809 protein-coding genes, 10 tRNA genes, 6 rRNA genes, 1 other RNA gene, 8 pseudogenes and 1 riboswitch (2 of these 835 running past the window's edge) are annotated in these 922,746 nt (G+C 60.2%); of the genes and pseudogenes, 509 read left to right on the top strand and 325 right to left on the bottom strand.

Translation table 11 applies throughout. The annotated features are described in order from the left end of the window. Both RFER_RS19550 and RFER_RS19545 read right to left on the bottom strand, forming a co-directional pair. Window positions 1-160, bottom strand: partial view of an HPF/RaiA family ribosome-associated protein gene (locus tag RFER_RS19550; RefSeq protein ID WP_244095751.1) — the beginning only. 446 nt of this gene lie to the left of the window's left edge; only the first 160 of its 606 coding nucleotides appear in the window; its start codon is at window positions 158-160; the stop codon falls past the left edge of the window. Window positions 161-229: 69 nt separating this feature from the next. Then, a complete protein-coding gene (locus RFER_RS19545) occupies window positions 230-2,446 on the bottom strand; it encodes a molybdopterin-dependent oxidoreductase (RefSeq protein ID WP_011466110.1) in 2,217 nt (738 codons plus the stop codon). Window positions 2,447-2,771: 325 nt separating this feature from the next. Here RFER_RS19545 and RFER_RS19535 point away from each other — a divergent pair, with 325 nt between their 5' ends. The 3 genes from RFER_RS19535 (at window position 2,772) to RFER_RS19525 (ending at window position 6,937) form a co-directional block, all read left to right on the top strand. Further along, a complete protein-coding gene (locus RFER_RS19535) occupies window positions 2,772-3,845 on the top strand; it encodes a PEP-CTERM sorting domain-containing protein (protein WP_011466109.1) in 1,074 nt (357 codons plus the stop codon). A gap of 316 nt (window positions 3,846-4,161) precedes the next feature. Next, window positions 4,162-5,565: an aspartate ammonia-lyase gene (locus RFER_RS19530; protein WP_011466108.1), complete on the top strand. Its 1,404-nt coding sequence runs from the start codon at window positions 4,162-4,164 to the stop codon at window positions 5,563-5,565. A 46-nt stretch (window positions 5,566-5,611) separates the two neighbouring features. Further along, a complete protein-coding gene (locus RFER_RS19525; protein ID WP_011466107.1) occupies window positions 5,612-6,937 on the top strand; it encodes an anaerobic C4-dicarboxylate transporter family protein in 1,326 nt (441 codons plus the stop codon). A 28-nt stretch (window positions 6,938-6,965) separates the two neighbouring features. Here RFER_RS19525 and RFER_RS19520 read toward each other — a convergent pair whose 3' ends face one another. After that, window positions 6,966-8,066: an MBL fold metallo-hydrolase gene (locus RFER_RS19520; RefSeq protein ID WP_011466106.1), complete on the bottom strand. Its 1,101-nt coding sequence runs from the start codon at window positions 8,064-8,066 to the stop codon at window positions 6,966-6,968. A 115-nt stretch (window positions 8,067-8,181) separates the two neighbouring features. On the opposite strand from RFER_RS19520, the gene RFER_RS19515 reads away from it, so the two are divergent. The 8 genes from RFER_RS19515 (at window position 8,182) to RFER_RS19480 (ending at window position 17,490) form a co-directional block, all read left to right on the top strand. Next, complete coding sequence (locus tag RFER_RS19515) at window positions 8,182-8,646, top strand: MerR family transcriptional regulator (RefSeq protein WP_011466105.1); 465 nt, start codon at window positions 8,182-8,184, stop codon at window positions 8,644-8,646. Next, on the top strand, window positions 8,627-9,805 hold the full coding sequence (locus RFER_RS19510) for an isovaleryl-CoA dehydrogenase (protein ID WP_011466104.1): 1,179 nt from the start codon (window positions 8,627-8,629) through the stop codon (window positions 9,803-9,805). The genes RFER_RS19515 and RFER_RS19510 overlap by 20 nt, the downstream gene beginning before the upstream one ends. Window positions 9,806-9,818: 13 nt before the next feature. Further along, window positions 9,819-10,490: a carbonate dehydratase gene (gene can, locus RFER_RS19505; RefSeq protein WP_011466103.1), complete on the top strand. Its 672-nt coding sequence runs from the start codon at window positions 9,819-9,821 to the stop codon at window positions 10,488-10,490. A gap of 59 nt (window positions 10,491-10,549) precedes the next feature. Then, window positions 10,550-12,397, top strand: coding sequence for a bifunctional isocitrate dehydrogenase kinase/phosphatase (gene aceK / locus RFER_RS19500; RefSeq protein WP_011466102.1), 1,848 nt, complete (start codon window positions 10,550-10,552; stop codon window positions 12,395-12,397). A gap of 76 nt (window positions 12,398-12,473) precedes the next feature. Continuing rightward, the gene (locus tag RFER_RS19495) at window positions 12,474-13,667 is read left to right on the top strand and encodes an acetyl-CoA C-acyltransferase (RefSeq protein ID WP_011466101.1); all 1,194 of its coding nucleotides are present in this window, start codon (window positions 12,474-12,476) and stop codon (window positions 13,665-13,667) included. An 83-nt stretch (window positions 13,668-13,750) separates the two neighbouring features. Beyond that, window positions 13,751-14,881 (top strand): acyl-CoA dehydrogenase family protein, encoded by a 1,131-nt coding sequence (locus RFER_RS19490; protein ID WP_011466100.1) that lies wholly within the window; start codon window positions 13,751-13,753, stop codon window positions 14,879-14,881. Between the two features lie 508 nt (window positions 14,882-15,389). Then, complete coding sequence (locus tag RFER_RS19485; RefSeq protein ID WP_011466099.1) at window positions 15,390-16,751, top strand: IgGFc-binding protein; 1,362 nt, start codon at window positions 15,390-15,392, stop codon at window positions 16,749-16,751. Window positions 16,752-17,067: 316 nt separating this feature from the next. Then, window positions 17,068-17,490, top strand: coding sequence for a rhodanese-like domain-containing protein (locus RFER_RS19480; protein WP_011466098.1), 423 nt, complete (start codon window positions 17,068-17,070; stop codon window positions 17,488-17,490). A 621-nt stretch (window positions 17,491-18,111) separates the two neighbouring features. On the opposite strand, the gene RFER_RS19475 is transcribed toward RFER_RS19480, so the two are convergent. After that, the gene (locus RFER_RS19475) at window positions 18,112-19,173 is read right to left on the bottom strand and encodes an AraC family transcriptional regulator (RefSeq protein ID WP_011466096.1); all 1,062 of its coding nucleotides are present in this window, start codon (window positions 19,171-19,173) and stop codon (window positions 18,112-18,114) included. A 123-nt stretch (window positions 19,174-19,296) separates the two neighbouring features. On the opposite strand from RFER_RS19475, the gene RFER_RS19470 reads away from it, so the two are divergent. The 6 genes from RFER_RS19470 to RFER_RS19445 all read left to right on the top strand — a co-directional run bounded on the left by RFER_RS19470 (window position 19,297) and on the right by RFER_RS19445 (window position 27,871). Beyond that, window positions 19,297-21,033, top strand: a complete 1,737-nt coding sequence (locus tag RFER_RS19470; protein WP_041790998.1) for an AMP-binding protein — start codon at window positions 19,297-19,299, stop codon at window positions 21,031-21,033. A 10-nt stretch (window positions 21,034-21,043) separates the two neighbouring features. Further along, the gene (locus RFER_RS19465; protein WP_011466094.1) at window positions 21,044-22,666 is read left to right on the top strand and encodes a carboxyl transferase domain-containing protein; all 1,623 of its coding nucleotides are present in this window, start codon (window positions 21,044-21,046) and stop codon (window positions 22,664-22,666) included. Window positions 22,667-22,724: 58 nt separating this feature from the next. Then, window positions 22,725-23,501 carry an enoyl-CoA hydratase/isomerase family protein gene (locus RFER_RS19460; RefSeq protein ID WP_011466093.1) on the top strand — a complete coding sequence of 259 codons (777 nt, stop codon included), beginning with the start codon at window positions 22,725-22,727 and terminating at the stop codon, window positions 23,499-23,501. A 22-nt stretch (window positions 23,502-23,523) separates the two neighbouring features. Then, window positions 23,524-25,548 carry an acetyl-CoA carboxylase biotin carboxylase subunit gene (locus tag RFER_RS19455; protein ID WP_011466092.1) on the top strand — a complete coding sequence of 675 codons (2,025 nt, stop codon included), beginning with the start codon at window positions 23,524-23,526 and terminating at the stop codon, window positions 25,546-25,548. A gap of 13 nt (window positions 25,549-25,561) precedes the next feature. Then, window positions 25,562-26,482: a 2-hydroxyacid dehydrogenase gene (locus RFER_RS19450; protein ID WP_011466091.1), complete on the top strand. Its 921-nt coding sequence runs from the start codon at window positions 25,562-25,564 to the stop codon at window positions 26,480-26,482. Window positions 26,483-26,683: 201 nt separating this feature from the next. Continuing rightward, entirely contained in the window at window positions 26,684-27,871 is a 1,188-nt protein-coding gene (locus tag RFER_RS19445; RefSeq protein WP_011466090.1) for a radical SAM/SPASM domain-containing protein, read from the top strand. A gap of 28 nt (window positions 27,872-27,899) precedes the next feature. Here the strand turns inward: RFER_RS19445 and RFER_RS24260 are convergent, their stop codons facing one another. Further along, window positions 27,900-28,139 carry a hypothetical protein gene (locus tag RFER_RS24260; RefSeq protein WP_166485765.1) on the bottom strand — a complete coding sequence of 80 codons (240 nt, stop codon included), beginning with the start codon at window positions 28,137-28,139 and terminating at the stop codon, window positions 27,900-27,902. A gap of 479 nt (window positions 28,140-28,618) precedes the next feature. On the opposite strand from RFER_RS24260, the gene RFER_RS19440 reads away from it, so the two are divergent. The 4 genes from RFER_RS19440 to RFER_RS19425 all read left to right on the top strand — a co-directional run bounded on the left by RFER_RS19440 (window position 28,619) and on the right by RFER_RS19425 (window position 32,589). After that, window positions 28,619-30,343: an ABC transporter ATP-binding protein/permease gene (locus tag RFER_RS19440; RefSeq protein WP_041792914.1), complete on the top strand. Its 1,725-nt coding sequence runs from the start codon at window positions 28,619-28,621 to the stop codon at window positions 30,341-30,343. Between the two features lie 283 nt (window positions 30,344-30,626). Further along, window positions 30,627-30,875 (top strand): DUF3297 family protein, encoded by a 249-nt coding sequence (locus RFER_RS19435; RefSeq protein ID WP_041790996.1) that lies wholly within the window; start codon window positions 30,627-30,629, stop codon window positions 30,873-30,875. Between the two features lie 48 nt (window positions 30,876-30,923). Continuing rightward, complete coding sequence (locus tag RFER_RS19430) at window positions 30,924-31,832, top strand: hydroxymethylglutaryl-CoA lyase (protein ID WP_011466086.1); 909 nt, start codon at window positions 30,924-30,926, stop codon at window positions 31,830-31,832. 1 nt (window position 31,833) lies between these two features. Then, on the top strand, window positions 31,834-32,589 hold the full coding sequence (locus RFER_RS19425) for a YbaK/EbsC family protein (RefSeq protein ID WP_244095750.1): 756 nt from the start codon (window positions 31,834-31,836) through the stop codon (window positions 32,587-32,589). 17 nt (window positions 32,590-32,606) lie between these two features. On the opposite strand, the gene RFER_RS19420 is transcribed toward RFER_RS19425, so the two are convergent. The 4 genes from RFER_RS19420 to RFER_RS19405 form a co-directional block, all read right to left on the bottom strand. Further along, window positions 32,607-34,112, bottom strand: coding sequence for a Do family serine endopeptidase (locus RFER_RS19420; RefSeq protein ID WP_011466084.1), 1,506 nt, complete (start codon window positions 34,110-34,112; stop codon window positions 32,607-32,609). A gap of 130 nt (window positions 34,113-34,242) precedes the next feature. Beyond that, entirely contained in the window at window positions 34,243-35,577 is a 1,335-nt protein-coding gene (locus RFER_RS19415; protein ID WP_011466083.1) for an ATP-binding protein, read from the bottom strand. Continuing rightward, complete coding sequence (locus RFER_RS19410; RefSeq protein WP_011466082.1) at window positions 35,574-36,239, bottom strand: response regulator; 666 nt, start codon at window positions 36,237-36,239, stop codon at window positions 35,574-35,576. The genes RFER_RS19415 and RFER_RS19410 overlap by 4 nt, the downstream gene beginning before the upstream one ends. Window positions 36,240-36,259: 20 nt before the next feature. Then, entirely contained in the window at window positions 36,260-36,772 is a 513-nt protein-coding gene (locus RFER_RS19405) for an OmpH family outer membrane protein (RefSeq protein ID WP_011466081.1), read from the bottom strand. Window positions 36,773-36,976: 204 nt separating this feature from the next. Between RFER_RS19405 and RFER_RS24255 the strand changes: the two genes are divergently transcribed. The 5 genes and pseudogenes from RFER_RS24255 to RFER_RS19390 all read left to right on the top strand — a co-directional run bounded on the left by RFER_RS24255 (window position 36,977) and on the right by RFER_RS19390 (window position 38,817). Then, entirely contained in the window at window positions 36,977-37,138 is a 162-nt protein-coding gene (locus tag RFER_RS24255) for a hypothetical protein (RefSeq protein WP_166485764.1), read from the top strand. Window positions 37,139-37,150: 12 nt separating this feature from the next. Continuing rightward, window positions 37,151-37,495: pseudogene (locus RFER_RS23130) on the top strand (diheme cytochrome c); the annotation flags it as partial. 84 nt (window positions 37,496-37,579) lie between these two features. Further along, window positions 37,580-37,975 (top strand): DUF1924 domain-containing protein, encoded by a 396-nt coding sequence (locus RFER_RS19395; protein WP_011466080.1) that lies wholly within the window; start codon window positions 37,580-37,582, stop codon window positions 37,973-37,975. 37 nt (window positions 37,976-38,012) lie between these two features. Next, window positions 38,013-38,135 carry a hypothetical protein gene (locus tag RFER_RS24980; RefSeq protein ID WP_279587684.1) on the top strand — a complete coding sequence of 41 codons (123 nt, stop codon included), beginning with the start codon at window positions 38,013-38,015 and terminating at the stop codon, window positions 38,133-38,135. A gap of 49 nt (window positions 38,136-38,184) precedes the next feature. Further along, window positions 38,185-38,817 (top strand): 2-hydroxychromene-2-carboxylate isomerase, encoded by a 633-nt coding sequence (locus RFER_RS19390; RefSeq protein ID WP_011466079.1) that lies wholly within the window; start codon window positions 38,185-38,187, stop codon window positions 38,815-38,817. Between the two features lie 6 nt (window positions 38,818-38,823). Here RFER_RS19390 and RFER_RS19385 read toward each other — a convergent pair whose 3' ends face one another. Next, the gene (locus tag RFER_RS19385) at window positions 38,824-39,930 is read right to left on the bottom strand and encodes an ABC transporter substrate-binding protein (RefSeq protein ID WP_011466078.1); all 1,107 of its coding nucleotides are present in this window, start codon (window positions 39,928-39,930) and stop codon (window positions 38,824-38,826) included. 176 nt (window positions 39,931-40,106) lie between these two features. Between RFER_RS19385 and uvrA the strand changes: the two genes are divergently transcribed. Further along, entirely contained in the window at window positions 40,107-46,403 is a 6,297-nt protein-coding gene (uvrA, locus tag RFER_RS19380; RefSeq protein ID WP_011466077.1) for an excinuclease ABC subunit UvrA, read from the top strand. Between the two features lie 4 nt (window positions 46,404-46,407). Here the strand turns inward: uvrA and RFER_RS19375 are convergent, their stop codons facing one another. The 3 genes from RFER_RS19375 to RFER_RS19365 all read right to left on the bottom strand — a co-directional run bounded on the left by RFER_RS19375 (window position 46,408) and on the right by RFER_RS19365 (window position 48,432). Next, window positions 46,408-47,028, bottom strand: a complete 621-nt coding sequence (locus tag RFER_RS19375; RefSeq protein ID WP_011466076.1) for a MarC family protein — start codon at window positions 47,026-47,028, stop codon at window positions 46,408-46,410. Window positions 47,029-47,097: 69 nt separating this feature from the next. After that, window positions 47,098-47,784, bottom strand: coding sequence for a ProQ/FINO family protein (locus tag RFER_RS19370; protein ID WP_011466075.1), 687 nt, complete (start codon window positions 47,782-47,784; stop codon window positions 47,098-47,100). Between the two features lie 66 nt (window positions 47,785-47,850). Then, the gene (locus RFER_RS19365) at window positions 47,851-48,432 is read right to left on the bottom strand and encodes a thioredoxin fold domain-containing protein (RefSeq protein WP_011466074.1); all 582 of its coding nucleotides are present in this window, start codon (window positions 48,430-48,432) and stop codon (window positions 47,851-47,853) included. A 219-nt stretch (window positions 48,433-48,651) separates the two neighbouring features. On the opposite strand from RFER_RS19365, the gene RFER_RS19360 reads away from it, so the two are divergent. Continuing rightward, entirely contained in the window at window positions 48,652-49,344 is a 693-nt protein-coding gene (locus tag RFER_RS19360; protein ID WP_011466073.1) for a dienelactone hydrolase family protein, read from the top strand. Between the two features lie 25 nt (window positions 49,345-49,369). Here the strand turns inward: RFER_RS19360 and RFER_RS19355 are convergent, their stop codons facing one another. From RFER_RS19355 to hemB, 5 genes are all read right to left on the bottom strand, one after another. Further along, entirely contained in the window at window positions 49,370-50,092 is a 723-nt protein-coding gene (locus RFER_RS19355; RefSeq protein ID WP_011466072.1) for an amino acid ABC transporter ATP-binding protein, read from the bottom strand. Then, the gene (locus RFER_RS19350) at window positions 50,079-50,846 is read right to left on the bottom strand and encodes an amino acid ABC transporter permease (RefSeq protein ID WP_011466071.1); all 768 of its coding nucleotides are present in this window, start codon (window positions 50,844-50,846) and stop codon (window positions 50,079-50,081) included. Before RFER_RS19350 ends, RFER_RS19355 begins: the two co-directional genes overlap by 14 nt. 21 nt (window positions 50,847-50,867) lie before the next feature. After that, entirely contained in the window at window positions 50,868-51,635 is a 768-nt protein-coding gene (locus RFER_RS19345) for a basic amino acid ABC transporter substrate-binding protein (protein ID WP_011466070.1), read from the bottom strand. 124 nt (window positions 51,636-51,759) lie between these two features. Further along, the gene (locus RFER_RS19340) at window positions 51,760-52,998 is read right to left on the bottom strand and encodes a magnesium transporter CorA family protein (protein WP_011466069.1); all 1,239 of its coding nucleotides are present in this window, start codon (window positions 52,996-52,998) and stop codon (window positions 51,760-51,762) included. A gap of 55 nt (window positions 52,999-53,053) precedes the next feature. Beyond that, a complete protein-coding gene (gene hemB, locus RFER_RS19335) occupies window positions 53,054-54,070 on the bottom strand; it encodes a porphobilinogen synthase (RefSeq protein WP_011466068.1) in 1,017 nt (338 codons plus the stop codon). Between the two features lie 282 nt (window positions 54,071-54,352). Here hemB and RFER_RS19330 point away from each other — a divergent pair, with 282 nt between their 5' ends. The 20 genes from RFER_RS19330 (at window position 54,353) to RFER_RS19235 (ending at window position 68,493) form a co-directional block, all read left to right on the top strand. Further along, a complete protein-coding gene (locus tag RFER_RS19330; protein ID WP_011466067.1) occupies window positions 54,353-54,781 on the top strand; it encodes a CopD family protein in 429 nt (142 codons plus the stop codon). Window positions 54,782-54,797: 16 nt separating this feature from the next. After that, window positions 54,798-55,892 (top strand): VanZ family protein, encoded by a 1,095-nt coding sequence (locus RFER_RS19325; RefSeq protein WP_011466066.1) that lies wholly within the window; start codon window positions 54,798-54,800, stop codon window positions 55,890-55,892. A gap of 10 nt (window positions 55,893-55,902) precedes the next feature. Then, complete coding sequence (locus tag RFER_RS19320) at window positions 55,903-56,286, top strand: (2Fe-2S) ferredoxin domain-containing protein (protein ID WP_011466065.1); 384 nt, start codon at window positions 55,903-55,905, stop codon at window positions 56,284-56,286. Window positions 56,287-56,403: 117 nt separating this feature from the next. Next, window positions 56,404-57,585 carry a D-alanyl-D-alanine carboxypeptidase family protein gene (locus RFER_RS19315; protein ID WP_166485763.1) on the top strand — a complete coding sequence of 394 codons (1,182 nt, stop codon included), beginning with the start codon at window positions 56,404-56,406 and terminating at the stop codon, window positions 57,583-57,585. A gap of 188 nt (window positions 57,586-57,773) precedes the next feature. Then, the gene (gene rpsL / locus RFER_RS19310) at window positions 57,774-58,151 is read left to right on the top strand and encodes a 30S ribosomal protein S12 (RefSeq protein WP_011466063.1); all 378 of its coding nucleotides are present in this window, start codon (window positions 57,774-57,776) and stop codon (window positions 58,149-58,151) included. Window positions 58,152-58,300: 149 nt separating this feature from the next. Continuing rightward, window positions 58,301-58,774, top strand: coding sequence for a 30S ribosomal protein S7 (gene rpsG / locus RFER_RS19305; protein ID WP_011466062.1), 474 nt, complete (start codon window positions 58,301-58,303; stop codon window positions 58,772-58,774). Window positions 58,775-58,937: 163 nt separating this feature from the next. Beyond that, a complete protein-coding gene (fusA, locus tag RFER_RS19300) occupies window positions 58,938-61,040 on the top strand; it encodes an elongation factor G (RefSeq protein WP_011466061.1) in 2,103 nt (700 codons plus the stop codon). Between the two features lie 180 nt (window positions 61,041-61,220). Further along, window positions 61,221-62,411, top strand: a complete 1,191-nt coding sequence (gene tuf, locus RFER_RS19295; RefSeq protein WP_011466060.1) for an elongation factor Tu — start codon at window positions 61,221-61,223, stop codon at window positions 62,409-62,411. Window positions 62,412-62,419: 8 nt separating this feature from the next. Continuing rightward, window positions 62,420-62,734: a 30S ribosomal protein S10 gene (rpsJ, locus tag RFER_RS19290; RefSeq protein ID WP_011466059.1), complete on the top strand. Its 315-nt coding sequence runs from the start codon at window positions 62,420-62,422 to the stop codon at window positions 62,732-62,734. Window positions 62,735-62,932: 198 nt separating this feature from the next. Next, the gene (rplC, locus tag RFER_RS19285) at window positions 62,933-63,619 is read left to right on the top strand and encodes a 50S ribosomal protein L3 (RefSeq protein WP_011466058.1); all 687 of its coding nucleotides are present in this window, start codon (window positions 62,933-62,935) and stop codon (window positions 63,617-63,619) included. Beyond that, window positions 63,619-64,239, top strand: a complete 621-nt coding sequence (gene rplD, locus RFER_RS19280; RefSeq protein WP_011466057.1) for a 50S ribosomal protein L4 — start codon at window positions 63,619-63,621, stop codon at window positions 64,237-64,239. The genes rplC and rplD overlap by 1 nt, the downstream gene beginning before the upstream one ends. Then, entirely contained in the window at window positions 64,236-64,562 is a 327-nt protein-coding gene (gene rplW, locus RFER_RS19275; RefSeq protein WP_011466056.1) for a 50S ribosomal protein L23, read from the top strand. Before rplD ends, rplW begins: the two co-directional genes overlap by 4 nt. Window positions 64,563-64,564: 2 nt before the next feature. Next, window positions 64,565-65,389: a 50S ribosomal protein L2 gene (gene rplB / locus RFER_RS19270; RefSeq protein ID WP_011466055.1), complete on the top strand. Its 825-nt coding sequence runs from the start codon at window positions 64,565-64,567 to the stop codon at window positions 65,387-65,389. Between the two features lie 11 nt (window positions 65,390-65,400). After that, the gene (gene rpsS, locus RFER_RS19265; protein WP_011466054.1) at window positions 65,401-65,679 is read left to right on the top strand and encodes a 30S ribosomal protein S19; all 279 of its coding nucleotides are present in this window, start codon (window positions 65,401-65,403) and stop codon (window positions 65,677-65,679) included. Between the two features lie 10 nt (window positions 65,680-65,689). Further along, window positions 65,690-66,019 (top strand): 50S ribosomal protein L22, encoded by a 330-nt coding sequence (gene rplV, locus RFER_RS19260; RefSeq protein ID WP_011466053.1) that lies wholly within the window; start codon window positions 65,690-65,692, stop codon window positions 66,017-66,019. A gap of 16 nt (window positions 66,020-66,035) precedes the next feature. Beyond that, window positions 66,036-66,932, top strand: coding sequence for a 30S ribosomal protein S3 (gene rpsC, locus RFER_RS19255; protein ID WP_011466052.1), 897 nt, complete (start codon window positions 66,036-66,038; stop codon window positions 66,930-66,932). 2 nt (window positions 66,933-66,934) lie between these two features. Continuing rightward, window positions 66,935-67,351, top strand: a complete 417-nt coding sequence (gene rplP / locus RFER_RS19250; protein WP_011466051.1) for a 50S ribosomal protein L16 — start codon at window positions 66,935-66,937, stop codon at window positions 67,349-67,351. A gap of 15 nt (window positions 67,352-67,366) precedes the next feature. Further along, window positions 67,367-67,573, top strand: a complete 207-nt coding sequence (gene rpmC / locus RFER_RS19245) for a 50S ribosomal protein L29 (protein WP_011466050.1) — start codon at window positions 67,367-67,369, stop codon at window positions 67,571-67,573. A gap of 10 nt (window positions 67,574-67,583) precedes the next feature. Next, the gene (rpsQ, locus tag RFER_RS19240; RefSeq protein WP_011466049.1) at window positions 67,584-67,853 is read left to right on the top strand and encodes a 30S ribosomal protein S17; all 270 of its coding nucleotides are present in this window, start codon (window positions 67,584-67,586) and stop codon (window positions 67,851-67,853) included. 133 nt (window positions 67,854-67,986) lie between these two features. Beyond that, a complete protein-coding gene (locus tag RFER_RS19235) occupies window positions 67,987-68,493 on the top strand; it encodes a peroxiredoxin (RefSeq protein WP_041790993.1) in 507 nt (168 codons plus the stop codon). Between the two features lie 48 nt (window positions 68,494-68,541). Here the strand turns inward: RFER_RS19235 and RFER_RS19230 are convergent, their stop codons facing one another. The 4 genes from RFER_RS19230 to RFER_RS19215 form a co-directional block, all read right to left on the bottom strand. Beyond that, window positions 68,542-69,030, bottom strand: coding sequence for a GNAT family N-acetyltransferase (locus RFER_RS19230; RefSeq protein ID WP_011466047.1), 489 nt, complete (start codon window positions 69,028-69,030; stop codon window positions 68,542-68,544). Window positions 69,031-69,095: 65 nt separating this feature from the next. After that, entirely contained in the window at window positions 69,096-70,907 is a 1,812-nt protein-coding gene (locus RFER_RS19225) for a putative nucleotidyltransferase substrate binding domain-containing protein (protein WP_011466046.1), read from the bottom strand. Window positions 70,908-71,312: 405 nt separating this feature from the next. After that, on the bottom strand, window positions 71,313-73,004 hold the full coding sequence (locus RFER_RS19220) for a cation acetate symporter (protein WP_011466045.1): 1,692 nt from the start codon (window positions 73,002-73,004) through the stop codon (window positions 71,313-71,315). Then, the gene (locus tag RFER_RS19215) at window positions 73,001-73,309 is read right to left on the bottom strand and encodes a DUF485 domain-containing protein (protein WP_011466044.1); all 309 of its coding nucleotides are present in this window, start codon (window positions 73,307-73,309) and stop codon (window positions 73,001-73,003) included. Before RFER_RS19215 ends, RFER_RS19220 begins: the two co-directional genes overlap by 4 nt. Before the next feature lie 296 nt (window positions 73,310-73,605). On the opposite strand from RFER_RS19215, the gene RFER_RS19210 reads away from it, so the two are divergent. The 6 genes from RFER_RS19210 (at window position 73,606) to RFER_RS19185 (ending at window position 82,039) form a co-directional block, all read left to right on the top strand. Next, window positions 73,606-73,818, top strand: coding sequence for a hypothetical protein (locus RFER_RS19210; protein ID WP_011466043.1), 213 nt, complete (start codon window positions 73,606-73,608; stop codon window positions 73,816-73,818). A gap of 2 nt (window positions 73,819-73,820) precedes the next feature. Continuing rightward, window positions 73,821-76,583 carry a sensor histidine kinase gene (locus RFER_RS19205; protein WP_011466042.1) on the top strand — a complete coding sequence of 921 codons (2,763 nt, stop codon included), beginning with the start codon at window positions 73,821-73,823 and terminating at the stop codon, window positions 76,581-76,583. Further along, window positions 76,580-76,954, top strand: coding sequence for a response regulator transcription factor (locus RFER_RS19200; RefSeq protein ID WP_011466041.1), 375 nt, complete (start codon window positions 76,580-76,582; stop codon window positions 76,952-76,954). Before RFER_RS19205 ends, RFER_RS19200 begins: the two co-directional genes overlap by 4 nt. Beyond that, entirely contained in the window at window positions 76,951-79,119 is a 2,169-nt protein-coding gene (locus RFER_RS19195; RefSeq protein ID WP_011466040.1) for a 3'-5' exonuclease, read from the top strand. Before RFER_RS19200 ends, RFER_RS19195 begins: the two co-directional genes overlap by 4 nt. Before the next feature lie 119 nt (window positions 79,120-79,238). Then, window positions 79,239-80,102, top strand: coding sequence for an orotidine-5'-phosphate decarboxylase (gene pyrF, locus RFER_RS19190; RefSeq protein ID WP_011466039.1), 864 nt, complete (start codon window positions 79,239-79,241; stop codon window positions 80,100-80,102). A gap of 242 nt (window positions 80,103-80,344) precedes the next feature. Further along, on the top strand, window positions 80,345-82,039 hold the full coding sequence (locus tag RFER_RS19185; protein ID WP_011466038.1) for an AMP-binding protein: 1,695 nt from the start codon (window positions 80,345-80,347) through the stop codon (window positions 82,037-82,039). Between the two features lie 20 nt (window positions 82,040-82,059). Here RFER_RS19185 and RFER_RS19180 read toward each other — a convergent pair whose 3' ends face one another. After that, on the bottom strand, window positions 82,060-85,218 hold the full coding sequence (locus RFER_RS19180; RefSeq protein ID WP_011466037.1) for an excinuclease ABC subunit UvrA: 3,159 nt from the start codon (window positions 85,216-85,218) through the stop codon (window positions 82,060-82,062). A 202-nt stretch (window positions 85,219-85,420) separates the two neighbouring features. Between RFER_RS19180 and RFER_RS19175 the strand changes: the two genes are divergently transcribed. The 8 genes from RFER_RS19175 (at window position 85,421) to RFER_RS19140 (ending at window position 96,648) form a co-directional block, all read left to right on the top strand. Then, a complete protein-coding gene (locus RFER_RS19175) occupies window positions 85,421-86,617 on the top strand; it encodes an MFS transporter (protein ID WP_041792901.1) in 1,197 nt (398 codons plus the stop codon). Between the two features lie 54 nt (window positions 86,618-86,671). Next, window positions 86,672-87,175: a single-stranded DNA-binding protein gene (ssb, locus tag RFER_RS19170; protein WP_011466035.1), complete on the top strand. Its 504-nt coding sequence runs from the start codon at window positions 86,672-86,674 to the stop codon at window positions 87,173-87,175. Window positions 87,176-87,207: 32 nt separating this feature from the next. Further along, window positions 87,208-88,026, top strand: a complete 819-nt coding sequence (locus RFER_RS19165; protein ID WP_011466034.1) for a DUF2189 domain-containing protein — start codon at window positions 87,208-87,210, stop codon at window positions 88,024-88,026. A 412-nt stretch (window positions 88,027-88,438) separates the two neighbouring features. Beyond that, entirely contained in the window at window positions 88,439-90,598 is a 2,160-nt protein-coding gene (locus RFER_RS19160) for a type I secretion system permease/ATPase (RefSeq protein ID WP_011466033.1), read from the top strand. Further along, window positions 90,598-92,013, top strand: coding sequence for an HlyD family type I secretion periplasmic adaptor subunit (locus tag RFER_RS19155; RefSeq protein WP_011466032.1), 1,416 nt, complete (start codon window positions 90,598-90,600; stop codon window positions 92,011-92,013). Before RFER_RS19160 ends, RFER_RS19155 begins: the two co-directional genes overlap by 1 nt. After that, window positions 92,010-92,705, top strand: a complete 696-nt coding sequence (locus tag RFER_RS19150; RefSeq protein WP_011466031.1) for a response regulator transcription factor — start codon at window positions 92,010-92,012, stop codon at window positions 92,703-92,705. Before RFER_RS19155 ends, RFER_RS19150 begins: the two co-directional genes overlap by 4 nt. Beyond that, window positions 92,702-92,923, top strand: a complete 222-nt coding sequence (locus RFER_RS24715) for a hypothetical protein (RefSeq protein ID WP_011466030.1) — start codon at window positions 92,702-92,704, stop codon at window positions 92,921-92,923. Before RFER_RS19150 ends, RFER_RS24715 begins: the two co-directional genes overlap by 4 nt. Before the next feature lie 224 nt (window positions 92,924-93,147). After that, window positions 93,148-96,648: a retention module-containing protein gene (locus RFER_RS19140; protein ID WP_011466029.1), complete on the top strand. Its 3,501-nt coding sequence runs from the start codon at window positions 93,148-93,150 to the stop codon at window positions 96,646-96,648. Window positions 96,649-96,676: 28 nt separating this feature from the next. Here RFER_RS19140 and RFER_RS19135 read toward each other — a convergent pair whose 3' ends face one another. Genes RFER_RS19135 through RFER_RS19125 form a run of 3 tightly spaced genes read right to left on the bottom strand, consistent with a single transcriptional unit; the run spans window position 96,677 to window position 100,290 of the window. Beyond that, window positions 96,677-97,657 carry a transglycosylase SLT domain-containing protein gene (locus RFER_RS19135; RefSeq protein ID WP_011466028.1) on the bottom strand — a complete coding sequence of 327 codons (981 nt, stop codon included), beginning with the start codon at window positions 97,655-97,657 and terminating at the stop codon, window positions 96,677-96,679. Then, window positions 97,654-99,567 carry a bifunctional diguanylate cyclase/phosphodiesterase gene (locus tag RFER_RS19130; RefSeq protein WP_011466027.1) on the bottom strand — a complete coding sequence of 638 codons (1,914 nt, stop codon included), beginning with the start codon at window positions 99,565-99,567 and terminating at the stop codon, window positions 97,654-97,656. Before RFER_RS19130 ends, RFER_RS19135 begins: the two co-directional genes overlap by 4 nt. A 30-nt stretch (window positions 99,568-99,597) precedes the next feature. Further along, a complete protein-coding gene (locus RFER_RS19125) occupies window positions 99,598-100,290 on the bottom strand; it encodes a transglutaminase-like cysteine peptidase (RefSeq protein ID WP_011466026.1) in 693 nt (230 codons plus the stop codon). Between the two features lie 133 nt (window positions 100,291-100,423). Here RFER_RS19125 and RFER_RS19120 point away from each other — a divergent pair, with 133 nt between their 5' ends. The 6 genes from RFER_RS19120 (at window position 100,424) to RFER_RS19095 (ending at window position 108,733) form a co-directional block, all read left to right on the top strand. Further along, on the top strand, window positions 100,424-102,229 hold the full coding sequence (locus RFER_RS19120; RefSeq protein ID WP_244095749.1) for a TolC family outer membrane protein: 1,806 nt from the start codon (window positions 100,424-100,426) through the stop codon (window positions 102,227-102,229). A 141-nt stretch (window positions 102,230-102,370) separates the two neighbouring features. Then, on the top strand, window positions 102,371-103,465 hold the full coding sequence (locus tag RFER_RS19115; protein WP_011466024.1) for an efflux RND transporter periplasmic adaptor subunit: 1,095 nt from the start codon (window positions 102,371-102,373) through the stop codon (window positions 103,463-103,465). 1 nt (window position 103,466) lies between these two features. Next, window positions 103,467-106,796 (top strand): efflux RND transporter permease subunit, encoded by a 3,330-nt coding sequence (locus tag RFER_RS19110; RefSeq protein ID WP_011466023.1) that lies wholly within the window; start codon window positions 103,467-103,469, stop codon window positions 106,794-106,796. A gap of 33 nt (window positions 106,797-106,829) precedes the next feature. Further along, window positions 106,830-108,116 (top strand): NAD(P)/FAD-dependent oxidoreductase, encoded by a 1,287-nt coding sequence (locus RFER_RS19105; protein WP_011466022.1) that lies wholly within the window; start codon window positions 106,830-106,832, stop codon window positions 108,114-108,116. 47 nt (window positions 108,117-108,163) lie between these two features. Continuing rightward, window positions 108,164-108,388 (top strand): YgaP family membrane protein, encoded by a 225-nt coding sequence (locus tag RFER_RS19100; protein ID WP_011466021.1) that lies wholly within the window; start codon window positions 108,164-108,166, stop codon window positions 108,386-108,388. Between the two features lie 54 nt (window positions 108,389-108,442). After that, on the top strand, window positions 108,443-108,733 hold the full coding sequence (locus tag RFER_RS19095) for a metal-sensing transcriptional repressor (RefSeq protein WP_011466020.1): 291 nt from the start codon (window positions 108,443-108,445) through the stop codon (window positions 108,731-108,733). Window positions 108,734-108,816: 83 nt separating this feature from the next. Here RFER_RS19095 and mnmA read toward each other — a convergent pair whose 3' ends face one another. Both mnmA and RFER_RS19085 read right to left on the bottom strand, forming a co-directional pair. Beyond that, window positions 108,817-109,971, bottom strand: a complete 1,155-nt coding sequence (gene mnmA / locus RFER_RS19090; RefSeq protein ID WP_011466019.1) for a tRNA 2-thiouridine(34) synthase MnmA — start codon at window positions 109,969-109,971, stop codon at window positions 108,817-108,819. Window positions 109,972-110,023: 52 nt separating this feature from the next. Continuing rightward, the gene (locus tag RFER_RS19085; protein ID WP_011466018.1) at window positions 110,024-110,497 is read right to left on the bottom strand and encodes an NUDIX hydrolase; all 474 of its coding nucleotides are present in this window, start codon (window positions 110,495-110,497) and stop codon (window positions 110,024-110,026) included. Between the two features lie 188 nt (window positions 110,498-110,685). Here RFER_RS19085 and RFER_RS19080 point away from each other — a divergent pair, with 188 nt between their 5' ends. The 6 genes from RFER_RS19080 (at window position 110,686) to mtnA (ending at window position 118,260) form a co-directional block, all read left to right on the top strand. Further along, window positions 110,686-112,335 carry a Re/Si-specific NAD(P)(+) transhydrogenase subunit alpha gene (locus RFER_RS19080; RefSeq protein WP_011466017.1) on the top strand — a complete coding sequence of 550 codons (1,650 nt, stop codon included), beginning with the start codon at window positions 110,686-110,688 and terminating at the stop codon, window positions 112,333-112,335. Between the two features lie 15 nt (window positions 112,336-112,350). Then, window positions 112,351-113,766 (top strand): Re/Si-specific NAD(P)(+) transhydrogenase subunit beta, encoded by a 1,416-nt coding sequence (pntB, locus tag RFER_RS19075; RefSeq protein WP_011466016.1) that lies wholly within the window; start codon window positions 112,351-112,353, stop codon window positions 113,764-113,766. Between the two features lie 178 nt (window positions 113,767-113,944). Next, on the top strand, window positions 113,945-115,618 hold the full coding sequence (locus RFER_RS19070; RefSeq protein ID WP_011466015.1) for a long-chain-fatty-acid--CoA ligase: 1,674 nt from the start codon (window positions 113,945-113,947) through the stop codon (window positions 115,616-115,618). Between the two features lie 10 nt (window positions 115,619-115,628). Then, complete coding sequence (locus RFER_RS19065; protein ID WP_011466014.1) at window positions 115,629-116,516, top strand: S-methyl-5'-thioadenosine phosphorylase; 888 nt, start codon at window positions 115,629-115,631, stop codon at window positions 116,514-116,516. Beyond that, window positions 116,516-117,199 carry a class II aldolase/adducin family protein gene (locus RFER_RS19060; RefSeq protein WP_011466013.1) on the top strand — a complete coding sequence of 228 codons (684 nt, stop codon included), beginning with the start codon at window positions 116,516-116,518 and terminating at the stop codon, window positions 117,197-117,199. The genes RFER_RS19065 and RFER_RS19060 overlap by 1 nt, the downstream gene beginning before the upstream one ends. Next, window positions 117,196-118,260 (top strand): S-methyl-5-thioribose-1-phosphate isomerase, encoded by a 1,065-nt coding sequence (gene mtnA / locus RFER_RS19055; RefSeq protein ID WP_011466012.1) that lies wholly within the window; start codon window positions 117,196-117,198, stop codon window positions 118,258-118,260. Before RFER_RS19060 ends, mtnA begins: the two co-directional genes overlap by 4 nt. 33 nt (window positions 118,261-118,293) lie before the next feature. On the opposite strand, the gene corA is transcribed toward mtnA, so the two are convergent. Next, window positions 118,294-119,280, bottom strand: a complete 987-nt coding sequence (gene corA, locus RFER_RS19050; RefSeq protein WP_011466011.1) for a magnesium/cobalt transporter CorA — start codon at window positions 119,278-119,280, stop codon at window positions 118,294-118,296. Between the two features lie 302 nt (window positions 119,281-119,582). On the opposite strand from corA, the gene RFER_RS19045 reads away from it, so the two are divergent. The 9 genes from RFER_RS19045 to cynS all read left to right on the top strand — a co-directional run bounded on the left by RFER_RS19045 (window position 119,583) and on the right by cynS (window position 127,516). Continuing rightward, complete coding sequence (locus RFER_RS19045; protein WP_011466010.1) at window positions 119,583-119,939, top strand: zinc ribbon domain-containing protein YjdM; 357 nt, start codon at window positions 119,583-119,585, stop codon at window positions 119,937-119,939. Between the two features lie 18 nt (window positions 119,940-119,957). Beyond that, window positions 119,958-120,818 carry a creatininase family protein gene (locus tag RFER_RS19040; protein ID WP_011466009.1) on the top strand — a complete coding sequence of 287 codons (861 nt, stop codon included), beginning with the start codon at window positions 119,958-119,960 and terminating at the stop codon, window positions 120,816-120,818. A gap of 45 nt (window positions 120,819-120,863) precedes the next feature. Next, window positions 120,864-121,760: a DMT family transporter gene (locus RFER_RS19035; RefSeq protein WP_011466008.1), complete on the top strand. Its 897-nt coding sequence runs from the start codon at window positions 120,864-120,866 to the stop codon at window positions 121,758-121,760. A gap of 111 nt (window positions 121,761-121,871) precedes the next feature. Continuing rightward, window positions 121,872-123,071, top strand: a complete 1,200-nt coding sequence (locus tag RFER_RS19030; RefSeq protein ID WP_041792877.1) for a sensor histidine kinase — start codon at window positions 121,872-121,874, stop codon at window positions 123,069-123,071. 1 nt (window position 123,072) lies between these two features. Continuing rightward, on the top strand, window positions 123,073-123,750 hold the full coding sequence (locus RFER_RS19025) for a response regulator transcription factor (protein ID WP_011466006.1): 678 nt from the start codon (window positions 123,073-123,075) through the stop codon (window positions 123,748-123,750). Between the two features lie 147 nt (window positions 123,751-123,897). After that, window positions 123,898-125,301 (top strand): CmpA/NrtA family ABC transporter substrate-binding protein, encoded by a 1,404-nt coding sequence (locus RFER_RS19020; RefSeq protein ID WP_011466005.1) that lies wholly within the window; start codon window positions 123,898-123,900, stop codon window positions 125,299-125,301. 1 nt (window position 125,302) lies between these two features. Then, on the top strand, window positions 125,303-126,169 hold the full coding sequence (gene ntrB / locus RFER_RS19015) for a nitrate ABC transporter permease (protein WP_011466004.1): 867 nt from the start codon (window positions 125,303-125,305) through the stop codon (window positions 126,167-126,169). Beyond that, window positions 126,159-127,022 carry an ABC transporter ATP-binding protein gene (locus RFER_RS19010; RefSeq protein ID WP_011466003.1) on the top strand — a complete coding sequence of 288 codons (864 nt, stop codon included), beginning with the start codon at window positions 126,159-126,161 and terminating at the stop codon, window positions 127,020-127,022. Before ntrB ends, RFER_RS19010 begins: the two co-directional genes overlap by 11 nt. A 50-nt stretch (window positions 127,023-127,072) precedes the next feature. Further along, window positions 127,073-127,516 carry a cyanase gene (cynS, locus tag RFER_RS19005; RefSeq protein WP_011466002.1) on the top strand — a complete coding sequence of 148 codons (444 nt, stop codon included), beginning with the start codon at window positions 127,073-127,075 and terminating at the stop codon, window positions 127,514-127,516. Window positions 127,517-127,652: 136 nt separating this feature from the next. On the opposite strand, the gene RFER_RS19000 is transcribed toward cynS, so the two are convergent. Continuing rightward, entirely contained in the window at window positions 127,653-128,453 is an 801-nt protein-coding gene (locus RFER_RS19000; RefSeq protein ID WP_011466001.1) for a DeoR/GlpR family DNA-binding transcription regulator, read from the bottom strand. A gap of 128 nt (window positions 128,454-128,581) precedes the next feature. On the opposite strand from RFER_RS19000, the gene RFER_RS18995 reads away from it, so the two are divergent. The 5 genes from RFER_RS18995 (at window position 128,582) to RFER_RS18970 (ending at window position 135,388) form a co-directional block, all read left to right on the top strand. Continuing rightward, window positions 128,582-129,316: an HAD family hydrolase gene (locus RFER_RS18995; RefSeq protein ID WP_049765696.1), complete on the top strand. Its 735-nt coding sequence runs from the start codon at window positions 128,582-128,584 to the stop codon at window positions 129,314-129,316. A gap of 216 nt (window positions 129,317-129,532) precedes the next feature. Further along, complete coding sequence (locus RFER_RS18990; RefSeq protein WP_011465999.1) at window positions 129,533-131,716, top strand: phosphocholine-specific phospholipase C; 2,184 nt, start codon at window positions 129,533-129,535, stop codon at window positions 131,714-131,716. A gap of 282 nt (window positions 131,717-131,998) precedes the next feature. Beyond that, on the top strand, window positions 131,999-134,182 hold the full coding sequence (locus RFER_RS18980; protein WP_011465998.1) for a phosphocholine-specific phospholipase C: 2,184 nt from the start codon (window positions 131,999-132,001) through the stop codon (window positions 134,180-134,182). Between the two features lie 312 nt (window positions 134,183-134,494). Further along, on the top strand, window positions 134,495-134,830 hold the full coding sequence (locus tag RFER_RS18975) for a hypothetical protein (RefSeq protein WP_011465997.1): 336 nt from the start codon (window positions 134,495-134,497) through the stop codon (window positions 134,828-134,830). Window positions 134,831-134,905: 75 nt separating this feature from the next. Further along, window positions 134,906-135,388, top strand: a complete 483-nt coding sequence (locus RFER_RS18970; protein ID WP_011465996.1) for a flavin reductase family protein — start codon at window positions 134,906-134,908, stop codon at window positions 135,386-135,388. Window positions 135,389-135,508: 120 nt separating this feature from the next. On the opposite strand, the gene RFER_RS18965 is transcribed toward RFER_RS18970, so the two are convergent. The 7 genes from RFER_RS18965 to RFER_RS18935 all read right to left on the bottom strand — a co-directional run bounded on the left by RFER_RS18965 (window position 135,509) and on the right by RFER_RS18935 (window position 141,420). Continuing rightward, entirely contained in the window at window positions 135,509-136,177 is a 669-nt protein-coding gene (locus RFER_RS18965; protein ID WP_011465995.1) for a histidine phosphatase family protein, read from the bottom strand. Between the two features lie 72 nt (window positions 136,178-136,249). Next, a complete protein-coding gene (locus RFER_RS18960) occupies window positions 136,250-137,206 on the bottom strand; it encodes a PhzF family phenazine biosynthesis protein (protein ID WP_011465994.1) in 957 nt (318 codons plus the stop codon). Between the two features lie 25 nt (window positions 137,207-137,231). Then, window positions 137,232-137,849, bottom strand: coding sequence for a glutathione S-transferase family protein (locus RFER_RS18955; RefSeq protein WP_011465993.1), 618 nt, complete (start codon window positions 137,847-137,849; stop codon window positions 137,232-137,234). A gap of 2 nt (window positions 137,850-137,851) precedes the next feature. Further along, the gene (locus tag RFER_RS18950) at window positions 137,852-139,114 is read right to left on the bottom strand and encodes a PLP-dependent aminotransferase family protein (protein WP_011465992.1); all 1,263 of its coding nucleotides are present in this window, start codon (window positions 139,112-139,114) and stop codon (window positions 137,852-137,854) included. Continuing rightward, window positions 139,111-140,058, bottom strand: coding sequence for a DMT family transporter (locus RFER_RS18945; RefSeq protein ID WP_011465991.1), 948 nt, complete (start codon window positions 140,056-140,058; stop codon window positions 139,111-139,113). Before RFER_RS18945 ends, RFER_RS18950 begins: the two co-directional genes overlap by 4 nt. Then, a complete protein-coding gene (locus RFER_RS18940) occupies window positions 140,055-140,786 on the bottom strand; it encodes an aspartate/glutamate racemase family protein (protein WP_011465990.1) in 732 nt (243 codons plus the stop codon). Before RFER_RS18940 ends, RFER_RS18945 begins: the two co-directional genes overlap by 4 nt. 22 nt (window positions 140,787-140,808) lie before the next feature. Further along, window positions 140,809-141,420: a LysE family translocator gene (locus RFER_RS18935; RefSeq protein ID WP_011465989.1), complete on the bottom strand. Its 612-nt coding sequence runs from the start codon at window positions 141,418-141,420 to the stop codon at window positions 140,809-140,811. Between the two features lie 133 nt (window positions 141,421-141,553). On the opposite strand from RFER_RS18935, the gene RFER_RS18930 reads away from it, so the two are divergent. After that, window positions 141,554-142,999 carry a PLP-dependent aminotransferase family protein gene (locus tag RFER_RS18930; protein WP_011465988.1) on the top strand — a complete coding sequence of 482 codons (1,446 nt, stop codon included), beginning with the start codon at window positions 141,554-141,556 and terminating at the stop codon, window positions 142,997-142,999. 48 nt (window positions 143,000-143,047) lie between these two features. Here RFER_RS18930 and flgL read toward each other — a convergent pair whose 3' ends face one another. Genes flgL through flgB form a run of 11 tightly spaced genes read right to left on the bottom strand, consistent with a single transcriptional unit; the run spans window position 143,048 to window position 153,502 of the window. Beyond that, on the bottom strand, window positions 143,048-144,280 hold the full coding sequence (flgL, locus tag RFER_RS18925) for a flagellar hook-associated protein FlgL (RefSeq protein ID WP_011465987.1): 1,233 nt from the start codon (window positions 144,278-144,280) through the stop codon (window positions 143,048-143,050). 26 nt (window positions 144,281-144,306) lie between these two features. Continuing rightward, a complete protein-coding gene (gene flgK, locus RFER_RS18920; RefSeq protein ID WP_011465986.1) occupies window positions 144,307-146,241 on the bottom strand; it encodes a flagellar hook-associated protein FlgK in 1,935 nt (644 codons plus the stop codon). Next, window positions 146,238-147,164, bottom strand: coding sequence for a flagellar assembly peptidoglycan hydrolase FlgJ (gene flgJ, locus RFER_RS18915; protein ID WP_011465985.1), 927 nt, complete (start codon window positions 147,162-147,164; stop codon window positions 146,238-146,240). Before flgJ ends, flgK begins: the two co-directional genes overlap by 4 nt. Then, window positions 147,164-148,309: a flagellar basal body P-ring protein FlgI gene (locus tag RFER_RS18910; protein WP_011465984.1), complete on the bottom strand. Its 1,146-nt coding sequence runs from the start codon at window positions 148,307-148,309 to the stop codon at window positions 147,164-147,166. Before RFER_RS18910 ends, flgJ begins: the two co-directional genes overlap by 1 nt. A gap of 34 nt (window positions 148,310-148,343) precedes the next feature. Beyond that, the gene (locus RFER_RS18905; protein ID WP_011465983.1) at window positions 148,344-149,075 is read right to left on the bottom strand and encodes a flagellar basal body L-ring protein FlgH; all 732 of its coding nucleotides are present in this window, start codon (window positions 149,073-149,075) and stop codon (window positions 148,344-148,346) included. An 8-nt stretch (window positions 149,076-149,083) separates the two neighbouring features. Continuing rightward, on the bottom strand, window positions 149,084-149,866 hold the full coding sequence (gene flgG / locus RFER_RS18900) for a flagellar basal-body rod protein FlgG (protein WP_011465982.1): 783 nt from the start codon (window positions 149,864-149,866) through the stop codon (window positions 149,084-149,086). 34 nt (window positions 149,867-149,900) lie between these two features. Continuing rightward, window positions 149,901-150,641: a flagellar basal-body rod protein FlgF gene (flgF, locus tag RFER_RS18895; protein ID WP_011465981.1), complete on the bottom strand. Its 741-nt coding sequence runs from the start codon at window positions 150,639-150,641 to the stop codon at window positions 149,901-149,903. A gap of 40 nt (window positions 150,642-150,681) precedes the next feature. Continuing rightward, on the bottom strand, window positions 150,682-151,896 hold the full coding sequence (gene flgE, locus RFER_RS18890; RefSeq protein ID WP_011465980.1) for a flagellar hook protein FlgE: 1,215 nt from the start codon (window positions 151,894-151,896) through the stop codon (window positions 150,682-150,684). A gap of 30 nt (window positions 151,897-151,926) precedes the next feature. Continuing rightward, window positions 151,927-152,598 (bottom strand): flagellar hook assembly protein FlgD, encoded by a 672-nt coding sequence (locus RFER_RS18885; RefSeq protein ID WP_011465979.1) that lies wholly within the window; start codon window positions 152,596-152,598, stop codon window positions 151,927-151,929. Window positions 152,599-152,617: 19 nt separating this feature from the next. After that, complete coding sequence (gene flgC / locus RFER_RS18880) at window positions 152,618-153,022, bottom strand: flagellar basal body rod protein FlgC (RefSeq protein WP_011465978.1); 405 nt, start codon at window positions 153,020-153,022, stop codon at window positions 152,618-152,620. A gap of 27 nt (window positions 153,023-153,049) precedes the next feature. Continuing rightward, a complete protein-coding gene (flgB, locus tag RFER_RS18875; RefSeq protein WP_011465977.1) occupies window positions 153,050-153,502 on the bottom strand; it encodes a flagellar basal body rod protein FlgB in 453 nt (150 codons plus the stop codon). Between the two features lie 181 nt (window positions 153,503-153,683). On the opposite strand from flgB, the gene flgA reads away from it, so the two are divergent. The 3 genes from flgA to RFER_RS18860 all read left to right on the top strand — a co-directional run bounded on the left by flgA (window position 153,684) and on the right by RFER_RS18860 (window position 155,261). Further along, on the top strand, window positions 153,684-154,424 hold the full coding sequence (gene flgA / locus RFER_RS18870) for a flagellar basal body P-ring formation chaperone FlgA (protein ID WP_011465976.1): 741 nt from the start codon (window positions 153,684-153,686) through the stop codon (window positions 154,422-154,424). Window positions 154,425-154,520: 96 nt separating this feature from the next. Continuing rightward, entirely contained in the window at window positions 154,521-154,847 is a 327-nt protein-coding gene (flgM, locus tag RFER_RS18865) for a flagellar biosynthesis anti-sigma factor FlgM (protein WP_011465975.1), read from the top strand. Between the two features lie 33 nt (window positions 154,848-154,880). Next, window positions 154,881-155,261 carry a hypothetical protein gene (locus tag RFER_RS18860; protein WP_166485761.1) on the top strand — a complete coding sequence of 127 codons (381 nt, stop codon included), beginning with the start codon at window positions 154,881-154,883 and terminating at the stop codon, window positions 155,259-155,261. Window positions 155,262-155,364: 103 nt separating this feature from the next. Here the strand turns inward: RFER_RS18860 and RFER_RS18855 are convergent, their stop codons facing one another. From RFER_RS18855 to flhD, 11 genes are all read right to left on the bottom strand, one after another. Beyond that, window positions 155,365-156,081, bottom strand: coding sequence for an RNA polymerase sigma factor FliA (locus RFER_RS18855; protein ID WP_011465973.1), 717 nt, complete (start codon window positions 156,079-156,081; stop codon window positions 155,365-155,367). After that, window positions 156,081-156,836 (bottom strand): hypothetical protein, encoded by a 756-nt coding sequence (locus RFER_RS18850; RefSeq protein WP_011465972.1) that lies wholly within the window; start codon window positions 156,834-156,836, stop codon window positions 156,081-156,083. The genes RFER_RS18855 and RFER_RS18850 overlap by 1 nt, the downstream gene beginning before the upstream one ends. Next, window positions 156,829-158,268 (bottom strand): flagellar biosynthesis protein FlhF, encoded by a 1,440-nt coding sequence (gene flhF / locus RFER_RS18845; RefSeq protein ID WP_011465971.1) that lies wholly within the window; start codon window positions 158,266-158,268, stop codon window positions 156,829-156,831. The genes RFER_RS18850 and flhF overlap by 8 nt, the downstream gene beginning before the upstream one ends. Continuing rightward, entirely contained in the window at window positions 158,265-160,346 is a 2,082-nt protein-coding gene (gene flhA / locus RFER_RS18840; protein WP_011465970.1) for a flagellar biosynthesis protein FlhA, read from the bottom strand. Before flhA ends, flhF begins: the two co-directional genes overlap by 4 nt. Then, window positions 160,343-161,500, bottom strand: a complete 1,158-nt coding sequence (locus RFER_RS18835; RefSeq protein WP_011465969.1) for an EscU/YscU/HrcU family type III secretion system export apparatus switch protein — start codon at window positions 161,498-161,500, stop codon at window positions 160,343-160,345. Before RFER_RS18835 ends, flhA begins: the two co-directional genes overlap by 4 nt. A gap of 95 nt (window positions 161,501-161,595) precedes the next feature. After that, window positions 161,596-162,243: a protein phosphatase CheZ gene (locus tag RFER_RS18830; protein WP_011465968.1), complete on the bottom strand. Its 648-nt coding sequence runs from the start codon at window positions 162,241-162,243 to the stop codon at window positions 161,596-161,598. 4 nt (window positions 162,244-162,247) lie between these two features. Continuing rightward, the gene (gene cheY, locus RFER_RS18825; protein WP_011465967.1) at window positions 162,248-162,637 is read right to left on the bottom strand and encodes a chemotaxis response regulator CheY; all 390 of its coding nucleotides are present in this window, start codon (window positions 162,635-162,637) and stop codon (window positions 162,248-162,250) included. 61 nt (window positions 162,638-162,698) lie between these two features. After that, the gene (gene motB, locus RFER_RS18820) at window positions 162,699-163,643 is read right to left on the bottom strand and encodes a flagellar motor protein MotB (RefSeq protein WP_011465966.1); all 945 of its coding nucleotides are present in this window, start codon (window positions 163,641-163,643) and stop codon (window positions 162,699-162,701) included. Window positions 163,644-163,660: 17 nt separating this feature from the next. After that, on the bottom strand, window positions 163,661-164,521 hold the full coding sequence (gene motA / locus RFER_RS18815; RefSeq protein ID WP_041790986.1) for a flagellar motor stator protein MotA: 861 nt from the start codon (window positions 164,519-164,521) through the stop codon (window positions 163,661-163,663). Window positions 164,522-164,670: 149 nt separating this feature from the next. Next, window positions 164,671-165,216: a flagellar transcriptional regulator FlhC gene (gene flhC, locus RFER_RS18810; RefSeq protein WP_011465964.1), complete on the bottom strand. Its 546-nt coding sequence runs from the start codon at window positions 165,214-165,216 to the stop codon at window positions 164,671-164,673. Window positions 165,217-165,228: 12 nt separating this feature from the next. Beyond that, on the bottom strand, window positions 165,229-165,555 hold the full coding sequence (gene flhD / locus RFER_RS18805; RefSeq protein WP_011465963.1) for a flagellar transcriptional regulator FlhD: 327 nt from the start codon (window positions 165,553-165,555) through the stop codon (window positions 165,229-165,231). 300 nt (window positions 165,556-165,855) lie between these two features. On the opposite strand from flhD, the gene RFER_RS18800 reads away from it, so the two are divergent. The 10 genes from RFER_RS18800 to RFER_RS18755 all read left to right on the top strand — a co-directional run bounded on the left by RFER_RS18800 (window position 165,856) and on the right by RFER_RS18755 (window position 177,416). Continuing rightward, on the top strand, window positions 165,856-166,521 hold the full coding sequence (locus tag RFER_RS18800) for a GNAT family N-acetyltransferase (protein ID WP_084795551.1): 666 nt from the start codon (window positions 165,856-165,858) through the stop codon (window positions 166,519-166,521). An 88-nt stretch (window positions 166,522-166,609) separates the two neighbouring features. After that, the gene (locus RFER_RS18795) at window positions 166,610-167,476 is read left to right on the top strand and encodes an HlyC/CorC family transporter (RefSeq protein WP_011465961.1); all 867 of its coding nucleotides are present in this window, start codon (window positions 166,610-166,612) and stop codon (window positions 167,474-167,476) included. After that, complete coding sequence (gene lnt, locus RFER_RS18790; protein ID WP_011465960.1) at window positions 167,463-169,187, top strand: apolipoprotein N-acyltransferase; 1,725 nt, start codon at window positions 167,463-167,465, stop codon at window positions 169,185-169,187. Before RFER_RS18795 ends, lnt begins: the two co-directional genes overlap by 14 nt. Window positions 169,188-169,255: 68 nt before the next feature. Continuing rightward, on the top strand, window positions 169,256-170,161 hold the full coding sequence (gene glyQ, locus RFER_RS18785; protein ID WP_041790985.1) for a glycine--tRNA ligase subunit alpha: 906 nt from the start codon (window positions 169,256-169,258) through the stop codon (window positions 170,159-170,161). Window positions 170,162-170,249: 88 nt separating this feature from the next. Further along, window positions 170,250-172,484 (top strand): glycine--tRNA ligase subunit beta, encoded by a 2,235-nt coding sequence (gene glyS, locus RFER_RS18780; protein WP_011465958.1) that lies wholly within the window; start codon window positions 170,250-170,252, stop codon window positions 172,482-172,484. A gap of 40 nt (window positions 172,485-172,524) precedes the next feature. Then, window positions 172,525-173,112, top strand: coding sequence for a D-glycero-beta-D-manno-heptose 1,7-bisphosphate 7-phosphatase (gene gmhB / locus RFER_RS18775; protein WP_425057068.1), 588 nt, complete (start codon window positions 172,525-172,527; stop codon window positions 173,110-173,112). A gap of 48 nt (window positions 173,113-173,160) precedes the next feature. Continuing rightward, complete coding sequence (locus RFER_RS18770) at window positions 173,161-173,895, top strand: lysophospholipid acyltransferase family protein (protein ID WP_011465956.1); 735 nt, start codon at window positions 173,161-173,163, stop codon at window positions 173,893-173,895. Between the two features lie 10 nt (window positions 173,896-173,905). After that, the gene (locus RFER_RS18765; RefSeq protein WP_011465955.1) at window positions 173,906-174,850 is read left to right on the top strand and encodes a M48 family metallopeptidase; all 945 of its coding nucleotides are present in this window, start codon (window positions 173,906-173,908) and stop codon (window positions 174,848-174,850) included. Window positions 174,851-174,983: 133 nt separating this feature from the next. Continuing rightward, window positions 174,984-176,111, top strand: a complete 1,128-nt coding sequence (locus tag RFER_RS18760) for an aminotransferase class V-fold PLP-dependent enzyme (RefSeq protein ID WP_011465954.1) — start codon at window positions 174,984-174,986, stop codon at window positions 176,109-176,111. Window positions 176,112-176,222: 111 nt separating this feature from the next. Further along, a complete protein-coding gene (locus RFER_RS18755) occupies window positions 176,223-177,416 on the top strand; it encodes a phosphoglycerate kinase (protein ID WP_011465953.1) in 1,194 nt (397 codons plus the stop codon). A 99-nt stretch (window positions 177,417-177,515) separates the two neighbouring features. Here RFER_RS18755 and RFER_RS18750 read toward each other — a convergent pair whose 3' ends face one another. Continuing rightward, the gene (locus RFER_RS18750) at window positions 177,516-178,790 is read right to left on the bottom strand and encodes an acyl-CoA dehydrogenase family protein (RefSeq protein ID WP_011465952.1); all 1,275 of its coding nucleotides are present in this window, start codon (window positions 178,788-178,790) and stop codon (window positions 177,516-177,518) included. 658 nt (window positions 178,791-179,448) lie between these two features. Here RFER_RS18750 and RFER_RS18745 point away from each other — a divergent pair. From RFER_RS18745 to ubiA, 19 genes are all read left to right on the top strand, one after another. Further along, window positions 179,449-180,985: ribosomal RNA gene (locus RFER_RS18745) — 16S ribosomal RNA — on the top strand. A 98-nt stretch (window positions 180,986-181,083) separates the two neighbouring features. Next, window positions 181,084-181,160, top strand: a tRNA-Ile gene (locus tag RFER_RS18740). A 26-nt stretch (window positions 181,161-181,186) separates the two neighbouring features. After that, window positions 181,187-181,262 (top strand) — tRNA-Ala (locus tag RFER_RS18735). Window positions 181,263-181,610: 348 nt separating this feature from the next. Beyond that, window positions 181,611-184,487, top strand: a 23S ribosomal RNA gene (locus RFER_RS18730). Window positions 184,488-184,636: 149 nt separating this feature from the next. Then, window positions 184,637-184,749, top strand: a 5S ribosomal RNA gene (rrf, locus tag RFER_RS18725). Between the two features lie 343 nt (window positions 184,750-185,092). Then, window positions 185,093-186,629: ribosomal RNA gene (locus RFER_RS18720) — 16S ribosomal RNA — on the top strand. Window positions 186,630-186,727: 98 nt separating this feature from the next. Further along, window positions 186,728-186,804 (top strand) — tRNA-Ile (locus RFER_RS18715). 26 nt (window positions 186,805-186,830) lie between these two features. Further along, window positions 186,831-186,906 (top strand) — tRNA-Ala (locus tag RFER_RS18710). 348 nt (window positions 186,907-187,254) lie between these two features. Next, window positions 187,255-190,131: ribosomal RNA gene (locus tag RFER_RS18705) — 23S ribosomal RNA — on the top strand. Window positions 190,132-190,280: 149 nt separating this feature from the next. Continuing rightward, a 5S ribosomal RNA gene (gene rrf / locus RFER_RS18700) occupies window positions 190,281-190,393 on the top strand. The 16S, 23S and 5S rRNA genes sit together here with 4 tRNA genes alongside, the layout of an rRNA operon. Before the next feature lie 168 nt (window positions 190,394-190,561). After that, complete coding sequence (gene recG, locus RFER_RS18695) at window positions 190,562-192,790, top strand: ATP-dependent DNA helicase RecG (protein ID WP_041790982.1); 2,229 nt, start codon at window positions 190,562-190,564, stop codon at window positions 192,788-192,790. Window positions 192,791-192,928: 138 nt separating this feature from the next. Next, window positions 192,929-193,456, top strand: coding sequence for a glycine zipper 2TM domain-containing protein (locus RFER_RS18690; RefSeq protein ID WP_011465950.1), 528 nt, complete (start codon window positions 192,929-192,931; stop codon window positions 193,454-193,456). Between the two features lie 89 nt (window positions 193,457-193,545). After that, entirely contained in the window at window positions 193,546-193,782 is a 237-nt protein-coding gene (locus RFER_RS18685; protein WP_041790981.1) for a PepSY domain-containing protein, read from the top strand. A 23-nt stretch (window positions 193,783-193,805) separates the two neighbouring features. Beyond that, window positions 193,806-194,477 (top strand): response regulator transcription factor, encoded by a 672-nt coding sequence (locus RFER_RS18680; protein ID WP_011465948.1) that lies wholly within the window; start codon window positions 193,806-193,808, stop codon window positions 194,475-194,477. Continuing rightward, the gene (locus tag RFER_RS18675) at window positions 194,477-195,844 is read left to right on the top strand and encodes an ATP-binding protein (protein WP_011465947.1); all 1,368 of its coding nucleotides are present in this window, start codon (window positions 194,477-194,479) and stop codon (window positions 195,842-195,844) included. Before RFER_RS18680 ends, RFER_RS18675 begins: the two co-directional genes overlap by 1 nt. A 57-nt stretch (window positions 195,845-195,901) precedes the next feature. After that, window positions 195,902-196,738, top strand: a complete 837-nt coding sequence (locus RFER_RS18670; protein WP_011465946.1) for a metallophosphoesterase — start codon at window positions 195,902-195,904, stop codon at window positions 196,736-196,738. A gap of 55 nt (window positions 196,739-196,793) precedes the next feature. Next, entirely contained in the window at window positions 196,794-197,096 is a 303-nt protein-coding gene (locus tag RFER_RS18665) for a putative signal transducing protein (RefSeq protein WP_041790979.1), read from the top strand. Window positions 197,097-197,152: 56 nt separating this feature from the next. Further along, the gene (locus tag RFER_RS18660; protein WP_011465944.1) at window positions 197,153-198,106 is read left to right on the top strand and encodes a LysR substrate-binding domain-containing protein; all 954 of its coding nucleotides are present in this window, start codon (window positions 197,153-197,155) and stop codon (window positions 198,104-198,106) included. Between the two features lie 101 nt (window positions 198,107-198,207). Then, window positions 198,208-199,098 (top strand): 4-hydroxybenzoate octaprenyltransferase, encoded by an 891-nt coding sequence (ubiA, locus tag RFER_RS18655; RefSeq protein ID WP_011465943.1) that lies wholly within the window; start codon window positions 198,208-198,210, stop codon window positions 199,096-199,098. Between the two features lie 12 nt (window positions 199,099-199,110). On the opposite strand, the gene proC is transcribed toward ubiA, so the two are convergent. The 3 genes from proC to RFER_RS18640 form a co-directional block, all read right to left on the bottom strand. Continuing rightward, a complete protein-coding gene (gene proC, locus RFER_RS18650) occupies window positions 199,111-199,926 on the bottom strand; it encodes a pyrroline-5-carboxylate reductase (RefSeq protein ID WP_011465942.1) in 816 nt (271 codons plus the stop codon). 85 nt (window positions 199,927-200,011) lie between these two features. Then, window positions 200,012-201,502 carry a glycerol kinase GlpK gene (gene glpK, locus RFER_RS18645; protein WP_011465941.1) on the bottom strand — a complete coding sequence of 497 codons (1,491 nt, stop codon included), beginning with the start codon at window positions 201,500-201,502 and terminating at the stop codon, window positions 200,012-200,014. After that, a complete protein-coding gene (locus RFER_RS18640; protein ID WP_011465940.1) occupies window positions 201,499-202,263 on the bottom strand; it encodes a DeoR/GlpR family DNA-binding transcription regulator in 765 nt (254 codons plus the stop codon). Before RFER_RS18640 ends, glpK begins: the two co-directional genes overlap by 4 nt. A gap of 159 nt (window positions 202,264-202,422) precedes the next feature. Between RFER_RS18640 and RFER_RS18635 the strand changes: the two genes are divergently transcribed. From RFER_RS18635 to arsB, 14 genes are all read left to right on the top strand, one after another. Further along, window positions 202,423-203,496, top strand: a complete 1,074-nt coding sequence (locus tag RFER_RS18635; protein ID WP_011465939.1) for an ABC transporter ATP-binding protein — start codon at window positions 202,423-202,425, stop codon at window positions 203,494-203,496. A gap of 1 nt (window position 203,497) precedes the next feature. Then, window positions 203,498-204,574: an ABC transporter ATP-binding protein gene (locus RFER_RS18630; protein WP_011465938.1), complete on the top strand. Its 1,077-nt coding sequence runs from the start codon at window positions 203,498-203,500 to the stop codon at window positions 204,572-204,574. After that, window positions 204,571-205,464, top strand: a complete 894-nt coding sequence (locus RFER_RS18625; RefSeq protein WP_011465937.1) for a carbohydrate ABC transporter permease — start codon at window positions 204,571-204,573, stop codon at window positions 205,462-205,464. The genes RFER_RS18630 and RFER_RS18625 overlap by 4 nt, the downstream gene beginning before the upstream one ends. Continuing rightward, window positions 205,457-206,269: a carbohydrate ABC transporter permease gene (locus RFER_RS18620; protein WP_011465936.1), complete on the top strand. Its 813-nt coding sequence runs from the start codon at window positions 205,457-205,459 to the stop codon at window positions 206,267-206,269. The genes RFER_RS18625 and RFER_RS18620 overlap by 8 nt, the downstream gene beginning before the upstream one ends. Before the next feature lie 13 nt (window positions 206,270-206,282). Further along, window positions 206,283-206,591, top strand: a complete 309-nt coding sequence (locus RFER_RS18615; RefSeq protein WP_011465935.1) for a DUF2160 domain-containing protein — start codon at window positions 206,283-206,285, stop codon at window positions 206,589-206,591. A gap of 87 nt (window positions 206,592-206,678) precedes the next feature. After that, entirely contained in the window at window positions 206,679-208,412 is a 1,734-nt protein-coding gene (locus tag RFER_RS18610; RefSeq protein WP_011465934.1) for an ABC transporter substrate-binding protein, read from the top strand. A gap of 134 nt (window positions 208,413-208,546) precedes the next feature. Next, window positions 208,547-210,247, top strand: coding sequence for a glycerol-3-phosphate dehydrogenase/oxidase (locus tag RFER_RS18605; RefSeq protein WP_011465933.1), 1,701 nt, complete (start codon window positions 208,547-208,549; stop codon window positions 210,245-210,247). A gap of 43 nt (window positions 210,248-210,290) precedes the next feature. After that, window positions 210,291-210,983, top strand: coding sequence for a hypothetical protein (locus RFER_RS18600; RefSeq protein WP_041790977.1), 693 nt, complete (start codon window positions 210,291-210,293; stop codon window positions 210,981-210,983). 47 nt (window positions 210,984-211,030) lie between these two features. Then, window positions 211,031-211,243 carry a cysteine-rich CWC family protein gene (locus tag RFER_RS18595; protein WP_011465931.1) on the top strand — a complete coding sequence of 71 codons (213 nt, stop codon included), beginning with the start codon at window positions 211,031-211,033 and terminating at the stop codon, window positions 211,241-211,243. Between the two features lie 118 nt (window positions 211,244-211,361). Beyond that, window positions 211,362-211,691: an ArsR/SmtB family transcription factor gene (locus RFER_RS18590; RefSeq protein WP_011465930.1), complete on the top strand. Its 330-nt coding sequence runs from the start codon at window positions 211,362-211,364 to the stop codon at window positions 211,689-211,691. A gap of 68 nt (window positions 211,692-211,759) precedes the next feature. After that, on the top strand, window positions 211,760-212,242 hold the full coding sequence (locus RFER_RS18585) for an arsenate reductase ArsC (RefSeq protein ID WP_011465929.1): 483 nt from the start codon (window positions 211,760-211,762) through the stop codon (window positions 212,240-212,242). Between the two features lie 28 nt (window positions 212,243-212,270). Continuing rightward, a complete protein-coding gene (gene arsD, locus RFER_RS18580) occupies window positions 212,271-212,654 on the top strand; it encodes an arsenite efflux transporter metallochaperone ArsD (protein WP_011465928.1) in 384 nt (127 codons plus the stop codon). A gap of 63 nt (window positions 212,655-212,717) precedes the next feature. Next, the gene (gene arsA / locus RFER_RS18575) at window positions 212,718-214,487 is read left to right on the top strand and encodes an arsenical pump-driving ATPase (protein WP_011465927.1); all 1,770 of its coding nucleotides are present in this window, start codon (window positions 212,718-212,720) and stop codon (window positions 214,485-214,487) included. Window positions 214,488-214,490: 3 nt separating this feature from the next. Next, complete coding sequence (arsB, locus tag RFER_RS18570) at window positions 214,491-215,558, top strand: ACR3 family arsenite efflux transporter (protein ID WP_011465926.1); 1,068 nt, start codon at window positions 214,491-214,493, stop codon at window positions 215,556-215,558. Between the two features lie 250 nt (window positions 215,559-215,808). Here the strand turns inward: arsB and RFER_RS18565 are convergent, their stop codons facing one another. Together RFER_RS18565 and RFER_RS18560 are read right to left on the bottom strand one after the other, a co-directional pair. Next, complete coding sequence (locus RFER_RS18565) at window positions 215,809-217,986, bottom strand: family 16 glycosylhydrolase (RefSeq protein ID WP_041790975.1); 2,178 nt, start codon at window positions 217,984-217,986, stop codon at window positions 215,809-215,811. Next, window positions 217,983-218,834 carry a glycosyltransferase family 32 protein gene (locus RFER_RS18560; protein ID WP_041790973.1) on the bottom strand — a complete coding sequence of 284 codons (852 nt, stop codon included), beginning with the start codon at window positions 218,832-218,834 and terminating at the stop codon, window positions 217,983-217,985. The genes RFER_RS18565 and RFER_RS18560 overlap by 4 nt, the downstream gene beginning before the upstream one ends. Window positions 218,835-219,033: 199 nt before the next feature. Between RFER_RS18560 and RFER_RS18555 the strand changes: the two genes are divergently transcribed. Next, on the top strand, window positions 219,034-220,707 hold the full coding sequence (locus RFER_RS18555; protein WP_244095745.1) for a carbamoyltransferase C-terminal domain-containing protein: 1,674 nt from the start codon (window positions 219,034-219,036) through the stop codon (window positions 220,705-220,707). 275 nt (window positions 220,708-220,982) lie between these two features. Here the strand turns inward: RFER_RS18555 and RFER_RS18550 are convergent, their stop codons facing one another. Then, window positions 220,983-222,281: an MFS transporter gene (locus RFER_RS18550; protein WP_049765695.1), complete on the bottom strand. Its 1,299-nt coding sequence runs from the start codon at window positions 222,279-222,281 to the stop codon at window positions 220,983-220,985. Between the two features lie 123 nt (window positions 222,282-222,404). Here RFER_RS18550 and RFER_RS24975 point away from each other — a divergent pair, with 123 nt between their 5' ends. The 3 genes and pseudogenes from RFER_RS24975 to RFER_RS18540 all read left to right on the top strand — a co-directional run. Next, complete coding sequence (locus RFER_RS24975) at window positions 222,405-222,530, top strand: hypothetical protein (protein ID WP_279587682.1); 126 nt, start codon at window positions 222,405-222,407, stop codon at window positions 222,528-222,530. Window positions 222,531-222,718: 188 nt separating this feature from the next. Then, the gene (locus RFER_RS24710) at window positions 222,719-222,883 is read left to right on the top strand and encodes a hypothetical protein (protein ID WP_244095744.1); all 165 of its coding nucleotides are present in this window, start codon (window positions 222,719-222,721) and stop codon (window positions 222,881-222,883) included. A gap of 147 nt (window positions 222,884-223,030) precedes the next feature. Further along, window positions 223,031-223,192, top strand: a pseudogene (locus RFER_RS18540) (arsenical-resistance protein); the annotation flags it as partial. 46 nt (window positions 223,193-223,238) lie between these two features. Here the strand turns inward: RFER_RS18540 and RFER_RS18535 are convergent. Further along, complete coding sequence (locus tag RFER_RS18535; protein WP_041790967.1) at window positions 223,239-224,243, bottom strand: hypothetical protein; 1,005 nt, start codon at window positions 224,241-224,243, stop codon at window positions 223,239-223,241. A 336-nt stretch (window positions 224,244-224,579) separates the two neighbouring features. On the opposite strand from RFER_RS18535, the gene RFER_RS18530 reads away from it, so the two are divergent. Beyond that, complete coding sequence (locus tag RFER_RS18530; RefSeq protein WP_011465920.1) at window positions 224,580-225,470, top strand: patatin-like phospholipase family protein; 891 nt, start codon at window positions 224,580-224,582, stop codon at window positions 225,468-225,470. Between the two features lie 9 nt (window positions 225,471-225,479). Here the strand turns inward: RFER_RS18530 and RFER_RS23125 are convergent, their stop codons facing one another. The 6 genes from RFER_RS23125 to RFER_RS18500 all read right to left on the bottom strand — a co-directional run bounded on the left by RFER_RS23125 (window position 225,480) and on the right by RFER_RS18500 (window position 235,442). Next, on the bottom strand, window positions 225,480-227,438 hold the full coding sequence (locus tag RFER_RS23125) for a diguanylate cyclase domain-containing protein (protein ID WP_011465919.1): 1,959 nt from the start codon (window positions 227,436-227,438) through the stop codon (window positions 225,480-225,482). Window positions 227,439-227,505: 67 nt separating this feature from the next. After that, a complete protein-coding gene (gene mnmD, locus RFER_RS18520; RefSeq protein ID WP_011465918.1) occupies window positions 227,506-228,255 on the bottom strand; it encodes a tRNA (5-methylaminomethyl-2-thiouridine)(34)-methyltransferase MnmD in 750 nt (249 codons plus the stop codon). 77 nt (window positions 228,256-228,332) lie between these two features. Then, a complete protein-coding gene (locus RFER_RS18515; protein WP_011465917.1) occupies window positions 228,333-230,120 on the bottom strand; it encodes an N-acetylglutaminylglutamine amidotransferase in 1,788 nt (595 codons plus the stop codon). Beyond that, window positions 230,120-231,487: a hypothetical protein gene (locus RFER_RS18510; RefSeq protein ID WP_011465916.1), complete on the bottom strand. Its 1,368-nt coding sequence runs from the start codon at window positions 231,485-231,487 to the stop codon at window positions 230,120-230,122. The genes RFER_RS18515 and RFER_RS18510 overlap by 1 nt, the downstream gene beginning before the upstream one ends. A gap of 46 nt (window positions 231,488-231,533) precedes the next feature. Then, window positions 231,534-234,161, bottom strand: a complete 2,628-nt coding sequence (gene mdeB, locus RFER_RS18505; protein WP_011465915.1) for an alpha-ketoglutarate dehydrogenase — start codon at window positions 234,159-234,161, stop codon at window positions 231,534-231,536. A gap of 24 nt (window positions 234,162-234,185) precedes the next feature. Beyond that, window positions 234,186-235,442, bottom strand: coding sequence for a methionine gamma-lyase (locus RFER_RS18500; RefSeq protein WP_011465914.1), 1,257 nt, complete (start codon window positions 235,440-235,442; stop codon window positions 234,186-234,188). Between the two features lie 146 nt (window positions 235,443-235,588). Between RFER_RS18500 and RFER_RS18495 the strand changes: the two genes are divergently transcribed. Then, a complete protein-coding gene (locus tag RFER_RS18495) occupies window positions 235,589-236,059 on the top strand; it encodes an Lrp/AsnC family transcriptional regulator (RefSeq protein WP_011465913.1) in 471 nt (156 codons plus the stop codon). Between the two features lie 68 nt (window positions 236,060-236,127). Here the strand turns inward: RFER_RS18495 and RFER_RS18490 are convergent, their stop codons facing one another. Continuing rightward, window positions 236,128-236,505, bottom strand: coding sequence for a hypothetical protein (locus tag RFER_RS18490; RefSeq protein ID WP_011465912.1), 378 nt, complete (start codon window positions 236,503-236,505; stop codon window positions 236,128-236,130). Between the two features lie 230 nt (window positions 236,506-236,735). On the opposite strand from RFER_RS18490, the gene RFER_RS18485 reads away from it, so the two are divergent. Next, a complete protein-coding gene (locus RFER_RS18485) occupies window positions 236,736-237,467 on the top strand; it encodes a response regulator (RefSeq protein WP_011465911.1) in 732 nt (243 codons plus the stop codon). Then, window positions 237,458-238,795: an ATP-binding protein gene (locus RFER_RS18480; RefSeq protein WP_041790965.1), complete on the top strand. Its 1,338-nt coding sequence runs from the start codon at window positions 237,458-237,460 to the stop codon at window positions 238,793-238,795. The genes RFER_RS18485 and RFER_RS18480 overlap by 10 nt, the downstream gene beginning before the upstream one ends. Here RFER_RS18480 and RFER_RS18475 read toward each other — a convergent pair. The 4 genes from RFER_RS18475 to RFER_RS18460 all read right to left on the bottom strand — a co-directional run bounded on the left by RFER_RS18475 (window position 238,792) and on the right by RFER_RS18460 (window position 241,431). Beyond that, window positions 238,792-239,700: a cation diffusion facilitator family transporter gene (locus RFER_RS18475; RefSeq protein ID WP_011465909.1), complete on the bottom strand. Its 909-nt coding sequence runs from the start codon at window positions 239,698-239,700 to the stop codon at window positions 238,792-238,794. The two genes, RFER_RS18480 and RFER_RS18475, sit on opposite strands and share 4 nt — an antisense overlap. Window positions 239,701-239,824: 124 nt before the next feature. Further along, window positions 239,825-240,055, bottom strand: coding sequence for a DUF2798 domain-containing protein (locus RFER_RS18470; RefSeq protein WP_011465908.1), 231 nt, complete (start codon window positions 240,053-240,055; stop codon window positions 239,825-239,827). A 21-nt stretch (window positions 240,056-240,076) separates the two neighbouring features. Then, entirely contained in the window at window positions 240,077-240,313 is a 237-nt protein-coding gene (locus RFER_RS18465; protein ID WP_011465907.1) for a thioredoxin family protein, read from the bottom strand. Between the two features lie 71 nt (window positions 240,314-240,384). Continuing rightward, entirely contained in the window at window positions 240,385-241,431 is a 1,047-nt protein-coding gene (locus RFER_RS18460) for a permease (protein ID WP_011465906.1), read from the bottom strand. A gap of 129 nt (window positions 241,432-241,560) precedes the next feature. On the opposite strand from RFER_RS18460, the gene RFER_RS18455 reads away from it, so the two are divergent. Then, on the top strand, window positions 241,561-242,592 hold the full coding sequence (locus tag RFER_RS18455) for an IS30 family transposase (protein WP_011465905.1): 1,032 nt from the start codon (window positions 241,561-241,563) through the stop codon (window positions 242,590-242,592). A gap of 78 nt (window positions 242,593-242,670) precedes the next feature. On the opposite strand, the gene RFER_RS18450 is transcribed toward RFER_RS18455, so the two are convergent. Next, window positions 242,671-243,201, bottom strand: a complete 531-nt coding sequence (locus RFER_RS18450) for a sigma-70 family RNA polymerase sigma factor (protein WP_011465904.1) — start codon at window positions 243,199-243,201, stop codon at window positions 242,671-242,673. A 262-nt stretch (window positions 243,202-243,463) separates the two neighbouring features. Continuing rightward, window positions 243,464-243,706: a hypothetical protein gene (locus RFER_RS18445; protein WP_041790963.1), complete on the bottom strand. Its 243-nt coding sequence runs from the start codon at window positions 243,704-243,706 to the stop codon at window positions 243,464-243,466. Window positions 243,707-243,913: 207 nt separating this feature from the next. Here RFER_RS18445 and RFER_RS18440 point away from each other — a divergent pair, with 207 nt between their 5' ends. The 8 genes from RFER_RS18440 to RFER_RS18405 all read left to right on the top strand — a co-directional run bounded on the left by RFER_RS18440 (window position 243,914) and on the right by RFER_RS18405 (window position 251,887). After that, on the top strand, window positions 243,914-244,708 hold the full coding sequence (locus RFER_RS18440) for an HD-GYP domain-containing protein (RefSeq protein ID WP_244095743.1): 795 nt from the start codon (window positions 243,914-243,916) through the stop codon (window positions 244,706-244,708). Between the two features lie 168 nt (window positions 244,709-244,876). Continuing rightward, a complete protein-coding gene (locus RFER_RS18435) occupies window positions 244,877-245,524 on the top strand; it encodes a nitroreductase family protein (protein ID WP_084795550.1) in 648 nt (215 codons plus the stop codon). Between the two features lie 133 nt (window positions 245,525-245,657). Next, a complete protein-coding gene (locus tag RFER_RS18430) occupies window positions 245,658-246,020 on the top strand; it encodes an ArsR/SmtB family transcription factor (RefSeq protein ID WP_011465901.1) in 363 nt (120 codons plus the stop codon). A 244-nt stretch (window positions 246,021-246,264) separates the two neighbouring features. Continuing rightward, on the top strand, window positions 246,265-247,881 hold the full coding sequence (locus RFER_RS18425) for a tetrathionate reductase family octaheme c-type cytochrome (protein WP_011465900.1): 1,617 nt from the start codon (window positions 246,265-246,267) through the stop codon (window positions 247,879-247,881). 14 nt (window positions 247,882-247,895) lie between these two features. Continuing rightward, window positions 247,896-248,522: a cytochrome b/b6 domain-containing protein gene (locus RFER_RS18420; RefSeq protein WP_011465899.1), complete on the top strand. Its 627-nt coding sequence runs from the start codon at window positions 247,896-247,898 to the stop codon at window positions 248,520-248,522. A gap of 45 nt (window positions 248,523-248,567) precedes the next feature. Then, window positions 248,568-250,337 carry a DUF3373 domain-containing protein gene (locus tag RFER_RS18415; RefSeq protein WP_011465898.1) on the top strand — a complete coding sequence of 590 codons (1,770 nt, stop codon included), beginning with the start codon at window positions 248,568-248,570 and terminating at the stop codon, window positions 250,335-250,337. Window positions 250,338-250,411: 74 nt separating this feature from the next. Beyond that, window positions 250,412-250,732 carry a hypothetical protein gene (locus tag RFER_RS18410; protein ID WP_011465897.1) on the top strand — a complete coding sequence of 107 codons (321 nt, stop codon included), beginning with the start codon at window positions 250,412-250,414 and terminating at the stop codon, window positions 250,730-250,732. A 93-nt stretch (window positions 250,733-250,825) separates the two neighbouring features. Next, complete coding sequence (locus RFER_RS18405; RefSeq protein WP_011465896.1) at window positions 250,826-251,887, top strand: rhodanese-like domain-containing protein; 1,062 nt, start codon at window positions 250,826-250,828, stop codon at window positions 251,885-251,887. A gap of 183 nt (window positions 251,888-252,070) precedes the next feature. Here the strand turns inward: RFER_RS18405 and RFER_RS18400 are convergent, their stop codons facing one another. After that, entirely contained in the window at window positions 252,071-252,709 is a 639-nt protein-coding gene (locus RFER_RS18400; RefSeq protein ID WP_011465895.1) for an MlaC/ttg2D family ABC transporter substrate-binding protein, read from the bottom strand. A gap of 196 nt (window positions 252,710-252,905) precedes the next feature. Here RFER_RS18400 and RFER_RS24705 point away from each other — a divergent pair. Continuing rightward, window positions 252,906-253,040, top strand: a pseudogene (locus RFER_RS24705) (hypothetical protein); the annotation flags it as partial. 62 nt (window positions 253,041-253,102) lie between these two features. Here the strand turns inward: RFER_RS24705 and RFER_RS18395 are convergent. Then, entirely contained in the window at window positions 253,103-253,468 is a 366-nt protein-coding gene (locus RFER_RS18395; RefSeq protein ID WP_011465894.1) for a carboxymuconolactone decarboxylase family protein, read from the bottom strand. A gap of 56 nt (window positions 253,469-253,524) precedes the next feature. Between RFER_RS18395 and RFER_RS18390 the strand changes: the two genes are divergently transcribed. Next, window positions 253,525-253,995 carry a PaaI family thioesterase gene (locus tag RFER_RS18390; protein ID WP_011465893.1) on the top strand — a complete coding sequence of 157 codons (471 nt, stop codon included), beginning with the start codon at window positions 253,525-253,527 and terminating at the stop codon, window positions 253,993-253,995. On the opposite strand, the gene RFER_RS23120 is transcribed toward RFER_RS18390, so the two are convergent. The 6 genes from RFER_RS23120 to RFER_RS18360 all read right to left on the bottom strand — a co-directional run bounded on the left by RFER_RS23120 (window position 253,959) and on the right by RFER_RS18360 (window position 261,578). Continuing rightward, on the bottom strand, window positions 253,959-256,481 hold the full coding sequence (locus tag RFER_RS23120; protein ID WP_011465892.1) for a diguanylate cyclase domain-containing protein: 2,523 nt from the start codon (window positions 256,479-256,481) through the stop codon (window positions 253,959-253,961). The genes RFER_RS18390 and RFER_RS23120 overlap by 37 nt on opposite strands. Before the next feature lie 136 nt (window positions 256,482-256,617). Beyond that, window positions 256,618-257,349, bottom strand: coding sequence for an ABC transporter ATP-binding protein (locus RFER_RS18380; RefSeq protein ID WP_011465891.1), 732 nt, complete (start codon window positions 257,347-257,349; stop codon window positions 256,618-256,620). Continuing rightward, window positions 257,346-258,539, bottom strand: coding sequence for an ABC transporter permease (locus RFER_RS18375; protein WP_011465890.1), 1,194 nt, complete (start codon window positions 258,537-258,539; stop codon window positions 257,346-257,348). The genes RFER_RS18380 and RFER_RS18375 overlap by 4 nt, the downstream gene beginning before the upstream one ends. Next, complete coding sequence (locus RFER_RS18370) at window positions 258,536-259,732, bottom strand: efflux RND transporter periplasmic adaptor subunit (RefSeq protein WP_011465889.1); 1,197 nt, start codon at window positions 259,730-259,732, stop codon at window positions 258,536-258,538. Before RFER_RS18370 ends, RFER_RS18375 begins: the two co-directional genes overlap by 4 nt. A gap of 15 nt (window positions 259,733-259,747) precedes the next feature. Continuing rightward, window positions 259,748-260,458, bottom strand: coding sequence for a TetR/AcrR family transcriptional regulator (locus RFER_RS18365; protein ID WP_011465888.1), 711 nt, complete (start codon window positions 260,456-260,458; stop codon window positions 259,748-259,750). Between the two features lie 229 nt (window positions 260,459-260,687). Beyond that, complete coding sequence (locus tag RFER_RS18360; protein WP_041792837.1) at window positions 260,688-261,578, bottom strand: DMT family transporter; 891 nt, start codon at window positions 261,576-261,578, stop codon at window positions 260,688-260,690. Between the two features lie 90 nt (window positions 261,579-261,668). Here RFER_RS18360 and RFER_RS18355 point away from each other — a divergent pair, with 90 nt between their 5' ends. Further along, window positions 261,669-262,580 carry a LysR family transcriptional regulator gene (locus tag RFER_RS18355; protein ID WP_041790961.1) on the top strand — a complete coding sequence of 304 codons (912 nt, stop codon included), beginning with the start codon at window positions 261,669-261,671 and terminating at the stop codon, window positions 262,578-262,580. Window positions 262,581-262,657: 77 nt separating this feature from the next. Here the strand turns inward: RFER_RS18355 and RFER_RS18350 are convergent, their stop codons facing one another. The 4 genes from RFER_RS18350 to RFER_RS18335 form a co-directional block, all read right to left on the bottom strand. Then, complete coding sequence (locus RFER_RS18350) at window positions 262,658-264,751, bottom strand: molybdopterin-containing oxidoreductase family protein (protein WP_041792835.1); 2,094 nt, start codon at window positions 264,749-264,751, stop codon at window positions 262,658-262,660. 72 nt (window positions 264,752-264,823) lie between these two features. Next, the gene (locus RFER_RS18345; protein ID WP_011465884.1) at window positions 264,824-265,825 is read right to left on the bottom strand and encodes a lysylphosphatidylglycerol synthase domain-containing protein; all 1,002 of its coding nucleotides are present in this window, start codon (window positions 265,823-265,825) and stop codon (window positions 264,824-264,826) included. After that, entirely contained in the window at window positions 265,822-267,072 is a 1,251-nt protein-coding gene (clsB, locus tag RFER_RS18340) for a cardiolipin synthase ClsB (RefSeq protein ID WP_011465883.1), read from the bottom strand. Before clsB ends, RFER_RS18345 begins: the two co-directional genes overlap by 4 nt. Then, entirely contained in the window at window positions 267,069-267,932 is an 864-nt protein-coding gene (locus RFER_RS18335; protein ID WP_011465882.1) for an endonuclease/exonuclease/phosphatase family protein, read from the bottom strand. Before RFER_RS18335 ends, clsB begins: the two co-directional genes overlap by 4 nt. Before the next feature lie 169 nt (window positions 267,933-268,101). On the opposite strand from RFER_RS18335, the gene RFER_RS18330 reads away from it, so the two are divergent. Next, complete coding sequence (locus tag RFER_RS18330) at window positions 268,102-269,295, top strand: M20 aminoacylase family protein (RefSeq protein WP_011465881.1); 1,194 nt, start codon at window positions 268,102-268,104, stop codon at window positions 269,293-269,295. 65 nt (window positions 269,296-269,360) lie between these two features. Here the strand turns inward: RFER_RS18330 and RFER_RS18325 are convergent, their stop codons facing one another. Together RFER_RS18325 and RFER_RS18320 are read right to left on the bottom strand one after the other, a co-directional pair. Further along, entirely contained in the window at window positions 269,361-270,128 is a 768-nt protein-coding gene (locus RFER_RS18325) for a type III pantothenate kinase (RefSeq protein WP_011465880.1), read from the bottom strand. 13 nt (window positions 270,129-270,141) lie between these two features. Next, window positions 270,142-270,624, bottom strand: a complete 483-nt coding sequence (locus RFER_RS18320; RefSeq protein ID WP_011465879.1) for a rhodanese-like domain-containing protein — start codon at window positions 270,622-270,624, stop codon at window positions 270,142-270,144. Between the two features lie 194 nt (window positions 270,625-270,818). On the opposite strand from RFER_RS18320, the gene icmF reads away from it, so the two are divergent. Together icmF and gph are read left to right on the top strand one after the other, a co-directional pair. Beyond that, entirely contained in the window at window positions 270,819-274,160 is a 3,342-nt protein-coding gene (icmF, locus tag RFER_RS18315) for a fused isobutyryl-CoA mutase/GTPase IcmF (protein ID WP_011465878.1), read from the top strand. Between the two features lie 65 nt (window positions 274,161-274,225). Beyond that, window positions 274,226-274,972, top strand: coding sequence for a phosphoglycolate phosphatase (gph, locus tag RFER_RS18310; protein ID WP_041790959.1), 747 nt, complete (start codon window positions 274,226-274,228; stop codon window positions 274,970-274,972). Here the strand turns inward: gph and RFER_RS24970 are convergent. From RFER_RS24970 to RFER_RS18295, 3 genes are all read right to left on the bottom strand, one after another. Continuing rightward, window positions 274,969-276,519 (bottom strand): methyl-accepting chemotaxis protein, encoded by a 1,551-nt coding sequence (locus RFER_RS24970; protein ID WP_279587681.1) that lies wholly within the window; start codon window positions 276,517-276,519, stop codon window positions 274,969-274,971. The genes gph and RFER_RS24970 overlap by 4 nt on opposite strands. A gap of 86 nt (window positions 276,520-276,605) precedes the next feature. Then, on the bottom strand, window positions 276,606-278,396 hold the full coding sequence (locus tag RFER_RS18300) for a methyl-accepting chemotaxis protein (protein WP_011465875.1): 1,791 nt from the start codon (window positions 278,394-278,396) through the stop codon (window positions 276,606-276,608). A gap of 83 nt (window positions 278,397-278,479) precedes the next feature. Next, complete coding sequence (locus RFER_RS18295; protein WP_011465874.1) at window positions 278,480-279,064, bottom strand: chalcone isomerase family protein; 585 nt, start codon at window positions 279,062-279,064, stop codon at window positions 278,480-278,482. Window positions 279,065-279,443: 379 nt separating this feature from the next. On the opposite strand from RFER_RS18295, the gene trpE reads away from it, so the two are divergent. From trpE to RFER_RS18165, 26 genes are all read left to right on the top strand, one after another. Continuing rightward, window positions 279,444-280,955 carry an anthranilate synthase component I gene (trpE, locus tag RFER_RS18290; RefSeq protein WP_011465873.1) on the top strand — a complete coding sequence of 504 codons (1,512 nt, stop codon included), beginning with the start codon at window positions 279,444-279,446 and terminating at the stop codon, window positions 280,953-280,955. Next, window positions 280,952-283,225, top strand: coding sequence for a bifunctional diguanylate cyclase/phosphodiesterase (locus tag RFER_RS23115; RefSeq protein WP_011465872.1), 2,274 nt, complete (start codon window positions 280,952-280,954; stop codon window positions 283,223-283,225). The genes trpE and RFER_RS23115 overlap by 4 nt, the downstream gene beginning before the upstream one ends. A gap of 25 nt (window positions 283,226-283,250) precedes the next feature. Next, window positions 283,251-283,877 (top strand): anthranilate synthase component II, encoded by a 627-nt coding sequence (locus RFER_RS18280; protein WP_011465871.1) that lies wholly within the window; start codon window positions 283,251-283,253, stop codon window positions 283,875-283,877. Between the two features lie 101 nt (window positions 283,878-283,978). Then, window positions 283,979-285,046: a low-specificity L-threonine aldolase gene (gene ltaE, locus RFER_RS18275; RefSeq protein ID WP_011465870.1), complete on the top strand. Its 1,068-nt coding sequence runs from the start codon at window positions 283,979-283,981 to the stop codon at window positions 285,044-285,046. Further along, entirely contained in the window at window positions 285,043-285,309 is a 267-nt protein-coding gene (locus RFER_RS18270; RefSeq protein WP_041790957.1) for a LysE family transporter, read from the top strand. The genes ltaE and RFER_RS18270 overlap by 4 nt, the downstream gene beginning before the upstream one ends. Before the next feature lie 36 nt (window positions 285,310-285,345). Further along, on the top strand, window positions 285,346-286,398 hold the full coding sequence (trpD, locus tag RFER_RS18265) for an anthranilate phosphoribosyltransferase (protein ID WP_011465869.1): 1,053 nt from the start codon (window positions 285,346-285,348) through the stop codon (window positions 286,396-286,398). Continuing rightward, the gene (trpC, locus tag RFER_RS18260) at window positions 286,395-287,189 is read left to right on the top strand and encodes an indole-3-glycerol phosphate synthase TrpC (RefSeq protein ID WP_011465868.1); all 795 of its coding nucleotides are present in this window, start codon (window positions 286,395-286,397) and stop codon (window positions 287,187-287,189) included. Before trpD ends, trpC begins: the two co-directional genes overlap by 4 nt. A 1-nt stretch (window position 287,190) precedes the next feature. Continuing rightward, a complete protein-coding gene (locus tag RFER_RS18255) occupies window positions 287,191-287,943 on the top strand; it encodes a uracil-DNA glycosylase (RefSeq protein ID WP_011465867.1) in 753 nt (250 codons plus the stop codon). Window positions 287,944-288,009: 66 nt separating this feature from the next. After that, window positions 288,010-288,095 (top strand) — tRNA-Tyr (locus RFER_RS18250). An 88-nt stretch (window positions 288,096-288,183) separates the two neighbouring features. Continuing rightward, window positions 288,184-288,257 (top strand) — tRNA-Gly (locus RFER_RS18245). A 61-nt stretch (window positions 288,258-288,318) separates the two neighbouring features. Next, window positions 288,319-288,393: transfer RNA gene (locus tag RFER_RS18240), tRNA-Thr, on the top strand. A 42-nt stretch (window positions 288,394-288,435) separates the two neighbouring features. Continuing rightward, the gene (tuf, locus tag RFER_RS18235) at window positions 288,436-289,626 is read left to right on the top strand and encodes an elongation factor Tu (RefSeq protein ID WP_011465866.1); all 1,191 of its coding nucleotides are present in this window, start codon (window positions 288,436-288,438) and stop codon (window positions 289,624-289,626) included. A gap of 14 nt (window positions 289,627-289,640) precedes the next feature. Next, a tRNA-Trp gene (locus tag RFER_RS18230) sits at window positions 289,641-289,716 on the top strand. A 111-nt stretch (window positions 289,717-289,827) separates the two neighbouring features. Next, a complete protein-coding gene (secE, locus tag RFER_RS18225) occupies window positions 289,828-290,211 on the top strand; it encodes a preprotein translocase subunit SecE (RefSeq protein ID WP_011465865.1) in 384 nt (127 codons plus the stop codon). Continuing rightward, on the top strand, window positions 290,211-290,819 hold the full coding sequence (gene nusG, locus RFER_RS18220) for a transcription termination/antitermination protein NusG (protein ID WP_011465864.1): 609 nt from the start codon (window positions 290,211-290,213) through the stop codon (window positions 290,817-290,819). Before secE ends, nusG begins: the two co-directional genes overlap by 1 nt. Window positions 290,820-291,005: 186 nt before the next feature. Next, entirely contained in the window at window positions 291,006-291,437 is a 432-nt protein-coding gene (gene rplK / locus RFER_RS18215; RefSeq protein WP_011465863.1) for a 50S ribosomal protein L11, read from the top strand. Next, window positions 291,438-292,133 (top strand): 50S ribosomal protein L1, encoded by a 696-nt coding sequence (rplA, locus tag RFER_RS18210; protein ID WP_011465862.1) that lies wholly within the window; start codon window positions 291,438-291,440, stop codon window positions 292,131-292,133. It begins immediately after the preceding gene. A 268-nt stretch (window positions 292,134-292,401) separates the two neighbouring features. After that, complete coding sequence (gene rplJ / locus RFER_RS18205) at window positions 292,402-292,938, top strand: 50S ribosomal protein L10 (RefSeq protein ID WP_011465861.1); 537 nt, start codon at window positions 292,402-292,404, stop codon at window positions 292,936-292,938. A gap of 42 nt (window positions 292,939-292,980) precedes the next feature. Beyond that, window positions 292,981-293,352 (top strand): 50S ribosomal protein L7/L12, encoded by a 372-nt coding sequence (gene rplL / locus RFER_RS18200; RefSeq protein ID WP_011465860.1) that lies wholly within the window; start codon window positions 292,981-292,983, stop codon window positions 293,350-293,352. Window positions 293,353-293,621: 269 nt separating this feature from the next. Then, window positions 293,622-297,734, top strand: a complete 4,113-nt coding sequence (rpoB, locus tag RFER_RS18195) for a DNA-directed RNA polymerase subunit beta (RefSeq protein WP_041790955.1) — start codon at window positions 293,622-293,624, stop codon at window positions 297,732-297,734. A 78-nt stretch (window positions 297,735-297,812) separates the two neighbouring features. Beyond that, window positions 297,813-302,030: a DNA-directed RNA polymerase subunit beta' gene (gene rpoC / locus RFER_RS18190; RefSeq protein ID WP_011465858.1), complete on the top strand. Its 4,218-nt coding sequence runs from the start codon at window positions 297,813-297,815 to the stop codon at window positions 302,028-302,030. Window positions 302,031-302,128: 98 nt separating this feature from the next. Further along, window positions 302,129-303,493, top strand: a complete 1,365-nt coding sequence (gene rsmB, locus RFER_RS18185; RefSeq protein WP_011465857.1) for a 16S rRNA (cytosine(967)-C(5))-methyltransferase RsmB — start codon at window positions 302,129-302,131, stop codon at window positions 303,491-303,493. Continuing rightward, the gene (locus RFER_RS18180; protein WP_085998765.1) at window positions 303,450-304,085 is read left to right on the top strand and encodes a DUF4390 domain-containing protein; all 636 of its coding nucleotides are present in this window, start codon (window positions 303,450-303,452) and stop codon (window positions 304,083-304,085) included. Before rsmB ends, RFER_RS18180 begins: the two co-directional genes overlap by 44 nt. Next, the gene (locus tag RFER_RS18175; RefSeq protein WP_011465855.1) at window positions 304,082-306,409 is read left to right on the top strand and encodes a sensor histidine kinase; all 2,328 of its coding nucleotides are present in this window, start codon (window positions 304,082-304,084) and stop codon (window positions 306,407-306,409) included. Before RFER_RS18180 ends, RFER_RS18175 begins: the two co-directional genes overlap by 4 nt. A 2-nt stretch (window positions 306,410-306,411) precedes the next feature. Next, a complete protein-coding gene (locus tag RFER_RS18170; protein ID WP_011465854.1) occupies window positions 306,412-307,089 on the top strand; it encodes a response regulator in 678 nt (225 codons plus the stop codon). Window positions 307,090-307,137: 48 nt separating this feature from the next. After that, a tRNA-Phe gene (locus RFER_RS18165) sits at window positions 307,138-307,213 on the top strand. A gap of 168 nt (window positions 307,214-307,381) precedes the next feature. Here the strand turns inward: RFER_RS18165 and RFER_RS18160 are convergent. Continuing rightward, window positions 307,382-308,143 carry an SDR family oxidoreductase gene (locus RFER_RS18160; protein WP_011465853.1) on the bottom strand — a complete coding sequence of 254 codons (762 nt, stop codon included), beginning with the start codon at window positions 308,141-308,143 and terminating at the stop codon, window positions 307,382-307,384. 75 nt (window positions 308,144-308,218) lie between these two features. Next, window positions 308,219-309,652, bottom strand: coding sequence for an aldehyde dehydrogenase family protein (locus tag RFER_RS18155; protein ID WP_011465852.1), 1,434 nt, complete (start codon window positions 309,650-309,652; stop codon window positions 308,219-308,221). A 216-nt stretch (window positions 309,653-309,868) separates the two neighbouring features. Here RFER_RS18155 and RFER_RS18150 point away from each other — a divergent pair, with 216 nt between their 5' ends. Continuing rightward, window positions 309,869-310,666 carry a FadR/GntR family transcriptional regulator gene (locus RFER_RS18150; protein WP_041790953.1) on the top strand — a complete coding sequence of 266 codons (798 nt, stop codon included), beginning with the start codon at window positions 309,869-309,871 and terminating at the stop codon, window positions 310,664-310,666. A gap of 85 nt (window positions 310,667-310,751) precedes the next feature. Here RFER_RS18150 and RFER_RS18145 read toward each other — a convergent pair whose 3' ends face one another. Continuing rightward, window positions 310,752-312,272 (bottom strand): hypothetical protein, encoded by a 1,521-nt coding sequence (locus tag RFER_RS18145; protein WP_041790951.1) that lies wholly within the window; start codon window positions 312,270-312,272, stop codon window positions 310,752-310,754. 179 nt (window positions 312,273-312,451) lie between these two features. Between RFER_RS18145 and RFER_RS18140 the strand changes: the two genes are divergently transcribed. Both RFER_RS18140 and RFER_RS18135 read left to right on the top strand, forming a co-directional pair. Further along, on the top strand, window positions 312,452-313,219 hold the full coding sequence (locus tag RFER_RS18140) for a haloacid dehalogenase type II (protein WP_011465849.1): 768 nt from the start codon (window positions 312,452-312,454) through the stop codon (window positions 313,217-313,219). Between the two features lie 82 nt (window positions 313,220-313,301). Beyond that, complete coding sequence (locus tag RFER_RS18135; protein WP_011465848.1) at window positions 313,302-315,560, top strand: malate synthase G; 2,259 nt, start codon at window positions 313,302-313,304, stop codon at window positions 315,558-315,560. 110 nt (window positions 315,561-315,670) lie between these two features. Here RFER_RS18135 and RFER_RS18130 read toward each other — a convergent pair whose 3' ends face one another. Further along, window positions 315,671-316,597, bottom strand: coding sequence for an MBL fold metallo-hydrolase (locus RFER_RS18130; RefSeq protein ID WP_011465847.1), 927 nt, complete (start codon window positions 316,595-316,597; stop codon window positions 315,671-315,673). Between the two features lie 102 nt (window positions 316,598-316,699). Here RFER_RS18130 and RFER_RS18125 point away from each other — a divergent pair, with 102 nt between their 5' ends. Continuing rightward, entirely contained in the window at window positions 316,700-317,965 is a 1,266-nt protein-coding gene (locus RFER_RS18125) for a DEAD/DEAH box helicase (RefSeq protein ID WP_011465846.1), read from the top strand. An 8-nt stretch (window positions 317,966-317,973) separates the two neighbouring features. Here the strand turns inward: RFER_RS18125 and RFER_RS18120 are convergent, their stop codons facing one another. Both RFER_RS18120 and dbpA read right to left on the bottom strand, forming a co-directional pair. Next, complete coding sequence (locus RFER_RS18120; protein ID WP_011465845.1) at window positions 317,974-318,210, bottom strand: hypothetical protein; 237 nt, start codon at window positions 318,208-318,210, stop codon at window positions 317,974-317,976. A gap of 145 nt (window positions 318,211-318,355) precedes the next feature. Continuing rightward, entirely contained in the window at window positions 318,356-319,777 is a 1,422-nt protein-coding gene (gene dbpA, locus RFER_RS18115) for an ATP-dependent RNA helicase DbpA (protein ID WP_011465844.1), read from the bottom strand. A 140-nt stretch (window positions 319,778-319,917) separates the two neighbouring features. On the opposite strand from dbpA, the gene RFER_RS18110 reads away from it, so the two are divergent. The 5 genes from RFER_RS18110 (at window position 319,918) to RFER_RS18090 (ending at window position 326,382) form a co-directional block, all read left to right on the top strand. After that, entirely contained in the window at window positions 319,918-321,258 is a 1,341-nt protein-coding gene (locus RFER_RS18110) for an anaerobic C4-dicarboxylate transporter (RefSeq protein WP_011465843.1), read from the top strand. 35 nt (window positions 321,259-321,293) lie between these two features. Further along, window positions 321,294-322,445, top strand: a complete 1,152-nt coding sequence (locus RFER_RS18105; RefSeq protein WP_011465842.1) for a M14 family metallopeptidase — start codon at window positions 321,294-321,296, stop codon at window positions 322,443-322,445. Between the two features lie 175 nt (window positions 322,446-322,620). Then, complete coding sequence (locus RFER_RS18100; protein ID WP_011465841.1) at window positions 322,621-323,649, top strand: sensor histidine kinase; 1,029 nt, start codon at window positions 322,621-322,623, stop codon at window positions 323,647-323,649. Between the two features lie 24 nt (window positions 323,650-323,673). Beyond that, complete coding sequence (locus RFER_RS18095; protein ID WP_011465840.1) at window positions 323,674-324,363, top strand: response regulator; 690 nt, start codon at window positions 323,674-323,676, stop codon at window positions 324,361-324,363. 42 nt (window positions 324,364-324,405) lie between these two features. Next, window positions 324,406-326,382: a putative bifunctional diguanylate cyclase/phosphodiesterase gene (locus tag RFER_RS18090; protein WP_011465839.1), complete on the top strand. Its 1,977-nt coding sequence runs from the start codon at window positions 324,406-324,408 to the stop codon at window positions 326,380-326,382. 6 nt (window positions 326,383-326,388) lie between these two features. Here RFER_RS18090 and gshA read toward each other — a convergent pair whose 3' ends face one another. Further along, window positions 326,389-327,945 (bottom strand): glutamate--cysteine ligase, encoded by a 1,557-nt coding sequence (gene gshA, locus RFER_RS18085; RefSeq protein ID WP_011465838.1) that lies wholly within the window; start codon window positions 327,943-327,945, stop codon window positions 326,389-326,391. 103 nt (window positions 327,946-328,048) lie between these two features. Next, window positions 328,049-329,488, bottom strand: coding sequence for a serine hydrolase domain-containing protein (locus tag RFER_RS18080; protein WP_011465837.1), 1,440 nt, complete (start codon window positions 329,486-329,488; stop codon window positions 328,049-328,051). A gap of 67 nt (window positions 329,489-329,555) precedes the next feature. Between RFER_RS18080 and RFER_RS18075 the strand changes: the two genes are divergently transcribed. The 10 genes from RFER_RS18075 to RFER_RS18030 all read left to right on the top strand — a co-directional run bounded on the left by RFER_RS18075 (window position 329,556) and on the right by RFER_RS18030 (window position 339,001). Continuing rightward, window positions 329,556-331,049: an AMP nucleosidase gene (locus RFER_RS18075; RefSeq protein WP_041792809.1), complete on the top strand. Its 1,494-nt coding sequence runs from the start codon at window positions 329,556-329,558 to the stop codon at window positions 331,047-331,049. A gap of 100 nt (window positions 331,050-331,149) precedes the next feature. Beyond that, entirely contained in the window at window positions 331,150-331,746 is a 597-nt protein-coding gene (locus RFER_RS18070; protein ID WP_166485760.1) for a methyltransferase domain-containing protein, read from the top strand. A gap of 612 nt (window positions 331,747-332,358) precedes the next feature. Continuing rightward, a complete protein-coding gene (locus tag RFER_RS18065; RefSeq protein ID WP_011465834.1) occupies window positions 332,359-333,333 on the top strand; it encodes a 2-keto-3-deoxygluconate permease in 975 nt (324 codons plus the stop codon). Then, a complete protein-coding gene (locus tag RFER_RS18060) occupies window positions 333,333-334,562 on the top strand; it encodes a four-carbon acid sugar kinase family protein (RefSeq protein WP_011465833.1) in 1,230 nt (409 codons plus the stop codon). The genes RFER_RS18065 and RFER_RS18060 overlap by 1 nt, the downstream gene beginning before the upstream one ends. A gap of 17 nt (window positions 334,563-334,579) precedes the next feature. Beyond that, entirely contained in the window at window positions 334,580-335,575 is a 996-nt protein-coding gene (gene pdxA, locus RFER_RS18055; protein ID WP_011465832.1) for a 4-hydroxythreonine-4-phosphate dehydrogenase PdxA, read from the top strand. Between the two features lie 85 nt (window positions 335,576-335,660). Further along, window positions 335,661-336,455, top strand: coding sequence for a DeoR/GlpR family DNA-binding transcription regulator (locus tag RFER_RS18050; RefSeq protein ID WP_011465831.1), 795 nt, complete (start codon window positions 335,661-335,663; stop codon window positions 336,453-336,455). Window positions 336,456-336,902: 447 nt separating this feature from the next. Continuing rightward, window positions 336,903-337,262: a hypothetical protein gene (locus RFER_RS18045; RefSeq protein WP_166485759.1), complete on the top strand. Its 360-nt coding sequence runs from the start codon at window positions 336,903-336,905 to the stop codon at window positions 337,260-337,262. Window positions 337,263-337,293: 31 nt separating this feature from the next. Beyond that, entirely contained in the window at window positions 337,294-337,938 is a 645-nt protein-coding gene (locus RFER_RS18040; RefSeq protein ID WP_244095742.1) for a CsgG/HfaB family protein, read from the top strand. A 29-nt stretch (window positions 337,939-337,967) separates the two neighbouring features. Then, window positions 337,968-338,324, top strand: coding sequence for a DUF4810 domain-containing protein (locus RFER_RS18035; protein WP_011465828.1), 357 nt, complete (start codon window positions 337,968-337,970; stop codon window positions 338,322-338,324). Window positions 338,325-338,335: 11 nt separating this feature from the next. Further along, window positions 338,336-339,001, top strand: coding sequence for a DUF799 domain-containing protein (locus RFER_RS18030; protein WP_011465827.1), 666 nt, complete (start codon window positions 338,336-338,338; stop codon window positions 338,999-339,001). A gap of 91 nt (window positions 339,002-339,092) precedes the next feature. Here RFER_RS18030 and purT read toward each other — a convergent pair whose 3' ends face one another. Beyond that, the gene (gene purT / locus RFER_RS18025) at window positions 339,093-340,319 is read right to left on the bottom strand and encodes a formate-dependent phosphoribosylglycinamide formyltransferase (protein WP_011465826.1); all 1,227 of its coding nucleotides are present in this window, start codon (window positions 340,317-340,319) and stop codon (window positions 339,093-339,095) included. 157 nt (window positions 340,320-340,476) lie between these two features. On the opposite strand from purT, the gene RFER_RS18020 reads away from it, so the two are divergent. The 7 genes from RFER_RS18020 to RFER_RS17990 all read left to right on the top strand — a co-directional run bounded on the left by RFER_RS18020 (window position 340,477) and on the right by RFER_RS17990 (window position 347,557). Further along, window positions 340,477-341,400 carry an ATP-binding cassette domain-containing protein gene (locus RFER_RS18020; RefSeq protein WP_011465825.1) on the top strand — a complete coding sequence of 308 codons (924 nt, stop codon included), beginning with the start codon at window positions 340,477-340,479 and terminating at the stop codon, window positions 341,398-341,400. Beyond that, window positions 341,397-342,218, top strand: a complete 822-nt coding sequence (locus tag RFER_RS18015; RefSeq protein ID WP_011465824.1) for an ABC transporter permease — start codon at window positions 341,397-341,399, stop codon at window positions 342,216-342,218. Before RFER_RS18020 ends, RFER_RS18015 begins: the two co-directional genes overlap by 4 nt. A 279-nt stretch (window positions 342,219-342,497) precedes the next feature. Next, window positions 342,498-342,986, top strand: coding sequence for a DUF6650 family protein (locus RFER_RS18010; RefSeq protein WP_011465823.1), 489 nt, complete (start codon window positions 342,498-342,500; stop codon window positions 342,984-342,986). Between the two features lie 46 nt (window positions 342,987-343,032). Next, entirely contained in the window at window positions 343,033-343,671 is a 639-nt protein-coding gene (locus RFER_RS18005; protein ID WP_011465822.1) for a glutathione S-transferase, read from the top strand. A 310-nt stretch (window positions 343,672-343,981) separates the two neighbouring features. Further along, window positions 343,982-345,217, top strand: coding sequence for a 3-methyl-2-oxobutanoate dehydrogenase (2-methylpropanoyl-transferring) subunit alpha (locus tag RFER_RS18000; protein ID WP_011465821.1), 1,236 nt, complete (start codon window positions 343,982-343,984; stop codon window positions 345,215-345,217). Window positions 345,218-345,219: 2 nt separating this feature from the next. Next, window positions 345,220-346,257 carry an alpha-ketoacid dehydrogenase subunit beta gene (locus tag RFER_RS17995; RefSeq protein WP_011465820.1) on the top strand — a complete coding sequence of 346 codons (1,038 nt, stop codon included), beginning with the start codon at window positions 345,220-345,222 and terminating at the stop codon, window positions 346,255-346,257. 1 nt (window position 346,258) lies between these two features. Next, window positions 346,259-347,557, top strand: a complete 1,299-nt coding sequence (locus tag RFER_RS17990; RefSeq protein WP_011465819.1) for a dihydrolipoamide acetyltransferase family protein — start codon at window positions 346,259-346,261, stop codon at window positions 347,555-347,557. Window positions 347,558-347,741: 184 nt separating this feature from the next. Here RFER_RS17990 and htpG read toward each other — a convergent pair whose 3' ends face one another. Continuing rightward, entirely contained in the window at window positions 347,742-349,733 is a 1,992-nt protein-coding gene (gene htpG / locus RFER_RS17985) for a molecular chaperone HtpG (protein WP_011465818.1), read from the bottom strand. Window positions 349,734-349,817: 84 nt separating this feature from the next. Then, window positions 349,818-350,042 (bottom strand): ice-binding family protein, encoded by a 225-nt coding sequence (locus RFER_RS25130; RefSeq protein WP_084795544.1) that lies wholly within the window; start codon window positions 350,040-350,042, stop codon window positions 349,818-349,820. A gap of 134 nt (window positions 350,043-350,176) precedes the next feature. Between RFER_RS25130 and RFER_RS17980 the strand changes: the two genes are divergently transcribed. From RFER_RS17980 to RFER_RS17965, 4 genes are all read left to right on the top strand, one after another. Then, window positions 350,177-350,896 (top strand): Crp/Fnr family transcriptional regulator, encoded by a 720-nt coding sequence (locus RFER_RS17980; protein ID WP_011465817.1) that lies wholly within the window; start codon window positions 350,177-350,179, stop codon window positions 350,894-350,896. Between the two features lie 108 nt (window positions 350,897-351,004). Next, window positions 351,005-354,028: a hybrid sensor histidine kinase/response regulator gene (locus RFER_RS24685; protein ID WP_011465816.1), complete on the top strand. Its 3,024-nt coding sequence runs from the start codon at window positions 351,005-351,007 to the stop codon at window positions 354,026-354,028. Then, the gene (locus tag RFER_RS17970) at window positions 354,028-354,972 is read left to right on the top strand and encodes a diguanylate cyclase domain-containing protein (protein WP_011465815.1); all 945 of its coding nucleotides are present in this window, start codon (window positions 354,028-354,030) and stop codon (window positions 354,970-354,972) included. Before RFER_RS24685 ends, RFER_RS17970 begins: the two co-directional genes overlap by 1 nt. A 75-nt stretch (window positions 354,973-355,047) precedes the next feature. Continuing rightward, entirely contained in the window at window positions 355,048-355,896 is an 849-nt protein-coding gene (locus RFER_RS17965; RefSeq protein WP_011465814.1) for a response regulator, read from the top strand. An 8-nt stretch (window positions 355,897-355,904) separates the two neighbouring features. Here the strand turns inward: RFER_RS17965 and RFER_RS17960 are convergent, their stop codons facing one another. The 3 genes from RFER_RS17960 to RFER_RS17950 form a co-directional block, all read right to left on the bottom strand. Continuing rightward, window positions 355,905-357,176, bottom strand: coding sequence for an esterase/lipase family protein (locus tag RFER_RS17960; protein WP_011465813.1), 1,272 nt, complete (start codon window positions 357,174-357,176; stop codon window positions 355,905-355,907). Window positions 357,177-357,331: 155 nt separating this feature from the next. Beyond that, complete coding sequence (locus RFER_RS17955; RefSeq protein ID WP_011465812.1) at window positions 357,332-358,246, bottom strand: pseudouridine synthase; 915 nt, start codon at window positions 358,244-358,246, stop codon at window positions 357,332-357,334. 57 nt (window positions 358,247-358,303) lie between these two features. Continuing rightward, window positions 358,304-359,014 carry a Crp/Fnr family transcriptional regulator gene (locus tag RFER_RS17950; RefSeq protein ID WP_011465811.1) on the bottom strand — a complete coding sequence of 237 codons (711 nt, stop codon included), beginning with the start codon at window positions 359,012-359,014 and terminating at the stop codon, window positions 358,304-358,306. A gap of 281 nt (window positions 359,015-359,295) precedes the next feature. Here RFER_RS17950 and RFER_RS17945 point away from each other — a divergent pair, with 281 nt between their 5' ends. The 7 genes from RFER_RS17945 to RFER_RS17915 all read left to right on the top strand — a co-directional run bounded on the left by RFER_RS17945 (window position 359,296) and on the right by RFER_RS17915 (window position 367,700). After that, the gene (locus RFER_RS17945; protein WP_011465810.1) at window positions 359,296-361,242 is read left to right on the top strand and encodes an AMP-dependent synthetase/ligase; all 1,947 of its coding nucleotides are present in this window, start codon (window positions 359,296-359,298) and stop codon (window positions 361,240-361,242) included. After that, window positions 361,239-362,021 carry an ABC transporter ATP-binding protein gene (locus RFER_RS17940; RefSeq protein WP_011465809.1) on the top strand — a complete coding sequence of 261 codons (783 nt, stop codon included), beginning with the start codon at window positions 361,239-361,241 and terminating at the stop codon, window positions 362,019-362,021. The genes RFER_RS17945 and RFER_RS17940 overlap by 4 nt, the downstream gene beginning before the upstream one ends. A gap of 2 nt (window positions 362,022-362,023) precedes the next feature. After that, window positions 362,024-362,953, top strand: coding sequence for a branched-chain amino acid ABC transporter permease (locus RFER_RS17935; RefSeq protein ID WP_011465808.1), 930 nt, complete (start codon window positions 362,024-362,026; stop codon window positions 362,951-362,953). Window positions 362,954-362,976: 23 nt separating this feature from the next. Further along, a complete protein-coding gene (locus RFER_RS17930) occupies window positions 362,977-364,053 on the top strand; it encodes a branched-chain amino acid ABC transporter permease (RefSeq protein WP_011465807.1) in 1,077 nt (358 codons plus the stop codon). Between the two features lie 68 nt (window positions 364,054-364,121). Then, on the top strand, window positions 364,122-365,435 hold the full coding sequence (locus RFER_RS17925) for an ABC transporter substrate-binding protein (RefSeq protein WP_011465806.1): 1,314 nt from the start codon (window positions 364,122-364,124) through the stop codon (window positions 365,433-365,435). 142 nt (window positions 365,436-365,577) lie between these two features. After that, window positions 365,578-366,387, top strand: coding sequence for an ABC transporter ATP-binding protein (locus RFER_RS17920; RefSeq protein WP_011465805.1), 810 nt, complete (start codon window positions 365,578-365,580; stop codon window positions 366,385-366,387). Between the two features lie 56 nt (window positions 366,388-366,443). After that, window positions 366,444-367,700: a phenylacetate--CoA ligase family protein gene (locus RFER_RS17915; RefSeq protein ID WP_011465804.1), complete on the top strand. Its 1,257-nt coding sequence runs from the start codon at window positions 366,444-366,446 to the stop codon at window positions 367,698-367,700. A gap of 32 nt (window positions 367,701-367,732) precedes the next feature. Here the strand turns inward: RFER_RS17915 and RFER_RS17910 are convergent, their stop codons facing one another. Continuing rightward, on the bottom strand, window positions 367,733-368,077 hold the full coding sequence (locus RFER_RS17910) for a DUF1840 domain-containing protein (protein ID WP_011465803.1): 345 nt from the start codon (window positions 368,075-368,077) through the stop codon (window positions 367,733-367,735). 27 nt (window positions 368,078-368,104) lie between these two features. Here RFER_RS17910 and RFER_RS17905 point away from each other — a divergent pair, with 27 nt between their 5' ends. Both RFER_RS17905 and RFER_RS17900 read left to right on the top strand, forming a co-directional pair. Continuing rightward, the gene (locus RFER_RS17905) at window positions 368,105-369,187 is read left to right on the top strand and encodes an aminopeptidase (RefSeq protein WP_011465802.1); all 1,083 of its coding nucleotides are present in this window, start codon (window positions 368,105-368,107) and stop codon (window positions 369,185-369,187) included. Then, a complete protein-coding gene (locus tag RFER_RS17900) occupies window positions 369,180-369,518 on the top strand; it encodes a polyhydroxyalkanoic acid system family protein (RefSeq protein WP_011465801.1) in 339 nt (112 codons plus the stop codon). Before RFER_RS17905 ends, RFER_RS17900 begins: the two co-directional genes overlap by 8 nt. A 68-nt stretch (window positions 369,519-369,586) precedes the next feature. On the opposite strand, the gene RFER_RS17895 is transcribed toward RFER_RS17900, so the two are convergent. After that, on the bottom strand, window positions 369,587-369,841 hold the full coding sequence (locus RFER_RS17895) for an acyl-CoA-binding protein (protein WP_011465800.1): 255 nt from the start codon (window positions 369,839-369,841) through the stop codon (window positions 369,587-369,589). Window positions 369,842-370,057: 216 nt separating this feature from the next. Between RFER_RS17895 and RFER_RS17890 the strand changes: the two genes are divergently transcribed. After that, a complete protein-coding gene (locus RFER_RS17890; protein ID WP_011465799.1) occupies window positions 370,058-371,548 on the top strand; it encodes a wax ester/triacylglycerol synthase family O-acyltransferase in 1,491 nt (496 codons plus the stop codon). Window positions 371,549-371,611: 63 nt separating this feature from the next. Here the strand turns inward: RFER_RS17890 and RFER_RS17885 are convergent, their stop codons facing one another. The 4 genes from RFER_RS17885 to RFER_RS17870 all read right to left on the bottom strand — a co-directional run bounded on the left by RFER_RS17885 (window position 371,612) and on the right by RFER_RS17870 (window position 375,162). Then, window positions 371,612-372,388 carry a hypothetical protein gene (locus tag RFER_RS17885; RefSeq protein WP_011465798.1) on the bottom strand — a complete coding sequence of 259 codons (777 nt, stop codon included), beginning with the start codon at window positions 372,386-372,388 and terminating at the stop codon, window positions 371,612-371,614. Between the two features lie 33 nt (window positions 372,389-372,421). Further along, on the bottom strand, window positions 372,422-373,084 hold the full coding sequence (locus RFER_RS17880; protein WP_011465797.1) for a TetR/AcrR family transcriptional regulator: 663 nt from the start codon (window positions 373,082-373,084) through the stop codon (window positions 372,422-372,424). Next, window positions 373,078-374,340: a patatin-like phospholipase family protein gene (locus RFER_RS17875; protein WP_011465796.1), complete on the bottom strand. Its 1,263-nt coding sequence runs from the start codon at window positions 374,338-374,340 to the stop codon at window positions 373,078-373,080. The genes RFER_RS17880 and RFER_RS17875 overlap by 7 nt, the downstream gene beginning before the upstream one ends. Before the next feature lie 219 nt (window positions 374,341-374,559). Next, window positions 374,560-375,162: a phasin family protein gene (locus RFER_RS17870; protein ID WP_011465795.1), complete on the bottom strand. Its 603-nt coding sequence runs from the start codon at window positions 375,160-375,162 to the stop codon at window positions 374,560-374,562. A 210-nt stretch (window positions 375,163-375,372) separates the two neighbouring features. On the opposite strand from RFER_RS17870, the gene RFER_RS17865 reads away from it, so the two are divergent. The 11 genes from RFER_RS17865 to RFER_RS17815 all read left to right on the top strand — a co-directional run bounded on the left by RFER_RS17865 (window position 375,373) and on the right by RFER_RS17815 (window position 388,962). Next, window positions 375,373-377,370, top strand: a complete 1,998-nt coding sequence (locus RFER_RS17865) for an SDR family oxidoreductase (RefSeq protein ID WP_011465794.1) — start codon at window positions 375,373-375,375, stop codon at window positions 377,368-377,370. Window positions 377,371-377,745: 375 nt separating this feature from the next. Continuing rightward, window positions 377,746-378,117, top strand: coding sequence for an H-NS family nucleoid-associated regulatory protein (locus RFER_RS17860; RefSeq protein WP_011465793.1), 372 nt, complete (start codon window positions 377,746-377,748; stop codon window positions 378,115-378,117). An 8-nt stretch (window positions 378,118-378,125) separates the two neighbouring features. Beyond that, window positions 378,126-379,016 carry an acetylglutamate kinase gene (gene argB, locus RFER_RS17855; protein ID WP_011465792.1) on the top strand — a complete coding sequence of 297 codons (891 nt, stop codon included), beginning with the start codon at window positions 378,126-378,128 and terminating at the stop codon, window positions 379,014-379,016. 148 nt (window positions 379,017-379,164) lie between these two features. After that, window positions 379,165-379,872, top strand: a complete 708-nt coding sequence (locus RFER_RS17850) for a response regulator transcription factor (protein WP_011465791.1) — start codon at window positions 379,165-379,167, stop codon at window positions 379,870-379,872. Window positions 379,873-379,875: 3 nt separating this feature from the next. Further along, entirely contained in the window at window positions 379,876-381,333 is a 1,458-nt protein-coding gene (locus RFER_RS17845; protein ID WP_011465790.1) for a sensor histidine kinase, read from the top strand. A gap of 61 nt (window positions 381,334-381,394) precedes the next feature. Beyond that, entirely contained in the window at window positions 381,395-382,117 is a 723-nt protein-coding gene (slmA, locus tag RFER_RS17840; RefSeq protein ID WP_011465789.1) for a nucleoid occlusion factor SlmA, read from the top strand. A 176-nt stretch (window positions 382,118-382,293) separates the two neighbouring features. Beyond that, the gene (locus RFER_RS17835; RefSeq protein ID WP_011465788.1) at window positions 382,294-383,004 is read left to right on the top strand and encodes a TetR/AcrR family transcriptional regulator; all 711 of its coding nucleotides are present in this window, start codon (window positions 382,294-382,296) and stop codon (window positions 383,002-383,004) included. Window positions 383,005-383,006: 2 nt separating this feature from the next. After that, on the top strand, window positions 383,007-384,803 hold the full coding sequence (locus RFER_RS17830; protein WP_011465787.1) for an acyl-CoA dehydrogenase C-terminal domain-containing protein: 1,797 nt from the start codon (window positions 383,007-383,009) through the stop codon (window positions 384,801-384,803). Window positions 384,804-384,819: 16 nt separating this feature from the next. Continuing rightward, on the top strand, window positions 384,820-385,254 hold the full coding sequence (locus RFER_RS17825; protein ID WP_011465786.1) for a DUF2147 domain-containing protein: 435 nt from the start codon (window positions 384,820-384,822) through the stop codon (window positions 385,252-385,254). Window positions 385,255-385,345: 91 nt separating this feature from the next. Then, a complete protein-coding gene (locus RFER_RS17820) occupies window positions 385,346-387,745 on the top strand; it encodes a 3-hydroxyacyl-CoA dehydrogenase/enoyl-CoA hydratase family protein (RefSeq protein WP_011465785.1) in 2,400 nt (799 codons plus the stop codon). A 20-nt stretch (window positions 387,746-387,765) separates the two neighbouring features. Further along, entirely contained in the window at window positions 387,766-388,962 is a 1,197-nt protein-coding gene (locus RFER_RS17815) for an acetyl-CoA C-acyltransferase (protein ID WP_011465784.1), read from the top strand. 234 nt (window positions 388,963-389,196) lie between these two features. On the opposite strand, the gene RFER_RS17810 is transcribed toward RFER_RS17815, so the two are convergent. Continuing rightward, a complete protein-coding gene (locus RFER_RS17810; RefSeq protein ID WP_011465783.1) occupies window positions 389,197-390,060 on the bottom strand; it encodes a class I SAM-dependent methyltransferase in 864 nt (287 codons plus the stop codon). A 25-nt stretch (window positions 390,061-390,085) separates the two neighbouring features. Between RFER_RS17810 and RFER_RS24235 the strand changes: the two genes are divergently transcribed. The 4 genes from RFER_RS24235 (at window position 390,086) to RFER_RS17795 (ending at window position 394,285) form a co-directional block, all read left to right on the top strand. Further along, on the top strand, window positions 390,086-390,421 hold the full coding sequence (locus RFER_RS24235) for a hypothetical protein (RefSeq protein WP_166485757.1): 336 nt from the start codon (window positions 390,086-390,088) through the stop codon (window positions 390,419-390,421). A gap of 575 nt (window positions 390,422-390,996) precedes the next feature. Next, the gene (locus tag RFER_RS17805; protein ID WP_011465782.1) at window positions 390,997-392,187 is read left to right on the top strand and encodes an RCC1 domain-containing protein; all 1,191 of its coding nucleotides are present in this window, start codon (window positions 390,997-390,999) and stop codon (window positions 392,185-392,187) included. 417 nt (window positions 392,188-392,604) lie between these two features. Further along, window positions 392,605-393,456, top strand: coding sequence for an acyl-CoA thioesterase (locus RFER_RS17800; protein WP_011465781.1), 852 nt, complete (start codon window positions 392,605-392,607; stop codon window positions 393,454-393,456). Window positions 393,457-393,520: 64 nt separating this feature from the next. Then, on the top strand, window positions 393,521-394,285 hold the full coding sequence (locus tag RFER_RS17795) for an enoyl-CoA hydratase (RefSeq protein ID WP_011465780.1): 765 nt from the start codon (window positions 393,521-393,523) through the stop codon (window positions 394,283-394,285). 128 nt (window positions 394,286-394,413) lie between these two features. Here RFER_RS17795 and RFER_RS17790 read toward each other — a convergent pair whose 3' ends face one another. Beyond that, window positions 394,414-395,115, bottom strand: a complete 702-nt coding sequence (locus RFER_RS17790) for a Crp/Fnr family transcriptional regulator (RefSeq protein ID WP_011465779.1) — start codon at window positions 395,113-395,115, stop codon at window positions 394,414-394,416. A gap of 217 nt (window positions 395,116-395,332) precedes the next feature. Here RFER_RS17790 and RFER_RS17785 point away from each other — a divergent pair, with 217 nt between their 5' ends. The 6 genes from RFER_RS17785 to RFER_RS17760 all read left to right on the top strand — a co-directional run bounded on the left by RFER_RS17785 (window position 395,333) and on the right by RFER_RS17760 (window position 402,149). Further along, entirely contained in the window at window positions 395,333-396,958 is a 1,626-nt protein-coding gene (locus tag RFER_RS17785; RefSeq protein ID WP_011465778.1) for an FAD-dependent oxidoreductase, read from the top strand. Window positions 396,959-396,999: 41 nt separating this feature from the next. Then, window positions 397,000-398,733 carry a thiamine pyrophosphate-binding protein gene (locus tag RFER_RS17780; protein ID WP_011465777.1) on the top strand — a complete coding sequence of 578 codons (1,734 nt, stop codon included), beginning with the start codon at window positions 397,000-397,002 and terminating at the stop codon, window positions 398,731-398,733. 133 nt (window positions 398,734-398,866) lie between these two features. Continuing rightward, entirely contained in the window at window positions 398,867-399,550 is a 684-nt protein-coding gene (locus tag RFER_RS17775; protein ID WP_011465776.1) for a TetR/AcrR family transcriptional regulator, read from the top strand. Beyond that, complete coding sequence (locus RFER_RS17770; RefSeq protein ID WP_011465775.1) at window positions 399,550-400,434, top strand: SDR family oxidoreductase; 885 nt, start codon at window positions 399,550-399,552, stop codon at window positions 400,432-400,434. Before RFER_RS17775 ends, RFER_RS17770 begins: the two co-directional genes overlap by 1 nt. A gap of 49 nt (window positions 400,435-400,483) precedes the next feature. Further along, the gene (locus RFER_RS17765) at window positions 400,484-401,650 is read left to right on the top strand and encodes an acyl-CoA dehydrogenase family protein (RefSeq protein WP_011465774.1); all 1,167 of its coding nucleotides are present in this window, start codon (window positions 400,484-400,486) and stop codon (window positions 401,648-401,650) included. Window positions 401,651-401,660: 10 nt separating this feature from the next. Beyond that, window positions 401,661-402,149 carry a thioesterase family protein gene (locus tag RFER_RS17760; RefSeq protein ID WP_011465773.1) on the top strand — a complete coding sequence of 163 codons (489 nt, stop codon included), beginning with the start codon at window positions 401,661-401,663 and terminating at the stop codon, window positions 402,147-402,149. Window positions 402,150-402,210: 61 nt separating this feature from the next. Here the strand turns inward: RFER_RS17760 and RFER_RS17755 are convergent, their stop codons facing one another. From RFER_RS17755 to RFER_RS17730, 6 genes are all read right to left on the bottom strand, one after another. Then, window positions 402,211-403,389, bottom strand: a complete 1,179-nt coding sequence (locus RFER_RS17755; RefSeq protein WP_011465772.1) for an ABC transporter substrate-binding protein — start codon at window positions 403,387-403,389, stop codon at window positions 402,211-402,213. A gap of 118 nt (window positions 403,390-403,507) precedes the next feature. Further along, window positions 403,508-405,364 carry an AMP-dependent synthetase/ligase gene (locus tag RFER_RS17750; protein WP_011465771.1) on the bottom strand — a complete coding sequence of 619 codons (1,857 nt, stop codon included), beginning with the start codon at window positions 405,362-405,364 and terminating at the stop codon, window positions 403,508-403,510. A gap of 4 nt (window positions 405,365-405,368) precedes the next feature. Further along, window positions 405,369-406,166, bottom strand: coding sequence for an ABC transporter ATP-binding protein (locus RFER_RS17745; RefSeq protein WP_011465770.1), 798 nt, complete (start codon window positions 406,164-406,166; stop codon window positions 405,369-405,371). Continuing rightward, window positions 406,163-406,999: an ABC transporter ATP-binding protein gene (locus RFER_RS17740; protein WP_166485756.1), complete on the bottom strand. Its 837-nt coding sequence runs from the start codon at window positions 406,997-406,999 to the stop codon at window positions 406,163-406,165. The genes RFER_RS17745 and RFER_RS17740 overlap by 4 nt, the downstream gene beginning before the upstream one ends. Window positions 407,000-407,007: 8 nt before the next feature. After that, window positions 407,008-408,084, bottom strand: a complete 1,077-nt coding sequence (locus tag RFER_RS17735; protein ID WP_011465768.1) for a branched-chain amino acid ABC transporter permease — start codon at window positions 408,082-408,084, stop codon at window positions 407,008-407,010. Next, the gene (locus RFER_RS17730; protein WP_011465767.1) at window positions 408,081-408,956 is read right to left on the bottom strand and encodes a branched-chain amino acid ABC transporter permease; all 876 of its coding nucleotides are present in this window, start codon (window positions 408,954-408,956) and stop codon (window positions 408,081-408,083) included. The genes RFER_RS17735 and RFER_RS17730 overlap by 4 nt, the downstream gene beginning before the upstream one ends. A gap of 134 nt (window positions 408,957-409,090) precedes the next feature. Here RFER_RS17730 and RFER_RS17725 point away from each other — a divergent pair, with 134 nt between their 5' ends. Together RFER_RS17725 and RFER_RS23590 are read left to right on the top strand one after the other, a co-directional pair. Next, the gene (locus tag RFER_RS17725; protein WP_011465766.1) at window positions 409,091-409,906 is read left to right on the top strand and encodes a crotonase/enoyl-CoA hydratase family protein; all 816 of its coding nucleotides are present in this window, start codon (window positions 409,091-409,093) and stop codon (window positions 409,904-409,906) included. Between the two features lie 104 nt (window positions 409,907-410,010). Then, a pseudogene (locus RFER_RS23590) lies at window positions 410,011-410,136 on the top strand (transcriptional regulator); the annotation flags it as partial. Window positions 410,137-410,154: 18 nt separating this feature from the next. Here RFER_RS23590 and RFER_RS17720 read toward each other — a convergent pair. From RFER_RS17720 to RFER_RS17710, 3 genes are all read right to left on the bottom strand, one after another. Continuing rightward, window positions 410,155-411,102, bottom strand: coding sequence for a DUF5996 family protein (locus RFER_RS17720; protein WP_011465765.1), 948 nt, complete (start codon window positions 411,100-411,102; stop codon window positions 410,155-410,157). A gap of 28 nt (window positions 411,103-411,130) precedes the next feature. Further along, complete coding sequence (locus RFER_RS17715) at window positions 411,131-411,682, bottom strand: NADPH-dependent FMN reductase (protein WP_011465764.1); 552 nt, start codon at window positions 411,680-411,682, stop codon at window positions 411,131-411,133. A gap of 207 nt (window positions 411,683-411,889) precedes the next feature. Continuing rightward, the gene (locus tag RFER_RS17710; protein ID WP_011465763.1) at window positions 411,890-412,330 is read right to left on the bottom strand and encodes an acyl-CoA thioesterase; all 441 of its coding nucleotides are present in this window, start codon (window positions 412,328-412,330) and stop codon (window positions 411,890-411,892) included. A gap of 95 nt (window positions 412,331-412,425) precedes the next feature. On the opposite strand from RFER_RS17710, the gene RFER_RS17705 reads away from it, so the two are divergent. Further along, the gene (locus tag RFER_RS17705) at window positions 412,426-414,252 is read left to right on the top strand and encodes an ABCB family ABC transporter ATP-binding protein/permease (RefSeq protein ID WP_011465762.1); all 1,827 of its coding nucleotides are present in this window, start codon (window positions 412,426-412,428) and stop codon (window positions 414,250-414,252) included. Between the two features lie 174 nt (window positions 414,253-414,426). Here RFER_RS17705 and RFER_RS17700 read toward each other — a convergent pair whose 3' ends face one another. Then, complete coding sequence (locus RFER_RS17700) at window positions 414,427-415,434, bottom strand: sugar nucleotide-binding protein (protein ID WP_011465761.1); 1,008 nt, start codon at window positions 415,432-415,434, stop codon at window positions 414,427-414,429. Between the two features lie 118 nt (window positions 415,435-415,552). On the opposite strand from RFER_RS17700, the gene RFER_RS17695 reads away from it, so the two are divergent. Further along, window positions 415,553-416,452, top strand: a complete 900-nt coding sequence (locus RFER_RS17695) for a LysR family transcriptional regulator (protein ID WP_041790941.1) — start codon at window positions 415,553-415,555, stop codon at window positions 416,450-416,452. 80 nt (window positions 416,453-416,532) lie between these two features. Here the strand turns inward: RFER_RS17695 and RFER_RS17690 are convergent, their stop codons facing one another. The 11 genes from RFER_RS17690 to RFER_RS17640 form a co-directional block, all read right to left on the bottom strand. Beyond that, the gene (locus tag RFER_RS17690) at window positions 416,533-416,721 is read right to left on the bottom strand and encodes a PrpF domain-containing protein (protein WP_011465759.1); all 189 of its coding nucleotides are present in this window, start codon (window positions 416,719-416,721) and stop codon (window positions 416,533-416,535) included. 24 nt (window positions 416,722-416,745) lie between these two features. Then, window positions 416,746-417,918 (bottom strand): tricarballylate utilization 4Fe-4S protein TcuB, encoded by a 1,173-nt coding sequence (tcuB, locus tag RFER_RS17685; protein WP_041790940.1) that lies wholly within the window; start codon window positions 417,916-417,918, stop codon window positions 416,746-416,748. Continuing rightward, on the bottom strand, window positions 417,905-419,365 hold the full coding sequence (gene tcuA, locus RFER_RS17680; protein WP_011465757.1) for an FAD-dependent tricarballylate dehydrogenase TcuA: 1,461 nt from the start codon (window positions 419,363-419,365) through the stop codon (window positions 417,905-417,907). Before tcuA ends, tcuB begins: the two co-directional genes overlap by 14 nt. Window positions 419,366-419,371: 6 nt before the next feature. After that, window positions 419,372-420,724 (bottom strand): class-II fumarase/aspartase family protein, encoded by a 1,353-nt coding sequence (locus RFER_RS17675; protein ID WP_011465756.1) that lies wholly within the window; start codon window positions 420,722-420,724, stop codon window positions 419,372-419,374. A 25-nt stretch (window positions 420,725-420,749) separates the two neighbouring features. After that, on the bottom strand, window positions 420,750-421,589 hold the full coding sequence (locus RFER_RS17670; RefSeq protein WP_011465755.1) for an HpcH/HpaI aldolase/citrate lyase family protein: 840 nt from the start codon (window positions 421,587-421,589) through the stop codon (window positions 420,750-420,752). Window positions 421,590-421,594: 5 nt separating this feature from the next. After that, window positions 421,595-422,776 (bottom strand): CaiB/BaiF CoA transferase family protein, encoded by a 1,182-nt coding sequence (locus tag RFER_RS17665; RefSeq protein WP_011465754.1) that lies wholly within the window; start codon window positions 422,774-422,776, stop codon window positions 421,595-421,597. Between the two features lie 9 nt (window positions 422,777-422,785). Beyond that, window positions 422,786-423,631: an FAS1-like dehydratase domain-containing protein gene (locus tag RFER_RS17660; RefSeq protein WP_011465753.1), complete on the bottom strand. Its 846-nt coding sequence runs from the start codon at window positions 423,629-423,631 to the stop codon at window positions 422,786-422,788. Between the two features lie 65 nt (window positions 423,632-423,696). Continuing rightward, complete coding sequence (locus RFER_RS17655; protein WP_011465752.1) at window positions 423,697-424,980, bottom strand: TRAP transporter large permease; 1,284 nt, start codon at window positions 424,978-424,980, stop codon at window positions 423,697-423,699. Window positions 424,981-424,982: 2 nt separating this feature from the next. Continuing rightward, the gene (locus RFER_RS17650) at window positions 424,983-425,642 is read right to left on the bottom strand and encodes a TRAP transporter small permease (RefSeq protein WP_011465751.1); all 660 of its coding nucleotides are present in this window, start codon (window positions 425,640-425,642) and stop codon (window positions 424,983-424,985) included. Between the two features lie 87 nt (window positions 425,643-425,729). After that, a complete protein-coding gene (locus tag RFER_RS17645) occupies window positions 425,730-426,680 on the bottom strand; it encodes a DctP family TRAP transporter solute-binding subunit (RefSeq protein ID WP_049765693.1) in 951 nt (316 codons plus the stop codon). A gap of 123 nt (window positions 426,681-426,803) precedes the next feature. Continuing rightward, entirely contained in the window at window positions 426,804-427,244 is a 441-nt protein-coding gene (locus RFER_RS17640; RefSeq protein ID WP_041790938.1) for a hypothetical protein, read from the bottom strand. A 171-nt stretch (window positions 427,245-427,415) separates the two neighbouring features. Here RFER_RS17640 and RFER_RS17635 point away from each other — a divergent pair, with 171 nt between their 5' ends. Continuing rightward, complete coding sequence (locus RFER_RS17635) at window positions 427,416-428,336, top strand: LysR family transcriptional regulator (protein ID WP_011465749.1); 921 nt, start codon at window positions 427,416-427,418, stop codon at window positions 428,334-428,336. Window positions 428,337-428,941: 605 nt separating this feature from the next. Further along, window positions 428,942-429,244 (top strand): hypothetical protein, encoded by a 303-nt coding sequence (locus tag RFER_RS17625; RefSeq protein WP_011465748.1) that lies wholly within the window; start codon window positions 428,942-428,944, stop codon window positions 429,242-429,244. A gap of 156 nt (window positions 429,245-429,400) precedes the next feature. On the opposite strand, the pseudogene RFER_RS23585 reads toward RFER_RS17625, so the two are convergent. Both RFER_RS23585 and RFER_RS17620 read right to left on the bottom strand, forming a co-directional pair. Next, a pseudogene (locus tag RFER_RS23585) lies at window positions 429,401-429,502 on the bottom strand (transcriptional regulator); the annotation flags it as partial. 47 nt (window positions 429,503-429,549) lie between these two features. Then, the gene (locus tag RFER_RS17620; protein WP_011465747.1) at window positions 429,550-430,362 is read right to left on the bottom strand and encodes a 5'-3' exonuclease H3TH domain-containing protein; all 813 of its coding nucleotides are present in this window, start codon (window positions 430,360-430,362) and stop codon (window positions 429,550-429,552) included. A gap of 187 nt (window positions 430,363-430,549) precedes the next feature. Between RFER_RS17620 and RFER_RS24965 the strand changes: the two genes are divergently transcribed. Further along, a complete protein-coding gene (locus RFER_RS24965; protein WP_279587680.1) occupies window positions 430,550-431,212 on the top strand; it encodes a glycine zipper 2TM domain-containing protein in 663 nt (220 codons plus the stop codon). 93 nt (window positions 431,213-431,305) lie between these two features. On the opposite strand, the gene RFER_RS17610 is transcribed toward RFER_RS24965, so the two are convergent. Then, the gene (locus RFER_RS17610) at window positions 431,306-433,021 is read right to left on the bottom strand and encodes a diguanylate cyclase domain-containing protein (protein ID WP_011465745.1); all 1,716 of its coding nucleotides are present in this window, start codon (window positions 433,019-433,021) and stop codon (window positions 431,306-431,308) included. 330 nt (window positions 433,022-433,351) lie between these two features. Further along, window positions 433,352-433,810 (bottom strand): vacuolating cyotoxin family protein, encoded by a 459-nt coding sequence (locus tag RFER_RS24230; RefSeq protein WP_041790934.1) that lies wholly within the window; start codon window positions 433,808-433,810, stop codon window positions 433,352-433,354. Between the two features lie 88 nt (window positions 433,811-433,898). Between RFER_RS24230 and RFER_RS24225 the strand changes: the two genes are divergently transcribed. The 3 genes from RFER_RS24225 to RFER_RS17585 all read left to right on the top strand — a co-directional run bounded on the left by RFER_RS24225 (window position 433,899) and on the right by RFER_RS17585 (window position 435,770). After that, entirely contained in the window at window positions 433,899-434,105 is a 207-nt protein-coding gene (locus tag RFER_RS24225) for a hypothetical protein (protein ID WP_244095741.1), read from the top strand. A 325-nt stretch (window positions 434,106-434,430) separates the two neighbouring features. Beyond that, window positions 434,431-435,084, top strand: coding sequence for a TfoX/Sxy family DNA transformation protein (locus tag RFER_RS24675; protein ID WP_011465743.1), 654 nt, complete (start codon window positions 434,431-434,433; stop codon window positions 435,082-435,084). 80 nt (window positions 435,085-435,164) lie between these two features. Then, complete coding sequence (locus tag RFER_RS17585) at window positions 435,165-435,770, top strand: hypothetical protein (RefSeq protein ID WP_011465742.1); 606 nt, start codon at window positions 435,165-435,167, stop codon at window positions 435,768-435,770. Between the two features lie 61 nt (window positions 435,771-435,831). On the opposite strand, the gene RFER_RS17580 is transcribed toward RFER_RS17585, so the two are convergent. Beyond that, window positions 435,832-437,616, bottom strand: coding sequence for a diguanylate cyclase (locus RFER_RS17580; RefSeq protein ID WP_166485754.1), 1,785 nt, complete (start codon window positions 437,614-437,616; stop codon window positions 435,832-435,834). A gap of 52 nt (window positions 437,617-437,668) precedes the next feature. Continuing rightward, the gene (locus tag RFER_RS17575) at window positions 437,669-437,914 is read right to left on the bottom strand and encodes a hypothetical protein (protein WP_011465740.1); all 246 of its coding nucleotides are present in this window, start codon (window positions 437,912-437,914) and stop codon (window positions 437,669-437,671) included. Between the two features lie 243 nt (window positions 437,915-438,157). Between RFER_RS17575 and RFER_RS17570 the strand changes: the two genes are divergently transcribed. Further along, window positions 438,158-439,186, top strand: coding sequence for an aldo/keto reductase (locus RFER_RS17570; RefSeq protein ID WP_011465739.1), 1,029 nt, complete (start codon window positions 438,158-438,160; stop codon window positions 439,184-439,186). Between the two features lie 54 nt (window positions 439,187-439,240). On the opposite strand, the gene RFER_RS17565 is transcribed toward RFER_RS17570, so the two are convergent. Both RFER_RS17565 and RFER_RS17560 read right to left on the bottom strand, forming a co-directional pair. Next, window positions 439,241-439,630, bottom strand: a complete 390-nt coding sequence (locus RFER_RS17565; RefSeq protein ID WP_011465738.1) for a DUF302 domain-containing protein — start codon at window positions 439,628-439,630, stop codon at window positions 439,241-439,243. A gap of 62 nt (window positions 439,631-439,692) precedes the next feature. Continuing rightward, on the bottom strand, window positions 439,693-440,664 hold the full coding sequence (locus RFER_RS17560; RefSeq protein ID WP_011465737.1) for a GlxA family transcriptional regulator: 972 nt from the start codon (window positions 440,662-440,664) through the stop codon (window positions 439,693-439,695). Between the two features lie 93 nt (window positions 440,665-440,757). On the opposite strand from RFER_RS17560, the gene RFER_RS17555 reads away from it, so the two are divergent. From RFER_RS17555 to RFER_RS17535, 5 genes are all read left to right on the top strand, one after another. Beyond that, on the top strand, window positions 440,758-441,159 hold the full coding sequence (locus tag RFER_RS17555; protein ID WP_011465736.1) for a YybH family protein: 402 nt from the start codon (window positions 440,758-440,760) through the stop codon (window positions 441,157-441,159). 129 nt (window positions 441,160-441,288) lie between these two features. Then, window positions 441,289-442,287, top strand: a complete 999-nt coding sequence (locus tag RFER_RS17550) for a LysR substrate-binding domain-containing protein (protein WP_011465735.1) — start codon at window positions 441,289-441,291, stop codon at window positions 442,285-442,287. A 36-nt stretch (window positions 442,288-442,323) separates the two neighbouring features. After that, the gene (gene pyrC, locus RFER_RS17545; RefSeq protein ID WP_011465734.1) at window positions 442,324-443,367 is read left to right on the top strand and encodes a dihydroorotase; all 1,044 of its coding nucleotides are present in this window, start codon (window positions 442,324-442,326) and stop codon (window positions 443,365-443,367) included. Between the two features lie 201 nt (window positions 443,368-443,568). Continuing rightward, window positions 443,569-444,444 (top strand): protease HtpX, encoded by an 876-nt coding sequence (gene htpX, locus RFER_RS17540; protein ID WP_011465733.1) that lies wholly within the window; start codon window positions 443,569-443,571, stop codon window positions 444,442-444,444. A gap of 26 nt (window positions 444,445-444,470) precedes the next feature. Continuing rightward, the gene (locus RFER_RS17535; RefSeq protein WP_011465732.1) at window positions 444,471-445,100 is read left to right on the top strand and encodes a LysE family transporter; all 630 of its coding nucleotides are present in this window, start codon (window positions 444,471-444,473) and stop codon (window positions 445,098-445,100) included. A gap of 117 nt (window positions 445,101-445,217) precedes the next feature. Here RFER_RS17535 and RFER_RS17530 read toward each other — a convergent pair whose 3' ends face one another. Both RFER_RS17530 and cysK read right to left on the bottom strand, forming a co-directional pair. Next, entirely contained in the window at window positions 445,218-446,945 is a 1,728-nt protein-coding gene (locus RFER_RS17530; protein ID WP_041792767.1) for an NAD(P)/FAD-dependent oxidoreductase, read from the bottom strand. A gap of 86 nt (window positions 446,946-447,031) precedes the next feature. Next, complete coding sequence (gene cysK / locus RFER_RS17525) at window positions 447,032-447,949, bottom strand: cysteine synthase A (RefSeq protein WP_011465730.1); 918 nt, start codon at window positions 447,947-447,949, stop codon at window positions 447,032-447,034. A 117-nt stretch (window positions 447,950-448,066) separates the two neighbouring features. Between cysK and rnpB the strand changes: the two genes are divergently transcribed. Then, window positions 448,067-448,435: RNase P RNA component class A (gene rnpB / locus RFER_RS23160), an RNA gene on the top strand. A 35-nt stretch (window positions 448,436-448,470) separates the two neighbouring features. Here rnpB and RFER_RS17520 read toward each other — a convergent pair. Further along, window positions 448,471-449,019 carry an Rrf2 family transcriptional regulator gene (locus RFER_RS17520; protein WP_011465729.1) on the bottom strand — a complete coding sequence of 183 codons (549 nt, stop codon included), beginning with the start codon at window positions 449,017-449,019 and terminating at the stop codon, window positions 448,471-448,473. A 183-nt stretch (window positions 449,020-449,202) separates the two neighbouring features. On the opposite strand from RFER_RS17520, the gene nhaR reads away from it, so the two are divergent. After that, window positions 449,203-450,102, top strand: coding sequence for a transcriptional activator NhaR (gene nhaR, locus RFER_RS17515; protein ID WP_011465728.1), 900 nt, complete (start codon window positions 449,203-449,205; stop codon window positions 450,100-450,102). On the opposite strand, the gene RFER_RS17510 is transcribed toward nhaR, so the two are convergent. Then, on the bottom strand, window positions 450,099-450,887 hold the full coding sequence (locus RFER_RS17510) for an RNA pseudouridine synthase (RefSeq protein WP_011465727.1): 789 nt from the start codon (window positions 450,885-450,887) through the stop codon (window positions 450,099-450,101). The genes nhaR and RFER_RS17510 overlap by 4 nt on opposite strands. A 27-nt stretch (window positions 450,888-450,914) precedes the next feature. Beyond that, window positions 450,915-451,733, bottom strand: a complete 819-nt coding sequence (locus RFER_RS17505; RefSeq protein WP_011465726.1) for a zinc-dependent peptidase — start codon at window positions 451,731-451,733, stop codon at window positions 450,915-450,917. A gap of 966 nt (window positions 451,734-452,699) precedes the next feature. Between RFER_RS17505 and RFER_RS17500 the strand changes: the two genes are divergently transcribed. The 5 genes and pseudogenes from RFER_RS17500 to RFER_RS23575 form a co-directional block, all read left to right on the top strand. Next, a complete protein-coding gene (locus RFER_RS17500; protein ID WP_011465725.1) occupies window positions 452,700-454,001 on the top strand; it encodes a dicarboxylate/amino acid:cation symporter in 1,302 nt (433 codons plus the stop codon). 79 nt (window positions 454,002-454,080) lie between these two features. After that, window positions 454,081-455,952 (top strand): sensor histidine kinase, encoded by a 1,872-nt coding sequence (locus RFER_RS17495; protein WP_011465724.1) that lies wholly within the window; start codon window positions 454,081-454,083, stop codon window positions 455,950-455,952. Then, on the top strand, window positions 455,949-457,286 hold the full coding sequence (locus RFER_RS17490; protein WP_011465723.1) for a sigma-54-dependent transcriptional regulator: 1,338 nt from the start codon (window positions 455,949-455,951) through the stop codon (window positions 457,284-457,286). Before RFER_RS17495 ends, RFER_RS17490 begins: the two co-directional genes overlap by 4 nt. Window positions 457,287-457,711: 425 nt before the next feature. Next, window positions 457,712-458,896, top strand: a complete 1,185-nt coding sequence (locus tag RFER_RS17485) for an AI-2E family transporter (protein ID WP_011465722.1) — start codon at window positions 457,712-457,714, stop codon at window positions 458,894-458,896. A gap of 339 nt (window positions 458,897-459,235) precedes the next feature. Next, window positions 459,236-459,583 (top strand): annotated as a pseudogene (locus tag RFER_RS23575) (transposase); the annotation flags it as partial. 138 nt (window positions 459,584-459,721) lie between these two features. Here RFER_RS23575 and RFER_RS17470 read toward each other — a convergent pair. Then, window positions 459,722-459,991, bottom strand: coding sequence for a hypothetical protein (locus tag RFER_RS17470; protein ID WP_166485753.1), 270 nt, complete (start codon window positions 459,989-459,991; stop codon window positions 459,722-459,724). A gap of 225 nt (window positions 459,992-460,216) precedes the next feature. On the opposite strand from RFER_RS17470, the gene RFER_RS24960 reads away from it, so the two are divergent. Both RFER_RS24960 and RFER_RS24955 read left to right on the top strand, forming a co-directional pair. Beyond that, window positions 460,217-462,115, top strand: a complete 1,899-nt coding sequence (locus RFER_RS24960; RefSeq protein ID WP_011465720.1) for a methyl-accepting chemotaxis protein — start codon at window positions 460,217-460,219, stop codon at window positions 462,113-462,115. A gap of 99 nt (window positions 462,116-462,214) precedes the next feature. Then, window positions 462,215-462,340: a hypothetical protein gene (locus RFER_RS24955; protein ID WP_279587679.1), complete on the top strand. Its 126-nt coding sequence runs from the start codon at window positions 462,215-462,217 to the stop codon at window positions 462,338-462,340. Window positions 462,341-462,627: 287 nt separating this feature from the next. Here RFER_RS24955 and RFER_RS17455 read toward each other — a convergent pair whose 3' ends face one another. Continuing rightward, the gene (locus RFER_RS17455; RefSeq protein WP_011465718.1) at window positions 462,628-464,316 is read right to left on the bottom strand and encodes an MBL fold metallo-hydrolase; all 1,689 of its coding nucleotides are present in this window, start codon (window positions 464,314-464,316) and stop codon (window positions 462,628-462,630) included. 100 nt (window positions 464,317-464,416) lie between these two features. Here RFER_RS17455 and RFER_RS17450 point away from each other — a divergent pair, with 100 nt between their 5' ends. The 32 genes from RFER_RS17450 (at window position 464,417) to rquA (ending at window position 499,462) form a co-directional block, all read left to right on the top strand. Beyond that, window positions 464,417-464,731 (top strand): nucleotide pyrophosphohydrolase, encoded by a 315-nt coding sequence (locus tag RFER_RS17450; RefSeq protein WP_011465717.1) that lies wholly within the window; start codon window positions 464,417-464,419, stop codon window positions 464,729-464,731. A gap of 11 nt (window positions 464,732-464,742) precedes the next feature. After that, window positions 464,743-465,618, top strand: a complete 876-nt coding sequence (gene dapF, locus RFER_RS17445; RefSeq protein ID WP_011465716.1) for a diaminopimelate epimerase — start codon at window positions 464,743-464,745, stop codon at window positions 465,616-465,618. Beyond that, on the top strand, window positions 465,615-466,301 hold the full coding sequence (locus tag RFER_RS17440; RefSeq protein ID WP_011465715.1) for a DUF484 family protein: 687 nt from the start codon (window positions 465,615-465,617) through the stop codon (window positions 466,299-466,301). The genes dapF and RFER_RS17440 overlap by 4 nt, the downstream gene beginning before the upstream one ends. 574 nt (window positions 466,302-466,875) lie before the next feature. Beyond that, entirely contained in the window at window positions 466,876-467,889 is a 1,014-nt protein-coding gene (locus RFER_RS17435; RefSeq protein ID WP_011465714.1) for a tyrosine recombinase XerC, read from the top strand. A 34-nt stretch (window positions 467,890-467,923) separates the two neighbouring features. Then, window positions 467,924-468,232, top strand: a complete 309-nt coding sequence (locus RFER_RS17430) for a hypothetical protein (protein ID WP_011465713.1) — start codon at window positions 467,924-467,926, stop codon at window positions 468,230-468,232. 83 nt (window positions 468,233-468,315) lie between these two features. Beyond that, window positions 468,316-469,497, top strand: a complete 1,182-nt coding sequence (locus tag RFER_RS17425) for a class I SAM-dependent rRNA methyltransferase (protein WP_011465712.1) — start codon at window positions 468,316-468,318, stop codon at window positions 469,495-469,497. A 64-nt stretch (window positions 469,498-469,561) separates the two neighbouring features. Then, window positions 469,562-470,617, top strand: a complete 1,056-nt coding sequence (locus RFER_RS17420) for a CobW family GTP-binding protein (RefSeq protein WP_011465711.1) — start codon at window positions 469,562-469,564, stop codon at window positions 470,615-470,617. A gap of 532 nt (window positions 470,618-471,149) precedes the next feature. Next, window positions 471,150-471,938 (top strand): RNA polymerase-binding protein DksA, encoded by a 789-nt coding sequence (gene dksA, locus RFER_RS24220; RefSeq protein ID WP_425057090.1) that lies wholly within the window; start codon window positions 471,150-471,152, stop codon window positions 471,936-471,938. Between the two features lie 40 nt (window positions 471,939-471,978). Continuing rightward, complete coding sequence (locus RFER_RS17410; RefSeq protein ID WP_011465709.1) at window positions 471,979-473,787, top strand: STAS domain-containing protein; 1,809 nt, start codon at window positions 471,979-471,981, stop codon at window positions 473,785-473,787. Between the two features lie 18 nt (window positions 473,788-473,805). Continuing rightward, complete coding sequence (gene hslV, locus RFER_RS17405) at window positions 473,806-474,354, top strand: ATP-dependent protease subunit HslV (protein ID WP_011465708.1); 549 nt, start codon at window positions 473,806-473,808, stop codon at window positions 474,352-474,354. Then, a complete protein-coding gene (gene hslU / locus RFER_RS17400; RefSeq protein ID WP_011465707.1) occupies window positions 474,351-475,673 on the top strand; it encodes an ATP-dependent protease ATPase subunit HslU in 1,323 nt (440 codons plus the stop codon). The genes hslV and hslU overlap by 4 nt, the downstream gene beginning before the upstream one ends. 292 nt (window positions 475,674-475,965) lie before the next feature. Further along, window positions 475,966-476,394, top strand: coding sequence for a division/cell wall cluster transcriptional repressor MraZ (mraZ, locus tag RFER_RS17395; RefSeq protein ID WP_041792749.1), 429 nt, complete (start codon window positions 475,966-475,968; stop codon window positions 476,392-476,394). A 9-nt stretch (window positions 476,395-476,403) separates the two neighbouring features. After that, window positions 476,404-477,345, top strand: coding sequence for a 16S rRNA (cytosine(1402)-N(4))-methyltransferase RsmH (rsmH, locus tag RFER_RS17390; RefSeq protein WP_041790925.1), 942 nt, complete (start codon window positions 476,404-476,406; stop codon window positions 477,343-477,345). Continuing rightward, the gene (ftsL, locus tag RFER_RS17385; RefSeq protein WP_011465704.1) at window positions 477,342-477,686 is read left to right on the top strand and encodes a cell division protein FtsL; all 345 of its coding nucleotides are present in this window, start codon (window positions 477,342-477,344) and stop codon (window positions 477,684-477,686) included. Before rsmH ends, ftsL begins: the two co-directional genes overlap by 4 nt. Then, window positions 477,683-479,425 carry a peptidoglycan D,D-transpeptidase FtsI family protein gene (locus RFER_RS17380; protein WP_011465703.1) on the top strand — a complete coding sequence of 581 codons (1,743 nt, stop codon included), beginning with the start codon at window positions 477,683-477,685 and terminating at the stop codon, window positions 479,423-479,425. Before ftsL ends, RFER_RS17380 begins: the two co-directional genes overlap by 4 nt. Beyond that, on the top strand, window positions 479,425-481,041 hold the full coding sequence (locus RFER_RS17375; RefSeq protein ID WP_011465702.1) for a Mur ligase family protein: 1,617 nt from the start codon (window positions 479,425-479,427) through the stop codon (window positions 481,039-481,041). The genes RFER_RS17380 and RFER_RS17375 overlap by 1 nt, the downstream gene beginning before the upstream one ends. After that, window positions 481,038-481,706: a hypothetical protein gene (locus RFER_RS24215; RefSeq protein ID WP_166485752.1), complete on the top strand. Its 669-nt coding sequence runs from the start codon at window positions 481,038-481,040 to the stop codon at window positions 481,704-481,706. The genes RFER_RS17375 and RFER_RS24215 overlap by 4 nt, the downstream gene beginning before the upstream one ends. Next, window positions 481,703-483,145 carry a UDP-N-acetylmuramoyl-tripeptide--D-alanyl-D-alanine ligase gene (locus RFER_RS17365; RefSeq protein WP_011465701.1) on the top strand — a complete coding sequence of 481 codons (1,443 nt, stop codon included), beginning with the start codon at window positions 481,703-481,705 and terminating at the stop codon, window positions 483,143-483,145. The genes RFER_RS24215 and RFER_RS17365 overlap by 4 nt, the downstream gene beginning before the upstream one ends. Then, the gene (gene mraY, locus RFER_RS17360) at window positions 483,135-484,313 is read left to right on the top strand and encodes a phospho-N-acetylmuramoyl-pentapeptide-transferase (RefSeq protein WP_011465700.1); all 1,179 of its coding nucleotides are present in this window, start codon (window positions 483,135-483,137) and stop codon (window positions 484,311-484,313) included. Before RFER_RS17365 ends, mraY begins: the two co-directional genes overlap by 11 nt. Before the next feature lie 2 nt (window positions 484,314-484,315). Further along, window positions 484,316-485,836, top strand: a complete 1,521-nt coding sequence (gene murD / locus RFER_RS17355; RefSeq protein WP_011465699.1) for a UDP-N-acetylmuramoyl-L-alanine--D-glutamate ligase — start codon at window positions 484,316-484,318, stop codon at window positions 485,834-485,836. Next, a complete protein-coding gene (gene ftsW / locus RFER_RS17350) occupies window positions 485,833-487,068 on the top strand; it encodes a putative lipid II flippase FtsW (protein WP_011465698.1) in 1,236 nt (411 codons plus the stop codon). The genes murD and ftsW overlap by 4 nt, the downstream gene beginning before the upstream one ends. A gap of 83 nt (window positions 487,069-487,151) precedes the next feature. Next, window positions 487,152-488,231, top strand: a complete 1,080-nt coding sequence (murG, locus tag RFER_RS17345) for an undecaprenyldiphospho-muramoylpentapeptide beta-N-acetylglucosaminyltransferase (RefSeq protein WP_041792745.1) — start codon at window positions 487,152-487,154, stop codon at window positions 488,229-488,231. A 640-nt stretch (window positions 488,232-488,871) separates the two neighbouring features. Then, on the top strand, window positions 488,872-490,305 hold the full coding sequence (gene murC / locus RFER_RS17335) for a UDP-N-acetylmuramate--L-alanine ligase (RefSeq protein ID WP_011465696.1): 1,434 nt from the start codon (window positions 488,872-488,874) through the stop codon (window positions 490,303-490,305). Beyond that, complete coding sequence (locus RFER_RS17330) at window positions 490,302-491,342, top strand: D-alanine--D-alanine ligase (RefSeq protein ID WP_011465695.1); 1,041 nt, start codon at window positions 490,302-490,304, stop codon at window positions 491,340-491,342. Before murC ends, RFER_RS17330 begins: the two co-directional genes overlap by 4 nt. Continuing rightward, entirely contained in the window at window positions 491,339-492,124 is a 786-nt protein-coding gene (locus RFER_RS17325; RefSeq protein ID WP_011465694.1) for a cell division protein FtsQ/DivIB, read from the top strand. The genes RFER_RS17330 and RFER_RS17325 overlap by 4 nt, the downstream gene beginning before the upstream one ends. A 26-nt stretch (window positions 492,125-492,150) precedes the next feature. Beyond that, a complete protein-coding gene (gene ftsA, locus RFER_RS17320) occupies window positions 492,151-493,380 on the top strand; it encodes a cell division protein FtsA (RefSeq protein ID WP_011465693.1) in 1,230 nt (409 codons plus the stop codon). A gap of 147 nt (window positions 493,381-493,527) precedes the next feature. Further along, the gene (gene ftsZ, locus RFER_RS17315; RefSeq protein ID WP_011465692.1) at window positions 493,528-494,781 is read left to right on the top strand and encodes a cell division protein FtsZ; all 1,254 of its coding nucleotides are present in this window, start codon (window positions 493,528-493,530) and stop codon (window positions 494,779-494,781) included. Between the two features lie 78 nt (window positions 494,782-494,859). Then, window positions 494,860-495,642: a transglycosylase domain-containing protein gene (locus tag RFER_RS17310; RefSeq protein WP_011465691.1), complete on the top strand. Its 783-nt coding sequence runs from the start codon at window positions 494,860-494,862 to the stop codon at window positions 495,640-495,642. After that, window positions 495,642-495,830, top strand: coding sequence for a hypothetical protein (locus RFER_RS17305; RefSeq protein WP_041790919.1), 189 nt, complete (start codon window positions 495,642-495,644; stop codon window positions 495,828-495,830). Before RFER_RS17310 ends, RFER_RS17305 begins: the two co-directional genes overlap by 1 nt. 78 nt (window positions 495,831-495,908) lie before the next feature. Then, window positions 495,909-497,744, top strand: a complete 1,836-nt coding sequence (locus RFER_RS17300; RefSeq protein ID WP_011465690.1) for a hypothetical protein — start codon at window positions 495,909-495,911, stop codon at window positions 497,742-497,744. 263 nt (window positions 497,745-498,007) lie between these two features. Beyond that, window positions 498,008-498,556, top strand: a complete 549-nt coding sequence (gene ruvC, locus RFER_RS17295) for a crossover junction endodeoxyribonuclease RuvC (RefSeq protein WP_011465689.1) — start codon at window positions 498,008-498,010, stop codon at window positions 498,554-498,556. Window positions 498,557-498,712: 156 nt separating this feature from the next. Then, the gene (gene rquA / locus RFER_RS17290) at window positions 498,713-499,462 is read left to right on the top strand and encodes a rhodoquinone biosynthesis methyltransferase RquA (RefSeq protein ID WP_011465688.1); all 750 of its coding nucleotides are present in this window, start codon (window positions 498,713-498,715) and stop codon (window positions 499,460-499,462) included. 53 nt (window positions 499,463-499,515) lie between these two features. Here rquA and RFER_RS24210 read toward each other — a convergent pair whose 3' ends face one another. From RFER_RS24210 to RFER_RS17270, 5 genes are read right to left on the bottom strand one after another with little or no spacing between them, the layout of a single operon-like run. Then, a complete protein-coding gene (locus RFER_RS24210) occupies window positions 499,516-499,692 on the bottom strand; it encodes a hypothetical protein (protein WP_011465687.1) in 177 nt (58 codons plus the stop codon). A gap of 14 nt (window positions 499,693-499,706) precedes the next feature. After that, window positions 499,707-500,630 (bottom strand): UDP-3-O-acyl-N-acetylglucosamine deacetylase, encoded by a 924-nt coding sequence (gene lpxC, locus RFER_RS17285; RefSeq protein ID WP_011465686.1) that lies wholly within the window; start codon window positions 500,628-500,630, stop codon window positions 499,707-499,709. Window positions 500,631-500,658: 28 nt separating this feature from the next. After that, the gene (gene aroE / locus RFER_RS17280; RefSeq protein WP_011465685.1) at window positions 500,659-501,495 is read right to left on the bottom strand and encodes a shikimate dehydrogenase; all 837 of its coding nucleotides are present in this window, start codon (window positions 501,493-501,495) and stop codon (window positions 500,659-500,661) included. A 39-nt stretch (window positions 501,496-501,534) separates the two neighbouring features. Further along, a complete protein-coding gene (locus RFER_RS17275; RefSeq protein ID WP_011465684.1) occupies window positions 501,535-502,392 on the bottom strand; it encodes an energy transducer TonB in 858 nt (285 codons plus the stop codon). Beyond that, on the bottom strand, window positions 502,389-504,476 hold the full coding sequence (locus RFER_RS17270) for a ribonuclease catalytic domain-containing protein (RefSeq protein WP_011465683.1): 2,088 nt from the start codon (window positions 504,474-504,476) through the stop codon (window positions 502,389-502,391). Before RFER_RS17270 ends, RFER_RS17275 begins: the two co-directional genes overlap by 4 nt. Before the next feature lie 133 nt (window positions 504,477-504,609). On the opposite strand from RFER_RS17270, the gene RFER_RS17265 reads away from it, so the two are divergent. Both RFER_RS17265 and RFER_RS17260 read left to right on the top strand, forming a co-directional pair. Continuing rightward, on the top strand, window positions 504,610-505,098 hold the full coding sequence (locus RFER_RS17265; protein ID WP_011465682.1) for a low molecular weight protein-tyrosine-phosphatase: 489 nt from the start codon (window positions 504,610-504,612) through the stop codon (window positions 505,096-505,098). Then, window positions 505,095-505,922: an isoaspartyl peptidase/L-asparaginase family protein gene (locus tag RFER_RS17260; protein ID WP_011465681.1), complete on the top strand. Its 828-nt coding sequence runs from the start codon at window positions 505,095-505,097 to the stop codon at window positions 505,920-505,922. Before RFER_RS17265 ends, RFER_RS17260 begins: the two co-directional genes overlap by 4 nt. A 203-nt stretch (window positions 505,923-506,125) precedes the next feature. On the opposite strand, the gene RFER_RS17255 is transcribed toward RFER_RS17260, so the two are convergent. The 4 genes and pseudogenes from RFER_RS17255 to ureE all read right to left on the bottom strand — a co-directional run. After that, window positions 506,126-506,761, bottom strand: coding sequence for a hypothetical protein (locus RFER_RS17255; RefSeq protein ID WP_166485751.1), 636 nt, complete (start codon window positions 506,759-506,761; stop codon window positions 506,126-506,128). A gap of 368 nt (window positions 506,762-507,129) precedes the next feature. Beyond that, complete coding sequence (ureG, locus tag RFER_RS17250; protein WP_011465680.1) at window positions 507,130-507,819, bottom strand: urease accessory protein UreG; 690 nt, start codon at window positions 507,817-507,819, stop codon at window positions 507,130-507,132. Window positions 507,820-507,869: 50 nt separating this feature from the next. Next, window positions 507,870-508,547, bottom strand: a complete 678-nt coding sequence (locus tag RFER_RS17245) for an urease accessory protein UreF (RefSeq protein ID WP_011465679.1) — start codon at window positions 508,545-508,547, stop codon at window positions 507,870-507,872. Window positions 508,548-508,553: 6 nt separating this feature from the next. Further along, a pseudogene (gene ureE, locus RFER_RS17240) lies at window positions 508,554-509,075 on the bottom strand (urease accessory protein UreE); the annotation flags it as partial. Window positions 509,076-509,149: 74 nt separating this feature from the next. Between ureE and RFER_RS17235 the strand changes: the two are divergent. Further along, window positions 509,150-509,374, top strand: a complete 225-nt coding sequence (locus RFER_RS17235) for an AbrB/MazE/SpoVT family DNA-binding domain-containing protein (RefSeq protein WP_011465677.1) — start codon at window positions 509,150-509,152, stop codon at window positions 509,372-509,374. Further along, a complete protein-coding gene (locus RFER_RS17230; protein ID WP_011465676.1) occupies window positions 509,371-509,769 on the top strand; it encodes a type II toxin-antitoxin system death-on-curing family toxin in 399 nt (132 codons plus the stop codon). Before RFER_RS17235 ends, RFER_RS17230 begins: the two co-directional genes overlap by 4 nt. Window positions 509,770-509,772: 3 nt before the next feature. Here the strand turns inward: RFER_RS17230 and RFER_RS17225 are convergent, their stop codons facing one another. Genes RFER_RS17225 through ureA form a run of 5 tightly spaced genes read right to left on the bottom strand, consistent with a single transcriptional unit; the run spans window position 509,773 to window position 513,312 of the window. Then, window positions 509,773-510,231 carry a GNAT family N-acetyltransferase gene (locus tag RFER_RS17225; protein ID WP_011465675.1) on the bottom strand — a complete coding sequence of 153 codons (459 nt, stop codon included), beginning with the start codon at window positions 510,229-510,231 and terminating at the stop codon, window positions 509,773-509,775. 5 nt (window positions 510,232-510,236) lie between these two features. After that, the gene (ureC, locus tag RFER_RS17220; RefSeq protein WP_011465674.1) at window positions 510,237-511,982 is read right to left on the bottom strand and encodes an urease subunit alpha; all 1,746 of its coding nucleotides are present in this window, start codon (window positions 511,980-511,982) and stop codon (window positions 510,237-510,239) included. A gap of 24 nt (window positions 511,983-512,006) precedes the next feature. Beyond that, entirely contained in the window at window positions 512,007-512,675 is a 669-nt protein-coding gene (locus RFER_RS17215) for a LysE family translocator (RefSeq protein WP_011465673.1), read from the bottom strand. 12 nt (window positions 512,676-512,687) lie between these two features. Then, on the bottom strand, window positions 512,688-512,993 hold the full coding sequence (locus tag RFER_RS17210; RefSeq protein ID WP_011465672.1) for an urease subunit beta: 306 nt from the start codon (window positions 512,991-512,993) through the stop codon (window positions 512,688-512,690). Window positions 512,994-513,009: 16 nt separating this feature from the next. After that, a complete protein-coding gene (gene ureA, locus RFER_RS17205; RefSeq protein WP_011465671.1) occupies window positions 513,010-513,312 on the bottom strand; it encodes an urease subunit gamma in 303 nt (100 codons plus the stop codon). Window positions 513,313-513,454: 142 nt separating this feature from the next. On the opposite strand from ureA, the gene RFER_RS17200 reads away from it, so the two are divergent. From RFER_RS17200 to RFER_RS17180, 5 genes are all read left to right on the top strand, one after another. After that, window positions 513,455-517,018 carry a hybrid sensor histidine kinase/response regulator gene (locus tag RFER_RS17200; RefSeq protein WP_425057089.1) on the top strand — a complete coding sequence of 1,188 codons (3,564 nt, stop codon included), beginning with the start codon at window positions 513,455-513,457 and terminating at the stop codon, window positions 517,016-517,018. Continuing rightward, on the top strand, window positions 517,008-517,994 hold the full coding sequence (locus RFER_RS17195) for a response regulator transcription factor (RefSeq protein ID WP_011465669.1): 987 nt from the start codon (window positions 517,008-517,010) through the stop codon (window positions 517,992-517,994). Before RFER_RS17200 ends, RFER_RS17195 begins: the two co-directional genes overlap by 11 nt. 366 nt (window positions 517,995-518,360) lie before the next feature. Next, window positions 518,361-521,006: a TonB-dependent receptor gene (locus RFER_RS17190; protein WP_011465668.1), complete on the top strand. Its 2,646-nt coding sequence runs from the start codon at window positions 518,361-518,363 to the stop codon at window positions 521,004-521,006. A gap of 11 nt (window positions 521,007-521,017) precedes the next feature. Continuing rightward, window positions 521,018-524,527, top strand: a complete 3,510-nt coding sequence (locus RFER_RS23105) for an EAL domain-containing protein (protein ID WP_011465667.1) — start codon at window positions 521,018-521,020, stop codon at window positions 524,525-524,527. A 121-nt stretch (window positions 524,528-524,648) separates the two neighbouring features. Next, the gene (locus tag RFER_RS17180) at window positions 524,649-525,461 is read left to right on the top strand and encodes a hypothetical protein (protein ID WP_011465666.1); all 813 of its coding nucleotides are present in this window, start codon (window positions 524,649-524,651) and stop codon (window positions 525,459-525,461) included. A 7-nt stretch (window positions 525,462-525,468) separates the two neighbouring features. Here the strand turns inward: RFER_RS17180 and RFER_RS17175 are convergent, their stop codons facing one another. From RFER_RS17175 to RFER_RS24660, 3 genes are all read right to left on the bottom strand, one after another. Beyond that, window positions 525,469-526,569, bottom strand: coding sequence for a sialidase family protein (locus RFER_RS17175; RefSeq protein ID WP_085998764.1), 1,101 nt, complete (start codon window positions 526,567-526,569; stop codon window positions 525,469-525,471). Between the two features lie 32 nt (window positions 526,570-526,601). Continuing rightward, window positions 526,602-526,871, bottom strand: a complete 270-nt coding sequence (locus RFER_RS17170) for a MoaD/ThiS family protein (protein WP_011465664.1) — start codon at window positions 526,869-526,871, stop codon at window positions 526,602-526,604. Window positions 526,872-527,420: 549 nt separating this feature from the next. Continuing rightward, the gene (locus tag RFER_RS24660; protein ID WP_279587711.1) at window positions 527,421-531,314 is read right to left on the bottom strand and encodes a GAF domain-containing protein; all 3,894 of its coding nucleotides are present in this window, start codon (window positions 531,312-531,314) and stop codon (window positions 527,421-527,423) included. Between the two features lie 426 nt (window positions 531,315-531,740). Between RFER_RS24660 and RFER_RS17160 the strand changes: the two genes are divergently transcribed. The 4 genes from RFER_RS17160 to RFER_RS17145 all read left to right on the top strand — a co-directional run bounded on the left by RFER_RS17160 (window position 531,741) and on the right by RFER_RS17145 (window position 534,509). After that, the gene (locus RFER_RS17160; RefSeq protein WP_011465662.1) at window positions 531,741-532,580 is read left to right on the top strand and encodes an AraC family transcriptional regulator; all 840 of its coding nucleotides are present in this window, start codon (window positions 531,741-531,743) and stop codon (window positions 532,578-532,580) included. A gap of 105 nt (window positions 532,581-532,685) precedes the next feature. Continuing rightward, window positions 532,686-533,255, top strand: a complete 570-nt coding sequence (locus tag RFER_RS17155; protein ID WP_011465661.1) for a carboxymuconolactone decarboxylase family protein — start codon at window positions 532,686-532,688, stop codon at window positions 533,253-533,255. Between the two features lie 127 nt (window positions 533,256-533,382). Then, window positions 533,383-533,871 carry an OsmC family protein gene (locus RFER_RS17150; protein WP_011465660.1) on the top strand — a complete coding sequence of 163 codons (489 nt, stop codon included), beginning with the start codon at window positions 533,383-533,385 and terminating at the stop codon, window positions 533,869-533,871. After that, window positions 533,868-534,509, top strand: coding sequence for an FMN-binding negative transcriptional regulator (locus RFER_RS17145; RefSeq protein WP_011465659.1), 642 nt, complete (start codon window positions 533,868-533,870; stop codon window positions 534,507-534,509). The genes RFER_RS17150 and RFER_RS17145 overlap by 4 nt, the downstream gene beginning before the upstream one ends. 66 nt (window positions 534,510-534,575) lie before the next feature. Here RFER_RS17145 and ggt read toward each other — a convergent pair whose 3' ends face one another. Beyond that, the gene (gene ggt, locus RFER_RS17140; RefSeq protein ID WP_425057088.1) at window positions 534,576-536,195 is read right to left on the bottom strand and encodes a gamma-glutamyltransferase; all 1,620 of its coding nucleotides are present in this window, start codon (window positions 536,193-536,195) and stop codon (window positions 534,576-534,578) included. A gap of 515 nt (window positions 536,196-536,710) precedes the next feature. On the opposite strand from ggt, the gene RFER_RS17135 reads away from it, so the two are divergent. The 3 genes from RFER_RS17135 (at window position 536,711) to RFER_RS17125 (ending at window position 538,783) form a co-directional block, all read left to right on the top strand. Further along, window positions 536,711-537,220 (top strand): helix-turn-helix transcriptional regulator, encoded by a 510-nt coding sequence (locus RFER_RS17135; protein ID WP_011465657.1) that lies wholly within the window; start codon window positions 536,711-536,713, stop codon window positions 537,218-537,220. Further along, window positions 537,217-537,903, top strand: a complete 687-nt coding sequence (locus RFER_RS17130; RefSeq protein WP_011465656.1) for a nucleotidyl transferase AbiEii/AbiGii toxin family protein — start codon at window positions 537,217-537,219, stop codon at window positions 537,901-537,903. The genes RFER_RS17135 and RFER_RS17130 overlap by 4 nt, the downstream gene beginning before the upstream one ends. A gap of 358 nt (window positions 537,904-538,261) precedes the next feature. Next, complete coding sequence (locus tag RFER_RS17125) at window positions 538,262-538,783, top strand: ABC transporter ATP-binding protein (RefSeq protein WP_011465655.1); 522 nt, start codon at window positions 538,262-538,264, stop codon at window positions 538,781-538,783. Between the two features lie 307 nt (window positions 538,784-539,090). Here the strand turns inward: RFER_RS17125 and RFER_RS17120 are convergent, their stop codons facing one another. Next, window positions 539,091-540,353 carry an ATP-binding protein gene (locus RFER_RS17120; protein WP_011465654.1) on the bottom strand — a complete coding sequence of 421 codons (1,263 nt, stop codon included), beginning with the start codon at window positions 540,351-540,353 and terminating at the stop codon, window positions 539,091-539,093. A 444-nt stretch (window positions 540,354-540,797) separates the two neighbouring features. On the opposite strand from RFER_RS17120, the gene urtA reads away from it, so the two are divergent. The 6 genes from urtA to RFER_RS17090 all read left to right on the top strand — a co-directional run bounded on the left by urtA (window position 540,798) and on the right by RFER_RS17090 (window position 547,279). Beyond that, window positions 540,798-542,057, top strand: coding sequence for an urea ABC transporter substrate-binding protein (gene urtA / locus RFER_RS17115; protein ID WP_011465653.1), 1,260 nt, complete (start codon window positions 540,798-540,800; stop codon window positions 542,055-542,057). Between the two features lie 105 nt (window positions 542,058-542,162). Continuing rightward, window positions 542,163-543,743, top strand: coding sequence for an urea ABC transporter permease subunit UrtB (gene urtB / locus RFER_RS17110; protein WP_011465652.1), 1,581 nt, complete (start codon window positions 542,163-542,165; stop codon window positions 543,741-543,743). A gap of 4 nt (window positions 543,744-543,747) precedes the next feature. Continuing rightward, window positions 543,748-544,851 carry an urea ABC transporter permease subunit UrtC gene (gene urtC / locus RFER_RS17105; RefSeq protein ID WP_011465651.1) on the top strand — a complete coding sequence of 368 codons (1,104 nt, stop codon included), beginning with the start codon at window positions 543,748-543,750 and terminating at the stop codon, window positions 544,849-544,851. Continuing rightward, window positions 544,848-545,723, top strand: coding sequence for an urea ABC transporter ATP-binding protein UrtD (gene urtD, locus RFER_RS17100; protein WP_011465650.1), 876 nt, complete (start codon window positions 544,848-544,850; stop codon window positions 545,721-545,723). The genes urtC and urtD overlap by 4 nt, the downstream gene beginning before the upstream one ends. A gap of 2 nt (window positions 545,724-545,725) precedes the next feature. After that, window positions 545,726-546,418, top strand: a complete 693-nt coding sequence (gene urtE / locus RFER_RS17095) for an urea ABC transporter ATP-binding subunit UrtE (RefSeq protein WP_041792709.1) — start codon at window positions 545,726-545,728, stop codon at window positions 546,416-546,418. Between the two features lie 30 nt (window positions 546,419-546,448). Beyond that, window positions 546,449-547,279, top strand: a complete 831-nt coding sequence (locus tag RFER_RS17090; protein WP_011465648.1) for an urease accessory protein UreD — start codon at window positions 546,449-546,451, stop codon at window positions 547,277-547,279. A gap of 34 nt (window positions 547,280-547,313) precedes the next feature. On the opposite strand, the gene RFER_RS17085 is transcribed toward RFER_RS17090, so the two are convergent. Continuing rightward, entirely contained in the window at window positions 547,314-547,916 is a 603-nt protein-coding gene (locus tag RFER_RS17085) for a YqiA/YcfP family alpha/beta fold hydrolase (protein WP_011465647.1), read from the bottom strand. Window positions 547,917-548,064: 148 nt separating this feature from the next. Continuing rightward, window positions 548,065-550,428, bottom strand: a complete 2,364-nt coding sequence (locus tag RFER_RS23095; RefSeq protein ID WP_011465646.1) for a hypothetical protein — start codon at window positions 550,426-550,428, stop codon at window positions 548,065-548,067. A 125-nt stretch (window positions 550,429-550,553) separates the two neighbouring features. On the opposite strand from RFER_RS23095, the gene RFER_RS17075 reads away from it, so the two are divergent. The 3 genes from RFER_RS17075 to rodA all read left to right on the top strand — a co-directional run bounded on the left by RFER_RS17075 (window position 550,554) and on the right by rodA (window position 554,426). Further along, a complete protein-coding gene (locus RFER_RS17075) occupies window positions 550,554-551,342 on the top strand; it encodes a response regulator transcription factor (RefSeq protein WP_011465645.1) in 789 nt (262 codons plus the stop codon). 113 nt (window positions 551,343-551,455) lie between these two features. Then, window positions 551,456-553,249: a sensor histidine kinase gene (locus tag RFER_RS17070; protein ID WP_049765685.1), complete on the top strand. Its 1,794-nt coding sequence runs from the start codon at window positions 551,456-551,458 to the stop codon at window positions 553,247-553,249. A gap of 22 nt (window positions 553,250-553,271) precedes the next feature. Next, a complete protein-coding gene (rodA, locus tag RFER_RS17065; RefSeq protein WP_011465643.1) occupies window positions 553,272-554,426 on the top strand; it encodes a rod shape-determining protein RodA in 1,155 nt (384 codons plus the stop codon). 28 nt (window positions 554,427-554,454) lie between these two features. Here the strand turns inward: rodA and RFER_RS17060 are convergent, their stop codons facing one another. Beyond that, window positions 554,455-557,037, bottom strand: coding sequence for a bifunctional diguanylate cyclase/phosphodiesterase (locus RFER_RS17060; RefSeq protein ID WP_011465642.1), 2,583 nt, complete (start codon window positions 557,035-557,037; stop codon window positions 554,455-554,457). Window positions 557,038-557,101: 64 nt separating this feature from the next. On the opposite strand from RFER_RS17060, the gene tldD reads away from it, so the two are divergent. From tldD to RFER_RS17030, 6 genes are all read left to right on the top strand, one after another. Further along, a complete protein-coding gene (tldD, locus tag RFER_RS17055; protein ID WP_011465641.1) occupies window positions 557,102-558,574 on the top strand; it encodes a metalloprotease TldD in 1,473 nt (490 codons plus the stop codon). After that, window positions 558,571-560,115, top strand: coding sequence for a hypothetical protein (locus RFER_RS17050; protein WP_011465640.1), 1,545 nt, complete (start codon window positions 558,571-558,573; stop codon window positions 560,113-560,115). The genes tldD and RFER_RS17050 overlap by 4 nt, the downstream gene beginning before the upstream one ends. A gap of 193 nt (window positions 560,116-560,308) precedes the next feature. Further along, window positions 560,309-561,448 carry a 3-deoxy-7-phosphoheptulonate synthase gene (locus RFER_RS17045; protein WP_011465639.1) on the top strand — a complete coding sequence of 380 codons (1,140 nt, stop codon included), beginning with the start codon at window positions 560,309-560,311 and terminating at the stop codon, window positions 561,446-561,448. A 151-nt stretch (window positions 561,449-561,599) separates the two neighbouring features. Continuing rightward, complete coding sequence (locus tag RFER_RS17040; protein ID WP_011465638.1) at window positions 561,600-562,004, top strand: hypothetical protein; 405 nt, start codon at window positions 561,600-561,602, stop codon at window positions 562,002-562,004. A 134-nt stretch (window positions 562,005-562,138) separates the two neighbouring features. Further along, window positions 562,139-563,497, top strand: coding sequence for a tRNA (N6-isopentenyl adenosine(37)-C2)-methylthiotransferase MiaB (gene miaB, locus RFER_RS17035; protein WP_011465637.1), 1,359 nt, complete (start codon window positions 562,139-562,141; stop codon window positions 563,495-563,497). A 144-nt stretch (window positions 563,498-563,641) separates the two neighbouring features. Then, entirely contained in the window at window positions 563,642-564,256 is a 615-nt protein-coding gene (locus tag RFER_RS17030) for a hypothetical protein (protein ID WP_011465636.1), read from the top strand. Window positions 564,257-564,545: 289 nt separating this feature from the next. On the opposite strand, the gene RFER_RS17025 is transcribed toward RFER_RS17030, so the two are convergent. The 5 genes from RFER_RS17025 to RFER_RS17005 all read right to left on the bottom strand — a co-directional run bounded on the left by RFER_RS17025 (window position 564,546) and on the right by RFER_RS17005 (window position 569,550). Further along, the gene (locus RFER_RS17025) at window positions 564,546-564,965 is read right to left on the bottom strand and encodes a pilin (RefSeq protein WP_011465635.1); all 420 of its coding nucleotides are present in this window, start codon (window positions 564,963-564,965) and stop codon (window positions 564,546-564,548) included. A 336-nt stretch (window positions 564,966-565,301) separates the two neighbouring features. Then, on the bottom strand, window positions 565,302-565,802 hold the full coding sequence (locus tag RFER_RS17020) for a hypothetical protein (protein WP_011465634.1): 501 nt from the start codon (window positions 565,800-565,802) through the stop codon (window positions 565,302-565,304). A 2-nt stretch (window positions 565,803-565,804) separates the two neighbouring features. Then, on the bottom strand, window positions 565,805-567,043 hold the full coding sequence (locus RFER_RS17015) for a type II secretion system F family protein (RefSeq protein ID WP_011465633.1): 1,239 nt from the start codon (window positions 567,041-567,043) through the stop codon (window positions 565,805-565,807). A 6-nt stretch (window positions 567,044-567,049) separates the two neighbouring features. After that, window positions 567,050-568,807 carry a GspE/PulE family protein gene (locus RFER_RS17010; RefSeq protein WP_011465632.1) on the bottom strand — a complete coding sequence of 586 codons (1,758 nt, stop codon included), beginning with the start codon at window positions 568,805-568,807 and terminating at the stop codon, window positions 567,050-567,052. 110 nt (window positions 568,808-568,917) lie between these two features. Continuing rightward, on the bottom strand, window positions 568,918-569,550 hold the full coding sequence (locus tag RFER_RS17005; RefSeq protein ID WP_011465631.1) for a DUF6806 family protein: 633 nt from the start codon (window positions 569,548-569,550) through the stop codon (window positions 568,918-568,920). Between the two features lie 415 nt (window positions 569,551-569,965). Here RFER_RS17005 and RFER_RS17000 point away from each other — a divergent pair, with 415 nt between their 5' ends. Then, window positions 569,966-570,883 (top strand): lipase family alpha/beta hydrolase, encoded by a 918-nt coding sequence (locus RFER_RS17000; RefSeq protein WP_011465630.1) that lies wholly within the window; start codon window positions 569,966-569,968, stop codon window positions 570,881-570,883. Between the two features lie 7 nt (window positions 570,884-570,890). Next, window positions 570,891-571,859, top strand: a complete 969-nt coding sequence (locus RFER_RS16995) for a lipase secretion chaperone (RefSeq protein ID WP_011465629.1) — start codon at window positions 570,891-570,893, stop codon at window positions 571,857-571,859. A gap of 82 nt (window positions 571,860-571,941) precedes the next feature. On the opposite strand, the gene mpl is transcribed toward RFER_RS16995, so the two are convergent. Beyond that, a complete protein-coding gene (gene mpl / locus RFER_RS16990) occupies window positions 571,942-573,342 on the bottom strand; it encodes a UDP-N-acetylmuramate:L-alanyl-gamma-D-glutamyl-meso-diaminopimelate ligase (protein ID WP_011465628.1) in 1,401 nt (466 codons plus the stop codon). Between the two features lie 55 nt (window positions 573,343-573,397). On the opposite strand from mpl, the gene RFER_RS16985 reads away from it, so the two are divergent. The 6 genes from RFER_RS16985 to RFER_RS16960 all read left to right on the top strand — a co-directional run bounded on the left by RFER_RS16985 (window position 573,398) and on the right by RFER_RS16960 (window position 578,548). Next, window positions 573,398-573,994, top strand: coding sequence for a hypothetical protein (locus RFER_RS16985; RefSeq protein WP_011465627.1), 597 nt, complete (start codon window positions 573,398-573,400; stop codon window positions 573,992-573,994). Beyond that, window positions 573,987-574,553, top strand: a complete 567-nt coding sequence (locus RFER_RS16980; protein WP_011465626.1) for a TlpA disulfide reductase family protein — start codon at window positions 573,987-573,989, stop codon at window positions 574,551-574,553. Before RFER_RS16985 ends, RFER_RS16980 begins: the two co-directional genes overlap by 8 nt. Window positions 574,554-574,722: 169 nt before the next feature. Next, on the top strand, window positions 574,723-575,166 hold the full coding sequence (accB, locus tag RFER_RS16975; RefSeq protein WP_011465625.1) for an acetyl-CoA carboxylase biotin carboxyl carrier protein: 444 nt from the start codon (window positions 574,723-574,725) through the stop codon (window positions 575,164-575,166). A gap of 18 nt (window positions 575,167-575,184) precedes the next feature. Next, window positions 575,185-576,534, top strand: coding sequence for an acetyl-CoA carboxylase biotin carboxylase subunit (gene accC / locus RFER_RS16970; RefSeq protein ID WP_011465624.1), 1,350 nt, complete (start codon window positions 575,185-575,187; stop codon window positions 576,532-576,534). Window positions 576,535-576,666: 132 nt separating this feature from the next. After that, the gene (prmA, locus tag RFER_RS16965; RefSeq protein WP_011465623.1) at window positions 576,667-577,572 is read left to right on the top strand and encodes a 50S ribosomal protein L11 methyltransferase; all 906 of its coding nucleotides are present in this window, start codon (window positions 576,667-576,669) and stop codon (window positions 577,570-577,572) included. A 34-nt stretch (window positions 577,573-577,606) separates the two neighbouring features. Continuing rightward, a complete protein-coding gene (locus tag RFER_RS16960) occupies window positions 577,607-578,548 on the top strand; it encodes a zinc-ribbon and DUF3426 domain-containing protein (RefSeq protein ID WP_011465622.1) in 942 nt (313 codons plus the stop codon). 82 nt (window positions 578,549-578,630) lie between these two features. On the opposite strand, the gene RFER_RS23565 is transcribed toward RFER_RS16960, so the two are convergent. The 8 genes from RFER_RS23565 to RFER_RS16920 all read right to left on the bottom strand — a co-directional run bounded on the left by RFER_RS23565 (window position 578,631) and on the right by RFER_RS16920 (window position 588,692). Beyond that, entirely contained in the window at window positions 578,631-579,251 is a 621-nt protein-coding gene (locus RFER_RS23565; RefSeq protein WP_041792696.1) for a hypothetical protein, read from the bottom strand. 167 nt (window positions 579,252-579,418) lie between these two features. Then, window positions 579,419-580,621 carry a ribonucleotide-diphosphate reductase subunit beta gene (locus tag RFER_RS16950; protein WP_011465620.1) on the bottom strand — a complete coding sequence of 401 codons (1,203 nt, stop codon included), beginning with the start codon at window positions 580,619-580,621 and terminating at the stop codon, window positions 579,419-579,421. Between the two features lie 138 nt (window positions 580,622-580,759). Beyond that, window positions 580,760-583,645, bottom strand: coding sequence for a ribonucleoside-diphosphate reductase subunit alpha (locus RFER_RS16945; RefSeq protein WP_244095893.1), 2,886 nt, complete (start codon window positions 583,643-583,645; stop codon window positions 580,760-580,762). Window positions 583,646-583,881: 236 nt separating this feature from the next. Continuing rightward, a complete protein-coding gene (gene ampD, locus RFER_RS16940) occupies window positions 583,882-584,493 on the bottom strand; it encodes a 1,6-anhydro-N-acetylmuramyl-L-alanine amidase AmpD (protein ID WP_011465618.1) in 612 nt (203 codons plus the stop codon). Continuing rightward, on the bottom strand, window positions 584,480-585,931 hold the full coding sequence (locus tag RFER_RS16935) for a sigma-54-dependent transcriptional regulator (RefSeq protein ID WP_011465617.1): 1,452 nt from the start codon (window positions 585,929-585,931) through the stop codon (window positions 584,480-584,482). The genes ampD and RFER_RS16935 overlap by 14 nt, the downstream gene beginning before the upstream one ends. After that, on the bottom strand, window positions 585,910-587,664 hold the full coding sequence (locus RFER_RS16930; RefSeq protein WP_011465616.1) for a sensor histidine kinase: 1,755 nt from the start codon (window positions 587,662-587,664) through the stop codon (window positions 585,910-585,912). Before RFER_RS16930 ends, RFER_RS16935 begins: the two co-directional genes overlap by 22 nt. Further along, window positions 587,665-587,892 carry a PP0621 family protein gene (locus RFER_RS16925; RefSeq protein WP_041790910.1) on the bottom strand — a complete coding sequence of 76 codons (228 nt, stop codon included), beginning with the start codon at window positions 587,890-587,892 and terminating at the stop codon, window positions 587,665-587,667. It abuts the gene before it with no gap. Continuing rightward, complete coding sequence (locus RFER_RS16920; protein ID WP_011465615.1) at window positions 587,889-588,692, bottom strand: cytochrome C assembly family protein; 804 nt, start codon at window positions 588,690-588,692, stop codon at window positions 587,889-587,891. Before RFER_RS16920 ends, RFER_RS16925 begins: the two co-directional genes overlap by 4 nt. 77 nt (window positions 588,693-588,769) lie before the next feature. Here RFER_RS16920 and ffh point away from each other — a divergent pair, with 77 nt between their 5' ends. The 14 genes from ffh (at window position 588,770) to RFER_RS16850 (ending at window position 604,866) form a co-directional block, all read left to right on the top strand. Then, on the top strand, window positions 588,770-590,134 hold the full coding sequence (ffh, locus tag RFER_RS16915; RefSeq protein ID WP_011465614.1) for a signal recognition particle protein: 1,365 nt from the start codon (window positions 588,770-588,772) through the stop codon (window positions 590,132-590,134). 211 nt (window positions 590,135-590,345) lie between these two features. Next, entirely contained in the window at window positions 590,346-590,894 is a 549-nt protein-coding gene (locus tag RFER_RS23090) for a pilus assembly FimT family protein (RefSeq protein ID WP_011465613.1), read from the top strand. Continuing rightward, window positions 590,887-591,378, top strand: coding sequence for a type IV pilus modification PilV family protein (locus RFER_RS16905; RefSeq protein ID WP_011465612.1), 492 nt, complete (start codon window positions 590,887-590,889; stop codon window positions 591,376-591,378). Before RFER_RS23090 ends, RFER_RS16905 begins: the two co-directional genes overlap by 8 nt. Beyond that, a complete protein-coding gene (locus RFER_RS16900; RefSeq protein WP_011465611.1) occupies window positions 591,375-592,226 on the top strand; it encodes a PulJ/GspJ family protein in 852 nt (283 codons plus the stop codon). The genes RFER_RS16905 and RFER_RS16900 overlap by 4 nt, the downstream gene beginning before the upstream one ends. Beyond that, window positions 592,223-592,642, top strand: coding sequence for a hypothetical protein (locus RFER_RS16895; protein ID WP_011465610.1), 420 nt, complete (start codon window positions 592,223-592,225; stop codon window positions 592,640-592,642). The genes RFER_RS16900 and RFER_RS16895 overlap by 4 nt, the downstream gene beginning before the upstream one ends. Before the next feature lie 180 nt (window positions 592,643-592,822). After that, entirely contained in the window at window positions 592,823-596,431 is a 3,609-nt protein-coding gene (locus RFER_RS16890; protein ID WP_011465609.1) for a DUF6701 domain-containing protein, read from the top strand. A gap of 158 nt (window positions 596,432-596,589) precedes the next feature. Continuing rightward, on the top strand, window positions 596,590-597,687 hold the full coding sequence (locus tag RFER_RS16885) for a hypothetical protein (protein ID WP_011465608.1): 1,098 nt from the start codon (window positions 596,590-596,592) through the stop codon (window positions 597,685-597,687). Between the two features lie 68 nt (window positions 597,688-597,755). After that, entirely contained in the window at window positions 597,756-598,445 is a 690-nt protein-coding gene (locus RFER_RS16880) for a PilN domain-containing protein (protein WP_011465607.1), read from the top strand. Further along, window positions 598,442-599,095: a hypothetical protein gene (locus RFER_RS16875; RefSeq protein WP_011465606.1), complete on the top strand. Its 654-nt coding sequence runs from the start codon at window positions 598,442-598,444 to the stop codon at window positions 599,093-599,095. Before RFER_RS16880 ends, RFER_RS16875 begins: the two co-directional genes overlap by 4 nt. Beyond that, window positions 599,092-599,616, top strand: coding sequence for a hypothetical protein (locus RFER_RS16870; RefSeq protein WP_011465605.1), 525 nt, complete (start codon window positions 599,092-599,094; stop codon window positions 599,614-599,616). The genes RFER_RS16875 and RFER_RS16870 overlap by 4 nt, the downstream gene beginning before the upstream one ends. Window positions 599,617-599,648: 32 nt before the next feature. After that, window positions 599,649-601,472 carry a pilus (MSHA type) biogenesis protein MshL gene (locus RFER_RS16865; RefSeq protein WP_244095739.1) on the top strand — a complete coding sequence of 608 codons (1,824 nt, stop codon included), beginning with the start codon at window positions 599,649-599,651 and terminating at the stop codon, window positions 601,470-601,472. Continuing rightward, a complete protein-coding gene (locus RFER_RS16860; RefSeq protein WP_011465603.1) occupies window positions 601,472-602,404 on the top strand; it encodes an ExeA family protein in 933 nt (310 codons plus the stop codon). The genes RFER_RS16865 and RFER_RS16860 overlap by 1 nt, the downstream gene beginning before the upstream one ends. Continuing rightward, on the top strand, window positions 602,401-603,591 hold the full coding sequence (locus RFER_RS16855) for a hypothetical protein (RefSeq protein WP_041790908.1): 1,191 nt from the start codon (window positions 602,401-602,403) through the stop codon (window positions 603,589-603,591). Before RFER_RS16860 ends, RFER_RS16855 begins: the two co-directional genes overlap by 4 nt. A gap of 36 nt (window positions 603,592-603,627) precedes the next feature. After that, a complete protein-coding gene (locus tag RFER_RS16850; RefSeq protein WP_041790906.1) occupies window positions 603,628-604,866 on the top strand; it encodes an HD-GYP domain-containing protein in 1,239 nt (412 codons plus the stop codon). Between the two features lie 120 nt (window positions 604,867-604,986). On the opposite strand, the gene RFER_RS16845 is transcribed toward RFER_RS16850, so the two are convergent. From RFER_RS16845 to RFER_RS16815, 7 genes are all read right to left on the bottom strand, one after another. After that, a complete protein-coding gene (locus tag RFER_RS16845) occupies window positions 604,987-606,237 on the bottom strand; it encodes an acyl-CoA dehydrogenase family protein (protein WP_011465600.1) in 1,251 nt (416 codons plus the stop codon). A 59-nt stretch (window positions 606,238-606,296) separates the two neighbouring features. Next, window positions 606,297-607,382, bottom strand: a complete 1,086-nt coding sequence (locus RFER_RS16840; protein WP_011465599.1) for a phosphotransferase — start codon at window positions 607,380-607,382, stop codon at window positions 606,297-606,299. 20 nt (window positions 607,383-607,402) lie between these two features. After that, window positions 607,403-608,122, bottom strand: a complete 720-nt coding sequence (locus RFER_RS16835) for a Crp/Fnr family transcriptional regulator (protein WP_011465598.1) — start codon at window positions 608,120-608,122, stop codon at window positions 607,403-607,405. A gap of 101 nt (window positions 608,123-608,223) precedes the next feature. Next, on the bottom strand, window positions 608,224-609,036 hold the full coding sequence (gene pssA, locus RFER_RS16830) for a CDP-diacylglycerol--serine O-phosphatidyltransferase (protein WP_011465597.1): 813 nt from the start codon (window positions 609,034-609,036) through the stop codon (window positions 608,224-608,226). Between the two features lie 70 nt (window positions 609,037-609,106). After that, on the bottom strand, window positions 609,107-610,123 hold the full coding sequence (ilvC, locus tag RFER_RS16825) for a ketol-acid reductoisomerase (protein ID WP_011465596.1): 1,017 nt from the start codon (window positions 610,121-610,123) through the stop codon (window positions 609,107-609,109). Between the two features lie 21 nt (window positions 610,124-610,144). Next, the gene (ilvN, locus tag RFER_RS16820) at window positions 610,145-610,636 is read right to left on the bottom strand and encodes an acetolactate synthase small subunit (protein ID WP_011465595.1); all 492 of its coding nucleotides are present in this window, start codon (window positions 610,634-610,636) and stop codon (window positions 610,145-610,147) included. A gap of 89 nt (window positions 610,637-610,725) precedes the next feature. Next, window positions 610,726-612,549, bottom strand: coding sequence for an acetolactate synthase 3 catalytic subunit (locus RFER_RS16815; RefSeq protein ID WP_011465594.1), 1,824 nt, complete (start codon window positions 612,547-612,549; stop codon window positions 610,726-610,728). A 291-nt stretch (window positions 612,550-612,840) separates the two neighbouring features. On the opposite strand from RFER_RS16815, the gene RFER_RS16810 reads away from it, so the two are divergent. From RFER_RS16810 to RFER_RS16795, 4 genes are all read left to right on the top strand, one after another. Then, on the top strand, window positions 612,841-613,407 hold the full coding sequence (locus RFER_RS16810) for an RNA polymerase sigma factor (RefSeq protein ID WP_011465593.1): 567 nt from the start codon (window positions 612,841-612,843) through the stop codon (window positions 613,405-613,407). Continuing rightward, window positions 613,404-613,841, top strand: a complete 438-nt coding sequence (locus RFER_RS16805; RefSeq protein ID WP_011465592.1) for a DUF3619 family protein — start codon at window positions 613,404-613,406, stop codon at window positions 613,839-613,841. The genes RFER_RS16810 and RFER_RS16805 overlap by 4 nt, the downstream gene beginning before the upstream one ends. Window positions 613,842-613,946: 105 nt before the next feature. Continuing rightward, window positions 613,947-614,579, top strand: coding sequence for a DUF3106 domain-containing protein (locus RFER_RS16800; protein ID WP_011465591.1), 633 nt, complete (start codon window positions 613,947-613,949; stop codon window positions 614,577-614,579). Beyond that, a complete protein-coding gene (locus tag RFER_RS16795) occupies window positions 614,580-615,062 on the top strand; it encodes an RDD family protein (protein WP_011465590.1) in 483 nt (160 codons plus the stop codon). It abuts the gene before it with no gap. A 90-nt stretch (window positions 615,063-615,152) separates the two neighbouring features. Here the strand turns inward: RFER_RS16795 and RFER_RS16790 are convergent, their stop codons facing one another. Both RFER_RS16790 and RFER_RS16785 read right to left on the bottom strand, forming a co-directional pair. Next, window positions 615,153-615,431, bottom strand: a complete 279-nt coding sequence (locus RFER_RS16790; RefSeq protein WP_011465589.1) for a DUF4389 domain-containing protein — start codon at window positions 615,429-615,431, stop codon at window positions 615,153-615,155. Next, the gene (locus RFER_RS16785) at window positions 615,428-616,426 is read right to left on the bottom strand and encodes an LLM class flavin-dependent oxidoreductase (RefSeq protein ID WP_041792684.1); all 999 of its coding nucleotides are present in this window, start codon (window positions 616,424-616,426) and stop codon (window positions 615,428-615,430) included. Before RFER_RS16785 ends, RFER_RS16790 begins: the two co-directional genes overlap by 4 nt. A 132-nt stretch (window positions 616,427-616,558) precedes the next feature. Here RFER_RS16785 and RFER_RS16780 point away from each other — a divergent pair, with 132 nt between their 5' ends. Both RFER_RS16780 and RFER_RS16775 read left to right on the top strand, forming a co-directional pair. Then, the gene (locus tag RFER_RS16780) at window positions 616,559-618,979 is read left to right on the top strand and encodes a Lon protease family protein (RefSeq protein WP_011465587.1); all 2,421 of its coding nucleotides are present in this window, start codon (window positions 616,559-616,561) and stop codon (window positions 618,977-618,979) included. Window positions 618,980-619,147: 168 nt separating this feature from the next. Then, window positions 619,148-620,995 (top strand): chorismate-binding protein, encoded by a 1,848-nt coding sequence (locus RFER_RS16775; protein WP_011465586.1) that lies wholly within the window; start codon window positions 619,148-619,150, stop codon window positions 620,993-620,995. 28 nt (window positions 620,996-621,023) lie between these two features. Here RFER_RS16775 and RFER_RS16770 read toward each other — a convergent pair whose 3' ends face one another. After that, window positions 621,024-621,914 (bottom strand): dienelactone hydrolase family protein, encoded by an 891-nt coding sequence (locus RFER_RS16770; protein ID WP_011465585.1) that lies wholly within the window; start codon window positions 621,912-621,914, stop codon window positions 621,024-621,026. A 153-nt stretch (window positions 621,915-622,067) separates the two neighbouring features. On the opposite strand from RFER_RS16770, the gene RFER_RS16765 reads away from it, so the two are divergent. The 3 genes from RFER_RS16765 to RFER_RS16755 all read left to right on the top strand — a co-directional run bounded on the left by RFER_RS16765 (window position 622,068) and on the right by RFER_RS16755 (window position 624,822). After that, window positions 622,068-622,850: an SDR family oxidoreductase gene (locus tag RFER_RS16765; RefSeq protein WP_011465584.1), complete on the top strand. Its 783-nt coding sequence runs from the start codon at window positions 622,068-622,070 to the stop codon at window positions 622,848-622,850. Between the two features lie 12 nt (window positions 622,851-622,862). After that, window positions 622,863-624,068, top strand: coding sequence for an FAD-dependent monooxygenase (locus RFER_RS16760; protein ID WP_011465583.1), 1,206 nt, complete (start codon window positions 622,863-622,865; stop codon window positions 624,066-624,068). A gap of 253 nt (window positions 624,069-624,321) precedes the next feature. Continuing rightward, window positions 624,322-624,822 carry a hypothetical protein gene (locus tag RFER_RS16755; RefSeq protein WP_011465582.1) on the top strand — a complete coding sequence of 167 codons (501 nt, stop codon included), beginning with the start codon at window positions 624,322-624,324 and terminating at the stop codon, window positions 624,820-624,822. A gap of 6 nt (window positions 624,823-624,828) precedes the next feature. On the opposite strand, the gene RFER_RS16750 is transcribed toward RFER_RS16755, so the two are convergent. Both RFER_RS16750 and mutL read right to left on the bottom strand, forming a co-directional pair. Beyond that, window positions 624,829-626,268: an MATE family efflux transporter gene (locus RFER_RS16750; protein WP_011465581.1), complete on the bottom strand. Its 1,440-nt coding sequence runs from the start codon at window positions 626,266-626,268 to the stop codon at window positions 624,829-624,831. A gap of 50 nt (window positions 626,269-626,318) precedes the next feature. After that, complete coding sequence (gene mutL, locus RFER_RS16745; RefSeq protein ID WP_011465580.1) at window positions 626,319-628,313, bottom strand: DNA mismatch repair endonuclease MutL; 1,995 nt, start codon at window positions 628,311-628,313, stop codon at window positions 626,319-626,321. A 144-nt stretch (window positions 628,314-628,457) separates the two neighbouring features. Here mutL and RFER_RS16740 point away from each other — a divergent pair, with 144 nt between their 5' ends. From RFER_RS16740 to RFER_RS16730, 3 genes are all read left to right on the top strand, one after another. Beyond that, on the top strand, window positions 628,458-628,787 hold the full coding sequence (locus RFER_RS16740) for a cupredoxin domain-containing protein (RefSeq protein WP_011465579.1): 330 nt from the start codon (window positions 628,458-628,460) through the stop codon (window positions 628,785-628,787). Window positions 628,788-628,807: 20 nt separating this feature from the next. Further along, the gene (locus RFER_RS16735) at window positions 628,808-629,629 is read left to right on the top strand and encodes an FTR1 family iron permease (RefSeq protein WP_011465578.1); all 822 of its coding nucleotides are present in this window, start codon (window positions 628,808-628,810) and stop codon (window positions 629,627-629,629) included. A gap of 204 nt (window positions 629,630-629,833) precedes the next feature. Next, complete coding sequence (locus tag RFER_RS16730; protein ID WP_011465577.1) at window positions 629,834-630,481, top strand: VTT domain-containing protein; 648 nt, start codon at window positions 629,834-629,836, stop codon at window positions 630,479-630,481. A gap of 36 nt (window positions 630,482-630,517) precedes the next feature. Here the strand turns inward: RFER_RS16730 and RFER_RS16725 are convergent, their stop codons facing one another. From RFER_RS16725 to tsaE, 3 genes are all read right to left on the bottom strand, one after another. Further along, a complete protein-coding gene (locus RFER_RS16725) occupies window positions 630,518-631,066 on the bottom strand; it encodes a hypothetical protein (protein ID WP_011465576.1) in 549 nt (182 codons plus the stop codon). Between the two features lie 131 nt (window positions 631,067-631,197). Next, complete coding sequence (locus RFER_RS16720) at window positions 631,198-632,622, bottom strand: N-acetylmuramoyl-L-alanine amidase (RefSeq protein ID WP_011465575.1); 1,425 nt, start codon at window positions 632,620-632,622, stop codon at window positions 631,198-631,200. Further along, on the bottom strand, window positions 632,619-633,170 hold the full coding sequence (tsaE, locus tag RFER_RS16715; RefSeq protein ID WP_011465574.1) for a tRNA (adenosine(37)-N6)-threonylcarbamoyltransferase complex ATPase subunit type 1 TsaE: 552 nt from the start codon (window positions 633,168-633,170) through the stop codon (window positions 632,619-632,621). Before tsaE ends, RFER_RS16720 begins: the two co-directional genes overlap by 4 nt. Here tsaE and queG point away from each other — a divergent pair. After that, window positions 633,150-634,268: a tRNA epoxyqueuosine(34) reductase QueG gene (queG, locus tag RFER_RS16710; RefSeq protein ID WP_011465573.1), complete on the top strand. Its 1,119-nt coding sequence runs from the start codon at window positions 633,150-633,152 to the stop codon at window positions 634,266-634,268. The genes tsaE and queG overlap by 21 nt on opposite strands. Here queG and RFER_RS16705 read toward each other — a convergent pair. Both RFER_RS16705 and RFER_RS16700 read right to left on the bottom strand, forming a co-directional pair. Continuing rightward, entirely contained in the window at window positions 634,248-635,219 is a 972-nt protein-coding gene (locus RFER_RS16705; RefSeq protein ID WP_011465572.1) for a Bug family tripartite tricarboxylate transporter substrate binding protein, read from the bottom strand. The genes queG and RFER_RS16705 overlap by 21 nt on opposite strands. Window positions 635,220-635,239: 20 nt before the next feature. Beyond that, window positions 635,240-636,322, bottom strand: a complete 1,083-nt coding sequence (locus tag RFER_RS16700) for a CDP-6-deoxy-delta-3,4-glucoseen reductase (protein ID WP_011465571.1) — start codon at window positions 636,320-636,322, stop codon at window positions 635,240-635,242. A gap of 103 nt (window positions 636,323-636,425) precedes the next feature. Between RFER_RS16700 and RFER_RS16695 the strand changes: the two genes are divergently transcribed. From RFER_RS16695 to guaD, 4 genes are all read left to right on the top strand, one after another. Then, the gene (locus RFER_RS16695; RefSeq protein ID WP_244095738.1) at window positions 636,426-637,424 is read left to right on the top strand and encodes an NAD-dependent epimerase/dehydratase family protein; all 999 of its coding nucleotides are present in this window, start codon (window positions 636,426-636,428) and stop codon (window positions 637,422-637,424) included. Window positions 637,425-637,429: 5 nt separating this feature from the next. Beyond that, window positions 637,430-638,467, top strand: a complete 1,038-nt coding sequence (locus RFER_RS16690) for an adenosine deaminase (protein ID WP_011465569.1) — start codon at window positions 637,430-637,432, stop codon at window positions 638,465-638,467. Between the two features lie 109 nt (window positions 638,468-638,576). Next, window positions 638,577-639,668, top strand: a complete 1,092-nt coding sequence (locus RFER_RS16685; RefSeq protein WP_011465568.1) for a BMP family ABC transporter substrate-binding protein — start codon at window positions 638,577-638,579, stop codon at window positions 639,666-639,668. Window positions 639,669-639,678: 10 nt separating this feature from the next. Next, window positions 639,679-641,016, top strand: coding sequence for a guanine deaminase (gene guaD / locus RFER_RS16680; protein ID WP_011465567.1), 1,338 nt, complete (start codon window positions 639,679-639,681; stop codon window positions 641,014-641,016). Between the two features lie 116 nt (window positions 641,017-641,132). Here the strand turns inward: guaD and RFER_RS23085 are convergent, their stop codons facing one another. After that, the gene (locus tag RFER_RS23085; RefSeq protein ID WP_011465566.1) at window positions 641,133-641,531 is read right to left on the bottom strand and encodes a hypothetical protein; all 399 of its coding nucleotides are present in this window, start codon (window positions 641,529-641,531) and stop codon (window positions 641,133-641,135) included. A 147-nt stretch (window positions 641,532-641,678) separates the two neighbouring features. On the opposite strand from RFER_RS23085, the gene dcd reads away from it, so the two are divergent. The 7 genes from dcd to RFER_RS16640 all read left to right on the top strand — a co-directional run bounded on the left by dcd (window position 641,679) and on the right by RFER_RS16640 (window position 649,511). Next, window positions 641,679-642,248 (top strand): dCTP deaminase, encoded by a 570-nt coding sequence (gene dcd, locus RFER_RS16670; protein ID WP_011465565.1) that lies wholly within the window; start codon window positions 641,679-641,681, stop codon window positions 642,246-642,248. A 102-nt stretch (window positions 642,249-642,350) separates the two neighbouring features. Further along, complete coding sequence (gene hyfB / locus RFER_RS16665; protein ID WP_011465564.1) at window positions 642,351-644,375, top strand: hydrogenase 4 subunit B; 2,025 nt, start codon at window positions 642,351-642,353, stop codon at window positions 644,373-644,375. Next, complete coding sequence (locus RFER_RS16660; protein ID WP_011465563.1) at window positions 644,372-645,322, top strand: respiratory chain complex I subunit 1 family protein; 951 nt, start codon at window positions 644,372-644,374, stop codon at window positions 645,320-645,322. The genes hyfB and RFER_RS16660 overlap by 4 nt, the downstream gene beginning before the upstream one ends. Further along, complete coding sequence (locus tag RFER_RS16655; protein ID WP_011465562.1) at window positions 645,319-645,978, top strand: formate hydrogenlyase; 660 nt, start codon at window positions 645,319-645,321, stop codon at window positions 645,976-645,978. The genes RFER_RS16660 and RFER_RS16655 overlap by 4 nt, the downstream gene beginning before the upstream one ends. Before the next feature lie 2 nt (window positions 645,979-645,980). Beyond that, window positions 645,981-647,435, top strand: a complete 1,455-nt coding sequence (locus tag RFER_RS16650; RefSeq protein ID WP_011465561.1) for a hydrogenase 4 subunit F — start codon at window positions 645,981-645,983, stop codon at window positions 647,433-647,435. 4 nt (window positions 647,436-647,439) lie between these two features. Continuing rightward, window positions 647,440-648,999 (top strand): NADH-quinone oxidoreductase subunit C, encoded by a 1,560-nt coding sequence (locus tag RFER_RS16645; protein WP_011465560.1) that lies wholly within the window; start codon window positions 647,440-647,442, stop codon window positions 648,997-648,999. Beyond that, window positions 648,999-649,511 (top strand): NADH-quinone oxidoreductase subunit B family protein, encoded by a 513-nt coding sequence (locus tag RFER_RS16640; protein ID WP_041792673.1) that lies wholly within the window; start codon window positions 648,999-649,001, stop codon window positions 649,509-649,511. The genes RFER_RS16645 and RFER_RS16640 overlap by 1 nt, the downstream gene beginning before the upstream one ends. Window positions 649,512-649,579: 68 nt before the next feature. Here RFER_RS16640 and RFER_RS16635 read toward each other — a convergent pair whose 3' ends face one another. The 4 genes from RFER_RS16635 to RFER_RS16620 are packed head-to-tail and all read right to left on the bottom strand — an operon-like array spanning window position 649,580 to window position 654,599. Beyond that, window positions 649,580-651,079 (bottom strand): methyl-accepting chemotaxis protein, encoded by a 1,500-nt coding sequence (locus RFER_RS16635; RefSeq protein ID WP_011465558.1) that lies wholly within the window; start codon window positions 651,077-651,079, stop codon window positions 649,580-649,582. Window positions 651,080-651,127: 48 nt separating this feature from the next. Beyond that, entirely contained in the window at window positions 651,128-651,910 is a 783-nt protein-coding gene (locus RFER_RS16630; protein ID WP_011465557.1) for a 3-hydroxybutyrate dehydrogenase, read from the bottom strand. Then, complete coding sequence (locus RFER_RS16625; RefSeq protein ID WP_011465556.1) at window positions 651,904-653,436, bottom strand: AMP-binding protein; 1,533 nt, start codon at window positions 653,434-653,436, stop codon at window positions 651,904-651,906. The genes RFER_RS16630 and RFER_RS16625 overlap by 7 nt, the downstream gene beginning before the upstream one ends. Next, window positions 653,433-654,599: an acetyl-CoA acetyltransferase gene (locus RFER_RS16620; protein ID WP_011465555.1), complete on the bottom strand. Its 1,167-nt coding sequence runs from the start codon at window positions 654,597-654,599 to the stop codon at window positions 653,433-653,435. Before RFER_RS16620 ends, RFER_RS16625 begins: the two co-directional genes overlap by 4 nt. A 78-nt stretch (window positions 654,600-654,677) precedes the next feature. Here RFER_RS16620 and RFER_RS16615 point away from each other — a divergent pair, with 78 nt between their 5' ends. Next, a complete protein-coding gene (locus RFER_RS16615; protein ID WP_011465554.1) occupies window positions 654,678-655,286 on the top strand; it encodes a PAS and helix-turn-helix domain-containing protein in 609 nt (202 codons plus the stop codon). 42 nt (window positions 655,287-655,328) lie between these two features. Here the strand turns inward: RFER_RS16615 and RFER_RS16610 are convergent, their stop codons facing one another. The 9 genes from RFER_RS16610 to RFER_RS16570 all read right to left on the bottom strand — a co-directional run bounded on the left by RFER_RS16610 (window position 655,329) and on the right by RFER_RS16570 (window position 666,744). Next, complete coding sequence (locus RFER_RS16610; RefSeq protein WP_011465553.1) at window positions 655,329-656,093, bottom strand: 4Fe-4S dicluster domain-containing protein; 765 nt, start codon at window positions 656,091-656,093, stop codon at window positions 655,329-655,331. Window positions 656,094-656,101: 8 nt separating this feature from the next. Next, entirely contained in the window at window positions 656,102-657,598 is a 1,497-nt protein-coding gene (locus RFER_RS16605) for an NADH-quinone oxidoreductase subunit C (RefSeq protein ID WP_011465552.1), read from the bottom strand. A 2-nt stretch (window positions 657,599-657,600) separates the two neighbouring features. Beyond that, complete coding sequence (locus RFER_RS16600) at window positions 657,601-659,043, bottom strand: proton-conducting transporter membrane subunit (RefSeq protein ID WP_011465551.1); 1,443 nt, start codon at window positions 659,041-659,043, stop codon at window positions 657,601-657,603. Beyond that, a complete protein-coding gene (locus tag RFER_RS16595) occupies window positions 659,040-659,648 on the bottom strand; it encodes a hypothetical protein (protein ID WP_011465550.1) in 609 nt (202 codons plus the stop codon). The genes RFER_RS16600 and RFER_RS16595 overlap by 4 nt, the downstream gene beginning before the upstream one ends. Next, window positions 659,645-660,571 (bottom strand): respiratory chain complex I subunit 1 family protein, encoded by a 927-nt coding sequence (locus RFER_RS16590; RefSeq protein ID WP_011465549.1) that lies wholly within the window; start codon window positions 660,569-660,571, stop codon window positions 659,645-659,647. Before RFER_RS16590 ends, RFER_RS16595 begins: the two co-directional genes overlap by 4 nt. Beyond that, window positions 660,568-662,583: a proton-conducting transporter membrane subunit gene (locus tag RFER_RS16585; RefSeq protein WP_011465548.1), complete on the bottom strand. Its 2,016-nt coding sequence runs from the start codon at window positions 662,581-662,583 to the stop codon at window positions 660,568-660,570. The genes RFER_RS16590 and RFER_RS16585 overlap by 4 nt, the downstream gene beginning before the upstream one ends. Before the next feature lie 229 nt (window positions 662,584-662,812). Continuing rightward, the gene (gene metG, locus RFER_RS16580) at window positions 662,813-664,915 is read right to left on the bottom strand and encodes a methionine--tRNA ligase (protein ID WP_011465547.1); all 2,103 of its coding nucleotides are present in this window, start codon (window positions 664,913-664,915) and stop codon (window positions 662,813-662,815) included. 149 nt (window positions 664,916-665,064) lie between these two features. Beyond that, the gene (locus tag RFER_RS16575; protein WP_041792657.1) at window positions 665,065-665,271 is read right to left on the bottom strand and encodes a CsbD family protein; all 207 of its coding nucleotides are present in this window, start codon (window positions 665,269-665,271) and stop codon (window positions 665,065-665,067) included. Window positions 665,272-665,460: 189 nt separating this feature from the next. Continuing rightward, window positions 665,461-666,744 carry a patatin-like phospholipase family protein gene (locus tag RFER_RS16570; RefSeq protein ID WP_011465545.1) on the bottom strand — a complete coding sequence of 428 codons (1,284 nt, stop codon included), beginning with the start codon at window positions 666,742-666,744 and terminating at the stop codon, window positions 665,461-665,463. 112 nt (window positions 666,745-666,856) lie between these two features. Here RFER_RS16570 and apbC point away from each other — a divergent pair, with 112 nt between their 5' ends. The 20 genes from apbC to RFER_RS16475 all read left to right on the top strand — a co-directional run bounded on the left by apbC (window position 666,857) and on the right by RFER_RS16475 (window position 692,009). After that, complete coding sequence (gene apbC, locus RFER_RS16565; RefSeq protein WP_011465544.1) at window positions 666,857-667,948, top strand: iron-sulfur cluster carrier protein ApbC; 1,092 nt, start codon at window positions 666,857-666,859, stop codon at window positions 667,946-667,948. Window positions 667,949-668,154: 206 nt separating this feature from the next. Next, window positions 668,155-670,581, top strand: a complete 2,427-nt coding sequence (locus tag RFER_RS16560; protein ID WP_041790899.1) for a FecR family protein — start codon at window positions 668,155-668,157, stop codon at window positions 670,579-670,581. 104 nt (window positions 670,582-670,685) lie between these two features. Continuing rightward, window positions 670,686-672,461 carry an NADH-ubiquinone oxidoreductase-F iron-sulfur binding region domain-containing protein gene (locus tag RFER_RS16555; RefSeq protein ID WP_011465542.1) on the top strand — a complete coding sequence of 592 codons (1,776 nt, stop codon included), beginning with the start codon at window positions 670,686-670,688 and terminating at the stop codon, window positions 672,459-672,461. Beyond that, window positions 672,462-675,290: a formate dehydrogenase subunit alpha gene (gene fdhF, locus RFER_RS16550; protein WP_011465541.1), complete on the top strand. Its 2,829-nt coding sequence runs from the start codon at window positions 672,462-672,464 to the stop codon at window positions 675,288-675,290. It begins immediately after the preceding gene. Between the two features lie 272 nt (window positions 675,291-675,562). Next, window positions 675,563-676,834: a cyanophycinase gene (locus RFER_RS16545; protein ID WP_011465540.1), complete on the top strand. Its 1,272-nt coding sequence runs from the start codon at window positions 675,563-675,565 to the stop codon at window positions 676,832-676,834. A gap of 150 nt (window positions 676,835-676,984) precedes the next feature. Beyond that, the gene (locus RFER_RS16540) at window positions 676,985-677,605 is read left to right on the top strand and encodes a glutathione S-transferase (protein ID WP_011465539.1); all 621 of its coding nucleotides are present in this window, start codon (window positions 676,985-676,987) and stop codon (window positions 677,603-677,605) included. 126 nt (window positions 677,606-677,731) lie between these two features. Then, window positions 677,732-677,890 (top strand): hypothetical protein, encoded by a 159-nt coding sequence (locus RFER_RS24185; protein ID WP_166485750.1) that lies wholly within the window; start codon window positions 677,732-677,734, stop codon window positions 677,888-677,890. Between the two features lie 332 nt (window positions 677,891-678,222). After that, window positions 678,223-678,780, top strand: a complete 558-nt coding sequence (locus RFER_RS16535; RefSeq protein ID WP_011465538.1) for a DUF3305 domain-containing protein — start codon at window positions 678,223-678,225, stop codon at window positions 678,778-678,780. Next, window positions 678,773-679,456 (top strand): DUF3306 domain-containing protein, encoded by a 684-nt coding sequence (locus RFER_RS16530; protein ID WP_011465537.1) that lies wholly within the window; start codon window positions 678,773-678,775, stop codon window positions 679,454-679,456. The genes RFER_RS16535 and RFER_RS16530 overlap by 8 nt, the downstream gene beginning before the upstream one ends. Next, window positions 679,383-681,509: a 4Fe-4S binding protein gene (locus RFER_RS16525; protein WP_244095737.1), complete on the top strand. Its 2,127-nt coding sequence runs from the start codon at window positions 679,383-679,385 to the stop codon at window positions 681,507-681,509. The genes RFER_RS16530 and RFER_RS16525 overlap by 74 nt, the downstream gene beginning before the upstream one ends. Window positions 681,510-681,511: 2 nt before the next feature. Then, window positions 681,512-682,135, top strand: a complete 624-nt coding sequence (locus RFER_RS16520; RefSeq protein ID WP_011465535.1) for a TorD/DmsD family molecular chaperone — start codon at window positions 681,512-681,514, stop codon at window positions 682,133-682,135. Between the two features lie 154 nt (window positions 682,136-682,289). Further along, window positions 682,290-682,493 carry a hypothetical protein gene (locus tag RFER_RS16515; protein WP_041792648.1) on the top strand — a complete coding sequence of 68 codons (204 nt, stop codon included), beginning with the start codon at window positions 682,290-682,292 and terminating at the stop codon, window positions 682,491-682,493. Between the two features lie 64 nt (window positions 682,494-682,557). Then, window positions 682,558-685,518 (top strand): formate dehydrogenase subunit alpha, encoded by a 2,961-nt coding sequence (locus RFER_RS16510; protein ID WP_011465533.1) that lies wholly within the window; start codon window positions 682,558-682,560, stop codon window positions 685,516-685,518. 73 nt (window positions 685,519-685,591) lie between these two features. After that, window positions 685,592-686,224 carry a formate dehydrogenase FDH3 subunit beta gene (fdh3B, locus tag RFER_RS16505; protein WP_011465532.1) on the top strand — a complete coding sequence of 211 codons (633 nt, stop codon included), beginning with the start codon at window positions 685,592-685,594 and terminating at the stop codon, window positions 686,222-686,224. Further along, window positions 686,221-686,442: a hypothetical protein gene (locus RFER_RS16500; RefSeq protein ID WP_011465531.1), complete on the top strand. Its 222-nt coding sequence runs from the start codon at window positions 686,221-686,223 to the stop codon at window positions 686,440-686,442. Before fdh3B ends, RFER_RS16500 begins: the two co-directional genes overlap by 4 nt. 13 nt (window positions 686,443-686,455) lie before the next feature. Further along, window positions 686,456-687,646: a formate dehydrogenase subunit gamma gene (locus RFER_RS16495; protein WP_011465530.1), complete on the top strand. Its 1,191-nt coding sequence runs from the start codon at window positions 686,456-686,458 to the stop codon at window positions 687,644-687,646. 19 nt (window positions 687,647-687,665) lie between these two features. Beyond that, the gene (locus RFER_RS16490) at window positions 687,666-688,067 is read left to right on the top strand and encodes a hypothetical protein (protein ID WP_041792646.1); all 402 of its coding nucleotides are present in this window, start codon (window positions 687,666-687,668) and stop codon (window positions 688,065-688,067) included. Window positions 688,068-688,072: 5 nt separating this feature from the next. Then, the gene (locus RFER_RS16485) at window positions 688,073-688,915 is read left to right on the top strand and encodes a formate dehydrogenase accessory sulfurtransferase FdhD (RefSeq protein ID WP_011465528.1); all 843 of its coding nucleotides are present in this window, start codon (window positions 688,073-688,075) and stop codon (window positions 688,913-688,915) included. Window positions 688,916-689,024: 109 nt separating this feature from the next. After that, entirely contained in the window at window positions 689,025-691,544 is a 2,520-nt protein-coding gene (locus RFER_RS16480; RefSeq protein WP_011465527.1) for an ABC transporter permease, read from the top strand. Between the two features lie 60 nt (window positions 691,545-691,604). After that, window positions 691,605-692,009: a group II truncated hemoglobin gene (locus RFER_RS16475; protein ID WP_011465526.1), complete on the top strand. Its 405-nt coding sequence runs from the start codon at window positions 691,605-691,607 to the stop codon at window positions 692,007-692,009. A 14-nt stretch (window positions 692,010-692,023) separates the two neighbouring features. On the opposite strand, the gene RFER_RS16470 is transcribed toward RFER_RS16475, so the two are convergent. Together RFER_RS16470 and radC are read right to left on the bottom strand one after the other, a co-directional pair. Then, entirely contained in the window at window positions 692,024-692,677 is a 654-nt protein-coding gene (locus RFER_RS16470; protein ID WP_011465525.1) for a Smr/MutS family protein, read from the bottom strand. Then, window positions 692,677-693,381: a RadC family protein gene (radC, locus tag RFER_RS16465; RefSeq protein ID WP_011465524.1), complete on the bottom strand. Its 705-nt coding sequence runs from the start codon at window positions 693,379-693,381 to the stop codon at window positions 692,677-692,679. Before radC ends, RFER_RS16470 begins: the two co-directional genes overlap by 1 nt. A 220-nt stretch (window positions 693,382-693,601) precedes the next feature. Between radC and RFER_RS16460 the strand changes: the two genes are divergently transcribed. Both RFER_RS16460 and RFER_RS16455 read left to right on the top strand, forming a co-directional pair. After that, window positions 693,602-694,396, top strand: a complete 795-nt coding sequence (locus tag RFER_RS16460; protein WP_011465523.1) for a substrate-binding periplasmic protein — start codon at window positions 693,602-693,604, stop codon at window positions 694,394-694,396. Continuing rightward, window positions 694,393-697,503 (top strand): bifunctional diguanylate cyclase/phosphodiesterase, encoded by a 3,111-nt coding sequence (locus tag RFER_RS16455; RefSeq protein ID WP_011465522.1) that lies wholly within the window; start codon window positions 694,393-694,395, stop codon window positions 697,501-697,503. Before RFER_RS16460 ends, RFER_RS16455 begins: the two co-directional genes overlap by 4 nt. 126 nt (window positions 697,504-697,629) lie before the next feature. On the opposite strand, the gene RFER_RS24180 is transcribed toward RFER_RS16455, so the two are convergent. Then, window positions 697,630-697,779 (bottom strand): hypothetical protein, encoded by a 150-nt coding sequence (locus tag RFER_RS24180; protein ID WP_166485749.1) that lies wholly within the window; start codon window positions 697,777-697,779, stop codon window positions 697,630-697,632. Window positions 697,780-697,903: 124 nt separating this feature from the next. On the opposite strand from RFER_RS24180, the gene RFER_RS16450 reads away from it, so the two are divergent. The 9 genes from RFER_RS16450 (at window position 697,904) to RFER_RS16410 (ending at window position 707,637) form a co-directional block, all read left to right on the top strand. Then, on the top strand, window positions 697,904-698,368 hold the full coding sequence (locus RFER_RS16450; protein ID WP_011465521.1) for an FKBP-type peptidyl-prolyl cis-trans isomerase: 465 nt from the start codon (window positions 697,904-697,906) through the stop codon (window positions 698,366-698,368). Continuing rightward, window positions 698,365-699,327, top strand: coding sequence for a 4-hydroxy-3-methylbut-2-enyl diphosphate reductase (gene ispH / locus RFER_RS16445; protein WP_011465520.1), 963 nt, complete (start codon window positions 698,365-698,367; stop codon window positions 699,325-699,327). The genes RFER_RS16450 and ispH overlap by 4 nt, the downstream gene beginning before the upstream one ends. A gap of 45 nt (window positions 699,328-699,372) precedes the next feature. After that, complete coding sequence (locus RFER_RS16440; protein WP_011465519.1) at window positions 699,373-699,957, top strand: AAA family ATPase; 585 nt, start codon at window positions 699,373-699,375, stop codon at window positions 699,955-699,957. Between the two features lie 64 nt (window positions 699,958-700,021). Further along, a riboswitch (TPP riboswitch) is annotated at window positions 700,022-700,119 on the top strand. Window positions 700,120-700,160: 41 nt separating this feature from the next. After that, a complete protein-coding gene (locus RFER_RS16435; RefSeq protein WP_011465518.1) occupies window positions 700,161-701,183 on the top strand; it encodes a thiamine ABC transporter substrate-binding protein in 1,023 nt (340 codons plus the stop codon). A gap of 11 nt (window positions 701,184-701,194) precedes the next feature. Continuing rightward, window positions 701,195-702,847 carry an ABC transporter permease gene (locus RFER_RS16430; protein WP_011465517.1) on the top strand — a complete coding sequence of 551 codons (1,653 nt, stop codon included), beginning with the start codon at window positions 701,195-701,197 and terminating at the stop codon, window positions 702,845-702,847. Beyond that, window positions 702,840-703,484: an ABC transporter ATP-binding protein gene (locus RFER_RS16425; protein WP_011465516.1), complete on the top strand. Its 645-nt coding sequence runs from the start codon at window positions 702,840-702,842 to the stop codon at window positions 703,482-703,484. Before RFER_RS16430 ends, RFER_RS16425 begins: the two co-directional genes overlap by 8 nt. Before the next feature lie 43 nt (window positions 703,485-703,527). Then, a complete protein-coding gene (gene serS, locus RFER_RS16420; protein ID WP_011465515.1) occupies window positions 703,528-704,886 on the top strand; it encodes a serine--tRNA ligase in 1,359 nt (452 codons plus the stop codon). 6 nt (window positions 704,887-704,892) lie between these two features. Next, on the top strand, window positions 704,893-705,915 hold the full coding sequence (locus RFER_RS16415; RefSeq protein WP_011465514.1) for an extracellular solute-binding protein: 1,023 nt from the start codon (window positions 704,893-704,895) through the stop codon (window positions 705,913-705,915). Window positions 705,916-705,918: 3 nt separating this feature from the next. Continuing rightward, entirely contained in the window at window positions 705,919-707,637 is a 1,719-nt protein-coding gene (locus RFER_RS16410; protein ID WP_011465513.1) for a diguanylate cyclase domain-containing protein, read from the top strand. Window positions 707,638-707,721: 84 nt separating this feature from the next. On the opposite strand, the gene RFER_RS16405 is transcribed toward RFER_RS16410, so the two are convergent. The 6 genes from RFER_RS16405 to RFER_RS16380 all read right to left on the bottom strand — a co-directional run bounded on the left by RFER_RS16405 (window position 707,722) and on the right by RFER_RS16380 (window position 712,386). Further along, window positions 707,722-707,809: transfer RNA gene (locus RFER_RS16405), tRNA-Ser, on the bottom strand. 43 nt (window positions 707,810-707,852) lie between these two features. Continuing rightward, complete coding sequence (locus tag RFER_RS16400) at window positions 707,853-709,151, bottom strand: tryptophan--tRNA ligase (RefSeq protein WP_011465512.1); 1,299 nt, start codon at window positions 709,149-709,151, stop codon at window positions 707,853-707,855. Window positions 709,152-709,193: 42 nt separating this feature from the next. Then, on the bottom strand, window positions 709,194-709,862 hold the full coding sequence (locus tag RFER_RS16395) for a site-2 protease family protein (protein WP_011465511.1): 669 nt from the start codon (window positions 709,860-709,862) through the stop codon (window positions 709,194-709,196). Between the two features lie 32 nt (window positions 709,863-709,894). Next, a complete protein-coding gene (locus RFER_RS16390; protein WP_011465510.1) occupies window positions 709,895-710,518 on the bottom strand; it encodes an L-threonylcarbamoyladenylate synthase in 624 nt (207 codons plus the stop codon). Window positions 710,519-710,576: 58 nt separating this feature from the next. Continuing rightward, window positions 710,577-711,479 carry a DMT family transporter gene (locus RFER_RS16385; RefSeq protein WP_011465509.1) on the bottom strand — a complete coding sequence of 301 codons (903 nt, stop codon included), beginning with the start codon at window positions 711,477-711,479 and terminating at the stop codon, window positions 710,577-710,579. 7 nt (window positions 711,480-711,486) lie between these two features. Further along, entirely contained in the window at window positions 711,487-712,386 is a 900-nt protein-coding gene (locus RFER_RS16380) for a 3',5'-nucleoside bisphosphate phosphatase (RefSeq protein WP_049765755.1), read from the bottom strand. 246 nt (window positions 712,387-712,632) lie between these two features. Here RFER_RS16380 and RFER_RS16375 point away from each other — a divergent pair, with 246 nt between their 5' ends. After that, window positions 712,633-715,152 carry an AAA family ATPase gene (locus tag RFER_RS16375; protein WP_011465507.1) on the top strand — a complete coding sequence of 840 codons (2,520 nt, stop codon included), beginning with the start codon at window positions 712,633-712,635 and terminating at the stop codon, window positions 715,150-715,152. Here the strand turns inward: RFER_RS16375 and recJ are convergent. Beyond that, on the bottom strand, window positions 715,137-716,867 hold the full coding sequence (gene recJ / locus RFER_RS16370; protein ID WP_011465506.1) for a single-stranded-DNA-specific exonuclease RecJ: 1,731 nt from the start codon (window positions 716,865-716,867) through the stop codon (window positions 715,137-715,139). The two genes, RFER_RS16375 and recJ, sit on opposite strands and share 16 nt — an antisense overlap. Beyond that, window positions 716,864-717,811 (bottom strand): hypothetical protein, encoded by a 948-nt coding sequence (locus RFER_RS16365; RefSeq protein WP_011465505.1) that lies wholly within the window; start codon window positions 717,809-717,811, stop codon window positions 716,864-716,866. The genes recJ and RFER_RS16365 overlap by 4 nt, the downstream gene beginning before the upstream one ends. A gap of 74 nt (window positions 717,812-717,885) precedes the next feature. Between RFER_RS16365 and RFER_RS16360 the strand changes: the two genes are divergently transcribed. From RFER_RS16360 to RFER_RS16350, 3 genes are all read left to right on the top strand, one after another. Continuing rightward, complete coding sequence (locus tag RFER_RS16360) at window positions 717,886-719,142, top strand: lipoprotein-releasing ABC transporter permease subunit (RefSeq protein WP_011465504.1); 1,257 nt, start codon at window positions 717,886-717,888, stop codon at window positions 719,140-719,142. 94 nt (window positions 719,143-719,236) lie between these two features. Then, window positions 719,237-719,920 carry a lipoprotein-releasing ABC transporter ATP-binding protein LolD gene (lolD, locus tag RFER_RS16355; protein ID WP_041792630.1) on the top strand — a complete coding sequence of 228 codons (684 nt, stop codon included), beginning with the start codon at window positions 719,237-719,239 and terminating at the stop codon, window positions 719,918-719,920. 108 nt (window positions 719,921-720,028) lie between these two features. Next, window positions 720,029-721,231 carry an ABC transporter substrate-binding protein gene (locus tag RFER_RS16350; protein WP_011465502.1) on the top strand — a complete coding sequence of 401 codons (1,203 nt, stop codon included), beginning with the start codon at window positions 720,029-720,031 and terminating at the stop codon, window positions 721,229-721,231. Between the two features lie 205 nt (window positions 721,232-721,436). Here the strand turns inward: RFER_RS16350 and RFER_RS16345 are convergent, their stop codons facing one another. Further along, window positions 721,437-722,612 carry an NAD(P)/FAD-dependent oxidoreductase gene (locus RFER_RS16345; protein ID WP_011465501.1) on the bottom strand — a complete coding sequence of 392 codons (1,176 nt, stop codon included), beginning with the start codon at window positions 722,610-722,612 and terminating at the stop codon, window positions 721,437-721,439. Window positions 722,613-722,710: 98 nt separating this feature from the next. Between RFER_RS16345 and RFER_RS16340 the strand changes: the two genes are divergently transcribed. From RFER_RS16340 to RFER_RS16330, 3 genes are read left to right on the top strand one after another with little or no spacing between them, the layout of a single operon-like run. Beyond that, the gene (locus RFER_RS16340) at window positions 722,711-724,225 is read left to right on the top strand and encodes an L-piperidine-6-carboxylate dehydrogenase (protein ID WP_011465500.1); all 1,515 of its coding nucleotides are present in this window, start codon (window positions 722,711-722,713) and stop codon (window positions 724,223-724,225) included. Window positions 724,226-724,271: 46 nt separating this feature from the next. After that, on the top strand, window positions 724,272-724,877 hold the full coding sequence (locus tag RFER_RS16335) for a helix-turn-helix domain-containing protein (RefSeq protein WP_011465499.1): 606 nt from the start codon (window positions 724,272-724,274) through the stop codon (window positions 724,875-724,877). Between the two features lie 41 nt (window positions 724,878-724,918). Next, the gene (locus RFER_RS16330) at window positions 724,919-725,944 is read left to right on the top strand and encodes an ornithine cyclodeaminase (protein WP_011465498.1); all 1,026 of its coding nucleotides are present in this window, start codon (window positions 724,919-724,921) and stop codon (window positions 725,942-725,944) included. Here RFER_RS16330 and RFER_RS16325 read toward each other — a convergent pair. Genes RFER_RS16325 through RFER_RS16310 form a run of 4 tightly spaced genes read right to left on the bottom strand, consistent with a single transcriptional unit; the run spans window position 725,847 to window position 729,855 of the window. Continuing rightward, window positions 725,847-726,719 carry an ABC transporter permease gene (locus RFER_RS16325; protein ID WP_011465497.1) on the bottom strand — a complete coding sequence of 291 codons (873 nt, stop codon included), beginning with the start codon at window positions 726,717-726,719 and terminating at the stop codon, window positions 725,847-725,849. The genes RFER_RS16330 and RFER_RS16325 overlap by 98 nt on opposite strands. After that, the gene (locus RFER_RS16320) at window positions 726,716-727,603 is read right to left on the bottom strand and encodes an ABC transporter permease (RefSeq protein WP_011465496.1); all 888 of its coding nucleotides are present in this window, start codon (window positions 727,601-727,603) and stop codon (window positions 726,716-726,718) included. The genes RFER_RS16325 and RFER_RS16320 overlap by 4 nt, the downstream gene beginning before the upstream one ends. 17 nt (window positions 727,604-727,620) lie before the next feature. Then, the gene (locus RFER_RS16315; protein WP_011465495.1) at window positions 727,621-728,775 is read right to left on the bottom strand and encodes an ABC transporter ATP-binding protein; all 1,155 of its coding nucleotides are present in this window, start codon (window positions 728,773-728,775) and stop codon (window positions 727,621-727,623) included. A 12-nt stretch (window positions 728,776-728,787) separates the two neighbouring features. After that, a complete protein-coding gene (locus RFER_RS16310; RefSeq protein ID WP_011465494.1) occupies window positions 728,788-729,855 on the bottom strand; it encodes an extracellular solute-binding protein in 1,068 nt (355 codons plus the stop codon). 132 nt (window positions 729,856-729,987) lie between these two features. Here RFER_RS16310 and RFER_RS16305 point away from each other — a divergent pair, with 132 nt between their 5' ends. Together RFER_RS16305 and RFER_RS16300 are read left to right on the top strand one after the other, a co-directional pair. Then, window positions 729,988-730,839 carry a TatD family hydrolase gene (locus RFER_RS16305; RefSeq protein ID WP_011465493.1) on the top strand — a complete coding sequence of 284 codons (852 nt, stop codon included), beginning with the start codon at window positions 729,988-729,990 and terminating at the stop codon, window positions 730,837-730,839. A gap of 122 nt (window positions 730,840-730,961) precedes the next feature. Next, window positions 730,962-731,687 carry a PEP-CTERM/exosortase system-associated acyltransferase gene (locus RFER_RS16300; RefSeq protein ID WP_011465492.1) on the top strand — a complete coding sequence of 242 codons (726 nt, stop codon included), beginning with the start codon at window positions 730,962-730,964 and terminating at the stop codon, window positions 731,685-731,687. A 132-nt stretch (window positions 731,688-731,819) separates the two neighbouring features. On the opposite strand, the gene RFER_RS16295 is transcribed toward RFER_RS16300, so the two are convergent. Together RFER_RS16295 and RFER_RS16290 are read right to left on the bottom strand one after the other, a co-directional pair. Then, complete coding sequence (locus RFER_RS16295) at window positions 731,820-732,713, bottom strand: PEP-CTERM sorting domain-containing protein (RefSeq protein WP_011465491.1); 894 nt, start codon at window positions 732,711-732,713, stop codon at window positions 731,820-731,822. A gap of 217 nt (window positions 732,714-732,930) precedes the next feature. Further along, the gene (locus tag RFER_RS16290; RefSeq protein ID WP_011465490.1) at window positions 732,931-733,776 is read right to left on the bottom strand and encodes a ThiF family adenylyltransferase; all 846 of its coding nucleotides are present in this window, start codon (window positions 733,774-733,776) and stop codon (window positions 732,931-732,933) included. A 245-nt stretch (window positions 733,777-734,021) separates the two neighbouring features. Here RFER_RS16290 and RFER_RS16285 point away from each other — a divergent pair, with 245 nt between their 5' ends. The 10 genes from RFER_RS16285 to RFER_RS16240 all read left to right on the top strand — a co-directional run bounded on the left by RFER_RS16285 (window position 734,022) and on the right by RFER_RS16240 (window position 750,716). Continuing rightward, complete coding sequence (locus tag RFER_RS16285) at window positions 734,022-734,876, top strand: PEP-CTERM/exosortase system-associated acyltransferase (protein ID WP_011465489.1); 855 nt, start codon at window positions 734,022-734,024, stop codon at window positions 734,874-734,876. A 47-nt stretch (window positions 734,877-734,923) separates the two neighbouring features. Beyond that, window positions 734,924-735,466 carry a DNA-deoxyinosine glycosylase gene (locus tag RFER_RS16280; RefSeq protein ID WP_011465488.1) on the top strand — a complete coding sequence of 181 codons (543 nt, stop codon included), beginning with the start codon at window positions 734,924-734,926 and terminating at the stop codon, window positions 735,464-735,466. Window positions 735,467-735,538: 72 nt separating this feature from the next. Further along, window positions 735,539-736,294, top strand: a complete 756-nt coding sequence (locus RFER_RS16275; protein ID WP_404818481.1) for a spermidine synthase — start codon at window positions 735,539-735,541, stop codon at window positions 736,292-736,294. Then, window positions 736,291-738,078, top strand: a complete 1,788-nt coding sequence (locus tag RFER_RS16270) for a GspE/PulE family protein (RefSeq protein WP_011465486.1) — start codon at window positions 736,291-736,293, stop codon at window positions 738,076-738,078. The genes RFER_RS16275 and RFER_RS16270 overlap by 4 nt, the downstream gene beginning before the upstream one ends. 67 nt (window positions 738,079-738,145) lie before the next feature. Beyond that, a complete protein-coding gene (locus tag RFER_RS16265; RefSeq protein WP_011465485.1) occupies window positions 738,146-738,637 on the top strand; it encodes a tripartite tricarboxylate transporter TctB family protein in 492 nt (163 codons plus the stop codon). Continuing rightward, a complete protein-coding gene (locus tag RFER_RS16260) occupies window positions 738,637-740,148 on the top strand; it encodes a tripartite tricarboxylate transporter permease (protein ID WP_041792613.1) in 1,512 nt (503 codons plus the stop codon). The genes RFER_RS16265 and RFER_RS16260 overlap by 1 nt, the downstream gene beginning before the upstream one ends. 24 nt (window positions 740,149-740,172) lie before the next feature. Next, window positions 740,173-741,480, top strand: a complete 1,308-nt coding sequence (locus RFER_RS16255) for a DUF3422 family protein (RefSeq protein WP_011465483.1) — start codon at window positions 740,173-740,175, stop codon at window positions 741,478-741,480. Between the two features lie 42 nt (window positions 741,481-741,522). Then, a complete protein-coding gene (locus RFER_RS16250; protein WP_011465482.1) occupies window positions 741,523-742,452 on the top strand; it encodes a DMT family transporter in 930 nt (309 codons plus the stop codon). A gap of 432 nt (window positions 742,453-742,884) precedes the next feature. Next, a complete protein-coding gene (locus tag RFER_RS16245) occupies window positions 742,885-747,876 on the top strand; it encodes a 2-oxoacid:acceptor oxidoreductase family protein (protein WP_011465481.1) in 4,992 nt (1,663 codons plus the stop codon). Further along, window positions 747,873-750,716 carry a sulfide/dihydroorotate dehydrogenase-like FAD/NAD-binding protein gene (locus tag RFER_RS16240; RefSeq protein WP_011465480.1) on the top strand — a complete coding sequence of 948 codons (2,844 nt, stop codon included), beginning with the start codon at window positions 747,873-747,875 and terminating at the stop codon, window positions 750,714-750,716. The genes RFER_RS16245 and RFER_RS16240 overlap by 4 nt, the downstream gene beginning before the upstream one ends. 334 nt (window positions 750,717-751,050) lie before the next feature. On the opposite strand, the gene RFER_RS23080 is transcribed toward RFER_RS16240, so the two are convergent. From RFER_RS23080 to RFER_RS16190, 10 genes and pseudogenes are all read right to left on the bottom strand, one after another. Continuing rightward, a complete protein-coding gene (locus RFER_RS23080; RefSeq protein ID WP_011465479.1) occupies window positions 751,051-751,719 on the bottom strand; it encodes a nitrous oxide reductase accessory protein NosL in 669 nt (222 codons plus the stop codon). Window positions 751,720-751,764: 45 nt separating this feature from the next. Continuing rightward, a pseudogene (locus RFER_RS16230) lies at window positions 751,765-752,115 on the bottom strand (nitrous oxide reductase accessory protein NosL); the annotation flags it as partial. A 3-nt stretch (window positions 752,116-752,118) separates the two neighbouring features. Next, complete coding sequence (locus RFER_RS16225; RefSeq protein WP_011465477.1) at window positions 752,119-752,478, bottom strand: toxin-antitoxin system TumE family protein; 360 nt, start codon at window positions 752,476-752,478, stop codon at window positions 752,119-752,121. Next, on the bottom strand, window positions 752,478-752,750 hold the full coding sequence (locus RFER_RS16220; protein ID WP_011465476.1) for a hypothetical protein: 273 nt from the start codon (window positions 752,748-752,750) through the stop codon (window positions 752,478-752,480). Before RFER_RS16220 ends, RFER_RS16225 begins: the two co-directional genes overlap by 1 nt. Before the next feature lie 10 nt (window positions 752,751-752,760). Continuing rightward, window positions 752,761-753,306, bottom strand: a complete 546-nt coding sequence (locus tag RFER_RS16215) for a nitrous oxide reductase accessory protein NosL (protein ID WP_011465475.1) — start codon at window positions 753,304-753,306, stop codon at window positions 752,761-752,763. Then, the gene (locus tag RFER_RS16210) at window positions 753,303-754,130 is read right to left on the bottom strand and encodes an ABC transporter permease (protein ID WP_011465474.1); all 828 of its coding nucleotides are present in this window, start codon (window positions 754,128-754,130) and stop codon (window positions 753,303-753,305) included. Before RFER_RS16210 ends, RFER_RS16215 begins: the two co-directional genes overlap by 4 nt. A gap of 7 nt (window positions 754,131-754,137) precedes the next feature. After that, window positions 754,138-755,049: an ABC transporter ATP-binding protein gene (locus RFER_RS16205; RefSeq protein ID WP_011465473.1), complete on the bottom strand. Its 912-nt coding sequence runs from the start codon at window positions 755,047-755,049 to the stop codon at window positions 754,138-754,140. Beyond that, window positions 755,030-756,328 carry a nitrous oxide reductase family maturation protein NosD gene (locus RFER_RS16200; RefSeq protein ID WP_011465472.1) on the bottom strand — a complete coding sequence of 433 codons (1,299 nt, stop codon included), beginning with the start codon at window positions 756,326-756,328 and terminating at the stop codon, window positions 755,030-755,032. The genes RFER_RS16205 and RFER_RS16200 overlap by 20 nt, the downstream gene beginning before the upstream one ends. A gap of 71 nt (window positions 756,329-756,399) precedes the next feature. Beyond that, complete coding sequence (gene nosZ / locus RFER_RS16195; RefSeq protein ID WP_011465471.1) at window positions 756,400-758,352, bottom strand: TAT-dependent nitrous-oxide reductase; 1,953 nt, start codon at window positions 758,350-758,352, stop codon at window positions 756,400-756,402. 53 nt (window positions 758,353-758,405) lie between these two features. Further along, window positions 758,406-761,039 (bottom strand): NosR/NirI family protein, encoded by a 2,634-nt coding sequence (locus tag RFER_RS16190; RefSeq protein WP_244095888.1) that lies wholly within the window; start codon window positions 761,037-761,039, stop codon window positions 758,406-758,408. Between the two features lie 440 nt (window positions 761,040-761,479). Between RFER_RS16190 and RFER_RS16185 the strand changes: the two genes are divergently transcribed. The 5 genes from RFER_RS16185 (at window position 761,480) to RFER_RS16165 (ending at window position 765,900) form a co-directional block, all read left to right on the top strand. Then, entirely contained in the window at window positions 761,480-761,866 is a 387-nt protein-coding gene (locus tag RFER_RS16185; protein WP_011465469.1) for a c-type cytochrome, read from the top strand. Window positions 761,867-761,885: 19 nt separating this feature from the next. Then, window positions 761,886-762,920: an FAD:protein FMN transferase gene (locus tag RFER_RS16180; RefSeq protein WP_011465468.1), complete on the top strand. Its 1,035-nt coding sequence runs from the start codon at window positions 761,886-761,888 to the stop codon at window positions 762,918-762,920. 116 nt (window positions 762,921-763,036) lie between these two features. Then, entirely contained in the window at window positions 763,037-763,831 is a 795-nt protein-coding gene (locus RFER_RS16175) for an SDR family oxidoreductase (protein WP_011465467.1), read from the top strand. A 31-nt stretch (window positions 763,832-763,862) separates the two neighbouring features. Beyond that, complete coding sequence (locus RFER_RS16170) at window positions 763,863-764,849, top strand: Bug family tripartite tricarboxylate transporter substrate binding protein (RefSeq protein WP_011465466.1); 987 nt, start codon at window positions 763,863-763,865, stop codon at window positions 764,847-764,849. 469 nt (window positions 764,850-765,318) lie between these two features. After that, window positions 765,319-765,900, top strand: coding sequence for a DUF2059 domain-containing protein (locus tag RFER_RS16165; protein ID WP_011465465.1), 582 nt, complete (start codon window positions 765,319-765,321; stop codon window positions 765,898-765,900). Between the two features lie 12 nt (window positions 765,901-765,912). On the opposite strand, the gene RFER_RS16160 is transcribed toward RFER_RS16165, so the two are convergent. Together RFER_RS16160 and RFER_RS16155 are read right to left on the bottom strand one after the other, a co-directional pair. Beyond that, a complete protein-coding gene (locus RFER_RS16160) occupies window positions 765,913-768,123 on the bottom strand; it encodes a sensor domain-containing protein (protein WP_011465464.1) in 2,211 nt (736 codons plus the stop codon). 251 nt (window positions 768,124-768,374) lie between these two features. Beyond that, window positions 768,375-769,034, bottom strand: a complete 660-nt coding sequence (locus RFER_RS16155) for a c-type cytochrome (RefSeq protein WP_011465463.1) — start codon at window positions 769,032-769,034, stop codon at window positions 768,375-768,377. Window positions 769,035-769,110: 76 nt separating this feature from the next. On the opposite strand from RFER_RS16155, the gene yihA reads away from it, so the two are divergent. Further along, window positions 769,111-769,812, top strand: coding sequence for a ribosome biogenesis GTP-binding protein YihA/YsxC (gene yihA, locus RFER_RS16150; protein ID WP_049765681.1), 702 nt, complete (start codon window positions 769,111-769,113; stop codon window positions 769,810-769,812). 110 nt (window positions 769,813-769,922) lie between these two features. Beyond that, a complete protein-coding gene (locus RFER_RS16145; RefSeq protein ID WP_011465461.1) occupies window positions 769,923-770,843 on the top strand; it encodes an alpha/beta fold hydrolase in 921 nt (306 codons plus the stop codon). A gap of 57 nt (window positions 770,844-770,900) precedes the next feature. On the opposite strand, the gene RFER_RS16140 is transcribed toward RFER_RS16145, so the two are convergent. Next, entirely contained in the window at window positions 770,901-771,767 is an 867-nt protein-coding gene (locus RFER_RS16140) for a lipid A biosynthesis acyltransferase (protein WP_011465460.1), read from the bottom strand. A gap of 435 nt (window positions 771,768-772,202) precedes the next feature. Between RFER_RS16140 and RFER_RS16135 the strand changes: the two genes are divergently transcribed. Then, the gene (locus RFER_RS16135) at window positions 772,203-772,427 is read left to right on the top strand and encodes a hypothetical protein (RefSeq protein ID WP_041790891.1); all 225 of its coding nucleotides are present in this window, start codon (window positions 772,203-772,205) and stop codon (window positions 772,425-772,427) included. A 197-nt stretch (window positions 772,428-772,624) separates the two neighbouring features. Here the strand turns inward: RFER_RS16135 and RFER_RS16130 are convergent, their stop codons facing one another. From RFER_RS16130 to RFER_RS16115, 4 genes are all read right to left on the bottom strand, one after another. After that, on the bottom strand, window positions 772,625-773,827 hold the full coding sequence (locus tag RFER_RS16130) for an ABC transporter permease (RefSeq protein WP_011465459.1): 1,203 nt from the start codon (window positions 773,825-773,827) through the stop codon (window positions 772,625-772,627). Next, window positions 773,827-774,585, bottom strand: coding sequence for an ABC transporter ATP-binding protein (locus RFER_RS16125; protein ID WP_011465458.1), 759 nt, complete (start codon window positions 774,583-774,585; stop codon window positions 773,827-773,829). Before RFER_RS16125 ends, RFER_RS16130 begins: the two co-directional genes overlap by 1 nt. Then, window positions 774,582-775,922 (bottom strand): efflux RND transporter periplasmic adaptor subunit, encoded by a 1,341-nt coding sequence (locus RFER_RS16120; protein WP_011465457.1) that lies wholly within the window; start codon window positions 775,920-775,922, stop codon window positions 774,582-774,584. The genes RFER_RS16125 and RFER_RS16120 overlap by 4 nt, the downstream gene beginning before the upstream one ends. A gap of 73 nt (window positions 775,923-775,995) precedes the next feature. After that, window positions 775,996-777,423 (bottom strand): efflux transporter outer membrane subunit, encoded by a 1,428-nt coding sequence (locus RFER_RS16115; protein WP_011465456.1) that lies wholly within the window; start codon window positions 777,421-777,423, stop codon window positions 775,996-775,998. 199 nt (window positions 777,424-777,622) lie between these two features. Between RFER_RS16115 and RFER_RS16110 the strand changes: the two genes are divergently transcribed. Both RFER_RS16110 and RFER_RS16105 read left to right on the top strand, forming a co-directional pair. Then, window positions 777,623-778,894 (top strand): RsmB/NOP family class I SAM-dependent RNA methyltransferase, encoded by a 1,272-nt coding sequence (locus tag RFER_RS16110; RefSeq protein ID WP_041790886.1) that lies wholly within the window; start codon window positions 777,623-777,625, stop codon window positions 778,892-778,894. Between the two features lie 168 nt (window positions 778,895-779,062). Beyond that, window positions 779,063-780,277 (top strand): DesA family fatty acid desaturase, encoded by a 1,215-nt coding sequence (locus tag RFER_RS16105; protein WP_011465454.1) that lies wholly within the window; start codon window positions 779,063-779,065, stop codon window positions 780,275-780,277. Window positions 780,278-780,340: 63 nt separating this feature from the next. Here RFER_RS16105 and rpmG read toward each other — a convergent pair whose 3' ends face one another. The 3 genes from rpmG to trxB form a co-directional block, all read right to left on the bottom strand. Further along, window positions 780,341-780,511 (bottom strand): 50S ribosomal protein L33, encoded by a 171-nt coding sequence (rpmG, locus tag RFER_RS16100; protein ID WP_011465453.1) that lies wholly within the window; start codon window positions 780,509-780,511, stop codon window positions 780,341-780,343. A gap of 11 nt (window positions 780,512-780,522) precedes the next feature. Further along, window positions 780,523-780,756, bottom strand: a complete 234-nt coding sequence (rpmB, locus tag RFER_RS16095; RefSeq protein ID WP_011465452.1) for a 50S ribosomal protein L28 — start codon at window positions 780,754-780,756, stop codon at window positions 780,523-780,525. Window positions 780,757-780,979: 223 nt separating this feature from the next. Next, window positions 780,980-781,930: a thioredoxin-disulfide reductase gene (gene trxB, locus RFER_RS16090; RefSeq protein ID WP_011465451.1), complete on the bottom strand. Its 951-nt coding sequence runs from the start codon at window positions 781,928-781,930 to the stop codon at window positions 780,980-780,982. Window positions 781,931-781,982: 52 nt separating this feature from the next. On the opposite strand from trxB, the gene RFER_RS16085 reads away from it, so the two are divergent. The 17 genes from RFER_RS16085 to RFER_RS16005 all read left to right on the top strand — a co-directional run bounded on the left by RFER_RS16085 (window position 781,983) and on the right by RFER_RS16005 (window position 800,821). Continuing rightward, entirely contained in the window at window positions 781,983-784,337 is a 2,355-nt protein-coding gene (locus RFER_RS16085; protein ID WP_011465450.1) for a DNA translocase FtsK, read from the top strand. A 58-nt stretch (window positions 784,338-784,395) separates the two neighbouring features. Further along, on the top strand, window positions 784,396-785,037 hold the full coding sequence (lolA, locus tag RFER_RS16080) for an outer membrane lipoprotein chaperone LolA (RefSeq protein WP_011465449.1): 642 nt from the start codon (window positions 784,396-784,398) through the stop codon (window positions 785,035-785,037). Window positions 785,038-785,056: 19 nt separating this feature from the next. Next, window positions 785,057-786,364, top strand: coding sequence for a replication-associated recombination protein A (locus tag RFER_RS16075; protein WP_011465448.1), 1,308 nt, complete (start codon window positions 785,057-785,059; stop codon window positions 786,362-786,364). Window positions 786,365-786,391: 27 nt separating this feature from the next. Beyond that, entirely contained in the window at window positions 786,392-787,882 is a 1,491-nt protein-coding gene (locus tag RFER_RS16070; protein ID WP_011465447.1) for a carboxypeptidase M32, read from the top strand. Between the two features lie 117 nt (window positions 787,883-787,999). Beyond that, window positions 788,000-788,839 carry a MotA/TolQ/ExbB proton channel family protein gene (locus RFER_RS16065; protein ID WP_041792590.1) on the top strand — a complete coding sequence of 280 codons (840 nt, stop codon included), beginning with the start codon at window positions 788,000-788,002 and terminating at the stop codon, window positions 788,837-788,839. A 43-nt stretch (window positions 788,840-788,882) separates the two neighbouring features. Then, window positions 788,883-789,545: a cell envelope biogenesis protein TonB gene (locus RFER_RS16060; protein ID WP_011465445.1), complete on the top strand. Its 663-nt coding sequence runs from the start codon at window positions 788,883-788,885 to the stop codon at window positions 789,543-789,545. 319 nt (window positions 789,546-789,864) lie between these two features. After that, window positions 789,865-790,794, top strand: coding sequence for a branched-chain amino acid ABC transporter permease (locus RFER_RS16055; protein ID WP_011465444.1), 930 nt, complete (start codon window positions 789,865-789,867; stop codon window positions 790,792-790,794). Between the two features lie 15 nt (window positions 790,795-790,809). After that, window positions 790,810-791,901 carry an ABC transporter permease subunit gene (locus RFER_RS16050; RefSeq protein ID WP_011465443.1) on the top strand — a complete coding sequence of 364 codons (1,092 nt, stop codon included), beginning with the start codon at window positions 790,810-790,812 and terminating at the stop codon, window positions 791,899-791,901. Then, on the top strand, window positions 791,898-792,668 hold the full coding sequence (locus RFER_RS16045) for an ABC transporter ATP-binding protein (RefSeq protein ID WP_011465442.1): 771 nt from the start codon (window positions 791,898-791,900) through the stop codon (window positions 792,666-792,668). Before RFER_RS16050 ends, RFER_RS16045 begins: the two co-directional genes overlap by 4 nt. A gap of 45 nt (window positions 792,669-792,713) precedes the next feature. Continuing rightward, a complete protein-coding gene (locus tag RFER_RS16040) occupies window positions 792,714-793,430 on the top strand; it encodes an ABC transporter ATP-binding protein (RefSeq protein WP_011465441.1) in 717 nt (238 codons plus the stop codon). A gap of 243 nt (window positions 793,431-793,673) precedes the next feature. Further along, complete coding sequence (locus tag RFER_RS16035; protein ID WP_011465440.1) at window positions 793,674-794,297, top strand: Crp/Fnr family transcriptional regulator; 624 nt, start codon at window positions 793,674-793,676, stop codon at window positions 794,295-794,297. A 35-nt stretch (window positions 794,298-794,332) separates the two neighbouring features. After that, the gene (locus RFER_RS16030; protein ID WP_011465439.1) at window positions 794,333-795,382 is read left to right on the top strand and encodes an SPOR domain-containing protein; all 1,050 of its coding nucleotides are present in this window, start codon (window positions 794,333-794,335) and stop codon (window positions 795,380-795,382) included. A 161-nt stretch (window positions 795,383-795,543) separates the two neighbouring features. Then, complete coding sequence (locus RFER_RS16025) at window positions 795,544-797,070, top strand: ABC transporter ATP-binding protein (protein WP_011465438.1); 1,527 nt, start codon at window positions 795,544-795,546, stop codon at window positions 797,068-797,070. After that, the gene (locus tag RFER_RS16020; RefSeq protein ID WP_011465437.1) at window positions 797,063-798,118 is read left to right on the top strand and encodes an ABC transporter permease; all 1,056 of its coding nucleotides are present in this window, start codon (window positions 797,063-797,065) and stop codon (window positions 798,116-798,118) included. The genes RFER_RS16025 and RFER_RS16020 overlap by 8 nt, the downstream gene beginning before the upstream one ends. Continuing rightward, window positions 798,118-799,038 carry an ABC transporter permease gene (locus RFER_RS16015; protein ID WP_041792585.1) on the top strand — a complete coding sequence of 307 codons (921 nt, stop codon included), beginning with the start codon at window positions 798,118-798,120 and terminating at the stop codon, window positions 799,036-799,038. Before RFER_RS16020 ends, RFER_RS16015 begins: the two co-directional genes overlap by 1 nt. A gap of 62 nt (window positions 799,039-799,100) precedes the next feature. Then, window positions 799,101-800,264, top strand: coding sequence for a BMP family ABC transporter substrate-binding protein (locus RFER_RS16010; protein WP_011465435.1), 1,164 nt, complete (start codon window positions 799,101-799,103; stop codon window positions 800,262-800,264). Window positions 800,265-800,512: 248 nt separating this feature from the next. Then, window positions 800,513-800,821 carry a high-potential iron-sulfur protein gene (locus RFER_RS16005; protein ID WP_011465434.1) on the top strand — a complete coding sequence of 103 codons (309 nt, stop codon included), beginning with the start codon at window positions 800,513-800,515 and terminating at the stop codon, window positions 800,819-800,821. Between the two features lie 55 nt (window positions 800,822-800,876). On the opposite strand, the gene aroC is transcribed toward RFER_RS16005, so the two are convergent. Beyond that, window positions 800,877-801,971: a chorismate synthase gene (gene aroC, locus RFER_RS16000; protein ID WP_011465433.1), complete on the bottom strand. Its 1,095-nt coding sequence runs from the start codon at window positions 801,969-801,971 to the stop codon at window positions 800,877-800,879. 91 nt (window positions 801,972-802,062) lie between these two features. Here aroC and RFER_RS15995 point away from each other — a divergent pair, with 91 nt between their 5' ends. Both RFER_RS15995 and RFER_RS15990 read left to right on the top strand, forming a co-directional pair. Beyond that, window positions 802,063-803,364 (top strand): O-acetylhomoserine aminocarboxypropyltransferase, encoded by a 1,302-nt coding sequence (locus RFER_RS15995; protein ID WP_011465432.1) that lies wholly within the window; start codon window positions 802,063-802,065, stop codon window positions 803,362-803,364. Beyond that, complete coding sequence (locus RFER_RS15990) at window positions 803,364-804,170, top strand: alpha/beta fold hydrolase (protein ID WP_011465431.1); 807 nt, start codon at window positions 803,364-803,366, stop codon at window positions 804,168-804,170. The genes RFER_RS15995 and RFER_RS15990 overlap by 1 nt, the downstream gene beginning before the upstream one ends. A gap of 136 nt (window positions 804,171-804,306) precedes the next feature. Here RFER_RS15990 and adk read toward each other — a convergent pair whose 3' ends face one another. From adk to RFER_RS15960, 6 genes are all read right to left on the bottom strand, one after another. Beyond that, a complete protein-coding gene (adk, locus tag RFER_RS15985; RefSeq protein WP_011465430.1) occupies window positions 804,307-804,963 on the bottom strand; it encodes an adenylate kinase in 657 nt (218 codons plus the stop codon). 119 nt (window positions 804,964-805,082) lie between these two features. Continuing rightward, window positions 805,083-805,856 carry a 3-deoxy-manno-octulosonate cytidylyltransferase gene (kdsB, locus tag RFER_RS15980; RefSeq protein WP_011465429.1) on the bottom strand — a complete coding sequence of 258 codons (774 nt, stop codon included), beginning with the start codon at window positions 805,854-805,856 and terminating at the stop codon, window positions 805,083-805,085. Further along, window positions 805,853-806,035, bottom strand: coding sequence for a Trm112 family protein (locus RFER_RS15975; RefSeq protein WP_011465428.1), 183 nt, complete (start codon window positions 806,033-806,035; stop codon window positions 805,853-805,855). The genes kdsB and RFER_RS15975 overlap by 4 nt, the downstream gene beginning before the upstream one ends. After that, window positions 806,016-807,083 (bottom strand): tetraacyldisaccharide 4'-kinase, encoded by a 1,068-nt coding sequence (lpxK, locus tag RFER_RS15970; protein WP_011465427.1) that lies wholly within the window; start codon window positions 807,081-807,083, stop codon window positions 806,016-806,018. Before lpxK ends, RFER_RS15975 begins: the two co-directional genes overlap by 20 nt. Window positions 807,084-807,551: 468 nt before the next feature. After that, window positions 807,552-807,980, bottom strand: coding sequence for an ExbD/TolR family protein (locus RFER_RS15965; RefSeq protein ID WP_011465426.1), 429 nt, complete (start codon window positions 807,978-807,980; stop codon window positions 807,552-807,554). After that, on the bottom strand, window positions 807,977-808,609 hold the full coding sequence (locus RFER_RS15960) for a MotA/TolQ/ExbB proton channel family protein (protein WP_041790884.1): 633 nt from the start codon (window positions 808,607-808,609) through the stop codon (window positions 807,977-807,979). The genes RFER_RS15965 and RFER_RS15960 overlap by 4 nt, the downstream gene beginning before the upstream one ends. Window positions 808,610-808,953: 344 nt before the next feature. Between RFER_RS15960 and xseA the strand changes: the two genes are divergently transcribed. From xseA to greB, 3 genes are read left to right on the top strand one after another with little or no spacing between them, the layout of a single operon-like run. Then, the gene (xseA, locus tag RFER_RS15955) at window positions 808,954-810,300 is read left to right on the top strand and encodes an exodeoxyribonuclease VII large subunit (protein WP_041790882.1); all 1,347 of its coding nucleotides are present in this window, start codon (window positions 808,954-808,956) and stop codon (window positions 810,298-810,300) included. A gap of 50 nt (window positions 810,301-810,350) precedes the next feature. Next, on the top strand, window positions 810,351-810,932 hold the full coding sequence (locus tag RFER_RS15950) for a superoxide dismutase (protein ID WP_011465423.1): 582 nt from the start codon (window positions 810,351-810,353) through the stop codon (window positions 810,930-810,932). Window positions 810,933-810,979: 47 nt separating this feature from the next. Further along, window positions 810,980-811,543, top strand: a complete 564-nt coding sequence (gene greB / locus RFER_RS15945) for a transcription elongation factor GreB (protein WP_011465422.1) — start codon at window positions 810,980-810,982, stop codon at window positions 811,541-811,543. A 14-nt stretch (window positions 811,544-811,557) separates the two neighbouring features. Here greB and RFER_RS15940 read toward each other — a convergent pair whose 3' ends face one another. From RFER_RS15940 to RFER_RS15925, 4 genes are all read right to left on the bottom strand, one after another. Next, window positions 811,558-813,777, bottom strand: a complete 2,220-nt coding sequence (locus RFER_RS15940) for a RelA/SpoT family protein (RefSeq protein WP_011465421.1) — start codon at window positions 813,775-813,777, stop codon at window positions 811,558-811,560. A gap of 148 nt (window positions 813,778-813,925) precedes the next feature. Beyond that, entirely contained in the window at window positions 813,926-814,129 is a 204-nt protein-coding gene (rpoZ, locus tag RFER_RS15935) for a DNA-directed RNA polymerase subunit omega (protein ID WP_011465420.1), read from the bottom strand. 29 nt (window positions 814,130-814,158) lie between these two features. Then, window positions 814,159-814,779 (bottom strand): guanylate kinase, encoded by a 621-nt coding sequence (gmk, locus tag RFER_RS15930; RefSeq protein ID WP_011465419.1) that lies wholly within the window; start codon window positions 814,777-814,779, stop codon window positions 814,159-814,161. Between the two features lie 211 nt (window positions 814,780-814,990). Next, a complete protein-coding gene (locus RFER_RS15925) occupies window positions 814,991-815,473 on the bottom strand; it encodes a cupin domain-containing protein (RefSeq protein WP_011465418.1) in 483 nt (160 codons plus the stop codon). A 152-nt stretch (window positions 815,474-815,625) separates the two neighbouring features. Here RFER_RS15925 and RFER_RS15920 point away from each other — a divergent pair, with 152 nt between their 5' ends. Continuing rightward, window positions 815,626-816,075 (top strand): carboxymuconolactone decarboxylase family protein, encoded by a 450-nt coding sequence (locus RFER_RS15920; RefSeq protein ID WP_166485747.1) that lies wholly within the window; start codon window positions 815,626-815,628, stop codon window positions 816,073-816,075. 65 nt (window positions 816,076-816,140) lie between these two features. Beyond that, entirely contained in the window at window positions 816,141-816,704 is a 564-nt protein-coding gene (locus RFER_RS15915; RefSeq protein WP_011465416.1) for an RNA polymerase sigma factor, read from the top strand. Window positions 816,705-816,738: 34 nt separating this feature from the next. Here the strand turns inward: RFER_RS15915 and RFER_RS15910 are convergent, their stop codons facing one another. From RFER_RS15910 to RFER_RS15895, 4 genes are all read right to left on the bottom strand, one after another. Beyond that, the gene (locus tag RFER_RS15910) at window positions 816,739-817,170 is read right to left on the bottom strand and encodes a GNAT family N-acetyltransferase (protein WP_011465415.1); all 432 of its coding nucleotides are present in this window, start codon (window positions 817,168-817,170) and stop codon (window positions 816,739-816,741) included. 65 nt (window positions 817,171-817,235) lie between these two features. Next, window positions 817,236-817,817: a TIGR00730 family Rossman fold protein gene (locus RFER_RS15905; RefSeq protein WP_011465414.1), complete on the bottom strand. Its 582-nt coding sequence runs from the start codon at window positions 817,815-817,817 to the stop codon at window positions 817,236-817,238. A 71-nt stretch (window positions 817,818-817,888) separates the two neighbouring features. Continuing rightward, window positions 817,889-818,635, bottom strand: coding sequence for an SDR family oxidoreductase (locus tag RFER_RS15900; protein WP_011465413.1), 747 nt, complete (start codon window positions 818,633-818,635; stop codon window positions 817,889-817,891). Window positions 818,636-818,826: 191 nt separating this feature from the next. Further along, complete coding sequence (locus RFER_RS15895; protein ID WP_011465412.1) at window positions 818,827-819,420, bottom strand: TetR/AcrR family transcriptional regulator; 594 nt, start codon at window positions 819,418-819,420, stop codon at window positions 818,827-818,829. Window positions 819,421-819,545: 125 nt separating this feature from the next. On the opposite strand from RFER_RS15895, the gene fabF reads away from it, so the two are divergent. Next, window positions 819,546-820,844 (top strand): beta-ketoacyl-ACP synthase II, encoded by a 1,299-nt coding sequence (gene fabF / locus RFER_RS15890; protein ID WP_011465411.1) that lies wholly within the window; start codon window positions 819,546-819,548, stop codon window positions 820,842-820,844. An 86-nt stretch (window positions 820,845-820,930) separates the two neighbouring features. On the opposite strand, the gene RFER_RS15885 is transcribed toward fabF, so the two are convergent. The 11 genes from RFER_RS15885 to RFER_RS15835 all read right to left on the bottom strand — a co-directional run bounded on the left by RFER_RS15885 (window position 820,931) and on the right by RFER_RS15835 (window position 832,545). Beyond that, window positions 820,931-821,272, bottom strand: a complete 342-nt coding sequence (locus RFER_RS15885; protein ID WP_011465410.1) for an L-rhamnose mutarotase — start codon at window positions 821,270-821,272, stop codon at window positions 820,931-820,933. Window positions 821,273-821,320: 48 nt separating this feature from the next. Further along, window positions 821,321-822,919: a methyl-accepting chemotaxis protein gene (locus tag RFER_RS24950; protein ID WP_011465409.1), complete on the bottom strand. Its 1,599-nt coding sequence runs from the start codon at window positions 822,917-822,919 to the stop codon at window positions 821,321-821,323. Window positions 822,920-822,947: 28 nt separating this feature from the next. Beyond that, a complete protein-coding gene (locus RFER_RS15875; protein WP_011465408.1) occupies window positions 822,948-823,724 on the bottom strand; it encodes an SDR family oxidoreductase in 777 nt (258 codons plus the stop codon). A gap of 19 nt (window positions 823,725-823,743) precedes the next feature. Beyond that, on the bottom strand, window positions 823,744-824,631 hold the full coding sequence (locus RFER_RS15870; protein WP_011465407.1) for an amidohydrolase family protein: 888 nt from the start codon (window positions 824,629-824,631) through the stop codon (window positions 823,744-823,746). Continuing rightward, complete coding sequence (locus RFER_RS15865) at window positions 824,631-825,914, bottom strand: L-fuconate dehydratase (protein WP_011465406.1); 1,284 nt, start codon at window positions 825,912-825,914, stop codon at window positions 824,631-824,633. The genes RFER_RS15870 and RFER_RS15865 overlap by 1 nt, the downstream gene beginning before the upstream one ends. A 1-nt stretch (window position 825,915) precedes the next feature. Next, window positions 825,916-826,770: a fumarylacetoacetate hydrolase family protein gene (locus RFER_RS15860; RefSeq protein WP_011465405.1), complete on the bottom strand. Its 855-nt coding sequence runs from the start codon at window positions 826,768-826,770 to the stop codon at window positions 825,916-825,918. Window positions 826,771-826,965: 195 nt separating this feature from the next. Continuing rightward, complete coding sequence (locus RFER_RS15855) at window positions 826,966-828,096, bottom strand: porin (protein ID WP_011465404.1); 1,131 nt, start codon at window positions 828,094-828,096, stop codon at window positions 826,966-826,968. 66 nt (window positions 828,097-828,162) lie between these two features. After that, entirely contained in the window at window positions 828,163-829,107 is a 945-nt protein-coding gene (locus RFER_RS15850; protein WP_011465403.1) for an ABC transporter substrate-binding protein, read from the bottom strand. Window positions 829,108-829,203: 96 nt separating this feature from the next. Further along, window positions 829,204-830,205, bottom strand: a complete 1,002-nt coding sequence (locus RFER_RS15845) for an ABC transporter permease (RefSeq protein ID WP_011465402.1) — start codon at window positions 830,203-830,205, stop codon at window positions 829,204-829,206. A 26-nt stretch (window positions 830,206-830,231) separates the two neighbouring features. Next, window positions 830,232-831,746: a sugar ABC transporter ATP-binding protein gene (locus tag RFER_RS15840; RefSeq protein ID WP_011465401.1), complete on the bottom strand. Its 1,515-nt coding sequence runs from the start codon at window positions 831,744-831,746 to the stop codon at window positions 830,232-830,234. Window positions 831,747-831,783: 37 nt separating this feature from the next. After that, entirely contained in the window at window positions 831,784-832,545 is a 762-nt protein-coding gene (locus RFER_RS15835; protein WP_011465400.1) for an SDR family oxidoreductase, read from the bottom strand. A gap of 151 nt (window positions 832,546-832,696) precedes the next feature. On the opposite strand from RFER_RS15835, the gene RFER_RS15830 reads away from it, so the two are divergent. The 3 genes from RFER_RS15830 to RFER_RS15815 all read left to right on the top strand — a co-directional run bounded on the left by RFER_RS15830 (window position 832,697) and on the right by RFER_RS15815 (window position 835,880). Then, on the top strand, window positions 832,697-833,536 hold the full coding sequence (locus tag RFER_RS15830) for an IclR family transcriptional regulator (protein WP_011465399.1): 840 nt from the start codon (window positions 832,697-832,699) through the stop codon (window positions 833,534-833,536). Between the two features lie 724 nt (window positions 833,537-834,260). Beyond that, on the top strand, window positions 834,261-835,256 hold the full coding sequence (locus RFER_RS15820; protein WP_011465396.1) for a cytochrome-c peroxidase: 996 nt from the start codon (window positions 834,261-834,263) through the stop codon (window positions 835,254-835,256). Between the two features lie 87 nt (window positions 835,257-835,343). After that, a complete protein-coding gene (locus RFER_RS15815; protein WP_011465395.1) occupies window positions 835,344-835,880 on the top strand; it encodes a cytochrome b in 537 nt (178 codons plus the stop codon). A gap of 140 nt (window positions 835,881-836,020) precedes the next feature. On the opposite strand, the gene RFER_RS24175 is transcribed toward RFER_RS15815, so the two are convergent. The 4 genes from RFER_RS24175 to RFER_RS15800 form a co-directional block, all read right to left on the bottom strand. Continuing rightward, on the bottom strand, window positions 836,021-836,167 hold the full coding sequence (locus tag RFER_RS24175; protein ID WP_166485746.1) for a hypothetical protein: 147 nt from the start codon (window positions 836,165-836,167) through the stop codon (window positions 836,021-836,023). Further along, on the bottom strand, window positions 836,167-836,712 hold the full coding sequence (locus tag RFER_RS15810) for a phasin family protein (RefSeq protein WP_011465394.1): 546 nt from the start codon (window positions 836,710-836,712) through the stop codon (window positions 836,167-836,169). Before RFER_RS15810 ends, RFER_RS24175 begins: the two co-directional genes overlap by 1 nt. 439 nt (window positions 836,713-837,151) lie before the next feature. Continuing rightward, window positions 837,152-838,525 (bottom strand): sensor histidine kinase, encoded by a 1,374-nt coding sequence (locus RFER_RS15805; protein ID WP_011465393.1) that lies wholly within the window; start codon window positions 838,523-838,525, stop codon window positions 837,152-837,154. Continuing rightward, on the bottom strand, window positions 838,518-839,192 hold the full coding sequence (locus tag RFER_RS15800) for a response regulator (protein ID WP_041792573.1): 675 nt from the start codon (window positions 839,190-839,192) through the stop codon (window positions 838,518-838,520). Before RFER_RS15800 ends, RFER_RS15805 begins: the two co-directional genes overlap by 8 nt. Window positions 839,193-839,500: 308 nt before the next feature. Here RFER_RS15800 and RFER_RS24945 point away from each other — a divergent pair, with 308 nt between their 5' ends. The 9 genes from RFER_RS24945 to RFER_RS23075 all read left to right on the top strand — a co-directional run bounded on the left by RFER_RS24945 (window position 839,501) and on the right by RFER_RS23075 (window position 849,407). Then, window positions 839,501-841,165: a methyl-accepting chemotaxis protein gene (locus tag RFER_RS24945; RefSeq protein ID WP_011465391.1), complete on the top strand. Its 1,665-nt coding sequence runs from the start codon at window positions 839,501-839,503 to the stop codon at window positions 841,163-841,165. A gap of 363 nt (window positions 841,166-841,528) precedes the next feature. Then, the gene (locus RFER_RS15790) at window positions 841,529-842,539 is read left to right on the top strand and encodes an ABC transporter substrate-binding protein (RefSeq protein WP_011465390.1); all 1,011 of its coding nucleotides are present in this window, start codon (window positions 841,529-841,531) and stop codon (window positions 842,537-842,539) included. 323 nt (window positions 842,540-842,862) lie between these two features. Continuing rightward, window positions 842,863-843,945, top strand: coding sequence for a porin (locus RFER_RS15785; RefSeq protein WP_011465389.1), 1,083 nt, complete (start codon window positions 842,863-842,865; stop codon window positions 843,943-843,945). A gap of 310 nt (window positions 843,946-844,255) precedes the next feature. Further along, window positions 844,256-845,266, top strand: a complete 1,011-nt coding sequence (locus RFER_RS15780; RefSeq protein ID WP_011465388.1) for an ABC transporter substrate-binding protein — start codon at window positions 844,256-844,258, stop codon at window positions 845,264-845,266. Window positions 845,267-845,279: 13 nt separating this feature from the next. Then, window positions 845,280-846,098 (top strand): ABC transporter ATP-binding protein, encoded by an 819-nt coding sequence (locus RFER_RS15775; protein WP_011465387.1) that lies wholly within the window; start codon window positions 845,280-845,282, stop codon window positions 846,096-846,098. A gap of 9 nt (window positions 846,099-846,107) precedes the next feature. Then, window positions 846,108-846,992 (top strand): ABC transporter permease, encoded by an 885-nt coding sequence (locus tag RFER_RS15770; protein WP_011465386.1) that lies wholly within the window; start codon window positions 846,108-846,110, stop codon window positions 846,990-846,992. Window positions 846,993-847,313: 321 nt separating this feature from the next. After that, window positions 847,314-847,937, top strand: coding sequence for a LysE family translocator (locus tag RFER_RS15765; protein WP_166485745.1), 624 nt, complete (start codon window positions 847,314-847,316; stop codon window positions 847,935-847,937). 106 nt (window positions 847,938-848,043) lie between these two features. After that, complete coding sequence (locus RFER_RS15760) at window positions 848,044-848,772, top strand: glutathione S-transferase family protein (RefSeq protein ID WP_011465384.1); 729 nt, start codon at window positions 848,044-848,046, stop codon at window positions 848,770-848,772. A gap of 128 nt (window positions 848,773-848,900) precedes the next feature. Then, window positions 848,901-849,407 carry an outer membrane protein assembly factor BamE gene (locus RFER_RS23075; RefSeq protein ID WP_011465383.1) on the top strand — a complete coding sequence of 169 codons (507 nt, stop codon included), beginning with the start codon at window positions 848,901-848,903 and terminating at the stop codon, window positions 849,405-849,407. A 55-nt stretch (window positions 849,408-849,462) separates the two neighbouring features. Here the strand turns inward: RFER_RS23075 and RFER_RS15750 are convergent, their stop codons facing one another. The 11 genes from RFER_RS15750 to RFER_RS15700 all read right to left on the bottom strand — a co-directional run bounded on the left by RFER_RS15750 (window position 849,463) and on the right by RFER_RS15700 (window position 860,959). Beyond that, the gene (locus RFER_RS15750; RefSeq protein WP_011465382.1) at window positions 849,463-849,825 is read right to left on the bottom strand and encodes a DUF2784 domain-containing protein; all 363 of its coding nucleotides are present in this window, start codon (window positions 849,823-849,825) and stop codon (window positions 849,463-849,465) included. 67 nt (window positions 849,826-849,892) lie between these two features. Then, entirely contained in the window at window positions 849,893-850,162 is a 270-nt protein-coding gene (locus RFER_RS15745; protein WP_011465381.1) for a hypothetical protein, read from the bottom strand. A 581-nt stretch (window positions 850,163-850,743) separates the two neighbouring features. Further along, entirely contained in the window at window positions 850,744-851,523 is a 780-nt protein-coding gene (locus RFER_RS15740) for an aspartate/glutamate racemase family protein (protein ID WP_011465380.1), read from the bottom strand. A gap of 35 nt (window positions 851,524-851,558) precedes the next feature. Further along, window positions 851,559-852,377: a M55 family metallopeptidase gene (locus RFER_RS15735; RefSeq protein ID WP_011465379.1), complete on the bottom strand. Its 819-nt coding sequence runs from the start codon at window positions 852,375-852,377 to the stop codon at window positions 851,559-851,561. Then, window positions 852,374-853,468 (bottom strand): P1 family peptidase, encoded by a 1,095-nt coding sequence (locus RFER_RS15730; RefSeq protein WP_011465378.1) that lies wholly within the window; start codon window positions 853,466-853,468, stop codon window positions 852,374-852,376. Before RFER_RS15730 ends, RFER_RS15735 begins: the two co-directional genes overlap by 4 nt. A 12-nt stretch (window positions 853,469-853,480) precedes the next feature. Continuing rightward, entirely contained in the window at window positions 853,481-854,404 is a 924-nt protein-coding gene (gene gsiD / locus RFER_RS15725; protein WP_011465377.1) for a glutathione ABC transporter permease GsiD, read from the bottom strand. A 7-nt stretch (window positions 854,405-854,411) separates the two neighbouring features. Further along, a complete protein-coding gene (gene gsiC, locus RFER_RS15720; RefSeq protein WP_011465376.1) occupies window positions 854,412-855,332 on the bottom strand; it encodes a glutathione ABC transporter permease GsiC in 921 nt (306 codons plus the stop codon). 85 nt (window positions 855,333-855,417) lie between these two features. After that, the gene (gene gsiB, locus RFER_RS15715) at window positions 855,418-856,977 is read right to left on the bottom strand and encodes a glutathione ABC transporter substrate-binding protein GsiB (protein ID WP_011465375.1); all 1,560 of its coding nucleotides are present in this window, start codon (window positions 856,975-856,977) and stop codon (window positions 855,418-855,420) included. A gap of 70 nt (window positions 856,978-857,047) precedes the next feature. After that, entirely contained in the window at window positions 857,048-858,955 is a 1,908-nt protein-coding gene (locus RFER_RS15710; protein ID WP_049765753.1) for a dipeptide ABC transporter ATP-binding protein, read from the bottom strand. A gap of 61 nt (window positions 858,956-859,016) precedes the next feature. Continuing rightward, a complete protein-coding gene (locus RFER_RS15705; protein WP_244095886.1) occupies window positions 859,017-859,949 on the bottom strand; it encodes an isoaspartyl peptidase/L-asparaginase family protein in 933 nt (310 codons plus the stop codon). Window positions 859,950-859,999: 50 nt separating this feature from the next. Further along, the gene (locus RFER_RS15700; protein WP_011465372.1) at window positions 860,000-860,959 is read right to left on the bottom strand and encodes a MurR/RpiR family transcriptional regulator; all 960 of its coding nucleotides are present in this window, start codon (window positions 860,957-860,959) and stop codon (window positions 860,000-860,002) included. Between the two features lie 254 nt (window positions 860,960-861,213). Here RFER_RS15700 and RFER_RS15695 point away from each other — a divergent pair, with 254 nt between their 5' ends. Together RFER_RS15695 and RFER_RS23560 are read left to right on the top strand one after the other, a co-directional pair. Next, a complete protein-coding gene (locus RFER_RS15695) occupies window positions 861,214-861,435 on the top strand; it encodes a hypothetical protein (RefSeq protein ID WP_166485744.1) in 222 nt (73 codons plus the stop codon). A gap of 792 nt (window positions 861,436-862,227) precedes the next feature. Further along, window positions 862,228-862,497, top strand: coding sequence for a transposase (locus RFER_RS23560; protein WP_279587677.1), 270 nt, complete (start codon window positions 862,228-862,230; stop codon window positions 862,495-862,497). 89 nt (window positions 862,498-862,586) lie between these two features. Here the strand turns inward: RFER_RS23560 and RFER_RS15690 are convergent, their stop codons facing one another. The 3 genes from RFER_RS15690 to RFER_RS15680 are packed head-to-tail and all read right to left on the bottom strand — an operon-like array spanning window position 862,587 to window position 866,210. Further along, window positions 862,587-863,915, bottom strand: a complete 1,329-nt coding sequence (locus RFER_RS15690; protein WP_041790869.1) for a sigma-54-dependent transcriptional regulator — start codon at window positions 863,913-863,915, stop codon at window positions 862,587-862,589. Continuing rightward, complete coding sequence (locus RFER_RS15685; RefSeq protein WP_011465369.1) at window positions 863,884-865,356, bottom strand: sensor histidine kinase; 1,473 nt, start codon at window positions 865,354-865,356, stop codon at window positions 863,884-863,886. The genes RFER_RS15690 and RFER_RS15685 overlap by 32 nt, the downstream gene beginning before the upstream one ends. Continuing rightward, a complete protein-coding gene (locus tag RFER_RS15680) occupies window positions 865,356-866,210 on the bottom strand; it encodes a PhnD/SsuA/transferrin family substrate-binding protein (RefSeq protein ID WP_011465368.1) in 855 nt (284 codons plus the stop codon). The genes RFER_RS15685 and RFER_RS15680 overlap by 1 nt, the downstream gene beginning before the upstream one ends. Window positions 866,211-866,559: 349 nt before the next feature. Here RFER_RS15680 and RFER_RS15675 point away from each other — a divergent pair, with 349 nt between their 5' ends. The 6 genes from RFER_RS15675 to mobB all read left to right on the top strand — a co-directional run bounded on the left by RFER_RS15675 (window position 866,560) and on the right by mobB (window position 873,077). Then, complete coding sequence (locus RFER_RS15675) at window positions 866,560-869,169, top strand: molybdopterin-containing oxidoreductase family protein (protein ID WP_244095734.1); 2,610 nt, start codon at window positions 866,560-866,562, stop codon at window positions 869,167-869,169. Between the two features lie 15 nt (window positions 869,170-869,184). Further along, a complete protein-coding gene (locus RFER_RS15670; RefSeq protein ID WP_011465366.1) occupies window positions 869,185-869,877 on the top strand; it encodes a 4Fe-4S dicluster domain-containing protein in 693 nt (230 codons plus the stop codon). Beyond that, complete coding sequence (locus RFER_RS15665; protein WP_011465365.1) at window positions 869,874-870,218, top strand: hypothetical protein; 345 nt, start codon at window positions 869,874-869,876, stop codon at window positions 870,216-870,218. The genes RFER_RS15670 and RFER_RS15665 overlap by 4 nt, the downstream gene beginning before the upstream one ends. 80 nt (window positions 870,219-870,298) lie before the next feature. Beyond that, window positions 870,299-870,937 carry a TorD/DmsD family molecular chaperone gene (locus tag RFER_RS15660; RefSeq protein WP_166485742.1) on the top strand — a complete coding sequence of 213 codons (639 nt, stop codon included), beginning with the start codon at window positions 870,299-870,301 and terminating at the stop codon, window positions 870,935-870,937. Further along, window positions 870,934-872,571 carry a 4Fe-4S dicluster domain-containing protein gene (locus RFER_RS15655; protein ID WP_011465363.1) on the top strand — a complete coding sequence of 546 codons (1,638 nt, stop codon included), beginning with the start codon at window positions 870,934-870,936 and terminating at the stop codon, window positions 872,569-872,571. The genes RFER_RS15660 and RFER_RS15655 overlap by 4 nt, the downstream gene beginning before the upstream one ends. After that, the gene (gene mobB / locus RFER_RS15650) at window positions 872,568-873,077 is read left to right on the top strand and encodes a molybdopterin-guanine dinucleotide biosynthesis protein B (RefSeq protein WP_011465362.1); all 510 of its coding nucleotides are present in this window, start codon (window positions 872,568-872,570) and stop codon (window positions 873,075-873,077) included. The genes RFER_RS15655 and mobB overlap by 4 nt, the downstream gene beginning before the upstream one ends. A 24-nt stretch (window positions 873,078-873,101) precedes the next feature. Here mobB and RFER_RS15645 read toward each other — a convergent pair whose 3' ends face one another. Genes RFER_RS15645 through RFER_RS15635 form a run of 3 tightly spaced genes read right to left on the bottom strand, consistent with a single transcriptional unit; the run spans window position 873,102 to window position 876,717 of the window. After that, on the bottom strand, window positions 873,102-874,412 hold the full coding sequence (locus RFER_RS15645; protein ID WP_011465361.1) for a sigma-54-dependent transcriptional regulator: 1,311 nt from the start codon (window positions 874,410-874,412) through the stop codon (window positions 873,102-873,104). Continuing rightward, window positions 874,409-875,794: a sensor histidine kinase gene (locus tag RFER_RS15640; protein ID WP_244095733.1), complete on the bottom strand. Its 1,386-nt coding sequence runs from the start codon at window positions 875,792-875,794 to the stop codon at window positions 874,409-874,411. The genes RFER_RS15645 and RFER_RS15640 overlap by 4 nt, the downstream gene beginning before the upstream one ends. Window positions 875,795-875,853: 59 nt before the next feature. Then, window positions 875,854-876,717: a PhnD/SsuA/transferrin family substrate-binding protein gene (locus tag RFER_RS15635; protein WP_011465359.1), complete on the bottom strand. Its 864-nt coding sequence runs from the start codon at window positions 876,715-876,717 to the stop codon at window positions 875,854-875,856. 172 nt (window positions 876,718-876,889) lie between these two features. Here RFER_RS15635 and RFER_RS15630 point away from each other — a divergent pair, with 172 nt between their 5' ends. The 6 genes from RFER_RS15630 to RFER_RS15600 all read left to right on the top strand — a co-directional run bounded on the left by RFER_RS15630 (window position 876,890) and on the right by RFER_RS15600 (window position 884,978). After that, window positions 876,890-877,417 carry an arsenate reductase (azurin) small subunit gene (locus RFER_RS15630; RefSeq protein WP_011465358.1) on the top strand — a complete coding sequence of 176 codons (528 nt, stop codon included), beginning with the start codon at window positions 876,890-876,892 and terminating at the stop codon, window positions 877,415-877,417. Window positions 877,418-877,427: 10 nt separating this feature from the next. Next, a complete protein-coding gene (locus RFER_RS15625) occupies window positions 877,428-879,911 on the top strand; it encodes an arsenate reductase (azurin) large subunit (protein WP_011465357.1) in 2,484 nt (827 codons plus the stop codon). Between the two features lie 1,080 nt (window positions 879,912-880,991). Continuing rightward, the gene (locus RFER_RS15615; RefSeq protein WP_011465356.1) at window positions 880,992-882,617 is read left to right on the top strand and encodes an ATP-binding protein; all 1,626 of its coding nucleotides are present in this window, start codon (window positions 880,992-880,994) and stop codon (window positions 882,615-882,617) included. Further along, complete coding sequence (locus RFER_RS15610; protein ID WP_011465355.1) at window positions 882,610-883,215, top strand: response regulator transcription factor; 606 nt, start codon at window positions 882,610-882,612, stop codon at window positions 883,213-883,215. Before RFER_RS15615 ends, RFER_RS15610 begins: the two co-directional genes overlap by 8 nt. Window positions 883,216-883,413: 198 nt before the next feature. Further along, window positions 883,414-883,731, top strand: coding sequence for a hypothetical protein (locus RFER_RS15605; protein WP_041790861.1), 318 nt, complete (start codon window positions 883,414-883,416; stop codon window positions 883,729-883,731). Next, the gene (locus RFER_RS15600) at window positions 883,728-884,978 is read left to right on the top strand and encodes a putative Na+/H+ antiporter (RefSeq protein WP_011465354.1); all 1,251 of its coding nucleotides are present in this window, start codon (window positions 883,728-883,730) and stop codon (window positions 884,976-884,978) included. The genes RFER_RS15605 and RFER_RS15600 overlap by 4 nt, the downstream gene beginning before the upstream one ends. Window positions 884,979-885,272: 294 nt before the next feature. Here the strand turns inward: RFER_RS15600 and RFER_RS15595 are convergent, their stop codons facing one another. From RFER_RS15595 to RFER_RS15585, 3 genes are all read right to left on the bottom strand, one after another. Beyond that, window positions 885,273-886,277 carry a sodium:calcium antiporter gene (locus RFER_RS15595; protein WP_011465353.1) on the bottom strand — a complete coding sequence of 335 codons (1,005 nt, stop codon included), beginning with the start codon at window positions 886,275-886,277 and terminating at the stop codon, window positions 885,273-885,275. A gap of 889 nt (window positions 886,278-887,166) precedes the next feature. After that, window positions 887,167-888,759 (bottom strand): B12-binding domain-containing radical SAM protein, encoded by a 1,593-nt coding sequence (locus RFER_RS15590; protein ID WP_011465352.1) that lies wholly within the window; start codon window positions 888,757-888,759, stop codon window positions 887,167-887,169. A gap of 278 nt (window positions 888,760-889,037) precedes the next feature. Then, window positions 889,038-889,250 (bottom strand): hypothetical protein, encoded by a 213-nt coding sequence (locus tag RFER_RS15585; RefSeq protein WP_041790859.1) that lies wholly within the window; start codon window positions 889,248-889,250, stop codon window positions 889,038-889,040. Between the two features lie 1,214 nt (window positions 889,251-890,464). On the opposite strand from RFER_RS15585, the gene RFER_RS24170 reads away from it, so the two are divergent. Beyond that, the gene (locus RFER_RS24170; protein ID WP_166485741.1) at window positions 890,465-890,611 is read left to right on the top strand and encodes a hypothetical protein; all 147 of its coding nucleotides are present in this window, start codon (window positions 890,465-890,467) and stop codon (window positions 890,609-890,611) included. Window positions 890,612-890,621: 10 nt separating this feature from the next. On the opposite strand, the gene RFER_RS15580 is transcribed toward RFER_RS24170, so the two are convergent. Both RFER_RS15580 and RFER_RS15575 read right to left on the bottom strand, forming a co-directional pair. Further along, window positions 890,622-891,701, bottom strand: coding sequence for a hypothetical protein (locus RFER_RS15580; RefSeq protein WP_011465351.1), 1,080 nt, complete (start codon window positions 891,699-891,701; stop codon window positions 890,622-890,624). Then, window positions 891,698-891,886: a hypothetical protein gene (locus tag RFER_RS15575; protein ID WP_166485740.1), complete on the bottom strand. Its 189-nt coding sequence runs from the start codon at window positions 891,884-891,886 to the stop codon at window positions 891,698-891,700. The genes RFER_RS15580 and RFER_RS15575 overlap by 4 nt, the downstream gene beginning before the upstream one ends. Window positions 891,887-892,476: 590 nt before the next feature. Between RFER_RS15575 and RFER_RS15570 the strand changes: the two genes are divergently transcribed. Further along, window positions 892,477-894,030 carry a DNA cytosine methyltransferase gene (locus RFER_RS15570; RefSeq protein ID WP_011465350.1) on the top strand — a complete coding sequence of 518 codons (1,554 nt, stop codon included), beginning with the start codon at window positions 892,477-892,479 and terminating at the stop codon, window positions 894,028-894,030. Between the two features lie 32 nt (window positions 894,031-894,062). Here RFER_RS15570 and RFER_RS24940 read toward each other — a convergent pair whose 3' ends face one another. The 9 genes from RFER_RS24940 to RFER_RS15525 form a co-directional block, all read right to left on the bottom strand. Next, window positions 894,063-894,194, bottom strand: a complete 132-nt coding sequence (locus tag RFER_RS24940; protein ID WP_279587676.1) for a hypothetical protein — start codon at window positions 894,192-894,194, stop codon at window positions 894,063-894,065. Window positions 894,195-894,210: 16 nt separating this feature from the next. Continuing rightward, entirely contained in the window at window positions 894,211-894,978 is a 768-nt protein-coding gene (locus RFER_RS15565) for a hypothetical protein (protein ID WP_041790854.1), read from the bottom strand. Between the two features lie 3 nt (window positions 894,979-894,981). Next, window positions 894,982-895,440, bottom strand: a complete 459-nt coding sequence (locus tag RFER_RS15560; RefSeq protein WP_011465348.1) for a very short patch repair endonuclease — start codon at window positions 895,438-895,440, stop codon at window positions 894,982-894,984. Between the two features lie 17 nt (window positions 895,441-895,457). Then, window positions 895,458-897,242 carry an AIPR family protein gene (locus tag RFER_RS15555; RefSeq protein WP_011465347.1) on the bottom strand — a complete coding sequence of 595 codons (1,785 nt, stop codon included), beginning with the start codon at window positions 897,240-897,242 and terminating at the stop codon, window positions 895,458-895,460. Beyond that, window positions 897,239-898,243, bottom strand: a complete 1,005-nt coding sequence (locus tag RFER_RS15550; protein ID WP_011465346.1) for a PD-(D/E)XK motif protein — start codon at window positions 898,241-898,243, stop codon at window positions 897,239-897,241. The genes RFER_RS15555 and RFER_RS15550 overlap by 4 nt, the downstream gene beginning before the upstream one ends. After that, window positions 898,227-901,127: a Z1 domain-containing protein gene (locus RFER_RS15545; protein WP_011465345.1), complete on the bottom strand. Its 2,901-nt coding sequence runs from the start codon at window positions 901,125-901,127 to the stop codon at window positions 898,227-898,229. Before RFER_RS15545 ends, RFER_RS15550 begins: the two co-directional genes overlap by 17 nt. A 14-nt stretch (window positions 901,128-901,141) precedes the next feature. After that, complete coding sequence (locus tag RFER_RS15540) at window positions 901,142-902,608, bottom strand: ATP-binding protein (RefSeq protein WP_041792541.1); 1,467 nt, start codon at window positions 902,606-902,608, stop codon at window positions 901,142-901,144. A gap of 38 nt (window positions 902,609-902,646) precedes the next feature. Next, a complete protein-coding gene (locus RFER_RS23070) occupies window positions 902,647-904,899 on the bottom strand; it encodes an RNA polymerase sigma factor RpoD/SigA (RefSeq protein ID WP_049765676.1) in 2,253 nt (750 codons plus the stop codon). Between the two features lie 434 nt (window positions 904,900-905,333). Further along, on the bottom strand, window positions 905,334-906,200 hold the full coding sequence (locus tag RFER_RS15525; RefSeq protein ID WP_011465342.1) for a hypothetical protein: 867 nt from the start codon (window positions 906,198-906,200) through the stop codon (window positions 905,334-905,336). Window positions 906,201-909,169: 2,969 nt separating this feature from the next. Here RFER_RS15525 and RFER_RS15520 point away from each other — a divergent pair. Then, window positions 909,170-909,397 (top strand): hypothetical protein, encoded by a 228-nt coding sequence (locus tag RFER_RS15520; RefSeq protein ID WP_041790850.1) that lies wholly within the window; start codon window positions 909,170-909,172, stop codon window positions 909,395-909,397. A 168-nt stretch (window positions 909,398-909,565) separates the two neighbouring features. Here the strand turns inward: RFER_RS15520 and RFER_RS15515 are convergent, their stop codons facing one another. Beyond that, complete coding sequence (locus RFER_RS15515) at window positions 909,566-909,886, bottom strand: helix-turn-helix domain-containing protein (protein ID WP_244095732.1); 321 nt, start codon at window positions 909,884-909,886, stop codon at window positions 909,566-909,568. 368 nt (window positions 909,887-910,254) lie between these two features. On the opposite strand from RFER_RS15515, the gene RFER_RS15510 reads away from it, so the two are divergent. The 15 genes from RFER_RS15510 (at window position 910,255) to RFER_RS15435 (ending at window position 921,074) form a co-directional block, all read left to right on the top strand. After that, entirely contained in the window at window positions 910,255-910,500 is a 246-nt protein-coding gene (locus RFER_RS15510; RefSeq protein ID WP_011465338.1) for a hypothetical protein, read from the top strand. Window positions 910,501-911,127: 627 nt separating this feature from the next. Continuing rightward, window positions 911,128-911,343, top strand: a complete 216-nt coding sequence (locus tag RFER_RS15505; protein WP_041790848.1) for a hypothetical protein — start codon at window positions 911,128-911,130, stop codon at window positions 911,341-911,343. A gap of 569 nt (window positions 911,344-911,912) precedes the next feature. Beyond that, window positions 911,913-913,220: a hypothetical protein gene (locus tag RFER_RS15500; protein ID WP_011465336.1), complete on the top strand. Its 1,308-nt coding sequence runs from the start codon at window positions 911,913-911,915 to the stop codon at window positions 913,218-913,220. Next, entirely contained in the window at window positions 913,189-913,434 is a 246-nt protein-coding gene (locus RFER_RS15495; protein WP_166485739.1) for a hypothetical protein, read from the top strand. The genes RFER_RS15500 and RFER_RS15495 overlap by 32 nt, the downstream gene beginning before the upstream one ends. 86 nt (window positions 913,435-913,520) lie before the next feature. Continuing rightward, window positions 913,521-913,976 (top strand): HAD domain-containing protein, encoded by a 456-nt coding sequence (locus tag RFER_RS23065; RefSeq protein WP_049765675.1) that lies wholly within the window; start codon window positions 913,521-913,523, stop codon window positions 913,974-913,976. Between the two features lie 7 nt (window positions 913,977-913,983). Next, window positions 913,984-914,166: a hypothetical protein gene (locus tag RFER_RS15485; protein WP_041790844.1), complete on the top strand. Its 183-nt coding sequence runs from the start codon at window positions 913,984-913,986 to the stop codon at window positions 914,164-914,166. A gap of 31 nt (window positions 914,167-914,197) precedes the next feature. Further along, complete coding sequence (locus tag RFER_RS15480; protein ID WP_041790842.1) at window positions 914,198-914,416, top strand: DUF4926 domain-containing protein; 219 nt, start codon at window positions 914,198-914,200, stop codon at window positions 914,414-914,416. A gap of 226 nt (window positions 914,417-914,642) precedes the next feature. Then, entirely contained in the window at window positions 914,643-915,047 is a 405-nt protein-coding gene (locus tag RFER_RS15475) for a transposase (protein ID WP_011463478.1), read from the top strand. 8 nt (window positions 915,048-915,055) lie between these two features. Continuing rightward, window positions 915,056-915,391 (top strand): IS66 family insertion sequence element accessory protein TnpB, encoded by a 336-nt coding sequence (gene tnpB, locus RFER_RS15470; protein WP_011463477.1) that lies wholly within the window; start codon window positions 915,056-915,058, stop codon window positions 915,389-915,391. 111 nt (window positions 915,392-915,502) lie between these two features. After that, window positions 915,503-916,996 carry an IS66 family transposase gene (tnpC, locus tag RFER_RS15465; RefSeq protein ID WP_425057064.1) on the top strand — a complete coding sequence of 498 codons (1,494 nt, stop codon included), beginning with the start codon at window positions 915,503-915,505 and terminating at the stop codon, window positions 916,994-916,996. Window positions 916,997-917,054: 58 nt separating this feature from the next. Then, on the top strand, window positions 917,055-917,426 hold the full coding sequence (locus tag RFER_RS15460) for a hypothetical protein (protein WP_011465334.1): 372 nt from the start codon (window positions 917,055-917,057) through the stop codon (window positions 917,424-917,426). 253 nt (window positions 917,427-917,679) lie between these two features. Next, complete coding sequence (locus tag RFER_RS15455; protein ID WP_011465333.1) at window positions 917,680-918,255, top strand: HAD domain-containing protein; 576 nt, start codon at window positions 917,680-917,682, stop codon at window positions 918,253-918,255. A gap of 963 nt (window positions 918,256-919,218) precedes the next feature. After that, window positions 919,219-919,620 (top strand): hypothetical protein, encoded by a 402-nt coding sequence (locus tag RFER_RS15445; RefSeq protein ID WP_011465332.1) that lies wholly within the window; start codon window positions 919,219-919,221, stop codon window positions 919,618-919,620. A gap of 89 nt (window positions 919,621-919,709) precedes the next feature. Continuing rightward, window positions 919,710-920,120, top strand: a complete 411-nt coding sequence (locus RFER_RS15440) for a hypothetical protein (protein ID WP_011465331.1) — start codon at window positions 919,710-919,712, stop codon at window positions 920,118-920,120. A 6-nt stretch (window positions 920,121-920,126) separates the two neighbouring features. After that, window positions 920,127-921,074 carry an SOS response-associated peptidase family protein gene (locus tag RFER_RS15435; RefSeq protein WP_011465330.1) on the top strand — a complete coding sequence of 316 codons (948 nt, stop codon included), beginning with the start codon at window positions 920,127-920,129 and terminating at the stop codon, window positions 921,072-921,074. 286 nt (window positions 921,075-921,360) lie between these two features. Here the strand turns inward: RFER_RS15435 and RFER_RS15430 are convergent, their stop codons facing one another. From RFER_RS15430 to RFER_RS15420, 3 genes are all read right to left on the bottom strand, one after another. After that, window positions 921,361-921,720, bottom strand: a complete 360-nt coding sequence (locus RFER_RS15430) for a hypothetical protein (RefSeq protein ID WP_011465329.1) — start codon at window positions 921,718-921,720, stop codon at window positions 921,361-921,363. Further along, window positions 921,704-922,405 (bottom strand): twin-arginine translocation pathway signal protein, encoded by a 702-nt coding sequence (locus RFER_RS15425; protein WP_011465328.1) that lies wholly within the window; start codon window positions 922,403-922,405, stop codon window positions 921,704-921,706. The genes RFER_RS15430 and RFER_RS15425 overlap by 17 nt, the downstream gene beginning before the upstream one ends. Before the next feature lie 85 nt (window positions 922,406-922,490). Further along, on the bottom strand, window positions 922,491-922,746 hold the 3' end of the coding sequence (locus RFER_RS15420) for a hypothetical protein (RefSeq protein WP_011465327.1). It continues 413 nt past the right edge of the window; the window shows 256 of its 669 coding nt (coding positions 414-669); its start codon lies beyond the right edge, outside the window; the stop codon is at window positions 922,491-922,493.

Genomic DNA, 922,746 nt, shown 5'->3' with positions numbered 1-922,746 from the left:
AAGCCATGATGTCGGGGGCGAAGGATTCGAGCCTGTGCGCATGTTCACGCGCGCTTGCCTCAAGCGCGTCGGAAGGCTCCATGTCGTGAAATTGAATGTGAACCGGAAGCTTCATCTTGTCCCCTTTGCTGGCATCCGGTTTCATTGTGCGGGGCAGCACGGCGAACCGCTTGAGATTTGTCAACGCCCGCAGCTGCGGCTTTATTCGCAGCCTGCTGGCTGAAAGCTGTCAAGCCATTGCCATCATGCTGATCGCCACCCCGCTCAACACGGCATTGCCGGAGAGCGGGTCGCGCGCCTGATCATCCAGCAGCGCATTCAGGTTGGCACCGGGGCGCTGGGCGGCCAGGCTCAATTGCGCACCGGGCAAGTCGTGGCCCCAGCCGTGCGGCAGGCTGACCACGCCGGGCATCATGTCGGTGCTGATTTGCACCTGCGCCTCAATGCTGCCCGCGCCGTTGCTGATGCGCGCCAACGCTCCTTCTGTGAGGTGCAGGCGCGCCGCATCAAACGGGTGCACCAGGGCGGTACACCGAAACGGCCCCTTGGCCAGGGTGGGCAGGTTGTGCATCCAGCTGTTGTTGCTGCGCACATCGCGCCGGCCGATGATGACCAGATCTGGCGCCTTGCTGTGCAGGTCGGCCCAGGCACGCGGCAGGTCGGCCAGCAGCAGGGGCGGGGCCAACTCAATCTTGCCGCTGGGGGTGCGCAACAGCTCCGGCACACGCGGCTGCAACTCGCCCAGGTCCATGCCGCCGCTGCCGCTGGCCGCAATCACCTTGGCCAGGGTCAAGCCATCGGGTTTCAGGCCAAAGGCGTCGCCATAGGGGCCGGTGCGCAAGGCCACATCGAGCAGGCGTTGGGGCCCGCGCAGGTTTTGGGTGGCGTCCATCACCGCAGCGGCTTGTGCACCGAACTGACGCTGTGTATCTTGCGCAAACTGCGCGTCATCCAAAGCATTCACATCCACGTCGGCACCATGACCTTGCACGATGGCGGCCAGCTTGAGCAGGATTTGCCACTCGGAGGGCCGATCCTCGGCCGGCAGCACCGGTCGGCTGTAGCGGGCGTGGTTGCGCCACGACAACTGGGGGAATGACACGTCAAAGTGCTCGTCCTGCAGGGGCGATACGCCCGGCAAAACAACGTCCGCATGGCGCGTGGTCTCGTTCAGGTAAATGTCCACACTGACCATGAAGTCCAGCGCCTCCAACGCCTGGGCCAGACGCGCCCCGTTGGGCGCCGAGATCACCGGGTTGGTCGCCACCGTGATCAGGGCGCGGACTTGATCGGTGCCGGGGGTCTCGATTTCTTCAGCCAGGCAGGTCATGGGCAGCTCACCCATCACCTCGGGCGCGCCGCTCACGCGCGAGTGATGGCGTCCCGTGGCCACGCCGCGCCCGCTGCCGCTGGCACCCGACGTGTTGCTGGCAAACGCGGCGGCTTTGGTGAACATGGCGCCGCCCGGCACATCCAGATGGCCGGTGAGGATGTTGAGCACATCCACCAGCCAGCTCGCCAGCGTGCCAAAGGTTTGTGTGCAGGTGCCGATGCGGCCATAGACGGCGGCGCGCTCGGTGTGCGCCAGCTCACCCGTCAATTCAACAATGGTGTCAGCCGTCATGCCGCAGCGCGCGGCCACCGCCTCAGGCGTGAAAGCAGCCACCGCTTGCTGCACCGCATCAACGCCACTCACCCAGTCAGCCACCGCGCCCAATCGCACCCATTGCCTGGCAAACAGGGTGTTCACCATGGCCGCCAGCAAAAACACGTCGGCACCGGGGCGAATGAAGTGGTGCGCATCGGCCACGGCGGCGGTCTCGGTGCACCTGGGGTCAATCACCACCAGGCGGCCACCACGGGCCTGCAGGTCTTTGGCTTTGCCGCGAAAGTCGGGCACGGTCCACATGCTGCCGTTGCTGGCCAGCGGGTTGGCACCGATCACCAGCAGCAACTGGGTGCGCGTGATGTCGGGCAGCGGCACCGTCATCCAGTGGCCAAACATCAAGCCGCAGGCCAGTTGCTTGGGCACCTGGTCCAGGCTGGAGGCTGAAAACACGTTGCGCGTGCCCAAAGCGCGGGCCAGCTTGGGGAAGTAAGTCAGCAAGCCGTATTTGTGCACCGTCGGGTTGCCCACCGCCACGGCAACCGCCTGGCGGCCGTGCTGGGCCTGCAATGGCGGCAGGCGGCGCGCAATCTCGGCAAAGGCTTGCGTCCAAGTGGCGGCCACATGCCGGCCGTTGCGCTTGATCAGCGGCGTGCGCAGCCGGTCCGGGTCGTCATGCAGGTCTTTGAGTGCCACCGCTTTGGGGCAGATATAGCCCTGGCTGAGCACATCGCGGGCGTCCCCCTTGATGCTGGTCACAACACCGTCCTGTACCTTGATCTCCAGCCCGCAGCAGGCTTCGCACAGGGGGCAAATTCGGTAATGGGTAGTGTCCGTCATGGCAGGCCTCGTTCAAGAAAGGGGGGATTGAGTCACAGGCTGAAGCGGGTTGTCCAGAACATGGGTGACAGCCGTGTTTTGCTGAGGTGGCTGCTGGTTTTTCCGGGGCTCAAGATTAACGGTGCGTGAGGAACTGAACTGCGGTTTCGATCAAAAAAGTGTCGCCGATTTTTACACCCGTCCCCGGCACGGCGACCCTATGGTCGCCAATGCATAAGTTAAGTCCTTGATTCTTATGGCTTCCATGGCGTCTCGCCCTCTCTTGGCATGAAACATGCTGCTAATCGTCAACCCATCACGTCGATCAACCTTCAAGGAGATTATGATGAAACTCAAGAGGTTTTTACCGGTAGCCATTGTGGCTTTTGCGGCGAGTTTTGCCGCCAATGCAACCAGTTTGTTGCTGCCGCCGGCGAACGAAATAACGGTCGGCACGTACGGTGATTTCTCCGTTTACTCGCTCGATCTGCTGCAGAAATGTGCCGCCGCCGGTGACCCACGCTGCCTGCCCAGTGGCCCTTACCCGGTGCAGTCGAGCCCGGGCCAGATCAACAGCCAGCTGATCATCTACAGAAACTCCAACGGGACGCAGGTCGATAATTACAGCAGTCCGACCGGCCCGTTTGTCGGCCAGTTGCCAGCGGTTGTCAAGGTGGACGACCCGTTCGACGCGCCCACGGGCAGTGGCGTCACGGCGTTCAACATGACCGCGGCCAATGAACCGGCGACGACATGGGCGGGCGGATCCGACATCGTTGGCCGCTGGGACGCGAGCCTGTCATCGGTACTCGCTTATCTCACCCACGGAACGATACGCAGCGACCTGGTCTTCCTGTTCGACAACAACCAGCAGGGAACGGACCTTACCCAGCAGCAGTTCATCTGGGCCGAACTCAAAATTCTGGATGCCGCTGGCAATCCAACCGGCACCTGCTATGAGTTGAACTCGAATTTGAACTCGGGCTTTTTGGGTCATTGCGGTGACACCCCCGGCGACCCGCTGTTCACGGCCTTCGACCAACCCACTGATTACGTCAGCACGGTCGGTCGTTTCTGCGTTGACTTCACAACCGGCGCGGCCTACAACCAGGGCGCAGCCAATCAGGCTGCCTGCAATCCCGGGGACTACTTCGTGAGCAACAACCTGGGCGCCAGCAATGCCGAGTTCGCGGCCTATGTGGGTGAGCTCAACAACAACCTGGAGGCCTGGGCGGCAGCTGGTTACTTCATGTCGGTCGATTTCAAGATGCGCGCGCTGAACGACGGTGGTGAGCAGCTCTTTATCTGCGACTTTTGCGCGCTGACGCCGGGGAACTTCATTCCGGAGCCTAATTCGCTCGCACTCGTTGGACTGGCCCTGTTTGCTGTCGCGGGCTTGGCACGCCGCCGCAGGAACTGAATCAGGCGCCGTTTTAATCGGCGTCCCAAAGCAACAAAGGCCCTGTCACCCGACAGGGCCTTTTTCTTGATGGGCGCGCTTTATTCGCACCGCAAGATAGCGCACGAGGCCCCGGTTTATCTCAGTCATGCATTTTTTGCATAAAGCCATTGAGCGCGGATTTATTTGCTTTCAAGTCCCAGGGGGCAGTCCTAGACTGACTGGCATGCAAATACTCAACCGGTGCCTCATGGCCAGTCTCACGCTTGCATTTTTCTGATGGCACGAGGCGATCACGCTGCGCGCCAACTCTCGACCACCAACCAAGGAAAACACAATGAGCACTCGAATCGAAAAAGACTTTCTGGGCGAAAAAGAACTGCCCGACAGTGCCTACTATGGCGTGCAAACACTGCGCGGAAAGGAAAACTTCCACATCACCGGCATCCCGATGTCGAACGAGCCGTACTTCGTCAAAGCGTTCGGCTACGTGAAGAAGGCTGCCGCACTGGCCAATCGCGATCTTGGCGTGCTGGATGCCAAGATCGCCAATGCCATCGTTAGCGCCTGCGACCGTTTGATTGCCGGGGAAATGTGCGACCAGTTCGTCACCGACTTCATCCAGGGTGGCGCTGGCACATCGACGAACATGAACGCCAATGAGGTGATCGCCAACCTGGCGCTTGAGCACCTCGGCCACAAGAAGGGCGAGTACCAATACTGCAACCCCAACGATCATGTGAACTTCGGGCAATCGACCAACGATGTCTATCCGACCGCCTTTCGACTGGCCTTGATCCTGCGGCTGAACAGCTATATGGACGCGCTGGGACAACTGCAAGAGGCCTTCTTCGCCAAGGGGCGGGAGTTCCAGAACGTGCTGAAAATGGGCCGAACCCACCTGCAGGACGCAGTCCCCATGTCGTTGGGCCAGGAATTCCATGGCTGGGGCACGACCATGGGCGAGGAAGTGCAACGCATTGCCGAGGTTCGCCAGTTTCTGCATGAAGTCAACTTGGGCGCGACCGCCATTGGCACCATGGTGACGGCAGCGCCAGGCTATCCGGAGCTGGCCATCAAATACCTGTCCGAGGTGACCGGTTGCACCTTCATCCTGGCGGGCGATCTGGTCGAGGCGACATCCGACACGGGCGCCTACGTGCTGCTTTCCGGTGTCCTGAAACGGACCTCGTCGAAGCTCACCAAGATCTGCAACGACCTGCGCCTGCTGGCCTCCGGTCCGCGTTGCGGCTTCAATGAGCTCAACCTGCCGCAGATGCAGCCGGGCAGTTCGATCATGCCGGGCAAGGTCAATCCGGTGATTCCAGAGGTCGTCAACCAGACCAGCTTCCTGGTCATCGGCCTTGACCTCACGGTGACGCTGGCCGCGTCGGCGGGGCAGCTGCAGTTGAACGTGATGGAGCCTGTCATCACGTTCGCCCTGTTCACGTCGATCTCCACCATGGAAAACGCCGTCAACAGCCTGAACGTCAACTGCGTCCAGGGCATCACCGCCAATGTGGAACACATGCACAGCAGGGTGTTGAACTCGCTCGGCATCATCACGGTGCTCAAGCCCTCGCTGGGCTACAAGCTGTGCGGGGAGATCGCGCGTGAGGGCTACGAGAGCGGGAAATCATTGCACGACATCGTCGTCAAGGAGCGAAAACTGATGACACAGCAACGCTGGGATGAGATGTTTTCGTTCGAGAACCTGATCAGTCCGAAGTTCGAGCAATAGGCAAGCACGCCAAGTCCGCGTCCAACAAAGAAAGAGAGAAAACAAAATGACAGTTTCAATTGTTCTTCAATTCCTGGTCGTGTTAGCGGCCATCTGGATGGGGGCACGATCCTCGGGCATTGGTCTGGGTTTGTGGGGCGCGGTGGGTCTGATGGTGCTGGTCGGTGCCTTTGGCCTCACGCCAACGTCGCCGCCGATCGATGTGATGCTGATCATCCTGGCCGTCATCATGGCCGCGTCTGTCATGGAAGCGGCTGGCGGCATCGACTTTCTGGTCGGGATCGCCGAGCGCATCATCCGGGCCAATCCGAAGTACGTGACGATCGTCGCGCCACTCACGACCTGGACCTTCACCTTCCTCGCCGGAACGGGGCACATCGTCTATCCGCTGCTGCCGGTGATCTATGAGACGGCGCACCGCAGCGGCATCCGTCCGGAACGACCGATGGCGGTGGCCACCATCGCCTCGCAGCAGGCCATCACCGCCAGCCCGGTTGCCGCGGCCACGGCGGCCATGATCGGCATGTTTGCCGAAAAGGGCATGACGGGCTGGGGACTGCGTGAGATCCTGATGATTTGCGTGCCCGCCACGCTCGTCGGCGTCATCGCCGCAGCCATCGTTTCCATGTTCATCGGCAAGGACCTGAAGGACGACAAGGTGTACCAGGCGCGGCTCGCCGCCGGCGAGATACCGGCGCCCCAATCGGCCGCTGGGCGCCCGGCGCTCAAGCCGACGGCGAAACTGGCTGCGTTTGTCTTCCTGAGCGGTGTTGCATTGGTCGTGCTGTTCGGCTTCTTCCCGGCACTGCGGCAACTGCCCGGGGCAAAAAGCCCGCTGTCCATGCCGATCGTCATCGAAATCATCATGATGTCCATCGCTGCGATCATGCTTTTGCTGACCCAAGTCGCTGTTGACGATGTTCCCAAGACCGCCACCTTGCGTGCCGGCGTGGTCGCGGTCATCGGTATTTTTGGCCTGGCCTGGCTCGGCGACAGTTTCATTTCCGCCAACAAGGACTTGATTGTTCCAGCCATCGGCGAATGGGCGAAGGTCGCGCCCTGGACCTTTGCCTTCGGTCTGTTCCTGGCCTCGGTGTTGCTTTACAGCCAGGCTGCAACCACCCGTGCGCTGATGCCGCTTGGGGTGGTATTGGGTATCCCGCCCCAGTTCCTGATCGGTATGTTTCCGGCGGTCAATGGCTACTTCTTCATTCCCACCTATGGTTCACTGATTGCAGCGATCAACTTCGACTTGTCCGGAACCACCAAAATTGGACGCTACGTTCTGAACCACTCGTTCATGATTCCCGGACTGGTGGCCACGGCGGTGTCGGTCGCGACCGGGCTGCTGATCGCACGCATGATTTTCTGATGCGGCGATGGGGCAGGCGATGTGCGGTTCAAATGCCAGCGCCAGCCCCAAAGCGATAAACCCCATCGTCGCCGAGCCTGCGCTGCAACCGCCCCTCAAACCACAGCGCATGCAGGTGGGCAATCGACTCACCCATGGCAAAGGTGGTCTGATGCAGGTCCAGCGCGCGTTTGAACAGCAGCGGCAGCAGCTCGGCGGCGCTGCACGGCTTGACGGTGCAGGCCTGCATCACTTCAAGCAGCCGCTCGTCATGATGGTCGTGTAATTGTTGAATGCGCGCATGCAAGCCGGTAAAGGGCTTGCCGTGGGCCGGCAGGGTGAGCGTCTGGGCGGGCAGGGCTTTGAATTTGTCGATGGAATCGAGGAACTGCCTGAGCGGGTTCGATTCGGGTTCCTGGTCGTAGACGCTGACGTTGGTGGAGATGCGCGGCAGCATCATGTCGCCGCCGATGAGTACCTGCAATTCTGCGCAGTACAGCGAGATGTGCTCGGGCGCATGGCCGTAGCCGCTGACGCACAACCAGGCGCGCCCGCCAATGGTGAGCACGTCGCTGTCCTGCAGGCGCCGGTACTGGCGCGGCACCGCAGGCACCAGGGTCGAAAAATAGCTGCCGCGGCCCCTGATTTTTTCCAGGGAGTCCGGGTCGCTCAAGCCATGCAAGGCAAAAAACGCGGCCGCCGCGTCGCTGCTGAAACCGTTCGGGCCCTGGCTGCCGATGCGTGCCAGGCCGAAATCGGTGGCGCTGATCCACAAGCGCACCTGCCAGCGCTCGCACAGCCAGTGCGCCAGGCCAATATGGTCCGGGTGCATGTGGGTCACGATCACGCGCAGGATCGGCAGACTGTCGAGTTCGTTGGCAAAGACCTGCTCCCATTGCGCCTTGGCCGGCTCGGAGCTGATGCAGCAGTCGACCACGCTCCAGCCCGGCTGGCCGTCGATTTCATCGCGCAAGAGCCAGAGGTTGATGTGATTGAGCGCAAACGGCAAGCCCATACGCAGCCACTTCACGCCCGGCGCCACCGTGACAGCCGTGCCGGGCGTGGGCAGGGTGTGGCCCAGCGGGTAGTGCAATTGCTGTTCGAGTTTATCGGCGTGTGGATTTGTGCCGGGGGGTTCAGGTGGTTTCAAGCGGGCTCCAGATTTGCGACATAATTGACGTTTACGTAAACGTCAATCAAGGTCGGCATTGTAGGGGCGCGCGCCCACGGATGCTGTCACCCCGGTTGATCACCATTCAAGCTTTATGGCACTCACTTACAACATCAGCGACCTGGCCAAGGAATTTGACCTGACCACGCGGGCGATGCGCTTTTATGAGGACATGGGCCTGTTGCAACCCGAGCGCACCGGCCCAGGTGGGCGTTCGCGGGTCTACAGCGGGCGTGACCGCACCCGCCTGAAGCTCACCTTGCGCGCCAAGCGGCTGGGTTTCAGCCTGAGCGAGGCCAAGGAAATCATTGACATGTACGACAGCCCGCGCGATACCGGCGCGCAGCTGCAGAAATTCCTGCTGGTGCTGGCCGAACACCAGAAACAGCTCGAAGCCCAGATGACCGATCTGCAGGCCAACCTGGATGAGCTCAAGGAGCACCAGCGCGAGGCCCGCGCCCTGCTGGCCGCCAGCAGCAAGAAACCAGCGGCCAGCCGCAGCGCCGCCAAACCATCAACTCAACCCAACGGAGACAAAAATGAACCTGCCCGGACTTAACTTTCAACTCGGTGAAGACGTTGATGCGCTGCGCGACACCGTGTACGAATTTGCGCAACGCGAGATCGCGCCGCGCGCCGCCGCCATTGACAAAAATGACCAGTTCCCGATGGACCTGTGGCGCAAGATGGGCGACCTGGGCCTGCTGGGCATCACCGTCGGCGAGGAGTACGGTGGCGCCAACATGGGCTACCTGGCGCATATGGTGGCGATGGAAGAGATCTCCCGCGCCTCGGCCTCGGTGGCCTTGAGCTACGGTGCCCACAGCAACCTGTGCGTGAACCAGATCAAGCGCAACGGCAGCCTGGAGCAGCGGCAAAAATACCTGCCCAAGCTGATCTCGGGTGAGCATGTCGGCGCCTTGGCCATGAGCGAATCCGGCGCGGGCAGCGATGTGCTGGGCATGACGCTCAAAGCCGAAGACAAGGGCGGCTTTTACCTGCTCAACGGCAGCAAGATGTGGATCACCAACGGCCCGGACGCCGACACGCTGGTGGTGTATGCCAAGAGCGACCCCGAGCTGGGCGCGCGTGGCGTCTCCGCCTTTTTGATCGAGAAGGGCATGCCCGGCTTCTCGGTCGCGCAAAAGCTCGACAAACTGGGCATGCGCGGCAGTCATACCGGTGAACTGGTGTTCAACAATGTGGAGGTGCCAGCGCAGAACATCCTGGGCGGCCTCAACAACGGCGCCAAGGTGCTGATGAGCGGGCTGGACTACGAGCGCGCCGTGCTCACCGGCGGGCCGCTTGGCATCATGCAGGCGGTGATGGACAACGTGATGCCCTACATCCACGACCGCAAGCAGTTCGGCCAGAGCATTGGCGAGTTCCAGCTGATCCAGGGCAAGGTGGCTGACCTGTACACCGTGCTGCAGGCCGGGCGCGCGTTTGCCTACACCGTGGCCAAGAACCTGGACCTGCTCGGAGCAGAGCATGTGCGCCAGGTGCGCAAGGACTGCGCGTCGGTCATTTTGTGGACGGCTGAAAAAGCCACCTGGATGGCGGGTGAGGGCGTGCAGATATTTGGCGGCAACGGTTACATCAATGAGTACCCGCTGGGGCGCCTGTGGCGCGACGCCAAGCTGTACGAGATTGGTGCGGGCACCAGTGAGATTCGCCGCATGTTGATCGGGAGAGAGCTGTTTGCGCAGACTTCTTGACTAAGATCGACCCATGAACACCTCCCTGCAAGACCTCTTCGCCCACAACCGCGCCTGGGCCGCGCAAATGGCACTGGAGCGGCCGGGCTTTTTTACCAAGCTGCAAAGTCAGCAGAATCCCAAATACATGTGGATTGGCTGCTCCGACAGCCGGGTGCCGGCCAACCAGATCACCGGGCTGGCACCGGGCGAGGTGTTTGTGCACCGCAATGTCGCCAATGTGGTGGTGCATTCTGACCTGAACGCCTTGTCCACCATCCAGTTTGCGGTGGAACGCCTGAAGGTGGAACATGTGCTGGTGGTGGGCCACTATGGTTGCTCGGGTGTGCTCGCAGCGCTGCAGGGTGCGCGTATCGGCTTGGCGGACAACTGGCTGCGCCATATTCAGGATGTGCGTGACCGGCACCAGGCGCTGCTGGCGGATTTGCCAGAGCATGCGCGTTATGACGCGCTGGTGGAGTTGAATGTGATCGAGCAGGTGGTTAACGTGGCGCAAAGCACGGTGCTGCAAGACGCCTGGGGCTCGGGGCAGAACGTGACCCTGCATGGCTGGGCCTATGGCGTGCACGATGGTCTGTTGCAGGACCTGCACATGAGCGTGTTGAGCCCGGATGAGCTGGCGCTGCGTTATCAGGCGGCCGTGGCCCGCGTCGGCGCCGCCTTTCGCAGTCCTTTGAATTTGTAAGAAAATGGCCTCTAGCCCCCGTATTTACTGTTTAAGTAGCTACTGAATATATAGCTGACATGTTTCCTACCCGGCTTGATTCCTCGCTGGCTTACGACATTGCCAAGGCCATGATGGATGGCTTTAACCGCCATTACCGCCTGTTCAGAACCGAGTCGGCGCGCGCCAAGCACCGCTTCGAGACGGCCGACTGGCATGGCCAGCAGCGCGCCCAGCGGGACCGGATCGAGTTTTATGACCTGCGGGTGCGTGAATGTTTTATGCGCCTGGCGCGCGAGTTCAAGGCGGACGAACAGCCCATGGAGGTGTGGCAGCAGGTCAAGCTGCATTACATCGGCCTGCTGGTGGACCACCACCAGCCCGAGCTGGCCGAGACTTTCTTCAATTCGGTGACGACCAAAATCCTGCACCACAGCTATTTCCAGAACGACTTTATCTTTGTGCGCCCGGCGGTGAGTACCGAGTACATCGAAAACGACGAGTCCGAGACCAGCCCGACCTACCGTTCCTACTACCCCACGCACGACAGCCTGGCCGAGGTGCTGGTGCAGATGGTGCTGGACTTTGATTTGCGCTGCCCGTTTGCCGACTTGGACAGCGACGCCGCGCGGGTGCAGGCGGCCATGGTCGAGCAACTGGGCGAGGTCAAGCTGCGCGCCAATTTTCAGCTTCAGGTGCTCTCCGGTCTGTTCTTTCGCAACAAGGGCTGCTACATCGTCGGCAAGCTGATCAACGGCTTTAATGAGTTTCCATTTGCCTTGCCGGTGTTGTACGGCAGGGCAGGTCAACTGGTGATTGATGCCGTCCTGTTTGGCGAGGATGATTTGCTGATGCTGTTCAGCTTTGCGCGCGCCTATTTCATGGTGGACATGGAAATACCGTCGGCCTATGTGCAGTACCTGCGCAGCATGATGCCGCGCAAGCCGCGCAACGAGATCTACAACGCCCTGGGGCTGGCCAAGCAGGGCAAGACGCTTTTTTACCGCGACTTTTTGCATCACCAGCGCCACTCCACTGACAAGTTCCGCATTGCGCCCGGCATCAAGGGCATGGTGATGCTGGTATTTGACCTGCCCTCGTTTCCTTACGTGTTCAAGGTCATCAAGGACTTTTACCCGCCGCCCAAAGACACCACGCGCGAGCAGATCAAGGCCAAGTATTTGCTGGTCAAGCAGCACGACCGGGTCGGGCGCATGGCCGACACGCTGGAATACAGCGAAGTGGGTTTTCCGCGCGCGCGCTTTGACGATGAATTGATCGCCGAGCTGGAGAAATTCGCGCCCAGCCAGCTCGAGATCAGCGACCGTGACGGCGACGGCCGCATTGAAGTCATCATCAAGCACGTCTATATTGAACGCCGCATGATTCCGCTCAACATTTACCTGCAGGAGGCGTTTGATGCCGGCGGCGCCAACCCGGACGACACCAGCCCGGCGGCGCTGCGGGCGCGTGAGCAGATCGAGCGCGGCGTCATCGAGTACGGCAACGCCCTGAAAGACCTGGTGGCGGCCAACATCTTCCCCGGCGACATGTTGTGGAAGAATTTTGGCATCACCCGCCACGGCAAGGTGGTGTTTTACGACTATGACGAGATCGAATACATCACCGACTGCAACTTCCGCAAGGTGCCGCAGGCGCGCAATGAAGAAGACGAGATGTCGGGCGAGGTCTGGTACCGGGTCGGCCCCAAGGACGTGTTCCCCGAAACCTTTGCACCTTTCTTGCTCGGCAACCCGTTTGTGCGCGAGGTGTTCATGAAGCACCACGCCGAGTTGCTGGACGCGGCTTTCTGGCAAAGCCACAAGGAGCGCATCCAGGCCGGGCACGTCTATGACGTGTTTCCGTATGACCAGGGCAAGCGCTTTCACCCGGAGATCAGCGATGCGCAAGTACCGTCATCGATCTGAATTTGCGACTGGCCTGGTGGCCGCTCACGCAGACCCCATCTGCGTCCAACCGATTTTTTAACTGAAAGGACTTGATATGAATGACTCTATCGTTATCGTCAGCGCTGCCCGCACCCCCTTGGGCAGCTTTCAGGGCGACTTTGCGGGCCTGGCGGCCCATGACCTGGGCGGCGTCGCCATTCAGGCCGCTCTTGAGCGTGCCAGCGCCAATTCCAAACTCACGCCCCAGATGGTGGATGAGCTGATCTTTGGCAACTGCCTGATGGCCGGCCAGGGCCAGGCCCCCGCGCGCCAGGCCGGCTTCAAGGGCGGCCTGCCCAAGAGCACCGGTGCCGTCACCCTGTCCAAGATGTGTGGCTCGGCCATGCGCGCCACCATGTTCGCCCACGACATGCTGCTCGCCGGCAGTGCCGACGTGCTGATGGCCGGTGGCATGGAGAGTATGACCAACGCACCCTATCTGCTGCAGAAAGCGCGCGGCGGCTACCGCATTGGCCACGACCGCATTTTTGACCACATGATGCTCGACGGCCTGGAAGACGCCTACGAGGCCGGTCGCTCGATGGGCACCTTTGGCGAAGACTGCGCCGCCAAATACGGTTTCACGCGCGCGCAACAGGACGCTTTTGCCACCACCAGCGTGCAGCGCGCACAAGCCGCCACCACCTCGGGCGCATTTGCCGCGGAAATCGCCCCGGTGACGATCAAGGGCCGTGCGGGTGACACCGTCATCTCCATCGACCAGGGCCCCGGCAAGGTCAAGCTCGACAAGATTGGCAGCCTCAAACCAGCCTTCAAGAAAGACGGCACCATCACGGCCGCCAGCAGCTCCAGCATCAACGACGGCGCCGCTGCGCTGGTGCTGATGCGCGCCTCCACCGCCGCCAAACTCGGCTGCCAGCCGCTGGCGCGCATCGTCGGCCACGCCGTGCATGCGCAAGAACCCGAATGGTTCTCGACCGCGCCCATCGGTGCCAGTCAAAAAGTGCTGGCCAAAGCCGGCTGGGCGGTCAAAGACGTGGAGCTGTGGGAAGTCAACGAAGCCTTTGCCGTGGTGCCGATGGCACTGATGCACGACCTCAAACTGAGCCATGAGATCGTCAACGTCAATGGCGGCGCCTGCGCGCTGGGCCACCCGATTGGCTGCAGCGGTGCCCGCATCATCGTGACGCTGATGTACGCGCTGCAGGCTCGCGGCCTGAAAAAAGGCGTCGCCACACTCTGCATCGGTGGCGGTGAAGGCACTGCCGTGGCGCTCGAAATGCTATAAAGTTAATAGCTGTCTGCGCAAGACGGACGGGGGCTAGCGCCCCCTTTTTTTACAAATTTGACGAACGATTGAGAGCCTGACCCATGTTGCTAACCCAAGACCAGGAAATGATCCGCGACGCGGTGCGCGCCTTTGCCCAAGCCGAACTCTGGCCCAACGCCGCCCAGTGGGACAAGGAGCACACTTTTCCCAAGGAGGCGCACCAGGGGCTGGCCGCGCTGGGCGCCTACGGCATTTGCGTGCCGGAAGAACTGGGCGGCGCCAACATGGACTACCTGACGGTGGCGCTGGTGCTGGAGGAAATCGCCGCCGGTGACGGTGGCACCAGCACCGCGATCAGCGTCACCAACTGTCCGGTCAACGCCATCCTGATGCGCTACGGCAATACCGCGCAGAAGAGGCAATGGCTGACGCCGCTCGCGCAAGGCCAGTTGCTGGGTGCGTTTTGCCTGACCGAACCGCATGTGGGCTCGGACGCGTCCGGCCTGCGCACCACGGCCACGCGCGAAGGTGATGCTTATGTCATCAACGGCGTCAAGCAGTTCATCACCAGCGGCCAGAACGGCGACGTGGCCATCGTCATTGCCGTCACCGACAAGGGCGCGGGCAAGAAGGGCATGAGTGCCTTCATCGTGCCGACCAACGCACCCGGCTACGTGGTGGCCCGGCTGGAAGACAAGCTCGGCCAGCACAGCAGCGACACGGCACAGATCAACTTTGACAACTGCCGCATTCCTGCAGAGAACCTGATTGGACTGGAGGGCGAGGGCTACAAGATTGCCTTGGGCGCCCTGGAGGGTGGGCGCATCGGCATTGCCGCGCAGAGCGTGGGCATGGCGCGCAGCGCGTTTGAGGTGGCGCTGGCCTACGCCAAAGAGCGGCAAAGCTTTGGTACCGCCATCTTCAACCACCAGGCGGTCGGTTTCCGCCTGGCCGAGTGCGCCACGCAGATCGAGGCGGCGCGCCAGCTCATCTGGCATGCAGCCGCCTTGCGCGACGCCGGCCGCCCGTGCCTGAAAGAAGCCGCCATGGCCAAGCTGTTTGCCAGCGAAATGGCCGAGCAGGTCTGCAGCGCCGCCATCCAGACCCTGGGCGGCTACGGCTATGTCAGCGACTTTCCCGTCGAGCGCATCTACCGCGACGTGCGCGTGTGCCAGATTTATGAAGGCACGTCGGACGTGCAGAAGATCATCATTCAAAGAGCACTTTCCTGAGACTTTGCGGGACAGACCGCCGTTACGCGAAGCGAACAAGCTCTGTCCCCAACATTTCAAGGGTGTTTTTGCGGGACAGACCGCCGTTACGCGAAGCGAACAAGCTCTGTCCCCAACATTTCAAGGGTGTTTTTGCGGGACAGACCGCCGTTACGCGAAGCGAACAAGCTCTGTCCTCAACATTTCAAGGGTGTTTTTGCGGGACAGCCCGCCGTTACGCGAAGTCAACAAGCTCTGTCCTCAATATTTCAGGGGCGTTTTTGCGGGACAGCCCGCAGCATGGCTGCGCGCGCCAGCCCTGTCCTCAACGGATTGTCCCAGTCAGCGATGCCGAAGGCGTGCCAACTCCTGTCGAGTTCTTTTACATTTCTTTTCAATTAAATTCGATGCCGTCACAATATCTTTTTAAATCAATCACTTAGAAGTGCGGCTCGATTTTTGCGTGGGTTCGACGGCGCCTGGGAATTCAGGGGCTCGAATGACTCAATAAACGCAAAAGGAGATTTGAATGATGAAGACACCAGCGTCAGCCAGACTCAGTCGTCTCGCTGCCATCCTGGGCGCCGTTTGTGGTGGCGCCCTTATGTCGTCGGCTCATGCCAATGAGTTGTATTTTCAAATGAATCCGAACCTCTCCAGTGCTGGCGTTCGTGAAGCCTTCATTTTTGGTGCGGCCAATGCCACCGGCACGCTCACCAGCACGGACGGCGTTGTCAATACTGCGTTTAACTTGGGCGCCCAGGGATTTTCAGTACTCACCGTGCCGCAGTCCTATGAACTCGCCAGCGATACGATCCAGAACAATGGTTTCAAGATCCAGTCCAGCAGCAACGTCAGTGGCTACTTCCTGAATCGGGCGCCTCAAACGACCGACATGACTTACTTGATCGACGGCAGCAAGCTCGGCACCAGTTATGTGGTGGCGGCTTACAGCGGCGCTGGCAGTGAACAAGTATCTGCTCAGGCAACGCAAAACAATACCACCGTGACCATCAATGCCGCCGGTGGTGGTTCCGTCACGAAAGTGCTCAACGCGGGTCAGACCTACATGATTTCCAGTGGCAGCGCCTTGACGGGTTCAACTGTCACAGCGGACAAGCCGATCGCGGTGTTCTCGGGTAATGCGTGCGCCAATATTCCGGTTGGCAATACCTACTGCGATCACATTGTTGAGCAAATGCCCAGCATCGCCCAACTGTCCAAAACATATTACGTCGCACCGACGCCGAGAACCGGGGTCAACGGTGACGTCGTGCGCATTGTTGCGTCGGCGGATGCCACGCAGGTCAAGGTGGACGGCGTGGTGTTGGCCACCCTCAACGCCGGCCAGTTCTCCGAAATTCGGGTTCCTGTCGGCAAAACGATCACGGCCGACAAGCCGATTCTGGTCGCCCAGTACCTGATCGGACAAACCGAGGCGAATGCCAACACCGATCCGGCGATGACGATCGTGCCTGGGGCAGATCAGTGGCTCAAGAGTTATGTATTCGCGACACCCTCCGGCACCGCGGATTTTCCGACCGACTACATCAGCCTGATTCTGGCCACTTCGGATGTCGCCTCTCTGAGGCTTGATGGGGCCGCCATTGCCGATCCATTTACCGCACTTGGCGGGGGCTTCAGTTTTGCGAACGTTGATGTATCAAGCAAGAGTGGCCCGTTCTCGATCACAGCCGGCAACCCGTTCCAGTTGTTGTTGAGTGGTTACGACGCTTATGACACTTACTTCACCTACGGCGGTGCGGTATTCTCCCCGGGCGCTTCTGAACCGCCACCAGTTCCCAATGGCGTACCGGAACCCGGTAGTCTTGCGCTTTTAGGGCTGGGTCTCGCCGCACTTGCAGGCTTGCGGCGCCAAAAGTCGGCCTGAATCCTCCCTGAGACTGCCGCCTGCGCGCCGCCCTTAGTGGCCCCAGCCGCGGCGGCGAGTCTTTCAGGTGCCGGGCGATCAGGTCACCCACGGCGCCACCGCTCTGTACATGACACTGCCACCCTGCGCATCCGCGCGGTGGCCTCTATCCATCGCTTCGGCCTGGCGCCTGAACGCGCCCTGTGTAAACTCGCCACACGGTTGGTGTCAACCGTGATCGCGCACTCAAACCCCACGTTTGCACAACTCATTTACGAGCGGACCCCAAGAGGCAGCGGGCACCTTGAATGTCCGGGTGAACAACAAGGAGCGCACCATGGCAATTACCAAAGGATTTCGGGCCCTCGTCGATGAGGCCATGGCCCAGGTCACCACCTACAGCGTGGCGCAGGTAAAGGCGCGGCTGACTGACGCCAACACGCAAATGGTCGACATCCGCGACGTCCGAGAGTTGGCCGAGGGCACGGTGCCGGGGGCTTTTCATGCGCCGCGTGGCATGCTGGAGTTCTGGGTCGATCCGGCTTCGCCCTATCACAAGCCTGTGTTTGCCGATGAGACCAAAGAGTTCATCCTGTTTTGCGGCGCCGGCTGGCGCAGTGCCCTGGCGGCCAAGACGCTGCAGGACATGGGCATGAGCAACGTGGCCCATATGGATGGCGGTTGGGCCGAGTGGGTGAAGCAGGGCGCGCCGACGGAAACGCTGGAACAGCACAAAGCTCGCCGATTGGCCAAGGCCTGAGCCTCGCTATCTATAACAAATTGACCTCTAGCCCCCGTGTAATAAGCGCTAGTAGCTATTAACTACATAGCATAATCAGCTGGGTGCCTTGTCCGGATACCGGGGCTGCCTGTTATTTGGGCGTTGTGACGCAGCCCGCACCGGCTGTGGCTTTGGCGCCTTTTCAGCCGCTTCGTCCACAAAGTTGTCCACAGAAGTTGTGCATCAATGGCGAGCGGTTTTGGCCGCTTCTTTGGCACTGTCGGGGCGGCGTCTTTTAAGAAATATTTATTTTTTTCAAGTTCTTTTGCTTGTCAAATTGCGTATTTTTCTGCTAGGCGCCTGCACCTTCTGGACCCGAAAATTGGGACTTATACCAGCCGCCTGTTTATTGGGCACCGTGTTGCAGCCCGCGCCCAGTAAGGGTTTGCCGGGTTGTCCCTGAACTGCTACACAAAGTTATCCACAAAATTTGTGGAGCAAATAACACTTGCGGTCCCGGCCCTGCGCCCGTTTTCGCGGCCGGCCTGCCGGACCGGGTCTTGCCGGGCGCGCCCGTGCTGGCTTCGCGCGCCGGGCCCCAGGCTCGGCCTCTCAAGTTATCCACAAAATTAATAGCGAAGAATCCGCACCGGGCGGCGCTTAAGTCCGTGCCGGCGGCCCTGAACGCCGAAACGCCGCTGGCGACATGCCAGTCCAGCCGCGAAAAGCCCGGATGAAACTTTTCTCGTTCTGAAACCCGGCGCCTTGCGCCACTTGCTTGATCGGGCGCGAGGTGCGCAGCAACAGCGCCAGCGCGCGGCTTTGACGCACCTCGTCTTTGAGGGCTTGCAGCGAGGCCCCTTCGTCCTTGAGCTGGCGGTGCAGGGTGCGCGGCGAGAGCTTGAGCAGCGCGGCCAAATCGTCCGCGTTGTGGCTTTGGTCCGGCTGCGTCAGCAGGGCCTGGCGCACGCGTTGCACCAGCAGGCGGTCGCGCCGGTATTGCAGCACCGTCAAGGGCAGCGCACGCTGCAGCATCTGCTGCAGGGCCGCCTCGTCGCGACGCAGCGGCAGGGCCAGGTAGCGCGCATCGAAGCGGATCGCCGCGGGCGCCGTGTTGAAGACGCTCGGGCCGGAGAACAACACCCCATAGACGTCCTGGTGCCGGGGTGCGGCAAACGGAAACTGCGCGCCCTGCAAGGGGATGCGCGAGTCGATCAGCCAGCAGGCCAGACCATGGATGTTGCGCAACACCGAGACCAGGCAGAACTCGCGCAAGTCGCCCAAGGACCGGTGCTCGGTGATGCACAAAGTGGCGGTGTCGCCCGCCACCGTCAATTGCAGGGTGATGTCATCGGCAATCAGCCCGTGGTGGCGGCACCAGCGCTGCAAGGCCAGGCCCAGGCTGGGGGCGCTGATGCTGGCGCGTGCCAGCATGCCGTAGCTGCCCCACGGCAGGCGGCGGCTGAACCAGCCCAGGGCCTCGTCGTCGAGCTCCTGCATGGCGGCACCCGAGATGCGCTCCATTTGGGCCGCGCTGATGCGGGCCGCCGGGTCCGCCAGGTCGGCTGGCGCAATATGTGCCAGCGCCAGCGCCTTGGCTGGGTCTTTGTGCTGGTCCGCGTAAGCCTGCACAATGGCCTTGACAAATGCAATGGGAGTCAGGGCCGGACCGGCGGTCAGGCTGACGCCGGCGAGTGCGGGATGGAGCGGGCGGGACGGCATGGGCTGGAGTATGTGATGTTATGGCACGATTTGCAACCTGGGTGGCACACATGGATGGCTTCGGACCGCTATGCTTGTCACTGCGATGGCTATCCGGGCTTGTGCCCACTTGGGGGAATTACCATGACACCAAAACCTGCGGACACTTTGCGTGCGCCCGCCTTGACCTGCAGCCTGTCCAGCGGCGCGACCGATGTGCCCTTGATCGAGCAAACGCTGGGCGACTTCTTTGACGCCATCGTGGCGCGCCAGCCCGAGCACGAAGCGCTGGTCAGCGCGCACCAGCACCAGCGCTACAGCTACCGCGCGCTGCAAACAGCGAGTAATCAACTGGCCAGTGCCTTGCTGGGCCTGGGCTTGAAGCCGGGCGAGCGCGTCGGGATCTGGTCGCATAACAACGCGCAGTGGCTGCTGATGCAACTGGCCACCGCCAAGGTGGGTTTGATTCTGGTCAACATCAACCCGGCCTACCGCGTGGCCGAGCTGGGCTATGCCCTGAACAAGGTGGCGTGCAAGGTGTTGGTGACCATGGCCCGCTTCAAGACCAGTGACTACCTGGGCATGCTGCGTGAATTGGCACCTGAGTTGGACACGGCGCAGCCGGGCGCCTTGCAGGCGGCCCGCCTGCCGCATTTGCGCACGGTGGTGTGGCTCGATGAGCCGGGCCAGGCCGACGAAGCGCCGGGTTTGCTGCGCTTCTCGACGTTGCTGGCTTCGGGGGACGCGGCCGACCCGCGGCTGGAAACCATTGCCAGCACGCTGCGCGCCAGCGACCCGATCAACATCCAATTCACCAGCGGCACCACCGGCTTCCCCAAGGGCGCCACACTGACGCACCGCAATATTCTGAACAACGGCTTCTTCATCGGTGAAGCCATGAAGCTCACCTCCAAGGATCGCCTGTGTATTCCGGTTCCGCTTTACCACTGCTTTGGCATGGTGCTGGGCAACCTGGCCTGCCTCACGCACGGCGCGACCATTGTTTATCCGAGTGATGGTTTCGATGCGCTGGCCGTGCTGCAAACCGTGCAGGACGAAAAATGCACCGGCCTGCACGGCGTGCCCACCATGTTCATCGCCGAGCTGGACCACCCGCGCTTTGCCGAGTTCGACCTGACCAGCCTGCGCACCGGCATCATGGCCGGCTCGCCGTGTCCGATCGAGGTCATGAAGCGGGTGATGCGCGACATGCACATGCTGGAAGTCACCATTGCCTACGGCATGACCGAAACCAGCCCGGTCAGTTGCCAGAGCAGCACCACGACGCCGCTGGAAAAACGGGTGGCCACCGTCGGCCTGGTGCAGCCCCATTTGCAGGTCAAGGTGATTGATCCGGTCAGTGGAGAAACAGTGGCGCCGGGCGTGTCAGGCGAGCTGTGCACGCGCGGTTACTCGGTCATGCACGGCTACTGGGAAGACCCGGTCCGCACCGCCGAGGCGATTGACGAGCAGGGCTGGATGCACACCGGCGACCTGGCGACCATGGACATTGAGGGCTATGTCAACATCGTCGGGCGCATCAAGGACATGGTGATCCGCGGCGGTGAAAATATCTACCCGCGCGAGATTGAAGAGTTTCTCTATCGCCACCCCCAGATTCAGGACGTGCAGGTGGTGGGCATCCCGGACCCCAAATATGGTGAGGAGCTGTGCGCCTGGATCATCGCCAAGCCGGGCCAGACCCTGAGCGAGATTGAAGTCAAAGCCTTCTGCAAGGGCCAGATTGCGCACTACAAGGTGCCCCGCTACATTCGCTTTGTGAGCGGGTTCCCGATGACCGTGACCGGCAAGATCCAGAAGTTCAAAATTCGGGATGACATGAAGCAGCAGCTTGGACTGCAAGAAGACAAAACGGCCTGAAAGAAGTTCTATGCCCACCCTCGACACCAAACTCAATGCCCGCTCCGCGGATTTCCAGGCCAACGCCAAAGCCATGCGCGCGCTGGTGGATGACCTCAACACGCAGACCGCCCGCGCCGCTTTGGGCGGCGGCGAAGTGGCTCGCGCCCGGCACACCGGGCGCGGCAAGCTGCTGCCGCGGGACCGGGTGCAAATGCTGCTGGACCCCGGCACGCCGTTTCTGGAGCTGTCACCGCTGGCTGCCATGGGCATGTACCCGGACCGCGACGGCACCGACAGTGCGCCCAGCGCCGGTGTCATTTGCGGCATTGGCCGCATCGAAGGTGTGGACTGCATGATTGTGTGCAACGACGCCACGGTCAAAGGCGGCACCTATTACCCGATGACGGTCAAAAAGCATTTGCGGGCGCAGGAGATTGCGCAGCAAAACCGCCTGCCCTGTGTCTATCTGGTGGATTCGGGCGGCGCCAATCTGCCCAACCAGGACGAGGTGTTTCCGGACCGCGACCACTTTGGCCGCATCTTCTTCAACCAGGCGACCATGAGCGCGCAGGGCATTGCGCAAATCGCGGTGGTGATGGGCAGTTGCACCGCAGGCGGCGCCTACGTGCCGGCCATGAGCGACGAGGCCATCATCGTCAAGAACCAGGGCACCATCTTTCTGGGCGGCCCGCCGCTGGTGAAGGCCGCCACCGGCGAGGTGGTCAGCGCTGAAGACCTGGGCGGAGGCGACGTGCACACGCGCCTGTCGGGCGTGGCAGATCACCTGGCGCAAAACGACCTGCACGCGCTGGCGCTGGCGCGCCAAGCGGTTGCCCATTTGAACCAAATCAAGCCTCCAGCCACCGCGTTACTTGGGTCGGTAGCTCCTAAATTGGCAGCAGAAGAGTTGTACGGCGTGATTCCCACCGACACGCGCAAGCCGTTTGATGTGCGCGAAATCATCGCCCGCATCGTCGATGGCTCCGAGTTCCACGAGTTCAAGCCACGTTATGGCAGCACGCTGGTCACGGGCTTTGCCCACATTGAAGGTATGCCGGTCGGCATCATCGCCAACAACGGCATCTTGTTCAGCGAGTCGGCCTTGAAAGGCACGCACTTCATCGAGCTGTGCTGCCAGCGCAAGATTCCGCTGGTGTTTTTGCAGAACATCACCGGCTTCATGGTCGGGCGCAAGTACGAGAACGAAGGCATTGCGCGCAACGGCGCCAAGATGGTGACCGCCGTCGCCACGGCCGCGGTGCCGAAGTTCACCATCATCATTGGCGGCAGTTTTGGCGCCGGCAACTACGGCATGTGTGGGCGCGCCTTCAGCCCGCGCTTTTTGTGGATGTGGCCGAACGCGCGCATCTCGGTCATGGGCGGCGAGCAGGCGGCCAGCGTGCTGGCGACCGTCAAGCGCGACGGCATCGAACTCAAGGGCGGGGCCTGGAGCCTGGAGGAAGAAGAAGCCTTCAAGGCGCCGATTCGTCGCCAATACGAGAGCCAGGGCCACCCCTATTTCGCCACCGCCCGCCTGTGGGACGACGGCATCATCGATCCTGTGGACACCCGCCGTGTGCTGGCGCTGGGCCTGAGCGCTGCGCGCAATGCCCCGATTGAAGACACCCGGTTCGGCATCTTCCGCATGTAGTGGCTGCACCGCGAAACCGATTTTTTTATGTGATGAAAACCTTGCGAGGCTGACCGCTATGGCAACACTGAACATTCAACCCGGCCCGGTGGCGCAGGTCACATTGAGCCGCCCCGAGGTCCGCAACGCCTTCAACGACGAGGTGATCGCCGAGCTCACGCAGGCGTTCACTGAACTGGGACACAACAAGGAAGTGCGCGCCATCGTGCTGGCAGCTTCAGGGCCGGCCTTCTGTGCCGGTGCGGACCTCAACTGGATGCGCCGTATGGCCGACTACACATACGCTGAAAACCTGGCGGATGCGGCCCAGTTGGCCGAGATGCTGCGTGTGATCTACACCTGCCCCAAGCCCACGGTGGCGCGCATTCAGGGCGACGTTTATGCCGGCGGCATGGGCCTGGTGGCGGCGTGTGACATGGCGGTCAGTGTGGACACGGCCAACTACTGCCTGAGCGAGGTCAAGCTGGGTTTGTACCCGGCCACCATCAGCCCGTATGTGATTCGCGCCATGGGCGCGCGCGCGGCGCACCGCTACTTTTTGACCGCCGAGCGTTTTGACGCGGTGGAGGCCTTGCGCATCGGTTTTGTGCACGCCGTGGTGAGCGCAGAACAACTGGATGCCAAAGTGAATGAAATGACCCAAGCGCTGCTCAGCGCCAGCCCGAATGCGGTGCAAAGGTGCAAAGCCCTGTTGCATGACGTGGCCGGCCAAGACATCGATGCGGCCTTGATTGCCCAAACCGTCGAAGGCATCGCCACCATTCGCGCCAGTGCCGAGGGCAAAGAGGGCGTGCAGTCCTTTCTGCAAAAACGCAAACCCGCGTGGCTGTCCTGAATTTTCAAGAGAGAAGAAAGATATGTTTAACAAAATTCTGATTGCCAACCGGGGCGAGATCGCCTGCCGCGTCGCCGCCACCGCGCGTCGCATGGCCATCAAAACAGTGGCGGTCTATTCCGATGCCGATGCCAACGCCAAACACGTCAGCGTGTGTGACGAGGCCGTCTATATCGGGGGCAGCGCGCCCAAAGACAGCTACCTGCGCTGGCAAAACATCATTGCGGCAGCCCAGGCTACCGGGGCGCAAGCCATCCACCCCGGCTACGGTTTCTTGAGTGAAAACGAAGAGTTTGCGCGCGCCTGTCTTGATGCCGGCCTGGTGTTTATTGGCCCGCCGTCGTCCGCCATTTTGGCCATGGGGCTCAAAGCCGAGTCCAAGCGCCTGATGGGCCTGGCCGGGGTGCCGCTGGTGCCCGGCTACCACGGCGCCGACCAGGACCCGGCTTTGCTGCAGCGCGAGGCCGACGCCATCGGTTACCCGGTGCTGATCAAGGCCAGTGCCGGCGGCGGCGGCAAGGGCATGCGGGTGGTGGCCAACGCGGCGGACTTTGCATCGGCGCTGGCCTCCTGCCGGCGCGAGGCCATCAACAGCTTTGGCAATGACGCGGTGCTGATCGAAAAATACGTGCAGCGCCCGCGCCACATCGAGATTCAGGTGTTTGGCGACACGCTGGGCAACTATGTGTACTTGTTTGAGCGCGACTGCTCGGTGCAGCGCCGCCATCAAAAGGTGCTGGAAGAAGCGCCCGCGCCGGGCATGACACCCGCGCTGCGCCAACAGATGGGCGAGGCGGCCGTGGCTGCGGCGCAGGCCGTGAACTATGTGGGGGCTGGCACGGTGGAGTTCATCGTGGAGCAGCGCCCGGACGGTTCCATGGATTTTTTCTTCATGGAAATGAACACGCGCCTGCAGGTGGAGCATCCCGTGACCGAAGCCATCACCGGCCAGGACCTGGTGGAGTGGCAGCTGCGGGTGGCCGCCGGCGAGGCGCTGCCGCTGCGCCAGGACCAGCTCAAGATCACCGGCCACGCGATCGAAGCCCGCATTTGCGCGGAAAACCCGGACAACAACTTCATGCCCGCCACCGGCACCCTGCAGGTGTATGGGCTGCCCGCATGCGTCACGTTTGAGCGCAGCAATGGCGGCGTGCGCGTGGACTCCGGCGTGCGCGAAGGTGATGCCATCAGCCCGTTCTACGACTCCATGCTGGCCAAGCTGATCGTGCATGGCGACAGCCGGGAACAGGCGCTCTCCAGGCTGGACACCGCGCTGGCCCAGACCCACATCGTCGGGCTCAACACCAATGTGCAGTTCTTGCGCCATGTGGTGCAAAGCCGCTCCTTTGTGCAGGCGGACCTGGACACCGGGCTGATTCCCCGTGAAGAGGCCGTGTTGTTCAAGCAGGAAAAAGTCGGTTTGAGCCTGGCCGTGGCCAGTGTGATTGCGCATACCTTGCAGCAGGAACGCTGCGCCCAGGCGCAACTGGCCGAGCGCGCGGGCTGGCTCGACCCCTGGGCCCGGCGTGACGGCTGGCGCTCGCACGGACCGAGCACGCGCCGCTTCGACTACGCGTTTCAGGGCCAGGTGCATATCGTGCAGCTGACGACCTTGCACGACGGTGCCTTGCAACTGGCGGTGGCGGGTGAGGTCGGCGGGTTTTCGTTTGTGCCGTTGACGCAAGGCATCGATGTGCGCTTTGCGGCCCGGCGCCAGATTGTCAGTGTCTATAGAAAAGACGCTGTAGCCCACGTATTTACTGCACAAGGAGCTACAGAAATAATAGCAATTGACGCCCTGGCGCACGCTGGCGACAGCCAGGTGGAAGGCGGGCGCCTGACGGCGCCGATGCCGGGCAAGGTGGTGTCGTTTGCCGTCAAGGCCGGTGACAAGGTCAGCAAGGGCCAGCCGCTGGCGGTGATGGACGCCATGAAGATGGAGCACACCATTGCCGCCCCGATGGACGGCGTGGTCGCCGAACTGCTCTACGCGCCCGGCGACCAAGTGGTGGAAGGGGCCGAGCTGCTCAAGCTGGTGGCGCAGTAATAATCGGGCCATCATGAAAATCAGTTTCTGCTGCACCGGCACCGAACCCACACCCTGGCTGGCGGGTCTGCGCGCGGCCCTGCCGCAGGCTCAGGTCGAGCTTTGGCAGCCCGGCGCAGCGCCGGCCGATTACGCCGTCGTCTGGGCACCGCCGCAACAGTTCTTTGACCAGCAGCCGCAACTCAAAGGCGTGTTTGCCATCGGCGCTGGCGTTGATGCCTTGCTGAGGCTGCGCCTGCCGCCCCAGGCCACCGTGGTGCGACTGGACGACGCGGGCATGGCGGTGCAGATGGCCGAGTACGTCTGTCACGCCGTCATTCGCCACTTTCGCGAGCTGGACGTTTATGCGGCCGACATCAGCCACGGTCAGTGGACGTTTCACAAGCCACGCCACCGGGCCGACTTCCCCGTCGGCGTCATGGGCCTGGGCGTGCTGGGGCAGCGCGTGGCGCAGGCACTCACCCAGTTTGAGTTCCCCGTGAACGGCTGGAGCCGCTCGCCCAAGGTGATGCCAGGTGTGCGTGGTTTCAACGGCAGGGCGCAGCTGGACGCGTTCCTGGCATCCAGCCGCATTCTGGTGAACCTGCTGCCGCTCACCTTCGACACCCAAGGCATCCTGAATCGCGACACCTTGAGCCGCCTGCAACCCAGTGGCTACGTTATCAATGTGGCGCGCGGCGCGCATCTGGTGGACGACGATTTGCTGGCCTTGCTTGACAGCGGCCACTTGGCCGGTGCTACGCTGGACGTGTTTCGCACCGAGCCCTTGCCCCTGAAGCACCCGTTTTGGCAGCACCCCAAGATCACCATCACGCCGCACACCTCAGCGCGCACCCTGCGCGAGACCAGTATTGCGCAGATCGCGGGCAAGCTGGAGGCGCTCGAGCGCGGTGAGACGGTCGTGGGACGGGTTGATTTGGAACGGGGCTATTGAGTGGGGCGTCGCCCCAATGTCGATTGGGTCAATCAAACATCCTTCTTCGCCCCGCAGCCGTCGCTACGGCGCCACAAAAGCTCATTTTTGCCACCGTAGCGCTTATCATCGGCGCCCGTCAGAGACGGCCTCTTCGCTGCCCGCGCGAAATTCCGGTCGCGCACATCTGCAACCCGATCTACCAGTCCTTCAGTCCAAATAATGCACCACTCGACGCCGATTCACTTCTATTCAGACAGCGCCAAAGCGGACATCCCGCAATCGGACGTCAACCCCATCGTAGGCGGCCGGGTCGAGCTGCAATTGCTGACCACCCTCAAATGCAACCTGAAGTGCAGCTATTGCTCATTGGGCGTGGGCGAGGTGTTGGGCTCCCAGGTTCATGTGGAGTACGACATTGAGCAACTCTGTGCCTTCGTCGACAAGCATCTGTTGGGCAAGGAAGTCTATGTGACGTTTTACGGGGGAGAGCCCACGCTGAACAAGCCACTGATGCTGGAAGTGATGCAGCGCTTCCCGCAGTTTCGCTTTCAACTGCAGACCAACGCCACCCTGATCTCGAAACTGCCGGACGAGACCTTGAGCCGGCTGTCCAACGTGCTGGCCTCGATTGACGGCGGCGAAGCCACCACCGACGGCTACCGCGGACGTGGCATCTACCGCCAGGTGATGAAAAACCTGCGGGAAGTGCGCGCCAAAGTGGGCGGCACCATCACGGCCCGGGTGACCTGGGGCAATCCTGACACCTGTTTTGAGGAGCTGGATCAGCTGGTCGGGCAGGACACGCCGTTTGACTACCTGTACTGGCAGTTTGTGGCCGATGAGCAGTATGGCGGCGACTCGGTGGCCAAGCGCCAGTCCGTGCTGGTGCAATTGATCGACAAGTTCTTCTCGCGCACCGATGTGATCTACCCGCTGATTCCGCTGATGGGCATGGTCCGCAACAAGCTTTTCCCGACCCGCGCACAAGAACTGTATGCGGGTCGCACCCAGTGCCGCGTGTCCACGCACTTGCTCAACGTGATGCCCAATGGCGAGATTTATCCCTGCCCGGACATGATGTACGCCCCGGAAATGAAGATGGGTGATGTCAAAAGCAACTGGCTCAAAAAGAGCCCGCTGCAACCCACCTCCGCCATGCCCTGCGACGGATGCGAGGCATTTTCATGGTGCCGTGGCAATTGCATGAAGAACATGTACCTCGGCTATGTCAAGCAGGACGAGCGCTACCGCACCAACGTGGTCGAACCGATCTGCGAGTTGATCCGCTTCATGGGCCGCGAGATCGACCAACACAAGCCGCAAGCCTGGTTCGACCGGGCCACACTGCCGGTGCGCAAACAGATCATGGATTGTGAAGTCTATGAGTATGTGGAGATCATGCCCTGAGCCAGGGCCAGTCAAGAACCGACTAGGCTCAGTGACTTGCCGCCGAGGAAGACGCGGGTGATGGTGCCACCTTGCCGGCGACCGTCGTGGCCGCGTGGGCCGTTGCTGTTGCGCCGTGTTCGATGCCTCTGGCGGCAGCCTTGGCACCCCGTTCAACGCCACTGGCAGCCGCTTGTGCGCCACGCTCGACCCCATGTGCGCCTGCGGTCACGCCTTTTTTGACACCGCTGGCGGCGGCCTTCGCGCCACGCTCTACTGCCTTTCCCACCCTTTCAACGACAGACGGTGGCGTGCCCGCAGCGGGCTGAGTTGAATCAGCCGCGCCAGCTGAAGCACAACAGCAGACCGTGACGGCCAAAAGCGCAAGCCTGGTTTGAAATAGAGGGTTCATGAGTGAGAAGTTAAGTACCGATTGACCGTACCATGATACGCGCGTGAGGCTGTTATCGTGGCTCGATGCTTGTGAACCACACGGCCATGGACCCTGTGCTAGAGTGGACTTCAATCACAGGTGTCCGCCACAAGTTCCAACCCAAGACACACAGGGCCTCAACATCGCTCTCTGGTCAAGCCCAATGGCGAATTTGAAATATTGCTGCTCACCGTTGCGAGAACCAACCGCCGCGCCAGACGAAGCGCTGGTGCGGATTGAACCCGAAGTGATCGTCGTTGACGGTCACTGTGCTACCGGCACCCGGTACCTGATCAATTCCAGCGAGGCCGCAAGCACCTGAAGTTCAAATGGCCATGACGACCGAAGAAACACCCGGATTCAACGCCCGCCTGTGGCAACGCTTTGTCACCATCGCGCGTCCGTACTGGCTGTCGGATGAACGCTGGCCAGCCAGGGGCATGCTGGCCTTGCTGGTCTTGCTGCTGCTGGGGCAGACCGCCTTCAGCGTGCTGTTCAACCAGGAAACGGGTGAATTCACCTCGGCCCTGGCCGCGCGCGACACCGATCGCTTCTGGGCCTCGATCTGGCGCTACACGGCCATCCTCGTGGCAGCGGTGCCCATCTATGCCCTGTACTACTACGTGCGCGACACGCTCGGGCTGCGCTGGCGCCGCTGGCTGACCGACAGCTTTCTGGCGCGCTATTTTCATCAGCGCGCCTATTACCGGCTCAACACCAGCGGCATCGACAACCCCGACCAGCGCATTGCCGAAGACATCAACAGCTTCACCCAGCAGTCGCTCTACTTCTCCATGATCGCGCTGGGCTCGGTGATCGACTTGGTCGCCTTCTCCAGCGTGCTGTGGACCATCTCGCAGGGGCTGGTTTACTTCCTGCTCGGCTATGCAATCTTGAGCACCGTATTCACGGGCGCAGTATTTGGCAAACGGCTCATCGGCTTGAACTTTCGCCAACTGCAGCGTGAGGCAAACTTTCGCTTCAGCCTGGTGCGGGTGCGCGAACACGCTGAGCCGATTGCCTTCCACGACGGTGAGGCGCGCGAGATGTCGGCGCTACAGCGTGTTTTCGCGGCGGCCTACGCCAACTACCAGCAAGTGCTGCGTTGGCAGTTCAAGCTCAACCTCTTCCAGTACGCCCACAGTTTCCTGACCATCGTACTGCCCACCGTGATCATTGCGAACGAGGTCCTCTCCGGGAAGCTGGAGGTCGGCCGGGCGATCCAGGCCGCTGGCGCCTTCGCTGCCATTCTGAGCGCACTGACGGTGATTGTTCAGCATTTCGAGGGTCTTAGCCGCTTTTCCGCCGGTGTTGACCGGCTGCATGCCTTCTCGGAAGCCTTGGGGGATGAGGCAGGCCAGCCCGCCAGCGCCGCCGACGATGGCACGCAGATTCACACCGTGCATGGCTTTGATCTTGCCCTTGAGCGTCTGACGGTGCTCACCCCCAACCGCGAGCACCTGCTGCTTGAGGAACTCACGCTGGCCGTCAAGCCGGGCGAAGGACTGCTGGTCGTCGGGCCCAGCGGCACGGGCAAAAGTTCGATGTTGCGGGTCATTGCCGGGCTGTGGAACACGGGCTCGGGCGAAGTAACGCGACCGGCCGGATCGGACATGTTGTTCCTGCCGCAACAGCCCTACTTGCCGCTGGGCGACCTGCGCTGCCAGCTGACCTACCCGCAAACCGAGCGCGACATCTCGGACGAAGAACTGCTGCAGTGGCTTGAGCAGGTTAATTTGCCGACGCTGGCGGAGCGCTTCGGCGGCCTGGGCGCAGAACTGGATTGGTCCCGGGTGCTGTCCGTCGGCGAGCAGCAGCGGCTGGTCTTTGCCCGGGCCTTGCTCGCCAAGCCCCGCTACCTGCTGCTCGATGAGGCCACCAGCGCGCTGGATGCGGGCAATGAGGAGCGCCTGTACGGCCAGCTGGCCGTCCTGTCCATCACACCGATCAGCGTCAGCCATCACCAGGCCATCGTGAAGCACCACCATTGGGTGCTGGAACTGCCCGGTAACGGCAGCTGGACGCTGCATGAGGCAAGAGGCTACCGTTGGGGCCCGTAAGTGATTGAGGAAATTTGAGTGCGCCAGTTGACCCAACAAAACGGGAGGAGTCCCTCCCAACCCCTAAGGTCAAAACAATGCTTCGCGTCATTTCCCCTGAACTTTTTTATTGGACGTTTTCTTTTTGAAAATCTGACTGTCTCCAATCTGCAGCGGCTGCTGATGGTGTGGCTGAAACTGCAATTCAGGTCACGTGAGCTGTTGGCGCATCTGATCCAGACCAGGTAATGGGCAAATCATGGAAAATCGGGCCAGATCCGCCTTAATTGACAAAGAGATATTTATGAACGAAGCCACTCAATTTCCGCCCCTGCCCGACCGTCTGTCCATCGACCCGCGCAGTCCCCATCACGTGGCTGCCGTATTCGAGCATGACGTGGGTATTCGATTGAATGACAAGGAGCGTTTGAATGTGGCGGAGTACTGCATCAGCGAGGGCTGGATCAAGGTTCCCGCAGGCAAGACGCTCGATCGCAAGGGCAATCCGCTGATGATCACGTTGAAGGGCAGCGTCCAAGCGTTTTATCGATGACGTGCTGTCAGGTCAAGAATAAACAGATTCCAACTTCAGAGAGTTTTCATGTCCATCCCTACACGAGTCAAATTGGTCGAAGTCGGCCCGCGTGACGGCCTGCAAAACGAGAAGCAGGACGTGCCCGCCGCGGTCAAGATTGAACTGGTGCACCGCTTACAAGCCGCCGGCCTGAAAGAAATTGAAGTCACCAGCTTTGTGTCGCCCAAATGGGTGCCGCAAATGGCTGACAACGCTGAGGTCATGGCAGGCATCAATCGCCTGCCCGGCGTGCGCTATTCGGTGTTGACGCCCAACCTCAAGGGTTTTGAAGCGGCGCTCTTGACCAAGCCGGACGAGATTGTGGTGTTTGCCTCGGCCAGCGAGGCTTTCAGCCAGAAGAACATCAACTGCAGCATTGCCGAGAGCATCGAGCGTTTTGCGCCGGTGGTGGATGCTGCGCGCGCGGCAGGCATTTATGTGCGCGGCGCCATGAGTTGCAGCGTGGGCTGCCCGTACGAGGGCGAGGTTGCGCCCGCCCGCGTGGGCTACCTGGCGGGCTTGATGCGCTCAATTGGCGTGCAGCATGTGGGCGTGGCCGACACCATTGGCGTGGGCACGCCGCTCAAGGTGCAGCGCGCCATGGAAGCCACGCTCAGGCATTTTGATCTCGATGACGTGTCAGGTCACTTCCACGACACCTACGGCCAAGCCCTGGCCAACACCTTGATCTGCCTGCAAATGGGGGTCTGGCAGTTTGACGCCTCGGTGGCGGGCTTGGGCGGTTGCCCTTATGCCAAGGGGGCCACCGGCAACGTGGCGTCCGAGGACGTGGTCTACCTGTTGCACGGCATGGGCATCGAGACCGGCATCGACCTGGACAAGTTGATCGACGCGGGTCAGTTCATCAGCGACTTCTTGGGTCGCTCAACCCAATCACGGGCTGGCAAGGCCTTGTTCAACAAACGGCCGGCTTGAAATGAACCAGATGCACAAAGTGCACGCCAAGCCTTTGTCTGCCGCTGTGCAGCGCGTGGCCGCTGCCCTGCAGGCGCAGGGGCACGCTTGCGCACCGCTGATGCTGAGTGACGCTGCGCGGACCGCGCAGCAGGCGGCCGACGCGCTCGGCGTGGTCGTTGGGCAGATTGCCAAGAGCATAATCTTCAGGCGTCTGGCCGACGACGCGGCGGTGCTGGTGGTGACGGCGGGAGATCAGCGCGTGGACGAGGCCAGGGTCGCGGCGCTGGTGGGGCCGCTGGGCCGCGCGGACGCCGCTTTCGTCAAGGCCAAAACCGGTTTTTCGATCGGCGGCGTGGCCCCGATTGCACACGCGTCAGATTCAGTGACACTGATCGACCAGACGCTTTTTCGCTTTCAAGAGATCTGGGCCGCCGCGGGTCACCCGCATGCCGTGTTCCAGCTGCGCCCACAGGATCTGGCCCGGCTGACCGGCGCGCCGGTGGTCGATGTGGTGCAGGCCTTCGCGCCCGATAGACCACAGGATGCTATTGAATTAATAGCTTCTCGTGAAGTGCTGGCGAGGGCTAAAGGTCAAAATGTACCTTCACCGTGCATCTCGGTCTGTCGCATGAGCGAAGACACCGGGCTGTGTGAAGGGTGCTTCCGCACCCTCGATGAAATCATTCAGTGGAGCGGTGTCGATGACCCGGCCAAACGCGCCATCTGGGCGCAGATTGAACTGCGGCTTGCGGCATTGAAGATCACCACCGACTAGCACGGCATGTCCATTCATCAACCCAGGCGCACCGGCACGAAGATCTTGCTGCCGTCACGCTGAATCAGCAGCGCCACCGATTTGGTGGCCTTGGCCACTATGGCGCGAACTTGGGTCACACTTTCAATCGGCGTGCCGTTCACCGCCACCAGTACGTCACCCGCTTGCACGCCCGCCAGGGCGGCAGGGCCAGCTGCATCCTCGACCAGCAAACCCTGGTTCACGCCGGCGGCGCGTTTCTCCTGCGGCTGCAAGGCACGCAGTGCCAGCCCGAGCTTGCCTTGGCCGACGCCGTCGTCTGCCTTGGCCAGCTGCTCCACCTTGGCACTGGCGTCGCCAAGCCTGGCGGTGAATTGTTCGCGCTTGCCCTGACGCCAGATTTCAAGACTGACCTTATCGCCCGGCGCTGCCGTGCCGATCAGGGCCGGCAGATCGCTGGACATGATGATCGGTTGGCCATTGACTTTCAGGATCACGTCACCGCTCTTGAGCCCCGCCTTGTCCGCCGGGCCGTCCTTGTCAACGTTGGACACCAGCGCGCCTTCGGGTTTGTCGAGATGGAAGGAATCGGCAAAAGTCTGGTTCACCTCCTGGATCACGACACCCAGGCGCGCGTGGCTGGCATGTCCGGTGGCGACTATCTGATCCTTGACCTTGCTTGCCAATTCGATCGGAATGGCAAACGACAGGCCCTGATAGCCGCCGCTTTGACTGTAAATCTGCGAGTTGATGCCAACCACCTGGCCGCGGGTATTGAACAGCGGCCCGCCTGAGTTGCCGGGATTGACGGCCACGTCAGTCTGAATGAAGGGCACGAAACTGTCGTCCGGCAGTGAGCGGCCTTTGGCGCTCACCACCCCTGCGGTCACGCTGTTCTCGAAGCCAAACGGCGATCCGATGGCAAGTACCCACTCGCCCACTTTCAGGTCGCGCGTAGTGCCCACCGTGATGGTTGGCAGGTCTTTGGCATCGATCTTGAGTACCGCGACATCGGTCTTCAGGTCAGTGCCGAGCACTTTGGCGCGGAATTCGCGGCGGTCGGTGAGTTTGACGGTGACATCTTTGGCGTCACGCACCACATGGGCGTTGGTCAGTATCACGCCATCGGGGCTGATGATGAATCCCGAGCCCTGGCCATGCATCGGCATCCGGGGCTGGCCCGGAAAGCCACCGTTGGGACCTTGAAAGCGCTTGAAGAATTCAAAGAACGGATCGTTTGGATCCATGCCGGGCATACCCGGCCTGGCGCCGTGTGGTGCGCCATCGCCGTTGTCTTCACCCGAGGTATTGATCATCCCGGTGACGCTGATGTTGACCACCGCCGCGCCGTTACGTGCCGCAATCTGGGAGAAATCCGGCAGGGCCACAACGGGGGCCGTCGCTGCTGCGCTTGCAGTGGGTGCTGTGGAAACGGCAGCCTGCGCGTGTGAAAAACTCAAGGCACCAACGCCCGCCGCACCCAGGACGCCAACTGAAACGAGTGCCAGCACCAAGCGCCGCGGGGAAAAGAGAGAGGTATTCATGAGAGGTCCTTTCAAGTCGTTGAGTAAAACCACAACCTGATTGTCAGAACCTCAACTTAGACCAAACTTAAATCATCACACGATGACACCGCTCGCGCAAACCGGGCACTGACAAGCCGCTTCTGTGGAGTCACGACACGCGGGTGAACGTGACCGTCGCGCGCAGGCCGCCCAGACTCTCAGAGCGGTCAATGGACAGCGTCGCCTGGTGCAAGTCCGCAATCGTCTTGACGATGGCGAGCCCCAGGCCGCTGCCGCTGCCCTCGGTGCCGGCGACGCGATAAAAGCGATCGAGCACACGCTGGCGATCTTCTGCGGCAATACCGGGACCACTGTCGTCAACGGTCAACAGCGTCTGCCCATCCTCGCCGCGGATCGCGAGGTTGACCGTTCCGCCCACGGGTGTGTACTTGATGGCGTTGTCGAGCAGGTTGCGCATCAGGATGCGAAGCGCTTCCTCATGCCCCATCACGATGCCGGGATCTGCCTGCGCCAGGCCGAGGTCAATCTGGCGTGCGGCCGCCGCTCCAGCCGCGTCGGCCAGCGCGAGTCGTGCCAGGGTCGTCAAGTCAATCGGAACCGCTTTGGCGCCCAGCGCGGAGTTCGATTGTTGTCGCGCCAGTACCAGCAACTGCTCAACCAGCCGCGTAGCACGGTCGATGCCCGCGTTGAGGCGGTTGATGGCGACATCACGCGTTGCGTCGTCAGCAGCACGGCGTAAGCCCTGCACTTGAAGCTTGAGCGCCGCCAGTGGTGAACGCAGCTCATGCGCGGCATCAGCCACAAAGTTATTTTGCGCATCAAAGGCCTGACGTACCCGGTGGAACAAAAGGTTCAATTCATGAACAAGAGGACGAATTTCATCGGGCAAATCATCCTCGCTCAATTCGCCCAGCTCATCGGCCTGGCGTGTCGCGATTTGCCTGCGCACCCGTGACACGGGCGCCAGCGAGGCACTGACCACCCACCAAACCACCAGCATCAACAGAGGCACCATGAGCACCATGGGACTGACCGTGCGCAGGGCCAAAGTCCCGGCCATTTCACGACGGGCCGCCATATCCTGTGCCACTTGAATCACTTGCGCGCCGGCGGCGACCGAAAACAAGCGGTAAGTGGTACCCCGCGCTTGAACGGTGGAGAACCCCAGCACGGCGCGCTGGGGCAATTCAGCCCGTGCGCTTGACTGGAACACTCGCAAACCGTCAGCGGTCCACACCTGGATCACGAAATCAAAGTTCTCTTCATCTTTGGTTTCATACGACTCATCCAGTCCGCCACCTACCGGCAAGCCGGGGCGTAGCGACATGGCCATCTGCTGCATTTGGTAATCAAAAATGACATCCGCCTCAGCCAAAGCCGTTCGGTAGGCGATGACCGCTTGCACCCCGGCCAGGAAAATAATGGCGACCAGAAGCAGCCAAAGCAATCGCCCGCGCAGCGAATGCGACGGTGGCAAACTCATGGGGCGCTTTGGGGAATCATGTAACCAACACCCCGCACATTCTGGATGATGCGAGGCCCCAGTTTCTTGCGCAGTCCGTGGATATACACCTCGACCGCATTGCTGCTGAGGTCATCTTTCCAGCTGTAGAGTTTTTCTTCAAGTTGCCTGCGGGAAAGCACCATGCCCGGGCGCGCAAGCAGCAGTTCCAGGATGGACCATTCCCGTGCCGACAGCACCACGGCCTGTCCGTCAAGCAGCACCTCACGCGTGACCGGGTTGATGCTTACACCCAGGTGTTCATAGACCGGCTCTGCGCGGCCAGCCGCGCGGCGGATCAAGGCCCGTATGCGGGCCAGCAGCTCATCGAGTTCGTAGGGCTTGACGATGTAGTCATCGGCACCCATGTCCAGGCCTTCAACGCGTTGCGCTATGGCGTCGCGTGCCGTGGCGACGAGCACCGGTGTGCGGTCCTTGCGAGCGCGCAGCCGGCGCAATACCGCAAGCCCATCCCGGCGCGGCAGCCCCAGGTCAAGCAGCACCAAATCGTAGGTCTGGGAGTCGAGTGCGGTGTCGGCCATCTCCCCATCCTTGACCCAATCGACCGCGTAGCCTTCCGCCCGGAGCAAGTCCAGCACGGATTCCCCAATCATCAAGTCGTCCTCGACCAGCAGCAAACGCATGAGACTGGCCCCACATTCGGTTATTTGCCGCTCTGCGCATTCATGATCTTCAGCACCTTGTCTGTGATGTCATGCTTTGGGCTGACATAGACTGCGTCCTGCAAAACCAGGTCATATTTTTCTGCCTCGGCCACCTGTTTGACGACCTTGTTGGCGTCTGCGAGCAGCTGCTGCAATTCGTCATTTTTGCGCGCAGTCAGGTCCTCCTCAAAACCGCGACGCTTTCGTTGCAACTCGCGGTCCTGGTCGGCCAACTGTTTTTGACGGCTGACACGCTGCGCCTCCGACAGGGTGGGCGCTTCGACCTCAAATTTGTTGGCCGCCGACTTCAGCAGCGCATCCTGCGCAGCAATCTCTTTTTCGCGCTTGGAAAATTCCTGCTGCAGTTTGGTTTGGGCGATCTTGGCGCTATTGGCCTCCTTGAAGATGCGGTCGGTTTTGATAAACCCAAGGTGAAGTGCCTGCGCCTGAGCGCTGATCAGCAAGCCAGCGAAAGCAAGGCCGGTGCAGCACCGGCGTAGAAAGTTGTTCATTTAAAGCTCGTTCCGATCTGTTGTTGCGCGGCCTGTATCTTCGTCACATTGGATGCAGTACCCAGGCCGCCTGCCCGATATTGTGGTCCATCGGGACTTAGGTGAATCTTAAGGCTTTGGGGAGAATCAAGACCGGCCTAAGTTTCACCTAAGTCTTGTGAGAAAAAATCAAAGCGTCCCAACTACTTTTTCAGGTTGACACTTATGCCACGTTTATTGAGTTCAGCCATGATGGCCACGCTGCTTGTCACTCTGCTTGCGGCGACTCATGCGCAGGCGCAAGAACACGAAGGCGGTTTACGAGGCTTCTTCAAAGGCGCCTTGCATGGAAAAAGTTCGTCGCAGACCACTCTGCCGAAATACTAGAAAGAGTGTGCCTCCTGCCATATTGCCTACCCGGCGGGTTTCTTGCCCGCCGCATCGTGGCAGAACCTGATGGGCTCGTTGAATAAACACTTTGGCACCGATGCCTCGCTGCCAATTGCTGATGCACGTGAAATCAGCCAATGGTTGGCCGCCCATGGGGGTACGGATGGTGGCCTGCCAGCGCAGAATCGCATCACCCGGTCTGGCTGGTTTCTGCGCAAGCACCGCGCCAGTGAATTGCCCGCCCATGTTTGGGCACGCCCGTCGGTGCACAGTCCGTCCAACTGTGCCGCCTGCCACCAAGGTGCTGAGCGGGGGCGCTTTGATGAGGACGAGGTGCGTATTCCGGGCCAATGAGCGCACTGCAGTTTTGATCCACAAGGCGGAGAACCCGATGGCGGATCGAGTGTTAACACCACTTCACCCATAGAAAGAGATTCCATGAAGCAAACGCTGAAAAAAATGTCCTGGCTGGTCTGCCCGGCACTGCCTTTAGTCGCTGCCGCCAACCCGGTTCAGGATAGCTATCGCGCGGCGGCCAAGCAGGAAAACCCGGCCTTCCAGGACTTCTCGGCGACTGCCGGGCGCCGGCTCTACACCACCAGGGTGGGTGAACTTGCGTGTGCCTCGTGCCATACGGATTCCCCCATGCAGGAAGGCAAGCATCTCAAAACCAACAAGGTGATTTTGCCGATGGCCCCGGCGGCAAATCCCAAGCGCTTGACTGATGCGGCCAATGTCGAAAAATGGTTCAAACGCAATTGCAGTGACGTCCTCAAACGCGCCTGCACGGCACAGGAAAAGGGAGATTTCATGGCTTATCTGCTCTCCAAGTAGGCCAGTGCCATGAAGTCCCTGGACCCTGTATCTTTTGATGAAAAAAGCGTCCAGCCGCTGGACATCCAGCGCCGCACCGCTGCGAATCAACTGCGCGGCTTGCCACGCCGGTGCGGACAAGGGCATCTTCGATGCGCATCGTGTCAAAATTGCGCGCTAGGCTGCGGCATGTATGTCTGTATGTCTGATGGCGTCGAAAATGGCAAACCATGAAACACATCACCTTCTATCTCGATTTCATTTCACCTTACGCCTATCTGGCTTTTGAAAAATTGCCCGAGGCGCTGATGGGGCACAGTTACAGCGTGAGCTACAAACCGATCCTGCTGGCCGCGCTGCTCAAGCACCATGGGCAACTGGGGCCGGCCGAGATTGCGCCCAAGCGCGACTGGACCTACCGCCAGGTGCTGTGGCTGGCGCGCCGGCAGGGGGTGGAACTGCAGTTGCCAGCCAGTCATCCATTCAATCCGCTGGCGCTGTTGCGGCTGGCCGTGGCCTGTGAGGCGCAGGGTCTGCCCAATCGTTACGTTTGCGAAACCCTGTTCAAACACGTCTGGCAGGGCGGCTTTGACGCCACCGATGCCCAGCGTTTGCAGGCAGTCAGCCAACACCTGGCGCCGCAGCGGGCTCCCGACAGCGACGCGGTCAAGGCGCAGCTGAAAGCACACACGGATGAGGCTATCGCACGCGGCGTTTTTGGCGTGCCGACCTTTGAGGTCGATGGCAAGCTGTTTTGGGGTTTGGATGCCTTGCCGATGCTGCAGGACTATTTGGCCGGTGATGCCTGGTTTGCCACCGCATGGAGCGCTGCCGCCGCGGTGGCACCGGGGGTGCGGCGCTGAGCTGGCTTACCTTCTGAACTTGCCGTCCGCACTGATGATGGACAGGTCGGCAAAGTCCAGCCCGGTGTGGTCTTCCTGGCTGTAGCTGACGTCCAGCCCGCCAATATCGAATTTCCGAAGACCTTCCAGTGCAGACTGAATGTGCTCGCGGCTGGGTTTGGCGCCGGCCCGCCGCAAGGCCTCAACCAGTACTTTGGCGGATGCGAATCCTTCCAGCATGGCGGGGCTGACATTGGTGAGGTTCTTGGCCCTGGCCAAATCGGTGGCTTCCTTGACAAGCCCAAAACCGATGGATTGGGGAAACACCTGCGAGACGATGACACCGCGGGCGTTGTCTCCCAGGCCCTTGATAAACCCGCCGGAAGCATTGTTGGACAGTGTCACAAACTGGGCGTTGCTGCCTGCCGCTTTCAAGGCCTTGATGCAGTCAGCGGTGGATGTGGCGGAAGCGATCATCATGACCGCCTGCGCGTCAGTTTTGGCGATCCTGGGGGCCAGTTGGGAAAAGTCGGGTTTGGATCGGTCGAACTTCTCCATCGCGGTCGGGGTCAGCTTGGCGGCGGACAGACCTTTTTGAGCGCCTGCCACGCCATCCGCACCAAAGCTGTCATCGGTATACACCACAGCAATCCGGGTGATGCCGATGGAGGCGAGATGGGCGATGGCCTTTTCGGCTTCTCGCTGGTAGGTCGCCCGAACGTTGAAAACATGTTTTTTGACCGGTGTGTGCAACACCATGGCGCCAGTCGATGGTGCGATCAATGGCACGCCATATTTGTCCAGAAACGGCAGAATGGCTTCGGTCTGTGGTGTGCCTCGTGTGAGAAACATCGCCACGACGTTTTGCTCCTCGATCAGTTTTCGGGCGTTTTCGGCGGCCAGTTTGGGGTCGAATTTGTCATCAAGTGAAATGAGGTCGATCTTTTGGCCGTTGACCCCGCCTCTGGCATTCACCGCATCCAGGTAGAGTTTCGCGCCTTCCGCAGTTTCTTTCACGCCAGCGGCGACGGAGCCAGTGAAACCCGCGGTCTGACCGATCAAAATTTGCGCATGGGCTGTCACGGCCATCGCCGCCAGCAAAAATGCCCCTAACACTGAATGTCCAAGCTTCATGGCGAGATCCTTGTAAGTCAGTCCGGACTGTATCCGGATTTTTGGATGGTCATTATTGTGGAAACTACCGGTACCCCAAGACTCCTTTTTCTGGAGGCTTCAAGAATACCCCGTGGCAGTCATCCGGCAGGATGAACTGCCTAGAATGTCTGGCTCTTACAGAAAGACTTCAAGCCATGCCCCAGGGAATCATCCGTATTCGCGGTGCGCGCCAGCATAACCTCAAAAACCTGGACCTCGACATCCGCACTGGCGAGCTCACGGTGGTGACCGGGCCCAGCGGTTCGGGCAAGTCGAGCCTGGTGTTTGACACCCTGTTTGCCGAAGGCCAGCGGCGTTATGTGGAAACCTTCTCCGCCTATGCGCGCCAGTTTCTGGATCGCATGGACAAGCCCGCTGTGGACAAGGTCGAAGGCGTGCCGCCGGCGATTGCGATTGACCAGACCAACCCGGTGCGCTCCAGCCGCTCCACGGTGGGCACGATGACCGAGCTCAACGACCATTTGAAGCTGCTGTTCGCCCGCGCTGGGGCTTTGTTTGACCGGGTCACGGCGCAGCCGGTGCGCCACGACAGCCCCGAGACGATTTACGCGCAGCTGCTGGAGCGCTCAGCGCAGGCGAATACCCGCCTGGCCATTACCTTCCCGGTTGAATTGCCGGCCAGTGCCACGCCGGAGGAGGTGGCGCAGTGGTTGTCGGTGAGCGGCTTTACCAAGGTGCAGGCGGAGCGCGATCTTGAGGTGGAGGCAAGCCCGGCTGTCGGTCACAAAAAGCCCGGCAAAGCCGCCCCGGAACCGGCATCCAGGCGCAAAGTGCTGGACGTGGTGGCGGACCGGTTCAGGCTGGCTCACGCCGAGCGCGCGCGTGTGCTGGAGGCGATTGAGGTGGCGCTCAAGCACGGCAGCGGGCGGATCAACGTTTATGTGCTTAATGAGCCGCAAGCCCCCGATATTCAAGGGAGTTTGGCTACAGATTCGATAGTAAATTCGGTCCCTGAGATCTGGCGCTTTTCCACCGGCCTGCATTGTCCCGAGAGCAACTTGCGCTACACCGACCCGATCGCGTCGATGTTTTCTTTCAACTCCGCCGTGGGTGCCTGCGATGCCTGCCGCGGTTTTGGCCGCGTCATTGGAGTCGACTACGGGCTGGTGATTCCCAATGACAAGCTGACCTTGCGCGCCGGCGCCATCAAGCCGATGCAGACCCCCGCCTGGCAGGAGGCGCAGGACGATTTGATGCGCCACGCGGAAGGCGCCGGCATTCCGCGCGACACGCCCTGGTACAAGCTCACGCCCGAGCAGCAGCATTGGGTGATCGATGGCTCCCCCAACTGGAATGGCAAGTGGAACCAGCACTGGTTTGGCATCAGGCGTTTTTTTGAATACCTGGAAACCAAGTCCTACAAAATGCACATCCGCGTGCTGCTGTCCAAGTACCGCAGCTACACGCCATGCCCGACCTGCGGCGGTGCGCGGCTGAAGACCGAGAGTCTGCTGTGGCGCATGGGCAGCAAGGCCGATGCCGATAAGGTTTTGGATCCGGCCAAGCGGTTTATGCCGGCGGGCGTCAAGTGGTCGCGTGAGCAGTTGGAGGCCCTGCCGGGCCTGTGTTTGCACGACTTGATGTTGTTGCCGCTGGACCGGGTGCGACGCTTCTTCGATTCGATGCAAGCTCGGCTTGGGGTGTCGGAGCGCGCCGCGCCGGAAACAGCCGGGGAACCCGGTTTGTCTGTGGCGGTGGTGACTTCTGAGGCTGATGCCAAGACCCTCAAACTGCTGTTCGAGGAAATCAGCACGCGCCTGAAGTACCTGTGTGAGGTGGGCATTGGCTACCTCACCCTGGACCGGCAAAGCCGCACCCTCAGCGGTGGCGAGGTCCAGCGCATCAACCTCACCACCGCCTTGGGCACCTCGCTGGTCAATACCCTGTTTGTGCTGGACGAGCCCAGCATCGGCTTGCATCCGCGTGACATGCACCGCATCATCGTGGCCATGCAGCGCCTGCGTGACGCGGGCAACACGCTGGTGGTGGTGGAGCACGACCCGGCGGTGATGCTGGCGGCCGACCGCATGATCGACATGGGGCCCGGGCCGGGCGAGCGCGGCGGGCAAATCGTGTTTGACGGCAGCACCGCTGATTTGCGCCACGCCGACACCCTCACCGGCGCTTACCTGGGCGGGCGCAAGCAGGTCGGCCTGGGCTTCCAGCGACTAGTGGCCGCCAACACCCCACGCCTGATTCTGGAAGGTGCACGCGAGCACAACCTGAAAAACGTGGGCGTCGAATTTCCGCTGCAGCGCCTGGTGTGTATCACCGGGGTCAGCGGCTCCGGCAAGTCAACCCTGATCCAGGACATCCTGGCGCCGGCGCTGAAACGGCATTTTGGCAAGCCGTCCGAGGCCCCGGGCGCCTTTGAGCGCCTGCTGGGCGCCGAGCAACTCAGTGACGTGGTCTTTGTGGACCAGTCCCCGATTGGCAAGACCGCACGCTCCAACCCGGTGAGCTACGTCGGCGCCTGGGATGCGATCCGTGAGATTTTTGCCAATGCGCCGCTGTCGCGCCAGCGCGGCTACACCGCGTCCAAATTCAGCTTCAACAATGGCGACGGCCGCTGCGCCACCTGCGGCGGATCGGGCTTCGAACATGTGGAAATGCAGTTCTTGAGCGACGTTTACCTGCGCTGCCCGGACTGCGATGGCAAACGCTACCGCCCCGAAATCCTGGAGATCACGATTGAGCGCCCGCTGCGCATCAAATCCGCGGGGCCAGCCCCCAGCGTCAGACACATCAACGTCGCCGACGTGCTGAACCTGACCGTCAGCGAAGCCGCTATGCTTTTTGAACATGATCGCGAGGTAATACGGGGGCTGCAGCCCATTATTGATGTAGGTCTGGAATACGTGAAGTTGGGCCAGCCGGTGCCCACGCTCAGCGGTGGCGAGGCGCAGCGTCTCAAGCTGGCCGGGTTTTTGGCCGACGCTGCCAAAAGCGCGAGTGCGAGCCGTCAGGCCATCGCCCGGCGCGGCACCTTGTTCATGTTCGATGAACCCACCACCGGCCTGCATTTCGACGACATCGCCAAGCTGATGCGCGCCTTGCGCAAACTGTTGGATGTGGGGCATTCATTGATCGTGATCGAGCACAACCTGGATGTCATCCGGGCCTCGGATTGGCTGATTGACCTCGGGCCCGAAGGCGGCGATGCGGGCGGTGAAGTGGTGGCGTTTGGCACGCCGGATGATGTGCGGCAGCATCCGGCTTCCCATACGGGCAAAGCCTTGCGCGACTACGCTACGGCGATGGGGGGCGTGCATGGGGTGAATGAATTCACTGCGCCGTATTTGGTGCACGCTACGGCGGCAGGGGTCACGCCGGGCGCCTCAGACGCAGGCTCAACATCGTTGCCCGGCGCAACCCCCGCCGCCGCGGATCATGGTGTGCATGCGGCTGAAAACGCCATCCAGATCATCAATGCGCGTGAACACAACCTCAAGTCCTTGAGCGTCAACATTCCACGTGGCAAGTTCACGGTGGTGACCGGTGTGTCGGGTTCGGGCAAATCGACGCTGGCCTTCGACATTCTCTTCAATGAGGGGCAGCGCCGCTATCTGGAGTCGCTCAATGCCTATGCGCGCTCCATCGTGCAGCCGGCGGGCCGGCCGGAAGTGGACGCGGTCTATGGCATCCCGCCAACGGTGGCGATCGAGCAGCGGCTGTCCCGGGGCGGGCGCAAATCGACCGTCGGCACCACCACCGAGGTCTGGCATTTCTTGCGCCTGCTGTTTGTCAAGCTGGGCACGCAGCACTGTATCCATGACGGTACACCGGTGGCGCCGCAAACGCCCGACAGCATTGCCGCCCAACTGATGAAAAACTTTCGCGGCCAGCACATCGGCTTGCTTAGCCCCCTGGTGATGAACCGCAAGGGTGTTTACACCGAGCTGGCCGACTGGGCGCGGCCGCGCGGCTTCACGCACTTGCGGGTGGACGGCAACTTTTTGCCGACCACGGCTTTCCCGCGCATCGACCGTTTCAAGGAGCACACGATCGAGCTGCCGGTGGCCAGTCTGGACGTGCTGCCGGAGCAAGAAGCCGCCTTGCGTGCGGCGCTGGCGCAAGCGCTGATGCACGGCAAAGGCGTGGTGCATGTCTTGAGCAACTTGAGTGGCTTGCGTGCCGCCATGCTGGCGGGCACGCCGACCGCGCAGATTGGCACGTTGCAGGCTTTTTCCACCCTGCGCGCCTGCCCGGTGTGCAGCACCAGTTACGCCGAGCTGGACCCGCGCCTGTTCTCCTACAACAGCAAGCACGGCTGGTGCCCGGACTGCGTCGGCACCGGTGTTCGCCTGACCAAAGAGCAGCGCAAGGTGTTCGACGACTCGGTGGTTGACAACGATAACAAGGGGCGCGAGCAGACCTTTGCCGAGCCCGAGGTGGAGGATCTGGTGGATGCGGTGTGTCCAGCTTGCCAGGGTACGCGGCTCAATGCGACGGCACGGGCCGTGAAGTTCGGCCTGCAACTGGCAAGTCCTGCGACCGCAAGCATCCGTGCCAGGCAGGCGATCGAGGGGGTGGCCATCACCGAACTGGCTCGCCTGAGTGTTACCGACCTGCGCCAGTGGGTGGAGACGCTGCAGACCCAGGGCCGCATGAGCCAGCGCGAAACCGACATTGCGCGTGACCTGGTGCCCGAGATCAAAGGTCGGCTTGAGTTTTTGGAGCAGGTGGGCCTGGGCTATCTCACGCTGGACCGGGGCGCGCCCACGCTCAGCGGTGGCGAGGCGCAGCGCATCCGCCTGGCCGCGCAACTCGGCAGCAACCTGCAGGGTGTGTGCTACGTGCTCGACGAGCCCACCATTGGCCTGCACCCGCGCGACAACCAGATCCTGCTGGGTGCGCTGCAAAGCCTGAGCGACCAGGGCAACACGCTGGTGGTGGTGGAGCACGATGAAGACACCATCCGCTACGCCGACCACATCATCGACATTGGCCCCAGCGCGGGCAAACGCGGCGGGCAGTTGGTGGCCGAGGGTTCTGTGGCCGACATTCAGGGGGCTGCTGAGTCGCAAACGGGGCGCTATTTGCTGCACGCGATGAAGCATCCGTTGAAGCCACGTCGGCCCGTGCTGATGCTCGCTGATGTGGGTGTTGGAATCGGAACTGGCGCGGTACTCGCTGCGTCCAGAGCCGGTTCGCCGGGCGCCTCAGACGCAGGCTCAACATCGTTGCCCGGCAAACCGGCTCCAGCCGCGAAACCGTTGACTCTTAGCGCGAACTTGAGTGTGGCCGCGTCGAATGTGACGACCACAGTGAATCTGGGGTCGAATTCCATTTTCATCCCCGCTCCTCCGAAGAAGAAAAAAGCTGCTTCGAAATTGGAATCTGACCCCAATTTCACAACCCCCGAAGTGCAGCGCTGGCTGACGGTAACCAACGCCACCATGCACAACCTGCAGCACGTCACCGCCCAAGTCCCCTTGAGCCGACTCGTCGCCATCACCGGTGTCAGCGGCTCCGGCAAATCGACCCTGGCAAGAGACGTTTTGCTCGCCAACGTCCACACCGCCGTGCAAAAACGCAGCACCAAAGCCGGTCGCGACGCCTTGGACGCCGGCGAGCAAATCAGCTGGACCGGCTGCACATCCGTCACCGGTTTCGAGTCGGTCGACCGCGTGCTCGAAGTCGACCAGACCCCGATCGGCAAAACCCCGCGTTCGTGCCCGGCCACCTACATCGGCTTCTGGGACATCATCCGCAAGCTGTTCGCCGACACGCTGGAGGCCAAGGCACGCGGCTACGCGGCCAACCGCTTCAGCTTCAACACCGGTGAGGGCCGCTGCGCCGGTTGTGAAGGGCAGGGCATCCGTACCATTGCCATGAGTTTTCTGCCGGATGTGAAGGTGTTGTGCGAAACCTGCAAGGGCGCGCGTTTCAACCCGGAGACCCTGGCCGTCACCTGGCGCGGCAAGAACATTGGCGACGTGCTGCAAATGGAAGTGGATGAAGCGGTGCAATTTTTCGCTGCCATGCCCAATATCAGCCACCCGCTGCAACTGCTGAAAGACGTGGGGCTCGGTTATCTGACCCTGGGCCAACCCTCGCCCACCCTCAGCGGCGGCGAGGCGCAACGCCTCAAGCTGGTGACCGAACTGAGCAAGGTGCGCGACGACATCACGCGGCGCGGTCAAAAAGCCCCGCACACCCTGTACGTGCTGGATGAGCCCACCGTCGGCTTGCACATGGCGGACGTGGAGAAACTGATCAAGGTGCTGCACCGCCTGGTCGATGGCGGCCACAGCGTGGTGGTGATCGAACACGACCTGGACGTGATTGCCGAGGCCGATTGGGTGATTGACCTGGGGCCCGATGGCGGCAACGCCGGTGGCCGCGTGGTGGCTGCGACGACGCCGGAGGGTGTGGTGACGCTGGGCACGCCCACCGGCGTGGCGCTGGCGGCGGTGCTGGCCCGGTAGCCGTCTACCGTCCCAGAATCGGAAACAGCTTGATCAGGCCGTCGGACATGACCTCGACCGCCAGCGCCGCCAGGATCAGCCCCATCAAACGCGTCATGACGTTGATGCCGGTCTTGCCCAGGCCGCGGGCAATCGGCTGGGCCAGCGAAAAGCACAAGGCGGTGGCCAGGGCGATGACCAGGCCGTAGCCCACCAGCGTGCTCATCTGCCAGAAAGTCTTGGCCTTTTCGGCATAAATCACCACCGTCGACATGGTGGCCGGACCGGCCAGCAGGGGAATGGTGAGCGGCACTACCGCAATGCTGGCGCGGACGGAGGCGTCATGCATTTCTTCTTCATTCGATTTGGCCTCTGCTGGCTGAGCGTTGAGCATGGCCAGGGACGAGGTCAGCAGCAGCATGCCGCCACCGACCTGAAAACTGGCCAGCGAGATGCTGAAGAAATCCAGAATATGCAGGCCCATCAGGGCGCTGGTGGTAATCACAACAAAGGTGCTGAACGATGAAATCCAGATCGTGCGCCGCCGTTGCTCGCGCGTGAAGTCCTGCGTGTAGTGAATGAAGAACGGCACGATGGCCAGGGGATTGACAATGGCCAGCAGCGTGACGAGGGGCTTGAAATCCATGGAATCTTCCTCCTGATTGGTGCGCTAAAAGGCCAAGCTGAAGCCGGAGAAAAACGGGCGGATCAAGCGCTAGGGTTTGACAGCGGGCACCGGCTGGCTGCGACCCTGATCCAGCACCAGCATGACGTCGCGCTGATCCAGTCCGTACATGTCGGCAAACTCTGCGGGTGTCTTGCCGCTGCTGTTGAAGGCTCTGAGCAAGGCCTCTTGCTTGGCCAACTTTTGATCCAGTTCGGCAAATGCTTCCTCCAGCAAGGTATTGGCGCTCGCATCTTTTGTCAGCACCCTGGCCTGGTACTCCTGGCGTGTCAAGCCGGACGCGGCAAACGCGGCGAGCAATTGGGCCCGCAATTTTGGCCGCAAATCGGCCTGGGTGCGGCCTTGCCGACGGCGAAACAGCTCCAGCAGGGCGAAGTGCACATGCTCCGGGGCGACAGCTTCCACCGCTGCGCCCTGCAGGTCATGGCGCGGCTTGCCTGCGGCAACACTTTGCAGGTAGCGCGTCGAGCGGGTGTGCAGGCCCAGTGCCAGCTTGAGGCTGTCGCGCTGGAACTGCTCGGGGTGAAGGGCCAGCAGCTCCTGAAAAATACCAAGCTTGAGCGGCAGGAACTCGGCGCCAAACAGATGCGGATAGAGTTCAAACAGCTTCTCCAGCACGGGCTGGACAGCTTGCGAGCGCCCGGGCTTGCTGGCTTGCTCTGCGGGCTGCGTCGGTGTATCGGCTTGGGCGGGTGCTTCGGGTGTAGTACGGGTCATAGGATTAAACGGTAGGTCAACCCGCGATTGTCGACCAAGTGGCCTGCCACCGGTTGGCGGCAGCGCTTACGGCGCATCCACACCCAAAAATTCGGCCAGTGCGGCCGTGCTCATGGCCCCCTCCCGACTCACGGTTTGTCCGGACTTCATGTTTTTGGCGACGACGAACGGGACCGATTCGGCGCCAAAGCTGTTCAACAATTGGGTGTTGTTTTTGATCGATTTTTCGATCTCGGGCGCGACGCTGCTGCTGGCCGAAATGCCGCCCTGGCCCGCCAGCAGTGACGCTTCATGCTCGCTCATCAAGGCCGCCGGATTGGCCGCCGTCAGCAGTGCGGCGCCCTGCGCCTTGCTGGTGGCGTTGATCATGCCGATGGGAATCCAGACAAATTTGACTTTTTGTTGCAGCGGTGCAGACGCCGCCCACAGGTGTCCGCAGTGCGGACACTGGCTGTCGAAAAAAACATAAACCGTATTGGTGCTCATCAAGGCGCCGACGGCAAAACCTTTGGCCTCGGCGGCTATCGCAGGCAAGGACACTTCGCGCTTGCTCGCGGCTGCGGTGGCGGCGGAGTCCTTGGGTGAGCAGCCGCTGATGCCCAGCGCCAGCAGCAGCAGGGAGGAGAAGAACAGGGAATGAAGTTTCAAGGAACACCTCTTTGTAGGGGGCAATGATGGAGGGAAAATTCAGCGCATCGCAGATGCGGGCATCTTACCGTGGGCTGAATGGACAGTCACCGTTGGGGTATTCTGCAACCCGGTTTGCTTGGCCAAGCGATGGAAAAATAGTCCTGATTTCGGGTGGCTTGATTTCGTCGCGCGCAAGCTCAACCCCAACTGAACAAAAACTTTCAAAAGGGCATGCAGATGGCTGAGTTCATTGAATTGACGGCGCCAGACGGCCTCAAATTTCCCGCCTACCAAGCGCGACCGGCCGGGCCGCCCCAAGGGGCGATCGTCGTGCTGCAAGAGATTTTTGGGGTCAACCCGCATATTCGCGCGGTGGCCGATGACTTTGCGGCGCAAGGTTACCTGGCGCTGGCGCCGGCCACCTTTCACCGGGTCAAGCCGGGTGTGGAACTGGGCTACAGCCCGGCCGACGTGGCGGCGGGCGTGGCCTTGAAGGCGGCGGTGGAGGGGCTGGCGCCACCTGGCGTGATGCAGGACATTCAAGCCGCCATCGACCACGCTTTGAGAGCGGGGACAAGCGGCAAGGTCGGCCTGGTCGGTTACTGCTGGGGCGGCCTGCTGGCCTGGCGGGCGGCCTGCCAGTTGTCGGGCTTGCGTGCGGTGGTGCCGTACTACGGCGGCGGCATGACCCGTGCCGTGGAGATCGAACGCACGCCGACCTGTCCGGTGCTGGCGCATTTTGCCAGGCAGGATCAATCGATCCCGCTTGAAGGGGTGCAAGCCTTCCAGCAAGCGCACCCTGACGTGGAGGTGCACCTGTATCAGGCGAGCCATGGCTTCAACTGCGACCATCGCAGCGCCTATGACGCCACGGCCGCCGCGCTGGCGCGTGAGCGCACGCTGGCCTTTTTCGCCCGGCATTTGGCTTGAGCTCCTGCGCGCTACCCGTGTTGCGCTAGAGCACCTTGCTCAGGAATCGGCGTGTGCGTTCTTCCTGGGGCCGATCAAAGAGGTCGGCTGGCGTTCCTGCCTCGACCACCAGGCCTTCGTCGATGAACAGGACCCGGTCCGCGACCTGGCGCGCAAAGCCCATCTCGTGGGTGACCACCACCATGGTCATGCCTTCCTCGGCCAAGGCCTGCATGACGGCCAGGACTTCCCCCACCATCTCGGGGTCGAGCGCCGACGTGGGTTCGTCAAACAGCATGATGCGCGGCTGCATGGCCAGGGCCCGGGCAATGGCCACGCGCTGTTGTTGCCCGCCGGACAGCTGGTTCGGGTAGGCGTCAATCTTGTCGAGCAGACCGACCTTGACCAGCAAGTCGTGGGCGCGGCTGTGGGCTTGCGCAGCGCTCAGGCCGCGCACCTTGGTGGGGGCCAGCGTGATATTTTCCAGCACGGTTTTGTGCGGGAAAAGATTGAAGCGCTGAAACACCATGCCGATTTCAGAACGCAGGGCATCCACATCGGTCCTGGGGTCATGCACCGAAACGCCGCCCACCAGCACCTGCCCGCCGGACGCATCTTCCAGACCGTTCAGGCAGCGCAGAAAGGTGCTTTTGCCCGAGCCGGAGGGACCGATCACACACACCACCTCGGACGCCTGGATGCTGCAGTCAATACCCCGCAGCACTTCCAGGGTTCCAAACTGCTTGGTCAGGCCCTTAACGCGTATCACCTCGTCCATAACGCGCCTCCAGGTTCTTCACCACATAGGCCAGGCCCAGCGTCAACACCCAGTACATCAACGAAATCGTGAGATAGGGTTCCCAATAACGCGAATACGCGCCAGCGACCGTGCGTGCCGCGTAGGCCAGCTCGGCCAGACCAATCGCGGAAATCAGTGACGAGTCCTTGAGCAGTGAGATCGCGTTGTTGCCCAGCGGCGGCAGCATGCGGCGAAACGCCTGCGGCAACACGACGTGGAACATGGTCCGCGGGAACGACAGGCCCAGTGAACGGGAGGCTTCTACTTGCCCGCGGTCAATCGATTGGATGCCGGCCCGGAAGATCTCGGAAATATAGGCTCCCGCATTGAGGGTGAGGGCGATCACGCCGGACAGGAAGGCACCGTAGTTTTGTTTCAGGTTGCGCGCGGTTTCGCCTGAAATCAGCAGGCCGTCGGCCGGGTTGATGAACAGCGGCAGCACCGCAAAGTGAATCAGCAGAATCTGCACAAACAGCGGGGTGCCGCGGAAAAAGCTCACATAGACGGTGGCAGGCCAGCGCAAGGCGAACTTGCAGAGCTGCCGGGCGGGCGCGTGGCGGGCTTCTGCCAGGCGCGCCATGCCGATCGCCAGACCCAGCGCCGTGCCCTGCACGATGCAGATCAGCGTCACCAGCATGGTCATTTGCAGGCCGCGCCAGAACAGCACGGCGTACTCGGCAATGATGTCAGCGCGAAACCAGCCGAACCAGAGTACTTGCTCCATCGGGAAAGTGCGACCCCGGGCTTATTGGACTGGCAGGACCGGCGCTTCAGCCAGGAACCATTTCTTGTAGATCTGCGCGTAACTGCCGTCGGCCTTGATGGCGCTCAGACCGGCATTGAGTTTGTCCAGCAGCGCTTTGTTACCCTGCTTGACGACGATGCCAAAGTACTCTTTGGGAAAGCTCGGATCGTTCACGGTCTTGAGCTGCTTGTGCTCCTGAACGCGAAAGGCGATGACGCCGTTGTCGCCAATCGCCGCGTCCACACCGCTGTTGACCAGCTCGGAGATCACCACGGGGGTGCTTTCAAAGCGACGAATATCGGGGTTGGTTTTGCCAAATTCGCGCGAGACGGTGTCGTCGCCCGTGCTGCCCGTGACCACGCCAATTTTCTTGCCAGCGAGGTCTTTCAGGCTCTTGGCCGTGCTGTCTTTCTGGACGGCGATCAGCTGGCGCGCTTCAAAGTAGGGCATGGTGAAGTCATACGACTGTTTGCGCTTGTCGTTGATGGTGACGCCAGAAATGACGAGATCGACGTCGCCATTGTTGAGGGCCGCGAAGATGCCGGTCCAGGGTGTGTTGACAACCTTGATCTGCAGTCCCGCTTTTTGCGCGACCGCCTTGATGATGTCGACGTCATAACCCACGATCTCTTTGGCCGGGTTTTCGTAGGCAAACGGGCGGTAGGTGGCGCTGGAGCCGACGACCAGTTCCTTGTTCTGAGCCTGGACGCTGCCCAGTGCGAGTGTGAGCAAGCCGGCCGAAGCCACAATTTTGTGCAGGAGGTTCATGGTCGCGTCCTATGAGGTTAAGGAAAAAATGCTTGCGCGTCCAGATCATGGAGGCCAAGGGAAGATCGCTGATGGTAACGCCTGCAGCACTTGAACCGACGCACTTCGGGCGGGGCCGGATGATTCAGCGTGCCGAGCGCTCCAGGTAGCGTTTGCGCCAGAAAAACATCACCAAGGTCACGGTGGTGAAGCCCATCGCCACCATGGCCAGCCAAAAGCCGTTGGACCGGTGCAGCAAAGGGATGAAGTCAAAGTTCATGCCAAAAATGCCGGCAATCAGGTTCAGCGGCAAAAAAATGGCGGTCAGCACTGTGAGCGTGCGCATGATTTCGTTGGTGCGGTGGCTCTGGGCGTTGAAGTGCATCTGCACGGCGGCCTCGGCGCTTTGCTCCAGTCGGCGCACGTGATGCACCACGCGCTCAATGTGTTCCAGCACGTCGCGGCTGCGCACCAGCAGCAGGTCACGCTCGCTCTGGCTCAAGGGGGTGTCGGCCTCGGGCCAGGTTTTGAGGGACTCGATCCAGTCCTGCACGGCGCTGTGCTGGTCTTCGCAGATCTCGTCCAGATGGTGCAGCGACAGCCGTGCGGTCAGCAGGGCGCTCCAGTTGTTGAAGCGTGTCTTGGGGTCCAGCAACTCTGCCTGCCAGTGGTCGAGCTGGTGCGTGAGGTCGCGCCGCAGTTCCAGGTAGCTGTCCACCATCTGGTTGACGATGCGTAGCATCATGTCGGCCGGGTGCGCAGGCACGCCCCGCGCCCCGGCCGAGCGACTGTCCGGGGTGACGCCGTTGCCATTGTGAGAGGGTGCCGAGTGGCCGGCTGCCAGCAGCCGCGCGGCATAGGCGTCGCGCACCGCACAGTCGCTCGGGTGGATCGTCAGCAGCACGCGGTCAAACACCGCAAAACCCACCGGGCTGGTGTCGATGCGCCGCAAAATGGGCGGACCACCGCGCGCGGGCAAATGGTTCAGCGTTTGGCCAGGCTGCGCCGGATCGGCCGTCAGGCCGCCTGCCGCCAGACGGCGAAACACCAGCAGGTCGTATTGCGAGGTGTAGTCGTAGCGCGAGGGCAGTTGCTGGTTCAGCAAGTCAGAGACGTGCAAATCAAGCAGTTGCACGCCGGTGAGCGCTTGCAGCGTGGCCTGCAGCTGGGTTTGCAGCACATCAAACTGCGCGCGGGCGCAAGCAATCCAGAGGTAGCCGTGTTCTGGCAGGCGCACTTGCTGCAGTGCGGCCAGCGTGCTGAGCCGGGCCGACGCAGCGGCGGGCTCTTGCGGGGTCAACCCGGGGGTCTCCCCGTCGGCGGCAATCACGGTCTCACTGACGCCAGTGCCGTCAATGGTGAAAATCCGCAGGGCCTGTTTCATCACGGCATTTATATAAGAAATCGGCCTCTAGCCCCCGTATTTATTGTGTAAGTAACTATTGTTTTTGTAGCAATCGAGCCGCATCACGGGCGAAATAGGTGAGTACGCCATCGGCCCCGGCGCGCTTGAAGGCCAGCAGGCTTTCCATCATGACGGCGTCATGATCGAGCCAGCCGTTTTGCGCTGCGGCCTTGAGCATGGCGTATTCGCCCGACACCTGGTAGGCAAAAGTGGGGACCTTGAACTCATCCTTGACGCGGCGCACCACGTCCAGATACGGCATGCCGGGCTTGACCATCACCATGTCGGCGCCCTCGGCGATATCGAGCGCGACTTCGCGCAGCGCTTCGTTGGAGTTGCCCGGGTCCATCTGGTAGACCTTCTTGTTGCTTTTTCCCAGATTGGCCGCCGAGCCCACGGCGTCGCGGAACGGGCCGTAAAACGCAGACGCGTATTTGGCGCTGTAGGCCATGATGCGGGTGTGAATGAAGTGATTCGCTTCCAGCGCCTGGCGAATGGCGCCGATGCGCCCGTCCATCATGTCGCTGGGGGCGACGATATCGGTACCGGCAGCCGCTTGACAGAGGGCCTGCTTGACCAGTACTTCGACGGTTTCGTCGTTCATGATGTAGCCGTCTTCCAGCGGGTCCGGGCTGGGCAGGCCATCCTGGCCGTGGCTGGTGAAGGGGTCCAGCGCCACGTCCGTCATGATGCCCAGCTCGGGAAATTCCTTTTTCAAGGCCCGCACCACGCGCGGCACCAGACCGTCCGGGTTGAAGGCTTCGCGGCCATCGGGGGTTTTGAGCGACTGCTCAATCACCGGGAACAAGGCCATCACCGGGATGCCCAGCTGGACGCATTCCTCGGCCACCGGCAGGAGCAGGTCCAGGCTCAGTCGCTCCACGCCGGGCATGGAGGAAACCGCCTGGCGTTGCCGTTGGCCGTCCACGACAAAAATCGGGTAGATCAGGTCATGCGGGGTCAGTGCATTTTCACGGACCAGGTTGCGTGTGAAGCTGTCACGGCGCAAACGGCGCGGGCGACCCAAGGGGTAAGAAGCATAGGTTGTCATGGTTAAAAGTGTAAGGGGTCCAGGGGTTTGGTCGCGCTGATTACAAAATATTTCACTCGTATTCTTGAAACGGGGGCGGATTTTTGTTAAATTACGCGTGGGCGGTTCGCCGCCTCCCGCTTTTCCTCCCTGAGCGGGGCCTTGATGTGTGACAGCAAATAGGCTTACCACCCCAGCCCTCGAGCTGGGGTTTTTTTTGCCTGATGCTTGGGCTTCGAAGCGAAGCTGTCCAGCAGCGCGGCCACAAGATCAGGTCGGCCGCTCCATACTAAACTGCCGCCTATGCTCTGGATTAAATCGCTTCACATTGTTTTCGTTGCCAGCTGGTTTGCCGGCCTGTTCTACCTGCCGCGCATCTTTGTCAACTTGGCCATGGTGCCTGCTGATTCTGCCCCCGAGCGTGAGCGGCTGTTATTGATGGCGCGCAAATTACTTCGCTTTACCAGCCTGATCGCGGTGCCCGCCGTGGGCTTGGGCGTGTGGTTGTGGGCAGGTTTTGGCATTGGCTGGGGACCGGGCAATGGCTGGATGCATGCCAAGCTGGCCGTGGTGGCGCTGGCATTGGGCTACCACCACAGTTGTGGCGTTTTGCTGCGCAAGTTTGTGGCCAATCACAACAGTCATGGCCACGTCTGGTACCGCTGGTTCAATGAGGCGCCGGTACTGATATTGCTGGCGGCGGTGCTGCTGGTGGTAGTCAAGCCGTTCTGAATCCGGGCAGGCGTTGATGCACAAGACCTCAGCCTGGCCCCTGGCTTTGATCTACGTCGGGCTGATCTGTTACGCCAGTCTGTACCCCTTTTCCGATTGGCGTTACCAGGGCGTCGTGCCTTGGGCTTACCTCAGCAGCCCGTGGCCCAAATACTGGACCGGTTTTGATGTCACGATCAATCTGTTGGGTTATTTGCCACTCGGTTTTTTGCTGGCGCTTAGCGCGTTGCGCACCAGCCGGGGGCGCTACGCCGTCGTGCTGGCGACGCTGGCCGCTGGGGTCTTGTCGTTGACGATGGAGTCGCTGCAGAGCTATTTGCCTATGCGTGTGGCGTCGAATGTGGACTTGGGTCTCAATGTGGCGGGCGCCTGGCTGGGCGCGTTGCTGGCCTGGGGCATGGAAGAATTGGGGGTCATTGAACGCTGGAGCATTTTCAGAGCGCGCTGGTTTGTGACAGATGCCCGAGGAGGCCTTGTGTTGTTGGCTTTGTGGCCGGTCGGCCTGTTGTTCCCGGCGGCGGTGCCATTTGGCTTGGGGCAGGTGCTGGAACGGCTCGAAGCAAGCTTGGGGGATATTCTGCAGGACACACCGTTGCTGGACTGGCTGCCGGTGCGCGATATCGAACTGCAACCCCTGGTGCCAGGTGCTGAGCTGGTCTGCGTCATGCTGGGCATGCTGATTCCGTGTCTGCTTGGTTTTTGCATCATCCGCGCGACCTCTCGGCGCCTGCTGTTCCTGTTGCTGGTGTTTGCCTGCGGCATGGGTGTTACGGCGCTCTCGGCCGCCTTGAGTTATGGCCCGGAGCATGCTTGGGCATGGTTCAGCGAGCCGGTCAAGGCCGGCTTGGTCGCAGCGATGGTGTTGGCGCTGTTGCTGCTGGGGGTGCCGCGACGTGTGAGCGCGGCCCTGGTGTTGCTGGCGCTGGGCGTCCACCTTGACTTGCTCAATCAGGCGCCTGCCAGTCCTTATTTTGCGCAAACCTTGTCCACCTGGGAGCAGGGACGTTTTATCCGTTTTCACGGCCTGGCGCAGTGGGTCGGGTGGTTGTGGCCTTATGCAACTCTGGTTTATGTGCTGTTCAGGGTTTGGGTCAGAGACGCAAAAAACTAGAATCCCGGGCATGACTGAAACGAAATTCAACAATGAGTCAGGTAAAGTCCCCGACCTCCAGCCGCCCAAATCCTATTACGAGCGGCATGTTTTCTTTTGCCTCAATGAAAGAAAGAACGGCGAACCGTGCTGTGCCCAGTATCAGGCGCAGCAAGCGTTCGATCACTGCAAGACGCAGGTCAAGGCAGCGGGCCTGGCAGGCCCGGGGCAGGTCCGGGTTAACAAGGCCGGCTGCATGGATCGATGTGCCGCCGGACCGGTGCTGGTGGTTTACCCGGAGGCGGTCTGGTACACGTATTTGGACAACGCCGACATTGACGAAATCGTGGCGTCGCACTTGAAAAACGGCCAGGTGGTGGAACGACTTCTCATCCCGCCGACGCTGGGCCGCTAAGATTGTTTAAGCGTTTTTGGCCTCTGGCCCCCGTCCGCAAAGCGTAGCAAGCTATTATTTATATAGCATTAATTCAGCCCGACTTGCACCCTGCAAGATCGGCGCAACCAATTCATGATGAAAAAACTACTCTTGACTCTTGCTGCCGCAATGTGTCTATCGGTCTCGGCACAAACGCCCCAGCCGCCCGAAATTGCCGCACGTTCCTATTTGTTGTTCGATATCACGGCCAATCAGTTCCTGGCGGAAAAAGACATTGACAGCCCGGTGGAACAGGCGTCGCTGACGAAGCTGATGACGGCCTATATTGTTTTTGACGCGTTACGCAGCAAAAAAATTGACCTCAAGCAGATGCTGCCGGTGAGTGAGCATGCCTGGAAGATGCCGGGTTCCCGCATGTTCATCGATCCCAAGATGAAAGTGCCGGTGGAAGACTTGCTCAAAGGAATGATTGTGCAAAGCGGCAACGATGCCACCATGGCGTTGGCCGAAGGCGTTGGCGGCACAGTCGAGCGCTTCGTGCAACTCATGAACGAGCAAGCCAAGGCGCTGGGCATGAAGTCCACCAACTACAAAAATCCGGAGGGCTTGACCGAGGCGGGTCATACCACCACCGCCCGTGATCTCAGTATTCTGGCCACCCGTTTGATGCGCGATTTCCCGGATTACGTGGCCTATTACGCCATCAAGCAGTATCGTTACCCGGGAACCCCCGCTGCCAATGGCAGCAACCGCAACCTGCTGCTGTTTCGCGACCCGACGGTGGACGGCTTAAAAACCGGACACACCGATGCCGCAGGCTATTGCCTCATTGCCACCGCGAAGCGCGACTTCGTCGGCCTGGGTGCGCCGGCCGCCGCCGGATCACCGGGTGCCACGGGAAGTCGGCGCCTGCTGTCTATTGTGTTGGGTGCGACCAGTGAGAACTCGCGCGCCAATGAGTCGCAGAAGCTGCTGAACTGGGGCTACACCGCGTTTGAACCGGTCAAACTGTTCGATGCCAATCAGGCCGTTGTCTCTCCGGCAGTCTGGAAGGGCAAGGCAGCGGTCGTCAAATTGGGTCGCCCGGAGGCGATTGTGGTGGCTGTCCCGGCGGGTACGTCGGGCAAAATTAAAACGCAGGTGCTGCGCTCGGACCCACTGGTCGCCCCATTTACCAAGGGCCAACAGGTCGCAACCCTGAAAGTCACCAGCGGGGAGCAGACGCTGGTTGATGTGCCGTTGCTGGTCCTGGAAGCGGTTGAGCAGGCCGGGGTGCTGGGCCGCGCCTGGGATGCACTGCGCCTGTGGATCAAGTAGTGAGAGTCCGCGGAAAAGTTGGCGCCAGCACACAACGCGCAGCCGCCAAGATCGCAAAAATCATTGCGGACAAGCGTTTGACCTGCTATAGTTGAAAGCTTTTCGGAATTTCCGAAGGGATTCACGTTTTCGAAGTATTTAAGTCTTAGCTGTCAAAACAGCTATCAAACGTTTAGGGACGTTTTTCAATGCCAACCATTAATCAACTAGTACGTCAGGGGCGCGAGGTCGAAACGATCAAGTCCAAAAGCCCTGCGATGCAAAACTCTCCACAGCGTCGCGGTGTGTGCACTCGTGTGTACACCACCACGCCTAAAAAACCAAACTCGGCTCTGCGTAAAGTCGCCAAAGTGCGCCTGACCAATGGGTTTGAGGTTATTTCCTACATCGGCGGTGAAGGTCACAACCTGCAGGAACACAGCGTCGTGCTGGTTCGTGGCGGTCGTGTCAAGGATCTGCCTGGTGTGCGTTACCACATTGTGCGTGGTTCGCTCGACTTGCAAGGCGTGAAAGACCGCAAGCAGTCGCGCTCCAAGTACGGTGCCAAGAAGCCGAAGGCCAAATAAATTTTCGTTTGGTCGAATTAAAAAGGTGTTGTTTCCCGCGTGGCGCGGTGATGCAACGTAGTGACCCGCTGTTGGGTCGAGTAAGTAAAAACCAGCATGGTTTTTGCGGTGTCTGATAAAGACGCCAACTGAAGCAAAGAGGTGAAAAAATGCCACGTCGTCGCGAAGTCCCTAAACGTGAAATCCTGCCGGATCCTAAGTTCGGCAATGTCGAGTTGTCCAAATTCATGAACGTGATCATGGAAGGCGGCAAAAAAGCGATCGCCGAACGCATTATTTATGGTGCGCTTGAGCAGATCGAGAAGAAGAACCCTGGCAAAGACCCGGTTGAAGCCTTCACCATGGCCATCAACAACGTCAAGCCGATGGTTGAGGTGAAGTCCCGCCGCGTGGGTGGCTCCAACTACCAGGTGCCGGTTGAAGTGCGCCCGGTGCGCCGCTTGGCTTTGTCCATGCGCTGGATCAAGGAAGCGGCTCGCAAGCGCGGTGAAAAATCCATGGCATTGCGCCTGGCCAATGAACTCATGGAAGCCACCGAAGGTCGGGGCGGCGCCATGAAAAAGCGGGATGAAGTTCACCGTATGGCAGAGGCCAACAAGGCCTTTTCCCACTTCCGCTTCTAAGAGGCGGTTACTGCGCGATTTTCATGCGTCGGTGCGGCTTCTTGTCGCGCCTTTTGCACTGCCAACAGGGTGGTGCCCAGTCTGAAAGTCGCTCGCTACGCCTCAAGGATCGAAAATCCTTGGGGGTAGCAGTTTGAAGATATAGATCAACCAAGGATCCATCATGGCTCGCCATACCCCCATTGAGCGCTACCGCAATATCGGTATTTCGGCTCACATTGACGCCGGTAAAACCACCACCACCGAGCGCATTCTTTTTTATACCGGCATCAATCACAAGATTGGTGAAGTGCATGACGGCGCTGCCACCATGGACTGGATGGAGCAGGAGCAAGAACGTGGTATCACGATCACCTCGGCGGCCACCACCTGCTTCTGGAAAGGCATGGAAAACAACTTTGCCGAGCACCGCATCAACATCATCGATACCCCTGGACACGTCGATTTCACCATTGAGGTCGAGCGTTCCATGCGTGTCCTCGACGGTGCCTGCATGGTCTATTGTGCCGTGGGTGGTGTGCAGCCGCAGTCTGAGACCGTTTGGCGTCAGGCCAACAAGTACAAAGTGCCTCGCCTGGCATTTGTGAACAAGATGGACCGCACCGGGGCCAACTTCTTCAAAGTCGTGGACCAGATGAAGCTGCGCCTCAAGGCTAGCCCTGTGCCCATGGTGATTCCAATCGGCGCGGAAGAAAATTTCACTGGCGTGGTCGACTTGCTCAAAATGAAAGCCATCATTTGGGATGAGGCGTCACAAGGTATGTTGTTTGACTACCGTGAGATTCCCGCCGAGCTGCTGGAGCTGGCCAAGGAATGGCGTGAGAAGATGGTTGAGGCTGCCGCCGAAGCGTCTGAAGAGCTCATGAACAAATACCTCGAAGAGGGTGATTTGACCGAAGACGAGATCAAATTCGGTATTCGTACCCGCACCATCGCCAGCGAAATCCAGCCAATGTATTGTGGCTCCGCGTTCAAGAACAAAGGCGTGCAGCGCATGCTGGATGCCGTGGTTGAATTCATGCCGTCGCCAGTCGATATTCCTCCGGTCAAGGGGATGGACGAAGACGAAAACCCGGTGGTACGCCAGGCTAACGACACCGAGAAATTTTCCGCCCTCGCTTTCAAGCTGATGACCGACCCGTTTGTGGGGCAGTTGACCTTTGTGCGCGTCTACTCGGGTGTCCTGCAAAAAGGGGATAGTGTCTACAACCCGATTCGTGGCAAGAAGGAACGCATTGGGCGGATTGTGCAGATGCACGCCAACAATCGCCAAGAGGTGAGCGAAATTGTCGCGGGCGATATTGCGGCTTGTGTCGGTTTGAAAGACGTGACGACCGGTGAGACCCTGTGCGATCCCGGTGCCATCATCATGCTCGAGCGCATGGTGTTCCCTGAGCCCGTCATTACGCAGGCTGTGGAGCCCAAGACCAAGGTTGACCAGGAAAAAATGGGTATCGCTTTGCAGCGTTTGGCGCAAGAAGATCCTTCCTTCCGCGTCAAAACGGATGAAGAGTCCGGTCAGACCCTGATCGCCGGTATGGGCGAGTTGCACCTCGAAATCATTGTTGACCGCATGAAGCGCGAATTTGGCGTTGAAGCCAATGTGGGCAAGCCGCAAGTGGCCTACCGCGAAACCATTCGCAAGACGGTCGAAGATGCCGAAGGCAAATTCGTGCGCCAATCGGGCGGCAAGGGTCAGTACGGGCACGTCGTGCTCAAGATTGAGCCGAACGAACCCGGCAAGGGCATTCAGTTCATCGACGCTATCAAGGGTGGTGTTGTTCCGCGCGAATTCATCCCTGCGGTTGAAAAAGGCATTAACGAGGCTGTGACCTCGGGCGTGCTGGCGGGTTACCCGGTGGTTGATGTCAAGGTGACGCTGCATTTCGGCTCCTACCACGATGTGGATTCGAATGAAAACGCCTTCAAGATGGCGGCCATTTTTGGCTTCAAAGAAGGTTGTCGCAAGGCGGGTCCGGTGATTCTGGAACCCATGATGGCTGTGGAAGTCGAAACACCAGAAGACTACGCCGGCAACGTGATGGGCGATTTGTCCTCACGTCGCGGCATGGTGCAAGGCATGGAAGACATGGTTGGTGGTGGCAAGGCCATCAAGGCGGAGGTACCCTTGTCTGAAATGTTCGGCTACTCCACCACGCTACGTTCCATGTCACAAGGTCGCGCGACCTACACCATGGAATTTAAGCACTACACCGAAGCGCCGCGCAACGTGTCCGAAGCCATCATGGCGGCTAGGGCCAAATAATTTCTGTTCGGTTTGCAGGACAGGCCACAGCGGCACAAAGTGAGCTGGCCCTGTCCTCGGACTGATTGGATTTACAACTGTCTGCGATTTCGCACCCCGAGCTGCCCGTGGCTAGGGAACCCGTGACGAACTGCAAACATTAAACCAATTCACGGGTATTGCTCTTCTAAGGATTTGAAAATGGGAAAAGAAAAATTTTCGCGTAGCAAGCCGCACGTCAACGTCGGCACCATTGGCCACGTCGATCACGGCAAGACCACCCTGACAGCGGCCATCACCAGCGTGCTGGCGGCCAAATTTGGCGGCACCGCCAAGGCCTACGACCAGATCGATGCAGCGCCCGAAGAGAAAGCGCGCGGCATCACCATCAACACGGCCCACGTCGAGTACGAGACCGCCAATCGCCATTACGCCCACGTCGATTGCCCCGGCCACGCTGACTATGTGAAGAACATGATCACCGGCGCGGCGCAAATGGACGGCGCCATTCTGGTCGTGTCCGCCGCTGACGGTCCCATGCCGCAAACCCGCGAACACATCCTGCTGGCGCGCCAGGTCGGCGTGCCTTACATCATCGTGTTCCTGAACAAATGCGACATGGTCGACGACGCCGAACTGCTCGAACTCGTTGAAATGGAAGTGCGTGAACTGCTCGACAAGTACGAGTTCCCGGGCGACACCACCCCCATCATCCATGGCTCGGCCAAGCTCGCCATGGAAGGCGACAAAGGCCCCATGGGCGAACAAGCCATCATGAAACTCGCTGATGCGCTGGACAGCTACATTCCCCTGCCGGAACGTGCCATTGATGGCGCCTTCCTGATGCCCGTCGAAGACGTGTTCTCGATCTCCGGTCGTGGCACCGTGGTGACCGGCCGCGTTGAACGCGGCATCATCAAAGTCGGCGAAGAAATCGAAATCGTCGGCATCCACGACACCCAAAAGACCACCTGCACGGGCGTCGAAATGTTCCGCAAACTGCTCGACCAAGGTCAAGCGGGTGACAACGTCGGCATCTTGCTGCGCGGCACCAAGCGTGAAGATGTGCAGCGCGGCCAAGTGCTGTGCAAGCCCGGTTCGATCAAACCGCACACCCACTTCACGGGCGAGATCTATGTCTTGTCCAAAGACGAAGGTGGCCGCCATACCCCGTTTTTCAACAACTACCGTCCCCAGTTCTACTTCCGTACCACGGACGTGACCGGTGCGATCGAGTTGCCGGAAGGCAAAGAAATGGTGATGCCGGGCGACAACGTGTCGATCATCGTCAAGCTGATCAACCCGATCGCCATGGAAGAAGGCTTGCGTTTCGCCATCCGCGAAGGTGGCAAGACGGTCGGTGCCGGTGTGGTTGCCAAAGTTATCGCGTAAGGACTACCATGGCTACCAAACAAAAAATCCGTATTCGTCTGAAGGCTTTTGATTACAAACTCATCGACCAGTCGGCCGCCGAGATTGTAGATACCGCCAAACGCACTGGCGCCATTGTTAAAGGCCCGGTGCCTTTGCCAACGCGCTTTAAACGTTTTGACATCCTGCGTTCGCCGCACGTCAACAAAACCAGTCGCGACCAGTTCGAAATCCGCACGCACCAGCGCCTGATGGATATCGTTGACCCGACGGATAAAACCGTTGATGCGTTGATGAAACTTGATCTTCCTGCGGGTGTGGATGTCGAGATCAAGCTGCAATAGGTTTGAAAGGGTTTTTCGGTAACTGGAAAGTTCTTGAAGGACCATGTATTGACTGAACTTGCAACCTGACGGGGTTCGGAATATACTATTAGGCTGCGTTGGAAATGCCAGGCATGACAGCGCAGTTTTATTAACAGTCTCTCACGCAAAACGCTGTAGCCAATTGAAGTTGCAGCGGTGAGAGTTACGGAGAAAAAAATGAGTCTGAGCAACTCCCTAGGGTTGCTGGGCCGCAAGGTGGGCATGATGCGCCTATTCACCGATGAGGGGGATTCAATCCCTGTCACGGTGGTAGACGTCTCTAACAACCGTGTGACTCAGGTCAAAACCCAAGAGAATGACGGCTACGTCGCCTTGCAGGTGACGTTTGGTGCGCGCAAAGCTTCGCGCGTCACCAAGCCTGCGGCTGGGCACCTTGCAAAAGCAGGTGTTGAAGCAGGTGAAATCATCCGCGAATTCCGCCTGACCGCCGATGTGGCTGCGCAGTACAAAGCAGGCGCAACGGTGCCTGTGACGGCTGTGTTTGCTGTCGGCCAAAAGGTCGATGTGCAGGGTACTACCATTGGTAAAGGCTTTGCCGGCACGATCAAGCGCCACCACATGAAGTCGCAGCGCGCGTCGCACGGTAACAGCCGTTCGCACAATGTGCCAGGTTCCATTGGTATGGCCCAGGATCCAGGTCGCGTGTTTCCTGGCAAACGCATGACGGGTCACTTGGGAGATGACACGGTCACCACCCAAAACCTGGATGTGATTCGCATTGACGAAGCTCGTCAACTGCTGATGATTAAGGGTGCTGTTCCTGGCTCAGCCGGCGGTTTTGTAACCGTTCGTCCTGCTGTCAAGGTCAAAGCCAACAATACTGACGTGAAAGGAGCGAACTGATGCAGCTCGAACTCCTGAATGACCAAGGTCTGGCTACTGCAAAATATGAAGCGCCGGAAACCGTGTTCGGTCGCGCTTACAACGAAGATCTGGTGCACCAGATCGTCGTTGCTTTCCAGGCCAATGCCCGCCAAGGCACACGCGCTCAGAAAGACCGTGAGCAGGTCAAGCACTCAACCAAGAAACCTTTTAAGCAAAAGGGTACGGGTCGCGCTCGTGCTGGTATGACCTCTTCGCCGTTGTGGCGTGGAGGCGGTCGGATATTTCCGAACATGCCGGACGAAAATTTCACACAGAAAATCAACAAAAAGATGTATCGCGCTGGCATGGCGTCCATCTTGTCGCAGTTGGCTCGCGAAGGTCGCCTGGCTGTGGTTGATTCCATGAAAGTGGACTCGCCCAAGACAAAGCCCTTGGCTGCCAAGTTCAAGGCCATGAATCTGGAATCCGTCTTGGTGATTGCCGATGAGGTTGATGAAAACCTGTACCTGGCATCCCGGAATCTGGTGAATGTTTTGGTTGTGGAACCACGCTATGCTGATCCAGTGTCCCTGGTTCACTACCGCAAGGTGATTGTCACCAAGGCGGCGATGGAAAAACTGCAGGAGATGTTCGCATGAGTCATGGTCCAAATCTGACTACATTTGACGAAGGCCGTCTGATGCAAGTGCTCGTCGCACCTATCGTGTCCGAAAAGGCAACGATGATTGCGGAAAAGAGCAATGCGGTGACCTTCAAGGTGCTGCAAGACGCCACCAAGTATGAAATCAAGGCCGCTGTGCAATTGATGTTCAAGGTTGAGGTTAAAGGCGTCTCTGTGGTGAACACTAAAGGCAAAACCAAGCGTTTTGGCAAGTCTGTTGGCCGTCGCGATAATATTCGCAAGGCTTATGTGACGCTGAAGCCTGGGCAAGAGCTGAACCTCGGTGGGGAGGCTGCGTAATCATGGCTGTTATCAAAATGAAACCAACTTCCCCAGGCCGTCGTGGCGTGGTGAAGATTTCGCGTGATCATTTGTACAAGGGTGAACCCTTTGCACCTTTGTTGGAGCCTCAGTTCCAGCATGCCGGTCGCAACAACAATGGTCATATCACTACTCGTCACAAGGGCGGTGGTCACAAACACCATTACCGTGTGGTTGACTTCCTTCGTACCAAGGATGGTATTCCGGCCAAGGTCGAGCGCATCGAGTATGACCCGAATCGTTCGGCGCACATTGCGCTGGTCTGCTATGCCGATGGCGAACGTCGTTACATCATTGCCCCGCGTGGTCTTGAGGTCGGTGCATCCATCATGAGTGGTGCAGAAGCTCCGATTCGTGTTGGCAATACTCTGCCTATCCGCAATATTCCGGTGGGTTCCATCGTGCATTGCATTGAGTTGCAAATCGGCAAAGGCGCGCAAATCGTGCGCTCTGCCGGCACCTCCGCAACCTTGCTGGCGCGTGAGGGCATCTACGCTCAGGTGCGTATGCGTTCGGGTGAAGTTCGCAAGATTCACATCGAATGTCGCGCGACCTTGGGTCAAGTCGCCAATGAAGAGCACAGCCTGCGCCGTCTCGGCAAAGCGGGTGCCAAGCGTTGGAAGGGCATCCGTCCGACCGTCCGTGGTGTGGTTATGAACCCGGTGGATCACCCGCATGGCGGTGGCGAGGGCAAGACCGGCGAAGGCCGTCATCCAGTCGATCCTTGGGGTAATCTGACCAAGGGTTACCGTACCCGTAACAACAAGCGCACGCAGGTCATGATCGTGTCGCGTCGCAAGAAGTAAGGGGCAGGTAAATGACTCGTTCTCTCAAAAAAGGTCCGTTTGTTGACCATCACTTGGTCGCAAAAGCCGATAAGGCGGTTGCCACCAAAGACAAAAAGCCGATCAAGACCTGGTCGCGTCGCTCAATGGTTTTGCCCGATTTCATCGGCTTGACCATTGCGGTGCACAACGGCAAACAGCACGTGCCGGTCTATATCACCGATCAAATGGTTGGCCACAAGTTGGGTGAGTTTGCTCTCACCCGGACTTTCAAGGGCCATCCTGCGGACAAAAAAGTCCAAAAGAAATAAGGAGGTGACCATGGAAACACGTGCAACCCTTCGTGGCGTTCGTTTATCGGTCGACAAAGGCCGTTTGGTCGCGGATCTGATCCGCGGCAAGAAGGTGGATCAAGCCTTGAACATTTTGCAGTTCACGCAGAAAAAAGCTGCCGTGATCATCAAGAAGGTTCTTGAGTCCGCCATTGCCAACGCTGAGCACAATGATGGTGCCGACATCGACGAACTGAGGGTGAAAACCATCTTCGTTGAGCAAGGTGCATCGCTCAGGCGCTTCACGGCCCGCGCAAAAGGTCGTGGCAACCAAATCAGAAAACCCACGTGCCATGTGTACGTGACGGTTGGTAACTGAAAGAGGCCAGGAAGATATGGGACAAAAAATCCACCCAACCGGCTTTCGCTTGTCGATCAGCCGCAACTGGGCATCACGCTGGTACGCCAATGACCGTGATTTCGCGGGCATGCTGGCTGAAGACATCAAGGTACGCGAGTACCTGAAGGCCAAGCTGAAAAACGCGTCTGTGTCGCGTGTATTGATCGAGCGTCCTGCCAAGAATGCCCGTATCACGATTTTCTCGGCTCGTCCGGGCGTTGTGATCGGTAAAAAAGGCGAAGACATCGAGAACTTGAAGCGTGAGTTGTCGCGTCAACTCGGCGTGCCGGTTGCAGTCAACATCGAAGAGGTGCGCAAGCCCGAAATTGATGCCAAACTGATTGCCGACAGCATTACGCAGCAGCTTGAAAAGCGAATCATGTTCCGCCGTGCCATGAAGCGCGCCATGCAAAATGCGATGCGTCTGGGTGCCTTGGGCATCAAGATCATGTCGTCAGGCCGGCTCAATGGCATTGAAATCGCTCGTTGCGAGTGGTACCGCGAAGGTCGCGTGCCGCTTCATACACTGCGCGCCGATATTGATTACGGCACCTCTGAGGCGCAAACAACCTACGGCATTATTGGTGTCAAGGTCTGGGTGTACAAGGGTGACACCTTGGGGCGTAATGATCTGCCTGCTGCTGTTGAGGCCCGTACCGATGAAGAGCGCCGTCCACGCGGTCCCCGTCGCGATGATCGCGGTGCTCGTCCAGGTGCAGACCGTCCGGCCCCCCGTGTTGCACGGCGCCCCCCAATGGGTGCCAACACAGCGCCGTCCGATGGCAGCGACAAACCCGCGGAGGCCACTGGGGCCGGCGCACCGAAACCCGCCGTTCAGCGCGTCCGCAAGGTAGCCGCGCCAGCTGCAGCAGCTGACGGCAAAGGAGAATAATTATGTTGCAACCCGCTCGTCGCAAATATCGCAAAGAGCAAAAGGGCCGTAACACCGGTATCGCAACTCGAGGTAGCTCGGTTGCGTTTGGTGATTTCGGTCTGAAGTGTATTGACCGCGGTCGTTTGACAGCTCGTCAGATTGAAGCCGCACGTCGTGCGATTTCTCGTCACGTCAAACGTGGTGGCCGTATCTGGATCCGAGTCTTCCCTGACAAGCCAATTTCCCAAAAGCCTGCTGAAGTGCGTATGGGTAACGGCAAAGGCAATCCTGAGTACTACGTGGCTGAAATCCAGCCGGGTAAGATCGTTTTTGAAATTGTCGGCGTACCAGAAGAGTTGGCTCGTGAAGCGTTTCGTTTGGCAGCCGCCAAGCTGCCTTTGCGGACCACTTTTGTGGCTCGCATGATTGGCCAGTAATCAGGAGAACATGATATGAAAACTACTGAACTACGCCAAAAAGACGTTGCCGGTCTGCAAGCAGAAGTCAAAGAGTTGCAAAAAGCTCACTTTGGCCTGCGCATGCAAAAAGCCACGCAACAACTCAACAACACCGCTACGCTGCGCTCCACGCGCCGTGATATTGCTCGCGCCAAGACCATTCTTGTCGAGAAGCAAAGCGCTGAAACATCCGCCAAATAAGGAGCGATAAATGACGGAAGCTAAAAAATCCCTCAAGCGCACCTTGGTTGGCAAGGTGGTCAGCGACAAGCGTGCCAAGACTGTGACTGTGCTGATTGAGCGTCGTGTCAAACACGAGCTCTATGGCAAGATCGTTGGTAAGTCCAGCAAGTACCACGCCCATGACGAAACGGGCGAGTACAAACTGGGTGACATCATTGAGATCACGGAAAGCCGTCCCATTTCTAAAACCAAGAACTGGGTGGCAACCCGCCTGGTTCAAAAGGCGGCTGTGGTTTAAGCCTTTGCAGTCCTGAGACTGCAAGGTTCGTAGAAACGGCTCACAATGTGAGCCGTTTCTATTTGTATTTCTCTATGGGGCGGACTTCATGCGCTGTCTCACAAATTTCAATCCATCATTTAAGGACCATTCAATGATTAAAGTAGGCGATCAACTTCCCGCAACCACTTTGATGGAATTTTCGGAAGTGGAGGGCGGCGGCTGTAGTCTCGGCCCCAACCCCGTGGACGTCGCGAAGGCCAGCGCGGGCAAGACCATTGCCCTGTTTGCTTTGCCGGGGGCCTTCACGCCAACTTGTTCGGCTAAGCATGTGCCTGGCTATATCCAGCACTTCGACGCGCTGAAAGCCGCCGGGGTTGATGAAATCTGGTGCGTCAGCGTCAATGATGCTTTTGTCATGGGTGCCTGGGCGCGCGACCAGAAGACCAACGGCAAGGTGCGCATGCTGGCCGATGGCGACGCGGCTTTTGCCAAGGCGACTGGCTTGACGCTGGACCTGACCGGCAAAGGCATGGGACTGCGCAGCAACCGTTACTCCATGCTGGTAAAAGATGGCAAAGTTGTCACGCTCAACATCGAAGCCCCCGGGAAATTTGAGGTCAGTGACGCGGCCACCCTGCTCGCGCAAGCAAAAGCCTGAACGCTTGCCTGAATCGACAAGCCTGCCATACAACATGTGTGGCGGGCTTTATAAATTGGCTTTCAGGTAGTGCGCCCCTTTAATCGGGTTATGGTAGTAGGGCGCGATTTCTTCGAATCCCAGGTCTTGGTACAAAGCGCGTGCGCTTTCCATGTCATCGAGGGTGTCAAGTAGCACGCAAGCATAGCCCGCCATACGCGCACAGTCCAATATAGCCTCGACCAACTGGCGCCCGATGCCGGTCCGTCGGAAGCCTGGCCGAACGTAGAGGCGCTTCATCTCGCAAGCGTTGGGGTAGTCTGCTGTATCCAGTGGCCGCAGCGCGCAGCAGCCAGCCAGTTGTCCATCTACCATGGCCATGAGCAAAGCGCCACGTGGCGCGGCATATTCGCCTGGGAGTTTGGCCAGTTCAGCCTCGAAATCCTGAAAACACAAGTCAATCTGCAACGCATCTGCGTATTCACGCAAAATGCTACGCAGTTTGTTGAGTTCTTCCAACGTGTTGGGCACGATGAATTGGATCGATGGAATTTTCACAGCTGAAGATTGTGCATCATGGCGGCGACAAGTTGTCGCGGCGCCTCAGCGCGCACCTCGCCAGCTCATGCATTGAGTCGAAAGTGTAGCTGCAGGTGCAGTCGAAATTGCCGGATGATGGCCAATGAAGCGTCGAGCTGATGGCGCTCAAGTGTGCTCAAGTCTGCGAGCACGACCAGGTTGGTGACGGGCTGCCCGAGTGCGATTTGACGCAGGTTGTTACGCAACTTGAGTGTCATGAGCAAGTGCAATGTTTCCTCAAGATCACGGGCCATTTCGGGTGTCAGGGCATGTTGACTGGCCAAATCATGCAGCCGGTCAACCGTACTCAGGGCCTCCAGTCGGTGCTCCAGGGCGAGCGCGCGCACACCGTGGACGATGGGGAAAGTGCCGAGTTTTTTGAGATCGAAGGTCTGCGCCGTCGCACCACGCAACCGGCTCAAAACGCCAAAGAAACCCGTGGCAGGCTCCCTGAACTGATTGATGGCGTCCGCCAGTCGAGCAATGAAAACCTCGCTGCCTTGGGCCAAATCCAAGGCAAAGGCGCGCGCGTTACCCAACAGTGTGGCGTCGCCCGATACCGTGTGGGCGTCAATGAAGATGGCCAGGTTCATGGCACCTTCCGGGTTGCCACCCAGCAACCAATGGCCAATCATTTCCTTGAAGCCAGCCAGCGGCTGACACCACAGCGGGTTGGTCACCATGATGTTGCCTGGGCAGGGGGGGTAGCCAAAGGTCAGCAGTGCGGTGCTGAAGCGGTTCACGATGTCGGCCAGACCCTCGCAGTGGTAGCCGTCACGCAGCAGCAAGGCGTTGTCCTGGTCGGTTTTCAAGATCTGCTCGCCCCGCCCTTCACTGCCCATCACCAGCAGCGCACTGTTTTGAATCAGTTCGGCCGGTGCGACCAGCGACCAAAGGCGGGCAAATATTTGGGCGTTCAGACCGCTGACGAGGCGCGAAACGATGTCGATGCGCACGCCTCCACGCACCAGCAGCCCAACGGACTCGTCCACCTGCTGCGCCGCCACTTTGAGCTCTTCGGCGCTACTGGCCTGATCGACCTGCAGGGCAATCAGGTGCGAGTGGTTGGTGACAAAGCCCATCAGGTCGAGTTGGCTGAGCACGCCGAGAATCTCGTCGCCGTCCTTGACCAGGATGCGGTGCACCCGATGGCGCAACATGGTCAAGAGCGCATCAAACAACTCGGCCTCCGGCGGCAGTGTAATCAGCGCAAAGTGCGCCACTTCGCGCACTGCCAACGGTTGCGGCCGCAGCATGGCATCGCGCAGGTCCGTGGTTGTGAAGAAGCCCAACCGCGGCACGCCATCCAGGACATCATGCACAAGCGCGCTGGTGCGTTGATGCTCGGACATCAGGCGGCAGACCGACACCATATCGGAGCTGCCATCGACGTAAAAAGGAGGGTGCAGGGGAATGTCGCGCACCCTTACCAGCATCAGGGCAAGCAATTCGCGGTTGTGGTTGACATCCTCCTCCTCGACCAGTTGGCGCGACATGCCGGCAAAGACCCGGGCGCTAAAGCGCGCGTTGCTGGCAAGCAAGCTAAGGATCGCCGTCTTGGGCAATTGCCACGCCTGTACGGCATCGAGCGCCGTGGCCGTGGCATGACAGCGCCCGGTCAGCAGCGCTCGCCAGCCCAGCGTTTCGCCAGCACCCAGCACCAGGCTGCTGGCGTCTTCGTCTTGTTGCACGTGGCCGATGCTCAACAGCCAAAGGTGCTGCGGCACGGCGGTCGGCGATAGCAAGGTGTCGCCCGCGGCCAGACAAACGCGTGTGGCGGTCTCCCGCACCAGAGCCTGTTCGGTGGCGCTGAGTTCGTCAAAGGGCGCCACAGTAAAGCGAAAATCGTCTGACACTTGGGGCCTGTAAAAACAAGGAAAGTCTGTTAGCTTAACGCAGGCAGTCCTTGAAATCTGCCGTCAGACGATTTTCCCTGTCGCCCGATGAACGCGATTGAGTAGCGATCGTCGCCTGTTCTCAAGGCTTGTCCAGTACCTGATCTGCGACCGCTGTGGACTCCTGATCGGCGTGTGGCTGCGCACGGGCATCGCGGGCCACCCCGTCGCCTTCATGGATTAATGTCATTTATGCCTGCAGCCCCCGTCAATAGGTCATCATGTGCTATCGATTAAATAGCGAATTAGGTTTGCTTGGGAAGCGCCCATCACCTGACGCTCAATGAAAAAAAGGACTGCCAGCTTGGCGCCGGCAGTCCTCAAAAGTTATCGGATGAATTGAAAATCATCCGATGAACGCCAGTATCAATGGCCTGACGCTGACGCCGATCCGATGCCGGTCTCAGATCGGACCTCTTGCGCTGGATAGCCAGCCCGATCAACAGCTGCACGTGCACTGCGGTCGAACGTAGAGACCAGCCAGATGGTCAAGAACGCGGCCGGGATCGAGAAGATCGCCGCCGAGTCATACGGGAACCAGGCCGAGCCCGCTGGATGGTGCATGACGGCCACCCAGACACTGGGCGAGAGAATCGTCAACACCACAGCCATGATCAGACCGACAAAACCGCCGGCCACTGCCCCTTTGGTGGTGCAGTCTTTCCACAGAACCGACATGAACAGCACTGGGAAGTTAGCCGAGGCCGCAATCACGAACGCCAGCATCACCATGTAGGCCACGTTTTCTTTTTCAAACGCGATGCCCAGCGTGACGGCGATGATGCCCAACGCCACGGTGGTGATTTTGGAGACCCGCAACTCATCTGCCTGGTCAACCCGACCTTTTCTCCAGACCGACGCGTACAGGTCGTGCGAAACCGCCGAGGCACCCGATAGCGTCAGGCCAGCGACCACGGCCAGAATGGTGGCAAATGCCACGGCCGAGATAAAGCCCATGAACACGTTGCCGCCGACTGCCTTGGACAGATGCACTGCCGCCATGTTGCCGCCGCCGTTCAGACCTTTGCTGATGTCACCACCAACAAAGTAGTCCATCGGGTTGGGAATCAGGTTGGTGATAGCGCCAAAGCCGATGATGAAGGTCAGGATGTAGAAATAACCGATCCAGGTGGTTGCCCAGCCGACTGACTTGCGTGCTTCTTTGGCGCTAGGTACCGTAAAGAAGCGCATCAGGATGTGGGGCAAGCCAGCGGTGCCGAACATCAACGCCATGCCGACCGAAATCGCCGAGATTGGGTCCTTGATCAGACCACCCGGGGCCATGATGGCGTCTTTCTTTGAGTGCACTTCAATTGCTTTCTCAAACATCATTTCAGGCGAGAAGCCAAATTGAAGCAACACCGAGAACGCCATGAAGGTGGCACCACCGAGCAGCATGCAGGCCTTGATGATTTGCACCCAGGTGGTGGCGGTCATACCGCCAAACAGCACGTACATCATCATGATCGAGCCCACCAGGATTTCAGCGTACAGGTATTCCAGTCCAAATAGCAACTTGATGAGTTGGCCAGCGCCGACCATCTGGGCGATCATGTAAAAGGCCACGACCACCAGCGAGCCGCAGGCAGCGAAGATGCGGATCGGCGTTTGACTGAAGCGATAACCGGCCACGTCAGCAAAAGTAAATTTGCCCAAGTTGCGTAAGCGCTCGGCCATCAGGAAAGTGATGATCGGCCAGCCGACCAGCCAGCCGATGGAGAAGATCAGGCCGTCAAAGCCGTTGGCAAACACCAGCCCCGAAATACCCAGAAACGAAGCGGCCGACATGTAGTCGCCCGCAATCGCCAGTCCGTTTTGAAAGCCGGTAATGCCACCGCCGGCGGTATAGAAGTCAGACGCGCTCTTGGTGCGGGAGGCCGCCCATTTGGTGATGCCCAGTGTCAGAATAACGAAGGTGGCAAACATGCCGATCGCGGTCCAGTTGGTGGTCTGCTTGACCGCTTGACCCAGATCGGCTCCGGCCGCATAAGCTCCGGCGGAAAGTGCCAGCAGTGAGAACAGCGCGATCGCGCCTTTAAATTGCGATAGACGCGTCATTTCAGGGCTCCTTTCACAATTTGTTGTGTCAAGTCGTCGAACTCGGTATTGGCGCGACGCACGTAGATGTTGGTGATGATGATGGTGAACACCAGCACGCCAATGCCCAGGGGCATACCCAGGGTGATGATGCCGGCGCCGAGCTTGGTGGCGAGCAGGGGTTTGTTATAGGCCACCAACAAGATGAAGCCGTAGTACACGACCATCATGGACAGTGTCAGCCACCAGCCGAAACTGGATCTCTTGGATTTAAGCTCCTGATATTTTGGGTTGCTCACAACCCGTTGTATCCAGTCTTCTTGCATGAATGTCTCCTTCGTTGGTAATGTAAAAAACTTGCAAATTCAAGAAGGGGGATTGTCTTTATCCTCTGCAAGTTGAAACTCAAGGTGCAACACCGTTTGAGGTACACGCCCAGTCTTGTTTTTGAAACTTACATCGGACTGTCATTTCGTCACATAAGTGCCGCTATTTACCAAGGGAAAACCCGCAATTGCGATCGTATTGCTGCCTGCGCGTAAGACCAAGGTAAGTGCGAGGAGGAAAATGCCAACCACAGGGTTGGCGCAACCGACGCAGAACCCATGCCCAGGAGACAGCCGTGTTCAAAGAGATTGGCGTGCAGCGTCTGGTTGCCTTGTTTGTTGGCGGCTGGTTGCTGTTTAATTTTCCCTTGCTGGGCCTGTGGGATGTTGATGCGACCGTGCTGGGTGTCCCGCTGTTTCCTGCGGCTCTGTTCATTCTCTGGGGGCTGCTGATTGCCGCCGTGGCCTGGCTCATGGAGCGGTCGCAGCAGGCGCCGCAGGACGACTAGCCATGCTTTCACCTGTCGTCGTCGGCGGCGCCTCCTTTGCTTACCTGCTGCTGCTCTTTGCGGTGGCCTATCTGGGTGACTGGCGCGCTGCCCAGGGCCGCTCCATCATTGCCAACCCCTGGACCTATGCGTTGTCGATGGCGGTGTATTGCACAGCGTGGACCTACTTTGGCAGCGTCGGACGGGCGGCTTCCGGGGGCGTGTGGTTTTTGCCCATTTATCTCGGGCCCACGCTCGGCATGGTGTTGGGCTGGGTGGTGTTGCGCAAGATGATCCGCATCGCGCACGCGTATCGTCTTACGTCGATTGCCGACTTTATTGGCAGCCGTTATGGCAAGAGTCCGCTGCTGGCCGGTTTGGTGACGCTGATCGCCGTGGTCGGCATCGTTCCCTATATTGCGTTGCAACTCAAGGCCGTGTCGGCCGGCTATGCCCTGCTAACAACGCCGCAAGGTGCCGATTTCGCCGCCCAGCCGCACTGGGGTCAGGACAGCACTTTTTACATGGCGCTGGCACTCGCCGGTTTCACCATGGTATTTGGTGCGCGTCATCTGGACTCGACCGAGCGGCACGAGGGCATGGTGGCGGCGATTGCCTTTGAGTCGGTCGTCAAGCTGGTGGCGTTTCTGGCCGTGGGCCTGTTCGTGGTGTACGGCCTGTTTGACGGGCTGACGGACCTGTTTGCCCGGGTCCAGGCAGTGCCGGCGCTGGCCGGCCTGCTGCGGCTGGAGCAGGGGGGCAGTTTCGCCTGGACGCAATGGTTTGCGCTGACGCTGTTGTCGATGCTGTCCCTGATGTTTTTGCCGCGCCAGTTTCAGGTGATGGTGGTGGAGAATGTGCGCGAGAGCCACTTGCGGCGCGCAGTTTGGGTCTTTCCACTGTACATGTTGGCCATCAACCTGTTTGTGCTGCCGATTGCGCTGGGTGGGCTGTTGTACTTCGGCCCCGGGCAAATGAATGCCGAGACTTTTGTGCTCTCGTTGCCGCTGGCGGCGGGTCAGAACGCGCTGGCGCTGTTTGCCTTTATCGGCGGGTTGTCGGCGGCCACCGGCATGGTGATTGTGGAGACGATTGCTGTTTCCACCATGGTCTGCAACGAACTGGTGATGCCGCTGTTGCTGCGCACGCGCCACTTCCGGCGCGACGCCGGGCGCGATCTGACCCGGATCCTGCTGGGCATTCGCCGACTCGCTATTCTGGGTGTGTTGGTGCTGGGTTATGTGTACTTTCATCTGGCCGGCGAAGCCTATGCGCTGGTCAGTATCGGACTCATCAGCTTTGCGGCCGTCGCGCAGTTTGCGCCGTCCGTGCTGGGTGGTATGTACTGGAAGGGTGGCACCCGACGCGGCGCGGTGGCGGGTTTGCTGGCCGGTTTCTTGATGTGGGCGTACACGCTGATGCTGCCGTCGATTGCCAAGTCGGGGTGGCTGGGGGATGAATTTCTGTACAAGGGACTGGGCGGCCTGGCCTTGCTGCTCCCTGAACGACTCATGGGCATGCAGGGCCTGGATAACCTGACGCACTCGTTGTTCTGGAGTTTGTTGGTCAACGTGGCTGCCTATGTGGGTCTGTCGCTTTGGCGCGCGCCGTCCGGCCCCGAGGCTAGCCAGGCGCTGCTGTTTGTGGACGTGTTCCGGCGCACCGCCTCGTCAAGTCCGGTGTTTTGGCGCGGTCAGGCCAGGGTGCCCGATCTGTTGCGTCTGTGTGAGCGTTTTATGGGGGTCCAGAAAGCGCGCGCACTGTTCAGGTCTTACGCTGGCCCGGTGGAGGCGCGCCAGATGGACACCATCCGGGCCGATGCCCGGTTGGTGCAGTTTGTCGAAACCCAGTTGGCGGGCGCCGTGGGGAGCGCGTCGGCGCGGGTCTTGGTGGCCTCCGTGGTGGAAGAAGAACCGCTCACACCGGAGGACGTGTTGCGCATTCTGGACGAAGCGTCGCAGTTGCGGGCGCATTCACGTGAACTGGAAGAAAAATCCGATTCATTGGAGCGCGCCACCGCCGAACTGCGCCAGGCCAATGAACAGCTTAAGAGCCTGGACCGGCTCAAGGACGACTTCATGTCCTCGGTCACGCACGAGTTGCGCACGCCTCTGACGTCAATCCGGGCATTGGCCGAATTGCTGCGCGATGATCCCAGAATTGCCCTGGCGCAGCGGCGCCAGTTTATCGAGATCATTGTCAGCGAGACCGAGCGCCTGTCGCGCCTGGTCAATCAGGTGCTCGACATGGCCAAGATTGAATCCGGTCATGCCGAGTGGCACACCGCCGAGGTCGACATGCGTGCGCTGGTGAGCCAGGCCGTGAGCACCACGGCCGAATTGTTTCGCGAACGTCAGATTGCAGTTGAGGTGGCGCTGCCGGAGCAGGTGCCGACGCTGATGGCGGACCCGGATCGCCTGATGCAGGTCATGCTCAATCTGCTGTCCAATGCCGCCAAGTTTGTGCCGTTGCCGGGCGGTCGGGTTCGTGTAAGCCTGAGCAGTGACGATAGCGGGGTGACAGTGGCAGTCAGCGACAACGGCCCTGGGGTAGCAGCCGAGCAGCAGGCGTTGATTTTTGACCGGTTCCGCCAAGGTGGCGATGCCGCCAACCGGCCCCAGGGCACTGGACTGGGCTTGCCAATCAGTCGTCAGATTGTGGAACACTTCGGTGGGCGGTTGTGGCTTGAGTCTGGATTGCAGCAGGGCGCCCGCTTTCTGTTTCACCTGCCGAGAAATAATACAAGTTGCGCACCAGACGCAAGTGCAACAGGAGACACAGCATGAGTCAAAAAATATTGGTAGCCGATGATGAACCCAACATCGTGATTTCACTGGAGTACCTGCTGAAACGCGAGGGCTACACGGTGCTGATCGCACGCGATGGCCAGGAAGCGCTGGAGGCCATTGCACGCGAAAAGCCCGACCTGGTGCTGCTGGACGTGATGATGCCTAAAAAGACCGGTTTTGAGGTTTGCCAGGCGCTGCGCGCCAGCGACGACCTGCAAGCGATAAAGATACTGATGCTCACCGCCAAGGGGCGCGATACCGATGTTGCCAAGGGGCTGGCGCTGGGTGCTGACGCCTATATCACCAAGCCTTTTTCAACCCGGGAACTGGTGCTGAAGGTCGCCGAGCTGCTGCGTGAGTCGCCATGAAGATCAATCGCCGTCTGCTGCTGGCGACTGCCGCCGTGGGTTTGGGTCTGGCTCTTTGGTTGGTTCTTACGCTGGCGCTGGTTTGGTCCACGCTGGAGCCGTCACAGCGGGAATCCATGGGCGCGTTGCTGGCCCCCCGCCTGGCGCTGCTGGGCATGAGCTGGGGGGTGGCTTTACTGCTGGTGGCATCACTGCTACGCCTGCTCTATCGTCGCTACGTCAGTGCTCCGGCGCGGCTGTTGGAAGCGACCCGTGTGCTGTTGACGGCCACTGAGCCGCAGTCCTTGCGCCCAAACGGGACTACCGAAACCCGGGCGCTGGCGCTAGCCATCAATGAGTTGGCGGCCCAGCGCGATCACTTGCGCGCGGACATGACGCAGCAGGTGGCGCAGGCCAGTTTGAGTGTGAAACAGGAAAAAAATCGCCTTGCCGCCCTGATGGCCGAGCTGACCCAAAGCGTGGTGGTGTGCAACCTGGATGGGCGCATCCTGCTCTACAACAACCGGGCGCGACTCCAGTTGCCACAATTTTCCCAGGCCCGTGGTCTGGCGGATGGCGCCGGGTCAATCGGCATCGGCCGTTCCATTTACGCTGTTTTTGATCGCCAGCTGGTGGTCCATGCCTTGGAAAATATCCACCGACGCCTGGTGCGCGGCGCGGCCAGCCCGTCCACCCAGTTTGTCACCACCACCCCTTCGGGCCAGTTGTTGCGTGTACAAATGGCCCCGGTACGTCCGGGCGAGATCGATGCCAGCAACGTGGATGCCTTCACTGGCTTTGTGCTGGTGCTTGATAACATTACGCGCAACTTTGAGCAAGAGTCGCTGCGTGATCAACTGCTGCACGGCCTCACCGAGGGCAGTCGCTCCTCCCTGGCCAACATGCAGGCGGCGCTGGATATGCTGGGTTATCCCGATCTGGAGCCCGCCATGCACGAACGTTTTATGGGCGTGCTGCGTGAAGAGCTGGTGGCCATGAGCGCGCGCATTACCGACTTGGTGCAGCATTCCACGCTGGGTCTCAAGACCCGCTGGCCGTTGGAAGAAATGCTGGGCACTGATCTGATGACCGCAGCGCAGCGGCAGATTGGAAATTATTGCCAACGCCCGGTAACTTTGGACACTCTGGACGAGAGCCTGTGGCTCAAGGTGGAGAGCTTCACGCTGCTGCAGGCGCTGACCTACCTGGCGAGCCGATTGGTCGAAGAATTCGAGGTCAAGTTCCTGCGACTGCGGCTGCAGGCTGTGGGCGAGCGCGCCCAGCTGGACCTGATCTGGACTGGCCATGCCATGAGTACCGAGACGGTGATGACCTGGGAGATGGATGCCATGCGTTTTGGCACCGAAAGCACGCCGTTGACGGTGCGCGATGTGGTGGAGCGCCATGGCGGCGAGATGTGGTTTGAGCGCGAGCGTATTCGCCACGAAGCTTTCTTCCGTTTCCTGCTGCCCGTGGCCAGTGCACAGGAGCAGTTGGAGGCGATGCAGGTGATGCAAATCGAGAGTCGACCCGAGTACTTCGACTTCGACCTGTTTCAGGTGACTGAGGAGGGCCGCGCGCTCGATGAACGGGCACTGTCGGATTTGTCGTATACGGTGTTCGACACCGAAACCACCGGCCTCAATCCGGCCGAGGGCGACGAAATCATCCAGATTGGTGCGGCCCGCATCGTCAACAAAAAAATACTGCGCCAGGAGAGTTTTGAGCAGTTGGTGAACCCGGACCGGCTGATCTCCGCCGCCTCCGTTCAGATTCACGGCATTACGCAGGACCGGGTGATAGGCCAGCCGCGCATTGGTGAGGTGCTGCCGGCCTTTCACGCCTTTGCCCAGGATACGGTGCTGGTGGCTCACAATGCGGCCTTCGACATGAAGTTTTTGCAGCTCAAGGAAGCCGCGACCGGGCTGGCTTTTCACCAGCCGGTGCTCGACACCCTGTTGCTGTCGGCGGTGGTGCACCCCAATCAGGAGTCGCACCGCCTGGAGGCCATCGCCGAGCGTTTCAACATCACGGTATTGGGTCGGCACACTGCTTTAGGCGATGCCATGGTGACCGCCGAGGTGTGGTTGCGCTTGATCCCCCTGCTCAATGCCATGGGCATCTACACCCTGCGCCAGGCGCGCGAGGCAGCGCAAAAAACCTATTACGCGCGTCTCAAGTATTGACATCCTGCGCGCGTCCCAGGCGGCCCGCCAGCGCCTTGCGGCTCGCCAGATCGAGTTGTCCCCACACGCGTCGCCTGGCAAGGGTGTTAACCAAGGGCGGCGCTTCATACAATACGCGTATGACCTTTCTTGACATGCTGCGCGCCGCCGAGCGCCAAAACGGTTCGATGCTGTGCGTCGGGCTGGACCCCGAACCGACCCGTTTTCCGGCCCATTACAGTGGCGACGTCAGCAAGATCTACGACTTTTGCGCCGCCATTGTGGACGCCACGGCCGATTTGGTGATGGCTTTCAAGCCGCAAATTGCCTATTTTGCGGCGCACCGGGCCGAACCCCAATTGGAGCGCTTGATCGCCCACATGCGTCGCGCGGCGCCGCATGTGCCGGTCATTCTGGATGCCAAGCGCGGCGACATCGGCAGCACCGCCGAGCAATATGCCAAAGAAGCGTTTGAGCGCTATGGCGCAGACGCGGTCACGCTCTCGCCTTTTATGGGCTTCGACTCGCTGCAGCCCTACCTCCGGTACCACGGTAAAGGCGCATTTTTGTTGTGTCGCACGTCCAATCCCGGCGGTGACGACCTGCAGTCACAGCGGCTCGCCAGCGTCGAAGGCACACCTTTGCTGTACGAGCACATTGCGCGGCTGGCACAAGGGCCTTGGAACCTCAATGGCCAACTCGGCTTGGTGGTCGGTGCCACCTATCCGGCAGAACTTGAGCGCGTCCGTGCGCTGGCACCAACGCTGCCGCTGCTCATCCCCGGCGTTGGTGCGCAGGGCGGTGATTGCGCGGCCACGGTCAGGGCCGCCTGGCGCGCTGCCCCCGGTACGTCTGGCGAGGCACTCGACACGCTGGCGCCCATCATCGTCAACTCGTCGCGCGCCATCCTTTACGCCTCCTCGGGCGCCGATTTTGCGCAGGCCGCGCGCCGGGAGGCGCTGGCAACGCGCGACCTGCTGCAGGCGGCCAGGCAACCGGCCTAGTCTGGACGCGCCGAGCCGAGCGGCTGTCCCCGTTTGCCGCTGGCTGCCTTTGCGCTGGTCAGCGTCCGTCTGCCCGGCGCAGGGGCGGCATTGAGAAATATCAAATGGGTAGAGCAACTCTTTCCTAGACTTGATCAATCAGGCCACTGAGCCTGGTTCGTTCTGCGGCTTGCGCGTGCACGACCCCGACCAGGCACGTCGGCGGAGCTGGCGGCTCAATACATTTGAACGGAGATGTCGCCATGGACAAAATCTGGTTAAAGAATTACCCGCCCGGGATAGCGGCTGAGGTGGATGTGCATGAGTTCGCCTCGCTGCGGGATGTGCTGCGGCGCAGTTGCGAGCGCTTTGCCGAACTGCCGGCATACAGCAACATGGGTGCGTCAATGACCTATGCCGAACTCGATCAGCACAGCCGCGACTTTGCCGCCTACCTGCAAAACACGCTGGGTCTCAACAAGGGGGAGCGGGTCGCGGTCATGATGCCCAACCTGTTGCAGTATCCGGTGGCACTGTTTGGCGTGCTGCGCGCCGGGCTGGTGGTGGTGAACGTGAACCCGCAGTACACCGTGCCCGAACTGGAGCACCAGCTCAAGGATTCCGGCGCGGTCGCCATCGTGGTGCTGGAAAACTTTGCCCATACCTTGCAGGAAGTGCTGAACAGGAACCCGGCGCTGAAGCTCAACGTCCTGAGCACCGAAGTTGGCGACATGTTCCCGGTCCTCAAGGAAGTGCTCACCAACGTGGTGGTCAAGTATGTGAAAAAAATGGTGCCCGAGTGGCATATTGACGGTGTCATCGAATTCAATGCCGCCCTGCGCGCGGGCCGTGACTTGACCCTGCGCCATGTGCCCCTGGGCCATGACGACATCGCTTTTCTACAGTACACCGGCGGCACCACCGGCGTCGCCAAGGGCGCTGTGTTGACACACGGCAACCTGACGGCGAACCTGCAGCAGCTGGGCGCATGGATTGCGCATGACCTGCTCGACGGTCGGGAGCTGTTCGTCTGTCCGTTGCCGCTGTACCACGTCTTCGCCCTGAGTTCGAGCCTGGTGTTCATGAAGATCGGCGCGCACAGCATCCTGATCACCAACCCGCGGGACCTGCCCGCGTTCATCCATGATCTCAAGAAATACCCTTTCACGGCCATCGTCGGCGTGAATACGCTGTACCGGGCGCTGCTCGATACGCCTGAATTTGCCGAGGTGGACACCCGCAGCCTCAAGGTTGTCATTGCCGGCGGCATGGCGGTGCAACGTGTGGTGGCCGAACGCTGGAAGAAGGCCACGGGCAAGCCCATCATTGAAGCCTACGGTCTGACAGAAACCTCGCCCGGCGTGACGGCCAATCCGCTCAACATCGTCGACTGGACGGGCACCATCGGCATGCCATTTCCGTCGACCGAGGCCGCCGTGCTGGACGACGACGGACGCGAGTTGGCGCTCGGCGAGGTGGGCGAAATCGGCATCCGCGGCCCGCAGGTGATGACGGGCTACTGGAACCGCCCTGACGAGACCGCCAAGGTGTTCACCGCGGAGGGCTGGCTGCGCACCGGCGACATGGGCTTCATGGACGAGCGCGGCTACTTCAAGATCACCGACCGAAAGAAGGACATGATCATCGTGTCCGGCTTCAAGGTGTTTCCGAACCAGATTGAGGACGCCGTGGCGCTGCATCCGGGCGTGGCCGAGGTGGCAGCCATTGGCGCGCCCGACGAGAGATCCGGCGAGGTGGTCAAGATCATTGTGGTCAGGAGCGATCCGGCCCTGACCGAGCAAGACCTGCTGGCCCATTGCCGCCAGCACCTGACCGACTACAAGGTGCCCAAGATCATCGAGTTCCGCACCGAGCCGCTGCCCAAGACCAACCTGGGCAAGATTTTGCGGCGGCAGTTGCGCGCACTGCCTGAGTTGCCAGTGCCGACGCCCCCCTGAGGGCGCCAACATTCAAGCCCTCACAACAGCCGCTTCAAATAGTGCCCGGTGTGGCTGGCCGGGTTGGCCGCCAGGTCTTCGGGCGTGCCGATGCCCACCACCTGCCCGCCGCCAGCGCCGCCCTCGGGGCCCATGTCAATCAGCCAGTCAGCGGTCTTGATGACATCCAGGTTGTGTTCAATCACCACGATGGTGTTGCCCGCATCGCGCAGCTGGTGCAAGACCTTGAGCAGCAGGTCGATGTCGGCAAAGTGCAATCCCGTCGTGGGTTCGTCCAGGATGTAGAGCGTGCGCCCGGTGTCGCGTTTGCTGAGTTCGAGCGCCAGCTTGACGCGCTGCGCCTCGCCGCCAGACAGCGTGGTGGCCGATTGCCCCAGGCGAATGTAGGACAGGCCCACGTCCAGCAGCGTGCGCAGTTTGCGCGCAATGGTCGGCACCGCCTTGAAAAACTCATGCGCCACTTCGACCGTGAGATCCAGAATTTGCGCGATGTTTTTGCCCTTGTAAAGCACCTCTAGCGTTTCGCGGTTGTAGCGGTGGCCCACACAGACGTCACAGGGCACATAAACGTCAGGCAAAAAGTGCATTTCAACTTTCACCATGCCGTCGCCCTGGCAGGCCTCGCAGCGCCCACCACCGCTGGACTGGCTCACGTTGAAGCTGAAACGCCCCGGTCCGTAGCCGCGCTCGCGCGCCATCGGCACCTCGGCCATCAACTCGCGAATGGGCGTGAACAGGCCGGTGTAGGTGGCCGGGTTGGAGCGGGGCGTGCGCCCGATCGGGGACTGGTCGACACTGATCACCTTGTCAAAGTGCTCAATGCCTTCAATCGCCTCATGCCCGGCCGGTTCCTCGTGCGCCCGGTACAGCGTGCGCGCCACGGCGGCGTACAGCGTGTCGTTGACCAGGGTTGATTTGCCCGAGCCCGAGACGCCGGTGACACAGGTGAACAGGCCGACCGGAAATTCAACATCAACGCCCTGGAGGTTGTGGCCGCTGGCGCCGATCACGCGCAAGGACTGCAGCTTGCCTTGGGTCGCCAGATGCAGGGCTTCGCGCTCGGCGCGGCGCAGCGCCGCCGGACTCGGCGCGAAGCGGTGCGCTTTGGGCTTGTCGGCGGCTGCCCGCGCCTGCACCGTGGGCAGCCAGGGCGTGCGTTGGCGCGGCACCGCAATCCGCAGCGTGTGCGCCAGGTATTGGCCGGTGAGCGACTCGGTGTTGGCCCTGACCTGCTCAAACGTGCCCTGCGCCATCACGCGACCGCCGTGCAGGCCTGCGCCCGGCCCCATGTCGATGATGTGGTCAGCGGCGCGCATCATGTCTTCATCGTGCTCGACCACCAGCACGCTGTTGCCGATGTCGCGCAGGTGTTTCAGGGTGCCAATCAGTCGGTCGTTGTCGCGCTGATGCAAGCCAATGCTGGGCTCGTCGAGCACGTACATGACACCGGTCAGACCGGAGCCGATCTGGCTGGCCAGGCGGATGCGTTGCGACTCGCCGCCGCTTAAAGATTCGGCGCTGCGGTCCAGGCTGAGGTAGTTCAGCCCGACGTCATTGAGAAATTTCAGCCGCAGGCCGATTTCACGCACCACCTTGCTGGCGATTTCGCCCTTGGCGCCATGCATGCTCAAAGTGTTGAAATACTGATAACTCTCGCGCAGCGTCAGGTGACTGAGTTCAAAAATAGCGCGCGCTTGCTCCCCTTCGCCAATCTTGACGTGGCGCGCTTCGCGCCTGAGCCGGGAGCCGCCGCATTGCGGGCACGGCTGGGTGCTGCGGTAGCGCGCCAGGTCTTCGCGCACCACGGCGGAATCGGTCTCGGCATAGCGCCGCTGCATGTTGGGGATGATGCCTTCGAACGGATGTTTCTTGCTCACCTTCTTGCCCGTTTGAGTGCCGGAGTCCATCACGTAGCTGAACTTGATGTCTTCCTCGCCCGAGCCAAACAGCACGGCGTGCTGCACCGTTGGCGGCAGCGATTCAAAGGCTTGTTCAATGTCAAACTGGTAATGCGCCGCCAGGCTCTCCAGCATGGCAAAGTAGTAGGCGTTGCGCCGGTCCCAGCCCTTGATGGCGCCGCCCGCCAGGCTCAGGGAGGGGAATGCCACCACCCGTGCCGGGTCAAAAAAATCATTCGCGCCCAGACCGTCACAGGCCGGACATGCCCCGACTGGGGAGTTGAAGGAAAACAGCCGTGGCTCCAGTTCGGCAATCGAGTAGCTGCAGACGGGGCACGCGAATTTGGCATTAAATATATGCTCAATTGGCCTGTAGCCCCCGTCGTTGTTGCGCGATACGCTATCAATTTCTACAGCAATGGCGCGCCCGCCGGCGAGCCGCAAGGCGGCCTCGAAGCTCTCGGCCAGGCGCTGGCGCAGATTTTCAAAGTCGGCCTGGGCGGCGCTGCGGCTGGCGTCCGGCGTCGGGTCGGGTGCTGCGTCGGAGTCTGCCTCGGCGCTTGCCTGTTGGGCTGGGGGGTGGCGCACCTTGATGCGGTCAATCACCACGTCGATGTCGTGCTTCTCGGTCTTTTTGAGGGCTGGCAGCTCGTCAAACTCAAACGCCTGGCCGTTGACCCGAAAGCGCACATAGCCCTGCGCCTGCATATCGGCAAACACGTCCAGGAACTCGCCTTTTTTTTCGCGTGCCAAGGGCGCCAGAATCATCAGCCGGGTATCCAGGGGGAGCGCCAGCACGGCGTCCACCATCTGGCTCACGGTCTGGGACTGCAGCGGCAAATCGTGTTCCGGGCAAAACGGCGTGCCGGCGCGGGCAAACAGCAGGCGCAGGTAGTCGTGAATCTCGGTCACCGTGCCGACGGTGGAGCGCGGGTTGTGCGAGGTGGCCTTCTGCTCGATCGAGATCGCCGGCGAGAGGCCCTCGATCAGGTCCACATCGGGCTTGTCCATGAGCTGCAAAAACTGGCGCGCGTAGGTGGACAGGCTCTCGACATAGCGGCGTTGGCCTTCGGCGTACAAGGTGTCAAACGCCAGGCTGGACTTGCCAGAGCCACTCAAGCCGGTGATCACCACCAGCTGGTTGCGCGGGATGTCCAGATCAATATTCTTCAGGTTGTGCGTGCGCGCGCCGCGAATGCTGATGTTCTGTAACTGCAAGGCCCGGGCCAGGTACTGGCCGTCTGGAGGGGGTTCGAGGGCGGCGTCGGTGGGTGAGTTCAAGGTGAAATCTGGTCGGGAAAACCTGCCATGATAGTCAAGACTGGCGCTTATGGCAGATTGTCACGCGGTGCAGCGGGCGCATATCGGGGACAATGGCCCCGTTTTGTAGTTAGCCATTTCTGGCTTTGTGTGTTGGGGGGTCCCAGTTTTGTCCAAGATGAATGCCTCGTTTGAGGGAAAAGGCGTTGTTGCCACCCATGCAATGACGCCGACCGAGTTGCGCGCCAGTTTTTCGCTGGCCAGCATCTTTGCCCTGCGCATGCTGGGGCTGTTTCTTATATTGCCGGTGTTTGCCATTGAGGCCGCCAAATACCCCGGTGGCGACGATCTGGCCCTGATCGGCCTGACCATGGGGCTCTATGGCTTGACCCAGGCCATGCTGCAATTCCTTTATGGCATGGCTTCCGATCGGCTCGGGCGCAAACGGGTCATCATTTTCGGCTTGCTGCTGTTTGCCGTCGGCAGTTTTGTCGCCGCCTGGGCGCCCAGCCTGACCTGGCTGGCGATTGGGCGGGCCGTGCAGGGCGCCGGCGCCGTGTCCGCTGCGGTGACCGCCTTGCTGGCCGACCAGACCCGTGACGAGGTCCGCACCAAATCGATGGCGCTGGTGGGCATCAGCATCGGGTTGATGTTTGCGCTGTCTTTGGTGGCTGCGCCTTTGCTGGTGGCTATGGTCGGGCTGGGCGGGCTGTTTGCCCTGACCGGCGTGCTGGCGCTGCTGGGCGTGGCGGTGGTGATCTGGTGGGTGCCGGCTGAGCCACAGCAGCATAAAGACATGCCGCGTGGCGGTTTGCTGGAGGTGTTGCGCTTGCCCGCCTTGTTGCGCTTGAACTTTGGCGTGTTTGTGCTGCATGCGGTGCAGTTGGCGATGTGGATGGCCGTTCCCGCCATGCTGGTGCAGGCCGGCTTGGCGCGCGATCATCACTGGTGGGTGTACTTGCCGGCGGTGCTGGGCTCCTTTGTTGTCATGGGGGGGTCGCTGTTCCAGCTTGAAAGGCGCGGTTACCTGCGGGCGGTGTTTCTGATCTCGATTGGGCTGACGGCTGCGGTGCAACTGGGTTTGTTGCTGCTAGCGTCAAGCACGCCCAGCGTTGGGGTGATGGTGGCGCTGTTGTTTGTTTTTTTCTATGGCTTCAATGTGCTGGAGGCGAGTCAGCCGAGCATGGTTTCGCGGATGGCGCCAGCGCATGCCCGCGGTGCCGCCATGGGGGTTTACAACACCTTGCAGTCGCTGGGCCTGTTTGCCGGCGGCGTGATGGGCGGCTGGCTGGTCAAGCACGTTGGCGCACCAGGCTTGTTCGCGGTCTGCGCCGGGCTCATGCTGCTATGGTTGCTGGTGGCCTGGCCGATGTCAGCGCTGGCCGTGCAGGCGCCGGGGCTGGCGCCAAAGGCTGGATAATGAAGCCTGAAACCCTGCGGGATAGACCGCAGTCACGTCAATTAAGGAACAACCATGGCATCCGTTAACAAAGTCATTCTCGTGGGCAACTTGGGGCGCGACCCTGAAATTCGTTACCTGCCCAGTGGCGATCCGGTGGCCAACATCACCATTGCGACCAGCAGCAAGTACAAGAGTAAAACCGGTGAGATGGTCGAGGAGACCGAGTGGCACCGTGTCACCTTTTTTGGCAAACTGGCCGAGATTGTGGGCCAGTACCTGAAAAAAGGCCGTTCCGTCTATGTGGAAGGCCGCATCAAGACGCGTAAGTACACCGACAAGGACGGCATCGAAAAATACGCCACCGACATCATTGCCAACGAGATGCAAATGCTGGGTGGTCGCGAAGGCATGGGCGGCCCATCTGACGACGATGAAGGCGCCAGCGGCGGCTATTCGCGTCCGGCACCGGCATCGCGTCCGGCGGCATCCGCCCCGGCTGCTCGCCCTGCCCCAGCCCCGGCGCAGGCCAAGCCGTCCAGTGGTTTTGATGACATGGATGACGATATTCCGTTCTAGTACCCGGCCAGAGCGCTAATGCGCATCCCCTCATGAGTCCGCCCTACGTGCCACCGCCGCCCGTGGGTCCGCAGGCGCTGATGGTGTCGCTGGGGCCGCTGGAGCCGTTTCGCTGGCTGGCCGCCGGGTTACGCGACCTGGTAGCGCACCCGGGTATTGGCCTCTTTTATGGCTGGTGTTTCTGGCTGATGGCCAGCACGCTGGCGGCGGTGTTTCGTGCCAAGCCGGAATACACGCTATCGCTGGTTTCTGGTTGCCTGCTGGTGGGGCCATTTTTGGCCATGGGCCTGTACGAGGTGAGCCGCCGTCGCGAGCGGGGTCAGAGGCCCGATTTCAGAACGTCACTAACCTGCTGGGCATTGCATATCCGCAGCATGGGCACGCTGGTGCTGGTGCTCATCGTGCTGGAACTGCTTTGGGGTCGTGCCTCACTGGTGGTGTTTGCGGTGTTCTTCAATACGGGCATGCCGTCCAACACCGGGGTGATTAACGCGGTGTTCAACCCTGATAACTGGGAGTTTGTGCTGGTGTACCTGGCCGTTGGAGGGGCCTTTGCTGCCCTGGTTTTTTCCACCGCCGTGGTTTCCATCCCGATGATCCTGGACCGCGACACGGATGCCATCACGGCCGCCATCAACAGTATGCGCGTGGTGTTTGCCAACCCGGGTGTGATGCTGCTGTGGGGTTTACTGATCACGACTCTCGTTGTGGTGTCACTGCTGCCATGGGCCTTGGGACTGGTCGTGATCGGTCCATTGCTGGGGCATGCCAGCTGGCATGCCTACCGCGGTGCGATTTGCTGGCAAGAGGCACCGGTGTCGCCGACGCCAGACGCGAGTCTGAAAACCTGACCATTCTTGGTTTCGTCGCCGTAACGCCCGCACAGCCTGCGCGTTGAGGGGTCTTTCCAGGGGATTTTTAAGTTCAGTTGTACGGCTGGGTATCTCCAAATATTCCAAGCAGTATTTTTTGAGGTGTCCCCATGCGTCTGTATTTATTGTCCAATGCCTTGTTCGATTGACTTGCCGCATCCGACGCCCGCGCACGTCTTCCTGCGCGTGCTGGCCAATGCAAAAACAGCAGCGCACCCTTGAACTGATTCGGAAGCTGTCCATGCAGGCGGGAACCCGAGTCTCAGTATCACGCTAAGTACTTGTCACCAATGGGAAAAATAGCGCGATGGCCGGTGGCGCTTGAATATAGTTAATTGTTACAATTTTGTTACAGTAAACTCGCACGAAGATTCATTACCGTGGGTTGCGCATGTGGAATTTGGAGGGCGCCGGCAGCTTGTCGCCTACAGTGACTGCCAGCGATGAGTTGCTGGATTGTTTACTGATCGTCGCGCGAGCTCACGGTGAAGTACCTACTCGTGACGCGCTCATGGCGGGTCTGCCAGCCGAGCATTCCCGCCTGACCCCTGGACTGTTCTCGCGTGCCGCCCGTCGTGCACACCTCAGCAGCCAGTTGGTGTCCTGCCCATTGACCGGTCTCAAAGCGGTCCTTTTACCAGCCATTGCGCTGCTGCAAGGGGAACGCGCTTGCGTGGTACTGGGTTTTAATGAAGATCGCAGTCGGGCCAACGTGGTCTACCCCGAACTGGGCGATGCCCCGGTCCAGGTGCCTCTGTCTACATTAGAGGCCGACTACCTGGGTACTTCAATCTATGCGCGGCCGACCCAACGTTTTGACGCGCGCACGCCCGAAGTGCGCGCTGGTCGGCATGGGCACTGGTTCTGGGGCGTGATTGGCGAAAGCCGTCCGCTTTACCGCGACGTGCTGCTGGCCGCCCTGCTGGCCAATCTGTTTGCCCTGGGCATGCCCCTGTTCACGATGAATGTGTATGACCGCGTGGTGCCCAACCACGCGTTTGAAACCCTGTGGGTGCTGGCGCTGGGCCTGCTGCTCATGCTGATCAGCGACCTGGTGTTGCGCACCATGCGCGGTCGTTTTGTTGACCTGGCCAGCAGCCGGGCCGACGTCAAGTTGTCGGCCTTCATCATGGAGCGCGTGCTGGGCATGCGCATGGAGCAACGTCCGGCCTCGGCGGGGTCGTTTGCTTCCAATCTGCGCGCCTTCGAGTCGGTGCGTGACTTTATTGGCTCGGCGACGGTCGTGGCCTTTATCGACCTGCCGTTCGCACTGATCTTCATGGTCGTCATCGGCTTGATCTCCTGGCTCATGCTCATTCCCCTTTGCATCGGTGCGGCCATCATGGTGCTTTATGCACTGGCCGTGCAGGGCCGCATGCACGAACTGGCCGAAACCACTTACCGCGCAGGCGCCCAGCGCAACGCCACCCTGATAGAGGGCCTGGTCGGGTTTGAAACCCTCAAGGCGCTTGCGGCCGAGGCGCCCATTCAGCGCAAATGGGAAAAAAGCGCCGCCCTGCTGGCCCGCGTGGGCGCGCAGCTGCGCTTGCTCTCCAGTACCGCCAGCAACACCTCGGCTTTTGTGCAGCAGTTCATCAATCTGGCCATCGTCATCATTGGTGTGTACCTGATATCAGAACGTGATCTCACCATGGGCGGCCTGATTGCCTGCACCATGCTGGCATCCCGCGCGATGGCGCCGGTGGGACAGGTGGCCGGCTTGCTGGTGCAGTACCACACCGCCGCCACCGCGCTGACCTCGCTGAACGAAATGATGGCGCGCGAAGTCGAGCGCCCCGAGGGCACCTCCTTCATCAGCCGTGGACGACTGAAAGGCGCTCTCGAATTTCGCGATGTCAGCTTCACCTACCCCGGCCAAAGCACGCCGTCGTTGCGTAACCTGACGTTCAGCATCAAACCCGGTGAAAAAGTGGCGATTTTGGGGCGCATCGGCTCGGGCAAGACCACGCTTGAAAAGCTCATCCTCGGTTTGTACCTTCCGTCCGAAGGCGCCGTACTGGTTGACGGTATTGATTTGCGCCAACTCGACCCCGCCGAACTCCGGCGCCAAATTGGCTATGTCCAGCAAGACGTCATGTTGTTCTACGGTAGCCTGCGTGAGAACATCACTCTGGGTGCCCCACTGGCAGACGACGCCGCCATCATCAAGGCGGCTGAAATCGGCGGCATTATCGGCCTTGTGAATCAGCACCCCAAAGGCTTTGACATGCTGGTTGGTGAGCGGGGCGAGTCTTTGTCGGGCGGGCAACGCCAGGGCGTTGCCATCGCGCGGGCGGTCATCAACGACCCGCCCATCATGCTGCTGGACGAGCCCACCTCGTCCATGGATTACTCCAGCGAAGATGACATCAAGCGCCGGCTAACCGAGTATGCGCAAGGAAAAACCGTGGTGCTGATCAGCCACCGCACCTCGCTGCTGGACCTGGCAGACCGCATCATCGTCATGGATGGTGGCCGCATCATGGCCGACGGTCCCAAAGAGCAGGTGGTTACTGCGCTGCGCCAAGGGCGCATCGGAAAGGCTACCTGATGGCTTGGTTCAACGAAAAAGCCTTTGAACGCACCGGTGCCCTGGTCAAGCGCGCGGCGGGGGCCAGCGAGGCCACTTTTGGCCCTTTGATCAAGCGGCTCACGCCGGTCGATGAGCCAGATCAGCTCGACTGGGCGGGTGACGCCGACTGGGCTCGCCTGCAGCAAGAGCCCTTGCGCGCCAAGCGCTTGCTGCGCCTGGCCGCCGTGGCGTTGTTGGTGATGGTGATCTGGGCCGCTTTTGCCCAAATTGATGAAGTCACCCGTGGGGAGGCCCGCGTTGTGCCAACCAGCCAGGTTCAAATTATTCAGAGCGTGGATGGCGGTGTGGTGGAGGCGCTGCTTGTCCATGAGGGCCAGATCGTCGAAGCCGGCCAACTGATGCTGCGCGTGGATCCCACCCGCTTCGTTTCCAATATGCTGGAGAGTCGCGTCGGCCAACTCGCCCTGCAGGCCAAAGTACTGCGACTTGAGGCACTGACGCGTGGCACCGCCTTCAATCCGCCCGCGGAGCTGATGCGAGATGCCCCCGACGTTGTTGCGCAGGAAATGCGACTGTACGAGTCGCGTCGGGCCGAGATCAATGCCCAGACCTTCATTTCCCAAAACCAGCTGGTCCAGCGTCAGCAGGAGTTGAATGAAGTCCGCGCCCGCCGCGACCAGGCTGTTCGAAGCCTGGAGCTGATGACCAAAGAGATCAACGCCACGCGTCCCATGATTGCGACCGGGGCCGTCTCCGAGGTTGAGGTGCTCCGTCTGGAACGCCAAGTCGCCGGCCTGCGCGGCGACAGCGAGCAGGCCACCGCACAGATCTCGCGCGTGCAGTCGTCCATTCTGGAGGCGACCCGCAAAATTGAAGAAGTGCAACTCACCAGCCGCAACCAGATGAGTGCCGAGCTCTCCGACGCCATGAGCAAGCTTGCCAGCCTGTCCCAAGGCGGGCTGGCCCTGCAAGACAAGGTCAAGCACGCCGACATCAAATCCCCCGTGCGCGGTACCGTCAAGCGCCTGCTGGTCAACACTGTTGGTGCGGTCGTGCAACCCGGCAAGGAGGTGGTGGAGGTGGTGCCGCTGGACGACACGCTGATTCTGGAAGTGCAAATTACCCCCAAGGACATCGGCTTCCTGCGCCCGGAGCAAGAAGCCACGGTCAAGTTCAGCGCCTATGACTTCTCCATTTATGGAGGGCTGACGGCCGATGTAGTCAATATCGGCGCCGACTCGGTGCTCGACGAAAAAGGCAACGCCTTCTACCACGTACGGGTACGTACACGCAAATCCAGCCTGGGCCCCAGTCTGCCCGTCATTCCTGGTATGGTGGCCCAAGTGGACATCCTCACTGGTAAAAAAACCGTGCTGTCTTATCTGCTCAAACCCGTGTTGCGTGCCAAAGCCAACGCCATGACAGAACGATGAGCACCCAACACCTCTTTCTCTCCAGCCCGGTCGCACCCCTGCCAGGGCGCCTGCGCGAGGCGTTTCCGGATGTTCAGGCGCTCGACGCCACTGTCATGCAGACGCGCCTGCCCTCTCCGCCTGCAGCGCAGTGCCTGGTCTGGTTGAGCAATGCCGATGTGCAATGGGCGCGTAATCTGCGTCAGATTTTGCAGACCCAGCCTGACGCCCGCGTGGTGCTGCTGTCCAGCATGCCCGAATCAGATGAAGGTCTGCGTGCCCTCAACGAGGGCGCGCGTGGTTACACCCATGCTTACGGCGTGCCCGCGTTGCTGCAGGAAGTCGCGCTGGTCATCGAACATGGTGGCCTGTGGGTGGGGCCAGACCTGCTGCAGCGCCTGGTGGGCTCGACCAATGTAGCGCTGGCGAGCCGCCCGGCAGCTGCAAAAGCGCAGGTGCCTGTTACAGCCTCATCCAGTACTAACGCATGGTCCACTCTGTCAGCACGCGAGGCACAAGTGGCGCGTTCAGTATCGGCGGGGCGCTCCAACAAGGAAGTTGCCTCCCTTATGTTTATTTCAGAGCGCACCGTCAAAGCCCATCTGGGCGCCGTGTTTGAAAAACTTGGCGTGCGTGATCGTCTGCAGCTGGTGCTGCGCCTGTCAGCCGCCGTTGAACCTGTGCCAACATCCCCAATGGAGCCCGCGCCATGACCATTCCCGACCAGGCCAACGCCCTGAGCCAGACCGACACCGGGCTGGCCCGCGTTTTAGAAGACTTGATTGACGTGCTTATTACCCGGGGCGTCATTCAGTTCACCGACCTGCCTGATGCGGCCCAATCCAAGCTGCTCGAAAGACGCGAAACCCGCGCCAGCCTCGCCAACCGCCTGCAACTGCTGCCGATGAACGGCGAAAACGACCTGCTTTAAGCGCGGTTACGTGCATCAGGCCGCGGTTGCCGCCCTGAGCCAAATACTCATTGATGCACCCCTCAATTAAGGCCCACATGGGCCTTTTTTAATGCGAGGCCAAAGTTTCAAATTTGTACCTAAGTCCAATAGGCCGTCAGCCTTGACCGTCCTAATATACAAATTGTTACTGTTATTACCACGAGTGCACAAACTCAGCCCCAATTTCTTCACTGGAGATCATCATGGCCCAATTCGCCACTGTCGCTGCCATCACCGGAAACGGCACTGTTTATGCGGTAAATGCCCAGGGCATCAGCCGCACCCTCAAGGCGGGCGACAATTTGGAAAATGGCGAAACTGTGCGCACCATAGGTGATGCCCGTGTCGAATTCGTGATGGAAGACGGCCGCCTGCTGGCCGTTGCCCCCGAACAAACCGTGCGCCTGGACGAAAACGTGATCGAGTCCGATCAACGTCCTACCGCTCAAGACAGCGCCATAGTCACTCTAGGTGCCACTGCCGATACTGTCATTCAGGCGCTGGAGCGCGGCACCGACCTGAGCACAGAACTTGAGGCGACTGCGGCCGGTTTGGGAGTCGGCGGTGGTGCTGACGGCGGCAGCACGTTTGTGCAACTGCTGCGTGTTACGGAGGGCGTTGACTCGCAGTCTTACGACTTCAGCTTTACGGCATCTGACGTGCCTTCCAATTTGCCGGTGCAGGCTGACATTGCACCTGCAACACTGTCGGCAGTCAACGACGCGCCGAGCATCACGGTGGTGGCGCAAGACTTCACGGAAAACGCGGCCAAGACAGGAGCGGTCGCGGCGACGTACGCCACGGCGGACGAAGAAGGCGACACGCTGAAGGTGGACTTCAGCGCGGGCAGCAACGCGGCGGGCTACTACGCCCTGGCGGGCGGGCAAGTGGTGCTGACGGCCGCGGGTGCGGCGCAGGTCAACGCAGGCGGGGCGCTGCCGGCGATTGAACTGACGGTGAGCGACGCCACGCTGAGCGGCACGGGCAGCGACACACCGGTGGTGACGCTGGTCAACGACGCGCCGAGCATCACGGTGGTGGCGCAAGACTTCACGGAAAACGCGGCCAAGACAGGAGCGGTCGCGGCGACGTACGCCACGGCGGACGAAGAAGGCGACACGCTGAAGGTGGACTTCAGCGCGGGCAGCAACGCGGCGGGCTACTACGCCCTGGCGGGCGGGCAAGTGGTGCTGACGGCCGCGGGTGCGGCGCAGGTCAACGCAGGCGGGGCGCTGCCGGCGATTGAACTGACGGTGAGCGACGCCACGCTGAGCGGCACGGGCAGCGACACACCGGTGGTGACGCTGGTCAACGACGCGCCGAGCATCACGGTGGTGGCGCAAGACTTCACGGAAAACGCGGCCAAGACAGGAGCGGTCGCGGCGACGTACGCCACGGCGGACGAAGAAGGCGACACGCTGAAGGTGGACTTCAGCGCGGGCAGCAACGCGGCGGGCTACTACGCCCTGGCGGGCGGGCAAGTGGTGCTGACGGCCGCGGGTGCGGCGCAGGTCAACGCAGGCGGGGCGCTGCCGGCGATTGAACTGACGGTGAGCGACGCCACGCTGAGCGGCACGGGCAGCGACACACCGGTGGTGACGCTGGTCAACGACGCGCCGAGCATCACGGTGGTGGCGCAAGACTTCACGGAAAACGCGGCCAAGACAGGAGCGGTCGCGGCGACGTACGCCACGGCGGACGAAGAAGGCGACACGCTGAAGGTGGACTTCAGCGCGGGCAGCAACGCGGCGGGCTACTACGCCCTGGCGGGCGGGCAAGTGGTGCTGACGGCCGCGGGTGCGGCGCAGGTCAACGCAGGCGGGGCGCTGCCGGCGATTGAACTGACGGTGAGCGACGCCACGCTGAGCGGCACGGGCAGCGACACACCGGTGGTGACGCTGGTCAACGACGCGCCGATTGGCAATGCCGATGCCTACAGCACAATTGAAGGGAGTATCAGCACGACCTTGGGTAATGTATTAGCCAACGATCAAGATATTGATAGTCCTTCTATTACGGTCGCGCAGTTCGCATCATCCGCGTCTGCCAGTAACACCGTGGTCAGTGCCAATGGCAGCAATATGATCACTACCGCGCTTGGCGGCATTGTAGTGATGAACAGCGACGGTGCATTTCGCTACATCGCGCCGGTGGTGCAACACGATTCGGAAAATACGCCGGTCAGTGATAGCTTCGTGTACCGCAGCACGGATGGGTCTGCCGTTTCGGACTGGACGACAGTGACGGTCTCACTCGGCGACACCAGTCCGATAGCCAGTGCCGACAACGCTACCGTCGTCTTCAATGGCTTATTAACGGGCAACCTGCTGGTCAATGACAGCGGCGTCGATGGACCTTTGTCAGTGACCAGTGTCACCTACAACGGAACGACCAATACGATCGCCGCTGGTGGACATACCTCGTTCGTCACCCCGGACGGCAGGCTGATGGTCAATTCCGATGGCGCTTACATTTTTTATTCGAGCATTCCACAAACCAAGGTGATTACTGGCAGCAGTCTTGCCACTTGGGAGGATTCCACCGACTTGTACGGTTTTAATCAATCTAGCACGGCCTGGAGACAGAACGTCAGTGGCAGCACCACGACCCTGAATATCGGCGCGTTGACGACTACCCAGCAGGACCTCGCTGCCTACGTCAACTCGGGTGCCAAGCCCGGCATTGGTGTGCAAGGCCAGGGCAGCACCTTGGGCTCTGGCGAGCAGTTGATCGTCAAGCTGCTTGAAACAACCACAAGCGCGACCGTCGGTATCGCGCAGTTGAATGCCGGTCAGTCGCCATCTCTGGCCAAATGGGAGGCTTACGATGCCAGCGGCAACCACCTGGCGGGCGGCACCTTCGATGGCGCAACGGCCACCTCTAGTGGCTCCGAGTATGCCCTCCAAATCGATTCCGAGACGCCCTTTACCTACCTGCGTATTGAGTGGACTGGCAATTCACAAGGTATTGTGCTGAGCTCACTCGACACGCTGCGAACCACCGACAACCACACGCAGACCTTCAGCTACACCATGAGCGATGCGGACGGAGACTTCTCCAGTAGCACGCTGGCAGTGGCGTCGGCGGCATCCGGCAGCACGCCTAATGCCAGCTTTGACGGCACATCCGGCAACGATAGCCACAGCGGCACAACCGGTAACGATACGATGCAGGGAAATGCTGGTGATGACGTGCTATATGGCCATGCTGGCGATGACAAGCTCAACGGTGGTGATGGCAATGACATGCTCAGTGGCGGTGATGGCAACGACTTACTAATTGGCGGCGCTGGTCATGACGTTTTGATTGGCGGTTTAGGCTCGGATACGTTCAAGTGGAGTTTCGGTGATCAAGGAACGGCCGCATCTCCCGCCGCTGATCACATCATGGACTTCACGCCAGGTGTTGGTGGCGACGTTCTCGATCTGAAAGACTTGCTGGTAGGCGAGCACGACGGCAGCGGGGTGTCAGGTAACTTGGCTCAATTCCTGCATTTCGCGAATGACGCGAGTGGCAAAGCGGTCTTGTCAATCGATCACAACGGCACTAGCGATGGTGCGGCTTTTGCTGCCGATCAAACCATCAAATTCGACAATATGAGCATGTCGGAATTGGCAACCGGGCTCGGGTTGACCGGCGGCGCAACTAGTGATGACATCGTCGCGAAAATGCTCGTAAACGGACAACTCAAGACCGACGTCTAACACTTTACGGGAGCGCCAGCGAGCGACCTCATCGCCCCCCGGCCACCAGCCAGGGTGAAGCCGCGGCCAGGTTTTCGTCAAAGCCGTGGCGCGCGCTGCCGTACAGGCCAATGACCCGGCGCACATAGGCGCGGGTTTCAGGGAACGGGGGCACGCCCCGGTAGCGGTCCACGCGGCCTTCGCCGGCGTTGTAGGCGGCCGCGGCATAGGCGATGTCGCCGCGGTAGTACGACAGCAGCCAGCGCAGGTAGCGCATGCCGCCGCGCAGGTTTTGGGTGGCGTCAAAGGCGTTGCGCACATTGAAGCGTATGGCGGTGTCGGGAATAAGCTGCATCAGGCCCATGGCGGCTTTGGGCGACTGGGCACTTGTATTGAAGTTGGATTCCACGGCAATGACCGACAGCACCAGTCGCGGGTCAAGTGCATACCACGCGCTTAAGGTGGTGGTCAGCGGGATGAGCCAGCGCTTGTGCGGCGGCAGGGACAGTAGAAACTGTTCAATGGACAGACGGCTGCCGCCCGCCAAGTCGGGCGGCAGGCCGCTGAAGAGGCTGGGCGGTGCTTTTTCTGGCAGCTGTTCCTGGTTCACGCAGGCCGGTAGTTCCGACGAGGTCAACCCAATGGTGTCGAGCATCTGGTGGGCCTGGGCGTGGCCCAGAGACGCGGCCAGCGAGAACGGGGCGGCGGCAAAGGCCCGGTTTTCGGGGACGCCCTGGCCAAAGGCGTAGAGCATGCCGAGCCGGTATTGCGCCTCGACGCTGCCCCAGCGCGCGCTCTGGCAATACAGCACGGCGGCTTGCCAGGCGCCTTCAGGTGTGTCGGTGGCGGACTCCGGTGCGCTGGCCTGTTGCAGCAGCTTGCGCAGTACGGGCGGCGTGTCGTCTACGATGGCCGCCGAGTCGAGTGCCGGTGCGCTGGCTTGGGCCAGTGCTGTGCCCGTATGCGCGCAGGCCAGCCAGAGCAGGGTCGCAGTCCATCGGACCCCTGCAGGCGTGCGCGGTGCGGTCATTTGACCCCCGGCCCCGTCATGCCGTCAAAGCCGAGCGAGGCCAGCAGGGGCAGGTCGGCCTCGGATTCGACGCCGAGCGCGATGACGACGATGCCAAAGTTGCGCGCCACGCTGCACAGGCCTTTAAGAAACTCCTGGTTGCCCGGGTTGTTGGCGATGCCATGCACGTAGCTGGGGTGGACCTTGATGTAGTCCAGGCCCAGGTCGGCCAGCTTGTCGCCTTCGGCAAAGCGCTGGCCGAAGTACTCGATGCCGACGCGGCAGCCCAGCGGTTTGACGGCGTGCACCAGGTCGCGAAAGGCATCGAACTGTTTGAACACGCCGTACTCGGGCACCTCAAACAGCAGGCGTTTGCACATGTCGGGGTTGGCCTGTAACAGCAGTGCCAGTTCGCGGCGAAAATTGAAGTCGACAATGGTTTCGGCCGACAGGTTGATCGCGATGTCGCCCGGCGTGGTGCGCAGGTATTCAATGGCGAGCTTGACAACTTGCAGGTCAATGGGCGCCGTGAGATTGAGGTGCGCGGCCATGGGCATGAAGTCACCTGCGGGTAACAATGCGCCGGCCGTGTCGAGCTGCAGGCGAATCACGCCCTCCTGGTGGATGGCGGCCTGGTTGGCGCTGCCGACCACACGGTAGAAAGCCAGCCGCAGCTTGCCGCCGGCGACGGCGTCGGTCAACAGGTTGCGCCATTGCTCGGCGGGCCGTGCCGTGCTGCCACTGTCGGCCTCGCCGGCGTAGCAGCTGTTCGAACCCTGGGCTTCGGCGCGGGCGAGTGCTTCGTCGGCACGGCTGAGCAGATCGCCAACGTCTTGATCGCGGTGGTAGGGCACGGCGCCGACCTGGAACAGGTCGGGCACGTCGGCCACCCAGTCGGGCAACCAGTTTTGGGTCAGGCGCTGGTGCAAATCGGCGCCGGCCTCCCCGGGTGAGGCGGTGGTGGGGTAAACCACGGCAAACTCGCCGCCCTTGAGGCGTCCAGCCTGTTGGCCGAGCCTATCCTGGCAACTGTCCTGGAGTACGCGGCCCAACTGCTTGAGCAGGGCGTCGGCCCGCTGGTGACCCAGCCGGGCGTTGAGCGTGTTCAAGCTGGTCAGGCGCACCATGACCAGCGAGCCTTCGGCACCGAAGGATTCGCCGGTCACCAACTCGCGCATTTGGGATAAAAAATGATCGCGACCCGACAAGCCAGACAGCGCGTCGAGGTTAACTTTTTGACGCAAGGTTTCGAGGCGAGCCGCCTCTTCGCTGAACATGGCCTTGAGCCGCTCCACCATGCTGTTCATGGCCCGCACCACGCTGCTCAACTCGGGCGTGCGCGGTTCGGCAATGCTCAGGAAACGGCGCTCGGCAATGGCCTGGGCCTGGGCCACCACCTCGCCCAGCGGCCGGGTGATGATGCGGATGAGCAGGGTGCCGACCGCCCCTGTGACCAGCCCGCCCAGCACAAACCACAGCAGCAACTTCAGGGTGCCGTCCCACAGGCTTTGGTAGGCGTATTGCTCCTGGCTTTCAAGTGTCAGCGTGCCGTATTGGTTCCAGCCATCCTGAACCAGGGCTTGACCGGGTGCGGCGTTGATGGGAGTCAGGGCGATGAACCAGTGTGGCACGCCCGTGAGCGCCCCCGAAAACACGCGCTCCACCAGGGTTTTGCCCGTCGGGGAGGTGATGCGGATGACGCTGTAATGCCCGGCATCAAACTGTGCGGCCACCTGCAACTCGATCATCACCGGATCCTTAGGCAGTTGCGACAACGACAAGGCCAGCGCATTGGCGTTGTCGATGTTTTTGACCTGCAACTGCTGCTCCAGGTAATGGCGAGCCGACAAAACGCTGACGACCATGCTGCCGCCAAAGGCAAGCGTCATGACCAAGGCGATGGCAATCCAGAGTTGTTTGATGAGGGACATGGTGAGCTCGCTGGGTAAACAGGGTGATATTCAGAGTCCTTCCTGGCGCATGCGGTCTAGCACGTCGCGCCAGCGGGAAAGGCGGGTGGTCGGGTCGGCCGCCGAGGTGGTGGCGCCACCCACCCACAGGCCGTCACTGTTGAAGCTAAAGACAGGCACCAGGTCAGGGCGCTGGGAGGCCGGGCGCACGCTGCTGATCAGGTTGTCCAGAATCAGTGGCTCGTCCGTGGGCTTTGGGTAAAAACCCAGCACCATGTGGGCGATGGACGCGGTGGCCCCGCTCTTGGCTCGCACATAGATCAGGCGCAGGCGCTCGTTGCCGATGTCCAGCATTTGCAGGGTGACATATTTGGCGATGGCAAAGTCTTCACAGTCGCCAGCGCCTTTGCCCAGGAATTCAAGCGGCGTGGCCCAGTAGTCTTCTTGCCCCCAGACCTCCATATCAGACTGGAACAAGCTGCGGCGGTTGAAGAAAGTGTTGACTTTGGTTAGCTTTTCACCATCGGTGAGGGCGCGTGATTCTTCGATCAACCGCCGCCAGGCGCCCACGCTCTCGGCGCCGCGGGCTCCGTAACGCTGCTGCGCCAAGGCTTGGGTTTTATCGAAATCAGTGGCGGCGATGGAGGCAGCGAAGACCAACCACAAACCCGCTATCAGCCAGCATGCGTTCAAGGCCAGTCGGCGTAAACGGGGTGTCAAAGTGGCAAATATGGCCTTACGCATATTACTAAGGTTAACGTAAAGTCCAATAACACAGTGATTTCGTTATCAGCTTGACGTAGTCCATAATGTAAATGTTAAAAAACGTAACAATGTTTACAAGGGGTTAATTATGGGTTGTAAAAGGACGCTGTCATTGCTGGCAGTTGCGGTTTTGTCAGGTTTGGGTGTGCAGGCGCAGAGTCTGCCTGAACCGCTGGTCAAAGCTGCGCGCAAGGCTGTGGTCAGTAATCCTGAGGTCCAGGCCCGCTGGAACGGCTTCAAGGCGGCTGGCAATGAGCGTGATGTTGCGCGTGGCGGTTTTTTGCCGCAACTGGACCTGACTGCCTCGACCGGGCGTGAAGACCGCGACTCGCCGGTAGTCGGCAACGTCGGTTCCTACAACGTCAATGCCGCGCGGCTGACGCTCAATCAGATGTTGTTCGACGGTATGTTCACCGCCAATGAAGCCAGGCGCCTGGGCTACGCCAAGCTGACGCGCTACTACGAACTGACCGAAGCCTCCGAGACAGCTGCCCTGGAGGCCGTTAAAGCCTATGCTGATGTGGCGCGCTATCGTGAGTTGGTGGATGTGGCCACGCAAAATTATGTGGAGCACAAGCAAACCACCCTGCAAGTGGAAGAGCGGGCCAACTCCGGGGTGGGTCGTCGTGTTGACGTCGAGCAAGCCAATGGTCGGCTGGCACTGGCCGAGTCCAATTTGTTGACCGAGTTGACCAACCTGCACGACGTGAGCGCACGCTATCTGCGCGTGGTGGGGGAAAAACCGCCTGCCAACCTGCCGCCTTTGCCCGAGCCGTTCAAGCTGGGCACTTTGCCCGCGTCCACAGAGGCCTTGATGCTCGACGGTCTGCAGGGTAGCCCCACATTGAATGCCGCCATTGAAAACGTGCGTGCCTCCAAAATGGGCATCGAATCACGCAAGGCGGCTTACATGCCGCGCGTGGACTTTCGTGCTTACGCCAGCCACGACAACAACACCGGCGGCGTTAGCGGTGGCACGCGTGTGAATGGCGTTGAATTGGTACTGAACTACAACCTGTTCCGTGGCGGCGCCGACAAGGCCCGTGAGCGGCAGGCGGTTGACCAGAAGGAGCAAGCGCGCGATCTGCAGGAAAAAGCCTGTCGTGATGTGCGCCAGACCCTGTCGATTGCCTACAGCGATGTGCGCAGTCTGAGCGAACAACAGCGTTACATGGATCAGCACCGTCTGTCGACGGAGAAATCGCGCGAGGCCTACCGCCAGCAGTTTGATATCGGGCAGCGCACCCTGCTGGATTTACTGGACAGTCAGAATGAGTATTTCGAGGCAACGCGCTCTTACATCAATGCGCGCTACAACCAGGTCGCGGCGCAGGCGCGTACCTTGGCTGGCATGGGCCAGTTGGTGACGGCGCTGGGTGTCAATCGTGAAGATATGCCGAGCTTGCAGGATGCGGGCCAGGACCGCAGCGGCATTGACCCTGCCGAGTTGTGCCCGCTCGAAGAGTCCATGGTCGATACCCTGGACAAAATCAAGGCGGAAACCGTGATTCCATCGCGTGCGCGCGCAGTGGCTCCAGTCGTGCAGAAGCCAGCACCGACCAAAGTCAGTTTGTCGGCCGATACGCTGTTTGACTCTGGCAAATCAAACCTCAAGGCTGAGGGCCTGCGTAGTCTTGACAGCCTGCTGGCACGCATCAAGGGTGTCCAGCTCGATGTGGTGATTGCCGTCGGTCACACTGATTCGGTGGGTAGCGAAGAGTTCAACAACCGCCTGTCGCTGGCACGCGCCGAGTCGGTCAGGGCCTATCTGGTCGGCAAAGGAGTTGATGTCAAACGTGTCCGGGCTGTTGGCAAAGGCGAAAGTCAACCCATTGCCGACAATGCCACCGAGGCTGGCCACGCCAAGAACCGCCGCGTGGATGTCGAGGCGCTGGAAGCAACTATCCCCTCCAAATGACCCAACAACGGGGTTTTAAAAACCTGCGCATCGGTTAAGCAAAAAGGCCCGCTGGGGCCCTTTTTTTTGGGTGGATCAGTATGGGCTCTTGTACTGTGGGGGGTATGCATATATACTCCGCACAGTATTAAAAGGTGTCTCATGAGTTCACGTACATTACCTGACTTTCTTTGGTCCGTTCGACGCGCGATGCCGTGGCTCGGTGCGTTTGTCATGTCTGTCGCCGCCGCGCAGGGCGGGGTTCAGGTGCCCGTCGTTCCCGCGCAGGTGAAGTCGGTCGGAACCGGGTTTGAGCTCGATGGTGTGGTTCAGCCCGTCAAGCAGAGCACCATTTCGGCGCAGGCGAGCGGTCGTATTGCGACTTTGCTGGTCAAGGCCGGTGACAAAGTGCGTGCCGGTCAGGTGCTGGCCACCATTGACGACCGCGAGGCGCAAACCGGTGTGCAGAGTAGCCAGGCGCAAGTGGCGCAGGCGCAAGCCGGGCTGCACAACGCCCAAGCCAACTTTGATCGCACGCGTGATTTGCGCGCCAAGGGATTTGTCAGTGCCGCCGCACTCGATACGGCTGAAGCGCAGCTCAAGGGCGCGCTGGCCGGGCGCGATCAGGCTGGCGCTGGCGCCCGCCAATCGGCATTGGCGCAGGGCTTTACCCGCGTCACCGCGCCGTTTGAGGGCTGGGTGCTGCAGACGCATGCTGAAGCGGGCGACCTGGCTGTGCCGGGCAAACCCTTGCTCACGCTGTACGCCCCGCTGCCGATGCGGGTGGTGGTGCAGGTCCCGGTGTCGCGCTCGGGTGCGGCGCGTGCGGCCGGTGCGGTTGAATTGTTGTTGCAAGACGGTGTCGGCGCCGGGCAATGGCAGCGTCCGGTGTCCATCAGTACTGTGCCCACGGCCGATCCGGTTTCACAAACGATTGAGTGGCGTCTTGAATTGTCTGCCGAGGCGGCCAAAACCTTGCTGCCGGGTCAGCAGGTGCGGGTGCGTTTTGCCGGGGGACAGGCCGATCGCATGCTGGTGCCCAGCACTGCCGTTCTGCGGCGTGGCGAATTGACGGCTGTCTATGTGGTGTCAGGCACGGGCTTTGTGCTCAAGGCGGTGCGTCTTGGTGCTGATCACGGTGCCGAGGGGGTTGAGGTGGTGGCGGGCCTGACGGCGGGTGACCGCGTGGCACTGGAACCGGTCAAAGCGGGTTTGGCAGGCGCGCAAGCCGTGGCACCGTCCGCCGTGACCAAGTGAGATGGCTATGAATCACAAACCCCCGATGGGCGTTTCCGGGCGCATGGCGGCGGCCTTTCAGGCCAATGCCCTCACGCCTTTGCTGGCGCTGGTCGCCTTGTTGCTGGGCTTGTTTGCGGTGTTGGTGACGCCGCGCGAAGAAGAGCCGCAGATCAATGTCACGATGGCCAACGTGCTGATTCCCTTTCCGGGCGCCAGCAGTGCCGATGTGCAGAACATGGTGGCGCGCCCGGCCGAGCAGGTGTTGAGCCAGATTGCCGGCATTGATCACACGTATTCGGTGGCACGACCCGGTCTGGCGATACTCACTGTGCAGTTCAAGGTGGGGGTGCCGCGCACCGAAGCGCTGGTACGTTTGTACGATGTACTCAACGCCAACCAGGACTGGCTGCCGCGCGACCTGGGTGCCCTGGCGCCGATTGTGAAACCCAAAGGGATTGACGATGTGCCGGTGCTGGGCGTGACTTTGTGGAGTCGCGAGGCCTTGCCGGCGTTTGAGCTGGAACGGGTGGCGCATGCCGTGGAGGCTGAAATAAAAAGCGTGCCAGGCACGCGTGAGGTGCATACCATCGGCGGGCCGGGCCGGGCCGTGCAGGTGTGGCTGGACCCGGTGCGCCTGCGCGAGCGCGGCGTTGACCTGCTCGCGCTCAAGGCATCGCTGGGGGCTTCCAATTTTGGGATGACGTCCGGCGCGGTGCTCGATACCACTGGCAAATCGGTGCAAATGCTCACGGTCGAGACCGGTGAGTTCTTGCGTTCTGAGCAAGACGTGGGTGACCTGGTGGTGGGTGTGAGCAAAGGTTTGCCGGTCTATTTGCGCGAGGTGGCACGTATTGAGACCGGTGCCCAGCTACCGCAACGCTATGTCTGGTTTACGCCGGGTGCCGGGACCTCGGCGACAGCGGCAGCGAAGCCGTCCACGGCAAGTAGTGCCTCCGCGTCTGCCGCGCTGCAAGCCGGCAGCGTCTACCCGGCGGTGACGATCAGCGTGACCAAAAAGCCCGGTGAAAACGCCGTCGATGTGTCGAGCGCCGTGCGTGATCGCATCGATGCCCTGCGCAACACGGTGATTCCGTCCAACATCGAGACCAGCATCACGCGGGACTATGGTGAAACCGCGGCCGAGAAGGCCAACAAGCTGATGCAAAAGCTGGCTTTTGCCACCGGCTCGGTCATCTTGCTGGTCGGCTTTGCCTTGGGTCGGCGCGAAGCGGTGATTGTGGGCGCTGCCGTGATTCTGACGCTGACGGCCACGCTCTTTGCCTCCTGGGCCTGGGGCTTCACGCTCAACCGCGTGTCGCTGTTTGCCTTGATTTTCTCGATCGGCATTCTGGTGGACGATGCCATTGTGGTGGTCGAGAACATTCACCGGCACCAGCAACTCTCGCCCGACGCCACTTTGAAAGACATCATTCCGCGCGCCGTTGATGAAGTCGGCGGCCCCACCATTCTGGCCACCCTGACGGTCATTGCCGCCTTGCTGCCGATGGCTTTTGTGTCGGGTTTGATGGGGCCCTACATGAGCCCGATCCCGATCAATTCGAGCTTGGGCATGGCAATTTCACTGGCCATTGCGTTCACGGTCACACCCTGGCTGGCGCTGAAATTGATGAAGCCGCATGGCCACGCTGGCGGTGCGCATGGCGGCGCCCAGGCCAAAGGACTGGGCCCCAAACTGCAGAAGCTGTTCAGCCGCGTGCTGGGCCCGTTCCTTGAAAGCGGGCGCAAGCGCTGGCTGCTGCTGGCCGGTATTCTGGTGGCGCTGCTGCTCTCTATTGGCCTGACTTTGGTGCAGTGGGTGGTGATGAAGATGCTGCCCTTTGACAACAAGAGCGAGTTTCAGGTGGTGGTGGAAATGCCGGCTGGCACCCCGCTGGAAAATACGGCCGCCACCTTGCATGAATTGGGCGCCTTTCTGGCACAACAGCCCGAGGTGCTGAACCTGCAGGCCTATGCCGGCACCGCCTCGCCGATTACCTTCAACGGGCTGGTGCGGCAATATTATTTCCGCTCGGACGCCGATCAGGGCGACCTGCAAGTGAACCTGGTCGACAAGCACCATCGCAGCGAAAAGAGCCACGTGATTGCACAACGCTTGCGGGCCGACCTGGAAAAAATTGGCATCAAGCACAACGCCCGCATCAAGGTGGTGGAAGTGCCGCCCGGTCCGCCGGTGATGTCACCCTTGGTGGCCGAGGTCTATGGTCCGGATGAGGCCGGACGCCAGCAACTGGCCGGTCGCCTGGCGCAAGCGTTTGCTGCCACGCCCGATATTGTGGGGATCGACACCTCGCTCAAGGAAAACGCGCCGCGGGCCTACCTGCGGGTGCGGCGCCAGCGTGCCGAGTCACTGGGCATCCCGGTGGCCGTCATTGCGCAAACAGCAGCCATGGCCTTGTCGGGGGTCGATGCGGCCTATCTGCACGATGGTCAGAGCAAATACCCGGTGCCGGTGCGCCTGCAATTGCCGCTGGAGTCCCAGGTCGGGCTCGACGCCTTGCTGGCGATGCCGCTGCGCGCCGCCAACGGCCAGATGGTGCCCCTAAGCGAACTGGTCCAGGTCGAGCGCGGCGTGATCGACAAGTCATTGTTCACCAAGGACCTCAAGGGCGTGAGTTACGTGTTCGGCGACATGGCGGGCAAGCTCGACTCGCCCTTGTACGGTCTGTTTGCCATTCGCAGCAAGCTGGCCACCGCCGCCTTGCCGGGCATGGGCGAGCTGGGTGAATACTGGATTCACCAGCCGTCTGATCCTTACCGCCAGTACGCCCTCAAGTGGGACGGCGAATCGCAAATCACTTATGAGACTTTCCGTGACATGGGCGCCGCCTATGGTGTCGGGCTGATCCTGATCTATTTGCTGGTGGTGGCGCAATTTCGCAGCTACCTGACGCCACTGGTCATCATGGCGCCGATTCCGCTCACCATCATTGGTGTGATGCCGGGCCACGCTTTGCTGGGCGCGCAGTTCACCGCGACTTCCATGATCGGCATGATCGCGCTGGCCGGCATCATCGTGCGCAATTCCATTTTGCTGGTTGACTTTATCGAGCTGCAAGTCGAGCACGGCATGGCGTTCAAGGCGGCGGTGGTCAACTCGGCCGCCGTGCGGGCGCAGCCGATTGCGTTAACGGGCCTGGCCGCCATGATCGGCGCCTTTTTCATTCTGGACGACCCGATTTTCAACGGCTTGGCCGTGTCCCTGATTTTTGGCATTCTGGTGTCCACCTTGCTCACGCTGGTGGTGATACCGGTTCTCTATTACGCCTTGTACCGCAAGCGTATGGAATCGCGCGCAGACGCGAATTCTTCTCTCGTGAACCCCGTGTAACTTAATTCAACCTATATCAGCAGGAGACAAACCATGGCTCATATCGTCATCATGGGTGCCGGCATCGGCGGCATGCCGGCCGCTTACGAAATGCGCGAAATGCTCGCCAAAGAGCATCGCGTCACCGTCGTGAATGCGACCGACTATTTTCAATTTGTTCCGAGCAACCCATGGCTCGCGGTGGGCTGGCGCAAGCGCGAGGACATCACCCTGCCGATTGCCCCCTATCTGCAACGCAAGGGTATTGGTTTCATCGGCAAGGCGGTGACCCAGATCGACCCATTGAGCAACCGGCTGACGCTGCTCGGGGGCGACACGCTGGACTATGACTACCTGGTGATCATGACCGGCCCCAAGCTGTCGTTCAGCGAGGTGCCGGGAGCCGGCCCCGTCAAATCCGGCGGGGGTGGCTTTACCCACTCGGTGTGCAGCGTCGACCATGCCCAGGAATTCTTTGCCGACTACCAGAAGTTTCTGGAGAACCCGGGCCCGGTGGTCATTGGTGCCATGCCAGGTGCCAGCTGCTTTGGCCCAGCCTATGAATTTGCCTTCATTCTCGACACCGATCTGCGCAAACGCAAGCTGCGAAACAAGGTGCCCATCACCTTTGTCACCAGTGAGCCCTATATCGGCCACCTGGGCCTGGGCGGTGTCGGTGACAGCAAGTCGATGCTGGAATCCGAGTTGCGCGGACGGGACATGAAGTGGATCACCAACGCCAAGACCAGCCGGGTGGAAGAAGGCAAGATGTTTGTCACGCAGCTCGATGACCTGGGCGCGGTCTACAAGGAGCATGAGGTTCCGTTCAAACTGTCCATGATGCTGCCCGCCTTCAAGGGGGTGGATGCGGTGGCCGCCGTGCCGAACCTGTGCAACCCGCGCGGTTTTGTGCTGATTGACGAGTTCCAGCGCAGCAAAGCCTATCGCAATATTTTCTCGGCTGGGGTCTGCGTGGCAATCCCTCCGGTGGAGGTCACACCGGTGCCGACAGGAACCCCGAAAACCGGCTACATGATCGAGAGCATGGTGACGGCCATCGTGCACAACATTGCCGACGAACTGGCTGGCAAGCCGGTCACCGCCAAGGGCACCTGGAACGCCATTTGCCTGGCCGATATGGGCGACACCGGGGCTGCCTTTGTGGCCTTGCCGCAGATCCCGCCGCGCAATGTGAACTGGTTCAAGATGGGCAAATGGGTGCACTTGGCCAAGATTGCGTACGAGAAATATTTCATGCGCAAGATCAAAAAAGGCACCTCCGAGCCGATCTATGAAAAATACATTCTGAAACTATTAGGCATCGTGCGGGTCAACAAGTAGCGGGTCGCGTTAGTTTTTTTCTTATTCTTAACTTCAGGAGTCTCACCATGACGGTTCAGCGTTACATCGTTATTTTTGCCGGTTTGTTCATCATGATTTCGTTGGCGCTGGGCGTCGAGGGCAGCCCCTTCTTTGTCAGCAAGTGGGCGCTGGCCTTCACCGCTTTTGTGGGTGCCAATCTGTTCCAGTCCGGCTTTACCAACTTTTGCCCCCTGGGCATCATTCTCAAGAAACTGGGCGTGCCCGAGTCAAAAATTGGCTGTGCCAACTAAGATTGGCAAAACCCGGTGGACCTTTCTCTTTTTCCATAACTCAAGGGACCAGCCATGACTGTTCTGACAGATGCCGATGCCCGCACGGAGGTTCTCAACCGCCTCCGGCGTGCTGAAGGCCAGATTCGCGGTGTTCAACGCATGATCGAAGAAGGGGAGAGTTGTCTCAAAATCGGCCAGCAGTTCTCAGCCGTGCGCAAGGCGCTCGACAGCACTTATTTGCGCATGACGATGTGCTTCATGGAGCAGGAGCTGGAAAACTGCCTGCAACCGGATGAGTCTCAGAAAGCGAACATGGAGACCATGCTGAAAGACATGGAAACTTTGCTGGCCCGCATGGGTTGATCTTGTTTATAAGCAAAATCAGGCTGTAGCCCCCGTGTTTATTGGGAGTGAAGCTATTAGTTTTATAGTTTAGCGGCGCCGGATCAGGCGGCAATCACGCCGCCGCCCAGGCACACCTCGTCGTCATACAGCACCGCAGACTGCCCGGGGGTCACGGCCCATTGGGGCTCGGGAAAGCTCAGGTGGAAGGCCGCACCAGCCCCCGCGGCCAGCGTGCACGGCGCATCAAGCTGACGGTAGCGGGTTTTGGCGCTGAACCGGCCCGCTTGCGGGGCCGTGCCGGCCACCCAACTGGCATCCTGCGCGCTCAGGCCGTGCGACTGCAACCACGGGTGCTCGTGACCTTGCACCACCCACAGCGTGTTGGTTGCCAGGTCTTTGCGCGCCACAAACCAGGGCGCGTGCTCGCCACCGCCACGTTGCGCGCCTTTGGCCTTGAGGCCGCCAATGCCCAAGCCCTGGCGCTGACCCAGGGTGTAAAAACTCAGGCCCACATGCTGGCCGATGGTGCGGCCTTTGTCATCCTTGATGGGGCCCGGCTCACGCGCAATGTAGCGATTCAAAAAATCACGAAACGGACGTTCGCCAATGAAACAAATGCCAGTGGAGTCCTTTTTCTTCGCGTTCGGCAGGCCAATCTCCAGCGCCAGGCGACGCACCTCGGTCTTGAGCAGTTCGCCCACGGGAAACAGGGTTTTCGACAACTGCGCCTGGTTCAGTCGATGCAAAAAATAGCTCTGGTCTTTGGACGGGTCCAGGCCCTTGAGCAACTCGAAGCGCCCATCGCTCATCTGTGCCTGCGCCGCGTCGAGCACGCGACCGTCGGCAGCCACGCAACGGACCCGGGCGTAGTGGCCGGTGGCGATTTTTTGCGCCCCCAAGCGCAGCGCGTGGTCCAGAAACGCCTTGAACTTGATCTCGGCATTGCACAGGATGTCCGGATTCGGTGTGCGTCCGGCCTGGTACTCGCGTAAAAATTCGGCAAACACCCGGTCTTTGTATTCGGCGGCAAAGTTGACGTGCTCAATCTCGATGCCGATCACATCCGCCACGGCGGCCGCATCGATAAAGTCAACGTTGGAGGAGCAGTATTCACTGTCATCGTCATCCTCCCAGTTTTTCATGAAGATGCCAATGACCTCGTAGCCCTGCTGCTTGAGCAGCCAGGCGGTCACGGCCGAGTCCACGCCTCCGCTCAATCCCACCACCACGCGTTGCCCACTGTGTCGCTTGTTCATAGGGGTTAGATTATCCCTGCCCACCGGCAAGGAGCGCTGCTTAGGGGGAATCTCAGCCGGCGATGCTGGCGTCGGCCACGACCAGTTGCAGCGGGTAGCGTTTGCCGGCCAGATAGTCTTCGATGCAGCACAGCACCATCGGGCTGCGAAGACGCGCGGTGCTGGCCCGGATTTCTTCCAGCGTCATCCAGAGCGTGCGCACAATGCCGACATCGAGCTTGCGCGTTGGGTCAGGGGCACCGAGCTCGCCACAAAAGGCGAAGCGCAGGTAGGTGATGGCTTCAGCATTGCTTTGTGGCTGACGCGACAGGTAGACCCCCACCAGGGCCCTGGGTGAAAAAGCGTAGCTGGTTTCTTCCAGCGTTTCACGTGTGCAGGCTTGCGCCGGGGTTTCGCCGCAGTCCAGGTGCCCGGCCGGGTTGTTCAGGCGCAGGCCATCCAAGGTGTGTTCTTCGACCAGCAGAAAGCGCCCGTCGTGCTCAATGACGGCGGCGACGGTGACGTTGGGTTTCCAGCGAGTAGTCATGGCGGGATTCTGCCGTACGCCTCAAAGGTCGGTGTAGAAACTGCCAAGTCATTGATGCAAGTCATGGTTTGCCGGGGCGGTAATGGGGGCAAATTAAGTTAAGCTCTTGGGCGCAGCGCTTGCCGCGGCTCATGCCGCCGGACCGGCGCCGAACACGTAGTTGAAAAATCCAATTGAGGAGTCGCTTTATGCAAACTGGCGTACCTAATGAGACGGTATCGGGCATCGCCCCGGCGGCCGTTACCCCCCAATCACCGCAACGCATTGGTGTGCCACGCGAAGTTTTTCCTGGTGAAAAACGGGTGGCCACCGTGCCTGAGGCGGTTGAAAAACTGATCAAACTCGGGTTCGTCGTCGCTGTTGAATCGGGCGCGGGCGATGCGGCCAACTGCAGCGACGAGGTTTACCGCGCCGCTGGTGCAGAAGTCATCACCGGGGCCGCCGCACTCTGGGCGGCGTCAGATATTGTGTTCAAGGTGCGTGGCCCTACCACCGAAGAAGTCGGCCTGATGCATGAAGGCCAGGCCCTGGTCAGTTTCATCTGGCCGGCGCAAAACCCTGAACTGATGCAGCAACTCGCCGCCAAGAAGGTGACCGTACTGGCCATCGACGCGCTGCCGCGCACGCTGAGCCGCGCCCAGAAGATGGATGCGTTGACCTCCCAAGCCGGTGTCGCCGGCTACCGCGCCGTCATTGAGGCGGCCAACGCTTTTGGCCGCTTCTTCAGCGGTCAGATCACGGCTGCGGGCAAGGTGCCGCCAGCCAAGGTCTTTATTGCGGGTGCTGGTGTTGCCGGACTGGCGGCAATTGGCACCGCAGCCAGCCTGGGTGCCATCGTTCGTGCCAATGACACCCGTGCTGAAGTGGCCGACCAGGTCGTGTCGCTGGGTGGTGAATTCGTCAAGGTCGATTATGTAGAAGAGGGCTCTGGTGGTGGCGGCTACGCCAAGGTCATGAGCGAGGGCTTCCAGCAAGCCCAGCGTGAGATGTACGCCAAGCAGGCCAAAGATGCAGACATCATCATCACCACCGCGCTGATCCCTGGCAGGCCAGCGCCCAAGCTCATCACCGCCGAGATGGTCAAGAGCATGAAGCCCGGCAGCGTGATCGTCGACATGGCCGCCGAGCAAGGCGGCAACTGCGAACTGACCGAGCCCGGCCAGGCGGTGGTCAAGCACGGCGTGACCATCGTCGGCTACACCGACCTGGTCTCGCGCCTGGCCAAGCAGTCGTCAACACTATATGCCACCAACCTGTTTCGCCTCACCGAGGAGCTGTGCAAGACCAAGGACGGCATCATCAACGTCAACATGGAAGACGAGGCCATCCGCGGTCTGACTGTCACCAAAGACGGCAACATCACCTGGCCAGCACCGGCGCCCAAGGTGGCGGCAACGCCACCAGCGGCGGCCAAACCGGCGGCTGCTCCCGTGGCCAAAAAAGGCAAGGGCCATGGTGAGCCCAGTGCCCCCATGCCTGCGGGCAAACTGGCCGTGATGTTCGCCGTGGTTGCGGTGTTGTTCTGGCTGATCGGCCACAGCGCGCCCAAGGAGTTCATGTCGCACTTCACGGTGTTTGTATTGGCCTGCTTTGTCGGCTACATGGTGGTGTGGAATGTGAAACCCGCTCTGCACACGCCGCTGATGAGCGTGACCAACGCCATTTCCAGCATCATTGCGATTGGCGCGCTGGTGCAAATCTCACCGTTGATGGATGCGGCTGAGCGGCCCAACGGCATGATCACCTGGATCGCGACAGTGGCCATTGCATTGACCGCCATCAATATGTTCGGCGGTTTTGCCGTCACCCAGCGCATGCTGGCCATGTTCCGTAAATAAGAAGGGGAGCCACGCATGAATTCGAGTTTGGCCACGGTCGCCTACATTGGCGCGACCATTTTGTTCATTCTGAGCCTGGGCGGTCTGTCCAACCAGGAAAGCTCTCGCCGAGGTAATCTGTTCGGCATGATCGGCATGGCTATTGCCGTGCTGGCCACGGTGTTTGGGCCGCAAGTAACCGGTGGTGGCTACGCCTGGATCGTTGGCGCGATGGTCATTGGCGGCAGCATCGGTTTGTATTTGGCGCGCAGCGTGCAAATGACGCAAATGCCCGAGTTGGTGGCCTTCATGCACAGCATGGTGGGCTTGGCGGCGGTGCTGGTGGGTTTTGCAACTTTTGTGGACCCTACAGCCACCAAAGGCTTCGAGGGTGCCGCCAAAACCATTCACGAGCTTGAAATTTACATCGGCATCCTCATCGGTGCGGTCACCTTGTCGGGCTCGGTCATTGCTTTTGGCAAATTGTCGGGGCGCATCAGCGGCAACCCAGTGTTGTTGCCGGGTCGTCACTGGATGAATCTGGCAGGTTTGCTGGTGGTGATTTATTTTGGTGGCGTGTTCATGGGCGCTCACACGGTTCAAGATGGCATGACCCCGATTGTGGTCATGACCGTGATCGCCCTGCTCTTTGGTGTGCACATGGTGATGGCCATTGGCGGCGCCGACATGCCGGTGGTGGTGTCCATGCTCAACAGCTATTCCGGCTGGGCGGCAGCGGCCACCGGTTTCATGCTGTCCAATGACTTGCTGATTGTGGTGGGTGCGTTGGTGGGTTCCAGCGGCGCGATTCTCTCGTACATCATGTGCAATGCCATGAACCGCAGCTTCATCAGCGTGATTGCGGGTGGCTTTGGTACCACCAGTGCCAAACCTGCAGCAGCAGGGGGAGCCGAGCCGGCCGGTGAAGTGACGCCGATCAGTGCTATCGAAACCGCTGAACTGCTGCGTGAGGCCAAAAGCGTCGTCATTGTTCCCGGCTACGGCATGGCGGTGGCGCAGGCTCAGCATACGGTGTATGAAATTACCAAGCATCTGCGTGAAAAGGGTGTCAATGTGCGTTTTGGTATTCACCCGGTCGCCGGTCGTATGCCAGGCCACATGAACGTGTTGTTGGCTGAAGCCAAAGTGCCCTATGACATCGTGTTCGAAATGGATGAACTCAACGACGACTTCCCCAAGACCGATGTGGTCATGGTGATTGGCGCCAACGACATCGTCAACCCCGGCGCCCAGGACGACCCGACCAGCCCGATTGCCGGCATGCCGGTGCTCGAAGTCTGGAAGGCCAAGACCTCCATCGTCATGAAGCGCAGCATGGCATCAGGCTACGCCGGCGTGGACAACCCGCTGTTCTACAAAGAGAACAACCGCATGTTGTTTGGCGATGCCAAGAAGATGTTGGATGAAGTCCTGATTGCATTGATGTCCTGAAACGTTGTTGGACGGAGCGTGCGCAAAGTGGCCTCGCTCTTCTCCCGATCAATCAAGGTGGGCCAGCTCTGTCAGCTGAGCCCACTTTTTCCTTTGTAGATTAGGGGAAACACCCTCACGTTATCAAGGGTGTTCACGCGAGAATGAGCCCTTTTGTCAACCTTGAGGAAACATCACAATGACCGACCGTATTTGGCTTAGCAGCTACCCCGATGGCGTTCCCGCTGATATTGATCCGGGCAAGTACTCGTCGATTGTGAAGATGATGGAGGAGAGCTTCAAGAAGTACGCCGACCGGACCGCCTACAGTTTCATGGGCAAGACGCAGAGTTACAAACAGGTCGATAGCCTGAGTCTTGCGTTTGGGGTTTACCTGCAAGGTTTGGGGCTGGTCAAAGGCGACCGGGTTGCAGTGATGATGCCCAATGTGCTGCAGTATCCGGTGGCGGTGGCCGGCATTTTTCGTGCCGGCTATATCCTAGTGAATGTCAATCCGCTGTACACCGCGCGTGAGCTGGAGCACCAACTCAAGGATTCGGGCGCCAAGGCCATTGTCATTCTGGAAAATTTTGCTTCGGTTCTGGAAAAATGTGTTGCTGCGACGCCGGTCAAGCACGTGGTGTTGTGCGCGATGGGTGACCAGTTGGGCCTCCTCAAAGGCGCACTGGTCAATTATGTCGTGCGCAACAAGAAAAAACTGGTGCCCGCGTTCTCGCTGCCAGGCGCCGTGCGCTTCAATGCCGCCGTTGCCAAGGGCAGTGCGGGGACGCTCAAAAAAATAACGCTCAAGCCCGACGATGTGGCGGTGCTGCAATACACCGGCGGTACTACCGGCGTCTCCAAGGGCGCGGTGCTGCTCCATCGCAACCTGGTGGCCAACTTGTTGCAGGTGGAGGCCTGGAATGAACCGGCGCTGAAGAAGATTCCGGCCAACGAGCAGTTGACGTCGGTCTGCGCCTTGCCGCTGTACCACATCTTTGCCTTCACGGTGGGCATGATGCTGTCGATGCGCCTGGGCGGCAAGCTGATTCTGATTCCGAATCCGCGCGACCTGGTGGCCACGCTGGCTGAATTGGCCAAACACAAAATCCATGTGTTTCCGGCGGTCAACACCTTGTTCAATGGCCTGGCCAATCATCCCGATTTCAACAAGGTGGACTGGCGTGGTCTGGTGGTGTCCGCAGGCGGCGGCACGGCGGTCCAAAGTGCGGTGGCCAAGCTCTGGTTCGAGAAAACCGGCTGCGCCATTGCCGAGGGCTACGGTCTGAGCGAGACCTCGCCGGTGGCCACGTCGAACCCGGTCACCGTCACCGAGTACTCGGGCACGATTGGTGTTCCGATTTCAAGCACTTATCTGAGACTGCTCGATGACGATGGCAAGGAAGTGCCGATCGGTCAATCCGGCGAGATTGCCATCAAGGGCCCCCAGGTGATGGCCGGCTATTGGCAGCGCCCGGATGAGACCGCCAACGTCATGACTGCCGATGGGTATTTCAAGTCCGGCGACATCGGCGTGATGGATGAGCGCGGTTACTTCAAAATTGTGGACCGCAAGAAGGACATGATTCTGGTCAGCGGCTTCAACGTCTTCCCCACCGAGTTGGAGGACGTGGTGTCCCAACTCAAGGGGGTTATGGAGTGTGCTTGCGTCGGTGTGCCGGACGCCAAGTCCGGTGAGGCTGTCAAGCTGGTGATTGTCAAGAAAGACCCGAGCTTGACCGAAGCGCAGGTGCGGGCCTACTGCAAAGAAAATCTAACCGGCTACAAGCAACCCAAGGTGATTGAGTTCCGCGCCGAATTGCCAAAAACTCCGGTCGGCAAGATTTTGCGGCGAGAGTTGAGAGATAAGTAAAGTAGCAATCATGACGAATAGTAGTCAAACGCCGGTACTTGGCATCATTGGCGGCAGTGGTGTTTACGACATTGAAGGTTTAAGTCATAAGCGCTGGGAGCGCGTTGACTCCCCTTTTGGAAAACCTTCGGATGAGCTTCTGTTGGGTGAGTTGGATGGGCAGTCGATGGTGTTCCTGCCGCGTCATGGCCGTGGGCATCGGATACCACCCTCCGAGATCAACTTTCGCGCCAATATCGATGTTATGAAGCGTGTTGGCGTGACTGACCTTATTTCGGTCAGCGCGGTCGGCTCCTTGCGTGAAAATTTGCGGCCTGGCATGTTCGTGATCGTTGACCAATTCATCGACAGAACTTTCGCCCGCGAGAAAAGCTTTTTTGGCACCGGGCTCGTCGCCCACGTATCCATGGCCCATCCGGTGTGTAGCCGACTCGGTGACCATATCGAGGCCGCTACGCGCGAAGCAGGGATCGAGTTTGCCCGCGGTGGCACTTACCTGGTGATGGAAGGGCCCCAGTTTTCCAGTCTGGCGGAATCGGAACTTTACCGAAGCTGGAACGCTGATGTGATTGGCATGACCAACATGCCCGAAGCCAAGCTGGCTCGGGAAGCCGAGCTGTGCTATGCGTCGGTCGCCATGGTGACCGACTTTGATTGCTGGCACCCCGACCATGACGACGTCACGGTGGATGCGATTGTCAAGGTGCTGCTGGCCAATGCAGACAATGCGCGCCATATGGTTTCCCGGGTCACGCCCCGTCTGCGTTCGGATGCGAGCGCCGCGGCTTGCGGTTGCCGCAGCGCGCTGCAGCACGCCCTGATAACGGCACCAGAGGCACGTGATCCCGAGATGCTGCGGCGTCTCGATGCCGTGGCCGGTCGCCTCCTGAGATCCTGATGGTGTCAGAGCGTTCAGCCACCAATGCGCAGGATCAAAAGCTGCGCTCAACTATGGCCGAGGCAGCCCGGCGACTGGTGGTGCTGGGGCTCAATCGCGGCGCGACCGGCAATATCGGGGTCAGGCAAGGCGATTCATTTTTGGTGACACCCTCGGGTGTTGCTGCCGAAGACCTGCTGCCACACGCTATGGTGGAAATGGACTATTCAGGTGCGATCCTGGGCCCTGGCAAACCCTCCAGCGAGTGGCGTTTTCATCGCGACATCCTGGCTGCGCGCCCAGAAGTTGGCGCAGTGGTTCACACGCACGCTTGTTATGCCACTTCGCTGGCTTGCCTGCAACTGGAAATTCCGGCGTTTCACTACATGATGGCGGTGGCCGGTGGTGACACGATTCGTTGCACGCCTTATGCGATCTTTGGCAGCCAGGAGCTGTCCGATCTCGCACTGCAGGCGCTTGTTGACCGCAAGGCCTGTCTGCTTGGCAACCACGGCATGATTGCCGTCGGTGTCGACCTGGGCGATGCGCTGGCCGTCGCGATAGAGGTCGAGTCGCTGTGTGAACAATATTGGGCCGCCTTGCAGTTGGGGCAGCCGAAGCTGCTTTCTGGCGCCCAGATGCAGGCGGTGCTGGAGAAGTTCAAAGGCTATGGCCGAGCCGCAACAAGGACTGATTCGCCATGAACCGTCAAGACCATGGTCCAGCGGCAGTCCAGACCCTGCGGTGGCGTGAGGGTCGCCTGGAGATGATTGACCAACGGGTGCTGCCAGCCCGATTCGAGTATTTGCCTTTTACCTCGGCCGCCGAGGTGGCCGAGGGTATTCGGTCCATGGTGGTTCGCGGTGCGCCCGCCATTGGCTGTGCGGCTGCCTATGGTGTTGCACTGGAGTCTGTGCAGTTGCGCGGTGCCACGCGTGAGGCTTTTGCGGTGGGCCTGCAACGCGGCTTCGACGTGCTGGCAGCCAGTCGACCGACCGCTGTGAATTTGTTCTGGGCGCTGGCTCGAATGCGTGCGGTGTGGGACGCTAACCAGCACCGCGCCGTGGGCGACATTGTGGACTGCCTGCTGGCCCAGGCGCACGAAATATCGGCGGACGATGTTCGCATCAATCGGGCCATGGGCGCTTACGGCGCAGCGCTGCTGGCCGATGGCGCCCGGGTGCTGACGCACTGCAACGCGGGCGCCCTGGCAACGGCCGGGCATGGCACGGCGCTGGGTGTGATTCGCTCGGCGGTGCAGGCAGGCAAGCGCATTTCGGTGATCGCCGATGAGACCCGCCCATTTTTGCAGGGCGCGCGCCTGACCGCCTGGGAGATGGTGCAGGAAAACATTCCGGTGACGCTGATCACCGATAACATGGCTGGGCATTTGATGAGTCGCGGTGAGGTTGACGCCATTGTGGTGGGCACGGACCGCGTGGCGGCCAATGGCGATGTGGCCAACAAGATTGGGACCTACATGGTGGCTGTGCTGGCGCAGCGCCACAACATCCCGTTCTATGTGGCTTGTCCGCTGTCCACCATCGACCTGGCGATCCCTGATGGTGCGGCCATTCCGATTGAAGAAAGGGCGGCCGAGGAGGTCACGGGATTTCGGGATTGCCAATGGGCAGCCAAGGGTGTCCAGGTGCGCAACCCCGCTTTTGATGTGACGCCAGCCGAGTTGGTCACTGCGCTGATCACGGAGCGCGGGGTGCTAAGGCAACCGAATCGAACCACTATTGCCGGTCTGTTTGCCACCTGAGCGGTCCATGCTGCCCGAAGGATCGGCGGACCTTCACTTCAGCCAGCCACGTTTCCTGAAATACCACATAGGCACCAGCGCACTGGCCACCATCAGCGCCACCGCAAACGGGTAGCCCAGTTCCCAGTCCAGTTCCGGCAGGAACTTGAAGTTCATGCCGTAGATGCTGGCAATCAGCGTCGGCGGCAGCAGCGCCACACTGGCGACCGAGAATATCTTGATAATCTTGTTCTGGTTGATGTTGATGAAACCGACCGTGGCATCCATCAAAAAGTTGATCTTGTCGAACAGGAAGGCGGTGTGCGAATCGAGCGAATCGATGTCGCGCAGAATTTGCCTTGCCTCTTCAAACTGCTCGCTATTGAGCATCTTGCTGCGCATCATGAAACTCACCGCACGGCGCGTGTCCATCGCGTTGCGGCGGATGCGTCCGCTCATGTCTTCATGGCGCGCAATGGCGCCCAGCACTTCGCCGGCCATGGCGTCCGTGACATCGCCCGACAGCACTTTGTTGCTGACCATTTCCAGGTTGTCGTAAATGCCCTCCAGCGTATCGGCCGAGTATTCGGCATCGGCATCGAACAGCTTGAGCAGCACTTCCTTGGCGTCTTCAATCAGGCCCGGCGCCCGGCGCGCCCGCATGCGCAGCAGCCGAAACACCGGCACGTCTTCGTCGTGAATCGAAAACAGCACACCCATGCTTTTGAGTTCATCGTTGACCAGGTTGAGAATGAAGGCGACTCGCACCGTGTGGGGTTCGTCGTCGTCCGCCACCAAAAAGTCACTGCGAATGTGCAGGTCCCCGTTGTCTTCCTTGTAAAAGCGGGCCGATTCCTCAATGTCTTCGTCCATCGCGTCTTCCGGGATCGACAAGCCGTAGTGCTGCTTGATCCAGCGCTTCTCTTCCAGGGTGGGCGATTCCAGATCGACCCAGATCGGGTGGAATTTAGACAGTTCTTCCAGCGAATCGATCTCTTCCTGGAACAGTCGGCCATTGGCCAGCGTAAAAATGTTGAGCATCGCTCACTCCCGGGTAATGGTTTGCATCTGGCAGGGCTTGCGGGTCTTTGCTTCCAACCCCGATGCAGTCAATGCGGGTTGAAAGCTACCGACTGGGGCAGGGTTTCAAGGCGTGTATTTCGGGAGTTGATCAACTGAAATTATCGCATTGCAAGGCGTTGAGCCACAGGCAATAGCGCCAAAAATCGGCTATTTTGGAGGCGTGGCGTGAGTTTTATATACTCACAGTCTTGCGATGCGCACCCGTTGGCGGCCTTGGGCGCCGTGGTGGCGCCACGCTCCCTCAGTCAAACGACCTCACCATGTCCAATCCATCCAATCTGCCCGCTTGCCCCCAGTGCACCCTTGAAAACACTTACCCGGATGGCAACAACTACGTCTGCCCTGACTGCGGCCATGAATGGCCGATGACCGCAGCGGCTGAAGCTGGCGACGAAGTCGGTGGTGCCATCAAAGACGCCAACGGCAATCCGCTGACCGACGGGGATACGGTGATTCTGATCAAAGACCTGAAGGTCAAGGGCTCGTCCATCGTGCTTAAAAAAGGTACCAAAATCAAAGGCATCCGTCTGCCCGATGGCGCTGGCGACCACGAGGTGGACTGCAAGACCGACCAGGGCGCCTTCATGCTCAAGGCGGCCTTCATGAAGAAGGCCTGAGCCTGCTACAGGATTACCATGGCGGCCATGAACCCTTGTTCGCGTTACTGGGCCAACCTGTCCACGCGGGACTTTGCCCAATTGATTGCAGGTGGACAAGCCGCGAAAACCATCGCCGTGCTGCCGGTGGCGGCGACCGAGCAGCATGGCCCGCACCTGCCGCTGAGCGTCGACACGGTGCTGGTGGACGGCATCGTGACGGCCGCCTTGCCGCATCTGGCCGCCGACTTGAACGTACTGTTCTTGCCGACACAAGCAGTCGGTTTGAGTCCGGAACACGCCCGCTTTCCCGGCACTCTGACACTCAAAAACGAAACGATTTTGCGGCTGTGGACCGATATAGGCGAGTCGGTGGCGGCAGCGGGTATCCAAAAACTGCTGCTCTTCAACAGTCATGGCGGCAACGTCAGCGTCATGGACCTGGTGGCACGCGACCTGCGCGCGCGGCTTGGTATGCTGGTCTATAGCGTCAGCTGGTTCAACCTGCCTTTGACGGATGCGCAAGGGCAGGATGTCAACGCCTTGTTCAGCGCCGACGAGCACCGCTTTGGCATTCATGCCGGCGAAATGGAGACCTCCATGATGCTGGCGCTGGATCCCGCGCGCGTGAACATGGTGCAGGCACAAAACTTTCATTCCACCGCCCAAGACCGGGCGCAAAAATTTGCCATCCTGGGCAATGGGAAAAGCGCCAAACTCGGTTGGCAAATGCAGGACTACAACCCAGCCGGTGCGGTTGGCAATGCCGCCGCCGCCAGCGCAGAAAAGGGACGTGCACTGGTGGCCGCAGCGGGGCTTGGCCTGGCCCGACTGCTGGCCGAAATTAACCAGCTGCCGCTGAGCACGCTGGTGACCGGGCCAACGCCAGGCGCCCGCTGATTTCGGTTCTTGCCCGTCGTCCTCGACTGCGCCCGCGCTCAATTCATGCTGGTTTCTTACGATCTGTTCGCCCTGGGCGCCGCCGCCTGCTGGGCACTGGGCAGTGTCACATCGGTCACGCCGTCGCGCCATCTGGGCGCCTTTGCGTTCACGCGCTGGCGCATGCTGATGGTGGCGTTGATGCTGTGGGCGGTGGTGCTCGCCACCGGCAGCTGGCGCACGTTTTCGCAAGGCGCCTGGGGCATCATGGCGATCAGCGGTTTGATCGGCATCTTTGTCGGTGACACCGCGCTGTTCGCGGCCATGAATCGGCTCGGGCCGCGCCGCGCCGGGGTCTTGTTTGCGACCCACGCCGTGTTCAGTGCGTTGCTTGGTTTCTGGCTGTTGCACGAGCGCATGAGTCTGCAAGCGCTCGCGGGCGGGCTGTTGACGCTGGTCGGCGTCATGACCGCGATTGTGTTGGGGCGGCACAAAGAAGAAAGCCACGCCTGGGAAGCGGATCAGGGTCATGTCGGCGCCGGGGTGCTGCTGGCCCTGCTGGCGGCGCTGTGCCAGGCGGTCGGCTCCCTGATTGCCAAGCCGGTGATGAGTACCGATGTGGATCCGGTCATGGCCTCCGCCGTGCGCGTGACGGTGGCGACTTGCGCCCATTTTGTGCTGTTGGGCGCTGGTTTTCGGGCCGCGCGGGCGCAGCGGCCGCCTACGCTTCGGGTGCTGGCGCAGACCGGGCTCAACGGTTTTATTGCCATGGGTGTGGGCATGACGCTGATCTTGCTGGCGCTGCAAAAGGGCGATGTCGGCATGGTGGCGATATTGTCCTCGGTGTCCCCGGTGCTGGTGCTGCCCTTGCTGTGGCTGCATCTGGGGCGCGCGCCTGCGCCGGGTGCCTGGGTCGGTGCAATCATGACGGTGGCGGGCACGGCGCTGATCTTGTTGCGTTGATGGTGGCGAAGGGCCACCCTGGCGGGTGCGGCGCGGCAAGGCTGCTGCTGGCGACGACCTGGTTTGGCTGTAATGCTGCAAACTGGCACAGCCATTGCTTGCTGTGCAGGCATGCACATCGACACCCAACAGGTCCTGACACCGCCCAACGCAGCGATGGAGCCGGTGCTGCAAAAGCAACTGGCCCTGCTGCTGGAGTCCACCGGCGAGGGCATTTACGGCATTGACATGGAGGGACGCTGCACCTTCATCAACCGGGCCGGCGCCAACATGATCGGGCGTGAACCCGAGGAGGTGCTGGGCTGCAACATGCACGAGCTGACGCACCACTCACACCCCGGCGGTCAGCCCTACGCGGCGCACGACTGCGCCATCTTCAACGCCTTTCGCCAAGGCCTGCCGTGCCGCATTGACACCGAGGTGTTCTGGCACCGCGACCAGCATTGTTTTCCGGTGGAGTATTCCAGCTACCCGCTGATGGACGGTGACACGGTGCTGGGCGCGGTGATCACCTTTGTGGACATCACCGAGCGCAAGCGTGCCGCCGACGCGCTGCAGCTTGCCAAAAACGAATTGGAGCAGCGCGTCAGCGAGCGCACGCAAGAGCTCTCAGTCGCACTGGGGCAACTGCGTGAACTCTCAGCCTATTCCGAGAATGTGCGTGAAGATGAGCGCACCCGCATTGCCCGCGAGGTGCATGACGAACTGGGCAGCCTGCTGGTGGCGCTGAAGATGGACGTGAACTGGATGGACAAGCGCCTGAGTGAACAGCAGCAGCGCACACCGCACGAAGCCGAAGCCATGCGCACCCGGCTGCGCAGCAAGTGCCGCAATATGAGCGGCCTGATCGAGCGGGCGGTGGACAACGTGGGGCGCATCATCACCGACCTGCGCCCCAGCATCCTGGACCATCAAGGCCTGTGGGCCGCGCTGGAGTGGCAGGCCCACGAGTTTGCCCAGTCGGCTGAACTGGCACTGGACTGGGACATGCAGGGCACCGACGGCGTGGAGCTGCCCGAGCCCGAGGCCATGGCGGTGTTTCGCATCTTTCAGGAAATGCTCAGCAACGTGGCCCGCCACGCCCAGGCCATGGCACTCACCTTGCGTATTCAAGTGGAAGCCGAGGTATTGACAATTTCGGTGCAAGACAACGGCTGTGGTGCCAATGCCCTGGCGTTTGAGGCCCCCACGGCCTACGGCGTGATGGGCATGCGCGAACGGGCGCGCCATTTTGGTGGCCAGCTTGAGATTTCAAGCCAAATCGGCCTGGGGTCGGCATTCACCCTGCGCCTGCCACTCTCAAAAATGTAGCATGATCAAAGTTTTGATTGGTGATGACCACCGCATCGTGCGTGAAGGCCTGAAGCAGGTGCTGGCCGATGCGCCCGATGTGAGCGTGCTGGCCGAGGCCGCCAGCGGGCCGGAGGTGCTGGCGCAGGTTCAGGCACTGGGCGGCTCCGCCGGGCTGGACCTGGTGCTGCTGGACATTGCCATGCCGCAGCAGGACGGGCTGGAGGTGCTGCAAATCCTGCGCCGCACACACCCAACCCTGCCGGTGCTGATGCTCAGCACTTATCCGGAAAAACAATACGCCGTGCGCTGCATCAAGCTGGGCGCTGGCGGCTACCTGAACAAGAGCGCCGACCCGGACGACATGGTGGCCGCCGTGCGCAAGGTGGCGGCAGGCGGCATGTATGTCACCCCCGACACGGCGGAGGCGCTGGCGGCGGCCATGGCATCGGCAGGGCGATCCGGCGCAGCCGCACAGGCGGTGGTGGCCGGGGTCGACGCGCTGTCGCACCGCGAGTACCAGGTGTTTCGCCTGCTCAGCATGGGGCACGCGGTGGGCGAAATTGGTGCGCAACTCAAATTGGCCTCCAACACGGTGAGCACTTATCGGGCACGGATTCTGGAAAAGACCGGCACCAAAAACGATGTGGAGCTGGCGCTGTACGCCCAGCGGCACAGCCGCAGCACGCCCTTGCGCTGAAAGAAACCGGTTTGAGCCCGCCGGTGTAGGGCTGGCACTACACGCTGTCGGGCCACCGGGCACGAATTGCATTGGAATCCCGAACCGTGGCACAAGTTGGCCCGGGCATTGCGTAGTGCACAGGGTTCAACTTCAAAAGGTAATGCCATGACTCCCTACTTTGACCCCTACAACGCCGACCGCCCGCTGATGCTCAAGTGCAGCTGCGGCAAAGACCACACGGTGGCTGAACACCAGCAGGAAATGTCTGCAGCCAGCGCCACCGCAGAACTCAAGCGCCGCAGCTTGACTAGTGAGTTCGAGGCCTATTCCAACGCCTTCATCGAAGCCACGCTGGTCAAGGCGCTGTTCCCGCAAGACGAGGTGCGCCGCCGTTTCTTGCGCGCGGTGGGCAAGGGCACAGCCATGGCAGCCATTGGCAGCGTGTTGCCCATGGCCAGCCTGCAAGCCATGGCGCAGGATAAGAATGCGCTGGAGAAAACCAAGCTCAAGATCGGCTTCATCCCGATCACCTGCGCCACGCCGCTGATCATGGCGCACCCGCTGGGTTTTTACAGCAAGCAGGGGCTGGATGTGGCAGTGACCAAAACCGCAGGCTGGGCGCTGATCCGCGACAAGATGATCAACAAGGAGTACGACGCCACGCACTTCCTGTCGCCCATGCCGCTGGCGATTTCGATGGGCCTGGGCTCCAACCCCACGCCAATGAACGTGGCCACGATCCAGAACGTCAATGGTCAGGCCATCACGCTGGCCCTCAAGCACAAGAACAACCGCGATCCGAAGAACTGGACGGGTTTCAAGTTCGCCGTGCCTTTCGAGTACAGCATGCACAACTTTTTGTTGCGCTACTACCTGGCCGAAGCCGGTATCAACCCCGACACTGACGTGCAAATCCGTGTGGTGCCGCCCGCCGAGATGGTGGCCAACCTGAAGGCCGGCAACCTTGACGGCTTCCTCGGCCCAGACCCGTTCAACCAGCGCGCGGTGTACGAAGAAGCCGGTTTCATCCACGTGTTGACCAAAGACCTGTGGAACGGCCACCCCTGCTGCGCCTTTGGCTCCAGCACCGAGTTCATCCAGAAGAACCCCAACACCTTTGCCGCGCTGTACCGCGCCGTGCTCACCGCCGCCGCCATGGCGCGCCAGCCCGGCAACCGCGAGCTGATTGCCAAGGTGATTGCCCCGGCGCAATACCTCAACCAACCCGAGGCGGTGCTGACCCAGGTGCTGACCGGCAAGTTTGCCGATGGCCTGGGCAAGATCCAGAACGTGCCGGACCGGGCCGACTTTGACCCGATTCCGTGGCAAAGCATGGCGGTGTGGATGCTCACACAAATGCAGCGCTGGGGCTACGTCAAGGGCGAGGTCAACTACAAACAAATCGCTGAAAAAGTGTTCTTGTTGACCGATGCCAAAAAACGCATGAAGGAGCTGGATCAAAAAGTGCCCGAGGGCGCGTACCCCAAGTTCAAGATCATGGGCAAGGAGTTTGACGCTGACAAGGCCGCTGCCTACGCCAAGAGTTTCGCCATCAGCAAGGCGGCCTGAGATGAACGCCCAGCGCTCCCTCAACTTTCGGGCGGCTTTGTTGTCGGTGCTGATGCTGCTGGTGGTGCTGGGCATCTGGTACGTGGCCACGGCTTCCAGCACAGCCGCCAACAGCACCGCAGGCATGACGGCCGAGCAAATCGAGTACGCCAAGATGATGGGCAAAGACCCCGGCAGCGCCAAGTCCACGGGTTTCCCCACGCTGGGCCAGATGGGCACGACGATTTGGGGGCACTTGTCTGACCCGTTTTTTGACCGTGGTCCGAATGACAAAGGCATTGCCATCCAGCTGGGTTATTCGCTGGGCCGGGTGGGGCTGGGCTTCCTGTTGGCCATGCTGGTGGCGATTCCGCTGGGCTTTGTGATTGGCATGTCGCCCCTGATGCGCAAGGCCTTTGACCCGTTTATCCAGGTGCTCAAACCGATCAGCCCGCTCGCATGGATGCCGCTGGCGCTCTACACCATCAAGGACTCGTCGGCCAGCGGCATCTTTGTGATCTTTATCTGCTCCATCTGGCCGATGCTGGTAAACACCGCCTTTGGTGTGGCGGCCGTCAAGCGGGAATGGCTCAACGTGGCCCGCACGCTGGAGGTGAACCCGTTGCGCACGGCCTTCCAGGTGATTCTGCCCGCCGCTGCCCCCACCATTTTGACCGGCATGCGCATCAGCATGGGCATTGCCTGGCTGGTGATTGTGGCCGCCGAGATGCTGGTGGGCGGCACCGGCATTGGTTACTTTGTCTGGAACGAGTGGAACAACCTGTCATTGCCCAACGTGATTTTTGCCATTGGTGTGATTGGTGTGGTGGGCATGCTGCTGGACCTGCTGTTTGGCCAAATACAAAAGATGGTGACCTATGTGGAGTGACGCCTCGCCCCGCGCCTTGCTTACGCCTATTGCACCCGCTCAAGGAAAGACCCCCAACGTGAATTCACTCCTTCAGATCGAAGGGCTCAGCAAAGCCTTTGTGCCCGCCAAGCCGGTGTTTGCCGATGTCAGCTTCACCCTCACGCGGGGAGAGTTTGTCTGCATTATTGGTCACTCGGGCTGTGGCAAGACCACCATCCTGAATGTGCTGGCGGGGCTGGATACGGCCACCACCGGCAACGTCTTTATGGATGGCCGCGAAGTCACCGGCCCCAGCCTGGAGCGTGGTGTGGTGTTCCAAAGCCACGCGCTGATGCCCTGGCTCACGGTGCGCCAGAACATTGCCTTTGCCGTCACATCGCGCTGGCCCGACTGGGGCAAGGCCGAGGTCAACACCCATGTGGAAAAGTTCGTCGCCATGGTGGGCTTGAGCCCGGCCATCGACAAAAAGCCGTCGCAACTCTCAGGTGGCATGAAGCAGCGGGTGGGCATTGCCCGCGCCTTTTGCATCAGCCCCAAGCTGCTGTTGCTGGACGAGCCTTTTGGCGCACTGGACGCACTGACGCGCGGCACGATTCAGGACGAGCTGATGAGCATCGTGCGCCAGACGCAACAAACCGTGTTCATGATCACCCACGATGTGGACGAAGCCATTTTGCTGGCCGACCGTATTCTGCTGATGAGCAACGGCAACGAATCGGCCCAGGGCTACACGCCCGGCGGTATGGCCGAGGTGGTGCTCAACCCGCTGCCACGCAGCCGTGTGCGCGCCAACCTGCACCACCTGGATGGCTATTACGAGCTGCGCAACCACGTGGTCGACTTTCTGGTGTCACGCGCCATTGCGCACTGACTTTCTTTTCTTCATTTTTCTCAAACCAACTCGTCGCTACAGGAGCCACCATGAACCGTCTCGAAGTCACCGAAAAAATCATCAGCACCAAAGTTACCAAAGGCATCAAATGGGAGGCCGTTGCCAAAAAGGTTGGCCTGTCCAAAGAATGGGTCACTGCCGCCTGTCTGGGCCAGATGACGCTCAACGCCGAGCAGGCCAAGATTGTCGGCAAGATGTTTGGCTTGACGGTCGAAGAACAAAAGTGGCTGCAAGTGGCGCCCTACAAAGGCTCACTGCCGACACTGGTACCGACCGACCCGTTGATCTACCGCTGGTATGAAATCGTCAACGTCTACGGCAGCACCATCAAGGAACTGATTCACGAAGAGTTCGGCGACGGCATCATGAGCGCCATCGATTTCTCCATGGACATCGTGCGCCAGCCCGACCCCAAGGGCGACCGCGTGAACGTAGTGTTGTCGGGCAAGTTCTTGCCCTACAAGCAGTATTGAGCCCGGCCAAGGGGTTTCCCCCGGAAACCGTTGCCCAGCGCGTTAGCAGCCGCCCACTGCTCCGTCGGTGCGCGGTTCGGTGCCACCGCACAATACGCCCGCCTGATCGCGCCAGATGATCTGGCCGCTGATCTCCTCAAAGCGAAGCGTCTTCCGCTGACGCCACAAGCACCTCAACTCCCAAATCCTCGAGTTCGTGACGCGCGTCCTGGTCGATGCCTGCATCCGTGATGACGCGCGTCACCTTGTCCAGCTTGGCGATGCGGAAGATGGCCTGAGAGCGGAATTTGGATGAGTCCACTATCACGTTGACAGTCTGTGCTGCGTCGATGAAGGCCCGGTTCATGGCCGCTTCCTCGGGGGACAGCATCCCGATGCCGCCGGCGGGCGAGATGCCGTGAACCCCCAGAAAAGCCGCGCGAACCGAGATGTCGTCAAAGGCGCCAGGGGCGGGGCGGCTCACCGAGGCCATCTTTTTGAAGTCGATGCTGCCAGGCAACAAATAAACCGAAGCGTTCTGGCTTCGGGCGAACTCCATCGCAACCGTCAGTCCGTTCGTGACCACATGCAGGTTGTTGTGACCGCGAAGCGCCTCGGCCAGATGCCGTGAGGTCGTACCCCCATTCACCAGAATGCAGTCGCCATCGGAAACCAGTTGCGCGGCCACCTCCGCAATCGCGCGCTTTTCCCGAAAGTTCTCCCGTTCCCGTTCAGCGTAGCTGATGCTCTCGTAACGCGCCCAGCCTTCGGCGATGACCTCGCCGGAAACGGCGCCACCTCGCGTGCGTTCCAGCAGCCCGCGTTCATGCAATTCAATAAGGTCGCGCCGAATCGTGATGGGCGAGGTCTGAAACCGCTCGGCCAATGCATTGACTTCAACGGCCCCCCCGCCCTGAACCAGAGCGAGGATCTCTTTGTGGCGAACGGCTTTGAGCATGCGAAATCACCCTGGATGAACACGAGGTGTATTAGAAACCAGATACGAACAAAAAGAGCAAACAAGAGACTCGTTTAGTGGCGATATGGGTCATTAAAGTGACACATTATGTTCGTAATATCACATTTATGAACAATAGCGATCACATTCGAGCGGTCATTTTTGACCTTGATGGCACCATGTTTGACACCTTGCCCTCGCTCTCAACCGCTGCCAACGTAGTGCTGGTGTATGCCGGCTGGCAGGAAGTTCCGATGTCTCTGCTGCAGTCGGCGCTCAATGAAGGCCTGCGGCCCCTGTTTCACAAAGCCATTGCACTGCAATCGACTGCCGTCGATGCGCAGACGGCGACCCGCCTGGAATACGAGTACATGGCCCAGTACCTGCGGCACGGGTTGTTGACAGCCACCTTGTTTGCCGGTGTGGCGGACGCATTGATGGCATGCAAGTCGCGCGGGCTCAAGCTTGGCGTTTGTACCAATCGGGACCGTGCCTCGACCGAGGCGCTGCTGGCGTCGGCAGCCATCGTTGACTCGTTTGACGCCATCGTCAGTCTTGGCGATGCACCATTGCCGAAACCCGCGCCTGACCCTTTGCTGCTTCTCATGGAGCGTCTGGACGTGTCGCCCGAAGAGACTTTGTTTGTCGGCGACTCCGCCATGGACGCTCGTTGTGCCCAACTGTCAAAGGTTCGCTTCGCCGCCCATCTCGGGGGCTACGCCGGACATGCCGGCGACCTGCTCCCCAACGTTTTGAGTTTTGGCAGTTACGAGCAGCTCACAAGCTGGCTGCTCGACCACTGTTCTGCTCTGTTTCCCCCTGCCAGCTTCACTTCGCCACGTCCCATCAATCTTTGCCATTGAATCAGGAGTACTTATGCAACCTTTGTCATCACCCACCCGGGCACTGCGCCTCGGCCTTTCGCTTTTCTTGATTACAGTCCTCGCCGCTTGCGGAGGAGGAGGAACATCCGCCGACCCGGCCGCGCTGAGCGCCAAGACGCCAGTCATTCGCTGCGCACCCTGACCCGTACAGACCCAAAACCGCATTCCATTTTCCACCCTTAGGAACAAAAACTTATGAGCATCGATCGCCGTAATTTCCTGCGCATGACCGCCAACACGGGCGCCGCCGCCGCCGCGTTCGCCATGTTCCCGCCCGCTATCCGCAAGGCACTGGCGATCCAGGCCGACAACCAGACGGGCACGATCAAGGATGTCGAGCACATCGTCATCCTGACGCAGGAAAATCGCTCGTTCGACCACTACTTCGGCACTTTGGCCGGCGTGCGCGGCTTCGGCGACCGTTTCCCGATTCCGGTCATGGATGCACTGGGCAACAAGGGCAAGAACGTGTGGTACCAGGCCAACGATACAGACCCCGCCAACCCGCGCATGATTGCGCCGTTTCGCCTGAACACGGTCCAGACTTTCGACTACATGCGCGTAAGCGGCACGCCACACGCCTGGCTTGACGCCGAAGCCGCCTGGGACCACGGCCGCATGAACGCCTGGCCGAAATGGAAGAAGAACCACTCGATGGGCTACTTCACCGAGGCAGACATGCCCTTTCAGTACGCGATGGCCAACGCGTTCACCCTTTGCGACGCGTACCACTGCTCGTTCCAGGGGGGCACCAACACCAACCGCCTGTTCCACTGGACCGGCACCAACGACCCGCTCGGCAAGAGCAATGGCCCGGCTACCTACAACGACTACGACTGGTTCGAATCCGACCCGGGAAAGAACGGCGGCTATACCTGGACCACCTACCCCGAGCGGCTCGAAAGCGCCGGCGTCAGCTGGCAGGTGTACGAGAACATGGACGACAACTACACCGACAACCCGCTGGCCGGCTTCAAGGTGTTCCGTGACGCGTTTTACGCGCGGCCCGGGTATTCCCAGTCGCTCAAGGACCGCGGTGTCAGCACGCGCGATCTGGACCTGCTCAAGGCCGACGTTCTGGCCAACAAGTTGCCGCAAGTCAGCTTCATTGTGGCGACGGCTGAGGGCTCGGAACACCCCGGTCCCTCCAGCCCGGCCCAGGGCGCGGACTACACGGCCAAGGTGCTGGATGCACTGACCGCCAACCCCGGTGTCTGGAGCAAGACCGTGTTGTTTGTCAACTTTGATGAGAACGATGGTTTCTTCGACCACGTGCCACCACCGGCGGCGCCCAGCTACACGAGCTATGACCCCGATCCGGCAAAAGCGGCATGGGCCGGCGCCTCCACCGTCGATACAAGCGGCGAGTACCACGAAATCATCTTGCCGTACCAGACCAATCCGTCCGAACCACTGGCGCTGCACCGTCCGTACGGTCTGGGCCCGCGGGTGCCGATGTACGTGATCTCACCCTGGTCGAAGGGCGGCTGGGTCAACTCGCAAGTGTTTGACCACACGTCGGTGATCCGCTTCGTTGAGCAACGTTTCGGTGTGATCGAACCCAACATCAGCGCCTGGCGCCGTGCGGTCTGCGGCGATCTGACCACTGCGTTCAACTTCAAGGACCCGGACAACACCGAGTTCTTCAAGAAGTTCCCCGATACCGTGGCACTGGCCAACCGGGCCCGCGCGCTCACCAAGAAGACGACACCACCGACGCCCGCGCTGCCTGATCTGCCGACGCAAGCCGTCGGCACCCGGCCGTCGCGCGCGCTGCCGTACGAATTGCACACCGGCGCCAAGGTGCTATCGGCCACCTCGATTGGGCTGACCTTCAGCAATACCGGCAGCGCGGCCGCGGTGTTCCATGTCTATGATCGCAAGCACCTCGACCAGATTCCGCGTCGCTATACGGTGGAGGCCGGCAAACAGCTCATCGGTAATTGGGACCTCAGCGCCGACAGCGGCGCCTATGACCTCTGGGTGCTCGGCCCCGCCGGTTACCACCGCCACTTCACGGGTACGGCTGTGACGACGGCGGCCGACCCAATGCCCGAAGTGCAGGTCTGCTATGACATCGCCAACGGCAATGTCTATCTCAAGCTGTCCAACAGCGCGAGCGTCGCGGCAAACTACACGATCACGGCGAACGTCTACTTGACCGATGGTCCCTGGACCGGCACGGTGGCGGCCAAGGGCCAGTTCGAACAACACTGGTCATTGCAGTCCAGTGGTCACTGGTACGACTTTACCGTGACGGTGAAGGGCTTGCCCGGCTACTCACGGCGCTTCTCGGGCCGTGTGGAAACCGGCGACGCCACGATCAGCGACCCGGCACTGGGCGGCGTTGCGACCGGCGATCAGATCAGCATCGCCTAAGCGCAACTACTCTGTTTCCCGCCGTCAGCTTCACTTTGCCACGTCCCGTCAACCTTTGTCATTGAATCAGGAGTCCCCATGAAACCCTTGCTGTCTTGCGCACGCGTGTTGTGCCTCGGCCTTTCGATTTTTCTAACCGCAGTCCTCGCCGCCTGCGGGGGCGCAGGCACCTCCGCCGACACGACGACCCCGCCGGCTGCGACCAAGACGCCCGTCATTCGCTGCGCGCCCTGACCCGCCCCTCAACCGCTTTCCCTTTTCCATCATCAGGAGTACCTACTTATGAGTATCGATCGCCGTAATTTTTTGCGTATGAGCGCCAACACAGGCGCCGCCGCCGCCGCGCTCGCCGCGCTGCCTTTGAGTATCCGCAACGCCCTCGCCGTTGAACCCGCCGTTGAAACCGGCACCATCAAGGACCTCAAACACATTGTCATTCTGATGCAGGAGAATCGTGGCTTCGACCACTATTTCGGCACCATGAAGGGCGTGCGCGGGTTCGGCGATCGCTTTCCGATACCGCTGCAAAGCGGCAAGCCGGTCTGGTACCAGTTCAACGGCAAGGCCGACGGCACGCCCGACCCTACCGCACCGTCCGACGGTACCGAAATTGCGCCATTTCATCTCGATCCGAAAAAATTCAATGCCATGCTCGCGCCCAGCACGCCGCACAGCTTCTCGGACTCGCAGGCGGCATGGAACCAGGGCAAGTTCGGCTATTGGCCGAAGTACAAGAACGATAATTCAATGGGCTACTACAAGCGGGAAGATATTCCGTTCCAGTTCGCGCTGGCCGAAGCCTTCACGATTTGTGACGCCTACCATTGCTCGATCACCACCGGGACCGACCCCAACCGGATCACCTTCTTTAGCGGTTCGAACTTCAATCCCGTGCTGGCGGCCCAGGGCATCAATTGCACCGACACCGATTCCGAGCCCAACAATGTGCGCTGCTGGATCGGCAACCCGGCCGTCGACAAGTGGCCGGTACCAGGCTACACCTACAAGGATACGGCGTTCAAATGGCCGACGCTGCCGGACCTTCTCGAACAAGCCGGCATCAGCTGGCGCATCTACCAGGACCCCAACGACAACTGGACCGGCGCGATGCACGGATGCCTCGCTTTTGAGAGCTTCAGAACGGCGCAACCCGGCTCTTCCATCTACAAGAACGGCATGTCGCTCTGGACGCTCGAGGACCTCGCCAATGACGTCAAGAACGGCACGCTGCCGCAAGTCTGCTGGGTGCTTCCTCCTCAAGTATTTTCCGAGCATCCCGGCGGACCTTCCAGCCCTCTGAAAGGCAGCAATTTCACAGAGCAGGTGTTGAATGCACTGACCGCGAACACCAGCGTCTGGAGCAAGACGGCGTTCTTTTTGACCTTTGACGAAAACGACGGTCTGTTCGATCACGTGCCGCCGCCGGCCCCGCCGTCCTACAACGCGGACGGCACCCTGGCTGGCAAAGCCACTCTCAAGCTCGATGGCGAGTACTTTTCGGACCCGGCAGGAAAATACCGGAAAGTCGAAGACACGATTTCGGGCAGTGTTCGACCCTTCGGGCTGAGCGCACGCGTTCCGATGTACGTGGTTTCGCCGTGGAGCAAGGGCGGCTGGGTCGCGTCCGAAGTGTTCGATCACACCTCATTGGGGATGTTTCTGGAAAAGCGCTTCGACATCACTGTTCCGGCCATCAGCCCGTGGCACCGCGCCGTCTGCGGCGACCTGACCTCGGCGTTCGACTTCGTGCAGGCGAAGGACGCGGCGTGGCCAACGCTGCCCGACACCAGCAACTACGCCGTCGTCGACGCGCAGCAAAGATCCATGCTGCCGTACTTCATTCCCAAGACGCACGAGCCGCTGTTCCAGGAAAAAGGGGTTCGCTATTCGCGCAGACTGCCCTACGAGTTGCACGTCAACGCCACTGTCAAGGCCGGCATCAGCGTTGAGCTGAATTTCGCCAACATGGGCAAACAGGGCGCGGTGTATCACGTCTACGACAAGATGCACCTCGATCGCATTCCGCGCCGCTATACCGTTGAAGCCGGAAAGACGCTGGCCGACAGCTGGGATGTGTCGGCTGACCTGGGCAAGCATGACTTGTGGGTGTACGGACCGAACGGTTTTGTGCGCGTATTCAAGGACGACGCGCCAACCGCTGCCAGCCCGGAATGCCGGGTCTGTTATGACGTCGCGAACGGGGATGTCTACGTCAAACTCAGCAACACCGGGGCGCAGGCCAGCACGCTCACGATTCAGGACAATGCTTACGGCAGTGGCGGACCCTTGGTGGTGAAGGTCGAGCCCGGCAAGGTAGTGGAGCAATACTGGACGCTGCGCAAGAGCGGTAACTGGTATGACTTCAGTGTGACTGCTGACACGAGCAAGGGTTATCTGCGCCGCTTTGCAGGCCGGGTCGAGACCGGTCAGCATGGGCTCAGCGACCCGGCGATGGGGACTGCGTAAGACGTTTGTCGACGCCAGGGACAAGCACTCAGGAATGCATCTTTGGCGTTGATCCAGTTTTGACCCAGATGCCGCGATAGGCGTGACTGCTTCGCCCCTGCAGTCCGTCGCCGCGAAAGACAGCAACGGGCGCGCAAGCCAGCGTGATGGCTGCCGGGGAGGGAGAGATCGACTCGTCAATTGCTTAATAACAGCAGTTTGCTGAGAAATTCCCTGACGTTTAAATGCCGATTCGGTGACGAACGAAAATATTGGAGACAATACGGTGCTGGTGAAATATTTCAACCAGTTAAATAAAAAGGAAACTTGAAAATGGCAACTGCGAAAAAAATGGCTCCAAAGGCTGCGGCAACTCCAAAGAAGGTAACGGCTCCTGCGAAAGTGATGAAGCCCGTTGTTAAGGCATCGGTGAAAAAGGCTCCCGTTTCCAAAACGGCCAATGCCATTGCCAAACTTGGCACAAGCATCGCGAAGCTGACCGAACGCAAAGACAAAATCAATGCGGAAATCAAAACCTTGCGTGATCAACGTGCCGCGCTGAAAGTTGTTGCAGTGGCTCCTGCCGCTGTAGCGCCAAAGGCAAAGGCAAAGGCCGCACCTAAAGGTGCAGCACCCAAGAAGGCTGCGAAGCCTGTTGCCAAGAAGTAATATTCTTTGGCGACACTGTCGCTTGGCGGAAAAGACCCTTCGGGGTCTTTTTTTTGTTCAAATCAATTGCCGTTCATGCGGCCGTTCGATATTCCAATCCTGGCCGAGCCCTTCACCCAAGCTGGCGGCATGGCCAAACGTTCTTATCCTCTGTCCCAGGTCTACGGCCTTCTTGAGCCCGGACCGGTTGTGCTGCTGAGCACGGCGCACAAAGGCCGTGCCAACGTGATGACGATGTCGTGGCACACCGTGATGGAGTTCGAGCCGCCGCTGGTGGGCTGCGGCAATACATCTGGACGAAGCCTGGACAAATTCAAAGACTTCGGCCTGACGTTGGCGCCGGCTGCGCTGGTCGATGCGCCGTTAATCGCCGAGTGCTACGCCAACCTGGAATGCCGCGTGGTCGATACGCGGCTGGTGAACCGCTACAACTTCTTTGTGCTTGAAGTGCTCAAGGCCTGGATCGACCCGGCCTGCAAGGATCCGCGCACTCTCCATCACCGGGGCGTAGCGCTTTTATGGTGGCTGGCGAGACGATCAAGCTGCCATCGAAGATGAAGTAGACCCTGAAGGCGTCATTCTTCCGGCGTGCCCTTGCGCAGCCGATACCCGAATTGCCGTACCGACAGGCCCAGCGTCTGGGCGCGCGTGACTGGTTGCCGCGGTTCAGGGTCCAGTTCAAGCGTGGGTGATCCAGTCAGCGTGGTCCGCATGCTCCAGATGCGGCAGCGTGTTGAAAGTGACCAAGGTGTGGCGCTTCGGGTTGAAGGCGAACTCGGTGATGGCGCTGTTGCGGATGCGCATATTGAGCTCGATCGTGGTCTCGGGCGTGGTGCCCAGCACGTGCCCGACGGCGGTGGCAATCGGCCCGCCGCTGGAGACGATCAGCACATTGCCCTCACAGTTTTTGCGGATGTGGTCCAGTGCGCTGGTCACGCCGGCCAGGAACTCGCGGTAGCTGGGCATGCCCTGGGGACTGACCACGCCGTTCATCCATTGCGTCAGGCCGTCGCGCAGCAGGCGAAAGTGATGGCGGTACAACTCGGGCGTGTCGGGCTTTTCGAGTTTGTACGGGTGCACCGTGGCGATGACCGCTGCGCTGTCGAATTCGTTCAGGCCTGGCCAGAGCAGGGCTTCCCTGTCAAAGGCGCCACCTTCACGAATAGCGACATAGGTTTGCAGGTGACGGCGCAAGGTGCCGGTCAGCACGGTATCAAAGGTCAGACCTTTTTGGCGGAAGTATTCGCCCAGCCGCACGCTTTGCTGCTGGCCCAGCGCACTGAGCTGGTCGTAGTCTTCGGCGCCAAACGAAGCCTGGCCATGGCGTACAAGATAAAGGGTTCCCATGCCGTGAATTTAAGCTAAATAGAAGTGTGGCCCTTGTCGCACAAGCGACGATAGCTATAAATAAAGTAGCGTTTAGAGTGTCACGCTGCCGTCGATGCAGGTGACGGATTCGCCACCGACCCAGACTTGGCCGGAGGCGTCTTGTTCAATGTGCACGCGCCCGGCGCGGCCCAGGCAAGTGCCTTGCGCGGCGATATAGCTGCTGGGCGCGAGGCCCTCGGCAATCAACCACTGGGCCAGGCCGGCGTTGAAGCTGCCGGTGACCGGGTCTTCGTTCACCATCACATCGTTGGCAAAAAAACGCACTTCGACCTGCGCTTGAGCGCTTGGCGCGACATCGACTGCTGCGGGTGTGGCGAAGCCAAAAGCGCGCGCTTCGCGGTTGGATCGCTTGATGAGCCCGCTGCCGGTTGAGGCACCAGCCACTGCGGCCATGCCGACACCGCTGATACCCGCATCAATCATCCAGAGCCGCAGCGCTGCCAGATCGGGCTCAAGCTGCAGCACAGCGTCTACGCTGCTCAGCAACAGACCAAAGTGGCGCGGGCCATTGGTGAGGTGTTGCGCGGCCAACACTTGTTCGCGGCGCAGGCCCAGCGCTGCGGCCAGGCGAGCCACTGCTTCGGGTTCGGGCTGGCTGCGCGTGAGGGCTGGGGCGGCGAAGGCCAGTTGCGTGGCACTGCGGCGGATGCGCACCAGTCCTACCTTGCATTGCTGCACGATCAGTTCGGGGTGCTTGGGCGCGCCACCGTACTCCAGCCAGGCGTGGCAACTGCCCAGCGTGGGGTGACCGGCAAAAGGCATCTCGTAAGCCGTGGTGAAGATGCGCACCTGGTAGTCCGCACCCGCAGCAGCGGCCTCGGCGCTGGGCGGCAGCAAAAAAGCGGTTTCCGACAGATTGGTCCAGTGCGCGAAATGCTGCATTTCTTCGTCGCTCAAGCCCGTGCCGTCGAGCACCACAGCCAGCGGGTTGCCCAGATAAGGCGTGTCGGTAAAGACGTCAACTTGTTTGAAGGGGCGGGTTTTCATGGGGCAGGGCCTGGGTGGGTGGTGGTCAGGACAGGGGTTGATCCAGCACCCCGTGAACGGCAGGGCGGGCGAGGATGCTGGCGTACCACCGTTCCAAATGGGGCAGCGGCGGGCGTGGCTGCGGCAAACCGACCCAGCGGTGAATGTCGCAGGCCACCGGAATGTCGGCCATGCTGAACTGTGCGCCACCCAGGTAGGCGCGATGTGACAGGTGCTGGTCCAGCAGCGCCAGCAGGGGCGCCATCGTCGCTACCGACTGGGCAATGGCGGCATGATCGCGCTGGTTTTGCGGGGTGCGAATCCACTGCAAAAAGGCGGCACCACCCGCGCGGTTGAGCGTGGTTTGCTGCCAGTCCATCCAGCGCTCTGCATCAAAGCGCTGTGCCAGATCCTGCGGGTACAGCGTGGGGGCGTAGCGGGCGCACAGGTAGCGCACGATCACGTTGGACTCCCACAGCACCAGCTCGCCATCCTGCAGCGTGGGCACCAGCGCATTGGGATTGAGGTTCAGGTACTCGGGCGTCTTCACCACACCAAAGGCCATGCCGGCATCCGAGCGTGTGAAGGGCGCGCCGGTTTCCTGCGCGGCCCACACGACCTTGCGAACATTGAGTGAGCTCAGTCGCCCCCAGATGTGTATCATGGTCAGGCTGCCTGACGTTCTTTGATGGCTGCCGCCAATGCGGCCACACCTTGGTGGATCTCCGCCACGCTGGGGGTGACAAACGACAGGCGCAGCGTGCGCGGGTCACCGTGGTCGGCGTAGAACGGCGCGCCGGGCACAAAGGCCACACCCTTGTCGACTGCAAAGGGCAGCAAGTCCACTGCGCTCATGTCCTTGGGTAGACGGGCCCACAAAAACATGCCGCCTGCCGGGGTGTTCCAGGTCAGCGACTGGTCGGGCTGGCTATTGGAGGCCGGAAAGTGCTGCGCCAGAGCCTCCAGCATGGCGTCGCGCTGGGACTTGTAGAGCGCGCGGATGGTGGGCACGTGGCGGTCCAGAAAGCCGTCTTTCATCACCTCGGCAATCATGCGCTGGTTAAAGCCGGGGCTGTGCAGGTCGGCGGCCTGTTTGGCTTGCAGCAGTTTGGGGTAGACCGCTTTGGGCGCCACCACAAAGCCCAGCCGCAAACCCGGTGCCAGCACTTTGGAGAATGAGCCCAAATAGATGCAGCCGTCGGGGTTGCGCGCGGTCAAAGGTGCTGGCGGCGGCGCATCAAACCACAGGTCGCCGTAGGGGTTGTCCTCGATCAGGGGCAGGCCCAGGCGTGCGGCCTCGGTACTCAAAGCGGCGCGGCGTGCTTCGCTCATGGTGCGGCCGGTGGGGTTCTGGAAGTTGGGCAGCACGTAAAGAAAGCGGGCCGCCTCACCTGTTCCCGCGGCAACAGCGGCTTGCCGCAGCGCCTCCATGTCCACGCCGTCATCGTCACTGGCCACGCTCACCACTTCTGGCTCCATCGGCGTGAACGCCATCACGGCGCCCAGGTAGGTGGGTGATTCGACCAGAATGCGGCTGCCTGCATCCACCAGCACTTTGGCTACCAGGTCCAGGCCCTGCTGTGAGCCGGTGGTGATCAGTACCTGGGCCGGGTCCACTTGCCAGGTCAGTCCGGCGGATGCGGCCTGAACGCGCAAATTCTCGGCCACCATCTCGCGCAAGGGGCCAAAGCCTTCGCTGGCGGCGTATTGCAGGGCCGCCGCGGGGTCGTCGCGCAAGACCTTGGCACAAGCCGCTTCAAACTCGGCCACCGGAAACGTCTTGCTTGATGGCAGGCCACCGGCAAAACTGATGATGCCGGGCCGTTCGGTCACCTTGAGGATTTCGCGGATCACTGACGGGTTCATGCGCGCGGCGCGGCGCGCCAGTTGCCAGCCCGACGGGGCCGTGATGAGTGGGGGGTTGTTCATGATGACTTGGCTCCAAGTGGTGGTGTTGGTTTTGATGTGGACAGGGTGTTGCGTACCGGCATGGTGCGGCCAACAAAGACGACGGTGACAACGGCGAGGCCAAAGCCCACGGTGAGCGCGTCCAGCCGCTCGCCCAAAATCGGCACGGCAAACACCATGCTCAAAAAAGGTTGCAGCAGCTGCACCTGGCTGACCCGCACCGTGCCGCCCAGCGCCAGCCCCCGGTACCAGGCAAAAAAGCCCAGCCATTGGGAGAACACCGCGACATAGAAAAAAGCCCACCATGCTTCTATTTTGATAGCTTCTTGTGGATACTCAGCAAGGGCTATGGGAAGATTGAGCGGCAAACCCAGGACCAGCGCCCAGCAGATCACGTGGTCGGCGCGCAGGCGCTGCGAGAGTAATGCACCCACGCCATAGCCGACCGCCGCGCAGGCCATGGCCAGCAGCAGCAAGAGGTCAGCGCCCTTCAGCGTCAGGCCGCTCTGGCCCGAGCGCAGCACGGCAAACACCACCACCAGTGCGGTGCCCAAACCGGCACAGGCCCAAAACCCGGCGGACGGGCGCTGACGATGCAGCCAGGCACCGACCGAGGCGGTCGCCAGCGGTAAAACACCCAGAATCACGCTGGCGTGTACCGCTTCGACATGGCGCATCGCGATCGATGAGAACAGGGGAAAGCCAAACACAACTCCTAAGGCCACGACGCCCAGCGGCAGCCAGTCCCCGCGCTTGGGGCTTGGCGCGCGGGTGACCGCCAAAAACACGATGGCCAAAATGGCAGCCACCGTTGCGCGACCGGCGGCCACAAAAACGCCGGACATCTGCGGCGCCGCGGCGCTGCCAACCGCCAGCCGCGTCATGGGCAGTGTCAGGGCAAAAATCACCACCCCCAGTGTGCCCAGCAGTAAGCCGTTGCGAATGGCGTGCGGCTGCGTGGTCATGCTTTGTTTTCCAGTGGCTGGATGGCCAGTGCCCATTGGGCTGCGCTTTGGGCGTGTAATTGCGTGGTGTTAAACAGCGGCAGATCGCAGTCGTGTGGGCCAATCAGCATGGCGATTTCGGTGCAGCCCAAAATGATGGCCTGCGCGCCGCGTGCGCCCAGGTCGGCGATCACCCGCAGGTACGCGTCGCGCGAGGCCGGCAACACTTGGCCCAGGCACAACTCGTCATAGATCACCCGGTGGACCAGGTCCCGGTCGGCTGGCTTGGGGGTCAGCACGGTCAGGCTGTGATCCTGTTCGAGACGGCTGCGGTAGAAGTCCTGCTCCATGGTGAAGCGCGTGCCCAGCAAACCGACCGTCGTGTAACCGGCCTGTTTGATGGCCACTGCAGTAGGGTCGGCAATGTGCAGCAAGGGGATCTGCACGGCGTTTGAAATGGCAGCCGCGACCTTGTGCATGGTGTTGGTGCACAGCACCAGCGCGTCGGCCCCGGCACGCTCCAGCTTCTGGGCAATGCCAGCCAGCACGGCAGCGGCTGCGTCCCATTGCCCGCTGGCTTGCAGCTGTTCAATCTCATGAAAATCAACGCTGTACAAAATGATCTTGGCCGAGTGCAGCCCGCCCAACCGGGCTTTGACGGTTTCGTTGATCTCGCGGTAATACGGCACGGTGGATTCCCAGCTCATGCCGCCGATCAGGCCAAGTGTTTTCAGACCCATGGAATTCATGTTGAAGTCCTTTTTGTCAGCGTTAAAACGTGCTCATCCAGCCGGCGGTTGCCACCAGCACGGCGGCCATGCTGCGGTTGAACCAGCGCAAGCGTCTGCCGGCGTGTTCGGGGTCGGCCAGCCATTGGCGAAGTAGCGAGCCCACCAGCGCGTAGGTCAGGTTGCTGCACAGGCCAAACAAAAGCATCAGCGGCAGGATGACGGCAAAGCGGCTGAGCAGGTCGGCGCGCCCGGCAAGCCAACCGGCCACCACGGTCAGGGCCAGCATCCAGGCCTTGATGTTGAGAAACTGCAACATGACACCTTGCCAGAACGTGACATCGAGTTGTGCGGTATCGGCCTGCGCCAGTGTGTTGGTTCTCAACAGCTTGAAAGCCAGCCATAACAGGTAGGCCACGCCAAGCGCTTGAACCGCCAGCCGGAGTACCGGCAGGGCCAGCACCATCGCCCCCACGCCCCCCGCGCACAGGCTGAACAGCAGACCCCAGCCGACCGGCACCGACACCACGAACCGCAGCGCGCGCCGCAAACCCAGGTTGGCCGCCAGCGCCGTCGACAAGGTCGTGTTGGGGCCGGGCGTAAAGCTCGCCGCCGTGCACAGCAGCAGCAGAGTGCTGAGTTCAGTGTTGCTCATGGGGTGGCTTGCGGGTGTTCATGGGGCTCACTTTATCGTCAAAAACAATACACTGGCAGTACACTTGTGAAAACATTTGCCTGAGCTGTATTGGCTGGCATGGCAACACAGGTTTGGAAGAAAGGGCATCTGCATGTTAGTCAAAGCCGCGTCGCAGTCGCTGGCCGACCAACTGGCTGAGCGTTTTGCCGAGCGCATTCGCACCGGCTTGCTGGCGCCGGGCACGCGTTTGCCGTCGGTGCGCCAGTGCGCGCAGCAGCAGGGCGTGAGCCCGTCGACCGTGGTCGCGGCCTACGACCAGTTGCTGGCGCAGGGGCTGGTTGAAGCGCTAAAAAATCGCGGGTTTTATATAAGAAATAGGGCTGTAGCCCCCGTCAATAGTTCGCATAATGCTATTAATTTGATGGTATTCGACGACGCGCCAGCAAGGGTCAAGACCACGCTGGAAGCCCAGCACGTGCCGGTGAATGCCACCGCCCTGATCCGCGGCATGTTTCACGGCGGCAGCGAGCAGCCGCAACCCGGCATGGGGGCGTTTCCGCCGGACTGGCTGCAAACCACTTTCATGGCCGCTGCCGTGCGCCGCGTCACCAGCGGCAAGCAGTTGCAGGCGTTCTCGCTGCAATATGGCGAGCCCGCTGGCGATGGCGGCTTGCGCCAGTCGCTCTCCACCAAGCTCAACGCCCTGGCCATTCACGCCGCGCCGCAGCAGATCATCACCACCGTGGGGGCCACCCACGCATTGGACCTTGTGAGTCGCACGCTGCTGCGCGCCGGTGATTACGTGATGGTTGAAGAGCCTGGCTGGGCGATTGAATTCGCCCGGCTGGATGCCCTGGGCATGCACATCCTGCCGGTGCCGCGCGGCCCGGACGGGCCGGACCTGGCGGTGATGGCGCGTTATTGCGAGCTGCACAGCCCGAAGCTGTTTGTGAGTGTCAGCGTGTTCCACAACCCAACCGGCTACTGCCTGACGCCGGGCAGCGCCCACCGCGTGCTGCAACTGGCCAATCAGCACAACTTTTATATTGCTGAAGACGACACCTACAGCCACATCGCGCCCGAGCACGCCACGCGCCTGTGCGCGCTGGACGGTTTGCAACGCACCATTTATGTCAGCGGCTTTGCCAAAATTCTGGCGCCCGGCTGGCGGGTGGGCTTCATGGCGGCACCCACCGCGCTGGTGGAGCGGCTGCTTGACACCAAGTTGCTGGCCACACTGACCACCCCTGCGCTGCTCGAAAAAGCCCTGGCCTGGTGTATTGACCAGGGCCAGTTACGCCGCCATGCCGAGCGCATTCGCACGCGACTCAATCAGGCCCGGGGGCGAAGCGCCCGGCTGGCGCTGGCGGCGGGCTGCACCTTTGCCGCGCCACCGGCCGGGCTTTTTGGCTGGGTCGATACGGGTGTGGACACCGAGCTGCTTTCGCAGCGCATGCTGGACGCGGGTTATCTGCTGGCACCAGGTGCCTTGTTTCATGCCAGTCGCGCGCCCAGTACGCTGATGCGCATCAACTTTTGCACCACGCAGGATGCCCAGTTCTGGCAGGTGTTTCAGACCGTCAGGGCGGGGATGTAGCTTGGCTATCGTCCTGACACGCCAGCGCTAGCGCTGGCGCGGGACAGATCAGCTGATGTAATTGAAGAGCGAGAGTTTTTGCACTTGTGCGTAGGACTGCAGCGCCGCCTGGTAGCCGGTTTGCTGGTTCTGGAAGTCCGCAATGCCTTTGACCATGTCGAGGTCTTCGGCGCGCGAGCGGTCGGCCTCCAGTTGGATGCTGCGCGCCTCCTGGTTGGACGTGATGCGGTCGGCGCGGTTGAGCAAGTCACCGGCCTGGCCGCGTACCGCCGACACTCGGCCCATGCCAATGTCGATGTTGCCCAGTGCCTGGCTGACCGCCTGGCTGGCAGTGGCGTTGCTGGAAGCGCTGCCAATGCTGCTGATGGCGTCGTCGAGCACGCTGAAGAGGCTGGGGCTGGACTCGACCTTGACCGTGTCAGCCACCGTGGGTGTTCCGGTGATGGTGAGGGACAGGCCCGGCATTTCCGTCACCGTAAAGCTCTGGCCGGTGCTGTAGGTTTTTGTGCCTGTTGCCACGGCGGCGCCCGATCCGCTGTCAACGATGTCATAGCTGGCCGTTGTGTTGCCAGCCGCAGCGGTCACGGAGGTGAAGCTGATGGTGTAGGACGCGCCAGTCGCTGCGGTGGGCGGGTTCAAGGTGGCCGGGCCGGTTTTCAGATTGGTCGTGCCGCTTCCCAGGCTGACGTTGTAGACCCCGTCGCGATTGGTCTGGAGCATGAAGGCACTGTCGCCATCCAGCGCAAACGGAATCGCCACTTCGCTGCTGGCCGATTGCCCGGGCAGGCCATTGAAGGCGTAGTCCTGCGGTGGCGCATTGGGGCCGACAAAGGGCGCCAAAGCGCTACCCAGGGCGCTGAACAAGGGCTGCCCATTGCTGTCCTTGCGGTTGGCGAGCGAAAACACCTGATCGCGCAGACCTTGCAGCTGGATGGTGATGGACTTGCGCTCCGCCGAGGTGAGCACGCCATTGCCGGCACTGACGACCAGCTCGCGGAAGTTTTGCAGGGCGTCGGTGACGTCGCCCAGGGTGCCTTCAGCCATGGCAATCGAGTTGCGTTGCGCTTCGAGCGCGCGCTGGTCGGTGGCGATGCGGCTGATGCGGGTCATGGCCCGCTCGGCCTGGGCGGCGCCGGTGGGGTCGTCGCTGGCGCGCACCACTTTTTTGCCGGAAGTCAGGTTTTCCTGCAGGTTCGACAGTGCCGATTGCCGCATTGACAGATTGCGCAGCGCGTTGTCGTAGGTGTTGGCAGAACCGAGTCGGGTCAGTGAACTTGTCATGGTGTTTGCTCCTGGACGGCATGGCCTCAGCGCAGGGTTTGAATCAGGGTGTCAAAAATGCCCTGTGCGATCTGCATCATCTTGGCCGACGCCTGGTAAGCCTGCTGGTACTGCAGCAATTTGGCCGCCTCTTCGTCCAGATTGACGCCCGAGACGCCCGTGCGGTCCCGCTCCAGATTGGCCGCTATCGAGCTCGACACCTGGGCCGAGTAGTTGGCGCTCTGGGTCCGGATGCCAATTTGCGAGATCAGGCTGGCATAGCCATCGCTCAGGGCGGATCCGTCAAACATGGCGACGTCGCGCAGGCCGGTCATGGCGCTGGCATTGCCGGCGTTGAGGTTGCGAAAAGCGGCAGGCTGTTGCTGCACGGTGAAGGTATCGCCCGCCTTGGGAACACCTTGCAGCGTCAGCGACCATTGGCTCAGGGGGTTGGTGGCCGGTGTGGTGCCCTCAATCACCTGGCCTGAGGTGTAGGTGAATGTGGTGGCGTTTGCCGGAATCTCGTCGCTGCGGGTGTAGCTGTTGGCCCCGGTAAAGGTCAACACAACGGGTGTCGAAGCCACCGGGTTGCTGCGGGCCAGCAGACTGCTGAGCTGCATGCTTCCGGTGTTGCCGGTGCCCAGGCTGCCCGCCACCGGACTGGCCACAGCCAAAGCGCGCGGCGCTGAAAACTCGGCGTTGATGTTGCTGGCGGCGGTGCTGAAGGGCTTGAGCAGAAACCGGTCGCCTGGGTTGGCCGAGCCGGAAGGGATGGAGAGGTTCAGACCATCGATGGTGATGGGTACCGATGTAAACGCAGTGACGACCCCATCGGAGCGCCGGGTAATGTTGCCCGATGTGGCTGACGTGAAATTCATTTCATAGTCAGAAGCGACAAATTGGGTGACGTCGCTGATGGTCAGGGCCGGGCTGGCCGTGCCGGTATTCAGTGTCGCAGGCGCAGAGGGCTTGAGTATGTTGCCGGCGCCAAAAACGGTGGGGGTGAATAAATTACCGCCTGCATTGCCATCCAGATCCAACCCCAGTTGGTGCTGGTTGTTCATGCTGGTGCCGATGGCCAGCGTGAGCCGACCCAGCAGGTTGCGTCCTTCCACCAGATCATTGTTCTGGAACCGCAGCAAGCCTGCCACCTCACCACCGCCCAGCGCGTTTTCATCCAGCGTAATGGCTTGCCCGCCACGGCTGATCGCCAGTTTGCTTTTCAGCGGGTCGCCGAAGTCATCCTTGACGATGGAAACCGGTGACACGGTGCTGCCCAAAACAAGGGCCTGGCTGCCAGCCAAAAAAATGCCGACGGTGCCATCACTGGCTGTGATCGAGCTGGTTTGCACATATTGGTTGAGGTCTCGCACCAATTGGTCGCGCTGGTCCAGCAGGTCGTTGGGGGGTTGGCCGGAGCCTTGGGTGCGCGCTATTTTGTCGTTGATGTCGGCGATGCTTTTCGCCAGGCTGTTGATGTTGCTGACCTTCTGGCTGAGCTCCTGTGCAACGCCGGACTGCAGGTCGTCCAGGTTTTGTGATGCAGTCCGCATGCGCTTGGCCGCTTCGTCCACGCGCGTCAGCGCCACCGTGCGGGCCGTGAGATCGGTGGGCGCATTGGCGACGTCCGAGAACGCATTGAGCATGTCGTTGATCGCCGCACCGAGTCCGGCCGTGCCACCCGGAAAAATACCTTCAAGTTGCTTCAATTTATCAGCCCGGCTGCTGTCGGCTGCACCGGTGGCGCTCGCCAGTGCCGACTGGCGCGTCAGGAACGCGCTGAAGTTGCGCTGGATCGTCTGGATGTCCACGCCTTTGCCGATGTAGCCGCCGCCGGTGAACTGGCCCGTTGAGGTTTGCAGGACCGCACTCTGGCGCGAGTAACCCGGTGTGTTGACATTGGCAATGTTATTGCCTGCCGTCTGCAGCATGACCTGGTTGGCCTGCAGGGCGCGGGTCCCAACGCTGAGAAGTCCGCTCATATATTTTGTGCAACGACTTGCGTGCGTTGCAGCCTTTGCGTGGTGTCGATGGCGCGGCTCAGCTTGGCCGCGTAATGCGGGTCGGTGGCGTAACCGGCTTTTTGCAGACCGCTGGCAAACGCGTGAGCCGAGCCGGTTTGCTGGCTGGCCTGGGCGTAGCGCGGGGTCTGGGTAATGAGGCGCGCGTAGTCTTGAAATGACGCCTCGTAGGAATCGTAGGCGCGAAATTTGGCCATTGTCTTTTTCGCCACGCCATTGACAAATTCCGTGGTGCTCACTTCGGCCACCTTGCCGGTCCAGCCTGCGCCGGCCTTGATGCCAAACAGGTTGTGCGAAGGCGCGCCGCCCTTCATTTTGATTTCATGCCGACCCCAGCCGGTTTCGTGACCGGCCTGGCCCACCAGGTAGCTGGCCGGGATGCCCGTGGACTTCTCGACTTTGATCGCCGCGGCCGTGTGGTTTTGCACAAATTGGCTCTGGCTCATCGTGGGGGTGCTACGGGGTGCCACGCTGTTGGCACCGTAGGCGGCCAGCGCTGACGCCTTGCCAAGAGCGCCGAAAGATGAAGCGCCTGTTTTCCCTGTGGCATCTGCCGCAGCAGACTCGGCGCCACCCATCTGGCGTGTCAGTTGGGCTGCAATCAGATCGGACAGCCCGCCGGGCTGGCCCGACATCTGCACCGCAAACTGCTGGTCCAGCAGATCGGTACCCAGGTCGCCGCCCGAGCTCTCCAGCATGCCGGATTTCATGGTGGCCTCGCGCATGCTCTTCATGAGTTCACGCATGAACAGAGACTCAAACTGTTTCGCCGCTTCCTTGATGGCGGCGGGTGTGTTTTGGCCCGCGGCCAGCTTCAGCTGGCTCAAAGACCCTGCATCGGCCGCCAGTGCGTTGTTGCTTGAAGAGACCTGGCCGTAGCTCATCAGATCACCTCCAGCTCCGCGTTCAGCGCGCCGGCCGCCTTGATGGCCTGCAAAATGGCCAGCAGGTCTTGCGGCGTGGCGCCCAGGGCATTGAGTGCGCGCACCACGTCAGAGAGCTGCGTTGATTTGGGCAGTTGAATCAACATGCCGGGCTCTTGCCGGATCTGGATATTGCTTTTCTCGGCCACCACGGTTTTGCCGCCGGTGGACAAGGGGTTGGGTTGGCTGATCACCGGTGTGGTGCTGATGCTGACCGACAAGTTGCCGTGGGCAATGGCGCACTCGCCCAGGGTGACCGCCTGGTTCATCACAATCGAACCGGTGCGGGAATTGATCACAACTTTGGCCGAAGGGATGGAAGATTCCAGTTGCAGCTCTTCCATCTCGGCAATGAAGGACACCCGGGCGTTGGACTCGCTGGGGGCTGTGACATCAATGGTGCGCCCGTCGAGCGCCCGGGCCGAGTGAGCGCCAAAGCGCCGGTTGATGGCTTCAGCAACCCGCCGCGCGGTTTGGAAGTCCGAGGCTTGCAGCCCCAGGGTAATGCTGGCGCCTTCAAGCAGCGGCGTGGGAACAATCCGCTCCACCTGTGCCCCACCCGGAATGCGTCCGGCGCTGAGATGGTTGATTTGCACCTTGCTGCCGCCAGCGGCAGCACCGGCGCCGGCCACAACCAGGCTGCCCTGGGCCAGCGCATAGACCTCACCGTCAGCGCCTTTGAGCGGCGTCGTGATCAGCGTGCCGCCTTTGAGCGACTTGGCGTTGCCCATGCTGGAGACGTTGACGTCGATGGCCTGCCCCGGCCGGGCAAAGGCCGGCAGCGCCGCCGTCACCAGCACCGCGGCCACGTTCTTGAGTTGCAGCTTGGAAACCTGTGCCTCTGGCAGCGTGATGCCGAGCTGCTGCAAATAGTTGGTTAGCCCCTGGGCCGTGTAAGGCATTTGGGTGGTCTGGTCACCGGTGCCGTCGAGTCCCACCACCAGGCCAAAACCGGTCAGCTGGTTGCTGCGCACACCCTCAACCGCCGCCACTTCCTTGATCCGGCTGGCCTGGGCCGTGCCTGCGCCCAAAAGACTGGCGATCAAGCACAACGCCGCCAGCAGCCAGTGCGGGCGAGTTGGGTGTAGCGTGTTGAAAAATTGCATGGATGTTGACCCCTCGGCACTATTCTCATCAGCTTTAGAAGGGGAGAAAGCTGAAAAAGAACCGTGTTAACCAGCCAACTGTTTGCGCTTCGGCCTGCGCGCCGCGGCCCTTGGATTCGATGCGGGCGTTGGCGACCTGGCTTGAGTTGATCAGGTTGCCCGGTTGTATCAGGTGCGGGTCGATGGTGCCCGAGAAGCGCAGCACATCCACATTCTGGTTGACCCCGATCTGCTTGTCGCCGGTGACAACCAAATGCCCGTTGGGTAGCACTCTGACCACCGTCGCGGTAATGGTGCCGGTAAAGGTGTTGGCGCTCTCGGTGCCGCCTTTGCCGGAAAAGTCATTGGCCGATGAGGTGCCGACCCCGGCCTTCAGATTCAGCAGATCGGCGGGTGACACCAAGGGGAATGCGGAAATGCTGGCAGCGCCAGACGTGGTGCGATTGGCGGTTGACTTCGAGACCTGGCTGGCGGCCACGTTTTCCACGATCCTGATCGTGACCACGTCGCCGATCATGCGGGCGCGGGGATCTTCAAAAGAGGGGCGGTAGCTCACTTTTTGAAACAGGCTGCCACTTGCCGCCTGGCTGGCGGCGGGTGCAGCGGCCATGGGGGGGGCCGTGTCCGCCTGGACAAAGTCGACGTTCACGGGTTGTGGCAGGGAGCCACAGGCTGACAGAGTCAGGCCAAGAACCAGTGTCAGTGCGCCGCCCCACAGGGTGCGGGCCCGCTCGCGCAGGCGGATCGTGCGCTGAGTCATGTTCATGCGGCGCCTCACAACTGCCCCAGCTTTTGCAGCATCTGGTCCGAGGTCTGGATCGCCTTGGAGTTCATCTCGTAAGCGCGCTGCGTCTGGATCATCGTCACCAGCTCCTGCACCACGTTGACGTTGGAGGTTTCCACATAACCCTGCATCAGTGCGCCCATGCCGTCGGCGCCCGGCGTGCCGCTGTTGGGTTGGCCCGATGCCGTGCTCTCGGCGTACAGGTTTTGCCCCTTGGGGTCCAGACCGGCCGGGTTGACAAAGCTGGCCAGACTGATGCTGCCAATGCCCTGTGGCGTGGGTGTGCCCGGAACCTGCGCGGTGACCGTGCCGTCGCCCGCAATGGCGATGCTGGTGGCATTGGCCGGCACTGTGACGCCATTGGCAATGGGTAGCCCGGTGGCGGTGACCAATTGCCCTGTTGAACTGACCTGGAATGAGCCATCACGCGTGTAGTTGGTGGTGCCGTCGGGCATGGTGACCTGAAAGAAACCGTTGCCCTGAATTGCGACGTCCAGCTTGTTGCCCGACTGCTGCAAATTGCCCTGCGCGAACGAGCGGCTGGTGGCCACCGTGCGCACCCCCAGGCCCACCTGCAGACCGGTCGGCAGTTGTGACTGCTCGGAGCTGTTGGAGCCCGCCTGACGCAGGTTTTGGTACATCAGGTCCTCAAACACGGCGGAGGCGCGCTTGAAACCGTTGGTTGAGACGTTGGCCAGGTTGTTGGAGATGACATCCAGCTGCATTTGCTGGGCTTCCATGCCGGTCTTGGATATCCACAGGGAGTTGATCATGATGGTGTCCTTGGCTCAATAAATGTGAAGGGGCCTAGCCCTGCAGGCCCAGCAGTTGGGCCGCCGAACGGTCATTCGATTCGGCGGTTTGCAGCAGGCGCATTTGGGTTTCAAACTGGCGTGCGGTCTGGATCATGCCGACCATGGCTTCGATCGCGTTGACGTTGGAGCCTTCCAGCGAGCCCACTTGCACGCGGGCGTTGGTGTCGTTGGGCAGGGGCTCGCCGGATGTGGCCCGAAACAGGCCATCTTCGCTGCGATTCAAGGGATCATCCGCGCCCGGAGTCACGAGTTTGAGGCGGCCCACACCGGTGGGCGGCTGGTTGCCGACCTTGGCGCTCAGGTTGCCGTCAAAACCAATGGTGACTTCGCCGCCCGTGGGGATGCTGATGGGGGCGCCGCCGTCGCCCAGGACCGTCAGGCCGCTGTTGGTGACCAGCGTGCCTTCGGGGGAGACCTCAAAAGAACCGCTGCGTGTGTAAGACTCGGTTCCGTCCAGACCCTGCACGGCAAACCAGGCGTTGCCCGTTGTCATGGCGTCCAGGCCGCGCCCGGTGCGCTGCGCCGAACCGGGTGTATCAACGTAACCGGCGGTCGCCTCGATCGCCATGACACGGGTACTGGCGCCGTCGCCGCGCACCGGTACGGCGCGAAAAGTCGACAGCTCGGCCCGAAAACCATTGGTGGAGACGTTGGCAAGATTGTTCGACAGCACCGCCTGCCGATGGGCAGCGGCATTGGCGCCCGACATCGCGGTGTAAATCAGACGGTCCATGGCGGCTCCTGTTCAGTGACGGCTTGACGGCTGGTTGCCGTCAGCGCAGGTTGACCAGGGTTGACATCACCTGATCCTGCGTCTTGATGGTCTGGGCGTTAGCCTGGTAGGCGCGCTGCGCGGTCATCATATTGACCAGCTCGGCCGTCAGATCGACGTTCGATTCTTCCAGGGCACCTGAGCGCAGGGCGCCAAATTTGCCGACGCCAGGCGAGCCCAACACGGGGTCTCCTGAGGTATAGCTTGCAACCCAGCTGTTGCCGCCGATGGGTGAGAGTCCTTGCACATTGCGGAAATCGGCCAATGACAATTGACCTGCGATCTGGGTCTGGCCGTTGGAATAGCGTGCCGTGATTTGGCCGTTTTCGCCAATTTTCAATCCGGTGAGTTCGCCCGGCGCATAGCCGTCCTGGGTCAGGTTGGACACCGCGAAGGCAGCGCCGAACTGCGTCACTTTGCTGACGTCCACCGTGACCGGAAAGGCGGGCACGATGCTCGGCGGTGCCGGGGTCAGGGTCAACGAGCCCATGGTCGAGCTTTGCAGTGCGCCACTGGCGTCAAACACCAGGGACCCAACGGAGGCGCCCGTGGGCGAGTCGTAAACCGCCCACTGGTCCGTTCCTGCCGTGGTGGGCGTTACCTTGCTGAAATAGAGGTTGACCGGCATCGTCACGCCTTGCGAGTCATAGGCGGTCAAGGAGGTGCCGTAGGTGCTTCTTGGTGTGGGTGGCGTGACAGAAGTGGCTATCGGGGCGCGCGCATCCAGGTTGAGTTCGGCGGAGATGGCCGTGGTCGCGCTGGCGGCAATGGGCGCGCTGGTGGGGAGCTGCAATATTTCAGGTTTTACGCTGGTTGTCTTGCCGGTTTTGTCGGTGGGATAACCCAACACGTTGGCGCCACTGTTGGTCTTGATATAGCCGTTGGCATCGAGTTTGAACGAGCCGTCGCGCGTGTAAGCGGCCGAGCCATCGGGCAAGGCCAACTGGAAGAAGCCGCCGCCGTTGATGGCCACATCAAGATCGTTACCGGTGATGTTGATGTTGCCCTGTGAAAACTGTTGGGAGATGGAGCCCACCGCCACGCCGATGCCGGCACCACTGGAGCCCCCCGCGCCAAGGGAGGATGCCACCAGGTCGCCGAATTCGGCGCGTGATGATTTCATGCCCGTGGTGTTGGCATTGGCAATGTTATTGCCGATGACATCCAGGCTGCGGCTGGAGGCATTGAGCCCTGAGAGTCCGGTTTGAAATGACATGATTTTTCCTCTTCAATGAAGTTCTGTTGGTCAAAGAATGGCCTTGACGCTGCTGTAGGCCACGGCAGCGCGCCCCTGCAATTGGACCGTCATGGCGCCGTTGTCGCTACCCACCGAGGTCACCGTATCGCGCGCCAGTGCGGTGTTGGTGACGGCCTGGCCCCCCAGCGTGGCGGTGACCTTGAAGCTGGGCTCACCGGTACCCTGATAGCCGGAGGCATCCCAGTCAAACGAATGCCGGCCCGCGCCCAGCGCGCCCAGATTGAGGGTGTCGAGCACCTGACCGCCTGGCGACAGGATTTCCACCTTGACCGCATCGGCTTTGCCGTCCAAATCAAGCGCGCCGCTGGCCACTCCGGCGCTTCGGGTCAAGGTGTTGCTTTCAACCAGCACGTTATGGCCGACCATGGAAGCGCCCTGCAGCACCTGCAGCGAAGTGAACTGCGCTGCCATGCTTTTGAGCGTTTCATTGACTTGCTGGATGCCGGTCACGGTGTTGATCTGCGCCATTTGACTGGTCATTTGCGCGTTGTCCATCGGATTCATCGGATCCTGATTGTTGAGCTGCGCCACCAGCAGTTTCAGAAAGCGGTCTTGCGACGCGTTGGCGTCGCTGGCCGCCGTGGTGCTGGTGGATGACGTGGTGCTGGTGGATGACGTGGTGTTCGTCGCGGTGGTGGCGGAGGAGGTGGCGGAAAGCATGGTGAGGACCTTTTTGTGATTACTGACCCATTTGCAGGGTTTTGAGCAGCAGTGTCTTGGCGGTGTTCATGACTTCGACGTTGTTCTGGTACGAGCGCGACGCTGAAATCATGTTGACCATTTCTTCGATGGGGTTCACGTTCGATTGCGTCACATACCCATCGGCGTCAGCCGACGGGTGGCTGGGGTTGTGCACTTTGCGCAACGGCTCATTGCTTTCGCTGACGCTGCTGACGCGCACGCCGGACGAGGCGTCCGAGCCCATCGGGACGGTCTCGAACACCACTTGCCGACCCTTGTAGCCCTGGCCGTCGGGGCCGGCCACGGCGTCGGCATTGGCCAGATTGCTGGCGACCACGTTGAGGCGCTGGGACTGGGCGCTGATGGCGCTGCCCGACACATTGAAGATGGAAAACATGGACATGGGAAATCTCCGCAGGCAAGGTGCCGTTTACTGACCCTGAATGGCGCTGAGCAGCGTCTTGGACTGGCCGTTGATAAAGCGCAGGGTGGCCTCGTAACGCACGGCGTTGTCGGTGAAATTGGCGCGCTCACGGTCCAGATCCACACTGTTGCCGTCCAGGCTGGGTTGGCTTTGCACGGTGTAGGCCAAGTGGGACGATCCGCCCAGGCTCGCGCCGGCGCCGCCCGACAGCGCAATATGATGGGGGTGCGTCATGCCGTTGGCGCCGCCGCCTTGGGAGTTGCTGTTGCCGGTGCGCAAGCCGGAACTGCTGTCGGCGCCGGTGGCCTGTAGCATGGCGTCCTTGAAATTGAGGTCGCGTGCCACATAGCCGGGTGTGTCGGCATTGGCAATGTTGCTGGCAATCACACGCTGGCGCTCGGCGCGCAACACCAGGGCCTTCGCCTGGAAGTCCAAACCGCTGGTCATATTTGTGATCATGAAACACCTCAACTTTCAGTTATCTGCTGCCACCGCCATCAGCCAGTGGGTTCGACGTGAAGCGATTATGGAAAGTACTTTGGTTTTCTAAACTTCAAATAACAAGGTAAATAGCCGCCACTTGCCTGTTTTGTCTGGGCCGGTCCTGCCTATAGTCAAACGAACGCTCAGGAGGGCTGCCATGTTCAAGCAATTTCTAAATTCGACCCGTTGTTTGTTGCAGACCGTGGGGCTGGCGGGCGCCGTCTTTTTCACCGTGGGTGCGCTGGCCCAGGCCGATGGTGTGCGGCCTGAGTTCATGGACAGCACGCAGCAATGGCTGGACAAAGCGGTGGCGGGCAACCTCCCGTCGGGCAGCTCGCCGCTGCGCATGGAGATCACGGTGGGCGAACTCGACAGTCGGCTGCGGCTGGCGCCATGCGCCCGGGTGGAGCCTTATCTGCCGCCGGGAACCCGCCTGTGGGGCAAGACCCGCCTGGGTCTGCGCTGTCTGGAGGGCAGTGTCAAGTGGAATGTGTTTTTGCCGGTGACCATCAAGGCGTATGGCCAGGCTTGGGTCGTCAAGGGCCAGGTGAGCGCTGGCGCCGCCTTGACGCAAGACGATGTGATGGAGGCGGAGGTCGACTGGGCCGAGCAGCGCGAAGCCATCATCAGCAACCCGGATCAATGGCTGGGGCAGGTGGCGAACCGGGCGTTGACCAGCGGCCAGGCCTTGCGCCAGGGCATGATCCGACCGGCAGAGGTGTTTCGGGCCGGAGCCCAAATTCGGGTGCAGGTGCAGGGAGCGGGCTTTGAGATCACCTCGGACGGGCAAGCCTTGTCGGCCGGTGTGGTGGGGCAGCCAGCCCGGGTTAAAATGAACAACGGGCATGTGATGTCCGGCGAGGTTCTGGACAGCCGAACCGTCAGGCTGGAAATATGAGACTTTTCAATCGTGCGCAATCAGGGCTAAAGCTCGACCGAATTACGCCGATAGTGAGCATACGAGGCTACATTTGCAGTAGTTTTGGAGAGCATCATGAAAATAGGTCAACCTTCAGATAATCCAATCCCGGTCAGCAGCAACGCAACGCCGGCTCCGCCCAAGGGCGGTCAGAGCCCAGCCGCGACTGCCACAGCTACCGCAGCCCAAAATGCCCAGTCGGCAGGCGTGGCGGTGACGGTGTCCACCCTGGCGCGTTCGCTCGGCGCTGACAAGGCCGGTGAAGCGTCCGTGATTGACGCCAAAAAAGTGGCGTCAGTCCGTTCCGCTATTGAGCAGGGCACTTTTGTGGTGAACGCGGAGGCGATTGCCGACAAATTGCTGGCCAATGCCCAGGAAATGTTGAACCGCACCACGAGCTGAGTCCGAATCCCTTTATTTTTTATAGCCCGAATGATGTTGCCTGCTCACCTGGAAAAAGCGCTGACTGACGTTGAACTTCATTTCAATGCTGTGTCAGCCGCCCTGGTCAGTGGTGAGCCGCAGGCACTCACAACCGCCAGTGCTGTCTTGCGGCAGGCTGCGATTGATTTTTCGGCCTTGCTGCAGCGTCTGACCCCGGGCGATGTCCAGCACAAGGACCTGAAACCACGCCTGACGCAGATTTCGAATGGTCTGGTGCTCCAGCGCGAGAGTTTGCTGCGGCGCACCGCCCTGGTGGAGATGGCTCTGGATACGGTGATGCCCACGGCTGCCGATGCCACCTATGCGCAAACCGGCGGACCCTATGCCAGCCTGGGCCGTCAAACAGGCGCCTTCAAGTACCTGGCAGCCTGAACGTCCCGGTATTTTTCCGTGCGCGGGAAATATATGCCAAATCGGGTTCTAGCCCCCGTGAAATAAGCGCATATAGCTATAAATACAATAGTATTTATGGGCCTCAATGGGCCCGCATCTTGGCGCGCAAGCGCGCGATCGACTGACTGTGCAACTGGCAAATGCGCGACTCGGTGACATCCAGCACGGCCGCGATCTCTTTCAGATTCATGTCCTGCTCGTAGTACATGCTCATGATGAACTGCTCGCGCTCGGGCAGGTTCTTGATGGCGGCCACCAGTGCCTGGCGCAAGCGCTGGTCGCGCAGCACGTTCATCGGGTCGGCGTCGCTGTCACCGACGTGGCGATCCAGAAAACTGTCTTCCTCGTCGTTGCCACGCGCCATGTCTTCCAGGTACACCAGTTGGGTGCCACGCACTTTACCCAGCAGCGTCTGGTAGTCGACCAGACTCAAGCCCAGGTCGGCGGCAATTTCACTCTCCAGCGGTGTGCGCCCGAGCTTGTGCTCCAGCCGGCGCAGCGCCTGTTCGATATCTTTCTGGCTCTTGCGCGAGCCGCGCGACATCCAGTCGTTGCCGCGCAGCTCGTCGAGCATGGCGCCGCGAATGCGCTGCGTGGCAAAGGTTTCAAATTGAACACCCTGCGCGGCCTCGTAGCGGGTCAGGGCCTCCGACAAGCCGATCAGCCCGACCTGGATCAGATCATCGACTTCGACGTTGGCCGGCAATTTGGCCATCATGTGGTGGGCCAGGCGCCGCACCAGCGGCTGGTACTGCCGGATCATGGCGTTGCGGTCCAATTGCCCCTTGGCGGTGTACATCAATGACTCCCCATAAATTGGTGACGGTGCAGCGGCATGGCGTTTTCCAGCAGTCGCAAGGCCAGTCGGTACATGTCGTCAGACCGGCACTCGGCCGGCTGCAAGGCCCGCACGGCCAAGGCGTCAAGCCGGTAGCCCAGGAAGGTCATGGCGCAGTGCTGCAAATTGGTGACCGGCGAGTGGCTGGCCGCAGCGTTGTTCAAGGCGGGCTCACCCACAATAGCGGCCATGGTAGGTCTTAGTCTGGTGTTTAGCAACATCTGCTTGAGCGCCTGGTAAGCGGTGACAGCCGACATTTTCACCGGTGCCACGGTCAGCAAGGGCTCAATACCGCTGTCGGGCAACAAATCAGCCAAAAGCCCGGCCCGGGCATAGATGACAACGACGCCAAAGCGCTGAAACAATTCACTCAGCGGCGCCAGCGGCCCGCCCGGGCGCGCCATTGGCTGGCAAAGCTGCGCCAAGCCCATGGCGGCAGGGATCACCGACCAGGACAAAGGCGCACTGTTTTCGTCACCCTGCAGCTGGGCATCGTCGAGCAGTTGCGCCAGCCCCGGGTTGTCGGCTGATTCAACGGTGGTGGCGTCCAGCACCGCAACCGAGTGCCCAAGATCAACCAAGGTGGCGCACAGACTCCACAGCAGGGGCAGTTCGCCCTGCTGCTGGCCATGGCTGGCCACGGCCATAACGCGGGGCGCCGCCTGCAAGGCAATGCGGTGCAGCCCGGCTCCCTGGTTGACGCCCATGTCAAGCATCAAGCCGTCCTGCCTGCGAGGCGCTGGCCGGGGTAAAGAAGAAGTCCAGATCTGCCGGTTTCGGGTCGAACGCCGACTTGGCCGGCGAGCGCATGGACTGACGGACCAGCTTGGCGGCATCGGCTGCCTCCCAGTCCTCGGGCACTTTTTGGCCCATGGTGACGCCGCGCAGGACCAACTGGTGGCGAACGATCGCATCGAGTGCCGGCCCGAGTTTGGCTGCTTCGTCGGTTTTGGACAGCACCGCCTGCTGCGCGCCGGTGGATTTGAAAGAAGAGACCACATCGTCGAGCGAGTCTCCGTGCCCGCCCGCATTCAGGACCAGCAAGCGGTTCACGCCCGGCAAATCCAGCACGTCGAGCATGCCGCGTTTGCGCGGATCGTTTGGCGCCAGGCCGGTGGTGTCGATCAGGACCATTTTTTTGTTGCCCAGCAAGTTCAGCAGGTCTTGCAGCGCGGCGCGGTCGTGCGCGAGATGGGCCACCACGCCCAGCATGCGGCCAAAAGCGCGCAGCTGCTCGTGGGCTCCCACTCGGTAGGTGTCGAGCGTGATGAGCCCGACGCTGGCGGGGCCATGGGTGCGGGCACACAGACCGGCCAATTTGGCGGCGGTGGTGGTCTTGCCAACACCGGTGGCGCCGACCAGCGCATAAGTGCCGCCCTCTTCATGGATCGGGCGGGTCGCGGCGTCGGTTTTCAGGTTGCGTTCCAGGATATCCATGACCCAGCGCACCGAGTCGGTGGCACCCATCTCTTCGGGCATGCGCTCCAGAATGGTGCGCGCCAGCGTGGGTGAATAACCGGCGCGAATCAGCTTGAGCATCAAGTTCGACTGAATCGGGCTCTGGCGCGCCTGGCCCAGCCAGGTCAGGGTGTTGAAGCGGTCTTCAATCAGGGCCTTCATGGCGTGCAACTCGTTCACAATGCCTTGCGACAGGGCGGGCGCGTGGGGCGCGGCCGGCACCGGGGCGGGCTTGGGAACGGCCGTTACTTTGATCGGTGCTTGAATCTCGATTTGCCGTGGACCCGGTAGTGCCGCCGCTTTGGGCGTGCGCTCTGGCGCTGCCTCTTGAACAGCTGCCGCTGTTGGGCCGGTCATGGATTCGTGGCGGCGGCGCAGCATGCGCTCGCGCACATAGTCCTGAAACGACAAGGTGCTCATCGCCAGTTGGGTGGCGTCTTCTTCCACCGGGGTGCTGGTCTCGGGCACGCTGGGCAGCGTCGCACGACGCAACGCGGGCTGGTCCTTGCTTCGATTGGCAAAAGATTCCGTGCTGTCCAGCGCCGACAGGGTCTCTTCGCCGGTGGCAACCACCTCGACGCCGGTGGCGGTGGGGCGATTCGACAGAATCAGGGTGCCGTCGCCAAAAGCGTGACGGGCCTTGGCCAGCGCCTCGCGCGCCGTGGGTGCATTAAAGCGTTGAATGTTCATGATGAGGCACCTTTAAGAATCGGACCGATGCGGATGGTGTGGGACTCTGGAATTTCGCTGTGCGCGAGGACCTGAAGCCGGGGTGCAACGCGTCGTACCAGACGGGAGATCGCGCTGCGAATTTGATCGGGCACCAGCAAGCAAGCTGGAATGCCGATCTCTTCCTGTTTGAGTGCGACGGCAGCCGCGTTGCGGGAAAAGATGTCGGCGACGCCGGGGTCGAGCGCGGGTCCGGCGGTGTTGCCCAGCGCCTGCACCAACAGCCGCTCAAGGGGCGGATCAATGGCAATCACATTGAGTTCACGCGCCGGGCCATAGATTTGTTGCACGATGGCGGGCGACAAGGCGATGCGCACGCGCCGTGCCAGCTCCGCCGGGTCGGTCACGCTGCCCGCATGTTCGGCCAGCGATTCAATGATGGTGCGGATATCGCGGATGTGCACCGACTCGTCGAGCAGCAGTTGCAGGACTTTCTGGAAAACAGCGATCGGGACCATCTTGGGGACCACTTCTTCAATCAGTTTCGGGGCCAGTTTGCTCACGTGTTCGACCAGTTGCTGGGTTTCGGTGCGGCTCAGTAATTTGGAGGCCTGAACCTGCATCAAGTGTGACAAATGCGTGGCCATCACAGTCTCGGAATCAACCACGGTAAAGCCGGCCATTTGCGCGGCTTCTTTCTGTTGTTCGTCAATCCAGTGCGCCGGCAAACCAAAGGCCGGGTCCGTCGTGGCGGTGCCGATCAGGGGCGTCGTGATGCCGCCCGGGTTGATGGCCAGGTACATGCCGGGAAACGCTTCGCCTTCGCCCGCAATCACGCCGCGCAGGGTGATGCGATAGCCGCTGGGTTTGAGTTCCAGGTTGTCGCGCACATGCACCGGTGGCGGCAGGAATCCGACCTCCTGGGCAAATTTGCGCCGCACGCCCTTGATGCGGGTCAGCAAGTCGCCCTGGCGCGTTTTATCCACCAGCGCGATCAGCCGGTAACCCAACTCAAGGCCCAACTGGTCCACCGGTTGCAAGTCGTCCCAAGAGGCTTCGCCGTCGGAGGTCACCACCGGTGCCGTCGCGGCCGGGTCCGGCGGCAAGGGTTTGTGGGCCAGCTCCCAGGCACCGTAGCCCAGCACCAGCGCGATGCCGATGAACACCACGTGCGGCATGCCGGGAATCAGACCCAAAATGCCCATGATGGCTGCGGTAATGCCCAGCACGCGGGGCGAAATGAACATTTGGTCAACGATCTGACGACCCAGGTCATGGTCCTTGCCGACGCGTGACACCACCATCGCCGCCGCCACCGAGATCAACAGGCCCGGAATCTGCGCCACCAGCGCGTCGCCGACAGCCAGCAGTATGTAGGTGTCGGCGGCTTGCCCGGCCGTCAAGCCGTGTTGCAGGACACCCACCATGAAGCCGCCAAAAATATTGATCAGCAGAATCAGAATGCCGGCCACCGCGTCGCCGCGCACGAACTTGGAGGCGCCGTCCATCGAACCAAAGAAGTCCGCTTCTTCCGACACCTCGGCGCGGCGCCGTTTGGCCTCTTCTTCATTGATCAGGCCCGCATTCAAGTCGGCGTCTACCGCCATCTGCTTGCCGGGCATGGCGTCCAGTGCAAAGCGCGCCGACACCTCGGCGATACGCTCGGCACCCTTGGTCACCACGACAAAATTGATCACCACGAGAATCGAGAAAACGATCAAACCGACAGCGAAATTGCCGCCGATCAAAAAGTGCCCGAAGGCTTCAATCACCGCGCCGGCGGCGCCCGGTCCGGTGTGGCCTTCCAGCAGCACGACGCGGGTGGACGCCACGTTGAGGGACAGGCGCATCAACGTGGTCAGCAGCAGCACCGCGGGAAACGCGGCGAAGTCGAGCGGGCGAATCATGTAGGCCGCCACCATCATCACCATCAGCGCCACCGAGATATTGATGGTGAAAAAAGTGTCGAGCAGCCACGGGGGCAGCGGCAACACCATCATGGCCAGAATCGCCACCACCAGCATCGGGGCTGCCGCGCCCTTGATCAGGGCTGAATTACCGCCAAACCATTGCTGGAAGACCTTGAGTTGGGTGTTCATGCTGCGCTCGTGTTGGCCACGACCTTGGACAGGGGATCAAGCTCGGGCGGTACAAACGGTTGCGGTGCCTCGCCCGGCATCGGGCCGTCGCCGCGCAGAGCGGCTTTGAGCCGGTAAATATAGGCCAGCACCTGAGCCACCGCGGTGTACAGGCTGGCCGGAATGTCCTGGTCCAGCTCGGCATGGGCATACAGCGCGCGCGCCAGCATCGGCGACTGCAGCACTGGAATAGCGTTATTTTTGGCGATGTCGCGGATCTTCATGGCCAGCAGGTCGGCGCCTTTGGAGACGACCTGGGGCGCACGCATGGTTTTATCGTCGTATTTGATGGCCACCGCAAAGTGGGTTGGGTTCATCAGCACGAAGTCGGCTTTGGGCACCGCACCCACACTGTTGCCATGGGAAATCTCGCGTTGCCGCTGGCGCAGCTTGCCTTTCATTTGCGGGTTGCCGTCTGACTCCTTGTGTTCCTGCTTCATTTCCTGATGTGACATCTTCATCCGGGACTTGTGCAAAAAACTCTGCAACGGCACATCGACCATCGCCACCAGCAAAACCACCAGCAGCAACAAAGCCATCCCCGAGGTCAGCCACTCCGTCAGCATGGGAAGGGCCGCGCGGGAGGGTTGCAAAACCAGCATCGCCAGGGCGTGTATGGTGGAACTCAAATACGTGGTGCCCAGAGTGATCAGCATGGCGGCGACAAAGCTCATCTTGAGCACTTCAGTGAACTTTTCCTTGGTGAACATGCGCCCCATACCCGTTAATGGATTGAGGCGGCTGAAGTCCGGCATGATGGGCTTGAGGCTGCTCACCCAGCCACCGGCGGCGATGCTGCTGAGCAGCACCGCCACGGTCGTAATGGCGGCAAAAATCACACAACCGATCAGCCCGGCCGTGGCCATGTCCTGCATGCGGGTGATCATGGTGGTGGGGTTGCTGACCGCCAGCGCGTCAAACGAGAGTTGCTGGCGCAGCAGCACCCTGAGCCGGTCAAACATCAGGGGTGCCAGCGCCATCAGGCTCAGGGCGCCGGTACCCAATACCGCCAGATGCCCCAGATCCCGTGAGCGGCTGACCTGCCCGTCGTCCAGCGCCTTTTGCAGCTTGCGCTCAGAGGCGGGTAAATTGCGGTCCTGACTGCTTGGTTCCATGGCGGGGAGGCTGTTGAGTTCCCACCATTGTCGTGACGCGAATCCCTAACTAAAGGGTAATAAGAGGGGGTTTAACCCATCACTTCAGGCAAATTTTAGAAGCCCAGGCTGGCTAACAAATCATCAACTTCAGACTGACCCGTCACCACGTCAGGATTGCCTTCAGGGCAGACAACCGGCCCTTCCAGAACTGGCTTGAGTCCGGCCGCGGCAACATGTGTCGGCGCCTTGACCACTGCATCGGCCGGGGCGGTCTGGATCAGCAATTGAACCAACTGTTCTTCCACGTTGGCAACCAGAGTGACGACCTTGGCAATCACCTGGCCGGTCAGGTCGTGAAAGTCCTGTGCCATCATGATTTCGGTCAGGTGCTGGTCAATCTGTTGGGTGGACTGTTCAACATCGGTCAAAAAATTCATCACATGACCCTTGGCCACGGCACCCACCGGGTCTTTCACGATCAAGGTGCCAATACGCCGGGTCTCCGAAGCGATGTGATCGTGTTGCGCCTTGGCCATGTCCACCCGGTTCAGCACCTTTTCGGCGGCCTCACCGGTGAGGCGTGCAATGTAGGAGAGGCGACTTTTTGCATCGGGTATTTCCCCAGCCCAGCCCTTGACTTTGTCGGTCAGACCCAGCCCGTTCAGTGCGTCATGCAATTGACGCGTCAGAACGCCGATGGATTGATGAATGTCGGCCGGCAATAAGGAGCTTGCGCCAAGGTGTGTCGTATTGCTATGCATGGTGTTACTTCAATCCCAGCTTGGTGAGAATAAGGCTGACTTTGTCTTCCAGAGTGGCCTTGGTAAACGGTTTGACGATGTAGCCCGCAGCGCCCGACTGCGCGGCCAGCACGATGTCTTCCTTGCGCGCTTCCGCCGTCACCATGAGCACCGGAATATGTTTGAGCTTCTCGTCTTTCTTGATTTCAGACAGCAGTTGAAAACCATTCATATTGGGCATGTTGATGTCGCTGACGACAAAGTCAAAATTGCTGTTGCGCAATTTTTGCAGTGCCACCACGCCATCCTCGGCCTCATCGCCCTCGGTGTAGCCGCTTTCCTTGAGCAGGTTGCGCACGATCCGCCGCATGGTGGAGAAGTCGTCAACAACCAAAAATCGAAGCTCATTTGCCATGGGTCACCCTTTCAATGGCGCTTGTCCGTACAGTTAATAGTAGATGCTCAATCATGATGTCTCACTGCGATGGGCTGGTTGGTGTTTTGACTGGCGCTGCCTGCGGGTCCGGACCGGCGCTAACCGGCGGGCGCTCCGTGCCCATCAGCCGCTCTTCGGCTTCACGCGTCATCACGGTGATGCTGATTCTACGGTTCACCGCGCCGGTTGGGTTCTCGGGATCCAGAAGAATGCTTGACGCCAATCCAACCACCCGCGCCAGTTTGTCGTCCGGCATGCCGGCGGCCACGAGTTCGCGCCGGGACGCGTTGGCTCGATCAGACGAGAGCTCCCAGTTGCTGTAACCACGCTGGGCGCTGCTGTAAGGTGAACTGTCGGTGTGGCCGTCCAGGCTGATCTTGTTTTCAACGCCGTTCAGGGCACCGCCGATTTCCCGCAAGATGTCACGCATATAGGGTTTCACCACCGCGCTACCGCTGTCGAACATCGGACGTTTTTGATCGTCAACAATCTGGATTTGCAGACCATCGGCCGTGGTTTCCAGTCTGATTTGCCTGCTGAACTCGGTTAGTTTTGTGTTGCCGGAAATGAGGGCGCTGATTTTGGCGCTGATGCCGGCCAGCTTCTTTGCGTCTTGCTTGGCAACTTCGGCCTTGACGGCATTAGCCGCCATCCTCTTTTGCATGGGGTCGCTGCCGTCGCCGCGGCGGTTTTGTCCGCTTTTCTGCGTCAAATCAGCGCCGCCACCGGGCAAAATGGTATTGCTGCCACCTGCGCCACTGCCGCCCTGCATGGAGACCTTCAGCGGCGCCGAAAAGTAGTCAGACAGCCCTTTTTTATCGCCTTCCGAGGTGGAGCCCAGCAGCCACATCAGCAAAAAGAACGCCATCATGGCCGTCACAAAGTCGGCGTAGGCAATCTTCCAGGCGCCGCCATGCACGACGTGGCCGCCTTTTTTGATCTTCTTGACGATGATCGGCTGCAGCTTTTTGCCGTCAGTGGCCATAGCAGCCTAGCGAGCGCCTATTTTTTTCCACGGACATAGCTCTCCAGCTCCAGGAAGGTGGGGCGTTCGGTGGAAAACAGAACTTTGCGACCAAATTCAATCGCGGTCGCGGGGTTGTAGCCTTGCATGCTGGCCAGCAACGTGGTCTTGATGCACTGCAACTCCTTGGCGCTGTCTTCGATTTTTTGTTCCAGCACGCCGCCCAAAGGCTCGACCACGGCATAAGCCAGCAGAATGCCCAGAAAAGTACCAACCAGGGCCGAGGCAATCATGCCGCCCAGCACCGCCGGGGGCTGCCCGACCGAACCCATGGTGTTCACGACGCCCAATACCGCAGCCACAATGCCGAACGCAGGCAAGGCACCTGCCAGACGCGCAATGGCGGCAACGGGGGCGTGGGCTTCGGCGTGGTGAGTGTCAATCTCGCTGTCCATCAAGGACTCAATCTCATGCGCGTTCAGATTGCCCGAGACCATCATGCGCAGGTAATCGGTCATGAACTCCACGACATGGTGGTCGCTTCCCACGGTGGCATATTTTTTGAAAATGGCCGAACCGTGCGGCTCTTCGACATCTTTTTCGATCGCCATCAAACCCTCTTTGCGGGCCTTTTGCAGGATATCGTAAAGCAAGGCCATCAACTCAAGGTAGCGCGCCTTGGTGTACTTGGAGCCCTTGACTGCCTGGGGAATCAGTTTGAGCGTGGCCCGCAACACCTTGGGTTGGTTGTTGACCGCGAAAGCCCCTAGCGCGCCCCCAAAAATCGTGACCAGTTCGAACGGCAAGGCCTTGAGAATCACCCCGATGTTGCCACCGTGAAGGATGTACATCCCAAAAATGCAACCCATGGAGACTGCATAACCAATAATAACTATCATGTTTATCGCGTCAAAATGAGAAATTGCAGTCTTGGGTTGATCGTTCACTATAGCGTGCGCTGAATCATTCTAAGGAACAAAAGCGGGTGCCAAGAAAAAGAAAAGGGCGCTAAAGGCGCCCTTTCATCAGTGCTTATGCCTCGGGTGGCTCAGTGCAGCAATATCCCGCCGACGCTGGCGCTCTTGCCTGCCCGTGCCGGGGGCGTGCACAGACCGCATTCAAAATGGCGGGCATTTTCATACGCCTCGGTCACAAAGTGGCCGCCGCACTTGCTGCATTTGGTCATGGCCAACATGTTGTTGTTGACGAACTTGACCAGCCGCCAGGCGCGCGTGATGGACAGCAGGGGTTCAACGCCGCAGGCGGCAATTTGCTCGCTATAGAGCCGATAGGCCTTCATGACGGCGTCAATGTCGTCCAACTCACTCACCTTGCTCATGTATTCATAAGTGTTCAAGAACAGCGAGGCATGAATATTGGGCTGCCAGGTGAGAAACCAGTCAGTCGAAAACGGCAGTTGACCTTTGCTGGGGGACCGTCCGGCGACTTCCTTGTACAGACGCAGCAAACGCTCATACGACAGGCTGGTTTCGCTCTCCAACACCTGCAGGCGGGCGCCGAGTTGAATCAGCGCCACAGCGCGCTCAACTTGCCGGGAATCATTCAAAACGCTTTTGGTGGATGCGGTGGCCATGGTAGGTGCTCCTTACATCGCTTCGGCAAAACGACCGGCCATCAGAATGCTGGCGTGCAGTTTGGTGGTGGCGTCGTTGTCGACTTTGGTTGCGGTGTGGTTGGTCAGCAGGCTCCACACCATGTCGTCGTCAACCCGAAACCGGCACAGCAGCATGGGGCTGGCGGCAATCTTCAAAATTTGCGCGGGCGACAAGGTGGCAATCAGATCCGCCGACTCTTCGGATACACCCAGCCGAAACAGTGCCTCGGCCTTGTCCTTGCGAATCACGTTTTGCGCCAGCATCAGATAGGTGAGGTTGGCTTCGCGGATTTCAGTGGTGAGTTGCTCGTCAGTCATGTTCGGCTCCTGCGTTGGGCGAAACCTTTTGGGATCGCGATGGAGTTGATTCTGAACGGGGCTGCCAGGAACTTGAATCGGTATCTGCCTGTATGGACTGTCAGGGATGCGTTGCAGGCTTGTAAGGGAAATTCTTACATCAGGGGAGCGTGAGGACCTGTACAGGTGATCAGCGAAAAATTGATTTTGACTTTGGATTGGTAAGTCTAAGGGAAAACCCTTATAGTGCAACGCATGACTGAAACCAAAGAAAGAGTTAACCCGCTGTCGGACCGGGATCCTGCGCTGTGGTATTTGCCCATGGAGGGTGAGACTGCGCCGTCGGCTGGCCGGGCATCACCTTTGACGGTGCCGATCCGCTCGCTCGGGGCGAATCATCGCGTGCGCATCGCCCAGCACTTGCTGGCGCTTGAGCCGCATGACCGTTATCTGCGTTTTGGTTTTTCAGCCAATGACGCGCAAATTCAGCGCTATGCCGACAGCCTTGATTTTGAGCGGGACGACATCTTTGGCATTTACAACCGTCGGCTGGACCTGATTGCCATGGCACACTTGGCCTTCTGTGCTGACGGCAAGCCGAGTGACTGCGCCGAGTTTGGCGTGTCGGTGTTGAAATCCGCACGCGGGCGTGGCTACGGTGGGCGTTTGTTTGACCGGGCCGCGATGCACGCCCGCAATGCCGGTATTGGCCGGATGTTCATTCACGCCCTGAGCGAGAACACCACCATGCTGCGAATTGCCAGTAAAGCCGGCGCTACAGTGGAGCGCGATGGCTCCGAATCCGAGGCTCATTTGTTGTTGCTGCCCGCCACGTTTGACTCCCGTTTGACCGAACTGCTTGCCGAGCAGTTGGCCCTGACCGACTACCGTATCAAGGTGCAGGTGAAACAGTTTCGCGACGCCCTGGGTGGGATGATGGCACACCGCAGCGCGGTGTCAGACGCACAGCGAAGCAGCCGTAAATAACGTGGTCTTGGCGGATGGCGCCGACGGGTCACGCCATATCCGCTATCCTTGAGGCTCGCAAACAACCGCATGTCCTGCTCCCCTGGCTGTGTCAGACCCCCATCCCTCGCGTCCTGATCGGGAAGATAAACGCACCTTTCTGCAAAAACTTGCCGAGTTCATTCACCCCGGGCCGGATTCGACCGACGAGCTGATTGCCACTCTGGCGGAAGCGGAAGACAACGACATCATTGGTGCGGAGTCGCGCCGCATGCTCGAAGGCGTCATTCGCATGGCCGACATGACGGCCGGTGATGTGATGGTGCCCGCCACCCAGATGGAGCTGGTCAATATCGCCGACCCGTATGACGTGATGATGCATGGTGTGATTGACACGGCGCACTCGCGTTTTCCGGTCTATGAGAATGAGCGCGAAAACATCATCGGTATCCTGATGGCCAAGGACTTGCTCAAACTCCAGCGCGCGCCCGAGCTCAACATCCGGGCCCTGCTGCGTTCGGCGGTGTTTGTGCCGGAAAGCAAGGGGCTGAACGATTTGTTGCGCGATTTTCAGGCTAACCGCAATCACATGGCCATCGTGATCGACGAATTTGGTCGGGTCGCCGGACTGGTCACGATTGAGGATGTGCTGGAAGAAATTGTGGGCGAAATTGAAGATGAGTTCGATATTGCCGAGGATGAAGGCGACATTTATGGTCTGGCCGACCGCACGTACCGTGTCAGTGGCGACACCCCGATCGAGCGCGTTGAGAGCGCCTTTGGCGTCCGGTTCACCGGCACCGACCCGGACGACGAGTTTGACACCATTGGTGGTTTGATTGCCCATGAAATGGGTCATGTCCCCAAGCGCGGTGAACGTCATGTGCTGGCCGGATTCAATTTCGTGGTGATGTTGACCCAGGGCGGGGCGGTGAAATGGTTCAAGGTGTCACCGGTGCCCGATGAATCCGCCTAGTGAGGCGTCCCGCTGGTCGGCCCTGCAAGTGACGCCAGCGCCGGCGGTCACGCTGTGGCGCGTGGCGCTGGCCGTTCTGGCTGGGCTCGGCCATGCGGCCAGTCTGGCCTGGCCTTGGTCGTGGCCGGAACTTCCTTTTGGGTTGCTGGGCTTGCGCCCAGGGCAGCCGGTTTGGTGGCTGCAGCTGTTGGCGTTGGGCGTTTTGGCCTGGCTGCTCGAAAGCTGCCGCCAGGCCGGTCAGACCAGCGCCGCCAGCAACACGGATTCGCGCGGCAACTGGCGCTTGGGCGCGCTGTGGGCCTGGCTGTTTTGCACTGCCTGGCTGATCGGCTCCTTTGGCTGGACCTTTGTCGCCATGCACACTTACGGCGGTTTACCGAGCCTGCTGGCGGCGTTGGCGGTGTTGGCTCTGGCCGGTCTGCTGGCCTTGTACTATGCCGCAGTCTGTGGGCTATTTGTGGCGCTAGCCCCTGTCAACAGGTCGTTTGCAGCTATTGTTTTTGCGGCACTCTGGTTGTTGGCCGAATTGGCGCGCGGCATCTGGTTGACCGGGTTTGGCTGGGGTGCGGCGGGTTACGGCCACGTCCAGGGGCCGCTGGCGGGCTACGCCCCGTGGGTGGGTGCCTACGGCTTGTGCGCCTTGGCGGCGTGGCTGGCGATGAGCATGGTGCAGCTGGTTCAGCCGGATCAGTCCTGGCGCCAGCGGGCTTTCACCGTGGTGGTTGTGCTGGGGCTGCTGGCGTTGCCCGCTCTGCAGCGCATGGGCGATGCGGGGACCTCACAGTCAACGGGGCGCCTGGCCGTCACCCTGTTGCAGGGCAACATACCGCAGAACGAAAAGTTTGAGCCGGGCAGTGGTGTGCCGCTGGCCCTGCAGTGGTACGGCGAGCAATTGACAAGCAGTCGCACCGCGCTGGTGATCGCGCCTGAAACGGCGCTTCCCGTTCTGCCGCAGCAGCTGCCACCTGCGTATTGGGGTGCGCTGCAGCAGCGTTTTGCCACCGGTCAGCAAGCGGCCATCATTGGCACGCCGCTGGGCAACGAGCAGGACGGCTATACCAATTCCGTGGTCGGGCTCAAGCCGGGGCAGTCGGAGCCCTGGCGCTATGACAAGCACCATCTGGTGCCGTTTGGCGAGTTCATCCCACCCCTGTTCAAATGGTTCACCGCGATGATGAACATTCCGCTGGGTGACTTCAACCGCGGTGCGCCCAAGCAGGCCCCGTTTGAATGGCAGGGGCAACGGTTGTCGCCCAATATCTGCGTGGAGGACCTGTATGGCGAAGAACTGGGGCTGCTGTTCAGTGACCCGGCCCAGGCGCCCACGATTTTTGTCAACGTCAGCAACCTGGCCTGGTTTGGCGATGGCCTGGCGATGGACCAGCACCTGCAGATTGCGCGCATGCGCGCGCTGGAATTTGCGCGCCCCTTTGTGCTGGCCACCAACACCGGGTTGACGGCGATAGTGGACTACCGGGGCCGCGTCACGCACACGCTGGCGCGCAATACGCGCGGCGTTTTGGTGGGGGAGGTGCAGGGGCGAAGCGGCGTGAGTGCTTATGGCTGGTGGCTTGCCCGCTACGGCTTGTGGCCGCTGTGGCTGCTGGCCCTGAGTCTGGTTCTGCTCGGCATACGCAGCAACTTGCGCCAACGCCAGTCGGCGGTCCATCGGTCGTGCCAGGCTGGGCAGCTTGCAAGCCCCGTAAAATGAACTCTTGCACGCGAGCCAGCGTGTCGTTTTCCAAAATCCAGGGCGTAGCCCATACCCGCACCCCAGTTATGTTGACCTTCCAGCAAATTATTTTGAAACTGCAGTCCTACTGGGCCGACCAGGGCTGCGCCTTGTTGCAACCCTATGACATGGAAGTCGGCGCTGGCACCTCGCACACAGCGACATTTTTAAGAGCGCTGGGGCCGGAGCCCTGGAAGGCTGCCTACGTGCAGCCGAGCCGCCGTCCGAAGGACGGCCGCTACGGTGAAAACCCGAACCGCCTGCAGCATTACTACCAGTACCAGGTGGTCTTGAAGCCGGCTCCCAGCAACATTCTGGAGTTGTACCTGGGCTCGCTCGAAGCCCTGGGCTTTGATCTGAAGCAGAACGACATCCGTTTTGTCGAGGACGACTGGGAAAACCCGACCCTGGGCGCCTGGGGCCTGGGTTGGGAGGTCTGGCTCAACGGCATGGAAGTCACGCAGTTCACCTATTTTCAGCAGGTCGGCGGCATTGACTGTCGGCCCATCACGGGCGAGATCACCTACGGCCTGGAGCGCCTGGCGATGTACCTGCAGGGCGTGGACAACGTCTATAACCTGCAGTGGACCGACGGCCTGCTTTATGGCGACGTCTACCTGCAAAACGAAAAAGAGCAGTCGGCCTACAACTTCGAGCACAGCGATGTCGATTTCCTGTTCACCGCTTTCACGGCCCACGAAAAGCAGGCCAAACACCTGATTGAGCAGCAGCTCGCGCTGCCAAGCTACGAACAGGTCTTGAAGTGTGCCCACAGCTTCAACTTGCTGGACGCGCGCGGCGCCATCAGCGTGACGGAGCGCGCTGCTTACATGGGCCGCATCCGAAACCTGGCGCGGGCCGTGGCACAGAGCTATTTCGAGAGCCGCGAACGCCTGGGCTTCCCGCTGGCACCTCGCGAGTGGGTGGAACAGATGACCAAGAAGGCCGCGTGATCAACCATCATCCGTTCGCCCTGAGCCTGTCGACGGGTAGCAGGGCTTCGACTGGCTCAGCCCGAACGGCATAAAAGAATAGATAACCATGACGACTCAAAACCTTCTCGTTGAATTGTTTGTCGAAGAGCTGCCGCCCAAGGCGCTCAAGAAGCTGGGCGAGGCGTTTGCCCAACAGATTTACGCGTCTCTTAGTGATCAATGGCTGATCTCGATGCCTGGAACCATGGCACAAGATCCTGACCAAGCTGATCCACCTGCGATGGATGTTTTTGCGTCGCCAAGGCGCTTGGGTGTGCTTATCCGGTCAGTTTTACTAAAGGCACCTGACACGCAGAAGCTGGTGAAACTCATGCCCGTCACCGTGGGGCTTGACGCCGCCGGCCAGGCCACCTCGGCGCTGCTCAAGAAATTGCAGGCGCTCGGTGCGGATCTGACCGACCCGGTTGCGGCCGTGGCTGCGCTCAGGCGAGCACCGGACGGCAAGGTCGAGGCCTTGTTTTATGACAGCCTGGTCACTGGCGCCACGCTCGACGCGGGCCTGCAAAAGGCGCTGGAAGAAGCCATTGCCAAGCTGCCCATCCCCAAGGTCATGAGCTACCAGCTGGAGACCGATTGCGAGCTGCCCGGCTGGAGCAGCGTGAATTTTGTGCGCCCGGCGCACGGTCTGGTGGCGCTGCGCGGCAGCACCGTGGTGCCGGTCAAGGTGCTCGGGCTCAAGGCTGGCAACAGCACACAAGGTCATCGTTTTGAAGCGAAGGTATCACCGGTCGTGATTGCGGACGCCGACAGCTATGCCGCCACGCTGGAGCAGGACGGCGCGGTGATTGCCGGCTTCGAGCAGCGCCGCTTTGCCATCGTGCAACAGCTCGCGCAAGCCGCCGAGCGCCTGGGACCGAGCTACCGGGTGCTGATGGACGAGGCCTTGCTCGACGAAGTCACCGGTCTGGTCGAGCGCCCGAACGTGCTGGTCTGCGCGTTCGACGCGCAGTTCCTCGACGTGCCGCAGGAGTGCCTGATTCTGACGATGAAGGCCAACCAGAAGTACTTCCCGCTGCTCGACGCCGCCGGCAAGCTGACCAACCAGTTCCTGGTGGTCAGCAACATCAGCCCGCTTGATGCCAGTGCAGTGATTGGCGGCAACGAGCGCGTGGTGCGCCCGCGCCTGGCCGACGCCAAGTTCTTCTTTGACCAGGACCGCAAGAAGACGCTCGCATCGCGTGTCGAAGGACTCTCCAAGGTCGTTTATCACAACAAGCTGGGTACGCAGGGTGAACGTACGGAGCGCGTGCAGTCCATTGCCAGCGCCATTGCCCGTCAGCTCGCAGACGCTGGTGTAGCGGATGCCTTCGACGGCAACGCAGACAACGCGGCTATGTTGGCCAAGGCCGACTTGCTGACCGACATGGTGGGCGAATTTCCCGAGCTGCAGGGCATCATGGGTGGCTACTACGCGCGCCATGATGGCCTGCGTGAGGACATTGCCTTCGCCATTGAAGACCATTACAAGCCGCGCTTTGCCGGGGATGAATTGCCGCGCAACACCACCGGCCTGGTGGTGGCATTGGCCGACAAGCTGGAAACACTGGTCGGTATGTTCGGCATCGGCAACGTGCCGACCGGCGACAAGGATCCCTATGCGCTGCGCCGTCACGCGCTGGGCGTGATCCGCATGCTGGTCGAGAAGGAATTGCCGCTGGACCTCAATGGCCTGCTGGCCTGTGCCTTTGAGGAGCCTCGATGGGGCACTGCTTTCAAGGCCGGCACCGACCTTGGTGCTGCTGCGCCCAGCGTCTACCAGAAGTTTGACGCCGCACGACCGTTGGCAGACTTCATTTTTGACCGCCTCGCCGGCTCCCTGCGCGAGCAGGGCTACAGCGCGCAGGAAGTCGATGCCGTGCTGGCGCTCCAGCCGCAGCGCCTGGGCGACATTCCCAAGCGCCTCGCCGCCGTGCGCGCCTTTGCCGCCTTGCCTGAAGCGCCCGCGCTGGCTGCCGCCAACAAGCGCATCAGCAACATTCTGAAAAAGGCGCCCGACGTGGACCCCCATGTCAGTGAGGTCTTGCTGACGGAGCCGGCGGAACTGGCCCTGTTTGCCGCGATGCAGTCGCTGGCGCCGCTGGCGAACGCGCAGTTTGAAGCGCTCGACTACACCGCTTCGCTGCAAACCCTGGCCGCACTGCGCGCACCGGTGGATGCGTTTTTCGACAGCGTGCTGGTCAATGCCGAGCAACTGGACTTGCGCCTGAACCGCCAGGGCTTGCTCAAAAGCCTGCACAGCGCCATGAACCGCGTGGCCGACCTGGCGCGGCTGGCGGCCTGAGCCGGTTGCCGCCTGTTGGGTCTACAAGCAAATGGGTACCATGAAACTCGTCATCCTCGACCGCGACGGCACCCTGAATCAGGACAGTGCCGAATTTATCAAGACCCCGGAAGAATGGCTGCCTTTGCCCGGCGCGCTGGAGGCTATTGCCCGGCTCAATCACGAGGGCTGGCATGTGGTCATTGCCAGCAACCAGTCCGGTCTGGGGCGCGGCTTGTTTGATGTGTCGATGCTTAACGCGATCCACGCCAAGATGCACAAAATGCTCGCGGCCGTCGGCGCCCGGGTCGATGCCGTGTTTTATTGTCCGCACGCGCCCGATGAGGGCTGCCACTGCCGCAAGCCCGAACCCGGCCTGTTTGAGCAGATTGGCGAGCGTTATGGGCTTGACCTGCACGGCGTGCCGACGGTGGGCGACACGGCGCGTGATGTGTTGGCGGGTGTGCGCGTGGGCTGCGAGCCGCATCTGGTGCTGACCGGCAAAGGCGCGACCTACCGGGGCCGGCGCTTGCCGCATAACTTTCCGAAAGCGACGCAGGTGCATGAAGATCTGGCGGCCTTTGCTGACTTTCTGATTGCGCGGGACACCGAAAAGGCTGAACTGGCGACTACGAAGTTATCAAAATAGTAGCTGCTTGTGCAGTATCTACGGGGGCTAGAGGCCTAAAACGTATAAATGTTATTGATTCGCTCCATTCTGCACATGGCGTGGCTGCTGATCACGGTGATTCCGTGGGGGCTGACGCTGGTGCTGATTTCGCTCTGGGTACGCCGCACCACGCTGTGGTGGTTTGCCGTCAACTGGTTTCGGCTGGTCATCTGGGGTACGCGTGTGTTTCTGGGTGTGCGGGTGCGCGTCAGGGGGCTGGAGCATTTGCCGGCGGGTGCCAGCACGCCCGCGATTCTGCTGTCCAAGCACCAGTCCACGCTGGAGACGCTGCTGATCCCGACCTTGATGCCGCGCCCGCTGGCGTTTGTCTTCAAGCGCGAGTTGTTGCGCATTCCTTTTTTTGGCTGGTCGATGGCGCGGCTCGACATGATCCACATCGACCGCGAATCCCGCGCCCTGGCCATGAAGCATGTCATTGAGCAAGGCAAGCGGCGCCTGGCGCAAGGGACCTGGGTCATCATGTTCCCCGAGGGCACGCGTATTGCGCGTGGCCAAACCGGCACTTACCAAACGGCGGGCACCCGGCTGGCCGTGGAGACCGGGGCGCCGGTGGTGCCGATTGCGGTGTCGTCGGGCAAGTGCTGGCCGCGCCAGGGCTTCATCAAATACCCCGGTGTGGTGGATGTGTCGATTGGCCCGGCCATTGCCAGCGTCGGGCGTGAGCCCAAAGAGCTGATGCGCGAGGTACAGGCCTGGATCGAAGCCGAAATGCGCCGGATCGACCCCGAAGCCTATTTGTAGGTCTAGCGCGATGCATCCCTTGCTCCGCTTTACGCTTGATTTGTTTGAGCCAAATAAGGCGCTAGCCCCCGTCAATCTTGCGCAGAAAGCTACTGAAATAGTAGTGCCAGAGGCGCGGCGTGTTATTGCACCGGAGCCGCTGGCAGCGCCCACCCTGGCCTGCGCACCCACCAGCTGGCGCCACCCGCGTGCCAATCGCGAAGCCCGCCTGTGCGAAGTGGTGGTGGCCTACGAGTTCAAGCGCGGCCAGCGCCGCAGCATTGGTTTTGTCATTCGACCCGAAGGACTGGTGGTGAGCGCGCCCAAATGGTTGCCGCTGCATCAGGTCGATGCGGCGCTGCAGGACAAATCGCAATGGATCATCCAGAAGCTGCGTGAAACGCAGGCGCGCCAGCAGCGCCTGCTGGCGCGTCGCATCGAGTGGTGCGACGGCACGCTGATTCCTTATCTGGGGCAGTCCCTGCGCCTGCTGCTGGTGCCGCATCAAGCCGCAGGTCGCACGGGCGCCAGGTTGAAAGCCGGGGGCATCGGCACGACCGAGTTCATGGAGGCCGATGCGTCGGGCCCGACCCTGCGCGTGGCGCTGCCACATGAGGCCGCGCCAGATCAAATTCGCGACACCGTGCAAGCCTGGCTGAGGTGTCAGGCGCAACAGCTGTTCAAGGCGCGGCTCGATCACTTTGCCCCGCAGTTGCGGGTGCAGTGGCGCACGCTGGCCCTGAGCAACGCCCGCACGCGCTGGGGCAGCGCCCGTATTGACGGCGCCATCCGGCTCAACTGGCGCCTGATGCACTTCCAGCCCGCGGTCATCGACTACGTGGTGGTGCATGAACTCAGCCACTTGCGGGTGATGGACCACAGCCCGCGTTTCTGGGCCACCGTGCACTCAGTCGCGCCCGATTACGTCGCCCTGCGCCGGCAACTCAAGGACGAGGCCTTGCCGCACGGCCTTTGAGCCGGCCGGCTGGCCTGGCTTGGGCTGCCCGCTTTGGCTTTAGCTGGTTGACGGGCGCGCTGCGTGCTAAGCTGGCACGCTCAAGCGCTGGTCCACCAGCCCCTGCCCAGTTCAACTGAAAAAGGAGACCTCTATGCCCGGCTTGTTACCCCACGTCGATCCCGACGGTTTGCTCGAATTCTCAGTGGTCTACACCGACCGCGCGCTCAACCACATGTCCCAAAGTTTCCAGCGCGTGATGCAGGACATCTCTGGCATGCTCAAGGAGGTCTACCACGCCAAGTCGGCGGTGCTGGTGCCGGGCAGTGGCACTTTCGGCATGGAAGCGGTGGCGCGCCAGTTTGCGGGCGGCAAAAAAGTGCTGATCGTCCGCAATGGCTGGTTCAGCTACCGCTGGACGCAAATCCTGGACATGGGCCAGATCGCCGCGGAATCAACCGTTCTCAAGGCGCGCCGGGTTGGCGCCGACAAACAGTCGCCCTGGGTGCCGGCGCCGATTGGCGAGGTGGTGGCCGCGATTCGCGAGAAAAAGCCCGACGTGGTGTTTGCCCCGCATGTTGAAACCGCGTCCGGCATGATGCTGCCCGACGACTACCTGCGCGCCGTGGCAGATGCCGTGCACGCGGTCGGCGGCCTGTTTGTGCTGGACTGCATTGCCTCGGGGGCGATGTGGGTCAACATGGTGGACACCGGTGTCGATGTGCTGATCAGCGCCCCGCAAAAAGGCTGGAGCAGCTCGCCCTGTTGCGCCATGGTGATGCTCAGCGAGCGCGCCCGCGCTGCCATCGAATCCACCACCAGCAGCAGTTTTGCCTGCGACCTGAAAAAGTGGCTGCAGATCATGGAGGCTTACGAGAACGGTGGCCACGCCTACCACGCCACCCTGCCGACCGATGCGCTCACTCACCTGCGCGACACCATGAAGGAGGCGCAGGCCTATGGCTTTGCCAAGGTGCGTGCCGAGCAGATCGACTTGGGCGCCAAGGTGCGCGCGCTGTTCGAGCGCCGCGGCATCCCGAGCGTGGCGGCAGACGGCTTCAAAGCGCCGGGGGTGGTGGTGAGCTACACGAGCGACCCGGAGATCCAGTCCGGCCGCAAATTCCTGGGGGTGGGCCTGCAGACGGCGGCCGGCGTGCCCTTGCAGTGTGATGAGCCGGCTGACTTCATGACGTTCCGGGTCGGCCTGTTTGGCTTGGAAAAATGGCACAACGTGGACCGCACGGTCGGGCAACTGGCCGCGGCGCTGGACCAGATTTTGTAACCTTGGGTGCTCCCGCCATGCCCATTGCGGCTGGCTTGGACGCCCGGGACCTGAGTTCATGGCGCGAAGGCGCTCCTACAATTTGAATAATTTCTTACCAACAAGGGTTTTATGAACGTCATCCGCTTCTCCGATCTGTGCGCCCAAGGCCAAGTCTCCGGCAAGCGCGTTTTTATCCGCGCCGACCTCAATGTGCCGCAGGACGATGCTGGCCACATCACGGAAGACACCCGCATTCGCGCCTCCATCCCTTGCATCCAGATGGCGCTCGACGCCGGGGCCGCGGTGATGGTGACCTCGCACCTGGGGCGCCCGACCGAAGGTGCGTTCAAACCGGAAGACTCGCTGGCGCCGGTGGCCCAGCGCCTGGCCGAGTTGATGGGCCGCGCTGTGCCGTTAATTGCCAATTGGGTCGATGGTGTCAGCGTCCAGCCAGGCCAACTGGTGTTGCTGGAAAACTGCCGGGTCAACCCCGGTGAGAAGAAGAACAATGAAGCGCTGGCCAGAAAAATGGCCGCTTTGTGCGATATTTTTGTGCATGATGCCTTTGGCACGGCACACCGCGCCGAAGCCTCCACCTACGGCATCGCGCAATTTGCCAAGGTGGCCTGCGCTGGCCCGCTGTTGGCCGCTGAGATGGACGCCATCAGCAAAGCGCTGGCAAACCCGAAGCGCCCGCTGGTGGCGATTGTGGCGGGCTCCAAGGTCTCCACCAAACTGACCATCTTGAAAAGCCTGGCCAGCAAAGTGGACCAACTCATCGTTGGTGGCGGCATCGCCAACACCTTCATGCTGGCCGCGGGCTTGAAGATCGGCAAGAGTCTGGCCGAGCCCGACTTGTTGGAAGATGCCAGGGCCGTGATCGCCGCCATGAAGGCGCGCGGCGCCGCTGTCCCCATCCCGACGGATGTCGTTACCGCTAAGACCTTCGCGGCCGACGCCGTGGCGACCGTCAAGGCTGCCACTGACGTCGCCGACGACGACCTGATTCTCGATATTGGCCCACAAACGGCAGCCGCCCTGGCGACGCAGCTCAAGGCCGCCGGCACCATCGTCTGGAATGGCCCGGTCGGCGTGTTTGAGTTTCCCGCGTTCGAGAATGGCACCCAAACGATTGCCCACGCCATCGCTGAATCCAGCGCGTTTTCAATTGCCGGTGGCGGCGACACATTGGCAGCTATCGCCAAGTACGGCATTGAAAAGCAGATTGGTTACATCTCGACCGGCGGCGGCGCCTTTCTGGAGGTGCTCGAAGGCAAAACGCTGCCAGCCTTTGAGATCTTGACGCGTCGGGCGGCGGGTTAGGGCCCGTTCGGAAATCCGGTGTGCATTGGCCGTCGGCTTGGACCTTTGACGTGGTGTTGACACGGACACTGTGACTGTGGGCCGTTGCGTCAAAGCCTGTCAGCGGACGCGTGGCTCGGCCAGTAGCTGTTCCGGCAGCGTGAAGTAAGCTGAAGAGGCACCACGGTGCGCCCGCGTCTGCTCCAGCTCATGGCGGGCCACGGTGCGCAAATGCACTTCATCCGGGCCATCCAGCAACTGCATGGCGCGACCCCAGGTCCAGAAATAAGCCAGCGGCGTATCGGGCGACAGGCCCATGGCACCAAACACCTGCATGGCGCGGTTGACCACCCGCGTTTGCAGTCGGGCCGTCACCACCTTGATGGCCGACACATCCACCCGGCTCTGCGCATGTGCCCCCTGATCCAGTTGCCAGGCGGCACGCAGCACCAGCAGGCGGGCCTGGTCAATCTCCAGGCGCGACTCGGCAATCCATTCCTGCACGTTGGCAAATTCGGCCAGGTACTTGCCAAAGGCGTGCCGTTCCAAAGTCCGATCGCACATCATGGCGAGCGCTAACTCGCACTGGCCGATGGTGCGCATGCAGTGGTGGATGCGCCCCGGGCCTAGGCGCGCCTGCGCCATGGCAAAACCGGCGCCCTCCTGGCCCAGGATGTTTGCAGCCGGCACGCGTACGTCTCTGAAGACAATTTCGCAATGCCCCTCGGGCGAATGGTGCTGCATGATCGGGATGTTGCGCACCAGCGTGACACCGGGCGTGTCGATCGGTACCAGCACCATGCTGTGCTGGGCATGTTTGTCGGTGCCTTCGTCACCACTGCGGCACATCACAATCAGCAATCGGCAGCTTGGATGCGCTGCCCCCGTCACAAACCATTTGCGACCATGAAGCACCAACTGATCGCCTTCATGGCGGACGCAGGTCTGCAGGTTGGTGGGGTCCGATGAAGCGACGTCTGGCTCGGACATCGCAAAAGCAGAGCGCATTTCACCGTTCAGCAGGGGGACCAACCAGCGCTGGTTTTGCTCCGGGGTGGCAAACAGGTGCAACAGCTCCATGTTGCCGGTGTCAGGTGCGCTGCAGTTGAATACCTCCGAGGCCCACGGCAGCCGCCCCATGATCTCGGCCAAAGGCGCGTAGGCCAGGTTGCTCAACCGCTGTCCAGGCTCGTCGTCATGCAGGCTGGGCAAAAAAAGATTCCACAAACCTTCCGACCGCGCCAGTGCCTTGAGATCATCCACAAAGGGCGGCGGAAAGATGCCTTGCGCCACAGAGCGATGCCACGCGCCGTTGTAGGGCAGCACGTAACGCTCCATGAAGTCGTCCAGGCGCTGGCGCAAGGCCTGCACCTGTGGTGAGTAGTCAAAATCCATGGTGGACCTTTCTGATTGAGCAGCGACTCTGACGTTGCGATTTGGCTGGGTGCTGCGTGCTCGGGCTAAAGGGGCATCTGAAGAGCGAAGTTTGCCCAAAGTGGGCTGAATTGGCTGTCACCTCGGTGCTGATTTGCAGGCGGCGCGGTGAAGCAAAGGCTTAGGTGGTTCGCGCAAGCCCCGGCAACTTTGATGGTGAAACGGTAAGCCACTCAAAAAAGGAATCGTAACGAGCAAATAGATGTTATAGTTCAAGGCTTCGCTGAATTAAACGGGGTTGGTACTTGTTACCTAGCCGCTACGGAGTTAGATGCGGTCTGGCATCAGCTTCCAACTAAGTCAGCAGGAAAAATAAAATCAGAAATTTAAAAATTTCTGAGAAAAACGCAAAAAAGCGTACTATAATTTGAGGCTCCGCTGATCACAGTGAAGAGCAAAGAAAGCAAAGCAAGACGCAAGTTGAGTGGCGCGAGAGATCATTAAAAACATACAGCCGATAAGTGTGGGCGTTTGAAGGCGATTGCCAAGTTCTTCGGAACTAAGTCTTAACTGACTTACAAACGCTCATGAAGTAAAAAAGATGTGAAATTCAGAAATGAAGTTCACGTTGATTCCAATTTATGAGTAGCCTGAGAAATCGGGCAAAAAATTCAAGATCGAACTATAGAGTTTGATCCTGGCTCAGATTGAACGCTGGCGGCATGCCTTACACATGCAAGTCGAACGGCAGCACGGGAGCAATCCTGGTGGCGAGTGGCGAACGGGTGAGTAATATATCGGAACGTGCCCAGTCGTGGGGGATAACGCAGCGAAAGCTGTGCTAATACCGCATACGATCTCTGGATGAAAGCGGGGGACTCGCAAGGGCCTCGCGCGATTGGAGCGGCCGATATCAGATTAGCTAGTTGGTGGGGTAAAAGCCCACCAAGGCGACGATCTGTAGCTGGTCTGAGAGGACGACCAGCCACACTGGAACTGAGACACGGTCCAGACTCCTACGGGAGGCAGCAGTGGGGAATTTTGGACAATGGGCGCAAGCCTGATCCAGCAATGCCGCGTGCAGGATGAAGGCCTTCGGGTTGTAAACTGCTTTTGTACGGAACGAAACGGCCTGCCCTAATACGGTGGGCTAATGACGGTACCGTAAGAATAAGCACCGGCTAACTACGTGCCAGCAGCCGCGGTAATACGTAGGGTGCGAGCGTTAATCGGAATTACTGGGCGTAAAGCGTGCGCAGGCGGTTATATAAGACAGATGTGAAATCCCCGGGCTCAACCTGGGACCTGCATTTGTGACTGTATAGCTAGAGTACGGTAGAGGGGGATGGAATTCCGCGTGTAGCAGTGAAATGCGTAGATATGCGGAGGAACACCGATGGCGAAGGCAATCCCCTGGACCTGTACTGACGCTCATGCACGAAAGCGTGGGGAGCAAACAGGATTAGATACCCTGGTAGTCCACGCCCTAAACGATGTCAACTGGTTGTTGGGTCTTCACTGACTCAGTAACGAAGCTAACGCGTGAAGTTGACCGCCTGGGGAGTACGGCCGCAAGGTTGAAACTCAAAGGAATTGACGGGGACCCGCACAAGCGGTGGATGATGTGGTTTAATTCGATGCAACGCGAAAAACCTTACCCACCTTTGACATGTACGGAATCCTTTAGAGATAGAGGAGTGCTCGAAAGAGAGCCGTAACACAGGTGCTGCATGGCTGTCGTCAGCTCGTGTCGTGAGATGTTGGGTTAAGTCCCGCAACGAGCGCAACCCTTGTCATTAGTTGCTACATTTAGTTGGGCACTCTAATGAGACTGCCGGTGACAAGCCGGAGGAAGGTGGGGATGACGTCAAGTCCTCATGGCCCTTATAGGTGGGGCTACACACGTCATACAATGGCTGGTACAAAGGGTTGCCAACCCGCGAGGGGGAGCTAATCCCACAAAGCCAGTCGTAGTCCGGATCGTAGTCTGCAACTCGACTACGTGAAGTCGGAATCGCTAGTAATCGTGGATCAGAATGTCACGGTGAATACGTTCCCGGGTCTTGTACACACCGCCCGTCACACCATGGGAGCGGGTTCTGCCAGAAGTAGTTAGCCTAACCGCAAGGAGGGCGATTACCACGGCAGGGTTCGTGACTGGGGTGAAGTCGTAACAAGGTAGCCGTATCGGAAGGTGCGGCTGGATCACCTCCTTTCTGGAAACTGCAATTTAATTTGAACGCTCACACTTATCGGTTGTTGGAAGGTTGTCGCTGACGGCTAAGGTTTTTGCCTGGTCACAAGTGACCGGCTTGGGTCTGTAGCTCAGTTGGTTAGAGCACCGTCTTGATAAGGCGGGGGTCGTTGGTTCGAGACCAACCAGACCCACCACCGTCGTCCAACGTCCTTCTGGTTTTGGGGGTGTAGCTCAGCTGGGAGAGCGGCTGCTTTGCAAGCAGTAGGTAGCGGGTTCGAGTCCTGTCACCTCCACCAATCTTCTCGCTTCTTATCCAATAATTGGTAGTTAGTATTCAACACCAAAGTAGCTTTGTAAAAGGCTTCTTTGTTGTTGATCAGGATAACTTGATCAATCGGCTGTTCTTTAACAATTTATAGAGTTTAATCAGCGTTGCTAGCGGAAAGTGCACATTCGTAAAGGTTTAGTGCACACCGTGCCGCTAGTGACAAATTTTTGATTGCGTCAAAATGAATATCAGACTTCACGTTTGAAATTCGAGTTATTCAAGTTAAATTGAATACGGCATAACGCGATTGGTGAAAGACCAATCAAACATTCCTTGAAAACAACTTTTAGTTTCGAAAGAGACGTCAAAGTTATAGGGTCAAGTGAATAAGAGCATGTGGTGGATGCCTTGGCAATGATAGGCGACGAAGGACGTGATAGCCTGCGATAAGCTTCGGGGAGCTGGCAAATTAGCTTTGATCCGGAGATTTCCGAATGGGGAAACCCACCGAAAGGTATCGCATACTGAATACATAGGTATGCGAGGCGAACCGGGTGAACTGAAACATCTCAGTAGCTCGAGGAAAAGACATCAACCGAGATTCCGAAAGTAGTGGCGAGCGAAATCGGAGAAGCCTGCAAGTGATAGCACAAGACTTAACAGAACAGCTTGGAAAGGCTGGCCATAGCGGGTGATAGCCCCGTATGTGAAAAGACCTGTGTGATACTGAGCTTGCGACAAGTAGGGCGGGACACGTGTAATCCTGTCTGAATATGGGGGGACCATCCTCCAAGGCTAAATACTCATCATTGACCGATAGTGAACTAGTACCGTGAGGGAAAGGCGAAAAGAACCCCGGGAGGGGAGTGAAATAGATCCTGAAACCGCATGCTTACAAAAAGTAGGAGCCCGCAAGGGTGACTGCGTACCTTTTGTATAATGGGTCAGCGACTTACATTCAGTGGCAAGGTTAACCGAATAGGGAAGCCGTAGAGAAATCGAGTCCGAATAGGGCGAATTAGTCGCTGGGTGTAGACCCGAAACCAAGTGATCTATCCATGGCCAGGATGAAGGTGCCGTAACAGGTACTGGAGGTCCGAACCGACTAGTGTTGCAAAACTAGCGGATGAGCTGTGGATAGGGGTGAAAGGCTAAACAAACTTGGAAATAGCTGGTTCTCTCCGAAAACTATTTAGGTAGTGCCTCAAGTATTACCGTTGGGGGTAGAGCACTGTTTTGGCTAGGGGGTCATGGCGACTTACCAAACCAAGGCAAACTCCGAATACCGACGAGTACAGCTTGGGAGACAGAGCACCGGGTGCTAACGTCCGGACTCAAGAGGGAAACAACCCAGACCGCCAGCTAAGGTCCCTAAAATTGGCTAAGTGGGAAACGAAGTGGGAAGGCTAAAACAGTCAGGATGTTGGCTTAGAAGCAGCCATCATTTAAAGAAAGCGTAATAGCTCACTGATCGAGTCGTCCTGCGCGGAAGATGTAACGGGGCTAAGCCAGTTACCGAAGCTGCGGATTTGCAATTTATTGCAAGTGGTAGGAGAGCGTTCTGTAAGCCTGTGAAGGTGCGTTGTAAAGCGTGCTGGAGGTATCAGAAGTGCGAATGCTGACATGAGTAGCGTTAAAGGGGGTGAAAAGCCCCCTCGCCGTAAGCGCAAGGTTTTCTACGCAACGTTCATCGGCGTAGAGTGAGTCGGCCCCTAAGGCGAGGCAGAGATGCGTAGTCGATGGGAAACAGGTCAATATTCCTGTACCGATGTGTAGTGCGATGTGGGGACGGAGAAGGTTAGCTCAGCCAACTGTTGGATATGTTGGTTCAAGCCTGTAGTCGTGCCTGGTAGGTAAATCCGCCGGGCTTAGATGAGGGGTGATAACGAGGCTGCTTGCAGCCGAAGTGAGTGATACCCTGCTTCCAGGAAAAGCCACTAAGCTTCAGCTACACACGACCGTACCGCAAACCGACACTGGTGCGCGAGATGAGTATTCTAAGGCGCTTGAGAGAACTCTGGAGAAGGAACTCGGCAAATTGACACCGTAACTTCGGAAGAAGGTGTGCCTTTAGTAGGTGAAGTCCCTTGCGGATGGAGCCCAATGAGGTTGCAAAAAATCGGTGGCTGCGACTGTTTATTAAAAACACAGCACTCTGCAAACACGAAAGTGGACGTATAGGGTGTGACGCCTGCCCGGTGCTGGAAGATTAAATGATGGGGTGCAAGCTCTTGATTGAAGTCCCAGTAAACGGCGGCCGTAACTATAACGGTCCTAAGGTAGCGAAATTCCTTGTCGGGTAAGTTCCGACCTGCACGAATGGCGTAACGATGGCCACACTGTCTCCTCCAGAGACTCAGCGAAGTTGAAATGTTTGTGATGATGCAATCTCCCCGCGGAAAGACGGAAAGACCCCATGAACCTTTACTGTAGCTTTGTATTGGACTTTGAACAGATCTGTGTAGGATAGGTGGGAGGCTTTGAAGCGGTGCCGCTAGGTATCGTGGAGCCAACGTTGAAATACCACCCTGGTGTGTTTGAGGTTCTAACCTAGGTCCATTATCTGGATCGGGGACAGTGCATGGTAGGCAGTTTGACTGGGGCGGTCTCCTCCCAAAGCGTAACGGAGGAGTTCGAAGGTACGCTAGTTACGGTCGGACATCGTGACGATAGTGCAATGGCATAAGCGTGCTTAACTGCGAGACTGACAAGTCGAGCAGATGCGAAAGCAGGACATAGTGATCCGGTGGTTCTGTATGGAAGGGCCATCGCTCAACGGATAAAAGGTACTCTGGGGATAACAGGCTGATACCGCCCAAGAGTTCATATCGACGGCGGTGTTTGGCACCTCGATGTCGGCTCATCTCATCCTGGGGCTGTAGCCGGTCCCAAGGGTATGGCTGTTCGCCATTTAAAGAGGTACGTGAGCTGGGTTTAAAACGTCGTGAGACAGTTTGGTCCCTATCTTCCGTGGGCGCTGCAGATTTGAGGAAGCCTGCTCCTAGTACGAGAGGACCGGAGTGGACGAACCTCTGGTGTACCGGTTGTCACGCCAGTGGCATTGCCGGGTAGCTAAGTTCGGAAGAGATAACCGCTGAAAGCATCTAAGCGGGAAACTCGTTTCAAGATGAGATCTGCCGGGGCCTTGAGCCCCCTAAAGAGTCGTTCAAGACCAGGACGTTGATAGGTCAGGTGTGGAAGCGCAGTAATGCGTTAAGCTAACTGATACTAATTGCTCGTGCGGCTTGACCCTATAACTTTGGTACACGAAAGTGATATCAAGGAAGTTATGCCAAGTTGACGCATTCAAAAATCCTGTGAAAACAGGTTCGTTAATTCGATGAAGCTGATTAGCTCTATAAATTGGTTGTCTTGACCCAGTCAAGATGACAAAAAGTTATGCCTGATGACCATAGCGAAGTGGTACCACTCCTTCCCATCCCGAACAGGACAGTGAAACGCTTCTGCGCCGATGATAGTGCGGATTCCCGTGTGAAAGTAGGTCATCGTCAGGCTATTAAACCGGAAACGCCCAGTCGAAAGATTGGGCGTTTTTCTCAGAAATTTAAAAATTTCTGAGAAAAACGCAAAAAAGCGTACTATAATTTGAGGCTCCGCTGATCACAGTGAAGAGCAAAGAAAGCAAAGCAAGACGCAAGTTGAGTGGCGCGAGAGATCATTAAAAACATACAGCCGATAAGTGTGGGCGTTTGAAGGCGATTGCCAAGTTCTTCGGAACTAAGTCTTAACTGACTTACAAACGCTCATGAAGTAAAAAAGATGTGAAATTCAGAAATGAAGTTCACGTTGATTCCAATTTATGAGTAGCCTGAGAAATCGGGCAAAAAATTCAAGATCGAACTATAGAGTTTGATCCTGGCTCAGATTGAACGCTGGCGGCATGCCTTACACATGCAAGTCGAACGGCAGCACGGGAGCAATCCTGGTGGCGAGTGGCGAACGGGTGAGTAATATATCGGAACGTGCCCAGTCGTGGGGGATAACGCAGCGAAAGCTGTGCTAATACCGCATACGATCTCTGGATGAAAGCGGGGGACTCGCAAGGGCCTCGCGCGATTGGAGCGGCCGATATCAGATTAGCTAGTTGGTGGGGTAAAAGCCCACCAAGGCGACGATCTGTAGCTGGTCTGAGAGGACGACCAGCCACACTGGAACTGAGACACGGTCCAGACTCCTACGGGAGGCAGCAGTGGGGAATTTTGGACAATGGGCGCAAGCCTGATCCAGCAATGCCGCGTGCAGGATGAAGGCCTTCGGGTTGTAAACTGCTTTTGTACGGAACGAAACGGCCTGCCCTAATACGGTGGGCTAATGACGGTACCGTAAGAATAAGCACCGGCTAACTACGTGCCAGCAGCCGCGGTAATACGTAGGGTGCGAGCGTTAATCGGAATTACTGGGCGTAAAGCGTGCGCAGGCGGTTATATAAGACAGATGTGAAATCCCCGGGCTCAACCTGGGACCTGCATTTGTGACTGTATAGCTAGAGTACGGTAGAGGGGGATGGAATTCCGCGTGTAGCAGTGAAATGCGTAGATATGCGGAGGAACACCGATGGCGAAGGCAATCCCCTGGACCTGTACTGACGCTCATGCACGAAAGCGTGGGGAGCAAACAGGATTAGATACCCTGGTAGTCCACGCCCTAAACGATGTCAACTGGTTGTTGGGTCTTCACTGACTCAGTAACGAAGCTAACGCGTGAAGTTGACCGCCTGGGGAGTACGGCCGCAAGGTTGAAACTCAAAGGAATTGACGGGGACCCGCACAAGCGGTGGATGATGTGGTTTAATTCGATGCAACGCGAAAAACCTTACCCACCTTTGACATGTACGGAATCCTTTAGAGATAGAGGAGTGCTCGAAAGAGAGCCGTAACACAGGTGCTGCATGGCTGTCGTCAGCTCGTGTCGTGAGATGTTGGGTTAAGTCCCGCAACGAGCGCAACCCTTGTCATTAGTTGCTACATTTAGTTGGGCACTCTAATGAGACTGCCGGTGACAAGCCGGAGGAAGGTGGGGATGACGTCAAGTCCTCATGGCCCTTATAGGTGGGGCTACACACGTCATACAATGGCTGGTACAAAGGGTTGCCAACCCGCGAGGGGGAGCTAATCCCACAAAGCCAGTCGTAGTCCGGATCGTAGTCTGCAACTCGACTACGTGAAGTCGGAATCGCTAGTAATCGTGGATCAGAATGTCACGGTGAATACGTTCCCGGGTCTTGTACACACCGCCCGTCACACCATGGGAGCGGGTTCTGCCAGAAGTAGTTAGCCTAACCGCAAGGAGGGCGATTACCACGGCAGGGTTCGTGACTGGGGTGAAGTCGTAACAAGGTAGCCGTATCGGAAGGTGCGGCTGGATCACCTCCTTTCTGGAAACTGCAATTTAATTTGAACGCTCACACTTATCGGTTGTTGGAAGGTTGTCGCTGACGGCTAAGGTTTTTGCCTGGTCACAAGTGACCGGCTTGGGTCTGTAGCTCAGTTGGTTAGAGCACCGTCTTGATAAGGCGGGGGTCGTTGGTTCGAGACCAACCAGACCCACCACCGTCGTCCAACGTCCTTCTGGTTTTGGGGGTGTAGCTCAGCTGGGAGAGCGGCTGCTTTGCAAGCAGTAGGTAGCGGGTTCGAGTCCTGTCACCTCCACCAATCTTCTCGCTTCTTATCCAATAATTGGTAGTTAGTATTCAACACCAAAGTAGCTTTGTAAAAGGCTTCTTTGTTGTTGATCAGGATAACTTGATCAATCGGCTGTTCTTTAACAATTTATAGAGTTTAATCAGCGTTGCTAGCGGAAAGTGCACATTCGTAAAGGTTTAGTGCACACCGTGCCGCTAGTGACAAATTTTTGATTGCGTCAAAATGAATATCAGACTTCACGTTTGAAATTCGAGTTATTCAAGTTAAATTGAATACGGCATAACGCGATTGGTGAAAGACCAATCAAACATTCCTTGAAAACAACTTTTAGTTTCGAAAGAGACGTCAAAGTTATAGGGTCAAGTGAATAAGAGCATGTGGTGGATGCCTTGGCAATGATAGGCGACGAAGGACGTGATAGCCTGCGATAAGCTTCGGGGAGCTGGCAAATTAGCTTTGATCCGGAGATTTCCGAATGGGGAAACCCACCGAAAGGTATCGCATACTGAATACATAGGTATGCGAGGCGAACCGGGTGAACTGAAACATCTCAGTAGCTCGAGGAAAAGACATCAACCGAGATTCCGAAAGTAGTGGCGAGCGAAATCGGAGAAGCCTGCAAGTGATAGCACAAGACTTAACAGAACAGCTTGGAAAGGCTGGCCATAGCGGGTGATAGCCCCGTATGTGAAAAGACCTGTGTGATACTGAGCTTGCGACAAGTAGGGCGGGACACGTGTAATCCTGTCTGAATATGGGGGGACCATCCTCCAAGGCTAAATACTCATCATTGACCGATAGTGAACTAGTACCGTGAGGGAAAGGCGAAAAGAACCCCGGGAGGGGAGTGAAATAGATCCTGAAACCGCATGCTTACAAAAAGTAGGAGCCCGCAAGGGTGACTGCGTACCTTTTGTATAATGGGTCAGCGACTTACATTCAGTGGCAAGGTTAACCGAATAGGGAAGCCGTAGAGAAATCGAGTCCGAATAGGGCGAATTAGTCGCTGGGTGTAGACCCGAAACCAAGTGATCTATCCATGGCCAGGATGAAGGTGCCGTAACAGGTACTGGAGGTCCGAACCGACTAGTGTTGCAAAACTAGCGGATGAGCTGTGGATAGGGGTGAAAGGCTAAACAAACTTGGAAATAGCTGGTTCTCTCCGAAAACTATTTAGGTAGTGCCTCAAGTATTACCGTTGGGGGTAGAGCACTGTTTTGGCTAGGGGGTCATGGCGACTTACCAAACCAAGGCAAACTCCGAATACCGACGAGTACAGCTTGGGAGACAGAGCACCGGGTGCTAACGTCCGGACTCAAGAGGGAAACAACCCAGACCGCCAGCTAAGGTCCCTAAAATTGGCTAAGTGGGAAACGAAGTGGGAAGGCTAAAACAGTCAGGATGTTGGCTTAGAAGCAGCCATCATTTAAAGAAAGCGTAATAGCTCACTGATCGAGTCGTCCTGCGCGGAAGATGTAACGGGGCTAAGCCAGTTACCGAAGCTGCGGATTTGCAATTTATTGCAAGTGGTAGGAGAGCGTTCTGTAAGCCTGTGAAGGTGCGTTGTAAAGCGTGCTGGAGGTATCAGAAGTGCGAATGCTGACATGAGTAGCGTTAAAGGGGGTGAAAAGCCCCCTCGCCGTAAGCGCAAGGTTTTCTACGCAACGTTCATCGGCGTAGAGTGAGTCGGCCCCTAAGGCGAGGCAGAGATGCGTAGTCGATGGGAAACAGGTCAATATTCCTGTACCGATGTGTAGTGCGATGTGGGGACGGAGAAGGTTAGCTCAGCCAACTGTTGGATATGTTGGTTCAAGCCTGTAGTCGTGCCTGGTAGGTAAATCCGCCGGGCTTAGATGAGGGGTGATAACGAGGCTGCTTGCAGCCGAAGTGAGTGATACCCTGCTTCCAGGAAAAGCCACTAAGCTTCAGCTACACACGACCGTACCGCAAACCGACACTGGTGCGCGAGATGAGTATTCTAAGGCGCTTGAGAGAACTCTGGAGAAGGAACTCGGCAAATTGACACCGTAACTTCGGAAGAAGGTGTGCCTTTAGTAGGTGAAGTCCCTTGCGGATGGAGCCCAATGAGGTTGCAAAAAATCGGTGGCTGCGACTGTTTATTAAAAACACAGCACTCTGCAAACACGAAAGTGGACGTATAGGGTGTGACGCCTGCCCGGTGCTGGAAGATTAAATGATGGGGTGCAAGCTCTTGATTGAAGTCCCAGTAAACGGCGGCCGTAACTATAACGGTCCTAAGGTAGCGAAATTCCTTGTCGGGTAAGTTCCGACCTGCACGAATGGCGTAACGATGGCCACACTGTCTCCTCCAGAGACTCAGCGAAGTTGAAATGTTTGTGATGATGCAATCTCCCCGCGGAAAGACGGAAAGACCCCATGAACCTTTACTGTAGCTTTGTATTGGACTTTGAACAGATCTGTGTAGGATAGGTGGGAGGCTTTGAAGCGGTGCCGCTAGGTATCGTGGAGCCAACGTTGAAATACCACCCTGGTGTGTTTGAGGTTCTAACCTAGGTCCATTATCTGGATCGGGGACAGTGCATGGTAGGCAGTTTGACTGGGGCGGTCTCCTCCCAAAGCGTAACGGAGGAGTTCGAAGGTACGCTAGTTACGGTCGGACATCGTGACGATAGTGCAATGGCATAAGCGTGCTTAACTGCGAGACTGACAAGTCGAGCAGATGCGAAAGCAGGACATAGTGATCCGGTGGTTCTGTATGGAAGGGCCATCGCTCAACGGATAAAAGGTACTCTGGGGATAACAGGCTGATACCGCCCAAGAGTTCATATCGACGGCGGTGTTTGGCACCTCGATGTCGGCTCATCTCATCCTGGGGCTGTAGCCGGTCCCAAGGGTATGGCTGTTCGCCATTTAAAGAGGTACGTGAGCTGGGTTTAAAACGTCGTGAGACAGTTTGGTCCCTATCTTCCGTGGGCGCTGCAGATTTGAGGAAGCCTGCTCCTAGTACGAGAGGACCGGAGTGGACGAACCTCTGGTGTACCGGTTGTCACGCCAGTGGCATTGCCGGGTAGCTAAGTTCGGAAGAGATAACCGCTGAAAGCATCTAAGCGGGAAACTCGTTTCAAGATGAGATCTGCCGGGGCCTTGAGCCCCCTAAAGAGTCGTTCAAGACCAGGACGTTGATAGGTCAGGTGTGGAAGCGCAGTAATGCGTTAAGCTAACTGATACTAATTGCTCGTGCGGCTTGACCCTATAACTTTGGTACACGAAAGTGATATCAAGGAAGTTATGCCAAGTTGACGCATTCAAAAATCCTGTGAAAACAGGTTCGTTAATTCGATGAAGCTGATTAGCTCTATAAATTGGTTGTCTTGACCCAGTCAAGATGACAAAAAGTTATGCCTGATGACCATAGCGAAGTGGTACCACTCCTTCCCATCCCGAACAGGACAGTGAAACGCTTCTGCGCCGATGATAGTGCGGATTCCCGTGTGAAAGTAGGTCATCGTCAGGCTATTAAACCGGAAACGCCCAGTCGAAAGATTGGGCGTTTTTTTTTGCCCTTGCAGCGCGCAAAATGTAGCAACACAAAACAGTCAACTAGGTGTGTAGTGTGGGCCGTCTGGCATCAAAAATGGCAGGGGTCAAGGCTTGACGGGTTTTTCTTGTGCAAAATCGGCGGATGTCTCTGCCCACTGTCCCGCAATTACCTAAGCCACTGACCGGCCCGCAAAAAGCCCTGCGCAAGCTCGGCTTGGAGCGCGCTATTGATCTGGCGTTGCACCTGCCGCTGCGCTACGAGGATGAGACTCGCATCGAGCGTTTGAGCGAGGTGCGTGAGGGCGAGGTGGCGCAGGTCGAAGGTGTGGTGACCCATTGCGAGGTCAAGCTCTCCGGACACCGCCAATTGCTGGTGACGCTCGATGACGGCACTGACACCTGCTTGCTGCGTTTCTTCACCTTTTATCCCTCAAGCCAGAAAGCGTTGGCGGTGGGCAATCGCATCCGGGTGCGTGGCGAGGTCAAGGGTGGTTTTGGCGGCTTGACGATGATGCATCCGGCGTTTAAATCGGCTGGGGGCGAGTTGGCAGTGGCGCTGACGCCCATCTACCCCACGGTGGCCGGTTTGCCTCAGGCGTACCTGCGCCGGGCGGTGCAGGGCGGGGTGGCGCGGGCGGAGCTGTCCGACACCGTGCCCTTGGAGAATTTATGTGAAATCGGCCTGCAGCCCTCGTGGAATATGCGCAATGCGCTATTATTTTTGCATAATCCGACGCCTGAAGTGGCGCTCGCCACGCTGCAAGACCACAGCCACCCGGCTTGGCAACGGCTCAAAGCCGAGGAGCTGCTGGCGCAGCAGTTGTCGCAATTGCAGGCCAAACGTGAACGGGCGCGGCTGCGCGCGCCGGTGCTGCACTCGCAGGCGCTGGATGACCTTGTGGACGACGCTCATGCGGCGGGCCGCCGAGATGCCAGGCTGAAGCCTGGCCTACCTGGGTCGCTGCGCAATCGCCTGCTGGCAACCTTGCCGTTTCAACTCACGGCCGCCCAGCACCGCGTCAGTGCAGAAATAGCGCGCGACCTGGCGCGGCCGGTGCCGATGCATCGGCTATTACAAGGCGATGTCGGTTCTGGCAAGACGGTGGTGGCCGCGCTGGCGGCGGCAATTTGCATCGACGCTGGTTGGCAATGCGCGCTGATGGCACCGACTGAAATTTTGGCCACCCAGCACTTTGCCAAGCTGGTAAGCTGGCTGGAACCGTTGGGCATCAGAGTCGCCTGGCTCACCGGCAGCCAGAAAGCCAAAGAACGGCGCGAGATGCTGGCGCTGATTGCCAGCGGCGAAGCGGGTCTGGTGATTGGCACCCATGCTGTTATTCAGGACAAAGTGCAGTTCAAAAACCTGGCACTGGCCATCATCGACGAGCAGCACCGGTTTGGGGTGGCACAGCGGTTGGCCTTGCGCAGCAAGTTGTCGGCCCAAACCGATCACCCCGAGCTGGTCGAAGGGCCGGCCGCGGCTTCAAGCCTTCGTCAAGCGCAGGACCAACCGAGTTCCGTCCGAACGGTCGGTTTGGAACCCCATCTGCTGATGATGACCGCGACCCCGATTCCGCGCACGCTGGCGATGAGCTACTACGCCGATCTGGATGTTTCCACCATTGACGAGCTGCCGCCCGGACGCACCCCCATCATCACCAAGGTGGTGAACGACGCGCGGCGTGAGGAGGTGATTGCGCGCATCCGCGCCCAGCTCGATGCCGGACGGCAGATCTACTGGGTCTGTCCGCTGATTGAAGAGAGTGAAGCGCTGGACCTGAGCAACGCCACCGAGACCCACGCCCAGTTGAGCGCCGCCTTGCCCGGCGCCATGGTGGGCCTGCTGCACTCGCGCATGCCGGTGGCGGAGAAAAAAGCAGTGATGAGTCTTTTTACCAGCGGCCGGATGGGGTTGCTGGTCAGCACCACGGTGATCGAGGTCGGTGTCGATGTGCCCAATGCCAGTCTGATGGTGATCGAGCATGCCGAGCGCTTTGGCCTCTCGCAACTGCACCAGTTGCGTGGCCGGGTCGGGCGCGGAGCGGCGGCATCGGCCTGCGTGCTGTTGTACTCCACCGGTGACGCACCGCGTCTGAGCGAGACGGCGCGGGCCCGTCTCAAAGCCATGGCCGAGACCCATGATGGTTTCGAGATCGCCCGGCGCGACCTGGAGATTCGCGGCCCGGGCGAGTTCCTGGGGGCGCGCCAATCCGGTGCTGCCATGTTGCGTTTTGCCGATCTGGCAACCGACACCGCGCTGCTGCAGTGGGCGCGCCAACTGGCGCCCGTCATGCTCGATCAACATCCGGCGCTGGCAGAAAGACACGTGCTGCGATGGCTTGGAGGCAAGGCGGAGTTTTTGAAGGCGTAACGCCCCGGTAGTGAGCGGTGTGCCTATGGCTGGCCGGATGCAAGTGACACTGGCAGATCCCAGCTTTCTTGAACCTGTTCAGCTTGCGTTCATGCAAGCGCAAGCAAACTACGCTCCATACCAACCCAGGAGCTTTCCATGAAACGTCTTGTTATTGCCAGTTTGTTTGCGACCACCTTGCTCGGCGCCCAGGCGCAGAGCTTCACGGACAACGCGCGTGTTCGAAGCGCCGAGCCGCAATACGAAAGTATCAATGTGCCGCGCAATGAGTGCAGCAGTCAATGGATCAATGAACCCCGCCGCGGCGTTTACCAATCACAAGATCGTCAATATGGCGGCGCCATTGTGGGTGGCCTGGCCGGTGGTGTGATTGGGCACCAGATCGGCGGTGGCAGTGGCAAAGACGCGGCCACGGCGCTTGGCGCGGTGCTGGGCGCCATCACCGGCGACCGGCTTGAAAACCGGGACCAAGGCCCGCAGTATCCGCAGTATGAGGATGGGCAACGCGAAGTGAAGCGTTGCCGCACCGTGTATGACCCGCAGACACGCATCACCGGTTACCGCGTGACCTATGAATACCGCGGTCAGCAGTACACCACGGTGATGCGCAGCAACCCGGGCAACAGCTTGCCCGTGCATGTGACGGTGCAGCCGATTGAGCAATAAGGAAGCGCTGCGGGAATCATCAGCCGTGGCCAGCCGTCTTCGGCGGTAGTACCATGGCTGGCGTCTGTCACCTGCAACTTCTTTTCACCATGAAATCGTTTTCTACCCTGCTTTGCGTTTTGCTGATGGCCTTGGGCCCTGCGGCCTGGGCCGACGTCAGCCGCGACCAGGCAGCGGCGGTGGCGCAGCAAGTCAGTGGCGCTCGCGTTCTGGCGGTGGAAATGACCGAGCGTGGCGGGCGACCGGTCTGGCGCGTGAAAGTGCTCAGCGCTCGGGGTGAAGTCAAGGTGATCCTGATCGACGCCGCCAGCGGGCGCGTGCTGTAGGCCACGTTGAACGATAAGTTTTCATGCGCCTGCTGTTGATCGAGGACGATGCGGTATTGCGACTGGGTCTGAAGCGCCAGCTCGAAGCCGATGGCTACCGCGTGGACCAGGCGGGCGACGGCGCTGATGGTTTGTTTCAGGCGCGCGAGTATCCGCTGGATCTGGCGATTGTCGATCTGGGCTTGCCCAAGGTAAACGGCCTGACGGTGGTGCAAACGCTACGCGCCGAAGGCCGCACCCTGCCCATTTTGATCCTGACTGCACGCGGCAGTTGGCAAGACAAGGTGCAGGGGCTGGAAGCCGGCGCCGATGACTATCTGGTCAAACCCTTTGAATACCCGGAGCTCGCCGCACGCGTCAAGGCGCTGCTGCGCCGCTCGCTCAAAGCGACGTCAGACGTGCTCACGCTGGGCGCGCTGCGCATCGACTTTTCGGGTCAGAGCGCTCGCCTGCACGATGTGCCACTGCAACTGACGACCTTTGAATACCGGGTGCTGGAATATCTGGTGCGCGAGCGCGCCCGGGTGGTGCCCAAGCAGGAGCTGTCGGACTACCTGTATCCGCACGATGAAGACCGTGACAGCAATGTGCTGGAGGTTCTGATCGGGCGGCTGCGGCGCAAGCTTGATCCGGATGGCACGCTGCTCCCGATCGAGACCCTGCGCGGGCGCGGCTACCGCTTTGCGCTGCAGTGATGGCGCCGCTCTCCCATCTCTCCATTCGCGCGCGCCTGGTGTGGGGTGCCGCCCTGGTGCTGCTGGCCTTTCTGGCCGGGGCTGGCTGGGCGGTGCAACAAGCGCATGCCGACAGCGTGCGCGCCGCCCGCTTTGCCCGCCTGCAAGCCACCATTTATCTGCTGATGGCCGGCGCCGAACTCAATGCCCAGGGCGCATTGCTGATGCCCGCCGCGCTGGCCGAGCCGCGTCTGTCGGTGCCCGCATCGGGCTTGTACGCCAACATTGCCAATGCGGATCGGGGGGAAGAATGGCAATCGGCGTCGACCCTGGGACTCAATCCGCCGTTTCAGCGCCAGTTGGCCACGGGTGAGTGGCGCTTTGAGACGCTGGTGGCGCCGCCGGCGCAGCGTGGCGACCAGGCAGAAGCCGCCGCGGCGTTTCTGGCTGCCACTTACGCAGTCAAGTGGTCCGATAAGGCGCACACGGCGACACTGGTATTTTCGGTGCTGGAAGACAAAGCGGTGCTGGATCGCGAGTTGGCGGCCTTCAAGGGCACGCTGTGGCGCTGGCTCGGGGGCACCGGGTTATTGCTGTTGTTCACCCAGACCCTGCTGCTGCGCTGGGGGCTGGCGCCGCTGGCGCGCATGACGCGGGAAATCCAGCATATTGAGCGTGGCGAACAGACCAGGGTGCAGGGGAGCTACCCGCGTGAGCTGGCCGGCCTGACCCACAACCTCAACACCTTGATCGATCAGGAACGGGCGCGGCAAACACGCTACAAGCATGCGCTCGATGACCTGGCGCACAGCCTGAAGACGCCGCTGGCGGTGTTGCGCGCTGCCTTGCCGGAGCCCAGCCAGTTGCCCAAGCTGGTGGCAGAGCAGGTGAGCCGCATGGACGACATCGTTGGGCACCAGTTGGGGCGAGCCGGCGCCAGTGGTGCCGCGCGCTTCGCGCCACAGCTGGCACTGGCGCCGATTCTGCAGCGGGTTTGCGACTCGCTGGCCAAGGTCTATCTGGACAAGCAGCTGGTTTTTAACGTCGACTGTCCGCCTGAATTGACTTGGCGCATCGATGAAGGCGACGCCTTCGAGATGCTGGGCAATGTGCTGGACAACGCGGCCAAGTGGGCCCGTCACTCGGTGTCGGTACGGCTCTGGCTGCAGGCCGGGCGCCTGTGCCTTCGCGTGATCGATGATGGCCCCGGTTTTGGTGACCGACAAGCGGTGCTGCAGCGGCGCGTGCGGCTTGACGAACAGGTGCCGGGCCACGGCATTGGCCTTGCGGTGGTCAGCGATCTGGTGGCCAGCCATCAAGGCGAATTAACGCTGTCGCGGGCGCAGGCGGGGGGCGCCCAGCTGGACATCGTGTTGCCCGCCGCGTGAGGCGCGCCCGCTGGCCCGTGCCGACGCAAGGGGCCTCGCCCTTAGACTCTGCCCATCATGCGACTACAGCTCATTTCTGACCTTCATCTGGAGCGCTGCCCCGACTTTGTGGTCAAGGCGGCGCCAGACGTTGACGTGCTGGTACTGGCGGGCGATATCGGCTCCTACCAGGTCGGCTCCCATTTGACCGGGACCGATTTTGGCTTGAGGCGCTTCTCGCCGCTGCAGCCGGGTTCGCCCTGGCCCAAGGTTCTCTATGTTCCTGGCAACCACGAATATGACGGATTGGACTATGCGCAGACTTATGCCAGGCTGCGTGACACCTGCGAGCAGCTTGGCATCATCTGGTTGGAGCGTGAAGTGCTGACCCTGGGCCAGGTGCGCTTCATCGGCTCGACGCTGTGGAGCGATTTTGACGCGTTCGCAGGCGCTGAAACTGATCTGACCCGGCAGATGCAACTGCGCCAAAAGGCGTATCGCGCGGCAGATTACTATCTGCGCAAGAACACCACCCTGCGCCAGGGCATGCCGATGTTGGCCGACGCCATCCGGGAGTTGTCGCTTGCATCCCAGGACTGGCTGCGCCAGGCCCTGCGCCAGCCGTTTGACGGCAGCACCGTCGTGGTGACGCACTTTGCACCGAGTCTGCGCAGTGCCGACGCCCGCTATGGCTTGACGCCTGGCACGGCCGGTTTCTGCAATGCACTCGATGACCTGCTGCCCTATGCGCAGCTCTGGCTGCACGGCCACCTGCATTGCGCCAACGACTATGTCGCCGAGGGCCAGGCAGAGGGTCGGGCGTTTGCTTGTCGCGTGGTGGCCAACCCCCTGGGCTACGCCAGCAAGAACGAACAAGCGGCTTTTCGGCCTGACCTGGTGATCGAGCTGCCGTGAGGCTTTGTACCGCTTTCAGGGAGGCGCGCCGTCAATCCCTTATGCTCAAGGCTCCATGCTGCGTCTGACCCAAGCCCCCAACCTTGCGATTGCCACGCTGTGGGCTGATGCGCTCCAGGTGGAAGGCATTGCCGCCAGCGTGCAGCGCCAATATCTGAGCAGCGTGGCCGGTGAGCTGCCGCCCGACCAGTGCTTGCCCGAGGTCTGGATTCAGGATGCGGAGCAAGAGCCGCAGGCGCGCGAGCTGCTGTATCACCTGCAGCATGTGCCACAGCACCGCTGGCAGTGCAGGTGCGGCGAACTGGTCGAGGGCGGCTTCGAGCAGTGCTGGGCGTGTGGCGCCTGGATGCCGCGCTGAGTCGTGCGTTGACTCGCTGTGCTGTGCTTGAGGCTCACTGGTAGGACAATAGCGCCATGACCCTGACCGAACTCAAATACATTGTGGCCGTGGCGCGTGAGCGCCACTTTGGCAAGGCGGCGGAGGCCTGCTATGTGTCGCAGCCCACGCTCTCGGTGGCTGTCAAAAAGCTCGAAGAAGAGCTCGATGTCAAGCTCTTTGAGCGCAGCGCCAATGAAGTCACGGTCACGCATCTGGGTGAAGAGATTGTGCGCCAGGCGCAAAGCGTGCTGGAGCAGGCTAGCGCCATCAAGGAGATGGCCAAGCGTGGCAAAGACCCGTTGGCCGGACCGCTGACGCTGGGCATCATCTACACCATTGGCCCGTATCTGTTGCCTGACCTGGTGCGCCAGATGATCAGTCACACGCCGCAAATGCCGCTGATGCTGCAAGAAAACTTCACCGTCAAACTGCTGGAGATGCTGCGCACGGGTGAAATTGACTGCGCCATTCTGGCCGAGCCATTCCCGGATGCCGGGCTGGCGATTGCGCCGCTGTATGACGAGCCCTTTCTGGCGGTGGTGCCGGCCAATCATCCCTTGGCCGCGCAGACTCAGGTGACGACCGAACAACTCAAACAAGAGACGATGCTGTTGCTGGGCAGCGGCCACTGTTTTCGCGACCACGTGCTGGAGGTCTGCCCGGAGTTCGCGCGTTTTTCTACCAATGCCGAGGGTATCCGCCGCAGTTTTGAAGGCTCCTCCCTGGAGACCATCAAGCACATGGTCGCGGCCGGCATGGGCGTCACGCTGGTGCCGCGTCTGAGCGTGCCCAAAGAGGCGCTGGCGCTCAAACCCCGGCGCAAACGCGATGAAGATCCGTATGTGAAATACCTGCCGTTTGAGGGCGACCCGCCCAAGCGCCGCGTGGTGCTGGCGTGGCGGCGCAGCTTCACGCGTTATGAGGCGATTGCCGCCCTGCGCAATGCCATCTACGCCTGCGAATTGCCGGGCGTACAGCGTTTATCCTGATCATTTATTTATAACAAATTGGCCTGTAGCCACCGTATTTATTAGATAAGTCGCTATTAAATATATAGCATACCTGTGTTTCTTCCATCCTGAAAATTCCTGTGAAATCCGCTCCATCCCGCCCGCGCTCGCCGCTGCAATCCCGACTCGCCCTCTACCTGGATCTGATCCGCTGGAACCGCCCGGCCGGCTGGCTGCTGCTGCTGTGGCCCACCTTGAGCGCCTTGTGGGTTGCGGCGGGTGGCTTCCCGGGCTGGCATCTCTTGAGTGTGTTCACGCTCGGCACGATCCTGATGCGCAGCGCCGGTTGTTGCATCAACGACGTGGCCGACCGTGACTTTGACCGGCACGTCAAGCGCACCGCGGCGCGGCCCGTGACCACCGGCGCCGTGTCGGTGAAAGAGGCGCTGGTGCTGGGCGCGGTGCTGGCGTTGCTGGCCTTTGCGCTGGTGCTCACCACCAACGCGATCACCATTGGCATATCCGGTGCCGCGCTGGCCATCACGCTGGCTTACCCCTACGCCAAACGTTACGTCTCCATGCCGCAAGCGGTGCTGGGCGTGGCTTTTGGCATGGGGATTCCGATGGCCTTTGCCGCCGTGCTGGGCGAGGTGCCGCGCCTGGCCTGGCTCCTCATGCTGGGTAACCTGTTTTGGGTGCTGGCCTATGACACCGAGTACGCCATGGTGGACCGGGATGATGATATTCGGCTGGGCCTGAAAACCTCAGCCATTACCTTGGGGCGCCTGGATGTGCCGGTGATACTGCTCTGCTACCTTGCATTTATAGTCATTTGGGATGTGGCCCTGATGCCGTATGTGCAAGGCGCTCTCTTTACCATAGCATTTGCGCTCGCCTTCGGCCAAGTGGCGTGGCATTACACCCTGATTCGCAGCCGTTCGCGTGAGGGTTGTTTCAAGGCCTTTCGCCTGAACCACTGGCTCGGTTTTACCTTGTTTGTGGGTATTGCGGGCAGCTACGCCCTGAGGTAAAGAGCCGCCGACTCAGGCGCCGCCCAATTCGTCGCCCAACTCCTGGGCTCGTTGCCGGGCGGCGTAAATGGCGTTGATGAATTCGGCCTGCAGGTCGCCGTCTTCCATCGAAGAAATGGCCGCGAAGGTGGTGCCGCCCTTGGAGGTGACGCGCTGGCGCAAGACTTTGGGCGGCTCGCTCGAAGTGCGTGCCAGTTCGCTGGCTCCGACAAAGGTGGCCACCGTCAACTGGTGCGCCTGCTCGCGGCTCAATCCCATTTCACAACCGGCGGTGGTCATCGCTTCCATGAAGTAAAAAACGTAGGCGGGGCCGGAGCCCGACAGGGCGGTGACCGCGTCGAGTTGTCCTTCGGCGTCAAACCAGAGAAACTCCCCCGTGCTGGCCATGATCTGGCTGATCCAGTCCTTGTCCGCGCTGGACACTGCCGAGCGGGCAAACAGGCCGCTGATCCCTTTGCCGATCAGCGCCGGTGTGTTGGGCATGGCGCGAACCACGCGCTCGGTACCGAGCCAGCGCGCGATGCTGTCGCTGGGAATGCCGGCGGCGACGCTCAGGTGCAAAGCGTTGGCGGTGTGTGGCGCCACGGCCAGTGCGGCGTCCTTGAAGGTCTGTGGCTTGACGGCCCAGATCACCAAGTCGGCCTGGGCCAAAAATGCCCCCGCCTCGGCGTGGGGCTGCAGGCCATAACTGCAGGCGAGCTTGTCGCGCGCTTCAGCCTGGGGCTCCACCACGTCAATCTGACGGGGCGCCAAACCTTGCTTGATCAAGCCGCCGATGATGGCGCTGGCCATGTTGCCGCCGCCAATGAATGCGATGCGTTGGGTCATGAATATCCTTAATTGGTTGAGGACAGAGCTTGCGCACTGCGTGTCGCCGCGGTCTGTGCCGCGAGATTCAAGTGCAGGAGTTTAATCAAAGCACGGTTTGCCGCACCGCATGCTCCCAGTGTTCCATCAGTTCAGCCGCACGCGCGGGCGCCAGCGCGGGCAAAAAGCGTCGCTCGGCTTGCCACAGCGTACTGATTTCGTCCGTACTTCGGTAAACGCCGGTGGCCAGCCCGGCCAGGTAAGCGGCGCCGAGTGCGGTGGTTTCAATCACCGCCGGGCGCACCACCGCAATGCCCAACAAGTCGGCCTGAAATTGCATCAGCAGGTCGTTGACGCAAGCGCCGCCATCGACGCGCAGCTCCGCCACCGCGCTGCCGCCAGCCTGCACGGCGTCGCGGCTCATGGCCTGCAGCAGCGCGGCGCTTTGAAAGGCAATGCTCTCCAGCGCCGCGCGGGCGATGTGCGCCAGCGTGCTGCCACGGCTCAAGCCCGTGATGGTGCCGCGCGCGTCTGGCTTCCAGTAGGGCGCTCCCAGTCCGGTGAAGGCGGGCACCACCATCACGCCGCCCGCGTCAGGCACGCTCTCGGCCAGCGCCTGCACTTCGGAGCTGCTCGGAATAGCGCGCAAGCCGTCGCGCAACCACTGCACCACGGCGCCGCCGACAAACACACTGCCTTCCATGGCAAATTCAGGCTGCGCCGTGGTTTGTGCCGCACTGGTGGTGATCAGGCCGTTGGCAGAAGACTGGAAGCTGTGGCCGGTGTGCATCAGCATGAAGCAGCCGGTGCCATAGGTGTTCTTCACCATCCCGGGCTTGAAGCAGGCCTGGCCGAACAAGGCGCTTTGCTGGTCGCCTGCCACGCCGCCGATCGGGATGGCAGCACCCAATAAATCTGGGCTGACCTCGCCAAACAGCGCGCTGGAGGGCTTGATAGCGGGCAGCAGCTTGGCCGGAATATCAAGCGCCCGCAGCAGTTCATCGTCCCACTGGTTGCTGTGCACATTGAACAGCATGGTGCGCGAGGCGTTGCTGACATCGGTGGCGTGAACGGTGCCGTGGGTGAGCTGCCAGATCAGCCAACTGTCCACCGTGCCAAAGGCCAGTTCGCCGTTTTCGGCCTGCTGGCGCGCGCCAGGGACGTGGTCCAGAATCCATTTCAGCTTGGTGCCGGAGAAATAGGCGTCAACCAGCAAGCCGGTTTTGGCCTGGACCGTGGGTGTCAGGCCGCGTGCGCGCAGCTCCACGCAGGTGGGCTCGGCCCGCCGGTCCTGCCAGACGATCGCGTTGTGAATTGGCGCACCGGTTTTGCGGCTCCACACCACGGTGGTTTCGCGCTGGTTGGTGATGCCCAACGCGCGCACCTCACGGGCCTCGATACCGGCCTTGGCCAGCACCTCACGTGCGGTGGCCAGCTGGGTACGCCAGATTTCAAGCGGATCGTGCTCGACCCAGCCGGGTTGCGGGTAGATTTGCGTGAGTTCCTGCTGCGCCTGGGCCACCACTTGCCCCTGGGCATTGAACACAATGCTGCGCGAGCTGGAGGTGCCCTGGTCAAGGGCGAGCAAATAAGTCATAGGGTTACCTCAAAACGAACTTGTGCCTCAGCCAGCAGGGCTGGAAACGGTTCTGGCGGTGGTGCATCGGTAAACAGCCGGTCAATCTGGGCCAGGGTGCCCACCTCCACCATGGCCGGGCGGTTGAACTTGCTGCTGTCCGCGGCCAGCCAGACCTCGCGCGCATGCGAGAGGATGGTTTGCGATACCTTTACCTCGCGAAAGTCATAGTCGCGCAGCGAGCCGTCGGCCTCTATGCCCGAGATGCCGATGATGGCGATGTCCACTTTGAATTGGCGTATGAAGTCCACTGCGGCCTCACCGACGATGCCCTGGTCCCGTCCGCGGACCACGCCGCCGACCACAATCACTTCGCACTTCGGATTGACGCTGAGGATGGTGGCGACGTTGAGGTTGTTGGTGATCACGCGCAGCCCGCTGTGATGCAAGAGCGCACGCGCGATCGCCTCGGTCGTGGTACCAATGTTCAGGATCAGCGAGCAGTCACTGGGCACCGCAGCAGCAACCGCGCGCGCGATGCGATTTTTGCCGTCGGCATGAAGGTTTTCACGCTGCTGGTGCGCAATGTTTTCGATCGTTGAGCTGGGCACACGCACGCCGCCGTGAAAACGCGTCAGCAAACCCTCATCGTCCAGGCGCTGGACGTCACGGCGCACGGTTTGCAGCGTCACGCCCAATTTGTCGGCCAGTTGTTCTACCGTGACCGAGCCCTGGGTCTGCAGCAGGGCGAGCAAGGTGAGCTGTCTGGGGTTGGGTTTCATGTTTGTATTTTGTCCTGAATTGACAGATGTGTTAACTCTAAAACGAAACGAAAAGAACATTTATAGGGTAAATACCGATACAAAAGGAATAATAACGAACAATAATTCGCGACATTCAATAGCCGATTCGGTTAAAACTTCATCAGCAAAGGTCGTGTGATGCATTTGACGCTTGAGGGCATCGGTAAAAAAGTCGGCAGCCAGACCTGGCTCTACGACATGAGCCTGCAACCGTGCAGCGGTGCGGTGACGGTGTTGCTGGGGGCCACCCAGGCAGGCAAGACCAGCTTGATGCGCATCATGGCCGGGCTCGATGTGCCCAGCCACGGCAACGTGCGGGTCAACGGGGAAAGTGTGGTCGGTGTGCCAGTGCGCAAGCGCAATGTGGCCATGGTGTACCAGCAGTTCATCAACTACCCGTCTTTGAAAGTGCGCGACAACATTGCTTCGCCTTTGAAGTTGAGCGGCGAAAAGAACATTGACCAGCGGGTCAACGCACTGGCTGAAAAACTGCACATCGAGATGTTCCTGGAGCGCTACCCGGCAGAGCTCTCGGGTGGGCAGCAGCAGCGGGTGGCGCTGGCCCGTGCCCTGGCCAAAGGTGCGCCCTTGATGCTGCTCGATGAGCCGCTGGTCAATCTGGATTACAAGCTGCGCGAGGAGTTGCGTGATGAGCTCAGCGCTCTGTTTGCGGAGGGCAACTCCACCGTGATTTATGCCACCACCGAACCCGGTGAAGCGCTCTTGCTGGGTGGTTACACCGCGGTGATGGATGAGGGTGAACTGCTGCAATATGGCCCCACAGCAGAAGTCTTTCACAAGCCTAAATCGCTGCGCGTGGCGCGCGCCTTCAGTGATCCGCCGATGAATTTATTGGCCGCCAGTGCCGCGGCGACGGGCGTGCAGTTGAACGCGGGAGCGTTGCTGCCTGTGGCTATGCCCGCCACCACATCGCGCAAATTTACCGTGGGCCTGCGTGCCAGTGCCTTGCGGGTGCAGGCGCAAGACGGTGATGTGGCCTTGCCCGGCAAGGTCGAACTGGCTGAGATTTCGGGGTCGGACACTTTTGTGCATGTAGCGACCCTGGTGGGCGAGGTGGTGGCGCAATTGACCGGTGTGCACTACTTTGAATTGGGTGCGCAAGTCACCCTGTACCTCAGCCCGGCACAGGTCTACATTTTTGATGAACAAGGGATGCTGCTGCTGGCGCCCGTACGCGGCGGAGGGCGCTGACATGGCACGCATTGAACTTGATCTGGCGCATGCCTACGCGCCCAATCCCAAACAGGACAGCGACTACGCGCTTTTGCCTTTGAGAATGGCATTTGAAGACGGCGGCGCCTACGCGCTGCTGGGCCCCTCAGGTTGCGGCAAGACCACCCTGCTCAACATCATGTCGGGCTTGCTGGCGCCGTCGCAGGGCAGCGTGCGTTTTGATGGCGTCGATGTCACGCGCGCCTCGCCGCAGGCGCGCAACATTGCCCAGGTGTTTCAGTTCCCGGTGATTTACGACACCATGACGGTGGCAGAAAACCTGGCCTTTCCCTTGCGCAATCGACAGGTGCCCAAAGCGCAGATCAAAAAACGGGTGGGCGAGATTGCCGAGATGCTGGAGATGAGCGGCCAGTTGAACCAGCTTGCCGCCAACCTGGCGGCAGATGAAAAACAAAAAATATCCTTGGGTCGTGGCCTGGTGCGCCCCGATGTGTCGGCGGTGTTGTTCGATGAGCCGCTGACGGTGATTGATCCGCATCTGAAATGGCAACTGCGGCGCAAGATCAAGCAGATTCACCACGAGCTCAAGCTGACCATGATCTACGTCACGCACGATCAGGTGGAGGCGTTGACCTTTGCCGATCACGTGGTGGTGATGGCGCGTGGCCGTGCGGTGCAGGTGGGCTCGGCGGCTGAGCTGTTTGAACGCCCCAGCCATACCTTTGTCGGGCATTTCATCGGCTCGCCGGGCATGAATTTTTTGAGTGGCCAAGCCGATCAGACTGGTTTTCACGTTGCGGACGCTGTCCTGGTGCCGCAGCCAGGGCAAGCGCTGCCGCCGGGTGTCATCAAGTTGGGCGTGCGGCCCGAGTATGTGCTGCTGGTGGCGCCGCACACACCCGGCGCCCTGCCGATGACGGTAGCGCAGGTGCAGGACGTGGGAACCCACGTCATGTTGAGCACCAGTTTTGCCGGCCAGACCGTCAAGGCGCGCTTGCCGTCGGATGCCGGTCACTTGAGCCACGGCGATACGGTCTGGCTGCAAGTCCTGGGCGAGCACACCTGCTTTTATCAAAATGAGGAGATCGTCGCATGAGTACGACCATCAAGCCAGTCAACCAGAAAGCCTGGTTCCTGATCCTGCCCGTGTTGATTTGCGTGGCCTTCTCGGCCATTGTGCCGCTGATGACGGTGGTCAATTACTCGGTGCAGGACATCATCTCGCCCGAGCGGCGCGTGTTTGTGGGCACCGAATGGTTTGCCGCCATCATGCGTGACGAAGAGTTGCATGGTGCGCTCTTGCGGCAATTGACGTTTTCGCTCTCGGTGCTGGCGGTAGAGCTGCCACTGGGCATTCTGCTGGCGCTGTCGATGCCGGCGCAGGGCTGGAAGTCATCCGCCGTGCTGGTGATCGTGTCGCTCTCCTTGCTGATTCCATGGAATGTGGTGGGCACCATCTGGCAGATTTTCGGGCGTACCGACATTGGCTTGATGGGCGCTGCGTTGCAGGGGCTGGGTATCGAATACAGCTACACCGGCAACGCCACCCACGCCTGGCTGACGGTGTTGTTGATGGATGTCTGGCACTGGACGCCGCTGGTCGGTTTGCTGGGTTATGCCGGCCTGCGCTCCATCCCGGACGCCTACTACCAGGCCGCCCGCATTGACGGTGCCAGCAAGTTTGCTGTGTTTCGGTATGTGCAGTTGCCCAAGATGCGCGGCGTGTTGATGATTGCCGTGCTGTTGCGCTTCATGGACAGCTTCATGATCTACACGGAGCCTTTTGTACTGACCGGCGGCGGCCCGGGCAACTCCACCACCTTTCTGTCGCAGTTCCTGACCATCAATGCGGTCGGCCAGTTTGACATTGGCCCGGCGGCGGCTTTCTCATTGATCTATTTCCTGATCATCCTGTTGCTGTGTTTTATTTTGTACAACTGGATGCAGCGCGTAGGCACGCAGGAAAAGGAGGGTGGCCATGAATAAGCCAGCGTTTCAAATGCGGACTTTGTTCCTGCTGGTGTACATCGTGTTTGCCTTGTTGCCGGTGTACTGGATGATCAATATGTCATTCAAGACCAACGGAGAAATTCTGGCCAGTTTTTCGCTGTTTCCGCAGCACTTCACCTGGGACAATTACAAGACCATCCTGACCGATGCTTCGTGGTACTCGGGCTACATCAATAGCCTGATTTATGTCGTCATCAACACCGTGATTTCGATCACGGTGGCCTTGCCTGCCGCCTACGCGTTTTCACGCTACAGCTTTCTGGGTGACAAACATGTGTTCTTCTGGTTGCTGACCAACCGCATGACGCCGCCTGCCGTGTTTTTGCTGCCCTTTTTTCAGCTCTATTCCACCGTGGGTTTGATGGACACGCACCTGGCCGTCGCTTTGGCACACCTGTTATTCAACGTGCCCTTGGCCGTCTGGATTCTGGAAGGGTTCATGAGCGGCATCCCGCGTGAAATTGATGAAACCGCGTACATCGACGGCTACACGTTCCCTGCGTTTTTTGTCAGGATATTCCTGCCGCTGATCAAGGCCGGTGTCGGTGTGGCGGCGTTCTTCTGCTTCATGTTCAGTTGGGTCGAGCTGCTGCTGGCGCGCACCCTGACCAGCGTGAATGCCAAGCCGATTGTGGCCATCATGACACGCACCGTGTCGGCCTCCGGCATGGACTGGGCCACGCTGGCCGCCGCCGGTGTGTTGACGATTGTGCCGGGCGCGATTGTGATCTGGTTTGTGCGCAACTACATCGCCAAGGGTTTCGCGATGGGAAGAGTCTGATAGGGAGAAATGAATGTTTGAATGGATGGCCTGGACGACACCCGTCGCCGTTTTTTTCAGTTGTATTGCGCTCCTGCTGTTTGGCATGACGGTGTGGGAGATCAAGTCACCCACGGTCATGCGGCGCGGCTTTCTGCCGATCGCGACCACGCGCGGAGACCGCTTGTTCATTGGGTTGTTGAGCGCCGCCTACATCAACCTGGCGTTTGTTGGTCTCAGCGGTCGTCTGGTGCTCTGGCTGAGCCTGGAGGCCGAGCCCTCGATCTGGATCAGTTTCGTGGTTTCCATGGGCGTGTTGGCATTGATCATGCGCAAAGGGTAGTGGTGAGTGTTTCAAGGATCGGCTTGTTGTCCCCTGGAGCCGAAGCAGCCTTTGAATCAGGGGCATACACATCTGAGGAGATCGATTATGAAGTTGCGTTTTAGCGCGTTGGCAGTGGCGGTAGCCTGCAGCGCGATGTCCAGTCAAGGTTGGGCTGATGAGGCTGCGGCCAAGAAGTGGATTGACGCTGAGTTTCAGCCGTCCACCCTGTCCAAAGACAAACAGGCTGCTGAAATGAAATGGTTTATCGACGCCGCCGCCAAACTCAAAGCCAAAGGTGTCACTGAAATCAGCGCCGTGTCGGAAACCCTGACCGTGCATGAATATGAATCGAAGACCCTGGCCAAGGCATTCGAGGAAATCACCGGCATCAAGGTCAAGCACGAGATCATCCAGGAGGGTGACGTGGTCGAGAAGCTGCAGACCTCCATGCAGTCGGGTAAGAGCATCTATGACGGCTGGATTTCGGACTCGGACCTGATTGGCACGCATTATCGCTACGGAAAAATCCTGTCGCTGACCGACTACATGGCGGGCACTGGCAAGGAGTACACCAACCCCGGTCTGGACCTGAAAGACTTCATCGGTACCAGCTTCACCACGGCGCCGGACCATAAGCTGTATCAACTGCCAACCCAGCAGTTCGCCAATCTGTATTGGTTCCGCGCCGATCTGTTTGCCAAAAAAGATTTGCAGGACAAGTTCAAGGCCAAATACGGTTATGACCTGGGCGTGCCACTGAATTGGAGCGCCTACGAAGACATTGCCGCATTCTTCAGCGAAGATGTCAAAACCATCGACGGCAAGCCGATTTATGGTCACATGGACTACGGCAAAAAGGATCCTTCTTTGGGTTGGCGCTTCACGGACGCCTGGCTATCCATGGCCGGCGCCGCTGACAAAGGCATTCCCAACGGCCTGCCGGTCGATGAATGGGGCATTCGCGTCGCTGATGACAAGTGCACGCCGGTCGGTGCATCCGTTTCTCGCGGTGGTGCCACCAACTCACCGGCCGCCGTCTATGCGCTCACCAAGTACGTGGACTGGATGAAAAAGTACGCACCCAAGGAAGCCACTGGCATGACCTTCGGCGAAGCCGGCCCCGTGCCCGCCCAAGGCCAGATAGCGCAGCAGATTTTCTGGTACACGGCTTTCACGGCTGACATGGTCAAACCGGGCTTGCCGGTGGTGAATGCTGACGGTACGCCAAAGTGGCGCATGGCCCCTGGCCCGAACGGCCCGTACTGGAAGGAAGGCATGCAAAACGGCTACCAGGACGTTGGCTCGTGGACATTCTTCAAGGATCATGATGCCAACAAGGTGGCGGCTGCCTGGCTCTACGCGCAGTTTGTGACCAGCAAGACCGTCTCGCTCAAGAAGTCGATTGTGGGCACCACGTTTATCCGTGACAGTGACATTCGCAGTGATTACTTCACCAAGAACGCGGCCAAGTACGGCGGCCTGATTGAGTTTTATCGCAGTCCGGCGCGCGTGGCCTGGACACCAACCGGGACCAACGTGCCGGACTACCCGAAGCTGGCACAACTGTTCTGGAAGAATGTGGCCGTGGCCGTAACCGGCGAGAAGACGCCGCAGGCTGCCATGGACAACCTGGCTGAGGAAATGGACCAGGTGATGGGCCGTCTGGAGCGCGCTGGCATGGCGCGCTGCGCCCCCAAACTGAATCCGAAAATTGACCCCAACAAGTGGCTAAGCGACAAGGGCGCACCCTGGAAGAAATTGGCCAACGAAAAGCCCAAGGGTGAAACCATTGCCTATGACACGTTGTTGACGGCCTGGAAGAACGGCAAGGTCCGTTAACCAGTGTCTTGAGACTTTCAATGCTCTAAAGTATGGCCGTGTGAGCAACAACATCACACGGCTTTTTTTCCGGCTGGTGATGCGCATAACGCAGACGCCAGCAAGATTTTTTGACTAGCCGAGAACCTTGATTCATGGTCACCCCAACGCAGCCATTATTCACACAGCGGGCCGAATTGATCAGCCGTCTGGCCGCGCCGCGCCACTATGACATCGCCATCGTGGGCGGCGGCGCGACGGGCCTGGGCGTGGCGCTGGACGCAGCGGCGCGCGGCTTTAGCGTGGTGCTGATCGAGTCGCACGACTTTGCCAAGGGCACCTCCTCGCGCGCCACCAAGCTGGTGCATGGCGGCGTGCGCTACCTGGCGCAGGGCAATATTGGGCTGGTGCGCGAAGCGTTGCGCGAGCGCACCACACTGCTGCACAACGCGCCTTATCTGGCACAGCCGCTGGCGTTTGTGATGCCGTCCTACAAGTGGTGGGAGATGCCTTTTTATGGCATTGGGCTCACCCTGTATGACGCCTTGGCGGGCAAAGCCGGCCTGGGACGTACCGAATTTTTAAGCCGCGCCAAGACACTGGCGCTGTTGCCCGCGGCGCAGCCACAGGGGCTCAAGGGCGGCGTCAAGTACTGGGACGGCCAGTTCAACGACGCACGCCTGGCACTGGCGCTGGGCCGCACGGCGGCGGCGCGTGGTGCGCTGCTGGTGAACTACTGCCGCGCGCTTGATTTGTTTTACCAGGAGGGCAAAGTCGCCGGACTGGTCTGTGAAGACACCCTCACCGGCCAGACCTACCGCATCCAGTCGCGCTGCGTCGTCAACGCCGCCGGGGTCTGGGTCGATGAGCTGCGCCAGAAAGACGGCGCCGCCAATGGTGCCGATGGCCGGCGGCCCACCGAACCGATGGTGGCACCCAGTCAGGGCGTGCACATGGTGGTGGATCGTGACTTTTTGGGTGGTGATACCGCCTTGATGGTGCCCAAAACTGCCGATGGCCGTGTCTTGTTTGCCGTGCCCTGGCTGGGCAAGGTGATTCTCGGCACCACCGACACGCCACGCCATGACCTGGCGCGTGAGCCGCTGGCGTTCAAGGAAGAAGTTGATTTTATTCTGACCGAATCGGCGCGTTATCTGCGTCGTGCGCCCAAACGCGCGGATGTCAAGAGTATCTGGGTCGGCTTGCGCCCGCTGGTCAAGCCGCCAGACGACGAGGGCGACAACACCAAGGGCTTGAGCCGCGAGCACACGGTGCTGGTCAGCCGCAGTGGGCTGGTCACGGTGACCGGCGGCAAGTGGACCACCTACCGCGCCATGGCCGAAGACGTGCTGGCGCAGTGCGCCGCCAAGTCTCTGATCGACGCGCGTGCGGCCGGCGTCACCGTCGATTTGAAACTGGTCGGCGCCGATGAGACGCCGGGCCAGGCACACTCCATCAGTCAGCCGCCTGGCCTGCATTCGTATGGCAACGAACAGGCCCTGGTGATGAGCCTGCCCGGCGCGCAATCCGTGTTGTGCGACGGCTTGACCGAAGCCATGGTGCGCTTCGCGGCGCGCTACGAGTATGCGATCACCGTCGAAGACGTCCTGGCGCGTCGTTCCCGCTTGCTGTTTCTCGATGCCCGCTTGGCCAGCTCCCTGGCGGCGCAGGTGGGAGGCATTCTGTTGCAGGAGACCGGGCTCGACCCGCAGGTTGATGTGTTCACCGAGCTGGCGCAGCACTATTTGTGTTTGCCGGCATCGTGCGAACAGGTCGATCAGCCACGCTCTTTGAGTGCCAATGCGACAGAAGCGCAAGTCCTTGCTGATCCGCGTCAAACGTCGCAGCGGGCATAGCTGGTATGCTTTTCCCTTTGCTTTGTTAACGAAGGATGAATCCATGAAGAACCTGCTGCTGGTCTGTCTGCTTGCCGCCACCCCTTTTGCGACGTCCAGTTGGGCCGCTGATAAATCCGCCCCCGTCGCGCCCGCGGCCGCCGGTGTCTCGGGTGAAGTCCTTGAGGTGAAGGACGTTGAAATGTATAGCTACCTGCGTCTCAAGACCAAGGACGGTGAAATCTGGGCCGCGGTCAGCAAGGCACCGATCAAGGTTGGCGCCAAGGTCACGATTGAAAATTCAACAACCATGACCAATTTTGAGAGCAAAACGCTCAAAAAGACGTTTCCGAAGATTCTTTTCGGCAGCCTGGGCGGCACGGGCCAAGCGTTGGCTGGCGCACCTGCCGCTGTTGCCAAAGTGGTGGACACCAGCCCGATCAAGGTTGCCAAGGCCAGCGGCGCCAATGCACGCACCGTGGCTGAAGTGATCACCAAGGCGACTGAACTGAAAGACAAGCCGGTGCGGGTCAGTGGCAAGGTGGTCAAGTACAACGGTGGCATCATGGGCAAAAACTGGATCCACCTGCGTGACGGCACCGGGCAGGAAGCCGACGGGACCAATGACGTTTTGGTGACCACTGCCGCCGAGGCGAAAGTCGGCGCTGTTGTGACCGTGACCGGCGTGGTGCGAACCAACAAGGATTTTGGCTCCGGCTATAGCTACAAGGTGCTGATCGAAGACGCCAAGCTGTAGACCTGAGCGTTGGTGCTGGTGTCAAGGCCCAGCACCGGAGCCTCCCCATGCAAGAAACCGAGCCCATTGACCCCACGCGCTGCCCGCTGTGCGGGCAATCCAACCAATGCGCCGGGCAGGTGGAACGTGTGACCGGCATCAAGCAGCCACCGTGCTGGTGCAACCAGGCCCAGTTCTCGGCCGACCTGCTCGCCAGCATCCCGGCGCACGCGCGCCGCAAGGCTTGTATTTGCGCCGCCTGCGTCCAGGCTGGCAATTAGTCATAAATTTATAGCTATTAGCCCATACTGAACGTGGGCTAGAGCCTGATTCGGCATAAATCATTGCGTCGATCGCCGCATTTATTCAATGCTTCAATTAATATTGTATGATTGCAGCATGGACAAATCACTCGCCATCACCATTTTTGAATCGCTCGCCTCGGGTGTGCGCCTGGATATTTACCGTCTGCTGGTCAAAACCGGGCCGCAGGGTTTGGTGGCGGGAGAAATTGGCAGCGCGCTGGAGGTGCCGCCGACCAATCTGTCGTTTCACCTGAAGGCCTTGGCGCACGCGCAGCTTGTGTCAGTGGTGCAGGAAGGGCGTTATCAAAGGTACCGCGCCAACCTGGCATTGATGCAAGAGCTGATCGGCTATCTGACCGCCGAGTGCTGCGCCGGCCACCCCGAGCAGTGCGCCGAGATTTGCCTGGCGCCGGTTTGCGCCTGATGGTTTCCTGGGTCATTCCTGAGCCGGACCGCGTTCTCCAATCCCCCAACGTCACTTCTGTCTGAATCATGAATATTCTCTTTTTGTGTACCGGTAATTCCTGCCGCTCGATCCTGGCCGAGGCCACGTTCAATCACCTGGCACCCAAAGGCTGGCACGCCATGAGCGCGGGCAGTCACCCCAGCGGCTATGTGCATCCGCGCTCACTGGCCTTGCTGGCGCGTGAGGGCATTGCGACTGCAGGCTCTGCCAGCAAGTCGTGGGACAACTTGCCGCAAACGCCAGACATTGTGGTTACCGTGTGTGCCAACGCCGCCGGTGAAGTCTGCCCGGCTTACCTGGGCCCGGTGTTGCGCACCCACTGGGGTGTCGAGGACCCGGTGCACGCCGTCGGCACCGACGCAGAAATTGATGCCGCCTTCATGACGGCCTACCGCATCTTGCGCGCGCGCATTGAAGCTTTTTTGGCGCTGCCGCTGGATGCGCTGCAGCACTACCCGCAAAAGCTCAAGGTCGAGCTGGATCACATTGGCACTTTGCTGCCGGGTTGAGTCGATTTTTATACCCAAGGAATTCATCATGAAAAAAGTGCAAGTATTTGACCCGGCCCTGTGTTGCAGCAGCGGCGTTTGCGGCACCGACGTTGACCAGGCCTTGGTCACTTTCTCGGCCGACGTCGATTGGGCCCAACAAAATGGGCTGCAAATTGAACGCTTCAACCTGGCGCAGCAGCCCATGGCCTTTGCCGACAGTGCGGTGGTGAAGGGTCTGCTGGAGCGCTCGGGTGAGGCCGCCTTGCCGATCACACTGGTGGACGGTGAAGTGGCTTTTGCCGGGCGTTATCCCACGCGTGATGACCTGGGCCGATGGCTGGGTGCCGTGGCATCAGCTTCTGAATTGCCCGCTGCTGACCCGCAAGCCGCGCCCTCCGGCAACTGCTGCTCGGGTGGTGCTTGCTGCTAAGCGGGCTGGATTCCCTTCGTCGGAGTCACAGCGACTGTTGTTAGCTGTACCGAAAGTATTCACATGAAATTCCTTGATCAAGCCCCGCGTTTTTTGTTCTTCACCGGCAAGGGCGGTGTCGGCAAAACATCCATCGCCTGCGCCAGCGCACTGGAACTCACACGCTTGAACAAACGCGTCTTGCTGGTCAGCACCGACCCAGCCTCCAACGTGGGGCAGGTGTTTGGCATCCGCATCGGCAACCAGATCACCAACGTGGCTGAGGTGCCAAATTTGAGCGCCCTGGAGATCGACCCGCAAGCGGCTGCCCAAGCCTACCGCGACCGCATCGTCGGCCCGGTGCGCGGGGTGCTGCCTGATGCCGTGGTCAAGGGCATTGAAGAGCAGCTCTCGGGCGCCTGCACCACCGAGATTGCCGCGTTTGACGAATTCACTGCGCTGCTCACGGATGGCGCGCTCACGCAGAATTTTGACCACATCATTTTCGACACCGCCCCGACCGGCCACACCATCCGTATGTTGCAGTTGCCCGGTGCCTGGAGCGGTTTTCTGGAAGACGGCAAGGGCGACGCCTCTTGCCTGGGCCCACTGGCAGGACTTGAAAAGCAGCGCACCCAGTACAAGGCGGCGGTGGATGCCCTGGCCGACCCATTGAAAACCCGTCTGATCCTTGTGGCACGGGCGCAAGCAGCTACTTTAAATGAAGCAGCCCGCACGCATGGCGAGCTGGCGGGTATTGGCCTGTCGAAGCAGTATCTGGTGATCAACGGTGTGTTCCCGGAGTCCGAAACCGTCCACGATGCGCTGGCACAGGCTATTTTTGATCGCGAGCAGGCCGTGTTGGCGAACTTGCCTGACGCGTTGCGCGACTTGCCCACCGATCAAATCGGACTCAAGGCGTTTAATCTGGTCGGGCTGGCGCCTTTGCGTCAGCTGCTGGCGGCGGCCGAACCCGCAGTGCCGACGGCAGCGGACGTACCGCCTGGTGCACCCCCTATCAGCGCTCCCAGCCTGGCCTCCCTGGTCGAGGCCATAGCGCGGGAGGGCCACGGGCTGGTCATGCTGATGGGCAAAGGCGGCGTCGGTAAAACCACGCTCGCTGCGGCTGTCGCAGTGGAGCTGGCCACGCGCAGCCTGCCCGTGCACCTGACGACCTCCGACCCGGCCGCGCACCTGATGGAAACGCTGGACGGCACGCTGGAACATCTGACGGTCAGCCGCATCGACCCGCATGAAGTCACCGAGCACTACCGCGCGCAAGTGCTGGCCAGCAAAGGGGCCAAGCTCGATGCCGCTGGCCGCGCCGTGCTGGAAGAAGACCTGCGCTCGCCCTGCACGGAAGAAATCGCGGTGTTCCAGGCCTTCTCGCGCGTGATCCGTGAGGCTGGCAAGAAGTTTGTGGTGATGGACACCGCGCCTACCGGTCACACGCTGCTGCTGCTCGACGCCACCGGCGCCTACCACCGCGACGTCGCGCGCCAGATGGGCAGCAGCGGCAGGCACTTCACCACGCCCATGATGCAGTTGCAGGACCCCAGGCAAACCAAGGTGCTGATCGTCACGCTGGCCGAGACCACGCCGGTGCTGGAGGCGGCCAATCTGCAAACCGATTTGCGTCGCGCCGGCATTGAGCCCTGGGCCTGGGTCATCAACAACAGTGTCGCGGCAGCTGCCGTGACATCGCCTTTGCTACAAGCACGAGCTCACAACGAGTTGCGTGAGATTGCGGCCGTTGCGACCCACCACGCCAGTCGCTATGCGCTGGTACCGCTCTTGAAAGACGAACCGATTGGCATGCAGCGGCTGCAACTTTTGTCAAAACAAGGAGCGTGAACCATGAGTGCCCAATGTGAAGTGACTGGCAAACGCGCGGCTGGTGCACCGATGAGTGTGTTTGAGCGCTATCTGACGGTGTGGGTGTTTTTGTGCATCGTCGCGGGCATTGCGCTGGGCCAGGTGCTGCCAGACGTGTTTCAGGCCATTGGGCGCATGGAAGTGGCCAAGGTCAACTTGCCGGTGGGCGTTCTGATCTGGGTGATGATCATCCCGATGCTGCTCAAGGTCGATTTTTCCGCCCTGCGCGAGGTGGGCAAACACGTGCGCGGCATCGGTGTCACGCTGTTCGTGAATTGGCTGGTCAAGCCCTTCAGCATGGCGTTTCTGGGCTGGTTGTTTATTCGTCACCTGTTTGCACCGCTGCTGCCGCCAGATCAGATCGACAGCTACATTGCCGGTTTGATTTTGCTGGCCGCCGCGCCGTGCACCGCCATGGTCTTCGTCTGGAGCCGTCTCACCAACGGCGACCCGCTTTTCACCCTGTCGCAAGTGGCCTTGAACGACGGCATCATGATCGTGGCCTATGCGCCGCTGGTGGCGTTTTTGCTCGGTCTCTCGGCCATCACCGTGCCATGGGCCACGCTGCTGATCTCGGTCGGGCTGTACATTGTGATTCCGGTCATCATCGCCCAGCTTTTGCGCAGGTCGCTGCTGGGCCGGGGCCAGACGGCGTTCGATGCGGCGATGGAAAAAATGGGTCCGTGGTCGATTGCCGCACTGCTGGCCACGCTGGTGCTGCTGTTTGCGTTTCAGGGCGAGGCCATTTTGAAGCAGCCGCTCATCATTGCCCTGCTGGCGGTGCCGATTTTGATCCAGGTGTTTTTCAACTCAGGCCTGGCCTATCTGCTCAACCGCGCGCTGGGCGAGAAGCACAATATCGCCTGCCCGTCCGCCTTGATCGGGGCCTCCAATTTCTTCGAGCTGGCCGTGGCGGCAGCCATCAGCCTGTTTGGCTTCAATTCCGGTGCGGCACTGGCCACGGTGGTCGGTGTGCTGATTGAGGTGCCGGTGATGCTGCTGGTGGTACACATTGTCAACAACTCGAAAGGGTGGTACGAGAGAGGCTAAGCGGTGGCTTGGAATGCATATTCCAAGCCAAATTAGTCACCAATTTCACCACTTGTGAATCAAGGAGTTTTTGACTTCGAATTTAGAGACTGGTGCTGATAGGTTGCTCAATGATTGTCTGCAAGGCAGCGCAAACAGTCGGTCACCATGAAGCAGCGAGAGTCCGATCTGGGCCAATTGCGGGCATTGGTCAATGGCTGCTTTTGCTGACCAAGGCGCTGTACACCCCCGAGACATCCGGCTTTAGCCGTTAAAGAGACTGAGCGTCCGCGATGTAGGCATCAACCGCGACTCGATGCAGCAACGATGAAGCAGGTAGTGCGCGGACTGCTAGCCGGCCTGCGAACTCTCTTGAGCGGGCCGGCCAAGTATTTACGTGTAACGTCATCGGTAGGTGTGGAATCGGTGTGGGGTTCCATGTTGCGCGACAGTGAACCAACTTTTGGTCCACGAACCACCTGATCTCGTTGGGAGTCCATTCGATCGCGAATCGATGCAAGGCCCTTGACGCGTCGAATCCCAACTTGATGACGGCGGGCGTTCCCCGATACCCGTAGTCAAACTTGGTCCTCTCGCCGCCAGGGTTGTAGAAGACATTGACTAATAGCTGGTCTGGCTGATTCCCTAGTATTTCTACATCGATCTCCTGTCGGGGTGAGTCGCGGTGCAGAAAGAACCCGGTCACGAGCCCCGGAACACTCGTAGCTTGCAATATCGCTTCAAAGCGCCCGAATAGGAAACATGCGCGACTCGAGATAGCGGCTGCACTAAAATTACGAACACCAAGTCGCTCCTCAATTACTGAAAGTGAGAGGCCACCGCTCGCCGATGCAGTGACGTTAGCATGACGAAAGAGTCCGAGGTTCCCTGGGAAAGTGTCATTTCGCTGAAGCCATCGCGCGGAATCGATTTGGGCGAGATCGTCCTCGAAGCACATCCGCAAGGGAACTGACGACTCTGGACTCTCATCAACACCCGCGCCGATTCCCGCCCAATTTGCACGTCGCTTCGCAATCCACGGCGAAGGATCGTGACGAAGCCATTTTGCAGGAGCGGCCATTTCCCCGTCGCGCTGTGCTGGATGGTGCTTCCGCAACCCAATGTCGTGAACAGCCGGGTATGGTGCGTCCGGTGGCGCCAGCTTTAAGTGCTGGCAAAGTGCCCGCCAACTGCTTGTCTGTTCGCGATGCAGATGCAGGACATCAGCCCCTTCAAGGGCGCCTAGTATGGCGTCATTGTGGCGACTAGCAGACGTCACTATGTCGTCGATCACTATGTACTTGGCCTCTGGGTAGTGCTGAATGAGTCTCAGTATCTGCGGTCTTAGCGAATCTATGTTGACGTAAGCATCGAAAACGCGATCAGCACGACCTGCAAGCAGTCTCTCTAACTCGCACTCCGGGAGCCTATCAAAATCGCTGCAGCAGCGATAACCAAGCATCGACAAAGCCATGGCAAGCGATGACAGCCCAGATCCAGGGACGCCGAATGCGAAAACCGGAGCATGGGTTGGCCACCGATGAAACAGCGCGGCGTCACCGCTATCAAGAATCCCAATTCCACTCAGCGCCGGCAGGATCGAGTACGAATTCGTCGAATGAAGATCCCGACGTTGGTTGATTACCGAGCGGCGCAACGCGCGTACTTTCAGTTCGTGAAACTTCTGATTAATCCAGAGGTCAACTGGGCCACGACACGGCAGGAGATCAAGTAGCGCCTGAGCCCCTCTCTTCGAAAGAACGTAACCGGAAAGGTACCAAAGACCCCGCTCGGGGCGAAACACATTCTTCGAAAGTATTTCCTTTGGAGCACCGTATCGCACCTCGTTGTAGGACACGTACAGGACATCAAATATTGGAACGGCGGGGTGGGCATCCTCCATCTCGCGCCACGCTTGCTCGAGAATCCGCCCAAAGCCACGCTCAAACCAGACATCGTCCTCAAGCACTAGTGCGTAGGACTCACTAGACGCCACGAACGCTCTCCAAACGCCGATGTGCGAGCGCGCCACGGCTATCTCGGCTTGAGTCATCCGAATCGGACGCTCCAAATCGAACGCATCCGGGACTGCGAGAGGTTGAGGTTCGACGAAAAGTTGGTCACCGAGGGTATAAAACGGATCAACATCGGCGCCATCAAGAGAATCTGGAGGGCAGGTCTGCGCGTCACATGCCGAGTACCGCACTACGCGCTCCGAAAGGGGCTTACCGGACGAGTCCAGAACACGATCGAGTTCGCGCACCATATCAGTCCAACGTGCAGGCTGTCTGTCCAAATTGATAACGAAGATTGGACTGATTCCCGACTGCGGAACGTCTGAGGAACTTATGAACTTAAGACACTTCTGCCGCGGTAAGCGGGATCGGAATTGCAAGAACAAGGCATGGAGAAGGCGCAGTGCCGAACCCAGCGGTTTTGAAACATTCATTCGGGGTCTATCTGTCCTGGATCGAATCTTTTCTGATTGGAAAGCCGCCAGTTTCTCGCATCACCGCGATGAATTAGTGGCCATTGCGAGACGGCAAGCGAGTCCCAGTCACTCAATATGACTAGATGGTTCTCAATACCGTCTCCCAATGTCATCCCGAGATCGAAAATCGATTTAGTTAGATTTCCCGGCCCGGTCGTCGCCTGAATCTCTGGCAACACGCCATCGTCCGCGAGTTCAAGAATCCTTGTTGCCTGGTTAAGTGCGTGTTCGATAATTGGATGACCTGTGCATGCAACCAGTGGATTGTTGTTGAAGTAGAAAATCCAACTCGGGTCATAGGCGTCAACAGAAAGAAACACGGACGGCTTCACCATAGACCCTGAAGCAATGTCGTAGCAAAGGGGCTGAAGTTTGAGGCAACCGTCTTCGAACAGCCAACCTATGTCAGTCCCAACACATACATCGTCCGCATCGATATAGCCCCCTCCTTCAACTAATAGATAGCAAAGCCTGAAGTAGTCGGACTGCATTGCCGGGTGATAGCAACGTTCGAAGGCGCGCACATACCTCTCTCCCAATGAACAACCGATGAAAGTCTTGGCCGCATACTCGTCAAATAGCTTGTGTGTAAAACCGCTCGTCTGCCAATGGGTCCATGAAGAGATACATTCCTCGATGTCGCTGGGCAAATGCTGAAGGTCATGCCAAAACTGCACGATAGTTTTGGGCGCCGGATGCACGAATTGATCTGTGATGCAGTGCTCACGTGACTTGCGTTGAACCAGCTTTCTGATGAACTCCGAGCGCTGCTGATGCTGCGCGGGGCTGTCGGGCTCCTGTTGCATCTGGATCCACCATTGTTGAGAAAAGACTCCCACTTCCTGTTTGCCACAATGCGCGGAACGGCCTAGAAAGCTCCTGTATTATATGCCCCAGGCGACCTTTGCCTGACAGAAGGCAAACGCACCAACTACACTTTGCCAGTGACTTGGTGTAAATCAGCTGATTAGGGCTAGATAGCTCAATATGGAGGTCGCTAGCAACGTGGAAATTCTCTCATATAACCCCGGTCACGATGGCGCCATCGCCTATCTGCGGGACGGTCATTTGGTGCTTTCGGTCGAGGCGGAGAAGAACTCAAACTACAGATATTCGCCAATATCCGGTCCTGATATTTTTAACGTTCTTGGTGAACTGGACGAAATCCCCGACGTCATTTGTACAGGCGGTTGGTGGCCACGCGACCACCACGAGTACTTACGCGGGTCGGATGTCCATGTCGGTTACCGTGGGGTATCGAAGAGTGACGTTATCCTAGGAAAACGACGCCTCTTTGGCAAGTCAGTCCACTACTTCTCGTCTTCTCACGAGCGATCGCACCTGCTTTGCGCTTTCGGCATGTCAAGTTTACCGAAGGGTAGCCCATGCTATGCGTTGGTATGGGAAGGGGCGATCGGCGCTTTCTACGAGATCGATTCCGATTTGAACATCACGCTAATAGCCGATGTTCTGAATCAGCCAGGGAATCGCTATGGCCTTCTCTACGGATTAGCAGATCCAACCTTTCCCAAGACTGGGCCTCATTTTCGTTTCTCGGATGCTGGGAAGCTCATGGCCCTAGCTTCATTTTCGAATCGCACCACGCCTTTAGCTGACGAGAAAAAATTGCTCGATCTTCTGCTTCACGAACCATACCGAGATCTGAGCGCGCATGAAGGCATTGAGCGTTCACCGCACTACAACGTAGGTGTGGATGATCCTGAATTTCGCAACTTTGCGGGCATTTTTAGCGACAAGATATTTGACGTTTTTTATCAATTCGCGAAATCGAACCTGAAGAGAGGCATGCCTCTAGTCATTGCGGGCGGATGCGGACTGAATTGCGACTGGAACACTAAGTGGAAAGAAACCGGACTTTTTACCGAGGTCTTCGTGCCGCCTGTCGCCAATGATTCTGGGTCGGCTATCGGGACAGCGATTGATGCCCAGTTCCATCTTTCTGGAAATCCAAAAATCGATTGGAACGTCTACTCTGGACTCTGCTTTGTCGCGAGCGGCTCTTTTGATTTGGCGCCATACGATCTCTACGAGACGAACTATGAGTTGATTGCGGATCTGTTGGCGAATGACCTGATTATTGGATGGGTGAGTGGAAAGTATGAAATCGGCCCGCGCGCGCTGGGCAACCGCTCGATTCTTGCCGCACCTTTCCGAGAAAGCACAAGAGTACGGCTAAATGACATTAAGCAGCGCGAGCAATTCCGTCCGATTGCTCCTGTCTGTTTGGAAGAGGACGCCAAAAAATGGTTTGGCTGCAATCAACCAAGCCCATTTATGCTCTTTACACATCGTGCAAAAACGCAAGCGCTTGACGCTGTTACCCACGTTAACGGTACGGCTCGTATTCAGACCGTCTCATCTGCGGGCAATCGAAATTTGCATGAGTTGCTTGTTGCGTTTAAGGCGCGTACTGGATACGGCGTGTTGTGCAATACCTCTCTGAATTTCAATGGTAAGGGGTTCATCAATAATATCAACGACCTTTCGGCTTATGCCGTACAGCACAAGTTAGATGGATTCGTGGTTGAGGGGAAAGCTTATATTTTGAAGGCGTCCAAGGGGTATCAAGCATATTTGAAGACACCGAACTCTCTAGCCGCAGCATCACGAACAGTTTCTTCATCTCCTATTTCTTTCGCAGCCGCTGGTGGACTGTAGCCAATGAATCGAGAGCGGTTCGCCTCTGAGGCGGCAATAAACAGCCTGTCTCCGCGATCGAATTTCGCACATCATTGGAAGTCAGCTATCTGGCGCTTATTTGAAGGTTCGCTATGTCAGCTTTGGGTCGGGACCTGCCCGTCACCGTGAGAACCTGGATGGCTCCTGTGTGTCTTCTGAAGCCATTTAGCTTTCCCGGAAGCGGCACGCCAAAGTGGAAGTCGGTTGTGAAATGACGCTGCAACCCGCAACGCAGAAATGCACCGCTCTTTGCATCATGCGGGAGTAGATGCAACAGGCCGCAAGACCGCGAAGACCACCATGGCCGCCAGCGACAGCGCCACTGCCATCGCGAACGCCAGACCTGGCGTCAAGGCCCACAAGGCGCCTGCCACCAGCGATGCAGGCAGGTACAGCAATCCGGTAACAAAGTTGTAGACGCCTACAGCAGTGGCACGGCGCTCGGGTTCGAGGTCCGCGATGAATGCCTTGCTCTGCGACTCGTCAATCGCATAAAACAGCCCGTAAATCGCGAATAAGGCCACCATCTCCCAGCGGCTGCTGGCCACCACTAACCACAGGTTGATGACGGCATAGATTGCGTAGCTCAACACGATGATGCGGCTGCGCCCAATCTTGTCACCGAGTTTGCCCACCAGGGGCGCCGACACAACGCAAGTGATGTTGAACAGCGCGTAAAGCAGCACGATGTCGGTCACGCCAAAGCCCACGGCATGGGCCTTGAGCAGGATGAACCCGAGACTGAAATACGCCAGCGCAAAAACGCCTGCTGGAATCAGAAAGCGCTTGAAGCCAGGGCTGAGTTGCTGCCAGTTCTGGCCGATGCTCTCACGTTCATGGGGAACGCCGGGCTGATCCGGGATGCGCGTGAGAACCAACACGCTGATCACTGCGGGCACAAAGGCCACCAAAAAGAGAGCTCTATAGGTGCTGGCCGACTCCCCCAGCCAGGACAGCAGTCCATAGGCCACCAGCGGCCCGAGCACTGCGCCTGACTTATCGAGCGCCTTGTGCACGCCGAATGCAAACCCCCGTGACTCCTTCACGGCAATGGACGACAGCCAGGCATCGCGTGGCGGCCCGCGAAACCCTTTGCCCAGCCGCTCAATCACGCGAAAGATGCTCAGACCCAGAACGGACGACGATGCAAGAAGAATGAGTTTGGCCAGTGTGGAAAAGCCGTAGCCAGCCGTAGCCAGCCACTTGCGCCGCCCGCTGCGGTCCGACAGCCAGCCCGCCAGGTAATTCAGCGAAGAAGCGGAAAAATCCGCCAGGCCTTCGATCAGCCCCAACAACGCGCTGGAGGCGCCGGCCACCGTGGTGAAGAAGATGGCGAACACTGAAAAAATCATCTCTGAGCTCAGGTCTGTGAGAAAACTCACCAGGCCGAGCTTGAGCACGTCGGGGTGAATTCGTTGCCGAAGTTCCGGGGAGCTGACTTCTGCTGCGGGCTCATTAGAGACAGGCTGGTTCATTGCTTGCACCGTTATGGTTCTGATGGATCCAATTGTTGCATTAGTGATGCCCTCGACCGGGTGAGATCGCGTCCACACTGTTATCGCGTAGGCGGCGAATACCAATCGAAATGTGGCCCACCTGGTTAGCTGGCCTTGTCGTAGCTTCTGCGCAATTCACGCTTGAGGAGCTTGCCACTTGGATTGTTGGAATGAGAGTCGGTGAATACAACGCGCTTGGGGCTCTTGACGCTGGCCATGTGCTCGCTGCAGTACGCCATTACCGCGCCTTCGCTAAGCGACTGGTGGGCCTTGAGCACAATCACGGCGGTGTCGGCCTCCACCTAGCGCGGATCGGCCAGCCCGATCACAGGCACATCGCCGACCTTGGGGCAAACGGCAGATCATTTCTTCGACTTCGCGGCTACGGACAGGCATTTCACCCACATGATCCGTAATATGCCCGCTCGAAACAGCTATCAGCCCACGTAAAACCCCTCACGACTCCCGCAGCGCGTCTGAATTGCCGTTTCACCTTGGCACCAACTGGCGCGCTGATCGGCATCAAAATCGGGTGCCCATCAGCGCGCCAGATCCCAATCCGGCTCGATTTTTACAACTATTCCAATGTCGGGTTTGCAGAAGGCAGTTTGGCAAACTCCATGTCAGCAATGGGTCTTGGATTCAACCGTCAAAATTGAAGGTCAACAAGGTTGCGATGTGAACTTCGGTTGTGTAGAGGAAGCTATCATTTCCATGATTCACCCAATTGGGGGAATAGTCCTTTAACTGATGCCCATACCGCTGGCGAACCATTGCAGCGCGTGAAAAGTGATGGGAGTTATGAGTCCAACTTCTTCGAGCTGGCCGTTGCGGCAGCCATCAGCCTGTTTGGTTTCAATTCCGGTGCGCCACTGGCAACCGTGGTGGGTGTGCTGATTGAGGTGCCGGTGATGCTGCTGGTGGTGAACGTCGTGAACCGATCCAAGGGCTGGTACGAGCGGGCTTGAGGACCTGCTGGCGCCCGCCACCCCGGCGCCAGCGGTCTTGATCCGCTCAATTGCAGGCCGGCATCCCCGCCAGCGGCGTCCCGTTGACCGTCATCGTGGCCTGCAGCACGCTGCCGGGCAGCAAGGTCGCAACAGCCGTCGAACCATTGGCGCCGGTAAACGTCACCGCACCAGCCGTCAGTGTGCCGGTCGCATCCAGGACCAGTGGGACGGAGGTCGCGACGTCGTAATACTCGCCGTTGGACCGGTAGCCCCGTGCGCTCGCGCTGAACTGCTGGCCCCCAGAAGCCGTGATGAACGTCTCCGCGCTGAAGCCCGTTGCCCGGTAGGTCTTGCTGGGGGTCTGGGCGGTGGCCTGTGTTGTGGCCTTGAGTTCACCGAGGGTGAATCGGTCCGGACTGGCCGATGTGGGAGCACTGCCCGGAACGCCGACCGTGTAGAGGAAGTTGCTGAAGCTGATGAGCACGGCCTCGAGCGGCTGGCCAGTCGCGTCCTGGATGGCAAGCGTGACACCGGCGGGACTGCTGGCTTCGAGCTTGCTCCTGATCGGACCGCTCGCGCTTGGGGTGCCGGTGTCCACCAGGGCAATGTTGCCATTCAGGACCAAACGCTCGCCGGTACTGGTGTCAACCGTGCAGTAGTTGTCGAACGCGAAGGTCGCCGTCGTCACGCCGTTGGCATGTGAATAATCCGGGTAGGTCATGCGGCCGCCACAACTGCCCAGTGTGTCCGCTGGCTTCGTGCTGCTCAGTGCCAGCATCCGTCCTTGCGGGCTTTGGCTCAGCGCGAACTTTTTGACCAGCCACACGGTCTTGTTCGATGCCTGATGGCTCTGGACAGGCGCGGGTTGGGCGGCGCTGGGGCTGCTGCAAATAGGAATGAGTGCGGACACCGCTGCAATACCCTGGGTCACGCTGGCGGTGTCGATGATGGTGGCTGTTGCCGCAGGGGCGTCACTACCACCGCCGCCGCCACCGCCGCAGGAAACGACCAGTGCTGCCGCTGCCATGGCAAGGGCACCCAAAGCGCCGATTTTTACCAAATATTTCATGCTCTACCTGCCTTTCCTGAGTGCTGAAAAATCCGGCCCGAATACAACGTGCAACGGGTCGTTTTCCAAGCACTCAGAACGCCTTGTTCTCACAAAACATGGGCAGCTTCAGGGGGCCTGGTGACGCCGCCCTTGCTCGCTAACCGAGACAACGTTTTCAGCTTAAATCGCCAGCGATCCAGGCCGCTTGCGATTTCGCAAGCAGGCTTGCGCACTGCGGGTGTTTGATCGAACGGGGCGCAGACTGAAAGTCAAGCCAATGAGGAATGGAGGGCCAGCAAAGCCGCGGACCTTGCGAAAAGCGGCAGACCACGTCTTTCAACTGAAGGAGCCACCGTGCCGATTGAATCTGTCAGTCAACACCAAGCGAACCGAGCTTGTGCGGCAACAAGATCCCTGCATTTTGAAAACGTTGTTTTCGCGGGTGGCGGCAATCGCTGTTTCTGGCAGGCCGGGTTCTGGTCGGTCGCGGCGGTGGCGTTGAAATTGGCGCCTTCCGGGGTGGTGGCGGTCAGCGCGGGTTCGGCGATTGCCTGCGCGCTGTTTGCGGGCACCTTCGAGGCGTGCTTTACGGGCTACAAGCGGGCGGTTGCCGAGAATGTCCACAATCTCTATTTGCGCAATTTGTTGCGGGAGCAACCGATATTTCCGCATGGCGACATCTACCGCGACGCCATACTCGGCAGCATCGACGAGCAGGCGCTATCACGTTTGCACCAGGGGCCGAAGATCAGCGTCCTCATTTCGTACCCACCGCCCTGGGCCTGCGCGCACATGGCGATGTTGCTGGGAATGCTGGCTTACGGCCTCAAGGCATGCAACAAGGATGCGGTTCACTCTTTGACGGGGCAGCGCGTCGGTTTCCGGCCGCTGTTTATTTCGGTGCAAGAGTGTGTCACACCCGGCGACCTGGCCGACCTGATCATTGCTTCCTCCTGCGTGCCCCCCCTGACACCCCAGGCCAGGCGCAACGGCATCGCGCTATTGGATGGGAGCCTGGTGAGCAACGTGCCGATTGAAGGGGTGGCAAACAACGCGGGTGAAACGCTGGTGCTGCTGACCCGGCACTTCGACAAGTTACCCTCAATTCCCGGGCGTACCTATGTGCAGCCATCGCAGCCGGTTCCGGTCGGTGCCTGGGACTACACCAACGACACCGCCGTACAGTGCGCGTTTGATCTTGGGCGGCGCGATGGTGATGCGTTTTGTGCCGCGGCCGGAGCCTGAACGAGACGCCTAAGACCGGTGGCCAGTCGCTTGTTCGGTACTGGCATAAAACCGGATCGAGTTTCGGCCTGCCTGCTTGGCCTGGTACATGGCGGTATCGGCCCACTTGAGCACGTCGTCCGGGTCGCTCTCTGGCCCCCGGAAAACCACCGCGCCCACACTGATGGTGCAGTGGTGTTCGATTCGTGTGGCAACTTGCTCTTTGGTCTTGACTGTCAATTGATAGGGTATTGAGAGGCTGGTACGGATTTTTTCCGCCACGATCGCGGCCTGCTCCGTTGACTCAGCGTGCCTCGCATCCAGTTCAGTGAGCAGCACCACAAATTCGTCACCGCCAAAGCGCGCCACCGTATCCACCCCCCGCACGCAATTCATCAGCCGTGCGGCCGCCTCCATCAAGAGCAAATCACCCACCGCATGCCCATGCTGGTCATTGAGCGGCTTGAAGTTATCCAGATCCAGAAACAGCAAGGCCGCAAAGCAGCTGCTGCGCTTGCTGGCGGCCACCGCCTGGCTCAAACGGTCGGTGAGCAGACGCCGGTTGGGCAGCAGGGTCAGGTGGTCAAAAAAAGCCAATTGACGAATTTGATCCTCCATCTGCTTGCGCGTGCTGATGTCGCGGATACAAACGTGAATCGCGGGCTCGCCGTCGTAGATGATGGCGGTGCCCTGCACCTCAACATCAATCACACGGCCATCGAGCTTGAGAAACCGGGCCGCCACCATGGGTGTGATGGGCACATGGTTACTGATGCTCTTCATGCGCTCGGTCTGCGATTTCAAATCGTCCGGGTGAATCAGCTCGGACGTTGATTTGCGCAACAAGCTGGCGGCATCCGGTGCGCCAAACAGCTTGATCGCGGCCGGGTTGGCATAAAGAATTTTTCCCATCCGGTGCACCAGGATCGATTCGGGCGTCCATTCGATCATGGTGCGGTAGCGCTCCTCGCTTTCCTGCAGCGCCGCCTGCGCCTCTTTAAGCTCGGTGATGTCTTGCGTAATGCCCACGGCGCGTCGCTTCAGCCCATCGGGGGCAAATCCTGATTCGGCCTTTTGGCGAACCCAGCGCACCGTTTTGCCGACCAGGATGCGGTGTGTGTGGTCAATGGCATCACCTTGCAATGCGCGTTGCCAGGCGTGCTCCAGCTCGTTCCGGTCAGCCGGATGAACCTGCGACAGGTAGGTGGCCAGACTGACGCTGCTGCCCTCGGCCAGCCCGAAGATGCGGCAGGCCTCGGCCGACAGACTCATTGTTTCCTGCGCGATGTCATAAACCCAGCTTCCTACCTTGGCGACCGCTTGCGCGCGGTGCAGTTCCGCTTTTCTCTCCTGCAGGGCAAGCGTGCGATGCTCAAGATCGCTGCTGGCTTGGCGCAGTTCGCGCAAGCGATTTTGGTAGGCGCGCAAGACAAAAACCACCAGCGCCGCCGACAGGAGATACATCAAAATTTGATCACCGAAGTAAATCACAACGGGTGAGGCCAGCGGCGGTGGCAGAAAACCCCAGGATTCGGCCAGGAATAAACCAACAGTTGTCAGCACGGTCATGGCGGTCAGCAGCATCGCTACGCGTGCGTTGAGCAGCCAACCCGACATCAAAATGAGCACGGGATAGATGATGACCACGGGTGCCCGCACACCCCCGGCAAAGACAGCGATTCCTGTCATCACGGCCCAGACGCCGAAGGTCAGCACACAGACAGCGGTTTTAATCTTGCCGCGAGAGAGAGGATACCAAGCCAGGGCCGCAATCAGGAACAGCAGTAGCGGCCCGACCGTACGCACACTCGCCTCTGGCAGCAGGACACCCAGCGCCATCATGGAAGCCACCGCGCCGATCAGCACCGCCGCGACTGCATACCTCGCCAGCGTCAGCGACGGCGCCCCGGCAATCAGCGGGTCCGCACCGCCGTCAAGACGTGCCAGTGGCTCATCGGTATTTTTGATTTTTTCCTCCCTTGCCAACACAGGACAGGGTTCAAATGCTTGGTTGAAGTGCGGCTGATTTATTTCTTATTTGCCGCAGCCGAAAATTTTAGTCTGTTTTGGAGTGCGCATGGGCCACATGCACCTGTAGCCGGTCACGTTTGGGCGGCACACCGGGGCACTTTTCAACGCTGAAACCGAGCTCGGTGAAGCGGCGGCGAACCTGAGCCGCCACCGTGTAGGTGGCAAGCCGGGTGCCGCTGTGGCAGTGCTGCGCCACCGCGCCCAGGGTGGCGCTTGACCACATGTCAGGGTTCACTGCGGGGCTGAAGCCGTCCAGATAGACGGCATCGGCTTGACCCGGCCACTGCTGCAGCATGGCCAGTACGTCGCCGACACACAGCGTCAATTGAACGCGACCTTGCGCCAACGAGCACTGGTTCAGGCCGGGTTGGATGCCTGGCCAAAATAGAGCGAGTTGTTGCGCGAGCAAGGGCATTTGTGCGGCCAGGTCGCTGGCGGCGTCGGCAGCCGTTGCGAGCGCCCGCGTACTGCGCAAAATGTCTTCAAAACTCACCGGATAGGCTTCAACCGAGACGAAGTTGAGCGTGTGGCAGGCTTGTGGGTCAGCCAGCCACGTGGCCCAGGTGGTCAAAAAATTGAGCCCCAGGCCAAATCCGGTCTCCAGCACGGTGAATTGATCCCGGTCGCGCCAGCGCTCCGGCAGTCCGCAACCCGCCAGAAAAACCGAGCGCGATTGGGCCAGCGCGTTTGAGCGGGCGCGGTAAATATCATCAAAGCGGCGGCTGCGCGGGGTGTCGTCTTGCCAGTCAACGGGCTCGGGCGGCGGTGTGTGCATACGTTTTCAATCTACCAATTGCTATTAATAAGATAGCATATTATGCCCGTTCGGTAGGGGCTAGAGGCCAAAAAGCCTTACAAATTGTCCACGTGCACCTGCAGCCACCACTCCAGCAGCGCCAGGTGCCATAGCTTGCTGCCCTGGATGCGGGTGAAGTGCTCGGGTGCTTCCGGATCGGCCAGCAGTTTGTTCACGTACTCGCGCTGGTACAGCCCGCGCTCGATGCAGGCGTGCGACATCAGAATGCCTCGCATCAGTTCCAGAAAGGGGCCGCGCACGTATTTGAGCGCGGGCACCGGAAAGTAGCCTTTGGGCCGGTCAATCACCGCGTCTGGAATCAGCCCGCGAGAGATCGCTTTGAGTGCAAACTTGCCGCCTTCCTTGAGTTTGAGTTCGGGTGGCATGTGCGCCGCCAGTTCCACCAGTTCGTGGTCCAGAAACGGCACGCGCACCTCCAGGCCCCAGGCCATCGGCATGTTGTCCACGCGCTTGACCGGGTCGTCCACGATCAGCGTGGTGGCATCGAGCCGCCAGACCTGGTCCAGAAAAGTGTCGGCTTGTGGTTTGCTCAGTTCGCCGGCAATCAGCTTGGATGTGACATCGCCGACCTGAAAGGCGGGGGCGATCATTTGCAGATATTCAGCATGGTCGCGGTCAAAGTAGTGCTGGCTGAAGCGCGCCAAAGGCGAGCCCTGGGCGGCGTCCATCTTGGGGTACCAGAAGTAGCCGCCAAATACCTCGTCGGCGCCCTGGCCGGACATCACCACTTTGACTTCTTTGGAAACCCGCTCGGCCAGCAAGTAAAACGCAATCACGTCGTGGCTGACCATCGGTTCGGTCATTTGTGCGACGGCTTCCGGCAGGCGCTGCATCACTTCATGGTTGGGAATGCTGAACTGGTGATGCCGGGTGTGAAATTGCTGGGCAATTTGGTCAGAGTATTCAAATTCGTCGGCTTTTTCCGACCCTGCGCCCACGCCTTCAAAACCGATCGAGAAGGTGCGCAAATCAGGCACCTGGCTTGCCAGCAGTCCGACCAGCAGGCTGGAATCGAGCCCGCCCGAGAGCAGCACACCGACCGGCACGTCCGCTGCCAGCAGGCGGCGTTTGACGCTAAGAGCGAGTTGCGCGCGCGTGGCGGCCAGCCATTGGGCCTCGGACAGCGCCTTGTCCGGCCGTGTCGCGTCCAGTGTCCAGTAAACCTGCTGGGTGCTGGTGCCGTCCGGCTCCAGCCGCAAGGTCGACGCGGGTGGCAGTTTGCGCACGCCCTGGAGCACCGTGCGCGGCGCGGGCACCACCGTGTGCAGGGTGAAGTGGTGGTGCAACGCCACCGCATCGAGCGTGGTGTCCACCCCGCCGCCCGCCAGCAGCGCGGGCAGGCTGGACGCAAAGCGCAGGCGTTGACCGGTCTGGTTCAGGTACAGGGGCTTGATGCCAAAGCGGTCCCGTGCCAGAAACAGCTGGTCGCTGCGCTGATCCCAGATGGCAAAGGCAAACATGCCAATAAAGCGCTTGACACATTGGTCGCCCCAGGCGTGGTAGGCCTTCAGGATGACTTCGCTGTCGCCTTCCGAAAAAAACGTGTAGCCCATGCTGAGCAACTCGTCGCGCAACTCCCGGTAGTTGTAAATCGTGCCGTTAAAAACCAGCGCCAACTGCAGCGCAGCGTCCACCATCGGCTGGTGCGCCGCAGCTGACAAGTCAATGATGGACAGGCGCCGGTGGCCAAACGCCAGCGGGCCATTCTGGTAAGTGCCCGCGTCATCCGGCCCACGGCGCGCCAGTTGCGCTGACATGCGCGCAATGGCTGCCAGATCCGGCGCGGCGCCGTCAAAACGCAATTCACCGCAAATGCCGCACATCAGCGCGCTTCCATGTCCTGGCTGTGCGGCGGCACCACGATCACCGGCGCAAAGCCGCCCCCCTCGGTGCGGAAGTTGGTGGTTTGCCCGGCGTACATGCGCGCCGCCAGCAACTGGACGGCCCCGCAGTAGGTGTAGGCGCGAAGGTCAAACTTCAGGTCGGTCAACACGCCATCGACTTCAATCAGGCGCTGGCCGGGCGGCACCAGGGCCTGCGCCACAAAGTCGCCGGCCAGAATCTCGCCCCAGACCCGGCGCGTCAGCTTGTCGCCGCGGTAAGCGGCCTTGCCGCCAAAGCTGCCGACCGGCTTGAAAAAGAGTTGGCGGCGACTGGCCCACAAGGCATCGGCGCGCTCGGGTGTCACCAGCTGGGTCTGCGGCACGCCCGCCTGCAACAGGCGGCGGTCGGCGCTGGAGGCGCCCCAGGTGGCCAGTAAATCATCCTGGCTGAGCGCGATCAGGTTGCGCTTGTCGGCATGCAGGGCGTGCGAGCGTGGGTGCGGCGTCAATACCACGGCGCCCGCTTCATAGGCGCTTTTCAGGGCCTGGTGTCCCGGCTCGGCCAGGTAGAAATCAGTCAGGCGGTTGTAGACCAGGTCCACCACCCGAGCCCCGTGCCAGAGCTTGCCGTCGCGCCAAGCCAGCTCCGACGGGTCGGCCACGCTGGCGGCCACGCCGTGGCGGATGAACAATTGCCGGAACAACTCAAACTCGGGCGCCAGGTACTGCGCGGCTGGGTCGTCGTCCACGATCAGGACGTAGCCCAAGGCAGCGTTGCCGCGCTGGTGCTGCCACTCAGACGCGAACATGTCAAAAAATGTTTGCTCCAGGGTGTCGGGCGAGGCTTTTGGGGCAAAGGCCCAGTCCATTTCCTCGCAACAAGCCTCCTGCGCCCGCGCCAGTGCCACATTGAGCAAGGCGCCACCGGCATTGGTGTTGATCTCGATCAGCTGCGGCCCCTGCACGCCCAGATGAAAGTCAAAACCCATGCAGGCCCCGATCGGGCCAAAAGCGTACTGGGCAATCGCTGGCGCACGCGCCAAGGCCTGGGCCTGGTAGCCCGGCAAGCCGATCACACGCTCAATGGCGGCGATCGTGGCTGCCATCTTTTGGGCCATCTCGCTGGCCAAGAAAACAACGGTGGACGAGAACAGGTGCGGTCGCGTTTGGGTGATGCTTTGCATCAGACCCTGGAGGCAGGGGTCGCGCTCAATCTGCTCGCGCAGGCGGCCCTGGTTCAGGGTGCGGCAAAAGCAGTCCTGGTTCAGGAACTCGGCCGCGCTGCGGCTCGGCAAAAGTGCTGTGCCAGGCGCTGAGTCAGGCGCCTGACCCGGTGGTGTGAATGAATTTTTGGTGCTGGGGCTCATGACATGAGCATACGACAAGCGCGGCGACAGGCCTGGCCGCAGGGGGTTAATCCAGGCTCAGCAATGCCGCACGCACAATGCTGGCCGCATCCACCCCGAAAAAACCGCGCAAGGCAGCCCGCGTGTCACTGCGACCAAAACCGTCGGTGCCCAGGGTCACGTAGCGACGCCCCGGTGGCAGGTAGGCCCGGACACTTTCAGGCACCGCGCGCACGTAGTCGGTGGCAGCAATGATCGGGCCTTGGCTGTGGGCCACTTGGCGCCCGATGAATGCGTCTTGACTTGCCGCACCATCGCGCGCCAGCTCGCTCCAACTGGTCACACTGAATACCTCTGCGTCAACGCCTTGCTGCGCCAGCAACGCAGCCGCCTGGATAACCTCGGTCAAAATTGCGCCCGAACCCAGCAGGGCCACATGTTTTGATGTTTTTGAGCCCTGGCCCCCGTCAGGTAGGCGTGAGTAGCTAGCAAATTTATAGCAACCTCGAATCACGTCGGGTGCCGCGCCGGCTGGCAGATCGGGCTGGGCGTAGTTTTCGTTCATCAGCGTGACGTAGTAGAAAACGTCCTTCTGCTCGACCATCATCTCGCGCATTCCGTGGTCAATGATCACGGCCAGCTCGCCCGCGAACGCCGGGTCGTATGCCTTGCAGTTCGGGATGGTGGCAGCCATCAGGTGGCTGCTGCCGTCCTGGTGCTGCAGCCCCTCGCCGCCCAGTGTGGTGCGCCCCGAGGTGGCGCCCAGCAAGAAACCGCGTGCCCGCTGATCGGCCGCCGCCCAGATCTGGTCACCCACGCGCTGGAAGCCAAACATCGAGTAGTAGATATAAAAGGGCAGCATGGCCAGGCCGTGCACGCTGTAGCTGGTGGCCGCGGCGGTCCAGCTGGCCAGCGCACCGGCTTCGGAAATGCCTTCTTCCATGATCTGACCGTCCAGCGCCTCACGGTAGCTCAGCACCGAGCCAATGTCTTCGGGCGCATAACGCTGGCCGACACTGGAGTAAATGCCGATTTGCTTGAACAGACTGGCCATGCCGAAGGTGCGGGCCTCGTCCGCAACGATCGGCACGATGCGCGGGCTCAGCGCCTTGTCCTTGAGCAGGTTGCCCAGCAGGCGCACAGCGGCCATCGTGGTGCTCATGACTTTGCCATTGGCCTTGAGCGCAAACTGGGCGTAGGTTTCGATGCCGGGCACCGGCACCTTGTCGCAGCCCGTGTAACGTTGGGGCAAATAGCCGCCCAGGCGCTGGCGCTGCGCCTGCAGGTACTGCATCTCGGGGCTGCTGGCCGGGGGTCTGTAGAACGCCAGGCTTTTGACTTGTTCGTCCGTCAGGGGCAGGTTAAAGCGGTTGCGAAACGCGATCAGGTCAGCCTCGTCAAACGTCTTCTGGCTGTGTGTGGTCATCTTGCCCTGACCCGCGCTGCCCATGCCAAAGCCTTTCTTGGTGTGCGCCAGAATCACGGTCGGCTGGCCCTTGTGCTGCGCCGCCGCGGCGTAGGCGGCGTGGATTTTCACCAGGTCGTGGCCACCGCGCTTGAGGCGGTCGATCTGCTCGTCGGTCATGCCCTGGGCCAGACGCGCCAGTTCTTCGTTCTGGCCAAAAAAAGTGTCACGGTTAAAGCGCCCGTCCTTGGCGGCAAAGGTCTGCATCTGGCCGTCGACCGTGTTGGCAAAAGCTTTGACCAGCGCTCCCGTCACGTCGCGGGCAAACAGGCCGTCCCAATCGCTGCCCCAGACCAGTTTGATGACGTTCCAGCCGGCACCGGCAAAGAGCTTTTCCAGCTCGTCAATGATGCGGCCGTTGCCGCGCACCGGGCCATCCAGGCGCTGCAGGTTGCAGTTGACCACCCACACCAGGTTGTCCAGTCCCTCGCGCGCGGCCAGCGTGAGGGCGCACATGCTTTCGGGCTCGTCCATCTCGCCATCACCGAAGACGCCCCACACTTTGCGCGCCGAGCAGTCCAGCAACTGGCGGTGCGTCAGGTAGCGCATGAAGCGCGCGTGGTAAATCGAGCTGATCGGGCCGATGCCCATGGAGCCGGTCGGGAACTGCCAGAAGTCGGGCATCAAGTAGGGGTGCGGGTAGCTGCACAGGCCACGCGCACCTTGCCCGGTGCTGGCCGCCGGTGCCGTCAACTCCTGGCGGTAATAGGTCAAGTCTTCGGCGCTGAAGCGCCCTTCCAGAAAGGCACGCGCATAAACCCCTGGCGCGCTGTGCGGCTGGAAAAACACCAGGTCACCCAAAGACGCGTCGACCCCCGCATCTTCCGCGCTGCGCGCGCGAAAGAAGTGGTTGAACCCGACCTCGAACAAGTCCGCCGCGCTGGCGTAGCTGGCAATGTGGCCACCGAGCTCGCCGTAAGCCTGGTTGGCGCGCACCACCATCGCCAGGGCGTTCCAGCGCACCATGGAGGCCAGGCGCTCTTCCATCGCCAAATCGCCCGGAAACACCGGTTGCTGATCCACACCGATGGTGTTGATGTAGGGCGTGGCCAGCTCGGGCTGCCAACCCACGCGCTGGCCGCGTGCCAGCTGGGCCAGCTGGTCCAGCATCTGGCGCGCACGCGGCGCACCCTCGCGTTGCAGCAGCGCCAAAAAAGCATCACGCCATTCCGCCGTTTCCAGCGGATCAGGATCGGGCGCCATCATGTCGGGTTGAAGATCGTCCTTCATCACAAGTTCCTCGAAGCAAGGTGTTCAGGCCAGCTCACGGCACCGTTCTGCGGCGGCGACTGCCGGTCGGGAATGGCCCGGAGCATGCGCCTGATCGAGCGCCTGCGCAATGTCCGCCAGGATATCTTCAATGTCCTCCAGCCCGATGGACAGGCGCACCAGGCCGTCGCTGATGCCATGCGCGGCGCGCTCCTCGGGCGTGTAGGTGGAGTGCGTCATGCTGGCCGGGTGCTGGGCCAGCGATTCCGCATCACCCAGGCTGACGGCGCGTGTGACCAGTTGCAAGGCGTCCATGAAGCAGATGCCCGCGGCCAGCCCGCCTTGGAGCTCGAACGCGATCATGCCGCCAAACTGGCGCATCTGGCGCTTCGCCAGGGCATGCTGGGCAAAGGTGGGCAGGCCGGGGAAATGCACCATCTTGGTCGCCGGGTGGCGCTGCAGCAGCTCGGCCACTTTTTGCGCGCTTTGGCAATGCCGGTCCATGCGCAGGGTCAGGGTCTTGAGTCCGCGCATCACCAGGTGGGCATCCTGCGCCGACATCACCGCACCCGTCATGTCTTTCAGACCGAACAGCCGCACCCGTTGGGCCAATTGGGCATCGGCAAAAATCGCGGCGCCGGCGGTCAGGTCGCCGTGGCCGCCCAGGTACTTGGTCATGGAGTGCACGCTGACATCAGCCCCCAGCAGCAAGGGCTGTTGCAGGTAAGGCGTGCAATAGGTGTTGTCCACCACCACTTGGGCACCGCCTTGATGCGCCACGCGGGAGACCGCTTCAATGTCCACCAGGCGCATATTGGGGTTGGCCGGGGATTCGAAGTACACCACGCGGGTCTTCTCACCCATGGCCTGGGCCACGTTGGCCGCGTCGGTCATGTCCACATGGCGCACGGTCACGCCGAAGCGGCTCAAGCCATGCGTCAGGAAGGCATAGGTGCAGCCGTACAGTGTCATGTCGGCCAGCACTTCATCACCCGGCTCCAGCATCGACCACAGCGTCGCCGTGATGGCACCCATGCCCGAACCAAACACCACCGCCCCCGCGCCTTGCTCCAGACTGGCCAGGCGGCCTTCCAGCAAAGCCAGCGTGGGGTTGGCAATGCGGGTGTAAAAGTAACCCGCTTCTTCACCCGTGAAACAACGTGCGCCATAGGCCGCGTCAGGAAAGGCAAAAGTGGCCGAGGTGTAGATCGGCGGCACCAGCGCACCCTGATGGTCGGCGGGGTTGTAGCCAAAGTGAATGGCCCGGGTGCTGAAGCCTTTGACCGCTGTTGTCTTGCTCATTTTGATTCCTTGCTGGGTTGATTTCGATCAACGATGCATGGAATTGTTTGCCTACAATAGAAGAAAAGATTGGCTATTTAGCACTTTATATTGGCTAGATTTGGCAAATATATCTGCAAATGTAAATAAATTGGGTAAATTTATCCATGAGCTCTGATTCGCTGGACAACACTGACCGCAAACTGCTCGATGCCCTGCAACACGACGCGCGGCAGACGGTCGCAGATCTGGCGCAATTGGTGTCGCTCTCACCCTCGCCTTGCTGGCGTCGCGTGCGCCAGCTTGAAGAATCCGGCGTGATCGAGGGTTACCACGCGCAACTGAGCCGCGCCAAACTGGGCTATGGCGTGACCGGCTTTGTGCATCTGCAAATGGACAATCACTCGCCCGACATCATGGCGGCGTTCGAGCGTGAAGTGGTGGCGTTGCCGCAAGTGCTGTCCTGCCACAACCTGTCGGGCCGGTATGACTACCAGATCGAGGCGATTGCCCCCGATCTGGAGTCGTTTTCGCAACTGGTGCGGGTCAAAATTCGCAGCCTGCCGGGGGTGAAAGAAATCTCCACCAGCTTTTCGCTCAAGGAAGTCAAGCGCGCCGGCACCTTGCCTGTCAATTGACAGGGCGCGCGGCAAAGTGAAGTGCAACACACCTTCCGTTTTTTGAAGGAAGGTGTGGACATGGCAGATCAGCTGATCAGACCACGGGCTTTCATCATGTCGCAGCGGTTTTGCCGCGGTGCCGGCAGGGTGATGCCTTTCTCTTTGGCGCGTGCTTCCATGGCCTTGTGCTGCTCGTCCTGCACCAGCTTGCATTCGTCATAAGTCTTGACCGCACGCATTTTGATCATCATGGCGGTGCGCTCTTCAGTGGTCATGAGTGTTGCCCCGACCCTGTCGCCCATGCCGGGGCCCATGCGGCCAGCGCCGGGGCCGCCATTTTGCATGCCCATGCCGCCCATGCCCCCCCACATGCCAGGGCCGGGCTGCGCCAGCACTGGCGCGGCCAGGGCGGCGCCGAGCACGGCGACCAGGGAAATGCTCTTGAGGATGGCTGTCGTTTTCATGATGGATTCCTTCGGTTTTGTATGATGGCAGGACGTCGGTGAATCCTTCGCCCTTGAGAACGATTGGAGCGCGCAGATGTCAGCAGCGTGTTGCGCGCCCGGGCTGATTTGCATCGCAGCGTTGCAGACCAGCCTTGCGATACAGTGCGTTACAAGCACAACGCCTGCGCCCTGAAAATAGACTTCGAGCCCGGTTGCGCTGGCGCACCGCGCGCACAAGGATCGAACCCATGGAAAAACGTGATTGCATTCTGATTGTTGATGACGAGCCGGAAATTCGCCGGCTGCTGGTTGACTACCTGATGCGCAACAACTTCGAGGCAGTGGCCGCTCGCGATGGCCGCGAGATGTGGCAGGCGCTGGACCGGCACGCGATTGACCTGGTGGTGCTGGACCTGATGCTGCCCGACACCGATGGCTTGAGCCTGTGCCGCGAGCTGCGCGCCAAGTCCAACCTGCCGGTGCTGATGTTGACCGCCCTCGGCGAGGAAACCGACCGCATCGTGGGGATCGAAATGGGCGCTGACGACTACCTGGTCAAGCCCTTCAGCCCGCGCGAACTGCTGGCCCGTATCAAAGCGGTCTTGCGCCGCACCCGCGCCTTGCCACCCAATATGCGGCCCGAGTCGGCGCGCTGTCTGTGCTTTGCCGGCTGGTGTCTGGATACGGCGGAACGCCTGCTGACCGCGCCCGACGGCGTCGCCACGCCCTTGTCGGGCGGTGAATACCGGCTGCTGCATATCTTGCTGGACCACCCGAACCGGGTGCTGAACCGCGACCAGTTGACCGAGATGATCCATGGCCGCGAAGCCGAGGCCTATGACCGCGCGATTGACGTGCAGGTCAGTCGGCTGCGCCAGCGCCTGCGCGACGACAGCCGCGAGCCGACGCTGATCAAGACCGTGCGCGGCGAGGGTTATGTGCTGGCCGCCAGCGTGCAGAGGCAGGCTTCATGCGCTTGAGCTGGCGTGCCTGGCCGTCCAGCCTGTTCGTGCGCATGGCGCTGATCCTGCTGTTGGGGCTGCTGGTGGCGCAGGGGCTTAGCTTCTGGCTGCAATGGGGCGAGCGGGCCACGGTGGTGTCGCAGGCGCGCGGGCAAAATTTTGCCGATCGCATGGCGGAGGTGGTGCGCGCGCTGGAGGCCACTGCGCCCGCCGAGCGCAGTGCTGCGCTCGCAACCATGCCCCACGGCGATTGGCAAGTGACATTGATCACCGAGGACCAGGTGTCACAAAACCCGCCACGCGGCGCGATTGGGGCCATGCTCAGCGCGCGCCTGGGCAGTGCGCGTGAAGTTCGCCCGCTGGGTGGCGCCGCGGGCATGGGCATGATGCACGGCAATATGCCGCGCGGCTTTGATGTGCGCTTGCAGGGCGGTCAATGGCTGCGGTTCTCGGGCGCACGCCAGCTTGACACCCCCGCTTTGCCGCGCGATCTGATCCTGCGCCTGGCGGTCACGCTGATGATCGTGACGGCGGTCGCGATGCTGGCCGTGCGGCAGGCGACCCAGCCGCTCAAACAACTCGCCCAAGCCGCCGACACGCTCGGGCGTGACCTGGATGCGCCTGCCCTGGCGGAAGAGGGCCCGACCGAGACGCGCCGTGCCGCGCAGGCCTTTAACCGGATGCAGGCACGTATCAAACGCCTGGTCAATGAGCGCTCACGCGCACTGGCAGCGGTGTCGCATGACTTGCGCACGCCGCTCACCCGCCTGCGCCTGCGTGCCGAGCTCGTTGACGACGAAACGCTGCGCGACCAGATGGCCGCCGATCTGGATGACATGGCCGCCATGATTGATGCCACGCTGGATTACCTGCGCGGTTTGCAGGCCAGCGAAGCCGTGCGCCCGATTGACATCAATGCGCTGCTGGCCAGCATGAGCGAAGACGCACTGGCGCTCGGGCGGCCAACCAGCATCCAGGGCCAGGCGCTGGCGCCTTATACCGGGCGCTTGCTGGCCCTGCGCCGCGCGCTGCAGAACCTGATCGACAACGCCATCAAATACGGTGCTTGTGCGCATCTGCGCGTTGAAGATGACGCCAATGAATTGCGCATCATGGTCGAAGACGAGGGGCCGGGCATCGAGCCCCATGAACTCGCCCGCGTCACCGAGCCCTACTACCGTCCCGATGCGTCGCGCAGCAGTGCGACCGGCGGCGTCGGGCTGGGCTTGTCGATCGCCAAGGACATTGCCCTGCTGCACGGGGGTGACCTGGTGCTGGTCAACCGGGCGCAAGGCGGCCTCTGCGCCACACTCAAGCTGCCGCGTCTGGCGGGGGCTGCGGCTTAGAAGTCCGAGCAGGGTGGCGTAAACGGTACTTTCATGACCTGCAAAGTCACATGCGTGATCTCGAATCGGTCGTGCATCTGCCGGGTGGCGTCGGCCAGAAATGCGTCATCCGCCTGGCCTTGCGGCATGACCAGTTGCGCCGTCAGCGCCACTTGCGACGTGCCCATGGCCCAGACGTGCAGGTCATGCACCCGGGCCACGCCGGGCAGGGCCGCCAGGCAGTCGCGCACCGCCAGCAGGTCGATGTGCCGCGGCACACCATCAAACAGCATGTGCAGGGACTGCTTGAACAAATCCCAGGTGCCCCAGAAAATGACGGCGGCAATGACCAGACTCACCACCGGGTCCAGCCAGGTCCAGCCCATCCAGAGTGTCAGCGCACCGGCCACCACCACGCCAGCGGACACCAGGGCATCGGCCGCCATGTGCAGGAAGGCACCCCGAATGTTCAAGTCACTCTCACGCCCGCGCATGAACAGCAGCGCGGTGGCCGTGTTGATGACAATGCCAATGCCGGCCACCACCATGATGGTGACCCCTTGTTCCTGCAGGGAAACCTCGGATGAGAGCAGCCGCCCCATGGCCTCCCACGCCAGCGCGCCCATCGCCACCAGCAGCAGCAAGGCGTTGGCAAACGCGGCCAGAATCGAGGCCCGCTGCCAGCCGTAGGTGTGGCGCGCATCCGGGCGCAGCCGGCCCGCCAGCGCGCCGCCCCAGGCCAGCACCAAGCCTGCCACGTCGCTCAGGTTGTGCCCGGCGTCAGCCAGCAAGGCCAGCGAGTTGACGCGCCAGCCATAAAAGCCCTCAATGGCTACAAAGACGATATTGAGCACGATGCCGATGGCAAACGCGCGGTTGAAGTTGGCCGGCGCGTGGCTATGGTCGTGGTCGTGTCCGCTACTCAATTGCTTTATTCCTTCTGGCCCACGCAGGGCGGCGTTCGGTTGATCGGCCCGTATGGCCCATGGCGCCTCTTGGCAGAGTGATTCTCGCAGGAATGCCGCCGGCGCTGGGGGCCAGAACGGGGCATCAACCCTGCACACCCAGCATCCGCCCGGTCATTTTGCGCGCGACCGGTGCCAGGAAGAAAATCACCGGCACACCCACCACATAGGCAATGCCAAAGGCCTTCATCCACAGCCGGACAAAGTTTTCATTCAAACCGACATTGACGAAGGTGATCACCAGCGTCATCAGGAAAATCATCATGGCGCCCATGACCAGTGAAAACACCAAATGGAATTTTTTTTGCGGATTCATGTTCTTGTTCCTTGTGTCAAATTACGCTGCCGCCAGCCAGTGCTCGATCTTGTCACGGCTGGGGATGCCGCCGGCATGCACCACTTTGCCGTTGATCACCACGCCGGGGGTGCTCATCACGCCATAAGCCATGATGTCACGCAGTTCTTCCATCTTTTCCAGCTTGACGGTCACGCCCTTGGCCTGGGCGATCTGGTCGATGAGCGCGATGGTGGCTTTGCAGTTGGCACAACCGGTGCCGAGTACTTTGATGTCCATGAGAGTTCCTTGAAGTTGCCATGAAATTAAAACGAAATTGAGGTCAAGAACAGGCCGCCGTGCCAGTGGCTTCACAGCACCGCGTTGAACACAAAACCCACCAGCAGGATGCCGCTGGCCACCACCGCCACAAAGGTGGCAATCAGCCGCACTTTGAGCACCTTGCGCAGGATGATCATCTCAGGCAAGGAGAGGGCGATGACGCTCATCATGAAGGCCAGCACCGTGCCCAAGGCGGCACCCTTGGCCAGCAAGGCCTGCACGATCGGGATCACACCGGCGGCGTTGGTGTACATCGGTACGCCGATGACGACGGCCAGCGGCACCGACCACCAGGCATCACGCCCCATGAAGCTGGCCAGGAAGTCCTGCGGCACATAGCCGTGAATCAAGGCCCCCAGCGCAATACCGCCCAAAATGTAGGGCCAGACCTTGCCCACAATCTCGCGCACCGCAGAGAAACCGCCTTCGATGCGATCGCCCAGCGTCATGCCGGTGGCCTCGAATTCGGCTGACATCTTGGGCATGTCGCGCACCCAGTCTTCCAGGTAGGCTTCCATCTTCAGGCGGCCAATGACCCAGCCCGCCACGATCGCCACGCCCAGGCCCAGACCCAGGTACAGCAGGGCGATTTTCCAGCCGAACATGCCAAACAAGAGGGTGAGCGCGACTTCATTAACCATGGGCGCCGAGATCAGAAACGAAAACGTCACCCCCAGCGGCACACCAGCCTGCACAAAGCCAATGAACAGGGGCACGGCCGAGCAGGAGCAAAACGGGGTCACGATGCCAAGACTGGCCGCCATGACATTGGCGGCGCCTTCGCTGCGCCCGGCCAGCAGGGCCCGCGTGCGCTCCGGTGTGAAGTAGCTGTTGATCATGCCCATGACAAACACGACACCGGTGAGCAGCAGCAGCACCTTGGGTGTGTCGTAAAGGAAGAACTGCAGCGCGCCGCCCAGGTGGCTGGCACGGTCCACCGGCAGGGCCGCGACTAGCGCTTCAGCCGCAGGGTTGAGCGTTTGGTACAGCGCCAGCCAGGCCACAGCGGCCAGTATCAGGAAGACGATGGGCTGGCGGCTCGGCCAGGACTTGAGGGGCGCGCTGAGCGTGGTCATGGCAGTGAAGACGGGCCAACCGGGCAAAAGACGCAGACTTGCCAACAATTTATAACAAACTGGCTTCTAGTCCGGGCGGCCTCAACAGTGAAGTGCAACACACCTTCGAATTCTCTCTAAGGTGTGCCCATGAAATCAGAACCTCACTACAGCCAGCTGGACTACCAGGACCGTCAAACCATTGCCATCGGCCTCGAACAGGGGCTGAGCATACGAGCCATAGGTCGCGTGCTCAACCGCAGCGCCTCTACCATCAGCCGCGAGATTGCCCGCAACAGTGGGGGCAATGGTTACAGCTGCCGTTACGCTCAGCAACGACGGGTGCGAAGACGTCGCCACGCCAGACCAGCGCCCAAGCTGGTTGCAGGCAATCACCTGTTTGAATCCATCACTGAACTGCTTCGCCAGCGTTGGTCACCCCAACAAATTGCTGCTCACCTGGCTAAACTGCATCCGAGCGATGCCGCCCAACGCGCCTCGCATGAAACTATCTACAACGTCATCTACGCCCAACCCCGAGGAGAGCTGCGCAAAGAGCTCATTGCTTGTCTGCGCATGGCACGCGCCAAGCGCTGGCCACGCTCCAAGGGGGAAGATCGCCGGGGACAGATGGCGAACCTGTTGAGCATCCATGTTCGCCCGCCAGAGATTGAAGATCGCCAGTTCCCAGGACATTGGGAGGGCGACCTGATCAAAGGCGCGCTCAATCAAAGTGCGGTGGGCACGCTGGTTGAGCGCAACACCCGGCTGCTGATACTGGTCAAGCTGCCTCATCCCAATCCTGCAACAGCGGCCCATGTGCTACAGGCGTTTACAGACAAACTCAGTGCAGTGGCGCAGCCCATGCGCAAGACCTTGACCTATGACCGGGGCACAGAGATGGCCTACCACCAGCAGCTCAGTGCCAATACGGGCATTGCGGTGTATTTCTGTGATCCGCACAGCCCATGGCAGCGAGGCACCAATGAGAACACCAACGGCTTGATTCGTCAGTTCCTGCCAAAGGGTACGGATCTGTCTGGATACAGCCAGGAGCAGCTTGATGCGATTGCCGATCTGATGAATGGCCGACCCAGGAAAACTCTGGACTGGTGCACACCGCATGAGGTCTACAGTGCCTGGCTGGCCAAGCTTGAGAACTCAGTGCAAACCATCCAATAAACTACCGCTGTGTTCCACTTGGATTTGAGTGCGCCCCGCATGAAATATGCGCAAGCAGCTATTAATAGAATAGCAAATTCAAAGCAAAGGGCGCGGCACAAAGTCGCTCACACGGCCGCTGTCGTCCACCTGTACCTGGCAGACCTGGCTCATCTGGGCGCGCAAACGCAGCCGGGCGCGTTGCACGCGGGATTTGGCCGCGCTCAGGCTCAAGCCTTTGGCTTTGGCAAAGTCGGCTTGTGCCATGCCTTGCAGGTCGCACAAGGTGATGGCTTCGCGGTCGTCCGGGCTCAATTCGCTGAGCACACGCGGCAAGCAGGCGGTGAGCGTGTCGACCGTGTCGTCGTCCTCAACGGGTGCAACCAAATCGTCGGGCAAGGCCACCATAGGATGTGCCACCCGCATGTGATCCGCCAGCGTGTTGCGCGCTACCTCGAACAGCCAGGCGCGCGCGTTTTCGATCGCGCAAAAGCGCTCGCCCTGGCGCAGTGCTTTTAAAAACAGGTCTTGCAGCAAGTCGTCCGCCAGCGCCGCATTGCCCACGCGGCGCCGCAGCCAGCCGCGCAACTCGTTTTCGTGCGCGGTCCAGGCGGTGGTCAGGCAGTTCATGGTGGATTCGATGACTTAAATAACAAAATAAAGCGCCAGCCCCCGCAAAATAATAACAGGTAGCTATTGTGTTTATAGCAAATCAGGGGCTGATGCGCTTGTCCGCCTAGGCAGCCGCGGTTTCCTTGTCGATGCCCAGATTGCCCATTTTCTCCCACAAGTTCTGGCGGCGGATGCCCAAGGAGTTGGCGCAGCACTGAATTCGCCACTGGCAGGAGCCGGGCGCGCACACAATGAAGTCGCGTTCACATCACTCAGCCAGCTAGGACGATTCACCCCGTTCAACGAACGTGTCTGTTCCTACGGTGGGCGGCGGCGGGATTCCGGTCGTTTGGGGCTCTGCTTCGTCGCCAATGACCGCGCTCTGCGTACGCGGTGCCGTGTCGTCGCCTTCTGATTTCACGTCCTTACTCGTTTCCTGATTCCGCGCGAATATTTTCAAAACGTTTTCGTTCAGTTTGCCGAGTTGAGCGAGGTCTGTGAAGGGGTCTTTGTTTGTGTTCATATTCGTCTCTCATCAACTGTACGACGTGACAATGAGCGCTAATTGGCATTCTGCTGCTCGATGCAGGCCATGTCTGTGCGGTAGGAAACATAAAGCGCTTTGATACAAATTGATTCTTATTAAGTCGATGTCATTCAAGCTCGCGTACGGGGTGGATGATGTTGTCCATAAGTCGCGTTCAACAAAACGGCACTCTTTTAAGAATAATTGGAACCCAAACATGGGTTGGATGGTCAAAGGAAGATGGATAGAAAGCCGTTTCCTGTTCCCGAAAGCTTTTCTGCCGCCTGCTCAGAATGCGGCGCAGTCTCCCATGGGCGTCTCTATTTGCGGTCCGGCGACCAAAACACCTGTGAGAATTGCCTCCTCGATGCCCGCAAACATCTTGGTGGTTGGGGCGGGCACCCCTATGAATTGTTCGTCGAAGCAATTGCCGAGGCGATGGATTTAAGGGAAAAAGAGACTGGCCTGCATTCCAAACGTGTGGCGGCCCATACTCTTTTGCTGGCAAGACACCACTATCAAAAAGCTAAAGATCTTCAGGAAGTGTATTGGGGCAGCCTGCTCCATGACATCGGAAAAATCGGTGTACCTGATGCGGTGCTCTTGAAGCCCGGCAAGTTGTCCGATCAGGAATGGCAGATCATGCAAGAGCATCCACGCAACGGGCACCTCATCTTGGAAAAACTCCCGTTCCTGTCGATGGCCGCAGATATTGTTCTCTGTCACGAGGAGCGGTTTGACGGATCAGGTTACCCGGCGGGACTCAAGGGAGAAGCAATTCCTTTGGCGGCGAGACTCTTTGCCGTCATCGACACCCTTGATGCGATGACCTTTGATCGCCCATATCGTAAGGCACTGCCTTTCGAAACAGCACGGGCGGAAATACTTCGCATGGCCGGAACCCAATTTGATCCGCAGGCGGTTGACACGTTTCTTCTTGAGGAGTCAGCACTGCGGGAGGTGTCGGAGATGGAGTTTCTCTCGGCACACAGGACATAGCTGCATTGAGTTTTCAGGGTAGACCCCTGCCAGGCGCCAAGCGGGTTGGGGAGAACGGATTCCCCCGTGCGCGGTTGGACCGTCACGCATTCATTTCTTCTCCAGCGTGATTTGAATCAATAATATCTCGACGTCAGGTGTGATATTTTTGGTTTGAGGAGTTAAAAAATGAGTCACCTACCCCAATGCCCGGCTGGTATTTCGGCGGATGAGTTAGCAGATGATCCCACGGTTGGTTTGACTCAAGAAGCCATTTTTGCCGAAGCGTTGATCAGCTCCCGGCAAAACATTCTGCCCCGGCGCCTGAGCGAGCCCGGCCCATCGGCGGCACAAGTCGAACAATTGTTTCGCGCAGCCGCTGCGGCGCCCGATCATGGCCAGTTGCGGCCGTGGCGTTTTGTGCTGGTGCCAGCTCATAAACGCGCCGATCTGGCGGAAGTTTTTGCCCGCGCGCTGATGGATCGCGACGCCGGTGCCACCCCGGAGCAAATCGAGTCCGCGCGTGAAAAAGCGCATCGCGCGCCCTTGCTGATCTTGGCGGTGGCGTGCCTGGGGCCGCGTGAGCCCGATGTTCCGATGCTGGAACGCATGGTGTCAGTGGGGTGTGCCGTGCAAAACATGTTGCTCAGCGCACACAGCATGGCGTTTGGCGCCGGACTTACCAGCGGCCAGGCCATGTCTTCTCCGCACATGCGTACCTTGTTTCAATTGCAGGCGGGCGAAGAAGCGGTGTGTTTCATCAACGTGGGCACGGCCTCCAGACGTAAAGCGCCGCGCCTGCGTCCCGAGCCCACTGACTTTGTGACCAGTCTGTAACGCGTCTGGCGCCAGCGCCCCGTGTGGTTTTTGGCTTCGGTGCGGGTTATTGCCGGGGTCGATATTGCACAATGCCCGTATATTCGAATCAACTAGACGAAGAGACAAACTTTTCCGCGCCCGCGCCCACCCTATGACAAAGCTTAAAGCACAACCCATCCCCTCCGATCTCGATCGACCAGACGAAGTATTTGAGCTGGCCGCCGAGTTGTTTCGGGTCATGTCGGCACCGATGCGCCTGAAGATCATCAGTTGCCTGTGCGACGGCGAAAAGAACGTGAGCTATTTGCTCAGCAAAATAGGCACCACCCAGCCCAATATGTCGCAGCACCTGAACACCTTGTATCGACATGGGGTGCTCGGCAAACGCCGTGATGGCGTGCAAATCTATTACCGCATCATCGATGAGCGGATACCGGCGCTCTGCCGCGCTGTCTGCACCAAGATCGAGACAGAAGGCAATTTCAAGGCCGCCATGATCGGCACGGCCCACTAGCGGCTGCTTGCGCGCCGCCACATGCTTGGCTGGCGGCGGCTGTTGACCACATTTTTATCGGCTAATTCGTGCGCGGTAGCAGATAACCGCATCTGTAAATAAGCACACACATCTATAAGCACATACAAATACATTGATCTACATCAGAACTTTACATAGCGACAAATATTAGTATTTACCCTAATAGTGTTGCTGGTTCGCTATCGCAACTGGGCACTACCGCCTGTAAAGCGAGGAGTTCTTGATGCGTAGTCGATATCTACTGGTTGCAGCCCTGGCAGCTCTCTTTTTTGCCGTGGCAGCACCGGCGGCCACCAAGCCAGCACCGGCCGTAGCCGGGACCCCGGCAAAGTTGCAAACAACAGCTGACCACAGCAAGTTCAAGATCCTGGATCAGGATTTTGCTTCCGGCCCGGAGGTGACCAAGGCTTGCCTGAGTTGCCATACCGAGGCTGCCAAACAAATTCACCAGACACAGCACTGGAAGTGGGAGTTCATCAACCCCGACACCAAGCAAGTGTTAGGCAAGAAGCATGTTGTCAACAATTTCTGCACCTCGGTCAGGTCGAATGAGGCCGCTTGCAACAGTTGCCATATTGGCTATGGCTGGAAGGACGCCAAGTTTGACTTCACCGTGGAAGAAAACGTCGACTGCCTGGCCTGCCATGACCACACCGGCAAGTACACCAAGCCGAGTGGTTTTGCCGGCAACCCGGTCGCCCGGGACACCGAGTTTCCGGCGGGCTCGGGCAAGATCATCAAGGGCATCAACCTGAAAGAAATCGCCCAGAAGGTCGGGCCCACCACGCGTAACACTTGCGGTGCCTGCCACTTCAAGGGCGGCGGCGGTGATGGTGTCAAACACGGTGATCTGGACAGTTCTCTGGAAAACCCTGACAAGGCGCTGGACGTGCACATGGACACCAAGGGGCTGAATTTTTCTTGCGCCACCTGCCACAAGACCGATGATCACAAGGTCTCCGGCAGCCGCTACGCCCCCACGGCCAAGGACAAGGCACCGGCGCACATGCGCGGCGAGGCCGACAAGACCAGCCCTGACACCTGCCAGGCCTGCCACGGCCAAGCACCGCACCAGATCGTCAGGCTCAATGAGCACACCGCCAAGATCGCCTGCCAGACCTGCCACATCCCGGCCTTTGCGCGCGGCGGTGTCCCGACCAAGATGTCGTGGGACTGGTCTACCGCCGGCAAGCTGGACAAGGATGGCAAGTTCCAGACCATCCGGGACGAAAACGACTACGACACCTACATGACGATCAAGGGCGATTTCAAGTGGGCAGAGAACGTCACACCCGAATACGTCTGGTTCAATGGCACGAACAAATACACCCTGATCACCGACAAGATCGAGAAGGGCGACAAGCCGGTTCAGATCAACGGCTTTGAGGGCAGTGCCACCGATGGCAAGTCGATGATCTGGCCGATCAAGCTGTTCCGCGGCAAGCAGCAATATGACCCGATCAACAAGTCGCTGGTCATCACCCACCTGGCGGGCAATGACGACACCGCCTTCTGGAAGAACCTGGACTGGGTCAAAGCGGTCACCGAGGGCATGGCCAAAGGCGGCGTCAAGTTCTCCGGCAAGGTCGATTTCATCGAAACCGAAAGCATGTGGGCGATCAATCACATGGTGGCACCGAAAGAAAAAGCGCTGGGCTGTGTGGCGTGCCACGCCAAGGTCGGTCGGCTGGACAAGATTGACGGCGTCTATATGCCGGGTCGCAGTCGCGACCATGCCCGCTGGCTTGAAATCGGTGGCTGGCTTCTTGCTGCCCTGACCTTGCTCGGCGTCCTGGGCCACGGCCTGGTCCGCATCATCGTGAACAAACGCAATAGCTAACCGGGAGAACCTTCATGTCACGCGTCTATCTCTTCAAACCATTCGAGCGGCTCTGGCACTGGTGCCAGGCAGCATTGATCATTTTCATGCTGCTGACCGGCTTCGAGGTGCATGGAACCTATTCCGTCTTCGGCTTCGAAAAGGCAGTCAACTACCACACCATCGCCGCCTGGACGCTGGTGGGACTGTGGATTTTTGCCGCCTTCTGGCATATCACCACCGGCGAATGGCGGCATTACATCCCGACTACCAAAAATATCGTTGTCATTGCGAAATATTACTCATCGGGCATCTTCAAGGACGAGCCGCATCCGTTCCGTCCGAGCCTGAGCAACAAGCACAACCCGCTGCAACGGCTGACCTATCTGGCCGTGCTGACACTGCTCAGTCCGCTGCTCTGGTTTACCGGCTGGCTCTACCTTTTTTATGCGGACTGGGCGGCCTGGGGCCTGAGCAAACTGCAGTTGGAATGGATTGCCACCGCACACACTTTCGGCGCCTTCCTGATGCTGACATTCCTGATCTCGCATCTGTATCTCGCCACCACCGGCCACAAGATCACCTCGCAGGTCAAGGCCATGCTGACCGGCTGGGAGGATCTTGCTGCGGCTGAAGAACCCATGCCGGGCAAACGGCACTAGTGCTGAACGTTGAGTTTTTGTTGTTGTACTAACCAGGGAAATCTCATGAAAGTTGCTTTCAGAAAAAAGTTACTCGTCACTTTGGTGGCGAGCCTGTGGCTGCCTTTGGCCGCCTCCGCGGCGGACGCCGACTTGATGCAAAAGATTGAAGACCTGTCGCGCGAGCTTCAGGCTTTGAAGGCTCAGGTCACGGCCAATGAGCAAAAAGCGGCGCAAGCCCAGCCTCAGGCCACCGAGCTGGCCGACCTCAAGAACCAGGTCACCAAGCTCGAGGGCAAGTCGCTCAGCAAGTGGCTGACGGTGGGCGGTGACTACCGCTTCCGTTTCGACAGTCTGGAGGGGCAGAGCAAGACCTTCACCGATGTCAACGCGACCTTTATGAACGCGCAGAACACGCTGCAGAGTGAATTTTTTGCCAATCCTGCGGCGGCTTCAAGCCTCAACCCGGCGTGGACCACGGCCCAAGCGCTGTCCGGTTTGATGGGCTTCTCGCAAGCGATGGGCAAGGTCGCCACGTATGACCAGGCGAACGCCTTCCTCGGAGCCAATGCATCCATGGCGGGTGCCATGGGGGCATTCGCCGCAACGGTGCCCGCCTACAAACCCAAGAACACCAGCCAGTACAGCAACCGCTTCGGGCTGGACCTGGGGGCCAAGGCGACGCAGGACATCAGCGTCAACGCGCACCTGAACATGTACAAAGTGTTCGGCTCGCAGGATGAGGGCTCGGTCACCAATGCGGGCAGCGCGCCGTTCTTCGCCGACCGCGTGGGTGTCTTTGACGGCACGCTCGGGCACGTTCCCTCCAACAGCGCGCTGAATGTGGACCGCGTTTATGCCACCTGGAGCAACATCGGCGACGAACCGGTCTGGCTATCGGTTGGCCGGCGCCCCTCCACGGGCGGCGCGCCGGGCAATCTGCGCGACAACCGGCCTAATCCCGGCAACGGCGGCACACCCTCGATGCTGGTGGACTACGCCTTTGACGGCATGACGGTGGGCTACGCGCCGGACGTCGACGGCTGGCCGGGCGCCTATGCCAAGATCTGCTATGGCCGCGGCTTCGAGAACGGCTTCACGGACCCGAGGGGCAACTCGCTGAAGGACACCGACATGCTCGGCGTGGCGATTGTTCCCATCGACACCGACCCGCTGCGCGTCTGGCTGCAATGGAACCGCGGCATGAACATCTTTGATGCGCCGACGATGAGGAAAACCTACTTTGGCGACACCACAGCAAAAACCAACCTGGGCGATATCGACTGGTTTGGCATGGGCTTCATGAGCACGTTCAAGAACATTGGCCCGGGCAAACTCAATGTCTTTGGTGACTTGGGCGTGAGCATCACCCATCCGAACCAGAACGTCTCGGCGCAGTTCGGCTTCCAGGGTTTGATGACGGGTGGCTTCTTCAGCCCCGAAGCACCGACCAGCAAGACCGGCACGGCGATTGCATTGGGCGTGCGGTACGACCTGCCATCGAACTCGAAGTTCGGTCTTGAGTACAACCACGGCTCCAAGAACTGGATCACCTTCGCCCCGGCAGCCGATGACATGTGGACCGCCAAGGTCGGCACGCGCGGCGATGTGGTTGAGGCCTACTTCATTCAGGAGCTCGACCGCAAACCGATCTCGTCCTTCTTCAGCAAGGCGTTCTTCCGTCTCGGGGTGCAGTACTACAAGTTTGACTACACCGGCAGCAACAACTGGGTCGGCGCGCCAGTGGCGATCGGTGATGTGAATGGCCAGATGATGACCACGACACCGCTGGAAAACGCCACCAACCTGTACGCCACCTTCGAAGTCAAATTCTGACTTGACCACCCAAGCCGTTGAGCGCAAACGATTGCGCTCAACGGGCATTTATTAACTTACCAAAGGATTTTGAAATGAAAACCAAATTCTCCACCGTCGCTGTTTCCATCACGCTGGCTTTGGCTGGCCTGGCGTTTGCCGGCAGCGCCGCGGCTGACGAAGGCAAGATGGTCGGCCCGATCACCAAGATCACGATGGCAGCCGACGGCAAGTCGGCCACCGCCGTTCTGAAGGACACCAAGGCCGGTACACCCATCACCATCACCATCACCGATGACCTGACCCTGGACAAATTCAAGGACAAGCGCATTGTGGAAGGCGACGAGATCCGCGCCCGCTTCGAGAAGGACGGCAAGAACACGGCCAAGTCCTTCAAGAAGACGGCTGGCTGCTAAGCCCACCCAGCCACCCCAACAGTCAAGCTCCCCGGCCGCTCGGGGTGGCGATAGCGGAAAAGTGTGTCGCTCTCTCATGGAAGGAGTTCCGTCATGAAACGCTTGATTTTGGCAGTCGCCCTGGTCGCAACAACTCTGTCGGCCGCAATAAGCTGGAATGCCCATGCGGCAGAGCAGCAGCTCGAAGCAAATGAAGTAGCCAACGAGCAGATGGTCTCGTATTTCGAGCAGGGAATGATCGGAAAAAGTGTCTGGGTCGTTGACAGCCGCCCGGCAGGAAAATACAGCGCCGGTCACATCCCGGGCGCCCTGAGTCTGCCGCTGGACATGTTGAGGAAAGACGCCGCCAGCGCCGAGAAACTGGGCATTCCCAAAACCGGGAAAGTCATTTTTTACTGCGCGGGAAGAGAGTGCACGCTGTCCGTCGACTCCGCTGAGATTTTCAGAAAGATGGGCTATGCCGACGCCTGGGTCTACCGCAACGGTGTCCCTGGCTGGACGCAAAAAGCGCAGCCCCTTCTGGCCGAGGCGTCATTCGTTCAAAAAGGCAACCTGATTTTGATCGACACGTCGCCAGGAAAAGAGACCATCGTGACGGAATCGAACAAGCTGGTTCAGCTTTCCATCAGCGACTTCAAGGGCAGCCCAGGCCAGACCGCCCTGGGCACGCTGTCCAAAAATGCCCCCATCATCGTCGTTGGGCGCGGTGACCTGGACGCGGTCAATGCCACGCTGGAAGAACTGCGCGAACGCGATTTCCGCCGGCTGGCCTACTTTCCCTTGAGTGCCTGGAAAGGCGCGCTCGCCATGGCGCCTGCGCTCACGACGGTGACCTGGGCACCGGTCTACGGGCCGGGACAGGTCGCGCCAAAAGCCTTCGAAGAAGCGGTGGCTGCGGGCAAGTTCATCCTGGACGTGCGCCCGGTCGCCGACTATGCGCGGGGGCATTTCAAAGGGGCCGTGAGCCTTCCCATTGAAGAGATGGAAAAAGATTACGCCAAAATTCCCAAGGACGTTCCCGTCTTCGTCAATTGCGCGTCAGGCGCCAAGAGTCAAAAGACCTTCGACATCCTGGGCCGCAAGGGTTATGTCAACGTGTCGTACCTGGATGCCGAAGTGGCCTGCAAGGGTGAAATCTGCACCATCAAGGAATAAGCGTCAAGCCAGTGCGCCGCACTGGCTTGGTCCTTTGACCACCGCCATACCCGGCAAACCCATCCGTCATCGCCCGTTGGCATCAATCGCTATATAAAAAATAGCATATCATGTCTATTTGACGGGGGCTGCAGGCCGGTTTGGCATATATTTTTCAAGTTGCGCCCGACGATCACCGGGTGATCAACCTTTGCTGGCATTGACCTTGTTTCGGTCTGCCAAGGTGGCAATCAAACCGTCAATGCCTTTGGTGTTGACCTCCTGGGCGAACTGGCTGCGATAGGTTTCCACCAGCCACACACCCATCACGTTCAGGTTGTAAATTTTCCAGCCAGCGCCGTCACCGCTGGTTCTCTCCAGCCGGTAGTCGAGCTGAACCGGGTCGCCACGACCCTTGATTTCGGTACGGACCACCACCTCTTTGTCTTGTGGCGAGGCGCGCAGGGGCATGACCACCACGCTCAGGTCAGCGACCTGGGCCACGGCGCCGGCGTAGGTGCGCACCAGCAAAGTCTTGAACTCGTCCTGCAAGCGCTTTTGTTGCTCCGGGGTGGCTTGTCGCCACGCGGGGCCGACCGCAGAAGCGGTCATGCGTTTGAAATTCATGTGTGGCATGACCGTCGCATCCACCAGCGCAATGATGGTTGTCACATCACCCGTGCGGACCGACGCACTGGCCTTGATGCTGCCCAGTACCTCGGTCGACAGCCGGGTAATCAAGGCATTGGCCGCTTCATCTGCCGCCAGCGCTGGCAAGGCCAGCAGATTTGAAGTGCTCATCAGCAGCACGGTAAGCCAACGTGTCAATCTGCGTCGGTTCATGACTGGGTTCCCTTGGGTTGAACTGCTCTCGATTTATATATCTATCTATGCTTATATATTGTAGTAGTTTTGTTGAGCTCACGCAAAGTCGCTCAGAGGTGATGCAAGTGATTTTTGGCGGACACCCCATGAAATTACGCCTGCGCCGCGACGCCTAGCTTTGGTCGCTGGACAGGATCAGCGCTTCAAAGTCACGGTGTCGGGCTTGCCCGGGCTGGTGGTGACCTCAGACAATGAGTTGACGGTGCCGGCAACGCAGGCGCGCTCGCTGGTGGTGCGGGCCCAGTTGCCACCCGATGTGGCGCCGCCCGGCTCACATCCGATCAAATTCGAAATTGAATCAATGGACATGCAGGTCCATGATGCAGAGCAATCCGTGTTTTTGGTGCCAAATCAAGGCTGGCTGATGCTTGCTGCAGGGGCCATGCTCTCCCAGGCCTTGAGCGCTTCTGCGGCATGCATCAGCGCCGGGCCGCCGCCCATGTACACGCAGACGCTGAGCATTTCTTCCAGCTCGGCCCGGGTGCAGTTGAGCTTGTGCAAGGCCTTGACATGAAAGCCGATGCAGCCAGAACACCCTTGCGTGATGCCAATGGCCAGGGCCATCAGCTCCTTGTTTTTGGCGCTGATGACACCCTCGGCCATGGCAGCCCGTGCCATTTGCCCGAAACTCTGCATGACCTCGGCCTGCGTCTTGCGAAATGGTGCCAGGCCTTCATTGATATCCTGAATCAAGCCAGCATGGTCAAAAGTGCTCATCATCATTCCTTAAAATATCAGTTGTTAATTATATATTTAGAGAGACTGGAAAGACCATGAAAGCATTTCAAGACTATTACCCTGAAAACCTGGCGCACTGCTATGGCTGCGGCTCCAAAAATGACCATGGGCACCGCATCAAAACCTTTTGGGACGGTGAAGAGACCGTGACCCATTTCACGCCGGAGCCGTTTCACACCGCCATTCCCGGTTTTACCTACGGTGGGCTGCTGGCCTCACTGATTGACTGCCACAGCACCGGCACCGCGGCGGCGGCCATGTACCGGCAGGAAGGCCGTGAGATGGACACGCTGCCGGCGTTCCGCTTTGTGACGGGCTCGCTGCACGTGGACTATCTCAAGCCCACGCCAATTGCCGGGGTCCTGGAAATTCGAGGCCGGGTGAAAGAAATCAAGGGCCGCAAAGTGGTGATTGAAACCACCGTGTACGCCGCTGGCGTGGCCACCGCGCGCGGCGAAGTGGTGGCGATTCAGATGCCGGAAAACTTCGGTGCAGCCAGCGTCTGAACGCCTGGGGTGGCAAACAGGGGGAAAAAAGCGCTGTCTGTGTGCAACATGTGGCCCGCGACCAGCTCGGTCACCAGAAATTTGACCAGTTCACCCTCGGTGGCATCCCCTGCATCTGCCGCCAGCGCTGAAAGGTGCAGCGCGTGTGCCCGCGCCAGCAGTACCTGATGCTGGCGCGCATGGTCCGCCATGCCGGCAAAGCCGTGCGCCAACAAAATAGCTTCTTCATGCGCAAAGTGCTCCACCACGTGCGCCAGCAGCGCCTCAAACGCGGCCTCGAATGCGGCCGGCTGCTGCCGGCGCAATGCCGCCTCGTCCAGCAGTGTGTTGGCCAGCCGGAACAGCGTTTCATGCTCCTGATCAATCACCGGGTTGCCGCTGGCAAAAGCGGCTTTCCAGCGCAGGTGAACATGGGACTTCGGCGCCGGGTCGCAGGCCTCGGGGGCGGGCGCTGACAATGGCTTCACGCACAGCTGCACGGCATTGCATCCGCTCTTTTTTGCCCGGTACATGGCCTCATCGCCCAGACGCAACAAGTCTTTTTCGGTCTCGCCATGGTCCGGGTACAACGCCACGCCGATGCTCGACGAAATGCTCAGCACGAGACCCTGGGTGGTCACAAAATCCTGCGCCAGCGCAGCGCGAATTTTTTCGGCCACCGCCAGTGCCGCGTCGCTGGTTTGCAGGTCAGGCAGCAGCACCACAAACTCGTCACCGCCCAGGCGCGCGGCGGTATCAGATTCGCGCAGGCACGCCTGAATGCGCTGTGCCACGGCATGCAGTACCCAGTCTCCGACCTCGTGCCCGAGCGCGTCGTTGATCGGCTTGAACTTGTCCAGGTCGATAAACAACAGCGCCAGGCGAGTTTGGGCCCGACGTGCGCGCACCAGCTGTTGCGTCAGTCGTTCCAGCGCCAGGCGCCGGTTGGGCAAATGGGTGAGGGGGTCATAAAAAGCCAGATCACGCACCTGCTTTTCCATCTGGATGCGTTCGGAAATATCTTCAAGTGACACCACCGCACCTTGCAGCGCCTCGCCTTGCAGTGGGGTCACGCTCATGCTGAACCAGCGCTGTTGCTGTGAAGAATGGCACGTATATTCGAGGTAGAAACGCGGCGAGCGACCGTCCAGCACGGCCTGAATGCCGTCTTGCGCCGACAGTGTGCCGCTTGCGGCGGGATCAGCCTCGACGCTTTGACAGGCTGCGAGGTAATTGGCACCCACCTCGGTGCTGCTTGCGCTCTGCCCGAGCTCGGCTGCACACGCTTGCGAACAACGCCGCCAGGCATCGTTAACCGTCAAAATGACGCCGTTGCGATTGAGCACGGCAATTTCGGCGGTCACTGAATTGAGCACCGCTTGTTTGAAGATCTCACTGTCCTGCAGCACTTTTTTCTGTTGCGCCAAGGTGTCGAGCAGCCGGTTAAAGCCACCCACCAATTGGCCGATTTCGTCTTGCCGAACCACGGGCAGTGCTTGTGGCGGCTGGTTGTGGCGCACAAAGCCGTCCAATGTGTTGACTGCCGCCGTCATGGGGGCGAGCTGGCGTCGCAGCATCAGCCAGATGAGGGTCAAGCAAAAAAGGGCCAGCACCAGTGCGGCCAGCCGGCCGCGTGGCTGGATCGCCTCAATCAGGGCAAAGGTTTCCTCGGGCGCGAGTGTGACGGAGGCGTACCAGTGGGCCAGGGGAATCTGCCGGATGCTGACCAGCACCTCAACGCCATGCGGGTTGACCACCCGTGCCGTACCCTCAAAACCCTGCACAAAACGGTCAATCCAGGGGCTAATGCCAGGGGCGGGCAGGACTTCCATCAAGCGCGGTGTGTCGGACGTGGCAAAAATCAGCCTTTGGCGCGCGTCCAGCAGAAAGAAGTTGCCGGTCTTGCCATAACGGTGCGAGGCCAATTGGCTCAAAAAGTTGGCTTGATCCAGCCGAATAACACCTGCCAATGCGCCGATGACCTCGCCCTGGAGGTTGCGAATCGGCACGGCCATGGCAAACGCAGGCGCGTTTGGCTTGCTGTGAAAGTGAATGCGGCCAATGACAGCTTCGCCGTCCTTGAGAACCGTGGCCAACTCTTGCGGATCAAGCGCGTTGGCGACAAGCCCGTCTTTCAAGAATTGCATGTTCGCCTGCAACACCCCTTGCCGGTTCCAGATCATGGCGCCGCTATTGAACAGCCCGGCCAGAAATGGCCGTTCAAGCAGGAAAGCGTTCATCGCGGCCTGGTCGTCCACCTGCGTCGGACTGACCCTTGAGGCGACTGTTTTCAGGATGTCCAGCCGGTCTTGCAAGCCGTGATTGACTTCAGCGGTCAGCAAGTTCAGGGCTGAACGCTGTTGTTCGCCGGTAAAACGCAGCAGTTCTTCGCGCAGCAGCCCTTTCATGTAGGAGGCCAGCGACAAGAAGCTGAGCACCACGATGAGCAGCGTCAGCAGGGTGACGCGGGTTTTGAGCGACTGCGGCTGAAAGCGCTGGAGGAACATGCAGGCAGGTGTAAGTGAATGTTGCGGTGCCTGATGATATTGGATACTGCTTCACCCCACAGTGAACGGCAGCTATTAACCAGATGCGCATCACCCAACATCATCGTGGCGGGCCTTAAATGTTGCAGCCTGCTTTTTAAAGCGACCTGCCTTCGCCTGCTTCTTCCACTGTTTTTCCATCGCGGATGTGGTAAATCCGCTTGAAGATGGGGATGATCTTTTCGTCGTGGGTCACCACGATGATGGCCGTGTGCGCTTGCACAGCCATCTGGTTCAGGATGCGCATCACACCCAAGGCGCGCTCGCTGTCCAGCGGCGCGGTGGGCTCGTCCGCCAGAATGACCGGCGGGCGATTCGCCAAGGCGCGGGCAATCGACACCCGCTGTTGCTCGCCGCCCGAGAGCTGGGAAGGTTCCGCTTTGGCGCGGTGCTGCACATCCAGCGCGGTGAGCAGCTCCAGTGCGCGCGCCCTTGATCGCGCGTTGGCCACCCCCGCCAGCATGGGGAGCAGCGCCACGTTGTCGGTCACGTCCAGAAACGGAATCAGGTACGGCGCCTGAAAGATGAAGCCAATGCGGTCGCGCCGCAGCGTGCGCAGGTCGGCCACTTTCCAGCCATTGTCATAAATCACGTCAGCCCCAAGGGTCATGCGCCCTGACGTGGGCTCAATGATGGCTCCCAGGCATTTCAGCAGCGTGCTCTTGCCAGAACCCGATGGGCCCACCAGGCCAACGACTTCACCGGGGGCCACAGACATGTTGACGTTCTTGAGGGCTTCGACCGCGCTGTCGCCCTTGCCATAGACCTTGCGCAGGCCTTCAATGCGGATGCCACCTGGCTCAGTTGTGCGGGTTGTCCTGGTGCTCATCCGATCGCCTCCGCCGGGTCCACTCTGAGCGCCACGCGGATCGCCAGCGTACTGGCCAGCGCGCATATCACCAGCGTGGCCGCCAGGCCGATGAGTGCGTCTTGCGGCATCAGCAGCACAAATTTCGGGAACACCGGCGCCCACACCGTGGCCGACACCTTGCCCACAATGAAGCCGATCAGCCCCAGGCCCAGCGCCTGCTGCAAGATCATGCCGGCAATGGTGCGGTTGCGTGTGCCGATCAGCTTGAGCACCGCAATCTCGCGGATCTTCCCCAGCGTCATGGTGTAAATGATGAAGGCCACAATGGCAGCACTCACGACCGCCAGAATGGCCAGAAACATGCCAATTTGTTTGGCTGAAGTGGCAATCAGCTTGGCCACCAGAATGTCTTCCATGCCCACGCGGGTGTACACCTGCACATGCTTCCAACGCGTGAGAGACTCAGCCACCTCGTCGGCCTGCCAACCGGGCTGCAGCTGGACCAGCACCGCATTGACGTTGTGGCTGCTGGCCTGCAGGCCTTGCACCGCTTCCAGCAAGCCGGGCACGCCGGGGCGATTGAAGGCCGGGTTGGTCGCCGTGCGGGTGCGGTCATTGACGATCGTGTCGTTGTCCTTCAAAAACTGCGCCTCTTGCGCGTCTTTCAAAGGGATGAACACCATCGGGTCGCCGCCAGACGACACCATGCGCTGCGTCAGGCCCACGACGCGGTAGTTGTGGCGGCGCACCTGCAATTCTTCGCCCAGTTTGAAGCCGGTTTTGATATCGACCACTGCTTCATAGTGATCGCGGGTGAGTTGGCGGCCAGCCACCAGATAGCCCGGTTCGCCGGGCTGGCCCGGCTCAATGCCGACCACCATCACGCGCACTTCGTCGCCACTGGCTTTTTGCACCTGCTGGGTCAGGTAAGTGACGTTGGACGCCTGGCCCACACCGGGCATGCCGCGCACGCTGCGCACCACGTCGTCTTTCAGGCTGGATGCCTCGGCATAGGGGCCTTGGGTGTCTTTTTGCACCACCCACAGGTCCGCGCCGCTGTTGGTCAGGAGTGCCTGCGCATCATTGACCATGCCACGGTACACCCCGCCCATTGTCAGCGTCACGCCAATCAGCAGCCCCAGCCCGAGGCCCGTCAGGGCAAACTTGCCCCAGCCGTGCAGAATGTCGCGGCCTGCCAGGCTGATCATGGCTTGCCTGTTGGTTGGGCCAAGGTCTCCACCACCTTCACGCGGGCACCGGCCTTGAGGGCTTTTTCGCTGTAGACCACCACGCGCTCACCTTGGCCCAGTCCTTTGAGCACCTGCACCTGACCGTCCAGGCTGCGGGCACCGAGTTCTACCGGGGCAAATTCCGGCCTGTCGCCATTGAGCCGCCAGACACCGGTTTGTCCGTTTTGACGTTGTACGCTGGCGTTGGGCAGCAGCAGGGCGGGGGCGGTGGCGGGCAGTTGCAGGGTGACTTCTGCCATTTCACCCACCGAGATACCTGGGGGCGGTTCGGCAAAAGCCACTTGCGCGATACGCTCTTCAGTCACGCTGTCAGCCAGCAACTCAATGCGCGCGACCTGGCCGGGCAAGGTGGTTTGCGGTTGTGAGCGCAGCACAATGCCGCCCTGCAAGCCGGGCGCCAAGCCGGCCGAGCGGCCCTGGTCCACCCGCAATTTCACCCACAGGCTGCTCGGATCGATCAGACGCAAGACCGGTTGGCCCGCCACCACGGTGCTGCCGGCCTCGGCATCGCGGGTGGTGACCACGCTGTCAGCCGGGGCCAGCAGGCGCACATTGCTGCGTTGCTGCGCCAGACCGGCGCGCTCGGCTTTCAGGCGGCTCATGTCTTGGCCGCTACCCGCCAAATTGGCCTGCGCCGCCTGCACGGCGGCATCGGCCGAGGCCTGTTCTTGCAGCCGCGCGTCAAGTGCGCCGGGGCTGATGAAGTTTTGCCGCGCCAGGTCCTGGTTGCGCTGGGTGTTGGCGGCTGCCAGTGCGCGCCGCGCGGTGGCATCTTTCAATTGCGCTTGTGCCGCCGTCTGTGCGCTGCCGGCCCGTGCCAGTGAGGCATCGAGCGCGCTCAGGCGCTGTTCCAGGTCAATCGGGTCCATTTCGGCCAGCAGTTGCCCGGCCTTGACCACATCACCCACGTCCACTTTGACGTTCAATACCCGGCCCGCCACCGTGGGGCCGACCATCCAGCTGCGGCGCGCCTCGACCGTGCCGATGCCAAAAATGGCGGGGCCCAATGTGCCCTCATGAACTTGCGTGACCGTGATCTTGATGGGGGCCAGCGGCCCGGTGCGCAGCGACACAAAGGCGATCGCGCTAACCAGAGCCAAGGCAAGCGCGCCCAGGGCGAGGCGGCGCAGCAACAGGGGATTGGGTGTCATGGGGTTCTTTCTGAATCAAAGGGGCGCTTGGGCAAGCAGGCCGCGCTGGAAGATGGCAAATACGCCAGGGGCTTGTACGGCCATGGCGGGCACATCACCAGAGATCATTGCTTGCATCACCAGCCCCTGCACCGAGCCGATGAACAGAACGGCAGCAGCCCGTAAATCGATATCTGGCGCCATCGCTTTTTGTGTTTGGACTTGCTGCAAGAGTTGCATGAGCAAGCGCCGGTACTGCAGCAGCAGATCCCGCACGCGCGCTTTGAGGGCGGTGTCGTGTGGCTGTTGCAACTCCTGAAAAATCACGCGCGGCACGCCGGGGTGCGTCACCACAAAATCCACGTGGGCCATGAAGACAGCTTGCAGGGCGGTCAGTGCCGAGCGGTTTGAGCCCGAGCTTGGTGAAACCAGGGCGGGTTGGGCTGATTCGGGTCCGCTGGGCGGGATCTTCATCGCGGCGGATTCTGCTGCCTGGGCCCCTTGCGCGGCAGCTTGCAGGCGGCTCATCAGCGTTTGAGTAACCCAGTCCAGCACCGCCAGCCAGATGGCTTCTTTGCTGGCAAAGTGCCGAAACACGGCGCCTTGGGTGATGCCGACCGCCTGCGCCAGGTCGCCCGTCGTGATGTCCGCCGGGCTGCGCTGCGCCGCCAGCCGCAACGCGGCTTCAACCAGGCTGGCCTGACGCACCTCGGTGCGCTGCTTGGAAGGTTTGTCGATGACTTGCATGGAGACAGAAGTAATTAATCAATTACTTATTGTAAAACCATGCGTCAATGGATGGCGTGAAGCTTGGGTAAAGTTGTGTCGCTCCCACGAAGGCTTGTTTTCACGAAAACTGCCTGTAGCCCCCGTGTTATATGCTTAAGTAGCTACTGTAAATATAGCAAAATCAATTCTGCTTTCAGGCTCGCTGGTCGCGTCTGCGCCAACCGGCCAGCGTGCTATTTGTGTGGTCTTAGCTGCGCCGCCACGTGGTCCACAGTGCCGCCAACACAATCAGCCCGCCGCCCAGCCAAGCCGTGGCGCTGAGACTCTCGCCCAGCCAGAGCACCGCAAACAGGGCGCCAAAGGCGGGCTCGGTGCTGGTCAGCAGGGCAACCCGGCTGGGCGCGCTGTGTTTGAGGGCCCAGTTTTGGGCAAAGAAGGCAAACACCGTACAGCCCAGCACCAGGTACAGCGTGGCCTGCCAGAAGGTAGCCTGGGTCGGCAGCGCAGACAAATCACCGGGCATCAGCAGGGCCAGCAGCAGGCTGCCGATGCCAATCACGCCGGCCTGCACGGCCGTGAGTGCCAGTGCCGATGCACTGCTGTGGCGGGTGAGCTGGCTGGTCTGGCACACCGTGATGGCGCGCAGCACCGCCGCGGCCAGCATCAGGCCGTCGCCCCAACTCAAGCGGCCAGAGATGCCGCCGCCAAGCAACGCCGCCCCCAGCAGTGAAATGGCCGCAAACACAAACATGGCCTGCGCCGGACGGCGGCCCAGCAGCCACCACTCGGCAAACGGCGTCAGCACCACGCACAGGCTGATCAGAAAAGCGGCGTTGCTGGCCTGGGTATGGGCGACACCAAATGTTTCACACAAGAAAATGCCCAGCATCAGCATGCCCAGCGGCAGGCCCGTGCGCAGGGCATCGCGCTTTTGAACGGCGGGTGCGCGCAGCAGTGCCGGCAGCAGCAGGACAAAGGTCAGCGTAAAACGCACCGCCAGAAAGCCCAGTACCGGGTAAAAAGCCAGAGCCCCTTTGGCCACGCCATAGCTGGTGCCCCAGACCATGGCCACCAGCAGCAGGGTGAAGTCGGACAGGCGCAGCAGGTGTTTGGGTTGGGGCAGGGTCAAGGTGGTCATGGCAAATAGGGGAAAGCAGAAGCGGGTGGCCATGATAGATTTGGTTTCATTTGGTGATAATTCAGCCATGAAGAACATCACCTGTGCGCCGTGAGCATCAATAGCCCGCTTGATAACCTGCCTGACATGGTGGTATTTGCCCGTGTGGTGGATGCCGGCAGCTTTTCGGGCGCGGCCCGTCAGTTGGGTTTGACCCCGTCAGCCGTGAGCCGCCAGGTGGCACGGCTGGAGGGGGTATTGCGGGTGCGGCTGCTGGAGCGCACCACCCGCAAGCTGCGCCTGACGGAGGCGGGCAGTGCCGCGTTCACGCGCTGCCAGGCCTTGGTGGCGGCCGCGCGCGAGGTGATGGCCCTGAGCGACAGCCAAAGCGCCACACCGCGTGGGCTGGTACGGGTGAGCATGCCCAAAGCCTTTGGCAGACAGGTGGTGCACCCGCTGATGCCTGCGTTCCTGGCACGCTACCCCGAGGTGGATGTGCAACTCATCATCACTGACCGCACGGTGGACCTGTTTGAGGAGTCCATCGACCTGGCCATTCGCATCACCGATGTACCACCACCGGGCCTGGCGGGCCGACCTCTGACATCGATTCGCCATCTGGTTTGCGCCAGCTCGCAGTACCTGGCAGCGCATGGCACGCCAGCGCACCCGCGTGATCTGGTGCAGCACAGTTGCCTTTACCTGGGCGAGGACGAGCGCGACCGCCACTGGCGTTTTCAAAGAGGGGCTGAAGAAGCCACGGTGCGGGTCAGCGGGCGCTATGTGGCCAATCACAGCGAAGTGCGCCTGGACGGTGCGCGGCAGCATCTGGGTATTGCCAGCCTGCCTGAATTTACCGCCCGCGAGGCCCTGGCCAAGGCGGACTTGGTGACGGTTCTGGATGACTGGGAGCACAAGACCGATTACGCCGGCACGGCCTGGCTGCTGTACCCGCCGAATCGCTTTCTGGCGGTCAAGTTGCGCGTGTGGATCGATTTTCTGGTGGCCGCATTGGGGCCCTGAGTTTGTCTATAAAAAGCGCTTCTAGCCCAATGAATACAATCGTAGGTAGCTATCTTAGTTATAGCATCCAGCGGTGTTCATGAAGCCTGGTCCGCCATCACCTGCACCAGGCAGTCGTAAAACGTGGGGCCGCCGCCCAGGTCGGTCAGGTTTTGACTGGTGAGCTGATTCACATTGGTGCCGCTCAGGCCCAGCTTGCGCCACCACACGCCCAGGCCATTGACTACACCGGGGCGCGCGCGCCGGGAGATTTCTGCCTTGCAGCGGTACTCGCCACGGGCGTTGAAGACACGCACGACGTCGCCGCTCTGGATGCCACGCGCCGCCGCATCGGTCGCATGCATTTCCAGCAGCGGCTCGCGCTCCGAGTCCTGCAGGCTCCGCACATTGACGAACGTGGAGTTCAGGAAATTGCGCGCGGGTGGCGAGATCATGGCCAGCGGATACAGCGGCGACGACGCAAACGCTTCGTAGTTGGGCACATGGTCGGGCAGGCCGTCCAGCCCCTGCGCCGCCAGCCGGGCGCTGAAAAACTCGCATTTGCCGGAGGGCGTGGGGAACTTGCCCTGGGCAAATGGTGCCTCGGGTGTTTTCAGCGTGGCAAAGCCGTGATGGAGCAACTCGTCAAAATCAACGGCGTCGCCATAGGCCATGCGGCATAGCGCCACGTCATCGTCGGCAAAGCAGGGCTCGGTGAAACCCATGCGCGCGGCCAGCTCGCGAAAAATCTGCGTGTTGGGTTTGGCCTCGCCCAGCGGCGCAATGGCCGGGCGATTGAGTAGCGCATCGGTGTGGCCGTAGCTCGAATGCACGTCCCAATGCTCCAGTTGCGTCGTGGCGGGCAGGATGTAGTCGGCATAGTCGGCGGTGTCGGTCTGGAAGTGCTCCAGCACCACAGTGAAGAGGTCTTCCCGCGCGAAGCCCTGCACCACCTTGGCCGACTCGGGCGCGACCGCCACCGGGTTGCTGTTGTAGACGATCAGCGCCTCAATCGCCGGGCCGAAAGCCGTGCTGGCCGGGCGCAGCAGCTCGTCCCCAATGGTGCTCATGTTGAGGGTGCGCGGGGTTTTGCCGGCCAGCAGGTCGGGCCGCTGCAGTGCCGCTTTTTTAACCGGGAACATGCTCGAACTGGAGAGCAGGACACCGCCGGCGCGGTGGCGCCAGGCGCCAATCAAGGCGGGTAGAGAGGCAATCAGGCGCACGGCATTGCCGCCGCCGTGGACGCGTTGCATCCCATAGTTGATGCGGATCGCCGCCGGCGCACGGCTGGCCGCACAGGCACCGTAGTCACGGGCCAGGGCACGGATCTGCTCGGGGTTGATGCCGCACACCCCCGCGGCCCGCTCCGGTGACCATTGCAGCGCCCGCTCACGCAGCAGGTCCCAACCCAGCGTGTAGTGCGTCAGGTAGTCGTGATCGAGCCAGTCGTGGGTGATGAGCTCGTGCATCAGCGCCAGCGCCAGCGCGCCGTCGGTGCCGGGCAGCAGCGCGATGTGTTCGTGGCATTTATCCGCCGTTTCGCTCAAACGCGGGTCAATGCAGATCAGCTTGGCGCCGTTGCGCTTGGCCACCTGGGCGTAGCGCCAGAAGTGCAGGTTGCTGGCAATCGAGTTGCTGCCCCAGATCAGGATCAGTTGGGCTTCGGCAAAAAATTCGACCCGCATGCCGACCTTGCCGCCCAGGGTCTGGGTCAGCCCCTCGCCGCCAGCGGCGGCGCAGATGGTGCGGTCCAGCAGGGAGGCGCCCAGTTTGTGGAAGAAGCGGGCCGACATGCCGTCGCCCTGGATCAGCCCCATGGTGCCGGCGTAGCTGTAGGGCAGGATGGCTTGCGCCGCTTGCGGCCCCCGGCTGGAGATGGTTTTGAGTCGGGTCGCGATGTCCTGCAACGCGTCGTCCCAGCTCACGCGCTCGAACTGGCCGGCGCCCTTGGGGCCGACACGTTTGAGCGGGTGCAGCAGGCGCTCGGGGTGGTAGGTGCGCTCGGTATAGCGCGACACCTTGGTGCACAGGGCGCCGTCGGTATGCGGATGGGCCGGGTTGCCCTGCACCTTGATGGCGATGCCGCCGGCGACGGTGGTCAGCATGGAGCAAGTGTCGGGACAGTCGTGCGGGCAGGCGCCCAGCACCTGGGTCGGGGTGGCGTCAGAGAGGGGGGAGGAGCTTGGATTCATGGACTTGGAATGCGGCATGCCCCCATTTTGGCGCAATACCAAACGGCATGCAGCATCAAGGTGGCCGGCGCCTTATTCCAATTCCTTGTCCGCCGCCGCGCTGCCCTGACGGCGTGCGGGCGCCGATTTTTTGGCCCGTGTTTCCGCCACCAGGTACAGCACGGCCGCCAGCGTCAGCGGGGCCAGGTAGTAGATCAGGCGGTAGGCCAGCAAGGCAGCCAGCAATTCGTGCGTGGGCAACTGGTGCGACAGCAGGGCGATGAAGACCGCCTCGAGCACGCCGAGCCCGGCCGGCACGTGGGCGATCACGCTGGCCACGGCCGCGACCAGCAGCACGCTGACCACGGTGGGGAACGCGATTCTTTGCTGCAACAGCACGAAGACGATACCGCCCATCAGCAGCCAGTTGGCCGCGCCCATGCCCAATTGCAGCGCCGCCAAGCGCAGCGAGGGCAGGTTCAGCTCGTGGCCCCAGAGAACAAAGCTGCGCCGGCGCAACACAGCGCACAGCAGCAGATACAGCAGCGCCAGCGCCAGCAGCACAAAACCCAGAACCTGCAGGCCACCACTGCCAATGACCCAGCCGGGTGGCAGCGCCGGGGCGTGAAAGCCAAAAATGACGCCCGCCAGCAGCAGGTAGCCGATCCAGTTGGCCAACATGCTCAGGGTCATGACGCGGGTGATCACGCCGGCGTTCAAGCCCAGCCGTGTGTAAAGCCGGTAGCGCAGGGCGACGCCGCCCACCAGCGAACCCATATTGAGGTTGAACACGTAGCTGATGAAGGTGACCCGCATCACGGTGCGCGCACGCAGCGTGTGGCCGGTGTAATGGCGCCCCAACAGGTCAAATGAGCTGTACAGGGTCAGGCTGAGCAGGGCCAGCGCGGCGGCAACCAGCAGTGTGTGCCCGGGATAGTTGGCTAGGGTGGCCAGCACCTCGTTCCATTCGATCGCGCGTGCCTGCGTGACCAGCAGCCAGGCCACCAGCGTGAAAAAAGCGGCTGTGGCAAAGCGCTTGAGCCAGGGCCACCAGACCTTGGTGGTGATGCGGTGCCGCGCTGGCGCATGTGTCATGACACCCGGCCTTCATTCACGCGGTCGCCGCCCGACTGGGCCAGCGCTTGGTCGGGCAGTGTCAGGCGCGGCGTATGGACCGGCAACCAGCCAAACCAGGCCGGGTAGTGCCGCAACAGATGGAACACCAGGAAGCTGCGCAGCCTCACCCACAGACCGGTCTCGGCCACATCGCCAATCAGGATCTGCTTGCAGCTGTTTTGCATCAACTGTGCCAGGTGCTCGCCCAGAAGCTGGTTGAAGGCGGTGTCCCTGATGATGACGTTGGCCTCCAGATTCAGCGCCAGGCTCAGCGGATCCAGGTTGCTGGAGCCGACGGTCGACCATGCGTTGTCGGTCAGCGCGACCTTGCCGTGCAGCGGACGCTCGCTGTATTCATAAATCTTCACCCCGGCGCTCAACAAGTGGTGGTACAGCAGGCCGGCCGCGACTTTGACTATCGGCATGTCGGGCTCGCCCTGCAGGATCAGGCGCACATCCACGCCGCGTTGCGCGGCCTTGCGCAGTTGCTTGAGCAAGCGGTAGCCGGGGAAAAAATAGGCGTTGGCGATCAGGACCCGGTGGCGCGCCGTGCGGATGGCAACGCGGTAGTGACGTTCGATGTCGCTTTTGTGTTGGCGGTTGTCACGCGTGACCAAAAGCGCCACGGCCTTGCCTGCCGCCGGCAGCTCAGGTAACGCCGGGACGTCGGGCTCGTGCCCGAACAGCCGGTCACGAAGCCTGGGCGGCTCACCCTGGCCAATGAGCAACTGGCTGCGAGCAAAGTGCTGGATGTGGCTGACCAGCGGCCCCTCAATTTCAATCGCATAGTCCTGTTTGGCGGTCGGACCGAAGTCAACCAGGTGGTCGTCGGAGTAGTTGATGCCGCCGACAAAGGCGCGACTACCGTCGACCACGACGATCTTGCGGTGCATGCGCCGGAACATGTTGGTGCGGTAGCCCCATAGCCTGGGGCTGGGGTCAAACACGTGGACCCGCACGCCGGCCTGTGTCAGCGCCGAGATGAAGGCGGGAGACAGGTCGGGCGAGCCGTAACCGTCAATGGTGATATCGATCTGCACGCCGCGCCGCGCCGCGCCCAGCAGCGCTGCCTGCAGGGCCAGGCCGACCTTGTCTTCAAACAGGATGAAGGTCTCCAGCAGGACCTCGTGCTCGGCCGCGGCAATGCACTCAAACACGCGCGGGAAATAGGCATCGCCATTGATCAGCAGGGTCACCCGGTTGCCGCTGACCCATCGGTTTTTCATAATTCGATCGTTGCCGCCAGCGGCGCGTGGTCCGACAGGTGGGACCAGGGCCTGATGGGCAGCACCAGCGGCGCATGGCCAATGGCGTTGCGCACATAAATGCGGTCCAGCGCCAGCACCGGCAAGCGCGCCGGAAAAGTGCGGGCAGCCTTGCCATAGGCCTGCACAAATACTTCATGCAGATTGGCGCCCTGCGCCAGCACCGCGTGGGCGCGGCGGCGCCAGTCGTTGAAGTCGCCGGCCACGATCACCGGGGCGCTCGCCGGTATGTGCTGGTGCACCAGGTCGCACAACATGTGCAACTGCAGGAGGCGGTGCGACTCGGCCAGACCGAGGTGCACGCAAATGACGTGGACTTGCGTGTCAAGGCCTGGCACCTGCAGCACACAGTGCAACAGTCCACGCCGTTCGGGCCCGATGATGGACACGTCGTGGTTCTCGAAACTGACGATGTGGAACTTCGACAACACGGCATTGCCGTGGTGGCCGCCAGGGTAGACGGCATTGCGGCCGTAGGCAAACTGCGGCCAGATGCTGTCGGCCAGGAACTCGTAGTGGGGGTTGGTCGGGTAGTCGGCGACCCGGCGCTCATGGCGGGCGTGGGAGCCGGTCACCTCCTGCAGGAACACAACATCGGCGCCCACGCTGCGAACCGCTTCGCGCAACTCGTGGAGGATGAATTTGCGGTTGAAGAAGGTGAACCCTTTGTGGATGTTGACCGTCAGCACCTTGATGGAAAAACTCAACGCCGCTTCGGCGATAGCCTCCTGGGCAGCAGCGCGCGCATCAGCTTCATCGAGGGGAGGCGCTGCAACGGTCGGTGCTTCACTGACTTGGCTAAGGGATTCGGGCGAAGACATAAGGCGGCAAGAAAATGAAAAATTTCAATGTTGCACCCTCAGACGCGAGTCGACTGTAGGACGACAGGCTAATTTTGCGCTCTTGTCACGATTTATGCCGTGTGAGCCCAGGGCGAGGCCATGCGCGCGAGGGACGGCTTGGCGCTAGACTGCTGCAAAAGGAGGTGCCATGAAACTTATTGATTCCATCGTGACCCAGACGGCCGGTATGGCCGCCGTTCGGCGCGAAATCCACGCCCACCCCGAGCTGTGTTTCAAGGAAGTTCATACCGCCGATCTGGTGGCGAGCAAGCTCACCGAGTGGGGTATTCCGATCCACCGTGGCTTGGGGCAAACCGGCGTGGTCGGCATCGTCAAAAACGGCACATCGAGTCGGGCGATTGGTTTGCGCGCGGACATGGACGCGTTGCCGATGCAGGAACTCAACACCTTTGCCCACGTCAGCACGCAGCCCGGCAAGATGCACGCCTGCGGCCATGACGGGCACACCGCCATGCTGCTGGCAGCGGCACAGCACCTCGCCGTCAATCGCCATTTTGACGGCACGGTTTATCTGATTTTCCAGCCGGCAGAAGAAGGTGGTGGCGGCGCGCGCGAGATGATCAAGGACGGTTTGTTTGAGCAGTTTCCGATGGACGCGGTGTTTGGCATGCACAACTGGCCGGGCGCTGAGGTGGGCCAGTTTGCCGTCAGTCCGGGTGCGGTGATGGCGTCCAGCAACGAGTTCAAGATCACCCTGCGCGGCAAGGGCGGGCATGGCGCCATGCCGCACAACGCAATCGACCCGGTGCCCGTGGCCTGCCAATTGGTGCAGGCGTTTCAGACCATCATCAGCCGCAACATCAAGCCGATTGACGCGGGGGTGATTTCCGTCACCATGATCCACGCCGGCGAGGCCACCAATGTCATCGCCAACACCTGCGAGCTGCAGGGCACGGTGCGCACGTTCTCGCTGGACGTGCTGGACCTGATTGAGCAGCGCATGAAGCAAATCACCGACCATCTCTGCGCCGCCTTTGCCATGACTTGCGATTTTGAATTCAAGCGCAACTACCCGCCCACCGTCAACAGCGTCGCGGAGGCCGAGTTTGCGCGCCGGGTCATGGCGAGCATCGTCGGCGCAGACCAGGTGACGGCGCAGGAGCCGACCATGGGTGCGGAAGATTTTTCTTTCATGCTGCAAGCCAAACCGGGTTGCTACGCTTTCATCGCCAATGGTGATGGCACGCACCGCGACATGGGTCACGGCGGCGGCCCCTGCATGCTGCACAACGCCAGTTACGATTTCAACGATGAATTGATCCCGCTGGGTGCCACCTACTGGGTGCGGCTGGTGCAGGCGTGGCTCAAAACTGGTGCCTGAGGGTGCCTTGTTTGCTATTTAATTAATAGCAATATAAGCTTATTATACGGTGGCTACAGCCCGATTTAATCAATAAACCGCCGGGCCGCCATCTCCAGCAGGCCGTCAAATATCAGGTTGTCCACCAGCTCAAACTGCACCGACATGCTGGGCGCCATCTTCCAGCCGGCGCCGCCCGCCATGATGCACTTGGGCTCGGTGCCGCAGTGGTCCCGCAGGTGCTGCACCATGCAATTCACGGCGCCGGCAATGGCAAAGGTGCCGCCACTGGTGAGGGCGTCGCTGGTGTTGGTGGGAAACTCGCGCACCTCGCCGGTGGGTACATGCAGCCCGGCCGTGCCCGATTCGAGGGCGCGCAGCATGATGCCGTGGCCGGGCAAAATCAAACCACCCAAAAACTTGCCGCTGGCGTCAATCGCATCCACCGTGACGGCGGTGCCGACCATGACCACCACCAGGGGGCGCGCCGGACCGGTGCTGAACGCGTGGTGCCAGGCCCCGATCATGGCCACCCATCGGTCGGCGCCCAGACGCGCCGGGTAGTCGTAGCCATTGGTCAAGCCCGCTTCGCCCGCGCTGGCCACGACCCATTGCGGCGCGACATCCCAGAGTTCCATTTGGGCCTCGACGCGGCGTCGCACCGCATCCCCGGCCACGATGCAACCCAGCATGTGCGTCGGCGGCGTCAGCGTCGCCCAGGCGCCATCGGCCAGTTTGTCAATGTTGTCAAGAAACTCGGCGCCTTGCGCCAGCAGGGGCGCATCGCGGTGGGGGTGGGTGTACAGCGCCCACTTCAGGCGCGTGTTGCCAACGTCGATGGCCAGAAATGTCATGGCGCGATTATCGTCAACCCTGGCGCCAGGGCAGACCGTGAAAGCGCCAACCCCCGCTGTGACCGCGCTGCCCCTGCGCATCCGGGTCGCCTTCGAAGCCTTCGAGGATGTTGTAGGCCTGCAGCCCGAGTTCGGTGGCGCGCTGCGCCGTTGCCACCGAGCGTATGCCACTGCGGCACAGCATGACGACTTTTTTGCCCGCTGGCACCGCGGCCAGCAATTGCGCGTCAAAGTCGGGGTTCAGGGTCATGCCCGGCCACTGCTTCCAGGCCAGCGCCAATGCGCCCGGTACAAAACCAACCCAGGCCCGTTCGGCGTCGCTGCGCACATCGACCAGCACCGCGTCGCCGGACTGCCACCATTGGCAGGCGAGTTGGGGAGAGATATCACCGGCATAGCCTTGGGCCGGGTGAACCTGCGCCACGGCGGGGTCAGCGCTTGCCGGGGCGGGCACGGGGGGGCTCGAGGCGGGCTTGCCGGTCGGGGTGGATGTCATGGTTCGGTCGCCGCAGAAGTGGAGGGTCTAAAACAAGCGTTGACAAAGCAGAATGTGGACTCTAATGGATTTTTGAAGTCCGATGTTGTGGAAAACCGCTAAGATTGACGTTTACGTAAACGTCAAGTCAGCGAATGCTGGTCTGATCGTCGCCTCACCCCAGAATTTCACCGCAACCGCATGGAGACAAGCACATGACCGACCTGTCCGCTGATTTCAAGGCCCTGGCCCAATACCGCCCCACCCACAAGGTGCGCTTCGTGACCGCCGCCAGCTTGTTCGATGGCCATGATGCGGCTATCAACATCATGCGCCGCATCCTGCAAAGCATGGGCGCCGAGGTGATTCACCTCGGGCACAACCGCAGCGTCGAAGAGGTGGTGACCGCCGCCCTGCAGGAAGATGCGCAGGGTATTGCCATCAGCTCCTACCAAGGCGGGCATGTCGAGTACTTCAAGTACATGGTGGACCTGCTCAAAAGCCGGGGCGGCGCGCACATCCAGGTCTTTGGCGGCGGCGGTGGCGTCATCGTGCCGCCGGAAATCCGCGAGTTGCAGGCCTATGGCGTGGCGCGCATCTTCAGCCCGGAAGACGGCCAGCGCATGGGCCTGGCCGGCATGATTGGCGAGATGGTGATGCGCTGCGACCAGGACCTCACGGGCCTGGCGCCCAAGAGCATCGACGCCATTCAGGGCCACACCGAGATGAGCTGGCGCGCCCTGGCGCAGCTCATCACGGCGCTGGAAAACGAAAACGCAGCGGGCCAGGCCAAAGGCAAACTTTCCAAACCATTAATGGCGCTAGCCAAGGAAATACGGGCGCAAGCTGCTACCAAAAAGATACCGGTTCTGGGTATCACCGGCACCGGCGGCGCGGGCAAGTCGTCGCTCACCGACGAGCTGATTCGTCGTCTGCGGCTCGATCAGAACGACAGCTTGCGCGTGGCCATGATCAGCATCGACCCGTCACGGCGCAAGAGCGGCGGTGCGCTGCTGGGCGACCGCATCCGCATGAATGCGATCAGTCCCTGGAGTCAGGGGCCGCGTGTGTTCATGCGTTCGCTCGCCACGCGTGACTTTGGCTCAGAAATCAGCGCGGCGCTGCCCGACGTGATTGCCGCTTGCAAGGTGGCGGGCTTTGACCTGATCGTGGTCGAGACCTCGGGCATTGGCCAGGGTGACGCGGCGATCGTGCCGCATGTGGATGTGCCCCTGTATGTGATGACGCCCGAGTTTGGCGCCGCCAGCCAGCTGGAAAAAATCGACATGCTCGACTTCGCCGAGTTTGTCGCCATCAACAAGTTCGACCGCAGGGGCGCGCTCGATGCCTTGCGCGATGTCGCCAAGCAGGTGCAGCGCAACAAGGAAGCTTTCGGTACGCCGCTGGAGCAAATGCCGGTGTTTGGCACCATGGCGGCGCGCTTCAACGACGACGGCGTCACCGCGCTGTACCAGGCGCTCAGAGCGCGCCTGGGTGAACTCGGCTTGCCACTGGGCGAGTCGCATCTGCCGCCGGTGGCGGTGCGCCACAGCACCAACCAGACCCCGGTGCTGCCGGCCGCGCGCACCCGCTACCTGGCAGAAATCAGCGACACCGTGCGCGCCTACAAAAAGCGCGCGCGCAGCCAGGCCAAATTGGCGCGTGAAGTGCAGCAGCTCAAGGCCACGGCGCAAATGTTGCTGGCACACGACCCGTGCAAGGATGGATCAAACAAACCCGGCGCTTACGGAACCGTGCTTGACCTGGCCAAGGAGCGTGCCGAGCTGCAGGACGCAGCTTGCGCCAAGCTGCTGGCGCAGTGGCCCACCATGCAAACAGCCTATGCGGGTGATGAGTACGTGGTCAAAATCCGCGACAAGGAAATCCGCACCGCGCTCACCAGCAAATCCTTGAGCGGCACCACCATCCGCAAAGTGTGCCTGCCGCAATACGAAGACCATGGCGAAATCCTGAAATGGTTGATGTTGGATAACGTGCCCGGCAGCTACCCCTACACCGCCGGCACCTTCGCTTTCAAGCGCGAAGGCGAGGACCCGACCCGCATGTTTGCCGGTGAAGGCGACGCGTTTCGCACCAACACGCGTTTCAAATTGCTCAGCTCGGGCATGGCGGCCAAGCGTTTGAGCACTGCGTTTGATTCGGTCACGCTGTATGGCAACGACCCCGATCCGCGTCCCGATATCTACGGCAAGGTCGGCAACTCGGGCGTCAGCATCGCGACGCTCGACGACCTCAAGGTGCTCTACAGCGGCTTTGACTTGTGCAGCCCGTCCACCAGCGTCAGCATGACCATCAACGGCCCGGCGCCCAGCATCCTGGCGATGTTCATGAACACCGCGATTGACCAGAATATCGACAAATTCAAGCTTGATAATGGCCGCGAGCCGACCGACACCGAGACGGAGAAGATCAAGGAATGGGTGCAGGAGAACGTGCGCGGCACGGTGCAGGCCGACATCCTGAAAGAAGACCAGGGGCAGAACACCTGCATTTTCAGTACCGAATTTTCACTGAAGGTGATGGGCGACATCGCCGAATATTTTGTGCACAACCGGGTGCGCAATTTTTACAGCGTGTCGATCAGCGGCTACCACATTGCCGAAGCCGGGGCCAACCCGATTTCGCAACTGGCATTCACCTTGTCCAACGGCTTCACCTTTGTCGAGGCCTACCTGGCGCGGGGCATGCACATTGACGACTTTGCGCCCAACTTGAGCTTCTTCTTCAGCAACGGCATGGACCCTGAATACACCGTGATGGGTCGCGTCGCGCGCCGCATCTGGGCCGTTGCCATGAAAGAAAGATACGGCGCCAACGAGCGCAGCCAAAAGCTCAAATACCACATCCAGACCAGCGGGCGCAGCCTGCACGCACAGGAGATCCAGTTCAACGACATCCGCACCACGCTGCAGGCCTTGATCGCCATTTACGACAACTGCAACAGCCTGCACACCAACGCTTTCGACGAAGCCATCACCACGCCGACCGAAGACTCGGTGCGCCGCGCCATGGCGATCCAGCTCATCATCAACCGCGAATGGGGTTTGGCCAAGAACGAAAACCCGTCGCAAGGCGCCTTCATCATCGAGGACCTGACCGAGTTGGTGGAAGAAGCGGTGCTGCTCGAATTTGAGCGCATTTCCGAGCGCGGCGGTGTGCTCGGGGCCATGGAAACCGGCTACCAGCGCGGCAAGATTCAGGACGAATCGATGCACTACGAAATGCTCAAGCACACCGGCGAGCTGCCCATCATCGGCGTCAACACCTTTCGCAACCCGCACGGCGACGCCGTGCACGACACGCTGGAGCTGGCCCGCTCAACGGAGGAAGAAAAACAAAGCCAGCTCAAGCGCCTGGCCGACTTCCACGCGCTGCACGCCAAGGAGGCGCCCGCGATGCTCAAACGCCTGCAAAAAGCCGTGATCGACAACAAGAACGTGTTTGAAGTGCTGATGGACGCCGTGCGCTGCTGTTCCCTGGGCCAGATCACCAATGCGCTGTTTGAGGTTGGCGGGCAGTACAGAAGGAATATGTGAAACTTTGCGGGACAGACCAAGGCTTGCGCGTTGTGAGCTTGCTCTGTCCTCAACCAATTAAAACCTTGAACTCTATTGACTTGAACCAGTTTGACGTCAGTGCCGTCATCGTTGACCTTGATGGCACCATGATTGACACATTGGACGATTTTTGTGTTGCGCTCAACCGGATGCTGGGCGACTTGCCTGCGCCTTTTGCCTCCCATCAGGTCGACCGCGCAACGGTTGCGCAGCTGGTCGGCAAAGGCTCAGAGCATTTGCTGAAAAGCGTGCTGACCCTCGTCAGCAATGCTTCATTAGCTATTGATTCAGAAGCATATGACGGATCGACTGCAGGCAACGAGGCCGACTTGCCGGACCGTCTCTACCCGCAGGCCTGGGCCAGTTACCAGCGCCATTACCGCGCGGTTAATGGCCAATACGCCCGTGTTTTTCCCGGTGTTGAGGCGGGGCTGGTCTACCTGAAAGCCCGCGGCCTGAAGCTGGCCTGCCTGACCAACAAACCGACGGCGTTCGCCCGCGCGCTGCTGCAGGCCAAGGGCCTGGACGGTTTCTTTGATCTCACGTTTGGCGGCGACGCCTTTGCGCGTAAAAAGCCCGATCCGCTGCCGCTGCTCGCCACCTGTGCCGCGTTGGGCTCAGTGCCGCGGCGCACCTTGATGATTGGCGACTCCAGCAACGACGCCCAGGCGGCGCGTGCCGCTGGCTGCCCGGTGCTGCTGGTGACCTACGGCTACAACCATGGTCAGCCGATTCGCGACGTGCAGGCCGATGGCTACATCGACTCCTTGCAGCGCTTGATACCTGCCTAGGCGGCTTCCAGTTTGAACACCGCCACGGTTTGTACCAGTGCCTGGGCGCGTGATTTCAGACTGCCGGCGGAGGCGGCCATCTCTTCGACCAGCGCCGCGTTTTGCTGCGTTGCCTGATCCATTTGGGCAATCGCCTCGCCGACCTGGGAAACGCCGTCACTCTGGTCGGTGCTCGCAATACTGATCTCGGCCATGATGTCGGTCACATGGCGAATGCTATTGACCACCTCGCTCATGGTGGCGCCGGCCCGGTCCACCAGCGCGCTGCCTTGTTCCACGCGCTCCACACTGGCATTGATCAATGACTTGATTTCCCGGGCCGCCTCGGCCGAGCGCCCGGCGAGCGAGCGTACCTCGCTGGCCACCACGGCAAAACCGCGACCCTGCTCGCCGGCCCGGGCCGCTTCCACGGCCGCGTTGAGCGCCAGAATATTGGTCTGAAAGGCAATGCCATCAATCACACTGATGATGTCGGAGATTCTGCGCGACGCGTCGTTGATGCCTTTCATGGTGTCCACCACCTGGCTCACCACGTCACCGCCCCGCGCCGCCACGCTGCTGGCATTCAGGGCCAGCTCATTGGCCTTGCGGGCGTTGTCGGCGTTTTGCTTGACGTTGGCGCTGAGCAACTCCATGGACGCTGAGGTTTGTTCCAGTGAGCTGGCCTGACTCTCGGTTCGGGCCGACAGGTCCAGATCGCCCTGGGCAATCTCGGCGCTGGCCGTGGCCACGCTCTCGGCGTCGTCGCGGACCTCGGAGACCACGGTGCTCAGGTGCGCCTGCATGTCCTTGAGCGCCAGCAGCAGCAGGGCGGTTTCGCTCTTGCCGCTGGCCTCGAACTGCTGGCTCAGGTCACCGGCGGCCACAGCGCGCGACACGGCCACGGCCTGGTTGAGCGGGCCGGTGATGGAGCGAATGATCCAGGCCGCCATCAGCACGGCCAGTACCAGGGCAATGGCGAGTGTGGCCACGACGACAACCTTCATGCTGGTGGCGGCGTCCTGGGTGGCGCTGGTGGATTGGTTCAGCTGGCTGTCGAGGTGCGTGAGCAGGCCATTGAGCGTGTCGAAATAAGCCTCCTGGGCCGGCGCCACTTTGTCCATGAGCAGCGTCCTGGCCTCAAAGAAAGAACCGGCGTTCACCAAGCCCATGACCTCTGCCTGCATGGGGTCGTATTGGCTGCGCGCCTTGGCCACCTTGGCCAGAATGGCCTGACCCGTGTCAGACGTCGTCTGCTCGCCGAGCCTGGCCAGACTGGCGTTGATGCGCACGCGCGCCGACTCCACGCGCTCAACCTCTTTTTTGATGCCGTCTGCGTCTCGCATCATCATGGTGTTGCGAAGCGCAATGGAGATCGCGTTGAGGTCGCCCTTGACCTCGTTGGTCGCGGCGATGAGCGGCATGCGCTCGTCAATCACCTGGTTGAACATCTTGCTCATGACGCCCACCTTGAGCAGCGACACGCCACCCATGAGTGCAATCAGCAGTCCAAGCACGCCAAAGCCCAACGTCAAGCGGCTGGAAATTTTCATGTCATTAATGTTCACGAAGCGCATCCTATAAAAAAAACAGATCAATCTCCAGTGCCGGGTTGGCGTTGGCGCACAGGCCGCTTCAAGCCCTCCAGACAGACTCAGAAAGTTTCCCAGTCACCCTCGGCGCCAGCCGCTGCCGGTGCCGCTTTGGGGGGCGCGGCGCGCGCGCTTAACAATGTCGGCGTTGTGCTCGGGGCCTGGCTGGCAGGGCTGCTGGTCCGTGATCGGGCCGCTGCACCCTTGGGGATGCCCGCGCCGCGCCGCTCCTCGCCCTTGAACGGCACCGCCCCCGGCTTGTGCGAGCGCACCGCAGCCATGGTGGCCATACCCTGTTGGGCGTCATTGGCGCTGAGCTTGAACACCGCCACCACTTGCACCAGCTCCTGCGCCTGCACTTTCAGGCTGCTGGCTGCTGCTGCCATTTCTTCGACCAGCGCCGCGTTTTGCTGGGTGACCTGGTCCATTTGCGTGACCGCTTCGCCGACTTGTGTCACACCCAGGCTTTGCTCGTTGCTGGCGGCACTGATCTCCCCCATGATGTCCGTCACGCGCTTGATCGCGCTGACCACCTCGGTCATGGTGCTGCCCGCCTTGTCCACCAGCAGCGTACCCTGCTCAACGTGTTCCACGTTGGCGTTGATCAGGCTCTTGATTTCCTTGGCCGCCTCGGCCGAGCGTCCGGCCAGCGAGCGCACTTCAGAAGCCACCACGGCAAAACCGCGGCCTTGCTCCCCGGCGCGCGCCGCTTCCACGGCCGCGTTGAGCGCCAGGATGTTGGTCTGGAAGGCGATGCCGTCAATGACGCTGATGATGTCGCTGATCTTGCGCGAGGCGTCGTTGATGCCTTTCATGGTGTCCACCACCTGCGCCACCACTTCGCCGCCCTGCACGGCGACCGTGCTGGCGCTCAGGGCCAGTTGATTGGCCTGGCGCGCGTTGTCGGCGTTGGCTTTGACGGTGGAGCTGAGTTGTTCCATGGACGCGGCGGTTTCTTCCAGCGCGCTGGCTTGACTCTCGGTGCGGCTTGAGAGGTCGCTGTTGCCTTGCGCAATTTCGGCGCTGGCCGTGGCTACGCCTTCGGAGCCTCGGCGCACGTTGGTGACGACGCTGGCCAGGCTGGTTTGCATGTGGGCAAAGCCACGCATCAGCGCCGATATTTCGTCGGTGCCGTTGGTGACTCTGATGGTTTGGCTCAAATCGCCCTGCGCCACTGCTTCAGAGATCTTGACCGCCCGTGCCAAGGGGTTGGCAATGCCGCGCGCCAACATCCAGCCAAACCAGGCGGCAAACAGCAGGCCCAAGGCGATGGCGGCAATACACACGGCGCGGATGGTGTGGTAGCGGTCGCTGTTGGCCTCAAAACCTTTTTTGGCTTCGTCCAGCTGGAATTTTTGCAGGGCGTCAGCCGCGTCCCGCGCGGCGTCAAACGCGGGGCGGATTTTTTCCACCACGAGCTGCCGTGTGGTGGGCAGCTCGTTGGCCTGCAAGGCAGCGACGGCAGGCCGCAGGCCCTCTTGCACATACTGGGCGCGCTTGTCGGCGTAGGCCTTGGCCAGCTGCGCCTCTTCAGAGGATTTGGGCCCGACCAAGTAGACGTCCCAGATCTTGCTGATTTTGGCGATATCGGCTTCGACCTCGTCACCCGCCCGCTTGATGCTCTCGGGGGTTTGCTCAATGACGGCGTTTGCAATCATCAGGCGGTTGCGCAACATCAGGTACTTGATGTTGCCGATGTTGGCAATTTGGACGGTGGAGTCCTTGTAGGCGATATCCATCGCCTCGTCACTTTTGCCCATGCCATACAAGCCAATGCTGCCAGTCAGCACCAGCAACATGGCCAGCACGCCGATCAGAAGGGCGAGTCGGGTGGAAATCTTTAGTCTATTCATGCGTTTGCTCCATGCGGCCCGTGTCGATCAAATCTGTCATCATAAAGCCGCTGCAGGCCCCGACGCACTGTCTCGTGGACTGGTCACTTCCCGCCCAGCAAGGCCTCCTTGAGTTTGTAATCAGCCGGTGAGGAGCCCAGCCAGATCATCATCAGCGCCTTGAAAAATTCCGGCTCCTGAAACGGCTCGCCCTGCACCACGTCCTTGACGGTGATGACGGTGCCAGTGCCAGGCACCCAATCGATCATGAACTGGTCGCCCGCCACCAGGTTTTTTTGCGCGGCAAAAATCTCACCCATGCGGATCAGGCCCGGGATCAGTTTGGAGATGGCCGCCTTGCCCGTGTTGTCCTCCACGCCGCGGGTCAACAGCTTGCCCAGTTCCTTGGAATCAATGGTTCTGAGCATGGTGACTATCAGGCGCTTCGGGCCGGGCTGGTTGATGACCTCATCGGGCGTGTTCACCTTCTTGGCCAGATACAAGCCCGCCACATAGACTTTGACGACGAACTTGTAGCGGGTGCCGGCGCCATTGAGTTGCAGTTGAGTTCCATGGACTTGCGTCGTGTCTTCCAGTTTGACGCCATGGATTTCGACTGGGGCGGCCAGGGCGCTGAAGGCGAACAGGGCGGCGCCCAGTGCCAGCACCAGATGTTGAACAAGCTTCATGAGTTTCCTTTAATAGAACGACCGTGCTAATTAGTGGGTGGCGCGATTCTGGGGGTGATTGGCAGTGCGGCGCAAGAGGGTTTTCGCTTAGGGTTTGCGATGACAGGTCCCGAATGTGACGGTCAATCTGTCGGTGGGCCAGGGTTTGCTACACTGGCGCGCATGTTCATTCACCGCATCAGCATCACAGGTTGTAGCGACCGGGGAGCCTGGCTCTGGCGCCCGCTACCAGACACGTCGGCTCGCGCCTGACTTTTCTCCCCCCTTGGTCTGAATGAACCGCAGCACGTCGTGCTGCCCGCTGGTCCTACCGCGTGTTGGCAGCCACCTGTTCCAGCCGCGTGCCCATAGGCTGGCTTTGAACTGAAAGAATCTGTCCATGATCTCTGAACTCGAATTCAAAAGCCTGAGCGCCCAAGGCTACAACCGCATTCCCCTGATGGCAGAAGCCTTTGCCGATCTGGAAACCCCCTTGTCGCTGTACCTGAAGCTGGCGTATTCCAAAGACAGCGGCAAATACAGCTTTCTGCTGGAGTCCGTCGTCGGCGGCGAGCGCTTCGGCCGCTACAGCTTCATTGGCCTGCCGGCCCGCACGCTCTTACGCTCCATGGGTTTTGGCCCGGAGGTGTGTACCGAAGTGGTGACCGACGGTGTCGTGGTGGAAACCTCGCGCGCCAACCCGCTGGATTTCATCTCGGACTACCAGAAGCGCTTCAAAGTCGCGCTGCGCCCCGGTCTGCCGCGTTTTTGCGGTGGCCTGGCCGGCTACTTTGGCTACGACGCCGTGCGCTACATCGAGAAAAAGCTCGAAAAATCGTGCCCGCCCGACACCCTTGGCTGCCCCGACATCCTGCTGTTGCAGTGCGAAGAGCTGGCGGTGATCGACAACCTGTCGGGCAAGCTGTACCTGATTGTCTATGCCGACCCGGCCCGCCCCGAGGCTTATGCCAACGCCAAGAAGCGCCTGCGCGAGTTGAAGGAGCAGCTGAAATACTCGGTCAGCGCGCCGGTGGTCAAGCCGACGCAAAGCCACAGCGCCGAGCGCGACTTTGCCAAGGCCGACTACCTTGCCGCCGTGGAGCGCGCCAAGGAGTTGATTGCCGGCGGCGACTTCATGCAGGTGCAGGTGGGCCAGCGCATCAAGAAGCGCTACACCGAGTCGCCGCTGAGCTTGTACCGGGCCTTGCGCGCGCTTAATCCCAGCCCGTACATGTATTACTACCATTTCGGCGACTTCCATGTGGTGGGCGCCTCACCCGAGATTCTGGTGCGCCAGGAGCAGGTGACTGTTGACGGCAAGACCGAGCAGAAGGTCACCATCCGGCCACTGGCCGGCACGCGCCCGCGTGGCGCCAGCCTGGAGCTGGACAAGGCGGCCGAGGTGGAGCTGATCAACGACCCGAAAGAGCGCGCCGAGCATGTGATGCTGATCGACCTGGCGCGCAACGACATCGGCCGCATCGCCAAAATCGGCAGCGTGAAAGTGACCGAAGCCTTCAGCGTCGAGCGCTACAGCCATGTGATGCACATCGTCAGCAATGTCGAAGGCACCCTGAACGATGGCATGACCAGCATGGACGTGCTCAAAGCCACCTTTCCGGCCGGCACCCTGACCGGTGCGCCCAAGGTGCATGCCATGGAGCTGATCGACCAGTTGGAGCCGACCAAGCGCGGGGTTTATGGCGGCGCCTGCGGTTACCTGAGTTACGCCGGCGACATGGACGTGGCGATTGCGATTCGCACCGGCATCATCAAGGACCAGACACTCTATGTTCAGGCGGCGGCCGGCATCGTGGCCGATTCGGTGCCGGAGCTGGAATGGAAGGAGACCGAGGCCAAAGCGCGGGCATTGCTGCGGGCGGCAGAGCTGGTGGAGGAAGGGCTGGAGTGAAACGTTTTCTGCGTCATGCGCGACATTGGCTGCTGCTGGTTGTCTGCCTGGGCGCTCTGGGCGCGTACCTCGCCTACAACCTTCATGGTGAGCATGAGCGCGTTGAGGCGACGGAACGCGAGCGCCTGGCGACACAGTCGAAGGTGATTGAAGACAACCTCTCGCGTCAGCTGGTCGCCATCAACCTCGCGCTCGAATCGATCATGGTCGAATTGCCCGATTGGGCGGGCCGGCCCGATGGCCGGGAACTTGTCAGCCGTCGCCTCAAGAGCATGGAAGTATCAATGCCTTCGGTACGCACCTTCGCTGTGCTGGATGAGAAAGGAACGGTCACGGCGTCGAACCGTGAAGAACTGCTGGGGCGCAATTTTCACGACCGGGACTATTTTCAGACAGCGCTGCGGGCGCCGAGTACCAAGACCCTCTACGTCAGTGCGCCGTTCAAAACGGTACTGGACACATTTGTCATCAGTGTTGCTCGCGTCATTACCGGGCCGCAAGGGCAGTTTGCTGGTCTGGTGTCGGCGTCAGTGGACCCGGTTGACATGCAGATATTGCTGAATTCGGTGCGCTATGCCGATGACATGCGGTCGATGCTGGTGCACGGTGACGGAACGATATTTGTCAGCCAGCCCGCGTTGGTCGATGTAGTCGGCAAAAATTTGTCTGTTGCGGGCTCCTTTTTCAGACAGCATCTGGAGAGCAAACGCCCGGTCAGCTATTTCGAGGGCAAGGCCATCACCACGGGAGACAAGCGACTGCCTGTGCTGCGAACCATCCAGCCGGCCGACCTGACCATGGATAAACCGCTGGTCGTGTCGGTCAGCCGGGGCTGGGATGCCATGTTTGCCCCTTGGCAGCGCGATGTCAGGAGCCAGCTTCTGGTGTACGCACTCTTCGGGTTGCTGTGCATGGCGGGCCTCATCATTTATCAGCGGCAACGGGTACAGCAGCGCATGATCAATCAGCGGCTCAAGCTGGCAACGGAGGCCACCGGTGTCGGCATTTGGGAGTTCGATCTGAAAACACGGCGCTACCACTGGGACCTGGCGATGTTTGGTTTGTTTGGCTTGAACCCCCAGACGGTCAATGCACTCAATAACGACTGGCAGCAGCTCCTCTTGCCAGGGGAACTGCTGCGCATGAAGGACGCAACCCGTGTCACGATCAAACAAGGCCAGGCGTTTGACTTGACATTCCAGATTCGGCGCCAGGATGGGCAGGTGCGCTTTATGCGCAATCGGGCGGTGCTCTATAACGACGGCTCTCACGCGGCCAGTCGCCTGATCGGAACGACTGAGGATGTCACCGAACGCAAGCTGCGGGAAGCCGATCTGCGCGTTGCCGCCACCGCCTTTGAATGCCAGGAATCCATCATGGTCACCGATGCGAACCAGCTGATTCTGCGCGTCAACCGCGCATTTACCGAGCTGTTTGGCTACACGGCGCAAGACGTTCTTGGCGCGACACCGCGGGTTTTGCAATCAGGCCGGCATGACCCGGCGTTTTACGCCGCCATGTGGGATGGCATCACACGCGGCGGTGCCTGGCAAGGTGAAATCTGGGACCGGCGCAAAAACGGGGAGTGCTTCCCGGTTTGGCTCAGCATCACGGTGGTCTGTGGCGACGACGGTGGCGTTAGTCATTACGTGGCCACCCACACCGACATCACGCTGCGCAAGGCGGCTGAAGACGATATCAGGCAACTGGCCTTTTACGACCCGCTGACCGGCCTGCCGAATCGGCGCTTGCTGCAAGACCGGCTGCATCAGGCGATGAGCCAGGCCAGACGCGAGCGCGGCCGCCTGGCGCTGCTGTTCCTTGATCTGGACAAGTTCAAGCCCGTCAACGATGATTTTGGCCACCAGGCGGGTGACGAATTGTTGCAGGCCGTGGCGCAGCGGCTGCAGGCCTGCGTGCGCGAGTCAGACACCGTGGCACGCCTGGGCGGCGATGAATTTGTGCTGCTGCTGCCCAGCATCGAGGCCGCGCAGGATGCCATGGCGGTCGCCGAGAAAATTCATCAGGCGTTCGGCAGGCCGTTCACCCTGTCAGCAGGGCGCAACGCCACCATGTCGTTCAGCACCGGCATTGCCGTCTACCCGGAGCACGCCAGCGATGAGAAGGCGCTGATGCGCCATGCCGATGAGGCCATGTACCAGGCCAAGGCGGCCGGGCGCGACCGGTTCGTCCTGTTTGCGCCGGCCTCTGAACCGGCAACTTTGCTGACCCCCGCCGACAGTGGCGGTACGGCCCCTACCATTGGATAACCCTAACCATTCGCCGGAGCGACACATGAAACTCTTGATGATCGATAACTACGACAGCTTCACCTACAACATCGTGCAGTACCTGGGCGAGCTGGGTGCGGATGTGACGGTGGCGCGCAATGATGAAATCACACTCGAAGAGATCGAGGCACGCTTGAGCGCTGGCGCGCTGGACCGGCTGGTGATCTCGCCCGGCCCCTGTTCACCGACGGAGGCCGGTATTTCGGTGGCGGCCATCCAGCACTTTGCGGGTCGGCTGCCGATTTTGGGCGTCTGCCTGGGCCATCAAGCGATTGGCGCGGCCTTTGGCGGCAAGATTATTCGAGCCCAGCAGCTCATGCACGGCAAGACCAGCTTGATCACCACCACCCAAGAGGGCGTGTTTGCCGGGCTGCCGGCGCAGTTCACCGTCAACCGCTACCACTCACTCTCCATTGAGCGCGCCACTTGCCCGCCTTGCCTGAAAATCACCGCCTGGACCGATGACGGCGAGATCATGGGCATCAAACACACCAGCCTGGACATTGAAGGTGTGCAGTTTCACCCCGAGAGCATCCTGACCGAGCACGGGCATGCCATGCTGAAGAACTTCCTGAAACCTCGCGGGACAGACCGCAGTGACGCGAAGCGCACAAGCTCTGTCCCCAACTGATTGGGAAGCTTTGCCATCGACTGATCAGGAATTGGGCATCACTTTATTTGCTATTGATAATGTAGCTTTATACGTAATATTGACAGAGGCTAGAGACCAAAATGACTCATAAAACACAAACTATCAAAGTTGACCTGCGCAGCGACACCGTGACGCAGCCGACCCCTGCCATGCGCGCGGCCATGCTGGCGGCCCCGCTGGGCGACGACGTGTTTGGCGACGACCCCAGCGTCAACGCCTTGCAGGACAAACTGGCGGCGCTGCTGGGTTTTGAGGCGGCGCTGTTTGTGCCCACCGGCACGCAGAGCAATTTGTGCGCCATCCTGGCCCATTGCCAGCGCGGCGACGAATACATCGTGGGCCAATACGCGCATTGCTATCGCTGGGAAGGCGGCGGCGCGGCGGTGTTTGGCAGCGTGCAGCCGCAGCCTTTGAACCACCAGCCTGATGGCACTTTGCTGCTGGCGGATATTGAAGCGGCCATCAAACCCGATGACGAGCACTTCGCCCGCACCCGGCTGCTGGCGCTGGAAAACACGTGGGGCGGCAAGCTGTTGCCGTTTGATTACGTGCAGCAGGCCACTGAGCTGGCCAGGTCCAGAGGCCTGAGCCGTCATCTGGACGGCGCCCGCTTGTTCAACGCGGCGGTTGCGCAGGCGGCCGCCCACGGCACTGACGCGCTGCTTGAGGCGCGTCGCATCGCCCAGTGTTTTGACAGCGTTTCGGTCTGCCTGAGCAAGGGCCTGGGCGCGCCGGTCGGTTCGGTCTTGTGCGGCCGCCAGGACTTCATCGCCCGCGCACACCGCATCCGCAAAATGGCGGGCGGCGGCATGCGCCAGTCAGGTCTGCTGGCAGCGGCGGGCACGTACGCGCTGGACCATCACGTTGCCAGGCTTGCCGACGACCACGCGCTCATCAGGCGGCTGGCTGAGGGCCTGAGCAAGCTGGCAGGCCTGGTGGTGGAGCCGGCGCAGACCAATATCTTGTTTGTCGATCTGGTGGGTGAGGCCAAAGCGCGCGCAGCGGAGTTGATCCCCTACCTGGCGGCGCGTGGCATTCTGATCACCGGCTTGTACCGCCTGCGTTTTGTGGCGCATCTGGATGTCGATGCGGCGGGTATTGACCACACCGTGGCGGCGATGCGCGATTTTTTAATGGGCAGGCCGTGAGCCGCTGGCTTGGCCGACCCAACTTTGTGGGGGCGGCCTATCTGGTCTACGTGGGCTGGACCATGCTGATCTCGGGAGGCAGGAAAAATACTCCTGATTCAATAGCATTTGACCCAGTATCCACGGTGGCTACAGGCCAAAATGATTTGAACAATGTGTTTGTCAAAGGATTCTGGACCAATGCCTTGAACCCCAAGGTGGCCTTGTTTTTAACTGGCCTTGACGGACAATCCACCTTCCTGAAACCCAGCGCGACAAACTGAAGCCACGTGAGCCAACGCTTTCCTCAACTTAAGACCATGCCGAACACCCACAAAATCACCCCGCAAGAAGCGCTCTTGCGCACCATTGAGCACCGCGAGATTTTTCACGACGAGATGCTGCACATCATGCGCGGCATCATGACGGGCGAGTGGTCGCCGGTCATGATGGCGGCCCTGATCACCGGCCTGCGCGTCAAAAAGGAAACCATCGGCGAAATCACGGCCGCCGCGCAGGTGATGCGCGAGTTCTCCACCAAGGTCAACGTCGCCGACACAAGCCATCTGGTGGACATTGTGGGCACCGGCGGTGACGGCTCGCACACTTTCAACATTTCAACTTGCGCCATGTTTGTGGCCGCCGCTGCCGGCGCCCGGGTCAGCAAGCACGGTGGCCGCAGCGTCAGCAGCAAGAGCGGCAGCGCCGACGTGATGGAGTCGCTGGGCGTCAACATCAACCTGTCGCCCGAGGCCATTGCCCAGTGTATTGAACAGGTGGGGGTCGGCTTTATGTTTGCGCCCAATCACCACCCGGCCATGAAGAACGTGGCGCCGGTGCGCAAGGAGCTGGGCATCAAGACCATCTTCAATCTGCTCGGGCCGCTGACCAACCCGGCGGGAGCCCCCAATATCCTGATGGGTGTGTTTCACCCGGACCTGGTGGGTATTCAGGTGCGCGCGCTGCAGCGGCTGGGCGCCGAGCACGCGGTCGTGGTGTATGGCAAAGACGGTATGGATGAGGTGTCACTGGGCGCGACCACGTTGGTCGGAGAGCTCAAACACGGTGAAATCACCGAGTATGAGATTCACCCGGAAGACTTCGGCATGGTCATGGCCAGCAACCGCGCGCTCAAGGTGGAAACGCCGGAGCAGTCCAAAACCATGCTGCAGGGGGTGCTGGACAACGCGGCGGGGGCGCCCAAAGACATCGTGATTCTCAATGCCGGTGTGGCGCTGTACGCTGCCAACGTCGTGCCGACGATGAGCGCTGGCATTGACAAAGCACGAGTGGCCATTGAATCAGGCGCGGCCAGAGCCAAGCTGGCGCAACTGGTTTCCATGTCCCAACAACTGAAAGGCGCAGCGAAGTGACCGACATTCTGGAAAAAATTGTGGCCGTCAAACGCCAGGAAATCGCAGCTGCGATTGCCCGCAAACCCTTGACCGCGATGCGTGCCGATGCCGAGTCGCGTGTGTTGACACGGGATTTTGTCGCCGCCCTGCGCGGCAAGATCGCCGCCGGGCAGCCCGCCGTGATTGCCGAGATCAAAAAATCCAGCCCATCCAAGGGTGTGCTGCGCGAGGATTTCATTCCCGCCGATATAGCGCAAAGCTATGCGGAGCATGGGGCCGCCTGTTTGTCGGTACTCACCGACCTGCAGTTTTTCCGGGGTTGTATTGATTACCTCAAGCAGGCCCGCGCCTCCTGCCCGTTGCCGGTGCTGCGCAAGGACTTCATGCTGGACGCCTATCAAATTTATGAATCGCGCGCTTGCGGGGCCGATGCCGTATTGCTGATTGCGGCCATTCTGGATGATGCGCAAATGAAAGACCTTGAAGCGATTGCGCGCAGCCTGGACATGGCGGTGCTGGTGGAGGTGCACGATGCGCCCGAGCTGGCGCGTGCGTTGCAGCTCAAAACGCCGCTGATCGGCATCAACAACCGCAATCTCAAAACTTTTGAGGTCTCGCTGGACACCACCTTGACGCTCATGCGCGAATTGCCTGCCGACCGTTTGCTGGTGTGTGAGAGTGGCATCCACACCCGCGACGACGTGCTGCGCATGGGGGCGGCCGGTGTCAACGCGTTCCTGGTGGGTGAGGCTTTCATGCGCGCTCCCGACCCGGGTCTGGCTTTGGCGGAGCTGTTTGCCACGGCCTGACATGTTCGCCAGTGACGTGCCCCGTTTGACCGGGTGGGCGCCTGAGCGCTGGCCGGTGGCGGCCGACTGGCGGCCTGTGGTGGACCGGTTTTTGACCAGTGAGACGGGTCGGGCCTTGGAGCGCTTCGTGCGAGCGCGGCTGGCCGGTGGCGCCGTCATCTACCCGCAGCAGCCCTTGCGCGCGCTGGCGCTGACGCCGCTGGCACAGGTCAAAGTTGTTATTTTGGGCCAGGACCCCTATCACGGGCCCGGTCAGGCCGAGGGTCTGGCGTTTTCGGTGGCGCCTGGTGTCAGACCGCCGCCTTCACTGTGCAATATATTCAGGGAAATTGCCCGGGACCCCTTGCTGAGCCCAGGCAACTTGATCCCACACGGCGACGGCTCACTGGTCGCCTGGGCGCGCCAGGGTGTCTTGCTGCTCAACAGCTGCCTCACCGTCGAGGAGGGCCAGCCCGCCAGCCATGCCGGGCGGGGCTGGGAGGCGTTGACCGATGAGGTGGTCAAGGCGGTTGCATCAATCGATAATCCGGTGGTGTTCCTGTTGTGGGGTGCCCACGCGCAGGCTAAACAGCGTCTGATCGCGGCGACTGCCAGGCAGGGCGGTCGTGCCGCGGCCGACCATCTGGTGCTCACGGCCAACCACCCATCGCCCCTGTCCGCCCGCCGCCCGCCCTTGCCATTTCTGGGTTGCGGGCATTTTGGTCTGGCAAACGCTTATCTGCTGCAGCATGGCTGCGCGCCGATTGCCTGGTAAGCGAAAGTTCTTCATTTGAGCTCGTGTCCATGCCGTTTTTTCGTGGCATAATCCACGGTTCACCAAGGAGAGGTGGCCGAGTGGTTAATGGCAGCAGACTGTAAATCTGCCCTCTTACGAGTACGATGGTTCGAATCCATCCCTCTCCACCAGTGATGAATTGAATGTTGGTTCGCCGTCGGAGCGCGTGTTCATGTGTATGCGGGGACGCCGCAGCGGCTGCTTGTTTTGCAAGCTTGTGCGGGGTTCGTATAGTGGTAATACCTTAGCCTTCCAAGCTAAAGCGAGGAGTTCGATTCTCCTACCCCGCTCCATATTTGATGTGCTGGGATGGTTATGTAGTTTTTGGTGACCTGTATTTGACGGGTCGCACAGGCCCATTTGGCTCAGTGGCAGAGCACTCCCTTGGTAAGGGAGAGGTCCCGGGTCCGATTCCCGGAATGGGCACCATGATTTTTGATTTGACAGTCCTTCACTTTTCGGAGTCTGAAAATGGGAAAAGAAAAATTTTCGCGTAGCAAGCCGCACGTCAACGTCGGCACCATTGGCCACGTCGATCACGGCAAGACCACCCTGACAGCGGCTATCACCAGCGTGCTGGCGGCCAAATTTGGCGGCACCGCCAAGGCCTACGACCAGATCGATGCAGCGCCCGAAGAAAAAGCGCGCGGCATCACCATCAACACGGCCCACGTCGAGTACGAGACCGCCAATCGCCATTACGCCCACGTCGATTGCCCCGGCCACGCTGACTATGTGAAGAACATGATCACCGGCGCGGCGCAAATGGACGGCGCCATTCTGGTCGTGTCCGCCGCTGACGGCCCCATGCCGCAAACCCGCGAACACATCCTGCTGGCGCGCCAGGTCGGCGTGCCTTACATCATCGTGTTCCTGAACAAATGCGACATGGTCGACGACGCCGAACTGCTCGAACTCGTTGAAATGGAAGTGCGTGAACTGCTCGACAAGTACGAGTTCCCGGGCGACACCACCCCCATCATCCATGGCTCGGCCAAACTCGCCATGGAAGGCGACAAAGGCCCCATGGGCGAACAAGCCATCATGAAACTCGCTGATGCGCTGGACAGCTACATTCCCCTGCCGGAACGTGCCATTGATGGCGCCTTCCTGATGCCCGTCGAAGACGTGTTCTCGATCTCCGGTCGTGGCACCGTGGTGACCGGCCGCGTTGAACGCGGCATCATCAAAGTCGGCGAAGAAATCGAAATCGTCGGCATCCACGACACCCAAAAGACCACCTGCACGGGCGTCGAAATGTTCCGCAAACTGCTCGACCAAGGTCAAGCGGGTGACAACGTCGGCATCTTGCTGCGCGGCACCAAGCGTGAAGACGTGCAGCGCGGCCAAGTGCTGTGCAAGCCCGGTTCGATCAAACCGCACACCCACTTCACGGGCGAGATCTATGTCTTGTCCAAAGACGAAGGTGGCCGGCACACCCCGTTCTTCAACAACTACCGTCCCCAGTTCTACTTCCGTACCACGGACGTGACCGGTGCGATCGAGTTGCCGGAAGGCAAAGAAATGGTGATGCCGGGCGACAACGTGTCGATCATCGTCAAGCTGATCAACCCGATCGCCATGGAAGAAGGCCTGCGTTTCGCCATCCGCGAAGGTGGCAAGACGGTCGGTGCCGGTGTGGTTGCGAAGATCATCGCATAGAAGATTTTATTTGTAGGGGCGTAGCTCAATTGGCAGAGCGTCGGTCTCCAAAACCGAAGGTTGATGGTTCGATTCCTTCCGCCCCTGCCACCAGATTCGCACGATGAGGTGGATTCCCGGCCCGCTATGCGAATAGCGGGCTTCAGCGTCTCAAGACGGCTGAATTTGATTTGATGCAGCAAAAGTACGAGATTGAGAAAAATGGCCACCACACAAGTTGAAACTGTCAGTACCGGCGCCGATAAGGCCAAACTTGCGACAGCCGCCGTGTTGGTTGTGGCCGCGCTTGCAGCCTTTTATTTGTTCGGCAAGCAAGGGCAACTGGTTCAATGGGGTGCTTTGCTGCTGGGTTTGGCGGCCGCCGTGGTTGTTTTTTTTACATCCGAGCCGGGCAAAGCCCTGTACGCCTTCGGTCAAGACGCCTGGCGAGAGGTTAAAAAAGTCGTTTGGCCCGCGCGCAAAGAAGCCATTCAAATGACAGCTTATGTGTTTGGCTTTGTGCTGCTGATGGCTTTATTTCTCTGGCTGACGGACAAGACGCTTGAGTGGCTGTTTTATGACTTGATTCTGGGGTGGAAAAAATAATGAATGACGCTGTAGAAACCCCGGCAACTGAAACGCCTGCGGCAGCGCAGGTTCTGGCAACGGCGCCGACCAATCCCGATTTGCGTTGGTACGTTGTTCATGCTTATTCAGGCATGGAAAAAGCGGTTGAGCGCAACATCACGGAGCGCATCAATCGCTCTGGTATGCAGCATAAATTTGGCCGCATTCTGGTTCCCATGGAGGAAGTGGTCGAGATCAAGAATGGTCAGAAAAAAACGACTGAACGCAAGTTTTTCCCAGGCTATGTGCTGGTTGAAATGGTGATGGACGACGATACCTGGCACCTGGTCAAGCACACCAACAAGGTCACTGGTTTTGTCGGCGGTCTGAAGACCCGCCCGGCGCCGATCTCGGAGGCGGAAGTCTTGAAGATCGTCAACCAGATGCAGGAAGGCACCGAGAAGCCGCGTCACAAAGTTGAATTTGAGGTGGGTGAGTTTGTGCGCGTCAAGGATGGACCTTTTACCGATTTCAATGGCTCGGTGGAAGACGTCAACTACGAAAAGAGCAAAGTTCGCGTCGCGGTTACAATCTTTGGCCGCGCCACGCCAGTGGAACTTGATTTTTCTCAGATTGAGAAAACATAAGCTGAGACCTCGTGGGACAGGCTGTAGCTACGCATGGCGAGCCAGCTCTGTCCTCAACTGATCGTTTGCTTGGCGCTTCCCGACTCGGTGCCAGGTATTGAAATGTAGAGAGTCGTTAACCCCGGGGAGCCAGGGCCCGCAAATCTAAAGCAGGGGCCGGGCGTCATTACCCGCAAGGAGAAAAGCATGGCGAAAAAAATCGTCGGTTTTGTCAAACTGCAAGTACCAGCAGGCAAAGCCAATCCGTCACCACCCATTGGCCCAGCTTTGGGTCAGCGTGGCTTGAATATTATGGAATTCTGCAAGGCGTTCAACGCGCAGACCCAGGGCATTGAGCCCGGTCTGCCGCTGCCGGTGGTTATCACCGCTTTTGCAGACAAAAGCTTTACTTTTGTCATCAAGTCGCCGCCGTCGTCGATCCTGATCAAAAAGGCAGTCGGAGTGACCAAAGGCTCGGCCACGCCACAGTCTGTCAAGGTTGGCAAGATCACACGCGCCCAGCTTGAAGAGATCGCCAAAACAAAGATGAAAGATTTGACTGCTGCCGATATGGATGCCGCAGTTCGTACCATTGCCGGTTCTGCCCGTTCGATGGGCGTGAATGTGGAGGGTGTTTAAATGACCCAGCTCACCAAAAAACAAAAATCCTTCCAGGGAAAAGTTGACAGCAACAAGCTGTATCCCCTGGCAGACGCATTGGGTCTCGTGAAAGAGTGTGCAACAGCCAAGTTCGATGAATCTATCGACGTGGCGGTTCAGCTCGGCATTGATGCCAAAAAGTCGGACCAAGTGGTGCGCGGCGCTGTCGTGCTGCCCAATGGCACTGGCAAGACCAAGCGCGTTGCGGTGTTTGCTCAGGGTGCCAAGGCTGAAGAAGCCAAGGCGGCGGGCGCTGACATCGTGGGTATGGACGATTTGGCCGCCATGATCAAAGCCGGCGATATGCCGTTTGATATTGTGATTGCAGCGCCTGATGCGATGCGCGTTGTGGGCACCTTGGGTCAGATTCTCGGTCCACGCGGATTGATGCCTAACCCCAAGGTGGGTACCGTGACGCCGGACGTGGCAACGGCTGTCAAGAACGCCAAGGCCGGTCAAGTGCAGTTCCGCGTCGACAAAGCCGGTATCGTGCACTCCACGATTGGCCGTCGCTCGTTCGACACAGACAAGCTGCAGGGCAATCTGGCCGCGCTGGTAGACGCTTTGACCAAGGCCAAGCCAGCTACGAGCAAGGGTGTTTATCTGAAAAAAGTGGCGGTTTCAAGCACGATGGGTGTGGGTATCCGTGTGGACCTGCAAAGCATCGCCGCGTAGTTAAGAGATTCCGGCCACTTTAAAAGGTGGCCTGATGTGGTGGGCTGTTCATGCTGATTGGTATGAGCAGGTCATCCGAGACCGTTGGTGTGCAGGCCGTGCCGGTACGGACAAGCACTTAATCAATGGGCCCTGGGTTAGCCAGGGCTTGAGCCAACGCAGATGGCGATCCCGCTGCAGATGGAACATGTTTCCGAAACAGTTGGTCGCTGCAATGTGGCGTGTTTGAAGGCAATTTGCCGACAAGCACATTTTGAAGGAGTTGATCTTGAGTCTTAATCGCAGTGAGAAAGAAGCGGTCATCAGTGATGTGACTGGCCTCGCCGCAAAAGCTCAAACGCTCGTGATGGCGGAATACCGTGGCATCACGGTCGCTGACATGACCAAATTGCGCTCCACCGCGCGCAGCAATGGCGTGAGTCTGAGTGTGTTGAAGAACACCTTGGCTCGCCGTGCTGTCACGGGTAGCGGATTTGAAATTGTGTCCGACCTGATGACCGGTCCGCTGATCTATGGCTTCTCTGAAGATGCAGTGGCTGCCGCGCGAGTGGTGGCTGACTTCGCGAAGACCAACGTCAAGTTGGTGATTCGTGGGGGCGCATACGGCGGAAAAGCACTGGACGTGAACGGCGTAAAGCAACTGGCAAGCATTCCCTCCAAGGAAGTGTTGTTGGCACAGTTGCTGGGCTTGATGCAGTCTCCAATTTCGCGTACAGCACGTGTGCTGGCAGCGATCGCGGAGAAAAAAGGCGCTGGTGTGGCAGACGCACCGGTAGAAGCCGCCGCAGAGGCAGTTGCAGCTTGATTGCGGGCAACGCGTAGTAACCAATATTGTTAGGAAATAAAAATGGCATTCGATAAAGACGCATTTTTGACCGCGCTGGACAGCATGACGGTCATGGAACTCAACGACCTGGTGAAAGCCATCGAAGAGAAATTTGGCGTGAGCGCCGCAGCTATGTCGGCACCCGCTGCCGGTGGCGCTGTTGCCGCTGTGGCTGAAGAGAAGACCGAATTCAACGTCGTGTTGCTGGAAGCTGGTGCCGCCAAGGTGTCAGTCATCAAGGCTGTGCGCGAAATTACGGGCCTGGGCCTGAAGGAAGCCAAAGACATGGTGGATGGTGCTCCGAAGAACGTCAAGGAAGGCGTTTCCAAGGTTGATGCTGAAGCCGCCTTGAAGAAGTTGCTGGACGCTGGCGCCAAGGCCGAACTCAAGTAATTGAGCTCTCAAGAGAGGCTGGGTGCTCCAAAAGGGCCCCAGCCTTTGCTGCTTATGAGAGAGCACTGAAAAACAGACTCAAGGTCTGTTTTTCAGTGTCTTCTGATCCCGACTGCAGAAGATGCCTTGGTTCGGGTCATGCGCAATGCATGACCGTCCGCCAATGATTGGTAGTGGCCAATCACCAAGAAAAATATTGAGACATTGGGGACTCAATTTAACAGTCGCCTAGGACCCCCAGGATTCCTTAGTCTTTGCCCGGAGATCTCATGGCTTACTCATACACCGAACGCAAGCGTATTCGCAAAAATTTTGGCAGTCGCGACAGCGTGCTGGAAATTCCTTACCTGTTGCAAATGCAAAAGGATGCCTACACCGCGTTCCTGCAGGCTGATGTTCACCCCAAAAAGCGAACAGCAGAAGGGCTTCAAGCCGCTTTTGAAGCGGCTTTCCCGATCATTTCACACAATGGCTTTGTCGAGATGAAATATCTCGAGTACAACCTGGCCAAGCCCGCTTTCGACGTGCGTGAGTGCCAGACCCGTGGTCTGACTTTCGCCTCGGCAGTGCGCGCCAAGGTTCAGCTGTTCATTTATGACCGTGAATCGTCGACCTCGCAAAATAAAGTGATCAAAGAGGTCAAAGAGCAAGAGGTCTACATGGGCGAAGTGCCCCTGATGACCACCAAGGGCTCATTTATTATCAACGGCACGGAGCGCGTGATCGTCTCCCAGTTGCACCGTTCCCCCGGTGTGTTCTTTGAACACGACAAGGGCAAAACTCACAGTTCGGGCAAGTTGCTGTTCTCGGCCCGAATCATTCCATATCGCGGTTCCTGGCTCGATTTTGAATTCGACCCCAAGGACTTTCTGTACTTCCGTGTGGATCGTCGGCGCAAAATGCCGGTCACGATTCTGCTCAAGGCCATTGGTTTGAACCATGAGTCCATCCTGGCGAACTTCTTCGTCAATGACAATTTCCGTCTGATGGACAGTGGTGCCCAAATGGAGTTTGTGGCAGAGCGCCTGCGCGGTGAAGTGGCCCGTTTCGATATCACCGACAAGAGTGGCAAAGTGATTGTTGCCAAAGAGAAGCGAGTGACGGCCCGCCACACCCGCGAACTGGAACAGTCTGGCACCACGCACATCAGCGTGCCCGAGGATTTCTTGCTGGGTCGTGTGGTGGCGCGCAATATCGTTGACACCGATACGGGTGAAATTCTGGCCAAGGCCAATGAGGAACTCACGGAAGCACTGATCAAGAAGCTACGTTTGGCTGGCGTGCAGGATCTGCCGTGTATTTACACCAATGAACTCGATCAGGGTGCGTACATTTCGCAAACCTTGCGCAGTGACGAAACGGTGGACGAATTTGCAGCCCGTGTGGCCATCTACCGCATGATGCGCCCGGGTGAGCCGCCGACCGAGGACGCGGTGCAGGCGCTGTTCCAGCGCTTGTTCTACAACCCTGACACCTACGATCTGTCGCGTGTCGGCCGGATGAAGTTCAACGCCAAGATGGGCCGACCGGAATCGACTGGCCCCATGGTTCTGACCAACGAGGATATCCTGGCAGTCGTCAAGATTCTGGTGGACTTGCGCAATGGTCGCGGCGACGTGGACGACATTGACCACCTTGGCAACCGGCGTGTGCGTTGCGTGGGTGAGCTGGCCGAAAACCAGTACCGGACCGGTCTGGCGCGGATTGAAAAAGCGGTCAAGGAGCGTCTGGGTCAGGCCGAGCAGGAGCCACTCATGCCGCATGACCTGATCAACAGCAAGCCCATTTCGGCGGCACTGAAAGAGTTCTTCGGCGCTTCGCAGTTGTCCCAGTTCATGGATCAGACCAACCCGTTGTCGGAGATCACCCACAAGCGCCGCGTATCGGCCCTTGGCCCAGGTGGTTTGACGCGCGAGCGCGCCGGCTTTGAAGTGCGTGACGTGCACGTGACCCATTACGGTCGCGTGTGCCCGATTGAAACGCCAGAAGGTCCGAACATCGGCCTGATCAATTCGCTGGCGCTGTATGCCCGCCTCAACGATTACGGTTTCATTGAAACGCCCTATCGTCGCGTGGTTGATGGCAAGGTCACGATGGAGATTGACTATTTGTCGGCGATTGAAGAAGGTAAATTCGTCATCGCGCAGGCCAATGCGGTACTGGATAAGGACGGCAAGCTCACGGGCGAGATGATCTCTGCGCGTGAAGCAGGTGAAACGATTTTTGCCGGGCCCGAGCGTGTGCAATACATGGACGTGTCGCCAGCACAGATCGTGTCAGTGGCTGCCTCCTTGGTGCCGTTTCTGGAGCACGATGATGCGAACCGCGCCTTGATGGGTGCAAATATGTCGCGTCAGGCCGTGCCGATTCTGCGCCCGGAAAAGCCAATGGTTGGCACAGGCATTGAGCGCGTTGCGGCGATTGACTCCGGCACTGTCGTGACTGCAACGCGGGGCGGCATGGTGGATTACGTGGATGCAACCCGGGTTGTGATTCGCGTCAATGACGACGAGGCACAAGCCGGTGAAGTGGGTGTTGATATTTACAACCTCATCAAATACCAGCGCTCCAATCAAAATACCAATATCCATCAGCGGCCCATTGTCAAAAAGGGCGACATGCTGGCCAAGGGAGACGTCATTGCTGACGGTGCTTCCACCGATCTGGGTGAACTGGCTTTGGGCCAGAACATGCTCATTGGCTTCATGACCTGGAACGGCTACAACTTCGAAGATTCAATTTTGATCAGCGAACGCGTGGTGGCAGACGATCGCTATACCTCGATTCATATTGAGGAGTTGGTCGTGATGGCGCGTGATACCAAACTTGGTTGTGAAGAAATCACCCGTGACATTCCGAACTTGAGCGAACAACAGCTTAATCGTCTGGATGAGTCCGGCATCATTTACGTTGGCGCCGAAGTTCAGCCGGGTGACACGCTGGTGGGCAAAGTTACCCCCAAGGGCGAGACCACACTGACACCGGAAGAGAAGCTGCTGCGTGCCATCTTCGGTGAAAAAGCCAGTGACGTGAAAGACACGTCATTGCGTGTGGACCAGGGCTCCCAGGGGACCGTGATCGACGTGCAGGTCTTTACCCGCGAAGGCATCGTGCGCGACCGCCGGGCACAACAAATCATTGATGACGAACTCAAGCGTTTCCGGCTTGACTTGAATGACCAACTGCGTCTCGTGGAAGCCGATTCATTTGACCGGATCGAGAAGTTACTGGTTGGCAAAGTGGCCAATGGGGGTCCGCAAAAACTTGCCAAAGGCACGACCATTGACAAGGCGTATTTGACTTCGGTTGAAAAACACCACTGGTTTGATATTCGTCCGGCTGAAGACGATGTCGCAGCTCAATTGGAGAGCATCAAGAACTCGATGGAGCAGACCCGGCACAGCTTCGATCTCGCCTTTGAAGAAAAACGCAAGAAGTTGACCCAAGGCGACGAGTTGCCTGCTGGTGTCTTGAAGATGGTCAAGGTTTATCTGGCTGTCAAACGCCATCTGCAACCGGGCGACAAAATGGCCGGCCGCCACGGCAACAAGGGCGTGGTGTCCAAGATCGTCCCGGTTGAAGACATGCCGTTCATGGCGGATGGCACGCCTTGCGATATTGTGCTCAATCCCCTGGGTGTGCCGTCACGGATGAATATCGGCCAGGTGCTCGAAGTCCATCTGGGATGGGCTGCAAAAGGTATTGGACAGCGCATTGGTGACATGTTGCAGGCTGAAGCCAAGGTGGCCGAATTGCGCAAGTTCCTGGACGAGCTCTACAACGGTACCGGTCGCAAGGAAGACCTGGCTCAACTGAGTGACGACGAAGTGCTGGAAATGGCTGGTAATCTGACGTCGGGTGTGCCGTTCGCCACGCCCGTGTTTGACGGCGCATCGGAGGCTGACATCGGGGCCATGCTCAAGCTCGCTTACCCTGAGGATGCGATCAGGCAAAAGGGGCTCACCCCGGCGCGCACCCAAGCTTACCTGTACGACGGCCGCACCGGCGACCCGTTTGAGCGGCCCACGACGATTGGTTACATGCACTATTTGAAGCTGCACCATTTGGTGGACGACAAAATGCATGCCCGTTCCACTGGCCCGTACAGTCTCGTCACGCAGCAACCGTTGGGGGGCAAGGCTCAGTTTGGTGGTCAGCGCTTCGGTGAGATGGAGGTCTGGGCGCTCGAAGCGTACGGGGCTGCCTACACGTTGCAGGAAATGCTCACAGTCAAATCAGATGACGTGCAGGGCCGTACCAAGGTGTACGAGAGCATTGTCAAGGGTGAGCATTCGATCGAAGCCGGCATGCCGGAGTCGTTCAATGTGCTGGTCAAGGAAATTCGCTCACTCGGTATTGATATCGAGCTGGAACGCGGCTAGGCCTGATGTTTTGCGGGACAGACCAGGATTGCGCAGCAGTCTGCTCTGTCCTCAACCGATTAAAAAGGAATTAGCGTCATGAAATCATTACTCGACCTGTTCAAGCAGTTCACGCCGGATGAGCATTTCAATGCCATCAAGATTGGCATGGCTTCTCCCGAGAAGATCCGTTCGTGGTCGTTCGGCGAAGTCAAAAAGCCGGAAACCATCAACTACCGCACCTTCAAGCCCGAGCGGGATGGTCTGTTTTGCGCCAAGATTTTCGGACCCATCAAGGACTACGAATGCTTGTGCGGCAAGTACAAGCGCCTCAAGCACCGTGGCGTGATCTGTGAAAAGTGCGGCGTTGAAGTGACCCAGACCAAAGTGCGTCGCGAGCGCATGGGCCACATCGACCTGGCGGCACCTTGTGCCCATATCTGGTTCCTGAAATCGCTGCCGTCGCGTCTGGGCCTGGTGCTCGACATGACCTTGCGTGACATCGAACGCGTGCTGTATTTTGAAGCCTATGTTGTGACCGATCCGGGCATGACGCCGCTGAAAAAATTCAGCATCATGTCCGAAGATGACTTTGACGCCAAATTCAAGGAATATGGCGACGAGTTTCAGGCCAAGATGGGCGCTGAGGGCATTAAAGATTTGCTTCAGAGCCTTGATATTGATGGTTCGATCGAGCGGCTGCGTAACGACCCCACGGGCTCCGAGCTGAAGATCAAGAAGAACACCAAGCGACTCAAATTGCTTGAAGCGTTCAAAAAATCCGGCATCAAGCCGGAGTGGATGGTGCTCGAAGTGTTGCCCGTGTTGCCACCGGACTTGCGTCCCCTGGTGCCGCTGGACGGTGGCCGTTTCGCCACCTCCGATCTGAACGACTTGTATCGTCGCGTGATCAACCGCAACAGCCGTCTGCGTCGTTTGCTTGAATTGAAGGCGCCCGAGATCATTGCCCGCAATGAAAAGCGCATGCTGCAAGAAGCCGTGGATTCGCTGCTCGACAACGGCCGTCGCGGCAAAGCCATGACCGGCGCCAACAAGCGTGCCCTCAAGTCGCTGGCCGACATGATCAAAGGCAAATCGGGACGTTTCCGTCAGAATTTGCTCGGTAAACGGGTCGATTACTCGGGTCGTTCCGTGATTGTGGTGGGCCCCACGCTCAAACTCCATCAGTGCGGCTTGCCCAAGCTGATGGCGCTTGAATTGTTCAAGCCTTTCATCTTCGCGCGCCTGGAAGCCATGGGCATTGCGACCACCATCAAGGCGGCCAAGAAGGAAGTTGAATCCGGCACCCCGGTGGTGTGGGACATCCTGGAAGAGGTGATCAAAGAGCACCCTGTGATGCTGAACCGTGCGCCAACCCTGCACCGTTTGGGCATTCAGGCGTTTGAGCCCATCTTGATTGAAGGCAAGGCGATTCAACTGCACCCGCTGGTTTGCGCTGCATTCAATGCCGACTTTGACGGTGACCAGATGGCGGTTCACGTGCCGTTGTCGGTGGAAGCGCAAGTGGAATGCCGCACGTTGATGCTTGCGTCCAACAATGTGCTGTTCCCGTCCAACGGCGAGCCGTCGATTGTGCCCTCGCAAGACGTGGTGCTGGGCTTGTATTACACAACCCGGGAGCGTATCAATGGCAAGGGTGAGGGCCTGATTTTCGCCGACGTCGGTGAAGTGCAGCGCGCGTTCGATGGCGGTGCGGTGGAACTGAACTCCCGTATCAATGTGCGGCTGACCGAGTACATCAAGGACAAGCAGACCGGCGAATTGGTGCCTTCGACCAAGCTGTGGGAAACCACCGCAGGACGCGCCTTGTTGTCGGAAATTTTGCCCAAGGGCCTGCCTTTTGAAAACGTGAACAAGGCGCTGAAGAAGAAAGAAATTTCCAAGCTGATCAATGTGTCGTTCCGCAAATGCGGTCTCAAAGAGACCGTGGTGTTTGCCGACAAGTTGCTGCAATATGGTTTCCGGCTGGCCACCAAGGCCGGTATCTCGATCTGTCTTGATGATATGTTGGTGCCGACCGAAAAGCCGGGCATCATTGAGCAAGCCGAGCAAGAGGTCAAGGAAATTGCGCAGCAGTACACCTCGGGTCTGGTGACTTCAGGCGAGCGCTATAACAAGGTGGTGGACATCTGGGGCAAGGCCGGCGACGAGGTGTCCAAGGTCATGATGGCTCAGTTGTCCAAGGAAATTGTCACGGATCGTCATGGCCAGCAGGTACAGCAGGAGTCCTTTAACTCCATCTACATGATGGCGGATTCCGGTGCGCGCGGTTCGCCAGCGCAGATTCGTCAGGTGGCCGGCATGCGGGGCCTGATGGCCAAGCCCGACGGCTCCATCATTGAGACGCCGATCACCGCGAACTTCCGCGAGGGCCTGAACGTGCTGGAATACTTTATTTCCACCCACGGCGCACGAAAAGGTCTTGCCGACACGGCCTTGAAGACAGCCAACTCGGGTTACCTGACGCGTCGTCTGGTCGATGTGACGCAGGATCTGGTCGTGACCGAACAGGACTGTGGCACGCACAGCGGTTACCTGATGCGCGCCATCGTCGAAGGCGGTGAAGTCATAGAGTCGTTGCGTGATCGTATTCTGGGTCGTACGGCGGCCGATGATGTGTTGCATCCGGAGAATCGTTCCGTGCTGGCTCCGGCCGGCACGATGCTCGACGAAGACCAGATCGATGAGCTTGAGGTGGCGGGCGTCGATGAAGTCAAAGTGCGCACGGCGCTGACTTGCGAGACTCGTTTTGGTATTTGCGCCAAATGCTACGGCCGCGATCTGGGTCGGGGCGGCTTGGTCAACGGGGGCGAAGCGGTGGGTGTGATTGCCGCGCAATCCATCGGTGAGCCCGGTACGCAGTTGACCATGCGTACCTTCCACATTGGCGGGGCCGCCTCGCGTGCGGCCATCGCGTCCAGCGTGGAAGCCAAGTCCAACGGCAACATCGGCTTCAACGCCACGATGCGTTATGTGACGAATGGCAAAAAGGAATTGGTGGTGATTTCCCGTTCCGGCGAGATCGTCATCCATGACGAGCATGGCCGTGAGCGTGAACGTCACAAGGTGCCGTATGGCGCCGTGTTGGCCGTGAAAGCGGATCAGACCATCAAGTCGGGCGCGATCCTGGCCAATTGGGATCCTTTGACGCGACCGATCATTACCGAGTTTGCGGGTAAGGCCCATTTCGAAAATGTCGAAGAAGGCCTGACGGTGGCCAAACAGGTGGACGAGGTGACCGGTTTGTCCACCATGGTGGTGATCGATCCGAAACACCGCGGTTCGGCCAAGGTCATCCGTCCGATCGTCAAGTTGATTGATGCGAGCGGCAACGAGGTCAAGATTCCCGGCACCGACCATTCCGTGACCATCGGCTTCCCGATTGGTGCGCTGGTTCAGGTGCGCGACGGTCAGGATGTGAGCCCAGGCGAAGTGCTGGCACGGATTCCTATCGAGGGCCAAAAAACCCGCGATATTACCGGCGGCTTGCCGCGGGTTGCCGAGCTGTTTGAAGCCCGGTCGCCCAAAGACAAGGGCGTTTTGGCTGAAATGACGGGAACCGTGTCTTTTGGCAAGGAAACCAAAGGCAAGATTCGCCTGCAGATCACCGATCCGGATGGCGCTGTCTGGGAAGACTTGGTGCCCAAGGAGAAAAACATCATCGTGCACGAAGGCCAGGTCGTCAACAAGGGCGAAAGCGTGGTCGATGGTCCGGCTGATCCGCAGGACATCTTGCGATTGCTCGGCTCCGAGGAACTGGCACGCTACATTGTTGACGAGGTGCAGGACGTGTACCGTTTGCAGGGTGTGAAGATCAATGACAAGCACATCGAAGTGATTGTTCGCCAGATGTTGCGCCGGGTCGTGGTCGAGAATGCTGGTGACTCCACCTATATCAACGGAGAGCAAGTGGAGCGCTCGGAAATTCTCAATACCAATGACGCCTTGCGCGCCGACGGCAAGATTCCAGCGCGCTTTACCAATCTGCTGCTGGGTATTACCAAGGCATCCTTGTCGACCGACAGTTTCATCAGTGCGGCATCCTTCCAGGAAACCACGCGGGTGCTGACTGAAGCGGCCATCATGGGTAAGCGCGACGAATTGCGCGGCTTGAAAGAAAACGTCATTGTGGGTCGACTGATTCCTGCCGGTACCGGCATGGCTTATCACGAAGCCCGCAAGGTTCGCGAGAACATGGACGACACTGAGCGCCGGGCCATTGCCGAGGCAGAAGCCGCCGAACTGGCGGGTCAGGCAGAGGCAACGGAAGCCAATGAAGGAGCAGCAGCCGAGTAAGATCGGATTGCTATGTTAAACATAGCGCCTCAAGCCCGTTTGGTGCGGGCTTGAGGCGTTTTTTTTGCAAATCTTGACGGTGCCCACCGGACCGGGGCATGTGGTCTCGTGCTGACGCAGCAGGTGCAACTTTGACAACGAATGCAAGTGAACAAAAAATTCCTTTGTGGCGACAGCTGCAGGCGGTAGCCGCTGTTTTGCTGGGCGTACGCGCCGGCATGTCTGCAACGGCTGCGCTGGAAGGGGTGACGGCCGATTTGCGGCCAGGCGTGCAGTCACTGGTTTTCCATGCGCTGCGCTCACTCGGGCGCGCTGAAGCTCTGCGCCAGTTGCTTGCGCCCCGTAGTCCGCCGCCGCCCGCCGACGCGTTACTCTGCACTGCGTTGGCGCTGGCGTGGCGTGAGCAGGATGCGCCGTATGAGGTGTTTACCCTGGTCAATCAGACGGTGGAAGCCGCCAAAAGAAGTCCGGCAACCCAGCCCCAGGCCCGTTTTATCAATGCCTGCTTGCGTCGATTCTTGCGTGAGCGTGACACCTTGGTGCAACTCACCGATCAAAATCCGGTGGCGTTGTGGAATCACCCCCTGTGGTGGATCAAACGGCTCCAGAAGGACTGGCCGGACCAGTGGCAAAGCATTCTTGCGGCCAATAACCGTCACGCACCCATGACCCTGCGGATGAACCTGAGACGGTCCGCCGTGTTGCCCTACTTGCAGTTGCTCAAAGATGCCGGCTTGAATGCCAGCGCTGCGGGAAGCTCGGGTGTGACGCTTGAACAAGCCAAGCCAGTGCAGGCCTTACCCGGCTTTGCCGAGGGCCTGTTTTCGGTACAGGACGCTGCCGCGCAGTTGGCTGCACCGCTGCTCCTGTCGGGCTTGGCGGCGGCTGGATCGCCGCAGATACTGGATGCCTGTGCCGCCCCAGGCGGGAAAACCGCGCACCTGCTGGAGATAACCGAGGGCAAGGTCACGGCGCTGGATGTTGATCCCGCGCGCTGCGAGCGAATTCATCAAACGCTGCAACGCCTGGGACTAGAGGCACGGGTGCTGGTGGCTGACGCGGCCAACGTTTCAGCCTGGTGGGATGGTCAGCTTTTTGACGCCATTTTGCTGGATGCGCCCTGTACTGCGTCTGGCATTGTGCGACGGCACCCCGACGTGCGCTGGTTACGGCGCGAGTCGGACATCGCCCAACTGGTCGCAACGCAGGCCAGGCTGCTCAAAGCCCTGTGGCAAGTGCTCAAGCCGGGTGGCCGGCTCTTGTATTGCACCTGTTCCGTTTTCAGAGCGGAGGGCGGGAATCAGATACAAACGTTTCTTGCACACAACACCGAAGCCAGTTTACTGCCTTCGCCGGGGCATTTATTGCCAGTTAACCGGGTGACTGGCGACGCCGTCCCGGACAATCCAATCGGTGACCATGACGGCTTTTATTACGCACTGCTTGAGAAACGCGCGGCTTGACCTGATCGGGCTGCTGGCCTGTACCTGCTTGGTGTGGGGTTCGGTGGGCCCCGCTCGGGCGCAAACGCGGCCGGCTGAAATTTCCAGCATCAAGGTGGAGCGAGCGGGCGACGCTATTGTTCTTTCTGCCGGCGTTCAATTCGAGCTGTCTGCAGCGGTTGAAGACGCACTGCTCAAAGGGGTGGCCATGATTTTCGTGGCCGAGGCGGATATCTTGCGCGAACGCTGGTATTGGACGAACAAAAAAGTGGTGCATGCTGAGCGTCATATGCGCCTGGCCTATCAGCCGCTGACCCGACGCTGGCGCCTCAACGTGGCCTCCGGTCAAATTACCAATGCCGGGTTGGGCCTCGCGCTGAATCAGAACTTCGATACCTTGCCCGACGCCTTGGCGGCCGTGCAACGCTTGTCGCGCTGGAAAATTGCCGAGGTCTCTGACATTGACCCGGAGCAACACCACCTGGTCGAATTTCGTTTCGGCCTGGATGTGTTCCAACTGCCGCGTCCGTTGCAGATTGGCACCTTGGGTCAGACCGATTGGGATATCTCGGTCTTTTCACGTCGAGCCTTGACGCTGGAGACGGCTCCGTGAGCCATGTTGGCCCCAGCATTGAACCTGCTGGTCGATTCTCCCTGAGGAATTCGCGCACGCTGCGCTGGACTGTGGGCGTTGGTCTGGTCGTCATGGTGGTTGTTGGGTTGGTGCTGCTGTTTCTGCTGACGCAAGCGACGACCAATCGTGACATGTACGAGCGCAATTACGCGCGACTTTTCGTTCTGAACGTGGTGGTGGCCAGTCTGTTGCTGATGGTCATCGTCTGGATCGCCTACCGATTGGTCAAGCGCTTGCGGCAGGGTAAATTTGGCAGCCGCTTGCTGGTCAAACTGGCCGCGATTTTTGCGCTGGCGGGGTTTGCCCCGGGCGTTCTGATTTATGTGGTTTCCTATCAGTTTGTGTCGCGCTCGATTGAAAGCTGGTTCGACGTCAAGGTGGAAGGGGCGCTGGACGCAGGTCTCAATCTCGGCCGTGCCACGCTGGAGGCACTGTCCAGTGACCTGGCCAGCAAAGCCCGTGGTGCCGCCTCACAACTGGCCAATACGCCCGATGTCAGTGCCGCCTTGCCGCTGGAGCGTGTGCGCGAACAGTTGGGTGAGAGTGATGTGTTGCTGTGGAGCGCTGCCGGACAGCTGATTGCCGCCGCCGGCCAGTCCCGTTATCAACTCAATCCGGAGCGACCCAGCCAGCAGCAGTTTCGCAGCGCGCGTGCTCAAAAGTTCATCACCTGGATTGAGGGGCTCGATGATTGGGTGCCGGGCGTGGTGGTGAATGCCCGGATCAAGGCCTTGGTTCTGGTGTCGAGCAACAGCCTGGGTTTGCTGGAACAGCCGCGTTTTCTCCTGGTGTCCCAAACATTGCCTTCCACTTTGGTAGCCAATGCGCTGGCGGTCACGCAAGCCAACCAAGAGTATCAGGAACGGGCGCTGGCGCGTGAGGGGCTGCGTCGCATGTACATCGGCACCTTGACGCTGAGTCTGTTTCTGGCCGTATTTGGCGCGGTCCTGCTAGCCGTTGTGCTGGGCAATCAGATTGCACGCCCGCTGCTCTTGCTGGCCGACGGCGTGAGCCAGGTGGCTGCGGGAGATTTGACGCCCAAGGCGTCGCTGCAGGGGCGCGACGAACTCGATGGTTTGACCCGTTCCTTTGCCGACATGACACAACAGCTTTCAGACGCTCGGCAGGCGGTGCAGGCCAGCATGCAGCAGGTGAACTCCGCGCGCGCCAATTTGCAAACCATTCTCGACAACCTCACGGCTGGCGTGATCGTGCTCGATGCACAAGGCGTTATTGTGTCCTCCAATCCGGGTGCCACACGTATTCTCCGGGTGCCGCTGGCGGCCTACGAGGGTCAGCGCTTGAGCGACATTGAGGGTCTGCAAACCTTTGCCGCCAGCGTTCAGGCGCAGTTTGATTCGTTTCTGGCATCCAACGACCAACACAGGTTCGACCATTGGCAGCAGTCCTTCGAACTTGGCAATGGTGTGACCAACCTGGCCGGACGGCAGCCCAGCAACGCTCTTGTTTTGGTAGCGCGTGGCGCCTCGCTGCCGGGGGCCACACGGCTCCTGGTCTTTGATGACATCTCTGAAATCGTGTCCGCCCAACGGGCCCAGGCGTGGGGTGAAGTGGCCCGCCGATTGGCGCATGAGATCAAAAACCCACTGACCCCGATCCAGTTGTCAGCCGAACGGCTGGAGATGAAGCTGACCGGCAAGATCGCGCCACCTGAGCAGGCGCTGCTGACCAAGTCAGTCAAAACCATCGTTACGCAGGTGGACGCCATGAAGCGTCTGGTCAACGAATTCCGCGACTATGCACGGCTCCCAGCGGCAGAACTCAGGCCGGTCGATTTGAATGCGCTGGTGACCGACGTGTTGCAGCTGTATGCCAGCGAGACTTCGCCGGTGCCCGTACAGATGGAGCTTGATCCATCCGTTCCAACCATCATGGGCGATGCACAGCAGCTGCGTCAAGTGATGCACAACCTGCTGCAGAACGCACAGGATGCCTCGGAATCGGCTGGCAACACCGACGCCGAGCATCCGGTGATTATCAGAACCCAGTGGCTTGAGAACGCCGGCCTGGCTCGCCTGAGCGTGCTTGACTGCGGCACAGGATTTCCAGACAGTATTCTTAAACGCGCGTTTGAGCCCTACGTCACGACCAAGCCCAAGGGCACTGGTCTGGGCCTGGCGGTCGTCAAAAAAATTGCGGATGAACATGGTGCCCGCGTGGATATCGCCAACCGGGTCGCGGACGGCCAAACGCTGGGTGCGCAAGTGTCGTTATCATTCGCCACAGAGAATGTCGCGCCGGGCGAGCCGGGCGACTCTTGCATACCCAAGGAACGCGCGTAATCATGGCAAACATTCTGGTGGTTGACGACGAGCTCGGCATCCGCGACCTGTTATGGGAAATTCTGAACGACGAGGGGCATAGCGTCGAAGTGGCTGAAAACGCGGCGCAAGCCCGTGCTGCCCGTTTGCGTGAGCGGCCCGATCTGGTGCTGCTCGATATCTGGATGCCCGACACCGATGGGGTGACGCTGCTCAAGGAGTGGTCAGCCACCGGTGTTTTGACCATGCCTGTCATCATGATGAGCGGACACGCCACCATTGACACGGCCGTGGAGGCTACCAAGATCGGTGCGCTGGCATTTCTGGAAAAACCGATTACCCTGCAGAAGCTGCTCAAGGCGGTCGAACAGGGATTGGCGCGTGGTGCGATTCGCAAGTTGGTGGCGCCTCTCATGGCATTGCCTGACTTGCCGCTGGCAGATGTAGGTGCCACGGCCGCGCCATCGGGCCTTGTCGCGGCAGATGTGTTGCCGCCGTCGCAGCAAACCTTCATGCTCGACAAGCCTTTGCGTGAGTCGCGCGACGAATTTGAAAAAGCGTACTTTGAATACCACCTGGGCAAAGAAAACGGCTCCATGACTCGGGTGGCAGAAAAGACCGGCCTTGAAAGAACCCACCTTTATCGCAAGCTGAAACAATTAGGCGTTGATTTGACGCGTGGAAAACGCAACGGCGCCTGACCTGTGGGGTCTCGATGAGGGCGGAGATGCTGCTATAATTTGCGGCTTGGCCTGGTAGCTCAGTCGGTAGAGCAGAGGATTGAAAATCCTTGTGTCGGTGGTTCGATTCCGCCCCGGGCCACCAAAATATTCCCTTGTCAGTCAACCGGTTGGCAAGGTAATTCGCGAAAAGCGGCCCCTCAAAAAGGCCGCTTTTTTGTTTTTCTGACGAAGCGAAATCAGAGTGGTCAAGCTTCAGGCCGATGCCGTCGCCCGGGATGATGGCGATGCGACAGGCGCTCTTGAATGGCCCTTAAACGCAGCGCGCGCCGTCAACTTCAATACACACGCCCGAGATAAAGGTGGCTTCGTCGCTGGACAGGTACAGCGCGGCATTGGCGACGTCAAGCGCGGTGGAAAAGCGGCCCAGCGGAATCGTGGCCAGGAATTTGTTTCGGCGCGCATCGTCCAGCGGACCGCCGGCAAACTCGGTGGCCAGGCCGGTGTCGGGGTTGAACACCGGATTGATGCAGTTCACCCGAATGTTGTCCGGGCCCAGCTCTGCGGCGAGTGACTTCGACGTGGTGATCACCGCGCCCTTGGAGCCGTTGTACCAAGTCAGTCCCGGGCGCGGACGCACGCCCGCCGTCGAGGCAATGTTGATGAAGCTGCCGCCGCCATTGGCGCGGAACACCGGCACCGCGTGAATGGTGGACAGGTAGATGCTCTTCATGTTCACCGCGAAGCATTTGTCGAACTCGTCTTCGCTGACTTCCAGTGCGGGACGGTTGCGGTGCGTCCAGCCGGCGTTGTTGACCATCACGTCCAGCCTGCCGTAACACTGCATGGCGAACTCCACCAGCGCTTTCATGTCGAGCGATTGGGTCACGTCGGCTGCGAAGAAAGCGGCTGCGCCGCCGGCTTGGGTGATGTCGCCCACGACCTTTTCGCCCGCCGTGCGGTTGATGTCGTTGACAACGACCTTGGCACCTTCGGCTGCCAGCCGCTTGGCAATACCCTCGCCAATGCCGCCGCCGGCGCCCGTGACGATGATGACTTTGTTGTTAACACGCATGAAATGTCTCCTGATCAATAAATGGAAATTCGGGCATCGCTGCCACCGCTTGCGGCGGCAGCGTCAAAGCGTCGTTCAGTCGTGCTTGATGGCAATCGTCTTGAGAACGGTGAAGCCGTAGAGCGCCTCAAAGCCTTTCTCGCGGCCATAGCCGCTGGCCTTGACGCCGCCGAAGGGAAGCTCGACACCGCCACCGGCGCCGTAGTTGTTGATGAACACCTGGCCGGAGCGCACCTTGCGCGCCAGCCGCATCTGCCGTGCGCCATCGCGCGTCCAGATGCTCGACACCAGGCCATAGGCGGTGCCGTTGGCCAGCTTCACGGCACCGGCTTCATCGTCAAAAGGCATGGCGGCAATAACCGGGCCAAACACTTCTTCCTGCGCCAGGCGGTGCGCTGGCGGCACGTCACGCACCAGCGTGGGCGCCTGGTAAAAACCGGTGGACGGCGCATCAGCCACGATCCGTCCCTGGCCCGCAATGGCGAGACCATCGCGCCCGGCTTCTTCGAGGAAGCCGGCGACACGCTGCAACTGGGTCTGGCGAATCAAGGGCCCGCAATCGAGGTCCATGCTCGAGGGGCCGACCTGCAATTGCGAAAAGGCCTTGGACAGCCGGGCCAGCACTTCTTCATAGGCCTTGCGCTCGACCAGCAGGCGACTGCCTGCCGAGCAGGTCTGGCCGGCGTTCTGCACGATGGCATTGACCACCACCGGCAGCATGGCGTCGAAGTCGGTATCGGCAAAAACGATTTGCGGCGACTTGCCGCCCAGTTCCAGCGTGACGGGGGTGTGGTTTTCAGCCGCGGCACGCACGACGACCTTGCCGATGGCGGGCGAGCCGGTGAACGACACGTGGTCAATGCCAGGATGCTTGACCAGTGCATCACCCACCTCGTGGCCATAGCCGGTGACGATATTGAGCGCGCCCGCAGGAAAGCCCACTTCAGCGGCAAGCTCCGCAATGCGCAGCAGCGACAGGCAGGCGTCCTCGGCGGGCTTGACGACGCAGGCATTGCCGGCAGCGAGGGCCCCGCCGACGCTGCGGCCGAAAATCTGCATCGGGTAGTTCCACGGAATGATGTGGCCCGTCACCCCATGCGGCTCGCGGAGGGCGAGCACGGTGTAGCCGTTCTGGTAGGGAATGGTGTAGCCAAGCAACTTGTCGGCCGCACCGGCATAAAACTCGAAATAACGGGCCACCGCCGCCGCATCCGCGCGCGCCTGCTTGACCGGCTTGCCGCAGTCTCGCGCCTCGATCTGTGCCAGTTCTTCCGCCTGGTCGCTCATTTTCTGCGCCAGCTTTTGCATCAGCCGCCCGCGCTCCATGGCGCTCAATCGACCCCAGTCACCTTCATACGCTGCACGGGCCGCGCTCACGGCCTGGTCGATGTCAGCCGTGTTGCCGCGCGCAATGGCCTCAAAAACCTGGCCGTCAGACGGGTCAACGACGGGAATGGATTCGCCCGATGCCGGGGACGCCCAACGGTTGTTGATGAAATGCTGCTTCATGCTTGTCTGTGCCTCTTGTGGGTTGCGTCAAACCAGCGGCAGGGCTGGCACTCTGATGGAACTGGCAGGTTTGGAACTGAAGTTGTCCATTCTATTTACAAATAGGAGACTTGCAATGCTTCATTTCCAACCAGGCAGGCCAATTAACATGTAAATTTGAATTACTTATTCAAAGACCGATGTGTCATGGATAAGCCACGTCCGATAATCCGCCGTATGCCGAAACAGTCAAAAGCCGACGCCGCCGCCGGGTCATCGGGGCCAAGCCAGGCCAAAAACGCGTCCGCCATGCCCGGCCTGGGCCTGGAGCCTGTGCGCCATGAACGTTTTGCGGAGCGGGTGTATGACAGCCTGTTTCATTCGATCATGACGGGCAAGCTCGCACCGGACACGCGCCTGCCGCCGGAAGTGCAACTGGCGCACTTTTTCCAGGTGTCCAGGCCCGTCGTCAGGCAGGCGCTGGACCGGCTGCGACAAGACAGGCTGGTGGAGCCCATACGCGGTTCCGGCACTTATGTACGCGCCTGCGGGACGCTGCCCGACCCCGCGATTCCGGCCAGCCGGTACGCGACGGACATGAGCCACATCATTCACGGGCTGGAGCTGCGGCTGGTGATCGAACCTGAATGTGCGCATCTGGCGGCGCTGCGCCGCAAGCCGGCCGACCTCGCCCGGATGGAGGAAATGCTGGAAGGCTTCGAAAAGGCCACCGCACGCGGCGACGTGGCCCACCACTTTGATTACGGCTTTCATGAAACCATTGCCCAGGCCACGGCCAATCCCCGCCTGGTCAAGGTGCTCAAGTCACTGGAGTACGACGTCAGCCACGCGGTCAACCTGTGGCGCCACATGGCCCAAATGAAGCCGTGGCAACGCACGCAGGATGCACTCGATGAGCACCGCGCGATTTTCGAGCTGATCAAGCGCCATGATGCTGACGGTGCGCGCCGCGCCATGCGCAGCCATGTCGAGAAAGCGCGCGTGCGTATGCTTGACGCGGCGACTGATATCTAGAGCCTCCGGCCAGATTCCGGGGTGCGCCAGGGCCACTCTTTTCTACTGGAACGAACTCGCCCGCTGATTTGGCAAGCCGTGCCGGCTAGTGGCTGCGCGGCCCACGTGGTTTCGGCTCTTGCGGCGGATCAAAATCAATCAAATTCTTTTGCTCGCGCGGCTGCGTCAGGTGCACAGCCGGCTCATCGGGTATCGAGAGCGGAATGTCGACATCTGTTATGGCCTCTGGTCCGAAGACAAGAGGTCCCATGTCCAACTCAGACAAGTCCAGATCCAGCATGTCCAAAGCAGGTGGATTGGGCAGGGATGACTGATCGGCCTCCTTGCTCACCGCCTGCGCCGCAACCGCGGCTACCGGTCTCTGGGGCTCGTTGGGCGCTGTTGCACGGCCGACTTCTGACTGCATGAGATCATCAAAAATCGAATGAGTCACCGAATGACTTACCTCGACCATGCTGAGGTCCATGTCGGACGCAACTGCAGAAGACTTCCATAACCCGGCTGCTGCCGGCGCCAACGTCTTGGCCAGTCCGGGTGACTGATCTGGTGCCCGCGGGATGGGGCTTGTGTCAGGCGCCGGCCCGGGCTCGGTCGCCGGTGGCTGCAAAGTGACGGCGCCGTTCCACCAGTCGTTGTCATGGGCCTGAACACGGCGACGGCGATTCCAAAGAAAAGCCAGCGCAGCCAGGCTGAGCAGCAGACCGGCCACAAGTCCGTCAACAACCCAGGCGGAAAAACGCCCCGACTCCGCCTGCGCCAAGCGTGCGCTCAGGTCGGTCAAATCGCGCTGATTCCTGGTGGTCAATGCCTTCAAGGCATTAACGTCCGCCTCCAGGGCGAGCGATCGAGCGTGCTGACGCAAGGTTTCTTCAGGCGAGGCATTCAAGGCCAGCCACAGGGCCGCCGCTTCGGATCGACGCTGCGGGTTGCCGCTGGGCTGGGTCAACAGTTCAGTCGAGAAATTGAGCGTTGGTTCGCGCGCCTCCATCAGCTCGAGCAAGTTGAGTCTCAAGCGCGGTTGGGTCGCCGCTCGCGCGGCCCTGCGCGTCGCGCCGGCCGTCACGCCCATGGGGCTGGCCTCGGAGGTTTCTTTTGCCGGGCGATGGGTGGGGTTCTCCGTTCGCGCCGCTGGTTCGGGTGCTTCAGCCGGGACGACGCGCCTGGCCACAGGGGGTGGTGCCGAAGGTGTTGCTGACGGGGCGTCCAACAAGGCGGGCAGCGGTGCTGCCAGCTCGCTGGGAAAGTCGGCCAGCAAGACGTAGCGCCGGCTTGATTTCTGGCTGCAGCCGCTGCGCAAATAGACGGTAACGACCGGTTCGTTCACCAGCGCCGAAGACAATATCCGCACGTTGGCGGTTTGGGATTGCGTCGAGGCGTCGACCAGCACCCGCACGCGACTGGCCTCCTGCCGCGTGTCGGCGTGAAACACGTCGGCGTCAAAACACAAGGAAGTCATGTCTTCGCCCGCAGCCATCTGCACCTGAACTGCCACATCCAGCGGCTTGCCAATCAGCACGGCGCCGCGAATGCGTCCCAGCGTGAGGGCCTCACTGCCCAGCGTCAGGCACAGCAAGGCGATCCCCACGATCTTTTTTTTATGTTTCAAACAGGCTTTCCGCAGGATTGATTGTCTTTTATGTCACGGCGTGACTGACGCGCAACGCCGCCATTTGCCCCGCACTGTATCCGAGTTCGGCCAGCAACTCTGCAGCATCTAGTCAAGAATCGATCGGCGTTAACGAGCGCCATTTTTTGCTCGTTTTCTGAACTGGAATAAAGTGACGCATGACAAATAGCAGTTCATCCATTGCCGCCGTGCCCCGCGCCGTACTTTTTGACGCCTACGGCACCTTGTTTGATGTGTACAGCGTGGGCCAGTTGGCGGAGGAATTATTTCCCGGCCATGGCCTGGCCCTGAGCGTGCTGTGGCGCGACAAACAGATTGAATACACCCGGCTCGTGACCACCAGCAACCACGGGGCACACTACCAGCCATTTAGCGCCTTGACCCGTGCGGCCCTTGTTTACGCTATAAAAAAGATATCTACTGGCGCTTATTCGACAGCGGCTACAGGCCAATTTGATATAAATCTGGAGGCGGATTTCAAGGCCCGCCATGGAGAGCAAGTCGAGCGACTGCTGGCGCAGTACCAGCATTTAAGCGCCTTCCCGGAGAACCTGGCGGTGTTGCGCGAGCTCAAAGGCCGCGGCATCCCGACCGGCATCCTGAGCAACGGTGACGCCCCCATGCTGCACGCTGCGGTGCAGTCGGCCGGCTTTGCGGGCCTGCTGGATCACGTCATCAGTGTCGACCCGATCCGTCTCTACAAAACTGACCCGCAAGCCTATGCGCTGGGTGAGCAGGCCACCGGATTCAAAGCCGAACAAATCGTCTTTGTCAGCAGCAATGCCTGGGATGCGCTGGGCGCCACCTGGTACGGCTACCAGACCCTGTGGGTCAACCGCTACCAACTGCCGTTTGAAGAGCTCGGCACACAGCCCACGCGTGTGGGCGGCAGCCTGCGTGCGGTGCTGGAATTTTTTCCCGCGTAAGTCCGGTTTTGTATCATTGCCCCCCTGACAGCTTGTCGACGTGTTCACTATTCAGCAACTTTTTTTGAGAACTCACCCCACCATGACCGAACGTACCACCAGGCACCGCCTGCAAATTGCCACTGTTTTGCAGCAGTTCATCGACACCCAAGTGCTGCCCGGCACCGGCGTCGCCCCGGCCAAATTCTGGAAAGGTGTTGACGCCATCGTGGCTGATCTGGCGCCGAAGAACATCGCCTTGCTGGCCGAGCGTGAGCGCCTGCAAACCGAGCTCGATAGCTGGCACGCGGCCCACCCCGGCCCCATCAATATGAGTGACACGGCCGCGCCGAACAGCATGAGCGCCTACCGCGCCTTTCTGGAGCAGATCGGCTACCTGGTGCCGGCGCCCAAGAAAGCCCGCATCACCACCACCCAGGTCGATGCCGAGCTGGCCATCCAGGCCGGGCCGCAGCTGGTGGTGCCGATCCTGAACGCCCGCTACGCGCTGAACGCCGCCAACTCGCGCTGGGGCAGTTTGTACGACGCGCTGTATGGCACGGACGTGATTGACGAAGCCAAGGGCTGTGAAAAAGTCGGCAAGAAAGGCGGCTACAACCCCAAGCGCGGCGCCAAAGTGATTGCCTACGCGCGCCATGTGCTCGACCGCACCGCGCCGCTGCGCAAGGGCTCGCATGTCGATTCGGTCGGCTACCGCATCAAGGACGGCAAGCTGGCCGTCAAGCTGCTTGATGGCAGCAACACCAGCCTGCAAACCCCGGCGCAATTGGTCGGCTACCAGGGCGACGCCAAGGCGCCGAGCTCGGTGCTGCTGCAGCACAACGGCCTGCACCTGGATATCATCATCAACCGCAGCACCCCGATTGGTGCCAGCGACCCCGCCGGTGTCTGCGACCTGGTGTTGGAAGCTGCGCTCTCGACCATTCTGGACCTGGAAGACTCGATCGCCGCCGTCGACGCGGACGACAAAGTGCTGGCCTACAGCAACTGGCTGGGCATCCTGCAAGGCACGTTGACCGAGAGCGTGACCAAAGGCAGCAAGACCTTTACCCGCGGCCTCAATGCCGACCGTCTCTACACCCCGCCCGCGGGCAAGGGAAAACCAGTCGTGTTGCACGGCCGCTCGCTCATGTTTGTGCGCAACGTCGGCCACCTGATGACCAACCCGGCCATTCTGTACACCGACAAGGCAGGCGTTACACGTGAAATCCCCGAAGGCATTCTGGACGCCGTGGTCACCACCACCATCGCCATGCATGACCTGAAGCGCACGGCCAAGGATGGCATCCGCAACTCACGCAAGGGCTCGGTTTACATCGTCAAGCCCAAGATGCACGGCCCGGTGGAAGTCGCGTTTGCCAACGAGCTGTTTGGCCGGGTCGAAAAAATGCTCGGCTTGAGAGACAGCACCGTCAAGCTCGGCATCATGGACGAAGAGCGCCGCACCAGCGTCAACCTGAAAGCCTGCATTGGCGCTGCCGCCAGCCGCGTCGCCTTCATCAACACCGGCTTCCTGGACCGCACCGGCGACGAGATGCACAGCGCCATGCAAGGCGGCGCCATGATCCGCAAGGGCGACATGAAAACCAGCGCCTGGATTCAGGCTTACGAGCGCAACAACGTGCTGGTCGGCCTGGCCTGCGGCCTGCGCGGCAAGGCGCAGATCGGCAAAGGCATGTGGGCCATGCCGGACCTGATGAAAGACATGCTCAAGCAAAAGATCGCTCACCCGCTCGCCGGTGCCAACACCGCCTGGGTGCCCAGCCCGACCGGCGCCACGCTGCACGCGCTGCACTACCACCAGGTGCTGGTGAGCGAGGTGCAAAAAGAAATGGAAAAGATCAACGCCGACAAACAGCGCGACAACCTGCTGACCGGCCTGCTGCAAGTGCCGGTGGCGGCCAGTAAAAACTGGAGCGCCGCCGAGATCCAGCAGGAGCTCGACAACAACGCCCAAGGCATCCTGGGCTACGTGGTGCGCTGGATCGACCAGGGCGTGGGCTGCTCCAAGGTGCCCGACATCCACAACGTCGCCTTGATGGAAGACCGCGCCACGCTGCGCATCAGCAGCCAGCACATGGCCAACTGGCTGCACCATGGGGTGGCGAGCGCGGCGCAGATCAAGGAAACGTTCGAGCGCATGGCGGCGGTGGTGGACCAGCAAAACGCAGGCGACCCGCTGTACAAGAACATGGCCGGGCACTTTGACACCAGCATGGCCTACATGGCCGCCTGCGATCTGGTGTTCAAGGGCTTGAGCCAACCGAGTGGCTACACCGAGCCGCTGCTGCATGGCTGGCGCTTGAAGGTGAAGGCCGCGGCCAAGGCTGTGGCGGTCTAAGGTCTATATCAAATAGATAGCTGCTTACGCAATAGGGACGGTGGCTAGAGGCCTATTTGGCCTCTAAGTTTGCTGATCCCGCCGGAACGGCACCTTCGGGTGCCGTTTTTTCATCCGGCGTTGCGAACCATCACGCCGTTCCGCGATGCGGCGCCTGACTTGACCAAGTCCCCAATCAGTTGCTCGATCCCGTGCGCGAAATCCAGCTCCGGGAAATGCTGCCTGAAGATCGTTGCGAAATAGGGGGTGGCGCAGGCCCAGGCGATGAAATCGTCCAACGCGATGGCTTGCACTTCGAGCAGCTTGAACTTCAGCAACACTTTGGCGGCGTAGCTGATGTGTTTGGCCGGCTGCGTGACAAAGCTGTGCAGGCGGGCGCGCGCCACGGCAATGGATTGTTCGACACCGTCAAAGGCGCTGCCATGCCCCGGAATCACCCATTTTGGCGCCAGCGACTCAATCAGATCGATGGTTTTGCCGACGGCGTCAAACGCATCCAGTCCTTCGAGTTCCGGGAACACCACGCCAAAGCCGCGTTCCCACAAGGCATCGGCTGAAATCAGGGTCCGGGAGGCCGGTTCAAACAAAATCACCGAGTGCGGGTCGTGCCCCGGTGCGGCGTGCACCTGCCACAGCTGGTCGCCGAGCCTGAGCTCGCTGCCCGGCAGCAGCAGCGCATCGAAGCGGAACTGTGGGCAACTCTGCCCGGTGGGCGTGTAGGTGAGCGCGTGCGGGTCCCAGTGGCTGACGAAGCGGGCCTGTCCGGGCGGGATATGGGTCATGAGCGCCGGGTAAGCGCTCTGCAGCGCTGCGTTGCCGCCGCAGTGGTCGCTGTGCAGGTGGGTGTTGACCAGCACGTCGAGCGCTCGACCTTTCAGCGCCGCCTGCACCAGCGCGAGTGTTTGCGGCGCATGGGTGACATAACCGCTGTCAATCAGCGCGCAGGTGTCGCCGCCAAGCAGCAAAATGTTGTTGGACGAGAGCCAGCCGCGCTCGAAAATGGTGATGTGCTCGGGCAGTGTGGGTGGTTGTGGCATAAGGGTTCGGTCGCTTTCGTTTCAATTATGCGGCCTGCGGCGTTGCCGCTTAAACTGGACCCTTCGACCCGGTCCGCCCTTCAATTTAACCAGCACCTGCTCATGCCATTTTCTTCACTCGGTTTGTCTCCTGCGTTGTTGCGCGCCATCAGCGACCAGGCCTGGTCTGCGCCGACGCCGATCCAGGCGGTGGCCATGGGGCCCGCGCTGCAAGGTCGTGACTTGCTGGCATCGGCGCAAACCGGCTCGGGCAAGACGGCGGCGTTCGCCTTGCCCCTGTTGCAACAATTCGAAGCCGCGGTGCCACAGAGCCCGCGGCGACTGCGCGCCCTGATTCTGGTGCCCACGCGCGAGCTCAGCACCCAGGTCGGGGAGGAGATTCGCTTCCTTGGGCAGCACCTGCCACGCGCGTTGAAGGTGTCCATCGTCTTTGGCGGCGTTTCGATCAATCCGCAGATGCTGCGCTTGCGCGGCGGTGCCGACATCGTGGTCGCGACGCCGGGGCGTTTGCTGGATCTGATTGATCACAATGCGCTCAGCTTAAGCGGTGTTGCCACGCTGGTGCTTGATGAAGCCGACCGTTTGCTCGATCTGGGCTTTGCCGAAGAGTTGAACCGCATCCTGGCCTTGCTGCCCGTGCAGCGGCAGAACCTGTTTTTCTCGGCGACTTTTCCGCCCGCGGTGCAGACGCTGGCGCAAGTGCTGCTGCGGGACCCGGTGCGCATCGAGGTCGCGCCCGAACCGCAAACCCAGCCCGATATTGAGCAGCGCGTGATTGAAGTGGATGCCGCCCAGCGCACTCAGTTGTTGCGCCATCTGATGGCGCAACACCACTGGAGCCGGGTGCTGGTGTTTGTCGCCACCAAACACGCCGCCGAGATGGTGGCCGACAAGCTGCGCAAGGCCCGCATCAACGCCGAACCGTTTCACGGCGAATTGAGCCAGGGCAAGCGCACACAAGTGCTGGCTGATTTCAAGGCGTCACGCCTGAAGGTGGTGGTGGCCACCGATGTGGCGGCGCGCGGCCTGGACATCGCGCAACTGCCGGTGGTGGTGAATTTTGATTTACCGCGCTCGGCGCTGGACTATATCCACCGCATCGGCCGCACCGGCCGCGCGGGCGAAAAGGGCGTGGCGCTGAGCTTTGTCAGCGCTGCCACCGATGCCCATTGGCGTTTGATTGAAAAGCGTCAGGGTTTGAGCCTGCCGCGCGAACAGGTGCCGGGGTTTGAACCAACGGCGGTTAGCCCTGCAACTGACAGTGACGCCACCGCCGATCTGCCCGCTACCGGCGGCATCAAGGGCCAACGCCCGAGCAAAAAAGACAAATTACGCGCCGCCGCCGCGCGCATCGCAGCGGAAAAATAAAACCCGGCTCAGTTCAGCAAGAAAGCGCTGGCCTGGGCTTTGCGGTCTTGCGCATCAATCTCTTCGTCATACGCGGCGCGGCTGGCCAGCGCCTCACTGGTGTAGGGTATCAGCGGTTTGTCCAGCGGGTGTAATTTGTGACGGCGCAGGCCGCGCAGTTGTTGCGAACGCTCCATGGTTTGCAACACGCGTTCAGGCTCCATCATCAGGCTAAAGGGATTGAGTTCAAGTGCAATGGTGCTCATCAGGAGGCTCCGGTGGGTTCAGAGCGCCATCGGGATGGTCCTGACGCTTGAGACAACTGTAGTCGCCCACTTGATTCACTGAAGTCAGCAAGCGACTGTAAAGCGTGTCGGTATTTGCCTTACACGATGACAGCCCCGGTGATCGTTACAAAAGCCGTACTTTCACGCTTTTGCCCTTGACCTTGCCCGCGTTGAGCTTCTGCATCGCCGCCAGCGCAATGTCACGCTGCACCGCCACAAAGGTGGTGAATTCGGTGACAACGATCTTGCCGATCTGCTCGCGGCTGTAGCCCGCATCGGCGGTCAGTGCGCCCAGCACGTCGCCGGGACGAATTTTTTCCTTGCGGCCACCCAGAATCTGCAAGGTCACCATCGGTGGCAGCAGCGGCCCCTGGCCGGTAGGTTTGAGTTCATCGAGCTTGTGCCAAACCGATTCACGCTTTTGATACTGCTCGATCTTGCCGACCGAGCCCATTTCATTCATGCTGGCCAGGCTTAATGCCAGGCCCGACTCACCGGCGCGCCCGGTGCGGCCAATGCGGTGCACATGCACTTCGGGGTCAGGTGTGATGTCCACATTGATCACGGCTTCGAGTTGCGTGATGTCCAGGCCGCGCGAGGCCACATCAGTGGCCACCAGCACCGAGGCGCTGCGATTGGAAAATTGGGCCAGCACCTGGTCGCGCTCGCGCTGCTCCAGCTCGCCATACAACGCCAGCGCGCTGAAGCCCTGCGCTTGCAGGTAAGTCACCAGGTCTTTGCACTGCTGCTTGGTGTTGCAGAACGCCAGCGTGCTGATGGGTCGAAAGTGGTTCAGCAGCAACGCCACCGCTTCGAACCGGTTGGCCCGCGTGACCTCATAAAAGCGTTGCTCGATCAGGCTTTCGGTTTGCTGCGCGGCCACCTGGACTCTCAGCGGCTCGCGCATGAATTGTTGGGCCAGTTTCTCGATGCCTTCCGGGTAGGTGGCCGAAAACAGCAGCGTTTGCCGCTCTTTCGGGCACTGTTTGGCAACGGTGGCCATGTCGTCAAAAAACCCCATGTCGAGCATGCGGTCGGCCTCGTCGAGCACCAGCGTGTTGAGCGCTTCCAGGTTCAAATACTCGCGCGCCAGGTGGTCCATCACGCGCCCGGGCGTACCCACCACAATGTGCGCGCCCTGCTCCAGAGAAGCGCGCTGGCCGCGCAAGGCCACGCCGCCGCACAGGGTGACGACTTTGATGTTGTCGGTCGCACGCGCCAGGCGGCGAATCTCGATCGTGACCTGGTCCGCCAGCTCGCGCGTGGGGCACAGCACCAGCGCCTGCACCGCAAAGCGGCGCGGGTTCAGGCGCTCCAGCAGCGCCAGGGCAAAGGCCGCCGTCTTGCCGCTGCCGGTTTCGGCTTGCGCAATCAGGTCCTTGCCCGCCAGTGCGGCGGGCAGGCTGGCGGCCTGAATCGGCGTCATCTCCAGGTAGCCAAGTTGCTGCAGGTTGGCCAGTGTGGCCGGGTTCAGGGCCAGGGATTCGAAGCGCTTGTTGGAAGAAGAAGGGGTGGCAGTGGCTGCCTGGGTTTGGGTTGTACTCATGGCTGGATTATCAGTAGTCCGGCTGATTGGCTCCGGAATCGTCCGATCAGATGACCTGTATCAACAAATCTCAAATCAGGTGTTAGGGTTTACCACAATATGAATTACATTTTCATTTTCAGTAACTCGAGAACATCACCATGGACATTCTGCTGCAAGTCGCAGTCATTCTTATATGCCTGTTCTATGGCGCGCGTAAGGGTGGCGTCGCGCTCGGTCTGCTCGGCGGTATCGGCATCGTCATCATGACCTTTGTGTTCGGGCTCAAGCCCGGCAAGCCGCCGGTGGACGTGATGCTGACCATCATCGCCGTGGTGGCCGCCTCGGCCACGCTGCAAGCCTCGGGCGGGCTGGAAGTGCTGCTCAAGGGTGCTGAAAAAATGCTGCGCCGCAATCCCAAATACGTCTCGATCCTGGCACCGTTCACCACCTGCTTTTTGACTATTCTGTGCGGTACCGGCCACGTGGTCTACACCATGCTGCCCATCATTTACGACATTGCCATCAAGAACAACATACGGCCCGAGCGCCCGATGGCAGCATCATCCATCTCCAGCCAGATGGGTATCCTGGCCAGCCCGGTCTCGGTGGCGGTGGTGGCCTTGGTGGCCTTTCTGGCCAAAGTGCCGGTGGATGGGCATGTCATTGACTTCGTCCAGGTGCTGTCCATCACCATTCCCTCCACGCTGGCCGGCGTGTTGTTGATCGGCATCTTCAGCTGGTTCCGCGGCAAGGACCTGGACGATGACCCGGAATTCCAAAAGCGCATTGCCGACCCCGAGCAGCGCGAGATCATCTATGGCGAAAGCGCCACCTTGATGGGCAAAACCCTCTCCAGGGACCAGTGGACCGCCATGTGGATTTTCCTGGGCGCCATTGTCATCGTGGCCTGTCTGGGCGCCTTTCCATCCGTGCGACCGCTGGTAGACGGCAAGCCGCTGTCGATGGTGCTCACCATTCAGATGTTCATGCTGTTGGCCGGTGCCTTGATGATTGTCTTTACCAAGACCGACCCCTCCACCATTGGCAAGACCGAAGTGTTTCGCGCCGGCATGATTGCCGTGGTGGCCGTGTTTGGTATCGCCTGGATGGCCGACACCGTATTTGACGCGCATCTGGCAGAACTCAAGGTCGTGCTGACCGAGCTGGTTAAAACGAAACCCTGGACTTACGCCATCGCTTTGCTGCTGGTGTCCAAATTGGTCAACTCGCAAGCCGCTGCCATCAGCGCCATGGTGCCGGTCGGGCTCGCCATTGGCGTACCACCGGGCTACATCGTCGCTTTTGCCGCGGCCTCCTATGGTTACTACATCTTGCCGACCTACCCGAGTGATCTGGCCGCGATCCAGTTTGACCGCTCAGGCACCACCCGCATCGGCAAATATGTGATCAACCACAGCTTCATCTTGCCCGGACTGATCGGTGTATCCACCTCCTGCCTGGTGGGCTATTTGCTGGCCTCTGCCTATGGGTTGATCTGAGAGAATCAGTCAACCTAACGCAGCAGACCGGGACGATGACTCCACTTCACATTTCAACGCAGTTTGACGCCGGCGCCATCGAGGTGCTGAGTCTGGCCGACCCGCAAGATATTCAACTCAATATCCGCCGCGACAACGCCAGTGACTTTGCGCAGTGGTTTCATTTTTCATTGCAGGGCGCAGCCGGGGTGGCTTTGAGCGTGCGTTTTCTCAACGCCGGTCAATCGGCCTATCCCAAGGGCTGGGCGGGCTACCGCGCGGTGGCCAGTTATGACCGCCAGCGCTGGTTTCGCATCGACACGCAATTTGACGGGCAGGTCCTGTCATTTGACTTCACGCCCGAGACGCAATGTATTTATTTTGCTTACTTTGAACCCTATTCCTATGAGCGTCATCTGGATTTGATCGCCTCGGTGGCGCGCTGTGGGCACGTCACGCAAGAACGACTGGGCGGCACGCTGGACGGTCGCGACATGACGCTGCTGCGCATCACCGACGCCACCGCTGCAACGTCGCTGGCGCAAAAAAAGAAAGTCTGGCTGATTGCGCGCCAGCATCCCGGTGAAGCCATGGCCGAGTGGTTTATCGAGGGCTTTCTGCAGCGTTTGCTCGACCCTGCTGATCCGGTGGCGCGCGTGCTGCTCGACAAGTGTGTCTTTCACGTGGTGCCGAACATGAACCCCGATGGCGCCGTGCGTGGCAATTTGCGCACCAATGCGGCGGGCGCCAACCTGAACCGTGAGTGGGCAGCGCCCAGTCTGGAAAAGTCGCCTGAAGTGTTTCTGGTGCGCCAGAAGATGCAACAGGTGGGCGTCGATCTGTGTCTGGATGCCCATGGTGACGAGGCTTTGCCTTACAACTTTGTGGCCGGCTGCGAAGGCAACCCTGGTTACACGCCCCGACTTGAAGCCCTGGAAAACAGCTTCAAAGCGGCGTGGCTCGCCACCTGCCCCGATTTCCAGACCGCGCAAGGCTACGGCCAAACGCCGCTCGGGCAGGCCAACCCGACACTGGCGACGAACTGGGTCGGGCAGAACTTTGATTGCCTGGCTCTCACCATCGAGATGCCGTTCAAGGACAACGCCAATCTGCCCGATGTGCGGGTCGGCTGGAATGGCGAACGCTCCAAAAAGCTGGGCGCCAGCGTGCTGCTGCCGCTGCTGGCTGTGGTCGATCAATTGCGCTGATTTTTGACCGGCTTCGCCGGGCGCCTTGTCTTGACGGGAGACAGGTCCATGGTGCCGCACCGGCAGCCCCGGAGCCACCCTAAACAGCTATAGAATTAGTAGCCTATCAGCCTTATCTGACGGGGGTTATGGCTATTTTCAATATAAACTTTCGAGCAATCATCCGGAGCCGCTGATGGGCAAAATTATTCTCGAAAAGACCGGTCTGAGCCCGCTTGGCGTGGTCATCCGGCTGGTGCTGGTGGTCATCGCGGCTGAGGTGTTCATCCATCTGGGCATGAACGTTGTCTTGGAGTCGGTGCCGGGCAGCAAGGCAAGCGATTCCTTGTGGGCGGTGGTCGCCGTCATGGCTTTGATTCTGATCAAAGTCCCCGCTCTGTACCTGTTGGTGTTTCTTCCCTTGCAGGATCAACAAACCGCGCTGGCGCAGCACAACAACGACCAGCAGCGGGCCCTGGTCCTGTTGCGCCAGGAAGATGCACTGCGACTGGAGCGGGCACGCCAGGAGCTGGAAAATCGCGAGCACATGATCCAGATCGAAAGGCTGTCGGCCCTGGGCACCATGGTGGGTGGTGTGGCCCATGAGATCAACAATCCCTTGATGGGTGTCATGAATTACGTTGAACACGCCAGAGACAAAGCGACCGACGCCAGTTCGAAAGAGGTGCTGAACAAGGCGCTGCACGAAATTGACCGGATCAAGAAGATCGTATCCAACATGCTGATCTTCGTTCGGCCTGACGCAGGCCAGCAAGAGCGCTGTGACCTGCCGCCAACGGTTAACAAGACCGTTGACTTGCTCCAAAGTGAGCTGACCAAAAATGCCGTGCAGGTTCGGATCGATTTGCCGCCAGACCTGCCGCCCATCCAATGCAGCGCGGGCAGCCTGCAACAAGTGTTGGTGAATTTGCTGCTCAACGCCCGCGATGCGATGGCCGGACAGACCCAGCAGCGCATCACCATCAGCGCCCGGCTTGAAGGTGGCCAGGTCATTCTGTTCGTCTGTGACAACGGGCCCGGCATCCCGGAGGAAATTCGCGAAAAAATCTTTGACCCCTTCTTTACCACCAAGCCGGTTGGCAAAGGCACGGGTCTGGGTCTGTCGGTATCCAGGCATCTGATGCAGGAGGTGGGCGGGAGCATCAGTACCGACAACTTGCCGGAGTCAGGCTGCTGTTTCCGGCTAACATTCAACCCAAAATAAACACGTTGGAATGAGACAAGCGCAATGACACAAACTATCCTGGTAATTGACGATGACGCGGCCGTGCGCGGCTCGTTCCAGCTGGTGCTCGGCGAGATCGGCTGCGTGGTGCGCGTGGCCGAAGACGGCCTGCAAGGCATCGCCATGGCCAGAGAAGAACGCCCGGATTTGATCTTTCTGGACCTGAAAATGCCCGGGATTGATGGGGTTGAGACCATGCGCCGTCTGCTGGCCATGGACCCCACATTCAACATCTACATCGTCACCGCCTTCTCGCAGGAGTATCTTGACGATTTAAAGCAGGCACAAGCCGAAGGCATGACCTTTCAGTTGGCCAACAAGCCGCTGTCATCCACCCAGATACGGCACATTGCACGCTCGGTGCGCAGCCTCAGCAATGTGAGCAAAGACAACCACAGGATCTCGCTGACCCTGTATGTGGTGTCGGTCAACCCCGAGATTCAAAAAGTCGTCGATCAGCTCAGCAACGTGTTGGCCGCCACGTACCGGGCGGGCTTTTGGGTGCTCAACGTGGTCGAGGTGCTGGGCATGCCCGAGAAGGCCCTGGAAAAAGATGTTTTCGCCACCCCGATGCTGGTGCGCGAAGTGCCGGAGCCGGTGCTCAAACTGCTGGGCGATCTGTCGCGCATGCATTCGGTGCTGTCGGCCATCACGGCCGAAAACGGGCACGGCGCGGGCACCGTCGTCTTGTAAGGGGCAAGCGCCCGGTTCACTGGCGCAGCCAGAAGCGTTGCCATGACAGAAAATCTGATCAATTTTCAATTGATTCTCACCACCATCAGCGATGGCATCGTGGTGGTGGATCAGCGTGGCGTGGTGCTTTATGCCAATGAAAGCGCCGAGCGCCTGTTCGAGCGTGGCGAGCTGGTGGGTAAAGATCTGGCCGTGCCGATCCACTCCGGCGAAACCCGTCAAGACATCAACCTGATTCGCCCCAGCGGCATTGGCTGGGCCGAGTTGCGCTCGGCCCCCATCACCTGGGACAAACAACCGGCTTTCGTGATTTGTGTGCGCGACATCACCGAGCGCAAGACGTCGGACCTTGGATTGCATCTGGCCGACACGGTGTTTGACAGCACCCGCGAAGGGCTGATGGTGACCGATAGCGCGCAGCGCATCGTGCGCATCAACCCCGCGTTCTCCGAGATCACCGGGTACAGCGCGGCTGACGTTCTTGACCAAACGCCGGCGCTGCTGCGCTCGGGTCGGCATGACAGCGCGTTTTACGCGGCGATGTGGGACAGCATCAACGTCAGCGGGCATTGGCAGGGTGAAGTCTGGAATCGCCGCAAAAACAGCGAGATTTATCCGCAATTGATCAGCATCGACGTGATCAGGGACCACACCGGCAGGGTCTGCAATTACGTGGCGGTGTTGACCGACCTGTCCAAACTGCGCAGTTCGCAGCTGGAGCTCGATTTCCTGGCCCACCACGACCCCTTGACACGCTTGCCGAACCGCTTGTTGCTGCTGTCACGGTTGCAGCACGGCATTGAGCTGGCGCAGCGGGACGGCACGCATCTGGCGCTGCTGATGCTTGATCTGGATCGTTTCAAGGACATCAACGACAGTTTTGGTCATCTGGTGGGTGATGAGTTATTGCAGCTGGTGGCCACCCGGCTGGTCAAGCAGGTGCGCACCATCGACACGGTCGGCCGCTTTGGTGGCGACGAATTTTCCGTGTTGATGGAAGACGTGGCCGGGGCCGAACAGGCGGCGCGGGTGGCCAATGACATCATCCGTGTCTTGAGCGAGCCCTATGGCTTGTCCAGCGGCGTTGAAGTGCGCATTGGGGCGAGTGTGGGCATCAGTATTTATCCGGACAACGGCCTCACGCCCGAGTTGATGCTGCAACAGGCCGACAGCGCGTTGTACCAGGCCAAAATCGAAGGGCGCGGCCGGTTTGCGTATTTTTCCGAGAGCCTGACCCAAGCCGCGCGTGCGCGCATCGACATTGAAGTGCGTTTGCGCCGCGCCATCACGCAGGGCGAGCTGCGCGTGTATTACCAGCCGCAAGTGGACATCCCCAGCGGGCGCATCGTCGGTGCCGAAGCCTTGGTGCGCTGGCAGTGCCCGATCGAAGGCCTGGTACCGCCGGCGCGCTTCATCACCATCGCAGAGGCGACCGGTTTGATCGGCGAAATCGATGACTGGGTGTTGCGAGAAACCTGTCAGCAAGGTCAGCGCTGGCGCGCGGCGGGCCTGCCCACGCTCACCCTGGCGGTCAATCTCTCGGCCTACCAGTTTTTGCAGGGTGACATCAGCCAGACCGTGGCCCAGGTGCTGCGTGATACCGGATATCCGGCGGCGTTTTTGGAACTGGAGTTGACCGAAAGCGCCCTGATGCAGCGTGAAGCCCAGGCCATCCAGATGCTCGACCGGCTCAAAGCTCTCGGTGTGCGCCTGGCGATTGACGACTTTGGCACCGGCTACTCGTCACTGGCTTATCTCAAGCTGTTTCCCCTGGATGTGCTGAAAATCGACAAGCGCTTTATTGACGATATTCCGGCGCACCGCGACGACATGGAAATTGTCACGGCCATCATTGCCATGGCGCACAGCTTGCGCCTGAAAGTGCTGGCCGAGGGGGTGGAAAACAAAGAGCAGCTGGCCTATTTGCAAACCCAGGGCTGCGACCAGTTCCAGGGTTATCTGACCAGCCGCCCCGTGCCCGCCGCAGAATTTGAGAAATTATTCCTGAGCGGGCGCTAAGCGCCATCAGGCGAAGTACTGCGCCACAAACGCTTCAAAACTGCCTTGCTCGGCGGCATCGATCTTTTGCTGCGCTTGCAGCGAGTCTTTCACACTGGCGACAAACTTGGCCGTGGTGGCCGCATCCAGCGCCTGGGCTTGCAAGGCTTGGGTGTGTTGCCGGGCCATTTGCATGCCAAAGTTGAAAAATCCCCCTTGTGTCCGGGCGGCTTCCAGCACCTGCGCCGATGGTGTGCTGTCGGGCTGGTCAATGCGCGTGCGCAAACCCTGCATGGTGCTGCTGTAGCGCTGGCCACCGTAGGCCGCGTCCAGCATGTCGGCAAAAGGCTGCATGTCGTCAAACAGTTCGTGCGCCAGCGAGCGAAACGGCTGTTCGCGGTTGTGCACCAGCAGCTGCAGACCGGGTTGACGGCCGTAGTTGACGATGCGGTGCTTGTTCTCGTCGTTTTCGCTTTGCTCGCGGCTGGTGATGGGCGGGCTGTCGCGAAACAGACACATCAGCAGCAGCACGTCGGCAAAGGTGCTTTGCTCCGGGGCGATGCCGATGTCGATAAACGGATTGAGGTCGAACAGGCGCATCTCGATGTACTCAACGCCGTCCCGTTGCAAGGCCTTGGCCGGGCGATCATGGCCCACGCGCTTGGGCCGGATGCCAGCGTAGTACTCGCTTTCGGTTTGCAGCAGATTGGCGTTGAGTTGCTTCCAGTGGTCGCCGTCGCGCACGCCGAGCTGTTCATAGTAGGGGTCGGGCGTGCGAATGGCGGCTTCGAGTGCCTGCGTGTACTCGGCCAGTGAATTGACGCTGATGTGCAGGTTGGCCTGGGCCCGGTTCTGGTAGCCCAGATCGCTCATGCGCAAGCTGGTGGCATAGGGGCCGTAGCGGGTGCCCGGCACCAGTTCCGGCAAATCCGAAGGGTGTCCTCGCAGAAACGATTCGCAGATGGCGGGGGAGGCGCCAAACAGGTAGGGAATCAGCCAGCCAAAACGCAGAAAATTGCGGATCAGGCCGAAATAACGCTCGCTGACAAACGCCTGGCCGACGTTCTTGGCGCAGCAGCAGTCTTGCAGCGCCAGCCAGAAATCAGCCGGCAGGGACCAGTTGTAATGGGCACCGGCAATGGTCTGCATCTGGCGGCCGTAGCGCAGGCCCAGCCCCTCGCGGTAGACGTATTTGAAGCGGGCGGCATTGGACGGGCCATAGTCGGCAATCGGGATGGCCTGATCCGTACTCAACACACAGGGCATGGAGCCCGCCCACAGGTATTCGCCTTGCAACTGCTGCGCGCTGTAGCGATGGATGTCGCGCAGGAACTGCAGTGGAAACGCCGGGTCTTGCGACGGTGGCGTGATGAATTCGAGCAACGCCTCGGAATAATCGGTCGTGATCCAGGGGTGCGTCAGCTTGGAGCCGAGCGTGAGTGGATGCGGGGTTTGGGCCAGCGTGCCGCTGCGGTCAACGCGCAGGCACTCACGCTCGTAGCCGCGCGTGATGCCGCGCAGCAGCGGCGCGGCAGCGTGCTCAGAAAATTGCTTGACTGCATCGCAGCAGGTGAACTTCAACATGGACTCTGGTTTCCTCTATAAAACGGCAGGCAGTATGGCAGTTTTTTTTGAATCACTGCCTGCAAACCTGCCGAGAACCTGCGGGCAGTGCGCGCGCCAGGGCTCACTTCGGCAAGGTCTTGAGTATGTCCGCAATAAACGCGCAGGCGTCAAACTGGCCTCGCTTGAAGGTCCAGCCCAAACGCACGATGACCGCCGCGCGTGAGGGCACCATGGCGACCACCTGGCCCCAGTGGCCGCTCATGGACAGGGTGTCGGCCGGCAGGCCACGCCCCCGGCATTCGCCCGCCACTGGGTCGCCAATGCGCCAGGTTTGTGCGCTGTAGCCTCGGCCTTCGCCTTGCGCAGTTGACTGCCTGGCGGCGCGTTGGAGCCAGCCCGGTGGCAGTACCTGGGTGTCGCCCCAGCGGCCATCGTTGAGCATCAGTTGGCCCAGGCGGCCCCAGTCGCCCGCACTGGCCCACAGGTAAGACGAGCCGACCCAATTGCCGTCAGTATCGGTTTCCAGCACGGCGCTGGTGGCACCAATCGGTTCAAACAGGGCGTGAGCCGGGTAGGCCCAATAGTCGGCGTCGCGGGTGAAGCGTCCCCGCGCCACGCCAGACAGCAGATTGGCCGTGGCACTCAGGTAACGCCAGCGCGCGCCGGGCGGCGCTTGTGCCGCAGACGCGGCAGCAAACGCGGCCACGTTGTTGGGTTGTCCCCACAACATATGGGGCACCGAACCCCAGGGTTGGTAGTCTTCCGTGCTGGCCAGACCGTCGCGCATATACAGCAGGTCCGATACCTTGATGCGCTTGCGGCCATCCGTGCGCCAGGGGGCGACCCAGGTCGGCTCGCGCGCTGGCGGGAAGGCGTCCACCACCGGCGAGTCCAGCGACAGATGCGTGTCGGCGGCGAGCTTGTGCATCAGCATGCCGGTGACCGTCTTGGTCATCGACCAGCCATGCAAGGGCGTCTGGCTGGAGAAGCCCGGCGCGGTGCGCAGCACGAGCAGGCGCCCCTTGTGAATAATCGCCACACCGCGGGCATTGGCAGCGTTTGGATCGCCTGCGCCGGCAAAGGCTTCGTCAACTGTCTTCTGTAGCGCGAGCGCATCGACGCCCGGGCTCCATTGCGCAACGGGCAGCGCCGCCTCTCCCTGTGGCCACGGTTTGTCGGCATCCGGCTTGGCGGACTTTGCCGCCGCTCTGGAGGCGCTGGTCGGCGTCACATTCAGCACGCAACCCCGGTGCGGCATCAGCACGGCCTGGCGGGCAAACAGACCGGCGAACCTGGCGGTCACGCTGCGGGCATTTTCATCGACCGCGATGCTGATCAGGCTGAGTACCGGGCTGGCGGGCAGCACATCATCGGCCAGCATCTTTTGCCACGGGCGTCCGGCCACAAAGGCGGCGGAGCAGACACCCTTGGCGGCCATGCCGGCCGCGTTTTGCGGGATGCCCAGGTACAGCAGGGCCACGATGGCAAGCGTCATCAAGGCAAGCAGCAGGCCTGAGCCTATCTGCAAACCGCGTTTGATCCAGCCCGATGCTTGCGCCATAAGAGTTCCTGTTGGCCCCGAAATGCTCTCACTCTACCCGAAGCGCCAGACCGTGGACAATAGCCTCATGTCCTATTTGCCCGCCTTCATTGCCCCTGCCAGTTTCACCGACCCAGCCGCCGCGCTGGCCCGGGTCCGTGAAATTTATGACACCAACATCACCCACTTGCGTGAGGCCATGCAGCGCTTCGTGGCCGGTGACGACTTGCCCGGCCATGTGCGCGCCTGCTACCCGTTTGTGCGGGTCCAGACCGACACCGTGTCGCGCCTGCACTCGCCCGAGAGTGCACGCCTGAGTTTTGGTTTTGTGGCCGGTCCGGGCCGCTTTGAGACCACTTTGAGCCGCCCCGATCTGTACGCCGACTACTACCTGGAGCAATTCACGCTGCTGCTGAAAAACCACCAGGTCGAGCTGGAAGTCGGCACCAGCACACAGCCGATCCCGGTGCATTTTTCGTTCGCGGAGAACGACCACATCGAAGGCACCTTGACCCCGCAGCGCCGCCAGTTGATGCGTGACGTGTTCGATTTGCCCGACCTGGCCGCCATGGATGACAGCATTTCCAACGGCACTTATGAGCCGCATCCCGGTGAGCCGCAACCCTTGTCGCTGTTCACCGCGCCACGGGTGGACTATTCGCTGCACCGCCTGCGCCACTACACCGGCACCGCGCCCGAGCATTTCCAGAACTTTGTGCTGTTCACCAATTACCAGTTCTACATTGACGAATTTGTGCGCTTGGGGCAAGAGGAAATGGCCAGCCCGGCGAGCAAATACATCGCGTTCGTGGAGCCCGGCAACGTGGTCACGCGCCGCATTGGCACCCCGGCGCTGGCGGATGACGAACTCGGGAAAGTACCGCCACGGCTGCCGCAAATGCCGGGCTACCACCTGGTGCGCGCCGACCGCAGCGGCATCAGCATGGTCAACATCGGCGTCGGCCCGGCCAACGCCAAGACCATCACCGACCACATCGCCGTGCTGCGCCCGCATGCCTGGATCATGCTGGGGCACTGCGCCGGCCTGCGCAACACGCAGCAGTTGGGCGACTACGTGCTGGCACACGGCTATGTGCGTGAAGACCATGTGCTGGACGAGGAACTGCCCTTGTGGGTGCCGATTCCGGCCTTGGCCGAAATTCAGGTGGCGCTGGAAGCCGCTGTGTCGCAGGTGACGCAGCTCAAGGGCCCGGAGCTCAAACGCATCATGCGCACCGGCACCGTCGCCAGCACCGACAACCGCAACTGGGAACTGCTGCCCGACAACGGCCCGCAACGCCGCTTCAGCCAGAGCCGCGCCGTGGCGCTGGACATGGAAAGCGCCACCATCGCCGCCAATGGTTTCAGGTTCCGCGTGCCCTACGGCACCTTGCTGTGCGTGAGCGACAAGCCGCTGCACGGCGAGATCAAGCTGCCCGGCATGGCGAACCATTTTTACCGCGAACGGGTGGATCAGCATCTGCGTATTGGCATGCGGGCCATCGAGCTGCTGCGCGAGCAGGGCGTGGACCAGTTGCACAGCCGCAAGCTGCGCAGCTTTGCCGAGGTGGCGTTCCAGTGATCGCCACATCAATTTTTCAATACTGAAAAGATCAAGCCGCGCTTGAGTGGGTGAGATCATGAGCGTCACCACACGAGGGCACTGAGCTTTGGTAAGCACCTTGCACGATGAACGCCTGGATACGGTGGTGCGCGAACTGCTGGCTAGCGGCGCGACCAGCGTCCTTGACTTGGGCTGCGGACCGGGTGAGCTGCTGCTGCGCCTGCGTGGGCACGCGCAGTTTGTGCGCTTGCTGGGCATCGACATCGACGAGCGCGTACTGGCCGATGCGCGTTTTGCGCTGGGCCTGGACTGGCTGCGACCCGACCCACGGCTGGCGGTACGCCTGGGCTCGTTTACGCAGGTCGATCGGGATTTACCGGGCTTCGATGCCGCCGTGATGCTGGAAACCATTGAGCACATCGACCCTGGCCACTTGCCCCGGGTGGAGCGCGCCGTCTTCGCCACCATGCACCCGGGCCTGGTGTTGGTGACCACCCCCAACCAGGAATACAACCTGTTGCATGGCATGGCAGCCGGGCGCAAACGCCACCCGGGACACCGCTTTGAATGGACCCGGGCCCAGTTTCAGCATTGGGCGGGTGGCGTGGCCCAGCGCCACAGCTACACGGTCAGTTTTGCCAACCTCGGACCGCCCGACCCGCTGCGGGGGAGTTCGACCCAGATGGCGCGCTTCATGGTCAAGGACGCGCCATGACGGGCAGCGGCAGAACCCACGGATGGTCATAGAATTTTATGAAAAATACGGCTCTAGCCCCCGTCGTATAGGTGCGGGTAGCTATTGATTAAATAGCAAAAAACTCACGCTGCGCGCGGCTTTGCCTTCGTTGCTGCCAGTTTGGCATCCAGATGGGCCTGTTCAACAGCCGGCAAATCGACTGGCCAATATTCACGGTTTGTTAGGTACGAAATGAGCTTGTGTTTCCACGGGTCTGTGGCGAAGACGCGATGGCGCAGGCTTGAAATTGAAAGACAGCGTAGGAGCGCGAACGGTACCCGGAGTGCAGCGGTTGCTGGTATACGTCTAGCACAAATGCTCGCTCGATGCCCGATATTCACCCCACAAACTAGAGTCGTCTCACAGGAAGACGCACGGGCGACTTTGACCGCGTCGTGCACCCGCTGACAGGGATGAAATCGCCTTGTGTACAAAGCTTGGTCGTCTGTCTCAATTGATACATGTTTGTTCGGGCAAACCGATCGAGTCGATATTTTGACTATTTTCGATCGCTATATGATACGATAAAGATCGTAATAATCATATTGTGATCGTTACGATCGTTAATCTTCAACATTAAAGGAGACTCCTATGGCACAAATCGCCATCAAGAAAACGCTTGATCGAATTCCCGGCGGAATGATGATTGTCCCGCTGCTGTTAGGTGCATTTTTTGCAACGTTTCTCCCGGAAACGCCGAAGTTTTTCGGCTCGTTCACTGGGGCATTGTTTACTGGCGCATTGCCCATCCTAGCTGTCTTCTATGTCTGCATGGGAGCAAGCATCACACTTGAAGCAACACCCTACATTCTCAAGAAAGGCGGCGCGTTATTCGGCACCAAGATAGTTGTCGCTCTGATCTTCGGCGTGATACTTGGGCATTTCCTCGGCGAACAGCCGGTCGGTTCTGGTATGTTTTTGGGGCTTTCCACGCTCGCTGTCGTGGCGGCCTTAAACGACACCAACGGGGGCCTTTACATGGCGCTGATGGGTCAATATGGCAAGCCAGCCGATGTCGGTGCCTATACGATCATGTCGTTGGAATCAGGCCCATTCCTGACCATGCTGACACTCGGAGTTGCAGGACTATCCGCCTTCCCTTGGCCAACCCTGGTCGGGGCAATCCTGCCCTTGGCCGTTGGTATGTTGATCGGCAACCTGGACCGCAACATGCGCGACTTCCTCTCGAAGGCCGTGCCGGTGATGATTCCCTTCTTCGCTTTCGCCCTCGGCGCCGGCCTGGATCTCCACAAGGTCTGGCAAGCCGGCCTTATGGGTGTGGCCATGGGTGTTGCGGTGGTGGTTCTGACTGGAATTCCGCTGTTCTTTGCGGATCGTTTGGTCGGTGGCAACGGTGTCGCCGGTGTCGCGGCGGCCAGCACTGCCGGTAACGCGGCCACCGTGCCGGTAATCATCGCTGCCTCCAATCCGGTTTATGCCGAGGCTGCTAAAAGCGCGACCGTGATCGTCGCCTCGTGCGTCGTGATCACGGCCATTCTGGTGCCGCTGCTGACGGCCTGGGTCTACAAGCGCGTAGGCGCCGACAAAGCCTCAGGAGCAGAGTGATGTCCGCGCTCGCCGACTCTTTGTTCATCCTTGCAGATGACCTGTCGGGAGCGGCCGATTGCGCGATGGGTGCGGCCAAGTCCGGGTTGAAAAGTATCGTTCTTTTCAACCCTGCAATTGCCGAGCAAGCCCAAGTCATCGCGATCGATGCCGATTGCCGCTACCGGCCTGCTGCGGAGGCAGGTGCGATCAACGTCGCGCTGTGGCAAGCTCAAGCCACTTCCGAGCGCCTGTTCTACAAAAAAATTGATTCGACGCTGCGCGGCAATTTTGCAGCGGAAATGGCAGCACTCACGCGAGCCGGCGTGGCCATCGTTGCGCCAGCCTTCCCTGCCACCGGGCGCACAACGCAAAACGGCCGCGTGTTTGTAAAGGGCGTGCCGCTCGAACAGACCGAGATTTGGGCAAATGAGAGCATCCCTGGGCAAGCCGATATCGTGGCCATGTTACGCAGTGCAGGCATCTCTGCGACGAACATCACCTTGCCCGGCGTGCGCAACAAGTTACGCGACGAGATTTCCCGCTTGGTGGCCGGCAAAACAGTCCAGGCGATAGTCTGCGACGCCGAGGAGGAGGCCGATCTAGCCGCCATTGCTGCCGCGTCGGTCGGACTGCCCGTCTATTGGGTCGGTTCGGCCGGATTGGCGACTCACTTGCCACAAGCCGCCGGACTTGTCGGACAGGCGGCCTCGCCCCGGCTCGCGGTATCCGGCCCGATTGTCACAGTGGTTGGCAGCCTTTCCGCTGTATCGCGCCAGCAGGCGCAGGTACTCGAGTCCCATGCCGACTTCGCCGTATTCGTGCCCACGCCCGCCTTGCTTCGCACCGGCGAAACCCATCCGCTTTGGCAATCACTGCGCGACCAAATAGGCGAAGCCTTGAGTGCAGGCAGGGATGTCATGATCCGGACCGGCCTGGAGGAACATAACGACCTTACCTACGGACATGCCCTGTGTGAATCCCTCGGAAGCCTGGTATTGCCACTGGCACCCGCTATCGGTGCCCTCATCGCGACCGGTGGCGAGACGGCACGCGCGCTGCTGCCGACATTTGGCACCCATGCCCTGCAACTCATCAAGGAAGTCGAGCCGGGCGTTCCCCTCTCACTGGCCTTGGGCAAACAGCAGATTCCCGTCATTACCAAGGCAGGCGCGTTTGGCTCGCCGGCCGCACTCCTCAAAAGCTACAGCGAGCTCGCCCGCATCCGCAGCGGCAACGTGGTCGCTTAAATCAGAAAGATTCCTACATGTACCGTCCTTTGATTGCCATCACCATGGGAGACGCAGCTGGTATCGGCCCCGAAATCATCATGAAGAGCCTTGCTAAGCCCGCGCTATATGAAACCTGTCGGCCGCTGGTTATCGGTGATGCTGCCCGACTGCGCCAGGCCGGCGCGCTGTGTGGCGTTGACCTGCAAGTCAAAGTCCGCACCCGTATCGAGGAAGCCACATTTACCTTCGGGCAAGTGGACTGTCTGGATCTCGGGCTCATTCCAGCGGATCTGCCCTTCGGCAAGTTATCCGCAATAGCGGGTGATGCCGCTTATCGCTATGTCGCCAAAGCAGTGGAATTGATCAAAGCGGACATCGCTGACGCCATTTGCACGGCACCGCTGAACAAGGAAGCTCTGCACGCGGGCGGTCACTTGTTCCCCGGCCATACCGAAATGCTGGCCCACCTGACCGGTACGCCGGAAGTTTCCATGATGCTGGTCGCTCCAAAACTGCGGGTGATTCACGTGACAACGCACATGGGCTTACTCGACGCCATCGATCGTATCGAGCCCGGCTTGGTCGAGCGGACGATCGCCCGTGGCCACGACACCTTGGTGCGCGCAGGAATTCCTCAGCCCCGTATCGGCGTCTGCGCGATCAACCCCCATGCCGGGGAAAACGGTCTGTTTGGGCGAGGCGAAGAGGAACAGAAAATCACGCCAGCCATCACCGCCTGCTTGGCCAGAGGCTGGCAGATAGAAGGTCCATTGCCCGCCGATACGCTGTTCTTCCGTGCCGGACGCGGCGATTTCGATCTGGTGGTGGCTATGTACCACGACCAGGGTCACGGCCCCATCAAGGTGCTCGGCATTGAAGCCGGCGTTAATGTTACCGTTGGCCTACCAGTGATTCGCACGTCAGTCGACCATGGCACGGCATTCGACATCGCCGGGCAAGGAGTTGCCGACGAGCGCTCCATGTTGGAAGCCTTGCGCCAGGCGATTGAATTGGCAACCCGGCGCGGGTAGCGGCGCCCCTGGCACTGGGGTATTTCGCGCTGTGGATTGCGGTAGACTGCCGCCAGCCGCCCATATACTGCAACCGCACGCGTCCATGTCGAACAAAGTCACACGTCGCCACGAAGATCTAGTGGTTGCCCTTCAAGCAGGGGTCCGCGGATCCGAGTCGTTGAGCCGTCATCTCGGCGTCTCACTCGTCACACTGCGCCGCGACCTGATCCAACTCGAGGCCGAAGGGCGCCTGGTCCGCACCTTCGGTGGTGCGGTGCCAGTCGGAGGTCATGAGCCGGAGCTTTCACTCGTTCAGCGCAAGCATTTGCACAGGGAATACAAGGAGGCAATTGCGCGTGCAGCCGCAGCCCTCATCCGCCCCGGAGAAACCGTCATCATCGACGGCGGCACGACGACGGCTGCACTTGCTGAAAAATTGCGCGGCCGTAGTGATCTGCGGGTCATCACAAATAACCTGCAAGTCATGGCAACACTGTCTGGTGAGGACGGAATTGAACTGGTGATGCTAGGCGGCGCCGTGAGACGGCTAAGTTTGTCGACCTCTGGGCCGTTGGCCGAATTAACCTTGCGTCGCCTGTCGGCCGAGCGGGTCTTCCTAGGCACCGATGGCGTGGTCGCAGGACGTGGCCTGTGTGAAGCCAGCAACGACCAGATCCAATTGAAGGAACTGATGATGGCGCAGGCCAGCAAGATTTATGTCTTGGCCGACTCGTCAAAACTGGGCAGGTCGGCCCAGCAAGCCTGGGCGCCACTGGACCGCCCGTGGACACTGATTACCGACGCCAAGGCTGAAGCACTGCAACTAGATCCATTCCGCCAGTTGCCTACCGTCACTGTCCTATGTGCAAGTGACGACGGTTCAATTGCAGATTCATGATCATGCGCTCTTGGCCTGTCTGAGGTTGCCGCTGTTTTACGAACTCCCTGGCAAATCGATGATGCGGTTTTCATGTCCATGAACACAGCGCGTCCCCAAGCGAGTCTGCATCGCCGGTGTGATCTATCACCAATTCGTATGCTGACCGACGTCGTATCCGGGTGCCGGTTTTGCCGCCAGATACCAATGCGGTTCGCTTGGACATCATCGCTGACTGACGTATCGCAGTCATCTCACAGGGGTGGCCCGCGCGCTGGGGCAATACGTGAGGCGTTTCAGTGAAATTGATTGTGACATTTCTGAGGCCAAACCGCCAATGTCAATGTCGGGTATCGGGCGGGCATTAAAGAAAATCATTGTTGGCAATGTGCACTCTTGCGGGCAATGCGAATGACTGCTGGCAGGTCGCCTAAATTCAAAAACTAGACAACTAACGAGCTGCCCGTGGTGAGCGGCAGCAATGTGTCTTTTGGAGCCGACGAGAAGTGGACTCAATCGCCCCATCGGTCTGTTTTTGTGTGGACAGCTGCGACTGTCCATATTTATGGCAAATACGGCTCTAGCCCCGGCTCAGACAGGTTCAATGGCAGCACGACACGCGGCGTAGTGGTTGACCTGCACGACATCCGCACCAAGGATGACGCCGAGGCGGATGTTCCAAAGGCGCAGGCCGCCCCTTATGCCAGCAGAATTTCGATCTATTGGACCAGTTTCATGTTTATTCTTTGTTACAGTTTGATACCTCTCATGTTGACATTGATCAATCGTTCGATGTCCGAGGGAGGCATACAAAGGGAGTTGCTTTGAGATGAGAAAGTCCATCTATTTGCCATGTTTCATGGCAGCGTTTCTGTCACTTGTCGGGTGTGCCCACCAGGAGGAATCCAGAATCATTGCCGTTCAAAAAGTGGAGTCTGCCGGCCAGGCCTACAGCGGCCCACGCACTCCGATTTCGGTCGGGAAGTTTGACAATCGTTCATCCTTTATGCGTGGTGTTTTTTCCGACAATGTGGACCGTCTGGGGGGTCAAGCACACACTATTTTGCTCACCCACTTGCAACAAACCAACCGCTTCAGCGTGCTGGATCGCACCAACATGAGCGAAATCAAGGAAGAAGCCGCGCTCCAGAAAAAAGCGCAAACAATCAAAGGCGCCGAATTTGTCGTCACAGGTGATGTGACAGAGTTTGGACGCAAGGACGTTGGCGACAGGCAACTATTTGGTCTTTTGGGTCGTGGCAAAACGCAAATTGCTTATGCCAAGGTCAATTTGAACATCGTGAATACGCTGACATCGGAGGTGGTGTTCTCTTCGCAAGGCGCAGGCGAGTTCAGCCTGTCTGAACGCGAAGTCGTTGGATTTGGCGGAACGGCGGGTTACGACTCGACACTCAATGGCAAGGTACTTGACCTGGCTATTCGTGATGCGGTGAACAAGCTTGTGTCCGGTATCGACAGTGGTGCGTGGCACCCTGTTCTTTGATCGCTTACCAATCACACCAAGGAAAATACATGTCAAATAGTCGATCAAGTGCGGCAGCGGTGCTGCTGGTCTGTGCAGCGTTGGGGGGGTGTGCCACCAAACCGGCTTCTCTCTACCAATGGCAGGGCTACCAGAACAACGTAGATGCGTACTTCCGCGCCGACAAGCTGAGTCCGGATGCGCAAACGCAGCTCATGGAAGAAGACTTGCAGAAGATCAAGGCCAGCGGGGGAGCTGTGCCACCGGGCTACTACGCTCACCTGGGCTTGCTGTATGGGCAGCAGGGTAAATTGGACCAGTTTGCCCAACAAATGCAGACCGAAAAGAAACAGTATCCTGAATCTGAAACATTCATGGACTTCCTGTTGCGCAATTTCAAGAAATAAGAGAAGGCCCTATGAACTGGAAAAAATATTTTAAAGTACTGGCTGTGACCGCCAGCTTCCTCGTGATGACGGGATGCGCGACCAAAGCACCACCTTTCGATTACACCGCGTACAAGGAAAGCCGTCCACGCTCCATTTTGATCTTGCCGCCGGTGAACAACACACCTGAAGTGCAGGCCTCGTACAGCGTGCTGTCCCATGCCACCCGACCACTTGCCGAGGCCGGCTACTACGTGATGCCCGTAACCTTGGTGGCCGAAGCCTTCAAGGAAAACGGGATGACGCAAGCAACTGATATGCACGCGACGCCGGTCGACAAGTTGCGCCAGATATTTGGCGCGGATGCGGCCCTGTACATCACAATCGGCAAGTACGGAACGGTGTACCAGGTGATCAGCAGTGCCTCGGTCGTCTCGGCCGAAGCCAAGTTGGTGGACTTGAAAACCGGCAAGTTGCTGTGGACCGGCGCCGCTTCTGCCTCCAGCGAAGAGGGGCGAAGCCAGCAGCAAGGGGGATTGGCCGGGTTGTTGATTACGGCCATCATCAAACAGGTGATGGCGACTGCGCTGGATCAAAGTCATCAGGTTGCGGGCGTTGCCACTACGCGCCTGTTGTCGGCAGGTACGGCCAACGGTATGTTGTACGGGCCACGCTCGCCGAACTACGACAAAAACTAGTTGTTTTTGGCTGGCTTGAGGATCTATGTAAAAACAGCTGCTAGCCCCCGTCGTATAAGCGTGGGCAGCTATTTATTAAATAGCAAAAAACTCACGCTGCGCGCGGTTTCACCTTCGACGCTGCCAGCTTGGCATTGACCCGTGCCTGTTCAACGTCGGCATGCGCGGCCAGCGCCACGCCCATGCGGCGCTTGACAAAGCTCTCGGGCTTGCCAAACAGGCGCAGGTCGGTGCCGGGCACGCGCAGGGCTTCGTCCACGCCATCAAACACGATGCCTTTGGCATCAACGCCGCCGTAGATCACGGCGCTGGCACCGGGGTTGCGCAGCGCGGTGTTCACCGGCAGGCCCAAAATGGCGCGGGCGTGCAGTTCAAATTCGCTTTGCCATTGGGTGGTGAGCGTCACCAGGCCGGTGTCGTGCGGACGCGGGCTGACTTCGCTGAACCAGACCTGCTCGCCCTTGACGAACAGCTCGACGCCAAAAATCCCGAGGCCCGAGGCCTGGCCGTCCACAGCAATGCCCAGGTCATCCGTCACCGTCTTGGCAATGTGGCGCGCTCTTTCCAGGGCCGCCGGGTGCATCGGGTGCGGCTGCCAGCTTTCCACATAGTCGCCGTTGACCTGCAGGTGGCCCACGGGTTCACAAAAATGGGTTTCGATCTGGCCATCGGCACCCTTGGCGCGCACGGTGAGCAGGGTGATCTCGTAGTCAAAGTCAATGAAGCCTTCGACGATGACGCGGCCATGGCTGACGCGGCCACCGGCCATGGCGTAGTCCCAGGCTTTTTGCACATCGGCTGGGCCACTGATTTTGCTTTGGCCCTTGCCCGATGAGCTCATCACCGGTTTGACGATGCACGGGTAGCCAATGCCACCTTCGATGGCGGCTTGCAGTTCCTCAAAGGAGTCGCAAAACTGGTACGGGCTGGTGGGCAAGCCCAGCGTTTCAGCCGCCAGGCGGCGAATGCCTTCGCGGTCCATGGTCAGGCGCGCGGCGCGCGCGGTGGGGATGACGCGCACCACGCCGGTGGCTTCCAGCACTTCGAGCATCGGGGTGGCAATGGCTTCAATCTCGGGCACCACCAGGTCGGGCTTTTCCGCCTGGATCAACGCCTTGAGCAGCGCCGGGTCGCTCATGGTGATGGTGCGGGTGTGGTGCGCCACCTGCTGGCCGGGTGCGTGGTTGTAGCGGTCCACCGCAATGGTTTCCACCCCCAGACGCTGCAGCGCAATGATCACTTCCTTGCCGAGTTCGCCGCTACCGAGCAGCATGACTTTGGTGGCGTGGTGGGAGAGTGGCGTGCCGAGTGTGGTCATGAAGTTTGCGCGTTGCCGCGTCCGTTCAAAAAAAACAATGAGGGTAGGGGCTAATCTTAGCCAGATTGGGGCACTACCGGCCGCCGATCAGCGGTGGCCAGCATTGGATTTATCCGACGCGTGCGCGGCCCACGCCGGCTGGGCGACAATTCCGCCCATGAGTGAATCCATCCTATCTGTCGAACACCTGGTCAAGCGCTACGCTGACGCCACGGTGGTGAGCGACATGTCTTTTGAAATCGCGCCGGGCGAATGCCTGGGCGTGATCGGTCCCAACGGCGCGGGCAAGACCACCACCATCCGCATGTGTCTGGGCCTGACCGTGCCCGATGAGGGGCTGGTCACCGCGTTTGGCCTGCACATGCCGCGTGACGCGCTGGCCATCAAGACGCAGCTGGGCGTGGTGAGCCAGTTCGACACGCTCGACCCCGACTTTACGTGTGCCGAGAACCTGCTGGTCTATGGCCGCTACTTCGGCATGAAGGACGCGCAAATCCGTGAACGCGTGCCGGCGCTGCTGCAGTTTGCCTCTCTGACCCACAAGGCCAATGCCAAACCGGGTGAGCTCTCGGGCGGCATGAAGCGACGCCTGAGCCTGGCGCGCGCGCTGGTCAACAACCCGCGCTTGTTGCTGCTGGACGAGCCCACCACCGGGCTGGACCCGCAGGCGCGCCACCTGATGTGGGAGCGCCTGCAGTTGTTGCTGGCCGAAGGCAAATCGATCTTGCTGACCACACACTTCATGGACGAGGCCGAGCGACTGTGCAACCGGCTGCTGGTGGTGGACCATGGCAGGAAGATTGCCGAAGGGGCGCCGCGCGATCTGATTGCCCAGTATCTGGAGCCCGATGTGGTCGAGGTCTTTGGCGCGGGCGCGCTGGCGCTGGCGGATTCGCCACTCAAAGCCTTGGCGGCGCGCACGGAGGTGAGTGGCGAGACGGTGTTTTTCTATACGCTTGACGCCAAACCGTTGCTGCAGGCGCTGGCCGCTTACCCGCAGCTGCGTACGCTGCACCGTCCGGCCAATCTGGAGGATTTGTTTCTCAAACTCACCGGCCGCCAGATCAGGGAGGAGGCATGAGCACTCAAACGAACACCCCAGTCCATCAATCAGTCTGGCGCGCGCCCGAACTCTCAATGCGCTGGTGGCCGGTATTCCTGCGCAATCTGCTGGTCTGGCGCAAGCTGGCCATTCCCAGCCTGGTGGGCAATATTGCCGAACCATTGATGTGGCTGGTCGCTTTTGGCTACGGCATGGGCGCGCTGGTCGGCAAGGTCAGCGTCGACGGCACGCCGGTGCCCTACATCCTGTTTCTGGCCAGCGGCTCGATCTGCATGAGCGCCATGCAGGCGGCCAGTTTTGAGGCGCTGTACTCGGCGTTTTCGCGCATGCATGTGCAAAAAACGTGGGACGGCATCATGAATGCGCCGGTGAACCTGGACGACATCGTGCTGGCCGAGATGCTGTGGGCCGCGTTCAAGGCGCTGTTCACCGTGACGGCCATTCTGGGCGTGATGCTGGCCCTGGGCATCAGCTACAGCCCGAAGCTGCTGGTGGCCTGGCCGGTGCTGCTGGGCGTGGGCATCACCTTCAGTTGTATTGCGCTGATCTTTAACGCGCTGGCCAAGGGCTACGACTTTTTCACCTACTACTTCACGCTGTTTCTGACACCCATGATGTTCCTGAGCGGCATCTTTTTCCCGCTGGAGCAATTGCCTGTGGTGGTGCGCACGATATCGAGCTGGCTGCCGCTGACCAACGCCGTCGAACTGGTGCGCCCCCTGTTCATGGACCAGTGGCCGACGCATGCGTTGCGTCATGTGCTGGTGCTGGCGGTGTACACGGTGGGAGGCTTCTGGATCGCGCTGGCGCTGACGCGCAAGCGGTTCCGGGGTTAGCACGACAGTTGGATGAGTGCTATTTATTTAATAGCTTCTTGCGCAGTATTGACGGGGGCTACAGCCTGGATTTGTCGATAAGCTTAGGTGGCTGAAAGCTTTTCGCAACGTCTTGAGCCGACTGTCAATAGCGGTTGTCTTGAGCGGTCCCAATCATCATTTGGAGGTCTGCACGAATGTTAAAGATATCCTTGACTGACGAGGGCTTGGCAATTCTTCCCGCAGCCAAGTCATACCGCAGTGTCTGCGATTTACCTTTTATAACGCTCAGGAGCACCAATGAAATTTCGTGAAGTCGTCTCCCGCGTCACCGGCCTCAGCGTTCCCATCTTCGGCGCTCAATGGAATCCACCCGAGGCGGAGTGTGTTGTGGCCCGACGCGTCCTCGCATTCCTGGAAGACAGGCGGGTCCTGTTTGTTCCGTCCGAAATGGAGGTGCCACGTCACTGCGTTGAGTCCGTTCTTCGCATTCGAGAGTTTCTCACCGCCGAACTTGGAAAACTCGACGCCGAGAAGGAATTGCCACTCAGTCTTCGCGCGATGCGGGCCGCATGTCGGAAGTTCCTCGCCACAGTCGAGACCGATGATCGCCATGTCATTCAGTTTGGTGCTCACCAAGGCCACTACGCAAGCTGGATTTTCAATGGTGCTGTGGGTGAACTGCGTGGTGTCTTTGGCGTTCACATCGCACGCCTCGCTGCCTCGCACGGCTTAGACATCGAGGGTGAGCTAGCCTCAATCCTTCCTGCGCCCGCTGATGAGCGCTAACTCATTGAGGCGGCAAAGATAGCAGACACATTGACAAGGAGAACCCATGGAACTCATCGGCATGCTCGATTCGCCCTACGTCCGCCGCGTGGCGATCTCTTTGCAGTTGTTGGGCTTGCGCTTTGAGCACCGCTCGCTCTCGGTCTTCAGCACCTTCGCACAGTTTCAGAGAATCAACCCTGTCGTCAAAGCGCCGTCGCTGGTCTGCGATGACGGCGAAGTGCTGATGGATTCGACGCTGATCCTGGAGTTTGCCGAAGCGCTGGCGACACCGCGCAAGAGCCTGATGCCCGCTGGCCTGGCCGAGCGCCAGCATGCGCTTTGCGTGATCGGGCTGGCCCTGGCCGCCTGTGAAAAAAGCGTCCAGATCGTTTACGAACGAAACTTGCGGCCGCTCGAGAAGTTGCATGAACCCTGGATGACACGCGTGACCGGCCAGCTACTGGCTGCGTATGGCGCGCTTGAATCGGAATTCAAACGTCGGCCGTTGGCATTCACCCGCACCACGATCAACCAGGCCGGTGTCAGCGCGGCGGTGGCATGGCAGTTCACCCAGCAAATGCTGCCCGAGATCGTCCCGGCAGAAAACTACCCGGCCCTGCGCGAGTTCTCCTCCAGAGCCGAAGCGCTGCCGGAGTTCACCGCGGCACCGCACGGCGCCAGCACCTACCGCCCAACGGACTGAGCGCGTTCACATCCAAGTCAATGCGTGATTGCTATTGTTTTGATAGTTTCTTGCGCTGAATCGACGGGGGCTAGCGGGTCTTTTTGTTACCCAAGGTGGCGGAGATTGACGTCGGCGTGGGCGACCTTGGCCTTGTGTATTTGTGGGGCGATCAAGCAAAATCCGTTATGCTTCACACCCCAAGCAATGCCTGCGGTGATCCCGTAGGCATTGCTGCATTGTTGGCTCAGAGTGCGGCTACCCGACCGGCTTCTTGAGCTGATTTACAGACCATCTAATGCAGGACACAATCTTGCAAGGAGACCTACCGATGCCCAAACGCGAAACCCTTCATCTGCATGTGCCGGAGCCCACCGGGCGACCTGGCCATGACACCGATTTTTCTTATCTTCCCCTCTCAGCTGCCGGTTCCAAACGCCGCCCCCCGGTGGATGTGGCGGCCGCTCAGACCAGTGACCTGGCCTTTGCGCTGATCCGCGTGCTCGATGACGCGGGCCAGGCGGTGGGACCCTGGGCGCCGCACGTCGATGTGGCGCTGTTGCGCCGGGGTTTGCGCGCCATGATGCTCACGCGCGCCTTCGATGCCCGCATGCTGATCGCGCAGCGGCAGAAAAAAATGTCGTTCTACATGCAGTGCCTGGGTGAAGAAGCCATTGCCACCGCCCACGCGCTGGCGCTGGGTGAGGGCGACATGTGCTTTCCGACCTACCGCCAGCAAGGCCTGTTGCTGGCGCGCGAAGACAACGACCTGGTGAGCATGATCTGCCAGCTCTATTCCAATGAGCGCGACCCGATGAAGGGGCGCCAGCTGCCGGTGATGTATTCGAGCAAGAAGCAGGGCTTCTTCTCAATCTCGGGCAATCTGGCGACGCAGGTGATCCAGGCGGTGGGCTGGGCCATGGCCTCGGCCATCAAGGGGGATGACAAGGTGGCCTCGGCCTGGATCGGCGACGGTGCCACCGCCGAAGCTGACTTTCACACCGGCCTGACCTTTGCCCACGTGTACCGCGCGCCGGTCATTCTCAACGTGGTCAACAACCAGTGGGCGATTTCCACCTTTCAGGCCATCGCCGGGGGCGAAGGCACCACCTTTGCCGCGCGCGGTGTTGGCAGTGGCATTGCCTCGCTGCGCGTTGATGGCAATGATTTTCTGGCCGCCTATGCCGCCTCCCAATGGGCGCTGGAGCGTGCGCGCAGCAATTTCGGCCCGACGCTGATTGAGTGGGTGACCTACCGTGCCGGACCGCACTCCACGTCGGACGACCCCAGCAAGTACCGCCCGGCCAACGACGCGGCACGCTTTCCGCTGGGCGACCCGATTGCGCGCCTCAAGCAGCATCTGATCAAACTCGGTGCCTGGTCGGATGCCGAGCACGAAGCGGCGCAAAAAGAGCTCGAAGCGCAGGTCGCAGTGGCGCAGAAAGAGGCCGAGCGCTACGGCACCCTGGCCGACGGCCGACCGCAACGCCTGGAAGCGATGTTTGAAGACGTCTACAAAGACATGCCCGCGCATTTGCGCGCGCAGCGCGAAGAGTTGGGAGCTTGATCATGACGGACAACAACACTCCCAACACAACCCCGATGACCATGATCCAGGCGCTGCGCTCCGCCATGGATGTGATGCTGGCGCGTGACAGCAACGTGGTCGTGTATGGCCAGGACGTGGGCTATTTTGGCGGCGTGTTCCGCTGCACCGAAGGGCTGCAGCAGAAGTACGGCAACCAGCGCGTGTTTGACGCCCCCATTTCCGAGGGCGGTATTGTCGGCACGGCCGTTGGCATGGCCGCCTACGGCCTGCGCCCGGTGGTCGAGATTCAGTTTGCCGACTATGTTTATCCCGCCACTGATCAGATCGTGTCGGAGGCGGCGCGCTTGCGTTACCGCTCGGCCGGTGACTTTACCTGTCCGATGACCATCCGCATGCCATGTGGCGGCGGCATCTACGGCGGACAAACCCACAGCCAGAGCCCGGAGGCCATGTTCACCCAGGTCTGCGGCCTGCGCACCGTGATGCCGTCCAATCCGTATGACGCCAAAGGGTTGCTGATTGCGTCGATCGAGAACGACGACCCGGTCATCTTTCTGGAGCCCAAGCGGCTCTACAACGGCCCGTTTGATGGCCACCACGAGAAGCCGGTGGTGCCCTGGTCCAAGCACCCGCTGGGTTTGGTGCCCGAGGGTTACTACACCGTGCCGCTGGACTCGGCGGCGGTCGTGCGGCCGGGGTCGGCGCTGACCGTGATTGCTTACGGCACCATGGTCTATGTGGCCGAAGCGGCGGCGAACGAGAGCGGGGTGGACGCTGAAATCATCGATCTGCGCAGCCTGTGGCCGCTGGACCTCGACACCCTGGTGGCCTCGGTCAAAAAGACCGGCCGCTGCGTGATCGTGCATGAGGCGACCCGCACCAACGGGCTGGGCGCTGAACTCTCAAGCCTGATTCAGGAGCATTGTTTTTACCACCTGCAAGCCCCGATTGAGCGTGTGGCGGGCTGGGATACCCCTTACCCACACGCGCAGGAGTGGGCGTATTTCCCCGGGCCAGCGCGGGTTGCAGCGGCATTCAAACGTGTGATGGAGTCCTGAGATGAGCATTCAAACAATCAAGATGCCCGATATTGGCGAAGGCATTGCCGAAGTCGAGCTGGTGGTCTGGCATGTGAAGGTGGGCGACGTGGTCGCCGAGGACCAGATCCTGGCCGACGTGATGACCGACAAAGCCACGGTTGAAATCCCGTCCTCGGTGGCGGGCACCGTGGTGTCGCTCAACGTCACGGCAGGGCAGGTGGTGGCGGTGGGCACCGAGATCATCCACATTGAAGTGCAAGGTTCGGCTCAGCCCGCCGCCGATGCGGCGGTCGTGCCTGTGACAGCGCCAGCAGCTGCTGTGGCTGCACCCGTGGCAGCACCTGCCCCTGCGGCCAAAACCCCAACACCAGCGCTGGCAACCGTAGCCGCGCCCCAACCTGCGCCGACCGCGACAGCACCGGTTGCCCGACCGCGCGGCGCCTTGTCCATTGCCGCCCCCGCGGTGCGGCGCCAGGCCTGGGAACTGGGTATTGACCTGGGCACCATCACAGGCACCGGCCCGGCCGGCCGCATCACGCAAGACGATCTGGATGCCCACGCCAAGCGCGGCGGGCACGCACCCGAGCGGGCCGGGGCCGATCAGCGCTACGCGCAACGCGACGGCGAAGAGGCCATCCCCGTGATTGGCCTGCGCCGCAAGATCGCGCAAAAAATGCAGGAGGCGAAACGCCGCATTCCGCACTTCACCTATGTCGAAGAAATCGACGTGACCGAACTCGAAGACCTGCGCGCGCGCTTGAACACCCAGTACGGCGCCACGCGGGGCCGCCTGACCCTGCTGCCGTTCTTGATCCGCGCCATGGTGCTGGCGGTGCGTGAGCACCCCGAGGTCAACGCCCGTTATGACGACGAAGCCGGTGTGGTCACCCGTTATTCGGCCGTGCATCTGGGCATGGCCACCCAGACCAGCAACGGTCTGATGGTGCCGGTGATCCGCCACGCCGAAACGCTGGACCTGTGGGCCACAGCAAGCGCCGTGCTGCGCGCCAGCGAAGCCGCCCGCAGCGGCAAGGCCGCGCGCGAGGATTTGAGCGGCTCCACCATCACCCTGACCAGCCTGGGCGCGCTGGGGGGTATTGTCAGCACCCCGGTGATCAACCACCCCGAAGTGGGCATTGTGGGCACCAACCGCATCGTTGAGCGGCCCATGATCAGAGGCGGGCTGGTGGTGGCGCGCAAGATGATGAACCTGTCGTCATCGTTCGACCACCGGGTGGTGGACGGCATGTATGCGGCTGAATTCATCCAAAGAATGCGCGGTTACCTGGAATGCCCGGGCACGCTGCTGGTGGCATAGCTGACGGCACGATGACAAGCCCGGGGGCAACGCCGCGTTAGATTGCCGCCGACACACAAGCACCCCTAAAAAAAGCCCCGCCAGTCGGTTTGACTGCGGGGCTTTTTGCGCTTGAATTGCTACTAATTAAGTAGCATATAACGCAGTAGCGACAGGGGTTAGAGCCTTATTTGTTATATAAAAATCACACCAACAAGGCATTCACCCGTTTCACATAAGCCGCCGGGTCAGCGGGCAGGCCGCCTTCGGCCAGCAGCGCCTGGTCGAACAGGATGTGGGCCAGGTCGTTGAAGTGCACCGAGCCATCGAGCTTTTTCACCAGCGGGTGTTCGGCGTTGACTTCCAGCACCGGTTTGACGTCCGGTGCGGCCTGACCCGCCTGCTTGAGCATGCGCGCCAGTTGGGTGCTCATGCCGTGGTCTTGCACCACCAGGCAGGCGGGCGAGTCGACCAGCCGGGTGGTCACGCGCACGTCCTCGGCTTTGTCTTTGAGCGCTTCTTTCAGCTTGGCCAGCAAGGGCTTGAAGGTTTCAGCCGCTTCTTCGGCCGCTTTCTTCTCGGCCTCGTCTTGCAGCTTGCCCAGGTCGACCGCGCCCTTGGCCACGGACTGCAGCGGCGTGCCGTCAAATTCCTGCAGGTAGTTCAGCGCCCATTCGTCCACGCGATCGGTCATCAAGAGCACTTCAATGCCCTTTTTCTTGAACACTTCGAGTTGCGGGCTGTTCTTGGCGGCAGCCGGGGTATCGGCGGTGATGTAGTAGATGGCTTCCTGGCCTTCTTTCATGCGCGCCTTGTAGTCGGCGAAGCTCACGCTCACGGTGTCGGTGCTGCTGCTGGCAAAACGCAAGAGCTTGGCCAGACGGTCCTTGTTGGCATAGTCTTCGCCCAGGCCTTCTTTCAGCACGGCGCCAAATTCGGCGTAGAACTTGCTGTACTTGCCCTCGTTGGCCTTGTCTTCTTCACTCAAGACATCGGAAACCCCTGCGGTGGTGTCCGTCCCGCCGTCGGCGGAAGGTGCTGGCAGCTTGTCATGCTTGGCCAGATCTTCCAGCATGCCCAGCACGCGTTTGGTACAACCTTCACGGATGGCTTTGACGTCGCGGCTTTCCTGCAGAAGCTCCCGGCTCACGTTGAGCGGCAGGTCGGCCGAATCGACCACGCCCTTGACAAAGCGCAGGTAGGTGGGTAAGAGCGCCTCGGCGTCGTCCATGATGAAAACGCGTTTCACATAGAGCTTGACGCCCGCAGACTTCTCGCGGTTGAACAAGTCCATCGGCGCTTTGCTGGGCAGGTACAGCAGTTGCGTGTATTCGGTGCTGCCTTCGACCCGGTTGTGGGTGTAGGCCAGCGGCGCCTCAAAATCATGGCTGATCTGTTTGTAGAACTCGGTGTACTGCTCGGGCGTGATGTCTTTCTTGGCGCGCGCCCAGATGGCGTTGCCCTTGTTGACGGTTTCCCACTCGCCGGTCTTGACCATGCCACCGGGCTGGCGGCCGCCCTTTTCGTCACTCGGGTTGATCAGTTCGCCATCTTTCCACTCTTCTTTTTCCATCAGGATCGGCAGGCTGATGTGGTCTGAATACTTGTTGATGATGCTCTTGAGCTTCCAGGCGCTGCAATAGTCCATGGCGTCGTCGCGCAGGTGCAGGATGACGCTGGTGCCGCGTGCTGCGCGCTCGATGGTTTCAACTTCAAAGTCACCGGCGCCGCCGCTGATCCAGCGCACACCCTCAGAGGCTTTCATGCCAGCGCGGCGCGACTCGACCGTGATCTTGTCGGCCACGATAAAGCCGGAGTAAAAACCGACGCCGAACTGGCCGATGAGCTGCGAGTCGGCTTTTTGGTCGCCGCTGAGCTTGCTCACAAAATCTTTGGTGCCGCTCTTGGCAATCGTGCCCAGGTGGTCAATGGCTTCCTGTGCGCTCATACCGATGCCGTTGTCGGAGATCGTGAGCGTTTTGGCCGCCGGGTCGAACGACACGCGCACTTCAAGGGTGGGTGCGTCTTCGTACAGGCCGCTGTCGTTGATGGCCTCGTAACGCAGCTTGTCGCAGGCGTCCGACGCGTTGGAAATCAACTCGCGCAGGAAAATCTCTTTGTTGGAGTACAGCGAATGGGTGACGAGGTGCAGCAACTGGGCCACTTCGGCCTGGAAGGAAAGGGTTTGTTTGGTCATTTTGGGTTCGAAGGTCTGACAAATGAAACCGGCGCCCTGGGATCGGCGCCGCCAACCTTCAATTATGGGCGATGCCCATCACTTTCAAGAGCTGTGAGTGGTGAAGGGTTCATCTAATGTCAATTGCCGTGACGGCGACATTTGAAGCATGACGGCAGTTTGTGCGAACAGCCGGCCGTTCGACGATGCGCCCGTATTCACGGCAACCAGCGTTTTACCCAGCACGATGCCCTCCAAGTGCGCGGTCGTTCCAATGGCCACACTGTCCGTGACTTGCCAGAAGATGTTCTTGGCCGGTGCGCCGGACAGCTGGCGACGCGCTGATGCCCCATCAAGCGATCAAGTCGTTTTCAGCTCATTGACCAAGAGCAGTCAGTCGTCACAGAGTCGCAGTTATGATCGCGCATGCCCATGCCGCTTTGGCGCTCTTTCGGAGACTGCATATGGATTTGCCGCGGGGCCCCACTCAAAACCACCTTCTCGCGGCCCTGCCGGCCGCTGAGTTGGAGCGCATCGCGCCCCAATTGGAGTTGGTTCCCATGTTGCTGGGCGACGTGCTTTGTGAATCCGGTGGCCAGTTGCAGCACGTCTATTTTCCAGCCACGGCCATTGTGTCGCTCCAATACACGACGGAGGATGGCGGCTCGGCCGAGATCGCGGGGGTGGGCAATGAGGGCATGCTCGGCGTTTCGCTGTTCCTGGGCGGCAACAGCACGCCCCACTGCGCCACGGTGCAGACGGGTGGTAGCGGTTACCGGCTGAAAACGCACTTGCTGCTGGAAGAATTCAATCGGGCTGGCCCGATGATGCGTTTGCTGCTGCGCTACACCCAGGCCTTGATGACGCAGATGTCCCAAACCGCAGTCTGCAATCGGCACCATTCGGTGGAGCAACAGTTGTGCCGCTGGCTGTTGGCAACGCTGGATCGTTTGCCCTCGACTGAGCTGACCATGACGCAGGAATTGATTGCCAGCATGATCGGCGTTCGCCGTGAAGGCATCACCGCCGCTGCCGGGCACTTGCAGCAAGCGCAGTGCATTCGCTACCGCCGCGGCCACATCACGGTGCTTGACCGCCAGGGCTTGGAGTCGCGCGTGTGTGAATGCTACGGCGTGGTGAAAAATGAATACGATCGTTTGCTGGGCGATGTTCGCCAGCGCTAAAGAGTCCCCATTGGCCCGCTTCATGAAATTGCCGCCTTATGTTCGATAACGCACGGACCAGCGCAAACTGGGTCGGTATGCTCATTCGCGCTATAACAATCATCGACCATGTTAAAAACTGACCCTATCCCTGACTTGCCCAAGGCTGTCGCAGGCACGCCGGAGGGTCTGACCGAGTTCAGGCGACAGGAGGCCTTGCTCAAAACCGGGGCCTTGCAGAACGCGATTCTCAATAGCGCCAATTTTTCGAGTATTGCCACCGATGAACGGGGCGTTATTCAGATTTTCAATATTGGCGCCGAGCGCATGCTGGGCTATGCCGCCGCCGATGTCCTGAACAAGATCACGCCCGCCGATATCTCCGATCCGCAGGAATTGATCTTGCGTGCCACCGAACTGAGCGCTGAGCTTGAAACCGCCATTGCGCCGGGTTTCGAGGCCCTGGTGTTCAAAGCCTCGCGCGGTATTGAAGACATTTACGAGCTGACCTACATCCGCAAAGACGGCAGCCGTTTTCCGGCCATCGTGTCGGTCACCGCCTTGCGCAATGCGCGCGGCACCGTCATCGGTTACCTCCTGATCGGCACCGACAACACCGCGCGCAAGCAGGTTGAAGCAGAGCGTCAGCACCTGCTGAAGGAGCAGGAGTGGACCAATCAGCAACTGCATCAGGCCAACCTGACTTTGCGGGAGAGCGAGGAAAAATTCGCCGTGACGCTGCATTCCATTGGGGATGCCGTGATTGCCACCGACGCCGCTGCGCGCGTGACGCTGCTCAATCCCCTGGCCGAGCGGCTCACCGGCTGGACACAAGCGCAGGCCAGCGGTCGCCCGGTGGACGAGATTTTCACAATCATCAACAAGGAAACCCGGCTCAGCGCCACCGTTCCCGTGGCGGAAACCCTGGCGCACGGCACGATTCAGGGCCTGGCCAATCACACGGTTGTGATTGCACGCGATGGCAGCGAGTGCGATATTGCCGACAGTTGCGCACCGATTCGCGACCGCGACGGACAGGTGATCGGTGCCGTGCTCGTGTTTCGTGACGTCACCGAGGAATATGCGGCCCAGCAGGCCCTGCGCGACAGCACGGCCCTGATCCAGACCATTCTCAATACCGTGGCGGATGGCATCATCACCATTTATGCCCGCGGCGGCATGATCAAGACCGTGAATCCGGCCGCTGAGCGCATGTTTGGCTATAGCGGGATCGAGCTGGTCGGGCAGAACTTCAGCCTGCTGATTCCCGAATTGGACCAGGATCAGCGCAATGGCTCACTTGAGTACTACAGTGCCAGTGACGAGGCGCGTGCGGCCGGCTTGGGGCGCGAGGTGCTGGGCCGGCGCCAGGATGGCAGTGTTTTCCCGATGGAGATGGCCGTCAGCGAGATGTGGTTGGGCGGCGAGCGCTATTTCACCGGCATTTTGCGCGATACCACCGCGCGCAAACAGGCCGAAGAAGCGCTGCTTCAGGCGGGGGCCTTGCAGAGCGCGATTTTCAACAGCGCCAATTTTTCCAGCATTGCCACTGACGCCAAGGGCGTCATTCAGATTTTCAACGTCGGCGCCGAGCGCATGCTGGGTTACACGGCGGCAGAGGTGATGAACAAGGTCACCCCGGCCGACATTTCCGATTCGAAAGAAGTGATTGCGCGGGCCAAGGCACTCAGTCTCGAACTCGGGACCCAGATTGAGCCGGGCTTCGAAGCGCTGGTGTTCAAGGCCTCGCGCGGCATTGAGGACATCTACGAGCTGACCTACATCCGCAAAGACGGCAGCCGCTTCCCGGCGGTGGTGTCGGTCACGGCGCTGCGCGACGCGCAGGGCGTCATCATTGGTTACCTGTTGATCGGTACCGACAACACGGCGCGCAAGCGCGTCGAAGCCGAGCGGGCGGTGCTCGATCGGGCGCTGCGGGACAAGAATGTCGAACTCGAGAGCGCCCGGCAAGCCGCCGACAAGGCCAATCTCGCCAAATCAGAGTTTCTGTCGAGCATGAGCCACGAGTTGCGCTCTCCGCTCAATGCGATCCTGGGCTTTGCGCAACTGATGGAGTCGGGTGTGCCGCCGCCCACGGCCACGCAAAAGGCCAGCATCGACCAGATTCTTCATGGCGGCTGGTATCTGCTGGAGTTGATCAACGAGATTCTCGATCTGGCCTTGATCGAGTCCGGCAAGCTGTCGCTGTCGATGGAGCCGATCGCGCTGCCGGACGTGTTGCTTGACTGTCAAGCCATGATCGAACCGCAGGCACAAAAGAGCGACATTCGCATCAGCTTTCCGCAGTTCAACGCCCCTTGCTTTGTGAATGCCGACCGGACGCGTGTCAAGCAGGTGATCGTGAACCTGATGTCCAACGCCATCAAGTACAACCGCGTGGGCGGTACGGTCGAAGTGACGTGCAAGAAGGTCGCCGCGCAACGCCTGCGGATCAGTGTGCGCGATTCGGGCGAAGGACTCTCGGCAGAGAAAGTGACCCAACTGTTTCAGCCGTTCAATCGGCTCGGGCAAGAGGTTGGTTCCGAAGAGGGTACCGGCATCGGCCTGGTGGTGAGCAAGCGGCTGGTCGAATTGATGGGGGGCGAAATTGGCGCGCAAAGTATCGTCGGGACCGGCAGCGTGTTCTGGTTTGAGTTGAATTTGGTGGCGGCACCGCAATTTGCCGCCGATTCCGATGCCCCGCTGGTGCCGGCGCAGCCGCCCACCGCGCCTGGCGCCGCGCTGCGCACGCTGCTGTACGTGGAAGACAACCGGGCCAACATGGAGTTGGTCAAGCAGCTTATTGCGCGACGTCCGGATATGCGCCTGTTGAGTGCCACGGATGGCATGCAAGGTATTACGCTGGCGCGCATTCATCTGCCCAAAGTGATTCTGATGGACATCAATCTGCCGGGCATCAGCGGCCTTCAGGCGCTGAAAATCCTGCGTGAAGACCCTGCAACCCGGCACATTCCGGTGGTGGCCATCAGTGCCAATGCGATGCCTCGCGACATTGAGAAAGGCCTGCAGGCCGGGTTCTTGCGCTACCTGACCAAGCCGATCAAAGTCAACGAGTTCATGGAAGTGCTGGATATGGCGCTGGAAACGGCGCGGACCGGATTGGACAACGCCGCAATGGAAGAATCCATGTGATGCTTGACGCCGCCGATATTCTTGCTGCCAGCATCCTGATCGTGGACGATCAGGAGGTCAATGTGCGGCTGCTGGAGCAAATACTGCGTGAAGCCGGCTATCGGCGCCTGACGTCAACCATGGATCCATATGCCGTGTGCGACCTGCATCGCACCAACCGTTACGACCTGATATTGCTCGATCTCGAGATGCCCGGCCGGGATGGTTTTCAGGTGATGGAGGCGCTGAAGGAAGATGAAGCCGATGCCGACGGCTACTTTCCGATACTGGTGATCACGGCCCATCCGGACCATAAGCTGAGGGCATTGGCCTCCGGGGCGAAAGACTTCATCAGCAAACCATTTGACCTGATGGAAGTCAGGACGCGCATTCACAATATGCTGGAAGTGCGCCTGTTGTACAAACAACTCGAACACCAGAACCGAGCGCTGGAATCCCTGGCACTGCATGACCCCTTGACCGGGCTGCCCAATAGACGACTCCTGATGGACAGAATGGCCTTGGGCATTGCCCATGCGCGCAGGAACAGGGGCAATATGGCGGTCGTGTATCTGGATCTCGACGGGTTCAAGGAGATCAACGACACCCTGGGCCACGATGGGGGCGACGCCCTGCTCAAAATGGTGGCTACCCGTCTGGTGGGCGCCGTGCGTCAAGAGGACACGGTGGCGCGGGTGGGTGGCGATGAATTTGTGATTGCGTTGGCGGAACTGAGTCATGGTGACGATATGGAAAAGCTGGTGTCCAAGGTGCTGCAAGCCGTGTCAAAGCCCTGCAGCATTCAAGGCAGCAGCGTGAATGTGACGGCCAGCGTCGGTGTCAGTGTTTACCCGGTGCATGGTGATAACGTCGAGACGCTGATGAAGAGCGCGGATCTGGCCTTGTATGAGGCCAAAGGCGCAGGAAAGAACGACTATCGCATCTCAGGGCTCGCCGAGCTGTGATGATGACGCAAAGTTGCCATAGCCTGTCCTGGCCGAACCTTGGTCCCAGTGCAAATTGACAAGAAAGTGAAATTTATGGTTAGTACTGCCGATATTCTCAATGCCCGTATCCTGATCGTGGACGACCAGGAGGCCAACGTGCAGTTGCTGGAGCAAATGCTGCGAGGCGCGGGTTATCAGCGCCTGACGTCGACCATGGATCCGTTTGCGGTCTGTGATTTGCATCGCGCCAACCACTACGACCTGATTCTGCTCGATCTGCAGATGCCGGGCATGGACGGTTTTCAGGTCATGGAAGGCCTGAAGGAAATTGACCCCGATGGTTATGTGCCGATTCTTGTGGTCACGGCGCAGCCGGGTCACAAGCTGCGGGCGCTGGCCTCGGGCGCGAAGGATTTTGTGGCCAAACCGTTTGATCTGGTCGAAGTCAAGACACGGATTCACAACATGCTGGAAGTGCGCTTGTTGTACAAAAAACTCCAGAATTACAGCCAGGTGCTGGAGCAAACGGTGGCGGAGCGGACCGCTGAATTGACTGAAAGTGAAGCCCGCTTTCGCCGCCTGACGGAACTGGCATCGGACTGGTACTGGGAGCAGGACGCGCAGGGGCAATTCACCAAGGTGTATGGCCCGGTGCTGGACATGCTGGGCATATCGATGGAAAGCCTGCTGGGAGAAATCAAACAGGAGCAGGCGTTGCGCTGGAATGAGGCGGAGCGCGCGGTTCTCAAGGCGAATGTGGCGGCGCGCCGGCCGTTTCTCGATTTTGTCTTCAGCCGGATCGATGACGCGGGCGAGCGCCAGTACTTTCAGGTCAGCGGGGAGCCGATGTTTGATGCGTCGGGCCGCTTCACCGGCTATCGCGGTGTCGGCCGGGACGTCAGCGCGATCATGCGCGAGGTGGCGCAGCCGCGGGCGGCGTAAGCGGGCGGCTAGTTGCTGCCTTGGCCTGGCGCCGACGCTGGCGTCAGCCACTGCACTATTTTTTGAGTGACCTCGGGGCTGCTCAACAAGCCCAAGTGGCTGGTACGGTAGGCAATCCACTGCGACGTTTTGGCAAACACCAGGTTTCTTTGCGGCTCATCGTGCTGCCCCAGCGCACTGTGCAGGGGCACCAGGCCATCGCCAATCAGGCGATCTGCCAGGGTGCTGCGCCGGGCGGCCGTGGTGGCGGCCACCGCGTAGCAGGCCACACCGGCCGGCAGCGGGAGCGGCTGGCGGGCATCGGGCTTGCGTTGAAAGCGGTCGTGCCCCTGCCAGTCACGGTCGAGCACAAAGCCGTAGCGCAGATCGGTGATGCCAGCGCTGCGCAACTGGCCCAGCTTGGCCAAAGGCGCGCTGTAGGGTGTGCTGGCCAGGACCACATCCACCCAGTTGCCGGCCCGCTCCAGCGGCGCGCCATGGTGCGGCGTACCCAGAAACACGATGTTTTTCAGACGACCGGGCCAACGCAAACCATCCTGCCTGGCGTAGTAGAACGCACTGCGGATCAGCAAGCCGCCCATGCTGTGGGCCAGCACGGTGATTTCCTTGATCGGTGTCGGCCAATGCGTCAGCAGTTGCTCCAGCTGGTTTGACAAGTCATGTCCGTTTTGCGAGGTGTGCAGACCGGTGTTGTAGCGCAGATAAACCGGGGTGTAGCCCAACGTGGCGGCCAGCGTCTCGCCATGGTCCACCACCTGCCCGTTCTGTTGCGTGTGCCATTGCAAGTCGTTCATGCAGAGCCCGTGAATCAGCAGCAGGACCTTGCCCGTGGCGTGCGGCATGGGAGGCAGGGCCTGCCAGTTCAGCGTCTCGCCCTGGTAGTGCAGGGTCATGGGAGTAGCGAGCGGGTTGTGGCTTTCAAGCAGGTGATCCCCCATCACACCATTGAGTGCCGCCAGCACCGCCGCGCGCTGGGGGCTACCGGCTGGGGCAGTTTGTGCTGCGTCCAGCGCAGGCTGCAACCGGGCCAACAAGGTGTCCACGCCTTTGCCGAGCAACCGGGTCACACCGTGCACACTCTTGTAGACCAGGCCGGTGATGCCGCGGGTTTGCCCAGGCGCCTTGCCACCGGGGACGCCCAGGCTGCTCCAGACCGATTGGTGTACCCCTTCGGCGATGCGGGCGACGCTGGCCGTGGCCTGTGTCGCCAATTGCGCCACACCCCGCAGGTCCGAGCTGTGCAGGTGTTTAGGGGGTTTGGGGGACGGCGGCTTGGCCATGGTGCAACTTCCTACCTCCGACGATCAGTTGAGGACAGAGCACGCTCACTCCGTGTAGCTTTGGTCTGTCCCACAATGTGGACATCCGACATCCCGGTATCAGTTGAGGACAGAGCACGCTCACTCCGTGTAGCTTTGGTCTGTCCCACAATGTCTCAGAATTTCTCATGTGGCGCCAGGTAGCGCCACTGGCCCAGCGGCAGATTGCCCAGCATCACCTTGCCAATGCGCACACGCTTGAGGCCAACCACTTTCAGACCCACCAGCTCGCACATGCGGCGAATCTGGCGTTTCTTGCCCTCAGTCAAGATAAAACGCAGCTGCTCGGGGTTTTGCCAGTCCACCTTGGCTGGTTGAAGCGCCTGTCCGTCCAGGCTCAGGCCGTGGCGCAGCAAGGCGAGTTTCTCGCGTGGAAAGACCGACTGCACATCGGTGCTGACGGGGTCGTCATCGTCAATGCGGCTGAGCTGGCCGGTGCTGGTGGCCGCGCCTTGATCAGCGTTGTAAACCACCCGCACCAGGTATTCCTTTTCCATGACGGCGTCTTCGCCGATCAATTGGCGCGCCACCCGGCCGTCTTGCGTCAGCACCAGCAGCCCGGTCGAGTCAATGTCAAGGCGCCCGGCGGGCACCAGGCTTTTGAGCTGGCTGGGGTGGAAGAAGAAACGGGCGTTGTCCTGCGCCCAGCGGTTTTGCGGCTGCACCAGGGTGATGGCGGGCAAGTGACCGTCTTCAGCCTGGCCGCTGACGAGGCCGATCGGCTTGTGCACCAGCACCGTCACTTGCTTGGCTTGCTGGCCCTGGGCTTGTTTGTCGATCTCAATGCGCACATCGGGCAGCACCTGCATGCCCATGGTCGCCACCACGCCGTTGACCTTGACCCAGCCCTTGGCAATCCAGTCATCGGCTTCGCGGCGTGATGCCAGGCCGAGTTCGGCCATGCGTTTGTTCAGGCGCAAGGTTCCGTTGGGGCCCACGGCGGCGGTGTTGGTCTGGCCTGCTGGAATGGGTGCGCGGGCCGTGGGAGGCGCCGCGCGGCGAAAGAGGGGAGGGGATTTTGAATCTGTCATTTGCTATAAATATAGTAGCTGTATGTGCTTATTTTACGCGGGCTAGAGGCTTGTTTATTATAAAAATATCTGGGAGCGCAATGCGACCAGACTTAACACGCGCAGGCCGCCATATTCGACGCGAATCACGCCTTGCTCGGCCAGCGCTGTCAGGGCTTCATTCACGCGCTGGCGCGACAGACCCACCAAGTAGGCCAGCTCCTGCTGCGTGATGCGCAGCACCTCGCCGACGCCGGGGTACAGCACCGGGTTGAACAGCGCGGCCAGACTGCGTGCCACCCGGATGTCGGGGTTGTTCATGCGGTCAATCTCGCGCGCGGCGATGAACTGGCCAAGCCGCTCGTTGAGCTGATTCATCACAAAGCGGTTGAAGCCAATCGAGTGGTCCAGCAGCCAGTGGAAGGTGTCCACGTTCAGCCCGGCCACCCGGCTTTTGCGCAGGGCCTGGATGTTGTAGCGGTAGCTTTCGCGCTTCAACGCCGTGCCTTCGCCAAACCAGCCGCCGGGCGGCACGCCGGTGAAGGTCATGGTCTGGCCCTCGGCGTTGTCGCTGCTCATCTTGAGCAATCCGTCCACCACGCCAAACCAATAGGTGACCGGGCGACCCGTGCGGCAAACGTACTCGCCTGCGACGGCATCGCTGATTTTCAGGTCGTCCACCGCCCGTTCGTACTCCGCAGGCGAGAGCCGGTCCAGCCATGGAATCGTGTCGAGTTCGGCCGCGGTCAGCGGCCGGCGGCGCTGGTGGAGAGAAACATCGGAACTCATAGAGCAGAGCAAGAAAAGAAGTGCCAAGCACGCGCCGTGGTGACTGAGACGCGCAGGGAAAACACCTATCGAGAAAAGCCTGAATTGTCGTTCAAATGACAACTTGACGTCAAATGAATGTTTACTATTCGCCTCATTCCAGCAAGCCGGCGGCCGATGGCCAAGTCGGATGGCTCAGTTGGGGCAGAGCTGAAGATCTGTGCCACAAGGTGTCCAGTTAGTTGAGGACAGAGCGGAAGATCTGTCCCGCAAATTTATTGAACTTAAGACAAGGTATCGGGATGCAGACCACTTTTCCTCGACTGCTGTTGAATCACGCCGCCCAGCGTCCGGGCGAGACTGCCATGCGTGAAAAAGAGTATGGCATTTGGCAAGCCCTGTCCTGGGCTGATCTGGCCGTGCTGGTGGAGCAGCTTGCTTGTGGCCTGCATCAAGCGGGGCTGCGCCGCGACGAACACATGATTGTGATTGGCGCCAACCGGCCGCGTTTGTACGCCACCATGCTGGCCGTGCAGTCCCTGGGGGCCGTTCCCATTCCGCTCTATCAGGACGCCGCCGCGCCCGAGTGTGTCTTCCCCATCAACAATGCTGACGTGCGTTTTGCCTTTGCCGAAGACCAGGAACAGGTCGACAAACTGCTGGAAATCCGGGAACAGTGCCCGCAACTTTCAAATATCTACTTTGACGATCCGCGTGGCCTGCGTAACTACGACGAGCCGGGACTGATGGCGGTCGATGATTTGCTGGCCGCCGGCAAGACGTTTGCCGCCCAGCACCAAGAATTCCTGCCATCCGAGGTGAGCCGGATCAAGCCCGATGATGTGGCGGCCATGTTTTTCACCTCGGGTACCACCGGCAACCCCAAAGGTGTGGTGCACACCCATAACTCGCTGTTGAACCGGGCCAAGGCCGGAGCTGACTTTGACAAGCTGACCCACTCCGAGGAAGTGCTGGCCTATTTGCCGCCAGCCTGGATTGGACAAAATATTTTCAGCTACGCGCAGTGGCTGGCTTGCGGCTATGTGGTCAATTGTCCGGAGTCGGCGGCCACCGTCACGATCGACCTGAAGGAGGTTGGCCCCACCTATTACTTTGCACCGCCGCGGGTGTTTGAAGGCTTGTTGACCAGCGTGATGATCCGCATGGAAGATGCCGGCACGCTGAAACGCAACATGTTTCAATTCTTCATGGGCGTGGCAAAAAGGGTCGGCCCGACGCTGATGGATGGCAAGTCGGTGCCGCTGAGCGACCGTGTGCTGTACACGCTGGGCAACTTCATGGTGTATGGGCCACTGCGCAACAACCTGGGCATGAGTCGGGTGCGGGTGGCTTATACCGCGGGCGAGGCCATCGGTCCGGACTTGTTCAGTTTTTATCGCTCCATCGGCATCAATCTCAAACAGCTTTACGGCTCTACCGAGACGGCTGTGTTTGTCTGCCTGCAGCCCGATAACGAAGCGCGCGCCGACACCGTGGGTGTGCCCTGTTCCGGGGTCGAAATCAAGGTGGCTGACAACGGTGAAATTTTGGTCAAGTCGCCAGGCCTGCTCAAGGGCTATTTCAAGAATCCTGAAGCCACTGCCGAGGTGTTGACGCCGGACGGCTGGTACCACACCAGCGATGCCGGTTTTCTGGATGCCCACGGCCACCTCAAGATCATCGACCGCGTCAAAGACGTGGGGCGCATCAAGGGGGGTGCCAATGACGGCGCCATGTTCGCCCCCAAGTATGTGGAGAACAAGCTCAAGTTCTTCCCGCACATCAAAGAGGTGGTGGCCTACGGTGACGGCCGCGAAAAGGTCTGCGTCATGATCAACATCGATGTTGACGCGGTGGGCAACTGGGCCGAGCGGCGCAACCTGCCGTATGCCGGTTACACCGATCTGGCGCAAAAGCCCGAGGTCTACCAACTCGTCAAGGAGTGTGTTGAAAAGGTGAATGCCGACCTGAGCGTGGACACGTTGCTGGCGGGCTCGCAGGTCAGCCGCTTTCTGGTGCTGCACAAGGAACTCGACGCCGACGACGGCGAATTGACCCGCACCAACAAGGTACGGCGCGGCTTTATTGCCGAAAAATACGATGTGCTGGTGGATGCCTTGTATGGCGGCAAAACATCGCAGTTCATCGAAACCCAGGTCAAGTTTGAGGATGGGCGCACCGGCAGCATCAGCGCGACGCTGAAAATTGAAGATGCGAAGACATTTACACCCGTCAAGGCGGCAGCATGAGCAAAAAAATAGGTGATGTCGTTCTTGACGTCAAGAATATTTCTCTCAGTTTCGGCGGCGTCAAGGCGCTGACTGACATTTCATTTGATGTGCGCGAGCACGAGGTGCGCGCCATCATCGGCCCCAATGGCGCGGGCAAGAGCTCCATGCTCAATTGCATCAACGGGGTCTATACGCCCCAGCAAGGCTCCATCAGTTTTCGCGGCAAAACCTTCAGCCACATGGACAGCCACGCGGTTGCCGCGATGGGTATCGCGCGCACCTTTCAAAACCTGGCGTTGTTCAAGGGCATGAGCGTGATTGACAACATCATGACCGGGCGCAACCTGCGGATCAAGAGCAATCTGTTTTTGCAGGCGCTGCGCATCGGCCCGGCCCAGCGCGAGGAAGAAAAGCACCGCGAATTTGTCGAACACATCATCGATTTTCTCGAAATCCAGGCGCATCGCAAGACGCCGGTCGGGCAGTTGCCTTACGGTCTGCAAAAACGCGTCGACCTGGGCCGGGCGCTGGCGATGGAGCCGCAGGTGCTGCTGCTCGACGAGCCGATGGCCGGCATGAACGTGGAGGAAAAGCAGGACATGTGCCGCTTTGTGCTCGACGTCAATCAGGAATTTGGCACCACGGTGGTGTTGATTGAGCATGACATGGGGGTGGTGATGGATATCTCAGACCGCGTGGTGGTGCTGGACTACGGCAAGAAGATTGGCGACGGCACGCCCGATGAAGTGCGTAACAACGAAGAAGTGATCAGCGCCTATCTTGGAACGGGACATTAATCATGGCATTTTTTCTTGAAACCCTGCTCGGTGGCCTGATGGCCGGCATGTTGTATTCGCTGGTGGCGCTTGGCTTTGTGCTGATCTACAAGGCTTCAGGCGTCTTCAACTTTGCCCAGGGCGCCATGGTGCTGTTTGCAGCGCTGGCGATGGCGCGATTTTCTGAGTGGATTCCGGGCTGGACCGGTATCGACAATCGGATTGCTGTCAACCTTGCCGCCTTCTTGCTCGCGGGCATGGTGATGTTTGTCGTCGCCTGGCTGATTGAACGACTGGCGCTACGCCACCTGGTCAACCAAGAGGGCACCACCTTGCTGATGGCCACTTTAGGTATTGGCTATTTCCTCGATGGCATCGGGCAGACCCTTTTTGGCAGCAATATTTACGAAATTAACATTGGCATGCCAAAAGACCCGATGCTGGCGTTTGAAAGCGTCTTTGAGGGCGGCATCCTGATCAACAAGGAAGACCTTTACGCCGCCCTGATTGCCGCCGTGCTGGTCGCCATGCTGAGCTTGTTCTTCCAGAAAACAAGCACTGGGCGGGCACTGCGAGCAGTCGCTGATGATCATCAGGCGGCGCAAAGTATTGGCATCCCGCTTAACCGCATCTGGTTCATTGTCTGGTGTGTCGCCGGCGTGGTCGCCTTGGTGGCCGGTGTGATCTGGGGCAGCAAGCTGGGCGTGCAGTTTTCGCTCACGACGGTGGCACTGCGGGCCTTGCCGGTGGTGATTCTGGGTGGTCTGACCTCGGTGCCGGGTGCCATTATTGGCGGGCTCATCATTGGCGTCGGTGAAAAAATGTCCGAGGTATTTGTAGGACCTTACGTCGGTGGTGGCATCGAAATCTGGTTTGCCTACGTGCTGGCCCTGGTGTTTCTGCTGTTCCGGCCGCAAGGGCTGTTTGGTGAAAAGATCATTGACCGCGTGTAACGGCACACAAGAAAAGAAGCATTATGTTTTACAGAGAAAACGGCCAGTTCAAGACAACTTATCGCGCTGATCAGCAGATATTCCCGATTGCGCAAGATCGCTGGGCGGTGTTGCTGCTCATCGCAGCGGCGTTCATCGTCGTTCCAATGCTGAGCAGTGGCTACATGTTTCGGGCGATTTTGATTCCTTTCTTGATCATGTCGCTGGCCGCCTTGGGGGTGAATATCCTGGTTGGCTACTGTGGGCAAATTTCATTGGGCTCGGGTGCCTTCATGGCGGTGGGTGCCTACGCGGCCTTCAATTTCTTTGTGCGTGTGCCCGGTATGCCGCTGCTGCTTGCACTCATTCTCGGCGGCCTGTGTGCCAGCGCTTTCGGCATCCTGTTCGGTCTACCCAGCTTGCGCGTGAAGGGGCTCTATCTGGCAGTGGCGACACTGGCCGCGCAGTTTTTTAGTGACTGGATGTTCCTGCGCATCAAGTGGTTTACCAATGACGCACCATCCGGGTCGGTATCGGTGGCGGGCTTGCAGGTGTTCGGTATTCCAATTGAGAGTCCGACCTCCAAGTATCTTTTTTGTCTGACCATTTTGGTGGTGCTGGCGCTGTTGGCCAAGAACCTGGTGCGCAGTGCCGTTGGCCGGGAGTGGATGGCGATTCGCGATATGGATGTGGCCGCTGCGGTGATTGGCATCCGTCCCATGTATGCCAAGCTCAGCGCTTTTGCGGTCAGCTCGTTCATTATTGGCGTGGCCGGTGCGCTGTGGGGCTTTGTCTATCTGAGTGCCTGGGAGCCTGCCGCATTCTCGGTGGACCTGTCGTTCAAGTTGCTGTTCATGGTCATCATCGGTGGCATGGGCTCCATCATGGGCAGTTTTTTTGGCGCTGCCTTTATCGTGATTTTGCCGATCTTCTTGAACCAGTTTCTGCCTTTTTTGGGGCGTGCAGTTGGTGTTCCGATTTCAACCGTTGTGACCTCGCATGCTGAGTTGATCGTGTTTGGCTCCTTGATTGTGTGGTTTCTGATCGTCGAACCCCATGGTCTGGCCAAGTTATGGTCAATTGGCAAGCAAAAACTGCGCTTATGGCCATTTCCCCACTAAGACTATTTTTTGATTCACTTTTTTCTTTAACCACAGGCATGCGAGTGCCAATACATGAGGAGACTTCCATGAAAATTCGTAACGTTGTTCTGGCAGGCCTGCTGGCTGCGATCGGGGTTGGCGCCTACGCGCAGGCCAAGGAGCAGTTCTTCCCGCTGCTGTCCTACCGCACGGGTGCTTACGCGCCCAACGGCACGCCCTGGGCCAACGGCAAACAGGACTATCTCAAGATGGTCATTGCACGTGATGGCGGCATCAATGGTGTCAAGCTGACCTACGAAGAATGCGAAACCGGCTACGCGACCGACCGTGGCGTTGAGTGCTACGAGCGCCTGAAGAGCCGACCCGGTGTGGCGTTGTTTGACCCGCAGAGTACCGGCATTACCTTTGCCCTGACCGAAAAGGCACCGGTGGACAAAGTTCCCTTGGTGACCCTCGGCTACGGCCTGGCCGTCTCGCAAGATGGCATGGCGTTCAAGTGGAATTTTCCCTTGCAGGGCAGCTACTGGACGGGTGCCGACATCCTGATTCAGCACATTGGCAAGAGCCTGGGTGGCCTCGACAAGCTCAAGGGCAAGAAGATCACACTCGTGTACCACGACAGTCCATTTGGCAAGGAGCCGATTCCGCTGCTGCAAGAGCGCGCGAAGATGCACGGCTTTGAGCTGCAGTTGTTGCCTGTCACCGCACCGGGCGTGGATCAAAAGGCCACCTGGCTTCAGGTTCGTCAAAGCAAACCTGACTATGTGCTGCTGTGGGGCTGGGGCGTGATGAACTCCACTTCGTTGAAAGAAGCGCAGGCCACCGGCTACCCGCGTGACAAGATGTACGGCGTGTGGTGGGCCGGTGCCGAGCCGGACGTGAAGGACGTGGGCGAAGGTGCCAAGGGCTATCACGCACTGGCGCTCAACACCTCGGGTCAACAGCCCAAAGTCATGCAGGACATCCTGAAATATGTGCATGCCAAAGGTCAAGGCACGGGGCCTAAAGACGAAGTCGGCCAAGTGCTGTATACGCGCGGCGTGATCATCCAGATGCTGAGCATTGAAGCCGTACGCAAGGCTCAGGAGCGCTTTGGCAAGGGCAAGGTCATGACCGGCGAACAGGTGCGCTGGGGCCTGGAAAACCTGGCGCTGGACCAGAAGAAGCTTGATGCGTTGGGCTTTGCCGGCGTGATGCGCCCGCTCAGCACTTCATGCGCTGACCACATGGGCTCGACCGCGGCGCGTATCGAGACCTGGGACGGAAAGAAATGGGACATCAGCTCGGATTATCTCGAGGCGGATGAGCAGATTCTCAAACCCATGATCAAGGCCGGTGCGGACAAATATCTTGCCGACAAGAAGATGACCCGGCGCGATGTGAAGGACTGCCAGTCCTGATCGACTTGTCATTCTCGGTCTTTTGAATCTCATTGCGGACTGGGTCCGCAATGAAGACTTCTCAAGTCGGCAATGACAGTCCAGCCGGCAGCATTGCGCGCAGTGCTGCCGATTGGTGAAAGATTGGTGAAGGCAAGGATATATGGACTCCAAAAAAATCGTTCTCAACGTCAATGGCATCGAGGTCATTTACAACCACGTCATTCTGGTGCTCAAAGGCGTTTCGCTCAATGTGCCGGAAGGCAAAATCGTGGCCATTCTGGGCGGCAACGGCGCGGGCAAGACCACCACCTTGCGTGCCATTTCCAACCTGCTGCGCGGTGAGCGTGGTGAAGTGACCAAGGGGTCGATTGAACTGCGCGGCGAGCGCATCGAGAATCTTTCACCGTCTGACCTGGTGCAGCGCGGCGTGGTGCAGGTGATGGAAGGGCGGCACTGTTTTGCGCACCTGACGATCGAAGAAAATCTGCTGACCGGCAGCTACACCCGCAAGGACAAGGCTGAGGTCGCGCGCAATCTCGACAAGGTCTACACCTACTTTCCGCGCCTGAAGACGCGTCGCACCAGCCAGGCGGCCTACACCTCGGGCGGCGAGCAGCAGATGTGCGCCATTGGTCGCGCCCTGATGGCCAACCCCAGCATGGTGTTGCTCGATGAGCCATCCATGGGTCTGGCGCCGCAGATTGTGGAAGAAGTGTTCGAGATTGTGAAAGACCTCAACAGACGAGAAAAAGTCACTTTCTTGCTTGCCGAGCAAAACACCAACATGGCCCTGAAATACGCCGACTACGGCTACATCATGGAGTCCGGCCGGGTGGTGATGGACGGTGTGGCCAGCGATCTCGCCAACAACGAAGACGTCAAGGAGTTCTACCTGGGCGTGGGCGGGGGTGAGCGCAAGAGCTTCAAGGATGTGAAGAGTTACAAGCGGCGCAAGCGCTGGCTGGCCTGAAAACGATGACTGCCGTGCGTCGACCCAGTTGCGGTCGGGGCCTTACAGGAAGAAACATGATTGAACATTACGATGCGTTGGAAACGCGCGACCACACGGCGCGTGAAACTGCCCTGATGACGGCATTGCCGGCTCAGGTGGCCCATGCCAGAGATTCATCGGCCGCCTTTCATCAGATTTTGCAGGACGTCAACCCGGCCACGGTGACCAGTCGGGCGGCCTTGGCGTCGCTGCCCGTCACGCGCAAGCATGAGTTGCTGGAGCGCCAGCAGGCCAGCCGGGCCGGCGGCGGCAACGTGTTTGGCGGCTTCAGCGCGATCGGCTTTGGCGAGCGGATGCCGCGCGTTTTTGCCAGCCCCGGCCCCATTTATGAGCCTGAAGGAGCGGCCAAAGACTATTGGCGCATGGCGCGCGCCATGTTTGCGGCCGGTTTTCGCCCACGTGAACTGATTCACAACAGCTTCAGCTACCACTTTGTGCCCGCTGGCTCCATGATGGAATCCGGTGCCCACGCGCTCGGTTGCACCGTTTTCCCGGGCGGTACCGGCCAGACAGAGCAGCAAGTGCAAGCCATGCGCGAACTGCAGCCGGCGGGCTATATTGGGACACCGAGTTTTCTGAAAATCATTGTCGACAAGGCGCATGAGATGGGTGTGGCACTGCCGAGCGTCAAGAAAGCCATGTTTGGCGGTGAAGCCTTTCCGCCATCCCTGCGGGACTGGTTTGCCGAGCGCGGCATTGCCGGTTACCAGTGTTATGCAACCGCTGATCTGGGTTCGATCGCCTACGAAACCCCGGCGCGAGAGGGGCTGGTTCTGGATGAAAATGTGATTGTCGAGATCGTGCGGCCCGGCACCGGTGACCCGGTGCAGGACGGTGAAGTGGGTGAAGTGGTGGTCACGACATTGAACCCGGACTATCCGCTCATTCGCTTCGGCACCGGGGACTTGTCGGCGGTGTTGAGCGGCCCCTGCCCGACCGGGCGCACCAACACGCGCATCAAGGGCTGGCTGGGCCGGGCTGACCAGACGACCAAAATCCGCGGCATGTTTGTGCACCCGGGCCAGATTGCCGACATCATCAAACGTTTTCCTGAAGTGGCGCGCGCCCGGCTGGTGGTGACAGGTGAGATGGCCAACGATGTGATGACGCTCAAGGTGGAGACGGCGTGCAGTGGCCCGGATGCGCTGGCCGCCAAGATTGGCGAGGCCATTCGGGATGTCACCAAGCTGCGCGGCGCGGTCGAGATCTTGCTGCCGGGCAGCCTGCCCAATGATGGCAAGGTGATTGAGGACGCCCGCAGCTACCGTTAAGCCACGGCGTCAGCAGGTGGCGCTGGCGCCTGTTAAACGCCCCAGACAACGTCGCTGCCATCTTCCTGGCAGCGCTTGAGCATCTCAATAAAGGGCTGCGCCCGCTGGCGCAGGGAGACCGATTCAAAGTGGGGCGCGGGTTCATTGTGTGCCAGTGCCTCCGCCAGCGCGGCTTTCTGATCCGCTTCTTCCCGCGCAATGGCCGCCTCCAGTGCGGCAATGGCGGCAGGCATCTGCTCTGGCAGGATGATGCCTTTTTCACCCGTGGTCTCGATGTCTTCAGGCACATCTTTGCCGATGATCTGCAGCACGCGTCGTCCGTTGGGCTGCAACATGATGACGTCACCGGTGTTTTTGGATTTGAATTTGTAAAGCATGGTGCTATATCGTAAACTGTTTTTTTGATGCGCACCCTCCGAACCTTGGTCCTCCTGACCTTCATCCCCTGGCTAGCCAGTTGCGCCGACACGGGCTACTACCTGCAATCCGTTGGCGGCCATCTGCGAATGATGACGGCGGCTCGACCGATCGCGACGTGGCTGGCTGATGAGAGTGTTGCGCCGGCCTTGAAGCAGCGCCTGATGCTGGCCGAGCGCATTCGTCGCTTTGCCGTGACCGATCTGCAACTTCCCGACAACGCCAGTTACCAGCGTTATGCCGACTTGCGGCGCCGCTCCGTGGTGTGGAACGTGGTGGCGGCGCCTGCGTTTTCATTGACGCTCAAGACCTGGTGTTTCCCGGTGGCGGGCTGTGTCGGTTACCGTGGTTATTTCAACGAGGACGAGGCGCATGCCGAGGCGCTTGCGCTGCAGCGCGAAGGGCTGGAAACCAGTGTGTATGGCGTCCCGGCCTACTCGACTTTGGGCTGGCTGAACTGGGCCGGTGGCGATCCGCTGCTCAATACCTTCATCCACTACCCGGAGGGGGAGTTGGCGCGCATGATTTTTCATGAGCTGGCCCATCAGGTGTTGTATGTCAAGGGCGACACCCTGTTCAACGAGTCTTTTGCCACGGCGGTTGAACGTCTGGGCGGGGAGCGCTGGCTCTCGGTGCATGGCTCGGCGTTGGCCCGCAAAGAATATGCCGAGTTTGACGCCCGGCGCAGGCAGTTGCGGGCGCTGTCGCGCGCAACGCGCACCCGGTTGGATGAAATCTATAAACAAAACAAGCCTCCAGCCACCGTCACTATTGAACAAGTAGCTATGAAAAAGGCAGCAATGCAGAATTTCCGCGATGACTACGCCCGGCTCAGAAGCAGCTGGGGTGGTTACGCTGGCTATGACGCCTGGGTTGCGAGCGCCAACAACGCGGCGTTTGCCGCTCAGGCGGCGTATGACGAACTGGTGCCGGCATTTGAGACTTTGTTTGAGCGCCAGGGCCGGGACTGGCAACGGTTTTATGATGCAGTGCGGCAGTTGGCGAAAATGCCGGCGGCTGAGCGGACCCGAGTCCTGGAACAAACAACAACGGAGCACCTCAGTGGCTGATCTTCATATCTTGCGTCAACACACGCTTGGACTGGCTGATGCGCGCAAAGTGGCCTTCAAATGGGCCGAGCATGCCGAAGAAGAACTTGGCATGCGCTGCATTTACGAAGAAGGCAAGACAGTTGATGAAGTGTCTTTTACACGCTCAGGTGTTCACGGCACCTTGTCGGTGACCAAGGACAAGTTTGAACTCCAGGCCAAACTCGGTTTTCTGGTGGGCGCGTTCAAGGCCCGGATCGAAAGTGAAATCATCAAAAATCTGGATGACCTGCTCACGCCCAAGCCCAAGCTCCGGGCGCATGCGAAACCCCACATCAGCAAAAGCCAGTGACGCGGGGCTCAGTCGCCAGCACCTTGGGGTGAGCAGAGCGCAACTGGCGAGCGGCAGGGGCGGGCGATTCAGCTCAGGGATTCAATCAGGTCAATGTATTGCTGCATGGCATCGTTGCTGCTGGTGCCTTTGAGGTTGCTCCAGGCTTCCCATTTGGCGCGCCCCACCATGTCACTGAAACCGGGTTTCTTGTCGTTGTTGTCGCCAACGCTGGCTTGCTTGTAAAGGGCGTAAATTTTGAGTAGCGTGGCGTTGTCCGGGCGTTCACTCAGGTTTTTTGAATCGGCAAGGGCGGTTTCGAATTTTGTTTTCAAGTCAGGCATGGTCTTCTCCAGATAAAGTCAAAAACCCACAGGTTTGGGGTCATTGCGGCGTATCTTAGTGTGCGTCTTGCCGACAGAATAGGGGGTGTTCCCCAGGAACTGTCGTTATGCTTTTGGTTTGCCCCGTCAGGAGTGTTTATGGTTACCCGAATCGTTGCCAGAAAAGTCGCCACCAAGACCGCACGCCCGGTAGCAGGCACACGGGCAAGAAGGAAGATGCCGCAGGATCAAGATCAGCCAGCCGGGCCGACACATGAGCGCATGAGCAAGGTCGACACGGCCTGGTTGCGCATGGATTCGCCCAGCAATTTGATGATGATCGTGGGGGTGTGGATCATCAAGCCAGGGGTCAGCTACCCGGCGGTGTGCCGGCGCATTGAGGAGCGCTTGCTGCAATACCCGCGCTTTGGTCAGCGGGTGCAGCAGGATGCAAGCGGCGCCAGCTGGGTGACCGATACGGACTTCCGGATCGAGCGCCATGTGGTGCGCGAGACCTTGTCTGTGACAGCCCAGGGCGGGGAGCAAACGGCATTGCAGGAGCGCCTGGCCGAGCTTGCCATGCAATCGCTCGACATGAACCATCCCCTGTGGGAGTTTCGCCTGGTTGAGCATTACCAGGGCGGCTCGGCCTTGATGGCGCGCCTGCATCATTGCATTGCCGATGGCCTGGCGCTGATTGCCGTGACCCAGTCCATGGTGGATGGCGGTTCGGCACCCCCTCGCAGCGGGACCCAGCCTGCGCAGGGTGAGGGGCTGGAGGGTGCGGATGACTGGATTGCTGACACGCTGATCCGGCCGTTGACGGATGTGCTGGTCAAAGCACTTGACGCGGTGGGGGATGGCGCGGTCAACGCCCTGGAGACCTTGATCGATCCGCAAAAAGGGCTGGAGCAGGGCTTGGAGAAGGGTTTGGCCGGTTCGCTGGATCTGGCCAAAATGGCGTACCACGTGGTGCGGGATGCGGCCGCGCTGGCGCTCATGCCCGACGACTCGCCGACGCGCCTCAAGGGCACGCCCGGCACGCGCAAACGCGTGGCCTGGTGCCAACCGATCCCGCTGGACGACGTCAAGGCGGTCGGGCGTGCGCTGAACTGCTCCATCAACGATGTGTTGTTGAGCTGCGTAGCCGGCGCTCTGGGTGGCTACCTCAAGTCCTTCGGCGATGACGTTGCAGGCAAGGAGATCCGTGCCATGGTGCCGGTGAACCTGCGCCCGATCGAAGAAGCCTACCAATTGGGCAATCGCTTTGGCTTGGCACCGGTGGTTCTGCCCATCGGGATAGAGAACCCGATCGAGCGCGTGTTCGCGGTGCGCGCGCGCATGGGTGAGATGAAAGGCAGCATGCAGCCGCTGCTGGCGTTTGCGCTGCTGGCGGTGGCGGGGGTGTTGATGAAGCCGGCGCAAGACGCGCTGTTGACCCTGTTTTCCAAAAAAACAACCGCCGTCATGACCAACGTGCCGGGTCCGCGCGAGAAGCTCAAGTTCCTCGGCGCCACGCTGGAGCAAAACCTGGTTTGGGTACCGCAGTCGGGTACGGTCGGATTGGGCGTCTCGATCTTGAGTTACGGCGGGGGCGTGCAGTTTGGCGTCATCAGTGACTCAACGCTGTGCCCCGATCCGCAGAAAATCATCGACCAGTTTGAGCCGGAATTTACCAAGCTGACCCTGCTGACCTTGATGTTGCCCTGGAATGAATCGGCTTCTTAGCTATCATTTTAATGGCAATGTACGGCCATCCTATGCGGGCTGGCGGCCAAAAACGACAAGAATCTAATCTTCTTCCAGTTCAACCCTTGCCATTTCCACATCCAGCCGTTCCATCGCATCCATGGGCTTGGCGGCAGCGGCTTGCTGGTACAGGCGGGTCGCTTCCTTCATCATTTTGTCGCCATCGAGCATGAGCATGGCGTTGGCGTATTCGATCATGCCAATGGCGGATTGAAAATTCAGCTTGAGAGCGTCCTGGAACAGCCGCAGGCCGATGTCTTTTTTGGCGCCGTAGGTCATGCCACCAATCAGCGAACCCACCTTGTCGATTACCTCCGCGTGAAACGAGCCCAGGGCGATGTGGGCATCGGCGTGTTTGGGTTCGATTTCGATCACGTTTTCCAGCTCTTTTTTCACCTTGCTGCCCAGTCCCTGGGCTAGCGCTTTGGCCACGCTGATACCTTGACTGTAGCGGCCCAGTGCATAAGCCTGCCAGTACAGGGCGTTGAAATTGCTTGGGTCTTCTGCGGCTTGCGCACTGGCGCGTCGGGCAACGTCCATATAGAGGTCGAGCCGGGCTTTTTCTTGTTGTTCCAGGTAGGTCGCATAAATGCACGCCGCCTTGTTGGCAACGGTGAGGCCGGCGCCACCGATTTTGAGGCCCATGTCCCTGGCCTTCTGGAATTCACCGTTGTGAAATAGCGCCCAGGCCTGCAGCACTTTGGCGTCTTTGGGCAGTGGCTCGGCGTCACCCAAGTGCAGCCGCTCCCAGTTCTTTTTGACGCTGGCAGCGGTAAAAACATAATCGCCCGCGAAGGGGAAAGCAGTCCATTTGGCCATTTTTGTCTCCTGTGGCAGGTGTGACCGGCTTTTCTATTTCTCGCTGTTATTGTAGGCGCCCACCAGTTGCAGCAAGTGCTGGCGCTGACTCGGCTCCAGATAGGGCACCAGCAAATTCAAGACGTGGTGCGCACCGCGCAGCAGTGCTGCCTGCGCGTTTTCAGGCTCGAGTGCCCGGCGCGGGTCGCGCACATATTCAAAACTCAGCCAGTAGGTCAGCACCACCACCATGCTGGTGGCCGTGGCTTCGACTTCACGCGAATCAATACGCACCGCGCCGGTGCGGCTCATGCCGTCCAGCAAGGCTTTGACGGCGCGGGTCTTGTTTTTAAGGACCGATTGGAAATGGGTTTCGAGCCGCCGGTTCTTGCTCAGCAAATCGTTGAGGTCGCGGTATAAAAACCGGTACTGCCAGATCAACTCAAACAGACTGTGCATGAAGAACCAGGCGTCTTCCACGTCGCGCACGCCGTCGCTGGCATTGAGCAGCTCGTTCAAGGCGCGCTCGTAACGGTCAAACAGCGAGTTGATGAGTTCGTCTTTGGCCGGGTAGTGGTAGTACAGGTTGCCCGGGCTGATGCCCAGTTCGGCTGATATCAAGGTGGTGGATACATTGGGCTCGCCAAAGCGGTTGAACAGCTCCAGCGTGACCTCCAGAATCCGTTCGGCGGTGCGCCGGGGCGCTTTTTTTACCATGAGGGGCTGCTCTTATGCGCTGCTGATCGCACGACATGGCCCAGATCGTCCATGATTTCCTGCAGATTCGCGATGGCGCGCCCCACCTGGCTGGCGGGCTTGGCCGGCGCACTCAAGTGCCGCTTGGGGTCGTCCAGCGATTCGTGGTGCAGGCTGATGCCGTGACGCCGCAGTTTCTCGGACAGGCCGGTTTTGTTGGAGCGCAGCATCTGGCGTGTCTGCTGATAAGCGTGCTCGGCCAGGTTGCGGCGCTGGGAGTAGCTGAAGGTATTGGCCAGGTACATCTCCGGGTCCCGGTGGTCGGGCTCAATCAGGATGATGTCGGTGTTGGGGTAGAGGTGCTCGTAGTGCTTCATGCCCAGGCTCAGGCGTGAATGAATCATGGAGCGAAAGGTCTGGCTCAGCACCGCGGGCAGTCCGCCGTCGATGATGCGCGGGATGTGGTGCTTTTCAGCTGGCAGGCCACGCCGCATGACTTTGGCGACCTGTGGTGCGGTGGCATCAAACGGCACCAATGGGTTCAGGCACAACATCAGGTCAACGCCGCTGGCCAGGGCAACGGAGGCGTGCATGGTCTTTTTCAGGGCGCCGTCAACATAGTAGCTGTCATCAATTTCCACCGGAGGAAACAGGCCCGGCAGCGCCGCGCTGGCCTGCACCGCTTTGGAGATCGGCACATGGTCCCAGCCCGGGCGACCAAAGGGCACCGCTACGCTGCTGTCCAGATTGGTGGCCACCAGGGTGAGCTCGGTTTTGAGCTGGCGAAAGTCGTTGGTGCGGCCCTCGCGCGCGTAGATGCGGGCCAGCTCAACATGGATCTGCTCATTGGAGAAAATGCCGGTGGGCAGGCCGGGGCTCAGGCGTTCCAGTGCCCGGATGAACGATTTCCTGCCCGCCGTGAAATGCCACAAGGCCGACAGCAGCAAACCGGGCAGCATGATGCCGCGGCGCACAAACTCGCCATAGGCGGGCTCCAGCAGCCAGGACGGATCAAACGTTTCGGACCTGTCGGACGTCTCGCTGTCATTCTCAATAAATGACGCACACAGCTCATGGGGAGTGATGCCATTGGCCAAACCGGCGGCTATGAAGCCCCCAGCGGACACGCCAACATAGTGCTGCAACTTGGTGAAGTCGATGCCGTTGAGTGACTCCTGAAGCGCACACAGGGCGCCGATCTCATAAATGGCACCCAGCGGACCGCCACCCGCCAGTGCCAGCGCAATTCTTGGCGGGCGAGATGTTTTCAGTTTCATAAGCTCAAAGTGTAGAGGTGAGGGTGATGAAGATTTGCTGCAATGCAGCAAGACTGGTAACTGGATCAGTTGGGCACGGGTCTGGTTCGCTTCGCGTACGGCGGCATGTTTCCCATAGGCTAAAAAAGCAAAAAAGGGCGCCTAAGCGCCCTTCAGGAGAATCATCTTGCACGGCCCTCGCCGCGCAAGCTGTGTCAGTGGCTTCACGACACGCCGCTATCAGACTTGGGCCGCAGCAGGTTCAACCGTTTCGACCGCGGCTGCTTTGCGCGCTGGCGCCGCACGTTTGACCACCGCCTTCGGCGTCGCTTTGACGACTGGCTTGACGGCCGACCTGGCCACAGGCTTGACTGTTTTCTTTGGCGCAACTTTGGCCGCAGCCTTGGCAGCTGCTGTCGGCGCCGGGTTTTTGGCCGAGAGTTTTTGCACGCTCTTGTTGAGTTCATCGATGCGGGCGATCAGGGCGTTGACGTCTTTGGCTGAGGGCACGCCGAGCTTGTTCAGCGCCTTGGCCACGCGATCTTCAAAAATGCTTTCCAGCTTGTCCCATTGGCCGGAGGCTTTGGACGAAATATCGGTTGCCATGGTGGACATTTTGCTGGTGGCTTCCGAGATTTTTTCTTCGGCAACCGATTGGGTCTTGCGTTGCAAGCTCACGCCTTCCTTGACCAGGGCCTCAAAGGCCTTCGAGCCTTCGGCCTGGGCCTTGTTGAAAGCGCCCAGACCCGCCTGCCAGATTTGCTGGGCTGAATCTTTGACTGATCCCTTCAGACGTGTGTCGGTCTTCTTTTTGGGGGTAGTTTTCTTCAGTTTTGTGACCATGAGGCGCTCCAGATAGGGTGTGAGTTGCTTGAACCGGGTTGCACTCGTGGGATTGAGTGCATGAGCAGCACTTTAAGGGCTCGTTGAATCGTCGTGTAGGTGGTACATCCTAATTCTCTAGGGCGCGGGCCCTAGCCGGGCGCGGGTTTATGCTGAATAGACATTGGTCCGGTTTCAGCCAGAATAGATATTCTCTAATTGGAGGCTTTCATGCAGTATTTTGTTACCGGTGCCACCGGGTTCATTGGCAAGCGGCTCGTCAAAAAACTTCTTGAGCGCAAGGGCTCGGTGGTGCACTTCTTGATTCGCCAGGAGAGTGAAGGCAAGGTGGCGGGTCTGCGCAAGTACTGGGGTGCCGGCGCCGCGCGGGTGGTGCCTGTGTTCGGCGACCTGACGGCCAAAAAGCTGGGCGTCTCTGCCGATGCCATCAAACAAATCAAAGGTCAGATTGACCATTTCTACCATCTGGCTGCCGTCTATGACCTGGGGGCTGATGAAGCCAGCCAGATTGCCGTCAACATTGAGGGAACCCGCAACACGGTGGAACTGGCTGCCGCCATTCAGGCCAGGCACTTTCACCATGTGAGCTCGATCGCGGCGGCTGGGTTGTACGAGGGCGTGTTCCGCGAGGACATGTTTGAGGAGGCCGAGAACTACGAGCACCCTTATTTCATGACCAAGCATGAAAGTGAAAAAATTGTGCGCCATGAGTGCAAGCTGCCCTGGTCAGTGTACCGGCCAGCCATGGTGGTGGGCGATAGCAGTACCGGTGAGATGGACAAGATTGACGGACCCTACTACTTCTTCAAGTTGATTCAGCGCATGCGCCAGGTGCTGCCGCCCTGGATGCCGTCGGTCGGACTGGAAGGTGGACGCATCAATATTGTGCCGGTGGACTTTGTGGTGAACGCACTGGACGTCATCAGTCACCAAAAGGGAATCACGAAGAAGTGCTTCCACCTGGTGGATCCGGTGGGCTACCGCGTGGGCGACGTGCTCGACATTTTCAGTCGCGCCGCGCACGCGCCCAAGATGAATTTGTTTATCAATGCCGCTCTGCTCGGGTTCATTCCTCGCAGTGTCACCAAGGGTCTGATGGCGCTGGCGCCGGTGCGCCGGGTGCGCCAGGCCATCATGAAAGACCTGGGCCTGCCCGAGGACATGCTCACGTTTGTGAACTACCCCACGCGGTTTGACTGCCGCGACACGCTCGCAGCGCTCAAAGGCACGGGGGTGGCCTGCCCCAACCTGAAGGATTACGCCTGGCGCTTGTGGGATTACTGGGAGCGTCATCTTGACCCCGCTCTGCATATTGACCACACCCTGCGCGGCACTGTGGCAGGCAAAGTGGTCCTGATCACCGGTGGTTCATCGGGTATCGGCCTGGCGACCGCTCACAAATTTGCGGAGGCTGGTGCCATTACCGTCATCTGCGGTCGTGATGTCGACAAGCTCGAAGAAGCCTGCAAGGAGGCCAAAGCCAAAGGCTACAGTTTCATCGCCTACCCGGCGGATATTGCCGACATGGCGGACTGCGACCGGTTCATCAAACAGTTGATTGATGACCATGGCGGCGTGGATTTCCTGATCAACAACGCCGGCCGCTCCATTCGCCGCGCCATTGAGTCCAGCTACGATCGTTTTCATGACTTTGAGCGCACCATGCAGCTCAATTATTTTGGCTGCCTGCGCGTCACCATGGGACTGCTGCCGGGTATGGTGGCCAAACACAAAGGTCATGTGGTCAATATCAGCTCCATCGGCGTGCTCACCAACGCGCCGCGTTTCAGCGCCTATGTGGCCTCCAAGGCCGCCCTGGAAGCCTGGGCCCGCTGCGCATCGAGCGAGTTTGCCGATCAGGGCGTCAGCTTTACCACCATCAACATGCCATTGGTGCGCACCCCCATGATCGCGCCGACCGGGCTGTACAACAACGTGCCCACGCTGGCGCCCGAAGAGGCCGCCGACATGGTTGCCGAAGCCTGTATTTTCAAACCAGTGCGCATTGCCACCCGGCTGGGCATTACGGGTCAGGTTTTGCATGCCGTGTTGCCGCGGGTGGCGCAGATTGCCATGAATACAGCCTTCCGGATGTTCCCGGACTCGGGCGCCGCCAAGGGCGCGAAGCCGGGCGATAAAGTGGTGAAACAACATCTGTCGCCAGAAGCAGTCGCGATGCAGCAGATGATGCGGGGGATTCATTTCTGAGCCAGTTTCTCCGCCCTCCTTCATTATTGACTGACTTGAATTCGTGACAATAACTCCCGCCGTCTAATTTCCTGATTGGATTTGGCCATATTCGGGGAATATGTCGTCGTCTGGCGCACTGCATCGTTTCGTCAATCTGCCAAATTGGAAGCAAATAGGCGGCTGTGATGGGGCAGCACGCTCCGAAAAAGCGACGGCGACGATTAAATATTTGAAAAACGAATCTTGATGAATGGACGCAAAAAATAGTATGCATCAACCAATTGAAGGTAATAATAAGAAGAGATAATCTGACGTATTAAAACGATCTAAATAAAGGGCCCGCCAAGGCCGTCAGCGCAGAGATTTTCAATTTTCCAAGATAGAGGATTCAGTATGAGCGATTTGATCGAGATTCAAAGTCAGATAGAGAAACTGCAAAAGCAGGCCAGTGATATCAAAGCACGGGAGTTTGGCAAGACGGTGCAGGATATTTTGGCCAAGATGCAGGCTTTTGGTATCACCCTGAAGGATTTGCAGCCTGGCAAGGCACGCGGGGCCAAGGGCAAAGCCAAAGCCACCAAGGTCGGCAAGGCCGGTGCTGGCGTCAAACCCGCTGGCGCCCCCAAGAAAGTCGCCTTGCCGGTGGCTGCCAAATACCGGGGTCCCAATGGGGAAGGCTGGAGTGGCCGGGGTTTGACGCCGCGCTGGTTGACAGCGCTGCTGGTGGATGGAAAAACCAAAGAAGATTTCGCGATCAAGAGTTGATGTAACCCATGACCGACGTTAGCAACATTGCGCCGCGCGACAAGGCCGAAATCCTGGCCCAGGCGCTGCCCTACATCCGCAAGTTCCATGGCAAGACCATGGTCATCAAGTACGGTGGCAACGCCATGACCGACCCGGCATTGCAGGCCGATTTTGCGGAGGACGTGGTATTGCTCAAGCTGGTCGGCATCAACCCGGTGGTGGTGCACGGCGGCGGGCCGCAGATTGAAGCCGCCTTGAAGCGCTTGGGCAAAAAGGGCGAATTCATCCAGGGCATGCGCGTGACCGATGCCGAAACCATGGAAATTGTCGAGTGGGTGCTGGGTGGCGAAGTGCAACAGGACATCGTGGGTCTGATCAACCAGGCCGGCGGCAAGGCCGTGGGCCTGACCGGGCGTGACGGCGGCATGATCCGCGCCCAAAAACTCAAGATGCGCGACAACACCGATGCCAGCAAGGAGTACGACGTCGGCCAGGTCGGCGACATCGTCAGCATTGATCCCAGCGTCGTCAAGGCGCTGCAGGACGACGCTTTCATTCCGGTCATCAGCCCGATTGGTTTTGGCGAGAACAACGAGAGCTACAACATCAATGCCGATGTGGTCGCGGCCAAGCTCGCCACCGTGCTGAAGGCTGAAAAGCTGATGATGCTCACCAATATCAGCGGCGTGCTTGATAAAGCGGGTAACTTGCTCACCAACCTGAGTGCCCGCCAGATTGATGACTTGTTTCTTGATGGCACCATCAGCGGCGGCATGCTGCCCAAGATCAGCGGTGCGCTTGATGCAGCCAAGAGCGGTGTCAACTCGGTGCACATCATTGATGGCCGGGTGCCGCATGTGCTGTTGCTGGAGATTTTGACCGATCAGGCCTTTGGCACGATGATTCGCTCTCATTAACAAAACATCAAAATCCGGTCCCAACGCGACCCTGCCGGACCCGCGCCGACCAAGGGCTTGGGGCTGGAGGTTGAGCGCATCGAGAATTAGTTTGCTATCATTGTAATAGCTATATGTGCTTATTCCACGGTGGCTGGAGGCCAATTTAATGCGATTATTGTTGGTGGAAGATGATGTCATGGTGGCCAGTGGCATCAAGCTCGGCCTCACCGACGCCGGTTACGCCGTGGACTGGGTTAGCAATGCCGAGCGCGCGCTGGAAGCCATGCGCCACGAATCGTTTGACGTGGCTGTTCTCGACATTGGTTTGCCTGGCATGGATGGTCTGGCGCTGACCCAGCGTTTGCGCAAAGACGCGCCCGCCATGCCCGTGCTGCTGCTCACCGCGCGCGACGCCCTGCACGAGCGGGTGCAGGGGCTCGACACCGGAGCCGATGATTACATGGTCAAACCGTTCGAGTTGCCCGAGCTGCTGGCACGCCTGCGCGCACTCTTGCGCCGCTCGCAGGCGGCTACCTCGGCGGTGCTCAGTTTTGGCGCGCTGGAACTCAACACGGCGACGCGGCTGGCCTGCCTGCGGCCCAGCGGCCAGGCAATCGAGCTGGGGCCGCGTGAGTGGACGGTGCTGGAGTACCTGCTCATCAACGCGCCCAAACCCGCCAACAAAGACAAGCTGCTGCAGGCGCTGACCGGGTGGGACAAGGAGATCACACCCAATGCGGTGGAGGTGTACATCTCCCGCTTGCGCGGCAAGTTGGAGCCGCATGGCATCGGGCTGCGCTCGATTCGCGGCTTTGGCTACCGTCTGGAACTGATCGAAGCCGGCATAAGCGATTCGCGCCATCCAGCGCCTTGACCGATGCAGCTGGCAACCATGTCCTCCGGCCTGCAGCGGCGCTTGCTGCTGCTGTTATTGGTGCCCCTGTGTCTGCTGGCTGGCGTCAATGCCTGGTTTGACTACCGTTATGCCGACGCTGCCGCCTTGCAGCAAGACCGCCAACTGCTCAAGCTGGTGCCCTTGCTGGCGGACTCGGTGATCGCCAGAGGCAAAACGTCCGATGCCCCGCCGGTCCTGCTGATGGCCCCGGTCATCGCAGAATTTCTCAGAGACCGGGTCGGTCTTTCAGCCTTCTGCATTGCCGATCTGGAGGGGCGGGTGCTGCTGGGTCATGACTGGTTGAGCGGGTTGCCGCCGACCACACGCGAGCCTGAGTTCGCCAGCGCAGAGCAGGGCGGTGTGACCTACCGCATAGTCTCGCAGCGCCTCCAAACCGCCGCTGGGGAGCTGGTCGTGCGTTTGGCAGATGGGTCCGATCCGCGCCAACAGTGGGTCAAACTGGTGCTGCTCAAGGTCTTGTTGCCCAATCTGGTGCTGATGGTGCTGGGGGTGTTTGTGGTCAATTGGGCGGTCAGACAGGCGCTGCGTCCCTTGCTGGACCTGAAGGAGGCGGTCGAGCAGCGCTCGCCGAGCGACTTGAGTGCGATGGATGTGCAGGCCTCGCCCGAAGAGGTGCGCCCGCTGGTGCAGTCGCTGAACCGCTTGTTCGGTCTGGTCAACGCCCAGGCTGAGAGCCAGCGCCGCTTTGTGACCGACGCCGCGCATCAACTGCGCACGCCGCTGGCGGGCCTGCAGGCGCAGGTCGAGGCCTGGGCGCAGGCGGCCAGCATGCCCGTAGCCACTTGTTCATCCTGCGGAAAATTTATACAAAACCAGCCTCTAGCCCCCGTGAATAAAGTGCAAGCAGCTATAAATATAGGAGTAGAGCAAATCAGGCGCCTGCGCGATGCCACCCGCCGTACCTCGCAATTGGCCAATCAACTGCTGGCCTTGTCGCGTGCCGACGCCCACGGTCTGGACCAACAGCCAGTGCAAACCGTCGATTTGAAAGAGCTGTGCGAAACCCTGCTGGAGGCGCACCTGGATGCCGCCACGGCCAAGCAGATCGATTTGGGGCTGGATGTGCAAGCCGTGCAGGTGGCGGGTCACGCGTGGTTGTTGCGCGAGCTGCTCGGCAACCTGACGGACAACGCGCTGAAATACACACCGGCGGGCGGGGTCGTCACGCTGCGCTGTGGTCGTATGCCCGATGGCGGCGCCGCATTTCTGGAGGTTGAAGATAACGGCCCGGGTGTGCCGGTGGAGGAACGCCAGCGTGTCCTGGCGCGCTTTTACCGTATGCCGGGCACGGCCAGCCAAGGCAATGGCCTGGGCCTGGCGATCGTTGACGAGATTGCCCGGGCGCACCACGGTCTGCTGGTTGTCGGCAACGCCCGGGAGGGGCGCGGTGCCCGCTTTACCCTGGTGTTTCCGGTCTGACCCCCGCAAAAACCCTTGGTAGCGCTATGCGAGAATGAATTCAACCCACTGTTCTGTGCCCATGTCTAACGCCGAATTGACCCCCTCCCTGCTCTCTTTCCCAAGCACCGACAACCGAGAACCGGCCGCTCTGGCGCGCAAGCGGCTGAAACCGGGGGAGCGCCGGGAGCAGATACTGCAAGCCCTGGCGCAGATGCTGGAACAGCCCGGCTCGGAGCGCATCACCACTGCGGCCCTGGCGGCGCGTCTTGAGGTCAGCGAGGCCGCGTTGTACCGGCACTTTGCCAGCAAGGCGCAGATGTTTGAGGGCCTGATCGAGTTCATTGAACAGACGGTGTTTTCGCTGGTCAACCAGATTGCCGAACGCCAGAGCTCACCCATGACGGAGGGTGTCGTGGCCGCTGGGGCGGGACCATTGCTGGACGCCGTGACCAGCGCCCAGTTAGGCGTGCGTCAGGCCGCGCAGGTGGTGACCATGCTGCTGCAGTTCGCCGAGAAAAATCCCGGCATGACCCGCGTCATGGTGGGTGATGCGCTGGTGTTCGAGAACGAGCGCCTGCAACAGCGCATGAACCAGTTTTTCGACAAGATCGAGTCCAGCCTCAAGCAAAGCCTGCGCGCGGGCGCCGAGTTGCGTGGCTCGGCCACACCCAGTCTTGACACCCAGGTGCGGGCGTCGGTCCTGATTGCTTTTGTCGTTGGGCGCCTGCAGCGCTTTGCGCGCTCCAACTTCAAGCGCCTGCCTTGCGAACACCTCGAGGCCGCCCTGGCACTGATGCTCTGAGCGATTATCAGACTTGTACGTTTTGGCCAACCTGGCAAAGCTCGTGGTGTCCTTGAAACGCTAATTAGTGCGGGTAAACCCGCGTTCTGACTAGAAAAATCTCTCTAGATGGGGCCTCCGGGCTGCATGGCGTTCGGATTTGTTGCAAAATAGCACGATCGTTCTTTTCTAGTGTTATGACCTCCACCAAATCACCTGTTCAATATGCACCTTCCAGCCGCCGCCCGGGCGCCGGGCATGCCTTGCACAAGGGGCAGCAGACCAAGCAGGCCATTATTGACGCCGCTTTGGGGCTGGCCGCAGAGATCGGACTGGAAGGCCTGAGCATCGGGGCCTTGGCCGAGGTGACCCGGATGAGCAAATCGGGGGTTTTTGCGCATTTTGGATCGCGCGAAGAGCTGCAGATTTCCGTCATCCACGAGTATTACGCCCGCTTTTATGACGAGGTTTTTGCCCCGGCCATGGATGAAGCCCGGGGCCTGCCGCGGGTGCGGGCCCTGTTTGCCAACTGGATGAAACGCGTGGCGATCGAACTTCAGTCCGGCTGTATTTTCATCAGCGGTGCGGTTGAGTTTGATGACCGTCCCGGGCCGGTGCGTGATGCACTGGCGAGTTCGGTCAAGACCTGGCTGGCCGCCATGTACCGCGCCGTCGTCCAGGCCAAGCAGGAGGGGCAGCTCCATGAGGATGCTGACGAAGAGCAAATGGCCTTCGAAATCCATGGCCTGATCCTGGCCTTGCACTATGAAGCCCGGTTTTTGCAGAATCCAGCCGCCATCGGGCGCGCCCACACCGGCTTTGACAATATTCTCAAGCGCTACGGCAAGTCTGCCGCTGGCGCATCACACCGTTCCCCAGCATCCAATCGAAATTTAAAGGAGAAGTAAGCATGCCGACCTATACCCCCCCTCTGCGTGACATGCAGTTTGTGATGCACGAAGTGCTCCACGTTGTTGACGATTTGACAGCCATCCCCAAGCACGCCGATATGGATGTTGACACCATCAACGCCGTGCTGGAAGAAGGTGGCAAATTTGCCGCCGAAGTGGCTTTTCCCTTGAACCAGAGCGGCGATGCCGAGGGCTGCAAGCTCGACCCGGTGACGCATGAGGTCACCACGCCCACCGGCTTCAAGGAGGCTTACGCCAAATACGTTGAAGGGGGTTGGCCCGCGCTGGCCTGCGACACCGCCTTTGGGGGTCAGGGTCTGCCGCACATCGTCAATCAGTGTTTCTACGAGATGCTCAACAGCGCCAATCAATCCTGGACCATGTACCCGGGGCTGACGCACGGTGCTTATGCGGCCCTGCATGCGCACGGCACTGAAGAGCAAAAGCAGACCTATCTGCACAAGATGACCAGTGGTGAGTGGCTCGGCACCATGTGCCTGACCGAGGCGCATTGCGGCACTGACCTGGGTCTGATGCGCAGCAAGGCCGAGCCGCAGGCCGACGGCACGTACAAAATTACGGGCGAAAAAATATTCATCAGTGCCGGCGAGAACGACATGGCCAGCAACATCATTCACCTGGTGTTGGCCCGTCTGCCCGATGCACCGGTTGGCATCAAGGGGGTGAGTCTTTTCATCGTGCCCAAGTTCCTGGTCAAGCAGGACGGCTCGCTGGGCGCTCGCAATGGTATTTACTGCGGCGGCCTGGAGCACAAGATGGGCATCTGTGGCAACGCCACGGCGCAACTGGTGCTCGACGGCGCGGTCGGCACCATGGTGGGGCAGCCCAACAAAGGCATGCAAGCCATGTTTGTGATGATGAACGCGGCGCGTCTGGGTGTCGGCAACCAGTCGCTCGGCCAGACGGAAGTGGCTTATCAGAACGCGCTGGCCTACGCCAAGGAGCGCATCCAGATGCGCTCGCTCACCGGCGTCAAGGCCAAGGACAAGCCGGCCGACCCGATCATCGTGCATCCGGACGTGCGCAAGATGCTGCTCACGGCCAAGGCCTACGCCGAAGGCGGCCGCGCCCTGTTGTGTTACAGCGCCATGTTGCTGGAAAAAGAGCACAGCCATCCTGACGAGAAAGTGCGCAAGGACGCTGGTGAATTGCTGGCCATGCTGACCCCGATCGTCAAAGCCTTCATCACGGACAACGGCCATATTTCCACCAATGCCTGTATGCAGGTGTTTGGTGGCCACGGTTACATCAAGGACTGGGGCATGGAGCAATTTGCGCGCGACAACCGCATCAACATGATTTATGAAGGCACCAACACAGTCCAGTCGCTGGACTTGCTGGGACGCAAAATCCTGGGCAACAACGGCGCCACCTTGCGCAAGTTTGGCAAGCTCGTTGGCCAACTGGTGGCCGAAGAAGGCGTCAACGAAAAGATGGCCGAATTCATCACCCCGATCGCCATTCTTGGCGACCAGATGACCAAGTTCACGACCGAAATCGGTTTCAAGGGCTTCCAGAACGCCGATGAAGTGGGCGCTGCCGCCGTGGACTACCTGCGCGTGGCCGGTCACCTGGTGTTTGGCTACTTCTGGGCCCGCATGGCGCAAGTGGCCTTGCGTGAAATTGCCGCCGGCAACACCGACTCCTTCTACCTGGCCAAGGTGCAGACGGCGCGCTTCTACTTTGCCAAACTGTTCCCCGAAACCGCCACGCTGATGCGCACGGCACGCGCCGGCAGCAAAGTGTTGATGGACACCGATGCGGCCCTGGCCTGAGAGCCAAGGAGTCCTTATGTTCAGGCAAATTGCTGCTGTTGTTTTGGCCGCGCTGGCATGGCCGGCACTGGCCCAGATGACGCCCGTGGGCGTCTGGCGCACCGTTGACGACAAGACCGGCGAGGTGTCATCCGAGGTGCGCATCAGCGATAACGCGGGCGTGCTCTCGGGCCGCATCGAGAAACTGCTGCGCAAAGACGCCAGGCAGGACGATGTCTGCGACAAGTGCACCGATGAGCGCAAAAACAAGCCGGTGTTGGGGCTGGAGATCATCCGTGGCGCCAAAAGATCCGATGGCAAGGAGGTTTGGGAAGGCGGCAAGATCCTCGACCCTGACAACGGCAAGGACTACACCTTGCGCCTGACGCCGATCGAAGACGGCAAGCAGCTTCAGGTGCGCGGCTACATCGCGTTTTTCTATCGAACCCAAACCTGGACGCGCGTTCCGTAATCAGTTAGCCGTTCGCCCTGAGCTTGTCGAAGGGCATTTGTGAACATATTCAAGGGCTTCGACAAGCTCAGCCCGAACGGAGATTAAATCAATGTCAAGATTTCAAGTCAAAAAAGTAGCCGTGCTGGGTGCCGGCGTGATGGGTGCGCAAATTGCCGCCCATCTGGTCAACTGCAAGGTGCCGGTCGTGCTGTTTGACCTGCCCGCCAAAGAAGGCCCCAAGAACGGCATCGTCACGCGCGCCATTGAGGGCCTGAAAAAGCTCAAGCCCGCGCCACTGGGCGTGGTGGAAGATGCTGCCTTGATCCAGCAGGCCAATTACGAAGAGCACATGGACCAGCTCTTGGACTGCGATCTGGTGATTGAAGCCATCGCCGAGCGCATGGACTGGAAGCTCGATCTGTACAAGAAAATTGCCCCTTTCCTGGCGCCGCACGCCATCGTGGCGTCCAACACCTCGGGCCTGTCGATCACCAAGCTCAGTGAAGTCCTGCCGGAAGAAATCAAGCCACGCTTTTGCGGCATCCACTTCTTCAACCCGCCGCGCTACATGATGCTGGTGGAGTTGATCAACACACCCACCACGCAACCGCAGATCCTGGACGACCTCGAAGCCTTTGTCACCAGCAACCTGGGCAAAGGTGTGGTGCGGGCCAAGGATTCCCCCAATTTCATCGCCAACCGCGTGGGTGTCGCCGGTATGTTGTTGACCATGAAAGAGGTCGAGAATTTTGGCCTGAGCTATGACGTGGTCGATGACCTGACCGGCAAAAAGCTGGGCCGCGCCAGTTCCGGTACCTTCCGCACCGCTGACGTGGTGGGGCTGGACACCATGACACACGTGATCAAGACCTTGCAAGACACCTTGACGCTTGACACCGATCCGTTCTATGAAAGTTTTGCCACCCCCGCGGTGCTCAAGACCTTGCTGGAAATGGGCAACCTGGGTCAAAAAACCAAGGCCGGCTTCTTCAAGAAAGTTGGCCGCGATGTGCTGCGTTTTGACGGCGAATCCAAAGAGTACGTGCCCGGTGGCCAGAAGGCAGACCAGGTCTATGCGCGCATGCTGAAAAAACCGGCCGCCGAACGGCTGAAATTGCTGCGTGACAGCGAAGGCGCGCAGGGCCAGTTCTTGTGGGCCATTTTGCGCAATGCCTTTCACTACGCTGCGGTGCACCTGGAAGCCATTGCTGACAATGCGCGCGACGTGGACTTCTGCATGCGCTGGGGCTTTGGCATGAAGCAGGGCCCGTTCGAGTTGTGGCAAGAAGCCGGTTGGCTCAACGTGGCCAACATGATCAAAGAGGATATCGACGCAGGCAAAGCCTTGTGCAAAGCGCCACTGCCGGCTTGGGTCTTCAAAGGCCCGGTGCTTGAGGCCGGTGGCGTGCACACACCGCAGGGTTCGTGGAACCCCAGCACGGGCCAATTTGTATTGCCGCGCAGCCTGCCGGTGTACACGCGCCAGCACTTCCCCGAGAGCGTGCTGGGTGCCGATGCGCCCAAGGCCCAAACCGCGGGCAAGACACTGTTTGAAGACGATGCGATTCGCCTGTGGACGCTGGCCGACGACGTGGTGATTGCCAGCATCAAGACCAAGATGCACGCCATTGGCCCGGCCGTGGTTGAAGGTCTGCTCAAGGGTGTGGAACTGGCCGAGGCCAGCTACCAGGGGCTTGTCATCTGGTCGAACGACGAGCTGTTTTCAGCCGGTGCCGATTTGCAGGCCATGCTGCCCGCCTTCATGATGGGCGGTGCCAAGGCGATCGATGGGGCTGAGCTGGAAATGCAAGAGGCCATGCTCAAGCTGCGCTATGCCAACGTGCCCGTGGTGTCGGCGGTGCGCGGCCTGGCGCTCGGTGGCGGCTGCGAACTGGCAGTGTTTTCCGCCAAACGCGTGCTTGCCATGGAAAGCTATGTCGGTCTGGTCGAAGTGGGTGTCGGCCTGGTGCCCGGTGGCGGTGGGCTGACCTATATCGCCCGTCGCGCGGCTGAGAAAGCCGCCGCGTCTACCGGTAAAGACCTGCTGCCATTCCTGACCGAGGGCTTCACCGCTGCGGCCATGGCCAAGGTGGGAACCAGTGCACTGGAGTCGCGCAAGCTCGGTTATGTGCTTGAGGGCGATGTGATCGTTCCGCACAAGGACGAGTTGCTGTTTGTGGCCATCAACGAGGCCAAGGCGATGTTCAACTCGGGCTACCGGGCGCCGCAAAAGCGCCTGTTCGCGGTGGCAGGGCGCAGCGGCGTGGCCACCATCAAGGGCTCGCTGGTCAATATGCGCGACGGCGGCTTCATCAGCGCGCACGACTACCACATTGCCAGCCTGATTGCCAACGTGGTGTGTGGTGGTGACGTGGATGCCGGCAGCCTGGTCAGCGAAGAGTATCTGATGACGCTGGAGCGCCAGGCCTTCTGCTCCTTGCTCACGCACCCCAAGACGCAGGAACGCATCATGGGCATGCTCTCCACCGGCAAGCCCGTGCGCAACTAACAACTGACTGAGAAACTGTTATGAAACAAATGCAAGAAGCCTATATCGTCGCCGCCACGCGCAGCCCCATCGGGCGCTCGCACCGGGGTTTTTTCCGCAACATGCGACCGGATGATCTGCTGGTCAGTGTGTTGCAGTCCGCGCTGGCCCAGGTGCCCACGCTGGACCGCAACATGATCGAAGACATGATCTGCGGCTGTGCCATGCCCGAAGGCCAGCAGGGCCTGAACGTGGCACGCACGGCAGTCGTGCTGGCCGGTCTGCCCACCAGCGTGGGCGGCATCACCGTCAACCGTTTCTGCGCCTCCGGCCTGTCGGCGATCCAGATGGCGGCCGACCGCATTCGCGTTGGTGAAGCCGAGGTGATGATTGCCGCCGGCGTCGAGAGCATGAGCATGGTGCCGATGGGCGGCAATGCGCCGTCCTTCTCGCCGCTGATGTTCGCCAAAGACGAGAACGTCGGTATTGCCTACGGCATGGGTTTGACCGCCGAGAAGGTGGCGACGCAGTGGAAGATCAGCCGTGAGGCACAGGACGCGTTTGCACTCCAATCGCACCAGCGCGCACTCGCTGCGCAAGCGGCGGGTTACTTCGGCGCTGAAACGACGCCGATTGAAGTGACCGATCGCGCGCCCAATCTGGCCACCGGCGAGGTGATCGAGAAAAAGCGCACCGTCAGTGTGGATGAGGGCGCCCGCCCGGACACCTCGCTGGAAGGTCTGGCCAAGCTCAAATCACCCTTCGCCGCACGCGGCACGGTGACCGCCGGCAACAGCTCGCAGACCTCGGACGGTGCCGGTGTGCTAATTTTGGCCAGTGAAAAAGCGGTCAAGCAGTTTGGCTTGACACCGCTGGCACGTTTCGTCAGTTTTGCCGCCAAAGGCGTGCCGCCAGAAATCATGGGCATTGGCCCGATCGAGGCGATACCCGCTGCGCTGCGCTATGCCGGCTTGAGCCAGGATGACATGGACTGGATCGAACTTAATGAAGCCTTTGCTGCCCAGTCGCTGGCCGTGATCAACACGCTTGGGCTCGACCAGTCCAAGGTCAACCCGATGGGTGGTGCCATTTCGCTGGGTCACCCGCTTGGCGCTACCGGTGCCATCCGCGCCGCCACCTTGATCCATGCGCTGCAGCGCAAGCAGCTCAAGTACGGCATGGTGTCCATGTGCATCGGCATGGGGCAGGGCGCCGCGGGAATTTTCGAGCGCGTCTAAGCGCTAAGTCAGATGAAGAAGGCCACGCACCAGTGGCCTTTTTTTCGTCGTCACGGGTTTTGCTGCGCTGGTGGCCCGAATTTTGATCACAATTTGAGAGGCGTCAACACCCGCGCTCGGTCGCCCGTTGCTGACGGCACCCGGTCTTACGCCTCAGTTCAGCCGCCCGTATAGGCGGGCGAAGCCCCGCCGGATGGTGTCGGCCGCAACTGATGGTCAGCAGTCTGCGTACGATCACTTCGTGGCCGCACCGACAAGGCACTCACCCGGCACCTCGAACCCGGCAGGCGAATCGAAACTGTGCATTGCGCCTTCCACTTCGTTCCAAACGGACTCGCGTTCTTGAGGGGGCAGGTGAGCCATCATGGCATTGAATCCACCGAAGGCTTCTCGGGCGACCCGCACGTACTCGGCGGAACTGGCCATCCTCAGGGGCACCTGCACGGTGTGAACCTCGGGGTTGGCGAATTCGGCTTGACTGAAGATGTTTTCGAGCACCCTGGGAGCGCCAAGGCTAAATGGGCCGGGTTGCCCCGGAACGGGAGGCGGGAGTTGCGCGCGCCGGCGGATGATGGAAGCGGGCAAAGCACCCCAACTGTTTCGATCGGGCGTGGAAAAGACAACGACGGCGACCCGACCGCCCGGCCTCAGGGCACGGCGCCACTCGCGTAGCGCTGTCACGGGGTGCGGCATATACATCAGACCAAGTCGACACAGCACCGCATCAAAAGAAGCGTCAGGGAGATCTAGTTTCTCGCCGTCCATGGCGCGGGCCTCAATCTGTTTGAGGCCACGTTCACGGGCGACTTGGAGCGCAAGCTCAACGATCCCTTCCGAGATGTCGGTCGCCAGCACGTAACCGCTAGGGCCAACCCGTTCGGAGGCACTGACCGCCGGTTCACCTGCCCCGGCGGCGATGTCTAGGATGCGCTGACCTGGCTGAATCCGGGCCAAGTCGAGCATCTTGCGGGTTACTTCGCCATACCAACGATCCAGAGTGGGATTCCAGCGCCGCCATGCTGCGCCATCCTTGTTCCATTGCTCTCGCTGCGCGTTTTTGTACTTCGCTGCGTCGAATGTCGGTTGCTGTTCGGCCACGGCAAGTCCTCCTGTCAATTAGACCTTGAGCCAAGAAATCCAAACAAATCAAGCCCTTTCGAGAAATCCTGTGGGCTTTTTTAGTCTGGCGGTTGTATGGGAATCATTGCTTTGCGTGGTGGCAAGCAACTATGCCGCAACACATATGAACCCCCTCTCGTCGCAAACTGGCGGCCACAACAAGAAAGGTCAGGGCTCAAAACGAACCCTGACCCTTTCAGATGCTTCCTCAAGTATGGGAAACGGTATGACAGCAAACCGTCAGTCAGGTATGAGCGTAAGTATGGTTCTTGAGCATCTACGGGTCTCCTATGCCGAGGGTAACGACTCGGTCAAGAAAATTTTGCTCCAGATTTTTTGAGTGGTCAATTACAGATTCTCCACCCTTATCACCGTCATGGTTACCGAAGTGAAAGGCACTGCCGCGATTAGCGACTTAGCTGGGACAGTCGCGGGTGGCGACTTGCTGCTGCAGGGACCGTATTCGAAATGTCGTGAGGATGTGGCCAGGGTGATTGAGATGGGGTGAACGCCAACGAGGTGGGCAAATGGGGCTGGGTTTTGTGGGGCAGTTTCAGACACAGTCCGGCCGGTCGAGTTACGGAACTCCTTCCTCTATGCCAGCCGTTGAAGATGAGATCTGGTCAGACGGCTGGCCTTTTGTGGGTCCAAGCGACCGGCCGCAATCACTGTTGAACGCTGCCAGATCTGAACGTTAACGACAAAACTTGAGCGTCAAGTCCGAAGAAAGTCGTGAGCCCGGATCGCAGCGAAAAAGGTCATTAGCGCGGCAAAAAAGAATGCTTCAACCAAAGAAATGGAAGTCAGAGATGCAAATCAAACTCGTTGATAGTTGTCACTGTACAAATGAGCCAGGTTGATAGCATGAAGTTGTGGGTGTCTTGCCCATGAGTTCGTCTTGAAGGGAGCGTTTTGATGTACCTAACCCATGCCCCACTTCGCCTCTTGCGTTTGATTTTCCTGTCCATCGTACCTTCCATTCGTGCAGCCCTGGTGGCGTTGATGGCCGGCCTCGTCGCGGCTGCCTGTGGCGGGGGTGCCGAGGTGCTGCGCCCGGTCTACGACGTGCCGGTTCCCGCGCGGCTCACGGGCGTCCCGGTCTTCGATCGCGTTGGCCAGGGCGACGGCCACAGTTGCATGCTCACGCCGGCGGGCCAGGCTTGGTGCTGGGGCCTCAACGACGCCGGGCAGCTGGCTTCTGCGTCGCGTGCAGCCTGCGGCGACGACGACATGTTCCCCTGTTCTTCTGTCCCCCTTGCAGCGGGCGGCACACCGGCTTTCGCTTCTATCGACGGCGGCCGCTTCACGACTTGCGCGCTGGCCGTGGACGGGCGCGCTTGGTGCTGGGGTGGGGTCAACGACTTGGCACCGCAACCCTTACCGACGCCGGTGGGCGCAAGCACCGACCGCTTCGTGCAGATCGACGTGGGTACTTTCGGCGGCGATGCCTGTGGCGTCAAGGCCGACGGCAGCGCGTGGTGCTGGAGTGCGAGGTCGCCGTCCACGCTGCGCCAAGTGGCGCCGGGGCTCGCGCTCAAGCAGATCGCGCTGGGCGATCTGCATGCCTGTGCGCTCGATGCCGCAGGCCGCGCGTGGTGCTGGCTGACGGTGTCGTACCCGGTGCTCGGCAGCGCCTTCTCCGGCAGTGCAACGACCCCGGTGGCGGTCGGCGGTGACCGCGTGTTCGAAGGGATCGGCGTCGGCGCGATGCATGCCTGCGCGCGCGAGGTGGACGGCACGGCATGGTGTTGGGGTAGCGGATCGGTGCTCGGCGTCGGCGACCCCAATGCCTTCAGCGCCACGCCGCAGGCGGTGTCGGGGCCGAAATTCGTGCAGCTGAGCTCGGGCACCTCGCATGCCTGCGGCGTCGCGGCGGACGGCAGCGCTTGGTGCTGGGGCGAGAACCTTGGGGGCCAGCTCGGCGACGGCACCACCACCGCCAGGGCGGCGCCGGTGCGCGTCAGCGGCGGACTGGTGTTTCGCGCGCTTGACGCGGGTGGTGCGGCCACCTGCGGTATCACCACCGATGGCTCGGCATGGTGCTGGGGCTGGAATTACTCGGGGGCGGTCGGCCAGCCAGTGGTCGTGCGCTTGGTGCCGGCCTGAGCCGGCCCGCCATCGGCGGGCGCAAGCGTCACGCTGCGATGAAGTCCGGCTGCCCGTTGGCTGCGAAGGCGAAATGCGCTGAAGCGGGTATTCGTGACCGACGCCTTACGCTGCAGCCCTGTCCTTCGCGAGCATCAAAACATGCTTCGTTAACCAGGAACGTCGCCCGCAGAGATTGGGGCATGGATCCCCGCCGATTTAGTTACGACATGACTTGCAAGCAAGTCAGTCTCCTCTGAAACTTCGTTTTCTGGGCGTTTGACCGTGTGAGGCGGGGGCCATGTCCCGAACTCTGCCATCACGGCCAGCGCCCGGAACTCAAAGGATTGCGATACAAAGTTGGGGCCAACAGCGTGGCAAAACCCGTCGTCACCCAGATGACGCCCTGCTGCCGGGTGTGCTGCGATACTGCGGCCCATGAGTTCACATCCTTTCGACACGGCGCTCACTTTGACGCCAGACTTTGACACGGCACCCGACCAATTTTTGGGGCACACCAGCCCGGCCTGGTGGAACATGGTGGGGCCTTTTGGTGGCGTCACGGCTGCCATTGCCCTGAACGCCGTCATGACGCATCCCTCGCGTCTGGGCGACCCAGTGGCCTTGACGGTGAACTACACCAGCGCCCTGACACCGGGGCCGTTCAAGGTGGTGGCCACGCCAGTGCAAACCAATCGCTCGACCCAGCACTGGGTCCTGGCCTTGCGCCAGACCGATGCCAACGGGGTGGACGTTGTGGCCCTGACGGGCACCGCCATCACCGGCTTGCGGCGCGACACCTGGAGTGCCAGTGACCTGCCCTGCCCTGAAGTGCCCCGGCCCGACTCGCTGCCCCGCAACGCCGCGCCAGGCGGGAAGCTGGCCTGGTTTGCGCGCTACGACATGCGATCAATTACGGGGCCGCTGCCTTCCAAATGGGACGGTGGTGCAGCCAGTGCCGACCCGCAGCAGGCCAGCCTGACGCAGCTCTGGATTCGTGACGAGCCGCCGCGCCCGCTGGACTTCACATCCCTGGTGGCCATGGCCGACGGGTTCTTCCCGCGCGTCTGGTTGCGCCGGGCGCTGCTGGTGCCCGCCGGCACGGTGTCGCTGACGGTTTATTTTCATGCCGGGCCCGAGCAGCTGGCCGAGTCCGGCACCGGTTTCCTGCTGGCGCAGGCACGCGGGCAGGGCTATCGCAACGGTTTTTTTGACCAGGCCGGGCAACTCTGGAATGCTGCTGGCAGCTTGCTGGCCACCACGCATCAGTTGGTTTACTACAAAGAATAATGCCCATCAACGGCAGGCCGGATCCTGTGCGCGAAGCGCTTGCAAAAACCTTGAATGAGACAACATGACGGACTTATTGATCGATACCAGCGCCGGTGTGATGACCATCACCCTGAATCGTGTGAGCAAAAAAAACGCCTTCACCCAGGCCATGTATGCGGCCATGGCTGACGCCTTGCAGCAGGCGCAAGCCGACGCGCAGCTTCGTGCCCTTGTCTTTCAAGGGCACGAGACGATTTTCAGTGCCGGCAACGACATTGGAGATTTTTTGCATGCGCAGGCGGCCACGCAAGACTCGCCGGTTTTTCGTTTTTTGCGCGCCATCAGCACTTTTTCCAAACCCATAGTCGCGGCGGTCTGTGGCCCGGCCGTGGGCATCGGCACCACCATGCTGTTTCATTGCGATCTGGTTTATGCCGGTGACAACGCGGCATTTTCCATGCCGTTCGTCAATCTGGGCCTGTGCCCCGAAGCCGCATCAAGTTACCTGGCGCCGCAGTTGATGGGTTATGGCCGTGCGGCCGAGGCCTTGCTGTTGGGTGAGCCGTTCCTGGCCGAGTCCGCGCTGGAGATGGGCCTGATCAGCCGCATTGTGCCGCCGTCCGAGGCCAATGCGCTGGCGCAACGCCAGGCCCGCAAGCTGGCCGCCAAACCCCTGAGCGCCTTGATTGAAACCAAGCGACTGATGAAAAAAGGGCAGGCCGGCATGGTCGCCGAGCGCATGGTGGAAGAGGGCGCCAGCTTTGGCCGCCTGCTGCGCGAACCGGCGGCACGCGAGGCGTTCACGGCGTTCATGGAAAAGCGCAAGCCGGATTTTTCAAAAACTTAGACAAAATCGGGCTCTAGCCCCCGTCTAATATGCGTAAGTTGCTATTAGTTTAATAGCTTGATAGTTCTTGGAAGAATTGAGCAGGCTTGAACTGAATTGGACTGACAGCAACGTCAATACCGGCAACTTCATCTGCCTGCCGCTTCGAGCTTGCGCAAGTCCACCATCTCGATGGACCCTCGATGGCGGTGGATGGATCCCGCGTCTTCCAGCTCCCTTAGAGATTGATTGACGGTCTGGCGGGACAGCGACAACATCAGTCCGAGCTGTTCCTGCGAGATAGAAATCACGCGGCTGGTATGGTCAGTCCAGGCACCGTAGCCTTTGGCCATGCTCAACAGTCTTCTTGCCAGTCGGGCAGTAGGTGGCAAGAGAAAGATGTCCTCCATGGCAACGAAGACGGAGCGTAACTTCTGTGTCAGCAGACGGCCAAAATGCCGCCAGTCATCGGGTCGCTCTGACAACATTTTCTCCAGTGCTCGTTGTGAAACCCGGAGCAATTTCGCATCTGACTCTGCCCATGCGTCATGGGTTCGTGGCTCGTTGTCAAACAAGGCAATCTCACCAAACCATTGTGGCGATTCAAGCATGGCCAAGATGGCTTCCTGGCCATTTTCAGTAATGCCCGTCACCCGGACAACACCTGTCAATACGCAGTAAATCCCGTCAGGTGCGTCACCTCGCGCAAACAGGCGCTGGCCCGCTGCAATGGTTCGGATTTCAGCATTGACCAATAGCGCTTCCCGCAATGCCTGTGGTATGGAGGCGAACCAGCCTCCTGCGACAGTCAACGCGGCCAAATCAGACTTGAGATTGATGTGAGTAGACATGTCTGCGTCTTGTGTCGGGTGCACGACATAGCGCGTCGTTGGGATGGCGGATCATAGAGGAATTATGAGAGGGGAGCTCCGCGAAGACCGCTGCGCGGCCATCGCACCTGCGCATCACGGCAGAGGTTTCCAAGGGGCAACCGTGCGATTTTTGATCTTGATCCGGAATGAAACTTGACAGTCAGTCAACGCGCTTGAACAAAGGAAGCAGACAGCAATGCAAAAAGCGATTCAATCTGACGTGCTGGTGATTGGCGGTGGCCTGGCCGGCATCGTGACGGCCATCGAATGCCTGCGAGCTGGCAAAACCGTCACCCTGGTGGACCGCGACACACCCGAACGACTGGGGGGCTTGGCCTTGTGGGCGTTCGGCGGCATGGCACTGGTCGATACCCCGGTGCAGCGGCGCATGAAGATCAAGGACTCTGCGGAAATTGCGCTCAGGGACTGGTTGCGCTTTGGCGAGTTGGCTGAGGACGACGTGCTGCCCCGCCAGTGGGCGTCCTACTATGTGGAGCACTCGCGCGTACAGGTCTATGACTGGCTGACGGAGAGCGGACTCTCCTTCATGCCAGCGGTGAATTGGGTCGAACGTGGCATGCAGGGCAATGGCAACACACTGCCGAGATACCACGTCGTCTGGGGCACGTCGCAGCGACTGACGCGGCGCATGATCGAGCTGATGCGCCAGGCCGACACCGGGAACCGTTTGACCGTCCTGCACGACCACGAGGTGACGGAGCTGGAGTCGACCAATGGCGTGACGGTTGGCGCCAATGCGATCAATCGCGCGACCGGCCAACATGTGCAAATGGCAGCACAAACCGTCGTACTGGCCATGGGCGGCATCAATGGCAGCCTGGAGCAAACCCGAGCCAATTGGATCCAGGGCCGCCCCATGCCGGCAAGCATGCTCAACGGTGCCCACCCGTATGCCAATGGAAAACTCCATCACCTCGTTGCAGGGCTTGGTGCGCAGATCACCCATGCTGGCGAAATGTGGAACTACGCTGCGGGTGTGCCCCATCCAAAGCCCCACTTTGAAGGCCACGGCCTGTCCATCATTCCCTGCAAGTCGGCCCTGTGGCTGAACCACCGGGGGGAACGCATTGGGCCGGAACCTCTGGTGGTGGGATTCGACACGCACACACTTTGCCAGCGCGTTGCGGCGCAGGAAAAGCCCTATGTCTGGCACCTGCTGAACTGGCGCATCGCGATCAAGGAGTTGGCCTTGTCGGGCGCCGAACACAACCAGCGCATTCGCGACCACCAGACCTTGATGTTCCTGAAAGAAACCTTGTTTGGCAATCACCGGTTGGTGAAACAGATGCTCTGCGAGAGCCGTCATTTTCTGGTGGACGATACGCTGGCGGGACTGGCCGCCAAGATGAACGCGCTGGCCGGAACCCATGACGTTCGCGCTGACGTCCTGCAGAAAACTGTGGATGCGTTTGACGCCAACTTTGCGCTTGGCGACAAACTTTACAACGACGAGCAGATCCGCCGCATCGAACACGCACGCCACTGGGGGCCTGACAAGATGCGCACCTGCAAGCCGGCACCGCTGCAGGCGCGCGGGGCAGGTCCTTTCATGGCCATCCAGACGCAACTCATTACGCGCAAAAGTCTGGGGGGCTTGCAGACCGACCTGCAAAGCCGGGTGCTCGATGCCGGCGGCCAGGCGATGGAAGGCTTGTACTGTGTGGGCGAAGCTGCGGGCTTCGGCGGCGGTGGTGCTTGCGGAAAACGCTCCCTGGAGGGTACCTTCCTGCCCGGTTGCATCCTGACGGCACGTTCTGCCGCACGCTCCATCGTCGCCGGCAGCGGTCTGTCGCGGGCCTGACAGGCCGAAACTTTGACAATTATTTTTTTGGAGACATCAGCATGAAAAAGACTGGCGCATGGCTGGCACGTTACGCCCTGGAGCAACTGGGCATCCGATACACCTTTGGCATCCCCGGAGTGCACAACACCGAGCTCTATGACGAGCTCAACAAGTCAGAACTGATCACGCCCATGCTGGTGAGCCACGAAGGTGGTGCCTCCTTCATGGCCGATGGTTTGAGCCGCCTGTCGGATTCGGTGGGTACGCTGCTGGTGGTGCCGGCCGCAGGTCTGACCCATGCAGCCAGTGGCATTGGCGAAGCCTTTTTGGACGGCGTGCCCATGCTGGTGATTTGTGGCGGCATTCGCACCGACATTGACTGGAAGTTCCAATTGCACGAGATGGATTTGCACCAGTTCATGAAGGGCATCACCAAAGCCACCTACAAGATTGAACACACCCGCGATGTGGTCTCCACGCTGTTTGAAGCCTATCGAGTGGCCACCACTGGAGAACCCGGCCCGGTGTTTATCGAATTGCCGATGAATGTACAAATGTTCCCCGATGACGTGGGTGAACTGCCGCGCTGGGCTGCCCCGGCCTTGCCGGAACCGGCCGCAGCCACCCCGATTGATGCTGCCGTGGCGTTGCTGCAAAACGCCAGGAAGCCGGGCCTCTTCGTGGGCTGGGGCGCACGTGATTGTTCAGCAGAATTGATGGCCTTGGCCGACCACCTGCAGGCCCCGGTAGCCACTACCTTGCAAGGCTTCTCGGTGTTCCCGGCGAGCCACCCATTACACGCGGGATTCAGCTTTGGGCCGTCAGCGGTGCCGGCAGCACGCAACGCGTTTGTCGATTGCGACGTGCTGCTGGCCGTCGGCACCCGGTTTGGTGAAATCGCGTCGGGGAGTTTTGGCCTGACGGTACCGTCGCAGTTGATTCACGTTGACATCTGCTCCCATGTCTTCAACGCCAACTACCCGGCCCAAGTGGCAATTGAGGGTGACGCCAGGGTGGTGGTGCCACAACTGTTGGCCGCTTTGCGCAGGGTCCAGCCTGCAGCGCGTGCCGAGACGGGATTGGCAGGCCGCATCGCCGCCGACAAAAAAGCCTACCGCCAAACCTGGTACGACCACGACAGCCAAGGTCGCGTCAACCCGGCGCGCTTTTTTGACGCGCTGCGTGCCGCCACGCCAGCAGACGCCGTGACGGTGGTGGACGACGGCAATCACACCTACCTGACCGCTGAACTTTGGCCCATTTTGACGGCCAAGTCGGGCATTCTGCCGAGCGATTTCAACGCCATGGGCTATTCCATCCCCGCCGCCATGGGTGCCAAGCTGGCACGCCCGGACGTGCCGGTGAACTGCATCGTCGGGGACGGGTGCTTTCGCATGACCTGCATGGAAATCATCACCGCTACCCAGTACCAACTGGGCGTGGTGTATTACGTGTTTTGCGATGGCGAGCTGTCGCAGATTTCACAGGCGCAGGAGATTCCGTACAACCGAAAACCGTGTACGGTGCTTAGCACCATCGTGATTGATGGGGTGGCCCGCGCAGTGGGCGCCGGATACTTCAAGATTGCCACCGATGCCGACCTGACCGAGCAGATTGCCGCAGCGAACGCCATGGCCAAAAAAGGTCAGCCGGTGATTGTGGAAGTCAGCATGGATTACAGCAAACGCACGGCGTTTACCGAAGGCGTGGTCAAGACCAACTTCCAGCGTTTTACACTCAAACAAAAAGCCCGTGCTCTGGGTCGTGCTGTGGTGCGCAAGGTAACTGGTTGAGCTCGGTGCGCGCCCCACATGCGCTAGGCGGCAAAGCTGCGGGTCGACCTGAAAAAATAGGATAGTTCTGCTTTAATATTTTCACAAAGCAAACGCTTGCTAAAAATAAATAATCTGGGTATGCTTCGGGGCAATGACTGTTCCAGCCTCACCCATTAATCACGAATCCGGGCTGCTGGCCCACCCTGCCCCCAAGCGCGCTCGCGGGCGCCCGCGCAAGACCGAGGACGAGCGCGACGACGGGAACCGGCGGCATCAATTGCTCACCGCAGCCGCCCGGCTGTTTCGTGACAAAGGCTTTGATGCCACCAGCACGCGCGACATCGCAGCTGCCGTCGGCATGCACAGCGGCTCGCCTTTTTATCACTTCAAAAGCAAGGATGCGCTGCTGCTGGCGGTGATGGAGGAGGGCATGCGCTCGGCCCTGGCGCGCCAGGCCGATGCACTGCATGGTCCAGCGTCAGCGTCAGCGGCAAGTGGACCCCTGGTGCAGATCCGGCGCCTGATCCGGGCCCACTTCGACACATTGCTGGGGCCGGGCAACGATTTCATCCCTGTGATGCTGTATGAACATCGGTCCTTGAATGCGCGCCAGCGTGCGTCGCTGGCCATGCTGCAAGTGGCCTACGAATCAGCCTGGACGCCGGTGCTCGAAGCCCTGCACGCGAGTGGCCATTTGCGTGCCCCGGTGAAGCTCTCAAGGTTGTTGATTCTGGGCGCGCTGAACTGGTCGGTGCAGTGGTTCGATGAAAAAAAAGGCGCGTCGCTGGATGAATTGGCCGATGCCGCCATGGCTTTGTTTTTGAAGGAATCCTGATGAACTATCAATCTGTCTTCGCGCCGGGTTTGTTTGCGGGTCAGGTGATGCTGGTGACGGGCGGCGGCTCCGGTATTGGCCGTTGCGTGGCGCATGAACTGGCGGCGCTGGGTGCGCATGTGGTGCTGATCGGGCGCAAGGCCGACAAGCTGCAAAGCGTGGTCGATGAAATCTACCAGGACGGCGGCGTCGCCAGTTTTCATGTCTGCGACATTCGGCAGGAGCCGACGGTCAAGCAGACGGTAGCGGCCGTGGTGGCCGCGCACGGGCGCATTGACGGCCTGGTCAACAACGCTGGTGGCCAGTACATGATGCCGCTGGAAGCCATCAGCGCCAAAGGCTGGGAGGCGGTGCTCAACACCAACCTGACCGGTGGTTTTTTGATGGCGCGTGAGTGTTTTTTGCAGTCCATGGCCAAGCATGGCGGCAGTATCGTCAATATTGTGGCTGACATGTGGGGCTCCATGCCCGGCATGGGGCACAGTGGCGCGGCGCGTGCCGGCATGGTGAGTTTCACCGAAACCGCTGCGCTGGAATGGGCCGGTCGGGGGGTGCGGGTCAATGCGGTGGCGCCCGGCTACATCGCCTCCAGTGGCATGGACCATTACCCGCCCGAGATGGGTCCGATGCTGCGCGAGATGACCCAGACCATTCCGTTGGGACGCTTTGGTACCGAGGCTGAAGCGTCAGCCGGTATTGTTTTTCTGCTCAGCCCTGCGGCCGCTTTCATCAGCGGCAGCACGCTGCGCATCGACGGCGCCCGGCCGCAGGTGCGCATGGGCTGGCCCATGCGGGTGGCGTCAAAGGAAGCGTTGCAGCGCGATGCCATCAAGCCGTTTAATGGTTTTCACCGCGCCCAGAGCCCTAAGGTTTTGTCGATCTGAACGGCCCCCGTTGTCGCAGACCAGAGCAAAATTCACTGCCAAGGAAAATATGCCGATGCCCGAGATTCTGGATGAGGATGTGCGCCTGCTGGAGGACGCGGCGCGCCGTTTTGCTTTGAGCGAGATTGCTCCGCATCTCAACGATTGGGAAGAAGCGGGTGAATTCCCGCGCCGCTTGTACCGCCATGCCGCCGAGCTGGGTTGGCTGGCCCTGGGTTACCCCGAAGCCTTGGGCGGCACACCGAGCCCGTGGCATTTGCGCAATGCCATGACGGTGGCGCTGGCGCGCTTTGGCGGCAGCGGTGGCTTGATGGCCGGTTTGTTCAGCCACAACATCGGATTGCCGCCGCTGATCCGGCACGGCAGTGCGGCGTTGCAGCTGGAAGTGGTGCCGCCGGTGTTGCGCGGAGAAAAGATTGCGGCGCTGGCCATCACAGAGCCCGGCGGGGGCACCGATGTGTCGGCGCTGCGTACCACAGCGCGGCTTGAGGGTGACGAGTACGTGGTGGATGGGGACAAGATATTCATCACGTCCGGCATGCGGGCTGACTGGTTCACGGTGGCGGTACGCACCGATCTGAAAGACAAAGGCCCGGGCGGCATCTCGATGCTGATGGTGCCGGGTGATGCGCCGGGCTTGTCGCGCAGTCCACTGAAAAAAATGGGCTGGCTGTGCTCCGACACGGCACAGTTGCGCTTCGACGGGGTGCGTGTGCCCGCTCACTATCTGGTGGGCGAAGAAGGCGCGGGTTTCAAGATGATCCTGACCAATTTCAACGGTGAGCGTTTGTCCATGGCCGCCATGGCGCTGGGTTTTTCAGAATGCTGCTATGACGAGGCGCTGGCCTGGGCGCGTCAGCGCAAGACCTTTGGCATGGCACTGGTGGATCATCAAGTGATTCGCCACAAGCTGATGGACATGAAGATGCGCATCGAATCCACCCGCGCCTGGCTCAACGCTGTGTCGGCGCGCGCCGATTCTGGAGACAAGGCGGCGAAGGGCGCCGAGTGGGTCGCGCAGGTCTGCCTGCTCAAGAACCATGCAACGCAGACCATGCAGTTCTGCGCCGACCAGGGCGTGCAGATTCTGGGCGGCATGGGTTTCATGCGCGGTGTTGCCTGCGAGCGCATCTACCGTGAGGTCAAGGTGATGATGATTGGCGGCGGTACCGAAGAAATCATGAAAGAGTTGGCCTCGCGTCAGCTTGGGTTGTGACAATCAGACCATGACCAAACACATTGAAGTTGAACCAGAGGTTGAGTTCGAGGACGAATTCGTCACCGGACTGAAAAAAGTCTTTGAGGAAATGATTGTTTTCAACCAGGTGCTGGGCCTGAAGATCACATCGCTCAAATCGACCCAGGTCCGGGGGCGCATCGACATGAAGCCTGACTTGGTGGGTCACTTCAGTTTCAACCGGCTTCACGGCGGCGTTATCAGCGCCGGGCTCGATGCCATGGGCGGCCTGGCCGTGATGGCCGCCATTGGCGCACGCCATATGGATGAGACACCCTTGCAGCGGTTGCATCGCTTTGGCAAGCTCGGCACCATCGATTTGCGTGTCGACTATCTGCGTCCAGGCATTGGTGAGTATTTTGAGTTGCGGGCTCAAGTCATGCGTCTGGGTTCGCGGGTGGCGTCCACCCGCATGGAATTTTTGGGCGCCGACGGCAAGTTGCTGTCCACCGGCTCCGGCGCCTACATCATGTCGTAGTTATCCATGCGTCCAGAGACAAGGCCACCGGAAGGTGGCCATTGTCTAATGGGGGAAGTTTCTATTTCTTGGCCGGCCCGCCATCAGTGATATAGGGTCCAACCACTTTCCACTTGCTGTCCTGAATCTGCGACAGACGCGACGCGTCGCTGCCCAGGCGTTTGGTGGGAGAGAAAGTGATGGTGGTGCTGCCAAAGATATCGGGTGGAACGGTCAAGGTGTCCATGACCTTGATGAAGCTGTCGGTGCTCAGGTTTTTGCCAGCCTTGCTCGCCACGTTGGCAAAGGTGTTGATGATGAGGTAGCCATACACAGAGAACACACTCGGGTCTTCATTGAATTTGGTTTTGTACTTGTTGGCCCAGAAACGTATTTGTGGCGACTGCTCATCCGTGTAAGGGTTTTGCACGGTCATCGTTGCATACAGCCCGTCCATGGCCTTGCCGCCGAGTTTGTGGATCAGGTCGGTATAGGCGGCGCTGGATCCCAGGAAGATGGGGTTGAAGCCGGTCTTGCGGGATTCTCCAATGGTGCCGATGGTCTCGCGAATGATGGTGCCCAACACCACCATCTCACAAGCTGCCGCTTTCATCTTCGCCACCTGGGACGAAAAGTCGGTCGCACCGCGCTTGAAGGACGTCTTTTCGGTGAAATCCATGTTGATGGTTTTGAGGCCAGCTTCGCCGCCCCGCAGCACTTCCAGGCCGAAATCATCGTCCTGGTAAATGGTGCAGACTTTCTTGATACCTTTGTCCTTGACCATTTGGGGCACGGCGCGCCGCATCTGGTCATAGTAGGTGGCGGCAAACGAGTACTTCAGCTTGTGGAAAGGTTCGTACATTTCGCGCGCCGCCGTGATCGGGAAAAAATTGATCACGTTCTTGTCGAACTGGACCGGCATGGCCGCCATGTTCTGCGCCGTGCCAATGTGGCCGACCATCATGAAAATCTTGTCCTGATTTACCAGTTTCTGTGCTGCCAGCACGGCTTTCTTGGGGTCATAGCCCGAGTCTTCCACCAGCAGCTTGAGCTTGCGGCCACTGACCCCGCCTTGCTCGTTGATCTCGTCCACGGCCAGCAGCATGCCCAGGCGCGCCTGCTTGCCAAAGCCAGCCAGTGGGCCGGATAAATCCTGGATCGAGCCGAGCGTGATCTCGGTCGGGCTGACGCCCTGTTGAGCCGTGGCAAGGGTGCTTGCCAGGGTCAGTGCAGCCAGTACCACTGTCGCTTTGATTTTCATGCGTTGTCTCCGTTTGGTTAAAGAAAAAAGCTCAGGAATGCGAATTGGACCTGTTGCATTCTTGACGTCACTCGATAAATGTCAAGCTGTCGTAAACCCGCAAGAAGACTGTTGGCGTTCAGCGGTACATGGCCTCAATCTGGGCTGCATACTTCTTTTCCACCAATTTGCGTTTGAGCTTCATGGTGGGTGTCAGCTCTTCGTCTTCCGCCGTCAACTGGTTCTCCAGCAGGAAGAATTTCTTGATCTGCTCGACGCGGGCGAACTTCTTGTTGACCCGGTCGATCTCGCCTTGAATCAGCGCCTGCACCTCGGGTGAGCGGGTCAGTGACGCGTAGTTGCTGAAAGGAACGTCCGCATCCTGCGCGTATTTCTCGACGTTTTCCTGATCGATCATGATGATCACGGTCAGAAAAGGACGCTTGTCGCCAATCACCACCGCATCGGTGATGTAGGGCGAGAACTTCAGGTCGTTTTCCAGCTCGCTCGGGGTGACGTTCTTGCCGCCGGCCGTGATGATGATGTCCTTCATGCGGTCGGTGATGCGGAAGTAGCCATCCGCATCCATCGCGCCCACATCGCCGGTGTGCAGCCAGCCGTCTGGGTCGATGGTCTCCGCTGTCTTTTCCGGCAGGTTCAGGTAACCGGCAAAGACGTTCTTGCCGCGCACCAGGATTTCGCCGGTGGCCGGGTCGAGCCGGACTTCATTGAAGCTGGCGGCCGGCCCGATCGAGCCGGGGCGCATGCGCTCGGCGGGCACGCCGGTGGACGCGCCGCAGGTCTCCGTCATGCCCCAGACTTCGAGCATGGGCACGCCCAGGGCCAGGTACCAGCGCACCAGATCGGGCGAGATCGGCGCCGCGCCGGTGACCAGAAAGCGGGCACGGTGAATGCCAATGAGCTTGCGCACGTTGTTCAGGGCCAGCCACTGTGCGATCTGGAACTTCAGCTTGAGCCAGCCGCTCACCGACTCACCGGCCAGCACCTTGTTGGCAATCGCGGTACCCACACCAATGCCCCAGGCGTAGGCGGCCTGTTGGACGGCACCGGCCTCTTTCAAGGAAATCATCACCCCCGAGTAGAACTTCTCCCACACGCGCGGCACGCCGGTAAAGACCGTGGGCGCGATCTCGCGCACGTTTTCGGGGATGGTCTCCGGGTGTTCCACAAAGTTGAGTTTGGTGCCTGTGTACAAGGCAAAGTACTCGCCGCCCATGCGCTCGGCAATGTGGCACAGCGGCAGGAAGCACATGCGCTCGTCGCGTTCATCCTGCGCGATCAGCGTGTTGAATCCACGCACGGTGTAGACCAGTCCGGCGTGCAGATGCATGGCGCCCTTGGGTTTGCCGGTGGTGCCGGAGGTGTAGACCAGGATGGCCAGGTCGTCGGGTTGGCAGGCGTCAACGCGCTGTTGCAGTTCATTCGGGTGTTGGGCCAGGTAGTCGCGGCCCAGTGCACGCAGGTCGTCCAGGCTGATGATGTTGGCATCGTCGAGGTTGCGCAGTCCTTCCATGTCGAACACGACGATTTTGCGCAGGCTCGGCAACTGGTCGCGCACTTCAAGCGCCTTGTCGAGTTGCTCGTCGTCTTCCACAAATAGAAATGTGGTGCGGGAGTCGGCGCACAAATACTGCACCTGCGAGGCCGCATCGGTGGGGTAGATGCCGTTGGAGACGCCGCCGCAGGACAGAACCGCCAGATCGGCCCAGACCCACTCCACGACGGTATTGGCAAGAATCGAGGTGCACTCGCCCTTGGCAAAACCCAGGCTCATGAGGCCGCCTGCAATTTCACTGACTGCCTGGGCCGTCTGGTTCCAGGTTTGGCTGCGCCACAGCCCCAGGTGCTTCTGGCGCAGCCAGACATTGGGGCCGCGTTGCTTCACTGCGTTCCAGAACATGGCCGGAATGGTTTCGCCCGGCATCACGATGTCGCGGTTGGCCTGAATGCCGCTCAAGTCCCAGAGTTGAGTCATCTAGTTATCTCCAGGTTTTCTTCTTCTTCCAGCGCCGCTCGCCACGCACGCCGTCTTCTTTCAGCCCGAGGTAGAACTCCTTGATGTCGTCCTTCTCGCGCAGGCGGGCACAGGTGTCTTCCATCACGATGCGGCCGTTTTCCAGCACATAGCCGTAGTCGGACGCATTGAGCGCCATGTTGGCGTTCTGCTCCACCAGCAAAATGGTGGTGCCGCGTTCGCGGTTGATGCGCACCACGATCTCGAAAATCTCTTTGGTTAGCTTGGGCGAGAGGCCCAGACTGGGTTCGTCCAGCAGGATCAGGTCGGGGTTGGCCATCAGGGCGCGCGAGATCGACAACATCTGCTGCTGCCCCCCCGACAGCAGGCCGGCATTCTGGTTGGCGCGCTCGCGCAGGATCGGAAAGTAGTTGTAGACACCTTCCATGTCCTTGGCCACGCCGTCGCTGTCTTTGCGCGTGTAGGCACCCATCAGCAGGTTGTCATGCACGCTCAGCAGCGGGAACACCTCGCGCCCCTCGGGCACATGGCTCAGGCCTTGCTGAACGATGTAGGCCGGGTCTTGCGCCGTGATGTCGCTGCCCTTGAACTCAATCGAGCCCTTGCGCGGATCGATGATGCCGGAGATGGTTTTCAGAATGGTGGTTTTGCCCGCGCCGTTGGATCCCAGCACGGTCGCAATTTCACCGCGCCGCACCTGCAGGCTCACGCCGCGAATGGCCTTGATCGGGCCGTAGGCGCTCTCGACGTTGAGCAGCTTGAGCACCGGCTGATCGCTGATGGGGGGAGGCGTGTCGCTCATGCTGTTTGCCTGCGCAGGGAAGACACGTCATCGACCGAGCCCAGATAGGCTTCGATCACGCCGGGGTCGCTTTGCACTTCGCGCGGCGTGCCCATGGCAAGCACCTCGCCCTGATTCATGGCCAGCACGCGGTCGGACACCTTGGAGACCAGTGTCATGTCGTGTTCCACCATCAGCACCGTGATGCCGAGATCGTTTTTGATATCCTGAATCCAGAACGCCATGTCCTCGGTTTCCTCCACGTTCAGGCCGCTTGAGGGTTCATCGAGCAGCAGCAGCTTGGGCTCGGTGCACAAGGCCCGGGCCACTTCAACCACTTTGCGCACGCCGTACGGCAGACCGGCCACCATGGCGTCACGGTGATGCTGCAGGTCGAGAAATTCGATCACTTCCTCCGCCTTTTCCCGTGCCTTCAGCTCGGCCTCGCGCGCGGTCCGGGTGAAAAGCAGGTCCTGCCAGAGTCCGGTCTTGCGCTGCGTATGGCGACCGATCAGCAGGTTGTGCAACACGGTGGCGTGCTCGAACAATTCAATGTTCTGAAACGTGCGCGCAATGCCCAGGCCGGCCACATCTTGCGGCGCTTGCTCAGTCAGCCGGATGAGACCTTGTGGCCCCAGGTAGTCGATCTCGCCGCTGGTTGGGGTGTAGATGCGGCTGATCAAGTTGAAAACGGTGGTCTTGCCCGCGCCATTGGGGCCAATCAGGGTGAAAACCTCACCCTGTTGGACATCAAAGCTGACGTTGTTGACCGCCAGCACGCCGCCGAAGCGCACGCTCAGTTGCCGGGCGGACAAGAGTGGTTGAGGCACAGGCTGGACAGGGGTGGGGTTCATGGCAGCATTCATTTCAGCCGGTCCGATTTCTGGAAAGATTTTTGCCGCTTGAACATGCCCTTGCGGTAGAACGGGAACATCTGCAAATAGGTGCGCACTTTCAGCCAGCGACCGTACAAGCCGAGCGGCTCAAACAGCACAAAGGCCACCAGCACGACGCCGTACACCAGACCCTGCAAGCCGGGAGCCTGGCCGATGGTCGGCGGCAAATAGTCTTTCACCATGGCGATGGCCTGCGGCATGGTGATCAGGAAGATGGCACCCAGGAAGGCCCCATGCACCGATCCGACGCCGCCAATCACGATCATCAGCAACAGGTCAATCGACTGCAGGATGTTGAACTGGTCCGGCGAGATAAATTGCAGCTGGTGTGCATACAGGGCGCCTGCGATGCCCGCCAGTGCCGCCGACAGGGCAAACGACAGCGTCTTGTAATAGGCCAGGTGAATGCCCATGCTTTGGGCCGAAATTTCGGAGTCGCGGATGGCGACAAAGGCGCGCCCGGTGGGCGAGCGCAGCAGGTTCAGAATACCCAACGTGGCCAGCACCGTGATCAACAGGCACAGAAAATAGAACGCTTCGCCGCTGTCCAGGGTCCAGCCAAACATGTCGGGCTTTTTGATGTGAATGCCCGAGTTGCCGCCCGTTACCGACTCCCAGCGCGCCAGCACTTCTTCCACGATGAAGCCGAAGGACAGGGTGGCGATGCCCAGGTAGATGCCCTTGACCCGCAGTGCCGGCAAGCCCACCACCAGGCCCACGGCAGCCGACAGGCCCGCAGCGCAGGCCAGGGCCAGCGGAAACGGCAGTCCCATATTGGTCAGCACCGCCTGGGTGTAGGCGCCTACGCCCAGAAAGGCGGCGTGACCGAGCGAGAACAGGCCAGTGAAGCCCGCCAGCAGCATCAGCCCCAGGCCCGCAACGGCATAAATCAGTACAAAGGTCAGTTGCGCCAGCCAGTACTCCTGCACCAGCCAGGGTGCCAGCAGCAGCACCAGCATGAGTGCGCCGTACCAAAACAGGTGTCCACCATGTTTTGCAAGCCGGATGTCCTGCCCGTAATCGGTTTTGAAAATGAATCTCATACTTTCTTGCTCAATTTCTCGCCGAACAGGCCGTTGGGTTTGACCACCAGCATGATGAGCACCACGATGTAGGCGGCCGTGTCCTTGAAGCCGTCCGGCAGATAGAAGCCCGAGAGCGACTCCACGATGCCAATGATCAGGCCGCCCACGATGGCGCCCGGCAAACTGCCAAAGCCGCCCACCACGGCGGCCGGAAAAGCCTTGAGACCGATAAAGCCCATGTTGGCGTGCACAAAAGTGATGGGTGCCAGCAGCAGGCCGGCAATGGCCGCGACGGCAGCTGCCAGGCCCCAGGCGATGCCGTTGAGCCGTTTCACCGGAATGCCCATGTAATACGCCGCGAGCTGATTTTGGGATGCGGCCTGCATCGCGATGCCGAGCTTGCTGTAGCGAAACAGGGTGTAGAGCAGCACACATAGCACGCCGGTGACGCCGATGACCACCATCTGCTCGACGTTGAGAACCAGACCGGCGAGATGCCAGATCTGGTCCTTGTAGGGCACGGGCAGCATGTGCGTTTCGGTGCCAATGTTGGGAATCATGGTGATCAGGCCGCGCGCCACATAGCCAATGCCGATCGTCAGCATGACGATGGAAAACGCCGGTTGCCCCAGGATCGGGCGGATCACCACACGCTCCAGCACCATGCCGAACAACGCCATGGCGGCTATGGCGCCCAACACCGACAGCCAGTACGGAAACCCGAGCAGGGTCATGCCCGCCAAGCCGCCGAAGGCGCCCAGCATCATGAGCTCGCCCTGGGCAAAACTGACGGTCTCCGTGGCTTTGTAAATGAGCACAAAGCCCAGCGCAATCAGTCCGTAAATGCACCCTTGTGCGATGCCGCTGATCACCAGTTGTAGAAGCTGCACTTTGTCTCCTGTTGCATAGCCTTTCGTTTATAACGACTATGGGCTGGAAGACCGACAGGGTTTTTACCGACACGCTGTCGGGCAGGCGACAAGCAAATGCGGACAGACGCAAAAAACACGTCATCATGTGGGCCATGACCAACTCTGTTGACATCCGCCAGCATGGCGCCATCAGCGTGGTGACGCTCAATCGTCCCGACGTTCGCAATGCCGTGGACGCTGCAACGGCCCGTGCGTTGCACGCGGCCTTTCTTGCATTTGATGCCGATGAGAATGCGCGGGTAGCTGTGTTTCATGGCGCCCATGGCCACTTTTGTGCCGGATGGGACTTGCAGGCCGGTGCCCGCATGGCGGAGCAAGGTGCTGCCAATCAACCGGGCCCGCTGGCGGGGCTAGCTTTTTCACCAGACGATTGCGTTGTGTCCGGTCCGTTGGGACCCATGGGGCCCTCGCGTTTGCTGTTGTCAAAGCCGGTGATTGCTGCGGTCAGCGGTGCTGCCGTGGCCGGTGGCATGGAACTCGCGCTGTGGTGCGACCTGCGGGTCATGGAGGTCGACGCTTACTTTGGCGTGTTCTGCCGCCGCTTCGGCGTGCCCCTGATCGATGGCGGTACGGTGCGTCTGCCTCGGCTGATCGGCATGGGTCACGCCATGGACCTGATTTTGACCGGGCGCAAGGTGGAAGCCGGCGAAGCGCTGCAAATGGGTTTGTGCAATCGCGTGGTGCCGGCGGGGCAGGCGCTGGAGGCGGCGCTGACCCTGGCACAGCAACTGGCCAGCTACCCGCAAAAAACCATGCGGGCCGATCGCATGAGCGCCTACGCCCAGTGGGACTTGCCGCTACCGCAGGCTCTGCACCAGGAGTGGGAGCGTGGGCGGCAGTGCATCGACGAAGGCCTGCAGGGCGCTGTGCGCTTTGCAGCCGGTGGTGGCCGGCACGGAGAGTTCTAGTCAAACCGGCCTCATCACCAGGCCGCCTGCGGTGGCGCACGCCGCAGCCCGAACAACTGCAGTTCAGCCAGCGCGCCCACCTGTTTGAGCGCTTGCCCCAGCAAGTCACGGCAACGGCCGACTTTGGCTCACCGGTCGATGTCACGCTGCAGGAGCTGGCGATGGAAACGTTCTTTCCGGCCGATCATTTCACCCGGCAAGCGCTGCAGGCCTCGATGGCGCCGGCCTGAGACCACCGACCTGCCGCATCACGCTGGCAAGGTACGCTCCAGCGCGGCGCGATCCCAGGTCCCCAGATTGGCGGCGGCGTCGTAACTGCTCTGCAAAAATTCAAGCAGTCGGGTATCCGGTGCGTCGGCCCGTCGTACCTCGTCGTACGGCAGGATGAACTCGTGCAAGTCCGGGTTGTAACGCGCGCCCGCGGGACGCACGGCTGCCGCATTGAAGCCGGGTGGTTCCGGATAAGCATAGGCATAGAACAACGGCTCGGGCAGCATCTCACCGCCCGGCCAAAAACCACAGCTGCTGACCTCGTGCGAGTAGGCCTCGCGCATGACCCAGTCCGGGCAATGCGGCACGCCACCGGGATGCTGCGGCGCCGTTCGCCCCGAAAAACGCGTCACCGCCAGGTCAAAGCTGCCCCAAAAAAAATGCACCGGGCTGCACTTGCCGATGAAGCCGGCGCGGAATTGCTTGAGCACGCGGTCGCTCTGCACCAGCGCGAGCCAGAAGTTATGGGCCTGCGCGGCGTCATACGACGCATGTTGCTGATCCTGTTCGAACGGGATGCCATCCACGATTTCATTGGGTGTGGTGTGAATCCTGACGTCCAGTCCGAGCGCGGCCAGTTGCGCCATCAGATCCCGGTAAAAGTCCGCCACCGGGCGCGGCTTCAAGGGCAGCGTTGTCACCGCCCCGTCGCTGGTTTCGATCAGCAGTCGATGGTCGATCAGGTCGAAATCAATCTGAAACGTGCGCGCACCAAAGGGCATGGGCGAGGTCGTCAGGCCGCGCGCCGTGACATAGAGCGGGACATGCCAGGAATGGTTGAGCCATGGCGTTTGCGTCAGCCGGATTTTGCCGACGATCTGGGTCCACAGGTGCAGCGTGGCGCAGGTGTCCTTCCAAGCCGCGTAGTCCAGGGCGGGCCAGGGCGACGAGTTGGTACCGGAGTCTGGTAAATCTGCATGAGCCATGGTTGCCTGCGCGCCGGTTTTTATCGCCTTACGACTTCACAAAATCGACAAAACCGGCCAGGAATTGCTGCAATTGGGCCTTGATTTTCTCGTCCACCAAGTCGCCCTGGTCGTTGAAGACACTGCCAGCGCGGGCCACCATCAGGCGGGCGCCGAACCAGGGCTGCGTGCCCAGTGTTCGCAGCACCGGCAGCCAGGCATTCTGGGACAGGATGGTGCCGAAGCCGCCCGGCGAGGCGCCGATGACGGCGACCCGGCGATGGGCAAAGACGCGCGCGCTGTCGGCCGGTGGACGCGACAGCCAGTCGAGAGCATTCTTGAACACGCCGGGCATCGCATTGTTGTACTCCGGCGTGACCAGCAGCAGCCCGTCCGCCGCCGCGATCCGGTCCTTCAGCGCGCTCACCGTGGGAGGAATACCCTCGCTGTCTTCGACATCGCCGTCGTACAGGGGGATGCCTTTGATGCTGGCGATGTCCAGGCTGGCGCCCGCCGGCATCAAGGGGGCGGCCGCGCGCAGCAGCGCGGCGTTGAACGAGCCGGCGCGCAGGCTGCCTGCCAGTCCGATGATGGTTGTCATGGTGCACTCCCAGGTTGAGGCCCCAAAACTGGTTGAAGCACAGTGCCCTGATTTATACGGGCTCTGGGGGCAGATTGCAAACGACGCGGCATTGCCCCCAACGGCAGCCGGTGCTTGCGTGCCTCCGGGTGGCACAGAAAATATTGGTTAAATTGGTCTCTAGCCCTCGTGTAATAATAATAATTAGCTACTAAAAGAATAGCTAATTCAAATCAGCTTCTGTGGCACTTCGCGCGGCTTGCCATGTTCATCGATCGCCACGTAGGTGAGGGACGCCTCCGTGACCTTGGCGTATTCATTGAGCGACCCGAAACGTTCGGCAAAGACCTCAATCTTGACCGTGATCGAGGTCCGGCCAATGCGGGTCAGCTTGGCAAAAAACGACAGGATATCGCCCACGCGCACCGGCTGCTTGAACACAAATTCATTCACCGCCACGGTGACCATGCGGCCCTTGACATAGCGGGCCGGCACCACGGCGCCGGCCAGGTCGACTTGCGCCATCACCCAGCCGCCAAAAATGTCGCCATTGGCATTGCAGTCGCCGGGCATGGGAATGACCTTGAGCACCAGTTCCTGGTCTGTGGGCAACTGGACGTTGGCGCCACGGCCGGTCGTGGCGGGGTTGGGGCTTGGGTTTGCGGACATGGGCACAATCTAGGTTAATTAATACTTTGCGGGACAGACCGCAGCTACGCAAAGCGAGCCAGCTCTGTCCACAACATTTTGAGGATTGTCCACCCATGCGCCACGCTGGCGGATCTACCCACGTTTTCCCCGCCGCCCCCTCGGCACCCACCCCCGCCGCCGCCCGGTCTGACTGGGCCACCTTGCGTCGGCTGTTTCCCTATCTGTGGGAATACAAATGGCGCGTGATGGCCGCATTGGCGTTCATGGTGGCCGCCAAAACGGCCAACGTCGGCGTGCCTTTGCTGCTCAAGCAACTGATCGACACCATGAACCCCAAGGGCGGCATCGACGCCACGGCCTTGCTGGTGGTGCCGGCCGCCTTGCTGCTCGCCTACGGCTTGCTGCGCCTGTCCACCACCTTGTTTGCCGAGCTGCGCGAGCTGGTGTTTGCCAAGGCCACCGAAGGCGCGTCGCGCACGATTTCGCTGCAAGTGTTTCGCCATTTGCATGCCCTGAGCCTGCGCTTTCACCTGGAGCGCCAGACCGGCGGCCTGACGCGCGACATCGAGCGCGGCACGCGGGCGGTCAATTCGCTGATCTCGTATTCGCTCTACAGCATCATTCCGACGCTGATCGAAGTGACCATGGTGCTGTCTTACCTGGCCATCAAGTTCGACATCTGGTTTGCCTTGATCACCATCATCGCCCTGGTGTTCTACATCAGCTTCACAGTCAGCGTGACCGAGTGGCGCACCAAGTTTCGCCGCCAGATGAACGAGCTGGACTCCAAAGCCCACAGCCGCGCCATCGACTCGCTGTTGAACTTCGAGACCGTCAAGTACTTCAACAACGAAGAGTTCGAGGCCCACCGCTACGACGAAAACCTGAAGAATTACCGCCTGGCGGCCCTCAAGAGCCAGCGCACTTTAAGTCTGCTCAACACCGGCCAGCAGCTCATCATCGCCACCGGCCTGGTTGCCATGCTCTGGCGCGCGACGCAGGGCGTGGTGGAAGGCCACATGACCCTGGGCGACCTGGTGATGGTCAACGCCTTCATGATCCAGCTCTACATCCCGCTGGGCTTTTTGGGCGTGCTGTACCGCGAGATCAAGCAGAGCCTGACCGACCTGGACAAGATGTTCACCCTGATGGAGCGCGAGCGCGAAATTGCCGACGTGCCCGGTGCGCAGCCGCTCAAGGTGGACGGCGCCAACGTGACGTTCAGCCACGTCAGTTTTGCCTATGAGGCGGCGCGGCCGATTTTGCACGACATCAGCTTCGAGATCCCGGCCGGTAAAACGGTGGCGGTGGTCGGCCCCTCGGGCTCCGGCAAGTCCACGCTGGCGCGGCTGTTGTTCAGGTTTTACGACGTGCAGCAGGGGCAGATTCTGATTGCCGGGCAGGACATCAAACAGGTCACGCAGGCCAGCGTGCGCCAGGCGATTGGCATCGTGCCGCAAGACACCGTGCTGTTCAACGACACGGTGGAATACAACATCGCCTACGGCAAACCCGGCGCCACGCGGGAGCAGGTGGAGGAGGCGGCGCGCAGCGCCCACATCCACAACTTCATCAGCGCCACGCCCAAAGGCTACGACACCATGGTGGGCGAGCGTGGCCTCAAGCTCTCGGGCGGCGAAAAACAGCGCGTGGCGATTGCCCGCACCCTGCTGAAAAACCCGCCGATCCTGATCTTCGACGAAGCCACCTCGGCACTGGACTCGGCCAACGAACGCGCCATTCAGGCCGAGCTGCAAAGTGTGGCGCAGAACAAGACCACGCTGGTGATTGCGCACCGGCTGTCCACGGTGGTGGACGCGCATGAGATTCTGGTGATGGACGCCGGGCGCATCATTGAGCGCGGTTCGCATGCCGAGTTGCTGGCGGCCAATGGGCGCTATGCGGAGATGTGGGCGCTGCAGCAGTCGTCGGCGGACTAGATTTGTGGATGTTTTATGGCACCAGCCCGCGTCAAATATGCGTGAGTAGCTATTTAAATCCTGGAAATGCACATGAGTGTTCAGGCCGGTGCCCAAGCGGTGAACGAAGCCCACTGCGCAGAATGCGCAAAATGCTTCTGCGTTGCATGGTGAGGTGCCTTGGTGACTGCGCGATCAGCGTGCCGACACGAGAGTGGCTTGCGCTGCAACAGCGTCTTTGGTGAAACCCAGGTCTTTCAGTGTCATGGTCACGGCTTGCGCCAAGGCAGTGTGCGGCTCTGCACCCAAGAGTGCCACCAGCTTGCGGTTGTCCAGTGCATGCGCTTTGTCCCACAGGTAGCGCATCTCCAGCAGCGACGCCCAGGTTGGGACAAACAGCGCGCCGATGCGGATGATGGGCCATGGAAACTGGCTGTATTGCAAAGCGGCGTTGGGCTTCACCCACCCCTGGGCTTGCGCGATGGGTTGGATCGCATCCAGCCACTGCTGACCGGTGATGCGGTGGCCTGCAAAGTGGAAGACTTCGAATGCCTTGAGAGTGTCGCGGCGTGCGGCCACTTCTGCAAAGGTGCGGGCCAGGTCCGGCAAGTAAGCCCAGGCCGTGGCCACGCCTTTGTGGCCAGGGTAGGTGAACTTGCCCTTCTGAATGCCTTTGACAATGGCCTGGTCAAACCAGGTGCCTTTGCCGCTGCCGAAAAAGTCTCCGGCACGGATCACGATGGCGCGCACACCACTTCGGCGAATCTGCTCTTCCATGGCGATGCGGATCTGGCCCTTGACGGTCCTGGCCCGCTGCGGCGTGTCTTCCGACACGACGGCAGGCATGTCCGCACCGAAGTTGTAGATGTTGCCCATGAACATCAAGGTGGCATTGAGCGCACGGGTGATGTCGATGGCCGCTTCAGTCATGGGCAGCGCCTGCGCCTTCCATGCCTTGTGGGTGTACACCGGGTTCAGGGCATGCACCACCACGCAGGCATCCTGGGCGGCACGGGCCACAGCGGCGGTGTCTTGCAGGTCAGCGCTCACCCACTTGATGCGGTTGTCATTTTTGGCCTCGGCGGGCACTTGTGCGCCGGGGCGCATCAGGCCCTGCACACACCAGCCGGCGTCGGTAAAAGCACGGGCGGCAGCCAGACCGAAACGTCCGCGTGCACCCAGAATCAAAACGGTGGATTGCATGGTGTAACTCCTTGTGAACGGCAACGGGTATTGCAACGGAGTGAATTGTGAAGACAAGGCGCATGCTCCACAATTGCATAAATATTCATACCTGAAATGCAAATATGCATACCTCCGCATGACCACCAGCGCTCGCCCCTCCTTTGACTGGAGCCTGGTGCGCTCCTTCCTGGCGGTCCTGGACCACGGCAGCCTGCTGGGCGCGGCCAAGGTGTTGCACACCAGCCAACCCACGCTGGGCCGGCATATTGCCGAGTTGGAAAGCCAACTGGGCGTGGTGCTGTTTGAACGCACCGGGCGCGGCCTGGTGCCCACTGCCACCGCCCTCAAGCTGGCCGATGCCGCACGCGGCATGGCAGATGGTGCAGACCGGTTGGCACGCACCCTCGCCGGCGCCCAGGCCAAAAACACGGGCACTGTGCGCATTACCGCCAGCACGCCCGTGGCAGTCCAGATTCTTCCGCCCATCCTGTCGCAAATGCGGCAGGCCCTACCCGACATTCAGGTGGAACTGGTCGCCAGCAACACTGTAAGCAACCTGCTGCGTCGCGAGGCGGATATTGCGGTGCGCATGGTCCGACCCGAACAGGGCACCCTGGTCGCCAAGAAAATTGGTGACGTGAAGCTGGGTGCTTTTGCCAACCGCGCCTATCTGGCACGGCGCAGCCCGATACGCCAGCCTATGGATCTGCTGGGCCATACGTTGATAGGCAGCGACACTGACACGGCCATACTGAACGGCTTCAGGGCCATGGGTTTTCCGGCCAGCAAAGATCTGTTTGCGTTTCGCACGGACGACTTCATCGTGCAATGGCAAGCTGTGCGCGCGGGCCTGGGCATCGGGTTTCTGGCAAGCTACATGGCGCGCACCGACGCCGATGTAGTGCAGGTGCTGCCCGACGTGCTGCGCATCCCGCCTTTACCCATGTGGCTCGCGGTGCACCGCGAGATACGCACCAGCAAACTCATCCGCTCGGTCTATGACTTCCTGGCCGGCGCGCTTCCCGATGCCATTTAGCGAAAGGCTTGTGTGCGGCGTCAGGCGTCGTTCGCCACGGTCAGCTTCCGGGTGAGCTAGTTTCGTTGTTTTGGGGCCGGTTAGCCGTCGTTTGTGGCGATCCGCTTCGTGCCGCCCAGACCGTCGAGTTGCAGCCGGTCGGACGCGCCGATGGCGCCGATCAGCGCCTGGTTAGGCGCCTCATCACCTTCGGGCAGCCAGTCGTGCAGGAAGAAGGGGGCACGCGAGGTGCCGGCGCGCATCAATACGCAGGGTATGGACAGGGTCATTTGAAATCCTTGGTGGAGGGCGACTCACTCATCCTCTAATGCCAGCGAACTCGGCTGGCGCTTTTCCACGGCATAGCGCAGCAATGACGCGGTGCGGAAAACTCCGTGGGCAAACTTGCCGTAGGGCAGGGTTGCAAACAGGGCCATCACCACACCCAGGTGCAGCGCCAGCAGCAGGGCCAGCGCCGGTGTGCCGCGTGCCAACCAAAGCACCAGACCGGTGGCACTGGTCAAGAATAGGAGCGCGATAAAGCCGTAGTCCATGGGCTTCTGAGCCGCGTCGCCGTGTAACGGATGGCGGCGCTGCCTGAGCCTGAACAGCCCGGTTGTGCCCAGCAACAGACTCACGCCACCGACCACACCCAGCAGTTTCGGCAGGCTGGGCCAGTCATAGGGCGCATGCCAGCCAAAGGCATAGTGGTAGACCGTCGCTACGCTGGTGGCGGCAAAACACAGCATGAAGCCGTAAAAGGTCAGGTGGTGCGCCCGACTGCGTGACAGCGTGAAGGCATCGTCTTCGTTGTTGCAACCCTCACCGTGGCCGCCGTCCAGGTACTTGAGCACCAGCACATCGTGCGTGGCTTGCAGGAGATCGCCACCTGCGATGGCTTGGCCCGACGTGGCGGGCGACATATCGCGCAGGAAACGCGTCACACCCAGCCCCAAGGCCAGCACCGCCCACAAGAAGACCGGCGCAAACATCAGCACCAGCAAGTTGTGCGGAAACAGCTTGGAAAAGTCGCCCACCACGGGCCCGCCCCACAGGTTGCCGTTGATGGCCAGGGCCAGCAGCAAAAACAGCGCCAGCCCCGCCGCCAGGGCCAGTGACAGGGTTAAACCGTTGCGTTGGTAAAGCTTGCCCAGCGCGGCCGGCCAGGCATAGGCCACATAGGTTTCACCGCGTACCTGCGCCATGGCTTGCGGCACGTTCACCGCAAATTCATGCGGCGGCGCGTACTGGCAGGCGTGTAAGCAGGCCCCGCAGTTGTGGCACAGGTTGGCCAGGTAGTGAACGTCGGCGGCACCAAATTCCAGCCGCCGTGTCATGGCCGGGAACACGGCGCAAAAGCCTTCGCAGTAGCGACAGGCGTTGCAGATTTGCATTTGCCGTGCGACTTCAGCCACGGCGGGTGATACCACGCCGTGGCCAACGGCGAGTTGCCGGGCATCCTGAATCAGGCTTTCAAGCATTTGCATGACTTGCTCCTGATTTGGTAGCTGCCTGCGCAGACTGCATGCCGGCTATACGGCCAAAAGCCGTGCCAATCGACATGCCCACCCCAGCCGTGTAGCCCTTGCCCAGCACATTGCCGGCCATCATTTCACCGGCCACAAACAGGTTGTCGCTGGGCACATCGCCGAAGCGCACGGCCGCCGTTTCATCGGTCTTGAGGCCAAGGTAGGTGAAGGTCACCCCAGGGCGCAGCGCGTAGGCGTAAAACGGCGCGGTGTCGATGGGCCGGGCCCAGTGGGTTTTGGCGGGCAGCACGCCTTCGGTGTGGCAGTTGTCCAGCGCCGTGTGGTCAAAGGTGCCGGCCTGGCAGGCGTTGTTGTAGTTGTTGAGTGTTCGCATGAAGGTGTTGCCGTCCAGGCCGAGTTGGCCCGCCAGCTCTTTCAGGCTATTGGCCTTGACCCCGGGGAACACCGGTGGCATGAAGCGGCCAATGGCTTTGGCATCAATGATGGAGTAGGCAATTTGCCCCGGTTGCCGGGCCACCAGGCGGCCCCAGATGGCGTAGCGCTTGGGCCAGAAGTCTTCGCCCTCGTCGTAAAAGCGCTGGGCCTCACGGTTCACCACCACGCCCAGCGACACACAGTCAATGCGGGTGCAGATGCCACCGTCGTACAGCGGCGCACGCGCATCAATCGCCACCATATGAGCTTGTGTCGGGTCGCCAATCACGTCGGCGCCGTGGTCGTTCAGCAGGTGGCGCAGCAGCGTGCCTTGGTTGAACTTTGTGCCGCGGATCAGGAAGTTGTCGGACGGGGTTTCGCCCCGTTCATTGGTGCCCCAGGCTTCGCGCAGCCAATCGCGGTTGGACTCAAAGCCACCGGCGGCCAGCACACAGGCGCGGGCGGTGATGCGCTCGGTGCCGGTACTGCCGTTCGGGCGCTGCACCTGCACATGGGCGGCAACAAAGTGGTCGTCGGCAATCTCCAGCCGGTTCACGGGTGCGTTGTAACGCACCTGCACGCCCAGCTTCTCCGCGCTGCGAAAGTAGGCGTTGACCAGTGCCTTGCCACCGCCCATGAAAAAGGCGTTGGTGCGTGCCGTGTGCAACGCCCCGGAGAGCGAGGGTTGAAAGTGCACGCCGTGGCTGCGCATCCAGGGCCGGCAGGTGCTGGAGTCGCGGATCACACGCCGCGCCAGCCGCTCGTTGGTCAAACCACCTGTGACTTTGAGCAGGTCTTGCCAATACTCCTCTTCGGTGTAGGCATCGACCAGCACGTCTTGCGGCGCGTCGTGCATGCAACGCAGGTTGCGGGTGTGGGCCGAGTTGCCGCCACGCCATTCGCGCGGGGCGGCTTCCAGCAGCAACACGCTGGCGCCGGCCTCGCGCGCCATCAGCGCGGCGCACAGGGCGGCGTTGCCGCCGCCGATCACCAGCACGTCAACGACGGCTTGTTTGTCAGGGGTGGGCATGGTGGGTCAAACTCCCTGGCGCGCCGCCAGCACACGGTCCACCATCACACCGGCCTGGCCGAGGTGGTTGATAGGGTCGCACATGGCTTCGAGCTGGACACGGGTCACGTGTTTGTTGATCTCGGGGTGGGCTTCCAGAATGTCGATCAGCGGGCGATGCTCTTTTAATGCCTGGCGGCACAGGTCGTACACCAGGTCGTGAGCGTATTCGCGGCCAATGTACGGGCCCAGTCCCATCATCACCGCCTCGGACATGACCAGCCCGTTGGTGATGTCCATGTTGGCGCGCATGCGCACCGCATCCACCTCCAGGCCTTGCAGCACAAACTTGGTTTGTTTCAACGCGCCCGACATCAGGCAGAAGATTTCCGGCAGCGACACCCATTCAATTTCCCAGGGGCCGGTGGAGCGCTCATGGTCGGCCACCATGGCATCCATCAAGGCCGCAGCGTGCTGGCGTGCCACCGACACGTTGGCGTGGATATACAGGCAGGAGATCGGGTTGCGCTTTTGCGGCATGGTGGAAGACGAACCACGGCCAGGGGCATAGGGCTCAAACACCTCGCCCACTTCGGTCTGCATCATCAGCTTCACGTCCATCGCGATCTTGCCGAGTGAGCCGCCCACCAGGCCGAGGAAGGCACCGACTTCGGCAATGGTGTCGCGCACCGTGTGCCAGGAGATCAGCGGCTGCGCCAGACCCAGCTCTTTCATCAGGCCGGCCTGGGTTTCCATGGCACCTTTTTCCAGCGAAGAGAGTGTGCCGGAGGCACCGCCAAACTCACCCATCAGCACACGGGGTTTGAGCTGGCTCAGGCGCTCGCGGTGGCGCTCGATGCCGGCCAGGATACTGGCCATCTTGTAGCCAAAGGTGATGGGTGTGGACTGTTGCAGGTTGCTGCGGCCAATGATGGGCGTGTCGCGGTACTTCTTGGCCAGTGTGGCCAGCGCGTCCGAAATGTCGGCCAGGTCCTGCTCGACCAGGGCCAGGCCTTCGCGCATTTGCAGCACGGTGGCCGTGTCGGTGATGTCTTGCGTGGTGGCACCCCAGTGGCAGTATTCGCCCAGGCCGTCGCGGCAATTGGTGTTGATCTGGTTCACCACGGCAATGATGGGGTAGCCAATCTGCTCTGTCTTGGCTTTGAGCTTGTCCCAGTCGATCATGGACAGCTCGCAGTGTTGGACGATCTCGTCCGCGGCCTCTTTGGGGATGATGCCCAGCTCGCCCTGCACCTTGGCCAAGGCGCGCTCGATGTCAAGGTATTTGGCGGTTCGGTTTTCGTCCGACCAGACCTGGCGCATGCGGGCATCGCTGAACATGTCGCCAAAAATCCGGGAGTCAATGATGGTGGAGGCCATGAGGTTTCCCCTGTCTGTGTGAAAGTTAAATAAATTTGTTTGAGAAGGCCAGAATGCGCTCGGCGCGTAACAGCACCGGTTTGTCGACCATCTTCCCGTCGACCTGGATTGCGCCTGCCCCGTTGGACTGCCGCCATTGGGTGATGACGCGCTGGGCCCAGGCGAGCGCTTGCGCGTCGGGCGTGAAGGCCTCGCGCACCACGGCCACCTGGGTCGGGTGGATACACATCTTGGCCCCAAAACCCAGGGCGCGGGCGTGGACCAGATCACGCTGCACCTGGCCCGCGTCCAGCTCGGGTGTGACCCCGGCCACCGGTGGGGGCAGGTCCGCGGCGCGAGATGCCATGGCAATGGCAAGGGCTGCCGCATCCAGCGCAAAGCCGGGGCCGGGCAGATCCAGATCGAGCAGGTAGTCCAGCGAACCAAAGGCCAGCCGTTCTACCTGCTTGGCCTGTGCGATAGCGTTGGCGGCCAGCACGCCACGCACGGTCTCGATCAGCGGCAACACGCTGGAGCCGGGTGGCATGTGAGCCAAGACCTGTGCCACTTGTGCAGGAGACTCGCATTTTGATAGCATGATATGGTTGATTGGCGAGGACTGCAGCCAGAAAACATCATCAACATGGCAGGGGCTTGTCACGTCGTTGATACGTACCAGCAAACGCGCGCAGTCTTGCAGGGTCAAGGTCCCGACCCAGTCTGCGATGGCCCCACGCGCTTGGGCCCTATCAGCGGGTGCCACCGCATCTTCCAGGTCAAGAATGACCCGATCCGCGCCGCTGGCCAGGGCCTTGGCAAAACGCTCGGGCCGGTTGCCCGGCACAAACAGGTAGGTGAGGGGCTGCGCGACATTCATGGAGTTCATTGCGTTCACACGGCACCTTCAGCGTGTAATGCGGCGAATTGTTCCGCGCTGTAGCCCAGCGTGGCCAGAATGCCATCGGTGTGCTGACCCAGGGCCGGCACCGCATCCATGCGGGGTGCACCCTTGCTCCAGGAGCCCGGGGGCAGCAGGGCGGGCACCGTGCCCACCGAGGTGTCCACCGAAGCCCAGCGCTTGCGTGCCTGAAGTTGCGGATGCGCCCAGACCTCGGCCATGGTGTTGACTTGGGCGTTGGCAATTTGCGCCGCTTCCAGGCGCTGCACCACTTGCGCTGCGCTCAGGCTGGAGAAGGTTTGCACGATCAGCGCGTACAGCGTGGTGCGCAACGCCACCCGCTTGGGGTTGCTGGCAAAACGCTCGTCTGCAGCCAACTCGGGCTGCTGCAACACTTGCTCGCAAAAGGCTTTCCACTCGCGTTCGTTTTGCAGGCCCAGCATCACGGTCTTGCCGTCACCAGCCGGGAACGGGCCGTAGGGGTAGATGGTGGCGTGGCTGGCACCGGTGCGCTTGGGCGGCGCGGCACCGTCCAGGCTGTAGTACAGCGGGTAGCCCATCCACTCGGTCAGGGCCTCGAGCATGGAAATGTCGATGTGCTGGCCCTCGCCAGTCTGTTGGCGGTGCATCAGTGCGGCCAGGATGTTGGTGTAGGCATACATACCGGCGGCAATGTCGGCAATCGATGGCCCGGCCTTGGAAGGTGTGTCTTCGGTGCCGGTGACGGACACAAAACCGGCCTCGCTCTGGATCAGCAGGTCGTAGGCTTTTTTGTCGCGGTAAGGGCCGTTGTCGCCATAGCCGGAAATATCGCAGACGATGATGCCGGGCTTGGCCTGGCTCAACACCTCATACGACAGGCCCAGGCGGGCTGCAGCACCGGGAGCCAGGTTTTGCACCACCACGTCGGCTTCTTCGTCGATGATGCGTTTGAGGATTTTTTGCGCCTCGGGGTGCTTGACATCAAGCGTCAGGCTTTCCTTGCTGCGGTTGGTCCAGACAAAGTGCGAGGCTATGCCGCGCACCCGGTTGTCGTAGCCGCGGGCAAAGTCGCCTACGCCGGGGCGCTCGATCTTGATGACGCGTGCACCCAGGTCGGCCAGCTGGCGGGTGGCGAAGGGCGCCGCAATGGCGTGCTCCAGGGTGACAATGGTGATGCCTTTGAGAGGTTGCATGTTGACTCCTCAGGCGATGACCGCAGTGGCATCCATGGTCAGCCAGCCTTCATGGTCCTTGGCCCACAGGTGGATGGTTTTACCGTCGTCTTGCGGCTCGCCACAGACGGAGAAGGTGTTGATGTCAAACACTGGGCGCACGGCGCGGAACTCGTAGCTCAGCACTTGCGCATCGGGCATCTGGTGGCGCAGCAAATCCAACAGCAGTGTGGCGACCATCGGGCCATGTACGATCAGGCCGGGGTAGCCCTCAACCTCTGTGACGTATTTCCGGTCGTAGTGGATGCGGTGGCCGTTGAAGGTGAGCGCCGAGTAGCGAAACAGCAGCACGTCGTCAGGCACCCAGCGCTTTTCCCAGGCGCATGTGGCCGGTGCAGCTTTGGGTGGTGGTGCCACATCGTCGGGGCGGGCGGCTTCGCGGTAAACGATGTCGTGAAACTCGGTCAATGCGACATCGGGTTCACCCTCACGACGAATCTCATGGCGCACCTTGACAAATACCAACTTGCCGGTGCGGCCGGATTTTTCAGACACTTCGATGATCGTCGAGGTGCGCTCCAGCGCATCGCCAATGCAAAGTGGCTTGTGAAAAGTGAATTGGCTACCCGCCCACATGCGCCGTGGCAACGGCACCGGGGGCAAGAAGCCACCGCGCTTGGCATGACCGTCGGGCCCAATTTCGGATTGGCGGACCAGCGGCAAAAAGTACAGCCAATGCCACAGCGGCGGCAGCGGTGTGCCCGCTTCAGGTCGTGTGGGTTCGCGGTCGAAAGTTGCTGACAGCGCGGCGTAAGGCGTTGGTGTAGCCGTGTCGCACACGCGTTCGCTACGGCCAATCCAGTCGGTCAGGTTCATGGGTGAGTTTCCTTTAAAAAAGTGAGCGTCTTGCGCAGTGTTCATAAGGGCTTGAGCACGATTTGTTACATCATTCCGAGGGCTTTTGGCAGCCAGATGGACAGCGGGGCCCAGTAGGTCACCAGCACCAGGAAGCCCAGCATCGTCAGCAGCCAGGGCCAGACCGCCACCGTGAGTTCGGTGATGCCCATCTTGGTGATGCCCGAGGCCACGTACAGGTTCAGGCCAACCGGCGGGTGGCACATGCCGATCTCCATATTCACCGTCATGATGATGCCGAAGTGGATGGGGTCAATACCCAGCTTGATGGCAATGGGAAAGAGGATGGGCGCCAGGATCAGGATGATGGAGGAAGGCTCCATGAAGTTGCCCGCCGCCAGCAGCAAGATGTTGGCCATCAACAGGAATCCGACCTGACCCAAACCCTGCGACAACATCCAGCCCGCCATTTCTTCGGGCACATGCTGGTAAGACATCAAAAAAGAGAACAGAGCCGCATTGGTGATGATGTAGAGCAGCATGGCGCTCATATTGGCCGAGGAAACCAAGACCTTGGGCACGTCTTTAAGTTGCATGTCCTTGTAGACAAAGATTGCAATGACAAAGGCGTAGACCGCCGCTACCGCAGCAGCCTCTGTGGGCGTGAACACACCGGAGTAGATTCCACCCATCACGATAACCACCAACAGCACGCCCCAGATGGCTTCACGCAGGGCTTTCCAACGCTCGGCCCAGCTGGCCTTGCGCTGGCGTGGGTAATTGTTTTTGCGGGCCACATACCAGGTGGTCACGCCCAGCAACACGGCCAGCAGCAGGCCGGGAATCACACCGGCCATGAACAGCGCGCCAATCGACGAATTGGTGGCCACCGCGTAGATGATCATCGCAATCGACGGCGGAATCAGAATGCCCAGCCCGCCGGCCGTGGTCACCACACCGGCACCAAATTTCATGGGGTAGCCCGCCTTGACCATGGCCGGCAACAAAATCGAACCGATGGCGACAACCGTAGCGGGTGACGAGCCTGATATTGCAGCAAACAGGGCGCAGGCCACCACACCGGAGAGTCCCAGGCCACCGTAGAAATGGCCGACCATGGAGGTCGCAAAATGGATCATGCGCCGGGCCACGCCGCCGTGGGTCAGGAAGTTGCCCGCCAGGATGAAGAACGGAATCGCCATGATCTCGAACTTCTCGATGCCGGTGAACAGCTTGAGTGCGACGGACTCAATCGGCACATGGGTGAACAGGTACAGAAACGAAAGGACGGTAAGTCCAAGCGAAATAGAGATCGGCATGCCGGTTAGCATGAGCGCGATCAGCAGAAAGAGGATGACAGCAGTGCTCATGGTTATGGGTTCCCTTTGGCGTTGCCGTGGCGCGAGGTGTGCAGGTCATGCGGATGGAATTCGTCTTCGACATCGGGTTCGTCCAAGCCGTCTACGTGGCCATGGTCGTGGTGCGGCAGTTCGCCGGTGCGGGCAAAAGTCCAGGCCACCTGCAAAAACCGAAAGCACATCAGGGCCGTGCCCAGCGGAACGGCCGAATAGACGATCCAGGTTTGCCACTCCAGATCAGGCGTCGTCGGCCCGGGAAATATGCCTTCGGAAGCTTGTCCCAATGTATTCATGAAGGCGTAGTGCGCGCCGTTTTCCCAGACAAAGCGGACCCCGAGCACAGCGACGATGAGGGTGAACAGCGCACCTGCGAGCAACCCGAATAGAACAAACCGTCGGCGCTTCCGTTCGCCCAATTGGTTGATCAACACATCGACCCCGACGTGAATGCCGGTGCGCACACCGTAGGCCGCGCCAAACTTGGCCATCCAGACAAACATGATGATGCACAGCTCCTGCGCCCAGGACATGTTGATGGCAAGCGCCAGTTCCTGAACCACGGGAATGCTCCAGGAGGCAACAAAGCGGTGCACCACGGCTGCAAAAATAACCAGCGTGGCACCGGCAATGAGGAAGGCGATGAACGTCTCCTCAAGTCGATCAAGAAATTTCATGGCGTGTCTCCAGACTTTTGGGGCGTGTTCATGCCCGGGCCATACTGCTAGTGGATGGCCGACGGGCTGTCTTGATAAATCAGGGGATCAGTTCGCCGAGGCGGCGCGTACCGTGTCGATGAAGGTTTTGCCTCCGACCCGGTCTGCCATTTCGGCATGCACCGGGGCCATGGCTTTGGCCCATGCGTCCCGTTCGGCGGCACTCGGTGCGTACACCGTGGACTTGCCTGAGGCCTTGATGGCGGCAAGCGATGCCGCCTCATCTTTTTCTGCCACGCTGTCATTGAAGACTGTGGCATCTTTGATGGCGGTTTCGAGTGTGCTGCGAATGGGGGCTGGCAGGCCGTCCCAGAACTTCTTGTTGGTCACCACCACATAGTTGCTGATGGTGTGGTAGCTCAAAGTCACATGTTTCTGCACTTCATATTGCTTTTGTGTGTACAGGTTGGACAGCGGGCCTTCGGTGCCATCGACCACACCGGTTTGCAGCGCCTGATAGACCTCGGAAAACGCCAGACTTTGCGGCTGCGCACCGACCGACTTCATGATGGATGCATTGACCTTGCTGGAGTTGATGCGCATCTTCAGCCCCTTCATGTCGCTGGGGACGTGGATCGGTTTGTTGGCGCTCATGACCCGAAAGCCGTTGTCCCAATAGGCCAAGCCTGTGACACCGCGCGATTCGAGCCTTTTCAACAGACTGGCACCGCCCGGGCCGCGGGCAAAACGGTGCACCGCATCGATGTCCTTGAAGATATAGGGCAAATCGAACACCTCAAATTCCTTGACACCAAGCGGGCCAAACTTGCCCGGCACCGGGGCCAGCATCTGCACCGCGCCGATTTGCAGCGCTTCAAGCTCCTCTTTGTCCTTAAACAGGGTGCTGTTGGCAAACACCTCGACCTTGACTTGACCTTTGGTGCGCTCCTCGACGATTTTTTTGAAGTATTCAGCTGCTTGGCCCTTTGGTGTGTCAATGGCAGCGACATGTGAAAATTTGATGATGATGGGGGCTTGCGCCAACGCCGCCATTGGCATCGAAAGTACGGCGCATGTGAAGAGGCCGGTCAGCGTTTTGATCGCTCTTGTAACAACACGTTGGGTGGTATTTGGGGTCATTCTTGTCTCCTGGTTTTGTAGGGATTGAACGGGTATCCGCTTTTAAGAGGTGTGCACCAGCCCGAGCGACATGCCATTGGCCGCGCCGGGTAAGGTCGCTGCCACATAGCCTTTGAGTTGAAGGTTCGCTGCACTTTTGAATTCAGCGTAACCCAGGGTTGCCGCAACATCAGCGGTTTGGTAGCTCATGCCCACGCCCGAGGAGGACAGGGCCGATGAGCTGGCGGCTTGTTCACCAAAAGCATGCGTGGCCTGCACAGTGAAGTCGCTGAACTTGCCCGAGTATTTGACGGAGTTGTCAAGCCGATAGGCGCCGGTGGCTGCACCTGAAGGGCCGTAGTCAATGCCAAGGCCGTCGGTGCAGCGTACGCTGGCGTCTGCAATACCGTGAAGGGCGACTGTGCTTTGCGCGTTGACGGCGCAGGCCCCAGTCAGAACAGCTATTGAGACACAGGCTTTGGTGGCCTGCTTATAAGGATTCATGAGTTTGTCTTCCAATATTTTTTTCGGTTACTCGGTTCGCGTTGTGTCGTCCTGGATTTCAAGATCGGCGAAAACGCTGGCGCGAATGATCGCGTCCTTGTGTTGATTTGTGAATTGCATATTTAGGATTGATTGATCCACAATATGCATCAATAGACCCCAAATAATGAGATGACGATGAACTTTGACCTCGATGACTTGTTGGCCTTCAGGGCTGTGGCGGAAATGGGCAGTTTTCGCAAGGCAGCTGAATCGGTGCATATCTCGCAACCGGCGTTCAGCCGGCGCATTGAAAAGCTGGAGGAAGCGCTTGGCGTGCGTCTGCTCGATCGCACCACCCGACGCGTCAATCTGACCACCGTGGGACGTGACTTCGATCGGCAGCTCAGACAGATACTTGACGCACTCGACACCACCCTGCTGGGGATTCGCGGAGTCGCGGCTACCAGGATGGGCGAGGTCACCGTGGCCTGTGTGCCCTCGGCAGTGAACTACTTCCTCACCGGCGTGATTGCTCTTTACCACCAGCGCTACCCAAAAATCCGCGTCAAGATCATAGATGACAGCGCAAACGAAGTCCTGATTGCGGTGGCACGCGGTGAAGCCGATTTTGGCTTGAACTTTGTCGGCTCGCAAGAAAACGATGTGGAGTTTGAGCCGCTGCTGGAAGAACACTTTGTGGCCGCTTGCCGGCGCGACCACCCCCTGGCCAAAAAGACGCAGGTAACCTGGTCGGAACTGGCTCAATACGACTTCATCTCCGCAAACAAGTCATCAGGCAATCGATTGCTACTGGACCAGGCGTTGGCTGGTGTCAACGATAAACCCCAGAGCATGTACGAAACCCGGCATGGCACAACAATGATCGGACTTGTCGAGGCAGGGTTGGGGGTTGCCGTCGTGCCCGCCATGGCCATGCCAGCCGCAGATCACCCCTTGCTGGTCAGTGTGCCACTGGTCGATCCGGTCGTTAAACGCAAGATGGGACTGATCAAGCGACGATCATCAGTGCTAACGCCGGCGGCACAACAGCTATATGGCTTGTGCGCAGAGATGCAAACAGCGATTTCATCGGCACAAATTGAGGACTGAATTGCATTCTTTCCACGACCGATGCCCGAGCATCTTTATATCTTGGAGGCAATCACTGGTCTGCGGCTTGTATTCGTCGACGGCGGTTGCTCCAGTCGGTGAAATCATCTCCACTTTGCCGACGGTCAAGCCACTCGTGCCGATGTCGGCTTTAGAGTAAGCAGTTCCGAAAGTCGACGGTCGCCTGTGTGTCTTGAAGAGTCAGCCGCCGTCGCCGGATGCCGAGCGTCGAGGCGAATGTCAGGTCTGGAGAAAATTGTAGACCCGGACCGCAGCGGAAGCGGTCGGTCACCGCAGTAAGCTTTCTGGATGCCCAATTGCGCGAGTTGAAGCGCGTGATGGCTGTCACCCCGGGGTGGTCACATACAGCCTCGGTGGCGACCATCGCAACGGCAGTGGCACGCATCCGGGCAGCGCTGATCTTCCGCTTCAAACTACGCAATAGGCCTTCGTCAGGTCTCCAACCATGACCGAATCAGTTGATTATTCTCAAAAGCATCAGCCATCCCGAAGCACATTATGAACCCGCATCTGTATTGCGATGAAAAGGTTTTCCGTACTTGGTTGAGACGGATGCGACCGACCAAAATTCATAGGAGTCCATTATGTATCGCTTCATTCGTAGTGCCGCCGTCAAGAGTGCGGTGGACATGCCGGGAGCACTTCAGTTCTGCAACGAAGTTACATCCCATATAAACAAGGCCTATAACATGAGCATGAAGACGGGCGCCCAGATGTTTGGCAGCACGAGGGTTTACTGGTTTTTTGATATGAACAGCCTCGAAGAGATGGCCCAGCTCAACGCCAAACTGATGCAGGACCGTCCCTATTGGGAGATTCTCGCAAAGGCCAAGGACCTCTGGGTGGAAGGAAGTCTGAAAGACACTGTCGTGACAATGATCGGTTGAACCGGTTCATCGGCAGGCAACGACTTCTACTGTTGTACCCGTCCTACCATGGTTCATATCCGCAGTGGGCGTCGAAAATGAAACTTTGAATGTCTGCTGTCTGGAGATGTGGATGTCAGGTCTGTGTCTAAGACGGTCCCATACCAAGTCAGTCCACGCGTGCGCGTGATTCTCCGGCTCCACCGACAATCGCATCCCGACCAACTTCAGCACCGCCAGCAGGGTCTTCAAAGTCGGGTTGCCATCAGTGTCGGATGTCATGGGTGAGGTCTCTGGTCAGACCACCGGACTCCGCTGTAGTGTGCTCATGGCGAACTATCGGCCATGGTGTGAGACGGGGGTGTTGGTATCCGGACCTGCGCCAGCATCTTCCAGGTCAGCCCAAGCGGCCTATCGGTCTTGAATGAAACCAGCTGTCTGGACAGCCTGGCTATCTCAATTCCCTTGCGCAGATTCGCGCCAACCTGGCCCCCTACCTTGTCGGCGTTGGAGATCAGTCGGTCAAGATTGCCGTTGATGCGAAGCAGCGTGGCTGCGGTTTTGCGGCCGACCTTGTCCACACCGGGGACGCCATCCACTGCGTCACCCATGAGGGCCAGCAGATCGCCCATCTGCGATGGTGTGACACCAAATTTCTCCTGCACATAAGCTGAGTCACGCCAAACCTCTTTGAAGTGGTCGTAGATGCAGACCTGGTCATTGAGCAGCTGCAAAAAGTCCTTGTCGGTCGACAAAATGATGGCTTGTTTTGCACTGTACTTGCACCATTTCTCGACCAGCGCGGCAATGGCATCGTCCGCTTCTATGCCCTCAATGGCAATCCAGTGCAAGCCCATGTCATGCAGTTCACGCTTGAGGGTCAGCAAGCCATCGCGCAAGGGTTGCGGCATGGGTTTGCGGTTGGCCTGGTAGCCATCATAGAGGTCATGTTTCCAGGTGCGACCCCCATGGTCAAACACCGCAACCGCGTGGGTCGGCCTGTGGGTCTTGAGGGCGCGCTTGAACGAGCCCAGGCTTGATTTGATGGTGTCGGCCACCTTCTCCTCGCTGTCTGGCTCGGCAATAGCCTCGTGAATACGCCTGATGATGTTCAGCGCATCAATAATTAGTAAAGACATTTTGTGATCACGTCGGTTTGAAACTTCCCATAGAGACGAAGATTATCCCGTCGCTCATCCCACGTAGGGGGCGTCAACGGCCATGGTAAGCCATTGGCACCCCGCTGATCCTGACCTTTGACGAAGCCACCTCGCCCGCGATGTAACTGTCGACCACGCGCACCGCGACACCTGCAAACATGGACACGTGAAAAAGCTCTTTCCCGTTTGCGGTTGTCGACGAACTTTCTCGGCAGTCGAAGTTCACTTTGAAAGGCAGCTGATGTTTTTCAACGTCGTTACCGGACCTTACAAACGAAACAATCTGAGTACACCCCATTTCATCGCTCGAACGTTTAATGCATACGCACGCCAAATGGCGATTTACTCAACAAAATTTCTTATGAACATGACACCAACATCCAATCGCATTCATCCCTTATTGGCAGCCGCAGCAGTATCTGTCACGCTGGTCTGCCTGGTGGGTATTGCCGCTATCACGGACGTTCTACCGAAGTCACACAGTTCCGCAGCAGACAGTGCGCCCAAGACTGGCGTGGTTGCTTCGGTGCCGACGCCGCTGGCCGCCATACCTGAGAGGGGTGCCAACGAGGCCATGCAGAGCAAGCCTGCAGTGCATCAATACACGCGTGCGCCTGTCAAGCCGGCTCGGCAATATGCCCCGGTGCCTTCGCAGCCGCCTGCGGCACCTGCTGCTCAAAATAGTCCAGTTGGAATTGGCGTGGGCGCAGTGGTCGGTGGACTGCTGGGCAATCAGGTGGGTGGTGGCAATGGTAAAACCCTGGCAACCATAGCCGGCGCCTTGGGTGGTGGATACATCGGTAACGAAGTCGCCAAGAAAAATCAGTAACTGGCGCCCGAGCCTTGCCTCGGGCTTGCGGTGGGTCACGCTCCTCCTGTATCGGTAAGGCATGGCACGCCAGGCGTCCCGTCGAGACCGGTCCTATTTCTTTCCCGGTGCGATGAAAAACCGGAAATTGTTGCGCCCACCTTCCTTGGCCCGGTACATCGCCGTGTCGGCATACTTGATCAAGTCATCGGACTCTTCACTGTCGTCGGGATAGACGCTGACACCGATACTGCAGGTCACGGCGATTTCATGTCCATCGAGCAGGAGTGGATGGGACACGGTATCGATGATTTTTTGCGAGAGGTATGCGATGTCACCCGTGTTGGTGATTGATTCGAGAACCACGGTGAATTCGTCGCCACCCAGGCGTGCAACGGTGTCGCCCTCTCGCATGCAGTTGGTCAGGCGTTGCGCGACCATTTGCAGCAGTTGGTCGCCAATGTGATGTCCCAGGGTATCGTTGGTCTGCTTGAAGTTGTCGAGATCAAGGAACATCACCGCCACCTTGGCCCGGTCGCGGTGGGCGTGAACGATAGCCTGGTGCAGCCTGTCGGCGAACAAGGCGCGGTTGGGCAGGCCGGTAAGGCCATCGTGGTGGGCGAGAAAAAGCACTTGTTCTTCCGCCGCCTTGCGTGTGGTGATGTCGGAAAAAACGCCGACATAATGGGTGACCTCGCCGTCATCGTTACTGACGGCGTTGATCGTGAGCCATTCCGGATAGGTTTCTCCGGTGCGACGCCGGTTCCAGATTTCTCCCTGCCAATGGCCGGTGGCGGCTATATCTTCGCGCATCTTGCGGTAAAAAATTTCCTGGTGCTTGCCAGAAGAAAGGATGGCCGGGGTCTTGCCGATCACTTCATGCGCCATGAAGCCGGTGATCTGGGTAAAAGCCGGGTTGACCGATTCGATCACGCTTTCGGCGTTGGTGATCATGATGCCCTCGAACGTACTCTCGAACACTTTGGCGGCCAGGCGCTGATGCTGCTTGGAAATCACCAGACTGCGCTCGCGTTTCTTGAGTGTTTCGCGTAACTCACGAATATAGTCGTGCTCGATGCTCGCCAGCAGTTCGGCGAACGTCACCAGCCCCAACAGCTTGCCGTCGCTGCCGGTGACGCCGAGGTGGCGAATGTGCTTGTCTATAAACAGGTTGCGCGCTTGATAGAGGCTGGTAGCGCCGGGAACGCAAATAAGCGGCCGGCTGGCAAGCTCGCCGACGATGGCGATCGGCTTGTCGCCGCTGATCAGGCGCACCACGTCGCGCTCGGTGAGGATGCCGTAATCACCGTCCGGGTATTGCGTGATGAGGGCATCGAAGCGGCCGCTGTGCATGTTTCTCACAGCCTCGCCCAAAGGTGCCGCGCTCGGGATGATCGGATACTGGCGATTCAGAACCGATTGCACTTCGCGCAAGGAAATGTAGTATTCGATTCCTTGGTTGATCACGATATCGGTCTGGCTGACAATGCCCTTATGTTTTCCGTCATCGTTCACTGCCAGGAAATGGCGCACCTTTTCCTCCCGGAAACGCAGGGCAGCCTCGCCGAGGCTGGTTTTGACATTGATGGTTTTCACCGGGGATGTCATGTGTTGCGCGATGGGACAACGGAATGCCTGCGGGGTGGTTATATCCAATGCCAGCGCGTCTTGCTCCGACCAGATGCCGACGATGGCCCCGTCCACGGCCACCAGAATCGAACTACAACGCGTTTCCACCATGCGTTGCGCTGCATCGGACAAGAGGGTATCGGGCGTGCAGGTGAGGATATGCGGATGAATGATTCGTTCGATCGTGATTTCGGCGGGCATTGAATACTTTCTGGAAGAACCGAGTGCTTTGAGGTTGTTTACAAAAAGTCGCTTTGGCGAGGGGTCAGAGTAACGCAATTGCGTGACGTCACTGAGTTTTGGCTATTTTGCGCCTGCGTTGACGCCCTGGCCGTTCAGCGTCGATGGGACCGCTTGTTGGCACCGACAAGTTTTTGACCCACCTGATGGCCTTGGACTGAGCAGCTTCGATTCAGATGGAACCCGCCAGGGGCTGACGGTTTGTCGGACCCCCTGGGTTTTAGGTCTCGCGGAGCATGCGTCGTATGGCCTCTGGCCCCAACCGTCGCAACGGCGTGCCCAGCAGATCAATCACCGAGCGTACCGATGAAGGACCTTGAATGAGTTCGTGAAGCCAACAATCGGCACCAGGGCGAGTAACTCATCATTGCGTAGCAGGAGTGCGCCCTGGGTGGTTTGGCCGTTTAACGCCGGGTGTGGCGGGGTGACGTACCCGCCGGTGTATTCAATGCGTGCGTACAGCGTCGTGCCAATAAGCTCCGTCGACTTTACGCCGCTACCCGTGATGCTAAAGGTTGCCACGGCGTAGACTGAGGTTGCAGGATTAACGTCGGCTGTGATGTTTTCGCCAGTCGGCAATGTGACGGAGGCCGCCAGGGCCGGCGCGTACTGCACGTTTTCATCGGGTACACCGTAGCTGCCGGTCGCGACCACAGCACCGGTGCAGTCTGCGTTGTCGAAGTATTCTTCTTTGGTCGCGACCGAGAAGGTGCTGCTGCCCGTTGCGATGAAGGTCTTGGTGAATCGCAAATGGTCAACGCAATTTTCCTGCCACGCGCCCTCATACTTTGCGAGTTCAGGGCTTGCGGGCGATACCGCAGGGGGCGATGACCCAGAGGTGGACGACCCAGAGGTGGACGACCCAGAGGTTGAAGACCCAGTGGTTGATGACCCAGTGGTTGATGACCCGGTGGTCGATGACCCGGTGGTTGATGACCCATCCGTGGATGGTCCAGCGGTGGATGAAGCTGGGCCGCCCGAGCCACCCCCGCCGCAAGCGACCAGTATCGATGAACTTAGAACAACGGCAAGGAACTTCATTTGAATTTCTCCTGTTGTGTAATCATTTGATCAATTCACGATCTAAGCTATTGATAATGCTCAAACGCGTGCTTGACTTTTCAAGGCATATCTCGTCGAAAATTGATACAACACCAGGTCCCATCCGATGGGCTGCTCTTTTTAAGCCGCGCCTACGCAGAGTCACCGCATGGGACAAGCCCTGCGATTTTTTTGTGGTCAGTCATTTCGAAGCTCTGAACTTGTTGCCAAACGTTTCTTGCCTGATCATTTCAATCGTTGTGTTTGACTGATGGTTGTGATGTAACGGAGTTCAGAACAGGCGCCGCTTGCCGGGCACAAGGTAAACCATGTCAACCACTCAAAGCATCATTGATTTTCTGCTTGACCAACTCGCGGACTGTGGTGCCGTGACGGCGCGCAAGATGTTTGGCGAATACTGCCTTTATTACGACGGGCGTCCGGTCGGGCTGGTGTGCGACAACCAACTGTTTCTCAAAAACACGGTGCAGGGGCGCGGGTTGCTTGAGGAAGTGGTCGAGGCGGCACCCTATCCGCGTGCCAGGCCTCATTTGCTGCTGACAGCCGATCAATGGGACGACCGCCACAACTTGTGTCAACTGGTGCGGGTCACTGCCGATGCACTGAGCCTGGTCGAAGCGCCTGGGCCGGTCAAAGTCCGCACGGCACCGGCTAAACCTGGTGGAGTTGCCCAGGGCGCTGCGGCGTCCGTTGCAACGCTGCCGAACCTGGGGCCCAAATCGCGGCAAATGCTGGAAGCGGCCGGTATCCGCACCCTGGCGCAATTGAAAAAACTGGGCTCAGTGGTGGCCTATGCCAAAGTCAAGCGTTGCAGCGGGTCTGCGAGCCTGAATCTGCTGTGGGCGCTGGAGGGCGCCCTGAGCGGTTTGCCCTGGCAAGTGGTGGCGCGGGAACATCGCACCAGTTTGCTGCTGGCGCTGGAACAGCATGAGCAGGGCGCGGACAGGCGTCCCTCGCCCTGAATTGCGGCAAGTCAAGCGCGTGGCGCAAACAGGCTGGCCACTACACTCAAGCGGCATTCCAACAATCACCTCATCCAACCATGGAATTACTTGTACTTTTGACATTGCTTGCCGCTGGCGCCTACGTGGTCAAGTCGCGCGAGCAGGGCAGACGCATCGCCTTGCTGGGAAGTTATCTGGGCAAATACCAGATTGAAAAGCTGATGGAGAACCTGACCGACGGCTACCTGCGTGCGCTGTCTGAGCCTGACCCCGAACGCCAGACGCAGATCTGGCGCATGCTGGACGCGGCTGAGGTGACGCTGTGTGACCAGTTCAATCGTTTTGTGGCTGAGTTTTCGGGCGTCGATGAGGCGCAAACGCGGGTCAGCCGGTTGGCGTTGGCGATTCCCTGGGCTGACAGGTTGCTGCCAGACAGCACGTTTGATCTGCGCCAGGCCTTGCGCATTCATGCCAATGGCATTGAACAGGCGGCCCAAAACAGCCGTCATCTGACGCAGAAGAACAAAGCCTTCACGCTGTCGGCCGAGCTGTTTTTGATGCAGCACACCTGCCACTGGTTCTGCCGCTCCAAAACGGTGGCCTCGGCCCGGATGCTGATGCGCCACAAAACACCGTATGCGCAGCTGCTTGAGTCTGTGTCGCCCGAGACGCGTCAGGCCTATGGCGCCTTGGTTGGACGCTGACAGACACACGTCGAACGGCTGGCGGCCAATGGGCGCTGTGCACGCCGCCGTGCCAAGGGTCTTAGAACTCCGTGACCTTGCTGCCATCGAGTGGTTGCCAGTCCGTATGACTTGAGGCGGGTACTGTGCCATCGCCGCGACGTGCACAATGCTTGCCGTCATTCTTGCCGGCATACATGGCGGCATCGGCGCGCTTGAAAAGACTGATGGCGTCGCTCCCATCCTGGGGCGCAAGCGCATAGCCTATGGTCAGACCGATGCGGCAGATTTTCTCTGACAAGGCAAAGGGGTCGTTGAACGCCTCAAGAAGCTTGTCGGCACGGTCTCTGGCTTGTTGCACACTGTGCAAACCGCTGGATATCACGACAAATTCGTCGCCACCCAAGCGCGCGATAAGGTCGCTGTGACGCACATTGGCCCGCAGGCGCGCCGCGACGGCGATCAGCAGTTCATCGCCAACGTCATGACCGTACTGGTCGTTGATTTGTTTGAACCCGTCCAGGTCCATCATATACACAGCGACAACATTTTCCGGTCCGGCGTGATTGATGGCGTCCGCCATCGAAGCATTCAGACTGCGGCGATTGGGCAGTCCGGTCAGCGGGTCCGTATGTGCCAGCGAATGCAGGCTGTCCCGTTCACGCCTGGCATGTTCTACCGCCTTGTGCAAGGCTTTGGTTCGCAAGCCCAGCACCCGCATGAATACCAACATGTCGAAGGTGGCGCCAAACTGGAAGGAGTGCAGGGTCCAGAAGTTGACGCCGACGCGCCCCTTGATCACTTCGACCATGACCGCTGTCGTCACAAAATAGGCCGCCCACGCCAACAAAAAATAGATGCCAACACTGTCGCCGCGACGTGCCCGTGAAATGGCGCCCGGCAAACCCAGCAGGGCTGGCGCCAGACCCAGCGTGCTGATGACGGCCGTGACGATATAGATGTCGATCAAGTCAAAGGAGAAACACAAGGCAAAGAAAACGGTAAAACCGGCACCCGCTTTCATGAGCCGACTGATCCATGGGTGGACGTCGGGGCCCTCCAGGGCTTGTTCGATAAACAGGAAGGAGCCGGTGGCGGCGATCAGCGATGCCAAACCGGCGGTATGGAGTTCCATCCACGTATTGCCGCGCCACACATATTGGGCTCCGACGCCAAATTGAAGCATTGAAAACAGCAGGCTTCCAAATATGAGGATGGCGTACTTGACGTACAGAGGCTCACCCAGGGTAAGCCATTGCGCCAGGCTGTACACCAGCAGGCACAGGGCTAGGCCGGTGAGCAGGCCTTGCAGCATTTGTTCCCCCAGCGCATTGGCATGAAATTCCGAGGGCTTGCTCAGCGTGATGGGCAATATCAGGGCGCCCTTGCTTTCGATGCGCAGGTACAAATCGTAGTTGGCGCCCGCTTTCAGCTTCAAGCCAAAAGAATGCGAGCGACTGCGAATGGGTCGCTGGTCTTGGGGTTGCAGGCTGCCCAGCCTGGCTTGTTCCATGAGGGTTTTGTCATGGGTAAGGTAGACGTCGATACGGTTGAGCACGGGGTAATCGATATCCAACACCCAAAGGCCATTGCTTTGGCTGGACACTGAGATCGGGACCAGAAGCCACACGGCATCCTTGCGCAATCCCAGCGTGCCATAGGCGGTTTCTGGTGTGGTGAACCGGTCCCTTGCCTCCATGACTTCCTTGATGCCCAGCTTCTTTTGCGGGTCGGAGAGCAGCGTCACCGCCGGCCAAGCCTGTACCAGCGGATTTGATTCATCCAGAAGAATCGGAGCGGGTGCCGACAATGCCGCCACCGATGTGCTGAGCCCAAAAATGGCGCAGAACACGAGCATGCAACGCATGAGCGTGCATCGAGTGGCAGACAAGCACAGACCGAAGGACGGCGCAGGTCTTTTACGTAGTGGTTGGCACATTCCATTTGCCCGGTTGGGTCATTCGATCTTCCAGATTATTCGGCCACCGCGGGGCTTTCGGAGCATGCTCCCAAGTCGCCATCGCGCTGTTGATGTCGTTCAGCAAATGTTGCGGTAACTTGAGCGGACGAGTCTGGTCCAGTATGCTGCGCACCGCCATCGCCACCAGAAATGCGGCGAACAAGGCGTAGCTCAACCTGGGAATAGTGGCAAGCAGTGATTTCATGGGAGTCCTGTCGAGGTCCTGTCAGGGCGCGAGAAAAACGGACAAAAAATAAGCCCCGCAGAACTTGCAGCGGGGCTTCGCTTAGGTGCGCAGTCTAAACCCAGGACAGCCGCCGACGTCGCGCAGGCTGCAGCCCGCGTTGAGGGGGGGACTCTGACGCGGCTCTGCCGGTGGTCAATGATCGCGATGTAAAAATGGAAGCTTTGGCATAGACTGCATTCCATTCCTATCTGAAAGGCCCTCATGCAATACCGCTCTCTTGGCAAAAGCAATCTGCGAGTTTCCGCCCTGTGCCTGGGCACCATGATGTTCGGCGACCAGACCGGTCAAGCCGAGGCCGCGTCCATCGTGGCCGATGCCCACGCCCATGGCGTGAATTACATCGACACGGCCGACGTGTACAGCAAGGGTGGCTCGGAGACCATGGTGGGCGAACTTCTCAAGGGCCAGCGCCATGACTGGGTACTGGCCACCAAACTCGGCAACAGCATGTCAGACCGGGTGAACGAGGGCCATTACTCGCGCTCCTGGATGCTGCGCGAAGTGGAGGCTTCGCTGGCGCGCCTGCAAACGGATTTCGTGGACATTCTGTACTTGCACCGCGACTACAACGGCATGAACCTGGAAGATCCCTTGCGCGCGCTGGATGCGATGCTGCGCGCGGGTCAGATTCGCTATTGGGGGGTATCCAACTTCCGGGGCTGGCGCATTGCCGAGTTGATGCGTCTGGCCGGGCAGCTTGGCATGCCAGGCCCCGTGGTGTGCCAGCCTTACTACAACCTGCTCAACCGCAGTCCTGAGGTGGAGGTGCTGCCAGCCTGCGCGCATTACGGCATTGGTGTGACGCCCTACAGCCCGGTGGCGCGCGGCGTGCTCACCGGCAAGTACCCGCCGGGGCAGACACCAGACCCAAGCAGCCGCGCAGGCCGCGCCGACAAGCGCCTGGCAGAGACCGAGTTTCGGGAAGAGTCGCTGGTGATCGCGCAGCAGCTTAAAGTGCATGCCGAGGCCAAGGGCATCAGCCTGGCGCAATTTGCCTGCAGCTGGGTGCTGGCCAACCCGGTGGTCAGCTCGGTCATTGCCGGGCCGCGCACGCTCAAGCAGTGGCAAGACTACCTGCCCGCGCTCGACTACGTGTTTGCCGAGGAAGATGAGGCACTGGTGGATAGCCTGGTCAGACCGGGCCACCCGTCCACGCCTGGCTATACCGACCCGGCCTATCCGCTCAACGGCCGGGTACGCCCGGCGCATGCCCCAATGGCCCGGTCTTGACAAATACAACGCGTTGGGCGCAACGGCGTTACGCCTGGGGACCAGGTCGGTCGGCTACAGCTTGGCCAGCGCACGCTGGAGGCGCTCGTCGGCCTCCTGCGCCATGGCGGTGAGCTTCGCGTCGCCCAGGATGCGCATCAAGCCCGAGGGTGCGGCGAGTTCCACCGAAATCACGCCCGGCGCGACTTCACGGATGACGGCGTTGCACGGCAGCAGACTCGCCACGTCGCTGTTGGCGGTGTAGGCCTCATAGGCCAGGTTTGGATTGCAGGCGCCAAGAATGATGGTGGGGATGATGTCCTTGCCGGTTTTTTCCTTGATTTTGCTGTGCATGTCGATGCGCGTCAGGATGCCGAAGCCTTCCTCACCCAGCGCCTTGGTCACACGCTCCACCGCATGATCGACGGTGCCTTGTATCTCACGCTTGAAATTGATGCTGTTCATGGAAATCCTCATCTGGTGTGTTGACAAGCGACAAAGCTTAGCACCGTGTCAATAGCCCGTTGTTACAGTGTTCTTTTGAACCGTTGGCGGTATTGCGCTGGGCTCAAGCCTGCGGTTCTGGAGAACAGCCGTCGAAATGCCGACACATCGCTGTAGCCAATGCGCTCCACGATCTGTTCCAGGCTCAACCGGCTGTCTTCGAGCAACTCCTTGGCGTGTTCCACGCGCAGTTCCTGCAGATAGGTCAGCGGCGGCATGCCTGCAGCGGCGCTGAAGCGGCGGTGCAGTGTGCGGTAGCTGACGTGCAGCGCGGCAGCCAGGTCTTGGGTGGAGACGGGTGTCGTGCAACGTTGCGCCATCCAGTCAGCTGCTTCCTGTATCAGCGGATCGGCAAAATGGCGCTGCAGTGCCATGAACGGGCGTTGCGAGGTTCTGGCCCCGTCCACCAGCATGATGCCGCCCACATGGCGCGCCAGTGCCGCGCCGAACAGGCGGCGCAACATGTGCAGCGAGAGGTCGGTGTGCGCCGTCATGGCACCCGCGGTGATGGCGTTGCCGTCATCTACCAAGACCCGGTCGGCATCCAGATGGATTGCGGGATAGCGTTGCCGAAAGACCGCCTGCAGCCACCAGGTGGTGGTGGCGTGGCGCCCGTCCAGCAAGCCGCTTTCGGCCAGCACGAAGGTGCCGTAGCAACTGGCCGCCACCGGCGTGCCCGGGCGCACGGTGCGCAAGCGTGCCATGGCCGGTTGCCAGAGGGTTTGCAACTGCAGCGTCAGGGATGCGACATCGTCCGCAAAGAAGCCGGGCAGGATGACTGCGGCATAACGCGCCAGTGAAGCTGGCATGGCTTGGGTTTCCACGCGCACCGCCGCAGCAAGCTCAATGGCTCCGCCCATCGAGGAGAGCAGATCGACCTGGCAATCCGCTGCCTGCGGGTAACGCCGGGCGATGTTGATCATGTCCAGTGTGGTCATGACACTGGACGGCGTGGAGCCGGGTTCAATCAGGAGTGCGATGCGAGACGATGGCATTTTTGGCGCTTATTTTGTCAATTCTGCCACTTCATGCAGCACACCGGATGCGGCAACATCGCTGTTTTTCACCACCCACGACAAGGAATCACCATGACCATCAGCTTCAACGACCCCGTCAAACAGGAAATCTGGGCAACCCTGCGCGCATTGAATGATGCCTGGACCCAAGGCGATCCGGATGACCTTGTCAACTACTTTCACCCCAACATGGTCGCCATTACCGCCACCGACCGGCTGCGGCGGGACGGCGCCGCCGAGTGCCTTGCGGGCTGGAAGGGTTTTGCCGAGGCCACGCAGATTCACCACTGGGAGGAAATCGACCCCGTCATCCATGTCTATGGCGACGCCGCGGTTGTGGCCTACTACTTCGACATGTCATTCACCATGGGCGGACAAACCATCAACATGGGGGGACGAGACATGTTCTTCTTCGCCAGGGAGAAAGGCCGTTGGTGGGCTGTGGCGGATCAATTCTCGGCCTACCCAGCTTGAAGAAAAACCTGTTTTCCCGTCAGATAAGCGCATGCAGCTATTGAAAACATGGCGGGTAGTTGATCGGCGTTGGCGAGGGTTCGTCAGTATGAGAGTCCAAGGTCATGCAATTCGCGCATAATCCCGAGCATGGAAACCAAATGGCTAGAAGACTTTGTCTCCCTGGCTGAGACCCGCAGTTTCAGCCGTTCCGCGCAATTGCGCCACGTCACGCAGCCGGCGTTTTCGCGGCGCATTCAGTCGCTTGAAACATGGGCTGGCACCGATCTGGTCGATCGAAGCAATTATCCGACCCGTCTCACCCCGGGGGGCGAAACGCTCTATGCCCAGTCATTGGAGGTATTGCAGGCTCTGCAAAGCACGCGCGCCATGCTGCGCGGGCATGCCTCTGCCGGGCAGGATGTGATTGAATTTGCCGTGCCGCACACACTGGCTTTCACGTTTTTTCCGGCCTGGGTGTCGGCCTTGCGGCAACAATTCGGCCCCATCAAGAGCCGCCTGATTGCGCTCAATGTGCACGACGCCGTCATGCGCCTGGTGGAGGGGAGTTGCGATCTGTTGATTGCCTATCATCATCCGTCCCAGCCCTTTCAGCTCGATGCTGATCGCTACGAGATGGTCAGTTTGGGCGAAGAGGTGGTGGCGCCTTATGCCAAACCGGATGCAGACGGTGCGCCGATGTTTCTGTTGCCAGGGCGACCGGGCCAACCCTTGCCGTACCTGGGCTACGCGCCTGGCGCCTATTTGGGGCAGATGGTGGACCTGATCCTCAAGCAGTCGGGCACTGCCATTCACTTTGACCGCGTTTATGAGACCGACATGGCGGAAGGCCTGAAGGCGATGGCGCTGGAAGGCCATGGCATTGCCTTTTTGCCTTTCAGTGCCGTCAAGAAAGATTTGTGCGCCAGAAAATTGGTAAGTGCGGTGCCGCTGGACCTGAAAGGTCTGCAGATCACCATGGAGGTACGGCTCTACCGGGAGCGGCCCTCGGTCAAGGAAAACGGCAAGCTCGGGGGGCACAGATCGGCCCCATCAGTTGAGCGCGCGACCAAGAGTGCGGCGCAGGCCTTGTGGGACTATTTGCTGGCGCAGGGCCGAAAGGATCCGACCGATGTTGTGTTGCTGTAGGTCGATCCCATTGGCTGATTTGGGACAATACCGACCATGACACAAGCCCAGGCTCTCACCATCACCCTGACACAACCCGACGACTGGCATTTGCACGTGCGTGATGGCGACGCCCTGCGCACGGTGGTGCCGCACACTGCCGCCCAGTTTGGCCGCGCCATCATCATGCCCAACCTGCGCCCGCCCGTCACAACGACAGCGGCGGCGCTCGCCTACCAGGAGCGAATCCAGGCAGCGGTGCCTCCCGGCCTGCGGTTTCAGCCACTGATGACGCTCTACCTCACCGACAACTTGCCCCCCGATGAGATCAAACGTGCGCGGGATGCCGGCGTGGTAGCCGTCAAGCTCTACCCGGCGGGCGCCACCACCAACAGCGACGCCGGTGTGACCGACCTGCGCAAGACCTACCCAACGCTGGAAGCCATGCAGCGCGCGGGCCTGCTGTTGCTGGTGCATGGGGAAGTGACCGCACCCGAGATCGACCTGTTTGACCGCGAGGCGGTCTTCATTGATACGCAGTTGATCCCTTTGCGCCGTGATTTTCCTGAACTGAAAATCGTGTTCGAGCACATCACCACCAAAGAGGCCGCGCAGTACGTTGCCGATGCGGATCGCTTCACCGCCGCCACGCTCACCGCACATCATCTGCTGTACAACCGCAATGCCATCTTTACCGGCGGCATTCGCCCGCATTACTACTGTTTGCCGGTGTTGAAGCGGGAAGTTCACCGCCAGGCCCTGCTTGCCGCGGCCACCAGCGGCTCGAACAAGTTCTTTTTGGGCACCGACAGCGCGCCGCATCCGGCCCACTTGAAAGAGAACGCCTCGGGCTGCGCTGGCTGCTACACGGCGCACGCCGCCATGGAGATGTATGCCGAGGCGTTTGATTCGGTGGCTGCGCTGGACAGGCTGGAGGCTTTTGCCAGCTTTCATGGCGCCGATTTTTATGGCTTGCCACGAAACACGGGTCGCATTAGCTTGCGGCGCGAGACCTGGACACCGCCGGCGCGTTTTGCCTTTGGTGAAGCCGAACTCAAGCCGCTTCGGTCTGGCGAAACACTGCCGTGGCGAATGATTTAAATGGGGGTGGGACGGAACTTCAGCTCTGTCCCGGCTGCTGGTGTCAAGTCGAAAAGTCGCGCCGTCCACTGTGATGCGAATCGCAAGCCAATGCCCGTAAACTTCATGGGCAATTGTGGCGCAAAGTCTTGAAATCGGACACCGCGCCCCTAACATCGGTGCCAATGGTTCGCTGGTTTTGAACCGTATTTGAAAGAAATCATGAAACGTATTCTCTTGTTTGTTTTGACCAATGTCGCCGTGGTCGCGGTGCTGGGCATCGTTGCCAGCTTGCTGGGGGTGAACCGTTACCTGACGGCAAGCGGGCTTGACCTGGGCTCCTTGCTCGGCTTTGCCTTGGTCATTGGTTTTGGCGGCGCCATCATTTCGCTGTTGATCAGCAAGCCGATGGCCAAATGGACCACGGGCGTGCGCATCATCAGCCAGCCGCAAAACGTCGACGAGGCCTGGATTGTGGAGACCGTGCGCAAATTGGCCGACACAGCTGGCATTGGTATGCCGGAAGTGGGTATTTTTGACGGTGCGCCCAATGCCTTCGCCACCGGAGCGTTCAAGAACTCGGCGCTGGTGGCTGTGTCCACCGGCTTGTTGCAGGGTATGACGCGTGAAGAGATTGAGGCCGTGATCGGCCACGAAGTTGCCCACGTTGCCAATGGTGACATGGTCACCATGGCCCTGATTCAAGGCGTGATGAACACCTTTGTGGTGTTCCTGAGCCGCGTGATCGCCTTTGCCATCGACGGCTTCTTGCGCAAAGGCGACGAGCGCTCCAGCGGCCCCGGCATTGGCTACATGATCACCACCGTCGTGCTTGACATCGTGCTCGGTTTTGCGGCCGCCATCGTGGTGGCCTGGTTCTCCCGTCACCGTGAATTCCGGGCCGATGCTGGCGCTGCCAAGCTCATGAATCGCAAGCAGCCGATGATCAACGCGCTGGCGCGGCTCGGTGGCATGACGCCGGGCGAGTTGCCCAAGAGCATGGCGGCCATGGGCATTGCGGGTGGCATTGGCAAGCTGTTCTCGACCCACCCGCCGATTGAAGAGCGCATCGCGGCTTTGCAAAACGCGCCGCTGTGAGCTTTTTGCCCCATTAAACTCGGCGCATGGAACTCTCTACCTGGTTAACCTTTTTCGCCGCCTCGTGGGCCATCAGCATCTCGCCTGGGCCGGGCGCCATTGCCTCGATGAGCGCCGGCTTGAATCATGGTTTCAAGCGCGGCTATGTCATCATTTTTGGCTTGGTGCTGGGCATCTGGACGCAGTTGGCAGTTGTCGGTGTGGGTTTGGGCGCGCTGGTTGCGGCGTCCAGCACCGCGTTTACCGTCGTCAAGTGGCTGGGCGTGGCGTATCTGGTGTGGCTGGGCATTGCGCAGTGGCGCGCCCCTGCGCGGCCGATGGTGGCAGTGTCAGATTCCGGCGAGCTTGTCAGCCGGCGCTCCATGATTCTGCGCGCCTGGATGATCAATGTGGTCAACCCCAAGGGCACGGTGTTTCTGCTGGCGGTGGTGCCGCAGTTCATGAATTTGTCGCAGCCGCTGCTGCCGCAGTACCTGACTATCGGCGCCACGCTGGCGTTTACCGACATGGTGGTGATGGCCGGTTACACCGCCTTGGCGGCCAAGGTGCTGGGGGCCTTGAAGGAACCGTCCCACATTCGTGTCATGAACCGCACCTTTGGCAGCCTGTTTGTGCTGGCGGGCTCGCTGCTGGCGCTGTTCAAGCGGGCAGTCTGAGGTCGCTGTCGCACCGCAGCCCTTTGTATCCTGAGCTGCCAGGATGCAATGTTCGCTATTAATTTTATAGCTTATTGTGCCTGATTGACGGGGGCTAGCGCCTGTTTTTATATAGATTCAGTGCGTCAGGCTCAGTGCCAGCGCTTCGGCCACTTTGATGCCATCCACCCCGGCTGACAATATGCCACCGGCGTAGCCGGCGCCTTCGCCGGCGGGGTACAGCCCTCGCGTGTTGACGCTCTGAAAATTGTCCCCACGCGGCATGCGCAAGGGCGATGAGGTGCGGGTTTCAACGCCCGTCAGCACCGCATCTGGCATGTCAAAGCCCTTGATCTTCTGGCCAAATGCCGGCAAGGCTTCGCGCAGGGCGGCAATCGCATAGTCGGGCAGGGCCTGGTGCAAGTCGCCCAGTTTTACGCCCGGTTGGTAAGACGGCAACACCGAGCCCAAGGTGGTAGAGGCCCGGCCCTGAATAAATTCACCGACCAGTTGTCCCGGCGCCTCGTAATTGCTGCCGCCCAGCAGGTAGGCGCCCGACTCCAGTTGGCGCTGCAGGTTGATGCCCGCCAGTGGGTGCGTGGCCTTGGGGTTCTGCCGTTTCAGACGCTGCGACCCTTCAAAATGGCGCGCTCCGGCTGCCGTGCCAAACGCTTGCACAAACGCGGCTTCATCCTGGCAGAAGTCCGTGGGCTCAATGCCTACCACCAGGCCCGCATTGGCGTTGCGTTCGTTGCGCGAGTACTGGCTCATGCCGTTGGTCACCACCCGGCCCGGCTCCGAGGTCGCGGCCACCACGGTGCCGCCGGGGCACATGCAAAAGCTGTACACCGCGCGGCCGTTTTGCGCGTGGTGCACCAGTTTGTAGTCGGCCGCGCCCAGGCTGGGGTGGCCGGCGTGGCGGCCCCAGCGGGCCCGGTCGATCACGCTCTGCGGATGCTCAATGCGAAAGCCGACCGAGAACGGTTTGGCATCCATGGCGACGCCGCGCTCATGCAGCATGGCGAAGGTGTCACGCGAGCTGTGGCCCAGTGCCATGACCACCTGGTCAGCGCGCAGGTCGTAACTCTGTCCGGTCGATTGATCCAGCACGGTCAGGCCGCGCATATGCTGACCTTGTGGGTTGTCTTCTACCAGCACGTCAGTCACGCGCTGCTCAAAGCGGATCTCGCCGCCGAGCGAGATGATCTGGGCGCGCAGGTTTTCCACCACCTTGACCAGCTTGAAGGTGCCAATGTGCGGGTGCGACTCCACCAGAATCTCGGGCGGTGCACCGGCCTTGACAAATTCGGTCATCACCTTGCGCCCCAAATAACGCGGGTCCTTGATCTGGCTATAGAGCTTGCCATCCGAGAACGTGCCCGCACCGCCCTCGCCAAACTGCACATTGGATTCGGGGTTGAGCACATGCTTGCGCCACAGGCCCCAGGTGTCCTGGGTGCGCTCGCGCACTTTTTTACCGCGCTCCAGCACGATCGGCTTGAAGCCCATGTGCGCCAGCATGAGCGCGGCAAAAATGCCGCACGGGCCAAAGCCAACCACCACCGGGCGCACGGCCAAATTCGCGGGGGCTTGTGCCACCAGCCGATAGCTCATGTCGGGCGTGGGTTGTATGTGCGGGTTAGCCGCATGCCGCTGCAGCACCGGGCCTTCTTGCGCCGGTTCAACCAGCGCCACATCCACGATATAAACCACCCGCACCTGCGCTTGGCGGGCGTCAAAACTGCGTTTGAAAATCTGCCACTGGGCTAGCTCAGTGGTCGCAATGCCCAGGATTTTCAGGATGAGTGCCTGCAGGTCGTCAGGCGTGTGGTCAAGCGCGAGCTTGAGCTCAGAGAGTCGGATCATGGTGAGGGCCAATTGGCTTGTGTCTATCAAGCAGAAGCCGCCCATTTTACCGGCTGCACTTGGGCAGCCCGTGATCGCGAAGAGGATCAGGCCGGCAAAAAGCCCTCGACCGACAGGTAGCGCTCACCGGTGTCGTAGTTGAAGCCCAGCACCGTGGCTCCGGCGGGCAATCCAGGCAATTTTTGGGCGATGGCGGCCAGCGTGGCGCCACTGGAAATACCCACCAGCAGGCCTTCTTCACGCGCACTGCGACGGGCGTATTCGCGCGCCGGTTCGGCATCGACCTGGATCACGCCGTCGAGCAAGTCGGTGTGCAGGTTTTTCGGGATGAAGCCCGCGCCAATGCCTTGAATCGGGTGGGGTCCCGGCGCACCGCCCGAGATCACCGGGGATGCCACAGGCTCCACCGCATATACCTTCAAGTTAGGCCATTTGGCTTTCAATACCTGCGCCACGCCGGTGAGGTGGCCGCCGGTGCCGACACCGGTGATCAACACGTCGATGCCATCGGGGAAGTCGGCCAGAATTTCTTGCGCCGTGGTGCGCACATGCGCGTCGATGTTGGCCGGGTTCTCAAATTGTTGCGGCATCCAGCTGCCGGGCGTGGCCGCCACCAACTCTTGCGCGCGGGCAATCGCGCCTTTCATGCCTTTTTCACGCGGCGTGAGGTCAAACGATGCCCCATAGGCCAGCATCAGGCGACGGCGCTCAATGCTCATGCTGTCAGGCATCACCAGAATCAGCGGGTAGCCCTTGACGGCGGCAACCAGCGCCAAGCCCACACCGGTGTTGCCAGAGGTGGGTTCGATGATGGTGGCCCCGGGCTTGAGTTCTCCGCTCTTTTCAGCTGATTCCACCATCGCCAGCGCAATACGATCCTTGATCGAACCACCGGGGTTGCTGCGCTCGGACTTGATCCACACGTTGTGGCTGTTGCCAAACAGGCGGTTGATACGCACGTGCGGCGTGTTGCCAATGGTTTGCAGGATGTTGTCGGCTTTCATGGGGCGGCTCCTCAAAAAATGATTGAACAGTTATTTTGAACCACTTGATCAATTGTTTTGGGTATAAGTTTAGAAGCCAGGGCTGTAAGCCACGCTCAACCGCGATAATACGAGCGTGAAGCCCGCCAGACTGCCGCTGGTGCAAGCCGCAAGGACGACGCGCAAGCGTCGGGTGGAAACACCGCACTGGAGGAACGTCCGGACTGCATAGGGCAGCGTAGCAGCTAACGGCTGTCCACTGAAATGCGTGCACGCAAGTGCGCGTTATAAGGTGAGGATCAGAGCAACAGAGACGAGCCGATTAAGTTCGGGTGAAACGGGCAATCTCTACGCGCAGCAATACCAAGTAGGCCAGCGTTGATGGGGCCCCCAGAGCTGGCGGGTAGGTAGCACCGAGCGGTTGGGTGACCAACCGCCCAGATTAATGGCAGTCACAGGGTGGGCAACCATCCTGCACAGAATCCGGCTTATCGGTGGGCTTCACACTTTTTCCCGACGCTGTGCTGGGGTAACCCGGGGCGTTAACCCCGGGCCAGCATAGCCTGACCCAGTGCAAAGACGGAGTTGGGCACACTGCGCTGCACAGACTCCTGTTTGGGCTTCTTGAACACCCCCCGGTTGGGTGCCGGTTCTTCTTCAATCCGAACCCCTTTGGCCAGTTGCCCGAGCGCTAGACTGCGCAAGGTGACCGACTGCATGTAGTCCATCATTTTGGTGTTCAAGCTGTCCCACAGGTCCTGTGCCATGTCCTTGCCCGCGCTGCTTGCGGCGGTCTTCGCGTGGCGAACGGCGTCTTTTGTGCTGCGATCGGTCTCGTCTTCAACGGCACCAATGATGTCAGCGACTGTGATGCGGTCAGCCTGCTGCCCCAGCGCGTAACCACCGCCGGGTCCGCGTGTGCTGGCCACCAAACCGTGCTGGCGCAGCTTGCTGAACATTTGCTCCAGGTACGAGAGCGAAATCTGCTGCCGCACCGCAATGTCGGACAGGGGAACCGGTCCCAATTTTTCGCGTAGCGCCACGTCAATCATCGCTGTGACGGCAAATCGGCCTTTGGTACTGAGTCGCATGGTTATTCTCCTGTTTCGATCACATGGTGTGACACAAGCAACACTATAAAGTTCCAATCACTTCGTGTAAATTCGTATTTGTAACAATTTAACTTCGAAAAAAGCGAATAATGTTCGCGAAATGGCGAACACGCGATCCGTGTCAGCCAGAGCAAGACGATGGCTAAAGCTGGAGACGAATGAATGAATTTCAAGCACTTGTACTATTTCTGGGTTACGGCCAAGGCCGGCGGCATCATGCGCGCGGGTGAGCAACTGCACACGACGCCGCAAACCCTGTCCGGCCAGATCAAGCTGCTCGAAGAGTGGCTCGGGCGCAAACTTTTTCGCAAAAGCGGTCGCCAGTTGGAGTTGACCGAGGACGGTCGGCTGGCGCTGGACTATGCCGAGCAGATATTCACGCTGGGCGCTGAACTGGAGGCCGCCGTGCGCCAGGCCCGCGGCGGGCGGCGGGTGCTGGACTTCCGGGTTGGGGTGGCTGATTCGGTCGCCAAGTCGGTGGTTTACCGTCTGCTGGAGCCCGCCCTGCTGGTGAAGGAGCCGGTCAAGCTCATTTGCAGCGAAGGCAAGTTTCCTGATCTGCTGGCGCAATTGGCCTTGCACCGCCTGGATCTGGTGATCGCCGACGAACCGCTGCCCCGGCGCATCAGCGTCAAGGCCTTCAGCCACCCGCTGGGCAGCAGCAGCATGAGTTTTTTCTGCGCGCCAACGCTCAAGTCCCGGCTGCAAGGCCTATTTCCAAAATGCCTGAATGACATGCCGATGTTGATCCAGGGCGGCTCGGCGTCGGTCCGCCAGCAACTGGAGGGCTGGTTGACCCGGCACCAGATTCACCCGCAGGTGATTGGCGAGTTTGATGACGCCGCACTGCTGAAAGCGTTCGGACGCGAGGGGCGCGGCGTTTTCATGGCGCCCACGGTGCTGGAAGCCGAGACGGTGGCACAGTTTGGTGTCGATGTGATCGGCCGCAGCGATGAACTGGTGGAGGAATTTTTTGCGGTGTCGGTGGAGCGGCGCATCACGCACCCGTGTGTGCTGGCCATCACCGACGCGGCGCGCGATCGGCTGTTCAGCGCCGTCTAGAACCGCTCATGCGCCTGCAGGTAGCGCCATTGCCCCAGGGGCAACTGTGTCATCGATACCCGCCCGATGCGCAGGCGCTTCATGCTCACAATCTGCAGCCCCAAACGCTCGCACAGGTAGGCGATCAGGCCCGGGTGGGAGCCCTTGAGGGCAAAACGCAGCTTCGATGAGGTCTCGCCGGTGCTGTTGAGACTGACTTTGACCGCTGGCAGGGGCTGGCCGTCCACCGCCAGCCCCTGGTTGATGCGCTGCAGGCTCTGCGCTGGCACCTCGCCCGCCACCTCCACAATCACTTCCTGCTCCATCAATTGAGCGTCTTCGGTGAGTTTGCGCAGCACGCGCCAGTCCTGGGTGAACACCACCAGGCCGCTGGCGGCGGTCTCCAGCGGCACGCAGGCCGTGAGCTTGGCAAAGTGGCGCTTGAGCAGTCGCACGCCCGACGCGTCATCGGTGGCGTGCGTGGCGGCGCTGAGCAATTGCTGCGCCGATTTGACGTGACGATTGGCCTGGCCTGGCGCGGCCATGGCATCGAACCCGGGCGGCTTGTGCAGCAGCAGGGTGACGGCGCTGAGCTCCAGCAGGCTGGCGTCGGGGTCGACCTCGACCCGCTGGTCAGAGACCCGGAACATGGGCTCTTCCACCACTTGCCCGTTCACGCTGACCCAGCCGCCTTCAATGTACTGTTCTGCCTCGCGGCGCGAGCAGGGCACCATTTCAGCGACGCGCTTGGCCAGGCGCTCACCCTCGCGCGGGGCTGGGGGAACAGGTTTTTTAGCGTGAATCATGGCGGCATGTTAACCGTGCCTGCCGCCTTACCAGCTCAGCGGGTCCAGGCGGTAAAACTGGGCCAGTTCGTGGTACAGCGCCGGGTGTTCCTCTGCCATGCGCTGCGGCTGCTCGAAGAACACCTCCGAGATCACGGCGAAAAATTCCGCCGGGTCGGTGGCGCCATAGTCGCTGAACAAGGAGGCCTCGTCGGGTGAGGCCCGGGTTCTCAGCGCGTCGAACTCGGCCCCCAGCACCTGCGACCAACGCGCGTAGTGCGCGCGCCGCGCCAGTAGCGGTGCGCCATTGGCGGGGCCGGTTTCCTGATCCAGCTGATGGGCAAATTCATGGATCGCCACGTTTTGGCCATCGGTGGGCGTAGCGGCCCCTGCAAGCGTGTCCTGCCACGACAGGATCACCTGGCCCTCGGACCAGGATTCGCCGGACAGGATCTGGCGCCCCTGGTGAGCCACACCGCTGTCGTCCGTGTGCGCCTGATGGACCACGAAGCTGCCGGGGTAGACCAGGATTTGGCGCAGATTGGGGTAGTAGTCGCCGGGCCGATTGAGGATCAGCAGGCAGGCTTGGGCTGCAATCGTGACGCGCATTTCGTCGGTGATTTCCAGGCCAGCGCAGCCGATGAAGGTCTTCTCGGCGACAAACACCTGGATGTGGCGCTTGAGCTGGAGTTGCAGGTCGGCGGGCAGTGCGCGCACATAGGGCACGCGGCGCTTCAATATCTCGCGCCAGGCGGCGGGGAAGGGCTGGGCGCGAATTCTCTGGCGCTTGCGCTCGGTCAGATAGGGCTCGCCGAGCAGCCAGAGAACAAAGAGCAGCGCCAGCGCGGAAATAATGAGAGCTGGCAAAAGACCGTCCCCACGAGTAAGAGTTCAACAGACCTGTATCTTGGCATGAAGAGGGCGTTTTTCAATAGGCCCAAATATTGGCACGCTCACCATCCGGCCGGTAGGCAGCCGGCACTGATCGGATGGCAGAAGTTGGGGCGTGGGCCCCGCCTCATGCTGTCAAATGCCCAGAAAACGAAGTTTCAGAGGAGACTAACTTGCTTGCAAGTTATGTCGTAACTAAATCGGAGGGGACCCACGCCCCAACCTCTGCGGGAAGCGCCCCCGGTTCACGTGGCAGGCCTTAATTCTGGTGAGGGACAGGTGTGCAGCGTTTGTCGACGGTCACGCCAGGCAGCTTTCTGGAAGCTCAATTGATTCTTCACGGGTGGCCCAGTCGTGGCGGGCTGAATGCGGCCTTCGCCAATCATTCACAACATCGTCGCCCCATACCCCCAGGTTCGAGCCCAGGTTGAGGAGCTAATTCGACACGAATCTAGCCCAAGCCGGCAGCATTCTTACTGACCCAACAAACCGAAGCAACTTCGTCTCCCACGTTTGGGGGACGGTGCGAACCCAAATTGACAGTTACGGCTCTTATCCCCAGCCTAGACAACAGATTTTGTGGATAGCTCTCATACAGCGAGCAGGGTTGCCCAAAATACACGTCAAGACGAATGTACAGGCAAGTTGGCGAACCAATTCCCGACAAACTCAGCGCAAAACTGAGCCAGGGGGGAATCTACAGAGTCTCGTCCAGTTCAAAGATGAAATTGATCAAGGATAGTTCGGATAACCGAATGCTGGCACGCCGACAGATACGGGAACCCGTCGCGCTGGCTTCTCGGAAAATAAAAATAACCATACAAATCAGAGCACTGGACCCGGGAATCGATAAGGCCTCCGATGGCGCAGATCGTGCTAATTAGGAGCGCCTACGATTTTTTAATCTTAAACGCCGCCTTAAGGCGGTAACGGAGTCCTCCAATGAAAATGAACAAGCTCACAACGTGGATCATCGTGGCCATGCTGGCCGGCATCGCTGTCGGCTACGTTTGCCATGCCTTGGCACCTGATGCTGCAGCCGCCAAGGAAATTGCTGGCTATTTCTCGATCTTCACCGACATCTTCCTGCGACTGATCAAGATGATCATCGCCCCCCTGGTGTTTGGCACCCTGGTGGCTGGCCTGGCAGGCATGGGCGATGCCAAGGCCGTGGGCCGCATCGGCGCCAAGGCCTTGGGCTGGTTTGTCAGCGCGTCCCTGTGTTCTCTGCTTATCGGCCTGACCATGGCCAATCTGTTGCGACCGGGTGACTCCGTTGGTGTGCCCTTGCCGGATGCCGGTACCGTCACCAACCTGAAGACGGCGGCGCTCAACCTGAAGGACTTCATCACCCACGTCTTCCCAAGGAGCATCTTCGAATCCATGGCCAACAATGAGATTTTGCAGATTCTCATCTTTGCCCTGTTCTTTGGCGTGGCGCTGGGCAAGCTGCAGGACCGCAATGCCAAGAGCCTGCTAAAGACCACTGAGGAAATGGTTCATGTGATGTTGCAGGTCACAGACTACGTGATGCGTTTCGCCCCGATCGGTGTTTTTGCCGCCGTGGCTGCCGTCATCACCACACAGGGACTGGGCATCTTACTGGTGTACGGCCGGTACATGGGCAGCTTTTACCTCGCCCTGGCGACCTTGTGGTTGGTGGTGATCAGTGCTGGCTATTTTGTGTTGGGCAAGGACGTGTTCCGTCTCCTTAAACTGGTCCGTGGCCCCATGCTGCTTGGCTTCTCCACCGCTAGCAGTGAATCTGCCTACCCCAAGCTGATGGAACAGCTGGAGAAGTTCGGCGTCAAAGACCGGGTCACCGGTTTTGTTCTGCCCCTGGGCTATTCCTTCAATCTTGATGGCTCGATGATGTACACCACTTTTGCTGCGTTGTTCATCTCGCAAGCCTACAACATCCCCATGAGCCTCGGCCAGCAAGTCACCATGTTGCTGGTGCTGATGGTTTCCTCCAAGGGCATCGCTGGCGTCCCCCGTGCCTCCCTCGTGGTGGTGGCCGCCGTGTTGCCCATGTTTGGTCTGCCGGAAGCTGGTCTGCTGCTGGTGCTGGGCGTGGATCACTTCCTTGACATGGGCCGCACCGTGACCAACATTCTGGGCAATGCCATCGCCACCGCTGTGGTCGCCAAGTGGGAAAACGCAATTGATCCGGTGAGTGACGAATTGGCCGAGTCCGAAGAAGTGCTGCCATTGCCGCAAGACATCGACATTGCGGTGGCCTGACCCCGCCCTAGTCGGCGGTCGCGGTGGATGGCTGTACCGTCCGGCATAATTCGGAAAACCGAACGTCCTGGGTCCCACTATGTCACCCCATCAAACAAAGCTACTCAGCCGCGTTGGCCTGTTTCTGGGTTTTGTGACCCTCATCGCCGGAGCCAGCCTGTTCGCCTTCCGCTTCAGCTTGGCCATGGGCCTGGCCGAGTTGCAGGTCACCGGGCGCCACCGGTTGGACCTGTACGCCACCAGCCTGGAGCGGGAAATCGACAAGTACGCCTACTTTTCCACCACCCTGGGTCTGGAGCGGGACGTGCTGCAAATGCTGGCCGCACCCCACCCGACCCGGACGGCGCAGGTGAACCAATACCTGGAACAGCTCAACGAGCGGGCTGGCACCCTCTCGATCTACGTGCTGGACAGCAAGGGCAAAGTCCTGGCCACCAGCAACTGGCGCCGGCCCGACAGCTTTCTTGGGGAGGATCTCTCTTTTCGTCCCTATTTTCGCCAGGCCATGGAGACCGGCAGCGGGCGCATCTTTGGCATCGGCACCACCCGGGGCGAGCCCGGATACTACCTGGCCTCGTCCTTGACCAATGGCCAGGGCACGGTAGGCGTGGCCGTGGTCAAGGTGGGCCTGCAACAACTGGAAAAATCCTGGGTCACGGCGGAAGCGCCGGTCCTGGTCGCCGATGAGAACGGCGTGGTCATCCTAGCCTCGGTGCGGGACTGGAAGTTCACCACCCTGACACCCCTGGACGAAGCCACCCGCCGCGCCTTTGACCGCACCCAGCAATACAACCGCCGCGCCCTCAATCCCTTGGGCGTGGTGGAAATGACGGCACTGGAGCACGGCGCCCGCCTGGTGTCCCTGCCCAAGCTGGGGCCGGAGATGGTCTCCATGTTTCCCGTCGCCGGCAAGTTCCTGGCCCAGACCCAGCCGCTGCCCGGCAGCCCCTGGAGCATCACGGTCTTCTCCCTGCAGGAGCAGGTGCGTGGCATGGCAGCCAACCGGGCGGCCGTGGCTGGCGTGGGCGCAGCCTTCCTGTGCATCCTGACGCTGATGCTGAACGAGCGGCGACGCCATCTGAAAGACCGGCTGGCGGCCCGGGAGGCGCTCCAGCAAGCGCACGACGAACTCGAACGCAAGGTAGTGGAGCGCACCGCCGACCTCTCTGCCGCCAACACCCGCTTGCAAGTGGAGGTGGCAGAACGCACCCGGGCCGAGCGCACCTTGCGTGCCGCTCAAGACGAGCTGGTCCAGGCCGGCAAGCTGGCCGTTATCGGCCAGCTCTCCTCCGGCATCGCCCACGAGCTGAATCAACCGCTGGCGGCGCTACGCACCCTCTCCGGCAATGCCCGCAAGTTCCTCGCCCGCGGTGACCAGCAGACCGCTGACAGCAACCTGAATCGCATCGCCGACCTGGTGGATCGGATGGGCCGCCTCACGGGCCAGTTGAAATCCTTCGCCCGCAAGTCCTCGGGCCGCCCCCAGGTCGTACCGCTGCGCCGGGCCGTGGATAACGCCCTGTTCCTGTTGGAGCAGCGCTTGAGGCGCGCTGGCGTCGTGGCCTGCATCGATCTGTCGGACGAAGAGCTGCAAGCCTGGTGCGATGCCAACCGGCTGGAGCAGGTGCTGGTGAATCTGGCCGGGAACGCCCTGGACGCCATGGAAGGCCAGCCGGCACAAGCGCTCGACATCACCGCCCGGCGCCAGGGCGAGCGGATTCTGATCCAGGTGCGGGACCGAGGGCCGGGCCTGTCCGCGCAAGCACGAACACACCTGTTCGAACCGTTTTTCACGACCAAGGAGGCAGGCAGTGGCCTGGGACTCGGCTTGACCATCTCTGCCGGTATCGTCGCCGATTTTGGCGGCAGCCTGTCTGGCGACAATCATCCAGAAGGCGGCGCCATCTTCACGCTGGACATTCCAGCCGCCCCAGGAGGGCCAACAACATGACTGAAATCTTCCAGGTACTGGTGGTCGAGGACGACCCGGACGTCCGCCTGGGCTGCGAACAGGCCCTGCAGCTGGAAGACATTCCGGCCAGCGGCCTGGACAGCGCCGAAAAGGCCCTGCGCCGCGTCACGCGCGATTTTCCCGGCGTGGTCGTGAGCGACATCCGACTGCCGGGTATGGACGGCATGGCCCTACTCAAGGAACTGCGGGCCATTGACCCGGATCTGCCGGTCGTGCTGATTACCGGCCACGGCGACGTGTCCCTGGCGGTCCAGGCCATGAAGGACGGCGCCCACGACTTTATCGAAAAGCCCTTCTCCCCGGACTACCTGGTGGAAGTGGTGCGCCGGGCCCTAGACAAACGCCGCCTGACCCTGGAAGTGCGTCAACTGCGCGCCCGTCTGAGCAACCGAGACCAACTTGAAGCCAAGCTCCTCGGCCGCTCGCCGGCCATGGCCCGGGTGCGGCAACTGGTGGCTGACCTAGGCAACAGCGCTGCCGACATTCTCATCCAGGGTGAAACTGGCACCGGCAAGGAACTGGTGGCCCGCTGCCTGCACGAAGCCGGGCCGAGTCGCTCCGGCCACTTCGTCGCCATCAACTGCGGCGGCCTGCCAGAGACCCTGTTCGAAAGCGAAATATTTGGCCACGAGGCAGGGGCTTATACCGGTGCCGGCAAGCGCCGAATTGGAAAGATCGAGTACGCTAGCGGTGGCACCTTGTTGCTCGACGAAATCGAGTCGATGCCTCTCAGCATGCAGATCAAGCTCCTGCGGGTGCTGCAGGAACGCAGCCTGGAACGGCTGGGCTCCAACTCCCCCATCCCGGTGAACTGCCGGGTTATCGCCGCAACCAAGGTGGACCTGAAGGAGCTATCGGACCAAGGCCGCTTCCGCGCCGACCTCTACTACCGGCTCAATGCCGTCACTTTACAGCTGCCGCCCCTGCGCGAGCGGCGGGAAGATATTCCCCTCATGTTCGAGCACTTCCTGCTGCAAGGTGCTGCCCGTCATCAGAGACCGGTGTCTGCAGCCGAGCCACCCCGTCAGGGCCGCCTGATGGCTTACGACTGGCCAGGCAATGTGCGGGAACTGCGAAACGTGGCCGACCGCTGGGTGCTGGGTATTGAGCTCGGTTTCCCGCCCTTCGCAGCCGAGGTTTCCGCCGGTCCCCGGCAACTGGCGGAGACCGTGGAAGCCTTCGAGAGCGCGCTCATTGCGGAAGCCCTGAGCCGAAACGGAGGTAGCCTGGCGCGTACTGCCGAAGCCGTGGGTATGGCCAAGACCACGCTGCACGACAAAATCAGAAAGTACCGTTTAGGGAAGTTGAATTGAGAGAATGCCCGATTTATTGCCTCGTGCTACTTGGGCTCCAAAACGATTTGTGCTCCGATTTCCATCTGGGTGATGCGCTGCTTTGCTATGTCAAGTCGACGCTCGTGGACCGCATGGAAGAATGACCGGAATGGCCCCGTCATTGGGTTGCGACGCTTGATGGCTGTCCTTCGGCGGCCCGAGTTCTACATAACGGTCAGTCAAAGTGAGGAAGTCAGAATGTGGCCTTGGCCGGCTCTTGAAGCGGTCCATCGAATCAGTTCACTGCTGCCGATCATGATAAGCGGACCATGATGTCAAAAGCCAAATGCTGTAATCAAGAAAAAGGCTTGACAAATAAGTACTGGTTGTTGGCGACCCGCAAGAAGTTTCTTGACTACCGCTTCTGAACCGAGAATACACTCGGCGGTAAGCAGGAGCCAGCAGTGACAGATTCAACTTCAGTGCAACACGACGGTATGGGTGCGCAGGCAGAGACAGCGGCCACCGAGCCGGCAGAACCATCGCGCGTGCTACTGCATATGCCAGTGGACGTGCGCAGCGTTTCGCTGGTGGTGATAGCTACGCTGGCCAGCGTTTTTGCGTTGCGTTGGGCCGGTGCCGTCTTTATTCCGGTGTTGGTCGGCTTGCTTTTCAGTTATGCACTGTCGCCGGTGGTGGATTGGCTGCAGTTGCTCCGGATCCCACGCGCATTGAGCGCAGCGGTATTGATATTGGGCATTCTCAGCGGCATCGGAGCAGGTGCTTATTCTTTGAGCGATGACGCCAGCAAGCTGGTCGAATTGCTCCCCGCGGCCGCGCAAAAGCTGCACGATTCGGTTCGATCCCTGCCAGGCAAGCCGAACAATACACTGACAACAGTGCAGAGGGCGGCCGCTCAAATTGAGCAAGCGGCCGATGAGTCGACCCAGGCCGCACCGGTTAGCCGGAGCGTCCAACGGGTGCAGATTGAAAAGCCCAAGTTCAATATCAAGGACCATCTGTGGAGCGGCACCATGGGACTGCTGGGGATGTTGGGCCAGATCGGGATGGTGGCGCTGATCACTTTCTTTCTCATGGCCTCGGGCGACCAGTTCCGGCGCAAGTTGATCAAACTTACCGGACCCACGCTGAGCAAGAAGAAAGTCACGTTGCAGGCACTCAATCAGATTCACGACCAGATCCAACGCTACATGCTGGTGCAGCTGTTTACAAGTATCCTGGTCGGTTTGGCCACCTGGTTGAGCTTCTTGGCCATCGGTCTGGAGCACGCGGCGGTATGGGGTGTTGCCGCAGGTGTGCTCGATCTGATTCCCTATGTCGGCAGTGTGGCCATCGCGACCGGTTCGGCGCTGGTGAGCTTCCTGCAGTTTGGCACGCTGGAGATGGCGCTGATAGTAAGCGGAACTTCCCTGGTGATTCATTCGATCGAAGCTTTCCTGCTGACACCTTGGTTGACGAGTCGCACCAACAAGATGAATCCGGTTGCCATCTTCGTCGGCGTACTGGCCTGGGGCTGGCTCTGGGGCATATGGGGACTTTTGCTAGGGGTTCCGATCCTAGTGGTCATCAAGGCTATTTGCGACCGGATTGAAGACCTTAAGCCGGTTGGTGAATTCCTCGGTGCTTGAGCATGGCTTCAGCACTGGAACAGTGGGCAGGCGAAGCCGGCATGTAGTGGCCGAGCGGCTGCGGTTTGCCTCGGCGACAGATTTGAGCACCTGCCAACAATCAGAACCGGGTGCGCACGGGTGTCAGCTTACTGGAGGCGGAAGATCTTGTGGGACAGCCTTCCCCTTCCATAAAGCAGTCGTTCAGTTGGCGGCGTTCAATCCGCATTACTGACGCTGGCTGCGTGAAGATCGTTGACAGGACTGCAGCGAGACTGTGTGAAAGCGTGTCGACCATGTACGCGGCTTAAGGGGGTTGTGTGTCGGTATCAACGTGAGTCCATTGATGGAGGCGTGCAGATGAAGCGGTATATCCAGGGTGAAGAGCGAAGCCAAGTCACGCTGCTACCTGAGTGTCTGGATGACTACATCGCTGAGGACAATGCGGTGCGTGTTGGTGACGTATTTGTGGACGAGCTTGACTTCGTTGCCCTTGGGTTTGATGGCATGACGCCAGCGATGACTGGCAGACCGAGTTACCACCCGTCGGTGCTTCTGAAACTCTACATTTAGGGCTGCCTCAACCGCATCCAGTCCAGCCGGCGCCTGGAGCGCGAGTGCCAACGCAATGTTGAACTGATGTGGTTAACCAGCCGCCTGACACCGGACTTCAAGACCATCGCGGATTTCCGCAAGAACAACGGCCGCTTTCTGGCGGTCCACTTCACTGCCGGTCACGAGCCATTCGTGACGTTTGGCGACGTACCCGCTTCTGACCTTCGTGGCAAGAAATTGGTCACCGCAATGCGGACATACGGTGCCCCGGGTTCCGACCGTTGTATCCCATCACAGTTGTGAATGGTCTGCCGCCTGTGGGCAACCAGTTTGCGCAAAAGTAACGTCGATGAAATCAGCCGGCACGCCAAGGTCACTCAGCAAGCGCTGAAAGCAGGGATGCTGATGCAGCAGCTTGGCGCCGGCTTGTTCGATCACGTCGAGGTTCGGTTTGGTGATGGTCCACAGAGCCGGGGTCGCCTTGGCCGGGTCGTTCAATGCGCGTTGCTGGGCTTCGTTGGCACGCAATTGATCGAAGTCAATCTCAATCTTGTAAACCATCAGACCCGCAAACAAAGGGGCGCCGGCAGCGCCTAAAATCGTTGAGAGAAATTTCAACGAAAGCACAGTCGTGACAGCCATCTAGGCCCCAGCGACGCGCCGAGTTCTTAAAACCATGCTCGATTGAGCGCGGCACAGCAGGCTACGGTCTGCTGGATGCCAAGTTGGCCGCTCTCGTGAACTATGTTTGTGTCGAACATAGACCAGCCATCAAAGAGGAAAAAAATGTTTGCATCGATTCGATCGCGCCTGATTGGCATCAGTGTGTTGGTTGTGATTTTGGCGGTTGTTACCGCCACGTTGGTCAGCTACAGCTTGGCGCGTGGTTTCTTACTTGAGGACATTGCTGCCAACTTGGCACAAACGGCCAAGGCTGAGGGTAAGCGTATTGGCTTGTGGGCAAAAATGCAAAAGGACATAGTGACCTCGATGGCAACACAAGCCAACGCAGTCGATCCCAATGTTGGTTTGCAGCAGGCAATCGATGCCGGAAAGCTGGACCTTGCCTACGTCGGTCATGCCGACAAACGCATGATATCGGTGCCATCTCGGAATCGGCCGGCGGATTACGACCCAACTGCACGTCCCTGGTACAAGCTGGCCGATAGCCAGGGTAAAGCCGTTCTCACCGCACCTTATATCGGAGCATCCAGCAAGAAGCTGGTCGTATCTTTTGCATATCCCGTCAAGGAAGGATCCAACACTGTGGCTGTGGTAGCAACAGATGTCGCGCTGGAAGATGTTCTAAAAGACTTGCAGCAAATTAAGCCGACAGCCAGCGGATTTGCATTTATTGTGGACAAGGACGGAAAGATCATTGCCCACCCTCGCGCCGAACTCACACTTAAGCCCCTGGCAGAGCTTTCCAAAGATTTAACTCCAGACGTGATATCACGCGCGCTGAAAGAGGGGGCCGAACCACCACGGGCCCAAATTGACGGAAATGGGTTTTTGCTAAAGGGAACACCGGTACCAGAAACCGACTGGACCTTGGTAACCGCAGCCAGCGAGAGCGAAGCCTTGGCGCGCTTGAATCAGTTGCTTACGTATGCTGCGCTGACCATTGTTGCCGTTGGAATTGCAGCGGCACTTCTTTCGATGGGTGTTGTAAACCATCTGCTTGGCGGTCTTGTGAGGATACGGGATGCGATGCGAGAGATCGGCTCTGGTTCAGGAGATTTGACTCAGCGCCTTCCCGTCCAAGGGCGGGATGAAATTTCCGAGATGGCGCAGGCTTTCAATGAGTTTGTTCAGAAGACCGAGCAGGTTATGCGTGATGTGCGTTCCAGCAGCGCATCCATCGCAAACGCCTCCCGAGAAGTCGCTGCAGGCTCTCTGGATTTAAGCAATCGAACTGAGCAAACGGCCAGCAGTTTGGAGGAAACGGCGGCATCCATGCAGGAATTGACGGAGACGGTGCGGCATAGCGCCGATTCAGCGAATATGGCCAATCAGCTTGCTGGCAGTGCTAGCCAAATAGCACACCGTGGTGGAGAGGTTGTGTCGCAGGTGGTTTCCACAATGAACGACATCTCCACCAGTTCAGCCAGGATATCTGACATCATCCAAGTCATTGACGGTATTGCGTTCCAGACCAATATCCTCGCGCTCAATGCTGCGGTAGAGGCTGCGCGTGCTGGTGAACAGGGCCGCGGATTTGCCGTGGTGGCCAGCGAAGTGCGCAGTCTTGCTGGACGCTCCGCTGAAGCAGCAAAAGAGATCAAGAGTCTCATCGTCAATAGCGTTGAGCGAGTCGAAGCAGGTATCAGTCTAGTCGCTGCGGCAGGCCAGACCATGAATGAGATTGTTCAGAGCATTGGAAAGGTGTCAGAGATCGTTGGTGATATCAGCTCGCAGACATCTGATCAACGGCATGGCATTGATGAAATCAATGCTGCTATCCGGCAACTCGATCAGATGACGCAACAGAACGCTGCGCTGGTGGAAGAGTCAACGGCTGCTGCCGACAGCATGAGTGATCAGGCACAGCGCTTGGCCCAAGTGGTGGCCGCGTTCAAACTCAGCGATACCCAAAATACTCCAATGAGTCGGCCTTTTCGAACTGAACCAGTCCGGATCAAAGCACCATCGGTCCTTGAGCACTGTGGGCCCCTCCAGCTTTAAAAGTTCACGACCAACGGTGCCGCTTGCGGTGCCGGCAGTTTCACCAAAAAAGCCGATGACTCCCGCGTCCAAACAGTCAGGAGACGATTGGGAGCCAATATGATTGGCCACAACGACTCCGCCATCGCCAAGATGGTGATCTCATTGGCTGACAGCATGGGCCTAGCAGTCATCGCCGAAGGCGAGACCCAGGAGCAGCGCAAGTTCCTGGCAGGCATGGGCTGACCTGCCCGCCATGGCTGTTTGTTTAGCAGGCCGCTGCCACTGGAGGAGTTTGAAGCGTTTGCGAAACGCTTGACGCGCCCACCTCAATGAAAGCTTTGGAGCGGCTATATTGCAAGGTTGAACGACGGCTTTGTGTCTGCAGCGGTATTTGGTGCACGTGCCCCAATGGCACCCAGATCGGATCAAGCAGCAATGCCGGAGTGGGGCGGATGTTGGGGGCGATTTCAAAAAGCGAAGCGTTGAGAGCCCCCGGCATCCGTCCCACTCCCACCAACATCAGCCAAGAATCAGTCATTCAGGGATAAATTGACTTCAATGCGCGCCACATGGGCCATGAGCGAGCGCTTGGCCACCGGCCACATGCGCGGCGGGACGTCGTCGTAGACCTGCGCGACCCAGTCGTCCAGTGTGCCTTGCGGTTGTGCCTGCATCGCCTGCACGATTTTGGCTTCGCGCTGCAGGCGATGGGCTTTCAGACGCGTAATGGCCCCGGCTGCCTCGCCGTCAAAACCGCCAATCACGTAGCCATGGGCGGGCAGGATGAATTCGAGCTGGTGTTCTTCGCAGGCGGCGCTCAACACGTCCAGGGAGTCCAGATAAGCCTGCATGTCGCCATCGGGCGGATCAATCACCGTGGTGCTGCCGCTCAGGATGTGGTCGCCGCTGAACAGCAAACGGTCTTCCAGCAAGACCAGGCACAGGTGGTTGGCGGCGTGGCCGGGGGTATGAATCACCTTGAGCGTGTGGCCTGAAATATATGACAAATCAGCCTCTGACCCCCGTGGAATAAGCGTGAGCAGCTCACTATTCAATAGTGTTCTGTTGGGCGTGAATACACTGTGGGCGCGGGCCGTCGGCGCGCTGGGCAGACCCAGAATCGGTGGCCGCGGCTGGCCGTGCTGCAGGCACAGCGCCTGCAAGGGCAGGGCGCCCGGGGCGTGGTCCGGGTGCGAATGGGTGCACACAATCATGCGGATGTCACCGCCGGCCGCACGCCACAGTTTTTCAAGGTGATCCGGGTCGGCCGGACCGGGGTCGATCACGAGGTAACCGGTCGCCGGGTCGCCCACCAGATAGCTGTTGGTGCCGGGCCCGGTCATGGCGCCAGGGTTGGGCGCGGTCAGGCGCAGCACGTTCTTCAAGAGTGCCACCGGCTGCTCGGTCTGCCAGTCCAACGGGTGCACGACTTGCCCATCCGGGCAGACCAGCGCCAGTTCGCCAAAGGGGAGCTCATGCTCCATGAAGCGGACCTCGCACCCGCCCAGCAGACCGGCGCGCGGGCAGCAAGTCCAGAGCGGCCGCTCGTTGACGGCGCAGGCTTGCAGCACTGCGTCCACGCTGGCGTAGTGCAGCAGCCGCTCCAGTGTGCGGATGGTCGGGTAGATGATGAAGAACTGGCCCGCCTCATGCCGCGCCAGCGCGTCAACGGGGCGCACCCAGACCGGCTCGAACTGCTCGCTCTCGTCCGCGACTGGCGTTTGCCCCTCGGGCATGCGGGCGACCAGAAACGGCACGTCAAAGCGGCGCGGCAGGTCGCGGTCGGTGATCCAGTGCGCCAGCACAAACACCTCGTCGGCCGCCAGCGTCAGGCATCGGCTTTGACATTGAGCGACAAAGGGCGCGCCTCGGTCCAGCGCATCGATGTCGTGCTGGTTGGCGGGGCTGCCATCAGAGCGGCGCGCCAGCAGCACCCCCAGCTCCTCAAAACTCTCGCGGATGGCGGCAATCGCCTGCGTCAGGTGCAGGTCGCTCTGTGTCTCGCGGCGCCTGGCCTGGGCGTGGCTGGCGCTGTCGAGCGCGTCCACGCCGCCACCGGGGAAGACGTAGGCGCCCGGCACAAAACTGGCTGTTGTGGAGCGGCGTGTCATCAGCACTTCGAGCCCACCGGGTGTGTCGCGCAGCAACAGCACGGTCGCGGCCGGGCGGGTGGGCGCGGGTGGGCGCGCGGGGTGCAGGAGTTGGGAGGGGCGTGGCATCTTGTAATTTTGCAACGAAACCTGGGGCGAGCCGCTTGCATAATTCGAAATGACCCATCAGGCGGGGCTGGCATCACCCGTGCAACCAGGAGAACACCCCATGGATATTCAGGCGCTTCAATCGACCTTGCGCGATTTCGCTGCCGCGCGCCACTGGCAGCCGTTTCATACCCCCAAGAACCTGAGCACCGCGCTGATGGTGGAGGCGGCGGAACTGGTCGAAATATTCCAGTGGATGACTGCCGAGCAATCCCAGACGGCGCAGTCCGACCCGGGAACCAAAGAGAAAATTGCTGATGAGGTGGCCGATGTGCTGCTGTACCTGCTGCAAGTCGCCGACCATTGCGCCATCGATATTCCCAGTGCGGTCGCGAACAAGCTGGTGAAAAACGCAGTTAAACATCCTGTGCCGTAGATAATTGCCCCATGCGAATCCCCTTTACCAAAATGCAAGGTGCCGGCAACGATTTTGTGGTGCTTGATGAGACTCAAGGCCGCTTTGGTTTGAGCACCGCGCACTACCGCTTGCTGGCGGATCGCCACTTTGGCGTCGGTGCCGACCAGATTTTGACGGTGCGCCCTTCTCCGGCGCCAGGCATTGATTTTGAGTACCTCATTCACAACGCCGATGGCGCCGAGGTCGAGCAGTGCGGCAACGGGGCGCGCTGCTTTGCGCGCTTCGTGCGGGACCAGGGCCTGACAGCCAAGGACGCGATCCGGGTGCAGACCCGAGGCGGCGTGATTGAGCCGCAACTTAATCCCGATGGCCGCGTCACGGTGAACATGGGCGCGCCGGTGTTTGAACTGGCCGAGATCCCGTTTGATGCCACCGGTCTGCAGCCGCAAACTTCGGGTTTATGGAAAAAATGGCCTCTAGCCCTCGTGGATTCTGGGCATGCAACTACTGTTTATGTAGCAGTTGTGTCGATGGGCAATCCGCATGCGGTGCAGGTCGTGGACGATGTCGACACGGCGCCGGTGCGGTTGCAAGGCCCTTTGATTGAACACCATGCCAGTTTCCCGAAGCGGGTCAACGCCGGTTTCATGCAGATCGTGGACCGCAGCCACATCCGGCTGCGCGTTTACGAGCGCGGCACCGGCGAAACCCTGGCCTGCGGCTCCGGCGCCTGCGCGGCGGTGGTGGCCGGCATCCGGCTCGGGCTGCTCGACGACACGGTGCATGTCCAGACCCACGGCGGCACATTGACCATTTCCTGGGCGGGCGCCGCAGCGCCGGTGCTGATGACCGGGCCCGCCACCCCAGTTTTTCACGGTGAAATCAACCTACCCGACAACCTATGACAACTCCATTTACCAACCCCATTACCGAAGACGACATTGCCAACTACCTGGCCAATACGCCCGACTTTTTTGAGCGCCACGCCGAGTTGCTGGCCGCCGTGCAGCTCAACAGCCCGCACAGCAACCGGGCCGTGAGTCTGCAGGAGCGCCAGGCGCAGATGCTGCGCGAGAAGATCAAGATGCTGGAGCATCGCTTGATGGACATGATGCGTAATGGCCATGACAACATGCTGTTGACCGACAAACTGCTGCAGTGGGCTTGCAGCCTGTTCCTGGCGACTGATCCCTTGGCCTTGCCGGGTGAGATGGCAACCGAAATCCAGGATCAGTTTGCGGTGCCGCAAGTGGGGATCAAAGTGTGGGACGTGGCACCGCAGTTTGCCCAGGCCGACTTTGCGCAAGGCGTGAGCGATGATGCCAAGCTGTTCGCGTCGTCACTGACGGAGCCGTTTTGCGGCGTCAACACCGGTTTCGAAGTCGTCAGCTGGCTGGCGGACCCGCAGGCCGCCGCGTCGCTGGCGATTTTGCCCTTGCGCAGCGGGCCGCTGGGCAGCACGGCGCCGGCTTTTGGCCTGCTGGTGCTGGCCTCACCGGACGCGCAGCGCTTTAACAGCACCATGGGCACTGACTTGCTGGCGCGTATTGCCGAACTGGCCAGTGCCGCGCTGTCCCAATTGCGTTAAGCGCTTGCATTTGATGGCAGCGCCGGGCTTGGCATAAACCAGTTCTGTTTCCCCGGGGTCATGGTTCAAAGGCAGTTCCGCACAGGAAATGGAGGCTTGCAATGACGAGGTCTTTTGGCCATAGCAGTAGGCTGGACCGGGTTGTCTTTTTGAACGTTCTTTCCCCCACTCGCTCCCCCAGCCCCTCTCTCGCCCCGCCGGGCGAAAGAGGGGGGCCTCATGTGGCCGCGTGTTTGAAGGTGGGAAATCTGGTACACCACTGTGCGCTGGCCTCAAAGTGGCAGCAGCTTGTGGACAGACCAATCAGGTCAATGGCGACATCAACGCCAAACGGCCCGTGTACTTCCTGCCTTAAGAGACACGGCCAAATGTGGCTGTTGTCTCCCCTTCCCGCCCCGGCGGGGGTGGAGAGGGGTTGGGGGAGAGGGGGGGGAATACAACGCCAAAAAAACAAGAACGCTGCTCAGAGCCGGGTCAGTCGATCAAGCCGTATTAACCATGACGATCAAGAAACACGGCCAAAAACAGAGCTGACTATGCCTGCACGGCTGCGCACCGCAACGGGAGGGGCGAAATGACGCGCGCGCCCTCAGGGGCCAGCACAGCACACGAAGTGACCGCCGTGGGAACGGATTTGGTTGAGCGCTACCTGGAGCACGTGCGGGTTGAAAAACGCCTGGCGCAACGCACGGTCGAGTTGTATGCGCTGGACCTGCAGAAGCTGTCCCAGCAGGCCGCGCAGGCAGGGGTCGAACTGCTTCAGGTGCAAAACAGCCACATCCGGCGCTGGGTGGCCCAAATGAATGCCGGCGGGCGCAGTGGCCGCGGCATTGCCCTGATTCTGTCGGGCTGGCGCGGCTTCTACGTCTGGTTGGGGCGCGAAGGCCTGATCAGCAGCAACCCGGTGCAGGATGTGCGTGCGCCCAAGGCGGGCAAGCCGCTGCCCAAAGCCCTGAGTGTGGACCAGGCCGTCCAACTGGCCAGCTTTGCGAGCGGCAGCAACGACCCGTGGCTGGAGGCGCGCGACGCCGCCATGGTGGAGCTGCTGTATGGCGCAGGCCTGCGGGTGGGCGAGTTGACCGGACTGGACACGGTGGCCAGTAGCAGCGCACGCGGCTGGATCGATTTGCAGGGTGGTGAAGCCCATGTGTTGGGCAAGGGCGGCAAACGGCGCAGCGTGCCGGTGGGTGCCAAGGCGGTGCTTGCCATCACCCACTGGCTGGCGCTACGCGATCAGGCGCTGGCGCAAGCCAAGCCGGGTCTGCAGGGGCCGGGCGGCAACGCCCAGGCCGCGCTGTTTATGGGACGCAATGGCACCCGCTTGAGCGCCCAATCGATCTGGCAGCGCCTGCGCCAACGCAGCCTGCAGGCGGGCTTGACGACACCGGTGCATCCCCACATGCTGCGCCACTCGTTTGCCAGCCACCTGTTGCAGTCCAGCAGCGATTTGCGCGCGGTGCAGGAGTTGCTGGGCCACGCCAGCATCACCACGACCCAGGCCTACACCCGGCTCGACTTCCAGCATTTGGCCAAGGCGTACGATGCGGCTCATCCGCGGGCGAAAATCAAGGGGGCGACCCCAAAATAGGGCGCATTTTCCATCATCGACAGAAAGGTAATCCATGCGTAGCCAAATCACCGTTTTATTGGACAAAGGGGTTCAATTGCAGTTCAACGTGGGCGAGACCCCGATGGCGCCCGATGTGGCACGCAACTGGCTTGACGCCCAGTTCACGGCGCTCGACTGCGAGCCGCTGCGCGCCAGCGGTAAGGTGTTGACCGCCGACAAGGTGCTGCGGGTGACCGAAGCTGCCGGTGCGGCCATGTTCAAGGATGAAAAATGGGCCGCTGACTATGTGCAGGCGGTGCATGCCGCGCTGGCCCGACCCATGATCCGGGTCGACGTGCCCGCGATGACAGTCACTTTTTGACGCGGCGCGCCTGCGCTGTCGGGCGCGAACAATTAATAGGCGACCTGTGCTGAGGCCGCTTGGCCAGGCCTCACAATTGGCCCATGAAAACGATTTCTTTAAGAGCCGGCAAAGAGCGCTCGCTGTTGCGCCGACATCCCTGGATTTTTGAGTCGGCCATTGCCCATGGCGGGGCCGATGCCGGTGAGACCGTGCGGGTGGAATCGCACGAAGGGCAATTCCTGGCCTGGGCCGCGTACAGTCCGGCCTCCAAAATCCGGGCCCGGGTCTGGAGTTTTGTCGAGACGCAGCGCATAAACACTACATTTTTAATAGCTGCTTGTGAAAGCGCCATAAGGGCTAGAGCCAGATTTGCCATAAATAGCGACAGTATGCGGCTGGTCCACGGCGAGTCTGATGGTTTGCCGGGGCTGATCGTGGATCGTTATGGGGATACGCTGGTGGCGCAGTTTCTCTCCAGTGGCGCCGAGCGCTGGAAAGACGTGCTGGCTGACGCCCTGCTGGCTGCCACCGGTCTGTCCAGACTGTATGAACGCTCCGACGCCAGTGGCCGCGTGCGCGAAGGTTTGCCCGAGGTGAGTGGCTGGCTGCGTGGTGACGGTCCGGTGGAGCTGGTCTTGCGCGAGCACGGCTGGCAACTGGGTGTCAATATTGCCACTGGGCACAAAACCGGGTTTTATCTGGACCAGCGCGATAGCCGCGCCAGGTTTGCCGACTATTGCGCGCGCCTGAAGTTCGAGCGCGTGCTCAACTGCTATTGCTACACCGGCGGCTTCACCGTGGCGGCATTGACCGGTGGCGCCGCGCACGTCACGTCCATTGACTCCTCCGGCCCGGCCCTGGCGCAGGCTGCCGCCAACCTGGCCTTGAACGGTTTTGCGCCTGAGCGCGCCACCTTCCTGGATGCCGACGTGAATGCCTCGCTGCGCCAGTTCGGCGCCGAGGGCCAGACTTTTGACGCCATCGTGCTCGATCCGCCCAAGTTTGCGCCCACGGTAGCGCATGCTGAACGAGCGGCGCGGGCTTACAAGGACATCAACCGGCTGGCGTTCAAACTTCTGGCGCCGGGCGGTGTGCTATTTACCTATTCCTGTTCGGGCGGCATCAGCGCTGAGCTGTTTCATAAAATTGTGGCCTCAGCCGGCATTGACGCCCAGATCGACGGTTACATTGTTGAGCGCATGGGCGGTGCACCGGATCACCCGATGACAATCAATTTCCCCGAAGGCGAATACCTCAAAGGCCTGGTGGTCATGCGTAAATAACCCGAAACCCATTGCCCGCTACACTCCCCCCCTTGCTGACGCCCCCAATCCATTGAGAAAAGCAATGAGTCTTATCCCTGCAACCATCCTGACGGGCTTTCTCGGCTCGGGTAAAACCACGCTGCTCAAACGCGTGCTGGAAGAGGCGCACGGCCAGAAAATCGCCGTCATTGAAAACGAGTTTGGCGAAGAAAACATCGACAACGAAATTCTGGTGACCGAGTCCAAGGAACAGATCATCCAGATGAACAACGGCTGCATCTGCTGCACCATTCGCGAAGATCTGCGCGAAGCACTGCAGTTGCTGGCCGCCAAGAAGCGCCAGGGGCTGCTCGATTTTGACCGCGTGGTGATCGAGACCACCGGCCTGGCCGACCCCGGTCCGGTGGCGCAAACCTTTTTCATGGACGACGAAATTGCCGAGAGCTACCTGCTCGACTCGATTTTGACGCTGGTCGATGCCAAGCATGCCATGACGCAGCTCGACGAGCGCCAGGAGGCGCGCCGCCAAGTGGGTTTTGCCGATCAGATTTTCATCAGCAAGACCGATCTGGTGGCCGCCGATGAGGTCGATGCCTTGATGCACCGCTTGAAGCACATGAACCCACGCGCACCGCAAAAGGCGGTGCATTTTGGCGAGGCGGCCTTAAGCGAGGTATTTGACCTGCGCGGCTTCAATCTCAACGCCAAGCTCGATATCGACCCGGATTTTCTGACGGAAGAAGCGCATGACCACGAGGGGCACGATCACCCTGAGCATGCCCCCGGCGAGCACTGTGACCATCCCTCGCACCAACACGGGGGTCATCACCACCACCATGAGGATGACGTCAAGAGTTTCGTCTTCAAATCCGAGCGCGCTTTTGACCCGGCCAAACTGGAAGACTTTCTGGGCGCCATCGTCAATATTTATGGCCCGCGCATGTTGCGTTACAAAGGGGTCCTGCTCATGAAGGGCACCGATCGAAAAGTGATTTTTCAGGGTGTGCACCAGTTGATGGGCAGTGACCTGGGGCCGGCCTGGGCCGCAGGGGAGCCGCGTGTCAGCAAAATGGTGTTCATCGGCATTGACTTGCCGCAAGACATTTTTCTGCAAGGCATGGAACAGTGCCTGGTTTGATTCAAATAAATACGACTGGGCGGTAAACGAAATGTTTTCCTCGTTTTTTCAATTGATGGGATTTCCAGCGCTTAAACCTGTAAACTCGCCCGCCAAACAAGTGGCGCAAAGCCAGCCCTCAAAAGCTGGCGCCGAGGGGATAAGCTTAAAAGCTTCAGGCGGCGCTGCCAACACCAGGCAAACATCCACCCGCGATGTCATCGAGCAGAAAAAATCAGCGAGGAGACAAGACGTGAAATCGCAAACCGTGAAAGCCAAGGAGACGCGTAAAGCGACCCATGCCATCGTCAAGGTCAAGCCGGGCGTCAAAGCGCTCGCCAAGCCGAAACCGGTGGCGCGGCCTCAAGACAAGCCGGCGGTGAAGCCCGCGCCCGTTGCTAAATCAGCGCAAGGCGCCGCGGCCAAACCGCCGGTTGGCAAGAAGGCGCCGGCCAAGCCGTCAGTGCCAACGAAAGTGGTGGGGAAAGAGTCCAAGTCGGCTCCGGAAACCGTGGTTAAGGTGACCAAGGTGGCCAAGGCATCGCCAGCGAAGGTGGCCAAGGCCCCCTCGGTCAAAGTTGTCAAACCGACAGCAACAATTCAAGCAAAGGATTCAGTGAAAACGACGCTCGCGAAAGCCGCTAAACCTGAGGTGGCAGCACCCAAACTCCCCGTGGCCCCGGCTGTGACGCCGGTCAAAGTTGCGCTGGCGCCCGTAGCGTCAGCCGCCCCATCCGTACCCGTCAGGGCGGGTCGTCCATCTTCGCGGCTGGCGCAGTTGACTGTGCCTTCCATGGCGCAGTCGGTGGCTTCAACCGCTGCCAAAGCCAGTTTTTCACAAACCATCGTCGCGCCCTACATCGTTCCACCGGTCGCTTCCGCCGTCAAAAAAGACCCGGCGTTGGCCAACAACTGGAAACTCAAACCGGTTGAACAATTGACCGAGGCCGAACTGATCGCCATGCCTGATGACGAGTACATGAACGATACCCAGCTGGCGTTCTTTCGTCGTGTGCTCACCGCGCTCAAACAGGATATTCTGAGCAACGCCGGCCAAACCACTGAGCATCTGCGGGCCGACACGGTGGTGGTGCCTGATCCGGCCGATCGGGCCACCATTGAAGAAGAACACGCCTTGGAGTTGCGCACCCGGGACCGTGAGCGCAAGCTGCTAAAGAAAATTGAACAATCGCTCGCGCGCATCGACTCGGGCGACTATGGCTATTGTGATGAAACCGGTGAAGCCATCGGGGTTGGGCGTCTGTTGGCGCGCCCGACCGCCAATCTGTCGCTGGAGGCTCAGCAGCGCCGGGAACTCAAGCAGAAGATGTTTGGGGATTGACGGGCGACGTCTGTGACCTCTGCTCCTGTCTGTTCCCGCCATGGCAACCAAAGACACTAACACCGGTTTGCTGTCCAAGATGGCCCGGTTTGTTCGCAACCCGACCAAAGACTGGTCTGATTTGGACAAGCCAGAGCCCGATACCGAGCAGGAAAATGAATATGGGAAAGCTGCGCTCAAGGAGATGATCGAGCGCAAGCGGCAAAATGATTTCGTGCGTCGGCGTGAATTTGACCACCTGCGCAAAATCCGCCGCAATGGGCCGGTGTTGAGTCCGGAGCTCGCGGGCCGCCCCTCTTTTTTCCAGACCAGCTCGATTTCCAACCTGGATGAGCGTGCCACGACGCTGAAGAAAATTGACGAAATTGAAGCCCAGATGTCCAAGCAGTGGTGGAAGGGCAAGCAGGACGAGGCCATGGTTCAGTCGGACAAGCCGTCCGGGTCTGGCACCGCCTCCCAGGCGCAGGGTGAACTCGCGCCGCTGGCGGGTACCCAACGAAAAGTCGCAGACACTTTTGTCGCCACGCTGGCGTCTCAGTTGAGCCCGACTGGCGACTCGGGGTCGGGTGCTGACTATGAGTCGACACAGATGGGTCTGGCTGCATCGCAGGAGCCGGCGCCCATCGGTGCGCCGCGGCAGATGCTGTCGTCCAGGAGCTCCGGTGGCAGGACGGTGGATACCGGTCTGAGCGAATATTCACCTTCCAAATTGTTTTCTATCGAGTTGGGAGACAGTCTGGCCGATTCCGATTTAGAGGAGGCTGCCATCCGATTCGCCAATGGCGATGACGCGGGAGCTGAGGCCACTTTGCTGGCCGCGTTGCAGGCAGAGCCGGTTAATCCGGATTCGGCCGACGGCTGGGCAGCGGCTTTGTTTGACCTTTATCGCGCCACCGGGCAACAGAGCAATTTTGATCGCGTGGCCATTGAGTATGCTCAGCGCTTCGGACGCTCGGCGCCGGCCTGGTTCTCAATCCCTGAGTTGTTGGGCCGCAATACGCTCCCGGCCCCGCTGCCGCAGGCAGGTGCGTTGGCATCCGGTAGCCAGTTGGTGTGGGAGTGTCCTGTCGATCTTGATTTATCGGAAGTGCAAGCCCTGCGCGCCAGTTTGGTGAGCGCCCCTGGCCGACTCTGGCATTTGCACTGGCATCAGTTCCGCCGTATGACGCCTGAGGCTGCCAGTGCCTTGGCCGAGCTTTTTGCCCAGTGGTGCTCACAGCCGGTTCAATTGCAATTTGACGGCGCCGACGTGCTGCACAGCACCTTGAAATCGTACACGCCATCGGGCGATCAGGCGGTGGACATGGTGTGGTGGCGACTGCGCCTGGACGCCCTGCGCATTGTGCGTCTGCAGGACGAGTTTGAATTGGCCGCGCTGGATTTCTGCGTCACCTACGAAGTTTCTCCACCACCCTGGGAAGACGCCCGGTGTGAGTATGTCCATGAGCGTTTGAATTCAATGCTTTCCCATGAAGCCCCGTTCGGCTTGACAGAAGCACCCGCCGTGGTCCCCTCTTTTGCCTTGAGTCAGGGGGCCACAGTGCCCATGGGACTTGACATGCTGTCGGCGGCGACTGTGGTGGAGTTGAGCGGCGAGGTGCTGGGCGACGCGGCCGAGGCACTGGACAAATTGCAGGCGGGACTGTACGACGCCAAGCACCTGGTTATTTCCTGTTCCCGACTGATTCGGGTCGATTTTTCGGCTGCCGGCAGTATTCTGAACTGGGTTGCCTTGCGCGAGTCCGAGGGTTGCTCGGTTCAGTTTCGCGATGTGCCGCGTCTGGTTGCTGCATTTTTCAACGTTATTGGGATTAACGAACACGCGCGGGTTATGTTGCGCACCCATTGACCTTTTGCGACATCAAGCATGGAACAATTTCACGGAACCACCATCATCAGCGTACGCCGCAAGACACCTGAGGGCTACTCGGTGGCCATTGGCGGGGACGGCCAGGTCACCTTGGGTAACATTGTGGTCAAAGGCACGGCCCGCAAAGTGCGCAAGCTCTATCACGGCAAGGTGCTGGCCGGGTTTGCAGGCGCCACGGCCGACGCCTTCACGCTGTTTGAACGCTTTGAGGCCAAGCTGGAGAAGCATCAGGGTCATCTGGTGCGTGCCGCCATCGAGCTCACCAAAGACTGGCGCACTGATCGGGTCTTGCGCCGTCTGGAGGCGATGCTGGCAGTGGCTGATAGCGAGGCGTCGCTTATCATCACAGGCAACGGTGATGTGCTGGAGCCCGAGAACGGCATCGTCACCATTGGCTCTGGCGGCGCATACGCGCAAGCGGCGGCCATGGCCTTGCTCAACCACACCGAGATGTCGGCGCCGGAGATCGTCAAGAAATCGCTGGAAATAGCGGCCGAGATCTGCATCTATACCAACATGAGCCACACCATTGAAACGCTGCCATGACCCCGCAAGAAATCGTTTTTGAACTTGATAAACACATTGTTGGTCAGCAACAGGCCAAGCGGGCGGTGGCCATTGCACTGCGCAATCGCTGGCGGCGCCAGCAGGTCGAGCCCGGCCTGCGTGCAGAAATTACACCCAAGAACATTTTGATGATTGGCCCGACCGGCGTTGGCAAAACCGAAATCGCGCGGCGCCTGGCACGGCTCGCCGATGCGCCTTTCATCAAGGTCGAGGCGACCAAGTTCACCGAGGTCGGCTACGTTGGCAAGGATGTTGATGCCATCATCCGCGATCTGGCCGACATCGCCGTCAAGCAGACGCGTGTTGCCGAGATGAAAAAAGTGCGCTCACGCGCGGAAGACGCGGCCGAAGATCGGGTGCTCGACGTCCTGATTCCGCCCCCGCGGGGTGATTTTGGCGTGGTACAAAACATGGAGCCCGAGAGTATTGCGCGCCAGACCTTTCGCAAGAAATTGCGCGAGGGCCAGTTGGCAGACCAGGAAATTGAAATTGACCTGGCGCAGTCTGCGCCGCAACTGGAGATCATGGGCCCCCCAGGCATGGAAGAGATGACCGAGCAGTTGCGTGGGATGTTTGGCCAGATGGGACAGCAAAAGCGCCAGACGCGCAAGCTCAAAATCCCTGAGGCCCTGAAGTTGCTCGTTGAAGAAGAGGCGGCCAAACTGGTCAACGAAGAAGAGATCAGGATGCAGGCGCTGCACATGCTGGAGCAAAACGGCATTGTCTTCATTGACGAGATTGACAAGGTCACCTCGCGCGCTGAAGGCAATGGAGCCGAGGTATCGCGCCAGGGTGTACAGCGGGATCTGCTGCCGCTGGTCGAAGGCACCACGGTGTCGACCAAATACGGCATGGTCAAGACAGATCACATTTTGTTCATCGCTTCGGGTGCTTTCCATCTGAGCAAACCAAGTGACCTGATCCCCGAGTTGCAAGGGCGTTTCCCGATCCGGGTTGAGCTTCAGTCTCTGTCAGTGCAGGACTTTGTGGCCATCCTGACGCAAACCGCTGCCTCGCTGGTCAAGCAGTACCAGGCCCTGTTGGCCACGGAAAACGTGCACATTGAGTTCCTCGATGAGGGCATCACGCGCTTGGCGCACATTGCGTTCGACGTGAATGAGCGCACCGAAAACATTGGGGCCCGGCGTCTGTCGACCGTCATGGAGCGCTTGCTCGACGAGGTGAGTTTTGACGCTGCCAATCTGGGCGGTCAAACGATTCACGTCGACGCTGCCTATGTGCAGGCACGACTCGGTGAGCTGAGCCAGGATGAGGACCTTTCGCGTTACATTTTGTAAGTGTTTGCGGGCATGTCTTTGGTTCTGTCCTGCATGGCTTAAGGTTGAATCAAGCCCGTCTTCAAGCATCACATTGATTACACGCCCTAAGTCCTTAATCTAGAACGTTTTTTGATGTTCATCTGCATCCGAATTCGTTTCTAAGCCCTTGATTTCATTGGAAATATTTATTTAAAAACCTGTTGGTGCGACTCACTTTTGCTGATACAGTGCAAAAATGTGCAATTAAGTGGTGAAAAGTGCTTTTGCACTTTCATTTCTTTGCAAAATTACCAAAAGAGAGTGTGCTGTTGTGTTTCAAGGGGCTTCGTCTTTAAGTCTGGATGCTAAAGGTCGGTTGTCGGTGCCGACCCGGCATCGTGACGTACTAAGCGCCACCGCCTCTGGCCAACTCACCATCACCAAGCATCCGCACGGTTGTCTGATGGTTTTCCCGCGACCCGAATGGGAAAAGTTCCGTGAACGCATCGCTGCACTGCCGATGTCGGCGCAATGGTGGAAGCGCATCTTCCTGGGCAACGCCATGGATGTCGAGCTCGACGGAACTGGTCGCGTGCTGGTGTCGCCCGAACTGCGCGCCGCCGCCGGCATTGCCAAGGACGCTGTGTTGCTGGGGATGGGCAGTTATTTCGAGTTGTGGGACCAGGTGACCTATGACGCCGAAGAGGCCAAGGCGATGCAGGGCGACATGCCCGACGTTTTCAAAGACTTTTCTTTCTGAAGGCGCACGGTGGAAACGTCTTTGACACACACCACCGTGTTGTTGAATGAAGCGGTGGACGCTCTGTTCTGCAACCCGGACGCCACGGCCGATGCATCTGCCACAGGCGCGCAGGTTTATGTGGACGCCACCTTTGGTCGCGGCGGCCACAGCCGTCTCATTCTCTCCCGGATGACGCCGACCGATCGGCTGATTGCCTTTGACAAGGATGCCGAGGCACTGGTCGAGGCCGGCAACATCCATGATTCACGTTTCTCCATTCGGCACCAGGGTTTCAGTCATCTCGACGAACTGCCCCCGGCGAGTGTGGCCGGTGTGTTGCTTGACCTGGGGATCAGTTCACCCCAAATTGACAACCCGGCGCGGGGTTTCAGCTTCCGGTTCGAGGGGCCACTGGACATGCGCATGGACACGACGCGCGGCATCAGCGTGGCGCAGTGGCTGGCAAATGCCGAGACCGAGAAAATAGCGGAGGTGATACGTGACTATGGTGAAGAACGGTTTGCTGGGCCCATTGCAAAGGCGATTGTTGCTCGCCGACAGGAACGGGGCCCCATTTCAAGCACCACCGAGCTGGCCCAGCTCGTGGCTGACACGGTCAAGACCCGCGAGCCGGGCCAGAACCCCGCCACGCGCACCTTTCAGGCTTTTCGGATTTTTATCAACGCCGAGCTTGAAGAGCTGCAACAGGCGTTAGCAGCCAGCCTGCTGGTGTTGGCCCCGGGCGGGCGCCTGGTCGTTATCAGTTTCCATTCGCTGGAAGACCGCATCGTCAAACAATTCATCGCCCAGCATTCACGCGACGTCTATGACCGGCGCGCCCCTTTTGCGCCGCCCAAGGTGATGCAACTCAAGGCGCTCGCGCGCCTCAGGCCCAGCGCCGCCGAGGTGAGCGCCAACCCGCGTGCGCGCAGCGCGATCATGCGTGTGGCACAGAGGACAGCATCATGACCCGATTGAACCTGGTTCTGCTGTTGGCCGTGCTCGCCAGCGCCTTGTACCTGGTGAATGTGCAGTACGAGTCACGCCGACTGTTTTCCGCGCTGGACCAGGCCAACTCCGAGGCGCGCCGCCTGGAAGTCGACAAGGAGCGCCTGCAGGTGGAAAAACGGGCGCAGGCCACGCCCTCGCGTGTAGAGCGCCTCGCGATTGCAAAATTGCAAATGCACACGGCCACGCCTGCCATCACGCATTACGTCAACTTTGGCAGCGTCGCCGCAGCCACCACTTTGGTGCCTGGTGACCCCGCGTCGGGCCATGCGGGCTCGGCTACTGGTGCGGGCGTTCCATGAGCCGCAGCATTGCCTACACCTCAAGCCCTTTGCTGGCGAGTCGCACGCCGCTGTGGCGCAGCAAGTTCATTGTGGCGGCCATCGCGCTGGGCTCGGTCGGCCTGATTACACGCGCTGCCTATATTCAGGTCGTGGCCAATGATTTCTTTCAAAAACAAGGCCAGGTTCGGTTTGGACGCACGCTCGCCTTGCCGGCCAATCGGGGCCGCATTCTGGACCGCAACGGCTTGATCCTCGCGTCCAGCATTCCGGCCCCAAGCATCTGGGCCATTCCCGAAGATGTGGAGCGCGACCCGGCCCGTTTGCAGCAGTTGGCCCAACTGCTGGAGATGCCCATGGCTGAGCTCAACAAGCGATTGGCGAACGAAGACAAGACCTTTGTCTGGCTCAAACGCCAGGTGGATGACCCTGTTGCCAAGCAGATCGCTGCGCTGGGCATCAAGGGTATTTACCAACGCAAGGAATACAAGCGCCAGTATCCCGAAGGTGAGGCCGCCGCGCATGTGGTGGGTTTCACCAACGTGGAAGACCTGGGCCAGGAGGGCATTGAGCTTGCCTTCAACAAAGACCTGGCCGGTCATGCCGGGTCGCGCGGCGTCATCAAAGACCGAATGGGCCGGGTGGTTGAGTCGGTGGGCGAGCAGATTGAGCCGGTGGATGGCCGTGATCTGCAGCTCAGTATTGACAGCAAGATTCAGTTCTTTGCCTACCAGAAGCTGCGCGATGCCGTGTTGCTGCGCAAAGCCAAGGCTGGCAGTGTGGTGGTGCTCGATGTCGTGACCGGTGAAGTGCTGGCGCTGGCCAACTTTCCCAGTTACTCGCCCGACAAACGGCAAAACTTGACCGGTGCCCAGTTGCGCAACCGGGCGCTGACGGACACATTTGAGCCCGGTTCAGTGATGAAGCCGTTCACGATCGGACTGGCCCTGGAGACTGGGCGCGTCACACCGCAGACCCTCATTGACACTGGCGCGGGCAAGCTCACCATCGCGGGTTCGACTATTTCCGACTCGCACCCCAATGGTGTGTTGACGGTAGAGGGTGTGATTCAAAAATCCAGCAATATTGGCACCACCAGGATTGCCATGCAGATGCAGCCGCGCGAAATGTGGGAAATATTTTCACAGGCCGGCTTTGGACAGAAGCCGCAGATCAGTTTTCCGGGCACGGTGTCAGGGCGGCTGCGCCCCTACAAGACCTGGCGGCCGATCGAGCAGGCCACCATGTCGTATGGCTACGGGTTGTCGGCCTCGCTGTTCCAGATGGCCCGCTCGTACACCATTTTTTCAAATGACGGCCAGATTATCCCGATCACGATGCTCAAGAGCAGTGAGCCTGCATTGGGAGTGAGGGTGTTGTCGGTGCGTACCGCAGGCCAGGTCCGCAAGATGCTGCAACTGGCAGCGGGTCCGGGTGGCACGGGGCAGAAAGCGCAAACCATCGGCTACTCGGTAGGGGGGAAATCGGGCACCGCTTATAAACAGATCGGCAAGGGTTATGGCAGCGCGGGCAATCGCAAATACCGGGGCTGGTTTGTGGGCATGACGCCAATCGAGAAGCCTCGAATCATCATTGGCGTGATGATCGATGAGCCCAGTGCCGGACAGTATTTTGGTGGCGCGGTGGCCGCGCCCGTGTTCAGCGAGGTGGCGCAGCAGACCCTGCGCATGATGGGTGTCCAGCCAGACATGGCGGTCAAACCCCAGATCGTGGCGCAGGCGGAAGAGGAGAGTCTCTGATGCTCGAGTTCCAAACGCCCATTGAGGCTGTCGCCTGGTTGCGCAGCCGTGTCACTGGCACGCTGCAAACCGACAGCCGCAAGCTGCAGCCCGGCGACGGCTTCATTGCCTGGCCCGGCGCGGCTGCTGATGCGCGTCAGTTTGTGGCGAGTGCCTTGGCCAGCGGCGCTGGCGCCTGCCTGGTCGAGCGCTTGGGCGCCGAGGCTTATGCCTTCAGCAGCGACAAGGTCGCCGCTTACGCCAATCTCAAAGCCGCCAGTGGCCTGATTGCCGCCGCGTATTTCGACCAGCCCTCGCAACAACTGGACGTGCTGGCAGTGACCGGCACCAACGGCAAAACATCCACTGCCTGGTGGCTGGCACAAGCGCTATCGAATTTGAAGCTTGTTACGCCCATTCCATGCGGGTTGGTGGGTACTTTAGGCATAGGAACACCGCCGCCACCAGCGTCTGGACAGCCGCCCGTCGGGCTTGTCGCAGCGCACGGCGCTGATCCCCTCGCCGGCATGGTGGCGACCGGCCTGACCACGCCCGATCCGGTGCTGCTGCAGCAAGCCTTGCGGCGCTTTGTGGACCGCGGGTTCCAAGCTTGCGCGCTGGAGGCGTCCTCCATCGGCCTGCAAGAACAGCGGCTGAACGGCACCCACATCCGGACCGCTATCTTCACCAACTTCACGCAAGACCATCTGGATTACCACGGCGCCATGGCGGCTTATTGGCAGGTCAAGGCGAGCCTGTTTCAGTGGCCGGGACTGCAGTCGGCTGTCATCAATATTGATGACCCGCAGGGTGCTGAGTTGGCTGAAACGCTGCGCGGCAAACTGCTCGATGTCTGGACTGTGTCTTGCGTTGCAGAGGCCCGGCTGCAGGCCTGCGACATTGTTCATGATGCGCCGGGTTTGCGCTTTACGGTGCTGGAGCACGGGCCTGACGGCGCGAACGGCCCAGGCGGGGCGGGTCAGCGCCATGTGCTGCAGACCCGGCTGATCGGGAGCTACAACGTCGCCAACCTGTTGGGCGTGATGGCGGCCATGCGTTGCCTGGGCGTGCCGCTGGCAGCGGTCGTCGCGTCCTGTGCCGACTTGACTGCGGTGCCCGGACGAATGGAATGTTGGGGGGCGCCAGGCCAACCGCTGGCCGCAGTGGACTACGCCCACACGCCCGACGCCCTGGGCAAAGCACTGCAGGCGCTGCGCCCCTTGGCTGATCAGCGCGGCGGTCGGCTCTGGTGTGTTTTTGGTTGTGGCGGTGACCGCGATACGGCCAAGCGACCCCTGATGGGCGCGATCGCGGCCAGCCACGCCGACTGCGTGGTGGTCACCAGCGACAACCCGCGCAGCGAAAGGCCCGATGCCATCATCAGCCAGATATTGCTTGGCCTGACCGGTTACCCCGCGCTGACGGTCGAACCCGACCGGGCGCGGGCGATTGCACAGGCGATCGCGCAGGCCGCACCCCAGGATGTGCTGCTGATCGCCGGTAAAGGCCATGAAGACTACCAGGAGGTGGCGGGCCAGCGCCTGCCGTTCTCGGACGCCGAGCAGGTGCGGCGGGCATTGGGCCAGTGGGTTTCGCCTGACGCTGGACCGACCGCCGAGCCGGGAGCGCAGGCATGAGCGCGATGATGAATTGCTTTGGTGCGGATTCGTTGGCCTTGCCCTTGGCTGAGCAATCGTCTGGGGGAATCCATGGGGTTCTTGGCTTTCGTGAATGCACTGTGGTTGACTCGTCAGGATTTGTTTCTTGCCATTTTTCCCCCACTCACTCCCCCAACCCCTCTCTCGCCCCGCCGGGCGAAAGAGGGGAGCTCCATTTGGCCGCGTCAGTGAAGGTGGGAACTCTGGTGCACCACCGCGCGCTGGCCTCCAAGTGGCCGCAACGTATTGACAGGCTGTGTAAGTCAATTTCCGCGCCGCGCCAGCGGGCCTTGGAGTGCTTGCAGCAAATCGAAAAACCACTCAATCAGTTTGATGGCAACGTGCCCATGCGCACCTTTTTCCCACCTTTCAAGACGCGGCCAAATGTGGCTGTTGGCTCCCCTTTCCGCCCCGGCGGGGGTGGAGAGGGGTTGGGGGAGAGGGGGGGAATACAACGCCTAAAAAATAAAAAAGTTGCAGAAAACCGGTTTGAAGTTTCCAGTGGCTGGGCCGCTCGCGTTGAAAATATACTACAAAAACAAGAGCACATTACGCAGATGAGACGGGGGCTAGAGGCCAGAAAGCTTAAAAACATGCTGGCAATGGCGCAACTCGTCGCGGCGAGTCGGGAGTTGGCTCAATGATGACCTTGCAACAGGCCGCATCCTGGCTCGGCAACGCACGCCTGGTCAACGTGACCGGTACAGACGGCGCGGACGTCCTGATTGAACGCGTGCACACCGACACCCGCACGCTGGCGCCGGGTGACCTGTTCGTGGCTTTGCGTGGTGAGCATTTTGACGCCCATGATTTTCTGGCCCAGGCCAAGGCGCAAGGTGCGGTGGCGGCCGTTTGCCAAGCCAGCGACGCCGGCGACGTCGAGGCCAAATTGCGCGCTGTTGGCCTGCCCGGCTTGCTGGTGCCCGACACCAAACTGGCGCTGGCGCAACTGGCCACCCAGTGGCGCGCCCAGTTCACGCTGCCGCTGATCGCCGTCACCGGCAGCAACGGCAAGACCACGGTGACGCAGATGATTGCCGCCATCCTGCGCGCCTACAAGCCGCAGGCGTATCTATCCACGCAAGGCAATTTGAACAACGACATCGGCGTGCCGCTCACCGTGCTGCGTTTGCGTCGCCAGCACGAAATCGCGGTGGTTGAGCTGGGCATGAACCATCCCGGTGAAATTGCGACGCTGGCTGCCATTGCCCAACCCACCGTGGCGCTGGTCAACAACGCGCAGCGCGAGCACCTCGAATTCATGGCCACCGTCGAGCGGGTGGCGCAGGAAAACGGCTCGGTCATTGACGCGCTGCCGGCGCACGGCGTGGCGGTGTTCCCGGCCGACGACACCTATAGCCCGCTGTGGGCGGACAAGGCCGGGTCGCGCGTGGTCATGCGGTTTGGCAGCGCCGCCGATGGGGCTGGCGCGGCGCAGGTGCGTTGTCTGCAAGCCGACTGGTCCGGCGTCGCCTGGCAGGTCGCGGTCAGCACGCCTGCGGGCGCCTTGCAGTACACCTTGCCGATTGCGGGCTTGCACAACGTCAAGAACTCATTGGCGGCGGTGGCATGTACCTTGGCGGCTGGTGTCCCTCTTAAGCACATTGCCCGAGGCCTGAGTGCCTTTGAGCCGGTCAAGGGACGCTCGCGCGCCCTGCTGATCCAGATTGGCGCGCGCCAGATCACGCTGGTGGACGACAGCTACAACGCCAACCCGGATTCGGTGCGTGCCGCCATTGACGTGCTGGCCAGTTTGCCGGGGCCACGCTTGCTGGTGCTGGGCGACATGGGTGAAGTGGGGGACCAGGGACCGCAGTTCCATGCCGAGGCCGGCCAACATGCCCGTGCGCTGGGCGTCGAGTCCTTGTTCACGCTGGGTGAGTTGTCAGCCGCTGCCGCGACCAGTTTCGGCGCCGGCCGCCATTTTGCCGACAACCAGTCGCTGCAGGCGGCGGTGCTGGCCGAACTGCCGCGCATCGGCAGCGTGCTGGTCAAAGGCTCACGTTTCATGAAGATGGAACGGGTGGTCGAGGCCGTTCTTCATCAGACCCAACCAGACAAGGATGCCGATCATGCTGCCTAGCCTCGCCCAGTGGTTGCAGACGCTGTCGCCTGAATTCGGTTTTCTGCGGGTCTTCCAGTACCTGACGTTTCGTGCCGTCATGGCGGCCTTGACAGCGCTGTTGATGGGTCTGGCGGCGGGGCCGTTCGTCATTCGCCGCTTGACGGAACTCAAGATTGGTCAGCCGATTCGCGGCTATGGCATGGACTCGCATCTGAGCAAGAGCGGCACGCCCACCATGGGCGGGGCCCTGATTCTGCTGTGCATCGTCATTGCCACCTTGTTATGGGTTGATCTGAGCAACCGCTTTGTCTGGATCGTGCTGCTCGTCACGCTCGGATTTGGCGCGATCGGCTGGGTCGATGACTGGCGCAAGGTCGTCAACAAAGACCCGGAGGGCATGCGCTCGCACGAAAAATATTTCTGGCAATCGTTCATTGGCCTGCTGGCCGCCCTGTATCTGGTGTTCAGCATTTCGGAGAACTCCAATATGCGCGTGCTGGAGCTTTTTTTCAGCTGGGTGCGCTCGGGCTTTGATCTGAATTTGCCACCCAAGGCCGGGCTGCTGCTGCCGTTCTTCAAGGAGATCAGCTATCCGCTGGGTGTGCTCGGCTTTGTCATCCTGTCCTATCTGGTGATTGTGGGCGCCAGCAACGCGGTGAATCTGACCGATGGTCTGGACGGTTTGGCCATCATGCCGGTGGTGCTGGTGGGCAGCTGCCTGGGCATTTTTGCCTACGTGACGGGCAGTGCGGTGTATTCCAAATACCTGTTCTTCCCGCACATTCCGGGCGCGGGCGAGCTGCTGATTTTCTGTTCCGCCATGTCGGGCGCGGGTCTGGCCTTCTTGTGGTTCAACACCCATCCAGCCCAGGTGTTCATGGGTGACGTGGGCGCCTTGGCCCTGGGGGCAGCGTTGGGCACGGTCGCGGTGATCGTGCGCCAGGAAATCGTGCTGGCCATCATGGGCGGCGTTTTTGTGGTGGAGGCGCTGTCGGTCATGTTGCAGGTGAGCTGGTTCAAGTTCACCAAGAAGCGTTCTGGCCAGGGGCGGCGCCTGTTCAAGATGGCGCCCTTGCACCATCACTTTGAGAAAAGCGGCTGGAAAGAAACGCAGGTCGTGGTGCGTTTCTGGATCATCACCATGCTCTTGTGCCTGGTCGGCCTGTCCACCTTGAAGCTGCGGTAACCATGAACGCGCTGCAAGACCAACACGTGCTGATTCTGGGCCTGGGCGCCTCGGGCCTGGCCATGGCGCGCTGGTGTGCGCGCTGCGGCGCGCGGGTGACGGTGGCTGACACGCGCAGCGCGCCGCCACAGCTGGCCGCCTTGCAACGCGAGTTGCCCGCGGCCCAGTTCATCAGCGGTGCCTTTGACGCAGCGCTTGTCGTGGGCACCGATGTGCGCGCGGTGTTCAAGAGTCCAGGTTTGTCACCGCTTGATGTCGCTACAGTTATAGAAGCTGCTAACACAATTGGCATCAGGGCTACAGGCGAATTAGGCTTGTTTTCCCAAGCACTGGCTGACTTGAAGGCAACGCAGAATTACACGCCAAAAGTGCTGGCCGTCACAGGCACCAACGGCAAGACCACCGTCACCGCACTGACCGGACTGCTGGTGGAGCGCGGTGGCAAAAGCGTCGCGGTGGCCGGCAATATCGGACCGACCTTGCTTGACACGCTGATCCAGCATCTGGCGGCCGGCACACTGCCCGAGGTCTGGGTCATCGAGTTGTCGAGCTTTCAACTGGAGGGCGAAACAGGCTTCGAGCCCAGCGCCGCTGCGGTGCTCAACATCACGCAAGACCATCTGGACTGGCATGGCAGCATGGCGGCTTACGTGGCCGCCAAGGCCCATGTCTTTGGCGCGACCGGCCTGATGATTTTGAACCGGGAAGACCCCCAGGTCATGGCGATGCTGCCAGAGCCGGTGCGGGTCAAGCTGCAACGCCCCCAGCTACGCGCCCATGTCACCTTCGGCGCTGACCTGCCGCGACGTCCGGGCGACTTCGGACTGGAGCAGGTCAACGGCATGCTGTGGCTGGTGCGCGCGCTGGAGGCCGACGAAACGCTCAAGAATCGCAAGGGTGAAACGCCCGAGCTGTTTCTGCAGCGCCTGATGCCGGCCGACGCCCTGCGCATTCGCGGCCGCCACAACGCAGTCAACGCGTTGGCGGCGCTGGCATTGGCTCAAGCCGCCGGCTGTGCGCTGGGCCCGATGCTCTACGGCCTGCGCGACTACCGGGGCGAGCCGCACCGGGTGGCGCCGATTGGCATCTTCAATGAAGTGGAATTCTTCGACGACAGCAAAGGCACCAATGTAGGTGCGACGGTGGCGGCGCTCGCCGGCCTGGGGTCTGAGCGCAAGGTGATCGTCATCCTGGGCGGCGAGGGCAAGGGGCAGGACTTCGCGCCGCTGGTCGATCCGGTGTCGCGCTACGCCCGCGCCGTGGTGCTGATCGGGCGCGACGCTCCGCTCTTGCGCGCTGCGCTGCAAGCCACCCACGTGCCGCTGCTGGAGGCCGAGTCCATGGCGCAGGCAGTCGCGCTGGCCAATGCCCAGGCGCACGCGGGCGACGCGGTGCTGCTGTCGCCAGCCTGTGCCAGCTTTGACATGTTTGACAACTACGAGCACCGGGCCCAGGTGTTCGCGCAAGCGGTGGGCGAGCTCGCCAGCGCCGCCGGGGCGGCGTGGGAAGGTGCTGCGCCATGAAGAAATGGTTTTACGCGCTGACCGGGCCGGTGGGCGATTCGCTGCCGGTGCGCCTGGGCGCCACCCGGCGCGCCGCCACCGGCAGCGTTCCGACACCGGTGCTGGGCTTTGACCAGGCGCTGGTCTGGGTGACGGTGGCGTTGCTGGCCTGGGGCTTGGTGATGGTTTATTCGGCCTCGATTGCGATGCCGGAAAACCCGCGCTTTGCCCGTTACACCCACAGCTATTTCCTGGTCCGCCACGCGATGTGGCTGGTGATGGCCTTTGTCGCCGCGCTGCTGGCGTTTCAGGTACCGCTGGCGACGTGGGAAAAGTCGGCTGGTTGGCTGTTTGTGCTGTCGCTGATCCTGCTGGGCCTGGTGCTGGTTCCGCATGTCGGGAAAGTAGTCTACGGTGCCCGGCGCTGGATTGCGCTCGGGCTCTTGAGCTTTCAGCCGTCCGAATTGGCCAAGCTCACGGTGCTGCTGTACGCGGCCGATTACATGGTGCGCAAGATGGACGTCAAGGAGCATTTCTTCCGTGCCGTGTTGCCCATGGGTGCGGCGGTGGCGGTGGTGGGCGTGCTGCTGCTGGCCGAGCCGGACATGGGCGCGTTCATGGTGATTGCCATGATTGCGATGGGCATCCTGTTTCTGGGCGGCGTCAATGCCCGCATGTTCTTTCTGATCGCCACGGTGCTGGTGGGGGCTTTCATGATGATGATCGCCTTCAACGACTACCGGCGCGCGCGCATTTTTGCCTACCTGGACCCCTGGAGTGAAGAGAATGCGCTGGCCAAGGGCTACCAGCTCACCCATTCGCTGATCGCCATTGGCCGGGGTGAGATTTTTGGTGTCGGTTTGGGCGGCAGTGTTGAAAAGCTGCACTGGCTGCCCGAGGCCCACACCGATTTTCTGCTGGCCGTGATTGGTGAAGAGTTTGGTCTGGTCGGTGTGGTTTTCGTCATTGGCCTGTTCCTGTGGTTGACCCGGCGCATGATGCACATCGGGCGCCAGGCGATTGCACTGGACCGGGTGTTTGCCGGCCTGGTGGCGCAGGGCGTGGGCATCTGGGTCGGTTTCCAGGCCTTCATCAACATCGGCGTCAATCTGGGCGCGCTGCCGACCAAGGGCCTGACGCTGCCGCTGATGAGTTATGGTGGCTCCGCCATTCTGATCAATCTGGTGGCGATTGCCGTCGTGCTGCGCGTGGACCACGAGAACCGCCAGTTGATGCACGGAGGGCGGGTATGAATATGGCCCCCACGCTCGCCACTGCGTGTGCTTCGCTGCCCCCCGAGGGGGCCCTCGCGCCTAGGGGCGGCCCGTCGGCGCTCATGACCCACGGTACTGCCCTGATCATGGCGGGCGGCACGGGCGGCCATATCTTTCCTGGGCTGGCACTGGCGCATGCCCTGCGCGAGCGCGGCTGGCGCGTGCACTGGCTCGGCGGCGCGGGGACTGCGAGTCAGCCGAGCATGGAAAGCCAGTTGGTGCCGCCACAAGGCTTTGCCTTCGAGTCGATAGATTTTTCCGGTGTGCGCGGCAAGGGCCTGGGCACCCTGGTGCGCTTGCCCTGGCGTCTGTTGCGCGCCTGCTGGCAGAGCGTCGCCCTGCTGCGCCGCGTCCAGCCCGATGTGGTGTTGGGCCTGGGCGGCTACATCACCTTGCCGGCCGGACTGATGAGCGTGCTGCTGGGCAAGGCACTGATCTTGCATGAGCAAAATTCAGTCGCCGGCATGGCCAACAAGGTGCTGGCCCGATTCGCCACGCGGGTCTTTACGGCGTTTCCGGATGTCTTGCCCAACGGGCACTGGGTTGGCAACCCCTTGCGCGCCGCGTTCCTCCAGGTGCCTGATCCTGCGACCCGCTTTGCCGGTCGCGCTGGGCCGCTCAAGCTGCTGGTGCTGGGCGGCAGCCTGGGCGCCAGGGCCTTGAACGACATCGTGCCGCGCGCACTGGCGCTGCTGCCACCGCAGGCGCGCCCCATCGTCACGCACCAAAGCGGCGCCAGGCAGATTGACGCCTTGCGTGCCAACTATGCCGGCGCCGGGGTCCAGGCCGAACTCACGCCGTTCATTGACGACACCGCGCAAGCCATGGCCGGGGCCGATCTGGTGCTCTGCCGCGCCGGTGCCAGCACCGTGACCGAGATTGCCGCAGTCGGTGCGGCCGCCCTGTTTGTGCCGTTTCCGTCGGCCGTGGACGACCATCAAACCAGCAATGCCCGCTTTCTGGTGGATCAGGGCGCTGGCTGGCTGAAACCCCAGTCAGAGCTGAGCCCTGAATGGTTGGCTGATATGCTGCAAAAAACAGAGCGTATTGAGCTTATGGGACGGGGGCTGGAGGCCAAAAAGCTTCAAAAACTTGACGCTACACACAAGATCGTCGCGGCTTGCGAGGAGGTGGTTCGATGAATAATTTTTCTTCTCGGTTCTCTCTTGTTGTGTCTGAGTCAATGGCCGCAGGGTCCGGTTTGGTTCTTGGCTCGTTTGAATGTGCTGCGGTTGACGGGGAAGGACTTGTCTCTTGCCATTTTTCCCCCACTCACTCCCCCAACCCCTCTCTCGCCCCGCCGGGCGAAAGAGGGGAGCCTCATGTGGGCGCGTGTTTGAAGGTGGGAAATCGGGTGATCGTGGGTGCGCTGGCCTCAAAGTGGCCGCAACATAGGAACGAGGCGCTCAAGTCAGTTTCTGCGCAGCCTCAGTTGGCCCCAAAGTGTCAGCAACCTATCGAAAAACTACTCAGTCAGTTCAAGGCCAGCGTGCCATTGCGCGCCTATTTCCCACCTTCAAACACGCGGCCAAATGTGGCTGTTGGCTCCCCTTTCCGCCCCGGCGGGGGTGGAGAGGGGTTGGGGGAGAGGGGGGGGATACAACGCATAAAAAACAAGAACGCGGCTCATAACCAGTTTGGCAATTCAAACGACGACGACCGCTGCGTCCAGAAAATACTACAAAAACAAGAGCATACAAGGCATATAACACGGGGGCTAGCGGTCAAAAAGACTCAAATAATTAGCCGCCACCCTCAGACCGTGATCAAGGAGCTGACCGTATGAAACACGCGATCAAACACATCCACTTTGTCGGTGTCGGCGGTGTTGGCATGTCCGGCATCGCCGAGATCTTGCTCAATCTGGGCTACACCATCTCCGGCTCGGACCTGGCCGACAGCGCCACCTTGCAGCGCCTGGCCAGCTTGGGCATCCAGACCTATGTGGGCCACGAGGCGGCCCATGTGGCGGGCGCCGATGCGGTGGTCACCTCCACCGCCGTGCAGGCCGACAACCCCGAAGTGCTGAGCGCACGCGAGAAACACATTCCGGTGGTGCCGCGCGCCGTGATGCTGGCCGAGCTGATGCGGCTGAAAACCGGCATCGCCATTGCCGGCACCCACGGCAAGACCACCACCACCAGCCTGGTCGCCAGCGTGCTGGCCGAGGCCGGCCTGGACCCGACCTTTGTGATTGGCGGGCGCCTCAACAGTGCCGGCGTCAATGCGCGTTTGGGGCAGGGCGATTACATCGTGGTCGAGGCCGATGAGTCCGACGCCTCGTTCCTGAACCTGTCGCCGGTGATGGCGGTGGTGACCAATATCGACGCCGACCACATGGAGACCTATGGCCATGACTTTGGCCGCCTCAAACAGGCGTTTGTCGATTTTCTGCATCGCATGCCTTTTTACGGCACCGCCATTTTGTGCACCGATGATCCTGCCGTGCGTGACATCGTGCCGCAGGTCACCTGCCCGATCAGCAGCTATGGTTTTGAGGAAGGCGCTGAACTGCGCGCCGTGAATGTGCGCGCGGTGGATGGGCAAATGCATTTCACGGTGCAGCGGCGCAATGGCGTTGTGCTGCCCGACCTGGATGTGGTGCTGAACCTGGCTGGGCGGCACAACGTGCTCAATGCCCTGTCGGCGATTGCGGTGGCGGTGGAGCTCAACATAGCGGACGCAGTGGTGCAAAAAGCCCTGGCTGGCTTCAAAGGCGTCGGGCGGCGTTTCCAGCGTTACGGCGAGGTGAGGGCCCAGGACGGCGGCACGTTCACGCTGATTGACGACTATGGCCATCATCCGGTCGAGATGGCGGCCACGCTGGCGGCGGCGCGCGGGGCTTTTCCGGGTCGGCGTCTGGTGCTGGCGTTCCAGCCGCATCGTTTCACCCGCACGCGCGACTGCTTCGAAGACTTCATCAAAGTGATTGCGCAGGCTGACGCGGTGTTGCTGGCCGAAGTCTACGGCGCCGGCGAAGCGCCGATTGTGGCGGCCGATGGCCGTACGCTGGCGCGGGCGCTGCGTGTGGCGGGTCGCATCGAGCCGGTGTTTGTCGATGACATCGCCGCGATGCCGCAGGCCATTGCGGACAACGCCAGGGATGGCGATGTGGTGCTGTGCATGGGCGCCGGCTCGATCGGCGCCGTGCCGGCCAAGGTGCTTGAGATGCTACAAATTTCAGAGCTAATACCGCAGGGAGGACGTGGGCTATGAGTCAAATTGGCATAAATGACGGCGCGAGCCAGCAGCCCGCCGGGACGACCCTGGGCGGCGTGGCGGCACGCCTGGGCAAGGTGGCGGTGCTGATGGGCGGCGCCTCGGCAGAGCGTGAGGTGTCGCTGATGTCCGGGCAGGGCGTGCTGCAGGCGCTGATTTCGCAAGGGGTTGATGCCCATGCGTTTGACCCAGCCGAGCGCGATCTGGCCGAGCTCAAGGTTGAGGGTTTTTCACATTGTTTTATTGCCTTGCACGGCCGCTTTGGTGAAGACGGCACGGTGCAGGGTGCGCTTGAACTGCTCGGCATCCCGTACACGGGCTCCGGCGTCATGGCCTCCAGCATTGCCATCGACAAGGTCATGACCAAGCGCATCTGGCGCAGCGAGGGACTGCCGACGCCCGAGTGGCGGCAGGTGGACAGTGCAGCGGCCACGAGCGAAGCCTTCGCCGCGCTGGGCAGCCCGATGATTGTGAAGCCCGACCGGGAAGGCTCCACCATCGGCCTGACCAAAGTCACGCAAATAGAGCAGTGCGGTGCAGCCTATGCCCTGGCCGCCCGGCATGACGCCATGGTGCTGTGTGAGCAGTTTGTCAAAGGTGATGAAGTGACGATTCCCCTGCTCGGGTCGGGCGCTGGCGCCCACGCGCTGCCGGTGATCCGCATCGTGGCGCCGGACGGCAACTACGACTACCAGAACAAGTACTTCACCGACACCACGCAATACCTGGTGCCCGCCAACCTGCCGGCAGGCGAAGAAGCCCACATTCAACAACTGGCGCTCAAGGCCTACCAGGTGCTGGGATGCCGGGGCTGGGCCCGCGTTGACGTGATGATCGACGCCCGCACACGCGCGCCCTTTTTGCTGGAAATCAACACCTCGCCCGGCATGACGCCGCACTCACTGGTGCCCATGGCGGCCAAGGCCGCCGGTGTCAGCTACCCGGCGCTGTGCCTGGAGGTGTTGCGCCATGCCACGCTGGACTATGCCGCCGCCGGTGGCGATGCCCAGCAACCCTCCACGGAGCCTGCATGAAAGTCTCGCTGCCCGCGCCGCTGGATGTGAAACTCATGAACCTGACGGCATCCGCTTTGTTCGTGGCCCTGACCTTGCTGCTGGTGAGCGCAGGGGTGCTGTGGGCATCGCGGCTTGAGCTGTTTGCCATTCGGGCCATCGCGGTGACGGGCGAGGTGACGCACAACAATGCGGTGACGCTGCGCGCCAATGTGGTCCCGCGCCTGAGCGGCACTTTCCTGACGCTGGACCTGATGCAGGCGCGAAAGGCTTTTGAGTCGGTGCCCTGGGTACGCCAGGCCGTGGTCCATCGCGACTTTCCCAACCGGCTGCGGGTGCAACTGCTGGAACACCAGGCGGTGGCCTACTGGGGCGCGGAGAGCGAGTCCCGGCTGCTGAATAACTTCGGTGAAGTGTTTGAAGCCAACCTCGGCGAGCTTGAGCAAGACAATCTGCCGCGCTTGAATGGCCCGGACGGTCATTCGGCCCAGGTGTTGGCCATGTACCAGGCCTTGCAGCCGCCTTTTGAATTGATGGACCTGGGTCTGGAACAGCTCGAACTGACCCCGCGCGGGGGCTGGCGCGCGCGCCTGGACACCGGTGCGGTGCTCGAGCTCGGCAGTGGTCTGAGCCCTGAGGTGCTGGCCCGCACGCAGCGTTTCCTGCAAACGCTGACCCAGGTCACGTCGCGTTATGGGCGCAAGCCCGAGGCGCTGGAGACGGCTGACCTGCGGCATCAGGACGGCTATGCCATCCGCCTGCGCGGTGTCAGCACGCTGGCGGTGGCTTTACCCAAGAAATAGCGGCAATACAAGCAACAGGTGAACCTATGGCAAAAGAATACAAAGATCTGGTAGTGGGCTTGGACATTGGCACTGCCAAAGTGATGGTGGTGGTGGCCGAGGTGCTGCCCAATGGCGCGCTCAAACTCGCCGGCCTGGGGGTGGCGCCCAGCAACGGCCTCAAGCGTGGCGTGGTGGTCAATATTGATGCCACGGTGCAAAGCATCCAGCAGGCGCTCAAAGAAGCCGAACTGATGGCCGACTGCAAGATCACCCGCGTCTACACCGGCATCACCGGCAGCCATATCCGCGGCATCAATTCGCATGGCATGGTGGCCATCAAGGACCGCGAAGTCAGCGCCGCTGACGTGGCGCGGGTGGTGGAGACCGCCAAGGCCATCAACATTTCGACCGACCAGCGCCTGCTGCTGGTGGAGCCGCAGGAGTTCATCATCGACGGCCAGGATGTGAAAGAACCGGTTGGCATGAGTGGCATCCGGCTGGAGGCCAAAGTGCACATCGTGACCGGCGCCCAGAGTGCGGCCGAGAACATCATCAAGTGCGTGCGCCGCTGCGGCCTGGAGGTCGAGCAACTGATGCTCAACCCGCTCGCCAGCAGCCTGTCGGTGTTGACCGAAGATGAACGGGAGCTGGGCGTGGCGCTGGTCGATATTGGCGCCGGTACCACCGACATCGCCATCTTTACCAACGGTGCCATTCGCCACACAGCGGTCATTCCGATTGCGGGTGATCTGATCACCAGCGACATTGCGATGGCCTTGCGCACACCGACCAAGGACGCCGAGGAGATCAAGGTCGAGAGCGGCTACGCCAAGCAGCTGCTGGCCGACCCCGAAGCCCAGGTCGAGGTGCCGGGCCTGGGTGACCGCGGCCCGCGCATGCTCAGCCGCCAGGCGCTGGCCGGTGTCATCGAGCCACGGGTGGAAGAGATCTTCTCGCTGGTGCACCAGGTGATGCGCGAGTCGGGCTTTGAGGAAATGCTCTCCAGCGGCATCGTGCTCACCGGGGGCAGCTGCGTCATGCCCGGCATGGTGGAACTCGGCGAAGACATCTTCTTGAAGCCGGTGCGCCGCGGCATTCCCAAATATTCAAGCGCGCTGGCCGACATGGTGGCGCAGCCGCGCGCTGCCACCGTCATGGGCCTGCTCGAAGAAGCGCGCATGGCGCGCCTGCGCGGCTTCAAGGTGGCACAAAAAAATGGCTCCATGAAAAACGCGTTCGGTCAGGTCAAGGACTGGTTTGTGGGGAACTTTTAGCCATGAATACCCAACTCTGGTTGAACCGCGCCAGTCCCCCCGGACGCAAGCGATGGCGATGGCGGCCCTCAGAACCGCGCGTCCGACCCAGCAAGAATTTGAACAGTTTCAGCAGTATCCAACCCATTGAAATCCAAGGAGCAAAAAATGCCTATCGAAATGATTGAAGAACAAGCCTTTAACCTGGGCACCCAGATCAAAGTGATTGGCGTCGGCGGTGGTGGCGGCAACGCGGTCGGCCACATGATTGACTGCGGCGTGCAAGGGGTGGAGTTCATCTGCGCCAACACCGATGCGCAGGCCTTGAGTCGCAGCGATGCGCACAAATGCATCCAGCTCGGCACCACCGGCCTGGGCGCTGGCAGCAAGCCTGACAAAGCGCGTGAAGCCGCAGAAGTGGCGGTTGACGACATTCGGGCCGCCATCGAGGGCGCCAACATGCTGTTTATCACTGCCGGGATGGGCGGCGGCACCGGCACCGGTGCGGCGCCGGTGATTGCGCGTGTGGCGCGTGAAATGGGCATTTTGACGGTCGGCGTGGTTACCAAGCCCTTTGACTTTGAAGGCGGCCGCCGCATGACCAATGCCGACAGCGGCCTGGTCGAGCTCGAAGCCAATGTCGATTCGCTGATCGTGGTGCTGAACGAGAAATTGCTCGACGTACTGGGCGATGACGTGACACAGGACGAGGCCTTTGCCCATGCCAACGATGTGCTGAAAAACGCCGTCGGCGGCATTGCCGAAATCATCAACGTGCCGGGCCTGATGAACGTCGACTTTGAAGACGTGCGCACCGTCATGGGTGAGCCTGGCAAGGCCATGATGGGCACCGCCATAGCCGCCGGGCCGGATCGGGCGCGCATTGCGGCGGAACAGGCCGTGGCCTGCCCGCTGCTCGAAGGCATCGACTTGTCGGGCGCCAAGGGCGTGCTGGTGCTGATCACGGCTGCCAAAGGGTCGCTGAAACTGTCCGAGTCCAAGCTGGCCATGAACACCATCCGTGCCTACGCCTCACCGGACGCCCACGTGATCTACGGCACCGCGTACGACGACGAGCTGGGCGATGAAATCCGCGTCACCGTCGTGGCCACGGGCCTCTCGCGCCAGGGCGTGCGGCGCACCGCGCCGCCGCTGCAGGTACTGCGCACCGGCACCGACAACGTGCCGTTTCAAGTGCCCAGCTTCAATCCGGCCGGCACCAACGGCAATGTCTCCGCCATGATGCCCAACGGTTCGGGCAATGCGGGCCGGGCGCAGCCCGACTACAACGCGATGGCCACGCCCAGCGTTTGGCGCCGGCCGCCGGACCGCACGCAGGCCGCAGCCAAGGTGGACGCGCTGGCCAGCGGCGGCATGGACGACTTCGAGATTCCCGCTTTCCTGCGCAAGCAGGCGGATTGAGGTCTCAAAAAAGGTGCTGGTCGTGCTGGCTTTGATGGGGCCTGCTGCCCCGGTGGGGCAGGCGCAGCAGGACGGGCGATGAAGCCTGTGTTGCGTTGGCTCGGTCTGGTGGTGGCGGCGCTGCTGGCGCTGCAACTCTATTTTGTCGTTCGTATTGCCGCCATGACGCTGGTGGACCCGCAGTCCACCGCCTTTGAGCGCTCACAGGTGTGGCGCCAGTGGCACGACAAAGGCAGTTGGCGCTGGCGTCAGCAGTGGGTGGCTTACCCGCAGATCGCCGACAACCTCAAGCGTGCGGTGATCGCCGCTGAGGACGACAGTTTCATCTACCACGACGGCGTGGACTGGGACGCGCTGGAGAAGGCCTGGCAAAAAAATGCCAAGGCCGAGGCGCAAGCGGCCAAGCAACAGGCCGCCCAAGCCGCCAAAGCGCCAGCGACCCAGAAAAAAGCCGCAGCGCCGACGACAAGCAAGCCGCTGGCTCGGGCCCCCAAAGTCGTCGGTGGCTCCACCATCACGCAACAACTGGCAAAAAATCTGTTCCTGTCGGGTGAGCGCACCCTGCTGCGCAAGGGCCAGGAGTTTGTCCTGGCCATGCTGCTGGAGGCCTTGCTCAGCAAGCAGCGCATTCTGGAGATTTACCTCAACAACGTGGAGTGGGGCGAGGGCGTCTTTGGCGCCGAGGCCGCAGCGCAGCACTACTTTCGCAAACCGGCGTCCAAATTGAGCGCCTATGAAGCCGCGCGCCTGGCCGTGATGCTGCCGCGCCCCAAGTATTTTGAAAAATTGCCCAACTCCAGCTACATCGCCGGGCGTGCCAACGTGATTGTCAACCGCCTGAACAACGCTGAACTGCCCTGATGCCGTTGCACCCTGCAGGCCAGCTTGATTTCCCTCGCGACGGCAAGACAAAAGCATTTTTGGTGTTCTGTCTGGCGCTGGTGGTGCAGAGCTGCATGATTGCCCAACACCTGGCCGCGCGCCCATTGGTCGCGATTAAACAGTGTAGAAAACAAGAACTCCTGACGGTGCCCCTGACTGTTACTTGAACACGGATCAAAATATCCCTACACTACTTATGGTCTTGTGTCGATTTAGGATCTTTTTATCAACTTAAGGGTTTCATCATGGTAACTTCGAATTTCAAGGTGCTTGCAGTAACCGGTGCGATTGCCAGCCTGTTTTTGGCTGGCTGCGGTGGCGGTGGTGGTTCGAGCGCCCCCATCGTTACTCCGGCGCTGCTCTCCGGCACCGTCGCTGGCGGCGCCGCTGTGATCGGTACCGTCATCGTGACCGACAGCAAAGGTGCCACTAAAAGCGGCAATATCGAAGCCAATGGCCACTACTCGATCGACGTCAATGGCATGACCGGCCCCTTTGTGTTGAAGGCGGCGGGTACGGTGGGCAATACCAGCGTTACCTACTATTCCGCGGCCACCGTTGCGGATGTGGGCGGCACGGTCAATGTCACACCTTTTACTAACCTGATTGTGTCGAACATTGCCGCCCAGATGGCCGAGAACTATTTCAAGGACGGCGCCCATTCTGACCAGATTGGCTCCTTGATTACGCCTGCCAACCTGGTCGCCGCCGAAACTGCGCTGCAGGCCAAGCTGCAGCCGGTACTCACGGCCCTGGGCGTGGGCGACAGCATTGACCTGTTGCGAACTACGTTCGCGGCTGATCACTCCGGCATGGATGCCGTTTTGGACCTGGTCAAGGTCGAGGTCGATACGACCACCAATATCGCCACACTCAAGAATGCCATGACGCTGGCCGTCATGGCGACAGACAATGCCGCGGATAAGAACGACACGACACCGGTAAGCAACACGACCGGGATCACCCCGACGGCAGCGACGGATTTGCAGGCGGTCGTTGCCAAGCTCAATGGTTTCGCCGCCTTGTTTGCCACCGGCCTGCCCACCCGTGCAGCAATGGAGGCAAGTGGTGTGTTCGACATCTCCAGCAACTTCATGATGGGTGGCCAAACTTTTGCCCAGTTTGCAGACGAACTGTCTACCCAGTCAAAAGCGGTCGGTTTGAAATTCAGCAATGTGGCCATTGAGCTTGATGCGGCGGGTACCTCTGGCATGTTGACGGCCGACATCAGCTCCAATTCCGCTGATTTCGGCGAAAAAATTCAGCTGAAGATGGTCAAGGTGAATAACGTCTGGCAAGTACAAGGCGACGGCATGATCGCTAATGTCTCGATCTATGCCCAAGCCAGCCGCAATGAATGGATTACTTTACCGTCAGCGATGCAGCCATCGGGTTCCAACGGTCAATCCATGCAAAGCGGAATCAATATCTGGATAGATCCATTCGCCTACAACAGCACACCGGGCCACACAGCAGTTGTTTCGGCACTGGTCACCGGACCGGGTCTGGGCAACGGCATCACCATGGTCCAAGATGTCAAAAATACGTGGCTGAAGCTGTCCAACTCCATGTACAGCGACAATCTGGTGCCTGAATGTGCGGCAACCGTTACAACCCAGTGTGTCAACATTGCGCAAGCAGTCGATAACAGCGAATACACCATTGTTCTGAAGGATGGCAGCGGCAACGCCCTCAATGGAACGGGTTACAAGTTGCATCTGCCCAAACAGCCCTACGCCACCAGCGCGCTCACAGCCGCGATGTTCCCGAGCATCGCATCCATCACGATTGATGGAAGCCCACTCACCCCAAGCACGGTCATCGCCAACAAGAGCGTCGCCATAGGCTGGACAATGCCAACAGGTCTTCAGTCCAAGGATATAAATGTTTGGGCGAATACAACAACCGGCGATACCTACGTGCGGGTTGAGAAAAGCCTCTCGCCTACGGCCACCAGTGCCTTGATTGGCTTGGGTAGCCCAATGGCAACCGGAACGGTTAGCAGCGCAGGGGTCTGGCTCCAGGGGATAGATGCCTTTGGTCGCCGTTTTGGTCTGTCCAAGTCAGTGCAGAGCCAATAAGAGTCGCCGACTCAGTAGCTTGAGGTGATCTGCGCCCCGCCAGGCAGTTGTGCTTGCGGGGCGTTTTCAATGGACTCTGCGGGCGAATTCAAGCTTTGAGCAAATGACATGATCGGCCAAGAAACAACGCCTCGTTCTCATATGGATTCGCCGTGACCATGCGCGTTCGTTTGATGACATGGCCTAGCAACGTTTTGTGCCGAATTAGGCTATAGCCCCCGTCAAATAAGCACAAGCAGCTACTAAATTAGTATCAACAAAAAATGAGAATCCTCGGCATTGACCCCGGCTTGCGCACCACCGGCTTTGGTGTGATTGACGTCGCGGGCGCTGACCTGACCTACGTTGCCAGCGGCACCATCAGCACCCTGCATCTGGACAAAGGCCAGCTGCCGGCGCGGCTCAAGGTGCTGTTTGATGGCATCCGCGAGGTGGTGGCGCGCTACCAGCCTGAGTGCGCCTCGGTCGAGATCGTATTTGTCAACGTCAACCCGCAATCCACCTTGCTGTTGGGGCAAGCGCGTGGCGCCTGCATCACGGCGCTGGTCTCTGGCGATTTGCCGGTGGCTGAATACACCGCGCTGCAAATGAAACAGGCGGTGGTGGGCTATGGCCGCGCCGACAAAAGCCAGGTTCAGGAGATGGTGCGTCGCTTGCTGGCCCTGCCGGGTCTGCCGGGCCCGGACGCCGCCGACGCGCTGGGGCTGGCCATTACGCACGCCCATGCGGCCAAGGCCCTGGCCCGGCTGGCGCAAGCCGATGGTGTGATGGGCGCGGGCAGCGGCAAGTACAAGGCCGGGCGCAGTCGCTGATCTTGATATATATTTGGGGCGCGGCAGGCCTTGTGATTTCCATCGTGACCTGCCGTCTTCGTTTCTGAGGCATTTTCCTCTGACCTGTTTCATCCCGCTCGTTTTCGACTGGGGCTTGAATTCCCCTGGTGGGGCTTTGTTTAAGGTTGACTATTTGTGAGTCCCAAAGAATTTCCAAAGTTGGCCGACGCTGAATCGGCATTGGCCGTGCTGCAGGCTGAATCTTCGTTTGCAGCGGTGCCGGTTCCCAAATATCTGCAGGAAACCTATTGGTGGGCTTATGTGCATCCGAACGCTGTGCGCGTGTTTGAGCGCCAGTGGCTGGTGAACCTGATTTTGTGGGGCAACTTTGCCCGTCTGCGCGACGCGGCCCTGCATGAGCTGGGCAGCGTGATCGACGGCAAGGTCTTGCAGGTGGCCTGCGTCTATGGCAACTTCACCGAGTATCTGGTCAAGCGCCTGGGCCCGAACGGTCACCTGGACGTGATTGATGTGGCGCCGGTACAGATCACCAATCTGCACACCAAGCTCAAAGACAGCCGCCAGGTCACGGTGCAGCGGCAGGACTCCACCGACATGCAGTTTGAAGACGCCAGCCGTGACGCCGTGGTGGTGTTTTTTCTGCTGCACGAGCAACCGGTCGAGGCGCGGCATAAAACCATCGCCGAGGCCCTGCGCGTGACCAAACCCGGTGGCAAGCTTGTTTTTGTGGACTACCACCGTCCCGTTGCGGTCAATCCGTTTCGCTACATCATGGTGCCGATTCTGACCACGCTGGAACCGTTTGCGATGGATATGTGGCGCGGCGAAATCACCGACTGGCTACCCGCTGACATCCCGGTGGCCAAGGTCGAAAAGCAGACCTTTTTTGGCGGCCTGTACCAAAAAGTGGTGGTCACGCGCTGAAGGGCCGCGCGGCTGCACTGGCCGCCGCCCCTTGCTGCAAGCGCTTTGGCGGCTTAGGCCAGCCGCTCCAGTATCAGCACGGCAAAAAAGCCAAAGCCGGTCAGCAGCACCCATTTGAGGATCAGCAAGCCGTAGCGTTTGAAGCGTGGCTCACCCGTGGCCGCATAGAACGCAAACGACACCACGGCGCCCAGCAGCAGCAAGAGGATGAGCCAGCGCATCAGCAGCATGGTGGGGCCTTGCCTTACCAGGCCGGTGCCAGTTGCGCAAAGCCGCGAGGCGCGCGCTCGGCATCTTCAAAAGTGACCACTTCCCAGGCATCGGTGCGCCTGAGCAACTCGCGCAGCAGCAGGTTGTTGAGGGCGTGGCCGGAACGCCGCGCGCTGTAGTTCGCCAGCAAGGGCTTGCCCAGCAGATAGAGGTCGCCCATGGCATCCAGGATTTTGTGCTTGACGAACTCGTCGTCGTAGCGCAAGCCCTCGGCGTTGAGGATCTTGTAGTCGTCCATCACGATGGCATTGTCCAGGCCGCCGCCCAGCGCCAGACCCTTGGCGCGCATCATTTCCACGTCTTTGGTAAAACCAAACGTGCGGGCACGGGCGATGTCCTTGGCATACGAGCCGCTGCTCATGTCAAACACCACGCGCTGGCCGGTGGCGTCCACCGCCGGGTGGTCAAAGTCAATCTCAAAACTGAGCTGGTAGCCATGGTAGGGCGCCAGGCGGGCCCATTTTTCAGTCGCGCCGCTGCCCTCGCGCACCTCCACCGTCTGGGTCAGCCGGACAAAACGCCGTGGTGCGTTTTGCATCACGATGCCAGCGCTTTGCAGCAGAAACACAAAGGAGGCGGCCGAGCCGTCCAGGATCGGCACTTCTTCGGCCGTGATGTCAACATACAGGTTGTCAACGCTCAAGCCGGCGCAGGCCGACATCAAATGCTCGACCGTGTGCACCTTGACGTTGCCACTGGCAATGGTGGACGCCATGGTAGTGTCAGAGACAGCGGTGGCCGAGACGGCAATCTCCACCACTTGCGGCAGATCCACCCGGCGGAACACGATGCCGGTATCGGGCGGCGCGGGCCGCAGGGTGATTTCGACGCGCTGGCCGCTGTGCAGGCCCACGCCAACGGCGTGAGTCAGGGATTTGAGGGTTCGTTGTTGCAGCACGGGCTGATTTTACCAAGGCATCCCTGTTTCAGGGCTGCATGACGGCGCGCAATTCGGCCAGTACCTGCTGCGCGGGCGGGCGCACACCACGCCAGATCAAAAAGGACTCGGCCGCCTGCCGCACCAGCATGCCCAGGCCGTCGCGTGGCAGCGCGCCGTGTTCACGCGCCCAGGTCATGAAGCCTTGTGCGGCAGGGCCATACATCATGTCGTAGGCCAGGCCACCGGGCCTCAATGTGCTGCCCGCCACCGGCACACCGGCGCCGCTCAGGCTACTCATCGTGGCGTTGATGACCACATCAAAACTGCCCTGCAGTCCGCGCAGATCATGCGTTAGTAGCTCTGTTTCTTGTAGCGTTGCCAGTGCCGCATGGCGCTCAACCAGGGCAGTGGCTTTCGGGAGCGTGCGGTTGGCCACGGTGATGCTGGCCGGTCGCGCCAGGATCAGGGGCCCGAGCACGCCCGCGGCAGCACCGCCGGCGCCGATCAGCAGCAGGCGTCTGCCCTGCAGGTCAAACCCGGCGCCTTGCTGGATGTCGTCGACCAGTCCGGCGCCATCGGTGTTGTCCGCCAGGATCTGGCCCGGCTGGAACGTCAGGGTATTGGACGCCTGCGCCAGGCTGGCCCGCTCGCTGGTGTGGGTTGCCAGCGCGGCGGCTTCAAATTTGAACGGTACGGTGATGTTGCAGCCGCGTCCGCCCTCTTGGATGAAGGTTTGCACCGCCAGCGCAAAGTCGTCCAGTTCAATGTGACGCCTGCCATAGTGCATGGCCTGCCCGGTCAGTTCGGCAAAGCGGGCATGAATCCAGGGTGAGCGGCTGTGGGCCACCGGATTGCCCATGACGCAATAAAGATCGAGAGACATGGTTGAGCTGTTTGGCCTGTGAGTTGATTTAACCGGCATTCATTGGGATGTGAGCCGGGTTTCCAGTGTCTCGTCGCGCGTGAACTTGAAGGCCGAGATCACCACGATCTGGTCGGCCCGGCGACGCATGGCGGCGGAAAAGGCGCCAAACGGCGCCGCACTGCGGGTAATGGCCTCAGCGCGCCGGTCCAGGGTCCGGTTGCCCGAGCTTTGCTCGATCCGGGTGGTCAGAATCTGCCCGTCAAAATTAACGGTAACCGACATGACCAGCTCGCCATACAGCTTCTTGCCCGCCAGCTCGGGGAAGTTCTGTGTGCCCTTGTCTTCGATGGCGCGGCGCAGGTGGTCGTAGTAGATGGCGTACACCGCCTCCCGGGTGGCCGGGCTGATGTAGCGCTTTTTGGGGCGGGCGTTTTCCTGGTTGATGCGCCGCTCAATCTCGGCCAGCAGTCTGATCAGCTGGCGGCGTTTCTGTTCGCGCTCGGCGCGCTCGGGCGACGCGCTGGCCTGGCGCGGGTCGGCGGGCGGCAGCGCCGCCAGCATGCTTTTCACCTGAGCCAGCAACAGCGTTTGTTGTTCCTGCATGTTTTGCAGTTGGCGCTGCGTTTGATCCTCGGTGTCGTCGCCCGTTTCCGAGATCAGCGCGGGCGGCAGCGGGCTGGTGGCGCGGCCGCGCTCGGCGTCGCCGCCACCGGCCATGTTGGCCTGGGCAATGGCGCGTGCCTTGTCGGGGCGCTCCTGGGTGCGCGCATTGACCAGAATGACTTCCAGCGGGGTGTCTTCAAACACGCGGTTGAAGGCCTGCGGATCCACAAAGCGCACCGTCAAGAGCGCGGCGTGCACGGCAATCGAGGCGCCGAGCGCCAACTGCAGCGGGCTGAGGGATGACAGCTTCACGGGGCAGGGTTGTCGGCGGCGGCCTGGGCCGGGTTGCTGCCATTTTCAAGGCTGTCGGCGGCGGGCTCGCTCATGTCAACGGCAATGGCAATCGGGCCGGCGACCGTGAGATCGTCTTCTTCGTCGGCCTCGATCTCGGCCTCGGTCTCAAGCGGCAGGTCAAGCCGCTCGATCACGGTGCCATGCACGTCCAGCGACACCTCGTCAATGTCTCCGAGTTTGACCCGCACCCGGGCCCCGCGTGGCAAGCCTTGCGCACCCATCACCGGCAGCACCAGCGGCAGGTGGTCGGCGCGCACCAGGTTGTCCTTGAACAGCGTGGCTTCAATTTCGACAATGCCTTGCTGCTGCACGTATTTGAGCGTCCAGAAGCGCTCCATCGCACCCTGAAAGCTGTTGTAGGCAAAGTAGGCGGCATCAAAGCCGGAAATGATCGAAAACAGCTCGGCGTCTTTGGGCTTGAAGGGCGCGGCCAAGGCGGCGGTTTTACCGTGGCGGGCGCAGGCAATGATTTGCCACTGGTTGACCAGGTCGACGTAACGGCGCAGCGGCGAGCTGCTCCAGGCATAGCTTTTGACACCCAGGCCGGCATGGGGCAAGGAGCGGGTGCCCATGCGCACCTTGACGCCCGGCAACATCGAGGCCTGACTGCGGTAAATGCCGGGCACCCCCAGCTCCGCCATCCAGCTGCCCCAGGTGCTGTTGGCCAGAATCATGGCCTCGGAGACAATCAGGTCCAGCGGCGCGCCGCGCTGGCGGGTGCTGATCTGCACCTGCTCGGTGCCCTGCGGCTCGGCCCCGTCATTGCCCACCAGCTTGAAGTTGTAATCGGGCCGGTTGAAGTTCTCCGGTTTGCCCCGCACCACTTCGCGTTTGGCTTTCAGGTCATTCGCCAAGCGGTATAAAAATGAGAGCTGCTCACGCTTATGCTGTAAGGGCTGGGGGTCCATTTCATGCATAAAGCCGGGGTCTTCCAGCCATTCGGTGGTGACGATGGCGTCCAGCTGGTCATGGCGCAGATTGGCACCGATGTGCACCCGCTCCAGTTGCGTCTCGGTACTCTTGATCTCCAGCGTGGCTTCGTCCAGCGTCACATACAGCGACACCGCCGGGCAGTCGCGTCCCTCCATCAAGGTGTAGTTTTGCACCACCTCGTCGGGCAGCATGGTGATCTTGTAGCCCGGCATGTAGACGGTGGACAGGCGGTTGCGGCCCAATTGGTCAATCGCACTGCCGGGTTGAAACGCCAGCCCGGGCGCCGCAATGTGGATGCCCAGCCGCACGGTGCCGGTGCCCAGGCCCTGCACCGAGAGCGCGTCGTCAATTTCGGTGGTGGCCGAGTCGTCAACTGAAAATGCCCGCGCTGGTGACAGGGGCAACTCGTCCTTGATCAGTGGCGCATCGATCTTGGCAAAGCCCACGCCCCTGGGGAAGTTCTCCAGCAGGAAGCGCTTCCAGTGAAACTGGTACGGTGAATCGATGGCACCGGCTTTGATCAGCAACTCCAGCGGCCCCAGATGCGTGGCGCGCGAGGCTTCCACCACCGCCTTGTACTCGGGCGCGTTTTTGTCGGGCTTGAACAGGATTTTGTAAAGCTGGTCGCGGATCGGCTGCGGGCAACTGCCCTGGCTCAGCTCGGCGACCCACTGCTCGGTTTGCTGCGCGATCAGTTTCTTTTTCTCGATCGCGGCCAGGGCCAGCGCGATGATGTCGGCCGGGGCCTTGCGAAAACGCCCCTTGCCCGCGCGGCGAAAGTAATGCGGCGCCTCAAACAGGCGCACCAGCATGCCGGCCTGTTCGCTTAAGGTGGCGTGCAGTGAAAAATAGTCGCGCGCCAGGTCGGCAAAACCAAATTCTTCTTCCGGCGCAAACTCCCAGGCCAGCTCCAGCTCGATCGTCTGGCTGAGCGCCTGCGCCTCCAGCACAAACTGCGCTGGCGTTGGTTTCTCAAATTTAAGCAAAAAGTTGGCGGCCTTCACCTTGACCCGTTTGCCGCTGTCCAATTCCACCTGCGCAGACGTCTCCGCTTCAGACAGCACCCGACCGGCCATAAATTTTCCGGCTTCTTCAAAGAGTAAAAACATGGGCGTGATTGTCACAGCAAATCATGAAAGGGCTGGCGGCTCGTCCAGCGGCAGCCACCAAAGTCACGCGCGTCGGGGGTGACGATTCTGCCGGACAATCGCTACCACAACCACCTAACAGCCCTTTTTCCACATGAGCACGTATTCAATACTCCTTGTCTGCACTGACAACCTGTGCCGCAGCCCAACGGCTGAGGAAGTCCTGCGCCAGAAGGCGATCCAGCATGGGCTGACTGATCAGGTGAGGGTGGCTTCGGCAGCAACCCATGACTTCAACACCGGAGAGCCGGTCGATTTTCATGCACAGAAACACGCGATGCGCCGGGGTTATGACCTCTCCGGTCTCAGAGCACGGCTATTGCATGCGGATGACTTTGAACGATTTGATCTGATTCTTGCGATGGAAGAGAGCAATCTGCTGCTGCTGCGCCTGAGCTGCCCGCAAAAATACCATGACAAGCTTCACTACTTCACGCAATATTGCAGCGACCCAGCCAGCCAGGATGTGCCTGATCCGTTCTACGGCCAGCCGCAGGACTTTGAGCATGTGCTCGACGTCATTGAGGATGGTTGCGAAGGTGTTCTCATCGCGGTGAATGAAGAGATCGATCATGACGATTGAATCCAAAGCCGTCATCGCCATCTTTTAACGCCGGCTACGGTGCTGTTTTCACCCACGAGGGAACGCACGAACTCGATGCAGCCATCATGGACGGAGCGACCTTGCGCGCCGGTGCCGTGGCATGTGTGAGCCGGGTGCGCCGGCCCCTGCGTGCCGCCCGTGCCGTCATGGAGCGCAGTGAGCATGTGCTGTTGGTGGCAGCCGGTGCTGAAGCTTTTGCACAAGCCTGCGGCCTGGAGTTGGTTGACCCCGCGTTTTTCTCTACCGACGCGCGACGCACACAACTGCAACACGCACTCTCCACGGACAAAAGCATGATGGATCATGACGGTGCCGCCCTGGTGTTTCGTGCCTCAAACACGTTGGCAGCGCCACTGCTTGAGAGCAGCAAGCTGGGCACCGTTGGCGCGGTTGCGCTTGATCGTCATGGCAACCTGGCCGCTGCAACGTCAACCGGCGGCATGACCAACAAGCGTTGCGGTCGAGTCGGAGATTCGCCCCTGATCGGCGCTGGCACGTATGCCGACAACCGCACAGCCGCCATTTCTTGCACCGGCACTGGTGAGGTGTTCATCCGTGGCGTTGTGGCTTATGACATTTGCGCCCGTATGGCCTATGGGGGCCAAACGCTTGATGTTGCGGCGCACGAAGTGGTCATGAAAACCCTGGCCGCCCTTGGCGGTAGAGGTGGTTTGATCGCAGTTGATGCCCAGGGCCACCTGAGCTTTCCGTTCAATACGGAAGGCATGTACCGCGGCCATGCCCGCCTTGGAGAAGCGCCGCAGACCGCTATTTTTGCTGAAGGTCGTGCCCGAATCAAATGATCAACTGCAGTCACTCGAAGACGTGTTGGTCAGTTATTACCGCGCAGCGATGAGTGTTCGGCGAATGCTTTTAAAGATCTGATCTGAGCCATTGCCGACGTTGGTTTTTGGAAGGCATCGGATAGCAGTGCGGCGTAAGCGGGTACTCGTAAAACCAAGCTGTCGATCCGGTCCCGACCAGGAGCGGTCATTTGTTCAAACCATCAGCCAAGAAGTACGTTCTTCAGTGGAAACGTCTTGAGGGATAAGCTACTTCCATCCGCGTTTGTCGCCTTCTCCGCTCGTGCCACTGCATCTGCCGCTGCCAGCACCGCCTGAGCCGCGGTCCGTGCCGCTTCCTGTGCCACTGCCTGTGCAGCCGCGTGTGCGGACGCCTGCGCTGCTGCCTGTGCCGCTATTTGTAGAGCCTGTGCCGCTTCCTTTTCCACTGTCTGTGCCGCTGCCTGTGCCGCCTGTGCCGTTGCCTGTGCCACTATCAGTGCCGCCTGTGCTGTTGCCTGTGCCACTATCAGTGCCGCCTGTGCCGCTGCCTGTTTCGCTGTCAGTGCTTCCTGTGCCGTTACCTGTGATGCTGCCAGTACCGCTTGTGCCGTTACCTGTGATGCTGCCAGTACCGCCTGTGCCGTTACCTGCGACGCTGTCAGCGCAGCCTGTGCCGCTTTCTGTGACGCTGTCAGTGCCTTATCCGCATGCCCCAATATCGCTGCGGCATCCCTGTCCGCCGCTGCGCGTCTCAGCGCATCCTGCGTTGCCTGCCACGCATCATGTGCCGCCTTTAGTGCCGCATGTGCCTTCTCAAGGCTTGTTCCCTTGTTGTTACCAGGCCTATCAATGTTCACTTTTTCTCCTTTGTTGCTATCACGACTATTAGCAGTGTCAACGTTTTCTCGTAAGAACTGCAACCACTGAATGAAGTTGCTCCCGGTTGACCATACCGCTCAGCCGCTCCATTATGCGGCGCTCAATAGCTGCGCCGCGTGCCAACGTGTGTCATAACTTTGGGCTCGACTTAACGCACACATTGATTATTAAGAACAGACGTTTGAACGTCCGCCTCTGGCACTGACCTGACGTACCGATCGTTTCGGCGCGCACCCGGCTTCCAGTCTGTGACCGTCGCAGACACCAGACAGCCGCACTCGGGTATTGGGCTTGCTGTCATCGGCTCTCGTGAAAATTCAGGGCTGGCGATATTCCCTATGGATGGTCAACGGCCGTCACGCAGCGTGGCTGCATCGCCGCTGCGCAACATGCCCTTGCTTTCAATGAACGCCATCACCTCCTGCACGCCGCTCAGGGTTTTCAGGTTGGTCATGACAAAGGGCTTGAGACCCTTGACCGTGGTGCGCATACGCGTCGTGTCCGCCGCCATGACGTCCAGGCTGGCGCCCACATAAGGGGCCAGGTCGGTCTTGTTGATGACGAACAGGTCGCTCTTGGTGATGCCGGGGCCGCCCTTGCGCGGGATTTTTTCACCGGCGGCCACGTCGATCACATAGATCGTCAGGTCGGACAGCTCGGGGCTGAAAGTGGCGGCCAGGTTGTCGCCGCCGCTTTCGATGAACACGATGTCGGCATCGGGAAAGTCCACCAGCATGCGGTCGATGGCCTCCAGGTTGATGGAGGCATCTTCGCGGATGGCGGTGTGCGGGCAGCCGCCGGTTTCCACGCCCATGATGCGATCGGCAGGCAAGGCGCCGCTCTCGGTCAGCAGGCGCTGGTCTTCCTTGGTGTAGATGTCGTTGGTGATGGCGACCAGGTCGTAGCGCTCGCGCATGCCTTTGCACAGCATCTCCAGCAAGGTGGTTTTGCCGGAGCCGACCGGGCCGCCGATGCCCACGCGCAAGGGCGGCAGGATTTTTGTGCGGTTTTTGATGTGGTGCAATGGGGTGTTCATGACGTGTTTTGCTATTGATTAAGGAGTTCTCTACGCAGGCTGCATAAGGGCTAGGACCTGAAAAGCCGTGAATACTGCACCTCATGCCGGGCACTCAGAATAGCCAGCATGGGAGAAAAAGCCTGGCGCGCGTCGTCCGGCAGGGTGAGCGCGTGATCAACGGCGCACGGGATTTGCGCTGCCAGCGCCTGCAGAATGCGCTGCCCCGCGCTCTGGCCCAGCGGCACCGATTTGATGGCGGCTTGCACCATGTTCTCGGCCCAGCCAAAGGCATAGGCCAGCAGGCAATCGCGCAACGGGGCCTGGGTGGCGCTGGCTGCAAGCGCAAAAGCCAGCGGATACGTGGGCTGCAAATTCGCCAGCAGCTCGATTTGCTCCGCTGTGGCGGTGGTGTGGTTGCGCAGCCATTCCAGCAAGGATCGGCCCATTTGCTCGGTTTGTGCCCGCAGCTCATTACTTTCACGGGTTTGCAGTACCCAGGCGTTGAGTTGAGAAATTCGCGCGGTGTCGCCGCACTGCCAGGCGGGCATGGACTGGGCCAGCACCGCAAGGTCCGAGCGCGTCAGACTCAGGTCAAGCTGATCGAGCAGCCATTCGGACGCTTCTTCTTCTGTAGCAACTCGGGCAGTATCCACGGCGGCTTCAAGCCCTTCTGAGTAGGAGAATCCGCCGATAGGCAGTGCCGGTGACGCCAGCCACATGAGCTGCAGCAGACTGGTGGCGTTCATGGCTCAATGCGCGTGCTGGCAGCCGGGGCCATGCACGTGTTCAGGCTCGCCGTCGTGGTCATGCGCGTGCCCACCCGTGGCGTAGGCGCCGTTCTCAGGCTCGAATGGCTCGTTGACAGCCAGCACCGTCAGGTGCATGGCGCGCAGCATGTCGGCCAGCACATGGTCGGGCTCGATTTTGAGGTGGTCGGGCTTGAGCTCAATCGGCACATGGCGATTGCCCAGGTGGTAGGCGGCGCGCGTCAGGTCAAACGCGGTGCCGTGGCTGCTACAGGGTGTGATGCGCAGCACAGGCTGCGGCGCAGCGTCGACCTTGACCAGCGAGCCATCTTCAGCGACCAGCACGTCGCCGCCGCGCACCACCGTGCCGCGGGGCAAAAACACGCCAAGCTGTCGACCGGCCGAGTCGGTGGCTTCAAAGCGGCTTTTTTGCCGCACGTCCCAGTCAAGTTCCATCGTGCTTGCTCGCCTGAGCAGAACCGGTGCCAGGCCTTGGCCTTGGGGGATGAGTTTGGAGATGGTGAGCATGTCAGATTTGTAGCGCTTGTTGTCGAAGGTGAAAGCTGATAATATAACAACTGTTATAACTTCAAGGCTTGATCATGACAACGCTTAAACTTTCCCAAATTGGTAATTCGGTTGGCGTGATCTTGCCCAAAGAACTTTTGGCGCGCTTGCATCTTGAAAAAGGTGATGTTGTATTTATGACAGACACCGTCAATGGCTTCACTATCTCGCCCTATGACCCCACTTTTGATGAGCAAATGACGCAGGCGCGAAGCATTATGAAAAAGCGTCGCGCTGTATTGCATGAGTTGGCCAAATGAGTGCGCGGCGGCAAAACTGGGTGTGGATTGAAAGTGCCCTGATTCACGCTGTTCACGACGAACAGTTGGCTGAACACGGTGGTGGCACTGGCGTGCGAGACCACAATCTGCTTGAATCTGCGCTGGCACGGCCGCAACAACTCGCACACTATGGCTCACCCGACGAGGCCGACCTGGCTGCCAGCTACGGTTACGGTATTTCACGCAATCATTCCTTTGTCGACGGCAACAAGCGCACGGGCTTTGTGGCGTTAGAGTTATTTTTGGCACTCAATGGCTACGACCTGACCGCAACAGATGCCGATTGCGTCTTGATCATGCTGTCGGTTGCCGCAGGCGACATCGAAGAAGCGGCGTTTGCCCAGTGGATTCGTCAGCATGTGCAAGCCCGCTAAGCGCTACAACAGCGCCTTGGTCATAAACAGGCTGTACGGGTCCAGCACATAGTTGGCAAACGGGCCACATTCCACAAAACCTTCACTCATATACAGCTTTTGTGCTGCGGCGAAAGGCGCGTGAGGACCGGTCTCCAGGCTGATGCGCTGGATGCCTTTGACCCGCGCGGCGGACTCGATATGCCGCAGGATGACTCGCGCGACACCTTTGCGCACATGGGCGCTGGCCGTGCGCATGGACTTGAGTTCGGCATGGTCGGCGCTGAGTTGCTTGAGGGCACCGCAACCCAGCAGCTCGTGGTTGTCCCACGCCGTCCAGAACGTGATGGACGGATGGCGCAGCGCTTCGAGGTCAAGCGCATGCACACTTTCCGGCGGCGAGTGCTCATACATGGCATTCAGATGCGTTTGCAGCAAGGCCTGGATGGCGCTGCCTTGTAGATCATCGATGCGAATGTCCATGATATTTAGAACAAAAAGTAGCGCTGCGTCATCGGCAAACTCACCGCCGGCTCGCAGGTGAGCAACTCGCCGTCGGCGCGCACGCTGTAGGTCTGGGCATCGATCTCCATCTTGGGCAGGTAGTGGTTATGCACCATGTGCTCTTTGCGAATGCCCCGGATGTTTTTGACGGCGCTTAAAGTCTTGCTCAGCCCATAGCGCGCGCCAATACCGGCGTTCAACCCGGCTTGCGATACAAAGGTGAGCGAGCCGCGCGCCAAGGCGCCGCCAAACGCGCCAAACATGGGCCGGTAATGCACCGGTTGCGGCGTCGGGATGCTGGCATTGGGGTCGCCCATGGCCGCCATGGCGATTGAGCCGCCTTTGACAATCAAGGACGGTTTGACGCCAAAGAAGGCGGGCCTCCAGACCACCAGATCGGCCCATTTGCCAAGCTCGATGGAGCCCACTTCATGCGCCATGCCGTGCGTCAGTGCCGGGTTGATCGTGTACTTGGCCAGGTAGCGCTTGACCCGGTAGTTGTCGTTGCGCTGCAATTTTTCCACCGGCTCGCTGCGCTCAGGCGGCGGTGCCAGCCAGCCGCGCTGCGCCTTCATCTTGTGCGCGGTCTGCCAGGTACGGATGATGACCTCACCGACGCGGCCCATGGCCTGGCTGTCGCTGCTCATGATGCTGATGGCGCCCAGGTCGTGCAGGATGTCTTCGGCGGCGATGGTTTCCTTGCGGATGCGGCTCTCGGCAAAGGCCAGGTCTTCGGCTATGGCGGCGTCCAGGTGGTGGCAGACCATCAGCATGTCCACGTGTTCATCCAGCGTGTTGACGGTGTACGGCCGTGTCGGGTTGGTGGAAGACGGCAGCACGTTGGGCTCGCCCACCAGTTTCATGATGTCAGGCGCGTGGCCGCCGCCAGCCCCTTCGGTGTGAAAGGTGTGGATGCTGCGACCTTTGAAAGCGGCCAGTGTGTCTTCCACAAAGCCCGATTCGTTGAGCGTGTCGGTGTGGATCGCCACCTGTGTGTCGGTGAGTTCGGCCACGTTCAGGCAGTTGTCGATCGCCGCTGGCGTGGTGCCCCAGTCTTCGTGTAATTTGAGGCCCAAGGCGCCCGCGTTGATTTGCTCGTGCAGCGCGGCAGGCAGGCTGGCGTTGCCCTTGCCCATGAAGCCCAGGTTCATGGCAAACGCATCAGCGGCCTGCAGCATGCGCTCAATGTGCCACGAGCCGGGTGTGCAGGTGGTGGCAAAGGTGCCGGTGGCCGGGCCCGTGCCGCCGCCGGTCATGGTGGTGATTCCGCTACTCAAAGCCTCTTCAATCAGTTGCGGGCAAATGAAGTGGATGTGGCTGTCAAAACCACCGGCGGTGACGATGCTGCCTTCGCAGCTGATGACTTCGGTGCCCGGGCCGATGATGATGTCCACGCCCGGCTGGGTGTCTGGGTTGCCGGCTTTGCCGATGGCCACGATGCGGCTGTCTTTGAGGCCAATGTCGGCCTTGACAATGCCCCAGTGGTCAATGATCAGGGCATTTGTCATGACGGTATCAACCGCGCCCTCGGCCCGGCTGCGCTGCGACTGCGCCATGCCATCGCGGATGGTTTTGCCGCCGCCAAACTTGACTTCTTCGCCGTAGCCGCCCGCGCGCAGGGTGTAGTCGTCTTCGACTTCAATGATCAGGTTGGTGTCGGCCAGGCGCACCCGGTCGCCCACCGTGGGGCCAAACATTTCAGCGTAAGCGCGCCGTCCGATGGTTGCCATATTCAAAATTCCTTGGGGTGGGTCTTACTGCGGGTGGTGGATGCCGACAGGTGACGAGGGAGAAGTGGAATGCCCCGGGTGCAAGAGGTCACGCAGCGAGCCCAGGGCCAGGGCCAGCATGGCCACAGCACAGAGACGGTAAGTGAAGCGGGCCCACTGCGCACCAGCGCGGCGAAACACGCGGTCCACTGCAGCGGCACAGACAAAGCACCACAGCAGCGAGGACAGCATGAAACCCGCAAAAAACACACCGTAATCCGTCGTGCTGGGATCACTGACACCCACTGCGCCCATGGCACCACCAATGGCTGCCCAGTAGGCCAGGTTGTGCGGGTTGGCGAGCGACAGGGCCATGCCCTTGCGCAGGGCCGGCGACTCCGCTGGGGCGTGACCGGGGTTTATGCTGTACTCCACGGCCGCTGCGCGCCAGCTGTCCCACGAGAGGTAGAGCAGGTACACCGCGCCAGCAAAACCCAGTGGCAGGCGCAGCATGTCGATTTGCATGACCAGACCAATGCCGGCCAGGCCCAACATGGCCCAGGTGGCATCACCCACCAGAGAGCCGAGCTGGATCTGCAGAGCCGGACGAAAGCCCCCGCGTACACCTTGGCGCACGGTTTCGGCAAACACGGCACCGGGCGCGGCATTAAACACCAGGCCCAGTACAAAGGCGGAGAAAAACAGGGTCAGCATGGCGCGGTCGAGTTACAACGCGCCCTGCGTCAGGCCGCGAAAGCCGTAGACGATGCGGTCACCCGCGTAGTCCACCAGCTCCACCGTGCGCTGCTGGCCGGGCTCAAGGCGCACCGCCGAGCCGGACGCAATGTTCAGCCGCATGCCTTTGGCGGCAGCCCGGTCAAAGCCGAGCGCGCCATTGGTTTCGGCAAAGTGGTAGTGCGAACCCACTTGAATGGGGCGGTCAGACGCATTCACCACCGCCAGCGTGTGGGCGCGTCTGCCGGGGTTGAGCACATGCTCGGGGCCGTCGGTAAAGAGTTCGCCAGGAATCATGGGAGCCTCGTGGAAGTCAGACGATGGGCTGATGCACGGTGACCAGCTTGGTGCCGTCCGGAAAAGTGGCTTCGACCTGGATGTCGGGAATCATCTCGGCAATGCCGTCCATCACATCAAAGCGGGTCAGGATGGTGCGGCCGAAGCTCATCAATTCGGCCACGGTTTTGCCATCGCGCGCACCTTCCATCACGGCGGCGCTGATCAGGGCCACGGCCTCGGGATAGTTGAGCTTGAGGCCACGCGCCTTGCGACGCTCCGCCAGCAAACCAGCGGTAAATAGCAGCAGCTTGTCTTTTTCACGAGGGGTAAGTTCCATTTCGTTTCACTCAATCCTTTGATTAGCTAGCTCGTGCGGCCGCAAATGCCGGCCGAACACGCGGGGTAAGTTCCATGCGGATCACTACGCAAAACCCGTGCCGTGCCATGGCGGCTGCCATGCCCCTGCCGTGGCATGGAAACTGCACCACAGCGGTGTGACCTCAGACACCCACCCCATCCCGCACGCGGCCGCGTCGACACGCGCGCGGCCCGAGGCGCTGCAGCGCATCACGCTGGTGCGGCGCGACTACAACGGCTGGGTGGCGAGCGAGACGCTGGAAGACTACGCCTTGCGTTTCACGCCGCAACGCTTTCGCAAGTGGTCCGAGTGGCGCGTTGCGAACACCGCTTTTGGCGCCGCCTCGTTCCTGATTCTGGAGGCTGTCGGCGCCACGCTGCTGGTGCAATACGGTTTTACCAACGCGTTTTGGGCCATTCTGGCCACCGGCCTCATCATTTTTCTGGCCGGCCTGCCGATCAGCATTTACGCCGCCCGCTACGGGGTGGACATGGACCTGCTCACGCGCGGCGCCGGTTTTGGCTACATCGGCTCCACGCTCACCTCGCTCATCTACGCCTCGTTCACCTTCATCTTTTTTGCGCTGGAGGCGGCCGTCATGGCCTATGCGCTGGAACTGGCGCTGGGCATTCCGCCCAGCTGGGGCTACCTGATTTGTGCGCTGGCGGTGATCCCGCTGGTGACCCATGGTGTTTCCACCATCAGCCGCCTGCAGGTCTGGACCCAGCCGGTGTGGCTGCTGATGCTGGTGGTGCCCTTTGTTTATGTGCTGATGCGCGACCCTGGTGCTTTCTCGGGCGTGGTGCACTACATCGGGGAAAGAGGAACGGGTCCGGGGTTCAGTCTGCCCTTGTTTGGTGCGGCGCTCACGGTCGGCATCGCCTTGATGACGCAAATGGGCGAACAGGCTGACTACCTGCGTTTCATGCCTGCCAAGACGCCTGCCAATCGCCAACGCTGGTGGTGCAGTGTGTTGGTCGGCGGGCCGGGCTGGGTGATTTTGGGTGTGCTCAAGATGCTGGGCGGGGCGCTCTTGGCTTATCTGGCGATCAGCCACGCGGTGCCGGTGGACCGCGCGGTGGACCCGAACCAGATGTACCTGGCGGCGTATGAATATGTGTTTCCCAATTACGGTTGGGCGGTGGCGGCCACGGCGCTGTTCGTGGTGATCTCGCAGCTCAAGATCAATGTCACCAACGCCTATGCCGGTTCGCTGGCCTGGTCCAATTTTTTCTCGCGCCTGACGCACAGCCACCCGGGCCGGGTGGTGTGGGTGGTGTTCAACACCCTGATTGCGTTCATGCTGATGGAGATGAATGTGTTTCAGGCGCTGGGTGATGTGCTGGGCCTGTACTCCAACATCGCCATCGCCTGGATGATGGCGGTGGTGGCCGACCTGGTCATCAACAAACCGCTGGGCCTGTCACCGCCGGGCATCGAGTTCAAACGCGCGCATCTGTATGACATCAACCCGGTGGGCGTCGGTTCCATGGCGCTCGCGTCCCTCTTGTCAGTCACGGCGCACCTGGGGCTGTTCGGCCCCATGGCGCAGGCCTTCTCGGCGCTGATTGCGCTGGGCACGGCGTTCGTGGCCGCGCCGCTGATTGCATGGGCCACCCAGGGCCGCTACTACATGGCACGACAGAGCGCGGCGCCAGCGGGCGGGGCGGTGGGTGAGGGGGCCTGCAAGCGCTACCAGGTGCAGCGCTGCGTGATCTGCGAACGCCAGTACGAAGGCCCCGACATGGCGCATTGCCCGGCCTACCAAGGCGCCATCTGCTCGCTGTGTTGCACGCTGGACGCGCGCTGCGGCGACCTGTGCAAACCCCACGCTTCCCTGTCCAGCCAATGGTCCGCCACCTTGCGCTGGCTGCTGCCGCGGCGCAGCTGGTCGTACCTGGACAACGGCCTGGGCTACTTTCTGCTGCTCATGGGGGTGACCGTGCCGCTGCTGGCCAGTGTGTTCGGTCTGCTCTATCACCAGGAGTTGCGCGCCTTGACGCTGAGTGTGACTGACATCGTGCAGTTGCAGGCGCCGCATGCCGCTTTGCGTTCGGGGTTCTTCAAGGCCTATATGGCGCTGCTGGTGATTGCCGGCCTGGTGGCCTGGTGGGTGGTGCTGGCGCACAAGAGCCGCCAGGTGGCGCAGGAAGAATCCAACCGCCAGACCCATTTGCTGATGTGCGAGATCGAGTCGCACCGCCAGACCGACGAAGCGCTGCAAACCGCCAGGCGCGTGGCGGAGCAGGCGCGCCATGCCGCCGACCAGGCGAACCAGGCCAAGAGCCGCTACATCAGCGCCATCAGCCACGAGCTGCGCACGCCGCTCAACAGCATCCTGGGCTATGCGCAGCTGATGGGCGAGGACCCGTCCATCCCGGTGCACCGCCAGCAGGCCGTCAGCGTCATCAAGCGCGGCGGCGAGCACCTGCTCTCGCTGATCGAAGGCACACTCGACATCGCGCACATCGAGAGTGGCAAGCTCACGCTCAATCCCCGCCCCATGCACTTCGCCTCCCTGATGCAGGACATCGCCAGCCTGTTTGAGCTCGAAGCGCAGGCCAAGGGCCTGAGCTTTCGTTATGTTGAAGGCGCCGCCCTGCCGGCCGTGGTGCGGGCGGACGAAAAGCGGGTGCGTCAGATATTGATCAATCTGCTGGGCAACGCCATCAAGTTCACCCAGAAAGGGCAGGTCACGTTTGACATCCGCTACGCGCGCGAGATGGCCGTGATTGACATCGAAGACACCGGGCCGGGCCTGTCCCCACAAGAGCTCAATCGCATCTTTGAGCCCTTTACCCGCGCCCATACGCCGGGCGCCACGGCATCGGGCTCCGGTCTGGGGCTGACCATCGCCAAGATGCTGACCGACTTGATGGGTGGTGAACTCACCGTGACCAGCACGCCGGGCATGGGCTCGGTGTTTAAAGTGAAACTGTTTTTGCCCGAGGTGCGCGTGACCTCGGGCGCTGTCGGTGCCCTGTGCTTGTCCGGCTCCTCGGCCGACATGCCAAGGTCTTTGGCGAACAAACCACGCCACGGTTATGCCGGGCCACGCCGACGCGTGCTGGTGGTGGACAACGAAGAGGCCGACCGCGAGCTGCTCGTCAATCTGCTGCAGCCGCTCGGTTTTGAGCTGCGCACCGCCGCCAGCGGCCATGACTGCCTGGACCTGCTGGCAGCGGGCTATCAGCCCGACGTCATCTTCATGGACCTGGCCATGCCCGGCATTGACGGCTGGGAAACCATTCGCCGTCTGCGCGCACTGGGCAGCACCCAGGCGCAGATTGCCATCGTGTCGGCCAATGCTTTTGACAAGGGGCTGGACAACGACGTCGACATGCCAAGTGAAGACTTCATCCTCAAGCCGGTGCGCCACTCCGAGCTGCTGGACTGGCTGGCGCTGCGCTTGTCGCTCACCTGGCTGGACAGCGCCGCACCGGTCGCAGAGCCTGCCCCTGCGCCCCTGCCAGTCGCCCTGGTTTATCCCGAACGGCCGCAGCTCGATGCCTTGCGCGAGGTGGTGAGCCTGGGTTTTTTTCGCGGCATCATGAACAAGCTCGACGAAATCGAGGCCAGCCAGACGCAATGCACCGCCTTTGTCACCGGGATGCGCGGCCTGGCCCGGCAGTTCCAGTTTGAGACCATGAGTCAGCAACTGAACCAGGTGATCCATGAAAACTAGCGCCCCCAAACCCTCGTTGGACCAAACCCTGGACCGTGCCAACAGCGACCTCGTGCTGATCGTGGACGACGTGCCCGACAACCTGTCGGTGCTGCATGACGCGCTGGACGAATCCGGTTACACCGTGCTGGTCGCCACCCATGGCGAGGCTGCCTTGCAGCGCGCCGCGCAAGCCTTGCCCGATATTGTGTTGCTGGACGCCATGATGCCCGGCATGGATGGTTTTGAGGTGGCGCGGCGCCTGAAAGCCGCGCCGCAAACCGCGCACATTCCCATCATCTTCATGACCGGCCTGCTGGACACCGAATACCTGGTGGCCGCGCTGGAGGCGGGTGGTGTCGACTACGTCACCAAACCGATCAAGCCCAAAGAAGTGCTGGCCCGCATGCAGGTGCACCTGCAAGGCGCGCGCGAAAAACGCCAGGCTAGATCCGCGCTGGACGCCTTTGGCTATGCCAGCATCACCGTGCGTGTGAGCGACGGCAAACTGATGTGGCAAACCCCGCTGGCACGCGAACTGCTGCTGCGCTACTACGGCACCGAGGCGCCGAAAACGCCCGAGCCGGTCTGCCAGTGGCTGCGTCGCCATGTGAATGATGCCGTGGCGCTGACCGAGCCGCCGCGCCTGAGTATCGAGCTGGGTCCGAAGCGCCTGACCTTTCGCCTGCACCAGCAAATCGGTGACTCCGAGGGCGGCGGCGACTGGCTCATCATCATGCAGGAGGTGTCGGACGAGAGCGTGATCGAAGCCATCGCCCTGAGCTTCAAGCTGACACCGCGCGAGGCCGAGGTGCTGTACTGGGTGGTCAAGGGTAAGATCAACCGCGACATTGGCGACATCCTGGGCTCCAGCCCGATGACGGTCAAGAAACACCTGGAGCATGTGTTTGCCAAGCTGGGCGTGGAGACCCGCACGGCGGCGGCCGGCATGGCGATGAGCCGCATCCGCCAGCTGCATCCGCAATTTGAAGGATGATTTATACGTTTTAGGCCTCTAGCCCCCGTGAAATATACATATATGGCTATTAATTCAGTAGCATTTCAACGCTGATCCGGCAGGCTGTCCGGTGCGCGTAGCCGGAAAAAGCCGGGTATTGACCCGATCCGTGCCGCCGTCAATTCGCTTGAACAGGGAGGCCAGGCGCTGATGGTTTTCCCTCGTAAAAGAAGTCAGAATGGCGACAAGCGCGCGGCCGTTGTACGGTGTGATAAGACCTCAATCGGCGAAACATACCGCCGGGCCAGAGACAGCACATCTCACTTTGGATGAATCCAAAAGATGGCAGGCTGATGCCCGCACGCCGCCCCGTGGGCGACCTGGTGCTTAGTCACGGAGGATTGAATGAACGCCTTGCCAATCAAACCAAGACACCTGTTGCGGGCAAGCGTCTGTGCGCTGTTCGCGACCAATATGTCGCCGGCGTTGGCCCAGTCCGGCGCCGGGACCCATTCGACCTTGCCGGCCCCGGATGACAATGCCCAGACCGGTGTTCTGCGCGAAGTCGTCGTGGTCGGTGTGCGCGCCAGCCTGGCCTCGGCCCAGGAGATCAAGCGCGACAAGCTCGAAATCGTCGACTCCATCGTTGCCGATGACATCACCAAGTTGCCGGACTTCAGCGTCACCGACGCGTTGCAGCGCGTGACCGGCCTGCAGATTGCCCGTGATCGCGGGGATGGCACCGGTATCTCCATTCGCGGTCTCACGCAGATGGAGACGACGCTCAATGGCCGCGAAGTGTTCACGGCCGGGGCCGGGCGCAATTTTGATTTCGCCGACATGGCGTCCGAGCTGGTATCCGGCATCGACGTCTACAAAACCTCCTCTGCCGAGCACATCGAGGGTGGGGTGGGCGGATTGATCGATCTGCGCACTCGCCGTCCCTTTGATTTCAAAGGCCGTGAGATTGTTGGCTCAACCCGGCTGATCTACGGCGATCTGGCAGACCGCAATGCAACGCAATTTTCTGTCCTGGCAAGCAATCGCTGGAAAACGACCAGCGCCGGGGAGTTCGGCGTGCTCGTGAATCTTGCGTACCAGGACCGCGCCTTTCGCGAGGATCAAAAAGGCACCGGCAACCCACAAGCCCGCACCGATCTCATGGCGGGTCAGACCGTCATCGCACCCAACGGAACATCGGAAACCATCAGTCTGGGCAATCGCAAACGCAGCACCGCCCATGTGGTGCTGCAGTGGCGCCCGGCGGCAGACCTGGAACTCTATGCCGAGGGCAGTTACACGGAATTTCAGACCCGCCAGAACTCCTGGCAAAGCAACGTCTTGGCGTCACCGGCGTTGGTGCCTGGCAGCGCTGCCGTGTTTCCGGGCACGAATGACGTGAGCCACATCACCTGGATGAACGCGCCGGTCTCGATTCTGAGCTTCGCCCGTGACACGCTTGACCGGACGAAACAGGCCGCCGTGGGCGGGGTTTGGAGCGGCAAGGCGCTCACGCTCAAGTCGGATGTGAGCTACACCCAAAGCAGCAACACTCTCTTTTTCTCCGGCCTGACCTTGGGCGGCACTGCCGCCAACTTCACGCAAGACCTGTCCACCGATGTCCCCAGTTCGAGCATCACCGGGACAAATCTGCTGGACCCCGCCAATTTGCAGTACACGGGTATCGCCTACCGTTTGCGGCGCTTCGAAGGCGACCAGGCCACCGTTCGGCTGGATGGGGAATACGAGGTTTCGGACAGCTTGGTCAATACGCTCCTGGCCGGGGTGCGTTATGCCCGGCGTGGTGCCAGCAATGCGTCCGGCCTGGTGGTTGCCGACGCCGGCGTAGCAGGTATTCCGGTCGCAGCCCTGCCGCAATATGCCATGGTCAACCCTTATGATTTCTACGCCGGCACGGCCAGCATCCGCAACACCCTGGTTGGCAATCTGGATACGGCCCGCGATGCCGTGGGACTGCGCAACGCCTTTGGCATCACCACGCCGATCCCCGCCACAGCGAGCCCGCTGAGCCTGTGGGACATCAGCGAGGACACGCAGGCGGCGTATCTCATGGCCCGGTTCACGGCCACGGGCCTGCCGTTGAAGGGTCCGCTGGATGGCAACATCGGCCTGCGCGTGGTCAGTACCCATGAGCGGGTCGCGGGCGCCCAGTCGGTGCCGGCCACCGGCGCGGTGGTGCCCGTCCATGTCGACAGCCGTTACACCGACTACCTGCCCAGCGTGAACCTGCGCTACCTGCTCAGCCCGGGGCTGTATCTTCGTGCGGCGGCCTCCAGGACCCTGACGCGACCGAATTTCGACCAACTCTCACCTTCACTGACGCTGCTGCCAAACGCCATCAACCCAGCGCTGAATCAGGGTAGCGCGGGCAATCCGGAACTCAAGCCGATCCGCGCCGACAATCTGGATCTGGCAGTGGAAAAATATTTCAACAAGAGCACGGCAGTTCACCTCACCGGCTTCCTGAAGAAAGTTGAGGGTTTCGTGACCACGGTGAGCAGCCCGGAAGTGGTGGACGGCGTCGCGTACCAAGTGAGCCGTCCGCAAAACAGCGCCGCGGCCGACATCAAGGGTTTCGAGCTTGGCTACCAGCAGTTCTACGATTTCCTGCCGTCCTGGCTGAGCGGCCTTGGCCTGCAGGCGAACTACACCTATGTCGACAGCGAGACCCTCGACCGCACCCTGGGTGAAAAGGTGGCGCTGCAAAATCTCTCCAGGCACAGCGTCAACCTCATTGGCATGTACGAGAAGGGCAGGCTGTCAGCTCGCCTCGCCTACAACTGGCGCGACAAATTCTTGAGCGGTGTCACCAACATCGTGGGCGTCGGTGCACTGCCCATTTACACCCGGGCCTACGGCTGGCTTGACGCGTCGCTGAGCTATCGATTCAGCGAGAAAATCTCATTCGTGATCGCGGGCACGAACTTGCTTGGCACGAGGCGCAGTTCTTACTACGGTGTGGAAACAAGACCTCAGAGTAGCTGGATCAACGACACGCAAGTCAGCCTTGCTGTGACCGCTCGATTCTGATGAAATGACCCATGGCGACGAATTTTTTACCGAGTCATTCAGGATGGCGCCCTCCCGTCGAACGGCGCGGTACCTGCCGCTTGTTACTTGCGGTCTGGGTGGTTCTTGCCGGGATTTTGGGCCTTTGCCTGCCTGGCCCGGTCCAGGCGGCCACCTCGCTCAATGACTGGCGCACACAAGCGGGCCAGACCCGGGTACTGGCGGAAAATGACGTGCCTCGCGCCTACACGCAGGCGCAGCGCTTGCAGGCCAGCCTGCCCGCCGATGCCACACCCGTTGACCGGGCCCGGGTGCTCAATCTGCTGGCCCGTATCGAGGTTTATCTGTCGTTGACCGAAAAGGCGCAAAAGAACGCTGAAACCGCCCTGGAACTGGCGCAACGGCAGGGGGACCGGGTGGGGCAGGCCGAGGCACAGCTCAACGTGGCGTTGAACGCCGTCAACCAGGCCCGGATTGACGCGTCCATTACTGCCACCACCCGCAGCGTGGAACTGCTCGAAGACGTGAACCGGCCTGACTTGCTCGGCGAAGCGCTGCTGAGGATGTCCATGATGTACCGCCGCGTCAATGACTTTGACAATTCCGTCACCATGGCCATGCAGGCCATGGAAATTGCCAAACGCACGAAAGACCCCCTTGCGCTGACCTACGCCCATCAGGGCCTGGCCATTTCATTCGATCTCAGCGGGCGCTACGCGCAGGCTGGCGAGCACTACCTGCAGATGCGCGACTACGCTCGCATTGCCCACTCGAAAATTCTGGAAGCACACGCCGTTCACGGTCTTGGCGGGGTGACGGCGAGCCTTGGCCGTGTTGCTGAAGGCGAACGTTTGACGCGCGAGGCGATTGCCATGTTCCGCTCAGTCGGTAGCCCCTTCAGTCTGAGCTACGGGCTGTTTGGCTTTGCGGACTTGCTTCGCAAGCAGGGCCGCTACGGCGAAGCCGTGCTGCTGCTGGAGGAAGTGGTCGCGATCTATGAAAAATATCCGAACCCCATCGGTCTCTGGTTTACGCTGAATGCGCGCAGCACCAGTCTTCAGGCCTTAAGCCGCAACGCGGCCGCACGGGCCGATGCCGAGAGGGCTTATGGGCTCGCCAAAGAAATTGGTTTGCCCGTTTACCTGAGCGGCAGTGCGCGGCGCATGGCCGAGATTGGCACCGTTGACGGTGACCACCAGCGAGCCTACCAGCTCTTTGTCGAAGCGGCCGACCTGGCGGACAAGGTGGCGCGCGAAAAAGCCAGCGCACGCATGGTGGAACTTGCCGAACGCTACGCAACCGAGAACAAGCAGCGCGAAATCAACGAATTGACCCGTCGCAACGAGCAACAATCCGCTGAGCTGCGCCAGCGCGCCCTGCAGGAGCGCTGGCTGTGGACCGTGCTCGGCGGCAGTGCCCTTGTCTTTGCCGGTAGCGCGTACTTCCTGCTTCGTCTGCGGCGCTCCAACCGGATGCTCGAAGCGCTCAATACACAAGTGCAGCGGTCCCAAAACCAGCTGCAAGCCACGTTTGATGCGATCCCGGACCCGCTGTTCGTGCTTGGACTCGATGGTCGTTACTATGACTGCCGTTCTTCGCGCGCTGACCTATTGGCCGCACCGGCAGAAGATTTGATCGGCAAAACGGTGTCTGACGTCCTGCCTCCCGAAGCCGCCAGCATTTGTTTGTCGGCGTTGCGCGAGGCGAATGAAAAGGGCACATCAACGGGCAAGCAGTTTGAATTGCAGCTTGCGCATGGCAGGGCCTGGTTTGAACTGTCCGTTGCCCGCAAGTCGGTGGGCCAGAGGCAAGAGCCGCGTTTTATCGTCCTGTCCCGAGATATCACCGAGCGCAAGCAGGCCGAGGAGGCGCTTCGCATCGCCGCCACCGCCTTCGAGTCCCAGGAGGGCATGACCGTCACCGATGCACAGGGCGCCGTCCTGAGGATCAACCGGGCCTTCACCGAAATTACCGGCTACAGCGCCGATGAAGTCGTAGGCCATAACCCGCGCCTGCTCCAGTCGGGGCGCCATGACAAAGCCTTCTATGCCGCGATGTGGGAAAGTATCAGGCGTACCGGATCTTGGCAAGGCGAAATCTGGAACCGGCGCAAGAACGGCGAAGCCTATCCGGAGTTGCTCTCCATCACCGCTGTCAAGGAGAACGGTGGAATTGTCACCCACTACGTCGGCACCTTCATGGACATCACCCGGCGCAAGGCAGCGGAGGACGAGATCCGCAATCTGGCGTTCTTTGACTTGCAGACCGGCCTGCCCAACCGGCGGCTCCTGCTCGACCGGCTGCAGCAGGCCTTGGCCGCGAGTGCCCGTCACCGGCGCCAAGGGGCGCTGCTGCTGATCGACCTTGACAATTTCAAGACCCTCAACGACACCCTTGGCCATGACAAGGGCGATCTGCTGCTGCAGCAAGTCGCCCAACGGCTGGCAAGCTGTGTGCACGAGGGTGGCACGGTGGCCCGGTTGGGTGGCGATGAATTCGTGGTGATGCTCGAGAATCTGAGTGAGCACCTGGAGGCGGCCGCCACCCAGGCTGAAACCCTGGCCAAAAGAATTCTGGCCTCGCTCAAGCAGACCTACTCTCTGGACGGCTATGAGTATCAAAGCACGGCCAGCATCGGCATTACGCTGTTTTCCGAGCAGCAGGAGACCACTGAGGATCTACTGAAGCGGGCCGATCTGGCCATGTACCAGGCCAAGGCGGTAGGTCGCAACACGCTGCGCTTTTTCGACCCGGAAATGCAGGCCGTGGTCACGTCGCGCGCTGCATTGGAAGCAGGTTTGCGCAGGGCTGTTACGAGTGATGAGTTTCTTCTCTACTATCAGGCTCAGGTGGACGGCCAGGGCCACCTGACAGGGTGCGAGGCGCTGTTGCGCTGGCAACATCCTGAACGTGGCCTGGTAGCGCCTGGCGAATTCATTGCGCTGGCTGAGGACACCGGCTTGATCCTGCCGCTGGGTCGTTGGGTGCTGGACGCCGCATGCACCCAATTGGCCCAGTGGGCCACCCGGCCTGAGATGGCCCACCTGACGGTTGCGGTCAACGTCAGCGTCCGCCAGTTCCATCAGGCGGATTTTGTGAACCAGGTGTTGACGGTTCTTGACAGCACTGGCACTAACCCGCAACGGCTCAAGCTGGAACTGACCGAGAGTCTGCTGATCGGTGACGTGGAAGACGTCATCGCCAAGATGAGCATCCTGAAAGAAAAAGGCGTTGGCTTCTCCCTGGACGATTTCGGCACCGGCTATTCCTCGCTGTCCTATCTGAAACGCCTGCCGCTGGATCAGCTGAAGATCGACCAGGGTTTTGTCAGGAACATTCTCATCGACCCCAACGATGCCGCCATCGCCAGGATGGTCATCGCGCTGGGCGACAGCCTGGGCCTGGCGGTCATCGCGGAGGGGGTTGAAATCGAGGCGCAGAGGGATTTTCTGGCCCGTTTGGGCTGCCATGCCTGCCAGGGCTATCTGTTTTGCCGTCCGCTGCCGCTGGATCAGTTCGAGGCGTTTGTGAGGCGGGTCTGATGCCGCTTGTCGGTGCGCCAACGCACATCAAGACCCTTGGCGCAGCAAGGTGCGATAACGCACGGACTTTTCTGCCGGAATCGTCTAAGCTGCAACTTGTGATCCAACTGGAGAACAGAAAATGCGTTACTTACTCATTGTGTTTTTGATGCTGTTGGGGTCGATGACTTCGGCCATGGCCCAGCTAAGCGTCGGTATCGGGCTTCCTGGTGTCAGCATCGGGATCAACCTGCCGGTGTACCCGGAGTTGGTCCGGGTGCCGGGCTACCCGGTCTACTACGCGCCACGTTTGAATTCAAACTTCTTCTTTTACGATGGCATGTATTGGGTCTATCAGGACGATAACTGGTATGCGAGTTCCTGGTACAACGGTCCTTGGGGTCTGGTGGCGCCAGCGTATGTGCCCCTGTTCGTCCTGCGAATTCCGGTGCGCTACTACCGGGCGCCGCCAGTGTACTTCCGCGACTGGCGCGCGGATGCGCCGCCCCGCTGGGGCGAGCACTGGGGCCATGAATGGCAGCAGCAGAGACGCGGCTGGGACAAGTGGAACCGCAGTTCAGCGCCCGCGCCCGCTCCGCTGCCCAACTACCAGCGACGCTATTCAGGCGATCGATACCCACCGGCGGAACAGCAGCGCTCGCTGCGTGGCCAGAATTACCGGTATCAGCCGCGTGACACCGTAGTGCGGCAGCACTATCAGGAGCAAGCCGTGCCCACAGCGCCCGCGCCTGGACAGCGGACACCGCAGGGCCGTCCGGCAGCGCCGCGCGCGCAGCCGCCGCAAATGAGAAACGAACAGGCTCCCAGGGTAGCCCCGACCCAAGCGCCACCGCGCCAGAGTGGCGCGCCAGGCCAGGATCAGAGGCGCCAGCCACCGCAAGGGCGGGAGAAAAAGCGCTTGCCAGATGAGGAACGAGGTCAGGATCGCAACTAATTTCTCGTCAGTCGGTAAAACGCACCGCTGCCACCGGTGGCAGATCGTGTGACAGGCACTGCCATCCCAGTCCGGCATCGGCACTGAGCCACAAACCGCCGGTGGTTGACGCCAGCGCCAGGGTCTGCCCGTCGCGCGTGACATCAAGCCCGTGGCGATAGACCAGATGGTAGGCCTGGCTTTGCGGCAAGCCCTCCGACAAAACCTGGAAGGACGCGCCGCCATCGTCGGTGCGCGTCACGACCATCCGGCCCGCCACGGGAATGCGACACACATCCGCCTGGGCCGGCACGAACCAGGCACGCTGGGGATTGTGCGGGTCGCAGGCGACGGCAAAACCGAAACCCGACGGGGCGGGCGCCGCAATGGCCTGCCATTGCTTGCCGCCATTGGTGGAGCGATAGATGCCGCAATGGTGCTGCACCCACAACATATCGGGTTGCGCGGCGCACTGCACCAGACAGTGCGGGTCCTGCGCGTTGCCGTCATCGGCATTCTCGGGCGGCAGGTAGTCGGCTTTCATGCCGCTGGCCGTCAGCGACCAGGAGGCGCCGCCGTCTCGCGTCTGCCACACGCCGCCACAGGAAATCCCCAGTGTGATGTGGAGAGGATCACGCGGATCGACCAGGATGGAGTGAATGCCGGCATGGTCATAACCACCACCGAGCCACGCCCGGCGCCGGGGTTCTTCCCACAACGGCTGGTTCAGCGTCCAGCTGGCGCCGCCATCTTCCGACTTGAACAACCCGGCTGGCAGGCAACCGGCCCACAGCGTGCCGCGTTCATGGGCGCCGCCCGCAGCCAGCGACCAGATCAGGTCCACGCTCCAGGGTGTGGGGTCATCGGCCCAGGGCCCCTCAGTCGGCTTGACGGGGAAGGCGGGTGCCGCCATCTCTTGCCAACTCTGGCCCTGGTCGCTGCTCTTGTGCAGCTTGACGCCGAAATGGCCCAGCCGCAGCGCGGCATACCAGCTGCCGTCGCGCCGGTCGGCCAGCACCTGCGTGACCGGCTCACCGGCAAAATAATGCGAAGCGATGTTCCAGTTCGCGCCATCGCCCTGGACGGCAAACAAACCCTTGCGGGTGGCAACCAGCAATGTCGGCATGATGATCTCCTCTCATCAAAGAAATTGAACGGATGTCAGCCACCGGTGAGGGCCTGGATCACCAACACCCGGTCGCCGGCTCCAAGCCACTGCGTCAGGTGGACGCGTTCCGGCACTATTTGCCCGTTCACAAACACCGCCACATGTTTGCGCACCGCGCGCTGGTCGTCAAACACGTAGTGGGCCAATGCGGGTGCCGCGCGCAGCGCACCTTCGAGCACGTCGCGCAGCGTGCCAGGCGCGACCGACTGCGGCGCGCATTCGACGTGGTGGCGCAGGCTGGCGGCAAATTCAACGGTGACCATCGGTATAGAGCTCGGCTGGCGTTGACGCGGTGCGGCGCACCGCGCCTTAACTCTACGCTTTTCAGCCGACTTTTGCCAGACCGGTGCAGGGCCCGCTGCGGCTGCGGTTCCAGTCCACCTTGAATGCTATCCCAGGGCTTTTGATGACCCGTTCTGGCTTGTTCAGCGCGGTGTCAGCGTGCCCGGGTTTGCCTCCCCGCTGTCGACCCGAAGATTACCGGCCCATTGGCATGCAAATCGGTTACAGCGATAGCGATGAACCGGAACAAACAGGCTCCAAAAACGGTCGACAGGCCGGCGCGGGGTCCGGATCAAATTTCCCGCGCACAGCGGACAAAGGTGATGGCTGACGCTGATGTAATCTGCGGGTTTGGCACTGTAAGCTGGGCGGTTCATGTCAGGGTCCTTTTGGTGATTTCGACAAATCACCGTGGCCCGATTGAGTCAGTTTCGAAGCCGCCGGTCCGTGCGCCAGCGCACAGTCTGGATGGAACCACGGATTGCACGGACCCGCTGGCCACCCGCCTGACCCAGGTGAACGAGGCCAGGTCAGCTTGAAAACGAAAACCGTTTCTCGGCGAAAAGCCGCAGGCAGGCATCAACGGCCAGCGTGTCATAGATGACACCGCGGCCGCGCCCGATTTCCGCCAGCGCGGCATCAACGCCCAGCGCCGCCCGGTAGGGGCGATGCGAGGCCATCGCCTCGACCACATCGGCGACCGCCATGATGCGCGACTCGAGCAGGATTTGCTCGCCCTGGAGTCCCTGCGGATAACCCGAGCCGTCCAGGCGTTCATGGTGTTGCAGCACCATGGTGGCGATGGGCCAGGGGAATCTGATGTCTTTGAGAATGTCAAAGCCGGCTTGCGGGTGATTCTTCAGGAGCATGTATTCGATGGCCGTCAGCTTGATGGGCTTGGCGAGAATTTCCGCCGGAATGCTGATTTTTCCCAGGTCGTGAATGCTGGCGGCGAGTTCGATGCCTCGCATGGTGTCTTCCGGCAAACCCAGTTCGCGCGCGATGGCGACTGCCAGTTGCCCCACGCGCCGCTGATGGCCAGCGGTGTACGGGTCGCGCATTTCCACGGTGTCGGCGATGGCCTTGATGGAGTCCTCCAGACTCTGGCGCAGTATGTCCTCATGGTGCTGGTGTTCGTAGGCAATGCGGTCGCGTTCAGCCCGCGTGCGCAAGGTGGCGATGCCGAAGGCCAGGTCGCTGGCGAGTTCCTTCAACAGGATGACTTCGGTTTCGTTGAAAGCATCGGGTGCCGCCGCAAAAATGGTCAGCACACCCAAGGTGCCCGCTTCGCTGGTGAGCGGCAGCGCAATGTTGGACTGGTAGCCGCGCGACTGTGCCTCATCTCCCCACGGGGCCGAGGCCGGGTTGAGCAGGAAGTTCTGATTGACCTGGACGGTGCCGGTCCGAATGGCTGTGCCGGTCGGGCCACGACCAGGCTCAATGTCGGCCCAACTGATAGGGGCCTCGGCCAGAAAACCTTCGTCGTAACCGTAGTGGGCCGCCGGGCGCACCGTCTTCGCCGCGTTCTGCTCGGGGAATCCCACCCACGCCATGCGGTAGCCGCCGGTTTCCACAATCAGCCGACAAATGGCATCAAGCAGCCCGGATTCGTTGGTGGCGCGCACCAGCGCCTCATTGCAGGCGCTGAGGGTGCGCAAGGCGCGGTTGGCTCTTGCCAGCGCCAGTTCATCCTGCTTGCGCCGGGTGATGTCGCGCACCGTGGCTTGCAGCACCGGCTTGCCGCCCAGTTCCATGGCAGTGAGCAACACGTCGGCGGGAAACTGTGCACCGTCCAGGCGACGGTGCGTCCATTCGAACTGATGGCTGCCATTCCTGTAGGCCGTAGCGATATATTCATTGGCCAGCTGCATCGACTCTTCACCACCGGGCTGGGTCGGCGGGGACAGCTGGGAGGGCTGTTTGCCAACCAGATCATCCCGTGCCTGGCAAGCGAATATCCGCAGCGTGGCCGCGTTGCAGTCGAAGATGCCTTGTTCATCGATCAGCATGATGGCATCGGAAGTCGATTCGTAGATGGTTCGGAATTTCATCGCCATGTTCTTCAACGCTTCTTCCGCTCGCGTGCGTTCGAGGCGGGCGCGCAGCACCGTGATGCCGAACGCCAGATCGCCCGACAGCTCCTGCAGAAGCCGGATTTCGGCGGGGCTAAAGGCGTTGATCTCGGCCGAATAAATCAGCAGAACGCCGAATACTTCTGCGCCTTCGTTTTTCAAGGGCAAGGCGATGCCGGAACGATAGCCGTGCTGCAAGGCGCTCTCGCGCCACGGGGCCATGCTTGGGTCGTTGGCCAGATCCTGAAAATAGACGATCTCTGCGCTTCGGATCGCGACTCCGGCGGGACCTTGCCCGCGCGGTGTGTCCTCAGCCCAGGACAATTTGGCGTCGGCGATATACCCGCTGTCGAAACCACCCCAGGCCGCCGGACGGACGGTCTTGCCCGCATCGTGCTCGGCATAGCCCACCCAGGCCATGCGGTAGCCGGCCTCGTCGCAAACAATGTGGCAAATGTCGTTGAGCAGGGTCTGCTCGTCCTGCGTGCGCAACAAGGCCTGGTTGCAACTGCTGATGGCGCGCAGTTCGCGATTCAATCGATGCAGAGTTTCCTGCGAGCGCTTGCCCTCCAGCAGCCGCCACATGCCTTCCATGATCAGGGTCAACTGCTGTACGTCCCCTTCGTCGTACGCCTCGACCTTGTTGCCAACGCCCGCCACGATGACGATTCTGGCGCCGTCAAACACGGGCACATTCATGTGACGTTTCAGGTTGACATAGCCCCGCGGCCAGTCATTTTTCAAGGGGTTGGCGGCGTTGTAATCGTTGGTGATGACGGGTCGGCGCTGGCGCACCGCTTCGCCCCAGAGCCCCGTGGTTTCGACCGGGTACACGATCGGCTCCTCGGTGATGACGCCTTCTGCCATGGCCAATTTTGACCACGCGGGCATGGTCAGCACGCTCTCATCTTCGTTAACAAACGCCAGGTAGCCGATTTTGCTTTGGGTCAAGCGTACGGCTTCTTCCAAGGTGAAATCCTCGATCTCTTTCAGCGTTGCCCCGGCCATCTGGTTGAGTTGCAGCAGCATTTGCATGCGTTGGGAGTTCAACTCCTGGGCTAGCTGCGAGCGCTTGCGGGCGCTCATGTCCTGGGCCAGCACCGCCACACCGATGACATCTTCGCCACTCTTGATCGGGCTGTGCGAGACCTGGAAATACTGCCGCGACCGAAGTTCATCTCCTGAATACGACTCCTCCACAACCTGCTCTCCGGCGATCGCCCGATCAATGTTGTGCTGGGCGGTTTCCCGATCCTGCGGCACGGTCATGTAGTCCAGCAGACTGTGGCCTTGCTCGATCTGGGCCCCGTAAAGCGCTTTCATGACGTCGGCATGCCCCTGGTTGAAACTGGTGTAGCGGTACTGCCGGTCCAAAGAAAAGATCAGTGCATTGGCACTGTTGATGATGCTGCTCAAAGTGGAATACTGTTCTCCCAGTCGCTCTTCCGCCGCCTTTCTTCTGAGCAACTGTTTTTTCAAGGTCATTGTCCATGTGGCTGCAATCAGGAACAATATGAATAAGGTGATGACCGAGACGTAGTAGATTCTTTGGGTGATCTGTTCCCGGGTCTGAAACACAACCTCTTTGGGCTTCCAGTTATTGATGACAGTTTGGTAACTACCATCCGCTTTGATACTCTTCAAGCCATTATTGATGGCACTGAGCAGTTTCTCATTTCCTTTCTTCACCGCAATGGACGAATAAGAAAATGCAACAGGCTCACCCGTCACCCTGATATTTTGTATTTTGTTTTCGGCAATGATATAAGACCCAACCCGGTAGTCCACCACCACGGCATCCACCGTGGCAGCATTGAGCTGTTTAAATCCCTCGATAAAATTTGGGATGATGGTGAGCAGAATTTGCGGGTCTTTCCCCAATAACTGCTGAGGCAGGCCCCCCGCCTCCACGCCAACCCTCAGGCCGCGAAGGCTTGACATTCCCGAGATGCCAACCCTGTTGGTGGTGGTAAAAATTGAAAACTGGGATTCAAGCAAGGTATCTGAAAAATCATATATTTCCCGACGCTCCTGCGTCGGGTTTATTTGAATAAGCGCATCGGCTTTCCCTTGTGCCACCAGCGCTTGCGCCTCCAGCCAATCCATGGTTTTAATTTCAATCGGCTGGGGCATGTATTTTTCAAGTGCACGAACGATGTCCACCACAACGCCTGCCGGGACCATATTATTTTGGTAGACCACCGGGGCTATATTCTTGTTGCCCAGAAAAACGAGTTTATTCTGATTGGCTGATTCAGCAAAAGAATGGGGGAGCGCGAGAAAAATGATCAAGACAGCAAAAACAATGGACAGCAGCAGATTTCCCTGAGACAGGAATCTGTGCACCGCCATACCAGCTTTCATGTTCACTCTCTATTTTTTAGTCGGAGCATCGCTTCAAGCCACTGCGCAGCGGGCTTGAACATCGATCGGGCATTCAGATCCGGACCATGGACGCCCAATTCAATCAGCCAACTGATGCGTCAAGCCAGCGCCGAACACCATACTAATACACGTTCGGCTTCGTTGAAACAGCTTAGTTGCAAGGTCTTGATGCGGCAACAGGGGTTGACCACATAAAAGAGCATTTCGATCTCTCTGCGCGAGCGCTGCCAGCTCACGCGTGGCACCGCAGACCATGCCAAACGGGCCCACAACCTGCCTGGGCTTATCGAAACACCCGGGGCGCTTGAAAATTCCAAGGCCAGGCAAGAAAATCGATATGAACGGTGATGTAATAAGCCATTATTATGATCAATCGTCTTGATTTTTGCTGATATGGACACACTCTCCAATCTTCTGACGCACTTCTCCCTGCATGCAGGGGTTTTCTACACTGGAAACATCTGCGGTACTCACGACTACGGCGCCGACGCCTTGCGCGGACACATCCACCTGGTCAAGCATGGCCCGGTTCAGGTGATCGGCGAGCGCCATGGTGTGATCAACATCACGGAGCCGAGTCTGTTGTTTCTGCCCCGCCCGGACAGCCACCGCCTGATCGCGGATGAACGAGCGGGCGCGGATATGGTCTGCGCCACGGTCAAGTTTGGTGGGGGCGGCAGAAACCCCGTCAACGATTCGCTACCGAATGTGGTGCTGGTCAAACTCGCCGAACTTGCGAAAGTGCAAGAGTTGCTCGAACTCATGTTTGACGAGGCATTTTCTGACCAGTGTGGCCGTCAGGCAGTCTTGAATCGGCTGTGCGAGGTGTTGATGATTCGCCTGCTGCGGTACTGCATGGCGCACGGGCTCACGCAAGGCGGCACTTTGGCGGGGCTCGCTGACAAGCGGCTGGCCAAGGTGCTGACCGATATCCATAAGGACCCGGCACGGGCGCGAGACTTGGCCAGCATGGCTGCTTTGGCCGGCATGTCACGAGCGCGCTTCGCTGCGCGATTTCGGGAGGTCACCGCAGAGACCCCGGCAGACTATCTGGCTTCATGGCGAATCATGACGGCGCAGGGTCTGCTGAAACGAGGACGGCAACTGAAGCACGTAGCCGACGATGTCGGCTACGGCAGCGCCAGCGCGCTCACGCGGGCCTTTGTCAGAAAGCTGGGCTGCTCGCCAACCGAGTGGCTCAAGGGACGGCAGGACGCGCAGACATCAATGTGAGACGTGCGGTGCACACGACGACGAGATTGATTCCTACCATCGGTTGTGTCGGTTTCCAAACAGGTATCCGACTGTCTTTCAACCCCCGTTTTAAGGAACTTTCAAATGTCTGCCCAACCCATTCTCCACACGCTGCACCCCGTCAACCCCGCCACGGCCGAGGGTGCGCAAAAGGAGATTCTCGACAAGGCCGTCAAGCAAGTCGGCTTCCTGCCCAATATGTACGCCAACATGGCCAACACCCCGGCCGTGCTGAGCACCTATCTTCATGGGTATGCCTTGTTCCGCTCCGAGTCGGGCCTGAAACCGGCCGAGCAGGAAGTCGTGTTCCTGGCCGTGAGCCAGGTCAATGGCTGCAACTACTGCACCGCGGCGCACAGCATGATGGCCGACAAGAAGTCCGGTGTGCCCGCCGATGTCCTGCAGGCCATTCGTGCCCATCAACCGATCCCGAGCGCCCGGTTCGCCGCCTTGTATGCCTTGACCGCAGAGATGGTCAGCACGCAGGGCCGTCCCGGTGCCGCGACCGTGAAGGCGTTCCTGGATGCCGGTTTCCAGGAAAAGGATGTGCTCTACATCGTGCTGGCGATCGCCGTCAAGACCCTGAGCAACTACACCAACCATGCACTTGCCACACCAGTGGATGAGGTGTTCTCGGCCTATCGGGTGGATTGACACTGCCAACGCAGGCCAGGCGGTCGACTCGCGTCTGCGGACCGAGCGGCTGGCCCAATAATAGAGTCCTCTAGACTGTGGAGCCATTTCATAAACCCCGCGACAGTCAAGCACCTGAAAGCCGACCATGGCCCAGCACACCAGCACCGTTATCTGGCAGCGTGACAACGCAGCCTTTGTTGACCACCGCTACAGCCGCCGCCACGCCTGGCACTTTGATGGTGGTGCCGTCGTGCCGGCCTCATCGTCGCCCCATGTAGTGCCCCTGCCATTTTCGGACCCGGCCGGTGTGGACCCCGAAGAGGCTTTTGTCGCCTCGCTGTCGAGTTGCCACATGCTCTGGTTTCTGGACATCGCCGCCCGCGCCGGCTGGGTGGTGGACAGCTACCGCGACGAGGCCGTGGGTCTGATGGCGCGCAATGCGCAAGGCCAGTTGGCCATGACCTGCGTCACGCTGCGACCGGCGGTGCAGTTTGCACAAGGGCGCAGCCCCACGCGGGAGGAACTGCAGGACTTGCACCACCGTGCGCACGCGTCCTGCTATATCGCCAACTCCGTCAAGACCGACGTGCGGTGTGAACCGATTTTTGAAACACCAACCAGGGCCCTGCCATGACCTACCTGCCGCCTCACTTTGAAGAGACCGATGCCGCCACGCTGCATGCGCTGGTGGGCGCCTATCCGCTGGCCACCTGGGTGGTGTCGCACCAGGGGGAGTTGCTGGTCAACCATATCCCGTTTCTGCTGGACGCCCAGCGCGGTGAACACGGCACGCTGGTCGGGCATGTGGCGCGCGCCAACCCGGTGTGGCAGGCGCTGGGCGAGGGCGCCTCGTCGGTGGCCGTGTTCACCGGGGCGCAAGCCTATGTGTCGCCCAGTTGGTATCCTGGCAAACTTGTCCACGGCAAGGCGGTGCCGACCTGGAACTACGCCACGGTTCATGCCCACGGTGTGCCGCAGGCGTTTGACGATCGGGTCCGGCTGTTGGACCTGGTCACCCGCCTGACCCAGGTGCACGAGGCCAGTCAGGCCCAGCCCTGGCAGGTGCTTGATGCGCCCGCCGATTACATCGACAGCATGCTCAAGGCCATCGTCGGCATCGAGATTCCGGTGCAGCGCTGGGTCGGCAAATGGAAGGTCAGCCAAAACCGCCCAGTCGCGGACAGACAAGGTGTTGTTGCCGGACTGAGCGCACAAGGCACCGCGGCAGCGCTGCAGATGGCGGCCCTGGTGCAACAAAAGACCAGGCCATGAGCACAGCGCGAATCTGCGCGCCCACGACGGCGGACGCGCAGGTGGTCTGAAAAGCCGCCGTCGAGCTCAATAACCCATCGCCAGGCCACTGTTGCGGCGCGGATCGTTGGCGCCGTAGAAGCGGTTGTTACCCACCGGTTTGCCGCCCAGTGAAGGTGCGCCAATCAGCAGGGCGGCCATGTGGTTGGCCGGTTGCGGGGCCCCCAGCTTGTGGCCGGCAGCCTCCAGCAACTTGCGTGTATCGGGCGAGATCGCAAAGTTTTCGACGTTGGTCAGATCCGGCAGCCATTGCTGATGAAAGCGTGGTGCATCGACCGCTTCCTGCACGTTCATGCCGTAGTCGACCACGTTCAGGATGGTGTGCAAAACCACCGTGATGATGCGGCTGCCGCCCGGTGTCCCCAACACCATCACGGGCTGCTTGTCCTTGCTCACAATCGTCGGGCTCATGGACGACAGCGGGCGTTTGCCCGGGGCAATGGCGTTGGCCTCGCCCTGAACCAAGCCGTACAGGTTGGGCACGCCCAGCTTGGAGGTGAAGTCGTCCATTTCATCGTTCAGCAGCACGCCGGTGCCTGCCGCGGTCATCTTGGCGCCGAACCAATCGTTCAGGGTGTAGGTGACGGCGACCGCATTGCCCCATTGGTCGGCGATCGAATAATGGGTGGTGTTGCTGCCTTCATGCGGCTCGACCCCGGGCTTGAGGTCCTTCGAGACACCGGCCTTGTTGGGGTCGATCACCGCGCGGATCTGCGCCGCATAGGCCTTGTCGGTCAGGCGTGCGATCGGGTTCTTCACAAAATCCGGGTCGCCCAGGTAGCTGTTGCGGTCCACGTAGGCATGGCGCATTGCTTCAATCTGGTAGTGCACCGCCTGGGCCGAGCGAAAGCCCAGGTCTTTCAGCGGGTAGCCCTCCAGGATATTGAGCATCTCACAGATGACCACGCCGCCAGAACTGGGCGGTGGCGCCGAGATCACATGGTAGCCACGGTAGTCGCATTCGATCGGCGCCATCTCGCGCACACTGTATTGGTCCAGGTCGGCCTGGGTCAAGATGCCGCCGCCACTCTGGCTGGACTTGACGATCGCCGCCGCCACTGGTCCCTTGTAGAAACCATCGGTGCCGCGCTGGCTGATCGCCTTGAGGGTTTTGGCGAGGTCCTTCTGCACCAGCTTCTGACCGACCTGGAAGGCTTGCCCCTTGTTGAGGAAGATGGCCGCCGAGGCCGGGTCCTTGCTGAAATCAGCCGTGGCGGTATGGAAGATGTCGATGTCGCCCTGGTTCAGGGCAAAGCCCTTTTCCGCCAGTGTGATGGCGGGCTTGAGCAGTTCGGCGCGCTTCATGGTGCCGTATTTCGTGCGGGCATATTCCATGCCCGACACGCTGCCCGGCACGCCGACGGCCAGATGACCATACGTGCTCAGGCCCTTGATCACGTTGCCGTCCTTGTCGAGGTACATGTTGGCGCTGGCGGCAAGCGGCGCCTTCTCACGGAAGTCCAGAAAAGTCTTGCGACCATCGGCCAGTTGCACCGTCATGAAACCGCCGCCGCCCAGATTGCCGGCCGCCGGGTACACGACGGCCAGGGCGTAGCCCACGGCCACCGCCGCATCGACCGCGTTGCCGCCGCGCCGCAGTACGTCGACGCCGACCTTGGTGGCCAGTTGCTGGGCTGAGACCACCATGCCGTGTTCAGCGGCAACCGGGGCCACGGAGGCGGCCTGCAAGCCGCTGTGCGCAGCCAGCAGGATGCCGGTCACCAACAGCGATGTCTGCAGTTTGGAGGCGAAGTGCAAGTTCTTCATGATTGGAGGCTCCCGTGAGGGGGGTTAATGAATGGTGTACGGACTGTCTGCTTGTGGACCGGTTGGATGCGCGCGACCACAGGCCTGCATCCTACAAAAAATTGCCGAACATGGGTATATAAATCGTGCATAAGGACATAGCGACTCTCCGGCATGCGGGTCTCGCGGAAAGCAAGAATCTGCGCGGCTGCTGAGGTCTGTTTTGACGCCAACGTGGCGTGGCGTTGAGTGCGATTCTGCAGGGGGAGGTTATAAGGCGTTTTAGGCTGCTAGCCCCCGTGAAATAAGCGCAAGCAGCTGCATATTTAATAGCAATTTCAAAACACGAAACTAATCCGTTGGTTAAGTTGTCGAATATATTTGACAGTAGCTATGCGGTTCACTAAGATTTCACCATGTCTGCAATTCTCGAACTCAGCTCAGCCGTGCGTACCCGTCGCGCGGACATGGGGCTCACTCAAACAACCCTGGCCAAGCTCACTGGGCTGTCGCGCGCAACCGTCAACCAGGTTGAAAACGGCACCATCCGCGATCTGAGCCTGACGCGGGCGGCCAAGCTACTGGGCATTTTGGGTTTGTCGGTGACCGTTACCGCACCGCGCCCGAAGAGCCACTCGCACCAAACGGCCAAGAGTTCGGCACTGGACATCGCCGCGCGCACGGCCAGCGTGAGCTACCGGGTCTCAATCAACGCCGATCAGTTGCGCGAGGTTTTCACCACAGGCAGCGTGCCCACCGATTTCTTGCCACACATCTACACCTTGCTGGAGGAAGCCCCCGTTTCGCTGTTGGCGTCCATAGTGGAAGAATTGCATCTGAAGCTTGGCGTCGAGCGCACGCTGGTCTGGAAGAAGATGCGCGAGTTAGCCCGTCGACTCAAGAGCAGCCGAGACCTGTGGCTATGAGCACGCTCGACCTCAACCGGCCCGGCGTGTGGACCGAACTTTTTCCGCACGCACTCAAGCTGATGGCGCATTTGGAGCGTCAAACAAGCCATCCCCTGTGGACTTTTGGGGGTGGCACGGTACTGATGCTGCGCATTGGACATCGTCAAAGCAAAGACATCGACCTCTTCGTGCCCGACCCGCAATACCTCGGCTTTGTTAATCCCCGACTGAGTGATGAAGCGGAGCAAGTCAGCGCCGACTATGCGGAAAACGCGGAGTTCATCAAGCTATTTTTGCCGGCCGGTGAAATCGACATCGTTGTCGGGACCGCACTGACAGATCAACCTTTCGAGGTCGCAAGGCATGCCGGACGTGACATCAAGTTCGAAACCTCCGCCGAAATCATTGCCAAGAAGATGTGGCACCGTGGCAACCAGGCGAAGGCCAGGGACCTTTACGATCTGTGCGCGGTTGCTGTTGCTGAACCGGAAGCGATTGAACTTGCCGCCCCGTTTCTGGGCAAACACGGCGCCGCGTTCTTGCAGCGGCTGCACGAGCGTGCCGAATTCGTGGAGGCGGAATTTGATGCCATTGACACCATCGGATTCCAGCGCCCATTCGCGCAGTGTCTGGCCCAAGCGCACAGCATCATCGAGCCCATCCTGGCCAATGGAGTCCATAACTCCCGCGACATCATCTGATCCAATTCGCGACGCACTGCGTCACGAATTGAGCTTGACGCGCTACCGGCGCCTGCCGCGGCTGGATAACGAAGGAGTCAAAGTGTTAGCAGTTAATTGTGTCGGTATTCGGTGTTTTAGGGCTCTAGCCCTTATGGAATAAGCGCAAGCAGCTATATGTTTTGTAGCAAAATAACGCCAACACAAGCGAAGGCCCACTTGGCCAAGAGAAGATACCAACCGACAAGAGGACCAATCCATCGAACATTGCGCCATCACCCCCACCGCAGTCCTGCAGGCCGACGGTCTGTGCTTCCGTTACCCGCAGCGCGCGCTGTTCACTGACTGGTCGGCCCGCATTCCGCCCGGAGTCACCTTGGTGCGCGGCGGCGATGGCAGTGGCAAGACCACGCTGCTGCGCTTGTTGGCGGGGGATTTGCCAGCCCATGCCGGACACCTGCAGGTCAACGACGTCCGCCTGGCCGACTTGTCCGTCAGTTACCGGCAGCAGGTGTTCTGGGCCGACCCGCGCTCAAGCGCCTTGGATCAGATCACACCGGTCGACTACTTCACATCGCTGCACCGCAACCATCCCGGGTTTGACGAACAGCTATTGGGCGAGCTGATCAAAGGCTTGTCGCTGGCACCGCACCTGGACAAGCCTCTTTACATGCTGTCCACCGGGTCGAAACGCAAAGTCTGGCTGGCAGCCGCCTTCGCATCGGGTGCCGCCGTCACGCTGCTGGACGAGCCCTTTGCCGCGCTCGACAAGGCATCGATTGTCTTTGTGATGGAACTCCTGGAAGACGCGGCGCGCCACCCTGCACGCGCCTGGGTGCTAGCCCACTACGAGGCACCGGGCGACGTGCCACTGGCGCAGATCATTGATTTGGGAGACTGAGGGCGGCTCATCCGCGGTCGCTTTGGTTCACAGTGACAAGCTGTTGCACCATCAAGACCATTTACTCCAGAAAGCCCAGCCGCCGCGTGATGATCAATGCCTGGATCAAAAGCGGGCACTGCATCGGCGTGTCCAACCTGCGCCGAGGCTTCAAGCTGCCGCGCTGGCAGTTCGAGCCCAGATTCGCTCCCCAGCGAGATCGAAGCTGAGAACTGGGAATTGGGAATTGGTCTTCATTGCTTAAGGTTTATAGGCTGTCAAGTCGCCTGCTTGGTTGTCAGTGGTGGTTCTCCAGTCATTTTTTCGATCATTTATTGGGGTAATGACATTCGCTTTCGCACACAATTTTTACGTAGCTTGGCATCCGCGGATCAGAAAATCTATATGTTCCTTTCGCTACGCGATGCAAAATGCGCGCGTGGTTGTCGCTAACGAGCTTCTTGAAAAGATTGTTCAACGCGCCCTGGGTTATGTGGTGCGTGCTTATGTTTTCAATCTTTGCTCTTAGATCGGCTGCAGAAAAATTCTCACTACCAAACCGAGATGCGGCGTCTACAACGACCCGGAACATTCCGGTGGTAGCCGAAGACGTCGCTGTTTCAAACTGCGCACGCAATGTTTGTTCAGCCTCTAGAGCAGCCGACTTTAGTGCTGATGGCAAATGATGGATTCGTATAAATTTTCTGTTTTCGCGGAGGGCATCTTCGACGCACTTAAGTGCACATAGGTGCGTAAAGTATGGGTAACCACCTGACAGTTGCGCAATACGCTTCACCACTTCCCGATCAAAATCCATAGCGGGTTTGATTCGAACTGCGCCAGTTTTAACAATTTGCTGAATTTCAGCATCGGCCATGAGATCAAGCTTGGTTTCAACGGCGCAGCGCCCGATCGATGGATGCCCAGCAGTAAGTGTCGAAGACAATTCAGCAACTCCGACAAGCATAATCTTAAACTTGGAATGACCATCACTGAGGAGCTTCACAATCTCTGCAAGTTGGTATTTAACTTGGTCATCTTCGATGGCGTCAGTCTCGTCGATGATCAGCAGGCCACAGTCAAGGTTTGCTAGGATTAATTCTGCAATGGTTGACGGGGTGACATTTTTAAACGCTGCCCCATGCTTTTGAGTGTTTGTTCGCTTGGCACCGATATCCGCTTTAATGAACCCAGCGTGTATTCCGGCACCACCTCCTGACTCACTAGTTTGAGTTGACTCGATTAGCTCAAGGTCCATGCCGCACTTCTGCAATAGCTTGCCGAAGATTGAGATCAACGTCTCTTTTGATGAACATCTTTTCGAGTCAATGTACACATTACCTTTTTCGCGCATTGAGAGTTCAACAAGTGTTAGAACAATCATGGCAATTGAAGTTTTTCCGACGCCTCGATCACCAAAAAGAATAGGAAATGCACCGGGAGTGTGTATTTGATTGATAAGTTGCTTTAGTGCCGCGGAACGTCCAAACAAGAGCTCTTGGATCTTTACCGGGGCATGCGGCGTAAAAACTTTTCGTACGCCCGATCTTTCGATCCGTTCGTTCTGCGCTAATCCGAAAGGGTCGTTCATTGATCAATCCAGTCTGGTTTTTTGGAACTAAGTCTTAAATCTAATCCGGCTAGGCCACCCAATTTGCGTTTGAGAATGCAAAACTGAACAGCATTACCCCCCCGTTCATGTAATACGGGGGCCCATAACTACAAGAGAGCATATTAGCCGCTTTATCTTGAGTTTCCGGCATCCAAATTCGGGGGATCAAACCCCCGCAACGCGCCTTTGCAAGCATAAGGGGCCAGATTTGTGTCGAATTGGCTCGCCAATCCGGGCTCGTACCAGCGATAAACGTCAGCCCTGACAATCCTAAAACGCCCACCGCTCCTGGCATACGCCACACGGCGTATTCCCACAACCCCCGTGCTTCCCTAAAGTCACCCCATCGTTAAGCAAAGCTTGTTTCAAACCCAGGCCCAGCGCAGCGAAATGGTTTCTTTTTTATCAACCGGAGAAGCACACATGCAACGTCGTTTCACTCTCAAGGCACTCACCGCTGCCGTCGCCCTCACCACCCTCTCAAGCCTGCCAGCTTTTGCCGCCGACACCATCAAGGTCGGCGTTTTGCACAGCCTCTCGGGCACCATGGCCATTTCGGAAACCGTGTTGAAAGACACCGTGCTGATGGCGATTGACGAGATCAACGCCAAGGGGGGCGTGCTGGGCAAGAAGCTGGAGCCCGTGGTGGTGGACCCCGCCTCCAACTGGCCCCTGTTTGCCGAAAAAACCAAGCAGTTGCTGGGGCAAGACAAGGTCGCCGTCATCTTCGGTTGCTGGACTTCGGTGTCACGCAAATCGGTGTTGCCGGTGCTGGAAGAAATGAACGGCCTGCTGTTCTACCCCGTGCAGTACGAGGGTGAAGAGCTGTCCAAAAACGTGTTCTACACCGGTGCCGCGCCCAACCAGCAGGCCATTCCTGCGGTGGACTATTTGATGAGCAAGGATGGCGGCGCGGCCAAGCGTTGGGTCTTGCTGGGCACCGACTATGTCTACCCCCGCACCACCAACAAGATTTTGCGCGCCTACCTGAAATCCAAGGGCGTGAAAGACACCGACATCGACGAAAAGTACACGCCGTTTGGCCACTCCGATTACCAGACCATCGTGGCTGACATTAAGAAGTTCTCCGCTGGTGGCAAGACCGCCGTGGTGTCCACCATCAACGGTGACTCCAACGTGCCGTTCTACAAAGAACTCGGCAACGCGGGCCTGAAGGCCAAAGACGTGCCGGTGGTTGCGTTCAGCGTGGGTGAAGAAGAGCTGCGCGGTGTTGACACGAAACCGCTGGTGGGCCACCTGGCGGCCTGGAACTACTTCATGTCGATCAAGAATCCGACCAACACCGAGTTCATCAAGAAGTGGACTGCGTATGCCAAGGCCAAGAACCTGCCCGGCGCTGACAAGCCTTTGACCAACGACCCGATGGAAGCCACTTACATCGGCATCAACATGTGGAAGCAGGCGGTTGAAAAAGCCAAGTCCACCGATGTCGACAAGGTCATCGCCGCCATGGCGGGCCAGACCTTCAAGGCGCCGAGCGGCATCGTGAGCAAGATGGATGAGAAGAACCACCACCTGCACAAGTCGGTGTTCATTGGCGAGGTCAAGGCCGACGGCCAGTTCAACGTGGTCTGGAAGACCCCCGGCCCGGTCAAAGCCAAGCCATGGTCGCCCTACATCGAAGGCAATGCGGGCAAGCCGGATGAGCCGGTGAAGAAGTAAGTCAAAAAAAGGTCTTGACGCTGTCACACAGCCCGAGGTGAGGATTTGCGGCCTGACCTCGGGCTCTTCATGTGAACAAACACAACCTACTGAGAGACTCTGTCAATGCTTGGCCATTTGATCCGATTGACGGCATGCGCTATATTTTTAATAGCTTGTAACGCACATTCCATAACGGCTGACGAGGCAAAAGCCATTGCATCCGGTGAAGCCGACGCGCGCATCGAGGTCCTGAACAAAGCGGTGGCAACGGCGGACGACAAAACGGCGGCCTTTCTGCAGGCCCTGTCAGACGACGCGGTCAAAGTGGCCGCTGACGCAGTGCTCGTCATCAAAGACGGCAAGGGCTATGACCCGGTGAGCGGTGCTGAAGTGCCTGTGCCCGACGTGTTTGAGGACGTGATGAACAACAACCGCATGCGCGGCGAGCTGGACTCCGCTCTGGCCGCGCTCAAGCTGTTTTCCAAAGACGAGAAGACCCGCATCGCCGCCATCAAGCAGTTGCAGAGCGATGCGGACGAAAGCAAATTGCCGCTGATCGAAAAGGCTTTTGCAGCCGAGCAAAACGCGCAGATCAAGGAGCAACTTGGGCTGGTGCGTGCGGCAGCCTTGCTCAACAGTGCCGACAAAGCCAAGCGCCTGGAAGCCGCCAAGCTGCTGAGCTCCAGCACGCAGGCCAACACCAAAACCGTGTTGCTGGCGCGCCTGGCGCAAGAGACCGAACCGGATGTCAAGTCGGCCTTGCAGAGCACACTGCGCCAAGTCGAGGCTTCATTGGCCTGGGGCGACAGGCTGGGTGCCATCTTCAGCGGCATCAGCCTGGGCAGCATCTTGCTGCTGGTGGCGCTCGGCCTGGCGATCACCTACGGCTTGATGGGTGTCATCAACATGGCGCATGGCGAGCTGATGATGATTGGCGCTTACGCCACCTACGTGGTGCAAGCCTTGTTTCAAAAATACCTGCCCGGCGCTTTTGACTGGTATCTGTTGGCCTCGGTGCCGGTGGCCTTTCTGGCCTCGGCGCTGATGGGGGCGGCGCTGGAACGCAGCGTGATCCGCTTCTTGTATGGCCGCCCGCTGGAAACCCTGCTGGCCACCTGGGGCATCAGTTTGATGTTGCAGCAGCTGGTGCGCAGCTTTTTCGGCGCGCAAAACGTGGGGGTGGAAAACCCGTCGTGGATGAGCGGCGGCGTGCAGGTGCTGGGCAACTTGTCGCTGCCCTTCAATCGGCTGGTGATCGTCGGCTTTGCGGTCTTTGTGTTGTTGGCGGTGGCGTGGTTGATCGGCAGAACGCGGCTGGGTCTGTTCGTGCGCGGCGTGACGCAAAACCGGCCCATTGCCGCCTGCATGGGCGTGAACACGGCGCGGATTGACACCTACGCCTTTGCACTGGGTTCCGGCATTGCCGGCTTGGCCGGTTGTGCGCTAAGCCAGGTCGGCAATGTGGGGCCGGACCTGGGGCAAGGCTACATCGTGGACTCGTTCATGGTGGTGGTGCTGGGCGGCGTGGGCCAGCTGGCCGGCACCGTGTATGCCGCCATGGGCCTGGGGATTTTGAACAAGTTTCTGGAGGGCTGGACCGGCGCCGTGCTGGCCAAGATTGCGGTGCTGGTGTTCATCATCATCTTCATCCAGAAACGTCCGCAAGGCATCTTTGCCATGAAGGGCCGCTCGGCAGAGGCTTGAGATCATGACGACGACATCTATCCAACTTCCCGCGCCCTTGCTAACCCGCACTGGCTGGTCCGCCTTCATCGTCGCCTTGATCGTGGTCTGCGCCGTGGCGCCCGCGCTCAATCTGCTGGTGCCCAAAGACAGCCTGTTTCACCTGAGCGACTATGCCGTGGCCCTGGTGGGCAAGATCATGTGCTACGCCATCTGCGCGCTGGCCATGGACCTGATCTGGGGCTACACCGGAATCCTGAGCCTGGGCCACGGCGTGTTCTTCGCGCTGGGGGGCTACGCCATGGGCATGTACCTGATGCGCCAGATTGGTCTTGAGGGCAACTACAAAAGTAATCTGCCCGACTTCATGGTGTTCCTGGACTGGAAGACGCTGCCCTGGCACTGGACTTTCAGCGACAGCTTTATCGCCACGCTGTTCCTGGTGCTGGCGGTGCCGGGGCTGGTGGCGTTTGTGTTCGGCTACTTTGCCTTTCGCTCGCGCATCAAGGGTGTGTACTTTTCCATCATCACCCAGGCCATGACCTTTGCCGCCATGCTGCTGTTCTTTCGCAACGAGACCGGCTTTGGTGGCAACAATGGCTTCACCGACTTCAAGCGGATTCTGGGCATTCCGATTGCCACGCCGGGCATGCGCATGCTGCTCTTTGTGCTGACGGGCGTGATCTTGCTGGGTTTCTTTCTGCTGGCGCGCTGGCTGGTGGCCGCCAAGTTTGGCCGCGTGCTGCAGGCGGTGCGCGATGCCGAGACGCGCGTCATGTTCTCGGGCTACTCGCCCCTGGGCTACAAGCTCACCATCTGGACCATCTCGGCCATGATGTGCGGCGTGGCCGGCGCCCTGTATGTGCCGCAAGTGGGCATCATCAACCCGAGCGAGATGAGCCCGGCCAATTCGATCGAGATTGCGATCTGGGCCGCAGTCGGTGGCCGCGCTTCGCTGATTGGCCCGATCGTCGGCGCCTTTATCGTCAACGGTGCCAAGAGCTGGCTGACGGTGGCCTACCCCGAGTTCTGGCTGTACTTTTTGGGCGCCTTGTTTATTGGTGTGACGCTGTTCTTGCCGGATGGCGTGGTGGGCCTGATCAGAAAGCTGAAGGGGAACAAAGCATGACGCCTGATCTGCTGGAGGAGGGCGCCCGCCGGGCCAGGGCGCACGCACTGAAGACCGGGCACGGCAAGACCGAATCCGGTGGCCGCGCCGCCGGCTTCTCGCGCCTTGCCACGCCGGGTGAAGTGGATGTGACCCACGGCCGCATCCTCTACCTGGAAGACGTGAGTGTGAGTTTTGACGGCTTCAAGGCCATCAACAAGCTTTCGCTCGACATTGCGCCGGGCGAGTTGCGCTGCATCATCGGGCCGAACGGCGCGGGCAAGACCACGATGATGGACATCATCACCGGCAAAACGCGGCCTGACGAGGGCCGGGTTTACTTCGGCAGCACGATTGATTTGCTGCGCTACACCGAGCCTGAGATTGCACAGTTGGGCATCGGGCGCAAGTTCCAGAAGCCCACGGTGTTTGAGCAACTCACGGTGTTCGAGAACCTGGAGCTGGCCCTCAAGACCGACAAGGCGGTGACCGCCTCTCTGTTCTTCCGCCTGGACTCCACGCAGTCAGATCGCCTGCTTGAGGTCCTGCACACCATTCACCTGACCGGCAACGCGAGCGCCCAGGCGGGCACTTTGAGCCACGGCCAAAAACAGTGGCTGGAGATTGGCATGCTGCTGATGCAAGACCCCAAGCTGCTGCTGCTCGATGAGCCGGTGGCCGGCATGACGGACATTGAGGCCGAGCGCACCGCCGAGCTGTTTTTGAGCCTCAAAGGCAAGCACTCGCTGATGGTGGTGGAGCACGACATGAGCTTCATCAACACCATCTCCGACATCGTCACCGTGCTCTGCGAGGGCGCGGTGCTGGCGCAGGGCACGCTGGCGCAGGTGCAGGCGGATGAGCGGGTGATCGAAGTCTATTTGGGCAGATGAGCATGCTGAACGTCAAAAACATCAACCAATACTACGGCGGCTCGCACATCCTGCGTGATGTGAGCCTGCAAGCCACGCGCGGACAAGTCACCGTCATTCTGGGCCGCAACGGGGTCGGCAAGACCACGCTGCTCAAGAGTCTGATGGGCCTGGTGGCTATCAAGACCGGCAGCATCGAGTTGGATGGCCAACCGATTCACAGCGCCACACCCTACGAGCGCGCCCGCGCCGGTATCGGTTTCGTGCCGCAGGGGCGAGAAATCTTTGCACGGCTCACGGTGGAAGAAAACCTGCGCATGGGTCTGGCCTACAAACCCGCCAACACGCCGATTCCACCCGAGCTGTTTGACCTGTTCCCGGTGCTCAAGCAGATGTTGCAGCGCCGCGGCGGCGATTTGTCAGGCGGGCAGCAGCAGCAACTGGCCATTGCCCGGGCGCTGGCGGCCAGCCCGAAGCTGCTGATTCTGGACGAACCGACCGAAGGCATCCAGCCCAGCATCATCAAGGACATCGGGCGCGTGATCCGCATGCTGGCGGACCGGGGCGACATGGCGATCGTGCTGGTGGAGCAGTACTACGACTTTGCCCAGGCGCTGGCCGATGACTATGTGGTGATGGAGCGCGGCGCCGTGCTGGCCCGGGGCAAAGGCCCGAATATGGAAATTGACGGCGTGCGGCAGTTGGTTGCCATTTAAGCGCCTGCGGCGGCCAGTTAGGATCACGCCATGACTTGGCACGCCACGCTCTCTCTTGACTACCGCTTGGAGTCTGAACGCAGCGTGCTGCGTCACGTCCATGATGGTCCGTTGCGGGTGCTGAAAAGCCTGTACCCGCAAGGTGATGGCACTTGCCACAATGTGCTGGTTCACCCACCTGGCGGGCTGGTGGGGGGCGACACACTGGACATTCAAATCGCGGTTGGCGCTGGCGCGCACGCGCTCATCACCACACCGGGCGCCACGCGGTTTTACCGCTCATCCGGTGAGCCTGCCGTGCAGCGAACCCGGTTGCGCCTGGAGGCGCTTGCGCGCATGGAATGGCTGCCGCTGGAAGCGATTTTGTACAGCGGTTGCCAGGCAGAAAACCATTTGAGTTTTGAACTCGCGCCCGGCGCCGAGTTAATCGCCTGGGATGTGACGGCGCTGGGACTGCCGCATGCGGGCCTCCCCTTTGTACGCGGGCGTTTTTGCCAGCACATTGAGCTGCCTGGCGTCTGGCTGGAACGGGGTGTTATTGATGCAGCGGACACGCGCCTGCTTGGCAGTCCGCTGGGCCTGGCTGGGCAGCGTTGCATGGCGTCCCTCTTTTTTGTCACCGGGAGTGCGCTTGAGCGTCCCCGCCGCGACTTGGCGCTCGATGGCGCGCGGCAGATCTTGCAGGCGCACGCGCTTCAATCCAGCGCCGGTGTGACCTGTCCGAACCCTCGGGTTGTGGTGCTGCGTGTCCTGGCGCCGCAAGTGGAGATGGCGATGGACTTGCTCAAAAAAGTCTGGGCAGTCTGGCGCCAGGTGTTGTGGAATCAAGCAGCGGTGCAACCCAGAATTTGGGCCATGTGAACGCCGCAGACCGCAATGCAAGGACTGAAGGCGGCTAGTTCAGCCCCAAAAACGCCATCACGGCAGGCAGTTGCTGGTCAAAGTCAGTGATGCCGTGGTCGCTGCCTTCAAGCAGGCGGAGCTGGGCCCCCGCGTAGCGGGCATGAGACTCGCGCCAATCCAGCAGTTCATCTCCCTTGGCAATGACGGCCAGATAACGTTCAGGTCGCGTCAGGGACGCGCATGCCAGGTCACGCAACTCCTGCACAAACTCAGGCTGGAAGAAGAAGCGCTCTTGGGGATCTTGCCAGCAGGTCTGCTCACCAATGTATTTTTCCAGGTCACGTGCCGGGTTGACCGCCGGGTTCAGCAGCACGGCCTTGCAGCCGGTTTGCTCTGCCACCCAGGTGGCATAAAAGCCGCCCAGCGAGGAGCCCACCACCGCCATCGATTCGCGCGGCCAGTCGGCGCTGCCTTGCAGCAGCAGGGCCATGGCTTCACGCGGTGAAGGCGGTAACTGCGGGCACCACCAGTGCACGTCGGGCTGGTGGCTGGCCATGTGCTGCGCCAGGATGCGGGCTTTTGCCGATTGTGGTGAGGAGCGAAAGCCGTGCAGGTAAAGCAGGTGGGTGACGGGTGTGGGCTGGGGCGTGGACATGAACCGGATGATAGAGGCGAAAAAAAGCCCCGCGGGCCGGGTGGCGCGCGGGGCACTCAAAAAATGCTGCAAAGGTTCGAGAACTTTGCAGCGGGAGAGCTCGGCTAGTTGCCAGTCAAGGCCAACCAGGCGCAGCTACCTCCCACGTTCAACGGCGTTGCGCCACGAAGCTGCCAGTCGTCGGCGTGGATGTCGGATCGCTGTAAGTGCCGCTGCCGGTACCCGCCAGGAAATTGAAGTTGCCGCTGGCGGTGCTGCTGACGTTGTCGGTGAAAGTGAACGCACCGGTGGATGGATTCGTGAACGTCGCCGAGCACGCGAAGAACGACAAGGTCGTGGGGTCCTGGCATGCAACGCTGCCGTTGGCGTTGATGAAAACGGTCATGCCACCCGTCGTTTGCGCCGGGTCACGAATGTCCCAGGTGCCTTGGTAGGACGCGGCTGTCAGGGTCAACGGCACTGACGGATCGTCGTCGATCGTCAAGCCCAGTTGTGTCAGCAGTGCGGTGGCAGCAACGGTGTTCAGGCGGGCGCTGTTGCTCACGACAGGCTTGTTCTGATAGCCCGAATAGACCTTGCCGGCGCGCTCCACAAACACTTTTGTGAAGGTCAACGGCGATGCCTGTGTCGGCGCGTTGTTGAGCGTCAGCACCCGGGCGTCGCCCAAAGTTGCAATGGTGTACGAGCCGGTGCCGATCACCGTGCAGTTGCGCGTCGAACCGTTGTTGAAGCGCTCTTTGCACGCGTAGTAAGTGACCGGGTTGGTGCCGGTGCCCTTGAAGGCCGCGCGCAGTTTGGTGTTGCCGCTGTAGAAACCAGGTGCGGTGCCGGTACCGACCGGTGCCGTGCCGAGGGTGCCGATGCCCACGGTGCTGTTGCCCCATGCCTCATCGCTGGTGTCGGGGCTGGTGTACAGGATTGAGTTGTAGGTGAATTTGCCCTGAGTGAAGACGCACGGCGTGCCCGTCATGGCGCCGATCAAGCCTTCCAGGGTGGTGCTGTTGGCGCCGTTGGTGGTCTTGAATTCGGTCGAGTTACAGCCCACCCCGGCTGCCTGCGTGCTGGCCGTACCCCCGGCCGAGACTGCCGAGCTGTACTGCGTCACCAGGCTGCTGCTGCCCGGGTAGTAAGCAAACGCCGTGGTCAGCGGGGTCCCGGTTTGATAAAACAACGACGAGCCGGTCGGGAAGGTGGCCGTTCCCAGCAAGGTGGGGTCCGCAATCCGCAGGTTGGTGTAGCCCGCCGCGCGTGCCTGGGCGTAGACATCCTTCATGGCCTTGCCGGCAATGTCGAATGTGGCGCGATTGGTCTTGCCGGTCTCATAGCTGTCGCAGTAGTTGTACGTGCTGTTGCCCAGCGCGTCGCGTACGCCCGAGGTGTTCTCAAAATTGAGGGGGCAGTTGGTCCAGGCGCTGCCGTTCCAGTGCAGGTCCGCTTGACGCCATGGATCGCCGCCGGCGCCCCACTTGGCCAGGGTGCTAGCGTTGCTGCGATAGCGCCGTTCGACGTACTTGACGTTGTTGTTGGCGTCCGGCGTATTTTGGAGCAGTGAGCCACTGAACACGCGGGCGAAGACATTCGACGCATCGATGAAGTTGAAGTTAACCAGGCTGAATCCCGCCGCGGCAGGGGCCGATGCGACGGGCGTGGTTGACGAGGTCTGGGTATTGATGGCCACGACCGTGGCCATCGAGGCTGGTGTCAAGCCCGAATTGGTCACGAGCGTTTGAGCCGCTGCCAGCAATGCCGCCTCTTTGTCCGCGGGCGTGCTTGCGGCCTGCACCGCGGGGTCGCTCATGGCGCTCACCAGCGCGGGCAACAGTTCCAGCAGTTTCTTCTGGATGGCCTTGTCGATATCGGCTTGCGTGATGGTGGCGCCATCGACCGTCGTCGAACCCAGCACCGTGCCGCCGATGGCCGTGGCCTGCTGCTGGGTGGTCACCACCACCATGCGCGCCACCGTGGCGGCGCTGATGCTGCCGTCGGTCGGTGCCGCCACTTTCGTGAAGTCCTGAAACAGCGAAACGGTAATACCGGTGGCGGCTTGCACCGCCGCGGCCGCATCAGCGGTGCTGGCACCGGTGCTGGCAACCGTCTGTTGCACCAGTGTGGTCAGCGGGCTCACCACGCCGACACTGTCTGCCGGAGCCGACATGGTGAAGGGCACGGGCACGGCGCCGGTGTCGGCGTCAATCGCGTCGGTACCGACGACGGCAATGACCGGGTACTTGCCGGCATCGGCCAGGTCCACCGTGAGCGTGACCTTGCCGGTGGCATCCGTCTTGGCGAAAGGTTCGCCGCTGTCGCAGACCCCGTTGCTGTTTTTGTCCAGGCAGACGGTTGCGTTTTTGATGGGCCCGTCGACCACGGTGACGGGCACGTCGGTGGTGGTGGCCGCAGGGATGATTGGCGCCGGCGTACTGGTGCCGCCACCGCCGCCGCCACAGCCGTAAATCGTCAACAGGCCGGCGCTGGTGATACCAAGCGCAAGTCGTTTAAGCGTAATGTTCATAAAAACCTCTTGAAGTGTTTGGGAAGCAGGCGATTCAGAAACGGGTTCTGAATTTCTTGATCTGCGTCATGGATGTTATCGAGCGGATGGTGCCGGGCAATCCCATATCCATGGGATGAACCGGCATGGTCAAGGCAGACAGCTACCGCTATGCTCGCGGTAGATTTGACAACAGCAAGGCAAAGCAAGTGTGGCGTGTACTGGTGGTTGAGGATGATCCGCAGACGCGGGATTTTTTTTCGGGCAGCGTGTCGCGCTGCGCCGAACTGCTGCTGGCTGCCAGCGTGGGCACGGTGGCCGAGGCCAAGGCCTGGCTGGATGACAGCGCGAACACGGTCGATGTGCTGCTCACCGATCTGGGCCTGCCCGATGGCAGCGGGCTGGAGGTGATCCGCCATGCGACGCGGCTGAACCCCGCCTGTGAGCCGCTGGTGATCTCGATGTTTGGTGATGAAGACAACGTGCTGGCCAGCATCGAGGCCGGCGCGCTGGGCTACATCCACAAGGATTCGACGCCCGACGACATTGCGCAGACGATTTTGGACATGCGGGCCGGCGCCTCTCCCATTTCTCCCATGATCGCGCGCCGCGTGCTGTCCAAGTACCAGTCTGATCGTCGAGAGAACAATAGGGTGCTAGCCCCCGTCCTATCATCGTCTATAGCTATAAAAAGCGAAGCGACTGAGGACGGTGAGGCGAAGTCGCAGCGCGGCCTGCTGTCGCCACGCGAACAGGAAGTTCTGGCCTTGATCGCCCGCGGCTTTTCGTATACGGAAATTGCCCGTTTGCAGGGCTTGAGTGTTCACACCGTGCAGACGCATATCAAGAACCTGTATGGAAAATTGTCCGTGCACTCCAAAAGCGAGGCGGTGTTTGAAGCCACGCGCATGGGTTTGCTGTCGCCGCATGACTGAACCGGGGCATGGGAGCGGGCGTTTGATGCGGCGCATAAAGCTTCGCTAAGATGCGCTGCTCCATGACGCATTGCTGCCTTTTAAAACGTTTGCTTCTTTGCTGTTGCGCGCTGGTGCTTGCCGGTCTGGCCTTGTCGGCGCAGGCCCTGACGCTGGAGTTGCGCCAGGCGCAGGCGCTGGTGACGGTGCAGGGTCAGACCACGCGCGAGACGGTCAGCCTGCCCTACCATTGGGACCGCCATCACGTGGGTTTGGCCGGCGAGGCGACTTTTGAGCTGCCGTTCGAGCTGGCAGAGGTGCCGACGGTGCCCTTCGGCCTGTACCTGCCCCGGCTCGGCAATGCCTATGAAATCTGGCTCAACGGCATCCTGCTGCAGCAAAACGGCGACTTGCTGCATGACAACGGCCCGGACTTTGCCAAGGCGCCGCGCCATATCTTGATTTCGCCCGGCCTGCTGCGCACCCACAACCTTTTTCGTGTGCAGATCCGGGCCGATGTGGGCCGCCGTGGCGGTCTGGCCCCGCTGACCCTGGGGCCGGACGAGGAGGTCTATCCGCTCTACCTGCACGACTACCGCTGGCGCAGCACGGGCTCGTTCATCGTGGTCATCGTCAGCCTGCTGATCGGTCTGGCGGCGTTCGTCTTGTGGGCGACCCAGGTCGATGCCGCCGGGCCGGGACGTCCCCGGCGCGACCCGCTGTACCTGTACGCGGGTGTGGCCGAATTGTGCTGGACGGTCGCCGTCAGCGACGCCATCATCGAACACCCACCTTTTCTCTGGCCGTGGTGGGGCATGGTGGTACTGGCGGCGTCGACGGTGTGGGTGGGCAGCATGATATTGTTTTGCGCCGAGGTGGCCGGCTGGAGCCGTCTGCGGGCAGTCGGCTGGCTGCGCTGCTGGCTGGCGGTGTTGTTGATGGCGAGTTTTGCCGCTGGCACGACCTCGCTGGTGTATGGCTATCCGCTCGCGATGACGCTTTTGTACGCGGCCTTGGGACTCACCTCTCTGATCTTCGTCGCGACGTTCATCTGGAAGGCGGCGCGCGGTGCCTCGCTGCCGCACAAGATCGTGGCGGCCGCGGTGTTGTGGAACACGCTGGTGGGCTTGCGCGACCTGTATGTTTTTCGCATTAGCCAGGTCTACGGCGGCAACACCTTGCTGCGGTACAGCTCGGTGCTGTTCGGCCTGGCGCTGCTCTACATCGTGATCATGCGCTTTCGCGTGGCCAGCGCGCAGGCGCGCGACCTCAACGCCAATCTGGCGGCGCGCGTGGCGCAAAAGGAGCAGGAGCTGGCGCAGAGCTACCGGCGCGTGGAGCAGCTCGCCCGCGAGCAGGAGCGTGCCGCCGAACGCACGCGTATTTTGCGTGACATGCACGATGGCGTGGGCGCCCACATCAGCACGGCCATCCGCCAGATGGAATCCGGACAGGCCAGCCATGCGGAGGTGCTGCAGACGCTACGCGACTCGCTGGACCAGCTCAAGCTGTCGATTGACGCGATGAACCTCTCGCCGGGTGACATCACGGCCTTGCTGGCCAACCTGCGCTACCGGCTGGAGCCGCGCTTTAAAGCGTCCGACATCGAGCTGCAATGGGATGTGGACCTGATTTTGCCGCTGGCCCGGCTCGATCACGCGGCCATGCGACAGCTGCAGTACATGGTTTTTGAGTCGCTATCCAATGTGCTGCAGCATGCGCACGCCACTCGGTTGCGCATCGAGTTGCGCAGCACAGCGCAGGGTGGCGCGCAGTTGCGGGTGATTGACAACGGCTGCGGCTTCGAGCCCGAGCGCGTGAAGCGCCGGGGCCTGAGCTCGCTGCGCGAGCGGGCCGCCGCCATCGCCGCGAGCCTGCTGATCACCAGCGTTCCGGGAAATACCGTGGTGGAAATCGAGCTGAATTGATCAGTCGCGGGATAATCCACGCATGGCGCAACAATTTGGAAAAATTCACCCCTGGCGGCGCATCACGCCCTGGTTTCGCGGCTTTGACGGCCCGCTGGCATTTGCCGTGTTCATGCTCGCCTGTGCCGGCTTGCTGACGATGTACTCCTCGGGCTACGACCACGGCACGCGCTTTGAGGACCATGGCCGCAATATGTTGCTGGCGGGCTTCATCATGTTTGTGGTGGCGCAGATTCCGACGCAGCGGCTGATGGCGCTGGCGTTGCCGCTGTATGTGCTGGGGGTCACCCTGCTGATTGCGGTGGCCATCTTTGGTGTCACCAAAAAAGGCGCCCGGCGCTGGCTTGATGTGGGCATCACCATCCAGCCCAGCGAAATTCTCAAGATCGCCGTGCCTTTGACGCTCGCCTGGTGGTTCCAGAAACGCGAAGGGCAGTTGCGTCCGCTGGACTTTGCGGTGGCGGGGGTGCTGCTGGCGCTGCCGATCGGCCTGATCGTCAGGCAGCCGGACTTGGGGACCGCCATCCTGGTGTTGTCGGCGGGCATGTCGGTCATTTTTTTCGCCGGTCTGTCCTGGAAGTGGATTCTGCCGCCCGTGCTGCTGGGTCTGGTGGGGGTGGCGCTGGTCGTGGGCTTTGAGCCGCAGCTGTGTGCCGACGGGGTGCGCTGGCCGGTGCTGCACGACTACCAGCAGCAGCGCATCTGCACCCTGCTGGACCCGTCGCGCGACCCGCTGGGCAAGGGCTTTCACATCATCCAGGGCATGATTGCGATTGGCTCGGGCGGCTTCTGGGGCAAAGGTTTTATGCAGGGCACGCAAACGCATCTTGAATTTATCCCCGAGCGCACCACCGACTTCATCTTTGCTTCATTTTCTGAAGAATTCGGGCTGATTGGCAATTTGCTGCTGATTACCGGCTTTGTGTTCTTGATCCTGCGCGGCCTGGTCATTGCCCTGGAAGCACCCACGCTGTTTTCCCGCTTGCTGGCGGGCAGCCTCACGCTGATCGTCTTTACCTACGCCTTTGTCAACATGGGCATGGTGAGCGGCATTGTGCCGGTGGTGGGGGTGCCGCTGCCCTTTATCAGCTACGGCGGCACGGCCATGGTCACGCTGGGCATGGCGCTGGGGATATTGATGTCAATTGCCAAGTCCAAGCGGCTGGTGCAGTCGTAACGCCAGTTCCGTCCTCAACGGATCGATATCAACTGTGCGCACGCAGAAAAGCCACCAGTTCTTCTGGTGGTTGGGGTCTGCAAAAGAAATACCCCTGCACCTCGTCGCAGCCTTGCGCGCGTAACAACGTCAATTGCGCCTGGGTTTCAACCCCCTCGGCGATGGTGTTCATGCCCAGGCTGTGGGCCATGCTGATGATGGCATTGACGATGGCCAGATCTTCCGGGTCGTCGGTGATGTCGCGTACAAACGACTGGTCGATCTTGAGCTGGTGGGCGTGAAAACGCTTGAGGTAGCTCAGCGACGAGTAGCCGGTGCCAAAGTCATCGATTGAAATCTTCACGCCCTGCTGGTGCATGTGCTCCATGACCGCAATGGCGCCCAGCGGGTCATGCAGTGCCACCCCTTCGGTCAACTCCAGTTCAAGAAATTGGGGCGGCAGTTGCGCCTCGGCCAGTATTCTGGCCACCAGTTCGGGCAGATCGGGGTGACGAAACTGCACGGCGGAGAGGTTGACCGACATCGTCATCGGCGCCAGGCCCAGATCCCGCCATTGTTTGGCTTGCTGGGCAGCGGTGCGCAGCACCCATTCACCGATGCCTTGAATCTGACCGCTGGCTTCGGCAATCGCAATGAATTCGGCCGGTGCGACCTGCCCCAGTTCCGGATGCTGCCAGCGCAGCAGCGCCTCGACGCCGACGATTCTGTTCGTGCTGAGCGACAACTGGGGCTGGTAGTGCAGGCGCAACTGATCGCGCTCCAGTGCGCGGCGCAAGGCGTTTTCAATCTGGAGTGCGCGGTCGGTCGTGAGCTGCATTTCGGTCGTGTAAAACTGGTAGCCGTTGCGTCCGCTTTGTTTGGCGCGGTACATGGCGATGTCGGCGCGTCTGGACAGTGTCTCCAGATCGTCGCCGTCCCGCGGGTACTGGGCAATGCCCATGGAGGGCGTCACCGTCAGTTCGTGCGGCCCGATCTGCACGGGCAGGCTGATGGTTTGCAGCAACTTCTGGGCGACGCGCGCCGCGCCCTTGGAGCCGGTGTCCGGCAGCAGCAGGATGAACTCATCACCCCCCAGGCGCGCCACCGTGTCTTGTTCGCGCACGACCGACTGCATCCGCGCCGCCAGTGCCACCAGCAGTTGGTCGCCCACCCCGTGCCCGAGCGTGTCATTGATGTTCTTGAAGTGGTCGAGGTCCAGGAACATCAAGGCCAGTGATTCCTGGCGTCGGTCGGCCTCGCTCAGGGCGTGGCGGATGCGGTCGTTGAGCAGGCTGCGATTGGGCAGGCTGGTCAACGCATCGAAATAGGCCAGTTTCTGGATGTCTTTCTCGGCTTGTTTGCGCTCGGTGATCTCGCGCGAGATCACGATGAAGCGCGGCTCTTGGCCCGCGCTGACCGCCTTGCGCGCCACTGAAAGCTCAAACCACCGGTCTTGCTCTGGCGATGCCAGTTCAAATTGCTGACCGTGGGCCAGACCGAGTTCATGCGCCTGCTTGAGGGCCTGCAGCACCACTTCGGCGGCCGCAGGGGGCAGCACCTCGGACACCGTCTTGCCAAGCAGGGCCTGCACCGGTGCGTCAAGCAGGTCGGCGGCGCGCGGCGAATGGCACAGCAGGTAACGTCCGTTCAAGTCCATCTCAAATAAGAGATCCGGTATGGCGTCCAGCGTGGCGCTGAGTTGGCGCTCTGACGCCTGGATTTCGGCAGTGCGTTCAGTCACCTGCTGCTCCAGATTGATCTTGTAGGCGCGTTGGCGCGTCAGGAGTTTGGCCAGATAGGCCAGCAGCCATGAAAACAACAGTCCGATAAAAGTCTTGCCGGCCAAACCTGCCCGGTCGCCCCAGCCCAGTCGCGGCGCCACACTGAGCGACCAGGCGCCGTTGGGTACTTCAAAACCTTGGATGACCGGCTCGATCAACGGCGCAGACTGTGATTCCGCGATGATCTGAGTCTGCCTTGTTTCGGGGTTGACGCGCCAAAGTTTGTAATCCAGCCCACGCTGAAGCAGGCTGGGCAAGTGGGCCGACTCCAGGGTCTGCGGAAAACGCATCACCACATTGGTGAAACCCCAGAACTCTGGCGTGCCCTGAGCGTTGTCGAGGTAGATCGGTAATCTGGCCACCAGGCCCAAGCCGCCTTGCCTGAGTTCAAGCGGACCGGCCAGCGTGAGTTGCCCGGTCGATCGCGCCCGCTGCGCTTCCTGCTGCATCACCGGGTCTTTCAGCAAATCCAGGCCAATTGCTTTTTCATTGCCGGCCAGCGGCACCGCGTTACGAATAACGCCGCCCGGGGCGAGAATCAGCACCGACACACCTGGGTAAAACGGCAGCATCCTGGCGGCCACGGCGTCGAAGTTATCCACTTGACCACGGCCTTGCTGGACCAGCGCGGCCATCGCGTAGATGGCGGAAAGGGCGCGATCCAGCTGTTCCCGGGCTGCTTTGGCATGGTCTTGTGCCAGCGTGTAAACCTCGGCGCGCGCATGCTCCCTGCGCTGGCGTTCCTGGTGCCAGATCAGACCGGCGCTGAGCACGGCCGCCAGCAAGAAGACGACCCCGGCCACCCGCATGGGCTGCGTCGGTTTGTGGTGCGAGGCCGGCGTCGTCAACATCAAGAGGCAGGGTTTTCAGGCAGCATGTCATCATGATTATCGGCGCACCACCTAAAATGAATCAATGATCTCTCGCGAACCCACTCTTGAACGCTTAGGCCTGGCCAAGTCCCTGCTGCTCACGCCCTTTGGGCTGGATGAATCCCACCTGGCCCAGGCCTTAAAAGAAATCAAGGCGCATCAGGTGGACGAAGCCGACCTGTATTTTCAATACACGCGTTCTGAGGGCTGGAGCCTGGAAGAAGGCATTGTCAAGACCGGCTCCTTCAGCATTGACCAGGGTGTCGGCGTGCGCGCTGTCAGCGGCGAGAAAACGGCGTTTGCCTATTCGGATGACATCTCCGAGTCCTCGCTGCTGGATGCGGCCCGCACTGTCAGGTCAATTTCGGCTCTCGCCCAGACAAGGCGGGCGCGAGTAGCTACAAAAAAGATAGCTTATGGGCGTTCCTTGTACCCCGGCTTGGACCCGATCACCACACTCGACAGCGCGGCCAAGGTCAAGCTGCTGGAGCGTGTCGAGCAACTGGCCCGTGCCAAGGACCCGCGCGTGGCGCAGGTCATGGCGGGCGTGGCGAGCGAATACGACGTGGTGCTGGTGGCGCGTGCCGACGGCATGCTGGCGGCCGATGTCCGCCCGCTGGTGCGCCTGTCGGTGACGGTGATTGCCGAACAGGGCGTCGGCGGCAAGGTGCGGCGTGAAATGGGCTCGGCCGGTGGCGGCGGGCGCTTTGGGCTGGCTTATTTTGACGAGGCGCTGATCACGCAATACGTCGATGAGGCGGTGAAAGCCGCGCTGATCAACCTGGAAGCCCGCCCGGCGCCGGCGGGTGAGATGACCGTGGTGCTGGGGCCCGGCTGGCCCGGCATCTTGTTGCACGAGGCGATTGGTCATGGGCTGGAAGGCGATTTCAACCGCAAGGGCTCCAGCGCGTTCAGTGGCCGGGTCGGCCAGCGTGTCGCCGCCAAGGGCGTGACCGTGCTGGATGACGGCACCATCGCCGACCGCCGTGGCTCGCTCAATGTCGATGATGAAGGCAACACCAGCGCCCGCAATGTGCTGATTGAAGATGGCATTCTCAAGGGCTATATGCAGGACGCCATGAATGCGCGCCTGATGGGGGTGGCGCCCACCGGCAACGGGCGTCGCGAGAGCTACGCCCATGTGCCGATCCCGCGCATGACCAATACCTACATGCTCGCCGGGGACAAGTCGCCCGACGAGATTGTGGCCAGCATCAAGAAGGGTCTGTACGCCACCAACTTTGGCGGCGGCCAGGTGGACATCACCTCGGGCAAGTTCGTGTTTTCGGCCAGTGAAGCCTACTGGGTTGAAAACGGCAAGATCCTGTACCCGGTCAAGGGCGCGACCATCGTTGGTAGCGGCCCGGATGTGCTCAAGCGCGTCAGCATGATCGGCAATGACTTGAAGCTCGACAGCGGTGTCGGCACCTGCGGTAAAGAAGGCCAGAGTGTGCCGGTGGGCGTGGGGCAGCCGACCTTGCGTATTGATGGTTTGACGGTGGGAGGCACGGCGTGAAAAACTTGATTGTGGCCAGCCTGTGCGCCGGTGGCTTGTTGGGGTCTTCCTTGGGTCGTGCCCAGGGCAATAGCGAACCGACTGCCGGACTGAAACCGACCGCCACGACCTGGCGTTTGACCTCTGAAACGCTGGCACTGCCGGGCGGCGAAAAAATGGGCATGGTCGGCGGCGACCTCATGTTTGATGTGAGTGAGCAGCTGCGATTGGGTGTGGGCAGTTACGGGGCCGTGCGCGGTGACCGTGGCGGTTTCATCACGCTGGGTCTGGCCGGTGAGTGGCGCCAGCGGCTCAGTCCAAGCTGGCTGGCTCACACCGGTTTGTTTGTTGGCGCCGGCGGCGGGCGTGGTGGCACCAGCGCCTTGTCGGGTGGTGGTCTGATGCTGCGCGCTGATCTGGGTTTGACCTACGAAGTGCCCAACGTCGGTAATTTTGCCTTTGGCGTGAGCCATGTGCGGTTTCCGTCGGGTGTGATTCGCAGCACGCAGCCCTATCTGCGCTACGAATATCCGTTCTACAGTTTGTTGAGTCCGGGTTGGGATACCCCACCCCGTGCCGGCACGGCAGATGGCGCCAGCGTGTCGTCCCACCGCAATGAGTTTGCGCTGGTGGCCCGCAGTTACAGAATTCCGGCCTCCGTGCTGCGTGACGATGGTCAGCCGCAACACAGCAGCATGCAGTTGGTCGGCGTCGAATGGCTGTCTTACCTGGACCCCAACTGGTTTGTCAAACTGGAGTCGGAAGGCGCCATGGGCGGCCAGAGCAATGGCTACATGCAAATTCTGGCCGGCGGTGGCTACCGCATGCCGCTTTGGCGCGGCAGTGCGGTCAAACTCCATGCCGCGGCCGGCCCGGCAGGCGGCGGCGGGGCTGACACCGGCGGGGGTTTGCTGTTGGACGCGGGGGTTTCGCTGCAGCAAAACCTGAGCGAGCGTACCGCGCTGGAGTTCTCGGTGGGCGAAGTGCGAGCACCGTCGCGCAGTTTCAGGGCGCAAAGTGCGGCCCTCAAATTGACCTACCAGTTTGGTTTGCCGGGGGTCTCTGGCAACCGTATTTCCTGGCCCGCTCTGGGTGGTTTTGACGCAGAAAACCTGCGTGTGCGGGTGGCAAACCAGACCTATTTCAAGGCCTCACCCCAGTGGCGCAACCAGTATGTCGACGAGTCGGTGAGCAATCTGGGCGTGCAGCTTGACTATTTTGTGACGCCCCAGTGGTTTGTCACCGGTCAAGGCCTGGCCGCTTATGCCGGCGAGGCGGGGGCCTACATGACCGGGCAACTGGGTGCCGGTGTGCAGCAGCAGTTGTCACAGCGCTGGTTTGCCGAGGGCGAAGCGCTGGTGGGCGCGGCCGGTGGCGGCGGTCTGGCGGTGGGTGGTGGACTGGTGGGGCAACTCAATGCTTCAATTGGCTACCGCTTGACAAAGCAGGTGTCGGTGCTGGCCACGGCAGGGCGTATTCAGGCCATGCGTGGTGGCGATTTCAAAGCCAACGTGGCGGGCTTGTCGGTGGCCTATCAATTCAACGGCTTTGTTCAGAAATGAGCCGCGTGCCCGACTATGCTAAAGTGAAGCCATGAAATCGTTCTGTTTTTTCTTTAGCTACTTTTGGTTCTCAAGCGCCTGCGGCGGTAGAGAGTTCTGAACGTACCCAAACCAAACGTCCTGATCTTCCAAAAACCGCCGGCTACCCCGGCGGTTTTTTTATGACTTTTTTTGATGAACCGAGGAACTGCACATGACTGCCAAATCCATTGCTGCCAGCACCGATGCCTGGTATGCGAACGTTGTCGCCAATGCCACCGACCGCACCGGTCAGACTGACAACGAACGCATCAAGGACATCACCGTGTTACCGCCTCCCGAGCATTTGATCCGCTTTTTCCCCATTCACGGAACGGCCGTGGAGTCGCTGATCAGCAGCACCCGCCGGCGCATCCACAACATCATGGCGGGCAAGGATGACCGCTTGCTGGTGGTGATTGGCCCGTGTTCCATCCACAACCCGGCCGCCGCGCTGGACTATGCGCGCCAGCTTCAGGTGCAGCGCGAAAAGTACGCCGACACGCTGGAAATTGTGATGCGCGTCTACTTTGAAAAACCCCGCACCACCGTCGGCTGGAAGGGCCTGATCAACGACCCGTATCTGGACGAAACCTTTCGCATCGACGAAGGCCTGCGCATCGCGCGCCAGTTGCTGATCGAGATCAACCGCCTGGGCCTGCCCGCCGGCAGCGAGTTTCTGGATGTGATTTCACCCCAGTACCTGGGTGACTTGATCTCCTGGGGCGCGATTGGTGCGCGCACCACCGAGAGCCAGGTGCACCGCGAACTGGCCTCGGGGCTGTCGGCGCCGATAGGCTTCAAGAACGGCACCGATGGCAACATCAGGATCGCCACCGACGCGATTCAGGCCGCCGCCGGCGCGCACCACTTTTTGTCCGTGCACAAGAATGGTCAGGTGGCGATCGTGCAAACCAAAGGCAATAAAGACTGCCACGTCATCTTGCGCGGTGGCAAGGCCCCCAACTATGACGCGGCCAGCGTCGCTGCAGCGTGCAAAGACCTCGAAAAAGCCAAACTGCCGGCGACCTTGATGGTCGACTGCAGCCACGCCAACAGCAGCAAGCAACACGAGAAGCAACTCGACGTGGCACGCGACATTGCCGCACAGCTGGCCAGCGGCTCAAGAAGTGTGTTCGGCGTGATGGTGGAAAGCCACTTGATCGCCGGTGCCCAGAAGTTCACGCCGGGCAAGGACGACCTGTCCAAGCTGGAATACGGCAAGAGCATCACCGACGCCTGCCTGGGTTGGGACGACTCGGTCGAATTGCTGGAGGTGTTGGCGGCGGCAGTCAAAGCGCGCCGGGCGGGCTAAAGACGCACGGGGGGCAGGGCAGCGGTGCGTCATTTACACTTGCGCCTCGACGCTGGCATCCCGCAAGCGCTTTTTCAGCCTCTGGACAAACACCATGAACCGCTGCCTGACCTCTAGCCCCCCCCTTTTTCTCAGGAGGCTTTGCCTCCTTGTGCTCAGCGCGTCAGCCCTGAGCTTCAACCTGGCCTGCGCGCAAACCGGCGTGCGCCAGTTTCCCGCCACCGCCCAGCGCGGCACGCTGGTGGTCACAATGCCGCCCGAGGTGCTGATCAATGGCGCGGCGGCGCGACTCGCACCCGGCGCCCGCATCAAGGGTGTCAACGACGCCCTGGTGCTGTCGGCCTCCTTGGTGGGACAAAGCGTGTTGGTGAATTACCGGCGCGACGGGCAAGGGCTGATTCACGAGTTGTGGATTCTGAGTCCTGAAGAAGCTAAAGAAAAACGTGCCGGCATGGAGCCGGTGACCAACTTTGTCTTTGGCTCGGACGCCGACAAGCCCAAAACTGACGACGGCAAAACGCCGTTCGACCAGCTGCCCAAGTTTCCCCGGCAATAGCCACGGCGGGCGCCTGGCCAGCCCGACCAGCGGCTTGGCTGCGCGCCCAGGATATTTATAACAAATCAGGCGATAGCCCTCGTCAATAGGGCATTAGCTGCTATCTAATTCATAGTAATTGAGTGAGTTTCACCATGAGCAAAAAAGTCTTCATCAAAACCTACGGCTGCCAGATGAACGAGTACGACTCGGACAAGATGAGCGATGTGCTGGGCGCTGCGCAGGGCTACGAGCCCACTGACAACGTGGAAGAAGCCGACCTGATCTTGTTCAACACCTGCTCGGTGCGTGAAAAGGCGCAGGAGAAAGTGTTCTCCGACCTGGGGCGTGTCAAACACCTGAAGAAAAAAGGCGCGCTGATTGGCGTCGGTGGCTGTGTTGCCAGCCAGGAAGGTGCCGCCATCATCGAGCGCGCGCCTTATGTCGATGTGGTGTTTGGGCCGCAAACCCTGCACCGCCTGCCGCAACTGCTGGCCGAGCGCGAGCGGCTCAACCGCTCGCAGGTGGACATCAGCTTTCCCGAGATCGAGAAGTTTGACCACCTGCCGCCCGCCCGGGTCGAAGGCGCCAGCGCGTTCGTGAGCATCATGGAAGGCTGCTCCAAATACTGCAGCTACTGCGTGGTGCCCTACACCCGCGGCGAAGAAGTGAGCCGCCCGTTTGAAGATGTGCTGGTCGAGGTCGCCGGCCTGGCGGATCAGGGTGTGAAAGAAATCACGCTGCTGGGGCAAAACGTCAACGCCTGGCGGTCCCGGATGATTGGCGCTGCCAGCGCGCTCTCAAGCGAGATGGCCGACTTCGCCACCCTGCTGGAATACGTGTCGGACATTCCCGGCATTGAGCGCATCCGCTACGTGACCAGCCACCCCAACGAGTTCACGCCTTCACTGATTGCGGCCTACGACAAGTTGCCCAAGCTGGTCAGCCATTTGCACCTGCCGGTGCAGCACGGCTCGGACCGCATCCTGATGGCCATGAAGCGCGGCTACACCGCCATGGAATACAAAAGCACGGTGCGCAAGCTGCGCGCCATCCGGCCTGATATGGCGCTGAGCAGCGACTTCATCGTCGGCTTCCCCGGTGAAACCGAAGACGACTTCAGCAAGATGATGAAACTCATCGACGATGTGGGCTTTGACAACAGTTTCAGCTTCATCTTCAGCCCGCGCCCCGGCACCCCGGCGGCCAATCTGCATGACGACACCCCGCATGAGGTGAAGCTGCGCCGGCTGCAGCATTTGCAGACGGTCATCAACGACAGCATCAAGCGCATCTCGGAGAGCCGCCTGGGGACGGTGCAGCGCATTCTGGTGGAGGGTGCCTCCAAGCGCGACAGCACCGAACTGATGGGCCGCACCGAGTGCAACCGGGTCGTCAACTTCTGTGGCCAGCCGCGCCTGATCGGGCAGATGGTGGATGTGGCCATCACGGAGACGCGCAGCTTCACGCTGCGCGGTGAGGTGGTGACGCAAAACGAGGTGCTGACCGGGTAGCCCCTGTTCTCCAGCCAGTGCCACTTTTCTCCTGCGCCGGCATAGGCGGGCTTGGCCGTCATTGATCCGCAGTTTTTCTGCGATTAGACTCAAACTCAAACACCCGGCTACCCAACTCGTATTCCAACCGGAGCAGTGACGCAAATGCAGAACCCTATCGTGGCGGATTTATTGTGGCGCTCGCTCGCTCTCTTCTTGCTGATAGGCGCATTGATGGGCACGGCCATGGCACTGTTGCTGCTCTTCAGACCGCAACTTCTGCAGCGTGTCAACCGCGCCGCCAACCACTGGGTTTCGTTGCGCTCAATCAGCCAGTGGATGGATCGCAGCATCCGCACCGAGCGATGGTTTTATCGACACCACCTTGTGCTGGGTCCGTTGGTCGTCGTGGGTGCGGGCTACATGCTGCTGTATTTTGGTTTGCAGCTGGACCAAGCAGCCGCCCTGCGCGTGCTGGGCGTCTATGTGGCCAACCAGCAGTTGGCAGGAATGTTGCTGCAGGCGCTGGTACTTTTTGCGCTGATTGGCGCTGCTGCGGCGCTGCTGGTCGGCGCGGTTTACTGGATTCGCCCCAGCCTGCTGCGCGGCATGGAAACACAGGCCAATCAGTGGGTCTCATCGCGCCAAGCCACCAAGGTGCTGGACGTCACGCATGACCCGGTGGACCTGTTTGTTGAGCACCATGCGCAACGGGTGGGTTGGTTGCTGCTGGCCGCCAGCATCTACCTGTTTGTTGTTATGTTCCGTTGGTTGCTTTAGCCGACGGACTTCGATTTGTTGGGCGAAGGCTGGCCAGCACGAAGCTAGCTTTTGAGGCTGCGCCTTTGATTTAAACTACGTATTTGATAGCATGTTGAGATTATCTGACGGGGGCTACAGGCTGATTTGGCATACATTTTCAGGTTCACCACAATTCCTTTCTTTGAAGAAGATCGAAAAAAAGCGACACATGGTCGCTTTTTTGGTTTTGTCATTGAGGCTGAATCGGGGTCTATCTTTTAATCCTACTTGATTGGAATCCGGCGCTGATTACCTCTTCGACTGGCCATTAATTGCCAGCACCGATGACCTCAAACGTCACGTCAGGTGACGCGGTGTATCCAGCCAAGGTCAACTTGCAGGTTCTGGTCTCCCCATTGGATGCTGCCGCAGCTGCAAGCTCCGTCGTCGTTGAAGCTGCGGTATACCCTGTTGGGAATGAGCCACCACTCAAGACAGTTCCGACGGATGTACATGTGTTAACGGCCTTGCACTTAGTCGGAGCACTCGCTGCGGTCGCGATCGAACATCCGCCATAGTTGATGGCCGACGCTGATGCTGCCGCACCTGCCACGCCTTGCATAGATGCTTGCTGAGCATCAGCCTTCAAATCCACAAATTTCGGAATCGCCACCGCGGCCAACACGCCCAGAATCACGATCACCATCACCAGCTCGATCAACGTAAAACCACGTTGTACTTGTTTCATGTTTTTCACTTTCGAAAATATTTAAAAACCTTGTTTGAAAATGATTTCAAACGTTTTGCTACAAATTCTTCTCGCAAGAAGTCTAAATAGCGGCTCCATTTTAGGTGGATGCTGCTAGGCATGAAAACTTTGCAATGTCCCAAGCGCATCTTCACTGACCCGTTGCCGGGCTAAGAACTCGCCAATCAGGGCTGATTCATTGCGCTGGCGTCGGGTTCATCTGGCCAAAATAGTTCACCAGGTAGCGCTGCAGCGCTCGACGGACTTGTGTTGTTTCCATAACACAAAAGTCATATCCTCATGTGCAATTTTTGTTTCTGAATGTTCGTTTGATCGTTAGTTCATCACCTGCCCCTGCCAGACATAGACTTCTCTGGCCGTTAACTGCAGAGGCCCGGGCGCACCGCTGATCTGGTACCAGGCCATCACGTCACCCGTGGGGCTTTGCAGCCATTCGGTGCCAAGCGGCAGGTAGCCGACGCAGACGCAGGCGGCGTCAAACACCCAACTGCCCGCTGGTGCCGCCAGCGCCTGCGCGGCGCTGGCGGCACCAAAATAATTGGGCAGGCGATGTTCCAATAGTTCAAACGGGTTGTTTTGCACCGCCGCGCCAGCACCCGAAGGCACGCTGCGGCGCAAATGGTCGAGCACAAAAGCGGTGCGCAAGTTGCCCAGCGTCGAGCGCACGGTCGCCAGCTCAGCTTGAGCGTGCAGCTCCCGCACCTTGTAGGCCAATACGCCCAGCAACAGCACGATGACCAGCGCCAGCATCGACCACTCGACCAGGCGCTGGTTCCAGAACGAGACATGGCCCGTTGTCAAACGCTTGTCGGGCACGACTAGCCGCCGCCTTTGCCCATGGCGGCCTGGCCCAGGTTCCACAGCGGCAAGAAAACGCCCAGCGCCAGCAGCAGCACCAGCACGGCAATGACGGCCAGCAGGATGGGCTCGATCGCCGCCGACAGGCCCTTGATGTTGTAGTCCGTCTCGCGCTCGTACATGCCGGCAATCTCAAACAGCAGGTTGTCGAGCTCGCCGGTTTCCTCGCCGACCGCGATCATTTGCAGCACGACGGGGGTAAAGACGCCGGTGGCGGCGGCGCAGCGTGTGATGGTCTCGCCGCGCTCGATGCCGTCGCGCATTTGCTCGATGCGGCTACCAATAAAAGCGTTGTCCACGGTTTGCGCCACCACGGTGAGCGCCTGCACCAGCGGCACGCCGCTTTGGCTTGAGAGCGCAAAGCTGCGGGCAAAGCGCGCCAGCGTGGCTTTCAAAACAATGTCGCCCACGATGGGCAATTTGAGCTTGCGCGCGTCCCAGCGGTAACGCCCGGCCGTCGTGTTCAAGTAGCCGCGTATCAGCACGACCGCGCCAATGGCGCCCGCCAGCAGCAAGGGCCACCACGCCAGCATCCAGGCCGAGAACGCCAGCAGCCCGCGGGTGATCAGCGGCAGCTCGGCATGAAAGCCGGCAAACACGTTGGCAAACACCGGAATGACGAAGATGTTCAGGATGACCACCGCAATCGCCATGGCGATCAGCACAAAAATGGGGTAGCGCATGGCCTGCTTGATGCGCTCGCGCACGTCGCGCTCGAACTCCAGGTGTTCGTTCAGGCGCAAAAAAACCTCGGTGAGGCGGCCCGTCATCTCGCCGACCCGGATCATCGAGATATAGAAAGCACCAAACACGTCCTGGTGGCGCGCCATGGCGGCGGAGAGTTCGCGCCCCTGATCCAGGCTGGCGCGAATGTCTTTGAGCATGTCGACCATGGCCGGCTTGGTGGCTGAGGCCTCCAGTCCGGCAAAGGCCCGCAAAATGGGAACCCCGGCCTTGTTCAGGGTGTACATCTGGCGCGAGAACACCAGGATGTCTTCGACCACCACCGGCTTGCGGTTCAGGCGCGCGAACCAGTTGTCGGTGGCGGTTTCGGTCTTTTCGGGCGCAATCGCAATGTGGACCGGTGCCACACCGATCGACATCAACTGGTCGGCCACGCCGCCTTCGGTCATGGCCTCTAACTGGCCCTGAACGGCCTCGCCCCGGACGTTGCGGCCACGCCATGCATAGGTTGCCATGTGGGTTTAGTCCGGCGCGCCCAGGTCTTCGTCCACATCGAAGCCAATGCGCAAGGCCTCGGCCAGGGACGTGCGCCCCTGGCGCACCAGCGCCAGCACATGATGCGCCAGCGTGTGGCCCTTCATGCGCTCGCGGGCCAGCTTCATGAACGTGGCCGGGTCGGCGTGCGAGGCGGCTTGGGTGAGCCCGGCATCCATCTCCAACAGTTCGTAGATGCCCTGGCGCCCCGCATAGCCGGTACCGTTGCAGGCGCTGCAACCCCGACCGCGCCGGGCTTGCACCACATCGCCCGCTTCGACCATGCTGGTGAGCCAGGCCAGCTCCTGGGCGCTGGGCTCCTGCGGTTCAGCGCATTCACTGCAGTTGAGCCGCACCAGCCGCTGTGCAATCACAGCCTGCAAGGAGGTGGCTACCATGAACGGTGGCACGCCCATGTCGAGCAGCCGAAACGGCGTGCTGATGGCGTCGCGCGTATGCAAGGTCGAGAGCACCAGATGCCCGGTGATGGCGGCACGCAAGCCGATCTCGGCCGTCTCGGCGTCCCGCATTTCACCGACCAGGATCACGTCAGGATCTTGCCGCAGCGTGGCGCGCAGCACGCGCGCAAAGCTCAGCTCAATCTTGTCGTTGACCTGCACCTGGGTAATGCCGGGCAAGCGGTATTCCACCGGGTCTTCGACCGTGATGACTTTCAGTTCGGCGGCGTTGATTTCGGCCAGCGCGGCATACAAGGTGGTGGTTTTGCCGGAGCCGGTGGGCCCGGTGACCAGCACCAGACCGGCGCTGCGGCCCAGTACTTCGCGAAAGCGTTTGAGCATCGCCTCCGGCATGCCAATGCCGTCCAGGCGGCGCATGCCCGCGCCCTGGATCAGCAGCCGCATGACGACCGATTCGCCGTAGCTGGTGGGCAGGGTGGACAGGCGCACGTCAATGGTTTGCTCTTTCAGACGGACGCTGAAGCGGCCGTCCTGCGGCAGACGCTTTTCAGAAATATCAAGCCCCGCCATCAGCTTGAGGCGCTGGGCCAAGGCGCCGGCAATGCGTTTGTCGGCCAGCGTTTGGGTTTGCAACACACCATCGACCCGCACCCGGATTTGCAGACCCGCTTCCTGCGGCTCAATGTGCACGTCGGAGGCGCCGACCTGGATGGCGTCTTCAAACAGCGACTGCAGCAGGCGCACCACCGGCGCGCCCTCGATGCCGGCCGTTGCCGTGAGCTCGCCAAAGTCAACGGCGTCACCCAGATCCTTTTCCAGCGCGCGGGCCAGGCCGCTGATCTCTTCGGTGCGGCGATAGAGCCGGTCAAACGCCAGCGCCAGCTGGGTTTCGGGCACCGCCGCGATGGCGATGTTGCGCTTGAGCAGGCGCGTCAACTCATCAAAGGCAAACAAGTCCAGCGGGTCGCCCAAGGCCAGCAGCAGGGAGTCGCCTTTGTCTTCGAGCACCAAGGCCCGAAAACGCCGCGCCGCGGATTCAGGCAGCAGCTTGACCACGTCGGCACGAAACGGGAAGGTCTTGAGGTTGACGAACGGAATGCGCAACTGCCGCGCCAGACCATTGGCCAGCAGTTCTTCGGTGATGATGCCGGTCTCGATCAGCAGACGGCCGACTTTTTTGCCGGTCTGGCGTTGCAGGTCCAGGGTCTTTTGCAGCTGTTCCTGTGAAATCAGGCGCTGCTGAACCAGCACGTCGCCCAGGCGCAGCTTCTCAGGTCGACCTGGCACGGGCAGTGGGCGGACCTGCGGGGAGGAAACGGCTGCCATTGGTCAGGTCATCCAGGGATTAAATAATACAAAAATGATAGCGCACTAGGCAATGAATACGGGGGCTAGAGCCCGGTTTTGCTTGAAAAAATGCCTTGCCTCATGCCACCTCAGTGCAAATGGCGCGGCTTGCGCCCGCCGCCATGGCCGATGCCGCCATGGCCACCGCCGGAACCCCGCGGGGGGCGCCCGAGTTGCAGCGAATTCACCAGGTCGTCAAAGCGCTGGCTGAACAACTTGTCGACTTCAGCCACCACGCCCACCAGCTCGGCGCCATCAAAATGGCGTTCCATCAGGTTCACCACATCCTGCACCAGCAAGTCGCGCTGTACCTGCATGATGGCCGCCGGGTCTGGCCCCACGAAGAGCATCACAAAATCATCGCGTGACTCGGCGTCCGAATCCTCGTCCTCATCGTCAAACTCAGCGTCATAAAACGTAACTTCGATCGCGGCACCGGCTTGCGCCACCTCATTGAGGTTCATGCACATTTCATCCAGCACCTGGCGAAAATCATCGTCACCGGCCACGGTCCAGCACATCTGCAGCAGATGCTCCTGCGGGTCAAATTTGATGCCCGGCTCGTCTTCGTAGGAGCTGTCGGCGGCATCGGCCAAGGACCGCGCGCCGGCGTATTTCCATAACGGCTTGAGGGCTTCTTGCAACTGCTCAAAAACAACATTGGGGCGCAAGCTCACCTGGCCATGGACATGGATTTCAAAAGGGGTGTTGTAGCGTGCCATGGAATGTGAATTTAGTGGTCAGGATCAAAACCGAAAAATAGGCATGAAGCCGCATCGGTTCAAGTTTCAGTAAGTGGCCCTGCTGGTTGGGTTTTGACTCGTCGAGACTGATTGTGCCATGACGTGTCCCTGCGAGGCGGGCGACGGGCCGGGCCATGGCGAGCGCTTCAAGTCGACTGTCAGTCCGGGTTTACCAGCGCTCGGGTTTTCCAGCATGACAAACCGTTCAACGCGCACTAATATCCAAAAAAGCACACTCGTGCTATTCAGGCTCAAACCGGTTAACACGATCTTCCGGCAGCGGTCATCAGGCGACAGCGCCCCACCCCAGAGGTCGCACTGGCTAGTCAAGCGAAATCCTTTCAACCCTATTGACCTCGCGGTCCTTCAGGAGACAATTTTGAAAAAAACTTTGATGACCTGGCTCGGTGGCTGTTTGCTGGCCCTGGCCCTGTTACCCGCTTCCTCCTGGGCGGCTGGCTACACCCAAACCAGGTTCCCGATTGTGTTAGTGCATGGCTTGTTCGGTTTTGACAATATCGGCCCGCTCGACTACTGGTACGGCATTCCTTCAGCCCTGCGCGCGGACGGTGCCCAGGTGTATGTGACGCAGGTCTCCGCGGCCAACAGCACCGAAGTGCGGGGCGAGCAGTTGCTGGTCCAGGTGAAACAGATTCTGGCCGCCACGGGCGCGAGCAAGGTGAACCTGATCGGGCACAGCCATGGCGGCCCGACCATCCGCTACGTCGCCTCGGTGCGCCCTGATCTGGTGGCCTCGGTCACCTCGGTTGGCGGTGTGAACAAGGGCTCGGCCGTGGCCGATGTGCTGCTGGGCGTCGCACCGCCCGGATCGCTTTCCAACAGCGTGCTGATTTCGATCACCAACGGCCTGGGCTCCATCATCAGTTTCCTGTCCGGCGGCTCGGGCCTGTCGCAGGACTCACTGGCGGCGGCGCAGTCGCTCAGTACCGCAGGTTCGCTCAAGTTCAATCTGGCTCATCCTGAAGGCCTGCCGACCACGGCCTGCGGCGAGGGCGCGTACGCGGTGCGGGGCGTGGCCTATTTTTCCTGGAGCGGTGCCAAACCCTACACCAACGTGTTCGACGTCCTGGACCCGGCCCTGGCGTTGACTTCGCTTGCCTTTAACGGGGCCAAGAACGACGGCTTGGTGGCGAGTTGTTCCAGCCGTCTGGGTCGTGTGATCCGCGATGACTACGCGTTGAACCACCTGGACGAAGTCAATCAAACCGTCGGCCTGGTGAATCTGTTCGAGACCAACCCGGTCACCTTGTACCGCCAGCAAGCCAACCGGTTGAAGAACCTGGGCCTGTAACGCGCTGATGAAGCTGCGTGTCAGACACCTCGCCTGGGGCCTGTTCGGTCTGGTCCTGGTGCTTGCAGGCTGGCGGTGGTGGCCGCACGCCGCCAGCCCCGAGACCTCGTCGTTCAGCGCGGCGCCAGTGGTTGTTGGGGCGGCGTTTGTGCACTCCATGCAGGACACCGTGCCCGACGGCGACTTGCGGGCTTTGCCAGCTGCCGCGCAAGCGCAGTCAGGCCCATTGCCGTACGCTGAACTCAAACGCCTGTTCGACTATTACCTGAGTGCCGTCGGCGAGCAGCGTATTGACGCCATCCGGCTGGAAATCAGCAGTGAGCTGCAACGGCGCTTGCCTGCCCATCAACTGCCTGGGGTTAGGCGCTTGTTGGCCCTGTATTTGCAGTTCAAGCTGGCTTTGGTCGGATTGGACAAGAACCCGGAGCTGGCAGGCGCCGGTGTGCAAGCTGTCCGTCGGCGCCTGCTGGCCATGCAGGACTTGCGGTCCCAGTTCTTCAGCGCCGAAGAAACCCAGGGCATGTTCGGCTTTGAGGATGACTACGACATGGATGCCGTGGCGCGGCTGGAGATCAGCCAGAACCCGGCGCTCACCGCAGCGCAGAAGAAGGAGCAACTCGCAACACTCGATGCCACCCAGTCGGCGGTGCTGCGTGAAGAACGCGAGGCACCCCGCCGGGTGCTCAGAATCGAGCAAATGGCGCAGGACCTGCGTGCCCAGGGCGCCAGCGACGACGATGTCTATCGCCTGCGGTCCAGGGAGCTCAACCCTGAAGCCGCTGCCCGCCTGGCCGAGGTGGACCGCGAAGAAATCGCCTGGAAGAGCCGCATCGCCACTTACCTGAGCGAGCGCAGCAAGTTGCTCGAGGCACAGGCCGACGCACCACCGGCACAGCGCGAGTCGGCGTTAGCGCAGTTGCGCCAGTCCCGGTTCAGCTCGGACGAGCGCCGTCGTCTGGCGGCTTATGAACCCTGAACAGGGGCCGGACCCGGCGCTGATAGGGGGTGGCACTATGAGCCTTTTAGGGTTTTAGCCCCTGTCCCTGTTTGGTAAGTTGCTATCTATTTTCTAGCGCCTGTAACAGCTTCAGGTGAACGCCGCCAAAGCCGCCGTTGCTCATGCACAGGATGTGGTCGCCCGCTCTCGCTTGCGCCACCACCTGCGCCACCAAGTCATCGATGGTGTCGGCCACCTGGGCTTTGGCGCCCATGCTGGCCAAGGCCTCGCGCGCATCCCAGCCCAGTCCACCCCCGTGGCAAAAAGCCAGATCGGCATCGGCCAGACTCCACGGCAATTGGGCTTTCATGGTGCCGAGCTTCATGGTGTTGCTGCGCGGCTCAAACACCGCCAGGATGCGTTGCTTGGGGCCCAGCTTTCGCCGCAGACCGTCGACGGTTGTACGAATGGCGGTTGGGTGGTGGGCAAAGTCGTCGTACACCGTGATGCTGCCATCAGCGCGCTGCACGCTGCCGCGAATTTCCATGCGTCGTTTCACATTCTCAAAGCTGCCCAGCGCGCGGGCGGCGGCCTCGGGCGAAACCTCCACATGTTGGGCCGCCGCAATGGCCGCCAGTGCATTGAGCTGGTTGTGTACGCCAGTTAGTGCCCACTTCACGTGGCCGACGAGTTGGTTCTGGTACAACACGTCGAATTCCTGCGGCTCACCGCGTGCCGTGAAATCACTGACCACCGCGCCAAAGCTGCGGACTTCACTCCAGCAGCCCGCGTGGATCACCCGTGCCAGGCTTTCTTCCAGTCCGTTGACGACGACCCGACCCGAACCGTGCGGGCCTGCGCCTGGCACGGTGCGCAGCAGGTGATGAAATTGGCGCTCAATCGCGGCCAGGTCATCAAAAATGTCAGCGTGGTCGAATTCGAGGTTGTTGAGCACGGCGGTGCGCGGCCGGTAATGCACAAATTTGCTGCGCTTGTCGAAAAATGCGGTGTCGTATTCGTCGGCTTCGATCACAAAAGTCCGGCCTGCCCCCAAACGGGCTGACACGCCAAAATTCACCGGTACGCCGCCGACCAGAAATCCGGGCTGCAAACCAGCGCATTCCAGTATCCAGGCGACCATGGCGGTGGTGGTCGTTTTGCCATGGGTGCCCGCGACGGCGATGACATGCCGACCCTGCAGGATGTGCTCGGCCAGCCACTGGGGGCCGCTGGTGTAGGGCAGGCCTGCGTCCAGAATGGCTTCCATCAAGGGAAATTTCGGGCTTCCATCGGCCAGGTGGGCGCGGCTGACCACGTTACCCACCACAAACATGTCAGGGACAAGTGCCAACTGGTCGGCGCCGAAGCCTTCAATCAGGTCAATGCCAAGCGCTCGCAACTGGTCGCTCATGGGCGGATAAACGCCGGCGTCGCAGCCGGTGACTTTGTGGCCAGCCTCCCGTGCCAAAGCGGCCAAACCACCCATGAAAGTGCCACAAATACCAAGAATATGAATATGCATGGTTGAATTTTAGGCTGCTGCCCTGCACCCCCAAACCGGGGCAAAATGAGGCCGTATGGAAACCCTGAAATCAGAAATTTCGGCCGTGGCTGCACGCTTGGTGGTGGAGGAGGGGCTCGAGTACGGGCCAGCCAAGCGCCGCGCCGTCAAGCATATGGGTCTGCCGCTGCGCACCGCCGTGCCGGGCAATGACGAAATCGAAGATGCGGTGGTGGAGTACCTGTCAGTCTTCTGTGCCGACACCCAGCCCGGTGAGTTGTTGGCTTTGCGTCGCTTGGCCTTGGTCTGGATGGAACGTATGGCGGCGTTTCGGCCCTATTTGGGAGGAGCCGTGTGGCACGGCACAGCGACGCGATTGTCGGATATTTACATTCAGTTGTTTTGTGATGACAGTAAATCGGCGGAGATATCGCTCATTGACCATCAGGTGGACTACGTGCCGCGCACGGTCAGCGGTTTCAACGGTGCAGCGGTTGAGGCCTTGAGTGTGCATGCTTTTTGCCCCGACCTGAAGGAAGATGTGGGCGTTCACTTGTTGGTGTACGACCGCGACGACGTGCGGGGCGCGCTCAAACCTGATGCCAAAGGGCGCCCACCGCGTGGGGACTTGGTGGCGGTGCGGCGTCTGTTGCATGATCAGCGCCATGATTGAATCGCCCCTTTCTTCCGAACTCGCAGAAAACCGCTCAAGGACCCGTCGGCGCTGGTTGATGGGTGCGGTGGCCGGTGCCGCCGCTTTGGGAGGCGTTGGCTTGGCTTGGCGGACCTACGCGCCGCAGACGATGCCGCCGGCCGCCGACTCGGGACTTTGGCAACTGGAGTTCCCAGGACTCGATGGTGGCGTGTTCAGTATGGCTTCGTTGCGCGGCAAGCCTGTGCTGTTGAATTTCTGGGCCACCTGGTGCCCGCCTTGTGTGGAAGAACTACCGCTATTGAGCAGCTTCTATCAGGAGCATTCAGCCAAAGGATGGCAAATGCTTGGTTTGGCGGTGGATCAGTTGGAGCCGGTCAAGCGGTTTTTGGTGAAGACTCCGGTGACTTTTCCAGTCGTGCTGGCAGGAGTTCCCGGTGTTGAACTCAGCAAATCGCTCGGTAATTTGAGTGGTGGTTTGCCGTTCACTGTGGTGCTTGGATCAGATGGGGTGGTGGCGCATCGTAAAATAGGTCAAGTGTCGCCGGCGAATCTGTTGGCTTGGGCAACATTGAAATAGGTGCGAAGCGCAACAAACAGCCGTTGTTCAGCGGCTCGACGATGCCAATGGTCAATAGATTGATTGTCTAAATTTGACCGAAATTCTGCAAAATAAAAGAAGATAGCTGTACTTTGGCGAAATTTAAGGTAAATTCGCCGGTCATTATTTTAAATTCGTTGGAGATCTCATGGACCTTAGAAAATTGAAGACGCTGATTGACCTGGTGTCAGAGTCAAATGTCTCGGAGTTGGAGATCACAGAAGCCGAAGGCAAGGTTCGCATCGTCAAGGGCGGTGGCGCCATGGTTCTTCAGCAGTATGCGGCCCCCGCCGCTGCGCTGGCGCCTGTTGCAGTGGCGGCCCAGAGTCCTGCGCCTGCGGTTGCGCCCACCGTTGCTGTTCACACCGTCAAATCGCCGATGGTTGGGACTTTTTATCGGTCTGCGTCCCCGGGCGCCAAGGCTTTTGTTGAGATTGGGGATGCCATCAAAATCGGTGAAACCGTCTGCATTATTGAGGCCATGAAGATTCTCAATGAAATCGAAGCCGATAAATCGGGAACGGTGACGCAAATTCTTTGCGAGAACGGACAGGCCGTTGAGTACGGACAGCCCTTGTTTGTGATTGAGTGATGTAAAGCGGCCATTCCCATGTTCAAGAAAATCCTGGTTGCCAATCGGGGCGAAATTGCCCTCAGAATTCAACGTGCCTGTCGTGAGCTTGGTATCCAGGCGGTCATGGTCTATTCGGAGGCTGATCGCGAGGCCAAGTACGTCAAGTTGGCCGAAGAAGCCGTCTGCATCGGACCCGCGCAGTCGGCTCTGAGCTATCTGAATATGCCCGCCATCATTTCGGCCGCTGAAGTGACGGATGCCGAGGCGATCCATCCCGGTTACGGTTTTTTGAGCGAAAACGCTGATTTTGCCGAGCGGGTGGAGAAAAGTGGTTTTCAGTTTATTGGCCCGACACCCGAATCGATTCGCATGATGGGTGACAAGGTCTCTGCCAAGCAGGCGATGATCAAGGCGGGCGTTCCCTGTGTACCAGGTTCGGAAGGCGAGCTGCCCGATGATCCGGTGCAAGTTCGCCGTATTGCCAAGGCCGTGGGTTACCCGGTCATCATCAAGGCTGCGGGGGGCGGGGGTGGACGCGGTATGCGCGTGGTCCATACCGAAGCGGCTTTGCTCAATGCTGTCACCATGACCAAAGCCGAAGCCGGCGCCGCTTTTGGCAACCCGGCGGTGTATCTGGAGAAGTTTCTCCAGAACCCCAGGCATATTGAAATCCAGATTCTGGCGGACAAGTACAGGAACGCGGTGTACCTGGGTGAGCGAGATTGCTCGATGCAGCGGCGGCACCAAAAAGTGCTGGAAGAAGCGCCTGCGCCCGGTATTGCACGCAAGCTGATTGAACGTCTGGGCGATCGCTGCGTGTCAGCGTGCAAAAAAATTGGTTATCGCGGGGCCGGCACTTTCGAGTTTTTGTATGAAGACGGCGAGTTTTATTTCATCGAAATGAATACCCGCGTGCAGGTGGAGCACCCGGTCACGGAAATGATTACCGGGGTGGATATTGTCAAGACCCAGATCATGGTGGCGGCCGGTGAGAAGTTGCCGTTCACGCAACGCCAGATTGAGATTCGTGGACACGCCATTGAATGTCGTGTGAATGCTGAAGACCCCTTTAAATTCATTCCTTCACCTGGTCGAGTCACCATGTGGCACGCACCGGGCGGGCCAGGGGTGCGGGTGGACTCCCACATCTACACCAATTACTTCGTTCCCTCAAATTACGACTCGATGATTGGCAAGATCATTGTGCACGGCGACACACGTGAGCAGGCCTTGGCGCGTATGCGAACAGCCTTGGGTGAAACGGTGGTGGAGGGCATCAACACCAACATTGCGCTGCACCGTGAGTTGATGGTGGACGCGAAGTTCATGTCCGGTGGCACCAACATCCACTATCTTGAAGAATGGCTTGCCCAGCACACACGCTAGACTGAAACCTTGCGGGACAGGCCGCAGTATGGCGGCGCGAGCCAGCTCTATCCTCAACTAGCCTGAAACATTGCGGGACAGGCCGCAGTATTGCTGCGCGAACCAGCTCTGTCCTCAACTAATTAGGAAAGCATGTTTGAACTGACCTTGATGTGCCCGGAGAACCGGGTTGGGACCTTGAGTGACACGCTCGAAGCGCTGGACGCCTTGAGTGTCAGTATTGAGGATGCCGATGCCCAGACCGATGCCGAGCAGGCTTTGTTCGGAGAGCCTGGCATGCCGCCACCCAAAACGGGTTGGCAGCGCTCGCGGGTAAGCGCGTTGTATGCCTCTGAGGTGTTGGCGAAAGAAGCCTTGGACCTGTTGCAAGCGCAGGATTTTTTTGCGGACTGCCAACTGTTGGGTATGCAGGCCGTGGCGGAGCAGGATTGGGTGCGTTTGACCCAGTCCCAGTTCACGCCGGTGGAAATTACGCCAGAGTTCTGGATCGTGCCGACCTGGCACGAACCGCCCGCGCAGGCCCGCATTGTCATTCGTCTCGACCCGGGTTTGGCGTTTGGCACTGGCACCCACCCGACCACCCGCATGTGTTTGCGCTGGATTGCCCAGCGTGGTCACGGCGATGAATCCACAGTCAATCATGCGCTGGGCCGGGTGCTGGATTACGGTTGTGGCTCGGGCATTCTCGCCATCGGCGCGGCCAAGTATGGCGCCACTGACATTGACGCAGTTGATATTGATGATGCGGCGGTTGAATCGACCGTGCTGAATGCGCAGGCCAATCAGGTTCATCTGAAGGCCGGCTTCCCGGATGCCGCCACGGGTGTCTATCAAACCGTGTTGGCCAATATTCTGGCGACTCCCTTGAAGGTGCTGGCGCCCTTGTTGTGGTCGCATGTGGCGCCCGGCGGCTCGCTGGTATTGGCCGGCATTCTTGGCACCCAAGCTGATGAGCTGAAAGCGGCTTACGCACCCTATTGCCAATTGGTGATTTCGGATCAGCAAGAGGGCTGGATATTGATGACCGCGTCAAACTGAACTGTTCCGGGCACGGCTCTACAATTTTCAACCCATGAGCCTGATCACACGTTGCCCGTCCTGCCAGACCCTGTTCAAGGTCGTGCCAGACCAACTTCGGATTTCCGAAGGCTGGGTGAGGTGTGGCCAATGTGACGAAATATTCGACGCTGCGCTTCACCTGCTACAGGCGCCGCCTGCGCCGCAATTGCCATCAACTCAACAGCCGGAGTTGCCCGAGGCCCTGACCGCGGTGGATGCATCCGGGTTGCCTGTGGCCGAGGTCTCGCCGGTTGATGAAGGTTCGTCCGTTCCAATGCCTTTGGTGGAGGAACTCGATCGGTTGGATGAGTCTGTGCACCCTATGGACACCTCGGACTTAGCGCCGTCAGCCGTTTCAACAGCCATGGCAACCGGATATACGGCAGATGCCGGCCGAGACGCCGACGAAACCGACGTCCGTGATGAGCTAGACGAAGTCTCTTTCCTGCGGGACAGCAAGAGTGGCGTTTTCTGGCACAAGCCGATCATGCGTGCGACTTTGGTTTTGCTGAGTTTGGTATTGCTGCTCGGGCTGTTGGGACAAATTGTGTTGCATGAGCGCAATCGGATCGTGGCGCTGGAGCCTGGCTTGCGGCCCTTGTTGCTGGCCCTCTGTGCGCCTTTGAATTGCGTCGTGTCGCCGTTGCGACGTATTGAATCCATCGTGATTGACAGTTCGTCATTTAACAGACTGCAGGGCGATTCTTACCGTTTGAATTTCACAGTAAAAAATACAGCAGATATTTCACTGGCTGTGTCGGCCATTGAGCTGACGCTGACTGACTCACTGGATCAGCCAGTGGTGCGGCGGGTACTACTGCCCTCAGAACTCGGCCTTAAATCGGATGCGATGACTGCGGGCGCTGAGTGGCCGATTTCTCTGGCCCTGGAGATCAAGGCGGTGGGCACGTCTGATCGCATCGCAGGGTATCGTTTGCTGACTTTTTATCCCTGAGCTTGTTTCCCCCTTTTGCCGGGGGCAAAAAAAGGCCCGGGGCCTTGCGACACCGGGCTTGAAGAAAAACCAGCTTGGCTTTTCAGGGTTTGCTGCCCGATGGAAAAGGCCAGGCCGCTTGCGGGTTCAAGGTGGTCTGAGCCACAGGTGCCGCTGGAGCGCTTGCCTTCTTAGCCGGTGCAGCTTTCTTAGCCGGTGCAGCCTTCTTAGCCGGTGCAGCCTTCTTAGCCGGTGCAGCCTTCTTAGCCGGTGCAGCCTTCTTAGCCGGTGCAGCTTTCTTAGCTGGTGCAGCTTTCTTGGCTGGTGCAGCTTTCTTAGCCGGTGCAGCTTTCTTAGCCGGTGCAGCTTTCTTAGCCGGTGCAGCTTTCTTGGCCGGTGCAGCTTTCTTGGCCGGTGCAGCTTTCTTAGCCGGTGCAGCTTTCTTAGCCGGTGCAGCTTTCTTAGCCGGTGCAGCTTTCTTGGCTGGTGCAGCTTTCTTAGCCGGTGCAGCTTTCTTGGCTGGTGCAGCTTTCTTGGCTGGTGCAGCTTTCTTAGCCGGTGCAGCTTTCTTAGCCGGTGCAGCTTTCTTAGCCGGTGCAGCTTTCTTAGCCGGTGCAGCTTTCTTGGCTGGTGCAGCTTTCTTGGCTGGTGCAGCTTTCTTGGCTGGTGCAGCTTTCTTCACGGGAGCGGCCTTTTTTGCGACCGGTTTTTTTGCAGTTGCCATCATTGTTCTCCTTGATCAATTTACTAAGAGCACTTCATGCCAGTGCGCATGAAGCGATGCATGATGTTGGGCTCAAACCCAGCACTATGAACCAGGGTGCACAAATTACTGTTGCCTTCACGAGGGCAATCAGCAAGATGTGAAATCTTTGTTGTCATTTCTTAAAATTAATCCCAGGACAGCGCACCACCGGATTGATATTCAATCACGCGGGTCTCAAAAAAGTTGCGTTCTTTCTTGAGGTCAATCATTTCGCTCATCCACGGGAACGGATTCTCTTCATTGGGGAAAAGTGTCTCGAGACCGATCTGCGTGGCGCGGCGGTTGGCGATATAGCGCAAGTAGCCTTTGAACATGGACGCATTCATACCCAGCACGCCGCGAGGCATGGTGTCTTCAGCGTAGCGGTATTCCAGTTCGACAGCCTGCTCGAACAATGCCTTGATTTCAGCCTTGAACTCTGATGTCCACAACTGCGGGTTTTCAAGCTTGAGCTGGTTGATCAGGTCAATGCCAAAGTTGCAGTGCATGGACTCATCGCGCAGGATGTACTGGTACTGCTCGGCAGCTCCGGTCATTTTATTTTGACGCCCCAAAGCCAGAATTTGCGCAAAGCCAACATAGAAAAACAGCCCTTCCATCAGGCAGGCAAACACGATCAGCGACTTCAACAGGGTCTGGTCTGCCTCGTGAGTTCCGGTTTTGAATGCCGGATCCATGATGGCTTCAATGAAGGGGATCAAAAACTCGTCTTTGTCGCGGATGGACTGGACTTCGTTGTAGGCGTTGAAGATTTCACTTTCATCGAGACCCAAAGACTCCACGATGTACTGATAAGCATGGGTGTGAATGGCTTCTTCAAAGGCCTGACGCAACAAGAACTGCCGACACTCAGGCGCTGTGATATGGCGATAGGTGCCCAGCACAATGTTGTTGGCCGCCAGTGAGTCTGCGGTGACGAAAAAACCCAGATTGCGTTTGATGATGCGACGCTCGTCTTCAGTCAGCCCGTTGGGATCTTTCCACAGCGCAATGTCACGCGTCATGTTGACTTCTTGTGGCATCCAGTGGTTGGCGCAGCTGGAGAGATATTTCTCCCAAGCCCACTTGTACTTGAAGGGAACGAGCTGGTTGACGTCGGTCTTGCCATTGATGATTCGCTTGTCAGCGGCATTGACGCGGCGGGGGCTGATGGAAACTGCTGCACCGCGCTGGTTCGCTGTGACGGCTAGGGCTGGACGGGCCGCACCATCATGCAGCGAGTGAACCTCGGCAGATGCCAGCGACGGCTCCGTCGAGCGGCTGCTGGATGAGCCGCGTGTATGAGGCAATGGCGGTGTGGGCTTGACTTCTTCGTCCCAGGTCAACATAGATGATTCCAATCAGCAGATTATGAGAGCAGTGAAATGAAATGAAAAGTATTCATTCACATCGTCGCGCTATTGTGTTGATGAGTGTGGCGCAGCAACATCGCATCGCATCGCCACGATAGGGTGAGGGCATGAACCTCATTGACATGATTCGCAGGTTGGATCGTCAACGCCGCAAAATTTGATGTCGGTTGCAGGGCCGGATGCCATCTGCATTCTTGCCGTGGCCGCCGCAGCGTCCAGTGCACTCATGCTGGCACCGCCATGCGCCGACTCACTGCCTGAAGACACTGCATTCATGCGCCCGGCGGTGACGGTTGATTTCTCTGCATGGGTGGCCGACATGGTGCGCAGATAGTAGGTGGTCTTCAAGCCGCGAATCCAGGCCAGCTTGTACGTGTCATCGAGCTTTTTGCCCGAGGCGCCGCCCATGTAAATGTTGAGAGACTGGGCTTGGTCAATCCACTTTTGACGACGCGCGGCGGCTTCCACCAGCCAGCGTGTTTCAATCTCAAAGGCGGTGGCATACAGGGCCTTGACATCGGCCGGCACCCGGTCGATCGGATTCAAGGAACCATCAAAGTGTTTGAGGTCCATCACCATGACATCATCCCAAAGCCCCAGGCGCTTGAGGTCCTGCACCAGGTAGCTGTTGATGATGGTGAATTCACCCGACAGGTTGGACTTGACGGACAGATTGCCAAAGCAGGGTTCGATGGAGGCGTCAACACCGATGATGTTGGAGATGGTGGCCGTCGGTGCGATGGCGGTGCAGTTGGAGTTGCGCATGCCGTCCTTGGCAATCTTTTTACGCAGGGCTTCCCAATCCAGCGTGGAAGAGCGGTCCACTTCCACATAGCCACCACGTTCGCGCGCCAGCATGTCCAGCGTGTCGATCGGCAAAATGCCCTGGTCCCAAAGAGACCCCTTGTAACTGGTGTACTGACCCCGTTCACGCGCCAGCTCGGTGGACGCCCAATAGGCGTAATAGCAGATGGCTTCCATGGAGGTATCCGCAAATGCCACGGCCGCATCGCTGGCGTAGGGGATGCGCAGCTCATACAGACTGTCCTGGAACGCCATGACCCCCAAGCCCACCGGCCGATGCCGCATATTGGCGTCACGCGCCTTTTTCACGGCGTAGAAGTTGATGTCGATCACGTTGTCGAGCATGCGCATGGCGGTCGTGATCGTCTTTTGCAGCTTGGCATGATCGAGCACTTTGGCGCCGTCGGCCGAGCCTGCGGGAGCGTTCTTCAGGTGTTGCAGCAAGTTGACCGAGCCCAGATTACAGACTGCCGTCTCCGTGTCGCTGGTATTGAGGGTGATTTCGGTGCACAGGTTGCTGGAGTGAACCACCCCGACATGCTGTTGCGGCGAGCGGATATTGCAGGCGTCCTTGAACGTGATCCAGGGATGGCCGGTTTCAAACAGCATGGTGAGCATTTTTCGCCACAGGTCCGCCGCTTGCACCGTGCGCGCTGGCCTGATCTCGCCGCGTGCTGCTTTTTCTTCGTAAGCGACGTAGGCCTTTTCGAAGTCGGCGCCAAACTTGTCGTGCAGGTCCGGCACATTGTTTGGCGAGAACAGGGTCCATTGGCCTTTTTCCATGACACGACGCATGAACAGGTCGGGCACCCAGTTGGCCGTGTTCATGTCATGGGTGCGACGGCGGTCATCGCCGGTGTTTTTGCGCAACTCCAGGAACTCTTCAATGTCGAGATGCCAGGTTTCCAGATAGGTGCAAACCGCCCCTTTGCGCTTGCCGCCCTGATTGACCGCCACCGCCGTGTCGTTGACGACTTTCAGGAAGGGAACCACGCCTTGCGATTCGCCGTTGGTGCCCTTGATGTGCGCACCGAGGGCCCGCACCCGCGTCCAGTCGTTGCCCAGGCCGCCCGCGAACTTGGACAGCAGGGCGTTTTCTTTGATGGACTCATAAATACCGTCCAGATCGTCAGGCACGGTGGTCAGATAGCAGCTCGACAACTGCGAGCGCAAGGTGCCACTGTTGAACAGTGTGGGTGTGCTGGACATGAAATCGAAAGAAGACAGGACTTCGTAGAACTCGATGGCGCGCGCTTCGCGGTCGATCTCGCCCAGCGACAGACCCATGGCCACGCGCATGAAAAAAGCCTGTGGCAATTCAATGCGTGCCTTGCCCACGTGCAAAAAATAGCGGTCGTACAGGGTTTGCAGCCCCAGGTAATCAAACTTCAGATCGCGTTCGGCCTTCAGCGCGGCTCCCAGTCGTTGCAGGTCAAACTGCTGCAGCCGTTCGTCGAGCAATTCGTGGTCAATTCCCTTTTTGATAAATTGGGGAAAGTAATCGACATAGGCTTGTGCCATGTCGGCCTGCACCACATCCCGGCCCAGGACTTCGTTGGCGATAGTGTGAAACAACAAACGGGCGGTGGCATAGGTGTAATCGGGGTCCTTCTCGATCAGCGTGCGTGCAGCCAGGATGGAGGCCTTGTACACCTCCTCCATCGGGACGCCGTCGTACAGGTTGCGCATCGTCTCTGCCAGGATCGGCTCAGGCTTGATGTCGGCACCCAAGCCGGCGCAGGCCGACTCGATGATGCCTTTTAGGCGCGCCAGGTCAAGCACGATGCGCCCACCCTTGTCCACGACATGCAACAGGGGTGCTGTGGCTGCTGTGGCGATCAATTGTTGGGCCCGCTCCTGCGTGCGCTTTTCCCGATACAGAACATAGGCACGAGCCACTTCATGATGACCACCACGCATCAAGCCCAGCTCCACCTGGTCCTGCACATCCTCGATGTGAAACGTGCCCCCGGCCGGACGCGAGCGCATCAGGGCGTGGATCACACCCTGCGTCAAGCCGTCGACCGATTCACGCACGCTGGCCGAGGCGGCACCTTGTGTGCCATGCACCGCCAGAAAAGCCTTCATCATGGCAACGGCGATCTTGTTGGGCTCAAAAGGCACCACCGCGCCGTTACGGCGGATGATCTGGTACTGGCTCAGTGAATGGGCCGCGGTGTCGTCGATGCCGTCCATACGGTGCACGGCAGGAACATCGGAGTGGCGGGCGGGTGATGGGTTTGAAACAGTCTGCATTTTGTCCTCGTCTGTCACTGTGTTTTAGGTGGGGGCGGTGCCTCAGTGGGCAGAACCTGATCCCGAGATATAGGTTTGCTTCGGTTTTGCAGAACACTATATATAGGGGTAACGTCATCATAAACCACTACCGGTAGTGGTCATGTGAAAAGACCCTACTTAATTGAGGACAATAATCAGCAAAGACTTTTCAGTAAAACACTGGCTGGGAAAAATTTGGAGGACAAGCCCAACGCCTGCTGCAGCAGGGCCCAGTCGAAGCCACTTCCCGGGTCGGTTTTCCGTCCTGGTGCGATATGTTCGTGTCCGGCAACCTGTGTGATGGGGTAGCGTTGGAGAATGGCCGCGCACAGGCTCACCAGTGTTTCGTATTGACGTTCATCGAAGGGGGCGTCGTCAACCCCCTCCAGCTCGATGCCAATGGCGTTGTTATTGCAATCGCTGCGTCCCCGGTAACTCGACACGCCCGCATGCCAGGCGCGCTGGTCGCAACTGACAAACTGCTGCAGTTCACCCTGGCGACGGATGTAAAAGTGGGACGACACCTGCATGCCCTCGATCCGTTTGAAGTAGGGATGTGCGTTCCAGTCCAGCTGGTTGGTAAACAGGCGCTGTACCTCGTCACCGCCATACTGGCCAGGGGGCAGACTGATGCAATGCAGCACGATCAGGTCAATCTCGGCCTGACTCGGCCGGGGGCCGTAATTGGGTGAGGTCAGTCGACCCGCAAATTGGTACCAACCCTCGCGCCAAAGCGGCGAATCGTCCTGTGCCTTAAAGGGACTCATCGGACAATTCGCCGCTGTGCGGGGTAACAATATTCAATCTGGCAATGCGATAACCCATTTGGCGCTGGCTCAAACCGAGCCGGGCCGCTGCGGCGGTGCGATTGAAGCCGGTTTCACGCAGAGCCTGAATCAGGATGTCGCGTTCCTGAGTGTCGAGATGGCTTTGCAAGTCGCTGGGGATGGTGGTTTGATCATCGTCCAGCGGTGTCGGGCCGCTATCCAGAAAAGAGGCGTCCTGGGTCAGCGGCTGCCGAGCGGTGAGTTCAAGCTGGAGTTCATCGCCGTCACTCAAGGCGACGGCGCGCTGCAACAGATTCTCCAGCTCGCGCACGTTGCCGGGCAGCGGGTCTTGGGAGAGCTGTTCAAGTCCCGCTTTGGAGAGTGTCGGCACCGGAATGCCCGCCTCAAACGCGATCCGGCGCAGCAAGGTCTGGCACAGCGCAGGCAAGTCTTCCCGGCGTTCGCGCAATGGTGCAATCTCAATTTCAATGACATCCAGACGGTAATACAAATCCTGCCGAAAGCGGCCCGCCAACACTTCCAGACTCAGGTCTTTGTGCGTGGCGCTGATGATGCGGACATCGACCGGTTCTTCCTGGGACGACCCGATCGGGCGGATACAACGCTCCTGGATGGCCCGCAGCAACTTTGACTGCATCGACAGGGGCAGGTCGCCAATTTCATCGAGAAACAAGGTGCCACCGCTTGCGGCCTGGAAGAAGCCAACGCGGTCCTGGGTTGATCCTGTGTAGGCGCCTTTCTTTGAGCCAAAAAATTCGGCTTCGAGCAGACTCTCGGGAATCGCGCTGCAGTTCACCGCGACCCAGGCGCTGCCGGTGCGGTGACTGTTGGCATGAATGGCACGCGCCACCAGTTCCTTGCCGGTGCCGGACTCGCCATGCACCAACACGGGTGCCATGCTGCGTGCCACCTTGACGATGCGCTCCTTGACCCGCCTCATGCTGTCTGATTCCCCCACCAGCCGCTGCAACACGGCATCGCTGCTCTCAGGGAGTGGCGAGCCGGCGCGACCGACCGCGGTTGGCCGCGGAGCCGGGTCTTGCACGGCAGAGGCGATGACGGATCGAAACTGCTTGAGATCAACCGGCTTGGTCAGATAGTCAAACGCGCCCGTCTTGAGTGACTCGACGGCATTTTCTGCCGAGCCATAGGCTGTGATGACGACGCATCGCTCCGGGCGCTGTTGCGCCCGCAGTTGCTGGATCAGTTCCAGGCCCAGACCATCAGGCAGGCGCATGTCGGTAATCACAACGTCAAAGCGGCGCTCGCCCAGATGCTGCAAGGCCTCAGCCAGGTTGCCGGCTGTTTCCACCCTGTAACCCTCGCGCAACAGTGTCAACTCGTACAGCGTGCGCAAGTCGGGCTCGTCATCGACGACCAGAATCCGGGCATTGCTCAGCGTTGTGTTTGATGCCATGGTGTGTCCGGTGTGTGCTTGTGGGTCATCTGGGCGCTGCTCGTTGCGGACCGAGTCCGCAAGGTCACCAGGAACTCATTGCCATCAACAGGCTTGCCAGTCATGGTTCGCCGGGTCCGGTCGTAGGCAATAGTGGCACCATGCCCCTCGCACAACTCCCGGCAAATATAAAGGCCCAGGCCGCTGGAGCGGCTTTCTGACGAAAAAAATGGTTCAAACAGATGGCGCTCCACCGATTGATCCATGGGCTGGCCGTCGCTCCACACACTCAGAGTGCAATGCTCAAGGGTCGTCGGTCTGACCGATACCTGAATCGCGTTAAGTTGGTGACTTGCGTAGCGCCGTGCATTGTCAAGCAGGTTGACCAGAATCCGGCGCAGATGCTCGGACTCAAACTTCACCTCGATCAAGCCGGGGGGCAGTTGGACGCTGAGCAGGTGCTCGCTGGCTGTCTGGTTTTGCCAGTCACGACAAATTCTTTCGACCGATTCCTTCAAGTCCAGTGCCGGCGTTGAGTTGACACTTTCAAGCTGCTGCACGCGGGAGACATTGAGAATGTCTTCCACAATTTTCTCCAGCCGTTTGGCGTTCTGCTGCACCATCCGGGTGAGCTGTTTGTGTTTGGGGTCGATCAGGTCTTCGTCGAGCAGCGCATTGGCCTGGGTGATGGCTGCCAGCGGGTTGCGAATTTCGTGCGCCACCGCAGTGGACATGCGGCCCATACTGGCCAGTTTTTCGGTTCGTATCCGCGCCTGCATCTCGCGCTGATCCTGGACGAACATGACACACAGCCGCTCGTCATCCCCTGCCTGCGTGGCCGTTAGCTGGGTGCGTACCTGTATATGCCTTGGACCTTGACCGGCCGGATGAATGGTGACATCGGCCTGCTGGGCGGCATGCCCGGAAAAACTGCGCTGCATCAAATCAACCAGGCACTGCCATTCAATCATCGCGTTGAGATTAAAAGACCTATCCCCCGGCTTGTGCCCAAACCCCAGCAGCTGGCGGGCTGCCGGGTTGGCGGCACGCACGATGCCGCGCCGATCGACCACCAGGATGCCTTCGGTCAAAGATTCAATCACCAGCTCGTTGACCCGTCTCTGTACCCGCGCGGCCAACTGGCTGCGTTGCGCCCGCAGCTCAACATTGACCAGACGGGTCGCAATCTGGCTGGCCAGAAACGAAATGACAAAACAGCCTGCACCCGTCAGCGCCGCCTGCAAAAAATGGGCGGCCATCTCCCCGGGTGCTTGAATGGACATCCAACTGGCATAGCCAAACAACAACAAGGTCACGCCCGCCGCCGTGCCCATGGCCACCAGCAGCGAGCCCAGAATGGAGGCCATCAGAATCGGCAGGGCGAACAGGGGCGCGTAGTTGATGCTGCTGCCCTGCACCCATTGCAGGGCGGTAAAAGCCAGCAGATCAACACCAATTGTGCTGATCCACTGGACGTCAAACGTCCGCCCCAGTTGGCGCGGATGCGCCAGCAGGCGCACCGCCAGCGCAGCGGCGAAATAGCCGGTACAAATCAGGAGCAAGGCGCTGTCTTTGGAGGCTCCCAACACATAGATGCTGCCTTGAAGCAACATCAGCACCACACCCAGAGTGACGCGGGCGGTCATGAAGCCGCGCCAAAGCCGCTGAAATTCTTCGGGCTTGTCGACCTTTTCTACGCCGGGTTCAAGCAGTGAAGGACCAAACCAGGAGTGTGTGTCTGGCGGTGGGGTCATTCAAGGCTCCGCGCGCTGGCGATGATCTGCGCTGCAGTACCAGCCCTTCTTGCCCTGAACGCCATCGGTTGCCGGAAAATGGACAGAACACAGTTTGCAGCGCACCATGTCCAGCGGCGGTGGCTCAACTTTTGTTTTTTCACGATGCAGGCGCGGGTCAGACTGCCGGTTGGAGCGCCACAGCCAGACGCCTGCCAGCACCACCACCAGGATAAGTAACAGCTTCATAGCGCGCGTCCGAGCACAATCTCCATGACGAAGCGCGAGCCCACGTAAGCCAGCAGCAGAAACCCGGCGCCGATATACAAGACCCGTACCGCGCGCTTGCCACGCCAGCCAAATCGGGCGCGGCCAATAAGTAAAACGGCAAAGATCAGCCACGACAGCACGGAAAACGCCGTCTTGTGGTCCCATTTCAGGGGCGTCGCCGAACCATAAAGTTGCTTTTCAAACACGAGGCCCAGTACCAAGGTTGCCGACAGCAGCAAGAAACCTGCACTCACGAACCTGAAGGTCAGGCGCTCCATGGTCAGCAGCGGCATACCGATGTGGGCGTCAGCCGCCAGGCGAATGCGCTCTTCGCTGCGGCTCATGAACCACGCGTGCACCACGGCGGTGCCAAATAGACCATAAGACGCGATGCCCAGCGCCCAGTGCACCGGCAGCCAGGGCGAGGCATTCGCATGCAACAGATTACCTGGGAAGAAGGCCGCCAGCAGCACCACGATGGCGCCGAGCGTGGACAGGGCCCAGCGCGTTTGCAACAGTGGATAGACACGGCTCTCAATGGCGTAGACGGCGGCCACCAGCCAGGCGGTGACTGACAAAGCTGGCGCAAAGCCGAAGCGGGGCGCCTCACCGAACAGGCTCCAGGCCAACATCACGCCATGCAGAAGCCAGCCCAGCCTGACTGCAGCCCGTGCCACACCGGTGCCCAGACGGGCGGCGCCGAAGGCCGACACGCCATAGGCTACAGCAGCGCCAAGCGCCAACGTCAGACTCAAGGGGGAAGCACTGGCTAAAATCATGGCTACAGTTTAGCGTTTTGCATACGGCCCTTGTCTTCTGGCCCCCAACCTAGGTTCCGTCAATCGGAATACCCCATATGGCCTCCGCTCTCTCCGACAAACTCTCGCGCCTCGTCAAAGAAATTCGAGGCCAGGCGCGCATCACCGAAGCCAATGTGACCGACATGCTGCGTGAGGTGCGCATGGCCCTGCTGGAGGCCGACGTGGCCTTGCCCGTGGTGCGCGACTTTATTGCCCGCGTCAAGGAAAAGGCGCTGGGCCAGGACGTGCTGGGCTCGCTTTCGCCGGGCCAGGCGCTGGTCAGTATTGTCAACCGGGAGCTCTCTAGCACCATGGGCGAGGGCGTGAGCGACATCAATCTGGCCGCACAACCTCCGGCGGTCATTTTGATGGCGGGCTTGCAAGGTGCCGGCAAAACCACCACCACCGCCAAGTTGGCCAAACACCTGATCGAAAAACGCAAGAAGAAGGTGTTGACGGTCTCGGGCGACGTCTACCGACCGGCGGCGATTGAACAGTTAAAAATGGTGACGGCGCAGGCCGGTGCCGAGTGGTTTCCCAGCTCGCCGGATCAAAAACCGGTGGCCATTGCGCTGGCGGCGCTGGACTATGCGCGCAAACATTTCTTTGACGTGCTGCTGGTGGACACGGCCGGTCGCCTGGCCATTGATGAAGCGCTGATGCAGGAAATCAAGGCCCTGCATGCGGCCCTGAACCCGGTGGAAACCCTGTTTGTGGTCGACGCCATGCAGGGCCAGGATGCGGTCAACACGGCCAAGGCATTTAAAGACGCGTTGCCCTTGACCGGCATCATCCTGACCAAGCTCGACGGTGATTCACGCGGCGGCGCGGCGCTGTCGGTGCGCCAGGTCACCGGCGCACCGATCAAGTTTGCCGGTACCAGCGAAAAGCTCGACGGCCTGGAAGTGTTTGACGCCGAGCGCCACGCCGGGCGCATCCTGGGCATGGGCGACATTCTGGCGCTGGTGGAGCAGGTCACCTCCGGTGTCGATATGGCCGCAGCGCAAAAGCTGGCGGCCAAGGTCAAAAGCGGCGGCGGTTTTGATTTAAATGACTTTCTGGCCCAGATTCAGCAAATGAAGCAGATGGGGGGCCTGTCCAGTCTGATGGACAAGTTACCCGCCTCCATGGCCGCGAAAGCCGGTCAAATGGACATGGGCCGGGTTGAAAAAGACATTCAGCGCAAGCAAGGCATCATCCACAGCATGACGCCGCTGGAGCGGCGCAAACCCGAGCTCATCAAGGCCACCCGCAAACGCCGCATTGCCGCTGGCGCGGGCGTGCAGGTGCAGGAAGTCAACCGCATGCTCAAGGAGTTCGAGCAGATGCAGGACATGATGAAAAAGATGAAGGGCGGCGGCATGATGAAAATGATGAAGCGCATGGGCGGCATGAAGGGCATGCCGAAGATGCCGTTCTGAGACATTGTGGGACGGACCAAGGCTACAGGAGCGAAGCGAGTGAGCTTGCTCTGTCCCCAACACTCTAGGAGCGTGGGACACACCGCAGTGACGCGAAGCGAACAAGCCTGCCCCCAATAAAGCACAATATTTATACATTTTATGGCTCTAGCCCCCGTGTATACTGAATAATTTGCTATTAATTGCATAGCATTTATAAACTTCGAGAGTCATGAAGATTGAGCTCAACCCGTCCGAAGCAATGCGTTGGTCAGGCCGCGCTGGCATGCGTCAGCGTGGTTTCACGTTGATCGAGCTGATCATGGTGATGGTGATGCTGGGGGTGCTGGCGGTGTTTGCGGCTCCACGTATCTTCAACAGCGATGATTTTTATGCGCGCGGGTTTCATGACGAGACGTTGGGGCTGCTGCGTTATGCGCAGAAGACGGCGGTGGCGCAGCGGCGCACGGTGTGTGTGAGTTTCCCAACGGCCAGTTCCGCAACGCTGAGCATTGCCTCAAATGCCCCCACTCCCACCACGCCCACTCCCACTTGTAGTCCGGCATTGCCGCTGATCGGACCTCGGGGAGAAAGTCCGGCCACTATCCCGGCCACCGACCATGGGGCAAGTTACAACGGATTGCCTGGCAATTTCAACTTCAATGGACTGGGGCAGCCGATGAGCACGGCTGGCGTCTTGTTGGGTACCCAAACCGTCATCCAGATCAACAATGCATCGAACGTTTTTGTCGAAGCAGTTACCGGCTATGTTCATGACTAGCTCACGCCAACATGGCTTCACGCTGATCGAGCTCATCATCTTCATCGTGGTGGTGAGCGCCGGGCTGGCGGGCATTCTTTCGGTGATGAACACCGTGGTCAAGTCCAGCGCCGACCCGATGGTGCGCAAGCAGACGATCGCCATTGCCGAGTCCTTGCTGGAAGAGATTTTGCTGAAGGACTATGCCAAACCAACCGGCAGCACCGCGTTGGGATTTTCGGCCGGTGGAAGCCGCAAGCTGTTTGATTGCGTCACAGATTACAGCGGCTACAACACCACGAGCGGCATCGTGGATGTATTGGGCACCGTGATGCCGGGTCTGGCGAGCTACAACATTTCCCCCGTGACGGTGGCATCCAGCACCGATTTGACCGGCGTTGCTGCACTAAGGGTCACCGTGTCGGTAACCGACCCGACCGGCAATGCCGTCAGCCTCACGGGCTACCGGACTTGTGATTTGTCGCCGTCATGTCCACTGCCATGAAACCTCCTTCTTGTCAGCGCGGCTTTACCCTGGTCGAACTGATCATGGTGATCGTCATCATGGGCGTGATCGGCGGTATCGTGTCGGTCTTCATGAAAAGCCCGATTGACGCCTACTTTGCCAGTGCCCGGCGCGCGGCGCTAACCGATACGGCCGATACCACGGTGCGGCGCATGACGCGCGATATTCAAAGGGCGCTGCCCAACAGCATTCGCACGCCGACTACCACGCCAGCCAATCAGTGCGTCGAATTCGTACCGACCAAGACCGGTGCCCGCTACCGGGCCGAAAACATGGCGGCGGGTGACAACACCAGTTTGGATTTCACTGCCGCTGACACGACCTTCCATATGTTGGGCAGCAATGTTGCTTTGCCAGCAGATCAGCGAATTCTGGCGGGTGATGTGATTGTGGTTTACAACCTGGGCATTCCCGATTCGGATGCCTACCAGCTCACGGGCAAGATCAATCGTGCCGTAGTTGGTGGATCAAACCCCCTGAGCGAGGCTGGCGCTCCCCCTGAGACGACCATTCCCATTGCCAGCACGCAGTTTCCGTTGGCCTCAGGCAGCAACCGCTTTCACGTGGTGTCCGGCGCCGAAAATGTCGTGTCATTTGTATGCAGCGGTGGGGACTTGCATCGCACGATCAGCACTTTTGCGGCCGCTGCCGCTACCAGTTGTCCCGCTACTGGCCCCATCCTGGCCCGCAATGTCAGCTCATGCAACTTCGACTACAGCGGCTCCGACCTGCAACGCAACGCTCTCATTCGCATGACCCTGCAACTGACCGACAGCGGCGAAACCGTCAGCCTGCAGCACGAAGTGCATGTGAGCAACACGCCATGAGTCGCATCCAACAAGCGCAGCGCGGCTTTGCCGCTATCGCCGCCATCTTTCTGGTGGTAATCCTGGCCGCGCTGGGCGGCTTTATGCTGACTTTTTCCAACACCCAGCAGCTCACTTCGGCGCAGGATATTCAAGGCTCTCGGGCCTATTGGGCAGCGCGCGCCGGGCTGGAGTTCGGCATCGGTACGGTCGTTGCGACCTCAGCTTGTCCGATTTTGCCGACGCCCTCGCCAACCACCTTGTCAACGACCTTTGATGGCGGCTTTAGCGTGACCGTGACCTGCAGCCGCGCGGACTACACAGAAGCTTCAGCAACCAGGTCCATTTACCAGTTCACCTCCGTCGCATCCAACGGCGCCGCGGTTGGCAGCATCGGCTACATTGAGCGCAGCCTGTCTGCCTCCATGGAAAGATGAGCTCAGTAGAAGTAGCGACTGCGAAGGATAAAAAATACGCCAAAACCGCCTCTAGCCCCCGTGGATAATGCGCAAGAAGATATCAAATAGATAGCATTCAGATCGTTTAAAAGTCATGGCAATTCATTGCAGTCCGTTGCGAATCCGGTTCACGCGGCAAATAACCAGCAGGCAGGCCGTATGAAGATTATTGTCAAAGTCATTTTTATGGTGTTCGTGCTGCTGGCGGGCCAAGCGATGGCAGTCACCTGCACCAGCAACGGCAGTGGTGATTGGAAAGACAACAACTGGACGCCGTCTGACCCTTGTGAAAATGGCTCGTCCGGGCCGCCAGCCGGCAGCAATGTTGTCATTGCGAACGGCTACAACATTAAGGTGGACGCCAATACGCTCGCCGTAGCCAATGTCACCATCAACGCAGGCGGTACCTTGCGGGGAAATGGCGGCGACACGCTAAGCCTGACTGGCAACTTCACCAACAATGGCACGTTCGCGGCAAATGGCGGCACGGTGGCACTCACCGGGGCGGCCCAGACCATTACCGGCAATGTGACTTTCTACAACTTGTCGTTTGGAAGCACCCTGCTCACGCTTGCTGGCAATGTGACTGTGACCAATAATGTGACCGGGACGATCAATCTGGCTTCCACCTGTCCGGCGGACTACACATTGACGCTTCCCAATGGCAACGTGATGCACAGTTGCAACTCGTCAACGGTTGATTCCATCAACAGGGCGAGCGCCAGCCCGACAACGGCCGGTGCTGTAGTGGCCTGGACGGTCGTGTTCAGCACCAGCGTGACCGGGGTAAGTACAGGCAATTTTGGGCTTGCTCCGACGGGTGGTGTGACTGGCGCAGCGATCACTTCGGTGGCAGGTTCTGGTACCACCTGGACGGTCAATGCGACGACGGGAACTGGCACCGGCGCCGGCACGCTGGGCTTGAACATGGTGAATGTCGCCGGCATCAGTGCGGCGGTGACGACGGCGATGCCCTTTGCTGGACAGGTCTATACGATTTCCGGACCGTTTTGTTCGCCACCGTCAAATATTCCTGCAGGTGTGACTGTGTCTTGCCAGTGCGACACCTTCGCGCGTGCCAGCCTGAATCCATCCACCATCTTCAGCTCAAACTGGCTCGTCTCCACCAGTGACAGCACCGGCATCCTGCCGAGCATCGTGAATCCCGGCTATCTGCGCTTGACCAACAATACCGGCAACAACGCCAAGGCCGCCACCGTGCCGGGCATCTTCCCCGCGGCTGGCAATTACATTTCGGTCGAGTTTCAGCAATACGCCTACAACGGTACGGGTGCCGACGGGATCGCGGTGACGCTTTCCGATTATTCGGTCCCCGCCGTGCCGGGGGCCTACGGCGGTTCGTTGGGTTATGCGCAGGAAACAGGGATCCATGATGGGTTCGCTGGAGGCTGGCTGGGTGTGGGGCTGGACGAGTACGGCAACTACCAAAATACGAACGAGGGGCGTCTGGGCGGACCGGGTTTCACCGTGCAATCGGTCGGCGCGCGCGGTTCCGGCGCTGGCCAGACCGGTTATCGTTTTCTTGGCGGCACCCCCAGCTTGATCCCCAACATTGACGACCGCACGTCCACCTCGGCCTCACGGGGCTACTACTACCAGGTCATCGTGGATGCACGTAACGAACCGACGAGCACGGCCGTCGCTGTCAATCGCGACACCGGAAGTGGGTATTCTTCTCTTATCAATATTCCAAACGTATACAGCGCCGCCACTACGAATGGATTCACTCAGGCACCGGTTCCGGCCAACTGGCAAATTTCCTTCACGGGCTCTACCGGTGGCTCCACCAATATCCACGAGATTGGTGGTTTGCGTATCTGCGCCTCGTCGATGTTGCCGCCAGGTGGTGGCACCGCCAGTGGTTTCAACGCTGTCGATGAAGCCTATGGCACGCCGCCCGGCGTGGCGGTACAGAACTATCTGAGTGGCCACATCTATACCAAGCTGGCGGGCACTCCCTTCAAGCTCAACGTGGCCGCGCTGACCAACAGTCAGATCGTGACCACTTATGCGTATGGCGGCAGCAAGTCAGTGACCGTCAAACTGGTGGATAACAGCGATAGTCTGGCAGACACGAGCAAGGACTGCACGCTGTCGTGTACCAGCACCTGCACCGGCAAGCCTGCGGTCACTGGTGGCACGCAAACACTGACCTTCGCTTCTGGCGCGCCTGACAAAGGTCAGAAACAGTCGTCCAGTTTCACCATCAATTCGGCCTATAAAAAACTGCTGGCCATCATCAGTGATGGCACAAGCTCGGCGTGTTCAACCGACTCGTTCTCGGTACGGCCAAACGCGCTCACGCTGGCAACCACGGCGACTGCCACCACCTCTGGTGGCACGCCGGTCTTCAGGGCTGGCACAGACCCGTTCACCGTCAACGTGTCGGCGGCGAACACGGGTTATACCGGTACACCAACTATTGGCAGCATTGACACCAGTCCGATGGGTGTCGGCACCTGGCTGGCCGGCAGCCTCTCAGCGGGTACGACCTTGGCTGCTGCGGTGTTGGGTGTTTCAACCAACAGCTCAACCTACAGTGAAGTTGGCCTATTCAAGTTGGCTGGTTACGGTGTCAGCGACGATACGTCAGCGCGTGGTGTGTTCGACGCCACCTGGACCGGGGTTGACAGTATCAGCACCAAGGGCGACTGTGTGGCTGGCAATTACTCAAACGTTAAAAACGCAAGCGGAAAATACGGCTGCAACTTCGGGCTGGCCACCGACGCCATTTTTGGGCGGTTCATACCGCATCACTTTGATGTCAGCATCAACTCGAACGGAACCATGGCGGCGGCGTGCCCGGCAGGCGGCTTTACCTACACCGGGCAGGCCATGGGCTACGGCACTGCGCCCTCGTTGACCATCAAACCGATGAACGCTGCGACTGGCGGCGCCGTCACGCAGAACTATCAGGGCATCTTCCAGAAGCTGGTGGCCTCGGGAGTGTCAATCACCTCACCCACGGCCGATGCCACCCAACCGGGCAGGGATGGCGTGACCAAGACCGATCTGCTGGCAATTCCTGCGATGGGTGTCGGCACGCTTGCTAACAGCAGCGGAATAATCACCTACACGCTCAACGCGAGCGATCAATTCACCTACACCCGCAACGCCAATGCATTGATTGGGCCCTACACCAGCGCGATCCCGCTGGTCGTGACGGCAGTGCTTGAAAGCGAGGTTAACGCGACGAGCTCCTTGCCTGCCTTGCCGCAGACGCTGAGTCCAACCGGTATCTCCATGCGTTACGGCCGGGCACGCATGTTCAATGCCTACGGCTCGGAGTTGCTTGATTTGCCGGTCGTGTTCCGTGCTGAATATTTGGCAGGCACTGCTCCTGGCAATGCTTGGAGCGTCAACACCTCGGACTCATGTACCAACGCGGCTTTGTTTTTTGCACCAGTCGCTGCCCCCAACATCACAAGCAACACCTGTGTGCTGGAGCCTGGCAACAACAGCGGCATGGGCTGCGCTGTCGCTTTGACGCCAACACAGATCAACCGCCGCTATCTGGAGACTGGTGTGACAGGCACCGACAGCAACGGCGTGGCTGGTTTTGCCGGCAACTTCAACCTGTGGCTCAGAGCACCCGGCGCAACGCATGTGGGCTCCATTAACATCACGGCCACGGTTGATTCCTGGCTGCAATACCCCTGGACTGGTTCCGCCAATGTCAACCCGAGTGCCCGCGCCACCTTTGGCATCTACAAATCACCCCTGATCTACCGCCGTGAAAACTATTAAAAGTGGCACTTCTTTATATGTCTTATGGCTCTAGCCCCCGTGTTATCTTCGTAGTTAGCTATTAAAATAAGAGCAAAATGGCTTCGTGTATTCTTCCCCCTTATGCTTGAAACAAAGTCTTACATATCAAAGCCTCTCTGGCAGAAGCCCGCCTGACCATGCGCTGGCCTTGGCAACGCAAAAGTTCTGGCGATCAACTGGTCGTCTCCTGGTCGGGTCATACGCTGGCCTACGTGCTGGCACGAGCGCGCCAGGACGGCACTTATGACGTTCTCAAGTTGGGCGTCGAGCGTCAAGGTACCGACAGCACCGAGGCATTTGTGCAGCGCCTGCAGGCCTTGGGCCTGAGGGGGTTTGAGGCTCGCATCATGTTGCGGCCCGAGCAGTACCAGTTGTTGCAGATCGACACCCCCGCTGTGCCGCCTGAAGAGTTGCGTTCGGCGGCCCGTTACCAGATTCGGGACATGATTCATACGCATATTGACGACGTCACGCTGGATGTGATGCGGGTGGGTGACGATCAGCAAAAAGGCAAGGGGCATCTGTTTGTGGTCGCCGCGACCAATGCGGTGGTGCGCGAGGTGCTTGACTTGGGTGACAGCATGCATTGGTCGGTGTCCGTGATCGACATTCAGGAAACCGCGCAGCGCAATCTGCAAAATGCGCTGGCCGCGCGCGATGGCCGTGCCGAGCGGGCCAACGCGGCCTTGGTGTTGGTGAATGGGCAAAAGGCGGTGCTCACCATCAGTGCCAATGAAGAGCTGTTTTACTCGCGCAGTTTTGATTTGCCGGAGGATTTTTTTGACGCCGCGTGGGAGCAGGGTAGTGGGGTATCGGTCGCTGATGCGCCTGATGCTGCACCCTTTACCCCGGTGGAGGATTACGTGCCGGACTACAACGGACAACGGGGCGCGTTTGGTCATGACTATGCGGGCACCCAGCTCTATGACCGCTCGGCGCCGTCCGGTGTGAGCATGCACGATGCGTCGGCACAACGCTTTTTGATCGAGGTGCAGCGTTCGCTGGATGTGTGGGATCGCACGTGGTCGAGCATGCCGCTCAATGGCCTGCGCGTTTATGCCGGCGCGCGCAGTGAGGAACTGGCCCAGTGGTTGACAGCGCAGTTGGGGCAGGCGGTGGTCGCGCTGGATGTAACGGCCTGGTTTCCAGGTGGAGAGGACGCGACCGCGGATGGCCAGGCGTTGTGCTTGCCTTTGCTGGGTGTCTTGATGCGCACCGAGAGTCGCAAGCTCTGACGGGGCCAGCCCGGATTCACCCTACGATTAAGCAGACGCCCGCAGCCACCTTATCCCCAATTTCTCTCATGCCCCAGCAAATCAACCTCTGTACCCCGATTCTGTTGACGCAAAAGCGTTACTTTTCGGCGCAAACCATGGCGCAGGCCTTGGCGGTGTTTGTGCTGTTGGGGGGCGGTCTGTGCGCCTATTGGGTCTGGAGTCTGAACGCCGCCAGCGAAGGTTTCAAAAAGACGCTGGCAACCCAGTCGCAAGAGCTGGAGAGCTTGCAGGTTGCCATCAAGCAGGGCAAGCTTGGCACAGGCCCGCTGGAAGCCGCCTTGGCGCAGCAGTTGCAGGGCCACAAGCTTGATTTGCAGCAACGCCAGAGTTTGATGGAAGCGCTGCAGCGCGGTTTGTTTCGACCTGGCTGGGGCCATGCGGCACGCCTGCAGTTGGTGGCGCGCAGCATCCCGGCGCAAGTGTGGGTCACGGAGCTGAAGGCCGATGACAATCAACTGGCGCTCACTGGCTTTACGCTGGAGCCCGCGGCACTCAATGACTGGGTCGGCAAGCTGGCAGCCAGCCCGCTGCTGGAAGGACAAAAGTTGTCAACCGTCAAGGTGGAGCATGCCAGCGCCGCGGTGCTGAAAACCCTGGCTGGCACGGCAGTGCCTGCGGCGGTCTCGGCCAGCGCTTCTGCGGCGCGACCGATGTGGTCATTCAGCCTGGTCAGCGCGCTGGGCAAGCCAGCCCCGCAAACGGGGGTCAAACCATGAAGCTTTGGTGGAAGGCCTGGTGGGGCGTGCAGTCCGGGCGCATCAACGCCTTGAGTCTGCGCGAGCGGGTGTTTTTGTTCCTGGCCGTTATAGCGAGCTGCATGGCGCTGGCCGATGTGCTCTGGTTGTCGCCAGCGCAGTTGGCGCACAGGCAATTGACGCAGCGGTTCGAGAAACAAAGTGCTGATTTGCAGCGAGCGCGTGATGAGTTGAAAACGGTGGCCCAGCCCGCGGATGTCGGCCGGGCAGCGCGCGACGAAATTGCTGCCGTCAAGATGCAACTTGATTCAGTCAACCAGACCATCAAAGAGGTGTTGCCGGGCACCGCCCGGGCCACGCCACTGGCGCAGGCGCTGAACCATTTGTTGCGTCGTCATGCCGGGTTGACGCTGGTGCGCACTTCGGCCGTGGCGCCTGAGGTGAGCAGCAGCCAGCCCGGGCAAACCGCTGGCACGGCGGCACTGCCGCCTGGGCTGACGCGCCAGGGCATCGAACTGACGGTGTCGGGCGCTTACCCTGATTTGACGCAATACGTTCAGACGCTGGAAAACGAGATGCCGCAGGTGCGTTGGGGTGTCATGACGCTCAAAAGCGACAAGTTACCGCCGGAGCTCACATTGCAATTGTTTTTGCTGGAGGTGCAGCCATGACGCGTTCGCTGCACTGCTTGATAGGTGTTTTGCTAGGGGCCGCGTTCGTCACGGCCGGTGCCCAAAGCCTGCGTGACCCGACGCTGCCGCCAGCCGAGGCGGGTGTGGCTGGTGCGCCCGCTGCCGCAAGCATCTTCAGCTTTGATTCAAGTGCCACGGCTGTGATTGTGCGCAACGGGCGCTCGTATCTGGCGGTGGGCACACGTCTTTATGCGCCGGGTGAAAAGCTGGGCCAGGCGCGCATTGAGCGCATTTCGGAGACCGAAGTCTGGTTGCGCGAAAGCGGTGTGCTGCGCAAGGTGCCCCTCTTTGCCGGCATTGAGCGGCGCGCGGCGGCAGCGCCCGCGCTGAGCGTTGGCTACGCACCGGACGGATCGAACAGGCGCCCGGCGCTCAAAGCGAGCGCGGCATCCGGGACGTCAAAGGCAGCCAGGGCACGCCAGTCAAAACAAATTTCAGATAAATCCGGTTCCCCGACTACATCGCCCTCAGTCGCCCCTTGCGTCGGCGTTCGACCCTGAGGTCTGTTCCAATGACTAGAAAAACCGACACCATGATGACTATTTTCCAGCCCACCCGACTTGGCCATGCCGTTTGGTCACCAGCAGGTGCCTTGCCCGGTCTGTGTCTGGCGATGGGTGTGACCTTGCTCGCCGGTTGTGCGGCTGAGCGGCCACTGCGCACGCCTGATGTGGGCGAGGCCATCCGTGCGGATCTGGCAGTCGGCGAGGCGGCCAGGCCTGCCAAACCGGTGCTCGTGCCGTCGCGCATCAGTGACGCGCTGGCCGAACCAGCGCCACCCGCGGTGGCCGCGCGTCCCGAGCCCAAACTGGATTTGTTGGTGAACAACGCCCCGGCCCGCGAGGTTTTTTTGGCCATCGTGGCCGACACGCGCTACAGCATGATGATGCACCCCGACGTGGCGGGCACTTTGTCGGTGACGTTGCGCGGTGTGACGGTGCCGGAGGCACTGGAGGCCATTCGTGACGTGTATGGTTACGACTTCAAGATGGAGGGTCGGCGCATCACGGTCTATGGGCCGACGCTGCAGACGCGGATTTTCACCATCAATTACCCGCATTCCCAGCGGGTGGGTAACAGTGACTTGCGGGTGTCGCCGGGGGCCGCGCTGCAGTCGAGTTCGACCGGCGGGACGTCCTCGGGTGCTACGCAGCCAACATCGAGCAGCCAGCAGGGCGAGGGCAGCCGTGTCACCACGACGTCCAAAACCGACTTTTGGGCCGAGTTGACGGAAGCGGTCAAAGGCCTGGTTGGCGCCGGTCCCGGGCGCAGTGTCGTGATCAGCCCGCAGGCCGGCATCATGGCCGTGCATGCCATGCCCGACGAGTTGCGCCAGGTCGATAAATTTCTGAAGGCAGCGCAGATAGCGGTCGAGCGCCAGGTGATGCTGGAAGCCAAAATTGTGGAGGTCGAGTTGCGCGATGGCTACCAGAGCGGCATCGATTGGTCGGCTTTGAAAAATGGTGGCGGTTCGACCGGCGCCATGGGCGTGATCGGCGGCAACACCTCTGCCACCACGTCCAGCAATACCCTGGTGCGCGGTGTGCAGTCCAACCTGCCGGGCTTTTCTGCCGGGTCTGCGTTGCTGGCCGACGGCATCTCGTTGCCAGCAGCGGGTGCTGGCCTTTTTGGACTGGCTTTCGCCACCGATGGCTTCCAGGCGGTGCTCGGTTTCCTGGAAACCCAGGGCGACGTGCAGATCCTTTCCAGTCCGCGCATTGCGACCTTGAACAACCAGAAGGCCGTGCTCAAGGTCGGGGCTGAAGATTTTTTTGTGACCAATGTATCGGGCGGCACGACGTCGAGCGTCACGACAGGTTCGACCGCGACCCTGACCATGCCGTCCATCACCCTGACACCGTTCTTTTCCGGTATTTCGCTGGACGTGACACCGCAGATTGATGAAGGCACCAAGATCATGTTGCACGTTCATCCGTCGGTGACCACGGTCAGTGAAAGAGCCAAGCAGATTGATCTGGGCAGCGCCGGCAATTATGTGTTGCCACTGGCGTCCAGCAGCATGAATGAAACCGACACGCTGGTACGCATTCAGGACGGCAACATTGTCGCCATTGGCGGCTTGATGCAGATTGAATCCAACCGCAAGTCCTCAGGCTTGCCCGGCACCAGCGACGTGCCTTTGTTTTCCACTTTATTTGGCAACCACGCCAACACCGGGCGCAAAAAAGAAGTGGTGGTGCTGATCAAACCCACCATCATCCGCACCGCGCAAGACTGGGAAGCGCAAACCCGGCGTACCCGCGCGGCGCTGGACGATATTGATTCAGTGCGCGCCCGCGTGATCCGCATTGACGGCACGGTGCAAGAAGGCGCGCCCAGAACGCCGGCGCAGTGATGTATTTGCGGCATTTTTCGCTGCGTGAGGCACCGTTTTCCATCACGCCCGACAGTGCCTTCTTTTACTCCCATGAAGGCGCGCAGGCCGCACTCAACATGCTGCTGGTGGCGCTGCGCAGTGGCGAAGGGTTTCTGAAAATTGTCGGTGAAGTCGGTTGCGGCAAAACCGTGTTATGCCGCCAATTGCTCAAGACGCTGCAGGGCGAATGTGTCACCGCCTACATCCCGAACCCGGATATGGGGCCGGACGATTTGCTGATGACCTTGATGCAGGAGTTGGGCATTGACGCGCCACAAACCCTGGAGGGCCGAAAACTGACCCGCTACCAGGTGCACAACGCTTTGCGGGATTGTCTGTTGAGCTACGCCGAGGCGGGTCAAAGGGTGGTGGTTTGTATTGACGAGGCGCAGGCTATTCCCGTGCGCACCTTGGAGAGTTTGCGCCTGTTGTCGAATCTGGAGACGGAAAAGCGAAAGTTGTTGCAGCTGGTGTTGCTGGGTCAACCCGAACTTGACGACAAGCTGTCGCGCCCTGAAATCCGTCAATTGCTGCAACGCATCACCTTCAGCGAATACCTGGGGCCGATGACGGCGCACTGTGTGCCGACCTATCTGGCGCACCGCCTGGCGACGGCCGCCTTGAGTGAGGCCACCGATACCCAGGTGTTTGAGTTGGAGGCGGCGCAGTTGATGGCGCGCCTGAGCGGTGGTGTGCCAAGGCTGGTCAATATACTGGCGCATAAGTGTCTGATGCTGGCTTATGGTGAGAATGTGCATCGTGTGAACCGCCAGCATGTAGGCCTGGCTGGCTTGGACACGCCCGGTGTACGCGCGCTGGCGCCGGTGTCCTGGCTGTCACGCTGGCTGCCATGGAAGTCGCGCGGGCCGGGTCGAATAGTTCAGAATGATCAGCAGGGAGCAGCGCAGTGAGTGTGATCAATAAAATGTTGCGCGACCTGGACAGTCGCCAGGCCCAGCGCCCTGGCTTGGCTCCAGCCCCGCAGGCGCGCATGGGTGTCGTGCGCGACACGCTGAGCGTGAAGAGCCTCGGGCAGTCGGGACGCAAGGCGCAATCGCTGCGTCGCGTCGTGCAACTGGTAACGACCGTTCTGGCCTTGGGTGGTGTGGCGGCCTGGTGGTATCTGAATCAAGCCGGCTCGACGCAGCCCCCGGTGCAAGCAACACAGCTTGCCATGAGCGTCAAACCACAGCCACAGCCGGTTGCGCCGCCGGTTTCACCCTCTGCCCCCTTGGTGACAAACAGCTTGACTGTGGCGCCACCGCCGGTGGTTCCGGCCCCGCTCAGCGTGGCCGCCCAGCCGGCCCTTGTGTCTCGTCCGGAGTCGGCCAAATTGCCCGTACCAGCCTCTGTGCCTGCGCCCAGGCCAGACGCAGACCACGCCAATTTTTCGCTCAAGATGGACAATTTGCTCCAGCACGCGCCAAGTCCTGCGGTGGCTACTCGCCCCCCTGCGGCTGGCACGCCCCGAACCGCATCCGGGCCGATCTTGAGTCCCTCAGCCGCGAGTGAGCCGCTGCAAGTCCCGACTGCAGCCTCCAAGGTGATCGCATCGACCCCATTGAAAGCGCCACAGAGCCAAGCCCGCCCGCCCGCCGCGCAGGAGGCCCTGGCGCAAGCCCAGCAACTCTGGAACGCGGGTTCGCGCTCGGCCGCCATTGATCTGTTGCACGAGGCGTTGATACTTGCCGAGCGCGCCAACCTTGCCGGCGCGCCGCCCGGCAGCAGTTCGGTCATCGCCTCCATTGCCCGCGAACTCGCGCGCATGGAACTGGCAGAAGGCCGGGTGAGCCAGGTGTTGGTGCTGCTGACCCGCCTGGAGCCCCTGCTGTCGGATGTTGCCGATATCTGGGCGATCCGGGGCAATGCGGCGCAGCGCCTCGGGCAGCACCCGGAATCGGCCGCCGCCTATCTGATGGCCCTGAAACTGCGACCCAACGAGCCCCGCTGGATGCTGGGCGCGGCCGTCTCGCTGGCCGCTCAGGGACAGACGACCGCTGCGGCCGAACTGGCAGAAAAGGCCCGCGACGGCGGCGCTTTGAGCCCTGAAGTGGCCAGTTATTTGCGTCAGCTGGGTGTGCCTTTGCGTGCACACTGAGTTCTGTACACCAACTTGCCTGGCGGAAGAACCTTCGTGCTTAAGCGGATCAGTGTTCATCAACTCACCCTCGGGATGCACCTGCAGGAGTTTTGCGGCTCCTGGATGGAGCATCCATTTTTTCGCACCAGTTTTGTCCTCAAAGACCCGAAAGATATCGAGTCAATTGTGGGCAGCAGCATCAAGGAGGTCTGGATTGACTGCGACAAAGGCCTGGACGTGGCGAGTGGTGAAGCGGCGGTGTCCGAGGCCGAGTCTGAAGCCCAGGTGGAACATGAGCTAAAACAAATAGCCAACGGACGGCGTCAGCTGGCACCGGTCTCGGCCGCGCAAGAGCTTGAACGCGCCGCCAAAATTTGTGGCCGTGCCAAACAAGCTGTGGTTTCCATGTTTGAAGAAGTCCGCATGGGCAACGCCGTGGACGTGGGCGGCGCCAAACTGCTGGTGGAAGAAATAGCCGACTCGGTGTCGCGCAACCCCGGTGCGCTCATCAGCCTGGCCCGGCTCAAGACGGCGGACGACTACACCTACATGCATTCGGTGGCGGTGTGCGCCATGATGGTGGCACTGGCCAAACAATTGGGACTGGATCAAGCCCAGACCCGCTCCGCCGGCCTGGCCGGGCTGTTGCATGACCTGGGCAAGGCGGTGATGCCGATGGACGTGCTCAACAAGCCGGGCAAGCTGACCGATGCGGAGTTCACCATCATCAAGAGCCACCCGGTGCAAGGGCACAAGATGCTGCTGGGCGGCGTCAATGTGGACCCGATCGCCATTGAGGTCTGCTGGCATCATCATGAAAAAATGGACGGTTCCGGTTATCCAGACCGGCTCGAAGGCGATCAAATCAGCCTTTGGGCCCGGATGGGTGCGGTGTGCGACGTGTATGACGCCATCACCTCCAACCGGCCGTACAAGTCAGGTTGGGATCCGGCCGAGTCCCTGCGCAAAATGGCCGAGTGGACCAAAGGCCATTTTGACCCCCAAGTGTTTCAGGCCTTTGTCAAGGGCATGGGAATCTACCCGGTCGGCTCGCTGGTGCGCTTGAGCTCCGGGCGCATTGGCGTGGTGACCGAACAGACCAGCAAGTCCTTGACGACACCCCGTGTCAAGGTGTTTTTCTCTACCAAATCGAACATGCGCATCGTGCCGCAGCTGATCGACCTGTCCAGTCCCGATACCAGTGAAAAAATAGCCGCGCGTGAAGATCCGGCCAAATGGCATTTTCCTGACCTCAATGAACTGTGGTCAGGCTTGCCAAGCGCGCCCTGGTGATCTTTATATAAAAACAGGCTGTAGCCCCCGTTAAATATAGATATGTCGCTATTAATTCAGGATCAATCGCCACACCGTGGCGCTTGATCCTCCAGTGTGACCGCCGCTCGGCACGGGCGGTCAAACGGGCTTGGGCGCGGCTGTGTATTTACGCAATTCCTGTTTGGCAATGGCGTTGCGGTGTACTTCGTCCGGCCCATCGGCAAAGCGCAGGGTGCGGGCGTTGGTGTAGGCGTAGGCCAGCGGGAAGTCATCACACATGCCGGCGCCGCCGTGCGCCTGCATCGCCCAGTCGATCACCTGGCAGGCCATGCTCGGCGCCACGACCTTGATCATGGCAATCTCGTTTTTGGCAAATTTGTTGCCGGCGACGTCCATCATCCAGGCGGCTTTGAGGGTGAGCAGACGGGCCATATCGATCTTGCAGCGGGCTTCGGCAATGCGCTCCTGCGTCACGGTCTGCGCGGCAATCGGCTTGCCAAAGGCGACCCGGCTGGTGACGCGCTTGCACATCAACTCCAGTGCCCGCTCAGCCTGGCCAATCAGGCGCATGCAGTGGTGAATGCGGCCCGGGCCGAGGCGCCCCTGCGCGATTTCGAAACCGCGGCCTTCACCGAGCAGGATGTTGCTGACTGGCACCCGCACGTTCTCAAACAGCACTTCCATGTGGCCGTGCGGTGCGTCGTCGTAGCCCATGACATTGAGCGAGCGCACCACCGTGACACCGGGCGTATTGGAGGGGACCAGCACCATGCTTTGCTGGGCATGACGCTCGGCTTGCGGGTTGGTTTTGCCCATGACGATGTGAATGGCGCAACGCGGGTCACCGGCGCCGGAGGTCCACCATTTGCGACCATTGATCACGTAGTCATCGCCCTGGCGCTCCATGCGGGTCTGGATGTTGGTGGCGTCACTCGATGCGACCTCAGGCTCGGTCATGGCAAAGGCGGAGCGAATCTTGCCTTCCAGCAAGGGCTTGAGCCAGCGCGCCTTGTTTTCCTCGGAGCCATAACGGGCGATGGTTTCCATGTTCCCGGTATCCGGGGCCGAGCAGTTGAACACCTCACTGCTCCACAGGACGCGGCCCATGATTTCGGCCAGCGGCGCGTATTCCTGATTGGTCAGGCCGGCGCCCTGGTAGCCCGAGGCGGCAGCACTGTCGACCGGCAAAAACAGGTTCCACAGGCCAGCCGCCTGGGCTTTTTGTTTCAGCCCCTCGATGAGTTCCAGCGGTGTCCAGCGTTTGCCAGCTGCGGTGTTGGCCTCAATTTCAGCGTGCCAGGCACCCTCTGAAGGATAGATGTAGTCATTCATAAAGGCCTGCAATTTGACTTGCAGTTCTTTTGTCTTGGGGGAGTAGTCAAAGTCCATGGGATCTCCGGTTGTATCAGTTGGAACGGGCGCGATTGAAGTCAGGGTGTGATGCGGGATCAGGCTTTTTGGGCAAATTGCCAGGCCATCTGGGCCAGCGGCTTGGCGCCGGCGCCGGAGCTCACGGCCTGCGCGCTGGCGGCGGTACCCATCTGCGCGCGCTTGGCAATGCCCTGCAAAATGGCAGCGATGCGAAACAGGTTGTAGGCCATGTAGAAATTCCAGTCCGCTTTGAGCGCGTCGGGGGTGGTCAGCCCGGTGCGCTCGCAGTACAGCCGGATGTATTCCTCTTCGGTGGGAATGCCCAGACTGACCACATCGAGGCCGCCAATGCCGCGAAACGCACCCGGTGGAATGTGCCAGGCCATGCAGTGGTAACTGAAATCAGCCAGCGGATGCCCCAGCGTGGACAGCTCCCAGTCCAGCACCGCCACAATGCGCGGCTCGGTCGGGTGAAACATCAGGTTGTCCAGTCGGTAGTCGCCATGCACGATGCTGACCATGTGCTCGGCCCGTGCCATGGCCGGAATGTGCTGCGGCAGCCAGTCCATGAGCCGGTCCATTTCCGGGATGGGCTGGGTGATGGAGGCGACGTATTGTTTGCTCCAGCGACCGATCTGGCGCTCAAAGTAGTTGCCCGGCTTGCCATAAGCCGCCAGGCCCCGCTCGGCGAACTTGACGGTGTGCAGGGCGGCGATGACGCGGTTCATCTCGTTGTAAATCGCGCCGCGTTCCTGGGTGCTCATGCCCGGCAGGGTTTGATCCCACAGAATGCGCCCTGGCATGAATTCCATCACATAGAACGCCCGGCCAATGATGGCTTCGTCTTCGCACAGGCAATACATACGCGGCACCGGCACATCGGTGCCCTGCAAACCACTCATCACTGCAAACTCGCGCTCAATGGCGTGCGCTGACGGCAGCAGTTTGGCGACCGGGCCGGGCTTGGCGCGCATGACATAGCTTTGCGCCGGCGTGTTGAGTTTGTAGGTCGGGTTGGACTGGCCACCTTTGAAGGACTCGACGGTCAACGGGCCACAGAAGCCCGGCAGGTTTTTATCCAGCCAGGCGGACAGGGCGACAACGTCAAACGCCTGTTTCTCGGAGACGGCCTGCGTGCCGATGAAATGCTCGAAATTGCTCATGGGACTGTGCTTTTGGTGGTTCAGTTATCGGCGTCTGCGATCAGCATCAAGGCGTCGCGGTTGCGAATGACCAGACCACCCGGTTCGATCCGGATGGTTTCCTCTCGCTCCATCGACTTGAGTTCCTGATTGACGCGTTGGCGGGAGGCACCCAGCAATTGCGCCAGTTCTTCCTGTGCCAATTGCAGGCCGATGCGCATTTCGCGCCCATCGCTGAGCGAGGGCACGCCGTAGCTGCGCACCAGGTGCAGCAACTGCTTGGCCAGTCGTGCCCGCAGCGGCAGGGTGTTGAGGTCTTCCACCAGACCGTACAACTGGCGGATGCGACGGGCGTGCAGGCGCAGCAGCGCTTCGTAGAGCTCGGCATGGTGCGCCAGAATCTTTTTGAAATCGGCCTTGGCGACACACAAGATGGTCGTCTCGCCGTGAGCGTAGGCATCGTGGGTGCGTCGGTCGCCGTCGAAGATGGCCACATCGCCGAACCAGATGCCCGGCTCCACATAGGTCAGCGTGATCTGCTTGCCCGAGATGGATGTGGAGCTGACCCGCACGGCACCGCGCGCGCAGGCAATCCATTCTTCCGGCGGCTCGCCGCGGGCAGTGATGAGTTCGCCGTCCTTGTATCGTTTGACGTAAGCGCATCGCAGAATATCGTGTCGCAAAGAAGGCGACAGGGTTGAAAACCAGCGACCTGAATTGATCGCTGCACGTTCATCGATGGTAAGGATTGGTTCTTCCATGGTCTGTCCTTTGGGTGACTGATAAGTGCTTCATTGTCACGTCGGGGACCAGCGTTGCGGCCCAGGCTTGTCGCCTGCGTGTCCGCCTGCTGCACCAATGACTAATGAAGTCCTCTTTCATCAGGTTCCTGCGTCGAGGTACTGATGACGCTGGTCTGCAAACCTTTGGTCTTGCGCCAAACGTAAATGACGTAGCCGCTGAAGCCATAGACGACAAACAGGCCAAACATCACAATGGGCGGATCGATGTTGATGACGGCAATACCGAGCGCAATCAGCACAATCACGATGAACGGCACGCTCTTTTTCATGTGCACATCCTTGAAGCTGTAAAACGGCACGTTGGTCACCATGGTCAGTCCGGCATACAAAGCCAATGCGAATGTGGGCCATGCCACGCTGGCGCCCTTGACTCCCATATCCGTCATGACCCAGATAAACCCGGCCAGCAAGGCCGCCGCCGCCGGCGACGGCAAACCCTGAAAATAGCGCTTGTCCACCACCGCGGTGTTGACGTTGAAGCGCGCCAGCCGCAAGGCGCCGCACGCGCAATAGACAAAGGCTGCAATCCAGCCCCAGCGTCCCAGGCCTTTGAGCGCCCAGACATAAGCGATGAGCGCGGGCGCGGCGCCGAACGACACCATGTCCGAGAGTGAATCCATCTGCTCGCCAAAGGCGCTTTGCGTGTTGGTCATGCGGGCGACGCGGCCATCCAGGCTGTCGAGCACCATGGCACAAAAGACACCGATGGCCGCCAGGTCGAAGCGGCCATTGATCGCCATGACAATGGCGTAAAAGCCACCAAAAAGTGCCGCCAGCGTAAACAGGTTGGGCAAAACATAAATGCCCTTGCGGCGCTTTCTCACCACGATGGCGTCGACCTCGGTGAAGTCTGAATCGTTTCCGTCATGCATAGAATTGGCCTCCAGACCTTCATAGTAACAAAGGCCACTGAAGTGGCCTTTGTCGGGAGTGTCGTACGTCTTAGTTGCGGGTTTGGTCAACCAATTTGTTCTTTTTGATCCAGGGCATCATGGCGCGAAGCTTTTCGCCCACTTGTTCAATTTGGTGCTCGGATGTCAACCGGCGACGGCTCAACAAGGTAGGTGCGCCGGCCTTGTTTTCCAGGATGAAGCTTTTCGCGTATTCGCCGGTCTGGATATCTTTCAGGCACTGGCGCATGGCGTCTTTGCTGGCGCTGGTAATGATCTTGGGACCGGTCACGTACTCGCCGTACTCGGCGTTGTTGGAGATGGAGTAGTTCATGTTGGCGATGCCGCCTTCATAAATCATGTCCACAATCAACTTGAGTTCGTGCAGGCATTCAAAATAGGCCATCTCAGGTGCATAACCGGCTTCGACCAGGGTTTCAAAACCGGCTTTGATCAGTTCCACCGTGCCGCCGCACAAAACAGCCTGTTCGCCGAACAGGTCGGTCTCGGTTTCTTCCCGGAAAGTGGTTTCAATAATGCCGGCTTTGCCGCCGCCGTTGGCCATGGCATAGCTCAGGGCCAGGTCGCGTGTACGGCCTGATTTGTCCTGATGAATGGCGATCAGTTGCGGTACGCCGCCACCTTGCACATAGGTGCCACGCACGGTATGGCCCGGCGCCTTGGGCGCCACCATCCAGACGTCCAGATCAGCGCGCGGTGTTACCAGGCCGTAGTGCACGTTAAAGCCGTGCGCAAACACCAGCGAGGCGCCTTGTTTGATGTTGGGCTCGATGTCCTCGGTATAGACCGCTGCGATGTGCTCGTCAGGCAACAAGATCATGACCACGTCGGCGGCCTTGACGGCGTCAGCCACCTCAGCCACCTTGAGACCGGCCTTTTCGACCTTGGTCCAGGAAGCGCCACCTTTGCGCAAGCCAACCACCACTTTCACGCCGCTGTCGTTCAGATTTTGGGCGTGGGCATGGCCCTGACTGCCGTAACCAATGATCGCAACTGTTTTGCCTTTGATGAGGCTCAGATCACAGTCCTTGTCGTAAAAAACTTTCATTTCTCTCTCCGTTGTAAAAAGTTAAACCCGCAAAATACGTTCGCCGCGACCAATGCCGCTCGACCCGGTGCGGACGGTTTCCAAAATGGCACCCCGTTCAATAGCCAGCAAGAATGCGTCGTTCTTTGTCTGATCCCCGGTTAATTCTATGGTGTAGCTCTTCTCGGTGACGTCGATGATGCGGCCGCGGAAAATGTCAGCCATGCGCTTCATTTCTTCACGCTCCTTTCCGACTGCGCGCACCTTCACCATCATCAACTCACGCTCGGTGTAAGCCCCTTCGGTCAAATCAACGACCTTGACCACTTCAATCAGGCGGTTCAAGTGCTTGGTGATCTGTTCGATCACTTCGTCCGATCCAGCGGTTTGAATCGTCATGCGCGACAAACTGGCGTCTTCTGTCGGTGCCACGGTCAGCGACTCGATGTTGTAACCACGCGCTGAGAAGAGTCCGACCACGCGCGACAGCGCGCCGGGCTCATTTTCCAGCAGGACTGCAATGATGTGTTTCATAGTATGTGATTCCTCTTTTCGTTGCCCTACCCCTGAGGCGGTAACCGCAGAGCTTGGCAAACAATAGATTCGTCCAAAGTTAAAGTTGACTAAAGATCTTCGGAGCCGAGCAGCATTTCAGTAATGCCCTTGCCGGCTTTCACCATGGGGAACACGTTCTCGGTCGGGTCGGTGCGGATATCCATGAAAACCGTCCGGTCCTTGAGCTTGCGCGCTTCGCGCAGCGCCGGCTCCACGTCCTGCGCCCGCTCAACCAGCATGCCCACGTGGCCATACGCTTCAGCCAGCTTCACAAAGTTGGGCAGCGCATCCATGTAACTGTGACTGTAGCGACCTTCGTATTCAACCTCCTGCCATTGGCGCACCATACCGAGGTAGCGGTTGTTGAGTGACAGGATTTTGATCGGGGTGTTGTACTGCAAGCAAGTGGAGAGCTCCTGAATGCACATTTGCACCGAACCATCGCCTGTAATGCAGTACACCTCGCTATCAGGCTTGGCCAGCTTGATGCCCATGGCGTAGGGAATGCCCACGCCCATGGTGCCCAAGCCACCGGAATTGATCCAACGCCGTGGTTCATCGAATCGATAGTACTGAGCCGCCCACATCTGGTGCTGACCAACGTCGGACGTGATGTACGTATCCGCATCCTTGGTCATTTTCCAGAGCGTCTCAATCACGAACTGCGGCTTGATGACATCATTCTTGCCGTGATCGTATTTGAGGCAATCGCGCTTGCGCCAGCCTTCGATCGTGTCCCACCAGGCACCCAGTGCGTCGGCATCGGGCTTGACAGCACCCTCCTTGATCATGGCGATCATTTCGGACAGCACCTCTTTGACATCGCCCACAATCGGGATATCCACTTTGACCCGTTTGGAGATGCTTGAGGGGTCGATGTCGATGTGGATGATCTTGCGTTCATTCTGGGCAAAATGCTTGGGGTTGCCAATGACACGGTCATCAAAGCGGGCGCCGATGGCCAGCAGCACGTCGCAATGCTGCATCGCGTTGTTGGCTTCCACCGTACCGTGCATGCCCAGCATGCCAAGGAATTTCTTGTCACTGGCCGGATACGCACCCAAGCCCATCAGGGTGTTGGTGCATGGGTAGCCCAGCATGTCCACCAGGGTTCGCAACTCAGCAGAGGCGTTGCTCAGCAGCACGCCGCCACCGGTGTAGATATAGGGCCGCTTGGCCGCCAGCAAGAGCTGAAGCGCCTTGCGAATTTGCCCGCCATGGCCTTTGCGCACCGGGTTGTAAGAGCGCATCTCAAGCGTAGCCGGGTAGCCCGCGTAATGCACTTTTTTGAACGAAACATCTTTCGGGATGTCGACCAGGACCGGGCCCGGGCGTCCACTGCGCGCGATGTGAAAGGCCTTTTTCATGGTCTCGGCCAGTTGATGGGCGTCCTTGACCAGGAAATTGTGTTTAACCACGGGGCGTGTGATGCCCACCGCGTCGCACTCCTGAAAAGCGTCCATGCCGATGGCGCTGGTGGGCACTTGCCCAGACACAATCACCATCGGGATGCTGTCCATATAGGCGGTGGCGATACCGGTGACCGCATTGGTTACACCAGGCCCTGAAGTGACCAGGGCCACGCCGACCTCGCCAGTGGCGCGTGCATAGCCGTCGGCTGCGTGCACCGCTGCTTGCTCGTGCCTAACCAGAATGTGCTGGATCGTGTCTTGTTTATACAGCGCGTCGTAAATGTGCAGCACGGCGCCGCCGGGATAGCCCCAGACGTACTTGACGCCTTCAGCCTGCAGGGCCTTGATGAGAATCTCGGCACCCCGAAGTTCGTTCTCGTCTGGCGTCGCAACGAGTTGTTTGACTGGGGTCGTGGGTGTTTGACTGGTTGCCGCGGTCTTTGCTGCCGCCGACGCGATTCGGGCTTTTGATAATTCCATGATGAACCTTTGTGAATTTCTCTGACGAAAAACCTTGGGTGCTCCTTCGCAAACACTTGTGGGGCCGCGTCGGAACTTAAAGCCAAAGCCATGGGCGCAGTGATTCTTGCGCCGGACCGTGACCCGTTTGCTTTTTAATTTGCAGGATGCATTATGGCATTGCAGCCAATGGATGCCATGCCATCTGCCGGAAAGATCCTATACGGGTGCCATAATTCGCGGTTTCAATGTCACCTCAACCGGTTTCCATCTCTCTTCAACGCGTCACCACTGCCGCAAGGTAAACACCTCTTGGCCACTGAAAAAGAACTTTCTGATTTTCTGAAAGACGTTGAAAAACGTGCCTTCAAACGGTCCGTTTACCACGTTCGCAACGTGGAGTCTGCACTGGATATCGTGCAAGACAGCATGATGAAGCTGGCCGTGCACTACGGTGACAAGCCGGTCGCCGAGTTGCCAATGCTGTTCCAACGCATTCTGTCCAACTGCACGCTTGACTGGTTTCGGCGCCAAAAAACCCGCAATGCGCTTTTCTCCAACCTGAGTGATTTTGAATCTGAAGGAGAAGACGGCGAATTTGACCTGCTGGAAACTTTAAACACCCAAAACCACTCGAACCAAACAGAGAGTGCGGAGAGTTCCACTCAGCGGGCACAAACCTTGCATGAAATTGAAAACGAAATTCAGGCACTTCCAACCCGTCAACGGGAAGCCTTCCTCATGCGTTATTGGGAGGAATTGGACGTGGCAGAGACTGCTGCGGCCATGGGGTGTTCAGAAGGCAGTGTCAAAACCCACTGTTCGCGGGCAGTTCAGGCCCTCGGCAAAGCATTGAGGGTGAAGGGAATCACGTTATGACCAATTCGTATCAATACCAAAATCAACTAGCACAAGATCGTTTGGGCTTTCGCATCACTGCGCGCTTGTCTGATGCCACTGACAGTTTGCCGCAGGATATTTCGGAGCGTCTGCGCGCGGCTCGGGTGCAGGCAGTGGGCCAACGCAAGTTGGCGCTCAAGTATGCCGTGACCGGCTTGGCGGTGTCGGGTGGCGCGGGGAGCGTCACGCTGGGCCAGGCGCACTTTGGCTGGTGGGGTCGGTTGGCTGCGGCCATTCCACTGTTGGCCCTGGTTGTGGGCCTGATCGCCATCAATGTCATTCAAGATGACAACCGTGTCCGCGAGTTGGCCGACATCGATGCCGCGTTGCTGACCGATGACTTGCCACCCGCGGCCTATGCGGACCCGGGTTTTTTGCAGTTCCTCAAAATCAATGCCGCTCAGGATCAGTAAACGCAGGTTATGACGATTTTCACACTTGCTAACAGCCAACTCTGTCGGCCCTTCAGGGCTGGCGCGCAGGTTTTTGGCGCCATTTTTTGCTTACTGGTGCTTGGCATGGCCACTTCGCATGTGGTGGCCCAAGACGTGCCAGCAACGCCTCTGCAGACAGCCTCTGCGGTCAAACGGCCCAGCCCAACGGCGCCGACCAGAACGTCAAATGCCCCAGGTAAATCTTCTCAACCGAGCTGGCAAGATTTAACGCCCGCGCAGCAGTTGTCGCTCATGCCCCTGGCGGCCCATTGGAGTTCACTGGATAGCGCCAAAAAGCGCAAATGGATCGCCCTTGCTGCGAATTATTCAGCCCTGGCACCGGCGGAGCAGGCCAAGCTTCACAGTCGCATGACCGAATGGGCGTCGCTGAGCCCAAAGCAGCGGGATCAGGCGCGACTCAACTTTGCCCAGACCAAGCAACTCAGTCCGACCCAAAAAGCCGCCACTTGGCAGGCCTACCAAGCGCTCAGTCCTGAAGAAAAACAAAAACTGGCCAAATCAGCACCGCCCAGGCCGACCGGTGCGGCAGCGGCTACCAAACCTGCAGCCCCTGAAAAATTGACGAAAATTCCCCTGCACAAGCAAACAACAAAGCAAGTCTCTGAGGCACCTGCAATCAATCCAGCGGTGAACCGCAACACCCTGTTGCCGCGTGCAAAGCCGCTGCCTGAGCCTAAACCCACGCAGCAAAACTGAATGGAAACCCCTTCTCTTGCCCGGCGCATGGCCTGCTGGCTGTATGAGGGCATGTTGATGTTTGGCGTGGTCTTCATCGCCGGCTATCTCTTTGGCACCCTGAGCCAAACGCGCAATGCCATGGACAACCGTCATGCCCTGCAAGCGTTTCTATTTGTCGTTTTTGGCATCTATTTCGTCTGGTTCTGGTCCCAAGGCCAAACCCTGGCCATGAAAACCTGGAACATCCAGGTGGTGGATCGTGCCGGCCAGCCCATCACACAAGCGCGAGCTTTGCTGCGCTATGTGCTCTGCTGGCTCTGGTTTTTGCCAGCGTTGGCGGGCGTTGCCCCCTTCAAGTTGACTGGCTCTGAATCTGTCGTTATCGTGATCAGCTGGGTGGTGATCTGGGCTATTTTCAGCCGCCTTCAGCCGCAACAACAATTCTGGCACGACGTGCTGGCAGGCACCCGGCTGGTGTCAAAGCCCCGCTTGAATCGGTAGCACTCCAGACGCAATTCGCCTCGTGTTCACGTTGGCTTCAACCAAGGGTTCGTTCCGGAATGGCTTGCACAACTTGTTTCCGAACCGGCTCTAATCGCTGCTTGGCCATTCGGCAAATGGGAAAGGCAACTCTTCCGACGCAAAACTGACGAAGTTCGCATTCTGGGCCTGGTAGCGTCCCAGACTGCAACCAAACGCTGACAAGCGCGGGTTGGGCGTTTGGCTCACCAGCGCCAGAATAAACTGAATGATCGCCACAAAGAACAGCAGGGTGCTGGCCAACTGGTAGGCCAGAGCCATCAAAATCATCAGCAGGCCTCGCATCCAGATGCTGCGGGGGCCCTCGGTTTCAGTCGAAAAGTCGTTCATGGTCTCTCCTTTTTCTCAGCAAAAATCCCCGATGTGATCTCATAAGACCGCAGCCGCGCCGAATGTTCATAAATTTGCGACGTGATCATCAACTCATCGGCCCCGGTGCGCTCGATAAATGCCTTCAGGCTGGCGCGCACGGTGCCCGGCGCACCAATGGCCGAGCACGACAAAACGCTCTCAAGCAAGGCTCGCTCGGCTGGACCCACACGGTTGGCGTAGCCGGCTAGCGGCGGGGGCAGCCGGGCCGGGCGACCGCTGCGCAGGTTGACAAAGGCCTGCTGCATCGAGGTGGCCCGAAAAGCTGCTTCTTCGTCGCTATCGGCGGCGAACACGTTAAAGCCAAGCATGACGTAGGGTTTTGCCAGGTGCGTTGAAGGCGAGAAGCTGGTCCGGTACAGATCAATCGCCTGCATCATCTGTTGGGGTGCGAAGTGGGAGGCGAAAGCATAGGGCAGACCCAGCACGGCGGCCAGTTGCGCGCCAAACAGGCTGGAGCCCAGAATCCAGATCGGCACATTCAAACCCTGGCCTGGCACCGCATGCACCGGGTTGATTGATTCCTTTGAAAAATAATCCATCAGTTCGACCACATCGCGCGGAAACTCGTCGGCGTCCGACGCCAGGTTGCGGCGTAGCGCGCGCGCGGTGGTCTGGTCCGAGCCGGGCGCACGGCCCAGCCCGAGGTCAATGCGGCCAGGGTAGAGCGATTCCAGGGTGCCAAATTGCTCGGCGATGACCAGCGGCGAATGGTTGGGCAGCATGATGCCGCCCGCGCCGACCCGAATCGTGGATGTGCCGCCCGCCACGTGCCCAATGAGCACCGAAGTCGCGGCACTGGCAATACCCGGCATGCCGTGATGCTCCGCCAGCCAGTAACGTTGGTAGCCCCAGCGTTCGGCGTGCTGGGCCAGGTCAAGGGTGTTGCGAAACGACTGCGCCGCGTCGCCACCTTGCACAATGGGGGAGAGGTCGAGAACTGAAAAGGGAATCATGTGCAGCATGTTAGGTCATTCAAAATGAATGACAAGTGGGAGGCCTGCAAAACTCCATCTTGCCAACTTTGCAAAACTGGACAACACTGTTCTCCAGAAATTGCATGAAACCTGTCCAAGGAATAACAAAAAATGGCCATTTCCAGTCTGCCGCCCGATGTGCTTCGCGTCACGGTCGCTCCCGAGTCCCTCGGGTTCTCTGATACCTCCGAGTTATTGCAACTCCCGCTGCCCTGGATCGGGCAGGAGCGCGCCGAAATCGCCGCGCGCTTCGGCCTTGGCATGGAACAGCTCGACTACAACCTGTTTGTTCTGGGTGAGGTCGGCAGCGGACGCTCCACCTTGTTGCGCCAGGTGATGCAGGAGGTGGCGGCCCATCGGGCGGCGCCGCCCGACTTGTGCTACCTGCACAACTTCGATGCGCCGGACAAGCCCCGTGCCCTGCGCCTGCCACCGGGGCAGGGACGTTTGCTGCGCCAGTTCATGGCCCAAATGTGCAAAACCCTGCAAAAAGAGATACCCCAGCGCCTGGATGGCCCCGACTTCAAGGCCGAGAGCAAGCACATCGAAAAGACCTACAAGGTCGAACAGGCCAAGGCCTATGCCGAACTCGACGCCTTTGCCGAGGCCCGCAGCTTTGCCCTGTACCGGGAGAATGGACATTTGGTGTTCACCTTGCTGGGCGACAAAGGCACGGCGCTGACCGAGAGCGAGGCGCGTTCGCTGCCGAAAGAGCGACGGGCCCGGATTGACCAGGCCGAGCAGGAATTGCGCGAGGAAATCACCCGCTTTCTGGACAAGACCCGCCCGATAGAGCGGGTCATGAATGAAGGCCTGGCCGCCCTGCGGCGTCAGGTCGCCCGCCCGCTGCTGGACCGCGAAGTGCAGGAAATCCGTCTGGGCTTGAACAAGCAGATCAAGGACGCCATCAAGCTCTCTGACTATCTGGAGCAGGTGATCAAGGATGTGCTGGACAACCTGGAGCTGTTCCAGGTGTCGGACGAGGATGATGAACTGCGCCAGGAAGAACTGGTCGACGTTTTGTCCCGTTACCGGGTGAACCTGCTGGTGGACAACGAAGGGCTGGTGGGTGCGCCGGTGATCATCGAGAACAACCCCTCGTTTCGCTCCCTGTTTGGCAGCATCGAATACCAGCCCGACGAAGATGTGCTGGTGACCGATTTCTCCCGCATCCGCGCTGGCAGTCTGCTCAAGGCGCATGGCGGTTTCATGATGCTGCATCTGCGCGACTTGTTGACCGATGAATGGATGTGGGAGAAGCTGCGGCGTTTCACGCGCAGCGGCCGTTTGCAGATCGAAGAACCCGGCCCGATGCTCTCGCCGATGGCCGCCGTGTCACTGGAGCCCGAGGCGGTGGACGTGGAGGTCAAGATTGTGCTGATTGGCTCGACTGAGCAGTACTACGAATTGCAGGAGGCCGACCCGGAGTTTGCACGCCGTTTTCGGGTCAAGGTGGATTTTGCCGAGAGCTTTCTGGCCAATGCCCAGACCTATGGCGCCTCAGCCGTGTTTGTGGCCCACACCGCGGCCCGCTTGGGCTTGCCCCATTTTTCGGCCCCAGCGGTGGCGCGTCTGCTGGAGGATTCGCACCGTGAGGTGGACGACCAGTTGCGCCAGAGTGCCATCTTTGCCCGCACCGAGGCCCTGGTAATGGAAAGCGCCACTGTCTGCCGCACGCGCGCGGGCACGCGGGTTGAAGCCGTCGATGTTGAGGCTGCCTTGCAGGCGCGCAAGCTGCGCCATGACTACCCGGACCAGCGCCTGCAGGAATCCATCACTGAGGGTGACTGGCTGATCACCTTGCATGGCGAGAAAACCGGCCAGCTCAACGGCCTGTCGCAAATCGACCTGGGCGATTACAGATTTGGCCTCCCGGTGCGGGTGACGGCGCGCACCTATGCCGGCAATGAGGGTTTGCTCAACATTGAGCGCGAGGTGGAAATGTCCGGCCCCATCCACGACAAAGGCGTGCTGATACTGCACAGCTACCTGTCGGCGCTGTTCGCCCACATAGCGCCGCTGGCGCTGAACGCCTCCATCGTGTTTGAGCAGGAGTACCACGGTATCGAGGGGGATTCGGCATCTTGCGCCGAGCTCTATGCGGTGCTGTCGTCGCTCTCTAGCCTGCCGCTCAAGCAGGGCATTGCCGTCACCGGTGCGGTCAACCAGCACGGGGAAGTGTTGCCGGTGGGGGGCATCAACGAGAAGATTGAAGGTTACTTCCGGACCTGCCAAAAGGCCGGACTCGATGGCCAACAAGGGGTGCTGATTCCGTGGCGCAATCGGCGCCACCTGATGCTGGAGCGCGAACTGGTCGAGGCGGTGTCGCAGGGCCTGTTTCACATTTACACCGCCGAACATGCCAGCGAAGGCATTGAGCTGCTCACCGGCTTCTCCTCAGGCATGCCCATGGGCGCGAGCGGCTACGCGCAGGACAGTGTGCTGGGCCATGCCCAGAAAACGCTGCAGGGCTACCGCCGGGCCTGCCAGTTGGCCGACCATCCGAGGCTGCCGCACGGGAAGTCACGCTGATGCCGCTCCGACGGGCGTCATCTGGCCGTCGCCGCCCGAGTCGGATCCACGCGCGTCGACGCTTGTTGGGCTGTTGGCAATCGGCAGGTTTCGTGGGCAGACAGAAGCGAAACATGGACCGCTTCGGGCTATGATCCAGCTCCTTTCAAACAGCCTGGGAGTGTGGGCGTGCGGGCTTTTATCGATTTCCCGGCAAGTCTGCCGGCCGCGCCGGGCGGCGTGCAGTCGGCTCGCTGGAGCGCCCGCTTTGAAGCCCCCTTGCAAGTGCTCACCGCCTGGCAGCTTCACGAGGTGCCAGCCGTGCTGCAACAGGTTCAGCAACAGGCCCGGGCCGGGCGCTGGTGTGTGGGCGAGCTGGCCTATGAGGCGGCCAGTGCTTTTGATGCCGCACTCGTCACGCAGCAGGCGTGCCCAGATTGGCCTCTGGCCCGATTTGCCGTGTTTGACCGCCCGTTTCCAGAATCGCAAACTGCGTCACCGCCGCCGGTCGCACCTAGTGCGGGTGCTGCGCCGCATCCGATGCCGGAGTGGACCTTGGCGAGCGACTTCGCGGACTACGCCACACGCTTCGAGCGCGCGCGCCAGGCGATGGCGGATGGCGAGTGTTATCAGGTCAATCTGACTGAGGCGCTACGGGCGCGGTGGCCAGCGGCCGATACCCGTGACATCGCGGCTTGGTTCGAGCGGCTGCGCGCAGCCCAACCCGGCGGCTATCAGGCCTGGCTCGACTGGGGTGAACAGCAGGTGCTGAGCCTGTCGCCCGAACTGTTTTTTGATTGGCGGCCCGATGGTGCAGAGGGCGTGTTGACCTGCCAGCCGATGAAGGGCACGGCGCCCCGCCACGCCGATCCTCGACTCGACGCGCAAGCCTGCTCGCAACTGCGCGAGAGCGCCAAAGAGCAGGCCGAAAACGTGATGATTGTGGATCTGCTGCGCAACGATATGGGGCGTATCGCCCAGCCCGGCAGCGTGCAGGTGTCCAGGCTGTTTGCGGTGCAGGCCTTGCCCACGGTGTGGCAAATGACTTCAACCGTTTGCGCGCGCACGCGCCCGGGCGTTGGTTTGCCCGAACTGTTTGCGGCGATGTTCCCATGCGGCTCGGTGACCGGCGCGCCCAAGGCGCGCGCCATGCACTGGATTGCTGCGCTGGAGCGTGGGCCGCGTGGCGTCTACTGCGGTGCCGTGGGGGTGGTGCGCCCCGGTGGCGCTGCGACTTTCAACGTACCGATTCGCACCGTCGCGCTGCAGCGTGGATCGGTCGCGCCGGGCCCACCGGCCGCGCCGGCATGGCACGGTCACTTTGGTGTTGGCAGCGCCATTACCTTTTATGCCGAGCCGCTGGCCGAGTGGCGCGAACTGGCTGCCAAGACGCGCTTTCTGGCGCGCGCTGCACAGCGCTTTGAGTTGTTGGAGACCCTGCGTCTCGAAGCAGGGCACTACTGGCTGCTGGAACAACATCTGGCGCGCATGGCGGGCAGCGCTGCCTACTTCGGCTTTGAGTGGCGGCCCGCTGACGTGCAGGCCTGTCTGGATCAGTTGCTTGGCGGGCGCGAGCAGGGCGTGTATCGGGTGCGGCTGACTTGTTCTTCGGAAGGTCAGGTCCAGGCTCAGGCCTTTGATTTGCAGCCGAGCCCGCAGCCCGTGTTTTTCAACCTGAGCGCGCAGGCCCTCGAATCGATGGGTCGCGAGCACGAGTTCGTGACCCACAAGACCACGCGTCGCCAGCATTACGAAACCCGGCTGCGCAGCGCGCCGGGCGTATTCGACACCTTGATGCGCAACGAGCGCGGCGAGTTGACCGAGTTCACCCGTGGCAATCTGGCGCTCAAGATGGCCGGGCGCTGGCGCACCCCCGCCTTGCACTGCGGACTGCTGGCCGGCACTTACCGTGCTGACTTGTTGGCACGGGGCGATTTGACCGAGGAGGTCTTGACACTGGCTGATTTGCAAGGAGCCGAAGAAGTGGCGTTCTTCAACAGTGTGCGCGGCTGGCTGGTGGCGCGGCTGGTGGCGTGAGTTCAAGGCTGGGCACGGGATTGAGCACTTAGCCCCGTAAGTTTTTTTCGAAAAACGCCATGGTGCGTTGCCAGGCCACTGTGGCGCTGGCGGCGTCAAAGCGCGGTGTGGTGTCGTTGTTGAAGCCATGCTGGGTGCCGGGGTACTGATAGGCTGTGTAGTGCACCCCGGCGGCCTTGAGTGCCGCTTCATACGCGGGCCAGGAGGCATTGATTCGTTCGTCGGTACCGGCAAAGTGAAGCAGCAGCGGAGCTTTGACCTTGGCAGCGTCCTCGGCCGGCGGATGGTTGCCATAGAAAGTCACGGCCGCGTCCAACTCGGGCAGGTGGGTGGACAGAACATGCGCCACGCCCCCGCCCCAGCAAAAGCCCACTGTACCGAGTTTGCCGTTGCAGTCGCCGCGGCCTTTCAGGTAGCGTGCGCCAGCCAAAAAATCCTCGCGGGTTTTGTCTTGATCGAGCTTGGCAAACAGTTCGCGCGCCTTGTCTTCATCGCCCGGGTAGCCGCCCAGCGGCGTCAGTGCGTCCGGCGCAAACGCCATGAAGCCGTCCAGCGCCAGGCGCCGCGCAATGTCCTCGATATGCGGATTGAGGCCGCGATTTTCGTGCACCACCAGGATGCCAGGCAGCGCGCCGCTGGCATTGGCCGGGCGCGCCAGGTAGCCCTGGATCGTGCCGTAGCCCGCAGGCGAGGGGTATTGCACGCGTTCGGTCTTGAGCCGCCTGTCGTCTGGAGACACTTGCTGCGCCTGCGCAAAATTCGGGCTCAGCGCAGCGAGCAGCATGCCTGCGGTCATGCCGGCTACCGCAAACTTCTGCGCCCCTTCCAGAAAGCCGCGCCGGTCAATGGTGCCGTGTACGTAGGCATCAAACAAAATCAGCAGTTCCTGGTCAAAGTCTTGTGCAGTCAGGCGTTTCATGATCAAGCTCCAAAAATGGCAGGATAGCGGTAGAGCTGAATGCTCGCAAGGCAGGCGTAAAAGACGGACAAGTCAGTGGGGTTGAAGTCTCTGCAAAGCCATGCACAATCGCCAGGTTTTCTCTGCATAGCGCCACTCAGCGGCGGATACCAAATGACTCATCAAAAACGCGATGGCAAGCCTGACCCACAAGGCGCCGCAAAAAGCGTGTTCATCACCGGCGCCTCGTCCGGCCTCGGGCGCCAGATGGCGATCGAATTCTCCCGGCGCGGCTACCGGCTGGCGCTCTGCGCCCGCCGCCTGGATGTGCTCATGGCCTTGCGGACCGAACTGCAAGCCGAGGGTGGCAGCGCGGTATTTGTGGCGGCACTGGACGTGACCGACGAGGCGGCGGTGGCCCAGGTGTTTTCCCAGGCCCGCGCGCAATTGGGTTCGCTTGACATCGTGGTGGCCAATGCGGGTATTGGTCACCATGGCACCATCGGCAAACTGCCGTTTGAGCGGGTGCGCGACACCATCAACACCAACGTCATCGGCTTCATGGCCACGGTGGACGCGGCCATGCATCATTTCAAGGAACAGGGCCACGGTCATCTGGTCGGCATCAGCTCGGTGGCGGCCTTTCGCGGCATGCCCGCTGGGGGCGTTTATGGGGCATCCAAGGCCGCAGTCACGACCTATCTGGAGTCGCTGCGGGCCGAAACGCACAGCAGCCCGATTGTTGTCACCACGCTGTCGCCGGGTTTTATTGACACGCCGATCAACCGTGGCGCGAAAAGCCGCCCGTTTGTGATCGGGGTCGAGCGTGGTGGCAAATTGTTGGTGGATTTGATTGAGCGCCAGGTCGAACAGGCCACGGTGCCGCGCTGGCCCTGGAGCGTGGTGGCCAGAATCATGGCCGTGTTGCCGACGTCTGTCATTGCAAAACTGAGATGAAGGCAGACCCGCATGACTGAAAAAGCATTGATTGTTGGCGGTGGCATCGGTGGTCTGGCCGCTGCGCTGGCTTGCGTGCGCGCAGGTGTGGAAGTTGACTTGTTTGAGCGCGCCGCTGAGTTTTCCGAGGTCGGGGCCGGTATTCAACTGGGCCCCAATGTGACGGCGGTGCTCCATGTCTGGGGTTTAAAGGACGTGCTGGCCAGCGTGGCCGCCTTTCCGGAGCGCCTGCAGGTGCGCAGTGCGAGCTCGGGCGCCGAGTTGGGCGTGTTGGCGCTGGGGTCGGTGGCGCAGGCGCGTTATGGCTTTCCCTATGCGACGATTCACCGGGCTGATCTGCATGCCTTGCTGCTCACTGCCTTGCAGTCGCAGACGGGGGTGCGGCTCTATGCGGGCAGTGCGGCGGCTGGTTTTGCGCAGCATGACGATGGTGTGACGCTGCAGATGGCTGATGGCCGCGAGGCGCACGGTGAGCTGCTGGTGGGCGCCGATGGTCTGTGGAGCGCGGTGCGCCAGCAGTTGCTCCACGATGGCAAGCCGCTTGCCACCGGGCACCTGGCCTACCGCGCGCTGGTGCCGCAAAGCAGCTTGCCTGAGCGTATGCGCTCGCAACAAGTCACCGCCTGGCTGGGGCCCCGGCTGCATGTGGTGCAGTACCCCGTGCGCCGGGGCGACTGGCTCAACGTGGTGGCCATCGTGCAGGGCCGCATGGTGGGAGAGGTCGAGAGCTGGGACCACAGCGCCAATGCCGCCGAGTTGCAGCGCTTGATGGCCGCCACCTGCGCGCCCTTGCAGGGTTTGATTCATGCCATTGAACAGTGGCGGCTGTGGCCCTTGAGCATCCGCTTGCCCATGCGCGGCGCCCACGAGCAGGCGCAGGGGCGGGTGGCGCTGCTGGGTGATGCAGCGCACCCCATGCTGCCCTATCTGGCGCAGGGTGCGGGCATGGCCCTGGAAGACGCGGCTGAACTGGGCCGGGTGCTGACACGAGATGGCGCGACCCGACCGGTGGCGCGGTCGCGCGACCTGCCCGCCTTGTTAAACCAGTACGCCCAGCGCCGCTGGCAACGCAACGCCCGGGTGCAGGCGCGCGCAATCCGTAATGGGAAAATATTTCATGCCACCGGGCCCATGCGCTGGGGTCGCGATGCTGCCATGAAGCTGCTGGGCGAGTCGCTGCTGGACTTGCCTTGGTTGTATGGCGGTTCGTCGTTATAAAACGCTATATTATTTATAGCGCGCTATGCTTTGTTGACGGCGACTACAGCTTGATTTTGTTCATATATTTTCGTCGCTCGGTTGAAGCGGCCAAATGAGACTGAAATGGCCCCAATAGCCAAAGCCCCGCGGCGGCGGGCGTTTGTGGGCACCGAAGACCTGGCCAGGCAGCGCACACAAACGCTGATGCCAAGCGATCAACTATCATGGCCGTTACGCTGATCGGCAAATAGTCTATAGAAAGAGATTCATCATGAAAATTCGTACTCTGCTGTTGCTGCTGGTTCTGAGTCTGGTGGTTGGCTTTGCCGCACTCAACCGGACAGCGTTCCTGGCCCCAACCACGCTGTCGCTGGGGCTGGCTGACGTGCAGGCGCCGCTGGGCCTGGTCATGCTCGGGCTGCTGGTTTTTGTTACCGGGATGTTCCTGGTGTTTGTGCTGTACCTGCAGACCACGGTGCTGTTTGATACGCGCCAACACGCCAAGGAGCTGCAGAGTAACCGCAAACTGGCAGACCAGGCCGAGGCGTCGCGGTTTACCGAGCTGCGCAGCTTTCTGGAACTCGAACTCAAAAAACAACTGGATCAGGATGGACACTCGCGTGCCGCGGTGCTGACCCGGATCGATCAGATGGAGGCCACCTTGCGCCTGGTTGTTGAGCAGTCAGGCAACTCGCTGGCCGCCACCCTGGGCGAGCTGGAAGACCGGTTGGACAAGGGCAATAAAGACACGACGCACAACCTGTTGGCGTAACCGGATTCAAGTTGGCTTGCTGATGGCTGTGTGTTGGTCTGCCGGCAAGTGCTGGCGCGCCACAAAGCGCAGCAGGGCGCTCAAGCCCAACGCTGCCACCGTCAAACCCACGACGAGCGCGATCCAGAAACCTCTTGCTGCCATCGGCTGGGCGGGCGCCCACGGCAGCCACTTGGGTGCCAGCCCCAGCGCATAACCCAGCGGCAGCGAAAACACCCAGAAGGCGGTGAGCTGGATCAGCATCGGCGCGCGCGTGACCTTGTAGCCGCGAATGGCGCAACTGGTGGCGACCTGCGTGGCATCCGAGAGCTGAAAGAAGGCCGCCAAAATCAGCAACTGCGCCGCCGTCCCGGCCACCGCTTCATCGCTGGTGTAGGCAGCGGCAATTTGCCCGTTGAACAGCGCCATGCCGGTGGCGGACAGCACGGCAAAGGCCAGCGCCATGGCCACGCCGACCCAGGCCCGAAAACGTGCAGCGTGCGCTTCGCCCGCACCCAGCGCCTGGCCGACGCGGGTCAGCAGCGCCAGCCCCAGACTCAGCGGCAGCATGAACACCAGGGAAGAAAAATTCAGGGCAATCTGGTGCGCGGCCATCTCGGTGCTGCCAAATTTGGCGATCAGCAAGGCAATCAGGCTGAAGGCGCTGGTCTCGGCAAAATAAGTGATACCTATGGGCAAGCCCAGGTGCAGCAGGCTGCGCACTTGCGGCCAGTGCGGCCACTCGAAGCACGCGAACGGCCAAGTGCTGCGGTAGGCGCTGGCGCGGCGCATCCACCACAGCAGGGCCAGCAGGTTGAACCAGACGCAGACCAAGGTGGACCAGGCGCAGCCCAGGCCACCCAGCCGGGGCAAGCCCAGCTTGCCGAATACCAGCAGCCAGTTCACCACCACGTTGAGCAGCAGCGCGCCCAGCGCAATCACCATCACGGGCTTGGTCTGGTTCAGGCTGATGCTGTAGCCGTACAGCACGCGGTAGGCCGCAAAGGCGGGCAGGGCCAGGCTGGTGATCACCACAAAGTCTTTCGCCAGGTCGCGCACCTGCGCCTGCAGCGCCAGGTGGTCAAACACGCTGCCGGCCAGGTTCGCCAGCAGCACGGCAATCAAGCCCACACCCAGGGCCTGCCACAGCGCCTGGCGCACCACATGCGGCACCTGGCTGAATTCACGCGCTCCCACCAGGTGGGCCACCACCGGGCTGACCGCCATCATGACACCCATGAGGGTGATGATGACCATGTTCCAGATCGACACGCCCAGCGCCACCCCGGCCAGATCGTTCGCCGAGGCATGCCCGGCCATCGCCACCTCCACCACCGACATGCCGACGTTGGCCAGTTGCCCGATCAGGATCGGCCACGCCAGCTGCCACAAGGCGCGCGCTTCCCGTCCGATGCGGGCGCGCGGCGCCGGCGCTGACAGGCGCCGCAAGGAGGAGATGGAAGGCATGGGTCAGGAATGAAGGGCTGGACGCCGTCGCTCGGGTGGGTCTGGCGGGCTCAACGCCCGCGCAGGAACAAGGCGTCGAGTTCGCTCAGTTTGAATTGGCGCCAGGTCGGGCGGCCGTGGTTGCACTGGTCGCTGCGCTCGGTGGCTTCCATCTGGCGCAGCAGCGCGTTCATTTCTTCCAGTGTCAGCCGACGGTTGGCGCGCACCGCACCGTGACAGGCCATGCTGGAGAGCAACTCGTTTTGCGCCCGCTCGATGACGGTGCTGGCTTCATGCTGGGCCAGTTCGGCCAGCACGCCGCGCGCCAGTTCAACCGCGTCGCCCTGGGCCAGCGTGGTGGGCACGGCGCGTACCGCCAGCGTTTTGGCGGAAAACGCGGTGATCTCCAGGCCCAAGGTTTGCAGGGTGTCGACGTGCGCCTCAGCGGTGGTGACTTCGCTCGGCGTGGCGGCAAACGTGGCCGGAATCAACAGCGGTTGACTGGCCAAGCCGGGCCGGGTGGCCGACGAGCCGATCCAGCCTGATGTGGCATTGACGGCGCTGCCTCGCTCACGCCACTGCGCTTTCAGCCGCTCGTAAACGATGCGCTCGTGGGCGGCGTGCATGTCGACAATGATCAGCCCTTGCGCGTTCTCGGCCAGTATGTAGATGCCCTGCAATTGCGCCAGTGCGCGCCCCAGAGGCCAGTCGCCGCCGGGCAAGGGGGCAGCGGGCGGTGCGGTCAAGGGCGCGGCCAGGGCTGGCTTGTTGTGCAGGCCCACTGGCGCGGCCCCATCCGGCTGCCAGAGCGCGCCCAGGTCGCTCACCCGGTGGCCGGTCTGTACTCCAAAATTGATAGCTGCTTGCTCAGAGATGACGGGGGCTAGAGACTGATTTTGTATATAAACAACCGGAGCGGAGGGCTCAGGCGCAAGGCCTGCATTTGCGGCGGCAACGCTCTGCCTGCCGGTCGTGCCCAAGGAGGTGGCGCTGCCCACACGCGGCGCTGCCAGCGCGTCTTCCAGCGCGTGGCGCACGGCCTGATGCACCTCGCGGCTGTCCCTGAAGCGCACTTCGATCTTGGTCGGGTGCACGTTGACATCGACGCGGGTTGGATCAATCTCGACATACAGCGCAAACACCGGCTGGCGCTGGCCGTGCAGCACGTCGTCATAGGCGCTGCGGGCGGCATGCGACAGAACTTTGTCGCGCACAAAGCGGCCGTTGACGTAAGCAAACTGCTGGTCGGCGCGCGCCCGTGCGGCATCCGGAATACCGGCCCGGCCCCAGACCCGGATGCTTGGTGTGTTGTCGCTGCGGCCCGGACTGGTGCTGCTCTGAAAATCGACCCACACCGAGCGCGCCACAAACTCTGCACCCAGCACATCGGCCAGGCGCTGCTCCAGCGCGGCCAGGGCAGGGCCGCGACCCTCGCAGCGGCGCCACTGCTCCACCAGCTTGCCCTCATGCCAGATGGCAAAGCCCACATCGGGGCGCGCCAGGGCGTGGCGGCGCACCGCCTCGACGCAGTGCGCCAGTTCGGTGGCGTCAGTTTTCAGGAATTTGCGCCGCGCCGGGGTGCTGAAGAACAGCTCTTTCACCTCCACTGTGGTGCCGGTGCTGCGCGCCACCGGCTGCAACTCGCCGCTGCCGCCATCCAGCAAATAGGCATTGTTTTGGCCCGTAGCCCTGGACCGTATGACGCAGTCAGCTATTGAATTAATAGCTGCAAGTGCCTCGCCGCGAAAGCCCATGGTGCCCACCGACTCCAGGTCAGTCAGGCTGCTGATCTTGCTGGTGGCGTGGCGCTTGAAAGCCATCGGCAGTTCTTCGCGCAGGATGCCTGCGCCGTCGTCTTCCACCGCAATCAGGCGCACGCCGCCGGCCAGCAGCCGCACCGTGACCTGGGTGGCGCCGGCGTCCAGCGCGTTGTCCACCAACTCGCGCACCACCGAGGCCGGCCGCTCCACCACCTCACCGGCGGCAATCTGGCTGATCAGCTCGTCGGGCAGTTCGAGAATGGGGCGGCGGGGGGCGGGGGCGGCAAGATGGAGGGTAGCGTTCACCGGGGCATTTTAGGGTGCGATTTGAAGGCTTAGCTTGGGCCGGCCGGAAACCCTGAAACACGTGCTGGGAAAAAACCTGAAAAAAAGCTTGCGTCATCAGATGAGAATCGTTATCATTCACATATCAACTTTTGGGAACCATCAATGAAACGCTTGCTCGCTACCGCTCTTTTGTCGTTTGTCGCCGCGACCGCCTTTGCCGCCGGTGACGAATTCACGCTGACGATCAAGGACCACGCCTTTGAACCGAAGGAGATCACGCTCCCCGCAGGTAAAAAAGTCAAGTTGCTGGTGGTGAACAAGGATGCCACACCGGCCGAGTTTGAAAGCAAACCGCTGGGTCGCGAGAAAGTTATTCCCGGTAAAGCATCGGCTACCATCAACCTTGGCCCCTTGAAGCCGGGCCGCTATGCCTTCGTCGAGGAATATCACGAAAACGAAGCCGCCGCACAAGGCACCATCATTGTCCAATGAAATCCTGACCAGGAACCGCCATGTTCGCCGCTGCACTCATCGTTTTTCGTGAATCGCTGGAAGCCGCGCTGATCATCAGCATCATGGCCGCCGCCACGCGCGGGATTCCCGCGCGCGCGCGCTGGATCGTCACCGGCGTGCTGGCCGGACTGGCCGGCGCGGCCGTGGTGGCTTCGAGCATGGAATTGATTTCCAACCTGGCCAGCGGCATGGGCCAGGAGCTGTTCAATGCCGGCATTTTGACGCTGGCCGTTGGCATGCTGGCCTGGCACAACATCTGGATGTCGGTCCATGGCCGCGAAATGGCGGCGCAGGCCATGAACACGGCGCGCGCCATCAACGAGGGCACCCGTGAACAGTCCGTGATTTTCATCGTGGTGGCACTCGCTGTCTTGCGCGAAGGCTCGGAAACCGTGCTGTTTCTGTACAGCCTGGCGACCAGCAGCGCGGACGGCTTTCGCACCACCGTCAACGGCGGTCTCGGTGGTCTGGCGGCGGGCGCGCTGGTGGGGGGGCTGTTGTACGCCGGATTGCTGCGCATCCCGTTGCGCTGGTTCTTCTCGATCACGGGCGTCCTTGTGCTGCTGCTGGCCGCCAGCATGGCCTCGCAGGCAGCGCGCTTCCTGATCCAGGCCGATTTGCTGCCCAGCCTTGGCGCACCGCTGTGGGACACGTCGGCCGTGCTGTCACAGACCACCGCGGTCGGCATGCTGTTGCACGGACTGGTCGGCTACGACCCGCAACCGGCGGGCATGCAGATCCTGTTCTATGTCGTGGTGCTGGTGATCATTGCCAGTGCCATGTGGTGGGTGACCCCACGCGGACCCAGAAAAACGCGCTAGGTTGTACCGGCCAACCCCGCTGGACCATGGAAAATGCCTGAACCTGGCGAAGGTCCGTGGCCGGCAGATCACGCGGTTGCTCAACACCCAGTGGCACCACACTTTCTTCCGCTTGAGCAGCGCAACAGCGGGTGACCGCGGACGCGGCTCGCAGCCCAGGTCTGTGCCGGTTGCCGGTGGGGATGAGCAGGGATAATCCTCCCCATGGAAATCATTACCTTTCTCTTTGACTTCATTCTCCACGTTGACAAGTACCTGGAGGCTTTTGTGCGCAGCTACGGCCTGTGGGTGTATGCGCTGTTGTTTCTGGTGATTTTTGTCGAGACCGGTGTCGTCGTCATGCCCTTTCTGCCCGGCGACTCGCTCTTGTTTGTGGTGGGTGCCATGTGCGGTGTCGGGCTGATGAGTTACCCGCTGTCGGTGGGCCTGTTGCTGGCGGCGGCCGTGCTGGGCAATCAGTCCAACTATTCGCTGGGGCGCTACTTTGGGCCGCGGGTGTTCAAGTGGGAGGACTCCCGGCTGTTCAACAAAGCCGCCTTTGACCGGGCGCATGATTTTTACGAGCGCTACGGTGGCATCACCCTCGTGGCAGCGCGCTTCATGCCCTTTGTGCGCACGTTTGCGCCTTTTGTGGCGGGTGTGGCGAAAATGACCCGCACCCGCTTCACCTTCTTTGATGTGACCGGCGGCACACTCTGGGTCGTTGGCATCATCACCGTCGGCTATTTTTTCGGCAATATTGCGTTTGTGAAAGCGAATCTGGACAAGATCATCTGGGCCATGATTCTGATTCCCGGGCTGGTGATCCTATTTGGCGCCTGGAAGTCGCGGCGCAAGGCAGTGCAAGCCTGAGGCGCAAGCCTTCGGCCAGTAGAGAAGACTGCCCGTTCAGAGCACCTTGAACAGCTTCTCGCGAAAATCCGGCAGGCGCTTGGCACCGATCGCGCTGGAGCTCATGGTCTCGACCCAAAGCGGGTAGACGCGTCGCAGATCCTCGGTCGTCTGGCAGCCGAAAATGGCTTCCACTGTCGACAGCCGCAGGTTCATCCCGAACACCGTGTTGGTGGTATTGGTCATGAAGTTGCGCGCCATCTCGACGTCCTTGGGGCTGCGTGTTTCGGCTGCAGGCAGGCCCGCCAGCCCGGTGTCCCCGCCTGGCACCGATTGACCTGCCGCTGCCGTCCTGGGCGCAGGCACCGCTTCGATCGGCGCTTGTGCCTCGATGCAGCCGATCTCCATCAATTGGGTGAGCACTGCTTCGACATCTTGGCCCGCAGCGAAGACGGCGAGCTCCTGGCCGCTGCGTTTTCCATCAACGAGCACCAGCAGCCGCCGTGGCAGCGGCCCCAAGCCGAACGAACGAGACTGGATCTCCTGTTGGCCAATGGCGGTCTTGGCAAACACGGCATGGATGAGATCGAGAGCAGCAGCAGTCATGGTGATTTTTTGGGGCAAGGTGACGGCACCCAAGTCAATAAGGCGTGATTCTGGTGCGCTTGCCTGGTTGGGCGCAATTAGGGTATCTACCGTTGCCGCAGCGCCGTCAACCCCGGCTGTCTGGATATCACTTAAACCGAACGATTTCGGGCCAGCGGCGGATTTTTGGAGAAGTAGCCTTCAATGCCGCGCATCAGCGCGCTGGCCAACTGCTCCTGGTAGGCCTCGCTGTTGAGTTTGATCTCTTCTTCCGGGTTGCTGATAAAAGCAGCCTCCACCAGCACACTGGGGATGTCGGGCGCCTTCAGAACGGCAAAGCTGGCTTGCTCGACCCGGCCTTTGTGCAGCTTGCCAACTCGGCCAATTTCACCCAGCATGGCGCTGCCGAGCTTCAGGCTGTCGTTGATCTGGGCGGTGGTGCTCATGTCAAACAGGGCCCGCGTCACTTGGGCGTCCCGGGCCTTGACATTCAAGCCACCGATCAGGTCGGCCTTGTTTTCCTTCGCTGCCATCCAGCGCGCCGCACTGCTGGAGGCGCCGCCCTGGCTCAGGGCAAACACGCTGGCGCCCTGCGGATGCGGGGTGAAGAAGGCGTCGGCATGCAGGCTGACAAAAAGGTCCGCCTGGACCTGGCGCGCCTTTTGTACCCGCACATGCAGCGGCACAAAGAAGTCGGCGTCGCGCGTGAGGTAGGCGCGCATGGTGTTGCCCTTGATGACGGTGGCATTAATGCGATCGCGCAATCGGTGCGCCAGGCGCAACACCACGTCTTTTTCCCGCGTGCCGCCGGGGCCGATGGCGCCGGGATCTTCACCGCCGTGGCCGGGGTCAAGGGCAATGATGATCAAGCGGTCGGTGACGGCAGGCGACTGGACCGGCGCGTTGTCCGTACCGAAAATATTGATACCTTTTTGGCCCTTGGCCCCCGTGGATTGGTCACTATTAGCTACTGAATTGCTAGTAATTTTGGCGTTGGCCGTGTTCAGGACTGAATCCGGGCCACCCAGCTTGAGAGGGGGTCGCTGGGTGTGCTGGGCGATCAGTTCACCCAAAGGATCGCCCGTGACGGGGGTGGCAGGGCCGGGGCTTGCCCGCGCCTGGTCTTTGATCCGATCGGCAATCAGCGCCTCCAGCGGGTCACTCACCTGCGTGGGGTACAAATCGAACACCAGCCGGTGCTGGTAGGCGGCGACCGGCGTCAGCGTGAAGACCTGAGGGGCTATGGGCTGCTTCAAGTCCAGCACCAGACGCACCGTGCCCGGCGCGTTTTGTCCGGCCCGAATACCCGCAATATTGGGGTCGTCGCTGCGCACCTTGGCCACCAGTTCCTTGAGCGCAGGGTTGAGTTCGATGCCCTCGATGTCCACCGCCAGGCGCGGCGGGTTGGCGATAAAAAACTGTTTGACCTTGAGGGCCGTGTCGGACTCAATGGTGACGCGCGAGTAGTCGGGCGCCGGCCACACCCGCACCGCCAGGATGGTGGCGCCCCGGGCCAGGTGCTGTGCGCCCAGCAACAGCACGAGGGCACCGGACTGCAGCAGGTCGCGCCGTTTCATGGCCGGTCCCTGGGCTGGTCTTGTCCGCCCTGTATTTCGGGTACCGGTGGGTCGCGGCTGACGGCCTGCAGCAAGGCCTGGCCAAGCGTGGTCTGCGCGGTCAGGGTCACTTGTCGCGACGCCTCGGTCACGGCTTCCAGGTGAATGATCAAATCGGCGCGGGGCAGAAAGCCGGCCGCTTTCTGCGGCCATTCGGCCAGCTTGAGACCGCTGCTAGCGAAAATATCCCTGAAACCGGCATCCTCCCACTCGCGCGGGTCGCTGAAACGGTAGAAGTCGAAATGCCAGACATTCAAGTTGCGGTCAGCCAGCTCGTAGGGTTCCACCACGGCATAGGTGGGGCTTTTGACCCGGCCCGGCACCCCCAAGGCGCGCAACAGGTGGCGCACCAGCGTGGTCTTGCCAGCACCCAGCTCACCCTGCAATTCGATGAAGGCGTCGCGCAGGGCCGGCGCGTTGGCCAGCGCCACGGCGAAGTCCCGCGTGGCGTTCTCGTTCGGCCACAGCAGGCTTTTTACAATCGGGCGGTGACCAACTTCAATATTCATGCCGAGGCCAGTCAATGGGTCTCCAAAATTCAGGCCTGGGCCCGGGAGCTGGGATTCTCCCAAATTGGCGTGGCCGGTGTGGATTTGTCTTCATCTGAACAGGGATTATCGACCTGGTTGGCCCGTGGTTTTCATGGTGACATGGCCTACATGGCAGCACACGGTCTCAAGCGCGCCCGCCCCGCCGAGTTGGTGCCCGGCACCGTGAGTGTCATTACGGTGCGCATGGACTATCTGCCTGCCGCAACAAAGCCCGGGTGGCAGGCCATCGAGTTTGACCGGCTGAGGCGACCGCGCGAAGGCATCGTGTCAGTCTACGCCAGAGGGCGGGACTACCACAAGGTATTGCGTAAGCGCCTGCAACAGTTGAGCGAGCGCATCGCCCTGGAGATGGGACCGTTTGGTCATCGTGTCTTCACCGATTCAGCCCCGGTACTGGAGGCCGAGCTGGCCGCGCGCAGTGGCCAGGGCTGGCGCGGCAAACACACGCTGGTGCTCAGCCGCGAAGCGGGATCGATGTTTTTTCTGGGTGAAATTTATGTCGATCTGGCCTTGCCGACCAGCGCGCCGGTATTGGGCCACTGCGGCAGTTGCTCGGCGTGCATCGAGGTCTGCCCGACGCAGGCCATTGTGGCGCCGCAGCAGCTCGATGCCCGGCGCTGCATCTCCTACCTGACGATCGAGCATGCGGGGCCGATCCCGTTGGAACTGCGCCCGCTGATTGGCAACCGGATTTACGGTTGTGACGACTGCCAGTTGATTTGCCCGTGGAACAAGTTCGCGCAGCGCAGCGCCTTGCCCGATTTTGATGAACGCCCCGGCTTGGGCGGCAGTCAAATGGTGACCCTGTTTGCCTGGACGGAAGAAGATTTTTTGCGTCTCACCGAAGGCAGCCCGATCCGGCGTATCGGTCATGAACGTTGGCTGCGCAATATTGCGGTGGCCCTGGGCAATGCCTTACGCGCGGACCCGGCGGCAGACCTGGTGCAGGCGCTGGCGCTGCGCGCCGAGCACCCGAGCGCACTGGTGCGGGAGCACGTGGCCTGGGCCCTGGAAAGCCGACTGGCGGTCCCCCTGTCAATCGACCCGGGCGCCTGACAGCTTCACCAGTTTTTCATACTTGGCGCGTTCCTTTTGCATCAAGGCGCCAAATTCCTCCGGCGTGCTGGGCGCGGGTTCGGCCAGCAGGGTTGCAAAACGGGATTTGGTCGCGGGTGTGTTCAGCGCGGCGACAAAAGCCTGATTGAGCCGTGTGATGGTCTCTTTGGGCGTGCCGGCAGGTGCTACCAGACCCCACCAGGTGTCAATGGAAAAACCCTTGAGGGTATCGGCCAGCGGCGGCGTGTCGGGCAGGGCGGCAGTGCGGGTTGGCGTGGTCACGGCCAGTGCAATGAGCTTGCCGGAGCGAATGTTGGGGGCCGCTGTGGCGAGGTTGTCGATATTGAAATCAACGTGGCCACTGAGCAGGGCCAACTGCGCCGGGTTGCCGCCGTTGTAGGGAATGTGCACGGCAAAGATGCCGGCCTCTTTTTTGAACATTTCACCGGCCAGATGACCGGCGCTGCCGTTGCCGCCGCTGCCATAGTTGAGTTTGGCCGGGTTGGCACGGGCGTAGGCAATCAGGTCGCGGGCGCTGCTGATTTTCAGGCGACGGGCGGTGTCGGCGTTCATGACCAACACATTGGGGACGCGCACCATTTGGGTAATGGGGGCAAAGTCGCTGGCCGCGTTAAAAGGCATCTTGGCAAAAAGCCAGGGGTTCACCGCGTGGGTGGCGGTGGCGGCGATGCCGATGGTCAGGCCGTCGGGGGCGGCTTTGGCGACGGCGTCAGCGCCGATGTTGCCGCCCGCACCGGGCTTGTTGTCGACGATGACGGTGCCCAGGCTGTCCTTGACGGCCTCGGCCAGTATCCGTGCTGTCACGTCCAGCGGGCCGCCCGCGGCGTAGGGCACGACCAGACGAATGGGTTTGCTCTGGGCCTGCGCGACCGGCGCCGTGGCGGTGGCGAGAAGGGTGAGGGCGGTGAGAAGGAGTGATTTGTAATGCATAGGGGTACCTCAAGTGAACGTCAGATGGTTGCGCCGTCCCGGGCCTTGTCGGCCTCGGTGATAAACGCGTCGGCATAAAACTCGTCCGGCGGCAGGCCCGCCCGCGTGTAGGCGGCGTGGGCCGAGTCCACCACGATGGGGGCGCCACTGGCATAGACCTGGTAGCCAGATAAGTCCGGCAGGTCCTGCAACACGGCCAGATGGACAAAACCGGTGCGCCCCAACCAGCTGTCTTCGGGCAGCGCGTTCGACACCACCGGCACATAGCGCAGGTTCGGCATTTCAGCCAGTTTGGCTCTGACCCAGGCGTCCAGGTACAGGTCCGCCGGGCGCCGACCGCCCCAGTACAGCGTCACGGGGCGCGTGCTGCCCGTGAACTGGAGCTGTTCTATCAAGGCCTTGACGGGCGCAAACCCGGTGCCCGCAGCCAGCAGCACGATCGGTTTGCTGCTGTCTTCACGCAGGTAGAAGCTGCCATACGGGCCCTCAATGCGCAGGATGTCTCTTTCTTTCATGGCAGCAAACACATGGTCGGTAAATTGGCCGCCCGGCATGTGGCGAATGTGCAGTTCCAGCGCGCCGGGCTTGCCGTCGGGGGCTGCCGGCGTGTGCGGCGCGTTGGCGATGGAATAGCTGCGGCGCACGCCATCGCGCAACAGAAATTCAACATACTGGCCGGCGTGGTAGTTGAACGGCTCGCTGGCGGGCAACTGCAATTGCAGGCGCATCACATCCGGCGACAGCTTTTCCATGGCGCTGACGCGGCTTGGCATCTTCTTGATGGGCAAGGCGTCTTCCCGCGTGACCTGGCGCGACTCCAGCAGCACATCGCTGTGGGCCACGGCGCAACAGGTCAGGACCCAGCCCTGGGCCTCTTCCTCGTCGCTCAGTGCCTTGCTCTGGTGCGCGCCATGCACCACGATGCCTTCGAGCTTTTTGCATTTGCAGGAGCCGCAGGCGCCATCCTGGCAGCCATAGGGCAGGCCGACACCGGCGCGAATCCCGGCCGCCAAAATCGTCTCGTCCGCCTCGGTGGTGAAGGCGCGGCCGCTGGGTTGAACCGTGATGTGAAAGCCCGGAGCCCGGGTTGCGCTGCGCGTCATGGGGGGTGTGTCCTTGGGGTAGAGTTGCGTGGTTGATGTTTTGCGGGACAGACCGCTGTTGCGTCGCAACAAGCGCTGTCCATAACACTTGAGTACCCCGATTTTGCCTTCAAATCCAAGCCCCGCCCGCAGCCTGTACGCGACCCGCCCCGGCGCCTTGCCAGCCCGTTTCCGCCGTCTGCGGGTGTTGATCGTCGGCTGTGGCGATATCGGTCTGCGCGTGGCGCAAGCGCTGCCCGCCCGGGTGCGGCTGCTGGCGCTCACCTCCAGCGTGGAGCGCACCGCTGAACTGCGTCAGTGCGGCATCACGCCCTTAGCTGGCAATCTGGATGCGCCCGCGTCGCTGCGCCGCCTGGGCGGACTGGCGCATCGGGTGCTGCATCTGGCGCCGCCACCCGATGAAGGCTGGACTGATGCACGCAGCCTGGCCTTGACCCGTGCCTTGGGCCTGCGCAGTCGACCGGATGCCCTGGTGTATGCCTCCACCAGCGGCGTGTATGGCGACTGCCACGGTGAAGTTGCTATTGAAACAAGAGCTACTCATGCAGACACAGCAAGGGCCAGGAGGAGAATTGATGCTGAGAACACCATGCGCTTCTTTGGCCGCGCCAGCGGCGTGCGCAGCAGCATTTTGCGCATTCCTGGCATCTACGCACCCGACCGCTTGAACGGCACACCGCAGGCGCGGCTGATCAAAGGCACGCCGGTGCTGCAGGCCGCCGATGATGTCTATACCAACCACATCCATGCCGACGATCTGGCCCGCGCCTGCGTGGCGGCGCTGTGGCGCGCTCAAGCACAACGCATTTACAACGTGAACGATGACACCTGCCTCAAGATGGGCGACTACTTTGATCTGGCTGCCGACCTGTATGGCTTGGCGCGCCCGCCGCGCGTACCCAGAAGCACGGCCAGCGCGCACTTGTCCTTGATGCTGCTGAGCTTCATGAGTGAGTCGCGCCGCATGGACAACACCCGTCTGAAGCGTGAATTGCGGCTGGCGTTGCGCTACCCGACGGTGGCCGACGGTTTGCTGGCGCGGGCACCGGGTGCCAATCCTGAAAATCAACACAGCGCTTCGGCGTCGCGAAAGGCAGCGTGAGCATCATGACGATCAAACCGGTTTCCCAAGAGCGCCTGCCCGAGCTGCTGCGCACCATCCCGAAGGCCGAGTTGCACATCCACATTGAAGGCTCGCTGGAGCCGGAGTTGATGTTTGCCTTGGCCCAGCGCAACGGCGTGTCCATCCCTTATCCGGATGTGGCGTCCTTGCGCGCGGCCTATGTATTTGACAACCTGCAGAGCTTTCTGGACATCTACCACGCGGGCACGCTGGTGCTGCGTACCGAGCAGGATTTCTATGACATGACGCATGCTTATCTGGCCCGCGCTGCGGCCGACAACGTGCTGCATGCCGAGATATTTTTCGACCCCCAGACGCATACGGCTCACGGCGTGAGCGCGGACGTGGTCATCAACGGCCTGTACCGTGCCTGCGTTGATGCGCGTGTCGAATTTGACATGAATGCCTCCTTGATTCTCTGTTTTTTGCGCCACCTGAGTGAGCAAGAGGCGTTCGAGTGCCTGGAGCAGGCCCTGCCTCACCTTGATAAATTGGTGGGGGTGGGCTTGGCGTCGAGTGAAATGGGTCATCCGCCGGAAAAGTTTGCCCGCGTGTTTGCCCGCGCCCGCGAGCTGGGCCTGCGGCTGGTGGCCCATGCGGGCGAGGAGGGCCCGCCCGCTTACATCTGGAGTGCGCTCGATGTTCTCAAGGTGGAGCGTATCGACCACGGCGTGCAGGCCGTCCAAGACCCGCTGCTGATGGCGCGTCTGGCCAGGGACCGCATTGCGCTCACCGTGTGCCCGCTCTCCAACTTGAAGCTGCGGGTCTTCCCCACCCTGGCGGCGCACAATTTGGGGCGCCTGCTGGAGGCCGGCATCGTGGCGACGGTCAACTCGGATGACCCGTCTTATTTTGGCGGCTACATCAACCAGAACTTCACCCAGACCTTTGCCGCCCTGGGGCTGACGGCCCAGCACGCCTACCAGTTGGCGCACAACAGTTTTGAGGCGAGTTTCATTGACGACAGGCTCAAGCGGCAGTATTTTGATCGTTTGGCGGGCGTATTCGAGACTTTTGAATAAGCGGTTTGACTCTGATTCGCGCCGCCCCGCGCGACGTTAAAATCACAGCCAAGGCCCGCTGCTCCGGCGGGCCTTGTTTTTATGTTTCGGAGCCATGTAGAGGACTACCATGTATAAAAACCTCGTCGCCGCGCTCGCGGCCGCCTGTTTTATTTCTCCCGTTTTTTCGCAGACTGCTGCGCCGATTGCCGCCCAAGAGCCGCTCAAAATTGGCTTTGTGTATGTGGCCCCGCTGCTGGACACCGGCTGGGTGCGCCAGCACGACGAGGGGCGCCGGGCGCTTGAGGCCGCCTTGGGTGCCCGGGTCAAAACTACCTATGTCGAAAACGTGGCCGAAGGGCCGGATGCCGAGCGTGTGATCCGCGACCTCGCCGCCAAGGGCCACAAGCTGATTTTCACGCCCAGCTTTGGCTACATGGAGCCCACGCTGAAGGTGGCGCAGGAGTTCCCGGACGTCAAGTTCGAATCCATCACCGGCTACAAGACCGCGCCCAACGTGGCGGTGGCCAACGCGCGCTACTACGAGGGCCGCTACCTGGCCGGCATTGCCGCCGGGCGCATGACGACCAGCCATGTGGCCGGCTACGTGGCGGGCTTTGCGATTCCCGAAGTGCTGCAAGGCATCAACGCCTTCACCTTGGGCATGCGCTCGGTGGACCCGAAGGCAGAGGTCAAAGTCGTGTGGCTCAACACCTGGTTTGACCCCAGCCGCGAGCGCGACGCTGCCATGACGCTGTTCAACCAGAACGTCGATGTGATTGCTTTTCACACCGGTTCATCGGCCGTCATGGTGGCAGCGCAGGAGCGCGGCAGACTGGCCGTGGGCTACCACTCGGACATGCGAAAAATTGCACCCGACGCGCAGATCGTCGCCGTCACCCACCAATGGGGCCCTTACTACACCCAGCGCGCGCAAGCGGTGCTCAATGGCAGCTGGAAGAGTGGTCGCGTCTGGGGTGGCGTGCGTGAGGGCATGATCAAGGTCGAGGGCTTTGGCTCGAAAGTGCCGAAGGCGGTGCAGCAGGAAGTACTGGCGCGCCAACAAGACATGGCCGCAGGCAAGTTGCACCCGTTCCAAGCCAGTCAAGCGGTGCGGGACAATGAGGGCAAAGAAGTCATCGCCAAAGGCCGGACACTGACGGATGAGCAGATTCTCAAGATGAACTGGCTGGTGCAAGGGGTGCAGGGCAAGTTGCCTTGATGCAAGCGCCATGAAAGCCTACCGCGCCGCCATTCTGCGTTTCGCCCCCGAGCGCGAGCCACGCCACGCGGCTGTTTTCGAAGAAGACGGTCTGCTGGTCGTGGGCCCCAATGGCGCCGGCATGCAGGTGGTGCAGGCGGTGGGTCCGTACCGGGAGCTGAAGGACCGCGTCCCTGGTGTGGAGATCGAGCACCTGCCGGGGCGCATCATCGCCCCCGGCTTTGTGGACCTGCATATCCACTTTCCGCAGACCAAGGTCATCGGCTCACCCGCCGATGGTTTGTTGCCGTGGTTGGAGAAGTACACATTTCCCGAGGAAAAACGCTTCTCAGCCCCCGAATACAGTGCACAAGAAGCTACATTTTTCATAGCGGAACTGTTGCGCAACGGCGTCACGACGGCGCTGGCGTTTGCCACCGCACACGCCGAATCGGTCGACGCGCTGTTCACCGCGGCGCTGCATCGGCGTCTGCGCCTGATCACCGGGCTGTGCCTGATGGACCGCCATGCCCCGGCCGAGCTGCTCAACCGCGCCGCACCCGACGGGACGCTGGATGCGACCGAGCAAAGCTTGATCGACTCCGAGGCCTTGCTGCAAAAATGGCATGGCAGGGGCCGTCTGGGTTATGCCATCACGCCGCGTTTTGCGCCCAGTTGTTCAGCGGCCCAATTGCGCGGGGCCGGCGTGTTGGCGACCAAATATCCCGGGGTCTGGATTCAGTCGCATGTGGCGGAGAACCTCGATGAGATCAAATGGGCGCGCGCGTTGTTTCCCGCCTCGCGCAGCTACCTGGGCACCTATGCCGATTTCGGCCTGATGCGCCCGCGCGCAATTTACGCTCACTGCCTTCACCTCGATGAGATGGATCGCGCCCTGATGCGCGACACCGGTGCCAGCGCCGCGGTTTGCCCGACCAGCAATCTGTTTCTGGGCAGCGGCTTTTTTGACTATGCGGCGGCCGACCGGGCCGGCTTCTCCTACGGCCTGGCCAGCGATGTGGGCGGGGGCACCAGTTTCAGTCCGTTTCACACCATGCTGGCGGCCTACTACGTGGGCCGCGAAGGGCAGACCAAAGCGGGCTTGTCGCTGGCGCCGCAGCATTTGTGGTGGCAACACACCTTGGGCGCAGCGCAGGCGCTGGGGCTGGACGGCCGACACGGTGCGCCAGCGGTGGGCAATCTGCAGCCCGGTTGCGAAGCCGATTTCGTGGTCTTGAACCCGCAGGCCACGCCTTTGCTGGCGCGCCGGACCGCGAGCGCCCACAGTCTCGATGAGCTGCTGTTTGCCATGATCGTGCTGGGCGATGACCGACTGGTGGAAAAGACGGTTATCTCTCAAAACATTTAAGCCTTTTGGCCTCTAGCCACCGTCTTTATTGGGTTTGTAGCTATTGATTTTGAATTTATTTCTGGCCTCGGACCGGTCCGGCCCCGGTGACCCCGGCGCCTGGCCTGGGCTGTTCGCTACTCGTTGGCGTCCAGCACGTAGTCATCAACCGGGTACGAGGCTTGTGGATCATCGTCTTTGGCAAACTCATGCTCCAAGGCCAGATGATGCTTGTGAACAAGGCTGTGAAATTCTGCGAATGGTCCCGTCGGCAGGTAGATCGGCTGCCGGGTGTCTGGATGAAATGCCGCCTCTGAAGCTGTGGCGCCCGCCCAGGCACGCTCGACCTCGGCCAGCCCCAGGCGCAGCAGATCCTCCAGAAGTTCACTTCGCTTCTTGCCCGGATACGCCTCGCGCAGGGCTTCCAGCCGGGATGCCAATTCGAGCGGCAATCGGCAGACATACCTTTTTCGCGCGACGGCTTTGCCTCGTGCAGCCCGGTGCTCAGCACCTGTCGATTTGATCGCTTTGCGCATGGTTCATCATCGCGTCACGCGGTGGCGAAGTTCTTGCGGATTCGCAAAGAAACAGGCCTCCAGCCCGCGACCCTATTACGTCAATTCATCTGAATTGATAGCAGGTGTCACGCTTACAATCTGGCGCAACTCAGGAGCCTCATTCCCATGACGATCAAAAGCGACAAATGGATCCGCCGCATGGCGCAGCAGCACGGCATGATTGAACCCTTTGAGCCCGGCCAGATCCGCCAGGATGCCAATGGCAACAAAATCGTCAGCTATGGCACTAGCAGCTACGGCTATGACATCCGCTGCGCACCCGAATTCAAGGTTTTCACCAACATCCACAGCACCGTGGTGGACCCGAAGAACTTCGACGAAAAAAGCTTTGTCGATTTTCATGGCGACAGCTGCATCATCCCGCCCAACAGCTTCGCGCTGGCGCGCACCATGGAGTACTTTCGCATTCCGCGCAATGTGCTCACCATCTGCCTGGGCAAAAGCACCTACGCACGCTGCGGCATCATCGTCAACGTCACGCCTTTTGAGCCCGAATGGGAAGGTTACGTCACGCTTGAATTCAGCAACACCACCCCCTTGCCGGCCAAAATTTACGCCGGCGAGGGGTGCGCGCAAGTGCTGTTTTTTGAGAGTGATGAGGAGTGCGAGACCTCGTACAAAGACCGTGGCGGCAAATACCAGGGACAAGTGGGCGTGACGCTGCCCCGAGCTTGAGGTCGGCGCATCGGGCGCCAGCGCCGCAGGCGCTATCAGCTGAATTGCAGCGAGTACCATTGGCATCCTATGCATTCGACCTGTTTTCCTGACTAGCGCGCCATGAACGCTTTCTTTCACCCCTTATCTTGGGTCCATCTGGACTGGGTGTTGGTGGTGGTGGTTGCCTGGCTCTTGATCGGTGTGCTGGGCGTGTTGGCCTTGCGGCGTTTCAGGCTGGTGGCGGTGGTGCTGTTTCCGGCGGGCGGGCTTGTCGCTTTGCTGTTGCTGGGCGTGGGCCTCAGCGCCGCGTTCAGTGTGCCCGAGGTGGCGGTGTTGCCGATCGGTTTGCCGCAGTTGCCCTTTCATTTGCGGCTGGACAGTCTGTCGGCCTTCTTCCTGATTGTCATTGGCGGGGTCGGCGCCGGGGTGTCGGCCTTTGCCGCCGGTTATTTTCGCCAGGGCGAGGGCACACCGCCGGGTTTGATCTGCCTTGAATACCATATCTTTCTGGCCAGCATCGCCATGGTGGTGATCGCGGACGACGCCTACGCCTTCATGGTGGTCTGGGAGACCATGGCGTTTTCCTCGTTTTTTCTGGTCATTGCCAACCACCGCATTCCTGAAATCCGCTTTGCGGGCTATCTCTACATGCTGGTGGCCCACATCGGCGCCTTGGGCATTCTGCTGTGTTTTGGTGTGTTGCAGGCCAACACCGGTGACTACACCTTCGCCAACATGCGGGCCCAGCATCTGTCGCCGTTCTGGGGCTCGGTGGCGTTTGTGCTGGCGGTGTTTGGCTTTGGCGCCAAGGCCGGCATCTTGCCGCTGCACGCCTGGTTGCCCGAGGCGCACCCGGCGGCGCCTTCCCCTTTCTCTGCCTTGATGAGCGGCGTGATGCTCAAAATTGCCCTGTATGGCATCCTGCGGGTGTCGTTTGACTTGCTGCAAACGAAAATCTGGTGGTGGGGTGTGCTGTTGATGGCGATTGGCCTGTCGACGGCGCTGTTCGGCGTTGTCTTCTCCACAGTGCAGGTGGAAATGAAGCGTCTGCTGGCTTATTCCTCGATTGAAAACGTCGGTTTGATCTGCACCGGTTTCGGCTTGTCGCTGTTGTTCTCAAGCTATGGCATGCACGCCCTGGCCGCCCTGGCTCTGACGGCGGCCTTGTATCACCTGCTCAGCCACGCGTTTTTCAAGAGCCTGTTGTTCTGCAGCACCGGAGCCGTCTTGCACGCCACCGGCGAGCGCAGCCTGGGTAAATTGGGTGGCCTGATGCGCTACATGCCCTGGGTCGCCTGGCCGACCCTGATCGGCGTCCTGGCCTGTGCCGGTCTGCCGCCTTTTGGCGGTTTTGTCGCGGAGTGGTTGCTGCTGCAAAGCTTCTTGTTCACCTCCGGCTTGCCGAGCTCGGTCCTCAATATGCTGGTGCCGGTGCTGGCGGCCTTGATTGCGCTGATTGCCGCGCTGTCGGGTTACACCATGGTCAAGTACTTTGGCGTCATCTTCCTGGGCCAGCCGCGTGAGGAAAAGCTCTCAGGCGCGCATGACGCCGGCACCTGGGAGCGCGCGGGTATGCTTTGGCTCACGGCGGGCTGTGTGGTGCTGGGGCTTTTTCCGAACCAGGTCATTGCCCTGATTGATCCTGTCACCCAATTGTTGGTGTCCGCCGGTCTGGTCAAGACGGTGGCGGCCAGCGGCTGGCTGCTGGTGCCCGTGAGCATCGAGCGCGCCAGTTATGCGCCGGCGATCTTCCTGCTTGGCGTGATGTTCTTCTTTGCCTTGACCTATTTGCTGGTACGCCGCTTTTACAGCGGCCGTATTCGGCGCGCGCCTGCCTGGGACTGCGGTTATCCGTGGCAAGACGCCCGCATGCAGGACACGGCAGAAGGATTCGGGCAGCCGATCCGGCAGATTTTCGAGCCCATGTTTCGCATGAAACGCGAACTGCCTTCGCCATTCGACGAGCAGCCACGTTACCGGGTGACGGTCGAAGATCCGCTCTGGTACTGGCTCTACCTGCCGATAGCCAGACTGGTTGAGCGCATCTCGAAAGTGATTGGACTGTTGCAGCAGGGGCGCATCGCGGTCTATCTGATGTACAGCTTTCTGACCTTGATCGTGGTGCTGCTGGTGGTGAAGCAATGAGCTGGCTCGGTCTCCTGTCTCAATTGATGGCGATTGTGATGGCGCTGGTACTGGCGCCTCTCCTGACCGGTTGGGTCAACCAATGGCGCGCCCGGTTGCAGAACAAGTCGGCGCCCAATCTGTTGCAGCCGTACCGCGTTTTGCACAAGCTGTTCAACAAGGAATCGGTGTTGGCCGAGCACGCCTCGCCCCTGTTTCGCATGGCACCCTACATTGTCTTCGGCTGCATGCTGCTGGCCAGTGCCATCATCCCGACCTTGTCCACCGACCTGCCCCTGTCACCAGCTGCTGACGCCATTGCGCTGGTGGGCTTGTTTGCCCTGGCGCGGGTGTTCATCTCATTGGCGGCGATGGATGTCGGCACGGCATTTGGCTCGCTCGGTGCACGTCGGGAAATGCTGGTCGGTTTTCTGGCCGAGCCGGCGTTGCTGATGGTGCTTTTTTGTGCCTCCATGATTTCGCGCTCGACCTCGCTCACCACCATTGTCGAGACGCTGGCGCATCGGGAGCTGGCCATCTACCCCAGCCTGCTGGTGGCCGGGGTGGCGTTCACCATGGTGTCATTGGCCGAGAACGCCCGGGTGCCGGTGGACAACCCGGACACGCATCTGGAACTCACCATGATTCACGAGTCCATGATTCTGGAGTATTCCGGGCGCCACCTGGCGCTGCTCGAATGGGCGGCCAGCCTGAAACTGTTTGCCTATTCCTGCATCGGTTTGGCGCTGTTTTTTCCCTGGGGTGTGGCCGAGGCCCATGCGCCACTGGCGCTGTTGCTGGCGCTGCCAGTGCTCGTCATCAAGTTGGCGTTGGGGGGCGTCTTGATGGCCCTGATCGAGACCTTGAGCGCCAAGATGCGGATCTTTCGCGTGCCGGAGTTTCTGGGCACTGCCTTTTTGTTGGCCGTGATCGGCCTGCTGGTCAACATCTTGCTGGGGGTCGGATGATTCAGTTGGCGCCCCAGTTGATCAACCTGTTTGCAACGCTGATTCTGATGCTGTCGTTTGCCATGATCTCGCAGCGGCGCATCGTTTCCCTGATTAATTTGTTCACCATCCAGGGCGTCGCCCTGGTCGCAGCGTCGATGTTGCTCGGTTATGTCACGCATCAACCTGACCTTTACGTTTCTGGGGCCCTGACGCTGTTGCTCAAGGTCATTTTTATTCCCTGGATGTTGCACCGGGTCATCCGCAAGCTCAATGTGCGCTGGGACGTCGACACCCTGATCAACATTCCAACCACCATGCTGGTGGGGATTGCGCTGGTGATTTTTTCCTTCAGCCTGGCCTTGCCGATCTCGCGTCTGTCGTCCTCCATGGCGGGCGGCTCGCTCGGCATTGCGCTGGCCTGTGTGCTGCTTTCGTTCTTGATGATGATCACCCGCTCCAAGGCGGTGCCGCAGGTGATCGGATTTCTATCGATGGAAAACGGCCTGATTTTCGCCGCCACCGCGGTCACCAACGGCATGCCGATGATTGTTGAGTTTGGCATTGCGCTCGATGTGCTGGTGGGCGTGCTGATTTTGGGAGTGTTCATGTTCCAGATTCGCGAGAAATTCGACAGCCTGGACATCCACAACCTCGAAACGCTCAAGGAAGACTGACCGTGTCCACCCTGTTTTTTGTCCTGGGGTTTCCTTTGCTGGGCGGCGCCGTACTGGCGCTGATCGGGCACCGGTCGTACGCCCGCGACATCAATGTGGTCTTCAGCCTGGGCACCTTTCTGGCGGCCTGCGTGCTGACGGCGGAGATCGTCGCGGACGGCCCGATTCTGGTCTGGCATGACCAATTTTTCATCGACCCATTGAATGTGTTCCTGGTCACGCTGACCGCTTTCGTTGGGATGACGACGGCGATATTTTCCCGGCCTTACATGCGCATTGAGCAGGACCACGGCAAGATGACGCCGCCGCGCATGCGGCTGTACCACAGCATGTACCAGTTGTTCAGCTTCACCATGCTGCTGGGCTTTACCACCAATAACCTGGGCATCCTGTGGGTGGCCATGGAGGCGGCGACCTTGACCACGGTGCTGCTGGTCAGCGTGTACCGCACCGCTGCCAGTCTGGAAGCGGCCTGGAAGTACTTTATTCTGTGTGGTGTGGGCATTGCACAGGCCCTGTTTGGCACGGTCTTGCTGTACATGGCGGCAGAAAAAGTGCTCGGCCCGGAGGGGGCCACGCTGTTGTGGACCAATCTGGATGCGATCAAAGACCAGTTGGACCCCTCCATCATCACCTTGGCGTTTGCTTTTCTTTTGATCGGCTATGGCACCAAGGTCGGCATGGTGCCCTTGCACAGCTGGTTGCCCGATGCGCATGCCGAAGGCCCGACGCCGGTGTCGGCCGTGCTGTCGGGCTTGCTGCTCAATGTGGCGATGTATGCCTTGTTGCGCTGCAAAGTGCTGACCGACGGGGCCTTGATGCGGCCCCTGGCGGGCCAGCTCATGATGGGCTTTGGCCTGCTGTCGGTGGTGGTGGCGACCTTTTTCCTGTCACGGCAAAAAGACGTCAAGCGCATGTTTTCTTATTCGTCGATCGAGCACATGGGCTTGATCACTTTTGCCTTTGGCATGGGCGGGCCGGTGGCCAACTTTGCCGGTTTGTTGCACATGACGGTGCATTCCCTCATCAAGTCGGCGATCTTCTTTGCGGTGGGGCACGCCACCCAAAAAGCCGGTACGCAGATCATGAGCGAGATTCGCGGCCTGATCAAGGTGAATCCGACCATCGGCTGGGGCTTGATTTTGGGCGTGATGGCGATTCTGGGCATGCCGCCATTTGGCGTCTTTGCCAGCGAGTTCCTGATTCTGACCACCGCCATGCGTGAGCAGCCCTGGGCGGCGCCGTTTTTGTTTGTGTCGCTCGGTGTGGCGTTTGCTTCCATGATGATCCGGGTGTTGCCGATGGTGTTTGGCGAAACCTCACTTAAAGCCCTGCCGCATCCGCCGGCCTTGGTGCCGGTGTTTGTGCACCTGAGTCTGGGCTTGGTGCTGGGTTTGTACATTCCGCCTTACCTCAATACCTGGTACGTCCAGGCCGCGCGGATGTTGGGGGGCTGAGCTGATGAAGATTTCTGGCTTCGACGTTGATCTCCAATGTGTGATGGCACCCGTGCCGATCTGGCACGCGCGGGTCACCGTGGATGAGTGGCGCGCCGCCGCTGCGGCCGTGCGCGAGGGGGGCGGGCGCTTGCTGGCGATGTGGGGCGGAGCAGGGCTGGCGGACGAGCCAACGGTGCTTGCCTGCGCCGCCTATGTGGTGTTGGAGGGTTTGATCTGGCTGGAGTTGCCACAGAGCGGCGAGCAGCTGACTTATCCTGACCTGCTGCCTTTCTTTCCCGCCGCCGCCAGAATGCAGCGGGCCGCGGCCGAGTTGTCGGGTATTCGCACCAAGGGCAGCAAAGACCAGCGTCCGTGGCTGAACCACGGTGCCTGGCCCCTGGACTATTTTCCCCTGCGCCACGCCGGCGAGGCGCCGCCGCCATTTCCTGAGGAAGCCTTGGTCGATTACCCGTTCGTCCGCGTCGAAGGCGATGGCGTGCATGAAATCGCGGTGGGTCCGGTGCATGCCGGCATCATTGAGCCTGGGCATTTTCGCTTTTCGGTGGTCGGCGAAAAAGTACTGCGCCTGGAGCAGCGCCTGGGCTACACACACAAGGGTATTGAGCAGCGCATGACCCAGTTGGACCCGCTGCTGGCGTATCGCCTGGCCGGTCGGGTCTCGGGTGACTCAACCGTCGCCTACGCCTGGGGTTATTGCATGGCCTTGGAGTCGGCCAGCGCCTGCGCGGTGCCGCCCCGGGCCTTGTGGATGCGCGCCTTGATGCTCGAGCGCGAGCGCGTTGCCAACCATCTGGGTGATCTGGGGGCCTTGGGCAACGACGCCGCCTTCGCGTTTGGCCTGGCCCAATTTTCCCGTCTGCGCGAAGACTGGCTGCGCTTGTCCAAGGAGATGTTTGGACACCGTTTGATGATGGACTGCGTGCTGCCCGGCGGTGTGACGCATGACATTCATGGCGCCCATATTGACCAACTGACCCGGCAATGCGACGCTGTGGAGCGCGAGGTGCGGACCTTGCGTTCAATCTACGAAGAGCATGCCGGCTTGCAGGATCGCTTCATGACCACCGGGCGGGTTACGCCGGCGCTGGCGGCCCAGTTGGGCTTGACCGGTCTGGCCGGGCGGGCCAGTGCACAGGCGTGGGACTTGCGCTGTGATCATGCGGCTGCGCCGTATGACGTATTGCAGGTCAAGATGGCCACGCACAGCAATGGCGACGTGGCAGCCCGAGTGAGCGTGCGCTTTGATGAAGTGTTTGAGTCGATGCGGCTGATCCGGCAAATTCTTGCCGGTCTGCCAGCCGGCCCCTTGCGCCAGGACATTGCTTTGCCCGGGCAGGCGAGCCGCGGGGCGGGTTGGGTGGAGGGCTGGCGGGGCGAGATTTTTGTCGCGCTGGAGCTGAGCGGTGCCAGCAGCGATCAGCGCATTCGACGCTGCCATTTGCATGATCCCTCCTGGCAGAACTGGCCCGTGCTGGAGCACGCCGTCATGGGCAATATCGTGCCCGACTTTCCGCTCATCAACAAGTCGTTCAACCTCAGCTATTCCGGGCACGATTTATGATTTGGAAAATCGTCAAGCAAATTGCCAGGAACGGCATTCGCACCGAGCCCGCGCCCGATATCGGGGCTGCAGTCACAGGTGAGATCAGTCGGATTCAGGCCGAGGTGCTTCAAATCCTGGGTCAGTCCCTGGCCATTCGCCTGGTCGATGCCGGCTCGTGCAACGGCTGCGAGCTTGAAATCAACGCACTGGGCAACCCCTACTACAACATCGAGGGCCTGGGCATCAAGTTTGTCGCCAGCCCACGCCACGCCGACATGCTCTTGGTGACCGGCCCGGTGTCGCGCAACATGGTCACCGCGCTCAAACGCACGTTTGACGCCATTCCTGAGCCCAAGCTGGTGGTGGCGGTGGGTGACTGCGGCTGTGACGGCGGTATTTTTGGCGAGAGTTATGCCAGTTGCGGCCGAGTGTCCAACGTGATCCCGGTCGACTGGGTGATACCGGGTTGCCCGCCGCCACCGATTGAGATATTGCGCGGCATTCTGACGGCTGTGCGCCGGCGTGCCTGAGCGCATCCAGCGGCGCAAACCGAGCCTCTCCAAGCCGTCTCCCATGGCGCCCGCACTTCAGCTCAAGATCAGGTCTTGTAGGTTCCGCAAGCAATGATCAGGTCAGCGGCCAGTTCAAAATAGGTGGACTTCATCATCGGTTCTTTGGTGACCGGATTGCTCCATTTGTATTCCACCCAGCCAGCGCCTTCGCGTCTGGCAATACTCATGATGTCCTTGATGAAGAACTTGCCGTCCAGGTCCTTGAAGGTGAGCGCTTCGACGCCCAACAGGCGCCGGTTGGTGCCGTGGCCGACGCATTGGCCAGCCACACTGTAAATACTGATGTAGAGATCGCGATCGATGAATTGTCCTTTGTTCATCTTGTTGACTTCTTCAATGAACGTATCCCTCCCGCGAGTTGCCATGAAGGCCGCGGCTCTGTGCACCATGTCGACGGCTTCATCCGAATTGCCAAATTCGCGCGCCCCGAGATTGAAGATCGACACCGTTTGCGACAGCGCCACCGCCTGCTCCTGCAAGCCCGCTGCGGTGCGCGAGGCCTCTTCGACCAGCGCCGCATTTTGTTGCGTCATGGTATCGGTGTGAATCACGGCCAGATTGATTTCATCGATGCCGGTGCTCTGCTCCACGCTGGCCGAGGCAATTTCGCTCATGATGCCGGCGACCCGTTTGATGCTGGTCACAATCTCGTCCATGGTCTTGCCAGCAGCATCGACCAGCTGGTTGCCGGCGTTGACTTTGTCGACCTCGTCGCCGATGAGTGATTTTATTTCCCGGGCGGCGCTGGCCGAGCGCTGCGCCAAGTTGCGTACTTCAGCCGCCACCACCGCAAAACCACGTCCCTGTTCTCCCGCACGTGCTGCTTCCACGGCGGCATTCAAGGCCAGGATATTGGTTTGAAAGGCAATGCCGTCGATGACGCCGATGATGTCGCCGATTTTGCGCGAGCTATCGCGGATCGAGCCCATGGTGTTCACCACTTGCCCCACCACGCTTCCGCCTTTGATGGCGAATTCAGTGGCCGTCGCCGCCAGTTGGCTGGCCTGTCTGGCATTGTCGGAATTTTGCCGCACCGTCGCCGTCAGCTCTTCCATGGTGGCGGCGGTCTCTTCCAGGGCGCTGGCTTGTGATTCGGTGCGCGAGGACAGGGCGGCATTGTCCGCGGCAATGAGACCCGAGGTGCTGGCGATCGCCATGGTGCCCGCGCGTACGTCGGCGACTATTCTGAACATGCGTGCGCTGGTCTCTTGCAGGGCCAGTTGCAGCTCACCGATAGCCCCTCGCGCATCGGCGTCAAAGGGCTCGCTCAAGTCGCCCGCTGCCAGGCGCTTGGCGATGCCGATGGCTTGCGCCAGCGCTGCGGCCATGCTGCGGTTGAGCCACCAACCCAGACCAGCGCCAACACCAAGCGACGCGAATCCGAACAGCAGCACAAATTGGGCTGCACCACTGTTGAAACCACCCATATTGCTCACGGCGAAGGCAGTCAAGCCGACGATCAGTAGCAGGAGCAGGCCAAAACTGATGACGAGTCGGGCCCTGAAATCAGGTTGGATGAGGTTCATGCGCCTTCTTTCAGTGTTGCAAGCATCGGTGCCGAGTCGGCGGGAATCTCACTGCGCTGTCCAGCCACCATCGACCGGCAAGGCCACGCCGGTGATGCCTGCCCCTGCCTGGCCGCACAGAAATACGGTCACATCGCCGATGCGTTCGGGAGGTAACAGCGTCAGGTTGGGCTGCTTCTCGCTCAGCAGGTCGCGGATGCCCGCATGGCGGTCGCCACCGAACTGGGCGGCGCGCGCCTCGATCTGCGGCTGGATGATCGCGGTGTCGGTCCAGCCCGGGCAGATGCAATTGACAGTGATGCCTTGGGCGGCGGTTTCCAGCGCCACGCCTTTGGACAAGCCCACCAGTCCGTGTTTGGCGGCCAGGTATGCCCCTTTGTTGACCGAGGCCACCAAGCCGTGCACCGAGGCGATGTTGACGATGCGGCCCCAGCCGCGCTCGCGCATGCCCGGCACCGCCGCCTTCATGGTGTGAAAGGCTGCCGACAGGTTGACCGCCAGGATCGCGTCCCAGCGTTCGGCTGGAAAACTCTCGATCGGGCAGGTGTACTGGATGCCTGCGTTGTTGACCAGAATATCGGGCGCGCTCAGAGCCTGCGTGGCGGCGGCCACCAGCCCGGCGGCCTCGTCGGCGAGGGCGAGGTTGGCACGCACATAGGCGGCGCGCACCCCGCCCATGGCAGCCACTTGGGTCGCGATGGCATGCCCCTGCGCCATCGACTCGATGCCGTGCACAACGACGTTGGCCCCGGCGCGCGCCAGCGCGTGGGCGATGGCCAGGCCAATTCCCTGGGTTGAGCCCGTGACAAGGGCGGTGTGGCCTTTCAGCATTTTTCGTTCTCCTTTTTCAGTAACTCGCGCAGCATGGTTTTGGGCACCTTGCCGTAATTGTTCTTGGGCAGGCTGTCGACGAAGTGGTAATGCTTGGGCCGCTTGAAGCGGGCCATGTGGTCCAGGCACAGGGCGTCCAGCGCTTGTGGGCTCACATCAACACCGACCACGAAAGCCACCACCACCTCACCCCACTCGGGGTCGCTTTGTCCGATCACCGCGACCTCGCGCACGCCGGGGTGCTGCAGCAACACTTCCTCCACCTCGCGCGGGTAGATGTTGGAACCACCGCTGATGATCACGTCCTTGGAGCGGTCTTTGAGCGTCAAGAAGCCCTCGCCGTCCATCGCACCCATGTCGCCAGTCCATAGCCATCCGGCGCGCAGCGCCTTGGCACTGGCATCCGGATTGCGCCAATAACCCGCCATCACCGGTTCGCCACGCACCACCACTTCGCCGGTTTCGCCGTCGGGCACAGACGCGCCTTCGGCATTGACCACGCGTACTTCGACCAAAGATTGCGCCACGCCGACCGAGGCAATGCGGTCATGCCATCTTGGATTCGCAGACGCATTGAGCTGCTCACGCGACAGCGCGGTGATGCTCATGGGCGATTCACCCTGCCCATAGATTTGCACGAAGCGCGGCCCCATGGTGGCCAGCGCGCCAGCGATGTCCTCCACATACATCGGCCCGCCGCCATAGACAATGGTCTTGAACCCGTCACACGCGGCGCCCGTGGCCGCAACGTGCTCGACCAGACGCTTGACCATGGTCGGCGCGGCGAACATGCACAGTCGGCCCACGCTACGTGAAAGCGCCACCAGTTCGGCCGGGTCAAAACCGCCCGAGGCCGGCACCACATGGCGCGCCGCTTTCGCGACAAACGCGAAGTTGTACATGCCCGCGCCGTGCGACATCGGCGCGGCATAGACGATGGCGTCGTCGGCCTGGACCTCGTCCACATCCATGAAGTAGCAGGCGGTCATGGCATACAGGTTGCGGTGCGTCTGCATCACACCCTTGGGCCGGCCGGTGGTGCCGGAGGTGTAGAACAGCCAGGCCAGATCGTCCGGTGCGCGATGGACCGGGGCCAGTGGATCCCCCGCCAACGCCAACTCGTAGCCGGGCTGGCCCGGGGTGAGCACCTGGCGCAATGAACTTACATGACCCAGTAGCGGCTGCACACCGGCGGCAAGATCGTCGGACGCCAACAGCACGGCGACTTGGGCGTCGTTCAGAATGAATTCAACCTCTTTCGGGTGCAGCTTGGCGTTGATCGGCACCACCACCAGGCCGGCCCACCAGCTTGCGTACAGCACCTCAAGGTAGGCGGGGTGGTTGGTCATGAACACCGCCACGCGCTCGCCGGGCGCCAGCCCCAGCGTGCGGCTCAAATACGCGGCCAGGCGCGCCGTGCGATCGGCCAGCTCACGGTAGTTCAGCACCGGCAGGTCACCCAGCAGCACGGCCGGACGATCCGGAAAGACGCGCGCGGCGCGCACCAGCAGTTGCGCCAGGTTCATTGCAGGCGCTCCAGGATGCTGACGTAGTTGGCCACCGCGGAACCCCCCATGTTGAAAACGCCCACCAGCTCGGCCCCGGGCACCTGCATCTCTCCGGCCTCACCCATCAGTTGCATCGCCGCCAGCACATGCATCGATACGCCGGTGGCGCCGATGGGATGCCCCTTGGCTTTGAGACCACCGGACGGATTGATCGGCAACTTGCCGCCAGCAGCCACGGTACCTTCGGCCAGCAGTCGCGCGCCCTGACCTGGCGCGGCCAGGCCCATCGCTTCATAGGTCAGCAGCTCGGCAATGGTGAAACAGTCATGCACCTCGGCCAGCGACAAGTCATGCACGCTGCAGCGGGCATTGTCCAGCGCCTTGGCCCAAGCCCGGCGGGGGCCTTCGAACGCGACCGCATCCCGGCGTGACATCGGCAGAAAGTCGTTGACCTGCGCGCGGGATCGCAACGCGACCGCACGGGGAAATTGTCTGGCGATCGAACTGTCGGCCAGGATCACCGCGGCGGCGCCATCCGAGACCATGGAACAGTCGGTCTTGCGCAAGGGTGCCGCGATGAGCGGGTTTCTATCCGACACCGTGTTGCAGAACTCGAAGCCCAGATCCCGGCGCATCTGCGCCCACGGGTTGCGCACGCCGTTGGCATGGTTCTTGGCCGCAATATGCGCCAGCGTGGCCGAATGGTCACCATAGCGTTCGAAATAGGCGAGCGCCACCTGGGCGAAGATGCCCGGGAACGTCAGGCCCCGCGCCGCTTCTTCCTTCACATAGGAGGCGTTGCCCAGGATGCGCGTGACCTCGGGACCCGACACGCCGGTCATTTTTTCGGCGCCTATGACCAGCGCCACGCGCGCACGCCCGGCCTCGATCGCATCACAGGCGGCATAGAGGGCCGCCGCGCCGGAGGCGCATGCGTTCTCCACGCGCGTGGCGGGTCGCCAACGCAGCGCATCATCAGCCTGCAGCGCCAGGGAGGAGGTGAAGATGTCCGGCACGAAGCCGCCGTTCAAGTGGCCCAGCCAGACACCGTCGACTTCGCTGCCCGCGATTCCCGCATGTCCAAGCGATGCCCGCGTCACGCCGCCGATCAGTGATTCCAGATCCAGCGTGTCCAGGCGCCCGAACGGCGAATGCGCCCAACCAACGATACAAACACCCATGTCTTGCCTCTTCTTTCTTGCTACTGCCGGCCGAGTGTAGGAAACTCACCCTGTTTTTGACAGCCGTAGAACTACCTGATGACAGAACCCCTCTCCACCCGCACCGCGCAGCACACCGCTGCGTCGCAAGAACCCGCGCTGGCCGAGGACGATCTGGGGCTGGTATTCGATCTGGCACCGGTGGGTCTGTGCATCTCGCGCGAACGCACGATCCAGCGCTGCAACGCGGCCTTCGGTGCGATGTTCGGCTACGCCCCGGCGGAGCTGCAAGGTCGCTCGCTCGAATGCCTCTACCCCTCGCGCAGCGAGTTCGAGCACATCGGCGCGCAGGGTTTTCCGGTGATGCAAAGGACCAGCCACTACAGTGACGAGCGCATCATGTGTCACCGCAGTGGCCGCCTGTTCTGGTGCCATGTGGCGGGCCGTTCGCTGCAGCGTGACCAGCCCTTCGCCTGTGCCGTCTGGATGTTCGAGGACATCTCGTCGCGTCGACCGGTGGCCATGACCCTGACCGCCCGTGAACGCGAGATCGTACGTCAGCTCGCGGCCGGCCAGGGTACCAAGCAAATTGCCCGCACCCTGGGGGTGAGTCCGCGCACCATCGATGGGCACCGCGCGCGCATCATGAGAAAAGTCGGCGCGCAGAGTTCAAGCGAAATGATTGCCAAGCTGATCGGCTTGAGTTGAAAACAATCCTGCATCCTTGTCCATCACGAGGCTGACCGGGTTTCAGGGCGCGATGCCCAGCAAGTCCATGATGCCCGAAATAAACGTCAGCGGATGCGCCGGGCAGCCCGGCACATACAGCGCCGGTTTGAAGTTGTCCAGAAACTGCCGGTCCAGCGCATCGCTGTCGGCAAACACACCGCCCGAAATGGCGCAGGCGCCCACGGCAATGACCAGTTTGGGTTCGGGAATGGCATCCCAGCAAATTTGCAGGGCTTGCGCCATGTTGCGGGTGATGGGGCCGGACAGCACCAGCGCGTCGGCATGGCGTGGTGAGGCCACGATGTCGATGCCATAGCGGCCGAGGTCGAAGTTGACGTTGGAGAGGGCGTTGATTTCCATCTCGCAGCCACTGCAGCCACCGGCTGACACCGAACGCAGTTTGAGCGAGCGGCCAAAGCGCTTGTGCAACGCCTTTGAAACCTTGATCGGGTCAAGGTTGGGGTGGGCGCTGCTGACCGTGAGGGCCTCGCGGCTGGTGGCGCACAGCTTGACATCATTGTTGAAGCTCAATTTCCGGCTGGGGCAGACTGGTTCGCAGTCGCCACACAGCACGCAGCGACCCAAGTCAATATGGACCGGGTCAGGTTGTGTGGGTTCCAGCCTGACGGCGCGGCTTGGGCAGACCTGCACGCAGGCCTGGCACCCATCAGCGCACGCGGCATCGCTGATAACGGGCTTGCCCCGAAACCCGCCCGGTGTGGCTGCGCGCAGATCAGGAATGTATTGCGTGCCCTGGGATTTTCGAACCGCGATGGACTTAAACATGGGGCATCCTACAAATCATTGCCGCAGTAGGAGAGGTCAAAACTCTTGTTGCAGATGGGAAAGTCAGAAATGGCGTTGTCGCGCATGGCAAAAGCCAAACCAAACCAGTTGGCTGTTGAGGGGTCCTGCACCTTGTAGTGCCGCAGTTCACCTTTGGCCGATGTCTCCAGCACCTGCAGCACCGGCCCGCGCGTTCCCTCCACCAGCGACACGCACAGTGCTTCAGCCTGCAGTGCGGCCGGGGTGCTGCTCTGGGCTTGACCCGCTTGGCTCAAGTTCAGCGTGGTGTCGCCCAGCAGTTGGAGCAACCAGGCCAGTGAGGCATCGACCTCGCGCATGCGCAGCCGCATGCGCGCCCAGCAGTCGCCGTCGGGCTCGGTCACCATGGGCAGTGGCGCGTGGCCGTAGGCCGCACCGGGCCATTGTGTGCGGTGATCCAGCGCCACGCCACTGGCGCGCGCCACCGGCCCGGTCAGACCCAGGTCCAGCGCGGCCTGCTGACTGACCGTGCCGGTGCCGTGCAAGCGGGCCTGGACGCTGCGCGCGGCCAGCATCAACTGGTTGATTTGCGTAAAGTCCGGGGCAAACGCCCTCAGCGTCCGCGTCAGGTCCTGCTGCAGTGCCTCAGACAGCGGTTTGGCCTGACCGGGTCGAATCCAGCCGCGGCCAAAGCGGTTGCCGCAGACACGCTGGCTGGCGTTGATGATGGCGGTGCGCAGGCGGCCGTAGGTGGCACCCCCCTGCAAAAAGGCAATGTCAGTGGCCATGCCACCCAGCGTGGCCAGGTGCATGGCGATGCGCTCCATCTCTAAAGCGATAGCACGTGAGGCCTGTATGGCGGGGGCTACAGGCTGATTTGACATCAATTCCAGCGCGGCGCCATAGCCCCAGGCGTAGGCCACGGCCGAGTCGCCGCAAATCGACTCCACCAACGGGGTGAGCTGCCACACCGGACGGCGCAGCAGCAGGCCTTCCACGCCGCGGTGCTGGTAACCCAACTGAATCTCCAGGTGATGAACATTTTCACCCAGGCACATGAAGCGGAAATGCCCGGGCTCGATCACGCTGGCGTGAATCGGTCCGACACCGACTTCATGCACCTCCTGCCCGCGCACCTTGAAGAAAGGGTACTCAAGCATGCGCTGCTGGCGCTCGCCCTCAAAGCGAACGGGTTTGAGCCAGGGGTGGTCGTCCGGGAACAAACCCGTCTGTTCCCACAGTTCGCGCTCAAAAATCTGCGCCGCCGGATGTTGGGCGGTGAGGCAGCGGTAGTGTTCGCCGCGCTGTGCCGTGGCGCGCAGGATGACCAGCGCACCCTGCGCGGGCTGCAGCACCGCAGTGACCACGATGATGTTCACCCCAAGTTCCGGCGCCGGTCTGCCAAAGAGCGTCAGCAAGCGCTCCCCGGCTTGCAGGCGCTGGCCGCACAGCTGCATCAGCTCCTGCAGGCTGGTCGCGGCAATATCGCGCAAGGGGAAAAGTGCCAGGGCTTGTGCCGTTGTCATGGTTAACCGCCAATCGACTGCGCCACCGCAATCAGCAATTGGGTGATGGGTTTGGGGGCGTAGGTGCCGAGCATGATCAGGATGAAGACAAACCCCAGCTTGGGCAGGGCCGCGATCCAGGATTCGTGCACCGGTGGCCCTTCGCGTTTGGAGGCCCCCCACAGCATCGGGAACACGGTGCGCCCGGTTGCCACAAAAATGATGGTCAGCATCACACACATCAGCGTGAACGCCATCAGGTTGCCGGCCTGCACGATGCCCGAGAGGATCATCATCTCGGCCAGAAAACTGGCAAACGGTGGAAAGCCCAGCAAGGCAAAAATACCCACGGTAAACAGCAAGCCAGAAAACGGCATGACCCGGATCACGCCGCTCAGCGGGGCGACATCGTTGGTGCCATAGACCGCGCGCAAGCGTCCCGCGGTCAAAAACAGCAGCGATTTCACAAACGCATTGCTGACGATGTAGAGCACGACGCCATAGGCCGCCGCCTTGCCCACCGACAGACCCAGGGCGATGACGCCGGAGGAGCTGACGCAGGCATAGGCGATCAGACGCTTGTAGTTGCGCACCGCCATCACCTGCACCGCGGCCACGACCAGCGACAGATAGCCCATGAGCAGCAACTCCTGGGACACAAAATGGGACTCGAAGCCCTGAAACACCTGCAGGATGCGAAACACCGCCACCACACTGATGTTGAACTGCACCGCCGCCAGCAGCGCGCTGGTGCTGGTGGGCGCGGCTTCGTAGGTTTCGGGCATCCAGCTGTAGAGCGGCGCCAGACCGAGCTTGCCACCCAGCCCAAACAGCATGAAGGACAAACCCAGCCGTTGCCAGCCATCACTGTTGGTGGTCAGTGCCCGTCCGAGTTGATCAACCGAAAAGCTGATATCGACGCCGCGCAAGTCGGCTGATTGGGCCAGACACATGAAGCCCAGAAAGGTGATGGACAGCGTCATGGCCGAGTACAGCATGTAGCGCCAGGCCACCCCTTTGGGTGAGGCTGCATCACCACGCGCCACCAGGGGTGCCGCGCACAAGGTGCTGAGCTCGATCAGCGCCCACATCAGAATGAGGTGGTTGGACATGACGCCCAGGTTGATGATGAGCATGAAGGCCAGCATCAGACCCGCACGCGAGCGGATGTCATGGGACAGGACGTTTGATGTGTGTTCGCGCGACAAGATATAAACGCTGATCCCCAGAAACACCGTGTTGACCAGCACGACAAAAAGCAGCGAGGTGGCGTCGAGCACCAGATAGCGCCTGGCAAAGTACAGCGGCAGTTCCGCCAGCGGATGCGTGATGAACAAGGCCACCGAGGCCAGCCAGTTGATCAGCGCGACCGCCACCAGGGCGGGAGCGACCCACCTGGTGTTGGGTGCCACCTGGTCTGGCGACGCCGTCAGGACGGCGGAGGAGGAGGAAGCGAGCGCGCTCATGCCATGTCCTTCAAGGCGCTGGGCGCCACCGGGGCTGGGCTGTGCCCACGCACCAGCCAACTGCCTACGGCCACCGTCAGGATGTACACGCCGCTGACCGCCAGGTGCACCGGCAGCGGCCAGGGCTCGGGCATCAGCGATTCAAACAGCGCCAGGGCGTTTTCCATGAACAACAAGCCGACCAGTTGGGCGACGGGCTCCCGGTTGGTGGCCAAAATCAAAAAGGCAATCATGACCGTGGCCGCCACCACGCCCAGGGTGAGCGCGCGCACGTCAGCGCGGGCACCGTCGCCAAAGCGGAACGCCAGAATGATCAGGCTGATGGCCACGCCCCAGGCAAACAGGTTGGAGGGCATCAGGTCCTGCCGTGCGGCACTGTGCCCGGACAGGGCCCGGCGCAGCAAGGTCGGCACCAGCCAGGCGCGCACCAGCAGCACCTCCAGTCCCAAGGCCAGCACATGCAGCGACAGCTCCGAATGACGGGTCATGCTGATCCAGCCCAGCGCCAGTGCCTGCAGGCTCAGCCAGGCGGGCGCCACGTGGATCTTGCCAAAGAAGACGGGAATCACAGTGGCCACCAGGCACAGGATCAAAGGTAGGGTCATAAGCCGCTGGCTCCCAATCCGACCACCACCATACTGACGATCGCTGCGCCCGAGCCAATCAGCACATAGCGCGTGACCCAGCGCATCGGCAGCCGGGCGGTCAGTGACTCGATGCACCCCACCAGCAGCGCCACCAGCAGCATCAGGCCCAGCGACACCCCAATGGCGGCCATGGGGGACGCCAGCGGGTCCATGGGATTGATCAGGGCGGCAATCAGACCCGCGTACAGGGTCATCTTCAGCGCGGCGGCGTATTGCATGGCGGCCAGCTCCGGACCACTGTGGTCCAGAATCATGACTTCATGGATCATGGTCAGTTCCAGGTGCGTCAGTGGGTCGTCCACCGGCACCCGGGCGGCTTCCGTCTGCAACAAAATCAGCAGGGCCACCACCAGTGGGAACACGATGACCGGGAAGTAAGGCGTTTTGTGCAGTTGTCCAATCAGGTCGGCAAAGCTGGTCATGCCGGTGGCAGCGCCTGCCGCGCCGATCAGCAAAAACAGCGCCGGCTCGGCATAGGTGGAAAACGACGCTTCCCGCGCCGCGCCCATGCCTTCAAACGCGCTGCCCACGTCCATGGCCGAGATCATCAGCGCGATGCGCGCCAGTCCCAGGGTGTAGGCGACCACGACGAAATCGTGCGAAAACTGCACCGGTGCAAACTGGCCCAGCATCGGCACCATGCTGGCAGCCGCCAGGCCACAGATCAGCACCACATAGGCGCTTGAGCGAAACAGCGGACTGGCCACGGTGCTGATGATGGGGCGCTTGCCCAGCAGCCGCCGCAGGTCAGAGGCCGACTGCAACAGGCGCGGCCCCTTGCGCCCCGCCCACCAGGACTTGGTGCGGTTGACCAGCCCGACCAAGACAATCGGCAGGCTCAGGACCAGCAGCCCATGGGTCACGGTCAGCAGCGTATTCAAGGCAAGCCCCCCTCGGCCAGCAACACCAGCGCGCCGATGGCCACGATGGCAGCCAGACCGGCTGAAAAGGCGAGTCGCGGGTCGTCTTCATGCAGTTTTTGCGATAAGTCGCTGGCCGATTCATCGCCGTGGCTGATCACCGCAAACAGGCGCCGCTCGACCGCATCCACACAGTCAGTGATCACGTAGCTGTCACGGGGGAAATACCCGGCGGGTGCTTTTTTCCGCTGGAGCATCAGCATGATGTTTTTGAATCGGCCGGCAAAGTCGGCCGAAAAACTACCACCTGTGTACTGCATGCGCGCATTGGGCGCGCCATAGCCGCAACCCCAGGTGGCGTTGCGGTTTGGTGTCTGTCGTTTGAGGCGTGCGCGCAACCCCACCAGCGCCAGCACCACGACCAGCACGGCCACCAATCCGGCCGAGATGGCGCCGATGCGCAGCAGCGTGCCGGTGACAGACTGCAGGGTATCAAGGGCCACGGCGTCGGGCGTCAAATGCAGGAACAGGGCTGTGGGCGCCGCTACCATGGCAAAGCCCAAGGTGGGGGCCACGCCCAGGACCACCGTGCCGATGGTATGGAGCACCATGGGAAACAGCATCCAGCCACTGGCTTCGTGCGCTTCAGGCAGGCTGGCATCGCGCGCGTTGCCCAAAAAAATCACGCCAAAGGCGCGCGTGATGCTCAGGGCCGACACGGCCCCGACAAAGGCCAGCGCCGCGGCCGTCAGGGCCAGCGTGAGTTTGGCCCAGATATTGATGCTTTCACCCGTGAACAGGCCCGAATAGATCAGGAACTCGCTGGCAAAGCCGTTGAACGGCGGCAAGGCAGAAATCGCCACGCCGCCGATGATGAAACACACGGCGGTCACCGGCATCAGCTTGAACAGGCCGCCCAGGCGCTCGATGTCGATCACATGCTTGATCTGGTACACGCAGCCGGCGGCGTAAAACAACTGGCATTTGAAAAAAGCGTGGTTGAGCACGTGCAGCAAGCCGCCCCCAAAACCAAGTGCCACCAGCGTGGGCATGTCCCAGCTCAGCCCCAGGCAGCCGACGCCAAAGCCGATGCCGGCAATGCCGACGTTCTCGGTCGACGAATAGCCCAGCAAGCGTTTCAGGTCGCGCTGGCCCACGGTATAGAGACCACCGACCACGGCCGAGGTGACGGAAAACGCAATCAAGAACCAGCCCATCCACTCGTCCGGCTTGCCCGAGATCATCAAAAAATGCACCAGTGCATACAGCCCGGCCTTGTGAATCACGCCTGACATCAATGCCGAGACATGCGCCGGCGCGGCCGCATGGGCGCGCGGCAGCCAGGAATGAAACGGGAAAAATGCCGATTTCAGGCCAAAGCTGGTGACCAGCAGCAAGAAGACTGTGTTGCGCACCGTGCCGGGGTTCTGGCTCATCCAGTCGCCATAGTCATCCAGAAACCACGACTGGGTGTTGGTGTAGAGAATCATCACCGCCGCCACCAGGAAAATCAGGCCGACATGGGTGGAAACCAGGTAATTGAAGCCGGCAAAGCGCACCTTCTGGTTGGGGTAGTCCCAGATCACCAGCAACCAGGCCGACAGGGCGGCGATTTCCCAGCCCAGCAAAAAAGTGACAGCATGCTCGCCGACGTACACCAGAATGAACGAGAGCGAGATCATGTTGAGCAGGCCAAAGTGCACGCCGATGTGACGTGGGCTGTCAAAGTACTTGCGCAGGTAACCCATCGCATACACGCTGCCCAGCAGGGTCATGGGCAGGGACCAGCTCAGAAAGAATGCGCCCAGCGCGTCCAGCCTGAAATGCAGCGTGCCGATGGGATAGGCCCAGGGCATGTCACCCGTGACATCCGGGCCGCCAAACAGCACCGGCAGTGCGACCGACCCGACCAGGACCAGGGCAATCATCTGTGACACCAGTCCGGCGCTGGCGCGCACGATGTTGCGCGCCGGCAGCAGCGCCAAAGCACCACCCGCCATCAGAACCAGAACCGCCTCAATGAGCTGGTTCATGGCGCTGGTGCGCGCTTAAATGCAAACAGAAGGACGAAATGAGGAGAAAAATCTAAGGGCAACATGGGGACACCGCAAACGATCTGAACACCAGGGGGTTCAAACGAATGCGGGTGGCCCACAATGCCGCAGACGCATGCAGCAGCGTCTGCGCTTGGAGAGCGGTGACATCAACCGCGGTGAATTCAAGGAGTGGAGCGTGCCCATGAGGAGCGCGATTCTACGCCCGTCAATGCACCCGCATGCCCGGTTGGGCCCCGGCAAACGGCTCCAGGATATAAATGCCGGGCTGGGCTTTTTCGTCGGCATGGCTGGCGGCCAGCACCATGCCGTCGCTGATACCGAACTTCATTTTGCGCGGCGCCAGGTTGGCCACCATGACGGTGAGTTTGCCGATCAGCTGCTCGGGTTGGTAGCTGCTTGCAATGCCGCTGAAGACGTTGCGCGTGTTGGTTTCGCCTACATCCAAAGTCAGGCGCAAGAGCTTGGTAGAGCCACTAACTGTCTCGCAATTGACGATCTTGGCAATACGCAAGTCGATCTTGCTGAAGTCATCCATGCTGATCACCGGGGCCATGCCTTCTCCGCCAGGTGCTACTGATTCTGTAGCAATATTATCAGGTTCCACGGGGGCTTGCGCCTCAAACAATGCCTCAAGTTGCTTGATATCGACGCGCTGCATCAGGTGCTTGTAGTCCCCAATGCGGTGGACCGCACCCAGCGTCTGACTGACGCTGGCAAAGGAGAGCGGCTCGATATTGAGGAAAACTTCCACCTGCGCCGCCAGCAGGGGCAGCACCGGCTTGAGGTAGGCCGTGAGTGCCCGGAAGGCTTCGATGCAGACCGTGCAGACATCGTGCAGGCGTGTCTCCATACCGGTTTGCTTGGCCAGTTCCCAGGGCTTGTTGGCATCCACATACTCATTCACCCGATCGGCCAGCAGCATGGTCTCGCGCAAGGCCTTGGCAAATTCGCGCGCCTCATAAAGTTGCTCGATGCTGGTGCGCTCAATCTGAATCTGTTTCAGCAGCGCCGCCCCGTCGTCTGAAATGACGCCCAGCTGGCCGCCAAAACGCTTGGCAATAAAGCCGGCCGCGCGTGACGCGATGTTGATGTATTTGCCGACCAGGTCGCTGTTGACCCGCGCCATGAAATCTTCCGGGCTGAACTCCACGTCCTCGTTGCGTGCCGTCAGTTTGGTCGCCAGGTAGTAGCGCAGCCACTCCGGGTTCATGCCCAGGCTCAGGTACTTGAGCGGGTCCAGGCCGGTGCCGCGGCTCTTGCTCATCTTCTCGCTGTTGACCGTCAAAAAGCCGTGCACAAACACCGCGTTGGGCGTTTTGCGGCCGCTGAAATGCAGCATCGCGGGCCAGAACAGGGTGTGGAAAGTGATGATGTCCTTGCCGATGAAGTGGTACTGCTCGGTCGCCGGGTCGGCCATGAAGTCGTCGTAATGCTGCGCGCCCGTTGTGGCGTCGCCGGCCAGCTTGATAAAACGGTTTTTCAGCGCGGCCAGGTAACCGATGGGGGCATCCAGCCAGACATAAAAATATTTGCCCGGCGCATCGGGAATTTCGATGCCAAAGTAGGGTGCGTCTCTGGAGATGTCCCAGTCGCCCAGGTCACGCTTGCCCTCGGCATCGGGCAGCAGCCATTCCTTGATCTTGTTGTAGACCTCGGCTTGCAGGCGCGACTGCCCGCGCGGGTTGGTGTCCGTCGTCCACTGTTCCAGAAATTCAACACATCGCGGGTCCGACAATTTGAAAAAGTAATGTTCCGAATCGCGTAGCACAGGGGTGACACCGCTCAAGGCCGAGTACGGGTTCTTCAACTCGGTCGGGCTGTACACCGCGCCGCATTCTTCGCAGTTGTCGCCGTACTGGTCTTTGGCGCCGCACTTGGGACATTCGCCCTTGATGAAGCGGTCCGGCAAAAACATGTTCTTCTCGGTGTCGAAAAACTGGGCGATGACACGCGTGCTGATCAAGCCAGCGGCCTTGAGATCACGGTATATCGCCTGCGCCAGTTCGTGGTTTTCCGCGCCGTCGGTGGAATGCCAGTTGTCAAAACCAATATGGAAACCATCCAGATACGGTTTGCGGCCGCTGGCAATGTCGGCCACAAACTGCTGCGGTGTTTTACCGACCTTTTCAGCGGCAATCATGATCGGCGCGCCATGACAATCATCGGCGCAGACAAAATGCACCGCGTTGCCCATCATCCGCTGGTAGCGCACCCAGATGTCAGCCTGGATGTACTCCATGATGTGGCCAATGTGGAAATTGCCATTGGCGTAGGGCAGGGCGGTGGTAACGAAGAGTTGGCGTGGCATGGAGCGGGGCTTTCAAGGACAGCCTTTGATTTTAGTCGGCTGCGGCGTCACCACGCAGCCCGCCCCTGCCGGGGCCACTGGGTTCAAGGCTGTGGCTGAGGCTGCTTTTTCTGGCGATGTCGCAGCCAAAAGCGGCTCACAGCCCCCGTTTAACGCTTGTGAACGGCATCCTTGACCGCTTCTTTGGCATCTTTGACAAATTCCTTGACATCACCGAAATGCTTTTCTGCCTTGCCTTCGACCTGCTTTTGCAGGCCCTTGGCTTGTTGCTCCTTGTTGCCGACTAATTTTCCAGCTTCCTCCTGGACTTTGCCTGCGATGTCTTTGACTGTGCCTTTGACTTGATTCTTGTTCATCATGATGGGTTCCCAGAGTAGTTAAACAAATTTCAACGCTTGTGAGCCACTTTGTGACTCGCAGGACAAATGTCAGGCATCCGTCAAGGAATCGTCTGTACGCTTGCGTACACAGGCTTTAGGGTTTTTTGAGACGCCATGCCGTAGGCCCCGCCAGCATGGCGCAAGCCCTTGCCCGTCAATGGGCGGTCAGCGCAGACGCAAAGGGTCCAGCCGACGCTCGACAACGGGCTTGTCAGGCAGTTCGCCGGGTTGGTCAGCGGTCGCCGGGGCGACCCAGCCAAAAAACGTGCACACCTCGACGCGTTGCCGCATGGCGTCGGCGTGGCCCAGCGCCATCAATTCGCGGGTGTAGCCGCCCTCAAACAGCAGATAACTTGCCAGTGTGCCGCCTTTGATGTCTTGCGGGCTGCTTGACACGCCGACGCCGCCCAGCATGGTGCGTACCGCCGGTGGCAATTCGGCGATGTGGCGGGAGGCAATCGTGTCGAACCGCTGCGACGGTGCAATCATCAGCAACTCCACGGGCCGCAGCGCACTGCCGCAGCGTGCCTCGGGCGGCACCAGCGACAGGGTCTGATTGATGCGGCGCATGCGCTCCACGTCCACCGCCAGCGCGTCCAGAAAGATGTTGGACAGGGTGTGGCCGGCGATCTGTGCCAATGACGGGTAGCTGCTGGAGGTTTGCAGGCAGGCCTCGTTCCTGGGTTCATGCATACGTCCGGCGCCAATCACCAGAATGCGGCTCGCGCCCAGGTGGATCGCCGCCGCCACGGGCGCCGACTGGCGCATGGAGCCGTCCCCAAAATACTGGGTCAGCCCGTCAATCTGCAAAGGTGTGGCCGGAAACACAAAGGGGATGGCCGACGACGCCAGCAGGTGGGCATGGGTGATGCGGTCGCGCACCGCGCGCCGTTGCGAGCGCTCCCAGGGCATGAGCTGCGCGTCACCCTGGAAAAAAGTGATGTGCTCGCCCGAGCTGTAGCTTGATGCCGTGACCGCCAGTGCCTGCAGGTGGCCGATGCGAATGAGTGCGGGCAGGCGCTCCAGGGGGACCAATTGGTCAAGAAAATCAACGAGAGGCGAGTTGTCCAGCAAGGAGCGGGGCTTCTTGTGACGCCATCTGGCGACCGCCCAGCCCAGCGCCAGCAGGCCCCTCAACGAGGCGATTGAACGCAGCATGCTGAAGGAGTCGGACCGGTAAATCTGCTCGGCATGAATGTTCCTCCAGACCTCGGCGATGAGGCGCACCGTGGTGTCGAAATCATCGGCGCCGCAGGCCAGTGCCGCGGCGTTGACGGCGCCGGCCGAGGTGCCGGTGATGATGGGAAACGGATTGGTGCGCCCGGTCACGCCGGCGGCTTTTCTGATGTCGGCGATGGCTTCCAGTACGCCGACCTGGTAGGCCGCGCGGGCGCCGCCGCCGCTCAGCACAAGGCCAGTGGTTGCAGGCGGCGGGGGGAGGTTGGGCACATGAAGATTATCAGCCGGTGGGTCGCGCGTGCGGCAGGGGTTAACCCGAATTCGCCCAGCCAGACAAGGTCAAAACAGTCTTCGGTAGACTACCTGTCTCAGGAGAAAATTAATGAATTTGACAGAACAGACGCTGACGGACGCGCTCAAGGGCGTGCTCGATCCCAATACCGGAGCCGATTTTGTCGCCTCCAAGTGCATCAAGAATTTGACCCTCACCGACGGTGATGTGGCGTTTGACGTGGAGCTGGGCTACCCGGCCAAAAGCCAGATTCCTGGCATTCGCAAGGCGCTGATCGCGGCGGCCAAAGGGGTGGCCGGTGTCAACAACGTCTCGGTCAACGTGACCATGAAAATTGCGGCGCATGCGGTGCAGCGCGGCGTGCAGCTGTTGCCAAAAGTCAAAAACATCGTGGCGGTGGCATCCGGCAAGGGTGGCGTCGGCAAGAGCACGACGGCGGTCAATCTGGCCCTGGCCCTGGCCGCCGAAGGTGCCAGCGTGGGCCTGCTCGACGCTGACATTTACGGCCCCAGCATTCCGATGATGATGGGCATTGACGGCCGTCCCGAGAGTGAAGACGGGCAAACCATGGAGCCGCTGGAAAACTATGGCGTGCAGGTCATGTCGATTGGTTTTCTGGTGGCACAAGACGAGGCCATGATCTGGCGCGGCCCGATGGCCACGCAAGCGCTGGAGCAGTTGCTGCGGCAAACCAACTGGCGCGATCTGGACTATTTGATTGTCGACATGCCCCCCGGCACCGGCGACATTCAATTGACCCTGAGCCAGCGCGTGCCCATGACCGGCGCGGTGATCGTCACCACGCCGCAGGACATTGCGCTCATGGATGCCAAAAAAGGCATCAAGATGTTCGAGAAAGTCGGTGTGCCGATTTTGGGCATTGTGGAAAACATGGCCGTGCATGTGTGCAGCAACTGCGGCCATGTGGAGCATATTTTTGGCGCCGATGGCGGCAAGAAAATGGCGGCTGAGTACGGCATGGATTACCTGGGTGCCTTGCCGCTCACGATGCAGATTCGTGTGCAGGCCGACAGTGGCAAGCCAACCGTGGTGTCCGACCCCGATGGCGAGGTCGCCGGCATTTACAAGGCGGTGGCGCGCAAGGTGGCGGTGTCGATTGCGGCCAAGAACAAGGACTTTTCTTCCAAGTTCCCGTCCATCAAGATTTCGAAAAATACCTGAGTAGAGTTCAACCGGATGGGTCATACGCCGGTGCCGCCCGGCGTGTTGCCGGCATGTGCGTTACCGAACGGACGCACTGTGAGGCGGATTGCATGCTGTTCATCGTTATTGCAACAAAGCGTAATGAACAGTGTCGAATCGGGCGTGCGCCGCGTTATAGCGGTGTAGCTATCGATTCAGACAGCTTGCTCTTGGAGGGAAAAGTCATGCAAAAGCAGTCTCTTGGTTTTCGGGTGCTCGGCTTCGTTGTCGGTGCCGCGTTTTTCGTCTTCAGCGGTGCGGCCAGCGCTGACCCGCCCTCGCGCGTGGCACGTCTGGGCTACACCGCGGGCGCGGTCAGTTTCTCACCGGCGGGCGAGAACGATTGGGTTCAGGCCACGGTCAATCGGCCGCTGACCAACGGCGACCGGCTCTGGACGGATGCGGGCGCGCGGGCCGAAGTCCAGGCGGGCGGCGCTGTGGTTCGCATGAACGCCAACACCAGCGTTTCCGTGCTCAATCTGGACGACCAAATCACCCAACTGCAATTGACGCAGGGCACGCTGAACGTTCGGGTACGCCGCCTGGCGCCCAACCAGGTGTTTGAAGTCGACACGCCCAATCTCGCCTTTACGCTGCGCCAACCCGGTGAATACCGCATAGCGGTGGACCCCGACGGCAATGCGACCGACATCATCGTGCGCAAAGGCCAGGGTGAGGCGCTTGGAGAAGGAGCAGCCTATTTAATCGATTCGCGGCAACCCTATCGCTTCCGGGGAACCGATTTGAGCGATTACGAGTATCTGGACGCGGCGCGCCCGGACGAATTCGATCGCTGGGCCGCTGATCGTGATCGCGCTTTCGACAACTCGGTTTCCGCGCGTTATGTGTCGCGCGACGTGGTCGGCTACCAGGATCTCGACGCGAACGGCAGCTGGCGTGTTGATGCGACCTACGGTAACGTCTGGATTCCGAATCGCGTAGCCGCTGACTGGGCGCCTTACCGCGACGGGCACTGGGCCTGGATCGACCCTTGGGGCTGGACCTGGGTCGACGACGCGCCCTGGGGCTTTGCGGTGTCCCATTACGGCCGCTGGACGAATCTGCGTGGCATATGGGGCTGGGTACCAGGTCCCGTGCGCAGCACCGCCTACTACGCCCCGGCACTGGTGGTGTTCGTGGGTGGCGACAACTTCCGCTTGACGATATCGAGCGGCAACGTCGGTGGTGTGGCGTGGTTCCCGCTGGCGCCGCGCGAGGTCTTTCGACCGTCCTATCCGGTCAGTCGCGGCTATTTCGAGAACGTCAACCGCAGCAACACGGTGATCAACAACACGGTGATCAACAACACCTACAACACGACGAACGTGACCAAAGTCGTCTACGTGAACCGGCAGGTGCCGGGCGCCGTGGTCGCCGTGCCGACGACCACGTTTGTGCAGTCGCAGCCGGTGTCCCGGGCAGCGGTACGCGTCAACCGGGAAACGGTTGCTCGCGCAGCGGTGGCAGTCAGCCCGAGCGTCGCACCGACCGAGCGCAGCGTGCGTGGTGCCGCGGTGCCCGCCGACAAGCCGCCAGCCCGCGTGTTCGAGCGCCCTGTCGTCGCCCGCAGCGCGCCTGCGGCGGCACACGTCGGATTCGCGGCGCAACAGCAGCAACTGACTTTGAAGCCCGGCAAGCCACTTGATGACGCTGCGCGCAAGACCCTGAAACCGGCAGCCGATGCGCCCAGGTCCGTTGTCAAAGTGCTTGCCCCTGCGCAGGTGGCGCCACCGAAGGTGCTTCCTCCGCCGTCGGCGCCACCACAAGGAGCGGCGCAGCCCCAGGCCGCGCGGCAACCCACACCGCCGGTATTGGTACCCCAGCCTGCGGAGCCACGCGGCAAGGCCGATCAACGTGGAAACGGCCAGCAACGCGCACAAGCCATCGCACCGCCGCCGCCCCCGCCACTGCAACGTGCAGTCGAGCCAAAGCCCGCCCGGCCGCAAGTTGGTCCATCGGGTCCGGCGACGCAAGCACAGCCGCAACGGCCCGTGCCGCCCAAGCTGGCCCCAGCTCCGCAAGTCTTTCTGCCGCCACCGCCCCTGCCGGGTGCTCGGCCCGAGTCTGCCCCTGTGATCAAGCAGGCCGAGCCAAGCCAGCCGCTGGCTGTGCCGAGACCACCGCCATTGCCAGCCCAAATCCAGGCCGAACCCAGGACCGGGCCGGGTGGCCGGGCGCAACAGCGTGAAAACGACCAGCAGCGTGCACAACCCATCGTGCCTGTGTCGCCTGCACCAGTGCAGCGCGCGCCCGAGTCAAAGCCGGTCCCGCCGCCGGTCGCTCCAGCCGTACCGATGACACAAGCACCGCCGCAACGACCCGTGCCGCCCAAGCTGGCCCCACCTGCGCAAGCCGTTCCATCGGAACCGGCCATGCAGCACCCGGCGAATGCCGCACCCGCCCCTGCCGCCAGGCAGCCTGAGCCTCGTCCGCCGGTGGCTGCGCCGAGACCACCGCCACCGCCACCGCCACCGCCACCACAAAGCCATCCGGCACCCCAGGCGGAGCCGCGTGGCCAAATGCCAACACCTGCCGCCAGCAGGCCACATGACAGGGGAAACGGTCGCGATGGGCCCAAACGTGAGGAAGACAAGCGCGGGCCACAAGGGTAGTCAGGGTCTGCTCACGAAGGCCCGGTTGCCCTCGCCGGCAGCGTGGCGTCAACGGTTGCAGACTGGGCTTGCCATTCGTTGCCAAGTCGGTTAGCTTGTCGGCCATGCCCACTTTGCCCATTACTGCACCCGGTCGGCCAATGGTCCTGGCGACGCCGGATCAATTGCGCCGGACGGCACAACGGGTGTCAAAGCTCAAAGGCCGACAGCCCGACGATGTCTCGCTGCAGGAACTGCGCGCACTGATTGGCGTGCCACCGCCTGGCGGCCATCGCAGCGACCTGTTGATCGAGCACCTGCACCTGCTCAATGATCACTACCGTGGTCTGTTCGAGCGCCATCTGGTGGCGCTGGCCAGCGACATGAAGCTGCCCATGGCAGAGGTGTTCGAGGTGGCCACGTTCTACCACCACTTCGAGGTGATGCGCGACGGCCAGAGCCCTGCGGCGCTGACCGTGCGGGTCTGCGACAGCCTGAGCTGCGCGATGGCGCGGTCCGATGATTTGCTGGCGCGGCTGACGGGGTTGCTGGGGGCGTCGGTGCGTGTGATGGCTGCACCGTGCCTGGGGCGCTGTGAGCAGGCGCCGGCCGTGCTGGTGGGGCAACGGGCGGTGCCGAATGCAACGACGGCTTCGGTGCTTGAAGCGGTCCAGGTGGCCTTGCCGGACAAGCCAGAATATATACAAAATAGGACTCTAGCCCCCGCATTTACTGCACACTATGCTATTAATTTGATATCGTTAGAAGCCTACCGGCAGCGCGCCGGTTACGCGCTGGCGGCCGCCGTGGTGAATGGTGAAGAGCCGGCGGAGGGCGTGATGGCGGCCCTGGAGGACGCGGGCCTGCGTGGCTTGGGTGGTGCCGGTTTTCCGGCCGGACGCAAATGGCGCATCGTGCGCGAGCAAAGCGCGCCGCGTGTCATGGCCGTCAACATCGACGAAGGCGAGCCCGGCACCTTCAAAGACCGCAGCTACCTGGAACGCGACCCGCATCGCTTTCTGGAGGGCATGCTGATCGCCGCCCAGGTGGCGGGCACCGAGGCCTGCTACATCTATCTGCGCGACGAATACCACGACGCGCGCAAGATGTTGACGCAAGAGATCGAGGCCCTGCAGGCCGATCCGCCCTGTCCGCTGCCCTACATCGAACTGCGCCGTGGCGCGGGCGCGTATATCTGCGGTGAAGAGTCCGCCATGATCGAGAGCATCGAAGGCAAACGCGGCCAGCCGCGCCTGCGCCCGCCCTATGTCGCGCAGCTGGGCCTGTTTGGCAAACCGACGCTGGTCCACAACTTTGAGACGCTCTATTGGGTGCGTGACATCGTTGAAAAGGGCCCGCAGTGGTTCAGCAGTTTTGGCCGCCACGGGCGTCAAGGCTTGCGCTCCTTCAGCGTCAGCGGGCGCATCAAGCTGCCCGGTGTCAAGCTGGCGCCGGCCGGCATCACGGTGCAGGAGCTGATTGACGAATACTGCGGCGGCATGCTGGACGGGCACACGCTTTACGCCTACCTGCCCGGCGGTGCGTCGGGCGGCATTCTGCCGGCCAGCCTGAACCATATTCCGCTCGACTTCGACACCCTTCAGCCCTACGGCTGTTTCATTGGTTCGGCCGCGGTGATTGTGCTCAGCCAATTCGACCGGGCGCGTGATGCGGCGCTCAGTGCCATGCGTTTTTTTGCCGCTGAGAGTTGTGGCCAGTGCACCCCGTGCCGGGTCGGCACCGCCAAGGCCGTGCGTCTGATGGAAGCACCGGTGTGGGACAACGCCACGCTGGAGGACTTGAACGCGGTGATGGCAGAGGCGTCCATTTGCGGCCTGGGCCAGGCTGCGCCCAATCCGGTGCGTTGTGTGCAGAAATACTTTCCCCAGGAGATCGTTTGAATGAAGGTCTCCGCCAAACCGGCTGAAGTCAAGCTGCCAACGCTTGCGTTCAAGCTCGACCAGCAGACCCTGCAGGCGTTTGAAGGGGAAACCATCCTCAAGGCGGCGCAGCGTCACGGCGTCGACATTCCCCATCTTTGCCACAAGGACGGCTTGCGTGCCGACGGCAACTGCCGCGCCTGTGTCGTGGAGATCAAGGGTGAGCGCACCCTGGCGCCGAGTTGCTGCCGAACTGTGACGGCGGGTATGGAGGTGCAGGCCAACAGCGAACGCGCGGTGAAGAGCCGCAAGATGGTGCTGGAGCTGCTGCTGTCGGACATGCCTGCTGTGGGGCACAAGTGGAATGACGCGAACGCAAGCACGGGTTCGGTCGGCCAGCACGGTGAACTCAGCGCTTGGGCGTCACGAATGGGCGTCACCGTGCGTCCCGAACTCCAGGCTTTGCGCCGCGCGCAACCGGCAACGGACCTGTCGCATCCGGCGATGGCGGTCAACCTCGATGCCTGCATTCAATGCACCCGCTGCGTGCGCGCCTGCCGCGAGGTGCAGGTGAACGACGTCATCGGTTATGCCCATCGTGGCGCGCAGAGCCAGATTGTGTTTGACCTCAATGACGCCATGGGCGACAGCAGCTGCGTGGCCTGCGGCGAATGCGTGCAGGCCTGCCCCACGGGCGCGTTGATGCCCAAGACGCAGATGGGATCGCAGGCGCTGGATAAGACCGTGGACTCGGTATGCCCCTTCTGCGGCGTCGGTTGCCTGCTGACTTACAAAGTCAAGAACAATAAAATCATCAGCGTCGACGGCCGCGACGGTCCGGCCAACCAAAGCCGCCTGTGCGTCAAAGGCCGCTTTGGTTTTGACTATGTGCACCACCCGCACCGGCTCACGACGCCCCTGATCCGGCGCGCCGATGTGCCCAAAGACATGGCCGTGACGCGCGACCCGGCGGACTGGGCCAGCGTGTTCCGCGAAGCCACCTGGGACGAGGCGCTGGACCTCGCGGGCGCCACGCTCAAAGGCTTGCGCGATACCCATGGCAGGAAAGCACTGGCCGGCTTTGGTTCGGCCAAGGGCAGCAACGAAGAAGCTTATTTGTTCCAGAAACTGGTGCGCACCGGCTTCGGCTCCAACAATGTGGACCACTGCACGCGCCTGTGCCACGCCTCCAGTGTGGCGGCGCTGCTCGAAGGCATTGGCTCGGGTGCCGTGAGCAACCAGGTCAATGATGTGGACCACGCCGAGCTGATTCTGGTGATTGGCTCCAACACCGCTGGCAACCACCCGGTGGCCGCCACCTGGATGAAGAATGCGGCCAAACGCGGCTTGAAGATTGTGACGGCGGACCCGCGTGGCACGGACCTGGACAAACATGCGTGGCGCAAGCTCCAGTTCAAGGCCGACACCGACGTGGCGCTGATCAACGCCATGATCCACACCATCATTGAAGAGGGCCTGGCCGACGCCGCTTTCATCTCCGCGCGCGTGTCCAATTTTGAGGCGCTGCGTGACAGCGTGCGCGCCTTCAGCCCGCAGGCCATGGCGCCGGTCTGTGGCGTCCCGGCCGCTGCCATCCGCGAGGTGGCGCGCGCCTATGCCAGGGCCAAAGCAGCGATGATCTTTTGGGGTATGGGCGTCAGCCAGCATGTGCACGGCACCGACAACGTGCGCAGCCTGATGGCGCTGTGCCTGGTGGCGGGGCAGATTGGCAAGCCGGGCTCCGGCCTGCATCCCTTGCGCGGACAAAACAATGTGCAGGGCGCCAGTGACGCCGGCCTGATCCCGATGATGTTTCCCAATTACCAGCGCGTGGACGATTCCGCTGCACACCAGTGGTTTGAGGATTTTTGGGGCATGACGCTGGATGATCAGCCCGGCTATACCGTGGTCGAAATCATGCACAAGGCGCTGGCACCCGAGAGCGACCCGCACAAGGTGCGCGGCATGTACATCATGGGCGAGAACCCGGCCATGAGCGACCCCGACCTGAACCAGGCGCGCCGCGCGCTGGCATCGTTGTCGCATCTGGTGGTGCAGGATATTTTCATGACCGAGACTGCCTGGCTGGCCGATGTGGTGTTGCCCGCCGGCGCCTGGCCCGAGAAGACCGGCACGGTCAGCAACACCGACCGCATGCTGCAACTGGGCCGCCAGGCGATCGATCCGCCGGGGGACGCCCGGCCTGATTTGTGGATCATCCAGCAGATCGCCCATCGCATGGGGTTGACCTGGAACTACCCGGGTGAGAACTGCGGTGTGGCTCTAGTCTACGAAGAAATGCGCCAGACCATGCACACGGCCATTGGCGGCATCAGCTGGGAGCGTCTGCAGCGCGAGGGCAGTGTGACCTATCCCTGTTTGAATGCCGACGATCCCGGTCTGGCCACCGTGTTCACTGACCATTTCCCCACCCCCGATGGCCGCGCGCACCTGGTGCCCACGACGCTGACCCTGGCGGCCGAGAAACCCGATGCAGCCTACCCGCTGGTACTGATCACCGGGCGGCAACTGGAGCACTGGCACACCGGCAGCATGACACGCCGCTCTGCCGTGCTGGATGCGCTGGAGCCGGTGGCCACCGCCTCGGTCAATGCCGGTGAGCTCGCGCGCCTGGGCTTGACGGCGGGCGCCATGGTCACGCTGCGCAGCCGTCGCGGCACGCTGGACGTGCAACTTCGGCGCGATGACGGCACCCCTGACGGCACCGTGTTCATGCCCTTTGCCTACCGCGAGGCCGCAGCCAATTTGCTGACCCATGCGGCGCTCGACCCGTTCGCGAAAATTCCGGAGTTCAAATACTGCGCGGTGTGCATCACGCCCGTCAGCTGATGCAAAACCGCAAGGTCGGCGATTCGGTGCGCTGATTTTTCGCAGACTTCCGGTGCCAGGCCGGTGAGCGCGAAACGCATGTCGCCTCGATGCTTGCGGGTGGCGGCGGATTGCCCCTTGGTGCGCCACTGACCGCCACGTTCGTATCCGGATCGTTGCGGATGACGGTTATTTGAATGAGTTCGAGAAAATTATGCGTTTGTTGATGTTTTGCATACAGTCAGTCTCCACAAAAGCAGAAACTGGAATTAGTTCTGTGAAAGGGGTTAAAGGTGAAAACTTTAAAAGAGTTGCGTTCCATCATGGGCGCTAGCATCAAGACAGTGGTGGGTCTTTTCTTTGCCGCCGCTCTCAGCACGGCGGTGGCGGCTGGCAAACTTCCGTACAGCTACTTTTTCGTGGGTGAGCCGGCAAAGACACCCGTCATTGCGTCGTCAGACCGGGCAACAACGCCATCTTATGTGCTCATGGGCGGGGGGCCGGACGTTGACCAAGCATTTCAGTGGCTGATTCAACGCGCTGGCATCAAGCCAGGCACGGGCGGGCGCTTCGTGATCATCCGTGCCAGCGGAACTGAAGCCTATAACCCCTACATCTACTACAGCGATGCCAACGGCGGAACTTCAACACTTCCACCCGTGAATCAGGACGGTTGGGTCGGCGGGGGGTATTTGGGACTCAGTTCAGTCGAGACCTTGGTGATCCCCAGTGTTAAAGCCGCGAACGACCCGACTGTCAATCAGATTGTGGCCAGGGCGGATGTCGTATTCATCGCGGGTGGTGATCAAAGTGATTACATCAAGTATTGGAAGAATACCCAGCTCGACTGGACGCTTCAGGCACTGATGAACAAGAAAGTGCCCATCGGCGGAACCAGTGCAGGTTTGGCGGTGCTGGGGCAGTTTGATTTTGCCGCACTCAGGGGCACCGTCACCTCTGACCAAGCACTGTCCAATCCTTTCAATAAATACATGAGTCTGGACCCCACGCCCCAGACCTTGGACCCAACAAGCCCAACGTCCATTGCTGGCGGCTTTATCACGCCGTCGCCGCTGTTCAACACGATCCTGGATGCGCATCTTGATGAGCGTGATCGAATGGGTCGCCTGGTGACGTTCGTATCACGCCTGATTGGACCCTATTACGAGTCAGGTTGCAGCGGAGGCATTCTCGTGCCGAAGGTATCCCAGAACTTGTCAGCCACGCCTTACGGCGACATCATTGCGCGCGGAATAGGGGTCGGCGTGGAGGCTGCGTTGTTGGTTTCCGGGGATGGTGGCCCCCGAACTCCGATCGTGGCTAAACTTGTCACAAACCCGACGACGACGACCAAGAGCGCCGCTTATTTTGTGTTGCCGCAAAATTACCCTGGTCAATGTGTGGCAGGACAGGCTTTATCCGGGGTAACCGCCACGGTCGTCAAAGTGGACAAATTGAATCCTGCCTTCAACATGTCATTCTGGTCGGGTGGCTACAGCCCGTACACGCTCACTGTTACCAATGGTGTCATGACGGTGTCTGGTAACGGCAACTCTCCCTATTGATGCTGGCTCGCCGTTTCTGAAAATTATTTATCTCGCGGCTGAGGTCGTTGACATCGTGGCTGCATGGCCGACCAACAACCTGCAGCTCTACCCGCCTAGAATCCGCAAATCGCCCTTTGCGGGCCTGCCTCATGACCTCAGGTAAGCACCATGCCCAAACTCAAACTCACTTATTTCGATTTTCACGGCGGCCGCGCTGAGCCCGTGCGTCTGGCCTTGCATATTGGCGGCGTTGCCTTTGAAGACCACCGCTTTACGTCTGCTGAATTTGCCGAGGTGCGCAAGTCCACACCCTTTGGCCAGGTGCCCACCCTGACGGTGGATGGCGTGCAGGTGACGCAGTCCGATTCGATTCTTCGCTACGCGGGCAAGCTGGCGGGTTTGTACCCCACCGATGCGTTTCAAGCACTTTTGTGCGACGAGGTGATGTACGTGGTGGAGGAAGCCAGCGTCAAGTTGGGGCCGAGTTTTCGCATGACGGGCGATGCCCAAAGGGAAGCTCGCGCCGCCCTGGTCAATGGCTCCATGCCGGTGTACCTTGGCTGGCTGCAAAGCCAGTTGCAGGCCCATGGCGGTGAATACTTTGCCGACAATCGTCTCACTGTTGCTGACCTGAAGGTGTTTGTCGATGTACGCACCCTCAATTCCGGTCGCCTGGACCATGTGCCTGCCGATCTGGTGGAAAAGGTCGCGCCTGCACTGAATGCACATATGCAGCGTATTGCCCGGACCCCGGCTGTGGCGCAGTATTACGCCAAGTTCAGTGCTTAGGAATCGCTTGGGCCGGCAAGAGTGTTGATGAGGAACTGTTTCTCCGTGGTGGAAAGCCTGAGCCATGAGTTCGTGGCGGCTTGCGCTGCGCGCTTTCAGTTAGACTGAACCAAAGGAATCATCACTATGGCAGGCGTATTTGGTAAAGACCCCAACATGAAGAAAAGCAACCACGCCGAGCTTGAAAGGCTCAACTTGGAGCGCAAGCGCAAGTTGGCAGAAGCGGTTGTCAAGTTCACTCAAAAGAGACCTGTCGCTCCCAGTAGCGAAGCAGCCGTGAAATAACGTCTGTTCAGATAAAAAGGAAGGTCCCTTGATTGGGGTCTTCTTTTTTTCTGTTCAGTCTGCACGAAACAGTAGTCGATGGATCAGGGGGCTGGTTCCGCTGCCAACCGGCATTTCAGCTTGTTCCTTTGCGGACCGTCAGAGCGGCGGTAGTCACCCGACTACGCAGACGCGAGCAAGACAGCCCGTTCTTCTTGCGTCTGATGGCTTGTTCGGTCAAGCTAACCACCTCTCCAAATGTGCCCGGCAGCGCGTGATGAAGGCGTGGGGCTGGCGTTGGATAACCCCGCCCGCCATGGCGCTGTTGTCAATCCGGTACATTGCACAAACTTATGCCTACCCTTCGTCCCTCTATTGAAGTCGCCGTCGTCATGCAACGCGTCAAAACCACTGGCCCGTCCAGCCGCTGGCAGCCCTGGCGCTGGGAGCTCGCAGATGTGGTGATGCAGGACGACGGTTTTGGCATCACGCCCCGTCTGCTCTATAAAAACGATAGCGAAGAACGCTGGCTGCATCCGGGCTACAGGGTTGAATTGTTCAAGGACGATGCCGAAGGCTACCACCTCAACGCGAGCACGCAAACGCCGGGCTGGTTTGTGTTGTGGCGCATGGAAGAAGAGGCCAGCATCAGCGATGAGCCCATTGCCAAGCCCGAGATGGTGAGCCTGAGTTATTACGACGCCGGCCGCTGGCTGGACGCACAGGAGACGGTGGAGCAGGTGCCGGCGCCAGCGCCGGTGGTGGCGTGGCTGCAGGCGTTTGTGGATGAACACCATGTGGTGGAGCTCAAGCGCCGCAAACGGCCCGAGAGCTTTCGCGCCTTGACCGACCGCTTTGGCCAACCCGCGTCTGTCAGTACCCAGAAAAAATCGGGGGGTGAGCATGGCTGAGGGTTTTTTGGGCCGCTGGTCGCAGCGCAAGCAGGCGCAGCGGGCGGGCAAGGCGATTGATGAACCAGCCACCCAGCCGGTTCCCGTGGTGGTGGATGCACCTGACGCCCGCGCCCCAGCGCTTGGCCCGCAACCGGTGCCGGTCAAAGCCACGCCGGACGCCGACCCGATCAATCAGGGCGGTGCTGCCGGGCCAGGCGCGCCAGCCAGCCCGGCCCAGCTTGCGCCGCTGTCTCTGGACGATGTGCAGCGTCTCACCACCGAGTCCGACTTCAAGCCCTTTGTCGCGCGCGGTGTCACCCCTGAGGTGCGCAACGCGGCCATGAAAAAGCTGTTTGCCGACCCGCATTACAACGTGATGGACCGGCTCGATATTTACATTGACGACTATTCCCAGCCTGACCCCCTGCCGCAGTCCATGCTGCGGCAAATGGCCAGCGCCCAATTTCTCAATCTGTTTGAAGAAGAGAAGATTCCCCCCCCGCCACTAGGGGATGATGCCAATACCCGCAGCGCCGATTCCGTGGCACAGTCGGCCCAGCCGCCTGACGCCGGTGTTGCCACTCCACCCAAGAACCCGCCGCAAGCGCCGGGCCCAGACCATGACCACACTGATTTGCGACTGCAACCAAACCATGCCGCTGGACGCCAGGAGTCTGGGCGCGGCACTGAATGAAAACCTGACGCTTCACTCCACCCTGTGCCGCCGTGAGGCGGGTGCTTTTCTTCAAGCGGTGCAGACCGGAGAAGAGGTGGTGGTGGCGTGCACCCAGGAACAGCGGCTGTTCGTCGAACTGGCCGAGCAGGCCAGCAGCGCGCAGGCGGGTGCGGCGCGCGCGCCTTCCGGCTACGCGCCGCTGCGCTTCGTCAACATCCGTGAAACGGGTGGCTGGAGCCGGGACGCGGCGCAGGCCAGCCCCAAAATTGCCGCACTGCTGGCGCTGGCCCATTTGCCCGAGCCCGAGCCGGTGGCCACGGTGACTTATAAAAGCGCCGGACGGCTGTTGATCATTGGTGAGCTGGGCGCAGCAGAACGCGCTGCCGAGTTGCTGGGCGATGCGCTGGACGTGACCTTGTTCACCCAAGGTGCAGGCGACGCGGGCGCGGCGCAGGAGCGACGCTACCCGGTGCTGGGCGGGCAGATCCAGTCCTTGACCGGCTGGCTGGGGGCGTTTGAACTCCAGTGGCTGCGCAGCAATCCGATTGATCTGGATTTATGCACCCGCTGCAACGCCTGTCTGGCAGTCTGCCCGGAAGACGCCATTGGGCTGGATTACCAGGTTGATTTGAGCGCCTGCCAGGCGCACCGTGCCTGCGTCAAGGTCTGCCAGGTCGCCGGGGCGATTGACTTCCAGCGCGAACCTGAAGCTTTGCGTGAGACCTTTGACCTGGTGCTGGATTTGCGCGCCACGCCCGCCTTCAGCCAGCACGCCTTGCCGCAGGGTTATTTGCGCTGGGATGGGCGGAGCCTCACGACGCTGTTGCAGTTGCGCGGCTTGGTCGGCGAGTTCGAGAAGCCGCGCTTTTTTGTCTACAAACCCAAGCTGTGTGCGCACAGTCGCAACGAGAAAGCGGGTTGCACCGCCTGCATCGACGTCTGCTCGGCCTCGGCGATTGAAAGCGACCGCAGTCGCCAGCAAATCAAGGTCAACCCGAACCTGTGCATTGGTTGCGGCACCTGCAGCACGGTGTGCCCGACCGGCGCCATGGGTTTTGCCTACCCGCGCGCCAGCGATCAAGGCGTCAAGCTCAAGACCCTGCTGGCGACCTACAGCCGCAGTGGCGGCAAGAATGCCGCGCTGCTGCTGCACAGCCAGGGCGCGGGCGCGCGCCTGCTGGGCGATCTGGGGCGCGCCGCGCAGCTGGAGCGTGCCAGCAAAACAGGCACGCACGGCGTTCCGGCCCGGGTCTTGCCGCTGGCGCTGTGGCACACCTCGTCGTTGGGGCTGGAGGTCTGGCTGTCTGCCATTTGTTATGGTGCGTCGCAGCTGTGGGTGCTGCTGACGGACGAAGAAGCGCCGCAATACCGTGCGGCACTCGAGGGCCAGATGGCAGTGGCGCAGGCCATTCTGTCGGGGTTGGGTTACCAAGGCGAGCATTTCCGCCTGCTTCAGGTCAAAGACGCGCGTGACCTGGCAGCGCTCGACCACGACTTGCAGGCGGCCCCGGCGCAGACAGTCGCCCGCACGGCCGGCTTTGCGGTGCAGGCTGACAAGCGCGCCACGCTGGAGCTGGTGCTCAGCCATTTGATCGAACATGCGCCGGTTAAAACCGACGTGGTTGCGCTGCCCGCCACCGGCTCGCCGCTGGGGGCTCTCGTCATCAACAAAGATGCCTGTACCCTGTGCCTGAGCTGCGTCAACGCCTGCCCGGCCAGCGCGCTGCAAGACAACCCGCAGGCCCTGGAGCTGCGGTTGATTGAGAAAAATTGCGTGCAATGCGGCTTGTGCGTCAAGACCTGCCCGGAACAGGCCCTGACGCTCCTGCCGCGCTTGAGCCTGAGTCCGCAACGCAACGAAGCCGTGGTGCTCAACGCGATGCAGCCCTACGCCTGTGTGCGCTGCGGCAAGCCGTTTGGCACGCTCAAGGCGATTGAAGCCATGCTCGGCAAGCTGAGCAGCCACAGCATGTTCCAGGGCGAGGCGCTTGCCCGCTTGAAAATGTGCGCGGACTGCCGCGTCATCGACATTTATTCAGCCGACAACGAAACCAAAATCACCGACCTCTGACCATGTTGCCCACCTCCGACACACTGCCCAGCAGCGCGCTTGACGAAGAAACCGCGCGTTCAGAGCTCTATGGGCTTCTAGCCCTTATGTATTATGCGCCTCCAGCTACTGAATTAGTAGCTAAACTGCGCCTGGCCGTGACCGAGGCACCAGCGGCTGGGGCTTTTCTGGAAGAACCCTGGCGCGCCCTGGTGGGGCTCTCGCGCGAGATGACAGATTGCGCGATTCAAGATGAATACGACGCCCTGTTTGGCGGTGTCGGCAAGCCCGAGGTCTACCTGTACGCGTCCCATTTTCTGAGTGGTTTCCTCAACGAAAAGCCGCTGGCGCGCTTGCGCACCGAGTTGAGCAGCTTGGGGCTGGCGCGCGGTGACGGCATGCTTGATACCGAAGACCACTTCGCCTACCTGTGCGAGGTGATGCGTTATCTGATTGCCGGCGACGATGTGGCGGTGGCCAACCTGACGCGCCAGCGCGCCTTCTTTACGAGCTACCTGCACCCCTGGGTGTTGGCGCTGTGTGACGACCTGCAGCAGCACCCCAAAGCGCGGTTCTACGCGGCGCTGGCCGGGCTGACCCGCGCTTTTGTGGCGGTGGAGACGCAGGGGTTCGACATGCTGGCCTGATGCGGGGCGGTCAGCTTGGATTTTTTGCGACGGAGTTGGTGTTTTCCCTAGTCTGTTAAACGTATCATTTTGCGAATGATCATGGTAAGTTCAAGCGCATTACACATAGGCTATGCAAATAGTTGCATAACAAAAGCGTTACCTGGAGACCATGATGCCCAACAGCCAGCCCAAGCCGTCCCGTCGCGGATTTTTTCTTTCGGCCTCCGTGGCCGGTGCTGCCGTCGCGTCGGCTGGCTGGTTGAAGACGAATACCCCGGCGGCGGTGGCCGAGTCGCCCAAGCCAGCGCCTGAAAAAGGCGGTGGCTACACCCTGAGTGCACACGTCCAGCACTACTACCGGACCACACGCGTCTGAGTGTCCCCCTCGTATCGATCCTGCGCTGATTCAGTCCTGAATCACGCCGACCTTGGAGAGTCCCATGTTGTTGACCAGAAAATCCGGGCCATCTGACCCTGTTGCCCGTTCCCCATTTGTGCACAGTTTGCGCCGTGGCTTGTCGCAAGCCTTACCCACGATGGACCGGCGCGCCTTTTTGCGCCGCTCCGGCCTGGGTGTGGGCGTCGGGCTCGCGGCCTCGCAACTGACCCTGGTGAAAAAGGCAGATGCAGCGCAGGGCGCGGTGGCCCTTGGTGAAGGCAAGATCGAGATCAAGCGCACCGTGTGTACCCATTGTTCGGTCGGTTGCGCGGTCGATGCCGTGGTGGAGAACGGCGTTTGGGTGCGGCAGGAGCCGGTGTTTGACTCCCCCATCAACCTCGGCGCCCATTGCGCCAAGGGAGCCGCCTTGCGCGAGCACGGCCACGGCGAATTCCGCCTGCGCTACCCGATGAAACTGGTCAATGGCAAATATCAGCGCATCAGTTGGGACACCGCCTTGAGCGAGATCAGTGCCCGCATGCTGGAACTGAAAAAAGCCAGTGGCCCGGACAGTGTGTACTTTGTCGGGTCCTCCAAGCACAACAACGAGCAGTCGTACCTGCTGCGCAAGTTTGTCAGCTTCTGGGGCACCAACAACTGCGATCACCAGGCCCGTATTTGCCACTCGACCACGGTGGCCGGTGTGGCCAATACCTGGGGTTACGGCGCCATGACCAACTCTTACAACGACATGCAGAACAGCAAATGCGCGTTGTACATCGGCTCCAACGCGGCCGAGGCGCACCCGGTGAGCATGCTGCACATGCTGCACGCCAAGGAAACCGGCACCAAGATGATCGTGGTGGACCCGCGCTTTACCCGCACCGCCGCCAAGGCCGACGAGTATGTGCGTATTCGTTCCGGCTCCGACATCCCCTTCCTGTTTGGCGTGCTGTACCACGTGTTCAACAACGGCTGGGAAGATAAAAAATACATCAACGACCGGGTCTATGGCATGGACAAGGTCAAGCTGGATGTGATGGCCAAGTGGACGCCTGACAAAGTGGAAGAAGCCTGCGGCGTCAAAGAAGAGCAGGTGCTGCGCGTCGCCAAAATGATGAGCGACAACCGGCCCAGCACACTGGTCTGGTGCATGGGCCAAACCCAGCACACCATCGGCAACGCCATGGTGCGCGCCTCGTGCATCTTGCAACTTGCGCTGGGCAACGTCGGCAAGTCCGGCGGCGGCACCAATATTTTCCGCGGCCACGACAACGTGCAAGGCGCCACCGATGTCGGCCCCAATCCCGATTCACTGCCCGGTTATTACGGCATTGTGGAAGGCTCCTGGAAGCACTTCGCCAAGGTCTGGGGTGTTGATTTTGAATGGATCAAAAAGCAGTTTGCCAGCCCTGCCATGATGAGCAAGCCCGGTATCACCGTGTCGCGCTGGATTGACGGTGTGCTGGAGAAAAACGAGCTGATCGACCAGGACTCGAACCTGCGTGGTGTGTTTTATTGGGGCCATGCACCCAATTCTCAAACCCGTGGCCTGGAGATGAAGCGCGCCATGGACAAGCTTGATCTGCTGGTGGTGGTGGACCCCTATCCATCGGCCACGGCAGCGATGGCTGCCATGCCCGGCAAACCCGAAGACTTGAACCCGAACCGGGCGGTCTATTTGCTGCCTGCGGCCACGCAGTTCGAAACCAGTGGTTCCGTCACGGCCTCCAATCGCTCCTTGCAATGGCGTGAAAAAGTCATTGAACCGTTGTGGGAGAGCCGCAGCGACCACATGATCATGCAGCAGTTCGCGGACAAACTCGGTTTTGGCAAGGAACTGTCCAAGAACTACAAGATGCAAAAAGTCCATGGCATGGATGAGCCCATGCCGGAGGAGATCCTGCGCGAAATCAATGCGGGCGTCTGGACCATCGGCTACACCGGCCAGAGTCCGGAGCGCCTCAAAGCCCACATGCGCAACATGCACCTGTTTGACGTGAAGACGCTCAAGGCCAAGGGCGGCAAAGACAAGGAAACCGGTTACGACTTCACCGGTGACTACTTTGGCTTGCCTTGGCCCTGTTACGGCACGGCCGCGCTCAAGCATCCCGGCTCACCCAACCTTTACGACACCTCCAAACATGTGATGGACGGCGGTGGCAACTTCCGCGCCAACTTCGGCGTCGAGCGTGAAGGTGTCAACCTGCTGGCGGAGGACGGTTCGTATTCCCTGAACGCCGATATCACCACCGGTTACCCCGAGTTCGACCATGTGCTGCTAAAGAAGCTGGGTTGGTGGGACGACCTCACCGAGGCGGAGAAGACAGCCGCCGAGGGCAAGAACTGGAAGACCGACCTCTCGGGAGGCATCCAGCGTGTGGTCTTGAAAGTGCATGGCTGCCATCCGTTTGGCAACGCCAAGGCGCGCGCCGTGGTGTGGAACTTCCCGGATGCGATTCCGCAGCACCGCGAACCCTTGTACGGTATCCGCCCTGATTTGGTGGCCAAGTACCCGACCCACGACGACAAGAAGGCGTTCTGGCGTTTGCCCACGCTGTACAAGACGATTCAGGATAAAAATATCGCGGACAAGGTGCACGAGAAATTCCCGTTCATCATGACCTCGGGCCGCTTGGTCGAGTACGAGGGCGGGGGCGAAGAGACCCGCTCCAACCCCTGGCTGGCCGAATTGCAGCAGGAGATGTTCATTGAGATCAACCCCAAGGTCGCGGCTGACAAGGGCATTCGCAATGGCGACCGGGCCTGGGTGTCAACGCCCACCGGTGCGCGCATGAATGTGCAGGCGCTGGTGACCGAGCGCGTTGGTCCCGATACCGTGTTCTTGCCGTTTCACTTCTCCGGTCGCTGGCAGGGCGCCGACATGCTGGCCTACTACCCGAATGGCGCGGCGCCGATCGTGCGCGGCGAGGCCATCAACACCAGCACCACCTATGGCTACGACAGCGTGACCATGATGCAGGAAACCAAGACCACCGTTTGCAACGTCGAGCGGGCCTGAAGCCTTGCGGGACAGACCAGGAGTTACACGCAGTGAACTTTGCTCTGTCCTCAACTGATTAGAGGAGATTTGTATGGCACGTATGAAATTTGTTTGTGACGCCGAGCGTTGCATTGAGTGCAATGGTTGCGTCACGGCTTGCAAAAACGAGCACGAGGTGCCCTGGGGCGTGAACCGGCGCCGGGTCGTCACTTTGAATGACGGCGTACCGGGTGAAAAATCCATCTCGGTCGCCTGCATGCATTGCAGCGACGCGCCCTGCATGGCAGTCTGCCCGGTCAACTGCTTCTACCGTACCGATGAGGGCGTGGTGCTGCACGACAAGGATGTGTGCATTGGCTGCGGCTACTGCGCCTATGCGTGCCCGTTTGGTGCCCCGCAGTTCCCGTCGCAAGGCACGTTTGGTGTGCGCGGCAAGATGGACAAATGCACCTTCTGCGCCGGTGGCCCCGAGACCAATGGCAGCCAGGCTGAGTTTGAGAAATATGGCCGCAACCGGCTGGCCGAAGGCAAGCTGCCGGTGTGTGCCGAAATGTGTTCCACCAAGGCCTTGATCGCAGGCGACGGTGACGTGGTCGCTGACATTTTCCGCAGCCGGGTGCTGCACCGCGGCAAGGGCGCCGAAGTCTGGGGCTGGGGCACGGCTTACGGTTCCAAGCAGGCCGGTCAGCCCGGCGTTGCCGCCCCTGAAGGAGCGAAATCATGATGCGCCTATTGTCTGCAATGGTCATGCTGGCTGCCTTGAGCGCCTGCGGCGAAAAGCCGCAAGCGTTGCAAAGCAGCAAGAGGGATGCCGCAAGCTACACCGGCACCGGCAAGGCGTTTGCCAACCAGGACTGGAAGCAGGGCGACAAAGCCAGTTGGGAGTCGCACCTGAAGGCGCGTAATCAGTACGGCCAGAACGACTACACGCGCATGAACTGAGCAGGAGGCCAGGATGAAAAATGTCTTTTCTGTTGCCTCTGCTTTGGCGCTGACGCTGGTGTTGTCCTCGGGCCCTGTCGGGGCGCAAAGCACACCTGCCCCGGCGCCAGCGGCGGCGGTTCCGGCCGTGCCGGCAGCGCCTGCGGATGCAGGGGCCGTCAAGAGCCAGAATATTTTCGAGGTGAAACCCGACGCCAGCCAGGAGCCCGGCTACGCCATGCAGACCAATGGCGAACGCGCCAAAGTGCAGCCGGGCAACAACGCGCCGATGTGGCGTCAGGTTGGCTCCGGCGTGGCGGGCTACAGCAGCCTGCCAAAAGCCCAGGCGCCCGAGGCCGGTGTGCTGATTCAGCCCTTCGTGCAGTACCCAGGCTCGCGCCTGACCAATGCGGGGGAAGCCTGGCGCCAGGTGCGCAACAACTGGATCATTCCCTACGGCGGCTCGCTGGTCTTGCTTGTGTTGATCGCCATCGCGCTGTTTCATTGGCGCATTGGTCCCATGAAGGTCACTGAGCCCTACACCGGCCGCAAGGTGGAGCGTTTCACCCCGTTCGAGCGTGCGGCGCACTGGACCAACGCCATTGCGTTCTGTATTTTGGCCATTTCGGGTTTGATCATGGCGTTTGGCAAGTTTTTCCTGTTGCCCGTGATGGGCCTGAGCCTGTTCGGCTGGTTGACGTACTTGTTAAAGAACGTGCACAACTTCGCCGGTCCGGTGTTCACGGTGTCGCTGCTGGTTGTGATCATCACCTTCATGCGCGACAACCTGCCGGCCAAGGGCGATGTCAATTGGATGCTCAAGGGTGGCGGCATCCTGTCCGGGCAAGAAATCAAGTCCGGGCGCTTCAATGCCGGTGAAAAGGTCACCTTTTGGGGCGGCGTGTTCGTCTTGGGCCTGATCGCGGTGGTCACAGGCTTGTTCCTGAATCATTTGTTGCCCGTAGTCGCTTACGACCGAAGCAATATGCAGATTGCGCTCATGGTGCATGCGGTGTCGAATGTGATGATGATCTGCATGTTCCTGGGCCACATCTACATGGGCACCATCGGCACCAAGGATGCCTACGAAGGCATGCGAACCGGTTATGTCGATGAGGGCTGGGCCAAGGAGCACCACGCGCTCTGGCTGGACGACATCAAGAGCGGCAAGATACCGGCCCAGCGTTCGTCGACACCGGTTCCCGGTCAACCCGTTCAAGTTTGAGATGCCTGAGAAAGCCTGTATGAAGAAACCTCTGAAACAAATGTTTGTGATCAGCAGCCTGCTCTTGATGGGCACCGCCGTGATGGCCAAGTTGCCCGCGCCGTCGGATGAGGCCAAGGCCAAGGCGGCCGAGGCGGCGGCCAAGGCCGCCTGGAGCGGCAAGGTCGACGCCTACCAGAGTTGCAAGGCACAGGACAAGGTGGCAGCCCATTACGTCCAGACGGCCAAAGCCGCTGGCAAGGACGTCAAGCCGGCCCCGGCCATGCCGCCCTGCGTCGATCCGGGCGCTTTTTCGTACGCGCCGGCTGTCGCTGCCAAGCCGCTTGAGGCGTCTGGTGCTCATTCTCCAGCGCCAACGGCCACCAGCCCCCCCAGCAGCAAAGCGCCGGCTGCGGATATTGCACCGGCCAAAAAACCCTGAGCGCCTTGCTGCCGTATCTGACCCAGGCCCGCGCGCCGCTGACGCGTGAGGTGACTGCGCTCAATGAATGGGGTGACGTGGACACGGTCTCCATCCCGGCTGAGCGCGCGCTCACCGTTTATGTCGACAAGCGCGAATTGGTGACGCTGATGACGCTGGGCGCCCAGCCCGAGCTGCTGGTGCTGGGCTTCTTGCGCAACCAGCGCCTGGTGCAATCGGTGCAGGAGATCGAATCCATTACCGTCGATTGGGACGTGGGCGCCGCTGCCGTCAAAACGCGCCAGGGCATCTCGGACATTGAAGCGCGCACCGCCAAACGGGTGGTCACCACCGGTTGCGGCCAGGGCAGCGTGTTTGGTGACCTGATGGCGGAGGTGGACCGTCTGGTGCTGCCGGCGGCCACGCTGACGCAAAAGCAGCTGTACGGCATCGTCAACGCCATCCGGCTACAAGAGACCACCTACAAGTCATCCGGCTCCGTGCATGGCTGTGCCTTGTTTCGGGGCGAAGAAATGTTGGTATTCGTGGAAGATGTGGGCCGCCACAACGCGATTGACACCATTGCGGGCTGGATGTGGCTGCAATCCGATGAGGCCATGAGCGGTCAGGATAAAGTTTTTTACACCACCGGCCGCCTGACCAGCGAGATGGTGATCAAGTCGGCGCAAATGGGGGTGCCGATTGTGGTGTCGCGCAGCGGCATCACCCAAATGGGGCACGACGTGGCGCAGCGCCTGGGTTTGTGCGCCATTGGCCGCGCCACCAACAAGCGTTTTCTTTGCTACAGCGCCGCCGAGCGCTTGCTGCTGCAGCCTGGCCTGGTGGGCGCCCGGCTCGCCGCCGCCTGAGTAAAGGCTCCAACGGCCACCTGCTGCCCCAAGCCAATTCCGAGGGCGGGTGTCGGGACAATGCGCTGGCGTTGCGGCAAACGGTCTGCGAGTGCGCTAAGGTAGCGGCATGAACATTTCTTTCTGGCGCCTTGGCGCTCGCTCTTTATGGCGCGACCTGCGCTCCGGTGAACTTCGATTGCTGATCGTGGCGGTCACGCTGGCGGTGGCGGCCTTGACCGCGGTCGGTTTCTTTGCCGATCGGCTCAAGGGCGGTCTACAACGCGATGCGCGGCAGCTGCTTGGCGGTGATGCGCTCATTTCAAGCGACAACGCCACACCCGCCGCGTTTGCCGAGAAAGCGCGCGCGCTGGGCCTGGACGTGGTGCAGACGCTGGCTTTCCCGACCATGGCGCGCGCGCCGCAGGCCCTGGGTGGCGCCAGCAAACTGGTGGCCCTGAAGGTGGTGGAGCCCGGTTATCCGCTGCGCGGCAGTTTGCGGGTCAGCAGCCAGCCGGGTGGACCCGGCAGCATCACCGCCACCATTCCCCAGCCCGGCGAGGCCTGGATCGACGCGCCCGTGCTGGATGCTCTTCGGGCGCAGATGGGAGATGCCTTGCTGCTGGGTGACAGCAGTTTGCGCATTGCCAAAATTATTGTCAGCGAGCCGGACCGGGGTGCTGGTTTCATGAATTTTGCGCCGCGCGTCATGATCAACCGCGCCGATGTGGCGGCCACCGGACTGATCCAGCCCGCCAGCCGTCTGACTTACCGCCTGGCCGTTGCTGGCGCCGACAAAAGCGTTACTACGTTTGTCGACTGGGCCCAGCTTGAGGTCAAAAAGCCCCAGGTGCGCGGCGTGCGCGTGGAGTCGCTGCAAGGCGGGCGCCCGGAACTGGGGCAGACACTGGCGCGCGCCGAGAAGTTCCTCAATCTGATTGCCTTGCTGGCGGCGCTCTTGAGTGCCGTGGCGGTGGCGCTGGCAGCGCGTGGTTTTGCGGCCAAGCACCTCGACGATTGCGCCATGCTGCGCGTGCTGGGTTTGAGCCAGCGCAGCATTGCCGCCAGTTATGCCTTTGAGTTCACACTGATCGGCTTGCTGGCCAGTTCGCTCGGGGTGGCCATCGGCTACGCGGTGCATTACGCGTTTGTGCTGCTGTTGGCCGGTCTGGTGGCTGCGGCGCTGCCGCCGGCGGGCCTGTGGCCGGTCATTTTCGGCCTGGGCATGGGCTTGACGCTGTTGCTGGCCTTCGGCCTGCCGCCGGTCCTGCAACTGGCGCAGGTGCCGCCGCTGCGCGTGATCCGCCGGGATGTGGGCAACCTCAAACCCGCCTCGCTGGGTGTGCTGGGTCTGGGCGTGGCTGGTTTTGCGGTGCTGCTGCTGGCCGCCAGCAGTGATGTCAAGCTCGGTCTGATCGCGGTGGGGGGCTTTGCTGCGGCCACCGTGCTGTTTGCGGTCTTGAGCTGGGGCGCGGTCGTGCTGCTGCGCCGTGTGGTCAACGAGCGCACCGCGCCGCGCGCCGTGATTCTGGCCATGCGGCAGATTTCGGCTCGTCCGGCGTATGCCGTGGTGCAGGTCAGCGCGCTGGCGCTCGGCTTGCTGGCGCTGGTGCTGCTGGTGTTGTTGCGCACCGACCTGATCAACAGTTGGCGCCAGGCCACGCCGTTGGACGCGCCGAACCGCTTTGTCATCAACGTCATGCCCGAGCAGGGCGATGCGTTCGGGGCCGCCCTGCGCGCTGCGGGGGTGAGCAAATTTGACTGGTATCCCATGATTCGAGGCCGTCTGGTGGCGATCAACGGCCGGGCGGTGACACCCGACGACTATGCAGACGACCGCGCCAAACATCTGGTGGACCGCGAGTTCAACCTGTCCAACAGCGCGAAGAAGCCGGCTCAGAATGAATTGGTGGCCGGTCGCTGGATTGAAGAGGAGCCCGGCGCCATCAGCGTGGAAGAAGGGATTGCCAAAACACTGGGTCTCAAGATCGGCGACAGCCTGAACTTTGACGTCGGCGGGCAGCAGATTCAATCCAGAATCACCTCCCTGCGCAAAGTGGACTGGGGCTCGATGCGGGCCAATTTTTTTGTCATGTACCCGGTGAGTACACTGCCCGATGTGCCCAGCACCTTCATGAGCGCCTTCAAGGCGCCAGCCACACCTGGTTTTGACAACACCCTGGTGCGCGCTTTCCCCAACATCACCAGCGTCGACATGACGGCCACGCTGGCGCAGGTGCAGCGCGTGCTCGATCAGGTGATTGGCGCGGTGGAGTTCTTGTTTGCCTTTACCCTGGCGGCCGGCCTGGTGGTGCTGTTTGCCGCCGTGACCGCCACGCGCGAGGAGCGCGCCCGTGAATTTGCCATCATGCGCGCCGTCGGCGCCAAAAGCAGCCTGCTGCGCCAGGTGCAACGGATCGAGCTGATCGGCGTGGGCTTGCTGGCCGGTTTTCTGGCCTCCATCGTCGCCAGCGCGGTCGGTTGGGCACTGGCGCGCTATGTGTTTGAGTTTGACTGGATCGTCTCGCTCTGGGTGCCGCTGCTGGGGTCCCTGAGTGGTGCGCTGCTGGCGCTGGCGGCCGGCTGGTGGGGTCTGCGTGACGTGTTGCGCCGCCCGGTGGTGGAGACACTGCGGCGGACGGCACAGTAGATGCTATATAATTGGTAGCATACTATGAAGTAACTACGGGGGCTAGAGGCTAGTTTTACTATGAACATCGAGAAAAAACCCGTTGCTGATACGCCGTTCGACCAGATCGGCGGTGAAGCCAAGGTACAGGCATTGGTGGAGCGTTTTTACGACCTGATGGACCGGGAGCCGAGCTACCGGGCGGTGCGTGCGGCGCATGGCAACGTGCTCGACGATGCCCGGCAAAGGTTGTTCTGGTTCTTGTGCGGCTGGCTCGGCGGGCCGCAACACTATGCGGAGCGCTTTGGCCACCCGCGCCTGCGGCGTCGCCATCTGCCGTTCAAGATTGGCACGCTTGAACGCGACCAATGGCTGGCCTGCATGGATCAGGCGATGGGCGAGACCGGCGTGCCCGACGCGTTACGCAGTCAGCTGCGGGAGGCGTTCTTCAAGACCGCAGACTTGATGCGCAATCCGCACGACTAAGGCGTCACTGTCGCTTACCCGCGCGATGCCATCAGCAGCACCACCAGCGCACCAGCGCCCCCATCGGCCGGTTTGGCCTGCACAAAGGCCAGCACTTCGGTTTTCTGCACCAGCCAGCTGTGCACCCGGCTTTTCAGGATCGGCGCTTTGCCGGGCGAGCCCAGCCCTTTGCCGTGGATCACGCGCACGCAGCGAATGCCGTGTTTGTGCGCCTCGCGGATGAAGAGGCTTAACACTTCGCGGGCATCGTCGCGGCGCAGGCCGTGCAGGTCCAGTTGACGCTGGATCGACCAGTCTCCCCGGCGCAACTTGCGCGTCACATCCGGGCCAATGCCGGGGCGGCGAAAGCTCAAATGTTCGTCGGTTTCCAGCAGGGTTGACACATCAAACTCGTCGCTGATGGCCTCACGCAGTACCGCTTTTTCATCCTTCTGGTACTGCATCGCCAGCGGCATCTTTGGCTCCACTTTATGTAGCACCTTGCGCTTGTCTGGCAGGGGCTGGACGGCTCCAGCGGCCCTGACGAACAAATCCTTGTCACTGGCGGCCTGCTTGACGGCTTTCACCTGGGCGCTGGCCTGCTCGGTGCGCTGCCTGGCTTTCTCGGCGATGGCCTTTTTGACCACCTTGAGGTCGGTCAAAGCTTTGACCTTGACGGGCTTGGTCATCACAGCAAGCCCCGCTCTGCCATTGACAGCGCTTCGCCCGGTGCCACGATGACGTGGTCCAGCACCCGCACGTCGATGAGTGCGAGCGTTGTTTTCAGGGTCTGCGTCAGCATCTCGTCCGCGCGCGAGGGTTGCACCGTGCCGCTGGGGTGGTTGTGCGCCAGCACCACGCTGCTGGCCTGGTGGTGCAGGGCGCGCAGCACCACTTCACGCGGGTAAACACTGGTTTGTGTCAGGGTGCCGCGGAACAATTCTTCCAACGCCAGCAGGCGGTTTTGCACGTCCAGAAACAGCACGGCAAACACCTCATGCGGTTTGGCTGCCAGGTGCAGTTGCAGGTAGTGCTTGACGGCGTCCGGCGTGGCAAAGATGGTGCGCTCTTTCAGTTGCTGGGCCAGCGCGCGGCGCGACAGTTCCAATACCGCCACCAGTTCGGCCCTTTTAGCGGGGCCCAGGCCTTTGATGCGTTTGAGGTCGTCGGACGTGGCGTGTAAGAGCCCGGCAATGCCGTCAAAGCCATCGTTGTCGTCGCTGCCGGATTTTTTCAGCTCCAGCAACTCGCGCGCCATCTGCAGCACGCCCTTGCCCTTGATGCCGGTGCGCAGCAGGACGGCCAGCAGCTCGACGTCGCTCAGGGCGCCAGGGCCGCGCGCCAACAGTTTTTCGCGCGGACGGGCATCGGGGGGGAGGTCTTTGAGGGGCATGGTTCGGTCTTCTTGAAGAAGCTTCAGTTTAGACGCTCGACCAGTGCCAGCGGCTGGATGCCCTGATATCCGCAGCCAGCGCAAAGGCTGTTGCGCTGGCTTGGGCTTGGGGCTTGCCTGGGTCGCGTCTTGCTGCCAATGCCCTTGTGCAGCGTGCGTTCGCATCGGGTACGATGAAGCAACAAATTGCAGCCCAGTCACTTTTTACCCTGGTCAGACCATGAAACTACGCTATATGGGCAGCTTGATGCTCGCGCTGTGCGCCATTGCCACCTCAGTGGCGGCCGGGCCTGACTGCTCGCGTCCTCTCACGCTTGCCTTGCATGACCACGGTCTGCTCTACTCGGCCGATACCGACGCAGGCATCGACAAGGATTTTGCCGATGAACTGATCCGCCGCAGCGGCTGCAAAATTGCCGTCAGCCTCATGTCGCGCGCGCGCATCTGGCAGCTGATCGAGTCCGGCGCGCTCGATTTCAGCCTGTCTGGTATCACCAACGCCGAGCGCAACCGGTTTGCCGGCTTTGCCTGGTATTTCAGCAACAAATACTATTTGCTGGTGCGCCGGGACTCCGGTGTGCGCCAGTTGGCCGACTTCGAGCGCAGTGACCCGTTTCGGCTCGGGGTCATCCGCAGCTTTCGCTACAGCGAGTCCGCCAACCGACTGGTCGACAAACTCACGCTCGCCAACCGCGTCAGCCAGGCCAATGGCCTGGCGCCGCTGTATGAGACGCTGTTGCTCAACCGCATTCAGGGCATGATCATTGAGCCCTTCGACTACCCGGCGCTGGACCAGAAGAAGATTCGCGACATCACTTCCGTTATTGAGTTTGACGACCCGGCGGTGCCCCACGGCCTCATCATGTCAAAGAAGGCCTTGAGTCCGGCCGAGCAGGACAAGTGGCGCGCGTTGGTCAACGACATGCGCGCCGATGGCACCGTGCGGCGCATCTTCGAGAAATACTTTGATCCCGGACTCGCCGCCGCCCTCGTTGCTTTCCAGCCCCCGCCATGAGCTGGGCCCGCCTGAGCCGGCTGCCCCTGCTCATCCTGGTCGTCTCGCTTGGCGTGACCTGGCTGCTATGGAATCACGAGCGGCAAATCTCGCGCAATCAGGTGCGCTCCCAGTTCGACTTTGCGCTGCGCGATGCAGTCAGCCGGGTTGAGCAGCGCATCGCCAGCTACGAGCAGATGTTGCGTGGCGTGCAAGGCCTGCTCGCGACCACCGATGCCGCAGACCGCGACAAGTTCCGCGACTACGTCAGCGCGCTTCAACTCGACGCCAACTTTTCCGGCATCCAGGCTATCGGTCTCGCCGAGTGGGTGGCGGCGTCAGGCAAAGACGCCCACCTGGCCGCCATGCGCCGGCTCGGCTTCGCTGACTACGCCATTTACCCCCTGGGTGAGCGCGAAAATTACGCCCCGATCATCCAGCGCGAGCCCTATACGGGCAACAACCGCATCCCCACCGGCTTTGACCCGTGGTCGGAACCGGTGCGGCGACTGGCGATGGAGAAGGCGAGGGACTCTGGCATGGCGGCGATATCCGGCAAGGTCCGCCTGACCGTGGACAGCCAGCCAGATGCACTACCCGGCTTCATCATGTTTCTGCCGGTTTATGCGCGCGCTCAGCCACATGACAGCGTGGCGCTTCGCCAAGCCCACCTGAGCGCTTGGGTCTACGCCTCGTTCCGCATGAACGACCTGATGGCCAGCCTGTATGGCGAACAGCCGCCCGGTCTCTCAGTCGCCATTTACGATGGCGTCGAACCATCAGCGAGCACGCTGCTCTATTCAACCTCGGGTGACGCGGCGAAACCGCGCCGTGCCGCCATGGCAGCCGATGAGTACCTGGTCGTCGCGGGGCGCACCTGGACGCTCTCCATGAGCGCCAAGGACGAGTTCAAGGACAGCGTCGGCAGCAGTGCTGAGTCGCTGATCGCAGTCGCCGGCACGGGCTTGAGCTTGTTGCTGGCCTTGCTCGCGTGGCTCATGGCAACCGGGCGCGACCGTGCCGTCCGTCTCGCTGCCACCATGACCAGGGAACTGCGCGAGAGTGAAGAAAAGTTCCGCGCCATCGCCGACTGCACCGTCAACCTGGAAGTCTGGTGGGGGCTCGACGGCCGGCCACGCTGGATCAACCCCTCGGTCAAGGACTACAGCGGCTATACCGTGCAGGAGTGCCTGGCCATGCCCGACTTCGCTGGTACGCTGATTCATCCTGAAGACATGCCGCGTGTTGCACCCGAGTTGCAGAAGGGGCTGCAGGGCCTGCGGGGCGACGACCTGGAATTCCGGTGTGTCCGCAAGGATGGCTCCGTGTTCTGGCTGTCCGCGTCCTGGGTCCCCATCCAAGACGCCAAAGGGGTCTTCACGGGCTTTCGCACCAGCGGACGCGACGTCACCGACCGCAAACAGGCCGAGGCCGAACTGCGCATCGCCGCTGTCGCCTTCGACTCGCTGGAGGGCATGATGATGACCGATGCCAGCAGCGTGATCCTGCGGGTCAACAAGGCATTCACCGAGATCACGGGTTACTCGGCCGAGGAAGCCGTGGGTCAGACGCCACGGCTGATTCAATCGGGCCGTCACGGCGAGGACTTTTATCGCGCCATGTGGGACGACATCCGCCGCAAGGGCGGCTGGCAGGGCGAAGTCTGGAACCGGCGCAAGAGTGGCGAGGTCTATCCGCAATTGCTCAGCATCTCGGTGGTGAAGGATGCCGATGGCACCGTGACCCATTACATCGCCGCGCACCATGATATTTCGGAGCGCAAGAACGCAGAGGAAAGGATCAAGGAGTTGGCTTTTTTTGACCAGCTCACGGGTCTGGCCAATCGAACGCTCTTGCTCGATCGCGCCGTACAGACCATGGCCGCGAGTTCGCGTGACGGCAGTTTCGGCGCGCTGATGTTCATTGACCTCGACAATTTCAAGATGCTCAACGACACACTGGGCCATGACATGGGGGACATCTTGCTCAAGCAGGTGGCGCAGCGTCTGAACACCTGTGTGCGGGACGGCGACACCGTCGCCCGGCTCGGCGGGGATGAATTCGTCGTCAAGCTGGCAGGTCTGGGCACAGTGGCGGGAGAGGCCGCGGTCAGTGCCGAAACCGTTGCAGACAAGATTCTCACCGCCCTCAACCAGACCTACCAGCTGGGCAGTGTGGCCTACCACAGCACACCGAGCATTGGTGTGACGCTGTTCAAAGGGCAGAGCGTCGCGATCGAGGAGTTGATGAAGCAGGCTGATCTTGCCATGTACCGGGCCAAGGCCGCCAGTCGCAATACGGTTCGCTTCTTTGATCCGGCCATGGAATCCGTCATGATGGTGCGTGCCGCGCTGGAGCGCGATCTGCGTCAGGCCCTGGAGGAGCATCAGTTCGTGCTCCATTACCAGGCCCAGGTCGCGGGGGATTACCACTTGACAGGTGCCGAAGTCTTGGTGCGCTGGCAGCATCCCCAGCGCGGCATGGTGTGGCCCGATGACTTCATTCCTGCCGCCGAAGAAACCGGCTTGATTTTGCCTTTGGGCCACTGGGTACTGCAAACTGCCTGCACCCAGCTGACGATCTGGGCGGCGCGGCCCGAGACGGCCGATCTCACGGTGGCGGTGAATGTCAGCGCTCAGCAGTTCCGCCAGCCCGACTTCGTGGCCCAGGTGCTGGCGGTCCTCGCTGCGACCGGGGCCAACCCGCAGCGCCTCAAGCTGGAGCTGACTGAAAGCCTGCTGGTGTCGAATGTGCAAGACCTGATCGAGAAAATGGCGGCGTTGAAAGCCAAGGGCGTGGGCTTCTCGCTGGACGACTTCGGCACCGGCTTTTCCTCGCTGTCTTACCTGAAGCGGCTGCCGCTGGATCAGCTCAAGATTGACAAGTCCTTTGTGCGTGACGTGCTCACCGATCCCAATGACGCCGCCATTGCCAAGACCATCATTGCGCTGGCCCAGAGCCTGGCGCTGGGCGTCATCGCAGAAGGGGTGGAAACGTCAGCGCAACGGGACTTCCTGGCCCAGGCAGGCTGCCAGGCCTATCAGGGCTATTTCTTCAGCCGACCGGTGCCGCTCGAAGATTTCGAGCAGCTTTGCGCAGCGGGCTTGCGTGCGCCGGCAGGCGTCTGAATGACCACTGCCAAGTCGCAGACAGCTCGCTGCAGGAGATAGCCAACGGACTGCCCGACAGTTTGCGTGAACCCGAAACAGCTGCCAGGTTGGGGGGGAGATGAATTTACCGTGTTGTTGCAAAACCTAACAGGGCTGCGTGATGACGCCGTCGCGGTCGCTGAAAAATTGTTGCGGAGCCTGGCCATGCCCGTCCAGTTTGACGCCGCGCGGCATGGCTTTTGACGCGGTGCCTGGCGTCTTTGTCGCCAATTGGCGCGTTTGGGGTGCGGTCAAGCGCATGGCTTGGTTTGTGCCCTGGCGCAGGCTTTTACAATCGCAGCAGTTTATTCGCCAAACACCGCATCCCTTCAGAATGTGGTTTTGTGGGCTTCTCCAGACTTGAAACCAGGACTCAGATATGACTTCAACACTTGCCACGGTTCAACCGGGATCTTTCCTCACGCTGCATTACCGCATGGCCGGGCCGGTCGGTGATGTGATCAACACCTTTGACGGCAAACCCGCCACGCTGACGCTGGGCACCGGTGAGCTCTCGCCCACGCTGGAGGCTTATTTGCTGGGCCTGCCCGAAGGCACCCACACCACGTTTGAGCTGCCTGCGGGCACCGCATTTGGCCCGCACAACCCGGCCATGCTGCAATGGCTGGCGCGCCAGGAACTGATCGACATGGGTGAGCCCGATGAAGAGTATGCGGTGGGCGATGTGCTGCAGTTCCCCACGCCGGACGGCAAGGGCAAGTTTGCCGGTTCGGTACAGGATTTCAGAAGCGATGAGAAGGGCGACGCCGTGTTGTTTGACTTCAACCACCCGCTGGCCGGTCGTGCCGTGACCTTTGAGGTGCATGTGATCGGAATTCTGTGACAGCCAGCGCACCCCAGGACATCCTGCTGGCCGAGCCGCGCGGCTTTTGCGCCGGTGTGGACCGGGCCATCGAGATTGTGGAGCGAGCGCTGCAGAAATTTGGTGCTCCCATCTACGTGCGCCATGAAATTGTGCACAACACCTACGTGGTGAATGACCTGAAGGCCAAAGGTGCTATATTTATCGAAGCACTGGATGACGTGCCTGCGGGGGCTACGCTCATATTTTCGGCCCATGGCGTGAGCCGGGCGGTGCAGCTGGAGGCTGCCGCGCGGGGTTTTCAGGTGTTCGATGCCACCTGTCCGCTGGTGAGCAAGGTGCATGTGGAAGTGGCCAAACTGCATAAGGAAGGCTATGAGTTCATCATGATCGGCCACAAGGGACACCCCGAGGTCGAAGGCACCATGGGACAGTTAGAGGGCGGCATTCATCTGGTGGAGAGTGTGCTTGACGTGGCGCGCATCAACCCGGCGCAGACCGACAAACTGGCGGTGGTGACGCAAACCACGCTCAGTGTGGACGACGCGGCTGACATTGCGGCGGCCATCAAGGCACGGTTTCCGAAGGTGCGCGAGCCCAAGCAGCAAGACATTTGCTACGCCACGCAAAACCGGCAGGACGCCGTCAAAGTGATGAGCCCGCTGGTTGATGTCGTGATCGTGGTGGGCAGCCCGACCAGCTCCAACAGCAGGCGGCTGCGTGAAGTGGCGCGCAAGCTCGGCACCGAAAGCCACATGGTCGATGGCCCGGACGAATTGCAGGCGCAGTGGTTTGAGGGTCGCCAGCACGTGGGTTTGACCGCCGGTGCATCGGCCCCCGACATCCTGGTACGCCAGGTGATTGACCGCATCAAGGCACTGGGCGCGGTGTCGGTGCGCAAGATGGCTGGCACGCCGGAGACCGTCAAGTTTCCGCTGCCCAAGGGCTTGCGTCTGAAGGATACCGAGGACCTGGGTTAGCTATTTAGTTTATAGCTGCTTGCGCAATAACAACGGGCGCTCCACATGATTCCCACCGCCGAAGGGCCGCTGACCAACTTGGTGCGTGATGTGAGATTCAACCCGCAACTCATCTGCCTGATAGGCGCTGAGTGCACCGGCAAAACGACGTTGGCAAAAGCCCTGGCCGCGCATTTTTCCAGCCTGTGGGTGCCAGAGCATCTGCGCTCTTTTTGTGACTTGCAGGGCCGCACGCCCAGGGCTGATGAGCAGGTGTTGATCATGCGTGCCCAGTTTGAGCAAGAAGAGCAGGCGGCAGCACTGGCCCGGCAAACGGCTTGCCCGTATGTGCTCTGTGACAGTGCGCCGCTGCTCACCGCGATTTACAGCGACTTTTATTTCTCCGACCCCTCGCTTTTTGAGTGCGCCCATGTCTTGCATACCCGCTATGCCTTGACGCTGCTCTTGCAGCCAGACATGCCGTGGGTGTCTGATGGCCTGCAGCGTGACGGTGACCCCGCGCGGGCCGCCATTCACGCCAGGCTGCGGCACGAGCTTCACGCCATGCGCCACCCGTGTATTGAGGTGTCTGGCTCGGGTGACCGCCGACTGCAGGCCGCGATTCTTGCGGTTGAGACACTCACAAGCTGAACATGGGCCCCGCGCTGGCTGCAAGCGCCGCGCCCGTGCCGCTTGAACTGCATCATTACAATGGCGAGTTCACCGGGGGTGTCCGTTGCAAGATGGTCTGAGAAATACCCCACTCACCTGATCTGGATCATGCCAGCGTAGGGAGCGTGAAGGTTGGCCTTCATCCCGGCGTTTTGTGCGTTGGCGCATCGAAAGGCTTTGCCATGAACCGTCGTCTTTTCACGCTGGCCGCCACCGCGCTGGCTGCGTTCTCGCTGTCAACCCAAGCCCGTGCGGCCGATGAACTGCGCGTGATGGTGCACAGTTCTTTTTCACTGCCCAAGCCCCTGCTGGCGCAGTTTGAAGCGCAAAACGGCATCCGGCTGGCCATCATCAAGGGCGGTGACGCGGGTGAAATGCTCAACAAGTTGATTTTGACCCGTGCCCAACCCATCGCCGATGTGGTGTTTGGCATTGACAACACGCTGGTGGGCAAGGCGCTGGCCGCTGGTGTGCTGGAGCCTGCGCTGCCCCAGACCGCCGAAGCGCCCGATGCCAATCTGGGGGCTGCGCTGGCGGCGGTGGACTATGGCTTCGTGACCTTGAATTACGACAAAGCGGCTGTGGCCAAACGCGGCATCAGTTTGCCGAAAACCTTGCAGGATTTGACGCTGCCCGCCTACAAGAACTGGTTGGTCACACCCAACCCCGCCACCAGCAGCACCGGCTACGCCTTCATGTTGGCCACCATTTCCGCCATGGGCGAAGAGCCCGCCTTTGCCTGGTGGGCGCAGATGCGCGGCAACGGCCTCAAGGTGGTCAAGGGCTGGAGCGAAGCTTATTACACCGACTTTGCGCGTAACAAGGGTGCCTACCCGCTGGTGGTGAGTTACGCCACCAGTCCGGCCGCCGAGGTGTTTTACAGCAAGGAAAAAACGCCAGAGTCGCCCACGGCGAGCCTGAACCTCAAGGGCGGCGTTTTCCGCCAGGTGGAAGGTGTGGGCCTGGTCAAAGGGGGTGGCCAGCGGGCGACGGCTTTGAAGTTTGTCGATTTTCTGCGTTCTGCCCCCGTGCAAGAGGCCCTGCAAACGGCGATGTGGATGTACCCGGTGCAGGCCAAAACCCCGCTTGCGGAGGTGATGCGCCACGCCGCCGAGCCGACCGAGTTTGAAGCCCCGGCGACCCAAGTGGTAGCCGGCAAGGGTGCGCAGTGGGTCGCACGCTGGACCAAAGTGGTGCTCAAGTAGCGCGGCAGTCGATGTCGCCCGTCGCCTTGCCTGGCTGGTTGCGCCGCAGCGTTTGGCTCGGGCTGCTGCCTGCTGTTGCTTTGCTGGTGCTGCTGATTGCGCCGCTGGGCCGGCTGGTGCTGGCCGGGTGGGCGGGTGATGTCAGTTTGACCGGTGCAGCCGCTACCGAGGCATGGTCGTTTTGGTTGCCCTGGCAAGACGATTACCTGCGCTGGCGCGTGCTCTGGTCGCTCGCGCAAGCGGGCATCACCTGCGTGCTGGCATTGGCGTTGGGCTTGCCGCTGGCGTGGGTGCTGGCCCGCTTTCAGTTTGCGGGACGTACGCTGGTGCTGCGCTTGTTGATGCTGCCGTTTGTGGTGCCCACCCTGGTGGCGGCTCTGGGTGTGTTGGCGCTGTGGGGTCCGCGCGGCGTGCTCGGTGGCTGGCTCGGTGTCAACCTGCACAACACGCCCTGGCTGCTGCTGTACGGCAACCTGTTTTTCAACCTGTGTCTGGTGGTGCGCGCCGGGGTCGATGCGCTCGGCCAGGTGAATGCGCGCCAGGTGGCGGCGGCACGCTCGTTGGGCGCCACGCCGTGGCGGGCGTTTTGGCGGGTCGAGTGGCCGTCGATCGCGCCGTGGCTGATGTCGAGCTTGTGCCTGGTGTTTTTGTATTGCTTTGCCGGCTTTGGCCTGGCCCTGGTGCTGGGCGGTCAGCGTTACGCCACTGTGGAGGTGGAGATTTACACCCTGGTGGCACACGAGCTGCAACTGGGCCAAGCCAGCGTGCTGGCGCTGTGGATGCTGCTGCTGACGGGTACGGTGGCGCTGGTCTATGCCCTGCTTGAGAAACGCCTGGCGGCTCCCGGCCGCGTGGAACCCATTGCGCGCAGGCCGCCCCACGGCATGGCTCAATGGCTGGCCTTGCTGGCGGCGCTCGGGGTGCTGTTTGTGATTTGCGCGCTGCCCGTTCTGGCCATCGTCTGGCGCGCGCTGGATGCAGGTTGGGCCACTTGGGTCACTGTGCTGGATGCAGAGGTGCGTGGCGCTCTCTGGAATACCTTGCGCTTTTCTGCGCTGGCCTTGGCTGTGGCGACGCTGTTGGGTGTGCTGCACGCGCTGGCTGCAGAGCGCTCGGTGCCCTGGCGCGCCGCGGCATTTCTGCCGTTTGTGGTGTCACCGGTGACCGTGGCGTTTGGCCTGCTGTTGTTGTACCCGAGTTGGACGGCCAGTTTGCCCCTGCTACTGGCAGCCTACGCCGTGCTGGCCTACCCCTTTGTCGCCAAATCCTTGTCAGCCGGTTTGGACAGCCTGCCCCCGCATGTGCTGCACGCTGCCCGCACGCTGGGTGCCAGTCCGCAGCGTACTTTTTGGCGTGTCACCCTGCCGCTGTTGCGCCCCGCTTTACGCCGGGGCATGGCGTTTGCAGCCGCCACGGCGCTGGGTGAGTTTGCGGTGACGCTATTCTTGTCGCGCCCCGAGTGGGCCACGCTCACGACCTTGATTTACCAGCGCCTGGGTCACCCGGGGGAGAGCAGTCTGGATCAGGCCATGGTGCTGGCGTGCCTGCTGATGCTGTTGGCCTTGTTGGCGTTCTTGCTGATTGAGTGGCCGGCGGCCGATCATCACGATCGCAGGCGCTCACCGGCAAGTGCTGTGGCTGTGGGGGCGTTTCTTCATGCTTGAGCTGCGCCATATCAGTCAGAACTATGGTGATCGGGTCCTGCTGCAAGACATCAACCTGCAAGTGGCTGCCGGTGAAATTGTGGCCCTGCTGGGGCCATCGGGCAGCGGCAAGAGCACGCTGCTCAGCATCGTGGCGGGCTTGCAACCGCCACTCAAGGGCAGCGTCTGGTTTGATGGCCAGGACATTACCCGGGTGCCGCCCGAGCGGCGCCACTTTGCCCTCATGTTCCAGGACTTTGCGCTGTTTGCGCACTTGAATGTGCTCGATAACGTCGCTTTTGGGCTGGTGGAGCAGCGGCTTGCCAAATCGGACGCGCGCGCGAGAGCAGCGCGGATGCTGGAGCGTTTTGGTCTGCTTGATCATGCCCGGCACAAGGTGTGGACGCTCTCGGGCGGTGAGCAGCAGCGTGTCGCGCTGGCGCGGGCCCTGATCACGAATCCGCGTGCGCTGCTGCTGGACGAGCCGTTTTCAGCCCTGGATGCCGAGCTGCGCCAAGGCTTGCGCGAGGAATTTTGCCGGCATATTGCCGCCGCCGGTATGGCCACGCTGCTGGTGACGCACGACGAAGCCGAGGCCCGCGCCATGGCCGCGCGCGGCGTGCGACTGGTGGACGGGCAATTGCGGGCCGCGTGGTAGCAATTTCAGGCAATCCAAGATACAAAAAATTTACAATCTTGTCATGCTAGACATCACCACCCTCCGAAAAGACCTCGACTCGGTTATTGCCCGTCTCGAGACCCGTAAATCACCGCAAGCCTTTCTCAATGTGGACACCTTCAGGACTTTGGAGGCCGAGCGCAAGACGATTCAGATGCGCACCGAAGAGTTGCAGGGCAAGCGCAATACCTTGAGCAAACAAATTGGCCAGCTCAAGGCCAAGGGCGCAGCCGGTCAAGCCGAGTCGGATGCAGTCATGGCCGAGGTGGCGGGCCTGAAGGCTGAGCTGGAAACCTCCGCAACCCGGCTGGAACAAATTCAGCTGGAGTTGCAGGCGCTGTTGCTGGGCGTGCCCAATTTGCCACACGAGAGCGTGCCGGTGGGCGCGGATGAGCATGGCAATGTGGTGGTGCGCAGCTGGAGTCCCGACGGCAAGGGGCCCAAGGCGTTTGATTTTGAGGTGAAAGACCACGTTGATATCGGCACCCCGCTGGGGCTCGACTTCGAGTTGGGCGTCAAGCTCACCGGCGCCCGCTTCACCGTCATGAAGGGTCTGATTGCACGCCTGCACCGGGCGCTGGCCCAGTTCATGCTGGACGTGCAAACCCAGGAACACGGCTACACCGAGTGCTACACGCCTTACATCGTCAATGCGCAAAGCATGCGCGGCACCGGACAGTTGCCCAAGTTTGAAGCCGACTTGTTTGCCGCCAAAAAAGGCGGGCAAGAGGCTGAAGCGGCGCCCGACAACAGCGCACTTTATTTGATTCCGACCAGCGAAGTGCCGCTGACCAACTTTGTGCGCGACGTGGTGTTGGCCGAGGCCGAGTTGCCGGTCAAGCTCACCGCACATACGCCGTGTTTTCGCTCCGAGGCTGGCAGTGCCGGGCGCGACACGCGTGGCCTGATTCGCCAGCACCAGTTTGACAAGGTCGAGATGGTGCAGATCGTGCACCCCGACAAGAGTTACGAGACGCTGGAACAGATGACCGGTCACGCGGAAGCTATTTTGCAAAAGCTGGGTCTGCCCTACCGGGTGATGTCCTTGTGCACCGGCGACATGGGCTTTGGTGCCAGCAAGACCTACGATCTGGAAGTCTGGTTGCCGGCGCAAAACACCTACCGTGAAATCAGCTCGGTGTCGAACTGCGAGGCCTTCCAGGCACGTCGCCTGCAAGCGCGCTTCAAGAACGCACAGGGCAAGAACGAGCTGGTGCACACCCTCAACGGCTCGGGACTGGCGGTCGGGCGCGCGCTGGTGGCGGTGTTGGAAAACTACCAGAATGCCGATGGCTCGGTCACCGTACCGCAGGCTTTGCGTCCTTATGTGGGTGGCCAAAAAGTTCTGGGTGCCACCGCCATGAATGACATGGATATGTAGCTTGCCATGAACCTGCGCCTACTGCTGCTCATCGTCCTAGTGACATTGAGTCTGCCAGGCCAGGCAGTGGAAACCTTGCGCGTATTGACGTGGCCTGGCTACGCCGACAGTGATCTGGTCAAGTTGTTTGAGAAGCAACACGGCGTGCGGGTCGAGGTGAGCTTCGTCAGTTCCGATGATGTGCTGCGGCAAAAGATCAGCGCGAACCAGGGCGGCGACTTCGATGTGTTTGCGGCCAACACGGCCGAAATGCAGCACTACATCAACGAGCGACTGGTGGTGCCGTTGCGGCTTGCCAATATTCCCAACACGGCGCAGCAGTTACCCCGCTTTCGCAACCTGCAGAGCATTCCGGGAATCACCCGTCTGGGTGAGGCCTATGCGGTGCCGTACACCTATTCGGAAATGGGGCTGATCTATGACCGCAAACAGTTTGTGCAAGCGCCCACCTCGCTTGCTGCGATGTGGGATCCCAAGTACCAGGGGCGGGTGCTCGCCTTCGATACCAGTAGCCACAGTTTTTCGATCGCTTCAATGGTGCTGGGAGGAAATCCTTTTCGGATTGAAGATAAAGATTTCAAAGGCGTGGTCAACCACCTCATCGCCTTGCGCCGCAATGTGTTGACCTTCTACACCTTGCCGGAAGAATCAGTCGAGCTGTTTCGTCGTCATTCGGCGGCACTTCTGTTTGCCAATTACGGTCACCAACAACTCAAACTGTTGCGCGACGCGGGCGCCGATGTTGGTTATGTCATTCCCGTTGAGGGCGCACTGGCCTGGCTGGACTGCTGGGCGCTGACGCGCGGGGCCAAGAACAAGGAACTGGCAGAGAGCTGGATCAACTTCATGCTGGACAAAAAAGTGAGCAGCGAATTGACCCGACGCCAGGGTCTGTCCAATACGATTGAAGTCGACACCGACGCGGCGGATGCGGACAAGATCATCTGGCTCGAACCGGTCGAGGATGACAAACGCCGGGCAGCCCTGTGGGGGCGCATTATTTCTGGCGATTTGCCAGGGCGGTTCTAGTTCATGCGTTATGGCATCGGTTTCAAGCTGGGGCTTTTGCTGGCCAGTTTCAGTCTGGTGGCGATGGGAATCGTCGGTTACTACTCGTACGCCAGTGGCCGTGCCACCTTGCTGGCGGCCGCGCAACGTGATTTGCTGACGGCGACCCACGTGCTGGGGCGCAACTTTCAGGCCAGCATCGACGCAGTGGCCAGGGATACCTTGCTGCTGGCAAGCCTCCCGGCAAGCTCTGCCATGGTCACTAGCCCTGAGAGCATGCCAGCGGGCCGTGACCCAAAGGGGTTGAGCGATACCTTCGCGGCGATGATGGCGGCGCATCCTGAATATTTCCAGATTCGACTGATTGGTGCTGACCAGCACGGCCTGGAACTGGTTCGGTTGGACCGAGACGACGGCAAACTGGTGCCGGTACAAGCAGACAATCTGCAGGAAAAAGCCCATTACCCCTATGTTTTCAACACCTTGCAACTGGGCAGGGGGCAAGTCTATTTGTCGGACATCACGATCAACCACGAAGAAGGGGCGCATTCCGGGTTGCACAAGCCCACCGTCCGGGTCGCCTCACCCGTGTTGGACGACAGCGGGAAAGTGCTGGGGCTGATCGTGATCAACGTGGATCTGAACGGCCTGTTTGACCGCCTGAAGTCCGATCTGCCAAGCGCCTACCAGTTGTACCTGAGCAACCATTGGGGCGACTTTCTGATTCACCCCAACCCGGCCGAAGCCTTTGGCTTTGACCAGGGACGCAGAATCTTTATTCAGGAGTCTTTCGAGCCGGTTGCGGCCTTGATTAACGGCACGAGCGCCAGTGTGGTTACCAATATTGACGCCGTTCAGCAAGCTGGCAACGGGCTGGTGGCCGCTTTTATCCGCATGCCTTTTGGTGGCTCGGTCCAGACGGATTTTGTGATTCTGGGACTGTCGCAGCCGCTGGAGAACGTCGTGCGGGAAACGTCGAAGCTGGGTTGGAACACCGTTCAAATTATTCTTGTGCTGGGGGTTCTTGCCATACTTCTGGCGGCGCTGGTTTCGCGCGCCGTGATCGGCCCCCTGCGGAAAATGGTTGATGCGATGAGTGCCTTTTCAAAAGAGCATGTGGTCAACGAATTGTCGGCCGCCCGCAAGGACGAAATCGGGCTGCTCGCCAGCAGCCTCAACGACATGCAGAACATCATTGTGGCGAACATGCGCGATTTGAAAGAGAGTCGGCAAGCGCTTGAGCATCTGGCCCAACATGATTCACTGACCGGTTTGCCCAACCGCGCACTGTTTGACGACCGGCTGCGTCAAGCGGTCTCACAAGCGCGGCGCGACAAGACGCGCATGGCCCTGCTGTTTGTTGATCTGGACGCGTTCAAGGACATCAACGACACTTGCGGCCATCACGTTGGGGACTTGCTGCTGAACGCCGCTGCGAAACGGATGCAGGCCTGTGTGCGCCATGCCGATACGGTGGGGCGCATGGGGGGTGACGAGTTTGTCGTGCTGCTGACCCATGTCGAGGAGGACCAGGATGCCGTGCTGGTCGCTGAAAAAATATGCAAGGCCCTCAGTCAGCCTTTTGATCTTGATGGCCGCAGTTTGTTGATTGGGTCCAGCATCGGTGTGGCCCTCTACCCAGAACATGGTAGTGACGAGCTGACGCTGTCGCGCAGTGCCGATGCCGCCATGTACCTTGCCAAAGAGAGCGGTGGCAACTGCGTCAGTCTTTTCGGGTCTTGACCCGGCATTCAATATCAATGCAGGAGCTAACCATGAAAAAAAGCTCTTTCACCAATTTTTATTTGGTGAAAGAGCTTTGTTTTTTGGCGGAGAGGGTGGGATTCGAACCCACGGTACCTTGCGGTACGCCTGATTTCGAGTCAGGTACATTCGGCCACTCTGCCACCTCTCCTAGAACTCAAGTGTTGGATTGTAGCAGTGGCCCCGCCTGCCACTCACTTGGTTTTGGCATCCAGCAACGCTTGCAGGGCAGTATCAATGTCCTGGGTTTGCACGTCCAGGCCCCATTGCAACTGGTCTTTCAGTTCATTCAGGGCGCTCGCACCTTGGGTCTGCAGCGTGGCAATGGTTTGGCCTGCTACTTTGGGTGAAGCAAAGCCCGTACTTTGCAGCAGCAAACGGCCGTCCGTATCCAACAGTTTGAAGTAAAACTGACCGTCGTTTTCGCGGTATTGTTTGAAGACCGGCAAGGCGGATTTGACGGACTTGGCGGCTTTGCTGCTTTGCGTGCGCAGGTCACGCAAGCCCACGGCCTGACGCAAACGACCCATGAAGGGGGTGGCAATATGACGGGCCTTGGCTGCGCCCGCGCGCAGGATGGACTCGATTCGAGCCGGGTCGTCCAACAGCGCCTGATAGACCTCGCGCAGCGGTGCAATTTCGTCGTCGATGCGCTCAAAAACAATTTGTTTGGCGTCGCTCCACGCGATGCCATCGGCATAAGCCTGGCGCAGCGTGCTGCTTTCCTCTGGCGTGGCAAAGGCCTGGTAAATCTGGAACAGGGCAGAGCCTTCAGTGTCTTTGGGCTCACCTGGTGCGCGCGAATCGGTGACGATGCTCGCAATGAGCTTTTTGAGTTGTGCGCGCGGCGCAAACAGGGGGATGGTGTTGTCGTAGCTCTTGCTCATCTTGCGCCCGTCCAGACCGGGCAGGGTGGCGACGTTGTCTTCAATTTCGGCCTCGGGCGGCACAAAGTGATCGCCATAGCGGTGGTTGAAGCTGTGCGCCATGTCGCGCGCCATCTCGATGTGCTGCACCTGGTCGCGCCCGACCGGCACCTTGTGTGCGTTGAACATCAGAATGTCGGCACCCATCAGCACCGGGTACATGAACAGCCCGGCGCTGACATCGGACTCGGGGTCAATACCTGCGGCGGTATTTTTGTCGACCGCCGCCTTGTAGGCGTGCGCCCGGTTCAGCACGCCCTTGCCAATGACACAGGTCAGCAGCCAGGTGAGTTCCGGAATTTCCGGGACATCGGACTGGCGATAGAAGACGACGCGCTCGGGGTCCAGCCCGGCGGCGAGCCAACTGGCGGCTATTTCCAGCGTGGAACGCTGGATGCGTGCCGGTTCATCAATCTTGATCAGGGCGTGGTAGTCGGCCAGAAAATAAAAACTCTCGACATCGGCCCTCAGGCTGGCCCGCACCGAAGGCCGGATGGAGCCGACATAGTTGCCGAGGTGGGGGGTGCCAGAGGTGGTGATACCGGTCAGAAAACGCGTGGAACTCATAGAGAAGGGAAACTTTAATGGGCCAAAGAAAGAGGCTGCAGGCTAGCCAAAAATCATGGCAAGAGGGCTGAGCAAGATGTCGAGCACAAAGTAGCTCAGCGTCATCAAGGGTTGCAGCCACAGCGTGCTGACGATGCCTGAAATCACCAGCGCCATCACGATGAAAAAGCCCCAGGGCTCCACCCGCGAGACCAGTTCGGCCTGGCGGTAGGGCAGCAAGCCGACCAGAATACGCCCGCCGTCCAGCGGCGGCAGCGGGAACAGGTTGAAGGCAAACATCACCAGATTGACCAGAATGCCGCCTTGTGCCATCTTGATAAAAAAGGGCTCGGTCACACCCGTGCCTTTGAGCACATAGAACAGCGCGCCCCACAGAAAGGCTTGAATGAAATTGACGCCCGGCCCGGCCAGCGCCACCCAGATCATGTGGCGTTTAGGGTCGCGCAGCTTGTCAAAGCGGACCGGCACCGGTTTGGCATAGCCAAACAGGAAGGCACCCGAGGTGGCAAAGTACAGCAGCAGCGGCATCAAAATGGTGCCCACGGGGTCGATGTGTTTGAGCGGGTTGAGCGTGACGCGCCCCAGCATGTAGGCCGTGTTGTCACCAAAATGGCGGGCCACGTAGCCGTGCGCAGCCTCGTGCACCGTAATGGCGAACAGCACCGGCAGCGCGTACAGGGCAACGGTCTGAATCAGGTTGGCAATATCCATGGGGTCAATATCTAATGGGGGTGATCAGCGGCTTACAGGCCAAGGGCGGCCAGCGAGCCTCTGCCCTGGCGAATAACGATGGGCTCGGACTCGGTGAGATCGACGACCGTGGTTGGTTCCCGCGGGCAGGCACCCGCGTCAATCACGGCCGCAATCTGTTTTTTGTAACGTTCACGAATTTCCAGCGCGTCATTGATGGGTTCGACCTCACCCGGCGGGATCAAGGTCGTCGCCAGCAGAGGACCGTTGTGCAGGTCCAGCAGCGCCTGCAAGACCTTGTGCTCGGGCACGCGCAGGCCAATGGTCTTGCGTGACGGGTGGCTCAGGCGACGCGGAACTTCCTTGCTGGCTTGCAGAATGAAGGTGTAAGGCCCGGGTGTGGCTGATTTGATGCGCCGAAACTGCTGGTTATCCACTTGTGCGTAGTTGGCCAGTTCCGAGAGGTCGCGGCATAGCAGCGTGAGGTGGTGTTTATCGTCCACGCCACGGATGCGGCGCAGCTTGTCGGCCGCCGCCTTGTCGTCCAGATGGCAAACCAGGGCGTAGCTGGAGTCGGTGGGTACCGCCAGGATGTCGCCCTGGTCGAGCAGGGTGATGGCCTGCTTGAGCAAGCGGGGCTGCGGGTTATCGGGGTGAACTTCGAACAGTTGAGGCATGGATGTATTGTCGGCGAAGTTGGGCCGGTCAGCGCCGCATGGCCGGGGTCAACGCTGCTTAGGCCGCAGGGGCAACGGCCCGGCGCAGCTTGGTCACCTCGTGCGCAGACAACAACGCATTGCCCACGCCGCTGGCCGCAATCACGGCAATGCCAAGCCATGCCAGCGCGTCAGGCACATGCTTGAACGCCAGCCAACCCGCGACCGTGGCGAAAGCAATCTGTGTGTACAGATAAGGCGTGAGCACAGGCGCCGAAGCGCGGGTGTAGGCCCGAATCAACATCAGGTGGCCAAAAGTGCCCGAAAATCCAACCAGCAAAAACCACGGCCAATAGGTCAGCAGGGCCGTTGTGCTCCAATTGAAAACCACAATCGGGCTCATCACCACCGCACCCACCAGACCGGTGTAAAAGTGCGTGGTGTAGGGGTTTTCTTCGCCGCTCAATCGGCTGGTGAGCACCTGAAACCAACCGTAGGTGGTCACCAGCAGCACCGGAAACAGCAAAGCCCAGCTGAACACCTGGCCTCCGGGACGCACCACCAGCAGCACCCCGACCAGACCGGCCGCCATCAGCAACCAGCGCTGGTGCGAGACATGGTCTTTCAGCACCCAGGCGGCCATGGCCGTGGCGACCAGCGGCGACAGCATCACCATGGCGGTGAATTCGCCCACCGGCAAGTAGCGCAGACCAAAAAAAGAGCAGGCACTGGTGATCAGCAACAACACCCCGCGCAGCGTTTGAAAGCGCGGATTCGGGGTCCTGAACAAGCGGCGCTTTTGCACTGGAAAGCGCAAAACAAAAGTCAGCAGCGCCTGAAACGCATAGCGAAACCAGAGCAGCATCAACACCGGCACCAGCGTGACGGCGTATTTGGTGACGGTGTCCAGGATGGCGAAGGCCAGGGTCGCCAGCACAATCAAAGCAATGCCAGCGCCTTGCTGGGTGCGCCAAAATGCCATCGGCGAGCTAATGAGTTGCGAGGGCCGCAGCCCCCAGGCTCAAGCGAGCGGTGACCTGAATCCGGTCGGCCAGCAATTCCCAGACCGGCGTCAGTCCAGCCGGCAAGGGCGGCAGCGTGCCAATCTCGGTGTGGCTCTCGTCGGGGCTGTGAAAGTCGCTGCCGCGCGAGGCTGCCAGGCCAAACTCGCGCGCGGTGTCAGCGTAGCTGATGTATTCGGCCGGCGTGTGGCTGCCGGTGACCACTTCGACAGCGCGTCCGCCGTGACCCTTGAATTCGGTAAACAGGGCAAATTCCTCATTGGCAGAAAACTTGTAGCGCGCCGGGTGCGCAATCACCGCCAGGCCACCCGCCTGCGTGATCCAGGCCACGGCGTCTTTCAGCTTGGCCCAGCGGTGTTCCACAAAGCCGGGCTTGCCTTCGGTCAGGTACTTGCGAAACACTTCGTGCGTGTCGCGGCAAACGCCGGCTTCCACCAGAAAACGGGCAAAGTGCGTGCGTGAGATCAGGTCATGGTTGCCCGCGTACTTGAGCGCACCCTCAAAAGCGCCTTGAATGCCGACTTTGGCCAGGCTATCCGCCATTTCCCGGGCGCGCTGTTCACGTCCGCCCCGGGTTTGCCGCAGGCCGCTGACAAGAGCCGCGTTGTCGGCGTCAAAACCCAAGCCCACGATGTGGACGGTCTGGTGCAGAAAACTCACTGAAATCTCAACCCCGGTGAGGTAGTCCATGCCCAGTGCCCTGGCCGCCGCGGCGGCGCGCGCCTGACCGCCAATTTCATCATGGTCCGTGAGCGCCCACAACGCAACCCCGTTGGTTTTGGCGCGTGCGGCCAGTTCTTCAGGCGTCAGCGTGCCGTCGGAGACGGTGGAGTGGGAATGGAGGTCGGCGTTGAAAGGAGATGTCACAAGAACTATTTTCGCATAGGTAGGCGATTTCAGCTTTGCAGTCTCCAGCAAAAACCGCACGCGGGTAGCGGCTCGGTGGGGCCAAGCCAGATGGAACTGGTCAACAAATGGGTGCAGCGGCGGTTACCATGCGATATATGGAAACTATGGGGCCGCTTGGCTTATCTCGAATTCAGGAAATACGGGGCCAGCTTTCGCGAGACTTGGAATACAAGCTCGATTAGACCGCTTTAAGCGCAAATATTCATGCCATCCAAGCGATACGAGGCCCTCACCGTTCAGGAACTACGCAAGCTCGCGCAAGGCGACATTTTTCGCCCGGCTGATATCGTTGCACAGCTCTACCTCGGACGGCGCTATGCCAAGGGGACGGGCGTTGACAAGGACGAGAAAGAAGCTGCCCATTGGTTTCGCCTGGCTGCTGACAAAGGCAATGCAGAGGCTCAGCGCAATCTTGCGTTTGCCATCTTTCACGGCAGAGGGGTTCCCAGGGACGACGCCGAAGGCATCCGCAGATTGCGTCTTGCCGCCGACGGGGCGGACGCGCCCGCGCAGCGCCAGTTGGGTTACCACTTTGCGATCGGCCATGGTGTCCCTGCGGACGAGAAGGAGGCGGTGCGCTGGTTCCGCTTAGCCGCCGATCAAAACGACGTCTTCGCGCAGTACAACCTGGCCTTTGCGCTGGCCAGCGGCCGAGGCGTGCCCACAGACCAGTCGCAGGCCGTCCACTGGTACCAATTGGCCGCAGAGCAGGGCATGCCCGAGGCCCAGTGTGCATTGGGACTGGCCTATGAGCACGGGCTCGGCGTTCCGGTGGACTATGAAAAAAGTGTCTACTGGAACCGGCTTGCGGCAGAACAAGCGCATGCCGAATCCTGCAGCAACCTGGGCTGGCTCTACGAGAACGGTCTGGGCGTGGCCCAGGACCTGGAGCAGGCGCGGCATTGGTACGAAGTAGCCGCGCGGCAGGAATTTGAAACGGCGAAACAGCGTTTGTTGAAATTGCGGGAACGAAGCGCAAACCTGCACACCGTTTTCAAACACTCTCTGCGCAATGATCAGTCCATCACCGAGTACCTCGAAACGGCATTCGCCGGCTTCGTCGGGCTTGACGTGGTCCGGGAGGAGGTCTTTCGTCAGGCCAGCTACATCCAGGTACAAAAGCTGCGCGCACAGCAGGGCCTGCGCGTGCCAACCGCGCCTTCGCGCCATCTGGTATTTATTGGCAATCCGGGCACCGGCAAGACAACCATTGCCAGGATCATCGCCGGCCTCTACCAGCGGCTGGGCATCCTGAAAACTGACAAGGTCGTCGAGACTGACCGTGCCGGACTGGTGGCCCCCTATATTGGCCAGACGGCGCTCAAGACGCGGGCCATCGTGGAGTCCGCGCTGGGCGGCGTTTTGTTTATTGACGAGGCCTACGCCCTGGCCAGATCCGGTGCACAGGACTTCGGCAGGGAAGCCGTCGAAACCCTGCTCAAGATGATGGAAGACCATCGCGATGAACTGGTGGTGATCGTTGCCGGCTATGTTGCCGACATGGACGACTTCATCAATTCCAATCCGGGGCTGGCCTCGCGCTTCAACCGCTACATCCGATTTCCAGACTACACCCCCGCTGAGTTGCTGGAGATCTTCCTGAAGTTTTGCAGCGCGCACTCTTATGAGCTGAGCGATTCGATTCATGCAGGTCTGCAGACGATCTTCAGCCGTGAAATTCATGTGCAGCGACAGCGCTTCAGCAATGCACGCTACGTGCGCAACCTGTTCGAGAGGGTGATCGAAGCGCAGGCGCAGCGTGTGTTTGCGCTGGAAAACGCGTCGAAGTCCGACTTGCAGACGATCCTGCCCGCGGACGTGGAAAAGGGGCTGGGGGAAGCTCTCCCGGCGGACCAGGGGCAGGGGCTGTCGGCCAATTACGAGGCTGCCCTGAAGCGGCTGAACGACCTGGCCGGGCTGGGCCGGGTCAAAAAGCAGGTGCAGCGTTTGTCCGACTTTGTGCGCATACAACACGCGCGCGCCGAAGCGGGCAGCAGGGTGGCGGCCGGGTTTTCACAGCATCTGGTGTTTACCGGCAATCCGGGAACGGGCAAAACGGTGGTCTCGCGCATCATTGCGGATATTTACTTCAGCCTCGGCATCACCTTGTCCAACCACATTGTCGAGGTGGATCGCGCCGGGCTGGTTGCGGGGTATGTCGGCCAGTCAGCGATCAAAACCCGGGAGGTGCTGGAGTCTGCCCTGGGTGGCATCCTGTTCATCGACGAAGCCTATGCGCTGGCGCAAGGCGACAACAACAACGATTTCGGCCGGGAAGTCATCGACACCCTGCTTAAAACCATGGAGGACTACCGGGATCAACTGGTGGTCATCGTGGCCGGTTACCCGGAACCCATGCGCAACTTCATCAACAGCAACCCGGGCCTGCGTTCGCGTTTTAACCATTACATTGAGTTTGACGACTACGGGCCTGACGATCTTCTTGCCATATTCGAGTCCTTCTGCCGCGAATCGGAATACGTGCTGGACGCTGCCGCCCGCGCTTTTCTACAAGAGAACCTGACGACACTGTTCAATGGCGGCCAGACGACCGACAACGGCCGCTTTGCGCGCAACGTCTTTCAGCGCTGCGTGGAGGTGCAGGCCAACCGGATTTTGCACACCGGGGAGCATGCGAGCAAGGACCTGAACACGCTGACAACATCCGATGTATCGGAAGCACTCAAAGAAGTCCTGACGGATATCCCTCAAAGCTCCGCCTGAGCCGCCTCCACCAAAAACCGCACCCGGCGAACGCCGTTCCAGGCATCGGCATCCAGCCGGAACGCGAGTTTGACGCGCGCGGGCAACGGCTCGGTGTGGCCAAACCAGATGCCGTCCACCGGCTGGCCCTGGTGCTTGAGCTTGAGTGCCAGGTGTTTTTCACCCACCAGACGCTGCGACAGCACTTCGACTTCTTCGCTGAAGGTGGGCGGCGCAAAACCCTGACCCCAGACTTCCTTGTGCAGCGCGTCCACCAGTTCGACCCGGCGGTACTCGGGTTTCAAGGGGCCGTCGGTATCGAGGCGGCGCATCAACGTGGCGGCATCGAGCCATTCCCGCGCGACCTGGCTCAGGCTCTGCTCGAAGGCATCGAAGTCCTCCACGGCAATGGTGCAACCGGCCGCCATGGCGTGGCCGCCAAAACGCAGCAGCACGCCGGGGTGGCGTTTGGCCACCAGGTCGAGTGCGTCACGCAGGTGAAAGCCGGGGATGGACCGGCCCGAGCCCTTGAGCTCATGCTCGCGCCCCGGCGCTTTGCTTTGCGCAAAAACAAAGGTCGGCCGGTGCAGCTTGTCCTTGATGCGCGAGGCCACGATGCCGACCACACCCTCGTGAAAGTCGGGGTCGAACACGCAGATGGCTGGCGGCGCCTCCTCGTTGTCGTCAAACAAGGATTCGGCCACGGCCAAAGCCTGTTCGCGCATGCTGCCTTCAATCTCGCGCCGCTCGCGGTTGATGCCGTCGAGTGCTTTCGCCAGCTCCAGGCCACGCGCTGCATCGTCAGTCAGCAGGCATTCAATGCCCAGGGTCATGTCGGACAAACGCCCGGCGGCGTTGATGCGCGGCCCCAAGGCAAAGCCAAAGTCAAACGTGGTGGCGACCTGGGCGTCGCGCCCAGCTGCTACAAAAAGACTAGCTAAACCGGTAGGAAGCATCAGGGCGCGAACCCGTTTTAAGCCTTGGGCCACGAGGCGGCGGTTGTTCGCGTCGAGCTTGACCACGTCGGCCACCGTGCCCAGCGCCACCAGCGGCAGCAAGGCATCGAGCTTCGGTTGCGTGGCCGCATGGAACACGCCACGCTGGCGCAGCTCGGCGCGCAGTGCCAGCAACACGTAAAACATCACGCCCACACCGGCGATCGACTTGCTGGCAAAGGTGCAGCCGGGCTGGTTCGGATTCACGATCACGTCCGCTTCGGGCAGCACGATCTGGCCGTCCCGGCTGGCGGGCAAGTGGTGATCCGTTACCAGCACCTGCAAGCCCAAGGCCCGTGCGGTGGCGACGCCCTCAAAACTGGCGATGCCGTTGTCCACCGTGATCAGCACGTCAGCGCCGCTGGCCTTGACGCGCTCTGAAATTGGTGAGGTCAGGCCGTAGCCATCGACCACGCGGTCGGGGACGATGTAGCTGACGTGTTTCGCCCCCAGCAGGCGCAAGCCGCGAATGCCCACCGCGCAGGCGGTGGCGCCGTCGCAGTCGTAGTCGGCCACGATGCAGAGTGTCTGGTCCGCCGCAATCGCGTCGGCCAGCAGCGTGGCCGCCGCGCTCAAGCCCAGCATCTCAGTGGGCGCAATCAGGCGCGTCAGGCCGTCGTCGAGCTCCTGCACGCTTTGTACGCCGCGTGCTGCATAAAGTTGGGCCAGCAGCGGGTGGATGCCGGCTTGTTCCAGCGCCCAGGCAGAACGGGGCGGAATCTCACGCACTAATATTTTCATAGCTTCTCAAGCAATAGGGACGGGGGCTGGGAGTCGAAAAGGCCCAAAAAATTTTTCAGGATCGAGGGTGGCCTGGCCACGAAGGTCTGGGCACTGCGTTCGCCGCAGAGGGTCAGCTCAGCGCTGCCGCCTTGATTCAGCGTGGCCAACAGCGCCGCGCACTCGGTCGCATCCAGTGCTTGCCAGGCCTGCGCCCAAGCGGGCCAGTTGTCACCTAACGCAGCTTCGCGCAAGCTGGTCACGAGCACGGGCTTCGGTGCAGTGCCAGCCTGGTGTGGCATTTCCGGTAAAGCGCCGGTGCCGCTGATCCAGAACGAGTTGACGATGGGCACGCCGCGCGCCGAGCGGTCGTCGTTGACCGGGTGGTGGTAGAGCAGCATCTGCATTTCGCTTTGCAGGCGCTGCAAGGGGATCGCGCTGCTTGCGGCGGGCAGCCAGTGCGCCACGTCGCGCCCGATCACACGGTCCAGCGAGGCCGTGGCCAGGTCATTGAACACAGCGCCGCGGGCCAGCCAACGCTCAGGCTTTTCGTAGTGCAGGCTGATGCCGTCTTCCGAGAAATAGGGCTGCATCGCCGCCAGCAGGGCTTGGGACTCCTGCGCCGCAAAGTCGGGCAGCGGCACGCCGCCCATGGCGACATGCTTGGATCCGGTTCGCCAATGGCAAGGGGTGATGAAAGCCCAGGCACTGCCGGCCCCGGGTGTGGCCAGGGTGGTTTGTGCCTGCAGCGCCGCCCAGGGAATCAAGCCATCCGCGACCGGCAGGTTCAGGGCGCGCGCCAAAGCGCGTTCGTGCGGTGGCGAGAGGCTGGACTCGTCGCCGCTGTCCATCGGCTGCGGTGTCAGGCGGCGCAGCAGTTTTTCAAGGTTCGGCAGTTTGAGTGGGGTCAGGGCCTGGCGGCAGCCTTCAGAGCTGCAAAACGCGAATGGAATCAGGAGGTGCATGGCTTGATTGTCCGGGAAATGGCGTGGCGGGGTGTCAATGCCACAATGGCCCCTGTTTTCAACTTTGGCGGTCCATGCAACTCCCTTATGAACTCATTCTTGGCTGGCGCTACACGCGCGCTGGCCGCGCGACCCGGCGCAACGGCTTTATTTCTTTCATCTCGGGTGTGTCGATGCTGGGCATTGCGCTTGGTGTGGCGGCACTGATCATCGTGTTGAGCGTCATGAACGGCTTTCAGAAAGAGGTGCGCGACCGTATGCTGAGTGTGGTCTCGCACATTGAGATTTTTGCCCCCAACGGTGCGGCCCTGCCCGACGCGGCACTCACACTCAGCCAGGTGCGGGCCCATCCCCAGGTGGTTGGTGCTGCACCTTTTATAGCTACTCAAGCCCTGCTGGCGAGGGGCGAGGACATGAAAGGCACGATGGTGCGGGGCATTGACCCAGCCCGCGAGCCCGAGGTGACGGACCTTGCCATTGATCTCAAAAATACCGGCCTGAGCCGCCTGATCCCCGGCGAGTTTGGTGTTGTGCTGGGCGGCGAGCTGGCGCGATCTTTGGGTGTGCGTCAGGGCGACAAGGTGACTTTGGTGGCGCCCAGTGGCCAGGTGACCCCCGCCGGTATCGTGCCGCGCCTCAAGCAGATGACGGTGGTGGGCACCTTTGACTCCGGACATTTTGAATACGACTCCGCGCTGGTGCTGATGCACATTGAAGATGCGGCGCGCATCTTCCGCTTGGAGGGCCCCACCGGCGTGCGGGTCAAGCTGCGCGATTTGCACCAGGCGCGCGAGGTGGCGGCTGACCTGGCCAAGACCTTGACGGGCGAGCTGTTGATCCGCGACTGGACGCGCCAGAACCGCACCTGGTTTGCCGCCGTGCAGATGGAAAAACGCATGATGTTCATCATCCTCACGCTGATCGTGGCGGTGGCCGCTTTCAACCTGGTCAGTACGCTGGTGATGACGGTCACCGACAAGCGCGCCGACATTGCCATCCTGCGCACGCTGGGCGCCAGCCCGCAGAGCATCATGGGGATTTTTGTGGTGCAGGGCGCGATGGTGGGCGTGATTGGCACCTTCGCCGGCCTGGCCCTGGGCCTGGGCGTGGCCTTCAATATCGATGTGATCGTGCCCGCGTTGGAGCGGCTGTTCCAGGCCAGTTTTTTGCCCAAAGACATCTATTTGATCAGCCGCATGCCGAGCGATCCGCAGCAGGCGGACATCGTGCCGATTGCCGTCATTTCCCTGGTGCTGGCTTTTCTGGCCACCCTCTACCCGAGCTGGCGCGCCAGCCGGGTGAACCCGGCGGAGGCACTGCGTTATGAATAACATGACCCCCACGCTTGCCGCTTCGCGTGCTGCGCTGCCCCCCGAGGGGGCTGCCATCGGTTTGGGGCGGCCCGGCACCGATGGCGATATTCCTATGGGCGATATTGTTTTGAGCGCCCGCGCCATCACCAAGCGTTTTACCGAAGGCCGGCTCGATGTGACGGTGCTGCAGGGCGTGGACCTGGACGTGCGGGCTGGTGAAACGCTGGCCATCGTGGGCGCCTCTGGTTCTGGCAAAAGCACGCTGCTGCACTTGATGGGCGGGCTCGATGCCCCCACCAGTGGTTCGGTGTTCTTGCACGGGCAGGACCTGGCGCACCAGAGCGCTGCCGCGCAGGGTCGCTTGCGCAACCAGTACCTCGGCTTTGTTTATCAGTTTCACCACCTGCTGCCCGAATTCAGCGCCTTGGACAACGTCGCCATGCCTTTATGGATTCGGCGTCTAGCCCCCGCAGAATCTACCCATACAGCTACTGAAATGCTAGCAAAAGTCGGCTTGCAGGAGCGCTTGGCGCATCGACCGTCAGAGCTCTCGGGCGGCGAGCGCCAGCGTGTGGCGATTGCGCGAGCCCTGGTGACCCGCCCAGCCTGCGTGCTGGCCGACGAGCCCACCGGCAACCTGGACCGCAGCACCGCCAACGGGGTGTTTGAGTTGATGCTGGAGCTGGCCCGTGTGCAAGGCACCGCCTTTGTGATGGTGACCCACGATGAATCATTGGCGGAGCGGTGCTCGCGCCGGATCAGGCTGGTTCAGGGACGACTGCTGGAAGCGTTCTAGGCCCTGGGGCTTGCGTCAGAAAAGCGAAAGCCTTCCAAGGGTTTTCATGGGGCGCCGGACGTTGCACCGTCGCGTATGCTGAAAGCTCAAACTTGGAGCGTCAGCACAATGAACAAGCAATGGCACAAAAAATGGATGGGCCTCATGGTCTTGTCTGGCGCTCTGGGCAGCGCGCTGGCCCAGCCGGCCAATCCCCTGCGCATCGGCTTGATTGGCCCGCTCACCGGGCCTTCGGCGGATTTTGGCGTGCCCATGATGAATGGCGCCAAGCTGGCATTGGATGAAATCAATGCCGCCGGTGGTTACCTGGGGCGGCCGCTGGAGCTGGTGATCAAGGATGACGCCGGCACGCCAGATGTCGGCTTGCAGCGATCCAGAGAGTTCCTTAAGGATCAGTTGATCGCCACCATCGGCTTTTGCAATACGGGCGTGGCCCTGAAGTCGCTGGAGGTGTTCCAGAGCGCCAAGATACCCTTGATCGTGCCCTGCGCCACCGGGACCCCCATCACCACCACATATCCGGCACCCGACAGCTATGTTTTCAGGACGTCGGCGCGCGACGCCATTCAGGCACCGTTCGTGGTCGACGATATCGTCGCACGTGGCTGGACCCGGGTGGCGGTGTTTGCCGACAACACCGGCTATGGCGAGGCGGGCTTGCAGGACGTGCTGAAGGCGCTGGCGGCCAAGAATCTCAAGCCGGTGCATGTGGCCCGGTTTGAGCTCGGCGTGAAAGACCTGCAAACCGAACTCAAGGCGGCGCAGGCGGCCGGTGCCGATGTGATTTTCAGCTACACGGTCGGGCAAGAGAATGCCGTGATTGCCCGCGGGCGCCAAGCCCTGGGCTGGAAGGTGCCCCAAGTCGGGGCCTGGCCCTTGTCGTTTCCATTTTTCATCGACGGCGCAAGGGAAGCCGCCGAAGGGGCGCTGATGGCGCAGACCTTTATTGCCGAGCCGAGCAACGAGCGGCGCAGTGCGTTTCTCAGCGCTTACGCGCGTAAATACAAGACGACCAAGATCACGGTGCCGATGGCGGCGGTGCAAGCCTATGACTCGGTCTATCTGCTCACCTACGCTATTTTGGCGATCCGCAATGGCGACCTCTCGGGCCCCTCGGTCAAAGCCGCGCTGGAGACCATGCCGCGCATCTACTACGGTGTTGCCGCCACCCACGAGCATCCGTTCAGCAAGGATGACAAGGACGCCATCAGTATCAATATGCTGGTGATGGGCATGGTGAAAAACGGCGCTGTGACCTTCGCCTATCCGCAGGACCGGACCCGCAACCTGATTGTGAAGCGCAAGCGTTGATCGGGTCGATCAGGCCATGCACAAGCGCCGGCTTGCCGCTGGCCAAGGCACGTTAGCCTGGGCTGATCGACCAGAATTTGGCCGCCTGTTTGACGGGTTGCCGTGGCGTTATGACCTTTAACGAAATGTTTCCAGTGGTGCGCCGACGAGCCGGTAGTGCTTTTGTCGCTTTCGCCGCTGGCGTGCGGGACGTAATGAATGAACATCACACCACATTAATTTCCAGCAAAGGTCTGTTTTCAAGTATTCGCTGCCAGCCAAAAGCCGAGAGATTGAGTGTTCGGTAGTCACCGTAGGTCACCAGTTCCGACAAGGCCCGACCCACGGCGGGGGATTGCTGCAGGCCGTGACCACTGAATCCGTTGGCAAACAAAAAATTGTCCACTTCAGGGTGTGCGCCCAAGATGAGGTTGTGATCAAGGGTGTTCATGTCGTAGTGCCCTGCCCACGCGTTTTTCACGCGCACGGCTTCAAAGCCTGGGACACGCGCCGCCAGCAGGGGCCAGAGCACTTCGTCAAACAGCGTGTGCTGCACCTCAAAGTCAAAACATTCGGGGTCTTGTTCTTGCGCGGGCGAAATGCCACATAGGTAGCCCTTGCCCTCCGGCCGGAAATACGCGCCGCTGGGGTCAATGACCATGGGGCAACGGGGGGTCTGGGCTGACGAGGTGAAGTGGAACACACAGCGCTTGCGCGACTCCACGGGCAGGGTAATGCCCGCACTTTGCGCCAGCGTGCGCGCACCAGTGCCGGCGGCGTTGATGAGCACCGAGCAGTTCACGGTGGAGCCGTCGGACAGGCTGACCGATTGAATCCGGCGACCTTGGCGCTTGACGCTGAGCACCTGCGCCTGGCGGTACTGCACGCCCAAAGATATTGCCTTGCGTCGAAAACCGTGCATCAGACTGTAGGCGTCGAGCCAGCCTTCACCGGACAAGCCCAGCGAACCCGCGCTCAAGTCATTCGTATTCATCCACGGGTAGCGTTCCCTCAAACGCGCGGGGCTCAGCAAGGTGACGTCGACGTTCAAATTGCGTTGTACGCGGTGGTTGGACTCCAGGATGGCGCGCCCTGCATCGCTAGCCAGAAACAGATAACCCTCTTCGTGAAACCCGACATCCGGGGCCTCGCCAGCTACCGACAAATGCTCGCCAATGTGCTGGATGAACTGCGTACCAAACTGCGACATCTCAATATTGCCCGGTGTCGAGAACTGGTGTCGTATCGACGCCGCCGAAAGCGTCGTGGCGCATTTTTCAAACGAGAAGTCTTTTTCCAGCACCAGCACCGACCCTTTGAAGTCGGCTTGGGAAGCCAAAAAGTACGCCGCCGAGCTGCCAACTGCAGCACCCCCCACGATGACGACGTCAACTTGTTTCATATAGAACAACAAAAGTATAAAAATATGGACAAATTCTATTATCAGTCAATATAATTTCCTTTGGGAAACATTTTTCTTTCAAATCGGGTAAAAAAACCATGTCCACGGCAAATGCACTTCTTCCGTCTCTCATGCAACGCTTGGGCGTTGCGTCCTCGGCTTATAGCGGGGGAACCCTGGTTGTTTGCTCGCCGATCGACGGCAGTGAACTGGGTCGCGTGCCCACACACGGCCAGCAGGAGGTGGCCGAGATCGTCCGTGCCGCGCATGAATCGTTTCTGACCTGGCGCAACACGCCTGCGCCGCGGCGTGGGGAACTCGTTCGCCTGCTTGGCGAAGAGTTGCGCCTGTCCAAAAACGATTTGGGTCAGCTGATATCGCTGGAGGCCGGAAAAGTCCTCTCTGAGGGCCTGGGCGAAGTGCAGGAAATGATTGATGTCTGTGATTTCGCCGTCGGGCTGTCCCGCCAGCTTTATGGTTTGACGATTGCTTCCGAGCGACCCGGACACCGCATGATGGAAACATGGCACCCGCTGGGCGTTGTGGGGGTGATCAGCGCGTTCAACTTTCCCGTGGCCGTCTGGTCCTGGAACGCCGCGCTGGCCCTGGTGTGTGGTGATTCGGTCGTGTGGAAGCCGTCCGAAAAAACACCGCTGGCTGCATTGGCCTGCCAGGCCCTGTTTGAGCGCGCCGCCAAACGATTTGGAGACGCTCCCGAAGGTCTGTCGCAACTGCTCATTGGCGCACGGGACGTGGGTGAGGCGCTGGTGAATCACGCCAGAGTGGCGCTGGTCTCGGCGACGGGCAGCACCCGCATGGGACGTGAAGTGGGCCCGAATGTGGCGCGGCGTTTTGGCCGCAGTCTGCTGGAATTGGGTGGCAACAACGCTGTGATCATCACCCCAAGCGCAGACCTTGACCTGGCTGTACGCGGCATCTTGTTTGCCGCCGTGGGCACGGCTGGGCAGCGCTGCACCACCACGCGACGGCTGATCGTGCACCACAGTGTGCGCCAAGCCTTGACTGAACGTCTCAAAAAAGCTTATCAGGCCTTGCCGATTGGCAACCCCCTCACCCCGGGAACTTTGGTCGGACCGCTGATCGACAAGGCATCTTTTGACGCCATGCAACAAGCATTGGTGAAAGCTCAAGAGGAAGGTGGCGTGGTGTTTGGTGGGGAGCGTGTACTGCATGAGCAGTTCCCCAAGGCCTACTACGTCAAGCCCGCCATTGTCGAGATGCCGGCGCAAACCGAAACCGTGCGCCATGAGACTTTTGCCCCCATCTTGTATGTGCTGGCTTACGAACATTTTGAAGATGCCGTGGCCCTGCAAAACGATGTGCCGCAAGGCTTGTCGTCCGCCATCTTCAGCAATGACTTGCGTGAGGCCGAAACCTTCCTTGGCAGCGCCGGTTCTGACTGCGGTATTGCCAATGTCAACATTGGCACTTCCGGGGCGGAAATAGGCGGCGCCTTTGGCGGCGAAAAAGAAACCGGCGGTGGCCGGGAGTCGGGCTCCGATGCCTGGCGTGCCTACATGCGCCGTGCGACCAACACGATCAATTATTCAAAAGAACTCCCGCTCGCGCAGGGTGTTCGCTTTGACGTGTAGGTCTGCGGCGGACGCGCTTTTGCTTGTCGACAAAACAACATCTTCTATGAATGATCAATCCGAACCGAGTAGCAGTGAGGCTTTGCTGGGGCAACGCATACGGGCCCAGCGCAGCCAGCTTGGCTGGACCTTGGAGCAGACCAGTCAGGCGACCGGTCTGGCGCGATCCACGCTGTCCAAAATTGAGAACGGCCTGATGTCGCCCACCTATGACGCGTTGATCAAATTGGCCACGGGTTTACAAATCGACATCAGCGAGTTGTTTGAGCCGAACAAAAATATTTCAGGCAGTGGACGACGCAGCATCACGCGCAAGGGCTCCGGCCAGAGTCACCACACGCCTTACTACGACCACACCCTGCTGTGCAATGACATGTCGAACAAAGACATGATTCCATTCAAGACCCGAATCCTGGCACGCTCGTTTGACGATTTTGAAGACTGGAGCCGTCATACGGGGGAAGAGTTTGTTTATGTGCTGGCCGGTGACGTGGAACTTTTCACCGAGTTTTACGAGCCCGTGTATCTGGGGCCGGGCGACTCCTGGTACATCGACAGCCGCATGGGGCACCGCGTGATCAGCGTCAGTGCAGAGGATGCAGAAGTCTTGTGGGTCAGCACCACCCACCCACGCACGACGAAAAAAATATGACTTTGACGGCACAGAGGTCTTCTTCACATCACACGCCCATCATGCAGTTCATCCCCAAAGACGAAGTGGCTCGCCTGACGCCCTACGGCGCGCTGATCCAATCTCTCGCCAAGGGCTTGCGCGAGCCTATTGAGTCGCCGCCGCGCAGCCATTTCAATCCCAACCACGATGCCAGCACGGTTCTGATCATGCCCGCTTGGAGACCCAATCGCATGATGGGCACCAAGATCGTCTCCATCTGGCCTGAAAACAATGCCAGGGGCAAGCCCGCCGTATCTGCCGTTTATGTGCTGACCTCGTGTGAAGACGGCACAACGCTGGCTGTCATCGATGGCACCGAATTGACGCTGCGCCGCACCGCAGCGGCTGCCGCACTGGCGGCCCGGCTCCTGGCTCGACCCGGCAGTACAAGACTCGCGGTGCTGGGCACTGGTGCACTTTCGGCGCACATGGCGATGGCGCATCACAGCGTGTTTAAGTTGTCTGAAACCGTCATATGGGGGCGCCAACTCGACAAGGCCCAGGCCGTTGTCGATGAACTGGCCAAGGTGGGTATTGCGGCACGCGCGACGACAAATCTGGAAAGCACGCTGGCCGCCATCGACATCGTGGCTGCGGTCACGACGGCGACCGCACCGTTCATTCGAAGCGAGTGGGTCAAACCTGGCACACACTTGGGTTTGATCGGCGCATTCACCGCCAACATGGCCGAAGCAGAACCTCAACTCCTGCCCGGCGTCAGGCTCTTTGTCGACACCCGTGAAGGCGTACTGCAAAAAGGCGGTGAGGTCTGGCAGGCCTTGCGTGCTGGCTTGATTTCCGAGGCAGACGTGCGCGGGGAACTGACTGAGCTGCTGGCTTCTTCACCCCACATGACGGGACGCAGCTCAGAGCAAGATATCACGGTCTATAAGTCCGTGGGTTTTGCCGCACTCGACTTGATCGCGGCAGAGCATGTGCTGCAGGGTTTCACACCGCTGCCGGCCCCTGCGCTGATGGCTTACCCCGCAACAACGTCAGTGCCAACAGGGCAGAAGCCACCATCAAAAACAGACTCACCGCGTTGAGCACCGGGGTCGCACCTTCGCGCATGCGTCCATACATCATCACGGTCAAGGGCGCGTCCGACCCCACCAGCATGAGCGTGGTGTTGAAGTTCTCGAACGACATCAAAAATGAAATAGCGGCCGCGCCAATCAGCGCGGGTTGCAGATAGGGCAGGGTGATGGTGGTAAACACCGCTGCGCGTGAGGCGCCCAGGTTGTAGGCGGCCTCTTCCAGCGTGACATCAAAGCGCTTGAGCCGCGCCGTGATGGTCAGCGTGGCAATGGACACGATGTACGAGAACTGCCCCAACACCACCAGTGGCAGGCCGGGGCGCAAAAAATTCAGCTCCAGCGCCCACAGGTCATCGGCCAGATTGGCAATGCGGCTGGCAAAAGCCAGGATCGAGATGCCCAGAATCACGCCCGGAATCACCAGCGGCGCCAGCATCAACAATGACAAAGCCTGTTTGCCCCGAAACTGCGTGCGCTCAATCAGAAACGCGTTGGCCGTGCCGACCAAGACCGAGAGCACGGTCACCCAGCACGCCACCACCACACTGGTCCACAGGCTGCCCAGCATGGCGCTGTCGGCAAACAAGCCGCGGCGCGCCGTATCGGCACCACCCAAAAACCAGTCCAGCGTGAAGCCGCGCCACGGCGGCGCCGGGTAGGCTGCGTCGTTGAAGGCGAATACCGCCACGACCACCAGCGGCAGAAACAAAAAGGCAAAAAACAGCAGTCCGTAGACCACGGTGCTGGCGCGCAACCAAAGCGGGCGGGGCAGGGAGGCGATCATGATCGTTGCATCACTTCGCCAAATTTCTGACCGCTTAAGCGCAAGCCGGCCCACACGATGGCCGTCGATAAACCCAGCAGCAAAAAGCCAAAGGCGGCCCCCTGCTCCCAGTTGAAACGGGTGATGAACTGGGTGTAGATCTGCTCGGTGAACCACTGCGAGTTTTTGCCACCCAGCAGCGTGGGTGTCAGGTAGTTGCCCAAGGTCAGCATGAACACCACAATGCAGCCCGCCACAATACCGGGCGCGGCGTGCGGAATCACAATCTGGCGCAGGATCGACCAGCCGTTGCCACCCAGGTCGTAGGCGGCTTCAATCAGTGAGTCGTCCAGGCTCTCGAGCGCGCTGATGAGTGGAATCACCATGAACAGCATGGAGGTGTAGACCAGTCCGACCAAAATGGTGGCGTCGTGGTAGAGCATCTCGATCGGCGCGGGGCTCAAGCCCAGCCACACCAGCAACTGCGGCAGCACGCCGGACTCGCGCAGCAAAATCATCCAGCCCAAGGTGCGCACCGTTTCGCTGACCCAAAACGGGATCAGGCACAGCACAAACAGCATCGACTTGTTGCGACCGCGCGCCAGCTTGGCAATGGTCCAGGCAATCGGGAACGCCATGACCAAAGTGACAGCCGTCGCCAAAATGGACATCAGCGCGGTGCGCACAAAGGTGTGCCAGTAGAGCGGCTCTTCAATGAAGGTGCGGTACTGCGCCAGGCTGGCCTCGTAGACGCGCGGCGCGACCCGTGCGCGCAGCGACAAGATACCCAGCTCGACGTGGGGCAACACAATCAGCCCCAGCAGCCACAACAGCGCCGGCGCCAGCAGCAGCATGAGCATCAGCCGTGCATACGGCATGGCGCTGCGGGTAGATTCAGTTGGCATGGACGCTCACCGCTGGCCTACGCCGATCTTTCGGCCTGGCTTGGGGCAAAGCACACGGCCCGTTGCGGGTCAAAGCCGAAGTGCACGCGCTCACCCACCGCCAGGTCGGCGAACTGACCAGTCTGGGGCAAGGCGATACGAAATTCAGTGTGCGAGTTCTCTTCATGCAGCAGCACCGCCGAGTTGGCACCGTCAAACAGCAGGCTGGCTACGCGGGCGCTGAAAAAAGGCAAGCCGGCATCGGCCAGCGTGACGCTCTGGCGCGCCAGACGGGCCACTTCGGGGCGCACAAAGGCTTCAACCGCATCACCCAGCTGGACCTGGCCCATGGCCCGTGCGGGAACCACCATGCCATCGGCGCTGGTGACGGTCACCAGGTTGCCGTTCACGTCCGATGCACGGCCTGCAATGCGGTTGTTGGCACCCACAAAGCCCGCCACAAACGGCGTCTGCGGTTCGTAGTAAAGCTGCTGCGGCGTGCCCACCTGCTCAAAGCGCCCATGGTTCATGACCGCCACATGGTCTGACAGCACCAGCGCTTCCGACTGGTCGTGTGTGATGTACACAAAGGTGGTGCCAAAGGCGGCTTGCAACTGCTTGAGCTCAATCTTCATGTGCTCGCGCAGTTTCAAGTCCAGCGCACCCAGGGGTTCGTCCAGCAGCAAGAGCGTGGGCTCCAGCACCAGACTGCGGGCAATCGCCACACGCTGCTTTTGCCCGCCAGACAACTGATCGACGCGCTTGTCTTGCGCACCGGGCAGGCTGACGCGCTCCAGCATGTCACCCACACGGCGCTTGATTTCGTCCTTGGCCACGCCGCGGCGTGCCAGGCCGTAGCCCACGTTGTCGCCCACGTTCATCATCGGGAACAGCGCCAGGTGCTGAAACACCATGTTGACCGGGCGCCGATTGGGCGGTACGCCGTTCATGGCCTGGCCGCCAATCTGAATAGCACCGGAGTCGGGGCTCAAAAAGCCCGCAATCATGCGCAACAGCGTGGTTTTGCCGCAGCCCGAAGGCCCCAGGATAGAGAAGAAGCTGCCGCGCGCCACTTCGAGAGACAAATCATCCACGGCATGGAACGCGCCGTAGTGCTTGGTCACATGGGTGGCCTGCAGGTCAGGCTGCGCCGCACCAGAAGCGGTGGGCGCAGCAGATACGTCAGAACTCAATGCAAGCCAAGCTCAATTGGCCGCTTTGATGCGGTCCAGCACCCGGCCTTCAATCTCTTCAATGCCAGCGGGCACCGCCGGGTACCACTTGACATTTTTCAACGCTGCTTCAGGGAAGCTGGCGGCAAACTGGGCTTTCAGCTTGGCGTCCATCAGTTGATCCGCGCCCTGGGAAGCGGTGAAATTACCCGCCGACTTGGCCACCCGTGCCGCAATCTCGGGGCGCAGGTTGAAGTTGATCCAGGCGTAAGCGGCGGCGTCGTTCTTGCCTTTGGCCGGAATGGCAAAGGTGTCGATCCAGCCGAGGGCGCCGGACTTGGGCGCGATGAACTGGATTTCAGCCTTCTCGCCATTGAGCTTCCAGCCGCCCGTGTCCCACATCATGGCGCCGACGATTTCACCCGTGCGCATGCCGTTGAGCAACTGGTCTTTGTTGTCCCAGAAGAATTTCAGGTTGCCTTTGCAGGCGATCATGGTTTTGCCCACGTCGTCCATCAGCGCGCCGTAGGCTTTGGGGTTGCTGTAGAGCGCAAACGGGTCTTTGCCAGAGGCAAAAGCAAACGCCAGCAGGGTCGGGCGTTTCAGGCGCACGGCAGTTTTGCCTTTGACATCGCCGCGGCACAAATCCGGATAGTCGGCCATCTTGGTGAGACTGGTGTTGACCACCAGGCCGTCGGTGCCCCAGATATGCGGCAGACCATAGACCTTGCCGCCCAGCGTGGTGTTCTTCTTGGTCGCTTCCAGCATGGACGGGATGAACAGCTCGGCTTTGAGCTTGCTCAGGTCCATCGACTTGTAAATGCCAAATTCCTGTTGCGGCCCGGTGATGCGGTCCTGCGACGGCTGCGCCAGATCAAAGCCCGCACCGCCGGTGGCGCGCAGCTTGGAGATCATTTCTTCGTTGTTGGACAGGGTCAATTCGACCTTGTAGCCACTTTCTTTCTCAAACTGTGCCACCACGTCGGCTGGCGCGTAGTCAGCCCAGGTTAGCAAGCGCAGGGTTTTTTCCTGGGCCAGGGCCGTTGTGCCCAGGCCGAGCGCGAGGGCGCTGGTGGCGAGAAAAGCGTGGATAACTTTCATAGGGGTTTCCTTCCTAATTAAGGGATGACAACATTCAATTTGGACGATGACGCCCAAAAGTCTACCGAGCATACGGCGGCTAAATGACATTTTGGTGTCGGTGTCGTGACGAAGATATGGTACTTTCCCTGTATGACCATTTGGATCGACACCCATTGCCACCTGGATGCACAAAAGTCTAGGCCTCTAGCCCAGGCAGTGCGGGCGCGGGCTGCTATTAATAGCGTAGCTCATTGTGTGTTGCCCGCCGTCGAGCTTGGCAACTTTGATGTCGTGCGGGAGCTGGCGCACACAACCGGTGACAGCTATGCACTGGGCATTCACCCTTTGTGTGTCAAGCCGGCGTTGGACGCTCATCTGAGCCGCCTGGACGCCACGTTGATGCAGCACCGGGATGACCCGCGCCTGGTGGCCGTCGGTGAAATAGGGCTGGATTTCTTTCTGCCGGAGTTGTGTGTCAGCCCGCTGCGCGAGCGCCAGGAATATTTTTTTCTGGCACAGCTCAGGTTGGCGCAAAAGTACGACTTGCCGGTGATATTGCATACACGCCGCTCGGTGGACCGGGTGCTCAAAGGCTTGCGCGAGGTCGCTGGCGCTCGCGGGCAGTGGCATGGCATTGCCCACGCCTTCAATGGCAGCGAGCAGCAGGCCCACGCCTTCATGGCACTGGGCTTCAAGCTCGGCTTTGGCGGTGCATTGACTTATGAACGTGCGCTGCAGTTGCGACGCCTGGCGATCAGCCTGCCCCTAGACGCCATCGTGATGGAAACCGATGCGCCCGACATGCCGCCGCACTGGTTGTACAAAACGGCTGAGCAGCGCGCCGCGGGTGCAGCGCAGGGCCGCAATGAGCCCGGCGAGTTGCCGCGCATAGGGGCTGAATTGGCGGCGCTACGCGGCATCAGTGCTGACGAATTGGCTGAGGCGACGACGCGCAACGCGCTGGTGGCTCTGCCGCGGCTGCGCGCCTTATTGCCGCTTTAATTCCCGGCGGCAGCCAACCGGGTGGATTGATTTTTCGCAAGCTGGTATCGGCTGGCAAGTCGCAAACTGTCCCATGATCCACTGGGATCAGCTTTCAGAACTTTGCATCATCAGGACATCGCATGACCACCTCATTGATCGATCACGCGGAGTTTGCCCCCCTGTTTCACAGCTGTGAGGTCATTCAGGGTCGAGACAACGCCCTGATGCAACGGGTGTTTGAACTGCGGTTTCAGGTCTACTGTCTGGAACGCGGCTTTTTGCCTGCTGCCAATTACCCGGACGGCTGCGAAATAGACGAATACGACGCCGCGTCGGCGCATTTCTGCGCCTTCAATTTGCGCCGTGAGTTGGTGGGCTATGTGCGTCTGGTGCCGCCTGACCTGACACAGTCTTTTCCGTTTCAAAGTCATTGCAGCGATTTGCTGGAGGGTGCCGCGCTGGCGCCGCCCTCGCAGGCGGCCGAGATTAGCCGGCTGATGGTGCGCAGCGACTACCGGCGCCGGCGTGGCGATGTGCTGGAGGGGGTCACGGTCGACGAAGACCCGGCGCGGGTCGTACATGAACTGCGCGACCATTCGCCCCAGATTCTGTTGAGTCTGTACCGTCAGATGTACGCCTTCAGCCTCGCCCACGGTGTTCATTACTGGTACGCGGCCATGGAGCGTCTTTTGGCCCGCGCCTTGAACCAGATGAATTTTGCCTTTCGGCAGATCGGACCGCCGAGCGACTATTACGGTGTGGTGGCACCTTACCTTGGCGCTCTGCATGAGCTGGAGGCTCATCTTGAGCAGAGAAATCCGGCGCTGATGGCCTGGATGCAAAAGCCGGAAAATATGGACGTCTGATCTCGGGTGTTTGATCCGGATTCCGCGACTGTCCGGGACGGCTATTTCCAAAGACTCCAAATCCAAAGTCTCCAAAAACAAAAAAAACTGCCTGGCTTCAACCAGGCAGTTTTTGGGGGGTAGCTTTGGAGCTTATTTCTTGTTGTCCCGGCGACGGATCACACCAAATGCAGCCAATGCGAGGCCAACCAAAGCCAAGCTGCCTGGTTCAGGGATCGCGTTGCTTTGAACCGGGTCGTTGATCAGTCCGAGGAAACACTGATCAGGCAGGGAACCATTTGGGCACGCACCGCCAGCCGCCACAAGGTTGGGCTTCAGTGTGAAGTTTGAGTCGAAATCCGCAAAAAGACCACCAGGTAGCGCAAAACCATTGCTATTCCATTGGGCCATGCCGGACCCGCTGGTGGCTTCAGCAAAGAACGTACCGGCACCCGTTGTTGGAAGCGTATTGGCGTTTGCATTCTGGAACAGCGTCGCAGTTCTTTCATCAACAAGAGTCGAAGGATCATCAACGGTCACTTTGCCCGGCATCAACTCAAGTCCCAAATACAGGCTGGCGCCCGCGGCGTTGGTCAGGCCATTGAAGCCATTGAAGCCGAGACGATTATCAGGATCCTGCTGGAGAATGCTTGAAATTGGTGATGACATGCGATAGATGTCCACGTGAATCTTTCCATCACAACCCACACCACCGGTACAACCTACGTTGAAGATATTAAAGCCTGAGCTTACCGGGATGACCGAGAGGTCGGCGATGCCGTAGAGCATGAAGTAGAGGTAATCACCGCCCAGCCCACTGGTCCAAGCAGGATCACCGTTGGTTTTGTTTATGTTGGTGATTTGACCGATGCCCCACGTTGATTCTGCGAGGGTAGTACCGTAGGCCACCGGGCTGTACTCACTGGTCGTGCCCTGAAGCTTCCAGTTGTAAGGGCCCGCCAAAGTATCCAGCGGGGCGGCTGTTGCTGCCAGCGACGCCACCGCAGTCATTGCAGCGACGGCCAGCGCTTTGATATGCATCTTCATCTTCGAACTCCTTAAAAGTAACAGTACCAGAAAGCGGCCGCTGTTAAATTCAATAAAGCACATACCGTGCCGAGCTTCGATAAGTTCTTGCTTTTTATTTAAAATCAAACACTTAGATGACAGGTAAGGCGTTTCGCTTTATCACCCGTTCAGGCAGTTGTAAAAATATCCGACAGAGACACAGCGTGCTAAGGACCCCAAATTCGCTTTGACGGTCTCAGTCCGGCTGGCTGGTCGATACATCCACTATCTGGGTCTGATAACTCCTGAAGCTGTGGAGGACCAATTTGGGGGCCGAGGGTATGGGATTGCCCGCCAGCAAGTCGTGCATCATGGACATGGCCATGGCGCCGATCGCAAAGCTGCCGACGGCAACTTGCGAGGCCGGGCAGGGCTTGCCATCCTTCATCATGGTGAGTACCTTGCTGACCTGCTCGACGACCTCGGCATCGAGATGTGGCGCAAGGCGCTGTATGAACGATGCGAAAACGTCGGCGTAGCTCGGGACAGTACCACCCGCGCTTGACCCCGCGATGTCCGGGGCCAGGATGTCGGTCAATGTCAGGCTGGAACCCGCCGGGAAATACCAGACCAATGCGCCAAAGCCCACGCTCAAGGCTGTAAAAATGTGTGCCTTGTGTTTCTTCGCACTGTCGTGCAAGCGCAGGATCGCTGGCAAGTCAAGGAAGTCAACCGTATCAAAAACGATATCTGCCTTGCCAACAATCTCTTGCGTGTTGTCTGCATCCAGATAGGCCTCAATGGCCTCTACCTTGGCCTCTGGGTTGATTCTCAGGATCTTGTCTTTCAGCGCCGCGACCTTGGGCTTGCCAATATCGGCAAAGTCGTAGAACTGGCGATTCAGGTTGTGCGCGTCGACCACATCGCCGTCCACCAAGACAAAATTTTCGAAGCCCATGCGGGCTGCACAAACTGCGGGGCTGCTGCCAATTCCGCAGCCAGCGATCAGTAGTCTGGTCTTTCTTATCTTTGCTTGCGTCTCGGCCGAGATGTAGCCGCTATTTCGGGTGACCGATGTTTCGTAATCAAAAGCGTTTGTCATTTGTCAACTCTCCCATGTCAAAGAAAACCAATACTTTTTCACTTTACCAAGCGCGCAGACGACCCTCGTATTCGAATGAACCTGTAACGAACCTGTGACGAAATCGGCCTCAGTGTGTCACTTCATATTTAAAAAAACAGTTGGAATAGTGCGCTACTCGAAACAGTCTGTAAACCCCGCCCATATTTTAAGCAATCAGGCTTAGGATCACCGCGAATCAAATCCTTTTACTGACACGCGACGCCATGAAGACACATCGTTTTGAGACCAAAGACCATCGATTTGGAAGACTTGATCACCCCACACGAGACATTGACATTGCGGCGCGTTTGATGAAGCCATCTGTTGGCACCACGCATTGGGATCAGCGTGGCCTGCGCGTCCAGGATCGTGCTTTTAGAAGCGCCATGGAACTCAGGTACCAGGTTTATTGCGTGGAGTGCAGTTACCTCTCTCCCGACGACTACCCGGATGGTGTGGAGTCCGACGAACACGACGACGCCGCAGAACATTTTTATGCCTTCGACTCGCAGGATGAGTTGGTGGGTTATGTTCGCCTGGTTCGCCCGGATGTTGACCAGCGGTTCCCGTTTCAAAGCCATTGCATCACCTCTGCCGACGGTTCAAAACTACCCATGCCGGCCCGCGCCGCAGAGGTCAGCCGGCTCATGCTGCGCTGTGACTATCGGCGCCAGCGGGGTACCCGGCTCGCAGGCGTGACGGCGGTGCAGACGCACGCGGTGTCCCCGGGCGTGAGGCGCGATGACGCCTCGCAAGTTCTGCTGACGCTCTATCGCCAGATGTACGCCTACAGCCGCGCCAATGACATCAGCCACTGGTACGCCGCCATGGAGCGCCCCCTGGCGCGCTCGCTGATGCGCATGAACATCGCCTTCAGGGCCATTGGACCTCAAACGGATTACTATGGACCCGTGGCGCCCTACCTCGCCAGTCTGCAAGAGGTGGAAGCGCAAGTAGAAGCGCGTGATCCAGGCCTGTTTGCCTGGCTTCAGCAGGCTGAGCGGCGCAGCGTAAAACCAGCATTTGTCAAAAAAACCAAACTCGCGCAAGTGTGCAATACCAGTCCACAAATGTTCTAGCCGTCACACGGCCCGACGATCCCATTGAATCCCCATCTCCCGGACTGATGGTCAAAGACCAACAGAGCGCTGCCATCTCGCCCCAAACGCCACGCCTGTTCGGCTTGCCACCCCTCGTCTCCGAGAACACCAGGCTGCTGGTGTTGGGCAGTTTCCCAAGCATCACCTCGCTGGCGCGGCAGCAGTATTACGCCCACCCGCAAAACCAGTTTTGGCGAATTCTTCAAGCTATTTTCCCTTCCAGCCCCCGTGGAATAAGCGCAGCTAGCTATCAAGAACGTAGCGCCTGGCTGCTGGCGCAAGGTCTTGGTATTTGGGATGTCTATGCCTCCTGCGAGCGCGAAGGCAGTCTGGACACGGCCATTCGCCAGCCACAGGTCAACGATTTCAGCGGACTCAGGCTTCGCTGCCCGCAACTTCAGCTGATTGCCCACAACGGCGGCGAGAGCTTTCGGCACGCCAAATACACCGCCACCTTGGGCCTGCCGGTGCTCAAGTTGCCCTCAACCAGCCCGGCCAATGCCAGCTGGAGTTTTGAGCGCAAGCTCGCGGCCTGGCGCAAGGCGGTGGCGGCGGCCGGGCTGCTCTGAACGCCCGTGCGGGCGCAGGGCGGCGGGCTCTCTCAACGGTTCGGCACAGCGTTTGGGGATAATCGCCCCATCTTGAAAAAACGCACACACACCCTCCCCGAAGTTAATTTCTCTGACGACGGCCCGGTCCGTCACCTGCATCTTGGCACCGAATGGATTCAGGGCTCGATGTACCTGGACGAGCCCAACGCGCTGGTGCATGAGTACATCCAGCGCATGATGGCCTGGCTGCTCTTTGTGGAGCCCGATTCGGTCAAAGACCGCCAGGCGGTGCAGCTGGGCTTGGGTGCAGGGTCCCTCACCAAGTTCTGCCACAAAGTGCTGCGCATGAAAACAACCGCCATTGAGCTTAACCCGCAGGTGCTTGTCGCCTGCCGTGGCTGGTTCAAGCTGCCGGCTGAAAACGCCCGCCTGCAGGTGGTGCTGGCGGACGCCGCGCAAGAAATGCAGAACCCCAAGTGGTGGGGCACGGTGGACGCACTGCAGGTCGATCTATATGACCATGAGGCGGCGGCACCGGTGCTCGACAGCCTGCCGTTTTATAACCAATGCCGGCGTATGTTGACACCGCAGGGCTGCATGACGGTGAACCTGTTCGGCCGCGCCTCCAGCTTTGCCCGCAGTGTCGAAAAAATATCGGCCGCTTTTGGCAAGGAAGCTGTTTGGGCCTTCAAGCCCACGCGCGAAGGCAATACCGTGGTGCTGGCGCAGAGTACGCCAAGCCGCCCCAAGCGCGAGGTGTTGATGGCGCGCGCTGACATCATCGAGGCGCAATGGGGTCTGCCCGCCAGCAAGTGGGTGCGCGTGTTCAAGCCGATGCTGACATGAACAGCGCCGCAGCATCCAGGACCCGCCACCCGGCCCATGCCGGCCCGCTGGATTGGCGCAGCCTGGTGCTCTGGTTGCACGGCGACGGCGTCATTAGCACCGAAGAAGCGCAGCGCATCAACGCGCGCTGCGCCCAGGCCGAGAGTGTGCAGCACCCCCTGGTGCGCCTGGCCAGTGTGTCGGTGCGTCGTGCCAGTGATGGCAAGCCGCTGGACATTGAGCTGTTGACCCAATGGCTGGCCGGGCGCGCCGGCCTGGACTATTTGCGCATCGACCCGCTCAAGGTCGATGTGGGCAAAGTGGCCGACACCATGAGTGCGGCCTATGCCGAGCGCCACAAGATTTTGCCGGTGCAAGTTACCCCGAGTGAAATTGTGGTGGCCACCGCCGAACCTTTCATGACGGATTGGGTGGCTGAAGTGGAGCGGCAGTCGCGCCGCAGCGTGCGCCGGGTGGTGGCCAGCCCGCAGGACATTCACCGTTACACCGCAGAATTTTTTGCGCTGGCCAAGTCGGTGCGTGCCGCCAACAAGGCCGGTGGCAACGCCGGGGGTGCCAGTTTTGAGCAGTTGGTGGAACTGGGCAAGACCAACAAACAGCTTGATGCCAACGACCAGAGTGTCGTGCAGGTGGTGGACTGGCTCTGGCAATATGCGTTTGACCAGCGCGCCAGCGACATTCACCTGGAGCCGCGGCGCGAGCAGGGCGTGATCCGCTTTCGCATTGACGGTGTGTTGCACCCGGTGTACCAGATGCCGATGGGCGTGCTTACCGCCATGACGGCGCGCATCAAGTTGCTGGGCCGCATGGACGTGGTGGAACGCCGCCGTCCGCAAGACGGCCGCATCAAGACCCGCAATCCGCGCGGCGATGAAATCGAGATGCGGATTTCGACGCTGCCCACCGCTTTTGGCGAGAAGATGGTGATGCGGATCTTCGACCCGGACACCACCGTCAAGGACCTCGATGCCCTGGGTTTCTCAGTCCACGATGCGCAGCGCTGGGAGGCTTTGGTCAAGCGGCCGAACGGCATCATTCTGGTCACCGGACCCACCGGGTCGGGCAAGACCACGACCCTGTATTCGACCCTGAAACGGATCGCCACTGAGGAGGTGAACGTCAGCACGGTGGAAGACCCGATCGAAATGATTGAGCCTTCGTTCAACCAGACCCAGGTGCAGCTGCAGCTCGATTTTGGTTTTCCGGAAGGCCTGCGCGCCCTGATGCGGCAAGATCCCGACATCATCATGGTCGGTGAGATCCGCGACAGCCAGACCGCCGAGATGGCGGTGCAGGCCGCGCTCACCGGCCATCTGGTGTTCTCCACCTTGCACACCAACGACGCGCCGTCAGCGGTGACGCGCTTGATGGAACTGGGTGTGCCGTCCTACCTGATCACTGCCACGCTGCTGGGTGTGCTGGCGCAGCGCCTGGTGCGCACCTTGTGCCCGCATTGCAAGGTGCCCGACCCAGCGGCGACGCGCGAGGCACTGGCCGGTGTGGTCAAGCCGTGGCAGATCAACGGCGGCTACAAACCGTTCAAGCCGGTCGGCTGTGTCGATTGCCGCATGACCGGCTTCATGGGCCGCATGGGCCTGTATGAGTTGCTGGTCGTCGGTGAAGCCTTCAAGGAAAAAATAACCCGGGAGCCCAACGCCGATGCACTCAAGCGCCAGGCCGTGCTTGATGGCATGCGCCCGCTGCGGCTGGCCGGTGCCTTGCGTGTGGCCGAAGGTTTGACGGTGCTGGAAGAAGTCCTCTCCAGCACGCCACCGTTAACCTGATTCTGACCTGAGGCAGCAGCTCTGCCGTCAGGCATTCGTGTGTGAAGCTATTTCGAGGTAATTTTTGATGAAAGTTAAGAGTCAGCAAGACTTTTTCTCTGGTCTCCTGTTCACGGTGGTGGGCATTGCATTTGCCTGGGGCGCCACTGATTACAGGATCGGCGATAGCGCCCGCATGGGGCCGGGCTATTTTCCCTTGCTGCTGGGGGTGTTGCTGGCGCTGCTGGGCACCGTCATGACATTCAAGGCCATGGTGATTGAAACGCCAGAGGGAGAAAAGGTGGGCCGCTTTGCCTGGCGGCCGCTGGTGTTCATCATCGCGGCCAATCTGGTGTTCGGTGTTGCACTGGGCGGCTTGCCGAGCCTGAAAGTGCCGGCCCTGGGCTTGATCGTCGGCATTTACGCGCTGACCTTCATGGCCAGTCTGGCGGGTGACCGCTTCAAGGCCAAAGAAGCTGCCGTGCTGGCCACGGTGTTGGCTGTGCTGAGCTACCTGGCCTTTGTGCTGGTGCTCAAACTGCAGTTTGTGGTGTGGCCCGCTTTGACGGTTGGATCATGATGGAGCTGATCAACCACCTCTCGCTCGGTTTCGGTGTCGCCTTCACACCGATCAACCTCACGTATGCCTTTGTCGGCTGTCTGCTGGGCACCTTGATTGGTGTGCTGCCGGGCATTGGGCCGCTGGCCACCATCGCCATGCTGTTGCCCGCCACCTACGGGCTACCCCCGGTGTCGGCGCTGATCATGCTGGCCGGTATTTACTACGGGGCCCAGTATGGCGGCTCCACCACGGCCATTCTGGTCAACCTGCCGGGTGAGGCGTCGTCGGTGGTCACGGTGATTGACGGCTACCAGATGGCGCGCCAGGGCCGCGCCGGCCCGGCATTGGCGGCGGCTGGACTGGGCTCGTTTTTTGCCGGCTGTGTCGGCACGCTGGTGCTCGCCGCCTTTGCCGTCCCCTTGACCGAGCTCGCCTTCATGTTTGGCGCGGCCGAATATTTTTCATTGATGGTGCTGGGGCTGATTGGCGCCGTGGTGCTGGCCTCGGGCTCGCTGCTCAAGGCGTTTGGCATGATTTTGCTGGGTTTGCTGCTGGGCATGGTCGGCACCGATGTCAACTCGGGGGTGGCGCGTTTCAGTTTTGACATTCCGGAGCTGACCGACGGCATCGGTTTTATCGTGATTGCCATGGGCCTGTTTGGCTATGGCGAGATCATCAGCAACCTGGGCAAACATGAGAGCGAACGTGAAGTATTCATCGCCCGTGTACAGGGCTTGCTGCCAAGCCGGCAGGACTTCAAGCGCATGGTGCCGGCGGTCCTGCGTGGCACGGCCCTGGGCTCGGTGTTGGGTATTTTGCCGGGCGGTGGCGCGGTGATGGCGGCGTTCGCGGCCTACACGCTCGAGAAGAAAACCAGCCTGCAGCCGGGTGAAGTGCCATTTGGCCAAGGCAATATCCGGGGCGTGGCCGCGCCGGAGTCGGCCAACAACGCGGCCTCGCAAACCTCCTTCATTCCCTTGCTGACCTTGGGCATTCCACCCAACGCGGTGATGGCGCTGATGGTGGGCGCCATGACCATCCACAACATCCAGCCCGGCCCGCAGGTGATGACCAGCAACCCGGAGCTGTTTTGGGGCCTGATTGCGTCCATGTGGATTGGCAATGCCATGTTGATTGTGTTGAACCTGCCGCTGATTGGCATCTGGATCAAGCTGCTGAGCGTGCCGTACCGCTGGCTGTTTCCGGCCATCGTGCTGTTTTGCGCGATTGGGGTTTATTCCACCAACAACAGCACCTGGGACGTGTGGATGGTGGGCTTGTTTGGGGTCATTGGCTATGTGTTCATCAAGCTCGGCATGGAGCCGGCACCGCTGCTGCTGGGTTTTATTCTGGGGCCGATGATGGAAGAAAACCTGCGCCGTGCGCTGCTGCTGTCGCGCGGTGACTGGAGCGTCTTGCTGACGCGTCCCCTGTCGGCGAGCCTGTTGGCGCTGGCGGCGCTGTTGCTGCTGACGGTGCTGCTGCCGTCGATCAAAAAGAAGCGCGAAGAAGCGTTTGTCGAGGCCTGAACTCAATCGCCGCAAGGAAGTCCCATGCCACTCAAATCGCTTCTGCCATCGCGTTTGCCCCAGCACCCGCAACGCGCCGCGCTGCACAACGAGGTTCACGCCCGCCCGCCGCAGGCGCTGGCTGCGCCCCTGGCGATCTCCCATGTGGTCATGCTGTGCGACGCGGCGCAGCGCGATGCCAGTCGCGCTCATGTGTCGGCGCTCTTACGCGACCACCATCTGCCGCTGCCTGACCCGCAGTCCAGTCACTTCCGGATGGACTTTGGCCCGTTCCACATTCGCTGGGAGTTACACACCGAGTTTGTCACCTGGACCTTCATGTGCCCGCTGTCCACCGCCCGTTTGGGCGAGATCGAGCCCGCGCTCGCCCTGGCCGCCGTGCCGCAAGACTGGTTGACGGGTCTGCCGGGGCAGTGTTTGTGCAGCTTGCACCTGTGGGTGATTTCAAACCACACGCTGGGCACGTCGGCGTTGGTGAAACAGGTGCTGCTGGAAGATTCCTTGCTGGCCTCCAGCGTGGCCGGTGGTGGTGGTGAGGTCTACACCGACTTTGCCATGCATGCCGATGGCTTTTCACGCATGGTGCTGCTGGCGGGCAACTTGTCGCCGCGCCGCTTGGGCCGTCTGGTACAGCGCCTGCTGGAGATTGAAACCTACCGCATGGCGGCTTTGCTGGGCCTGCCGACGGCGCGCGAGGCATCTGGCATGTTATCCAGCGCCGAGCGTGAGCTGGTCGAGCTCGCCAGCGCCATTCGCAGTGCCAGACCCGAGGATGAGCCGCTGCTGCTGGACCGCCTGACCAAGCTGGCCGGGCAGGTGGAGAGCCAGCACGCGGCCACACATTCGCGTTTTTCGGCCAGCGCCGCTTATTTTGAGCTGGTGGACAAGCGCATCAAAGAAATCAACGAGTCTGCCTTACCCGGCATGCAGACCATCGGTGAATTCATGGACCGGCGCTTGAGCCCTGCACGCAGCACCTGCGAGTGGGCCACCCGACGCCAGGACGCGTTGTCGCAGCGGGTCTCGCGCATCAGCAACTTATTGCGCACGCGGGTCGAGATCGAACAGCAGCAAAGCAGTCAGGCCTTGCTGGCGACCATGAATCAGCGGCAAGACCTGCAGCTTAAATTGCAGTCGACGGTGGAGGGGCTGTCGGTGGCCGCCATCACCTATTACATCGTCGGTCTGGTGAGTTACCTGGCCAAGGGCGCGACCCAGCTGGGCTGGCCCTGGAGCGGAGAAAGCACGGCGGCGGCGGCTATTCCGGTGGTGGCGCTGGGGGTCTGGTGGTCGCTGCGCCGCTTGCACCACAAGGTTTTTAAAAACAACTGAGCTGCACTGGCTCAGTGTGGTTTTCAAGAATATATATAAATAATGGCTGTAGCCCCCGTATCTATTGGACAAATAGCTCCTAAAAAAATAGCATTTGGATTGTCGCTGGCGGTGCTGGGTGCGATTGCTTTCAGCGGCAAGGCGATCATCGTCAAGCTGGCTTACCGCTATGGGGTGGACGCGGTCACGCTGATCATGTACCGCATGCTGTTTGCGCTGCCTATTTTTGCGTTGATGGCCTGGTGGGCCAGTCGCGGCAAGCCGGCGCCGACGCGCCAGGACTGGCGGGGCATTCTGGGCTTGGGGGTGACGGGCTACTACCTGGCCAGTTTTCTCGACTTTGCCGGTCTGGCCTATATCAGCGCCTCGCTGGAGCGCCTGATCCTGTACCTGAACCCGACGCTGGTGCTGCTGCTGGGCTTGCTGCTGTACCAGCGCCATATCCAGCGTGCGCAGGGCTGGGGCATGCTGATCAGTTATTGCGGGGTGCTGCTGGTGTTTGGCCACGAGATCCAATTCTTGGGCCGTGACGCGGCGTTGGGGGCCTTGCTGGTTTTTCTCAGTGCGGTCAGCTATGCCTTGTACATGACGTTCAGTGGCGAATTGGTGCAGCGGCTGGGCTCCTTGCGTCTGGTCGGCTTGGCCACCACCGTGGCCTGCCTGTTGTGCATCGGCCAGTTTGTGCTGCTGCGCCCCTGGAGTGCCGCGCTGGTGGCGCCCGAGGTGATCTGGCTCTCCATCCTCAACGCCACGCTGTGCACGGCGGCGCCGGTGTTGATGGTGATGATGGCGATTGAGCGCATTGGTCCCAGTCTGGCGGCGCAGGCCGGCATGGTCGGCCCGATGTCCACCATTTTGATGGGTGTCGTGATTCTGGGCGAACCCTTCACCGCCTGGGTGGCGGCGGGCACGGTGTTGGTGGTGGCGGGGATTTTTGTCTTCAGTCGCAGCGGGCGCCCGGCATCCACGTAAAAACGCGCTGGACAATCCAGTGCCAGACCGGATAGCCCTCGCCTGATGTCTGGATGTTGGGATTTCTTGCCAGTTGGCCGCACAAAAACAACATTTACTTATCAGAACTTTGATCTGTGCGTAATAGCAGGTTGATATGCCGGTTGTGCTGGAAGTGAAGTTCTTATACTTGAAACTCACGATCAGACGAGCGGCTCAACTGCCCGTTTGACCAGTTGGGGTGAGTGTTAAGCCACTTGCCTTTTTGTAGGCCGGAAAATCTCCGGCAAGCGCCGTGCGAGGTTTCCTGCCGGGTGCTCCCAAGGCGCCGGGCAGGGGGTCTCATTAATTTAGCTTCCAGAGCCCACTGGAACGTCTGCCGCGGCAGCCGCGCGCATGTCATCGGGCTCGGGACTTGAGATCGATTGACCGCTCACAGACACCCACTGCAAGATGAAAACCCAAATAGCCAAGTACCCCGGCATCCCCAACGTCATCCACGGCAACGGCGCGGTCGCCTACGTCATGAACCATGTCTGCGGCGGTGTCATCGGTTACCCCATCACGCCTTCGACCGAGATTGCCGAGATCTACGAGGCCTTCCGGGCCGAGGGCGGCATCAATGTCTGGGGCAAACACCCATTTTTCTTCGGCCCTGAGGGCGAGCATTCGGCGCAAAGCGGTGCGCTGGGGGCGGCGTTGACGGGCGGGCAGTTTATTTCCAATGCCTCGTCGAGCCAGGGCATTTTGTACGCGCTTGAATCGCATTACGTCACCGTTGGCAAAAAGGTCGGTGGCTTTGTGCTGCAGGTCGCCGCGCGCGTGGTGTCCAAACATTCGCTCAACGTCATGGCCGGGCATGACGACGTTTATGCCCTGATGTCCTCGGGCTACACCATTCTGTTTGGTGCCAACCCGCAGGAAGCGGCCGATCTGGCGGCGATTTCTTACCGCGTCGCGTCGCTGTCGCTGATTCCGGTCGCCAACGCCATGGACGGTTTTGCCACCAGCCACATGCTGTGTGAAGCGCTGATGCCCGAGCCCGCATTGCTGGCCGAGTATCTGGGCGACCCGGCCGGGCGCATCAAGGCGCCGACGCTGGCGCAGGAGATGCTCTACGGTGCCAAAGGCCGGGTGGTCCAGTTGCAGCACTACCTGGCGCGCCACCAGGCTGACCTGACGGATGACAGTCTGTCAAAGCTGAGCAGTTTTCTTGATGCCAACGCCGCTGAAGTGGAACAAGACAATGTCGGCAAATTGGTCGCCCAGACGCTGGGTTGGCTGCCCGAAGAATTGCAGGGCCAATGGCAGCGCCAGTGGGTCAATGCCTTTGAGAAAGGCACGCGCCAATTGGTGCCCGCGCTGGTGGATGTGAATAACCCGGGACTGACCGGCGCAGTGCAAAACCAGGCTGATTTTCAAGCCGGTGCCGTCGATCACCGCACCCACTTTGCCAACGCGGTGCCTGCCTTCGTGCGTCAGGCGATGGACGAATACGCGGCACTTTCCGGACGCCAGTACGCGCCGGTGCAAACCTTTATGTGTGATGACGCCGACACCGTGATGGTGGGTCTGGGCTCGGTCACGGACGACGTCGAAGCGGTGGTCAGCCACCTGCGCGGCTTGGGGCAGAAGGTGGGCTTGATCGCCATCAAACTGCTGCAACCTTTTCCGGAAGGCCAGCTGATCGCTGCCTTGCAAGGCAAAAAGGCAGTGACGGTGCTGGAACGCTCCGATCAGACGGCGCTCACCAGCCTGGTGACGCAGGCGCTGTTCAAGGCACGCGAAAACGCCGCGCAACTGCGTCATCCCGGAATTCCCGCACTCAGCGCCAGCCCGCTGCTGACCACGGCGATCTTTGGTCTGGGCGGCCATGACCTGCAGCCGCGCCACTTGATTGCGGCTTTCAAGAACATGGCCGACGGCAACACGGCGCCCTTGATTTATCTGGGCTCCCAGTTCTTCTCGCAGACGGCAACACCACGTGTGGCTGAGCTGCAGGCGCGCCTGAAGCTGGCTTACCCTGAAACCGAGCTGATGGCGCTTGAAACCGAGGCCAATCCGAAGCTGCTGCCCGATGCCGGCTTTCGGGTGCGCTTTCACTCGGTGGGTGGCTACGGCACGATTGCATCGGGCAAACTGCTGACCGACATCCTGGCCGGTGTGCTGGAGATGCACTCCAAGTCGGCGCCCAAATACGGCTCCGAGAAGAGCGGGGCACCGACCAACTACTACATCACCCTGAGCCCGGAGCCGGTCAAGATCACCAACGCCGAACTGGAGGATGTGGAGGTCGTCATCGCCCCGGATCACAAGGTGTTCAGTCACACCAATCCGCTGCTCGGGCTGGTCGCGGGCGGCACCTTTATCCTGCAGTCGAATGCGAGCGCCGAAGAGGTCTGGCAAGAGCTGCCGGTCCAGGCGCGCAAAACCATCCGTGAGAGACAAATCAATTTCTTCATTGTGGATGCCTTTGCCGTGGCCAAAAAGCATGCGCCAACGCCGGAGCTGGCGACCCGCATGATGGGCATTGCCTTCATCGGCGCTGTCGCCGGTCATGTCAGTCAGGTGGCAGCAGGCGCGGCCCCGGAAGTGATCCTGGAAAAAGTCCGCCAGCAAATCGCCAAGAAATTTGGGGGCAAGGGCGGCGCCGTGATGGAGGGCAATATGGCGGTCATCCGCGAGGGCATTGAGGCGACGCAAAAAGTGGATTACGCGCTGGATGCGTTCGCCCGTATCGACGCCAGGCCCGCGCCAATTGCGATTCACGATGTGTCGCTGTCGGCGTCCATGTGCCAGAGCGCAGGCAGCTCAGGCTGCGCGGGCATGTTTGACCGCGGCTATTACGACGACATGGTGCTCGACCCGTTCCGCGAAGGGGCGATTGGCGAGGCGCCGGTGCTGCCCGGCACGGGTCTGTTCATGCCGGCGGGTACCGCCAGTGCCAAGGACAAAGGGCTGTTTCGCCGCAGCGTGCCCGAGTTCAAGGCCGACTTGTGCACCGGTTGCATGGAGTGCGCGCTGGTCTGTCCGGACGGCGCCATCCCCAACAGCGTGCATGACATTCATGAACTGCTGCTCACGGGCATCGGCCAACTCGACATCCCGCCCGTCCAGCGCGAGCTCATGCGCGGCCATGTCTATGCGCTGACGGCCAGCGTGCGGGAGGCTTATCGCCAGAGCAGAGAAGCGCGGCCGTTCCATGAGCTGGTGGCCGAGGCCGCGACCCATCTGGAGACCGAGAACGTGACCGTGCTGCGCAACTTCAGCACGCTGATCGATGCCCTGGCGCTCTATCCGGTCGCGCGCACGCGGCCCTTCTTTGACGCCATGGAAAAGGCCAAACCGGGCAGCGGCGCTCTCTACGGTGTCACGGTCGACCCGTGGAAATGCACCGGCTGTCTGGAATGTGTAGAGGTTTGCGGCCCGGGTGCCTTGGTCACCCGCGAACAGGATGCGGCCTTGTTGCAAACCCTGCAACAGCGTTTTGATTTCATGAGCAAGACGCCCAACACGCCGGCGCGCTTTGTGGTTGATGCGATCCAGCCCGGCGGCGAGATCAAGCGCCTGCTGCTTGACCGCGCCAACTACTACAGCACCACCGGCGGCCACGGCGCCTGCCGTGGCTGTGGCGAGGTGACTGCCACCCGTCTGGTCATGGCCACCAGCCACGCCTTGGCCGACAGGCGTCAGCGCGAGCATATTCGTGAGTTGGAGAACCTGATTGGCCGCATGCGAGACAAGCAAGTGGCGCTGGCCGACCATGACGCCGAGCGCCAGCAACGCCTGGGCGCGCTCATCAACACGCTGGAAAAGAGGCTCTATTTGTACGAGAGCGGCCCCACCGGCAACGGCCCGGCTGGCACGGTGGTGGCCAATTCGACCGGCTGCAGCAGTGTCTACGCCTCCACCTTCCCGTTCAACGCTTTCAAGGACCCGTGGGTCAACAGCCTGTTCCAGGATGCACAGCCTTTGGCCAAAGGTATTTTTGAGGGCATTGCGGCGCAGACCGTCGGCGATGTGCGTGCACTGCGCCTGGCGCGGCTGGAGCTGGCGGATGCCTATGACGCCCAAGTCCACGACCCCGCCTTGCGCATGTTGTCGTGGGAGCAGTTCAGCGTGGCCGAGCTGGGCCTGATGCCGACCGTGATCACCATCGGCGGCGACGGCGCCACCTACGACATCGGTTTTGGCGCGCTGTCGCGCATTTTGATGAGTGGCACACCGCTTAAAGTCCTGGTGCTCAACACCGGGTCTTATTCCAATACCGGCGGTCAAGCCTCAACCTCGAGCTTTCTGGGGCAAGACTCTGACCTGGCGCGCTTTGGCAGCACGGCGACGGGCAAGCACGAGTCGCGCAAGGAACTCGGCCTGATCGCAGCATTCCACTCCAATGTGTTTGTGTGCGCCACCAGCACCGCGCTGCAGGGCCACTTTTTGAAAAACACGATGGAGTGCCTGTCCTACACCGACGGCCCCGCCGTGCTCGACGTCTATACCCCGTGCCAGGGTGAGCAGGGCATTGGCGATGGCGCATCGTCCGAGCGCTCCCGCCTGGCGGTCGAGAGCCGCATGAGCCCGGTGTTTGTGCATGACCCGCGCCGTGGCAGCACGCTGCACGACTGGTTCTCGCTCGAAGGCAACCCCGATCCGCTGCAGACCTGGGCGACGACAACGCTGGAATACCAGGACGACGAGGGCCAGCTCAAGCTGATGAGCATGGCGCTGACACCGGCGCACTTTGCCTTGGGTGAAGTGCGCTTCAAGAAGCAGTTTCACAAGCTCGGCGCCGACGACACGCTTGCGCTGCCGGTCGAAGCTTATGTTGAGCTGCCCCGGCCTGAGCGTGCGGGCAAGACCGCGTTCATCTGGTCCACCGATGCCAACAGGCGCCTGATCAAAATAGCGGTGGCCGAGGCCATCGTGGCGCTGGTTGAAGAACGGCGCAAATACTGGCATCTGCTGCAGTTCCTGGACGGCCAGCATGTGGCCAAAATGGACGAGAGCCATCGCCTCGGCATGGCCACCCTGCAAGCGCAGTACCTTGATTCGGTGACGCAGCGCGACAGCTCGCTCGACTCGTTTGCGCGTGCCATGTCCGAGCTGGCCGCCGCCAGCAAAGCGCCGGTCGGCGGCGCCCGGGTGATACCGATCATGGCGCAATCGGCAGGCGCTGGCAGCGCCGCGGCCAGCCCCGTAGTTGGCGCTGCGACCGAAGCGCTGGTGCGCTACGACATCGCCGATCAGGTCAAATGCACCGACTGCAAGACCTGCTACCAGGACCTGCCCGAACTGTTCGAGAAAACCCGCATCGTCGTCAATGGCGAGTCGCGTGATGTGGGCCAACTGATTGCCGGCGCCATGGAGCGCATCAAAGTCACGCCTGAGCTCAAGAGCCGCATCAAGCGGGTGGCGGCCAATTGCGACGCGGAGATCATTCTGTGAGCACCGAGAGCCTGAGCCCAGCCAGCGGCGACGAGCTGGGCCGCTACGTCAGCGCGAGCCGCACGCTCGATGCCACGCGCTCGCAGATCGACGCCCTGGAGCAGACCGAAGCGGTGGAGACCTTCCATCGCCAGTTGGCGTTGTTGCGCCGGCGCCTGCTGAGCGAGCCGCAGGCCTTTCGCGACATCTTTATTGCTGACGGCACCGAAGCCATGGTCTGGGAGTTTCAGCAAGACGAGCTGGGGCCCGATTTCATCCGCACCCTGTGGGCCTTGATGCTGCGTGACGACGACACCAGCAAAGTGCTGATGCGCTTTGTCTGGAACGTGCCGCTCAAACTCAAACGCAAGTTTGTGCGCGCCATCGACACCCATTTGTCAGAGCGCTACCCGATGTTCAAGGGCCTGTCGCAAAACTGGCCGGCGGAAAACTTCATCCCGCCCTCTATGCGCGATCCGCTGGAGAGGTCCCAGGACTTCGGCCTGGTCAACCAGGGTTACCTGGGTTACATGAGCCAGGGCTACAGCGCGCGCGAGGTGGAGATGTTTGTGTGGCTGGAAGCGCTGCGCGACAAGCAGTGCGAAGACAAGCCGTGCGAGCTGGGTCTGCGTGTCGCAGGCCAAGCCGAGCCCAAGGGCGGCTGTCCGGTCAAGATCCATATCCCGGAAATGCTCGAATTGCTCGGCACCGGGCGCTTTCGCGAAGCGATGGAATTGATAGAGAACTGCAACCCCTTGCCCAATGTGACCGGGCGCGTCTGCCCGCAGGAGTTGCAGTGCCAGGGCGTCTGCACGCACCAGAAGCGGCCGATCGAGATTGGCCAGATCGAGTGGTATCTGCCGCAACGCGAAAAGCTGGTCAATGCCGAGGGCATTGCGGCGCGCTTTGCCAATATTCCCGACCCTTGGGCCAAGGCCGACAAGCCGCCCGTGGCGGTGGTGGGCTCAGGCCCGGCCGGGCTGATCAACGCTTACCTGCTGGCCTCCGAGGGTTTCCCGGTGACGGTGTTCGAGGCCTTTCATGCCCTGGGCGGCGTGCTGCGCTACGGCATTCCCGAGTTCCGCCTGCCCAACGACCTGATCGACGATGTGGTCGGCAAAATCAAATTACTCGGCGGCAAGTTTGTCGCCAACTTTGTGGTCGGTAAAACAGCGACGCTGGAGGACCTGAAACAAGCCGGCTTCTGGAAGATATTTGTCGGCACCGGTGCGGGTTTGCCGCGCTTCATGAATGTGCCCGGTGAGCACTTGCTCAACGTCATGTCGGCCAACGAGTTCCTGACGCGCGTGAACCTGATGCAGGGTCTGCACGCGGACTACGAGACTCCCCTGCCCGAGACACGCGGCAAACGCATCATGGTCATTGGGGGCGGCAACACGGCGATGGATGCCGCGCGCACCGCCCGCCGCCTGGGCGGGCTGGTCACCATCGTCTATCGCCGCACCCAGGCCGAGATGCCGGTGCGGGTCGAGGAGTTGCACCACGCGTTTGAGGAAGGCATTGAGCTCAAGGAATTACGGGCGCCGCGCGAATTCATCGGCGACGACAAGACCCATTTTGTGACCCACAGCCTGCTCGATGTGATCGCGCTGGGCGCGCCCGATGCCTCCGGCCGGCGCAGTCCGGTGAGCACCGGCGAGACCGAATCGATGACGGTGGACCTGGTCATCATGGCGCTGGGCAACACACCCAACCCGATCATCAAAGACTCCGAGCCCAGCCTCAAGACGACCAAGTGGGGCACCATCGATGTGGCGCCGGGTTCGCAGCAGACCTCGCTGCCCGGCGTTTATTCGGGTGGCGATGCGGCGCGTGGCGGCTCCACGGCCATCCGCGCCGCCGGCGACGGCCAGGCCGCGGCGCGCGAGATTGTGGGCGACATCAACCTGACGGCGCACGAGATCACTGCCATGGTCAGGAACGCCGCGCACTACACCGAGATGGGTGCTGCGCCGCAGACGATTCTGCAGAAGATTCATTTGGCCGATGGCATCGTCGAGTTCATCGTGCATTCGCCCCTGGTCGCCAAGGCGGCCCAGGCTGGCCAATTCGTGCGCGTGTTGCCCTGGGAAAAGGGCGAACTCATTCCGCTCACGCTGGCCGACTGGGATGCCAAAGCCGGCACCATTTGCCTGGTGGTGCAGGCCATGGGCGCGAGCAGCATCGCCATCAACGCCATGTTGGTGGGCGATGCCTTTACCGGTATCGCCGGCCCGCTGGGCCTGCCCAGTGAACTGCACCGTTTTGAGGGCCAGCAGACGGTGGTGTTTACCGCAGGTGGCCTGGGTTTGCCGCCCGTTTACCCCATCATGCGCGCGCACCTGCGCCTGGGCAACCACGTCACGCTGATTGCGGGCTTCCGCAATGCCGACTTGCTGTTCTGGGTCAAGGCGGGTGAACGCGTGAGCCAACTGCAAGCCGAGTTCCCCGATTTGCTCGACGTGATCTACACCAGCAACGACGGCAGCTTCTGTCAAAAGGGTTTTGTCACCACGCCGCTTGAAGCCATGCTCAAGGATGGTCAGACCAGCCAGGGCCGCAAAATTGCCGAAGTCGTGACGATTGGCCCGCCGCTGATGATGCGTGCCGTGAGCGATCTGACCAAACCCTATGGCGTCAAGACGGTTGCCAGCCTGAACTCGATCATGGTCGACGCCACCGGCATGTGCGGCGCCTGCATGGTGCCGGTGACGATTGACGGCAAGATGGTGCGCAAGCACGCCTGTGTTGACGGCCCCGAGCTCGACAGCCACATCATCGACTGGGACAAGTTTTTGCCGCGCTTCAACCAGTTCAAGCCGCAGGAGCAGGCGAGCCGGGTCACGCACGGGTTCGCCTGAGGGTGCTGGGAGACGCTTGGATGTGTCAACGCAGCGTCGTCCATGACGCTGCGAGTTACAAACAATTTGGCGATCCAGCCCCCGTGTTGCTTGCGTATGTAGCTATAAAAAAAGTAGCTATATGAGTGGCATTGCGGTCATCGCCGTTATCGTCGTGATGCAGGTATGCGCTAACGCCTTGGGCCGGCAAGCTTGGGTAAGCGACGCTTCTGGTTGACGGTTGAAGTCAGTGAAATCAGCCGCTTCGAGCTTCGGCTCAGTCCGCCTTGGTACAGCACCGCTGTCAATGGCCCGCAGGCCAAACCAGTGCCGGCCAGTCCTGAATTCTTCCTGATTACTGCATGCTGTGCGTGTGGGTCGGCCGGGTATCAAGCGCATTGAGCAAGGCCGGACTGATGTCCCCGGCGACCCGCACTTTCCCGCCGCGCTGCTGTGCGAATTGCTCGGCTGCCCGTTTGTTGGCGAAGGCCGGCAAGTTGCCATTGCGCATGGGGCCCAGTGCCGTGGAGCCGTGCACGTAAAAGGCTTGCCCGGCGGGCGTCCACTGGCCCGTCTCGGTGTCCGTGACATAGGTGGCCGCAATCTCGCTGGCGCTGCGCCCCGGGCTATAACGCCTCACCGCGTTCAGGTAGAGGTAGAGGCTCAGTGGCGAGTCAAAAAAATGGGCGTCACCATTGCTGAAGATCAGCTGCGCCGCCCATTGCGGGGCGCGCGCCGGGTACATGCCACAGACCGGGCAACGCGCGTCTTTCGGGATGGCACGCGCGGCCAGCATGGCCTGACCGGAGGCGGGGTCGTAAGCTTGTGGCGGTGCCATCACACAGATATCGTCGGGCACGGCGCCAATCTTGGTGACGCTTGGGCGGGTCAGCAGCAGCGCGACCAGCAACAGCGCCGCCAAGCTCAATGCCGCGGCGATCAGGCGCGCGCTGCTGCGCTGCCGACTTGTCGTTGCGCCGGACAAGAAGGATCGACACCGACAAAGAAGCCCCTTGCGCGTCATGGCCTGGCGCCCACATCCGCGTGTCGTGCAGCGCACCGACACTCAGGTTGGCCCCATGGAGCCGTGGCGTTTGCTGCCCAGGACGTACAGCGCGGTTTGGGCGTCGATCCAATCGCCGCGCGGCCGCTCCCAGTCGGCTTGGCCCATGTCCTGGACATAGACGGCGACCATTTTGCGTACCTGCTCGGGCCGCAGCAGCGTGTTGACCAGCTCGACCGTGTCACAAAAGAAGAGCGGGGCTGCTTGCCCGGCATAAAAAATCTGGGCCTCGGGGCCGGGGTAGTCGGCCAGCAGCATGCCGTCGAGTTCGCAACTGGTGGCAGCGCTCGTTGCAGGCCGTGTGGGTGACCGCATGACGACGGCAAGAGATTGAGTTGATCCGGCACCGCGCGGCAGAACTTACTTGCCTTGTGACTGCAGCAGGGGATCGCCGATGAGCGCCGTGATCACCGCGTTGACGTTGTCCCAAGGATCGCGGCCGGGTTGGGTGAGTGGATCGGGCAGCAGCTGACCTTCGCCGGTATGCAAGTGGTTGGGGTAGGTGGAGAGTTGTGGATGCAGGGGGGCTGTGTCGATGCGCAATTCTGTGTCGCCCCAACGCCAGGCGATGGCATATTCCTCGGCGCTGGCGATCCGCAGTTCGATGACCACGCCGTTGTCCAGGCGCACCAGCAGCGCATCCTGGCAAAGCTCGGCGGGTTCGGTTATGGCTTGGGCGAATTGAGAGTCGATGGCTTCCTTGAGGGCGCTGTGCAGCATCATTGGCCTCCCAGTTCCACCATGACCGCCTGCAACTGCTTACGCACCGCTTGCTGCGTCTTGGAAAGAATGCGGGCGCCGAGGTAGTGATCGTAGCCAGGGTGCTCGGCGACGGCGCCGCTGCTGACAAGCGCCAGCAAAGCCTCCTCGCTGTCGGCATCATGTTGTTGCAGCAGGCGCTTGCGGCCCTCGCGCAATTCGAATGCGATGCGGCTCAGCTGCTCCAGCTCCTGTGCCGCTTCAAACGGTAGTTTTTCAAAAAAGTTGCTCACGAAATTCCTCTTACATTTTTTGATCTTTGAGAACCCCGCCGTCGAGGACGACCATGTCGGGGGTGATCTGATCGAACCGATAAACCTTGCCGCCTTCCTTGGCGGCGAATTTGCCGGCGTCGGCCTCGCTGGCAAATGATGCCAGCGTTGGCCCCATGGAGCCCAGGCGTTTGGAGCCAGCCACGTAGAAGGCGGTCTTGGCATCAATCCAGTGGCCCACCGGATTGTTCCAGTCGGCTTGCGCCATGTCCTGCACAAAGACGGCGCGCACGCGTTGTTGCTGCTCGGGCTTCAGGTAGATCGAGAACATCTCGACCGTGTCACAAAAAAAGTCAGGCTCGCCATGAGCGTATTGCATCTGCGCCTTCGGCCCGGGGTAGTCCATCAGCGTCATGCCGTCCAGGCTGCAACTGGTGTCGCGGCTGATCTCGATCGGTTGGAGAGACGCCGGTTCGTTCTTGCTGCAGCCGGCGAGGACAGCAGCGCCGGTCAATGCCAGGGTCAAGGTGAATGCGGCAGCGGTAGCACGCAGCTTGGGGGTGTGAGATGTTTTCATTGGCGAAATTTCCAGTTGGCGACGGCCAGGGGCAGGGTGATCCAGGCGAGCATGACCGCTCCGAGCAGCCCCGGGTTGGCGAGCCGCTCGGGGAAGACGGTGGTCAAGCCGTAAAGGGTTCGAACCTCTTCAAGCCCGAAGATATTGAGGATGCGAAAGACGTCAGCCGGGTTGAGCAACAGCAGATAGGGGAAGGCATCGGTGGCGACCGCACCGCCGCTGACGACCAGCGCGCCCAGCAGGATCAGGTCGTAGACCAGGACGAAGAAGAACCACAGGGCAATGGCGCCGCCGCTGGCCCGGGTGCGGTCCGCCGCGAAGACCGAAACCATGACCGCCAGGCTGAGGAAGGCCATGCCCAGCAGCACTGAACTCAGCATGAAGCCGGCATAGTGATACCAGGCAGAAGGCGGCAGCTTGAAGCCGAGCAGCAGACCGACCAGACCGAAGCCAATCACGGTGGAACAGGCCAGGGCCGCGGACAGACCGAGGAACTTGCCCAGCAGCAGTTCGAGGCGTGTGATCGGCATCGACAGCAGCAGGTCCAGGGAGCCGCGCTCGCGCTCGCCAACGATGGCGTCAAAGCCCAGGATCAGCGCGATCAGCGGGATCAGGTAGATGACCAGGCTGACCAGGCTGGCAATGGTGACTTCGATGCTGCTGAAGCCGACGGCCCCTTGCTGCGCCGAGCCAAAATAGGCGATGACCAGAGCGAAGGCGGTGAAGACGGTGGTCACCGCGAGCACCCAGCGGTTACGGATGCGCTCGCGGAATTCTTTGGCGGCGATGATGCCGATCTGTTTGGGTTCGATTGCGAAAGTCATGATGTTCTCATCCCGAATAGCCTAGAAACACGTCCTCAAGAGAGGGCTCGCGGATGTGCAAATCGGTTATCCGGCCATTGAGCGCTGCCAGGGCCTGGAGAACCGGCATTTTGGCTTCGCGCTGGCAATGGACCGTGACCCGCTCGCCGTCTTCGCTGAGCTCGGCACCCTCCAGCGTGTCGACGATCTGCCGCAATTCGATTTCCGCGCCCGGCGCGAGCCGCAGTTCGAACCGCAGGGGCAGCGCCATCTTCTCCCGCAATGACTGGACGGTGCCGATGGCTTGAATCTTGCCGGTCTTCATGATGGCGAGACGGTCGACCCGTTCCTGGATTTCCGACAGAATGTGGGACGTCAGGATGATGGTCGCCCCCTCGCTCCTCATCTCCTTGAGGATGCGATAGAACTCGCGAATGCCCTCGGGATCGAGGCCCGTGGTCGGCTCATCGAGAAACAGCAGTTTGGGCTTGCCGAGCAGGGCCTGCGCGAAGCCCAGGCGCTGGCGCATGCCCTTCGAGTAGCCCTTGACGCGCCGGTTGGCCGCAGCGGTAAGCCCGACCCGCTCCAGCAGCGGAGCACATTCGCCCAGGTCAACCCCTTTCAGGCGGGCGAAGAAGGCGAGGGTCTCCAGGCCGCTGAGGTTGTCGTAGAAGACCACGTTCTCGGGCAGGTAGCCGAGGTGGCGGCGCACGCGGCGGAATTCCTCGCCGCGAACCGGCGTGCCGTCAATCCGGATCTCGCCCGAGGTGGCCGGGATCAAGCCCAGCATCATCTTGAACAAGGTGCTTTTGCCGGCACCGTTGTGCCCGATCAGGCCAAACACTTCGCCGGCCTCGACCGCAAGGTCCACGCCGTCCACCGCCTGGATCAAGCCGTAGTGCTTGGTGATCTGGTGGGCTTCAATTACTTTGTTTGCCAATCCATTGACTCCAGTTGCTGTGGGTGGGTTGCATGTGCGGCTTGCCGTCCACGATGCTGGGTGAGCGCAGCAGGGGAAACTGTTGCGCGATCAGCCGCAGGGTTTGAATGGCCGGGCTGTTGAGCAGGAGCTTGACCACCGGCAGGCGCCAAACCAGACGGTCCACCACGTCGTTGGCTTCATAGGGCACGTCGCCGATGCCGTTGCCATCGCGGTCCCAGCCGACGTAGTTGCTCCAGTAGTTGCCGGTCTTGACACCCCAGGGGACGTCCTTCGCTGCGACGTAACGCACCTGTTCCCGGTTGCGGATGAAATCGTTGCCTTCGACCTCGTTGTGAATCGAGCCGGCCCACACATGCGCGCCGACATCGTTGTCAATAATCAGATTATTGTGAAGTGCATTGTATTCAGCGTCATAGATGAAGAAACCGCGGCGGTTGCCCGCTACCACGTTGCCCTCGATGACCGAATCCTGGATCGTGCGCAGCATGATGCCGACGTCTGAATTGCCCCAGGTCCGATTGTTGCGCACGATCAGGTTGCGCGTCATCATGAGCGCCAGACCGTTTCGGTTGTGATAAGACTCGTTGTCCTCCCAGGTGTTGAAGTGGGAGTTCATGTAGTGGGTTCCGTAGCGTACATCGTGAATCTTGTTGCCACGAAAGATCGCGTGATAGGAAACGTCGACGTAGATACCGTCGCGAGCAAAGCTGATTTCGTTGCCGATGATCTGGGCACCGGTGGTGTTGTAAAGCTGAATGCCATTGCCGCGCTGGGCCGATGCGTGGTCACGCTTGCCGGTGATCCGGTTGCCGATGACCTGGACGTCCTTGACCCCTTCGATCCAAAGTCCAAACAAACTGTAGGCGATGTCGCAATGCTTGATGGCTGCACGGTCCGAACCGGGCTGGATGTAGATGCCCGCATTCTGCTCGGTCAGATTGTCGCCGCTGTCCGTGACGATCAGACCTTCGACGCTGACGTCGGGCGAAACGATGCGGATCGTGTCGCCCGCGAGGCCGCCGCTGATGGTTGGCCGGTCGATTCCTACAAGCTTCAGCGGCTTGTCGATGCGCAAGTTGTCCTGGTAGCGACCGCGCTCAATCGCCACCGTGTCACCGGGTTTGGCGCGCGCCACTGCCGCCGAGATGGAATCGCCCGGATGGACCCGGATCTCTGCGGCCGCTGCGACGCCCGCCACCAGCAGCGAAGCGAACAGCAGCGCCGTGGTGCGCACGGCCAGGGCCAGCCCTGCACTGAAGTGCTTCAGTGCAGGCACTTCAGTCCCACCTGGCCATCCAGCGTGTGCGGCACCCCAGGACTCTGCGCCAAGCGCTGTGCCGCCGTCACTCAGGCTTCCACCAGCATGCGCGAACGCATCTCAAGGTGCAGTGCATGGCAGAAGTTGGTGCAGTAGCACCAATAGACACCGGGCTTGTCGGCCTTGAAGGTGACTGATTTGGTCTCCTGGGGGTTGACAATAAAGTTGATGTTGTAGTTCGGGATGGCAAAGCCATGGGTCAGATCCTCTACCTTGTCCAGGTTGGTGAGGATGATGGTGACCTCATCGCCCTTTTTGACCGTCCACTCGCGCAGTCCGAAGGTTGGCGCCTGAGATGTCAGGTAGACCGTCACCTTCTTGCCTTTGCGTTCGACACGACATTCCTTGGCATCCTTGACCGCGTTGGGGAACTCGTTGATGTCATAGACCTGCCGGGTCCTGATCAGCTCGCGTGGAATGATGATGGAGTCATGCGGCTCGGAGTACACCGAGTGGTCGGCCACGAGCTTCATCTTGTCGCCGCTGATGTCAATCAGTTGCGCGGTTTCCGGGTGCAGCGGTCCAACCGGCAGGAAGCGGTCCTTGGAGAACTTGTTGTCGGACAGGAAGAACTTGCCGTCGGCATTCTTGGTCTCGCCCATGGACGTAAAACCGTGGCCTGGCTGGTATTGGACGTCGATGCGGTCCACCACCGGCTTTGCCGCTTTATCACCCTTGAAGGATTTGATGGCGGCCTCGAGGTTCCATTTGACGATCTGGCTGTCCAGGAAGAGCGTCGTATAGGCGTTGCCCTTGTTGTCGAAACCGGTGTGCAGTGGGCCCAGACCGATTTCAGGTTCGGCGACCACGGTGTCGCGCGGCTCCTTGAGCTCACCGTCGAACCATTTCAGTACCAAAGCATGCTCAATCAGGGTGGCCGTCGGCGAGAGCTTGCCGGAGCAGGCGTAGTACTTGCCGTCCGGGCTGGCGTTGACGCCGTGCGGGTTCTTTGGTGTCGGCACATAGCAGGTCAGCGCGGTCTTCGGGTCTGCGTTGGCGGATTTGGTGCCGTCCACCACCGGAACCTTGGATTTGCCGATGAAAAATGTTTTTCCGGCCTTGACAGCTGCCTCGATGCGGGCAATGTTGAAGAAGATGCAGGAGTCGCGCTCAAGCGACATCATGTCCTCATAATGGGCGCCATTCTCCATGTTGTATTGATTGGAACATGCCAGTTTGCCGTCGTAGGAGGTCGCCACCAAATCCATGTTGCCGTCTACCTTGACCTGCCAGCGCGGCTCCAGGGTTTCCGCATCGATACACGTGAACAGGCAGAAATACTTGGTCGGGTCGTTGAGGTCGCGGCCGTCGTTGGGCTGGGGAATGTGGAACTCGTTGCCACAAAAAACGCGGGTTGTGTAGTTGATCTTTTCGTCAACCGGATCGCGCTTGTCCGGGAAAATCCCGTGGAAACCCTGGACGTTGGGCAATTCGGTGATCTTGTCGCACTCCATGGTATCGAGCCGCACGCGCGCGATGCGACCATGGATTTTGTCATTGACGAAAAGGTGTTTGCCGTTGTAGGTTCCGTCGGTGTAGGACGGATGCACATGATGGGTGTCACCCGTGAAGTATTTCAGACTGCCGTCCGCGTTGGTGCCCATGATCTTCTTCGATTCGTTGGTGATACCCCAGCCGACGAGACAGTCAATGTTGAACACCGGAATGCGCTTGAACAAGCGGCCCGAGGGCAAGCCATAGATACGAACTTCGCCCGAGTGACCGCCGGAAGAAAAGGAGTAGTAAGTATCGAGTTGGCCGGGATGCACCTCGTAGGCTGAGTAATCGACAGCACCACTCTTGGCCGGCTCCGAAGCCGCTACAGCCGGGCTGCCGGTCGCAGCCGGACCGGCCGTCTTGTTGCAGGCCACCAGGCCGGCCGACAAGCCAGCCCCGGCAAGGCCGGCAATTGCCGTTTTGTTGAGAAAATTGCGACGACCCAGATCCCTGGGGATCGCGATTTTATTGTTGGGAGTGTTCATGGAGAATTTTCCTTTCTTGGGTTGTAAGACGGTTCAAATTTTTTGATATGAGTTCATACCAGTAGCAGCCCCACTGCTTTGAGGCTCAGAAACAACGCGGCACCGATGAGCAAGTTTTTGAAGCCCACGTAACTCAGCATGTCCATGACACTGGCATAGCGGTAATGGCCCTGCCACCAGGGGCCGTCCTTCACATAGCGGCGCCCCGACAGTCGAATCAGGACTTCGTAGACGCTCCAGCCGATCCACCAGCCAATGATGGCGCTGGCGGACAGGCGCCCCGTCGCCGCCAGCACCCAAGCCACGGTGGCGGCCAGCGCCAGCGACAAGCCGGCGATCTGTAGCGCCCGTTGCGACGTCCATCCCTCGGCGCTCCAGGGCCACAGGTGGTCCACCAATTCAAGCCAGAGTGCCCGCCCGAACCGGGCCTGTGTTTTGTGGGGCCGCGGCACCGGGTCGGTCGGCATGCGCGGGTCGGGGCCCTGGCTGACCTTGGCATCCATCGGAGTGGCGTGGATCGGAATGAAATAGCCGTCGCGCCCAATGGGCGTGATCTCCAGTCCGTCCCGTTCGCGTCGCTTGCGTTCCTTGGCCAGTGGCGGGCAACCTTTCACATCGGTGTACAGCACCAGGCAATCCAGGCAGTGCAGACATTCGCGGTGGTCGATGCGGCCATCGGCGTCGATCGCCAGCGAGCCGCAACCGACGGCGCAGGCTTTGCAGCTGTTGCAGTCCTGCTTGCGCGGCAGGCCGAACCAGCGGAAGGTGCTGGGCATGGCCAGCGCGGCGCCGAGCGGGCAGATGTATTTGCAGTAGGGCCGCTCGATGAAGATCGACAGGCCCAGAATCGCGCAGACAAACAGGCCATAAGGCCAGGCGCGATGGCTGATGCCCACCAGGAAAGTGGTCTTGAAGGGCTCCACCTCGGACAGCATTTCGGCCAGACCCAAGGAAAACAAAGACACCGTCAGCAGGCCGAAGAACACCGCGTACTTCACCCACTTGAGCCGGTCGTGCCAGACGCGTGGCAAGTGACCCTGAAAGCGCTTCAAGCCGATCAGGCCACCGAGCTTGTACAGGGCCTCGGACAGGGAGCCAAACGGACACATCCAGCCGCAGAACAGGCCACGCCCGTACAGAAACACGGTGAGGATGATAAAAATCCAGAACAGGAAAATGAAGGGGTCGGAGAGAAAAAGAGACCAGGTCCAATGAAACAGCAGGGTGTGCAGCCAGGTCAGCACCTGGGTGATGGAAGGCTGCGCCATGACACCAAAGCCGACAAAGCCGATGCTCAGGGCCCAGGCGCTGTATTTAAAGGCATTCACCGGCCACTTGTTCTTGTGGGTTGAACGGCGGGTGAGTTTTTCACGAAAGGCATAGACCACGGTGACCATGATCAGCAAGGCGGCGAACAAGGCAATTCCCACGGCGCGCGATTTCCACACCTGCACCCAGGGCGCTGCGGTTTCTTCCATCACCGGTCGGCCGCCTAGCAACAGGTCGGCGGCCAGCCAGTATTTGGCATCGAAGGTGGCAAAGCTGCGCTTGCCGGTGGCACGGTCCACGCGGTTGCCCAAGAATGACAGCTTCCAGGGATAGGCCGCAGAGAAGGTCTTGGAGCGGATGATGAAGATGGCGGATTCAGTAAAGGCCGGTGCCCCGGCTGCGGCAAGGCCATAGAGGTTGAGGTAGTCGGTGTCGCGAAAGGTGAAGGAATCCGCCCCCTGCTTGACTTGCACGCGGTCGTATATGCCACCGCGCACAAAGCCCGAGCCTTTGAATGATTCGGTGCCCGCCGTGCGGATGATGAAGATGGCGTGCTCGCCTTCCTTGAACTGCAAGTGGAGGTTGTTCCAGACGTTCTCCCCGAGCAGGCTGGCGCCGATGTCAGGGTGGTTGAGGTCGCCAAACCACAGCTCAATAAAGGGCTCGCTGCCGCGCTCCATGCCCACGTCTTGGGGTAACACCTGCAGACGCTGCACGCTGCCCTGCTTGACCAGCTGCGCCCAACTCAGATGCTGGCCGCTCGCTGCAAAGCGGGCCGGCTCGCGCACCGTCGGCGCGAGGATGCCGACTTGGCGCGCAACCGCCGTGCCCGCTGTCATCATGACCTGGTTTTGCGTGATCACGGTGACGGTAGCGCCCGAGATCGCATCGACACCCAGCACGCCTTCATCAGGCCGGGACTGGCCGACCTCAATCTTGTCGGCGACCGACTTGCCAACGTATTGCTGGTTGAAGTTCAGCAGCGCCGATTCGGGGATGCCCAGCAGCAGGATGGGCTCGGAATGCTTGAGCACCTTCACGCCCACGAAGCGGCCCTTCAGGTCCATGCCGATCAGCGTGACGACCGGCTTGCCCGAGTAGGCCGGCATGTCGGTGATGTCGGTGGACAGCATCACATAGCCCAGCAGTTCCTTCTTGCCGTTGTTCGGCCCACGATGGGACTGCGTCTCATCTTTCTTCGTGCTCTTCGTGTCCTTGTTGTCGTCCTTGTGCTCGCCATAGGCCTCAACATAAGGCGGCTGGCCCATGCGTTCAGAAAAGCTGCTGGCACCAGGAAACACGTCTGAACAGGGCACGAGGGCGCACAAATTTTTGGCGCTGTTGAGTTCAGGCGGCAGCTCCGCGTTGTAGGAGCCGGTGGCCGCGCGCGCACCGCCTGTGCCCATGGCAAACACCATCAACAACGCGGCCAGGTAGAAATTCACCCTAGCCACCAGACATTGGCTTTGCGAATACATATCTGAACCCTGCGTGATGAGCGCGGGCTGTCTGCAATGCCCCATGCGGGCTGGTCAGGGTGGCGCTGTGGGTGCACTCGCTTCGGCCAGTTGCCAGCGTGGTCTCGGGTGTCTTCGATAGTTGCTCTTGACTCAAAATAAGATGCTCGCTGAAAATGGCCGCCCTTTCCATGGAGGACGGAGGTTGCACAGGCATGTGTTTTTTAGCCCCGGCAAATGGTGACCAAAAGTCGTGTCAATTGGTTTGATTGGCATCAACAAGGTGCAAAACATTTGATGTGCCTATAATACATCTTTAACGCGTGTCGACTTTTTTTGGGGCATAAAAAATCCAAACATGCCGTCACAGGTCCACTCAACTGATTTTCAGGAGATCAACAATGAACAAACCCACCCTGCTGCTGGCGACACTGAGCCTGGCCTTTTTGGCCGCTTGCGGACAAAAAGACGCCCCCGCACCTGCCACAGCGCCGGCACCTGTGGCTGCGCCTGCACCCGCTCCGGTGGCCGAGAACACCGTGGGCAAGTCGGTCTTTGGCAGGGTCTGTGCCATGTGCCACGCCGTGGGTGCGGCTGGTGCGCCCAAGCCGGGCGACAAAGCCGACTGGGGTCCGCGAATCGCCCAAGGCAATGACGTTCTTTATAAGCACGCGCTTGAGGGCTTCACCGGCGCCAAGGGCCAGATGCCCGCGCGCGGGGCCAATGCGACGCTGACCGATGACGAAGTCAAGGCCGCCGTCAATTACATGGCAGATCAGGCGCGCTGACCTGCTTGAAGGCGTGACCATGGCTTCTCCTGCGTCTGATCGCATTCAACACGGGCGGCGTCAGCTTGCATTGGCCTTGCCACTGTTGGCGTGTGGCCTGGTGGTGCCGTCGGTGCACGCCAAGGCGGATGTTCAGCAGTCCTCGCAAATTCTGATGGGCACGCGGGTCGACCTGACGCTGCAGGGCAATGACAGTGCAGCCCTGGCCGCTGCCGCAACTGCAGCGTTCACCGAGATGAACCGGTTGGCCGACATGATGAGCCGCTACCGTGTGACGAGCGCACTGAACGCCATCAACCTGATGGCGGGTCTGCAACCGGTGCCAGTACCGCCGGAGTTGCTGCGCGTGCTGTTGATGGCGCGTCAGGCGGGACAGGCCAGTGGCGGGGCTTTTGATGCCACGGTCGGGTCTTTGCGGGACTGGGATTTCAGCCCCGAGCATCCGTCCATCCCCTCAAAGCAGCAGATCGCAGCGCAATTGCGGCTGGTCGATCAAAAAGCCGGTCTGGTGATCAGTGAACATGCGGGCACGGCCTATCTGACCCAAAGAGGCATGCTGCTGGATCTGGGCGGCATTGCCAAACTGCCCATTCTTCAGGCTGGCCTGGGGCAACTTCAAAGCCGTGGCGTCACCAACGCGATGATCAACGGCGGTGGCGACGTGCTGGTGATGGGCCGTTTGAATGGCCGCCCCTGGCGCGTGGGCCTGCGCGACCCGCGTCAACCCAGCCAATTATTGGGTGTGGTGTCCTTGACCCAGGGTTTTGTCGCGGCCTCCGGCGATTACGAACGTTTCATGATGCACGACGGCAAGCGCTTGCATCACATCCTTGATCCCAAAACCGGCTACCCCAGTACCGGTCCCCATGGGGTTACCTTGATCAGTGAGCAACTCGAACTCATCAACGGTCTGGGCGCGGCCCTGATGGTGGCGGGTGCCGATGCCGGGCGAACCCGGGTCGGCCGCACACCGGGAATCGATGCCTTGATCGTTGATGCCGACAGCAGCCTCTGGCTGTCGCCCGGTATGGCGCAGCGGTTCAAGCGCAGCTGACACAGCCTTGCGCGTGGCGATGCGGGCGGCGTGCTGCCTCTGCGACGTTTCCTGCCGCCGTTGTTTTCACCACGTATCATTGCCAGCATTCACAAATTGCTTGGGAGTGAGCTGTCATGGATTTAGGTATTGCCGGTAAATGGGCCTTGGTGTGCGGTGCCAGCAAGGGTTTGGGCTTCGGTTGTGCCGAGGCGCTGGTGCGCGAAGGGGTGAACGTGCTGCTGGTGGCTCGAGGCGCCGCGGTGCTGCAGGCTTCTGCTTCTAAATTAATAGCTGAATACGCAGGTAACACGGGGGCTACAGTCCAGTTTGTTGCTGAAGATATTACAACGCCGCAAGGCCGGCAAGCGGTATTTGCCGCGCGCAGCGACTTTGATATTGTGGTCACCAATGCTGGGGGCCCGCCGACCGGCGACTTTCGCGATTGGGACCGCGATGCCTGGATCCGGGCGGTGGATGCCAATATGCTGACGCCGATTGAGTTGATCAAGGCCACGGTGGACGGCATGGCGGCGCGCGGCTTTGGCCGCATCGTCAACATCACCTCCGGCGCGGTGAAGGCGCCGATCGACATCCTGGGCTTGTCCAACGGTGCCCGCAGCGGTTTGACCGGCTTTGTGGCCGGTGTGGCGCGCAGCCCACTTGCGGCGCACGGTGTGACCATCAACAATCTGCTGCCCGGTGCGTTCGACACCGATCGTCTGAGAGGCGTCATGCAGGGCGCAGCGCAAAAAACCAGCCAAGCCCTTGATGTTGTCATGGCCGCACGTCGCAACACCATCCCGGCGCGGCGCTTTGGCACGGTGGAAGAATTTGGCGCCATCTGTGCCTTCCTGTGCAGCCAGCAGGCCGGTTATATCAACGGTCAGAATGTGCTGGCTGACGGTGGCGCCTATCCGGGCACGTTTTAGACTTTTTTTGTTGTTCAAACAGGAGTTACGAATGGTTCAGTTTCAGGTTCGTCAACTGATGCGTGGCTGGTTGAAATCCCTGGCGGCCGCTGCGCTTTTGGGCGCTTGTCTTGCGCAGGCTCAGACTGGCCCGGTCAAGCTGATGGTGGGATTTCCGCCGGGTGGTGGCACCGACGCCATTGCCCGCATCCTGGCCGACAAGCTCAAAGACCCCTTGGGTGTCACGGTGGTGGTAGACAACAAAGCCGGCGCCGGTGGCCAGATTGCCGCGCAGGCGCTCAAAGCCGCGCCGGCCGATGGCAACACCCTGTTCTTGTCGCACGATCACACCATCACGATTTTGCCGCTGGTGTTGAAGAATCCGGGTTATGACGCCAGCAAAGATTTCATGCCGGTGGCCGGTTTTGCCACCTTTGTGAATGGCCTGGCGGTCTCAGGCGGCACACCGGCCAAGAGCATGGCGGAGTATGTGGCCTGGGTGCAAAAGGAGGGCGCAGGCAAGGATACGGTGGGCGTGCCGGCCCCGGCCTCAGTGCCCGAGTTTCTGGTCAAGGTGATTGGACAAAAATACAAGCTGGACTTGCAGGCCGCCCCTTACCGCGGCAGCGCGCCCATGATGGGCGATATGCTGGGCAACCAGATCCACGCCGGTGTGGGTTCGGTGCCTGATTTCATTGAGAACCAGAAAGCCGGCAAGATTCGCATCGTGGCGGTGCTGGGTGCTCAGCGCCAGGCTGCGTTGCCGGACGTACCGACCTTTGCCGAGCTTGGTTTGGCAGGTTTTGAAGACGTGCCTTACTACGGTATTTTTGCGCCCAAAGGCACGCCACAGGCGGCCATCGACAAACTCTCAGCCGCCGTGGCCAAGGTTATCGCCCTGCCCGAGGTGCGTGAGCGCCTGACTGCCATGGGTCTGACCGTGGGCTACATGACTTCAGCGCAACTGGCCAGCCGCGAACACGCCTACGCCCAAACCTGGGCCCGCATCATCAAAGACAGCGGATTCAAGGCGCAGTGACAGCACGCCCGTCCAATCGAGCCGTCTCGCCATTGCGCCGGCGCATGACCTGCGCCCCAGGCAAGGGTGGATAGGCTCTTTGGCGCTTCAGACAGTGCAGTACAAGGTATTTATTGGGGTAAACCCTGGGATATAAAAGGTTTTCTTTTCGTCCATGGAGGACGTCATGGAAGGACTCAAAACGCCCTGGTCCTGCAGTGGCACAGATGCCTTGGAGCAAAGATGGCGATGGGTCTCCCCATGTTGAAGGTTGATGGTTCCGGGTGGCATCGCGCCACATCGCTATGATGAACACCGAGTCGCCCGGGAAATTCGCGTGTCGCGTCTCCTGGCTAACTTGAAGAGACTTCATTCGCCCAGAGCGATTAATCCCTGGATGTCGGGTCTGCGGGTAGGTGGGGACGGTCACCTCCTGTTGGCCAGTCAGCGTGGGCTGTTTAACTTGTGTTTCTTTAAGGAAAAGTTCGGTATGAAAAAACTATTAGTGATAGTGCTGTTGGCGCTGGCCAGCGGGGCGCAAGCTGAGTCCACCGCGGCCAAGAAGGAACTGGTCGCCAAGGTCTTGCTGTTGCAGCGGCCTGCCATTGAGCAGGCAGCGCAAGCGCTGGCGGAGCGGCCGGCGGCGCAGATGATGCAGCAGGCTGGTATTGTCTTGCAGTCCAAAGTGGCGGCCGACAAGCGCGAGGCCGTGGCGAAAGACATCCAGGCCGATGTGAAGAAATATGTTGATGAGGTCGTGCCGCTGGTGCGGGAGCAGGCCGTCAGCGTTGCCCCTTCCACCGTGGGTGCGCTGCTGGAAGAAAAGTTTACCGAGGATGAACTCAAGCAACTCATTGCCATCATCGAGTCGCCGGTCAATCGCAAGTTTTTGCAGCTGGGCGGCGAGATGCAGAAAGCGTTGCTGGACAAGGTGGTAACGCAGACGCAAGGTGTGATTGAACCGAAAATCAGGGCACTGGAACAATCCATCAGCAAGCAATTGGGCTTGCCAGCGCCGTCGGCAGCTGCTGCCAAGGGCACGCGCCCACCGGCCAAGGCTGCCAGCAAGTAGGCTCACAACCGTTTATTGCTTGCGCACGAAGTCCTCGAACGCCTGCGTCGGCAAGGGCCGACTGAAATAAAAACCCTGCGCCTCGTTGCAGCCCCGAGCGCGCAGAAACTCGAGCTGACCCTCGGTCTCCACCCCTTCGGCAATGGTTTGCAGCCCCAGGCTGCTGGCCATGCTGATGACGGCGCCCACGATGGCTTTGTCGTCGGGGTCCTCGGTGATGTCGCGTACGAACGACTGGTCGATCTTGAGCTTGTAAACCTGAAATTTTTTCAGGTAGCTCAATGAGGAATAACCGGTGCCAAAATCATCGATGGCCATGCGCACGCCGCGTTGGTGCAGTTCATTCATCACGGCGACCGCTTCCAGCGGATGGGTCATCGCCACGCCTTCCGTCAGCTCAATCTCCAGCAGTTGGGGCGGCAGGGCCGCGTCCTCCAGAATGCGGGTGACGAGCTGGGGCAGGTTCGGGTTGCGAAACTGAAGCGCGGACAAATTGACCGCCATGGTGATGGGTGCCATGCCACGCGCGATCCAGGTGGACAGTTGCCGGGTGGCGGTGCGCATGACCCACTCCCCAATCGGCAGGATCAGGCCATTGTTTTCGGCAATTGGAATGAACTCGACCGGTGAAATGGCGCCAAGTTCCGGGTGGGTCCAGCGCAGCAAAGCCTCGGCGCCGACCACTTGACCGCTCATCAGCGCGATTTGGGGCTGGTAATGCAGCTCAAGCTGCTTGCGCTCGAGGGCCCGGCGCAGCGCATTGTCGAGCAGCAGCATGCGGTCAGAGTGGGCTTGTATCTGGGCGGTGTAAAACCGGTAGCCGTTGCGCCCATCGGCCTTGGCACGGTACATGGCCGCATCGGCACATCTGGACAGCGTGTCGAGGTCAGTGCCATCCTTGGGGTAGAGCGCGATGCCGATCGATGGCGTGACGGTCAGCTCATGCTGTTCAATCAGGATCGGCTGCAGTGCTGTTTGCAGCAATTTTTCAGCCAAATGGGCGGCTCCCATTGCATCGGTGTCGGGCAGCAGCAGGATGAATTCGTCGCCCCCCAGGCGCGAGACGGTGTCTTGCTCGCGCACGGCGGCTTTCAGGCGGGCCGCCAATTCAACCAGCACCTCATCGCCGACCCGGTGACCCAAAGAATCATTGACGTTCTTGAAGTGATCAAGGTCCAGAAACATCAGGGCCACACTTTGGCGCCCGCGTTGCGCCACGCTCAGGGCCTGCTGGCAACGGTCATTGAGCAGCAATCGATTGGGCAGGCCCGTGAGCGCATCAAAGTGGGCCAGCCGCTGAATGTAGGCTTCGGCGGTTTTTTGTTCGGCGGCTTTGTTCTTGAGTTCCTGGACAGTGCGGCTGAGCTCCAGGGTGCGGACTTCCACCAGTTTTTCAAGGTCGGCGCGGGCCTGCAGCAGTTCGTTTTCGGCCGTTTTTCGCGCGGTGATGTCCATGGTGATCCAGATCGCCCCCTGCTCCGGGTCGCTGGCGTTAATGGCCTTGGCGCGAACCTCACAGTGAATGGCAGTGCCGTCTTTCTTACGCAACTGAATTTCACCCTCAAACCCATGACCGGCCGCAAACGGTGCTTTCCATCGGGGTTCGGCTTCAATCCAGTCTTGCTTCGTCAGATACCACTGGCGCGAGGAGACGCCTTGCAGCTCACCTGGCTCGTAGCCCAAAAGGGTTTCAAAGCGCTGGTTACAGCGGGTGGCGATGCGGTTGCGCAGAAATACGATGCCGACCATGGCATTGTCCAGAATCAGGTTCTGCTCGGTCAATACCGACTGCAGCTGTGCCTGCGCGGCTTTTTGTTCATCGATGTCATCCACGATCCAGATCGAGCCCGCGAGAGGGTCCGCCGGGTTGACGAGTTTGCCGGTCAGATGAGCCCAGAACGACGACCCATCGCGGCGCTTCATCAGCACTTCTGACTTGAAGGTCAGGCCTTGCGCCATGGCCGGGTAGGCGGCTTCAGCCAGTGCGTGAGCAGCCAAGTCGTCGGGGTACAGCGACGGGCTGGTGCTGCCCAAAATTGCGGCCGCATCGGAATGGCCAAAGATCTGCCCAAAGCGCTGATTGCAGCGCACCACCAGGCGATTTTTAATGAAAACAATGCCGACGCCTGCGGTGTCGAGAATGACTTGCTGCTCGCGCAAGGCAAGTTGCAACTCTTCCAGGGCGTCACGCCGCGGCGCGTTGGGTTGAATACTTTCGGGCATGGGTCAGGGTCTAGCGGCAAGCTGGCTCATTGTTGCGCAAACAGGCCAGGGTCACCATAGGGATTGACCATAGGCTTACGTCAAGGTATGGCATCGGCAACGCGCTGTCGACCAGCCACGGACGGGGACCTGGTCGCCGAAAAAAAAGGCAGATCCATTGGCCATGGATCTGCCCGTCTTGATGACTGGACGCTACTGCTTGGTGCAATGAAAATTCAAATTGGGATCAGCCAATAGCAAAAACCCGGCGATTAACGCAAACCGGCGATGTAATCGGCGACCGCCTTGATTTCGCGATCGTTCATCTTGGCCGCGACCTGCGTCATTTGCAGACTGTTATTGCGGACGCCATCGCGAAAGCTTGTCAGTTGCACCACAGCGTATTCCGCATACTGGCCGCTCAAACGTGGATACTGCGCAGGAATACCCGCGCCGTTGGGGCCGTGGCAACCGGCACAGGCGGGCACTTGACGGTCGGGTATGCCACCGCGGTAAATACGCTCACCCAACTGCACCAGTTCTTTTTCCTTGGCAAAGCCAGGCTTGGCCGTCTTGGCCGATACCCAGTAGGCGATGTTCTGTATATCCGCATCACTCAGCGTTGCCGCCATGCCGGTCATGATGGCGTTGGCGCGCTTGCCGGATTTGAACTCCTGCAACTGCTTGATCAGGTACTCGGGGTGTTGCTGGGCCAGTTTGGGCTGAACGGGAATCACCGAATTGCCGTCCGCTGCATGGCAGGCAGCACACACTACGGCAAAGCTGGCCTCGCCCTTGGCCAGATCGGGCTTGACGGCTTTGGCCGGCCCCGCAATGGCCTGCGGCGCGGCAGGTTTGGCCTCTTGTGCCAAGGTGGAAAAAGCAGGGACTGTCAGGGCGGCAGCAAACAACAGGGAGGCAAGCAGCTTCATAGGGGGTTTCGAGTCAGGTGAGGGGCAGGAACGGCTTGATTCTACAATGTGACTCCGGGTTTTCTCCCGTCTACTCATGACTACCAATTCAAACCCACCGGCCTCGGCCACCCAAAAACCTGCGCCCGACCCGCAGGCCCAAGCCGCGGCTACCGTGGCATTGGGTTGGCTGCATACCGCCAAGTTCCTCACCACCGCACCACAACTGCATTTTCTGCCGGCCCTGGATGTGCCCGAAATTGCCTTTGTGGGACGCTCCAACGCGGGTAAATCGACCTGTATCAACACGCTGACGCAACAAAAGCAGCTGGCATTCGCTTCCAAAAAACCGGGTCGCACCCAACACATCAACCTGTTCTCCTTGGGCAAGCAGGGCGTCACCGACGCGGTGTTCGCTGACTTGCCCGGCTACGGCTACGCGGCGGTGCCCAAACAGGACAAGATTCGCTGGCAGCAAGTGATGGCCAACTACCTGGTGACGCGGGAGAATTTGAAGGCCATTGTGCTGATGTGCGATCCGCGCCACGGGCTGACCGAGCTGGATGAAATCCTGCTCGACATCGTGCGGCCACGGGTGGAAGAGGGTTTGAAATTTCTGGTGGTCCTCACCAAGGCCGACAAACTGACGCGCACCGAGCAAACCAAAGCCCTGTCCATCATGAAGCTGCAGGCCGGTGGTGGTGAAGTGCGGCTGTTTTCGGCCACCAAGCGCCAGGGCATTGATGACGTGGCCACGCTCTTGTGGCAGTGGGCGCATCCCGCGGACGGCGCCGCCTGATCAGACAAGGAGGCGATGGCCTCATCAGTCGCGGTCCCAAATGCGACTGCACCAGACCGTCCGGCGTCGTAGTCTCACAACCGTTTTGACTTTAACGGGCCGACTTCACCATGATCGAGATTGACTCCTGGCGTTTGCCGCATGGCATCACCCTGAGTTGCCGGGCCGCCGGCGACCGGGGGCGACCCGTTCTCATGTTCTTGCATGGTTTCCCTGAAGCAGCTTTTGTGTGGGATTCTTTGCTGGTGCATTTCTCTCGCGCCGAGAACGGTGGCTACCGCTGCGTGGCGCCCAATCTGCGTGGCTTCGAGCACTCCAGCGCACCGGCAGACGTCAGCGCTTACCGCCCCAAACACCTGGTGCAAGACATCGCTGCCCTGATGGCGATCGAGGCGGCAGAGCAGGGCGGCCAGCTCGCCGCGCTGGTGGCGCATGACTGGGGCGGTGCGGTGGCGTGGAATCTAGCCAACCAGTTGCCCGATCTGATCCGCCAGTTGGTCATCATCAACTCCCCCCATCCCGGCACGTTTTTGCGTGAGCTCAAAAACAACCCGGCGCAGCAGGCCGCCAGCGCCTACATGAACTTTCTCATTCGCCCGGACGCAGAAGAATTGCTGGCCCAGGACGACTACCGCCGACTCTGGGACTTCCTGACCGATCGGTTTGGCTCGCACCCAGCTGCCTGGCTCACTGAGGAAGTCAAGGCGCAGTACCGCGACGTCTGGGGCGCCGGGCTGACCGGCGGCTGCAACCTGTACCGGGCCTCACCGCTGCGCCCGCCCCGAGCCGATGACCCCGCCGCTGCCGCAGTCGAGCTGCCGCGGTCCATGTTGACCGTGACCCTGCCCACGCTGGTGATCTGGGGACTGGGCGATACGGCGCTGCCGCCCATCTTGCTCGAAGGGCTCGGTGACTATGTTGACCCGCTGACGATCAAAACCGTGGCCGACGCCACACACTGGATCGTGCATGAACAGCCCCAGTTGGTCGCGCAACTGATTGGCGACTTTTTGCAACCCAATAAGCTATAAAAATAATAGCTACTCACGCCTATTGGACGGTGGCTAGAGGCCTAAATCATATAAATTTCAGTAAACTGCCGGGATGCCCGGCGGGCGGTCCTTGAAGCGCTTGTGCACCCAGAAATACTGGTCCGGCATGCTGTCTATGTAAGACTGCAACCGTTGGTTCATGAGCGCCGTATCGGCGAGCGCATCGTCGGAGGGAAAGCCCGGCCAGGCCGGCATCACTTCAACCTCGTAGCCCTGGTGCGTCATGCGGGTCACCACCGGCACCACCTTGGCGCGGCCCAGTTTGGCAAAGCGCGCCAAGGAGGGCACTGTTGCGGCTGAAATGCCGTAGAACGGGACAAAAATGGAGTCTTCCACTCCAAAGTTCATGTCCGGCAACAAATACAGCGGATCGCCTGAGCGTAACGCCGCCACGATGGTTTTCACGCCATCGACCCGTCCAAACAGCCTGGCAGACCCAAAACGCCGGCGGCCAGCGAGAATCCAGGCGTCAAGAATTTTGTTGGCCTGATTGGTATAGATCGTGGTGAATTGCCGTGGCAGCTGCTGGGTCAGCGCGGTCCAACCCGCATCCAGGCCCACAAAATGAGGTGCAAAAATAACCACCGGTTCACTGCCGTGCAGTTCACTCACCGCGCCCATGAGGGTCAGGCGCCGGCGTGTCACCTCGGGCGTTCCATGCCAAAGCCAGCCCCGGTCCAGCCAGGCCTGGGCAAAATGGACAAAAGTGCGGCGCGCCAGCAGCCGGATTTGCGTTGCAGTCTGATCGGGAAAACACAAACGCAAGTTGGTCTGGGCCACCCGCCGCCGTGGCAGCGCCAGAAAGTACAGCGTCCAACCCAGGCCGTAGCCCAGCGCCCGCACCCACGCCAGCGGCAAACGCCCCAGCAGATGCATGACCAGAATGCCAAACCGGCTCAACATGAGGGCGTCTCTTGGAACGTAGGGATTGATTGATGGACCATCAGGGGATTTGCCCTGAATCCAGGGCGCTGAAAAAAACTTCCGGTTGAATTGCGAAAGGGGCTATCTTAGGTTGCCTGTGATGCCCGACTTCTGCTGTCGGCTGGAAAGCGGGCTTTTATTTCATTGCCGTGGGCTCCAAGTTGCCTGAGTGCGTGAACCAACTGTTTTTTTGCTCAGAGTGTGCAAGTGGGCTGAGATGTAACAAGTCTTGACCTGGCCATGCCATGACTGGGCTCGATACCCATGCGCGGGGTTGGCAGCTTTTGCAAAGAAAAGTATTTGAGTCAACGCGCCTGGACCTCGCGCGTTATCTGCATAAGCCCGAAAGAAATTCAGGCTCGCTTATGATAGTCGGAGCTCATACGACTATCGCTTTTAGAGTGAGTGCTAACCATGTTGAATATCAAGACCCTGATCGCTACTGTATTGCTTTCCAGCGTTGCTGCTTTGTCGTTTGCGCAGGCCCCTGCTGCTGCGAATGATGCTGGTGCGACGGCTCCCGTTGTGAAGACCACGCCCAAAGTGAAGAAGGCTGTTGTCAAGAAACACACTGTCAAGAAGGCTCATAAGGCCCGCGCCGTGAAGAAGGCGGCCCCTGTTGCGCCAGCTGCCCAGTAAGTTAGCTGATTCCAGGAAAAAGGGGCTGAGGAAACTCAGCCCTTTTTTTTTTATAGGTTGCAGGGCCGGCTTCACATGGCCGGGCAAATCGAGATCCGCCGTAAAGGGCGTCATGGGCACGGGCCGCCGGGTCGCCAAAAACTTGAAGACAAATCAGGCTCTAGCCCCCGTGGAATAAGCCTGAGCAGCTATCTTTTTTATTCGTGCCGCAGCGCCTCAATCGGATCCAGCCGGGCCGCCCGGCGCGCCGGAAAGTAACCGAACAGCACGCCAATGCCGGCCGAGAACAAGAACGACACCAGGTTCACCATCGGGTTAAAGACATAGGGCACATCCATCACGCCCGCCAGCACGATCGACGCACCGGTGGCCAGCACGATGCCAATCAAGCCGCCGAGCGCGGCCAGCACCACGGCTTCAATCAGAAACTGCAGCAGCACCTCGCGCTCCATGGCGCCAATGGCCAGGCGCAGGCCGATCTCGCGGGTGCGCTCGGTCACGCTCACCAGCATGATGTTCATGATGCCAATGCCGCCCACCAGCAAGCTCACGGCGGCCACCGCGCCTAAGAGCGTGGTCAGCACCTTGGTGGTGCCCGACAGGGTGTCGGCCAGTTGCTTGGTGTCGAGCACATTGAAGTTGTCCTCATCACTTTGAGCCAGCTTGCGCCGCTCGCGCAGCAGCTGGGTGATGCTGGCCTTGACGCGCTCGGGGTCGCTGCCGTCCATCATCGACACCAGCAAGGTGTTGACGCGGGTGTTGCCGGTGATGCGGCGCTGCAGCGTTTTGAGGGGCAGCAGCACCACGTCGTCCTGGTCGTTGCCAAAGGCACCCTGGCCCTTGGACGCCAGCAGGCCGACGATGTTGCAGGACACTTGCTTGACGCGCAACTGCTCGCCCAGCACGGGACGGCTGCCAAAAAGCTCGCGTCGCACGGTCTCACCAATCAGGCAGACGGCGGCACCGGCCATCAACTCGTCGTTGGAAAACTCGCGCCCGTCAGCGATCTTCCAGTTGCCCGTGATCAGCCAGTTGTTGCTGCTGCCGATGAAGCTGCTGGTCCAGTTACGGCCGTTGGCAACCAGGGTGCCGCCGGCGCGGGCCTCGGGTGCGACGGCGGCAATGCCGCCGATCTGGCTGGCGATGGCTTCGGCGTCCACTTCCTTGAAGGACGGGGCGCCGCCGGCGCCGCCCATCATGCGTTGGCCGGGGCGTACTTGCAGCAGGTTGGTGCCCAAGCCGGAAATTTGATTCTGGATCGCCAGCGTGGCCCCGTTACCCAAAGTGACCATGGTGATGACGGCGCTGACGCCAATCACAATGCCCAAAATGGTCAGGAATGAGCGCAACAGGTTGCGCCGGATCGAGCGCAGGGCGAGCAGCAGGGTGTTGAGCAGCATCAGGCAGTTTCCAGTTTCGCTGGTGCGACGGGCGCGACGGCGGCTTCATGCAGGCCGGCCGGATGTGGATTGCGTGTGTCGTTGTCCACCACGCCGTCAACAAAATGCACGATGCGCTTGGCGTAGGCTGCCATGTCGGCTTCGTGGGTGACCATCAGAACCGTGATGCCGTGCTCCACATTCAGGCCCCACAGCAAGTCCATGATCTCGCGGCTGCGCTGGGTGTCGAGGTTGCCGGTCGGCTCGTCGGCCAGCAGCACGGCGGGTTCGGTGACGATGGCGCGGGCAATGGCCACGCGCTGTTGCTGGCCGCCCGACAGCTCGGCGGGTGTGTGGTGCTCCCAGCCCGCCAGACCCACGGAGGCCAGGGCTCTGGTCGCGGCGGCATGGCGCGCTTTGGCGGATTCGCCCCGGTACAGCAGGGGCAGTTCCACGTTTTCTTGCGCCGAGGTGCGTGCCAGCAGGTTGAAACCCTGAAATACAAAGCCCAGAAAGCGCCGGCGCAAGAGCGCGCGCTGGTCGCGCGACAGGGTTTCGACGTGCACACCGTTGAACAAATACTCGCCCGTGGTGGGTGAGTCCAGACAACCCAGCATATTCATGGCGGTGGACTTGCCCGAGCCGCTGGGGCCCATGATGGCGACAAAATCGCCGGCTTGAATCGTCAGGTCAACCCCCTTGAGGGCTTGTAATGCGGTGGCGCCCTCGCCATAGACCTTGGTGACCCCTTTGAGTTCAATCAGCGGGGTCTCGCTCATGGCGCGGTACCCCCGCTACGCTGGTCGGTGATGACCAGCATGCCGGGCTGCAACTCGCCGCCGGTGATCTCGGTCATGCGGCCGTCGCTGATGCCGGTCTTCACGTCCACGGCCACGGCCGCACCGTCACGCAGCACCCACACTTGCTTGGACGGACCGCTGCCACCGGCCGACTTGCGGGCGCCGGTGCGCGGCATGCGCGGCAGCAGGCTCGACATGATGCCGCCGCTCTTGGCTGCACCGGCGGCACCGCCGCTGACGGACGGCGAGAAGCGCAGTGCCGTGTTGGGCACCAGCAGGACGTCATTGCGCTCGGTCGAGGTGATGGTGGCGGAGGCCGTCATGCCAGGGCGCAAGCTCAGATCCTTGTTGTCAACCTCCATGTAGGTGATGTAGGTCACCACGTTCTCGGTGATGGTGCTGCCAAACGCCACGCGGGTGATGGTGGCCGGGTAGTTGCGCGCCGGGTAGGCGCTGACGGTAAAGCGCGCTTTCTGCCCGACTTTGACCGAGCCCACGTCGGCCTCGTCCACGTTGACTTGCAGCCGGAGTTTGCTCAGGTCTTCGGCCACCGTGAACAAGGTGACGGCTTGCAGTGAGGCCGCGACGGCATTGCCGGGGTCCACCGTGCGGGTCAACACCACCCCATCGGTGGGTGAGCGGATGGACGCTTTGGACAGGTTGGTTTCGTCGGTCGATACCGTCGCCTGCGCTTGCACCACGTTGGCGCGGGCGCTCAACTCCTCGGCCTGGGCTCGCTCCAGCGTGGCACGGCCGGAATCAAGCTCGGCTTTGGAGGGCACCTTGCCGCCGGACAAGCGCGCCACTTCTTCCAGCCGGCCCAAGTTGCCCTGGGCTTCGCTGACGGTGGCCACCGCTTGCGCCACCTGGGCTCGCGCAGCGCTGAGTGCGGCGCGCGAGCGCGCGACCTGATCGCTCAGCTTGGCGGTGTCAAGCTCGACCAGCACCTGGCCTTTTTTGACCTGATCATTCACGTCCACCAGCACCCGCAGCACGGTGCCTGAGAGTTCGCTGCCGATGCTCACCGAGCGGGTGGGTTGTATCGTGCCGTTGGCCGCCACGGTGAGTGTCAGATTGCCTTTGTTGGCGGGCTCGGTCACAAAAACCGGTGTTGCATTGCGCGTTGCGCTGGCCTGCCAAAAATAGTAGCCCACGCCCGACAGAACCAGCAGACCGACAATGATCCAGAGCGTGGTGCGGCGCCACCAGACCCGCTTGGGGCCTTCCTTGAGCAGCGTCTGCAGGTTGGCACTTGAGAGAGCTTCGCCCGGGGCCGCAGCGGGGGTGGGGGCGTTGGGAGTGGTGGGGATGGTCATGGTGTGTTCTGGCAATTGGTCTTTTTATTTTCAAACAGTGGCTGCGTCTGGCGTGAGAGAGTGCCGCCGGGGCTCAGTTCCAGCCGCCCCCCAGCGCCTTGTACAGGCGCACATGGTCGGCGCTGACGTCGGCCTCGGTGCTGGCGACGCTGTCTTGGGCACTGAGCAGCGTGCGCTGGGTCTGCAACACGGTCTGGAAGTCAATCAGGCCGCTGCTGTAGCGCTGTTGCGCCATCAGGTCCGCGTTGCCAGCCGCGGTGGCGGCCCCTTGCAAATGGATGAGCCGGGCGCGGTCGCCCTGCAACGCCACCAAGGCGTCTTCGACATCTTTCAGGGCGGTCAACACAACGGCTTGGTAGTTGACCCGGGCCTGCTCCAGCGCGGCCTCTTGCGCCAGCACCTGCGAGCGCGCGGCACCACCGTCAAACAGCGGCACCGAGACGCTGGCCAACAAGGCGGTGGCTACCGTAGCCCCGCTGCCCAGCCCGGCAAGCGTCAAGGCGTTGAGCCCGAGCGAGCCGCCGATGGAAAACCCGGGATAGCGCGCCGCGTCGGCCGCAGAGACCTGTGCCAGTGCGGCGCTGATGCGGTGTTCTGCGGTGCGCACATCGGGACGCTGGCGCAGCGTTTGCGCTGGAATGCTCAGGGCCAAGTCCGGCGCCGCTTGCGGCACCGCCGTCGGGTCGTTGATCAGTGCCTGCAGGGAGTCAGGCGGCTGACCGGTCAGCACCGCCAGGCTGTGCCGGGTCTTGGCGATGCTGGCTTCCAGCGCAGGGATTTGGGCCCGGGTTTGCTCGGTAGAGGCGCGCGATTGCTCCACTTCCAGCGACGTGATCAGCCCGGCCTGTGCACGCCAATCGGTAATTTGCAGAGTTTCTGTCTGGCTGGCGAGGTTGTTGCGGGCAATCAGCAATTGCGCCTGCTGGCCGCGCAACTGGATGTAGGCCAGTGCCACCTCGGCGGCGATGGACACCTGCACATCGGCCAGCGTGGTCTGGGCGGCCTGGGCGTCGGCTTCGCTGGCGTTCAGGGCGCTGCGTTTGCCGCCAAAAATATCGGGTTCCCAACTGGCGTCCAGCCCGGCTCTAAAACTGTTGCTGGCATCGTTATCGCCGGACTTGCTACGTTGTGCTGACCCGGAGGCATTCACACCCGGCAACAGGCCGGCGGTTCTCACGTCGCGTAGCGCTCGTGCCTGCTGCAGCGCGGCTTGCGCCGACAGGATGCTGGTGTTGGCCTGCAAAGCCTGCGTCACCAGGGTGCTGAGCAGCGGGTCGTTGAATCTTTGCCACCACTGCGCAAGTGAAGTTGCAGGTGCTTGCGCGTTGTTGGACGACACGGCCGTCGACCAATGCGTGGGCACGTCAACAGCCGGCGTATCCGCGGTCCTGGCAGACCAGGACGCACAGCCGCTCAGGATGAACAAGGGAAATATGGCAAGTGCCAAGGTGCGTGAGCAGGCCCGGCGAGACCCAGAAGCTTCATATATGGTTGATGTCATCGGTGCTTGCAACCCAGGGCGCGGTGTAAAGGCGCATTGTGCAGGAAGCGGACTCGGTTTTTGTTTCTCCACGGTGAAGTCGTGTAAAACCCGCTCTTGTCCTACGGCCTGGCGGCTTGTTCAAACCAGTAGCCGACTCAGGCGCGTCTAGCCGAGCAACGGGTGATGAGATGGGTCAGGCATGGGACAATCCAGCGCTATGCATCCTAAAGCTCTCCTCGACGTCTGTTCCGAACTGGTTCGGCTCAGTCTCAAATTTGACCATCCCACCGACGCCATCGTGGCGAAATTTTTTCGCGACAACCGGGGTCTTGGGCCGCGCGAGCGCGCCACCCTGTCGGGCACGGTTTATAACGTCCTGCGTAAAAAACTGCTGTTTGACCACTTCGCGCCCTCTGGCAGCGGCCCCAAAGAGCGGCGGCTGGCGATTCTGGGGTTTTACGGCCCCGGCGATTTTCTGCGCAGCGCTTTGACCGACCAGGAGAAAAACTGGCTTGACCAGTGCGAAAAAATCAATGTGGCCGACTTGATGGAACGCCACCGCCACAACCTGCCCGAGTGGCTGGTGCAGCCACTGAAAGACCAGTTGGGCGATGAATTCTGGCCGCTGGCCGAGAGTCTGAACCTGGGGGCGGGGCTCGATCTGCGCGTCAATGCGCTGAACGCCAAGCGCGCCGACGTGCAAAAAGAGCTGGCCCAGGCAGGCATCAAGGCCGTCAACACGCCTTATTCCCCTTGGGGTCTGCGCATTGCCGGCAAACCGACCTTGAACAAGTTCGATGGGTTCATCAAAGGTGCGTTTGAAGTGCAGGACGAAGGCTCGCAACTGCTGGCCATGCTGCTCGACGCCAAGCGCGGCGAGATGGTGGTCGATTTTTGTGCCGGCGCCGGCGGCAAAACCCTGGCCATTGGTGCCTGCATGCGCAGCACCGGCCGTTTGTATGCGTTTGATACCTCGCCGCACCGGCTCGATGCGCTCAAGCCGCGTTTGGCGCGCAGTGGCTTGTCCAATGTGCATCCGGCGGCCATCGCCCATGAGCGCGATGATCGTGTCAAGCGTCTCGCAGGCAAGATCGACCGCGTGCTGGTCGATGCGCCGTGCTCGGGGCTGGGCACGCTGCGACGCAACCCTGACCTTAAATGGCGCCAAAGCCTGGGTTTGGTGGCCGAGTTGGCCGTGACCCAGGCTGCCATTCTGCAAAGCGCAGCGCGGCTGCTGAAACCGGGCGGCCGTCTGGTGTACGCCACCTGCAGCATGCTGGTGCAGGAAAATGAGGCGATTGCACAGGCGTTTTCCGAGGCCAATCCTGACTTTGCGCCGCTGGAGGCGGGTGAAGTTTTGTCGGGCTTGAAGGTGGCAGACGCGGCCAAACTCTGCAGCGGCGGCGAAACGGGTCAGCGTTATCTGCGTTTGTGGCCACACCGCCATCACACCGACGGCTTCTTTGCGGCGGTTTGGCAAAGAGCTTGAGCTGCGATGGCTTGGAGGCTGGGCGAGGGGCGATCAACCTTACGGGTTCATAGCCCATTGACTTCCAACAGGGCCGGTCGAAAAAAGGGTTCCCTTAAAATCGGCGGTTAGCAGGTAACCCGCAAGTTGAACCTGATTTTCACTAATTTTTCTTGAGAAACTCGCTGGATGTTGTTACCTGACTGGGCTGCCCTGGATACTCTGCTTGACTGGCTGGCGCATGGATTTTGGCCGCTGAGCTGGTGGCAAATGGTGTTGTTCACTTTGGTCATGACGCACGTCACCATGATCAGCGTGACGGTGTTCTTGCATCGGCATCAGGCGCACCGCGCGCTTGATTTGCACCCGGTGGCCGCCCACTTTTTCAGATTCTGGTTGTGGCTGACCACGGGCCAGGTCACCAAAGAGTGGACCTCCATTCACCGCAAGCACCATGCCAAGTGCGAGCAGGCCGAAGACCCGCACAGTCCGCATGTCTACGGCATCAAAACCGTGCTGCTGCAAGGTTATGAGTTGTACCGCAAAGAGGCCGCCAACAAGGAAACCATGACGCGTTATGGTCATGGCACGCCCAATGACTGGCTGGAGCGCAATCTGTACAGCCGTTTTTCCTGGCAGGGTGTGAGCTTGATGCTGGTCATTGATCTGGTCTTGTTTGGCGCCGCGGGCCTGGTCGTGTGGGCGGTGCAGATGGCCTGGACCCCGGTGATGGCCGCCGGCATCGTGAATGGTGCGGCGCATTATTGGGGTTACCGCAATTTTGAGGTGACCGATGCCAGCACCAACATTTCACCCTGGGGCATCCTGATTGCCGGTGAAGAGCTGCACAACAACCACCATACCTACCCCACCTCGGCCAAGCTGTCGGTCAAGCCCTACGAGTTTGATATTGGCTGGGTGTACATCAGCCTGATGCAGCGCCTTGGCTTGGCCACCGTCAAGAAGACGCCCCCGAAACTGGCGCTGGGTGACATACGCCCGGTAGCGGATGAAAAAACCCTGGAGGCGCTGATCTCCAACCGTTATGAAATCATGGCCGCTTACGCCAAAGACATGCGTCGTGCCTTCAAGGATGAGTTGCAGGCCCTGCAGGCGCGCCGCGCTGACGCTGCGGTCATCAAAGCGGCCAAGCGCTGGCTGCACCGTGATGTGGACAAAGTACCGGCGGCTGCCGTGCCCCAGTTGGCCTTGGCCCGGGCGGCTTCGCCGGTGCTCGACAAAATGGTGCTGATGCGCGAAGAGTTGCGCCAGATGTGGCTGAATCGCTCCCATACCCGCGAGCAATTGGCGGCTGATTTGCAAGCCTGGTGCCACCAGGCCGAGGCCAGCGGCATTGTGGCTTTGCAGGCGTTCTCATTGCGGCTGCGGGCGGCGCAGGCCTGAAAGAACCCAGAACGCAAAAAAGCCCGCCAAGAGCGGGCTTTTTTGTGGGTCAGAAAGACTGAATTACTTCAGCTTCATTTCCTTGTAGTCCACGTGCTTGCGAGCTTTCGGATCAAATTTCTTGATCAGCATTTTCTCGGGCATGGTTTTCTTGTTTTTGCTGGTGGTGTAGAAGTGACCGGTGCCAGCTGTAGATTCCAGCTTGATTTTTTCGCGTCCGCCTTTGGTTGCCATGGTGTTGCTCCTTATGCCTGACCACGTGCGCGCAGATCTGCGAGCACAACATCAATACCGTTTTTGTCGATCAAACGAAGACCTGCATTGGAGATTCGCAGACGAATCCAGCGGTTTTCGGTCTCGACCCAGAAACGGCGGTATTGCAGGTTCGGCAGGAACCGGCGCTTGGTTCTGTTGTTGGCGTGAGAAACCTTGTTTCCCACCATCGGGCCTTTGCCCGTGACTTCACATACGCGTGCCATGTGGACACTCCGATATTTATAACGGCTTTTACTGTCGATCAAGAAATAATCGTTAAAACAAACTGCTTTAACAACAACTTCCGATCTCGCTCAAGCCTCACCTCGCCAAGAAAAAGGGTGGCGGTAACCCGATTGCTATCCCCAAGCCTTCACAGGCCGGATTCAGCAAAGCCAGCAATTATAGCCGGCTCTGCGCTGTCACCCGGGCCCGCCTCCCGCGGATCTATTCCTGTTCCAGAAAACGCTGCGCATCCAGCGCCGCCATGCAACCGGTGCCGGCGCTGGTGATCGCCTGCCGATACACGTGGTCCTGGACGTCGCCCGCGGCAAAAATGCCGGGCACGCTGGTCTGGGTGGCAAAACCCTTGTTGCCTCCCTGGGTGATGATGTAGCCACCCTCCATGTCGAGTTGGCCTTTGAAAATCTCGGTGTTGGGCGTGTGGCCAATGGCAATAAAGCAGCCCTGCAGACGCAGCTCTTCGGTGCTGCCGGTGCTGGCGTTCTTCAGCCGCACGCCGGTCACGCCGCTGGCATCGCCCAGCACTTCATCGAGGGTGTTGGAGGTCTTGAGGACAATCTTGCCGCTCCCAACCTTTTCCATCAGCTTGTCGATCAGGATCGGCTCGGCGCGGAACTTGTCACGGCGGTGGATCAAATACACCTTGCTGGCAATATTGGACAGGTAAAGGGCCTCTTCAACCGCGGTGTTGCCGCCGCCCACCACGCAAACGTCCTGGTCGCGGTAGAAAAAACCGTCGCAGGTGGCGCAACCGGACACGCCGCGTCCCATGAACGCGGTCTCGGACGCCAATCCCAGGTATTGGGCGGAGGCGCCGGTGGCCAGGACCAGCGCGTCACAGGTGTACTCGCCACTGTCGCCTTTCAGGGTGAAGGGGCGCTTTGAGAAATCAACCGTGTTGATGTGGTCAAACACAATCTCGGTCTTGAAGCGCTCGGCATGCGCCAGAAAGCGCTGCATCAGGTCGGGCCCCTGCACTCCGTCGACGTCGGCGGGCCAGTTGTCGACCTCGGTGGTGGTCATTAACTGGCCGCCCTGGGCAATGCCGGTGATCAGCAGGGGTTTCAGGTTGGCGCGGGCTGCATAGATGGCGGCGGTGTAGCCTGCGGGGCCGGAGCCCAGGATCAGAACTTTGGCATGGGTTGTTGTTGACATTGTGTAAACCTTTTCAGAAGAATCGAATGTGCCGTGTACAGTGCGGGATAGTATGACTTATTCTCTAAATACCTTGAATTCTCCGCGCTCTTCGGTGGCGCCTGTTGCTTCCGGCTGGCGGCGTTTTGCCGATGAAATGGGCTTGCTGCTTGGTTTGCTCCTGTTGCTGCTTTGGCTGGTCGCGCTGTTGACCTATTCCGCGCAGGATGCGGCCTGGTCGACCTCGGGCAGTGGCGCACCGGTGCTGAACCGGGCCGGGCGCTTGGGGGCCTGGCTGGCCGATGGCAGCTATTACGTCTTTGGATTTTCAGTCTGGTGGTGTGTGGCGGCGGCGGTGCGCACCTGGCTCGCCGGGCTGGCCCGTTGGTTGCGCGGGCGTGATCTGCTTGGCGGCCAGGCTGAGCCGGCTACATCGTCAAACTCGCTGATCGCCCGGTTGGCGTCCAGTCGCACCGCCTTCTGGTGCGCGCTGGCACTGTTGCTGTGCGCCAGCGCCAGCCTGGAGTGGTCGTACCTGTACAGCCTGGAAGCTCGTCTGCCGGGGAATGGCGGTGGCATCCTGGGCTATCTTGTCGGACCGTGGAGTGTTCAGTGGCTGGGTTCTGTCGGCTCTGCCTTGGTGGCAATTGCTCTGGGTGTGCTGGGGACGGCGCGCGTGTTTCATTTTTCCTGGGGCCAGGTGGCGGAGCGTCTGGGTGCCTGGTTGTATTCTCAGGTTGAAGCACGGCGTGAGCAGCGCGAAGTGGCGCAGGATGTGGCCATGGGCCAACAGGCGGCCCGTGCGCGGGAAGAAGTGGTCATTGAGGAACGCCAGGACAGTACGGTTCAGCACCCGCGTCCGGTCCTGATTGAGCCGGTGCTGGTGGATGTGCCCAAAAGCGCGCGGGTTGTCAAAGAGCGGCAAAAAGCCTTGTTTTCCGAACTGCCTGACAGCAAGCTGCCACAGGTCGATTTGCTCGACGACGCGCTGGTGCGGCAAGAGACGGTCGCGCCCGAGACGCTGGAGATGACCAGCCGCATGATCGAGAAAAAGCTGAAGGATTTTGGCGTTGAGGTGCGGGTGGTGCTGGCCCAACCCGGCCCGGTCATCACGCGTTATGAGATCGAACCCGCCACCGGCGTCAAGGGCTCGCAGATTGTCGGGCTGGCCAAGGACCTGGCGCGCTCATTGAGCCTGGTGTCGATTCGCGTGGTGGAGACGATTCCGGGCAAAAACTACATGGCGCTGGAGTTGCCCAATGCCAAGCGCCAGTCGATCAAGCTGTCCGAGATTTTGGGCTCGCAAATCTACCATGAGGCCAAGTCCATGCTCACCATGGGTCTGGGCAAGGACATTGTTGGCAACCCGGTGGTGGTGGACCTGGCCAAGATGCCGCACGTGCTGGTGGCGGGCACCACGGGCTCGGGCAAATCGGTGGGCATCAACGCCATGATTTTGAGCCTGCTGTACAAGGCCGAGGCGCGCGACGTGCGGCTGCTGATGATTGACCCCAAGATGCTGGAAATGTCGGTGTACGAGGGCATTCCGCATTTGCTGGCGCCGGTGGTGACCGACATGAAACAGGCGGCCTACGGCCTGACCTGGTGCGTGGGCGAGATGGAGCGCCGCTACAAGCTGCTGAGCAAATTGGGGGTGCGCAATCTGGCCGGTTACAACGCCAAGATTGACGAGGCCAAGGCGCGCGGCGAGCACATCGGCAACCCGTTCAGCCTGACGCCGGACGCGCCCGAGCCGCTGGAGCGCCTGCCGCACATCGTGGTGGTCATCGATGAGCTGGCCGATTTGATGATGGTGATCGGCAAGAAGATTGAAGAGCTGATTGCCCGCCTGGCGCAGAAAGCGCGCGCCGCGGGCATCCACCTGATTCTGGCCACGCAACGCCCGAGCGTGGATGTGATCACCGGCCTGATCAAGGCCAATATTCCGACCCGTATTTCATTCAAGGTCAGCAGCAAGATCGACAGCCGAACCATCCTGGACCAGATGGGCGCCGAAGCCCTGCTGGGCTTGGGCGACATGCTGTACATGCCCGGCAGCGGCCTGCCGACACGCGTGCATGGTGCCTTTGTCAGCGACGAAGAGGTGCACCGGGTGGTGAGCTACCTCAAGTCGCAGGGCGAGCCGAACTACATTGAAGGCGTGCTCGAAGGCGGCACCGATGACAGTCTGGGTGACCTGATGGGCGAGGGCGGCAACGGCGGCGGCGAAAAAGACCCGATGTATGACCAGGCGGTCGAGGTCGTCTTGAAGAACCGCAAGGCCAGCATTTCGCTGGTGCAGCGCCATCTCAAGATCGGCTACAACCGCGCGGCCCGGCTGGTGGAAGACATGGAGCATGCCGGCCTGGTCAGTTCCATGAGCGGCAGCGGTCAGCGCGAAATTCTGGTGCCGGTACGAGCGGATTGACCCGGTGGGAACTTAGCCAGTTCGCCTGGACCCAACTACGAGTTTTAAAAAGGTTTCGATGAAATATTTTGCTACTATTTGTATAGCTGCTTACGCAGGATTGGCGGGGGCTGGAGGCCTGAAAAGTCTTGAGGTGTTTGTGAAAACCGTGAACACCGGCCGGGCCGATTTCACCCAGGTGGTGACTGCGCCGGCCAAAGCGGGCCAAGCGCCGCGCGTTAAAACGTCCAGCGGCACTTTCGAATTTTCCCGACCCAACCGTTTCAAGTTCGTTTACAAAAAGCCGTTTGAGCAAAACATTGTTGCTGACGGCCAGACGCTGTGGCTGTATGACGTGGACCTGAACCAGGTGACAGCGCGCCAGCAGTCGAAGGTGCTGGGCTCCACGCCTGCTGCGCTGATTGCCGCTGCGCCTGATTTGCGTGCTTTGCAGGCTGATTTCACGCTGGCCGATGCGCCTGACAAAGACGGCTTGCAGTGGGCGGCTGCGACGCCGAAATCCAAAGACGGCCAGTTGCAGTCCGTGCGCGTCGGCTTTCGCGCGGGGGAGCAGGCGGCCGAACTCGCTGCGCTGGAAATCCTCGACAGCTTTGGCCAGCGCTCGGTGTTGAGCTTCAGTCGGTTTGAAGTCAATCCTGCTTTGCCGGGGAACAGCTTTCAGTTCAAACCCCCGGCCGGGGCAGACGTGATCCGGCAGTGAAGCGGTGAGGGAGGCCACTTTGACGCCTGTCGCTCACAGCACGGCCAACTCGCATGTGCCCTTGGCCGAGCGCCTGCGCCCTCGTACGCTGCTTGAAGTCATTGGCCAACAGCAGCTGCTGGGCGAGGGCATGGCGCTGCGCATTGCGTTCGAGTCCGGCCAGCCGCACAGCTGCATTTTGTGGGGACCGCCGGGCACCGGCAAAACCACGATTGCACGCCTGATGGCGGACGCATTTGACGCCCAGTTCATCACCATCAGCGCCGTGCTCGGGGGTGTCAAGGACATTCGCGAGGCGGTCGAGCAGGCCCAGGTGGCGCAAGGGCAAGGTCGGCGCACGATTGTGTTCGTCGACGAGGTGCACCGCTTCAACAAAAGCCAGCAGGACGCGTTTCTGGCGCACGTGGAGAGCGGCTTGTTCACCTTCATCGGCGCCACCACCGAGAACCCCTCGTTTGAAGTCAACTCCGCCTTGCTGTCGCGCGCCGCGGTCTATGTGCTGCAACCCCTGGCGCCACAAGACCTTGAACAAATCATAGCCAGAGCCCTCGCCCTGCAAGCGCTGCCTGCTATAGAAAAAATAGCATCCGAGCGTCTCGTCGGCTTTGCTGACGGCGACGCCCGGCGCCTGCTTAACACGCTGGAGATGTTGTCTGTCGCCGCAACACAGGAACGTGTGAGCGAAATTACTGACCCGTGGTTGCAGAAGGTGCTGGGCGAGCGCATGCGCCGCTACGACAAAGGCGGCGAGCAGTTTTACGACACCATCAGCGCACTGCACAAATCGGTACGCGGCTCGAACCCGGATGCCGCGTTGTACTGGCTGGTGCGCATGCTCGATGGCGGCGCTGAGCCGCGTTACCTGGCGCGCCGTCTGATCCGCATGGCCAGTGAAGATATTGGCCTGGCCGACCCGCGAGCGTTGCGCCTGGCGCTGGATGCGGCCGATGTCTACGAGCGCCTGGGCAGCCCCGAGGGAGAGCTGGCGCTGGCCCAGTGCGTCGTCTATCTGGCGGTGGCCCCCAAATCGAATGCAGTTTACAAGGCCTTCAACGCGGCCAAGGCTTTTGTCAAGCAGGACGGTACGCGCCCCGTGCCGATGCACCTGCGCAATGCGCCGACCAGGCTGATGAAGGAGCTGGACTATGGCAAGGGCTACCGCTATGCGCATGACGAAGAGGGCGGTTTTGCCGCGGGCGAGCGCTACCTGCCGGACGGCATGGCGCCGCCGGGCTTTTACCGCCCGGTCGAGCGCGGACTGGAGATTCGAATTGCCGAAAAGCTCAAACAGCTGCGGGCATTGGACCTGCAGCACCAGAAAAAATGAGCTGAGCTATTTCACTCAGACGTTTTTATGATCCATCCCCTGATCCAAAACCTGACCGCCACTTTTACCCGTCTTTACCGCTATTCGCATCTGGCGGCGATCGCTGGCTGGGATCAGTCGGCCATGATGCCGCCCAAAGGCAATGAGGCACGCGCCGCGGCGCTGGCAGAACTTCAGGTGTTGATGCACCAGACCCTGACCAGCGAAGCGCTGGCCGGTCTGTTTCAGGCTGCCAGTGGCGAAGCGCTGGATGACGCCGAACAAGCGTCGGTGCGGGAAATGCGCCGCCAGTGGCAACAAGCCAAGCTGCTGCCCGAACGTTGGGTGGAGGCGCAAAGTCTGGCCGCGTCGCGTTGTGAGCACGCCTGGCGCACGCAACGCCAGCAAAACGACTGGACCGGCTTCCTGGGCAATTTCCGCGCAGTCGTGGCGCTGGCGCGCGAAGAAGCCAAGCGGCTGGTGGACGCCAAGGGCGGCAGTTGTTATGACGCCTTGATGGACAAATATGAACCCGGCATGCGCTCCAATGACATGGACCGCATTTTTGGCGACGTTAAAAGCTGGTTGCCGGAACTGATCGGGAAGACCCTGGACAAACAGTCGCTTGAAACCGTGATCAAGCCGCAAGGGCTGTTTCCGGTGGATCAGCAGCGCTCGCTCGGTATTGAGATCATGAGCCTATTGGGATTCGACTTCGAGGCCGGCCGGCTGGACGTTTCCACCCACCCGTTTTGCGGCGGCGTGGCCGAAGATGTGCGCATCACCACGCGCTACAGCGAAGATGATTTCATGCGCAGCCTGATGGGTACCGTCCACGAGACGGGACACGCCCGCTACGAACAAAATCTGCCTCGCGAGCGGGTTCATTTGCCGGTGGGGCAAGCCCGTTCCATGGGCATTCACGAGAGCCAAAGCCTGTCGTTTGAAATGCAGTTGGGCCGCAGCCCGCAATTTCTGGCCTTGATTGCGCCGCTGCTGCAAAAACACCTGGGCCGGCAAGCGGCGTTCGAGGCCGGCAATCTGGCCGCGCTGTTCACTCGTGTCCAGCCCGGCTTGATTCGGGTCGATGCGGATGAGTTGACTTATCCGGCCCATGTCATCTTGCGTTACGAAATTGAGCGCGCACTGATAGAGTGCGAGATTGAAGCCGAGGACATCCCGGCGCTGTGGGATGAAAAGATGATGTCTTATCTGGGCGTTGATACCCGCGGCAATTTTCAGGATGGCTGCATGCAGGACATCCATTGGCCGGGCGGCAGCTTTGGTTATTTCCCGAGCTACGCGCTGGGGTCGATGTACGCCGCGCAGTTTTTTGCGACGATTCGCAGCGGGCAGCCTGATCTGGATGCCCAGGTGCTGGCGGGCAATCTGTCACCTGTTTTCAACTGGCTTGAAAAGCATATCTGGCGCGAGGCGAGTCGCTGGCCAACCGATGAGTTGGTCAAGCGTGCGACTGGTGAAACACTCAATCCTGCCCATTTCCGCAGGTACCTGGAACAACGCTATCTGGCGGCCTGAAGCTGCCATCTATACTGATCTGATGGTTTCTCTTTTGATGTCGGCCAGCCCATGGATCGGGATGCCGCATCCTTTATTTTTCTCAAAGCAAACACTGTGCAGATCAAGACAAGTCGAATGATCGCCTCCGGCGCCTGCACGCTGGGACTGGTTTTAACGCTGGTGCCGGGCGTGGTGCAGGCCCGATCGACAGTCGCTGCGACTGCTTCCAGCGCTGCTCCTGCTGCCCTGCCCGCCATCACCGACGTGAAGCCGGTCGATCCGTCCGCTGCTGCCGCCAGGAAAGCCCCGGATGCAGTTGACAACCCCTACGGTTTTGAAGCGCTCTGGAAAACGTCTGATGCAGTCGCCAGGACCGTTCTGCTGCTGCTGCTCATCATGAGCGTTGGCAGCTGGTACATCATGATCGTCAAGGTTCTGGAGCAAGCCAAGATGGGGCGCCAGGCCAAAGCGGCGGCCCGGGATTTTTGGTCCGCCGATACCGTCCAGCAGGGCGCTGCCGCACTGGAGGCCAACAGCCCCTTTCGATTCATGGCTGAAGCGGCGACCACTGCGGTCAAAAAACATGAAGGCCTGATGGGCCACATTCCACTCAACGACTGGATCGCCATGCGCATCCAGCGTGCGGTCGATCGCATTCAAAGCAATACGCAGGGCGGCCTGGCGTTTCTTGCCACCGTTGGCTCGATTTCTCCTTTTGTCGGCCTGTTCGGCACGGTCTGGGGCATCTACCATGCACTCACCGCCATTGGCATCTCCGGCCAGGCTTCCATCGACAAGGTGGCAGGCCCGGTCGGTGAGGCGCTGCTCATGACCGCGATTGGGCTGGCGGTGGCGGTGCCCGCGGTGCTGGCCTACAACTGGCTGGTGCGGCGCAACAAGGCCGTGATGGACGAGGTGCGCGCCTTCAGCAGCGACCTGCACGCGGTGGTGCTGGGTTCGGTGGCAAAGACCTGAAGGGTCGCCGCTGGGCGGCTCATGACCAACAAGAAGCCCTGCCATGGATGATCGGTTTGAGCCCAAGGATCCGTCCCGACGCGTCAAGGCGGTGTTGATTGTGATTGTGTTGCACGTGTTGCTGGCTTACGTATTGGTGTCGGGCCTGGCGCGCCAGGGGCTGAGCGCCATCAACAAACCGCTTGAAGCGGTGGTGATTCAGGAAGTCATCATTCCGCCCTCACCCTCAACGCCGCCACCGCCACCAATGCCGGCGCCGAAAGAAACAAGAAAACCACAGGAGGTGCTCAAGCGCGAAGCGCCTCCGCCACCCTCTATGCCGCCACCGGATGCAGCGCCCGAGGCATCAAGTACGGCGCCCGTCGTGGCGTCGGTCGCGTCTGCGCCCACAGCACCGGCAGCGGTCTCAGCGTTGCCGCCGGCGCCATCCCCAGTGGGGCCACCCGGCCCGAAGCGCACCAGCATTGGCCTGGCTTGTCCGACGCAGGTGCCGCCAGAGATGCCGCGCAAGGCACTACAAGAGGGCATTGAGGGCGTGGTCAAAGCGCAAATTCATGTCAAGGACGGCACCATTTTGGACGTCACGATTTTGTCCGGCCCGCGTGTGTTCCATGCCGCCGTCAAAGCCGCCATGTTGCAGTACAGATGTGTCACTGATGGGGGCGAGGTCACGGCCACGCAGGAGTTCACCTTCAGGTTGGAGTAGGGGTCTGCTCGGCATCACGGCTATTTGCGCTTCGTGACTCCACGCACGGGTGGCTTTGCGCGCAGTGCCTTTATTAGTCGTTCTTATCGATTCACTCTTAGGCTGATCTTTGAGGAAATCAAGGGTAAACCCATACCAATGACCTCCTTAGCAGGGGTTTTTCGGTGACTACAATTGCGTCCACCAAACTGCCGGCGTTTCAATGTTGGCAGGTTTATTGCTTGAAGACTTAGCAAAGCTCACAAGGCGGTAGCGCTTGTCAACCAAGTGGCTGACGAAAGTGGCTAATTCACGCGACGGTCAAAAATCGGAGAAGTTTATGGATACCTTCATACAGCAGATCATCAATGGTCTGGTGTTGGGCAGCATGTATGCCTTGGTGGCGCTGGGCTACACCATGGTCTACGGCATCATCGGCCTGATCAACTTTGCGCACGGCGAGGTACTGATGGTTGGCGCCCTCACCAGTTGGACCATCATTGGCTGGATGCAGGAGGCCATGCCCGGCACGCCGGGATGGTTGATTCTGCTGATCTCCCTGATCATTGCCTGTGTGGTGTCGGCGACGCTCAATTTTGTGATTGAAAAGGTGGCGTATCGGCCACTTCGGGACAGCCCCCGGCTGGCGCCCCTGATCACGGCCATCGGCATGTCGCTGTTGCTGCAGACCTTGGCCATGATCATCTGGAAGCCCAATTACAAACCCTACCCGACCTTGTTGCCGCGTACACCGTTCGAGATCGGCGGCGCGGTGATTACGCCGACCCAGGTGCTGATTCTGGGCATGACGGTGGTGTCGCTGGCCGTGCTCATGTGGCTGGTCAACTACACCAAATTAGGTCGCGCCATGCGGGCCACGGCCGAGAATCCACGCGTGGCGGCGCTAATGGGCGTCAAACCCGACCTCGTGATTTCTGCCACCTTCGTGATTGGTGCGGTGCTGGCGGCCATTGCCGGCGTGATGTGGGCTGCGAACTACGGCACGGTGCAGCACACCATGGGCTTTTTGCCGGGTCTGAAAGCCTTCACAGCAGCCGTGTTTGGCGGTATTGGTAATTTGGGCGGCGCTGTGCTGGGTGGCATCTTGCTGGGTCTGATCGAATCCCTGGGTGCCGGCTACATTGGCACGGTGACGGGTGGCGTGCTGGGCAGCCACTATTCCGATATTTTTGCCTTCATTGTGCTGATCTTTGTGCTGACCTTGCGACCCTCGGGCTTGCTCGGTGAGCGCGTGGCAGATCGTGCCTGACCCCCGAGGAACATCATGAAACAACAACAGAAAATCGTTGTCTTCCTGTTGGCAGCCGTCGGCCTGCTGATATTGCCGCTGATTCTGCAGAGCTTTGGCAATGCCTGGGTGCGCATTGCCGACATGGCACTGCTCTATGTGTTGCTGGCCCTGGGGCTCAACATTGTGGTCGGCTATGCCGGATTGCTGGATCTGGGTTACGTCGCCTTTTTTGCCATTGGCGCCTATATGTATGGCTTGCTGGCGTCGCCCCACCTGACCGAGACTTTTGCCTGGATTGGCGCGATGTTTCCGGATGGTTTGCATGCGCCGATATGGGTTGTGATTCCAGCGGCGGCCGGTCTGGCGGGTTTTTTTGGCTTGCTGTTGGGTGCACCCACGCTGCGCCTGCGCGGCGACTACCTGGCCATTGTTACCTTGGGGTTTGGCGAGATCATCCGGGTGTTCCTGAACAACCTGGATCATCCGGTCAACATTACCAATGGCCCCAAGGGCATGAGCCAGATTGATTCCCTGAGTTTCTTTGGGCTCAACCTGGGGCGAACGCTCGACATCGGCGGCTATGAGTTGAATTCTGTGTCCCTTTACTACTACCTGTTCCTGGCGCTGGTGTTGTTCAGCGTGCTGATCTCGCATCGGTTGCAGCTCTCGCGCGTGGGGCGGGCCTGGATGGCCATTCGTGAAGATGAAATAGCCGCCAAGGCCATGGGCATCAATACCCGCAACCTGAAATTGCTGGCTTTCGGCATGGGCGCCACCTTTGGCGGCGTCTCAGGCACCATGTTTGCTTCTTTCCAGGGCTTTATTTCGCCTGAGTCTTTCAGTCTCATGGAGTCGGTCATGATTGTGGCCATGGTGGTGCTGGGCGGCATCGGGCATTTGCCAGGTGTCATTTTGGGCGCAGTGCTGCTCTCCGCTCTGCCGGAGGTGTTGCGCTACGTCGCCGGGCCCTTGCAGGCCATGACCGGTGGCCGGCTGGATTCGTCGATTCTGCGCCAGCTCCTGATTGCCCTGGCCATGATCAGCGTCATGCTGGTGCGACCGCGCGGCTTGTGGCCGTCACCCGAGCACGGCAAATCCTTGCAGCAGAAGGGAGAAGGCGCATGACAGATACCGTACTCAACGTCGCCAACGTTTCCAAACGATTTGGCGGCCTGCAGGCTCTGAGCGATGTCGGCATCCAAATCAAACGCGGCCAGGTTTACGGCCTGATCGGCCCCAACGGCGCCGGCAAAACCACGTTCTTTAATGTGCTCACGGGCCTGTATGCGCCTGACAGCGGCAGCTTTGAGCTCGCTGGCAAGACGTACCAGCCCAACGCCGTCCATCTGGTGGCCAAGGCGGGTATTGCACGCACCTTCCAGAATATTCGCCTGTTCGCCGAGATGACCGCGCTGGAGAATGTCATGGTCGGACGTCACGTCCGCACGCATTCGGGCCTGCTCGGGGCCATCTTCCGCACACCGGGTTTCAAGAGAGAAGAAGCCGCGATTGCCGAACGTGCGCAGGAGTTGCTGGACTATGTCGGCATTGGCAAATTGGCCGACTACAAGGCCCGCACGCTGAGTTACGGCGACCAGCGCCGCCTTGAAATTGCCCGCGCGCTGGCGACCGATCCGCAACTGATTGCCCTTGATGAGCCCGCCGCCGGCATGAACGCAACCGAAAAGGTCTTGTTGCGTGAGCTGATCGACAAAATTCGCAATGACAACCGCACGATCTTGCTGATTGAGCATGATGTGAAGCTGGTGATGGGTTTGTGCGACCGTGTCACGGTACTGGACTACGGCAAACAGATTGCCGAAGGCACGCCGGCCGATGTGCAGCGAAACGAAAAAGTAATTGAGGCCTATCTGGGCACCAGTGGGCACTAGTCAGTTGGGGGCAGCGCTAAAAGTCTGTCCCGCAAGGAAATAACGATGGCAAAAACTCTTCTCAAAGTAACTGGTCTCAAAGTAGCTTACGGCGGCATCCAGGCCGTCAAAGGCATTGACTTTGAAGTGCACGAGGGCGAACTGGTCTCGTTGATCGGCTCCAACGGCGCTGGCAAAACCACGACCATGAAAGCCATCACCGGCAGTTTGCCGATCAACGATGGCGATATTGAATACTTGGGCAAAAGCATTCGCGGCCAAGGCCCCTGGGACTTGGTGAAACAGGGCCTGGCCATGGTGCCGGAAGGGCGTGGCGTCTTCACCCGCATGACGATTATTGAAAACCTTCAGATGGGCGCCTACATCCGTAACGACAAGCCCGAGATACAGGCTGATATTGACAAGGTGTTCACCATCTTCCCGCGCCTCAAAGAGCGCCGTGATCAACTGGCGGGTACCTTGTCTGGCGGCGAGCAGCAAATGCTGGCCATGGGCCGCGCCTTGATGAGCCGCCCCAAAGTGCTGCTGATGGACGAGCCTTCCATGGGTCTGGCACCGATCATGGTGGACAAGATTTTTGAAGTGGTGCGTGATGTCTACGCACAAGGCGTGACGGTGTTGCTGGTGGAGCAAAACGCCAGTCGGGCCTTGGCCATTGCCGACCGCGGTTACGTGATGGAGTCCGGCATCATCACCATGTCGGGCGATGCCAAAACCATGCTTCACGACCCGAAAGTGCGCGCTGCTTATTTGGGTGAGTAAACCCAAGCGATCTGGCACAGCCTATTTATTTATAAGAAATCAGGCTGTAGCCCCGTCCAATAAGCCTTTATTGCTACTATTTAGATAGCTTTTTGCTCATTAAGCGGGACCTGCCCCACGCGAGGCAGTGCTGGGCCACGGGCTCAGATTCATCGCCTTGACTTGCTCAACCGCCATTGTTTCCGTGGGGTTGTTTGATTTCGCTCAAGTTCATGAGGTGTTGAGCGCGGCACAGTGTGGCCCATGCTTTCTATTCATACTATTGCCCGGGCCGTTAAGCGAGAAGTTGCTGCTCGGGGTGCGCTCTTGCTCAGGCGCGCCAATCTCTCGCCGTGGGTCACTTATGTGGAGTCGGGGCGTGTGGCCCTGGGCGTCATGGACGGTGACGTCATGGAGCACCAGTTGGGTGTGGTTGAAGGCCCTTGCTGGCTGGAGGCGACGTCTGCCGTGCTGAACCTGCCGCATGCCGTCGATGCGGTCGCAGAAACTGAAGTTATTTTGCGCCGTGTGCCAGTGGCTGAATTTCTTCGTTCGCTGGCTACGATGTCGATGTCAGCTCAGACGGTCTTGCGCGACGTCGCCAAGGCGCACCGCCAGCAAACCGAATTGGCGATCAGCCGCCTGGCCAAAGATGCCGAGGCGCGCTGTGCCGAGTGGCTGCTGCAGCATGCCCAGACGGGCGACCGAGGCGTGTTGGCGGTGCTGTTGCAGCAGCGCAAGCGATCGGTTGCAGCACAGTTGGGCATTGCGCCTGAGACATTTTCCCGTGTGTTGCGCCACATGCGTGAGCGCAGCCTGATCAGCGGTTCGGGCCGCACCTTGAATCTGGTGGATCCGGGCGGGCTTCGGTTACTCGCTGGCGTCTGAATCCGACCGGCGCTGCAGTCATGCCAGAATAATGCATGACCAGCCCCACCACGTTTGCTTCCCCTGACATCACCGTGCTGGACCGGTCGCCGGAGAATGCCACCGCCGCCCTGTACCGCGCCGCCATCGGACCGATCAACTCTGGCTATTACGTCCCTGTCTTTGTGCGCTTTGAGGCGGTCGGGCGCGCGGGCCCAAGCTGGAACTGGGCGGCCAGCCTGTACACCCTGAATTGGATGATTTTCAGGCACCTGTGGGCCGCGGCAGGCGTCTATGTCACGCTCGTGCTGGGTCTGTTTCTGCTGGTGTTCGGCATGGGCCGCCTGCTGTTGCACGGCTCTGAGGCGGTCGACCTGGTTTTGATGGTGGTGTGCTGCGGGCTCAGCTACGTGCTGCCAGGCGTCTTCGGGAATGCCATTTTTCATGCCAAGAGCCGCCAGAAAATGGCCGCTGCGTTGTCCGCCACCCCGACGCTGGCAGATGCCTGCAAGCGATTGAACCAGCAGGCCAGTTCCCGTCAACGCTTTCTCCGGCTGGCATCGGCTAATTTGGCGCTGGCGGCCATTGCCGCACTGGCTTATGTCGCGTGGCCAACAGCGACCATGAGACCGGTCAGCCCGGCGGCAATCCCCGTCATAGGCAATCTCGCGTCGCCTGTGCCAGCGCCAGTTGTTGCCGTCCAATCTATCAATATAGACGCAGTTCCAACGGCAACGGCAATGCCAACGCCGACTCCGGCTGCATCCCTTGTCGCTGGCGAGCCTGCATCGGTGCCGGCAGGGGGCAAACTGATCGTGCCGCTGGCCAAAATCGTCACGGCAGCGGCTAGCGTCACACCACAGAACCCGACTACTTTGCCAGTGACAGGGCAACGCTACTTCATCAATGTTGGTCTGTTTGCGAAAGACCGCAATGCGCGCAACGCTTACGCGAAATTGCGCGCAGCAGGTCTGCCCGCCTTCAAGCAGACGCTTAAAGGCCGCACCCGCGTGCGCGTTGGACCCTTTGCCACCCAGGTCGGGGCCGATGCAGCGGCCGAACAAATCCATGCACTGCAATTGGACGCTGTGGTGTTTCAACTCTAGCGGGGCAGAACGCTCACCCAGGAAAATGGCTGCTGCGGCGCGTCAGTGGCTTTTTGACGTGCATGGCAGGTTGAGTCGGAATTCATTGTCAGTGCCTGTGAAGTTCTCGTGGCACGTGGCTAAGGCAAAATGGGGGTTGGAATATTAAGATCACCAGCAGAATGACCCCTCCTCGACTTCATCTTGCAGGTATCACTAAAAGCTATCCCGGTGTCGTCGCCAACAGCGATGTCTCTCTGACCGTCATGCCGGGCGAGACCCACGCGGTGCTGGGTGAAAACGGCGCCGGCAAGTCAACCCTGATGAAAATCATCTATGGCGCGGTCAAGGCCGATGCCGGCACGATGATGTTCAATGGTCGCTCGGTGCACATCCGGAATCCGCAAGAGGCGCGCGCCCTGGGCATCAGCATGGTGTTTCAGCATTTCAGCTTGTTTGACACCATCACCGTGGCTGAGAACGTCTGGCTCGGTTTGGGCAAGCACTTGAGCTTGGCGCAGGTCACACACAGCATCACCACCAAGGCGCAAGAATACGGGCTCGACATCGACCCCGCGCGACCGGTGCACACCTTGAGTGTTGGCGAGATGCAGCGGGTTGAAATCATCCGCGCCCTGCTGACCAACCCGCAGTTGCTGATACTCGATGAGCCCACCTCGGTGCTCACGCCGCAAGCCGTGGAGAAGCTGTTTGTGGTGCTGAAAAAGCTCGCCAGTGAGGGCTGCAGCATTTTGTACATCAGCCACAAATTGCACGAAATCCGCGAGTTGTGCAATGTCTGTACCGTGCTGCTGGGTGGCAAAGTCACCGGGGTGTGTGACCCGGCCCAGGAGACCAACGCCACTTTGTCGCGCCTGATGATCGGTGCCGAGTTGCCCCAACTCGTGCGGCACGAGCCCAAGCTGGGGGCGCCGCTGCTACGGGTGCAAGACCTCACGCTGGCTCGCGCCGACCAGTTTGGCGTGGACCTGGACGGCATCACGCTGGAGGTGCGCGCGGGCGAGGTGGTGGGTATTGCCGGCGTGTCCGGCAACGGCCAAAAGGAATTGCTCTACGCCTTGTCGGGTGAAGATGTGCGTGCCAGGCCGGGGTCGATGCTGATGGGCGACGTTGATGTGTCGCGCCTGCACCCGGGTGGACGGCGCAAGTTGGGCTTGCATTTTGTGCCTGAAGAGCGACTGGGTCGCGGTGCCGTGCCCGAGTTGGGGCTGGCGCACAACCTGCTGCTCACGCGCCATGAATCCATTGCCTTTCCGCACTTTGGCGGGGGCTGGATCAGGGTTGCACAACTTGAGGCGCAGGCATCAAGCATCATCAGACGGTTCAACGTCAAGGCCAGCGGCCCACGCGCGGTGGCGCGGTCCTTGTCAGGTGGCAATCTGCAGAAATTCATCGTCGGTCGCGAAATTGATGCGAATCCCAAGCTGTTTGTCGTGTCGCAACCCACTTGGGGCGTCGATGTGGGGGCAGCGGCGCAAATTCGGGCCGAAATACTGGAACTGCGCGATGCCGGCTGCGCCGTGCTGGTGCTGAGCGAGGAGTTGGAGGAACTGTTTGAACTCAGCGACCGCCTGCATGTGATGGCCCTGGGCCGACTGTCTCCCTCGCTGCCGATTGGGCAGGCCACGGTGGAAAAAGTAGGCGAGTGGATGAGCGGCTTGTGGGATATGGAGGTGGTACATGCTTAGGCTCGAAGCCAGACCACAACCTTCTGCGCCGTGGAGTTATGCCTCGCCCGTGCTGGCATTGCTGGTGACCGTGATGATCGGTGTCCTGCTGTTCACGGCTCTCGGCAAGGACCCGGTGAGTGCGCTCAGCGTATTTTTCTGGGAGCCCATCAGAAGTGCTTATGCACTGGGTGAATTGGCCGTCAAGGCCACACCTTTGTTGCTGATTGCGCTCGGCCTGGCGGTGTGTTTCCGCTCCAATGTCTGGAATATCGGCGCCGAAGGGCAGTATGTGCTGGGCGCCATCGCGGCCAGCGGCGTGGCTTTGCTGGCCAACAAGAGCACGGGCGGCTGGATTGTGCTGCCCATCCTGGTGGCCGGTGTATTGGGGGGGATGTTCTGGGCCGGCATCACTGCCTGGTTGCGTGACCGCTTCAACGCCAACGAGATTCTGGTGAGCCTGATGCTGGTGTATGTGGCAGTGCAGGTGCTGAGCTACCTGGTGTCGGGGCCCTGGAAAGACCCGCAGGGCTATAACTTTCCGCAGAGCAAGACCTTCGATCTGGTCACCCGCATCCCGCGTTTGTTTGAGGGCTCGCGCGTCAGCATTGGTGTGTTTCTGGCGCTGCTGGGTGTGGTCGGAACCTGGATATTCTTGTTTCGCACCCGCGCTGGTTTTGCCCAGCAGGTTGGGGGGCTGGCCCCGGCCGCCGCCCGCTATGCCGGGTTTTCTTCGCGCCGGGCGCTGTGGGTGGCGTTGCTGGTGTCGGGCGGCACGGCCGGCTTGGCCGGTGCGCTGGAGGTGGCGGGTCCCATTGGTCAGCTGACGCCCTATGTGCCGGCCGGTTACGGCTTTGCCGCCATCATCGTCGCTTTTGTGGGGCGTCTGCATCCGGTGGGTATGGTGTTGTCGGCCATTTTGATGAGTATGTTCTACATCGGCGGTGAGCTTGCGCAGTCGCGCCTGGGGCTACCCAAGTCGCTCACGGGCGTGTTTCAGGGCTTGTTGCTGTTCTCCTTGCTGGCGTGCGACACGTTGGTGAATTACCGCTTGAAGTGGGGTAAATGATGGAGTCTTATGCACTGCTGATGGCGGCCACCCTGAACGCGGGCACCGTGCTGGCGCTGGCGTCGCTGGGCCTGTTGATCAATGAAAAAGCGGGCATTGTCAATCTGGGCGCGGAGGGCATGATGTTGTGCGCTGCCATTGCCGGTTTTGCGGCTGTCGTCTATTCGGGCAACGACTGGCTGGGCTTTGCTGCCGGTATGGGCGCGGGTGCCTTGCTGGCCCTTGTGTTTGGTGGTCTGGTGATCTGGCTCAATGCCAACCAATATGCCACTGGTCTGGCGGTGAGCTTGTTTGGCACTGGCTTTTCTGCTTTTGTGGGTATCGGCTACGTACAGGAAAGAATCCCGCCGCGCCCCAGCTTTGCCATTCCTTACCTGTCGGATATTCCCTGGTTTGGCCCGGCTCTGTTTCGGCACCATCCGCTGGTGTACCTGACGGCTCTTTTTGCGCTCGGCCTGATCTGGTTTTTGTACCGCACTCGCCCCGGTCTGATTTTGCGCAGTGTTGGCGAAAACCCGGAATCCGCGCACGCACTGGGCTACCCGGTGCGCCGTATCCGTCTCGTGGCGGTGGTGGCCGGGGGCGCATTGTGCGGACTGGCTGGCGCCTACATTTCGATTGTGTACACCCCGCTGTGGGTGGAAGGCATGGTGGCAGGCAAAGGCTGGATTGCCTTGGCCTTGACCACATTTGCCACCTGGCGCCCCGCACGCGTGCTGCTGGGTGCGTATCTGTTTGGCGGCGTGACCATGTTGCAGTTTCACTTGCAGGGAATCGGGGTGGAGGTTCCCAGCCAGGTTCTGACCATGCTGCCTTATCTGTCAACCATTCTGGTGCTGGCGCTGATCTCGCGCAATCCGCAGTGGATTCGCATCAACATGCCGACTTCGATTGGCAAGCCGTTCTACCCGGATTCCTGATTTTCCCGGTTCATAATCGGATTTTTTTACCCGTCACCCACTTCGCCAAAGAAAGAATTGACATGACCGACCTGCAAAAACGCTCACTGCTAAAAATCGCCGCACTCACTGCCATCGCTTCGGCTGCGCTGATGGGCTGCGGCAAAAAGGAAGAGCCCGCACCCGTTCCGGCGCCGGCACCGGTTGCCTCGGCACCCGCGCCAGCGCCCAAGCCTGAGCCCTTGAAAATTGCGTTTGCCTACGTCGGCCCGGTGGGCGACGGTGGCTGGACCTTTGCGCATGACAACGGCCGCAAGGCGCTGGAAAAAGAATTTGGTGACAAGATCAAAACCTCGTATGTCGAGAGCGTGCCAGAGGGCGCCGACGCTGAACGTGTGCTGCGCGACATGGCGGGTCAAGGCAATAAGCTCATCTTTGGGACCACTTTTGGCTACATGGAGCCCATGCTTAAAGTGGCAGCCGACAACAAAGATGTCAAGTTTGAACATGCTACGGGCTACAAGCAGGCCGAGAACATGCGCACCTACGACAGCCGCACTTATGAAGGTGCCTACATGGCCGGCGTCATCGCTGGCAAGATGACCAAGACCAATACATTGGGCGTGGTGGCATCGGTGCCAATTCCAGAAGTGATCCGCAATATCAACAGCTTCACACTGGGTGCCCAGTCGAGCAATCCCAAGATCAAGACCAAGGTGGTGTGGGTGAATGGCTGGTTTGACCCGCCGAAAGAAACCGAAGCCGCCACCAGCCTGATCAATGGCGGCGCCGACGTGCTGTTCCAGAACACCGATTCGCCGGCTGTGCTCAAGACCGCCGAGGCCAAAGGCAAGCGCGCCTTTGGTTGGGATTCCGACATGACCGCTTACGGCCCCAAAGCGCACCTGGCATCGAGCGTCATCAATTGGGGCCCTTATTACATCAAGGCCACGCGTGAAGCGCTGGAAGGCAAGTGGGTCGGTGGTGGTCATTCCTGGTGGGGCGTGAAAGAGGGCGCGATTGACATCGTGTCGATCGCTGAAGATGTGCCCGCTGAGACCAAAGCCAAAGTGGAAGAAGTCAAGAAGGGTCTCGCTGACGGCAGTTTCAGCATCTGGAAAGGCCCCATTACCGATAACACCGGCAAAGTGCAGGTCGCCAAGGATGCGGTGGCCGATGACAAGTTTCTCGGTGGCCTGAACTTCTTCGTCAAGGGCGTTGAAGGCAAGGTGCCTGGCAGCAAGTAATCTGCTGCGCAGTATTAAGGAAGCCGCCTGCGGGCGGTTTCTGCGTTTTGGTGCCGGTTTGAAGGGATGGCTGCGGACGCGCACCGTCTTGAAAGTGAGTCTGGCGGGCAGGCCCCGGTCGATTGATTCAAAAGGGTATTGGTGAAAACGCGGGTCGATCGAAAGCGGCGAGTCGATAGAATCACGCGGTCCAAGAAGTTGTCAAGGGGCAACGTCCGGCAAATATCTAACCACTTAGGAACTATCTCATGAGCAACCGTCGCGAATTCATTGTTCAACTCAGTTTGGGCGGCAGCGCCCTGGTAGGCGCTAATGCCTTCGCCGCTGACCTTCCCATGGTTGCCGACACCGATCCCCAAGCCAAGGCGCTGGGCTATGTGGCAGATACCACCAAGGCGGACGCTAAAAAATTCCCGAAACACGCGGCCGCCCAGCAATGCGGCAACTGCGCGCTATACCAAGGTAAGGCGGGCGCTGCATCGGGTCCTTGCCCGCTGTTCGCCGGCAAGCAAGTGGCCGCCAAGGGCTGGTGCAGCGCTTACGCCAAAAAGGCATAACCCACCGGTCGGCGATGCCAATATCGCCCGAGCGCATGGTCAGGCACCGTGCGCGCTAAATCGACGCCTTGATCGGTTTCAAGTTGACGGTTACGTCACCGCATTGCGCCCGCTGGCGCAATGCATGGTCCATGACCACCAGCGCCAACATGGCCTCGGCAATTGGGGTGGCTCGAATGCCGACACAGGGGTCATGACGGCCTTTGGTGATGACTTCAGTGGACTGGCCCGCCATGTCAATCGATTCGCGCGGCGTCAGGATCGAACTGGTGGGTTTGATGGCAATCGACAACTCCAGGTCTTGCCCGCTGCTGATACCACCCAGCACGCCACCGGCATTGTTGGACTTGAAGCCCTTTGGCGACAGTGAATCACCATGGCTGCTGCCATGCTGCGCCACGCTGGCAAAACCGGCACCAATTTCCACCCCTTTGACGGCATTGATGCCCATCATGGCGTAAGCAATGTCTGCATCCAACTTGTCAAAGAGAGGCTCCCCCAGACCGACCGGCACGTTCGACGCCGAGACGCGAATGCGGGCGCCGCAGGAGTCGCCCGCCTTGCGCAGGACTTCCATGTAGCTTGCCAGCGCGGATACGTCGGCAATCGGTGCAAAGAAAGGGTTGTCAGGCACAAAATCCCACGACTCAAAAGTAATCGGCAGCTCGCCGATCTGCGTCATACAGCCCCGAAAAACCGTGCCATAGTGCTCAAACAGCCATTTCTTGGCCACCGCACCGGCGGCCACCATAGGTGCTGTCAATCGAGCCGAAGAGCGTCCGCCCCCGCGCGGATCACGGATACCGTACTTTTGATAATAGGTGTAGTCGGCATGGCCCGGGCGAAAGGTTTGAACGATGTTGCCGTAGTCCTTGCTGCGCTGGTCGGTGTTTTTGATCAGCAAGCAGATCGGTGTGCCGGTGGTTTTGCCCTCATACACACCGGACAGAATTTCGACTGCATCAGGCTCATTGCGCTGCGTCACAAATTTAGAAGTACCGGGGCGGCGCCGATCCAGGTCGGGCTGGATGTCAGTGACGCTCAAGGTCATGCCTGGCGGGCAACCGTCAATCACGCAGCCAATGGCCGGGCCGTGGGATTCACCAAAGTTGGTGACCGCGAATAGTTTTCCAAAAGTGTTGCCGCTCATGGCGGGAGATTATCCCAGACCGTCACCCCTTGTGCGATCGAACTTGACCGGATAATGCGAGCTTACCTTCGCAAGCTTCACAAGGAAAACCATGCCTGGCTATTCAGACCCCGGTTTTGACACGCTGGCGCTGCACGCCGGCGCCGCCCCGGACCCCGCCACCGGTGCGCGCGCGGTGCCGATTCATCTCACCACATCATTCGTGTTCGAGTCGAGCGACCACGCCGCCGCCCTGTTCAACCTGGAACGTGCCGGTCACGTCTACTCGCGCATCAGCAACCCGACCAACGCGGTGCTGGAGCAGCGCGTTGCCGCGCTCGAAGGCGGCATCGGCGCCATCACAACCGCCAGCGGTCAAGCTGCGCTGCACCTCAGTATTGCCACGCTCATGGGCGCGGGCTCGCACATTGTGGCCTCCACGGCGTTGTACGGCGGCTCCCAAAACCTGCTGCACTACACGCTACGCCGCTTTGGCATTGAGACGACTTTCGTGAAGCCGGGTGACATCGACGGCTGGCGCGCCGCCGTGCGGCCGAACACCAAGCTTTTTTTTGGCGAAACCGTGGGCAACCCCGGGCTGGAGGTGCTGGACATCGCGACCATCTCGGCCATCGCCCACGAGGCGGGCGTGCCGCTGCTGGTGGACTCGACCCTCACCTCGCCCTGGCTCATCAAGCCGTTCGACCATGGCGCCGATCTGGTCTACCACTCGGCCACCAAATTCCTGAGCGGCCACGGCACGGTGATCGGCGGCATTGTGGTGGACGGCGGCACATTCGACTGGGACAAATCCGGCAAATTCCCGGAACTGACCGAACCCTATGCGGGCTTTCACAACATGGTGTTCAGCGAAGAATCGACCGTGGGCGCCTTCCTGTTGCGCGCCCGGCGTGAGGGCCTGCGCGACTTTGGCGCCTGTCTGAGCCCGCATTCCGCGTGGCTGATTTTGCAGGGAATTGAAACCCTGTCGCTGCGCATGGAACGGCACATGAGCAACACGCGCAAAGTGGTGGAATTCCTGGCCAGCCAGCCGTTTGTTGCGCGCGTCGGCCACCCGCTGCTGGACAGCCACCCGAGCCACGCGTTGGCGCAACAGCTGTTGCCGCGCGGGGCCGGCTCGGTGTTCAGTTTTGACCTCAATGGCAGTCGCGAGCAGGGCAAGAAGTTCGTCGAAAGCCTCAAGGTCTTCAGCCACCTGGCCAACGTGGGCGACTGCCGCAGTCTGGTGATTCACCCGGCCAGCACGACGCACTTTCGCCTGAGCGACGAGGCGCTTGCCGCAGGCAGCATCACGCAGGGCACGATCCGCCTGTCGATCGGCCTGGAAGACCCGGATGACCTGATTGACGACCTCAAGCGGGCGTTGAAAACGGCAGAAAAGGCAGGTGCATGATGGAACTCACCGTCAACGGCCACAGCACCTATTGCTACACCGGTGGGAAGACTTTCGATGCCACCCAGCCCACCGTTATCTTCATCCACGGCGTATTGAACGACCACAGCGTGTGGATTTTGCAGACCCGCTACCTGGCCCATCACGGCTGGAACGTGCTCGCTGTGGATCTGCCGGGTCACTGCCGAAGCGCAGGCGACCCACCGGCCACGGTGGAAGACGCCGCCGACTTTGTCATCGCCCTGATGGATGCGGCGGACCTGGACAAGGCCGCGCTGGTGGGCCACAGCTTTGGCTCCCTGGTCGCGCTGGAAGCCGCCGCCCGCGCACCGGAACGCGTTAGCCAATTGGTGCTGGTGGGCACAGCGTTCCCCATGAAGGTGTCGCCCGCCCTGCTGGAATCCTCGTTGAAGGAGCCTATGCGCGCCCTGGAGATGGTCAACATCTTTTCACGCTCAACCCTGGCGCCGCCGCCATCGGCCCTGGGGCCGGGCACCTGGGTGTATGGCGCGTCCATGGCGCTGGGGCGCCGGGTGCTGGCCAGCAACCCCCGCGTCAACCTGTTTCATGCCGGTTTCAAGGCTTGCGACAGCTACAGTCATGGGGAGGCGGCGATGGCGCAGGTGCAGTGCCCGGTGCTTTTTGTGTTGGGCCGCGTCGATCAGATGACGCCACCCAAAGCGGCGCAGGGTCTGATTAAAAAGGCGTCAAATGCCCAAGTGGTTTACCTGCCCGGCGGGCACCACCAGATGAACGAAACGCCCGAGCCGATGCTGGCGGCGTTGAACGGGTTTTTGAAATCGTGAGGCGTCTGGGGGTGTCAATGACTGCAACGCCGCAAAGGCGATGTTCAGGGGCGCGCCTGTTTTTCCCTCGCGCGGGCTTGGCCTAAAAAATGACACCCCAAGGGGCGCCAGGCCCTGTTTGACCGAAGCTGAGGCTTTAACCAGCGAGCGCCGCAAAGGCCCGTGCTGTGATCTCATCCACACCGCCGGTGCCGCTGATCGCGCGGTATTTGGGTGCGGCAGCCGGTTCAGCCTTGGCCCAGTTGCTGTAGTAATCCACCAGCGGACGGGTTTGCGCGCTGTACACCTCCAGCCGCTTCTTGACGGTCTCTTCCTTGTCGTCGTCGCGCTGAATCAGGGGCTCGCCGGTGACGTCGTCCACGCCTGCCACTTTAGGCGGGTTGAACTTGACGTGGTAGGTGCGACCGGAAGCCGCGTGGGAGCGCCGGCCGCTCATGCGCTCGATGATGGCGTCAAACGGAACGTCGATTTCCAGCACGTAATCAAGTTTGACACCGGCGGCTTTCATGGCGTCGGCCTGCGGAATGGTGCGCGGAAAGCCGTCAAACAGGAACCCGGCCGCGCAGTCACTCTGGGCGATGCGTTCTTTCACCAGGTTGATGATCAGGTCGTCGCTGACCAGACCGCCCGCGTCCATCACCTTTTTGGCTTCAATGCCCAGCGGCGTGCCGGCCTTGACCGCGGCGCGCAGCATGTCGCCGGTTGAAATTTGCGGGATGCCGTATTTCTGGCAGATGAACGTGGCTTGCGTGCCTTTGCCGGCGCCGGGTGCGCCCAACAGGATGAGTCTCATGGTTTTCCTTTGATTTGCTGAAAATCAGTTAGCGCCCCCCGCCTGGCTTTCAAGTCAACCGGGGTGCCTCGTTTGCGTGCAAGAATAGCATGCGTCAAGGTCGCTCTGGCTGACGCCGATCAAGCACCGAACAGGTGACGCACACGCTCCAGGTCCTCGGGCGTGTCCACGCCCGGGCCGGGTGCGTGGGGTGCGATGTGGACGGCAATCCGGTAGCCGTGCCACAGGGCGCGCAGTTGCTCCAGCGATTCCGTGATTTCGATCGGGGCCTGCGCCAGGGTCGGGAAGCGGCGTAAAAAGCCGACCCGGTAGGCATAGAGGCCAATGTGGCGCAACGGGGGAGGGCTGGGCAGCGCAGCGCTGTCGTTGGCGCTCAGGGGCTGGTCGCGCCAACAGGGAATCGGGGCACGGCTGAAATACAGCGCCAGCCCTTGGGCGTCGAGTACCACCTTGACGACGTTGCGGTTGTTGAATTCTGCTTCACTATTTATAGCGTGTGCCGCCGTGCTCATGCTGGCTGCAGGCTGATTGAGAAGAAGGCCGGCGACGGCGGCGACCAGTGACGGGTCAATCAGTGGTTCGTCGCCCTGCACGTTGACCACGATTTCGTCGTCGCCCAGCCGGAGCAAATCACAGGCCTCGGCCAGCCGGTCGCTGCCAGAGGGGTGGTCGGTGCGGGTCAGCACGGCCTCGATGCCGTGGACCTGGCAGGCTTCGATGATCAGCGGGCTGTCGCCCGCCACCACGACACGTACACGGCCAGCGAGGCCGGCACCGGACAGCACCCGCTGCGCCACCCGCACCACCATCGGCGCCCCGCCAATGTCAGCCAGGGGCTTATTCGGCAGGCGGGTCGACGCCAGCCGCGCCGGGATCAGGACGGTGAAAGTCAAAGACCGAGTTCCTCGTCGCTCAGCGTGCGGGCTTCGCTTTCCAGCAGGATCGGAACGCCGTCGCGCACCGGGTAGGCCAGCCGCGCGCTGCGGGAAGTCAGTTCCTGCTTCTCGCGGTTGTATTCGAGTGGCCCTTTGGTGACCGGGCAAACCAATAATTCAAGTAGTCGTGTGTCCATGGGCTAATGATAGCGTTGGCGAGGGATCTGTCGGCAGCAGGCGGTCGAGGCGGGCGTCGAGTTGCGCCAGAAAGGCGGGCTCTGGCGTGACGACCAGCGGCACGGCCAGGGCATCAGGTTCTAGCGGCCACAATTTAACCGCATCTTTTTCGGTGCAAATCAGGGTGTAGCCCTCGTAGTCATTGTGTGACCAGCTATCAAAACCGTAGTGGTCCGGCAGCGCGAGGGTGCGTGCCAAGGTCAAGCCCTGGGCGCGCAGCATGGTGAAAAAATTTTCCGGCTTGGCAATGGCGGCCAAAGCCAGCAGGGGCTTGTTGCACAGGCAGGTTGGGCCAGCCAGATCGCCGAGTGCCTGCTGGCTGCCGTCAGCCATCAGCGCGTAGCGGCTGAGCGTGCGCTGGGCAGAGAAACCGGCAAAAGCGGGCGGTGTGCCGGTGTGCAGCACCAGGTCCACCGCGCGCGGCCAGGGTTCACGCAAGGGGCCGGCGGGCAGCAAAAAGCCATTGCCGACGCCGCGCTCGTCAAACACACAAATCTCCAGGTCGCGCTGCAGGCCCAGGTGTTGCAAGCCGTCGTCACAGACGATGACCTGCGTTTGCGCGTAGCGCGCCAGCAGCGCGCGAGCGGCGTCAACCCGGCGGCTGGCGACAAACACGGGCGCGGCCGTGCTGCGCTGGATCAGGGCCGGCTCGTCGCCGACGTCGGTAATCGCGCTGTCAGAACACACCTCGCGGCAGTCGTGGGTCTGGCGGCCATAGCCGCGCGAGATCACCCCCACTTGCAGGCCGCGCGCCTGCAAGTGCCGCACAACCATCATGACCACCGGGGTCTTGCCAGCGCCGCCCGCCACCACATTGCCGACCACGATCACCGGGACCGGCACGCGCTCTGATTTGAAGATGCCTGCCTGGTACAGACTGCGGCGTAACTTGACCAGCACGCCATACAGCAGCGAGATGGGCCACAACAGCCAGGCCAGCCAGCCGCGGTGTGTCCAGGCGCGGGTCAGGTGTTGTTGCCAGGTTGAAGATTGGGTTGGCTGGGTCATGATTCAGCCTCCCTGTGATTGGTGGCGTTCTTGTTTTTATGCGCTGGATTCCCCCCCCTATCCCCCCCGCCCCTTTCCACCCCCGCCGGGGCGGAAAGGGGAGCCAACAGCCACATTTGGCCTTGCTTCTTAAGGTGGGACGTACACGCGCAAATTGGCGTTGAGGCAGCAAGTGACGCAACTGACTTGAGCGTTTCGTTCCTGCATTGCGGCCTCTTGGAGGCCAGCGCGCCATCAAGAACAAATTTCCCATCTTTAAAGACGCGGCCACATGAGGCTCCCCTTTCCCGCCCGGCGGGGCGGGAAAGGGGCGGGGGGGTATGGGTGGGGGAAAGAACGTTCAAAACTCCATCCCAGTCAAGACAACCGAAAAGTCTTTTTTCATTGTCATTACAGATCAGGAAGCAAGTTTTGCGCAAGCGCCGCAAGTCCGGGACGACAACGGTTTTTCTGTAACCACTTTCTCTCTCAGTTGCCCCTGGCATGCGCCGTCGACTGGGTGGCGAAGGTGATTTGGCTCAGCCCGGCGCGTCGGGCCGCTTCCATGACCGTGATCACGTCCTGGTGCCGGGCACTGGCGTCGGCATGGATGATCACCACCGAGTCCTTGCCCGCTTTGGCACCTTCGCTCAGGGCGGCGGCGACGATGTCCACGCTGCGGCCCGCCACGGGCGTCTTGTTGACGGTATACGCTCCTTCGCTGCTGACGCTGACCAGCACCTCCCTGGGGTAATCGCGCTGGGCTTCGGTGTCAGCCACCGGCAGCTTGAGTTGCAGTTCGGTGAACTTGCTGTAGGTGGTGGAGAGCATCAAGAAAATCAGCACCACCAACAACACGTCAATGAACGGGATCAGGTTGATCTCGGGCTCTTCCTTTTGACGCGGACGGAAATTCATGGCTTGCGTAATGTGTTGAGGTGGCGTGCCAGCCGCTCCGACGCCAGTTCCAGCGTCAGCAGGTACTCGTCGACGCGCGCCCGGAAGTAGCGCCAGAAAATCAGCGACGGAATGGCCACGATCAGGCCAAACGCGGTGTTGTAGAGCGCAATCGAAATGCCATGCGCCAGTTGCGCCGGGTTGCCCCCGGTCGCGCCGCCGGGCGTCGACTGCGAGCCAAAAATCTCGATCATGCCCACGACCGTGCCAAACAAGCCCATCAGCGGCGCCGCCGAGGCAATGGTGGCGAGCGCGTTCAGGTATTTTTCCAGCCGGTGCGCGACCAGGCGACCGGTGCTCTCCATGGTGGAGCGCAGCTCGTCCTCGCTGCAACGCGGGTGGCTGTTGAGCGCGCGCAAGCCGCTGGCCAGCACTTCACCCAAGGCCGAGTTTTGCGCCAGCTGATTCACGACATCGGGCGTCGGCACCACCGTGCGCGTGATGGTGAGTACCTCGTCGAGCAATTGGGGCGGTGCGATTTTGATCGTCTTGAGACTGACAAAGCGCTCAATGACGAGCGCCAGGGCCAGGATAGAGCAGGCAACCAGCGGCCAGATCGGCCAGCCTGCGGCTTGTATGATTGAAAACAAATGGGGTCTCCGCGCAGATGAAATGCCGCGCAATTATGGCGCACGTCCCAAGTCTTGGACTTCATCCGTCTGGGAGACTTATTCCACGGACGGGTGTCTGCCCCGATCACCCACAAAATCTGTGGATAACTTTGTGCAAAACTGGCTACTGAAGTGCCACCGAGCCGCATGGGCTGGGGCTTGCGACAGATCGATGACAAATTAGGCAGTGAAAAATACAATGAAATCAATAAATTGCATCAAAGTATCCGGCGCTCCAGGGGGCTTTCAAAATGGCAACGAACAAGGCCTGCCATTGTGGAGCATTCCCCTGTCACAGCCCGACGCCAGCGGTCGTTTTCTTCATGTTTGAAACCGACAACCCCGCCATGACGCCCCGCGTCTGGCAAATTGGCGCGCTCTGCCGCGCCATCGCTGCTGCGCTCGATTCCCGTTTTAACCCGGTCGTCGTGCGCGGCGAATTGTCGGGTTTCTCGCGCGCGTCGAGCGGGCATTGTTATTTTTCCCTCAAGGATGAAAGTGCGCAGGTTCGTTGCGCCATGTTTCGCCGCGCTGCCAGCTCGCTCGACTTTTCGCCGCGCGACGGCGAACTGGTCGAGGTGCGTGGTCGTCTGGGGGTCTATGAGCCGCGTGGCGATCTGCAATTGATTGTGGAGAGCATGAGCCGGGCCGGGCAGGGTGCGCTGTTTGAGCAGTTTCTCCAACTCAAAGCCAAGCTGGAAGCCCAAGGGCTGTTCGCTGCCGAGCGCAAACGCCAGCTACCCGTTTTGCCGCGTGGCATTGGCGTGGTGACGTCGCTTGGTGCGGCCGCTTTGCACGATGTGGTGACGACCCTGCAGCGGCGCGTGTCGCACATCCCGGTGGTCATTGCGCCAGCCACGGTGCAGGGCAGCAACGCACCCGGCGAGTTGATTCAGGCGCTATTAAATTTATATCGGCTTACGCAGGAAGGACGGGGGCTAGAGCCTGATTTTACTAAAAAGACAAAGAAGAAGGGCGAGTCCGCCGCACCCTGCATCGATGTCATTTTGCTGGTGCGCGGGGGCGGTTCGATGGAGGATTTATGGGCCTTCAACGACGAGCAACTGGCGCACACATTGGCGCAAAGCCCGGTGCCCATTGTTTGCGGCGTCGGCCATGAAACCGACTTCACCATCGCTGATTTTGTGGCCGACCTGCGCGCGCCAACACCCACCGCCGCGGCCGAGTTGGTGGCGCAGCCGCGTCAGCTCTGGCTGGGCGCGCTTGATGCGGCGGCGCGCCGCCTGCAGGATGCCGTGCTGCGCCGCCTGGATCAGCAAAGCCAGCGTCTGGATCTGACAACGTCGCGCCTTGGGCGACCGTCGGCGCTGGTCGGGCGTCAAGGCCTGCGCCTGGGCGCTAGCGCGCAACGGCTGCAACTGGCATCAACCCATTTTGTGCAGCAAAGACAGCAAGCCTTGCTGCGGCAGCAGGCGGCTTTGCCCACGGCGGCGCAGCGCGGCCTGCAGCGCCAGGACGAGCGTCTGCAGCGCGCGGCATTGCGGCTGGGCCTGCTCGACCCGCACCTGGTGCTTGCGCGCGGCTACGCCTGGTTGAGCACGCCGGACGGTGTCGGCATCAGCAGCGTGCAGCAAACCTGGCCCGGTCAGGCCGTGCGGGCCACCCTTGCCGATGGCGCGGTTGATTTGACGGTGACCCCCTCGATTTGAGCAAAGTTTCTACAATTGCCGATCTCCAACAACCAACTCACGAGGACATCATGGAACATAAACTGCCCGCCCTGCCGTACGCGATTGACGCGCTGGCCCCCGCCTACTCCCAGGAAACGATGGAGTACCACTACGGCAAGCACCACAACGCCTATGTCGTGAATCTCAACAATCTGCAAAAAGGCACTGATTTTGAGAACATGTCGCTCGAAGACATCATCAAACAAGCCAGCGGTGGCATTTACAACAATGCCGCGCAAATCTGGAACCACACCTTTTTCTGGAACGGCATGAAGCCCCAGGGCGGCGGTGAGCCCACCGGTGCGCTGGCAGCCGCCATCAACGCCAAATGGGGTAGCTACGTGGCGTTCAAAGAAGCGTTCGTCAAGTCGGCCGTGGGCAACTTTGGCTCCGGCTGGACCTGGCTGGTGAAAAAGGCCGATGGTTCGGTCGATATCGTCAACATGGGTCCGGCGGGCACCCCGCTGACCAGCGCCGACAAGGCGCTGCTGACGGTTGATGTGTGGGAGCACGCCTATTACATTGATTACCGCAACCTGCGCCAGAAATACGTTGAAGTCTTCTTTGACAAGCTGGTGAACTGGGGTTTTGCGCAAGCCAATTTCGCCTGAAGTCGGCTTGACCTGAATCACCGGCTGGGCCCGCCGGTGGTGCTGCCATGAACAAAGCTTTCACCAAAGAAACCGATGACGCCGACGAGGACGACGCGCCATCGCCATCGCCTTCACTGCCCGCAGGTGGCAAAAATTACATCACACCGCAAGGGTATGCCCGCTTACGCGGCGAACTGCTGGACTTGATCGATAACCAGCGGCCTCAGGTGGTGGAGGCGGTTTATTGGGCCGCCAGCAACGGCGATCGCTCTGAAAACGGCGACTACATCTATGGCAAAAAACGCTTGCGCGAGATTGACCGGCGTATCCGTTTTTTGACCCAGCGGCTTGAAATCGCGCAAGTCACCGACCCGGCGCTGCACCACGGCAGTGAGCAGATTTTCTTTGGTGCGCATGTGACGTATGTCGAGGCCGCAGGCACGGCGCGCAGCGTCACCATTTTGGGCATCGATGAGGCCGACAGCGCCCTGGGCCAGGTCAGTTGGGTGTCGCCGATTGCCCGCACCCTGCTGCAAGCCCGTGTTGGCGATGAATTGCAGCTGCTGACGCCAGTCGGCCGGGTCGAGATTGAGGTGATTGGCGTCGACTATCCGGCGCCAGATGCTTGAGTTGCTGCAACGATCTATTGGGTGACTTTGGACCGTTGCGCTTTGAGCACGGCATGTGTTCTTCTGAGATTGCCCAAGGCGGTTTCAAGCTGTTTGCTGTCACGCACGGCAATCACAAAACGCAAGTCAGTGGCGTCCTGCGCGGCTTCATCTTCCATGTCAATGTGCGTGATGTCGACCTCGGCAGCGGCGAGGGCGGCAGCGACCCGGGCCAACACGCCGCGGCCATTGACGACCGTCACCCGCACCTCGGTTTCAAAGGGGCGAACCGGGTCGTCCGACCACTGCACGTCAATAAAGCGCTCACTGTCATTGAGTTTGAGCTTTTGGGCTACCGCGCAGTCCGCTGCATGCACCAGCAAACCCTCGCCGCGTCCCAGGTAACCCACAATGGCGTCGCCCGGCACCGGTCCGCAACACGGCGCGAAACGGATGGAGGCGTTTTCGCTGCCATCGAGCACGACGCCGCCTTGTGCTACCGCCTCGTTCGTGGTGTAGCGCTCGCGCGTGAGCAACAAGGCGTCCGGCTTTTCGCCCCGGTCGGTCAGCAAGGTCAGCAAACGCTTGGCAACGATGCTGGCAATGCGTTTGCCCAAGCCAAGGTCCAGGAACAGTTCGGACATGCTCTTGTTGCCGGTAAAACGCAGTAACTTCTCCCACAGCAACCGATTGCTGCCGGTGTCGTCCGGCAATTTTTCAATGCCTTCGGCGCGCAGCGCCTGCGCCAACATCTTTTCGCCCAGGTCCTCAGACTCGGTCTGGGCCAGCGTCTTGAGGTGCTGGCGAATTTTTGAGCGGGCGCGCGCAGTGCGGACAAACCCGAGCCAGGCCGGATTGGGGGCGGCGCCCGGCGCGGTGACAATTTCAATGACGTCGCCATTTTTGATCTCGGTGCGCAAGGGTACTTGTTCGCCGTTGATCCGCGCCGCCAGCGTGCGGTCGCCGACATTGCTGTGAATCGCGTAGGCAAAGTCCACCACCGTGGCCCCTTTGGGCAGTGCCATGATCTGGCTTTTGGGCGTAAAGACATAGACCGCATCCGGGAACAGGTCAACCTTGACGTGATCCCAAAACTCGGCGGCATCGCGTGTTTCATCTTCGATGTCAAGCAGCGACTGCAGCCACTTGGAGCCCAGCCAGTCGCCGGTGCCGGTGCCTTGCGGGGTGTTGACTTTGTACAACCAGTGCGCGGCAACCCCTGACTCGGCGACCAGGTGCATGGCCTCGGTGCGTATCTGAAACTCCACATTCACCCCGGACGGGCCGACCAAGGTGGTGTGCAGCGACTGGTAGCCATTGAGCTTGCCAATGGCAATGTGGTCCTTGAACTTGCCGGGCACCGGTTTGTAGAGCTGGTGCAAGGTGCCCAGCGCGGTGTAGCAGTCAATCACGCTGGGCACCAGAATCCGGAAGCCATAGATGTCCGTGACCTGGGCAAATGTGAGGTGCTTCTCCTCCATCTTCTTGTAGATCGAATACAAGGTTTTCTCGCGACCGGCGATGCGCACATCCATGCCACTGTTGGCGAAGGCGGTGTCGACTTCTTCCTGTACTTTTTGAATCAGATCGCGTCGACGACCGCGCGATTTGGCCACCGCCTTGGACAAAATGGCGTAACGCCAGGGCCGCAAATAGCGAAACGCCAGGTTCTGGAGTTCACGGTAGGTCTGGTTCAGACCCAGGCGATGCGCAATCGGGGCGTAGATGTCGAGCGTCTCGGTGGCAATTCGGGCCCACTTATCGCGCGGAGCGTCTGACAGCGTGCGCATGTTGTGGGTTCGATCCGCCAACTTGATCAGGATGACGCGCACGTCGCGCGCCATGGCCAGCAGCATTTTGCGAAACGACTCGGCCTGGTTTTCTTCGCGGGTACTGAAATGCAGCTTGTCGAGCTTGGTCAGACCGTCCACCAGCTCGGCCACGGGCGAGCCAAAGCGCTCGATCAGCTCAATTTTGGTGACGCAGCAATCCTCCAGCGCATCATGCAGCAGCGCCGCCATCAGTGCCTGGGCATCGAGCTTCCAGTCGGCGCATTGGGCGGCGACGGCAATCGGGTGGGTGATGTAGGGTTCACCGCTGTTGCGCAGTTGTCCCAAATGGGCTTGGTCGGCATAGCGGTAGGCCAGGCGCACCTGCGCCAGATCCGAGGCTGACAGGTAGTCGAGTTTGGCCGTCAGGCCGGCAAAACTGGCCGCGGCCGCGTTGACTGCTGCCGGGCTGGGCAAGTCGGCCACGGGCCGCGGCCCCGCCGCGGCTGGCTTCTTGCTGGAGTTGGGTTTGACAACGGTACTCACCCCGTGAATATAGCGTGCTGACGGCGTTTTGCCGCGCGCCAATAAAAAAGCACCGCAAACGGTGCTTTTTTGGCCTTGGAAAAAACCCTCAGAGCGGGACTTTTTTCAGCATCTCCAGGCCAATTTTGCCTGCGGCGATCTCGCGCAGGGCGGTGACGGCGGGCTTGTTCTTGCAATCCACTTTGGGCGCATGGCCTTGGCTCAGCATGCGCGCACGGTAGGTCGCTGCCAGCACCAGCTGAAAACGATTGGGGATCTGCTCAAGGCAGTCTTCGACAGTAATACGGGCCATGAAATTCTCCGAAAGACCAAGGGGGTGCACTAGAAAATATGCAGTGCTTTGAACGTTTCAGCCCGAGCGCGACGCTGCGCCGAGAACTTGAGTCGCTGGGAATGAACAATCGCTTTCAGGTCAAAAAGCGCACGATCAAACAATTCGTTGATTATAACGAAGTCAAACTTATGCACTTGCGCCACTTCAATCGCTGCGTTTTTGAGCCGCAGTTCAATGACGTCGGCTGAATCTTCACCACGGCGCTCCAGCCGCGCGCGCAACTCGTCCCAACTCGGCGGCAGGATGAAGATGCTGATGGCATTGGCAAACAGCTTCTTGATCTGCAGCGCGCCCTGGTAATCGATTTCAAGCACCACATCGGCCCCTTGTGCCATGCGCTCTTCAATCGCTCTTTTGGAGGTGCCATAGCGGTGCTGGTGCACCGAAGCCCATTCCACAAATGCATCGGCTTTCACCATGGCGTCGAATTCCTGCTCGGAGACGAAAAAATACTCGCGGCCGTGCTTTTCCTGCCCGCGCGGGGCGCGCGTGGTATGCGAAACCGAGAGTTGAACGTGCGAATCGAGTTCCAGCAACGCTTTCACCAGGCTCGATTTACCAGCCCCACTGGGGGCGGCAACGACAAACAAATTTCCGGGGTAATCCATAAAGTCAGCTTGGCAAGAAAGTTACGAGTCGCGATCTTAGCAGTCGGACTTTGGACTTGACGCTGCGGACGGGTGAGGTCGCCACGGCGAGGGGCTCTGCGCGCAAGTCAGTGGCAAAGGCGGCGGAGGCTGGATTTTCCGCTTCAGGCGCGCTGGCCGCCCGGGGGGGCTAGCGGCCATCTTTTTCATATAGCAATGCAAGGCCTACGCTTCAATACGGTGTTCCATCCTTGTGGGCGTACCGCCATTTCCCGTCGTCCCCCAAGGCGGCTTGCAAGTCGTCATCCGGGTAGGTCGCGGCATCGCCGGCGGTGCGGTCGCCGACTTCGAGATAAAGAACATCCGCGTTTGTGCGGTTCACGACTTTGTGGCCTTTGCCGGTGCCGGCTTTGAAACCCGCGCACATGCCCGGAGCAAGTGGCGTCTCGCCCTGGTCCGTGATGAGCACCGGGTGACCCTCCACGATGTACACGAATTCGTCCTGTCTCGTGTGGGCGTGCCGAAGCGCAGAGCCTGCACCGGGTATGAGACGGGTCAGGTTCACGCCGAAATTGGATAAACCGAAGAGCTCGCCCAGCGGTCGCTTCTCCCGGCCCGCCATGCGCGAGGCAAACGGTTCGGGATAAGTTGAAGGTTTTGTGCGGGGTGCTGCATCCAGGGCAGCGATGGCGATGGGGAATTCAGTGTTTGGCATGGTGACTCCGGAGGGTATTGCCTGGTTTGTAAGCTTAACGAATTCGATGGGGGACAGCGCAGGTGTATCTCTTGCGACCGGTTACCCGTCTAAGTAGGTGGATGAGAAAAAATCGTCCGGAACTTATCAACCGAAACCTATTGGAGAACATCATGCGTGATTTGAGCCCCCGAGACCTTGAACTGGTGGCGCTTGGCGCTGCAATGGGCAGCAATTGCCCGCCCTGCATGGAGTACCACATTCCGCAATCGCGAAAAGCGGGGCTGAGCGATGCTGAAATCCACGCCGCCATCCTGCATGCGGACAAGATTCGCCAAGTCCCGGCCCGCAAGACGCTCCAGACCGCGCTCGCCATGCTGCCCGCGGTCGCGCTTGAAGCCGGCAGCGCGGAGCCCGTGCCAGCATGCGGATGCGCACAGGATGACAATGCACCGAGCGCCGCTGCGTCCAGCAGGGCGCAGCCCGCAGGCGGCATGGCCGCGATGATGTCGAAAATGATGGCCAGCTGCGGCACGCTCGCCCCATCGGCTTGTCATGCGCATCCTTCGGGCGAAGAGGATGCAGGCAAGCCTGCGGCGAATGCTGCAGGCGCATGCTGTTGACATGTGTTTGAAGATGCGCCGCCACAGCGTGATGGGGCGGCGCTGTATCGCCTGGGGAACATGACATGAATGGTGAAGTTGTACAACCCGCGTTTCGCGCTATTGCTGACGATTTGGCGCAGTCGCTGCGGCGCTACCTTGAACGGTATGTCGGAGACCCTGCCGTGGCGCAAGACCTGTCGCAGGAAACGCTGATGCGCATCAACCAGGGGCTGCCATCCTTTGCCGGTCGTTCGTCGATCAAGACCTGGGCTTTTTCCATCGCCAACCGTGTCGCTGCCGATTACCTGCGCCATCCTGATCGGAGGCTGCACATCGTTGAGCTGGACGAAGTCGCCGAACCCATTGACCCGGATCGCGCGCTGGACGAAAAAATGATGTTGGGCGAGATGAACGAATGTATTCGCGCCGTGATCGACAGCCTGCCGGACAGTTACCGTGCCGCGCTCATCCTGCACGATCTCGAGGGACTGTCAGCCGAGCAAACGGCCGAGATTTGCGCTTGTTCCCTGGCGACGGCGAAGATCAGGATTCACCGCGCACGGCTTCGCCTGAAGGAGGCGCTGACGAAACGGTGCGAGTTCTATCGAGACCAGGACAATGTGTTTCGGTGTGATCGCAAGGCGTAGCGCCTCTTGCGGAAGGCGGACAGGCCCAGCCGGTTCAATCCTCGCTGACCAGTCCGGTTGCCAGGGCCTGCGCCGGATTGGCGAAGATGGCCATGGCGGTCGTCATTCGCTTGAAACCCAACTTTCGGTAGAACGGCTCCTTGCCGGGAACCGCATACAGGATGATCTTCTTGTGATCTTTGGAGAGATCCACCAGCGTGGCCACAATTGCCTTGCCCACACGCGTGCCTTGATGGCTCGGGCGCACGGCGACGTCGCAGAGGTAGGCGCAGTCCACGCCGTCGGCCAGTACCCGCCCGGCGCCGATCAGCTTGCCTGAGTCGTAGACAAAACACTTGAACATGCTGGCCGTGAACACGGTCTTCAAACCCGATGAATTCTTGTTGCCAAGCGGGGCGACTCGGTAGAGGTCTGCGAGCTCGTCCCAGTCGATGCCGTCCTGCGTGTAGCGCCATTCGAGTGTCATGGGGATCTCCCTGTAAAACCTGTTGTGCTATTTGGACATCACGAGCCCAGGCACGCGTCAACCCTTCACGTTTCGGCTTTTCCCACCCACTTTTGCACAGTGGGTGCCTGGTAACTGGCGAATCGGTCCAGCAGCACGTCGGGTGTCTGCTCGACGATCAGGATGGCGCGGTGCGGTGGTTTGACGAACTGCTCTGCGACCGCATGATCCAAAAACGTCGTCAGTGCATCGAAGTAGCCCGCCGCGTTCAGCAAGCCGCAGGGTTTGGCATGAATGCCAAGTTGGGCCCAGGTCCAGATTTCGAAAATTTCTTCCAGCGTGCCGATGCCGCCAGGCATGGCGATGAAGCCGTCAGACAGTTCAGCCATCAGGGTTTTGCGCTCATGCATGGACTGCGTGACGTGGAGCTCGGTCAGGCTCTTGTGCGCAACTTCCTTTCGCACCAGTGCCTCCGGGATGACCCCCACGGCCCTGCCGCCGAGCTGCAGCACGGTGTCGGCAATCAGCCCCATGATGCCCACGCTGGCACCGCCATAGACCAGCCCCAGGTTGCGGTCAACCAGCGACTTGGCCAGCGCACGCGCGGCGCTGGAATAGGCCTCTTGTCGCCCAGGGTTGGAGCCGCAATAAACGCAAATATTCTTCATGGTGTTGTTCGATCATGGGTGGGGGCTTGCATTCTGGCAGATGGCCTTGGCTGTGAAGAAACGGCAAAAGTCTACCGCCCACCGGCCACATCGATAGAGGCGCCGGTGGTATACGAGGCATCATCAGACAGCAGCCACAGAACGGCCTTGGCAACCTCTTCGGGATAACCGCCGCGCTTCATCGGCACGCTCGCTTTCACCCGATCCACCCGCTGGGGGTCGCCGCCACTGGCGTGAATGTCGGTGTAGATGATTCCGGGGGACACGGCGTTGACACGGATGCCCTCCGCCGCAACCTCTTTGGCCAAGCCAATGGTCAGGGTGTCAATGGCCGCCTTGGATGCGGCGTAGTCGACATATTCGCCAGGGGCACCAAGGTGCGATGCGCGTGATGACATGTTGACGATGGCGCCGCCCTTGCCGGCGTGCCGGGTCGACATGCGCCGCACCGCTTCGCGTGAACAGATGAAGCTGCCGACCACGTTGGTGGCAAAGATGCGCTGGATGCGTGTGCTGTCCATCTCGTCAACGCGCGCTTGCCGCTCCAGAATCCCGGCGTTGTTGACCAGTGCGGTCAGCGGGCCGAAAGAGGCATCGACGTGCTTGAAAAGCCGGATCACATCTTCCTCGATCGCCACGTCGGCCTGAACGGCCATGGCGATGCCATTTTTTTGCGTGATGGCCGCCACAACCGCCTCGGCCGCAGCCCGATGGTGGAGGTAGCTGATGCAGACCGCGTAGCCCGCCTCGGCGGCAAGGTGGGCAATGGCAGCCCCGATGCCTCGGGAGCCGCCGGTAATGAGGATGATTTTTTTCATGGATCTTGTGGTAAATCGTCAGGCCTGGCGAGGCTGCGCCAGGGCGAGGGCTGGAAATCGTGCTGGTTGACGTTGAGCGATGAACGGCTTGGGCAGCAAAGCATAACGGCTGGATGGTTGCTATATTTTTAATAGCTTATTACGAAGGATTGACGGGGGCTACGGGCAAAAATGATGCATAACGCGTTCGATCAGTCAGCCTCTGGCCAAGCCCGCATCGCCACTTTCACGGCACGACGCAGTTCCTCTCTGGTTGCGCCGCCAGCGGCTTGTACGGCTGCGCCCTGTCCCACCATGGTTAGATAGCGTGCCAAATCGGCGACATCAACGCTGGAGGCCAGCTCGCCTTCGGCCTGAGCGAGAGTCAGACGGTCCCGCACCATGGTTTGCAGCGCTGCCTGGCGCGCCCTCAGTTCGTCCCTGACGGCGGCACTGGCAACACTGCCCACCAGTCCACCGTGAACAGCCAGGCAGCCATGCGGCAAGCCAGGCTGGGTTTGAATGTCCACCAGCGCCAGAAGCATGTGCTCCACACCGGTGCGAGCATCAGGCTCATCCAAATGTTTTCGAGTGAGTTCTCCCTGGCGTTGCCAGTAGCGTTCGAGCGCGCAGCGGAACAATTCTTCCTTGCTGCCGAAAGCGGCATACAGGCTGGGCTTGTTGAGGCCTGTGGCAGCCATCAAGGTGGCCATGGATGTGCCCTCATAACCGTGTTGCCAGAACACATTGACGACCTTGTCCAGCATCTCGTCAGCATCAAATCCTCGTGGGCGTCCCATAGCCATTGCGTTTACTCCTTTTGCTGAAAGCCATTTTCATACCTTTCGGTAGGCAAATGTCTTGACCGCGTGGCTCGGCGCAAATGCGCCATATACTTACCGATCGGTATATAAGTAAAGGAGCTACTCTAATGAACAAACAACGCGTGGTCGTGACTGGCATGGGTTTGGTGACACCGCTGGGCTGTGGTGTCGAGACGGTGTGGCAACGCCTGGCAGCTGGTGCCAGCGGGCTGCGGCGCTTGTCCGATGAATTCTGTCGCGGACTGGACGCGCAGGTGGGTGCCACGGTTCCGTCAGTGCAAGAAGATGCCGAGGCAGGGCTGGACATCGACCGTGTCGTGTCGGGCAAGGACCAGAAGAAAATGGATCGTTTCATCGTTCTCGCACTCGCCGCTGCTGATCAGGCCTTGCAGCAAGCCGGTTGGCAAGCACAGTCACCGCACGCGCGGGAGCGAACAGCCACCATCATTGCTTCGGGCATTGGTGGATTCCCGGCCATTGCGGAGGCGGTGCGCACGACCGACCTGCGTGGCCCGCGTCGACTGTCGCCCTTCACAGTGCCGTCTTTTTTGATCAACTTGGCTGCGGGTCATGTATCCCTGCGGTATGGATTCAAGGGACCGATTGGCGCACCAGTGACGGCTTGTGCCGCCAGTGTGCAAGCGCTGGGTGATGGTGCGCGCCTGATTCGCAGTGGCGAGGCGGACGTGGTGGTTTGTGGCGGCACCGAGGCGGCCATCAACCTGGTCACGCAAGCCGGCTTCGCCGCCGCCCGTGCGCTCTCCACGGGTTACAACGATTGCCCGACACAGGCTTCCCGGCCCTTTGACCGCAATCGCGACGGTTTCATCGTGGGCGAGGGGGCGGGCGTGCTGGTAATCGAATCCTTGGAGCACGCGTTGGCACGCGGGGCTGTGCCATTGGCTGAACTGGTCGGCTACGGCACCAGCGCCGACGCTTACCACATCACCTCCGGCCCGGAGGATGGCAACGGGGCCGCCAGGGCGATGCAGATCGCGCTACGGCAGGCAGGCATCAGTCCGAATCAAGTGCAACATGTGAACGCACACGCCACCTCCACGCAGGTCGGTGATGCAGCCGAGTTGGCAGCGTTCCGCACAGTGTTTGGCGTGCCGGAAGAAAGTGTTGGCTCTCCGGCCAAAGGTCCGGCCATCAGCTCAAGCAAATCGGCGACCGGGCACTTGTTGGGGGCGGCCGGCGCCGTTGAGGCGATCTTCACGGTGATGGCCTTGCGACACCAGGTAGCGCCACCCACTCTGAACTTGCACGAACCCGACCCGCTCAGCAAGGGGATGGACCTGGTCCAACTTTACTCGCGCCCGGTTGAAATGGAATATGCCCTGTCGAACGGATTCGGATTTGGAGGCGTGAACGCCAGCGTCGTGTTCAGGCGCTGGGTGGACTGAGGTGTGTTGACAATGCGTCCTGGTGTGTACGATGACTGGCCAACAGTGCTTTGCTGTAGCGGCGGCGTGCCGCTCCGGCGCGGGCATCAGGCCTGACTTGCCAGGTCAAAAATCCGCTGCATGGCGACCCACTTTTCCCCGGCTGGGGTCCAGGGCGTGGGTACCTGGTAGGTCCACATCAGGGTTTCCCAGCGCACGATGACCGGGTTACTGGCTGAGGCCTGCGCCATGGCCTGAGCATCGTACACAGCAGGGTCAACCTCTATCACCATGAACAAGCGGGTGCCCAGGCGGTAGATTTCCATACCAGTCACACCGTGGCTCAAGAGGTGGTCACGCACTTCGGGCCAAATTTTCTCATGCGCTTTTTCGTAGTCAAAGATGCGCTGGGCATCGTCCACCAAGTCCAGGGCCAGGGCATAACGCATGGGTTGCTTTCGGAGTTTCAAAATAAGGATGAAGGTGCCTGGCCTGCCTCAACGCGCCAAGCGCAAAGCGTTGCCTGCCGCGTCGCCCGCATAGGAGGCGCAGAGCTTGAATTGCTCCACCGTGCCCACCAGATCGTGCGCCTGACTCTGCAGACTGCTGGCAGCCGCTGCCATCTGCTCGACCAAGGCAGCATTTTGTTGGGTGGCCTGGTCCATCTGGGTGACGGCTTCGCCCACTTGGGCGACCCCCGTGCTCTGTTCGGAACTGGCGGCACTGATTTCCGCCACGATGTCGGTGACCCGGCGAATGGCGTTCACCACTTGGGTCATGGTTTCCCCAGCCTGGTCAACCAACTGGTTGCCTTGTTCGACCCGATCCACGCTGACACCAATCAGGCTCTTGATTTCTTTGGCTGCCTCAGCAGAACGCCCAGCCAGCGAGCGCACTTCACTGGCCACCACCGCAAACCCCCGGCCCTGCTCACCGGCGCGGGCGGCCTCCACGGCCGCATTCAGCGCCAGGATATTGGTTTGAAAGGCAATGCCGTCGATCACCCCGATGATGTCGGCAATTTTTCGGGAAGCCTCGTTGATGCCTCTCATGGTCTCCACGACTTTGCCCACGACCTCGCCGCCCTGAATCGCCACGGTTGAGGCGCTCGTGGCCAACTGACTGGCCTGGCGTGCGTTGTCGGCGTTTTGCTTGACGGTGGCGCCGAGTTCTTCCATGGAGGCGGCGGTTTCTTCGAGCGCACTGGCTTGCTGCTCGGTACGGGCACTCAGGTCGTGGTTGCCATGGGCGATTTCCGAACTCGCCGTGGCAACGGACTCCGACCCGTTGCGCACCGCCGTCACCACCTGAGCCAGGTTGACTTGCATGCTTTTCATGGCGGCCATCAGGCTGATGTTGTCGTTGGCCTTGAGGCGAATGTCCTGGGTCAAATCGCCAGCACCAATTTTCAAGGCGACCTTGGCCGCGTCTTTGGGCTCGCCCCCCAGTTGCGACACCAGCAAGCGGACGATTCCCACCGAGACACCGATGGCCAGCGTGATGCCAACCACCGCGACCACCAGCAGTTGCACAAGTGCTGCCTGGTAGAGCTTGGCGCTGTTGTCAAAGGCCAGTTTGTTGGCGCTTTGCTGGTACTGCATACCGTCATCCAGCGCCTTTTGCCAGACATCAATGGCCTCACCCAGCAGTTTCAGGGTCTTGATGGCCTCGGAGTCCCTGTGCGCCTGCACGCTTTCATACATGCTGCCAAGCAGCGGCCCGGCCTTTTGATAGGCATCATCCACTTTCTTCCAAGACTCCATGGAGCCAGCTCCGCCATTGGTTTTGGCCAGCTTGTCACGCACGCTCAGGTAAATTGAGACCTCCTGTTTGAAGACGTTGACCTCTGCCGCGATTTCCTCGTCACTGTTGAGCAGCACGATTTTTCGCACCGACAAGCTGATTCTGGACACCGATTTGTGCAACTCGTGCGCAATGGCGATCTGGGCGTTGTTGGTGTTTTCGATTTCATCCAGATGGGCGCGCATGCGGCGCATCATCTCGGCATTGATGGCGCTGGACAGCAGGTACACCACGACCAGCAAGCCAAAGCCGGCGTACAGAATTTGGGAGATCTTCAGATTGGCAAGTTTCATGATGCGGGTCTCCCGGGCAGCGCAAACGTTAGGACAGGGCCCGGTCCAAGTGGGTGTAGCCACCATCCACAAAAATCCATTGCCCGGTGGTGTGGGACGAGGCATCAGACAACAGGAAAACGCACATGCGCGCGATTTCTTCCGAGGTGGTCATGCGGTGGCCCAAGGGGATTTTTTGGGTGATGCTGGACAGTTTTTCTTGCGCGTCGTCAAAGCTGTTGATCCAGCGCGCGTACAGAGGCGTCATCACCTCCGCCGGTATCACCGCATTCACCCGCACGCCATCACCCAGCAGCGCCGCCGCCCACTCACGGGTCAGCGACAGCTGCGCCCCCTTGGAGGCGCAATAGCCGCTGGTGTTGCCCTGGCCGGTGACAGCGGTCTTGGACGACACGTTGACGATGGCGCCCTTGCTGGCTTTGAGGTGCGGCACGCAGTAGTGCGCCATCACGTAGTAGTGAATCAGGTTGCGCTCCAGTGAGCCCACAAAGGCATCACGCCCGGCGTCCAGGCCAACGTTGTCGTTGATGCCGGCGTTGTTCACCAGGCCGTCCACGCGGCCCAGGTCGCGCACCACCTGCTCAACCGCAGCACGGCAGGCCGCATCATCCGACAGCTCGACCTGAATGAAGAGTTGCCTGGCGGCAAGCGCCAGCAATTGCTGGGCGAACTCCGCCGGCATCGGGCTTTTGCCCAGGATGACGGGAATCGCCCCCTCTTGCGCCAGCGTCAGCGAGATGGCCGCACCAATGCCGCTGGCACCTCCAGTGACGATGACCACCTTGTCTTTCAAATGCAAATCCATGGGTTTCCTCGGTTGGTGTTTAGTCTGTCACTGTTGGCAATTTGAGGCCGTAACAACGCAAGGCGTTGCCACTCCAAAAGGCTTCCTGCCCGGAGGGCGTCAGCGCTGTTTTCGCCCAGGTCTGGGCCAGTCCATGCACCGCATCGTACGGTGAGGAAAGTTGGCACACCGGCCAGTCCGAGCCATACATCAGGCGCTCGGGGCCGAAAGCGTCCAGCGCCTGATCAAAGCAGGCCCAGATATTTTGGGCATCGGCCAGGGACAGGCCCTGACCGTGATTCCAGTGCGTCTCGGTCACCAGTCCCGAGAGTTTGCACATCACATGGGGCAGGGCGGCCAGTTTGCTTAAGCTGTCGGCCCACGGGCGGGACTGTTCGCGCTTGGGGCCCCAGTCACGCAAGGCCGGTTTTCCCACATGGTCCAGCACCAGCCAATGCGCGTCGTGCCGGGCGCAAAACTCGATGACCGTGGGTAACTGGTGTTCAAACACCAGCACGTCGTAGACCAGTTGGCGCTGTTGCAGCAGTTGCATGCCGTGGTTGACCGCCGCGGCATTGACCCAGGCCGCCACGTCCGCCTCGTCTTGCAGGATATGGCGCAGGCCCTTGAATGCAGCGTGCTCACACCATGGCTCCAAACGGTGTTTCAGGTCCGCTGCGCCCAGGTCGGCCCAACCCACCACACCCACCACTTCGGGGTGTGTATCGGCCAGATGCAGCAAAAAGTCGGTTTCCTCAGGCAGGGTGCGCGCCTGCACCGCCACCACGCCGTCCACCCCCGCCGCGCGCCTGGCCGCCTCGCAATCCGCAGGCAGACAGTCGCGCTGCAACTGCGGCATGCTGTCGCTGATCCACGGAAAGTCCTGCGCGTGGTAATGCCAGTAGTGCTGGTGGGTGTCGATTTTCATCACGCCTTGGCTTTGAACTCGTAGTGTTTCAGGGACTCAGGCTTCATCTCGATGGAAAAGCCCGCCGCCTGGGGTGGCATGTAGGCTGCATCACGAATGACGCAGGGGTTCAAAAAGTGCTCATGCAGGTGGTCCACAAACTCGATCACACGGCCCTCACGGGTGCCGGCAATACACAGGTAGTCGATCATGGACAGGTGCTGCACGTATTCGCACAGTCCGACACCACCGGCATGCGGGCAGACCGGCAAGTTGTACTTGGCCGCCATCAGCATCACGGCCAGTATTTCATTCACGCCGCCCAGGCGGCAGGAGTCGATTTGCACCACATCAATCGCGCCGCGCATGATGAGCTGCTTGAAGATGATGCGGTTCTGGCACATCTCGCCCGTCGCCACTTTGACCGGGTACACACCTTCGCGGATCACGCGGTGGCCTTCAATGTCGTCCGGGCTGGTCGGCTCCTCGATGAACCAGGGTTTGGCAAAGGCCAGTTCGCGCACCCATTGCACCGCCTGATTCACCTCCCACACCTGGTTGGCGTCGATCATCAATTGGCGATCTGGCCCGAGCACCTCGCGGGCGATACGCAGGCGGCGAATGTCGTCGGCCTTGTCGCGGCCCACCTTGAGCTTGATGTGGTTGAAGCCCGCATCGGTGGCTTCTTGGCACAGGCGGCGCAGTTTGTCGTCGTCGTAGCCCAGCCAGCCGGCGGAGGTGGTGTAGCAGGGGTAGCCCTCGCGCTCCAGTGCAGTCCAGCGCTCTCTTTTGCCAACCGCCCGCTCTTTCAGCAAGGCCAAGGCTTCTTCGGGCGTGATGCAGTCGGTGATGTAGCGGAAGTCGATGAGCCTGACGATTTCTTCGGGGCTCATGCGCGACACCAGCTTCCACACCGGAACACATTCCTGTTTGGCCCACAAGTCCCACACGGCGTTGACCACCGCGCCTGTGGCCAGGTGGATGGCCCCCTTGTCCGGGCCAATCCAGCGCAACTGGCTGTCCGAGGTGATGTGGCGCCAGAAGCGCCCCATGTCCTCGGCCACCCAGGCCATGTCCAGGCCCACCACCAGATGGCGCATGGCCTCGATGGCAGCGCAGCAAATCTCGTTGCCGCGCCCGATGGTGAAGGTCAGACCATGGCCTTCCAGACCGGGCTGGTCGGTTTCCAGAATCACATAGGCCGCGGAGTAGTCCGGGTCCGGGTTCATGGCATCCGACCCATCCAGATGCTGGGACGTGGGGAAGCGCACGTCGATGACGCGCATGTTGATGATTTTGCTCATGTCAGGCTTGTACTGTCGTTTGTGTTTGGTGCCCCAAGCCTTCAATGCCCAGGTGCATGGTTTGTCCGGCGCGCAGGTAAACCGGCGGCTTTTGCCCCAGCCCGACACCGGGTGGGGTGCCGGTGGAAATGATGTCGCCGGGCTGCAGGCTCATGAAGCGGCTCAGGTAGGAAATCAGGAACTTGACCCCGTACACCATGGTCGATGTGCTGCCGTCTTGATAACGCTTGCCGTCCACCTCCAGCCACAGCTTCAGGGCTTGCGGGTCAGGCACTTCATCGGCGGTGACCAGCCAGGGGCCGGTGGGGCCAAAGGTGTCGCAACCCTTGCCCTTGTCCCAGGTGCCACTGCGATCGAGCTGGAATTCGCGTTCCGACACATCGTTGACCACGCAGTAGCCCGCCACGTGCGACAAGGCATCAGCTTCCTCAATGTAGCGGCCACCTTGGCCGATAACCACACCGAGCTCCACTTCCCAGTCGGTCTTCACCGAGCCACGGGGAATCTCCACCGCATCGTCAGGCCCGACGATGGCGCTGGTCCATTTGTTGAATACCACCGGTTCTGGCGGCACCTGCATGCCGCTCTCGGCCGCGTGGTCAGAGTAATTCAGGCCGATGCAAATGAACTTGCCCACCTTGCCCACGCAGGCTCCCAGGCGCAAGTCTTTTTGCGGTGTGCCTGCCACCAGGGGCAAGCTCTCCATGTTCACGCCACGCAAACGCGCCAGGCTCTCGGGCAGCAGGACCGCGCCCGCCACATCGGTAATCACCCCTGAGAGGTCGCGCACGCGCCCCTGGGCATCCAATACACCGGGTTTTTCCTGACCTGGCAATCCGTAGCGTAGTAATTTCATCTCTTGTCCTCAAAGTTAAACAAAATGGGGTGAACCCACATCTTTCCAGTACCTACAGTGTGTCTTCTTACCGTATGAACCAGCTGCCAGGACCAGCACGGATCCTGGCAGCTTCCATACCGCCCCTGCGCCAGAGATCCTTCGGGCAACTGGCTGGCGCGGGTGCGGATTTGCACTGCTCAATGCAGTCCCGGTTCAGAATACGTAGATGAAGCCCGCATTGATCCCGTGCTGTGTTGCTCCGGGCGCTGGAGCATCCTGCCAGTAGCCGACAGCAGGGAAGGCAGCGTTTTTGTTGTTGTCCATGAGCGCTGCGCTTGCCCATAAGGACAAAGCATCATTGACCTTATGGTCCCAACCGACCGTGTACAAATTCGCCTTTGCATTTGTCACGTCAGTCTTGGCAGTAAATAGACCCACTCGGACGAGGTTATCGGGGTTGAGCTGATAGTTGACACCGACCCAACTATGGTCCATTGCAGTGTCCGTGCCCGAAGCAGCATCGGACGCAGAGATCCGGTTGTAGGCGGCAAACAAGGTCGTCGATTGAATCTTGTAAGTTGCACCGACGATGTATTCACTTGATGCATTGAACAAATCAGACAATTTTCCGTTTGCGTCGCGTGTCTCATCGTAGATCGCCCGGACATTCAGGTTTGCGTGTGTGTAACTCAAGGAGGCAGCCAGGCTGCGACCTGCGGAATTGTTACCTGCCTGCCCGCCCAAGGAAAGCTGCAGACCTGCCTCGAAGCCGCTCAGGTTCGGGCTGCGGTAACCCACGGTGTTATTCCATGTACCCCAGTTATGCCCTTTGGACAACGAGTCCACCCCGGACCAGTTCATCCCCATCGGGTCCAGAGACCACGCGTCGTTGCTGTAGGCCAGTGAACGCCCAAATTCGATAGTTCCCATGGTATTGCTCTTAATGCCAACAGTTGCAAAGCGGCTAAAGAGATTGCCTGCATTGCTGTTACCGTTCGCTGCACTAAACCCGGTTTCCAATTTGATTTGCCCTTGGATGCCGGGTGCAATTTCTTTGGAACCGTTCAGGCCGAGCAAACTGGTCCCCCATTCATTGCTTGCTGCGCGAAAGACGCTGTCGCCGGCTGCGCCAATGTTGTCGACATAGGACACACCACTTGCGACACGGCCGTAAATCGAAAGATTTGCATTCGGAACATTGATGGCGATTTCTGCGTGCGAGCTTGCACAAAAAGTTGTGAGGAGAAGTCCGAGGCCAGTTGCATAGACGCTGTGTTTACGGGTCAGGCACAAGATTCGTGTATCTTGAGACGTTGGTGCTTGTTTGCTAGATGTCGAGTTCATTTTCAAAATTTCTTGGTGTAAGGAATGGACGTATTTTTCTGTAATGTTGGCGCTAAATCGCTTGGATCAATCGTAAAGAACGGCCGCAATCTTGGCGTCCTTCATGTTCGACTTGTCGTAGTAGTAGAAGCCGGTGTCGATGATCTTGGGCAACTTCTCGCCCTTGAGTGCCTTCACAGCTGCTTCCACGGTTTTGTAACCAATGCCAACCGGGTTTTGGGTGATCGCGCCCGCAATCGTGCCGTCGTTGATCATGTCCTTTTGGGCTTTGCCGGAGTCAAAACCAATGATGACCACACCGGTTTTCTTGGCTTCTTTCAAGCCCTTGCCGGCGCCAATGGCAGAACCCTCGTTGGTGCCGAAGATGCCTTTGAGCTTGGGGTGGGCTTGCATCAGGGTCTTGGCAATTTCAGCTGACTTGAGGTGGTCGCCACCGCCGTACTGAATGTCCACCACCTTGATCTTGGGGTACTTGGCCTTGATCTGATTCACAAAACCATCGCGGCGGCCGGTGCCGGTGGTGCTGGTCTGGTCGTGCCCAATCACAGCCACTTCACCTTCGCCGCCAATTTTTTCAGCCATTTTGTCGGCGGCCAATGCGGCGGCTGCCTTGCTGTCGGTTTGTGCGGTGGTCAGCACAATGTCGCTGTCCACGCCGGAGTCAAACGCAATCACCGGGATGTGGGCGGCCTGGGCTTTTTTCAGCAGCGGAATAGCCGCCTTGCTGTCGAGCGCTGCAAAGCCAATGGCGGCGGGCTTTTTAGCCAAGGCAGCAGACAGCATGTCGATTTGCTTGTCCACTTGCTGCTCGGTCTCGGGGCCTTCAAACGTGACCTTGACCTTGAAGTCTTTGCCGGCCTGGTCAGCGCCTTGTTTCACTGCTTGCCAGAACTGGTGCTGAAAGCCTTTGGAGATCAGCGGAATGTAGACATCTTGGGCGGATGCGATGCTGGCAAAACCTGCCAGGGCCAGGCTGGCGGTCAAAGCCAGCAGTTTTCTTTTTGCGTTCATGGTTTGTCTCTTGAAAAAATATCGATATAAATATGAGTGAGAAATCAAGGAATCACGTGGGTGAAGGTTAGTGGTTTGGGGGGGCAGGCAGTCTCCTTACTTCTTGTTGCGCCGCAGGTTGTCGGTGTAGACCGCCAGGATGATGATCAGCCCGGTCAGCACCATTTGCCACTCCTGGGCGACCGACATGATGCGCAGTCCATTGATCAGCACGCTCATGATGAAAGCGCCGATGAGGGTGCCCAAAATCGTGCCGACACCGCCGCTGAGCGACGTGCCACCAATCACCACTGCCGCAATCGCATCGAGCTCGTAGCCCTGGCCCAGCGCGGGTTGCGCTGAATTCAGACGTGAGGCAATCAGCAAGCCGGCAATGCCACAAATGCCTCCGGAAAAGGCGTAGATGATGATCTTCCAACGGTTGACATTGACACCTGACAAGCGCACCGCCTCTTCATTGCTGCCCAAGGCAAAGGTGTAGCGGCCCAGGGCGGTTTTGTTCAGGATCACCGCGCACACCACCGCCACCAGAAACAGGATCAGCACGCCGTTGGGGATGGGCAGTGAAGGGATCAAGTCGCCAATCAGCGAGCCCAGGGCGATCTGGTCAAAGCCCGCGACATCACTGAAGTAAATCGGCCGGGTCTGGGTAATGATGAGCGAGCTGCCCTTGAGCATCATCATCATGCCCAGCGTGGCAATGAACGGCGGCACCCGCAGCTTGGTGATGGCCAGGCCCGACAAGCAGCCCGACAGCGCGCCCATGGCCAGGGCGCAGACGATGCCCAGCGGCATGGGCAATCCCAGGTTGACCATGAACACGCCTGCCATCACGGCGCAAAACGTCATCAGCACGCCCACCGACAGGTCAATGCCCGAGGTGATGATGATGAAGGTGCTGGCAATGGCCAGCACACCAATCACGGTGGTGGACTGCAGGATGCCAATGATGTTGTCCTGCGTCATGAAGGCATCGGGTTTGAGTACGGTGAACACGGCGATCAGCGCAATCAGGCTGGCAAATGCCAGCAGCTTTTGTTTGGCTTGGTCGCCGCTCAAACGGGCCAGCCAGGAGGAAGAAGAGGTGGGTTGGGTCATGATGGGTTTGCCTTGGGTCTTATGGGTCAGTGCACGGTGCTCGCCAGGGATTCGCGGCGTGTGGCCAGTGCCATCAGGGTTTCCTGGGTGGCGACATCACCCGCAACTTCGCCTGTGATGCGTCCTTCACACATCACCAGCACGCGGTGGCTCAACAGCAGCACTTCGGGCAGCTCGGAAGAAATCACAATGATGGCCTTGCCTTGCGTGGCCAGTTCGTTGAGCAGTTTGTAGATTTCGCTTTTGGCACCCACGTCGATGCCGCGGGTGGGTTCGTCAAAAATCAATACGTCGCAGTCTTGCACCAGCCACTTGGCGACCACCACTTTTTGCTGGTTGCCGCCGGACAGGAGGCGTGCGGTTTGCGTCAGCGACGGGGTTTTGATGCGCAGCTTTCCCACCATCTGCTGCGAGATGTGGTGAATCGCCGGCTGGTTCAAAAACAGGCCCCACTTCAACCAGCGCTTCAGGCTGGGCAGTGTGATGTTGGATTCCACGTCCATGCCGGTGGCCAAGCCAAAGTGTTTGCGGTCTTCGGACAAGTAGCCAATGCCCGCCTGCACCGCGTCCTGCGGTGAAGCCAGGCGAATGAGCTCACCGCGTACCCGCACCTCGCCCGAGTCAATCGGGTCGGCACCAAACACGGCGCGCGCCACCTCGGTGCGGCCAGCCCCCATGAGCCCGGCAAAGCCCAAAATTTCGCCGCGGCGCACACTGAAGTTCACGTCCCGAATCACCCGGCCCCGGTTGAGGCCGCGCACCTCCAGCAGCACCTCGTTGGCGGAGGTATCGGGAATGTGTTTTTCGGCCTGCTCCAGGTTGCGCCCGACCATCATGGCAATGACCTGCTGCATGGGGGTGCTGGCGGGCACGGTGCCGATGGTGCTGCCATCACGCATGACGGTGATGCGGTCGGCAATGCGCTGGATTTCGTCCATCTTGTGCGAGATGTAGACAATGCCGACGCCCTCGCTCTTGAGCTGGCGGATGATGCGAAACAACTCATCAATCTCGGCATTGTTCAGCGCGGCAGTGGGCTCGTCCATGATCAGCACGCGCGACTTGAACGACAGCGCCTTGGCGATCTCCACCATCTGCTGGCGCGCCACCGTGAGTTCGCCAATGGCGGTGGTGGGGGCCAGTGCCAGGTTCAGGCGGTCAAACAGGATTTGCGTGTCCTGGTTCAGGCGCGCCTCGTCCAGAAACAGGCCACCACAATGGCGCGGTTCCCGTCCCAGGTAGATGTTCTGCGCCGCTGTCAGGTGGTTCATCAGGTGCAGTTCCTGGTGCACGATGCCAATGGCGAGCGACTGCGCGTGCGCCGGGCTTTCGATCTCCACCGGTTGGCCGTCGAGCAGCATCTCGCCACTGTCTTTGCGGTACACCCCCGCCAGAATCTTCATCAGGGTGGACTTGCCTGCGCCGTTCTCGCCCATCAGGGCGTGCACCTCGCCAGCGCGCAAGTCAAAGTGCACCTGGTCCAGCGCCTTGACACCGGGGAACGATTTGCTCAGGTTCTTGACAGAGATTAGGGATGTCACGCTACGGCCCTTCGTGGGTTGCTTGCACAGGATTGCGTTAAATGGTCACGCCGCCGTCCACCAGCAGCGTCTGCCCGGTGACAAAGCGTGACTCGTCGCTCGCCAGGAATACCACCATCGGCGTGATGTCGGTCACCGTCGCCAGGCGCCCCATGGGTTGGCGGGCAATGAAGTCTTTTTCAGCTTGCACCGGATCTGCTGCGTTGGCAATGCGCCCGCGCAAAGACGGTGTATCCACCGTGCCGGGGCACAACGCATTGGCGCGCAAACCGGCTTTCACGTAGTCCGCCGCCAGCGATTTCGTCAGCCCAATCACCGCCGCCTTGGTCGCACCATAGGCACAACGGTTGGCAAAGCCCTTGATGCTTGATGCCATGGAAGCCATGTTGATGATGGACACGCTGGTGTTCTCCGCTTGTGCTTTGGCCAGCATGGCGGGCATGAAGGCTCGCGTCATGCGGAACATGCTTTTCACGTTCAGGTCAAAGCTCAAATCCCAATCGGCCTCGCTGCATTCAAGCATGCTGCCATTGGCCACCATGCCCGCGCAGTTGAACAAGGCATCCAGCGCCGGGGTGCGCGCAGCCAGTGCGGTCACGGCAGCGTCGTTGCGCACATCCAGTTGCGCGACTTGAATGCCGGCATGCTCTGCGGCCAGACTGTCCAGAAACTGCTGGTTGATGTCGGTGGCAATCACGCGCGCACCCTCGGCGGCGCAGGCCAAGGCGCTGGCGCGGCCAATGCCCTGTGCCGCCGCAGTAATGAGCACTGTTTTACCTTCCAAACGACCTTGACACATGTTTCAGACTCCGGTTTAATGATTCAAATATGAATAAATTATTCACTTATGATTCAAATCATAGGTTAAATCTTTCGGCTAAGTAGTTGGTACTTTCCCTAATCCGATACAGCTCTGCTATAAAAGACGGCATCTTCAACTGCCCCCTTCCATGACAGCAACTTCTTCCTCCCCCCGCGGCCGCCGACCGAAAGTCGCCGGTGCTCTTGAGCTTTTGACAACAGCCGATGAGCGCTACCGCGCCCCTGCACTGGACAAGGGCCTGGACATTCTGGAACTGCTGGCCACGCAGCCGCAGGGGCTGACGCGGGCCGAGATCGTCAAGGAAATGGACCGCAGCGCCAATGAGATTTACCGCATGCTGGAGCGCCTGGTGGCGCGGCAATACGTGATGCGCAACGCCTCTGGCGACCGCTACGCGCTGAGCCTCAAGCTGTTTGCCTTGGCCCATATGCACCCACCCTTGAGCCGCCTGATCAATCAGGCGCTGCCGGTCATGGATGAGTTTGCCCGCAAGGCCGAGCAGTCCTGCCATATGGGGGTGTACGACCGGGGCAATGTGCTCATCAGCGCCCAAATCAACAGCCCGCGCGGCTGGAGCTTTTCGGTGCAGCGCGGCGCGCGTGTTGGCCTGCTCGACACCGCCTCCGGCCATATCCTGCTGGCGTTTTGTGACCAGGGCAGTTACCAGCGCATGCGTGCGGAACACACACCGGTGGACGGTGAGGTGCCAATCAGCGAGGAGGCTCTTGCCGCTGCGCTGACCGAGGTCCGTGCCCGTGGCTACCTGGAGCGCGACAGCGCGCAGTCTTTTGGTGTGGTGGACATCTCGTACCCGATCCTGGGGCCGGACAACAGCGCGCTGGCCACGCTGACCTGCCCGTACATCCGGCGCATCGACCGCCACATTGGTCCGGAACTGGAACGGGTGCGCGGCTATTTGCATCAGGCCGCGCAAGCCTTGTCGCTTACTCAGGGGATGGTGCGCTGAGTTTTTTGATTGCACCAACTGCGCAGGTCGCAGCCACCGTGACCCGCAGCCTGAGTAACGTTGCCGACCAAGGCGGCTGTTTGGCTGTGTACTCCCGCCGCATGAGCCCTATGGCCCGTATGCTTAAGCTCTGTTCGAGGCTGATGGCAATGGTTTGGCGCAGCAGCGACCTGGCTGAGCTTGTTGCGGTGTTGCTTGTACTGGTGCACTGGGTGGGCCGTGATTCTCTTGCCGGGCATGTCGTTGACCTTCGGTATATGTTGAAGGTCTAACGGTAGCCCCGCCTCCCGGACCCGCCCGGTGCAGGGCTCCACCCGGCCAGGATAGTGTCGTCAACCGGCCAAGGTAGCGGCCGATGCCATCGAAGCAGGCCAGGCTGTTTGAATGCCCATCTTCTGTGTCTTGATGTAAAAAAACATCCGAGTACGTCATCTGCACGCATCAGGCGGGATCGTGATGGCGGCCGACATCGCCCGCACGCTTGGCCGGCCATACCGGCCAAGCTGACGCTGGTGACCAACCCAGCGGATCTGCTGCGCCAGGCAGTGGCAACAGTTGAAGCTGACTTGATCGGCCAATCTCCTGAATTTGCGCCTATTTTGTGCCTACGCAAACTACCTTTCGTTACAACTGTCGGCAATTCTTAAGAAAGCTCTAAGAATTTGACCTTATCGTTCATCAACGTTGCCTATTTATAAAAACCCAATCCAATTGGAGGTCCGACATGAGAATCCGTATCCTTGCCGTTAGCGTTGCGCTAACTGGCGTCAACATCGCCTGGGGAGCGATGAATGAACCCATCAAGCCCATATCAGCCGCCAAGGTCACCAACCCGGCCCTGGTCGAGCTCGGCAAAAAGCTCTTCTTCGATCCGCGCCTGTCGAAATCAGGCTTCATCTCCTGCAACTCCTGCCACAACCTGTCGATGGGCGGCACCGACAACCTGAAGACGTCCATCGGTCACAAGTGGAACGAAGGCCCGATCAATGCCCCCACCGTGCTCAATGCCAGTATGAACATCGCCCAGTTCTGGGACGGCCGCGCCAAGGATTTGCAGGCGCAGGCCGGCGGCCCGATCGACAACCCGGGCGAAATGGGCTCTACCCACGGTCTCGCCGTCGAGGTGCTGCAGTCGATTCCCGCTTATGTTGCCGACTTCAAAAAGTCCTTCGGCACCGACAGGATCGGCATCGAGCAAGTCACCAAGGCGATTGCCGCATTCGAAGAGACCCTGGTCACGCCGAACTCGCGCTTCGACAAGTGGTTGGCGGGCGACCAAAAGGCGCTGTCAGCGAATGAACAAGCCGGCTACAAGCTCTTCAAGGACAGTGGTTGCGTTGCCTGTCATAACGGCCCGGCCGCAGGCGGCAGTTCCTACCAGAAGATGGGTGTCGTCGCGCCTTACCAGACGTCGAACCCCGCCGAAGGCCGCTTTGCGGTCACCGGCAAGGATGCCGATCGCTTCAACTTCAAGGTGCCCACGCTGCGCAATGTGGAAATGACCTATCCCTACTTCCATGACGGCGCCGCCAACACGCTGAGCGAAGCTGTCGACACCATGGGCCGCCTCCAACTGGGCAAGAAGTTCACGGGCGACGAGAACGCCAAGATCGTCGCCTTCCTGAAGACGCTCACCGGTGAGCAGCCGAACTTCAAGCTGCCGATGCTGCCGCCATCTTCCGACATGACGCCCAAGCCGCAACCGTTCGCGCAAAAGTAAGCCCCTCGCCATTCGCTGGCGTGGTGCAGAGAGGAGCAGTGATGAAAGCTCCCTATCCCATTTTTTTTATTATTTTGAAGGAATACGATGAGTTTGAGGAAAAACACGAAACGATACGGATCACTGTCCATCGGGCTGCACTGGGTCATGCTGCTGCTGCTTGCGGCGGTGTATGCCTGCATGGAACTGCGCGGTTATTTTCCGAATGTGAGCGTTCCGCGAGCCTGGCACTTCATGCTGGGCCTGACCTTTTTTGCACTGGTCGTGGTGCGCCTGATGGTCCGTATGACGACTTCGCCCCCTCCGATCAAGCCCAATCCACCCAAGTTGCAGACGCTGTCAGCCAGACTCGTGCAGATTGGGCTTTATGTGCTCATGATTGGCATGCCGCTGGCAGGATGGCTGCTTCTCAGCGCGTCCGGAAAGCCGATCCCATTCTTCGGCCTGCACCTGCCGGCGCTCATCAGCAAGAGCCAAGATATGGCGGAGTTCATCCAGATCATCCATGAGACCGGTGGCACTGCGGGTTACTTCCTGATCGGTTTGCATACCGTCGCCGCCCTGTATCACCACTATGTGGTTCGGGACAACACCTTGCTGCGCATGCTTCCGGCCGGCGCTTGAGTCAACGCCATCGCTGGCGATATCTGGCTTTGCGCTCCAGCCGATGCCCCGGCTGGGGCCAGAATCCCGAATAATTTATATAAAACTGGCCTCTAGCCCTCGTATCTCCTGCCTAATATGCTCCTGAATGTGTAGCAATTTCACAGCGGAAGTGCTGATTGTTCTCTCATCGAGTTTTCATGCGGAAACAGGCCCTCCGCCTGGATTTCATGAATTGCTGACGGCGAAAACACAAACGGCACCCGCAGGTGCCGCTTGATGCGCACTGCCCGCAGGCAGTTGGCCATTAAGCTACTTTAGTGGCTTTCTTGACTGCATCGGCGGTCTGGGTGGCGGCTGCCGTGAAGTTGGCCTGAGCCGTTGCAAGCGCTTTCTTGGCTTGAGCCTGAGCCGACTCGAGTGCATTTTGACCGGAGGTCAAAGCGTTCTTGAAGGCGGCCACAGCGGTTTCGCTGCCAGCAGGCGCGTTCTTGGTCAGGTTTTCCAGCACGCTGTCGAATGCCTTTTGTGCTTCGGCCGTCTTGGCTTCAACAGCCTTGGTAAATTCAGCACCGCTGCCAGTCACAATGGTCTGAACATGCTGAACGTAGGCGGCAGACTTCTCGGTCAGAGGCTTGACCAGGCCAGATTGCAGAGCCAGCAACTGTTGGGCATCTTTGGCACCCAGCGCAGCCTGGACATGGTTGAAGGACTCGCCCAAGGCAGCCTTGGAGGCCGCCAGGTTGAGCTCGACCAGTTTCTCGATGCCGGCAAAAGCCTGGGTGGTGAAGCCTTGCAGTGCTTGCAGATTGGCTTTGTTTGTTGCGATGAATTGTTCGGCGGTGGTGTTCATGTCGGTTTCCTTGATGGGTGAGGCGAATCGGGTGCCTGCTCAGTGAAAGCCGCGTCCCGCTATTTATGTTGCAGTGCAACATCACCTGAATTATAGGGAGAATCCGAAGGCGTGGGGAATTTTTGTTGCACTGCAGCAATTATTAGGGATGTCGGCCTAGTTCCACCGGAAAGCATGGTGGTTGCGAATGGCGGGCCTCTAAGGCGCGAAGCGTTGACTTGTCGACGGCTGTGAAATGATGGGCAGACCCGGCGGATCCGTTTGCGTTGGATTACAAGGAATTTTTACCTCTAGCCCCCGTGTTATCTTGGCATGCAGCTATTAAAACAATAGCATATAAGGCTGCTGGCCACAGAGGAATCAAACCCAGACACCCAAACCCGTCAGCAGATCAGCCCGCACCCACCACTGCGCTCCTGTTGCCAACAGGGAGGCATTCTCAGAAGAAATCGATGACGATCAAGAGTCCGCTGCCCCCATGGGCGGGGGCAGCCAACCGGATGGTGGCCCCACATTGGGACGCGAGCTCTTTGACGATGGCAAGACCGAGGCCGCTACCCGCAGAGTCTGTACCGCCTATGCGGTAGAAGCGTTGAAAGATTTTCTCCTGGCTCTCAAGCGGCACGCCCGGTCCATTGTCTTCAACAGCCAAGGCAATTTTCCCCTCGGTTGACTGCACCCGCACGGTAACCACGCCGTGAGCTGGCGTGTAGCGAATGGCGTTGTCGATGATGTTGACAGCAATTTCCCGAAACGCAGCGGGGTCAGATGAAATGACGGTGTCGCCGCCGATGCGTTCAAAGCCCAAATCGATGTTCTTGCTGTGGGCCTGAACGGCCAGGTCTTCCAGAATCCCCTGCACGATGTCGCAGCACTCCTGCGTCGACATCAGCGTCTTGGCGGCGACGTAGGCTTCCGCAGAAGACAGAGTCAAAAACTGATTGACCAGCCGCCCGGTTTGCTGCAGTGTCCTGTGTGCTGCAATCAGCGACCTGTCGCCGATTTCCTTGTTTTCAGCGCGCAGAGCATCGCTGATTTGGGTTGTCAATACGGCCAGCGGGGTACGCAGTTGGTGTGCCGCATTCTGGATAAAGGCGCCGCGACGGCTGGTGTAGTTTTCCAGGCGCTGGATGTAGTCGTTGAATGAGTCCACCAGGGGCGTCAATTCGGCTGGAATCCGGTTGGTTTGCAGCCGTTGCAGTGAACCCTCCTTGCGTGAGCGCACATCGTTGCGCAGCCGAATCAAGGGTTGCAGGCCGCGGTGCAGGCCAAACAAAATGAAGATGGTGACCAGGGCCAATATCAGCAACTGTTGCCCCACCGCGTGCAGCCACAGCTTGTTGGTGAGTTGCTTGTGGGCACGCGTGGTTTGCGCCACTTCCACGACCACTGGCAGGACCGAAGGGTTGCCAATGACCGGCTGGAAAAAAGCGACCACGCGCACCGGTTCACCGCGCATGGTGGCACCGAAGAAGAAAGGTGAATCGGGTGAAGAATCCAGGACGGGCACTGGCAGATCGGTGTAGCCCGACAGCAGCTGTCCGGCGCCGGTGGTCACGCGATAAAAAATCCGGTCGGACTCCTCCGACTGGAAAAGCTCCAGTGCGGCCGGTGGTATCTGGTGCTGGAATGAGCCATCTTCAAAGCTGATCTGCTGGGCAATCATCCGCGCGGAGCCCAGCAACAGCCGGTCCTGCACGACGGAGGCCGTATCCACTGAACTCTTGAAGGTGAGCCAGGTATCCACCGCGACGGCGCAAATCAGGGGCAACAAAACCCAGGCCAACAATTGCCTTCGAAGGCTGCTATTCATTCCCGGCCGGGCGCAGCAGGTAGCCCAATCCGCGCAATGTCATGATTTGCGCGGAGCTGTGCTCCAGTTTCTTGCGCAAGCGGTGTACGTAGATCTCGATGGCGTCGGTGGACGCATCCTCGCTCAAGGAAAACAGGCTTTGTGCCAGCGCATGTTTTGTGACGGTGGTGCCCGACTTGCGTAGCAGCATCTCCAGCACCGCGCGCTCCCGGGGTGTTAACGCCAGCAGCTGCTGTGAAATATGGAACTCACGCGTGTTCGTGTTGTAGCTCAGATCGCCGCAGGCAATGAGGGGGCTGGCCTGGCCTGACGATCGCCGCAAGAGCATGCGGATACGCGCTTCGAGTTCTTCGATCTCAAAGGGTTTGGCCATGTAGTCGTCTGCGCCCTGGTCGAGTTTGCTCACCCGGCTCTGGATCGTGTTGTTGGCGGTCAGGATCAGCACCGGCGTCTGGTCATCGCGCGCCCGCAGGCGTCGCAACACTTCTTTTCCGTCCAGCTTGGGTAGGGCGAGATCGAGGATGATCAGGTTGTACTTTTCAGACTTCAGGGCGAAGTCAGCATCCGCGCCGTTGTCGATGCAGTCCACGGTGTATTGTTCTTTGCGCAGGGTGCGCCCCAGCCATTGCGCCAATTCGGTGTTGTCTTCGACTACCAGGATTCGCATGGCAAGCAGCTGTTGTGATGTGGTCCAGAAATCATGGCAGATCATAGCCGTGGGCGGGCAGATTGGTACTTTCCCTAGGTTGCAGAAACTGAAAGCGGACTGAAAGCGGCACCCACTTATCGTCCGTCACCCAATCAACTCGGGAGCGTCCATGAATTCCTACCTCACGACGAACTATTCTGCCGGTTTGACGGAAGAGGTTTGAAACGCGATGCCGCGATTCTTTGAGGACGCCCTGCAAGCCAATTGTGTTCCGCAGAAGGTTTCCGACGAACTTTATTCACTGCACTATCAGACAGGACCTAGCCATGTTCAAGCAATTTTTTAAGTCGATGTCTCTGGCTCGCAGGCTATCTTTGGGGTTCACCAGTATTCTGGTGTTGCTCCTGGCAGTTGCCCTGACGAGTGCCTACGCCATACGCCTGCTCGGGCAGCACGTTCAGCATATTGTTGAGGTTGGCAACCGCAAGACCGAACTGGAGAATAAGCTGATGGGCAGCATCAGCGACCTGGCGATTCGCAGCCGTTCAGTGGTCTTGTTCACGGGCAAGCAGCTGGCTATTGAAATACAGTCCGTCAAAGAAGCAGAACTGTCTTTCCTCAGCATCGAAAAAGAGTTGATCGCCCTGCTTGCGGGCGGCAATGCCACGGAGCAAGAGCGTCAACTGATGGCTGATATTTCTCTGGCTGCCAAACAAGTACTTCCAGAAACCGAGGGAGTGGTAAAGCAGGCGATGGACGCTGACAACGTGTCTGCGGTGATGTCGCTGATGAAACGGGTTCTTCCCCCGGAAGTCGTCTTGCGGAGAAAAGTAAGTGAACTTATCGAGCTGCAACGCAAGCAAACAGAAATTGCCAACGGCGAGGTGGTTTCGCTGCAAAAGAAGGCCATGCTTGTTGAGAGCGGATTGGTGCTGCTGGCCTTGCTGCTGGGCGGCCTGATTGCATGGCGCATCACTGTCAGTGTGACGGGGCCGATAGGTCGCGCGGTGGTGGTTGCCGAGCGCATTGCGATGGGTGATCTGTCGTCGCAGATTGAAGTCCGGATTTTTGACGAAACAGGCCGTCTTCTGCAGGCGATTGCCTCCATGCAGAATAAGTTGAAGACTTTGGTGGGCGGCATTCGACGTGCCGCCGACTCTATTGAGTTGGCGAGCAGCGAAGCAGCCTGCGGCAATCTGGATTTGAGCCATCGTACCGAGCAGGCGGCATCGAGTTTGCAGGAGACAGCGCATTCGATGGAGCATCTCACCGGTATCGTGATGCAAAGCGCTGAGTCTGCCAAGCAGGCCAACCAGCTTGCTTCGTCGGCCGCCAATGTGGCGGCGCGCGGTGGCTCACTGGTGTCTGAGGTCGTGAGTACCATGGATGAAATCAACATCAGTTCCAACAAGATTTCTGACATCATCACCGTGATTGATGGCATTGCCTTTCAGACCAACATACTGGCCCTGAATGCCGCCGTCGAAGCCGCGAGGGCTGGCGAACAGGGGCGAGGTTTCGCCGTGGTGGCATCCGAAGTGCGTACCTTGGCGGGTCGTTCGGCCCAAGCGGCCAAGGAAATCAAGAGTCTTATTGGTGCAAGCGTTGAACGGGTGGAGCGTGGCACAAGGCTGGTGGCTGATGCGGGTCGGACGATGACGGAAATCGTGACTTCAGTGCAACGTGTGACGGACACTCTCGGTGAGATTACCGCTGCAGCAACCGAACAAAGCCAGGGTATCAGGCGGATCAATACCGCGATTGCGTCGCTCGATCGCATGACGCAACAAAACGCTGCATTGGTAGAGGAAGGAACGGCTGCGGCAGAAAGCTTGAAGGATCAGGCGGCGCAGCTTTCTGTTGCCGTCAACACCTTTAAATTGGACCGGCTGGGCGACGTTGCGGCACCTGAGATCTACCGTGTCTCGAGCGGCACCGCTGTCAAAAGACTGGCAAGAGACCCTGCCGGGCATGAATTGCAAATGGCTTGAAGTCGTCGTATCCCTGGCGGAAATCGGCCGCTTTCTGGCTGCCAAACTTCCGTCGAGTCAGAAGCTGCTCGTGGCATGCGACGTAGCAAGCATTCCCCACTTTCGTCACTCAAAACACCGGCTAAAGCCATCGAGATCAGTGATCAGGCTCAAACAGGGGGAATGGCGGCATGCGCCTGACCTGATGCCGTGCATATTTTTCATCAGTATTTTCCCTAGTTGAGCGGAACTGAAAGCAGACTGAAAGCGACGTGCTTTTATCGTCAGCCCCGTCGCGCCCAACTCCGGATGGAAGTATTCCGTGGGCTGAGCGCGATGGATAAAACTCAAGGCACCAAACAGCCTTTAACACTAGGAGACTTTATGCAAACAGCCCATACCCCATCCCAACTTTTCAAAGCATTGGCACTCGCAGCTGCGGTAATTGCGTCCTCGACTGCCATCGCAGCGGACAAGGTGACCATCATGGTCGGTGGCTATGAAAAGCACATCTATTTGCCGGCCAAACTGGCTGAAGGCTTGGGTTATTTCAAGGCCGAAGGGCTGGACGTCGAGCTGCTGAACGAAGGCGCTGGCGTAGATGCCGAAAACGAAATGCTGGCCGGTGCTGTGCAAGGTGTCGTGGGCTTCTACGACCATTGCGTCGATTTGCAGACCAAAGGCAAATATGTTGAATCCGTGGTGCAGTTCAGCCAGGCCCCAGGTGAAGTTGAACTGGTGTCCACCAAGCACCCTGAAATCAAATCCATGGCCGACCTGCGCGGCAAAAGCCTGGGCGTCACCGGCTTGGGCTCTTCCACCAATTTCCTGTCGCAATACCTGATGGTCAAGGCCGGTGTTCCACTGGGCGAATTCACGTCCATTCCCGTGGGTGCTGGAACGACCTTCATCGCAGCGATGACGCAGGACAAGATTCAGGCCGGCATGACCACCGAGCCCACCATCTCGCGCCTGCTCAAGACCGGCGAGGCACGCGTTCTGGTGGATATGCGATCCATAGAGAAGACCAAACAGGCGCTGGGTGGAACCTACCCTGCGGCCTCGCTGTACATGCCCACCGATTGGGTCGAGAAGAACAAGCCGACGGTCCAGAAGCTGGCCAACGCGTTTGTCAAGACACTGAAATACATCAACACGCACAGCGCTGCCGAGATTGCCGACAAGATGCCCAAGGATTTCTATGTGGGTGATAAGGAGGGCTATGTCAAAGCTTTGGCGGACGGCAAGAGCATGTTCACGGCGGATGGCGTGATGCCAGCCGGTGGACCTGAGACTGTGCTCGCGGTCCTTTCTGGGTTCTCCAAGAATGTCAAGGGGAAAACGGTGGACTTGTCGAAAACTTTCACCACCGAGTTCGTGAAGAACGCCAAGTAATTTACCCGCTCGGCGCCCCTTGCTCGGGGCGCTGGATGCCAGACCTGTAGGGGTCCCCAACTGCTTGTTCAAATGAAACGAATCTCGAAGAAACCACTGTGAAGGAGAGTAAGCGACCACGCGTGTGACGGGTCAGATATGTCGGTCCGGGATGAGGACACTCCGATAAGGAACAAGAGCGCCAAGTTCGATGTTCAGATGGGAATCTCGTCAGCGAATGCCATCTCGGCCTGTAGGTTAGAACTTCTGAAACCAGAAGTTGAGTTCAGGTGAAGCAGTGAGGCTGCGCATCCTTGTAAGCAACAATATTTGGAGAAATTTCAATGAAAAAAACTTTGATCGCCTTGGCCGTTCTCGCCGCATCCGGCGCCGCCATGGCCCAATCAACAGTCACTTTGTATGGCATTGCCGATGTCGTTGGCAGGTACAGCACCACCGACCTAGGCAAAGGTGCCGGTTCGCTCGCCAAATCCGAGATCGTAAGCGGTGGTATCAATACATCGCGCTGGGGTCTGAAGGGCTCTGAAGAGCTGGGCGGCGGCTTGAAAGCCAACTTCAAGTTGGAAGAAGGCTTTGCCATGGATACCGGTGCAGGTCAGACCAAAGACTTCGCGAGCGCTCCCCAGGCCTTTTCTCGTGAGTCCTGGGTGGGATTCTCCGGTGGCTTTGGTGAAGTCAAACTGGGCAAGACCTGGACGCCGTTTGACGACGTGATTGGCACGTCTGACGGCATGTTTAATGCGGTAGGAATGTCTCCCATGCGCCTCGCATTCGCATCAGAAAACTACCGCGACACGATCAGCAACACCATTTATTACGCAACCCCCAACTTCAGTGGTTTTGCGGCTGCAGCAAGCTACAGCGCGAGGGAAGGTGACCCCAAACGCGCACGGGTTGAAGCGTTCAACGTGACCTATGGATCGGGTCCGGTGGCCGTGCAATTCGCGTACCAGCAAGAGCACCTGGAGCTGGCAACAGCCGGTGGCATAGCAGGTACCACAGCAAACAATGGTACCTATGCGGTTCTGGGTGGCTCTTATGACTTTGGCATCGCCAAGGCCAAGGCCAACTATGCCAAGGTCACCAATAAGGCTTGGGGCGGCGGCTCAGGCGAAAATATTGACGGCAACAACACCAAAGAGTGGCAAATCGGCGTAGACGTTCCGATGGGCACCGCGCTGACCCTGTCGGCAAGCTATGCCAAGTCTGATGACAATAACGCCACAGGGGCTAATCGCACGCAAAAGCGCGATGGTTTTGGCGTGGCTGGCAAGTATGTGCTTTCCAAACGCACCTTCCTTTACGGCGGCTTCAGCCTCAATACAGCGTCACAAGTGGTGACTGGCTCGACGACCGGCGACTGGAAGAAAAATATTGTCGAATTGGGCATGAACCACAAGTTCTGATGCAACGGAAAAACCGCCAGATGTGAGCCCCGGATATTGGCTTGAAGTGCTGGCGGCTCAGCTTCAAAGATGAGCTTGATTGAAGGTCGTACCTGTCATGGGTACGACCTTTTCATTGGCCCAGGTTATGCCGCTGTCTTGCCTCGAACTACAGAGCGTCCTCAAGCGCAATCGGGGCCTTGGCTAGCCATCTCCTTCTTTGTGTCGAAAACAGAACTAGGTGTTTTCCCTAGTAACCTAAGACTGAAAGCACGCTGAAAGCCCAAGTGGTCTATTGTTGCGTTCTCATCTCATCTCCTCAGGAAGTTTTATGAAAAGTAAATTCAATCCCAACCGTCTTTTTCAAGCAATTGGACTTGCGTCCATCGTTCTTGTTTCTTCCTCTGCCATGGCGGCCGACAAGGTGACCATCATGGTCGGTGGCTATGAAAAGCACATCTATTTGCCGGCCAAACTGGCTGAAGGCTTGGGTTATTTCAAGGCCGAAGGGCTGGACGTCGAGCTGCTGAACGAAGGCTCCGGCGTGGATGCCGAAAACGAAATGCTGGCAGGTGCTGTGCAAGGTGTCGTGGGCTTCTACGACCATTGCGTCGATTTGCAGACCAAAGGCAAATATGTTGAATCCGTGGTGCAGTTCAGCCAGGCCCCCGGTGAAGTTGAACTGGTGTCCACCAAGCACCCTGAAATCAAGTCGGTGGCTGACTTGCGCGGCAAAAGCCTGGGCGTCACCGGCTTGGGCTCTTCCACCAATTTCCTGTCGCAATACCTGATGGTCAAGGCTGGTGTTCCACTGGGCGAATTTTCGACCATTCCCGTGGGCGCTGGAACGACCTTCATCGCAGCGATGACGCAGGACAAGATTCAGGCCGGCATGACCACCGAGCCCACCATCTCGCGCCTGCTCAAGACCGGCGAGGCACGCGTTCTGGTGGATATGCGATCCATAGAGAAGACCAAACAGGCGCTTGGTGGAACCTACCCTGCGGCCTCGCTGTACATGCCCACCGATTGGGTCGAGAAGAACAAGCCGACGGTCCAGAAGCTGGCCAACGCGTTTGTCAAGACACTGAAATACATCAACACGCACAGCGCTGCCGAGATTGCCGACAAGATGCCCAAGGATTTCTATGCGGGTGATAAGGAGGGCTATATCAAAGCTTTGGCGGACGGCAAGGCGATGTTCACCGCCGATGGCGTGATGCCAGCGGGAGGTCCCGAAACGGTTCTCTCCGTGTTGTCTGCGTTCTCGAAGAACGTCAAAGGCAAGACAGTAGATTTGTCGAAGACCTACACCACCGAGTTCGTGAAGAACGCCAAGTAAGCTGGAGCAAGCAATGACTGATCACAACGACAGCCCGGCGATTGAGTTAATCAACGTCAGTCGCCGTTTTCTTACCCCGGACGGCAAGTCCATGACCGCCCTGCGGGACTTCAACATGTCCGTTGCACGTGGCGAATTCGTCGCGGTGGTCGGCCCGACCGGCTGCGGAAAATCCACCACCTTGAACCTTGTCACCGGTCTGGCCAAGCCCTCGGCAGGGGAGGTTCGGGTGATGGGCGCCCCGGTCACGGGCATTCATCCACGCATCGGATTTGCTTTCCAGACGGATGCGCTCTTTCCGTGGCGAAGTGTGATTGACAACGTGGTGGCGGGACCGCTGTTTCGCGGTATGCCCCAAGAGCAGGCCTACGCCAAAGCGCGTGAGTGGCTGGCGCGTGTGAATCTTTCTGGTCACGAATCAAAGTATCCCCATCAGCTTTCCGGCGGTATGCGAAAACGCGTGTCGTTGGCACAGACCTTCATCAATGAACCGCAAATTTTGTTGATGGATGAGCCGTTTTCAGCGCTGGACGTGCAGACCCGCGCCTTGATGCATGAGGAGCTTCTCCGCCTGTGGTCGCAGGCCAAGGCTTCCGTGGTTTTTGTCACACACGACCTTGAAGAGGCCGTTGCCCTGGCCGACAAGGTCTATGTGCTCACTGCGGGACCTGCGACGGTCAAATCGGTGTACGCCGTTGACCTCCCTCGTCCCCGCATCGTGAGTGAAATCCGCTACGACAAACGCTTTATCGACATTTCTCGCACCATTTGGGAGGACCTGCGCGACGAAGTTCAGCGTGGTGCTGCCCGTGAAGAGGCCTTGGTGGCCTAAGGAAACAACATGACTAATGCATCTATTGCAACTATTGCCGCCGGCGCCATTTTTCAGCCCGGCACCTCTGACGCAGAAATTGAAGCCAAGGCTGCCAAGGCGGCTCGCCAGCGCAAATCCGCTGTTTATTTTTGGCGCTACTTCATCCTCGTCTTCTTTCTTGGCGGCTGGGAATTGGCTGTCAAGTTCAAGTTATTGGATCCCTTCTTTTTCTCCAGCCCATCGGCTATCGTCATGCGCCTGGTTGAATGGGTCGTGGACGGCACGTCTGAAGGCCCCTTGTGGTACCACCTCTGGGTCACCATGGAAGAATCGCTACTTGGCTTCTTCTCCGGTTCCGTCGCCGGCATCGTGGCTGGCATTGCCTTGGGACGCAACCGGATGCTGGCCGATGTGTTCTCGATCTACATCAAGGTCATCAACTCCGTGCCGCGGGTGGTGCTGGCGCCGATTTTCATCATGATCTTTGGCTTGGGCCTGACCTCCAAAGTGGCCTTGTCCTTTGTCATGGTGTTCTTTGTGGTGTTTTCCAACGCCTTCCAGGGCGTGGTGGAGGCGGACCGCAATCTGCTTGCCAATGCCCAGATCCTGGGTGCCAGGGGTTGGCAGCTCACCCGTTCGGTGGTGATTCCGTCCGCCATGAGCTGGATCTTTGCCTCCCTGCATGTGAGTTTTGGCTTCGCCATTGTGGGCGCCATCGTGGGTGAATTTGTCGGTGCCCGCTATGGCATTGGTTTGCTCATCAATGTGGCCAAAGGTTCGTTTGACGCGGCCGGCATGTATGCCGCCATCGTGATCATCATGGTCGTGGCCCTCGCTGCTGAATATGCCATGACGCAGGTTGAGAACCGGCTGGCGAAATGGCGTCCCGCGCCACTGCAAGAACTGCATTGAGTTTCAGGTTGAAAGTGCCTTGAAGCGCAAGCTCGCTCTGTTCTGTTGAGTAGTCGGGCCGTCAAATGAACCGCGAGAAGGCAGATGAGTTTTGTCTCATCTGCCTCCTCGCGTTTTGACCAAGCGGCGCATGCTGCCGACTGAGCGGACACACTTCAACGGGTCGGGTCTGTCTGACGCGCGGTGGATGCGCGGCAGGCGTGTCAATGCTATAAATACAGTAGCTTCATGCGCATATTTCACGGGGGCCACAGGTCAAATTCGTTTGAATCATTGGTTGCCTGTCATGCGGCACAATCGATCTTGCTTCAGGACATGGAAATGCTCACGACCCTCATCACCATCTGGATTCTCCACGTCGCTGCCCTGGCCACACCGGGCGCCAATGTTTTGCTGGTGTCGCAGCTGGCGGCCAGTGACCGTGCCCAAAGTGCGGTGTTTGCGGCCTTGGGCGTGACGTTGGGCGCGTTCGTTTGGGCCAGCAGTGCGGTGCTGGGTGTGCACGCCCTCTTTCAGGCTTTCCCGGGTTTGCGCCTGGCCTTGCAGATTGCCGGCGGCGTCTACCTGCTGGTGGTGGCTGGTCGCTTGTGGCGCTCCGGCGCTGCGGCGCTCATCGAAAGCCGTGCATCGGTGTCTCGCCGCGCCGCATTTCGCCTTGGATTTTTGACCAACATCACCAACCCAAAGTCCGCGCTGTTCTTCGGCAGCGTGTTTGCGGCTTCGTTTCCTGCAGCACCCAGCCCGCTCCTGCAAATGGCGGCGGTGGCCATGATCGTGACCAACGCACTGAGCTGGCATATCCTGCTGGCCTACCTGTTCTCGCGCGCGCAGGTGCGTTCGGGTTACTCGCGCGTGCGCGGCCTGGCCAATCGCATGGCGGCCGCGGTGGTTGGCGTTTTGGGCCTGGGGCTTTTGGTGGCGACCTTGCGCGATGCCAGAGCGTAGCAAGCTGCCTGGGCGGTCCGGTGGTGATCAGCCGCATCCGGCAACTGCGGTACATTGAAGTCAACTGTCAGACACTTTGAGCAAATTTTATTGATTCAACAACGCCATGTCTTACCAACTCCACTACTGGCCCAGCATCCAGGGCCGCGGCGAATTTGTCCGTCTGGCGCTTGAAGCTGCCGGCGCACCGTATGTCGATGTCGCGCGCGGCGATGCTGCCAGCGGGCAGGGCCTGCCGGCCTTGTTCCACTACCTGCAGGACGAGTCCGTCGCACGACCGCCATTTGCCTGCCCGGTGCTGGTGGATGGCAAGCAGGTGATCGGGCAGACCGCCGCCATCCTGCTGTATCTGGGGCCGCGCCTCAAGCTGGTGGGCGCCAGCGAGGCCGACCGCCTGTGGACGCATCAGATCCAGCTCACCATCGCCGACGCCGTGGACGAGGCGCACAACACGCACCATCCGGTAGGCGCTGGCCTGTATTACGAAGAGCAGAAGATGGAAGCGGCCCGGGCCGCGAAAGAATTTCGCACCCAACGCATTCCCAAATTTCTCGGCTGGCTGGAGGCTGTGCTGGCGCGCAATCCCAAAGGCGACCGGCATCTGGTGGGTGCGCGCCTGAGCTATGCCGACCTGTCGCTATTCCAGCTGGTGGCGGGTCTGCTCTATGCGTTCCCCAAGGCGACGAAGCGCGCCTTGAAGAAGACCCCGTTGGTGCTGGCGCTGCACGAGCGCGTTGCACAGCAGGCCCGCGTGTCGGCATACCTGCGCAGCGAACGCCGCATTGCGTTCAACGAGGACGGCATCTTCCGGCGCTACCCGGAGCTTGATGCCTGAGACAGTACCGTGGCGAAGTGGCCGATGGCTTCTTCGACTGGGAGCCGGGCTAGCTCCGACGTCGGCCGCCGATGTCAATTAAAATTCCATACTGCGCCGCCACAGGCGGGCCTTGATCAGGAGAACCCATGATGCGTCATTGTTCGTCACCCTGGAACTGGCTTTTGCTGTGCTTGTCACTGTTGCTGCCGGCCTGCAGCAGCTATGCGCCGCCCCGCACGCTGGTCGGAATGAGCCGGGATGAGCTGGTGGCGCTGATGGGGCCGCCCGACATGGAGCGCCGGGTGGACGCAGGCACTCGACTGGAATTCCCGCGCGGACCTTATGGTCAGCATACTTGGTTTGTCTATTTCGACGCCGCCGGCCGGGCCATCCGCGCCGAGCAGGTGCTGACCGAGCAGAACTTCAACCGCATTCTGCCCGGCATGGCGCAGGACGAAGTACGTCAGCTGCTGGGTCGGCCCAGCGAGGTGCAGGGCCTCGCGCGTGCCCGCGGCGTGGTGTGGAGCTACCGTTACGAAAATCCATTTTGCGACTGGTTCCAGGTGGAGCTGTCGCTGCAACAGCAGGTGCGCTCCGCCGGTTACGGCAAACCGCCCGAATGCGAGCAGCGCGACGGGATTTTTCCATTTTGATGGATGACACGCACTGATCGTTCATCGCGTGGTCGCGAGCTTCGGCGTTTCTATGTCAGGTACGCCGGTGAATGACAAGCCAAACATAGATGGCGATGTTGACCACGACGACAGTGGTAGCAAGCACGAACTGAACCTCGCGGGTCAGGCCTGAAGGATAAATGACGTCGAGGAGATAGTGCTCGATGAAGCTTTCCGCGTAGCCTGATTGACCGGCCCGGACACGAAGGTCGTTCTCGAGATAGGTGAGGGGGCAGATGCGACCCGTGAGCTCTATGAAGAACGCCCAAGCAGCCACGGGAAGATGAACAAGTGGCATCCAGCGCCAGCGCGCGGCGAGTGCCCCACCGAAAAGCGCGAACAAGATGAATGACAAGTGGAACAGCAGAACGCCGTCAGCTGCAAAACGAAAGTACATGCGAACGCCGGTCCGATGATGGATGCCGCCCGAGGAGGAGGCAGGTGTTAGCTGATCGGGTCGATGCCTACTTGACGCATTGCATGAGGTTTGAGTTCTTGCCTTGCCCGCTGTGCTCACTCACGACACAGGACATGCCGCCACAGAGGCAGTGAACGACTTGGGTCGACATGCTGGCAATGGAGGTCGGAGCCGAGCACTGGCAAGCCGGGGCGGACATGACGCCCTGCGCCTGGGCTTGGCCCCAGCGCAGACCGAGCAGACCAAGCAAAAGAACGAGCACCGAACCGAGAACAATTGCCGCAAGGTGCGTGAAGCGTAGTGAACGTCTGAGCATAAGGACTCCTTCTCATCATGCGTAGACCTGGCTTTGACCTGTTTCCACTGACAGTTTTAGCTTCATGAGGAAGCGGGTTGATGGTCAGGTTACAGGGTTGAATGAACGTAACAGTGTCAGCGCCTGCACTATAGCCTGCATGCTGGAAGGATACAAATGCGCCCAGGGGTTGCTCTGGTGAAGTCCCCCACAAGATTGAGGCGGGCGTGGGCTGTGTTTTGGCTGGTGGCTACATGACGCCACAAACAAAGTGGCCCGCTAATAATTATGTAGCAGGCTTTCTATGTCTGACAGGGTCAAGTGGTGGGAACTGAGAGATTCGAACTCTCGAGCTACGGATTAAATGATGGGCCTTTAACGTGCGATGATCCATTTCGATGGCCTGATACGAAACACAATAATGGGAACCGTGAGCAATATGCGACCAAATTTTGTTAACGACGCAGATGATCGGCGTCACGCATGAGGTGCGTCAATGACAGCTTCGCACGTTGCCTGACGTACCGGTTAGGCAAGCGAGCGGCGGTTCTGTCGCGTTGCCGACTGACGAACGTGTTTCTGGTGGGAGCGAAGCCGGTTCTTCAGCCTGCATAGGCCCGACTAGCCAACGCTTGGGCCAGCACTTGAGCTGGGTTGACCAGCGTCCACTTCGCCGCCTGTGGTGCCGATGTCAATGTCAACGGGATTTCGGTACAGCCCATGATGAGGGGGACATCACCATGCCGCCCAATCAGTCGCTGTGCAACATCGACGAAACACGACTGAGCGTAGGCCATGTCGCCGGTTTTAACCCCGTCGTAAATGCCTCGCATCAGGGTCTCGCGCTCGGCCTCATAGGGCAGGTGGCAAGTGATACCCGCCTGTGCCAGAGCGGCTTCGTAAAGTCCGGTCCGGTAGGTACCTTGCGTGGCCAATAGGCCCACTTCGCGCAATCTCAGCGCCCGTAGGTAGGCAACCACTTCGCGGGGCATATGCAGCAACTCGATCAGGGGAATACGGGCCTGCAACTCGTCATGCCAGGCGTGAGCGGTGTTGCAGGCCATCGCCACGGCACATACGCCGACAGTTTCCAGTCGCCCAAGCGCCCTGGCCATGGCCTCCAGAGGCGCATCGTCGGCTGAGCTCAGGGCTTGTGTGCGGTCCGGCACGGGCACCTGCATCAGCCAGTGTTCGGGGAATGTCTGATCGTTCACGGCCTGGCCGCACTGTTGCATCCTGTCGGCACAGGCCTGCACGAAAAGACGGACGAAATCGGCGCCTGCGGCGGGGCCCATGCCACCCAGGATACCGACGATGCGGGTTGGCAACTCACTTGCCGCTGAAGGGGCTGCCAGCGTCGAGCAATCAAGGGCGGCTGGCATACACGCAATTATTTTGAAATAGGCAGGTGCAACGCCTAGCGCAGCATGGTCGACATGGCCGACAGGCTGTTGATCATGCGCACGGCGGCTTCCACCGTGGGGGCATCAAAACCGACCTCGTCTCCGTCCAGCCGCCGCAGGGTGGGCCACTGGCAGAACAGGTCGGCCAGCGCTGTCGTCTGGGTCTGGATACGAACGGCGATGGGTCCTGCCAGCACGAAAGGGCGGGCCGTGCTGTGCCGCATCAGCGCTGCTGCCACGCTTTCACGGATGGCGCTGCAGGCCTGCGCGGGCGAGAGACTGACGCCGCTGGTGTGGCCGGTTGCCCGCTTGGTCTGCACAAAGGTGGCATGTGGGAATACGGGCCGGTGTTCTTCGATGAAAACATCATCGCCGCTGGCCATCACCACCGGCACGCCATACTCGCCGGCCAGGGCACCATAAATGCCAGCTTCGCCCAGCTCGAGATCGTTGACGTACACGCGTGCGAAAGCAAAGCTGTTGATGGTGTGCGCCAGAATGCCACGGCCTTTCGCCCGCGAGTGGTAGCCGATCATGCAGACGGCGTCCACGCCCTCGTCGACCCCTGCCACCATGCCCAGGTAGCGCGGCTTGCCCTGCACGGCCTGGGCGCGCGGGTCCAACAAATCGGGCGGCATATTTCGAAAGCCCCCGTGCGAATCGTTGACCAGCACCTTGGTGGCTCCTCCGTCGAATGCGCCTGCAATGGCCGCGTTGGCCTCATGAGTCATCAGTATGCGAGCGCGCTCATACTCGGGGTTGCCGACGCGTACCTGTTCAGGATGGTAAACGCCGGCAACGCCTTCGATATCGGTGGAAATCAGGACTTTCATGAAGAACTCGCTGAAGGTGTCAATGGATGTGAAGTCGCAGGCCAGTCGTGCAGCAGATCGGCTAGCGCGATCCGGTGGTGGCCGTCGCGGCCGGTCACGGCACAAGCGCCCCACAAGGCGTGAATGATGGCTTGTTCGGTACTGTCGGAGACGGCCTGAAACAGGGCATCAATCAAACCATCATGCAGCATCGCCGTCGTCGGCATCGGCCTGTTGCTTTGCTGGGGCACGGTGTAGGCGGTGGAAAAAGCCAGCGCAATGTCGCCGCTGCCGTGGCCGAACACCGACCCAGTGCGGGCCAGGCCGGCACCAGCGCGCAGCGCCAGTCGGCGTAGTTGGCGCGCATCGAGCGGCGCGTCAGTGGCTATCAGCAAGATGATGGAGCCTTTTTCGGGCTCTGCAGCCAATGACTTCTGCGAAGTGGCCAGCCGGGTAGCCAACTGCGGTCCCAGCGCATGGCCGGCAAGAACCAGTTGTGGCAGTCGGCCGTAGTTGGCCAGTACCAGTGCGCCAACGGTGTATTCAGTGTTAGCCATTACCCGTGCCCGGCGCGACGCTGTGCCAATGCCACCCTTTAGCCCAAAGCTCGACATGCCGCGCCCGGCGCCGACCGAACCTTCTTCAACGTCCACGCCAGCTTGCGCGCAGGCCTGCAGGTAATGCTGTTCGGTGATGGCCATGCGCTGTATGTCATTGAGGAAACCATCGTTGCATTCAAAGACCAGCGGATTGACCGTGGGCAGGCTGCGGCCGGTTTCCGGGTTGGCCGCCATGCATTGGCGTATTTGCGCCGTTGCCACGGCAGGCACCGAGAAAGTGTTGGTCAAGGCTATCGGAGTCTCCAGCACGCCAAGCTCTTCAATCTGCAGCAGACCCACACTCTTGCCAAAACCGTTGAGCACCGCCGCCGCCGCCGGCACCCGGTCGCGAAACGGGTCTCCCGCATGAGGGCGCACCACCGTCACACCAGTCTGCACGTCCTGCGCAGCCAGAGTGTGATGGCCCACGGTCACACCGGCCACATCGGTGATGGCGTTGCGCAGCCCCTGCGGCAGGTTTCCTATGTGGGGCAGCAAATGACGATGCATCATGAAACTACTTTCTTACTCGCGATCAATTTTCGGATCCAGCGCATCGCGCAGGCCATCGCCCAACAGGTTAAAAGCCAGCACCGTCATAAAGATCGCCAAACTGGGAAATAGCGCCACGTGCGGCGCGTTCACCATGTCGGCGCGGGCTTCATTGAGCATGGCACCCCATTCAGGTGTGGGCGGCTGAGCCCCCATGCCGAGAAATGACAGGCTGGCTGCTGTAATGATGGAGGTGCCCAATCGCATGGTGAAGTACACGACGATGGATGAAATGGTGCCCGGCAGAATGTGCCGCATGATGATGGTCCAGTCTGACGCACCAATGCTGCGGACCGCCTCGATATAAGTCATTTGCTTGAGCACCAGGGTGTTACCACGTACCAGGCGCGCAAACGCGGGTACGCTGAACACCGCCACGGCGATCACCACATTGACCATGCTGCTGCCAAGAATGGCGACCACGCCCAGTGCCAGCAAAATTCCGGGGAAGGCAAACAGCACATCGGAAATGCGCATCACAATGCGGTCCCACCAGCCTTCATAGTAACCTGCGAGCAGACCGAGCGCGGTGCCAATGGCGCCACCAATTGCAACCGACAGAAATCCTGCGGCCAGCGATATGCGCGCGCCCACCAGGATGCGGCTCAAGATGTCGCGGCCCATCGGATCCACACCTAGCCAGTGCTGCCACGAGGGGCCGTCGTTGAGCTTTTCGTAGTCAAAAAAGTTTTCCGCATCGTAGGGGACGATCGCTGGCGCAAACACGGCCAGCAACACCAGAACCAGCACGAGTGCCAGAGCCGCCACGGCAACATGCTGCTTTCTGAACTTGCGCCAGAATTCCGTCCACGGTGTGCGCACGGGTGCGCCCTGCACAGCGGTAGATGCTGTTGGCAGGGCCGGAACGTCGGCGCTTGAAGGAGGTTGTTGGGTCATGGCCTGCTCACTTGTAGCGAATGGTGGGGTTGATAAAGCCATAGAGCACGTCAACAATCAGGTTGATCAAAATAAATTCCATGGAAAACAGCAGCACCAGCGCCTGAATGACCGGGTAGTCGCGCATGGTCACCGCATCGACCAGCAAACGGCCCAGTCCAGGCCAGTTGAAAACTGCTTCCACCACGATGGAGCCGCCCAGCAGGAAGCCGAACTGAAGTCCCATCATGGTGACCACGGGTATCAAGGCATTGCGCAGGCAATGCTTGAAAATGACCGTGCGCTCTTTCAGCCCCTTGGCCCGCGCCGTGCGCACGAAGTCCTCCTGAATCACTTCAACAAAAGACGCCCGGGTAAAACGGGCCATCACCGCGGCCACCGCTGCGCCCAACGTAAGGGACGGCAGGATGTAATGCCGCCAGCTATCGGCCCCCACCGTGGGGAACCAGCCCAGTTGCACCGAAAACACCTGCATCAGCAACATGCCAAGTGCAAATGCGGGAAAAGAGATGCCCGACACAGCAATCGTCATGCCCAATCGGTCCGGCCACTCGTTGCGGTACACCGCCGAGGTGATGCCAATCGTCATGCCAAAGATCACCGCCCAGACCATGCTGGACAATGTCAGCAAAAGTGTCGGCATGAAGCGCTCGGCAATCTCGGTGGACACCGGTCGCCGCGTGCGCAGAGAAGTACCAAAGTCGGCTTTGACGACATGCGCGAAGTAGCTCACAAATTGCTCAGGCAACGGGCGGTCCAGGCCCAGTTCTTGGCGAACCAGTTCCACCGTCTGCTGGTCGGCGTCCTGGCCGGCGGCCAGACGCGCCGGGTCACCCGGCAGCATGTGCACGAACAAAAACACCAGCACTGCAACAATCAGCAGCGTTGGGGTTAGGCCCAGCAGCCTTTTCAGGAAATAGTTCAGCATGGAGAGTCAGATCGGATCAGGTCAAGGCGTACGCCGGCGGATGCCAGCGCACGCGGGAGCGTTGCCCGTGCGGCAACAGGGAGGCTTACTTGACGGCAACTTCCTCGGAGTGAATGCTGCCGTCAGGCATGACATATACGCCCGAGAGTCGCTTGCTGGTGGCGTAAAGGTTCTGCTCCGTCACCAGGGGTGCCCAAGGCGCGTCTTTCATGATCTGCTCCTGTGCATCGCGGTACAACGCGGTCTTTTCTTTCTCATCGACCGACTTCAGCGCGTTCGCAATGTCGGCATCTACCTTGCTGTTGCTGTAGTAAGCGGTGTTGTTCAACTTCGGTGGCCAAGATTCGGTGGCCAGCAGGGGGCGCAGTGCCCAGTCGGCTTCACCGGTCGAGGCTGACCAGCCCGCGTAATACATCCTCACCTTGGCCGTTTTCGAGTCCGGCGCTGCCTGCACCCAGTCGGTACGCTGGCCGGGCTCCAGCGCTAGCACGGTGATCTTGATGCCGACCTGAGCGAGTTGCTGCTGCACAAACTGCAGCGTCTTTTGCGTCGTGGTGTTGGTGTATGCGCCCCATAGCACCGACTCGAAGCCATTGGCGTAGCCCGCCTCCTTCAGCAATTCGCGCGCCTTCTTCGGGTCATATGGCCATGGTGCCATCTTGTGCGCATATTTCACGCCTTGCGGAACGATGCCCTGAGCCGGGAAGGCGTAGCCGCTGAAGGCCACTTTTACCAACGCCTCCTTGTTGATGGCGTAATTGATCGCCTGGCGCACCTTAACGTTGTCAAACGGCTTTTGCAGCATGTTGAAGCTGATGTAGCGGGTAATGATGGACGGGCCGGTCATCAGATCGAGTTTGGCGTTCTTTTTGAGTTCTGCCGCCTGCTCGTAGGGTAAAGGGAAGGCGAAATCAGTTTCGCCGGTCTGCAACATCGCGGCACGCGTGCTGTTTTCCAGCACAGGTTTCCATGTCACCGTATCGACCTTGGGGTAGCCCTTTTTCCAGTAACCGTCGAATTTTTTACCTTTCACAAAATCAGTCTGCTTCCACTCAACAAAAGTAAAAGGGCCAGTGCCAACAGGGTTGAATGCGATGTCTTTGCTGCCGTATTTTTTAAGCGCAGCGGGCGACATCATCACAGCAGAAGCATGGGCCAGCGAATTGATAAAGGGCGCAAAAGGCTCCTTCAGTGTCACGCGCACGGTCAAGGGTGACTCGACTTCCACTTTTTCGATGCGGTTGAACTGGTTGGTACGGGCGAGTTTGTTTTCGGCATTGAGCACGCGATCCAGCGTCACCTTCACCGCCTCGGCATTGAAATCGGTGCCATCGTGAAACTTCACGCCCTGACGCAGCTTGAAGGTGTACACAAGACCGTCTTTGGAAACAGTGAAGCTTTCGGCCAGCACCGGCTGAATTTTCAGATCCTTGTCAAATTCAAAAAGCCCCTGGTAAAAGGACTTGGTGACGGCTGTGGTTAGCGTGGTGTTGGTGTTGTAAGGATCCAGGGTTTCGGGTTGTCCGCCAATGGCCAGCACCACATCCTTCGCGGCAAGGGCCGAGCCAGCAGACGCCAACGCCAGCAGAGTCAGCAGGCCGCCAGCCAAGGCCTTGGCGCGAAGCGGTTTGATAGGTTTTGTCATGGCAGAACTCCTAGTTAAGGTTAAAAAAACAAACGCAACGGAAACAATCAAAACAGATCGTGGAGGTCGTTCAGTAGGCACCGGCGATACGGTGCCTGGCGACAAAATGTTCGGGGCCCACTTCGATCAGCGGTGGTACAACGGGCTCGTCACCGACGGCGCGAATCGGACTTGGAATTTCATCCGACATCAGTTGACGGCTCAGATGCCTGCGACTCGGGTCGGCCACGGGGACTGCGGCCATCAGCTTACGGGTATAGGCGTGCTGGGGGTTTTCGAATATGGCGCGGCGCGGGCCAATTTCGACAATCTGGCCCAGAAACATCACAGCCACGCGGTGGCTGATGCGCTCGACCACCGCCATGTCGTGCGAAATAAAGAGAAAGGCGATGCCCAGCTCGCGCTGCAGGTCCAGCATCAGGTTGACGATCTGAGCTTGAATCGAGACGTCGAGCGCCGACACTGATTCATCGGCAATCACCACCTTGGGATTGAGCGCCAGCGCGCGCGCAATGGCGACGCGCTGGCGCTGGCCGCCCGAGAACTCATGCGGGTAGCGCTGGGCGAACTCGGCCGGCAAACCGACTTTTTCAAGCAGCCAGTCGACGCGTTTCTGGGCTTGTTTGCCCTTGGCAATCTTGTGCACCAGCAAGGGCTCCATGATGGAAAACCCAACAGTGAGGCGCGGGTCCAGCGAGGCAAACGGATCCTGGAAGATGAATTGGATGTTGCGCCGCAATCCCTGTAGCGTACTGGTGGGCAGGTTGCGGATGTTTTGTCCGCCAAACTCAATCACGCCGCTCTGACTTTCAACCAGACGCAACAGCGATCGACCGGTGGTGGATTTGCCGCAGCCCGATTCACCGACGAGCGCCAGCGTCTCGCCCGGACGAATGTCAAAGCTGACCTTTTCAACCGCATGCACCCGGCGCGTAACGCGGCCAAAAAATCCACTCCGCACATCAAATCGGGTCACCAGATCTTGCACTCGCAATATCGGCGCACTGCCAGGTACTACGGTGTCTTGCCGGCGGGGTGGCTCGGTCGGCGCTGCGTCGGCTTCTTCGGTGCGAAGCAATTCAAATTTGAGCGGCAGTTCGGTGCCTTCCATGGCGCCAAGCCTGGGTACGGCCGAGAGCAACGCACGTGTGTAAGCGTGCCGAGGGTGCGCAAAAATCTCCTCTGACGCGCCTTCTTCTACTTTGTTGCCGCGGTACATCACCAAAACGCGGTCGGCCACTTCGGCCACCACGCCCATGTCGTGCGTAATGAAGACCACACCCATGTGCATCTCTTCTTGCAGAGCCCGAATCAGCTGCAAAATCTGCGCCTGGATCGTCACGTCAAGGGCGGTGGTTGGCTCATCGGCAATCAGGAGCGAGGGCTTGCATGACAGCGCCATGGCAATCATCACACGCTGACGCATGCCGCCCGAGAGCTGATGCGGGAAGCGATCCAGCACGTTGCGTGCTTCCGGAATACGCACCAACTCCAGCATGCGCAATGCCTCGGCCTTTGCTGCCGAGGCGCTTTTTCCCTGGTGCACCCGAATGGATTCTGCAATCTGGTCACCGGCTGTGAATACTGGGTTGAGCGAGGTCATCGGCTCCTGGAAAATCATCGCAATGTCGGCACCGCGGATACTGCGCAGCGTGGCGTTGCGCGCCTGTGCCAGGTCAAGCACATCGCCGCTACGGCGCCTTAACATCATGCTGCCGTTGACGATGCGCCCGCCGCCATGCTCGACCAGTCGCATCAATGCCAGCGAGGTGACTGATTTGCCCGAGCCTGATTCACCCACAATGGCCAAGGTTTCGCACTGGTCAACGTGAAACGATAGCCCGCACACCGCGTCAACGGTACGCTCAGAGGTGGTAAACCGCACTGACAGGTTGTCGACCGCCAGTACTCGATTACCCGGCATTGCCCGCAACGGCAAAGCAGTTGACTTCGCAGCCTCAGCCAAGGAAGAGTTCATTGGGTCGCGTTTGGTGGGGGTCATGAAAAATTGGGTCGAGCGAAGGAGTGGTCAGCTCACCTCAGCGGAAGATCGCCGTCCACGGAGTGACGCCAACGCGGGCGTAGCCGCGGTACATGCCTTCGGTGTTGAAGGGAAGGCTCAGGTTACCTTGAGCGTCTACTGCAATCAGGCCGCCTCGGCCGCCGAGGGTGGGCAGCACATTCATGACCACCTCCTGGGCTGCCGCGTCCAGCGACTGACCGGCGTAGGCCATGCGCGCACAGATGTCGTAGGCCGCTGCGATGCGTATGAACATTTCACCGGTGCCTGTGCAGGAAATCGCTGCGGTGCGGTTGTCCGCATAAGTGCCGGCACCTATCAGGGGGGTGTCACCGACCCGACCGGGCCGCTTGTTGGTCATGCCCCCTGTAGAAGACGCGGCCGCCAAGTTGCCGTGCGCATCAAGAGCGACGGCGCCGACAGTTCCAAGCTTGCTGCCCTCATCCAACGGTGCCATGGAAACGGCCGTTGGGTGGAACGCCAGGGCAGCACCGTCATGGTCCAGCAAAGTCGCGTCGGTATCGAGCGCGCGCCGCAATTGCGCACGGCGGGCATCGGTCGAAAAGTAGGTGGGCAAAACCATCTCCAATCCCAACTCTTCGGCAAAGGCTTCTGCCCCTGCAGCCACGAGCATGACATGCTCGCTGTGCTCCATCACCGACCGCGCTGCGCGCAAGGGACGGCGAATGCGGCTCACACAGGCCACCGCTCCGGCACGCAGAGTGGCACCGTCCATCACGGCGGCGTCCAGTTCATGAGTTCCGTCATGGGTGAAGACGGCACCATGCCCGGCGTTGAAAAGTGGGCAGTCCTCAAGCAAATCGACGGCTAGGCTCACGGCATCGAGTGCGCTTGCGCCGTCGGCCAATAATTGCTGCGCGGCTCGCAGGATGCTTTGCAAGGCATCGTTGTAAGCCATAGTCTGCTCTACGCTGATGCTGCTGCGGCTCATGGTGCCAGCGCCGCCGTGGATGGCAATGAGGGGAAGGGGCTTGGACGATTTCACTTGGGGACCTTTGGCAATTTGGAACTGACTCGCGTCTTGCGCGGCGCAGGCTTTGCGGCATCGGCTAAGGGTCGCAGTCGACCGGGGTGATTGCCGTGCAGCCAGGGAAGCACCGATTCAGTCAGTTGCGTCGCCGCCTTGAGCGACCCCTTGGCGCGGTGAGCGACGGCGCTGCACAGGGCCTCGATCAGCGCCAGCGCACTGGCCTCGGAGGTGGCAAAGTACTGGCTATCAGTGTGCGCATAGAGCGAGACGGTAGCCAATGGCGCCAGCGGCGAAGTCACGCGATCAGTCAGCGCGAGCACCGGCACACCGGCGTCGCGCGCCCGGCGCGCAAGTAAAACGGTGTCAGCGAAGTACCGCGGGTAGGCGATTGCGATCAGCAGATCCGTGGGCTGAAGGCGTGTCAGGATGCGTGCACCATAGGACGAACTCTCGATACTGGCCAGCAACTGGACGTTGTCGCAGTAAGGATCCAGGCAGCGCTGCAGCAAGCCGCCCAACCAGCTGCTGCCGCCAAAGCCCATGATGTAGATGCGTCGTGCATTCAGAATGACATTCACCGCCTGTTCGCAACTGTGGGCATCAAGTGATCGGCGCGTCAAGTCGATGTTGCGCTGGCTTTCCGCCAGAGCGGTGGCAAATACATCTGCCACTGTGGCGGGGTGTTCGAGTTTGCTGCGCAGCTTTTCGACCGGGGCCAGCGTGGCTTCAAAACCCATCACAAGCGCCGCCCGAAATTGCGGATATCCGTCAAATTCGAGCGCCCGGGCAAACCTGTTGGCGGTGGCCACAGAGACCCCTACCGTGGCGGCCAGCTCATCGATTGGCATGATGGCCGCCTGAAAGGGATGGGCAAGTACATAGTCGGCCATCTCCCGGTGTGAACGTGTCAGCTTCGGCAATGCACGTCCAATTCGGTGTGCCATCGATGGATTACCAGGAAATGTTGCCATTAGAGTTAAATCGGGTGCGAAATTGGAATGTATACAAATTTACAAAGTGGTTCATGGTAACGAAATTTTTGATCATTTACAAGTTTGTGTTGGCACCATGATGTTGCCGCCGAAAAACGTGCTCCTTAGCTGATGTGAATATTCAGCGATAGGAGAACAGGAAATGAGCAAAAGGAAAGACGGGCAGGCGCGTGGTAAATACACGCTGGAATTCAAACTGGAAACGGTACGCTTGGTCAAAGGTGTTGCCGCCAGTGAAGGCCATAGAACAGGCTGTAGAGCTTCAGTTGCCTGATGGAGGCACGCTGACAGTCAAAGCAAGCGCCGTACTGTCTGTCGCCGCTGCCGTTGAACTCGCACCAACGCAAGCCGCCCAACTCATTACGGCATTGGCCACGCTGGCAAAGATTGCCGAGATTGGCGAACTCGCCGCCCGCATTACTTCGTTGGAAGAAAAGCAAAATGACAACAGTTGAAAAACGTATTGAATCACTGGAGAGACCCGACCCCACCAACTCAAAAACTGTCACCAGACTGTCACCAGCGTCAAAAGCAAAAAAGACTGCTAACAATTATGTAGCAGGCTCTCTATGTCTGACGGGGGGTAAGTGGTTGGAACTGAGAGATTCGAACTCTCGACCTACGGATTAAAAGTTTGCCATTAAAGCGCAGTGCCTAGGAAAAGCAAGCAAATATCACCGTAACCAAGAATAGTCAAAAGTACTTACACGACTGTAACTTATCGTAATTTGGCGGAGACGGGCAGACATGGTGTCTGTACCGCTACTGTACCGAAAATGATGGGCCTTTAAAGTGCGATGATCCATTTCGATGGCCTGATACGAAACACAATAATGGAAACCGTGAACAATATGCGACCAAATCTCATTAACGACGCAGATGATCGGCGGCACCATGAAGCGCGTCAATGACAGCTTCGCACGTTGCCTGACGTACCGGTTTGGCCGACAGCGGCGCAGCGTTGGCGGGTACAGCCCAACGGCCGCTTCCTGGTAACGAAAATAAAAAGCTTTGTTTGTCCATCAGCGGGCATTAGTGGGCCAGCAACGTGCGTATTTCTACCTATCAGAGAGCATGATCTATATGGTCGAAGTGCGTCAGCGCGCAGCCTTGGACTTGAAAAGCCATTTTCGTTAACGCTTATTCTGAAAAGCCTGGGCAACCAAGAATTTGGCGTCCACTGCGCATGTTGTCGCTGATGGATTGCCTTGCTTTAAGCAGGTGACGCAGGTCGCGGCCTCCCATGAGTGCCATGTGACGGTAGCGGCAGCCAAGCGGCCAAACGATTGGAGTTTCGCTGGTTCAATACGATGCCCGCCAATCTCAAGACGGCTTTGGCCGGAACTTGCCACTCGTTTGATCACGCCAAGTACGCGGCCCGCTATTTGGCAGAGTTTGCTTATCGGTTCAATCGACGGCTTGACTTGGCGGCAATGCTGCCTAGCGCACTTTGCGCAGCCGTTGTCACCAAACCCCAGCCATTGACAGTTCTGCGTTGGTCTGAGGCAGGAATCTAATCAGGAAAAATAAGGGTCCAGCCCTCAGGCAACAAGCGTCAAAATCTATCTAATTTGCAGTATCCAAAGGGCGCGGTGCAACTGCGCGCCTAATCCGCATCGCTGCCTTTGACGATCTCCAGCTTGCGCATTTTCTCCCACAGGTTTTTACGGCTAATGCCCAATGAGTCCGCGCAGCATTGAATCTGCCATTGGCAGCCGTCGAGTGCGTGCACGATAAAGTCACGCTCGCATTCATTCAAATAGTCGCGCAGGCTGCCCGCCATATCGAGCTGCCCGCTCAATGGCGGCGCGGGGCGGTCGAACAGAATGTCATGCGAAATCGAGCGGCCGTCGCTCATCAAGCTGGCGCGCTCCAGAGTGTTTTTGAGTTCCCGAATGTTGCCGGGCCAGCGGTAGGCCTTGATCGCATGTTCGGCTGCTGGCGTCAGACCGGGGGGTGGCTTGCCACTGGCGTCGGCAATCTCTGCCAGCAAGTGCTGGGCAATCGGCAGAATGTCCTCGCTGCGTTCGCGTAGTGGCGGGATGCGCAGTTCGACCACATTGATCCGGTAATACAGGTCTTCGCGAAAATCGCCCCGGATTACCGCTTCCTGCAGCACTTGATGCGTGGCGCAGACCAGGCGGATATCAACTGGAATCGGGGTTTCTCCACCGACCCGTACGATGCAGCGCTCCTGCAGCGCGCGTAGCAGCTTGACCTGCATAGATAGAGGCATGTCACCTATTTCATCAAGTAACAATGTGCCGCCATGCGCCTGCTCGAAAACGCCCTTTTTTGTGCGGACTGCACCTGTGAAAGCGCCTTTTTCGTAACCAAAGAGTTCGGCTTCCAATAGGCTTTCGGTCAGCGCGCCGCAGTTGACCGCAATAAAGGGCTTGTCGGCGCCGGTCAACTGGTGCAGCGCTTGCGCCACACGCTCCTTACCAACGCCGGATTCACCGGTGATCAGTACCGAGGCGGCGCTCGCGGCCAACCGAGGCAGCATGGCTTCGATCTGGCGCATGACCGGCGAACACCCCAGGCTGCCGGTCCCTGACGCATCCTCCGGTGCGACGATGCCGTGAATCTTGTCAATCAAGGCATCAAGGTCGAAGGGCTTGGTGATGTAATCCTGCGCGCCGCGTTTGAGCAGGCGCACGGCGGTGTCGATGTCGCCATGTCCGGTTATGAAGATGAACGGTGGCAGGCTGCGTTGTTCCGTCAGGAGTTGTTCAAACAGCACATCGCCTGTCATGTCGGGCAGGCGGATGTCGCTGATGACCAAGGCATAGTCTCTCAGGCGCAAGGCGGTCAGGGCGGCCGCGCCGGTACGATGCCAATCATGGCTGAACCCTTCCAGGTCGAAGCGATCAGCGAGCGATTCGCCCATGATGTCATCGTCTTCAATCAGGCAAATTTTGCGTTGGGTTTGCATCGCTTTGGGGGTTCAATGGAATGAGGATGGTGAAGCGGGTCAATTCAGTGTTCGATTCGGCACTGATGGTACCGCCCAGTTGTGTGACGATCTGGTAACAAATCCAAAGACCCAGACCGTTGCCGCTCTCCGAAAAGCTGGTAAATGGCTCAAACAAACGTGCCAATTGTTCTGGCAATAGTGGTCGACCACTGTTCTCCACGACCATTACCAATTGCGACTCGCTGGCCAATATCCGTACCGCCACCAACCCGTCCCGACCGGCAGCCGTAATGGCATTAAGCAGTAAGTTGATGAGCATCTGGCGTACCAGCGTCGAGGGCAGCGACAGTGCGTGTGGCAGCGCCGCCACCCAAGACAGATGTGCGCCCTGCTTGTTGGCTGCTGGGGTAACCAGAATGTGGATGTCTTCAAGATCGGCGGCGTCAAGGGGGCGGCTCTTCACTTTGGCCTCGACTAATAGTGCAGCGACGGTTTCTCGAATCTGCGAGAGGCCGCGCTCCAGCAATGAGACCGTCTTTTGGGTGACCGGGTCCGGGTTGCCGTGGCGCTTGAGGGTGCTGATGGCGTTGAGCATACCGCCCAAGGGGTTGTTGATTTCGTGCGCAATGCTGGCCGTCAGGCGCCCGACCGCGGCCATGCGCTCGCTCTTGAGCATTTCTTTTTCGAATTCGGCCTTTTCGCGCAATTTGGTGAGGACGGTTTCGTAGGCCAAAAAAAGTTGTCCTACTTCGTCCTTGTAGGGGTAGAGCGCCGGGTCAAGGGCTTCAAGGTCGCCGCTGCCGATGCGGCTGATGCGCTCTGTCACCAATCGCATAGGCAGCATCATGCGGCGCCCCCAGTAAGCTGTAATAGGCAGAAGCACTGCCAATGCCAGTAATGTGATCCAAATGGAGCGTACTAGAACGATCTGAAAACGTTGCCAGAGCAGGGACTTGTTGTAGGAGACGATCAAGGTGCCGAGTCGCACGCCGTCATTGGCGATTGGCACGGCGACGAAAATTCGTTGCGCACCACGCATGGAGACAGTAAAAATGCCGGCATCTGGCGCTAGCGGGAGGTCCTCGCTGAGGGTTTGATACTCCGGGCCCAGTCGAGCCAATTCACTGAGCACCGGATGCTCCTGCGGGCGGGATGAAACATAAATTTTTTTATCGTTGTCAACGACGATCAGACTCTCATAAAGTGCAGTTTCCGGGTTTGCCGAGAAGGGTAGAGAGACGATTTCGAAGGCACCCCAAACGTTGTCGTGAAGGATTGCCGGAAAAAGGGAAGGGGCCATGGTGCGCCCGATGTCTTCGGCGTTTTGAAGAAGATCGTGATTCAGGTTGTCCCATGCCTGCACGACGAACGAGGTTGACACAGCGAGCGCCGTTGCCAAGATCAATCCGCCGCCCCAGAGAGGCAGCTTGAAACGCAGACTCAAATCGAACAGGCGCATCAGCGTTCGCCAAACAGCCTCATCATCTCGGCCACGCTGTCGTAGAGCTTGGGCGACCCGGCGATGAAGCCAGTCAGGTTCAGTCGGGCGAGCAGCGAGCGGCCGTGCGCGTCGTTCTTCATGTTTAGCAGCACGTCTTGCATGAGGAGAAAATCGGCCTCTGGTACATGGCTCTGGGCGACCAACGGCGGAAAACCGTATTCCTCTGACTTCCAGGCGATGCGCGTTTTGGCGGTAATGTCTGGCCGCACTTTGCTCAGTGCATCCCAGACGAAACTGTCGACCGATGCACCCTGAGCCAGCCCTGCGGCCACCGCATCAATGGCCTTGCGGTGCGACCAGGTGAAAAACGTCCGTCTGAAATAAGTTGCTGGGTCCGCGCCGCTGCGCTTGATCTCAAAACGCGGAGAAAGATAGCCGGTGTTCGAATAGGGGTCGGCGTAGGCAAATACACTGCCTTTGAGATCACCGATGCTGCGCGTGCGGGTGTCGCGTGTGGGCACAATCAAATAGGAGCGGTAAGTGGGCTTGCCCTCATTAAGCGCCACTGCCAGTAGCCGGACGTCCTTTTTCAAGGCCACGTAGGGGTAGTCACAAATCCAGGCGAACTCCACCTTTTGCTGTTGCAGCAGGTCCATCGTGTCTCGGTAACGATCGCGCTGCACAAACTCAACCGGGCGGTTCAATCGAAATTTGAGGTAGTCCCGCCATTCGGCGAGCAAGGCATGTTGGTCGTGCAGAAAAGCGGGTGTCATGGCGACGCGAATAGTCCGTGATTCCCGTGCGCCTTGTGCGCCCATGCACCACACACCAAGCCAGAGCGAGATGAGCATAACTTTGAGAAATTTCGGCATCCTGCTTCCTCGTTACCAAACGGTAACTTTGCACGGTTTTGGCGGTTTCCAGGTTACCAAACGGTAGCGCCCTGATTTTCAGACGACTTCAATGGCCCGGCACGTCTGGCCAATGCCTTGAAAACAATGCGGATTTTAACGACTGCTGATTTTGTGAACGTCAATGCTCTGCTTGACCAGACGCTCGGCTTGGTCCACACAAGGGACGCGCAACCCATCGGCGTCAACCACTCGTTACCAAGAGGTAACACAACGGCCACCGCGCAAGACGGCGAGCATTGGCACGATGCTTGCAAATAGATCCTCGTTCAAAGTAATTGCAGACGTATTTTTTAACAGGAGATGCACAGTGAAACTTGCTCGAAGAGGATTTATCCAAGGCATGGGCGCTCTCGGCGCGGCAGCGGGCGTCAGCCTGGACGCTGTTGCCCAGGCCGTCAAAGCGGCCAAGCCCGCCGCCAAAGGCAAAGCGGTAGCCCGCGCAGTGCCAGAAGTTAAACACATCAAGTCCGGCTGTGCCATTTGCCCGAACTTCTGCGGCATCGACGCCACTGTCGTCAACGGTGTCATTCGAACAATCTACCCTGATGCAGCGCGTGCCGACGTTTACAACCATGGCATCTGCCCCAAGGGCGCCTCGGGTATGTTCAATACCTATGATCCATACCGCCTGAAAAAACCGCTCAAACGTACCAATCCGAAAAAAGGCCGCAATGAAGATCCGGGCTGGGTCGAAATCAGTTGGGAGGAGGCTTTCACCACGGTCACCGACAAGCTCAAAGCGATCAAGGCGGACAACCCTTCCAAGCTGGTCTGGCAACACGGCCAGGGCAAGTACCTGATTCAGGAGCAATACTGCACCGCATTTACCAAGGCTTACGGCACACCGAACATGGTGCACCGCACCACCGCTTGCGAAGCGGCCCGCCACGTTGCAGACGAGTTGACGTGGGCCAGTGCCAATATTTTGCCGGACCTGAAACACTCCAAGCTACTGCTCAATTTCGGCGCCAACTACCATGAAGGCGAGCAAGCCTCCCGCTGGCTGGATTGGCAAACCGTCCAGAGCCGCGAGCACAACGCCATGAAGGTGGTGGTGGTCGAACCACGTCTTTCCGGTGTGGCGGCCAAGGCCGATGAATGGGTGCCAGTGCGACCGGGCAAAGACCCGGTGATGTTGCTGGCCATGGCCAAGGTGCTGATAGACGACAACACGCTCGATGAGCCCTTCCTGGTGGAATTCACCAATTCACCTCAACTGGTGGATGAGGCCGGCATCATCTTGAAAGACAAAGACGGCAAGACACCGTTGGTATGGGACACCGTGACCAACTCTGCCAAGCCCTATGTGGTGGGGGTGAAGCCTGCCCTCAAGGGCCACTATACGGTCGACGGCAAGCCCATGCGCACGGCGTTTCAGGTTTTGGCCGACAGTTTGAAAGACATGACACCAGAGTATGCAGAAGAAGTAGCGGGTGTGCCGGCCGCAACCACGGTGCGTCTGGCCAAGTTGTTTGCCAAGGAAGCGCGCATCGGTGAAACCATCGAGATAGATGGACTCAAGCTGCGCTATCGTCCGGCCGTTCTGTATTCGTTCCGAGGTCTGTCGGCCAAGGAATACGGCGTGCAGGGCTGGCGTACCGGCTTGATCCTGAACATGCTGGTGGGCTCGATTGATGCCGTAGGCGGCCTGATGTTGGTGGGTGGTGCGTATGCCCGTCCTCAATACTTTGACGTCAGCGTTTGCGAATACCCACCTAAACGCTCTGACTTGGCGCAAAGTGTGTTCTACCCCTACTCCAATCACCACATCGCTCAGAACACGAACTTGACGGTGCAGGACCCCAAAGCCTGGGGCCTGGCTTACACCCCGGAGATGCAAATCTTCTATGGCACCAACCGCGCCATGTCGATTCCCAATTCAGGCCAACAGTTTGAGGGCATGACCAAGACCTTCAATGTGGTGATCGACATTGTGATGAGCGAGACGTGCTGGTTTGCCGATATCGTGCTGCCAGACAAGACCTACCTTGAGTCGTGGCACTTCGCGCCAACCCGTGGCACCACGGACACGGGTCACACGGCAATCCGTCAACCCATGACCAATCCTTACAACCTGACGCATGACGCGTTTACCATCATGGCTGAGTTGATGAAACGCCTGGGCTTGCGCGACAAGTATGCCGAGGAATGCAACAAAGCCTGGGGTCTGAAGGAAACCAAATTCCAGCCAGGCCGCGACTACACCACCCGTGAAGGCGTGGAAGTGATTTGGGCCGACAAGACCAAGAAGGATTTCTCGGTGGCCATGGAGCAGGGTTTCATTGGCAAGAAAATAGACACAAAGAGCAAATACCAGTCGGGCGCGGAAGACAAGTTCAAGGGCCCCGGTAAAGCCAAAATCAAGCTCTATGCCGATCAACTGATTGACACCTATTACAAGGTGGAAGCCATAGCGAAGAAAAACAACCTGAGCAAGATTGATCTGGCGCAGTACAAGATTGCCTATTCGCCTCTGCCCAACAAGGACCACGCCTTCCCGACACCGCACCGTGAGGCCAAGGACTTCCCGTTCTACGTCATCACGCATAAGCGCATGTTCCGCAACCAGTCCGGCAACACGGTCAATAACGCGATTTTGAACCAGGCCATTGGCGCAGACGCGGCCACCAACTACGTGCAGATGAACGTCACCGCGGCGGCCAAGTTGGGCATCAAGAGCGGCGATACGGTCACCCTTGAAACCCGGGTGGGCAAGATCAATGGCACGGCCCAGGTGGTGCAAGGCATTCGACCCGACACGATTGCCGTGTCCTACCACTATGGACAGTGGAGCAAGGGCTACTCCCCCGACGGCAGAAAGGGGACCGCCATCAACGAGGTTCTGGAGCACCACGCGGATCTGATCTCGGGCCACAACTCATTTAACGACACCAAGTGCAAAGTCTATAAGGCCTAACCGGAGAAAAAGATCATGACCAAACTCGTAAGACTTATCGACCAAAAGCGCTGCATGGGTTGCCGTGCCTGCTTGGCGGCCTGCGCCACTGAAAATCACTTTACTCCGGAGGCCCCATGGAACGTCATGGTGGAATACGAGGTCGGGACCTACCCGCAGGTGAAGAAGGTGTACAACCCCATGGGCTGCATGCATTGCGAACAACCTTCTTGCAAGGCTGCCTGCGACTCCGTGGGTGCTAAGGCAATCAGCAAGAACGCCTTTGGCGTGGTGCTGATCGACTACGACAAATGCATTGGCTGTGGTTATTGCGCGGCGGTTTGTCCCTACGGCGTTCCGCAACTCAATAAGCAGGTGGCGCAACTCGCACCCGGCAAGGAGAAATTGGGTGCTGAGGGCATCGATTACGCCGACCGTCATCCAACCCATCGCAAAAAAGCCAATGTGGCAGAGAAGTGCACGTTCTGCGCGCACAAGCTTGAACAGGCGGTGGCCGATGGCAAAGTCGATCGTATCGGCAAAGATCAGGCTTACACGCCAAGTTGTGATTTGGTGTGCCCAGTGCAAGCTCGGATGTTTGGCGACATGGATGACCCGAACTCCGAAATATCCAAACGTATCAAAGCCACGGGTGCAAAACAGTTGAAAACCAAGTTCGGCACCGGCCCACAGGTGTATTACGTGCTCGAAGAAGGAGCTAAATCATGAAAAAACTGCTCATGCTGACCCTGTTGGGTATGTCATTGGCGGCCGGTTTGGTGTTCGCAGCTGATGTCGCGCCAGCGAAAGCCGCAATTCCGGCCAAAGCGGTCAAGGTTGCCAAGGTGACGGGCAAGACCATCACGACGGCAGAAAAAGGTCGCTACCATGCTGTTCATGAAAGCAAGGCGAAGTTGGAATGCAGCGATTGCCACGGTGGTGGTGCAGACGACATCCTGTTTGTGCGAACCGGTGAGTTCCAGGGCAGGGAAGGCCCCGTCGATCGAAAAGAGTGTCTGACATGCCATCAAACACCCAAAAAGCCGACCTTTTACGGCGCCGCTCGGTGACACCAAACATGACACTGGCAGAACTGGCCCAGATTGCGGGGCGCCGCAGCAGCACTTGGTGGCTGTTGTCGCGTCTTGTGATGGAGCAGCCCACGGCCGTTTGGTGGGACGAACTGCAAGCCGTGCTCGCGGCGGTAGATGTCGATCCGACAACTCCGCTGGGGACAGAATCTGCCTTGCTATTGAAGGCATTGCTTGGCGCGCGCAATCAGCCCGATGGATTGACGCCGCTTGCCGTCGATCGCACCAGATTGCTCGCTGGCGTCATGCAAAAGCAGGGGTTACCTGCGCCTTACGAGAGTGTCGCGCTTGGTTTGGAGATGAACAGTGACCTGGTGCTTGATGTGATCGAATGCTACCGAGAAGCGGGACTGGAAGACTTTAGTCTCGAACTCGGTCCGCCTGATTTTCTGGGCGCCGAACTGCGCTTCATGGCATTGTTGGGTTACCGTGAAATGCAGGCGTACCAAGAGCGTGACGCGGGTTTGGCTGCGTTGTGGCTATCACGCCAGATGAAATTTTTGGATGAACATTTGTTGACTTGGGTGCCGGCGCATTGCAGGCAACTGTGTGACGCGGCGGCAACCCCTTTTTATGCCGCACTTTTTAATCTGCTGAGTCAAGCTTGTTTGCTCGACCGCAGCGACCTCGATCAAGTGTCCCATTGTCTGGCCCATGAACTGCCAGTGGATGCTGCGCCCCTAGGTGCCCCAGCATGACCGCACCGGGCTGTATGGCCGCCTTGACACCGCTTGCGACTGGCGCCACGGTCTCACCTGAAGCAGTGCTGTTCGAATCATTGGGTACCGTTCTGGTGTTGGGTGACGACGCCAGCGTCGGTGAAGTCGCAGAAATCGTCGCGCGCAATCACCGCACGGTGGTATTTGCACCGGGCATAGAGGCGCGTGCCTTTGCTTCGCATGTGACCACAGTGGGGCGGAAAGTCACCGCAGTGCAGGGTCACCTGGGTGCCTTTCAAGCCCAAGTGCGATCTGCATCGGGAGTGAGCGACATTGGCGCGGCCAGCCCCAACCCCAACCGGTTTTTCGACATGGTGCTCGATCTGTGTAGGCGACCGTTGTGGACGTCGGAACTGGCCCCTTTGGGCTATTTCGCTCCAGGGGGCGGCGCAAAGGAACAAGCTGCTGCATTTGAGGCCATGCTGGCCCTGGTTGGGAAATTCACAAAACCTCGGTATCTTTCCTACCAAACCGACTTGTGTGCCCATGGGGTCAGTGGTTTTCAGGGCTGCACTCGCTGCCTTGATGTTTGCTCTGTGCAGGCCATTGCATCTGCTGGCAACACGGTTCGTATTGATCCTTACCTTTGTCAGGGCTGTGCCACCTGTACATTGGCCTGCCCGACGGGCGCCTTGAGTTTTAAATTCCCGACCCGAGACGCGCTAGGCAGACGTTTGGAACAGACTTTGAGTAATCCTGATACGGCCAAGACGGTGTTGATTGTTCATTCACGTCAACTTGCAGCGTCCGTCCAAGCCACTATCGCCCAGCAAGGGGTGCTGTCGCTTGTGGTTGACCCGCTACCGGCGTTTGGCGACGAGCTCTGGCTGCGGGCCTTGGCCCTCGGGGCAGGTACCTTGGTGCTGGTGGCTGACGAGTTGTTGTCGCCGAAGTCGCGCAGCGTCATTGAGTCACACATGTTGCAGATGCATGCCGCGTTGCCAACGTTGGGACTGGCGCGTGATCGCCTTGTTTGGCTTCAGGAGCGTGACTTGGCACGATGGCTCGATGAATATGGAGCCGAGCCGCTTGGGGCAAGGGGACAGAATGAACTGGAGTCCGCCAGCAACGGGAGGCGACCCGTGTCCAGGCCTTCTGCGTCTCCTTCGTGGGCGCGCTACAAGCGATTGGCGTGGATTGATGACGTGAGGCTGTTGGGTGCGTCCGTCGGTGCCGAAACGACGGCTGTGTTACCTGCGGGCTCGTCCTTTGGTCAGGTCCGCGTGAACGCGCAACGCTGCACGCTGTGTTTTGCCTGCGTCAACCTGTGTCCCACAAGCGCGCTGAAGGCGGTCGATGCAAAGACGCAGCAACTCGTGTTTCAAGAGAGTGCCTGCGTGCAGTGCGGTTTGTGTGTTGTAGGTTGCCCGGAAGAAGCCCTTTCGTTACAGGCCCGGTTTGCGCCGCAGACCTTGGCAAATATGACACGCACCGTGTTGCAACAAGATGAACAGTTGGCCTGCACTTCATGCGGCACACCGTTTGTCAGTCGACGCCTGCTGGCGTCCAGCCTGGCACGCCTCAAGGATCACCCGGTCATGGCCAAGGGCGGACGCGAGGCACTGATGACCTGCCCAAGCTGCCGACAGCGAGAAATGCTCAGCCCGTCATGAAGATTTTTGGCGTCGCAGGGCATTCCGGCATGGGCAAGACCACGCTGCTGGAGCGACTGGTGCCCGCCATCGCCGCGCGCGGTCTGGTGGTGTCTCTCATCAAGCACAGCCACAAAAATATCGACATCGACCGACCCGGCAAAGACTCTTACCGCCTGCGTGAATCGGGTTGCAAGGAAGTGCTGTTGCTGGGCAACGACCGTTGGGCCCTGATGCACGAGCTGCGTGGGGCGCCCGAGCCGTCGCTGGACTATTTGCTTGACCGGATGCAGCACTGTGACCTGGTCCTGGTTGAAGGCTTCAAGAACGGCAACTTCCCGAAGCTGGAAGTCTGGCGCGAGTCGGTAGGCAAGCCTACCTTGTGGCCCGACTGGCCGGGCATTGTGGCGATTGCCAGCGATACCCTCTTGGCAGCCAGCGCACAGGCGACGGCTCCGGCTCAGCTCGACCTGGCGGATGCGGCGTCGATGGTAGATTTTGTGCTGGCGCACGCTGCCACACGTTAATTGCAGGCACTCGGCCTTTTGTCTTCAGGCGCTGATCGCCAGTCGTTTCATTTTTTCCCACAATGTCTTGCGCGAGATGGCGAGCAACTCTGCGGTCTTGCCGACGCTGCCTTCGCACCGGTTCAAGGCCTTACGGATGTGCACACGCTCTGCGTCTTCCACCATGGCCTGCAAAGGAATGATGGCTTCCGTCGGCGGCGCAGGGATTGGGCCGCGGTTGTGCGGATGGTCGGGCAGCGGTTCATCCAGAATGCCTGCGTCGCTCATGACGACCGCCTGTTCCAGGTAAGAGCGCAACTCACGCACATTGCCACGCCAGTCGCGCCCCATGATGTCGCGCATAAAGACTTCTGACATGGCCAGTGGCCGGCTCTGTTCTATCACCATAGTGGCCAGCAGACGTTCGGTTAGCCAGCGAATATCTTCGGGTCGCTCCCGAAGCGGCGGCAAATTGATGCGGATGACTGCGAGCCGGTAAAACAGGTCTTCACGAAACCGACCGGCCGTCATGTCGGCATAGAGGTCCCGGTTAGTGGCCGCCACCACGCGGAAGTCGCTGTGTGTGGTGCGTTCGGAGCCGAGCCTAAAAAAACATTTTTCCTGCAGCGCACGCAACAATTTGGCTTGCATGTTGGCTGGCAAGTCCCCCACTTCATCCAAAAAAAGTGTGCCGTGATCAGCGCGTTCAAGATAGCCACGATGTTGTCGTCCCGCACCGCTAAAAGCCCCTTTTTCATAGCCAAAGAACTCTGCCTCCAACAGGGTCTCTGGAATGGCAGCGCAGTTCACTGCCACAAACTCACCCTTGTCAGGCCGCGGGTCAAGCCGGTGAATCAGTTGTGCGGCAACCTCTTTGCCAACACCGGATTCCCCATTGAGCAAAACGGAAACTTTTTGCTGTGATACTTTCACCACCAGGGCCTCCACCCGACGCATGGCGGGTGAAATACCTAACACCACTTCTGGCGTTGGAAGTGGTCGATTGGCCACTGCGTTTTGTACCAATTCAAGCAGTTTTTCAATATCAAATGGTTTGGTCAGGTATTCCCTGGCGCCGCCCCTCACCGCTAGCACAGCATCGTTGACGCTGCCATAACCGGTGAGAAAAAACCATGGCACTGAACGGATGCTCGCGGGCAACTGCACGAACCAGTCTGTGGCCAGCCCATCAGGCAGCCGCACATCGCTGATGATGGCAGCGTGATCCTTTGTCACCTCTAACTGGGCCTGACCCAGGCTGTGGCACCACTGAACCTGCAAGCCTTCGAGTTCAAGTCGCTGCACCAGCGACTCGCCCATGATCGGATCATCTTCAATCAGCAAAATACGTTTCACGTTTCTTTCTCCAAAGGCTCCCGATTGGGTAGCCAAAACACCAGTCGGGTCCCGCTGTCGGTTGTCTCGTCGAGATTAAATCCGCCTCGAAAGTGGCTTGCCAATTCCTGGCACACCCACAGACCAAAGCCGCGTGGGTCTTGCCCGCTTTCAGTGTCCAGTGTGGTGTTGAATTTTTCAGAGCTGAGGGGAGTACCGGTGTTCAATACAGAAAAATGCACTGACTCGGCATCGGCTTTCAGTACGGCCTCGATCCGTCCATGCTCACCGGCCGCACCGAGTGCATTGAGCAGCATGTTGAGCATCACCTGACGCAGCGGCGCTGAGGGTACCCGCAGGGCTGATTCGACTTCCAAGCGTGTCGTGAGCGTGATATGTTGCCGGACCGCCGTGGTCCGAACCAGGGTCACTATGTCGTCCAAGTCGCCCGGCTCCAGCGCACGGTCTTCCCGGCGCGCCTGCGGCAACAGGGCGGCTACGGTGGTTCTAATTTGCTGCAGCCCTCGCTCCAGTAAATCGACTGTACTTAATCGGATGGGTTCTGAGTCACCATGCAGACGCAGGGTCTGGGTGGCAGTGATCAGACCAGCCAGCGGATTATTGATTTCATGTGCGACGGCAGCAGTCATTCTGCCCACGGTGGCCAGGCGCTGTGCTGACAAGGCCCGTGCCTCGGCCTTCTCACGCTGTTCGAGCTCGCTCATCAATTGCAGCACGGCCCCGCCAATGCGGCGCAGTTCAGGGTCGGTGGTTTGAGGCACTTCATTGCGCAGGCGATTGGGTGCTTCACGACCAACCCGCTCAATCACCTTGACCAGTCGCTCCACTGGGCGAGTCATGCGTCGGCCGACCCACCAACCGGCGGGTGCCAACAGCATCACGGCAAGCGTGATGCCAATCAAGGCGGTTTTAGCCAGGGCGAGCCAATCGGGCTCGAACACAGGTGCCTCCACTTCCATGAAGACATAGCCCAAGCTTTGGCCATCTTCGCTGCGAATCGGCTCCAGCAATATGACGGCACCATTGTTCAACGCCAGTTGCTGCCTGGTTCTGAGGTTAGATGCGCTCATTAATCGCTGCCCATGCCAGTCGGATCCTAGCAATGTGCGTCCGATTTCAAGCTGAACCGGCTCCGAAGCAGCAAAAACCCGCCCCTCGGTGTCGAGCACGGCCAGCCGAGTATGGCCTGTGGCCGCACCAGGAATCAGACCCACCGTGTCGCGCAACAGGGTGAACGTGCGCCAAGTGTCGTCGCCTACCAACAAAGGACGCGCTTGGGCCACCAAAAGCACCACGGCCCGATCTAGCATGGCCAGTGTTTCTCGCCGCGCGGTGCTGGCGGACATACGGGCTGAGACCGCAGTCACCAGCAGCGCAGTCATCAGCACTGCCAAAGAGAGACCGAGTGGTATTTGTACCCGGTACGGAAAGCGCCGCAGCATCAGGCCCCCACGCCGCTGCCCGGCACGGTCTGGGCTTGCCGGCGGATCGAGTCAAAAAGGTCTGGGCTGCCTGCAGTAAAACCAGTCAAGTTAAGGTCGTGTAACAGGGCTTGCCCAACTCCATCATTCGACATCGACAACACGGCTTGCTGCAATTGGGGTCGAAACGGGTGTGCGGTGTTGCGCAGCGTCACCAATGGCGGGAAACCATGGCGTTCTGATTTCCAGACTACCTCGGTCTGTGCGATGGCCGCCATACCTTGTTGGCGCATGGTCTCCCAAACATAGCCGTCAATGGATCCGGCCTGTGCCAACCTCGCCGCAACTGCTTCTGCGACGTTACGATGACCGTGCGCAAAGAAGACGCGCTTCAGATCGCGTTCCCGAACTCCAGCCAAGGCAAGTTGCACCTGGGCCACGAGCCAACCAGAGTTGGACAGCGGATCGGAGTAAGCCAGAACTTTGCCCCGCAAGTCGCTCCATTGCTTGATGGCGACGTCAAGTTGCCGAGAGCGAATTAAATAGGCCTGGTAAACGGGTTCACCTTCATAAAGTGGCACTGCCAACAAGGACAAGTCGCTTTCGTACCGAATATAGGGGTAGCCGCAAATCCACGCTGCATCAATTTGCCCGGAAAAAAGCAAATCAAGGATGGCCTGGTACGACTCTCGGGCCACAAAACTCACTTCGCACCCGACATTGGACGAAAGATAACGCTCCCAGCGTGACAGGAAGGCCACCTGGTCGGCAAGTATGACGGACGTCAATCCGATGCGTAATCGCGCAGCCGAAGCCGCCACTGGCCCCGTGATGGCGGAGACAGCGGTTGCTAGCAGCGCCTGAATACCGTGTCTTCGATTCATGGCTTTGTCTCCTTGCTGTTACGAAAAAGTAACTTAATTTTTGAGAATATGTTACCAAATCAACCCAACAAATTTTGACCACCTGTCTAACTTATTGATTTTTAACAAAATTGAGTCTGGCACGTAGTTTGCAATAAACAGTCGGATCAATTATTAATAAGCAGGAGACAGCATGGAAGACGTAAAACTTAGTCGGCGTTTCTTTTTGAAGTCCAGCGGTAGCGCCGCAGCCGCAGTGGGTGCGGTGGTCATACCCATTCACACTGCCCAGGCGGCGGTGCCAGTGGTGGCGGGTGGCAGCACCACGCTGGCGTACCCTAAGGCAAATGTCGGCAAATCAGCTGGCATGGCAGTCAACGAAGCCATCGGCTTCAGTTACCCGGACGAAAGCTCGCCGTGCTACGTGATCCGTATGGGCGCACCGGTACCCGGCGGCGTGGGACCCAACGCTGACATCGTTGCCTACAGTTCGATGTGTACCCACATGGGCTGCCCCGTGGCTTATGACGCCGGCAGTCGGACCTTTAAGTGTGGTTGTCATTTCTCGATCTTTGACCCCGAGAACCACGGACAAATGGTGTGCGGTCAAGCGACGGAAGACTTGCCAAGAATCAAGCTTGAGTACGACACCCAGACCGACTTAGTCCATGCCGTCGGAGTCGATGGCCTGATCTACGGCCGCCAGTCCAACATTCTTTGAGGGAAACGCCATGTCAACCAACATCAATGACCGCATTGCACTGCCCCCAAAAGACGCCCAAACCACCAACATGACATGTCACTTCTGTATCGTCGGTTGTGGCTACCACGTCTACAAATGGGACGCCAATACGGAGGGAGGTCGTCCCGCCAGTGAAAACGCACTGGGCGTTGATTTCACCCAGCAAGTGCCGCCGCTGGGCATCATCATGACCAAGGCGATGACCAACACCATCACCGACAAGTCGGGCAAACGCTGGAACATCATGATCGCGCCCGACAAGGCCTGCGTCGTCAACAGTGGCCTGTCCTCCACCCGTGGCGGCAAGATGGCTTCTTATATGTATGCCCACGATGGCATCGGTAAAGAGCGACTTAAGACTCCACGGATATTCCGTGGTGACCAGTGGTTTGATACGGGCTGGGACAGTGCCTTGGCTCTTTATGCCGGTCTCACCAAGAAGATTCTGGATAACGATGGTCCCTCGGGCTTGTTTTATGACTGCTTTGACCACGGTGGTGCTGGCGGCGGGTTTGAGAACACTTGGGGTACCGGCAAACTGATGTTCAGTGCGCTGCAAACGCCCATGGTGCGCATTCACAACCGTCCGGCCTACAACTCGGAGTGTCACGCCACGCGAGAAATGGGCATTGGGGAGCTCAACAACAGCTACGAAGACGCCCAACTGTCTGACACCATTTTTTGCATCGGTGCCAACTCCTACGAGACCCAGACCAACTATTTTTTGAACCATTGGGTGCCCAACATGAATGGCGGCACCGAGGACAAAAAGAAAAAATGGTTCCCGGGCGAAACCGCTGCTGCGGCCAAGGTCATCATCGTCGATCCGCGGCGCACCGCCACCGTGGCAATCAGCGAACAGGTGGCCGGCAAGGACAACGTACTGCACCTCGACATTGAACCGGGTTCCGATACCGCCCTCTTCAACACATTGTTCACTTATGTGGTTGCGCAAGGCTGGCACGACAAAGCATTCATTGCCAAGCACACGCGCGGTTTTGAAGATGCGGTCAAGACCAACCACATGTCGCTGGAAGATGGTGCCAAAGCCACCGGCATTTCTGTGGCCAAGCTCAAGCAGGCCGCTGAATGGGCCTACAAGCCCAAGGCCTCGGGCCATCGCCCACGTACCTTTCACGCGTATGAAAAAGGAATCATCTGGGGCAACGACAATTACGTGATCCAGAGTGCGTTGGTCGGCCTGGTATTGACCACACAAAATGTCGGTCGGCGTGGCACCGGTGTGTGCCGCATGGGCGGGCATCAAGAGGGCTACACCCGCCCACCGTATCCCGGCAACTCAAAGGTGTACATCGACCAGGAAGTCATCAATGGCAAGGGCTTGATGTACACGTTGTGGGGCACCAACCCGTTTCAAACCACCATCAATGCCGAACAACACCGGATGGCGCTGCGTCGTCGTGCCCAGATCGTCAATGAAGCGGTGTCACGCGCCAAAGGGTCTAGCACGGAGCAGATGGTGGACATCATCTACAACGCCTGCAAATACCAAGGGGGTCTGTTTGTGGCGGCCATGAACCTCTACCCCACTACCATCGCGGATGACTGCCATCTGTTGATGCCCGCCGCGCATCCCGGTGAAATTAACCTGACCTCTATGAACGGAGAGCGTCGTTTGCGGCTGTCAGAAAAATTCATGGATGCACCCGGTTCGGCCAAAGCAGACTGCCTGATTGCCGCCGACATTGCCAATACCTTGAAGGCCATGTATTCGAAAGAGGGTAAGGCCGATATGGCCAAACGCTTTGAAGGCTTTGACTGGAAGACAGAAGAAGACGCCTTCAACGATGGCTTTCGCCGCGCAGGTCGCCCCGGCGTCGGCCCGATTGACAGCCAGGGCGGTGACACTGGCTATATGGCCACCTACGCGCTACTGCGCAAGGCGGGCAACAACGGCGTGCAGTTACCAATCAAGCGGGTCGACGGTGACAAGCTCATTGGCACTGAAATCCATTACGCCGATGGCAAGTTTGATACCAAGGACGGCCGGGCCGAGTTCAAACCAGCACCCTGGAACGGACTGCCTAAGCGCGTTGCTGACCAAAAAGCCAAGCACAAGTTCTGGATCAACAGTGGCCGCGCCAATGAAGTCTGGCAAACCGCTTATCACGACCAGTACAACAGTTTTGTGCGCGACCGCATTCCGATGGCTTTCCTGGAGATGAACGTGGAAGATGCCAAACAACTGGGCGTGAGTGGCGGCGATGTGGTCGAAGTGTTCAACGACTACGGCAGCACCTACGCCATGGCTTACCCCTTGAAATCACTCAAGGCTGGGCAGACTTTCATGCTGTTTGGGTACATCAAGGGCGTCCACGGTGACGTGGTGACCGATTGGGTGGACCGCAACGTGGTGCCCTATTACAAGGGTACTTGGGGTAGCGTCAAACGCATTGGCAGTGTAGAAGACTACAAGGCTACGATCTCATTCAAGGATCGACGCTACGCTTGAGGGGTCGCAAGTAAGAGGGTGGCGCAACAGCCGCCTTTGTTACTTGGCACGAACCGGGGTTCGCGGACTTTTAAAGATGCCCGCCGACGCAGAGGATACGGATTGAAGCTGAATTACAAATGTTGAAATAACAGCCAGTTCGCATAAAAAATTTCAACTCCAAGCGATCTGGATGACCGGTTGGAAAGTAGCTGAGGGAGTTTTAACGAGGGTGGGCATGGAGACTCGGTGCAGTGTTTACTCTGGGCACTGCAGCGAAATTGTACCGAAGGCCTAAATTTATACCGGGAAAACAAAAAGAGCACTTAGGCGTTTTTCTTAAGTGCTTGATCTAGAAAGAAAAGAGTGGTGGGAACTGAGAGATTCGAACTCTCGACCTACGGATTAAGAGTCTATTTTTTCAACAGCGACAAAACAATAAATTCAATTAAATCAACAACTTAGCCTACCCTCAAATACCTCATTTTACCCCAGTTTCCCGTGCTAAGTGCAGCAAAATTGCAGCAAGATTTGCTCGATCAATCCTTCGCCAGTAAGTTGAGGTATGTCGAACTAGGGCGTGAATTGGATGGGCAACCGACTGGCGAAGTCTACGTATTTTCTATGTCGGCAAAAGACACGTTCCTGACATAGAGTTTGCCGAACTGCCTTCTCCAAAGCCGACATATACATCAGCAGCTGACGGTCGGTTATGTGGCGCTAATTTTGATGGACGCTGCACCAGCAGTCGACCAACTCTGGCCGAAGCCCAGGGGTGCTTCCGGGTAGTAGGGGTCTCTTCAATAACCTTCCCCGCCCCACGGGGTGGCGTCTTGGCTGCACTGCGACTCGTATGCTTCGCGGATCGCCTTCGTTCGTTCTGCAATCCCCTTCGGACATTGTCGTGTTTCGGCCGCCCAAAGGGTCGGGGATTAGCCCCAGCTTTGACCAAACACGGCACTGACTAAGGTATTAGTGACAAATATTGCCCCAGGCATTTGCCTTGAAGCCAGCATGGGACGCTTCAAATACAGCAGCATCTGACAGAAACGGCACTCCCGCAATCAGGCGATCGTTCGGATTCGAGGGAAAATCCACTTCATGACAAACATTGGTCTGACCCAGCCAAACCGAACTTCGCATCGAATTCCATGGCTTTTTGGGCTGGGATACATACTTGTTTTTCTATTGCTCGACTGGGCGAGCTACATACGGCCTTTACAGGGTCTCAATATCACGCCATGGAATCCGCAACCGGCGGTTGCCGTCGCATTGCTGCTATTGAATAGGCGGTGGCTGTGGATTGTCTGGGTAAGCCTGATAACGGCTGAGTTGGTCGTGCGCGGAAATCCAGCCGACTGGCTTGTAGTATTGACATCAACAGCCGCGCTCAGTCTGGTTTACGCTGCCATTGCCCATAGCTTGACAACTCGAATGGATCGCGCGCTGGCCTTGGCCACACAAAAAGATCTTTTGTGGTTCACTGGCATCGTCATGACGGGAGCACTGCTGAGCGGTGTGGTCTACATCACAGCATTCTCAGTGGCAGGTCTAGGGCCGAGTGGTCCAACCTACGAGCCGATCGTTCGATATTGGATTGGCGACGCCGTGGGTCTAATCGTGCTGCTGCCAATGCTTCTCGTTGTAATGGATCCCCTACGTCGGGCCACACTGCTCGAAACGCTTAAAAGCCGTCAGTGGTGGGCCGTCGCTGTTCTAACGTGCTTGCTCCTTTGGGTCGTGTTTGGTCCAGGTGGGCAAGACCATTTCAAATACTTCTACTTACTGTTTGTGCCTGTTGTCTGGGCATCAGCCAAGCTGGGGGTACCTGGGGCTGTGCTTGCCTCGGGCCTGACCCAGTTGGGACTGATCTTCGCCGTGCAATCGGTACCCAACGAGGACCTGACGGTGTTCGAGCTTCAGGTGCTGATGGCCGCAGTTACCATGACAGGTTTACTTCTTGGCGTTGCCGTTGATGAAAGAACTCGCGCAGCCGCTGAACTTCGCGGCAGCTTGCGCATGGCTGCGGCCGGCCAGATGGCGGCGGCGCTGGCCCATGAATTAAGTCAACCCCTTACAGCACTGAGCAACTACGCCCAAGCCTGCCAAATGCTCGTAACCGACGCACCCGGCCTACAACCGGATCATCGTGACCAATTGGTCGAAGTTATGCAACGGATGGTTGACGATGCCAACCGTGCTGGTAATGTAATCAAGCGTTTGCGCGACTTTTTCAGGACCGGCTCCACACATCTGCACTTGATCTCACCAACGGCCATCGTCAGAGAAGCAGTGCAAGTTCACCTTCGCCGGGCCGACGCACTGAAACTGCGTATGGAGAGCCAAATTCAGGACAACTTACCGATGGTATGGATGGATCCTATCCAGATCGCCGTGGTCCTGCGCAATTTAGTCACGAATGCCATAGACTCTGCCGCAGCGACAAGTAGTGGCGACCTCGTGGTGATTCGGGCGTACGTCACCGATGGCGAGTTGCTGATCGAAGTTAAAGACAATGGCCCCGGCGTCGGCACGGCTCGCCTGCAAACCCTGTTTGAGGCCGGACCGTCGGACAAGCCGGGCGGCATGGGAGTTGGTTTGAGCATCTGCCGCGCGATTGTTGAAGCCCATGGGGGCAGACTCTGGGCTGAACCGGGCTCAGAAGGCTGCTTCCGCTTTACGCTGCCAGTGGAGAGCGAAAACCATAGCGAAGTTAAAAATGCATAAGGAAACTGTGTTCATAGTCGATGATGATGCATCGATTCGAGATTCGTTGTCACTCTTATTGAGTCTGCGGGGATATGCAACTGCGCTGTTTGCCAATGCCGAGGATTTTTTGGCGGCGCTTCAGCCCGATTGGCGAGGCTGTGTGGTGGTTGACATCCGAATGCCCGGCATGTCGGGGTTAGAGCTTCAAAGGTGTCTGCGAGAGCGCGGTCCGAGTTTGCCAGTCATTGTCATAACAGCGCACGGAGACGTCGCAGCGGCCCGACAGGCGTTTCTGGCAGATGCCGTGGACTTTATTGAGAAACCTTTTGACGGCAAGCAACTTCTGGGTGCGATCGAGAACGCCCTGTCTGGCTTTCGCGCCCTTGACATTGCACAGGCTAGAGCTGCTTTCACCAAACCAACGCTTGGGCAACTCTCGATACGAGAGCGTGAAGTAATGACATTGATGGTTAAGGGTCTTCACAACCGTCGAATTGCTGAGACGCTTGGTATCAGTCCCAGAACCGTTGAGGTCCACAAGGCACGGGTGATGGAAAAACTCGGCGCACAAAACATTGTCGATCTGGTGCGATTGGTTGATAAGGGCTTGACCTGACGCCATTGATCGATGAGCGACTCTGTCGCGTATTGACCTTGCTTACATCCCTTACGGGGTAGCCCTTACGTTGGTTCACGAATATCGCTAAACGTCACAAATTGATAACCTCCGATCCGCTCATAAGGAGGTTTAGGTGTTCGGTAAACAGGTATTTTTTAAAGAGGATGGCTGGCTCTCAAATGTCCAGGCTCGTCAATGAACCGGCTGTGGCTGGTGCTATTGCCTGAACTCCGGAAGTTTCCTGAGGTTAAGCAGGACAAGGCGCTTCAAAATGCGCGCGATTGCGAACTCGAATCGTCAGAACTTGTCGGCATTGCGGTTTGGCTGGTGCTCGTGACTTCGCTCACGAAATATCTTTTAACTAAAGCCTCATTGTCTAGCGACCCTTCAGCAACGCTAGCAGTGAACATCGTAGTTGATGTCCCACTACTGGCAGTGGTGTTCGTCCCAATCCATATTCGCCGCTTGCGCCGCGGTCTTCGTAAGCAACTCGACCAGCAGGGACGGCTATGAACGCGATCCAATGGGTCGGCGCGGGCCTCTTCACCGTGGCTCTGGTGCATACGTTTTCCACAAAATTCTTCGAGCGCATGGCACATCGCGGACCGGACCATGCCGGAATGTGGCACTTGCTCGCAGAGGTGGAGGTAGTCTTCGGCTTCTGGGCCATGGTGTTAATAGTAGCCATGGCCGTCTTACTAGGTAGACAAGCGGCAACCGACTACTTGGATTCACGGAACTTCACTGAGCCCATGTTCGTGTTCGCGATCATGGTAGTAGCAGGTAGCCGGGCGGTGCTGGACATGGCACGTGCCAGTGTGAACATCATCGCCAGATTTATTCCGCTTAGCGGAGGTATGGCGTTCTACTTCGTCGCGCTCGCTTTTGTGCCACTGCTCGGCTCGCTGATCACAGAACCGGCAGCGATGACCTTGGCCGCCTTGATGCTGCGAGACAGGATTTATGGTTCCAGCATATCGACCAAGCTCAAGTACGCCACCTTGGGGGTGCTTTTTGTCAATGTGTCTATCGGGGGCACGCTCACGTCGTTTGCAGCGCCGCCGGTATTGATGGTGGCATCTAAGTGGAACTGGGACAGCTGGTACATGCTGGGTCATTTTGGCTGGAAGGCCGCGCTGGCGGTAGGTGTCAACGCGCTGGTAACAACACTCATTTTCAAGAAGGAACTATCGCGCCTGCCCCGAACGTCACAGAGCAGAAGTGCGAAGTTACCCGTCTGGGTAGCCTCGCTGCACATCCTGTTCCTTGTCGGCGTGGTTGTATTCGCCCACCACCCTGCGGTTTTCATGGGACTCTTCTTGTTCTTTATGGGGTTTGCGACTGCCTACCCTCAATTCCAGGACCGACTCATCTTGCGCGAAGGCTTGCTGGTGGCGTTTTTCCTCGCCGGATTGGTGGTCCTTGGTGGCCAGCAGCAGTGGTGGCTTGAGCCACTTTTGAGGAGCATGGACTCGACCACCGTCTATTTTGGTGCAACCGCACTAACTGCGGTGACCGATAACGCCGCACTGACCTATCTTGGCTCGCTGGTCAGTGGTCTAGGCGACGAGTTCAAACATGCGCTCGTGGCCGGCGCAGTGACTGGCGGCGGCCTGACGGTTATTGCCAATGCACCAAATCCGGCGGGCTTCGCTATTCTGCGAGGTCATTTCGAAGACGAGGCGATTCATCCCATGGGACTGTTGGTGGCCGCGCTGCCGCCAACCCTTATGGCCGTACTGGCGTTTCGGCTACTTTGAAGAAAAACAACATGTTTCGGCCTTAGTGGGAGCAATTGCCGACATGGTGGTCAACCCTGTCGGCCTAATTCACATTTGTTCTTGCGTTGGCATTCGCGATTGCAGCCCTCGCGCTGCTGGCTGATCTTTTTGGGCAGGAAGGCGGAAGTCGCTCGTGGATCCGACCTGAGGAAATCGACGATTGGAGTCGTGAATTTCACTTGGATGTCTATTACGCCTTCGTCAAAATGGGCTGCTCACTGCGGCACCGCCCCAATCGCGGTGGTAGTGCTCCCGTTTCGTGTGCTTTGAATACTACTGTCCATGTAGGAATTGAATCGCCGCATTCAACAAGTACAAGGCCAATAGCGACAGGCTGGCCCAACTGGCAATATGCCAGACCCGCGACACTGGACGATAAGCCAGGGACACAATCACAACGCCGCTCATCAAACAAGCGGTAATGGCCGACACAGCATGCACTTGCGACACATGCGCATAAATGGCGCCAGGCAGGTACGCAAAGTCATCGATTGCCAGAATCAGCACGTCGAACAGATTGCTGCCCAGCAGATTGCCAATCGCCATATCGATCGCGCTTATGCGGATGGCACCCCAAGTGGTGGCCAGTTCTGGCACGGAGGTGGCAAATGCCACAAATAGCGTTCCAACGAAGGAATTCGACCAGCCCATGAGGCGGGCCAACTCCACGCCGATGATTGGTAACCAGATGCCTGCGCCCACGATCGTGGCCGAGGCCACGCCGTAGCCCATCAACGCGGCCTTGAGGGTCATGTCCGGTTGTTTGGCCACGACGAGGCTGGAGCGGCGCTGCTCTGTCAGGTAGAGCGCACGTATCGCCACCAAATACATCACAAAGATCATCACGCTGGCCAAACTGACATGCCCGATGGAGGGCATCATGCCCTGCGTGGTCAGCAGCACCGCCAGGCACACACCCGCCAGCAGAATGACACCAAAGCCCGCCGACACGATATGTCCACTATCTGCCAGGGCGTAGATAGCGCCTTTGCGATAAGTCACATCGATCATCGCAAGAATCGCCAGGTTGAAAACACAACTTCCGAGAACGTCACCTACGGCAATGTCGGGCGCTGCTGCGACTGTCACCGCGCTCAAGCCCGTGACCAGCTCCGGCAAGGATGTGACGGTCGCCAGCAAAATCAGGCCCACCCAGTTGCGCGAGAGCCCGGTGAGCGCGGCAAGGGCATCCCCATACCGACTCAGGCGCACACCCGCTACGCCAATCACGCCCACGCACAAGCCAAATTGCAGCCAGATCAGAACGACGGAGTCCATAACGTCTGAAGATAGGGGATGTTGATGATGGCCGCAACGACAATTGACAACTTAACGTCTAATGATGATGCCGGTGATGACGTCGGACACGCACACTTTTTGGATAGATAAAAACGTTTTCTTGCTTTCCAACAGCTAGGGTGGCCACCGCGCGCGGCGAACGAGGCCTTTGACAGATGACCAAGACTGCCAGTGAGTTTAGATTCCCGAAAGCAGCCGCTGGTCAATACCCGCTGCGTTGCTGTCAACGATTTTCCTTCTGCCAGCATCAGCAATGCGGATTGGTCGCCGATTGAGTGACAGCTGTATGGAACGCTGAGCCAAATATTCTTCTGCTTCCCGTAAGGTGCCACCCGTGAGCACCCGGTACTGGTCGGTGGCGCGGGTACGAATTTGCGATTGGGTTCCCACTGAGCCGCCTTGCCAAATACAACATCAAATGGTGCTTTCAATGTCAGGTATTTTGGTCGTCTGAATCTCCGCATTGGGCACCAAGCAGGTTGCCATGACCGGTGGCTTGCCGGCCGCGAATTGAGACTCCATAAAGCTGCCGCAGGCGAAGGACGGCAATCGCTGCGCTGTTGACGGCCAACCGGAAAAATTGATCCTCGTCCTTGTCTGACTGCTCCCGCGTTTCTGGCATCGGTGGCGAACGGCCGGTTCCGGCGAAATCCAAAGTCAGCTTTCGACTTTCCGCTGGGTTTCATGCAGTTCCGGTGAACGTCGGGTATGTGTCTTAAAGAGTCGTGCGAGCGTGTGGCTCGGGTGGCCGCTTGCCATTTTTGATGTCGATTTGAAACTTCGGACTACCTGCCCCAAAGCCGCCCATCAGACTGGTCAGGGTAGCCAAAAAGCGAAAGAGTTGAACTCCTTTCAGCTACAAGGAGGTTCAGTCCACCTTCTGGCGGACCGCCAGGTGGCGCATTTGGCGGTCCGCCAGCGTTTTGGCGCCCAGCAATTGGGGCGCTTCGCGTTCGGGCAATAGCCCTTTGAGCGCCTGCGGACTGGCGCGCGCGCCACTGGCAACGTAGTCGGCCAGCAGCGCTTGTTGCACGGTCAAGGCAGGCAGGCCGCGCTGGGTGCAGAGGTAGTCAAACATCGCGTCCACCAACGCCTCCGGTGTCAAGCCGCTGGTTGTGCCGCTTTTAAGCCACTGCCAGTCGGCAAAATCGAGAAAGGAATAAAACGGTGACGGACCAGCCAGCAACACCGGCAAGGTGCGCGTGAAGCGCCCCGAGTTGGCGATCATGTCCCAATAGCGCGAGAACCGAGCAAAGCGCTGTAGCGTGGCGGCATCCACCGCGCCGGTCTGGCGTACGGTGTAGGGCGGATCGGGGTCGTACACCATGCCGTAGGGTGTGCTGTGGCGAACAATCGGCGTGCCACGCAGGCGCTTGAGGATGCCGAGCTGAATCTCGTGCGGGCCCAGCCCGTGCAAGCGGTCAAAGCCGGTAGCGAAGCTTTCCAGCGTCTCACCCGGCAGACCAAAAATCAGGTCGGCGTGCAGATGCGCGTTGGACTGTGCCACCAGCCAGCGCAAATTGGCCTCGGTTTTTGCATTGTCCTGCTTGCGCGAGACACGCTGTTGCACCGCGATGCTAAAACTCTGCACTCCCACTTCAAGCTGGAGTACGCCGGGCGGGAATTTCGCGACCAGGACTCTGAGCCGGTCCGGTAGATGATCGGGCACCACTTCAAAATGAACGAATATCTCGTTACCGAGCGCATCGGGCGCGGGCAGCCGGTCCAGAAAGAACTGCAGAATGCGAACCGAGGAATCGACCTTCAGGTTGAAAGTGCGATCCACAAATTTGAAATTGCGCGCACCGCGCCGGTACAAACCCTGCATTTCGTCCAGAAAGGCGTCCAGATCGAAGGCGCGCGAGGTCTTATCGAGCGAACTCAGACAAAACTCGCACTTGAATGGGCAGCCGCGCGAGGCTTCCACATAGAGCAGACGGTGCGCCAGATCGGCATCGGTGTACTCGGCGTAAGGCAGCACGAGCTGGTCCAGCGGCGGCTCTTCGCCCGCGATGATCTTCATCAGCGGCTGCGACCCGTGCAACAAGGCGCGGCACAGCTTTGGAAAACTCACATCACCCCAGCCGGTGATCACATGGTCGGCCAGGCGGACAATCTCCTGCTCGCCCAGTTCATGGCTGACCTCGGGCCCACCCAACACGACTTTGACCTCTGGCCGCTGGTTTTTGAGCAAGCGCACCACTTTCGTCGTTTGGGTCACGTTCCAAATATAGACGCCAAACCCAATGATCTGCACTACGCCCGGCAGCGGCTCACCCAGAGTCGCCAGCAGCTCGGCCGCCACCTCCGGTACCTTGCGCGCGATGGTGAACTCCCGCAGCACCGTCTGCCGTCTCAAAGCCCCCATATTGGCCAGCAGGTAGCGAAGACCAAGCGAGGCGTGGATGTACTTCGCGTTGAGGGTGGTCAAGACAATAGCGGGGCCATCAGAGGGAACCATGCGCGCATTATCGAACCCTGATCCAAACCAGCTTCGTTAAAGACACCCCCTGACGTGATCTCCAGATTCGGCATGGGTATGGGCGAAGCCCATGGGAGCGAATCGAAATAGCTGTTCCGCCACTCTGACTGGAAGACATGGCTGCTACTCACGTTGTTTCCGGTGGCTGAACTTATGACAAGTTATTTTGTCAGCTATAACTTTTCGGCGTCCCTAAAACGGTCGATTTTGTTGTTCATTGTGTGCTCGATTTGTTGGTGCTTGTTGGATGTCGTCGATCAATGGCCAGCAGTGCACGTCAGCACGCGCCCGATGGCCCGATAAGACGCCCCGTGCGCGAGCAACCCGGCTGCAGACGCGACGCCTGGGGTGACCCCCTTGGCAGTGCCGCTCATGCGCTCAGCGAGGCTTTTGGCAGTGTGGATGGCGCTGATTTGCGCAGAGCAGTAGGCGGCGTTTGCGGCGGCGATATTTGTGAACTGAGAGGTCATGTGGGGACTCCTGAACTGAGCGGCAAACCGGCAGGCGGATCAGAAGCAGCGATGAAGTGCGCGTCCGATATAACGTATAGGCGTTCGAGTGGGACGAATTGAGACTGTTATATGTTTGTTACACAATGAGAGCTCAGGAGAGGCGGTGCGCAACCTTCATAAATTTATGAAGGTTCAATTTGCCCAGATCAGGTGCGTGAAGCGCTATACATTCGTATGGACGAACGTAAACCGCAAACCTTCCAGGAGATGCTCAACGCAGGTTGGGATTGGGATATCCTGCGTCTGAAGCTCGTCTACGAGTAGATCCCAAATTTGAAGTGGTATTTGTGGGATATCAACCAGCACACCGGGATTTTTGTGGGCCTGATGTTCGCTAGGGTGGTGCTTTTGGGCTTGGTGCTCGTGAAATTGCATTAGTTTCTGGAGGTCACGGGTGTGCCTAGATGGCGGCTCATGACTTATGCCGATATGTGGGATGCTCTTCTTTTTTGCGCCGGCGGGGTGGGTGGCGCTCGCTGCGGCGGGCGGCGGGGATTTGAGCGCGTCGCCGTGATGTTGCGATCATGGGGGGGCTTACGCCGCGAACATCCGATCCGACCAAGGCCTATGGGCCTGACATCCGGGCCAGCGAGCCCTGTGATTCTGGCCAAAAAACGCCCAAGAGCCGAAGTTTTTGGCGTCACAAAACTACTGTGTTACCGCCCAAAAAACGGCCCTAAGCTGCCAGAAATGTGCAACCCAGGGGGCCGAATGGTTTTTTTTGCAGGCGAAAGCGGCGATTTTGGACCCTGGAAGTCGGCCGCTCGGCCCTGGTTGGATTGGATGTTGCGGCGTAGCCGCTTGGATGTCCTGCCACTCGACTACCCACCTGCCAGCCCTCCTGCCTAGGAGCACTCTGCGCGTCACCACGGTGGCGGCTCTATGCCGAAGTATCCCCGGATTGGCCCACCGGCTGTTACTAGGCCAATCCATTCCGCAGGAGTAACGTCAAACAAGCCAGCACGCACGCCACCAAAGCGCCTCAACAATCAAACAAAGTCGCATCCCGAGGGGGTAGTAGGGCGCTTGTCACGTTAAAGCAGCTTAAAGGCGCCGCGCTGCATATCCACTTAAGCTGCTACTTCATCGCCCAAACCCACATCGCCCCACACTAGGCCAAAATCATTCTTTCAAATCTGTTTTTAATTGTTTAACTATTGTTTAGGCGATATTTGTACCAAATTTCGCCAATTTCTCATTGGCAAGCTCTGCGCGTTACCACGGTGTCCCTGCGCGTCACCACGGTGAAAATGCGCGTCACCACGGTGGCCCTGCGCGTCACCACGGTGAAAATGCGCGTTACCACGGTGCCGACGTGACAAACCAGCGTCAAATATCGCCCCAGGATTCGTCATCTACCGCCGCCGTTTCCGTCTCTGCTTCTACGACTCCAGCATCAAATTCCACGCCCAGATCCAGACCGCATTCGATATTGCTTTGCTTCTTCGCCGTGCGCCTCCAGACAAACCGCTGAATCGGCTGGCGCGTGTCCGGGTCTCGAGCTGTCGCCACTTTACTCGTCCCCTCCACGATAATTCCACCTACCTCCAGTTCTTTGAGCGCACTTTTACACGCCCGCACAAATCTCGACGTTGGGCCGTTGTAGCCGAAAAGCGCTTGTAGCTCCTCGACCTTGATTGTTTGCTGCTTATCCTGCGCGTGTCCGCTGACATAAGTGAGCAATTGCTGGGAAATACCAGTGGCCAGCCCTAACCGCACATCCCAAGGCTGGTACGAAAGGTTTGAGTAAAGCTGCACACCAGATGGGTCAAGCCACACGACCGTATCTCCGGTTTCTTGCTCAATCTCAAAGCCGAGCAGGTGCGTTTCCACGTGAAATTTTCTGGACTTCCCAGCGACTTTTCTTGTGTAATCGATCGAGAAATGGGCTTGGGACAAGCGGCTAAGGCGCATGCGCATTGCAACGAAATTGTCGGCTGAGTCGTTCAAGCCGCAGATCTTTAGGAGCTCTGCAATTTTGAAATAGATGCGTGTGCCGAGCATCTGCGTTCTCGCGAGCATCAGCACCGCAAGCCAGGCCGTCTCTTCCTTCGGGCCCAGCTCTGGACCGGTATACACAAGTGACTGAATCCCGCGCCCCATGGCCAGCTCTTGCTTCACCAACTCGGGGCGATCGTTGCTGTTTGCGGGCGACCGAATCAGCCCAGCGCGCGTCAACTCAGTAGGGAGAAAGGCCATGCCGGCCGGCACCCGGCGCGTCTGGTGCAGCACTTTCTTCAGGAGCGCCTCGTCACGCTCAGCCGCAGCAGGCGCGTAGTCCGCCACGCTCGCCGGCACCTCTGCCTGCACCGCCATCGCCACTTTGTGAGCTGCACATGCGCGCATCTCGGCCGCAGCTTCGCGCTCAGCCCGCTCTTCCCGGGCTTCGTAGTCTTCGAGCGCGCTCATTTCGCCACCCCCGCATCGCGCTCAGCACGATACGCCGCCACCAAGGCTTTTGGCACCCATGCGAGCACGAGCCCAGCCTTCGCTTGGCGCTCTTTAAACACCGCCGCCTTAATTTCTTTTGTCGCGTATGTAAGCGGACGACCCCGGGGCTTCTCTGCTGATTTCGCGATTACTGCTTCTGTCATTTTCATTGCTCCTGTGCCCAAAACTGGGCGCGAGCAAACGAAAAAATTTCATAGGCTCCCTACGTATAGGAAGAAAATTTGGCTACTTTCAGTTATTTTGTAAATAAAACAAAAATAAAAGCTATCGCATCCTTTCATTGATAGCCAACACCCACCGATAGACGAAAATCGTCTCGCAAATGCACCGCTGAACGAAGTAATTTTTGGCTCAACACGCTCGCCTCACCGGCGCTCCCTTCCCAAAAAAGAAGAGCGCCACCCCGGCGCCCTTCTTTTTCTCTCCCCCTGTCTCCTGCCTTAACGGCAATCCCACCATCAGACGTTGTAAACGCTAGCCGCAAGGTGCGCCTGACCGCCATGGCGCCGAACAGTGAGTGGATCGAAGCGTATGAGGCAGCGCCAGAAATGGCCCGGCGCGCGTGATTCGGGACGGCGTCTAACCCCGGCCGATTTGTCGGGGAGACTTTGGCGTGGAGCAGCTAAGATACGACGTTGCAAAAATCGGGCTGACGTGCCGCCGAGGTGACCAATTGGTGTCAGATCGGGCGTTCAAGTGGTCATTTTGATTGAATTGATAAACAGAAGAATTGATGTTGCAGCGCGGTGAGATTCCGGTGATCGACTTGTTCGCCGGTCCGGGGGGGCTTTGCGAAGGTTTTTCGTCAATTTTTGACGAAACCGGCGCGCGCCGCTTCGCCGTCAAGGTGTCGATTGAAAAGGACCCCGTGGCTCATCGAACCTTGCTGCTGCGGGCGATTTTTCGGAAGTTTGCAAAGGGCAAGGTTCCAGACTGCTATTACGAGTATCTGCGCGGGAACATTACCCGCGAGCAGTTTTTCGCGCATCCGGACATCAAAGATGCGGCTGAACACGCCGCGAAGGAAGCCAAGTGCGCGGAGCTTGGACTTACCCCGCACGCGGAAATCGACTCTTGGATCAGCGAGGCGCTCGGCGACAAAACCGATTGGGTTCTAATTGGTGGCCCGCCATGTCAAGCGTATTCATTGGCCGGACGTTCGCGGCTAAGCGGAATGAAGCGCGAAGAGTTCGAGAGCGACAAACGGCACTTTCTCTACACGGAATACCTGCGCATCATCCAGCAGTTTGAACCGTCGGTTTTCGTCATGGAAAATGTCAAGGGGATGCTCAACTCAACCCACGGTGGATCGCGCATATTCGATCGCATCCTCGCCGATCTCAAAGCGCCCAAAGAGGGCCTCAGCTATGAGATTCGTTCGTTGGTCGTTGGCGGGGACGAGCTCGAACCCAAAGACTATGTTATTCAGGCCGAAAACTATGGCATTCCGCAAAACCGCCACCGAGTGATTCTTTTCGGAATCAGGTCCGATGTGGCGGAGTCGACCACGGCGTTGAAAACCAGTCCACGTCAATTTTTGTTGAGGAAGTCCTTTCCGCAGGTTGGCGTTGATGAGGCTTTGGCTGGATTGCCTGCGATTCGAAGCCGCCTGTCAAAGGAAGATGATTCGCATAAAAAGTGGCTTTCGGCCTTGCGCAAGGCGCCGACCACGCTTTTGACATGGCATATGCCAGTGAGGGAAAAAATTGAAGTCCTGATGAAGAGCGCGGCGAAGAAGGCTAAAAACCACGAGTCCGCTGGGGAAAAGTTCACTGCCATGAAGGTGGAGCCAGGTGAAAAGATGCCTCAACCGTTAAGGGCATGGTTGCTGGATGAGCGTGTGGGGGGGGTAGTTCAGCATGAGAGCAGAAGCCATATGCGATCTGACTTGCATCGCTACATGTTTGCGTCTTGTTTTTTAAAGTCTGAAAAATATGCGCCAACTCTTCGCAATTTTCCACCTAGGCTTTTGCCTGCCCACTTAAACGTCGATGCCGAAACGGTTCCCTTCGTGGATCGTTTTCGTGTGCAGGTGGGTAACGCCCCGTCCTCCACGGTGGTCGCACACATCAAGAAGGATGGGCATTACTACATCCATCCGGACTCATCGCAGTGCAGGAGTCTGACGGTCCGCGAAGCCGCGCGATTGCAGACTTTTCCCGACAATTATTTCTTCGAGGGGAATCGCACGGAGCAATATGGCCAAATTGGCAATGCGGTTCCGCCATTACTGGCAAAGAAAATTGCCAAGGTGATTTACAAGTTTTTGTCGTCGCCGCGCGAGTGAGCGTCGAACGCGTCAATCCACGGCTGATGCCATCAATCGGTGGTTTGAAATTCCTTCGACTTGGCAAGGCTCCACGCTTGGTCCCACAGTTCGCCCCATTGATCCATGCCGCCTTCGGCTGCCGGGTCCATTCCGTATTTCTTGAACACGTCATAGAGGACCATGTTTACGTCGCAAAAGTCATGAGAATGGCATATGTATGCCTGAGTCCTCGCGCCAAACTGTCGCCAGGTCCAACGCCTCGGCCATATAGTGCTCGTCCACTTCAATTCGCGCGTCATACGCCACCATAATGCCGTGCCCTGAGTCCCAAGGCCTTATCAAAGTCTTCGTAAGCTCTTCAATGTCGCCCCTGAGCCAGCGCCTAGTTAGCGATTCTGGCCTGGCGAAATAGCTCCCCGGCATGCCCGGATAGCGCAAGAAGTTTTGGATCGAAGCCATTTTCCAGCCCGTGCTCGCAGACGGTAATAGCTCCTCGGTATCCTTTAGTCGATCCGACTCTATGGAGTCGGCGAATTGTGCCTTTGCGTCCTCAGTCATGCGGATTTGGAATTCGTTGCCGTCTCTGGCGACTTCCATGATGCCCCGCTCGTTCATGTCAGCCACCCGCCGCAGTAGCGAGACCTTTCCCAGCTCCTGCATTAGTCTTGCAGCAAAGCCACGCGAGCGTGGTGTGCTCTCCATAAGGGGGAAGCCGGGCTGTTCCAGCGGCTCAAAGAGCTCGGAGACGGCTCTGTTCCATCCCCAATACATGAGATCGAGCGAATGCTCGGCCCCTTCTTTGTCAGAACTGGCGCTTTGGGCGTGTATCCCCCAGTAATCCATCGCGCGGACTACTTCGATGAACAGAACGAACCGACCCATCCGATCACTGGGGAGTTTCTGGAGGACAGTTGCCAGATGGGACTCGGCCAACTCTCTGAGGGCTTGGGTGGTTGAATCGGTCATGGCTCAGCTTCGCGATGGGGCGCCTATTTCACCGAGCCGTGCATCGCTCTCGATCCATTCGCACAAAGTGCCTTGGAGACTGACAGTGGCCTTAGCGTCACGCGTAGAGCATTCCCAGACGCACAGCACTCGCCAGCCCAAACCTTGGAGCCTCTCGACTGCGCGGCGGTCTCGCTCCATGTTGGCCTCAAGTTTGGCCTTCCAGAAGTCGGCGCGAGTGACGGGCATTTTGGCGAATCGGCACCCACGGTGAAAATGCCAGAAACAGCCGTGGACGAAGATGGCGATCTTGCGGCCCGGCATGACGATGTCCGGCGTGCCGGGCAAATCACGGCGATGAAGTCGAAATCTGTAGCCTGAGGCGAACAGCATACGTCTAACCAGAATCTCAGGCTGGGTGTTCTTGCCTTTGATGCCGGACATCATCCGGCTACGGACAGTGGGGGAGACGACATCAGCCATTCACCGCTCCGGCCAGGTCACTTCGCCCGCACCTCGGGAATGTTGGCAGCTGGGGCGGAATAGTGCGACTCCAACACTGCGGCCTTGCACTCAGGCCGTTTTGCCCATTCCGACACCATGCGGCTTTGCGCGCTTTCGTGCAGCACGTCGTTTACTTCTCTTGCCCAGACCGAGATTTGCCCAAGCAACTCTGGCGACAGCGCCTGATTGTTCCAAATTTTTTCCAAGTCGATCCGCTCCCCAAGCTCTTGGGCGAGCAGGGAGATCGTGTAGGTTGCGACATTGACTTGAAAAGCTGAAAACATGGGGCGCACCAGCTTCTGCGTATCCCGGTAGATTTTCGCCTTTGTCACCATGGCCTTGAACTCGGCGACCGTTGTGGCGGGCGCCTCTTGCCCGTTGGACGAGGTGATTTCGGCCATGAAACGGTCGAAATTCTTTTGCGTGCCAAGACTCACGACATCGGGTTTCATATCCCAAGTGTTGATGTATCTAGCCAAGTCGGTCTTGGTGATGCGCCGCGCCGGGGGGATCGACTCCTTGAGGGCTTTGAGCCTTGCAGGCGTGTTCCCCGACAGGGATAGCAATGTGTTGTAGCTTCCCGCCGCGCGTTCATAAAACCATTGGCTCACTCCATCCGGACAGTAGATGCTTCGAGAGAGCTTTTCGATGGCAACGTGATAGGGCTTGTTGGCGGAAAGGTCGGATTGTTTGACGGAATTCTGGCTGTTCGCGAACCGAGAAATGTCCGAAATCAATGTCTCTTCTTGCGCGGGATCTTGAGCCTTCATGACGATGATCTTTGCGGGGACACGCACTCGGCTGAGGTCGGTTTCAGGAAATTTCCGCTTGGTGAAGAAGATGGATGCGGTCGTCTGTCCACCGTTGACGATTTGCAAGCCCTGAATCATGGATATGCCCATGCCGCCATCCTCAGTCTTCACCAGAGCGACTTGATCGGCCACTACGACAATGCCATTGTTGTAGGCCATGAAGCGTCCGGGATCGTGGCGCAGCGTATGTTGGATTCCCGCGTTGACGCCCTTGCCCTTGACGCTCAGGAACGAGCGGACGTTGGCCTCAAGCAACCGAGAGTCGAACTTCGCATACAGAACTTGCAAGGCGACAGCGGGGATGGCTGCCAACGCGTATCCATAGTCCTCATCACCGCCAGGCACGAAAATGCACGGCAATGGGGCTCCGCAAATCTCTTTGAAATTCACGATCAGTTCGTCGCGCGGCTTGCCTTCGGAAACATGGCGGAATAGTCGCTCGGTGTCCATGACCTCAAGGCGGACGGTTTTGCCATTGATCTCGCGCGGTTTGAAGTTTTTTGTTTTCGCCACCTTGTCGGTAAGGACGAAGACTCGAATCTGCTCCAGGCCGTCGTAAATCTGTTGCAGTTTGGTGGCAAGGGCGCGTTCATCGCTCGAGTCTTCTAGTTTGGCAGCCATGGTGCCATTGGCGCAGAGCGTCAAGAACCGCAGGCATTGCTCGACGGCAGTCTTCGTGTCCGTTTCCGATATGTAGGCAATTTCGTTCACGCCCTCGTAGAGGCTGACGAACAGGTCAAGTTGATCCTCGTCCTCCGAAATCGAATAGCCGCTCAACCTCAAATTGGCATTTCCGACCTTCCCCTTGTAGTGGCACACAACCGGATCGTTGTAAGTCATTCCTGCGTCCGCAAGCTGCTTCATGACGATATCGGAAAACACCTGCTCTTCATACGGCAGGTCGTCGCCGACTTGCGACCTGATGTCTGCCTGCAAGTCCCTAAGAAATTCCAATATCGCAATGCTCATATCGCTCCCAATTTTTTCAATGCCAATTCGATTCCGATGGCGTGCCTTAGCGGCGCTTCCAGGTCCAATGAATATTTCGCTTCCGTGATGCCTGTCGGCACAGTCCCAAGGGTCAGCCTTGGAAAGCCTGCTTTGACCTCTACAACTCGCGGAGGAGTTGTCGTGAATTTCCTCGGGTAACTGCCCTCATGCGCAATGTAATACCCGGCGGCGAACACCTTGTCTTTGAACATTCGGCTCGCTTCTTGGTTTGCCGAGACCGCTTGCGTCATTGATGCGATGACCTCAGGCAAGCTTTGTCCGGCAGCGCTGCTCTGCATTAACCGGACGCCCACGACGAATAGCGGCTGCAGCACGGCATCGTCCAGTTGGGCAAGAGAACTGATCCGCGCGGGGAAGCTGAGTGGGGAGATCGTGGATTTCACCTCGATTGCGCCGGTGCCCAGCTCGAAGTCTTGATTGGCGTCGTTCGGCCCCACCCATGAGCCCATTGCTACGTCCATCGGCACGCCCGCGTCAATGAGCTCCCTGAGCACCGCGAGTTCGCCAACGAGCCCGATCTCCTCCTCTGGCGTCAAGACCTGAGCGCCTTTGCGCATGAATTCCTGCCAAGCGCGGACCCTGCCGAGGAACGCTCTTGCGAGTCGCTTGGAGTCGGCGGTGCCATCGGACTCAATAGCCCCGATCACATCGCACGCCATTGCCAGGAACAGCTCTGTGCTTCCGGAAGATTTCCGTGTGAGCGCCAACCACGATTTTCCGTCGCCTAGGTCCACTCTTTCGACGGTGAAGCCTTGACCATCAGGCAGCTTTTCGGCTGCTGGAATGGACGAAGCGGCGAAACCAGCAAGGATTGCCTCCTCGTTATCAGGGCTGCGCCGCCCAGCCCTGATGTCACAGCCCATTGGGGAGACGATTGGAATAGCGCGCCATCCGGCATGTGCCGATGCCCCTGACAGTGAGCCCCACGCAAGCGCTATCTCTTCACTCGGATGCGCCATATTCCAGCTCCCATTGTCCCCAGATGAGGTGATCAACTTTGTATTCGACTTTCACGCCCGATTCGCTGGATGGAAAGCTCACCCCGAATCCCATGATGGGTTTCGTTCGGTCGGGGAAGACGCCAGCACCCGCCAATTTGGGATCAAGGGGATACAAGAGCAGCACGCCCCGCTCGGGCGCGCTTTGCACTCCGTCGGCTCCTTTGCCGCGCACGCGTCGGATCGCGGGTCCATTGGGCACTTCTGGCTCTTTTTGAACCACACCCGCCGATTGCTTGGCTGGATCGGGCTTCCAGGCTCGTTTCGTAGCGGCCAGGGCTGCTGACCATGCCGGGCCGTCCAGATCAATCGCTTCGTCGCGTGGGGACAATAGTCTTCCGATGGAATAACGTTCTTTGACATCCGGGTCGGCGGAGCGTTGAAGCGTTCCATCGACGGTCAGGCCGCCATCGAATGTGAATTCAGGCCCTCTGCCTCCGCCGATCAGCGCGACCGTCCAGCTTGTGAGCTCTGCGGATTTGGAAACCATTTCCCTTACGAACTCAGCAAGCAATTTGCTGTTGACTTTTCGCGCCTTTGGATGCGTCACATAGGATTCGAGAAAATCCGCCACATGTTCCGCTGGCACCGCGTTCCATAGGAAGCCATTTGTTGGCTGGTCAACTCCGGCGCGTCGCCTTACAGGGTTGACCTCGGACGGCTTTTGCATGGCTGCGATGAGTCGGTTGGTGACCGTGAGGTTTTGGTCGAGCCTGGCGTCATCCTTGAAAAAGGCGATGGTCTCGAGAAGTTCTCCGCTGAAAGAAAGCTGCAGGCTCTTGGCGGTGCGCATTTTCAATGGTGAGGTAACCAACAGAACAGGATGAGATTGGACCTTCAATCCGTATTCCTTTGGCGTCGCTCCGCTCTCAGCCATGGCGTCGAATTCCTCTCTTAGTTCTTCGGATGCGTCGGCGATATGGCCGAACCATTCGACCAAGTCTTCGGTTGTATAGAGGCGGCAAAGGTCCACATATCCGGGACGGTAGCCAAACCATCGGCCCATCTGCATCAGCGTGTCATACATCTTGGTGGTCCGAACGAAGTAGCTTGTGCAGAGTCCTTCCAGCGTCAACCCACGCGCGAGCTTGTCTCCGCCGACGGCGATCACTTTCAAACCGTGCTCTTCCTGTTCCAAATAGTCGAGGGCATCCTTGGCGGTTCCGTTGATGGTTTTGACCTTGATGTCGGAGACCGCATCCGGAAGCGCAGCGAGGATCGCGGGCCAATCCGGTGCGAGCTTCGACTCTCCAGGCTCTTCGAGCAATTGGGCGACCGTGGCCGAAGTCGGGACAAAGTCCCGCTCCCATAGCGACCGCAGCTCTTCAACAAGGGTCTCATGGTCGATTCGCCGCGTCAGCCGTTGGACCATCTTCTTGACGGTCTCGTCCACTTGCCCAAACACCTCCTTTTGCACATTGGCAAATCGGGTGACGTGGATCAGCATGGATGAGTGTTCCCTCCCTTGCCCCCGCAAAGTCCTGATGGCGCAAGCGAGAGCGAAGGAGTGAATGGCTTCTTTGAGCGATGGAGGAATGATCTCCTGTCCATTGACAACGGGGACATGTTCCTTGTTGTGCTTTGGCGGCATCCATCCACTTGGTTCGTCTGCTGAATTCGGATCGGGAGCGGTGAAATGGTCGGACACGTTGCGCATCAAAGGCAGGCCTCCGACACGGCCATCCGGTGTCAGAAGGCCAAAGACGCGGGCCGGGCCGACGTAGTTGGAAGGCGCGGCCAAGTTCACGATGAAGGATTGGGGAAAAAGGTCAGGCCCCTCGTCGGTGGTCGCGTTCTTGCGATGGATGAAGATATTCGCGAATGGCGTGGCGGTGTAGCCGACGTAGGCCTTCTTGTCAAAGGAATGCAGAATGCTGCGAATCAGCCCATTGATGGCTTTGGGTTGATGGTCGTCATTGGGTTTGCCGTCGGAATCAATGACTTGCTCGCCGGTATCGACGGAGGCGTTGTCAGCCTCGTCGTCGATGATCAGCAGTGGCCTTTTGGTGACGATGCGCCGTCCCGTCGCGTTGTCCTTGCTGTCGGCGACATGGTTCCGAATCCACTTCAAGAGCTGTGTGAGAACGGTCTTGTTCTTCTTGACCACGAAAAGCCACGGCTTCTCTTCGGGAGATATGGCAAAGTGCCGCTGGACGGTCGCGTTGAAGTCTCCCTTGTCGGCCCGTGTCGTTGCGCAGTGTGGAGCGATTGCGGTGTCGCTGTCGATTTCGCCAACGCCTAGCGGCTTGCCAGGAATTCGGTCTTCGGAGGTCTCGTAACCCAGGAAGGTTTCTTCAAGACGGATTTGGGTTTGGGACCGCAGGTTGTTGTGCATGCCCGCCAAGACGATGATGATCTTGTAGCCCGCATCGGCGGCCTTGCACACAAGACCGGAATAGTTCCCGGTCTTGCCCGACTGCACGTGCCCCACGACGAGGCCCCGACGGTCCCACGATCCATCGCGCTTGGGGTCTTCCAGCATCCCAAGTATGTGATCGGTGGATTCGTCGAGCGCGCCGACAACATCCACCGACAATTTGCGCTCCAAATAGGTTTGATATCGCGGCCAATACCGCCAGTCCTTCTTGCGTGCCGAGACAAGCCAAGCGACGTGTCCCTCAGTGTCCTGCAGCGTGGAGTCCTTGCCGATCCAGTGGCTGAATCGTTGAATCAGGGTTGAGATTGCCATGTCCTGATCGCTATCCGGCGCGTTCAAGATTTGGGCGGCGAGCTTCACCTTGGCTGCGATGGACGCGGGGGTAATGCCAACCGTGTCGCGCTCAGCCTCGAGCATCAGTTGAGCCATGTTGATAACGGGCAGCAAGGACTTGTCGGGTAGTGGCATGGCGGAGGTCCTTGTTACTGTGGGTTGTTGAAGGTGTCGGAAGCTGAAAGATTCGCGACAAGCACTGGAAAGTTCTGAAATGGCTCAGTGGACAAAAGAGCGCGTTTGGCGAGGTCAGGGGTCATGCCGCGCCGCCCGACCATGTCGTTGTAAATGGTGCGCATGACCCCCATCACGGCTTCTGGCGCCTCGCCTGCAAAAGCCGTTCGCGGCGTCTCTTTGTTCTCCGCCGTGTCGAGCCAGATGCGCTGCACCGGCACGGTTTCTTGAATGACCCTGAGCATGGCTTTCACCATCGGCAAAAGCGGCCCGGCGCCTTCGAGGACGGCAGAGACGGCAGGATGCTTGTCGTCTATCCGGTATCGGGCGCCAGTCGCCGTGTGGTCGACGCGCCATGCTTGCTCCAAGAGTGTGCCCGTTGGGCTTGGGGTCGGTGATCCCCGATAGGCGAAGACCTTGCGCGCTCGGTCGCGTGTGTCTTCCGCCAGCGTGGTCAACCAAGGCCGCAACGCCACGGGTGGCCGGGCGGTTGATTTCTTGATGTCGATCTTCCACGCGGCGTCGGCGGTGTTAGGTATGTCGAGGCGGATTCTGGCAAGCCGATGGGCCTCTTCGCGATTCCACGCCTTGCTGGGACCAAGTCCAAGCCAGCCACCAGCCAAGAGAAGCCGCTCATTGCGATAGACGTAAAAACCTTGCTGGGCCGTCCAACCGTTCGGCCCTGCGCAACGCTTCCACTCGTCATCGGACAATTTGTCCTTGTGTGGAAGGACATGGCATTCGACTTCGACGACCCCATCGGGTGTCGGCTTTCTTGCGACGGGGGAGCTCCAAGTGGCGAGGTGTCCCGCCATGAACGGATCCCATGGGGCGATGGCTCGCTCTTGGATGAACAGCCGGAGCTTTGGACGAGGCCCTTGGATAAGTCGATGGAACACCATGGCGAGGTGCGCCTGCACTTCGTCGATGAGCGCTAGGTAGTCGTCGACCGTATAGCCTGTCGAGACGATCCGATCAAGTGTTTCCCAAAGAACCAGGGTTCCATACGCTTTGCCGTGGAGCGGGGCGAGGAACTGCTCAGACCCATTGGCCGCGCCTTCATGCATGAGCCATCCGCTGTCGGGATGCGCCGCCAGTTCCGTCAAGTCCCACCGCAGGCAGCTAGTGTCGCCGTCTTTCACAGTAGCCACAGTCAAGCGGCGGCACTGAGAAAAGGATGCGGTCTTCATTCCCATGCCAAACCGGCCAAGGTCGTGGGAGGCGCGCGCATCGAGTGGGTTCTTGTCGCCCAAGGTCATGGCGCTTTCGAGCTCGGCATCGGTCATTCCACGCCCGTCGTCCAGGACTGAAATGCGGCTTGTGGCACCGTTCCATGCGAAATCGAGTCGAGCCTCGCTTGCTCCCGCTGAGATGCTGTTGTCGATGATGTCGGCCAGCGCGGCGGCAGTCGAGTAGCCTAAGCCCCGCAAGGCTTCGAGCATGGCATTGGCTCGCGGAGGCGCGTTGCGTGTCTTTTGTGTCATCTCCAATAACCTTTCCCTGGCCAGAATTCAAATCCCAAGTCCAGCATTTTTCGAACCAGTTTGCGGGAGTGAATGTTCGGGGTTTCGAGAATGTTGACCCACACTCTCCCGGATTTGCCATCGCGCTCGTCTTCCACGGTAAACCCGAGAACCGCGGCCATGGCCAAAACTTTGTCGAGAATCGTCGGCACGGTGGACTGAATGCGCTCTGGACGTGGAACCGCTTTTGCGGACTGGGTGACTGGCTGCAGTCTTGCTGCCGAAGAACTGACTGGTGTCGAAGGTGGCTTGCTGTCCGTTGCGTCGTCGGATTCGATCGATTCAGTTTCGATCTCTTCGCGCTTTGGCGGTGGGGTGCCGTTGAGGTCGCGCAAAAGGCGTTCCAAGCGGGCAGGGTGTTTCAAATGACATATGGCCTTCGCCTCGATTTGGCGAATGCGTTCCCGCGTAACCTCTAGGCGGGTGCCGATTTCCTCCAACGTCATGGCCTCATGCGCTCCGATGCCAAAACGCAAGCGCAAAACTTGTTCATCCTTGGGTTTTAGCGTTGCCAAAAATCGGTCGATGGAGCCAATCAACTGACTGTCGGACACGATGTCCATGGGGTCTCTGGCGACGTAGTTGTCTTGCGCGTCAATGGCGATGAGACTGTCCACATCTACGTCGTGTATCGGCAGCGGCTCAGGGATTGCGAGGGCGAGAGGCGCCACCTTGCTCGCAGGCATTTCCATCTTTTTCGCAATTTCTTCGATCGTAGGCATGCGCCCAGTCGCCAGTTCAATGGCATGGGCGGCGTGTGCGATCTGCTGGGTCTTCACGTATACGTGGACTGGCAGGCGGATCGTTTTGCTTTTATCGGCGACGTAGCGGCCAACCTGTTGGCGAATCCACCACGTGGCATAGGTAGAGAGCTTGAAGCCCCTGCGCCAGTCGTAGCGGTCAACAGCCTTGATAAGTCCGATGTTCCCCTCCTGGAGCAGATCGTCCAATGGTTGCCCGCTATATAGGTATTTCTTTGCAATGAACAGCACGAGTTTCAAGTTGGCGATGACCATTTGATCGCGGGCTTGCCGATATGCCTGCATCGCCTGCGAAAATTCAATCGCGGATTCTTGCACTTCGAGCTGTTCAAAGTCCGCCAATTCAAGCAGGAAACCTCGGGATAAGCCAAGCGATGCGAGTGCTTTTCGCCTCGAGTTCCAACCATCGCTGCTTAGAGCCCCGTCGAAATCGAGTCCCGACAAGAGCTCAGCATTGGAAAGGAGCTCGGACAGTTCGTCGGTTGATTCGTGCGCGTCATGACCAAACTGGGAGTCGCTTTCGTCGTCTGTGCCGATTCCCTCCACCGACAAAACAGAATCAGCAGCAGGTTCTGCATTTGATGAAATTTCAATGTCTTGCAGCTCGGCTCGCGGACCAGAGGACAGCCAACGCAGCGGTTTTGCCTCGGATTTGACCATGTGAACGGCATCCAACACGGCGCCAATGCCAGAGGGCCACACCGCCAGGGCATCGAGCGCTTGTTGTACGCCGCGTTCCATGCCTTGTCCCAGGGCGACTTCTTCATCAGCGGTGAGCAGTGTGGCATTCTGAAACTCCTTTTGATAGATGCGCAGGGGATCATTGCGTCGCTCCGCCAAGTTGTCTATGAAAGCCAGCGCCTCGGTGACCGTGTCCTCTTCGTCTGGGGTCATTTCCGGCGCGACGACCACCTCAAAGCTTTCGTCCGGGGTGCAATATTCGAATCGATCGTCGGTCTCGGCGCCAACGTCATTGATCACCATGCGCAAGAGGGAGCAGGCCTCCACGTTGGGAATGCCGTCGTCGCCTAGCGAAAGGTCCTCGATTGAAGCGTCCGGTACGCTGCCTTCCCGGATGGCGCGAAGAAGGACGAGGCGAAGCCGTTCGCGCGCATCAGCGTCGTTTGCGCCTGGCAGGGGAGACGCCCGCTCGGGTAGGTATGCCTCAAAGTCTTCCCAATCGGTGGATTTGTCGATGGGCTGGTGTTTGGAGATTGTGCTTTGCAGTTCACGGGCCGCCTCAGCTAGCGTAGGGTCGCCTTTGGGAAGCGGTGGTTCTACCTCTGCTTCCCAGCCTGCGAAATCAAAGACTCCGCCGTCCACGCCATCATGTTGGGTCTTTTCGGAGTCTGGCACGGGTGGACTGTATGCCCCCATCGAGTCTTCGTCGACGGCCAATCTGAGAAATTGGCTCAGTGGAAGGGCTTCATGAATAGCGAAGTCCTTCACGCGCGCGCCTGCATCCGGATCGCCATTGCGGCGGTCTTTAAGTGTCCCTGGAAGGTGCCTCCACCCCCCGTTTCAAAGCGCTGGCCAAGGCCAAGCGGCGTAGGAATCCCTGCGGCCATTTTGGCTCTTTTTGAGTTTGAACTGTTGCAAATTCTACAGGGTCGGATGCCTAGCTACCTGCGCATTTTGGCAAGTATTGAGCGTTTGATACGAATGACCACGCGCATAGCCAAATAGAACCATGGCATGTCATACGGCCAATGCGGTTGGCATCAGAGGTTCATTCAAAAATATAATGAACGATTCGGCAGGCGCGTCAAGAAATCGAGGCGCAAGAGCGCCGGCTGGTTGAGCCGCGGTTTCGTTCGCCAACCTGTACTCCAACCCGTACTCCAGGTCGTACTCCAACTCGGCGACTCCAGCGCCAGCGCACTTCAATCGCTAAAATTGCGGTACAAGACTTTCTCAGCGACTTCTGCGCAGACGCGCTGTGCTGAGTCTTTGATCCTGAGAATGTGCCCGCTCGCATCCTTTTTCCAAAGCTCATACGTGCTGCCTGCGCCGAGCGCGGCGCTGTAGCGCTTGAGGAGCGCGTTTGAGTCGCTGATGATGAAGATAAAGTCGAACCGCGCCGGCTGGCCGCGCGCTGGCGTCAACGCCGAGACGCAACCGCGCACAAACACATCCATGGCGCGACCCCACTTGGGATTTAGTTCGATTTCGACGGCGGCACCAGCGCCACCTTGCAGTACCCAGAAGATGTCGGGTTGCTTCACCCCGTCGGACGACACCTCTGCCATCTCTTTCTCGACGCTGTATGCCTCAATCTTTTGCGCATGCAGCGCCTCGATCGTGAGCGTCTGCGCCATCTGGTAGTGACGCAGCTGGTCCTGGCGCACCTTCGCTGGGTCGGTGGAGTAGGGCAGCAGGATATCGCGCTCTCGTTGAATCCTCGCCAGCCCGTCTGAGGTCAAGGTCAGGATGTGTGATGGCAAGTCTTTTTGAGCAAGCCCGCTTTCGGTGCGCGTGGCTTCGAGATACTTGGCGCGCACCAAGCGCGCCGCTAGTCCGGAGTGTGTGCCGCCGCCAACGCGTTCAAGGGTCTTGGCGCTCGACCAGCCCCATCTGTAAACCCAGTTCAGCGCCTTGACGAGTTTGTCTTCGGCGCGCTGACTGGGGCTTTGCCCTGGAAACCGGATGTCCTTAATTCGGCGCGCCTGGGCGAGTTGGGCGAGATGCTGCTCGGACGTTTGTGGCGCGGGTTTTACAGCCCGGCTTTGGTTTTGATATTGGTTTCGCATCTGGAGCTCGCTTTGGTAATCGACATACCAACGTATAGCCCAAAGAGACGCGGCAGTTTAATGGGACCGAAAAGCGGACTAAAACAGCACTTTCCACAATGAAGCGACCCCTGCGCCCGGGGGATCGCGATGCCCCGCACTGGTACCCCCAAAAAACCGCGGCTACTGTGCTCGGGAGCCACTCTTTCAGGCCTCTTTTGACCCTCTCCGCCACCTCGGGCCTCAACCCACCCCCTTCAGCCTCCCAGAACCGCCTCAAATCCCCTTAAACCTTCCCCAAAAGCGGATCAGCCAGAAGCCACAACCCACTGGCCAACATCCCCCTGCGTCTCACAACTTCCCGGTCGTTTCACCATCATTGCTAGCCAACACCTCCCCCCTTGCGGCCCACTGTCGGCTGCGCCACAGCGTCCCTTTTGGGGCTAGCCAGCCTCTCTTTTCTGGCCACCATTTCCTCGACTTTCACCGCAGCTTTCTCAGCCCGCCGTCACTCGATCCCCGGCATTCACCTCAGCCACCCGCGCCCCTCGCCCAAACAACCCCTCATCAGCGGCACAGCCCAAAGCCCCTCGCAAGGGGCTGTAGGAGCAAGCTGGCGAGGTGCGATTTGCTGCGCTGGCGATGCGGTATTTGCAGGGTCACAAAGCGCAGTGGCCCCAGACGCGGGGCTGTTTCTGCGTGCCAGGCGGAGCGCTTTGCTGGCCAGCGCGGGGCTCCTTCTGCACGCAGATAGGGCCTTTCCAGGGGGTCAGGCGTGGGGCTTTTGCATGCGCGGGCGCGGGGCTTTGGGGCTGGCCTGGGGCTGCTGTGGCGAGCTGGCGTGAGGCTTTGCGGGCCAGGCGCGGGGCTGCTTCTGCACGGTTTGGGCTGCGCAGGTGAGCAGGTTGTGCGTGTTTTCGCTTCACTTGGTGCTCGCGCGGGGCTCTAATCGCTGGGCCAGAGCCGGCGAATCCCGTGGGATCCCGTGGGATCCTGGCCTCAGGCTGTGCGCTGGCGAAGACGTTTTTGATCGCGAATCCGCTCCCCCTCGGCCTGCGCTGACGCTGCGGCCTCCCTGGCTAAGAGCCACGCGAGCGGCTGTCCTCCCCTCCTCTTGGGTGGACCCCTGCGGCGCTCAGCCGCATTCTCCCGGACCCCTTGGGAAAACCACTGGGGGCAGGAAGCCCTGGGCTGCGTTTGCGTGCCTGGCGGAGCGCAGTTCACAGCGTTCGCAAAGCGCTGTTGGCGCGTTGGCAAAGCTCGAAGTAAGCCCCCCGCAAGGGGCTGCGCCAGGCCCAAGGCGAGGGGCTTGGCATGCTGGCTCGATGATGTTCAAGCGGTGAATAGCATCCCGCGAGGCGCAAACAACTCAAAGCTGGCCCCGGCTCAGCGTTCACAAAGCGCGAAGTTCACCCCGGGCGTGGCGCAATTGGGCTGCGCAGGCGCGGGGTTTTGCATCGTGAAACACGCCCGGAGCGGCTGGCGCGGGGCTTGCTCGGGGGGGGCTTCTGGCTGATCCTGAAATGTGGGGTGCGCATGGTGAGCATGCGGCAGGTTTTGCGGGTGTGGGGCTTGGTTTGGCGCGGGTTTGAGTGGTGTTTTGGTGCTGGTGCGGGGGGATTATTCGCTGGGGCTGAGGCGGCGATCCGGTGGATCTGGCCTCGGCCTGGCGCTGGCGAACGTCTTTTTTGAGTGTGGTTTTGCTCACCCGCTCGGCCTGCGCTGGCGCTGCGGCCTCCCGGGAAAAGGGGCTACGCGGGCGGTCGGCTGTCCTGCCTTCTCCTTGAGTGGAACGGTATTGCGGCCGCAGAGGCCGATCGCGTGTTGTGTTCAAGTTGAGCTTTTTCTCCCGCCTTTTTCCCCAGCTTGCTGGCGAAACGCGGCGCTAGGCGTGCGCTGGTGGAGTGGTTTGGGGTGCATTGCCATCCTGGCGCGGGGTTTAGACGATGCACGGGGACGGGGTGAGCGGTAGCTGAGCGGCGGGGATTAATACTGGATTTTTCAGGTATTGGCGCGATGGGAGGCGCTTAATCCAGCGAATTTCAGGCATGACGCGCGGCGGCACTGGGGGCAGCTCGACCGAGAGAATTGCCAAAGACTATTTTTTTGGTGGTAGTTTTTTGTTATTTTGAGCGCGCGTTGAGGCTGACCGCTTCGCGCTGTCCATGCGGGTGAATGGTGTTGGGCGGGCCGGCTGAGGCTCTGATGGGCCGCTGTTTGATCGAGAAATTGGGTGTGGCGGGCAGGCTGGTGCGGGGCTTTGGCGAGAGCTGGTCAGTGTCTTTTGGGCGCGGGGCTGTTGGGGCAATGCCAGTTTTTGGGCGAACGAATCCGCGAATACCATTATTCTTTTGGTGATGGGCTGCGCCTTTTTGGGTTTGAGGCCTAGCGCTGCCCGCTTCGCGCGGGCCATTCGGTTATTGAGGGGGGTGATTTGGCGGTTTATTTGGCGGATAAATTGGCCGTTGATTACGGCGATAAGTTGTTTCAAGGCAACGAATTGGGCCTGCATAGGTGTATGTAATTTTGGCGGTTCGTTTGGCGGCTGAAGCTGGGGATGATGTTGGTGGTGGCCAGGGCGACGACGTAAGTGAGCCGCTGGTGGGCGGGCGAACGGCAGCCGATGCGGGGATGTTGGGGAAACGGAGACCGGTTTGCGCTGTGCGGTGCGAACGAAGTCCGACCAGGTTGAACAGCCGAAGCCGGACTCCCGCATCATTTTCTAATGCCTCAGGCGACGTTTTGGTGCCCGTCGGCAAACCCTGGCGTGAGGCTTTGCCCGGCAAAACGCAAACGGAAACCGGGGATCAATACCATTGTTTTTTTAGTAATGGACTGCGCCTATTGGGTTTCCCGCGCAAGATGCTCCCGCTTCGCCCGATACCTGCGTGCGAATTTCGGGATGGGCGAGCTGTTTTTCGGGGCGGTTTGGGGCCTGGGGCACACCCGGTTTCCATTGCGCACTAAGCGCAACAATGGTAAAGGGGTCGATGCTTAATACTACGCCGCCGGCTTGGCTCAATGACGTCCAAACCCTCTCTAGTCCGGAGATTGAGCAAATTGAAGCCGAAATCAAAAGCGGCAAGCTCACCGAGGATCAGGCCAAGCCGTTGCTGCTGGCGGCGGGCTTGCGGGCCGCAGGCAAGGCGCTGGCCAGAGAGCGCCTGGCTGCCCAGGGCGGGCAGGCGCCACCGATGGAGCCCGTGCCTCGGCGCTGAGCGAAGGAGCAGAGCACACGACACTCAAGGTGAAACTCCGCTTGGGGTGGCTCTTAATTTTGTTTGCCCGCGCGAGTTGCTCCCCGCTTCGCGCCCCTGGTGGTTCCGCACGCCTTAAAACGAACCTTCATAAATTTATGAAGGTTCAACGCGAGGTTCACCCGACGTTCAGAAGTCGATTTCTTCGAGCTCAGCTGCTGTCATGTCGCGCACGCGCTGCGTCTTCTCGCGCATGCGCAGGGTGATTAGTGCTGGATCTCTTTCGGCCAGCAGCTCAAGCAACGTGCACCCGGGCGCGATTGCATCGAGGTATCGAAGGACTTGCCCAAGTGCGACGCCCGGGTCTCCTTTTTCCAATCTGTAGGCTGTGTTGCGGGAGATCCCGGAGCGCAGAGCTGCGTCTGCTTGCTTGACTGCACGGGCGATGCGCAGGCGGGCCAGGAGCTGCCCAAGCTGGGCGCACTCGGCGCTCAAGCGGGGTGAGAGCATTGCGGACTGAGTGACTCTCATGTGTACGTTAAATCGAGCATTATTGGCGTAAGGCTCGATTATACGAGCGTCAACGCTTGGCGACCTGGGCCCGGGTTCGCGCTAGGCTGCTCGATCGCAGCTCATCGAGCGTGACCTTGCCTTCGATGACGTCTTCGCAGACGGCAAGGCACGCTGGCGCAGCTCCGCGCGCCGGGTCCTGCTCTCTATATTAGAGTCTTGCATTGCTGCGCCTTGGATTCTGGGGATTGCGCTTTGTAGCTGAGTAGTGCGCTATTGTGTGCTGGTTTTTTGCACAGCACCTAATGTCGCTAATCATCATAAGTTATTAAAAGTAGATGCGTGGATTACGCTACGCGTGACGCCATATGTCACTGTCAGCGGTGAATTCGTCGCGGCTCTACGCAGCTATTACTTTTTTAAAGACGTTCCCCCTGAATAATTTTGATGGTCCCCAGCAGCGCAGCGCTGCTATCGCCCGCGCGCAAATTCTGTCGGCCCGACTGGGCATTGGCGATGTGACGGCAACGCTGGCGAACCAGCCGCTACATGAAATGCTGGCCACCTTTGAAGCCGTCTTTGGCGGTCTGGCGCGCTCGACGCTGCGGGTGTGACGCGCTGGAGACCGGTTGTCCCAGCTTTGCGCGACCATCGGGGGGAAGGGGCTACTTTTTGTCTGCATACCCAACTCTTCCACCGGTCGCCCAAAATCTCATCGAGAGCGTCGGTAACCTATTGATTTAAGAAGAAATTTTTGCGCTGAATGTTGTGGAGGTAGTTCTAAGACTTGTCGAAACAACCTCAAAAGTCGGCTAAACATCCAATACAGACGCCAAATTCCAATAAAAAAGACGGGCGACCGGTGGAAGAGTTGGGTACGCGGCGGGCAGCCAGGGCGGCGCAACGGACCGCTTGGCGCTGGCTGGGCGCCTTGTGGTGCGCTGCGCTTTGCGGCTCAACCTTGACTGCTGGACGTTAGCATAGTGAATACGATTGGATTGGGGGGTGGAGGAGGAAGTGGCGATGTGGACCCGGGCTTCGGCACTGGTTGGTGGCTGTTCAGTTCCCACCATGGTTGGCAGCTGGACTCCAAATCGCGGCCCCGCCGCTCCACCCTCGCCAAAAATCAGCACTTGATCCCAGCAAAATGTGGATAAGTCCTCCCCCCGCGATTAATGCCTCCCGAGCGGGTTTTCCCGTGTTTTTGGGGCCTGCGAATTGTGCTGTGGAGGCGCCGGTGCGTGCCTAAAATCGACGGCATGGCAGCTAAACAAAAGAAATTAAGGAAGCCTGGGCCTGGTGATGACGGCTTGGTGGCGCTGGGCGCGCTTGCAGCTGAGGCCAAGGGCGCCGCGGATCGCGCAGGCGCTGCGATAGACGAGGCGCTGGCGTCGGTAGACGCGAGCAATAAACGGATCGACGTGCTCGAGGCGCAGGCAAAAAAGAAGCCTCGATGATGAGGCTTTGGGTGCGTAGTGAGCCGGCCGGTCCGCGGTTTCTTTTGCGCAAAAAAAGCATCCAGACATAGGGAAGCGGCCGGGTTTTTGCTAGGGCGTCTTCTTGAGCTAGTGCTTGTACTTGAGCTGAGGTAAATGCGTATGCTTGTGTCATGGTTTGTCCTTTGGGGTTTTGGGGTCTGAGTAGTAATTCGCGGTATTGCGTATTGCCTATTTATGTATAGCTCGCGGCGGCACACACACGGCAGTTTTAAAAATTAGATTGATAGCAAGATATGACGGCCCAGCGCGGATTTCTAGTCTTTTTGTTTGGCCAACGAAAAATACCTAGGTCTACGGCAACGCACGCCATGCCGCGGGAAGCCTGGGCCGCCCACCGCATTTATGTTCGCCGCAACAAAATTTAAATGCTATCTAATATATAGCATAAAATGGCGTGATTAGTAGCGCTTGAATAGCTATGCTTTTAGGATCTATGGATATCGTCGGATGAATTAAAGCTATACCTTATGTGAACTTTTTTAAGGTTCATCGCCCCCTGCGCTCTGGGGACTCAAAAAGGTTAGCTCATGAACACTGAAATCAACACCCCCGCCCTCGCTCTCGCTGGCACAGAAACCCGCACTCTCTACGTCGAAGTCGACCAGCTCGAAGCGTTCAAAAAGCAGCTCGACAAGCTCAACGAAACCGCCGAGGTGGCCGGCATTCCCCCCATCAAAATCACCGCCGATCACACCACCTCGCTGCCGGCCGCGCCAGGCGAAGCCGCCATGCTGGTGGCTGTGCTCACGCTGGATTACCCAGTTGTGGAATTGGGCGATTGGGCCGTTGTTGGCCGCTTGGAAGCGCCAAAGGAATCAGTGGCGCGCAAGCTTTTCGCGTTTGATTATTCGAAAAAGGAAGCCGACACGGTGGCCTTGTTGGCGAAGACTGGGCATCCGCTTGAGTGTGAACACTGCCGCGCGAATCGCCGGCGCGTGGAGAGCTATTTGCTCAGGAATCGCACGACGGGCGAATACAAACAGGTCGGCAGCGGATGTTTGGATGCGTTCACGGGGGGGTCTTCTGGCGCCGCAATCAGCCTTGCCAGTCTGAGCAAATTCGTGGCCAAGTGGAATGAAAAGCTCTTGAAATCGCGCCGGGGCACGAAGCTGTTTGCGGTCGACGTGCGGCAGTACCTGGCGGACCTTTTTTTCACGCTTGGATCGTATGAATATCGGCTGCTGCGGGATTGCTCGACTGAGAAGATGACGACACATTACAAAGCATTGGACGTGCCAGCGCTTATTGCGTCGCTGGGGTGCGTGGATCCGGCGGATGCTGTGCGGCTGAATGAGATTTACGCTGAAGACAAGGAGCGCAATCTGGCGCTGGCTGATGCGTTTCGGGCAGCGTATGCGCGCAAAACCATCATCGAGGGGACGTTCGAGCACAATGTAAATGTCGTCCTGAGAGAAGATCTGATCTCGTTATTCCGCACCCGGCCGCTCAACGTCGTGTGCGCGGCGGCCCACGGTTTTATGCTCGACCAGCTGCGTAAAGTGATGGGCGCGGGTGCTCATGTCGGCAAGCGTAATCAGCATTTCTCAAAGAAACTGACCGTTGTCGCCATGCAGCATCAGGCCCATTTTGGCCGTGATGTTTACTTGAAAGACAGCGATGGAAATGTCTTCGTGGCAGAGACAAATGACATGGACTGCTGCGATGAATCGATGATCAAGCATCGGGCTGAGGTTGGGACCGTGCTTGATTTGGAGTTCAAGATTGTGGGACATCGCAAGCTGTATTCGACTGCTTACACCAGCATCAAAACCGCGGGCCAAGCGGCTGCTGAGGCGGCGGCTGATGCTGCGATTGAAGCGCATTATGGTGTTTAACCTCGACGTTTTAGAGCGCGAAAACATGAAAAACGCTTCGGAAAAAGTGGTGGCGGAAGGCGGAGTCCCGGGGGATTTCCCCCCAGTTCTGCGAGTTCTGGCGCTGGTGCATCTGCATGTTCCGAAGAGCGTGAAAGCGGATTGGGTGCGGCGTTCGAGATTGGAGGGGATAAGGCTCAGCGTCTGGATTCGGGAGCGGGTCGAGCGCGAGTAGGTGCGGGGACTTGACCGCTTCGGCCTGGTTGGAAATGGGCCGCGCAGAGCCGCCCTCACACTGAGGAATTGGGAGAAAATGGCAGCATGGGAGCTCAAAAAATACTGCTTTTTCTCGATTTTGACGGCGTAATGCACGCCGTCGACGACCCACATTTATTCGGCCACGAGGAGCATTTGGCCCGAGTGTTGACCGACTTCCCGACAGTCGAAATCGTGATTTCTTCGGCTTGGCGCAAGACGAACACGCTCGCGAATATGAAGAAATTTTTTCTGACGGACCTACGCGCCAGAGTCGTCGGCGTGACCCCAGTTTTCAGAATCGGGGAGGCAAACACAAGCGTCACCCCGGGCGCGCGCTATCACGAAATACAGCGCTACCTTGCAGCGTCATGCGACCCCGGACGGCCGTGGATCGCGCTCGACGACGACCCGGTATTCTTCCCCCCCGGGTGTGCCGAGCTGGTGTTGTGCGATCCGAAATTCGGGTTCGGGCCTGGGGCTGAGGTGCGGCTTAGGGCTGCGCTGACGGCGTTGATTTGAGTGAAAAATGGAGGCAAAGATGAGCCAAGAATGCAACGAAAAAGCCAGCGAGCAGGCCCCAAAAGTTCACCCCGGCTTGGCAAAAGAGGCGTGGGATGCGGTGTTGGTCCGCAGCGGCATTGACCCAGCAACGATCACAGAGTACAACATGCCAGATGCCGCGGAAGACGAAACCTTGAGCCAAAAATAAAAGCAATTCCGCGTAAAAAAGGAGCTAAAAAATGTTCATGGAGCACGCTCAAGTAGTCCTCAAGCGGCCGCTGCCGAGCCTCGGTTTAAAGCCCGGCGCGGTCGGGATTGTTGTGCACGTGCATACAGCTTTCGAGGGCTATGAAGTTGAATTTCTGCGATGGGACGGGCAAACCATAGGTGTCGAGACTGTTGAAGATCGAGATTTGGAGCGTTTTAAAATGGGCGAGGCGCTGGCGGGTTTGGGCTAGAAAGTTAGAACTTCTAACTCGTTAGAAATCAATCACTTACAAAAAAGCTGCTCACTCGAGGTGGCCGCCAGCACTTGCCCTTCTCCGAGCAATTTCCGCAAATCGCACCTGTGATAACGGAGCTTGTGGCGCCTTGCTATTTTTTTGGTAAGCGCGCGGTGAACCCATCTTGAATTGAACCCTCCCATCTTGCAAGATCGTGTGCACGCAACCCACCGTGTACACCATGCTCAAAGAACCAGACCTTGCGAGATATTCGAGTCGGCCTACCCACCGCACCTACACGCGCCAGTTCAAGGCCGAATTGGTAGTGGCCTGCCAGCAGCCGGGCGCGTCCATTGCGGCAATAGCCCTGCAACACGGCATGAACGCCAACGTGCTGCACCGCTGGCTCAAGGAACATGAGCGTGACGGGCGCCACCGACTTATCGGGCCAGATCCGTTGGGTGTCGCTGTCCCCGCTACACCTGTCCCCGCATTCATCCCTTTAAAGCTACCCACCAGCATGCTTGAGCCCACTGCCTGCGACATCAAGGTAGAACTTCGCAAAGGCGCAGTCTCGATGATCCTCACCTGGCCCGCCAGTGCCGCTGCCGACTTGGTGCACTGGACCCGGGCCATTCTCAAGTAGTCCTTCAAGTGATCCGCATCGATGCCATCTGGCTGGCCACCACCCCCATGGACATGCGAGCTGGCACCGACACCGCCTTGGCCAAGGTTGTGTCGGTGTTTGGTTCTGCCCATCCGCACACGGCCTACCTATTCGCCAACAAGCGAGCAAACCGTTTGAAGGTTCTGGTGCATGACGGCATTGGCATCTGGCTGGCAGCGCGGCGACTGCACCAAGGCAAATTTGTCTGGCCATTGGGCAGTGCAGCGCAACAATTGAGTCTGAACCGCGCCCAACTCGATGCTTTGGTGCTGGGACTGCCCTGGCAGCGCTTGGGTGATGCAGGCATCATCACCATGGTCTGAATCATCCAAATACATAGCAACGAAGTCAATACGGATAAGCACTAATGGTGCTTTTTATTCACCAAAAGCACACTATGTTTCATGGTGATCGCACCCGAACAACTCACCCACATGAGTGCAGACGAACTGCGCGACGTGGTGCAGTCCCTGTTCAAGACACTGACCTTCAAACAAGCCACCATCGACAAGCTCACGCATGAGAATGCTTATCTCAAACGCCTGAAGTTTGCCGCCCAGAGTGAGCGCTTTAGCGCCGAGCAAAGAAGCCTGCTGGAAGAAACCCTTGATGAGGATCTGCAGGCGGTGAGCGACGAGATCGAGCAACTCAAGCCCACGGATGCGCCTGCACCCCGGATGAAGGAACAACCCAAACGCCAGCCATTGCCAGCGAATCTTGCCCGCGTGGAGATCCACCACGAACCCGATTCCACCACCTGCGCTTGCGGCTGCCAAATGAAGCGCATCGGCGAAGATGTCGCCGAGAAGCTGGACTACCAGCCCGGCGTCTTCAGTGTCGAGCGCCATGTGCGCGGCAAATGGGCTTGCGCCAAGTGCCAAACCCTGATCCAGACTCCGGTGGCGGCGCATGTCATTGATAAGGGCATCCCCACCACTGGTCTGCTGGCCCAGGTGCTGGTGGCCAAGTTCGCTGACCATCTGCCGCTTTATCGCCAGGAGGCCATCTTTGGTCGTGCCGGTTTGGCCATTGCTCGCTCCACACTGGGTGCCTGGGTCGGCAGCTGTGGTGTGCAGCTGCAACCCCTGGTCGATGCACTCAAAGCTGAGATCCTCCAGCACAACGTAGTGCATGCCGATGAGACACCCGTGCAGATGCTCAAGCCCGGCACCGGTAAAACACACCGCTCTTACCTGTGGGCCTATGCCGCCGGTGCCTTCGAGGACACCCGGGCGGTGGTCTATGACTTCTGCGAATCACGTGCCGGGGAGAATGCCAAGACCTTTCTGGGTGACTGGCGCGGTAGCCTAGTCTGTGACGACTTCAGTGGTTACAAGCAACTGATGGCCCAGGGTGTGACCGAAGTCGGTTGTCTGGCCCATGCCCGGCGCAAGTTCTTTGACCTGCATGCCAGCAACAAGAGCCAGATTGCGCACAGTGCGCTGGAGCAAATCGCCAGGGTTTACGACATTGAGCGCGAAGTCAAAGAACTGCTTCCCGATGAGCGACGACGAATACGCCAGGAGAAATCAAAACCACTGCTGGATGCCTTGCACCAGTGGATGATCCTGAACCGCCAGAAGATCACGGATGGTTCAGCCACGGCCAAAGCGTTGGATTACAGCCTGCGGCGCTGGTCTGCGCTGACGCGCTTCCTCTCCGACGGTCAACTGCCGGTGGACAACAACCACATCGAAAACCAGATCCGTCCGATTGCCATCGGGAGGAACAACTGGCTGTTTGCGGGTTCACTGCGTGCGGGCAAGCGCGGTGCAGCTGTGATGAGTCTGATCCAGAGTGCCAGGCTCAATGGGCATGATCCGTTTGCCTACCTCAAGGATGTTCTAACCCGGTTGCCTACGCAGCGGGCAAGTCAGATTCATGAACTGTTGCCGCATCGCTGGCAGCCGCAAATTCAATTCACTTGATTCCCAGACACAGCCACTGCGCTGTGGTCAAGATGGGTTCGCTGCGTGCTTACTTTTTTTGGTCAAAATGACCGCTTGCTCGAAAGACTCGATCGTGACGTCAAAAAACAGTCAGCCAGCGTTTGATTCAAATTTGGCACGCTTGGCCCGAATTTGCACTGAGCTGGCCGGCGCTAGGCCCGGCCCCGTCGATGCGGATGAGCGGCATGCCGCGCTCAATGTGCAAATCGCCCTCGCTGAACTTGGCCAGGACGTCAGCCTCGAAGTCGCCGCAGAAGTGTGGCGCCACCGTTCAAACTCGGTGCTTGCTGGTTGGCTCAGCGGCGCGGAGACGATCGCCTCAGCAAAAGAAGCGCTTTTTTCATACGTCCAGCACGCTCCGCTGGGAGGTTTTGTGCCGGAGCCGCCAGGGCCGGCAGGCTACGATTGAGTGCTTAATCGTAGCTCGTAAGCTATTGATTTCATTTATCTTTTATTGATAGCGGAATCAAGCCGCTGATCTGCTGCCTAAATTTAGCCATAAGATAATGAGAGTAATCTTAGGGCTATGCGGCGTGGCGGCATTGGCGGGTCACGCCAACATTAGCACGACAAGCATTTTTCCCACCAGGCTGAACTGCCAAATACCGCGGCGGCAGCTCCGGACCAGCACATGGACTTGATTATTGACTTGAAAGAGCAGCTTGCGCACGATCCTTTTTTTAGATTTTGACGACGTCCTGTGTCTCAATAATCCAGTTGGCGGCTATGACGCGATCGAAGCGCTGGGTCGGCTTGAAAAAGAGCCGGGTCTGAGTTTTGGGGATCTGGAGTTTGTGGAGCTTTGGCGCGGGCTTTTTGATGCGCAGGCAAAGGCATTTCTAACTGCGCTGCACGCAGAGTTCAAGCCGACTTACGTCCTGTCCACCTCTTGGCGAAATTTTATGAATCGGGCCGCCTTGGATGCGGTTTTACGGCGGGGTGGACTTCCGTTTGTGGCTGATAATTTGCATGAAAATTTCGAGACGCCGATCAGCGGCCAAGGTGGCGGAAGCAGTGGCCGGGCGCGCGAAATTCAGGACTGGCTTAATGAAAACCCGGGCTGCGACGAGGGGTGGGTGGTGCTAGACGATGAGCTGTCTGGCGCTACATTCCTCGGTTGGCACGATGACCGCGAGCGATCGTTCATCGTGCTTTGCCGCGAAAATATTGGATTGACTGAGGTTGAATACGCCCTGCTGCGTGATGCTTTTTTGCAAAGAGCCGGCCGTAAGAGTTAAGGTGGTCGCAGTTTGCAACCACCCTGGCGCCCTGCCCGGTGAAGACGGGCTCTTGTATATACGTATATACAAGAGCAATTTGCCGGCCGGCGTTGTAAATACGAATTTACAAACAGGTGCTCCGCCAGGCTGGCAATCCCGCTGGGTATGCGGCGCCAAAGTTTATACGTATAAACTTTCTTGGCGCATGCAAGGCGAGCATGTCGGTCTGTGGGCCGAGGAGCAGGCGATAAGCGAGGCAATCCCGGTGAAGACGGGCTCTTGTAATTGGGAGCCGGGTTGTTTAAACGTTTAAACATTTCATATTGCAAAATGTCCATACGTATGGACAAAGCTGTCCATACGTATGGACAGAATCTGCGCTCCGCCAGCGAGGCAATCCCGGAGGGAACGGCGCTTTGCGAATGCTGGCGTGTAAAAACGTTTATACAAAACGGCGCTTTGCCGGCCGGCAATCCGGGGGTTGGCGCCAAAGTTCATACGTATGAACTTCTTGGCGTGTATATACGTATCTACAACGCGCGGATTTTGTTAAAACGCTTTAACAAGACGGGCGCTTTGGGGGGGTGCCCGGGGCAACCCCCTAGTGAGGTTTGAACCGTCCCCGCCCCCTTGGCAATCCCTAAAAAATAAGCAGCTGCTGGTTTGGTGCGCGGTTGTCGGTTTGGAGCTGCACCTCAGCAAGCGCGAGAACCCAAGCCAGGCCCCTCCGAGTGGTGAGCGGCCGGCCATCCCGGTGAAGTCGGTTTGTTTAAACGTTTAAACGTTTCATATTGCAAAAAATGTGCGGTTTGTTAATACGTATTAACAAAGCCCAGGCCGGCTGGCGATCCCGCGGAACGGCGCTGTTGTTAATACGTATTAACAGAACCGGCTGGGCGCTGGCATGCACCCAGGTCCCAGCTGGGTTGCCATCCTGCCAAAAGCATCTATACTGGACAAATAAACAGTATTGAGGGCAGCATGAGACAAGAGGAATTGTGGGAATGGCGCATCAAGTGGCTGGGTCAGTGGACTAGCACGATACACGGTGTGACCGAAGCGGAAATCCGCAAGATTCATCCCGAGGCGATCCGCGTTTTGGGATCGCGCTGTGTGCGCCAGATTGCAGAGACTCCTGATGATTTGAGACTTCTCATGGGCACTGCCACAAATCCCAGGCTGTTGGGTGTGCTGAAAAATTGTGAGGTCTGCGAGCACTTTGGCGGCTGGCATCCGATTCACGTCGGTGAAAAGATCAGCTACCGAACGCACAGTGGGTGCCTGCGACAAGGCGCGCCCAAAACCGTTGCGCAGCCTGAGCGGGGCTGTGCGTATTGGGCACGGAAAGAGGAGCCCGTTCAGCGTGTGGGTGCAATCGCCTGACCAGTTGAACCCTGGCCACGACAGAGGTACAGTGAACTGGCTGCACTCACTGCCAGAGTTTGAACGACAAAGATGCAAGGACGTAAGACATGACCACCTTACAACAGGAATTTGTAAACATCGATCGGCATTACGATCCCCCAGGACTTCGCCTGACGCTGGAACTCGATGCTGCAACAGAACAGGACATCGAGCGCGGCATCAATGCTGCCAAAAGAGTCTTTGCGCTGGCGCAAATCAGTTCCTATGCCGCGGCAAGCGCGGCCGATTATCAGGATTTGGAGGACCCCGAGCTGGTGCTGACGTCCGAACAGCATGAATGGGCCGGCATTTGGTGGGAGGCACAGGAGGCAGCCGTAGCGGCGGCATGCAGTGACCTGCCGGCAGGAGAGAAAACGTTTCTCTTTAGCCAGACCTGGGATGACGCGCCAGAACCCATTTCCGGCAATTGCATTCGCGGCACAACCTGGCTGGATAAAGAAACAGAGACTCAGGAATGATCGGCCATGTGCTACTCCGCTCAAATCTGGGCTGAACACAGGAAGTACGTCAGGGCGTTCGGCGTCGAGATTGACATCAAGGAATATGTCAAACTTTTCTGGCACCGAAATGAGAACGACCGCATCAAGATTCCCAAGGCGATGGAGGAGTCGTTTATCGCCCCGCAAAGTGAAGACGAAGCCAGCATCAAGCGCTTGACTGACGCGTACAAGGTTCAGCAAGCCGACAAACTGGCGCAGGAGTTGTTCAAGCAACGCAAGCGACTGGCTGATGCCCAGCGCAGCCTGACGGTCAAGACCACAAAGGCGGCTACCGAGGCCAAGCGAATCGCCAGCAACAGAATCGAATGGATCTTGGCAAAACTGGCCGACTCCAGGCGCACAGAGCTGAAGGACAGCGATTCAAGAATTTATCCGGGCTACTTCGCGCCGGTGCTGATTGTGGAAAACGGCAAACGCCTTGTCCGCCCCATGCGTTACCAGTGCCGCCCTGCTGGAAAGCCAGCGGCCTACGATACGAGGTATCCGGGCACCTATAACGCAAGAAGGGACAGCCTGGAGGGCTTCTGGAAGAACCAGTTCGGCTACACACACGGTCTCATGGTCGTCAATGCGTTCTATGAGCATGTCTCCAAACCAGTGAAGGACGGAAGTGGCGCGCGAACAGAGAGTGTGATCCTGGAGTTCAAGCCACGACCGGTACAGGACATGTTGGTCGCCTGCCTGTGGTCGCACTGGACAGGAGACGCAGGAGATGACCTTTACTCCTTCGCTGCCGTCACGGATGAACCACCCGAAGAAGTTGCAGCCGCTGGTCACGACCGCTGCATTATTCCCATCAAGCCTGAAAACATCGACGCCTGGTTGAATCCAGACCCCACCAATCTCGCGGCACTCTACGCCATCCTGGATGACAGGGAGCGTCCTTACTACGAGCACCGGCTGGCCGCGTAGCGAATCGCCGGAGCACTGGTCTTCAGGAGCCAGTCAACTCTCTCCGAGGCCGGCCGTCAAAATTGAGTGTCGGCAATGGAGAAAAACGTCTAGCGTCAATGTAGCGTCAAGAGCCAGCTGTCACCTAAAAGGGGTCGCCGGATACTTGACATTGGAGCATTCAAAAAAATGGGCTACCGTACAGCAGCCAGTCGTGACCGCGAACAACGTGCCCATTGGAGTCAATCGGAAGTCATTCCGACTGGCCTCATAGCGGTCATTGACAGGACCACGCGTTCACTGACGCTCACCTGCGCACACCGGGCAGTTCAACCGGCTTTTCACATTCCTGGCAAATGCGCTCTGCCTTCTGCTGGGCGAGGTCAATGAGGCGATGGGCTTCTCGATTGTTGTCTCGATTGAAATGGCCACGAATATAAAAGCGGAGGTATCCAGATTTCTCTTTGACTTGGCTGGCTACCACCGGTGGCATCGCGCCAGCTTTTACTTGACTGGTGATCTCCGCGCACAGGCCATCGATGATGTCGAACCAACCATCCCCACAACCGAAACCCCAACACATGCCAGTCTCTGCCCTGTCGCCGTGCCGGTCACGGAATATGTCGGGGTAATGCTGGCAAAGAAGGTCATCAAGTTCTCGTCGCATCGTTCGCTCCCTCCATCCAGCCGCGCACGCAAGCCACGATGCGCTGGTTTTGAAGGGCGAAAAATTCACTCTGGTCGATGTCGTCACCTGTAATGTCGTTCAACGTTTGATTGGGAAATCGAACTAACAAGTCGGCCTCGCGTTTGAGTTGGTTGAATGCGGTGTCGGCCGTTCGGTTTCTTGCTTCCCCTTCAAACGCAAAAGGCGTCACAGCAGCCGCCACAGTCAGCACGCCAGCTTCACGCGCCCACTTGGCCATGATGGGCGTGACACTGCTGCCAGTTCCTCCGCCCAACCCAGCCACCAAAAAGACCACCTCTGTGTCGCCCAGCACGGCCTTTAAGGCATCACGCTTTCGCAAGGCGGCGGCACGCCCGCGATTTGCTCGCCCTGCCGCGCCTAACGTGGCGAGCGATACGGTCTTAATGGGTGCGCACCCGGGCATGGCTGCGTTGTCGGCATCAATGTAGTTCAGAACCGCGAGGTCGAGGTCGACGCCAATGAACTCAGGCACCCATTGCGAACTTGCCGGAATTGCGCCTGACTGCGAGGCAGCTTGGACAAAATTGCAGCCAGTGCCACCGATGCCAATGACCTTGCAAGACTTGGCCGACGATGCAGTGGGGGGCAGACTCAGGCCAACAGTTCCGGCCCCGAGTCCTTTCAAGAAATACCTGCGATCCATACCCGTTCTCCTTTGGTTGGGGAATCAACGGGTTTGATTGTTCCTGGTTATGCGACAGAGCGTGTCGCATAACAGTATGCCGATCTTATTCGACTGCGGCACTTTCTTGAACAGCAGGGTTGAGAACGCTTTCGTCCGGATATATAACGAGACCCGCCAAGTCATCCGGGAGTGCCGTTCTAACATCAACCCCGCTTAATAGTGCGATTGCAGGTTTAATCACTCGATCATGCAAATCTTGACTGGTTTTCAGCTCAAGCAAGCGGAGACTGAAAGTCCATTGATATTTTTTCCAGTCAGCGCCTGATCCTTCCCAAAGAATAAGACGATTGTCTTTAAGG

Origin of the sequence: Rhodoferax ferrireducens T118 (genome assembly GCF_000013605.1) — a bacterium.
Taxonomy (GTDB): domain Bacteria; phylum Pseudomonadota; class Gammaproteobacteria; order Burkholderiales; family Burkholderiaceae_C; genus Rhodoferax; species Rhodoferax ferrireducens.
This window is presented reverse-complemented; position numbering and strand designations above follow the sequence as displayed.

Coding starts and splice junctions, on each gene's coding strand:
- gsiC (WP_011465376.1), bottom strand. CDS start 855,332: ATGCTGAACTATTTCCTGAAAAGGCTGCTGGGCCTAACCCCAACGCTG.
- RFER_RS24175 (WP_166485746.1), bottom strand. CDS start 836,167: ATGGCCAACTGCCTGCGGGCAGTGCGCATCAAGCGGCACCTGCGGGTG.
- rpsQ (WP_011466049.1), top strand. CDS start 67,584: ATGACGGAAGCTAAAAAATCCCTCAAGCGCACCTTGGTTGGCAAGGTG.
- RFER_RS19160 (WP_011466033.1), top strand. CDS start 88,439: ATGTGGAATTTGGAGGGCGCCGGCAGCTTGTCGCCTACAGTGACTGCC.
- RFER_RS23065 (WP_049765675.1), top strand. CDS start 913,521: ATGGGAGCTCAAAAAATACTGCTTTTTCTCGATTTTGACGGCGTAATG.
- RFER_RS15965 (WP_011465426.1), bottom strand. CDS start 807,980: ATGAATTTCCGTCCGCGTCAAAAGGAAGAGCCCGAGATCAACCTGATC.
- RFER_RS18960 (WP_011465994.1), bottom strand. CDS start 137,206: ATGAAAACCCGCCCCTTCAAACAAGTTGACGTCTTTACCGACACGCCT.
- RFER_RS23095 (WP_011465646.1), bottom strand. CDS start 550,428: ATGAACATTACGCTTAAACGACTTGCGCTTGGTATCACCAGCGCCGGC.
- RFER_RS15780 (WP_011465388.1), top strand. CDS start 844,256: ATGAAAAGTAAATTCAATCCCAACCGTCTTTTTCAAGCAATTGGACTT.
- rpoZ (WP_011465420.1), bottom strand. CDS start 814,129: ATGGCCCGTATTACTGTCGAAGACTGCCTTGAGCAGATCCCCAATCGT.
- RFER_RS17905 (WP_011465802.1), top strand. CDS start 368,105: ATGCGCACCCTCCGAACCTTGGTCCTCCTGACCTTCATCCCCTGGCTA.
- RFER_RS18020 (WP_011465825.1), top strand. CDS start 340,477: ATGAGTGAATCCATCCTATCTGTCGAACACCTGGTCAAGCGCTACGCT.
- RFER_RS17585 (WP_011465742.1), top strand. CDS start 435,165: ATGGAATTACTTGTACTTTTGACATTGCTTGCCGCTGGCGCCTACGTG.
- metG (WP_011465547.1), bottom strand. CDS start 664,915: ATGCCACGCCAACTCTTCGTTACCACCGCCCTGCCCTACGCCAATGGC.
- mnmD (WP_011465918.1), bottom strand. CDS start 228,255: ATGCACACACCGCCGCCCGAGCCCGTTGACTGGCAAGACGACACCCCG.
- pntB (WP_011466016.1), top strand. CDS start 112,351: ATGAATTCGAGTTTGGCCACGGTCGCCTACATTGGCGCGACCATTTTG.
- RFER_RS17955 (WP_011465812.1), bottom strand. CDS start 358,246: ATGACAGATTCAAAATCCCCTCCCCTCTTTCGCCGCGCGGCGCCTCCC.
- mraY (WP_011465700.1), top strand. CDS start 483,135: ATGCTGCCTAGCCTCGCCCAGTGGTTGCAGACGCTGTCGCCTGAATTC.
- RFER_RS23075 (WP_011465383.1), top strand. CDS start 848,901: ATGATGCGTCATTGTTCGTCACCCTGGAACTGGCTTTTGCTGTGCTTG.
- flgB (WP_011465977.1), bottom strand. CDS start 153,502: ATGATCACAAATATGACCAGCGGTTTGGACTTCCAGGCGAAGGCCCTG.
- RFER_RS15690 (WP_041790869.1), bottom strand. CDS start 863,915: ATGCAAACCCAACGCAAAATTTGCCTGATTGAAGACGATGACATCATG.
- RFER_RS18000 (WP_011465821.1), top strand. CDS start 343,982: ATGCCCAAACGCGAAACCCTTCATCTGCATGTGCCGGAGCCCACCGGG.
- RFER_RS16795 (WP_011465590.1), top strand. CDS start 614,580: ATGGAAACCCCTTCTCTTGCCCGGCGCATGGCCTGCTGGCTGTATGAG.
- RFER_RS17555 (WP_011465736.1), top strand. CDS start 440,758: ATGACCATCAGCTTCAACGACCCCGTCAAACAGGAAATCTGGGCAACC.
- RFER_RS19450 (WP_011466091.1), top strand. CDS start 25,562: ATGAAAATCAGTTTCTGCTGCACCGGCACCGAACCCACACCCTGGCTG.
- RFER_RS17495 (WP_011465724.1), top strand. CDS start 454,081: ATGTCACCCCATCAAACAAAGCTACTCAGCCGCGTTGGCCTGTTTCTG.
- RFER_RS24955 (WP_279587679.1), top strand. CDS start 462,215: ATGATTGGCCACAACGACTCCGCCATCGCCAAGATGGTGATCTCATTG.
- RFER_RS16995 (WP_011465629.1), top strand. CDS start 570,891: ATGAAGCTGCGTGTCAGACACCTCGCCTGGGGCCTGTTCGGTCTGGTC.
- RFER_RS19360 (WP_011466073.1), top strand. CDS start 48,652: ATGGCTGAGTTCATTGAATTGACGGCGCCAGACGGCCTCAAATTTCCC.
- RFER_RS17765 (WP_011465774.1), top strand. CDS start 400,484: ATGCCGATGCCCGAGATTCTGGATGAGGATGTGCGCCTGCTGGAGGAC.
- RFER_RS17960 (WP_011465813.1), bottom strand. CDS start 357,176: ATGGCCAAGCCGCCGTCCCCCAAACCCCCTAAACACCTGCACAGCTCG.
- RFER_RS17910 (WP_011465803.1), bottom strand. CDS start 368,077: ATGCTTTACAAATTCAAATCCAAAAACACCGGTGACGTCATCATGTTG.
- trxB (WP_011465451.1), bottom strand. CDS start 781,930: ATGTCAACAACAACCCATGCCAAAGTTCTGATCCTGGGCTCCGGCCCC.
- RFER_RS18850 (WP_011465972.1), bottom strand. CDS start 156,836: ATGCTTGACATGGGCGTCAACCAGGGAGCCGGGCTGCACCGCATTGCC.
- RFER_RS18060 (WP_011465833.1), top strand. CDS start 333,333: ATGTCCGCGCTCGCCGACTCTTTGTTCATCCTTGCAGATGACCTGTCG.
- RFER_RS19150 (WP_011466031.1), top strand. CDS start 92,010: ATGAGCACCCAACACCTCTTTCTCTCCAGCCCGGTCGCACCCCTGCCA.
- RFER_RS19130 (WP_011466027.1), bottom strand. CDS start 99,567: ATGTCCCTCATCAAACAACTCTGGATTGCCATCGCCTTGGTCATGACG.
- RFER_RS15850 (WP_011465403.1), bottom strand. CDS start 829,107: ATGAACGCAAAAAGAAAACTGCTGGCTTTGACCGCCAGCCTGGCCCTG.
- RFER_RS15525 (WP_011465342.1), bottom strand. CDS start 906,200: ATGCGAAACCAATATCAAAACCAAAGCCGGGCTGTAAAACCCGCGCCA.
- RFER_RS18010 (WP_011465823.1), top strand. CDS start 342,498: ATGAAATTTCGTGAAGTCGTCTCCCGCGTCACCGGCCTCAGCGTTCCC.
- RFER_RS16250 (WP_011465482.1), top strand. CDS start 741,523: ATGGCTGTAGCCCCCGTATCTATTGGACAAATAGCTCCTAAAAAAATA.
- ggt (WP_425057088.1), bottom strand. CDS start 536,195: ATGGTGGTCTCAGCCCAGCAACTGGCCACCAAGGTCGGCGTCGACGTA.
- RFER_RS17880 (WP_011465797.1), bottom strand. CDS start 373,084: ATGGTAAAAAAAGCGCCCCGGCGCACCGCCGAACGGATTCTGGAGGTC.
- RFER_RS16005 (WP_011465434.1), top strand. CDS start 800,513: ATGAGCAACCGTCGCGAATTCATTGTTCAACTCAGTTTGGGCGGCAGC.
- fabF (WP_011465411.1), top strand. CDS start 819,546: ATGAACAAACAACGCGTGGTCGTGACTGGCATGGGTTTGGTGACACCG.
- mpl (WP_011465628.1), bottom strand. CDS start 573,342: ATGCATATTCATATTCTTGGTATTTGTGGCACTTTCATGGGTGGTTTG.
- RFER_RS18135 (WP_011465848.1), top strand. CDS start 313,302: ATGACCGAACGTACCACCAGGCACCGCCTGCAAATTGCCACTGTTTTG.
- RFER_RS18155 (WP_011465852.1), bottom strand. CDS start 309,652: ATGAAGCAGCATTTCATCAACAACCGTTGGGCGTCCCCGGCATCGGGC.
- RFER_RS18975 (WP_011465997.1), top strand. CDS start 134,495: ATGGCAACTGCGAAAAAAATGGCTCCAAAGGCTGCGGCAACTCCAAAG.
- RFER_RS18125 (WP_011465846.1), top strand. CDS start 316,700: ATGCCATTTTCTTCACTCGGTTTGTCTCCTGCGTTGTTGCGCGCCATC.
- tcuB (WP_041790940.1), bottom strand. CDS start 417,918: ATGCAAATGCTTGAAAGCCTGATTCAGGATGCCCGGCAACTCGCCGTT.
- RFER_RS17790 (WP_011465779.1), bottom strand. CDS start 395,115: ATGTCTACTCACATCAATCTCAAGTCTGATTTGGCCGCGTTGACTGTC.
- RFER_RS18660 (WP_011465944.1), top strand. CDS start 197,153: ATGACCCTGACCGAACTCAAATACATTGTGGCCGTGGCGCGTGAGCGC.
- RFER_RS16440 (WP_011465519.1), top strand. CDS start 699,373: ATGATTCCCACCGCCGAAGGGCCGCTGACCAACTTGGTGCGTGATGTG.
- RFER_RS16450 (WP_011465521.1), top strand. CDS start 697,904: ATGACTTCAACACTTGCCACGGTTCAACCGGGATCTTTCCTCACGCTG.
- RFER_RS16790 (WP_011465589.1), bottom strand. CDS start 615,431: ATGAACGACTTTTCGACTGAAACCGAGGGCCCCCGCAGCATCTGGATG.
- RFER_RS19060 (WP_011466013.1), top strand. CDS start 116,516: ATGGTGTCAGAGCGTTCAGCCACCAATGCGCAGGATCAAAAGCTGCGC.
- lolD (WP_041792630.1), top strand. CDS start 719,237: ATGGGCGATATTGTTTTGAGCGCCCGCGCCATCACCAAGCGTTTTACC.
- cheY (WP_011465967.1), bottom strand. CDS start 162,637: ATGGCAAATGAGCTTCGATTTTTGGTTGTTGACGACTTCTCCACCATG.
- gmk (WP_011465419.1), bottom strand. CDS start 814,779: ATGGATTACCCCGGAAATTTGTTTGTCGTTGCCGCCCCCAGTGGGGCT.
- RFER_RS16585 (WP_011465548.1), bottom strand. CDS start 662,583: ATGAACCAGCTCATTGAGGCGGTTCTGGTTCTGATGGCGGGTGGTGCT.
- RFER_RS15870 (WP_011465407.1), bottom strand. CDS start 824,631: ATGAAAATCGACACCCACCAGCACTACTGGCATTACCACGCGCAGGAC.
- recG (WP_041790982.1), top strand. CDS start 190,562: ATGTCTCTGCCCACTGTCCCGCAATTACCTAAGCCACTGACCGGCCCG.
- RFER_RS16555 (WP_011465542.1), top strand. CDS start 670,686: ATGCCCACTTTGCCCATTACTGCACCCGGTCGGCCAATGGTCCTGGCG.
- RFER_RS16635 (WP_011465558.1), bottom strand. CDS start 651,079: ATGAACCTCATCCAACCTGATTTCAGGGCCCGACTCGTCATCAGTTTT.
- RFER_RS18595 (WP_011465931.1), top strand. CDS start 211,031: ATGCAAGAAACCGAGCCCATTGACCCCACGCGCTGCCCGCTGTGCGGG.
- RFER_RS18405 (WP_011465896.1), top strand. CDS start 250,826: ATGAAACGCTTGATTTTGGCAGTCGCCCTGGTCGCAACAACTCTGTCG.
- RFER_RS18005 (WP_011465822.1), top strand. CDS start 343,033: ATGGAACTCATCGGCATGCTCGATTCGCCCTACGTCCGCCGCGTGGCG.
- RFER_RS16750 (WP_011465581.1), bottom strand. CDS start 626,268: ATGCCTTCCATCTCCTCCTTGCGGCGCCTGTCAGCGCCGGCGCCGCGC.
- RFER_RS17520 (WP_011465729.1), bottom strand. CDS start 449,019: ATGCGACTCAGTACCAAAGGCCGATTTGCCGTCACAGCGATGATTGAC.
- mnmA (WP_011466019.1), bottom strand. CDS start 109,971: ATGAACAAGCGACACAGTGGGCAACGCGTGGTGGTGGGATTGAGCGGA.
- RFER_RS19200 (WP_011466041.1), top strand. CDS start 76,580: ATGAGTCAAAAAATATTGGTAGCCGATGATGAACCCAACATCGTGATT.
- RFER_RS19385 (WP_011466078.1), bottom strand. CDS start 39,930: ATGAAGCTTGGACATTCAGTGTTAGGGGCATTTTTGCTGGCGGCGATG.
- RFER_RS15920 (WP_166485747.1), top strand. CDS start 815,626: ATGCGTGATTTGAGCCCCCGAGACCTTGAACTGGTGGCGCTTGGCGCT.
- trpE (WP_011465873.1), top strand. CDS start 279,444: ATGATCTCTGAACTCGAATTCAAAAGCCTGAGCGCCCAAGGCTACAAC.
- flgG (WP_011465982.1), bottom strand. CDS start 149,866: ATGATCAACTCCCTGTGGATATCCAAGACCGGCATGGAAGCCCAGCAA.
- tsaE (WP_011465574.1), bottom strand. CDS start 633,170: ATGAATATTGAAGTTGGTCACCGCCCGATTGTAAAAAGCCTGCTGTGG.
- hemB (WP_011466068.1), bottom strand. CDS start 54,070: ATGACAACCTATGCTTCTTACCCCTTGGGTCGCCCGCGCCGTTTGCGC.
- rplP (WP_011466051.1), top strand. CDS start 66,935: ATGTTGCAACCCGCTCGTCGCAAATATCGCAAAGAGCAAAAGGGCCGT.
- ureG (WP_011465680.1), bottom strand. CDS start 507,819: ATGAACACCCCATTGCACCACATCAAAAACCGCACAAAAATCCTGCCG.
- RFER_RS18600 (WP_041790977.1), top strand. CDS start 210,291: ATGAAGAACCTGCTGCTGGTCTGTCTGCTTGCCGCCACCCCTTTTGCG.
- RFER_RS16330 (WP_011465498.1), top strand. CDS start 724,919: ATGCAGTTCATCCCCAAAGACGAAGTGGCTCGCCTGACGCCCTACGGC.
- RFER_RS18095 (WP_011465840.1), top strand. CDS start 323,674: ATGACACAAACTATCCTGGTAATTGACGATGACGCGGCCGTGCGCGGC.
- hslV (WP_011465708.1), top strand. CDS start 473,806: ATGGAACAATTTCACGGAACCACCATCATCAGCGTACGCCGCAAGACA.
- RFER_RS17490 (WP_011465723.1), top strand. CDS start 455,949: ATGACTGAAATCTTCCAGGTACTGGTGGTCGAGGACGACCCGGACGTC.
- RFER_RS18080 (WP_011465837.1), bottom strand. CDS start 329,488: ATGGCGCAAGCATCGGGCTGGATCAAACGCGGTTTGCAGATAGGCTCA.
- RFER_RS24255 (WP_166485764.1), top strand. CDS start 36,977: ATGCCACGTTTATTGAGTTCAGCCATGATGGCCACGCTGCTTGTCACT.
- RFER_RS17825 (WP_011465786.1), top strand. CDS start 384,820: ATGTTCAGGCAAATTGCTGCTGTTGTTTTGGCCGCGCTGGCATGGCCG.
- RFER_RS17265 (WP_011465682.1), top strand. CDS start 504,610: ATGAGCACGTATTCAATACTCCTTGTCTGCACTGACAACCTGTGCCGC.
- RFER_RS15520 (WP_041790850.1), top strand. CDS start 909,170: ATGCTTAATACTACGCCGCCGGCTTGGCTCAATGACGTCCAAACCCTC.
- RFER_RS19530 (WP_011466108.1), top strand. CDS start 4,162: ATGAGCACTCGAATCGAAAAAGACTTTCTGGGCGAAAAAGAACTGCCC.
- RFER_RS17440 (WP_011465715.1), top strand. CDS start 465,615: ATGACAACTCCATTTACCAACCCCATTACCGAAGACGACATTGCCAAC.
- RFER_RS15430 (WP_011465329.1), bottom strand. CDS start 921,720: ATGCGACGAGAACTTGATGACCTTCTTTGCCAGCATTACCCCGACATA.
- RFER_RS17170 (WP_011465664.1), bottom strand. CDS start 526,871: ATGGTCACCGTTGAATTTGCCGCCAGCCTGCGCCACCACGTCGAATGC.
- RFER_RS16045 (WP_011465442.1), top strand. CDS start 791,898: ATGACAGATACCGTACTCAACGTCGCCAACGTTTCCAAACGATTTGGC.
- RFER_RS17845 (WP_011465790.1), top strand. CDS start 379,876: ATGCAGCTGGCAACCATGTCCTCCGGCCTGCAGCGGCGCTTGCTGCTG.
- RFER_RS16530 (WP_011465537.1), top strand. CDS start 678,773: ATGGCTGAGGGTTTTTTGGGCCGCTGGTCGCAGCGCAAGCAGGCGCAG.
- RFER_RS18335 (WP_011465882.1), bottom strand. CDS start 267,932: ATGTCTTCGCCCGAATCCCTTAGCCAAGTCAGTGAAGCACCGACCGTT.
- RFER_RS15740 (WP_011465380.1), bottom strand. CDS start 851,523: ATGCCAGCCGCCCTTGATTGCTCGACGCTGGCAGCCCCTTCAGCGGCA.
- RFER_RS17160 (WP_011465662.1), top strand. CDS start 531,741: ATGGACACACTCTCCAATCTTCTGACGCACTTCTCCCTGCATGCAGGG.
- RFER_RS16470 (WP_011465525.1), bottom strand. CDS start 692,677: ATGACCAAGCCCGTCAAGGTCAAAGCTTTGACCGACCTCAAGGTGGTC.
- RFER_RS19430 (WP_011466086.1), top strand. CDS start 30,924: ATGTCCATCCCTACACGAGTCAAATTGGTCGAAGTCGGCCCGCGTGAC.
- RFER_RS16605 (WP_011465552.1), bottom strand. CDS start 657,598: ATGACAACGGCACAAGCCCTGGCACTTTTCCCCTTGCGCGATATTGCC.
- RFER_RS15575 (WP_166485740.1), bottom strand. CDS start 891,886: ATGACAGAAGCAGTAATCGCGAAATCAGCAGAGAAGCCCCGGGGTCGT.
- RFER_RS17935 (WP_011465808.1), top strand. CDS start 362,024: ATGGCATTTTTTCTTGAAACCCTGCTCGGTGGCCTGATGGCCGGCATG.
- RFER_RS19495 (WP_011466101.1), top strand. CDS start 12,474: ATGAATGACTCTATCGTTATCGTCAGCGCTGCCCGCACCCCCTTGGGC.
- RFER_RS15835 (WP_011465400.1), bottom strand. CDS start 832,545: ATGTGTCAAGGTCGTTTGGAAGGTAAAACAGTGCTCATTACTGCGGCG.
- RFER_RS16510 (WP_011465533.1), top strand. CDS start 682,558: ATGTTGTTGACCAGAAAATCCGGGCCATCTGACCCTGTTGCCCGTTCC.
- mtnA (WP_011466012.1), top strand. CDS start 117,196: ATGAACCGTCAAGACCATGGTCCAGCGGCAGTCCAGACCCTGCGGTGG.
- RFER_RS17980 (WP_011465817.1), top strand. CDS start 350,177: ATGGATTTGCCGCGGGGCCCCACTCAAAACCACCTTCTCGCGGCCCTG.
- RFER_RS16925 (WP_041790910.1), bottom strand. CDS start 587,892: ATGAAGCTGTTACTTATCCTGGTGGTGGTGCTGGCAGGCGTCTGGCTG.
- rpoB (WP_041790955.1), top strand. CDS start 293,622: ATGGCTTACTCATACACCGAACGCAAGCGTATTCGCAAAAATTTTGGC.
- prmA (WP_011465623.1), top strand. CDS start 576,667: ATGTTTGAACTGACCTTGATGTGCCCGGAGAACCGGGTTGGGACCTTG.
- RFER_RS18280 (WP_011465871.1), top strand. CDS start 283,251: ATGAAACTCTTGATGATCGATAACTACGACAGCTTCACCTACAACATC.
- RFER_RS15680 (WP_011465368.1), bottom strand. CDS start 866,210: ATGCCGAAATTTCTCAAAGTTATGCTCATCTCGCTCTGGCTTGGTGTG.
- proC (WP_011465942.1), bottom strand. CDS start 199,926: ATGACCCAACGCATCGCATTCATTGGCGGCGGCAACATGGCCAGCGCC.
- RFER_RS16360 (WP_011465504.1), top strand. CDS start 717,886: ATGCAACTCCCTTATGAACTCATTCTTGGCTGGCGCTACACGCGCGCT.
- RFER_RS17675 (WP_011465756.1), bottom strand. CDS start 420,724: ATGGCCTCCACCATCATTGACTCCCGGATTTTTGGCGACATGTTCAGC.
- RFER_RS18625 (WP_011465937.1), top strand. CDS start 204,571: ATGAGTACGACCATCAAGCCAGTCAACCAGAAAGCCTGGTTCCTGATC.
- RFER_RS18075 (WP_041792809.1), top strand. CDS start 329,556: ATGTCCTATTTGCCCGCCTTCATTGCCCCTGCCAGTTTCACCGACCCA.
- RFER_RS17950 (WP_011465811.1), bottom strand. CDS start 359,014: ATGAGTTCCGATGTTTCTCTCCACCAGCGCCGCCGGCCGCTGACCGCG.
- RFER_RS18590 (WP_011465930.1), top strand. CDS start 211,362: ATGGACAAATCACTCGCCATCACCATTTTTGAATCGCTCGCCTCGGGT.
- miaB (WP_011465637.1), top strand. CDS start 562,139: ATGAGCAAAAAAGTCTTCATCAAAACCTACGGCTGCCAGATGAACGAG.
- RFER_RS17530 (WP_041792767.1), bottom strand. CDS start 446,945: ATGATCCGACTCTCTGAGCTCAAGCTCGCGCTTGACCACACGCCTGAC.
- RFER_RS17710 (WP_011465763.1), bottom strand. CDS start 412,330: ATGTCCGCAAACCCAAGCCCCAACCCCGCCACGACCGGCCGTGGCGCC.
- RFER_RS18065 (WP_011465834.1), top strand. CDS start 332,359: ATGGCACAAATCGCCATCAAGAAAACGCTTGATCGAATTCCCGGCGGA.
- nhaR (WP_011465728.1), top strand. CDS start 449,203: ATGAATTTCAAGCACTTGTACTATTTCTGGGTTACGGCCAAGGCCGGC.
- hyfB (WP_011465564.1), top strand. CDS start 642,351: ATGAACGCTTTCTTTCACCCCTTATCTTGGGTCCATCTGGACTGGGTG.
- RFER_RS18420 (WP_011465899.1), top strand. CDS start 247,896: ATGTCACGCGTCTATCTCTTCAAACCATTCGAGCGGCTCTGGCACTGG.
- RFER_RS16395 (WP_011465511.1), bottom strand. CDS start 709,862: ATGGATATTGCCAACCTGATTCAGACCGTTGCCCTGTACGCGCTGCCG.
- rodA (WP_011465643.1), top strand. CDS start 553,272: ATGGCGCAACAATTTGGAAAAATTCACCCCTGGCGGCGCATCACGCCC.
- RFER_RS17970 (WP_011465815.1), top strand. CDS start 354,028: ATGCTTGACGCCGCCGATATTCTTGCTGCCAGCATCCTGATCGTGGAC.
- RFER_RS18160 (WP_011465853.1), bottom strand. CDS start 308,143: ATGCGTGTTAACAACAAAGTCATCATCGTCACGGGCGCCGGCGGCGGC.
- lolA (WP_011465449.1), top strand. CDS start 784,396: ATGAAATATTTTGCTACTATTTGTATAGCTGCTTACGCAGGATTGGCG.
- RFER_RS17860 (WP_011465793.1), top strand. CDS start 377,746: ATGAGCGATTTGATCGAGATTCAAAGTCAGATAGAGAAACTGCAAAAG.
- RFER_RS16520 (WP_011465535.1), top strand. CDS start 681,512: ATGTTGCCCACCTCCGACACACTGCCCAGCAGCGCGCTTGACGAAGAA.
- RFER_RS18755 (WP_011465953.1), top strand. CDS start 176,223: ATGAACGTCATCCGCTTCTCCGATCTGTGCGCCCAAGGCCAAGTCTCC.
- RFER_RS17625 (WP_011465748.1), top strand. CDS start 428,942: ATGTATCGCTTCATTCGTAGTGCCGCCGTCAAGAGTGCGGTGGACATG.
- RFER_RS16890 (WP_011465609.1), top strand. CDS start 592,823: ATGAAGATTATTGTCAAAGTCATTTTTATGGTGTTCGTGCTGCTGGCG.
- RFER_RS17780 (WP_011465777.1), top strand. CDS start 397,000: ATGAAAAAGACTGGCGCATGGCTGGCACGTTACGCCCTGGAGCAACTG.
- RFER_RS16435 (WP_011465518.1), top strand. CDS start 700,161: ATGAACCGTCGTCTTTTCACGCTGGCCGCCACCGCGCTGGCTGCGTTC.
- tnpC (WP_425057064.1), top strand. CDS start 915,503: ATGAGTGCAGACGAACTGCGCGACGTGGTGCAGTCCCTGTTCAAGACA.
- RFER_RS17745 (WP_011465770.1), bottom strand. CDS start 406,166: ATGAGCGACACGCCTCCCCCCATCAGCGATCAGCCGGTGCTCAAGCTG.
- RFER_RS15615 (WP_011465356.1), top strand. CDS start 880,992: ATGACAAACATTGGTCTGACCCAGCCAAACCGAACTTCGCATCGAATT.
- RFER_RS18300 (WP_011465875.1), bottom strand. CDS start 278,396: ATGAATAGACTAAAGATTTCCACCCGACTCGCCCTTCTGATCGGCGTG.
- gsiB (WP_011465375.1), bottom strand. CDS start 856,977: ATGACAAAACCTATCAAACCGCTTCGCGCCAAGGCCTTGGCTGGCGGC.
- RFER_RS15805 (WP_011465393.1), bottom strand. CDS start 838,525: ATGAATAGCAGCCTTCGAAGGCAATTGTTGGCCTGGGTTTTGTTGCCC.
- RFER_RS18940 (WP_011465990.1), bottom strand. CDS start 140,786: ATGAATTCCATGGGTCTGAAAACACTTGGCCTGATCGGCGGCATGAGC.
- flgJ (WP_011465985.1), bottom strand. CDS start 147,164: ATGAGCTACGGCCAGGTCTCTTCAAGCAACAACGCACTGGCGGCCGAT.
- RFER_RS17835 (WP_011465788.1), top strand. CDS start 382,294: ATGACCTCCACCAAATCACCTGTTCAATATGCACCTTCCAGCCGCCGC.
- RFER_RS16180 (WP_011465468.1), top strand. CDS start 761,886: ATGGCTTCTCCTGCGTCTGATCGCATTCAACACGGGCGGCGTCAGCTT.
- RFER_RS18380 (WP_011465891.1), bottom strand. CDS start 257,349: ATGAGCACCAGGACAACCCGCACAACTGAGCCAGGTGGCATCCGCATT.
- RFER_RS23080 (WP_011465479.1), bottom strand. CDS start 751,719: ATGACGCGCAAGGGGCTTCTTTGTCGGTGTCGATCCTTCTTGTCCGGC.
- RFER_RS18760 (WP_011465954.1), top strand. CDS start 174,984: ATGCCCGGCTTGTTACCCCACGTCGATCCCGACGGTTTGCTCGAATTC.
- RFER_RS17640 (WP_041790938.1), bottom strand. CDS start 427,244: ATGAATCCTTATAAGCAGGCCACCAAAGCCTGTGTCTCAATAGCTGTT.
- RFER_RS15745 (WP_011465381.1), bottom strand. CDS start 850,162: ATGCTCAGACGTTCACTACGCTTCACGCACCTTGCGGCAATTGTTCTC.
- pyrC (WP_011465734.1), top strand. CDS start 442,324: ATGACACAAGCCCAGGCTCTCACCATCACCCTGACACAACCCGACGAC.
- RFER_RS19045 (WP_011466010.1), top strand. CDS start 119,583: ATGTCCAATCCATCCAATCTGCCCGCTTGCCCCCAGTGCACCCTTGAA.
- rplC (WP_011466058.1), top strand. CDS start 62,933: ATGAGTCTGAGCAACTCCCTAGGGTTGCTGGGCCGCAAGGTGGGCATG.
- RFER_RS18425 (WP_011465900.1), top strand. CDS start 246,265: ATGCGTAGTCGATATCTACTGGTTGCAGCCCTGGCAGCTCTCTTTTTT.
- RFER_RS18090 (WP_011465839.1), top strand. CDS start 324,406: ATGACAGAAAATCTGATCAATTTTCAATTGATTCTCACCACCATCAGC.
- RFER_RS17930 (WP_011465807.1), top strand. CDS start 362,977: ATGTTTTACAGAGAAAACGGCCAGTTCAAGACAACTTATCGCGCTGAT.
- ffh (WP_011465614.1), top strand. CDS start 588,770: ATGGCCTCCGCTCTCTCCGACAAACTCTCGCGCCTCGTCAAAGAAATT.
- urtE (WP_041792709.1), top strand. CDS start 545,726: ATGCTGAACGTCAAAAACATCAACCAATACTACGGCGGCTCGCACATC.
- RFER_RS18585 (WP_011465929.1), top strand. CDS start 211,760: ATGAATATTCTCTTTTTGTGTACCGGTAATTCCTGCCGCTCGATCCTG.
- tuf (WP_011465866.1), top strand. CDS start 288,436: ATGGGAAAAGAAAAATTTTCGCGTAGCAAGCCGCACGTCAACGTCGGC.
- RFER_RS19455 (WP_011466092.1), top strand. CDS start 23,524: ATGTTTAACAAAATTCTGATTGCCAACCGGGGCGAGATCGCCTGCCGC.
- RFER_RS17760 (WP_011465773.1), top strand. CDS start 401,661: ATGACCAAACACATTGAAGTTGAACCAGAGGTTGAGTTCGAGGACGAA.
- RFER_RS24685 (WP_011465816.1), top strand. CDS start 351,005: ATGTTAAAAACTGACCCTATCCCTGACTTGCCCAAGGCTGTCGCAGGC.
- RFER_RS19465 (WP_011466094.1), top strand. CDS start 21,044: ATGCCCACCCTCGACACCAAACTCAATGCCCGCTCCGCGGATTTCCAG.
- RFER_RS16300 (WP_011465492.1), top strand. CDS start 730,962: ATGACCACCTCATTGATCGATCACGCGGAGTTTGCCCCCCTGTTTCAC.
- murG (WP_041792745.1), top strand. CDS start 487,152: ATGACCCACGGTACTGCCCTGATCATGGCGGGCGGCACGGGCGGCCAT.
- RFER_RS24215 (WP_166485752.1), top strand. CDS start 481,038: ATGAGCGCGATGATGAATTGCTTTGGTGCGGATTCGTTGGCCTTGCCC.
- clsB (WP_011465883.1), bottom strand. CDS start 267,072: ATGAAAAACCGATGGGTCAGCGGCAACCGGGTGACCCTGCTGATCAAT.
- RFER_RS17665 (WP_011465754.1), bottom strand. CDS start 422,776: ATGCAACCTCTCAAAGGCATCACCATTGTCACCCTGGAGCACGCCATT.
- RFER_RS15775 (WP_011465387.1), top strand. CDS start 845,280: ATGACTGATCACAACGACAGCCCGGCGATTGAGTTAATCAACGTCAGT.
- RFER_RS16245 (WP_011465481.1), top strand. CDS start 742,885: ATGAAAACCCAAATAGCCAAGTACCCCGGCATCCCCAACGTCATCCAC.
- RFER_RS16780 (WP_011465587.1), top strand. CDS start 616,559: ATGGCCATTTCCAGTCTGCCGCCCGATGTGCTTCGCGTCACGGTCGCT.
- RFER_RS16225 (WP_011465477.1), bottom strand. CDS start 752,478: ATGCTGCACAGCGCCCTCAAGGAAGCCATCGACTCTCAATTCGCCCAA.
- RFER_RS19155 (WP_011466032.1), top strand. CDS start 90,598: ATGGCTTGGTTCAACGAAAAAGCCTTTGAACGCACCGGTGCCCTGGTC.
- RFER_RS16385 (WP_011465509.1), bottom strand. CDS start 711,479: ATGGCATTTTGGCGCACCCAGCAAGGCGCTGGCATTGCTTTGATTGTG.
- RFER_RS15590 (WP_011465352.1), bottom strand. CDS start 888,759: ATGGTTCCCTCTGATGGCCCCGCTATTGTCTTGACCACCCTCAACGCG.
- RFER_RS17455 (WP_011465718.1), bottom strand. CDS start 464,316: ATGCCACGCCCCTCCCAACTCCTGCACCCCGCGCGCCCACCCGCGCCC.
- RFER_RS17915 (WP_011465804.1), top strand. CDS start 366,444: ATGATTGAACATTACGATGCGTTGGAAACGCGCGACCACACGGCGCGT.
- RFER_RS16835 (WP_011465598.1), bottom strand. CDS start 608,122: ATGGAAGAACCAATCCTTACCATCGATGAACGTGCAGCGATCAATTCA.
- RFER_RS16645 (WP_011465560.1), top strand. CDS start 647,440: ATGAAGATTTCTGGCTTCGACGTTGATCTCCAATGTGTGATGGCACCC.
- RFER_RS17785 (WP_011465778.1), top strand. CDS start 395,333: ATGCAAAAAGCGATTCAATCTGACGTGCTGGTGATTGGCGGTGGCCTG.
- RFER_RS16270 (WP_011465486.1), top strand. CDS start 736,291: ATGAACAGCGCCGCAGCATCCAGGACCCGCCACCCGGCCCATGCCGGC.
- RFER_RS18360 (WP_041792837.1), bottom strand. CDS start 261,578: ATGACCACCTTGACCCTGCCCCAACCCAAACACCTGCTGCGCCTGTCC.
- RFER_RS15705 (WP_244095886.1), bottom strand. CDS start 859,949: ATGAGCCGCAGCAGCATCAGCGTAGAGCAGACTATGGCTTACAACGAT.
- RFER_RS16285 (WP_011465489.1), top strand. CDS start 734,022: ATGAAGACACATCGTTTTGAGACCAAAGACCATCGATTTGGAAGACTT.
- RFER_RS19390 (WP_011466079.1), top strand. CDS start 38,185: ATGAAACACATCACCTTCTATCTCGATTTCATTTCACCTTACGCCTAT.
- rpsL (WP_011466063.1), top strand. CDS start 57,774: ATGCCAACCATTAATCAACTAGTACGTCAGGGGCGCGAGGTCGAAACG.
- RFER_RS16400 (WP_011465512.1), bottom strand. CDS start 709,151: ATGAGTTCCACGCGTTTTCTGACCGGTATCACCACCTCTGGCACCCCC.
- rplD (WP_011466057.1), top strand. CDS start 63,619: ATGCAGCTCGAACTCCTGAATGACCAAGGTCTGGCTACTGCAAAATAT.
- RFER_RS16035 (WP_011465440.1), top strand. CDS start 793,674: ATGCTTTCTATTCATACTATTGCCCGGGCCGTTAAGCGAGAAGTTGCT.
- RFER_RS15770 (WP_011465386.1), top strand. CDS start 846,108: ATGACTAATGCATCTATTGCAACTATTGCCGCCGGCGCCATTTTTCAG.
- RFER_RS16020 (WP_011465437.1), top strand. CDS start 797,063: ATGCTTAGGCTCGAAGCCAGACCACAACCTTCTGCGCCGTGGAGTTAT.
- gsiD (WP_011465377.1), bottom strand. CDS start 854,404: ATGACCCAACAACCTCCTTCAAGCGCCGACGTTCCGGCCCTGCCAACA.
- RFER_RS19165 (WP_011466034.1), top strand. CDS start 87,208: ATGAGTCCGCCCTACGTGCCACCGCCGCCCGTGGGTCCGCAGGCGCTG.
- RFER_RS16880 (WP_011465607.1), top strand. CDS start 597,756: ATGCCCCAGCAAATCAACCTCTGTACCCCGATTCTGTTGACGCAAAAG.
- cynS (WP_011466002.1), top strand. CDS start 127,073: ATGAACCGTCTCGAAGTCACCGAAAAAATCATCAGCACCAAAGTTACC.
- pyrF (WP_011466039.1), top strand. CDS start 79,239: ATGACCTTTCTTGACATGCTGCGCGCCGCCGAGCGCCAAAACGGTTCG.
- RFER_RS19425 (WP_244095750.1), top strand. CDS start 31,834: ATGAACCAGATGCACAAAGTGCACGCCAAGCCTTTGTCTGCCGCTGTG.
- RFER_RS18415 (WP_011465898.1), top strand. CDS start 248,568: ATGAAAGTTGCTTTCAGAAAAAAGTTACTCGTCACTTTGGTGGCGAGC.
- urtA (WP_011465653.1), top strand. CDS start 540,798: ATGCAACGTCGTTTCACTCTCAAGGCACTCACCGCTGCCGTCGCCCTC.
- htpG (WP_011465818.1), bottom strand. CDS start 349,733: ATGACCAAACAAACCCTTTCCTTCCAGGCCGAAGTGGCCCAGTTGCTG.
- RFER_RS18605 (WP_011465933.1), top strand. CDS start 208,547: ATGGTCACCCCAACGCAGCCATTATTCACACAGCGGGCCGAATTGATC.
- RFER_RS17720 (WP_011465765.1), bottom strand. CDS start 411,102: ATGGCTCATGCAGATTTACCAGACTCCGGTACCAACTCGTCGCCCTGG.
- RFER_RS17510 (WP_011465727.1), bottom strand. CDS start 450,887: ATGATTCACGCTAAAAAACCTGTTCCCCCAGCCCCGCGCGAGGGTGAG.
- RFER_RS19205 (WP_011466042.1), top strand. CDS start 73,821: ATGCTTTCACCTGTCGTCGTCGGCGGCGCCTCCTTTGCTTACCTGCTG.
- lpxK (WP_011465427.1), bottom strand. CDS start 807,083: ATGACCCAGCCAACCCAATCTTCAACCTGGCAACAACACCTGACCCGC.
- pdxA (WP_011465832.1), top strand. CDS start 334,580: ATGTACCGTCCTTTGATTGCCATCACCATGGGAGACGCAGCTGGTATC.
- RFER_RS17045 (WP_011465639.1), top strand. CDS start 560,309: ATGACTGCCAAATCCATTGCTGCCAGCACCGATGCCTGGTATGCGAAC.
- RFER_RS16215 (WP_011465475.1), bottom strand. CDS start 753,306: ATGAAAACATCTCACACCCCCAAGCTGCGTGCTACCGCTGCCGCATTC.
- RFER_RS18035 (WP_011465828.1), top strand. CDS start 337,968: ATGTCAAATAGTCGATCAAGTGCGGCAGCGGTGCTGCTGGTCTGTGCA.
- RFER_RS19535 (WP_011466109.1), top strand. CDS start 2,772: ATGAAACTCAAGAGGTTTTTACCGGTAGCCATTGTGGCTTTTGCGGCG.
- RFER_RS18495 (WP_011465913.1), top strand. CDS start 235,589: ATGAGCTCTGATTCGCTGGACAACACTGACCGCAAACTGCTCGATGCC.
- RFER_RS17215 (WP_011465673.1), bottom strand. CDS start 512,675: ATGCTGACCCTGTTTTTCTCCGCCTTTGTACTGGGCCTGGTGTTTAAT.
- RFER_RS17740 (WP_166485756.1), bottom strand. CDS start 406,999: ATGAACCCCACCCCTGTCCAGCCTGTGCCTCAACCACTCTTGTCCGCC.
- slmA (WP_011465789.1), top strand. CDS start 381,395: ATGTCTAACGCCGAATTGACCCCCTCCCTGCTCTCTTTCCCAAGCACC.
- RFER_RS18130 (WP_011465847.1), bottom strand. CDS start 316,597: ATGCCACAACCACCCACACTGCCCGAGCACATCACCATTTTCGAGCGC.
- RFER_RS17580 (WP_166485754.1), bottom strand. CDS start 437,616: ATGCGTTGCATGCTCGTGTTCTGCGCCATTTTTGGGCTCAGCACATCG.
- RFER_RS19420 (WP_011466084.1), bottom strand. CDS start 34,112: ATGAATACCTCTCTCTTTTCCCCGCGGCGCTTGGTGCTGGCACTCGTT.
- RFER_RS15435 (WP_011465330.1), top strand. CDS start 920,127: ATGTGCTACTCCGCTCAAATCTGGGCTGAACACAGGAAGTACGTCAGG.
- htpX (WP_011465733.1), top strand. CDS start 443,569: ATGAAACGTATTCTCTTGTTTGTTTTGACCAATGTCGCCGTGGTCGCG.
- RFER_RS16500 (WP_011465531.1), top strand. CDS start 686,221: ATGATGCGCCTATTGTCTGCAATGGTCATGCTGGCTGCCTTGAGCGCC.
- RFER_RS16845 (WP_011465600.1), bottom strand. CDS start 606,237: ATGGACTTTGACTACTCCCCCAAGACAAAAGAACTGCAAGTCAAATTG.
- RFER_RS17470 (WP_166485753.1), bottom strand. CDS start 459,991: ATGGTTTACAAGATTGAGATTGACTTCGATCAATTGCGTGCCAACGAA.
- RFER_RS18855 (WP_011465973.1), bottom strand. CDS start 156,081: ATGTACACCGCCAAGGGGCAATTGGACCGCAACGCCATGATCCGGCAG.
- RFER_RS17690 (WP_011465759.1), bottom strand. CDS start 416,721: ATGACCCTGTCCATACCCTGCGTATTGATGCGCGCCGGCACCTCGCGT.
- RFER_RS19140 (WP_011466029.1), top strand. CDS start 93,148: ATGGCCCAATTCGCCACTGTCGCTGCCATCACCGGAAACGGCACTGTT.
- RFER_RS16010 (WP_011465435.1), top strand. CDS start 799,101: ATGACCGACCTGCAAAAACGCTCACTGCTAAAAATCGCCGCACTCACT.
- RFER_RS19315 (WP_166485763.1), top strand. CDS start 56,404: ATGAAAAAACTACTCTTGACTCTTGCTGCCGCAATGTGTCTATCGGTC.
- RFER_RS17850 (WP_011465791.1), top strand. CDS start 379,165: ATGCGATTATTGTTGGTGGAAGATGATGTCATGGTGGCCAGTGGCATC.
- murC (WP_011465696.1), top strand. CDS start 488,872: ATGAAACACGCGATCAAACACATCCACTTTGTCGGTGTCGGCGGTGTT.
- RFER_RS15700 (WP_011465372.1), bottom strand. CDS start 860,959: ATGGCAACATTTCCTGGTAATCCATCGATGGCACACCGAATTGGACGT.
- RFER_RS18670 (WP_011465946.1), top strand. CDS start 195,902: ATGCGACTACAGCTCATTTCTGACCTTCATCTGGAGCGCTGCCCCGAC.
- RFER_RS15860 (WP_011465405.1), bottom strand. CDS start 826,770: ATGAAATTACTACGCTACGGATTGCCAGGTCAGGAAAAACCCGGTGTA.
- arsD (WP_011465928.1), top strand. CDS start 212,271: ATGAAAAAAGTGCAAGTATTTGACCCGGCCCTGTGTTGCAGCAGCGGC.
- guaD (WP_011465567.1), top strand. CDS start 639,679: ATGAAAGCCTACCGCGCCGCCATTCTGCGTTTCGCCCCCGAGCGCGAG.
- purT (WP_011465826.1), bottom strand. CDS start 340,319: ATGACCACACTCGGCACGCCACTCTCCCACCACGCCACCAAAGTCATG.
- RFER_RS19115 (WP_011466024.1), top strand. CDS start 102,371: ATGAGTTCACGTACATTACCTGACTTTCTTTGGTCCGTTCGACGCGCG.
- RFER_RS15685 (WP_011465369.1), bottom strand. CDS start 865,356: ATGCGCCTGTTCGATTTGAGTCTGCGTTTCAAGCTGCCTCTCTGGGGC.
- ftsA (WP_011465693.1), top strand. CDS start 492,151: ATGGCAAAAGAATACAAAGATCTGGTAGTGGGCTTGGACATTGGCACT.
- RFER_RS16760 (WP_011465583.1), top strand. CDS start 622,863: ATGACTGAAAAAGCATTGATTGTTGGCGGTGGCATCGGTGGTCTGGCC.
- RFER_RS16415 (WP_011465514.1), top strand. CDS start 704,893: ATGAACCTGCGCCTACTGCTGCTCATCGTCCTAGTGACATTGAGTCTG.
- RFER_RS17660 (WP_011465753.1), bottom strand. CDS start 423,631: ATGAACCTGACCGACTGGATTGGCCGTAGCGAACGCGTGTGCGACACG.
- flhC (WP_011465964.1), bottom strand. CDS start 165,216: ATGGCCACCGCATCCACCAAAAGCGTTTTGAATGATTCCCGGCAAGTT.
- rpoC (WP_011465858.1), top strand. CDS start 297,813: ATGAAATCATTACTCGACCTGTTCAAGCAGTTCACGCCGGATGAGCAT.
- RFER_RS15925 (WP_011465418.1), bottom strand. CDS start 815,473: ATGCCAAACACTGAATTCCCCATCGCCATCGCTGCCCTGGATGCAGCA.
- RFER_RS19025 (WP_011466006.1), top strand. CDS start 123,073: ATGATCAAAGTTTTGATTGGTGATGACCACCGCATCGTGCGTGAAGGC.
- RFER_RS15950 (WP_011465423.1), top strand. CDS start 810,351: ATGGAACATAAACTGCCCGCCCTGCCGTACGCGATTGACGCGCTGGCC.
- RFER_RS17800 (WP_011465781.1), top strand. CDS start 392,605: ATGAGTTCACATCCTTTCGACACGGCGCTCACTTTGACGCCAGACTTT.
- RFER_RS15565 (WP_041790854.1), bottom strand. CDS start 894,978: ATGACCGATTCAACCACCCAAGCCCTCAGAGAGTTGGCCGAGTCCCAT.
- RFER_RS18485 (WP_011465911.1), top strand. CDS start 236,736: ATGGAAAAACGTGATTGCATTCTGATTGTTGATGACGAGCCGGAAATT.
- glpK (WP_011465941.1), bottom strand. CDS start 201,502: ATGACTTATTTGCTCGCCCTTGACCAGGGCACCTCCAGCTCGCGCAGC.
- RFER_RS17000 (WP_011465630.1), top strand. CDS start 569,966: ATGACCTGGCTCGGTGGCTGTTTGCTGGCCCTGGCCCTGTTACCCGCT.
- trpD (WP_011465869.1), top strand. CDS start 285,346: ATGCCGAACACCCACAAAATCACCCCGCAAGAAGCGCTCTTGCGCACC.
- RFER_RS15815 (WP_011465395.1), top strand. CDS start 835,344: ATGAGTTTGAGGAAAAACACGAAACGATACGGATCACTGTCCATCGGG.
- RFER_RS16430 (WP_011465517.1), top strand. CDS start 701,195: ATGTCGCCCGTCGCCTTGCCTGGCTGGTTGCGCCGCAGCGTTTGGCTC.
- RFER_RS16280 (WP_011465488.1), top strand. CDS start 734,924: ATGGTCAAAGACCAACAGAGCGCTGCCATCTCGCCCCAAACGCCACGC.
- rpsC (WP_011466052.1), top strand. CDS start 66,036: ATGGGACAAAAAATCCACCCAACCGGCTTTCGCTTGTCGATCAGCCGC.
- tuf (WP_011466060.1), top strand. CDS start 61,221: ATGGGAAAAGAAAAATTTTCGCGTAGCAAGCCGCACGTCAACGTCGGC.
- RFER_RS16755 (WP_011465582.1), top strand. CDS start 624,322: ATGAAAATTCGTACTCTGCTGTTGCTGCTGGTTCTGAGTCTGGTGGTT.
- RFER_RS17705 (WP_011465762.1), top strand. CDS start 412,426: ATGCGCCACGCTGGCGGATCTACCCACGTTTTCCCCGCCGCCCCCTCG.
- RFER_RS19475 (WP_011466096.1), bottom strand. CDS start 19,173: ATGCCGTCCCGCCCGCTCCATCCCGCACTCGCCGGCGTCAGCCTGACC.
- RFER_RS17190 (WP_011465668.1), top strand. CDS start 518,361: ATGAACGCCTTGCCAATCAAACCAAGACACCTGTTGCGGGCAAGCGTC.
- RFER_RS18110 (WP_011465843.1), top strand. CDS start 319,918: ATGGACATTCTGCTGCAAGTCGCAGTCATTCTTATATGCCTGTTCTAT.
- RFER_RS17085 (WP_011465647.1), bottom strand. CDS start 547,916: ATGTCCACGCCCCAGCCCACACCCGTCACCCACCTGCTTTACCTGCAC.
- RFER_RS18510 (WP_011465916.1), bottom strand. CDS start 231,487: ATGAGCCCCAGCACCAAAAATTCATTCACACCACCGGGTCAGGCGCCT.
- lnt (WP_011465960.1), top strand. CDS start 167,463: ATGAATCCGCCTAGTGAGGCGTCCCGCTGGTCGGCCCTGCAAGTGACG.
- RFER_RS16805 (WP_011465592.1), top strand. CDS start 613,404: ATGACCAATTCGTATCAATACCAAAATCAACTAGCACAAGATCGTTTG.
- cysK (WP_011465730.1), bottom strand. CDS start 447,949: ATGAAAGCCGACAACATCCTGCAAACCATTGGCAACACGCCGCACGTG.
- RFER_RS15635 (WP_011465359.1), bottom strand. CDS start 876,717: ATGAATCGAAGACACGGTATTCAGGCGCTGCTAGCAACCGCTGTCTCC.
- accC (WP_011465624.1), top strand. CDS start 575,185: ATGTTCAAGAAAATCCTGGTTGCCAATCGGGGCGAAATTGCCCTCAGA.
- RFER_RS17920 (WP_011465805.1), top strand. CDS start 365,578: ATGGACTCCAAAAAAATCGTTCTCAACGTCAATGGCATCGAGGTCATT.
- murD (WP_011465699.1), top strand. CDS start 484,316: ATGAACGCGCTGCAAGACCAACACGTGCTGATTCTGGGCCTGGGCGCC.
- RFER_RS19405 (WP_011466081.1), bottom strand. CDS start 36,772: ATGAACAACTTTCTACGCCGGTGCTGCACCGGCCTTGCTTTCGCTGGC.
- RFER_RS18465 (WP_011465907.1), bottom strand. CDS start 240,313: ATGGACATCAAAGTACTCGGCACCGGTTGTGCCAACTGCAAAGCCACC.
- RFER_RS17995 (WP_011465820.1), top strand. CDS start 345,220: ATGACGGACAACAACACTCCCAACACAACCCCGATGACCATGATCCAG.
- RFER_RS17060 (WP_011465642.1), bottom strand. CDS start 557,037: ATGTTGACGACGCCGGCCTCGCACCACAAACCGACGCAGCCCATGCGG.
- ntrB (WP_011466004.1), top strand. CDS start 125,303: ATGAACGCCCAGCGCTCCCTCAACTTTCGGGCGGCTTTGTTGTCGGTG.
- RFER_RS18500 (WP_011465914.1), bottom strand. CDS start 235,442: ATGAGCAAGACAACAGCGGTCAAAGGCTTCAGCACCCGGGCCATTCAC.
- RFER_RS15760 (WP_011465384.1), top strand. CDS start 848,044: ATGTCTTACCAACTCCACTACTGGCCCAGCATCCAGGGCCGCGGCGAA.
- RFER_RS17120 (WP_011465654.1), bottom strand. CDS start 540,353: ATGAACGACCCTTTCGGATTAGCGCAGAACGAACGGATCGAAAGATCG.
- gshA (WP_011465838.1), bottom strand. CDS start 327,945: ATGTTGAAGTTCACCTGCTGCGATGCAGTCAAGCAATTTTCTGAGCAC.
- RFER_RS15735 (WP_011465379.1), bottom strand. CDS start 852,377: ATGAAAGTCCTGATTTCCACCGATATCGAAGGCGTTGCCGGCGTTTAC.
- RFER_RS17725 (WP_011465766.1), top strand. CDS start 409,091: ATGACCAACTCTGTTGACATCCGCCAGCATGGCGCCATCAGCGTGGTG.
- RFER_RS18515 (WP_011465917.1), bottom strand. CDS start 230,120: ATGTGCGGCATTTGCGGTGAATTGCGTTTTGACGGCGCCGCGCCGGAT.
- rsmB (WP_011465857.1), top strand. CDS start 302,129: ATGTGGTCTCGTGCTGACGCAGCAGGTGCAACTTTGACAACGAATGCA.
- RFER_RS18830 (WP_011465968.1), bottom strand. CDS start 162,243: ATGCATAGCAATACGACACACCTTGGCGCAAGCTCCTTATTGCCGGCC.
- RFER_RS15510 (WP_011465338.1), top strand. CDS start 910,255: ATGTCACTGTCAGCGGTGAATTCGTCGCGGCTCTACGCAGCTATTACT.
- RFER_RS17805 (WP_011465782.1), top strand. CDS start 390,997: ATGTACCTAACCCATGCCCCACTTCGCCTCTTGCGTTTGATTTTCCTG.
- rplB (WP_011466055.1), top strand. CDS start 64,565: ATGGCTGTTATCAAAATGAAACCAACTTCCCCAGGCCGTCGTGGCGTG.
- corA (WP_011466011.1), bottom strand. CDS start 119,280: ATGCTCAACATTTTTACGCTGGCCAATGGCCGACTGTTCCAGGAAGAG.
- RFER_RS17715 (WP_011465764.1), bottom strand. CDS start 411,682: ATGACAACCATCATCGGACTGGCAGGCAGCCTGCGCGCCGGCTCGTTC.
- greB (WP_011465422.1), top strand. CDS start 810,980: ATGAACAAAGCTTTCACCAAAGAAACCGATGACGCCGACGAGGACGAC.
- RFER_RS16945 (WP_244095893.1), bottom strand. CDS start 583,645: ATGGACGGCATCGACGACACCGCGGCCCATTCACTGAGCCAGTACCAG.
- RFER_RS19330 (WP_011466067.1), top strand. CDS start 54,353: ATGCTCTGGATTAAATCGCTTCACATTGTTTTCGTTGCCAGCTGGTTT.
- RFER_RS24185 (WP_166485750.1), top strand. CDS start 677,732: ATGGCAGGCGTATTTGGTAAAGACCCCAACATGAAGAAAAGCAACCAC.
- urtD (WP_011465650.1), top strand. CDS start 544,848: ATGACGCCTGATCTGCTGGAGGAGGGCGCCCGCCGGGCCAGGGCGCAC.
- RFER_RS18680 (WP_011465948.1), top strand. CDS start 193,806: ATGCGCCTGCTGTTGATCGAGGACGATGCGGTATTGCGACTGGGTCTG.
- RFER_RS24950 (WP_011465409.1), bottom strand. CDS start 822,919: ATGAAACTTGCCAATCTGAAGATCTCCCAAATTCTGTACGCCGGCTTT.
- RFER_RS16085 (WP_011465450.1), top strand. CDS start 781,983: ATGACTTATTCTCTAAATACCTTGAATTCTCCGCGCTCTTCGGTGGCG.
- ilvN (WP_011465595.1), bottom strand. CDS start 610,636: ATGAAACACATCATTGCAGTCCTGCTGGAAAATGAGCCCGGCGCGCTG.
- RFER_RS19135 (WP_011466028.1), bottom strand. CDS start 97,657: ATGACCGCACCGCGCACGCCTGCAGGGGTCCGATGGACTGCGACCCTG.
- RFER_RS18325 (WP_011465880.1), bottom strand. CDS start 270,128: ATGACATTTCTGGCCATCGACGTTGGCAACACGCGCCTGAAGTGGGCG.
- RFER_RS17670 (WP_011465755.1), bottom strand. CDS start 421,589: ATGAACTCCATGAATGTCGCGCAGCCCCTCACCTACCTGTTTGTGCCG.
- RFER_RS18410 (WP_011465897.1), top strand. CDS start 250,412: ATGAAAACCAAATTCTCCACCGTCGCTGTTTCCATCACGCTGGCTTTG.
- RFER_RS18910 (WP_011465984.1), bottom strand. CDS start 148,309: ATGCAATTTTTCAACACGCTACACCCAACTCGCCCGCACTGGCTGCTG.
- aroC (WP_011465433.1), bottom strand. CDS start 801,971: ATGAGCGGCAACACTTTTGGAAAACTATTCGCGGTCACCAACTTTGGT.
- RFER_RS16350 (WP_011465502.1), top strand. CDS start 720,029: ATGAACAAGCAATGGCACAAAAAATGGATGGGCCTCATGGTCTTGTCT.
- urtC (WP_011465651.1), top strand. CDS start 543,748: ATGACGACGACATCTATCCAACTTCCCGCGCCCTTGCTAACCCGCACT.
- RFER_RS19445 (WP_011466090.1), top strand. CDS start 26,684: ATGCACCACTCGACGCCGATTCACTTCTATTCAGACAGCGCCAAAGCG.
- RFER_RS17145 (WP_011465659.1), top strand. CDS start 533,868: ATGACCTACCTGCCGCCTCACTTTGAAGAGACCGATGCCGCCACGCTG.
- RFER_RS18860 (WP_166485761.1), top strand. CDS start 154,881: ATGTTGCCTGCTCACCTGGAAAAAGCGCTGACTGACGTTGAACTTCAT.
- RFER_RS17420 (WP_011465711.1), top strand. CDS start 469,562: ATGAGTCTTATCCCTGCAACCATCCTGACGGGCTTTCTCGGCTCGGGT.
- tldD (WP_011465641.1), top strand. CDS start 557,102: ATGATCTCTCGCGAACCCACTCTTGAACGCTTAGGCCTGGCCAAGTCC.
- RFER_RS16860 (WP_011465603.1), top strand. CDS start 601,472: ATGTATTTGCGGCATTTTTCGCTGCGTGAGGCACCGTTTTCCATCACG.
- rpmC (WP_011466050.1), top strand. CDS start 67,367: ATGAAAACTACTGAACTACGCCAAAAAGACGTTGCCGGTCTGCAAGCA.
- RFER_RS18480 (WP_041790965.1), top strand. CDS start 237,458: ATGCGCTTGAGCTGGCGTGCCTGGCCGTCCAGCCTGTTCGTGCGCATG.
- RFER_RS16025 (WP_011465438.1), top strand. CDS start 795,544: ATGACCCCTCCTCGACTTCATCTTGCAGGTATCACTAAAAGCTATCCC.
- fusA (WP_011466061.1), top strand. CDS start 58,938: ATGGCTCGCCATACCCCCATTGAGCGCTACCGCAATATCGGTATTTCG.
- RFER_RS16210 (WP_011465474.1), bottom strand. CDS start 754,130: ATGACTTTCGCAATCGAACCCAAACAGATCGGCATCATCGCCGCCAAA.
- RFER_RS15785 (WP_011465389.1), top strand. CDS start 842,863: ATGAAAAAAACTTTGATCGCCTTGGCCGTTCTCGCCGCATCCGGCGCC.
- RFER_RS17795 (WP_011465780.1), top strand. CDS start 393,521: ATGACGGACTTATTGATCGATACCAGCGCCGGTGTGATGACCATCACC.
- RFER_RS15790 (WP_011465390.1), top strand. CDS start 841,529: ATGCAAACAGCCCATACCCCATCCCAACTTTTCAAAGCATTGGCACTC.
- RFER_RS15905 (WP_011465414.1), bottom strand. CDS start 817,817: ATGAAGAATATTTGCGTTTATTGCGGCTCCAACCCTGGGCGACAAGAG.
- RFER_RS19065 (WP_011466014.1), top strand. CDS start 115,629: ATGACGAATAGTAGTCAAACGCCGGTACTTGGCATCATTGGCGGCAGT.
- RFER_RS16455 (WP_011465522.1), top strand. CDS start 694,393: ATGAGCTGGGCCCGCCTGAGCCGGCTGCCCCTGCTCATCCTGGTCGTC.
- RFER_RS15865 (WP_011465406.1), bottom strand. CDS start 825,914: ATGAGCAAAATCATCAACATGCGCGTCATCGACGTGCGCTTCCCCACG.
- serS (WP_011465515.1), top strand. CDS start 703,528: ATGCTAGACATCACCACCCTCCGAAAAGACCTCGACTCGGTTATTGCC.
- RFER_RS18750 (WP_011465952.1), bottom strand. CDS start 178,790: ATGGATTTTGACTACTCACCACAGGTGCAGGCCTTGCGCCAGCGCCTG.
- arsB (WP_011465926.1), top strand. CDS start 214,491: ATGAGTGCCCAATGTGAAGTGACTGGCAAACGCGCGGCTGGTGCACCG.
- RFER_RS16725 (WP_011465576.1), bottom strand. CDS start 631,066: ATGACTGCTGCTGCTCTCGATCTCATCCATGCCGTGTTTGCCAAGACC.
- RFER_RS16175 (WP_011465467.1), top strand. CDS start 763,037: ATGGATTTAGGTATTGCCGGTAAATGGGCCTTGGTGTGCGGTGCCAGC.
- RFER_RS19085 (WP_011466018.1), bottom strand. CDS start 110,497: ATGACTACTCGCTGGAAACCCAACGTCACCGTCGCCGCCGTCATTGAG.
- RFER_RS18100 (WP_011465841.1), top strand. CDS start 322,621: ATGGGCAAAATTATTCTCGAAAAGACCGGTCTGAGCCCGCTTGGCGTG.
- RFER_RS16160 (WP_011465464.1), bottom strand. CDS start 768,123: ATGCCCGAAAGTATTCAACCCAACGCGCCGCGGCGTGACGCCCTGGAA.
- RFER_RS18885 (WP_011465979.1), bottom strand. CDS start 152,598: ATGCTTTCCGCCACCTCCTCCGCCACCACCGCGACGAACACCACGTCA.
- RFER_RS19410 (WP_011466082.1), bottom strand. CDS start 36,239: ATGCGTTTGCTGCTGGTCGAGGACGACTTGATGATTGGGGAATCCGTG.
- RFER_RS16905 (WP_011465612.1), top strand. CDS start 590,887: ATGACTAGCTCACGCCAACATGGCTTCACGCTGATCGAGCTCATCATC.
- RFER_RS19345 (WP_011466070.1), bottom strand. CDS start 51,635: ATGAACCTCCTGCACAAAATTGTGGCTTCGGCCGGCTTGCTCACACTC.
- RFER_RS16305 (WP_011465493.1), top strand. CDS start 729,988: ATGACCATTTGGATCGACACCCATTGCCACCTGGATGCACAAAAGTCT.
- RFER_RS16865 (WP_244095739.1), top strand. CDS start 599,649: ATGATGACTATTTTCCAGCCCACCCGACTTGGCCATGCCGTTTGGTCA.
- RFER_RS19395 (WP_011466080.1), top strand. CDS start 37,580: ATGAAGCAAACGCTGAAAAAAATGTCCTGGCTGGTCTGCCCGGCACTG.
- RFER_RS19105 (WP_011466022.1), top strand. CDS start 106,830: ATGGCTCATATCGTCATCATGGGTGCCGGCATCGGCGGCATGCCGGCC.
- RFER_RS15855 (WP_011465404.1), bottom strand. CDS start 828,096: ATGAACTCGACATCTAGCAAACAAGCACCAACGTCTCAAGATACACGA.
- RFER_RS16365 (WP_011465505.1), bottom strand. CDS start 717,811: ATGCACCTCCTGATTCCATTCGCGTTTTGCAGCTCTGAAGGCTGCCGC.
- RFER_RS19100 (WP_011466021.1), top strand. CDS start 108,164: ATGACGGTTCAGCGTTACATCGTTATTTTTGCCGGTTTGTTCATCATG.
- RFER_RS16600 (WP_011465551.1), bottom strand. CDS start 659,043: ATGAGCGCGCTCGCTTCCTCCTCCTCCGCCGTCCTGACGGCGTCGCCA.
- rplL (WP_011465860.1), top strand. CDS start 292,981: ATGGCATTCGATAAAGACGCATTTTTGACCGCGCTGGACAGCATGACG.
- RFER_RS16140 (WP_011465460.1), bottom strand. CDS start 771,767: ATGTTGAGCCGGTTTGGCATTCTGGTCATGCATCTGCTGGGGCGTTTG.
- mdeB (WP_011465915.1), bottom strand. CDS start 234,161: ATGAAGGACGATCTTCAACCCGACATGATGGCGCCCGATCCTGATCCG.
- secE (WP_011465865.1), top strand. CDS start 289,828: ATGGCCACCACACAAGTTGAAACTGTCAGTACCGGCGCCGATAAGGCC.
- RFER_RS17230 (WP_011465676.1), top strand. CDS start 509,371: ATGAGTGCGCGGCGGCAAAACTGGGTGTGGATTGAAAGTGCCCTGATT.
- RFER_RS16390 (WP_011465510.1), bottom strand. CDS start 710,518: ATGCCTCAACTGTTCGAAGTTCACCCCGATAACCCGCAGCCCCGCTTG.
- rpsG (WP_011466062.1), top strand. CDS start 58,301: ATGCCACGTCGTCGCGAAGTCCCTAAACGTGAAATCCTGCCGGATCCT.
- RFER_RS16425 (WP_011465516.1), top strand. CDS start 702,840: ATGCTTGAGCTGCGCCATATCAGTCAGAACTATGGTGATCGGGTCCTG.
- RFER_RS17090 (WP_011465648.1), top strand. CDS start 546,449: ATGACTTGGCACGCCACGCTCTCTCTTGACTACCGCTTGGAGTCTGAA.
- RFER_RS17325 (WP_011465694.1), top strand. CDS start 491,339: ATGAAAGTCTCGCTGCCCGCGCCGCTGGATGTGAAACTCATGAACCTG.
- RFER_RS19480 (WP_011466098.1), top strand. CDS start 17,068: ATGGCAATTACCAAAGGATTTCGGGCCCTCGTCGATGAGGCCATGGCC.
- RFER_RS17775 (WP_011465776.1), top strand. CDS start 398,867: ATGACTGTTCCAGCCTCACCCATTAATCACGAATCCGGGCTGCTGGCC.
- RFER_RS16170 (WP_011465466.1), top strand. CDS start 763,863: ATGGTTCAGTTTCAGGTTCGTCAACTGATGCGTGGCTGGTTGAAATCC.
- RFER_RS18255 (WP_011465867.1), top strand. CDS start 287,191: ATGTTCGCCAGTGACGTGCCCCGTTTGACCGGGTGGGCGCCTGAGCGC.
- RFER_RS17650 (WP_011465751.1), bottom strand. CDS start 425,642: ATGAAATTTCTTGATCGACTTGAGGAGACGTTCATCGCCTTCCTCATT.
- RFER_RS18430 (WP_011465901.1), top strand. CDS start 245,658: ATGACAAAGCTTAAAGCACAACCCATCCCCTCCGATCTCGATCGACCA.
- ftsW (WP_011465698.1), top strand. CDS start 485,833: ATGAAGAAATGGTTTTACGCGCTGACCGGGCCGGTGGGCGATTCGCTG.
- tcuA (WP_011465757.1), bottom strand. CDS start 419,365: ATGCCCACCCCTGACAAACAAGCCGTCGTTGACGTGCTGGTGATCGGC.
- RFER_RS17940 (WP_011465809.1), top strand. CDS start 361,239: ATGAGCAAAAAAATAGGTGATGTCGTTCTTGACGTCAAGAATATTTCT.
- RFER_RS16190 (WP_244095888.1), bottom strand. CDS start 761,039: ATGGTGTTTGCCATGGGCACAGGCGGTGCGCGCGCGGCCACCGGCTCC.
- RFER_RS17300 (WP_011465690.1), top strand. CDS start 495,909: ATGGTAACTTCGAATTTCAAGGTGCTTGCAGTAACCGGTGCGATTGCC.
- RFER_RS16050 (WP_011465443.1), top strand. CDS start 790,810: ATGAAACAACAACAGAAAATCGTTGTCTTCCTGTTGGCAGCCGTCGGC.
- RFER_RS16870 (WP_011465605.1), top strand. CDS start 599,092: ATGACGCGTTCGCTGCACTGCTTGATAGGTGTTTTGCTAGGGGCCGCG.
- RFER_RS18665 (WP_041790979.1), top strand. CDS start 196,794: ATGCTGCGTCTGACCCAAGCCCCCAACCTTGCGATTGCCACGCTGTGG.
- RFER_RS18770 (WP_011465956.1), top strand. CDS start 173,161: ATGTTATTGATTCGCTCCATTCTGCACATGGCGTGGCTGCTGATCACG.
- RFER_RS17735 (WP_011465768.1), bottom strand. CDS start 408,084: ATGAGATTCATTTTCAAAACCGATTACGGGCAGGACATCCGGCTTGCA.
- RFER_RS16185 (WP_011465469.1), top strand. CDS start 761,480: ATGAACAAACCCACCCTGCTGCTGGCGACACTGAGCCTGGCCTTTTTG.
- flhD (WP_011465963.1), bottom strand. CDS start 165,555: ATGACTGACGAGCAACTCACCACTGAAATCCGCGAAGCCAACCTCACC.
- RFER_RS19510 (WP_011466104.1), top strand. CDS start 8,627: ATGAACCTGCCCGGACTTAACTTTCAACTCGGTGAAGACGTTGATGCG.
- RFER_RS16770 (WP_011465585.1), bottom strand. CDS start 621,914: ATGAAACGCCTGACTGCACAAGACTTTGACCAGGAACTGCTGATTTTG.
- apbC (WP_011465544.1), top strand. CDS start 666,857: ATGAATTTGACAGAACAGACGCTGACGGACGCGCTCAAGGGCGTGCTC.
- RFER_RS17815 (WP_011465784.1), top strand. CDS start 387,766: ATGAAACAAATGCAAGAAGCCTATATCGTCGCCGCCACGCGCAGCCCC.
- RFER_RS18170 (WP_011465854.1), top strand. CDS start 306,412: ATGGCAAACATTCTGGTGGTTGACGACGAGCTCGGCATCCGCGACCTG.
- RFER_RS17195 (WP_011465669.1), top strand. CDS start 517,008: ATGAAAACTAGCGCCCCCAAACCCTCGTTGGACCAAACCCTGGACCGT.
- RFER_RS16735 (WP_011465578.1), top strand. CDS start 628,808: ATGTTCGCCGCTGCACTCATCGTTTTTCGTGAATCGCTGGAAGCCGCG.
- RFER_RS23565 (WP_041792696.1), bottom strand. CDS start 579,251: ATGGCAACTGCAAAAAAACCGGTCGCAAAAAAGGCCGCTCCCGTGAAG.
- RFER_RS18180 (WP_085998765.1), top strand. CDS start 303,450: ATGACGGCTTTTATTACGCACTGCTTGAGAAACGCGCGGCTTGACCTG.
- RFER_RS18630 (WP_011465938.1), top strand. CDS start 203,498: ATGGCACGCATTGAACTTGATCTGGCGCATGCCTACGCGCCCAATCCC.
- RFER_RS16155 (WP_011465463.1), bottom strand. CDS start 769,034: ATGAAGCTGCTTGCCTCCCTGTTGTTTGCTGCCGCCCTGACAGTCCCT.
- RFER_RS19515 (WP_011466105.1), top strand. CDS start 8,182: ATGGCACTCACTTACAACATCAGCGACCTGGCCAAGGAATTTGACCTG.
- RFER_RS17875 (WP_011465796.1), bottom strand. CDS start 374,340: ATGAAACTGAAAACATCTCGCCCGCCAAGAATTGCGCTGGCACTGGCG.
- RFER_RS18445 (WP_041790963.1), bottom strand. CDS start 243,706: ATGAACACAAACAAAGACCCCTTCACAGACCTCGCTCAACTCGGCAAA.
- RFER_RS17235 (WP_011465677.1), top strand. CDS start 509,150: ATGACAACGCTTAAACTTTCCCAAATTGGTAATTCGGTTGGCGTGATC.
- RFER_RS18690 (WP_011465950.1), top strand. CDS start 192,929: ATGAAACGTCTTGTTATTGCCAGTTTGTTTGCGACCACCTTGCTCGGC.
- RFER_RS17550 (WP_011465735.1), top strand. CDS start 441,289: ATGGAAACCAAATGGCTAGAAGACTTTGTCTCCCTGGCTGAGACCCGC.
- flhF (WP_011465971.1), bottom strand. CDS start 158,268: ATGAACATTCAACGCTTTAATGCACCCACGGCGCGCGAGGCGCTGGCC.
- RFER_RS17010 (WP_011465632.1), bottom strand. CDS start 568,807: ATGGCAGCCGTTTCCTCCCCGCAGGTCCGCCCACTGCCCGTGCCAGGT.
- RFER_RS19220 (WP_011466045.1), bottom strand. CDS start 73,004: ATGACGCGTCTATCGCAATTTAAAGGCGCGATCGCGCTGTTCTCACTG.
- RFER_RS16475 (WP_011465526.1), top strand. CDS start 691,605: ATGAACATCGAGAAAAAACCCGTTGCTGATACGCCGTTCGACCAGATC.
- RFER_RS15555 (WP_011465347.1), bottom strand. CDS start 897,242: ATGAGCATTGCGATATTGGAATTTCTTAGGGACTTGCAGGCAGACATC.
- RFER_RS18800 (WP_084795551.1), top strand. CDS start 165,856: ATGGAGGGTGAGACTGCGCCGTCGGCTGGCCGGGCATCACCTTTGACG.
- RFER_RS17890 (WP_011465799.1), top strand. CDS start 370,058: ATGCCGCAGGATCAAGATCAGCCAGCCGGGCCGACACATGAGCGCATG.
- RFER_RS17575 (WP_011465740.1), bottom strand. CDS start 437,914: ATGAAATCACTGCTTGCCACTATTCCCAGGTTGAGCTACGCCTTGTTC.
- RFER_RS19415 (WP_011466083.1), bottom strand. CDS start 35,577: ATGAGTTTGCCACCGTCGCATTCGCTGCGCGGGCGATTGCTTTGGCTG.
- RFER_RS16685 (WP_011465568.1), top strand. CDS start 638,577: ATGTATAAAAACCTCGTCGCCGCGCTCGCGGCCGCCTGTTTTATTTCT.
- RFER_RS15820 (WP_011465396.1), top strand. CDS start 834,261: ATGAGAATCCGTATCCTTGCCGTTAGCGTTGCGCTAACTGGCGTCAAC.
- RFER_RS19185 (WP_011466038.1), top strand. CDS start 80,345: ATGGACAAAATCTGGTTAAAGAATTACCCGCCCGGGATAGCGGCTGAG.
- RFER_RS16130 (WP_011465459.1), bottom strand. CDS start 773,827: ATGCTGCTCAACACCCTGCTGCTCGCCCTGCGCTCGATCCGGCGCAAC.
- RFER_RS17435 (WP_011465714.1), top strand. CDS start 466,876: ATGACGCGCGCGCCCTCAGGGGCCAGCACAGCACACGAAGTGACCGCC.
- RFER_RS16960 (WP_011465622.1), top strand. CDS start 577,607: ATGAGCCTGATCACACGTTGCCCGTCCTGCCAGACCCTGTTCAAGGTC.
- RFER_RS16875 (WP_011465606.1), top strand. CDS start 598,442: ATGAAGCTTTGGTGGAAGGCCTGGTGGGGCGTGCAGTCCGGGCGCATC.
- RFER_RS18945 (WP_011465991.1), bottom strand. CDS start 140,058: ATGACCACGCAGCCGCACGCCATTCGCAACGGCTTACTGCTGGGCACA.
- can (WP_011466103.1), top strand. CDS start 9,819: ATGAACACCTCCCTGCAAGACCTCTTCGCCCACAACCGCGCCTGGGCC.
- RFER_RS15830 (WP_011465399.1), top strand. CDS start 832,697: ATGACAGCAACTTCTTCCTCCCCCCGCGGCCGCCGACCGAAAGTCGCC.
- RFER_RS16335 (WP_011465499.1), top strand. CDS start 724,272: ATGAATGATCAATCCGAACCGAGTAGCAGTGAGGCTTTGCTGGGGCAA.
- RFER_RS19325 (WP_011466066.1), top strand. CDS start 54,798: ATGCACAAGACCTCAGCCTGGCCCCTGGCTTTGATCTACGTCGGGCTG.
- RFER_RS19470 (WP_041790998.1), top strand. CDS start 19,297: ATGACACCAAAACCTGCGGACACTTTGCGTGCGCCCGCCTTGACCTGC.
- RFER_RS16535 (WP_011465538.1), top strand. CDS start 678,223: ATGCCTACCCTTCGTCCCTCTATTGAAGTCGCCGTCGTCATGCAACGC.
- ltaE (WP_011465870.1), top strand. CDS start 283,979: ATGACTCATAAAACACAAACTATCAAAGTTGACCTGCGCAGCGACACC.
- xseA (WP_041790882.1), top strand. CDS start 808,954: ATGTTTGAAACCGACAACCCCGCCATGACGCCCCGCGTCTGGCAAATT.
- flgM (WP_011465975.1), top strand. CDS start 154,521: ATGAAAATAGGTCAACCTTCAGATAATCCAATCCCGGTCAGCAGCAAC.
- RFER_RS19175 (WP_041792901.1), top strand. CDS start 85,421: ATGACGCCGACCGAGTTGCGCGCCAGTTTTTCGCTGGCCAGCATCTTT.
- RFER_RS15900 (WP_011465413.1), bottom strand. CDS start 818,635: ATGAAAAAAATCATCCTCATTACCGGCGGCTCCCGAGGCATCGGGGCT.
- RFER_RS16135 (WP_041790891.1), top strand. CDS start 772,203: ATGTTGAATATCAAGACCCTGATCGCTACTGTATTGCTTTCCAGCGTT.
- RFER_RS16540 (WP_011465539.1), top strand. CDS start 676,985: ATGCCCAAACTCAAACTCACTTATTTCGATTTTCACGGCGGCCGCGCT.
- RFER_RS17380 (WP_011465703.1), top strand. CDS start 477,683: ATGAGCCGCAGCATTGCCTACACCTCAAGCCCTTTGCTGGCGAGTCGC.
- RFER_RS16610 (WP_011465553.1), bottom strand. CDS start 656,093: ATGTTTAAGTCCATCGCGGTTCGAAAATCCCAGGGCACGCAATACATT.
- RFER_RS18400 (WP_011465895.1), bottom strand. CDS start 252,709: ATGAACCGACGCAGATTGACACGTTGGCTTACCGTGCTGCTGATGAGC.
- RFER_RS16015 (WP_041792585.1), top strand. CDS start 798,118: ATGGAGTCTTATGCACTGCTGATGGCGGCCACCCTGAACGCGGGCACC.
- RFER_RS18560 (WP_041790973.1), bottom strand. CDS start 218,834: ATGCAACAGGAGCCCGACAGCCCCGCGCAGCATCAGCAGCGCTCGGAG.
- RFER_RS18615 (WP_011465935.1), top strand. CDS start 206,283: ATGTTTGAATGGATGGCCTGGACGACACCCGTCGCCGTTTTTTTCAGT.
- RFER_RS17700 (WP_011465761.1), bottom strand. CDS start 415,434: ATGCAATCCACCGTTTTGATTCTGGGTGCACGCGGACGTTTCGGTCTG.
- RFER_RS16895 (WP_011465610.1), top strand. CDS start 592,223: ATGAGTCGCATCCAACAAGCGCAGCGCGGCTTTGCCGCTATCGCCGCC.
- RFER_RS15445 (WP_011465332.1), top strand. CDS start 919,219: ATGAGACAAGAGGAATTGTGGGAATGGCGCATCAAGTGGCTGGGTCAG.
- RFER_RS15750 (WP_011465382.1), bottom strand. CDS start 849,825: ATGTACTTTCGTTTTGCAGCTGACGGCGTTCTGCTGTTCCACTTGTCA.
- arsA (WP_011465927.1), top strand. CDS start 212,718: ATGAAATTCCTTGATCAAGCCCCGCGTTTTTTGTTCTTCACCGGCAAG.
- RFER_RS16560 (WP_041790899.1), top strand. CDS start 668,155: ATGCAAAAGCAGTCTCTTGGTTTTCGGGTGCTCGGCTTCGTTGTCGGT.
- RFER_RS16900 (WP_011465611.1), top strand. CDS start 591,375: ATGAAACCTCCTTCTTGTCAGCGCGGCTTTACCCTGGTCGAACTGATC.
- RFER_RS19440 (WP_041792914.1), top strand. CDS start 28,619: ATGACGACCGAAGAAACACCCGGATTCAACGCCCGCCTGTGGCAACGC.
- RFER_RS17865 (WP_011465794.1), top strand. CDS start 375,373: ATGCAGTATTTTGTTACCGGTGCCACCGGGTTCATTGGCAAGCGGCTC.
- RFER_RS18565 (WP_041790975.1), bottom strand. CDS start 217,986: ATGAATGTTTCAAAACCGCTGGGTTCGGCACTGCGCCTTCTCCATGCC.
- RFER_RS24675 (WP_011465743.1), top strand. CDS start 434,431: ATGTCAACCACTCAAAGCATCATTGATTTTCTGCTTGACCAACTCGCG.
- RFER_RS19030 (WP_041792877.1), top strand. CDS start 121,872: ATGCACATCGACACCCAACAGGTCCTGACACCGCCCAACGCAGCGATG.
- yihA (WP_049765681.1), top strand. CDS start 769,111: ATGACTACCAATTCAAACCCACCGGCCTCGGCCACCCAAAAACCTGCG.
- RFER_RS16720 (WP_011465575.1), bottom strand. CDS start 632,622: ATGAAACGGCGCGACCTGCTGCAGTCCGGTGCCCTCGTGCTGTTGCTG.
- RFER_RS18350 (WP_041792835.1), bottom strand. CDS start 264,751: ATGAATCCAAGCTCCTCCCCCCTCTCTGACGCCACCCCGACCCAGGTG.
- RFER_RS17570 (WP_011465739.1), top strand. CDS start 438,158: ATGCAATACCGCTCTCTTGGCAAAAGCAATCTGCGAGTTTCCGCCCTG.
- RFER_RS16920 (WP_011465615.1), bottom strand. CDS start 588,692: ATGATTTTAGCCAGTGCTTCCCCCTTGAGTCTGACGTTGGCGCTTGGC.
- flhA (WP_011465970.1), bottom strand. CDS start 160,346: ATGAACACCCAACTCAAGGTCTTCCAGCAATGGTTTGGCGGTAATTCA.
- RFER_RS17130 (WP_011465656.1), top strand. CDS start 537,217: ATGAGCACGCTCGACCTCAACCGGCCCGGCGTGTGGACCGAACTTTTT.
- gmhB (WP_425057068.1), top strand. CDS start 172,525: ATGAAACTCGTCATCCTCGACCGCGACGGCACCCTGAATCAGGACAGT.
- flgC (WP_011465978.1), bottom strand. CDS start 153,022: ATGTCCATGTTTTCCATCTTCAATGTGTCGGGCAGCGCCATCAGCGCC.
- RFER_RS15665 (WP_011465365.1), top strand. CDS start 869,874: ATGAAAAAACTGCTCATGCTGACCCTGTTGGGTATGTCATTGGCGGCC.
- RFER_RS16120 (WP_011465457.1), bottom strand. CDS start 775,922: ATGACCATCCCCACCACTCCCAACGCCCCCACCCCCGCTGCGGCCCCG.
- pssA (WP_011465597.1), bottom strand. CDS start 609,036: ATGCATGACGGAAACGATTCAGACTTCACCGAGGTCGACGCCATCGTG.
- RFER_RS24660 (WP_279587711.1), bottom strand. CDS start 531,314: ATGGCGGTGCACAGATTCCTGTCTCAGGGAAATCTGCTGCTGTCCATT.
- RFER_RS18140 (WP_011465849.1), top strand. CDS start 312,452: ATGACAAATAGCAGTTCATCCATTGCCGCCGTGCCCCGCGCCGTACTT.
- RFER_RS16625 (WP_011465556.1), bottom strand. CDS start 653,436: ATGAACCTGGCGCAACTGCTGGTGCGCGCCGCGCGCGTCTTTCCGGAT.
- RFER_RS17210 (WP_011465672.1), bottom strand. CDS start 512,993: ATGATTCCTGGCGAACTCTTTACCGACGGCCCCGAGCATGTGCTCAAC.
- RFER_RS16115 (WP_011465456.1), bottom strand. CDS start 777,423: ATGACATCAACCATATATGAAGCTTCTGGGTCTCGCCGGGCCTGCTCA.
- RFER_RS18030 (WP_011465827.1), top strand. CDS start 338,336: ATGAACTGGAAAAAATATTTTAAAGTACTGGCTGTGACCGCCAGCTTC.
- RFER_RS16340 (WP_011465500.1), top strand. CDS start 722,711: ATGTCCACGGCAAATGCACTTCTTCCGTCTCTCATGCAACGCTTGGGC.
- RFER_RS16815 (WP_011465594.1), bottom strand. CDS start 612,549: ATGGAATTATCAAAAGCCCGAATCGCGTCGGCGGCAGCAAAGACCGCG.
- RFER_RS16310 (WP_011465494.1), bottom strand. CDS start 729,855: ATGAAAGTTATCCACGCTTTTCTCGCCACCAGCGCCCTCGCGCTCGGC.
- urtB (WP_011465652.1), top strand. CDS start 542,163: ATGCTTGGCCATTTGATCCGATTGACGGCATGCGCTATATTTTTAATA.
- RFER_RS19125 (WP_011466026.1), bottom strand. CDS start 100,290: ATGCGTAAGGCCATATTTGCCACTTTGACACCCCGTTTACGCCGACTG.
- RFER_RS17030 (WP_011465636.1), top strand. CDS start 563,642: ATGCAGAACCCTATCGTGGCGGATTTATTGTGGCGCTCGCTCGCTCTC.
- RFER_RS15730 (WP_011465378.1), bottom strand. CDS start 853,468: ATGATGCATCGTCATTTGCTGCCCCACATAGGAAACCTGCCGCAGGGG.
- RFER_RS17425 (WP_011465712.1), top strand. CDS start 468,316: ATGAAAACGATTTCTTTAAGAGCCGGCAAAGAGCGCTCGCTGTTGCGC.
- dbpA (WP_011465844.1), bottom strand. CDS start 319,777: ATGAGTACAACCCAAACCCAGGCAGCCACTGCCACCCCTTCTTCTTCC.
- RFER_RS18535 (WP_041790967.1), bottom strand. CDS start 224,243: ATGAAATATTTGGTAAAAATCGGCGCTTTGGGTGCCCTTGCCATGGCA.
- RFER_RS16260 (WP_041792613.1), top strand. CDS start 738,637: ATGGAGCTGATCAACCACCTCTCGCTCGGTTTCGGTGTCGCCTTCACA.
- dapF (WP_011465716.1), top strand. CDS start 464,743: ATGCGAATCCCCTTTACCAAAATGCAAGGTGCCGGCAACGATTTTGTG.
- ssb (WP_011466035.1), top strand. CDS start 86,672: ATGGCATCCGTTAACAAAGTCATTCTCGTGGGCAACTTGGGGCGCGAC.
- RFER_RS15875 (WP_011465408.1), bottom strand. CDS start 823,724: ATGGATTTGCATTTGAAAGACAAGGTGGTCATCGTCACTGGAGGTGCC.
- RFER_RS18620 (WP_011465936.1), top strand. CDS start 205,457: ATGAATAAGCCAGCGTTTCAAATGCGGACTTTGTTCCTGCTGGTGTAC.
- RFER_RS17755 (WP_011465772.1), bottom strand. CDS start 403,389: ATGAAAATCAAAGCGACAGTGGTACTGGCTGCACTGACCCTGGCAAGC.
- RFER_RS17990 (WP_011465819.1), top strand. CDS start 346,259: ATGAGCATTCAAACAATCAAGATGCCCGATATTGGCGAAGGCATTGCC.
- RFER_RS16885 (WP_011465608.1), top strand. CDS start 596,590: ATGCGCTGGCCTTGGCAACGCAAAAGTTCTGGCGATCAACTGGTCGTC.
- RFER_RS15500 (WP_011465336.1), top strand. CDS start 911,913: ATGAACACTGAAATCAACACCCCCGCCCTCGCTCTCGCTGGCACAGAA.
- RFER_RS16325 (WP_011465497.1), bottom strand. CDS start 726,719: ATGATCGCCTCCCTGCCCCGCCCGCTTTGGTTGCGCGCCAGCACCGTG.
- icmF (WP_011465878.1), top strand. CDS start 270,819: ATGACCGACCTGTCCGCTGATTTCAAGGCCCTGGCCCAATACCGCCCC.
- RFER_RS17375 (WP_011465702.1), top strand. CDS start 479,425: ATGCTCGAGTTCCAAACGCCCATTGAGGCTGTCGCCTGGTTGCGCAGC.
- RFER_RS16030 (WP_011465439.1), top strand. CDS start 794,333: ATGACCAGCCCCACCACGTTTGCTTCCCCTGACATCACCGTGCTGGAC.
- flgA (WP_011465976.1), top strand. CDS start 153,684: ATGTTCAAGCAATTTCTAAATTCGACCCGTTGTTTGTTGCAGACCGTG.
- RFER_RS15625 (WP_011465357.1), top strand. CDS start 877,428: ATGTCAACCAACATCAATGACCGCATTGCACTGCCCCCAAAAGACGCC.
- RFER_RS15425 (WP_011465328.1), bottom strand. CDS start 922,405: ATGGATCGCAGGTATTTCTTGAAAGGACTCGGGGCCGGAACTGTTGGC.
- RFER_RS17925 (WP_011465806.1), top strand. CDS start 364,122: ATGAAAATTCGTAACGTTGTTCTGGCAGGCCTGCTGGCTGCGATCGGG.
- RFER_RS18610 (WP_011465934.1), top strand. CDS start 206,679: ATGAAGTTGCGTTTTAGCGCGTTGGCAGTGGCGGTAGCCTGCAGCGCG.
- RFER_RS18765 (WP_011465955.1), top strand. CDS start 173,906: ATGCATCCCTTGCTCCGCTTTACGCTTGATTTGTTTGAGCCAAATAAG.
- RFER_RS17270 (WP_011465683.1), bottom strand. CDS start 504,476: ATGTTTTTACTCTTTGAAGAAGCCGGAAAATTTATGGCCGGTCGGGTG.
- RFER_RS16165 (WP_011465465.1), top strand. CDS start 765,319: ATGAAAAAACTATTAGTGATAGTGCTGTTGGCGCTGGCCAGCGGGGCG.
- RFER_RS16930 (WP_011465616.1), bottom strand. CDS start 587,664: ATGACCCCACCGCCAGACACACACTCCTGGTTTGGTCCTTCACTGCTT.
- RFER_RS16055 (WP_011465444.1), top strand. CDS start 789,865: ATGGATACCTTCATACAGCAGATCATCAATGGTCTGGTGTTGGGCAGC.
- RFER_RS16935 (WP_011465617.1), bottom strand. CDS start 585,931: ATGGCATCAAACACAACGCTGAGCAATGCCCGGATTCTGGTCGTCGAT.
- RFER_RS16065 (WP_041792590.1), top strand. CDS start 788,000: ATGATCGCCTCCGGCGCCTGCACGCTGGGACTGGTTTTAACGCTGGTG.
- RFER_RS16480 (WP_011465527.1), top strand. CDS start 689,025: ATGAACATTTCTTTCTGGCGCCTTGGCGCTCGCTCTTTATGGCGCGAC.
- RFER_RS16495 (WP_011465530.1), top strand. CDS start 686,456: ATGAAAAATGTCTTTTCTGTTGCCTCTGCTTTGGCGCTGACGCTGGTG.
- RFER_RS19525 (WP_011466107.1), top strand. CDS start 5,612: ATGACAGTTTCAATTGTTCTTCAATTCCTGGTCGTGTTAGCGGCCATC.
- RFER_RS18935 (WP_011465989.1), bottom strand. CDS start 141,420: ATGAGCAACACTGAACTCAGCACTCTGCTGCTGCTGTGCACGGCGGCG.
- ilvC (WP_011465596.1), bottom strand. CDS start 610,123: ATGAAAGTTTTTTACGACAAGGACTGTGATCTGAGCCTCATCAAAGGC.
- RFER_RS17450 (WP_011465717.1), top strand. CDS start 464,417: ATGGATATTCAGGCGCTTCAATCGACCTTGCGCGATTTCGCTGCCGCG.
- RFER_RS17310 (WP_011465691.1), top strand. CDS start 494,860: ATGAAGCCTGTGTTGCGTTGGCTCGGTCTGGTGGTGGCGGCGCTGCTG.
- flgK (WP_011465986.1), bottom strand. CDS start 146,241: ATGAGCGGACTTCTCAGCGTTGGGACCCGCGCCCTGCAGGCCAACCAG.
- RFER_RS16660 (WP_011465563.1), top strand. CDS start 644,372: ATGAGCTGGCTCGGTCTCCTGTCTCAATTGATGGCGATTGTGATGGCG.
- RFER_RS16765 (WP_011465584.1), top strand. CDS start 622,068: ATGACTCATCAAAAACGCGATGGCAAGCCTGACCCACAAGGCGCCGCA.
- RFER_RS18990 (WP_011465999.1), top strand. CDS start 129,533: ATGAGCATCGATCGCCGTAATTTCCTGCGCATGACCGCCAACACGGGC.
- RFER_RS18105 (WP_011465842.1), top strand. CDS start 321,294: ATGACTCCACTTCACATTTCAACGCAGTTTGACGCCGGCGCCATCGAG.
- rpmG (WP_011465453.1), bottom strand. CDS start 780,511: ATGGCAACCAAAGGCGGACGCGAAAAAATCAAGCTGGAATCTACAGCT.
- RFER_RS19195 (WP_011466040.1), top strand. CDS start 76,951: ATGAAGATCAATCGCCGTCTGCTGCTGGCGACTGCCGCCGTGGGTTTG.
- fdh3B (WP_011465532.1), top strand. CDS start 685,592: ATGGCACGTATGAAATTTGTTTGTGACGCCGAGCGTTGCATTGAGTGC.
- RFER_RS18930 (WP_011465988.1), top strand. CDS start 141,554: ATGTTAGTCAAAGCCGCGTCGCAGTCGCTGGCCGACCAACTGGCTGAG.
- RFER_RS18450 (WP_011465904.1), bottom strand. CDS start 243,201: ATGAACTGCCTGACCACCGCCTGGACCGCGCACGAAAACGAGTTGCGC.
- RFER_RS17560 (WP_011465737.1), bottom strand. CDS start 440,664: ATGCCATCGTCTCGCATCGCACTCCTGATTGAACCCGGCTCCACGCCG.
- RFER_RS15995 (WP_011465432.1), top strand. CDS start 802,063: ATGCCTGGCTATTCAGACCCCGGTTTTGACACGCTGGCGCTGCACGCC.
- RFER_RS15560 (WP_011465348.1), bottom strand. CDS start 895,440: ATGGCTGATGTCGTCTCCCCCACTGTCCGTAGCCGGATGATGTCCGGC.
- RFER_RS18970 (WP_011465996.1), top strand. CDS start 134,906: ATGCGGCCGTTCGATATTCCAATCCTGGCCGAGCCCTTCACCCAAGCT.
- RFER_RS16070 (WP_011465447.1), top strand. CDS start 786,392: ATGATCCATCCCCTGATCCAAAACCTGACCGCCACTTTTACCCGTCTT.
- RFER_RS17695 (WP_041790941.1), top strand. CDS start 415,553: ATGACCACCAGCGCTCGCCCCTCCTTTGACTGGAGCCTGGTGCGCTCC.
- RFER_RS17945 (WP_011465810.1), top strand. CDS start 359,296: ATGCAGACCACTTTTCCTCGACTGCTGTTGAATCACGCCGCCCAGCGT.
- RFER_RS18455 (WP_011465905.1), top strand. CDS start 241,561: ATGAAATCAGAACCTCACTACAGCCAGCTGGACTACCAGGACCGTCAA.
- rpsS (WP_011466054.1), top strand. CDS start 65,401: ATGACTCGTTCTCTCAAAAAAGGTCCGTTTGTTGACCATCACTTGGTC.
- RFER_RS16265 (WP_011465485.1), top strand. CDS start 738,146: ATGAAAGTTAAGAGTCAGCAAGACTTTTTCTCTGGTCTCCTGTTCACG.
- ftsL (WP_011465704.1), top strand. CDS start 477,342: ATGACCCGATTGAACCTGGTTCTGCTGTTGGCCGTGCTCGCCAGCGCC.
- RFER_RS16785 (WP_041792684.1), bottom strand. CDS start 616,426: ATGATTCCCTTTTCAGTTCTCGACCTCTCCCCCATTGTGCAAGGTGGC.
- RFER_RS24210 (WP_011465687.1), bottom strand. CDS start 499,692: ATGCTGCTGATGCGCTGGCTCATCCTCTTGCTGCTGCTGGGCGCCGTG.
- RFER_RS18675 (WP_011465947.1), top strand. CDS start 194,477: ATGGCGCCGCTCTCCCATCTCTCCATTCGCGCGCGCCTGGTGTGGGGT.
- RFER_RS16375 (WP_011465507.1), top strand. CDS start 712,633: ATGCCATCCAAGCGATACGAGGCCCTCACCGTTCAGGAACTACGCAAG.
- RFER_RS17135 (WP_011465657.1), top strand. CDS start 536,711: ATGTCTGCAATTCTCGAACTCAGCTCAGCCGTGCGTACCCGTCGCGCG.
- RFER_RS15475 (WP_011463478.1), top strand. CDS start 914,643: ATGCTCAAAGAACCAGACCTTGCGAGATATTCGAGTCGGCCTACCCAC.
- RFER_RS18980 (WP_011465998.1), top strand. CDS start 131,999: ATGAGTATCGATCGCCGTAATTTTTTGCGTATGAGCGCCAACACAGGC.
- RFER_RS19485 (WP_011466099.1), top strand. CDS start 15,390: ATGATGAAGACACCAGCGTCAGCCAGACTCAGTCGTCTCGCTGCCATC.
- RFER_RS17150 (WP_011465660.1), top strand. CDS start 533,383: ATGGCCCAGCACACCAGCACCGTTATCTGGCAGCGTGACAACGCAGCC.
- RFER_RS16060 (WP_011465445.1), top strand. CDS start 788,883: ATGGATGATCGGTTTGAGCCCAAGGATCCGTCCCGACGCGTCAAGGCG.
- RFER_RS23105 (WP_011465667.1), top strand. CDS start 521,018: ATGGCGACGAATTTTTTACCGAGTCATTCAGGATGGCGCCCTCCCGTC.
- RFER_RS16840 (WP_011465599.1), bottom strand. CDS start 607,382: ATGAGCAATTTCGAGCATTTCATCGGCACGCAGGCCGTCTCCGAGAAA.
- RFER_RS17155 (WP_011465661.1), top strand. CDS start 532,686: ATGTCTGCCCAACCCATTCTCCACACGCTGCACCCCGTCAACCCCGCC.
- RFER_RS16410 (WP_011465513.1), top strand. CDS start 705,919: ATGCGTTATGGCATCGGTTTCAAGCTGGGGCTTTTGCTGGCCAGTTTC.
- RFER_RS18835 (WP_011465969.1), bottom strand. CDS start 161,500: ATGGAACCAAGCAGTCAGGACCGCAATTTACCCGCCTCTGAGCGCAAG.
- RFER_RS18320 (WP_011465879.1), bottom strand. CDS start 270,624: ATGACATCCACCCCGACCGGCAAGCCCGCCTCGAGCCCCCCCGTGCCC.
- RFER_RS17820 (WP_011465785.1), top strand. CDS start 385,346: ATGTCAAGATTTCAAGTCAAAAAAGTAGCCGTGCTGGGTGCCGGCGTG.
- RFER_RS16985 (WP_011465627.1), top strand. CDS start 573,398: ATGGAAACCCTGAAATCAGAAATTTCGGCCGTGGCTGCACGCTTGGTG.
- RFER_RS19110 (WP_011466023.1), top strand. CDS start 103,467: ATGGCTATGAATCACAAACCCCCGATGGGCGTTTCCGGGCGCATGGCG.
- RFER_RS23085 (WP_011465566.1), bottom strand. CDS start 641,531: ATGCGCAAAGCGATCAAATCGACAGGTGCTGAGCACCGGGCTGCACGA.
- RFER_RS19020 (WP_011466005.1), top strand. CDS start 123,898: ATGACTCCCTACTTTGACCCCTACAACGCCGACCGCCCGCTGATGCTC.
- RFER_RS18345 (WP_011465884.1), bottom strand. CDS start 265,825: ATGACACATGCGCCAGCGCGGCACCGCATCACCACCAAGGTCTGGTGG.
- RFER_RS17770 (WP_011465775.1), top strand. CDS start 399,550: ATGAACTATCAATCTGTCTTCGCGCCGGGTTTGTTTGCGGGTCAGGTG.
- RFER_RS24980 (WP_279587684.1), top strand. CDS start 38,013: ATGAAAAAAGCGTCCAGCCGCTGGACATCCAGCGCCGCACCGCTGCGA.
- RFER_RS19235 (WP_041790993.1), top strand. CDS start 67,987: ATGATTAAAGTAGGCGATCAACTTCCCGCAACCACTTTGATGGAATTT.
- RFER_RS15990 (WP_011465431.1), top strand. CDS start 803,364: ATGGAACTCACCGTCAACGGCCACAGCACCTATTGCTACACCGGTGGG.
- RFER_RS15895 (WP_011465412.1), bottom strand. CDS start 819,420: ATGGCTATGGGACGCCCACGAGGATTTGATGCTGACGAGATGCTGGAC.
- RFER_RS19010 (WP_011466003.1), top strand. CDS start 126,159: ATGTGGAGTGACGCCTCGCCCCGCGCCTTGCTTACGCCTATTGCACCC.
- accB (WP_011465625.1), top strand. CDS start 574,723: ATGGACCTTAGAAAATTGAAGACGCTGATTGACCTGGTGTCAGAGTCA.
- rplW (WP_011466056.1), top strand. CDS start 64,236: ATGAGTCATGGTCCAAATCTGACTACATTTGACGAAGGCCGTCTGATG.
- RFER_RS16295 (WP_011465491.1), bottom strand. CDS start 732,713: ATGAAGATGCATATCAAAGCGCTGGCCGTCGCTGCAATGACTGCGGTG.
- RFER_RS23090 (WP_011465613.1), top strand. CDS start 590,346: ATGAAGATTGAGCTCAACCCGTCCGAAGCAATGCGTTGGTCAGGCCGC.
- RFER_RS16110 (WP_041790886.1), top strand. CDS start 777,623: ATGCATCCTAAAGCTCTCCTCGACGTCTGTTCCGAACTGGTTCGGCTC.
- rplA (WP_011465862.1), top strand. CDS start 291,438: ATGACCCAGCTCACCAAAAAACAAAAATCCTTCCAGGGAAAAGTTGAC.
- RFER_RS16525 (WP_244095737.1), top strand. CDS start 679,383: ATGACCACACTGATTTGCGACTGCAACCAAACCATGCCGCTGGACGCC.
- rpsJ (WP_011466059.1), top strand. CDS start 62,420: ATGGCTACCAAACAAAAAATCCGTATTCGTCTGAAGGCTTTTGATTAC.
- RFER_RS18150 (WP_041790953.1), top strand. CDS start 309,869: ATGCCGAAACAGTCAAAAGCCGACGCCGCCGCCGGGTCATCGGGGCCA.
- RFER_RS17635 (WP_011465749.1), top strand. CDS start 427,416: ATGACGATGAACTTTGACCTCGATGACTTGTTGGCCTTCAGGGCTGTG.
- RFER_RS16345 (WP_011465501.1), bottom strand. CDS start 722,612: ATGAAACAAGTTGACGTCGTCATCGTGGGGGGTGCTGCAGTTGGCAGC.
- RFER_RS15440 (WP_011465331.1), top strand. CDS start 919,710: ATGACCACCTTACAACAGGAATTTGTAAACATCGATCGGCATTACGAT.
- RFER_RS17965 (WP_011465814.1), top strand. CDS start 355,048: ATGGTTAGTACTGCCGATATTCTCAATGCCCGTATCCTGATCGTGGAC.
- motA (WP_041790986.1), bottom strand. CDS start 164,521: ATGATAGTTATTATTGGTTATGCAGTCTCCATGGGTTGCATTTTTGGG.
- RFER_RS17535 (WP_011465732.1), top strand. CDS start 444,471: ATGGAACTCTCTACCTGGTTAACCTTTTTCGCCGCCTCGTGGGCCATC.
- ureC (WP_011465674.1), bottom strand. CDS start 511,982: ATGGCAACCATCGGACGGCGCGCTTACGCTGAAATGTTTGGCCCCACG.
- RFER_RS19080 (WP_011466017.1), top strand. CDS start 110,686: ATGCAAACTGGCGTACCTAATGAGACGGTATCGGGCATCGCCCCGGCG.
- RFER_RS15660 (WP_166485742.1), top strand. CDS start 870,299: ATGGAGCAGCCCACGGCCGTTTGGTGGGACGAACTGCAAGCCGTGCTC.
- RFER_RS17870 (WP_011465795.1), bottom strand. CDS start 375,162: ATGGTCACAAAACTGAAGAAAACTACCCCCAAAAAGAAGACCGACACA.
- RFER_RS17655 (WP_011465752.1), bottom strand. CDS start 424,980: ATGAGCACTGCTGTCATCCTCTTTCTGCTGATCGCGCTCATGCTAACC.
- RFER_RS16105 (WP_011465454.1), top strand. CDS start 779,063: ATGTTGTTACCTGACTGGGCTGCCCTGGATACTCTGCTTGACTGGCTG.
- RFER_RS16460 (WP_011465523.1), top strand. CDS start 693,602: ATGAAACTACGCTATATGGGCAGCTTGATGCTCGCGCTGTGCGCCATT.
- argB (WP_011465792.1), top strand. CDS start 378,126: ATGACCGACGTTAGCAACATTGCGCCGCGCGACAAGGCCGAAATCCTG.
- RFER_RS15495 (WP_166485739.1), top strand. CDS start 913,189: ATGCTGCGATTGAAGCGCATTATGGTGTTTAACCTCGACGTTTTAGAG.
- RFER_RS15600 (WP_011465354.1), top strand. CDS start 883,728: ATGAACGCGATCCAATGGGTCGGCGCGGGCCTCTTCACCGTGGCTCTG.
- RFER_RS16145 (WP_011465461.1), top strand. CDS start 769,923: ATGATCGAGATTGACTCCTGGCGTTTGCCGCATGGCATCACCCTGAGT.
- RFER_RS18950 (WP_011465992.1), bottom strand. CDS start 139,114: ATGAACAACCCCCCACTCATCACGGCCCCGTCGGGCTGGCAACTGGCG.
- RFER_RS19340 (WP_011466069.1), bottom strand. CDS start 52,998: ATGAAACAGGCCCTGCGGATTTTCACCATTGACGGCACTGGCGTCAGT.
- RFER_RS18370 (WP_011465889.1), bottom strand. CDS start 259,732: ATGACACCCAATCCCCTGTTGCTGCGCCGCCTCGCCCTGGGCGCGCTT.
- rpmB (WP_011465452.1), bottom strand. CDS start 780,756: ATGGCACGCGTATGTGAAGTCACGGGCAAAGGCCCGATGGTGGGAAAC.
- RFER_RS16575 (WP_041792657.1), bottom strand. CDS start 665,271: ATGAACAAGAATCAAGTCAAAGGCACAGTCAAAGACATCGCAGGCAAA.
- RFER_RS17565 (WP_011465738.1), bottom strand. CDS start 439,630: ATGAACAGCATCAATTTCAAGCGTGAGATACAAGGCACCGTCGATCAT.
- RFER_RS16700 (WP_011465571.1), bottom strand. CDS start 636,322: ATGACGCGCAGCGCAACCCGGGCTCCGGGCTTTCACATCACGGTTCAA.
- motB (WP_011465966.1), bottom strand. CDS start 163,643: ATGGCCACTGACGGCAAAAAGCTGCAGCCGATCATCGTCAAGAAGATC.
- RFER_RS15585 (WP_041790859.1), bottom strand. CDS start 889,250: ATGACCTCTCAGTTCACAAATATCGCCGCCGCAAACGCCGCCTACTGC.
- RFER_RS15975 (WP_011465428.1), bottom strand. CDS start 806,035: ATGGACACACGACTACTTGAATTATTGGTTTGCCCGGTCACCAAAGGG.
- RFER_RS16320 (WP_011465496.1), bottom strand. CDS start 727,603: ATGCCAACTGAATCTACCCGCAGCGCCATGCCGTATGCACGGCTGATG.
- RFER_RS18375 (WP_011465890.1), bottom strand. CDS start 258,539: ATGATCAGCCTGGCAGGCCGCGACATTCTGCACGGCTGGGGCAAGTTT.
- RFER_RS15845 (WP_011465402.1), bottom strand. CDS start 830,205: ATGACCCAACCCACCTCTTCTTCCTCCTGGCTGGCCCGTTTGAGCGGC.
- RFER_RS24715 (WP_011466030.1), top strand. CDS start 92,702: ATGACCATTCCCGACCAGGCCAACGCCCTGAGCCAGACCGACACCGGG.
- RFER_RS17430 (WP_011465713.1), top strand. CDS start 467,924: ATGCGTAGCCAAATCACCGTTTTATTGGACAAAGGGGTTCAATTGCAG.
- RFER_RS19370 (WP_011466075.1), bottom strand. CDS start 47,784: ATGACCCGTACTACACCCGAAGCACCCGCCCAAGCCGATACACCGACG.
- RFER_RS17225 (WP_011465675.1), bottom strand. CDS start 510,231: ATGGACATTCGCATCGATGATCTACAAGGCAGCGCCATCCAGGCCTTG.
- RFER_RS19095 (WP_011466020.1), top strand. CDS start 108,443: ATGACTGTTCTGACAGATGCCGATGCCCGCACGGAGGTTCTCAACCGC.
- RFER_RS16490 (WP_041792646.1), top strand. CDS start 687,666: ATGAAGAAACCTCTGAAACAAATGTTTGTGATCAGCAGCCTGCTCTTG.
- RFER_RS17245 (WP_011465679.1), bottom strand. CDS start 508,547: ATGAACGCCACCAGTCTGCTGCAGCTCATGTGGCTGGCGTCACCGGCA.
- adk (WP_011465430.1), bottom strand. CDS start 804,963: ATGAGACTCATCCTGTTGGGCGCACCCGGCGCCGGCAAAGGCACGCAA.
- rplK (WP_011465863.1), top strand. CDS start 291,006: ATGGCGAAAAAAATCGTCGGTTTTGTCAAACTGCAAGTACCAGCAGGC.
- RFER_RS17500 (WP_011465725.1), top strand. CDS start 452,700: ATGAAAATGAACAAGCTCACAACGTGGATCATCGTGGCCATGCTGGCC.
- RFER_RS18955 (WP_011465993.1), bottom strand. CDS start 137,849: ATGATACACATCTGGGGGCGACTGAGCTCACTCAATGTTCGCAAGGTC.
- mobB (WP_011465362.1), top strand. CDS start 872,568: ATGAAGATTTTTGGCGTCGCAGGGCATTCCGGCATGGGCAAGACCACG.
- RFER_RS18390 (WP_011465893.1), top strand. CDS start 253,525: ATGAAAGCATTTCAAGACTATTACCCTGAAAACCTGGCGCACTGCTAT.
- RFER_RS16515 (WP_041792648.1), top strand. CDS start 682,290: ATGCCCAACAGCCAGCCCAAGCCGTCCCGTCGCGGATTTTTTCTTTCG.
- RFER_RS17330 (WP_011465695.1), top strand. CDS start 490,302: ATGAGTCAAATTGGCATAAATGACGGCGCGAGCCAGCAGCCCGCCGGG.
- RFER_RS15610 (WP_011465355.1), top strand. CDS start 882,610: ATGCATAAGGAAACTGTGTTCATAGTCGATGATGATGCATCGATTCGA.
- RFER_RS16800 (WP_011465591.1), top strand. CDS start 613,947: ATGGCCACTTCGCATGTGGTGGCCCAAGACGTGCCAGCAACGCCTCTG.
- ruvC (WP_011465689.1), top strand. CDS start 498,008: ATGAGAATCCTCGGCATTGACCCCGGCTTGCGCACCACCGGCTTTGGT.
- RFER_RS16125 (WP_011465458.1), bottom strand. CDS start 774,585: ATGAGCGAGACCCCGCTGATTGAACTCAAAGGGGTCACCAAGGTCTAT.
- RFER_RS19035 (WP_011466008.1), top strand. CDS start 120,864: ATGCTGGTTTCTTACGATCTGTTCGCCCTGGGCGCCGCCGCCTGCTGG.
- RFER_RS15570 (WP_011465350.1), top strand. CDS start 892,477: ATGTTGCAGCGCGGTGAGATTCCGGTGATCGACTTGTTCGCCGGTCCG.
- RFER_RS18685 (WP_041790981.1), top strand. CDS start 193,546: ATGAAATCGTTTTCTACCCTGCTTTGCGTTTTGCTGATGGCCTTGGGC.
- RFER_RS16730 (WP_011465577.1), top strand. CDS start 629,834: ATGGAAATCATTACCTTTCTCTTTGACTTCATTCTCCACGTTGACAAG.
- glyS (WP_011465958.1), top strand. CDS start 170,250: ATGACGACTCAAAACCTTCTCGTTGAATTGTTTGTCGAAGAGCTGCCG.
- RFER_RS15885 (WP_011465410.1), bottom strand. CDS start 821,272: ATGCGTTATGCCCTGGCCCTGGACTTGGTGGACGATGCCCAGCGCATC.
- RFER_RS15710 (WP_049765753.1), bottom strand. CDS start 858,955: ATGAACTCTTCCTTGGCTGAGGCTGCGAAGTCAACTGCTTTGCCGTTG.
- RFER_RS17305 (WP_041790919.1), top strand. CDS start 495,642: ATGCCGTTGCACCCTGCAGGCCAGCTTGATTTCCCTCGCGACGGCAAG.
- RFER_RS18640 (WP_011465940.1), bottom strand. CDS start 202,263: ATGAAACCCAACCCCAGACAGCTCACCTTGCTCGCCCTGCTGCAGACC.
- RFER_RS19070 (WP_011466015.1), top strand. CDS start 113,945: ATGACCGACCGTATTTGGCTTAGCAGCTACCCCGATGGCGTTCCCGCT.
- RFER_RS17005 (WP_011465631.1), bottom strand. CDS start 569,550: ATGGCACGCTACAACACCCCTTTTGAAATCCATGTCCATGGCCAGGTG.
- RFER_RS15580 (WP_011465351.1), bottom strand. CDS start 891,701: ATGAGCGCGCTCGAAGACTACGAAGCCCGGGAAGAGCGGGCTGAGCGC.
- ftsZ (WP_011465692.1), top strand. CDS start 493,528: ATGCCTATCGAAATGATTGAAGAACAAGCCTTTAACCTGGGCACCCAG.
- rplV (WP_011466053.1), top strand. CDS start 65,690: ATGGAAACACGTGCAACCCTTCGTGGCGTTCGTTTATCGGTCGACAAA.
- RFER_RS18995 (WP_049765696.1), top strand. CDS start 128,582: ATGAACAATAGCGATCACATTCGAGCGGTCATTTTTGACCTTGATGGC.
- RFER_RS18460 (WP_011465906.1), bottom strand. CDS start 241,431: ATGACCACGCTCAGCGCGCCCCTCAAGTCCTGGCCGAGCCGCCAGCCC.
- RFER_RS19350 (WP_011466071.1), bottom strand. CDS start 50,846: ATGGAGCAAGTACTCTGGTTCGGCTGGTTTCGCGCTGACATCATTGCC.
- RFER_RS18330 (WP_011465881.1), top strand. CDS start 268,102: ATGAAACTTATTGATTCCATCGTGACCCAGACGGCCGGTATGGCCGCC.
- RFER_RS15605 (WP_041790861.1), top strand. CDS start 883,414: ATGAACCGGCTGTGGCTGGTGCTATTGCCTGAACTCCGGAAGTTTCCT.
- RFER_RS17180 (WP_011465666.1), top strand. CDS start 524,649: ATGCGTTACTTACTCATTGTGTTTTTGATGCTGTTGGGGTCGATGACT.
- flgE (WP_011465980.1), bottom strand. CDS start 151,896: ATGTCATTTCAAACCGGACTCTCAGGGCTCAATGCCTCCAGCCGCAGC.
- RFER_RS18365 (WP_011465888.1), bottom strand. CDS start 260,458: ATGCAAGTCATCGACAAACCTTCCAAGCAGCGCACCGAGGTGCGTCAG.
- aceK (WP_011466102.1), top strand. CDS start 10,550: ATGTTTCCTACCCGGCTTGATTCCTCGCTGGCTTACGACATTGCCAAG.
- glyQ (WP_041790985.1), top strand. CDS start 169,256: ATGTTGACCTTCCAGCAAATTATTTTGAAACTGCAGTCCTACTGGGCC.
- RFER_RS19375 (WP_011466076.1), bottom strand. CDS start 47,028: ATGGATTTCAAGCCCCTCGTCACGCTGCTGGCCATTGTCAATCCCCTG.
- RFER_RS15915 (WP_011465416.1), top strand. CDS start 816,141: ATGAATGGTGAAGTTGTACAACCCGCGTTTCGCGCTATTGCTGACGAT.
- RFER_RS18435 (WP_084795550.1), top strand. CDS start 244,877: ATGAGTCACCTACCCCAATGCCCGGCTGGTATTTCGGCGGATGAGTTA.
- RFER_RS18015 (WP_011465824.1), top strand. CDS start 341,397: ATGAGCACTCAAACGAACACCCCAGTCCATCAATCAGTCTGGCGCGCG.
- RFER_RS19215 (WP_011466044.1), bottom strand. CDS start 73,309: ATGCAAGAAGACTGGATACAACGGGTTGTGAGCAACCCAAAATATCAG.
- RFER_RS15515 (WP_244095732.1), bottom strand. CDS start 909,886: ATGCTCTCACCCCGCTTGAGCGCCGAGTGCGCCCAGCTTGGGCAGCTC.
- RFER_RS19490 (WP_011466100.1), top strand. CDS start 13,751: ATGTTGCTAACCCAAGACCAGGAAATGATCCGCGACGCGGTGCGCGCC.
- RFER_RS17025 (WP_011465635.1), bottom strand. CDS start 564,965: ATGAAACAAGTACAACGTGGTTTTACGTTGATCGAGCTGGTGATGGTG.
- RFER_RS15640 (WP_244095733.1), bottom strand. CDS start 875,794: ATGACTGCGCTGCTGGTGACTGCGGTCTCAGCCCGTATGTCCGCCAGC.
- flgF (WP_011465981.1), bottom strand. CDS start 150,641: ATGGACCGTCTGATTTACACCGCGATGTCGGGCGCCAATGCCGCTGCC.
- ureA (WP_011465671.1), bottom strand. CDS start 513,312: ATGGAACTTACCCCTCGTGAAAAAGACAAGCTGCTGCTATTTACCGCT.
- RFER_RS16040 (WP_011465441.1), top strand. CDS start 792,714: ATGGCAAAAACTCTTCTCAAAGTAACTGGTCTCAAAGTAGCTTACGGC.
- RFER_RS23120 (WP_011465892.1), bottom strand. CDS start 256,481: ATGTTCCTCCAGCGCTTTCAGCCGCAGTCGCTCAAAACCCGCGTCACC.
- RFER_RS15765 (WP_166485745.1), top strand. CDS start 847,314: ATGCTCACGACCCTCATCACCATCTGGATTCTCCACGTCGCTGCCCTG.
- RFER_RS15655 (WP_011465363.1), top strand. CDS start 870,934: ATGACCGCACCGGGCTGTATGGCCGCCTTGACACCGCTTGCGACTGGC.
- aroE (WP_011465685.1), bottom strand. CDS start 501,495: ATGTCTCTCGATCTTTATTGCGTCATGGGCAATCCGGTGGCCCACAGC.
- RFER_RS24960 (WP_011465720.1), top strand. CDS start 460,217: ATGTTTGCATCGATTCGATCGCGCCTGATTGGCATCAGTGTGTTGGTT.
- RFER_RS17645 (WP_049765693.1), bottom strand. CDS start 426,680: ATGCCAATGGCGGCGTTGGCGCAAGCCCCCATCATCATCAAATTTTCA.
- RFER_RS15910 (WP_011465415.1), bottom strand. CDS start 817,170: ATGACACTCGAATGGCGCTACACGCAGGACGGCATCGACTGGGACGAG.
- RFER_RS16615 (WP_011465554.1), top strand. CDS start 654,678: ATGACAGAACCCCTCTCCACCCGCACCGCGCAGCACACCGCTGCGTCG.
- RFER_RS16950 (WP_011465620.1), bottom strand. CDS start 580,621: ATGTTGACCTGGGACGAAGAAGTCAAGCCCACACCGCCATTGCCTCAT.
- RFER_RS15540 (WP_041792541.1), bottom strand. CDS start 902,608: ATGCTCGAAGCCTTGCGGGGCTTAGGCTACTCGACTGCCGCCGCGCTG.
- RFER_RS15800 (WP_041792573.1), bottom strand. CDS start 839,192: ATGCGAATCCTGGTAGTCGAAGACAACACCGAATTGGCGCAATGGCTG.
- RFER_RS15595 (WP_011465353.1), bottom strand. CDS start 886,277: ATGGACTCCGTCGTTCTGATCTGGCTGCAATTTGGCTTGTGCGTGGGC.
- dcd (WP_011465565.1), top strand. CDS start 641,679: ATGACGATCAAAAGCGACAAATGGATCCGCCGCATGGCGCAGCAGCAC.
- RFER_RS18635 (WP_011465939.1), top strand. CDS start 202,423: ATGCATTTGACGCTTGAGGGCATCGGTAAAAAAGTCGGCAGCCAGACC.
- RFER_RS16740 (WP_011465579.1), top strand. CDS start 628,458: ATGAAACGCTTGCTCGCTACCGCTCTTTTGTCGTTTGTCGCCGCGACC.
- RFER_RS18490 (WP_011465912.1), bottom strand. CDS start 236,505: ATGAAAACGACAGCCATCCTCAAGAGCATTTCCCTGGTCGCCGTGCTC.
- RFER_RS18470 (WP_011465908.1), bottom strand. CDS start 240,055: ATGAATCCGCAAAAAAAATTCCATTTGGTGTTTTCACTGGTCATGGGC.
- fdhF (WP_011465541.1), top strand. CDS start 672,462: ATGAAGGTCTCCGCCAAACCGGCTGAAGTCAAGCTGCCAACGCTTGCG.
- RFER_RS15670 (WP_011465366.1), top strand. CDS start 869,185: ATGACCAAACTCGTAAGACTTATCGACCAAAAGCGCTGCATGGGTTGC.
- ampD (WP_011465618.1), bottom strand. CDS start 584,493: ATGAGTCCCTTTAAGGCACAGGACGATTCGCCGCTTTGGCGCGAGGGT.
- RFER_RS18395 (WP_011465894.1), bottom strand. CDS start 253,468: ATGAGCACTTTTGACCATGCTGGCTTGATTCAGGATATCAATGAAGGC.
- RFER_RS16595 (WP_011465550.1), bottom strand. CDS start 659,648: ATGACCCTACCTTTGATCCTGTGCCTGGTGGCCACTGTGATTCCCGTC.
- RFER_RS15550 (WP_011465346.1), bottom strand. CDS start 898,243: ATGGCGCATCCGAGTGAAGAGATAGCGCTTGCGTGGGGCTCACTGTCA.
- RFER_RS16690 (WP_011465569.1), top strand. CDS start 637,430: ATGACGATCAAACCGGTTTCCCAAGAGCGCCTGCCCGAGCTGCTGCGC.
- RFER_RS16630 (WP_011465557.1), bottom strand. CDS start 651,910: ATGCTGAAAGGCCACACCGCCCTTGTCACGGGCTCAACCCAGGGAATT.
- RFER_RS16620 (WP_011465555.1), bottom strand. CDS start 654,599: ATGGGTGTTTGTATCGTTGGTTGGGCGCATTCGCCGTTCGGGCGCCTG.
- RFER_RS18905 (WP_011465983.1), bottom strand. CDS start 149,075: ATGAACATGACTCAGCGCACGATCCGCCTGCGCGAGCGGGCCCGCACC.
- RFER_RS19460 (WP_011466093.1), top strand. CDS start 22,725: ATGGCAACACTGAACATTCAACCCGGCCCGGTGGCGCAGGTCACATTG.
- RFER_RS16655 (WP_011465562.1), top strand. CDS start 645,319: ATGATTCAGTTGGCGCCCCAGTTGATCAACCTGTTTGCAACGCTGATT.
- RFER_RS19545 (WP_011466110.1), bottom strand. CDS start 2,446: ATGACGGACACTACCCATTACCGAATTTGCCCCCTGTGCGAAGCCTGC.
- RFER_RS16290 (WP_011465490.1), bottom strand. CDS start 733,776: ATGACAAACGCTTTTGATTACGAAACATCGGTCACCCGAAATAGCGGC.
- RFER_RS18040 (WP_244095742.1), top strand. CDS start 337,294: ATGGCAGCGTTTCTGTCACTTGTCGGGTGTGCCCACCAGGAGGAATCC.
- RFER_RS17610 (WP_011465745.1), bottom strand. CDS start 433,021: ATGCCCGCCGAAATCACGATCGAACGAATCATTCATCCGCATATCCTC.
- RFER_RS17830 (WP_011465787.1), top strand. CDS start 383,007: ATGCCGACCTATACCCCCCCTCTGCGTGACATGCAGTTTGTGATGCAC.
- RFER_RS17015 (WP_011465633.1), bottom strand. CDS start 567,043: ATGGCAACCTATGCATGGCGTGGCCGCAACGTCCGGGGCGAGGCCGTT.
- nusG (WP_011465864.1), top strand. CDS start 290,211: ATGAATGACGCTGTAGAAACCCCGGCAACTGAAACGCCTGCGGCAGCG.
- RFER_RS15480 (WP_041790842.1), top strand. CDS start 914,198: ATGTTCATGGAGCACGCTCAAGTAGTCCTCAAGCGGCCGCTGCCGAGC.
- RFER_RS24940 (WP_279587676.1), bottom strand. CDS start 894,194: ATGGTCCTCTATGACGTGTTCAAGAAATACGGAATGGACCCGGCAGCC.
- RFER_RS17620 (WP_011465747.1), bottom strand. CDS start 430,362: ATGTCTTTACTAATTATTGATGCGCTGAACATCATCAGGCGTATTCAC.
- RFER_RS16980 (WP_011465626.1), top strand. CDS start 573,987: ATGATTGAATCGCCCCTTTCTTCCGAACTCGCAGAAAACCGCTCAAGG.
- nosZ (WP_011465471.1), bottom strand. CDS start 758,352: ATGAACACTCCCAACAATAAAATCGCGATCCCCAGGGATCTGGGTCGT.
- hslU (WP_011465707.1), top strand. CDS start 474,351: ATGACCCCGCAAGAAATCGTTTTTGAACTTGATAAACACATTGTTGGT.
- RFER_RS15630 (WP_011465358.1), top strand. CDS start 876,890: ATGGAAGACGTAAAACTTAGTCGGCGTTTCTTTTTGAAGTCCAGCGGT.
- RFER_RS17895 (WP_011465800.1), bottom strand. CDS start 369,841: ATGCCTGACTTGAAAACAAAATTCGAAACCGCCCTTGCCGATTCAAAA.
- RFER_RS15810 (WP_011465394.1), bottom strand. CDS start 836,712: ATGAACACCACCGCCGAACAATTCATCGCAACAAACAAAGCCAATCTG.
- RFER_RS15545 (WP_011465345.1), bottom strand. CDS start 901,127: ATGCCACTACCCGACAAGTCCTTGCTGCCCGTTATCAACATGGCTCAA.
- RFER_RS18050 (WP_011465831.1), top strand. CDS start 335,661: ATGTCGAACAAAGTCACACGTCGCCACGAAGATCTAGTGGTTGCCCTT.
- flgL (WP_011465987.1), bottom strand. CDS start 144,280: ATGACAAGTTCACTGACCCGACTCGGTTCTGCCAACACCTACGACAAC.
- RFER_RS19040 (WP_011466009.1), top strand. CDS start 119,958: ATGGCGGCCATGAACCCTTGTTCGCGTTACTGGGCCAACCTGTCCACG.
- RFER_RS17885 (WP_011465798.1), bottom strand. CDS start 372,388: ATGGCCAAATGGACTGCTTTCCCCTTCGCGGGCGATTATGTTTTTACC.
- radC (WP_011465524.1), bottom strand. CDS start 693,381: ATGCCCCTCAAAGACCTCCCCCCCGATGCCCGTCCGCGCGAAAAACTG.
- RFER_RS17365 (WP_011465701.1), top strand. CDS start 481,703: ATGATGACCTTGCAACAGGCCGCATCCTGGCTCGGCAACGCACGCCTG.
- RFER_RS18295 (WP_011465874.1), bottom strand. CDS start 279,064: ATGAAGCTTGTTCAACATCTGGTGCTGGCACTGGGCGCCGCCCTGTTC.
- recJ (WP_011465506.1), bottom strand. CDS start 716,867: ATGAAAATATTAGTGCGTGAGATTCCGCCCCGTTCTGCCTGGGCGCTG.
- RFER_RS17075 (WP_011465645.1), top strand. CDS start 550,554: ATGGTCAAGGCAGACAGCTACCGCTATGCTCGCGGTAGATTTGACAAC.
- RFER_RS16705 (WP_011465572.1), bottom strand. CDS start 635,219: ATGCATTACAAATCACTCCTTCTCACCGCCCTCACCCTTCTCGCCACC.
- RFER_RS19000 (WP_011466001.1), bottom strand. CDS start 128,453: ATGCTCAAAGCCGTTCGCCACAAAGAGATCCTCGCTCTGGTTCAGGGC.
- RFER_RS17410 (WP_011465709.1), top strand. CDS start 471,979: ATGGCAACCAAAGACACTAACACCGGTTTGCTGTCCAAGATGGCCCGG.
- RFER_RS18120 (WP_011465845.1), bottom strand. CDS start 318,210: ATGAGCACCATTGCACTTGAACTCAATCCCTTTAGCCTGATGATGGAG.
- RFER_RS19320 (WP_011466065.1), top strand. CDS start 55,903: ATGACTGAAACGAAATTCAACAATGAGTCAGGTAAAGTCCCCGACCTC.
- RFER_RS24945 (WP_011465391.1), top strand. CDS start 839,501: ATGTTCAAGCAATTTTTTAAGTCGATGTCTCTGGCTCGCAGGCTATCT.
- RFER_RS19435 (WP_041790996.1), top strand. CDS start 30,627: ATGAACGAAGCCACTCAATTTCCGCCCCTGCCCGACCGTCTGTCCATC.
- RFER_RS16255 (WP_011465483.1), top strand. CDS start 740,173: ATGCCACTCAAATCGCTTCTGCCATCGCGTTTGCCCCAGCACCCGCAA.
- RFER_RS18965 (WP_011465995.1), bottom strand. CDS start 136,177: ATGGGAACCCTTTATCTTGTACGCCATGGCCAGGCTTCGTTTGGCGCC.
- RFER_RS17750 (WP_011465771.1), bottom strand. CDS start 405,364: ATGACTCAACTCTGGGACTTGAGCGGCATTCAGGCCAACCGCGACATC.
- RFER_RS15485 (WP_041790844.1), top strand. CDS start 913,984: ATGGAGGCAAAGATGAGCCAAGAATGCAACGAAAAAGCCAGCGAGCAG.
- uvrA (WP_011466077.1), top strand. CDS start 40,107: ATGCCCCAGGGAATCATCCGTATTCGCGGTGCGCGCCAGCATAACCTC.